Here is a 922,746-nt window from a genome sequence, read left to right as displayed (position 1 = left end):
CGTCACCTGATCAACCGAAGTAGATGTGGTAGTTCCAACTGCCGTTGATGAACTTGCAATTTCGGTAACCACACCTCTGAATTTCTTATCGGAAAATGCATCCACTTCGATAGAAGCCTTATCGCCAACTTTAACACGGGTAATGTCGTTCTCGTTTACATCAACATTAACTTCCATAGATGAAAGATTAGAAATACGCATAATCTCGGTACCTGCCATTTGCGAAGTTCCCAAAATACGGTCGCCAAGCTCAATTGATAATTTAGAAACGACACCATCAACCGGCGCGTAGATAGTGGTTTTAGCTAAGTTAGCACCCGCTTCTTTAACATTTGCACCAGTTTGCTCTAAAGTAAATTTGGCGCCGGTTACATTTTCTTTTGCGCTGGCTAAATTTGCTTTAGCAGTTAAAAATGCCGCTTTTGCTGCATCGAACTCTGAAGCTGAAATTACTTTTTTATTAAAAAGTTCAACATTACGTTTGTAGGTAGCTTCTGCATTCACAAAATTAGCCTGGTTTTGGGCAAGCTGCTGTTGCGCTGCAGCTACGCTGGCTTTTTGTGCATTAAAACTTGCCACGGTTCTTTCGTAACCCGATTGTAACACATCCGGACGTACTTTACAAAGCAACTGGCCTGCTTTAACAATATCACCCTCTTTTACTTTTAACTCTACCACCTCTCCAGATACCTCAGAACTTAACTTAACCTCAGTTTCTGGCTGGATTTTTCCACTTGCCGTAACTGTTTCCACAACAGTTTTATCTGATGCTTTTTCTGTAGTTACTTTTTCGGTTTTATTTCCACCTATCACTCCGGTCAGTTTGAGCACAACCAGAAGAACTACGATAGTAACTAAGGTAATAATAATATGCTTCAGTTTCATAATTTGTATTGTATTTCGTTTATTTTAAGTTGTAATGTTTTAAGGTTAAAAAAACGTTGTAAGGTTGAAAGGTTTTGATGTTAAATTCAATTTGCTTCCAGCTTTAGTCTTTTTCTTAAAAAACAATCTGTTTGCCTAAATAGTAATCAATTACCTTGGCACGGAACAGTAAGTCGTATTTTGCTAAGATAAAATCTATTTCGGCTTTATTTTTATTGGTTTGTGCCGTACTGTAATCTAAAGAGTTTACTAAACCAACAGCATAACGTTGTTCGATAACATAAAAAGCATCCTTTTGAGCCTGAAAAGCATTTTGGGTAGAAGAATACCTGCTTTGTGCGGCGTTTAAATCGGCAACAGCCTGATTGATTACTTTGATCAGGTTGTTTTTAGAGATTTGCTCATCTGTTTTGCGCTGCTCGAATACTATTTTAGCCTTTCTTACGGTCGACCTGGTGGTAAAACCATTAAAAATAGGAATTGAAATACCCATATTAATTGATTTCCCGAAGTTGTCAGACAGTTGACTAAAAAATGGATTGTTTCCAGGGAAAGCAAACTGATATTGATAGAACGATCCTAAACCTCCTCCAAATGTAACTTTAGGATAATAACTGCCTTTGGCAACATCAATTGCTTTTTCTGCTGCCTGTGTATTTAAATTTGCCAATTTGATATCCGGGAAAGTATTTAAAGCCTGGCTGTAAATATCACTTGGAACATAATTGTTCTGAATGTTATTCAATTCGTTAACCAATGGTGGCTGCACCTTAAATGTCATTGGTGGCTGAATTTCCATTAATTGTCCTAAAGTTAAATAGGATATTGTCAACTGATTCTGCGCATTGGTTAGATTAAGCTCAGCGGTTGCAGCCTGCGATTTTGCCTGGGAAATATCGGCTAAAGTTTTATTACCAACATCCAAAAGCGCTTGTTCTCTTTTTAAAGTAGAATTAGCAACGTCTAATTGTTGTTGTGTAGCTTTGACCTGATCCTGGCTATTTAAAACCTGCAGGTAAGCGGTTACGACCTGCAGAATAAGATCATTTTTTACCTTTTCTACATTGGTTTGATCTACAGCTAACAATAACTTATTCTGTCTGATCTGATTCAGTTGAGCACCACCTCCAAATACCTGCACATTCGCAGATACATTAGGGTTTAAGGTATAATTTTGTGTATTTAGAAACAACCCTGATGTTACCTGGCTCCTTCCCCATTGCATAGATTGGTTAACCGAACCATTTACAGTAGGCAATAAAGCATTTTTAGACTGGCGCACATTTTCTTCGCTAAGCGCGGCATTAAATGCAGCCTGTTTGATGTTTAGATTGTTTTTTAATGTGTTTTCGACTGCTTGTTGAATGCTGATCACTTCTTGAGCCTTAATTTGCTGACTAAAACTTAATGTCACTAATAACGCAGATCCGGTAATTAACTTATTCTTGGTAAACATCTTCATAATTTGTTTCAAATCTATATAAACAACTTTAATAATTTCAATCTGTTCAGGCATTTACTAACTTTGGACTTAAATGTACCTGATCAAATCACCGCTTCTGCTAAAATGGTATTATCCATCACTGTTATGGAATAAATCCCGCACCGAAAAAGTTATTTATCTGACCTTTGACGACGGACCCATACCCAATGTTACAGACTTTGTATTAAAAACTTTAAAAGTCTTCAATGCTAAAGCTACATTTTTTTGCATCGGCGATAATATCATTAAACACCCCGAAGTTTTTGAACGCGTAAAAACCGACGGACATGCCATTGGAAACCATACTTTCAACCATTTAAAAGGCTGGAAAACCGATGATAAAACCTATCTCGAAAACACGCTAAAATGCCAGCAACTTACCCAAACCGATCTTTTCCGCCCACCTTATGGGAGGATTAAGAAGAGCCAGATTCTGAGTCTGAAGTCCGAAGTCCGGAGTCCGGAGTCAATATCCCAAAATTCACAAACTGACTTACATCTCAAATCTCAAATCTCAAATCTCAAAATCGTAATGTGGGATGTGCTTAGCGGCGATTTCGACACTAAACTCTCACCCGAAAAATGTTATCAAAATGTGATTAAACATACCGAAAATGGTTCTATAATTGTATTCCACGATAGTTTAAAAGCATTCGACCGTTTATCTTACGCACTTCCCAAAGTATTGGCTTATTTTTCTGAAAAAGGTTTTACTTTTTCAACGCTTTAGCGTTAAGCTAATCTTATGCCAAGGCTCTAAACACATTTCAACAAGCTATATATCAATACATTAATATACTATTAAATAAACAACTGTTCAAAATCGCACAAATATGTCCGTTAATGAACGTTTATGGAATAATCAGTTCTTTTTCATCATCAGATGAAAACTGATATGCTAAACGGCCTCCTGAAGATAAAATATTATCTACTGATTTTTTCCCTGGTTCTGATAGCCTGCAATACTCGTATTGAACAAGGTTTTGAGATAATACCTCCCGGTTTAAATTCAACAGAGAACCTGATCAAGGGGATACGACCGAATAAAGATTATCAATACTGGGCCTGCATCCGGCAGGATTTTAGTGGCAAAATTCATCCAGAAACTGAGATTATAACAGGACATGGAAATCTTTCCTATTTAATGAACAATAGGTTTGATCAGCCAAAATCAGGTTTTTTATTCAAAATGTGGAAAGGTTATTTTTATATTGCTTACATTGAAAACGACCGGGTGAAATTGGTTACAAACAGAGCAGAGTTGATCAGATTTATTGGAAAAATTGATGGCTTGGAAGAAGCTTTATTACTTGCCGAACTCGATAACTTAAAGGCTGAGTACACCTGGGGTATTGGTGGATCTTACAGAAAAACCAAAAAGGATTTGAGTTTTATCTTGCAAAGTTTCACAAATGCCCGGTAAAAACAGAACCATATCGGGTAAGCATTGATACTGCAGGGAATATAAAAACAAAAAGTTTAGGTTTTTATTATAACATTGATAACAATACCTGTTTAGATTAATGATTCAGCGCTCCGTGATAAACCTTTACTTTAATCGGAAATATCAGGCGATTAAAATCATCAATCCACATTCTGTTTTCATATTTTATATGCTTTTAAGGCCTATCATTTACACCTTTAGCGGTTGTTTAGAACAATTCCAAATTACTTAATCGCCTGTGCAAATTACATTTAAAAGTTGTTTTTTGCTATTTTTGGCTTCAGTCAAAAAATTGAGTTTTTTGGTCAAAAAACCACAAATTAATATATAAAAGCAGTATTCTTTTGATGAAAAGCGATTGTGTATTTTGTTGCGCAAGCCTATAGCAAAAAGAATAGATATCTAAGATGAGTATTTATAACGATTATATCCAGGAGATTGAAGACAGAAAAGCTCAAGGTCTTCATCCCAAACCTATTGATGGCGCTGAATTATTAAGTGAAATCATCGATCAAATCAAAAATGTAAATAATTTTAACAGGGCAGATGCTGTTAATTTTTTCATCTACAACACCTTGCCGGGCACTACCGCAGCAGCTGGTGTAAAAGCAGAGTTTTTAAAAGAAATTATTTTAGGCGGAACTATCGTTGCAGAAATCACACCTGATTTTGCCTTCGAATTGTTATCACACATGAAGGGTGGCTCTTCTATCAAAGTGCTGTTAGACATTGCTTTGGCCGACAATGGTGATAAAGCCCATAAAGCTGCAGATGTTCTTAAAACACAGGTTTACTTGTACGATGCCGATACAGATCGTTTAAAAGAAGCTTACAACAATGGCAATGCCATTGCTAAAGAAATATTAGAAAGTTATGCCAAGGCAGAATTTTTCACCAAACTTCCTGAAGTAGCAGAAGAGATTAAAGTGGTAACCTTTATTGCCGGGATTGGCGATATTTCTACAGATTTATTATCTCCGGGTAACCAGGCACACTCCCGTTCTGATCGTGAATTACACGGTAAATGCATGATTACGCCAGAGGCTCAGGAAGAAATTAAAGCATTGCAGGCGCAACACCCAGATAAAAGTGTAATGCTGGTAGCTGAAAAAGGCACCATGGGTGTAGGTTCCTCTCGTATGTCGGGCGTAAATAATGTGGCACTTTGGACAGGCAAAAGATCCAGCCCTTATATCCCATTTGTAAACATAGCGCCAATTGTAGGTGGTACCAATGGTATTTCTCCAATTTTTTTAACCACAGTTGATGTAACTGGTGGTATTGGTATCGACCTTAAAAACTGGGTAAAGAAAACCGATGAGAACAGAAATGTTATCCGTAACGAAAATGACGAGCCAATTTTAGAGCAAGTTTACTCCATAGAAACGGGTACGGTACTTACCATCAATACCAGAACTAAAAAATTATATAATGGAGACCAGGAGCTAATTGATATTTCGAAAGCATTGACTCCTCAAAAAATGGAATTTATCAAAGCAGGCGGTTCTTATGCCATTGTTTTCGGTAAAAAAATCCAAACTTTTGCAGCTAAAACTTTAGGCATCGAAGCTCCGGTAGTATTTGCTCCGGCTAAAGAGGTATCTGTAGAAGGGCAAGGTTTAACTGCTGTAGAGAAAATATTTAACAGAAATGCAGTAGGTTTAACACAAGGTAAAGTGTTACATGCTGGTTCTGATGTTCGTGTAGAAGTAAACATTGTGGGTTCGCAAGATACTACCGGCTTAATGACGGCTCAGGAATTAGAGGCAATGGCTGCTACAGTGATTTCTCCTATTGTAGATGGCGCTTACCAGTCAGGTTGCCATACAGCATCTGTTTGGGATAAAAAAGCACAGGCAAATATCCCTAAACTGATGAAGTTCATGAATGATTTTGGGGTAATTACTGCCCGCGACCCTAAAGGGGAATATCATTCGATGACCGACGTTATTCACAAAGTATTAAATGATATTACCATTGATGAGTGGGCAATCATCATCGGTGGCGATTCGCATACCCGTATGTCTAAAGGTGTGGCTTTCGGTGCCGATTCTGGTACAGTAGCATTGGCATTGGCAACAGGTGAGGCTTCTATGCCAATTCCGGAGTCAGTAAAAGTAACCTTCAAAGGGGCAATGAAACAACACATGGATTTCCGTGATGTGGTTCATGCTACGCAATTGCAAATGTTACAGCAGTTTGATGGCGAAAATGTATTCCAGGGTCGTATCATTGAGGTACATATAGGCACTTTATTAGCCGACCAGGCCTTTACCTTTACTGATTGGACTGCTGAAATGAAAGCAAAAGCTTCTATCTGTATTTCGCAAGACGATACTTTAATCCAATCATTGGAAATTGCTAAAAACCGTATTCAAATTATGATAGATAAAGGTATGGATAACCATAACCAGGTTCTACAAGGTTTGATTAATAAAGCAAACAAACGTATTGAAGAAATTAAAACCGGTATCAAACCAGCTTTAATGCCGGATAATAATGCTAAATATTATGCTGAAGTTGTAATCGATCTGGATCTAATTGAAGAACCAATGATTGCCGATCCGGATGTGAATAACGCTGATGTTTCTAAACGTTATACACACGATACCATCAGAGACTTAACTTATTACGGTGGCGATAAAAAAGTAGATCTGGGTTTCGTTGGCTCATGCATGGTGCATAAAGACGATTTGAAAATCGTTTCCCAAATGTTAAAAAATATAGAGACACAGACTGGTAAAGTAGCGTTCAAAGCGCCACTGGTAGTTGCAGCTCCTACCTACAACATCATCGATGAATTAAAAGCAGAAGGTGATTGGGAATATTTACAAAGATATTCTGGATTTGAGTTCAGCGATGCATTACCTAAAAGCACAGCACGTACAGAATATGAGAACATCATGTACTTAGAGCGCCCGGGCTGTAACTTGTGCATGGGTAACCAGGAAAAAGCGGCTAAAGGCGATACGGTAATGGCTACGTCGACCCGTTTATTTCAGGGCCGTGTGGTAGAAGATAAAGATGGTAAAAAAGGAGAGTCTTTACTTGCTTCAACCCCGGTAGTCGTTCTTTCAGCTATCTTGGGTCGTATTCCGAGCATTGAAGAATATAAAATGGCAGTAGAGGGCATTAACTTAACCAAGTTTACCCCTATTTCTACAAAACAATAAGAAACAAAAAAGTATATTATTTGTTAATTCCTAGAGAAGGCTGCCTGAGGAATCTGGTAGCCTTTTCTTTTACAGAAGAGTTGCATAGAATGGTTTTAAATAAGATATTATGACAAATCTCAAAAATAAATCTGTTTAAAATTGTTTACTTTAGAAAGTATCTTATTGACAATAATTATAAAAAAATTAAAGTATGGCTTTTGATATAGACATGATTAAAAAGGTGTATGCAAACTTTGGCAGCCGCGTAGAGGCTGCACGTAAAGTTGTTGGCAGGCCTTTAACATTATCTGAAAAAATATTGTATGCACACCTTTGGGATGGAGATCCTAAAAAGGCGTTTAAGCGTGGTTCTGATTACGTAGACTTTGCACCAGACCGCGTAGCGATGCAGGATGCTACGGCGCAGATGGCTTTATTGCAGTTTATGCAAGCGGGCCGTCCACAGGTTGCAGTTCCTTCAACAGTTCACTGCGATCACCTGATTACGGCTAAAGAAGGCGCTGCCATAGATTTACCTCATGCCAAAACAGAAAGTGCAGAAGTTTTTGATTTCTTATCTTCTGTATCCAATAAATACGGTATTGGTTTCTGGAAACCAGGGGCTGGTATTATCCACCAGGTAGTTTTAGAGAACTATGCTTTCCCGGGTGGAATGATGATCGGTACCGATTCGCACACAGTAAATGCAGGTGGTTTAGGCATGGTTGCGATTGGTGTTGGTGGTGCTGATGCCTGTGATGTAATGGCAGGTTTGCCCTGGGAGCTTAAATTCCCTAAGTTAATCGGTGTAAAACTAACCGGTAAATTAAATGGCTGGACTGCAGCCAAAGATGTAATCCTTAAAGTGGCAGGTATCCTTACTGTAAAAGGTGGTACCGGTGCTATTGTAGAATATTTTGGCGATGGTGCCACTTCAATGAGTTGTACCGGTAAAGGTACCATCTGTAATATGGGTGCCGAAATTGGTGCAACTACTTCTACTTTCGGTTATGATGAAAGCATGGAGCGTTACCTACGTGCTACCGGCAGAAATGAAGTTGCTGACGAAGCAAACAAAATTGCGGCTTACCTAACCGGTGATGCTGAAGTATATGCTGATCCTGAAAATTACTTCGATCAGGTTATTGAGATCGATTTAGATACTTTAGAACCTTACTTAAATGGTCCTTTTACACCAGATCTGGCCACTCCGGTTTCGCAGATGAAAGTGGAGGCAGAGAAAAATGGCTGGCCGTTAAAAGTAGAATGGGGCTTAATTGGTTCTTGTACCAACTCTTCATACGAAGATTTATCAAGAGCAGCTTCAATCGCCAACCAGGCTATTGCAAAAGGTTTGGTAACCAAATCGGCTTTCGGTATCAACCCGGGATCTGAGCAGGTACGTTACACGGCAGACCGCGATGGTTTCTTAAAAACTTTCGAAGATTTAGACGCAACGATCTTTACCAATGCCTGCGGACCATGTATCGGCATGTGGGACCGTACGGGTGCAGAGAAAGCAGAAAAAAACACCATTGTACACTCGTTTAACAGAAACTTTGCAAAACGCGCTGATGGTAATCCTAATACTTTCGCTTTCGTAGCTTCACCAGAAATGGTTGCTGCTATAGCCATTTCGGGTAATTTAGGATTTAACCCATTAACGGATACCTTAACTAACGATAAAGGCGAACAGGTTAAATTAGATCCACCTACTGGTTTTGAATTGCCAACAAAAGGTTTCGCTGTAGAAGATGCAGGTTTCCAGGCTCCGGCTGCTGATGGTTCATCAGTTCAGGTGCTGGTTTCTCCAACTTCACACCGTTTACAATTATTAGATCCATTTAGCCCTTGGGAAGGCACTGACTTAAAAGGTCTAAAACTTTTAATCAAAGCCAAAGGTAAATGTACAACAGATCATATCTCAATGGCTGGTCCATGGTTAAAATTCCGTGGTCACCTGGATAACATCTCTAACAACATGTTAATTGGTGCGGTTAACTACTTCAACGATAAAACAGATAACGTTAAAAATGAATTAACCGGCGAGTATGGCCCTGTTCCGGCAACCCAGCGCGATTATAAAGCCGCTGGTTTAGGGTCAATTGTAGTAGGCGACGAAAACTACGGCGAAGGTTCATCCCGTGAGCATGCAGCCATGGAGCCACGTCACCTGGGTGTTCGCGCGGTATTGGTAAAATCTTTTGCCCGTATCCACGAAACCAACCTTAAAAAACAAGGTATGCTGGCCCTAACTTTCACGGATAAAGACGATTACGATAAAATTCTGGAAGATGATACGATCGATATTTTAGGCTTAACTGAATTCACACCTGATCAACCATTAACATTGGTATTGCACCATGCTGATGGCGCTACCGAACAGTTTGCCGTTAACCACAGTTATAATGCACAACAAATCGATTGGTTTAAAGCTGGTGGTGCGTTAAATATTATCAGGGCTGAAGCAGCAGCTAAGGCAGCGCTTTAATAGTCCGAAGTCTAGAGTCAGAAGTCCGAGGTCTGGATGAAAAGAATATCAATCCCGTTTTGTTAATTCAAAGCGGGATTTTTTGTTCTTTTACCAGATACCGTTTAAAATGATATCTGTTTCTCCAATTTGTCACATTGAGCTTGTCGAAATGCCTTAAAATCATTACAAAAAGTCCTTCGACAGGCTCAGGATTGACAAATCTATCCTTTAGGATTAACCTTTTTATTTTCTTTGGAAAGCAATTGCAGTAGTTTCTAGGTTAGGGTTAGTCCCACTAATGCTGCTGCTGGTTGAAGAAACCAGCATTCGCGTATATCGGGTTTAGATGGCAGAGACAGAGGTGCTTTTCACACAAATATTCCCTGGATCACCATGAGGAGAAATTTTACCTTGCTTGCAGTAAAAGAACCTTCTAGCCCCGGGAGCAGCGGCATCCCTGAAGCGCAGCGTAAGGATACAGCGGAGCACGGGAACAGGTCTTAATAGTTGCCTCTGACCTTGCGCTTCAAAAAATTGTACGTTTCTTTTGCAATGACGTAATTACATCGAAGAAATCAATCTACTCAAACTCATAACCACAATCGTAACAATGATGGCACTTATTGGCTTTAATTGGAGTTGTAAGCGTTAAAAAAGCAAGGATAGTTGCCCAAATACTATATTTTTTATCAGTAGCCATTCCATAGCCCACATTGGTAGATCCACATTTCTCACAAACTGTTTTACCTTCTTCTGATGCCTCTTCATCAATAATTTCATCTGACAATTCAAAAGCCAAACTATTGTCTTCAGCCAGTAAAGCGTTGATGGCCTCTACATCTCTTTCAAAAACAATGAGTTTAACACCGCCAATGGCCTGGTTATAAAGCGGATTTAGCGTTGCAACATTTTCATCGGCCAGGAAACAGGCAAATCCGCTATCCTCCAATTTAGCTTTAACAATATTGGCCTCCATTGGATTATAATAGGTGCTATATACTACTGTTTTATCATTCATATTCCAAACATAAGAATTTGTTTAATTATGAAAGTGAAAAGAGTAAACGATCAACTAGCTTTTCAGAAATTCTTTCCACCAGTAGCCCGAATCTTTAATAGTACGTTCCTGAGTTTTAAAATCGTTATAGACCAGTCCAAACCTTGCCGTAAAACCCTCGGCCCATTCAAAATTATCTATGAGTGTCCAGGCCATATAACCGGTAACATTTATCCCTTCATTTTTGAGTTTTAGCAGCGCGCCCAGGTAAAGTTTAAAATATTCGATTCGTTCCGGATCTTCTACCCTTTTATCAGTCAATTTATCGTGATAGGCTGCACCGTTTTCGGTGATGATAATATTTTTAATATTTGGATAGGCTGCAAACTGTTTTACAATATTATAAAAGCTATCGGCATTAATCTCCCAGCCCATCGCAGTGTGTGGCTTTTTCCGGCTTTTGGCCTTTACTTCCCAAGCCTGTATCACCGGGATAAAAGCATTGTATTTTACCACCAGGGGAAAGTAATTTTGAAGTCCGATAAAATCAAAATCAAATTTCATCCTTTCCTGCAGTCGCCAGGTACCATATTCGATCTGAAATTTCTCCAGTACATCCCAATCTGCAGTAGGAAAGCCCATGCCTAGTGTAGGTTCTACAAACAAACGGTTCATCAGGCAGTCTACGCGTTTAGCGGTGAGGATATCGCTATCACTTTGTGTATTAGGGATAATTTCTGAACAGGAGAAAGTAGTGCCAATATTGGCTCTGTTAATTTCTGCACGTAAAATTTTACCACCTTCTGCCTGTGCCAAAGCCGTATGTAATACCGCAGGGAAAAAATTGCTTAAACCTGTTTTACCGGGAGCATGAATACCAAGCATATACCCTAGTGATGTATAACCAAAAGGCTCGTTCAACACAATCCAATTTTTTACTTTGTCTCCATATTCTAATGCACAGATGCTCACATAGGCATTAAAGGCAGCATTGATGCTGAAGCTTGTCCAGCCGCCCTCATCTTCCAGCGCCTGCGGTAAATCCCAGTGATAAAGCGTAACGTATGGGGTAATTCCATGAGTTAAACATTCGTCAATAAGATTGTGGTAAAAACGGATACCTTCCTGATTTATTTCTCCCCTTCCGCCGGGCAAAATCCTGGACCAGGCAATAGAAAACCTAAAAACTTTAAAGCCTAGTAATTTTACTAAAGCTATATCTTCGGTATATCGGTGATAAAAATCGCAGGCGGGATCTAATTTGTGGCTTTTCTTTATTTTGCCGTTTTTCGCCGTAAAAGTATCCCAAATGGAAGGGCCTTTACCGTACTGGGTTGCTGTGCCTTCTATCTGCGCTGCAGCAGTAGCTACTCCCCACAAAAATCCGAACCGAAATCGCTTGCCTTAACCATTGTTATCCATTATTTGCCATAAGTTGCGAGTTTAATATTAACAAATCATTAACAATTAAAATGATTCGAAATAAAAACAATTTTTGATATTTTTACCTATGCGCTACTCATTAATTTCTTTCCTATTGGCATTACTAAATCTCTCTGCCTTTGGAAAATTTACCCCACCCATTAATGATGAATTGATAAATGCCATTAATATTACCAATACCAGTGCATATTGTAGTGGCGATGCCGAATTTAATAATTTAGAAGCTACACCAAGCAGTTATAATAAAGCTTTAAACTGGCTGGCTGTTGGAAAAGATGTTTGGTATAAGTTTACTGCATCTAAGTTTGACGTAAACATTTCTGTTAGCGGAAATATTGATGCCAATAGTACAAATACCTTAATCGGTCCTTTACTTGCCCTATATTCGTATGATCCAGCTACTAATTCTATTGCCGAACAGCCTGGCACGCAGGCGACATCAAATAATGTTATTTCTTTGTACAAGGGTGCTTTAACGGTTGGGCAGGTTTACTATATCAGGGTGAGTGCAGCGAATGATGCTACCGGTACCTTTAAGCTTTGTATCGATAATTATTTCCCACCAATCCAACCTGGACAAGATTGTGGGACATTTTCAGTGTTGTGTACCAAAGAAACATTTACACAGTTAAATGTAACTGGTTCGGGGGCAAATAATCACGAATCGGCTGGAACCTGTTTAGGTACAGAATCTAACTCTGCCTGGTATATGTTTAAAGCTTCTGTACCCGGCGATTTTACTTTTGTAATCACCCCAACGGTAACTACAAACGATATTGACTGGGTTTTTTACGATTTAGGCCTGAACGGGGATTGCAGTAAAATAAATGCGGCAAATGCTATCCGGTGTGCATCAGGAAGTGGCGTAACCTGTAGCCCGTCCTATTATAAAACCGGCCTAAGTATGACTGAAACTGATTTGACTGAAGCGCTAGGTTGCCCTGCCGGCCAAAATGGGTTTGTAAAATATGTAGAACTGCAACAGGACCATGTTTATGCTATATTAATCGATAATTTTTCGGGGGGGAATAATGGTTTTACCTTAGAATTCGGCGGCACGGCAGATTTTGCGGGTCCAACTGCCGAAATTGATGTTAAAAAACTAAACCCATGTACCGATAGCCAGGCTTATACTTTCGAAAGTAAAGCATCGAACTTCGCCTCCTTAAAATGGTCTTTTGGTGAAGGAGCAAACCTGGCTTCGGCCACAACAGCCGGGCCATTTACCGTAACATACAATACACCAGGTGAGAAAATTGTAGTTCTGGAAGCCAAAGGCACAAACGGTTGCAATGTAGTTACTACGCAAACTTTTATTGTAGCAAACACACCCGAAAAACCTATCATAAGCGCTTCCAAGGTTAATTTGTGCCAGGGAGATGTATTAAAATTAAGCACTCCTTTTTTAAATTTAGCCAGCTACCACTGGTCAGGGCCAAACGGTTTTGTTTCAACAAACCAAAACCCCGAAATCCAGGTAAGCGGACCAGAAATAGTTGGAACATATAAACTTTATGTTCAGGTTGGAGATTGTGTGAGCGAAGTAAATTCAATCGATATTTTATCGGTCGATTTAAAGCCAGAAGCACTATTTTCGATTGAGGTTAATCATAAATGCGAATCAGACCAATCTTTTTCGTTTATCAATGCTTCTAAAAACTACACGAAACTCAGCTGGGATTTTGGTCCGGGCATAAAAAGCCAGGTAGCCATCAATAACGACAGTCAGATATTAACCTTTACAGATCCTGGACTTAAAACAATCACACTAACAGTTGAAAGCAATAATGGCTGTACTTCTACCTTTACAAAAGATATTTTGGTAGAGTTGAAGCCGGAAAAACCAGAAATAAATATTAATCAACCCTTCTTTTGTTTAAAAGACATCATAAAATTATCTGTACCGGCAAAGGAAGGTATCACTTATGCATGGAGCGGGCCAAACAATTATTCCGCCACCACAAATGCCGTTGAAATACCGGTAACAGATTTTAATGTGGCAGGACAATATCAGGTTATATTAACATCAGGCTCTTGTAACTCCGAACCCGCAACGATCATTGTTCCCGCAATTGCCAGAATTCCAGTGGCTAAATTTTATACCGAACCTACCTTCGACGTTAAGTTTTCTGCTCCAGTACCCATAACATTTACCAATACATCGCTTTACAGCGATTTTTATGAATGGAATTTTGGTGATGGAATTATTTCTTCAGAACAAAACCCTACCCACATTTATCAAACCGATGGATTATTCCAGATTACTTTAACCGCATTTTCTAAAAACGGCTGCTCAAATTCAATCACGCAAGGCGACCTCATTATCAAAAAAATGCATCTACATTTGTTCCAAATGCATTCTCACCAAATGGCGATGGGATTAATGATGAACTGGTTGTTGGTGTAACAAACCTCAAAAAATATAGATTACAGATTTACAACCGTTTAGGCACTCAGGTTTTCTTTACTGAGAACATATTCGAAAACTGGAATGGTACTTTTAAGGGTAACGAACTCCCTGTTGGCGTGTATTATTATGTCATTACTGGCACTAACTTATCGAATAACAATATTAAATATACAGGTTCAATAACCTTAATCAGGTAACTGTTTCAGTGCATTCTGGTGTTACTACCTGACTGGTCCAAATATTTACGTGTTTGATGGAAACATCTGACATCACATATAAATGTTACTATTTAACATTATCCAGCTTTAAACCAATCTCTTTCAGCAAAATAGCTGCATTAAAAGTTTTGCACGGTCCGTATTTTAGCAGATAATCAAATCTCATTTCGCCTTCGGCAATCTGGATATCGAAATGAAAATTACGAACAGTTTCGGGGTAATCAATAATCAGATCTGCTAATTGTAAATCGTGGGTTGCAAAAAGTGCAGGAGTTTTTTCGGCAATCAGCTTTTGTATAAAAACCTTTGATCCTAAATATTTATCCCGGCTGTTTGTACCCCTCAGCATTTCGTCAATTAATACAAAAGTATCTTTATCCTTTATAACATTATCCAAAATCATCTTCAAACGGTTAAGCTCTGCCTTAAAAGTAGAGGTACTTTCGTTCAGCGAATCTTTAATCCGCATATAGGTGTTGATCGAAAAAACAGATAATTGCATTGTTTTGGCACAAACCGGCGCACCTGCGTAAGCCAATACCATATTGATACCCAGCGTACGTAAAAAAGTACTTTTACCTGCCATGTTAGAGCCCGTTACAATATCAACAGTTGGTTTTGCCTCCACACAAAAATCATTGCTCACCCGTAATTGCTTATTAATAAGCGGATGGCCAATATGAGTAGTGGCTAATGCAAAGTGATCGTTAATCACTGGAAATATCCAATCTGGTTGATTATAGGCCGTTGTTGCTAACGAAATCAGTTCTTCAAAATCGCCCAGATGATCAAGCGCAGCAATTACATCTTTTGATGATGATTTGTACCAGATATCTAAATTGATGCAGCATTTTAAATCCCAAAGTAAAAGGGCATTCAGTATTCCACCCACAACGATATTCAGTCTCGCATCAAAATTTTCGATAATCTTTGTAAGACCTTTAATTTCTTTACTAACCGGAATTTTTGAATCGAGTAAACTTAGCGTATAACTGCTTTTCCATTGTTGATTTTCTGTCCATAAAATAGCGCCTGCATATCCGTTCAGCAGGTTCGAACTCCCGCCAAAGCTATAAAACACTTTGTTGATTTTTGAGCCCAGTAATACATTCCACCCGATGTGGACCACAAGCAAAAGCGCCAATACCTTCCAGAAAAGACTACTGATTAAAACTGCTGCCAGAATTAGGCCGATAGTAATGTAGGGTACCAGTTTCACATAAAACCTCATAAAGGCTCCCTGAACAAAGCCCAATTGCGCACCCAATTGACTCTTTAACTGCGTTTTGATCTGTTCTATTTTATCAGGATCGTAACCATGGAGGTTAGCCCTAAAACTATAAGTTTCTGCTATCTTATCTATTATCTCTTTTATGGCTTCCTGACGGCGTAATATCCCAGCCCTGGTCGATTTTTCTGCGAAATTTTTAGCCAGCAGGTTATTTCCACTTTTGGTACTACAACGGTTAATCAGGGCAAATAGCGATGAGGCACCAAAAATATCAAGATCGGAAGTGTAAGGATGTTGTTCAGATTCGAAAGCTTTACCATGGTCATATCCGTTAGCGGCACCATTTAAAATATTCCATTCGTTCTGATAAACCCACAGAAGTTGTTTTTTATAGTCGATTTCACGATCAAGCTGGCTTTGTCTGCGCACAACATAGGCGAAAGCAATTACAGGCAGTAATAAACAAATTTGGATTAATGTACGTAAGCTGTCGTCTGCCGAGCGCAGCAGCAAAACGAAAAATAAAATTTCGGCCAAAAACAATCCTATGCGGAGGAAAGAAAGTTGATCGATCAGTTTTTTTGTTTGATCTATATCTGTCGTAACATCTTTTATTTTATCATGGTAACCGGCTATTATTTCTTGTTGTTGTTTCAGCATAATTTTTATTCAGTATATATTCAGAAGTTATGAGATGGATAGATTGTCTTTTTTGTTACAATTTTCTCTAAGTTTGAATCTCGAAATTCTAAAGATAGGCAAAATATTAAATGAAGATTACCCTGATCGCCATTGGCAAAACAGAAGATAAATACCTAATAGAAGGAATTGATAAATACATCAACCGCCTGAAGCATTATGTTAATTTTACCTTTTTGGCCATACCTGATGTAAAAAATGTTAAAAACCTGAGTGAGGCGCAACAAAAAGCAAAGGAGGCAGAACTCCTCCACAAACAAATCAACAATGGCGATGTTGTTATTTTGCTGGATGAGAAAGGGAAAAAATATTCATCTATAGAATTTTCAAACTACCTGAATAAACAGATGGTGGGCAGTGTACAACATTTAATTTTTATCATTGGGGGGCCATACGGATTTGATGAAACCATTTACAAAAGAGCAAATGGTTTAATTTCCTTATCTGATATGACCTTTTCTCATCAGATGATCAGATTGTTTTTTGTAGAGCAGCTTTACCGGGGTTTTAGCATTTTAAAAGGAGAACCTTATCATCATGCTTAGAGATGAAATTTTTGAGGTAAGAACTATGTGAATGAGATATGGAAAAGACGAATTAAAATCATCATTAAATAAAAGAGATTATGATATTAGATAAATATAAACGGGAATACAGATATAAAAGCGATCAAAACCGCAATAATAAATACTTATGGATCAGCATTATTCTCTCTTTAGTGATTGTAGCTTTGCTTTGGTATTTCTTAGATTAAACCCCATAAAAAAACACCAGACAATAGCCTGGTGTTCTCTATAATAATTAAATAAAGCTTAAACGCCTTTTTTACTGGTCATACTTGCTTTTTTAGCTGGAGCTGAAGTTTTAGTAGTTGCTTTAGCACTTGCCGAAGTTTTAGATCCTGTAGCTTTTTGTTTTTTATCTGAAGCTGCCTTTTCTTCTGATAACTTAACTTCTGCTGGTGTACCAGGAGTTTCCGGAGTTTCTTCAGTAAATAAAGGCAGATCTTTTAATAAGTTATACCAGGTAATGATTTTCTTCATATCAGAAGCATAAACTTTCTCCTGATCGTGACCTGGAGCTACTTCAAGAAAATATGCACGCAAATCGCCTTTCAAGTCAGGAGTAGATCCTTTAGCAGAAATTTTAGCAAAAATATCAGCCAGTTTAATTTCTTCCTCTTCACCATATACGGTAATATCTTCTAATGAAGCTAATTTTGTGTTGGTGATGTTGGCTACAACTTTAGTTTTTTGAGCATCTAAGCCCTCTAAAATGTAACCTACTTTATTTTGTCCAACCAGTTTAAATAAACCTGGTCTGCCGGATACGGCAACAATTCCTCTTAAATTCATATTTTTTTTGAGATATGAGATTCGCGATATGAGATATGAGAAATCACTCAAATCAAATAACTAAAATTCCCTGTTCAATTATTAAATGAGATAGGAGCATCAATCAGAGAAATCAAGTCTCAAATCTAATGTCTCAAATCTAGTATCTATTTTTAATCTTCTAAAACTTCAATATTTACAATCTTATCGCCCTGACGGATATCATCAACAAGATCTACATTTTCGATAACTTTACCAAAACAAGTATGGTTACGGTCTAAATGAGCAGTATTTGCTCTGCTATGGCAGATAAAAAATTGCGAACCACCAGTATTACGGCCAGCGTGGGCCATAGATAAAACACCACGATCGTGGTATTGATTTTCTCCGTCCAATTCGCAATCAATTTTATAACCTGGACCACCAGTACCTGCCAAATGTTCTTTAGCCGGGTCTTTTGAATTTGGACATCCGCCCTGAACCATAAAGTTAGGAATTACACGGTGAAAAGTTACACCATCATAAAAAGCCTTCTTTAGCTAATTTTTTAAAGTTTGCAACGGCTTTTGGCGCATCATTTTCGTAGAATTCTACGGTCATATCGCCTTTTTCTGTTTTTATTATTGCTTTACTCATATCAATATCGGTACTAATTTTAATTTTTCTCCCCCTAAAAAACTTTCATATTTTTTTAGTAGAGGGCAAAAATAACAAAATTGTATAACTTATGACATCATTAAATTTTTCTATACAGTTTAAATGCGGTATTTTAGTGTTTTAACCATACCGATTTGATAAAGAAATATTATATCCTACTCATCTGCCTGCTTTGCTCCCTTGGGCTTAGGGCTTCTTCCTTGTTAATTTATATGGATGAAGACCAAAAAAACCATCTTAAAGCTTATGGTATTGCCTATTGGACCATCAGCAAACAATTGGAGGTTGACTGGCTTTTAAACTATCGTGGCGGTAGTTTTTTAATCAAATATAATAAAGCGGTGGAGGATGAATTAAAAATCCGCGGGGTTTCTTATGAGGTTATGGCTGATGGAAAAGTAGTGAGTTTGCTAAATGAAATCAGCGACCCATCTGTAAACATGGAAATGGTTAAACTGGAGAAAACGCCAAAAATTGCAGTTTACTCTCCAAAAAGCAAATTGCCATGGGATGATGCGGTTACACTCGTGTTAACCTACGCAGAAATTCCATACGATGTAATTTACGATGACGATATTCTTCAGGATAAATTGAGCAAATACGATTGGCTACACTTGCACCACGAAGATTTTACCGGGCAATATGGCCGTTTCTGGGCCAATTTCAGGTATGCAACCTGGTACCAGGAAGATGTCAAAAATCAGGAAACTTTAGCTAAACGTATGGGCTATAAAAAGGTTTCTGAAATGAAATTAGCCGTTGCCAAACATATTAAGGAGTACTGTGCTGGTGGAGGCTTCATGTTTGCCATGTGCTCTGGTACTGATAGTTTCGACATTGCCCTGGCTGCCGAAGGGGTAGACATTTGTGCACAGATGTTTGATGGTGATCCTGCCGACCCTAATGCGCAATCGAAACTTGATTTCAACAAAACGCTGGCCTTCCAGAATTTCAAGTTAGACAACAACCCGATGAACTATGAGTTTTCGGATATAGATGTTACTCAAACCCGTACACTGAACCAAACCAACGATTATTTTACTTTATTCGATTTTTCTGCCAAGTGGGACCTTGTTCCAACCATGCTTACCCAGGATCATGATAAGGTAATTAAAGGTTTTATGGGACAAACCACAGCATTTAAAAAAAGTTTAGTAAAAACAAGTGTAACCGTTTTAGGTGAAAATAAAGGCGCAGCAGAGGTAAGATATCTACATGGCGAAATTGGCAAAGGCCAGTTTACTTTTTATGGCGGGCACGATCCGGAAGATTATCAGCACGCTGTAGGCGATCCACCAACAGATTTAAGTCTGCATCCTAATTCTCCGGGCTACCGTTTAATTTTAAACAATGTACTTTTCCCGGCGGCAAAAAAGAAACCTCAAAAAACATAAAACCAATCAGAATTTAACTCCTGACATTTTTCTTTTGAGTTTAAAAAATTGTTAATTCTCTGCTATATTCCTGTTATGTATACACTAAATGGCTGCTCATACCATTTCCGATCTGGATCATAACCACTCTTAATCTTTACAAGAATCATACTGGTAGCCAATATTTTAGCCACTAAAATGTAACACGTTTGATACTTTGGCACAGCTTTTGGATTAGCATGGACAATTAACAAACAGGATTAAACCTGAAAATTTAAACAAGATTTTTATAAAAGAAAAATATCATGAAAAAGTTACTATTAAGCGCATCAATCATTTTATTGGCAACAGGTGCTTTCGCACAAAATACCATGACGGGTAGTGATGCGAGATTTGGAATAAAAGCCGGAGTAAACTTGGCAAGATTTCACGCAAGCGGTACTGATGGCAGTACATCATTCAACGACAATGCCAAGGACAATGTTGGCTTTAATGTTACTGCATTTGCTGATTTCGGTGTAGGAAACAATTTCTTCATTCAACCTGGTGTATCCTTACAGAATAAAGGCAGCAAATTTGAGGAAACGAGAACAGTTGGTGGCATTACCAATACAACCACTAACAAAGTAAATTTGATGGCTATTGAAGTACCTGTAAATGCAGTTTTCAGAATTCCTACAGGTGATGCCGGTGCTGTACAAATTTCAGCAGGCCCTTATATTGGATTTAACATATCAGGAAAAAACAAATTCGAAACAGTTACAACTGGTGGCGCTGCTGCAGGAACAATATCTGATGAAAATGATTTAAAATTTGGTTCAACCACCGATAAAAACTATTCGTCTACAGAGTTTGGTGCCAACTTCGGTTTAGCATATCGTACCAACTCTGGATTTTTAGTGGGTGCTAATTATGGTTTAGGTTTATCAAACCTGGTACCTAAAGATTCTAGATCTGGAGATGGTAAATTAACTAACCGTGTATTAGGCTTCTCAGTTGGTTATTCATTTTAAGCAAAGCCTTAAACGTAAAAAACCTTCCCGGTATAAAATTCGGGAAGGTTTTTTTATGCTTTTTAAATTATTAATCGTAAAAATTCCAGCTTACCCCAAATTTTAACAAGGCATCTTGCATAGGGTACCTGTTTACCGTGTAATAACCCGGTTGAAATAAACCCTGATTTACAAAATCATATTTAACAAAGATATTAGCTCTTTTTAAATTGGCCTTAAAAAAGACATCAATTACTGGTCTTGAGATCAGATTTGTCGGATTACGCTCATCAATATAAAATTGAGCCGTTGCTGGTGAATATAAGTAATTTGCATATTCTGAATTATACCTCACATCAAATCCCACATTAGCTTTTAATACTTTGAAAAACGTATTATCAAAATAAATACTGTTATAAGTATAAAGTTCGGGTGTTCTTAATACGGCATTTTTATCTGTTTTTTGATAAGCGATATAGTTTTCCATCACAAATCTACCAAACCTGGTTTTCTTTGATACATCCAACCTGATTAAGCTAATATCTGCAGTAGCTTGTTTTGGTAAAATAGCATTTGTATTATTGGTCTGATCAGCTGCAAAATAAACATAATTACTGGTTAAGTAATAGTTGGCTCCCGCAGTAAAACCATATTTATCATTGATATAGTTGAATGATAAATTGGCGATTTTAGTATTCTTAAAATCACTGTTCGTCCATTGGTAATGATTGCCGTGATAGTAATTAAAAATAGCCGCTGGAGTTTGGTTCTGCGCGTATGCACCCAATTCTATTCTCCCAATGGTTTTACCTAAAAGAATTTTACTTTTTGCCTCGTATAAATAATCGCCGGCATTTTCACCTTGCAAAATTTGCTGTACATCTAAATTGAAATCGATATTGTTAGAGAACCGATAACCCGCTGCACCTAAAATGGTAATGTTCTGATAAGCAAATCTACTGTGTTCATAATTGGTTCCATCTTGTTTCATACCAAGATATTCATGTCTGTAATAATCGTGTCTTATGCCTGCATCAACCTTTAATTCATTTTTAATAACCGAACTGTTTTTGGGTCTTAAAAAGAAACTATAAATAAATTCATTTTTGATATGTTTTACGTGGGTCGAATCATTGGTAAATATTGTACTCGCAATGCCTGGAGGCAGCACATTATTAACATCAGTTCCATTTTTGTAAAAATCAAAACTGTCGTTATTATACTCAAATGTATACGAAACCTTATTGGTTGGTAAAACCGCATTGTTAACATTCGCAGAGGTATCTATCCTGCCAACATAATAGGTTTGCTTTAAGAAAACGGTGTTTTTACGGTACAAATTTCTTGAATCTGATAAATTTATGGGTTCCGCCTCTCTGTCAATTTTAGAATAGCCCGGATCGAATAAACCTGTAGCTACCGTAGAGCCATTCTCGTAAGCACGCATGGTATTAAAAATTGCCGATGCCCACATATTATAACGTTTGCTGGGCGATTGGTACCAGGAAAATACAGCGACATTCAGATTATCGCCCCGCTGCCTGGCATAAAAACCCTTAGAATCGCCCCGGTTAAAATTAACTCCAACGTTCCAGTTTTTTTAATATTCTGCGTATGTATAGCCCTGAAAAGCTGTTCTTTTTGACCTGCACTCACAAAATATAAGCTGGTAAAGGGAGTTCTGGCCTGGTAATAAATAATATCTTCTGGTGTTAAAGCATAATAATCAAGTGAATGAAATCCTGCATCAAAACCAATCCTTTTACTTGGCTCGTACAATAAAGGCCTCGCTGCCAGGCCCATATTACCATTGCTAATGGTTGGGTGCAAGGGTTGTAAAAGCGGACTATAATTTTGAATATTGGTTGTGGAAGTATCTAAGGGCAGTAGCACAATACTATCTTTAACTAAGGATAACTTAGTAAACCGGATATATTTTGCGGTAAAAACAACGGAGTCCTTTCCCGAATCTAATTTTTTCCGAACAGAATCGAGTTCCTTATTGGTACCCACACTCGTTTTTAAATCTTGTGCAAATGCTTTGTTAATGCCTAGCAGCAGGAACAGAAAAAAACAGATTTTAACGGCTTTATGCATCTTATAGTTCAGAAATTAAGCGGGTTAAAATCTCAGTCATTTTAGGCTCGGCCTTAGCTGCTGCAGCTAAAATTTCATCTAAATTAAAGGGTTGCAGATCTTCTGGAAAACCTTCATCCGTTAATACGGAGATGGCAAAAACAGGTAAACCAGCGTGGTTGGCCACAATAACTTCGGGCACGGTACTCATGCCAACTGCATCAGCGCCAATTAAACGCAGGTATTTGTATTCGGCTTTGGTTTCTAAATTCGGACCAGAAACCGCAACGTATATCCCTTTATGGCACCTAATATCAACATCTTTAGCTATCTCCAATGCTTTGGCTATGATATCGCGTTTATAGGGCTGGCTCATATCTGGAAAACGTGGACCTAATTCGCTCTCAATTAAACCGCGCAACGGGTTATCTGGCTGCAAATTAATATGATCATCGATAATCATTAAATCACCCTTTTTAAACTCAGGATTTAATGAGCCCGCAGCATTAGATACAATTAAGTTTTCGATACCCAAACCTTTCATCACCCTAACCGGGAAGGTGATCTGTTGCATGCTATAACCTTCGTAATAATGTAAGCGCCCCTGCATGGCAATAATCTTTTTCCCGTTCAATGTTCCAAAAATTAGTTTCCCGCTGTGGAACTCTAAAGTAGAAATTGGAAAATTTGGAATATTAGAATACATCAGTTGATGCTCTATTTCGATCTCTTTTACCAGGCCACCCAAGCCAGTACCTAAAATAATGCCTATTTCTGGCTTAAAGTTTTCTGTTTTACGTTTTATATATTCAACGGTTTCTTCTATTGCTCTTAACATATTTTAAAATGAGTTCGTCAAAGTTAATCTTATCTTCTTCAAATAATTCAACCTCAATGGGTAAATAATATACAGGTAAATCTACCAGTAAATCTTTAAATCCGGTAGCTCTTAAACGCTTGCTATCCTTTTCTGTTGTGATAATGATTTTATCTTTTTTAACACTGGCCATAAAAGCCGATTTAAACTTATCAATATCATCATTTTTAAAAGCATAATGATCAGGAAATTCTTTGTGTTTAATGGTTCCTGCATATTTTTCAAGCTCTTCTTTTAACGGATTGGGATTTGCTATTCCGGTGAGCAGGAAAATTTCGAAACCTTTAACAGACTCCAGCGTTTGGTATTCGTTATGGTATAAATGGATAAGATCGCCATATTTTAGATAAGAATGTAATACAGGTTGATTTGCATTTGGCTGTAACTCATTTATCGAGGCTTGCCGGGCAACATTTAACAACGGAACAGGCGATTTCGTGACCAACAAAACATCTGCCCTTTTACGGGAAGAGAAAACATCTCTTAAATTACCGGCAGGTAATAAAAACTGTAAAGTACCCAGCTTTCTAAACTCGAAAAGCAAAATATTAAATCCTGCATTTACAGCGCGGTGCTGAAAGGCATCATCAAGGATAATTAAATCATGATTGTCTTTTAATTGCTTAATCCCTTTCACGCGGTCTTCGCAAACCGCAACGGTAACAGCCGCAAATTTTTGGTAGTACTGTAAAGGTTCATCTCCTATCGTTTCGGCAGTTGCAGCACTATCTGCAACTATAAAACCTTTCGTTTTACGGCCATAACCCCTGCTTAAAATGGCGATCTTGTAATCGGCCAACAACCTTACCAAATATTCTGTTGTTGGTGTTTTACCCGATCCGCCAACAGCCAAATTGCCTACACAGATTACCGGCAGATCAAACTTTACAGATCGCATAAATCCCCAGTCGTAAAGTTTTTTACGGAGAATAATGACTATTCCGTAAATGATTGAAAAAGGAAGCAATAAAAGGCGTAGATAATTAAGTAGCATGTTCGTGGTTTCAAAAATACTGATTATTTAAAAAAGAAAGGCATAACCTGGTCTAATGCCCAATAAGGCAACCATTGAGCGAGGGAAATGGTTTGGAAAGATGTAAAATGGAAGATGGATGATGGAATGACCAATAATCAATTTCCAATGATCAATAATCGAAACTAGTTTGAGTGTTTGGAGCTGGGCGTTTAGAGTACAATTAACCGATTAACCCCAATGAACGAATGATCCGATGAATTTAAAATTGTTCCAAAATATCCTGATCCGATTTATAGGTTTCGACAATTACCTCCGGAATCGTTAAGTTATGTTTTTGATAAAGTACTGCCCAAAACCCGGCATTGTTCTTTTTAGGATATTGATAAAAATCCTGTCTAAGTTTTAAGGTAGAATAGTTGTTGCTGTTTTTTAGTTCCGGATCGATATTTTCCAGAAAAATCAGTTCCATCTCTGCCGAAGGTTCTCCTTCCGAAAATAACCCGGCCACTACATTACACTTTAAATACGTAGAAGATAACTTCGACAAACCATTATCGATGGTATAGTTTTGCCTGTTTATCCAGATCATGCTTTTGTTTATTGTAGCGATATTGCTTTCCATTCCTTTAATCAGATGTTTATCTACCGTGATAAAAATCCATCCATTCCTGCGTTTATACAATACATTTCTTACCCTTGTGAAAGAGATTTTATAACATTTTGACCCTTCATATTCAACCTGTCCTTCAATTTCGTAATCATTATCCTCGCTGAGCATATTATCGTTGAGATTACTTACAAAATAAGATTTGAGCTCAATTCTTAAATCAACAGCGTAGTTAATCTTCACACCTCCTGTTTTTTTGAGCTCCTTAAGCCTTCTTAATCCTTCAAGCTGTAACCTGATATCATTTTTATATTCATCGGTATGGAGGTTAAATAATCCCTCGGCATAACTATAATACTTACCATCTTTTACCATATACTGCCTGCACAACAATTTTTCGCTCACCACCCCAGTATCGGCAAGGTGCGCGACTGCATTTTTAATTAAAGTAGAAGCAAAATTGGCTGCATAAATATGCACATCGTCCAGTTTAATGTATTTGTCTTTTAGCTTAACCATGAGGTCACTGGTACTGCTGCGCTCATCAACTTTAACGGAATGGCTTTCGTAACCCACCGAACTGAAGGAAAGCGACTGACCTTTATTTAAGGAATCTATTTTAAAGCTGAAGTTTCCTTCAGAATCGCTCAGGGCAATTAATTTCTGCTTATTATAAATGGATACGGATGCGATACCTTTATTAGTTTCATTAACTACTTGTCCCTTAATAAGCTGTTGCGCCCAGGCGCGGGGGAAGGTGAAAAAGCAGCCAATTATAATTGATAATATGATTTTTGAGCGATATGACATAGGTAGATTAAGGCTTTACCAGCTAATATTTGGTTATTTCAGGTGTAAAATAATTATTCTCTTTAAATAACAAAAATATACCGGGTTAAATCGGGCGTTCGCCGCAGGGCGTTTGTTGTCAATTAACCATTAAACAGTGAACCATTGACCAGCTAACAAATTTATTCGTCCATAATTTATCTTTTTTTATTATCATTGTTATCTACCAAAACATATTTTAATGTCACCAAACAAAAGATTAGTAGTGGGCCAGGGCCAGATTAGTGGATATATTTCTATTTTTTTAGCTGCATTAGCGCTTTTAGGCATCCTGTGTTTTCATTATCCGGAAAAGCTAACCACGCCCGAATTCCGTGAAATATATACAAAAAACAGCATGGAAATTCTAATGCTTGCTGGTGTTATAGGCTGTTTCTTTTTTCATTATTAAGCTTAATCCTTAGCAAAAAACTAAAATGGGCCTGGCCGGGCTTTGTGCTTGGCGCCCTGGCAGTAATACTGGGTGCTTTAAGCGTAGAAGGCAGGGATGTTGCCAAATCGAGCTGGCATTTTGGCTTGGATTGGATGATTTTAGATCTGCTTTTAATGGTGGCCATTTTTGTCCCCTTAGAATTATTCTTTCCAAAAAACAATGGGCAAACCAAATTCCACGAAGAATGGCGTACCGATTTGACCTATTTTGTTATCAGCCATTTGTTTATCCAGTTTTTCGGTATCATTACGCAAAAGCCTGCCGTATTATTTTTTGGTTGGATGGGATTAGATAAATTGCATAGTTGGGTGCAGGGCCTCCCCTTCATAGTTGCTTTATTTTTGGCTTTTTTCAGTACCGATTTGTTTCAGTATTGGGCACATCGTTTTTTCCACACCCGTGTAGCCCTTTGGCGCTTCCACTCCATACACCATTCTACACAAAATATGGATTGGCTGGCCGGAAGCCGTACCCATTTTATCGACATCTTTTTTACCAGGGCTATGACTTTCATACCACTTTATGTGCTAGGCTTTTCATCTACCGTTTTCAATGTGTACATTATATTTATTGCTATCCATGCCGTGCTGATCCATGCCAATACCAGGATTAACTTTGGCCCGCTAAAATACATATTTACTACCCCTCAATATCACCATTGGCACCATTGCGAAGATCCTAAATATTATGGGCATAATTTCGCTTCCATATTCCCTTTTATTGATATGATGTTCGGCACCTATTATTTACCAGGCAAAGAATGGCCAGCCGGAACAGGTGTGCATGAAGCCTCTTATCCGAAGGGTTTTGTTAAACAATCTATTTATCCCTTTACTAAAAGTCCGTTTGATACCGATTTGAATATGGAAGAACGGAGTGATAGATAAAAAAGGCACTAATACTCATTGCTATGGAGCTTTGGATAACCCATCGTTTTTAACGATGAAAATCGTTAAGCGATTCTTATATAAGTGATAAATACATCCTAATAATTAGGAAAGCAGGGCCAGCAAACATAATTAATGTTAGCCGGGCTTTCCGCTAAATCTTTTGTTATAGAAAAACAAAAGTATACCGCTGCAATCCCGTTTAATCAGAACTTGCAGTGCTATTATTAAAGGTTTTGAACCCAGTCTCAAACTGACAACATTCCTGTCAGATGATAATACCTGCCAGCACGCTATCTATACGCCCAGCTCCGTGACCTCGGTGTCTTCTCCCGGCGACCGATGTGGTTAAAACTATGATGTAATCGTAAAATTATTTCTTTAATGCTTTAGTCTTAGTGAAAACATGATGTTCTGTATGGTTAAAAAATCTAAGGTGAACAAACGCCTCATTAAAGTGTTATATTAGCGTTCCATCTCATTTTATGCAGGCCGAAACAGAAATTTTAATTATTGGTGGTGGATTGGCAGGTTTAACAGCAGCACTTCACCTGAATAAGGTGGGTTTAAAGGTTACATTGATCGAGAAAGATACTTATCCCCACCATAAAGTTTGCGGCGAATATATTTCAAACGAGGTAAACCCTTATTTTGAATGGCTAGGCCTGGATATCGAAAATCTTGCACCTGCACTCATCAGCGACCTGCTTTTCACCTCAAATCTTGGAAAAAGTATACAGACAAAATTGCCGCTGGGTGGTTTTGGTTTAAGCAGGTATACCATCGATCATTATTTGTATACCGAACTGATCAGGAGAAAGGTAAGCATCGTTCATGACCGTGTTGTAGAAATAAATTTTGCCAATAATCAATTTACAGTAGCAACTGCTAATGACGTTTTTATGGCAGCTTACGTTATTGGCGCGTATGGAAAAAGATCAGCCATTGATATTAAGTTAAACCGGAGTTTCATTAATAAACAATCGCCCTATCTGGCAGTTAAAGCACATTACAAGGCCGATTTTCCGAATAACCTGGTTAGCCTGCATAATTTTCAAGGTGGCTATTGCGGCGTTTCAAGGGTTGAAAATGATCGGTTAAATATCTGTTATCTGACCAACTATGAAAGTTTCAAGAAGCACAAAAATCTACTTACCTTCCAGGAAAACGTACTTTACAAAAACAGGCATTTGAAGGCTATTTTTGAAAATGCAACCAGTTTATTTGATGCTCCGTTAACCATTAGTCAGATCTCTTTTGAGCGTAAAGCGCCCGTACATAACCATGTTTTAATGATTGGTGATACTGCGGGATTAATCCATCCGCTTTGCGGAAACGGTATGGCCATGGCTATTCACGCTGCCAAAATTGTTTCAGAACTTTTGCATCAAAGAATCGAAGGTTACATCAGTTCGCGTGAAGGACTGGAAGAAAGTTACGCCGCACATTGGAACAGGGAATTTAATAGCCGCTTGAAAATGGGGAGAATCTTATCTTCTTTGCTGAGAAATACTAAATTCGAAAGTTTAGCCATCAATGCATTGATTAAAATGCCCTTTCTGCTCCATAAAATAATTAAACAAACACATGGCAAGCCCATCATAATTTAATCATAAATGCCAGTAGATACCACATTTAGAAGCACAGCACCAGAGATTATGGATGATTTCGCCATGGAAGGTGAAATATTACGCGATGCACTTGACAAAATAGCCAGTATTAACCAACTCCTTGGTGGTAATAAAGTTACGCTAAATGGGGTTAAAACCTTAATTAACAACAAACCATTTGATCAGGTTATACGTATTACCGATATAGGCTGTGGAAATGGAGATATGTTACGCACTTTGGCCGATTATGCAAAAAACCAAGGTTTACATTTTATTTTAAAAGGGATAGATGCCAATAAATTCACCATAAATCACGCACAAAGTTTGTCTGCAAACTACCCGAACATCACCTATGCCTGTAGCGACATTTTTGAGGATTTAAATAAAGATGAACCCTGCGACATTATGCTCTGTACGTTAACGCTACATCATTTTAAAGATGAAGAAATTATTAATCTGCTAAACAATTTTAAAAGATCGGCAACAATGGGTATTGTGATAAATGACCTGCAAAGAAGTGCAGTAGCATATTACCTTTTTAAAGCTTTGTGTTATGTTTTCCGTTTAAATAATATGTCGAGAGAGGACGGTTTAGTCTCCATTCTACGTGGATTTAAAAGAGCAGATTTAATTAAATACAGCAAACAATTAAACTTAAAATTGAGTTCCATAAAATGGAAATGGGCTTTCCGCTACCAATGGATAATTAAAACAACATGAGCGTAACCGTAAAAGCAGTAAGTAAAGCATTGCCCGAATTTTGGCGGTCAACCGCGGAGATTTTACCATTTCTGGATATTTGGCTAAAAGGTCAGGATGATCGCTTCATCAGAAAGGTAAAAAAGATTTTTGAAAGCGCAGCAGTAGATAAAAGGTACTCGATCATGTCGCCCGAAGAGGTTTTTAGCGATTTAAGTTTTGAAGAGCGAAACAACATTTACGTAAGAGAAGGGATAAAGCTGGGTGCTGAATGTTTAAAAACTGCACTCGAAAAAGCCAGTTGGCAGGCACAGGATTTAGACTATATCATTACGGTAAGCTGCACCGGAATCATGATTCCTTCTTTAGATGCTTATCTGATCAATCTGCTCAAACTGCGTCAGGACATTGTTCGCTTACCCGTAACTGAAATGGGTTGTGCAGCAGGTGTATCAGGTATGATTTACGCCAAGAATTTTCTGAAAGCTAATCCAGGCAAACGTGCAGCAGTTATTGCAGTAGAATCGCCAACGGCAACCTTTCAATTAAATGATTTTTCGATGGCCAACATTGTAAGTGCCGCAATATTTGGCGATGGTGCCGCCTGTGTACTGTTAAGTTCGAATGAAGATGATAGCGGACCAGAGATTTTGGCTGAAGAAATGTACCATTTTTATGATGCTGAAGAGATGATGGGATTTAAACTCACCAATACCGGACTGCAAATGATACTGGATGTAGCCGTTCCTGAAACCATTGCCAATCATTTCCCCAATATCATCCATCCATTTTTGGTGAAAAACGGATTCGAAATTAATGATATAGACCATTTGATCTTTCATCCGGGCGGCAAAAAAGATTATCCAGATTGTGGAAGAGTTATTCGGACAGCTTGGCAAAAATATAAACGAAACAAAAGAGGTATTAAGGCTTTATGGAAACATGAGTAGTGCAACGGTGTTGTATGTTTTGGAACGGATTATGGATAAAAAGCCAATGCCCGGAGAAAAAGGGCTGATGTTAAGCTTCGGACCGGGATTTTCAGCACAACGCATACTTCTACAATGGTAACCATTCAATAATTCAATTAATTATTCAATAATTCAACTTATGAATCCACAAGAAATATTAGATAAACTGCCTTATGGTAAATCTTTTCTTTTTGTTGATGAGTTATTACATGTTGATGAAAATGGAGCAAAAGGCACTTATACTTATGCTAAAGATCTACCTTTTTATGAAGGTCATTTTAAAAACCGTCCCCTTACCCCCGCAGTAATCCTTACCGAAACCATGGCACAGATTGGTTTGGTTTGTTTGGGCATCTACCTGTTAAAAAGCATTGAAACTGATCAAAATATAGCCATTGCCATGACCTCAAACGCAATCGATTTTTTAAAACTAGTTGCGCCGGGAGAAAAAGTAACGGTAACGAGCGAGAAAGTATATTTCAGATTTAATAAACTGAGTTGCAAGGTAAAAATGGAAAATGCGGCAGGTGAGATGGTTTGCAAAGGAAATATTTCCGGCATGTTAATTTCGAAAGAGAATGAATAACAGAGTTGTAATTACAGGTTTAGGCGTATGTGCACCCAATGGCACTACCCTGGCTGAATTTTCAGATGCCATAAAGAAAGGACTCTCCGGGATCTGTCATCAGCCAGATTTGGAAGCCCTAAATTTCTCTTGCCAGATAGCAGGCAAACCATCACTTAGCGAAGATCGCATCAACCAATATTTTACACCGCTCGAATTACGAAACCTAAACAGCACAGGAATTATATATGGTGTTATTGCAGGTTTAGATGCTTGGAAGGATGCGGGTCTAACCATTGAAAATAATGACGAACCAGACTGGGATAGCGGCACCATTTTCGGAACCGGCACTTCTGGTATAGATAAATTTAGATGGGCAATTAATAAGATAGATGCGCTTGAAATTAAAAAACTGGGCAGTTCAGTCGTAATACAAACCATGGCCAGTGGAGTAAGTGCTTTTATCAGCGGGAAGCTTGGCTTAGGAAACCAGGTAAGCACCAATTCATCTGCCTGCGCAACAGGAGTCGAAAGTATATTGCTGGCCTACGAAAGAATTAAAACCGGGCAGGCTAAAAGAATGTTAGCAGGAAGTACCAGCGATAGCGGGCCTTATATTTGGGGTGGTTTTGACGCCATGAAAGTTTGTACTTTTAAGCACAATGATGATCCTGAAAAAGGTAGCCGCCCAATGAGCACAACGGCAAGTGGCTTTGTACCGGGAAGCGGCGCAGGTGCTTTAGTATTAGAATCGCTTGAAAGCGCACTGGCAAGAAAAGCTAAAATTTATGGCGAAGTGTGCGGCGGTCATATCAATTCTGGTGGTCAGCGGGGCTTAGGTACCATGACTGCCCCAAACCCAATTGCGGTACAGCGATGTATCCAAGCAGCATTAAAAAATGCGAGTATTGAAGCTCATGAAATTGACGTGATTAACGGCCACCTTACCGCAACAACTAAAGATGCGCTCGAAATAGAAAACTGGAAAGCAGCCCTACAATTACCTGCTGATGATTTTCCATACATCAATTCTTTGAAAAGTATGATTGGTCATTGCATTGCAGCTTCAGGGAGTATAGAATGTGTTGCTTCGATACTTGAGCTTACAGAGGGTTTTATATTTCCCAATATTAATTGCGAAGATTTAAACCCTGAGATTAAGGCCTTAATTGATGAGAAATGCATTCCGCAAACCTTAATTCATCAACCATTTAATACCTTAGCCAAAGCAAGTTTTGGTTTTGGCGATATTAATGCCTGCATTATTTTTAAAAAGTATACCCATGAATAAAGAAGAAATCATCGAAGCCTTAAAAACAATTGTCGAACCTTACAGCGAAGAGTCAACAGCCTTGGCTCACATCGACGAAAACACTGATTTTATTAATGATTTGAAAATAAATTCGGCTAACCTGGTTGATATTGTCCTGGATATTGAAGAGAAATTCAACATCGAAATAGACAATGATTCGATGGCTAAAATGCTTACAGTAAAAGCTACAACCGAAATTATAGCTCAAAAACTGGAAGCGCATGCTGGGTAACGACATCGTTGATTTGGATCTGGCTAAAATCCAGAGTAACTGGAGGCGCAAAAATTACCTCGATAAAATTTTCACAGCAGAAGAACAGTTATTGATTACATCAGCCAAAAATCCTGATGAAATGGTATGGCTGTTATGGAGCATGAAAGAATCGGCTTACAAAATTCATAACCGAAAAACAGGCATCCGGAATTTCGCTCCCAAAAGCTTATACTGTACGATTTATCCAACCGCAGATCAGGTAAACGGCACAGTAGGTATTGATAAAGACACTTACTTTACTAAAAGTAACATACAATCAAAATATATACATACCATTGCTACGCCTGCTTACAATAAGTTAGAAGAAATTAAAATAGCCATTTACGAGTTACCAAATCATCCGTATGATTATAAACGCACTGAACCGGGCAGTGCGAGTCATCATGGGCAGTATTTGGCTTTGGTGTATTAATTTCGGAGTTGACAACTTTTCTTATCAACTTGCTGGTAAAGTTGTCAACTCTTCGTGCAAAGCCTAAACTGCCCGGATTTTAACCACAACTTCTTTAAAATTACCTGCTCATTTGATTCGGTCTTAAAACTTCTATCTACGGACTATTGCGGTCAAACCTTTGCCCTATTTTCTTTACAGAATAATAGAATTGCCTACCCCAAAAAGCATTATCTTTGCACAAATCATAAAAAATAAAATATGCTTAAAGGATTTTTTAACGTACCTACCCCGGTTAACGAGCCCATTAATAGCTATGCACCAGGCACAAAAGAACGTTCGCTTTTAAAAGAAGCTATTGCCGAGGCGCGTGCTAAACAATTGGATATTCCGATGTTTATTGGCGGACAAGAGGTACATACTAAAAATAAAAAGAAAGTTGTAGCTCCACATGATCATCAACATGTACTGGCTACCTTTAGTTATGGCGATAAAAACCATGTAAAACAAGCCATAGATGCTGCTTTGACTGCCAAGGCAGATTGGGAAGCTTTAGCCTGGGAACATAGAGCTGCTATTTTTATGAAAGCTGCTGATTTGTTTGCTACAAAATACCGCTACCAAATTAATGCGGCAACCATGCTTGGGCAAAGTAAAAACGCCTATCAGGCTGAAATTGATGCCGCTTGCGAACTGGTAGATTTTTTGCGTTTTAACGTAAGTTATATGCAGGATATTTATGGCCAACAGCCACCGGTATCTCCAAATGGCATGTGGAACAGAACAGAACAACGTCCTTTAGAGGGATTTATATTTGCTTTAACACCTTTCAACTTTACTGCAATTGCTGGTAATTTACCTGCTTGTGTAGCCATGATGGGTAATGTGGTGGTGTGGAAACCTGCAGATACCCAGGTTTATGCGGCTAATGTAATTATGAATGTTTTTCGCGAAGCAGGCTTACCTGACGGCGTAATTAATCTTATTTTTGCAGATGGTCCTGAAGTTGGCGATGTGGTTTTTAATCATGCTGATTTTGCAGGCATTCACTTTACAGGCTCAACAAAAGTTTTTCAGGAAATTTGGAAAACAATTGGAACAAACATCCATAAATATAAATCATACCCTCGCATCGTTGGCGAAACTGGTGGTAAAGATTTTATCTTGGTTCATCCAAGTGCAGATGTTGCTGCTTCAGTTACTGCAATTGTTAGGGGCGCGTTCGAATATCAGGGACAAAAATGTTCTGCAGCCAGCCGTATTTATATTCCAAAAAGCCTGTGGCCTGAGATTAAAAAATTAATGATCAGAGATTTAGCTTCATTTAAAATGGGCGGAACAGAAGATTTCGGTAACTTTATTAATGCCGTTATTGATGAGCGTTCTTTCGATAAACTGGCTAAATATATCGATCAGGCTAAAAAAGATAAAGGTGTAGAAGTTATTGCCGGTGGAAACTATGACAAGAGCAAAGGTTATTTCATCGAACCTACTGTTTTAGTGGTTGATGATCCGAAATATACCACCATGTGTGAGGAACTTTTTGGTCCGGTATTATCTGTTTACGTATACGAAGATGAGGAATTTGACCAGATTTTAGAAATAATCGATACCACTTCACCCTATGCCTTAACAGGAGCTATTTTATCACAAGATAGATATGCTATAGAAAAAGCCAGTTATGCTTTACGCAACTCTGCTGGTAATTTTTACATTAACGATAAATGTACAGGTGCCGTAGTTGGGCAACAACCATTTGGCGGAGCAAGAGGATCAGGTACCAATGATAAAGCCGGGGCAATGATTAATTTATTGCGTTGGGTTTCTCCACGTACCATTAAAGAAACTTTTAATCCTCCAACTGATTACCGTTATCCCTTCTTGGCAGAAGATTAATATTAAATATAAGGCCAGACATTATTGTCTGGTCTTTTTTATTTGTGATCTTCGTTTGCAAACCGGATTGAGGGGAGAAAAGGGATTGTAACACATAAATTTATCAAACACACGATCTGCCTATTTAAAGATGTAAAACCAATCTTCTTTTTTACTGTTTTATATAAGCAGTTTAAATAAGATTATGAAAAACACAAAAGATAATAACGAGAATTTATCTGATAAAAATGCAGATAACTCGGCAGATAAAACCAATATGCCCGATCAGTTGGTACCCCGCCACCGCAGCAACGATAACGAAAAGAAAAATACGGTAGAAAGCGATGCCGGTAATCTGGGTAGAAATTTTGGAAGAGGTGATTTTGGATCCGAAGAAGCCAGAGAAGATGCCGAAAAAGGCAATAAAGGCCATGCAGGCAACATGCCGAACAGTACAGAAAAATGAAAGCTCCCGATGTAAAACCGGAAGCTTTCCCTAACAACTAAAAAATAACACCTATGGGGTGTTTTATCCTACCTTAAATGCAGGGGCAACATCATCAAGACAAGTACAAGTTACTTTCAGGTCTTTGATGATTCCTGTTTTCAGGCTATAAACCCAGGCATGTACAGCTAATTCCTGTCCATTTGCCCAGGCACTTTGTACAATCGAAGTATTGGTCACATTTGCTGCACCCTCGATGGCGTTTAACTCCACTAAACGGTCAAAACGTTGCTCCGGATCTTTAATGGTAGCCATCTCACGTTCGTGTGTACGGTACACATCGCGGATATTTCTCAGCCAGTTGTCAATAATACCCACTTGTTTATTACCCAAAGCAGCTTTAACCCCACCGCAACCATAATGGCCGCAAACAATAACATGTTTAACCTTTAATACGTTAATAGAATAATCCAGTACTGAAAGCAGGTTCATATCGGTATGTACAACCACATTAGCTATATTTCTATGTACAAAAATGTCACCAGGTCTGGTATTCGTAATCTGGTTGGCCGGTACACGGCTATCTGAACAGCCAATCCATAAAACCGGTGGGCTCTGGCCTTCTGATAATTTATCAAAAAAGGCAGGATCGTTGTCTATTGTATCTTTAACCCAGTCTTTATTACCCTGTAATAAGTTCTCGTAAGTTATATCTTCTGTATCTATTGTTTTTGCGCACATAACTATAATTTATTAATATCTTCTTCTACTTTAATATTTAATTTTGGTACTGTATAATGTTTTTGGATGTTCTCCAAGGTAACGACAATGCCTTTTGTATAAGCATTATGTTTATAATTGTAAATGGTTTCCAATACATCAGGATCAATATACCTGGCATTCGAACCATCAATAATTACATTTGTTTCTTTAGGGATATTCGTTAAAACGACCTGTATCGCTGCTTTATTTAAAAAAGAAACCTCTTCTGCTAGTTTAATCCTGATATTCTTTTTGTCGCCTTCGTTCGTAATTCTGTAAAAAAGGGGTTGCGCATATTGGTACGTAATAAATAAAAAACTGAGACCAACATACCCACAGCCACACCTTTTAACAGATCGGTAAATAATACAGCTAATACTGTAATCACAAATGGTACAAACTGATCCCAACCTTTGTGGTACATGTGTTTAAATAAACTGATCCGCGTTAACTTGTATCCCGTTACCAAAAGAATTGCGGCTAAACACGATAATGGAATCATGTTAATCAACCCTGGAATAAACAACAGCGACAATAACAACCAAATACCATGAAAAATAGCAGACATCTTGGTTCTGCCACCTGCCCCTACATTTGCCGAGCTCCGCACAATTACTGATGTCATAGGCAAACCACCCACCATACCGCTGGTAATATTCCCTATGCCCTGTGCAATCAACTCTTTGTTTGTTGGTGTTATACGTTTAATCGGATCGATTTTATCCACAGCCTCGATACTGAGTAAAGTTTCTAAACTCGCCACAACAGCAATGGTTATAGCCACTATATACACATTTTTATTGGCCAGCTGTGAAAAATCAGGGGTCGTAAATAGTCCTAAAAATTCGCCGAAACCATTTACCACCGGGATTTTCACCATTTGATCAGCACGTAAAGGATGATCTGTCCCGGCAAAAAGTATAGTTCCTAGTACTCCTAAAGTTACCACCAATAATGGAGCAGGTACAACCGCCAATTTTGGAAACTTAGGCCACAAAATCAATATAGCTATTGATAATAGACTGATAACTACTGCAGCCAAACTAAAATGGCTCATTGCCGCGCTAATCGCAGAAAAAGTGTTTTCGTGATCTTGTTGAAAGAAACCTTCATCGCCGGTAAAATCGGTATCTACACCCAGTGCATGCGGTAATTGTTTTAAGATTAAAATCAGTCCGATGGCAGCAAGCATTCCCTCAATTACACTCGAAGGAAAGTAATTACCAATGGTTCCGGCTTTAACCAGGCCTAAAATCATCTGAAATACCCCTGCCAATACTACAGCAAGTAAAAACGTAGGATAACTTCCTAATGAAGTTATTGCACCTAAAACAATAACCGTTAAACCTGCTGCAGGGCCACTAACACTTAATTGCGATCCGCTAAACGAGGCAACCACAATCCCCCTATAATTCCGGTAATTAAACCGGCAAATAAAGGTGCGCCAGAAGCTAAGGCAATACCCAAACATAACGGTAAGGCCACTAAAAACACAACTATACTTGAAGGTAAATCTTTCTTTAAATTCTTTTTAAGAAAATATTTTTTCACATCCGAACCTGAAAAGGCCGGGTTAAACTTTTGCATAACGATATAATTATCTAGTAAATTTTAACGAATAAAATCGTAGGGGATAAAAAACAAGCTACAAAAAGAATTTACGTACTACATAAATTTAAACATAGCAATAACGCTCAATACCATTGAGCAGGCAATTTATACCCCAAATAATAAAAACTAGATAAAGTTAGGCGGAGGTGTTGGTACCGTAGGGTGATATGGGTCTACATATCTTTTAAAATGTTCTATAAAACTGCTCTTCAAAAAGAAATGGCTTGAAGAGAACTCGTAAGAAAAGATAGGATGATTAAGTTCGATAAGTTTGAAATCAGTAAACTTTGCAGTGTCTTTGGCGGCATCCTTTCCGCCTTCATGCTCTAACTCAATTTGCATGATTACAGCATTCATAATTTCCTTATCAATACTCGTAAAAAATACCGGTGCACCGGATATACCCATCTTCGCCGTGAAGATGACCATAAAAGTGGCAACGATTAAATACTTGTATTTCCTTAAAAACATTTAAATTCTAATGCTGTTTTAATCCTTATGATTACAAATGTAAACGGATTATTGGTTTTTCAATACTATAAGCTGTAAAAAAAATGTAATTTAAGTAAAATGCAGGCATCATTCAGACGATGCAGGGGTTCGGTATACTTTTTGAAAACAGTAGGTTCCACTATTTCGGTCAGTTCAGTCCTGCCATCCGCTAAATCTTTTTGGGCAACATCTATTACAACATTAAAATTAACCGAAGCCAACAAGGATACCGCTGCTGTCAGGTTTATAAACAAGGAGAGTGGTTCTTTGGGTTAATAAATTCCCACCGACCTTTCATTACAAATAATAAATTCCTACCGCGTGGATAAATCTTTTTCAAGAATAGTTTCGGCATTTTGCCAACCAACTTCAATAAAGCAAGATTTTACCGAAGGACGATGTCAATTCCAAGTGGCAGAAGAATCATAAAAACAGTTGCAGAACAATACAAATGGCACCACCAAACCTGAAACGCAGTGGTTTTGTGAAAATACCCTTCAAACTTTCACTTAGCAGAAACGCGCAAAACAAAGTGTCGCTGTTTTTTTGATGAGCGTGGGGTGGTGGAGAGCCACATTACTGGATTGACAAAGCATTTTTGCATACTTTTGATGCTCAAAAAGTTTGATGCCCCGCGGCATAGAGCGGAAAGAAATCTTTATTGATTTATTTTCACATTATTAAAATCTATACTTTGGCACCCAGATAAATAACAACCTGTCCCATTGCATTACCGCTGGTAATTTTTAATTTTAAAATCTCATAGCTTCAGCAATGGATAAAAAAATAGCATTACTTAAAGATAAAATCAACCAGGCCAATCTTGGCGGCGGACAGACCCGTATCGACAGCCAGCATAAAAAAGGTAAACTCACCGCCCGCGAGCGTATTCATTTTTTAATGGATGAAGGCAGTTTCGAAGAAATTGGCATGATGGTTACGCACCGGAGCACCGACTTTGGTATGGAACGCGAAAAATACCTGGGCGATGGTGTGGTAACAGGTTATGGAACAATTAATGGCAGGTTAACCTATGTATTCTCTCAGGATTTTACCGTGTTTGGCGGTTCACTTTCTGAAACCCATGCCGAAAAAATCTGCAAACTAATGGATATGGCCATGAAAAACGGAGCTCCGTTAATTGGCTTAAATGATAGCGGCGGTGCGCGTATCCAGGAAGGTGTTGTTTCTTTGGGCGGCTATGCCGATATCTTTTATAAAAATGTACAAGCTTCGGGGGTAATTCCACAATTATCAGCCATCATGGGCCCATGCGCAGGCGGAGCTGTTTATTCGCCAGCCATTACCGATTTTATTTTGATGGTAGAAAATACATCCTATATGTTTGTTACCGGCCCCAATGTGGTTAAAACAGTAACACATGAAGAGGTAACTTCAGAAGAATTAGGTGGTGCCGGCACACATGCTACAAAATCAGGCGTTACCCATTTTGCCTGTGCCAATGAAATTGAGGCTATTCAACACGTGAAAAAACTATTGAGCTACATGCCACAAAATTGCGAGGAGATAGCCGATCATTTACCTTATGAAGCAGCTGATGAAAACCGACCTGAACTAAACACTTTTATGCCGGAAAATGCTTCACAGCCTTACGATATACGTGAAGTGATTGCTGCCGTGGCCGATACCGACAGCTTTTTAGAAGTACATGCCGCTTACGCAGAAAATATCGTGGTGGGTTTTGCCCGACTCGCAGGGAGAAGTATTGGTATCGTGGCCAATCAGCCCGCTTATTTGGCGGGTGTTTTAGATAGCAATTCTTCAACCAAAGCCGCACGTTTTGTCCGCTTTTGCGATTGCTTTAATATTCCGTTGTTGGTATTTGAAGATGTTCCGGGTTTTTTACCGGGTACAGACCAGGAGTGGAATGGTATTATCACCAATGGCGCAAAATTATTATACGCTTTTAGTGAAGCTACTGTACCACGCATTACTGTAATTACCAGAAAAGCGTATGGGGGTGCTTATGATGTAATGAACAGCAAACATATTGGTGCAGATATGAACTACGCCTGGCCAAGTGCAGAAATTGCTGTAATGGGTGCAAAAGGCGCAGCAGAAATCATTTTTAAACGAGAAATTACTTCAGCAGAAAACCCGGAAGAAAAATGGCTCGAGAAAGAGAAATTGTATTCAGATATCTTTGCCAACCCTTATCGCGCTGCTGAACGTGGTTTTGTTGATGAAGTGATTGAACCAGCCCAAACCCGTACAAAGTTGATAAAAGCCTTTAAGATGTTAGAAAATAAGGTGGTGAATAATTCAAGGAAGAAACATGGAAATATACCTTTGTAGAAAATAGTCCATAGTCATTAGTCCATAGTCAGGTAGTAATCAACTTGCCTGTTAAGACTCATGACTGTGGACTTCCGACTCAAGACTCACATGCAGATTACTCAAAAACTATCCCGGACAGACATCTTGCTCATGGCTTTCTGCACAGGCCTGATTGTTGCAAATATTTATTACTGCCAACCTCTGGTAATTTTGATTGCTAAAGATTTTAATCTTACCGAACCCGATGCAGGAAAAATTACTTACCTCACACAGATCGGTTACGCTTTAGGCCTTTTCCTTTTAGTACCACTTGGTGATATGTTCGAGCGTAAAAAACAGATCCTCATCATTACCGGCCTGGCTATTTTTGCCTTGCTGGTGGCCGCGCTTTCACATACCTTTTTCATATTGGAAGTGGCTTCTATCCTGATCGGAACCTGTTCTATTGTACCACAATTAATTTTGCCGCTGGCAGCCAATTTAAGTACCGATGAAAACCGCGGAGCTAACATTGGCGTGATTATGAGTGGTTTACTGGTTGGAATTTTAGCCTCACGCGCCGTAAGTGGCAGTATTGGCTTTTGGCTAGGCTGGAGAGCCGTTTATTATATCGCTGCAGGAATTTGCGGCATGCTTATTCTTTTAATGGCCAAACGTTTTCCACAAAGTTATCCTGCTTTTAAAGGCTCCTATAAAGAACTCATGCGTTCGATGTTCAGTTACATTAAAACCCAACCCGCCTTAAGGGAGACTTCGATAATTAACTTCCTGGCATTCGCCATTATTAGTGCATTCTGGACAACCATGGTATTATTTCTAGCTAACCCACCTTTTAATTTCCAGACTTTACAGATTGGGTTATTTGGAATAGCCGGGGCGGCAGGCGCATTGGCTGCGCCATTAGTTGGAAAATTAAGCGATGGTAATAATCCGCGCAAAAATTTAATGATTGGTTTTATATTACAAATCGTTAGCATCGCCTTGTTTTATTTTACCGGCAGCCATTTATATCTGTTTGTAATTGGTATTATATTGATCGATATCGGTCAGCAAGCCATACATGTAACCAATCAGACCCGAATTTATACCTTAATACCAGAAGCAAGAAACCGACTGAATACCATTTTTATGTCGGTTAGTTTTATTGGTGCCAGCTGTGGATCAGCGCTAGGTTTGTGGCTTTGGGACCAGGGCGGATGGAACTTATTCTGCTATGGAATGACGGCTATAATTCTCCTTAATATTTTAACTTATCAGTTTTACGGAAGGAAAAAATCACAACTTAAATAACCCTTATAAATTTTATGAAATCTAAAAACGCAATCACACTTTCAGTATTATTAATCTTTCTGGTCATTTTCGGTAAAGCAAAAGCGCAGGACAGTACAAAAGTAGAACAGCCAACCGAAGTAAAGTCATTAAATAAAATCAGGTTGACCATATTGGGACTTGGTTATGAAAGAGAGCAAAAAGTGGGTAAAACAACTTCAGTTTATTTTGGTGCAGGGGCCCAAGGCGTTTTTATTTATCAAACGGAGATCTCAATTGATAACAATTATAATTTCAGTTTTAAAACAGACACAGATTTTAAAGTTTATCCTGCCCTTAATGCCGGATTTAGGCATTATTACAATTTTAACAGAAGGATTAAAAAAGGTAAAAGAACCTTAAATAACAGTGCTGGTTATTTAGGTCTTGATGTATTAGCCATTATCCCCACACAGAGCGATACCGTATATGGCTACCAGATCAATATTATGCCACAGTGGGGATTTCAAACCACTGTTGGCAGAAAAGTTAACTTCGAGTTGGCTTTAGGTCCTCTTGCTGCAATTAACAAAACCGATACCTATTACGGAATTGGCGGAAAAATCGGCTTTAGCTTTTTATTATAAATATGGTTCAAATTGAGCAAATATTCCCTTCTTTAACCTGGCGGATCAGGCATGAGGCTATGTATCCGGAATTACCTTTCGATCATGTAAAGTTACCCGATGATTTTGATGGCATCCATTTTGGATTATACCTTGATCATAAGTTAACAGGTGTAGTCTCTCTATTTCATGATGAAGATATTTATCAGTTCCGTAAACTGGCCATTCTGCCGGGTACTCAAAATGCAGGTTACGGCTCACAGCTAATGGCTTATATTCTTGATTTTTGTAAAATTCAAAAAGCGACAAAACTATGGTGTAATGCCCGTATAAATGCTAAGGAATTTTATTTTAAATTTGGCTTCCACGAAACAGATAAAACCTTTTTTAAAGATGGTTATGATTTTGTGGTAATGGAAAAAGAATTATCAAGTTAAATTTAAAATGAGTATGATGTCTCAAATCTGAATACTCAAATCTCATATCTATTAAAATGGCTAAAAAAAGACGACGAAAAGAAAAAACATGTTGCTGTGGTTACTAAAAAATCGCTGCAATTTCTTGAAGAATACATCAATAACCCTGCTCCTACCGGTTATGAATGGGAAGGACAAAAACTTTGGTTAAATTATTTAAAACCATATATCGATGAACATTTTATCGATAATTACGGCACCGCTGTAGGTGTTATTAACCCTAAAGCTGATTTTAAAGTAGTTATAGAAGCCCACGCCGATGAAATTTCATGGTATGTAAATTACATCACCAATGATGGTTTAATTTACGTGATCCGTAATGGCGGATCTGACCATCAGATTGCGCCTTCGAAACGCGTAAACATCCATACTGAGAATGGCTTGGTTAAAGCAGTATTCGGCTGGCCAGCTATCCATACACGCCATGGCGAGAAAGAACAGGCTCCGGAGTTAAAAAACATCTTTTTAGATTGCGGTTGCACATCAAAAGAAGAAGTGGAAAAATTAGGCATCCACGTAGGCTGCGTAATTACCTATGAAGATGAGTTTATGGTTTTGAACGACCGCTACTATGTGGGTCGTGCTTTAGATAACCGTGTGGGTGGCTTTATGATTGCCGAAGTTGCGCGTTTACTAAAAGAGAACAAGAAAAAACTTCCTTTCGGATTATACATTGTAAACTCTGTGCAAGAAGAAATTGGCTTACGCGGTGCCGAGATGATTGCCCAGCGCATTAAACCAAATGTGGCCATCATTACAGACGTAACGCACGATACCACTACCCCAATGATCAACAAAAATGTTCAGGGCGATTTATCTGCAGGTAAAGGTCCGGTGGTCTCTTATGCCCCTGCTGTACAAACCAATCTGAACAAATTATTGATTAAAACTGCTGAGAAAAACAATATTCCTTTCCAGCGCCAGGCTTCATCACGTTCTACCGGAACCGATACCGATGCTTTTGCCTACTCTAATGGTGGCGTACCATCTGCATTAATTTCGCTGCCACTACGCTACATGCATACAACTGTAGAAATGGTACACAAAGAAGATGTTGACAATGTGATCAGCCTAATTTATGAAAGCTTATTGAACATCACCAACGGTCAGGATTTCAGGGAATTTAAATAATGGAAAAAGTAAATCATCAAAAAATTATCATCAGTACTTTGCTGAAGTTTTTGCTGATGGTTTTTATCATTTTTACGATAAATTCCTGGCCCAGTATCAATCAAAGTTTTAGTGGCAATACCCCGCCTTTTGATTATTGGCTTGATCATAGTTTTAAGTTTAGCAACATCATCCTCATTTTGGGGTTCACGGCTTATTTTTATTATAAAGATTTAACGGATCAAAAACAACTGATTGAAAGGTCAAAAGACATCAATCAGCATTAAGTTTAATATTTAATAATACGGAAGAGGCTGTATCACAAAAAAATCTCTGAGGTTGTCCACGTTGAGCCCAATTTCATCAAGCTCAAGGATGACATTCTATTTTTTGATGATACAGCCTCTCTTTTTTCCTCTATACCTCCAATCATTTTAGCTTAAGCTAATTTTGTTCAGCATTGAGGTAACCTCCTGATTTTTAAGTTTATTTTTATTAAAATTCGAAATATCTTTACATTGTTTATGTAATTTACCCAAATAGTTTATCCTTTTATTTATGAACAAAAAAAATATTGACCTATCCATTATTTGCGATGGTCATTGGGATGTGGTATTCGACCACCTTGGCCTTGGTTTTTGGGAGCTGAGTATAGCAACAGGCATACTTCGTTCAACCCGGTCGTTTAAACAGAACTTTGGTTATCCGCCAGATGGTGTTTTAAGCTATGAAACCGTTCTGGGCTTAATCTTACCGGAAGATCTTGATCATGTTCAGGATGAAATAGAGCTTACCGTTACCAAAGAAAAAAACAGTTATGATGTTGTGTACCGTATTCGCCGCCCGGATGGGAAAATCCGATGGATTAAAGCCAATGGAATACTATCACAAGAGGACGGCGAAACGTTAAAATTAATTGGAACAACTTTAGATGTTACCGATTTAAAACAATTTTAATCTGAGTTACAAATCATTTAGTTCAATCCAAACAGGTCCGTGGTCGCTTGTTTTTTCCCACCCCTAACATTCCTATCCACACCTGCTGATTTTAAGCGATCGCTCACCTGCGGACTTATTAAAAAATGATCAATTCTTAGTCCGGCATTTCTGCCATAGGCATTACGGAAGTAATCCCAAAAAGTATAGATGATTTCAGTAGGATATAATTTCCTGATAGCATCTGTCCAGCCCTGGGCAATTAAATTTTTAAATGCCAGACGTGTTTCCGGACGAAATAAAGCATCCTCGACCCATCTTTCAGGTTTATAGGCATCCAGTTCAGTTGGAATCACATTATAATCGCCTGCCAAAACCACAGGAATATTTTGCGCCAATAACGTAGCAGTATGTGCGGCAAAACGTTCAAACCATTGCAGTTTATAATCGAACTTAGGGCCAGGTGCCGGATTGCCATTTGGCAGGTATAAACAGCCAATTACTATACCGTTTACCATTGCCTCTATATACCTGCTCTGCAGATCTTCAGGATCTCCATCCAAACCACGCTTCAATTCTGTTATTTCTAAATTTCTGGCAAGTATAGCTACTCCATTCCAACTTTTCTGTCCATGCCAGATCGCATTATAACCTGCATCTTTAATCGCCTGTTCAGGGAATTTTTCATGGGGGCCTTTAATTCCTGAAGGCATACTACATCTGGCTGGGTTTCTTCCAGCCAACGTAACAGCACAGGTAAGCGGCCATTTACACCGTTTACATTATAAGTAGCTATTTTCATTTTATAAATCTCAGCATTAAAAGCCAAAAACAGAAGACTGTTATATTTTTTGATTCTAAGTATTAGGCCACTTTTGGTCAGATAATTCAGATAATTTAAAATTTGGTCTTATCTTGCATCTCATTTAGCATAAAACTTTCAAACAGCCTATGTTCAAAGCAGTTTCAAACAATCCTTCTGCAGAGCCAAAAGACATCCGTTGGTTTTATGATCAGTATGCGCCCATGCTGCTTGGTTATATTAACGGCATCGTCCAAAATCATCAAAAATCAGAAGAGCATCTGGTTGCTATTCTTACTTCATTTGTTAAGGACGTTGTTATTTTGCAAGAAAAAAGCAGGTTAAATATCTGGCTGGAATTGCGTCAATATGCACAAAGTAAATTAACTTTGTTTACGGCAAAAGATCATCAGTTAAAACCGGCGCCACCATTAAACAAGGGAAGGCTGGATTTGTTAGATGATTTACAGAAACAAATATTCTGTGCAATATATTACCATGGAAAATCAATTTCATACCTGGCAGCAGCAATTGGCTGTGATGAAAGCGAAATCCGCAATCAGTTAAAATTATCAATCGATAAAATGAGGAGGAAAAGTGGAAATTAATAAAATTATTGAAAGCGGTTTAATGGAGACCTATGTAATGGGGATTGCCACCAAAGAGGAGGTACAGCAAGTTTTATCGCTGAAAAAAGAATACCCTGCATTCAAGGAAGCTTTGGAACAGCTCGAATATGATATGGAAGTATTAGCACAAAGCATGAGTATCGAGCCGCCTGCAGGCACTTTATCTAAAATTGAGCATGAGATTAATGAAATCCAACGCCGTAACCAAGCTGTACAAACCACTTTTGAGCCCAAATACAGGCATGAAAAATCTGAACAGGAAAGCAGTCAGGAAAAGTATATACAGGTAGAATCAGAATCTAACCAGATGCGCGTAAATAAAGCCTGGAAATGGATATTTATTGCAGTATTTGTATTAGGAAAAATATTTTTAGCGGGTGCCATTTATTTTTACCTGGAGAACAGACAGGCAAAAGAACAGATCAAAGAATTAAAAATAGAACTAAAACAAAAAATCAGGTAAAAATTATGCAAAATGTAACAGATAAACCTGTTTTTTAAAACCAATACTAAACTGAAATGTTTAGTTGTTAAGATTCATTCATGTTTGAGCGCATGTTTGAGTTTAGATATGGGATAGGCTTTTAGTCTATCCCTTTTTTATGTTCAAATAAGCTTTAAGGTCTATCCAGCAATGCCTTCACCTTCTGCTGGAGATTCACAATATCAAAAGGTTTTTCAATGGTATCATTTGGCGAACAATTTAGATCATCCATATTCAAAACTGAAAGCAATATAACCGGCAAGTATGCTGTTTTAGGATTATGCTTTAATTTATTACAAATATCCCGACCATCATACTTACCAATAAGTATGTCCAATAAAATAATATCTGGTAAAAAATCAGCGATTGTTTCTTCTAAATTACCAGGATTCAAAATACCTTTTATATGATAATGTTCTTCCTCGAAAATTAATTTTATAATATCGTGAATGTTCTCGTCATCATCAACTATAAGAATTTTCTTAACTAACACGTTGCTCATGTGCAACAAATCTAGTTTAAGTAGCTTAGTTCATATCACGTATTTATACCCGAATTTATCGAATAAATCAAAGATATCAGGCCGCCAAACCAGATTTATAATTTTTAAGCATTTTCTTCAGCAGACCTCTGGCCACGTGTATTTTGGTTTTTACGGTACCCAGTGGGATGTCAAGCTCTGCAGCAATTTCATGGTATTTATAACCTTCAAAGTAACGGCAAAAGCAAAAACGACAATCTTCAGGCAAGGCATTTAGCGATTTCTGGATATCCTCCATCATAAACTTTGCGGTGCCGGCATTCGAAGATGCACTTGGAACCAGTTGAACAGAAGTTAAATCCTCTTCCTGCTGGATCATTTCATTTTTACGCTTTACCTTATAATAATGATTTAAAAAGGTATTTTTCAGGATGGTAAAAAGCCAGGCCCGCACATTACTTCCCATTTCAAATTTAGCCGAAAACCTAAATGCTTTCATAAAGGTGTCTTGAACTAAATCAGCAGCATCATCTTCATCATGCGTATAGGCTAATGCGCGATCGAAAAGTGGTTGCCGGTATTGGTATATGTCACAATTGAAATTTAATGTCTCCATGATTGATTCGTTTTAGCTCTGATGTAAATATTCAACAAACAGTACCATACAATGTTATTTGTAGAAATACCCGATTTTTTACGGTTTATTTAAAACACTAAAAAAAATGCGCTAAAACGATAAAAACACTAGGCTACATAACCATTTCGCATGGCAAAACGAATTAAAGAAGCGGAGTTTTTCGCCCCCGTTTTACTGATTAAGGCTTCCCTTTGGCTCTCTACCGTCCGCCTGCTTAAGTACAATTTATCAGCTATTTCCTGATTCGTCAGCCCATCGGCGATAAGTTTTAACACGTTAATTTCGCGTTCAGAAAAGTTGATTTCAGTATTCATTTTTTGCGAAAGGATATTTAACTGGGTATTAAAACGCTCTAAAATGGAAATGCATAAATTAGAAGAAAGATAGCGTTTTCCTTTCATTACATGCTTTAGGCAAAACAGCAATTCGTCTTCTTCGATATCTTTTGACAGGTAAGCAAAAGCCCCTGATGTAAAGGCATTTGAGGCATATTTTTCATCATCTAAAATGGATAAAACAACAACCTTTGTGGTGTATCCGCGCTCTTTAATCGTATTGGCTAAAGCTATTCCATCTAGCCTTGGCATTACAATATCTGATAAAATAATATCAGCTTTTATTCCTTTTTCGAGAAGCTCCAAAACTGCTAAACCGTCTGACACTTCTGCAACAACATTGATGCCTTCGTGTTTTTCTATAAGTGCTTTAAGTGAGGTCCGGATGATATGGTGATCGTCCGCAAGAATAATGTTAATCATAATCCAAATATAACTTACGGTATTTTAAAATTAAAAACAGCTACTTTGGCAGCTCGATATAGAAGGTAGTTCCGACACCGGTTTTACTCTTAAACCAGATTTTCCCCTGATGTAAATCAACAATTGCTTTGATAATGCCCATGCCGAAACCGCCAGATTCTTCACCCTTTAAACCGGGTCTTAACGTTTCTGGTAAGTGATCAAAAAGTCCGGGCTGTAATTCCTCTGGGATTCCGATTCCATTGTCTGTTACTGTAATCAGCACCGTGTCTTCCAACTCTTCGGCATGTAAGGCAATGTAGCCATTATCATCAGTAAACTTTAGTGCGTTGGAAATTAAATTATTGATCACCTGAAGAAATTTCATACTATCTAAATAGAGGTAAATCTGCTCTGCAGAACTGGTAAACTTGATATTTTTAACTTTACCCAATTTAGACCGTTTGTAAAAACGAACCACATCTCTAAGCTCCCATACCAGGTCGGCCCTTTCTTTACCGATTTCTATAACCGATGACTTTAGAAACTCCCGGTTAATCATGCTTCGTACCAGCAGCAAATTACGTTCGCACATGTCTTTTATAAAGGAAAGCGAATTCATCATCTGCTCGTCACCCATTTGTGCAATACTATCTTCCATTGATGAAGCGGTTAATTTCATCATGCCCAGCGGTTCTTTTAAATCGTGTGCCAATACTTCCAGTGTGATATTTTTACGGGCATTGATCTGTTCGATATGGATTTTGTTATGCCGAGCTACCGTAGTATCTTCTACTGTACCGATTAAATATTTATCTTTTTTATCCTGAACGGCAAAAACAATAATGCGCACATATTTCTCCCGACCAGCAAATAACAAACGGAATTCGTATTTTTTTCTTTCCCATCCTCCATACACTCTTCATAACAGGATATTGCGTGTGCTAAATCTTCGGGGTGTACATGATTTAAAAGTATTTGCGGATGATCAAAAATCTGATCTGTTTCCAATTCCAAAATTCCGGCAAAGGACTTGTTGAGGTATAAAAATTTCTGCTGTTGGGGTTCAAAAATAAAATATCCGTCAGCAGACAAATCGCCTAGTGCACAAAAAAGCTCATTATTTAATTCCACCATGATTTTATATTTGATAATTTTCGATATGAAGGACTACCCAAACCCTATAGAACAACCAAATCACAAACATCAAATATTCAAAAAAGTTTTTTCTTTAAAAATTTAGTGGAAATACGCTGGGATTTACCCTTTTTAATCTCATTTGCCAAATTTTATGGAGATACTAACATTTTCCACACGATGTGTAAAATTATTTTGCGGAACAAAACCAACTATTGCCTAAATTGTTATGCATATAAGGAAAGACAAAAAAGTCCTGTGAGCGGGAGATCCGCGGAGGGCAGGCACACCATAAAGAAGCTACAATTCTTCTTACCAATAGCCATCGCACAGGTGGCTATTTTGTTTTACGTCAAGCTAATTAAAAGCATTTACCTGTTGAGCTGATTTCTTCACATCCATTAAAATCACGGCAAATAAATTGATTCCATAGTAAATCACTATGTGGCACACGATAAGTAAGGAATGGAAGCATTATTAAATACTATCATCACGAAACTGAAATTATTTGGGTAAACTTCTATAAAATTCATGATATGGCACAGAATAAAACGACAGAAAACGATTTCAGCGTTCCAGATTTTTTAAATACCATTGCAGACGAAAATAAAAGAGCTGATTGTTTTAACCTTTTGGATATTATTGTTGAAACCACAGGCTTTAAAGCGAAAATGTGGGGAACGGCCATTGTTGGTTTTGGCAGTTACCATTACAAATACGAAAGCGGCAGAGCAGGCGACGCACCTCTTTTTGGATTTTCCCCTCGAAAAGATGCCATAGCCTTATATTTATCATCTGAGTTCAAAAACCGCGAAGAATTGCTGGCTAAATTCGGAAAACACAAAACTGCCAAGGCTTGTGTGTACGTTAAAAAAATGAGTGATATCAATGTGGAGGTATTAAAAGAAATGGTTACTAATTCTGTTGCGAGAATCAGGAGTATGTATCCGTAAGTCCGAAAAGTAAGGAGATCGGAGTCAGAGGCTTATAGTTCCAAAATGTAAAAAGGCTGTATCATAAATTGTAATTCATTTCGCATTTGTCACGTTGAACCTAGCTTGTACTGAGCCCGACGAAGTATCTAAACGCCTTGTAAGACATTTAATTGGTCCTTCGACAAGCTCAAGATGACAATCTATATTTATGAAACAGCTTCCAATATCTCTATTCTTTCTGTAGCAAAAAACGTAAAATTTTATACATGGCTTTCTGCCTGGTTTTTTGCAATAAATTACATCAAGCGGTTGGTCAGTCTTAGAGTCCTATCCACATTTCCATCCTAAAACCTTACATTTATACAATAAAAATGAACATTCCCTTTATTAATTTGTTAAGCCATTATGGACTACATAGACTATTATAAAATCCTCGATTTAAAGAAAGATGCAACCACTGAGGATATTAAAAAAGCTTATAGAAAATTAGCCCGAAAACATCATCCGGATCTCAATCCCAACAATGAAGAAGCCAATAAAAAATTTCAGCAAATTAACGAGGCTAACGAAGTTCTAAGCGATCCCGAAAAGAGAAAGAAATACGATAAATACGGCAAAGACTGGCAGCATGCCGATCAGTTAGATGCCCAGCAACAGCAGCAAAGGCAATACCAGTCGCAAGGTCAGGGTTATGGTGGTAATAGCTATTCTGGTGGTTTTGGCGGCGAAGATTTTTCTGATTTCTTTTCTTCCATGTTTGGCGGAGGCGGTGGTAGAAGCAGCAGAAACTCACCTTTTAAAGGCCAGGATTACAATGCCGATTTACAGTTAAACCTACTCGATGCCTATACCACGCACAAACAAACCCTAACGGTTAATGGCAGGCAGGTACGCATTACTATTCCGGCAGGTGTAGAAAACGGACAAAAGATCAAACTTCCAGGCTATGGTGCGCCGGGAGTTAATAATGGCCCTCCAGGCGATCTATTTATAAAATTCAGTATTACCGATGATCCTAAATTCAAACGGAAAGGGAACGATATTTATATCCGGGAGGAAATAGACCTCTATACCGCCATTTTAGGGGGCGAAAAAATTGTGGAAACCTTGAATGGCAAAGTTAAACTTAAAGTGCCGGAGGGAACACAGCCCGATGCCACTTTAAGATTAAAAGGCAAAGGCTTTCCGGTTTACAAAAAAGATAATCAATTTGGCGATCTGTATATTAAATGGCAGGTTAAAATACCCACCCATTTAAATGCTGAACAAAAAGAACTATTCGAAAAACTTTCCAAATTCTAACCATTATGGAAACCTATCTAATTCCTGTAGAAGAAATTTGCGCCTATCACCACGTAGAGATCAATTTTATCCATTCTCTCGAAGATTTTGGCCTCATCCGTACCACCATTAAAAAGCAATCTGTCTTTTTGCCAGTTGATGAATTATCAAAGCTGGAGCAGTACCTGCGTTTGGCAAACGATCTGCAGATTAATTTGGAAGGCATCCATGCTGTTTCTCATCTGCTCAATCAATTGCAAAATATGCAACAGGAAATAACAATACTTCAGAACGAACTAAATTATTATAAGCAACTTAATCAGCAATATTAAACAACCGTTTGTGCAGTATTTCAGATTAAAAGTGCTAACAAAAACATAACCTTTTTAAGATATGTTTCTTAAATTGGCCATCTAATTTTAAAAAATGAGCGATCTTTCTTCAAAATTCATCGAAAAAATAAAGGCATCCTATGCTCCTTCGGGTTCGTATATTTATTTAGGCGCCGGAATTTTAGACGGACAGGTTTACAGTGAAGCTGAAGTTAATTTATCATTAAAAATGATGAATAGACATGGTTTAATTGCCGGGGCAACCGGAACTGGTAAAACGCGCACATTACAATTGTTAGCAGAACAACTGTCGGATGCCGGAGTTCCCGTTTTTATGCTGGATGTTAAAGGCGATTTATCAGGATTGAACCAGCCCGGATCAGTTAACCCTAAAATTGAGGAAAGGGCGAACCAACTCAATAAAGCATTCTCGCCAACCGGTTTCCCTGTTGAGATTTATTCCCTCTCGGGCAAAACAGGTTCGCAGATGCGCGCAACAGTCCTTGAGTTTGGCCCTACACTTTTATCAAAAATCTTAGATTTAAACGATACACAGGCAGGTGTGATGGCGGTTATTTTTAAATATGCCGACGATAATAAAATGCCGGTTATTGATTTAAATGATTTAAAGAAACTGGTTTCTTATCTCTCGGAAGGTGCTGGTGCTGCCGAAATTAAAAGCAGTTATGGCAGTATTTCAACAGCTACATCGGGTACCATGCTTAGGAAAATCGTTGCCATTGAACAGCAGGGATTAGGCGGTATGTTTGGTGAAAAATCATTTGATATTGAAGATCTTTTCGAGCGGGTTGATGGCAAAGGCACCATCAGCCTACTAAACATTGCCGATGTTCAGAACCAGCCTGTATTATATTCAACATTTTTACTCAGCCTGTTGGCTGAGTTATTTAATACTATGCCAGAGGTTGGCGATTTAGATAAGCCAAAACTTGTATTCTTTTTTGATGAAGCACATTTACTGTTCAAAAACTCATCTAAAGCATTTTTAGAACAGATAGAAACCATTATCAGGTTAATCCGCTCGAAAGGAATTGGTGTTTTCTTTTGTACTCAGGCCCCTGGCGATGTTCCTGAAAGTGTTTTGGGCCAGTTGGGTAACCGTGTGCAGCATGCGTTAAGAGCATTTACACCTAACGATGTAGATGCATTAAAAAAGACGGTGAATACTTATCCAAAATCAGACTTTTACGAGATTGATAAAATATTGACCTCATTGGGAACCGGACAGGCTTTGGTTACTGTTTTAAATGAAAAAGGTATTCCAACTGAAGTTTCTGCAACCATGCTTACTCCGCCAAGGGCCGTTATGGGACCGTTAACTGCTGCAGATTTTGATCAGGTGGTTCACGCCAGTCCGATGTATACCAAATATAAAGATGCAATTGATCCGGAAAGTGCCTACGAAATTTTAACCAGACGCATTAACGACCAGACTGCTGCTGTAGAACAACAAAAGCAAGAAGCCGAAGCCCAAAAAAGGCCGAACAGGAAAGCAAACCTAAACCTGGCGAAAAAAGCCTGGTTGAACAGGTAATGGGCGCGACAATAACCCGCCAAATTGGTAAAGAAATTGTTCGCGGTATTTTTGGCATGCTTACCGGCAAGAAAACACGGTCAAAAACCGGTGGCGGACTTTTTGGATTCTAAACAAATTATTTAACCTTTAAAACGCTCAAATTATTAATTTCGCCATACGAACCAGAGAGGATTATTCCATTAATCATCAAAAAGTTCGGCACTAACAAAAATTAACCAGTAATAAATGAAACCCACCCTATTAATATTGGCAGCCGGTATGGCAAGCCGTTATGGAAGTATGAAACAGATTGATGGTTTTGGCCCAAATGGCGAAACGATTATCGATTATTCAATATATGATGCAATAAGAGCCGGTTTCGGTAAAGTTGTATTTATCATTAAAGAAGAGTTTGTAGATAACTTTAAAGTGATTTTTGAACCTAAACTTGCAGGGAGGATCGAAACAGATTATGTTTTCCAAAATTTCGATTTAAAACAGTTTGGAATAGAAGAAGAAATTTATAGAGAAAAACCTTGGGGTACTGCACATGCAATCCTATCGGGTAGAAACGTAGTTAAAGAACCGTTCTGCGTAATTAACGCTGATGATTATTATGGTTTCGATGCCTTTAAAAAAATGGTTGATTTCCTGACTACAGAAGTGACGGATAGCAATTATTCTATTATTGGTTACGAAATTGGTAAAACCTTATCAGAGTTCGGTGCAGTTTCGCGTGGTGTTTGTAAAGTAGATGCATCAGGTAACTTAGAAGAAATTGTAGAACGTACTAAAGTTTATCCTAAAGATGGCAGTATTTTTTACGAAGAAAATGGCGAAGAATTTCCTTTAGCTTATGAAACACCCGTTTCAATGAATTTCTGGGGTTTTACACCGGCTGTTTTTAAAATTACCGAAGAAATGTTCAGGGAATTTGCAGAAGCTAATAAAGATAAACCTAAAGCAGAATTTTTTATCCCGTTAATTGGCGAAAATCTGGTAAAAAACAATATCGCAACCTTTAAAGTGGTGCCAACACCCAATAAATGGTTTGGTGTAACTTACAAGGAAGATAAACCTTATGTTCAGGATAGTATTGACCAATTGGTTAAGAACGGAACATATCCGGAAAAACTATGGAATTAAATTTAGATTCCGAAGTTTTAGAAGCCTACGGATATACTAAAGAAAATACAAAAATAACACAAATAGGTACGGGTTTAATTAACCGTACTTATTTGCTTTCTCCCTCAAACGAAGAGCAGAAATACATTCTTCAAAACATCAATACCTCGGTATTTAAATCACCCCAGGCCATTGCCAATAACCTTAAGGCAATTGGAGATTATCTCAACTTTAATTATCCTGAATATCTTTTTATAAAACCTGTTTCTACTACAAGGGGTGAAGAAATGGCGCACATCCGTCATGAATATTGGCGGATGTTGCCCTTTGTGCCCAATACCATCTCTTTGGATGTTTTGGCCGATCCTAAGCAGGCTTACGAGGCTGCAAGGCAATTTGGTAAACTGAGCAGGTTGTTGGATAAATTTGATGCCAGAATACTCCGGCCAACTATACCGGGTTTCCATGATTTAGGCTTAAGGTATGAGCAGTTTATGTTTGCCTTAAATCAGGCTGATGAAACATTAAAACAGGCTGCCAAAGCACAACTTTCAAATGCTTTAACACATAAGTATATTTTAGATTATTATAACTCATACGTCCATAGAGATGATTTTCCTGACCGTGTGATGCATCACGACACCAAAATCAGCAATGTGTTGCTGGATAGCAAAACAAACGAAGGGGTTTGCGTAATCGATCTGGATACCATTATGCCCGGAAAGTTTATCTCCGATCTGGGTGATATGATGCGTACCTATCTTTGTGCTTTTTCTGAAAATGAAACCGACCTGGATAAAATCAAAATACGTTTGCCTTATTTCGAAGCGATGATAAAAGGCTATTTATCGGAAATGAAAAGCATTTTAACGGAGATGGAAAAAGAGCTTATTTTATTCTCAGGTAAGTACATGACCTACATGCAGGCCCTGCGCTTTTTAACCGACTTTCTAAGTGGGAACAAGTACTATCCGACGACTTATCCTAACCAAAACTTAGACCGTGTCAAAAACCAGTTTAAACTGCTTTATGAATTATCGGTGAATGAAAAAGAATTGCAGGGTGTTATTGAAGAAAATTTAGTTTAAATCTGTTTAATAAACCTCGCAGGTTTTAAAAACCTGCGAGGTTTAAAACACAAGCCCTCCTCTATAAACCCGACAGCAGCGAAAATACTTTTTGTTTGCAGCAACCCTTAAAACCATATCATGCTGAGGAACTATGGAAAAGATGCTTCGTACCTCAGCATAGCAGAAGTTAAAAAAGATTGCAGCGAATGGCGGGTCTGCAGCTCCCGAAAAAGCACAGGAACATTCATTTCCAAAATCTTTTCAACCATATAAGACATATAAGTTAAACGGTCGCTTTTCCAGACCTCGCATGTTTTAAAAACCTGCGAGGTTTAACGTAAAAGATTACTTCGTCGGCTGGAAAAGCCTTCTCGCAATGACGATCTATTTAATAAAAAAAGCGCTCCTGAACTTAATCAGAAACGCTTTCTATATTCAAATCTTCGGACTTTACTGACCTCAGACTTTCCGACTATAAGACTATTTCTTATCGTCTTCTTTTACTTCTTCAAAATCAACATCAGTAACGTTATCTCCACCACCCTGAGGCTGACCATCAGCTTGTGGTTGTTCACCACCTTGAGGCTGACCGCCGTCTTTGTACATTTCCTCAGATGCTGCGTTCCATGCATTTTGCAATTCAGCTTGTGCTGCATCGATATCTGCAAAGTTACGTGATGAGTGAGCTGCTTTTAATTTCTCTAAACCAGCTTCAATTGGTGCTTTTTTATCAGCAGATAATTTATCACCAAACTCTTTTAATTGCTTCTCAGTTGAAAAAATTAAAGCATCAGCTCCGTTGATTTTATCAGCTTCTTCTTTTTGCTTAGCATCATCTGCTGCATTAGCTTCGGCTTCTTCTTTCATTTTTTTGATCTCAGCATCAGTTAAACCTGAAGATGCTTCGATACGGATTTTTTGCTCTTTACCAGTAGCTTTGTCCTTAGCACTTACGTGTAAAATACCGTTAGCATCAATATCGAATGATACTTCAACCTGAGGCACACCACGAGGTGCTGGTGGAATACCATCCAGAATAAAGCGGCCAATTGTACGGTTCTGGCCAGCCATTGGGCGCTCACCTTGTAAAATATGGATTTCTACTGAAGGCTGGTTATCAGCTGCAGTTGAGAAAGTTTCAGATTTTTTAGTTGGGATAGTCGTGTTAGACTCGATTAATTTAGTCATTACACCACCCATAGTTTCGATACCTAATGATAGAGGCGTAACGTCTAATAACAGTACATCTTTCACATCACCAGTTAACACACCACCTTGAATAGCAGCACCAATCGCCACAACCTCATCAGGGTTAACACCTTTACTTGGCTCTTTACCGAAGAAAGCTTTAACCGCTTCCTGAATAGCAGGGATACGGGTTGAACCACCTACCAGGATAATTTCGTCGATATCGCTTGTGCTTAAACCAGCATTTTTCAAAGCAGATTTACAAGGATCAATAGTACGTTTGATTAAGCTATCAGCCAATTGCTCAAATTTAGCACGAGATAATGTACGCACCAGGTGTTTAGGGCCGCTGGCATCAGCAGTAATGTATGGTAAGTTAATTTCAGTAGAAGTTGTGCTTGATAACTCAATTTTAGCTTTCTCAGCAGCTTCTTTTAAACGTTGTAACGCCATTGGATCTTTCGAAAGGTCCATGCTGTTTTCTGATTTAAACTCATCAGTTAACCAATCAATAATGATGTGGTCAAAGTCATCACCACCTAAGTGTGTATCACCATCTGTAGATTTTACTTCGAAAACGCCATCACCCAATTCTAAAACAGAAACGTCGTGCGTACCACCACCACAGTCAAACACAACAATTTTCATGTCTTTGTGTGCTTTATCTAAACCATAAGCTAAAGCAGCTGCAGTTGGCTCGTTAATGATACGTTTTACCGTTAAACCAGCAATTTCACCAGCTTCTTTGGTAGCCTGACGTTGTGCATCGTTAAAGTAAGCCGGTACAGTAATAACCGCTTCAGTAACTTCCTGACCCAGGAAATCTTCAGCAGTTTTTTTCATTTTCTGCAAAATCATTGCAGAAATCTCTTGTGGAGTATATTTTCTGTCGTCGATTTCAACACGTGGTGTGTTGTTATCACCTTTTACTACTTTATAAGGTACACGGCCAGCTTCTTTCGCACTTTCGTCGTAGCTGCTACCCATAAAGCGCTTAATCGAATATATCGTTTTTGTTGGGTTGGTTATAGCCTGACGTTTAGCAGGCTCGCCAACTTTACGCTCACCGTTTTCTGCAAAAGCAACAATAGACGGTGTAGTACGTTTACCCTCACTGTTTGCGATAACTACAGGCTCATTGCCCTCCATTACGCTCACGCAAGAGTTTGTTGTTCCTAAGTCTATTCCAATAATTTTTCCCATTGTATTTTTAATTTCTCTTTTTAAAGTATTATAATTTCTACTGCTATTAAACAATGCTTGTGCCAATTGGTTTTTGGCAGAAAAATATGGGTAAAAGACTGTTAAAATGTAAAAAAGAAGCTATAGTTTACTGACAGCATGACAGAAAATGATGAAAGATACAGGATGGAAGATGGAAGTAAGGGAGGGTAAGACTAAAGACCAAAGGTGAAAGCAGAAAGACTAAAGCTTAAAGAGAAGTTCTTTAAGGTGATTTGAAAATGAGCGTTCTAATCTCGTCGGGAGCACCTGCCCCGCTAACCGCTTTACTTCGTTTCACTCGTGCTCGCTATTATCGGGTTTATTGAACAGCGTTTTTTGCGCTCCGGTTATAAAAACACAAGCAGAAATATTAAGTAGTCATCTAAATGCCTCAAAGTTTTATATCTTTAAATTACAATCAATCGTTTCAATCACTTAAATCTGTATAATCCATTATAAAATGCAAATAGCAGCACAAATCGTAATCGGCTTAGTCGCCTTGATCCACATCTACATCCTTTGGTTGGAAATGTTCGCCTGGACCACCAGAGCGCCAAAAGTTTTTAAAACCATCCCGAAAGATTTATTTGTGCCAACAAAAACCTTGGCTGCCAATCAGGGCTTGTACAATGGCTTTTTAGCCGCAGGTTTAATCTGGTCGTTATGTATCAGCGATCCTCATTGGCGCCTATATGTAGCCATATTCTTTTTAACCTGCGTAATCATTGCAGGTATTTATGGCGCTGCAACAGCCAGTAAAAAAATCCTTTATGTGCAATCTATCCCGGCATTAATCGCATTGATTTTATTACATCTGTAAGTTCCATTCTATTGGTTGGTGTCACACCGACCAAAATAGTGAATTATTCGATATGTCATTAATTGTATATGCAAAAGCTACACGCTCTCCTCATCTTATTTACGCTCTTTGGGTTTAAACCTGCTCCGAATAAAATAAGTTCAGATAGAATTAGCGAAGCCTTAGTCTTCTGCCAGAAAAACAACATGAACACTTCCGTCGCCATCACAGCTTTGCGTTTCTTTGCGAAAAACTTAGCGTTCTTTGCGGTTAAATTATAACTCCAGCAACCGTTCCAAATGATGATAACCAATTCCGAAATACGCCTTGCTGGCTTTAATTTTCATCAAAACTTCTGCTTTCCGCTCTGCGCTTAGCGCTTTGCCCTTCAGCCCCACTACAAGCACATTTTTTGGTGTGTGTGCATCAGAGATGAATTCGAAAACCTTTGTTTTATAACCGAAATACTCTAAAATCAAAGCCCTGATCCCATCTGTAACCATTTCGGCCTGACGTTCTAAAAAGATCCCATATTTGGTTAAAAAAGAAACATCATTTTTCACTTTGCTTTTCTCTATTTCCCTGCGGATCTGTTTATGACAACATGGTGCAACCACAATCAGTTCGGCATCCGCTTTAATCCCTTTATAAATGGCATCATCGGTTGCTGTATCGCAGGCATGTAATGCAATTAAAAGGTTTACATCCTCAGCCTGATAATCTTCAATAGTTCCCTGTACAAAATTCAATCTATCGAAAGCAGATTTAACAGCAACCTGATTACACAAGTCAACCATATCCTGACGGTACTCTACTCCTGTCACCTCGCTTTCCAGCTTTAAAACCGAATGCAGGTAATCGTACATTGCAAAAGTTAGATAACCTTTACCCGAGCCCATATCAGCCACTTTTTTAATCGTCCCTTCTGGCAGTTCTTTTATTAAAGAACTTAAAATTTCAATGTAATGGTTAATCTGCCTGAATTTATCCTGCGCATTTTTAAAAACCCTACCATCTGTGTCGGTAATCTTTAATTCCGTTAAGTATGATTTCGAATCAGGTTTGATCAACCTGGTTTTTTCTTGGTCATGATAGACTGATGGCGCTACTACACTTGAGGCTTTACCTTTCCTCAATACAATTTTTCCATTGTTCAGTTCTTCCAATATCAGGTCATTTTCTGTGGTAAACAGCGTAGCTATTTTAAATCCATTCTCCAGATAACCCCCAATTAAATCGATTGCTTCATTTATAGCATAGTTTTTTACCACGTCGCGTGTTTTATAACGATAGGTAAAAGCCAGTTTATCTTCGCGTTTGATCACCACCTTACGGATCAGCAATTGCTTTAAGGCTTCCTCTGCTCCTTTGTAGTTCCCCAAAGAAATTTTCGCAAAAGTTTCAGCATTTAAACTTTCTCTTAAAGCTGTAATAAATTGGTTGATATATTCTGTCACTGACATTAATTTAAAATACAAAGATAATCAAGTTTATCTGGAGCGGCATATACTTATAATAATGTAACAATAGAGCGACCATAAAAAATGATGGAAGAGGTAAAATGTAATATGTACAGCCATTTTCAACCAGAAAAATCGTTGGTATTGATTTAAATGAATGACATAATACGATTTAGAAATACAAAAGGGCACCATTATCTATATTGATTCCAAAGTAGCGCAACGCTTTTTTTTCAGAAAATTAAATTCTAGATTAGGATATTTAAATAGCTAATCACAATACATGAGTGACTTTCAGATAAAAAAATCGCCTACTGTTTATGATGCCATTGTTGTTGGCTCAGGAGCTGGAGGCGGGATGGCAGCCTATGTCCTGGCGCATGCTGGTCAAAAGGTTTTATTGCTTGAGGCTGGTCAAAATTTCGATCCACGATTAGATTCACATCAATTAAAATGGCCATGGGAGTCGCCACGCCGTGGGGCAGGCACTGTTCGTCCATTTGGTGATTTTGATGCTTCTTACGGAGGATGGGAATTAGAAGGCGAGCCTTATACCCAGAAAAACAAAAGCGAATTCGAATGGTTCCGTTCTCGCATGCTTGGTGGCCGTACCAATCACTGGGGAAGGATTTCTTTGCGGATGGGGCCTGACGATTTTAAACCTAAAGATGGTTTAACCGATGCATGGCCGATAACCTATGCTGACGTAAAACCATTTTACGATAAAGTTGACCGCATGATCGGTATTTACGGAACAGCTGAAGGTTTAGAAAATGAACCTGATGGCATCTTTATGAAACCACCTAAACCAAGGTTAAATGAGCTTTTCATTAAAAAAGGAGCAGAAAAAGCTGGGGTAAAGGTAATTACCGGTCGCGGCTCCGTATTAACCGAAGCTTTACCGAATAACAATGATCGCGCACCTTGTTTTTACTGTGGCCAATGTGGCAGAAGTTGTAAAGTTTATGGCGATTTTTCGTCCTCATCATGTCTGGTAAACCCGGCAGTAAAAACAGGGAACCTGACTGTGATTACCGATGCGATGGTACGCGAAGTGATTACGGATAAGGATGGTACGGCTAAAGGTGTTTCTTATGTGAACCGTAAAGATTTGCAAGAATACCAGGTAAACGGCAAACTGGTTATTTTAGGTGCCAGTGCCTGCGAATCTGCACGTATATTATTAAATTCAAAATCAACTTCACATCCAAATGGCCTGGCTAACAGCAGTGGCGTGGTTGGTAAGTACCTGCACGATTCTACCGGGGCAAGTGTTTCGGGATTCCTGCCACAATTGATGGATAGGAAACGTTATAATGAAGATGGTGTAGGCAGTGTGCACATTTATTCTCCGTGGTGGTTAGACAACAGGAAATTGAATTTCCCACGCGGTTACCATATCGAATATTGGGGCGGAATGGGTATGCCTGCTTACGGTTTTGGTGGTGGTGTGGCTCAAATGAACGGAATGGTGCCTGGCAGAGATGGTAAAATGAAAGAAGCGGGAGGTTATGGAAAATCATTAAAAGATGATTACCGCCGGTTTTATGGAACCGGTGTTGGCATGGCTGGCCGTGGTACTGCAATTGCCAGAGAAACTAACTATTGCGAAATCGACCCGAACACAGTAGATAAATATGGTATCCCTGTTTTAAGATTTAACTATAAATGGGACAAAGATGAAATTCTACAGGCTAAACACATGCAGGAAACCTTTCTTTCGATTATGAAAGAGATGGGGGCAGTAGTGACTTCCGAAATTCAAGGCGCAGATACCAATTATGGCTTACTCAACCCTGGAAAAATCATCCACGAAGTAGGTACCATCCGCATGGGTGATGATCCTAAAAAATCAGCGCTAAATAAATACTGCCAGGCACATGACTGTAAAAATCTATTTGTAGTAGATGCAGGACCGTTTGTGCAACAGGGTGACAAAAATGCCACCTGGACGATTTTAGCCCTTTCGATGCGTACTGCAGAATATATTTTAGCTCAAAAGAAAAAACAGAACATTTAAGAATTACCATAATGAACAGACGTGATTCACTAAAAGCACTAGGCTTAACAGCCATAAGCACAACCGTGTTGCTTGATGCCTGTAAGCAGCCCGAAACAAAAACCGAAGTTGCCGCACCAGAAGAAAGTGCAAAAGAAGCAGGGAGGGAGCAATGGGAACTAGACCGTGATAAAAACCTGAAATCAGAAACTTTTTTCACTAAACATGAAATGGCCACCATTACGGTTTTGGCCGATATCATTATTCCTAAGGACGAGGTTTCGGGCAGTGCATCCGATGCCAAAGTGCCAGAGTTTATCGAATTTATAGTAAAAGATATTCCTGAACATAAAGTACCTATGCGTGGCGGCCTGAAATGGCTGGACGTATACAGCTTTAATAAATTTCAAAAACCTTTTGTTGAAGCTTCGGCAGATCAGCAGATCTCGATCGTTGATGAAATTGCATACCCTAAAAAAGCCAGGCCAGAAATGCAGGCAGGCGTAACCTTTTTCAATAGAATGAGAAATTTAACGGCATCGGGTTTTTACACTACAGAAATGGGCGTAAAAGACATTGGTTATGTGGGTAATGCACCAAACCAATGGGCCGGTGTTCCTGCCGATGTACTGAAACAGTATGGTATGGAAAATGTGAAGATATAACAACGTTATTAAACGTAAAAGGTCAAGTTAAAAAACTTGACCTTTTTTATTGATTCGTGTGGTTCGTGGGGGAAACAAAACCACGGCGCATGGAAAATGTGAAGATATAATTTCTAAAAAAATCTTCATCTCGACTGGAGCACAGCGGAATGGAGAGATCTACCTAGACAGATTTTTTGACTGCATTGCACTCCGCTCGAAATGACGGTAAAAATATTATCTTTAACAGAAATTACGTGGCTCGTGAAGACACAAACCTTGACAAATAAAATTACTCCACTATCAAAATCAAACCTTTTCCTTTTTCAACAGGAACCGATTCACCTTCAGGGTAACTTCCTGCAGTTTGAAATTTATCAATTGCAGGAGCAGTAATTTTTATTTTAGATGCATCTAAACCAAGCTTAGCCCAATCAATAGCTAAATTAACCTTAGTATCTCCTTCTGCCCAGCTAGCCAAAGCAATCATCGTTTTACCTTTTTGTTTGTAAACCGTTGCCAATACTTTTGGGTTATCAGTTTTAACCGGACAGTTTTCGCTCCAGTAACCAATCATTTCAGATCCTTTAATACCGAAGTTATCCCAGGCTTTCCACAGCGGTTTTGGATCGCTTTTCTCCGACCAGCCCAAACGGCTTGTCATGCCATAAATCATGCCGCGCCAAGGGTTTCCATCATCCTGCAACATCTCACCCATTAAACCGAACGGAATGCCGCTTACTTCTGTTAAAAAGAAATCGGGATTGTTTTTCTGGTAATCGAAATATTCGCCAAACCATAAACGGTTCAGGTAAGGGAAATGCTCCAGGTATAAAATGGCGCTATTGTTAAAACCATCACTTTTATTGTATTGATTTGCTGAATGCAGATCGATAATGCCCGGATGGTTATGCTGTGTCAGCACACGTTTAATCCGCTTCATGGTTACGCGATCGAAGGCCACATCGTCTAAATAAACCCCATCAATGCCAACATTATTTACCAGCCAGTTCATGCCCTCTACATAATAATTATGCCAACGGTTCATTCCACTGTTAATTACAGCAGCATCTTTAATTTCAGGCACAAACCAGGCTGCAATATAGTTCGAATCTAAATGTTCCTGTAACCAGCTAAAACCACCGCCATTACCTGGAGAATATACTTCGGCACCTAAACTCCGTAAAGCAGGCCACTCGTATGCATGATTAGATAATTCTCGAACAGTGTTATAAATTTTCACTTTTAATCCTTTTGAATGTGCATTATCAATATAACCTTTCATCTTTTTCCACTCAATAAATGGATAGTTGATCCAGGGATTAATCGGTGTAGCATGGTGAATGTTCACTACGGTTGCACCTGTCGATTTAATAGAATCTAAATCGCCATATTTATGATAAAAACGGTTGTCCCATTGAAAATCGGTGTTAAGTAAATGGAACGGTGTGATCAGTAAATTAAAATTGTAGTACAATACATCACCTTTTTTCATGCTTCTTGGCCCTGTAAAGTTATCGGCCAGCATCGAACTGCCTTTTACATTGATCTGGATCCCTCCTTTATCCCCATTTCCCCACGATTTAGGCAACAATAAAGGCTTCTGAAGGTAGAAATTGGTGTTTAATGGCCTGATATAATTCTCATCTCTCAAGTTGTAATACAGGCCCGCATTCACGTTTCCGACCCATACTGCATCCTGGTTTTTATTGGCTACATCCCATTTCCATTTTACGGTATCTGGTCTAACACCACCTTTCTCTCCTAAACCCATCAAGTATTTAGTAGAACCCTTATCAAAAGGGATATGAAAATCAACATTGCTAAATTCAACATCTTTTAAGGCAGTAACCTTAACAACGTAATGCACATAACCATCAAACTCCAAAGCACCTTCTAAATCCATTTTCAAGTTTTCAGAGATGTTAGTCGCCGACCATTTTACTGTCCCAGCTTCTTTACTGGTAATCTGGAAATTACCTGGTGCAAATTTCTCCTGCGTTTTTGGTGTATTAAAAAAATGAAAGTGAATCGGCTCGGCCAGGATATTATTTGGTTTTTCTTTATAAGCGGTCATTTCAGCATTAAAGAAAGTCTGGATCTGCTTAGGAAAACCATCTGCATTGATTTCGAATTTTCTACCTAAAAGAGAAATTACATTACCTTCAACTGTTAAGGGCGTATAAGGAGCCACTACGGTATTAGCTTGCGCCATAGTAGAATTTAACCAGCTTAAACGGGTCTGTTTGTTTGGCATTCCTACCCCGGCATCAGCCAAAACTTCGTTACCAATAGTAATTCTGGCACCAATTACTTTAGCTTTTCCATTGGCTTTAACCGTGAATTTACCTGCATAAATACCAGGAGCTGTATTTTTAGGAATGTTAATTGTTATCCACATCGGTTGAATTTTACCGGAGGCCATATTTACCGTTTTAACCAATGGCTTGTTATCATAACTTATTCCATTCGTATTTAAACAGTTGATGTATTTCGAAGAGATTACTTTTCCGGTGGCAGTTTTTAGATCACCAAAGCTTACTGTCAGGTTATTTAGATCTTTCAAAGCAAATACGCCTAATTGTAGCGCATAATTTTCGCCTCTGCTTGCTAAACCTGTAAAAGTATTTGCAGCACCCTTTTGTATCCAACGATAAGGTAAATCATTCTGCATTTTAATTGGAAACATTCTGTCTTCGGGAAAAACGACAAAAGCTTCCGAAGCATGTTTGGCCTTTAATGCAGCTGTTTCTTTGCCTGTAGCAATTACTTCCATGGGATAAAAGGAGTTAAAAGCATCGATAGACTGGATCTCCTTCACAGCAGTGTTTACTTTAACTTTTTTCGCCCTATTTAACCAACTCTCATCAATTTGTTTAGGTTTAATATAAACGCCCTTTGGATAATTACTCCTCCCCTCATTTTTATAAGCGAGGTAATACACATAATATTTCCCAGCGCCAGAAGTTTCGAAATAAATATCCGCACTTTCTCTGGTTAGCTTATCCGTAACTACAAGCGAAACAGTTTTTCCATTGGCATCCTGAATGATGATCCCTTTTAATTCAGGATGTTCATCCCTCCTGCGCCAATCAATTTTTGCATGTGCGATTTTACCTGTGCCAGCAAATTGAACAACAGCCCTGTGATTACCCAAAGAATCAGGATTCCAGGCATTGTTACTATTGGTATATTTAAGTATTTGCGCATTAAGGGATAGTTGTCCGAATAAACAGAACAGTAGAACAAGCCTAAATTTCATGATCAATTTGTTTTAGGCTAATTTATGTATAGCAGAATGAAATAAGGCTATGTAATGAAAAATGAGACAAACGTTTGATTGGTTTGGTTCATTGGTTCAATAGTTATTGGTTTTAAGGTATTGTCATTCTGAGCGCAGCGAAGAATCACTTTGCTAATACCACAGAAACCTGGTATGTCTACAGATTTCAACTAATCCAGGTTTTTTTATCACCTTATTCAGGTCATCATTTCATGGCTTAAAGATTCTTCACTGCGTTCAGAATGACAGAAAACAAAAAAAGTCCTGCTCTTTCGAACAGGACTTTCGTATGCTTAAGGCGAATAAAATTATTCTCCTTTTGGTTCTTCAGTAGCAGGAGCTTCTTCAGCAGGAGCAACTTCTTCGGCAACTTCAGCTTTCGCTTCAGCAGCTTTAGGTGCAGCAGTAGCTTTACTTCTACCACGACGAGTTGTTTTCTTCTCTTCTTTAACTTCTACATCTTTACCGTAAACTGTATTGTAGTCTACCAATTCAATTAAAGCCATCTCAGCATTATCACCCTGACGATTGTTTAATTTAATGATACGAGTATAACCACCTGGACGGTTAGCAACTTTTTCAGCCACTTCGCGGAACAAAATAGTGATTACTTCTTTATCCTGTAGGTAAGAGAAAACTGTACGACGTGAGTGAGTAGTGTCATTTTTCGCTTTAGTGATTAATGGCTCAACATAAGTACGTAAAGCTTTAGCTTTAGCTAAAGTTGTAGTAATTCTTTTTGCTTTAATAAGTGATGTAGCCATGTTAGCTAACATCGCTTTTCTGTGGCTGTCGGTTCTACCTAAGTGGTTTACTTTTTTACCGTGTCTCATTGTTTTTTGATTAAGTGTATACCGTCTCTGTCTCAGAGGGAATTATACACTGTGAACTAATAGTTTATTTCGCTTAGCGCGGAGCGCCATGCGCTTATTCTTCGTCTAACTTAAATTTAGACAGGTTCATACCAAATGATAAACCTTTTGATTTTACTAATTCCTGGATCTCTGTTAAAGATTTCTTACCGAAGTTTCTGAATTTTAACATATCAGCAACATCGTAAGAAACTAAATCAGCTAAAGTACGGATGTCAGCAGCTTTTAAGCAGTTTAATGCTCTAACTGAAAGATCCATATCTACCAATTCAGTTTTAAGGATTTTACGCATGTGTAAAATTTCCTCGTCAACTTCTTTAGTTTCTTCTTTAGCCTGAGATTCTAATACCAAATTCTCATCAGAGAATAACATAAAATGTTGGATAAGGATCTTAGCCGCTTCTTTTAATGCTTCTTCCGGATGAATTGAACCGTCAGTAGAGATATCTAAAACCAATTTTTCATAATCCGTTTTTTGCTCAACACGAAAGTTTTCGATCGTGTATTTTACATTTTTCATTGGAGTATAAATCGAATCGATTGCGATTACACCTACAACAGCATCAGCAACTTTATTTTCTTCAGCAGGTACATAACCACGTCCTTTATTGATGGTTAATTCCACTTCCAAAGTAACAGATTTATCCATATTGCAAATTACATGCTCAGGGTTTAAAACTGTAAAGTTGTTAGAGAATTTAGTGATATCACCAGCTTTAAACTGATCTTGACCATTAACGATGATGAAAACTTTTTCAGAATCACCTGAATCACCTGTTTTCTTAAAACGAACTTGTTTTAAGTTTAAGATAATATCAGTTAAATCTTCTACAACACCTTTCATGGTAGAAAATTCGTGAGATACGCCTGAAAAACGAATAGTAGTAATAGCATAACCTTCTAACGAAGAAAGTAAAATTCTTCTTAAGGCATTACCAATTGTTACACCGAAACCGGGCTCTAAAGGACGAAATTCAAATGTGCCATCGAAATCGGTTGATTTCTGCATGATCACTTTGTCTGGTTTCTGAAATGCTAAAATTGCCATTTATATTTTTTTAAATTCGTTATTGAATATATAGTAATATGAAAAAGTTAATTACCCTTTTGAGGTAATTAACCAGATCATTTATTACTTTGAGTACAACTCGATGATTAAGTTTTCCTTGATATTTTCAGGAATCTCATCACGTTGAGGGTAGGTTAAGAATTTACCGGTTAATTCACTGGCATTCCACTCTAACCAAGCAAACTTATTAATAGTTCTACCTGCAACTGAGTTACTAATTGATTCTAAAGATTTAGATTTTTCACGAACAGCAACCACATCACCAGCTTTTAACTGATATGAAGGGATATTTACAACTTCACCATTCACGGTAACGTGTTTATGGCTAACTAACTGGCGTGCACCAGAACGGGTTGTTGAAATACCTAAACGGTAAACTGTGTTATCTAAACGTGCCTCTAATAACTGAAGTAAGTTATCACCGGTAATACCAGCACGTGAAGATGCTTTTTAAATAAGTTACTGAATTGTTTTTCTAATACACCATAAGTGTATTTTACTTTTTGTTTCTCCATTAACTGGATAGCATATTCAGATTGTTTTCCTCTTCTTTTTGATGAGCCATGTTGCCCAGGAGGATAATTTTTTCTGTCTAACACTTTATCAGGACCGAAGATTGGTTCTCTGAATTTACGTGCAATTTTTGATTTTGGGCCTGTATATCTTGCCATTTTTTCTGTTTTAAAGTATCATCCAACCTGAAGCTGGAGATTCTTAGCTTTAAAATTAATTAAACTCTTCTCTTTTTAGGAGGACGACATCCGTTGTGAGGAAGTGGAGTAATATCTTTAATAGATGTTACCTCGATACCTGCTACTTGCAAAGTTCTGATTGCAGATTCACGACCTGAACCCGGACCTTTTACAAATACTTCAACTTTACGTAAACCTAAATCAAACGCAACTTTACCACAATCAGAAGCTGCCTGACCAGCTGCATAAGGGGTGTTCTTTTTAGAACCTTTAAAGCCCATTTTACCAGCAGAAGACCATGAAATAGTTTGTCCGTTGTTGTTTGTTAAGGTAACGATGATGTTGTTGAAGGTAGCATTGATATGCGCCTGACCAACAGGCTCAATTACAACGATACGTTTTTTTGTTACTTTTTTACTCTTAGCCATTTTATCTTTTAGATTTTAGATATGAGACTTGAGATATGAGACTTTCTCTACCCCGATACTCAGTATCCTACTTTTTCTCTTTTATTCCAGATTTGAGCAGATTTTAAAGACATGGTGCTCATATCTAAAATCTCACTTCTCCTATCTATCTATTACTTAGTAGCTTTTTTCTTGTTAGCAACTGTTTTTCTCTTACCCTTACGAGTACGTGAGTTGTTTTTAGTACGCTGACCACGAGAAGGTAAACCTTTTCTGTGACGTAAACCACGGTAACAACCAATATCCATTAAACGTTTGATGTTTAACTGAACCTCTGAGCGTAAAGCACCTTCTACTTTAATCTCATCGTTAATCATTGTACGGATTGCTGATAACTCATCATCAGACCAGTCTTGTACTTTTTTGTTTAAATCGATACCTGCCGTAGTTAAAATACGTTGAGCAGTTGTTCTACCAATTCCGTAGATATAGGTTAAACCGATCTCTCCTCTTTTGTTTCTTGGTAAATCAATACCTGAAATCCTTGCCATATTTATTTATGTTTTAAGTAATTCCGAACGGCGGGCCACCGTTGTGCGGTTGATTACAATATTCTTAATTACCCTTGACGTTGCTTGTATTTAGGATTTTTCTTGTTGATTACGTAAAGTTTTCCTTTACGGCGAATAATCTTGCAATCAGCGCTACGCTTTTTAATTGATGATCTAACTTTCATTTTATTTGTATCTATAAGTAATGCGTCCTTTTGTTAAATCATAAGGAGACATTTCCAATTTAACTTTATCTCCAGGAAGGATTTTGATGTAGTGCATCCTCATCTTTCCTGAAATATGCGCAATAATCTCATGCCCATTCTCGAGTTCTACCCGGAACATTGCATTGGATAATGCTTCTCTTATTACTCCGTCTTGTTCAATTGAGGCTTGTTTAGCCATATTTTATTGATTGTTACTTAATTAGCTGCTTCTAAACAGGGTTGCAAAATTAAATAAAAAATTTTAATTATTTATTTTTTTGTTGTAAAACTTCTTCTATTATAGAAAACGTTGATAAAATATCTGCTTTGCCCTTTTTTATGGCTACTGTGTGTTCAAAATGTGCCGATGGCTTATTGTCTTTACTGGTTACCGTCCACCCATCGTTATGGAATTTAACACCGGCTATGCCTGCATTGATCATGGGTTCTATCGCAATTACCATCCCTTCTTCAAGTTTTGGTCCTGCACCACGTTTCCCATAATTCGGAACTTCTGGCTTCTCATGAAGTTTTACACCAACACCATGTCCTACAAGTTCTCTTACTACGCCAAATCCATTAGCTTCTGCATACTGCTGAACAGCGAAACCGATATCACCGATACGCATACCAACAACAGCTTTTTCTATACCCAATTCCAAGCAACGTTTAGTAACCTCAACCAATTTCTGTTTTTCTGCATCAATTTCCCCTATGGAGAAAGTGTAAGCAGAATCGCCAAAATAATTGTTTTTAATTACCCCACAATCAACCGAAATTAAGTCCCCATCCTTGATTAAGTATTCACTCGGAAAACCATGAACAACTAGCTCATTTGGCGAAATACATAAAGAATTAGGGAAACCATTATAGTTTAAAAATGCCGGAATCGCTCCGTGGTCACTTATAAACTCATAGGCTAATTTATCTAACTGGATAGTAGTCATGCCTGCTTTTATCACCTTGGCCACTTCGGCTAAAGTTTTAGAAACAAGCATGGAACTTTCTCTTATTAACTCGATCTCCTCAAGAGATTTGTAATAAATTTTAGACATCCGTTACACTACAACGCTGCGTTGCTACTTGCAGCAGGAACTCCTGTTCTGCCAGTAACTCTACCCGTTTTCATCAAACCATCATAATGGCGCATCAATAAATAACTTTCGATCTGCTGTAAAGTATCCAATACAACACCCACTAAAATCAATAAAGAAGTACCACCGAAGAAGTGCGCAAACTCTTGTTTAATACCAAACTTAACTGCTAAAGAAGGTAAAATAGCAATGATCGCTAAAAATACTGCACCTGGAAAAGTGATTTTAGAAATTACATCGTCAATAAAAGTTGATGTTGCAAAACCTGGCTTAATACCTGGGATAAAACCACCGTTTTTCTTCATATCATCACTCATCTGAGTTGGATTAACTGTAATGGCAGTATAGAAGAAAGTAAATGCGATAATTAAAAATGCGAACGTTAAGCTATAAGCCAACGAAGTTGTGTTACTGAACTGGATTAACCAAGAACCTTGTAATGAAGGAACAAACTGCATTAAAGCACCTGGAATGAACATTAACGCCTGAGCAAAAATGATCGGCATCACACCAGCAGCATTAACCTTTAAAGGAATGTACTGACGAACACCACCAAACTGGCGGTTACCAACAATTTTCTTAGCGTATTGTACAGGTACTTTACGTACACCTTGAACAATTAAAATGGTAAACATTACCACCGCAAATAAAGCAACGATCTCTAAAACCAATGCAACAGGGCCTCCACCTTCACTAGATGAGCCTACACGCGCACTAAATTCTTGAGAAATTGCAACAGGTAAACGGGCAATAATACCAACCATGATGATTAGTGATGTACCGTTACCAATACCTTTATCTGTAATTTTTTCACCTAACCACATTACAAATAATGTACCTGCTGTTAATACAAATGTAGATAACACTAAAAATAAAGTATTTGGCAACAAAATAGCTTCTGCAGGAACTTGCGTTTTAACGTAACCAACAGATTGAACGATTGTGATCGCTACCGTAAGGTAACGGGTAATCTGGTTCATTTTCTTTCTACCACTTTCGCCCTCTTTCTGCATTTTTTGGAAAGAAGGAACAGCAATACCCAATAGTTGCACCACGATGGATGCAGAGATATAAGGCATTACCCCCAATGCTAAAATAGACACACGAGAGAAAGAACCTCCGGCAAACATATCTAGTAAGCCTAAGATTCCTGATTTTTCGTTATTGCCTAAAGCAGTTGGATCTACACCTGGTAAAACCACGTGAGATACGAAACGGTATACCAAAAGAATTAAGAGCGTAAACAATATACGCTCTTTTAATTCCTGAATTTTCCAGATATTACTTAAAGTAGTAAATAGCTTCTTCATTTAATAATTACAATTTTACAATAGAACCACCTGCAGCTTCAATAGCTTTTTGTGCGGTTGCAGAGAACGCATGTGCCGTAATTTCCAGCTTTGCTTTAACTTCACCACGACCTAAAATTTTAACTAAGTCGTTTTTAGAAGCTAAACCATGTGCTTGTAAAGCAGCAAAGTCGATAGTTGTTAAGCTGTGTTTTTCAGCTAAAGCTTGTAAAACATCTAAGTTTACACCAACATACTCAGTACGGTTGATTGGTTTGAAACCAACTTTAGGCACACGACGTTGTAAAGGCATTTGACCACCTTCAAAACCGATTTTAGTTTTGTGACCTGAACGAGAACCCGCACCTTTGTGACCACGGGTTGAAGTACCGCCACGACCAGAACCTGTACCACGACCAATTCTTTTGCTGTTTTTTGTAGAACCTACTGCAGGTTTTAAATTACTTAAATTCATCTTTTTGAATTTGTGTTGCCCTTCGCTTTCACTAAACAGGTACAACGATTAAACATATATAAAGGTAATACCGGTTTTACCCAATATTACCTTTAAAACTTTATTAAATTGCTTCGATTGCTACCAAGTGGTTCACTTTGCGAACCATACCGATAATCTGTGGTGTAGCTTCAACCTCAACACTTTGGTTCATTTTAGATAAACCCAAAGCCTGAACGGTTCTTTTTTGGCGCTCGCTTCTGTCGATAACGCTTTTTACTTGTGTTATTTTGATCTTAGCCATGATATTATCCGTTAAATACTTTGTTTAAATCAATACCACGGGTTTGAGCTACCGTATAAGCATCGCGCATTTTAGTTAACGCATCAACAGTTGCTTTTACCACGTTGTGTGGGTTGGATGATCCTTTAGATTTTGCCAATACGTTGTGTACACCAGCACTCTCTAATACGGCACGCATCGCACCACCAGCAATTACTCCGGTACCTACTGCAGCTGGTTTGATTAAAACAAAACCACCTGAGAATTTACCGATTTGCTCGTGAGGAACAGTACCGTTTAAAATTGGAACTTTTACCAAATTCTTTTTAGCATCATCCACACCTTTAGCGATTGCTTCAGTTACCTCTTTCGCTTTACCTAAACCGAAACCAACAACACCGTTTTCATCACCTACAACAACAATTGCTGAGAAGCTGAAAGTACGGCCACCTTTGGTTACTTTGGCAACACGTTGTATACTAACCAAACGATCCTTTAATTCGATATCGGTGGTTTTTACTCTTTTTATATTAATAGTTGACATCTTACTTTTTCTTCAGATTAAAATACTAAACCAGCTTCGCGGGCACCCTCTGCCAACGATTTTACACGACCGTGGTATAAATAGCCATTTCTATCGAAAACAACTTCTTTAACACCTGCTGCAATTGCTTTTTCGGCAACTAATTTGCCTACTGCAACTGATTGGTCGCTCTTGTTTCCAGTACCAGTAAAATCTTTCGATAATGATGATGCTGATGCTATTGTTGTACCGGTTACATCGTTAATTACCTGCGCATAAATCCCTTTATTGCTTCTATATACAGATAACCTTGGACGTTCTTCTGAACCGGTAAGTCTTTTTCTGATCCCTTTTTTAATACGATCTCTTCTTGATAATTTTTTACCTGCCATGATTACTATTTTTTAGATGCTGATTTACCTGCTTTTCTTCTTAACACTTCACCTACAAACTTGATACCTTTACCTTTGTATGGCTCTGGTGCACGTAACGAACGGATTTTCGCTGCTACCTGACCGATCAATTGCTTGTCGGTACTCTCTAAAATGATTTTAGGAGTCTGACCTTTTTCTGATTGCGTAGTTACGGTAATTTCCGCTGGCAATTGGAATACATAATGGTGAGAATAACCTAAAACCAGATCTAATGTATTACCTGTGTTTGTAGCACGGTAACCAACACCTACTAATTCTTGAGTTAATTTATAACCTTCTGTAACACCAACAACCATGTTGTTAAGCAATGAGCGATATAAACCGTGTAATGCTTTGTGTTTCTTTTGATCTGATGGACGTTGAACTGTTAAAATTCCATCTTCCTGACTTACAGTGATATCTGAATCTACTGCTTGTGTTAATTCACCTTTTGGTCCTTTTACAGTTACTACGTTATCTTTTGATACGGTAATTGTAACACCTGCAGGGATTGTAATTGGGGCTTTTCCTATTCTTGACATTGTGCTGTTCTCCTAATATTAATAAACGTGACACAATACCTCACCACCAATGTTTAATTTGGCTGCTTCTTTATCGGTCATTACACCTTTAGAAGTAGATAAGATTGCGATACCTAAACCGTTTAATACTCTTGGCATATTTTCAACACCAGCATAGTTTCTCAAACCTGGTTTACTTACTCGCACTAATGTACGAATAGCAGGAACTTTAGTAATTGGATTGTATTTCAAAGCAATTTTAATAGTGCCTTGAACTGTAGTATCTTCAAACTTGTAGTTCGCGATGTAACCTTTGTCAAAAAGAACTTTAGTAATTTCTTTTTTAAGGTTTGATGCAGGAATTTCTACAACACGGTGGTTGGCCTTAATGGCATTCCTTACTCTTGTTAAATAATCTGCTATTGGATCTGTATTCATTTTTTATTGTTTTTGATAGTGGTTTCCTTCTGCTACCCAGCTGTGGGACCTGCTACCGGTTAAAATTCTTTTTTAGTAAGACATAAGTATCAAGTAATAAGATACAAGTATCAAGTCCAATATGGTCCTGATACTTGCTGCTCTATACTTGATACTACAGTACTTGATACTATTCTATATTACCAGGATGCTTTTTTAACACCTGGTATTTTACCGTCTAGTGCCATCTGGCGGAATGTTACCCTTGAAATACCAAAGGTACGCATATATCCACGAGGACGACCAGTTAATTTACAACGGTTGTGTAAACGTACCGGAGATGAGTTTTTAGGTAATTTATCTAAACCCTCGAAATCTCCTGCAGCTTTTAATACTGCACGTTTTTCAGCGTATCTAGCTACCAATTTTTGGCGCTTAACTTCGCGTGCTTTTACACCTTCTTTTGCCATTATTCTGCTGTTTTTTGATTTTTAAATGGTAATCCGAATTGTTTCAATAACTCAAGAGCCTCAACATCAGATTTTGCCGAAGTTACGAAAGTTATATCCATACCTAAAATTTTATTGATTTTATCGATATTAATCTCAGGAAAGATGATTTGCTCAGTAACACCTAATGTATAGTTACCTTTTCCATCAAATCCTTTATCATTAATACCTTTGAAATCACGGATACGAGGCAAAGCTACAGAGATCAAACGATCTAAGAACTCGTACATGTTGTTATCGCGTAAAGTAACACGTACACCTACCGGCATACCTTTACGTAATTTAAAGTTAGAGATATCTTTCTTTGAACTAGCCGGAACCGCTTGCTGACCAGTAATGGTAGTCAACTCAACGATAGTGGTATCCATAATTTTCTTATCTGTAACAGAAAAACGACCAACACCCTGATTGATACAGATTTTTTCCAATTTAGGAACCTGCATTACAGTTTTGTACTGAAATTTTTCTTTTAGTGCATTTACAACTTCTTCTTTGTATTTGCTTTTTAATCTTGGTGTAGCCATTATTTAATCTCCTCTCCTGAAATTTTAGCAACTCTAACTAATTTACCATCTGCGTTAAGTTTACGACCTACGCGGGTAGTTTTACCAGATTTTGGATCAACCAACATCAAGTTAGAAATGTGAAGAGCAGCTTCCTTTTTAATAATACCACCGTTTGGATTAGCAGCATTTGGTTTAGTATGCTTAGATACTAAGTTAATGCCTTCCACAATGGCTCTGTTTTTATCTATAAGTACTGAAAGTACTTTTCCTTGTTGACCTTTTGAATCGCCAGCAATGACTTTAACTAAATCTCCTGTGCGGATTTTAAGTTTTGATGGTGTATTTACTTTGTTTCCCATTTTATAATACCTCCGGTGCTAATGATACAATTTTCATGAATTGTTTTTCACGTAGTTCTCTCGCAACCGGGCCAAAGATACGTGTACCTCTTGGCTCATCCTGTGCGTTCAATAATACAGCAGCATTATCGTCAAAACGGATATAAGAACCATCTTTACGACGGATTTCTTTTTTAGTTCTTACAACAACTGCTTTAGAAACTGTACCTTTTTTAATGTTACCAGAAGGTAACGCGCTTTTTACGGTAACAACTACTTTATCACCAATTGAAGCATAACGTTTGCCGGTTCCACCTAGCACGCGAATTACTAATACTTCTTTTGCGCCGCTGTTATCAGCAACGTTTAATCTTGATTCCTGTTGTACCATCTTATTTAGCTCTTTCTAAAATTTGTACCAATCTCCAGTTCTTGTTTTTACTCAAAGGACGAGTTTCCATAATCAATACAGTATCACCGATACCACATTCATTTTTCTCGTCGTGAGCCATAAATTTGGTAGTTTTCTTTACGAACTTACCATAAATCGGGTGTTTTACTTTACGTTCCACGCTCACTACAACAGATTTATCCATCTTGTTGCTTACCACTAACCCGGTTCTTGTTTTTCTTAATTGTCTTTCCATGTCGACTCTCAAATTATTTAGTTTCAGTAGCTGACTCAGTGTTTTTCACTTTAGTCAACTCAGTGTTTAAACGGGCTATGTCTTTCCTTACTTTTGCAATACGTGAAGGATTTTCGATAGCTGAAATAGTGTGAGCAAACTTCAATTTTGATAAGTTCTCTTTTTCTTCCGCAATCTTAGCTACTAATTCTTCTTTTGAAAGCCCTGTGATTTCTGAATTTTTCATTTTTCTTTTTCTTTTACGTTGAGTGTAGCGGTTATAATAAACAAGTATTTACAACATTCACCTCAACACTTTACTATGCTTCTACGTAATCTCTACGTACTACGAATTTGGTTTGGATCGGTAATTTCTGAGCGGCTAAACGCAATGCTTCTTTAGCAACTTCTAAAGGCACACCTTCAGCTTCGAAAATTACGCGTCCAGGTCTTACAACTGCTACCCAATACTCAGGAGCACCTTTACCTTTACCCATACGTACCTCAGCAGGTTTTTTAGTTACCGGTTTGTCCGGGAAGATCCTGATCCACACTTGGCCTTCACGTTTCATGAAACGAGTTACGGCAATACGGGCAGCCTCTATCTGACGACTTGTGATCCAAGTAGCTTCTAGAGATTTGATACCGAAAGATCCGAATGCTAACTCAGCTCCACGAGAAGCTAAACCTTTCATTCTGCCTTTTTGCATCTTCCTGAACTTCGTTCTTTTTGGCTGTAACATTTTATTTTGTTCTAATCGTTAAACGATGTTAATAAATCAATTATTTACGAGGACCTCTGTTAGCGCCTGCGCCACCACCTCTGTTTGCACCACCCTGGCCTGGACCACGACCACCGCCTTGGTTTCCACCACGTCTGTCGTTACCACCGCCACGGTTATCTCTTCCACCACCACGGTTATCTCTTCCACCGAAAGCTGGCTTATCTGATGCGCCTTTTGGACCGTTGTTTGTTGCACCAATGTTTGGAGACAAATCACGTTTTCCATAAACCTCACCTTTACAGATCCAAACTTTAACACCTATTTTACCATAAGTAGTTAAGGCTTCAGCTAAAGCGTAGTCGATATCAGCACGGAATGTATGTAAAGGCACTCTTCCTTCTTTGTACTGCTCAGTACGTGCCATCTCAGCACCACCTAAACGACCAGAAGTCATGATTTTGATACCTTCAGCACCCATACGCATGGTTGATGCGATAGAAGATTTCATTGCTCTACGGAATGAGATCCTTGCTTCTAATTGTTTTGCAACACCTTCTGCAACTAATTGTGCATCAAGTTCCGGGCGTTTAATTTCAAAGATGTTAATTTGAATTTCCTTTTTAGTCAATTTCTTTAACTCTTCTTTGATTTTATCAACCTCAGCACCTGCTTTACCGATTACAATACCCGGACGAGCTGTGTGGATAGTAACTGTAATACGTTTTAACGTACGTTCGATTACCACTTTAGCAACACCGCCTTTTGCGATACGGGCAGAAAGGTATTTTCTTATTTTCTCATCTTCAACTAATTTATCGGAGTAGTTGTTGCCACCGAACCAGTTAGAATCCCATCCTTTGATAATTCCTAACCTGGCACCTATTGGATTTGCTTTTTGTCCCATTTCCTAATTAGTTTTGAGTTGTTTCTGTACTTTTACTATCTACAATCAGCGTTACGTGGTTAGAACGTTTACGAATTCTATATCCACGGCCCTGAGGAGCCGGACGTAAGCGTTTTAACTGACGGCCACCATCAACCATTACTGTTTTTACAAAAAGTTGGTTTTCTTCAGCAGTGGTACCTTCATTTTTAGCTTCCCAGTTTTTGATAGCAGATAATAATAATTTCTGAACTCTTATTGCTGCTTCTTTATTGGTAAACTTTAAAATGCTTAATGCTTTCTCAACACGTTCACCTCTGATAAGATCTACAACCAAACGCATCTTACGCGGTGAGGTTGGACAATTGTTTAATTTTGCTATTGCTTCCATTGTCTAATTATTTTTTCTTTTCAGCGTGTCCTCTGAATGTTCTGGTTGGAGCAAATTCTCCCAACTTGTGACCAACCATGTTTTCTGTAACGTACACAGGGATAAATTTATTTCCATTGTGTACAGCAAATGTATGATTCACGAAATCTGGTGATATCATTGATCTGCGAGACCAAGTTTTGATTACAGACTTTTTGCCTGAATCATTCATAGAGTTTACTTTTTCTCTACGTTATGGTCAATATAAGGTCCTTTTTTTATCGAACGAGCCATTATTTCTTCCTTCTCTCTATGATGTAACGATTAGAATATTTTTTAAGTTCTCTGGTTTTGAAGCCTTTAGCTAAAACACCATTTCTTGAACGTGGGTGACCACCTGATGATCTACCTTCACCACCACCCATTGGGTGATCGACAGGGTTCATCGCTACCGGTCTGGTTCTCGGACGACGGCCCAACCAACGTTTACGACCTGCTTTACCTAATACTTCGTTTGCATGATCTGAGTTAGATACAGCACCGATAGTAGCAAGACAAGTAGTCAGGATTAAACGGGTTTCGCCTGAAGGCATTTTTAAAGTAGCATATTTACCATCGCGGGCAGCTAATTGTGCATAAGCACCTGCACTACGAGCCAATTGTGCTCCTTTTCCAGGGTGAATCTCCACGTTGTGGATAATAGAACCTAATGGAATGTTCGATAATTTTAAAGTGTTACCTACTTCTGGTGATGCTGTGTCGCCCGACAATAATACCGAACCAACTTGCAATCCTTCAGGAGCGATGATATAACGCTTCTCGCCATCTGCATAGTGTAATAATGCGATGCGGGCAGTACGGTTTGGATCGTATTCAACAGTAGCTACTGTTGCAGGAATATCGAATTTATCGCGTTTGAAGTCGATTAAACGATATGATTTTTTGTGACCACCGCCCATGTAGCGCATAGTCATTTTTCCTGTATTGTTACGTCCACCAGACTTTTTTGATGATACAACCAATGATTTTTCGGGCTTGGTTGCTGTAATCTCCGTAAAACTAGCACCAACTCTGAAGCGGGTACCTGGAGTAACTGGTTTAAATTTTCTTAAGCCCATAGTTATAATGAATTATTAAATTAAAGGGTTGCGTAATAATCTATTGTTTCGCCGTCTTTTAACGTTACGATTGCTTTTTTGTATTTCGGGCTACGGCCTGAAACAAAACCTGCTTTAGTGTAACGAGATTTAGCTTTTCCATCAACAACCATTGTGTTAACTGCAACGATAGTTACACCGTACAACTTTTCAATAGCAGCTTTGATTTGGATTTTGTTAGCCTTGTGGTTAACGCTAAATGTGAAACGGTTAGATTTCTCAGTTAAAGCTGAAGCTTTTTCGGTTAATATTGGTTTTTTTAAAATTTCCATATTATTTGGCAAACGCCTCCTCCAAAGTTTTAACAGAATCAGCAGTTAACACAAGTACACCAGCGTTTAATACATCATAAGTATTTAAATCTGCCGCCGAGATTACTTTAGTTTTCTGAATGTTTCTGCTTGATAAATAGATATTATTATTTTGCGCAGGTAAAACCAATAAAGTTTTCTGTGTACCCACGTTTAACGCAGTCAATAAACTGGTATAGTTTTTAGTTTTAGCTGTATCGAAGTTGAAATCTTCTACAATTACCACGTTGTTATCTTTGGCTTTATAAGCTAAAGCAGATTTACGTGCTAATGATTTTAATTTCTTGTTCAATTTAAAGCTATAATCACGTGGCTGAGGACCGAAAACACGACCACCACCGTTAAATAACGGAGATTTAATGCTACCTGCTCTTGCACCACCTGTACCTTTTTGTTTGTATAGTTTACGAGTTGAACCAGCAATCTCATTACGTTGTTTAGATTTGTGAGTACCTTGACGTTGATTAGCCAAATACTGTTTTACATCTAAATAAATCGCGTGGTCGTTAGGCTCGATACCAAATACCGATTCAGGAAGTTGCACCTTGGCACCTGTTTCTTTACCTGAAATGTTTAATACTTTAACTTCCATCTGATTACTTGTCTAAGATTACGTAAGAACCTTTAGCTCCTGGAATGGAACCACTAACTACTAATAAGTTTTGCTCAGCATAAACTTTCAAAACCTGTAGGTTCTGAATTTTTACCCTGTCTCCACCTGTTCTTCCTGCCATGCGCATTCCTTTGAATACACGTGATGGGAATGATGATGCTCCCAATGAACCTGGGGCACGTAAACGGTTATGCTGACCGTGAGTCTGCATACCAACACCGGCAAATCCGTGGCGTTTTACAACACCTTGAAAACCTTTACCTTTTGAGGTACCTACAACATCAACAAAATCGCCTTCTGCGAATGCGTCAACGGTTACTACATCACCTAAATTAAGTGAAGTTGTAAACGAATCGAATTCTACCAGCTTGCGTTTCGGAGTTGTGTTTGCTTTCGCGAAATGGCCTTTTAACGGTTGAGTTGTGTTTTTCTCTTTTTTCTCATCGTAACCCAGTTGGATTGATGAATACCCGTCTTTTTCTTCGGTCTTTACTTGTGTAACTACACAAGGCCCAGCCTCGATTACCGTACAAGGAATGTTTCTTCCTTCGGCATCAAAGATACTGGTCATTCCTACTTTTTTTCCAATAATTCCTGACATTTTATCTTTTCTTTTTAACACCCATCGAAGCAGTAGGGCTTCGTTCAAGGTGGTTGTACATCCCCCGAAAGGGACGGCAAAGATAGACAAGAATTATTAATTTTCAAATAGTTAGCTAAATATTTTTTCAAATAAATTGCTGATATGATGGGATTTAACCTGAAAAGGAAGGTTAATGGGCTGTTGGAGCATTTAAAGCAATAGCTATAAATTTGATTAAAAGCATTTTAGATCTTATTTAAGGTTTAAAAACACTTTAATTTGATCAATTTTTGCCTTTAGTATGGCTCTCCCAGTTTGGCTTTTATCCGCGGTAAAAGATCAAGTATTGCATTCTCACTACAAGCATATTTATAAATCTCGATAATCAGCGCATCGCTGCAGTTTATGGCATCAATTAAATTATCCTTAGCTAAAAAATATTGACATAATGCAGCATAAAAAAGCATAAACTCGCCTTCTGCAAATGCTGTTCGCTGTGGGAATGCTTCATCAAGGTTATGCTTTTTATTCAATAACTTTAAGCCCTTGTCCAATTCACCATCAACCATCGCGGCATGGGCCACATAAAGTCTTAAGTATAAGAAATCAGGAAAAAGCTGCATCCCCTTTTTAGCTATGGCATCAGCCTTTGTATGAAGTCCAAAAACTTTATATTGCAAAAATAATTCTGCGTAAAATAATGGCATATCGGGGTTTTTGATAAGAAAAGAATGAATCTGATTAAGACTTTCGACACTTTTGACATCAAAAATCGACCCATATTCTTTGGCACATTCAATAATACGATCATCCAGTTCATCATTGAGGCTGTAAAGTCCGGAATCCACCTTTTGGTCCCAAATTTCGGCAATATGATCTTTATTTAAGGTAGCGGCTTCGCTTTCCCCAAATTTATCACGGTAAGCGCCAGTGAAAGTGTAGTATATCAGCTTAAAACTTTGCTCTTTATCGTCTTCAATAATTTCATCATCCTCAAACTCATCTTCATAATAAAACAGATAATTACCCGCTCCAACATTTTTATCTAAGGTAGCCAGTATTTGCTTTATTTTGGCAGGATTATCATTTGGTCCAACAAAATATGCAGGTACGCCATCTTCTCCAAATTCGATATCAATTAACGGGATGTGATCATCGTCTTCTTCTAATATAAATTGTGTTATTGCCCAATCTTTATGTGGTTTAAAACCACAATCATTAGCAAAAGCTTCAGCACCATAGATGATATTATGTAATTTATCATATTCTATTTCATCGCCCTGTATGTAATCCACACAATCTTCCAGTTCTTCTTCTGATACATTAAACTTAAAAGTAGTATCCTTAACCCCTAAGCATTTCATATCTACAAGGTACATACCTAAGGTAAAATTCCCATTAGTATGCCTGCGGCTAACCATTGCATTTGCAAGACCCGCTTCTTCCCAATCGCGACTGATGTAACAGTTACCCAACTCCAGTTCTCTAGCACGGGTTTTGATAAAATTCTCTGGTTTTTGAAACAGTTGAACAACTTTTCCAGATTTTGCCATTAGATTTAATTTTAAGCCACAATTTTACGCGTTTAAATTAAAATCTTAATAGTTTTTTCAATAAAATAATTTTTAAACCAAGTTAATGTGCCAAACCACCATTTAAACTGATGGTTATGATGGTTAAAATGATGATCCCAATCAGTACATAAAGGTAATCGCGTTCTATTAAAAAGCTGAAGATAGCAAAAACAATGCGTGCAATCGGCGTAAAAATAAGCATCAGGATACCAAACTGCACAATGGCATCGCCCTGGAAAGTTAATACACCTTTAAAAATTGCAGCTATGGAAGAAAAATTGTTTAGTTCGGGTTTAAAAACTTTATAGTTGGTAAAAGCCCCTTTATTATGAATGAGGAAAATGGCGCCACCGATTAATACAATGCTCATTGAAATAATTACGCCCGCCCGCAGAAGTGTACCCAGAATTACCTGGATATCTTTATCGTTCAGATTTTCTTTTTTTGCTGTATCCATTATAATCCGCTTATTCCTTTATAAATCATCTGCAGGGCTAAAAAGGCCACTACTATTGCAAATACAATTTTCAGTTTATCGGTTTTGGTCCTTAATAAAACTTTAGATCCTAAAGAAGCACCTGTTAAAACCCCGATACATACCGGCATAGCAATACCTGGATCAATTTGCCCGCGGTGCAGGTACACCACCGCACTAGCTGCAGCGGTAACGCCCATCATAAAATTGCTTGTGGTGGTTGATACCTTAAAGGGTAAACGCATAATGTTATCCATCGCAATTACTTTTAGGGCTCCGCTCCCGATACCCAGCAAACCAGACAATGTTCCTGCAAAAAGCATCATCAGAAAACCGCCTGGTACATGTTTTACAGCATAAGGATGATCAATGCCTTTATCAGGAAACGAGCCGTTCAGTTTAAAAAATTTGGCCCATTTATCGGTATCATCCAAAGTGGTATGGTCTACCTTCTTCTTTAAAGTCATGATGGCAGAAAAGATGAGGATGCAGCCAAAAAGAATGGCAATGTAATTGGCATTTAGGTAAACAGCCACTATTGCTCCGCAAACCGCCCCTATTGTGGTCGCGATTTCCAAAAACATCCCGATCCGGATATTCGTGATACCCTCTTTTACATAAGCTGCAGCCGACCCTGATGAGGTAGCAATTACCGAAACAATAGATGCGCCAATGGCATAATGAATATCAACACCCAGGGCCAAAGTAAGCAATGGAATAATAATTACACCACCGCCTAAACCGGTTAGCGAGCCTAATAATCCGGCTAAAAAGGCACCTAATAAAACGATAAGTGTAAACAGCAATACCGACATGCGGGCAAATATAATGTACTGTTTTTGCCTAAACGAAGGATTAAAGGAATAAAATAAAGTCTATATGTTATATGGATGATGTAAGATGGAGGTGGAAAATGGAAAGGCGTACAGGAGATGCCAATAATGCAAAGGAGATTTAATGGTATGGCGTAACTAGACTATACGGATTTGGTTAGCAGTAATTTTATATGATATACGGTAACAATATTTTTCGAAGGCCCGCCAACTGCCATCATTATTTATTTTATATTTATCCAAAGCATATTTCTCGGGATTTTCACTAAGCGCAATTACATTGCTTTAGACTCTTTAAAATATGCCATACTAGTGCGTGATGAACTTATTGATTTAACAATCAAAAACCTTTTTTAGTTCTAATCTTCCTCTATAATTCCAAACAACTACCATTTAATGGCTTCGGCTTTCAACTGATCAGCAGAAATAAAGTTTCCCTTTTCAATTTCAGAAGTCCCTTCTTCCAGATCGGCATTATACTGCTCCAGGGCTTGAGGCTTATCAACATTATAATTTAAGCCTAAAGCATCTAAAACAGACTTAACAGCTTTTCTGATTTCTTATTATCGATATTTAAAGTTAAAGTGATTATAAAAATAAAAGGCAGAATTGTTTGATTGTTGAGATTGTTTTATTGTCAATTTTTGTTGAGCTTAATTAAGATTTATAATAAAGCTTACTTTCTTTATTTACATCAACATCCCGGAAACTTTCCAACAGCTCAAAAGCAATTTGCCTAACTGTTTCGGCTATTGGAGAAATCGTTGATTTGTTGCCATTGGCATCTTTAACCGTCCAGCCTGAAGTATTTAGAGACAGTGGATTGGAACTGGCCAGCGATTTTATTATTTTAGCTCTGGTAAAAGGTAAACCATCAGAATCAATAATTACTTTTTTATTGTTCCACCAGTTTTCTTGTGTCACGGCTTTTAAAGCAGCATGGTCTAACCTGGCGACATAGCCCCAACCCTTTCCCGCACTGTGCTCCAGTTTTAATAAGCCAATAAAATTGGTGAGGCTTTTGGAGTTGTAAATCTCAGAACTGCAATACAGCTCAAGATGACTTAATTTAAGCTGACTCACCAATGCTTTTGAATGATCAGCGTTATGGAAAATCACGGCAATTTTTTCGGCAATTGATGGAATAACAATATCAGTTCCGTTATCGTACTCAACACAAAGTATTTCTATCGCTCTTAATTGTTGTTGCAACAGCGAAACCAATTCAGGTTTATTCGGAATGGTCTTCATCCTTAATAGCTACTTACCTAATCGCTTAATCATCTCTGCACTTAAATCCCTACCATCATTTAAACGGTTCGCGAAAAATGACTTGGCAGCTTCGAAATGTTCTTTGTAACCTTTTAAATCGCCATAACCAATAATCGATGCCCATTCGTGCACAGCAGTATGGAATTCCAAATCGTCGCCACGGATAGATTTATCATATAAAGCGGTATTAATCGACTCTTCCAGCATTTCTTTGTTCTTAAAAAGATATTCGGCAATACCCAATCTCAGTTTAAAAGGTGGTGTTTGGCAGATCAGGTTATCGTAAGGGTTTACGCCCATTTTATACCAGGCATATACCATACTCAGCAAACTTAAATGCGAATTAGGTTTTTGTTTATGGCTGGCATCAGATAGACTGAATTCTTTCATGATGTTATCGTCCAATAGTAGAAGCGACCTACTTTCATGAAAAACGAAATCGCGGGCCGCGTAAATTTTTTCCTGAATTCGGTTTCATTTTCACAGATCATCAGTTTAAACAGTTCAGATTCTGCCTGGGCATAATATTTCACCTGCTTTTGTGCATAAGGGTTTAAAATGGCCAAACCTGCATAAATGTGAGATTTATAGCTGAAAATTCTGAGCGTGGTCAATATTTTCACGTTATCGATTCCACCTGCATAGGCAGGATTATCCCAGGGGAAGAAACCGGCATTTTTCCAGGCAGAGCCCATGCTCTCGAAGCCCATGTGCGTTACAGCCTGTGTATCGGCCACGATACGGTCGTGTTCTCTATAATCGTCCATTTCAATAATGTTCGATTTTAAAGATTTATAAACCTCAAGGGCCTGCGCATAAACTTCATCTGTAGCACGATGACGTACCACCACAAGCGTTTGCCCCTCAGGACTAAAAGCAGGACCATGTAAAGAATGGCAGGTTACAATCTGGGTATCGTTTGGAAGGTATTTTTCAAAAGCCGCAATTTCCGGATGCTTAACTGATGTCTGGCCAGAAACAATTGCACCATATTTAGTAGAACGTGCAAAAACGGCTACCACTTCATCAATTTTTTCGGCTTCAACGCAATAGATGATAAAGTCAGATTTACGTGCTACCTCATGGCCATCAATTAAAACTTCGATTCCTTTTGGCTCCAGCTCATTTTTTAAATCTGCAAAACGCAAAGGCATATCTGCCCCAAATACTTTATAACCTGCATTTATAAACGATACAGCGTACAATTTGCCCATATCGCCTAAACCAATAATTCCTATTTGCATAAAACAAATGTAACCTATCGCAAATAATTTTATAATAAAACTTAGATAAAATTGTTATTTAACATGTTAAACACAAATATTTTTGTTCTACCGTTCCTAAACTTAACTTAAAAATATTAAACGGGAAATAGATAAAAATGTAGTTTTACATTCAAACACCTATATTTAAACTATGCAGAAAATTAAACACATCCTATTTTTTTAGGCGCTATGCTATTTTTAAACGTTGCGTTTGGGCAGGTTAAGCCAGACACGACGAAGAATACAGACCCTTCGTTAAACGGGCAGTATAACTTTATGTTATCGAAATCTAAAAGTTTGTATGGCGCAAGGCTGATTAATCCGAGCCGGTTATCTTCTTTATGGAAAAGTGTTAACGACACGCTGAAAAAGGAACGCAAGCAATTGCAGGAAGCCAGGCAGGAAATTAAAGCACAGGCCGGCAATATTTCGAGTTTAAAAGGTGAAGTAACCGGAAAAGAAAACTCGCTGGCCAACGCTACCGCTTCGGTTAACGAAATTAAGTTTTTAGGAATTGCCTTTGATAAAGGCACTTATAATACCATTGTGTGGACAATTATTATTGTGTTAGGCATAGGTTTAGCCTTTGTTATTTTCCAATCTGGCAAATTAAGGCACGAAGCAAAGTACAGAACAGCACTTTACCAGGAAGTAGCCGATGAATTTCAGGCGCATAAAGTAAAGGCAAAAGATAAAGAAATGAAACTTGCCCGTGAGCTTCAGGACGAACGGAATAAATGGGACGAAGGCAGGGGAAGATAAAAGATTAACCACAGATGCAAAGATCAACACGAAGAAATTTGCTTGCATCTGTAACAATCATTAGATTATTCGAATTAGTGTCAGATGGCAACATTCTGACACCACTGGTTGTATCAGAAACAAAGTTTGTCATCCTGAGGGTTAATTATTTCATAAAATCAATATAAAACACAGATCTTTTTGGCAAAATAGTAGGCAGCGTGAGATCGTCATTCCCAACTCGATTGGGAATCGTAGTGCAAGCGCTTTAAGATTCCCGCATGCGCCTATCGTGTGGACACATCTTTTAAGTATTTTTAGGCGTTTTGCTAACTAACTTTAATAAAGCACGGATTATAACCAAGGACGCTGTCAATCCCAAGAGCCGGGGAAATCAAAAAAACAGGTGCACAACAGTAAAAATGGCAGTAACAAACCTGAAACGCAGTGGTTTTGTGTTCATAATCGATAATTTAATTTTTAAAAAATATATAACACAAAACGAAGTGTCACTGTTTTTTATGCGCATGAGATTGTGTAAAAGGCTCATTGCTGGATCCGATAGCCATCGGATGACAAAGCGCTTTGGGTACTTTGGCGCTCCAAAGTACCATGCCCCGCGGCATAGAGCGATAGAAGAATGTTATAATTAATTGTGTCAACACGATAGGCATGCGCGGGAATGACGACCATTCTGTTGGAGCCTGTCAATGATAGCTGCAGCGACATTTGGCAACCTGAACTCAATCAAAGCCAAATCCAGTTCCTTCAATTGATGAATTGCGAGCGGTTTATTTTACCTAAAAACTACAGCTTTAGGTTTCTGAAGGAAAGGATATTCCCTTAATATTCCGGTATAAATCTACAGCATATAGGTCTGTCATTCCAGAAACGAAGTCTAGTACACTCTGTATAATAGAATAAATATCGGTCAAATCAGTATGATATTGTTTAGGAATAAGTTTAACCAGTTTTTTGTAATAGTGTGTATTGTTATGAATAAGTGCAGGAACAAACTCTTCTAATAAACCAGCCATAATTTTATAACCTGCCACCTCTTTCTGTATAACCGACGAGAAATTATATATGCGTTCCACTGAGATTTTTTCTACAGCTTTCCAGGCCGAGATATAGGGTTCGGGCAGTAAATCGGTTAAACTATGGTTGAGTTCACCCTTTAGTAGTTTTTCTTGTTCTCTAAAAAATATAGCTGCACATTGGTTTGTTAAGGTATTAATCGCTTTAGCGCGGAGCAGGCCAATTTTGGCATCATCGTCTTCGTAATCGTTTTTTAAACGCTCTTCAATTGTGATTGAATTGGCAAAAGGCAACAGGTAGTTTTTTACCTCTTCGTACGACAGGATTTTTAAACGGTGTGCATCTTCCAGATCAATGATACTGTAACAGATATCATCGGCAGCTTCTACCAGGTAAACTAAAGGATGGCGTTTATAAATGAGGTATTCATTATCTTCCTGCTCCAGGTGAAGTTCATCTGCAATCTTTTTGAAACTCTCTTCTTCTGACTGGAAGAAACCATATTTTTTACGGTGCAAAAGCCCCTTTTGTTTGCCAGCAATTGAGGCACATGGATATTTGGCAATAGAGGCTAAAGTAGAATAAGTAAGCGCATAAGCATCATTTCCTTTTCCCTTCAACGGATGAGTAAGAATGCGGATGGCATTGGCGTTTCCTTCGAAATTAATCAAGTCGTGCCATTGCGTTTCGCTCATTTCTTTCTGGTAAACCTTACCATCACCATCGGTAAAATAGCGCGAGATGGCTGCTTCTCCTGAATGTCCAAAAGCCGGATTACCCAAATCGTGGGCTAAAGCAGCCGCAGCCACAATATTACCTACTTCATTAATTAAAGGAACATCTTTAATGAGTTGCGGCTGATGTTCTTCTATACTTTTTAAAAATATATTTGCCATTGAACGGGCCACACTTGCCACTTCTAAGCTGTGGGTTAAGCGGTTGTGCACAAAAACACTTCCAGGTAATGGGAAAACCTGGGTTTTATTCTGCAATCTTCTAAACGGGGATGAAAAAATTAAACGGTCATAATCGCGCTGAAAATCTGAACGCGCACGATCGGTACTGGCACCATATTGTTCCTGTCCGTACCGTTTATTCGAAAGTAAATATTTCCATTCCATGCGTTCAATTAATTTGGGGCGAAGTTAATGATTCAGGTGCTTTAATAAAAAGATTCGTTTTTAAAACCTCTGATTTTTTATGCCTGCCAAGTGTAATACATCGCATGGATAGTTTTAATTCTATAAAAGGGCAATCAAAGCAGTCCACCCGGTTTGATGGCTAGCGCCCAGCCCTTTTCCATTGTCACCGTTAAAGTACTCGTAAAATAAAATGTAATCTTTAAAATGCTCGTCGTGATTTAATTTGGGATAACCTCCAAATGCCGCACGCTCACCTTTATCATTTTTAAGGAATAAATTTTTCATCCTTTTGCTCAACAAATCTGCAATTTCGTTCAATGAGAAATAGTCGTTGGAGCCGGTGGGGTATTCTACCCTAAAATCGTCTGTATAATATTCGTGAAAGTGTTTTATGGATTCAACTAATAAATAGTTTAAAGGCATCCAAATTGGTCCACGCCAATTGCTATTGCCACCAAACATACCGGTATCACTTTCTGCAGGAATGTATTTTACAGAATAATCGCTTCCATTTAACCAGTAACTATAAGGATGTTCTTCATAAATTTTAGAAACTGATCGAATACCAAAATCAGAAAGAAACTCGGTAGTATCCAGCATTCTGCGCAAAAGCATTTCATCCTATGACCCCGCAAAAGCGAAAACAAGTGTTTATCATTCCCACTATTATCGGCCCAGTGACTCACTAGCTGCACCAAATCAGGTCGTTGAATCATAAAAGCTTCCAGGTGAGACCTAAGTTTTGGCAAATCTTTCCAATCTTTTTCGCTAAAAACGATTACTGCAAACATGGGGATCAAACCAACAAGTGAGCGGAGGCGTAACCGATCCCAATTTCCATTAGGATTACGTAATAAATCGTAGTAAAAACCATCATGTTCATCCCATAGTCCAATGTGATGGTCACCCATATTATCAATTGATCCGGCAATGAATAAAAAATGTTCCGCAAATTTTATAGCCATGTCTTCATACAATCGATTTTGCAAGGCAAGTTCTATACTTATTTGGAGCATATTCAAAGCGTACATCGCCATCCAGCTGGTGCCATCAGCCTGCTCCAAAAACCCACCTCCGGGTACTGGCTCACTGCGGTTAAACACTCCAATATTATCAAGCCCCAGAAAGCCGCCTTCAAAAATATTATTACCCTCGCTATCTTTTTGATTTACCCACCACGTAAAGTTGAGGAGTAAGCGCTGAAATACTTCTTCTAAAAACTTTATATCTCCGGTTCCCTTTATTTTTTTATCTACCAGGTAAACCTTGTAAGAAGCTAATGCATGCACTGGCGGATTGGCATCTGTAAAATCCCATTCGTATGCGGGTAACTGTCCGTTTGGATGAATATAACTATTGTTTAATAATAATCGCAATTGCTGTTTTGCAAAATCCGGATCTACAGGCGCAAGCGCAATGCAATGAAAAGCAAGATCCCAGGCCGCAAACCATGGATACTCCCATTTATCAGGCATTAAAATAATATCATTGGCCATAAAATGGCTCCAGTGGCAATTTCTACCACAGGCTCTTTCATTTGCCGGTTTAGGTAAACCCACATCGCCCTTTAGCCAGGCATTTACATCATAATTATAATACTGTTTATTCCACAAAATACCGGCCCAAGCCTGTCGTTGCACCATTTTTTCTTCATCATTACCATCCACCGCGTATTTATCGGCATAAAACTCATTGGCTTCTTTTTTACGATCTTCAAAAATCTGATCATAATCTTCAAATGGTGCTTTTAACTGACTACGGCTTAATCTTAATTTTATGCTGATGCTTTGTTTTGCCGGAATAATTTTGGTATAATGAACTGCTACTTTGGTTCCTGTTTTGGCAGGATTTATCGCTTTCTTATTTCCGTGTATCAAATAATCGTTTATACCATCCTTTACAAAATCTGATGCATTGGCCGATTGATACAAACGTTCATTGTTGGTTTCATTATCGGTAAATAAAAATTCAGGTTTGCCATCCGTATAACAATACAATTTACCTTGCTTTTCTGAATGTAAAAGCAATTTATCTTGTCCGATGCTGCTAATTGCAGGTTTAGCGATTTCGCCATTCAAATTCCAGTTGTTACGGTACCATAATTGTGGTAAAATATGAAGCCCGGCATCTTCATTGCTTCTATTGAAAATGGTGTAATTAATAAGCAAATCATCTACATCATTTTTTGCATAACTGATAAAAACATCAAAATATTTATCTTCATCAAAGATGCCTGTATCCATCAATTCAAATTCAGGCTCCTGCCTTGATCGTTTGGCATTTTCTTCTACTAGCCTGGCATAAGGGAAAGCAGAATGTGGATATTTATACAACATCTGCATATAGGTATGCATGGGTGTATTATCCAGATAATAATAAAGTTCCTTTACATCTTCCCCATGATTCCCCTCTCCATTATTCAAACCAAAAAGCCGTTCCTTTAAAATAGCATCCTTGCCATTCCACAAAGCTAATCCTACGCAAAGCACTTGCTGATCATCACTTATGCCCGCAATACCTTCCTCTCCCCACCTAAAAACTTTACTCCTCGCCGTATCATGCGTTGTATAATCCCAGGCATTTCCACCGGGGCTATAATCTTCCCTCACGGTTCCCCACTGTCGCTCGGTAAGGTATGGCCCCCACTTAAGCCATGCTTTTTGACCGGCATATTGTTGATTAACCCTATTTTGCTCTGCCTTGCTCATACTCAAATATTAATTCATCAGCTATTTGCTAAAATCACAGCAATTGCCCGGTAACTTTCAGCTTATTAATGTGAAGTTAAATATCCATGATTAAATTAAATATATCCTAAGTTTTATGTCACGAACTCAATAATAAAATACAAACCTTTTTGTTTCAGAAACGTTGTTTAAGTGACATTTAATTTATTTCTATGAAAACGAGCATATATAACAAAAAAGAGCATATTGAAGGTTATGTAGGATCAGGTGATGAGCAATCAGAAAAATCTGATGTCCAAAAAGCATTCGAAGAAAGCAACGATACTCATGTTGTAACCGCTTATGGAAAGGAACCAGATGAACTGATTAAAGGCAATCCTTTAGCAAAGGATGGTTTCGATAATTCTGGCACACAGGGTAAAGATTCGCTTAGCGATGATGCATATAACAGTGCTGATAAAAACCCTGGCATAAAGAGTGCTGAAAGTCATACCGGAAGTTCATCTGATGATTTTAAAACGAATAAAGGCATCAATGAAGATGATGAAAACCATGCATTAAATACGGGAATATAAAAGAGACGATTATGGGATTATTAAAATATGCAATTTTAGGCGCAACAACCTTCTATGGCCTTAAATATGTCACAAAAAAGCGTACAACGGACGGAAAATCTTTAATTGATGATTTTAAGAAAAGAGTTCCTGAATATCTGGATGAGGTTAATAATTATGCAGAAAGAATAAGACGGGATTATCGGCAAACGAATGATTTATAACCCTGAAATAAATTGTCTTCGTTAAGATTACTTAAGGCTCGGTTGAGTAACTATTTTTCCGATGGGCTATAGGTCAGGGTGAAGACAGTAAGTTGAAAATATGTACAGAAAATCTTCAACGGCATTTTATTAACCAATTTCGGGTTAATAATTAATCGAACACAAAAAAACACATCATATTTGACATATATCAATGTATTAAAACCATATTACTTTGTGAATTGGCTATAAGTTACTGAAATTTGCTGCGCTGTAGGATTCGCGACAAAGATTAAAAAAAATCATTGACTAACTATTTGAGGGCATTCGCTACTTGATTAACGCATTACAGTTGTCGAATCCTAAATAATTTCCATCTACCGGAAAAGGCATAAATCTTGTAAAGGGATTATTCTATAAGAATAGTCTCTTTATAATTAAATCATAAATCTTTACCCCTTAACCCCTTCTCGTTATTCTTGTTTCTGTTTCCAATGTCTTCACCGCGACTTAAATTCGAGTTATTTAAATTTTCATTTACGGCATGCTTAGGATCATTTTCTGTTTTCAATAAATGAGAAGCCTCTGGTTCGTCTTTACGTTTAAAATCAGTGCGTTTATGGCCATAAGTAGCCTCTCCGTTATCCCACTCTATATACTCGTCATTGTGGTTAACCTCCCCATTAGGATCAACATTTTTGTTTTCATTACTTTCCATAGCCATTTTCTTTGTAGTCAATCTCCTTTAACAACATTGGTACGATAAAAAAGTTTAATCAGATCCCATTATTATTGCCCAGTCTTTTCCTCTAGCGTTACCAGTCCTGCAATCAATTGCAGTTACTGCACACCTTCACTTTGATCAATCTCAGTACCACTATCCAAATCGTCTTTGGTTGACCCATTTTCATCACGATGTTTAGGTGGATTTTCCATTCTGCTTTCTTCCAGTTCAGAAAAATCACCACCTTTTTGATTGGCCACCTCACCATGTGAGGATGGTTTATCTGTCAGTTCTTCTTTAGGATCAGCAAAATCCTGTCCCTCAACAGGTAACCCTTCTTGTTTCTTATCTTTACTCGTCATATCAGTAGAACCAGCCAGCTCAATTTTTGTTTTGGAGTTTGGGTATATAAAAAAGGCCCCGATTTTCATCGAGACCTTTTCTGTTCTTTTAAAATCAATTAAACTTTGATTTCAACTTCAACACCGCTAGGTAATTCAAGTTTCATTAAAGCATCAACTGTTTTAGAGTTAGAGCTATAAATATCCAATAAACGTTTGTAGGCGCACAATTGGAATTGCTCTCTAGCTTTTTTGTTTACGTGTGGAGAACGTAAAACAGTAAAGATTTTTTTCTCTGTAGGAAGTGGAATCGGACCACTAACCACTGCACCCGTAGGTTTAACAGTTTTTACGATTTTCTCAGCAGATTTATCTACTAAGTTGTAATCGTAAGATTTTAATTTAATTCTGATTCTTTGGCTCATCTTATTTTTATTTATGGTTTCCTGTTAGAGCTATTAACAACAGAAACCGGATTTATTTTGAGAGGTGAGATAGGAGATGTTAGAAGGGAGAAAAGTCTCAGATCTAACATCTCAATACTCAAATCTAATATTAGTCTTCAGATTTAATTCTGCCTTTAGATTTAGCTACTACTTCGTCCTGAACATTTTTAGGCGCTGGCTCATAGTGATCAAATTCCATGGTAGAAGTTGCACGGCCTGAAGTAATGGTACGTAACTGCGTTACATAACCAAACATTTCAGAAAGTGGAACCAATGCTTTAATTACCTGAGATCCATTACGGGTATCCATACCTTGTAACTGACCACGACGACGGTTCATATCACCGATAACATCACCCATGTTTTCTTCAGGGGTTAAGATTTCGATTTTCATGATTGGCTCCATCAAAGCAGGTTTACATTTAGGTAAAGCCTCACGGTATGCCATACGGGCTGCAAGCTCGAATGATAAAGCATCTGAATCGACTGCGTGGAATGAACCATCAATCAAACGTACTTTCATATCAGGAAGCGGATAACCAGCTAACACACCATTTGACATTGCAGATGCAAATCCTTTTTCAACTGAAGGAATAAATTCACGAGGAATTGAACCACCTACAATTTCATTGACGAATTGTAAACCACCTTTTTCAAAGTCAGCATCAATTGGAGAGATAACAACTTTGATATCGGCGAATTTACCACGACCACCTGATTGTTTTTTGTAAACTTCGCGGTGTTCAGTAGTACCGAAGATTGCCTCTTTGTATGCTACCTGCGGCGCACCCTGGTTAACTTCTACTTTAAATTCGCGTTTTAAACGGTCAATTAAGATATCTAAGTGAAGCTCACCCATACCAGAAATTACAGTCTGACCAGTTTCCTGATCTGTTTGAACTCTGAATGTAGGATCTTCTTCAGCTAATTTAGATAAGCCCATACCTAATTTATCAACGTCAGCCTGAGTTTTAGGCTCAATAGCTAAACCGATAACTGGCTCAGGGAAGTTCATCGACTCAAGAATGATTGGGTTTTTCTCTTCACAAAGTGTATCACCAGTTTTGATATCTTTAAATCCTACTACAGCAGCAATATCACCAGCAGCCACATTAGGTACAGGATTTTGCTTGTTAGCATGCATTTGGAAGATACGTGAAATACGCTCTTTGCTTTCTGAACGTGTATTATAAACGTAAGAACCAGCTTCTAAATTACCCGAGTAAACACGGATAAAACATAAACGGCCTACAAATGGGTCAGTTGCAATTTTAAATGCTAAAGCTGCAAATGGCTCATTGATACTTGGTTTTAATAAAACTTCAGCACCTGTATCTGGGTTAGTACCTGTTACACCTTCTGAATCAAGAGGTGAAGGCAATAATTCCATCACGTAATCCAACATGGTTTGAACACCTTTGTTTTTGAAAGATGAACCACAAACCATCGGAACGATTTTAGCATCTAAAACAGCTGCACGTAAAGCGTCTAAAACTTCGCGCTCAGTGATGGTTTCAGGAGCATCGAAGAATTTCTCCATTAGAGACTCATCATAATCAGCAACTGATTCTAACAGTTTCTCTCTCCACTCCGCAACCTCATCAATCATATCATCAGGAATTGGCACTTCAGTAAAGGTCATACCTTTATCGTGTTCATTCCAAACGATACCACGGTTGTTGATCAAATCAACCACACCTTTGAAGTTATCTTCAGAACCGATAGGCAACTGCAAAGGAACTGCGTTACTACCCAGCATGTCTTTAACTTGCTTAACAACTTTTAAGAAGTCAGCACCAGAACGGTCCATTTTATTCACGAAACCGATACGGGCAACATTGTAGTTATTCGCTAAACGCCAGTTGGTTTCTGATTGAGGCTCAACACCATCAACAGCCGAAAACAAGAACACTAAACCATCTAATACACGTAACGAGCGGTTTACCTCTACGGTAAAATCCACGTGTCCGGGTGTATCGATAATATTCATGTGATAGTTCTGGTTTCTGTATTTCCAGTTAACTGTAGTTGCAGCAGAAGTAATGGTAATACCACGCTCTTGCTCTTGTGCCATCCAGTCCATTGTTGCAGCACCTTCGTGCACCTCACCAATTTTATGACTTACACCAGCATAATAAAGGATACGCTCAGTTGTTGTAGTTTTACCCGCATCAATGTGAGCCGCAATTCCAATATTTCTTGTAAATTTTAAATCTCTTGCCATGTTATGTTTTTGATTTATCTGATTTTAAATGATTACACCGATTATGTTAAAACAAATCGGTGTAATTTATCTAATCAGTATAATCTTCTAATTAAATCTGTGTAATCTTACTAATCTGTTAATCCTAAATTAGAATCTGAAGTGAGAGAACGCTTTGTTAGCCTCAGCCATTTTGTGCGTATCTTCTTTCTTCTTAACAGCAGCACCTTCACCTTTAGCAGCAGCTACGATTTCACCAGCTAATTTCTCTTTCATGGTTTTTTCACCACGACGACGAGCGTATAAAATTAACCATTTCATACCTAAAGCTGTTTTACGCTCTGGTCTAACCTCAGTTGGAACCTGGAAGTTAGCACCACCAACACGACGAGATTTAACCTCTACAGCTGGCATAATGTTAGTTAATGCGCGTTTGAATATCTCTAAACCGTTTTCACCTGCTTTTTTCTCAGCAATTTCAACAGCATCATAAAAAATTGAATAAGCGATAGATTTTTTTCCATCGTACATCATGTTGTTTACAAAACGAGTTACCTGAACATCATTAAATTTTGGATCAGGAAGAATAATTCTCTTTTTTGGTTTTGACTTTCTCATTTCTTATTTCCTCCCGATTATTTCTTTTTACCTTTTGTTGGCGCCGCAGCTACTTGTCCTGGTTTAGGACGTTTAGTACCATATTTAGAACGACGTTGGTTACGACCAGCCACACCTGATGTATCTAATGCACCACGGATGATGTGGTAACGTACACCTGGTAAATCTTTAACACGACCACCACGGATCAATACGATTGAGTGCTCCTGTAAGTTGTGACCTTCTCCAGGAATGTAAGCATTCACCTCTTTACCGTTCGTTAAACGAACACGGGCTACTTTACGCATTGCTGAGTTTGGTTTTTTAGGGGTAGTGGTGTACACACGTGTACATACACCTCTTCGCTGTGGACAGCTGTCCAACGCTGGAGACTTACTCTTGAACTCCAGTGCTACTCTACCTTTTCTAACTAATTGTTGAATGGTTGGCATTGTGCTTTTTTATGTTTTTTATTTAAAAAATTTACCGCTCCCCCGGCATCCTTACAGATAGCCCATAAAACGGACTGCAAAAGTAGAACAATTCTTTTTAAAAATCAAGGGGTTAGCGTAAAAAGTTTTCAGTTGGCAATTACCGGTTTTCAGTTCAGGATTAAGGAGTTGTAATTTTTCTTCCGGGTCATTGTCATTGCCGAACCGAAGCGGAGGAATTGTGATGGCATGAAGCAATCTATCTCAGCTTAAACATTGAATCAATTATAACATCATCTCATAGTTAACAACTGATATCTTGGAAAGCAACTGCAGCAATCCTTAGTCTGGGTTCCGTCCCGCTAATGTTTCTGCCGATGAAAAACCGGCATCCACGTATATCGGGTTTATGTGGCACAGCAAATCACTGCTATTTACGTTTTCCCCTCAGGTTTAAAAAATCAAGTTATCGTCATTGAAAAGGACGGATTTAAATTAATGAGAGCCCGCGCGCTACTAATTGCAATCCTTAAAACTATCTTTAAGTACTTTTAACCGCTCCACTGCGGCCTCCAGTTCTTTTGGGGCTTTACCATACTCATAAGTTACTTTGTATTGCTTACCGTCGGCATTGATCGAGATCCACTCGGCTCCGCCATCAGCACAATCTGGGCAACCGATCACTTCGGGCAGGTTCGAAATCTTACTGATGTTCAACTCATTTTTAATGGCGGTAACATCCGCTTCCGAAATGGTCTTGCTACAGGTTTTGGTATCGGCAGACTGACCATTCTTCGATTTGGAAAAGGTAAGCTTTAAATCGCTAATGAGTAAGTTGTTGGAACAATAGCCTGTGCACATGCCGAATGATGAGCCATAGGCAATGCTGTTCAGGTTTTTAATATTGCCTTTTTTGCAGCTAAAACCGGATGTAATTAAGGCTAACGTAAGAATGATTTGTAAAATTTTCTTCATAGATAAGGGACAAAATACACCCTCAAAGATATTGTTTATCCGTTACTAACCTATAATACAAAAGCGCCATAAACAAAGAAAGCGATCAAAATTAAGATCGCTTTCTTCGAATCACCACAATTTTAGAGTTTCACATATCCCTCAAAATTTGCCAGGCAAGGGTAACTGGTACCTTCTAGCAGCGTAATTTTCACATAACGGATCGGAGCTGTTGGCGAAACAGCAAATTTTTGCTCATTAACTGTAGTTGGATTGAAATTCCGGTCATCGCCCAATTGAGTAAAGGTAACGCCATCTACACTTCCCGAAATAGAAAATTTGCTAAAACCTTGTTTTGGATCGGTATGGGCATTAAGACCGATATAAGAAAGTAAACTTGCCTTTTTCATATCAACAATAATCCAATGTGGATATGGATGCAATATATCGTAATCGGCCTGCCAGAATGATGGAACAGTTGGCGCAGTTGGACTTTTGGCCGAAATTACATCTACCACATAAGCTGCTAAATTAGTTTCATCGCCAGGATAATTTACTTCACTCGAAGCTGTTGCCGTCCATCCTGTTTTGCTCAACGCAATATCGGTAAGCGGTTTTCTTTCCTGCAGGCCGGTCACGCTAAACTCTGCTAAAAAAGTAACATTGCTCGTTTGCGTTGCGGCTTTTTCTAAAGCGGTTAATTTAAGGTAACGCACATTCCTGGCGGGCGATAAGGCAAATGCCTGTTCGGTATAAGTGGCAGGATTAAAAGTAAGCTCGCCAATAGCTGTAAAACTGGATCCATCATTACTGCCTTCCAGCCTAAATTTGGTAAAACCTTTCGGATCGCCCTGTTTTGTAGTTAAACCGATTTTTGTTACTACCGTCTGTTTTTTCATATCGATTAATAACCAATGTGGAAATGCAGCAGTAGCATTCGAACTCCAAAAAGTATTCGTATTACCATCCAAAATGGTTACCGGCAGATTAGCTGTTTCTTGGCTTGAAGCTGTGGCACTCCAGCCCGAGCGGTCTAACACAACCTCTTCTAAATTGGACGTAAGTTCAGCACTTTTGTCCTTTTTACAACTTATTGCCAAACCTGCAAAAAGGAGGCAAATGGCATATATTTTTATATTTTTCATCTCTTAAATTTTGATTTCAATGGTGATAAAGCCCTCATTATTATCACGAATGAGCTAAGGATTCTGAGTTAGATTTTTGTTATTGTCTATCTCATACTGCGGAACGTAAAAAATAACACGGGCATCGGTAGGCAAAATGGTTTGCGTGATGTTTGTATTGGGCGTGTTATTTAAGGCGTGCGTACCCGGATAATTTCTTGTCATCGGTCTGTTATTCCTGAACAGATCGTACGCGCGCTGTCCTTCAAAAGCAAATTCAAGCCTGCGTTCTTCTAAAACAACATCCAAAGCCGTTTTATTTGCTGCAGCAATGCCTGCAAGCGTTAAAACCGGAATTCCGGCCCTGGTACGGATCAGGTTTACATCATCAAGTGCCAATTGTGCATTGCCGAGTTTGGCATTTGCTTCAGCTTTATTCAGATACATTTCTGCCAAACGCAGGTAAACCGGTGAGCTTAAATTTGCGATCCCTTCCTGCAAATTGTATTTGGTTACATAATACATCGGTACATTTGGGGATATCTTAGTATTTACCTGCAACACACCGTTAATTTTATAAGGCGCAATAAAACTGTGTCTTAAATCTGCCGGATTTTTATCCAGCTCTGCCACATATTGCTGAGAAGCATAAATTTCGCCATAGCCGGTATTGCCCTGAGCACCCGGGGTAGATAATGCACCTGGTGTACCGCTGTAATACATGGAGCCAATGGCACCAAAATCCTGATCTTCTGTTTTGGTATAACGGATGGCAAAAATGGTTTCCGGATTGGCTTCCGGAGTTTTAGTGAAGTAACTGGCATAATCTGCACCCTGAAGCAATTTATAACGACCAGAAGCAATTACCAGATCGGCATATTTTATGGCATTGACATTATCGCCCATATTTAAGTAAATACGAGATAGCAAAGCATAAGCAACTTCCTTCGATGCAAAAATATCCGCTTTTGCTACAGTCATCAAATCGGCTGCTTTTAATAAATCTGCAATAGCTGCGGCATATACTTCTTTAACGGTATTTCTTGCTGGTGTACCTGCAGGCACACCCTCCTTTAAAACGGGAACTCCCGGATTTTCGCCGTTGCCCTGTGTATATGGCCTTCCAAATACCCGAACCAGGTTAAACTCCATCATTCCCTTTAGGTAAAGATTTTCGCCTTTAAGCTGTTTTAAATCTACACCCGAATTATCTGGAATAGCTGCTATAATCTTATTTGCAGCAACAATAACGTAATAGGCCTGTTTCCAAAAGTTAGCACCATGTGTCCCTGTGGGAATATGGGTATAGCGGTAGCACCTCGAAAGATCATCAGAAGATGGCTGTCCCTGAGCCACATTATCCCCCTGAAATTCTGTTAAAAAATGAGCACTTCTCACATAAGTAGCATTTCTCAGTACAGCATAAGTACCAATCGTTGCAGTCTCAATGTCACCAGGGTTCGTCAATGCAGATTCGTCATCAATGGCTGTTGATGGTTTTACTTCTTTTTTACAACTACTTACACTAAAAATAAGTGCAAGTGCAACTATATATATTTTAATTTGATTCGCTTTCATATTTTTCCTCTCCTATAAACTAATGTTTACACCAAACAATATTTTTTTGCTGATCGGGTATCTAAAACTTGAACTTCCCGGGACAACATTGGGATCATTATCATCTGGCGCCAGTACAACCTCAGGATCTATACCCGAAAATTTAGTTCCTGTCCAGAGGTTATCGCCACTTACAAAAATCCGGACACTACTTATTTTAATTTTACTTAACCAGCTGGTTGGAATTTGATAGCCGAGTGTAATGTTGCGCAAACGGATATAACTTCCATCTTCCAGGTAACGTGATGATTGTTGATTAGAATCATGGTTACCACCTAAAACCGGTTTAGGGTGTGTAGCAACATCACCAACTTTTTCCCATCTGCTCCATCCCGACTTTAATACCATCGCATTATAACTTTCGTACAAACCATCATTATCAAAATAAGCACGGCTATTGTTATACACTTCGTTACCATAAACAAAATTGAAAAATGCGCTTAGTGAAACACCTTTATAGCTAAAGGTATTGGTAAAACCTCCAGTAAATTTCGGTGAAGCCGATGTACCGGTATACTGGCGGGTAGCCAGAGCGTAAGTATTGGTTACCGCAATATGGTTTACCCCATCTGCATCAGTAATTACTTTTTCCCAAAGCGGATCGCCATTGTTCGGATCTACTCCTGCCCAAATCGGCATTTTCCAATCATAAATATCGCGACCTATCGCCTTTGGCTGAGAACCACCTGGGTTAATAGCATCCTTTCCTTCAGTAAGGCCTAAGATGGTATTGCGGTTAAAGGCCATATTGAAATTGGTTTCCCATTGAAACTGGCCTGTAAAGTTTTTAGTATTGATGCTGAACTCAAGCCCTCTATTTTTTAAGGCACCAACGTTTTGGAAAATATATCCGTAACCATCAGTTGAAGGTAAAGGCACTTTAAACAATAGCGCATCAGAGCGTTTATCATATAAATCAACAGTTAAATCTATCCTATTCCAAAATCCGATATCTAAACCAATATTGGCTGTTTTTTGCTTTTCCCAGGTTAAGTCGGGATTGCCTTTTTGATCAGGCCTTGCACCGGGTAAACCGCCATAACTGGCCGACGCATCAATGGCATATAATCCTAATGAAGGATAATCACCAATTTCGGCATTACCCGTTGTACCATAACTTGCTCTTAATTTTAAGAAACTAATCGGTTTTACGCCTTTTAAAAATTGTTCATTGCTCAAAATCCATGACGCACCTAACTGATAAAAATCGCCGCCACTTTTATTTAAACCAAAACGCGAAGAATTTTCGTGCACAAAGGAGGCAATTGCAAAGTATTTACCTGCATAATTGTAATCAACCTGGCTTAAATATTTGCTAAAATTATACTCATTTGTCCCACCGGATGGATTGCTGATAATATCGGTTGCGGTAGACATTACCGGACGGCCGGCAGGTAAATTTTTCCCATTTGAGTAAGCATCATCATAGTACGATTTTTCCGTTTCGCCAACAGCCAGTACGGTTAAATGATTTTCGCCAAAACTATTCTCATATTTCAGTCTGTTTGAGCTTAATAACCTGTTTTTATATGTTGTGGAGTTATAAAGTGAGCCGTTGGTTGCACCCCTTCTTTAGTTCTTTTATCATAATAATCTACTGCAAAGGTGTTATAAAAAGTGGTTCTGTTATAGCTGGAAAAAGTTAAGTTCTTTACAATGTTATAATCTAAATTTACATCGGCACTTAAGTTTAAACTTCTTTGATAGGAAAGATTATATTGCGTAGAATGAAGAAAATTTTCTACATCGCGGCCTTTCCAGGTTGGTGTAATCCGTGGATCAACAGGTGTTCCATCTGCATTGTAAGCAGGGTCGAAAGGGAGGTTCAGGTATCCATCGCCTAAAGAATTACTGTTAGCATAGTTATTTCTGGTAAATACCCCGTTCAACAATAAACTCAATTTAAGTTTTTTGGTTAACTGGCTATTTAAATTCGCCCTTAAGTTATAGGCATTTTTATCGTTATTGATTACGGTACCCTGTTCTCTATAAAAGTTACCGGCAATGTAATACCTTGTTTTTTCTGTACCTCCTGATGCAGACAGGGTATAATTCTGCGTCATTCCGTTTTGGGTAGCCAAATCCCACCAATTGGTATCATTTTTTAAAACAGATGGATCGGGGTTGGAAAATGTTTTTTGATAATCATACAATTGCTGACTGTTCATCAATTTGAAATGACCGGTAGAAGGTGAGTTAAAACCTACTGTTGAACTGAATTCTATTTTTGCTTCTCCCGCTTTACCTGTTTTAGTAGTTACGATGATAACGCCACTACCTGCACGTGAGCCATACAATCCGGTAGCCGCAGCGTCTTTTAAGATAGTAACAGATTCCACATCATTTGGACTATAGGTAGCACCTTCGGTACCATAAGCACCAAGAATATTTCCATCTACCACTAACAACGGTGCTGTTCCGCCATTAATACTTCCAATACCTCTTATTGTCATTTTAGGTGCAGAAGTCGGGTCTCCTGAGCCAGAAGAAACCACTACACCCGGGGCTTTACCCTGAATCATAGAAATTACATCATTAGAGGCTACACCCTTTAATTTTTCTGCAGAAATAACTGAAACAGAGCTCGACAATTCTCCCTGCTTTTTTGACGAATAACCAACCACTACTACATCGCTAAGATTATTATTTTCTTCTTCAAGGCTAATGTTGATTGTAGTTTTGCCCTGCACAGGAATTTCCTGTGTTTTATAACCGACAGATTTAATAATTAAAATGCCATCAGCAGGCACAGTGATTGCAAAATTACCAGACCCATCAGTAGAGGTGCCGATACCCGGATTTGATTTTAAAGTGATGGTTGCTCCAGGAACCGGACCAGATTTATCGGTTATTTTTCCTTTAACGGTAATATCGGCGAAGTGGTTCGGCCCCATTGCCTCGTGATTAAGGTTTGTGTGATGGTTTAGATCGGCAAAAGCTTTACTTTCGTTAAGCCATAATAAGCCAACTGCACCAAAAATCAGTAAAGATTTAATCTTCATATTATTGTTGTTTTTAAGTTAGTTGATAGGTTGTTGCGAGATAATCCAGATTTGCTTTTTAAATCATAGGCTAACTATCTTTTTTAAATACATAAGAATTTCAGAATGTTATTTTTGCTCGCTCGTTGAAAACAAATACTTGCAGAGGCTGGTTAAACTCCATATTTTCTATTTTCAAACCTAATTTAAACGATTTGAAGCATGCAAAATCTTCAAACACCACGCAAACGTTTGATTATAAATAAGGAAATTGGCCAATTTTATACCTCTTACCGGATAGCGATAGAAACTTATTAAGAGAACATCCTCTTAATATTATTGAAATTGTTTTTTAGAACCAATAATTAAAGAAATCTGTCTAAGAAAATAGATGTTCATCCAGGGATAAAACAACTAACAAACGTTTGCGTTAAGATTTTTAACCTAACACAGATAAAAAACCTTAAAAATTCACTTTGGGGAATAAAAGTTATACTTCTTATAACGTTGACAGCCGGTTCGAACTTAACATAACACCGGTAAAGTTTTTAATCAGGTTTAGGCCGGCATTTCCAAATAAACCTTTTACATCTCTTTCCTGGTAAATGGTCAAGGAGCAGTCTAAAAAACTTCAAAATACTGCTCACCGATAATTTCGGTGGCCAATGCCCGGTGTTTTTCTAAAGGCATATAAAAAAAGCAAATGGTAAATTTGCTTTTAAAACTTAATTATATAAAAACATAAAGAGCCCTCAACATTCTATTCTAATAGAAATGTTAAGGGCTTAAAATAATTGGAAAAACTAATTCACCGTATTACGCGGATTACTTCTTTCGTTATTCGCCCCAATCCTGGTTAATTTATAATTTAACGACAGGTAAAAATAACGGGTGATATTGTTGTAACGAACATCTTCTATCCGGCTACTGTTTACAATCCTATCGATACTGGTATTCTGGTTTAAAATATCAAAACCTTTTAAGCTTAAGGTTACCCTTCGTTTCATCAAATATTTATTGATACCGGCATTAAGCAAAAAGTAATTATTGTTAAAGCCATCGGCACGGCCTGCAGAGCCAATGTGGTTTACATCTGCCTCTACCCTTAAATCTTTTATAAACTCGTAACTGAGGTTGAGGGTATTTTCGAGACTGAAATATTTATTGTTAATGGCTGATTCTGCCGTGTTATTTACCCTGGTATAGCCCACATAAGCATAAATACCTGCATTAAATTTATCATCTATATCGTAACTCCAGTTAATATTCGGACCGATTTCAAACCTGTTTGTAATGTTTTTTGTGCCGCTGATATAGTTTATTCTATGCTCGGTAAAGAAATTTGCACCGTAATTCATCCTTAAACCTTTAAGTTTCGATGGCATACCAAAAAATGTTCCGGCGCGCAGATAATAGTTGCCATCCACATTAACAGGCTTAACGGTTTGGATGCCGTTATTATAGGTAATATCATTTCCGGTATCATCAAATGATAGGTTGTAAAGAAAATAACCATTCCAATAGCGGTTATTATCCGGACTAAAAGTATTAAAGTTTACCGACAGGCGATGGTTTTTCCTGGCTTCGAGATCAGGGTTTCCTATTCTTTGATATAACAGATTGGTATTGTTCTGAACAGGTTGCAGATCGGTTACTGAGGGCAAATTAACGCTCGCCCGGTAATTGATGGCGATGGTTTGGTTGGCCTTGTTTTTAAAGTTGACCGTTAACCTTGGTAATAGATTGTAATATGATTTTTCAATATTGCCAATGTTGGCACCTATGTTATTAAATGCATTGGCATTCAATAAACTCTCCTGTGCATTTAACCCGAAATTATATGTCCAGTCTTTTCCGGTATAAATAAAACCCAATCCAGCTGTTTGCAAACTGTTATGGTTATCAAAAGTATTGGTTAAAGATGGAACAATGGTTTCGTAACGATCGGTAGTTGGATTATAATCAAAGGTGATCTGCTGCGCGTCAACAACGCTTCTTGTATAACTATATGCAAGGTTGGTACTCCATTTTTGGCTTAACTGCCTGGCATAATTGCCATTAATGGTATAGGTTTTTGAGGCATTTTCCTGATTGGCCTGCTGGTTGATATTGGTAACCGTAGTATCCCCATTTATATATTGGTTGAGCAAAGATTGATTTAACCAATCAGAATTAAAGGTATTCTGTGTACCGTTTAACCGGAGCGAGACCGAGCCTTTTTTATTCTCCAACCTCCTCAATACCGTAAACTCTCCAAATAAAGATGGAGTGAAATTATGCTGGTTATAATATTGACTTCCATCATTTGCTTTTCCTGCAGCATCAAAGTTAGCGTTGAAGGTGCGGTTATTGATATTGGTGATACTGTTCAAAATTACATTAGGCCGGAATACCATGTCTGTTAACGAATCGGGATGATATTCTGCCTTAAAATTAAAGCGGTGTGCCTGGTTATTGCTATTGCGGTCGGTATTATCCAGCGTACGCAAAATATCGCCAGCACTCAAGTCCTGAATATTGGATAGTCTATTACCTAAACCAGAAGAAAAATAAGTGAAATAACTTCCGCTAATAGCCAGCTTGTTATTTTTGCCCCAGGAGTTGCTATAATTTACGCCTCCACTGTGGGTGGTATACAATCCGATGGCATTGTTATCAAAAACACCGCTGCCACCAATGGTAGTTTTACCGTTATTGTTGTTGATTGAGAAACTTCCCCGGCCGGTGGCGCGAAAATATTGCCGATGTTGCCTCCACTGAAGCTACTGAGGTCGTCATAACCGAAACTGGCATCATTGGTATTGTTGCTCATACCCAAAACAGCAAACTGTAGGTTTTTATTAAAATGATTGGCGCTTAAATAACTTCCGTATTTATCAGTTGTTCCTCCTGCAAGGTTAGCGTTTCCGAACCATCCTTTTTTCTTATCTTCTTTAATGGTTAAGTTCAGCACTTTTTCACGCTGACCATCATCAATTCCGGTTGCCTTCGCTTCTTGTGTTTTACTATCAATCAGCTGAACTTTCGCAATGGCATCGGCAGGAAGGTTTTTGGTTGCCGTTTTAGGGTCAGTGCCGAAAAAATCTTTACCATCAACCGTTAAGCGCGTAACTTTTTGCCCCTGCACCAAAATACTTCCATCTTTATCAACGGTTACACCAGGCAGTTTTTTCAGCAAATCTTCTACAGCCGCATTTGGCCTGGTTTTATAAGCGTCGGCGTTAAATTCTACCGTATCCTTTTTTACCGTAGCCAAAGCATAACGGCCACTTACCGCCACATCTTTTAGGGCAATGGCATCTTCCAGCAATTTTAGAGTGCCAATGTGAACAGCCTTTCCGTTCACATTGATGTTTTTGGTGATGGGGTTGTAGCCCATTGCAGAAATCCTGATTTTATAGTCACCATTGGCAACCGCACTAAAAGAAAATTCTCCGGCTTTGTTGGTTACCATACCTACTTTTTTGGCCGAATCGGCTTTATTTGATAAGATAATCCCCACATATTCAATGGGCTGGTTCGTTTTCCCATCCACAATTTTTCCATTTATATCGCCCGGCTGTTGTGCGAAAGTCTTCGTAGATAATACACACAGCAACATCCATAAATAGGTTTTCATAGCTAAAATTCTGTTTTTTATTAATTTGTTTGATTAACCTTTTTCAGGGTTTCAACTATAAGACACGAAAAAGTGGAAAGTGTGACAGAAAAATATTTTTTTCTTCCGGAGTTTAAAAGAGGCTGTGGGAAAGAGACAACTTCGGAGGTCTGAGGCAACAAACAAAAAAGTCTTCCAGTTTTACCTGAAAGACTTTCCTTTTTTAAGCTTTAGCTACTTTTTTTGTATGTTTTTTATGATGATGTTTTTTATGACCTTTTTTGGTCTGTGTTTTTTCTGTTCCTGCTTTTGCCGGAGTGGTGGTTTGAGCGCTTACGGTATTAATGGTAAAAGCGGCTATTATGGCGATTACTAAAACTTTAATTGCTTTCATTTTTACATTGATTAATGATGAATAAACCTTGTTATTTTGTTTATTAAATCTCGAAAATCAATATGAAGATTTTATGAATAATTAATTATTAAATGACTGAATTAGAGAATGATTGGATGCAAGAATAATTGAGTAAAATTTAGCTTCTTAAGGTAAATCAAATGAGAAAGTATAATTGAGTCTTTTCCCACTCAAAACGTATTCAGAAACTACTTTACCATCCACCAGGATTTTGTATTCGCCCCTTGATTTTGATTTAGCGGTAGCTAAAGTTTTAAGCTGAACGTGTGTGCCCGATTTTAAAGTAACAGCCTTTTCCCAGGCCCCGTTTACTTCTTTTAATTCGGTCTGTTTTCCGCTTTCATTGGTATAGGCAACATCAGCACTTAATCGATCGCCAAAATTAGCCTGATAAACCACATTATAAGTTTCTTTCTGAGGAACATCTAATTTACCTCTCGACATGGAATAAAATGTTGTCGCGACTCCAAGGGCACAGCTGCTTAACATAAGCGTAAGCAAAAAACAGTAGAAAATATTTTTCATTTGATAAGGTTTAGATCAAGATGACGATGGCTTTAGAGAAAAGGTTGCAAGGGAAATAGAAATGATTGAATGAGAGAATGACTCAATGATTGGATGACAGAAGGATCGAATGAGAGAATATTGGATTAGACTCGCCCACTCATTCATTTTATCATTCTAAAAGCAATCATTCCATCATTTATTAAAAGTATCGAGGTATAAATCCTCTACCTTTTTTCTGGCCCAGGGCATTCTTCTTAAAAATTTTAAACTCGATTTGATGGTTTGATTATTATTGAAACAATCGATCCTGATTAATGATCCCAGTTTTTCCCAACCGTAATGCGTTTGCAGATCGGTTACTATTTTTTCTAAGGTGATACCGTGTAAGGGATTGTTTTTTTGCTGTTCGGCCATGGAGCAAAGTTAAAGCAAAATTATCAGGGTTTGTACTGAGCCATCCAAACATTTGCACCGCCGCAATCGGGATCGTTTATTTTGTGCCTGAGCACTTCAAATTGGTTTGCCTGAAGCAAGGTTTGATATTCAACAGTAGCCAAAGAAGCATGAAAAAGATTTTCGCCACCATTCATGCCCCATACTTCTCCCCTTTCCGTTCCAGATGTAAACAGTAAAATACCGCTGGGTTTAAGGTGACGTTTAAAAATAGCAAACATATCCGGCTGGTCATCGGCAGGGAGATGAAAAAAACTATGCCAGGCAATTATCGCATCAAATTTTTCATCAAGATCCAGTTCACGCATATCTTTTAGCAGAAACCTGTTAGAAGGGAAATTGATTTTTGCCAGCCCAATCATTTGCTCGCTGGCATCAACTCCTAAAACATTTATCCCATGGTTGATAAAATATTCCAATATAGGTTTCCCATTACCGCAGCCCAGGTCCAAAACCTTTGCATTTTTTGGAAAGTATTGGAGGATATCATTTAAATAAGCTTTTTCTACCGAATCGGCATAACGGTTTTCGGCAAACCAGTAGCCTATCTTATTGTAAACTTGGTAAACATTTTTGCGTTCTCCTTTTTCCATCCGTATAAATTTTCGGTTATCGATGTTAATTTTTAATTCAAAGTTTTAAAATATCCGGAACATCACCTCATGCTTTAGTAACACCAAATTAATCATATTTTATTTTTTTTGGAAACAAACGTACAATGGTTCCTGGCAAATGCAGCCCTGCCATCCGCTTTATCCCGATTTTATCGGGATGCCCGCTCCTGTCAGGTTTAGGATGAACGGTCTGCTTCCAGCATGGCGCCAAAGGTATCGAACTGATGTTTTTAAACCTGATTGAAGTGGAAGCCCGCAGCGAAGCGAGGACTTTGAACGGAAAGCGGGACTGAAAACTCCAAGAGAAACAGAACCTTTCATTTCCCAAAAAATAATATCAGTTAACAATAATTGGAACCGGGTTTATAAATTAACCAACAGCGGTAGCATCAATTTCGATCATCATACCGTTTAAGGCCAGTCTTTGTACCGGGATAAGGGTATTTACCGGGAATTTCTGATCAGGCCATATTCTGTTCGATTCATCGATCAACACGTGATGCTTAGCCTCATCATAATCTACTACCAAAGTAGTCAGTTTTGCAATGTTGGCCATCGTTAATTTTTTGCTTTTTAAAGCTAAGGCAATATTTCCGAAAACGATGCTTACCTGCGTCCTAAAATCATCACTTAAAATACCATCTGTTCTGCTACCGCCCTGACCGGCAACAAATACCAGCTGACTATTTGCAGGAACGGAGGCAAGATGAGAATAACCATGTGGACGCGGATCGTATATGCCTTCTGGATTGGTGATTTCTAATGTAGGTTTTTCCATATCTGTAAAATTTATGATCGCTAAATTATCTGATAGTTTCTCGTAAACCGTCGGTAGTTTGCAATAAAAAACCTCCTGATCTTTTAAAATCAGGAGGTCTGGAATTATTTAAGGTAAGCTAGTTGCCCCAATATCATTGATTAAAGGATAAATCTCTAAAAGATGTCATCCTGAGCGTATTCTAAGGGCATTTATTTGCGATTTATCAATCTCGAGAAGTCTTCGACTACGCTCAGACTGACAATCGCGGCGCTTAACTTAATGACATTAGCTTAGTTGCCCGTAGCGGTCCACGTATCGTTATCAGGGTTTGAATCTGGCAATACTTTATCCGGATCCAAAGTAACCGATTCAATTTCTTCTGTTGTTGGGAAACGAACCAACCAGCTCGCATTTTTCATCCAAACATCAACAGGAACTTTTACGGTTTCAGTTTTTCCGCTTTTGGTTTTGATCTGAAGAATGATCGGCATCGGCATTTTCTCTAAGTTCACCACTTTAATGTTATAGCCTACCAATTTATCATCTTTTTTAACGGCCTCAACACCAGCAATGCCCTGATCCATTTTCCAGCTATTTAACCACCAACTTCTCCAGAACCAGGCTAAATCTTCGCCCGCTCCATTTTCCATCGAACGGAAGAAATCAAATGGTGTTGGATGTTTAAATGCCCAGTTTTTAATGTACTGGCGGAAAGCATAATCAAAACGGTCTTCGCCTAAGATCTGGTTTCTCAAAATATCCAGGCCCCATCCTGGTTTGCTGTACAGGTTAACACCAATATTTCTTTCGGCCATACCATCAGGCATCTGCATGATGTTTTCGTAAATCGGGTTACCGATTACACTTTTACCAATTCTATGTAGATCAGCCGGAGGACCAGCGTATTCTCCATTATTAAAGTTTTTCTTAGAAATACCGTTGATGAAAGTATTAAATCCTTCGTCCATCCAACCGTATTTACGCTCGTTAGAACCCACGATCATAGGGAACCAGGTGTGCCCAAATTCGTGATCGATTACTCCCCATGCGCTGGCTTTTTTAGCAGTCCATCCACAGAAAACAATGCCAGGATATTCCATACCACCAATATTGGTCGCCACGTTAACAGCCATTGGATAAGGATATTCGAACCATTTTGATGAATAATGTTCGATAGTAGATTTTACATATTCTACCCCACGACCATAAGAATCAACACCGTTGCTCTCTACCGGTTGCGCAGAAACAGCCAAACCTGTTTTACCACTAGGCAGTTTATACCTTGCCGCATCTAAAACGAACGCTTTTGATGAAGCCCAGGCCGCATCGCGCGCATTGGTAATTTTAAATTTCCAGGTTAATTTATCTTTCGCCGGACGTGATTTCGGATCGGTTACCTCAGCTTCGCTACGGATGTGCACGGTAGCATCGCTCAGTTTAGCTGCATTCCACCTTTTTAATTGCTCCGGAGTGAAAACTTCAGCAGGGTTTAATAATTCGCCTGAACCCATCACAATATGACTTGCAGGTGCAGTAATAGCAAAGTTAATATCACCATATTCGCAATAAAACTCACCACCTCCCCAGTAAGGCAAAGTATTCCAACCGATTACGTCGTCATATACACACATACGTGGAAACCATTGTGCAATGGCAAAAATTTCTCCGTTTTTGGTGGTTAAATGCCCGGTCCTGTCCGATCCTTCTTTTGGTACAATGTATGAATAATCCATTTTGATGGTTACCAAATCGCCATTAGCGGCCAAAGGCTGATCTAAACGGATCTGCATACGGGTATCCTCAACAATAGATGTGAATTTTACAGCACCTGCTTTTGTGCTACGCTGATGTTCTGGATTTTATAGCCACCATCAAATTTTTCGCCCTGAGCACCGTAACGGCTGCGTGAAGGGGTAATGGCATAACCACGCGAAGTTTCTTTAAAGGTATTCTGATCTAATTGTAACCATAAATAAGGCAACTTATCAGGACTGTTGTTTTTGTAGGTAATGGTAACTGTTCCGCTTCACCATATTCTTGATTTCATCAAGGTTGGCGGTAATGTTATAATCTACGTGGTTTTGCCAGTATTTTGGCCCTGGTGCACCAATTGCCGAGCGGAATTCATTTCCGTTTTGGGTATAAAATAGTGGTCCAAATGCTTCAGCAGGATTATAGTTGGTTGCTGGTACAGGGGGTGTAGCCTGTTGGGCCGATGCTGAAAAAGCAAAAACACAACAAACCAAACCAAAATTAATCAGTTTAGTCAATTTCATGATCATAATAAGGTTGTAATACTGCTGTAAATATAAAAAATAACCACATATAGATTTATATGTGGTTATAATGTTACCAATAATGGTTATAATGTAATTAACATCTGTAAAAAGACTTAATTAGCCTTTAATTTTGGCAGATCTTGCAATTTTCTTTCCTGCGGAGTTAATTTTTTCCACGCTACAAAGGCACGTGAAATGTAAAACGAATATTTAAACGGTCTTTCGGCCTTTACGGCTTCGATCGAAGGCCTGTAAATGATCATAAAGTTTTTAAGTTCTTCGCCTTCCAGCTTGGTAAGATCAGTGATGGCCTTTGGCGTAAAGTTTTCGTCGATTTCATCCTGGTACATTTCCTTTTCTTCTAAATCGGCTTCTTTACGCTGTTGTCTTTTATATTTACCATAACCTAAATTCAGGTTTAAACCTCCAACCTTATCTTTCATGCGCTTACGGTTTAGGTTGCCCCCGGTATTTAATAAAGTATATTTCTCTGCCAGTGGATCCTTTGCATCGGTTACCTGGCTGTTCATCCGCACTGCGGTAATATCAACATCTTTTAAACTATTTGATTTAACAGGCAGGTAGATGGTCCTGTTTAGGAGATTGGTTAAATAAAGCGTGTCGGTATGGTAACCTACGGCAGAAAATTCAATCAGATCACCAATGTTGGCTGCAATGGTATATTTACCCTCTTTGTTGGTACTGGTAGATTTTTTACTGTTCAGGTTTCTGATGGAAACGCCAGGCAGTGAGAGTGTTTTTTTCGAATAATCGAAAACTGTACCCGTAGTTACCGTTTGTGCAAAAACGCCCATAGGTAAGGCAAGTAATAGAAAAATGATCAGTTTGTACATACTCAAAAGTAACTTAGTTCGACATTTAAAATCTGCTTTTAACAAACTTTAACATTAGAACAAATGAATCAGGCTAGTGTTTTTAAATAATTGTCATCGTCAAATCCAATTAATATGGCTTTGCCATTCTGCTCAATAATCGGGCGTTTTATAGCGCTGGTATTTTCTTTTAAATAAGCGATTGCCAAATTCTGGTTATCAATTTTTGCCTGCTCCTCTTTGGTGAGTTTTTTCCAGGTTAAACCTTTACGGTTCAATACCGTTTCCCAGCCGAAAGTATTACACCATTCGTTTAATTTTTCTTCGGTAATGCCTTTTTTCTTAAAATCGTGAAATTCGAAATCTACCTGATGTGCTTTTAACCAATCGAGCGATTTTTTAACTGTATTGCAATTTGGAATTCCGTAAACGGTCATATATAATAATGTAAGATGGAAAATGTATAGTGGATGATAGGGAAGCCAATCCAGCAATCCGTTTCAAAGATAATAAAATTGTTTATCCGTGGTGTTCGATATTGCTATCCGACACAAAGTTGAACAATTGATTTTCGCGAACAATCAGATGGTAACATCTGACTGCACGATGAACGAAAAAACTCAATCTTAAAATCCCACAATCGTATAAATCCTGATCATTCGTCACATTTTTAGCCCCATCTATCACATTTTAAATATTGTAGCCGATTCTCTTTGTAAAATTGTACCATTAATTAAAACAAAAATGGAAATTCTTTCAGGTAATTCATCTGCTATCAAATCTAAAAACATCAACCAGCTTGAGTTTTGGATTTCTACAACATTATACATTCTTGCATTGATCAGTATTTGTACACAAATTACTTACGGATCTGGCGGATCGTACCGTTTTTCTGAAAATTCAGTTGAATACAGCATCATGGCAAATTTCTTTCTTCCCGAAATATTTAAGATCAGTATCATTTACTTCAGTTTTTTGCTTTTCAATTTTGTTTCAATGCCTCAACTGGCAAAGGGCCGTAACTTAACCATGAACCTGATCATGACCATTGCTGTTACCGCGTTTTCTATTATTGGATGGATGATAGCCAATACCTATTCGGAAGCTTACCGTCTGGTGGAATATGATGATATAGACCGCGGTTATGACATGTTTTTTGGAGAAGCTTTTACCTATATATTTTTTATTTACCTGCTTTTTAACGCTTACGCCTATTTTAACGAGCGTGGCATGGAGCTTTTTAATAGAATCCATTTTTTAAAGACTTATAATAAAAATATTGTTTCAGAGATATTTGTGAGTACAAAAATCTGGCTGGTTACGCTCATGGTATTTGCGGCAGTACTCTCTTTAAAAATCGATTATGAATTGCTGATCGTTTGGTTACTTGTACCACCGGTAAATATTTTCTTTGCCTTTTGCGCTATTTATTACATCATTCCAAATCTTCGAAAAAACTTTAAGGGTTTTGGCCGGTATTTTTGGGGCAATGTAGGTTTAACTATTATCACTTCACTCCTATTGCTCATTATCCTTATTCCTTTTATGCGCAATGGCGTAGTTGTGCCAATTACCTTAAGTTTAAATGCAATATGTTTAATCTGCATTACCACACCATCTGCCTGGTATGTTTACAAGCATAAATTTGAAAAGCTGAGCGAAATACAAATGCTTAAAACAGAGCTGGGAAAATCGGACGCCAACCTGAATTTCTTAAAATCGCAGATCAATCCACACTTTTTGTTTAATGCGTTAAACACCCTTTTTGGCACGGCTTTACAGGAAAATGCGGAAAGAACGGGTGAGGGGATTCAAAAACTGGGTGATATGATGCGTTTTATGCTCCACGAAAATACCCAGGATAAGATTTCGCTAACCCGGGAGGTGGAATACCTGAACAATTATATCGATCTGCAAAAACTGCGTACCTCACGCTCGGCAGATATCAGGATTGACACCCATATTGAGGAACAATTGAACAATTTGCAGATTACGCCAATGTTGTTAATTCCCTTTATCGAAAATGCATTTAAACATGGGATCAGTTTGCAACAGCCATCATATATTAAAATTACGCTCCAAACTAAAGAAAGTACCTTATATTTTGATGTGAGCAACAGCATTTACATCAAGGCAGATAACGATCCTGAAAAATTGAAAAGCGGTATCGGACTTGAAAATGTAAAACAGCGACTGTCGCTGCTTTATTATGGAAAACATGAACTGATTATCCGTGAAAGTGCTAATGAGTTTTTTGTCCATTTGACTTTGCAGTTGGATTAGGCTGATTGTCACACTGAGCGGATTCGAAGCGCCAATAGATTGTTTTTAAGCTGGTTGTTTACGCTTATCATGATTTTGCTATATTTAATTAGGCTTAAATTTCCTTCGACTCCGCTCAGGATGACATTATTAGTTTTGTCACGCCCAGCGAAGTCGAAGCGCCAATAGATCGTTTTTAAACTAGTTGTTTAAACTTATCATGATTTTGCTATATTATTAGGCTTAAATATCCTTCGACTCCGCTCAGGATGACATTATTAGTTTTGTCACGCCCAGCGAAGTCGAAGCGCCAATAGATCGTTTTTAAACTGGTTGTTTAAACTTATCATGATTTTGCTATATTTATTAGGATTAAATTTCCTTCGACTCCGCTCAGGATGACATTATTAGTTTTGTCACGCCCAGCGAAGTCGAAGCGCCAATAGATCGTTTTTAAACTAGTTGTTTAAACTTATCATGATTTTGCTATATTTATTAGGATTAAATTTCCTTCGACTCCGCTCAGGATGACCCAAATTGTTATACCGCTAGAAAAAGACCTTTAATCTTAGTATTTTGCGAGCACTTTGAAGACATTAACGAAGCAATAAGTTTAGAAAAACAAATTAAAGGTTGGACGAGAAAAAAGAAAGAGGCTATTATAAATGATAACTGGGATAGACTTAAAGAATTGGCTATTTGCAAAAACACGACTAGCCATACGAATCTTACCAAGTAATGAGCTTCGACTACCTTCAGCCTGACATCCATAAGAATAAATAAAAAATGATTGCCATTGCTATAGATGATGAACCGATTGCACTTGATATTATAAAATCGCATGCCTCAAAAGTTCCGTTTGTAGAATTGCAGGAAACCTTTACTGATGCCTTTGCAGCCATTACTTATCTTCAGCACAATAAGATTGACCTGATTTTTCTGGATATTAAAATGCCAGATATTAGTGGCATTGACTTTTTAAAGAGTTTAAGTAAGCCGCCCATGGTTATTTTTACCACGGCTTATACCGAACATGCAGTACAAAGTTTTGAACTTGATGCTGTTGATTATTTGTTAAAACCTTTTTCACTTTCCCGTTTTTTAAAGGCCTGCAATAAGGCCCACGAACTCTTTAACCTGCGTAGCCAGAAACGGGAAGCTAAAACGGACTATATTTTTGTAAAAGATGGTTATGAACAAATTAAAGTGAATTTAGATGAAATCTGCTATGTGGAAGCCTCGGGAAATTACACGCAGATCCAGCTTAAAGATAAATTACTGAGCTCGCGTATTACCATTAACGATCTGGCTGATTTACTACCAAAAACAGATTTTATCCGCTGCCACCGGGCCTTTATTGTGGCCAAAAACAAAGTATCCAAATTTGACCGCAGCCAAATTTGGATGGGAGATAAAATTATACCCATTGGGGCCACTTACGGTGGGATACAACTTACTTAATGCAATTTAAGCCTCGCAGGTTTTCGAAATCTGCTGGGTCTGGAACAGCGATATGAAACGCAGAACCATTGTTAATAAACCCGATAGTAGCGTAAAACCCGAAGGTGAGGCACGAACCAAGGCTTTGAAGCGGATAGCGGGACTTTTATAACCCAAGTACGCCTAACCCTGCTTTCCAAAAACATTGATCACTTAAGTCACCTGCATCTAAGTAATATGTAGGTTTAAACCTCTCCGGTTTTAAAAACCTGCGAGGTTTGTACCCCATTTATTTTACACTTACTCTTATTCCTGCAGAATGTGTGGTAAACTCTGGCGCATACATACTTTGCAAACTGGTAATCCCATTCGAAAAATTACCGGCATGTGTAACCCTTAACGGATATTCGAATACATAAGTTCCTTTTGGCATGTAACTGATAAAGAAATTGGTTGAAGCGTCTTTTGTACTTTCATAATAACCCAAACCATCCTGGTACTTATATTGGGAGATCACATTTACGGGCTCGAAACCTGATGAACGCATATCTTTTAAATGGATATATTCCATATCCCTATCACAGTTAATTTCTATACGCACCTTCAATAAATCGCCTGGTGCCAAAACATTGCTGGTAGTAAGCGGCGTTAACATATCGCCCTTATTGCTGGCTTTCTGAATAAATAATTGCTTTTTGATTTTAACCCCGGTATTGGCCGATGCGATTTTATCCAATTGCTCAAAATATTGCCAGTATAATGCACCCCAGGCTATGGTTTGATTATTGTTTTTAACCTCTACCCTGCCCATTTCAGGTTTAACATTTGCACCCGCAATGCTTACTTTCTGATAACCGGTTCCAGCCTCTTTTATAGCATTGGGTTGCTGCAGTTCCGTTAATTTCTGACCACCAATGGTGATTTCTGGTTCATTATTTTCGGCTAGTAAATCAGTACCTTTCATTAATAAGGCATAACAGGCTGCTGCAGTAGCTTTTGTAGTTTGCCAATCGTTGGTTTGTTTATTTTTGAGCAACCAGATTTTCATTTCCTCTACCGCTTTGGTATCATTGGCCACTTCATCAAAAGCCTCAATTAACAAAGCCTGCGTTTCAACCGGACTTTGGTACCACCACCAGCCCGCTCTATTCGTAGCCCAGTACATACCCAGTTCGTCGTTTTGTTGTGCGGTTTGACTTAACAGGGTAATGATTTTTTTCGCTTCTACACTATTGCCGTTTCTGTTTAAAACCAAAGCTGCCTGTGCCAACTGGTAAGTATCAAAGGTTTTCCAGTCGGCCACTAATTTTTTGAGGTAAAAATCTTTAGCTTTTACAAAGGCTGCTGAAGTATTTTTTTGATTGGTGTAACTTCTGGCAAACAGGTAGTGTAAAGGCAAGTAACCAAAGCGTTTTTCCTTGACTTCTTTCTTATAATCCTTAACGAATTCCGCATCTAAATAAATAATAGCCTTATTTAGCATTGCATTAAAATTTGGATAAGATTTTTCGTCGATCAGTTTCAGTTTTTTTAACTGACCCATTCCCAAAACGATGTGCTGGGTAATGTAGCGATCTTCGCGCATGCCACTAAACCATGGGAAAGCACCGTTATTAAACTGCATTTTTTCTAATTTCTCAAAATTTGCTTTTAACTCATAGGTCATTCTGTTTAAGTCGAAAAGTGTAGCCAAACGTTTTTTACGTTCGCTTTCATTAGCTGCATTGCGCATCCAGGGAGTTTCTTCTAATAAAATCGATTTCAATTCCTGGTTTTTCTCCAGGTTAGATAACAATGCTTCGCCGTTATTGGTGTTTTTCCATTGTTCAAAAACCGTTTTAATTTTTGGCGATGAATTAATAATTCCAGTTGCGAAACTATTGGCATAAAAGCGGCTAAATGTTTGCTCGGCACACTCATACGGATATTCCATCAAGTAAGGTAAGGCCTGCACCGCATACCAAACCGGATTGGAGGTAAACTCGAAAGTTAAACTTTGGTTGCGTAAAGTTTTTGAGGCTCCTGATTTCTTCAGTTTCTCAAAATCGAAAGTTTTGGTGGTGTTGCCGCGTACATTTATCTGCATACTTTCGGTAACCAACATGGCATTTGCTAAAACCGGAATGGTATTTTCTTCACCATCGCTAAATTTGCCACTTTGGGCCAAAACTTTATAGGTAATGGCACTAATGCCTGACGGGATAATCAATGTCCATTTTAAAACAGTATTGCCCTCATCATCCACTTCAAAAGTTTTTTCCGATTTTTCATTTGCACCAAAAACCTGGACCGGTTTTCCTGTTAAAGCATCGGTGAGCGCTAAACTGGCATTACCTGTCAGTTTTTTACCGGCCAGGTTATTCAGTTTGGCGCTTAATAAAATGGTATCACCCTCACGAAAAAAACGTGGTGCATTAATGGCAATGGCCAATTGTTTTTGCGTAATCAACTCCTTTGTGATAGATGCCGTTCTTAAATCTTTGGTATGTGCAAAACCCATCATTTTATAACGTGTTAAACTTTGCGGGATGGTAAACTCGATCTTGATTTCGCCTCTAGCATCAGTTAACAACTGCGGATAAAAAAATGCAAGTTCGTTAAAGTTGGTGCGTGGGGTTACGTTGGCTTTTTTAAGAGGTTCAATTTCCTCCCGTAGTGTTGTTGACTTATCTTCAGCTGCCATTGGAAAGATAATCGCATCGGCAGATCTACTGCCATAAATTGCATTGGCCGCAACTGGAGCACTTTGTAAAGTGGCAACACCCCTAATCTGAACAACCGAACCAGTCATATTTTGCTTTTTTTGTGTAGCATATCCAGTAACCACCACTTCATTTAAAGCATTCCCATCTTCTTTCAGCGTTATATCAATCCGTTTTTTACTACCTATTTTTATAGAATAGCGTTTAAAGCCGATAAAAGAAAAATTAAGCGTCTCCCCTGCTTTGGCATTAATGGTGTAAATACCAAAAATATTGGTGGTAGTAACCATTTTACCTACGCTAACCTGTACGCCCGGCAGTATTTCGCCCTGATTATCAAACACCACCCCATAAATTAATTTACCATTTTCCAACTCCGCGAGTTTTTTTAACGCTTCCGGAGATAAACCTTTTCGTTTAGCCCTTTGTAAATTGCTGATGTAGTTCCTGTAACCAGAGTTGTATCCGCCATAATAGTTATACCCAAACAGATTAAGGTTTTCGTAGCCCCGGGTAATTACGCTATAATTTCTATCCTGTCTTAAAAACCATAGATAACCTGGGTTAGCAACATTGCTTACATTGAAATTCCAGTTATAAAAACCATAATTAAAACTGGTTTGCAGATTGGTATTCCAGTTCATCTTCCTCAGGTCGTCCAAACTTGCATCGTAAAGTGTAGCCACCATTTCGGCCATTTGTTTTTCTCCCTTGTTATTACTGATCTGCAGTTTCCAGCTTTCCTTTTCACCAGGTTGCAACTTATCGCGAAAGGTTAAAAAGCGGATGTCCAGTTCTTTTTGTGGGTCTGCAATTTGAATCTGTTGCATGGAGTTGTAAACAGTGCCTTGATGCACCATGGTAAATTGCACAGCAAAACCATCTTCGTAATTGGCTTTTGGTTGTATTTTAACAATGGTCTGTTTTGGCGATAAATTGATCCACACTTTTTCTGCTATGCTATCGCGATAATAAATTTCGTAATAAGCCTTGCTGTTTTCTGCCAAACCTGCCAAACGAAATACAGCGCTTTCGTTTGGTTTGATCACAGTAACTTCTGGTGCAATCCATTCGAGGTTTGATTGTATTACCGCAGGTGCTGCATGATAAATCACCACGTATTTATCTACTGTAACCGTATCATTTGCTCCATTTACTGCCATTAAGCTGATTTTATAATAACCTGGTTTCAGATCTTTCTGACTAAAGCTTAAATTTCCACGACCGTTTTTGGCGCTAAGGTTTTGCTTAAATTCTACTGATTTTACCGGCCATTTGGCTACTTCAAGTTCATTGTTATAGTCATCATCAGGAAAGTTTTTAATAAAATCTTCCTTGCTCATGGCATAATTTTCGGCATAAAAAGGGCTTTTGTTCATCAGCCTTGATGGCGCCTGCAGTAAACTCCATTCAGCTTTAACATCAGCCTTAATGGCTTCATTGTTTAAATTGGTAACCGAAAAGGAGATACTATCTGTTTTATTACTCAAATACTCAACTTGCGCTGCACTGATATTAAGTGTAATATCCTTCTTTCCAACATTTAGGCCGGTCGTTTTAGAACGGGTTTCGCCATTTAAATCAGTGATATCAGCCACAATTTCATAGCTATAATTTGCCCTGGCATCCGTAACGTTTGCAAAAAAGTAATCTCGAATTTACCACCTGCTTTGGTGCTTGTTTTCCCGATGGCTACCTGCTTTCTTTCAGCGTACATCCTTGAGCCATAAATAACACTCCGCTGCTCATAGCTGAGCCTGTAATCATCCATCACGCTCCGGAAAACTTTATAATTTACCTTCGCGTTGCTCACCGAATAGCCAGAAAAAGAACTGGCTTTACCCTCTACTTTAATGCTATCATTCAGTTTATATTGTTTGTTGGGTTTATCAAATACCACTTCGAAAGTAGGCCGCTTATACTCTTCAACTTGTACAGCAATGTGGCCATATTCGGTTTCAATTTCCATCTGACCGTTCAATATGCCCATTGGGATGGTAAACGAACCTTGAAATGTGCCGTAATTGTTACTCATCAATTTCGTTTTGGTAATCTCTTTTCCATTGGCATCATTAAAAGAAATATCAACGGCCTTATTTACGGCAATTTTATTCTTCCCATTCAGAATATTCAAACACAATCCTTTATAATAAATGGTTTGTCCCGGGCGGTAGATAGGTCTGTCGGTAAATAGAATTACACGTTCCTCTTCTTCATCTTCATCATCCCGGTAGCCATTATAATTGTTAATGTTGATCTGCAATTCATCCTTACCAAGCTTTAATAATGCGGCACTCATGCCAGACTGGGTTTCGGCGGTACTGGCATAACCATTCCCATCTGTAGTTAACAATTCACCATCAATATATTTACGCGTATTGTAATCATATCTCCGTTGCCTGATCGTAACATTTTTTAAAGGTTCACCATTATTCGACTGACGAACAAAATATTCATGTTTATCAATATTGCACCTGTTAATAACCGCCATTGCCGTAACCTTAAAGTTGATGTTACTATAAACAGTATCGTTCTGTTTGCGGTTAATGGTCCGGGCAATTAGAGTATAACTACCAAAAGGCAATGCCTCAATTTTATCAACTAAACTGTGGGTTTGATAATCGTTGGTTTTAGGCACAGCCACTGCCCACTGCTTAACTATTTTATTCTTCCTTAAAAAAGCTAAAAAATCGGCCTTATTGTTAAACTGTTCATAGTCATTTTTAAATTCGGGCGAATGGTACAACTTCAGCTGTACAGTATCTGTATTTTTGTAGGATAGATATAATTGACTAGGTTGATCTGGCTGTACAAATTCTTTTACTTTAACCGATAAACTACTGCTTTTAATCTCTTCGATTAAATTCCTGGCATTTTCTGCCCCGATGCTTTTTGGGAAGGCATTTATCGCTTTTTCTGACAAAGCAACCGCTGTAATCAGGTTTTGTTTATTGGTATCAACGGGTAATTGTGCATTTTTATGTAAAGCAGCCTGCTCATATAAAATATCAGCAAAAACTTCGCTTTGCATGCTTTGCTCAGCCAACAGACTTAAAGCGTTATAGTACAATTCCTGTTTGTCCCCGGTAAAATGCTGTTGTACAAATTTTAACCTTTTTAAATCCACATCGGCCAGTGCTGAAGAATTACTGCTGTTTTGATGAAATCTGATCAGGTTTTTAAACAGCTGCAAAGCCTGTGCTTTAAATGAAGAACTATCGGCCGGTATGGTAATGTTTAAAAATGTTTGCCTGTTGCCAAACCAATCAGCATTGCTCATGTCAATCAATTCATCATCATATTGCGTAAGATTGAGTTGTGTATTACTAAAAACATCAATGGCACGGTGGGCCAGCAGGTCGTATAAAGTAGGTCTAAAGCTTCTGTATTTTTTATCACCCGCTAAAACTGCATCTAAAGTATCTACTTTCGTCTGTTGTAAAATCTGGCTTTCTTTTAACGATAACAGGTAATATTTAACCGTTTCATCATTCAGCTTTTTAATGCTCCAGGTTTTAAGGTCATCGCCAATATCACCCTGCACCTGCGTACGCTGGTTAATCTGCCAACGGTTCTGTTGCAGGTAGTTCCAATAGGTTTCAGCTAAAAGTGATTGTAAAATGCTTTTTTCAGGCTGTTTGGTGATATTGATATCTTTGCGCAAATTGATCAAAATCTTATCAAAGGCATTTTCTTCCAGGTAACTTTGAAACATCATCCGGTAAATAACCGATTTAACCAACAAAGGTGTATTATGTGTTTGGCGCGCCTGCTCATTAATTTTTTCAATCAAAGCAAGTGCATTTTTTGGTTTGGCCTGGCTGGCAATAGAATCTACCCTGTAAAAATCGTTGAGTGTATATTTCTGTTGTGCAGAAATACGTAAGGACAGCAAAATGAGGAGAAAAAATAGGGCGGGGAGGCGTAATGATATATTCATAGGTAGCGTGCGTTTTTAGTATAGATGGAATGAACGCCTAAATTCCATAAGCGGTAGATATTTATCTGATTCTTATACGAATCTAAGTATTAATGAACTAAATGTTACAAGCAGCAAACATTAAGGTTTTTAACATTCACGGCATAACATTATCTTTGCCCCATGTCAACACAATTAAAAAATCTTTCTGATTTCTCTCACACCACTGTTCCCAGTGGTGCAAACTATAAATTCGGAATTATTGTAGCCGAGTGGAATGCTGAAATTACCGGTGCTTTATACGATGGTGCATTAAAAACCTTATTAGCAAATGGCGTTGCCGAAGAAAATATTGTTTCTTTACCTGTACCAGGAAGTTTTGAATTAACCGGTGGTGCAGAAATTTTATTGAGCAAAAGAAGCGATATAGATGCCGTAATCTGTTTAGGTTGCGTAATCCAGGGTGATACCAAACATTTCGATTTTATTTGCGATGCAGTGGCGCAGGGCGTAACCAATGTTGGCATTAAATACAGTAAACCGGTTATTTTTGGGGTGTTAACCACTAATAATTTAGAGCAGGCCCAAGACCGTGCAGGTGGCAAGCATGGCAATAAAGGCGATGAAGCTGCAATTACCGCCATTAAAATGGCCGATTTTTCTGCACAGATTTAAACTTGCGTTTTAATAATTATTTGTAACTTAGAGGTTTAAATTTATCAGATCGATGAAAAAAGTAGCCATCTTATTATTGGCGGTGTTCTGCACCATTAGCATTTTAGAATCTTGTTCTTCTAAACTTTGTCCTGCCTATGGATCATATCCAGAAGGTAGACGCAGAAGAAATTAAGCTTCGTATCTACAATCTTCATATTCAGGTCATCTGCAGAACTTTATTCAACTGCAATTGTTGTCCTGTAAATAATTTATCATATCATGACTTGGGTTAACTTAACTTCAATAGAACAGCTTGATGAAATCAAAAACGCAAGCGGTTTTAGCCTTATTTTTAAGCACAGCACACGATGCTCCATTAGTTTAATGGCTAAAAAGAATTTCGAATTTGATTGGGATGTAATTCCGGCAGATACAAAACTTTACTTTTTAGATCTGATCAGTTACCGCGACATTTCGAACAAAATTGCCGAGATATTTCAGGTAGCTCATCAATCGCCGCAGATTTTATTAATTAAAAACGGCGATTGCGTATTGGAAGCCTCACATAGCGATATTTCTGCTGATGAAGTTGCTGAAGTAATCGCAGCTTAACGATAAAAAGATTTAAGACAAAGGGTATTCAAGCATTGGATACCCTTTTTTGTGGTTGGTGTTTTTTAGAAAAGCAATGTCCGGTGTGTTATCGGTTGCGGTAGTCCTGCTGTATACTATACCTTTTTGGCTACCCTTCGACTTCGCTCAGGGTGACAGCCAAAAAGCTGCCGTTCCCATCAGGTTTATTACCGTAAGGCCTGTGTAAGGAAAACATCAAAGGTTCCTATGGAACGAAAAACGCATATTGGTTTATATTACCGATGAGGCTGTATCATAAATTGTATTCAATCGAATTTGTCACGTTGAGCTTAGCCTGTGCTGAGCTTAACGAAGCCCTGTAAAACATTTAAAATAGGTCCTTCGACAAGCTCAGGATGACAATTCTATATTTATTAGACTGTCTCATTAAGTTGAGGTTTTTACCACAAATGTACACGGATAACACAGATTTTATATCTGTGCGCATCCTTTTTATCTGTGGTTAAATTATTTCATTCTGCCAATGGCTTAACTTAGTGACATTGCTCAATTGGGCTATCCAATGCCGATGCATAATAATTCTATGCGCCGTCCCAGAGGGACGTACACTGGGTAGACAATAGGGTAACAAAAAAAGGTCCCGATTTACATCACGACCTTCTAAAATTTATAATTGTTATCGCTTAAGCTACCACAGCATTTTCAATTTTTAACACTTTTGAGGTTTTATCTCTGGTTGCTTTGCACAATTCAGGATCCTGAGCAAGTGATTTTCCATAAGTAGGAATCATCTCTTTGATTTTTGCCTGCCATTCATCAGTAGCCAAATCATCAGCAAAACAACGGTTTAACAAGTCGAGCATAATAGAAACTGCTGTTGAAGCTCCGGGAGATGCACCCAGCAAAGCTGCAATAGAACCATCAGCAGCACTTACCACCTCGGTACCAAACTCCAAAATACCGCCTTGTTTTTCGTCTTTTTTAATTACCTGAACACGCTGTCCGGCATATTCCAGTTCCCAATCTTTAAGTTCGGCAGTTGGTAAATATTCTTTCAATGCTTCCAATCTGTCTTCTGGCGATTGCCTCACCTGCTCGATTAAATATTTCGTTAAATCGAGGTTGTGCAATCCGGCAGAAATCATCGGACGGATATTATTGAATTTAATCGATTTCGGTAAATCCAGAAACGAACCATTTTTAAGGAATTTGGTAGAAAAACCAGCATAAGGACCAAACAACAAAGCCTGTTTCCCATTGATCATCCTGGTATCTAAATGCGGTACCGACATTGGTGGCGCACCAACCGCAGCTTTTCCGTAAACTTTTGCATGGTGTTTTTTAATGATTTCCTCATTGGTACATTTCAGCCATTGCCCACTTACCGGGAAACCACCAAAACCTTTTCCTTCAGGAATATCTGATTTTTCTAACAATGGCAAAGAACCACCACCTGCGCCAATAAATACAAATTTAGCTACACGTTTACGTTTATCTCCGCTTTCCAAATCTTTAACCTTTACAATCCAGTTGCCATCTTTATTCTTTTTCAGGTCGCGGATTTCGTGGTTAAAATACATGCTCACATTGCTTTGCTCCTTTAAGTTGTTGAACATGTCGCGGGTTAAGGTACCGAAGTTAACATCGGTTCCAAGATCCATTTTGGTTGCGGCAACTTTTTCGTTTTTCTTGCGGCCATCCATAATCAATGGTGCCCAGTTTTTTACCTGTTCAGCATCCTCGGTATATTGCATGTCGCTAAACAGATCGCATTGAGTTAATGCGTCATAACGTTTTTTAAGGTATTCTACATTCTTTTTACCCCAAACAAAACTCATGTGAGGAATATTGCGGATAAAATTGCAGGGATCAGAAACCAATCCTTTATTGACCAGGTAAGACCAAAATTGCTTAGACACTTCAAAATGTTCAGCAATCTGAACCGCCTTTTTAATTTCAACCGTACCATCTTTTTTTTCAGGTGTATAGTTTAATTCGCAAAAAGCAGAGTGTCCCGTTCCGGCATTATTCCAGGCGTCAGAACTTTCTGCCGCCGCAATATCTAAACGTTCGTAAATTTCTATGCTTAAATTGGGCTCTAATTGTTTTAACAAAACACCCAGGGTTGCACTCATGATGCCAGCCCCTATTAAAATTACATCAGCGTCAGTTTTACCAACTGTCTTTTTCTTTTTTGTCATCTTAGCTTAAAGGAGTTACAAATTTAGAATGATTTTAAACATACCACGAATTTTAAAACATTAAATCTGAAAAAATTGCCAAAAAATTAGAAATACTTTCTATTTTTTTGACTACTTCTAATCAAATTTTAATCCAAAACTCAGTTAGAATACGAACAAGCAAAAAAAGATATTAGCCCCCTATTAAAAGCGGATTATTAATTTGCTAATTGCACTCCTCATTTCCCTAAAGTATTTGCCATTTTATTCATAAATGACCAAAATAAATTAAATTTCGAAAACAAGCCCAGCCATTTAACTGATGAAATGAAGAAGAAGCAACAATTCTTGTTTTTTTCTCTCCTAAAATATTAGTTTTATAAATCTATTTGCTTAAAACATACTCATGAAGAATTTAGTTTTATTTTGTACGATTTTATTTTTAGCTGCCTGTTCTGGCGAAAAAACTGATCAGCTTTTACTCGAACTTGATAAAAAGAAACTGGCCGAAAACATCAATTACGATAAAATCACATTTTATAAATTTGCTAAAATAGCTGTCCGTTCAACTGCTGTTCAGGATACTACCCAGCCCGAGTATCAAAAATTCAGCAAACAGGCACAAAGTGTTGTCAGAACCTTAAATAAGGTGAACGGACGCGGAAATGAAAATATTTCTGTGATTGACGCCTTAAGGGTGTATAAAGAATATCGATCGGTTAAACAATTTGTAAAAGAAACTGATGAAGATGTTTTTCCACTGCTTACCGCTGGTTTTATCGCGATGAAAACGGGTGCAAAAGCACTACAACCATTTTTCAAGGATGCCAACAAGGCCTATTATCAAAATATAGAACATGCCATTTTAAGCATGGCTGTACTGGCCACCAGAGATCTGGGGCAACCTTTTGCGTTATATGAATGTGCTAAAACTCAACCTGAACTGCTGGATGATTGCGAAATTAAAACACTTTTAGAATTTGTGCGTGGTTTTTTATTTTTTAGCAACAACCTGTTTTATCTATCTGAAGATGGCCTTTCGAGAAACATAAAATGGCTGGATAAAAACGAGAAAATCCCACTCCCCTACACCAAATCATTTTTTGGCTGGGGCCGTTTAAACGATGAGCAAACCCATGTTGCATTTCATAGCATGAATTATCTTTTTAGAGGCTTTGACCGGATGAGAATGGAGCGAAAAATTGACGAGGAAAGATCACTTCAAGATTTTGAGGCTTTTTTAAACGACATGAATAAACTGGGCATTCAAAATGAACTGGTTTGGGGAATAACCGCTTACCTGAACTTAAAAAAAGAAAGACCGGAACAGTCGCTTCCAGCGTTAGAAAACTTAAGTAAAAGCCCATTATTTTCTAATAGTGAACGCGAAACACTACAACAAACTATGGTATATGTAAAAGGCCGCAAATCAGATCAGGCTTTAACAAATGTGTATGATAAAGCATTTATTGGTAAAATTGCTACCAAATACATGGTTGCGATACTCTCGAAAATAGACTGGGAAAAACTGATGAAACAGCAGGGTGTTCCATATACCGAAGAAGTATTTGCCGGCATAGGCAAGTTTAAAGCACTTTCCAATTCGGTGAGTGAATACACCCAACCCTCAACAATTGAAAAGGGCAAGAAAGAAATTGGCAAAAAAGGCAACGAATTGCTCGAAAAAGCTAAAGGTTTATGGAATTAATTTTTTTAACTACAGATAAAAAGGATGCACACAGATAAATAGTAATAGCGTTAATGTGTGTAACCCTAACCGAGCTGATGGTTCTAAAGCCTAAAATTAATCTATATGGCTTAAAATATTGATCAATTTGCCAAAGGGATCCCTGGTATAAAAACGCCTGACACCCCAAGGTTCATTGGCAGGACCGTACTCAATAGGAAATCCAGCAGTTTTTACATTTTCCAATACCTCATCAACATGGTCAACCTCAATGGATAAATCTGGCATCGGCGTGCCCGATCCACCTTCGGAAGCAAAACTGATCTGCACATCCATCTTTTGTCCAGTAGCACCATAAGTGGCAATCCACCCATGATCCATCATTAAATCTAAGCCTAAGATATCTTTATAAAAACGCGCTGCATCGGCAATTTTTGGGGCATCAATATTAAGTACAATCCTTTTTACCATAACCGGATAATTAAAATGTTAAACAAGAAAAGCCCTGCAACGTTTAGTGCAGGGCTTAACAAAATAAATATTTAATTTTTAAGTTTCGCTTTAAATATCTTTTCCAGCTTATCAATTTTTGGCTGGATGACTAACCTGCAATAAGGTTCGCTTCCATTTTTATTGAAATAGTTCTGGTGATAATTTTCAGCCACATAAAAGGGTTTGGCAGCTTCAATAGCGGTGACCACTTTTTTGCCATAAGCGTTAGTCTTGTTTAATTCTGCTTTATATTTTTCAGCCAGCAATTTTTGTTCAGGCGTGTGGTAAAAACCACCGAGCGGTATTGTGTGCCACTATCAGCTCCCTGACGGTTTAATGTAGTCGGATCGTGACTTTTCCAAAACACCTCCAGTAAATCATCATAAGAAATCACCATTGGGTTATAGGTAATTTCTAAAACCTCTGCATGTCCGGTGGCACCGGTACATACTTCTTCGTAAGTTGGATTGGCCAAAGTACCACCTTCGTAACCTGATTTAACCGAAACTACCCCTTTTAAACGTTGAAATATGGCTTCTGTACACCAAAAACAACCCATTCCGAAAGTTGCTTTCTCTGTCTTTTTCCCTTGTGCATTGGCCTGGTTCAGCGCCAATACAGCCAGTAAGATTAAAATTATTTTTCTCATGTATGTGTGTGTTTTTATTTGTTAGTCGAAAATAATCCACAGACCTTACAGTTAAATTGAATTATTCACATCTAATTATACGCAAAAAAAGAGGCTGTAGTTTGCATTAAATCAATAATGGGTTTTGTATGACAATAAGAAAATTTGTTGATTTCGTTGTTTATGTTAATAACTTAAAATACTGACTAACAAATTATTAAACAGCTATCTCAATAGCCAAACGCACTTATTAACAATTCTTTTTTAAATTCGTATAACATTAAAATTTAAAATTATGTCTACACCGTATATTCCTTGCTTAGATTTAGGTTCCTACGTCAACGGTTCTGAAGAAGAGCGCAAAAAGTTTTCTCATGAACTGGGCAGGGCCTTTAACGATTCGGGGTTTGTCACCATCACTAACCATGGTTTAAGCCAGGAATTAATTGATAAGCTTTATGAAAATATTAAAGCTGCTTTTTCTTTACCAGTTGAGACCAAAAGAAAATATGAAAAGCCAGAATTAGCTGGTCAACGCGGTTATACCAGTGCGGGTAAAGAAACAGCAAAAGGTGCTAAAACCCCGGATTTGAAAGAGTTCTGGCAAATTGGTCAGGAAGTTACTGACGGAGATCCGGTTAAAAACGAATATCCTGACAACGAAATTTTAGAGGAACTGCCTGAATTTAACAAAGTAACGGGCGACATTTATAAAAAACTGGAAGAGAACGGAACGCATTTATTACGTGCCATTGCGACTTATTTAGAATTGCCGATCAATTATTTTGATAAACATGTTCACAACGGAAATTCTATTTTAAGGGGTATCCACTATTTCCCGATCGAAAATCCGGAAACCATTCCTGATGACGCAGTACGTGCTGGTGCGCACGAAGATATTAACCTGATTACCTTATTAATTGGTGCCAGTGCCGATGGACTGGAAGTATTAACCCGCAGCAATGAGTGGTTGCCAATTAAAGCACACCACACAGATATCGTAGTAAATGTTGGAGATATGCTACAGCGTTTAACCAACAATAAATTAAAATCGACAACACACAGAGTGGTTAACCCGCCGCGTGAGTTGATGAAAACTTCTCGTTTCTCTGTTCCATTCTTTCTACACCCGCGCAGTGATATGGATTTAACCAGTTTACCATCAACTATCGATGCGGAACACCCTAAAGCTTATAGCGATATGACGGCGGGTGAATATCTGGATGAAAGATTAAGGGAAATTGGATTGAAGAAATAGTTCGGAGTCGTGAGTCTTCAGTCATGAGTCCTAGAGAATCGTAATTAAATAAAAGCATCGGCTAAAACCGGTGCTTTTTTGTTATTTTCAAAACATGCATTCAACAACTTTAGAAGTTTTCGCCGAACTTGATGGGATTGGTTCTGCCTCAGGCTTGTTCCTTCATGAAGATTTACTGTATATCATTGGCGATAATAGTGGCTATTTGAATGAATATAACATCAAAACCAGGAAGCTACGGAAAATTAAGATCTTATTTGACAGATCACTTAATCAGTTAGAAAATATACCTAAATCCTTAAAACCCGATTTCGAAATCCTTTGTCATAAAGACAATAAGCTTTACATTTTAGGTTCAGGCTCAACACCCAAAAGAAATCTGATGATCGAATTCGATCTGAAAACACAAAATTTTGTTCAAAAAGACCTGACCAATACCTACGCCAGAATTAAAGCTGTTACTAAAGTAGATGATCAGAACTTTAACCTCGAAGGAGCAATTTTTACGGGAACTGAGTGGTTGCTTTTTAACCGTGGTAACGGAACCGATACAAAGAATGGCATATTCAAAACCCATGGAGCAGATTTAGCTAAAATTCAACAAGCTCATTTTAACTATTTTAAGCTTCCAAATATTAACCACGTTGAATCGTCCTTTACCGATGCTGCATTGGTAAAAAATGAGATATTTTTTATTGCTACCGCAGAAGATAGCCAATCGACTTATGCCGATGGCGAAATTATGGGAAGTTTTATTGGCAGTATTAACCTGCAGACTTTGAAGCTAACTTTCAGCAATAAAATCTCTGGCAAACATAAATTTGAAGGCATTACTTTATTCAGTCAAACCGAACATAATACAACTTTTTTATTATGTGAAGATCGCGATACCGAAGAACTTAAAACGGTTATTTATAAATTGGCAATCAATTTTTAGATAGAAGAGTTGTGAACTTTCTAGCAAGCAGGTCAGTAAAGTTGACAACTCTAAATTCTTTATTTGCAAACCGATGTTAACCTATTAATCCTATATTCGAATTGATCCCTATTGAATGATGGCGTCCCGCCAATATATTAATTTATGCTAAAAGAGATTTATCCAGAAAGTTACCAAGGTTTATTTGCCGTTTTTAATGCCATTCATCCACTTAGTGAGGAATTAAAATCAGCTATTATGAGCAATAGTCATATTGCTCAAGTCAAAAGAAAAACCACGTTATTAAGCGCTGGTGAAAATAGTAATACCATATATTTCATTGTAGCAGGTGGAGCCAGGGTATATTATCTTGATAAAGATGGCAAACAAACCAATACCTGGTTTTTATTCGAAAATGAACTATTAATTTCTGTTTATGGTTTCTTCACGGGACAGCCCAGCTTCGAATACATTGAAACCTTAGAAGACACAACCTTAATAGTAGTAAAAAGAGAAAAACTCGATGAAATTTATCTCCAGTTTATGGAATTTAACTTTATTGGCCGGAAACTTACGGAGTATTATTATATCCGTAATGAAATACAGGCCAACGAACTGCGGATGTTAAGCGCCAAAGAGCGTTATGAAACGTTGTTGAAACGAAGCCCTCAGCTTTTTCAACGCGTTTCTTTAGGTCATATTGAAGAAGAATTTCAATTGGTTCAAACAAAAGCCTTAGCACAAAAAAATTCTAGCTATGATATAAACAATTATAATTGTACTAATTATGCATTAGATGTATTTAACATTATTAGAGATGCCAACCACCAAATTGAAATTAACGATTGGGTAGGGTCATCTGGTTTCAATTATGGAAAAACACCAAACGGACTATATAACAAGCTATTAACGATGAAAGAAAACGGTTATACAAACATATCTAAAGGAGAAAAAAAGTCTCCCGCAAAGAAAGGAGGATGTAATTAATATGAAAATCATTCAACACCCAAGAGTTCTTACTCTTTTCATTGTTCTATCTTTTCTAACAATTTTTTTTAGTGGGGAAAAAAATTCAATGTTCATGTTCATGTATATAACATTTCTTCCATTGTTGGTCATTGATGGTTCGGGAAATATATTTTCTTTAACCTTAAGCAAAGAAATCATTTACATCATTGATATAATATATGTTGCGGGAATTTTTTTTCAATATTTTTTTTATTATTATCTTATTTCAGAAAAATACAAAACAACAATATACTTCACTTAATATGTATTGCGGTTCTTTCCATACCTGTTTGGCAAGCGCTTTCCAATCCAATTGAAAGCACATTTTCTATCGCTACGATTATAATGTTTTTACTTATATCTATAACGAGTGCAGCTTTAACAATTTGGCAAATTTTATTTAAAGCTAGTGAAGAGAAGGAAAAGGATGGCGCTATATAATTAGCAAATAGTTTTTAACCTAAACCAACTTCAAACTAAATTATTATTTTCAGAAAAATTAAAACACCTATGATCAAACACCTATTAACACTCTTATTTCCACTAACGGTTGCACAAACCTGTTTTTCTCAAAGCAAAAGCATTAAAGATTTATATTGGGATTACGCTCAAATTAGAATGACCGACTCAGAAAGACAAAAAGTTATTCAAATAGCGGAAGAGCTCATTAAAAGATCGCCTGAGCTCACCAAAACCCAACTGGGCAATACTAGCTATCATTTAGGAAGGCTTTATGAAGAAACCGGAGAAATAGAAAAGGCAATCCCAAAGTATCAGGAAGCCATTAAAATTACACCAGCTTATTATGTTCCTTACAGGGCCTTAGGGTTTATTTTCGTTAAAAAATGTAATGCCATTGGCGCAAAGATGAACGAAGCGGGAAAAGCGAAAGATTTAAAAGCGCATGTCGAACTTTATGCCCAATATAAAGTCATCGCACTTAAAGCACTACCTTATTTAGAAAAATCACAGGCTTGTGATCCTGATGATGAAACCAGAACAGTCATTACTAATTTATACCGGAGCTTAAAGGATAATGCAGCTATTGCTTCGCTTGATGAAAGGCTAAAGAAAAACGCTGCTGATTGCGTGAGTATACTTGATGACGAATATTAAATATCCCAATGGAGAGTTGTCAACTTTCCAGCCAGGTGGCTATTAAAGTTGACAACTCTAAATTTTAATTCTTCAACAAACTCCTTACACTAACCTTTGGCGTTTCTCCAGCAGGCACAATAAAAATTGCATCGTTTTCGATTACCTGTCCTTCATCAAAGTAATATCCGGCTGTAACCGGAAGAATCGCCGTGATTGATTTTCCATCTTTGTCTTTTGTAGGATAGGTGACATTAATTAAATGGCTTTTCATGCTCACCTGAACCTTTTTTGAGGTTAACCTCGCGCCTGTGGCATTGATACAATCTAACTCTATAATTTTTGAATTGGAAATCCCAGTAAGATCCAATGAATTGGCCAAACGGATGTTAAAAGATTTGCCAGTATTGTTTTTGATCGAAACTAAAACTTTATAGCGGTCAAAATCCTGGTCTTTTATGGTCAACTTTTCTTTATTGGTAACAGAATAGGTTACGGCAATTCCGTTTACATCTACGGTTTCTCCATCTTTAATCTGCTGTGCATTTGCGATTGAAATCACTGCCAAAAAAGGCAGTAAAAAAGTTAATGTTTTAATTAATTTCATAGTATTAAGCTGTTTTTAGGTTTGTATTCTGAAATTACGAATAAAAATAAACTTGATCAATGATTACAGCTGATTCTATTTCTTTGATTCGTCAATTGCTTTGTTTACCACATCTTGTATCCTACCCCTGATTTTCAGGTTAGAAAGTTTATCGGTAACGGTAGGGTTAACACGGTTCGACAGAAACACATAAACCAAACCACGTGATGGATCTACCCAAACACATGTTCCGGTATAACCGGTATGTCCATAAGTTTGTGGTGAAGCTAAATTAGAGGGATAATGTTTGGTGCTGTCCGGATCCCAGCGATCGAAACCCAAACCCCTGCGACTTACATTCGATTGCTTAGACGTAAACATATCAACCGTCGAATTTTTGAAATACTCCACCCCGCCATAGGTGCCACGGTTCAATAGCATCTGGTAAATAATGGCCAGATCGTTGGCACTGGCAAATAAACCTGCATGGCCAGATACACCACCAGCCAAAGCTGCCCCCTGATCGTGAACATAGCCAACTAAAAGCGTTTTCCTGAAATAGGTATCCATTTCCGTTGGAATAATCTGCTCTGGTTTAAAACGGTTACGCGGTAAGAAACCTGCAGTTTGCATGCCCAATGGTTTATAAAAATTTTCGTAAGTATATTGATTTAGCGGTTCTTCGCTGATGTGCTCTACAATATCTTTCATTACATACATACTGATATCGCTGTACACATATTTGCCACGTGTTTTAATGGGCGAATTAAGCATCTTAGGCCACATAAAATCTTTAAAAAAGCCTTTTTTGATATAATAGTTATCAGCCACCTTTGTTGGGAAAGCTGCAGATGAATCTCTGCTGTAATCACCTGTTTTAACATAATCATGAAAAGGAATGTATGGGATAAAACCAGCCTGGTGCAACATTACTTCCCGAACCTGGATATTGTTCATGGGTGTGGTACGCGCTTTCGGGATATAAGCGCCAATATTAGTGTCTAGCTTTAGTTTTCCTTCTTCAAACAAACGCATTACAGCAGGTGTGGTTGCCGTTACTTTGGTTACTGAAGCAAGATCAAAAATATCGGTTACTTTATCAGGCACAGTGGTATCGTAAGTATGGGTACCATAAGCTTTATTAAAGATTACTTTACCATCTTTCGCTACTAAAACCACTAGTCCTGGTGTAGCTTTCTGCGCTATCGCTTCAGCAGCAATGGCATCGATTTCTTTTAAGTTGTTCGAATTTAAGCCTGCATCTTCGGGTACAGTGTACTTTAAGCGCGTAGCTGTTGTAGTAAAACCAGAACCCGAAGTATAACGAGATGAATAAGCAGTAGTTAACTTATTTGAAGCCGCAATGCCTCCAAAAATATATTGCGGCACAATGGCGGCAGCATCAATATTGTTCTGACCAGTCCATACAATTGGCGATTTTAACAGATCGAATGATTTTAAACCAGGTCCGTTACCAAAAAAAGAAATAATTACCTCTTTATTTTTACTGATACTGTTAATAAAGTTAATGTATCTGGCTTTACTTACATTTTGATCATCAATAGAAATTAAGATGGTGTTGAAATATTTAAGGTCATCTTCTAAATCGTTCAAATTCAAACTATCTTTATAAGAATCGGCAGAAAATGAGGTAATTTTATCATATTTATTGGCCAAACTATCGAAAACGGCACTGTAAGCAAAACTAAGGCTGACCGAAGCAATATTCTTCTTCTCTAATGATTTTAAAGGAATAATTCCATCCTGGTTGTTTAACAACACCGTTGCGTTAGAAATCGCATTGGCAACAGCCAGTTTTTTCTCATTTGCTGTATGATCCTGTGCACAAGCCATTAAGCATAAAACATTGCAGCAAAATGCTACAGCCAGGATACACAATCTATTTCGCTTCATATACTTTCTCTCCGTTCAAATAGGTTTTTAAGACTTTGGTTTTTAATATGTTCTGTGGTGTTGATTTTAAAATATCGTGATCGAGGATAACAAAATCAGCTAATTTACCTTTCTCCAAACTTCCTTTTTCTTCTTCCTCGAAATTGGCTTTGGCGGCCCATATCGTCATCCCGCGTAAGGCTTCTTCGGGTGTTAAGGCATTTTCAATCTGAAAGCCCCCTTTTGGAAAACCTTTTGCATCTGCTCTCACTGTTGCTGCATAAAACGTTAATAATGGATTAATGTTTTCTACCGGGAAATCGGTACCCAAAGGAATCCAACCATTTTGTTTTAACAATTGTTTGTAGGCGTAAGCACTTTTTAACCTTTCGGCACCTAAACGCTGCCCGGCCCAATACATATCGGAAGTAGCATGTGTAGGTTGAACGGAAGGGATAATACTGGCTTTCCCGAACAGGTCAAAATCTTTAGTGTTAACTACCTGTGCATGTTCAATACGCCAGCGCTGATCGTTTTTACCTTTTAAAATTTTATTGTAAATATTCAGGATTACGTGGTTGGCCGAATCGCCAATGGCATGGGTACACATCTGAAAGTGGTTGACAGCAATTTTTCTGGCTACTTCTTCAAAATGTTTCTGATCACTTAATAGAAAACCTGTTTTATTCGGCATGTCGCTGTATGGATGCAGCAGGCAAGCACCACGCGAACCTAAAGCACCATCGGCATAAACCTTAAAAGCCCGAACATTTAACCGATCGGTTTTAATTGGCCCGCGGTTAAAAAGATATTTATAATTATCAGGCTCATCCGAAAGCATTACATAGAGCCTCATTTTAAGTTTGTTTGATTGCTGCAGTTTTTCGATAAATTCTACAGCCAGGTAACTCAAGCCGCAATCATCAATGGTGGTTAAACCAGCAGCGAAACAGTTTTTCTCTGCATCGACAAATATCTTTTCAGCCAGTTTAGCATCTGGTGATGGGATTTTACGTTCTACCAGGCCTACAGCATTATCGATTAACACACCAGTGAGCTTTCCATTTTCGGTAAGCATATCGCCACCTGCCAATTTCTGTTCACTTTTAATTCCGGCATTATCCAACGCTTTTTGATTAGCAATGGCTGCATGCCCATCAATCCGGTTTAAAAATACCGGGCGATCCGGAAAAAGAGCTGTTAACTTTTCATTTGTTGGGAAAGCTTTATTATCCCAATCGTTTTGGTCCCAGCCATTACCGATCAGCCAGCCATCGGGATGTGTTTTAGCAAAAGCAGTTAAACGGCTGAGCACTTCATCCCAGGATTTGGTTTCTCTTAAATCAGCTGTTTGCAAACTTTGTCCATAGCCATAAAAATGTGCATGTGCATCTATAAAACCTGGGTATACAGCTTTTCTATTGGCATTAACCTCTTCATTGGCAGTATATTTACCTTTTATCTCATCACTTTTACCCAGCGCGATGATTTTTCCATTTTTTACTGCGAAAGCTTCGACTGTATCAAACTTACTGTTAACGGTATATACTTTGGCGTTGTAAACAATTACATCAACTGCTTCTTTTTTGGTGCAGGAAGTGAACAATAAAGCCAGAAAAAGGCTGTATAGGATGGATTTCATACCGATAAAGATAGAAAATTGAAAGCATTTGGATTTGTAAATTCGGTTTTACAGTAAGGATTTGTGCTCTTGGTTTTAGCATTGCCGCTAAGACCAGCGACAATTAGTTTTTTTGCCACAGATGCACACAGATAAACACCGATTTTTATCATACGCCATAGTCTGTGTCCCAACAGGCACTTTCCTTTCTCTTAGCTTTGCCGCCAATATGGCTAGCAGCAATTATTTTTTGCCACGGAGGCACAGAAGCATGAAAAATATAGATTGATTGATCAAAACAGCAGTAATCCAACAGAAATTTCTTCACCAGGTTCAGAACGACAGACCTATGTAAAATAAACCTGATGGGAACGGCATCCCGATTTTTTCTATCGGGATACAGTGTACAGCAGGACTACCGGAAACGATTGGTGCAGAACCCTGCTTTTCAAAAAAAACAAAACCGAGGCAGGAATAACAAATTGATCATTACAAAGATTCTTCACTACGTTCAAAATAACAGGTAACAATTAATTCTTGCGCCAGATCCTTCGACTCCGCTCAGGATGACAAGTGTATAATAAACCGATAGGAGCAATCAATCCTATTTAACTACAGTCATTTACATGTTGAGTTTTAAACAAATCGGGTTCTTTAAGCTTATTTTGCATAATTTAGCGAATTCACTTTGCCTTAATACATGACTGATATTATTCACTTATTGCCTGATGCTGTTGCCAATCAGATTGCTGCCGGAGAAGTTGTACAACGACCTGCTTCTGCGGTAAAAGAATTGCTCGAAAATTCGATAGATGCCGGCGCAGATAAAATTCAACTGGTAGTAAAAGATGCCGGTAAGGCACTGATTCAGATTATTGATAATGGCTGTGGAATGAGCGTTACGGATGCAAGAATGTGTTTTGAGCGTCATGCTACATCGAAGGTAAAAAAAGCAGAGGATTTATTCGCCATCCGCACCATGGGTTTCCGTGGCGAGGCGATGGCTTCAATTGCGGCCATTGCGCAGGTAGAAATGAAAACCCGCAGGTATGAAGATGAAATCGGCACCTGCATTTCTATCGAAGGTGCACAGGTAACCAATCAGGAACCTGTAGCTACCTCTCCCGGAACGCAGATTTCGATTAAAAACCTATTTTTCAACACGCCCGCCAGAAGGAACTTCCTTAAAAGTAATCCGGTAGAAATGCGTCATATTCTGGATGAATTTCAGCGTGTAGCATTGGCACATCCAGCTGTTTTTTTACTCTGCACCAAGATGGAGTTGAAATTTTCAACCTTCCAAAAGGCAACTTAAAACAGCGGATTGTCCACCTTTTTGGTAACAACTATAACGAACGTTTGGTTCCAGTTGAAGAAGAAACGACTATTATAAACTTAAAAGGCTATATCGGAAAACCTGCTTTTGCAAAGAAAACCAGGGGTGAGCAGTTCTTTTTTGTGAATAACCGTTTCATTAAAGATCCTTATTTAAACCACGCAGTAAGCTCTGCTTTCGAAGAGTTATTGCCTGATGATAGTTATCCGCTATATGTGTTGTTTATTGAGATCGATCCGTCGAAAATCGACGTAAACGTGCATCCTACTAAAACAGAGATTAAATATCTCGACGAAAAGTCGATCTATGCGATCATGAAATCGGCGGTAAAACGTTCCATTGGCCGTTATAACATTTCGCCTACTTTAGATTTTGATCAGGAAACAGGTTTCAGCAATATGATTACGCATAAGGCAGTCGAAGATATTATACCGCCAAGCATTAACTTCAATCCTGATTTTAATCCATTTGCGAGTGATAGCAGTTCTACATCGGGTTACGCCTCATCACCAAGAAATTATGACGCAAAACCAAGTGCAAAAAACTGGGGCTCGTTATATGATATAACCGAACAGCCTGTTGTAGAACAGACCTCTATTTACGAGGATGAAACAGTTTTGGAAACGAAGCAAAAGCAGTATATGCAATTGCATAATAGATATATTGTTTCACAGATCAAGTCGGGTTTAATGGTAATCGATCAACAAATGGCTCATGAGCGGATCCTTTACGAACGTTTTCTCGTACATCTTGATGATCGCAAAGGCGCATCGCAGCAGAGTTTATTTCCGCAAACCATTACACTGAATGCCCATGATTTTGAACTGGCCAAAAGTTTATTAGACGATATAAAAAGTTTAGGCTTCGATGTACGGGAATTTGGGAAAAATACGTTGGTAGTAGAAGGTGTTCCGGTTGATTTAGGGAGCAGCAATATTAACGAAACCCAGTTATTTGAACAATTGATTGAAGGTTTTAAGAACTCACAGCAAGAACTAAAACTGAGCAAACGCGATAGCCTGGCCAGAAGTTTAGCTAAAAACAGTGCCATAAAAGCTGGAACAAGTCTTGGTCAGGAAGAAATGAATACTTTGATTGATGAGCTTTTTGCCTGCAAAACCCCTAACTTTAGCGTGAGTGGCAAACCGATTATCCAAACCATTACTCTGGCAGAGCTGGATAAAAAGTTTGAGAAATAGGTTTGGGGTTTGGGGAAAACAATTGAAGATTAAACTTTGCCGCTTAAAAACAAGAAAAAAATTAAATGAATAACATACATATTCCTCCGGTAGTAAAAAACCTACTGATTATTAACATCTTATTTTTCGCGGCTAGTTACCTGCTCACAACGCTCCACCTTGATGACCGGTTAGCAGTATATTATTTCGATTCCCCGAAGTTTGAGATCTGGCAGCCTATCACCTATATGTTTATGCATGGTGGCATTGCGCATATTTTCTTTAACATGTTTGCATTGTACTCTTTTGGAAGTATTCTCGAATCAAGATGGGGAGGCAAAAAGTTTATTATCTTTTATTTTATTACCGGATTAGGTGCCCTGGCATTGCAGTGGGCTGTACAGGCTTACGAAGTACACCAGATTATCGGTAGTGCGACCAACAACGGGAAGATAAATCTTCCCGCACTATTTCAGGGCGAATTTAATACAGCACAACTCTCTATGACACAAGCGGTTACACTTAGAAGCATCTATTTTGGTGGTATGGTTGGTGCCTCAGGTGCGATATTTGGCTTACTGGTTGCCTTTGGCATGCTTTATCCAAATGCCGAATTATTAATCATGTTTATTCCTGTTCCGGTAAAAGCCAAATATATTATACCAATTTATATTTTAGTAGAGTTATCTTTGGGTGTTGCCCAGTTTGAAGGCGATTCTATTGCTCATTATGCGCACCTTGGGGGCGCCTTAATTGGTTTTATACTCGTTAAAATATGGAAAGATAAGAACGATACATTTTACACACTCTATGAATAATACTTTCAAAGATTTAAAATACAAGGTTTTTCAATCTGGCAACCCAATATTCTTTTACATTGGCATTAATGTGCTGTTGTTTCTGATTATCGCTGTTATTGGGGTATTTAGCTGGCTAAGTGGCAAAGGAGATTTGATCAGTCCGTTGGTTAGGGAGTATGTAGGTTTACCTGCAAGCATTTCTAAATTACCAGAACGTTTTTACACCGTATTCACCTACATGTTTATTCATGATGGGATTCTGCACATCCTGTTTAATATGCTCGGCTTATTCTGGTTCGGCAATATATTCATGAATTTCTTAAAAAGCAGGCAATTTCATTTTGTTTACCTTGCCGGTGGTTTATTTGGTGGTTTGTTTGCGGTAGCCATGTTAAATATATTCCCGGTATATGCAGCAGGATTAACCAATGTAACCATAGTAGGTGCCTCTGCGGCAGTAATGTCCATTATTTTTGCTGCGGCGACGCTGGTTCCCAACTATACCATTGTGCTTTTCATTTTTGGGGAGGTTAAAATCAAGTGGATTGCGATTGTATATTTTGTTCTCGATTTTATTGCTATCGGCTCAATAAATGCAGGTGGAAGTTTAGCACATATTGGTGGCGCACTTTTGGGTTTCACCTTTATTAAAAGTTTACAAAACGGAAGAGATTGGAGCAAGCTCTTTGAGCGTAAGCCAAAATTAAAAGTTGTTCGGAATGAAAAACCTGTTAAAAAACCCGAATTCAAAGGTGGCGTTTCTCAACAGGAAATAGATGCCATTTTAGACAAAATATCGACTTCAGGGTACGATAAATTAACAGCAGTAGAAAAAGAAAAACTATTTAAGGCAAGTAAAGATTAATGGCCACGAAAAAGAAGAAATATAGTTTCATGGACAAACTCCTCTTGCCTATTGCCTTTATGTTGGCAGTAGCTTTGCTTTTAGGAGTTCTGGCCGGAAATATGGATCCAAGAAAACATGCCATTATTGCTTTTTTCGGTCTCGCCTACCCCTTTATTCTATTCGCGAATATCATCTTTCTGGTTTGGTGGTTTATAGGCAAAAAATGGATTTTTGCAATCGCAACCATTCTGGTGATCGCACTTGGTGCTAAAACTTTAAAAGCAACCTTTGCCATTGGCGGCGATGAAGGTGGAGCTGAAAAAGCAGACAATAGCATCAGAATGATGACTTATAATGTGCACAGTTTTAAACTATATGGTGAAGACAATACCGAATCGGTAAAAGAAAAAATGCTTCAGGTGGTGAAAGACCAAAATCCCGATATTATCTGTTTCCAGGAATTTTTTACCCGTTACAAAGGCGCATTTGATACTGTTGATAGCTTGAAAGCATTATTGAACACAAAATACTATTACTTCGTACCCATCAATAAAAATGATTATGAGGCCGTTGGCTTGGCCATATTTTCCAAATATCCTATTAAAAATTCTGGCAAAATCCCTTTTGTTGAAGGTTTCTCCAATAACATGAGTATTTATGCCGATTTAAATATTAAGGGCAAAATCCTGAGGGTCTATAACGTACATTTTCAATCTATTTCTTTTGAAAAACAGGATTACGAATACCTGGATAAGGTAAAAGAAATGAATACCGAACTGCAACCATCCAAACGGATTTTAAGAATGCTGAAAAATGCCTTTTTGAAACGGAGCGGTCAGGTAGATATTATGAAAAAGGAAATGGCCACCTGTAAAACACCTTACCTTATTGCAGGCGATTTTAACGATACGCCAGCATCTTATGTGGTTACGCAAATTACCGCCGGTTTAAACAATAGTTTTATTAAAAAGGGTAATGGCTTTGGTAAAACCTATAATGGTAAATTTCCCAATTTTCAGATTGATTATATTGCTACTTCTAAAGAACTCGAGGTGTTAAACTACAAAATTACCCAAGCCAAATTATCTGATCACTTTCCGGTGCGCAGCGATTTGAGGTTTGTTCCCTAAAGCTTAATTACGATCTTATGGTGCGTGAGACACGAACCATGGCAATGGAAAAAATCACGCTTTCGATTGTAGTTTAATGATCTTTCTTTGGAGCGTTGCCTCTTCAAGACACCAAGTTTCTTCCCGTTTTCCGCTTTTACGCTTCGCTTCCTCGTACCTCGTTGCTGCAGGGTAACACTTCAACCGGGGCCAGGTGGGCAAAACAGCATTTCCTTTTGCAGTTGCAGTGCGCACAAGCCCCCTGTTCCTAAACCTGATTGGAGCGAACACGAAGTGCAACGGAGTAAAGCGTAAAGCAGGGCTGAAAACCGCCAAGAACCACAAGCCATTCATTTCCTAATTCTATTTCGGTCGGTGAGACACCAACCGATAGGAAAAAATTGCATTTCATATTTGGAGCGCTTTGCCTCTACAAATAATAAGTTTCTTTCCGTTTTTACGCTTCGCTTCCTCGTACCTCGTTGCTGCCATGGTAACACTTCAACCGGGGCTAGGTGGGAAAAACAGTATTTTATTTTTGCGGTTGCAGGATGCAGAACCCTTGTTCATAAACCCGATTGCCATGTAAAGCCCACAGCGCAGCGAGGACTTGAAATAAAAGCGGGACTGAAAACCGCCAAGAACCACAGGCCAATCATTTCCTAATTTTAATAAAACTCTTTCATAATTCGTCATTCTGAATTTATTCCATTTCGGTCGGTGAGACACCAACCGATAGGAAAAATAAAAAAACATTGTCATATGGAGCGCAATAACTGTACAAAACAGTTAGTTTCTTCCCGTTTTCCACTTTTAAGCTTCACTTTCTCGTGCCTCGTTGCTGCAGGGTAACACTTCAACCGGGGCCAGGTAGGCAAAAAAAGTTTTTCATTTTTGCGGTTGCAGTGCGCACAAGCCCCCTGTTCCTAAACCTGATTGGAGCGAACACGAAGTGCAACGGAGTAAAGCGTAAAGCAGGGCTGAAAACCGCCAAGAACCATAATCCATTCATTTCCTAATTCTATTTCGGTCGGTGAGACACCAACCGATAGGAAAAAAGTGCATTTCATATTTGGAGCGCGTTGCCTCTACAAGACACCAAGTTTCTTCCCGTTTTCCGCTTTTACGCTTCGCTTCCTCGTACCTCGTTGCTGCAGGGTAACACTTCAACCGGGGCTAGATGAGCAAAACAGCATTTCCTTTTGCGGTTGCAGTGCGCACAGCCCCTGTTCCTAAACCTGCTTGGAGCGAACACGAAGTGCAACGGAGTAAAGCGTAAAGCAGGGCTGAAAACCGCCAAGAACCACAAGCCATTCATTTCCTAATTCTATTTCGGTCGGTGAGATACCAACGGATAGGAAAAGTCAATGGCCAAGCCCCTCTTTACCATTGACTTCAGCCAGCGGAGCCCAATAAAAAAATTCTTACCATACATCAACACTAGCCTTAAAGCTTATCTGCATATTTGCTCCATAAAAATTTAAAAAAATCTCCAAAAATATGAGCTTAATAGATGCCCTGAACTGGCGTTATGCCGTTAAGAAAATGAACGGTCAGCCTGTTGAACAAGAAAAGGTTGATAAAATTATTGCTGCAGCACATTTGGCACCAACATCATCAGGTTTACAGCCTTTTAAATTAATTGTGGTAACCAACCAGGAATTAAAAGAGAAAATTGCGCCGATTGCTTTTAACCAATCGCAAGTGATCGATTCTTCTCACCTGTTAATTTTCGCGGCAAACGAAAATTACACAGAAGAAGGCATTGATGCCGTTTTTAACAGAATGAATGCAGAGCGTGGCTTACCACTGGATACCACAGATGCCTATAAGGCACAACTTAAAGGCATGATCTTATCCAGAACTGCAGAAGAAAACTTCAACCATGCAGCCCGTCAGGCTTATATTGCTTTCGGTATTGCCATTGCAGAAGCTGCGGTACTAAAAGTAGACGCTACACCAATGGAAGGTTTTAACGGACCTGCATTAGATGAACTTTTAGGCTTAGATAAAAAAGGTTTAAAAAGTGTTACCCTATTGCCATTAGGAAACAGGGACGAGGCCGGCGATTGGTTGGTAAATCTTAAAAAAGTACGTTCACCTAAAGAAGAATTCTTGATCGAGTTTAAATAACAGGCAAACACCATTATATTTTAAAACAAGCCGCTTTTAGCGGCTTGTTTTGTTTTAGCAGAGTTAGTTTGGAGTCGATTAACCGATTTACAAGTTCCCAGTTTTCAGTTTACAGTTAACCGGGTTAAACAATTAAGTGGTTAACCTAAAAAGCACTTCATTCGTAGATCCTGAAACAAGTTCAGGATGACGATGTTCTGAGAAAATTTTGTAAAAAAATGTTAAACCTCATCACATTTTATGCGCTCTCTTTATAATTGGATATATTTACGGGCTTAGCATTTAATATCCAATACATGAAGATTTTTAGATTATCGTTTATCATACTGTCACTTTTATCAACATTAAGTTTTTCTTCTTCGGCCCAAACCGATACCATTAGCATAAATACCATCATTACCAAAACCAACAAGGTATTGAGCGATTACCCTTCCGAAAAAATTTATCTTCATTTCGATAAGCCTTATTATGCTGTTGCCGATACGGTTTGGTTTAAAGCTTATGTTACCGAAAACCAGAATTTCTTATCCGGAATTAGTAAGATCATTTATGTGGATGTTATCAATCAGAAAGATTCCCTTATCCAAACCTTAAAATTACCCATTACCGGTGGTTTTGCTTATGGCAGTTTTCCCCTAGACCAGATCAACTATAAACAAGGTAATTACCACATCAGGGCTTATACGCTATGGATGCTCAACAGTGATGATCCCGCTTATTTTAACAAGACCTTTTATGTAGGCGAAGCGATTGACAAGGAGGTAAAAACCCATATCACTTATAAAAATACTTCTACAGATAAGTTAGAAAAAATTGATGCCCGTGTACAATTTAAAGATGCCAATAACAAACCCTACGCCAATAAAAATGTAAGCTGGCAGGTGGTTACCAGTTTTACGGTAATTGCCAAAGGCAGAGGTACAACAGATGCGAACGGTTATTTAACCATCGCGATGAGCAATGCACAGAAAGCGGAATATCAATTACAAAAAGGTGAATTGATTACCAGCATTAATACCACTGATAAAGATGTGGTGAGCAATAGCTTTCAACTTAAAAACGCTATTTTAAGCAAAGATTTTCAATTTTTCCCTGAAGGTGGGAGTTTAATTGCCGGCTTAACCAACAAGGTAGCCTTCAAAGCCATTAAAAGTGATGGTTTGGGCATTAACTCAAAAGGTACGGTAACCGATAATGATGGCAAAACTGTTGCTACTTTTGCGGCTCAGCATTTGGGGATGGGTAGTTTCAACTTATTGGCCGAGACTGGAAAAACGTACAAAGCAGCTGTTACCTATGCAGATGGAACCACTCAAAATTATAATTTGCCAGCTGTTGCCGCAAATGGCGTTTCTGTAATTATAGATAACAGCAGTGCAGATAATATAGCCATAAAAATTTCGGCTAACGATGCCTTCTTTGAACAGAACCAAGGCAAAAAGCTTTATTTAATCGCGCAAAGTAAAGGTGTTATCTGTTATGGTGCACAAACTGCATTATCAAATAAAGAATATAATACTACTGTGCTTAAATCAAAATTTCCTACCGGAATTGCCCAGTTTACGCTGTTTAACGAGTTTGGTAAACCCTTAAGCGAAAGATTGGTTTTTGTTCAGCACAAAAATACCATGGCGGTAACGCTAACCAGTGCTGCAACTACTTATGGAATCAAGAAAAAGGTTAAGATAAATGTTGCTGCTAAAAAAGATGGCGCCCCTGTAGAAGGTAGCTTCTCGGTAGCTGTTGTAGATGAAACCAAAGTTCCATCCAGCGAAGATGCAACCAGTACGATATTAACCGGCCTGTTATTAAGTAGCGATGTTAAAGGTTACATTGAAAAAGCAAATTATTACTTTAATGCACCTGACGCAAAGAAAAATTCAGATTTAGATGTATTGCTCCTTACCCAGGGATACCGCAGTTTTAAATATACCGATATCATTGCCAATAAATTGCCAAAAATTGATTTCTTACCGGAACAAGGAATCGAAATTTCTGGTATTTTAAGACAGAACAACGGCATACCGGTGAGGAAAGGTGCATTATTATTGAGTATTCCGGATAAACGTTTCAATTTGGAAGGCACTACCGACCCGGTTGGGAATTTTAAATTTTCGAACCTGGTATTTAACGACTCCTCTAAAGTAACCATTACCGCTAAGTATAATGTAAACTATAAAAACATGACCTTAAGCTTAAATGGTGCACCAGTACCGACATTAACCAGAAACTTTAGTGCAGCTGAAGAGGTTTTAAATATAGACAGTGCTTTAACCAGTTATTTAGATAACAGCAAAAGACAATATGCTTATTTGCATACACTAAAAGATGTAAATATTAAAGCCACAGTGGTTCCGAAAGTAAGTCATAAGGATTACCCCGCACTGAGCGGACTAAGCCAAATGGCCGACCATGAAGTTAGTGGCGATCGGTTTAAAGGCTGTGGTTTATTGATTAATTGTTTACAAGGTATGCTTGCGGGGGTTACCTTTGCCGATAATAACTTTTACGTAACCCGCGATTACAACCAGGGCAAAAAAATCCCGATGGGTATTTTCATCAATGGTATGAACGTGGATGTTAACCAAATCAATACATTAGATCCGAACCAGCTTGAATCGGTTGAGGTATTTTTAAGAGACGATTTAGGTTTGGTGAACCGTGCCAACAATGTAAACGGTGTAATTGTATTTAACCAGAAAAAAGCACCTAAAGGCACCAAGATTACGAAAGCTCAGTTAATGGATATGCTTCCTAAATACTATGAGCTTACTTTCTCGCCACAGGGTTATAACAAAGAAAAACAGTTCTACTCACCTAAATATGATGTTCCTGCCAGCATGAACCGGAACGATTTAAGAACCACCATTTATTGGAATCCTAAAGTAGTTACAGACGTAACGGGTAATACTTCTTTTGAATATTATAACGCTGATGGAAGAGGACAGTACAAAGTAATTATCGAAGGAATAGATGCCAATGGAAATTTGGGAAGAGCGATTTTTAAGTACACCGTAAAATAATTGATTGATGGAAAATGTAAGATGGATGATGGAATTGGCTTTTCGCCCCCTCATCCATCTTACATTTTCCATCTCACATCTCCCATCTTACATCACTTCAAACGGCAGCTTCTCCCCTTTTAGCCCTGCAACGATATTCTGAACGATAATTCTGGCCATTGCTGCTCTCGTTTCTTCGGTGGCTGAGCCAATATGTGGTAAAATGGCAACGTTTTCCATAGCCAACAAGGGATTATTTTTATCCATTGGTTCCGGGTTCGTTACATCCAAACCGGCTCCCCATATTATTTTCTCTTGTAAGGCTTTAATTAAATCCTTTTCGTTATGGATACCACCTCTGGCTGTATTAATAAAAATAGAATTGGGCTTCATCTTCTTAAAAACATCAAGTGTAAATTTATCTTTCGTTTCGGGCGTTAGCGCCGTATGGATAGAGAGTACATCACTTTGTGCCAAAAGTTTTTCGAAGGATACATATTTTGCGCCGATTTCTCTTTCAGCTTCTTCGTTACGCGATCGGTTGTGGTAAATCACCTCCATTTGGTAGGCTGCAGCACATTTTTTGGCCATTTCTAACCCAATTTTGCCCAGGCCAAAAACACCGAGGGTTTTCCCATTTACTTCAATTCCGAGTTCTGGCGAGGGCTCGTAGTTTTTCCACTCTCCCTGAATGATTTTTTTATGCGAGAAAAAAGCCTTTCGCGATACAGCCAGCATCAGTAAAAAAGCAGTATCAGCAGTTGCACCGCTCAAAACTCCGGGCGTATTACCAATAGGAATGTTTAATTTTTTAGCGGTAGTTACATCTACCTGGTCGAAACCTACTGAATGTAGCGCGATCACCTTTAAGTGGCTACAGGCATTTAAAAATGCTGCATTAAGCTTATTGGGGCCAACACTAATCAACGCATCCTGATGATGGCAGGCTTCAATCAGTTCTTCGGCAGTAATCTGCCTGTTTTCTTTCCATTGAGTAATGGTAATATTATTTTCTTCCAGTTCCTTTAAACCAACTGGAGCAATATTGCCGCTTATAAATACTTTCATACTCATTTAACAGTAAATCTGAACAGGAGTTTTGCTTAATGTTTACTTTACAGTAGCCGTGAGTACCTGGTAGGTGTTTGCACTGAAATACCCCAATGCATTATTCGAAAGGTTTGATGTGGGGTTGGCCGGCGTGGTACCCTGATTAGGCCCGCGGTCTGCTTGCTCGCTTAGTGCATACCAATAATTAAAAATATTACTGTCAACACATTCCATTTCAACCCTAACCTTATCATTGGCATTCAGCTCATCGCTGTCGTGATCATTATTGGGTTTAAAAAAGAGCTGGATCCGCAAATCGTTACCATTGGTTAGCCTGTCGTTACTGGCATAATAGCGTCGCGACAACACATCATTTACATAGAGGTTAAAATGGTAGAAATTTACTTCATTAACCGGATCTTTAAAGAAGACTGCCGCTGTTTTGCGTTCACGACCAAAAAAGTGTTATTAATGATCCCGATTGAATCCATCTTAACCACATTAGGCATTTTAGAACTGGCGGTATAGTTTTGTCCTTCGACAGTCGCATTTAAATTATAGGTAACACCAGGCTCACCCTTCATGCGATTAACATAAGTACCTGGCTTAGTTCCTTCTTTAAATACAAACGTATTTCCCTTGCTATCGGTTACGGTAACCATGGCACCCGAAATTTTCGGAAAAACATTTTCCTCGGTATACCCTATCGTTTTGCTGATTTTAATTTCCTGGTCCATCAACTGGTTATTAATGATCCCTTCAATCACTAACTGTGGGTCGGCATTCTCCGTATCGATAGAAATGATTTTCTTGCATGAAGCGAGGCACAAGGTAAATAAGGCAAAATATATGGTCAGTTTTTTCATGGCATTAAAATTTAAAATTCCAGGTAACAGATGGAATAAGTCCGAAAAGAGAGGTTTGCTGTGCAGCAGTTTTGTTCGGATTTTGCGGATCGGTAATGAACTCTATGGAATAAGGATTTTTTCTGGCCAGCACATTGTAAATACCAAAATTCCAGCTCGATTGGTATTTGCCTTTTTCTTGCCATCTAATGTGGCACTTATATCTAAACGCATATTGTAAGGCATGCGGCCTGCATTGCGCTGGGTGTAATAGTAGGCCGGTTGCCCGCCAACGGTATATTTCCCTGCCGGATAGGTAACTGCATTACCGGTACTGTAAATAAAGCTTGACGAAAATGTCCACCTTGAGGTCATGTTGTAAATACCAACCAACGAAATATCGTGTGTACGGTCTTGCCTGGCCGGAAAATATTTGCCGTTATTCAGTTCTGTAAATTTGCGCTCAGTGCGGGATAAGGTATATCCTACCCAGCCATTCAGCTTGCCAAATTTCTTTTTAAAAAACAATTCCATCCCGTAAGCTCTACCTACGCCGTATATCAGTTCCGATTCTACATTCGAATTGGCCAGCAACTGGGCGGCATTCTTATAATCGATCTGGTTTTGCAACCATTTATAATAAATTTCGGCTGATAGCTCGTAAGTATTCTCCTTAATATTTTTAAAATAACCCAGCGCTACCTGATCGGCAACTTCTGGTTTGATATTATTGCTGCTCAACACATATTGATCGGTTGGTGAACTGGAAGTGGCATTGGTTAAAATGTGAACATTCTGCGTATTGCGGTTGTACGATGCCTTAATAGAATTTTCTTCGTTAAACAGGTAACTCACTGAAAAGCGGGGCTCGAGGTTGAGATAGTTTTTGTAAAACTTGCCTTTGCCCACATTTTCTGTTGAGGTGATTTCGCCTGCTGCATTGTAATTATTAAAATTTCCTGGCCCCATTAAAGAAAAAGCGGCCAGCCTTACACCATATAAAAAGTTAAGATGCTCGTTTACATTCCATTCATCAGAAATATAGGCAGCAGACTCTATACCATACCTACGCTCTTGCGTAAGCGAATTTACCTGCGAGGATACATCGCTATCAATATCAATCGGCGATATGCGGTGCTGGGTAGCATTTAGCCCGAACCTGAGAATATGTTTGTTACTGAAATACTGAAAATCTTCTTTAAAATTAAAATCGCGTACCAGCGAAGTAGCCTTAAAATTAGTCGCATCATTTAACAAACGAACGGTATAATTGTAGTTGTTGTAAATTAACGAAGTATTAGAAAACAAGCGATCGTTAAAAATATGGTTTAAGCGGATGGTGGTGGTTACGTTTCCCCAGTTATTCTCAAACAAATCCTTCACACCAATATTATCCTTACCAAAATAGCCCGAAATATAAATGGTGTTTTTATCATTGATTTTATAATTCGCCTTTGCATTAATATCGTAAAAATTCAGCGTGCTTCCATTCACCGACGAATCTGGCGAAGCCCTTAAAAACAGATCTATATAGGTTCTGCGAAAACTCACCATGAATGAGCCTCTGTCTTTTACAATTGGTCCTTCAGCTTTTAAACGCGAGGCAATTAAACCAATACCGCCCTGAAACTTAAATTCTTTATTGTTTCCATCATCCATTTTAACATCTAAAACAGATGATAAACGGCCTCCATACTGTGCCGGCATGCCCCCCTTATATAAACTTACATCCTTAATCGCATCGGCATTAAAAGTAGAGAAAAAGCCCAGAAGATGCGAAGAGTTATACACCACAGCCTCATCTAAAATGATTAAATTCTGATCGGCAGCACCACCACGAACATAGAAACCCGTATTTCCTTCGCCACCAGATTTTACACCCGGCAACAATTGGATGGTTTTTAAAATATCTCTTTCTCCAAGCAATACGGGAATGGAATTGAGCGTTTTCATATCAATTCTTTCCAAACCCATTTGCGCACTTTTTACATTTTCGTTTTTACGGTTATTGGCACTGACATTTACTTCATCTAAATCGTTCGCACTTCTTAATTCCTCATTTAACTTGGTATCTTTTGTTAAATTGATGGTTTTAACGATGGATGCATAGCCGGTATAACTTACCGCCACCGTGTAGGTTCCTTGGGTCTGCGTTAAGGCAAAATATCCATAATTATTGGTTAAGGTTGCTGCGGTAGAAGCTCCGGAAATTCTTACCGTTGCGCCAATTAAGGTTTCGCCTGTGCCTGCATCGCGAATAGTGCCGCTAAGGGTAAATTTCTTTTGAGCAAAAATAGAGGTAGATAGAAAAAGGAAGGATAATAAAGCTAAGTAGTATTTTAGGGGCATATTGGCTACTATCTAATTTTTAAGGTGGAAACCAAATGTACGAAATCCAAGTCCTATTAAAAGATATTGGAGCATTTCTTAATAAAAGTTTGGTTTTTACTAATTGATAACGGGATAAATGGCAATATGGTGCGAGCGTAAATGGTACGGGCTGAGATGATCTTTACCTGCCTGTTGAAACGTGATTAATTTCGAAGATTCTTTAGGCATGTGGCAATCGATACAATTGGTACTGAGCGATCCTTTTGCCAAAATTGCCTGACTGTGCTTTGTATTTTGGTGACAGCCGATACAGCGTTGCGAGTAAATCGCTAAATTACCTTTAATATTTTCGTGTGTATTGTGGCACGATTGGCAAGTCATATTTTCGCTTTTCCGATAACAATTGCTTCCCATTAACATGTTGGTTTGGTTACCATGTACATCTGGATTGCCACCACCAAAACCCACAAAATCCTGTGCGTAGTAATCATCTAAATTATCGCCGGGTGTGAAACCAAAAACCGACTTCTGGGCAACCAGGGTATTTCCGGAATGGCAAACTCCGCAGGCATCCATCTTTTGTTTACGGCTTAATGTTTTATAAATGGTGATGAATTGGGCAGTTTTCTCTGCTGGATTTTCAAGATGAAAAACCGCATGTTGCCTGCCAGGCCCGTGGCAACGCTCACAATCAATACCATAAAGCAAGGCACCGCGCTCCATTTCTTCATCTGTAGTGATGCCCGAAGTTTGGATATTTTTTTTATCTACGTACGAAGCATGGCATTCTAAACAACGGCTACCAATGGGCCGGTCGTAATAAAAGGTTTCTTTTGTAAAACCCGGACTAATGGCCCAGTTACGGATCTCCGAAAAATAGGAAAGTGGTAGTTCATACAGTTTTTTGCTCTTCCAGTAAGCATAGGTATAGGCTTTTTCGCCCGAACCAAATACCATATCAAATTTTTCGGCGCGCACTTCTTTTCCGTCTACATAAGCGACCTGAAAAACACCACCACCTCTTTTCTCAATAACCACTTTTTGGTGTGCATCGAAGTTAAAGACATTAGAATCGGGAGTAAAAACCTTTAACAATTCCTGATCGTAAACAGGTTTGGAGGTTAAACCATGTGCGTTATGTGCAAAAGATTGCTTAATCTCCTGATGGCACTTTACGCAGGTGGCAGCGCCGGTGTAAGCTTCTCCTCTAATGTCTTTTGGTAACTCATCGGCCGCATTCATGCATCTTGAAAGAATACTGATGATTACTGCCATCGCTCCTAAAATAACCAGGATCCTTTTTATACCTTTCAAGATGATGTTTTACTTTTTATTTTATAAACTGAATATAACTAAAATTATAACCACCCGTAGCCGCCAATACCCTAATTTTTTGATTCCCGGCCTTTAAAGACACATTTTTGATTTCGAAAGTACTAAACTTTTTCTCATCACCAGTATTGGGAACGGCCACTTCTCTGGCAATGGTTTTACCATCAACTAAAATGGTGATCCGTCCGCCAGCATGATCTGCTGCTGTCTTAATTTTTAAAGTATAAATACCTTTTTGGGCAACATTAACCGAGTATTGCAACCACTCTCCTTTTTCGATATGGTTTACATAATACTTTTCGTACTGTAGTGAATCTTTTGCAATATCGACACCATCATTCCGGTAAATCCTGCCGCGGTTTCCTGCTGATCTTTTATTGGTTGAAGTATGGTAATCGGCTGTATCATTATCGAAATAGGCAAACCCGTTTTTCCCCAGGTCGAAATCAACCGCATAAACAATGCTCTTGTTTTTAATTAAATTGGCTTTAAAAGGTTTGGTTTCGTTGCTAAAGGGCTGACGAATCATTGCATCAATTACATCGCGGTGAATGATATTATTTTCTAACCTCGAATAAATGGCCAGTTCCATCAGGCCGCTGTACACATTGCTATCCTTAGGTTTGTTGCCGCCATTATTCAGGTATTTTACCAGTTCATCATAATTGGGATTCGATTTAATTTCAAGCGGATTATTAACGCCTATTTTCTTTAAAGGCCACCATGACCAGCCGATATTATTTTTTCTAAAAGGTGGATGGCGTCGGTAAACCAAACATTAGAGTTTTCGCCTGTTTCGCCCAGCCAAACGGGTACATTTTGTTCATCGCGGGCTTTGATGATGTGCGCTATCGAAGCCTGATCGTTATAATTCCAGTATTTATGAAAACTTAAGGCCATGTTTTTATCCCACAGCGGGAAAATACCATTGTAGTTATTGCCCCAGCCGTTGCCTTCGATTATAATGAGGTGTTGCTCATCTACCTCGCGGATGGCTTTGGTAATCGCTACCATCAGTTTTCTTAAGGGAGCGTTCACTTTTTCCTGAGTACCATTTTTATCTTCTTCGGGATTGGTGAAACCATAGTTTGGTTCGTTTATAATATCGTAGGCACCAATGTAGGGCTCGTTTTTATACCTTTCGGCCAGCTTTCGCCAAAGGGCAACGGTTTTCTCCTGGTTGGCCTCACTATCCCACAGGTAGGGGTTAGACGGATCGCGGTCGGCAATATTTAAATCATTACCCTGTCCGCCCGGTGCTGCATGTAAATCTAAAATAAGGTACATGTTATTGGCCTTACACCAGTTGAGTAAACTATCGGTTAAGGCAAAACCTTTTTCAAGCCAAGTATTTTTTCCTGCTACAGGTTCCTGATCAACCGGTAAAGTATAGAGATTATAATGCATAGGCAGGCGAATGGAATTAAAACCCCAGCGTTTCATCGAATCGACATCTATTTTGCGCGTATGGTTAGTCAACCAGGCATCGTAAAATTCCTGGGTTTGCTTCGGGCCCATCAGCTCTGCTATCCTTTCGCGGATGCGATACTGCTGTGCCTCTTTATTAATTTTAAGCATGTAGCCCTCCTGCAACATCCAGCCACCCAGGCCAATGCCGCGTAACAACACATTCTGGCCTTGCCCATCAATAATTTTTGTGCCTGATGCTTTTAAAAAACCCTGACCAAAACCGGTGAACGAAATGCTACTGAACAAAAAAACAGATAAGAGTGATTTTTTTAAAAACATAGTTGATTGATTGAAAATTACCAGATATAAGTAGCTACAGCACCCTTATCGAGCGCCGCAGCATAGGTTTTGCCCTTTAGGCTGATGTTAAATGCTGCAGTTGCTTTACCGGTATTGGCCAAAATAAGTACATATTTCCCTGCTGGCGTTTTAAATGCAACATTGGCCAAACCATCTGGCTCGCTCGAAGCAATCCGTACAGCGCCAGGCCTTACAAACTTCGAAGCATGGGCAATGGAGAAATAGGCCAGGTTACGGCTATAATTGTCGCCATTAATGGTAACTGCCCCCTGACACATGGAGCAACCACCCCTATCGGTATAAGGTTTATTTTCCGGATCTGCAGCAAGGTTCCACTCCAATACATTTTTAGCCCAGTTACGTGTGGCACCGATAATTAAGCGTGCTACCGGATTTACGATATCAATGGTCGTGGCATCAGGCGGTTCTACTACCATTTGCTCTGAGAAATAGATGTTTTTATCTGGATGGGCATTGTGCACATCAGTTAAGGCTTCAATCCTGCCGCCGTAAAGGTGGAAGGCAGATCCATCGATATATTTTCTGGCTTCCGCGTCATCTAAAATACTGATCGGATAATCGGGCCGATCGGCATTGTGATCGTAAATAATAATTTTGGTTTTAATATGGGCTTTTGCGAAAGCAGGTCCTAAGAATTTCTTTACAAAAAGTGCCTGATCCGGTGCCACCATAAGCAAGCTGGGATTATTGCCCGGGTGCAGCGGTTCATTTTGAACGGTAATGGCATCAATAGGAATACCTGCTTTTTGCATTTCCTGTACGTAATGCACAAAATATTTGGCATAAGCCGCATAATATTCAGGTTTAAGCATGCCTCCGCGGGCATCGTATGTTGTTTTCATCCATAAGGGAGGAGACCATGGCGAACCCATAATTTTAATTTTAGGGTTAATGGCGAGGATCTCCTTCATTACCGGAATAACATCTGCCTGATCAGGGCCTAAATCAAATTTAGCTTGTTCCAAATCGGTTTGTCCTTCTGGAAGGTCGTTGTAAGAAAATACTTTTTCATTTAAATCCGATGCACCAATACTCAGGCGGATATAACTAACACCGATATTATTGCCATCGGCTGCAAAAAGTTCTTTAAGCAAAGCTGCTCTTGCTGGCGCTGACATTTTGATAATGTGCTGGGCACTTCCACCTGTTAGGGCATAACCGAAGCCATCTATACTTTGGAAAGTTTTTTTATCGTTTATTGCAATTACAGGTTGTTTGTTTTTAGCTGTAGACAACCTTAAACCTGTAGCCTGACGGGTAAATAAGGCTGTACGATCGGCTTTGGTTAACCATACCTGTGGCTGGCTTTGCGCCATAACCGAAAAAGTAAAAGCACAACACATTAAGAGTCCAATGGACCTGGTAAATAGCATAAGAAAGATGATTTGATAAAAAACAGGAAGAAAGAACTCGCTCTCTTCCTGTAACAATTAAACTTTAAGGATATTATACTCGACTTTACTTAGTGCCACCCCATTCTTTACTTTGAAGAATTTTGGTGTTGTTTAACTCAGCCTGTGGGATAGGTAAGGTCTCATTTTTATTTGCCTGAAATCCTTTAAAGGCCAGTTTAGCAGGAGCAAGCCCCCATCTCACCAAATCAAACCATCTTTGTCCTTCAGCTACCAGTTCCAGACGCCTTTCTTTCATGATATTATCCATGGTTACGGCAACAGGATTTAAACCTACACGGGCTCTTACTGCATTGAGGAAAATATAAGCCCTGGTGCCTGCACCAACTGCAGCACCACTTCTCAACAATGCTTCAGCTTCCATTAAATAGGTATCAGCTAAACGTATTTCATACATATTCTGACCAAAGTTTAACTCCAACTGGCCAACAGCAGCTTTGGTAGAAACTCTTCCGGCGTATTTCTCAACAAAATATCCGGTGTTATCATTTGCATGTTTATAGGTTACAATGCCTGCCTTTTCCAAACTATCTAAATTGGCAACCGTAGGTTTGTTACGCGGATCGTAGTGAATCAGATCAAACAATTCTTTGGTTATTGGCATCACACTCCAACCCGAAACATAGTCTGGCGCTTGTGCAGCAATTACAGGAACATAGTTACGTGGCCCTACCAGAATGCCCATCACATTACCTTCACGGCTGCCAACGTTACTCCAACCCATGTTAGAGGTAGTATTGTAGCTGAGTTCTAAAATGGATTCAGAATTAAACTTGTTTTTAACATTCCATAAATCAGCAAAATTTGGAAGCAGCTTATAGCCATAAGTGCTTGCACCAGGAGCTGTACCATTTACAAGCGCAAACTCTGTAGCTGCCAGGGCCCATTTTTCCTGCCATAAATAAACCTTACCTAAAACTGCATGAGCTGCACCTTGATTCAAACGCCCGGCATCAGCAACAGGGATAGTTACAGGAAGAGCAGTTAATGCCTCTCCTAAATCTTTTTCTATCTGTTTATATACATCTGCAGGGGCAGCCTGTGTAACATCGAACATACCAGAAGGCTCTACCGGCGCTAAGATTAAAGGTATATTCTTGAAGATACGTACCAAATCAAAATAGAATATGGCCCGTAATGCTTTAGCTTCGGCAATATACCTTGCCTTGGTTGTAGCATCCATTGAAATGCCTTCTATTTTTTTAATAGCACATTTGCACGGTAAACACCGGTAAAGCCCTTACTCCATAAATAACTTGGGGCTCCTGATAAGGAGTTTACTGTATAATTATTCATCGCCTGCATATCTCCTAAATCTGACGGAGAATCGGCACCAGCATAGTGATCATCCGATGCAGAGCTAAATAAATTAAGTTTGGTGAGGTAGCCACTAGATTGGTTACCCAATTGATCATAAACCGCCACCAAACCCGTAAATGCCTGCTGCTGATTTTGATAATAACTTGTCTCCAGGATACGTTCACGCGGATTTACATCAAGCTGTTTTTGACAAGAAACGATAAGCTGAGAAGCGGTTAAAAGGGCTGCAATAGCTAAAATATTCTTTTTCATTTTTAATTTTTTTTAGAATCCAACATTTAAACCTACCATAAACGAACGTGCTTGCGGATAAACTCCACGATCTACGCCCAATACAGTTCCACCGATTTCAGGGTCGTAACCTGTATATTTTGTAATGGTCCACAGGTTTTCACTCATTAGATATACCCTAACTTTTTGTGCGCCAATTTTTTAATCACATTAGCTGGAAGATTATAACCTACCTGAAGGGTTTTTAAACGGAAGTAATCTCCTTTTTCTAAATAATTTTTAGAGAACTTGGTATAGTTTCCATTCAGATCCTTGTCTGCAACACGAGGAATATCAGTTGAAGTGTTGGTTGGTGTCCACCTGTCCAGAATTGATTGTTGCCAGTTTCCGTAAGTTACATCTAAACGTCTTAATCCCTGGAAAATCATGTTTCCGCCAACACCATTTCCGAAGGCAACAAAATCAAAGTTTTTATAAGCCAGATTAATGGTAATACCGTAGGTATATTTTGGAAGCGGACTGCCTAAATAAGTACGATCGCTACCGTTTATGGTTTCATTGCCATCTAAGTTGGCAAATTTAATATCTCCGGGTTTTGCTGAAGGTTGCAACACGGTACCTCCTGGACCTTTATAAGCATTAACTTCTGCCTGCGACTGGAAAATACCAAGCACTTCGTATCCATAAAACTCATTGAATGCACGCCCAAGTCCGGTACGGGTAAAGTTGCCCATGCCCTGAAAACTCTGTGCATTATCCTCTATAAACTCTCTTCCTGGCAATAACTTGGTTACCTTATTTTTCAAGGTTGAGATATTGGCATTAATCCCCAGATTAAGCTCCCCGATTTTTTTCTGTAGCCTAATTCGAATTCTATACCAGTATTCTGCATATCGCCGACATTTTCTGCAGGCACCACCAGCTGCACCTAAATAAAGTGGAATAGATGGCGTTTGCAATACACCAATGGTTTTCTTTTTGAAATAAGAAGCGCTAAGGCTAAAATCATTAAACAAGGTTGCATCCAAACCAATATCTGTCTGGTGGGTTTCCTCCCATTTCAAATCAGGATTGGATAAGGCAGCCGGACTCCATCCAATGGTACTTACATCAGTAGTTCCAAAAGTATAATTACGCCCGCTATTGACTAACGATACGTAACTGAAATCGCCAATGGCATCATTTCCTGTAATTCCGTAGCTACCACGTAATTTTAAGAAATTAACGACTTTATTTTCTTTCCAGAAAGCCTCTTTTGTAGGCACCCAGCCTATTGAAGCTGAAGGGAAGTAACCAAACCGGTTGTTGGTACCAAAGCGTGAAGAACCATCACGACGGATAATACCTGTAAATAGGTATTTTTCATCATAATCATAAGTTACACGGGTAAATAAAGAGTTAACAACATGCAAGGTAGCATCACTGCCATCACCCTGAATATCGGCAGTTGCCGGCTTATAGTTTAAATTGGCCTGATAAAAATCCTGAGCAATAATATTGTTAAATCTTACATTTAAACCACGGTTATTGTTGTCCATATAATAACCCTGACCAAAGATTGCATAAGCATGGTGTTTACCAAAACTTTTAGAATAGCTAATGGTATTCTCCCAGTTGTAATTTAGGGTCATGTTCATCTCACGATAGAAGTTAGTCTTCGAATTCGTATTTGCTGGACTCAACCAGTATAGTGGGGTATAAGATTCTGAACCATAAAAAGCAAGTTTAGTTCCCAGCGATGACCTGAATTTTAAATTTTCAATAGGCTCAATTTCTAAGAACGCATTACCAACAATGTTGTGATCCCAGCCATAGTTACCTAATCTGGTTTGATTATATGCTAAAGGATTGCTCATTTCCTGACCAACAGGGCCCGAGATACCATAAGGAAATCCTGTTGCCGGATCTCTTATAATATTGGCAATGGTATAAGGAGATTTGCTAATGATGTTTGGATCTGTTTGAATAACCGGAGTTATGGGATCTAAATGAATGGCCGAGCTTAGCGGACCACCAAATTCACTATTGGTGTTACCTAACGACTTATTAACTGAATGGCTGTAACCTAAATTCTCGCCAAAGCTTATCCACTTGGCAGGCTTAAATGTAGAATTAAGACGGATGTTTGCACGGTTAAAACTAGAAATAGGTGTAGATACAATACCATCCTGATCGATATAACCAAAGGAAGTATAAAAGGTAGATTTATTCGTTCCGCCTGAAACGCTAAACTCATGGGTCTGTCTGCGGGCATCGTCATTAAAAACAACCGATTGCCAATCAGTACCTTCTCCATAAGCAGATGGATTTGCATACGGAAGTGTAAAAGTACCGTCGGTGGCCGCATTATAACTGTTTGCATACGCTTCATTCCTGATTGTAGCATATTCTGTGGCATTTAACAGTTTTAACTTTTTAGCCGGTGCCTGTGTACCATAAAATCCATTGTAATTAATAGATAACCTTCCTTCTCTACCTTTTTTGGTAGAAACAATAATTACCCCATTTGCTGCTCTGGCGCCATAAATGGCTTGCGAAGCTGCATCCTTTAAAACCTCAATAGATTCAATGTCTGATTGATTTAGATAACCAATACCACCATTATCTACAATTACCCCATCAACAACCCAAAGCGGATCGTTATTACCTGAAGAGGCAAAAGAGGTAAAGCCCCTTACCCGTACTGTTGATGCGGAGCCCGGCTGTCCGTTACCACTTGCAATCGTTAAACCAGATGTTCTTCCTTGTAAGGCTTGCTCTACCCTGTTAATGGGCATCGATTCCAGATCTTTTGCCTTTACGCTGGAGATGGATCCGGTTACAAGGGCTTTTTCTGAGTACCGTAACCCACAACTACCACCTCGGTTAAATCTTTCGAATTGGCAGATAGCGATACATTAATACGGCCATCAGCAGGAACAGTTATCGTCTGTGTGGTCATACCAATCAAACTGATGTTTAATTTTCCACCTAGGGGCGCCTGGATGTTGAAAACACCATTTGCATCAGTAGATGCAGCCTTGGTTGTGCCTTCCAGCCGAACGGTTACGCCTGGTAATGGACTACCATTTTGTTCTGTTACTTTTCCTGTAACGGGAATGTCTTGTGCCAATAAGGCCAGCGGCAATGCCATGATACAGTAAATGAAGAATACGAATGTAAATCTTCCTCTCATAGAAATTAGTTTTAAGTGATGATATTTGGTTAGTTCATGATACAGTCTTACTGGTTTCTGTTCATCAATCAAATCTATACACCTGTGTACGCAATAGCAGAATTTGCTACTACTACACCAACCATACATCACCCCTTAAAAAGGCAAAAAAACAAAAAAACAGGCCTACATAAGCCCTACAGCATAAATGTAAATACCTGTATCACAGTAATTTAATTTTTTCATCAGAAAATAACATCATTTGTAACAAAAACAGGCGTTAGGCCATTTTTTGTCGCGCTATTTCGATCAAAAACTCGTATAAATTCGTTTCTGGCTTAAGCTGAAGTTTTTTCTTAAGCGATAACGCCCCACTTCAATCGCCTTAATCGTCACATTCATGAGCTGGGCCATTTCTTTTGAAGAAAGATTCATAGACAGGTAGGCACAGAATTTCAGATCATTCTGGCTCAGGTCTGGATATAGATCTTTAAGCCGGGTAAAGAATTCAGTGTTTACATGATTAAAGTGCACACTCATGTGGTCTAGCTCCTGATCCTTCTTTTCTACATCTTTAATCAGCCTGATCAGGTGCCTGAAACTTGGGGAACTTTCATTGAGGTCGTGGTTTTTAATTACCGCCGATATCACCTCTTTAATCTTAGCCAATACCTTACCTCGTTGCACTAAATGCATGGTCATGGTAGAAAGCTCTTTGTTTTTATAATTTACATCCGCTTCGAGCTTTTCGTTCTGCAGCCGCACAATTTCCTTCTCGTTCCTATCCAGTTCCAGCTGATGCAGGTAACTCATGCGCTCCTGCTCCTTGATGTGTTTCTTTTTCTGCCATCTGATAATCAGTCTTAAAGCCATCACAATTAAGATGAGGTAAAAAATCCGCATCCATATAGTATTGTACCAGGCTGGCAGCACTATAAAAGTATAACTTACCACCTCAGATTCGTTACTGATGCCGGTACTCGCCTTTACATTAAACGTATATTTTCCGGCTGGTAAATTGGTATAATCTTTTTCACTTTTCGTACCCCATGCAGACCATTCGCTATCAAAACCCGTAAGCTGATAACTGAATTTAATGTTCTTATCATGCTCAAAAAGCGTTGAAGCGTATTCGAAATGGATCGAATTTAAGCTGTACACGTATTCAGGAATCTCGTATAGGTCTTGCCTGGCTGTAATAGCGCCCTTATTTACAAAATATCCTCCAAAAACCACACTATCTTTATTTCCCATTAGCTTAACGGTGCCCAACACCACCTTTGGCCGGGTAATATTCTGAATGTATTTTTTATAATTGATATGATAGGCGCCTTTATTGGCCCCTATAAATATATTTTTGCTATCCGGCGTGTATATCGATTCGAAACCGCCAACCACTTTGCCGTTTAGCTCGGGCAGGTATAAAATGCTGAAGGCATCTTTTCCATTCGGCCTGTGGAAATCAATTACACCTACTTTTTTATTGGTTACAAACCAGATGTTACCATCGTTATCCTCTTTAAGATATTGAATAGGGATACCATTAAGTGCCGAGCCGAACAATTTAAAACGGGTAAACTTTTTGCTCGCGGCATTATATTCAAAAACCCCGCTTGTAGTGGCAATTACTACCCTGTTTTTAATATGGAATACATAATTATACAGCTTAGTTGGTAAACCATCCCGATCAGAGAACAGCGTAGTGCGTAAGATGCTTTTATGATCGGGCTTGAGTTCTATTTTATACACGCCATGATAGGGGTGTGAGGCCCAGATTAGATCGGGGTTATTGTTATCGGTTACAATAAAGCGAAGGGTTTCATTAATGCCGGCAATTTTACCGCCGTTAACAAAGTGGCCACCGGCGTAGGTTATTTCCTGCAATCCGGTGTAAGTACCTGCAATTACCTCTTTGCTGGGATAAACATTATCCATGGTTTGATATGTCCAGGTGCCAATAAGGTTATATAGTGGCGTAGCCGTATTATCCTTCACCAGGAGGGTCCCATCCTCGTGAGCCATTAACAGCTGGTTGTTAATTTCATCCAGCCCCCATACCTGCCCTTTAGTATTTTTTACCTCTTCAAAATTGGCAGGCGAATAGCTTAAATCGGGCATAGCTGTATTAATTTTTGCCCGGTACAAACCATTAGACGTACCGATATAGATAGATTGATCGTATTTGCGGAAAGTATAACTGGTAATTTGCTTATTGCGGTCGGGCGAAATACTTTTCACCGCACTGTTTATGGCCACATAAGCAATTCCGTCATCAAGCGCCAGCCACATATTCTTATCTTTATCAAGCAATATGCCTCTTACGTTATTGTTCTGCAGGCCTTCTTTATAATTGTATTTTTGTACCAGGTCGCCACGCTTGTTCATAATATACACCCCACCCGAAGTGGTGGCCACGCCATATAAATCGGGACTGATTTGGGTGGCAAAATAAATCCTTTCGTTTAAAAAAACCTGATCTAAACTGGTCCTCAAAGGTTTTAGTTGATGGTTAATAACTAAAAAGAATCCTTTTTTTAACATCGAAACCAATAGCGTATCGCCACCATAAGGAAGCACAGCGGTAATGCCCGAACGGTTTAAAACACTATCCACGCAAAATGGCTTCCACATAGCGTGGTCGTAAATCATCAGGCCCGAATCAGATGACTGCGAAAAAACCTTATTCTTTACGGCCCCCATAAACAGCCAGTTCGTATTGGTTTTATAACTTTTAATTACCCCGTCTTTATAATGCAGAATAGCATGTATCGACCTAAAAAATACTTCATCCTGAACAACTGAAACGCCCCAGATATCGGCTAGTTTCCGCATATTTTCAGGCAATAGATTTAACAGCGAGGTATATTTTAAAATACCTTGCGCATTAGGGTAGAAATAACCAAACTCATCTTGCCCGCCTACGTAAATGCGGTTTTTAGAATCGATCCCTACCGAACGTACCGAGGTAAAGTTGGGCAACCTGAACAGGTTCCAATAGCGGCCGTTAAAAGTAAGCAGCCCCTCATTGTTACCAAAATATAGGATGCCATTTTTATCCTGCTCTACATCCCAATTTTGAATACCCCCACTATATTGCTCATTATTGTAGTTTACCACCTGAGGGATTCCTAAAAGCACCTGGGCTTGGGCACAATAAGCAGTCAAAAAAATAATATAGCAGCTAGAAGTTTCTTCATTTGGTTAGGGAACGGTTAAAACGCAATAATAAATATATAATTTTAATTCCGGTTAGCCGCGCTTACAATTTCAGTGGCTTGCGTGTGTCCAATGTCATTAAGTTAAGCACTGCAGTCGTCAGTCTGAGCCGTTCAATCGGGGTTAGTTAACAAAAGACAGTACAATAAACCAAGGAATGCCTAAATATTTAGGTGCTAAGGTGCCTAAGGTGGTGAGAAAAAAAGGTTATTTTTTCAAAGCCATCTGCAAAAAAAGTTTTTTAACCATATAAGAAATTTAAGGTCATGTAAGCTTATGTGTTCTTATGTGTCTTACATGGTATAATTGATAGAAATCTGTTAGTAGCGGTTCCAAAGGTGAAAATTTGATCTTATTTCTTTGTAGCGCAAAGCCTTTAGTGCTTAGGCTTGTTCCAGTCCCGCTTTCACTGCAAGTCCTCGCTGTGCTCCGGGCTTTCCGTTCATCCGATAGCTCCTAATGTCCGCAGGTTAAAAAAAGATGCTGCAAAACCTTGATAAATAATGTTTTGCAGCAATGTAATATTCACTTAAATTAGTGTTGACCAATATTACTGCTGTGAAAATAAGAAATTCAAATCCAATATCCTCTTTCGGAGGCATAAATTTTGTTTTTGACTACTTAAACAAATTAGAAATCGATAAACTTTGCCATGCCCATCTGCCCTGCGTTGCTGCCCAAAGCAAGTATTCCTGGAAGGATGTTTTCTACTCACTTAAATCTGTTTTTCTCTGTGGCGGCGATAGTGTTGAAGATCTTCATACCCACTTAAAAAGTCATTTTCTCGACAATCCTTATCTTAGACTGGCAAGCCCCGATACTGTTTTGAGAAGACTCTCCGGGCTTACCGAAGAAACAAAAACCTGTGTAACCAAGCGGGGTGTGGTTACACATCAATATTGTACCAACCAGACCCTTGAGAACTTTAATCTGGAAGTCCTCAAAAAATCGGGGTTCTTGATTCCCAGGAACTTACCCTTGATTATGATAACACGATCATTTTCAATGAAAAACAGGACAGTAAAATGACCTACAAAAGGGATTATGGCTATCAGCCAGGTGTTTGTACCGTCAATGAGCAGTTTGTACTTTATATCGAAAATAGAAACGGAAATTCTGACGCAAAGTCATTTCAAAGGGATACGCTGGAAAGAATTTTTAATCTGCTTGAAACAAAGAAGGTAAAAAAGATTAAAAACTTTCGGGCAGATGCGGCATCCTACCAGTATGAGGTAGTTACTTTGCTGCAACAAAAGGTAGAACACTTTTACATAGGATGCAGAAACAGCTATGTCGAGAAATATTTTCCTCAAATTTGCAACTGGAAAGTGATGGAGGACAAAAATGGCCTGCTGGAAGTAGGGTACACGGACATCATTCCCTTTATAAACCAGGCCAGGGAACAAAATCAACAGCCACAGACATATCGACTGATTGCTAAACGAAGATTGAAAAAAGATGGCCAGGTAGATTTGATTACCCAGGATGCCTATGAATACAGGGGAATTCTAACCAACAACTTTGAAATGGATGTTGTTGACCTTGTCCATTTTTATAATCAGAGAGGGAGGATGGAGCGGCAATTTGATATCCTTAAAAATGATTTTGGATGGAATAACATGCCTTTCTCTACATTAAACAAAAACCTGGTTTTCCTTTATCTTACAGCGATCTGCAGAAACATATATAATAAAATCATTGATTATTTTTCACAAAAGGTAAAAACGCTGAAGCCATGTTTCAGACTAAAAAAGTTTCTTTTTAGATTCATTATCCGGCCAGCCAAATGGGTTAGGCAAGGCAGAAAGCTGAAATTAAGAATTTACTCAATAGATCATAGCTACCCATAGGGCCAGGATCACTAAAAGAAATAATAGCGCTAATATTGTTACCTGAAATACAGCCAGGAGGGGACCTCTATTTCATTTTTATGCCTAAAATAAAATTTAGATCCCAAATCTGTTCAGAAATGCCAATCAAAAATGAACTTCCGCCTGTAAATATAATTATCGTGGAATAAAATCAGGTGATATTCATTTTTAGAACTTAGTAATATTCAGATTAAGACAGACATGCGGATTTTAGGAGCTATCGGATCGGGGCTAGTTTATTGGAGACCGTGCAAGAAAAGATACAATCGGGTGTCCTCAAGTGACTAAGGTGGTAAGAAAATAGACCAGGGTTTATTTGTACTGAACAATATCTCAAAAAATTCTTGACCATATAAGGAATTTAAGGTCATGCAAGCTTATGTGTTCTTATATATCTTATATGGTAAGCCTTAGTTATCAAGCTTGCGCGCGTTTCTAACGCGTGCAGAAATAGCTCAACGATTGCATCGTTACGCTATTCCAATACACTTTGATCGCCTATTGCAATGAATTTTAATCTCAATATCCTTACCATAGATTTCTCCACTTCGTTGCACTCCGGTCTAAATGAAATTTCCTGTTGCTATTCAACTTTAGTCTTCGGACCTCTGACATCGGACTTATGACTAAAATCTACTTCAACAAATGCGGTTCTACAGCCTTGCGCCAGATGGCGTACCCCTTAGCATTCATGTGCAGCATATCGCTAACAAACAGCTCTGGGCGCAGCTTCCCGTCTTTAGTAAGCATCAAAGAATAAACATTAACGAATTTGGTGTTGACTTCGCCTGCTAAAAACTTTTGAATTAGCGCATTTGAGGCTACTGCTTTTTCTTTAAATTGATCGCGGCTTGGGCTCGGTTTAATCGAAATATACACAATAGGAACCGTTGGCAGTTTGGCCCTGATGGCCTGGTATAACTTAATGGTGCGGTTTAAAACGGTATCGGGTGTTACCATATCATTAGGCAGGTCGTTCTCACCCACATAAAGTACAATCTGTTTTGGTTGATAGGGAAAAACCACATCATTTAAATAATAGGTAATATCATTAATTACTGCACCACCAATACCGCGGTTCAAGGCATTGTATTTAGCAAAAATCTGTGTACAATCGTCCCATTTCCGGATGGATGAACTGCCTACGAACAGCACCGGATGAACGGGTGGTTTATACATTTGATCGTATTTTTTAATGGTCTGCACATCATCCCAAAAGTTTGGTTTCTTTTGGGCAAAAGCAGTTACAGTTAAAAAAGAAATTAAAAGGAAGCTTAAAAATGATCTTTTCATGCGAATAAGGATTTAAGGCCCACAATATACCAATATCCTGTTTTTTACAATCAATTCAATCAAATTTATTACGCCCGGTTATTAAAAGCCTAACAGATTCCAAAGGAAAAATCGTCATTGCGAGGAGGAACGACGAAGTACTCATGAATGCCCCTGAATAAAAAACACTTATGAATAATCGTAATGCAAGCGCTTTAAGATTCCAGCCCGCGCGGGAATGACGACCGTACTAATGGATTCTGTCTATGGTAGCGTAGTCGAAGGATCTTTTACGATAGGTTATACTTCAAAAATTAACGATTGGTAAGGTCTTCGACTCGGCTCAGACGGACAAATCAGGTTGTTTCCCCCGCATTGTCATCCTGAGCCTAGTCGAAGGATCTTTTACGATAGGTATACTTACAACAATTAACGATTGGCAGGGTCTTCGACTCCGCTCAGACTGACAACAAAAAAATTATCCCTTAAAACCAGCACTAAACCGCTCTGTCCATAGTTTAAACATAGCCTCTCTATGGATACAAGAATAAAATTGAGTTTATAAACTCAATTAAAACGAGTCACAGACACGAACAAATTGCATTGCTGCTGCCTGTGAAAAAAATTACGAAGCTCTTTTTTGCCTGCTTCACCATATTTTTTTATATTAGGTTAATCAAAAGGAATGATAACCCAAATCAACCCATCTGATTAAAAATCCCAAAAAATATTCCAAGTCCACCTTTACGCCACATTTACCCCACGTTTTAGCTACCTTCTGGCCAGGTTTGCCTGACACCTGCCTGCACACTGCTTAACCCTTGCTTTGGTGGAGTGATGCCCCTGGTGGAGATCAGGTAGATCAAAGATTTGACTCGCTTTAGATCGGCAGGCTAACAATAGCTAAATAAAAGATAAAAGGAAAGTTACCTTAAGGTATTGTTGATGTATTACTGTGTCGGAGCAACCGGTTAAAGAAAACAATAAACCGCTGTCCGGATTTTTTATCCCGCGCTGTCCGTAGCGTTAAGCATAGCGGTGTTTCTATCAAGAATAAAATTGAATTTATACACTAAATTAAAACGAGTGACAGACTCTTTTCTATTATTAATCAGTAAAACCCTTTGGAACGATACGGACAGACACGGTCTTCGACTCCGCTCAGACGGACAACAAATTAAATTTATCGTCGAAAACCAGCTCTGAACGTTGTGAATAAACCTGATCCGATAGCCATCGGATGGAATGGAAAGCCCGCAGCGCAGCGAGGACTTGGAATGGAAAGCAGGACCACAGCCCGCCAAGGCTCACCGCCCTTTCATTTCCAAAAAAATTAGCACTATCGGATGACGACCATGCTAATGGATTCTGTCTATGGTATTGACAAGCTCTTCGACTCCTCTGAGACTGACAACAAATAAATTTATCCCTTAAAACCAGTACTAAACCTGATAAAATCGAACGATAAAGCTGCAATATGTGTTAGTTTCTGGTTAGTGGAATGGCCACCCTCATCAACCAGATAAATCTCATCAGCATGCCATTCGGTATTGCTTTGTACCTCCTCTCCGTCCATTAAATTGCTTACGATCTGATCAACCAGCAAAGGATCAGCCTGCCCGGGTTTGTGGTTAACAGAAAGATAAATGGAAGTGATAATCGCATTGATCTGGTAAATGGTCGATTGGATACCATACAAATCATTAAAATCGATATGCTCCCGCATGGGTTCCTGGCTGGCGGAATCAATCGCTTCGCTTAAGCCAGATAAACTTAAATTGGCATTTTTTCGCGCCATACGGGATTGATTCTCATCCCTTTCTGTCTGATTTTGAATGGCCACCTCCAGGTAACGGATACTGGCCTTAGCCGCATCCGTAATTTTTGCCCTTAGTTGCTGGCTATCCCAAATCGGGAACAAATAGGTAGCAAAAATGGCAATAACACAGCCCAGTACGGTGAAGATAATCCGGTCGTGTACAATATGATCGAAATGGCCTTGGTAACTGCCCAGGGTTAAAATTACCGCAGGGGTAATACACAATACACTTATCGTATAGTTTAAACGGTTAAAGGCATAAAAACCAAGCAAGAAAATCACCGAAAATGACAGCAGTATGGCTGGACTCTTCACAAAATAGATGATGACCAGCCCGATGACAACGCCCCCCATACTGCCCTTTAAACGCTGTAAATTCCGTTTCCAGGTGATTGAAAATTTAGGCCGGGCTACAATAACCAGCGTAAGAAAAAGCCAGTAACTGTATTTGCTGGGTTCGAGCTGCCAGATGAGTAAAAAACCAAACAGGAAACAGATGGCCAACCGCAACGAAAACCTGAAAATGGGCGATTTTAGCGTCAGGTGTTCTTTAATAGAAAAACGATCGCCGGTAATAAACAGTGGGTAAGAAATCTTTCCGCTCAGTTCCTGCAAGTGTTTTTCGGATGTACGTTCATTGCCCCTGATCATTTCGATAATGCGCACAATATCGTTCATGTTCGAAAGCACTTTCAGCACAATTTTACGCTGGCTTTCGTTCAAACGCTCCATTTCCTGCAATAACAGGATGCGTTGCTGCTGATATTCGATGTTGGTGGCTACCTCACCTTTATAAGCCTTTGCCGAACGTACGTGCCTGCCCAACTGCTCCAGCTCTTTAGCCAGTAATCTAATCAAGGTCGCAATCAGTTTCAAGCTCGGACCAGTATCCAAAGTTTTTCGAACTAAAACATAATCGTAATGCACCGCATTCAACTGCTCATACAAATCGATCAGTAACCTCGCCCGCTCCAACAACAACCGGCCTTTGGGGTTATCGGGATTCATGGCATATTTATCGGTAAGCAACAGGTTCCGGATCAGCTCGTGTTTCTGGTTTACCTTAATGTGCAGTTTTATCGCTTCCTTCTGTTGCAGATCGAGCGAAACATCCACATCATAATTCTTCGCTTTGGCATTTAAAAATACCGCGCTGCTCATCAGGCATTCGAAAATGGCATGGTGAAGCGAGCGGTAAGGCCTCAACAAGGTCTGGATCAAACTAATCACGTAATACCAAACCCCACCCACAAAAATATAACTACTAAAATAAATTGGCCGCGCCGGGTGAAGGCCCATTACAAAAGTACATACAATCAGCGCCATGGTGCCGATCAGTGAGAGTTTCTGCCCGTATACCGCAAACATCGAAAAGCTGAAAGCGGCAATTACAACAACCACCGCAGTGAGGTAAACATGATCTAAAACTGATGAAACCACCAAGGTAGTGGCAAAAAAGACGATAATGCTTGATAGCGCCGTTTTCAGTTTGTTCAGTCGGTTATCAGGCAGATCGGTTAAACTGATCAGCAATGCCCCAACCCCTATTCCCTTGGCCGCCTCCGGATTGCCTAGGTAAAAGAATAAAATAATGGGTAATACCACGGTAATGGTGGTGCGCAGGGCATCAGAAAAGTACTCGCCTAAAAAGAAATACGAAATGGTAGAGCCGATGCTGTTTTTGCCCATGAAATAAGTTAATGAATGCGGATAAACGGTTAAAAGCTGCAAAGATAACAGATTTATAATGCATGCATAGTAAATGGTTATAGAAAACCAGATACCGATTTGTTCTTTGGGTTTAGAGTAGTAGTTGCGACTTAATCTTCGTGTTTACTCCGTAGTGACGCTGCGCTGAACACTAAGGAGAGGATTTGATTATTTGGAATGTGGAGGAGACAGAAAGTTTTGCAACCTTATATCATTACACAATCCAACTAAAGCTGAACAATTACGGAAACCCGTAATTGCTTTATTCTCTGTTTGATATATTAAAATATTAACTTTACAACAACATTAATTTTAATAATTATTTAATTTATGATTTCAACTAACCGAAACCCAATCTACAATTATTCAATAAATCCAATTTACAATCATTCGATAAACCCGATTTACAATCACTCAATAAACCCAATCTACAATCATTCGATAAACCCAATTTACAATCATTCGATAAACCCAATCTACAATCACTCAATAAATCCAATATATAATCACTCAATAAATCCAATTTACAATCATTCCATAAATCCAATATATAATCACTCAATAAACCCAATTTACAATCATTCTATAAATCCAATATATAATCAATCTATTCCTGGGCTTTATATTTTTGACAAACAAAATAAACCAATTGAATTTAGCACTGCTCCCTCCAATAATTATATTATTATATATGATATAACTTCGCAGCAACAAATTAAATTTGGTATAAAAAATTCGCAGGATGGTTTCACAATATTTGATCTAAAAAATAAAGTTATTGGCTTGTTCGTAAAGGATTCGACAGGAGGATTTGTAATTTTTGAAAACAACACTAATTGGGTAGGTAACGCCAATTGACAAAATAATTTATTTTAAAAACATATTTTATAAAGTAATCCAAAGTTATACTCCCTATCTTGTAGCAAATAGTAAATAGAGCAGAAAATTTTCATATTATAATTATATATCAATCCTTAAATCATATACTTAGTTACTTAAACATACAAGTCACAAGCATAAATTACTACTTAGACTTACTCTAACATTTGTTTAAACAAAACCTTTTTAGATCGGCATAACATCCAAAATTAAATACAAATATTAGCACTAAATTTATTCAAAATCACTTTATTTGATGTTTTTATTGCATTAATTAATGTTGTGAAAGTTTTTATCGACTTATCTATCCTTTCCTCATTTTTTATTCCATCCTCCAAACCTTCATTAAGTGTACTTACAAAAGCACTAGCCATATTAAGAATCTGTTTCCATTCATATTTTGCACTTTCAAGCGTCAAATTTTTACAAAACACAATACTGAAGTTATTAGCGATTTTTTTATTTAAAATTACTTCAAGGCTGTTAGCTATTGCACTTGCAAATAGTATGATTGACCCTCTACTACGTAAAAAAGTCAACAAATCTTGTTCATTATCGAGAAGTTCAGTTTTTTGAATTAGTTCTAATTTAATGTCTTCTATTGCCTTTACTAAAGTATAACATAGAAAAATGTGTTTTCCAGAGGTTCGCTCGTTGAAGAATTGAGTATATAGGCTGTCATTATCCCAAATTTTACTTTTTTCATTATAGGCCACACTAGGCTTCCCATGGAATGCCGCTAAAACCTGTCCGGCCGTCAATGATGGTAATAGGGTAGGATTTCTTTTTATTACATCAACAGAACCACCCCTCCGGGCAGAATACTCCATTCTTCCTAAATCTTTGAACTCTTGTGTAATTCTTTTTGAACATCATCATTGCTTCTGAAGTCTGGCGCATTAACCTTATTCTGACTATTATTATATTTTACTATATCGGAAACAGTTTCAGGGTTACTACATTTAATAAATCTTATTGGTATCATAAGATCTGCCGATGGCTTTGATTTCAGAGAACCTATTGCTCCAGTCGTCTGTGCTCCGTTCACTATTGAAATACCCATTACGGTTAGTTTGTCTTGAGAAAGTTCAAACTTATTTGTTAAAGCAGTGATGCCATTATTATAAACAAAAAACTGTGTTGGTGTATTAGACGCAGTTTCTTTTATGCCATTATTGATATTGGAATCCGCCTTCCGACTTCCTAGATAATCACGAACATTAGCTGAAAATAAAAGAGTATTATGTTTTTGATATAAATCCCAAAGTTTATCTGCGGGAAATGAAGTTGTAAATGAATTCCAATCGGGTCCTGCAGTTTCGAATCCAACACAATGATTAATCTCTATTTTATCCGTAACTAATATTGGAATCGTCAAACTTGAATACCAAGTATTGACGGTATTTAATCCAATCTCTAAATAACTACATTCTATATCATGATCTCTAAAATGGTTTTTTAAAGTTGAGCTTAAAGTAGATTCTGCTGACTTAAGTTCTTGCTGAACATTTTTTGATTCTGGAGAATTGTGTGAATACCAAAGAGAGATTTTCGTAATCTCTCCATCCGATATTTTTTGTCTTAACTCTTTTGCTGCAGATCTTAATCTATCGGGAACGTCTTTGATATCTCGAGCTAATAACCAAACAATGGCAGTGTTCAAATCACTTGCCTTATTTGCAGGAGCCTCTTTTTTAAATTCTTTGCTGACATATCCCTGAGCTATTATAGCTTCTTTTTTCACTATTTATATATACGAGATCAGCTTTTTTATCTCCCCCTCCGTCGGTCAAACTAGTTGTAGCCAAATCATCTATATCTTCTATTCCGAATTTAATCTGGAGACTGTATAATAATAAAGCGTTGTCCTTATACTTGGTGAGATCTGTGCGTGAGCTGAAGTTTTGAAAGAATTCGTAGTCGTTGTAATCCATGTTATGCATTAATTTAAGTATCCCAAATTACAACTAATTTTTTGAGAATCTAAAGCTATTTAAATGATCTTTCAAATGAGCTATAAATAATGGGTATAGAGCAAATAACGATAAAACTAACTTATATGTACTGGGCTGCTTTTCAACAGCCCAGTAGTTTTTAATCCCTATACCCTTCCCTGAAACTATAATGCGTTTGTGCATTACAGATTAAATAATCGATAATTTCGATGTTTAGCTTTGCGCAGGTACTAAAACAGGTGCTTACAAAAAGCTCATCGAGTGGGTTAACCTTAATGCTTTTAACATCGCAATAGTTTAACACCAGTACACCATAAGCATTGCAAGCAACAGCTAAACCAGCGAGTTGCTGTATGCAGTTAATCGGTTTTGCCTGCCGCTTTAGTTTGTACCAGCAAAAAACCTCGTGGTTTTGGTTTACAAACAGCACATACCAATTGCAGGCTTTACCAGATGATGGTTTGCCGCGGAGCTGCTTTAAAAATTGAGTTGAATTTTGGGCCAGGTTTACGTTTACCGGCCTTTTGAGTGCTTGATAACTGAACTCTAGTTCAGCTAAAGCAATTTGATTTTTCTGTGTTCGCATTTTTGAAAAATTAAATTAAAGCCCAGGTCACCGCGAACACAGTCGGCAAGCCGAAGAGTTCCCGGACTTTCACCGGTATGCCTGGGATATTGTTAAGAAAATTATTCGTTGAATTGCTCCAACTGTGTTCGCGATATAAATATAGAAAAATTTTATAATTAAGCTGCTAAAAAATGAATTTTGGATGCAAATATTTTGCTAAAAAGATTGCTTCACGCCACTACAACAACCCTGCCCTTCAGTTCGCAATGACGTACTCTTTCAGACTAACTTATTCGTCCTTATACTTCTTCGTGTTCTCTGCGCTTCTTTTCTCTGTGCCCTTTGCGGTTAAAAAAAATGCGCCTAAACTTCCGTCTTCGGTCTTCCCGACTCCTGACTGGAGTAAAAGATTGCTTCACGCCACCGCAACAGCCCTTCCCTTCAGTTCGCAATGACAAAGTGGGATAGTTAGTTACCAATAATCAAATTTCAATAATCAAACAGCGACCGCATATTGAACGATCACGGTAACGCACCAAACCTCGGTCCCCGGTCTTTCCGACTCCCGACTTATTTAACCATTCCCAAAACAATTGCCTTTTAAAAAGAATTATATAAGTACACCTATAACAATTTGATATGAAAACGAAAATAATAATCTTAGTGGCCGCCTTTGGCCTGGCATTGTCAGCCTGTAGCGGTAAAAAGGCTGATCAGGAAAATGCTGACAGCATGTACAAATACACCGACACCAACAAGGTGATTGATAGTACTAAGACCGATTCTACAGCAGATTCGACCACGAATGCCCCTGCTGATGTAAAACATTAAAGAAAAGAAACCAACAAAAGCGCTCATGCCGAAAAGTATGGGCGTTTTTTGTTTATTAAAGCTAGTGACCCCTCAGGGGTTCGAACCCTGGACCCACAGATTAAGAGTCTGTTGCTCTACCAACTGAGCTAAGAAGTCTGGTGAATTAAATATAAGATAAAAGGGGAATTTGATCGAAAACATCTACAGTCTAAACATAACAATTATGTACTAATCTAGAAAATATTTTTATTGCGGCCATGAGAAACTAAGGTTTCAATAATGATTTTAAAGCCAGCTGATCAGATTCTTTTTTATTATACTTGAATTCGACTATTACTTGCAATCATAAAAGATACCATGTACATTCAAGAAATATCAATTGATATCAAGACAAAATTGGATAAAGATGAACTCATTGATGAGTTTGGTGTACTGATGTCTTTTTATCGCGGAAGTGGGCAGACACAGGGAAGAATAGAATCTCAGTATATTAAAAATGACAAAATAGTTTGTTTACCTTTTACTCTTGAGAAAAATTCTCTTGACAAAAAATTTAATAACTTCTATATAAATAGACAAACAAAAAAAATTGAAGATCTCTGTAATTCCAGACTGAAATATAAAACTGTTGGCAAGTCGTATGACAGTTACAAATCTCCCTGCAAATGTAAAAAGGCTGACTTCTATATTCTGATTACAAATTATATCACAATTGAATCTCCATTGACTTGTGGGGCTTGTAACAAATCAGTACCGCTTTATAGATTGCCAATTTATTACGATCATGGCTATATGCCTATTTTAAACTGGGAAACAAATTATATTTCCTGCGACAGTTTGCAAATGAATTGTGAAGTTGGAGAACGCTGGGCTTTAAATCAGATGCAAGAAATTAAATCTCAACTATCCAAACAAGGACTCGAAATTTGCAGAAAAATCGAAGAACTGACTTCAATCCCAACTTTTTATTATTTGCATAATTACAAGAAATATAAAGGAGATCAGCTGACAAGGCCTTGTCCGGGTTGCAATAAGAAATGGAATTTAAAAACACAACTAAACAATCAGTATGATTTTAAATGTGACGAGTGTAAAATAATATCAACAATATCGCCAAACGTTTAAAATGCTTTTAATAAATGATACGCGAATCTCACTAATGGCTTAACGACTTGTGTAAGGTAAATACACAAGTCATCACCCCAAGCGCCTGCACGCTAAGACCTGCGCCAGTAAGGCTTGTGCTTTTGATCATTAATCTCACTAAAAATCTTAACGGGTTAGATGCGGTATATGCACAAGCCCTTCATCACGCTACCTTGTACACGAACACTTCCGACGCTAAAGAGGTTAACAATTAGGAAGTAATATCTACAGATCTACTTCTGGCTTTGTTCGGGTACAATTGTAACAACGCTGTCAGAAGTCCGAACCAACTCCGAACCAACCCCGTCTCAACCTTCAATCAGAGATAACGATTTTACCTTTATTCGCTTCGCCTTTACACTAAAAGTAATTCGACAATAACGGGCAAATGAATTTATTTGCTAAATTTTGCGATTGAAGAAGAATACAGTTACCAATAGCAATTATGTATATTTAAGCGTTGGCGGCAACTGCAACAATACTTAACATGAACCAAGAGCAAGCAAACTATATTATAACATACTTTGGCAACTTAATGACTGATCATGAAAAGTTAGCATTAAAACATCATATGCACACCTATAAAACTTCTGATGATCCTAAGATGAGAAGAATTTTGACTGATAGGGGTTGGATTAGAACGGAACCCGAAATACTCGACTATCTAAAAGACGGCTATGATAAATTTGAGTTGAACATCGCCAGACGAATAATGATGGAAAATCTGGAAAAGGTATTTCTCAATAATTGTTCAAAGTGTAATAAACTTGCAAGGACACCGTATGCAAGGCAATGCCGGCATTGTGGTCATAACTGGCACGAATAACGGTTGCTCAGTTTAAGCTTAACAATGCTTATCAATTGAAAGGAAAACAATTTTTCTTACTTGGAACAGTAGCGAAAGGAGACATCAAAAAAGGCCAGTTTATAGATCTCACAATGTTAGGTCTGAATAAGAGACCAAAAATTGAGACAATTGAATTTGTACTTAAACGAAAAGACGGAAAAATATGGGAAGACATTGCACTTGGCACAAACGAACTGACGGAAGATGAAAAAGAATTCATTAAAAATAAGGGTTCATTTGGGACACCGTTCGACATTATAAATGAAAGATGAGTAGCTCAAATTTGTATTTACACATTAAAGTGAACCCAGACAGTAATTTTGCACCCTTAGATCTAAGAAGTCATGCATCCATCAATAACAGACATTATAGTCAGAATAAAGGCTGAGAAGGAAGAACTTGGGATTACGCTTTATGCGCCAGCTTCCTCAACAGAAATATCGGATTTTGAGAATAGCATTGGCATTAAATTACCCGATGATTTAGTTAAATTCTATAGCTTTTCAAATGGTTTCGAATCAGGGGAAGATATGTTTAGGGTCATTCCTTTGGACGAAATTATTGACAATATAGAACAGCCAGATACTTATGCAGTGGAACAAAATGATTTCCATTTTGCCGAATATTTAATCTATTCTGATATGTGGACAATCAATATAAATCCTGTCGACAGAAATGATTACCACATTTATAATAAGGTGGAAAATGTAATCACATTAACAAATTCATTCCCTAAATTTTTAGAAACATTTTTAACCAGTGGTGTTTTTGACGGGCTATATACCTGGAGAGAAAATATTGAAAGATTGCAAAAATAAAATTGCTTTTAGCTAGATTTACATCAAACTCATTGAAAAAATTAATCCGATAAAAATAATATTTAAATTAACCTCTATGCTCAATTTATCGGATCTGAATATGCCCTTACTCATTAAAAAGGATCTGCATTATTCAAATCAAAAATCTAACAAAAGAAAAGGTGTATAAATTTAGTTTTGAGCAAAGTATATGAAACACCTTTTCAATGTTTTAACCATACTCATTTTGGCTGCAAATTTAACCGGTGCACAAACCATGGATATTTCCGCAAAACTCATCGAAAACAATCTAATCAATAAAACCCAAACAAAAGAATTTGACGCGTTTTTGAAAAGCAATGAGATGAAGTCTAATTCTGGATATTTATATGCGCTCTTCCAGATCGAATACAAGAAATTAAAAGGGAAAAAGTATTCTGAATTCAGCTCATATCTGAATTTTAGTGATGAGAAACTCAAACCAGAAGATCAAATAAAAACCAACAAAGATTTAACAGTTTACCTTTCAAAGCTGAAATCGTGCAGTATCATTAATGAAATTCAATTTCAACAGTTTAGCGCGAAGATCAGTAATAACGAATTTTCACAGAGCCTCCAATTTTTGTTAAGCATTACCGCGCAAGCTGCTTTTCAAGAACATATGAGCCCTGAAAAATTAAAAGTATTTGCCAACAAACTAAAAAGCAAAGAAATTGTAAGTGTTAAATACGACCAGCTTATTTCAGATATTGACAAGAGGCAATTGCAAAACCCTATCGATTTCTTGAATTATTGCAACAAGGCTGTTATTATTAACGAACACGACTATGCAAACGAACCAGAAAAATATCTTGAACAAATCCATAAAAAAACAGCAAGCATTTTTCCAGAACTGGCTTTTACAGACTTTCAGTTCCGGGTTGTACTAGACAGTACAATATCTGATGATGAAAGTAAATTTTACGACTTTATTGTTTCATTAAAATCAAATGGTAAAAAGTATAAACAGAAAACTTTTTTTCGTTTGTACCGCCAAACTAAAGACCAATATTTTGGAGACAAAATAGATCAGCAAGAATATTATAACATCTTCAATAAAATTTTGGCAGATCTGCAATCACCTTACAGACTACACGAAGTAAAAGCCAATCAAGGAGATGCAATGAAGGAGAAAGTATTTGGAATAATTGCATTATCTAAAGAACAGGCAAACTCATTGCGCAGTGATGATGATTATTTTTCGCCCAGTTACGAAAGTTTTAAAAACACTTTAACCAGTAAGAATATAACAAATGCAATCGGAGAATATAAGAAAATAGGATTATTTTCTCATTTAACTGCTGCCCAAATTGAAAAGGCAAAAGAAACAGTTTCTGAACAGCAGAATATTAATCTGAACGATGTGCTTATGGCCTTTCCTGAAGTTATATATCGGTTCGATACGGAATTGGCAAACCTCGAAGCGCCCTATGATGAATTAATAAAAGAATATCAGAAAATTTCGCATCAGGATTTTAACCCAACTGAAGTTTCAGACAATTTTGACATAGAGAAAAACAAAGAAGTTGTGCTCAGATTTAAATTAGGGGCAAAATTATACAAAGAAACATTTAAAATTGAGAACGATTGGATTGATCCGAAATTCTTTGATTTTATAAAAGCTGTAGTAACAGAAAATAAACTCAAAGGACAGTTTTATGAACTTTATACAGGTGGACAGGAAGCAGGTATTATTTATTTAAAAAAGAACAATACGAATATTTAAGAGCGAATAAACTTTTAATATTTGGCGATGAATGGCAGGAAGAAGAGGAATAGTGCTCTCGCTGAACGTCGGGCTATTATATATAACAATAATTTCAAATGAAGAAAACGTAGTAACAACCCTATTTGCGGATGATAATCGCATTCAAATAGATCGCTTCACGCTATCTCACAAGCCCTGGTCTTTCCGTTCGCAATGACATACCGTTTCGCTTTTATAAGCCCATACTTCAATATTTGTCTCCGTACTTCTCACGACCCTCATCAAAATATACCCACTAAGCGGTATTGACTGCCTCATATACGATTGTGAAATTTGCCAATAACAAACAAACAATAAGGCATGAAAATAAACAAACTACTATTAAAGGCAATGCTTGTGCAACTGGTTACTACATCCAGTTTAATTGCGCAAGTAAAAAAACCGGCGACCAAAACGGCTGCTCCGGTTAAAACCAAATACGGCGCTTTAGCTGTAGACCGATCAAATGGTTTTTATTATGGTTTTTCATTCGATCAGCCAAGCCTGGTGGCAGCAGAGAAGAAAGCGGTTGACGAATGCAACAAACGCGGTGGCGCCTGCAGTATTGTACTTACCTACTCGGGTACAGGCTGTGTCGCCTACCGCACCATAAACGGTAATGTAGGTACCGCATTTGGCTGGGGCATAGCCAAAACCAAAGAAGAAGCTGATGCAATAGCTACCAAAGAATGTTTAAAAAGAAGCGGCGGCATACAACCTGCTAACTTTGTCTGGAGTTGTAATGCAGCACAAGCGGCACAGTTAAAAGAAATATACAATGCCTCGCCGGAAATTACAGGTCCGGTAAAAATTGGCAACCAGGTATGGACAAGCACCAATTTAAACGTGAGTACTTATAGAAACGGCGAGCAGATTTATTACGCAGCCAACCAAAAAGAATGGGAAAAAGTAAGCAGGGAAAAGATTCCGGCTTATTGTTACCTTAATTTTGATAGCAGTAATGAAAAGAAATATGGAAAGCTGTACAATTTTTATGCAGTTACCGATCGCCGTGGTTTAGCGCCTGCCGGTTGGCATGTACCCAGCAGCAGTGAGTTTTTGACCCTTATTGCAGCTTTAGGTGGTGAAAAGGTAGCCGGTAAAAAAATGCGTGGTACTACCGGCTGGGACGTAAAAGATTCTTACAAATTTGCACATGGCAATGGCGATAACTCATCGGGCCTCAATTTATTGACCAATGGCAGTGCAGGTGGTGATGAGTATGGTGGTGGAAAATCTTTCCTTTATGGCGTATGGCTAAGCTACTGGTGGTCGGGCAGTACCAAATCAAGCGGCGACAGCTTTGCCTATTACCTTGACTTTAACAAATACAGCGAACCGCGTGTAACTGATTACAGTAAAACCACAGGCTGTGCGGTAAGATTAGTGAAAGATTAATTGCCCGTATCCTATAACGCTCATATTTCGGAACCTAAAGGTTTGAAATCACTTAATCAACCGGGAATAATCAGATTTCCGGTTGATTTTGTTTAAGGGAATAACAATCAAACCTTATATTTAGGCACCACAAACAATAAATGACAGACGAACAAGTTATCACGTTAATTGAAAAGGAATTTCAGGAAAAAACGTTTGGTGTAACCGAACAATATCTTGAAATCCATGCGCCAATCTACATCAATAATAAATTACAGATCGTGCGGATCGATCGCGACCGTGACAAGTTCATTATAGCTTACTTACCGGTTATTGATGAACGGTTTTACTTTGCGGTATATATTGATGAGGATTCAGGTAAACTGATCAATATCGGTACCGAACCTGATCATCGGGTTTATTTTTTGGCCACTTCCGAAAATTTCTCGGAAACGGAGCTTAAAGCCATGTGTAGCTTATCGGTTGATGAGAGCTGGAACATTGGAGATTTAAAGAAAAACGGCAGATCGGCATATAACTTTAGTGCGCTTAAAATAATGCCCAATATCGAACCGGATGAGTTTGAAGATAAACTTGATAAGTTATTAACCTATCTGGAAACAGACAAGAAAGGAGTTAGCGAACTTGTAGAAAAAGCTGAGGGCTACATTCAGGTGGCCATGGATATTCATAATGGCAATGGAATGATTGGTGGTCCGAGTATCAAAAGGGAAAGCATTGCCAGAATGCACAACCTTGGGCTTTCCATCGATTTCGATCTCTATGTTAGCGGCAATAGTTTCAGGTAGAAAACGATTGGCCTTAATCTGGTTCTGTTTAAGGTGTTGTACAGAATTATCTACCTGGTTACTAAATCAAAACTTCAAACCTCTGACTAATTCACAAAATAGATTTCTTCACGCCACCTCGCAACCCCTAGCCTTCCGTTCGCAATGACGAATCAATGCACATTTAGACCTGAACCTCCGACTTATGATCAGCCGATCAAAAGATTGCCCGTCATTTCCTGCGTTTCGAGGTGCAGCCCTCAGTAAAATAACCCTGATGGAAGTGAAACGGACAGCAGGACAGAAGCCAACCCAAGGATCACAGCCTCTGCGCTCCAAAAAACCTCTCAACTCCAAACAGATCCTCTTCTAGTTCTCTTTTTAGAAATCCAGACTTCGCACCTTCGACCCCGGATTTCGGACTAACCCTTCCTCAGTTCTCCAACATACCGATAAGTGTTCACCTGTACTCCTGTGGGCGTAGTTTTCGTGCTTACAAAAGCCAGTTCGCGTGCATCGGCAGTGTCCGAAAAGAAACGTTTGCCTTTGCCCAGCAATACCGGGTATACCATCAACACAACCTCATCTACTAGTCCCTCCTCTAGCAGCACGGCGATCAACGTTGAACTTCCATACACAATCAGGTCAGGGCCTCCGATTGATTTGAGGTCACGGATACCTGCGACGATGTCTGTACCTAAATCTTCAACCGGCCCCCATTCGAGGCTTTCGGGCCTGTGTGTTGCTACATATTTCCTGCCATTATTTAAACTGTTCGCCATCTGATTATCTCCTGCATTCGGCCAGTACTGAGCCCAGCTATCGTAGGTTTTGCGGCCCAGCAGCAGGTCGATGTGAGTGCCCTGAGCTTCCAGTACTGCTGCTAAACCTTCTGCACTCCGGTAAGGTGTTGTCCATCCGCCATGTGTAAAATCCTCGCTGTTTTCGTGCTGCATCACGCCATCAAGCGAGATATGTTCCATGATCCTGATCTTTCTCATTTTATTTTGGTTAAATGTTTATGTAAAGATAGAACAGGCCAGTTATGCAAATGAGGGGTAATCGTGACAATATAAAGGCGCTTTTATGACCATTTGCATTTGATGTAAGATGATTATTGGAGCGTCTTAAATATTATATTTTCCATTTTACCGCTTACGACATCATTATTCGGATGTTCTAACTTATATGGCCTTATATTTCTTATATGGTTAATTATTAAACTGCTTACCTAAAAAAACCTACTAAATTTCTATCTTGTGGTAACTAAATTAACTATCATGCCTTCTTTTCGCACCAACTCTTATAAACGACACACATCTTATCTCATTTTATTCATGGTGTTTTTTAGCGGTTGCATGCAAGCACAAACAACCATTTCCGATCAAAAACTAACAGGTGATATAAAAAAAGATCTTATCAGGCTATTGCCAATAGGGACGGTTAAAGCAGACATTATAGGTGGAATACAACAAAACCCAAGACAAATGGAGTTGACAAAAAAGTTTCAATCTTCAATAGCACAAAATTATGAATGGTTTGTAGACTATATGAAAGCCGTACCCCAGGGCGAAAAAATACCTTATCATGTTAAGTTAGGTTTAACAAAACAAGAATACATGGAACTTATGGGTTTTATGGACAATATAGAAATGGTTTCGACTGGCACAGAAAACATCTCTATTCAAATCAAAAATGATTTAATTTATTTTAAATCTCAGGACAAGCTTTCAAAGCTAGATTCGCTGACTATTGACCTTAAACGTAATATGGTATCATTTGGGAAGATAAAAATTCCCTTTGCCGATAAGCTAAATATAACATCCGATAAAAATGCGTTAAAAAGCAAGTGGATGGGCTATAGTTGGGTTTTAGAAGAACCAAAGGATATAGATGCCAATGCGATGAAAGATTTAAATAATTTAAAAATGAGGCAATATAAATTCACAATAGGTAAACTCGAAAAGAGTGGAAAAACTTATATGAGTCTGAAGGGCAGGGAAATTGAAAACGGTGCAAAAACAACTGATTTTGAATTACCAATCCAATTCTAGAATCTATGCACCATTTAGTAAAAGTCTTAATAATTAAATTATTTCTAATGCTCCTCATCATTTTTAATCTTACTGCAGTATTATCCTACGATCAATCTAAAGCGGTACAGGTCGATATCACGAACTTAAACAAACATTAACATTTTCACTTAATCAACTAACATGAGTTGGAACATCGTAATATTTAACTCTAGGCAAAAAATATATGCTGTTGAAGAAGTAGACGAGGAATTACTTGTGCCAATAGATTTCAACATTATTCTAGAAAAGCATTTTATCAATATTATCGCTAAAGAAAATCACAGGAAAATAAAAGGAGAAGGATACGATATCGATTATTTTGTTGATACCGAACCTGTAAGCAATAAAGTATTTAGTCTTTATGGGGAGGTTGCACTTTTTGAATTAGTAAGAGTTGCTAAAATTTACGACTGGCAAATATTCGATATGGGAAATGAAGAGATGTTAAACCTTGAACATCCCGAAAAAAATGGGTACAGCAATTTCCAAAGTTATTTGCAATACGTTTTAAAAAATACAGATAGATAAATTGTCAACATTATGGAGATGACTATCGATAGCTTATCAAATCAAGAATTGGAGCTGTACAACTATACAGGTTCTTTAAAAGGAACTATTGATCAAATGGAAGAGCAACTTCAAGAACGTGGTATTTACGATAAATATAAAAACATCCACAAAATTTATCTCGATTTATTTTTCAATACAGAAAACGAGGAAACAAAACTCGAAATCCTGAAACGATTGATATTCTTAAATTGGTATGCACAGGTTGAACCAGGCTGTTATAAAGGCATTCAGGATCTCGATCATACAGTCGTTTTCGAGTCTTATTCAATCCTTAACGAGTACCTCATCGATAATAAAATCGATAAAGAATTTACATGGATGTTATCCTATTATTCCAGCTGGAATTTCGCCATACTTCCCTTTTCAGAAAACAACCTTAATGCATTGACGAGGTTTGTCAAAGAAGTACATACTGCCGTTTTATCCTGTCCAAAAAAACAGTTACCCAAAGGAAGCATGGATAACAGAGGACAGATGGGGATTTACTGGATCAGCTGTTCTGTAGAAATAACCGAATAAATAACAAATAAAAAAAATTAACGATATGCCAATTATCAGAATCTCTGATCAAAAGAAAGAAACACTTGAGGAGTTCTATAAGGAACTAACAAACGAAAAGGCTAGCAGTATTGAAAATGGAATAGGAAAAACGATGCTTTCTTTTCTTTCAATGATTAACAATACATTTTTAGATACAACAATATATGGTTGTACTTCGCATTACTCACTCTGTATACAAGCTGAAGATCATTGGGAAAGTGGTTGGTATATCGTTATCCAAGATTATGGTGACCAAAAATTTCAGTTTGAATATAAAATGCCTGAAACAAAAAGTCCTTGGAAATATGCTATGGTAAAAGGACAAGCCAATACCATTGAAGAGGCTAAAGATTTTTTGATTATTGCGATGGCAGAAAGCGGTGGATGGACTAATAATAAAGAATTAAGAAATTTATATCATAAACTTAAAGGTATATCAACAGAAAGTCCAATTTTTAAACTGTGGTTAGAATTTGAAGAAGTAGCTCCAGATGATTGGAATATAAATGATGACTTTTGTAATATTCACGTTGATCTTGAAGATGGGCGGCATTATGGTTTAAATATCTGGACTTATAAATTCTTAGAGAAAGTTGTTAATCAGGATAGCTCAACTGGTCAAAATTTAAGTGGCATTTACCAGATACCACCTGATCTGTTTGTGAAAGAACTGACAAGAGAATGCATCGAGAAAACCATTGAAGATTTACTAAGGATTGGTGACTTGGAAAAAGTATTGAATCGAAGTATATTGTAGGCGGGTCAAAACTTTTTAAAATGATCTTCAAATAATATCCAACGCTTCATGAATCCAACTATAATTGTATTAAATAGCACTGTGAACTTTCTCCCATAATAAGTAAAACAATGTAACAGACGATAAATCTGATGATCTAAAAAATTAAAATTCCGAAATATATTAAAGCTGTTAAACCTTGACCTCCTATCCAAAAGAAATAAAATTTGTATCCAGCTGGCGAAAATATCAAAAACGGGTACTCGATCATTTAGATAATTATATTGCCAACCGGCATTTACACATCATTGCTCCGCCTGGTTCCGGAAAAACGGTTTTAGGCCTTGAAGTGGCCATCCGTTTAAATAAACCAACCCTGATTCTTGCTCCAACCATTGCCATCCGCAACCAGTGGATACAGCGTTTCTGCGATCTTTTTCTTCAGGTCGATACTGTGCCTGAATGGATTTCGAAAGATATCAGAAACCCAAAATTTATGACGGTGGTTACTTTTCAAGGGCTCCATGCGGCCTGCAATAACCTGCGTATAAAAGAGGAAGATGAAACCGACGAAGAGGAAGATGCGGAAGAAACCTTAAAATCATCAAATCCCAATCTGGATAACATTGTAAATGGGTTAAAATTGCAGCAGGTTAATACCATTGTAGTGGATGAAGCCCATCACTTAAAAAACGAATGGTGGCAAACCCTAACCAGGATAAAAGAAAAACTCGACCCCATTATTGTGGGCTTAACGGCAACCCCGCCTTATGATGTTACCCCAACCGAATGGTTAAGGTACCTCGAGTTTAACGGCCCTGTTGATGCCGAAATATCCGTGCCCGAACTGGTAATTGAGGGTGATTTATGTCCGCATCAGGATTATGTACATTTCACTTTTCCAACAGCAGAAGAAAACCAGAACATCATCAGGTTCAGAGAAAATATAGAACAACTGTTTCACGAAATCAAACAGGATAAAACGATTATCATCGCGATTGAAAACCATCCGATATGGGTAAACCCAACTGAACATCTCGAATGGATTTACACCAACCTATCCTGCTATTCGGCCTGTTTAATTTTCTTAAATGCCAACGGAAGGGAAATCCACGAACTGCATACCGAGGTGATGGGAGATGAAAAACTGAAAATCCCACCGCTAGATTACCATTGGATGGAAAAGCTTTTGGATTTTTACCTGCATCAGGAAAAAGACCGCTTTAAACCCTTTGATGAACACCGTAAGCAACTTGAAAATAAATTGAGACGCTGCGGTGCGATGGAAAAAAGACAAATTGATTTTTCGAACAATAAACGCATTACAAGCTTTTTAACTTCCAGCATTAGCAAGCTCGCCGGCATTTGTAAAATTGTCGATTTTGAATTTAAGCAATTGGGTCATCAGCTCAGGATGGTAATCTTGTCTGATTACATCCGCAAAGAATTTTATGTAAATACGTCAGAGAATCAGCTTGAGCTAACCAAAATAGGTGTAATCCCCATCTTCGAAAAATTACGGAGAGAGAACAACAATAGTAAAAAAATAGGGGTGCTCACTGGTTCGATAGTTATTATACCAAAAGCAGCATGTAAATCATTTGAAGAAAAAGCAGCTGGAAAGGGCATTTCGAAAATAAGCCTATCCCCGCTTCCTTTCGATCATGACTATATCATTATCGACCAAATCGAACAACTTAAAAATGACTTGATTCACATCGTAACGGAAATTTTCCAGGAGGGAGAAATTGAAGTATTGATCGGAACAAAATCCTTACTGGGCGAAGGGTGGGATGCGCCGGCCATTAATTCTTTAATACTGGCCAGTTTTGTGGGCTCTTTTGTTTCTTCCAATCAAATGCGTGGCAGGGCAATCAGAACGCAAAATGGAAATGCCGGTAAAACCGGAAATATCTGGCACCTGGTAACAATAGACCCAACCACAAAAACCGGAGGGGATGATTTCGATTTATTAAAAAGACGTTTTAAAAGTTTTGTGGGTGTTTCATTTAAGGAAGATCCCGGTATCGAAAACGGGCTGAACCGATTAAACTTACCCGAGAACATTGCCCAGGAGATAGAAGCCGGAAAAAAGAATGATGAAATGTTTACGTATGCGGCCGACAGGGAAAATTTAAAACAACGCTGGAAACTGGCACTCGAAGGAGGTGTAAACCTGATCGAAGAAATTAAAATCCCATTTCAGGAGGAGCGGTCATACCAAGAGGTTAAAGACATGTATCTCAATAAAACTATTGCCAATCTTTCTGCAACTTTAGCTTCGGGCCTGGGCGGATTTGGTCTGCAAAGCTTTGAAGTTTTACTTAGGAGCAGTAGAAATATCAGATCGGCAAATGACCTGTACCTACTGCTTGCCATAGTTGGAATTGTTGGAGTAATCATATTTGGGCGGCTAACCTACAAAACCCTTATCCTTTACATCAAGTACCGTGATATTTCAAAAGATATCCAGCAAATTGGCGAAGCACTGCTAAGTGCGCTGATTAAAGCTGGAGCAATTCATACTGACATTTCGAAAATTTACGTAGAAAGCAATGTGGATGAAAATGGTGCTATTTTTTGCCATTTAGAAGGTGGAACCACTTTCGAAAAATCTACTTTTATTAATGCACTGCAAGAAATCATTGCCCCGATCAATAATCCACGGTATGTAATCATCAGGAAAAACAGATTTATGCTTTTTATTAAACAGAAGGATTACCATGCTGTGCCCGAGCTGATCGGGAGAAATAAAAACCTGGCAGAGCATTTCAAAAACCACTGGGAACGCTATGTAGGTACTTGCGATTTAATTTTTACCCGTACAATTGAAGGCCGAAAACTGATTTTACAATCAAGAATAAAGTCGCTTGCAGCACAATTACAAAATAAGGTAGAACATGTAAATAAATGGAGATAGCGTACGAAACTTATGAGCGAAATCGAAGCAGTATTAAACCCTGAGTTTCTGTTAAAACTTGTTGCAATCGAAACCATTCAACATTATGCTACAATCGACACTTCCGTTAAAAATGAAGGCCTGGAAAGTAAGGTTGAATTAAAAGTCATGTTAATAGAGCCAAGCAGCAACAAACATGAATTAAATGAAAATATCTACGAACTAATATTAACACATGTTTCCAATTATCAAATCAATTTCCTAAACGAGAATAACAGAACATTCTAATTTGATACAGATGAAGTAAAACTAGAAAGAGACAGCAAATCTGAAGGAATGTATGTTTTAAGTTTTATAAATGCATCAGTAGATGTACATATAAAGTTTAGTGGGTTAGCAATAAAACTATTGATTGGTAATGCAAAGAAATAATATGATGGCCGACTTTCAAAAAGATTTTATAGCGATACACGATGTACATCAAAAGTTCATCAAATCTTTCAGCTCATTACTGGAGCAAAATACTTGTGCAGATTTAGACATTAGTAACAAGAATATTTCAATAGAAACCGAAAATATTGATTTCGAACTGCTTGATGGAGATGCGATTGCTTTCAAAAGTCAAATTGATCAAGACGGCAAAAAAATAGGCTATTATAGATTGGTTTTTACCGTCAATGGGGAATTAATAGATGATTTTTTTGTGATTTACTGATGTATTAAACACGCAGATTGCTCGGATTTACACTGATTAAATTAATATATAGCTTTCCATGTTATGAAACACCCAAAAATTGTTTTTATCTTTTTTATCCTTTGGCTATTACTTATTTTTATCTGGTATAAAACGGGTAAAAGCCAAAAAACTGAAAATGACAAGCTATTAAAGAACAACATTGAGTTTACAGGCACCCTAAAATCTGTAAAGGTGTCCCAAAATCATTGTTTTGCAATAATCTCAATTGACAATGTAAAAAGTAATGTTGCATCTTTTAATCCTGACTTAAAAGACCGGTATTTCCCATATGCGATAAAGAATGGCCGGGCGGAAATTTATACTTTCCTATGTGAAGGAAAAATTAAAGAAATTGGGAGAGATATAAAATTAAACTCCAATCAAAGAAAATTAATCCTTGAGATAGACCATAAACCTTACGAATTTGAAATTTGGATTACCTCAGAAAGACCAGATATCCAATTCATTAAGAAAAATACAACGCTTTGAATAGATTGTATATAAAGCATTTTTAGTTTTAGCTTCAATAAAAAATAAATATGGATATTCGATTACTGGTGCTACGAACTGGAGGCACAAAACTTCTAGCCGATTTTTACAGTTTACTTGGAATTCAATTTGAATATCACAAACATAACAATTCACCGTATCATTATTCGGCTACAATCGGGATAACTGTTCTTGAAATTTATCCATTGGCGAAAAACCAAATTGAAGCAGACAGGAACTTAAGGTTAGGTTTTGGTATAGAAAATTTTGATCAGGTGATGATAACGTTAAAAACATTACAAGTTGATTTTTCACAAGAACCAACCCAAACAGAATTTGATTTTATGGCAATAATCATTGATCCCGATGGCCGGAAAATTGAATTGTATAAAAACAGTTAATCGCTCCCTTCTCTTCGTGTACTTTGTGGTTAAAAAAGCCACAGAAATACGGAAGCATTAAGATTAGCTTCGCTCAGCAATACGCGGTTCTCGTCCGCCTGGGGATAACCATCGCCTTCGATCTCTGCGCCCGTCATCTTAAATCTGCGGAGAAAAACCATAAGTTCCCCACAGATCACACAGATATCCGCAGATTTTTCTTTGTAAATTGCCAGTCTGAGCCTAGTCGCAGACTGCTAAACTTTGTGCCCTCTGCGCCTTTCTCTTTGCGTACTTTGCGGTTAAAACACGATTACTCTGTTAACTTCTTTTTAATCCCTTCAGTAAGCTTTTTCACTTTCATATAGCCTGCCAAAGAGCTATTCCTTTTATCGAAATCGATCACTAACCAACCCTTTTTGGCTTTAAGGTTAAATTTATCGCTGCCATTTAAGTTCACGAACAGATCAATATGCTGATCTAGTGGTAGTTCATTGTTTAAAGCACTGTCGAGGTATTTCTCCAATTTATCCGTTTTACTTTCGGCGTAATTTGCCTCAAATTTAAAGTCAGATTGGTTTTCTATCGTGCTTACCGATAAATGTCCTTCGCCACTATTGCAGCCAAAAATTAAAGCGACAACTAAAATTGCGATGCTGTAAAAGATATTTTTCATGTTTTTTTGTTAATTTTTAACTGTTTTTCATCCATCTGCTCCAGACCTCGGACCTCTGACTTTCCGACTACAGACTTCAGACTCACGACTCCAAACGCCCAACTCAAAACTCGAAACTACCCTCCCGCTCTGTTCTTAATATCATCGGCAGCTGTTTTCCGGTTTTGGTTCGACTTTAAATTCTGGTTACCAAAGCTATAACTGACATTGAACGAAGCCCTTCTACTAATGTAATTGTTCTGGACCCTTAAATTCACATTTTGATAATCCAATGTACCTTTCCAGTAATTGGTCTGGAAGATATCATCGACATTTAACCTAAGTTTTAAAGCTTTGTTCAAGAAACTTTTTTGTACGCCCATATTTAACGCGTTCTGATAAATAATGGTCCGTTCCAAACCACGTACCCGGGGAGAATTTAACCAGAAATTGGTTTCTAAAGTCCAGTTATCCGGCAAAGTGATGGAGCTGCTGATGTTAAAATTATATGATAATTTACTCAACATAAAAGGTGCACCTTCTAAGTTATCATCATTAAATTTATTGTAAAATAGGCTAAAATTGTTCTGCAGGTTCCACCATTTAGTAATGGCCAAAGGAAAATATAATCCGGCTGTATAATATTGTCCGCTGCCTATATTACCCTGTCCAACCGTAACAATCCTGGTGCTATCGTTTTGTGCAGTTTTACTGTCCAAAATGAGATCTTTTGTTTTTGAATAACCCAAAGAAAATGATAATCCACTTTTATAATTATAACTCACTTCGAAATTATTGGTAAACTGAGGCTTCAAATACGGATTGCCTTGTTGTATCGTGTAAGGATCCATGTAAAAATTAAAAGGATTTAACTGCTGGTAATTGGGGCGATCTATCCGCCTGCCATACGAATAACGCAAATTACTGCTCTCAGAAATTTTCTGACTAACAAAAACCGTTGGGAACAACGATAAATAATGCTGTTTTGCCACAGTATTATTGGTTACCGATATACCCGTAGATTGAGTGTACTCTGCCCGTAAACCTGCCTGAACTTGCCACTTGCCCATATCCTTTGATAAATTCGCATAAGCGGCGTTTACGTTTTCCTTATAAATAAAATTATTGCTCTGCCCTACAATATTCTGCCATTCGTTATTGAGAAATGCCGACGACAGAAAATCGTTATTGGTTTTAACATAAGTACTTTTCAGGCCGGTTTCCAGCTTGGTAGTTTTTGATAATGGCCAGGTAAAATCTGTTTTTGCCGCATAAATATCAATCGCTGTTTTACTATCATTTTTAATGATGGTATTGTTGTAAACCACCCCTTTCTCGTCGAAAAAATTGGTGTTAAAATTTTCCAGTCCCGAATAATCAAAACCAGAGAAATCAGCATCGAAATTTAAACTCGCACCTTCCTTTTTAAAATCGTGTCTGATATTAAAATTTATACTATAATTTTTGTTTGGCGTATTGGCATCAGAATACTGGATCAATGAATTGTTGCTTACTACACCAGCCTGAGTTTCATTTATAAATGTTTGAGAGAAATTATCCAGTTTCCGCGTACTGCTGCTGCCATCAAGCATAATCCCGATCGTAGTTTTTTCACTGGCATAATAATCTGCACCCACTTTTGCAGCCAGGCGCGATCCGGTATATATTTTTTGAAAGTTTTGATTAAATGCACTTTGCAAACCATTGGAATTGGTATTCCTGTATAAAAATAAATTAGAAAAATTGTTGTTTTTAGAGGCATTTGCATTGGTGTAAAAATTCCACTTTTCTACGCGGTGATTTAAATTGAAGTTAAGTTCCGATCCGTAAATATTGGTAGGCAGATTAGCCCTTATTGCATTACGATAGGTTGATGAAATGCTTCCATTTGTACCAAATGCCTTATTCTTTTTCAGTTTAATGTTGATAATTCCCGAATTACCCGCCGCATCATATTTGGCTGATGGATTGGTAATAATTTCAATGGTTGCAATCTGGCTACTGCTTAAGTTATTCAGATAAATAGTTAAATCAGCAGCTGATAAAAAATTGTTCTTCCCATCAATCATTACCGTTACACCTGATTTATTGTTCAATAAAACCCGTTCATTTTGCCTGTCAATCTGTACACCCGGCGCTTTTTCTAAAATTTCGAGTGCAGTACTGCCTGACGAAACAATACTGTTTTCCACATTCAGCACGGTTTTATCAATCTGGTGCTCAACAAAAGGTTTTCTACCTTGTACGCTCACTTCTTTCAATTGTTTGGTTAAGCTTTCGATGCTGATAACAGGTAATTTTAAATCTCCGTTAAGCGAAAAACGGTCGGTCTTTTTGCTTTTAAAACCGACGATCGAAACCGAAAGTATATAATCGCCACTTTTTAACTGGTCGATGTTAAACTCACCGTCTATATTGGTGGATACACTTTTGGCGACAGTGGTATCCGGATAATTCAGCACCCGGACAATGGCAAACGACACCGGGACAGTCTTTTCATCGACGATTTTCCCCGTCAGTTTATTTAATTTTTGGGCAAAAGAAGCCCCACACACCATCAGGCATGCAATTAGTGTAAATAATGTTTTCATGGTTTCTTCTTTTTAGGTAAGATCGTCATCTTGTCCGCGTCCGATCGTCATCTCGACTGGAACGTAGTGGAATGGAGAGATCTATCCCGATAGATTTCTCGACTCCGTTACACGCCGCTTGAAATAACGACCTATTTGACGTTTGAAAAGACAGGCTATTTTGAAATAATGCTGTTATTGTTCAGGTTCAATCCCCAATTCTTCTTTAACTTCCTTAATCCGGTTTGATACAGAATCCTGATAAATGGTATCCGTAAGTTTATTCTTTTGCAACAATTCTAAATCGTATAGTTCTTCTTTTAGCTTTTGTTTTTTTAAAGCTTCTTCTTTTAATTTGGCAACACATTTCAAACCATCATCGGTCATAATCCATGTACTGGAATCGTTATGATCATTTTCGCTGTCGTTACATTCCCACGTCCAGTAATTATTAACGTAACGGTAAGCATCCTGCTTTAAAATTAATCTGGTTCCCACCGGAATTTCAAGATTTAACCTTACTTCCTGGTTTCTCCAGATGGTACCCTTTCTCAATTGAAACCGCGGACTAAAAATCAGTTCAGAATCTTTCACTACATAATTGTAACTAATGTTCTGCGCATTTTGCAATGCACTTTGGAAGGTTTTGCCCTGCGATTCGTACTTCTGTGTTAAACGGCTAGTACCGGTTTCGCTTTTATTAATATCAATACGGATATGGTTCGGAGAAACAAATGGCCCGTCCTCAAAATCATCAACTACAATCTGGTGGCGGTTGTTCGCATCAATGTGGTAAGCCACACTATCTTCTTTACTGAAATATTTACTTTTATCGATATTGATGGTATAAACCGGATACGCTTTCAGGTCAGTGGTTTGTGTTAACTCTGCATGTTGTTTAAATTCTGATGAAATCTTGGCCGCCTGATAACCAGTTACCGCCACACCTGCCAGCCAGATAATCAACAGTGCGAAAGAAAATGTTTTATTGATGGCCTGTTTGTTAAAAGCAACCCTGATCGAGAATAACACCAAAGCTAAAACCGGCACAAAACATACAATAAATGCACCGAATACAATGATGCCCCTATTGCCTTCATTAACAATCGAGAAGGGAAAATATTCGTAAATACTGGCATCCCAAAATCCCTGGAAAGCGGCTATGCCGATAATCAAGGCCAGTAAAAAGAATATCCCGAGCACTACGATAAAACCTGCTATCACTTTAAAAATCACTTTTCCCGTGCCCGATATAAAACGCCCAAGCCACTCGAAAAATTCACCGATAAAAATGCCTATCCGTCCGAATATAGGCTGAGCATGTTTATTTACTTCATTTAAACGTTCCTTAACCGCCTGTAATTCTTCATCCAGATTTTTTGGAAACCCTGAAGGTTTGCGGGTTCGCCTTTCATCTCCATTTTTTCTACCCTTGATTTTGCTTTCGGCATAATGATCCAAAGCAGGGCATATACCAATACGCCAAATCCACCAACAAAACTGATCAGCAATGTAGCCAACCTGATCCATTTTGGATCGGCATTTACATAATGCGCTATACCTGCACAAACACCTGCGACAACACGGTCATCCATATCCCGGTACAGTTTTTTCTCCGTATACTGGTATTGATAGGCATTGCTAATCACCGGTTGCTCTTCACTTTCTTCCGTCGTATCAAAATCCTGTACCCTGCCCATCTGTCCAATTACCGAATTTACATTGGCCGAATCTACCACCTGTTTTTTCTGCTCTTCCAATTGCTCGGTCAACAGTTCCGCAATCCGGTTTTCAATATCCGTTACAATTTCAAGGTCATCTGCATGATTGGCAAAATATTGTTTTACTTCGTTCAGGTAGGCCTTTAAGCGTTCGTAGGCACTTTCCTCAATGTGAATAATTGTGTTTCCTATATTGATAATGATAGTCTTTTCCATTTCCTTTTTTACTAATTATGAATTGGCTCCTTTTTGTGAAATACCTACAGCATAAGCCAGCTCCTGCCAGGTTTGATCTAATTGTGATAAAATGCCCCGACCATCTTCGGTTAAGGTATAATATTTACGCGGTGGGCCCGAGGTAGATTCTACCCAGTTATAGCTTAACAAACCGTTGTTTTTAAGCCTGGTTAATAGTGGATATAATGTACCCTCAACCACCAACAGTTTTGCCGACCTCAATTCGGCAATAATATCCGAAGCATAAATTTCGCCCCGAGAGATGATTGATAAAACACAGTATTCCAGAATTCCTTTCCGCATTTGCGTTTGCGTATTTTCTGCTATCATATAACAAAGATATATGTTTTATATACTACCATGCAATACATAGTACTAAAATAAATCAAAGTAAATTATTAAAACATTGATTATCAATCATATAATTTTAAATTAAATTCTGTTTTTTAGAAATAATTCTTTAAAAGGTAAAAATTTTGATGTTTTTTTTAGAAAAGCAAGGCCTTGTAATGCTTAGCTTCCTGCAGTCCTGCTATCACCTATAGTCCCGATTTAGATACCTTTTTAAATATAAAATATTCGGTAAAACCGGGAGCTATTTGGTTCTATCAGGTTTAGAATGGAGGGGGCTGGTATTACTATTTATGGGTGTTGGAATAATTCCATAACGGTCCTTTGTAAATAAACCCGACAGAGCGGGTAGCCCACAGTGAAACAAGGCATAACGAGGACTACAATCGATGGCGGGACTGCAGGCCCCTATGAAAAGCAGCACGCAAATTTTCAAAAATAATTAACAGATTTCTCCAAAGCCCTTTAAACTTCCGAAGTCTGCTATCACAAAAGCCCATTGCAGACTGCGGAAGTTGGCCATAGGGATTAAACACATAAATACGATAGATTTAATATATTTTAATAATTTTGCAAAGTCTTAACTTATTTTCATGAAGAAATCTATTGCCAGCATTGTTGCCGAGGCAAACGAAAGCGGCGAAGGAACGCTTAAAAGAACCTTAGGCCCCATCAACCTGATTTTAATTGGTGTTGGCCTGACACTTGGCGCCGGTTTATTTTCCATTACGGGTTTGGCAGCAGCCAATCATTCCGGCCCTGCGGTAACCCTATCATTTGTAATTGCCGCTTTAGGGTGCGGTTTTGCGGCACTTTGTTATGCAGAATTTGCCTCCATGATTCCCGTTGCAGGCAGTGCCTATACCTATTCTTATGCCACTATGGGCGAGCTTTTCGCCTGGATTATCGGCTGGGATCTGGTATTGGAATACTCTGTAGGTTGCGCTACAGTAGCCATTAGCTGGTCGCAGTATTTAACCCGGTTTTTGGCCAGCCTACACATTTATCTTCCCCCGCAATTAACCCTATCCCCTTTCGAAACCGCGAAACTGGCAGATGGTTCTGCTGTTCACGGCATCATTAACATCCCCGCAGCATTGGTTGTGGTATTGATGACGGCTATACTCATCCGCGGCACAAAAGGCTCGGCCATTGTAAATGGAATTATTGTATTTCTTAAAGTGGGCGTAGTGTTGGTTTTTATTGCTTTAGGCTGGCAGTATATCGATCCGGCAAATTATCATCCTTATATCCCCGAAAATACAGGAACATTTGGTCAGTTTGGATGGAGTGGTGTATTGCGCGGCGCAGGACTGGTATTTTTTGTGTTTATCGGTTTTGATGCCGTTGCCGCTTCAGCACAGGAAACCAAAAACCCAGCGAGGGATTTACCGATCGGTATTATTGGTTCATTGGTGGTTTGTACGGTTTTATTTGGATTGTTCGGTCACGTAATGACAGGCCTGGCCAATTACAAAGAATTTGCCAATAGCGGTGCACCGGTAGCCATAGCCATAGAAAAAACACCCTACGCCTGGTTAAGTCAGGCCATTATTTTAGCTATCCTGATTGGCTATACTTCAGTGATCCTGATCGATTTAATGGCACAATCGCGGATGTTCTATTCCATCAGTAAAGATGGATTATTACCAAAAATGTTCTCTGATGTACATGCAAAATTTAAAACACCATATAAATCGAACATTATCCTTTGTTTATTTATCGGTTTATTCGCTGCATTTGTGCCCATGAATGTGGTAGGCGAAATGACCAGTATCGGCACCTTACTGGCCTTTTTAATGGTTTGTGTAGGTATCCTCATTTTAAGAAAAACAAACCCTGAAGCTAAACGCCCATTTAGGGTCCCTTTAGTCCCATTAATCCCGATTTTAGGCATTTTAACCTGTATTGCGATGATGGTATTTTTACCCTGGGAAACCTGGTTAAGGCTTGCGGTTTGGCTGGCGATCGGATTAGCCATTTACTTTGGCTATGGTAAAAAGAACAGTAAATTAAACACTGTAGAAAAACAGGCTGAAAAGCGATAATAAAACATTGCTATACACATTGGGCAATCGGGTTGTTGGATTTTCCATACAGCCCGATTGCCCTTTTTCAATCATACGCTGTATTTACAACCGCATAAATATCAATTAATTAAGAAAAAATATAAGTTATCCACAATTTAACATTTTTCTAAATTTTTGGCTTGGGATTTGCCTTAACAAAATCGACCCTATTTAAACATTATCCCATGATTATTAAATTAGACACATCAGTTTTCAGACTTTCGAGGCATAAAGCTGAAACAGTAAAAAAAGTGGCAGCACCACTTACAAGAGACCAGTGGATCACGGCTGACAGAATTGTAATGGCAGCAATGTTTATTCTCACTATTATTGGTGCCATCTTATTTTAATTTCCGATGATTGATCAAAAATCTTCAGAAATTAACTCTTTATTGATCATCACTGCAGCCATGGTTCCAGCGGCTGTAACGATAGGCAATGACCTGAACAAGGTTGCGCAATCTCCTGCGGCATAAACGCCCATTGCAGTAGTTTGTTGCTGCTCATTTACTTTTATTGTTTTCAGATCTGTTAATTCGAATCCGAGCTGTTCACTAAAATTTACATGCTGCTCTATTTCAGGTTTAACGTAAATTGCTTTAAAGGCTATCTTTTCTCCGTTTTTAAAAACAATGTTTTCGAGCTGACCATTTTGTTGTTCCAGTTCAACAATCTCCTCTTCTAAAATGGCAATCGATTTAGATTTCAGCTTTTCGGCCTGTTCTACATTTAATTCTGATTTTCCATTGGTTAAAATGCTTAAATCTTTATTCCAAAGGTAAATGTTTTTAGCCATCTCAAAGGCATGATCACCGTTCATTAACAGGCCTACTTTTTCATTTTTTACTTCGTAGCCATGGCAATACGGGCAATGGATAGCAGAAATGGCCCAACACGCGGCCAATCCTTTAATACCGGGCAGCGTATCTTTTAAACCTGTGGCCAATAATATTTTGCGGGAAGTAAAATGCTGTCCATATTCTATGCCAACACGAAATCCACCTTCTATTGGTTTGGCCGAATCGGCTTTTGCGCTTAAAAATTTAACTGTTGGATATTTTAGCACTTCAGCTTTTGCTACTTTGGATATTTCGGCTGGCCGATCGCCATCATGCGTTAAAAAATTATGTGAATGAGGGGTTTGCCTGTTACAGGGTTCACCAGCATCGATTACCAGAACATTCCGGGTTGAACGGCCTAAAGTTAATGCGGCAGATAAGCCAGCATAACTACCTCCAATTATAATTACATCAAAATCCATATCCTTATCATTTGATACAAAGATCTGAATTCAAATAACAAACGCAACATTGATGCATTAATTGAATGTCATTTTATTTTTTGAAAATTACCGCCTTAATGAAGTTTCCATAATACAAACGGAGTTCTAAAACCTGATAATCTGCATTCAGAAAGTAAGGATTCATGTCGATCAGCTGATTGGCCTCTACAATTCCCAGTAATTTAAAAAAGCTGTACATCGATTTGAGCAACAGCCATTTCCACCAGTTCCCATTATTTTTGTTTAGCGAAAAATCGACTAAAAACCATAGACCATCTTTTTTTAATGATGCATTTAAAAGGTTAAATACTTTTGCGGCACGTTGCTCAGCAAAATTATCGAAAAAGAAATGGTGTTAAAACCACATCAAATACGGTATCTGTGCTAAAATCCTCAATGCCCAGATTCACAAATTTAACCTGGTTGTTTTTAAATTCCCGTTTTTGAGAAAGTGCAATCATTTTAGCTGATATTTCTACATAAACAATTTTTAAGCCACTGGGATATATTTTGGTAATTTCTTCCAAAATCCATCCTGTTCCGCCACCCGCAATTAAAACGGAACTATCTTTTGGAATATACTGAAGTTGATTAACCTGTGCATTAACCTGCGATTTAAAAAATACCAAACGGCTTAAGGTATCGTAATGATTGGCTATTTTATCGTAGTTGTTGTTCATTTTTGGAGTAGTATCAAGTATTGAGATTCAAGTATCAAGATAAATTTCTCAAGCGTAAATATGCTTTGTTCTTTCTGCTTTAGCCTTTCCGCTTAATGAACAAACTGCATTCCTATCATCCCACATATTGCCTTAAACAAAATCAATCCATCAATTACCATCAGATAATAGAGGATATTTTTTCTCCTGTGCATAGAATAGGCCACGTAAATGGTTAATATAAACGGCAGAACATTAAATAAAACCTGCGGTATCCCGAAGCCTTTGTAACTGGCGAATATGCCCAGCGAAATTAAACCGATAATTAACAGCGGAATCAAAATATTAAAAATGGTTCTACGCAAACCATAACGCACCACAAAAGTGCGCAAGTGTTTATTCGCATCTGTAGGGTAATCTTTAATATCGAAAATGATTGCGTTTACAGTACAGAACATCCAGTTTTTAATAAACAGCCAGGTCCACAGCACGGAATCATGATAGCCTACCCCTGTTTCAATTTTAAGCATAATTAATGGCAGCACATTGGCACAACAGGCCCAAACAAAACCAATAACGAAGGCTTTAAACCACCCGGTATTGCGCAGATTGAATTTCAAGAAAGATTTAGGCAATAAACCGTAGTACAAACCTGCTGCAACAATGACAATTACTATAGCCACCCAATAACTGAGCGGAAGTGCCAGAATATGCTGAAAGTTTTGGTACAGCAGATTAATAGCCAACAGCATGCAAGAAATAAAAAGCACCGCCTGACTCCAATTGATAAATTTCCTATGCTTGAAATACCATTGATTACGGAGATTGGTGGTGGATGATGCAGTAGAAACTTTATTATAGGCATAGGTATAATAAATGGTTGGTGCCACAAATAATAACAGGTAATAATTGAGGGAGTTAAAAGGCAGCCTTAATTGCAGGGTGGCTTCGAGGGTAAGGGCTACTGCCAAAATTCCTACAAAGTAGTTTCCAAAGAAAATAAACCTGATTATTTTACCGAGCATTTACCGCTGTTTTTCGTCAGGCAATTTCGGATATATAATTGAATAAGGTAAATAATTATGAAGATTAAAATAATTACGAAGCTTAAAACCAAAAAAGAAAACAATTTTAATAATCTATCACATTAGTTCTTAAATTTATAATTCAAAAAAATAATTTCAATGGAAGATTCAAAAAACTCAACTTCAGGTACCGATACCATACCAAAGGTGACAGGAATTGGTGGTATTTTCTTTTTCTCGGATCATCCGAAGGAAACTAAAGACTGGTATGCTAAAAATTTAGGAGTCGAAATCAATGCATGGGGTGCTGTAAGTTTTGATTCCCGGAATATCAACAATCCTGACGAAGTGGAATCACTTCAATGGAGTCCATTTAAAAAAGGGGATGAATACTTTTCGCCTTCAAAAAAGGAATTTATGATTAATTACCGCGTTCAAAACCTTGAAGCGCTATTAGAAAAACTAAAAGAAAATGGTGTAACGATACTCGATGAAATTGCCACTTATGACTATGGAAAGTTTGTTCATATTATGGATGCAGAAGGTAATAAGATTGAGTTATGGGAACCTAAATAATTACTCTACTATCTTTGTCATCCTGAGCGCAGCGAAGAATCTTTACGAAATAAACTATCATCGTTTAAAATATTTTACGCTAATCTAACCCTTTTAGATATACTCCAAGGCAAGATAACTTTTAATTCAGATGAAAGATTCTTCACTGCGTTCAGAATGACAGCACAAAAAAAGCATTCCAGTTTCATGAAAGGCTTCGGTGGAAAATGATCCCGATTTCAATCGGGACGACCCTACTTAGCAAAAGACTGAGGTGCTATGACTCAGCCGATGAAATTAATTTTTCTATCATTATCCTACTTTTCCAGTTTTTGATCTGTCTTTCTTTAAGCCTGGCATCTCTTAGATTATCAAAAGCCTCAAACCAGACAATGCACCAATCTCCTGTGTGACCAGTAAATCCGGCATGGTTTGTATTATGCTTCTTTAATCTTTCGGTTAAATTAACGGTAGATCCGATGTAATATTTATTTCGGGTTTTCGAGTATAATATATAAGCGTAAAACATCTCTTTCAGGCTTATAGATCAGGGTTAAGTAAAACATCAGCCTTAATATTTTTAAGGTGACTCAGTATGGCTATTTTTGCATGATAATCTTTGGTAAATTCTAAAAAAGTGTTTTTAAAACTAAGAATTATAAAAGAGAATGCAACAAGTACAATTATTACGAACACATGAATAATAATATTCAATTCTAAAGAGTTGGTAGATGGGATTTTCTCAAAATATAAGTTAAAAAGTGGACCGATTAAAAAAGACAAAATAACCCCAAAGGCAAGATAACGTTTAACATGTACTTCAATAGTTTCCGTAAGTTCTATTATTAAGTAATCAATAAGAATGATACTGATTTTACCTTCTGAATTTTTAATTTTTGAAAAAATTTCATTCTTCATCATCAAGTTAAATGCATGCATATCAATTTTATTTTTACTATCGATAAGAAACTTTAAATCATCATCGGACTTCACTATTCTTATCCTTTCATGAGTTTGAATCTTTATTGAAATCCAGCCAAAAACAAAAGTTATTGTTAATAATATAATAACAATGGCAAGCTTATGAAGTATAAAAAATATATAAGAAAAAATTAAACCGAGCAATAATAGCATCAATGTAATTTTAGATAAGAATTTAATCCTCCTCTTATACTTTTTAACAATCCGATAGGTAAAAGTATTCTCCAATAATTCATTTATTAGCTCCATAGTAAATTGTTTTATTCCAGAATCTTATTTTTTGTGAAATTGCAATTAGAGTGAATTTATCAAAAATTCTTTAAAAGGTATTGATAGGCTTCGGTGGAAAATGATCCCGATTTCGATCGGGACGACCCTCGGCATAAAGGAGGTCACTAAACCAGCTGATTTAATTTCCCTAATAGCAAAAAAGCCTCTCTAAATTGAAAGGCTTTAAATGGTGGGAAATGATCCCGATTCCAATCGGGACGACCCTCAGCATAAAGGTGATCCCTAAACAGATGAGTTAATTTCACTAATAGCAAAAAAGCCTCTCAATAAATTGAAAGGCTTTAAATGGTGGGAAATGATCCCGATTCCAATCGGGACGACCCTCAGCATAAAGGTGATCCCTAAACAGATGAGTTAATTTCACTAATAGCAAAAAAGCCTCTCAATAAATTGAAAGGCTTTAAATGGTGGGAAATGATCCCGATTCCAATCGGGACGACCCTCGGCATAAAGGTGATCCCTAAACCAGATGAGTTAATTTCACTAATAGCAAAAAAGCCTCTCAATAAATTGAAAGGCTTTAAATGGTGGGAAATGATCCCGATTCCAATCGGGACGACCCTCGGCATAAAGGTGATCCCTAAACCAGATGAGTTAACTTCACTAATAGCAAAAAAGCCTCTCAATAAATTGAAAGGCTTTAAATGGTGGGAAATGATCCCGATTCCAATCGGGACGACCCTCAGCATAAAGGTGATCCCTAAACAGATGAGTTAATTTCACTAATAGCAAAAAAGCCTCTCAATAAATTGAAAGGCTTTAAATGGTGGGAAATGATCCCGATTCCAATCGGGACGACCCTCAGCATAAAGGTGATCCCTAAACAGATGAGTTAATTTCACTAATAGCAAAAAAGCCTCTCAATAAATTGAAAGGCTTTAAATGGTGGGAAATGATCCCGATTCCAATCGGGACGACCCTCAGCATAAAGGTGATCCCTAAACAGATGAGTTAATTTCACTAATAGCAAAAAAGCCTCTCAATAAATTGAAAGGCTTTAAATGGTGGGAAATGATCCCGATTCCAATCGGGACGACCCTCAGCATAAAGGTGATCCCTAAACAGATGAGTTAATTTCACTAATAGCAAAAAAGCCTCTCAATAAATTGAAAGGCTTTAAATGGTGGGAAATGATCCCGATTCCAATCGGGACGACCCTCAGCATAAAGGTGATCCCTAAACAGATGAGTTAATTTCACTAATAGCAAAAAAGCCTCTCAATAAATTGAAAGGCTTTAAATGGTGGGAAATGATCCCGATTCCAATCGGGACGACCCTCAGCATAAAGGTGATCCCTAAACAGATGAGTTAATTTCACTAATAGCAAAAAAGCCTCTCAATAAATTGAAAGGCTTTAAATGGTGGGAAATGATCCCGATTCCAATCGGGACGACCCTCAGCATAAAGGTGATCCCTAAACAGATGAGTTAATTTCACTAATAGCAAAAAAGCCTCTCAATAAATTGAAAGGCTTTAAATGGTGGGAAATGATCCCGATTCCAATCGGGACGACCCTCAGCATAAAGGTGATCCCTAAACAGATGAGTTAATTTCACTAATAGCAAAAAAGCCTCTCAATAAATTGAAAGGCTTTAAATGGTGGGAAATGATCCCGATTCCAATCGGGACGACCCTCGGCATAAAGGTGATCCCTAAACCAGATGAGTTAATTTCACTAATAGCAAAAAAGCCTCTCAATAAATTGAAAGGCTTTAAATGGTGGGAAATGATCCCGATTCCAATCGGGACGACCCTCGGCATAAAGGTGATCCCTAAACCAGATGAGTTAACTTCACTAATAGCAAAAAAGCCTCTCAATAAATTGAAAGGCTTTAAATGGTGGGAAATGATCCCGATTCCAATCGGGACGACCCTCAGCATAAAGGTGATCCCTAAACAGATGAGTTAATTTCACTAATAGCAAAAAAGCCTCTCAATAAATTGAAAGGCTTTAAATGGTGGGAAATGATCCCGATTCCAATCGGGACGACCCTCAGCATAAAGGTGATCCCTAAACAGATGAGTTAATTTCACTAATAGCAAAAAAGCCTCTCAATAAATTGAAAGGCTTTAAATGGTGGGAAATGATCCCGATTCCAATCGGGACGACCCTCAACATAAAGGTGATCCCTAAACAGATGAGTTAATTTCACTAATAGCAAAAAAGCCTCTCAATAAATTGAAAGGCTTTAAATGGTGGGAAATGATCCCGATTCCAATCGGGACGACCCTCAGCATAAAGGTGATCCCTAAACAGATGAGTTAATTTCACTAATAGCAAAAAAGCCTCTCAATAAATTGAAAGGCTTTAAATGGTGGGAAATGATCCCGATTCCAATCGGGACGACCCTCAGCATAAAGGTGATCCCTAAACAGATGAGTTAATTTCACTAATAGCAAAAAAGCCTCTCAATAAATTGAAAGGCTTTAAATGGTGGGAAATGAGGGGTTCGAACCCCCGACCCCCTCGGTGTAAACGAGGTGCTCTGAACCAGCTGAGCTAATTTCCCTTTTCAGGTGTATGTCAAAGTTTGATAAAAAAGCCTTCCAGAATACTGAAAGGCTTAGTGGGAAATGAGGGGTTCGAACCCCCGACCCCCTCGGTGTAAACGAGGTGCTCTGAACCAGCTGAGCTAATTTCCCTTTGATAATTTTGTCAAACTTTAATGCCCCATCCTCCGTTTGGGAATGCAAATATAGCGCTATAAAACTGTTCTGCAAATCTTTTTTTCTTTTTTTCAACTTAATAAAATTTCGAGGATTTTATGCGATTGCACCACCCCAAAAGAGGCTGTATGTAAGGTATAGAAAACCAATATCTTATCTAACAAAAAGCGCCGCTGGGTATTGCTTAACTTTATTTCAGAAATTTTTTCGAGCGGTGAATCAAATAACGAAATAAAACCTGTCGCATCATCTAATTGAAGATAATTGGAGTGAACCGGCAACCGTGAAGTAAATTCCCCTTCCTGGAGATCAAAGTAAATCTGATCGTTCCTTCTTTTTCCGTTAGGAGAAAAGCCTAAAAACCTCGTAAGTTTTAATAAAAAGGATAAATGAAAATTTGGGTTTATCTCTTCCACTTCGTCAAACCAGGCTATCGAATTGAAAATGTAATCGAATAAACTTTCATCAGCCGATTGCTGTCGGATACTTTTATACAGCACCTCATTTAAAAAAATAACGATGCTGGTTTTAATCATATCATAAGGGATACTTTTAAAAACAGGCGTTTGCCGAACTTCCGATATCCGTTGAATATTGGTATTTGTTTTATGATAAACCACCATATCCAACAAATGTAGCGACTGCAACATGTTCATTTTAATCCTGGCCTTTGGTTTTTTAACCCCATTGATCAGGTAAGATTGCATGCCGAATTTATCGGTAAGCACCTGTACTACCACACTGCTTTCGCTATAATTTGTAGTCTTTAAAACAATGCCTCTAACTTTGTGCAACATCCGGTTAAAACAATTTTTTCAAAAGTATGTTATTTGTGCAAATTTAATTGTGCGAAAAGTAATCAGGTTTTACAAATAAGATTAGTTTTGCCTTTAATATTATTAAAACTAAGCTGCACATGTGGGTTAAGCTATCGAGATTTATTCTTCAGAATCGTATCGCAATCATTGTATTTTTCGTGTTAGGAACAATTTTCATGGCTTATCAGGCCAAAAATGTAAAACTCTCCTATACCGGAAGCAAAATCCTGCCAGTTACCGATAGCGCATTTGTAAAATACAATGCTTTTAAAAAGACTTTTGGTGAAGATGGGAGTGTAATGGTGGTGGGGATACAATCGCCCGATATTTTTAAAAAGAAGTATACAACCAATGGGTTCAGCTTTCTAATGATATTCAGAAATTAAAGGGTATTAAACAGGTCTTATCTTCAGGACGCATTTTTCAACTCGAAAAAGATACTGTAAATCAAAAATTTGTTTTAAAACCGCTTCCTGGCGGTTTGGTTAAAACTGACACCGAAATGGATTCGATCAGGAATACCATTTATAGCAACCCGTTTTTCGAAGGGCTGGTTTACAACCATCAGAATGCTACTTTAATGGCCATTACTTTCGATACCAAAATCTTAAATACTGCCGAACGTAATCCTATTTTAAAAGAAATTGAGGCAAAGGCAAAAGCTTTCCAGGCTTCTACCAAAATTAAGGTGCATATTTCCGGTTTGCCATATATCCGTACGGCAGTAAGTAAATTGGTGAGTAACGAATTCGTATTGTTTCTGGGCTTATCGATCCTGGTTTCGGCCCTGATCTTATTGTTTTTCTTTAAAAAGTTCTATGCCGTATTCTTCCCTATTTTAGTGGTGGTGATGGGCGTAATCTGGAGCATCGGTACTTTGGTATTATTCGGATTCGAACTGACTATTTTAACAGGATTGATTCCACCACTGATTGTAATTATTGGTATTCCAAACAGTATTTTATTGCTGAACAAATACCAGAATGAACTTCGCAAACATGGTGACAAACAGAAAGCGCTAAGCATTACCATTGAAAGGATTGCCATTACCACTCTAATTGCAAACATTACCGCAGCCATTGGTTTTGGTGTGCTTTATTTTACCGGAAGTGAGCTATTGATGCAGTTTGGTAGTGTGGCCTCTATCAATGTGATGGTTACCTGGTTAATGTGTTTATGTTTAATCCCGATTATCTTCAGCTATTTACCCGCACCAAAACTTAAACCACAAACCCATATTGATGAAGGTTTTCTGCATAAATTATTGGTTAAAACCGATACCCTTGTTCAGCATAAAAGTGGCTTGATTTATATCGGAACGATTATTATATCGATTATTGCTTTTATCGGAGTAATGAAAATCAACGTTAACGGATATGTGGTTGATGATCTTCCGAAAAACTCTGAAATTTTAACCGATCTTAAATTTTTTGAGAAAAATTTTGAGGGAATTTTACCTTTAGAGGTAAGTGTGGATACCAAGAAAAAGAACGGCGTTTTCAATTTAACCAACCTGAAAAGAATGGAAAAACTGGAAAAAATGATTTCGGCTTATCCTGAATTTTCTCGCTCCATTTCTGTAAATATGGGATTGAAATATGCTACTCAGGCTTTTTACAATAACGATTCAACTTTTTTCCGTTTACCGGATAACTTAGAAAAGAATTTTATTTTAGCGTACATCGCCAACGGCGGAAAAGGAAATGCAAGTCTGTTGACGAACTTTATCAGCAAAGGGAATCAAAGCACCAGGATCAGCTTCCAGATGGCTGATGTGGGCTCGAAACGGTTGGATGCGATTATGGCTGAGCTAAAACCGCGTATTGACAGCATTTTGCCTCCATCCAAATTTGATGTAGAATTGACCGGATCAAGTATCATATTTTCGAAAGGAACAGATTACATGTTAAGGCATTTGGTGGAGAGTATTGCACTTGCCATTGTATTAATATCGCTTTTAAGGTTGGCGCAGTTTAAGAGCTTGGGGATTATGTTTATTTCCCTGCTTCCGAACATTGTTCCTTTAATTATTACGGCAGGAATTATGGGCTATTTCGGCATTTCGTTAAAACCATCAACCATTTTAATTTTCACCATTGCCTTTGGTCTGGCATCCGATCAGACGATTTATTTCCTTACACGTTATCAGCAGGAATTAAATTTAACCAATTTCAGTGTACCCAAAGTAATTACGGATACCATTACTGAAACCGGTGTAAGTATGACGCACATCGCCCTAATTTTATTCTTTGGTTTTGGGATTTTCACAGCTTCTACCTTCGGAGGTACAGTAGTACTGGGTTTACTTTTATCAATAACTTTATTGGTGGCTTTAATTTTCAATTTAACGTTATTGCCTGCACTGGTTTTATGGTTAGACAAAAAGAAAGTAAGAAAAGTAGTTTCTGATGAGGAATCGGCGAAAAATGCTGGTGAGTTTGACCATTAAGATCAGTTAGGAGTTGGGCGTTTGGAGACTGGATTTTTGGGAGCCTAAATTAACACGATATTATTATGAGGCTGTCTCAAAAAATAAAAACAAGACAGCCTTCTCGGAATTTAATTTGGCAGAATACCAAAAATGGTCAGACTCGAATGTAAAAAGGGCAATTTTCAATTTAGAAAATTGCCCTTTTTGGTCTTATTAAAGATTTGAGACAAATTTTAATTTTGCACAACTTTTGAAAAAGAGACTTTTGAGACAGCCTCATTTTATAAAATAACAATTCCAACATTCCAACCTACCCAACCAGTATATCTCGAATCCTTAAAAGTAAAATCCCGATGTTTTTCCTGTAACAGATCAAACTCTCCAATTCTAGTGTTTTGCCTGGTGTAATACACATTAACCGATGGACCACCCTGAATGGCCAGCCATTTATTTAACCTGATGTTTATCGGCAGTTCAAATTTATTTAATAGGTTCAGGTAATCCCAACTGCCCTGATATACATATTGACTGCTGATTTCAGGGTTTAATGAAACACTACGAAACAGTTTCATTTCCTTTCCAAAACCTAGTCCGCCGGTATATATTTTATCTGCTGATTTTTTGTTTGTGCCGAACATCAATATGTTGTACAAACGTTTGCTCCCTCCTTTATACTGTACATTATAAGTAGTGCTTTCATTCGTGCTGAAACCGAATTTATGATACCCGTTTAAAGCAACGTTAATTAAGCCAATGGAATAACCATCATTCCGGTTAGAAACATTTAAAACCCCAAGCTGGACTCCTTTTAAATTATTCGCATAATTAATTGCCCCAACCTGCAGTCCACTGGCAGTTTTTGAAGTAAAATTGGCGAGTACAGCAAGATTTAATCCACTTGTTTCCTGGTCGACATTAGCAATTCCACCAATCTGTATTCCGCTGGTTCTGCCTTTTACGATGTTCCCACCAACTCCAATCTGAACTCCTTTAGTATCTTGACCAACCACATTAAATACTCCTGTTTGCCAGCCTTTTAAGGTTCTGCCGATTGTATTAAGGCCAACAGAAAATTGTGCTCCCTTAAAATTGTTTTTAACGTTATTATATATACCTCCTATTTGCAAGCCTTCAAAATCCTTACTAACATGGTTGTGAGCTAACGCAATCTGCATGGCATTTACATTACCATTTACGTGATTAAAAAAACCTGCAATTTGAATTCCACGAACATTTCCTCCAACTAGATTAAAACCTCCTGCAAACTGAAAATACTGGACATCACTTTTATCAATGTTGAAGCCAAAACCAATTTCCGCACCATCTACGCCCGCACTATAAGCGCCGATTACATTAAGTGAAAATTTGTTCACCACCTGTCCGCTTAGTGAGCCATGAGAGTTTAATTTTGGAATCAGTGAAAACTGGAAAGGCGCTTTAGAAATAAAACCACCGATATTAATCGACTGGATTTTTTGTTGCGCTGTAACCAAGGCATTGCCCAGCCAGGTATTTTCTACAACATCCAAATTTTCACTGATAAATCGCTCAGTCGGGCTTTCCTTTTTATTGCTTATGTTTACCTCGGCCAAAAAATGGGTAATGGTAGATTTGTAATTTTCTTTGCTCACGGTGAGCGATATGGGGTGTGTAATGTTTTTCAAACGCATTGAGAAGTAACCATTCCCATCGGATATTTCGGAAACCAGCAAGGTTTTTTCATAAATACTGGCATCCTGGATCGGTTTATTGGTCTGTTTATCCACCACTTGCCCGGAAATGGTGTAAAGTTCTGGATTACCAATTGATTCGTTGACCAGTAGAACCAGTTCGAGCGGAGCATACCTGATGATCACAAAATTACCCGATTGGCGGTATTCGAACCGATGGCTTAGTAATTTATCCAGGGCCTCAGCAATGTTCAGGTTATTTTCGTGAATACTCACCAAACTATCAAGCGGCAATATATTGCTGTTATAAGAAAATCTGAAGCCACCTTTCTCTTCAATTGCAGCCAGAACCAAACTTAATTTCTGCCGTTCTATATTGAGAGAAATATTTCTGGATAAAGTAGATTGTGCTTTTACCAGAGAACAGGAAATGAGGAAAAAAATAGCGGTAATTTTGAGCGCACGCATAGGTATTATTTAAGTTTAATCACATTCTGCCCATACTCCACTTTTATTTTAAAAGTTTCGGCTATTACATTCAGGATTTCTTTAAGCGATTCGTTTTTAAAAGTAGTACTGATCGGGAGTGCCTTTAAAGATGGATCCACGATTACGATATTGCTTTTAAATTTTTCATTGAGTACAGCAACCAGGTCAGCCAGCGGTGTTCCATCGCAAACCAACTCATTTGTATAATAGTAATTGTACAATTTGCCCTGATTTTCACCTTTGGTAAAATGCATCTGATTTTGGTTAATTTCTACTTTTTCCCCGGCAGTTAAACGCACACTATCTTTTTGGTTATTCACCTTAACTATACCACTTTCTACAATTACGATGGTTCCTTTTTCATCGCCTTTTACATTAAATGCCGTTCCTACAACAGTTACCTGAACATCGTTAATGCTGATGATAAAAGGTTTCGATTTATCGGCACTCACTTTAAAAAATGCTTCCCCTTTTAATTTTACATCACGGGTTTTATTAAAAAAACCACCGATAAAGGATATAGAAGACTGTTTATTCAGTATCGCGGTAGAACCATCAGGCAAAAGCTGGGTTAGTGTATTTAAGCCACTGCTCACGCTTAATTTATTGCCGACTAAATTGTTGTAAAAGAATAAACCCGCACTAAAAATGATGGCAACAACCGCCACCCAACGTAAAACGAATGGATAATTAATTGATTTTTTCTCGCGCTGCAAACGGATGTTTAACCTCTCCAAAGCCTGGTGCTCGTCTATAGAGTGGTCGATCTGAAGTTTGCTTTTCTCCAGTATCGTCCTGAAATCCTCCAGCTGTTTATGGTGATCCGGATTGGATGATGCCCAGGCTTCAACCTGCTCGCATTCGGGCATATTAGCCTCTCCAAGCAGGTATTTTGCCAGCAAATCATCGTTAATATTTGTATAGTTTTTATCCATAAGCTTATTTCAATAATATAAAAACGAGGATCAGGAAATCGACCACCTTAAGGCGTAAAATTTTTAAAGCTTTCCCCATCTGGTTTTCTACCGTTTTGATCGAAATATTTAGTGCGTCGGCAATTTCCTGATATTTCATCTGGTCGAACCTGCTCAACTGAAATACATTCCGGCACTTCTCAGGTAGTTCGTTTATCGCCGAATGGATATTTTTTTCCAGTTCTGTTGCCATAATCTCTGTATTTAAATTACCTGTATCGTTTTTCACCGTATCGGCATAATGGATGTTAAAATTTGACCTCACTTTTTGATGTTTGAGATAGTTTAAACTTTCGTTATGTACCGATCGGTAAAGAAAAGATTTTAAAAAACCATCTTCTTTAAGCTGATCCCTTTTTGTCCAGATGCGCACAAACACATTTTGAACAATTTCTTCAGCATCATCTTTTTCTCTGATTATGGTAAAAGCATAGGCATGCAGACTTTTGAAATGTTTTAAAAACACTTCGTCGAAAGCCTGTTTATTACCGCTTTTAATTAATCCGATAAGATGGGTATCGTTACTTTCCAAGCTTGTTATAATGTTTTCATTTTTACCACAGATGCGCACAGATAAACAAAGATGCGGGTTGCCCCATTTAATCATTATTCAAACAGTCTTCGACTACGCGCTCAGACTGACCAATAGTTTACTTAAACCAACCAGTTTTAAACAAAAAATTTATCTGTGTTTATCCTTTTTATCCGTGGTTAATATTTCACGCTATGCTGCTAAAATCGATTTCAATTTACGCCTAATTATAATTTCTTTTAAAAAGCCTGGTATAATTTTATCCAGCAACACCAAAATGCGATTCGCAAAACCCGGTATAATTTCTTTTTTCCTTTCAACATACCATCCATTGCTGTTTTGGCTACATAATCAGCTTCTAAAATAGTCGCTTTGGCAAAACCTTTAAGTTCATTGTTCATTACCAATAATTCTGGTTTGGTGTTAATGCCACCAGGACTGAGTAAACTAATATGCACATTTGTACCGCTTAACTCTAGCTGTAAACAACGGGTAAAATAACCTATAAACGACTTAGTTGCCCCATAAACCTGTTTTTTAGGAATGATAAAGTGACCACCTAAACTCCCCACGTTTAAAATATAACTTGCTGCGTTTTTATCGATATGGTTTAAAAACAAACGGGTAAGCAGCACGGTATTCGTAATGTTAAGATCAATCTGTGTCCGGTAAAAATCTACATTTTTATCTTCAAACCAACTCCAGTTTCCCAAACCTGCGTTATTAATCAAAACGTTGACCTCAATTTTCCGTTCCTTTAGTTTTTCAAATATTTCGATTGCTGCATCGTTTTTGGTCAAATCGAGCTCAATGCACAAAACTTTGCTGTTAAAATTTACACGAAGATAATTTGCCAAATGCTCTAAGCCACTGTTAGGTAGCGAAACCAATACCAGCCCGAGGCCGCGTTTGGCTGATTCAATGGCAAAAGATTTGCCCAAACCCTCACTTGCTCCTGTAATTAATACTGTTAACTGTTTCATTTTAAATACTTTAATTTTCAACCACAGATTTACACAGATCTGGGTGCTAAGCATTAAAATCCTATCTGTGTGCATCCTTTTCATCTGTGGTTAATGTTGTTTTTAATTATACTGAAATGATTAATGGTTTTTCCCAAACCCACCGCAAAAGGCGTAATCCTGTAATTCAGTTCGGCAATGGCTTTATTGCTTGAGTATTGCTGATTGCATTTCAATCTATCTGCAAATTCTGGCAGGAAAAACGGCGTAAGGTCAAACAGCCTAGTTTTGATCGACTCCAGCAAACTATAGGCTTTAATAATGCTGACCGGGATTTTATATAAAACCTGCTGTTTACCTGTTAGCTGCTTTAAAGTATTGAAAAAGCCGTTAAATGAGACATCAGTTCCACCTAAAATATACCGTTCACCGTTTCTTCCATTTTGCATAGCGGCGATATGCCCATCTACCACATCATCAACAAAAGCATAATTGGCTATTGATTTTCCATCACCTGGAATAAAATGCCAGGTACCGTTAATGTAGCCTGTAACCATTTTACTCACCGTATTGCTATCGGTAATTGGTCCGTCACCGTATACCCTCGATGGATTTACAATCACCACTTCCAGTCCCTTTTTTACAAATTCTCTTACCTCCAGCTCGGCCAGGTATTTTGTGCGTTCGTAACTGATCGGGAAACCAACCGCCCGGGGGTCGTTCTCCGAAACCGGCAAATTTAAAGTTGGTCCCCATACCCCACAGGTTGAAGTATGCACTACCCGCCCGACCCCCAGTTTTAAAGCACAACTGAGTACATTTCTGGTTCCGATTACATTTACATCGTAAAAATCCTGCTCATTTTTACACCACATTTTGGCCATGGCCGCGGTATGGTAAACCTGGTAACAATCTTCCATTGCATGTTCTAAACTTACAAGGTCCAAAATATCACCTTTTACAAACCGGATGTTTCTATGTTGAATCAAAAATGGATGTTTTATATTTCGGCAAAGTGCAATCACCTCGAAACCCATTTCTGCCAGGGCAAAACTTAATTTTCGACCGATAAAGCCCGACGCTCCGGTAACCAAAACCTTTAGGTATTTATTTGCTACTACTTCCATATTAAACCCTTTCCATCCGGATGGTGTACAATGAATGATTTACGACCACCAGTTTACAGATCCCGTTTTCGAAATGGTAATCGTTATAGTTACCGTCGGGAAGATTGATTCTATACTGATGTGCACCATTTTTTTGAATGGGAATAAAACATTGAAAGTTATCGGAATAAATTTCCGGGATATTTACAGGCTCTTTCGCATATAAAAGCATCATATTATAACTGATTGGCTGGTTGAGCGTACTGGTTTTATTGCCGGTTTTAATTTGATAGGCATTATTGATCAAGTTTGTTTTCTTAACTTCTTTGGCGCTGCCATTTACAACCCTGTTTACGTTTGAAGTAAGCAGTTTGCCATTTTTGAAATGGGCAACATCTTCCGTTTCAACATCTATTTTGAAAACAAAACGGGTTTGTACTTTCGAAGTTATTTTTAGATAAACATTATCGCCATCGTCTTTTTGCTGAAAATATAGCTGACCGATTACTTCGCCATTGCGCTTGATGTTAAATTTACTTTGCTGCGCAAAAGCCGATGAAAATGAACAGATAAGAAAGAGCACCGAAGCAACACTTTTTGGATTGATTGGGCTTTTAGACGAGAATGTTTTGTAGGTTTTTGGAGCAAGATATTTCTTACAGAGCCAAATAATTAATGCAGGAATCATAATATCTCTATTTGTTAATTTAGAGCTATTACAACTCACAAGAGATTTACCCCTATGTAGATTTATTTTTTTTGAAAATATTTAATGCCTTTGGGTAGGAGCCGCTTATTTCTTACACAGACCCAAGTTACCTAAACCTGATGGCAGCGATCCCGATTTTTCATCGGGACAAGCGTACAGCAGGACGAACATTAAAATGATGACAGGCCTTGCTTTCCAAAAACCTTTTTTAAAACCATATAAGACATTTAAGAACACGTAAGCTCAAAGAGGCCTAGCTAGCGATGTAAAGAAAGCCTCCCTACTTCTTACACAGACCCAAGTTACCTAAACCTGATGGTAGCGATCCCGATTTTTCATCGGGACAAGCGTACAGCAGGATGAACATTAAAATGATTACAGGCCTTGCTTTCCAAAACCTCTCCCTATGCAAATTAGTGGTTAAACGCAGAAACTATGCATCCCTCTCCTCGAGGAGAGGGACCGAACAGACAGATGATAAAGCAAAAAGCGTAGATAGGGTGAGGTCTATTCAGTCGCTGGCTTTTTATCCTCTTCATCTACCGGAACTTCCACCGTTGGATCGGTAATGATTTCGGCATTGCCATCATTATCCTTTTTGGCGAATAAAATTGGATATAACAACCACAATGCACCAATGATAATGAGTACGCCGGCCAGCATTTGGAAATAGATACTTCCTTTTACTTCGTAAGCATCTAAAATTTTATAGGCAATAAAAGAAAGTAGGCCAGCTACCAGTACGAAAACGGCTTTCTGCAATTTTAACAGCTTGATCATGGATTCTTTCTTTTTAGTGTTACAATATGGATTAAAACAATGATGAGCCCAATTAGTTCGAGCAGGCCGCAGAAATAAAATGCATAAAGCACAAAATCACGGTTAGATGGATTGATAACCGCAACAATTGGCAAAGCAATTACAGCTACAATCATCAGTGTAAGCCCGATATTAAATAATTTCACGTTAAAAGTATTTACATCAAAACTACCAAAATTCAGTCAATTCTGTTAACTTTGCAACCTTAATTTTTTGAGGTACTTGATTGATGTATAGCGAATTTAAACAACTGGAACTTGCCAAAATAGGGCAGGAAATATTAGATTTTTGGAAAAAAGAAAACATCTTTGAAAAAAGCATTTCTTCGCGCCCTAAATCTAATCCGTTTACTTTTTACGAAGGCCCACCGTCTGCCAATGGCATGCCGGGGATTCACCATGTAATGGCGCGTGCAATTAAAGATATTTTTTGCCGCTATAAAACAATTAAGGGTTATCAGGTTAAAAGAAAAGCTGGTTGGGATACGCATGGCCTGCCGGTTGAGCTTGGAACCGAAAAGGAACTAGGAATTACTAAAGAAGATATTGGTAAAACTATTTCTATTGAAGATTATAATGAAGCTTGTAAAAAAACAGTAATGCGCTACACTGATGTGTGGAACGAGCTGACTGAAAAAATGGGCTATTGGGTAGATATGGATGATCCATACATTACCTATAAGTCGAAATACATGGAGTCGGTGTGGTGGCTTTTAAAGCAGATTTATGATAAAGGATTAATCTACAAAGGTTATACTATCCAACCCTATTCGCCTAAAGCCGGAACAGGATTGAGTTCGCATGAGGTCAATCAGCCTGGCGCTTACCGGGATGTTACAGATACAACGATTGTTGCTCAATTTAAGGCGATAACAAATACGTTACCATCTTTTTTACAAGCATTTGGAGATATTTACCTGATGGCATGGACCACTACACCATGGACTTTACCATCAAACACTGCTTTAACGGTTGGGCCAAAAATCGACTATGTTTTAATCAAAACGTTTAACCAATATACATTCTTGCCGACAAATGTAATTCTGGCAAAAAACCTGGTTGGCAAGCAGTTTAGTAAAATTTTCTTTGAAAGCAATGAAGTTGAAGATTTTACAAATTTTAAAACTGGCGATAAAAAAATCCCCTATCAAATACTTGCGGAATGCAAAGGAAGTGAGTTGGTTGGCATTAGATATGAACAACTTTTAACTTACGCATTGCCATACCAAAATTCTGAAAATGCATTTAGGGTAATTTCAGGAGATTTTGTAACTACAGAAGATGGTACTGGTATTGTGCATACCGCCCCTACTTTTGGTGCAGATGATGCTAAAGTAGCTAAAGAAGCTACTCCTGAAGTACCGCCAATGCTGGTATTAGACGAAAATGATACCCCTGTTCCATTAGTAGATTTACAGGGTAAATTTACCAAACATGTTGGCCCTTTTGCAGGCAAATATGTAAAGAACGAATATTACAACGCTGGCGAAGCACCTGAAAAATCGGTTGATGTAGAAATCGCCATTTTATTAAAGGAAGAAAATAAAGCTTTTAAAGTAGAAAAATACGTTCACAGTTACCCACACAGCTGGAGAACTGATGAACCACTTTTGTATTATCCTTTAGATTCGTGGTTTATTAAAGTTACAGATGTTAAAGACAGAATGTTCGACCTTAATGAAACCATTAACTGGAAACCAAAATCGACTGGCGAAGGTCGTTTTGGAAACTGGCTAAAAAACGCTAACGACTGGAATTTATCACGTTCGAGATATTGGGGAATTCCTTTGCCAATCTGGAGAACTGAAGATAAAAAAGAAGAAGTGTTAATTGGCTCTGTCGAGGAACTTTATAATGCCATTGAAAAATCTATAGCAGCTGGTTTCCAGAAAGAAAATCCTTTTAAGGGATTCGAAATCGGGAACATGTCTGAAGAGAACTATGATTTGATCGATTTACATAAAAATGTGGTCGACAAAATTGTTTTAGTATCTCCATCAGGTAAACCGATGAGTCGCGAAAGTGATTTAATTGATGTTTGGTTTGACTCTGGTGCTATGCCTTATGCCCAGTGGCACTACCCTTTTGAAAACAAAGAAACAATCGATGGAAATGAAGATTTTCCAGCAGATTTTATTGCCGAAGGTGTAGACCAAACCCGTGGCTGGTTTTATACCCTACATGCAATCTCTACATTAGTTTTTGATAAAGTAGCGTACAAGAATGTAGTTTCAAATGGACTTGTACTAGACAAAAACGGACAAAAAATGTCTAAACGTTTAGGCAATGCTGCTGATCCATTCCAAACTATAAACGAATATGGTGCTGATGCAACGCGTTGGTACATGATTTCGAATGCAAATCCCTGGGATAACCTGAAATTTGACATTGATGGAATTGCTGAAGTTCGCCGTAAATTCTTCGGAACGCTTTACAATACCTATGCTTTCTTTGCCCTGTATGCCAATATCGATAAATTCGAGATCGATAAAAACAATTTAAGCAAAGTGGAAGACAGAACGGAATTAGACCGTTGGATTTTATCGTTGTTGCAAACCTTAATTAACGAAGTTGATGAAAGTTATAACACATACGAGCCAACGAAAGCAACCCGTGCTATTCAGGCTTTTGTTGATGAACATTTGAGTAACTGGTACATCAGGTTAAGTCGCCGTCGTTTCTGGAAAGGCGAAATGACCGATGATAAACGTGCAGCTTACGAAACATTATATACCTGTTTAGAAACCTTAGCACAGTTAATGAGTCCTGTTGCGCCTTTCTTCGCTGATTGGTTATATAGAAACTTAACTGTTACCGATGCATACGCAGAGCAGTCTGTTCACTTAACTTTATGGAAAGAGGCTGACCAGAGTTTGATTGATACCGATTTGAATGAGCGTATGGTTTACGCACAGGATATTTCATCAATGATTTTATCATTACGTAAAAAATCGGGCATCAATGTGCGTCAACCACTTGAGAAAATCTTAATCCCATCGTTAAGTGGCGATTTCGAACAAAAAATATCAAAGGTTGCGGATTATATCCTTTCTGAAACGAATGTGAAACATATCGAGTTCATTACCGATACACATGGTATCGTAAAGAAAAAGCTTAAACCGAACTTCAAATCGTTGGGTAAAAAGGTTGGAAAAGACATGAGCCTCGTTAAACAGGCTTTAGAAAATTCAAATCAGGATGATATCCAGCGTTTAGAAAATGACGGTTTCATTATCGTAATTGGAAGCAACGGAGAAGAATTTACCATTAATTTAAATGACGATGTAGAAGTTTTTGCCGAAGATATTCCGGGATGGCAGGTAACCAATCTGGGCAGCCTAACGGTTGCTTTGGATGTGACCATTTCGGAAGAATTAAAGCAAGAAGGTATTTCGCGCGAACTGGTTAACCGCATCCAGAATTTACGAAAAGAATTAAACTTTGAAGTAACCGACAGGATTAAAGTTTCGTTACAAAATGATAATTTGGTAGCTCATGCAGTTGCTAAAAACAAGGACTATATTTGCGCGGAAATATTGGCCGATGAATTTGAATTAACAGATACTGTAAATAATGCAAACAAAATCGTTATCGACGATGTTGAGTTAAGCATTTCAGTAACTAAAATATAAATCCATATATTAGAAAACTAAATTAAAAACATGGAAAACAGCAACAAAACACGCTACTCAGACAGTGAATTACAGGAATTTAAAGAATTAATTCAAGATAAATTACGCATGGCGAAAGAGGAACTTAACTCTTTAACCACCTCTTTGAGTAACCCTAATGCAAATGGAACTGAAGATACTTCAGGTGCTTACAAAACATTGGAAGATGGTTCGGCAACGATGGAAAAAGAGCAGATCAATCAATTGGCTGCCCGTCAGAAAAAATTTATCGATAACCTGGAGAACGCATTGGTGCGTATCGAGAACAAAACTTATGGTATTTGCCGCGAAACCGGAAAATTAATCCAAAAAGAGCGTTTACGTGCTGTTCCTCATGCTACCTTAAGCATGGAAGCTAAATTAAAGCAGAGTTAATGAAAGGCTATACAAAACCTTTAATTGTTATCTTTTTGGTTTTACTGGCCGACCAGCTGGTAAAAACCTGGGTTAAAACACACATGTACCTGGGCCAGGAGTTCCATATCATTGGTAAATGGTTTATTATCCATTTTACCGAAAATAATGGCATGGCTTTCGGTATGGAGTTTGGTGGCGAATTTGGAAAATTAGCCTTATCACTTTTCCGTATTGCTGCTGTAGCTGGTATTGGTTATGGTTTACATTATCTGATTAAACATAAATATCACCGCGGTTTAATCCTAAACGTAGCACTGATTTTTTCTGGCGCATTAGGAAACATCATCGATTCGGTGTTTTATGGAAAGATTTATGGTTACGAAAGCTGGTTCCACGGCCGAGTGGTAGATATGTTCTACTTTCCGATTGCAGAAGGTCACTTCCCTACCTGGCTACCGATTTGGGGAGGTGAAGAGTTTGTTTTCTTCAGACCTGTTTTTAACCTTGCAGACGCAGCCATTTCGGTTGGCGTGATATTGATCCTCATCTTCCAAAAAAACTACTTTAAAGAAGATGTAAAGGATGATGTAAGCATCAACAGCGAAATTGTAGAAGATTAAATTACCAAATCGTCATGCTGGAACTTGTTTCAGCATCTTAACTTAAATAACTACCCATTTCATAACTGAGATGGGCTTTTTTTTATTAAGTCATCATTTTATAAATTCTATTGTTGGTGTCAACACCGACCAAAAGGAGAACATACCTTAAATTCATTTGGAAAGCAGGTACAGCAGCAAATATTTAAGTCTGTTCCCGCTATCCTTACTGCCAATGAAGTCCCGTGTTTAACTGCGTTTCATCAGAAAAATCAGGCAGTACCAAAACGCATTGGCATTCATCCTATCGGGTTTAGTAAATTGGGTAGTGCAGGAAAGAAAATTATCTATTGGTTGGTGTCACACCAACCAACAAGAGTTTATTAAGCAATAGGCTCACAGAAAAAATCCGAATCCAAAGGTCGGTGGCTCACCGGCCTAAAGCTAAATATAAAAGAATGATGATCAACTTCCTCGATATATCTTATCTCCAATTTGGCAACGAAAAACAGGTAAAAGCTTATCAGGTTTTAATGGATAATAAGATTTTAGAAAAACTTGCTTTCTATCATCCGATACTAGTGGGCACCATACCAATCAATATCGATATTGAAAACAGTGATCTGGATATCATCTGCGAAGTATATGATAACGATGAATTTATCGACCAAATAATGGCCATTTTTGGCCCCGAAAAAGATTTCTCGGTTACCGAAAGTATCAAATTCGATGCAATCAAAGCGACATTTAAAATTGAGGATTTTGAGATTGAAATATTCGGACAAAACAGGCCGACGATGCAACAGAATGCTTACCGCCACATGTTAATCGAATATAAATTACTTTTAGAAAAAGGAGAAGCATTCAGACAGGAAATTATCTCCTTAAAAAAGCAAGGTTATAAAACAGAACCGGCCTTTGCTAAACTGTTAGGGCTTGAGGGAAATCCATACGAAGAATTACTGAAATTGGAGTCTTAGCGAGGACGCTAAGACCAGATCTTGAAGTTGGAGCCTCACTGTCATTCTGAACGCAGTGAAGAATCTTAATCAAAGAAATGCAGAAGTGTACCACTCATAAAGATCCTTCATTTCATTCAGGATGACAACCATTTACACTATTTCCCTATACTTTATTCTGACCACTATTATTTCATCATTTTTTAAAATATATTTGGAATACAAAAACCAGATATCATGAAACGCTACTATGCCCTTTTATTGCTCATTACACTGAGCAGCTCAGCATTTGCTCAAAAAGCCTTTTTAACGGAAAAAATTTAAACGGCTGGCATATAGATGTACCTGCAATGGACAAAAAGCCCGATACCATTAATCCGTTTATTGTACGTAATGGTATGCTGGTAAGTTTAGGAACGCCAGGCGGACATTTAATAACCGATAAAATTTATAAAAATTACCAGTTAACAGTAAAATACCGCTTTGCAGGCAAACCTGGCAACTGTGGCGTTTTGGTACATGCCTCAACCCCACGGGCACTGTACGGTATGTTTCCAAAATCGCTGGAAGTTCAGATGCAACATAAAGATGCCGGCGATTTTTGGTGTATTGAAGAAGACATTACCGTACCAGATATGGTAGCCAGACGCGGCCCGAAAGAAAACTGGGGTGTAAACGGCGATAAACTGCGCCGGATTAAAAATTTAACAGACGATAGTGAAAAACCTGTTGGCGAATGGAATACCATGATTATTCAGTGTTTAAACAAAGAAGTGAAGGTTTGGGTAAACGGCACATTAGTAAATTATGGTGCAAACTGTACGGCAAGCAGCGGACAGATTGCTCTACAGGCAGAAGGTAGTGAAGTAGAGTTTAAACAACTGGATCTGAAACCGATTAAAGCACTTTCTAAATAAGAAAAGTATTATCTTAATCCTTAAAACACAAACAGATCAGGTATCCAACAAAATAAGCAAGCAGATCATAAACAGAAAAATAAGTTCCCAACACAACACTCCAGAACTTATTATCCTGCAGGCCCAACCAATTTACATAATGAATGGCCTGTAAAAATTCGATAACAAAAGAGAAAATCAATACACCTAAAGCAAGTCTTTTATTATTGGTAGTTAAGAATATTCTAAAGAAGGCATAAATTAATACAACCACTAAAACATCACCACCAAAAGGCCGGATAAATGCATCGTGAAGATATTTAGCGATTAAAATTTCGATAAGGAATATCGCTAAAAAAATGAAAAGAAATTTTAAGTTGAACGTTAATTTCATTTTTCGGGTATAAAAAGAAGTCAAGTTTTTCCAGCACATTGGCCATTAAAACTTGACTTCTTTATCTTGACTTTCTATAAAAATTTAAGTTCCCTTTAGAGGATTTAGGGGTTAGATACCTAATAATAATCTAGCTGGATCTTCTAACAATTGTTTCACACGAACCAGGAAACCAACTGACTCACGTCCGTCGATAATTCTGTGATCGTAAGATAAAGCAACATACATCATCGGACGGATGACCACCTCACCTTTTTCAGCTACCGGACGCTCAACGATGTTGTGCATACCTAAAATAGCCGATTGTGGTGCGTTGATAATCGGAGTCGACATCATTGAACCAAAAACGCCACCGTTAGTAATGGTGAATGTTCCACCAGTCATTTCTTCAATGGTTAATTTACTATCACGTGCCTTTAAAGCCAATTCTAACACCGATTTTTCAATCTGAGCTAAAGTCATGCTTTCTGCATTACGGATCACCGGAACCACTAAACCTTTCGGCGCAGAAACAGCGATAGAAATATCGGCGAAATCATTGTATACCAATTCTTCACCTTCAATACGACCATTAACCGCCGGGAAATCTTTTAATGCTTCGGTAACTGCTTTTGTGAAAAAGCTCATAAAACCTAAACCAACACCAAATTTCTCTTTAAACTGATCTTTATATTTTCCGCGTAAATCCATAATTGGTTTCATGTTAACCTCGTTGAAAGTGGTTAACATTGCAGTTTCATTTTTAACGGCAACCAAACGTTTTGCAACCGTTCTACGCAGTGGCGACATTTTCTCACGACGCTCGCCACGACTACCTGCAGGAGCAGCAGTTACAACCGGAGCACTAGCTTTGGGTGCTTCTGGTTTTTTACCCACTTCCGCTTTCACCGCATCATCTTTGGTAATACGACCATCAACACCAGTACCTTTTACCGCAGCAGCATCAATTCCTTTTTCTGCAAGAATTTTACCAGCAGCAGGAGAAGGACTTCCTGTAGCATAACTTTCGCCTGCTTTTTCGGTAACTGGAGCCGCAATTTTATCTTCAGCAACAACAGCCTTTTCTTCAGCCTTTGGCGCATCAGCTTTCGCTGGGACTGCACCACCATCTTCAATTTTACAAACTACTGCACCAATGGCTAAAGTATCGCCTTCGGCTGCTATGGTTTTTAAAGTTCCAGCTTGTTCTGCAGTTAATTCGAATGTTGCTTTATCCGATTCTAATTCGGCAATAACTTCATCCATTTCAACAACATCGCCATCGTTTTTTATCCAACGTGATAAAACAACTTCGGTTATCGATTCACCAACAGGTGGAACTTTTATCTCTAAACTCATATTTTTAAAATTGTAATTTTTGTTGTTATTATGTTTTAAGATTTAAAGTTTAAAATTGTGGATTACTTAAATCCCATACCTTAAACCCTGGAACCTTCTACTTCTAATCCGCTTCTGCCATTTTTTTACTGGCCTTTTTGGTCGCTTCCTTTACTTCTTCCTGTTTAATAGGAAGTTCTAAAGCTTTTGCCAAAATATAAGCCTGTTGGTTAGCATGTTGTTTTGCAAAACCTGTAGCCGTACTGCTGCTCTCTCTTCTCGAAATTACATCAATACCTTTTAATGCGGTTTTGTATAACCTGCGGAACAAATATGGCCATGCGCCCATGTTCTCTGGTTCTTCCTGCACCCAGAAAATTTCTTTTGCATTTTTATATTTTGTCTGGACGGCCTCCATCTGATCAACCGGAGTCGGATACAACTGCTCTACACGAACCAGGGCTACATGTTTGATTTTATCAGCCTGTTGTTTCTCCAACAATTCATAGTAAATTTTACCGCTGCAGAAAACAATACGAGTTACATCTGCAACTTTAGCATTTACATCATCAATTACCTCTTTAAAACCACCTTCGGTAAATTCTTCTAATTTAGATACACAAGCCGGGTGGCGCAATAAACTTTTAGGTGTAAATACCACCAATGGTTTACGGAAATCGCGTTTAAACTGACGGCGCAATACGTGGAAGAAGTTTGCCGGAGTAGTACAATTGGTTACCTGCATGTTGTAATCGGCACAAAGCTCCATAAAACGCTCAATACGCGCTGATGAGTGCTCTGGTCCTTGCCCTTCGTAACCGTGAGGCAATAACATCACTAAACCGTTTTCGCGTTGCCATTTAGTTTCAGCACTTGCAATATACTGATCCACAACAATTTGTGCCCCATTAAAGAAATCTCCAAATTGAGCTTCCCAGATGGTTAATGCATTTGGATTTGCCATGGCATAACCATATTCGAAACCTAAAACGCCATATTCTGATAAGTGTGAATTGTAAATATCAAATGGTGCCTGCTGATCAGAAATGTTTGCCAATGGTACATATTCTTCCTCGCTGTCTTCAAGCGTTAAAACGGCATGACGGTGAGAGAAAGTACCACGTTCCACATCCTGGCCACTTAAACGCACACGTTTACCTTCTGATAACAAAGTACCATAAGCCAGCTGCTCGCCCATTGCCCAATCGAAAACATTGGTTTCGTTAACCATTTTACTCCGTTCAACAAATAATTTTTCAATTTTTTTGAAGAACTTTTTATTTGATGGTAAAGCAGTAATGCGTTTACCAATTTCTAACAAAGTAGATTTTTTAACTGCAGTAACCGGAGAAGATTCGAAATCTTTCGGCGTTGCCATACGCAAATCTGCCCATGCACCACCAAATTTAACTTCAGCATTACCCGCAACAAACTCTTTAGCTTCGTTTAAACGTTCCTGCAAAATACCACGGAAATCTTTTTCCATTTCTTTTGCCAAACCAGCTTCCAACTTACCTTCTTTAGTTAACTGCTCGATATAAATTTCCCTTGGATTAGGGTGTTTTTCGATTGTTTTGTATAATAAAGGCTGGGTGAACTTAGGCTCATCAGACTCATTGTGACCGAAACGGCGGTAGCAAAGGATATCAATAAAAACATCGTTTTTATATTTCTGACGGTATTCCATTGCCAGGTTAATTGCATAAACCAAAGCCTCAGGATCATCACCATTGACATGGAAAACCGGAGACAAAGTAACTTTAGCAATGTCGGTACAATAAGTACTTGTACGGGCATCTTTATAATTGGTGGTAAAACCAATCTGGTTATTAATTACCAGGTGAATGGTTCCACCGGTTTTATAACCTTCAAGGCCTGCCATCTGAATTACTTCATACACAATACCCTGTCCGGCAACTGATGCATCACCGTGAATCAAAATTGGCGCTAACCGACTGTTATCGCCACCATATTTGAAATCGATTTTCGAGCGGCTCATGCCTTCTACCACACCATCAACCGTTTCTAAGTGCGATGGATTAGGGCATAAACTTAAGTGAACACTTTTACCCGAAACGGTAGTCACATCTGTAGAATAACCCAGGTGGTATTTTACGTCGCCACCAAAAGGGGTATCCGGGTTGTAGCTTTTACCTTCAAACTCAGCAAAAATATCTTTATATGTTTTTTGCATGATATTGGCCAACACATTTAAACGACCGCGGTGAGCCATACCAATTACAAATTCTTCAATACCCAGTTCAGCACCTTTTTCGATTACTGAATCTAAAGCCGGAATTAAAGCTTCTGCTCCTTCTAAAGAGAAACGTTTTTGCCCCAAGAATTTCGTACCTAAGAAATTTTCGAAACTTACCGCTTCGTTTAATTTCCGAAGAATGCGTTTTTTTCTTCAATTGAGAAATTAGGCGTATTACGTGCACTTTCCATTTTTTGCTGAATCCAGTTCAACACTTCCGGTGTACGTAAAAATTTATATTCTGCACCGATAGAGTGTGCGTAGGTTTGTTTTAAAAAGGCTACAATATCTTTCAATTTTGCGGCACCAATACCAATCTCCACACCAGAGTTGAAAACGGTTTCTAAATCCGCATCCGACAAGCCAAAATTTGCCAGATCTAATGTTGGCAAATGTTTACGTCTTTCGCGAACCGGATTGGTATGCGTAAATAAGTGCCCACGGCTACGATAGCCATCAATCAGGTTTAAAACATTAACTTCTTTTAAAAATTGTTCAGGCGTTTCTGCCGTTACTGCAGGAGCCTCCGATCCTCTTCCAAAATCAAAACCTTCGAAAAATTTCTGCCAGCCAAATTCAACAGACCCGGGATCTTGTTGATATGATTGATATAAAGACTCTATATATTCGGCGTTTGCGCCATTAAGATAAGATAATTTATCCATTATTAACTGTTTACTATAAGCATTACAAAATTAGAATTTTACCTTATATAAATGGCAAAAATCTCGATTAAAATAAATGAGCGGGTTTTAAATTAATGAGCGAGCAAATGAACTAGCTTAACCTACAAAAAACGGGCAAAATTTGTTAAAATTCAATCACCCAAATGCGCTCATTCAACATTCAGTCATTTTATAATCCAATCCTCACAACTATGATGCCCAAGTTAAGGAGTAATTGCCTTTTGGATCGAGGTTTTTGATATTTTTATCAAGATCGAAAACACTTTTTGATTTCTGATCGTTACCTACACCGGCTACATTAGCCCAGTTCCCCCAATTACTTGCAGGATTATAATCAATCAATTTTTCTTCAAAATACGCTGCGCCAAAAACCCAGCTTACTTCTAAATTATTGATCAGATATAAGGCAGCGGTTTGTCTCGCAATATTCGAGATGAAACCGGTCTGATTTAGTTCCGTCATCACCGCATCTACCACAGCAAAACCCGTTTGTGCATTCTTCCACTTATTAAAGTTATCCTGCTCATTCGCAACATCAATTAGCCCCTGGCTGCCAAAACCATCCGGACTAAAAAACGTATTGCCGTATTTCTTAAACATGAAACGGAAATAATCTCTCCAAAGCAGGCCTAGTAAGATATGATTGAACATGGCTTTAGTGTTAGGCACACCTTCCATCTTTTTAATTTCCCAGTAAACTTTTCGCGGCGATAAACTACCCATGGCCAACCAGGCCGATAATTTTGAAGCCAAAATTAAGTTTTTAGAGGTTGCAGCTTGTTGCATGGCCACAATCACTTTTTGAAGATGGGCCAAACCTTCGGCTTCTCCACCTGCAAATTCAAAATCGGAACGTTGATCCTTTTGTTGAGGTAAAAGATTAAGATCTTCTAACGAAGATAATGTTCCCCAATCAATCACTTCGGCTACGTTAATCCGATCAGGTGCTGCAAAACATGGTTTAATAATCGAGTCGCGCTCAATTTTCTTTTTAAACTGGTTAAAGGCATCGGGAATATCCTTGATCGGAAACGGTAGGTCCTCCTTATTATACAAGGTGTGACCGATAAAATGTTTAAGGTTGACACGTAATTTCCAAAGTGCATTTTCTACCAAAGTTGAAACATGTGTTTCTTCCCTTGCCACCTCACGGTGATGATAAACTTCTGTAATCTCATATTCCTGCACAAGCTGAGGAATAATATCTTCAGGATTACCTTCGGCAATCAGCAGGTTCCCTCCAATCTTTTTTAAAGAATTGCGTAAACCTAAAACACTTTCTAAAATAAACTGTGCCCTGATATTACCTGTTTTTAAGGTACCGTATTTTGTTTCGCCAAAAGAACGGCGATCGAGAATGTAAACAGGCAAAATCGAATCAGATTTAGCAATTGCCTCGACCAGCATTTCGTTATCATGCAGGCGAAGATCATTTCTAAACCAGACTAAAATTTTTTTGGACATCTTTTATCGAAAAGGGTGTAAGAACACGTTTACAAATTTATCTTATTTTTCTTCTTCATCAAACCCCTGAATAATTCTTTACAAATAGGTAACAAAAAAATACTCTTTTATGGAAACCTGGGTATTAACACATCTTTCAATCAAATATTGATCTCAACACACCTTAATAAAAAACTATGAAACGATTACTCATCAGCCTGTTATTCCCAATAAGCGTATTTGCGCAGCAACAGATAAAAAGTAAAGCCATACTGGAAAGCGTAACGGTTTATAACAACGGCGCACAACTTTTACATAAAGGAAAAGTAAACCTCCCAGCCGGAACATCAGAAATTGTAGTTAACAATATTTCCGGACGGGTAAATGAAAATTCGATACAGGTTAGTGTTTCGCCGGGAGTTACCATTTTATCCGTTCAATTCAATAAAGATTTCCTGAATACCGATGCGGCCAATCCTGAAATAAAAAAACTGAGTGATAGTGTTAAAATAATAAGCAACGAATTAATCAAAACAAAAAATGCAAAAACCATTGAAGAACAAACTTTGCTTTTACTCGATGAGAACAGAAAATCGGGTGGCACAAGCAATGGAACGAATGTGGCAGAACTGATTAAATTAGCCGAATACTACCGTACAAAAAATGCAGAAGTTAGGAATGCCATATCAGCACTCACACTGACAGAGGATAAACAAAACCAAAAACTAAACGCATTACAGCAGCAAATTTCAGAATTAAGGAACAATCCTAATCAGCAACTTGGACAATTGGTTCTTCAATTAACGGCAAATGAAAATATAGATGCCAGTTATCATGTTTCGTATGTTACACCAAATGCAAATTGGCTGGCCAGTTATGATATAAAAGCGGTGGGTACCTCCAATCCCTTAGGCATAGTGTATAAGGCTGCAATTACACAAAGTACAGGCCTCGATTGGAAAAAAGTTAAGCTTTCTTTATCTACCGGTAACCCAAATTATAACATTACTGCACCAAATTTAAACCCTTGGTTTGTATCCACCTATCCGCAACAACAACTACGGATCAGAGGAATGGCATCACCAATTGACGAAAAAAGTGAACTGAATGAAGTTGTAGTTGTGGGCTATGGTACTGAAAAAAAGAAAAATTTTACCGGTGCAGTTTCTACTGTGAACGATTATACTACTGTTAACGAGACCCAGTTGGGCGTAACATTTGATATTGACATCCCCTATGATGTGAATAGTGACAACAAACCTCATACCGTTGCATTTAAAGAATACGAAGTGCCTGCCAGATACAAATATTATGCTGCTCCAAAACTAAGTACCGATGCTTATTTACTGGCTAATGTAACCGACTGGGAAAAACTAAATCTCCAGGCTGGAAATGCGAATATCATTTTTGAAGGTACTTATACCGGAAAATCATATATCAACCCAGCGAACATTTTGGATACACTTAGTTTAAGCATGGGAAAAGACAAAAAGATTATTATCACAAAAGAAAAACAACAGGATTTTAGCAGCACAAAATTTATTGGTTCGAATAAAAAACAGGTTTTTACTTATCTGATCAAGATTAGAAACACCAAAAAAGAATCCATTGATCTATCACTAAAAGATCAATATCCATTATCAACAGAAAGTGATATTGAAACCGAATTGTTAGAAAACAGTGGTGCAGAGGTAAACAAAGAAAACGGCATGCTCTCCTGGCAGTTAAAAATTGCTCCAAACGAGACCAAAACCATCAAATTAAGCTATTCGGTTAAAGCCCCTAAAAATAAAATCATTGCAGGCCTTTAGTCTTTAGTCTTTAGTCTTTAAAAAAACCCTTTTGTATCTTTAGTGTTTAAAAAAGATGGGAAAGAAAATTCTGATTACCGGGGCTACAGGACTTGTGGGTACTGAACTGAAAAAGCACTTGCTAAGCAAGGGTTATGCGGTGAATACACTTTCACGAAAGAAAGATGAAGATGCGAATAATTTTATGTGGGATGTGTACAAAGGAACTATTGATGCTGACTGTTTGAATGGTGTAGATGCCATTATTCATTTGGCGGGAGAGGCAGTTGCCGATAAAAAATGGACCAGTGAACGCAAAAAACAGATCATCGATAGCCGTGTAAAGTCAACAGAATTACTCTTCAAAACCATTAAATCTAAACCTGATCATCAGCTAAAATCGTTCATTTCTGCTTCGGCAGTTGGTTTTTATGGCGATTGTGGTGATGAAATTTTAACAGAAGAAAGCCCGAACGGTTATGGCTTTTTGGCAGACTGCTGTAAACTTTGGGAAGATGCAGTAGATCAGGGCAAAAAATTAAGTCTCAGGGTTGTAAAACTCCGTACCGGCATTGTATTGAGCAACGATGGCGGTGCATTACCTCAACTGGATAAACCGGTAAAATTGTTCGTTGGGGCTGGCTTAGGCACAGGAAAACAATGGACACCGTGGTTGCACATTGACGACATGGTTGAAATGTATATCGAAGCCATCGAAAACCTCAAAATGGAAGGGTGCTACAATGCCTGTGCTCCCTTCCCGGTAACCAACACTGCTTTAACCAAAGCCATCGCCAACCATCTTCACCGACCTTTCTGGCCAATTAAAGTACCTAAAAAAGCATTGGAATTATTACTGGGAGAACGCGTAGATGCCGTTTTGATGAGCAATAATACTTCAGCACAAAAAATTCTGGATGCGGGATTCAAATTTAAATTCACACATTTGGATGATGCTTTAAAAGATTTGTATAAATAATTTAACTGGTTAATTTTTCAAAGTGGTTAATTGTTCTATTGTTAACTGCCCATTGAGAACTGTATAAATGGCTAATCGGTTAATTGTTCAAATTAGTTAATTTACGCTACATGCTTAACGCGAAACCAGATTAATTGTTAACTGCAAACCGCTAACTGCCAATTATAAACCATCTCAAAAAAATTACAACTTTAAAATTACACATGACTTCAATATCCATTCTCTGGTTCCGTCGCGATTTACGTTTAGCAGATAATGCCGCTTTATATCATGCCCTTAGAGGCGATTATCCAGTTCTACCGCTTTTCATTTTTGACAAGAATATATTGGATAAACTGCCCAAAGATGATGCCCGTGTAACTTTCATTTATCAAACCATTGAAGAGCTAAAGAAAGAACTTCAGCAGCAAGGGTCAGATTTACTGGTAAAATATGGTGAACCTGAAAAAATATGGCCCGAAGTTTTAAAGGAGTACAACATTAAGGAAGTTTATACCAATCACGATTATGAGCCTTATGCCCGCGAACGTGATGATAACATGGCCGAGTTTTTAACCAGCGAAAAAATTGTGTTTAAAACGTATAAAGACCAGGTTATTTTTGAAAAGAACGAAATCTTAAAAGCAGACAAGACGCCTTACACCGTTTTTACCCCCTTCTACAAACAATGGCATGCTAAATTGAATGATTTTTATGTAAAAGCATATCCTACAAAAAAATACTTCAGAAATTTATTACAAACCAAACACCTGCCGCTCCCAACTTTAAAAGAAATCGACTTTGAAAAAAGTAAGCTGGATTTTCCTGAAATCAGTTATAAGAGCAAACTCGGTGATTATGCAAAAGAACGCGATTTCCCCGCGCTTGATGGCACTACGCATATTGGCCTGCATTTGCGTTTTGGCACCTTAAGCATCCGGAAAGCCGTTAAAGATGCTTTAGAAGCAAAATCAAATGTCTGGCTTTCTGAATTGGCCTGGCGGGAATTTTACATGACCATCCTTTGGCATTTCCCCTACTCGGCTTCAGATTCGTTTAAAAAACAATACGATAAAATTAAATGGCGTAACAACGAAGATGAGTTTAAGGCATGGCGTGAGGGCAATACGGGCTATCCTATTGTTGATGCCGGCATGCGCCAGCTTAACCAAACCGGATGGATGCACAACCGCGTACGCATGATTGTGGGCAGTTTTTTAACTAAACATTTACTGATCGATTGGCGCTGGGGAGAAACCTATTTTGCTGAAAAACTATTGGATTATGAAATGGCCAGTAATGTTGGCGGCTGGCAGTGGGCTGCAGGATCAGGAAACGATGCTGCCCCTTATTTTAGGGTTTTTAATCCGGAACTCCAGACTAAAAAATTTGACCCAAAATTTGAATATATTAAAAAATGGGTACCCGAATTCGGCACAAAAAAATATGCCCAACCAATAGTTGAGCATACTTTTGCAAGGGAAAGGGTTTTAAAAGTTTTTAAGGAAGCTTTATCTAATTCGTAACACTTACTATTTCGATATCAAAATCTAGTATGGCATTAGGAGGAATAGCATTACTTCCACTGGTTTTATAAGCCAAATCAGATGGAATAATCATTCTAAATTTTGCACCAGCAGTATATTTCCTAACAATATTTTTCCATCCTTGAACATAAATACTGGCAAAAGTTGCCGAAAAAGTACCATCTGTAGATGAATCAAAAACGGTACCGTCTAAAAATCTTCCAGTATATTTATAAACAACAGTGCTTTCATCGCTAATTGCATCAGTACCTGTACCAACAGTATTAGTAATATAATAAACACGAGAGGGATCTTTAGTTGCTGTTAAATTTTTAGCAGCTAAAAAGCTTTGGATCTTTGCATCATCAAATAACCACTGTTTATGGTATGGGTAAGTTTTAATTATAAAATCAAGATTTTCATTTGAAGGAATTGGTCCTACACCATTTCTACCAAAGGCTAAATATGAAGGCAACAAAATCCTGGCTGTACCTCCTGGTTTTAATTTAAGTACAGCTGTTCTTAATGCGGGTATGTTGTATGTACTTGTTGATAAAGAGCCCTGATAAAAGCTATTCAAATAGCCAACGTAAGTACCTAAATTACCATTTGAGGGTGACTGGAGATAAGTTGTTCCATTCGTCATAGATTTAACAGTCACATCATACAATACCGAATCTGTATTTAAGAATAGCTCACCATCAGTAGGGTTTGTAACCTGATAATAAAATCCTGTTTTAGCAGAATCAGGCACCATTTGTGTTAAATTATTCTTTGATATATATGCCTTTATAGCTGCATCATCTACAGTTTGTGCAGTATCATAGTCCTTTTTGCAAGAGCTGAAAACTACAGTAGCCAGTAAAAGTGTCAACAGGCCAAGTTTAGTAAATTTGTTCATTTATTATTGTACGTCTGTAAGTGTTATAGTAAAATCGAGTACCGAATTAGCAGGTACCAAGGATGATGGTGACTGTGTTCCGTAGGCGTAATAAGATGGGATAATTAACCTGATCTTTCCTCCTTTTTGTATTTTTTGAATCCCAAACTGCCATCCTAAAATTACATTTCCAAGTTTAAAAGAGGTTGGGGTTCCTTTGGTGCTATCGAAAATAGTACCATTTAATAATCTGCCATCATAATCTGCAGTAATCACCGTTGAGGGTAGATAACTTACGTTTCCTGTTCCAGGAGCTATAATCTGATAAAAAATACCACTCGCATCTTTTGTTGCCGGAATATTATTAGCCTTTACAAAAGCACTTATTGCAGCCGTATCAGCCTTAAACTGGGGAGTAGGATCGTAAGAATCATCAATAGATACATCTTTCTTACAAGCTGCAAAACATCCTGTGAGGCATATCAATAGAATAATATGTTTAAACTTAACCATCAATCGCAAAAATAAGCTTTTAATACGGATGCTACAATTTTTAACCTATTTTAACAAATAAGCCTATTGTTAACACTTAAGATAGGCCTACTGTGTGTTCGAAAGCTGGATTGTAAAATCCAATACTGAATTACCTGGAATAGAACCTACGGCTCCGCTTCCATAACCTAAACTTGGTGGAACAATTAATCTGATTTCACCGCCTTTTTGAATTTTAGGAATGCCTATTCTCCAGCCCTGTATTAATTCTGCCAGATTAAAAGTCTGCTCTTTACTGCCACCATTATCAAACACATTGCCATTTAACAACCTGCCCTCATATTTGATGGTGATTTTTGTATTGCTGGGATAAGTAAAAGAACCAGTACCTGGTTTAATGATTTGATAATATAGACCAGAGTTATCTCTAACGGCATTGATATTATTTTGTTTGATAAAATCGGTAATCTGTTTTTCAGGATCCTCATCTTTTTTACAAGATGAAACTGCAGCTACACATAAAAAGAGTATGGTGAGGAATCTAAATTTAATCATGTGCGAAAATAGGATTTAATATCATAAAGGTAAGGACTTATTATTTTTTCAACTTCTGTCATGCTGAGGCACGAAGCATCTGTTTCATCGGCTGCAGATGCTTCGTGCCTCAGCATGACAGCATATTATGAACTCCTGCCAGAAAAGAATAATGTTTTAATTAAGGTTGAAATTATTCCATAAAATTAAAAAAGGTTTAAGGTATAGGTTATGCACCTAATCCTTAAACCCTCCGCCTTTCAGCCTTTTACCTTAAAAAATATATTTATTTGCTTCAATAAGCTGTTGCGCAACTCTTTGACGGGCATCTTTAACATTAAACGGCTCCACTTTTGTAAAACGGCGCAAACCAACCAACATCATGCGTTGCTCATCACCTTCGGCAAAAGCCCAAAGTGCTTCTTTACCTGCTTTGGCAATACCGTCAACCGCTTCTACTAAATAAATTCTTAATAGATCCAATTGGCCTGCAACTGCTTCCTCTCCACGGGTACTTGCTAATTTTTCTGTTCTCAATAGTGCAGATTCTAGCACATAAACATAGCTAGCCATGTCAGCAATGTTCATTAAAATTTCCTGCTCTTTGCTTAAGGTCATCATTAACTTTTGAACCGCAGCACCAGCTACCATTAAAGTTGCTTTTTTCAGATTCGAGAGTACTTTTTCTCTGCAGCAAATAAGGTGGTATCTTCCTCACCAAAATCAGGGATGCTCATCAATTCAGCTGCTACGGCAGTAGCTGGCGTCATTAAATCCAATTCGCCTTTCATCGCACGTTTTAGCATCATATCAACGGTTAACAAACGGTTAATTTCGTTTGTACCTTCAAAAATCCGGTTAATACGTGCATCACGGTAAGCCCTATCCATTGGTGCATCAGCACTAAAGCCCATACCGCCGTAAATCTGAACGCCTTCATCTACAGTATAATCTAAAGCTTCAGAGCCCCATACTTTTAAAATGGCACACTCTACCGCGAATTGTTCAACAGATTTCAGCCTTGCTTTACCAGATTCCATTCCACCAGCAACCAGTTGATCGTAAGTATCATCAATATTCTGTCCGGCACGATAGTTTGCCGAATCAACAGCATAAAGTTTAGCGGCAATTTCTGCAATTTTGAAACGGATAGCACCGTATTTAGAAATTGGACGACCAAACTGGATCCGTTCGTTCGAATAATTAATCGCCGTATTTAAAGTTGCTTTTGAAGCACCGATAGCAGCCGCAGATAATTTGATACGGCCAATGTTTAAAATATTTACCGCGATTTTAAAACCATTTTCCCTATCGCTCAACATATTCTCAACTGGCACCGGACAGTCGTTAAAGAAAACCTGACGGGTTGAAGAACCTTTAATACCCATTTTATGCTCTTCAGGATTCATGGTAATACCACCGAAATCTTTCTCCACAATAAATGCGGTTAAGTTCTTATCATCGTCTATTTTGGCAAACACAATGAAAATATCAGCAAAACCACCGTTTGTGATCCACATTTTCTGACCATTGATGATATAATGTTTACCATCCTCGCTTAGTTTTGCCTTTGTTTTACCAGAGTTTGCATCTGAACCCGAATTTGGCTCAGTTAAACAATAAGCTGCTTTCCATTCGCCCGAACCAAGTTTAGGGATATATTTTGCTTTCTGTTCTTCATTACCATAGTATAGAATCGGTAAAGTACCTATCCCTGTATGTGCGGAAAGTGCGACAGCGAAAGAGTGTCCGGCACCAACCACATCTGCAACCAACATGGAAGTATTGAAGTTTTTACCAAAACCTCCGTATTCTTCCGGTACTGAAACGCCAAGAATGCCCAGTTCGCCAGCTTTGGTTAAAAGTGTCGGCATTAACTCCGGGTCTTCCTGTTTATCAATTTTATCTAAATTGGGATAAACTTCAGCTGCCAGAAAATCGCGACAAGTCTGTGCAATCATCTGCTGCTCTTCATCAAATTCTTCAGGGATAAATACTTCCTGATAAGTGGTATCCTTAATTAAGAATTCACCGCCTTTAATTGTCTTTTTTTCAGTTGTTTCCATTGTTATGGGATTTGAGAAATGAGATTTGAGATTTGAGACCTGCTCAAATTCAAACTCAAATCATTTTTGTATGAGTTTTGGGATATTAGACGTGAGATTTGCGTTCTCTTGATCGGACAACATGTCTCAAATCTCATATCTAGCTTCTCACGTCTATAAAAGTTCAAAAATTCCTGCGGCACCCTGTCCTGTTCCTACGCACATGGTTACCATTCCATATTTCTTATTTTGTCTTTTTAATTCGTTCATGATCTGCACAGTCAATTTTGCTCCGGTACAGCCTAATGGATGGCCCAGCGCAATTGCACCTCCATTAACATTGATCACATCAGGGTTTAAATCCAATGTTCTGATTACGGCTAAAGATTGAGAGGCAAAAGCTTCATTCAGCTCGATTAAATCGATATCTTCTTTTTCAAGCCGGCTTGTTTCAATGCTTTTGGAATCGCCTCAATTGGACCAATCCCCATGATGCGCGGCGGAACACCTGCGATACCGTAACTTACCAATCTGGCAATCGGTTCTGCATTTAATTCTTTCATTTTCTTTTCAGACACCACCAGAACAAAAGCAGCTCCATCTGATGTTTGCGATGAATTACCAGCAGTTACACTCCCAACAGCATCGAATACAGGTTTCAGTTTCGCCAGCTTATCTAATGTCGTATCTGCACGCGGACCTTCATCGGTATCAACCACGTAAGAACGTGTTTTCTTTTTAAGGTTTGCATCGAGGTAATTTTCATTTACGGTGATTGGCAGGATACCATCTTTTAAATGACCGTTTTTTATCGCATGAATGGCTTTCTCGTGAGATTTTAACGAAAAGGCATCCTGATCTTCACGACTCACATTATATTCTTTGGCTACGGCTTCGGCAGTCAGGCCCATGCCCCAGTACCAATCCGGATTGTTTTTTGCGACCTCTGCGTTAGGCACGAGCTTCCATCCGCCAAAAGGCATTCCACTCATTACCTCTACCCCACCGGCAATGATACAATCGGCCATGCCAGCCTTAATTTTGGCAACCGCCGTAGCAATGGTATCTAAACCCGATGCACAGTAACGGTTTACGGTAACACCCGGAACTTTATCGGTATCCAGGCCCATCAGCGAAATCATACGGCCAATATTAAGCCCCTGTTCTGCTTCCGGAGTAGCGTTACCCACAATTACATCATCAATTTGTTCGTTATCTAAATTCGGAACCGACGCCACTAAAGCCCTGATTACTTCTGCGGCTAAATCATCAGCTCTTGTAAAACGGAATACGCCACGGGGTGCTTTACCCACTGCTGTACGATATCCGGCTATAATATATGCTTCCATTTTTTAAGATTTGAGATCTGAGACTGGAGATTTGAGACCTGCTCAAACTCAAAACTCAGATCGATTATTGTTTTTTTCAGATTTGAGACACTAGATTTGAGACCAATTACCGTCTCACTTCTCAAATCTAATGTCTCATATCTTTCTATTGATTTTCTTATCCAGCATCTGCTGAAAACCATAAGTCATTTTTTGTAGTTCATCAATTTGATCCAGTAAAGGGTTCAAAATTTCAGATTCAAGAATTGCGAGTTTATTAGCGATTACCAATTGAGTTTGTAATTCATAAGAAGATCCATTGGCTATTCCTAAAAAGTTATTAAATTCTTTAACTGAATTTCTACCAGCTCCCTCAGCAATGTTTGATGAAATTGAGACAGCTGCCCTTCGGGATTGACTTATCAGCCCATAACGTTCGTCAGTTGGAAAAGTTGAAGTTGCTTTGTAAACATCAACGGCTAAATCAATAGCTTTATTCCAAATTTTCAACTCTTTTAAATTATTCATGTTCTATTATATTAACGCTTATGTTATGAACGACACAGTCCGTCTCAAATCTAATGTCTCTTATCTCACATCTAGTTACGCAACGGCTTCCCTTTTGTAATAATACTTTGGATCCGCTCTAACGATTTCCGCTCTCCTGCGAGTGATAAAAATGCTTCTCTCTCCAGATCCAATAAATATTGCTCGGTTACTTCTGTTGGAGAAGATAAATCGCCACCGCACATGACATAACCTAATTTTTCGGATATTTTTTTATCGTGTTCAGAAATGAAATGCCCGGCATACATACTATTTGCACCTGCATATACAATTCCAAGACCTTGCTTTCCTAATACTTTAATGTCGTTACGCTGAACGGGTTTGGTATATCCGGCATCGGCAAGTTCTATCGCTTTAGCTTTTGCATCGGCTAACAAACGGTTCCGGTTCATCGAGATCGAGAATTTATCTTTTTGCAGATAACCCAGTTCGTAAGCTTCGTAACCTGAAGTAGAAACTTTAGCCATACCAATAGTTAAGAAACGATCTTTCAGGGCATTCTGCACAATCTGATCATCTTTATATTCATCAGATGCACGCAAAGCAAACTCTTTTGTTCCGCCACCACCAGGGATAACGCCTACACCAAACTCTACCAAACCCATATAAGTTTCGGCAGATAGCTGCACGTGATCGGCATGTAAACTGAACTCGCAACCACCACCCAAAGTTAAATTATGAGGGGCTACCACGACCGGAATAGAAGAATAACGGATGCGCATCGAGGTATTCTGGAACATTCTGATCGCCATGTTCAATTCGTCCCACTCCTGTTCTACTGCCATCATAAAAATCATCCCTACGTTTGCACCCGCAGAGAAATTTGCACCATCGTTACCGATTACCAAACCACGGTAATCTTTCTCGGCCATATCGATGGCTTTGTTAATTCCGGAGATTACATCACCTCCAATGGTATTCATTTTAGTGTGGAATTCTACATTCAGAATGCCATCTCCCAAATCAATAATCGAAACACCCGAATTTTTCCAAAGCGTTTTATTTTCACGGAGATTATCTAAAATGATAAACTCATCAGTTCCAGGTAAAGCTTTATAACTTTTAGAGGGGATATCGTAATATTTTTTGACACCGTTTTCTACTTTATAAAACGAAGTATTTCCGGCATTTAGCATTTCGTGTACCCAAGCTGCGGCTTTATTGCCATATTGTTCCATTCCTTCGATGGCTTCTTTTACGCCAACGGCATCCCAAAGCTCAAACGGACCTAATTCCCAGCCAAAACCGGCTCGCATAGCATCGTCAATACGATACAATTCATCAGAAATTTCAGGGATCCGATCAGATACATATTCAAATAAACCAAAGGAAGAATGGCGGAACAATTCGCCTGCCTTATCTTTTCCTTTGGCAAAAAATTTTCATGCGCTCACGAAGGTTCTCCACCGGCTTGGTCATTTCTAAAGTCGCCGATTTTACTTTTTGCTGAGGCTTATATTCCAGGGTTTTTAAATCCAACGCCAGGATTTCGGTTTTACCCTCAGCAGATTTGGTTTTTTTATAGAAACCTTGTTTAGTTTTATCACCAAGCCATTTGTTCTCTTCCAATTTTTGCACATAAGCAGGAAGTTTAAACAAATCATGTGCTTTATCATCCGGGCAGTTATCATAAAGCCCTTTAGCCACTTTAATCATGGTATCTAAGCCTACCACATCCGACGTACGGAAAGTAGCAGATTTTGGTCTGCCCAATGCCGGCCCTGTAAATTTATCAACCTCCTCTACCGTTAAATCTAATTTTTCGACCAAATGCAAAAGTGCCATGATGGAATAAACCCCCACACGGTTGGCAATAAAGGCTGGCGTATCCTTACATAAAACAGTTGTTTTACCTAAAAACTTATCACCATAATGCATCAGGAAATCTACAATTTCCGGCTGCGTATGTGGCGTAGGAATAATTTCCAATAACTTTAAATAACGCGGTGGATTGAAAAAGTGTGTTCCACAGAAATGCAATTTAAAATCTTCACTTCTTTCCTCAGCCATCAAATGAATAGGGATACCAGAAGTATTTGAAGTGATTAAAGTACCTGGTTTACGGAATTGCTCTACCTGTTCGAAAACTTTTTTCTTGATATCAAGATTTTCGACAACGACTTCAATTACCCAATCGTAACCGGCAATTTTCGACATATCATCATCGAAATTCCCCGTTTTGATTTTATTTAACGCTTTTTTGGTATAAACTGGCGATGGATTTGTTTTTACAGCCGTTTGCAAAGCTGTATTTACAATCCGGTTTTTTACAGCTGGGCTATCCAGTGATAATCCTTTTGCCTGCTCTTCAGGACTCAAATCTTTAGGGGCAATATCCAGTAGCAAAACCTCAACACCAATATTGGCGAAGTGGCATGCAATACGGGAACCCATAATACCTGAACCTAGAACAGCAACTTTATTAATGCTTCGTTTCATCAGTATATATTTTTCTTTTTATGGTCTGATGTAACCTGTTATGTAAAAATTTACACAGCAGGCTTCATGATTATATTTATTAATCAACAGTATATGCTACTGTAATATCATTTAGTTTGATAAGCAGGTTAATAAAAGTCTCTTTTTCTTTTTTCGAGAAATGCTCATCAAGATATTCATTAAATTTTCGCACAACCCCTTTGGCTAATTGTTTTTTCTCTTTACCAAAATCGGTCAGAAAAACCTTTACCGAACGTTTATCACCTGCAGATGTTTCACGATAAATGAGGTTAGCCTCTTCCATGTTATTTAACATGCGGGACAAACTGGTTGCTTTAACCCCAAGCAAGCCGGCCAAATTCGATACCGCAGTTCCCTCAACATCATCTATATTAATAAGCATATAACCAATGGCCTGGGTAATTCCGAAACTGGATGCCATCTGATTGTATTTATTAAACATATTTTGCCAGGCAAACTTAACATGGTAATCTATGGTTTGTTGTTGTTTCATTTTCACTAATTTATTATGCTTGCATAACAAAGCTAATGAATGTATTTTGTTAATGCAATAGAAAAATTCAAAATATTTGTCAAATTTTTCTTATCATAGTCATACACAAAATGAAAACACGTTATATGTTAAAAGTGAAACAAATAATCTTGTTTAGTCCATTTATTTTATGGGCTACAATTTGCCAAAGCCAGGTATCTTATTTTGGAAAAGCCCTGTTAAACAGTCAAAAATTAGAGGTTTTTAAAAAAACAACCACCCTATTTACTTTGCAATATGTTGATTATGCTGAACTGGAAAAATTTGATCAGGCCATTAAAAAAAACTGGACAATTACACCATATAAAATTATTAAGCCCGAAGAGCTGGCCCGTTATGATACGCTTGCAAATTATTCTGTTTTTTATTTCGATGCTTATGGCGAGAAGTCAGACAGTACATATAACGTGAATATAATTTATGCACTGAAGTTATTAACGCCATCTAAAAAACCCAAGGTAAAAGAAGAAAGTATATTGGCAACAGTTACACTTTTTGCTGATCCTAACACAAATCTGCTGGTCAGAACGCAAGATCAGCAATATGGCACCAGAAGAAGTATAAAAAATAATATTCTATCCTATTTCTATAACAAAGCTAGTTTCTTCAACTGGTCGCCAGGCTTTTTAACGGGTTATTTAAAACAGATTAATGATGGATTGCTCGCAAATGAAAACTGTAACATAGATTACCAGTTTTATAATAAGGTACGCTTACCTGAACTGGCAAAGGAAACACTTTATATACCCGAATATATTAAGGAAGTATTTTCTTCAAGATTAACGCTTTTACCACCGTCAGGCATTATTGCTGAACCTTATAATTACAAACTTAAATTTATACCGTATAAAGAACTTGATAGTTTAATTCTGAATAAAACTGCCAACGTTAAATATGTGGTTTACACACAACGATCCAGCGATAAAATAATCAGTGTGTACGATAGTAAAGACGATAAAATTATTTATCAGCGCTTTTATCCGGAATCACCAAATTTTGAGATGAATGATTTAAGCGAGATTAAAAAGGTAATTGTTTCGCTTAAATAAGCGGAGTTCAAATATATCTATTGTGCTGTCACGCTGAACACAGTGAAGAATCCCTAACAAAAGAGCCACGGGTTTTATAATTTCAAAAGACTGTTGCGTTAGAATTAGTTTAACAAAAGATCCTTCACTATATTACTTGTTGACAGACTTCAATAGAATGGTCGTCATCACGACCGCATCAACTCGAAATGGAGAGATTTATCAAAACAGATTTAGTTTCGCCGAGCACTCCGTAGTTCTCGATTGCATTACTGATGTAAACTCGGTAAAGGCAGCATTCCGCCTGAAATGACGGTACACGAGAGAATCTTTAGATTAATCACCGTTATTTATATTGATTTTTATAAAAAAATTACCCCTCAAGATTGACAAATTCTCTTTATACTACTAACCAAAGCAGCTAGTTATTACAAACAAAACCTCTTAAATCAAAAAAAGTCCCGATTTTTATCGGGACTTTTTAATTGTTGTTAAAAACAGACTAGTAAAGTGTAAACTCTACGCGACGGTTTTGTTGACGACCAGCTGCAGTTTTATTAGTAGCAATTGGTTGACCCATACCGTAACCTGTAGCCTCAATACGTGATGCATTAGCGCCTTGAGAAACTAAATAAGCTTTTACAGATTCTGCTCTATCTTTCGATAAACGCAAGTTTAATTCTTTTGAACCTGTATTATCTGTATGACCAGCTAATTTTAAGCTAAAGTTTTTCTGAATCAATAATGCTGCAACTCTATTTAAGGATGCATAAGATTTAGAACGGATAGTTGCTTTACCTAAATCGAATTCCAGGTTTTTAATCGCTTCGTTAACTACCTTACGGTCTTCTTCAGTAACAATAACTTTTTCTACAACTTTTTCCGGCGTTTTTAACGGACAACCAGCTCCATCTACAACAGTACCTGCTGGTGTATCAGGGCATTTATCCAATTTGTCTGCAACACCATCACCATCAGTATCTTTCAAAATATCATTTAGTTCCGAACGTAATTTTGCATTATCAGCTTTTTGGGCATTCAACTCTGATTTTAAACCTTCTGCGGTTTGTTTCGCTTTTAAAGCTTCATCATAAGTTAAAGCAACCGGATTGTGGAAAGCCAATTGTTTTCCGCTACCTAAGGCAAACTCTAAACCGGCATAAGCATAGTTGTATTTATCATTTCCATTTTTGTAGTAACCATCTAAGTTATCGCCATCAACAAAGCTGATCGTCCAACCTAAATCGAAGTTAACTGCATCAGAAATTTTAAATTTTGCGCCTAAACCTACCGGGATGATTAATTCATTAATGTTTTTATCACCTGCATATAAAGATGTACCAGCTGCTGTGGTAATACTAGGCTTATAACCTGCAATACCCGCACCTGCAGAAGCATAAAGTTGCAAAGCATTCTCTTTCTTAAACATATCTATATTGAACATGTTTACTACAGCACTTAAAGTTCCTGAATAAGACAACTGTGTGTCGAAAGCTTTTACAGGAGAGTTATTTACCGAACCACCTTCATAAGGCTCGGAATTATCGCCTTTTAATTTACCCCGAACTCCATCTAAACGAAGAGAGAAATAAGGTGTAAACTGTTTTTTGACGTAAAGGCCATAACCAAAGCTTGACTTGTTATTACTGAAATCATTTTTTCCACCCAATGGTGATAATGGCGTAAGTACACCGGCATTTACGCCGACAGACCAGGTCCTGAAGGTGGTTGATGAAGTTGCAGGACTTTCCTGAGCTGAAGCAGCCGACCCAATCAATAAACCAGCGAGTGCAACCGGTAGTGTTTTGAATAATTGTAGTTTCATAATTTTCTGTATAACGTTGAATAGCGTCTGATATCCTTTACAATAGCCATACCAAAAATACAGGCAGGTAAAAATACTTATCAACTTTTCAACACTAATTACCATGAAGCAACTTGTAGGAATAAAAAAATATTTAGTATATTAAGTAAATCGCTATAAGCTACTCACTTAATGGATTTTATAAAAAACTTAAGTTTTAGACGTCAACATCTCTATTTTAGTTACCATTTTATAGATCAAAGGGTATACATCAGGTTTTAAAAGCATTCTGAAGTAGACAAATATTTACAAGTCTCACTTTTTGATCGATTATTACCTCATATTGTAAGCACATTTACCACTTTATTATACTAGCCAGTTTAAATATAAATGCTTTTTGCTGTCACACTGAGGGATAATTTATGGTATAAAAATCAATATGAATGAACAGATAGATAAGGAAGGTGAATTGTCTCGAAGTATCGTTTCAAACGGAGTAGAGAACCCGAAGGCTCTGCAAAGCAAAATCTTTTAAATTTGATTTCAATAAATAGTATAAAGATCTCTCCGCTTCGCGTTGCTCCGGTCGAGATGACGGCCATTCTGTTGGAGTCTGTCAATGGTAGGATAGTCGATTACTTTATTAATGTGTTGAAATAGTCTTCGAATACACTCAGACTGACATACGAAATAAATTTTATTTAATTTTAAACATGCTGTATATTAATTGATATCGCCCGCAAATTTCCATCGCGTACTAAAATTTTCTGGTAATCGCTGGTTGGTTAATAAGGCCCTTACCATTTCTACCGGCATATTATTTTCATACAATATGCGATTATGAAACTCGATATTGGTCATTTTACCGCTTTGTACCAATTCGTTATGCAACGCCCTAAACTGTAATCCACCTAACATGTAGCCAATTTGATACAATGGCCCATACCCCCCGGTAAACGATCTGCGTACTTCTGCCTCTGCATTGGCACGTTCAAAACCTACACGATCTACCAAAAAGTCGATGCACTGCTGAGGTGTCCATTTACCTAAATGATAGTTCATCGAAAAAATAATACGTGCACAGCGGTGCATGCGCCAAAAAGCATTCCAATTTTATCCTCCGGAGATGTTGCAAAATTCTGGTCCCAAAGCAACATCTCCCAGTACAGCGACCAGCCTTCCGTCCAGAAAGGGGTGCCAAATACCTTGCGATAAGGCTTGTAGCGGCTTTGCATAAAATATTGAAGGTTGTGTCCCGGAATAAGTTCATGAAAAACTACAGCTCTGGAAAAATGCCTGTTGTTACCGCGCAGGGTCATCATTTTGGCATCTTCGCTCATATCTTCTGTCGGATAAGCAATTAATACAGATTCGCCACCCAGAAAAAACGGTGCATATAATTGTTCCTGCGGACTTAACATGCGCATGCGCCAGCCTTCTTTGGCCAGGGGAGGAATGGCGATGAGGTTATTTTTCTCTACAAAATTTATGGCTTCATTGGCTAGTTCATAAACCAATTCGGGCTGTTTACCCAATTCAGGGTAATCAGTTTTTACCTTTTCCAATGCTTTTTTCCAATCGTTACCAAAGCCCATTAGTTGCGAGGCTTTAAGCATTTCTGCATCGCACCAGGCAAATTCCCTCATGGCAATAGCCTCAATCTGCTCAGGTGTATAGGCAATCATCTCATCGTTTAAGCTGCTTAATAAAGCTGTTCTTCCTATCGGATTACCAATAATACCACTTCCATCGTCTTTGGCATTTGAGGTTTTAGCTATTTTACCCAGTACAGCAGCATATTCATTTACTGCACCTACTACATCCGGATAAACTGCTTTTGTGGCTTTGGTAAATTGCGGATCGTAACCATTATAAAATTTATAAGCTTCAGTAAATACAGCCAGGTATTGATTCACAGTTTGCTGTGCCCATGAAGCCTGTACTGGCGTCACAATTAAATCTTTGTTTTTTACTGCCTTTGTGGTTTTCTGAATGGCCTCTTTCAGTTGTTCGAACTGTTGTTGGATAATTTTGCCATCTTGTTGCGTACCAATCCTCCGTTTTGCCTCAAAATCTAATACTGTTTTGGCAAATGGCAAAGCAAAAATATTGCTTTTAAATTCGGTGTATTGCTGTTGCAAATTTGCCGAGTCTGATCGGATATCGCGTTTAAGCAAAATATAATCTACCCTTTCGTTTACAGTTAGCTTGTTAAAAGGCAATGCCCTTAACTGTTTTTGCCATTCAGCATAAAAGCCTTGCATCCGCTTAAAATATTCATCCGATCGCTTGAGCGTATATTTACGGTTAAGCATGGTCACATCTGATTGGTATTGATTAATCAGTGGACTTATCAGGCTGGCTTCATTAGTTTGAGCGTGTAATTGTACCGCAACTGTTAGAAATAAAAACAGGGAAAATAGTTTGCGCATAGCGATCCGTACATTTTGAATTAGTTGACGCAATATAACTAAACCGCTAAGCATTTGCTGCAGGGCGCCTATGTAACTTATTTAAAGCTATTTGATTAAAAGTAACTCAGGTCGATCATAATTTCTTGCCCTAAAAACAGTTACCAACCGATGGCTTTATCATCTCCCCTCGGGTCAGCACCACCCTGATAATTTCCCCATTTTGTCTTTAAAATGGCATCAACCCTACCAATCGGGCCTCTTTGTATGATTTTATAGCCTTTTGCTTTTAATTTCTCTACTGATAAACTATCGATGGCGTCTTTTTCTACATACACCTCATCCGGTAACCATTGATGATGAAACTTTTTAGCCGCTACAGCGGATTGCATAGGCATATCGAAATCGATTACATTAATAATGGTTTGAAATACAGAAGTGATAATAGTTGATCCGCCTGGTGTACCTACCACCATAAATAATTTTCCATCTTTCTCTACAATGCTTGGCGTCATAGAACTTAACATTCGTTTATTCGGTGCAATGGCATTGGCTTCTCCACCTACTAAGCCATACATATTGGGTGCGCCGGGTTTAACAGAAAAATCGTCCATTTCGTTATTCAACAAAAAGCCAGCTCCTTTTACTGCAACCAGCGATCCATAAGAGCCATTTAAAGTAGTGGTAATGGAGACGGCATTTCCATCGCGGTCTACAATGGAGAAATGTGTGGTTTCTTCGTGTTCTGCACCTTTTATTTCGCCAGCCAAAACAGCACTGCTTGGCGTTGCTGCTGTCCAGCTAAAGTTTGCCATTCGACTTTTATTATAGGAGGCATTTAATAATTGTTGTTGTGGCACGGCGTAAAAATCAGGATCGCCTAAATATGTTGCGCGATCGGCATACACTCTCCTTTCGGCTTCTACAATCACCTGCACGGTTGAATCGGCATTGTGTCCCCATTTTTTTAAAGGATAAGGCTCTACAGACTGGAGCAATTGGATCAGTGCTATACCTCCACTAGAAGTAGGCGGCATAGTAATAATTTTGTAGCCCCTATAGTTACCGGTTATGGGTTTACGCCAGATAGCGTGGTAATTTTTTAAATCTTCTCTTGTTATAAGTCCTTTGCCGCGTTGCATTTCTGCCACAACCGAATCGGCTACAGCACCTTCATAAAAACCTGCCCTGCCTTTTTCCTGGATCTGTTTTATGGTATTACCAAGTTCTTTTTGGATCAAAAGATCATTTTCCTGCCAGGTTTTTTCCAAATTTACAAGGGCCGTTCCATTTGGATTAAAATCCATAAACTTTCTATGCAAAGCATTCAATTCACCAGCCTGCCTTTTAGTAATTTTAAAACCGTTTTGCGCTAAATTTATTGCCGGCTGCAATACTTGTGCCCAGGAAAGCCTTCCGTATTTTTTGTGTGCCTCTACCATACCATCAACAGATCCTGGTACGCCCGCAGCTAAATGGCCGTAAAGACTTTTATCAACAACCGGATTGCCAGCAGCATCCAGATACATATCTCTGCTGGCTGCCGCAGCGGCTTTTTCTCTAAAATCTAAAGCACTGATTTCGCCGTTTGCACCACGATATACCATAAAGCCACCCCCGCCAATATTCCCTGCGTTAGGATAAACTACTGCAAGCGCGAACTGAACTGCAACGGCTGCATCAACAGCATTCCCTCCTCTTTTTAAAATATCTATACCCACCTGCGACGCTTCCGGATGGGCAGAAACCACCATTCCATTTTTATATTCACCGCTGTTGTTTTTACCCAATTGTCCGGTTACACAGCCAGCGAATAACAACACAGTGCTTAGGTATATTAACGATATTTTTAGGTTATTGAGGGGCTTTATAGTTTTCCGCATCTTTATATATTTTTTCTATTACCTCATTGTTTTTTTCGGTAATTACCTTTCTTTTCAAACTTAATTTTGGGGTAAGCTCACCGCCATCTATGCTCCACTCTTTAGCTAACAATGCAAATCTTTTTACCTGCTCCCATTTACCAAACCCTACATTTGCGGCTTCGATAACCTCATTATATTTAGTAAGCACCTGTTCGTTTTTAATAATCTCTTCATTCGAGGTAAAAGTAATGCCTTTTCTACCTGCCCAGGTTTTTAAGGTTTCGAAATTAGGAACGATCAATGCAGAAGGGAATTTTCTATTTTCACCCAAAACCATAATCTGTTCGATAAAAATCGATTCTTTATATTTATTCTCCAGCATTTGTGGAGCAACATACTTACCGCCTGCTGTTTTAAACATTTCTTTTTTACGGTCGGTGATTCTTAAAAAGCGGCCATCAACCAGTTCTCCAATATCTCCGGTATGGAACCACCCCTCTTTATCTATCGCTTCATCAGTTAAGTCAGGTCGGTTATAGTAACCTTTCATTACCTGATGTCCCCGGGTTAAGACTTCTCCATCTGGTGCTATTTTAACTTCCACACCTTTAATTACTTCCCCTACCGTTCCGAACATGGTTCCTCCCAAATGGTTAACCGTAATTACCGGCGAGGTTTCAGTAAGTCCATATCCTTCAAAAACAGGCATACCAGCTGCCCAGAAAATTCTCGCCAGACGCGGATTTAGCGCTGCTCCGCCAGATACGATCACCACGATTTCGCCGCCTAAAGCTTCCTGCCATTTTTTGAAAACCAACTTACGGGCAATCCCCAATTTAAAGTTATACCAGGCACCTGCATCAATGGTATATTTTTCGGCTAAAGCTACAGACCAGAAGAAAATTCCTTTCTTAATTCCAGTTAATGCTTTACCCTTTTCCATTATCTTATCGTATACTTTTTCGAGAAGCCTTGGAACGGTAGAAAATACATTGGGTTTTACATGCTGAATATCGGCTACAATAGTTTCCATACTTTCTGCATAATAAATTCCGGTATAATTGAACAGATATAAATAAATGATCATCCGCTCGAAAATGTGTGATAAAGGCAGAAAACTTAAACCTTTTTTAACGCCTTCTGGTATAACTACGGCTGAGTTTACAAAATTTGCGACTAAGTTATTGTGTGTTAACATTACTCCCTTAGGTGTTCCTGTTGTACCTGAAGTATAAATTAAGGTTAAAACATCTTCAGGCTCCACTTTTGCGCGATATTCTTCCAAATCGATATCGTTACTCGCTTTGCCCAGTTCAATTAACGTATTCCAGTTTTCGACTTCCGTAATTTCGTTAAAGCTATAAATTTTAATATCCGGGTTTATGGCATCGGCACAAGGTTTAATTTTTTTATACAAATCTTCATCAGCCACAAAAATAATGGCGATTTCTGCATCTTTTAAGATAAACTGAATATCGTGCTCAGCTAAAGTTGGATATAATGGAATCTGATAAGCCCCAATTTGGTTGGCCGCAAAATCGGCAATATTCCACTCTGGCCGGTTGTGCGACATTACAGCAACCCTGCCCCCTTTGCCTATGCCCTGTTTAATTAATCCACGGCTTAGGTTATCTACAGCGCTACAAAAATTGACTGTACTATAATTTATCCATTTTCCGTTAATTTTTCCGCTGATGAATTCCTGCTTAGGATTTTCGAGGCTGTATTTCAAAAGATCAAAAACCCGTTTAATTTCTGCCGCCATATCAATTGTATATTATTTGGTTAAATTATAAAAATCAAACATAAAGATTGCCACCTATTATGCCTTTTTAATTAAAATAATACCTCGCAGTTAGTAAAATGCTGCATTTATTTTACATTAAAAATATTTTAATAAACTTAGTAATTACAAAATTACTATGCAAGCATTGTTTTTTATCCTGATGGAATTTTTACCAAAAAAACAGAAACGGCATTAAAGTTGTTAGGCTGATAATTATTTACAAAACATTTAAATTATGAAAAAGTTATTTACAATTTTAGGATGCATTGCATTGTTTGCCCTTACTACAACAAACGTTAAAGCCCAAAACTACAAAACCGGATTAGGTTTAGGCATTGATTTTGGTGATGGCGCAACATTGGTTGGTCCATCAGTTAGGCATCACTTTAGCCCTAAAGCAGCCATTCAAGGTGATGTATTATTTGGTGGAAATTCTACTATTATCCAGGCATTTCTTCAATACAATTCATCTATCCCTGGTGCAAAAGGTTTAGACTGGTATTTAGGTGGTGGTCCTTCGATTCAATTGTATGATGGTGGTTCTAGTTTTTACCTGGTTCCGATGGTTGGTTTAGATTATAAATTCTCTGGCGCACCTTTGGCATTGGCTTTAGACTGGAGACCTAGATTATATATCGGAAGTAATGATAGCGATTTTAACGCCGGAAGATTCGGTTTAGGCTTCAGATATACTTTTTAAGCGGAGAGCGTTTGGCGCTGAGTGCTGAAAGACTAAAGCAAAAGTATATGGTATAAAAAATCCCGTAGGAAATTAATCTTACGGGATTTTTATGCCTTGAACTATAGACTCAAGACTGAGGACTTAAGACTACGGATTAAACACCTGTCCATTTTTTTAATACTGCTTTTTGTGCAGGAGTTGCATTTTCGTTAACAGTTACATTTAAGCGTACACTTGGATTCTCTTTCAGGGTTAAAGAAATTTCCTTCTCTAATCCATCACGTTTAACCATAACTTTCAATAAATCACCAATATTCTTTTTACCTACCAATGGGATTGCATCTAAAGAAATCATCGGGCTTTTTAACCTTACCGTTGATAGTGCATCACTTAGTGATGAATCATCTAAACTGAGTACCACATCATTTACGTTTAACCCGCTAATCCAGGCTGCAGAATTTCTTGTGGTAGAAGTAATCACCAAACCATCGTTGGTCAACTGGCCAGAAGCACCTGTAACCGGTTTGCCTGGTGTTGCATTTTCGGTCGATATATCTACACCCGCATAACCGAAGTATTTCACATAATCTACATCATCTACCCCGTTAACATATTTTGTCCAGAAATTGGTAAAGCTAATTCCAGCTATTTTCTCTACCATTGCTTTAAACTCTGCATCGGTGTAACCCCGTTTTAATGTTTTGCATTGCAGGTACATGGCTTTCATTACATCATCTAAGCTTTTAGCACCTTTGGTCGCGTTAATAATTTCGAGGTCCATCAAAATTCCAACCACTTCGCCTTTGTTATAATAAGATATTGAATTATTCTTTGAGTTCTCGTTCGGGCGATACCCTATAATCCATGCATCATAACTAGACGAAGCGGCCGACTGGTATTTGGCACCCGGGGTATTTAAAACTGTACCTACGCCACCTGCTAAATCTTTCAAAAATTCGCTCACGTCAGTAAAACCGGCACGGTGCAAATATTTGTTTTCGTAATAAGAGGTAAAACCTTCGGCAACCCAAAGATTGGTGGTGTAATTTTCGTTATCGTAATCGAATGGACCTAAAGCGATAGGGCGCAAACGTTTCACATTCCATAAGTGGTGATACTCGTGTGCAACCAAACCTAAAAAGCCTTTATATCCTTCAACAGTATTGTAAGCATTTCTTGTAGCACCTAAAGTGGTAGAGTTTAAGTGTTCTAAACCACCTCCACCTTTTAAGAAATTATGGACAATGAAAAGGTAATATTTATTAGGGTTTTCGCCATAAACTGCAGTTTCTTTTTCTACAATTTTGGCCATATCTACTTTTAGCTTTTCTTTATCATAATTACCCCCACCGTACATGGCCACTTCATGGCGCACACCTGCGGCTGTAAATTCGAAAATATCCTGGTTACCCACTTCAATAGGGCTATCGTAAAGAATATCAAAATCGGTTGCCTTATAAGTAAACTGCTCGCCAGCAACCGGGGTTAATCCGGTAGAAACTTTGCTCCAGGTATTAAAAGGAATAATTTTCACTGTACTTGGCGATTTAATCATGCCGTCAGGATGCATAAAAATCCCTGTTGGGGATAAGAAAGCGTGAGATTCGTCTATAAATGGTGTACGCACCGAAATTTCAAATGCATAAACACGGTAATTGATCTGGATTTTAGCCGCTTTGGCTGAAAAAATTCTCCAGGTGTTTTTCTTTACTTTTTCAACTTTTACAGCCTTACCTGCTGCAGTTGCCTTAAATTCTTCTACACTTTTTTCAAACTCGCGGATCAAATAAGAACCCGGGGTCCAAACCGGCATTTTTACATCTACATAATCTTTTATCAGTCCGGAAATATTCATCTGCACCTCTGCATAATGCGCTTGCGGCTCTTTAAAAGAAACCTCAAAGCCTATTTTTACCTGCGCCTTCGCTGCCATAATACACGTTAGTAGTAAAACTAAACTTAAAATTGATTTTTTATTAAACATATTCACTGTGTTTTGCTGCAAATTTAGATTTATTGATGGTGTTTTAATATAAAATAGCTAAATGTGTTGTAAAATAGTTGTTTCTGTTTGCCCCGCGTTTGGCGTTGGGGGATATGCGGAATGCGGATGGAACTTTAACAGCCCAAGTGGCACCAGGCATTAGTTTGTTCATTTTCGACGGATAATAATTGATCGCTACTTATTATTTTTCATCCAAACTATAAACTTTCCCGCTTCAGACTTCGAACTAAAATCGGTAACATCCTTAATACAACAAATTTAGGACTAAACTATTTGAATATTTTTACGCTCTAATTCTGGAACATTAATCTTATTTTAATGTTTGGAATACGCACGACACAAATATAAACATGAAGAAAAGGTATATTATCTATGCTGTTTTAGCTATAGGCCTGGCTTATTTAGTCTATTACAGAATTAACGCTAACAAGAAACTCGAAGGAAAAGGCGGGGCATCTGCGGGGGCAGGGAAAGGTAAAGACGGGGGTAAAGGAGGTTCTTCTGCGCCATTGGTAGTTGATGGAATTATAGTTAAGCCAGTATCGTTTGACAATGACCTGGAGATAACCGGTGCTATTGATGCAAACGAATCGGTTGTATTGAAAAGTGAAGTATCAGGATTGGTTACCGGAATTTATTTCCAGGAAGGTACAACGGTATCAAAAGGAAGTGTGCTGGTGAAAGTAAACGACAGAGATATACAGGCGCAATTGCAGGATGCGTTGACCAAACAAAAACTTTCGGGCACAAACGAGAACCGCGCAAAACAATTGCTGGCCAAAGGTGCCATCAGCCAAGAGGAGTACGATACTTCTTTAGCTGATTTAAAATCATTACAGGCACAAGCGCAATTAATCAGGGCGCAGCTGGCCAAAACTACTATCCGGGCACCTTTTACAGGCGGCGTGGGTTTACGCAGTATTTCTGCCGGCACTTATTTAACCCCGGCAACGGTAATTGCAAACCTGGTGAGTACCAATCCGGTTAAAGTTACTTTTTCTGTTCCGGAGAAATATGCAGGACAGATTAAAGTAAATTCTGAAATCATATTTACTACCGATGGTTCTTCCAAAGAAAATAAAGGAAAAGTTTATGCGATAGAGCCAGGGATTAATGCCACTACCAGAACATTACAAATCAGGGCTTTGGCACCAAATGCAGATAATGCGCTATTACCAGGGTCTTTCGCCAAAATTAAACTGGCCCTAAATACCCTTCAAAATGCCATTCTGATTCCAAACGAAGCAGTTGTCCCGGTTTTAAAAGGAAAAATCGTGTACATCCAAAAGAATGGCAAAGCAAAGGAAGTTAAGGTAGAAGCCGGCACCCGTACCGATGAAAACATTGTGATTACATCAGGATTAAAAGCTGGCGACACAGTACTGACTACCGGATCAATGGCCTTGAAGAAAGATGCTCCTGTAAAAGTTCATTTGGTAAAAGAATAATATGAGCATCTCAACCACGAGTATAAAAAGGCCCGTTCTGGCCATTGTGATGAACTTATTGATTGTCCTTTTCGGGATAATCGGCTATACCTTTCTCGGTGTACGGGAATATCCATCTATCGATCCAACGGTGGTTTCGGTAAGAACCTCTTATCCTGGGGCCAACTCTGATATTATCGAATCACAAATTACCGAGCCCTTAGAAAAATCGATCAATTCTATCGATGGGATCAGAAATATTTCTTCATCAAGTAACCAGGGAACGAGCAATATTACCATAGAGTTTAACCTCGATAAAAATATTGAGGAGGCCGCAAATGATGTGCGTGATAAAGTATCGCAAGCGGCCAGAACTTTACCTAAAGATATTGACGGTTTACCAGTTGTAAGTAAGGCCGATGCCAACTCTGATCCCATTTTATCGATGACGATACAGAGCGATAAACGCAATACATTAGAGCTAAGCGATTTCGCTGAAAACGTAATTGCCGACCGTATTCAAACCATTCCGGGGGTAAGTAGTGTACAAATCCAGGGGCAAAGAAAATATGCCATGCGTATCTGGATGGATCCGAATAAACTAAGTGCTTACGGCTTAACCTCGCAGGATATTGTTACCGCATTAGACAATGAAAATGTCGAGCTTCCATCAGGAAAAATTACCGGGGCAACTACTGAACTAACGGTTAAGACTTTAGGAAAACTAACAAACGAAAGTCAGTTTAACAACTTAATCTTAAAAGCCGATAGCAATCAGGTAGTTAAGCTAAAGGATGTGGGTTATGCAGTTTTAGGGCCAGAAAACGAAGAAACCATTCTGCGCGAGTCGGGCAGACCGATGGTGGCTATTGCCATTATCCCGCAGCCGGGAGCCAATTATCTCGATATCAGTAAAGAGTTTTACAAACGTTTTGATAAATTAAAAGCTGACATTCCACAGGACATTAAGCTTAAAGTAGCCTTAGATAATACCTTGTTTATTAAACGTTCTGTAACAGAGGTGGCCGAAACCATTGGTTTATCACTGGTATTGGTAATTTTGATCATTTACCTGTTCTTTAGAGATTGGGCCATTGCTTTCAGGCCATTGATTGATATTCCGGTATCCTTAGTTTTCACTTTCTTTATTATGTATGCTTTTGGCTTCTCGATAAACGTATTGAGTTTACTGGCCATTGTACTCGCTACAGGTTTAGTAGTGGATGATGGCATTGTGGTAACTGAAAATATCTTCAAAAAGGTGGAAGAAGGGATGTCGCCATTTGAGGCGGCCATTAAAGGATCAAACGAAATCTTTTTTGCCGTAATTTCCATTTCCATTACGCTTGCCGCAGTATTCCTGCCCGTAATTTTCTTACAGGGTTTTGTTGGCCGTTTATTCAGGGAATTTGGGGTGGTAATCGGCGCTGCCGTATTGGTATCCGCGTTTGTATCCCTTACTTTAACCCCGATGTTGAATGCCTACCTGATGAAAAAAGGTGGGCATAAACCTTCAAGGTTTTACAATTGGACAGAGCCTTATTTTGTAAAGCTGAACGATGCGTACGAATCGAATTTGAATAAGTTTCTAGATAAAAGGTGGCTTTCCATCCCGATTATTCTGGTATGTATGGGCCTAATTTTCTTATTCTGGAAGGTTTTACCAAAAGAAACCGCTCCTTACGATGATAGAAGTGCAATCAACATCAACGTAACCACTCCAGAAGGTGCATCTTTTACCTATACTGATAAGTTTATCATGAAACTGAACCAATTGGTGATCGATTCTGTTCCGGAAAAAATGTGAACATTACCATCACCTCACCGGGTTTTGGTGGTTCGGGTTCGGTAAATTCTGGTTTTGTTAGGATGGGTTTAATCGATCCGGAAGAACGTGAACGTTCGCAAAAAGATATTGCTGATATGCTTACCAGGGTGACTAAAAAATATACCGAAGGTAAAACCATCGTTAACCAGCAGCCTACCATTTCCGTTGGGCGCCGTGGTGGATTACCCATTAGTTACATCATTCAGGCACAAAATTTTGAAAAGCTACGGGAGAAAATCCCATTGTTCATGGATGCAGTGGCCAAAGACCCTACATTTACCGTTTCGGATGTGAACCTGAAATTTAACAAACCCGAAATTAACCTAACCATAGACAGAGACAAAGCCAAGAATTTAGGAGTTTCGATCTCTGCCATCGCCCAAACCTTAAATCTTGGTTTAAGCGGGCAAAGGTTTTCGTACTTTTTTATGAACGGAAAACAATACCAGGTAATCGGTCAGTTTGACCGTGGCGACAGAAAAGATCCATTAGATCTGAGTTCGGTTTATGTTCGTAATGATAAAGGCGAACTGGTACAGCTCGACAACGTAGTTACTGCCAAAGAAGAAAGTAGTCCACCGCAACTGTACAGAAATAACCGTTTTATTGCGGCCACTGTTTCGGCAGGTTTAGCCCCTGGAAAAAGTATCGGCGAAGGTATAGATGCCATGGATGCCATTTCTAAAAAGTATTGGACGAAACCTTTTCGACCGATTTAAGTGGAGAATCGCGGGATTTTAAGGAGAGTTCATCTAACACTTTCTTTGCCTTTGGTTTAGCCCTCCTATTGGTTTATTTAATCCTTTCGGCACAGTTTGAAAGTTTTAAAGACCCGATTATCATTATTTTAACGGTACCAATGGCCGTTGCGGGCGCATTTTTATCGTTGTGGCTCTGCGGACAGAGCTGGAATATTTTTAGTCAGATCGGAACCATTATGTTAATTGGTCTGGTAACCAAAAATGGTATTTTGATTGTCGAATTTGCCAACCAGTTAAAAGAAAAAGGTACTCCGATACCAGAAGCCATCCGTGAAGCTGCTGTTTCGCGTTTGCGCCCAATTTTAATGACCAGTTTGGCCATTGCCATTGGTGCCTTACCTATTGCCTTAGCTTTAGGTGCCGCTGCAAAAAGCAGGATGAGTATGGGAACCGTAATTGTAGGTGGAACATTGTTCTCGCTGGTATTAACCTTATTTGTGATCCCGGCCATTTACTCTTATTGGGCAAAACCATATAAACCAAACAAAGAATTAAAAGAAGCCCATCGTTTTGAACAAGAAGCTTTACATACAGAAGAATAAGATGAGCAAGAAATTAAAAATATTGATTCTGTTATTAAGCCTATCGCTTTCGGCCTTTGCACAAGAGAAACTGAGCTTACAGGAGGCCATCACCATTGCTTTACAGAATAACTACGATATAAAAATCAGCAAAAACCAGATCGATATTGCAAAAAACAACGCCAATATCGGTAATGCGGGGATGTTGCCTAATTTAACCGGAAATTATACCAATGGTGGAAGTATCCAAAATACACGCCAAACGCCAGCAACAGGCCCAGATAGGGTAATTACGGGTGCAAAAAGTACCAATAACAGCTATGGTGCCGACTTAAACTGGACTATTTTTGACGGTTTTAGCATGTTTGCCAATTATGACCGCTTGAAAGAACTGCAAAAACAAGGCGAACTTAATTCGAGGTTAACCATCTTAACCACCGTTGCCGATGTAATTACAGCTTATTATGATGTGGTGAGGCAACAACAACTGGTTATAGCGGCAGATAGCGCCATGGATGTTTCAGTGTTGCGCACCAATATTGCTAATACCAAATTACAATTAGGCCGGGGTTCAAAGCTCGATGTATTAACCGCACAAGTTGATTACAATACTGACACTTCAAATTACCTGCAAAGCAAAAATGCTTTACAGGTAGCTAAAATTCGTTTAAACCAATTAATGGTTCGCGATATTGGCACAATGTTTTCTGTAGATAGTAATATTGATGTAGATAAAGGTATCTTATATAGTAAAATGGCCGAAATGGCCGAGCAGCAGAATCCCAATGTGCAAAATGCGTTTATTAATCAACGCATTGCTTCCTTAAATTTAAAATCTATCCGTGGGGCCCGCTATCCGTCAGTTAGCCTAAACTCTGGCTATAGCAGGGCAAATAGTACCAGCCCAACAGGTTTTAACCAAAAATTTGCCGCCAATGGATTTACCTATGGCGTTACGGCAAGTATCAACTTATTTAATGGTTTTTTACAAAGACAGAATGAGCGAAATGCCAGGATAGATATTGAAAACTCGACCTTAACCTTAAGCAAAACCAAACTCGATGTAAACTCGCAATTGCTCACGGCTTATCAAAATTACAGTACTTACCTTGATCTGATCAAATTAGAGCAACGCAATGTGGATATTGCAAAAGAAAACCTTGATATCACGCTGGCAAAATACCGGTTGGGAAGCATCGCTCCTTTAGAGCTAAGAGAAGCACAACGTAATGCCATCGACGCGCAAAACCGCTTTATTGAAATGCAGTATCAGGCAAAAATAGCCGAAACAAACTTAAAAGCAATTAGTGGAACTATAGATTTATCGAAATAGTGTGCCGATTTATATGTTCATTTGTTCAATAGTCATTAGCTCATTGGTACTTGTTCATTCCTTAGTCAATGGCTGACATGGTGCACAAATCAAATGGTTCGCGGTATTAAATTATTTTATTGTAAAATGACTCCGTGAATTTAGCATTAAACCCCAATTGGTTCATTGGTAATTGATTGATCATTTTTTACTGGTGAATGGTTATTTTATTTACTTAAATTAAACGGTTTAACAGAAGTAACGAAATTATTTCAAGTATAAAATTCTATAATTAATTTTTATATTTAGTGCCATGATACTTGTTGCAGATAGTGGCTCATCAAAAACTGATTGGATGGGCTATCACAATGGCGAAACCATTAAATTTAGCACTCCTGGAATAAACCCTTATTTCTTAAGTGAGCAAGAAATAACCAATCTGATTTCTAAAAATGAATCTTTATTACAATATGCCGATGAGGTAAAAGAAATCTACTTTTTTGGAGCTGGTTGTTCTTCTCCCGACAAACATGAAGTTGTCTCAAATGGTCTTTCAGCTGTTTTTGGTAATGCTTTTATTTCGGTAGATCACGACCTTCTGGGTTCGGTATATGCTACTTGCGGAAATGCAGAAGGTTTAAACTGTATTTTAGGTACAGGATCGAATATCTGTTATTTTGATGGAAAAAAATCCATGACGGGCACCATGGCCTGGGCTACGTTCTAGGCGATGAAGGTTCTGGTACTTTCTTTGGTAAAAAAGTGCTTCTAAGTTATTTATACAATAAAATGCCACCATCTTTAGCGGCAGAATTTAAAAAGTCTTTCCCTGCAGAAAAAGAGCAGATTATTACTAACGTGTATCAAAAACCTTTCCCTAATATTTACTTAGCCGGTTTTAGCCGTTTTATGGCCAACCATAAAGACCATCCATTTATTCAGGACATTTTAAGAAGCGGTTTTCAGGAATTTGTAGATACGAATGTTAAAGACTACCCTAAACACAAAAATGTACCTTGCCACTTTGTAGGCTCTATTGCCTACTATTATCAGGATGCACTCATTTCGGTATTGGTAGAAAATGGCATCGAGCCAGGTAAAATTTTACAAAAACCGATAGATGAACTGTTTAATTTCATTTTACATAAAGAAGGCATTATACAACAGGCCAGCTAAATCAAAATCTACTTTGCCATAATAAATTGTTAAAATATGCTTAAGATTGTAAACATATCCACAAAAACTTTTGTTATACTTTCAACAGCATATAATTGCACACACATATATGAAAAGAATACTGGTAGTAGACGATGATATTGAGGTTTTAGAAACCATACAATTAATACTGGAAATCGGAGGGTTTAAAGTTTCGGCACTGAATGATGGTGAAGAGATTTTTAACAGAATTGAAAAATTTAATCCTGATTTAATTTTACTCGATATTTCTCTTGGGCATATTGATGGGCGTGTATTATGCGAACAGTTAAAATCAATTGAAAGCACTTCTAAAATTCCAATTTTGCTTATTTCTGGCTTATACGATCCAAAAGATTTTACAACCTTAAACTACGGCCAGGACGATTTCTTATCGAAACCATTCCAAATGGATGTGTTGCTTAAAAAAATCAGTAAAATCCTATCATTGGAAGAAGATAAACCAAGTTTTCATTTAAATTAAATCCCATTTGGATCAAAATATTAGCCAGAAAGACTTTAATCTTCCTGGCTTTTTTATTTTCATATATCTTAAAACGAAAAACTGAATATCATGAAACCAAGTGAAGAATGGTTGAAAACCTGGAATGAAAAGCGTAACCTGCTAGCTTGCCCAAACAACCTTAATGATTATTTCGAAGAAACAACTGTAGGAGGAAAAAATCGATCATCTTGAACTTGGTAGCGTTTCCATTCCAACAGGCGATATTTTGGTACGCGATCCATTGGTTTATATTCAAAAAGATGCAGAGCCCTATCTGATCAAAGTACCAACGGGCGAATTTCCCGTTACTGCCGCTGTAGTGGTACCTGATGATCATGATTGTGCCCGTTATGCCGCGGTTAAGGTACAGTTTACCGCTTATGATGCAATCAGGTTTGAAGAAGCATTAATCGGAACCGAAGACCTTGTTGATTTTAACGAAGGTGAATTTTTCGGGTTTAACGTGGATGCGGGTTTAGGTTGTGTTCTAGATAAAGAAACACTAAAACATTTCTGTGCCTTCCAGGATAAATTTCATAACGAAAATCCAGGTAAAAACTTATACGATGATCATTTCGCGGTACTTTTTGCCGCTAACTATGCAGAAAATCCTATTTATCAACGCGAAGCCGGCGACTGGATCAACTGGAAAATTCCTGGAACAGATTATCATATTCCATTTTTCCAGAGTGGTTTTGGCGATGGCACCTACCCTGTTTATTATGGTTTTGATGTTGAAGGTAATGTATGCTCGTTAATTATCCAGTTTATTGATATTGAATTGGCTTATAGTGATGAAGAGTAAATTACGATTACTAATGATGGCCTGTGCGGCAATATCATTAAGTTAAGCCTCGGGCAGGCAACAAGCAAAAATAATTTAACCACAGATAGGAAGGATGCACACAGATATGAAATCCGTGTGTATCTGTGGTTAAAAATCTTAACTTAAGGACCTTGGTCTGTGGAACATAGATCATGGATTTGGAATCGACTACTGAGAAAAAGGTCTTCGACTCCGCTCAGACTGACAACGACTGTGCTTAACTTAACAACATAGTGGAAATAAAGACTATTGAATAGGCGCTATGAGTGGAAACCCCTCCTACTGGCACAGCACTACCTGATCTAAACCCGATGGGACGAATGCCCGATCCTTCAGTCGGCAGAAGGTACAGCGGGGCTAACAATAATTGTGAATACAGGTTTTGCTTTTCAAATCATTATTTAAACTGTGTAATAATAAAAACAAACTAGTGGTCTGTGAGACACAGACCATGGAATCATAAAGCAAGTAACTTCCAACAACAAGAAAACCATTTACAAGTTAGATCGCCACAGCCAATAAAGAATTGGCTTCGCAATGACGATTCGTGCGGCTGTCATTTTGTCAAATAAATTCTTTTGGAACAACCCTTGTTATGCAGGATGTAGATTAAACAATTTATTTACATATGAGCATACAGGAAAAAGGAAATATTTCTATACATACCGAGAATATTTTCCCGATAATTAAGAAGTTTTTATACTCTGATAACGAAATTTTTCTTCGTGAGTTGGTTTCTAACGCAGTAGATGCTGTTCAGAAAATTAAAAGACTAGGTTCATTAGGCCAGTTTAATGGCGAAGTTGGTGCACCATTGGTACAAGTTGCTGTTGATAAGGATGCTAAAACCATTACCATTAGTGATAATGGTTTGGGTATGACTGCTGAAGAGATTAAAAAGTACATTAACCAGGTTGCATTTTCTGGCGCGAGTGAGTTTGTAGAGAAATTTAAAGATGCTAAAGATGCCAATGAAATTATTGGTAAATTCGGTTTAGGCTTCTATTCGGCCTTTATGGTTGCAGATTTGGTAGAAATTCAAACTTTATCATACCAGGATGGCGCCGAGCCTGCACGTTGGGTTTGTGATGGTAGTACAGAATTTGAAATTACTGAAGGTACTAAAACTACCCGCGGTACTGATATTATCCTCCATGTAAACAAAGATTCGGAAGAGTTTTTAGAAGAAAGCAAACTGCAGGAAATCCTTAATAAATATGCTAAATTTTTACCAGTTCCAATTAAGTTTGGTACTAAAACAGAATCTGTTGAAGATGGCGTAGATGAAGAAGGTAAAGCTAAATATAACGATGTTGAAGTTGATAACATTATCAATACCACTAACCCGATCTGGACAAAAGCTCCTGCAGATTTGTCAGATGAGGATTATTTAAACTTTTACCGCGAATTATATCCATTTAGTGAAGAACCATTATTCTGGATCCACTTAAATGTTGATTATCCTTTTAATTTAACGGGCGTACTGTATTTCCCTAAGTTGAAAAACGATTTTGAAATGCAACGCAACAAAATCAAATTGTACTCTCGCCAGGTATTTATTACTGATGAGGTTAAAGATATTGTTCCTGAATTTTTAATGTTATTGCACGGGGTAATTGACTCTCCGGATATTCCTTTAAATGTATCGCGTAGTTTCCTGCAGGCCGATAGCAATGTTAAAAAGATCAACAACTACATTACAAAAAAGGTTGCTGATAAATTAGGTGAGCTATTTGCTAAAGACCGTAAAGCTTATGAAGATAAATGGAAAGACATTGGTCTTTTTGTTAAATACGGTATGATTAGCGAAGAGAAATTTTACGACAAAGCCAAAGATTTTGCTTTAGTAGGCAACACGAAAAACGAGCTTTTCACACTTCCTGAATATAAAGAAAAAGTATCTCCTTTACAGACTGATAAAAACGGCACGGTAGTGTATTTATACACGAATGATGCTGCGAAACAAGATGCATTTATCCAATCAGCCAATAAAAAAGATTACGATGTTTTAGTGCTGGATTCGCCTATCGATAATCACTTTATTAATCAGTTAGAGCAAAAATTAGAAAAAACATCGATCAAACGTGTTGATTCGAGCGTCGCAGATAAATTAATTGAGAAAGACGAGCAAAATGAGCATGTTTTAACAGAAGATCAAGTAAAAGAAGTGACCACTATTTTTGAAAAAGCAATTACCAAACCAGGTATGCATGTAGAAATTGTGGCTTTACACCCTGAGGAACTGCCTGTAACGATCACCATGGACGAGTTTATGCGCCGTATGAAAGATATGGCTGCTATGGGCGGTGGAATGGGCTTTTATGGCCAGATGCCGGACAATTACAAGGTTGCCATTAATGGGAACCACAAGTTGATCAGCAAGATTTTAAACGCTGATGAAGCAGAACAAAGCACTTTGGCCAAACAAGCGGTAGATTTAGCGCTATTGGCACAGGGGATGTTAACCGGAGCAGAGTTAACCGCATTTGTAAGCAGAAGCGTAGCGTTAATTTAATCAGGAAATCCTGTCATTGTTTAAAGGGAGAAACTGAACCGGTTTCTCCCTTTTCTTTTGCAACAGGGCATAAAAAAGTCCTGATCAGATCAAGACTTTTAGATGAAAATTTTTGGGAACTCTTAGATTAAATTAATATTGTTAGCTTGTAGCTGCTACATTAGTTTTTTGATCTACATTGAAATAATCTTTATGATCTTCGATCATTTTAGCAATAGTAGCTGCTTTGGTATCAGTTATTTTAAACTCGAATAATGGCTCTTGATTTTTCTTTGATCTCACCATTTTCTCTGTGTAAAAGCGGTACACTAAACCGTTGGTTAATAAGCCATATTTCGCTTTTGTTTTACGGAAGTATTTAGACAGGCGTGAATCATGAATATCCAAATTATCGTTATGGTGTTTACATTCAACCAGAATTGTTGGTTCGCCATCTTTCATAATGGTGTAATCAACTTTTTTACTTTTTTAACCCCGAAGTCTAGAACGGCTTCAGATTGAACCTCAGAAGGGTCAAACCCTAAGATCTGGATAAAAGGCATAACTAACGCATTCCTTGTTAAATCCTCAGATTGAACTTGTGGAAGCATTTTCTTAATTCTTACGGCAAACTGCCCGATTTCGTCTTTCAATTCCATTGTTATCTATTTTAGGTAGTTAATTTTTTAAATTATACTGGTTAAATACCGAATTTGCAGTGATAATAATTTGATCTAAACTTTGTTTATCAAAAAAGTTTCTGTTCAACATATCAACCATATAAGTTAATTTATTGATATCATTTGCCTGCATCGTAAACTGAAAGCTTTTCATGCCATCTTTTATAGCCTGTTGAACATAATTGCGTACAACCAAAAAAGATTTCCTGAAGGCATGTTCGCCATCTAACTGGCCCTTAACAGGCTTTCCATCAAGATTACGATATTCATTTTGCATCCTCTGGTACATATCTGAGTTGATTCCTTGATTTTTTAGAATCCCCTTGTAATAGATTTTATTCAGTAAATACTCGTATTCGTTGTTTTTCATGTGGATGCTCGGGTAGATGTAGGGAATATTTCTTTGCTTTTCGGTTTTCTTGTTTTTGGTAATCTAACCCAGTATTGTATGGCCTGTTTTCAATTTTATTATCTACAGGCTACACAAGATTGGGCAGGCAGATGTTTTTCACAATTAGTAGCTCTCACCGCTAATTATTTTGTTTTTGGCAAACAGTTTAAAGATTATAAAAAAGAATGGGTGCGGATAATTTTTTTACATCAACCACCCAGAATATTACACGAAACCCTGGTTTTTTTAGACAAAACAGGAGATGAGTTTTTTTTAGATGCAATTGTTAATTCAATTCATTTTTATTTAACTTGCATTCAAATCAAATAAACCCACATCTTTATACTCATGAATCTAAAATGCGTTGTTATAGACGACGAGCAACATGCAATTGAGGTATTAACTGACCACATTGCAGAAATGCCTGGTTTAACAGTTTTTAAAACTTTTACCAGCCCTGTCCAAGCACTTACCGAGATAAGTATTGAGGACGAAATTGATTTATTATTTATGGATATTGATATGCCAGGAATCAATGGATTAGAACTGGCGAAAAATATCAGAGAAAAAGCAAAATATTTGATTTTCACAACTGCTCATCCCGATTATGCCTTGCAAGCATTTGATGTACAATCAGATCAGTACTTATTAAAACCTATTTCTTTTGCAAAATTTGCATTAGGTATTGATAGGATTTTAAAAAAGGAATCAAATAATAATAGCAAAGGCACTACGAAAGAAGCTGATCAGGTTGCGGCCCTTTACATCAAAGGCGACCATAAATATGCTTTTTCCAACATCGCTATTGATGAAATACTTTATATCAAAGCACTACAGAATTATATACAGATTATTACTAAGTCTGAAATCCACACTACCTATCTTACACTTAAGGAAATTGAAAAGGCCTTAGAGAACCACCCTTTTATCCGTGTTAATAAATCTAACATTGTGGCTAAATCGGCAATCAAAAAAGTAGATGGAAATATAATCCGTTTGGTAAATAACGAGATGATACAAATTGGCGAAGGTTATAAAGAAACTTTCTTCGCCTATGTACAGAGCAGTTTATTAAAGTCCAACCGGAATCAGTAGATATATTACAATATAATATTGCTAACTGTTCCAGTCATAATGATAGTTTGACTTTGATCACCAGTTGGCTGTGTTGTAAAATTGTTTTGATCTTTAATGTTTTTATAAACAAAAACAGTTCTTTTAGCAAGTTTAGTAGTGTGTTGAGCTTTCATGATATAATATTTTATGTGTTTACTTGTTGTTGTTATTAATTTCTATAAAGGTGCAACTCAAAACATAACGCAACCAGTTTTTTACACAAACCCCCATTTTTAACGGGCCAAAACCTTAATTTAATAGATAAAAAGCAATAAAATGATTTTTTTTAACCTCAAAAATTCTTTCAGAATTATAAACTTCATTTCTTAATTTGGGGAATTTATATCATTTATGAGGTATTTATCCTAGGTCTATTTTCAAAATCTTTTAAGCAACCAGGAGTTTATATTATCATTTATGTTACTAATATTTCTGTTTTTTATGGTTATTCTTTTTTTCTAAATAAGATACTAAACAAAAGAAATGACATTTTTAAAGTGATAAGGATTTCGTTACTGATATTGTTAGCGAGTTTATTGTATACTTCAGTTACCTTTTTATTAAGTGCATTATTTAGAGCAGTTGGATTAATTATAGTCCCGACTCCAATTGCAATTGATATGGCATTCATTCTAAGCTGTATTTATCGTTCTTTATATTATATCGGCTTTGCAACGGGTTATGTTTATCTTATTAAATCATTTCAGGATCAGAAGAAAGTAGAAGCACTGGAACGGCAGAACTTGGTTACACAAATAGAAAAACAGGCTTTAGAGAATGATCTGGTTCAATCGCAAAACAATTATCTGCGCAGTCAAATCAATCCACACTTTCTATTTAACACATTAAACTTCATCTATAACGATGCCCGCAAAAAGGCACCTATGGCAGCAGATGCCATTATGAATCTGGCCGAAATGATGCGCTATGCCCTAAAACGTCCTGAAGCATCAGAGATGGTTCCGCTAAGTGAAGAAATTGAACAAATTGAACACCTGATCAATCTTCACAAACTCCGGACAGCTAATGCAATTAATCTGCAACTTGAAATAACGGGCGATATGTTTGGATTAAGATTTCCACCACTTATCTTACTAACTTTGGTTGAAAACATATTTAAGCACGGAAATATTTCGCACTCTACTCAACCAGCGATCATTAAAATCACTTACGAAAAAGATAAGCTGAATATCAGCACCATAAACATGATTAATGATAATAAAGGCAAACAAACGGAAAGCCATCATGTAGGAATTGATAATATTGGCAAGCGCCTGAGTAATTTTTATGGTAACGACTATGTATTCAGATATTACCAGGATCCACTTAACCGCTACATTACAGAAATAGATGTAACTGTAGTTAATCCATTGGCCAGGTTAAACCGCTAAATTTTTGTTGCATTCTGACGTTGAATGTCTTTTAGCAGAAAATAATACATAACCATTTCATGCGTCCGCTGATCCTTGTTGAAGAGTCTGTTTACGTGCATGTGTATTAAATCGGTGAATAGCTTTAATGCATTTTCAGGAGCACATTGTGTAAGAACTCTGATAAAAGAATCTGAAAACAAGCTAAAGCCCTGCTCCTGTTCTGCTGTTAATGCTGCCCATTCTGCTTTTCGAAACTCCTGATAATGAATATTTAATTGTTTAAAATCAGCGGCATCCAATCGATGCTCTTCATTAAAGTTATCAGACATTAATCTCACGACCTTATTGATGGCCGGCTTATCTATAATGCCGGCTCCGATAATCTTTGAAACCAAAAGATTACACAGTTTATATTTGTTAAAATCATCTATCTGTGTTTCTAAAAGTAATATTACAAATGCACTATCTATAGCAAAGTGCCGTTCAACATCTTCAATCATATTACTGCCGTATCGTTCTAACTCACGCTTATAGGTTTTAATCTGTACGTCAGATACCAAACCAGAGTATAAAAACAATTCCAGATCATCCATGAGCTTTGATATTAACAGCTGTCCATCCATTGGATTGTTTAGTTGAATCCTAAACCGGATGTGGTTTCCATTTTCATTGTAGCGGATAAAAAACCAAGATTTTACCTGATCTGTATGAGTGGTTAGGAAAGGCGCAATTACTTCCGTCAAAATCTGATCACTACGTTGCTGATGGCAATAAATTTCGAAATAAAGCCATTCTTTACCTGGCGGAAAAAGTCGGGTTACCCCGGCATTTGCTGATCGCTCAACCAAACCACGATAAATTTGTTCGCCGTGACTTATGCTTAAAACAAACTGTGCTAAATAGGGTTTAGCTGCTTCATCAACCACAATGCTATTTTGAGGCATTAACATTTCTTCAATATAAGTACTGCCTTGTTTTTGCATATATTGTAAGAAAGCATTGATATCGTCGTCATTTTGTAGGGCAAAGCACAAAGTTTGATCGGAAATACCGGCTTTGAAATATTCACTAACGCCTAAACTGTTTAGGAATGATCTACATCCGGCGATAGATAGCAACTTTTGATCAGGCCCTGAAAGGGCTTCTTTTTAACTTTCCATTTGTTACCGCTTAAAACAATATTCTGATATTGTAACCTTGGGTAATAATCCAAATCAGGGAAAATAGTATCGAGCGGTAAGGAGAGATTTGTTTGTAAGCCTTGATGTTGCAAATCACACAATAACCTAAATACAGAAAGATCTGAACGGATGTAGTTGTAGGCAGAAGCCATTCTAGGCACCAGCCGTTTATTTAACTGCTTAGAGCGAAGGATAATCTCAGTGCCCCGAACTGAAATCTGTATATCATTTAAAGCAAGTGGAACTGCTGAAGTATCAAAATTTAATATTGACAATTGATACCCATAGATTAGCTTCCGCCGGTTTACGTTATCTACATTGGCCTCTACCATATAGGCCACATCGAAAAATAACACCTCCGGATTTGCCTGCTGTTCTGCCGATGCTATGTTTTTAGCGTACTTCGCCACCTCATCGGCCGCCATGGTAAACCTTCCACTTAGTGCATTTGAGGTTACTCCACCAATCTGTTCTATAAAAATCAAATCATCATGAACAGACATTACCATACTGAATGAATTGGGTAAAGATGCTAGTTTTTGATTAGGTGTCAAGACAAGTTTGTTCAGATAAACGGCTTTTCCTTTCTCAAATTTTTGCGCCGTCAGGTAGGTTTTTAATGCCGCTCTGATATTTTCTGTTTCTGCTTTTTTTGGCGGTTTAGTATTAAAGCGTGTGATAAATTCACTATTTTGACCGGATTGCTCCAACTCATCGTATCCTATACCCATTTCAGGATCTAGCGCCAGTAAAAGAGGTACTTCCTGATCTTCGAATTTTTTCTTAAACCTAACCTGGAACTGACTAAGGGCATCACGATCTTTAGCAGGCATTATAGTATGAAGCATACTGATCAAACCTGGAATAGCCTGAAGCGACCGTTCATTAATACCACCAGATAAAGCTGTGCGTTGCGCGATAAGATATTTTGGTAACTCATCCGTAGCGGTGAGGCCTAAACCTTCAAAATAATCATCTCCGATAATATTGGGATCATAGTTGGTAAAAACAAGCTGCAAATCGTGCATATCCTGCAGCAAAACAAATAGATCCCCGGTCTCAGCATCACTTAAATTTAATTGTTTTACCAGATCATTAAGCCTGATCGGCTTTAAACATGCAGTTAATATTTGTATTACAAAATCGTTTTGATCTAACTCGGCCAGTTCGAAAACACCGTCGTTACAGGCTATATAACGGATACTATTGGGCGTTAAATAATAACTGCTATTGCTAAATATGAGGCAGTTCTTTTGCAACAGATCTGCCAATGGGAATTGAATACTATTTTTATAAGGCCAATCAATCAGTTCGCGCACCTTTTGAGCTTCTTCAATTACTATTCTGCTTTCGGATGGCTTAATGGCATTATTTAACAAACTAAAACCAGCAAAAGTGCCATAAGGGGTCGCTCTGAATTTCGCACGGTTAAAATATTTCCAGATGGTAAAATAAACCTTAGGTGGAAGATCTTTGAGTTCGTTTGCCTTTACTTCTTTTATGGTTTCATAAAAGGCTGCGGAAGATATTGAAATGGCCAATTTTAATTCCTCCCAACAATCTACCAGTTCGGATTGATATGAAAATTTAGGTGTTCTAAAAATTACGGTTGGTTGGATATTCAGCTTCATTGCATTTAAATGATAGGGGAAAATTACAAAGATTAATTTAAAAACAGACGATCAGTTTTCAGTTGGCAGTTTTAGCTAACTGAAAATTGCCTATTGAAAACTGTTTATGTGGTTAGCCGAAATTTACAATCCCTCGTGAACAAAGGATCTTTTTCATTTAGCGGATTGAAAATCCACAGTAAAATAGGTCGGGATTACAAATCCCAATCAGCGCAACTAAAAAAGCCATCTTCCTAAAAAGAAGATGGCTCACCGGCAATATCATTAAGTTAAGTACTACAGTCGTCAGCGTTAGCATAGCCTTAATGAGACTGATAATTCTCAAATAAATGCTCTTCGATTATGTCAGGATGATATCTTTTTGCGATTTATTCTTAACTCAATTGACATTGCCCGCAGAGATATTATGCATCTTATTTTTTAGTTACTTTAAACTCTGTTCTTCTGTTTTTCGCTCTTCCTTCAGGATTATCTTTTTTCTTGCGTTTTACAATAATTTCGTTTGGCGCAATCGGCATCGATTCTCCATATCCTTTAGAAGTCATTCTGGCAGCGGCAATTCCTTTACTTTCCAAATAATCTGTACAAGATTTTGCTCTTCTGTTCGACAGATCAAGGTTATATTCATCTGTACCAATATTATCGGTATGAGAACTTAGTTCGATTTCCACTTCAGGATTATCTTCCATAATAGGGATCAGGAAGTCTAATACTTTTTTAGAAGGCTCGGTAAGTTCGGCACTGTTAAATTCATAATAAACATTATCCAAAGTCATTGGGATACCCAATTTGAAAGGACTTAAGCAATAATCTTTATAAATCAAGGTATCTGCCTTTGCCAGTTCTTCATAAAGATAGTTTTTAGTAATTGCGAAATAATTATCTTTTGCAAAAAGCAATTTAACCGGTCTTTTCGAGTCTACTTTAAAACTGTAAATCCCATCGGTACCTGTAATTATTTTCTGTGACCCTTCGGCATTGGTTAAAGTTACATTAGCACCTGCTAAAGGCAATTTAGTTTTGCAATCGGTTAAAAGGCCGGTAATAGAAAGGTATTCTTTTTTCACTTCAAACACTTCCAAACAGCACGATGATTCGCGATCAGAACTAATGTATCCTTTTGTTCCAATATCATCAGTTGCGGTAAAGTAAAGATCATCTTTTGATGAGTTGAAAGGATAACCCAGATTTTTGGGGTTAGACCAATTTACCAGATCTCCCTCTGACTCAAAGAAATCAAGGCCGCCGAAACCAATACGCCCGTCGGTACTAAACAATAATTTTTTAGTTAAGGAATTGTAGTATGGCGCACGTTCGTCATCTCCGGTATTAATGGTTGGTCCAAAATTTACCGCCTGACCTAATGAACCATCTTCCCGAACGGCACAATACCAGAGGTCAAATTTACCATAACCACCACTTCTATCAGATGAGAAAAGGAGGAATTTACCATCACTGGTTACAAAAGGTTGTGAAGAATTAAAATCTTTACTATTTACCTGCAAACCAACGGATTGCGGATCTGTCCATTTATCACCTGTTTTTTTAGAAGAATAAATAGCATATTTTTCTTTCTCTTTCCAAGCAGTAAAGTACATCGTATTCCCATCAGGGGTAAAAGTAACTGCGGCAATTTCCATGTTTTTAGGAAAATTGATGTCGATTTTTCTCACTTCGATATCAGCCGAAGTTAATTCGCCTTTAACTGTATAAATGTTATTAATAAACGGGTTGGACTTAGTTGATACCTGAACCTCTCCGGCATCTGTTTTAACCATGTCTTTTTTACTCCCTACAGCAACCGGACGGGAAGAAGTAAAATACAATTCATTTTTGACTTTAACAGGAGCATAGTTAGATCCCAGGCCATTTACATTACCTGGTACTTTTTTAACCTGTATTATACGCGGAAAGCGCATTTCTTCAATGGCAAACTTACACGACTCAATTTCCTTTTGAGCATCTTTAGCTAAAGCATCGCCGGGGTATTTCTGGATAAACTGTTGAAAAGCGTCAATAGCCGGATTAAATTTTTTATTTGCCCTTAAGCTTTCAGCATAATAATATAGTGCCTTTCTAAAACGTGTATTTGTAAAGGTTACCGCTATAGCATAATATTTTTCAGCCTCGTTAAATTCCCTATACAGTCTGCTAGATTCTGCAAGGTTATAAATCGATCCTTCATAATCCTCTATCACTTTATCATCAGTTGCTGATTTCCTTTCTTTACCATACGGTAAAATGGCCTGGGTACTATCGCCAGTAATTTTTAAGGCTTTTTTATAAAAAGTTGATGCTGCATAGTAATCCTTATTTTCGAAATAAGTATCAGCAACCTTTTTATAATTTATCACATACTGTGCGTTTGCAAAACCGCCAAATGCCACTAACAAAAAGAGTAATATTTTTTTCATCTTTTAAACTTGTTTTCAATGGTGATTAAGCCATCATAATTTAATATCATGATGGTTTCATTTGATTAATTATAAACGTGGACAAAAGAAGTTTGGACCAATTATACCATTACGGCCAATAAGTGATATTGAAAGCTCTAAACCACCATTACTGTTTGATGCACGATTAAAGGAAGAGGTATTTATATCATAGCTTAATCCGAACACCATATTCTTTAATTGTAAACCAACAAAGGCAATTGCAGCATCTTTATTACGGTAATTACCACCAAATAAAATGTTAGCTGACGGGTTAACGTTAAGTTGTGCATAAGCGCCTAATGAAACTTCGTTTGTATTCCCCTGATACATGAACAAAGCGTTGGGTACAATATCCAATAGCTCTGAAGCTTTGATCCGCGCACCGCCATGTGCAGTGAAACGAACAGGGATACGTGAATTTGAACCAGAAAAACGATCCATAGGCCGGGTTAAATGCGCTGCACTTGCGCCAAAAAAACGTTTACATTCTTATTCGGATTGCCGTCAAAAAACATGATGCCTGCATTTACATCGGGAACCAAAGATGACTGAGATGAAAGTGTTTCGCCGCTCATCATGCCACCATCATAACCTGAAATTGGATTAAACTGATTACCAAACCTGGCCTGAGAGAAATCGAAACTGCGGTTAATTATACCAGCCTGTAAACCAAAGCTCACCATCTGCAAGCCTTCGGCACCAAACCTTAAACGGTACGAGCCAGATACAGAGGCAGATAGGTAGTTAAAATCCAGCTCTCCAGCCCTTTGATTTAAAATGGTTGCACCAAATGCCAGATTCTTTTTAGGGGCCATATCGAAAGATGCTCCACCCGTTAAAAAAGAACTGTTTAGCGCACTCCATTGTTGTTTAAAGTTTACAGTTGCACGGTAATCGCCATCTATTACCCCTGTTAAAGCCGGGTTAAGATATAACGGATTTGCATAATATTGTGAAAAATGCGGATCAGTTTGTGCAAAGGACTTAGCTGTACACAGCAGCAATCCTAGCACTGCAACATATATTTTTAAAGCCGATAGTATTTTCATGGTCTTTTATTTTATCTGTTTATTGTTAATCCTCTTCTTATCTAATCAGTGTTACTGTACCTTTTCTCAATGATGTTGTTCCATTATTAAAAGTAATATCAACCATGTACACATAAACCCCGATCGGCTGATTTACTCCTTTGAAAGTTCCATCCCATCCGTTTGCTACATTGTCTGATTGGAATATTAATTGACCCCATTGAGTGTAAATACTCATTTTCGCACTTGATATGGTATTACCGTAGACTAAGAATATATCGTTTTTACCGTCGTTATTTGGTGTAAATGCATTTGGTATATAAACCTGATCTCCAAAAGGATTAGCTGCTTTGCCTGTTGCTGAACCGTTTTGACTGGCTTGGCAGTCGATCTGACCTTTAGCCCTTACCAGGATACTTACACTTTGATCTGGTTTCAGGCCTGATACTAAATAAGTTGTTCCGGTTGCCCCATTTGTTGGATTGATCCATGTTAAACCATTATCTAATGAAACCTGGTATGCTGTAGCACCTGCAACCGCAGCCCATGCAAACGTTACACTATTTGATGTAGTAGTTTGTACAACTACAACTGGTTTATCTAATACCGGCAGTACATTTACTGTAACGCCTGTTCTTGTTGGACTTACACAGCCACCTGCTGCAACCGTTTCTACATAGTAAATTGTAGTAGCACTTAAGTTTGGTGAGGTAAAAGTTATACCTTCTGCCAATACCGCTCCGCCTGAGCTTGCAGCGTACCATCTGTAAACTAATCCAGTTACCGGATTATTTACGGTTAATATAGTTGAGCTTCCTGAGCAAAGTGTTCCATTTGTTGCTGTTACTGATGCTGGCGCAACTGGTACCGGTAACGCGGTTACATTAACTGCTGTTCTAGATGATGATATACAAGCTCCATTTGCTCCTTCAACATAGTAAGTGATGTTCGTATTAACTGAAGGTGTTGTAAAGTTTACACCTGTTCCGGCTAACGTTCCGCCTACTGATGCGGTGTACCAATTGTATGTTACACCTGCTTGAGGGTTGGTAACTGTTAATATAGCCGAGCTCCCTGCACAAACACTTACCGATGACGAAGCCACGGTTGGTACTGTTGGTTTAGCGTTAACAGTAACCGTTACTTTAACACGCCCGCTATTGTTGTTACAACCGCCTGTACCGATTGCCAATATATAGTAATCTGTTGTGGCGGCTAACGCAGTAACATTGTAGCTTGTACCGGTAAATAATAAGTTACCACCAACCGCTGCGTTGTACCATTCGTAAGTAACACCTGCCTGTGCATTGGTTACGGTTAAGGTTACACCATCACCTGCGCAGATACCTCCATTCGGAGCGGATACCACAGGATTGTTTGGCAATGCATTTACCATAATGGCTACTGCCCTTGCTGTTGCTGCAGAACTTTCGCACCTGTTATCGCCTTTAATGGTTACATAATAGGTTGTATTTGCAGTTAATACCGGGGTAGTAAATACCGGACCAGTAAACACGACTGTACTTAAAGTAGCATCGCTGTACCAGGTAAATATTGGGTTGGTAACTGTTGTGCTGGTTGCAGCTAATGTTGCTGTTGCATTTGCACAAACCGATGTTGAACCGTTCACTGTAATATCTGTTGCAGTGGCAACCGGATTAACTTTGATGGTTACCGCTACTGCATTAGCAGCAGTATTTTCACATTTATTGGTTCCTTTAACAGTTACATAATAAGTAGTGGTAGTGCTTAATACCGGTGTAGTAAATATAGGTCCGGTAAAAGCCACACTGGTTAGCGAAGCATCGTTGTACCAGGTAAATACCGGATTAGTTACTGTTGTTGAACTGGCATTAATTACTGATGTACCCGATCCACATACGATTGCCGGAGTTGATAAGGTAATATCAGCAGCTGTTGCACCTGCATTTACCGTAACGGTAACCAATTTTGCATTTGCAGCAGAACTTTCACATCTGTTATCACCTTTTACAGTTAGGTAATACTTGGTAGTTGCCGTTAATGCTGGCGTATTGAAAGTAGCACCTGTAAATACCGGCGATGTTAAGGCCGCGTCGCTGTACCAGGTAAATACTGGATTGGTTACGGTTGTTGTGCTGGCTGCCAAACTTGCTGATGAGCCTGCGCAGATATTTGCGTCAGCCGCGGTAACATCCGTTGCCGAAGCTACCGGGTTAACCACAACATTTACAGATTTAGCCGTTGCTACACTGTTTTCGCACTTATTGTCCCCTTTAACCGTTACATAGTAAGTGGTATTGGCGGTTAATGTTGGTGTAGTAAAGACTGCACCAACAAAAGCTACATCAGTTAAGGTAGCGTTAGTGTACCAGGTAAATACCGGATTGGTTACTGTTGTGCTGCTAGCGGTCAATACTGCTGCAGATCCTCCGCAAATATTTGTTGAACCATTTACTATAATATCGGTTGCAACTGCTATCGGGTTAACCTTAATGGTAACTGTGGCTGCATTTGCGGCACTGTTTTCACATTTATTGTTTCCTTTAACCGTTACATAATAAGTAGTGGTAGTGGTTAATACCGGTGTAGTAAATATTGGTCCGGTAAAAGCCACACTGGTTAACGAAGCATCATTGTACCAGGTAAATACCGGGTTAGTTACAGTTGTTGAACTTGCATTGATTACTGCCGTGCCCGATCCACATACGAAGCTTGGTGTTGATAAGGTAATATCCGCAGCTGTTGCAGCCTGGTTCACGTTAACAGTAACTACTTTAGCTGTAATACCTGAGTTTTCACATTTATTATCGCCTTTAACCGTAACATAGTATTTAGTGGTTACAGTTAATGTTGGCGTTACAAAAGAGGCACCCACATAGGCTACCGAAGTTAAGGCAGCATCATTGTACCAGGTAAAGGTTGGGTTGGTTACTGTTGTGGTGCTTGCTACCAAAGTAGTACCCGATCCTGAGCAGATGCTTGCATCAGCAGCGGTGATATCAGAAGCAGTTGCCACCGGACTAACAGTGATGGTAATTACTCTTGCAGTACCAGGTGCATTCTCACATTTATTATCACCTTTTACGGTTACATAAAAAGTAGTGGTAGCATTTAATGGCGGTGTAGTAAATGTTGCACCAATGAAACTTACATTGGTTAAGGCGGCATCACTATACCAGGTAAATACCGGATTGGTTACGGTTGTACTTGTTGCACTTAATACTGCCGATGAACCTGCGCAAGCTGTTGTGCTTCCGTTCAGAATAATATCGGTAGTAGTAGCCAATGGATTAACCGTTACGGTTACTGCTTTAGCATCAGCTGCAGCATTTTCGCATTTATTAGTTCCTTTAACACTTACATAATAAGTTGTAGTAGCGGTTAAGCCAGTTACGGTAAAGGTTGGGCCAGTAAATACCACGCTGGTTAAAGAAGCATCGCTGTACCAAGTAAATACCGGTTGAGTTACCGTAGTACTCGAAGCCATCAACATTACGGTAGAACCCGAACAGATTTGGGCATTGCTTACTGCAATATCAGCAGCGGTAGCAAAATCCTTAACGGTTATGGTAACTACCTTAGCGTTGGCTGGTGAATTTTCACATTTGTTATCCCCCTTAACAGTTACATAATAAGTAGTGTTTGCATTAAGTGCAGGTGTAGTAAAGCTAGCACCCACATAAGCTACTGTAGTTAAAGCAGCATTGCTGTACCAGGTAAATACAGGATTGATTACTGTTGTTGTTGAAGCTGACAGTGCAGCTGTAGTTCCTTTACAGATTGATGTAATTCCGTTAATGGCAAGGTCTGAATCAATGGCCGCAGGATTAACTGTAATGGTAATCGATTTTGCAGTAGCCGCTATATTCTCACATTTATTATCACCTTTAACCGTTACATAATAAGTGGTGTTTGCCGTAAGTACCGGAGTAGTGAAGTTAGCACCTGTAAATGCAACGGTGGTTAAAGCTGCATCACTGTACCAGGTAAATATCGGATTGATTACGGTTGTACTTGTTGCATTTAAAGTAACTGAAGCGCCACCGCAAACAGTATTTGTTCCGGCTAAATTGATATCAGATGGGCCTGCAACCGGATTTACCGTAATGGTAACCTCTTTTGCATTACCTGCTGTATTAGCACATTTATTTGTTCCGCTTACAGTAACATAGTATTTAGTTGTTGTGGTAATAGCCGGTGTAGTAAATACCGCACCAACAAAAGCCACCTGTGTTAAGGCCGCATCACTGTACCAGGTAAATACCGGGTTGATTACAGTTGTGCTGGCTGCGGTAAGTACTGTTGTGCCAGAAGCACATAATGAAGTTGTTCCGGTTACGGTTAAATCGGTAGGTAATGCCGATGGATTAACCGTTATTGAAATCCTGGTACGGGTCGAACTTGAACAAGCTGCTCCACTTACGGCCTCTACATAATAATTGTAGGTTCCTGCAGCAAGTATTGTTGGTGTGTTAAAGCTGCTGTTGTTGGTTACCAACATGTTTCCGCCTGTAGCCGCATCGTACCAGTTGTAAGTAATGCCTGCCACTGCCTGTACACTCAAAGTAGCAGATGTACCGATACAAGTTGTCACCGGATTGGTCGTTGACGGAACAGGTGCTACTGCCGGAGGCAATACAGTTACCGTTACTTTGGTACCTGGAGTCTCACAACCGTTCGCTGTTGCGGTTACCGAATAAGTATAAATACCCGCAGTTAAGGCCGGATCAGTTGTGAAAGTTGTTCCATCTTTTCCTGCCTGATAAGTTGTGCCTAAGTACCATTTGTACACTATACCTGCCTGTGGGTTCTGCACACTTAATGTTGCAGATGAACCTTGACAAGCAGTTGCTGTAACAGAAACAACTGTTGGTGTAGTAATTACCCTTTGTGCGTAATCTAAATTAACAGAAGTTAATGCACCAAGGAGTCCTGAGTTTAACCTCAATTCTACACCATCAAATCTGCTGGTTGGTACGAAAGTTAATATGGCAGATGTTCCGCCTGATAATAATTGTAAGTTGATTAATGGGTTGGATACAGATACCGCATCATTATTGCTGGTTGTACCCTGGAAAGTAGTTACCGTTAAATTCGGTAATACTGCTGCTGAAAGTAATGTACCTGGAGTGGTAATTTTCACCCTTAAGGTATCGCCTATATATGATAAACCTGTAAAACCTACCTGGTGATAAACAGATGCACCTAATAAGCCAACAGGAATAACCAGGCTGGATCCTGTATTGATGTCGTTATCAACCGCAAATGTTGGATTATAAACGCCAGCCAATACTGCTACCCCTGTTACTCCGCTTGCCACTGTTGTAGTCGCTGCGCCGCAAGGTGTAACTACCGGATTACCATTAGGTACTACGGTGACAGTTACAGTAGCCCTGCTGGTTGCAGTACATCCACCAGGAATTGTCGCCTCAACATAATAAGTTGTTGTGGCGCTTAATTGAGGCGTTACATACGTTTCGCCAGTATATACCGGAACTGTTCCGTTTGCAGTAGTATACCAGTTAATAGTTGCTCCTGCTGTACCCGAAGTTGCTTTTAATACGGCAACAGCACCCTCACTAATGGTGATTGATGGCGGTGTGATTACCGGAACATCAATGGTTCCAAGCACAATTTTACCCTCCGTTCTTGCTGATGAAGTACCGCAGCTGTTTACTGCAGCTACAAAGTAACTTCTGTCTGCCGTAATTAATGGTGTGGTAAAGTTATCACCAGTAAATAAAACTGCTGTTGAGGTTGCAGTATCGTACCAGTTATAAGTTGTACCTGCAACAGGGTTTTTAACCTGAAAGGTAACAGATGTATTAGGGCAGGTATTAACCGAGGCCGAAAGTAGATCAGGTGTTACCGGAGCAGGATTCGTAGTAACGTTTACTACTGTTTTGTAACTTACACAGCCTGTTGCAGAAACTGCCGCTACGTAGAATTTAGTATCGCCAGTTAAAACAGGGGTAGTAAAGATAATACCGTCTTTACCGCTTAGGTAAGTACCGGTAGCATCGTACCACCTGTAGGTTAAACCCGCCGACGGATTATTCACCTGCAATTGAGCAGTTGAGCCCACACAAGCGGTTACATTAGCAGCCGTTACTGTTGGCGCAACCAAAATACGTTGTGCGTAATTTAAGTTGATCGAAGTTAATGCACCCAATACACCTGAGTTCAATCTTACTTCTACCCCATCAAAAACATTGGTTGGAACAAAAGTGATTAAGGCCTGTGTATTACCGCTTAACAACTGAACATCTAATAAATTATTGTTTAATAATTGCGAATCACCATTGCTGTTTGTTCCAACATAAGTGGTGATGGCCGCATTACCTAATAATGAAAGCGACAATAGTTTCCCTGGAGATGATACCAATACACGTACGGTATCACCTACAGTAGATAGTGACCCAAAACCAACTCTTTGATAAACTGATGCCCCAAGCGCTCCAACTGGCATGACCAATGAAGATGCAGTCTGGGTATCATTATCAATAGCTAAGGCTGGGTTAAACACACCTGATAACAAGGCTACACCAGTAACGCCGTTAACCTGTGTGATTGCTGCCTCGCAAGGGACAGGATTTGGCGATCCGTTACCATCAACAGTAATGGTCACCTGAACGCGGTTTGCCGAAGTACAACCATTGGTAGAGACTGATTCTACATAATAAGTTGTAGTAGCCAACAGCGGAGGTGTAACATAAGTAGCGCCAACATAAACCGGCGTAGTTGAAGTGTTAGAAGTATACCAGTTGAAAGTATTGGTTGGATCAGCGGAAGTTGCTGTTAAAATTGCTGTCTGACCTGCGCTCACAGTTGATGAGCTTGCAGTTACTACAGGTAAAGCTGGACGAGGATTAACCGATACCGCAGCTGCTGCACGTGCAGCACTTGTACAGTTTCCTTGTGATGCTTCTACATAATAGGTAGTTGCAGCTGCCAGTGCCGGAGTTTGGAATACTGAACCGGTAAACACCAAATTACCTGCTGTTGCAGCATCGTACCATTTGTAAGTTACTGCCGGATCAGGATTAGCAACAGATAAAGTTACTGAAGAGCCTTCACAAACATTAGCAATTGTTGCCAATACCGGAGTTGGTAATGCTGGTGTAACGGTTACAGTTACCGGAACTCTTGTTGTGTTTGGACAACCTGCTTTGCTAACCTGTATATAATAAGTTGTAGTAGCAGTTAATGCTGGTGTAGTAAATGTTTCGCCAGTGGCTAATTGTGTGCCACCGGTTGCTGCATCGTACCAGGCTAATGTTGTACCGCCGTTTGCAGTTGCGGTTAAAGTTGCAGTACTGCCGGCACATATTGTCTGCGCACCTGCTGTAACTGTTGGACCAGGATAAATTACAGTTGCACCATAAACATCTAAGCTGGTTAGAACGGTAGCTAATGCACCGAAACTAACCTGTACCCTATCGTAAGCACCACCAGCTGCTACTGTTGCAGCGAAACGGTTACCTGAAAGCAATTGAAGATTTAATAATGATGAGTTTAACTGAACTGTCCTAACAACCGTAGTACCGTTTAATACATTTACAGTAACATTACCCAATGCGGTTAAATCCAATAAACCACCTGGTAAAGCTAAATCTAAACGGATACTATCGGTAGCTGATCCAACTGAAGGGAAAATCAATTGCTGGTAACCCGAAGCACCCACACCTACTGCAAGAGATATTCTGGTAAAATTAGCAGGATCAGCATCAGTAGAATTTCCTGCACCAGTTATACCGCATAATAAACAGATTCCGTTTATACCAGAATTTTGCGAATTTGCAGCGTTACAGGCAGTACCGCCATTGTTATTTAATACGGTTACAGTTACCGGTACACGGCTTGCACTTTTACAGCCATTTGCATTGGTTGTTTCTACATAATAAGTAGTGGTTGCAGTAAGTATCGGGGTAGTAAATGAAGTACCTGCACCTACCTGTGTACCAGCGGTTGCAGCATCGTACCATTGAATGGTGTTACCTGCATCTGCTGTAGCCAATAAAGTTGTAGACTGACCCGCGTTAATTACCTGGCTGTTTGTTGTAACAGTTGCTGGAGTTGCCGGAGGATTAACTGAAACATTTACAGCAGTTCTAGCACTCACTGCAGTTCCGGATACTGCTTCTACATAATAAACAGTTGGACCAGTTATCGCTGGTGTTACAAACACACCTGTATTATTGGTAACCAATGGTGTATTTCCGGTAGAAGCGTACCAGTTATAAGTTACACCTGCTCTGCAGGTTGCTTACGCTTAAACTGGCAGGGCTACCGGCACATACTGTTGCTGCTGCAACCACCGGAGCATTAACAGTTACTGTTAAACTATAAGCTGTTGTTGCTTTATTTCCGTTTGCATCTGTTGCGGTTAACGAAATAGTGAAAGTTCCACCCAATAATGGCGTTCCTGTAATTTCTCTTGTTGTGGTATTAAAGTTTAATCCAGGAGGAAGACCACTTGCCAAATAAGTATATGGTGCTGTTCCGCCAGTTACCGCTGGCAAAGTTTGCGTTGGGTAAGGTGCACCTACAATACCGTTTGGTAAAGTAGCACCTGGTAATGTTAATACACCTATTATTTTAATTGCATAAGTGTTACTTGCTGTTCTGCCCTCACTATCCGTAGCGGTAACACCAATCGAATAATTTCCGGCCTGTGTAGGCGTTCCAGAAACTTCTCTCGTTGCTGGATTAAACGTTAACCCTGCTGGAACATTGCTTGCTACATAAGTATATGGGCCAACGCCTCCGGTTGCCGATGGCAGGGTTTGCGTGGCATAAACTGTTCCTTCTGTTCCATCAGGCAAAGTAGCTGCTGGTAACAACAAAGGATTAACCACTGTAATAGTATAATTATTGGTTGCTGTTTTTCCATCAGCATCGGTAACCGTTACCGGCACCGTGAAAGTTCCTGACTGTGTAGGGGTTCCTTTAATTTCTCTTGTAGCCGGATCGAAGGTTAATCCCGGAGGAAGACCGGTTGCAGCATAAGTATAAGGAGTTGATCCGCCAGTGGCAGAAGGAATAGTTTGCGTAGGATAAACTGTTCCGGTTGTTCCATTAGCCAAAGTTGCTGCCGGTAAAACCAAAGGATCGGTTACTTTAAGCGTATAGTTAGCGGTAATGGTATTGCCATTGGCATCAGTTACCGTAACCGGTATAGTATAGGTCCCAATCTGCGTTGGTGTACCAGTAATTTCTCTTGTTGCCGGGTTAAAGGTTAATCCCGGAGGAAGACCAGTAGCCGAATAAGTGTAAGGGCCTGTTCCGCCTGTTGCAGCCGGAATTCCATTTGTAGTATAGGTTGTGCCTGTTACGCCGTTTGGTAATGCTCCAGGAGCCAAGGCCAATGCTGGTGTTACAGCTAAAGTAAATGTTGCTGTTGTACTACAACCTTTTGTATCAGTTGCTACTACATCGAATGTTGGATTACCAGTTGCAGTTGGTGTTCCACTAACCAGGCCACTTGATGATAAAGTTAAACCAGCTGGTAAGGTACTACCTGCAGCTAAGGTATAAGTATAACCTGGTGTTCCGCCAGAAGCTACAGGAAGTTGCTTACTGTATGGAGAGGCAATTGTTGCATTGTTTAAAGTTAATCCTGCAAATACAATTGCAGGATTAACGGTAATAACCACCGGAACCCTTGTTGTATTTGAACAAGTTCCTTTAGTTACCTGAACATAATAAGTAGTGTTTGTTGTTAATGCAGGAGTAGTAAAGTTTGCTCCGGTACCCACCTGGTTCCCACCTGTCGGCGCATCAAACCAGGCTAAAGTAGTACCACCATTCGCAGTTGCACTTAATGTTGCAGTGCTGCCTGAACAGATAGATTGCGTGCCGGCTATAAATGTTGGGTTAGGATAAACTACCCTTGCGCCATAAATATCTAAGCTGGTTAAAGCGGAAACCAGTGCACCAAAGCTTACCTGAACCCTGTCATAAACGCCACCAGCTAAAACAGTTGCTGCAAAACGATTGCCGGATAAAAGTTGAAGACTTAATAATGCACCGTTTAATTGTACTGTTCTTACAACCGTATTACCATTTAATACCGTAACGGTTACATTATTTAGAAGACCAACATCGGCTAAACCAGTTGGTAAAGCCAGATCTAAACGGATGCTATCTGTAGCAACACCTGAAGATGGGAAAATTAATTGTTGATAACCTGTTGCTGTAACACCTACAGCAAGAGAAATTCTGGTGAAGTTGTTTGTATTAGCATCAGTGGAGTTACCTGCACCATTTATAGCGCATAATAAACAGATGCCATTAATACCAGTATTCTGACTATTTGCCGCGTTGCAAGCTGTTGCGCCTCCACCATTAATTACAGTTACAGTTACCGGAACGCGGCTTGCACTTTTACAGCCATTACTGCTTGTGGTTTCTATATAATAAGTTTTGGTTGCAGTTAAAGCTGGTGTAGTGAACGAAGTTCCTGTTCCAACCTGTGTTCCTGCTGATGGAGCATCAAACCAGGCAATGGTATTTCCAGCATCAGCAATCGCGGTTAAAGTTGTAGTTTGTCCGGAGTTGATGACCTGGTTATTAGTGGTAACTGTGGCTAAAGTTGCCGGTGGGTTAACTGAAACCGTAACCGATGTCCTCGAACTGACTGCTGTTCCGGAAACGGCTTCTACATAGAATACAGTTGCCGAACTTACTGCAGGCGTTACAAAAGTACCGTTATTGCCAGTTACTAATGGGGTACTTCCAGTAGAGGCATACCAGTTATACGTTACGCCAGTTTGAAGATTGCTTACAGTTAAAGTAGCCGTGCTTCCAGCACAAACTGTTGCAGAAGCTACAACCGGATCATTTACTGTTACGGCTAATGCATAAGTAGTAGTAGCTTTATTATTGTTTGCATCGGTAGCCGTTACAGAAATAGTATAATTACCCCCTTGAGTTGGTGTTCCGGTAATTTCTCTCGTAATTGGGTTAAACGATAATCCCGGAGGAAGACCAGTTGCCGCATAAGTATATGGACCAACACCGCCGGTTACCGCTGGTAAAGTTTGTGGCAGATAAGAATTACCCACAATACCATTGGGTAAAGTTTTTGTTGGTAAAGTTAAGGTACCATTTACTTTAATTGGGTAATTATTGCTGGCTGTTTTACCCTGGCTATCGGTTACAGTTAAACCAATTGTATAATTACCTGCCTGTGTTGGCGTACCAGTAATTTCTCTTGTAGCAGGATTAAATGATAATCCCGCAGGAACACCGGTAGCTACATAAGAATAAGGGCCAACACCACCAGTTGCAGCTGGTAAAGTTTGTGTAGCATAAACTGTTCCTTCAGTTCCATCTGGCAAGGTTGCCGCAGATAAAACCAATGGGTTATTTATCGTAATGCTATAATTAGTGCTTACTGTTTTTCCATCAGCGTCTGTTACTGTAACTGGTATGGTATAAGTACCTATAGTTGTTGGTGTACCTGTAATGGCTCTGGTAGATGGATTAAAAGTTAAACCTGGAGGAAGACCTGTTGCCGAATAAGTATAAGGTGTAGTTCCTCCGGTTGCACCCGGAATAATCTGTGTAGTATAAACCGTTCCTGTAGTGCCATCAGCTAATGTTGCTGTAGGTAACAATAAAGGATCAGTAATTTTTACGGTATAGTTGGAAGTAATGGTATTACCGTTTGCATCAACAACCGTAACTGGTATCGTATATATTCCAGGTTGGGTTGGTGTGCCGGTAATTTCTCTTGTTGTTGGATTAAAAGTTAAGCCCGGAGGAACACCTGTTGCAGTATAGGTATACGGTCCTGTTCCACCAGTAGCAACTGGTATAGTCTGTGTTGGATAAACAGTTCCGGTTAAACCATCAGGCAATGCACCTGGTGTAAGTACCAATGCTGCAGTAACCGTTAAATTATAAGTTGCAGTTGCTTTACAGCCTTTTGCATCAGTTGCAACTACAGAAAAAGTGTAAGTATTAGCAACAGTAGGTGTTCCGGTAATTGCACCGGCTGATGATAAACTTAATCCTGCTGGCAATGTATTTCCTGCAGCCAAAGCATAAGTATATCCAGCTGTTCCGCCTGTAGCTATATCTAATTGTTTGGCGTAGGCAAAACCTGGCGTGGCATTTGGTAATGTCGCCCCATTAAAAACAATCTGTGGATTTACTGTAATTACAACAGGTATTCTTGCCGATTCGGCCGTACAGCCTACTCTTCTGGCAGCAACATAATAAGTTTTAGTAGCTGTTAATACTGGTGTAGTAAAGGTACCATTAAAAGCAACTGTTTGTAATGCTGTTCCTCCTTCTATTGCTTCATACCATCTTAATTCGTTGGTGTTTGGAGTAGTAGCGTTTAAAGCAACTGTAGAATTATAACATGCATCAATTGCTGTACTTGCTGGCGTAGGCCTGCCTGCAGAGCGAATTACGCCATAAACATTGATGGTTTGAGTAAGGTTTAGCGCAAGTACAGATCCCAGTGTAACCTTCACTCTGTCGTACACTACATTTGCACCTGGAGAAAAAGGTATCGATACTGGCTGTCCACTATTCAGTAAACCTAATAAGTCTAGATTTAATAAACTTGACGCTGAACCAGTGTAAACCTGGGTAGCACCATTATATGCAGTTATAGAAATGTTTTGTAAAAGCCCTGCCGTTAATAATGCAGGGGAGACACTAAGTCGCAGGTTAATATCATCACCTGGATTTGATGCTGTTGCAAAATAGAAATTTTGGCTAATGGATGATCCCACACCAAGTACCCCTAAACTAAGTTGAGAAAAATTATTTGGATCTGAATCTATTGCCCTTTCACTATTTGTTACACCAGAACTGCCCAGCTGTAAAGCATCAAGTGTAATACCGGTTCCTTCATAACCTGTAGCAAATGCCTGTGCACAAGGATCAGTACCTGAAGTATAAAAAGAATAATAAACCTTTGTACTATTGGCTACTGAAACCAAAAGTGCATTGGTTACATCTTTTATAAATACCCTATCATAAGCCTGTGTAGGGGTTATTGCGATATAAAAGAAACCATTTGCATCTTTTACTAAACGCAGATTATCTGAAGAAAATCCATTAATACTGTTACCGCCGTTTGGGGGAACTGCAGAAGCACCGTTTCTGGCCCCCACCTGGAATGAATGGTTTCCAAGAACTACTGTTCCGCCTACATTAGCCAGTAAGGTACCCAAACTCCCCCTAATAACCTGTTTAGTACATCGCCATCAAAATCTATTCTGATATAAGATGTTATTCCCGCAGCTACAGCAGCCGGATATTTTAATTCCAGCTCGCCACTATAAGAGCCAATACCAATAGCTATTCCGCCATAAGAATTAACTGAAGCAAACGTGTTGTCGTTTAAAGTTGCATTTAATGCATTATCCACTCTGCTCTGAGCAGATACAGTATTTGCAAAAATTTTAGTTTGTGCATACGATTTGGCAGAGAAGAGCGTTAATAGAACGATGACTGCAACACAAGTATTGCGGATTATCCCTATTCGGGATGAGAAAGTACGGGTTTTCATCATGTCAGGCGTTATTTTGGAAGACTTACTATGTACTAATACTACAGTTTGGTAATGTTTTTCAAGGGGCATTATATTACTATGACAAATCTAAATCTAGAATAGGTACCTATTCTATCCATTACTATTCATTTTTATCTTGTTGCATTTCATTCATTTTATTCATACAGGGCTTTCTTAACGAATAGATTTCTTCAATTGTGAAATTATGATGACATTAGCAATAAGTCATCCCATATAATTAATGAACGCTAACGACCTCCTTATCGAACTCCGGAAGTTTGTCCTTTTAAAATCTGGTTTGAGAAATATCGACCCAGCTCACTGTAAGATTATTTCTGAATACGTATATCAGGAAACCAAAAACTACGTAAGTGAAACGACGATCAAACGATTCTTTGGCTTTGCAAACACATTACATAAATTCTCCCTATTTACTTTAAATAGCCTTTCGCAATATATAGGCTATAACGATTGGGACTCATTTTGTACAGATAAGAAAAATCAAACTACCTCCGTTCAAAGTATCTGGCAGGATTTAAAGTTAAAAGCACATGCCATTACAGAAGTATCGTTAATCGCTAAAAAAATAATTCAGGTGTTCCATTTAATGCTACTGCGAACAGAAGTTTTTTGTATCCTGACTTTGATTATTTCTTCAAAAACAATTACCAGTTTACAACCGTAAGTGCCCAACCAGGTCAGGGGAAATCGATACTGCTTGCACACATGGTAGAGTATTTTTTCTTTTCAGAAAATGCCCTTTATAAAAACGACATTGTTTTATTGGTTAACTCTACCAGTATCAATACTATTATCCAAAGTGGAGATACCTTACAGGAGTGGTTTTTAAAGGAATTTAAATTTGGAAGCCTTAGTGAGTTAATCAGTTTTTTCAAAAAAATCCCGAAAAGAGAAATGGCCGTTTTATTATTATCGTTGATGGTATTGATGGACATTTAGCCAGAAGTCATTATTTTAAAACATTTATCGACTTCTTATACAGCATAGAAGAAAACAATTTTGTTAAACTCATATTTGGATTGCGAACTGACAGCTGGATTAATCTTCAGCCGGCCATTTATGGTTCTGCATCTTTAACTAAAGCCTGGTATATGGGCTTATTTTATGATGAGGAAACCCTAAGTAATGTACCATCGTTAAATGCTGAGGAGGTACTCTATACCTTAAGCCATATAGAAAATAGAATTATCAACAGGGCAGACGTAAGTTTGCCCCTGTTAACACAGTTTAAAACACCATTCTGGTTACAGGTTTATTTCAAGCTCAAAGATGAGCACCAGCACATTGAGCTGAATAACCCCTTGTTATGTTATGAATTAATTAGTTATTTTTTAGAGAGGCGCGTATTTATGGCCAAAAAAAGCACCGAAAAAATATTTCTTCTCAAAAAAATAAGCGATTCCATTTCAGAAGGAAATAAGAAATTAAGGGTTTCTAAAGAAAAAATTCTGAGTTACATCAATTGTTATCCCGATGCATACGAAGAACTTATAAATGCTGGGATTATCATCGAGGAAAAAAGGTTAAGTACCACCATTCCAACAGAAATTGTCCGCTTTTTAAACGATGATATTTATACCTATTTCCTATTTATACAGATTACCGATAAATTTGAATATAAACCAAGTAAACCATTTTTCGAGCACATCCTAAACAGTTTCTCTGGTCAAAACTCCCAGAGAGATCATATCCTTAACTGGTCGATCAGATTTTCTATTAACCGTAACGAAATTGCTGCTTTAAAAAATATTTTCAGGTTGCCATTTTCAAACTATGAAAAAAACAGTGCTTTTGATTTTATTTGTTATGTATCGAAATACGAACTTAGCAAACCCAATTCGAACTTCAACAAGCTGAGCATTGGTATCGATTTTATAGACATTATGGCTACAGGGCGAACCATGAGCAACCTCTACAAAGAAACGATCAAAACCATATCGGAAAATGTACTGAATGAAGACATCCAGATTATGCTGCATGTAATAGAATGCAACGTTAATCTTATTGATGTAGATAAAATAGCTTTAGCCAATACCATGCAGCTGTTAAAGAGAAATTATAAGAGATTAAACGAATTGTTTCCAATTAACCCTTATGATTTAATCCTTTATTTTTATAATAACCTGATTAATAAACCTAACGAGAGCAAAAGCCTTGAAGAAAAAATTATAAAACTTTGCCAGGAGATAGATCAAAGTAAACCAATGAGAAACGAAGAGATTACCTCTGCCGAAATACTCACCTACCGACTGGTATTGATTGCCTTATTTTCTCAGAAAAATTATGCAGAATGCCACCGTTTTATTATGGCCATACTGAGTAAATATCCCAATATTTTTTACGTAAGGCATTCGGTATTTTCTCCTTTTTTATTGCTTCATTTAGGGCAAACCTACATCAAACTCAACTATTTTAAAAAAGCGCAGCGCATTATGCAATTCGTAGATAAAATCATCAGCAGCGATTATACCTATCATACAAATTTTATATTGGCCAGCTTTAATGTTTTTAAAGCCAACTTTTACAATGCCACGCATCATTACGAACAAGCACTTATAGAAACTAATATTGGTTTGGATATTACCAGAAAGAATAATTTTAAGATGTTAGAAATAACCTTACTATTAAGTAAGATCGATACCCTAAAACATACCGAAGAATCAGAAGAGGTATCAAGCGTTATTAAAGAACTGTTAAACTTTTTAACGGCTCATAAACTCTCTATGCCAGATTATTCTAACCTAAGCAGTCATGAGTTCGAACATACCTTTAAGATTTTAAAATCTTATCGCAAGCACCAAAACCTATAAAGAGGCCTTCTTCTCCAAAAAACACAAGCCTCTCATTTCTTAATAAAAAATTTTCGGGTTTGGAGCGCAAGCCTTGTACAAAACACTGAGTTTCTTCCCGTTTTTTGCGTTTACGCTTCGCTTCCCCTAACTCGTTGCTGCAAGATACAACCTGGGCTAAAGGCGCTAAAACAGTTTTTTCATTTTTGAGGCTTTAGGGTGTACAAACCCTTGTGCCTAAATCTGACAGCAGTGAAAATACTTTTTGTTACAGCAACCCTTAATATGCTGTGGCACAAAAAAAATAGAAGTGAATAGCGGGACTGCAAAATGCCAGGAACTACTACACCTTCATTTCCTGATCATAAAAACATGGTTATTTAAAGAGGTTCTCATTTAATCAAATTGTAAAGTTCATCCAGTTTTGGAGAAAGCACGATCTCTATCCTTCTGTTTTTGCTTCTCCCATCTGCATTTGCGTTTGTACCCAAGGGCTGAAATTCACCTTTACCAGTAGCCGTCATCCTTACACTTTCTACCTTTTCGTTCTCTGTTAAATAGCGTACAACAGAAGTGGCCCTCAGCACACTTAAATCCCAGTTATCTTTAATCTGCCCCAGATTATTTATTTTCTGATTATCGGTATGGCCCTCCACTGCAATGTTAATTTCAGGCTGCTGTTTTAATACATTAGCCAATTGCGTTAAAGCCTGTTTACCTTTTTCATCAATGATGATACTTCCTGAGGGGAATAAGAGTTTATCGGTTAAAGAAACATACACCTTACCATTTTTAATTTCGACAGTTAAACCGCTTTTGGTAAAGCCCAATAGGGCCTGCTGTAGTTTTTCTTTGAGTAAGTTGGTGGCTTCATCACGTTTGCGCAACACCTCTTCCACTTCCTTTAAACGTTTCTCGCGGGCAGCTAAATCGCCCGATAGCTTGGTAATCTCACTTGAAGAATTGTTTTTAAGTTTCTTATAGTTTGCATCAATGGTATTGTAATTACTTTGCAAATCGCGAAGCTCTTCAGCCATTAAAGTCGTATCTTTTTTCAACTTTGCTACTTCTTTTTCAAGATTTTCTATTTTAATTAAACCTTCATTAAATGCGGTATAAAGTGAGTCTTTGGTTCCCAATAAAGCTTTATACTTTTTTGGAGATAATACCACACATGAAGTTAAGGAAGAAAAAAGAGGAGAACAGCAAAGGCAAAAAAGATATTTTTCATGTTTAAAGTTTCAAGAGTTTAGTATTAGGGTTGGAGTGTTCAATAGCAAGTATCAAGAGGGTATTCTGTTTGAAAATTGATTATTGTTAATTGGTCATTGATTATTGTTCTATTGCGTTTCGTAAAAATGCAACTAATGGCTGTACTGTTTTAAAAGAACTTATCAACTTATTAACGAGGTTTGGCTGTAAAAATTCTTCATCATCAATTTTTGTGGTGGCCTCGAAGCTTTTAAGCTTTAAAAATTCGATGTTTGGATCTGCCGGATCATAACCTTTAGGTGCATTTTTTAGTGCATTATCAAAACCAAGTTTAAAGTTTTTCTTAAAATCCTTCCCGTTGATAATTTCTTTAAAATCGCCTATATTATAATCTATCTCCTGCCTGATCAGTTTTAAGTGCGGCGCATCAGGCATCCAGTATCCGCCGGCAATAAAGCTTTTCCCAGGCTGGATATGCACATAATAACCCGGTTCGTTCCCTCCTTTGCTTTTGGCCGAAAACCAGATACCAAAGTTGTTTTTATAGGGATCTTTATTTTTACTGAAGCGAACATCACGGTAAATGCGCAAAAGACTCTTTTTAGGATCTGCCTCTGCCGAAAGTAATGGATCTGCCTTGGCCAGTTCGGGGATAAGTGCGGTTACCAACGCCAGTACATCTGCTTTTGCTGTTTCGTAAACACCTTTATTGGCAGCAAACCATTCGCGGTTGTTATTTTCCGCAACGTCTTTTATAAAGTTTAGGGTTTCTTTTTTTAACATTGCTAAAAATTGAAAGATTATATTTAAAATGGTTGATAGTTCATGGTCAACAGGTCAAATGCCCATCAAACTGTTTCAACAGTCAACCTATACCTCTTGACTTCAGACTCCCGACTTACTTATCGTAATATGGCTTATACTTAATGTTCGGCGATAAAACATGGAGCAGTATAATTCTCGAATAGCGATAGTTAAACGGATACAGGATAAAACAACCTGCAAAAATAACAATCAGATAAGGCCAGAATGTTTCATCTGTAAGTGGGCCGAAAATCAAATAGGTAATGAAACTAGCAAAGAGCATTTCGATTACATTCATCGCATAACTTACATACATCGCTGCATAAAAGTAACCCGGTTCAATCTCTATCCGTTGTGCACAATGCCCACAGATTTCTTTGGTATGCTGAATGTTCCAGCCATACATACTGCCTGTAAAAATATCTCCCCTGCGGCAATGCGGACACTTACAATGTACAATAGCGTAAAGTTTTGAAGTAGTTTGATCAGACATACTTTTAATTTAAATTAAAAGGTTCCTTTTTCATATTAAGGTGGATATTCCTTTTACGGTATTTTTTATACCAAACCACACCAACAATAACAGCCATTAAATAGGGAAGAGATAAAAGATACAACACACCTGTATTCAAGCCTGCAGTTTGTGTATTTCCGTTTTTAACACCTTGTTCAGCATTAATGGTACACATTGAACATTGGGCATTAACATTGGGGCTTACCACAAAGGTAAATACCAAAACAAACAGGATAAAAATTGCTTTCTTCTTCATCGTTTACAAATATAGGAATAAACGGATGTGGAGGTTTAAAAATTATGTCATAAAAAAACCTCACTTTTGAGGGTGAGGTTTTTATGAGAGGTTATAGCATTTTTTAACTTATTGGAACAAGTTTTATCGTTCCTGCGGCGTTTTCATAGTAACCATCAGGATAAGCAGCCGTTGCTGGCTTAAAGGTTAACAGTTTAAATTTAATACCATTCACTTCATATTCTTTATAAAAGTCGACACCTGTTTCAGTCACCCTTAACGAATAATTATCAGTAAGCGATTCCAAATTATTACCAGCTCCATAGGATAGCGGCACCTGGCCCGTTGCAGTTTCAAATCTAAATGAGTCAAAGCTATAATAATGATCAAGTGCATCCCTATAATTTGAGATCACTGTAGCCGGATTGGCCGGCATTGGCACCATGATAATATTATTACCTCTTTTTCTGCTTTTTAAAATTACAGAATCGGCTGTAGCTTTCATTACCAAAAACTCAATATCGCCACCATAGCCAACATCATAGTTAATAGCACCAGAAATTGCGCCAGGAGCCGCAAAAAAGGCGAAAATAGAATTGTAAGTATCAAACGTTAGTATTGGCCCGGCACCAGGATAAACTTTATAAGTACTGGTTTCATTTGTAGCTATATAATCTGCCTGAACATTTACATTGGCGTTTGATGTAAAATTCACAAAAAAGTTGAAACCACCATATTGAGCATCGTCACCAGGGTAATATTGCATAATCCAGCCATTAGGTTTACTTTTCAGAATGGTTTGTGCATTGGTAACGGCAGTGTTTAGTCGCTGTGTTGGACTTTCTTCAAATACCCGGTCTTTCTTCTTGTCGCAGGCGGCAAAGAGCAGGCATGATATTACTAATAATAAATAATAATTTCTTTTCATAATATAATAGATTATAATGATGTTTGATCAAAAGTGCCTAAGTTAGCTTTCCTGTTTACAATATTTGCTCTTAGTACATCCATATCAATGTTCCATACGCTTAACATATAATTTTTTACAACTACAAGTTTATTATTGATGATTGTTCTTCCTGCAGCTGTGCTTCCGTTAGAATTTAACAATGCATTAAATTGTGTAGCTGATAAAGTGATATAAAAAGAGTAAAGTTCAGCAAAATCCTCTTTATCAGAACTACTTGCGTAAGGAGAAATGAAACCAGCTGCTACTGCCGCACCTGTTGAAGTGTAGGTTGTATTCCAAACATCATCAACATATCCTGTTCCTGAAATTGTTCTGAAACTTGTAGGGAATTCTGTGGTTTGGTTTAGAATATGCTGAAACTCATGATGTATGGTATGAAAATAACTATCTGTTAAAAAGTCTGCATTAACACCCGTAGTTGCAGTTAACCTGTTTACTTCGTAAAGGGTTATTTTTCTGGCGCCTTCTGCAGTACCCAATACCCTTGTACCGTTGTTCCTATAAGCTGCTTCTCCTATAAAATTAATAAGTTTTGGAAAATACCTCTTAATAAAAGCTTTACTACCGGTTACATCATCGTAAGGTTCGAAGCCCAGATATTTGAACAATTTGGTTAAACGTATTGAACTGGTATAACTCGCAGGAATTAAATTATAGTTTAAATCAGACTCCTTATCCACATATTTATATAAAATGTCAACATTATAATTTAATATAAAATTAGAATAGATATAGTTATCTAATGGATTTTTCTCTATGGTTGAATCAACAAATACACTGTTTGAGTCCAACTTTTCTTTTTTACATGCACTCATCACTAAAGCGCTTGCAAATAGAACTAAATAAAATTTTGAAAATTTCATGTCTATCTTGGATTTGGGGTTAAACCAGAATTTATTACATCTTGTGGCAATTGTATTGCTCTTCTATTATCTCTAACGCTAAGGGTGTTTGTGCTTATAGTTCCAACTGCATTAGAAACTATTGTACGTCTGGTAATTTCAATTCCAAAACGCTTTACATCAAACCAGCGTAAACCGGTGTGTAAAGTTTCGACTCTTCTATAAAATAATACCGCATGAAGCATATTTTCCTGTGTACCGGCTTCAATAGGAAACTCTGCATTGAATTTCTTTTTGGCAGTAGATGCGGCAGGTGTAGAATATTCTCTTCCATTTGCCCAGGCATTAATTGAAGCCTCGGTTAAAACAGGATTCGTGTTGTAAGTATTGTTTACGAAAAGCTGCATATCTGCAATTGCCAATGCGTAGTTTTTTAAATGAATATTTGCTTCAGCCCGAGTAAGTATTGCTTCTTCTGCAGTAAATGATGTAAAAACACCGTGCGAATAACCAATTCCAGCAACAGGATCTGTATACTCAAATTGATAGGATGCATGCGGCAACAATACCTTATCTAAGTTTGCTCCCGAATAGCCATATGTTCTTATTCTATATCCAGCATTTGTAATTCCATGTGGAGTTGCAGACCTAATACTTTCTTTATCAGCTATGTATGCACCATGTGAATATCTACTTCCAGTATAATAGTTTCCAAAATTCAGTCCAATAGAAGAGGCGGGTGTGTTAATTAAAAAATTGGCTTTAATACCACTACCATTATATTCTCTGGTTATATTCGCAAAAGTTGCACTAAAAGTAGAAATATAAGCCCAATCTCTTAAATAAGCTGATGGGGCATTGTTGAAAGATGCAGTAGCATAACTCACTGCTTTTTTCCAATCTTCATCATCTTTTCCTCTGTAAAGGAATAACCTTGCAGCGAAAGCATTTGCAGCCGATTTGTTGAAATGGTATTTTGCAACATTAGCGTTGGCATAAGATGCGTCATTAATCAACGGCACACCTTCTTCTAAATCTTTAATCATAAAGTCATACACTTCAGCAACGGTATTTCTCTGATACTTAGGATTTAGTGTAGTCTCCGGCTTTGTCATATAAGTTACGCCCAAATCAGTAGTCGATTTTGTTGGAGAATAATGTTGAGCAAAAACATTTACTAATATAAAATGGCCATAGGCTCTGGCAACCAGTGCTTCACCTCTTTGCGCAGAAAGAGAAGCTGGATTACCTTGTGCTTCAATTGCAGCAAGTGCAGCATTGGCACTCGCAATGGCGCTGTAACAAGAACTCCATAATACATCTATTCCATCATTAGTAGTTTCGGTAACATCCTGCCAGTTAAATAACTGAGTTGTATATCTATCACTATAAGGATTTGAATCTCCGTAATCGTCAACGTTATCTGAAGAAAGTTCTGTTGCCATTACATAAGTACTCTGAGGGTAGGCGGAAACCAACATTTTAGCGATTTTATCGGTATTGTTTAGTTCTGCTCTATTATCTGGCAATTCATCCAAGAATTTCTTACACGAAGAAATACTTAAGATAGTAATCGCACCAATGGCTATAAATAAAAATTTATTTTTCATCTTAAATTTCATTAATTAAAATCCAACTCTTAAAGTTAAGGTGTATTGTTTTGGTAATGGTAAGGCTACCCCACCAGAATTTACAAATTCAGGATCTTGCCCATTTAGCTTTTTATCAGCATAAATAAACCATAAATTTGTAGCATTTAAACGTAGTCCTGCAGAAGCTAGTCCTATTTTAGCAAGCTTTTCTTTAGCAAAATCATAAGATAAAGAAATATCTTTTAATCTCACGAAATCACCTTTTGCAATATTTGCACTAGAATAATTATAAGAATTGTAGGCAATACGATAGTCAGCATCGTTTCTGATATACCTGGTATCCAATATTACAGGAATATTGGTTTTAAGTTCATCACCGGGAACTGTCCAGGCATCGAAAAACTCTCTTGTGTTTGCATCTAAATCTGTATAACCTGTTTTAAAGGCCGGATCTAAACGTACCACGTTACCAAATGAATAAGTAACAAAAACATTTAGTTTAAATGCTTTGTACGCAAAAATGTTTCCAAAACTTCCTAAATCTGTTGGCTCTAAAGTTCCTTCATATTTAAGGAAGCTAACATCATCTCTATTTTGAAGATATACCCCAGATACTGTTTCTGATCCATCATTATTAATAAATACAGGTAAACCGTCATTCTGTAATTTAACGAAAGGAATTGAAAATAATGATCGTGCAGCATAGTCAGGAAGACCATAACCTTTTCCAGTAATCAGATCTATTACCCTTGCGTTATTTTCCGATTTTGTAATCTTATTAGTAGTATGAGTATAAATTAGACTAGAATTCCATGAGAAATCTCCTTTTTTAAGGACTGTACCAGCAATACTTACTTCAAGCCCACTCGACTTCATCTCGGCAACATTACCATATTTGGTAATTTCGCCACCTAAGCCCTGTGTATTTACAATGCCGATTAAATCAAAATTATTTCTTTTGTACCAATCTACATCTACAGCTAGTCTGTTTTTAAATAACCCAAAACTTGTTCCTAAGTTTACCTCATGTTTTTTCTCATAGGTTAGTCCAGAATTCTCTAAAGTTCTAAGTTCCAATCCGGTCTCTCTGTCCCCGGTTGCTGGTCGCCATGGATTATAGCTACCATAAATAGCCTGTGAGTTAGTTACGTAATTTGGTCCTCTATTGGCTGATAACCCATAAGAGCCTTTGAAAGATAAGCTAGAAAACGGAGTGTTTAGATCTTGAAAAAACTTTTCCTCTGTTACATTCCATAAACCAGACACACTCCATGTTGGCATCCATCTTGCAGAAGTGGCTTTACCTAACCGGTTAGATCCTTCATACCTTCCTGTTGCTTTTATGGTATATCTGTTATCATAAGTATAAGCACCTTCACCAAAAAATGCAACCTCTCTGCTTCGGGTATTTTCTACAGAAAAGTAGTTAGAATTTTCTTCTGCACCTCTTTTAAAAATACGGTAATCAGTAAAAGGAATTTCACCCAAGCCGTACTGTAAACCCCAACCCCTATTCCAGTTATTGTTCCTATTAATAGAGCTCAGTGTTGATCCAGCAACAATATCAATAGTATGTTTTTCTGCAAAAGTCTCGTTATATTGAGTAATAAAGCGGAAATCATTACTCGTCATTTTGTAGTCGGTACGGTTATATATACCACCTGATGGCAGAATTGAAACTGGCACAGCATATAATATGCTTGGATCTGTATATAAATAAGGATTAGCATCCCTGATTATGGTTGTTCCCATAGCCCGGTATGCCATTGCCTGATTAGATTCATCTTTGATGTAATGCTGTTGCGATGTTTGTTGATACCTGGTTGAGGCAAGAAAACCAAAGTTTAATGTTTTTAAGGCTTTCCAGTTGATCTCACCCTGGAATTTAACATCTGCTACATTTACATCCATATAATTATTTTCCATTTCTTTTAGAATATTAAATGGGGCATAATTTCTGGTATAAGTCTCATTTGGATCTAATGTTCTTGATGAATTTAATGCATAAGAAAAAGGATTAATATCAAAATCACGTCCTACTGTACCAAAAACTACATCTGTAGATTGGCCTAAAGTACCTGGTGCTCTTTGGTCACGGTAAGATCCGTTTGAAAGCAGCGTCAATTTCAGGTTATCACGTAAATTATAATTAGCATTAAAATTAGCGGTGTATCTTTTAAACTTACTTTGTTTAGACCATCCAGGATCAGAAATTGCACTTAAAGAAGAATAATATTGCGCTTTTTCACTTCCTGAACTAATACTAATAGAGTGATTTTGTGCGATATTAGTGCTGAACAATTCTTTAAACCAATCTGTATTTCTATATTCTGCCTCTCTCAAATAAGCATTTTTAGCTTCCTGTGTGTTTAAGAGTTGACCAGAATTGATCAGTTGATACATTTTTCCATAAACACCACTATTTGAAGCATTTGATACACTAGAATTATTTAACCAGCCCCTTTGCTCTAACATTTGGTAAACACCCATTTGTTCCTGAGAGTTCATAATGTTAAAATTATTATAGGAAGGCGTTGCTCTGGTTGTAAATTCTGATACATAATTAAAAGAACTTACACCGTTTTTACCTCTTTTGGTGGTAATTACGATAACCCCACCCATTCCTTTAGCTCCATAAATTGAAGTCGCCGCACCATCTTTTAAAATCTGGAAAGACTCAATGTCATTTGAGTTTAAACCACCAACAGCTGAACTGATTAGCGTTAAGGCATCACCAGATGATAAAGCGTCAGAACTTACGTCAGCTACATCTTCTAAAATCACACCATCTACAACCCAAAGTGGTTTAGAACTACCATAAATAGAGGTTGCTCCACGCACCCTAATTTTAGGCGCTGTACCAAATGTACCCGTAGTATTTTGAACGACAACACCTGCTACCCTACCATCTAACATCCTACTGGGATCTGGCAAACCACCTATTTCAGCATCACTTACTTTTAAATTTGAAGTAGCTCCTGTAAAGGTTCTTTTATCTACTGTAGTTCCCATACCGGTTACTACTACTTCATTTAACTGCGCTGCATCTTCCTCTAAAGTAACATTGATATTTGTTCTGCCGTTTATTGCAACTTCAATGGTTTGGTAACCAATGTAGCTAAAAACCAAAGTTGCCCGGTCGTTTACAGTAATTGTATACTCGCCGGCCGAATTTGTTGAGACGCCATTAGTTGCACCTTTCTCTTTTACACTTACACCCGGTAGTTCATTGCCATTTTTATCTCTTACCTTACCGGTTACTTTTACAGCAGCAAAATAATCTACAACTCTATCGAAGAGTGATTTTGGTACAGGTGTAATTAAAACAGTTTTGTCTTCAATTGTATAAGTTAAGTCTTTACCAGAGATAATTTTTTCTACTACCTCTTCAATGGTAGCATTGCTAAAATTGGCATTAATTGTGGTCGTGCTTTTTATCTTATTGGTAGATAATAATACATCATAACCAGATTGCTGCCTGATTTCTCTGAACATTTTTTCTAATGTTACATTCTTTTCTTTCAATGTAACCAGCTGGCCAAATGAAGCTGCACTTACCTGCATTAAAGAGGCAAGCAATATGACCGTAACTAACTTCATAATTAATAGCAATTTAGGTATGTAGCGTCGATGCGTACATAAAATTCCAGTATAAATTTTGTACATTTATTAGTCTGTTTTTTTGCGAAGCGCAATGAAGTTTGGACGCCAAAAAGCGTTTCGCTGTTATCCAAGAAATAATTGATTTTTTAATCGATTCCGTTTTACGGAGTGGCTAAACAGATATAAAAGGGGTGTTTCAGGCACTCCTTTTTTATTAATTCAGCACTGAATAGTTAGGAGTGTTGTCGAAGTTTATTCATGATTTGTTAGGTTAAAGGTTGATTAATTAGTTGTTTATTTTTAGAGATAAAGGTTAGTTATGCCTTCATCTGTTATCATTTATTCTTTATGAACAATTAATTTATTGCCCTTAATATCAAAATATACTTCCCCGGTTTTTTCAAACTTTGTCAGCATTTTTGATATTTTTTCGAAACGGCTTACTGTTCCGTAGTACATTACATCTTTTGCAGCAGGATCAGCATATTCTATTTCTACATTGTACCAACGGGCAACTTTACGTAAAATGCTTTCCTGCCTTTCATTATTAAACATAAAATAGCCCTTTTTCCAGGCTATTGCTTCATCAACATCTACTTCTTTTATGGCAATACCGGAAACAGATACCAGTGATTGTTCTCCGGGTTTAAGTACTTCGCTCTCATTGGTATTTTTATGAGTAACACGCACACTTCCTTCCAACAAAGTGGTTTTAGTTACCTTTTCATCTTTATAGCTGTTAATGTTAAAGTGCGTACCCAATACCTCAACAGCTTGTTTATCTGTTTCTACAATAAAAGGATGTGATGCATTTTTAGCGACTTCAAAATAAGCTTCACCGTCTAACTTAACTACACGCTGTTTTGCAGTTCCAATGTTTAATGAGTATTGAACTGAAGATGCTGCATTTAGCCAAACCGTAGAACCATCAGGTAACTGGATTTGCCACTCGCCGCCATTTGGGGTTGAAATGGTATTTAATCTGGTATCATTTACATTTTCAGATCCGGCAACATTATACACCAACTGGCCATCGGCAGTTTTAGTGATAGAAAAACCAGCTTCTTTGGCTATATCGCCTTTCATAGCATCTGAAAGTGAAATTTTCCTTCCATCAGCCAGAGTAAGAATAGCTTTATTTTTTCCGGGCGCTACATCAGTAGCAAAAACGTGCTCTTTCTTTTTCTGTTGAGAAAGGTAGGCAGTTAAAGAAAATGCAATAAAAACAGCAGCAGCGGCAGCCCACTTTAAACTATTCATTAGAATTCGTTTAGGCGATCGGGTTGGCTTGTCTACCGCCAGAATTTTATGGAGAACAGGATTCCATTTTTCCTCCACAACATTAACAGCATGCGCTTCTTCTTCGGTAATCATTTTCACGATTTCTTCAGAAAGCAGTGATGTGCTGTTTTCGGCCAACACTAAAAGTTCTTCCTTTTCGGACTGACTTAAGGTCTTAGCTGTAAACTGTTGCAATAGATAATGTATACGTTCCATAAAGATTCTGATACTAAGAAGCAGCAAAACAAAATCAGGACTACCGGGATATTAATTTTTTTCTATTTTATTTTCAAAAAGAAAAAAACAATTGGGAAAAAGAACACAATACCGTGTTGATCGAGGTGTATACGTATCGATTTTAAGGCAATTACAAGGGCATTTTTAACCGTATTTGGAGAAATATTAAGTATTTCTGCTATTTCAGGAATAGTTTTACCATCGCGTCTACTTAATTGGTATATATTTTTCCGCTGATCAGGTAATTTATCTACCGCAATAGCAATAATTTTTGTTACCTCATTTAAATTAATAGTTTCTACAGTGTTATTATGGCTATTTTGTTGTTTGGCAGTAAATGCATCAACAACTCTATCTTCTTTTAATTTTTTACGCAGGTAACTTAAACATTCGTTAGAAACATATTTATATAGATAGGCTTTCACATTATCTACTTCAGCCAATTTATCGCGATTTAGCCAGACTCTTAAAAATGCATCTTGAATAATTTCTTCGGCAGCATCATCCGACTTGGTGAACTTAGCAGCAAAAATGTGGAGTACTGGAAGATATTTGAAGAATAAAACAGAAAAGGCCTGCTCATCTCCCTCTACGATTTTTTCTATAAGCCTACGTTCATCTTCTATCCTTCCTAGCGCCATAAATTAGTCAATTGGTATATTTACATACAAATTTTATGAATCCTTTTGTGTGATATAATATACATAAAAGTGAAAAAAAATGGGTTAAAGCAAATATCTTCTGTAGGCAAAATTCCTATAATCAAAAAAACCTTACATTTCTGAGTAAGGTTTTTCAAATTTTTTATCATTAATACATCTTTAGTACTGATAATATGGCGAAATCATCAAATAGACCACCACACCAGTTATAGCAACATATAGCCATAATGGAAATGTTATCCGTGCAATTTTTCTGTGACGATCAAAACGCTCGGCCAAAGCTCTCACATAAGTAACCAAAACCAAGGGAATAATTGCAATTGACAATAAGATATGTGTTAATAAAATAAAGAAATAAGCATGTTTTATTACTCCATCCCCTCCAAACTTAGTAGAGGGCGTAGTCATATGGTATGCGATGTACATCACCAAAAACAATAAAGAGCAGCCTATTGCTGTTTTCATTAAATTTTGGTGCAATTGTATCTTTCCGTTTTTTATTGCCCAAACCGCAATTACCAATAGTGTGGCTGTAATCCCATTTATGGTAGCGTATATTGGTGGTAAAAAGGCAGGGTTGGTGCATCAATGCCTAAATCTTTTAGCTTTACCACAAATAAAAAGGCTACAGCTACAGGTATAAGGATAGAAAGAATTATGATCCACTTATTATACTTTTTCTCAATCGGACTATTTTCCATGAATATTAAATCTTTTTATAATTATTATTTTGCTTCAAACCCGGACAAGAGACTTTGGACTTTTGACTAAAGACTGCAGACTAAACTACCTACCATCTTTAATATTCCTTAAATACTCCGCAATAAGTACTTTTATCTCATCTTCCAACTTAGCGTTCGCTCCTGCATCGTCGGCATCATAAATACCTCTTATGCGGTGTAAATTATCAACAAGCACTATTTTATTGCTAAATATGAAACTGCGCTTTCCATTGGCATCGTTTGCTACTATATCAAGCAGCAAGCCTTTTCTGATAAGCGGATAGGTTTGTGCAGTATCGCCAGCTAAAAAGTCCCATTTACCTTCTTTTGCTTTAAAATGAGCTGCAAAATCTTTGATCTGAACCGTATCACCAGGATCAACAGATAGGCTTAAAAATTTAACCAGGGGCTTTTGTTCATAGCCATCAGATAGTTGTTTGATATATTTATTTGCCTGTTGACTACCTGCACCTGAATAAAACAGGTTAAGCACCACAATTTTGTTCTCTAACGATTTCCAGCTAACGGTATCTTGATGTTGATTGATCAGTTTAAAATCTGGAACCTGGTGGTAAATGGTATCGGGTATCTTCTTGCCCTTTACACTATGGAAAGTTGTGGCAACAACCTTTTCACCAAAGATGGGCAAACTCTTATACCTGTTCTTTGCAAAGTGTGGCAATAAGTAAAAAAACAAAAATCCCGGTATAGCTAAAATGCTTACCAGGATTATTACCTTTTTATAGGGTTTCTTTTCATTAATGGTTCATCATGTGGATGTTTAAAAACCCACCTTCTATCAGCATTAAAACAATAAAGTAAATAATGAAAATGAACGATACTGTTAAGGCTAACTGCAAGCCCAGTTTCTCATACTTTAAGTGCATGAAATAAGCTACAATATAAAATGCTTTTAATAGTGTTAAAACGATATAAACATAGTTACCAATGTGCTGGGTCATATATCCTTTAGGAATTAACACCAGTGCAATGATAAATTCAATTACCGTAATTAATAAAAGGATTCCAAAAACCTTCCAGATTTTACCCTTCGATAAACCTGCGTGGTCATCGTGTACGTGTTCTTCTGTTGTATGTGTGTGCTCTGACATAGAAATATTTTTATAATATGATAAATTAAACCAAATAGAAGAATGTAAATACGAACACCCAAACTAAATCTACGAAGTGCCAGTATAAACCAACTTTTTCAACCATTAAATAGTGGCCTCTTCTTTCGAAAGTTCCGTTTATCGTCATGATTAATATAATGATGTTAATTATAACACCGCTAAATACGTGGAAACCGTGAAAACCGGTGATGGTGAAAAATAAGTTTGCAAATTGTTGCGCGGCTATTAAGGAAACATCTTCAGGTTTAAGGAAAAAGTGCTTTAACTCCTCAGCAGAAGGAATGTGTCCCCACCAGAAACCATCATGGTGTAAGTGAGTCCACTCAATTGCCTGACAGCCTAAAAACATAAAACCACCAATAATGGTTGCAATCATCCAGCCGATAACTTCTTTTTTAGCACGTCTGTGACCTGCCTCTACCGCTAAAACCATGGTTACCGAACTCATAATTAAGATAAAAGTCATGATACCAACGAAAACCAATGGTGCACCGTGTTCGGCGATACCTGGAATTGATTGAAAAACTTTATCTGGAGCTGGCCATGTTAATTTAGAAAAACGCTGAGCGCCGTAGTAGATCAATAAAGATGAAAAGGTAAAAGCATCTGATAATAGGAAAAACCACATCATGATTTTACCATATTCTACCGACCACGGAGAACGACCACCATTCCATGGTCCGGTTTTAACTTGATCTAATTGTGATACTGCATTCATTTGGAAATAGTATAATAGTTTGTTAACAAATTTAACGGTTCAAAAGTAAAAAAACATACAGATATATCCATAATATATCTATAAAATGCCAAAAAATAGAAGCAATTTCCATCCTGTATTGGACTTTCGCAACTGGCAGGCTTTTGTAGCTACCAGCTAAAGCATTAATAATAAGGCCTACACCAGCAATAATGTGTAAAAGGTGCATACCAGATACCACATATATAAATGATATTGCGGCGTTATTTCCTACCAAAGTAGCTCCGGTTCTCACCATACTCCCCCAGGCGTTAAACTGCATTACACCAAAGGCAATAGCCAGTATTACGGTAATCCAGAGCATAATGCGCTGTAAGCTAAAATTAAGTTTTTTTAAAGCCCTCGAAGCCAACACTAAAGTGATGCTGCTCGCAATAATAACCAAACTAGAGTAAATAAAGGCATCGGGCAACACTAAACCGTGTCCCTTTCCTTTTGAGGCGGCGAATACCAGATAATAACTGGTAAAGCCTCCAAACATAATTGTTGACGATACGACAAATAACCAAACAATAAATTTTCTTGGTTTTGGGTCAAACGTATCCTGCATCTTTTCCATTGTTAGCACCATAAATTATTTTGCTATAAAATTTAATAATAAGCCCAGCTGTACAGCCGGGATGTAAAAAAACGAACAAAACATTACTTTCCTGGCATCGGCCAATTCTCTGCTCATTAAAAGTTTAAAAGCCAGCCAGCTAAAAATAATTCCCGCTATTAAAGATAAACCTGCAATGTAATAACCGCCAAATCCGTAAATGGTTGGCAATAAACTAACAGGTATTAAAATCAGCGTACTTAAAAAGGTAAGCAGCGCTGATGTTTTATCTCTTTTTTGGTAGGTAATAACCTAAAACCAGCTTTTTTGTAATCATCATCCAAAACCCATGCAATCGCCCAAAAATGAGGAAACTGCCATACAAACTGGATTAAAAATAAGATTCCTGCAATATAATAATCAATTTCGTGGAACATTTCGGCTTTTAAACTACCAAATGCAGCAAGATAACCAATAAGCGGTGGTAAAGCTCCTGGAATAGCACCTACAAAAACAGCAATCGGTGATTTCCTCTTTAGCGGTGTGTAAGCAAAAGCATATAACAGTATTGAAAACACAGAAAGTAAACCTGTTTCAAGGTTTAACTTACCCAATAACCAGGTACCTAAAAAAGCCATAAAAACACCCAAAATCAATCCCTGCCCGGTTGTCATCCTACCTGCAGGCATCGGACGGTCTTTGGTTCTTGACATTAACTTATCCAAATCTTTCTCTATAATTTCGTTAAAACAGTTTGCAGCCGCAGTTACTAAAAAACCACCTGCAACCAAGATTAACCAATTTCCCCAATCAATGCTGGGAATATGGCCTCTACCTACCTGCATTTTCTGCCCGATCAAAAAGGAGATTGATGCCGAAAATACTACCGTAAACGATAGCCTGAATTTGATAAGCTTAGAAAAATCTGAAAGATATTGCTTCAATTTTCTTAAATATTATTGTTTATATGTACTTGTTCTGTAAACCAATAAGTACAGGTAAAACTGTAAACTAAACAACAGCGTAGAGAACAGAATATGTAATGCCTGCGCTGCAGGTGGAAAAGCAATATATGCTAAAGCTAAACCACTTAATAACTGAACTAAAAGCGTAATTAAAATAAACCTTGCTGTTAACAATGGAGCAGCTTTGCCACTAAAACGATCAATAACCATTTTATAAACCACACCATTGGTGATGATTACCAATATAGCCAAATCGCGGTGATAAGAAAAAACACTTCCTACCTTGGATATCCATAATGCTTTTCCACTATAGGCTAAAGACTTTGCAATTACATCAACAGCTTCCCTCACATCAGTACCCAAAACGATCTGGATAATACTAACTACTAGTGTAAAGAACAAAAACCCTTTCAGCCATAATATCCTGTACATAATTACCGAAGGTGCTTTATTTAGCTGTTTCGCATAATTGTAGGTATAGATCGATATCGCTAAAATAACCAGTGCCAAAAGCATGTGTACCGTTACTACCCATTGTGCCAGATTGGTTGATACCACTATGGAACCTAACCAGGCCTGATACCCTACTACAAAAATGTTGAGGATACTCAGCAAAATAATCCGTTTTGCTGTTTTACGGTAAGTAAAAGAATAAACAGCCGTCAAAAACAGGAATATTCCTGCTGCTACCCCAGCCAAGCGGTTTAAGTACTCCGTCCAGGTTTTAGCCGGATTAAACTCTTCGGGTATAGTAATGCTCTGATCGTGCCTGATACTATCAGCTAAGGCAACTTTACCCATGCTTTCCAGATATTTGGCAAATTTTTCATTCTTTTTCAATCTGCCTGCAACATATTTTTCTTTATAGTTAGCAGGAAGCTGTGATACATCGGTTGGTGGAATATAACGATCGAAGCATTTAGGCCAATCCGGACAACCCATGCCCGATCCGGTACTGCGCACAATACCACCGGCAAGTATAACCAATAGCGTAACTATGATGGTTATAAGATTAATTCTAATGAAACGCTGCTCTGATCTGCTGACCATATATCTATTAAGATGAAAAGGGTATCCGGATAAGCAGAAACTTAATCAGATACCCCTTTTAAAATTTTGTTTTAAGCTTAAACTAGCCCTTGTTTTCTGTAACAGGATTGGCTAGCTCCCAATCTTGCTGGATTTTTTCTGCTTCCTCATTTCCTTCAAAATCGTGAGGCAAGTTAGAGCTCATGGTTTGAGAGAAAGGAACGGTTTGAGGAATAAAATCTGCATCATGTCCTGGTTTGCTGTAATCGTATGGCCATCTGTAAACTGTTGGGATTTCTCCTGGCCAGTTACCGTGTAAATGTTCAACAGGTGCAGTCCATTCTAAAGTATTAGATTCCCATGGATTTTGAGGAGATACTTTTCCTTTAAAGATTGAATAAAAGAAGTTAAACAAGAAAGCTACCTGCGCAAGTGCTGCCATAATAGCTGCCCATGTTACAAATACGTTAACGGTTAACCATTTTTTCATGAATTCGAACTCGGTAAATGCATAGTAACGACGAGGTACACCATCTAAACCTAAGAAGTGAAGTGGGAAGAATACCAGGTAAGCTGCAATGAAAGTTAACCAGAAGTGTAAGTAACCTAATTTAGCATTCATCATTCTACCGAACATTTTAGGGAACCAATGATACACACCTGCAAGCATACCAAAGATTGCTGCAGATCCCATTACCAGGTGGAAGTGGGCAACAACAAAGTAAGTATCGTGTAAGTTAATATCTAAAGATGCATTTCCTAAGAAGATACCGGTTAAACCACCAGAGATAAAAAATGAAACTAAACCAATAGCAAATAACATTGCCGGAGTGAAACGGATATTACCACGCCATAATGTAGCTAAATAGTTGAATGTTTTTACTGCTGATGGTACCGCGATGATTAACGTGGTAATCATAAATACACCACCTAACAATGGATTCATACCGGTTACAAACATGTGGTGACCCCAAACAATGAATGACAATACAGTAATACCAATTAAAGAGTAAACCATTGCATGGTAACCGAAGATCGGTTTACGTGAGTTTACAGAGATAACCTCAGACGAGATACCCAAAGCTGGCATAATTACAATGTATACCTCAGGGTGACCTAAGAACCAGAATAAGTGTTGCCATAAAATTGGAGAACCACCTTCATTTGGTAAAATATCAGTACCCATTACGATATCTGATAAGTAGAAACTTGTACCGAAGCTACGGTCGAATACCATTAACACTACCCCAGCTACAAGAACAGGGAAGGATAAGATACCTAAAATAGCAGTCAAAAAGAAAGCCCAAATGGTTAATGGCATTTTCCAAAGGTCCATACCTTTAGTACGCATGTTTAAAATTGTACTGACGTAGTTGATACCACCCATTAAAGATGATGCTACGAAAAGGACCATACTGATTAACCATAAAGTCATACCCATTCCTGAACCTGGCATTGCCTTGGCAACAACAGATAGTGGCGGATAAACTGTCCAACCACCCGATGCAGGGCCCGTCTGTATAAAGAATGATGACATCATTACCACACAAGCAGTAAAGAAGAACCAGTATGAAAGCATGTTTAAGAATGGCGAAGCCATATCTCTTGCCCCTATCTGAAGTGGAATAAGTAAATTACTAAATGTACCACTTAAACCAGCAGTTAGTACAAAGAATACCATGATGGTACCGTGAATGGTAACCAAAGCGAGGTAAAAATCGGGTTTGATACGGCCACCTTCTGCCCATTTACCTAAAAATGTTTCTAAGAATGGAAAGTTTTGATCTGGCCATGCCAATTGAATACGGAATAAAATTGATAAGCCCATTGCAATTACCGCCATAATAATACCGGTAATCAAAAATTGCTTGGCAATCATTTTATGATCCATACTAAAGATGTACTTTGAAATCAAAGTCTCTTTATGATGCCCATGATCAGCGTGATCGTGATTGTGTTCGTCGTGTAATGCTATTGTTGACATAATTCTTTCGCTCCTGCTTAATATTATTTATTTAAAGCCATTTGGTTAGTTTTCACAGCTGCTGAATCTTTAGCTGCTGAATCTGCTACTGATTTTACAGCTGCAGGTGCCACTGGCAAATTAAATTGTTTTCTTAAATCGTCGTTTAAGTATGTTTTCTGCTCTGCAATCCAAGTTTTATACTCGGCCTCAGAAACTACGCGTACCACTTTTTGCATATTGTAGTGACCGGCACCACAAATTTTAGCACATAAGAAAAGGTAGTTAAAGTTAGGATCGTTAGTCTCTTGCTGCATTTCTGCAGTAGTCTTTGTAGGCGTAAACTCAAATATCGTTCTCATACCTGGTACGGTATTTAACTGTACTCTGAAGTGCGGCATATAAAAACTGTGAATTACGTCTTTACTGGTCAAAATAAGTTTAACTGGTTTGCCCACAGGAAGCACCATCTCATCTGCCATTTCATCATCACGAGAGTTGATATCTTTAAAATCGATACCCAATGTGTTGGTAGCTGTAGTTAACTTGTAATTCTTGTTACCAACAATTCCATCAGCACCAGGATAACGGATAGACCATTTAAACTGCTCAGAAGTAACCTCTATTTGCAATGGCTTATTGTTTGGATCTTCAACTTTAAAGAAAATAGATCTCCAGGTTAAGAAACCCATCAATACCAAAACGGTCAATACTAAAGCAGGAACAATTGTCCAGATTTTCTCGATCGTATTATTGTGTGGATAGTAGTAAGCTTTTCTTTTAGCAGAGTATTTATAGATATAAGAAAATCCGAACAATAAAATGTGTGTAACTACAAATACAATAGTGGTGATGATTAATGTTAAATTAAACATCTTATCAATTTTCTTTCCGTGCTCAGATGCTGCATCAGGAAGTAACATTGATCCATGCACTGTATATTCCCAATATACACCATATAAACCGATCACTAAAAACAGTGCAAATAAACTTGCGTGTACCCTGTTCCAGTTAATACCAACAGGCTTACCTTGTGCTTCGCGGCTTAACTCATACACTTTTATTGCTTTACCAATAATGGCAATGAATAAGCATACAGCAAGGAAAACCAGAATATAAAATATTACCGATTTATAAACCTCGCCCATATCAACCTTCGGTGCCGCGGCAGCATCTGCTGCTGCATCTTGCGCAAATACGCTAGTGTTTGCAAAAGCAGTAATCAATACTGCTAAAGCTGCGGTCGTTTTATTCGTTATAAACTTTCTTAAACTCATTTTCTTAAAAGTAGTACGCTGTACTGCTAATTATAATAATAATTAAATATTTGCTTTATCTTATCACCACTATAGTTGATGATGCAAACTTTCTTGTAATAATGGATGATTTTTTGCAATTAACGGCTTTTTGCTTAATGATGTTAAAACCGTAAAGGTAAACAATCCTACGAAACCTATTGCAGTACCAATTTCTACAATTCCAAAACCATTATGTCCTTCTTCTACGGCTCCTGGCATAATCATTTGGTAGTAATCTACCCAGTGACCTAATAATACGATGATAGAAACAAATAATAATTTTGCATCGGTCCTTTTGTTATCTCTATCCATTAATAATAATACCGGCGCTAAGAAATTCATGGCTAGGTTTAAGAAAAACCAGAATTTATAATATTCAAAACGTTTGTAGAAATATACAGTCTCTTCAGGCATGTTTGCATAGTAGATCAATAAGAATTGAGCAAACCATACATAAGTCCAGAAAATAGAGAAACCAAAAATAAACTGACCTAAGTTGTGCAAGTGGCTATTGTTAACCCACTGCATGTAACCTGCTCTTCTTAATAAAATAATGATAATGGCAATAGTCGCTAAACTGCTTACCCACATTGCTGCAAAGTTATACCAACCAAACATGGTTGAGAACCAGTGTGCTTCTAATGACATGATGGTATCGAAAGCAAAAATTGGTGTTGTAAAACCGTAAATTACCAGGAAGATACAAGCATTTTTAAAGCTCTTTCTGTAAGAATTTAAACCACCAGTTAAATCTTCATTATATGAAAACTTAACAAACATCATTGCAAAAATACTGTAAACACCTAAAAACAATAATTGACGACCTAAAAAGAAAGGCTTATTTAAAAATACAGATTTACCGGCAATAATCGCATCATAATGTTCCGAACCTTTTTCTGCCAGGCCCTGAGTTGCCCAATGTTTATAAAGATAAGGTACACTAACACTTTGTCCATGTTCTACAATTGTATGCTCCATAAATAAACCTGCAGATACGATAGCAATAAGTATAACTGCAGCAATTGGCAATGTTTTGGCCATTGCCTGTGGTACACGTAAAATTGATGCAGACCAACCTGCCTGAGCAACAAATTGAACAGCTAAGAAAAACATTCCCGACATACAAACGCATGCGAAGTAATATCCCATAAGCAACAGGTTGGCAAAAGTACGCTCTTGAAGGCCACTTAAGAAACCAAAAGCAATAGCAGCCACACCTAAAGCGATACCAACTATACTTAATGTTTTTACTTTACCTGTAAACTCAAACTGTTCACTAAAATTAATATTGTGAGTTCCCATTTATATTTGCTTTACTATTGTCCTTTTTGTAATTGTTGAACATACATCACCACTTTCCAACGATCTGTTGGTGAGATTTGCGAAGCATGCGAGCCCATGTTATTTACACCGTACGTAATGGTGTGGTAAATTTTACCTGCGGTAAGATCAACCATGTTACCACCTCTAGATGATGAACCTGTTTGATAAGCAGGTACACCGCTAAATTTCTCAATTTTAACCAGGTGTCCTTGTCCATCCCCTTTTTCGCCATGGCAAGGGCTACAGAAAACGGTAAATAAGTGTTTACCCTGAGCCAAATTAACTGTATCTACCGGTAAAGGGTTAACCATACTCAAACCTGCTGCTTCATATCCTTCTTTTGTATTAGGATACTCATCATATTCTGTAAAACCTACCGGTTTAGTATGTGCAGGTGGCAACTGAGCTGTTTTACCATCTTTAAAATTTTTGTTCGGTTGATCCGGATTGTAAGCAATCGGATCATACATGTTTCTGGCGTATTCTAAACCAGTACTGCGTTTATCTTTACAAGCAGAAAAGGTAGCTGCAAAAGCGATAGCTAAAAACGCTGTGTAAACAAATTTATTCTTATTCATAGCTAATGTACTTCCTTTCATTATACTTTATTTCTAAAGCACCTGCATCTTTTAATAATCCATCAATTACAGTATGTTCTACATTGTCTTTTGCATCAACCGCAATAACAAAACGATCATCAGTAGCACGTAAATCCATCACTCTAGGTGCTCTTCCTGGAAATAAGTGGGTAGATGCATAATAAGTTAACACCATACCGAAAGCACAGAATAATACTGTAAGTTCGAACATTATCGGAATAAAATCCGGTAATGCAAATGATGGTTTACCACCTATATTTACTCTCCAATCGATTACTGCGCAGAAATAAATCAAAGCGAACGCACAGCAAGTACCGGTAATACCAAAGCAAAATGCTGCGATATCGATTCTAGATCTTTTAATTCCTAATTTGGCTTCTATTCCGTGTATAGGCATCGGTGTATATACATCATAAATGCTGATGTTATTTTCCTGAAGCTTTTCGATGCCGTGCATCATTTCGTCAGGATCGCCAAAGCTGCCTAAAATATATTTGATATCACTCATTGTTATATTTTTGCGTAATCTTCTTGTTTAACACTATCAAATTTTTCTAAAGATTCTATGTACTCTGCTACATATTCTTTATTCTCATGCCCTTCTTTAATCTGTTTCATTTTAGCTTGCTCACTTGCAGTTTTTAATAATAATTTAACCTCTGCTATAGCGATTGATGGCAATACTCTTAAGAATAATAAGAATAAAGTAAAGAACAAACCGATTGAACCTACGAATACACTGATATCAACCCAGGTTGGATAGAACATTGCCCAACTTGATGGAATATAATCGCGGTGTAATGAAGTAACGATAATTACGAAACGCTCGAACCACATACCTACGTTTACCACGATTGATAAAATCCAGGTAGCTTTAATGCTTAAACGGATCTTTTTAAACCATAACAATTGAGGAGAGATTACGTTACAAGTCATCATCATCCAGTAAGACCACCAGTAAGGACCTGTAGATCTGTTGATAAATGCATACTGTTCATACTCTGAACCTGAATACCAGGCAATAAAGAACTCAGTTAAATAAGCCACACCTACGATTGATCCGGTTAAGATGATGATTTTATTCATCGACTCAATGTGGAACATGGTGATGTAGTTTTCCAAGCCCAATACTTTACGTGCAACCAATAATAAGGTTAATACCATCGCAAAGCCTGAGAAAATCGCCCCTGCCACAAAGTATGGCGGGAAGATGGTGGTGTGCCATCCCGGAATTACCGATGTTGCAAAGTCCATTGATACAATAGTGTGTACCGAAAGTACAAGTGGTGTAGAAATACCAGCTAAGATTAACGAAACTGCTTCGAAACGTTGCCAGGTTTTAACACTTCCACTCCATCCAAAAGAGAAGATAGAATAGATTTTTCTACGTGTGCCAACTGCACGATCGCGGATGGTAGCGATATCTGGTAATAAACCTGTGTACCAGAATAATAATGATACAGAGAAGTAAGTAGAGATGGCAAACATATCCCACACCAATGGTGAGTTAAAGTTTACCCATAATGATCCGAACTGGTTTGGTAAAGGTAAAACCCAATATGCCAACCAAGGACGGCCCATGTGTGATACAACATACGTTGCGGCACAGATTACGGCGAAAATGGTCATCGCCTCTGCCGAACGGTTGATGGAGTTACGCCAGTTCTGACGGAAGAGTAATAGTACAGCTGAAATTAGTGTTCCAGCGTGACCGATACCTACCCACCATACGAAACCGGTGATATCCCAAGCCCAACCAACTGTTTTATTTAAGCCCCATGCACCGATACCGTTCCAGAAAGTGTAGCTTACTGCCACTACCCAAAGTAAAGCACCTAATGAGGCAACGATGAAACCAATCCACCAGGCCTTGTTCGGCTTGTTTTCTACCGGGCTTAAAATATCATCCGTAATTTTTGCATACGTGATGTTATCTCCGGTAATTAATGGTTCTCTAAGTATTGATTCGTTATGTCCTGACATAATTTGTATTTTCTTTATACTAAAGCTTACGCTTGTACTGTTGTATCTGTATTTCTAATTTTTGTCATGTAGCCGATACCCGGTTTCACATTGATCTCTTCTAATACGTAGTAGATACGCTCAGAACGTAATGCTTTTGAAACCTCTGAATTTGGATCGTTTGCATCACCAAATACAATCGCATTTGCTGAACAAGCTTCCTGACAAGCCATTTTAATATCGCCATCTTTTAATGGACGTTTCTCCAGTTTAGCTTGTAATTTGCCACCTTGTATACGTTGAATACACATAGAGCATTTTTCCATTACCCCTCTTGAACGTGTAGTTACATCAGGGTTTAAAACCAATTGGGTAAACTCGTTATTTAAATAGTTATCGAAACGTGAATCGTTCCAGTAGTTAAACCAGTTGAAACGACGTACTTTATACGGACAGTTATTTGCACAGTAACGTGTACCTACGCAACGGTTGTAAGCCATGTGATTTAAACCATCACTTGAGTGTACAGTTGCCAATACCGGACAAACTGTTTCGCAAGGTGCGTGATCACAGTGTTGGCACAACATAGGTTGGTGAACCACAGAAACGTGATCTAAGTCTTCTAACTTAGCAATTTCTTTCTCTTTGGTTACATCACCAGCTGCAGTTTCGTAGCTGTAATAACGGTCGATACGGATCCAGTGCATTTCACGACGACGGCGAACCTCATCACGCCCTACAACAGGAATGTTATTTTCTACGTTACAGGCAACAATACAAGAACCACAACCTGTACAAGCATTCAAATCAATTGCCATAACCCAGTTATTACCTGGTTTTTCGTATTGATCCCAAAGATCGTAATCTTTATGTTCGCCTTTTTCGTTACCAGCACCAGGATTTTTTAAGTACTCCTTAAAAGTAGCTTCTTTAATCACTGCACGGCCCTCGAAAGAGTGGTGAGTTTGTGTTTGAGCCAATTCATAATAACCGCCTGTTGGCGTAATGGTTACCGAAGTAGCATATTGGAATGTTCCATTTACAAAAGAAACAAAAGGGAAAGCATTTTTACCCACATCGTTACCAGCTTTACCAACTTTGGTACGGCCATAACCTAATGCGATAGATGCAGTTCCCTGTGCTTGTCCTGGCTGGATCAATACCGGAAGATCTATTGAATATCCGTTGCTACCTTTAACCGTTACAACATCAAATTCTTTAACTTTTAATTTCTCAGCAAATTTTGGCGCAAGAGCAACAAAGTTATCCCAGGTTACTTTCGAAACCGGATCAGGTAATTCTTGTAAGAATGCGTTGTTTGCATTTTTACCATCACGCATTGGGATGTTTTCGTAAACCTGTAACTGAACATCTTTATCTAAAGCTTTGCTGTTGTTTGCAATCGATGTAGCAACTTGTGCTAAAGATTGCGTGAATGAATAAGCACCAGCAGCTTTAGCTGTTGAAGTAACTACACCTTTTTCTAAAACCTCTTCCCATTTTAAACCAACAGCTGGTAGCATTTTAGCTTCCCAGTTGCTGCGTACAAACTGATAGTAGTCTTTAACAGGAGCATCAGCCCAGGTTAATAAACTCTCTTCAGCCTGGCGGCTGTTGAAAACAGGGTTGATGGTTGGCTGAACGATTGAATAATATCCTTCGTAAGCATTTGCATCACCCCATGATTCTAAATAGTTATGGTTAATAGCAATAGCATCACAAGCGGTAGCAGTTTCGTCAGCACGATCAGAGAATGAAATTTTAGCAGGAACCTTAGCTAATGCATCAGTAAATGCTTTTGCATTTGCAGCATCGTAAACAGGGTTACTATTTAAGAATAAAACAGCACCAACTTCACCACGGTTCATTTCAGCAACTAAGCCATTAAATTCGGCATCGTTACCTCCATATAAATAACAAGGGTTATCTAAATCGATAGTAGTTCCATAACTTCCAATAGCGGCGTTAATGGCATTTACTAAAATTTGTGTAGAAACATCGTTCGAACCACAAACCACAAGTCCTTTACCTTTAGCTTGTACTAATTCTTTAGCTACCAGTTTAATTACTTTATCGGCAGTAGTGTTGTTACCCAACGTTCCACCAGGTAAAGCACTGCCGGTAATTGCATTATATAAAGCAATTAAAGCAGGTCCTTCTTCCGATAATTTAACCGGAACACGGGTATCTGCATTGGTACCTGTTAAACTCATTCCACTTTCGAACTGAATGTGGCGGCTCATTTTTTTATTTTCTAACGATTTGTAGTTACGGTTAGCTGTATATTGAGCAGTAAACTCTTCTCCGCTAATCCAGGTACCTAAGAAATCTGCACTGAAACTTACAATTAAATCAGCCTTATCAAAATTGTATTTAGGTAAAACTGCTTTACCGAAACTGTTTTGGTTGGCCTGGATAATACCAGTATAAGAAACCGCATCGTACTGAACCAATTTAGCAGCAGGATATTTTGCAATAAACTGTGCAATAACAGCATTAGTTGACGGGCTGTTTACAGTTGATGATACAATGCGGATTTTCTTTCCGCCTGCCTGTGCTTTTGCCAACTCGCCTTTAACAAAGCTGTCGATTTTTGCCCAGGTAGTTTCTTCAACTTTTCCATCTTTTACTAAAGCTGGTGCTTTTAGTTTAGATACATCATATAAATCTAAAACCGAAGCCTGCGCTCTCGCATCTGTACCACAGTTAAATTGACCCGCATTTGGATTTGGTTCAATTTTAATTGGACGCCCCTCTCTGGTTTTAACTAAAATACTCTGGCCATTAAAGCTCGAAGTATAATAGTTAGGAATACCTGGAGTAACCTCTTCAGGTTTTACCAGGTAAGGAATAGATTTATGAACAGGGGCAGTTTGACATGCTGCTAAAGTTACTGCACCTAAACCAAAACCCAACGCCTTTAAAAAGTCGCGGCGTGGGGTAACGGTACTTAACCCTGCTTCATTTAAAACATCTTCTATTGGAAGTGGCTCGGCGAATTCGTTTTTGTTATTCTTAACAAAATCGGGTGTATTGTTATACTCCTCTAAGCCTTTCCAGTATTTTTTGTTGCTTTCCATTTAAGCTATATTACTGTTTATTCGAATGTTCTTACTAAACTCTATCTATTAATAGTGGCATTTACCACACTCTAAACCACCCAATAACGCTGGTGTAATTTTCTCGCCTTTTTTAATCTTTTCGTGCGCTTCGATAACCTTAGCGTAGAAAGCATTATTTTTCTGACCAGAAATATCTGTTTCTTTGTGGCAGTTAATACACCATTTCATGGTTAGTGGAGAATATTGATAAATTTCTTCCATGGTATTAACCGGGCCGTGACAAGCGAAACATACAGGTTCTGTTGGTTGTAATCCTTTTGCTTTACGGATGGCATCTTCTGCAACAACTACGTGCTGAGAGTGATTGAAGTAAGCAAAATCCGGAAGGTTGTGTACACGTACCCACTCCATTGGTTTAGCTTTACCTTCATCATATTTCTGTGTTTCCGGATCGTAACCTAAAGCATTATAGATTTTTTTGATCTCAGGAGAAATCTCTCCATCATATTTATCTCTTGCCTGAACAGCTTTATGGCAGTTCATACAAACGTTTAATGAAGGAATAGTTGCATTTTTTGATTTAAATGCGCCGTTGTGGCAATACTGACAATCGATCTGATTGATACCCGCGTGCAACTCGTGAGAGAATTTAATTGGCTGAACTGGCTGGTAACCGGTATGAACACCAGTATTCCACATGCCCATCCAACCGAATGAACCTAAACAGATGATTAAACACAAGATAAAGAACATCACAAATTTCTTGTTTTTGAACATCTTGCGCACACCAACTTTTAATGGCACATCTTCTTCAATCTCGATACCTTGTTTTTGTAAAATCAGGCGCTCTAACAATTTAGAAGCACGGCCTAAGATTACCAAAATAACAATCGCCAATACAACGATAGCTACAATACCTGCAATTGATAAACCTGAAGTACCACTTTCTGCAGTACCAGCTTTAGGTGCATTTGGATCAACAGGTGCTTTTGGCTCACCCTCTTTAATGTACGCTAAGATATCTTTTACTTTTGCTTCATCTAACTCAGGGAAAGTAGTCATTGGTACTTTGCCATTATCGTTAAATAATTTAACAGCTGCAGGATCTCCGGCAGCAATCATTGCTGCGTTGTTAGGGATCCATTTTAACAGGAACGCTTCAGGGTGACGATCGCTTACTCCTTCTAATGCCGGACCAACAACTTTGTGATCTAACGCATGGCACGAAGAACATTTTGCTTTGAAAAGCGTTCTTCCTTCTTTAGCATCCTGCGCATTTACGGTAGAAACCGCTATTACGGAAATTGCTGAAAATACGAATAACGACTTCCAAACGCTTTTTAAAATCATCGAGATATCTCTCATAATGAACACTTTATACTTATTTAATTTACTTTTTGTTGTGAAATTGATGCTGAACTAGGGGTAGCCCCACCAAAACTTGAACAAAAGTATAACTTATTAATAAATCCCATGACATAATAGTGACTTGAAATACAATTTATAATCATTCTAAACAAATGTCATTTCCAGCCATTCAGCCAATAAAAATGCCCATTTTTGACAGGTTATCTCCAATGGGCATACCATAAACCAATTTGGTTTATTTATTTTTTCTGATTATTGTTTTAATATCCAGGCAAACATTAACGGTGCTACAATTGTCGCATCACTTTCTACGATAAATTTTGGCGTGTGGATATCCAGTTTACCCCACGTGATCTTTTCGTTTGGTACGGCACCAGAATAAGAGCCATAAGAAGTGGTCGAATCCGAGATCTGGCAGAAATAACTCCAGAAAGGAATATTTTCCATTTCCATATCCTGGTAAAGCATTGGCACCACGCAGATCGGGAAATCGCCGGCAATACCACCACCTATCTGGAAGAAGCCGATTCCTTTACCACCGCTGTTTGCAATATACCAATCGGCCAGCCAACCCATATATTCAATACCGCCTTTTACTGTGGTTGCAGTAAGTTCCTTTTTCATTACATAAGAGGCGAAGATGTTACCCATAGTAGAATCTTCCCATCCTGGTACCACAATTGGCAAATTCTTTTCTGCCGCAGCTAACATCCATGAATTTTTAGGATCAATTTCATAGTATTGCTCCAAATCGCCGCTCAAAAGCATTTTGTACATAAACTCATGCGGAAAATAACGCTCGCCTGCAGCTTCAGCATCCATCCAGATTTTATGGATGTGTTTTTGCAAACGACGGAAAGCTTCTTCTTCAGGGATACAGGTATCGGTAACGCGGTTGTAATGGTTCTCTAAAAGGTCCCATTCGTCTTGTGGACTTAAATCTCGATAGTTTGGTACACGTTTATAATGGGAATGTGCTACCAGGTTCATAATATCTTCTTCAAGGTTTGCACCAGTACAAGAAATAATAGCCACTTTATCCTGGCGGATCATCTCTGCAAGTGAAATTCCCAATTCTGCAGTACTCATTGCACCAGCAAGTGTGATCATCATTTTACCACCTTCATCCAAATGCGTTTCGTATCCTTTAGCCGCATCCATCATTGCCGCAGCATTAAAATGGAGGTAATTACGCTCCATAAACTGAGATATTGGTCCTCTTGTATTGCTCATTTCGTTTTGTATTGTTTGCCGCAAAAATAGGTATTTAGGCCGAAAGGTTAAAACGTAAAAGTGTTTAACGTTAAGGGCATGGCGTTGGTTTAGTCTAGAGTCCTTAGTCTGCAGTCTAAAGTCGATAAATTCCATCAGAGGCCGTCCTCCTGAACTTGTTTCAGGATCTTTCATGAAAATTGTATTTTTTATTTGAAAAGCACTTGAATTAGCCCCTATCAAAGCCAGTCCGGCTTTCCGGTACAAGTCCGCGGTTCGTACCTCACCTGTGGGCTTTCCCCTGCAATCCGGTTTAGGTGGCGGCAGGCATTGCATGAAATCCCAGCGATCGTCCTCCTGAACTTGTTTCAGGATCTGTGAAAAGCAAATTTAATAATAGGGAATTTAATTTCAAGTTTAAACCAGTTAACCAACTTCTTACTAAATTTCCTTTTCTTTGCGGTAATGAAACCATCATGAGCAAACCACTCACAATACGAGGATATGCTCATGATAGCTTCATCGCCTATAAAATCAAAAAAACTTGATGAAAAAATATTATCTGATTATTTTACTGGCGCTCGTTTCAGGAAGTTCATTCGCACAAATGAAACTGATCAGGAAGATGCTCTCGAACGAAAAAGATACTACGCGTAAAGCCAGCTTTTTACCTTTGCCAGCCTTTGGCTATAGTCAGGAAACCGGATTTGAATTTGGTGTTGGTGCTATTTATTCTTTTTATGTAGACCGTAAAGATACACTGAACCGCAGTTCGAACTTCGCGTTGAACACCACCTACTCCACCAAAAAGACAGCTAATTTTATGCTTAAAGGCGATATGTGGACCAAAGGAAACAAATATCACTTTATTGGCGATATTCGTTTTAAAAACCAGCCGTTTAATTTTTATGGTATAGGCAACGAGGCTAAGAAAATAGATGAGGACAAACTAGACCAAAGGGTTTTTAAGACACTTTTTGATGCCGAAATGAATACTTTACCCAAAGCTTATACAGGTGTTTCATTAGGTTTTGAGAATTATCATTTTATAGATAAACAAGCTGGAGGCATTTATACCACTAACCCACAAATTTTAGATAAAGATGGTGGTTCGGTAGCCTGGATCGGTGCATCGCAAAGTTACGATACCCGCAACAGCAACAATTACCCCACCAAAGGTTTTTCGGCAGGGCAACCTATCAATATGCACCGGATTTTTTTGGGGGAGAAAGTTTTAACGGCTCGCAGATTAAAGTAGACCTACGTGGTTTCTTTAGTTTGGCACCAAAAGTGGTTTTGGGCGTACAGGGAATTTATTATACCGTACAGAGTAAAAGTACACCATTTTATTTATTACAACAGCTGGGCAACGACCAGATGATGCGCGGTTACTATAAGTGGCCGCTACCGCGATGAAAACCTGATGGCAGCACAAGCCGAAATCCGCTACCGTTTTATGAACCGTTTCGGCATCGTGGCTTTCGCTGGTACGGGTAAAGTATTTGCTAACGGCCAATTTAATGGCGATGGATTAAAACCAAATTTTGGTGTTGGTGGCCGCTACTTTTTCGACCCGGCTAAAGGTCTGAGCGTTCGCTTAGATTATGGTATAGGAGAAAAATTGCCAAATGAAAAACGCCAGGCAGGGTTTTATATCAGTTTAGCGGAAGCGTTTTAGGGGATGGATGACGTAAGAGGGATGATGGGCTTCATGCGATCATCCGCTCGTTTCGTCATCCTGAGGGGCTGCAAGAGATCGTCATTCCCAACTCGATTGGGAATCTTAAAGCGCTTTGTATTACGATTCCCACCTGCGCGGGAATGACGGCCGCTCTAGTGGATTCTATCAATGTTAGCGATGTCGAAGAATTAACCACAGATACACACAGGTCAACACGGAGAATTTCACTAATCATCATCTTGTTAAGATTGTCATCCTGAGCGTAGTCGAAGGATTTTAACCACAGATACATAAGGATCCCTTCCATCCACCCATCATCCATATTATATCTTCCATAATTAATTACTCCTCCTCCGCTCCTCTTCATTACCCAACTTCCTATCCTGCTGTTTAATTTTCTCATTACCGAAATTGTAACGGAAGGTAAGCCGTATCTGGCGGCTATCATAATAGTTATTGTATTCCTGCCTGATGTTGTTGATCAAACTGCTAAACCGGTATCGATTGGTTTTAAAAACATCACTAGCTGTAATAGCCAGTTGCATCTTTTTATCGAGCAATAAAGTTTTCACCCCCAAATCAAGGTTATATTGATTTTTATTTTTATTAAGTCCGTCAACAGTTGGGAATTGGTACCAGAAACTTACTTCGCCCAAAATGGTTTTCGAAGAATTAAAGACAAACTGGTTGAGTGTAGAATAATAAGCACCAAATCCTTTTAGTTTCCCCAGAGTTTGTGCAATACTGGAATTAGCTGCATTGTAAAAAACATCCAGCTGGTTGAAACTTTCCCAACCCTTCAGCGCATTAAAAGTAATGGCATTACTCAGTTGATAATGATAGCCTGTTATAAAATTAACCGGTTTGGAAGCCTGGATATTTGTCTCCGGATCAATAAAATTAACATCATTAAAACCATTAGTAGTTTTGCTGAAAGATAACGAAGTAGTAAATATATTATAGGTATGCGAAAATTCAATGTTATCATTATAAGACGGCTGCAAAAATGGATTTCCTTCGGCATAGGCATATTCATTGCTGTACCAACGGAAAGGGTTCAATTTGCGGTAAGCAGGGCGGTTAATCCGTCGGCCATAGTTGATCGAAAAATTATTTTTATCGTTTGCCCTGTAAATTATGTAAAGTGTTGGAAAAAGGCGGAAATATTCATTTTTATTTTGCTCATTAAGAGAAATCCCATCAATTTGTGTGTATTCCCCCTTAATCCAGCCTGAAAATCCCATTTTTTAATTGTTTTATTAAAATTCGCATATAATGCCTGGGTATTTTCATTGTAATTGAACAAATTACTTTGTTGTAGATCTATTCTGTAACTCCCATTCTGAGATTGGTAAAAAGCAAGATCGCTTTGGTTTTTAATAAAACTCAGCTTTGTGCCGAAAGACAATTTAAAGGTTCTATAAGGAAGATCAACATCAGCTTTCAAGGTATATAAATCAATGTTTTGCTTACAGGTCGAAAGGTATTTGGCAAAGGAATTTGGAATTAACATTCCGTTTTGAAAATAACTGGTATTATTAAAAAACCTGTTTTTATCATCTCGATAGGTAAACCAATCGCCATTAAAGGTGATTTGCTTACCGGCCGAATCTAAAAGCTTGTTTTAAATAAATATTCGCCGAATGGTAATGCGAATTGATTTTGGCATTTGCGTCCGAATTCAGCATAGAATCGATGCCTTTACCTTGGTTATAAACCCTTGTTTTAATATTTTCTTCCGAATGGAAATTGGTCAGTCCGCCATTATAAAATAAACCCAGTACAGTTTTTGGAGAAGCCTGATAATCTATCCCGATCTGTCCGCTGGGCACCGTTCTGAAATTCCAGTCTTTATTTACAATATTCCAGGTTTGCACAGCATAAAACACATCACTTTGCTCATAAGGAACAATCGATCCTTTTCTAAAATTAAAGTTTGAAGAAAGTGTAATTTTGTTTTTCCGGTAATTCAAATTTGCGCCAGTAGATGCAGTAAAATAACTTGCTTTTGTCAAAGCCGCATTTACCGACCCTTTGAAACCCTCAGTGCTAACTTTCTTAAGCACAATATTGATCAGCCCATTATTTCCTTGAGCATCATATTTGGCTGGCGGGTTGGTGATGACTTCAATTTTAGCAATATTAGCTGAGGAGATGGATTTTAAATAACTCGACAGTTCATCTGCCGACAAAGGCACAAGTTTATCATTGATCATCACATTAACCTCACCTTTACCCACCAGCGAAACCTTGTCATTCAAAACGCGTACACCAGGAATTTTTGAAAGCAGTTCCAAGGCATCTGTTCCGATTGCCGAAATACTATTCTCTACATTAAAAACAGTCCTGTCGATCTTTTTTTCGATCAATACTTTTTTAGCATTAACCTGAACATCGGTCAGGGTATTTGGGATTAGCTGGAGTTGAACATTAATGATGGTATCGCCTGTTATTGTAACTAACCGGCTTACGTTTTTAAAATTGATCGCGGAAAAAACAACCGAGTATTTCCCTGTTTGTAATTTGAATTGGTATGTGCCTAAACTATCGGTTTGGGTATAAAATACGCTATTCTGAAGTCCGGAAATTTTAACCGTAACAAATGGCAAAGCCTTAAACTCCTGATTAGTTACCTTACCTGAGAGACTAAACTGTGCCTGTGAAGATAAGCCAGAAAAAATCGCAATAAGAAAGAAAATAAACCTGAACATCTAGCGGTTTAAATCGGCACCGTATAACTTGGCTTTTTTTGTTTTTATATCAAAAAATAAACTATCGGCTTTCACCTTATTATCACCTGAGGTCATGGTAGCATCGCTAACAAGTACTGTATTATCTTTTTTATTGTAAACAATTTTAGCTCCTGATAACCTTATCTCCTTATAGAACAACCTCGCATTTCCAAATAAAGATATGATAAATCTATCTTTACTCATTTTAACCGAATCGTTGGCAACATATTCTACTTTGTCATTCAACTTTGTTAAAAAATCCTTCTCAAGCACAGCATCATGTATATTCACTCCAAGTTTACCCTCCCCATTTTCAGCTCTATAGCTTCCGTCTTTCAAATTAAAAACAATAATTTTAGCAGTTGCAGATCCACCTTCTTTGGCTTTTAATACTGCATTTTTGGCGATCATTTTACCATTAAGTTGATCCAATTCTACGTATCCGGCCTCTAGTCTACAGTTCACAATATCGATAACTGCATTTTCCATGTAAGAAACTTTATGCTGTACATCACCTGTTATTTTAGAAAACGAGATGATTTTAGGCATAACTGGTTTGGCAACTTCAGTTGGTTGATTTTTTATTGCAGCAGCTTTCTGTTTCCCATCATTAAAATAAAACCGGTTGTAAAGCACTTCATTTTTGATCAGGTATTTTTTAGGTTCAGAATACAATACAATCATTTTATCGGTACTATATATATTTTTTGCCACCAACTTTTCGCCGATAAATTTAACCAATACCTGATCGCCTGCTTTAAAGTTATCATCCTTTATATTTTGAGTTTGCAAGTTGAGGTTGATAGTAAAAAAGCCATCATTTAATACGATCTTTTCAATCTTACCATTAGCGTCTTTCTTTATCGTTTTAATTTTAGATGAGGCAGAACGCGCTTTATTCGCTTCGTACAAAAAAGCATGGTTTTCTATTTTTTGCTCATAAATTAAGCTCCCGGTTAAGGTGGTAACTTTTGTTGCGTTATAAATCGGTTCCTTGGTTTCTGCGATAACTTTGCCGTTTTTATCCGTTTTTTTGATATTAAAGCCTTTAGCCGATATGTAAACAATCAGTTCATCGCCAACTTTAATTTTTTCTTTAAAAGTGGTGGCTTCAATCGGGTAAACGTTTCCCTCCGATAATAAATAGAATGTATAAAGCCCTATAGCTTCTTTTTTAATATCAAGGACTTTGCCTTTCAATGCTCCTTTATAAAAATCTTTCGAAGGTTTTTTATGCTCTTTTATGTTCTGTGCATACACTACCTGTACGGCAAACAACCAAAACAAGCCCACAGCAACTGGCAATGCCAATAGGTATATTAATTTCTTCATATTTTTAGTTTTTGAGTGGAACAACATTTTAATGCGGTCTTTAATGGGGCTTTTCACAAAATTGTGGATCAAGGGCATATCACTTTTGGCGATGGCCAGTTTCAATAATAGATTGGCATAAGCCTCACTCCCATAATCTGCTGAAGTAATTTCATCTGCCTCATATTCATGCACCTGCTCTAAAGCTTTATCATATAGGTAAACTATAGGGTTAAACCATAAAACGGATTTAAAAACCATTAAAATAATTTTATCTATTGAATGGTATTGCCTGGCGTGTACCTGCTCGTGTTTAAGCAGAACCGATAAATCCGTTGCACTTAAACCCGCAGCATTTATAAAAACATAGTTAAAAAAGGAGCAGTTGGTAAAACCTTTTGTTTTAGTAATCAGCTTTAAGCCATTGCTATTTTTGGTATAACTCCCTGTATGTTTAAGCAAAACAAATAAGCGCCACAGACAAATGAGCAATAAAAGCAAAGCGACGGCACCGTATGCATAAGGTATTAACCCCACCCAATCAATTTTAGATGTCACCTCTGGCTGGTATTCGACCATAATGGGCTGAATAAGTTGCACAGGCGCAGGTTGAATTGGTTTTAAATCAGGCATGCCCACAAGCTCAGTTTCTAACATGGGCATTTCACGTTTGACCTCAAATCGCAAAGCCGGAATAATAAAACTTAGTAACAAGCTAGCCAACAGGTAAAAGCGGTTGATTTTAAAAAAAGTCAGTTTTCCTAAAACCACCATATAAAACCCAAAGAAAAACACTGTGCAGGCCGTAACTTTAAGCAGATAGATTAAGCATTCCATAGCTATATTTATTAACAACCCCGTTTCGAAAAAGCTACAAATCCATCTAAAATCAAATTACTGATCCTTCGGATATTTTTCTCCTGATTGATGTAATCAAGAGTCTTACTGTCTGATATATTTCCAAGCTCAATTAAAACTGCAGGTATTTTAGATTCGCGGAGCAACAAAAGGTTTGCGTTTTTTAATGAATCTCTTACTTCCATCCCTTTAAGCTGTTTCAGATTGCTTAAAATTCCGGCACCCAGATCTTCCGCAGTTTTAATATTGCTGTTCAGCTTCGAAACATAAACTTCAATACCACCGAAAGGTACAGCCGCACTTGCAAGTGTTGCATTATGATGAATGGAAATAAAAGCCGTAGCCTCCTGTTTTGGTAAACGATCGCGAAGTGAAATAAACTGGTCAGAATTCCTGGTTAATATTACTTTTATCCCTCTTTTTTCGGCTTCTTCCTTCAGTATTTTTACCGCCCTTAAGTTCAGGTCTTTTTCTTTTTGTCCATCCAGGGCAGCTATTGCACCATCTTTTCCTCCGTGACCGGCATCAATAACCAATGTAGGTTCTACTTCATTAAAAGCAGCATTTGGATTAACCTTAATATTGCTGTTTAAGTAGTTCATAGCATAAACATTCGGTTTTACCGGTGCATCTGCAGGCGCCTGATTCCCCGTCAATTTTTTCTCTATAATAATTTCCTTGCGGTTTATAAATGCCATACAGCAAATCACTAAAACCGGAATAATGGCTATATAGGCAAGCTTTTGCAGCTTTGCATTTGGTTCTTTGTACATCATCATGATTCTGTTTTTTAGTGGAAGCTTACTAAAACTATTAATGAGTATTTTTTTTCCGGCATAGCCAGGTTTAAAAGTAAAAAAGCATAAACCTTCTTGTCTGCAACTTTAGAGGTTTCACGATCTGCCAGAAATTCGTGGTTATGACCAATGGCATTTCGCCAGAAATAAATAATGGGGTTAAACCAAAGGATTGCCGCAACCAAATTGACTAGAAGTTTGTCCACAATATGCAACTGCTCCACATGGACAGATTCGTGTTTAATGACTAGATTCTTTTCTTCATGCTGCAAAGAGGAATCGATAATAATCTGGTTAAAAAAGGAACAGTTTTTTATGGTTGATTTCTCATCAACCAGGATAACAGTTCCACTCCTGTCAATCGCGTGTTTACGCAGCTGGATCTGAATACGTACCATCACAAACAGCATTCTGAAAACAAGAACGATTAAAATTGAGCTATAACCATACATCAGCAGTTGATCCCAGTTTAGGCTGTTATTGGCTGCGCGAGCTTCATCTTCAAAATCCTGCTCAATAACACCATCGTTGCTATAGGCTATTTTGGACGGAATCTCCTGACTGGCTACGGTTACTTCCTGATGGTTTTCGATGGTAACTGCCGGAATACCAAAACTCAACACCAACATCAATAATAAATAAATGCGGTTCAGGTTAAAAAACGTGAGCCTGGCCAGCAATAACTGATAAGCGGCAAAGAACATTAGTGTACAGGCCGAAACCTTTAATAAGTAAATTAAAATCATGGCTTTGTATCCTGGTTAATGATTTTCTTAATTTCTTCTATATCTTTTTCACTTAGTTTTTCCTCTTTTACCATAAACGATAACAGGCTGGTTGGAGAATTATCAAAATAACCTGAAAACAATTTGGAGAAGGTAGTTTTGGCATATTCGTCCTTTGTAATGGCTGGAAAATATTCGTAGGTTTTACCGTAAGCCTTATAACCAACATAGCCTTTCTTCTCTAAAAGCCTGACAATTGAGGAAATGGTATTATAGGGCGGCTTAGGTTCCTCTTCAAGTTCATCTATAATATCTTTCACGAATGCCTTCTGCAATTTCCATAAAACCTGCATAATGCGTTCTTCTGCTTTGGTTAATTCTTCCATACCCAAATCTATAACTTACTTTTCAGTTTTACAACTAAAAAACAAGTTACATTACTGAAAAATCAGTTTAAAAAACATAAGTCAATGACTTACAGCTAAATAAAATTTTATATTTAAAAACGAAAGGTTTGTGGCTATTGGCTCTGGCAGCCCTGCCATCCGCTTTATCCCGATGAAAAAATCGGGATGCTCGCTACTGTCAGGTTTATGATCGAATGGCTTGTTCCTCGCATAGCGCCAAAAGCATTTAACCCTTGTAACTAAACCCGATCAAAGTGGTTCCGGTTCTTCCCGGAAGTAACAGAGAGCGGGACTGAAGCCCTCCAAAAGAAATGGACTGCTCATTTCCAAAACTGCTCTAATTGGTTGGAATAAATCTTTTCACGACACCTCCTCCTGTTAAAAATGATGTATTTTAAAGATCTTTCGCTGCGTTTAGGATGACAAAAAAATGTGGGATGATAGATCTCTCCACTTCGCGATACTTCGGTCGAGACGACGATTCGTTATTTGCTTAACCCTGCCAATGCATTGATGGTTAATGCTACAATAACCGTATTGAAGATAAAAGCGATTAAACTATGTAAAAGAGAAAGTCTTCTGAGCTCTCTATTCGAAATTTCGACATCCGAGACCTGGAAAGTCATACCCAGAACGAAAGAAAAGTAGGCAAAGTCAATAAAATCAGGCTCATCATTGCCTGGAAACTCCAATCCCGAACCATCTTTTTCTGATTTTTCTTTCCGCTTGCCGCCATAATATAAATGGGCATAACGCATGGTAAAAGTGGTATGTACTAAAAACCACGATAAAAACATGCCAAGTATAGCAACGATTAAATCAAGTGGTTCAATATCCTTGTTAATCAGCAACAGAACTACCGCCAGTAAACCGGCAAAGGTAGAAACCACTACAATGGCAAAAATTTCGCCACGGGTTTCATCCTGCATTTTGGCTTTTAAGTGAGTTTCGGCAGCAGAGGTGTGAAAAAACATATACCAATGGAGGGTATTGAGTACCAGACAAAAAAATCCCACCCTAACATAATATGCGTAAGGGTATCCATTTTACAAAGAAACGAAAGCAGGTAAGCTCCAATTCCCGAGAAAAAGCTGAGCAGCAAAACAAAGAGTGCTGATCGTTTTTGAATACCTGCTAATTTCGGTTCCTGCATGGGTTAAAACTTAAGTTTAAAATGTTCTTTAGCCTGACCCTTTTTAAAATAAACCAAACCAATCCAAAATAAATCGATGGTTATGGTAACATCAGGGTGGTTTTTAATTTCGGTCCAGGCTTCTTTCATACCTTCACTCCAATAAATATCGTCAAAGATGAGCAAAGAATTTTCGGTAACTTTTGGCAGGCACCATTTAAAATAATTCAAAGTAGCATCTTTCCGGTGGTTTCCGTCAATATATACAAAATCGAGGCTGGGCTGGTGAGCAATAACATCGGGTAAAATTAAATCAAAATTGCCTACATGGAGTTCGATATTCTCTAAATCCAGATCCCGGAAATTTTTCCTGGCCACCTCTGCCGTTTGTGGACAACCTTCTATAGTAATAACCTCGGTTTGGGAATCTGTCTTTGCTAAATAAGCAGTTGTAATACCCAAACAGGTACCCAATTCAATTGCACTTTTGGCCTGGGTATTTTTGGCTAACCGATAAATAAGCTTGGCCAACCTTGGGCTTTTTAATGCATTTTTGGCAATCTGACTGACCTTCTTTGTCCGGTTTTTATTGAGGTGAGAGCCCGCGCCGAGGTCGGTAACGGTGATTACAGAATCGTCATTAAAAAGTTTTTTTCGTTGCTGCTCTATATCTTTGTATTCAGATTTGTCGTTAAAATCGTAAATTACCTCGTCAGCGAGCTTGTACACAAATGGCGAATGCGTTCCATGCCTGCTCTTAGCTGTTAAACGGTGTTTAAGGTAATCTTTAATAAATTGAAATAGCATAATATTGCAAAAGTAATTAAACACCGCAAACGTATGTATGTTTTATGGAAAATATCGCAGAGATAAGTGCTTTAGTAAAATTATTGGATGATCCGGACGAGGAAGTGTACCAACATGTGGAGAAAAAACTGCTTGAATATGGCGGTGAGGTAATTCACTATTTAGAAAATGCCTGGGAACAATCTTTCGATGGCTTGATGCAGGAACGCATTGAAAATATTGTCCATCAAATCCAGTTCAAAAACCGTTAAAGAAGATCTAAACCTTTGGTATTTAAGTGGTGCTTTCGATTTATTGCAGGGTGCCTTGATTATAAACCGTTACCAATACCCTGATTTAGACGAGCAAAAAGTAATTAACCAAATTGAAGAGATAAAAAGGGATATCTGGCTGGGACTGCAGTACGAAATGAGTTCGGTTGAAAAAGTAAAATTAATTAACCATGTTTTATACCAGCAATATGGTTTTGGCGGTAACACTAAAAACCACCACGATCCGCAAAACTCTTACTTAAATCAGGTTTTAGAAAGCAAAAAAGGCAATCAGATTTCTCTGGCTATTATCTATTCTACCCTGGCCCAAAAGTTAGATCTGCCTGTGTACGGGATTAATTTGCCGCAGCATTTTATTTTAGGTTATATTGATGATAGTAAACAAGAGGGCACTGAGTATGGTGTACTATTTTATATCAATGCTTTTAACCGTGGTAATATTTTTGGCAAACATGATGTGGATCAGTTTTTGCGTCAGCTTAACTTAGAAGCTTTACCCGAATATTATAAACCCTGCAGTAATACCGATATTATCCGCCGCGTAATTAGAAACCTGATTTCTGCTTATGAAAATGCCGGAGCAACTGAAAAAGTAGCTGAATTAAACGAACTTCAAAACATTTTAGCAGAAAATAGCATTTAAATTCCCCAACCTGTGTACAAAAATATTGGTAATCTACCCAGAATTTGCCTGATGGCTTTAATGCTTTTCGCTGGCAGCCTAAAAGCGCAAAAAATAGTTAAACCAAATGTTATTGCTTACTACACTGGCCAGGGAGGATCGGTCATCGATAGTTTTCCAATTGAAAAGATCAGTCACCTGATTTACAGTTTCGGGCACTTAAAGGGTGATAGTTTAAACATCACTTCAGCTAAAGATTCGGCTTTGATTTCGAAAATGGTGGAGCTGAAAAAACGTAACCCCAATTTAAAAGTAATCATTGCTATGGGTGGATGGAGTGCCTGCGCTTCTTGTTCAGAAGTATTTAGCAGAAAGGAAGGAAGAAAAACATTTGCTAAAACAACCAAAGCGCTTCTAGATTTCTTTAAGGCCGATGGTATAGATATCGACTGGGAATACCCGGCTATTATGGGTTATCCCGGGCACCGGTATACGCCTGATGATAAGCACAACTTTACTTTATTGATCAAAGAACTGAGAAACACACTCGGCAAAAAATCAGAGATTAGTTTCGCAGCTGGTGGCACCCAAAGTTGCATCGATTCTTGCTTTGAATGGGAAAAGGTGATGCCACTGGTAAACCGGGTAAATGTAATGAGTTACGATCTGGTAAGTGGATACGCAACACAAAGTGGCCATCATTCGCCTTTATATTCTACCCCACAACAAACTTTATCAGCCGATTATGCAGTAAAAGCTTTAATTACTTTAGGTGTACCTGCGCAAAAAATTGCTTTAGGAGCAGCATTCTACGCGCGTATTTTTGAAAACACTACCGATGCGAACCATGGATTATACCAGCCGACAAAATTTTTAAGCAGCGTTGCTTTTAAGGATTTCAACAAACAGTTCTCAACCGAAAATGGCTATACTTATTATTGGGATGAGACAGCTAAAGCTCCTTATTATTATAATCCGAAAACGCGGTATTTGGTTACTTTTGATGATCCAAAATCAATTTCATTAAAAACCAAATATGTAATTGATCAAAAATTAAATGGCATCATGTTCTGGGAATTAGCTAATGATCCGTATAGCAAGGGCTTACTGGACGCAATTGATAAAACGATAAAAGATTTATAAGGAACTACCAAAGGTTACTACCCAATAATTTTGTGCCATACCTGCACCAGCTTCTCTACTTTTAGCATCCATCATAGCTTTACAATGGCTTACACTATTTTTCCATGCGGTAATTACCTGATCTACTTGAGGATATCCCCTGGCTAAATTTTCTGCCCTAAAATCGCCTTTATAGCCTGCGCTTAATGCACGTTCGGCGGGAGTACCACCATCTGGAGATAAATGATCAAAATAGTTTTGTTCAGCCATATCTTTTGCATGCACTATGGCTGCATTTTGCAACTGGCTATTTAAAGATAAATCAGGTACCGGGGCCATGTATTCAGTTCCACAATTACATCCGCTCTGTCTTAGCAGATTAATCCTGTCAATCAATAAAGTAATTTTGTTTTCTGGCCTTGTTATTTTATCCTTTTTGCACTGCATCAGTAAAACACAGAGCAACATACCGCCAAGCGCGATTAAATATTTGTTCATATTTTATGTATGCAGCAAATGGAGGTAGCGTTACAGCTACCCCCAAATTAATATTTATTTAATCAACTAGAAAGCTCTTTCTCTACCCAGATAAATATTTTTACCAGTATAAAAAGTATTACCAGACGGACCGGGAGAGCCACTATCACCTTCCATTTGCATGTTGATGATTAGCCACATCGGTTTATTTACCGAATTACTCATGGTATGCTTGGCTACCCAAACATTATCAATGTAATAATGGCAATCTACATCAGTCGCACTTACTTTGTTGTACCAGCATTTATAATTGTGGTAAGAACCTGCATTAGAAACTGCTGTAAGTTTATTCTCCCAACCACCATCATAAGTGTTTTGCCAATTGGTATTATTGCCTTTAAATTCCATAATATCGCTTTCTGGTGGCCACGAATTAACACCCGTAATCCAGAATGCGGGCCAGGTGCCCTTACTTGTTGGCACAGCGAAATCTCCTGAAATGGTATAACTGGGAAACTGATCGTTGATTAGCACCTGTTGTTTAGCATGGCATGCGCCAGAGTTATACCAAATGGCTACATTGGTAAAGCCGTTAGCTGTACTGTTTCCAGGCGAGGTAGCTAAGCGGGTAGCTTTAATTGTTAATACACCTCCGCTTAACGAGATTTGATTATGGTTAGAAGAACTACCTACCATACGTGCAGAACCATTATGATCAGTACCCCAGGGATAATTATAATTCCATTGCGCCTCAAAATTAGCATAGCTGGCAAAAGAATTGCCATCAATTAATGTCTCCCAGGCTTTAACCTGGCCATTTTGTGATTTAACTTCAGCCTTATCTTTTTTGCAAGATAAAAGTCCGGTAAACAAGCATACCCATAGCAGGCACCATTTCATTGTTTCTTTTCTCATTTTTTTTGAATTAGGTAAATATTTGGTTAATTGGTAAACGCATTATACTTGATGTCTAACTTCATAAAAAACTGAAATACAAGTATATTTAAATTCAAAACTGTAAAGCTGCTTGTATAATTTTTTAGGTATTTGGTTAGATCATCTGCAGCGTACCCAGTCATAAAGACTACGTTTACGTAAACAAATCTATACAAACAAATACTGAAAAATAAGGGGCTAAATCGTAAAAATAGAGTGGTAAAATGGGACTTTAGCCTGTTTCGCAGAAAAATAGAAAAACGATATGAAAGCAAAAGCCTGACCACAAATCATGATCAGGCTTTATTAAATGTTCAAATTGCTATTGAAGATTTTAAAATTTCTCTTTTTTCATCCAGGCAGCCAATAGGCTAAACCAGTCTACATCTGAAGTTTTATTAATCAAACCAAAGCCGTGACCACCGTTTTCGTATAAATAAATATCGGTATCTACCTTATTCTGCTTTAGTGCCTCATTCATTACAACACTATTTTCATAAGGAACGGTTTTATCATCTTTAGCATGCACAAAGAAAACAGGAGGCGTTTTTTTGTTTACATTTTTATTGGCTGAAAAATAATGTTTTAAACTGTCAGCAGGATTTGGTCCCAATAAATTCTTCATCGTACCCGTATGTACTGATTCTTCGAAACTGATAACCGGATAAATTAATGCTCCAAAATTTGGCTTTAAATTTATTTTTTCAGGATCAGCAATTTTTAAGTCGTTGTAATGTGCGATTAGGGTTGAAGCAAAATGTCCACCGGCAGAAAAACCCATAATTCCAATCTTATTAGCCTTAATCCTATATTTTTTTGCATTTTTCTAACCAGATAAATGGCTTGCTGGGCATCTTGCAGCGGTCCATAGGTCTTATCAACCATAATTTCATCGCTAGGCAAACGGTATTTCAATACAAAGGCGGTTACACCAATGGCATTAAAGCGTTTAGCCACATCTGTTCCTTCATGACTAAATGCGAGCGCACCATAGCCCCCACCCGGACAGATAATTACTGCTGTGCCAGTGGAAATGTTTTTAGGCGCTTCAAAAACCGTTATTGTAGGTATAGAGACTTTTGTAACACTTAATGTGCCATTTGAGCGGACTTCGGTATTTTCTACATAGGTTGCTGGCGTAGGTTTTGCGCCCGGAATGTCGCCAGTATACAAGGGAATTACTTCCTGTGCATTGGAATAGTTAATTGCCATAAACAATAACATGATAAAGATGGATGATTTTGCCATTTGTTTTAGATTAAAATTAAAACTCCATTAAATAAGCCTTTAAAAAATCATTAATATCGCCGTTTAAAACTGCATCAGGATTAGAGGTCTGGTAATTGGTACGGTGGTCTTTCACCCTTCTATCATCCAAAACATAACTCCTGATCTGCGAACCCCACTCTATCTTTTTCTTCGATCCTTCTACCGCAGCAATAGCTTCGTTACGCTTACGTTCTTCAATTTCGAATAACTGCGACTTGAGCAAACGGATGGCATTCTCTTTATTCTGCAGTTGCGAACGCGATTCCTGATTTTTAATAATAATGCCAGATGGTTTATGGTATAAACGCACTGCGGTTTCAACCTTATTTACGTTTTGTCCGCCGGCACCACCAGCCCTGAATGTTTCAAATTCAATATCGGCTGGGTTAATATCAATCTGTATAGTATCATCAACTAAAGGATAAACATATACCGAGGCAAAAGAGGTATGTCTACGGGCGTTCGAATCGAAAGGCGATATCCTTACCAAACGGTGAACACCATTTTCGCCTTTCAGGTAGCCGTAAGAAAAATCGCCGTCAAACTGGAGTGTTACCGATTTTATCCCTGCAATCTCCCCTTCCTGACTGTCCTGTTCAGTAATTTTGTAGCCGTTTTTCTCACCCCACATCATATACATCCGCATCAGCATGTAAGCCCAGTCGCAACTCTCTGTACCGCCGGCACCAGCGGTAATCTGCATTACTGCAGAAAGCTGATCTTCTTTACTGCGCAACATGTTTTTAAGTTCAAGGTCTTCAACAGCCTGTTTACCCGTTTCGAACTGGTCTTTCAATTCGGATTCCGAAGCATCTCCGGATTGAAAAAATCAAACATCACCGCTGCATCCTCTACCGCAGTATGGGTTTGGTTAAAGCCATCAGTCCACTTTTTCTTTGAACTGATTTCTGCCAGAATTTTTTCTGCTTTTTTTGGGTCGTCCCAGAAATCGGGCGCCATGGTTACTTTTTCTTCTTCGCGAATGGCGTAAAGTAGCTCATCGACGTCAAAGATACCTCCTTAGAGACGTTACTCTGTCTCTTAAATCCTGAATCTGTTCTTTATTCATGGAGCAAATATATAAAATCGCTTTTAGCATAGCGCATGGCGGAAAGCGATTTTAATTAAAACTGAATCTTTACTGTTTGTTAAACAATTTTATTTTCGCTATTAATTCATACGGCATCATGACTAATGCCCCCCTTATTTCTTAATCGACATATAATCCAGCGCTAGATTAGACAATAATTTAACACCTAAAGCAAAACCACTTTCATCAAGGTAAAAATCTGGTGTATGGTGCGATGCAGCTTTTAATCGATCTTTACCTTTTGGCATGCCTCCTAAAAACACAAACAAACCCGGTACTTTTTCCTGGAAGAAAGAGAAATCTTCTGCACCGGTAACAGGCGGTTTTAATTTCACATGATTTTTACCTGCTGTTGATTCCATGCTTGGCAACATCTTTTCTGTTAATGCAACGTTATTAAAGGTAACGGGATAGTGGTTACTGTAAGGAATTTTCACTTCGGCTGTTGCGCCACCTGCCTCAGCTGTTTTGGTGGCAATAGTTTTTATCCGTTCGATAAACATCGCCTCATCTTCTTTACTAAAATTGCGAACAGTACCGAGCATCTCTACTTTTTCCGGTATAATATTCGATCTTACACCACCGTTAATGGCACCAATGGTAACCACGCCCGGATTCTCAGTAACATTTAAATTGCGGCTAACAATGGTTTGCAGATTATTGATAATCTGAGCCGAAATCACCACGGGATCAATACTGCTCCAAGGGTATGCCCCATGTGCCTGCCTACCAGTAACCGTAATTTTCATATCGTTTACGGCAGCCATAGTTCCACCCGGACGATAGGTTACATCGCCAACCTCCGTTTGAGAGTTGATGTGTAAACCGAAAATTACATCAACTTTAGGGTTTTCGAGTACACCTTCTTTAATCATTAATGCAGCTCCACCTTCATCTCCCGCAGGCACACCTTCTTCAGCAGGCTGAAATATGAATTTCACCGTACCTTGAATATCTTTTTGCATCGAAGCCAGCACTTCTGCTACGCCCATTAAAATAGCCACATGACTATCATGTCCGCAAGCATGCATTACGCCAACCTCCTGACCATTATATTGTGTTTTCACTTTCGAGGCAAACGGAATATCTACCCGCTCGGTAACTGGCAAACCATCCATATCAGCACGTAAAGCCACTACCGGCCCGGGTTTACCTCCTTTTAACACACCAACAACACCTGTTTTGGCAACGCCTGTTTTTACCTGTATCCCTAAGGATTCTAAATGTTTTGCAATAATACCAGCTGTTCTTACTTCAGCATTCCCCAGTTCAGGATGTTCGTGAAAATCACGCCTCCAGGTAATTACTTTTTGTTCAATGGCATCTGCTTTTCTCGAAACCAATGGCCTTAAATCTGATTTTTGGGCGAAAGAATTTAATGCCAGCAATGAAAACCCGATCAGGAATATTTTCTTCATAAATGAACTATTTAGTTTAGGTTGCCCTAAGGTAATCAATTTTAAGAAGAGATGTAGCTGTGTAAAACAACAAAAGCCACTCTGCAATGCAATGCAGAGTGGCTTTAAATAAAAAAATTAAATACTACCCCTTTTTAAATACGATTATCCTTCTGCCATAAACATCGCAGGCAAGGACATCTCCATTTGGCGCAACCGTTACGTCTACTAAGTTCAAAAATGAACCAGCACCTATTTTTTCTTGAATATCTCCATTTTCATCGGTCTTAATAATAACACTTTCACCAGAATTGGCGATATAAATATTATCGCCAAAAGCCCGTAGCCCAAAAAGGTAACCCTTTACAGCAAAAACTTTTAAGAATTTACCATTTTTGTCAAAAACTTCAATACGATTATTCCTAGTATCTGAAACATATATCTTGTTTTTGAAATAGCATATACCAAATGGAGCGTCAAAGTCTCCTTCTGCTTTTCCCTGCTTACCAAATTTTAGCAATAAATTTCCATTTTGATCATATTTTTTAATACGGTGATTTACACCGTCAACAATCCAAATGTTTTGTTCATCATCAATTGTTAAACATTCAATATTACCAAAATTGCTATCTCCTGTTCCATAAGTACCCCATTCCTTTATCAGTTGTTTGTTCGGATTAAATATTTGAACATAACTATTGCTTTGTGTACGGGTTGCGATATAATTTCCATTACTAAAAATGCTACAGCTCTGGCAGCAGATCCACTATAAAATTGTTCAATAAAACTTCCAGTGGAACTGAATTTCAAAACCCTGTTTAACCCTTCATCACTAACATAAATATTTCCTGTTTTGTCAACTTCAATGTGCATATTAAAGTTAAACTGTGAAGCCCCTGATCCTTCAGAGCCAAAAGTAAGTGCCTTATAGTAGCTAGATGCAGAAGTATATCCAAAATCAGCGTCGCTAAACCTACTGAACGACGTTGCACTATTATAAGTTCTAACTTTGTAAAAGTTCTTGGTTAAAGATTTGCTAATTACCGAATCATCAAAAGTTGTATCGGTTAATTCTTTTAGCAAAACGTATTTCTGAGTAACATCATTAAACTTGAATAACTGATATTTCTGAGCCAAGGGCATTGGGGTCCATGACACTGTAATACGAGAACCATACACACCTTTTGTTGCTTTTAAATTTATTGGGCGATCGATATCAAGGGTGTCAATAATTCTTAAGGTATCTATTTTAGTTATTCCTTCCTTTTCGCATGAAGAAAAAAAGAAACAAGAAAAAAACAGGCAGCAGGTAGCCAACAGAGAGAGCGATCTAAACATATTTATATTTTTTTACAAATGTACTTAATTTCGAAGCATATTAGAAGTAGGTATCTGATATTTTTACCCGAACAACCTTCAACTTATCCATAATCACGCCTTCGCCAGCCTGATCCACCTATTGCAATTACCAGCTATTGAACATCCCGATTACATCGCCTACATCAGATTTGCCATCATTGCAATCTAACATTGAATAAGCGATGAACTAACAGCACGTTCTATTAAAGTTAATGTGTATAATCAACATTAAAAATTCTTATTGATTTAGAACATTAAAAAGACGATTTTAAATTTTTGCTTTATTACTTTTACAAAAAAACAAAGATTATGTTACCTAAAGTAAATTTCACAGAAACTGAGGCCTATAAGTATTTAGCCGATCATTTTATAGATATTAATCAAAAAAGCATTAAAGATCTTTTTGCTGAGGATGCAGATCGTTTCAATAAGTTTTCTGTTTTTTTTGAGGATATCCTGCTTGATTACAGCAAGAACCGCATTAGCGATGAAACATTAGCGCTATTGATTCAACTGGCACGCGAGTGTAAATTAGATGAAGCGATAAAATCAATGTATAACGGTGATAAGATTAATGAAACCGAAGACCGTTCGGTACTCCACATCGCCTTACGTAATTTAAGCAATACGCCAATTTTAGTTGATGGTAAAGATGTAATGCCCGAAGTAAATGCAGTGCTTGCTAAAATGGAGAAATTTAGCAACAGCATCATCAGCGGTGAATGGAAAGGTTATACTGGCAAAACCATTACTGATGTGGTAAATATTGGTATCGGCGGATCGGACTTGGGGCCTGTAATGGTTACCGAAGCTTTAAAACACTATAAAAACCATTTAAATATTCACTTTGTTTCGAATATTGATGGTACACACATCGCCGAAACATTAGCAGATCTGAATGCAGAAACAACGTTATTCCTGGTAGCATCGAAAACTTTTACCACACAAGAAACCATGACGAATGCGCATTCTGCCCGTACCTGGTTTTTAGAAAAAGGCGGCAAAGAAAGTGATATTGCTAAACATTTTGCAGCATTATCGACCAATGCCAAAGACGTTTCTGCTTTTGGTATCGATACCGAGAACATGTTTGAGTTTTGGGATTGGGTTGGCGGTCGTTACTCTTTATGGAGTGCTATCGGCTTATCCATCTCTTTAAGTATAGGCTTTGAAAATTTCAAACAATTGCTGGCTGGTGCCCATGCAACTGATAACCACTTTAAAACTGCCGAATTTGAAAGTAACCTACCCGTAATATTAGGTTTGTTAGGCGTTTGGTATATCAATTTCTACAATGCAGAAACGCAGGTTATCTTACCTTACGACCAATATATGCATCGTTTTGCTGCTTATTTCCAGCAGGGAGATATGGAGAGTAACGGTAAACATGTTGATAGAAACGGCAACGAGGTTGATTATGAAACCGGACCGATTATCTGGGGCGAACCAGGTACAAATGGTCAGCATGCCTTTTATCAGTTAATTCATCAGGGTACCCGGATTATTCCTGCTGATTTTATTGCTCCGGCGCAGAGCTTAAATCCACTGGGCGAGCATCATCCTATCTTATTATCGAATTTCTTTGCCCAAACTGAAGCTTTAATGAACGGTAAAACCGAAGAAGAAGTAACAGCCGAATTGAAGAAGGAAGGTAAATCTGATTCAGAAATTGAAAAAATTGCACCATTCAAAGTTTTTGAAGGCAATCGTCCAACAAACTCAATATTATTAAAAAAGTAACTCCATATACTTTAGGTAGTTTAGTAGCCATTTACGAACATAAAATATTTGTTCAGGGAATTATCTGGAACATCTTTAGTTTTGATCAGTGGGGAGTAGAACTTGGCAAACAACTGGCCAAAAAAATTCTTCCGGAGCTCGCGGATAACGATAAAGTTTCGAGCCACGATAGCTCTACCAACGGCTTAATAAATCAATACAAGGCCTGGAGATAAATAAATACAAGGCCTGGAGATAAATAAATACAAGGCCTGGAGATAAATAAATAAAAAAGCGAGTGTAAATACTCGCTTTTTTATTTAAATCCCATAATTTAGGCCCATATTTATATTGTTTCACGCTAGTGAAAAATCCAAATTAACTTATTAATGAAATAATTGCCCGCTTTTGATTATTTCTAATCATTAAAAACAAATTTTCTATGAAAAAAAGAATTCTTTTTGCTTTGGCCATTTCCGGTCTGAGCTTAAGTGCTTCTGCTCAAAAAGTACAGTTTACGGAATTCGACCTGGACAATGGCCTCCATGTCATTCTACATCAAGACAAAACTGCTCCCGTTGTTGCCGTTTCGGTAATGTATCATGTTGGTTCTAAAGATGAAGAAACCCAACGTACAGGCTTCGCCCACTTTTTCGAACATTTATTATTTGAAGGTTCCGATAATATTAAACGCGGTGAGTTTATGAAACTGGTAAGCAGTAATGGCGGACAGAACAATGCCAATACTTCTCAAGACCGTACTTTTTATTATGAACTTTTTCCATCAAACCAATTAGAACTCGGTTTATGGTTAGAAAGTGAAAGAATGCTGCACCCCGTAATTAACGAAGGTGGTGTAAAAACACAAAACGAGGTAGTAAAAGAAGAAAAACGTTTACGCATAGACAATGCTCCTTATGGAAAATTCACCGAGAAAATTTTCGGCCATTTGTTTGACGGACACCCTTACCGTTGGCAGCCAATTGGCTCAATGGAGCACTTAGATGCGGCAAAACTGAGCGAGTTTATTGCTTTCTTTAAAAAATACTACGTACCCAATAATGCCGTTTTAACCATTGCCGGCGATTTAGATGTAGACAAAACAAAAGCATTGGTAAAAGCTTACTTCGCTGAAGTACCTAAAGGTGAACCAGTAGTACGTAAAGATTATAAGCTACCGGATATTACCAAAGAGATTATCGATACCGCTTACGATGCCAATATTCAAATTCCAGCCATCTTTGCCGCTTACCGCGTACCAGGCATGAAGAGCAGGGAGAGCAAGGTGTTGGGCATGATCAGCTCTATTTTATCAGAAGGTGGAAGTTCGAGATTAAGCACTAAAATGGTCGATCAAAAGAAAACAGCTTTACAGGTTGCTGCTTTTAACTATTCGCTTGAGGATTATGGTGCTTATATCACCCTGGCATTACCCAACAATAATACGCCACTTAATGATTTATTAAAAGATATTGATGAAGAAGTTTTACGCCTTCAAACTGATTTAATCAGCGAAAGTGACTATAAAAAGCTGCAGAATAAATTCGAAAACAGCTATGTAAGTGCAAACAGTAAAATGTTAGGTGTTGCCGAAAACCTGGCCAATGGTTATACTTTCCATGATAAGGATACAAATGATATCAATAAGGAATTAGAGGTAATCAGGTCCATCACCCGTGAGGAGATCAGAGATGTTGCTAAAAAGTATCTGAACAAAAACCAAAGAGTTGTATTGTATTACTTACCTAAGAAATAAGCAGATTGCTTTTCATTTTAATTATTTAAAAACATGAAGAAATTATTCATTATAGCTGCAATTTCCTTATTGGCTCAAGGGATTTCAGCACAAACAATAGATCGAAGCCACAAACCAAAACCTGGTCCGGCACCCGTTATTACTGTTGGCGATCCTGTGATTTATAAATTGGCAAATGGAATCACCGTTCTAGTTGTAGAAAACCATAAATTACCAAAAGTATCTGCAAGTTACAGTATAGATGCTGGTCCGATTAACGAAGGTGCAAAAGCTGGGGTAGTTGGTTTAATGGGCAGTATGCTTAATGAAGGTACAACCTCTAAAACAAAGGCTCAATTTGATGAGGCTGTTGATCAACTGGGGGCTGATGTAAGTACAGGTGCAAGTGGTGGCTCGGTATCGGCCTTAACCCGTTACTTTCCAGAGGCATTTAATTTAATGGCCGAGAGTATCCGTAAACCAGCCTTTCCTGCAGAATCTTTCGAAAAATTAAAGTCGCAGACTATTACAGGATTAAAATCCAACGAGAAAAGTGCAAAAGCCATTTCAGCCCGTGTGGTAAATGCTTTGGCTTATGGCAAAAGCCATCCTTATGGTGAGTTCGAAACCGAAGCTTCTCTAAAAGGAATTACTTTAGATGACGTTAAAATAGCCTATAAAAAATACATTACCCCTTCAAGAGGTTACTTAACCTTTGTTGGCGATATTAAACCCGAAGCGGCAAAAGCATTGGCAGAGAAAGCCTTTGGCGATTGGAAAGGCACTAGCTTAACTTTACCTGTTCTTACTAAAGTTGCTAATCCTGCCAAAACGGAAGTGGATATCATCAATGTAAGCAACGCTGTTCAATCTGAAATTACAGTGGTAAACTTAATCGACCTGCCAATGAGCAGTCCTGATTATTTCCCGGTTTTATTGGCGAACCAGATATTAGGTGGTGGCTCTGAATCACGATTATTTGGCAACCTCCGCGAGAAACATGGCTTTACTTATGGCGCATATTCAAGCACTGGCTCAGGCCGTTTCCAATCAAAATTTTCGGCTAATGCAGCGGTTAGAAACGAGAAGGTTGATAGTGCAGTGGTAGAATTTTTAAGAGAGATTAACAGTATCCGCACGACCAAGGTGACTGCTGATGAATTACAGAATGCGAAAAATCTTTTCAATGGATCGTTTGCACTGGGCTTAGAAAATCCGGCACGTACTGCAGGCTTTGCGAGTAATATCTTAATTAATAACTTACCTAAAGATTTTTATCGCACTTATTTACAAAAGATTAATGCAGTAACTACTGATGATATTTTAAGGGTCGCTAAAAAATATTACAGCCATGATAACACCCGTATTGTTATTGTGGGTAAAACTGATGCATTTGCAGCTGGCTTAAATAAAGCAGGCTTTAAAACACAGGTTTATGATAATTATGCAAATCCGGTGAAAGCAACCGAAACTGCTGCCGCACCAACAGTTGCACCTGCAGAAATTATCAAAAACTACATTAAAGCCATTGGTGGTGAAGAAGCTATTAAAAAAATCACTTCATTACAGCAAAACGGTGAAATGGAAATGCAGGGTCAAAAGCTTGCCGTTACCATTAAAAATATGGCACCTAACCTAAGCAGCATGGAAATTTCTATGGGTGGCCAAACTGCGATGAAACAGGTTTACAATGGTAAAACAGGATATGCAATGCAAATGGGCCAGAAAGCTGAATTAACCGGCGATGATCTGACTGAAAAGAAAGAGGATAAAGGTTATGGTAATCAAATTTATTATGCTACTGATGGAACTAAAATTGAATCTGCAGGTACGGCAAAAGTTGGTATTGCTGATGCGTTTAAGTTAAACATCACTTCTCCTTCCGGCAAAAAGAAAACTGAATATTACGACACCAAATCGGGTTTACTTTTAAAAGATGAGCGTACCATTACCAAAGGTGGCGCTGAAATTAGTCAGTCTACGGAATATTCAAACTACCAGAAAGTTGGCGATGTATTATTTCCGTTTACCCTAACTCAATCGGTGGCAAGCCCACAAGGTTCTCAGGAGTTTTCAGTTATAATTAAAGACATTAAAGTTAATCCGCCTTTAAAGGCCGAAGATTTTAACTAGGTTTTAGATAAAATTTATCCCGAAAGCCGTTCCGATGTAAAATCGGAACGGCTTTTTTTGTCCCGCAGGCAACCAATCCTAAGAAAGCTACGTAACGATTAAGATTTAAGCAAAAATTATATGAAAAGCTATGCTTATTCAAAAACAGTTATGCTTTTTAAACAAACAGAACATAAATTTTAAAAAATCGGCTATCGCCCTAAAAACTTCAATTACACCGCAATCGAACATGAGGATATAGAAATGAATCTACCACCAATTTTAACCTTAACTAAATACCTATGAAAAAACAAAATTCAATCTTTTTATTAGCCGCAATTACGGCCTTACTTTTTGCCTGCTCTAAAAGACAGGCTGAAGAATTAAAACCAGCAACCCCTACAGGCCCGACAGCTGTAACCACAGCCAATGTAACCTACACCAATTTTGCAGGTGCACTTTTCCAAACCAAATGTAACAACTGCCATGGTCCAAACGGCGCACTTAAATCCATCTGGTTATTTAATGGCTTACCCTCTGTTAAAGATGACACCCGCGTAGCGAATGCTGTTCTGGTTACCAAAACAATGCCAAAAGGCGGTTCTTTGACCGCCAACGAAAGAGAATTATTACAGGCCTGGGTTGATAAAGGTATGCCAGAATAACCCTTCGAAATTAACGCCGGTTTTATTAATCACTTAAATACATTGCAGATGCAAAAATTATTTTTCACATTAACAGCCCTGTTTTTATGCACAGGCATAAAAGCCCAGATTTGGGTAAGTAAAAGCGTTAATTCTTCATTTTTTTCTTCAACACCTGTAGAAGATATCGATGCACAGAGTAAAACCGGTGCTTCGGCGCTTAATACCAAAACCAACGATATCATTTTCAAAATCAACAATACTTCTTTTCAGTTTAAGAAAAAACTGATGCAGGAACATTTTAACGAAAATTATATGGAGAGCGATAAGTTCCCAACTTCTGATTTTAAAGGAAAAATTGTAGAACAGATCGATTTTTCAAAGCCTGGTACTTATCCCGTTACGGTTAAGGGTAACCTGCAGATTCATGGTGTAACCAAAGCATATACGACAAAAGGATCCTTAGTAATTACCGGCGATGAGGCAAGAGCCACTTCTACATTCAATGTAAAACTGGCCGATCATGATATCAAAATCCCAACGATCGTTTTTAAACAAATTGCAGAAACCATACAGGTAAAAATGACCGCTATTTATCAACCCAAAAAATAAAATTTATGAAATTACATCTAAAATCTCTTTTATACCTATCTGTAACCCTCCTGCCTACTTTGGCTTTTGCACAGGATTCGCTCGAAAAAGCATTGCAGATGCCTACTGAAAAAAAGAATGTACAGGCTACTTTTAAGGCAACCAAACTGATCAACATCCAAACCAATGAAACCATTTATAAAAATGAACTGGATTTCAGGGTAGATCACCGTTTTGGTGATATAGCGGGTAGTGCGGGGGTACTAAAAACTTTTTTGGACTGGATCAATCAACAGATATCCGCATTGGTTTTGAATACGGGATCAGCGATAGGCTTTCCGTTGGTTTATCAAGGGCAAAAGGAGCTGGCGTGGTAACACAGCTTTACGAAGGGAACTTAAAATACCGTTTACTGGAGCAAACTGCTGATGATAAAGTACCTGTTGCAGTAACCTTATTCGGCAGTACTACCCTTTCAGCAGCGAAAGCTTCAACTGACCCCACCGCTGCAAATGCATTTGGCGAATTCCAGGATCGATTAACTTACGTGGTGCAAGCCGTAATTGCCCGTAAGTTTAACTCAAACTTTTCGATGCTGATAATGCCGTCGTATGTGCACCGAAATTTTACTGTTTTTGGCGACCAGAACGATATGCTTGCCCTATCTGTTGGTGGCCGTATCAAAATTACCAAACGCATGGCTTTTGTAGCCGATTATACCATTCCATTCAGGGATAAAAACAAAGAAGCTTATCTCGAAAGCACATTGGGAACACAATATTACAAAACGCTTGGTGCCGGATTGGAGTTTGAAACCGGAGGGCATATTTTTCACCTCAATTTCACCAATGCCACCGCAATACAGGAATCACAGTTTATTACCGACACGAATACTTCTTGGCTTAAAGGGCAATACCGTTGGGGCTTTAGTATAGCACGTAGGTTTTCTTTCGATAAGAAAAAAGCAAAGTAATTCAAAATCAACCAAAATAAACCAACAAAACAATTATGGAACGTAATGAATTTATCAAATCTTTAGGCCTGGGCGTAGCATTGGTATGCACAGGAACCTGCTTTTCAGCCTGTGGCAAAAAAGCGATTCACCAGAGCCCAGTAAACCAAATGGTGGTGGTGTTCCTTCAGGCACTACCGCAAGTGTTGATCTGAGCACGCAATTACTAACAGTTGGCGCATCTGTCACCGTAAACAGCATATTATTTATCCGTACTGCCGGGGGAAATACCAACACCTCATTTGTAGCCACACAAGCCGTTTGCCCGCACCAGGGCGGAGCATTAACTTTTATTCAGACCAGTAATTACATTCAATGTGGCTTACATAGTTCGAGGTATACCACTTCGGGCAGCATTTTGGCCCAACCGAGTGACGGCGGAACCACGAGCGCACTAAAAGTTTATCCACTTACTGTTTCAGGGAACACGCTGACTGCAACAGCTTAACTTTTGCTTTTAAGGAGTAAAGCAGTATCGTATTGGTACTGCTTTTTTTATGGAAGGATTTTAGACCGTTATATTCTGACCCTTAACATCAAAGGCATCACGTAAGCCAATAGCAAGCACATTAAAGGCATAAACGGTAAACATAATGGCTAAACCTGGCAAAATGGCGAGGTAAGCGGCATCCATAATAATATAACCATAATGTTCTTTGATCATACTGCCCCAGCTTGGCATTGGGGGCTGAGCACCAAAACCCAAAAAGCTTAGCCCTGTTTCCAATAATATGGCCGAGGCAAAATTAGAAGAAGCAACCACCAATATCGGCCCTGCAATATTTGGGAGTATATGTTTAATAATGGTTCGGCTAGTGCTAAAACCTAAGGCTCTTGCGGCCTCTACAAATTCTACCTCTTTTAAAGCCATTACCTGCCCGCGGACCAATCTGGCCACATCTACCCAGGTTGATAAACCAACTGCAATAAATATCTGCCAGAAACCTTTCCCCAAAGCGAAAGATATAGCAATAACGAGCAGTAATGACGGTAGCGACCAAACCACATTCATAAACCAGCTGATTGTGGCATCTATCCTGCCACCAAAATAACCCGCAATGGCACCTAAACTCACCCCAATAAAAAGTGAAATGAGAACAGCCATTAAACCAACCGATAATGAAACGCGAATGCCTAAAATCAGGCGACTGCATAAATCCCGGCCATAAATATCAGTTCCAAGAATAAAGGTTTCTTTGTAAATGTTGTTTTTCTCAAAAAGAGTCTGTGGAGTGCCCGCTTTTGAAGGTAAAACACAACCGGTGCATAAATCTTTTAATCCGTATACTGTTTCTTTGGCTTTTTCGTCATCTCCGATATACTCCTGCACAAAAACAGCATTACCCTTTATCTTGTATGAAGTTATCGGGATGCTTTTAAAGGTAGGTGTTTGCCCATTAAGCATTCTCTCGAAAAGGTTAACTTTTTCTACTTTAGGATTTCTGCTGATGATTAAAAAAGTAAAGGTACTGCCGGGTTTCTTTTTGTTTAACTGGAGTGTTTGCACATTTGCATTTGGAGAATGATCGGGCATAATTAAATAGCCCAAAATACCCATCAGCATTAATAGCAGGATAAAGATCAGCCCGCCGAAGGCCAGCTTATTCCGTTTAAACTTTAACCATACTTTTTTTGATGGGCTATTATCCATTACCTAACCATTCTGCCTTTCCAATTGTATTTTCCGCTGTTTCCGGCAATGCCAATGTACACCATGTAAATTACATGAAGCACATTTAAAACAGGTATTAAAATGAGTAAACTGCGCCTTTTGGCAAAGCCGGTTACATCCCATAAAAATAGTGTTTCTAAAACCATTTTAACCAATAATTGATAAAATGTGACGGTTAAAAACCCCGGAATAAAAAGGCCTGTGATAAAATTTGCGAGTATAGATAGGTTAAAGATCCAAATCAATACCCCCAACACAATAATAGCCTTATTTTTATAACGGGTACTCTTTGAAGCCCAGCGTTTGCGTTGCTGAATAAATGCACCCAAAGTTTCTTTGGCATGGGTGTACACAATGGCTTCTCTATTTTTGAGGAAACCAATCTGATCTGGATATTTAGCTGCAATTTTATGCAACAATAGCTCATCGTCGCCCGATGCCAGATCATCTATTCCCTGAAAGCCCCCAACTTCATAAAAAGTTGTTTTTTCGTAGGCCAAATTTGCACCATTACAAGTAGATGGTTGCTTATTTCCAATGGTAGAAGCCCCTAAGCCGATAAGATAAAGGAATTCTAGGGATTGTAATCGCTCAAAAAAACTTTTCTCTTGAAAATAAGCTACGGGTGAAGAAATCATTTTATAGTTTTTCTGTTCGTATAGGTTTACAATGGTAACCAGCCAATCCTGCCCCATCCTGCAATCGGCATCAGTGGTAATGATCAGATCGCCGGAGCAGGTGCCGATAGCTGTTTGTATTGCTTTCTTCTTATACGAGTTTAATGCCCTATCCTCGTTTAACTTAATTAGTTTCACATTACTGCCGGCATAGCTTAACACAATTTCTGCCGTTCTATCAGTAGAATGGTCATCAATAATAATAATTTCTGTTAAAGCTTTAGGATATTGCTGAGCAATCAGATCATTAATCGTTTTGGCAATATTCTCTTCCTCATCCCTTGCAGCAACTATAATAGAAACTTTGGTTCGGGGATCAGAATTTTGTGGCGTAAAATAGATCAGGTTATGCCATCCTCTGATAAAATTAAGCACCAAAAAACCATAAATTAAAGTTAAAGCAGCAGAAAATAGACTAGTTAGATTTAAGATTTCCAAAAAAATTGAGTTTAAAAACGAAATAAGTGCCTAAGATAGCAGGAATTATAATATTTATGAGCCAAATACTGGCAGTACATGCGATAACCGCCACGTGCTGATCGGTTACATGTTTAAATAGCTCAACCGCAGTGACACTTCTAATGCCCACATCGAAAAGATCAAGTGAAGGCAGTGCCGACTGTACCAAAAATAGCAAACAGGTCATCATCACAATATCTGCATAATGTAATCCGGGCACCAGCCAAATAAAAAGAATGAAATATTGCGAACTGAATATCAGGTAACGGGCAAAACAATAAGTAATAATTTTGAATAATTCCCTTTTTTTGTACCGGGCCAAAATGCTATAAAATTTCTTGTATCTTCTGGTGAATTTGAAGGATAATAAAATCCCGTTTAACCAACGGATGTTAAAGTAAAAAATCAGAAAAAACAGGCAAAAAATTACCGCAAAAAAAACCAAAGCAATAAATAGTACCTTATCGATCGGGATAAAGCGGTACACGAAAAAGCAGGCTGCAATGGCCCCAAAAACATTGGTCAGCACCAATTGACCGATGCTGCCCACACTCATGGCCACTATTCCAACAATTCTTCTTCGGGGGAGAGGAAAAATACACGACCTCCATATTCTCCTAGTCTGTTTGGCGTAAAAATAGCAAGCGTTAAACCACAGAAAACAGATTCGATGGCCCTGTAGAAACTGATGGGTTCGATATGGCTCATTAAGTATTTCCATTTACCTGACTCTAAAAACCAGTTTACAAACATCAGGAGTATCACTATCCCGATTACCATGATAATTTCTATCTGAGGGATATCTTTTAATAGTGTGCTGAAGTCGTGGAGATTTTTATTCGCAACCAGTTTATGGTAAATAAACCAAAAGGCAAATATTACAATTGCAACTTTGATAAAAAGCGATAATATTTTTTTTGCCTGCCTGTCAAGATTCTCTTTTTATTTGCAAATATGCTTAATATTGCTGTAATGTTGAACGAAAAAAAGGAGCGGGTAATTATGGGCATCGATCCGGGTACTGCGGTGATGGGTTATGGTGTAATTTTGGAGAAGGGAAATAAAACGGAACTGATCAGTTTGGGAGTGGTTAAAATGACCCATTTAGACGATCCTTTTCTTAAACTTCAGCGGATATTTGAAAAAACGGTAGTGCTGATGGAGCAGTATAAACCCGATGTATTGGCCATAGAAGCCCCATTTTATGGTAAAAACATCCAGGTACTATTGAAACTTGGCCGTGCACAAGGCATTGCCATTGCAGCCGCACTATCCAGAAATGTGCCCGTAACCGAATATTCTCCACGCAAGATCAAACAATCCATTACCGGCAGCGGAAACGCCACTAAAGAACAGGTAGCAGCCATGTTGCAGCGCTTACTCAACTTTAAAGAAACACCCGAATTTTTAGATGCTACCGATGGTTTGGCTGTTGCCGTTTGCCATTCTTTTCAAAAAATTACCACTGGTGGTAAATCTAAAACCTATTCGGGCTGGGAATCTTTTGTAAGCGATAATAAAACCAAGGTTAAAGGTTTAGCAGCTAAGGCGAAAAAATAATTATCGGTTGGTGAATCACCAACCGATGGAGAGCGAATGACGATGATAGGTCACGAGGTATCGTCATTCCCAACTTGATTGAATCCTAATTTATAAGTTTTAAGATTCCCGCCTGCGCGGGAATAACGGCCGATTATTTAAATCTGTCATTTGTAGAAGGAATAGATTCTTATTGCCTGGCCTGATCGATCATGTTTTTAGTCGCTTCATCCATTGCCAGTTTATTCTTCCGGATAAAATGTTTTATCACAAAAAATATCACTACACCCACCAATATCAGCATCCAGAGGTTAGAAATAGCAATAATGATTTCTTTAAAAATCGTCCAGCCGTTTACAATACCCAACCATAACCTGTTTATAAATGCCGGACGGTAATCGTACAGGTTATCGTTAGCAACAATCATAGTTCTAACGGTATTGTCCTGATAAAAATTAAGGGTAATGGTGCTAAATTTTACGCGGTTATCGATCTGCATATTCTCGATTCTTTTATCCACATAATCATCTTTGATATAAAGTGATGATTCTACATTGGCGCTCTTTTTCGTCGCAACTTTATTGATTTTTTCAATAGCATCAATGCGGTTCTGCGCTTTTAATTTATTAGCTAAATAAGCAATGCTTTGATCGTCCATTTTCATTGACTGGTTATCTACAAAGACGGCCATTTTTGCGATGGTATTGGTAAATTCGTCCAATTTATCTGATGGTACTTTCGCTACCAGATAACCCTGAGTGCGGTAAGAAGTAATTTCTTTCAACGAATCTGTTGATTGTTTAACCTTGTCTGTTTCCTGGATGGTGCTTTCGATAGAGAACTCAGCAACAGTACCACCTTCTGCTTTAATGGTTTTACTCAGCTGTTCTTTGGTCTGCTGCACATCTTTAACCCTAAACCGCATATCGGCAGTTTTGATGATTTTCTCAGCGGCAGTACTATCTGCAGATTCTTTGCTCAAAGGCTCCAGCGCTACGGTATCAGCGCTTGCATATTTTTATTTTCGTTTTGGCAGCCAAAAATTGTTAAAACTATGGCTATAGCAATAATATTCCTTTTCATGATTGTGCGGTTCTAAATAAATAATCATTTTAAATATTTGCTTCAAATGGCCATGAGAAGTGTAGCGTATCTGGTTAGTTTTTAACGCTGTATTTACCCTTAATACGAAAATTATATTTAGGTAACCCTATGTTGGGTTTAGTGACGTGAGAAGGGTGTTTTCGCAGTTTTTCAGCTAGTATTAAACCTCGCAGGTTTAAGTAGAAGTTTTTATGGCGTTTTTTTTGAAAAGCAGGTTACTGTGTTTATCGGTTCCGAAAGCCCTGCCATCCGCTTTACCTCACTACGTTCGGTGTCCGCTCCTGTCAGGTTTAGATTACATCGGCAGACCTTTCTATCATAAACCTGACAGGAGCGGCAGCCTCCGATTTTTCTATCGGAGCTAAAGCGGATGGCAGGACTACCTTAACCTAGTACCTACTGAATTTGCTTTTCAAAAAAGAAGTGTATATAAACAAAAAAGCCGGTCGTGAATGAACATGACCGGCTTTATATTTTGATAGTAGAATGCTTATGCGTCTAATATTTTGAATACACCTTTAATGGCAATAATTGCTCCAATGAACAAAACAATCCAGGATGCTAATGATACCTGCCACGAATCGTAAGCGAAACGTGCGTAAGTACCCACCATGCAAACCAGTACACCAAAAATCATTAATTTATAAATTCCTGGCTGGTTAGCCGTTTTCATACTTTCTGTATTGTGCTTTAATTCGTTGTTCTCCATAATGTTTATTTTTATGATGCTACAAAAGTAATACTTATTGCTGAATAATTATAAAACTTAGTAACTTTTTAATCGTTCCAACCTTTGTTTCGCTTTATCTTTATCACTAAGTTTTTCTCCCTGATACAAAGGCTTTTCCCAATCCCCGTACATTGGGTTTGGCAACACAATATACTTTGTTCCAAATAAGTTCTGATTTGTATTTACCTGCCCGAAGGTATTTTTATTTTCGCGATAAAAAATGTTGCTGAAATCGCTTAAATTATCGCCACATAACAACAGAATATTGTACATTTCGCTAATTTTTTGGCGCCGTGGCTCTTTATTTGAGGTTCCTTTTGAAACCACTAAATGCGCATCATCTGCATAAGGGAAACCAAAATGTTGCAGATTTTTTAACGTAGCCGCATAATCTTTTTCATCACGATTACTTACATAAAAAGTTTCGATATTTTTTGAAGCTGCAAATTTTAAAAATGCCAAAGCGCCGGGAACGGTATCTGCCTGAGCTAAACTGGTCCATTCTGTCCAATCGGCAGGCACATAACTTAGTCCTTTTTTAATTTCATGCCCCTGAAAAGCAGAATTATCCAGAACTGTTTCATCAATATCAACAATCACGCAATTTGGTTTTTTACTCGTATCAGCCCACAAAGCTTCTTTTAACGATAAACGTGCAAAATTGTAGGCTTGGAAACATAGCGCACGGTACTCACCCGAAGTTTGCTGCCAAAGTACTGCATTGGTATAATCCCGTGCAGGATTTTGGGCTGTGACAAAAAACGGAATGAGCGATAAGATGATGAGGATGTATTTTTTCATGTATTAATATTATACTGCAAAGATAAGTTTAACCGTTCAAAAAAGTTCCCCTATCAGCTTTTGATATCAATAATGTTTCTGCATCAGGATAAGCATGTGTAAAGGTAAGTGGAATTTTATTTTTCCCTCTTTCGCTCCATTTAAACTCGACAGCCAAAAATTTTTTCTTTTGTTTTTTCTATATAATCAATTTCCTGTTGTTGCGTGGTACGCCAGAAAAAGCATTCTGCTTCTATCTGATTTTGGTGCAAAAACTTCATCCGTTCAGCAATCATATAATTTTCAAATAGTGCACCAACATCATTCCTGTTTGCTATCGGGTTAAAATTCCGCGTAATGGCATTCACAATACCCGTATCATAAAAATAGATTTTCTTATTTTTTTTAATTTCGTTACGCACATTACCTGCAAAGGCAGGTAAGCTAAAAACCACAAAAGATTTTTCGAGTAGACCGATGTACTTATCGACGGTTTTCTGATCGGCCTTTACCAGTTGTGCCAGTTCAGAAAAGTTAACTTCGCTCCCAACCTGCAAAGCCAGGGCCTTTACAATTTTTTCGAAGAGTAGCGGCTTTTTAACATCTTCCAAAGTAAAAAGATCCTTATATAGATAACTATCTGCGAGCAATTTTAAATGCTCTTCTGCATTCTGAGGATCGTTAATAATCTCGGGATAAGATCCATAAATTAACCGTTGTTCCAATGATCTTTCTTCGGTAATAAAATCAGTATCATTTACCAGCTCTGCGTATGAAAATGGCAAGAGCATCATTTCATATTTTCTACCGGTTAAGGGTTCGTTTATTTTACCTGATAACTCAAATGCAGATGACCCCGTTGCAATAACCTGAACAGGCTTAAAGCGATCTACAATAATTTTAATGAGCAAGCCTACATCATTGATTCGTTGGGCCTCATCTATAAAAAGTACTTCGTAGCCGGCGAGCATTTGTGCTATTTGTGCCGCATTGGGTTTAGCCAAAGCTTCGCGTATGTCAGCATCATCCCCGTTGAGGTACAGGGTCTTTTTATTAACCTTTGCCAATAACTGTTCAACAAAAGTAGTTTTACCAGTTTGACGTGGCCCAAAGATGATAAAGGCTTTGCCTTTAAAAAGCCTTGCAAGAGCGTAATCCAGCTGTTTACGAACAATCATAATATAAAATTCCTCAACAAAAGTATAATAATTTTAGATTATAATCCATAAAAAACATAATAATTTTAGGATTATAATCCATAAAAAACATAATAATTTTAGGATTATAATCCATAAAAAACATAATAATTTTAGGATTAAGACTAGCAAAGTCAATAAAAAAGCCCATTTCAATGAAAAAATGGGCTTTATATTTTATGCAATTAGTACTGCAAACTCAAAACTGAGAACTGCAAACTATTATCCGTTCAATGCTGCTGCACCACTTACAATCTCAGTTAACTCAGTTGTAATTGCAGCCTGACGTGCCTGGTTGTATGAAAGTTTTAAGGCTTTCAATAACTCACCTGCATTTTCAGTTGCTTTATCCATCGATGTCATACGTGCGCCGTGCTCAGAAGCATGAGAATCTAACACTGCTTTATATAGCTGGATCTTAATTGATTTAGGAATTAATTGTTCTACAATCTCTTCTTGCGAAGGCTCTAGAATATAATCAACGTTTGTTGTTTTCTTATCCTTTTTAAGATCCGCTGGTGTTTCTTCTGCTTTAGGTAGAGGTAACAACTGCTCAGTAGTAATAAATTGTACTGCAGCGTTTCTAAAACGGTTATAAACTACTTCTACTTTATCAAACTCACCTTTAATAAAACCAGCCATAATCGCATCTGTAATTTTGGTTACATTTTCGAAAGTTAAGGCCGAATATACTTCATTATTGTTTCCAATAACATTGTATTTACGTTTTTCGTAAAAATCCTGAGTTTTCTTACCAATAGAAATAATGCTAACGTTACCGTTTTTCAACTGTTCGCTATATTTCTCAGCAATTAAATTGTTGGCCGCTTTAATTACGTTCATGTTAAAAGCACCAGCCAAACCACGGTTTGAAGATACAGTAACAATTAAAACCTTATTGGGCTCACGCTCCTGGATAAAAGGCGATGACGATCCCTCTAAACTTGCTGATAGATTACCTAAAATCTCTTTCAGTTTAGTTGCATAAGGACGTAAAGCGATAATTGCATTGGTAGCACGTTTCAACTTTGCTGCAGAAACCATTTTCATAGCTTTGGTAATCTGCTGTGTTGATTGTACCGATGCAATCCGGTTTCTTACTTCTTTTAAATTAGCCATTCTTTATTTAGATGTGAGATGTGAGATTTAAGATGTGAGACATTCCCGTCCCAATCTCAAATCTCAAATCTCATGTCTCAAATCTTATTAATATTTACTTGAAATCTCTTTTGCTACGGTATCTAATACACCAGTGATAGTATCATCAAATTTACCAGCTTTTAATGCCGCTAAAGTTTCCGGATGACGTAATTCCAATTGAGTTAAGAATTCAGTTTCAAATTCTTTTACTTTATTAACCGGAACGCTACGCATTAAGTTTTTAGTACCAGCGTAAACAATTGCAACTTGTTTCTCAACAGTAAATGGAGAGAACTGTGCTTGTTTCAACATTTCTACGTTACGTGCACCTTTATCCAATACCGATTTAGTTGCAGCATCTAAATCAGAACCGAATTTAGAGAAAGCCTCTAACTCGCGGTATTGAGCCTGGTCTAACTTTAAAGTACCTGCTACTTTTTTCATTGATTTGATCTGCGCATTACCACCAACACGTGATACCGAGATACCTACGTTAATTGCCGGACGGATACCTGAGTTGAACAAGTTCGACTCTAAGAAGATCTGACCATCGGTAATTGAAATTACGTTAGTTGGGATATATGCAGAAACGTCACCCGCTTGTGTTTCGATAATTGGTAAAGCGGTTAATGAACCACCACCTTTAACGATGTGTTTAATCGACTCAGGTAAATCGTTCATTGCTTTAGCGATATCATCGTTAGCATTGATTTTCGCAGCTCTTTCTAACAAACGACTATGTAAGTAGAAAACGTCACCTGGATAAGCTTCACGGCCCGGTGGACGACGAAGTAATAAAGATACCTCACGGTAAGCTACAGCTTGTTTAGATAAATCATCATAAACAATTAAAGCTGGTTTACCTGTATCGCGAAAAAACTCACCAATTGCAGCACCAGCAAACGGAGCATAGAACTGCATTGGAGCAGGATCTGCGGCCGAAGCAGCAACAACAACTGTATATGGTAAAGCGCCGTTTTCCTCAAGTGTACGTACAATGTTAGCAACGGTAGAGTTTTTCTGACCGATAGCTACATAAATACAGAACACAGGCTGGCCTGCTTCATAAAATTCTTTTTGATTGATAATGGTATCGATACAAACGGCAGTTTTACCAATCTGACGATCGCCAATAACCAACTCACGCTGACCACGACCGATTGGAATCATTGCATCGATTGCTTTAATACCTGTTTGTAAAGGCTCGTTTACCGGCTGACGGTAAATTACACCTGGTGCTTTACGCTCTAAAGGCATTTCGTAAGTTTCACCCAAGATCGGACCTTTACCATCTAAAGGCTCGCCTAAAGTGTTTACTACGCGGCCAAGCATACCTTCACCAACTTTAATAGAGGCAATTTTTTTGGTACGTTTAATCGTATCACCTTCTTTGATCTCGTCTGAAGCACCCAAAAGTACCACACCAACGTTATCTTCTTCAAGGTTTAATACGATACCTTGCAGGCCGTTTGCAAATTCAACTAACTCTCCCGATTGAACTTTAGTTAAACCGTAAACACGGGCAATACCGTCGCCCACTTGCAACACGGTACCAACTTCTTCCAGTTCGGTTTCTGATTTGAAGCCCGCCAATTGCTGTCTGATAATTGCCGATACTTCGTCTGGTCTTACCTCTACCATAATTTTACTTTATATCTTTTTGTAAATGTTTAGTGCTTAGCGCTTGGCGTTTTCCGTGCCATACGCTTATCGCAATATTTTTTTGTTTGGCGTTTGGCGCATGGCGTTTTACGCTATACGCTTATCGCCTCGCGCTTACTGCGCAAATTCTTTTTAAGTTTACTTAAACTGCTGGCGATACTGGCATCAAATTGCTTATCGCCAACTTTTAATATAAAACCACCAATTAGCTTCTCGTTAATTTTTTCGTTAACAATAACCTGGTTGGCGCCTAATTCTTTTTTACAATCGCTATAATCTGCTCTTTAGCCTCAGGGCTTAAAGTAGCTGCAGTAGTTACATCAGCAGTAACAATCCCCTTAATTAAATTATATTGTTGTATAAACTGTTTTGCTGTTGCAAATAAAATCGCAGAGCGACCTTTGCTTACCACAATCTTGAAAAACGAGATGGTTAATTTGCTTACCTTATCTGCAAAAATTCCGTTTAAAATACCAGTTTTCTTATCTAAAGGTACAATCGGGTTTTTTAATATTGCTTCTAGTTCAGGAGTTTCATCAACCACTTTTTCAAACAAAACCATATCACTATAAGCTGATTCTAACGCATTGTTTTCAACGGCTAGGTCTATTAATGATTTGGCATATCTGCCTGCAACTTTAATTTCTGACATATTTTTAGGTGTGAGATGTGAGATGTGAGATGGAAGATGTGAGAACGAATCTCCAATCTAATATCTAATGTCTCAAATCTATTTTCTCAAAACTAGTTTAATTCAACGTCTTTTAACAAGTTAGCTACTAAAGCTTCCTGTTTGGTTTTATCATCTAACTGAGTACGCAATACACGTTCAGCAATTTCTAATGATAAAGAAGAAACCTGATCTTTAACTTCAGCTAAAGCTGCTTTCTTTTGGTTTTCGATCTCGATTTTAGCTTTCTCAATCAATTTAGCACCTTCAACCTGAGCTTGTTTTTTAGCTTCGTTCAGGATACCATCTTTCAAGGTTTTAGCTTCCTTTAAAATCTCATCACGTTCAGCACGCGCCTGCTGCATCAAATCCTGATTCTGGCTGGTTAAACGTGCCATTTCCTGCTTAGCTAATTCCGCTTTGTTAAGGGCCTCATCAATACTTTGCTCACGTTCGTGAATTGCACCTAAAATAGGTTTCCATGCAAATTTTCTAAGTAAGATCAATAAGCAGATGAATGCTAACGATGTCCAAAAACCAATCCTATGCTTGGGGTTACTAATTCCATTTTTATCTAATTTTTAAAAAACAATCTTTTTAATAGGGCCGGGTAAATAACCAATCGTTAAATACCCAGCCTAATTTCTTCAGTGATTATTAACCGTTTAAGCCTAATAATGCAACTACCACACCGAATAAAGCAGCACCCTCAATAAGGGCAGCAGCGATAATCATTGCAGTCTGAATTTTTGATGCAGCTTCTGGTTGACGAGCAATACCTTCCATTGCTTTACCACCTACTTGACCGATACCGATACCTGCACCGATTACTGCTAAACCGGCACCAATTGCCGCGATTGAACCTACCATAACTAATTTAATTTATATTAATTTGTAAAAAATAGTTTTCTATTAATGATGTTCTTCTACTGCCATACCAATAAACAAGGCAGTTAATAGTGTAAAAATAAAGGCCTGTAAAAATGCTACCAATAATTCTAACACATCCATAAACAATACAAATGCAACTGAAACCGGAGCAATAGCCAATGTTTCGAAAATAAAGATTAAGGAAATTAAACTTAATACGATAATGTGACCTGCTGTAATGTTTGCAAACAAACGCACCATTAAAGCGAACGGTTTTGATATGATACCGATTAATTCCACAGGAATCATAATCGGATATAACCAAAAAGGAACATCTGGTCTAAAAATGTGTTTCCAATAGTATTTGTTACCATTAATGTTAACAATAATCAAAGTACCTAAAGCCATTACAAAAGTTAAGGCAATATTACCGGTAACGTTAGCACCACCTGGAAAAATTGGAATTAAACCAAATAAGTTATTAAATAAGATAAAGAAAAACGTAGTCAACAAATAAGGCATAAATTTAGCATACTTATGCCCGATATTTGGTTTAGCAATATCATCTCTCACAAAAACGATAACAGGTTCGATAAAAGATTGCAAACCTTTTGGTGCTTTACCAACGCGTTTTTTATAAGCCCCGGCTACCGAAATGAATACGATTAAGATTACCAAAATCGCTACGAACATCGCAGCAACGTTTTTAGTGATCGAGAAATCTAAAATTGACTTACTTGCTTCTTCATCGATTTTTCCATCAGCACCAACCACTTTAACATGATCTTCTTCTAAACGGTAGTTGTTGTATTTACCATTATAATCATGCTCTCCATGATGAAAGTTACCAGAAGAAAAAACTTCCAAACCATTAGCCGTATATAAAATTACAGGAAGAGGCAATGAAGTATGACCCCAAAGATGCCACATGTGCGAATCAGCAATGTGTTCCATAATTACTTTGGTTGGCTCGAATTTTTCTTTGCCATGCTCGGCCGCTTCTCCTTGTTCTCCGGAAGCTGCGTGAGCAGATTCGGCAACAACACTATCAACAGGTACAACAGCGCTATCAACTTGAGCGAAAGTATCAATTTTGACAGATAAAAACGCGATTAAAAGCGTAAAAACAATAGTTAGCCTTTTAACTTTAGACACAAAAACTCGGTTACAATCCATTTATTGGCAGTTTTTTACTTTAAATTTTGGTGGCGCAAGTTACGTAACAAACAGTAAATTTCAAAGGCCGTAAACAATAAATATAAAGAAAAAAATTAAGCAGAAATACAAGCCCGATTCCCTTTGCTTTTATACTGTAAATCAGCACAAAAGCCATACAAAAAATCATCTTCACCGCGATTGATCCCATAATAGCCATAATACCCACTTCAGGATCGCGTTTTACACCAATATCAACAAGCATGTAAGCGATGTAAGTGATACCGGCCAAAAAGCCAAACATCACCCAAAAGTTGTTTACAAAAAGTGGTGCATCGGGAAATAATAAAGGTAAAACAGCAACAACGCCTATTAATAAGCCTACGAAGATGAAATAGATACTGGTAAATTTGGCTAGAGTCAATGTATAATTTCTTAGCAGATAAAAACTTTTGCAAAGATAAGGTTTTTAGTATCAAGTAAGTATAAGCAAGAAAAATATTGTGAAGATGGTTAACCTGTTAACTTTAAAAGATTGTTTGATTGCTGGATTGTTAAATTGCCTGGTTGATTAACCAGAAACTGATAATTGAAAACTGCCCCCCGAAAACTAATTTCTCGTAACCTGCCTGATAGCCTGATATAATGCAATCCCCACCCCTGCCAAAGCAAAAGCCGCTGTAATGAGATTGGTTTTGCTGTTTCTGTGTTCATCAATTTTATAACCAATAAAAGTAAGCAGGCCTATGGTGGCGATCATCTGGAAGCCGATAGCAGAATATTTAGCAGCTACGTTTACCTTTTTCTTTGTATTTTCTTCTTTCGGATTTTCCATTTTTTAATGCAATAATTAAATTAACTTTGAATAATTAAACATTTGTTGCCAAATAAAATATTTTTCTACATATATTGTTTATTGTATATCCACCTAAGAGATTTATCATACTTGAAAAATTACGCTAACAAAAACTTAAATCCTTTTTTCATCCTCATCAGTGTCTTTATTTATGGCTGTGTCGCAAATAAAGATACAGCGGTAGATCGTAGGTTTCAGAACTTAACAGCAAAATACAACTATATCTATAACTCCAATGTTTTACTAAGCGAGTACAATGAGAGTCTGTTACAAAGTTATGCAGATAATTACGAAAAAATCCTTCCTGTTTACCTAGATCCTGAGCCACAAATAAATCTGGTTTTAACGCCTGGTGTTGCCAATAAACAATTGGACGATGTGATCGCAAAAGGACAAACCATTATCAATGATAAAAGTTTTAGCAACTATATTGATGATGCCTATATGCTTTTGGGTAAGGCAAATTACCTGAAAGGCAATTATTTTATCGCTTCTGAATACTTCGATTATACGGCCAAAACCTATAACAGCGATTTAAAAACATTCATTATGGCAATGAACTGGAAAGCGCGTAGCCAAATGCAATTGAACAATATGGTGCTCGCCGATAAAATTATCGATACCATGTTGCGTGCTTCTGATGAATTAAAAAAGGACCTGGCAGAACCTTTGGCTACTGCCGCGCAGATGCGCATTTATCAGAAACGCAATAAAGAAGCCATCTTATTTTTAGAATCCGCCATTGCACTTCCGGCCGAAAAACAGCTTCGTATCCGTTGGCGTTTTATATTGGCGCAATTGCAGGAAAAAGAGAAAAACATCCAGGATGCCTATGCTAATTTCACTAAAGTTGAAAAAAGCAATGCACCCTTCGAGATGTATTTTCATGCAAATTTAAACCGCATTAAACTACGTGCCCTGTTAAGCGGCGTAAAATTGAACAAGGAAGAGCAGCTGCTGGCTTTGTTAAAAGATGATAAGAATTTTGATTATACCGATCAGATTTATTATCAGGTTGGAGAGCTTTTTCTGCAGAAGGCAACTTTGTAAAAGCTGAAGAGAATTACCACAAATCAGTTGCAAAAAGTACCAGGAACCAAACTCAAAAGGCACTATCTTACTTAAGAATTGCCGACTTAAACTTTAAAGAGTTTAACAACTATATTAAAGCAAAACTGTACTACGATAGTACCGTGATGATTTTACCCAAAAACTTTCCTGATTACGACAACATTGTTAAAAAGGCAGATAACCTGCAATATCTAACCGACAGGTACACCATAATTGCAAAAGAAGATACTGCCCAGGCCATTGCCAAACTTCCGGCTGCTGAACATGAGGCTAAAGTTAAAGCATATTTAACGCCAAAGGTTGTAGTGAGCAATACAGGAGGCGTAATCAACAATCAATTTTTAAATGATCCGGATTTTCCGAACATCAGTTTAAATACACCCAACAATAATGCAGGAAACACCTTTTATTTTAATAATAATGCAGCGATAAGCAATGGCTTTGGTGACTTTAAAAAACGCTGGGGCACCAGACCGCTGGAAGATAACTGGCGCCAGAGTGTACGCTCATCCGCACAGGAAACCAACCAGGTTTTAGCAGGAGGAAAAGTAGCTACAGAAATTATACCTGCAAACGGGCAAACCAATGCGACTGCCTCCGACCAAACTTCATTAGAAAAGCAGTTTTTGGATGCTTTACCTACTACACAGCCGCTATTGGCAATATCCGACCAAAAAATTATTGATGCTTATTTTGAAATCGCCAGTTTTTACCAACAGGAATTGAATGATATATCAGAGGCCAATAAAATATACCTGGAACTGATCAAAAGATATCCTGAAAACAATCACCTCGTAGCCATTTATTACAGTCTTTACCTCAATTATAAAGGTTTAGATGAAGCAAAATCTGATCTGTACAAACAATTGGTGCTCACCAAATTCCCTGAATCTAATTTTGCGAAAAATATTTTAGACCCAACCTATTCTGCAAAGCAAACACAGATGGAAAACATTGCCATCAACAATTACAATGCAGCTTTTGATGCTTATGCAAGAAAAGATTATGCCAATGTAGTAAAGCAGGCTGATGATAATATTTCAGCTTTCCCAAATAACGATCTGGCACCGCAGTATGCTTATTTAAAGGCAATAGCAGTTGGCCGTACAGCAAAGATTGATCCGCTGCTTAGCGAATTTAACCTGATTACCAATCGCTATCCTAATGATAAAATTATTACACCTTTGGTACGCAATCATTTAAAATATATTGAGGCCAACCTTGATGAATTTAAACAACGACCAGTTGCGCTGATTGATTTTGATGCAAGTGAACCTCGTTTTGTGGCCCAGGCTACTCCGGCTGCCGTTGCGACAAAACCGCTGGTGGTTGAAAATCCTGTAGCAAAGGCTGCAGAACCTACCCCAATAGCCAAACCTGCTGAAGTTAAACCGACAGATCCAAGCAAACCTACCAGTATTTTCAGTGCTGCAAAATCAGAAGAATATTATTATGTAATCGACGTGGCCGACGCCACTTTAACCTTAAGTTCATCGCGTTTCGGAATCGGTCAGTTTAACCGCGGAAATTATCCTGACAACGATTTGGAACATAAATTGGTAGAACTGGATAACGATCAGTTGATTTACATCACGAGTTTTATCGACCTTGAAGATGCCAAACTTTACGAATCGAGCATTACAGGCCAGTTAAAGAACATTATGAAAGTTCCGGCTAACCTGTATAAAGGCTTTATCATCAGTAAAGAAAACTTTGGAAAACTGACAGACAGGACACGGATCAACGAATATCTGGAGTTTTTAAAAGACAATTATAAATAGTAGAGCAAAGCGGAGAGACTAAAAGGCTAAAAACCGAAGCAGAAAGACTGAAGTTAAAAGCTTTGATGCCCTTATATCTTAAATGGTAGAATGGCCAAAGTTCAAAGCTTAAAAGTTGATTCTATAAAAAATTAATAAATTTGCATCCGAAATCACCTATCCCGGTGTTTTTGGAAAATAACAACACAAAATGAACAAATCCCTTTCTGCACAAGAAACAAAAAGATACAGTTTAATCATCTGGAAAATACTGATTGGGGGAATTGCCCTATTCGCCATTTTCATTTCAATGATCGGATTAGGTCTGTTTGGTGCCTTGCCCTCTTTTAGAGACATAGAACACCCAAAAAGTAACCAGGCATCCGAAATTATTGCCGAAGATGGCCGTCCACTAGGTACTTATTTTGTTCAAAACAGATCGAATGTTACTTATAAAGATATTTCCGAAAATGTAATCAACGGATTAATTGCGACAGAAGATACCCGTTTTAAAGAACACTCCGGCATCGATTTTAAACGCACCTTCTCTATTATCGGTTATAATTTAATTGGCAAAAAGCAGGGCGCCAGTACCATTACACAGCAATTGGCTAAAAATCTTTTTCCACGCGAATCGAACCTTAATTTTTTCTCGCTGGTACTAACAAAATTTAAAGAGTGGATTGTTGCCGTTAAATTAGAACGCAACTATACCAAGGAAGAAATTATTACCATGTACTTAAATACGGTCGATTTTGGTAATCAGGCTTATGGTATTAAATCGGCAGCCAGGGTTTATTTCAATACCACTCCCGATAAGTTAACTTTAACACAGGCGGCAACCTTAGTGGGCATGCAAAAAGGGATTACCATGTATTCGCCTACCCGCCATCCTGAGCGTTCCAGAGACCGTAGAAATACCGTAATGGCTTTGATGGTTAAAGCTGAGCTCTTAACCCAGGCGGAATTTGATGAACAAAAAGAAAAACCGTTAAACCTGCATTTCAATGCCGCAACCGTTAATGATGGTATTGCGCCATATTTTCGTTCGGTATTGAAAAACGATATCAGAACCATTTTCCAGGAACAATCGATTACCAAGCCCGATGGAACGCCTTACGACTTAGACCGTGATGGATTGAAGATATATACCACATTAAATTATGATATGCAGGTATACGCCGAGGAAGCACAAAAGGAATACATGAAAGTGCTGCAGGCACAATTTATTGCCAGTTGGAAAGGCAGAAACCCTTTTAAAGATAAAACTTTACAGATTGAACAGGGAATTAAGCGATCTGACCGTTATAAATCGTTAAAACTGGAAGGTAAATCGGATGATGAAATTAAAGATGATTTCAATACCAAAACTGAAATGACCATTTTCACCTGGAAAGGTAATATTGATACCGTAATGAAACCGATCGATTCGGTACGTTATTACAAAATGCTTTTGCGGAATGCCATGATGACGATGGACCCTACCAATGGACACGTTAAAGCATGGGTTGGCGGAATCAATTACGAACATTTTAAATACGATCAGGTTAAAATGGGAACCCGTCAGGTAGGCTCAACAGCAAAACCATTTACCTATGCCGTAGCCATTGAAAATGGTTATTCTCCTTGTTATACCGTACCTAATGTTCCGGTAACGATTGATGGTTATGGAGAGCCATGGACACCAAGAAACTCAGGCAAACCATTACCAGGAAGTATTACTTTACAAAAAGCACTGGCCTACTCGCAGAACTTTGTTACGGCTTATTTAATGAAACAGGTTGGTCCTGTTGCCGTATCTACATTGGCCACAAAAATGGGTATTCCTAATGTTCCGGCATTCCCATCTATTTGTTTAGGTACTTTCGATTCTTCTGTTTATAATATGGTGGGTGCTTACGGAGCTTTTGCCAACAAAGGAACTTACACCAAGCCGATTTATTTATTGAGAATTGAAGATAAAAACGGGGTGGTACTATTTTCTCAAAAGGAAATACCAAAACCTGTAATGAGTGAAGAAGTTGCTTATGTAATGACCAGGATGTTGAAAGGTGTGGTTACCAACGGAACAGGATCGAGATTGAATTATAAATACAAAGTAAATGCACCGATCGGAGCAAAAACAGGTACTACCCAAAATAACTCCGATGGCTGGTTTATGGCAATTACTCCACAATTGGTAACCGGTATCTGGACAGGTTGCGAGGACAGGGCTTTCCACTTCATCAGCACCAGCCAGGGTGAGGGTGCCAATACGGCTTTACCAATTTTTGCAGGATTTATCAAAAGAGTTTACGCTAATCCAGCATTGAAGATCAGTCATGCTGATTTTGAAGCGCCAAAATCGGGTGTTTCGATTACTTTTGATTGCAATCAGTACCAGCAACAGGAAGAAGGCGCAACAGAATTGGATGAGAAGTTAGGTTTTTAATGTGTTGGCGGTTGCGTGAAGGATAGCAGTGGAAATCCTTTTGTTGTCGCCTTGAGCGCAGCCAAAAGGCAACAAAAGATTGTAACGGATAGCCTGACCCTTTGCGCAGCTTAGGGGCACGCCCAAATTATAAATATAGCAATCAGTTCATTTTAATCAAAACTATTACTCTCGAATCCTATTTTTGTAAATAATGAGCAGTTTCGACCATAAAACAGCATTAACCACAATTCCGCATAAACCTGGTGTTTACCAATATTGGGATGCTGATGGAAAGCTTATGTATATTGGAAAGGCGAAAGACCTGCGTAACCGTGTGGGTTCTTATTTTAATAGCGATAAAAGCCAGTTTAATGGCAAAACAAGGGTACTGGTATCTAAGATCCGTAAAATCACCTTTACCATTGTAGATACGGAAATTGATGCCTGGCTATTGGAAAACAGCCTGATTAAAAAACACCAGCCGAAATTTAACATCAATTTAAAGGACGATAAAACTTATCCATGGATTATCGTTAAAAATGAGAATTTCCCCGCATTTACTGGACAAGGAAAGTGATTAAAGATGGCTCTACCTATTTCGGCCCTTATGGCTCGATAGGCATGATGCATACCATTTTGGATCTGATTAAAGAAACCTATCCATTACGTACCTGCAGCCTGCCCCTAACGGAGAAAAATATAGACGAAGGCAAATTTAAAGTATGCCTCGAATACCAGATCGGTAACTGTAAAGGGCCTTGCCAAAATTATCAGACCGAGGCCGATTATGATAAAAATATTGGCGAAATCAAAGAAATCCTGAACGGTAAAATCGGAAATGTTATCCGTGATGTCAAAGGGATCATTAAATCAGCATCAGAAAACCTCAATTTCGAACTTGCGCATCAATATGCAAGGAGATTAGAAGTACTGGAAAAATACCAGAGCAAATCTACAGTGGTAAACAGTGCCATTACGAATGTGGATGTGGTGAGTATTGCTTCAGATGAACGTTATGCCTTTGTGAACTACCTAAAGGTGATGAACGGAACCATTATCCAGACACAGACCATTGAGGTTAAGAAGCAACTAGATGAGAGTGATGATGAGATTTTAACTTTAGCCATGCTGGAGTTCAGAACAAAATTCAACAGTACCTCAAAAGAAATCATCGTCCCTTTTGAACCTTCATTGGAAGATGAAAGTTTAAAATTCACCGTTCCAAAACTGGGCGAAAAGAAAAAACTTTTAGAGCTTTCACAAAAGAATGTACTGTTCTTTAAAAAGAAAAGCTTAACCAATACGAAAAGTTAAATCCAGATTTACGTACCGACCGGATTTTAACTACCATGCAAAAAGACCTGCGTTTAACGCAGCTTCCAAAACATATTGAATGTTTTGATAACTCCAACTTTCAGGGGAAGTATCCGGTTTCGGCAATTGTAGTATTTAAGGATGCCAAACCATCTAAAAAAGACTATCGCCATTTTAATGTGAAAACGGTTGAAGGTCCAAACGATTTTGCGACCATGGAAGAGGCTGTTTTCCGTCGTTACAGGCGAATGTTGGATGAAAACCAGACTTTGCCACAGCTCATCATTATTGATGGCGGTAAAGGCCAGCTTTCATCTGCTATGAAGAGTTTAAAATTACTGGGTATAGAAAACAGGGTAACTGTGATCGGTATTGCCAAACGTTTGGAAGAACTGTTCTATCCAGGTGATTCTTATCCTTTGTATTTAGATAAAAAATCGGAAACCTTAAAAGTGATCCAGCAGCTGCGTGATGAAGCCCACCGCTTCGGAATTACCTTTCACCGCAAGAAACGCGATCAGGGTACACTTAAAACCGAACTCGAACAAATTGAAGGTATTGGTAAAACAACAGCTGATAAACTGTTAACACATTTTAAATCGGTTAAAAAGATTAAAGAAGCTACAGAAAAAGAGCTGGCAGAGGTACTGAATAAAAAGCAGATGGTTACGCTGCAAGCATATTTTAATCAGGAATAACACTTTTAATTCTGATTCTCTTTTAAGAGGAATTAAGATTTTTCCAGCTAAGGTCGAAATAACGATTTATATCTGCAATTCTATGATCGATTTCCACCACACAAATCCGTCATCTCAACTAAAGCGCAGCGAAACGGAGAGATCTGTATGAGTAGGTTTTCTTAAAATTTAAAATCCTCCACTATATCGAAACCATTATAAAACAAAAAGGCTACGATTTTCATCGAAGCCTTTTCTTATAAGATTAATATTCCCAAAGTCCTTGTTCGTAATCCAGAACAGATTTTTTAATCCTTTCTGATTCGTACAATCTTTCTCTAGGATTGGCAATAATATCTCTGATCTTGTTATCACCAGGATTTGATTCTTTAACAATATAACTGCTGAATAAGCGGCGAATAAAGAAATCATCGAAACTAAGTGACGATGCGTCGTTATTGGTATTAATCAAACGTTTCTTGGTTAAAATCTCTCTTGCCTCCGGATAGTACACCCAAAATACAGGCTGCCATTGTTTGGAAACTTCATTGTATTTTAATGGCGCAATACCTACAATACGCGGTTCAAAAATAGAACGTTTAGTATCAAAAATCCAATCTTCTTTAATTCTGAATTTTAAGAATAACTCCGGGTTAAAATCATTCACCACTGTGGTAACTGTTCCGGTTTTATTGTTCGAAACCTCTGCTGTTCCTAAAGCTGACTTGGCAGCAGAATCTGCAGACATTGGATTAAGGAATGCATCATCTTCGTTTAGGGCGCTATCAATTGGCGAGTATGCTGTTAGTTCATCTTTTTTAATTGACGCAATCAAAACATCAATTAATCTTGATTTAGGCGATTTTAAGACAGAGTTAACCGTATCACGTAAATCAATTTCTCTCCATATCCGTTTTGCATAAAAAACATCTTCCTCTCTCACATCAGCCAAAGGAACCATTTCAGTACTATCAATGTCCTTACGGGCATAGAAACCATCTTTAGGTGGTACCTTTAGTTTCTTTTTAGCTGTTTTAACAGGAGCTTTCACCGTATCTACTGCAGGAGCAGTAACTACCGGAGCAGCTTTCTTTGGTGCTAACTTGGTTGGCTTTTTTTGTGCAAAAGCAAACGCAGTTAGCAAAACCAGAATAGCAATACTTAAAATCCTTTTCATCTTCTTTTTTATTTTACACTAAACGCTAATGAAGGTAAAATTCTTTGACGCCCATCTGGTCCTACAGAAACAATATCTTCAAAAAACACCCTTGTTCCAGGTGTAACTGAGTTCATGGCACCTTTAACCGCACCGGCGAAATTTCCACCACTACCAGCAATGGTAACGGCATCAGAACGTGGTTTAATAATCGTCAGTTTATAACGTTGTATTTTAAACTTAACATCGAAAGGAAAATCATCCAGATCTGCTTCAATCTCGGTTTCGCTTTTTAACTGTACAGAAGCGATATCGCCACCTGCGCGTCCACCAACTTTGGCAACCGGTGCCGGAATAGCTTTAACCCTGAATTTTTGTGAGCCTAAACTAACGGTTTTACCAGCGTTAGTTGCCGATACATTAATGGATACTTCCTGACCAACCATGCTTCCCGGAACATTAACATTGTAGTTTCCGTTACCGCCAGACATTGAACCTCCTGAAATGGAAGCACGGACACTTTCTAGTGGGAAACCTGCCGCCGATACTGTAAATGGATTGGCAATACCTGCATAAATTACATTTAGTTTCGTTGAAGAAACAGATGCAGATGGTTTCGCTACCTGATAAGTTTGTGGTTGGGTTTTATATTCCTTTACCTGACCATCGGTTTGGCGAACACGTATAGTACCAACCCAGGTAAACTGTCCAACGCTACCGGTACCACCGCTGTAAGTTCCTTTACCATCTTTAACGGATAATTTACTTCCATTAACGGTAATATCAGGAGTTGATCTAGAATCGCTAGCGGTTAGAAATACTTCAGCGGTATATGGTTGTCCCTGGATTACGTAAGAAGTAGGTGCTACTGCAACTGCTGCAAACTGATCCAAATTAACCTGCGCTTTATCCATATTTCCAAACAATTTTTTCACAACTTCTGCTTCAGCATTTTTAGTGTCTGTTTGCAGTTTGGTTAAAATAGTCATCGCAGCGGTTAACGGGGTTCCCTCACCAAAATAAGTTTCCTGCCAATTGCCCTTTCTTTTTCTTACCGGATCTTTAGCTTCAAGAGAGAAAGAAACATTTGCTCTATCTGCAGGATCTAATAAAGAGATTAATTTCTCTCTAGTCGCATTAATTCTTTTCTTTAGTTCATCAGCTTTCTTTTGGTTAATCATGATATTCTGAGCAATATCCTGATTAGATCTATTTACCAGATCTTCAGTTTCAGGATCGATCCCGTCACCAGCCTGAGTAAATTCTTTCTTAATACTTTCAATATAATTATTTAGTTCATCAGCTGCTTTCTGAGCTTGTTTAGCCTTGTCATAAATAGGCTGAGCACGTGCTGGCTCTTCTTTCAACTTCGAATTTTCGAAGGCAGAAAACAACTGATTAATACTTGTATTTACATTGTTTTTAGAAGTATCCAAACTATCGTTGATATTTTTGAATGCATCTAAAATGGTATCTGATACGTTTAAGGCGAGCATAGCCAACAATACCAAATACATGATATTGATCATCCGCTGCCTTGTTGTTTCTTTTCCGCCTGCCATATTTGATGTAGCTTTTCTTTAAAAATTAAAAACTAAACAAATTATATACGTGGGCCGTTCATAGCCGATAACATATTGCCATAAATTGCATTAAGCGATGATAGGTTTTTAGCCAGCTTATTCACCTCTTCTTTAAACTGTTTCGAATCTTCCATCGATTCGTTAAAGTTCTGCATGGTTAATGATAAGTTTGAATAGAATTTATTCATCGATTTTAGATGTGCGCTTGAATCTTGCAATTCCAGTTCATAAACAGCATTTAAAGCAGATAAGTTCTTAGCCAAATTGTTAACCTGCTCGTGGTATGCCTGAGAATCTACATTGCTTTCGCCCATTGCTTTTAAATTAGCCGTAGCTTTCTCAAAAGATGCGCTCAAATTATCAAAACCAGCTGATGCCGTTTTAATCTTACCTGTAAATTCATTTGTTGCAGTAGATGCATCTGCAACATTAGAAATTGTTGCTACCTTATCACCAAACGTACGCAAACCAGCACCCAGGCTCTCAATTAATTCCGGGCCAATTTTAGCATCAGATAACATTTTATCTAAAGCTACTGTATTGGACGAGGCAACTGCTGCAACAGGCCTGGATGAAGCTGTTGGTAATTCGCCTTTAAAATCTGCTTTTAGTTCAGGATAAACTCTTTCCCATGCTGGTTCTGGTTCTGGTGGGAAAAATCCGGTTAAGAAGAATAGAAATGCTTCCACTCCTAGACCAAGCCCAATCATGTAGTTACCCATAATTCCACCAATATGTAGAATTTTAAATAACGCTCCGATAATTACAATACTTGCTCCCCATGAAATCGCTACGTGTAACCAGCCTGGTTGTTTCTTTGCTGCCATAAATTTTGATGTTTTTCTTAGTTTTTAGTTTGTTCGGTTTAACGTCTTAAATCGGTGCCAGGATAAGATGAAACGCATCTGAAACCAATATATGACCTTTGTGTATCCTGATATTCGTATGTCGCTACAGCATTTTGAAGAAAATAACCTGTATCTTTCCAAGAACCGCCTTTTACCACTTTACGTTTTTTGTATTTACTATCGTTTGCACCAGCATCATAAGTAAAGTTAGGGTTTAAGTCATGCAATAACGGGCTAGCGCCTTTATTATATGCTGTTAAAGTCCATTCTGAAACATTACCTGCCATGTTGTACAAGCCATAATCGTTAGGAAAATATGATCTGACACCTACTGTATAAATACCACCATCGCTCGAATAATCACCACGGCCTGGTTTAAAGTTAGCCTGTAAACATCCTTTTGTATTTCTAATGTAAGGACCTCCCCAAGGATATTTAGTCTTGGTATTACCGCCTCTTGCAGCATATTCAAATTCTGTTTCAGCCGGCAACCTATAATCCGATCTTGACCCTGCAGGAAGTTTCCTTGCCGTTGCAACACCATCGTATAATTTGGTTCTCCAGTGAGAGAAAGCTTTTGCCTGCTCCCAGCTTACGCCAACTACAGGATAATCATCATAGGAAGGGTGGTTGTAATAACCGCGCACCATTGGATCATTTTGTGAGTAAGAATAATCTGTTTTCCAAACCATTGTATCAGGATATATAGCAACCGTATAGCGATCGATATAATCCTGACGTTTGCTGTTTGGATCTTTATGCCCGATAGCAGCTTTCTCCATATTCAACTCTGCATAAGAATATTCGAATTTACGAACATCTAATTCTTTCTTGCCTGGAAGAGCATCCAAACCTGAGTAATACATGCCATCTAGCTGACTCACTTGGGCTGCTGCTGCACCCCTACCTCTATTACGCCAAATGTTGGCACCATTTGGACCAACTTTTTTCCAGTCAATATATTTCTCTCCGCCAAGAGCAGCTGCGGCATTTCCTCTTGGAGTAACCATAAATTGTTGTGGGTTGCCCATCATTACAATCGCAATAGAATCTCGTACCCAGTTGGTAAACTGCCGATATTCCGCATTGGAAATTTCGGTCTGATCCATGAAGAATGCGCTAATGGTAACCATTTTACTTGGCCCATTCTGAGAGAAAGTGATATCTTCATCCGAACCTCCCAGTGGGGTATGCCCTGGTGGTACATAAACCATTCCTAGTGGGATTCTATCGTTTTTAAATTTTCGGTTATAAGCGCCAACCAGCTCGCCTTGGCCGCCATGACCACAGCTTGCCAGCATTACAGTTACACCTACAATAGCTAGAAGGTAGATTTTCTTCATATTTTATATTGTGCACAGCACGATTAGGAGCAATTTTATCAAAAATCACTGAAATTATCTATAAAAGCAAATATTTTATATTAAATCATTACCCAAAGGCAATTAAAGTTAGATTAATAATTATCCAACAACCTTGTGTATCGTTCAACAATATGCGTAACTCTCTTATTAACAGTAAAGTTACGCATTTATTGTATCGACTGATAATAAATTATTTATCGTATTATTTATTAGATATTTTAATGTAATTTTCAATGGCCATCGTCATTGATGGAACGCCTGGGGTTGGCGCAGCAATATCCACTATCAAATCCATATCAGTACAAGCTTTACTGGTATTGGTTCCAAAAGCAGCAATCCGGGTGTTATTCTGTTTAAAATCGGGGAAATTTTTAAACAAAGACTGAATACTTGATGGGCTAAAAAACGCGATAACATCGTAGAATACTTCAGCTAAATCAGATAGATCACTTACTACGGTCCTAAATAAAACCGCAGGTGTAAAATTATACCCGCTTTTTTCCAAAAACTTCATTGTGTCTTCGGTAGCCATATCAGAGCAAGGGTATAAAAACTTTTCGTTTGCATGTTTCTTTAACACCTCTGCTAAGTCAGCTGCAGTTTGTTTACCGAAAAAGATCTTACGCTTTCTGTATTGGATATACTTCTGCAAATACAATGCAATGGTTTCAGAAAGACAGAAATATTTTAATTCTGCTGGCACCTCATAACGCATTTCTTCACAGATTCTAAAAAATGATCTGCGGCATTACGGCTGGTAAAAATTACTGCCGTAAAATCGGCAAGGTTAATCTTATCCTTTCTAAAGTCTCTTGCGGGTACACCCTCAACATGAATAAAAGACCTGAAATCAACTTTTTAAGTTGTGTTTTTTGGCCAAATCGTAGTAAGGAGATTTTTCTGTTTCAGGTTTTGGTAAAGTAACCAAAATACTTTTTACTTTGCGGATTCTAGAGTCGTTCTTTTTCTTGCATTTTCCTTTTCCTGCTACAGTCCTATCGTTTTAATTAGTATTACGACGGGACATATTTCGAGGGCGCAAAAGTACAAAAATAAATGCATTTTAGAAAACTTATTATTAGAAAGTATCGTTATGCCTGCCCGCAAAAGCTGAAAAGTAAAAATGACACCTAACAACAAGAATGCCAACACGATATAAACTTCGCCATATTTAAGTGGTGATAGCGCAAAAGCAACCACTAAAGGAATAAATAGTAATGATGCATTGAAGTAGCTGAGGTATAAAATTGAGATGTATTCGCCCACCGGTTTCTGCACATTGAAGAGGTAGCCCAAAAAGCGTAAAAGAACCAGTTTTAACGCATAAAAAACAATTATAGTAATTGATATACTAAAGAAAAATTTAAACCCATCTTTCGCCTGATACATATCATTCCATTGGGCCACCAGAAAAAAGAACATCCCAAAAACAAAACCGAACTGCACAAAAAGTAACAAAAATGGCCATGAGCTAAAGAGGTTATCTTCTTTGTTAATATTATTCAAAATCCTGTTACTGAAAAATGATTGCACGATTGCAGATAGTTGTTTCGAAAAAGCATTTTTTAGAATCGCAAAAATGATGAGCATACCAAAAATAAATCCTAGCAAGCCTACGTTTCCCTTAGGGATTTTTGTACCCAACTGGTATGGATTAGCTTTTTTCTTTAAATGCTGGTATTTCTTGTGCCATGCCCATAAATCCAGCTTTGCAGAAAGATATTCCTTTTCAATAGTATCTAAAAGTGCACTTTTATTAATTAAACTATCAGGAAGTACCCAGGTATGGTGAATTAAAGAATCGGTATAAAATTTCTGCCTGGCCAACGTTGCCGAATCGGGGCGGTATCTCCGGTACCGGTATTGATTTACCACCGCGCTATCTGCCTGAAAGGGCAATTGATTTGCTGCCACAAAATCTGCAGACCATAAAAAGGCAAACAAAAAGAAAATAAATTTCGGCATGCTGTAAATCAAAACTTAAGGATGCAAAAGTAGTCGAATAATCATGGTTTACCTAAAGAAAATAAATGGATTGATGAAGAACTTATTTAGGAACAATGACTACACACCTAATAAGCATCTAAAAAGTAAAGCTATTACTTTACAAAAACAACAATAAAGTAAAGCTATTACTTTACTAAGAATTATTAATTTCATAGCTCCAATCGCCAACCATATATTTATGACAATAAAGAAAATTTAACTTCACTATCTTTGCATCAATGTCCGGTATCTATATCCATATTCCTTTCTGTAAAAAGGCTTGTCACTATTGCGATTTCCATTTCAGCACCTCATTAAAATATGCAGAAGAAATGGTGGAGGCCATCTGCAAGGAAATCAAAATAAAAAAAGACCGGATTAGCGGACAAGTCGGAAGTATTTATCTGGGTGGCGGCACCCCTCTATTTTATCTCAGGCAGCTTTGCAAAAGATTTTCGATACCATTAGCCATACTTTTTCGGTTGATGCAGATGCCGAAATCACCATTGAAACCAATCCCGATGATTTAACCGCGCAGAAGTTAAAAGAACTGAAACAATTGCCTGTTAACCGCTTTAGCGTGGGTATACAATCTTTTTATGATGAAGACCTGATCTGGATGAACAGGGCACACCAGGCCAGAGAAGCTGAAGATTGCATCAGGAGAAGTCAGGATGCCGGTTTTGAAAACTTAACACTTGATCTGATTTACGGATATCCTTTATTAACGGATCAAAAATGGCTGAACAATATCCAAAAGGCAATTGAGCTTGAGGTTCCTCATATTTCGGCTTACGCACTCACGGTAGAACCTCGGACAGCTTTAGCTCATGCCATAAAAAGCAAAAAACAAACACCCGTAAACGATAACCAAAGTGCTGCCCAATTTCTCATTTTAATGGAGCAACTGGTTGATGCCGGATTTGAACACTATGAAATTTCAAATTTTGCTAAACCAGGCCATTATGCCGTGCACAATACCAATTATTGGAAGGGTATAGATTACATTGGCATCGGTCCGTCGGCACATGGTTTTAATCGCCAAAACAGGTTCATGAACCCAGCGAATAATGCCTTGTACATGGAAACTTTAGGGCATAATAAGCTCCCGGAAATGGTTGAAGAACTGAGTTTGAACGATAGATTTAACGAATATGTAATGACCTCGTTAAGAACGATGTGGGGAACTGATTTACAGAAAATAAATACTGATTTTGGGAAAGATTTTTTAGAGGAAACAAAATACAACCTTAAAAATTTTGAGGATAAAGATTGGCTGATCATTGATGGCGACAAACTCAGGTTAAGCCAGAATGGAAAATTATTTGCCGATCATATTGCTTCGGAATTATTTATTGTAGGGAATGAATGAGTGAATTGAGAAGGATTGAATTAGAGAATGACGGATTTAGCGACCAAAACAACATTCATTCATTCAAAACTCAATCATTCAATAATTAATTAAAATATATGTCAAAAATTGTATGGATTACGGGCGCATCGTCAGGTATTGGCGAGGCCCTGGTATATCAATATTTTAAAGGAGGTGACAAGCTGATTATTTCGGGAAGAAACCGCGATGAATTGTTCCGCGTTAAAGGGAACTGCCAAAATTCTTTTAATGTACATGTTTTACCATTCGATTTAAGCGAAACCGAAACACTGGAAAATAAAGCCACTGATGCCATCCGTATTTTTGGAAAAATAGACTTACTGATCAATAGTGGAGGTGTGAGCCAGCGGAGTTTAGCCTTAGAAACCAATCTGCAAACGGAACAACAGATTATGGACACCAATTTTTGGGGAACAGTGGTGTTGAGTAAAGCAGTTTTACCCTTGATGATCGCCAATGGTGGTGGGCAAATTGCCCTAATCAGCAGTTTGGTTGGAAAATTCGGCACGAAGTTCCGTTCTACTTATGCCGCTTCTAAACATGCACTACATGGTTATTTCGACTCCCTCCGATCAGAAGTTTATGACAGAAACATCGATATTACCATTATCTGTCCTGGATTTATTAAAACCAATGTAACTTATAATGCACTCACTGCAGACGGAAAGCCATTAAACATCATGGGCGAAGCACATGAAAATGCGATGACACCTGCCAATTGCGCCAAACAGATTGTACAAGCCATCCGTAATAAAAAAGAAGAAGTTTATATCGGTGGAAAGGAAACAAAAGCAGTACTATTGAAGCGTTTTTTCCCCAAGATTTTTTCTAAAAAGGTGAAGACAGCGAAGGTGAATTAGACTGGCGTTTTGCGGTTTGCGTTAAGCGTGACCAGCGATTTCACAGTGGCTTGTGGATCTGTCAAATCGTGAGTCCTGGCAAGAGCAGCCCCCTGTTAAACAAACCCGATTGAAGCGGTTTCGAATCTTCATCGAAAGTAGTAAAAAGCGGGACTGTAATTTCCGAAGAACCACTACAGCACCTTTTCAAAATCAAAAAAAACAAAAATTAATCAACTAATAATCAATTCATTAAATAATAAATTTTATTTCTAAAAACCAAGTATCTGTAGGCCGTCGTAAATGGAATCAAATAACAGAAACTTAATAATTAGAAATAATGAAAAATTTAATCTTATCAGTATTTGCCGTAATTACAATGGCATTCACAACTCAAGTTTATGCTCAAAAAACCCAATGGTTGGTGGAGCAGCAATGTATGCAACTAAAGATATTGTAGACAATGCAGTAAATTCAAAAGACCACACCACCTTGGTGGCAGCAGTTAAAGCAGCAGGTTTGGTAGAAACTTTAAAAGGCGCCGGACCTTTCACCGTTTTCGCTCCAACCAATGCAGCTTTTGACAAACTTCCTGCCGGAACTGTAGATAATTTGGTTAAACCAGAAAACAAAGCAACCCTTACCAAAATTTTAACTTACCATGTTGTTGCCGGTAAAATGGATAGCAAGGCAATCGCAAAAGCAATTAAAGCTGGTGGTGGCAAAGCAGAATTAACTACAGTAGAGGGTGGTAAACTTTGGGCCTGGATGGAAGGTAAAAAATTGGTTTTAAAAGATGAAAAAGGCGGAATGAGCACTGTAACTATAGCAGATGTTAATCAAAAAAATGGTGTAATCCATGTGGTTGATACCGTTTTAATGCCTAAATAAGCTAGCATTATCCTTATGTCTAACCAAAACGTTCCGGCAAAAGCCAGAACGTTTTGGTTTTAACTAGTTTTTTTAACACTTCCCTTGATTCATACCATCTGACTTTTTTTGATGAATTGTCAGTTTTTTTAAAGTTTTTCCATTTCTGATACTTCCTGTTTTTAACTATTTAATTTTGCTGCATTAATAGTTATTTAACATGAAATTCAATTTATCTCCGATAGATGTAGTTGAAAACATATCTAAATCAGATTTCGAGCTGAACTACCTCAAGCCACGCAGACCCCTGGTAATTAAAAATATGGCAAAGAAATGGCCGGCTTACCAAAAGTGGACAATGGATTACATGAAAGATACTGTTGGAGATAAAACTGTTCCTCTTTACGACAGTTCGAAGGCTGATCCTTCTAAACCGATCAATGCATCGGCAGCAGAAATGAAATTTGGTGATTATATTGATCTGATTAAGAAAACACCAACAGACCTGCGCATATTTTTGTTCGACCCGATAAAGTTTGCACCGAAATTACTGGAAGATTATATTGCCCCAAAAGAGTTGATGGGCGGCTTTTTAGATAGTTATCCGAATATGTTTTTTGGTGGAAAGGGCTCTGTTACCTTCTTGCATTACGATATCGACCTGGCACACATTTTCCATACTCACTTTAACGGGAGGAAACATGTCATCCTGTTTGATTATAAATGGAAAGAGCGGTTATACCAGATTCCTTATGCCACTTATGCGCTTGAAGATTATGATGTAGAAAACCCTGATTTCGAAAAATTTCCGGCATTAAAAGGCGTTAAGGGAGTAGAAGCTTTTCTAGAACATGGCGATACCTTATTTATGCCTACCGGTTACTGGCACTGGATGAAATACCTTGATGGCTCTTTCTCCATCAGCCTGAGGGCGTGGGATAAAAGCTGGGCAGTAAAAGCAAAAAGCTTGTATAACTTAACTTTACAGCGTAAATTTGACGACTTTATGAAGGCAAACTACCGTGAAAAATACATGCACTGGAAAGAAGAACTCGCCATTAAAAGGGCAAGTAAAGCGTTGGAAAAAATTTACCGAGATAACAATGAGAGCATGAATAAGTGATTGAATGATAAAATGAGTAGTGCTAGCCTTATGCCAATTCACTAAATCAAAAGTCGCCAATTTACTATTCAATCATTCTCTCATTCAACATTCAATCATTAAAATACATGCATCCTAACATTATAAAAATACAAGAAAGTATTACTTCCCTTAAACAGGAAATTATTAACCACAAGGTTTATTCGGCCATTAGCGAACTGGAAGATCTGCGCGTTTTTATGGAACACCATATTTTCGCGGTTTGGGATTTTATGTCGCTGCTTAAGGCTTTACAGATTAACCTGACTTGCACCAGTTTGCCCTGGTTCCCGGTTGGTGATCCGGTTACCAGGCAGCTGATCAACGAAATTGTTGCCGGAGAAGAATCGGATGTGGATGCTGATGGCGCGATTAAAAGCCATTTCGAACTGTATTTAGACGCGATGGATCAATGCGGAGCAAATACAAAACCCATTAATGATTTTTTAAACGCCTTAAAAAACGGTAAAAGTTTTAATGAAGCATTTGACATGGCAAATGTTCCTGCTGCTGCCAAAGATTTCGTGAATGCAACATTCGAAACCATCAACAGCGGTAAAACACACTTACAGGCAGCCAGTTTTACCTTCGGTCGGGAGGATCTGATCCCGAATATGTTTTACAGCATGGTAAATGATTTGAACAGTACCCAGGCCGATAAAGTATCGGTTTTTAAATATTACCTGGAGCGACACATCGAGGTAGATGGCGATCACCACAGCCATTTGGCACTTTCTATGACGGAAAAACTCTGTGAAAAAGAGGAAGCATTTTGGGCTGAGGCTGAAGAAACTACAAAACAGGCCTTACAAAAAAGGATCGACCTTTGGGATGCCGCTTATGCAGAAATTGTTAAAAATAAAGTTGAAGCGCAATTATTAAATTGTTAAGTATTTGCTAATTTAGATTACGTGATTTTAGTCACATTTACCTGTTAACATCAATTTTGTAAAATAAAATTTACACATTTGTTGTTCGGCACAAATAACCGATTTAAGCGCATGAGTTTCATTTTAAAACCTGTTGATATTGTTGAGAATATCACTCCTGAAGATTTTAAGAAAAATTATTTGAAAACTAAACGTCCGTTAGTAATCAGGGGCCTGACCAAAGATTGGCCTGCAAGAGAAAAATGGACCACTCAATATTTAAAAGAAATTGGTGGCGAATTGGAGGTTCCACTTTACGATAACTCGAAAGCTGATCCGTCAAAACCCATTAATGCGGCCACTGCACACATGAAATTTGGCGATTACCTTGACCTGATCAAACGTGAGCCGACTGAATTGAGGATTTTCTTTTTCAACCTGTTTAAAAAAGTGCCTAGTTTAATCAATGATGTAAAAATCCCGAAAGATTTAATGGGCGGTTTTATTGAAAGTATGCCTGCCATGTTTTTTGGTGGTTCTAATTCAGTAACCTTTTTGCACTACGATATCGATTTGCCACACATTTTCCATACCCACTTTGGTGGCAGAAAACACATTGTTTTATTTGATAATAAATGGAAAGATAGGTTGTACTGCCTGCCAAATGCAACTTATGCTTTGGAAGATTATGATGTTGCCAACCCTGATTTCGAAAAATTCCCTGCGTTAAACGGTGTTGAGGGTTATGAAGTTTTCTTAGAGCATGGCGATACCCTATTTATGCCTACAGGTATGTGGCACTGGATGAAATACCTGGATGGTTCATTCTCTTTAAGCCTAAGGGCATGGGACCAATCAATTACCCGAAAGGTAGCCAGTGTTTGGAGTTTATTTACCCATGGTGCCATTGATAGTTTGATTAAAATGACTTTCAAAGAAAAATATGCTAACTGGAGAGAGAAAAAAGCAGTAAAAATTGCTGAAAGAGCTTTAGCCAAAGGCAGACCATAAAAATTACTAAAAAATTAAACTACAACGGGGCATCGGTAACGATAGTCCCGTTTTTTGTTATTATTGTGAATACATCTAGTGCAAATTAAAAAATCAGATCATCAATGGATATCAATACACTTACCGAAAAACAAAAAATGCTTGCAGGCAAAGCTTATCAGGCTGGAGGCGAAGAACTATCAAAGGAAAGATTAAAAGCCCGTGAAATCGTTTATGAGTTTAATAACCTGGCACCCAAATTTATCAAGCAGCGAAAAGAATTATTAAAAAGATTGTTCGGAAAAACAGAAAGAATGTTCTACGTTGAGCCTCCCTTTAGATGTGATTATGGCTATAACATCGAAATTGGAGATAATTTTTATGCGAACTTTAACCTCGTTATTTTAGACTGCGCAAAAGTAAGCATAGGAAATAGTGTTTTTATCGCACCGAATGTAGCCATTTATACTGCCGGACATCCAATGCATGCGCATTTAAGAGATCAGGAATACGAATGGGCGCAGGAAGTGACCATAGGCAATAGTGTTTGGATCGGTGGAAACGTAGTCGTTAACCCGGGTGTAAAAATTGGTTCTAATGTAGTAATCGGATCAGGTAGTGTGGTGACGAGGGATATTCCGGATAATGTTTTTGCTGCAGGAAACCCATGCAGGGTAATCCGCGAGTTAACAGATGCGGATAAGGATTATTATTATAAGGATTTTAAGCTGGGAGAGTAAATTAATCATCGTCCCCTATATTTAAGCATATCTTAATAAAAAATGGCGTCATTTCGACTGAAATGCAGTGGAATGGAGAAATCCATCTAAACAGATTTAGCTTCGCTGAGCCTTCCGGTTCTCGACTTCGTTACCGATGATTTAACCTGTTAAACAGGTAAGCATACTATAAGTAAAAAAGTAGATACTTAAATCGGTACATAATGCAGTCCACTAAAAATGAATTCATTTAAATAGCTGAAATTTTAGGTGTTTTTTACCATATAAGACATTTAGGTCATATGAGATTACATGTTCTTATATGATCTTAAATGGTAAATTTTGCGCACAGCCCTGCAAAAGGAATTTAACAACTTAGATGTTCCCAGATGCCAGAGGTGATTAATTAAATAAAGGAGCCTTTATTTTTATGACCACCTAAGCAACCTTAGTTCACCTGAGTCTTGCCATGTGCACAGTATAAATCTAATAGTATGCAGCAGGCACTAAACGTCACCCTCATTTTTCAGGTAAAGGCTCTGATTATTACTCCAATGATGACACGAGGGGAACTTCGTTACCGAGACAACTTTATCTCCCTCATCCATTTCCCATCCCACATCTTCCATTCCTAGCTGCTATGATCAACGATCACCTTCCATTCCCCCTTAATTTTTTTGATTAAAAGCGTAAAATACCCTTTTAACTCATCTTTTTCGCGTTTTACATTCCAGCTGCCTAATACAAATGCCAGATCGGGTTTCAAAAATTCGACCTTTTTTATTCCAAACACCAAAAAGCCCATAGCAGATTTATCCGGGTAGCCTTTTTTATAATTATCCAACGTTTTTTGCCATCCGTAGGTTGGTCCGGTTTTACCCACAAAAAGTAAACTATCCGATTTTTCATATCCCTGCATAAAAGCTTCAACATCACCTTTGTTCCAGTCGGTACGTTGCTTCTCCAGCAAATTAAGTATGACCTGTTTATCTTTCTCATTTTGAGCAAAAGCGCTGAAGGAAGCTAAAAACAATGCAATTACAAGTATTTTTTTCATGGTTAATTGAGTTGAGGTAAAAATTAAAGATATGAAACAAATTATTTTGTTCAATGCGTAAAAATTCTTTATTTACGTATCTATAAATCTTCTATGCAAAATAAAGTAATCACGATTGGCGAAATACTCTGGGATGTTTTTCCAGAAGGCAAAAAAGCTGGCGGCTCGAGCATGAACGTTGCGCTTAATTTACACAAACAAGGGATAGAGAGCCGCTTTATTAGTGCCATAGGCAATGATGAAAACGGCAAAGAGCTATTCAATTTTCTAGCCAGCAATCATTTTGCAACAGATTTGATCCAAGTTAACGATGAATTACCAACCAGTACAGTTGTAGTACAACTGGATGAAAATCATCAGGCTACTTATACCATTAAACAACCCGTAGCATGGGATGAGATCAAAATCACCGAGGAAAACACATCAGCTGTAAAACAAGCAGATGCATTAGTATATTGTAGTTTAACCTGCAGGGATGAAAAATCTAAAAAAACCATTCTGGCACTTTTAGAAAATGCCAAAACTAAAATATTCGACATCAATCTCCGCGCTCCTTTTTATTCAAAGGAATTAATTAGAGAGCTTTTGACAAAAGCAGATATCCTTAAAATAAACGAAGATGAAATTCTTTGGGTAAAAGAATCATTTGGTTTAACGGGCAATACTGATGAACAGTTACTAAAACAGCTTTCGAGTCAGTTCAATATAGAAATCATTTGCCTGACATTAGGTGATAAGGGTGCCTGTGTTTTAAAAGAAGGCAAATTATTTAAACATACCGGTTACAAAGTTCAGGTTGCGGATACCGTTGGTGCGGGTGATGCTTTTTTAGCCACATTTATTGCCTGCTACCTGCAAGGTTACCCCATGGAAACCACTTTGGATAATGCCTGTAAGGTAGGTGCTTTTGTAGCCTCACAACCGGGTGCAAATCCTGATTATAATAAAAAGATTTACCATATAGCGCTGGGTTAAGCTTTTATAAGACCTTATAGGTTTTTGAAACCTATAAGGTCTGTTAGATTTATTTTTTAAACGGTGGGTTTTACGTTAGGGATTGTAAGGGTTCAGTGCCGGTTCTTCAGCGGTACCGAAGCGAAGCGTAGCCCTGAAAAGCCAGACCCTTGCGCAGCTTGGGGAACGCCCTAATCAGTTGGCTGTTTTCAGTTTTCAGTTTCCAATTTAACCATGCTTTGGTCTTTCCGTTTTTACGTTTCTTCTTCCCTCCAAATATGACACCGCGCTTAAATTTATGCAAAACGAAACTTTTATCTTCGATAAATCGTTAATACAAGCACATGAGAGGTTTTCGTTTTTCTGATTATAAGCCGGGCGATGCGCCAAAGGGTGGGTTTGATGAGTTGCTGAAATTATTTAGCGAACTGCTGAATTATACAGCCGGAGACGCGGCAGAAGCTTTAAGCTGGCTGAACGAGCTCGATAAACAATATAAATTAACCAATAATGATTATGGTATCGGTAATTTTATCGACGACCTGAAGGATAAGGGTTACCTTACTGAAGACAATCAATCGGGAGAGTTTAAGATTACGGCCAAAACGGAACAGACCATCCGCAAATCTGCACTGGATGAAATTTTCGGGAAACTGAAAAAATCTGGACGTGGTAACCACAACAGTAACCAATCGGGTATTGGCGAAGAGAAAAATGCCGACAGACGGGAATATAACTTCGGCGACAGTTTAGATCAGATCGACATGACTGCTTCTATCCAAAATGCACAGATTAATCACGGAATTGGCGATTTCACTTTAACAGACCGCGATCTGGAAGTAGAGGAAAAGGATTTTAAAACCTTAACATCTACGGTATTGATGATCGACATTTCGCATTCGATGATATTATATGGCGAAGACCGCATTACCCCGGCCAAAAAAGTTGCCATGGCACTTGCTGAACTTATTAAAACGAAGTATCCTAAAGATACTTTAGATATTGTTGTTTTTGGAAATGATGCCTGGCCCATCAGCGTGAAAGATTTGCCTTATTTACAGGTTGGCCCTTACCACACCAATACCTATGCAGGTTTGGAACTTGCTGCCGATTTGCTCCGCCGCAGGAAAACCCATAATAAACAGATTTTCATGATTACAGATGGGAAACCAACCTGCTTAAAGGAAAATGGCAAATACTATAAAAACAGTATGGGTTTGGATAGAAAGGTGATTAACAAAACCTTAAATATGGCGGCCCAATGTAAACGTTTAAAAATCCCAATTACCACCTTTATGATTGCGAAGGATCCCTATTTACAGCAATTTGTCCGTCAATTTACAGAAATTAATGGCGGCAGGGCTTTTTACAGCTCTTTAAACGGCTTAGGTGAATACATTTTTGAAGATTACATTAAGAATAGACGTAAGACAGTTAAATAAGGTAGAGGGTAAAAAGGTGGAAGGTTTAGGACCAAAGCCAAAAAGATCTACTAAACAAATCTTAGAAATATTTAAAACAGGCAAGGATTTAGCGATTGATGTTGCATACTGAAACCCCAAGACTTAAACCTCAAACCCATTTAAAAAAGATGCAAAATACTACATTAGGAGAGTTAAAAACCACAGGATATAAATCAAGATCGGTAAAAGAAGAACTCAGAGAAAATCTGATTAAAGTGCTGCGCGATAAAAAAACCGAATTTGAGGGCATTATCGGCTACGATGAAACGGTTATTCCAGAATTACAGACCGCAATTTTATCACGTCACAATATTTTACTTTTAGGTTTACGCGGACAGGCAAAAACACGTATTGCCCGTTTAATGGTCAATTTATTGGATGAATATGTGCCTTATGTTGCCGGAAGCGAGATTTTTGATGATCCGTTAAATCCAATTTCGTGGTACGCCAAAAATGAAATTGCCACCAAAGGTGATGATACCGAAATTGCCTGGCTGCACCGCAGTGAAAGGTATACCGAAAAACTGGCCACACCAGATGTTACCGTTGCTGATTTAATTGGCGATGTTGACCCGATTAAGGCCGCTACTTTAAAGTTAACCTATAATGATGAACGTGTAATCCATTTTGGTTTAATTCCACGCGCGCACCGCAGCATTTTCGTCATTAACGAATTACCCGATTTACAGGCCCGTATCCAGGTCGCGCTGTTTAACATGTTGCAGGAAAAAGATATACAGATCCGTGGTTTCAAATTGCGTTTACCTTTAGATATCCAGTTTGTATTTACCGCAAACCCGGAAGATTACACCAACCGTGGAAGCATTGTTACGCCATTGAAAGATAGGATCGAAAGTCAGATCTTGACTCACTACCCAAAAAGCATTGAGATTTCGCGTAAAATTACTTTTCAGGAAGCTAAGCTTACAGCAGAACAAAAAGCCAATATTGAAGCTGATGGTTTGGTGAAAGACCTGGTTGAACAAATTGCTTTCGAGGCTCGCAAAAGTGAATATATTGACCAGAAATCGGGTGTATCAGCAAGATTAACCATTTCGGCATACGAGAATTTAATCAGCACTGCTGAACGCAGAATGTTAATTTCAGGTGAGAAAAATACTTTTGTACGTTTATCTGATCTTGCAGGAATTATCCCAGCGATAACGGGTAAAATAGAATTGGTTTACGAAGGCGAATTGGAAGGACCTGCGCATGTGAGCTACCACCTTAATTGGCAAGGCAGTTAAAACTTTGTTTGCACGCTATTTCCCTGACCCTGAAAAAGCAAAAAAACCAAAACAGCCAATCCTTACACCGAAGTAACCGAATGGTTTACCGAAGGCCATAATGTTGATGTTACGGATACCTTGAGCAATACACAATACAAAAAAGCATTGATGTTGGTACCAGGCTTGTATGATCTGGTAAAGAAATTCCATCCTAAACTGAGCGAAAACCAAACCTTGCTCTTAATGGAATTTGTATTACATGGTTTAGCCGAATATTCACAACTGAGCAAAAACTTTTTAAATGGTGGCTTCGGCTTTTCTGATATGTTTGGCAGCTTATTTAATGCCGAATTTGACGAGGAAGAGGATGAAGACGATTTCAGGTAAAAGCAAATGAATAAGGGATTAAATTAAAATGGAGTTTAACGGATATCTTTTATCGTTAAGATTGAATCAGGAGAATCTTCCTGATAGATATCCGTTTAACATTCCTTGCTTAAAATCATTTCAGGAACTGGCCTTTCATCCAAACGTTACTTTTTTCACTGGCGAAAATGGCGTCGGAAAATCAACATTGATTGAAGCAATTGCGGTAAGCTTAGGTTTCAATGCCGAGGGTGGAGGTAAAAATTTCAATTTTGCAAGTAAAGCAACACACTCAGAATTGCATCATTATTTAACCATTAGCAAAAGTTTCAGGAAACCAAAAGATGGTTTTTTCTTACGAGGTGAAAGTTTTTATAATGTAGCAAGTGAGATTGATAAACTTGATGAAGAACCATCTTTTGGGCCAAAACTTATAAAATCCTACGGAGGTGTCTCTTTGCACGAACAATCTCACGGTCAATCATTCTGGTCGCTGTTTATGAACCGCTTTGGCGGCAGTGGTGTTTATATTCTGGATGAGCCTGAATCTGCTTTATCAGCTACAAAACAAATCGCAATGCTATCAAAACTTGACAATTTGATTGATAAAAATGCACAGTTCATTATTACAACCCATTCCCCTATTTTGCTTGCTTATCCAAATGCAACGATTTACGAAATGGCCAATGGTAAAATAACGAAAGTAAAATATGAGGAATCAGAGATATACAGGGTTTATAAATCCTTTTTAGACCATCCTAAGCGAATTTTAGATAATTTATTTAGTTCAAATACTTAATTTTAGGCGGGTCAGAGAAACCTGCCTTATTTTTTAATTTAAATCGAATAACCCGAGTATATGGGAAGATTACCTTTCATCATTGCAGCCTGCATATTGATTACAGTCTTTGATATTTATTTTTTTAAAGCCATTGTTTCAGTTTTTAAGTGGAAACCCAGAACAAAAAAATCTTCGGTATTTTGTACTGGAGTTATAGCATTCTGTTAATTATTGGCATTTTCGCAGGAATTTACCTTAACCTTTTCCTTACGCTTAGAGCCATCATTCTAGTCGCTTTCTTTTTAACAGTAGCCTGTAAAATGGCGATGCTGCCATTTCTAATTCTGGATGATTTGCGAAGATTATTCATCAAACTTTTCAGAAAAAAACAAATCATAAAAGACCAGCCAATTAGCAAGGCAGAACCCATATCACGTTCAGAATTTTTAGTAAAAGCAGGCTTAGTTGCCGCTGCCGTTCCTTTAACCTCTTTAAGCTGGGGCATTATTTCTGGTGCTTATGATTACCAGGTTAGAAGAGTTAACTTAATTCTTCCTAATCTGCCAAAGGCATTTGACGGCATTACTATGGGGCAAATTTCTGACATTCATTCGGGCAGTTTCTATAACAAAACCGCAGTAAAAGGCGGTGTGGAAATGTTATTGGGAGAAAAGCCTGATTTTATCTTTTTTACCGGCGATTTAGTAAACAACCTCACCAACGAAGTAAGGGATTACCAGGATATATTTTCGAAAGTTAAAGCACCACTTGGTGTATATTCATCTTTAGGAAACCACGACTATGGTGACTATTATTTCGGCAAGGAGTCATCGCCCGCCAAAGTAAAAAATCTGAAAAATATGGTTGAGGTTCACAAAATAATGGGTTACGATTTATTGATGAATGAAAACCGCAGACTGAAGGTTGACGGAGAAGAAATCGGCATTTTAGGTATTGAAAACTGGGGAATGGGCCGCTTTCCAAAATATGGAAAAATGGAACTTGCAGTTCAAAATACAGACGATTTACCTGTCAAACTTTTATTAAGTCACGACCCATCGCATTGGCGTGGAGAAGTTTTACAGAAGTACCCGCAAATCGACGCCATGTTCAGCGGACACACACACGGCATGCAATTTGGTGTTCGTTTAAAAGAATATCAATGGAGCCCCGTGCAATACATTTACAAAGAATGGGCAGGTTTATATCAGGAACAAAAACAACAACTTTACGTTAACGTTGGCTACGGTTTCCTGGGTTATCCAGGTAGAGTTGGAGTTTTACCAGAGATAACGATATTTACCTTGAAAAGAGCATAGATAATTTTGAATGAGAGAATGATGGAATGAGAGAATAGGGCGATCCGCCTAAAACATTCTCTCATTCAAAACTCAATCATTTTCTTATCCCGCGTTAAAGCGATAACCAACCCCTCTGACCGTTTGTAGCAACTGTGGATTGTCAGGATTTAATTCTATCTTTTTACGCAAGCGCACAATATGCATATCTAGTGTTCTGGTGTTCACATCAGAGTTGTAGCCCCATACCACCAACATCAGTTCATCACGGTTGATTACTTTGCCCGGATTGCGCAGAAAATAAAGCAGGATACGGTTTTCCAATATCGTTAGTTCGATCTTCTTTCCGTCTCTGAACAGCGTGTGGATATTTGGGTGATGTTCCATATTGCCAAAACGGTGAATCTCTGCAGAATCCTTATTGACGATAAATTTCACCTTGCTTTCTAACATGGCTACCAAAACGTCCATATTAAATGGCTTGGTAATGTAATCAGATGCACCAAAGTTATAAGCATCAATTTTATCTACATCCTGGGCTTTTGCGGTCATCATAATCACCAGGTTTTCGAAACCTTGCTTGCGCACATTCTCACAAACCTCGGCACCTTGTTTACCAGGCATCATCCAGTCCAACAAAACAATGTCCGGCTGATCGGCCAAAATCATTCTTTCTCCAGCTTCGCCATCATTTGCTTCAAGCACCGTATAACCCTCAGCTTTTAAACGGTGGGCTACCAGAAAGCGAAGATTTTCATCATCTTCTACGATTAATATTTTTACTTCTTTAGACATTTATGTGTGTTTTAATGCGGTTGTAAGGTTGAAAAGTTTTAATGTTTTAAGGTCAAGTTTACATTCCAACCTTTCAAGGTTTAATATTTCAACTATTAAAATTTAACTATTGTATGGCAGCACGATTTTAAATTCCGTACCGCTCCCTACTTTACTTTTTACAGAGATTTCCCCCTCCATAAAGTTAACCAGTTCTTTGCAGAATGCCAAACCCAGGCCTACGCTACCCATTTGGTTATATTCATTCTGAATCCTGAAAAACTTCTTAAATATATTGTTTAATTCTGACGATGCGATGCCTATCCCTTTATCGGCAAACCTGAAAACCAGTACCCCTTTAATCAGCTTTGCACTGATGTGTAATTTTTTCTGTTCTGGTTTTGAATATTTATAGGCATTCTCTGCCAGGTTATCGAACAAACTCCCTAGTAACACCGGGTCGGTGATAAAGGTTTTAAAGCCTACTACTTCATAAGTAATCTTAAAATCGGGATGTTTTAAAGTATGCGACTCGATCGTACTTTCAATAAAATCCACAACATTAACTTCTTCCTGATTTAATTTAATTGCCTTATTTTCAATTTGCGTAAAGGCCAGTAATTTATTCATTAAACCATTCAGTTTGTCGGCTTCTTCATCCAGTATCTTACCATAGAGCTGCTGCTCTTTTTGACTTAATGCAGTAGCACTTTTAATATTGTTTCCTGCAATCTTGATTACGCTAACGGGCGTTTTAAACTCATGTGTAAGGTTATTCACGAAATCGTACTGCAGCTTAAACATTTTACTATTGATGTTCAGATTACGGTAAATCAAAAAAGCAACCAATAAAAGTACCCCATACACCAGCAATAACACCAAGGCAATTGGCATGAAGTAAATAAAAATTTCTTTCTTGATATAAGATTTTGATGAAATGAGGTATAGCTTGAAATCAGAAAATGCACCCGGCAGCGCTATTTCGGTATTAATATTTTCTTCTGAGGTATCAATCGGATCATAAGTTAGCGGTTCAATCCTGATCGTTTGGTATAACAATGGCCTGGTATTGATGATTTTGATTTTATGTGCGTCAAGATTAAAAACAAGTACATCCTGTTGATAAACAGGTGCCGGATTTAACTTCCGCCTGATCATATCTTTATAAACTCTTAAATCTTCCCTTCGGGGAATATTTAAATAAGTGATTTTATTTTCGTTAGAATTAACAATAGAAAAGTTGGTAAACAATTCTTCTTGTGAGGGTACTGATGCGGTATCAAGATCTTCAACAAAAGTGGCAAGTTTAATTGCGATTGCATTAAAATCACTTCCTACATTAAAAGATCTCGTATCATCTTCTGAATACAACTTCACCGAATCGGGCTTTACCCCTTTCCCAAACTGGAAAATAGATTTTGGACCAATACCAAGGTGGTTTGCATTGATCCCATCTTTAACAGGAACATTCTTCACCTCTGTATCGTAAAAAGTAACCTTAGAGATAAAGGGATATTTTAACATCACGGTATCTACAAACTTTGCTGCAGTAGAAGAATCCAAATAGCCATTGTAATAAGAAATCTCAGGCATTTTGTTCTGAAAAAAATCATTGTAAGGCTTAATACTCTGTTCCAGCACATTTACCTTTTCGGAAACAAAATCATTCTCTATCGATTTTTTGCTATAGTTGAACGCTAGGAAAAGCGATAGGATAAAAAGAATGGAAATGAGTACAATGAAGGTTACACCTAAAGAGAAATTTTTACGGTAACTGCTTTTTTTATCTAAGGCCATACCTATTTCTTACCTAGATTTTCTTTTAAAAACTCTTCCAGGGCTTTATACAGAGCCGTTCTGCTCTGTTGGCGTACTACCGGATCCGGACCTTCTTCTTTTTCGATATAAGTAACCTGGACATTCCTTTTTTAAGTTCTTTGATAAACTGTACACCTTCTGCTACGTTAACACTTGGGTCTTTTGGGTTTTGGGCAATAAAAACAGGAGACTTAAACCGGTCTGCATGAAACACAGGCGAAGCAAAACGCATATAATCGGTCTCGGTTACCGGATTACCTACAATTTCATAATACATCTTTAATTTGGCCTTTAAAAATGGAGGAAAAGTTTTCAGGTAACTAAACAGGTTAATCACACCCGAATTTGATCCGCCGCATTTATAAAGATCGGGATTTTTATACAAACAATTTAAAGCAATATAGCCCCCAAAACCATTACCGTAAATGGCAATTTTTTTAGGATTGGCAATCTTTTCTGCAATAAGCCATTTTACACCATCATTTACATCTTCCTGTATTTTATCGCTCCACTGTTTAAAACCCGCAGCATAAAATGATTTTCCATAACCGGTAGAGCCACGATAATTTACCTGCAATATGGCATAACCACGGTTGGCTAAAAATTGCACTTCAGCATTGTATCCCCAACTATTTCTCGATTTAGGACCATTATGTGGTAGCACAACAACAGGTAAGTTAACCGCCTTTTTATTTTTAGGCAGCGTTAAATAACCATTAATGGTTAAACCATCGCGACTTTTGAAACTGATCGGCTTCATGGCATTCATATCTTCCGGTTTAATGGAAGGACTCACATCGGTAAGTTTTTTAAGCCTTTTGTCAACAGCCGTATACAGATAATAAGATCCTGGATTTTTATCAGTAAAAGTACGTATCACAAACACTTTGTCCGTTTTATCCCTATCCATAATTACCCATTCGGTACCGGGCAAAAGTTTATCAATCCTCGAGTACGCAATCTTTGTACTGTCATCAAGGTAAAACTTCTCCCTTTTCCAGGTTTCGCAGGTTGCAAAAAGCATTTTTTTCCGGAAACGGGAGTAGGTTGCATCTACTACGTTTAAGGTATCGTTTGCAAAAAGAACCTGTTTTTCTTTACCGTTTTTTAAATCAAGCGCTACAAGTGCATTTTTATCACGGTTAACACTTGAGATCGCATAAAGTACATTGGGTTGGTCTTCCGAAAATGCAATTGGCTGAAAAGTAGTTTCAAAATTATTGGTAATTACCGGCGTAAAAGCCTGATTTTCCTTTTCGCGGTACATCAAGGTTTCGTTCACTCCATCGCTGGCAACTGCAATTTTAAGAACACCTTTACTATCTGTCATCCATTTAGTAATATTACCAGGATTTTTTGCAGCAATATCCATTTTCCCGTTGCGCACGTTTAAGCGATACACATCAAAAACGGTCGAATCGCGTTTATTGGAAGCTACAATGATATATTTATCATCAATCAGCTGATCTTCTATCACCCTCAACCTGTTTTTTTCATTGGCACTTAGCTGCACCTGTTTGCTTCCGTCTTTATTGATCACAAAAATATCAGACCGGCGTTCTTTAGATCCATCCTCGGTATAATAAATCAGTTCATTGTTGCTGGTCCAGAAATGGAAACTGATATTCTTCCCATTCAGATGGGTTAACTGAATGCTATTTCCGGTGGCGAGATCTTCAGCAAAAAGATCAAGTTTTTTATCATGAAGTTTTAAATAAGATAAACTTTTCCCATCCGGAGAAATGCGATAGTAAGCTTTATCCTGCGTTTTAAAAAATCGTCTACAGGAATAGTATCATGGTTTGTGCCTTTACAAGCCCAAATCAATGTAACCATTAACAATAGAAAAATCCTTTTTAGCATAAATAAATTCTTTATGGGATGACAAAAATAAGCATCGCAACTACTTAACCCCAATTTACACCAACAATGTTACCTTATGCAGTCAATAATAAGTCGTGGTTCAATTTAGTATTTATAAAATATCTACAAAATAAAATGCAGGTAACATTTAAAATACGTTTAATATCAATTGGCGGTTTAGCCAAAGAAGTATTAAAATGTTACATTTAAAACTTATAATTTAGGGTTTATGAACCGCTTGTTTTTCATCATCTTCTTATTTCTATCGCTTGGGGTCAATGCGCAGATCTTTCGTCCCAATCAGCAGATTGCGCCTGATGAAAGTAGTCTGGCTATTCAATATTATCAGGATGGAGAGTATGAAAAAGCAGTAGTGCTGCTCGAAAAACTTTATGCTATCCCTAATAATGATGCTTATTTCGACATTTACTTTAATGCATTGTTAAAATTGAAACGTTATGATGTTGCAGAGAAAGTGGTTAAAAGGGAAATCAAAAAAAATTCACAGAATGATACTTATCCCATTGCATTGGGCAAACTTTACCAGGAAAAAGGCGATGTACAGGCGGCCAACAAAATTTTTAATGAGGTAATTGCAAAACTGCCAAAAGAAGAATTTAGGATCAGAAACCTGGCCAACAGCTTTTATCGTTTCGAAAATTATGATTTTGCGGTTCAAACTTTTAAACAAGGTCGAAAATTGCTGGGTAACGATCAGGCTTTCACTTTCGAACTGTTGAACATCTATCGTTTTAAAAAGGATAAACCCATGCTGATGCAGGAATACCTGGATGCGATGGCCACCATACCACAGCTTTTGCCACAGGCCGAAGCAGTATTATCATCTGTTTTTGAAGATAAAAATGACTACCAGACATTTCAGGCGGCTATTTTAAAGAAAATACAGAAAGAACCCGATGCCAGGATTTATATTCAGTTGCTTACCTGGAATTACATTCAGCAACAGGAATTTGACATGGCCCTGCGCCAGCTTATCGCTTACGATAAACGCACCAAAGCTGATGGGGCTACCCTGTTTAATGCCATTTATACCTTTGTTGATAATGGCGCTTACGAAACAGCGATTAAAGCATACGATTATCTACTAACCAAAGGAAAGGATAACCAGTATTATCTTCCTTCAAAAATAGAAATGCTGAACACCAGGTACAACCTACGTACCAGCGGAAAATATACAGTTGCAGACCTTGATCTGCTGGCGAAAGATTATCAGGCATTGTTAAGCGAAAACGGCAAGAACAGGAACACACTTTTTGCCATAAAAAAACTGGCAAACTTGCAGGCCTATTATTTAAATCAACCCGGTAGTGCAGAAAAAGAACTGGAAGAAGCGATAAAGATGCCCGGCATTAACGATCAGGACTTGGGTCAGCTAAAACTCGATTTAGGCGACATTTACATTTTAACCAACCAACCCTGGGAAGCTTTTTTAGTGTACGAGCAGGTGAGCAAACAGTTTGAAGGACAGCCCGTTGGAAATGAGGCACGCTTCAGGAGTGCTAAACTTTCCTTTTACCAAGGCAATTTCGAATACAGCAATGGTCAATGTTTGGTTTTAAAGGCCGCTACCTCACAACTGATCGCCAATGATGCATTAAATCTTAGTTTATTGATTAGCGATAATATCCAAACACCAGCTGATAGCAACGCCTTAAAAATGTATGCTGATGCAGAGATGCTTTTATTTAGAAACCTACCCGAAAAAGCGGTAAAAAAATGGATAGCATTGCAATTACTTATCCTCAGAACAGTTTGGCAGATGCCATCATGATGAGTAAAGCGCGTATTTTTATTAAAGCGAACGATTTTCAAAAAGCAGCAGATATCCTTAAAAAAGTAACAGAAGAATTTAAAGACGGGATCTGGACAGATGATGCCCTTTTTACATTAGGAGACCTTTATGAAAAGAAACTGAATGATATTGCACTGGCTAAAATTTATTTCCAGAAACTGATTACAGATTATCCAGGCAGCATGTTCAGCGCTGAAGCAAGAAAAAGATTCAGGAATTTAAGGGGAGACGGGGTTTAGTTGTTTTTTTTGGTCAATGGTTCATTAGCCATTGGTTCATTGGGAACTGCATCGTTGGTTAATTGGTTGACTGTATTGCCCTGGCAAAGTTCCAACAGCCAAACTACTTAAAATTTTTCAATCGTTCATTGATCAATAATTTGATTCGTAGCCAGATTGTAAAAATCTTAATTTTCTTAACTTCTTAATGGCCAATAAAAGATTGATTAACGCCAAACGCCTAGCCCCAAATGCCAAACTAGATTAAGTATACTTCATAAATTGGTACACTGCAGAGAGTATCAATCCTAAGGTACCTAAGATCAAAATCCTTTCGCCATGCGCCCTGTCTGAAGCGGCGTAACCAAAAACCCGTTCTCCGTTAGGCAATAGTTTTTTATGGGTGCGTAGATAAGCCCCAATAACAATGGCTATTAATCCGCCCACAACGGCTAGCATATAACCCGCTACAATCAGCACTTTCGGACTTTCTTCAGGTTTAGCCAACGCTGCTAACCTTTTTTCTTTAAATGTTTGGATCTGACTAAGGTTTACCTCTACACCGCGTTCTTTTAATATTTTTTTGGCTAGTAAAAAGTCTAAACTGCTCCACTCATCCTGTTTTTCAATAATTTCCTTTAGTTCATCATTATTGAAATCAAAAATATAGTAACCCGGATCGATATCTGCTAAATCTTTCTCTGCCAGTTGCAGCAGCAAAGTGTCGGCCCGTTCAAAATCGGCAGGCTTTAACTTTATTCTAAAGTCTTTATTGATTTCATTATTGGCAAACGAAACATCAAAGTTTTCAGAAACATCTTCCACCCCACACTCAATCCCATTTTCTCTAAATGTTTCTGCTATTCCTAAAGCTGCTGCTTTATCATTAAATCTTTGGAAGGTTACAAAATCAGTGGTCATCATTGTTTGAATAAAGCTTTAGGATGAAGATACTAATTAAAATCATCCCAATCCCAAACTACCACATTCCATTCTACACCGCTACTGTCGGTATAATTATGTATTACTTCGAAGCCGATACGATTATGTGCATTCATAGATCGCAGGTTAATACTCGCAATCTCAGTGATGGCGAAGGCATACCTACTTTTAAAATAATCTTTATAGGCATTGTAGCATTCATCAAATAAACCTTTGCCCCTATAATCGTTTCCTACACAAACCTGCCCAACTACAATATAATGATAATCAGACACAGGTTTTCCCCGGTATAAAATGTCATCGAAGCTTTCGTACATTTCAACCAGCCTTGGAATATCGTTTTTTGATTGCTTGGTCATTCCCAGCACGTAAGCTGCTACGGTATCTCCGTCCTTCGCAATAATATTAGGCTCGTATCGATGCATCTTTTCCAGGTCATCTAGCGAATGCGAAACCGTAACAAAGCCTTGTGCTTTAATTTGTTCGGGTGTTAAATCCTGTTTTAGGTTTTGCTTTTGAAGTTCAAGAATTCCTTCAAGTTCTTTTATAGTGGAAGATGTGGTAATGGTAATCATTTTGATATTGCAGCTAACTTATGCATCTAATGTAATAATAGTTAAGGTTAACAACAAAATGAAGCAAATCCAGGCTAAAATTAAAATTCTTGCCCCCCGTGCTGTCGATTAATTAAGTTATAAGAAAATACCTTTTCCAGGTACGCAATGTCTTTTTTCTCCATGATCCCCCCTACCGATTACAAAGCACAAAACACAATCAAAAATTGCGGTTAGGTCACCCATATAGATGTAATTGCTCATTGAGTTATCGATTTTTTGAGTGGTATTATTTCATATCATGCTATATGAATTATACCAAAAATTTAATTGAACAATAGCTTTAAAAGAATAAAAACAGTTATCCATGCATTTTTTCCCATTTATATATTATTTACCTTTGCAATATGCTTTTATATAATGTTACGCTCATCCTCGAAGATGCAGCAGCCGAAGAATGGTTACAATGGATGCAGGATGTTCACATCCCTGAAGTGATGGCAACAGGTCTGTTTGTTTCTAACCGCTTATTAAAGGTTGTAGATTCGCCAAATGAGGGCATAACTTATTGCACGCAGTATGTAGCAGAAACACTCGACCAATACAATAAATACCAGGAAGAATTTGCACCAGCTTTACAGGCTGAATTAAACGAAAGGTTTAAGAACCGTTTTGTTGCCTATAGAAGTTTGATGGAATTTATTCCCCCAACCCCCTAAAGGGGGCTTGACCCAAGCAAAATATAATTCCCCTTTAGGGGATTAGGGGTTAAGCTTCTCGTTATTCTTATGCCTGTCTGCATCACGGATACTCTTTTTCTCCAGGTTCTTTTCCAAGGCTTCTGTCAGATTGATACCGGTTTGATTGGCCAAGCAGATCAGCACAAACATTACATCGGCCATTTCATCGGCAAGGTTTACCTCTTCGTCGCTTTTTTTGAAAGACTGCTCGCCATATTTACGGGCCATAATCCGTGCAACCTCCCCAACTTCTTCCATTAAAATGGCCGTGTTGGTTAATTCATTAAAATAACGGATTCCTGTAGTTTTAATCCAACGGTCTACCGTTTCCTGTGCTTCGTTAATGGTCATTTTTTCTTCTTCTATTTCTGATTTTATGATACCGGTAACTTCTTTTTTTGCGCCTTCCAGTAAAAAAACTGCCGCACCTTTTTCTCTGGCATAAGGATTTTTCAATTCGCCAATTTTAGTAATTTTATCAAATAATGGTTGCTCTCTCTTCCTTTGAGGATCTTCATCACCAGACCATTCAATTAAAATTAAATCTTTTATTGGTTTATCCATTTTAAACCAATACAGGTAATCGGCATTGTACGATACTGCATTGATGTTTTTATATTTCGAATAATAGTTAATTGCGCCCGCCTGTCCGTAATTATCGGCACGTATCAATACGGTAGATTTATCTTTAACCTTATCGTAAGCAATATCAACAAGTGCTGCCAGTTCTTTCCAGCCTTGCATATCCGCATAATCCTGAGGCAACTCATGGTTCTTGCCATCTTCCCAGCGTAATGCGCCTACCCGCTCGAACCTTTTATGGTGGGCAATAATTTGTGCAGGACTATAAACCGGCATCAAAAGTGGCAAAAGGTAAATAAATGTGCCTATATTAAAAGCGAACAGCAAGCCCGATAGTATATATTTCTTCGCTAAAACCCGACTTAAATAAACCGCACCAAAAGCCAGTAAAACCGGATATAAACCTAAGGCATAATAATCTTTTGCTTTAAAATAGCTAAATACGATTAGGGTAATAATGTAGGTCAAAATAATCCAGCTGTATTTCCTGAAATCTTTATAAAAAATCAAACTGCCGATCCCCGCTAAAAGGATAAAAATTGAACTGATAAAAAAGAGAACCTGCCCGATGAAAAAATCGATCCGGTTTACATGCACCAATTGTGTTGCCCGCAAAAGTTTCATGTGTTTAAGCACTGGGAAATGATTGTCAATTTGCCAGATTACATTAGGCGAAATGATTAAAACGACCAGTAATATAGATAGATAAAGGTGTTTATCGGTGAATATTTTTCTATTTGGGGTAAGAATTATGGCTGGCAACAAACCAATGATCAGAAACAGAACATTGTATTTGTTTAAAAAGCCTAAAGCCACAAAAATGGCAAAAGCATATAGATATTTAGCCTCTTTTTGATCAAAATATCTCAGTAAATAATAAAATATGGCTGTCCAGGCTAAAACATCGAAGGAGTTGGGCTGATAAAGGGTATTTAGCCTCAGCAAAGAAGAACATATACAGGCTACGGCAACCAAACATTTGGCCAATAAGTTCCCTTTCAAAAAATCGACGATTTTCCAGCAATACAGTATGGTTATGGCTCCCAATAATGCAGGTATAATCCTTACCATAAAAATACCATTTCCAAAAGCTTTAATCAGCCACGAAAATAGCGAGGTTAAAGGTGGAACTGAAGTAAAACCTGCAGCCAGGTGATTGGCCTGGTCTAAATGGAGAAACTCGTCGCGTTGTAATTCATAAACCGAATTAACCAATACAAAAGATAAAATTAGTTTTAGCCCTAAAAAAAATACCAAAAAACCATATTCAGTTAAACGGTTCGGATTTTTATCTTTCATATAAGCTTAGGTTAAAAGTTTGGGATAAATTAATATTGTTTTCTGACCATTCAAGACTTAATAAGTTACGCCACTACTGTTCAAATTTTAATTATTCCTTATCTTTTGTATCAATTAGAATCGTAACAGGTCCATCGTTTAAAAGTGCTATTTTCATATCAGCCCCAAAAATTCCCGTTTTTACTTGTCTGCCCAATAAAGCAGACAGCTTTTCTATCATTTTCTCGTAAAGTGGAATCGCCACATCTGGTCGTGCCGCCCTCTTAAAACCCGGACGGTTTCCTTTTTTAGTAGATGCAAATAAAGTAAACTGGCTAATCAGCAAAATATCTCCACCTACATCAGCAAGTGCCTTATTCATCATTCCATTTTCATCGCCAAAAACACGCATCCCGATAATTTTCTGTGCCAACCAGTCCAGGTCCTCTACCTGATCAGCGTCTTCAATACCTAGTAACACCAGAAATCCGCCTTCAATAGTTCCTGTTACTTCACCATCAACAGTGCAACTCGCCTGTGTAACTCTTTGTAAAACTGCCCGCATTTTATACTACTTTTGCCCAATAAAATTATTATGCGCAAGATAAGTATTTTAGTGATTTTTGTATTTCTCTTCCTTGGTTGTAAGCAAAAATCAATCGTGCATCCTACTTTTTATTATTGGAAGACGGATTACCAGAATAAAAAAGAAGAAACCGCTTATCTGGATCAGTTTAAATCCAACTCTTTGTATGTGCGGATCATGGATGTAGATTTTAATCCCGATCTGCAACTGCCCGTACCTGTTTCGCCAATTAAATTCTCGGATTCAATCCCCAAACACACCAATATTATACCTGTAGTGTTTATTGTTAACCAGGTTTTTAACAAAATTGACACCATGCAGACTGTGGTGATGGCCGATCGCATTGCCAAATTTGTAGAGGCTAAAGTAAAACAGGCCGGAAAACAAAATTACCACGAACTTCAGATCGATTGCGATTGGACTAAAGGCACCAGGAACAGGTATTTTAAATTCCTCGAACAGTTAAAGGCAAGACCGCTTTTAAAGGGAAAAACCATTTCGGTAACCTTGCGCCTTCATCAGGTTAAAAACATTGTATCAAGTGGTGTACCGCCAGTAGAAAAGGCTATTTTAATGTGCTACAACATGGGCAACCTGCGTAAATATGGCGAGCAAAACTCCATATTGGACCAACACGAAATGGATCTTTACCTAAAAGATTATTTATCACAATATCCATTGCCGCTTGATGTAGCTCTGCCTATTTTCGAATGGGCGGTGGTATTCAGGAACGGGCAATATGCGGGTATTTCTAAACGGATCAGTAAAATTCAGATCGACGACAAAAAACTTTTTAAGCGAAAGGAAAATTCCATCCTTTACGATCTTTTGGTTGATTACCCTGCCGCTGGATTAAAAAAAGACGATATAGTAAGATGGGAGCAAATTTCTCCTGAAGATTTACTTGTTACCTCTAAATTTTTATCCCGATCTTTAGCCCCAAGAGAGCGGAATCTCGTTTTCTACCATTTAGACACCGACCTATTAAAACATTTTACCAATGAAAACCTTCAAAAAGTTATCGCTAATTTTTAGTGTATTTCTGATTACTTTTTTCGGCGAAATTGCCGTGAATCTTGCCTGTGGAGGTGAGATAGATCCCTACGATTATTACATTTCCTATTTCCATAACAATATAGAAGGAGATGAATATTCGCCATTTGCTTATAATCAAATGGTTTACCTCAACAGTGAAACCGATATTGAAAGTGAGCCTGACATTAACAGCCGCGAATGGGCGAAATACCTCAATGTTAAAAAGGAGGATGTGCTAAAAGTAATGTACAAAACCGATAGCGCTACCGGTGTAAAACTGGTTAATTTTGATGGCAACCTTTCGCAATTGCCAGACAGTTTACAGCAGAACAGCTTTATGCAGGCTTTAAGCAAACGTAAAGAATCTTTAAAATATTACCTGTTTGCTAAGAGCTGCGAACCCCTGGCCAATGTAGATTTTAGTCTTTGGGATCCAAAACCACGCGATACTACAGCAATGGGCTCAAAAGCTAAAGAAGCATTACAATTAACAGAAGCTGAAAAGAATGATTTTCTGAAATTACGTTATGCTTATCAGGCTGAGCGGATGTTCCACTTTGCCGGTTACCATGCCGAAAGTAAATCAACTTACGATAAATACATTAGAAACAGCAAGGTAAATAGTGCGGCCAAAGGCTGGGCATTGGCATTATATGCCGGATCTACCCGCAGGTTGGGAAATCCCGAAGAATCTGCCTTTTTATTTTCAAAAGTTTTTGCAAGCAATCCGGAACGGAGGGTGCAAGCTTATAAAAACTATTACTACAACAGCACTCCTGTTAACGGGGCCTTAAAATATGCTAAAACCAATAATGAAAAAGCGAATATCTGGGCAATAAATGGTTTCGGAAATTCCGATTCGGGTATGGAAAGTTTAAATAAAGTTTATCAGTATGAACCTAAAAGTCAGCTGAACGGAACATTACTGGTGCGCGAAGTAAATAAATTGGAACAAGACCTTATCGAAGCGAACGACATCGCCAAAATTGGTTACAATTATTACTTTTCTGATAACGGCAATCCTAAGTATAAGGACAGTTTAAAAACAGTTAATCTAAAACACCTGAATGAAATCAGGAATTTTGCCGTAAAACTGGCCACGGAGAAGAAATATCCACAGCCAGAATTGGGTACATTAACAGCTGCCTACTTATCGTGGATGGAGAATAAAGATTTCATGGCTTCAAATTACCTTGCGCTATTAAAACCTGATAAATTACCAGAAAGATTGCGCGACCAATATCGCATTACCGATTTATTAATTAAGGCTAAAAACATCAAAAAAGGCAATCCTTTTAACGAAAATGACCTATTGCCTACTTTAAAATGGCTGGACGAAAAACGTTTCGCAGAAAATAAAAATCAGTCAAACGGACAGTATTACGATAGCGATCAGGCTGAAAAGCGCTTTAGCAGAACCACCAGGAATTTCTACCAACAAATATTGGCACCAGCTTATTTGAACATGGGCGATACGGCAAAAGCAGCACTAGCAATGGTTAAAGGTGATCTAACATTTAAAACCATGAAAGAGAACTCTCTTTTCCAGAATATGAGCTACCAGAGTATCGCTTTTTGGCAGAAAAATTTAAGTCCGAAAAGTATGCAGGGTTTAGCCGTTTATAAGACAAAGGCATCAGGCAATGATGTTACCGGTTTATTGGCTTCGGCTTTAAATCAACTTAAAAACGATGATTTTTATGAGCTTTATGGCACTACTTATCTGCGTACGCATCAATATGATAAAGCTGTACAAATGTTTGCAAAAGTTTCAGCAGGCTACAAATATTTTAATCCAGATAATTGGTATGCAGATGAAGCCAATGCTAAATTATATGCCAATCCTTTTATTGAGACCATTAACGATTTCCCTAAAAATATGTAACAGCCAAAGCGTCTATTACCAAAAAGGCTTTTGCTGCAGAAATGCTCCGCTTGCAGAAGTTAACGGTGAGCGATAAAAAGAATGCTGCGCTTTATTATTACAAAATGGCCAATGCCGTTTATCAGACAGGTTATTTTGGCAACAGCTGGTTCCTGATCAGTTACGATTGGTCATCTTACGATAACAGCAACCCAGCGAAATATGTGTACGATGGGGATTACAAAAAAGCACAAACCGCAAAAGCATGGTATTTAAAAGCCAGGGCCTTAAGCACTGATGCCGATTTTAAGGCAAAATGTACTTTTATGCTGGCTAAATGTTTGCAAAAGCAGATTATTATGAATGCGAATCCATTATCGTTTTATTATTACGATAAAACCGATGTAAAATGGAAAAACTTTATCAAGGCCAATTATAATAACCCTTATCTCAAAGAATTAAGACTTAACTACAACAAAACGCCTTTTTACGCTATTGCAGCAGGAGAATGCAGTTATTTAGGAGATTTTATTAAGCCTAAAGCACAATAGATTGTTTTTATTATTAAGAAGTTAAGAAAATGTGATAAAACCTTAATGTTCTTAACTTCTTAGTGGTAAATAAAGTGTTTAGGTCATATCAAAGGCCATATTTCTCGACTTCGTTGCTCTTTGCTTGAAATGACGAACCTATGAGTTACCACCTAATCAGCGCACTAGCCCAGGTAAAGCCCGATCCGAATGCAGCGAGGCATACCAAATCTCCATCTTTAATTTTACCAGCTTCCCAGGCTTCGCATAAAGCAATAGGCACGGAAGCTGCCGTAGTATTGCCATATTTTTGGATATTATTAAAAACCTGATCATCGTTTAAACCCAATAACTGTTGCACGTATTGACTGATACGTAAGTTTGCCTGGTGTGGCACCAGCATATCAATATCTTTTTCAGTTAAATGATTAGCAGCCAAAGCCTCTTTAATTACCTCGGGAAATTTCACTACCGCTTTTTTGAAAACTGCCGGACCATCCATATAAGGTAACGCGGCACCACTTTCTAAAATTTCCTGCGTCATAAATAACCCACCCAATTCCTGCTCTGGGTAAGCAGGTTTATCTTTTAACCATTTATTGGCATGAGAACCTGGATAATACATGGCCAAAATTTCGGCATCGGCACCATCGCTATGTAAATGTGTACTTAAAATCCCTTTTCCCGGCTCATCTGTAGGCTGTAACACTACTGCACCAGCACCATCGCCAAAAATTACTGATACATTACGGCTCCGGGTTTCGAAATCCATCGCAAATGAGTGTTTCTCGCTTCCCACTACCAAAACATTTTTATACATGCCAGTTTTTACAAACTGATCGGCCACCGAAAGGGCATATACAAAGCCAGAACATTGATTTCGGATATCTAAAGCACCGATCTCACCCATGCCCATTTCGCGTTGCAACAATACGCCACAACCTGGGAAATAGTAATCTGGACTAAGGGTAGCAAAAACGATAAAATCGACATCTTTAGCGGTAATCCCAGCCCTTTCGATTGCAATTTTGGCGGCTTCAATGCCCATTGTAGTGGTGGTTTCCTCATTGCGATCGGCAAAACGGCGCTCTTTAATTCCCGTACGCTCCTGGATCCACGCATCATTGGTATCCATAAAACGGCTTAAATCATCGTTGGTATATACATTTTTAGGAACGTAGTAACCTATTCCCGCAATTTTAGACTGGTGCATGCTCGTGTTTTTTATAAATTTGGTTAACAAATGTATTAAAAGAGATGGAAGATATGTAAAATGTACGATGTAAGATGTTGTATAGACTTATGTTACTGCACCTCATCTATTTTACCTATTCCATCTTACATTAAAACTATTATATCTTACATAAAAATAGTTATTTTTGCACCATGTCTACAGAAACCAAAGAAGAGACCTTTACGCTCGAAGAAATTTTAACTTCCCTAAAAACCGTACACCGCCTTATTTTGTGGAATGATGATATCAATACCTTTGATCATGTGATTTACTGCATGATGAAATACCTGGATTATAACGAATCGCAGGCCGAAAAAATTGCATGGAAAGTGCATAATGAAGGTAAATGCCCTGTTTTAGAAGGATCATTTACAGAGATGGAAGTATACCGTAAAATTTTACAACAAGAAGGATTAACTGTTTCTGTTGATTAAAAGATTACTCCCGAGAATTATTCTCGCAATATTGTCATTTCGAGCGGAGTGCTACCTGTACCGATTTTACATCGGTAACGCAGTCGAGAACCACGGAGTGCTCAGCGAAGCTAAATCTATCTAGGCAGATCTCTCCATTTCACTGCGTTTCAGTCGAGATGAAGACTATTCCACAAAATTAACTCTCCAATCCTTTTAAAAGCTCATTTAACCCAGCCTGTGTGGTTTGCGTTTTATCTTTAGCGTACCAGCCATGAAGTTTTTCTGCTAAAACTGGCATTTCAGTACTTTCTTTTCTCCATTCTTTTAAAAGTTCCTGTAAAATTTGTGGTCTTGGCCCCCAGGTTGCTAAAACTTGATCTGCTGATTCATTCAATACAATTAAAACCGGGATAGCCCTTCCACCATTGGTTAAATGTGCATCGATTAAAGGCAGATTTTTATCTCTAAGCACAAATTTCAAATCTATTTTACCCAACGATGCAGTTGCGATTTTATTAAACACCGGAACAATTTGTGCAGCATCGCCACACCAGCCTTCGGTAATCACCAGAAATTTATAATTTTCTTGAAGATGTTCAATAGTTGATACCAACTCATCATTTAAGCTGATCGTTTTATCCACGCGACTCATCCTTTGCACATTCATTTTAGTATAGTGCAAATCGTAAGTGACGTCGCCAGTTGCCTTTCCCTCTAACAGAAGTTGATCAATCAGTGCACGGTAGGTTAAATAATCAAGACCTTGTTGTTCAAAAATTTCGCGATAATTTATCATGGTTTCCTTAAAATTACAGCGCAAAGGAAAGGAGAAATTAGCTGAAAATGATCATGATTTTGCAAGAAAACGCAAGCGTATGATTGCACAGATTTTGGGATTACAAAGATTTTAAATTGTCTTTCCGGCAATGTTCGTAATAGTGCTATTAACACTTTAGTTTAAGGCAGTATCAAGAATGACATAAACATAAGGGATTGAAATGGAAAGCCCGTAAGCGAAGTACGAGTGCGGACTTGGAATGAAAAGCGGGGCTACAGCAACCGAAGACAACAGAAACTTGCTTTCCATATCTCTAAAATTGCGTTTCAAAAAAGATCCTGAAATAAATTACCTTCGGTGAGTTCGCTTAAGGCTCGGTTTACTTCGTAGCTTTTCGCTGCGCTACAGGTCAGGATGATGATTGTATCACTAAACTGCCATCAATCCACTCACATGCTGCGTTAATGCCACAAAATCGGCAACGGTTAGCTGCTCGGCACGCTTTTCGAAATAAATATGATTGTCCATTTTATCCTTTGGCATCACTGCTGAAACCGCATTACGCAAGGTTTTTCTTCGCTGGTTAAAACCTGCCTTAACTACGCGCCAGAATAACTTTTCATCACAATCTAAATTCTCCACTTCGTTGCGGGTTAGACGGATTACGGCAGAGTGTACCTTTGGCGGCGGATTAAAAGTACCGGGTTTTACGGTAATCAGGTATTCGATTTTATAATAAGCCTGCAGGAACACACTCAAAATACCATACTCTTTACTACCCGCGAGTGCTGCACAACGTTGGGCCACTTCTTTCTGGAACATACCCACCATTTCTACCACTTTGTTGCGGTTATCTAAAATCTTAAATAAAATCTGTGATGAAATATTGTATGGAAAGTTACCAATAATGGCAAACTGACCAGGAAAAATAGCATCGAAATCAAGTTTTAAAAAATCGCCATTAATCAGGCGCTCGCCAAGTTGAGGATACTTTTCATTTAAAAAATGGAAAGACTCGGTATCGATATCGATCAGGTAAGTTTCTAAATCTTTTCGCTGCAGTAAAAAATCAGATAAGATGCCCATCCCCGGCCCAACCTCTAAAACCTGGTGGTATTTGTCGGTATTTATCAAGGCCTCAACAATGCGGTTAGCAATGCCTTTATCGGTTAAAAAATGTTGACCTAAATGTTTTTTTGCTTTTACTAAACTCATACCCCAAAATTAATCAAATATCTTAACCGCAAAGGGCGCTAAGATTCGGCGCTATGAACGCAAAGATAGGCTTATTATTTCTTTGCGAATCAATCTCTGTTCTTTAGGGTTTCATTTTTTTTAAAGTCTTTAATCGAAAATCAGTAATTTGCGCTAAAATTTTCCAGTAATTATGAGCAATAAACTTAAAATTGGCATCAGTATAGGCGACATAAACGGCATAGGTTTAGAAGTAATCATTAAAACATTATCCAATCCTGCAATTTTAAATTATTGTACACCAATTGTTTATGGTCATACCAAAGTTTCATCTTTTCATAGAAAAGCGAATAACCTGGGCGATTTCAGTTTTAATGTAGTTAGTCATGCCGATCAGGCATTGCCAAAAAAGGCGAACATGATCAATTGCTGGGAAGAAGATGTAAAAATTGAATTGGGTCAGATTACGGCAACGGGTGGAAAATATGCCTTGTTATCACTAGAGCGTGCAACAGCCGATCTGGTAAACGGTGATATTGATGCTTTAGTTACTGCTCCAATTAACAAACATAATATTCAATCAGATACTTTTGCTTTTCCCGGCCATACCGAATATCTACAGGAAAAAAGCCGAAGTAAAGATGTGCTGATGTTTTTGATCAGCGAAAATCTACGGGTAGGTGTTGTAACAGGTCATATTCCGGTGAAAGATGTTCCGGCGGCAATTACGAAAGATAAAATCGTAAATAAGTTAAAACTGATTAACGAAAGTTTAAAAAAGACTTCTGGATCGAAAAACCGAAAATTGCTGTTTTGGGCTTAAATCCACACGCCAGCGATAATGGTTTATTGGGTACCGAAGAGGCTGAAATTATTACGCCAGCCATCCAGGAAGCTTACGACAAAGGCATTGTATGTTTTGGTCCATACCCTGCTGATGGCTTTTTCGGTAATGGTAGCTACAAACAGTTTGATGCTGTTTTGGCTATGTACCACGATCAGGGTTTAATTCCTTTTAAAACATTAGCTTTCCATAATGGCGTAAATTATACCGCTGGTTTAAACTTCGTCCGCACCTCTCCCGATCATGGAACAGGTTATGATATTGCAGGAAAAAATTTAGCTGATTCGACTTCCTTTACCGAAGCTTTATTTTCAGCCATTCACATTGTAAAAAACCGCCGCGAGCAAGAGGAAATGCTGGGCAACCAACTACGCACAGGTGGAAAAGTGGTTGAAACTCAATTTGACATTAAGGATGATGCTTCTTAAGGTAGAAGGCAGAAAGACTAAAGCTGAAAGGCCAAAGCAGATAAATGACAGGCTAAACAAACTTGGCCTCTGACTTCGGACTCCTGAAGCCGGACTTAAAAGGAGCAGAAAAAGTAAAGCTGAAAGACCAAAGATGTATTAAACCCAGATGTACTAAGGTGGCTTAGATGGTCAACTTTTTTTTTTGCAAAGCAAGGCCTTGTGTTCCATCGGTTCTGAAAGCCCTGCTATCCGTTCCAATCTTTTTCTGATTGTCATGCTGAGCTTGTCGAAGCACAGCAACAAAAAAGATTTCCACTTCTATCAGGTTTATTTTAGTCAAAATTGTGCTGTAAACTAAAAAATGAAAAGCGTAAAAGCAAGCAATCATATTCTCCCAACAATCGTTATTGCGCAGTTTCTCTGCACTTCTTTATGGTTTGCAGGCAATGCTGTAGTACTCGATATCGTTAAAAACTTCCCTACCGAAGCGAACCTTTTGGCTAACCTCACCAGCATGGTGCAGTTCGATTTTATCAGCGGCACTTTAGTCTTCGCATTTTTTGCCATTTCCGATATCTTCTCACCCTCAAAAGTGTTTTTTACCTGTGGAATTACTGCTGCATTATTTAATCTGGGCATCTGTCTTGAATTATATAATATCCATTTATTGTTGTTTTTTCGTTTTTTAACTGGATTTATGCTGGCAGGCATTTATCCCGTTGGGATGAAAATAGCATCCGATTACTTTAAAGAAGGCCTCGGCAAATCGCTGGGCTTTTTAGTAGGTGCGTTGGTTTTAGGCACAGCCTTCCCACATCTCCTAAAGACATTCACAGGAAATTTTAAATGGCAATATGTAATCTTCGCTACTTCGGGTTTATCTCTAATTGGTGCGCTTTGTATTTTATGGCTGGTACCAAATGGTCCATTTAGAACTGCCGGACAAAAATTCAATTTCCGCTCTTGTTTCGATGGCTTTAAAAATCCAGGTTTTCGGTCCGCCGCTTTCGGCTATTTCGGGCACATGTGGGAACTTTATACCTTTTGGGCTTTTTTACCCGGCATGCTACTGCTTTACAACACTAACATGTACATACAACTTTAAATATACCGCTGTTTTCGTTCCTAATTATCGCATCAGGAGGTTTATCTTGCATGATTGGCGGTTTGCTTTCACAAAAATTCGGCGCAAAACGGATTGCCACTATCGCCTTAACAATATCGGGCTTATGTTGCTTGCTCTCCCCTGTTTTTCTATTTAGCTGCTCAGTCTATTCTTTTTTGATATTCTTATTCTGCTGGGGTTTATCCGGCACGGCCGATTCGCCACTATTTTCTTCCTTAATTGCCAAACACGCACCCGAAAGTTTGAGAGGGACTTCATTAACTTTGGTTAATTGCATCGGCTTTGCCATCACGATCATTAGTATCCAGTCACTTAATCTACTATCAAAACAGATTAATATTCAATATCTTTATATGGTGCTTGCAATTGGACCAGTTTTCGGGCTATGGGCTTTGCTAAAAAAACAATCTAAATGCGACTAACAGGAATTATATTAATTATTGTAAGTGTGTTAATGGGGATTTTCTGTGCAGTACTTTTTTCGTACCGAGGCGACATAGCCTTTATAACAGCAAAGATTGGATATTATTCTTTCATACTATGGCTTCCAACATTAATTGCTGGAATTATAATAACATCAGTTAACCCAAAAAACAAATATGAGTACAAAATTATCCCCAATTATAAAACCCGAAGAATTAACCTGGTTAAACCAGGATGATGAAATCGTAATCATTGATGCCAGCGCCGGATCAAAAGCAAGGTATGATGAGCAACATTTGGCTGGAGCGCTTTTTGCCGATGTAAATGAAGATTTAGCCAGCATTGGCGATTTTGCAATTGGCGGACGTCATCCATTACCAACTTCTGAACAGTTTTCCAATGTGCTACAAAAACTCGGGATCACTGAACATAGCCATGTTATTATATACGATGACAAAAATGCTGGTAATGCAGCTGCGCGGCTCTGGTGGATGTTGAAAGCAATCGGTCATGAAAAAGTACAGGTTATTGATGGCGGCTTTCAGGCGGCTGTTAAAGCAGGTTTTCCGACTACCGATAAAGTGGAGATCCCAAAATCGGTTGAACCATACCAAGTAAAAGAATGGGCATTGCCTTTATCCAACATCAATGAAGTAGAAAGAGTAGCTAAAACTGATAACTACATTGTGATCGACGTACGCGATGCCAATCGTTTTGCAGGCTTAACTGAAGCTATTGATTTAATTGCAGGCCATATCCCTGGAGCGGCCAATATTCCTTATACCGAAAACTTAGATGCAAACGGTGCTTTCCTTGCTCCTGAAATATTAAAAGAAAAATACGAAGAAGCCCTGGCACATGTAAAGCCCGAAAATGTAATTGTACACTGTGGTTCGGGTATTACTGCATGTCATACCCTTTTGGCTATGGATTATGCAGGCCTGCCCATTCCTAAACTCTATGTAGGCTCGTGGAGCGAATGGAGCAGGAATAATAAAGAAATGGTACTGGCCAGCTAATCATTCTGCAGACCTTATAGCCTTGAGAAACCTATAAGCTCTAAAAATCAAGAGTTAACGCCAACAATTTTTAAAAAACATTTTTTAATCTAATTATTTTATCCCTACATTTGCAGGCTAAAATTTTATAGTACTTTGAACCCACTAAAACAATTTTCATTACCGTTTACCGGATTAAAATTGGGATCTCATCAGTTTGATTATGAGCTTGATGACACCTTTTTTAATGCATTTGAGTACTCGCTAATCAAAAGTGGAAATTTAAAGGTAGACCTGGAACTTGAGAAACAAGAGACCATGTTGATCCTAAAATTCAAAGTTATTGGTACCGTAAATTTAGATTGCGATAAATGTTTATCAGAATTTGCTTACCCGGTAAACCTTTACGAAAGGCAGATTGTAAAGTTTGCTGAAGATGAACTGGAAAGTGATGATGAAGAAATTATCTCATTAAGCCGAAAAGACACCGAGATTGATATATCGGGGCCTTTATACGAGATGATTAACGTAGCGGTACCTTATATCAAAAACTGCGAGCAGGCAGGTAAAGATTGCGATCAGGAAATGATTGACCGCTTAAATCAGTTATCTATCCAAAAGCAGGCTGAAGAAAATGAACAAACAAGCGACCCACGTTGGGAAGCCCTTAATAAGTTAAAAAAATAATTAGATTATACAGCAATGGCACATCCAAAACGGAAGATCTCGAAACAGAGAAAAAATAAAAGAAGAACGCACTATAAAGCTGTTACTCCTTCTTTAGCAACATGCTCGGCAACAGGTGCTATCCACGTACCTCACCGTGCTTACAACGTTGATGGTAACTTATACTACAACGGCAAACTGGTTATCGAAAATACTCAGATAGGGTAATTTTCTTAAAAAATTGTTTGTGTTTTCAGCGGCTTTAGTCATACCTTAGTCAACTGAAAAATTCAGGATTACACCTGACTTAACACAAACAGATTTTTTCTATGAAAATAGGCCTCGACATAATGGGCGGAGACTATGCTCCCAAAGCAATTGTTTTGGGAGCAATAGCTGCTCATCAATCGCTTAACGCTGGAGAGCATTTAGTTCTTATTGGCGATACCGAACAGATTAAACCCATCCTTGCAGAAGAAGGTTTTAATCCAGATCATTTTGAATACGTTCATACTGATGAAGTAATTGGTATGGGCGAACATCCCACCAAAGCAATCGTTCAGAAACCGAATTCGAGCATAGCAGTTGGTTTTAACCTTTTAAAAGAAGGTAAAATCGATTCTTTTGCAAGTGCAGGTAACTCTGGAGCCATGTTGGTTGGCGCTGTATTTAGCGTTAAAACCATCCCGGGCATCATCCGCCCTTGTTTATGTACAATTCTTCCAAAATTAAAGGCGGCACAGGCTTACTCTTAGATGTAGGTGCAAATGCCGACTGTAAACCCGATATTTTATTACAATTTGGCGTTCTGGGCAGTTTATATGCAGAAAATCTTTTGCAGATTAACGATCCTAAGGTTGCCTTAATGAACATTGGTGAAGAAGATGAAAAAGGAAACATGCTTAGCATGGCTACTTTTCCGTTAATGAAAGAAAGCAACCTGTTCAACTTTGTGGGTAATGTGGAAGGAAGGGATTTATTTAATGAAAAAGCGGATGTAATTGTTTGCGATGGCTTTACCGGAAATGTAATGCTTAAATTAGCAGAATCGTTTTACGTACTTACCATCAAAAAAGGACTTAAAGATGAATTCTTCGATCGTTTTAATTATGAACAGTACGGTGGAAGTCCGGTTTTAGGTGTTAACGCTCCAGTTGTTATCGGACACGGAATTTCCAGTCCGCTAGCTGTTAAAAATATGGTTCTCCAATCCAGGGAAATGATTACTACCGGGTTGGTAGAAAAAATTAGAATGGCATTTAAATAATTTATTAAAATTCTTAAAATGAGTAAAATTCACGCTGCTATTACAGCAGTAAATGGTTACGTCCCCGACTATGTGCTTACAAACGCAGAGTTAGAAACCATTGTTGACACTTCGGATGAATGGATTACCAGCAGAACGGGAATTAAAGAACGTAGAATTTTAAAGGGAGAAGGTTTAGGTACTTCCGATATGGCGGTTCATGCTGTAAACGGTTTACTTAAAAAGAGAGGAATTGATGCAAGTGAAATTGAACTGATTATCTTTTGCACTACTACTCCAGATTTTACTTTCCCTGCTACAGCAAACGTTTTAGCAGATAAAATCGGAGCTAAAAATGCATGGGGTTACGATTTACAAGCCGCTTGTTCTGGCTTTATTTTCGGACTTTCTACAGGTGCATCATTTATCGAATCAGGAAGACACAAAAAAGTTTTAGTAGTTGGCGGTGATAAAATGTCGTCAATCATTAACTATGAAGACCGTACAACCTGCATCATTTTTGGCGATGGTTGTGGCTGTGCCTTACTAGAACCAAATGAAGAAGGATTTGGCATCCAGGATTCTATTTTAAGAACAGATGGTTCCGGAAGAGATTTCTTAGGCATGAAGGCTGGTGGTTCAGTTAAACCTGCAACCCACGAAACTATTGATGCCAGGGAGCATTTCGCACACCAGGAAGGCCCAACAGTATTTAAATTTGCCGTAACCAATATGGCTGATGTTGCTGCCGAAATTATGGAACGCAACAGCTTAACTGCTGATGATGTTGCCTGGTTAGTGCCTCACCAAGCCAATAAACGCATTATCGATGCTACTGCAAACCGTATGGGGGTTACTACCGATAAGGTAATGATCAACATCGAACGTTATGGCAATACAACCAACGGAACCATTCCGTTATGCTTATGGGAATGGGAAAGCAGATTGAAAAAAGGTGACAACATCGTTTTAGCTGCATTCGGTGGTGGCTTTACCTGGGGTTCGGTATACCTTAAATGGGCGTACGACACAAAATAGTCAGAAGTCTTTAGTCGGGAGTCAGAAGTAAGGTACTGCCCGGATAAAAATATAAAACAAAAAAAGTATAACTTAGTTAATTCAATAAACACTATTTTTTACATAACTAGCCTAAAAAATGGATATCAAACAAATACAGGAACTGATTAAATTTGTTTCTCGTTCTGGAGTAAATGAAGTTGCTATTGAGCAAGAAAACTTCAAAATCACGATCAAAACAAACCAAGCACCAACAGTTGTGCATGCTACCGTACCACAGGCTCCGCTTGTACAGGCTGCTGCCCCTGTTGCCACAGCTCCTACTGCACCAAATGCAGCAACACCTGCTGTACCAGTTGCAGATGACACTTCAAAATACATTACTATTAAATCGCCAATGATCGGTACCTTCTATCGTTCAGCTAGTCCGGAAAAACCGATGTTTGTTAACGTTGGCGATGAGGTTAGCACAGGTAAAGTAGTTTGTATTATAGAGGCAATGAAACTATTTAACGAGATTGAAAGTGAAGTTTCAGGCCGTATAGTTAAAATATTAGTTGATAATGCATCACCTGTAGAATATGATCAACCGTTATTTTTAGTAGAACCTATTTAGAAGCTGATTTCACAGATTAATTTGATTTCGCAGATTTTTGATCATACCGTTAAACCGGTGTAATCGTTTAAATCTGTGTAATCCTAAATTAAAAATTATGTTTAAAAAAATACTAATTGCCAACAGGGGTGAAATCGCTTTGCGTATTATCCGTACCTGTAAGGAAATGGGCATCAAAACGGTTGCTGTTTACTCTACTGCAGATCGCGAGAGTTTACACGTACGTTTTGCTGATGAGGCTGTTTGTATTGGGCCCCCACCCAGTAAAGATTCTTATTTAAATATCCCAAATATTATCTCGGCTGCAGAATTAACTAATGCCGATGCCATACACCCAGGTTACGGTTTCTTATCTGAAAACGCTAAGTTTTCTAATATATGCCGCGAATACAACATCAAATTTATTGGTGCTACCCCAGAGCAGATCAATGGCATGGGCGATAAAGCCTCAGCAAAAGAAACCATGAAAATCGCGGGTGTTCCAACTATTCCAGGATCGGAAGGTTTGCTTACCAGCGTTAAAGAAGGTATTGCAATTGCCAATGAAATGGGCTACCCTGTAATTCTAAAAGCAACTGCCGGTGGTGGTGGACGCGGTATGCGTGTAGTCTGGAAAAGATGAAGATTTCGAAAATGCCTGGGACAGTGCGCGTCAGGAATCTGGTGCGGCATTTGGTAACGATGGCTTATATTTAGAAAAATACATTGAAGATCCACGTCACATTGAAATCCAGATCATCGGAGATCAGTTTGGTAAAGCATGTCACTTATCAGAACGCGATTGTTCCATTCAACGCCGTCACCAGAAATTGGTAGAAGAATCTCCATCTCCGTTTATGACCGAAGAACTTCGTGAAAGAATGGGTGAAGCTGCGATTAAAGGTGCAATGGCCGTAAACTACGAAGGTGCAGGTACAATCGAATTCCTGGTTGATAAACACCGCAACTTCTATTTTATGGAAATGAACACCCGTATCCAGGTAGAGCACCCGGTTACCGAAGAGGTGATCAACTTCGATCTAATTAAAGAACAGATTAAAGTAGCTGCCGGAATTCCGATTTCGGGCAAAAACTATACGCCGGAGATGCATGCCATTGAATGTCGTATCAATGCAGAAGATCCTGCGAATAACTTCCGTCCTTCACCTGGTAGAATCACTAATTTCCATTCTCCGGGCGGGCATGGTGTTCGTGTAGATACCCACGTGTATGCAGGTTATTCAATTCCTTCCAACTACGATTCGATGATTGCAAAATTAATCTGCGTAGCGCAAACACGTGAAGAAGCCATCTGTACCATGGAGCGTGCTTTGAGCGAATTCGTAATTGAAGGTATTAAAACTACCATTCCTTTCCACTTACAATTGATGAAAGATCCTAACTTCAGGGCAGGAAACTTCACCACTAAGTTTATGGAAACGTTTGAATTTACGGAATAATATAAACGATTATAAAAATTTAAATCCCATTTTGGTAAAACAGAATGGGATTTTTCTTTATTAAAAATTTAAGAATTATTTCAGTAAATTTGAATTATGGAAACATTAATTGTACATCCGGAAAACAAGGCTCAATTAAATGCCGTAAAGCAGGTTTTAAAAGCCATGAAGATTTCTTTTGAAAAAAGAGGATAAGCCTTACAATCCCGAATTTGTTGCTAAAATAAAAAAATCAGAGCAAAACTTTAAAGAGGGAAAATTTACTAAGATAGCTATAGATGATTTATGGAAATAGCTTTTGATGAGATAGCCAAAGAAGACCTAAGTTACTGGAAAAAAAGTGGCAATATCGCTATTCAAAAGAAAATAGAATCTCTTCTTATTGCCATACTAGAATCCCCGTTTAAGGGTATCGGAAAACCTGAACAACTTAAATATGATTTTTCAGGGATGTGGTCGAGGAGGATAAATTCAGAGCACAGAATTATCTATCAGGTTATGGAAGTTGAGCAAGTTATTAAAATTCACTCCCTAAGAGGACATTATAAATAATTAACATATTGATCTACATAATATATTAAAGCATTTCTCATAATAATATAAACTATTTCTATATTTAACACGTAAATACCATTCTATTCAAATAGAATGGTATTTTTGTTTTCAACATGAGCGACACTAAAAAAATCTACTTACAAAAGCTATCGGACAAAAGAGCACCACATTAGAGGCAGAGATGTCTTTTTTTGATCACCTGGATGTTCTCCGTAAACATTTAATCAGAGCCGTAATTGCCATTGCCGTTTTTACCGGTATCGCTTTTTATTTCAACGAGGAAATCCTTGATAAAATTATTTTCGGGCCTAAAAAACCAGATTTTTGGACCTATCGCATGATGTGTAAACTGGTAGAGCACTTTCCTTCCTTAGGCAAGGATATGTGTATCACCAAAATTAATGGTGAAATCATCAATACAGAAATGGCAGGTCAGTTTAACCTGCAGTTAAATGTTTGTGTAATGTGTGGTATTGTTGTTGGTTTCCCGTATTTATTATGGGAAATATGGCGTTTTATCAAACCAGCACTGCATGAGAACGAACGTAAATCTGCAAGTGGCTTTGTATTCTTTGCATCGGTACTTTTCATTATCGGTATCTTTTTCGGGTACTTTGTAGTATGCCCATTATCGGTTAACTTTTTAACAGGATATACTGTGAGTGCCGAAATTAAAAACACATTTACCGTCGATTCGTATCTATCATCTGTGGCAACTTTAACTTTAGGCACCGGAATTATCTTCGAACTTCCGGTTATTATTTTCATCCTGTCGAAACTTGGGTTGATGACACCGAAACTAATGAGATCGAGCAGAAGGTATGCCGCAGTTATTATCTTAATCATTGCCGCTATTGTTACGCCAACACCTGATATTATGACGATGCTGATTGTAGCTACGCCATTGTTCTTACTTTATGAGCTGAGTATTTTTGTATCGGCCTACATCGAAAAAAGAAGAAAAAGGCTGATGCTGCTTTCTACGCTAACTAACAAAAACATTACGAACAGAATTCATAATTCTCTATAAATTTGACAATGTCTGGTACAAAAATAAAAATTGCCATTGGCGCGGATCATGCCGGATTCGAATACAAAGAAATATTAAAAGATTTTTTACAGGATTACGAGGTAAAAGATTTTGGCACCTATTCTGAAAGTTCAGTTGATTATCCAGATTTTGCTCATCCTGTTGCCGAAGCGGTAGAAAATGGTGATTTTACATACGGTATCTTGCTTTGTGGATCGGCAAATGGAGTAGCCATCACGGCCAATAAACACCAGCACGTCAGGGCTGGTTTATGCTGGGAAAATGAGGTAGCTTCTTTGGTCCGCAAGCACAATAACGCAAACGTTTTATGTATCCCTGCCAGATTTGTTTCGGAAGAACTGGCAAAAGAAATAACGACAACTTTTTTAGCTACTGAATTTGAAGGTGGTCGCCACCAGAACAGGGTTGAAAAAATTTCGTGTTAACAACAAACTCAACTAACTATTATCATAATGAACAAAAAGTTTTTAACCCTTAGTTTGGTATCACTTGTTTCCGCAAGTTGCTTTAGCCAGATAAAGCCCCTTATACCGAATAAGGATGCGATAAAATTCAGCAAGGCGATTAGTCCGGAAAATGCTTACAAGCACCTTTCAGTTTTGGCTTCTGATGAATATGAAGGCCGCGAAACAGGTACTAAAGGTGCCTGGATGGCAGCAGATTATATCCGCGACTATTTCAAATCTTTAGGTCTAAAAGCACCTGTAAATGGCAGCTATTTCCAAAAGATCGATCTGGTTAATGTTACACTAAAAGAGAGCCATGTAACTGTTAACGGTCAGCCGAAAGAATACCAGAAAGATTATATCGTTTCACCGAGCTTAATCAGCGATAACGGTTTCACTTTTTCTACCGATCAGATTGTATTTATTGGTTATGGAATCAAAAAAGACAATTACAACGATTTTGCCGGAACTGATATTAAAGGCAAAGTGGTGATGATGTTTAACGGCGGCGATCCGACCATTAAACCAGGTACCAGAATTGACAGGGCATCTTACCGTGCTATGTTGGAAGGAAGAGCAAAATATTTTGCAGAGAATAATGTTAAAGCCATCATTCTGATCGATCCAAGTGTAGACAGAATTACCGAAAATAGCAAACAAGCTCAAAATAATGGTCGTGTAATGGTAAAAACCAACGCAGCTATTGAGGCTCAGAAGCAAAACGAAATTCCACGCATTTCAATCTCAGTAGCATTAGCAAACGATCTGTTAAAATCAGCCAATACTACGGTAGCAGATTTACAAAAGAAAATTACCGAAAGCCTTACTCCTGCTTCACAAATCGTAGGTGTTCCTTTTTCAGCAAGTGCTGCTAAAAATGAGGCATCAGTTAGGTGCGAAAATGTTTTAGGTTATTTAGAGGGGTCTGATCCGGTTCTAAAAAAGGAAGTATTAATTTTAACCGGTCACTACGATCATATTGGTTTAGAAACTGATCCAAACGCAAAAGACAAAGTAAACAATGGAGCAGATGATGATGGATCGGGTACTACTGGTGTATTATTGATGGCAAAAGCCTTTACCGATGCCAAAAAAGCAGGTAAGGGTGCTAAAAGCAGTATCTTATTTATGACTGTAGTTGGAGAAGAAAAAGGCCTTTGGGGTTCTGAATGGTACTCTGAGCATCCTGTTTTTCCAGTAGCCAATACCATTGCTGATTTAAATACTGATATGATTGGCCGTACTGGCGAAGAGTATTTGGGCAAACCAGATTCAGCAAACTACATTTACTCAGTAGGCTCTAGAATGTTAAGTAGCGATTTGGCTAACTTAAGCGAGCAGGTTAATGCAACCTATACCAAAATGAAACTGGATTATAAGTATGATGATCCAAAAGATCCTGAGCAAATTTATTACCGTTCAGATCATTATAACTTCGCAAAATTGGGTATTCCGATTATCTTCTATTATGACGGCATGTTACAACAAGACTACCACAAACCTGGCGATGAAGTAAGCAAAATTAACTTCCCCCTATTGGCAAAAAGAGCAAAATTAACCTACTTTACCGCATGGGAACTGGCAAACAGACCTAAACGCCCGGCAGTAGATATGGACGGAAAAGGAAATCCAAAGAAATAATATTCAAAATACTAAGCCTCAACGAAATGTTGGGGCTTTTTTATGCTTAACTGTCGCTATATATTTCAAAATTAAAAACCTGATTAGATTATTAATATACCTTTAAAATCTGCATTAGAAATTTTTGGCGCACTCGTCACCCTGAATTTATTTCAGGGTCTATCTAATAGGAAAGATGCTGAAATAAATTCAGCATGACGATCTCGCTAGTTTCACAGACTCAAAATTAGTCAGTATGAATAGTATTAATCGAATTGAGATCTATTTAAGATGAAATGAGTGATGATTTTAATCCTCCACTAGATGATTTCAAGGATTATATACAATAAAAATAATTGCTTGATAGTCAAGTTTCAATTTTCTAAAAATAAACTCAACAGGGTTTCCTATCTTTGGTTTTTAACAGAGTAGCCTGAAACTAAAAACAGCTATTCTTCGTTACCCCTATAATGAAATTGCCATTGATGAAAACTGCCGAGGAATTTTTAGAGAAGTCTGATGAGAAAGCTTTCGATTTACCGCACCGTAAAACCATAAATTATAATATTGGCAAATACAATGCGGCAGTTGAACGCGGTTTATCAAAATTCGAAAACCTCGAAGCCTCGAAAAAAAGGCGCATGTAATTAAATGGCGTGTGATGGAAAACCTCGACAAGTTTTTACCCGAGTTCGAATCGAACTTTCAGCGTCGTGGCGGTAAGGTAATTTGGGCTAACGATGCTGAAGAAGCCCAGCAAGAAATCCTCAATATCATTAAAAGAAACAATGGTAAAACAGTCATCAAATCTAAATCGATGACAACAGAGGAAATACACCTGAACGACTTTCTGGAACAAAACAATATCGAATCGCTGGAGAGTGATTTAGGCGAATACATCGTTCAGTTATTGGGCCAGGCTCCCTACCATATTGTTACCCCAGCCATGCACTTAAGTGCTACAGATATTTCGCAGTTATTTCATGATAAATTTGGCACGCCTATAGATGCCACTCCTCCGCAGCTGGTACAAAAAGCGAGAGAATTACTTCGCGATAAATACCTGAATGCTGATATTGGTATTAGCGGCGGGAATTTTTTAATTGCCGATACGGGAAGTATTGCCCTCACTGAAAATGAAGGTAATGCACGTTTAAGCACCACTTTTCCTAAAATCCACATCGCTATTGTAGGTATCGAAAAGATAATTCCTTCTATGGCCGACCTGGATCTGTTCTGGCCTTTATTGGCTTCACATGGAACCGGGCAGAATTTAACGGTTTACAATACCATTTTAAGTGGCCCGCGCCAGCCAAATGAAACCGATGGCCCCGAAGAAATGTATGTTATCCTGCTGGATAATGGCCGTACCAACTTACTGGCTCAAAAAGATCAGCGACAAGGCTTGTATTGCATCCGTTGTGGCGCCTGCTTAAATGCCTGCCCCGTATATAAAAATATTGGTGGACATACCTATAACACCACATATAGCGGTCCAATCGGCTCTGTGATTACGCCGCATTTAAAGGGTATGGAAGAGTTTAAACACTTAAGCTATGCTTCCAGTCTCTGCGGAAAATGTTCAGAGGTTTGTCCGGTTAAAATCGATATCCACAAAATGTTGCTGTTAAACCGGCGAGACGCTGCAGCTGCTCATGATAATGGCAAAAAAGAAGAAATGGGCTGGAGCATGTTCAATAAAATGATGCAAAAGCGCAAGTGGATGGATTTCTTTGGTGGGAAATTTAAAAATTTTATGCTTAAAACTTTCTTTAAAAAGAGTTGGGGCAAATATCGCGAAATGCCAAAAGTTGCGGATAAATCTTTCGCAAAACAGTGGGAAGAGTTGAAGAAGAATCGGGAGTCTTAAGCCCCCAAGTCTTTGGTCTTTAAATTAACTAATACCTGAAATGTAATTTTAATCGTCCTTGATATTTTGTATATTTGAGTATGGTACGAACAATAATAACACCGGATAAAGAAAACATCTCAATAGATGTTCCTAAGGCTTATATTGGGAAACAAATTGAGGTTTTGGTTTATGCTGTCGACGAACTTAACGAGATGGAGAAACCTAAAAGAAAGCATTCTGATTTTCGTGGTTCACTAAACCTTACTGACAAGCAATACGAAGAATTCCAGCAATATATTATCGATAGCAGGAACGAATGGGAAAGGGATATTTAGCAGATACCAATTCGGTAATTGAGTATCTTGAAAATAAATTACCTGAAAAAATACTCGTATTTATGGATAATCTCGAAATGCATTTATCTGTTATTTCAAGAATAGAACTTTTAGGCTGGTCTAAGATGACAGAACATCAATTTCAACAATTAAGCGGATTCATTTCAGCATCGCTTGTTTATGATCTATCAGAAGAAATTATCCAAAACACTATCAAAATAAGAAAATCGCATAGAATTAAACTTCCAGATGCAATAATAGCAGCCACAGCAATAACCAATAACCTTACCTTAATCACAAGAAATACTTCCGATTTTAAAAAAATTGTAAATCTCCAAGTCCTCAATCCATGGGATATTTCTTAAAGCAATAATCAAAAGCCTATTATGCATTTCAATCGAGGAGATAAAGACGACAAATTCTTATTGAATTTATACAAAAGATTGCTTTACCCCCGGATGGTTGAAGACAAGATGCTTAAACTTTTGCGTCAGGGCCGAATTGGCAAATGGTTTTCGGGTATTGGACAGGAAGCCATTGCAGTTGGCAGCACCTTAGCCATGCAAAACGATGAATATATTTTGCCCATGCACCGTAATTTGGGTGTTTTTACCTCACGCGATATTCCCTTAAAAAAATTAATGGCCCAATGGCAGGGCAAGATTACCGGCTTTACTAAAGGTCGCGACCGCTCCTTCCATTTCGGCACACAAGATTATAAAATCATCGGGATGATCTCCCACCTCGGACCGCAAATGGCTTTAGCAGATGGCATTGCATTGGCCAATGTTTTGGCCAAAAAGCAACATGCTACCTTAGTTTACACCGGTGAAGGCGCAACCAGCGAGGGCGATTTCCATGAAGCGGTAAATGTTGCAGCCGTTTGGGGCCTTCCGGTTATTTTTCTCATTGAGAATAACGGATATGGCCTTTCCACTCCAAAATCAGAACAGTTTAGATGTAAAAACCTGGTGGATAAAGCCATCGGTTATGGCGTAGAAGGTATTCAGATAGACGGAAACAATATTCTGGAGGTTTATAATACCATCAACCAGCTGGCTATGGAAATCCGGAAGGATCCAAGACCAGTTTTAGTGGAATGCCTTACTTTCCGGATGCGTGGACATGAAGAAGCATCAGGCACTAAATATGTTCCGCAAGAACTTTTTGATGAGTGGGAAAAGAAAGATCCGCTAAGTAATTACGAAACCTATTTAATTGAGCAGGGTATTTTAACCTCTGATACGGTTATCGATGTCAAAATCCAGATCAAAAGAGATATTGAACTGGAAATTGAAGAAGCTTTTAACGAAGATGAGCCCATTGCTAATGCCGATCAGGAAGAAGCAGACATGTATTTCCCTTATACGCAACAGGTTACTCAGGCCAATGAATCTTCAACCGAAAAACGATATTTAGATGCCATTAGCGATGCACTCGATTTAGCCATGCAAAAGTATCCTAACCTGGTTTTAATGGGGCAGGATATTGCCGATTATGGCGGGGCTTTTAAAATTACAGATGGCTTTACCGCTAAATATGGCAAAGGCAGAGTGCGTAATACGCCTATTTGCGAATCGGCCATTGTGGGTGCAGGCCTGGGCCTATCTATAAATGGTTATAAAGCTGTGGTAGAGATGCAATTTGCAGATTTTGTGACGGTAGGCTTTAATCAGATTGTAAACAACCTGGCCAAAACGCATTACCGTTGGGGCGAAAAGGCTGATGTAGTGGTGCGTATGCCTACAGGTGCAGGTACGGGTGCCGGGCCATTCCATTCGCAAAGTAATGAAGCCTGGTTTACCAAAACTCCCGGACTTAAAATTGTTTATCCGGCTTTCCCTGAAGATGCTAAAGGATTATTGTTAGCTGCGATCGAAGATCCAAATCCTGTATTATATTTTGAGCATAAATACCTCTACCGAAGTTTAACAGCTCCTGTTCCGGATGGCTATTACACCACAGAAATCGGCAAAGCAGTCAGGCTTGCCGAAGGAGGCAAGTTTGCAATCATTACTTACGGACTGGGTGTACATTGGGCATTAGAGTACCTGAATCAATATCCTGAAAGCGGCGCTACATTAATTGATCTGCGCACACTTCAGCCATGGGATAAAGAAGCCGTACAACAGGCTGTTAAAGAAACCGGAAAGATTTTAATTTTGCACGAAGATACCTTGACAAATGGCTTTGGAGCAGAAATATCAGCCTGGATTGGGGAACATTGTTTCGCTTATCTGGATGCACCGGTAATGCGTTGTGCAAGTTTAGATACCGCCATTCCAATGAATAAAATATTAGAAGAAGATTTTCTGGCTAAAGCAAGATTAGCGGAAATGATTGATAAGTTATTAAAATATTAAGAGTGGTTTAGTACACTATCGTCATACTGATCCGATAGCTATCGGATTTATTTCAGCAGCATTAAAGATCCTGAAATAAATTCAGGGTGACGACATCAAAAAACAGAAAAATGAGCAATTTCAAAGTCGAAGGAAATATCATTAACATCACAAAGCGAAATATTTTCTTTGGCGAAGTAGCCGTTGAGGATGGAAAAATAAAATCAATTTCCAAAATTTCCGATCAGCGGGAAGGCACTCATTTTATTTCTCCAGGCTTTATCGATAGCCATGTGCACATCGAAAGTAGTATGTTAATTCCAAGTGAATTTGCACGATTGGCAGTTGTTCATGGAACGGTTTCTACGATTAGCGATCCACACGAAATTGCCAACGTTTGTGGGATGGAAGGTGTAGAATTTATGATTGAAAATGGCAATACTGTGCCTTTTAAATTCAACTTCGGTGCACCAAGCTGTGTTCCTGCTACCATTTTTGAAACCGCAGGCGCAGAACTGAATCATGATGATGTAAAAGCATTATTAGAGCGTCCGGAAATAAAATATCTGAGCGAAATGATGAATTTCCCTGGTGTACTTTATAAAGATGAAGAAGTTTTAAAAAAGATTGCTGCGGCACACCACTTGGGTAAACCTGTTGATGGGCATGCTCCTGGTTTACGAGGCGATGACGTCCAGCAATATATAGATGCCGGAATTTCTACTGATCACGAATGTTTTACTGCCGAAGAAGCTTTAGACAAATTACAGCGCGGCATGAAAATCCTGATCCGTGAAGGAAGTGCAGCCAAAAATTTTGAGGCGCTGATCCATTTGCTGAACGATTGGCCGGAAATGATGATGTTTTGCAGTGATGATAAACATCCCGATAGTTTAGTCGAAAACCACATCAATCAGCTTTGTGCAAGAGCAGTAGAAAAGGGAATTGATATTTTCAATATTCTTCAGGCAGCCTGCATCAATCCTATTCTTCACTACAAATTAGATGTTGGAACATTACAACATAACGATCCGGCAGATTTTATTGTAATCGAGGATCTAAAAAACTTCAAAATTAAACAAACCTATATTGATGGATTGTTGCTTGCCGAAAATGGCAAAACAGTTGGAGATTGGGTAAAACATGTAGAAGATCAGGAATCGGTAAATCATTTCGATTGCAGTTTGAAAAAGGAAGAAGATTTTGTTTATCCCTTCACAGGACAAGAAGAAATCCCTGTAATAGAAGCTTTAGATGGACAATTGATTACCAATAGGTTAACCGCTAAACCAAAAGTTTTAAATAATAGCATTATCAGCGATCTGGAAAACGATGTATTGAAGATGGTGGTGGTAAACCGTTACCATGATGCTCCTGTGGCTGTATCTTTTGTAAAGAATTTTGGTTTAAAAAAGGAGCCATTGCTTCAAGCGTTGCTCACGATAGTCATAATATTATTGCTGTTGGTGTAGACGACAAGAGTATCTGTGAAGCGGTAAATTGGGTAATTGCAGCAACTGGTGGTGTAGTGGCGCTGGGAAAAGGAAAAAAGAAGTTATAGCTTTACCGGTAGCAGGCTTAATGAGTAACCAGAATGGTTATAAAGTTGCGGAAAGTTATACTTCTATAGATCAATTTGCGAAAGGTTTAGGTTCTACTTTACTTGCTCCATTTATGACACTTTCTTTTATGGCTTTATTGGTGATTCCACATTTAAAGCTCAGTGACAAAGGTTTATTTGATGGCGATGAGTTTAAGTTTATATAGCTTATTTTACGCCTTCAATCCGATCAGCGAAGACACTAATCAATTTAAAATCTTTATTAAGTTCAATCACTTGAGGCCATAGATTTTTAAGAACATCATAGAATTGATTCATTTTCATGTTTCCGAGCTTAATATGTATAACTTTTGGTGGAGGGTTATGAAGCAAAATACGGGAGGAGAAATCACTATCTTTAGTAATGATTGTCAAATTTTCCGACTCAGCATATTTCCAGATTTCGCTATCAGACCATTCATCACCTAATTCATATTGATGAATATACTCGTCAGAATTCCACAACGAAAAGAATCTTGGTAAATTTACATCAATGAGAAAAACCTTTTGCATTAAGCCACAGCTTGCTTAATTACAAAACTATGGTTCATTAATTCAGTTGCATAAAGCATGCAGGCAGTAATATCTGCCACTTCTAAAGATGGATACTGCTTTAAAATTTCTTCTGAAGTCTCCCCTGCTGCTAAAAATTCCATTATGGTTTGCACAGTAATTCTTTTACCTCTTATGATGGGCTTACCACCACAAATATTTGCATCAATATAAATACGGTCAAAAATCTTTTCCATAACTTAAAGTTAATCAATTAGTTTAATTTTTGATAATCTTATTCTACCACAAAAACCTCTGCCAAAGGATTAAATAAATACAACCGTTTATCATCTAAACAAATACAACGGTACCGCTTTCTGATCCTTTCTCCTTTTGTGAAACGCCGGCCATCTTTAATTTTAAAAGTGGTATTGATGGGTAATTGCTCTAAATGTAAAGTTTCTGTTTTATTACTATCGTACTTTTTTAATGCACGCGATAAATGCAGATCAGAGCAGCTTGATGCCGCCGGATTAGACATATAATTATCAATTGCTTTATGAATATCATATGGAAAGATATTCAGCTCAAAAAAAGGAACCATCATCCTTTGGAAATTCTTTTTCCACTCTGAGCCATGTGGTTTTACTTTATTTTTAAAATCGTTCCACGTGAGTAAATGCGCAAATTCGTGTACCGTAGTAACCAAAAAAGCATAATGGTTGAGGTTGAAATTTACTGAAATCCTGTGGCCTTTGCCCTGATAAGGGTGACGGTAATCGCCCAGTTTTGTAGAACGGGTTTTAGAGATTTTAAATTCGCACTGAAAATAATCAATCCACTTGGCAATTAGCGGTGCCGCTGGTTCTGGCATATACTGCGCTAAAACTTTAACCTTTTCCATTTAACCGCAAAGTTCGCAAAGTTTTCCGCAAAGAAACAAAGAAAAGTTATAAGCCATTCACTACACGTTTTAATCCATCCTTTAACCTAATTACGTTAAAATTCATCAAAAGACCTAATTTGTAATTACCTAACTTCATATAAGTTAATGTTTGTGCCAAATGAATCTCATTAAAAGCTTCTATACTTTTCAATTCTAAAACCAATTTGCGCTCAACCAAAATATCAATTCGATATCCACAGTCTAGTTTTACCTCTTCGAAAATTAAAGGCATTATCTTTTCTTTTTCAACAAATAACCCTGCCTTGAGAATTTTATAATACAGACATTCTTTATAGGCGCTTTCCAACAGACCAGGACCTAAAGCACTATGAACTTCTATTGACAATCCGATTACAATTCTTGATAATTCATTCTCATCCATATCTTTGAATTTGCTTTTGCGCCCTTTGCGTTTTTGTCCTTAGCAATCTTTGCGGTTAGATTTCGATCTATTCCTCTGATGGAAACAATGATGCCAGCACGAGTTTAATCTCCCCAAATGAATAATCCTTTCCTAAAAACTCTCTTATCGTTGCCATTGATTTTGTTTTCTGGCTTTCTACTGCATCAGCAATATTTTTGATCTTGTTGGCCTTTACCAGTTTGGTTACATCCAATTGTTGTGTAGAAACATAATAGGCCAAATGTCCCTCAATGGTACCGGCAGAAAAACCACGATCTTTTGCAATTTCGTCGATGGTTTTCCCTTGCTCATACAGCTCGAAGCTTACCAGTTTGGTGTCGATTTTTGGTTCTTTTTTCTTTTTCTCGGCTGCAGATTTTACTTTCAGTGTTTCTCCTTTTAACTGGATCGCTTTTTGGAGTTGATGGTTTCTTTCGACCGTATTCAACAGCGCATCGGTATCTGCTTTGCTAAACTCCTTCCCAGCGATAAGTGCTTGCAACAATGCTTTACCTTTATGCATTTTTTTCAATTGCTCATACACTAAAATTTCGAGTTCGAGTAGCTCTGTAACATAAGTTTTAATCTGCTTTTCTTCTTTTATCACTTCTATTTGAGCTAGAAAACGGTCTGAGATCTCCTTAACCAGCGGATTAAAATATTTTAAGGCCGCCTCTACCCTTTTCGATACATTAAATAATGTATGCTCAGTTTGCTGTGCGAACAGGTTTTTGAGCTGATTAACAAACGTATCGGCTGTGGCTGTAATTTTTTGAAAGTCGGTATAAATAGTATCTGTCCAGTCTTCGTGCCTTTGCTTGGCCGATTTTTCACTTTTATCAAATGTTTGGCGGTGTTCTTTTAAGTAATAGCGGATTAGGTTCAAATCAAATGCGGCAAGCAAATAACTGCGGATAAAAGCATAACTCTCTATACTGATCTGCTCGTTCAGCACTTCCGAAGGTTGTTTTGTTTTAGAGAAATAATGCACATTCTGATCCTGCTGCAAACCACTATCGCGAAGATGAGAAGTTAAAACTAAACCCTTTAATGAGCGTAAACGCGATAAGGCCACATAAGCCTGACCAGGTGCAAAAGCATCACCTACATCAATAATAGCCTTATCAAAAGTTAAACCCTGACTTTTATGGACGGTGATGGCCCATGCCAGTTTAATGGGATATTGTATAAATGAACCGGCAACATTTTCTTTGATCTCGTTGGTTACTTCGTCCAGTTTATATTTTACGTTCTCCCAGGTGTAGGGCGAAATCTGGATTACCACTTTATCTTCCGGTAGTTCAATTTCAATTACATCTTTTTCGATATGGTGTACCACGCCAATTTTACCATTGTAATAGCGCTTTTCGGCGGTCATATCATTTTTAATAAACATTACCTGCGCACCAACCTTTAGCTCTAAGCTTTTATCATTTGGATAAGCATATTCATTAAACTCTCCCTGAACTTTTGCTTCGAAGAAATATGATTTTGTTTTCAGTTGGGTCAACCTTTCGCGGTTAATGCTATCAGCTTTATGATTATGGGTGGTTAAAGTGATATAATTTTCATCGGCAGCAGGTTTAAAATCCTGTTTGAAATGTTGCTTTAGCAAGGCAGTATCTTCAACGGTAATTTTATTGTTCCGCAGGTTGTTCAGCAGATCGATAAAAACAGCATCATCCTGACGATAAATTTTATCCAGTTCGATATAAACCGGTGGATTATCCTGCAGGGCCAGCGCATCGAAGAAATAAATGCTCTTATAAAATTTAGCCATAATGCGCCACTCGTCATTTTTTACCACTGGAGGTAACTGGTGCAGGTCGCCGATAAATAATAACTGTACTCCACCGAATGGAAGGTTTCTGTTACGGCGTACATACCGCAAAGCGAAATCTATAGCATCGAGCATATCTGCCCTCAACATACTCACCTCGTCAATTACCAACAGTTCCAGTTCCTGCAACATGCGGCGTTTATTGCCCTGCATGTTTAAGTGTTTTACTAAAGTTTTGGGTGTATTAAAGTTGAAATTAATATTTTCGTTGACCAGCGCTCCTGCAGCATCAGGAAAAAAGCGCCAAAGGGCATTTGAAATAAGGAGTGAATGGTTACTCCTGCGGCATTAATGGCTGCAATACCCGTAGGCGCCACAATTAAAGCCTTTTTATGCGTAAGCTGGATCAGTTTCCGCAAAAAAGTTGTTTTACCTGTTCCGGCTTTTCCGGTCAAAAAAACATGTTTTGAGGTATAATTAACAAATTTAGCCGCAATTTCTGCGGGCATAGAAGTTTCTTCCAAAGTAGGCATCGGCAGTAAAATTTTAGTTAGCAATAAACGGAGGGACGAATAAAGCTAAACATTTTAGCACAAAACTAAAGAATGATTGATGAGAAATTTTAATTTTAAGTGGATATTTTTGGTCACCACTTTTATTTAATCAATAATTTCTTGATTAGCGGAATAAAAAACCTCAATAGAATTACTGCAGAAGCAACCTAAACCTGACAGAAACGACAGCCTCCGATTTTTTCTATCGGAGCTATAGTGTATGGCAGGACTGCAATAACAAAAGAACCACTGTCCTTAGTTTTCCAAATCATTTTCTAAATCTATTCACCCCAACAATAAAACAATACAACAACCTAACAATTAATGATAAAGCTTTTTATTATCTTTGCAGCCTGATGAAACAACAATATTCAAATCTTATCGCTGTTAAATTCCTTTAACCAGGTTTCATCATCTTTTACACCCAAAATTTTATTATGCTTAACCCCGAAATAGAAAAACGTAAAACCTTTGCCATTATTAGTCACCCCGATGCAGGTAAAACCACGCTGACAGAAAAGTTTCTGCTTTTTGGTGGCGCCATCAATACCGCAGGTGCAGTAAAGCGGAACAAAGCGAACCAAAGTAATACCTCCGATTTTATGGAGATCGAAAAACAACGTGGTATCTCGGTGGCTACTTCGGTAATGGGTTTCGAATACAGTGGTAAACGTATCAATATTCTGGATACTCCTGGTCACAAGGATTTCGCAGAAGATACTTACAGGACTTTATCGGCTGTGGATAGTGTGATTTTGGTGGTAGACTGCGTGAAGGGTGTGGAGGAACAAACGGAAAAACTGATGTCGGTTTGCCGTATGCGTAACACGCCGGTAATTATTTTCATCAACAAAATGGACCGTGAAGGTAAAGAGGCTTACGATTTACTGGATGAAATTGAAGAAAAGTTAAACATCAGTCTGTGTCCACTTTCATGGCCTATAGGCCAGGGGCATACCTTTAAAGGTGTTTACAGCATTTATAACAAACATTTAAATTTGTTTAACTCTGATAAAACCAAAGTGACCGATTCGGTTGTGGCAGCAAGTGATTTAAATGATCCATCTTTATTGAATTACCTGAAAGAAAACGAGATCAATACATTGAAAGATGATGTGGAACTGGTTGACGGCATCTACGGCAAAATTGATAAAGATTTATACACCGATGGTTTGGTTGCACCTGTGTTTTTTGGCAGTGCGATTAATAACTTCGGGATCAAAGAACTTCTGGATACATTTATTGATATCGCGCCAAGCCCACGTCATAGGGAAGCTGAGGAACGTGATGTATTGGTTGAAGAGAAAAATTTCAGTGGCTTTGTGTTTAAGATCCACGCCAACTTAGACCCAAAACACCGCGACAGGATTGCTTTCTTAAGAATCTGTTCCGGCAAGTTTGAGCGGAATAAATTCTACTACCATACCCGTCAGGATAAGAAACTAAAATTCTCTAACCCGATGGACTTTATGGCTAACGAAAAAAGTATTGTTGAAGAAGCCTGGCCAGGCGACGTGGTAGGTTTATACGATAGTGGCAACTTTAAAATCGGCGATACTTTAACTGAAGGGGAAAAACTGCAGTTTAAAGGAATCCCCAGTTTCTCTCCATCTATCTTTAAAGAGGTAGAAAACATGGATCCTATGCGTACCAAACAGTTGGAAAAAGGTATTGAGCAGTTAACGGATGAAGGTGTGGCACAATTGTTCGTGATGCAGCCTGGGAACAGGAAAGTAATCGGCGCAGTAGGAGAGCTTCAGTTTGAGGTAATCAATTTCAGGTTAGAGCACGAATATGGTGCTAAATGCCGATTCCGTACCTTAAGCTATACGCGTTCGAGCTGGGTAACTTCTACGGACAGGAAAAAGCTCGACGAATTTGTGAAACGTAAGCAACAGCACATCGGTTTTGATAAAGAAGCCAATCCGGTTTATTTGTCCGATAGCGAATATATGATCAATTTAACCAAACAGGATTATCCTGATATCGATTTCCATAAAACGAGCGAGTTTAAGAGTTAGTCAGATAGTCTTTAGCCCAGAGCACATAAAAAACCTCACTGGATTTTAAAATCCAGTGAGGTTTTAACATCTGATTGTGCCTGGCAATCACGGTTTAACTATTTTTTTCTCAAATCCCAAATCTTTAAACTGGTTAAAGTGCTTTTACCATCTTTCGAAAATGCCGTAATTCCAGTTGCCTTTTCATCTGGAAAAATCATGGTCGAAATTACTTTCTCCCCGCCATTGCCGAAAACTTCAAGCGATGATTTATCGATCAGGATCTGAATTTTCACTTTACCTCCAACAGGATTTATTTTGGCCGTTTGAATAATGTTCTTATCGTTTTTAATACCTTTCTCTGAACGTGAGCAATCCACATAAAGCTCACTTTTACCGGCCTCGTAACCCACTTCAATTTCTTTAATCACTTTGCCTTGCTCATCTTTTAATTGCGCCAATTTAAAACCTGCATTTTTAGCGTTACTCAAATCAAATTCTGCTTCAATCCAATTGGCATTAGCAATCTGGTCCAGTTTTAATTCACCGTTAACAAAAAGATTTTGTTTGGAAATTACCCGGTTTTGTGCCAGTTTTTTAAGATTGCCCGCAATAACCGAACTCGGCTGCTGAAACAACCTTATCCCATCAGGCGTGGTTTTTAAAGCTAAATCCCTTGGAATAGACATCTGCCCTTTCCACGGAAAGGTTTCTTTACCGCCCGGTTGCAACCAGCCTAAAAGAATACATTTGTCATTTGGCGCATTGTTCCAGGGAATGGCCGCATAGAACGAATCGCCGTCATCCACCAGCAAGGTTAACTGGCCATCGTTATCATTTTTAAAGGTTTTGCCGTCAAAATCACCTACAAAATATTGCATGGTTGGTCCTTTTGGACCGAACAGCGAGATCATGAGCACCCACTTTGTATTGTTCTTATTTCCATCAACCGCCAATGGAATCATAAAAGGGCATTCCCAGCCACTGCCTTGATTACCTTGCTTGCCAAAATCGCTCAGCATGGTCCAGTCTTTCAGATTTTTTGAACCGTAAAACCGGGCCTGGTGCTCATCAACCATCGCAACAGTCATAATCCATTGTTTAGAAGCTTCATGCCACCACACATTCGGGTCGCGAAAATCTTTTTTATTTAAATCAATAATAGGATTTTTTGCATAATTGGTAAAGGTTAAACCTCCATCATTACTGTAGGCCATGTATTGCGATTCGCTATGCTGCTTAGGTAAATCGGCAGTATAAAAAGCAAGAATGGGCGCTTTGCCTTTGCCCAAACCACTTACATTTTGTTTATCTAAAACCGCCGAGCCAGAGAAAATCATGGTGATGGTATCTTTAGTAATCTTTTCGGGGATGGCCACAGGAAGGTGCTCCCAATTCACCAGGTCTTTACTTTTTGCGTGCCCCCAGCTCATGTGCCCCCATTTATTTTCGAACGGATTGTACTGGTAATACAAATGGTACTCGCCGTTTAGGTAAATTAATCCGTTTGGATCGTTAAGCCAGTTGGTTGGCGCTGTAAAATGGTAATTGGGCCGCCATTGAGAGGTAGCCTGCTGTGCAAAAGTGTTTAATGAACAAGCAATAAGGATAGATAAAATATATTTGGTTCTGCTCATAAATGGTTTTTGAGCCTTCAAAATACGGATAATAATCCAATTACTAAAACGTTTAACTAAGTCACCACATTTTCAATAGTTTCTTTTTCTGTTTTTTGAATAAGTTCATATTGTTCATAAGTTCGCTGCAAACGCTTTTTAATTTTCCAGATTAATAATTTTGGCGAATGCACTTTAACACATTCTCCGAAACCTAAAATCTCCCGCTCCAATTCATAGTTCAGTATAACATCTATTCTAAAAACTGTGGTTTTATCATTTTTACTTAATACTACTTGTGAGGCATGTAAAGGTTTGGTTATTACATAAGGGGCGTGTTCGTTGGTAAACTCTAAGATTACCTTGTGCGCCCGGTCTTTCTCATTTTTAGTCACCCCAATCAAATCATCGTAATAGCGGTCGAAATCTACCCCCTGGTAAGCAACGAATTCTTCGTTGGGCAGTTCTTGAAATTCTATTATCCTATCCAAGGCTAGGTTCAGTATTCCAGGCCGCTTTTTTGCTTTACAGATCAAAAACCATCTGTTTCTATATTCCTTTAAGAGATACGGATAATAAATTCCCTGCTGCGATTGTTGCGCTTTGAAAGATTTATATTCGATCAATAGCGAACGCTTATTTAAAACTGCCTGATAAAGTGGTGGAATACATTCCAATCCTTTTACCAACTTATTACTTTCCAACTGAATGTTATTACCGCTCTGCTTGGTCGATTTGTAGAGGTTATTCTCCAAACGGGCAATCATATCGCTCATTTCGTCGAAATAATTAAAAGCATTAAACTGTTTCAGCACGCCAACAATTTCCTTCATTTTATCTACATCAGCATTATTGATCGGCGCTTTGGTAATACTGAAGTTAGGATCCTCGTAAGCATAAAAGCGTTTATCCTTCACTACAATTGGTGCATTATATCCAAGCTTATCACTCCGCATCAGTTGGATATCCGCCTGGATGGTCCGCTTACTCACCCCGCTGGTTATGCCCTCTAATTCGTAAAGGGTTTCGGAAACCTTTTCAATGAGATCATCAAGTGTCCATTTTCTGAAACGATTTTTCAAACAATCGTCGATGGTTTTATACCGGATAAGTGCTAATTTATTTACTGCCATTTTGGAGTGTATTTAGATTTCTGCTAAAATCCGTTGATTTTGGTTAGCTAAATATAAGAAAGGGTTTACATCTACGCAATACAATTGCGCAGATTATCATAAAAAGAAACATTTCACCGAAAAAATAAAATTTATTTAATTAATTATCAGACACTTAAATAAGTATTTGAAAAATATTTTTATCTGCGCAAATCTAGCGCGTAGTAGTGGTGGCATCTTTGTAATGTCGCCAGTCGATAATGAAGTTCTTTGAAAAAGATCAATAATAAATAACTGATTTACAATACAATTAAACTATTTCAATAATACGCGCTCTCCATCATGCTGCTCAATTAGAACAGCAAAATATGAAGCCCCTGTTCCGAATATGCGGAACAGGGTTAACGGCAATTAAACAGTTTAGGTAAATCAGTATATATAAAGAAATTCCGATGAATAATCGGAATGGCAATACTAAATAAAAACTTATCCATGGTTGTGGGTTTCAGAATAGCCCCAAAGTATTCGGGCAATTGCGTAGAATATACTGATAAGGATTGTGATAGATTGCCTGAACACGTTGTGTGTCGTGGGTTCGAATCCCACTTCCGATATATCGGAATAGCTCAGGGGTTAGAGTAACAACACCAAAATGCAGGTTCGAATCCTGCTTCCAAATATCACTTGGAATCGCATAAGGGTAATGCAATGGATTTAGGTTCCGTGTTAAAAGAAGGGCAACTTTTCAAATGCTCCCAAAACCAGCGTTGCGCAACCACATTTCGCTTTAGGATTTTTCGAAATCCAAGAAGCAAATCTGTATTTGCTCAGTGAGAATCAGTGCAGCAGGAAAAGGTTTAAAAATCAAATCGGCTAAATCGAGAAGGTAAAATGCTCCAAGGGAGTATAAAACCGATAAGACAAGCCTCCTTTCATTTTTAAACAAAGCTTGATAAACTTTTACTTCCGCAAAAAACAGGTAAATGTTCTTGTGCAACGCTTTTTAAAAGAATAAATAATTAACCATACTCATTTAAGTTCTCCTTTTAGGGGAGGATTTAGATGGGCTAACATCAAAAAACATGAAAAGAGTAACGATTAACACCAATTATGTTGGATTGGTGTTTAAAAAAGGAAAATTAAAAAACGTTTTAACCGCAGGAACTTACTGGTTAGGTTTTGGCGAAAGCATGACATTATACGATATGGCCAAAGAGTACTATTACTCGGTTGCCGAATTGGATATTTTGCTGGAAAATGCAGATTTTGTGAATTTGATTCACTTAGTAAGCGTTGCCGATAACGAATTGGCTTTGGTTTACCAAAACAAAAACTTCAAATCTGTTTTAACCGCCGGCAGACATGCCATCTGGAAAGGTTTGTCTGCATATAACTTTGTTAAGGTAGATATCAGTAACATCAAAATTGATGAAACGATTGATAAAAATTTGTTGGAGAAAGCGCCATTGTTGAATTACATCAGGGCTTATAAAGTAGAATCATTTGAGAAAGCTTTATTGTTTGTTGATGGTAAATTTGAAAACGTATTGGAATCAGGAAACTATGTTTACTGGAAAAACAGTACTACTGTTCAAGTTTTGAAAACCGATATGAGGCAATTGAATATGGAAATTATCGGTCAAGAAATCTTAACCAAAGATAAAGCACAATTGAGGGTAAATTTCAGCATTCAATATAAAGTTGATGACATCATCAAAGCCTTATTGGAGAATAAAGAATTTGAAAAACAATTGTACATCACCATGCAATTGGCATTAAGAGAGTGTATTGGCTTAATGACTTTTGACGAATTGATGGAAAGCAAGGAAAAAATTGCTGAAATGGTAATGGCCATCACTTTGGATAAGGTTGAAAACCTGGGTGTAAAATTGACCAACTGTGGTGTTAAAGACATTGTTTTACCAGGTGACGTTAAGGAGATTATGAACCAGGTTTTAGTTGCTGAAAAACGGGCACAAGCCAATATCATTACCCGCAGAGAAGAAACGGCCTCGACCAGAAGTTTGTTGAATACTGCCAAATTAATGGAAGACAACAGCATGTTGTATAAGTTGAAAGAGATGGAATACGTAGAGAAAATCGCGGAGAAAATCAATAACATCAGCTTATCTGGCAGTGGACAAATTGTAGATCAATTGAAACAGATCTTCGTAAAATAAACTAAATTTAGAAACCCCTCGGTCAGGTGAATGTTACCTGCCGGGGATTAATGAAGAATGAAATGAAAACCACCATCATAAACAGGCTTGCAGAAATCGAACGATCAAATGATATCAAAATATTATTTGCCTGCGAATCGGGAAGTCGCGGATGGGAATTTCCATCACCGGACAGCGATTTTGATGTTCGCTTTATTTATGTTCGCCCGCTTAACTACTATCTTTCTGTTTCAGAAAAGGATGATCAACTGGGTTTTCCGATCAACGATGAACTTGATATTTACGGTTGGGATATAAAAAAGGTGCTTAAATTGATCCGAAAATCAAACACTACTCCTTTCGAATGGCTGCAATCGCCTATTGTATACGGAGAGCAAGGTGATTTTAGAAACGAACTATGGACATTATGCCAGTCTTATTTTTATAGAAAAACAAATATCAACCATTATTTAGGAATAGCACATGGTGCATTGGATACAGTGATAAATGGCGACGAAATTAAGATCAAAAAACTTTTTTATATACTGCGACCTTTACTTTCAGCAAAATGGTGTTTAGAGAAAAATACAATTGCACCAATGACCATTAGTCCACTTTTAACCTTAATGCCAGAGTATCTTCAATCATCGGTTAAAGATCTGATTGTATTAAAATCTACTTCTGCAGAGGGGTTTATTATTCAAATAGACCCAAAATTGCGCAGGTTTATTGATGATGAATTTAAAAGTTGCACTGAAGGAGCTAAAAATCTCCTAAAAGAAAGTTTTGATGCCGAAATGCTCGATAACTTTTTAGAAATACAATAAGCCATTATGACGATTAATGATTTAAAAGATCAGAACCTACTTTTATTTGAATGTTTAAGCGGTAGCAAAGCTTACGGATTGGATACGCCACAGTCAGACACTGATATTAAAGGAATATATTATATGCCAAAAGACATGTTTTTTGGATTGAGATATATCCCGCAGATCAGCAATGAAAGCAACGACGAAGTATATTATGAAATTGGCCGCTTTGTTGAGTTATTGATCAAGAACAACCCGAATATTGTGGAAATTTTAGCTACTCCAGAAGAATGTATTTTATATAAGCATCCCATAATGAATAGGTTAAATATCGATATAATTTTGTCGAAACTATGCAAAGATACTTTTGGTGGATATGCCTTGACACAGATCAGAAAAGCAAAAGGATTGAACAAGAAAATTTTAAATCCGATGCCAAAAACGAGAAAAATCGTCCTGGATTTTTGTTTCATTACAGAGAATTATTCATCGGTTAAAGCAAATATATGGCTTAAAAAACGCAATATTTCTAAGGCGGATTGCGGCTTATCGAAAATTCCAAATGCGAAAAACCTTTATGCACTATTTTATGATGCAGAAAATAAATTTGGCTACAAAGGGATTGCAAATAAGGAAAACGCTAATGATGTCTCAGTATCCTCTATACCTAACGGAGAAAAAGAAATTGGGTATTTGTTTTTCAATCAGGATAGTTATTCCTCCTATTGCAAGGAACATAACGAATATTGGGAATGGGTAGAAAAACGGAATGAAGAACGATATAGGTTAAATAAGACACATGGTAAAGATTACGACGCGAAAAACATGATGCATACCATAAGGCTTTTGCAAGTGGCGCTTGAAATTGTGCGTGATGGAAAACTTATCGTGAAACGGCAAAACAGAGATGAACTTCTCTCGATAAAAAGAGGCGACTTTGATTATGATGAAGTATTAAAAATGGCAGAAAAACTGATGCTACAAATTGAGCAAGAAACGCTTACAAGTAAACTTCAGGATAAACCCGATGAGCGACAAATTGAATGTTTACTTGTAGAAATGCGAGCAACACTTTATGCCAATTAAAAAAACAAAACAATGAACAACAACATAACAGGTAATAACCTGATCGAAATAGGTTATACCGAAGGAAAAATAGTAGGCCTGGCTTTAGCTATCGTGAAAGAAAATTTTGCGGATATTGAAGAAAAAGAATTACTGGCCTTATTTAAAAAATTAAAAGATTATCCGGAAAGTTTCTTAGATGATGAAGTATTGAACACTTTGGCTACAGCACTAATTGAGGAAGCCAATCCAAAATCAGACGGAACCATTGAACTGAGTAATAACACGAAAGATTATTCAATTTTCGGTGCCGATTATATTGAAGAAGGTGCCCGAAATCAAATGAATATCGCCATGAAATTACCGGTTTCGGTTGCTGGCGCACTAATGCCCGATGCCCACCAGGGTTATGGTTTGCCGATTGGCGGTGTTTTGGCGACCAGAAATGCAATTATCCCGTATGGCGTAGGTGTAGATATCGGTTGCAGAATGGCTTTGAGTATTTTCGATATCCCCGAAAAACATTATTTCGGGAAAGATGCGATGTACAAACGCGAATTGATTGCTTTTACGAAATTTGGTGCAGGTCAAAATTTTAAAGGCAATGAAAAAGCAGATCATGAGGTTTTAGAGAATGAGGCTTTCAACAGCACTCCTTTCCTGAAAAATCTGCATGGAAAAGCCTGGGCTCAATTGGGAACCTCTGGTGGGGGTAACCACTTTGTGGAATGGGGGATTATTGATTTTGCCAAACGTGATGAAATTTTAAATATTGATAAAGGACGTTATGTGGCTTTATTAACCCACTCTGGTTCAAGAGGTTTTGGCGCTACCATTGCAGGTCATTATACCAAACTTGCTAAAGACATCTGTAAATTGCCTAAAGAGGCTGTAAATCTTGCTTACCTTGATTTAAACTCTTCTGAAGGGCAAGAATACTGGATTGCCATGAACTTAGCTGGTGATTATGCTTCTGCTTGTCATGAGGTGATCCATAAAAGGTTGACTAAAGCCATTGGTGCCAAAGTTTTGGCCAAAGTAGAAAACCATCATAATTTTGCCTGGAAAGAAATGTTTAATGGCCAAGAAGTGATTGTTCACCGAAAAGGAGCAACACCGGCTGGCAAAGGCGTAATGGGGATTATCCCCGGTAGTATGACGGCCCCGGGATTTCTGGTTAGGGGAAAAGGCGAAATGAATGCAATTAATTCAGCATCACATGGCGCAGGTAGACAAATGAGCCGAACAAAAGCGATTCAATCGATTACGAAATCGGATATGAAAGCTATTTTAAAGGATCACAATGTTACTTTAATTGGAGCCGGCTTAGATGAGGCGCCAATGGCTTATAAAGACATTAACAAGGTAATGGCAGCACAAACTGAACTGGTTGATATAGTGGCTAAATTTGAGCCTAAAATGGTGAGAATGGCTGATGATGGAAGCAGGGAGGATTAGTCCTTAGTCCTTAGTCCTTAGTCCTTAGTCCTTAGTCCTTAGTCCTTAGTCCTTAGTCAAAATTCTAAATTAACCTCGTTGGTTTTAAAACCTGCGAGGTTTTTTATGTTTATTTCGAATAAAAAAATTAGAAAATATTGGTTCTTGCCTATTGTGCCAAAAGAAAAGAACTTCAATCCTATCGGTTTTAACCTCATAAAATACAGAAGAAAGCTTTTTAATTAATCCTAGTCGGATATTAGGATCAAATTCAGTCTTTTATAGATGAATTGCCAATTAACTCCAATGTTTTAATAGTATTCTTTTTAAAATCACTTAAGTCATTTTTTATAAAAAAGCCTGAAAATTTAATTCTGTTTGAGAATTATGGTTTTGACGAGATAGCCTCGTTTAAATATTCGCATTCTGAAGCGGATAATATTTAATTACACTTTTCACTTTTTTATCTTTTGGTTTACCGGTTAGGTTGGTCACATTAATTATGTTGATATACTTTGTCGGATCTCCTGTTGATTCGAAAATAATTACTTCGGCATAATTCGTTTCGCTATGCAAAGAAGGATGATCATTCAAGACCGTAAAATCTCTTTTACCAAGCTCATTTAAAATCTCTTCTTTATTTACAACTACAGGAATACGGTTATGGATTTTACGCCTTTTCATCCACTGGTCATTTATTTCTGAGTATGGCATGCTTGCCTGGCCATTCAGAACTGCAAAAATGGCGCCCCCAAGAATAACGATAAACTCTCCAGCCCAAATAACCCATAACAATACGCCACTAATGGTACCTGTACTTTCGATGCGAAATGTACCTATTTTATTCAGATTAATAATTTCCTGAATCAAAATATTAGGATGGGTAAAAAGGAAAAAGAAATCAGAAGCCAGAACCTTTAAATCTGCACTATCCAGATTAAAAGTAAAACCCTTATTACTGTAGGCTAAAGTATCGAAGAATACCCATTGAATATAAAAGGCGAATAGTCCACAGAAGATTGCGATGATGGTAACGATCTTTTTATTCCTGAGTTTTCCGATTCTGACACCAATATCAATACTAAAACCTAATCCAATTCCCAAAAGCAAAGCGATAATAGCGATGAACCAAATATTGGGAATCAGCCTGCCAAGAATAATATAAAAAAGAGGCAGAATAAAAGATGCCAAAATACCAATGGCAAGTGAAGTAAGAATAGCTGATGGCGAAGCGTATCCTTGAGGCGTGTATTTGGGTTCCATAAAGCGTAAAATGAGATTTTTATTTGAACACCCATCTCCCGTAATTGTTTGAGTGGGTGTCCAATTTTATCTATTTTAACTTGCTTAATGCTTTTTTAATCCTTGGCAACATGTCTTTAATATCTTGTAAAGTACAAGCCCCTACTGATGCCCTGAACCAAGGCATACTGTCTTCATTTCCAAATGCAGAGAATGGAACTAAGGCTGCCCCAGCTTCTTTAATCAGATAGAAATTCACATCTGCACTGTCTTTTAAAACTTGACCATCTTCAGTAGTCTTTCCGATATAATCGATTTTGATGGTCAAATAAATGGCACCCATCGGCTCCACCGCATCGACATTAAAACCCTCTGCTTTTAGTTCGTTAAAACCATTATAAAGTGCATTTAAGCTATCCTGGATCTTTGCTTTAAAGCTGGTTAAAAAAGTATCAACCTGTGACTTGTCGTTAAAATAGTTAGACATGGCAACCTGCTCAGCTTTTGGTGCCCAGGCACCCATGTGGCTCAACCAATGCTTTCATCCTGTTGATAATATCTTCAGGACCAAAACCCCATCCTACACGCACGCCTGTTGCAGCCAGACATTTCGAACTGCCATCCACAAAAATGGTAAATGGTCTCATTTCCGGCCTTAAAGAAACTGGATTTACATGCTCCTTACCAAAAGTTAAAAGCGAATAAATCTGATCATACATCATGTACAATGGTTTTTCATCTGCGCCACGCGAAGCATTTTCTTCTAAAACCGCATCACAGATTTCAGCCAGCGAATCTGCATCAAACATGGTTCCGGTTGGATTTAATGGCGAACATAAAGCCAATAAAGTTGCTCCTTTTAAATGCGGTTTCAATTGCGCAGCTGTTGGCATAAAATTATGCGCAGCATCTGTTTCTACAGCAATGGTTTTAGCCGAAGTTAAGTGAGAATAGTGATTATTGTTCCAGGATGGTGCAGGGAAAACCACGGTATCGCCCGGATCGATCAAAGCCAGGTAAGTAGCATAAATCAATGGACGAGAACCTCCAGAAACCAAAATACTGTTGGTATTATATTCTAACCCGAACCTATCCTTCAATAATTCTGAAACCGTTTCGCGTAATGGCAAAACTCCGTCAGCTGGTGGATAATTGGTTTGGTTGGCATGGTAAGCATCAACGATTCCAGCCTTTAATTCGGTTGGAATCGGATAAATATTTGCATCAAAATCACCTATGGTTAAATTAGCGATTGAAGCGCCTTTGCGTTTCATTTCATTAACCTCGTTTCCAATTTTTATAATTTCTGAACCAATTAATGAACTGGCCAATATTGAAACTTTCATCTGTTTATATTTTATTTGTAGGGTGATGAAGCTATCATGACTTATTAATTATTCCTGATGGAAAATCATGATGGTTTCATAAATATATATTAAAACTGCTATTAGGAGATTTATAATGCTTTAATTATTTTCTGAAGTTCTTTTTTATCAATAGTACTTTCTTCTGATTTATCATATAGGGTAAGCATATTGATAATGACGCCATCTGGCATATTTGAAACTAGATAAGTTATTATTCTAAATCCACCACTTTTACCTTTTCCTTTGCTTTTTACGGCTAGCCTGATTTTGTACAGCCCTGCGCCCAGATCATTTCCCTGTTCAGGATTTTCCAAAAGTTTTTCTTCTAGTTCGTAGAGATCGTCTACTAAAGAAAGATGTTTCTTTTTGTAAATTTTGGCTTTTTTGATAAAAACGGCGGAATAGACAACCTCGTTAGCCATCAAATATCCTTTAAACCTAAAGGCTTCCGTTTTCCTTGCTGCATATCCTTAATTTCTTTTAAAGCCTGAGCAATTTCAGAAGTAATCTGACTTGTTGGTTCCGATTTAACTTTAGCACCAATTTTGCTGAGGAACTCTTTTACGAAACCTTCGTCTTTATCCTTAATTTCTATTGTTAAAGTTGTCATAATTACAAAATTAGCAAAATTTATTTAACCAAATCTTCAATTGCTTTATTCACTTTTCCGAAACCAAATTGCGATAAAATGTCGTGCATTCCAGCAGCAATTTGCTCATTACAAAGGTTGCCAATGCTTCCTTCGTGTGTATGATGTATCTGGCCAGATGGAGCAAAAGTACCATTTTCTATCTGTTCACCAACAATTTTATAGGCTTCTCTAAATGGAACCCCCTGCAGCGCCAGGTCGTTCACTACTTCAACGCTAAACAGGTAATCATATTTTTTATCTTTCAAAATATCATCCTTAATGGTAATGTTCTGGAACATAAAAGTGGCAATTTCCAAACATTCATTTAAAGAAGTAATCGCCGGAAACAAATTTTCTTTTAACAGTTGTAAATCGCGGTGATAACCTGACGGTAAATTAGTAATCATCATCGCTATTTCATTTGGCAAAGCCTGAATTTTATTACAACGCGAACGAATCAGTTCAAAAACATCCGGATTTTTTTATGAGGCATAATGCTTGAACCTGTAGTCAGTTCTGCCGGGAAACTGATGAATCCGAAATTCTGATTGATGAATAAACAAACATCCATCGCCATTTTAGCTAGCGTTGCTGCTACAGCACTCATGGCTTGCGCTAAAATCCTTTCGGTTTTTCCGCGGCCCATCTGTGCATAAACCACATTGTAGTTTAAACTTTCAAAGCCCAATAATTCGGTTGTTAAAGTTCTGTTTAAAGGAAATGATGAGCCATAACCTGCTGCTGAACCCAAGGGATTTTTATTGGTGATTTTCCAGGCGGCAAGCATCAGCTCCATATCATCGGCAAGGCTTTCGGCATAAGCACCAAACCACAAACCGAAAGATGATGGCATGGCAATCTGCAAATGTGTATAACCCGGTACCAATTTGCCTTTATGTGTATTGCTCAGTTCGATCAATTGGTTAAACAAAGTTGAAGTTTGATTAACCATATCTTCAATACAAGCCCTGAAGAACAATTTTAAATCAACCAAAACCTGATCATTACGCGAACGGCCACTGTGAATTTTTTTGCCCGCTTCGCCAATGCGTTGGGTAAGCAGCCATTCTACCTGAGAGTGTACATCTTCTACACTGTCTTCGATGGTAAAATTTCCGGCTTCAATTTCAGCGTAAATGTTTTTAAGTTCCTGCTGAACGGTTTTCAGTTCTTCAGCAGTTAGCAAATTAATGGTTTCGAGCATTTGAGTATGCGCCAAAGAGCCCAAAACATCAAATTTTGCCATTTGTAGATCAAGCTCACGGTCTTTCCCAACGGTAAAGCTTTCTACAAACTGATTAACATCTATATTTTTTTGCCAAATTTTCATTATAATCTATTTAACCGCGAAGGGCGCTAAGTTTTTCGCAAAGTGCGCCAAGCATTTATTGTAATTCCAAACAAGAAAATTCATCCTGTTTTATAAAATCACTTATTAATTCTCTTTTTTCTATTAAAGTCTCTGCAATCCCGCTCGTTGTATTGTTTCCGGAACGAAGCCAAATAATTTTAGGTGGATGACCATACAGATTTGAAAACTCATAGAAATCTGCGTCGAAAGTTACAATTACATAACCACTTTGACCAGCAAAAGTCCAGATCTCCTTGTCTGATCTGTTCTCTAATTTCAAACGTCTTGTTTGATCACAAGCTGGAAAATCGGCTTCTAAAAGTTTTGTGATCCTGTGATAGATGTTTTGATCGAACAATAATTTCACTAGGCAACTCTTATACTATGTTCCCTATCTGCAGAGTAGGCAAGACAGGCCAATACTTCCTCTTCTTTAATTTCTGGAAAATCATCTAAAATATTCTGAATGGTCATTCCGTTTGATAACCAACTTAAAACATCATAAACAGCAATCCTGGTTCCTTTAATACATGGCCTGCCAAAGCGTTTATTCGAATCAATATCTATGAAATTAGAATAAGTTTTCATCATGTAAAGATAAACAATATTATAAGAATTTTCATTCAACCGCGAAGGGTGCTAAGTTTTTGGCAAAGCACACAAAGCTATTTTATAATTTTACCACAGCATTCACGGAGTTTTTCACAGAGAACACAAGGCTATTTTTACCACACAGACACTAAGCACAAAGGTTTTTGAATCTTTAAAAGATAAAGGGGCATTTAAGTTTCACATCTGAACCTTACGCCTCAACCTTAAAACCTTCAACCTTCAATAACCGGTTTTAGCATATTTACATATCCTTCAACGCCTTCTGCAACCTCGCGAACATATAAAAATTCATCAGCCATGTGCGAGCGGCCAGAAAAACCTGGTCCACATTTTACTGAAGGGATATCCAGTAAAGCCTGATCGGATGTAGTTGGCGAACCGTAAGTAGTTTTTCCAAGTGCTACTCCGGCTTGAACAACCGGATGGTTTTTATCAATCGATGATGGTTTTAAACGGATGGAACGCGGGGTAACATCACAATCTACATTTGCCCTGATGATTTCTAACACTTCTTCATTGGTATAAGCATCGGTTACACGTACATCAACTGTGAAAGTACAGTTTGCAGGAACAACATTATGCTGCGAACCTGCATTAATAATCGTTACCGTCATTTTCAAAGGACCAAAAACCTCAGACACTTTAGGAAAGTGATAATTTCTGAACCATTCAATATCTTTCAATGCTTTGTAAATGGCATTTTCTCCTTCTTCACGGGCAGCATGCCCGGCTTTACCATGCGAAACGCAATCCAATACCAGCAAACCCCGTTCGGCAATAGCCAAATTCATTTCTGTTGGTTCACCAACGATACCAAACTCAAGCTCACCTAAATCAGGCAACACCAGTTCCAAACCATTGTTACCCGAAATTTCTTCTTCAGCAGTGGCTGCCAAACAGATATTATATTTTAAATTTTCCTGTTCGTAATAATATAAAAACGTACCGATTAACGAAACCAGACAACCGCCGGCATCATTACTGCCCAAGCCAAACAATTTGTCCCCTTCAATTGCAGCATCATAAGGATCGCGGGTATAACCTGAATTAGGCTTAACCGTATCATGGTGCGAGTTTAACAACAAAGTTGGCTTATTGGCATCAAAATGTTTGTTGTAGGCCCAAACGTTATTCATTTTGCGTTGAGTCTTAACCCCTCTCTCCTCCAAAAACTGGGCGATTAAATTCGCTGTTCTATCTTCTTCTTTGCTAAAAGACTGGATACGGATCAACTGCCGCAATAAGTCGAGACTTTCTTTTTGTATATTTTCTAGTAACATAGTATCAAGTAATTGTTAGAAAGCATCAGGAATAAACCCGAATTTAAACTTTTTACCTTTTATTTGGCTTTTAGCTTTCTTTGGTGTACAAGTTTCCTGCTTTTAAAGCCGAAAGTTTAATCCCTTTTATCAATGAAGAACTAAAACCGTTATGCTCCATTTCGTTCAAACCGGCAATAGTACAACCTTTCGGCGAAGTTACTTTATCTATTTCTGATTCCGGGTGTGTTCCATGTAATAAAAGCAAATCTGCCGCACCTTTTGCCGTTTGAACAGCCATTTTTAGCGCTTCATCAGCATGGAAACCAATTTCTACCCCACCCTGCGATGCAGCCCGGATGGCCCTTAAAAAGAACGCAATACCACAGGCACAAAGCGCTGTTGCCGAAGTCATTAAATCTTCGTTAATTTTCACCACTGAACCAACTGTTTCGAACATTTTGGTCACACTTGCGATATTTTCTGCTGAGGCATTATCGCTGGCCATACAAGTCATGGATTGCCCGATGGCAATTGCCGTATTTGGCATCACACGGATCACTTCAACATCTTCTCCCAGTTTTTCTCTAACTGCAGCGCAACTCACCCCCGAAATAACCGAAATAACCAGGTGTTTAACCGGAACAATCGAAGTCTGAATTTCATCCAAAACCGTATTTAATTGTTGTGGCAGAACGGCTAAAATCACAACATCAGCCTCTACAACGGCTTGTTTATTGTTATTACTTACGCTAAAACCTGATTCGGCATACGATTTTAAATGATCAATATTTCTGCGGGTTAACGTAATGTCGGCAGCTTTAGCAAAATCAGCTTTCACTAAACCTTTTGCTAAAGATAAACCGATATTTCCGCTTCCAATAATGGCTATTTTTTTTGACATGATTACTAATTTTCCTGCGGGTTGATCACAGATTATTTTGATTACAGATTTATATTTTTTTCCTACAGTTTTTGAAAAGCAATTTCAGTGATTCTATTGATGCCTCAGTCCTGTTATCCACTTCAATCTTTTTAACTTCTGCCATTTCATCTATTCATCGTCATTGCAAGGAGGAACGATGTGGCAATCTTTTCGTGTTGAACACAAAAAGTATTTCCGTTTCTATCAGGTTTAGTTTGCAAAAGCAGTAGTTAGTCGGTTTCTTTTCCCCTCGAAATGCCTATATAGCTACTACCACCAGAAAGCGAAACCTCAAAGAATTATAAATCAACTTAGTGCTTTTGTGTCCTGGTGGTTAAAATCTTTTAGCGATGAGTTTATGCCCCTCGCCAAAAACCTTACACCCTCAACCTCCCTGCCGTCTACCTCATTTCAGCATCTTGGTTCCAAAAGTTCCTTCCGCGAGTTCGGAAAGTTCGTCTGCTTTACCGATATATACAGCCGAAACTCCTTTTTTAATCGCTTCAAAAGCATTGTGCAGTTTAGGGATCATTCCTCCCTGTACCGTTCCGTCAGCTTTCAAACCTTCAAACTCATCAGCCTTGATTTCTCTTACCACAGTAGCATCATCATTAACATCCTTTAACACACCCTTTTTCTCAAAGCAATATACCAAACGGGTTTCATATAAGTTTGACATTGCTATCGCAACAGATGAAGCAATAGTGTCAGCGTTGGTATTTAAGAGTTGCGTATCACCATCATGTGTTATAGCACATAAAACAGGAACCAATCCGGCCTTCAGCAAGTTATCTAAAGTTGTTGAAGAAACAGAATTTTCATCCAAATCGCCCACAAAACCATAATCAATTACTGCACCGGCCATAGGTCCTGCATCTGCACCATAAGTTTTGGTAATAACCGGCCGTTTTTTTGCTTTGATCACATTACCGTCGGCTCCACTTAAGCCAATGGCATTGCTACCTTTAGCCTGTAGTTGCGCAACCATATTTTTATTGATCAAACCTGCGTAAACCATGGTTACAATCCGCAGGGTTTCAATATCGGTGATTCTTCTTCCCTCAACCATTTTGGCTTCAATTCCCAATGATTCACCCAGTTCAGTTGCAATTTTACCACCACCATGAACCAAAATTTTATCTCCTGGCAATGCCGTAAAATCCAGCAAAAACTGATGCAGGTTTTCTGAATTATCGATTACGTTTCCACCGATTTTTATGATTGTGAGTTGTTTATTCTTCATTTTTATAGAAAATTTCTGAAAGCTGATGTAGTTTTTCTACGAGTAACTTTTTATCAATGAGTTTAGTTTCATAATCTGCAATTAAAGCAGGTGACAAATTTCTAGCTAGCGCGTATTCCACAACTTCAACATCTTTACCTTTGCACAATAAGACACCAATACTTGGATTTTCATGCGGCCGTTTAACATCCCTATCCAAGGCTTCGAGATAGAAATTCAATTTTCCCAAAAATTCCGGTTGAAATTCTTCTATCTTCAATTCAAATAAAACCATACACTGCAAATCGCGGTGATAAAATAATAAATCTGTATAGTAATCTTTATTTCCTACCTGCAGTCTGTATTTACTCCCCATATACGTAAAACCCTTTCCCATCTCTAATATAAAATTTTGTAGGTTTTTAATTAATGCGTTCTGCAGGTCATCTTCAGAATGGATCTCGGGTAAAGCCAAAAACTCAAAAATGTAAGGGTCTTTAAAAATTCCACGAGGCAATTGTTTAGCTATTGCGTGTCCAAATTTATCACTAAGCATAGTCCGTTCAAAAGTGGCTGAATTTAACTGGCGCTCGAGTTCTCTTACCGATAGTTTCTCTTTAATAGAAGTATGGATATAAAATAGCTTTTCCTCTATAGTTTTGGTTTTGTTTAAAATGTGTAAATGAGAAGACCACGGTATTTGTGTCAACACTGTTGTCACAAATTTATCAAACTCATTATCAGCATCTTGAAATTGTGTCAGCAGTGTTGTCACGATTTCCTTCTCACTATAAACTTCATAAAATTGTTTCATTCTATAAAGTCCACGACGGTTAAATCCCTTTAACAGAGGTTGTTTCTCTGCAATATAGTCTGCTAAATCATTAACAGTTCCATCGCCCCATTTGCCATTGGCAACTTTTTCGGAAACAATTTGTCCAACACTAAAATATAACATTACGAGTTCTGCATTTGCTTTACTGTAGACCCTATTCCGGGCTTCAGTAATAAGCAAAATGACCTGCTCAAAATCTGATGTTATACTTTTTATTGGCTTATTCATTTAGCTAGTAATAGTTACAACTCTTCCAACATCGCTTTAATCACTGCTTGTGCAGCCCACAAACGATTGCCAGCCTCGTGGATAACCAATGAGTTTGGTCCATCTAAAATTTCAGATGATAATTCAAGATCACGACGAACCGGCAAACAGTGCATTACTTTGGCATCGTTGGTAAATTTCAACTTTTGGTTATTCATCATCCAACCATCCGGGTAAGTTAATACTTTACCGTACTCTGTATAACTGCTCCAGTTTTTCACATACACGTAATCCGCTCCGGCCAAAGCCTCCTCTAAATTATATTGAATATCTGCATTTGGTGTAAAATCCTCCGAAAGTTCGTAACCCTCAGGTTGGGCAATGGTAAAATCGATCATTCCTTCTGCCTGCGCTTTACACATCCACTCCGCAAACGAATTGGGTACCGCCTGAGGCAGCGCTTTAACGTGTGGCGCCCAGGCCAAAACTACCTTTGGTTTGCGTCCATCAGGTTTCTTTGCCCAGGTTTCGTGGATGGTAATAATATCGGCAAAACTCTGTAAAGGGTGGCGTGTTGCACTCTCTAAACTCACTACAGGTACAGCACAGTATTTCACAAATTTATTGAAGAAATCTTCGCTGTAATCCTCTTCACGGTTGTTCAATTTTGGAAAGGAACGTAAACCCAGGATATCGCAATATTGGCCCATCACTGCCGCAGCCTCACGGATATGCTCGACGGTTGAACCATTCATCACCACACCATCCTGTGTTTCTAAAGCCCAGCCTTCTTTATCCATGTTCATCACCATTACATTCATACCTAAATTTAAAGCCGCTTTCTGCGTACTTAACCGGGTACGTAAACTTGGATTCATAAAAACCAGACCCAGGGTTTTGTTTTTACCTAAATCCTGGTGTGCATAAGGATCTGCCTTTAACGCAAGTGCATCATTTACAAATTGTTTGATGCTTGGAACATCGTGTACGGAAGTGAAAAGTTTCATTTTTTAAAGCTTAAAGGGTGCTTCGACAGGCTCAGCATGACAATATCTATTTTACTAATTTTCTAAAAGCAGCTAAAAACTCATCAGCATGTGCCTTAGTCAAATTTAAAGCCGGCAATAAACGGATTACATTAGGTTTTGCCTCGCCGGTAAAAATATGGTGTGTAAACAATAATTCTTTTTTAACATGTGCCAGTTCGGCTGGCAGTTCGATACCGATCATTAGCCCACGGCCACGAACTTCTACTACCTGCTCAAATTTCTTTAATTCAGTAATGAGATAGTTCCCAACTTCTTCAGCATTTTTGATCAGGTTATCTTTTTCCATCACTTCCAAAACCGCTAGAGCCGCAGCGCAAGCTAAATGGTTACCACCGAAAGTTGTACCCAACTCCCCATGCCAAGGTTTAAATTTAGGCGCAATAGAAATCCCGGCTACCGGAAATCCATTTCCCATTCCTTTTGCCATCGTATACACATCTGCTTCAACACCCGAATAATCGTGCGAGTAAAACGAGCCGGTACGTCCATAACCACATTGTACGCTATCGGCAATGTAAACGGCATTATATTCATCACAAAGTGAACGGATTTTTTGCAGAAAACTTTTTGAAGCTTCTTTAATCCCTCCAACACCTTGGATACCTTCGATAATTACCGCTGAAATATCATTGCCTTGTGCTTTGAAAGTTTCTTCTAAAGCAATTTCATTATTAAAAGGCAAAAAGATTACATTTTCAGTTTGATTAACAGGTGCTACAATTTTAGGATTATCGGTTACGGCAACTGCTAAAGAGGTACGTCCGTGGAAAGCGCCTGTAAAAGCAATTACCTTTTTCTTCCGTTGTAAAATGAAGCCAGTTTTAAAGCATTTTCATTTGCTTCGGCTCCAGAATTGCATAAAAAGAGCTGAAAATCTTTTTTACCAGAAACTTCGCCCAACTTTTCAGCAAGCTGAACCTGTAAAGGAATTTTAACGGAATTCGAATAAAAGCCAACTTTGTTCAACTGGTCAGTTAAACGGCTTACGTAATGTGGATGCGTGTGGCCTATCGAAATCACGGCATGACCGCCATATAAATCTAAATATTGTTGTTCGTTAGCGTCCCAAACATTGCTGCCTGCTGCTTTGGTTATTTCTATATCGTTAAGTGGATAAACGTCGAATAGTTGCATATCTTAATAAGGTTTGAAGGTTGAGGGCTGGAAGGCAGAAGGTTTGTATGCCTAAGCTTTTCCACCGCCTCTCAAAAATTTAATAAATGCGATTAACATCGCCTTAATTTCATTAACACTTTTATTCACAGCCTCGTAAACTGCTAAACTGATGTAAGCTAAATCACGGATGAGAATAAAAGCATATTCTATTTCTTTTGTAGAGCCAAGTGCATTATCAAGATAATGAACAAAATCCTTATCTGTGTTTTTACCGCTTCCTTCTACAATATTTAAAGGGATAGAATAGGTGGCCCGCCGAATTTGTTGGGTTAAAGCAAATTTTTCTTCAATAGGCATTATAGGTAGGATTTCCTTATAAACCTGTAAAGTAAATAAGTGAGCCTTTTTCCAAACATCAAGTTTTTGATAATCTCTCATACATTTAAATTTTAGATCTGAATCCAGACCTTTTTGCCTTCTGCCTTCCCGCCCTCTGCCTAGAAATTGGCTGCCTTTAACTTAAGTCCTGCTGCTTCATCCAAGCCAAACATTAAATTCATATTCTGAACCGCTTGTCCGCTGGCACCTTTTAACAGGTTATCGATAATGCTGATGATAAATAATTTACCGCCATGTTTTTCTACATGCACCAGCGCTTTATTGGTATTTACGACCTGTTTTAAATCGATATTTTTCCGGCTTACATGCGTAAAAGGATGTGTACTATAATATTCTTCGTAAAGGTTCTGTGCCTCTTCCAAACTAAGATCGCTTTCGAGGTACATGGCAGCCAAAATGCCCCTGGTAAATGCTCCACGCTGTGGAATAAAGTTTAAAACCTCCGAAAGTGATGGCTGCAACTGCAACAAACTTTCGCTGATCTCGTTCAGATGCTGATGCTCAAATGCCTTATAAATAGAAAGGTTATTGTTTCTCCAGCTAAAATGCGAAGTGGCAGCTAAACTCTGCCCGGCACCGGTTGAACCGGTAGTTGCATTGATGTGAACTTCTTTTTGATCAAACCTTTAGCAGCCAAGGGCAATAAACCTAACTGTATACAGGTTGCAAAACAACCCGGATTGGCAATATTTTTAGCTGCTTTAATTTTATCGCGGTTAAGTTCTGGCAATCCGTAAATAAATTCGCGGTTTTCGAATGTCGATTTTTCATGTAACCTGAAATCCTGCGATAAATCGATTATTTTAATGTTTTCATTGATGGGGTTAGCGGCTAAAAACTTTTTCGCATCGCCATGACCAACACAAAGAAAAAGTACATCAATATCCTGTGGAATATCACTTACAAATTTTAAATCCGTGTCTCCGATCAGATCAGTATGTACATCAGAAATCAGGTTTCCGGCGTTACTGGTACTATTTACGAAAGAAATTTCAACATTTGGATGATTAACCAAAATGCGCAGCATTTCGCCTCCTGTGTAACCTGCACCACCGATTATTCCTGCTTTAATTTTATTCATCTCTATGAGTTTAATGCCATTTTATAAAGAAAAAATTCTTCGTCATTGCCTTGTTTTTCAAAGCCTATGTTTTCGTATAACTGCTGTGCAGTGTAATTATCTACAGCAGTTTCCAGTTGTATAAATGTAGCACCAGTGGTTTTGGAAAACTCCATGGCGGTTTTAATCAATTTTTCGCCGATTCCCTGCTTACGGTAAACCTCATCAACATACAGATCGTTCAGAATCCAGTTTTTACTTAATTTAGCCGACGAGAATTTCGGGTATAACTGCGTGAAACCCGCCGGTTTTTCAGTATCCTCGTCTATCGCTAAAAAAATGATCGATTCGTTATGTTGCAAACGCTCATCAATAAAAGCTTTGGCCATGCCAATATCCGAAAACTGGTTATAAAATATGCGATATTGGTTAAACAGGCCAACTACGAGGTGGGATTCTGTTAATCCTATTTGCTTTATCTTTATATTATTCACAATCAGTTCTGTCGTTTTGGGTTGATGGATAGGAGAAAAGAATAAATTCTAAATCATCAACACCATTGTTCATAATTTTATGTTTATCGCCAGCTTTAATCTGTAAACCTTTGTTGGCATCAACTGCAAATGATTCAGCTTCAATTAAAAATGTTGCCTGCCCTTTCAATATGAAGAAAAACTGTTCTGCATAAGTATGAAAATGTAATTTCTCAGCAGTTTGAGGCGGCATTAATTCTTGTTTAATTACTGCCTCAGGTTTGCTTACAAAATTCCATCCATCACAATTATTGCCCCATTTATAGTGATTTAAACAATTCTCTTTTGAAAGGATTTCGCTCATTTTAAGTATCAAGTATTTGGGATCAAGTATCAAGAGAGGATATAAACTTACATTTCACCTCTTCCATTTTACAGCTTTCATAAACTAGGCTTCTTCACTATTCACCTTATGCCAGATCATTACCTGGTTACCGAATATTTTAGAGAAACCTTTAACATCTTCTCCGCTCCAGGCGTTGTTCATTTCGCCGTAGCTACCAAATTTATTACTCATTAAATCATGGTTTGATTCAATTCCGATAATCTGGAAACGGTACGGCAACAATTCAACAAACACTTTACCGCTCACAAATTTCTGGGTGTCAGCTAAAAAAGCCTCAATATTCCGCATAATCGGATCGTGGAACTGACCTTCGTGTAACCAGTTACCATAGAAAGATGATAGTTGCTCTTTCCAGCTTAACTGCCATTTGGTTAACGTATGTTTTTCCAAAGTATGGTGTGCTTTGATAATGATGATGGGGCCAGCAGCCTCAAAACCTACGCGACCTTTAATACCAATGATGGTATCACCCACGTGGATATCGCGACCAATACCAAAAGGTTGAGCAATGGCCTGTAATTTTTGAATTGCCCTCACAGGCGCCAATTTTGCGCCATCAATAGCAACCAATTCTCCTTTTTCGAAAGTTAATTCTACTTTACGCGATTCGGTTTCGGTAACCTGGGTTGGCCAGGCGCTTTCAGGCAAGGTTTCGTGAGAAGTTAAAGTTTCTTTTCCTCCTACCGAAGTTCCCCATAAACCTTTATTGATTGAATACCTGGCTTTTTCAGCACTATATTCAACTCCATGTTGCGCCAAATATTCTATTTCTGCTTCGCGTGATAACTTTAAATCCCTGATCGGGGTAATGATTTCTACTCCTGGAATCAGGATATTGAAAATCATATCAAAACGTACCTGATCGTTACCTGCTCCGGTGCTACCATGCGCTACATAATCAGCTCCGATTTTTTACATAGTTGGCAATAGCAGTCGCCTGACTTACACGTTCTGCACTAACCGATAATGGGTAAGTAGCATTTTTTAATACGTTGCCAAAAATCAGGTATTTGATACAATCATCATAGTAACCCTCTGTTTCATCTACCACAGCATGCGATTTTACGCCCAAAGCATAAGCTCTTTTCTCAATCTCCTGTAACTCTTCGTTAGAGAAACCACCAGTATTTACTATTACCGAGTGAACTTCCAATCCGCGATCCTGTGCCAGGTAAATACAACAAAATGAGGTATCTAATCCTCCGCTAAATGCTAAAACAACTTTTTTCATGCTATTTATTAAATAAAAACGTAAATAAAAATAAAAGGGCTTTTAAGCCTGTTTTGGGCTTAGGTTTAACAACTAAACGTTGTTTAATGCGCATAAAACGCTCGTATAATTTGGGTTTTTTCTGCAGTTCTTCGGCAAATTGCTTGGCTACTTCGTGTTTTTTTCAGCCGGATCGTAAAGCATGGCAGTGCACATGCAGTTTTTGCGCTCCTTCATTTTTAAAATCTCAAAGTTTACGCAACTCTGGCAGCCTTTCCAAAATTCTTCATCCTGGGTAAGCTCGCTGTAAGTTACTGGTTCGTAACCCAGGTCTGAGTTTATTTTCATTACCGCTAAACCAGTTGTTAAACCAAAGATTTTTGCCTTAGGATACAACTTTCTAGATAAACCGAAAATTTCATTTTTAATGGCTTTTGCTAATCCGGCTTTACGGTATTTAGGACTTACTACCAAACCACTATTGGCGACAAACTGGCCATGGCTCCAGGTTTCGATATAGCAAAATCCTGCCCAGGAACCATCTTTGTGGAAAGCAATAACCGATTTACCCTCGTGCATTTTATTGGAAATGTATTCCGGCGAACGCCTGGCAATGCCTGTTCCACGAGCTTTTGCCGACTCAGCCATCTCGGTTACTATTTCTTCTGCAAATACACGATGTTCAGGAAGTGCAACCTGCACTATAAATTCGTTAATATCCATTCGTTTTCTAACGAAAAATTATAAGTATTCTTGTTAATTGGGTTTTTAGAGAGGATCAATTCCTCGTTACGTTTAGTGTAGGTACTAAATACGTGGAGTGAAATTTTGCCGGCTTGTGGGACAATAAAATACAGGTTGAAAATGATTAATAAACAAACCCTTCCCAGACACCATTTGTGTTGAGGAAACTGAAAGTTTATGTAAAATTTGCTTAATCATTTCTTGCGTATTAAAACGGCTTTAACTCTATTGAGGTGCAAAGGTTTAAATAAAAATCGAGTTACACAATAATATCGTGATTTTTTTATGTTAAGCTTTTGGTTTTATTGAACTAATCTGACTTAAACGGCCCGTAATTGTACTTCAAGGCATCCAGAACTTTTATCTTAAATTTATCTTTCAAACCTATCCAAGTGCCAATTTCAACATTGTTAAAAACTGGAGATAAAATTTAACATCTGCTTAACAACATTTAACATCCTACTATGCTGCTTAAATCCAATATTTACATGCCTGTAGCGAATGCGATCTGGCTATCGTTTTATAGGTACTCCTTAAATATTAAATAAAATTTTAACCGTATGAAGAATTTTACGCCATTTCATTTTAAATCAATCATTTTATTTGTTTTAATTTCTTTTACAGCAATAACTTCATGTAAAAAAACTGAAACTACCGATCCTACCATATCTTATTTAAGGGTAATCAATGCATCACCATCTTTGGCTACCTACAATGCTTACTTTAACGGTAATATGGTTAACTCAGCAGCTTTGCCATTTGGAGGCGCTGTTAATTATCTTTCATACGCCGCTGGTGCTTACAGTTTAAAATTTACAACGGCCAGCAGTGCGGAGAGTTTATTAACCAAAACCATTACTTTGAATGCAAGCACCTATTACTCGTCTTATTTGATTAATAAACCTGCTGCATTAGATGTTTATACCATTGGTGATGATCTTTCCACCCCATCAACTGATAAAGCCTACATCCGTTTTATTAACTTATCGCCTGATGCCCCTGCACTAGACCTGACAAAAACCAGCGCAACCACCTCGTTGGTTACCAATAAAGCCTTTAAAAGTGCAAGCGCCTTCATCGCTGTAGATGCCGGAACTTATACATTAGATGCGAAAGAAACTTCATCAGGCACAGTTAAAGCTACATCTGCGAGTACCAGTTTTACAGCAGGTTATCATTATGATATTATTTGTGGTGGTTTGGTAACACCTGCAAATGATACGGAACGACCATTGAGTTTACAGGTTATCACGATCAAGTAAGAAGGATTTTATTTTTCGACTTTCATAAAAAAGGGCAATTTTCGAATCGAAAATTGCCCTTTTGCATTAAGCATTGACCAAACTTCAATAATTATTTTTTTATTACATCAGGAAATTTTACCTGGATGACATAAGTACCTTCTAATTTGAGTCTCCAGGACCACCTTGGGTTTACAGAGAAACCTGGTGATGATGGAAAGCCATCTATTGATTTTATAAAGGTACTCGGTATTCTGTAATACATTAAGAAACCCCAGTCGGTAGTCGGTGTAACATATTTTGTTAAAGGGAACGGTGCTAGCTCAAAATCGCAGATCATAGCAGTATCAGTTTGAATAACCGGGTTGAATTTAGCATAGTTTTCAAAAATTGGCCTATCTCCCCTTGCTATAATTTCTTTTGCTTTAGGATTAAAGACATTTCCATTTTTATCCACCATTTTCAGTATAGCTCTTGCACCTAAAGATGAAATTTTTGTACAGGTAATAATTGGGTTTTTCATTGGCGTTGCTACACCTGTAACATCATTAAAGCCGTTAGCTACATTATCAGTAATCTCAAACAGGTCATCTATAGTGGGATCTACCACATTAATTGTTGCTAGTTTAGGGAATAGTTTAGTACCAGTACCATTAGTCATTTCTACATCATACACATATCTTCCTAAGGGTAAGAAACCAGATGCTTTGTTAAAGGTAAGCTGCCCGCTCAATTCATTAAACTCCATTGGTTTCTTTTTAACCACCTCCCTTTTCTTATTTAGCAAGTCCAGCGTTACGTCTGTTTCAGGATCAAAATTGGCACCGGTTTTAAAAACAGTGATTTCATACTCTTTAGAGAACTCTGCAGGCGCAGGAGAACCATCTTCTTTCCTCAAATTGAGTAATTTATAGGTAAAAGGTGGTGTAGAACCATCTGCATTGATTCTATCTGATTGAAAAAGAGGCAAGCCCCTTTTTGCATAAATATTATTGTCTTTATATCGAATAGAATCACTTAGATAGCCATTCTGTATTTTTTTACAGGCCACTACACCTAACAAGAGTAATAAACCTAAAATGTATTTCATTTTCATAATTGCGATTAAATTAATTGCCCAAAGACTGTGCATTAAAAAATAACCTGTGGTATCCACTTAACACATGAACTATACCATTGGTTGTGACGATTCCTGATGTTTGACAATCCACAGCCTTATCTTTTTGTGAATCGGGAATAGTACTTTGATCCGCCTCCTGATCATCACGGGTTCCGATTACTTTAGTATAAGTTACATAATCTACATAATTAACATACTGTGTATATTCATAAGAACGTCTCAATTTGATCAGATATTGAACATTTGGAATAGCTCCAAGTAAACTATTATAAAGCTTACCGCTAACGGTCATCTGGTCTCTGTTGATCTTGCCCGCAAATAAATAGGTCTTTAATGAATCATTTAATTCCTGTGCCGGAATATCTTTGATACCGAAGTCAAAGTTTTCTGTTCCAAGCTGGAGAGATTTCTGATATTTTTTGGCCTTTACATACTCCGCTATTCCATAATTTGTAGTTGCAAAAAAGGTTACATTGCCATTTACAGCATCCTTTAAACCTGCTTTGTCTATCACTTTAACCAAGGAATCGAAGTTGCGGTTAGACTTTAAGTAATCGTAAGTACTTAAATTTACATTGGGATCACTTGGGCCGCCATCCCTTTTATAATCATTTTTTTTACAAGCCGTTAGCGCCAGTAATATTAATGAAAGATATACTAATATATTATTTTTCATATTTTTTAATCTCTTAATAAAAACAACTTATACTTTACCCAACCAATATGGTGTTTGTTTCAATAACGGATTGTTTCTAAACAACGCAGGGTCTACAGGCCAATAAAATCCTTCTCTTCTAAACCTGCTTTCTGTAAGCCAATCTACGATAAGACCGTATCTTCTGGTCCTAAGCAAATCATAGAATAGATGTCCTTCCAGGTACATTTCTTTACCACGCTCATAAGCATATTCATCCATTACCTCGTCTACGGAGCTTCCAGCAGGAATTAATACCGGATCTGGATCATTTCTTTTTCTGAAATCATTGATAATACCGATTGCTGTTGCTGCATCCTTTTTGTAAAGTGCAATTTCTGCCTTAAGTAGTTTCATATCACCCAGTCTGAAAATGATAATGTTATTGCTTAGATAAGGGTCTAATTTTTGCCCAGGATTTCTGTACGTTACATTACTGTACTTTACACTCATTGGTTTATCTGGGTTAGCAAGGTCAAAGCCCTTTTTATAACGGATATCAGTGGTGGTTTCGAAATGATTATTAAGATACAGAGGCGTGGTATAAAAACGTGGGTTGTTTCCATAACCTTTAATATAATTCTCATTTAAAAAATACGAACCTATGGAACTATTAGAACCTTCCAATGTATTCTCACTAATGTTAATTTCAAATATGCCTTCGGAAGAACGACCAATAAAAGTATTCTTATAATTAGCGGTATCTGTTAAAGCATAACCTCCTTTGCTAATTAATGTATTTATGGTCGTATCAGCATTGTTTACATCAGTCAAATTAGGTGCATCAACGGAAACATCTGACATGGTAGCTCTCCAAAGATACAGATGAGCTAAAAGGGCATACGCTGAGCCCTTATTTGCAGTAACCTTTGCGTCTCCGGTATTCTCATAATTCCAGCTTAATAGATTAATGGCTTTGTGACAATCATTTTCAATCAATTTCATAACCTCCGATTTCGGACTTCTTGGCAATTGAGGCGCATTGATCGGGTCTTCATAAGACTCTGTAACTAATGGTACATCACCCCAGACCCTTACCGTCATAAAGTAACTTAATGCACGAAGGAAATACGCCTGACCAATCACTGAATTCCGGAATTGAGCAGGATCGTCTTCGGTTGACAATTGCGCATCGCTCATGGCATTAACTTTCTTCAAAATCAGATTAGACATGGCAATACTTTTATAGTACAAGCTATAATTTGCCAGCGTATTGATATTGTATTGAAAGGTAAAATCTCCACCCTGAATCCCTTCTAAACCATCGCCTCCATACTGTATCGTAAAATAATTTTTGGCGACAGCATCACCATACATAAAATAACGATTGTTTTTACTGGTAATCGCACTACGCATCATGGCATAATTGCCGGCGATGGCACTTCTTACATCCCTTGATGATTGCCAGAATGTTTGCTCATAAGGTGCGTCTTTAGGTTCCTCATATAATAATTTTTTACAGGAACTTACGGTAACCGCTGTAGCCATTGCGATAAGTACACCGATTTTTGTGATTATATTTTTCATTTATTGACGATATTAAAATTGAACTTGTACACCTAAAGTATATTTTCTTGGAATAGGATATCCGGTTCCATTATACTCCCCATATCCGCTAACAGCTTCTGCATCTGGTAATTTTTTTGATTGCTGGAACATATATACGTTATCAGCAATAGCGTATAATTTCAGCTGAGTTAAGCCTAATTTTCTTACGATTTTAGGGCTGAAATCATAACCAAGATTGATACTTCTGATCCTTGCATAGCCACCTTTTTCGAGGAAAAAGGATTGTGCAGCCGTATAATAATATCGATAGGATCCCAAATCGAGTTTTGCATATTCAGCCTGATCTCCAGGGTTTCTCCAGATGTTCAGGCGACTTAGATCCGGTGAAGAGACACTGGCAAAATTATATACCGCATTAGCATCTGTTGCGTTCGTAAAACGATCTGAATCAAATAGATTTAATACGTCACGTTTGAGAGTGAATGTTACGAAAATCCCCAAAGAGAAATTTTTGTAAGAAAAGTTATTGGTCCAACCACCGGTAAAACGTGGGTTAGGATCGCCAATTGGTGCTTTATCCGGATTGATACCATCATTAAAAACATCTATAAAATAATCTCCATCCAAATCTGCCAGATAAAAATCACCAGCATTATACGTTCCGTTACTATTTCTATACTTTTCTCCGGTATAAGGATTCTGGGGAATATCTGCTGAAGTAGAAAATACGCCTTTTGTACGATATAAATAGAAAGCATTTAGTGGACTACCTACAGAAAGCACGTGGTTTTTATCAAAACGATCTCCACTTAAAATAATATCACGGCCACCATTCGGCAAACTCATGATCTGATTTTTGTTATAAGATATATTAAAAGAGCTATTCCATTTAAATTCCTTTTGGATAGGATTAGCCGTTAAAGTCAACTCCATACCCGCATTACGTACTGAAAAAGCATTGGTGAAAGCATTGTCATAACCAGATGTAACCGGTAAATCAACATTAAAAAGCTTTTGTTTTACTTCTTTGTTATACACATCGAATGAAAGGGCATACCTACCATTATCAATTTCCAAATCTGTACCAATATTCCATTGTGTCGATTTCTCCCAACTAATATCCTTTTGTGCAACACCATTTATAAAATTAGGGGTAATAGCGGTAACACCATTATAAGAAGTAGCGCCTTGAATACCAAATGCCACCCCGTTAGCTGTACCATTTCCCGCAAATCCACCATTATTAACCAGGTATTTATTGTATTGCACATAAGCATTTCTTTTATCTTCATTACCTGTAGCACCATAACTTCCTCTTATTTTAATTAGTGTGAAAGGGTTATTGGTTAAGTTTTTCATAAAGCTTTCTTCGGAAAGAAGCCATCCTGCTGAAATGGAAGGAAATACCCCATATTTATTATTTTCTCCAAAACCAGAAGAACCGTCAGTTCTGATTGTTCCTGATAAAAGGTACTTGCTATCATAATCATAATTAAAACGACCATAATAAGCTACCAATCCATGCGCGATGTAACTTGATGAGGCATAAATATTCTGTTGTTTAAAACCAGTAACTGTCTGAATATTATCCGATGCACCTCCATAGCCGGATGCCTGGGTAGATTGAAACAAACTATATTCTATATCCTGACCCGCTACTGCACTAAAAGAATGTTTTTTAATGGAACCGTTATAAGCCAAATAATTCGATGTTCTTAAGCCCATATCAGTTGAGGAAAAACTGGAAGAGCTGTTGCCAAAACCATTGTTTAACAAATTGCTCATACTTACATCCCTACGGGTATTGTTACTAGTATAGGAAGATTGTGAATTTAAGGTAAAGTGTTTATTAAATTCATAGGCCAGATTGAGGTTGGCGGCAAACTGGTTCGACACATTTCTGTTTAAGTTTTCACCATCCTTACTCACAAAATAATCCAATTTTTCTGGAGATATATTAAATAACGAGGAAGGTAAATTCCCTGAACCAACTTTTGTAGGCTTAGATGGATCGTTTGGATCTTCGTTTCCTCTGCCTCTGCTAGCACTTGAATAAGAAAATATCGGGTTGATCATCAATTTTTTATTCATTGCTCTAGAGGTAAGATTTAAGCGCGTAGTATAACGTTTAAAGCCTGTTCCTTTTACAATACCATCCTCATCATAATACCCTCCACTGAAACGATAAGTTGTTCCATTATCGGTACCACCGCTTATACTTAGATTATTATCATTGATTTTACCTGTCTGATAAAATAAATCCTGCCAATCGGTATGGCCATTAAAAGCTGGATTTAAACTATCGGTAAGTATATAAGGCAATTGTACACGCTGGTCGTAACTAAGCTGCCTTTGAAGTACCTCCATTTTTTGTCTGCGCTCTGTAGTACCCATGGTAGCCTGTCTTAAGTTAGGGCGCTGCACCATACCGTAATAAGAGTTAAAGCTTACTCGAGTATCGCCACCTACACCTTTTTTGGTCGTGATCAAGATGACACCATTAGCAGCTCTTGAACCATAAATGGCCGCTGCCGAAGCATCTTTCAATACGTCAATAGATTCGATATCGTTCGGATTAAGGCCGGCCATATAGTTAGTTCCCGTGCCTGTACCTGGTGGCACGTAATCATCAGATGATTGAGGAACACCATCTACCACATAAAGTGGCGATCTGATTACATTAAACTGATCATAACCTGTGCTACCTGTGGAGTTACCCCTTACCGACACTGTTGGTGCCACACCTGGCTGACCAGTAAAGTTTTGAACGTTTACTCCTGATAAACGTCCTTGCAACAACTGATCAAAACTTGCAGCAGGTAAGTTGGCCAGTTCTTTACCAGAAATACTGGAAATTGCCGCCGTAGTTTTCTTTCTGGTAATTTTCTGATAACCGATAGTAACCACTTCACTGAGTGTATTATTATCCTCTTCCAAAGAAAAGTTTAATGTACCGCTTGCTGATACTGGTTTTTCCAGTGAACGATAACCTACAATCCTGGCCGTAATAATCGCATTATCTTTTTGCACCGTTAGGCTGAACTTTCCATCAGCATTAGTAGCAGTACCGTTCTTGGTACCTTTTTCAATAATCGAAACTCCTGGTATGGGTTTGTTGGTTTGATCTATAACCGTTCCCTTAATGGTTTTCTGGGCGAAGGCCAGCCAGGGGATGAGTAGATAAAATAATGTTGCCGTTAAAAATTTCACATAGCAATGTTTTGTAGAATTTTTTTCCATTGATGGTTAGTTAGTTAATTAGTTAAGTTTGACTATGACCTAAAGTATCAACATTTTTACTAGGCATTTAACTACTTTTTAGCTAAATAAAACCATATTTTAACTTAAAAATTTAACATTAATTAACATTTAACTCTTCAACACCTGACTTTTGCAATTTAAAACATGCCTCTATTGCACCAAATAGCACTTTTAAACCAAATAAGTCATATTTTCAATCATTTCTGGAATACATCACGCTAATTAATTAGCAGATAAATTTTGATAAGAAATTTCAAGAAAAATCTGCAGAAAGCAGCAGCTAAAACGTTAAACTAATCTTTTAGTACAGGATTAATTCCAAAATTAAAGTTACCTATAATCACCTGCCACATTACTCTATTTAGAATAGTTCAAAATAATTTGGATTATAGGATTTTCCAACGTTATTTTACGGCTATTTAGAATAAATCCAAATAAATATTGATATGTTTAAAATTAAACTATCCAGTTTAACATTTATATTAATCTTTACCAGCATAATTTCCTTGGCCCAGCAGTTTTCGACAATTAGTGGTACCATTACCACTTCTGATGGAAAACCTGCGGCTTATGTATCAGTAGGTTTAAAGGGAAAAGGTATTGGAAATGTTACCAACGATAAAGGTATCTTCGAAATACAAAGAGTTAAACCAGGTTCTTATATCATCTAGGCATTTTTATTCTTAGCTAATCAATTTTAGTCAACGCGGGCTGAAACAAAATAATCTATTTTGTAATCAGCCAGAAATTCTAACCCGCTTAGTGGGGTGAGTGTCTTAAGAACAGAGTGAACAGTTATAAAGGCTAAAAGAATTATTATACACCTAAATCATTTTATGAGTAGGGCAAAAAGCACTTTTTGACCAATACTAATAAAAACTGGAAATGAATATGAAGTACTCAATTAGTCAGAATTATTGTAGATTATCGCAAATGTAAGAATAACAGAAAGCAACAATATTCTCAATGAAGCATCCCTTAAGTTTAAGGTGCTATTAATACTACATAGAGAGTTATTATTTCAAAACAAAACCATATTTTTTTGATATTGTATCAACATTATCAAGATATAGCCAATCCTTGTAAAAAAGTTCCGACTTCTTAAATTCAAAGAAAGCATTTCTCTGAAAATTAACTCCGTATTTTTCTAACTCAAAACCTTCATCCACAATAAACTGGATATTTGTATTTTTCATTGAATCCAAAACTTCAGCGTTATTCCTGGGAATGATAACTATCTTTTTGTAATCACTAAATTTATTATTGTTTTTGTCGCCTAATTGCTTTAGAAATTTGATGGTTTTTTCAGTACAAGAGCCACAATTGCCTGATATCACAATAATAAAATAATTATCCAATTTTGACAAATCAGTGTGCTGCTTCTCATTGAAATACATGTTGAGGTGCTCTTCATCTTCGGATAATTTATGCTTATTACATGCTATGATAATTAATAAGAGGATAAAAATAACGCTATATTTTTTCATTGGAATTTACTTTGTCAATTTTGATAATGTCGAATCTCAAATGTAGTGGATCTACGAATTTATTTTTTCTGTGGTTAGGAGAAATAAATAAACCCTCTTTAGTAATAAACCACGTATTTGGAGAATATTTATACTTAGGTAGCTCTATTTCGTTTATCACCTCAAATTTTTCATTAAAAATCATTAAAATCAAGGGTTTATCTAAAATAGAATTAAAATATTTACCATCTTTTTGAGTTATATTTCGCAAACTAAATCTATAATAGATATGTCTATACTTATCATACATCACATTAAAGAACTGAGTATTCTCGATATGATGGGTTACCCATTTTTTTGGGTCTTCTCCTTTAGTATAGGAAACAGAATCAGCCAAATTTTTTCCTTTTAAAGGAGTAGCTCCATAACAAGTGATAGTTGCCCGTTTTGGGTCGTATTGATAAATGTTCGATTCGTACAAGTAGCTATAAGTTAAAATCCCCGATTTCTGGTGTTCACTCGTTACAATAGAAGTGAGAAAGCCTGCATTACCTTTAATCTTATAAAGATAATCAGAATACGATATTGGAAGGAATGCAAGTCGTCCGGCATTTATATCAAAAGAAGCAAAAGCCGGCATTTTTCTGTCCCAATTAAAATTGGAATATATTGGATTAAAAATAAGCTTCCCATTAAAAAAGAACATTTTAAATTCGTGGCTATATGACAGTATTTTTCCAAAAAAATTGTTTTTGTTTGATATACTATCCATAGAAATGTCTTTTTTCTTATTCAAGTTTGTATCAATCACAATCAACCGATCATTACTGTAGTTTAATAAAATGGAATCAAAATTTATTATACTAATATCTACAATACTTCTACTTTTGTCTAAATCCTTCTTGTCCAGATTTTTTAAAGACAACTTTTTTCCAACTAAGCTTAATTGCCTATATAATAATCGGTTTGTTAAATCAAAGATATCAATACTCAATGTGTTGGGGTTATACCCTAAAAGATAATCTACATTGTGTTCACTATATTGTGTGTAAGTAAAATATGTATTTGCATATCCTTGCTTTACAGGTATTTTGATAGAGTCTATCTTTATTTCATATTCGGAGGCATCTTTAGCTAATTTTGATTTTATGATGTAGTAATCTTGATTTTTATTTTTACAAGAAATAAAACAAAAGAAGCTCAAATACAAAAAAAGAAAGTGATAAAAAATTTAAACATAAGATTACATTGCCTAGTTGCATTTCAAAATTTATTAATATACCGCTAGATCTTCGACTAATAGAGACCATCTCAAAGATCCAATAATCTCGTTACGTATTGTAAAGCATAGTTTTGTACAAAACATGGCTAAAGCTTGTTCTTGAACCTCAGATATTTAAGAACAAGCTCTACACTTAAGATTATCCTGAGAAAATGTGCACCCTATCTAAGAGAAGCTTAGGATCACCCTTGCAAACAGATATGAAAGTACCGGTAATACCAAAGCAACAGTGTATCCATTTAAAAAAACTTCAAATACAAAGTTAAAGTTACTGCTAACTTAATTTCATTTAGATTAAATAATATCTAGAGGTTAGTTCGGGGGTGTTTGGCAATTAATTAGAGCACCACAACTTGGCCCGCCACCAATCGGCGCTCCAGAAAAACATCCAAAACTGACACTCCCATAGTTACATGGAACAGGATGATTCTCTCCAGGGCATATCTTTACATTTAGACACACAAGTGTAGATTGGATACCAGTCTTACAACCATATTCTTGAGATCCAGGACAGGCATATGGACGATAAACAGGACTTGGATTACAATTACTTTGACCATTACACACCAGACCGGACGTACCACCACAGCCTGAAAAACCATCAGGGCATGTTTTCACATAATTTCCTTTAAAAACAGAAACTAGCTTTGTAGCTGATTCTGAACTCAGAAATAGCGACTCTGCCTTCATAACCTTGTAATTCGCAACATTTTCTTTTTTAAAAGAAAACAATAGAATACCTACTAAGAGGAGCGGGAGAATAGATGCAATTTTCATAATTAATATGTTTATAAGTTAACTTGTTAATATTTTAGGAATTATTACGTGTTAAATCATTATTACTTGAATCAAATTAACATTTATTTTGACATATAATTTACTTTATTCTTAACTAAAACTACTTACATATTAACATCTAAGTAAATCAATTACCTTTTAAATCATACATACGAATATTCGTCTCACCCAAAAGACATTTCATACGCATAAATCACTATTGATTAGCTGATAAATCATGTTTCATGGTACATCTTATAATTTAGAATAATTCAAAATAATTTGGATTATAAGATTTTCTAACGTTATTTTGCGCTGTTTAGAATTAATCCAAATAAATATTGATATGTTTAAAATCAAACTTTCCAGTTTAACGTTTCTATTATCCTTTGCCAGTATAATTTCCTTCGCCCAGCAGTTTTCGACCATTAGCGGTACGATAACCACTTCTAATGGAAAACCAGCACCCTTTATTTCCATTGGATTAAAGGGCAAGGGTCAGGGTACTACATCAGATGCTAATGGTTTATATACCATAAACCGTATTAGAGCCGGTACTTATACGATTAAAGCTTCTGCAGTTGGTATTGAAGCCTCAGAAAAAAACGTCACAATTGCTGCAGGGGAGAATAAAATTATCGATTTCGTGTTGAAAGAAAATGATCAGGCGCTGGAGGAAATTACGATAGCAGGTATTAATCAAAAATACAAAGTAAGCTTACCTTCTGCTACACTTAGGTTAAACGAACCATTACTAGAAGCGCCACAAAACATTCAAATCGTAAGTAACCAAATCCTTAAAGACCAGCAGATCATTAGCATGAGTGATGGGTTGATTAGAAATGTAAGTGGTGCAGTTCGTCTTGAACATTGGGGAGATATGTACACCAATATTTTAATGCGTGGATCGCAAATTCAGGCCATGCGTAATGGTTTTAATGTCGTTTCTTCTTACTGGGGACCATTAACCGAAGACATGAGTTTTGTCGACCATATTGAATTTGTTAAAGGTCCCGCCGGATTTATGCTGGGCAATGGTGATCCAAGCGGAATGTATAATGTGGTAACCAAAAAGCCTACTGGTTTAAACCAGGGAGAGGTTTCGTTTACTGCCGGTAGCTTTGATTTATACCGGACAACAATCGATCTTGACCATAAGCTAACAGCAGATGGTAAATTCTTATTCCGGTTAAATGCTGCGGCACAAAACAAAGCTTCATTCAGACCATACGAAAAAAATGACCGTTACAGTTTTGCACCTGTACTGAGCTATCAGATTACGCCAGGCACTAAGCTGACAGCAGAGTATACTTTGCAAAATGCAAAAATGACCGAAGTGGGTTCTTATTACATTTTTAATACCGCTGGGTATGCCAGCTTACCTAGAGAATTTACCTTAACACAACCTGGGGTACAACCTACGCGAATCAACGATCATAGTTTAACATTGAACCTAACGCAACAATTAGGTCAAAACTGGAAATTAACTGCTCAGGCAGCTTATTACAAATATTTACAAAATGGTTCAAGCTCATGGCCGTCGGCGATATATCCAAATGGCACCATCATTCGAAATGTTGGTATATGGGATGCCGAAAGCAGTATGAAATTAGCTCAGTTATTTGTGAATGGAACGGTTAAAACCGGCGGTATTGTACACCGGATTTTAGCTGGTTTTGATGGGGGTAAGAAAAATTATATAGCCGATTGGGGTCAATCTCACGATTTAGACCTGGCCAGTTCTCCGTTTAATTTATACAACCCTAATTATGGCTTCCCGTCAAACGGTTATCCAAACTTTGACCGTTCTACTCCATTAGAACAAAGGGCTATTGCAGCAGGAGGTTTAATGGATCAAAAATACCTAAGTGGTTATGTGCAGGATGAATTAGGCTTTTTTAACAACATTGTCCGCCTAACCCTTGCTGGCCGTTATACTTATGTTAACCAGTCGGCGTATGGCAGCCCGGCAGACAAAGCAAAACACGTTACCCCCAGGGTTGGTTTAAGTGTATCAGCGGATAAAAACACCTCTGTTTACGCGGTTTACGATGAAGCTTTTACTCCACAAACCGGCTTTTTTCGGGATGGTGGTACCGCAAAACCCATTACCGGTAACAATAAAGAATTTGGCATCAAAAAAGACTGGTTTGATGGCCGCTGGAATACCACCCTATCCCTTTACAGGATTACCAAACAAAACGAGATTACAGGGGATCCTAACAATAAGGCAGGAGAAACTTTTAGCATCGTAATTGGTGAAAAAAGAGCCCAGGGCGTTGAGTTTGATATTCGTGGCGAACTGGCCAAAGGATTAAACTTAATTGCAAACTATGCCTATACCGATGCAAAGGTAACAAAGGTAGCAGATGGCGTTGAAGGCGTTTATGTTGGTCAGGTAGTACCGGGTTTTTCAAAACATACCACTAACGCATGGTTAACCTACTCATTACAAAATGGTCCGTTTAAAGGTGCAGGAATTTCCGGAGGGTTTACCTATTTAGCCGACAGGGCCGTAGGTACCTACAGTGGTGAAAATGCAAACGAGAATCTCCCCGATTATTTCAAACTGGATGGAGGCTTATTCTGGGGAAATAAAAAAATAAAAATCACGGCCAATGTATTTAACATTTTGGACAAGTATTTATACAGCGGAGCGTATTATACCAACTATTGGAATGCCCCAACTTACAACCAACCGGCTTACTCATGGCAAGCCGAAGCACCAAGAAATTACAGAGTAAGTGTAGCCTATAAATTTTAATAACCCCCATCAGGAGCAACTGGATCAGATCAGCTGCTCCTGATTAAAAACCGAAAACATGAAAACTAAAATCTCATTATTAACATTATTCCTTGCCTTTAGCATTTCGAACGTATTTGCACATGCGTTATGGATAGAAACAGCCTCAACAGGCAAAAAAGGACAGCCGCAGGATGTAAAAGTTTTTTTGGAGAATATGAAAGCAACGAGCCTGATACCGCAGCAAAATGGTTCAGCAACCTGAAAGATTTCAAATTGGTTTTAACGGCACCTAATGGTACCACAAAGGTGTTAACAACTTCGCCGGATGTACTTTTTTACAAAGCTAGTTTTATACCAGATCAGGACGGAACTTATAAAGTTTCTGTGATACACGAGGTGGCTACAGTTTACGAGAAAGCAAAAATTGAATATTATGCTTTTGCCGATGTTGCTGTTGGTAACTTAAAAATAAACAAGGCATTTCCTGCCGATGCGGCTTTAACCATCAGACCCGATAAACACACTTTAAAAGTTGGTGAAACGGCAGTTCATGAGGTTATTTATAACAAAATACCTTTCGCAAACCAAAAATTAACCGTTGTTGGTCCTGATAAAAAAGGCCAGACTACCGAAACTGATGCACAGGGTAAATTTACCTTCAAACCAGTTGCAAAAGGGAATTACTTTCTTGAAGCTTTTACCGAAGATAAAACACCGGGCAAACTGAACGGACAGGATTACGAAAAAACCTGGCATTTGGTAACCTACACTACCGAAGTTAAATAACCGGTTAACTCCAAACTTTTCAACCCATTGGCAGACAGAAAACTGTCAATGGGTTCTTTTATTAAATAAAGCTTAATGTCGCCAACAAAACCTGTACAGAAAAAAACGAATAAATCGCAGATAAGAAGAATCAGCGATTGGCTGCACTTGTGGTTGGGTATCGCATCTGGCCTGATCGTATTGATGTTAGGCGTTACCGGATGTATGTATGTTTTTCAAAAGGAAATTACTGAGCTGATCCATCGCAAGGCATATTTTGTTGATGTTCCATCAAATCCTAAAACCTTGCCACTAAGTTTACTGCAAACTAATGCCGAAAAAGCTTTGGGAAATAAAAAGAAAATTGGCTTTATTTCTACTTATAGGATGCCTGAAAGGGCATGGGAATTTAGTACCTATAAAGCAGGTAATCCTAAAGCTTTCTGGTACTTCGATTCAGTTGATTATTATGACCTGGTACTGGTAAACCCATATACCGGAAAAGTAACCCTGGTAGCAGATTATAAATATGAGTTTTTTTCGGTGGTTAAAATGATCCATTGGAGTTTACTGATCAATCATCCCATTGCTCAACAGCTTATTGGTTGGTCTACTTTTATTTTTGTATTCCTGCTCATTTCAGGCATGGTGATGTGGTGGCCGAAAAATCTCAAAAAATCGAACTTCGATAAGAGTTTTAAAGTTAAGTGGAAGGCAAAATTTAAACGCATCAACTATGATATGCACAATGTATTAGGTTTTTATGTGATGATCATTTGCCTGATGCTGGCCCTAACTGGCCTAGTCTGGGCCTTTCAATGGTTCCAGCAAATAGTGTATGTAGTGGCAGCAGGAACCACTGCCCCACCAAAAGTGGTAGAAATAAAATCCGACTCAACAAAAACCATTAAAGCTGTTCCATTCGATATTGCTTTTGATCAGGCTAAAAATATTTTTAAAAACGAAGACCGTATTGGTGTGTCGCCAGCGGGAGGCGGTACAGCAACCATTAATGCCACAGGTTACCGTGGTGAAGAAACTTACTGGGATTATGATATTTTACAGTTCGATCAGTACTCGGGCAAGTTATTACATAGAACAAACCAATCAGAAAAAAACGGAGGTGAAACTTTAATTGGCATGAACTACGATATACACGTAGGCGCTATTTTAGGTCTTCCCGGAAAAATCATGGCATTTTTTGCAAGCCTTATTGCAGCAAGTTTGCCCATCACCGGCTTTATTATCTGGTTGGGAAAAGGAAAAAAGAAAAAAATCCCGCAAAGGCGGAAAAATAAGCACACCCTAATTCATAATAAACATGAAATTTTTAAACCTAATTTTAGTATTAACCGGTTTAATTACCCTTAATACAAGCGCACAAACAAAAGTAGATTCGCCGGAAGAAAAATTGGAAAAAGACAGAAAGGCCATTAAATCTTTAGCCGGTTTTTATGAAGTGAATTTTAACTATGGTGAGGTTACCGCACCAGACCCTAATTACAAATTCAGCAAACCTTACGAAAGCCATGGCAATGAATGGGCCGAAATTATTGTAGATGAGCCTAAAAGAATTGTGATACAACACATGTTGGCCATTAACGATACTACGGTTATTAAACACTGGCGCCAGGACTGGACTTATGAAGATACCGACATTATGCTTTATACCGAAGGTAATGCATGGAAAAAGGTAATTTAACCCCGGCTGATGTAAAAGGTAAATGGACCCAAAAAGTGTATCAGGTTGATGATAGTCCACGTTATCAGGGTTACGGAACCTGGAGCCATGTTGGCGGTCACGATTCATGGCAAAGCGAAACCGATTCTCCACTTCCAAGAAGAGAATCGACCGTTCGTAAAGATTACAATGTATTAAACCGCGGCAGCAGAATAACCATTACCAAAGATGGCTGGATGTTTGAGCAGGACAATAAAAAGATTGTACGCTCTGCCAGTGGCGATAAACTTTTAGCTATTGAGAAAGGTTATGAGGAATTTACCAAAATAGATCCTAAAACTTTTGCCAATGCTCAAAAATGGTGGGCAAGCCAAAAATCTTACTGGGCTGATGTTCGTGGCGTTTGGGCCGATATTATCGGATCGCAAAACACCTTCAAAGTACAAACCATGGCAAATGGCAAATTGCTTTACGAAACACTTTTTAGCTTGGGCGATCAATCTATTAAAGAAAAATGGTCAGCAAGCCAGAACAAAGAAAAAATTAAAACCGCTTTACAGCCTTATCTGGTAAAATAAAAAAGATTAATTTTATAAGTAATGGTTGGTGATTAATGGCAGGAGCTGTTAAACATCGACCATTTTTTTATGCCTAAACATCTCAGGTTTTAAAAAACATGAAAGGTTTGAAAGACTTGAGAGGTTAGTCTAGATTTTGCCAACAGGTTTTACCTATAAAGACTGGAGGCTTGTGAAAATCTCAATTATGCGCTATATTAGCAAATATCTAATGTTAATCTCATGAACTTTTTTAAAAACTATTTTCTGGCCGCTGGCATTGTCTGGACATTATGTGCATTGTCAATTCTATTTTTAAATTTTAACTTTCAGGCAAAGGAAATTACCATAACACTTATTATTCCGCTTTCGTATGCTATTTTCAGGTTATTTGATCAACCAAAACAATTACCCAAAACAGAGTAATACCTCAATACGATTCAATATTTTGATATGAGATTTTTTTCTTAATTGCATTTTTTCTCTTTTCAAAGTACGTTTTTGCACAGGATTCTACCTACACCAGAAATATAATCAACACCCTTACTTCAAAAGAATTTTGGGGCAGGGGTTATACCAGGAACGGGATGAAAAAATCTGCAGATTATCTCGTAGCGGCTTATCAAAAAATTGGGCTGTTACCAATGGGTACAGCATATAAACAGCCTTTTAATTTTCCTGTAAATACATTCCCGGGAAAAATGATGGTGGCCATCAACGGACAGAAACTTATTCCTGGCAAAGATTTCATTGTAAACAATGAGAGTCCGGGCATTAAACAAAAAGCCAATTTAACACAAATTGATAGCCTTAACTATAAAGCTACACCTTCATTAATTATTTCACTAAAAGATAAACTTACCTGGTCCGTAGCTACAGAAGTTGGAGAAGTAACTACCATTCAGCTCAATAAAAACAACTTTACTACAATACCAAAAGAAATCAATGTTGACATTGAAAACAAATTCATTCCAAAATTTGAGGCCGCTAACGTTTGCGGTTTAGTTAAGGGCACTAAGTATCCAGACTCACTTTTAATCATTACCGCACATTACGATCATTTGGGTGGTATGGGGGCTGATACCTTTTTCCCTGGAGCAAATGATAACGCGGCTGGTGTGGCTACCCTATTAAGTTTAGCCAAATATTATGCCGCCAATCCCCAACCCTTTTCCATTGGTTTTATCTGTTTTGCCGGCGAAGAAGCTGGATTGTTGGGGTCAGGATATTTTGTAGAAAATCCTTTGGTTCCCTTAAGTAATATAAAATTCCTCCTCAACCTCGATCTGGTTGGAACAGGTGAAGTCGGAATGACCGTGGTTAATGCATCTGTCTACCCCAAAGCATTTGCTATGCTCAACGCCATTAACAATAAAAATCAATATATCTCTAAAATAAACTCAAGAGGTAAAGCAGCCAATAGCGATCATTATTTCTTTACCGAAAAGGGTGTACCTGCATTTTTTATCTACACCCAGGGTGGCCCATCAGCCTATCATGACATATTCGACAAACCCGAAACCTTGCCCCTTACGGAGTACAAAGATCTATTTAAATTGATCGTTGGCTTTAATCAAAAACTGATGGAATAGCTTCTTTTTTAGGACGAAAGCTGTAAATCTCTATTCAAACACTTAATTCTGAATGCTCAATACTCAAATTCCCTTTTTCTGCAATTGGGATAATATTATAAACCCTTGGGATAATTAAATTTAGCAGTAATGCTTGTATACTCATCTTTGAATCAACAAAAACGAAACAAAAATTATGAGAACTATACAAAAACTTAGTCTTGCATTATTACTGCTAATGGCATTTACAATTAAATTGAATGCTCAAAATCAAATCGAAATTGTTATAGTTGGCTCTGCCCATGACAATTCAAAATCGACAATAAATTTTCAGGCAATAATTGATAAACTTAAAAACTTTAAGCCCGATATGGTTTTTGGTGAGTACCTGCCCCAAGGTGATTATGCCAAACTGGAAGAAAGTAACTGGGCAAAAGAATTGTTTAAAAAAGAATATGATTATCTGGAAAAATTAAACCCGGAATCTCCGAAAAATATTGAAGTACAAATTAAAAAAGACCAAAAAGCACTCGCCAAATTCGCCTACTACCATAAAACAAGAATGAATTTAGCCGTTAATTATGCTAAAAACTGGGACCGGGGCAATACCGATTATCAAATTTTTGTACTCGAAAATTACATGAAACAAAGCTTCGGCAAAGAAGAACAATTAACCTACACAAAGATGTTTGGTGGTATAGATTCGTTAAAAAAGATAGGTTTATACAGACCAGGAAGCGAATACAGCAAAATCTATTTCCCCCTCATTTATCAATTAAAACAAGATCGGATTTACAATATGGATTGCCAAACCTATGATAAACCATGGAGTGAAGCCTGGGGCAAAACGGATTCTTTATATAAAATTTTAACAAGCAAAGCGAAAGCCGATAACACTTCACAGGAAGCCGCTACCATTAAAGCCATAGAAAAATATTGGTCTTACAATGAAGATGAAGCGAAAATTTTCAACGCTGATCCGTATGCCGGTATGAACACCGCAAAATATGGTGTTTTAGATGAAGCCTGGAATTTTTATGGTGGCCGTCATTTTTATGGCTATGCTGGTTTTCCTACTGAAACAGTAAAAGAAATGATCGCACAATGGACTTTAAGAAATGAAGGCATGTGTAAAAACATCGTCGAACAGGCAAAGGCGAAAAAAGCAAATAGGGTTGTAGTAGGTGTTGGTGCTTCGCACCGGAAATGGATGGAAGAAATTTTAGCCAAAAATCCATCTGTTAAAATAGTCAGCTATAACGATCTTCATTAATACATTACGTGCTCTAAATTAAGCCTCATTGCATTGCAGTGGGGCTTATTAAGCTAACTCACCTAGTCTCATTTTGCATTGCTCATATTTGTATCTAACGAACTTATGGGCCTGCTCATTTAAAACACGAGTTCGAAAAGCTTTACGACTTTTAAATTATTGCGCTAAAGTCAATTTGACCAAATACTGATCTTCTCCATCATCAAAAATTAGTTCAGCATCCCATCCTGTTTCCTTTGCAGTATGTTTGATAGTTTCTTCATCTATATAAATCCAGTTGAACCAGTTGCCTTTTTCACCTTTATATTCATACTGGTAAGATACCTCGCCATAATATTGGTTTTGCGGTTTCGGCATATCTTCATATAAATAAGTGATATCCGACGAATCGAAAATTACCTGTCCCTTTGGATTGATGAGGTCCTTTAATTTGATCAGGAAATTTTTAAACCCAGCTAAAGTTCCGGTAAGGCCGATACCGTTCATGAGCATGATGATGGTATCGAATTTCTCCTGATAGGTAAAAATATCCTGCACAAATGCTTTTTTACACCGCGATCTTTCATAATATTTACCGCTGCTTCAGAAATATCAATCGCGGTAACATCCATATTAAATGCCTGTAGAAGTAAAGCATGACTGCCTACACCGGCACCAATATCTAACACCTTACCACTACATAAATGCAAAGCTTGAAGTTCCAAAACAGGCATTTCTTCATCATCTCGAAAGAAGAATTCTAAAGGCATTTCTTCTGGCTCACCATACGAATTGTGTAGCCAAAGCGTATCAGCTTCGCCTGTTCTGTAAATATCTGTTAACGCTTTACCAAAAACATCCATGAGGCAAAGATAGGGAAAATGGAAAGATGTATGAGGGAAGATGGGAAATGGAATGATATGATAATCATCCTGAGGCAAAAATTAAGTTGTCATGCTGAGGTACGAAGCATCTGCAACCGATGAAACAGATGCTTCGTACTTCTGCATGAGAAATGATTACTCCAACTCAAACACCTGATGGTATTCTGGTATGGCTACATGTTTAAAACCGTTATCTTTTAATCTAGTGGCAAAATGCTGTTGTACCTCGTACTCTCCATGAACCAGAAACAATTGTTTTACTTTCGCCGGATCCTGGCAAGATAAAAAGTGCAGTAAATCTTCATAATCGCCATGTGCACTCATCGATTTAATCGATTGTACTTCGGCTTTCACTTCATATTCATCACGAAAAATTTCAACTACTTTTTGTCCGGCAATTAACCTGCCACCAAGTGAATTTGGCTCACAATACCCCACCATTAAAATGGTATTTTTCTGGTTACTGATATTATTACGGATATGGTGTTTTACGCGACCAGCCTCAGCCATACCGGATGCCGAAATAATCACACACGGCCTTGGATCTTCATTTAAGGCTTTCGATTCTTCTACACTCTCAATAAAACGCAGGCCCTTAAATCCAAACACATCATGATCAATCTTTAAGGTTTCTTTAACTCCATTATTATAAACTTCAGGGTGGCTTTTAAGGATTTCTGTTGCTTTTGATGATAACGGACTATCCACATAGTAAGGAACATCAGGTAATTTGCCTTTTAACTCCAATCCGTTTAAAGCATAAAGCAGTTCCTGTGTACGGCCTACGGCAAATGCTGGAATAATTACTTTACCTTTTTTTACTTTGCAGGTATTGTTAATGATCTCCAATAGCATGTTTTCGATCGGATCAAGGTCTTTATGCAGTGAATCGCCATAAGTAGATTCCATTAGAATATAATCGGCCTGATCAAACTGCTGGGGATTTTTTAAAAGCAGATCACCATAGCGGCCAACATCGCCAGAAAAGGTAATCCGTGTTGGTTTTCCATCTTCCGTAATCGTAAGGTGGGTGGCAGCACTGCCCAAAATATGACCGGCATCGGTAAATTTCAAGCGTATTCCCGGTTCAATTTCAAAATCTTCTTCATACTCCACGATCTTCATCAGACTAAGTGTTTTGATAACATCTTCTTCTGTATAAAGCGCTTCTTCCATTTCTTCGCCGTGACTAATGTGCCGGTTTGCATATTCAGCGTCCTGCATCTGGATTTTGGCAGAATCCATCATCAGTATGCGGGCAAGGTCCATAGTGGCCGAGGTACAGAAAATTTTGCCTTCAAAACCTTCTGCAACCAGTTTGGGCAATAAACCGCAATGATCAATATGGGCGTGTGATAGAACGAGGTAGGAAACTTTTTTAGCGTCGAAACCAAAGTAATCGTTTAATTTATCAGTAACATGTCCCATTCCCTGGAATAAGCCACAATCTAATAATATCTGGGTACCGTTTTTTAATGTAATAAGGTGCTTACTCCCCGTAACCGTACGGGCAGCACCATGAAAAGCAATATTCATCAAGATGTTGGTTAGAAAATATATAGAATAAAAATGCCGGATTTATCCGGCACTTCCAATTCTTTAAGCATTTATTTCTGCTACTTTATCTTTAACCTTGTCTGCAACACTTGTGGCTTTATCTGCCAGGTTTGCTAATTTATCTTTCGAAGCATCTAAAAGATCAGCAAAGAAATCTGATACTTTATTTTTCAGATCGCTGGTAGAATCTGATGATAATGCCAATGCGATGGTTGCACCAAGTGCTGCTCCGGCTAATACGCCTACTATAATTTTTGTCTCTTTTTTCATGATCTTAGTGATTTACTTATTAAACATATTTAACCCACAGGTGTTTTTATTTTTTTCATCTTGCAAAAACCAATCCACAATGAAGCGCATATTTTTTATAGACCTGGACAATACCATTTATTTTACCAAACCGAACGAGGAACAGTTGATGGGCGAATTATACCGTTTTTTAGAAAGCATGGATTTAGGGATCAGCAAAGAAAATTTTCAACTTGCCAAGCAGGAAATGTTAAAAACGCCTTTTATAAAAGTGGCTAAAAAATATGGTTTTAAGGAAGAAGTAATGCCCGAAGTGATTTCATATCTCCACAACAGGGAAGTAACCAGGCCTTTAAAACCAAGTGATGATTATCACTATATCAAAAGCCTGACCGGCCGGAAATTTATTGTAACTGCAGGTTTTCCAAAACAACAGCAATCAAAAGTAAAAATGTTGGGCATTGCCGACGATTTTGAAGAAGTACATGTCGTGGATGTTTCAGTTAACAACAAGAAGGACGTTTTTGAACAGCTGATCAATCAGCATGATTTAAACAGGGATGATATTTTAATTATAGGCGATGATGCCGAATCGGAAATTAAATTCGGATTGGAACTGGGGATCAGCACTTTTTTACTTGATCCTGAAAACCTGCATCCAAATGCCGAAAGCACTTTTAGAGGGAATAATTTGAGTAATTTGCATGCAGCAGCGGGACAAGCTTAGTTACGTCATTTCGTGCGAAGTGCAGCGTAGCCCCGAGAAATCTAAATATCGAAACTAACTTACATAGATCTCTCTATTCCGCCGTACTCTAAGGATGACGATCACACTTTAAACTTAAATGTTATAAGGTGATTGAGGTGGTCAACATAAATGAGATGGTTAAAAACCAGATGTTACTAAAAACAGTTTCTAATTGTCATACCACCTAAGTCACCTAAGCTCACCTTAGAAAAGCTCATCAGTAAAAAAGTCCCGACTTTCGTCGGAACTTTTCATTTTATCCTCTGCCACCTCTTGATGGTCTTCCACTTTCACCGCCACCTCTTTGTTGTTGAGGCAGAGCTTCTCTTCTTTGTTCTTGTCTTTGTTGCTGCTGTTGAGCTCTTTGTTGTTGAGCCTGAGCATCACGTTGTGCACGCTCTTGTTGCTGTTGTTGCGCTTGCTGGGCACGTTGCTGTTGTGCCTGTTCATTACGTTGTTGTTGAGCCTGGGCATCGCGTTGTGCTCTTTCCTGCTGTTGCTGCTGGGCTTGTTGCGCACGCTGCTGTTGCATTTGCTCATTACGTTGTTGTTGAGCTTGAGCATCGCGTTGGGTCCTTTCCTGCTGTTGCTGCTGGGCTTGTTGCGCACGCTGCTGTTGCATTTGTTCATTACGTTGTGCCCTTTGCTGCTCCATTTGAGCACGTTGCTGATCATCCTGACTACGTTGCTGTGGTTGTTGACCTGCACTCATACGGTCCTGATTACGTTGCTGTCTCATCTGCTCCAAACGTTGCTGATCCTGACCACGGCTTGCATTATCCAGTCTGTTTCCATTATCGATACCGTTGGTACCTCCACGGCTAACACGTCCGTTTGCATCCCTGTTATAAGCCTCGCCCCTGTTACTAGGCTGATTATTATCTCTGCCTACAGTACCATTATTTCTATCTGGTTGTGTAGAAGTGCGGTTATCTCTTGATCCAAAACGGTTATCGTTATTACCTGGATTTCCACCTCTTTGATCGCGGTTGGTATACCCTTCGTTTCTTCCGCCTCTGCTAATACCAGCATTACCTTGTTCAAATCTTCTTGGTGCAGCATTACGATTATCTACTGCATTACGTTCAGGTCTTGGTCTGTAAATAGAAACCTCTCTACCACCAACCCTGCTTGCACCAGGTCTTGAACTTTGTGCATAACGATAAACTGTTACGTCTCTATTGGTTGCACGCCTGATATCTTCAATCCTTGGTCCGCCATAATAACTTCTTCTGTTATATACATAAGTATTATTAATGATGGTGGTGTTGCGGATGTAAACATTATTGCGACCGTAGTCATATCTTGGGAAAGTATTGATATAAATATTGCGCTGTGGAATAAAGTTCCAACAGAATTCTGGTACAGCATAACGGCGGCCAAAGCTTAAATTAATACTGATGCTTGGTGCCATAGGTGCCCATCCGTAATAACCGTCGCCACTTCTCCAATCTACCCAGGCTGGCCCCCAATTGGTATCAGGTAACCAGATCCACTGCCTGTAACTGTTAATTACCCAACGGCCATAGTGGAAAGGTGCCCAGCCCCAATCGTAATTAGAAACCCAGGTATTACCGTATTCGGTCATCGCCCAACGCCCGTTTGTATAATACGGACGGAAATCACTTTGATCTACATCCGGACGCCAGACATATCCATACTGGGGATCCTGTATCCAGGTACCATAAGGCGAAAGTTCATCGTAAAAAGTCTGTAAAGAGATATTGCCAGTACTGTAACCATCATTCTGGTAATCGTTTTGATAGTCTTGTGCCCTGACAAGGGTGGTGGTTCCGGCAAGGAGCGCAAAGAGCCCCAGCACAAGTGCCGTAGATTTCAGTGTTTTCATTTGTGTGTTTATTTTAATAACCTAATGTGTGTGTATCAATTAGAGAACCAAAATTACAGAAGGTTTAATATGCATGCATAGTTTTAGCGTTTTCCTTCAAATATTGTATTTCAGGGCATATTTAACTAATATTTAACGTTTTAAGTGAAGTTTAATTGTGCAGAAAATTAGTCAGTTAGAAATAAAATTTGCTACACCTTTCCTTATAAAAGAGATTATATTGTGAGTACTGCAAACTTTAGAACTTAAATTCTATTTATTGTAAGTATTTTTGTACCATGCAAAAAGGCACTTTATACCTTATTCCCGTACCATTGGCAGAAGAGGTAGCACACAAAACGTTTACTCCTTATTTGGTTGATACCATTAACCAGATTGATACTTACATTGTAGAAAACAGTAAAACAGCCCGTCGCTTTTTAAAAGAGGCAGGTTTAAAAACCCCTCAGAAAGATTTGATCGTACACGATTATGGCAAACATAACCGCACCGATTTAGGTCAGTTTTTTGTGGAGCTTAATGCGGGTAAAGATGTAGGCTTGATGAGCGAAGCAGGTTGCCCTGGTATCGCCGATCCTGGAGCAGATATTGTGGCCGAAGCGCATAAACGTGGTATTAAAGTGGTTCCATTGGTAGGGCCAAGCTCAATTTTACTGGCCTTAATGGCATCGGGTTTTAACGGCCAAAGTTTCGCCTTTTGGGGATATTTACCTATCGACAAGGAGCAGCGAACCAAAAGAATTAAAGATTTAGATTTATCGGCCAGCCGCTACAAACAAACACAGATATTCATCGAAACACCTTTTCGCAATAACCAGCTTTTTGAAGAAGTGCTGAAAAGCTGTAAGCCTAATACACAGGTTTGTGTAGCCAGCAACCTTACCGCAGCAGATGAATTTATTAAAACCCAAAGTGTTTACAATTGGCGAAAAGAGGAAATAGACCTGCATAAACAGCCAACTATATTTTTGTTGTACTAAATTGTTCATTGGTTCAGTAGCCATTCGTTCATTGATTGATTGACATTGGCCAAATATGCCTTTCAAATTGTCGTCATCTCGACTGAAGCGTAGCGAAATGGAGAGATCTATTCTTCTTAGATTTCTTGGCTGCAATGTATTCTGTTCGAAATGACGACTAATCGAAGTCCAATAACTCAAAAAAATCAAAACATATCCAGTCCCACATTGGTTGTTAATATAGCGCTCTGCAATATTATTCACTAAATTTTACAGTTATGAAAAATACGGGCACACCAAAAAACAACCCCACAGTTCAGGGCAGTTCAATCGCCGATCGGGCAAATCATGATGTTAAAACGGATAAAAAAATCCAGGGCATTACCAATGGCGGCGGACAACGATCTGATCAGACTTCGAATAAGGACAATCAGCGTAAATACGATAATAAGAAATAACAAAAAAGGTGATGATCTTGCAAGATCATCACCTTTTTTGTAAATTATAAATTCCTAGTCCATGGGATGTCCGGGATAATAGCCCTCCTTAGCAATAATATGTATTGTACCCTCTATTGACGGAATTTTAGGCAGGGCAAAATTCGATATACCATCGCCGCCATACCTTGTTTTGAGGTTAGAAAACAACTTTATATTTTTACTGATCGATAGCAGCGAGCCATCACATTTTGCAAATCCTATCGGCGCATAATCGCCGGCAAAAAGGGTTATTGCCCCCAGCATTAAATCCATAGCGTTTTTATCTAGTGTTTAATATTACTAAATAAAACAAAATGATTCTTATTTGGCCATTACATTATAGAAATTATAATCCGTCATTGGTGCGCCGGTAATTCCTAAATTATGGCATATCGTAATGATCTGACCACGGTGGTAGGTACTGTGGTTGAAAACATGCAGTACATATTCAAAATTCTGAAAATCGGAGGTAAACCATGGACTTTGAATTTCTGTTTTTTCATTAAATTTATGTTCGCTTATCGCAGTAACATAAACAGCAAGGTTTTCTGACTGTTTTAATATTGAACTAAAAATCTCTGCCAAACTTTTGTATTCCCTAAATTCAAATTCAGTTTTGGCGAGGATGGAATACCAGTATTCTTGTGTTTGTAAAATATGAGCAAGGGTTAATTTTACACTTTTAAAACTTGATAGCACTTCTTGCTCCAATAAATTTTCCGGATGTTTTTTCAACCAGTTTATCAGGGTTAAGTTTGCCCAGAAATTATAGTTTGCATAATTTTTCATTAAATACACAAGGGAAGTTTCTTCCATTGTTTCTGCGAATAATTGTTCCTGTACCATGTTCTTCTTTGTTTTATTTATACAAAGAAAATACAGCCCACTGACAACACTATGGCAGTGTAAAAATTCATCCGAAAATATTTTTTACCGGCTAAATTTCCTGCAATAAAGGATATATGCTTTAAAAGAATACGCTAACCGACTACACGCAATACCAATCTTATCTAATCACCCTGTCAGGAGAAAAGGCAATAAAATATTCAGATCCGGTTTCGATACTAACATTAAGATTGGGTACATTAACTTTGGGCTGCTCTTTAAGCTGCGATAATACACTAGCAGTAAAATCGTGTATCTTTTTGGGATCAACATGAAAAGAAACTGTAGGAAAGAAATCGTGCTCTATCGCGGCCTTTCCCTGCTCACTTACCTGGCTAAACTTCCACGATTCTGTGGCCCGAAAACCATTTTCGTTGTTAGCATTATTTAAATGGTATAAAAATACTTTCGCCTGTAAGGCTATACTCTCATTTTGCATACTATAAAATTTAGGCCTTTTTGGCGATAATTTGGTAAGGTAAGAAGAATTAACTGGTAGTACCCTTTTTTTAATTGGTAAACAATATGGATTAACCCTGTTTTTATTTAAAAGCAATTATTTAGCATAAATATTATCGGAAAAACAGATTTTGTGTAAATTTTAAAATACAAATTAAGCTTTAAAACACTACAAAGCATATTAATTAAGTTTTCGTGTAAAATTACCCTACAGGCAAAAAATAATGTAACACGTTCTGTTACATTTGCTTAATCAGCTCTTACCGGACTAACTAAACTTAAACCTTATGAAAAAAATCTAAAACAAATCGCCATCGTTGCATTGGTTGTATTAGTAATTGCAGCCTGTAAAAAAATCAAGAATCATCAACCACCGAACCACAGGAAACAGTAAAAAATGCCGACAAAGTTTTGCAGTACATTAAAGATCTGGGCTTCCCTTCAACAAGTATTGTTGATAATGGAAATGAATTTATAGTTGAAGAAGATATTACCTTCCCTAAAAACATGGAAATCCCGGCGAATGGTGTTGGAACTAAAACTGAGCAGTATTATACCGGAAGTATTGTAAACAGCACTAAAAAGCTAAACATTAGAATTTTTGTAGATCCATCTATGACTTCTATGAGCAGCGAGATCAATAGTGCAATTGCACAATGGAATGGTGTTCCAAATTCAACTTTACGTTTCAGTATTGTAACTACCGCTCCTTACGACATCCTGATCAAAGATGAAAATTTAGGAAATGGTGTTTGCGGTCAGGGGCAGTTCCTTCGGGAGGAAGTGCAGGTGCTTTGGTCAAAATCAATAAAAGTTACATCGCAGGTAATTCTTTTGCACAACGTGCCAGAACAATTTGTCACGAGTTTGGTCACTGTATCTCATTCAGACATACCAACTGGGCTGCTATCGGTGAGTCAAGTGCTACAAATGTACCTGGAGTAACTGGAACCGATTCATCATCAATCATGAATGGCGGCCAATGCGGATCAGGTGCCACAGTATTATCACAAAAAGATAAAGATGCTACTGCTGTATTATATTAAAAATTATTAAAAAATAACTTAACAAACCTAAACTAGTCTTTAAAGAGCTGATCATTAAAAAGCCCGGGAGCTCATTTTAGCACCCGGGTTTTATTCTTTTGATAAGGCAATAATGTCTCTTCCCTCTAAAATCCGCCTTTCGTCATTATGGCTCAAGGTATTGATCATTGCCTGACCTAGCTCGGCCATGGTACAGAAGCCATTAGGGTAAACCGCCCTACCAATCGGAAATAACCAGTTGATGTATTTATAGAATTGATGTGCATATTTTTGCCCTGGCAAAGGCTTGATAAAACCCGGACGGAAATTAAAAACCTGTTCGAAAGGTAATTTTGTTAAATCGCTTTCCGTTTTGCCTTTTACCTGTGCCCATTTCAAACGGCTATGCTCATTAGTTCCCCCACCAGAAACATAACAAAAAGTCATATCATTATTGAGTTTGCTCAATGTCTGTGCAACATGCATAGTGAGTGTGTAGGTCATTTTATAATAGGTTTCCTGATCAGCACCTACTGAAGTAATGCCTAAACAAAAGAAACAGGCATTATAGCCCGATAACTCACTTTCAATCGCTGAGAAATCAAAAAAATCAGCATGAATAATCTCTTTCAGCTTTGGATGGCTATAACCACAAGGTTTGCGGTTAATCACTAAAACGCTATTAATTTCGGGACTGTTTAAACATTGCATCAATACGCCTTCGCCAACCATTCCCGTAGCACCTGTTATAATAACGTTATTTTGATCTCTGGTTTTTCCCATGATTAATGATTTACAAATTAAACCGCTAAAAAGTGGCATTGTTTAGCATAATATACAAAAAGAGCAAACTGTTAATTTGCTCTTATCATACTATCTTGCTGTTGGGGCTTTCATCTGGTAATCTTTAGGCGGTTCTGCCCCCAAAAGATTTTGTACAAAGTAATCCCAACGGCGGCGCATCATATAAGGTGAATAAGCACCATAACCATGCGCACTGTTTGGAAAAATTACAAGGTCGAAAGATTTATTTGCTTTTTCCAGTGCCTCTACTACCAGTAGCGTATTGTATGGCGGTACGTTATCATCCATCATACCATGTACCAACATCAATTTTCCCTTCAGGTTTTTAGCATAGTTCTGGTTGGCTTGCGCTTCATAATCCGAATTTTCGACCAAACCATTGTAACGCTCGCCCCAATCATCTTCGTAGTTTCTATTGTCATGGTTACCTGATTCGGAAATTCCTACTTTAAAGAAATCCGGGTAACGAAACATCGCAGTAGCAGTGGCAAAACCTCCGCCCGAATGGCCCCAGATACCTACTTTTGTTGTATCGATGGGATATTTTGCAGAAAGCTGTCTGATGGCTGCAATCTGATCAGGTAAGGTGTTCTCTGCCATGTTACCGTAGCTCATGTCGTGGAAACTTTTAGAACGATCTGGGTTACTGGTACCTTCTATTACCACAACGATAAAACCCAGCTCGGCCAGGGCCTGGTTATCGCCACGCGAAGCTGCAAATGCCCAGCTGCCTACACTACCACCCTGTGGGCCTGGATAAATATAATCGATAACGGGATATTTTTGGTTAGCATCCATTTTTGTTGGTGTAAAAACCAGACCATAGATATCAGTTTTACCATCTTTAGCTTTCACTGAAACAGAAGTAGGTGCTTTCCAACCTGTAGCGGTTAATCTCGAAACATCAGTTTTTTCTAAAGTGTTGATCAGTTTTCCGTCAATGCTTCTTAGCACTGTTATTGCGGGTATATCAGGTTGCGAATAACTATCTACAAAATAGTTGAAAGATGGAGAAAATACTATCTGGTGATTACCAGCTTCTGGCGTTAAAAGGGTTAAATTTTTTCCGTCGAAACCAATTTTATACAGGTAACTGAAATAAGGATTACCTTTTTCGCGTCCATTGGCAAAGAAATATAATGTTCTTGTTTTTTCATCAACTTTAACCAAACGCGAAACCACAAAATCACCTTTGGTGATCTGTTTTTTCAATTTCCCATTACCGGAATCGTATAAATACAAATGTCCCCAGTTATCTCTTTCCGAATACCAGATAATTTCTTTTGAGGCAGGAAGATAGCGCCAGTTAATGGCACCCTGGCCAGATTCGTACTGTGTTTTTACCGTTTCTTCGAAAACTTCCCTCACCGCACCGGTTGTTGCATTGGCAATACGGAATTTTTCGTTTTTATGATCGCGTGAGGTAGATACAAAGGCTACTTCCGAGCCATCAGCTTTCCAATCGATATCATCAAAAGTACCGCTGCTTGATATATCATCACTCAAAGTTGCACGATGCGGATCGGCAGGAATGTTAAGCGAAATTACTTTTGGATTTTCTACATCAATGATCACCCTTCTGATGGTCGCGATCTCTTTATCACCAGGCAAAGGATATTTCCATGCTTTTAATACCGGCGCACCCACATTAGTGGTTACGAGGTACATATCTTTTGAATTTCTTTGGTCTTGTTGAAAAGTGGCTATCTTTTTAGAATCAGGCGACCATCTCAAAATTGGCGCATCGCTATGTTTCCATCCCGCATTATCAGTGGCATAACCATAATCTTTAATGCCATCAGTGGTGAGCTGTGTTAATTTGCCAGAGGCCACATCTTTCACAAAAAGATTATAATCTTTAATTAAAATGGCTTTTTTTCCATCAGGTGATACTACCTCGTTGCGGCCACCAATGCCTCGCGATGACATTTCGCCACCTTTATAATCAGTAGTAGGTATTTTTGTTCTCTTTGCAGGATCTACCAGAAAAGTCTGTTCAGAACCATTGGTTTTTATGCTGTACCAAAATTTATCTTCTTTTAGCCAGTTCGGCTGCACGTTGGCATGGTCGATATACTTTGCGGTGTTGTAACTCATAAAACTTTCCGCTCTTTCGTAGTCGCTAACGGTTAAAGCTTTTTGCTGAGCATTTGCTGTTATGGCTAAAGTACAAGCCGTTACAGTAAGCCAATATTTATTCATCATGTTAGTTAATCTTGCGATAAAAATAATACTGTTTTGGCAAATGATTGGTATTAATCGTGATACAAAATGATTGGCTTATTTTTAACCATAAGAGCGCAGAGAGAAGGCGAAAGGCACGCAAAGCCAGTCATCTATCTTCACGCATTAACTTTCGACATCGAACTTCGGACTAAATCTTATCGTTTACCAACTTTCCAGTATCTCTACATAACCATCTGTTCCATTCACTCTGATACGTTGTCCGTCTTTGATCAGTTTAGTCGCGTTTTCCACCCCCACTACTGCTGGCAAGCCATATTCTCTTGCAATTACAGCCCCATGCGTCATTAATCCACCAACCTCGGTAATCAGGCCCTTTATAGAAACGAACAATGGCGTCCAACTAGGATCGGTAAATGGGGTAACGAGTATATCTCCGTCCTCCAGATTCGCATCTTTCATGTTTAAGATGACCCGAGCCCGCCCTTCAATCACGCCGGAGGAAACAGCTAAACCTATAATGGCTTCGTCAGGAAGGTTTTCGCGTTTGTATTTACCCCTTATAATTTCTCCATTGGATGTAATTACCCTGGGTGGAATTAATTTTTCGTCCCGTTTAAATACTTCTTTTCTTTTATTTACAAGTTGAATATCTAATTTATTGGCGCTTACCGCTTCATGTAATTCATGAAAGGTGAGATAATAAATATCTTCTCTCTCATTAATTACTTCGGCTTTTAAGAGCTGTTCGCCTTCTTTCATTAAGGCCTGTTTATAAATGAAGAAACGGTTAACGATTCCGTATTTTGGATACTCGCGATAACCAGCAAAATTCCGGAGCAGGCTAATCATTTGTTTTGTTTCCCTTACTTTTTGTTCGCCCTCCCGCAATAACGCCAATTTATCCAATAATTCATTCTCCTTTTTTAAAGCTTCCTGTTGCCCCTGCTCAAATTTCCGTTTGCTGGCATTGGGCTCAAAATTTTTGATATTACTAAGGATCAAGGGAATGAGTATTAATGGTTTTTCGCTCCAACGTGTATTTGTAATATCAATCTCTCCGGCGCACCGCATTCCATATTTTCCGAGATAAGCATAAATAGCTTCCTGAGCTTCCTCTCCGCCATCGAACTGAATCAGTTTATCTAAAAAATCATCCTCCTTTGCCTCTTGTAAGTAATCAATTACCTCGGGATAAGGGCGAATTATATCTGCAACATCCAATAGTGCCAGGCCCATTTCTGAAGTGATATTGTTGGGTGCCGACTGAGACAGTATGTCTGCGGGATTTTTTCACCCAGCCATTCTTCCATCTTTTCATTGAGCCATGATGAAGCATTCATCGCGGCTATAATCACCCCATATTTTGCGAATCAAATATCATCTTCTTTGACTGCTCAATATCTTCCAGAATAAAATCAAATAACGCTGGTCCTGATTTCGTTTGGATATTTCGCTTTAGTGTCTCTACTGATGTCTGATTATGTTTAATCAGGTCAGCAACAATAGTGGGGTCGTTTCCTATTTGTGCCAAAATAGCTGCAGCCGACAAGCCCTTAGTGCTTTTAACCAGCACCGGGCCGTTTCCATCATCTGGTAACGGTTTTATGAAATCACCCCGTTCTGTAATGTTGATCAATGCATCTTTTATGAGCGGATCATGTTGGCTCATCGCATCTAATAAACTTTCTCTACCAACTGGTGTAGCCAAATTATCCGTTACATCAACAAACAACCTTCCGCCAGCACCAAACATAGGTCTGGCCGCTCTTAATTGCCATAATGATAGTCCTAATTGTTTCATGGCATCTGTCATCATTTGCTGATGCCCCACAGATATAAACACACGATTTTCAGCATCATTTGTTTCAGGGATGGGATATAATGTGGTAATTGGCCTGCTCTGTACCATATAAAATGTATCGTTGAACAAACACCATTCGATATCCTGTGGCTGGCCGAAATGTTCTTCGATTTTTCGGCCCAATTGCTCCAGCTGTAAAATCTGTTCGTCTGTTAGCACTTGCTTATTTTGCACTTCTGCCGAAAGCGCCTGAGATTCAGTACCTCCATCTTTTAAAGCATAAATGGCCAGTTTCTTGGCTGATATTTTTTTATGGATAATCCTGCCATTGCAAACCTGATAATGATCAGCATTAACCAGGCCTGAAACCAGTGTCTCACCCAGCCCAAAACTGGCATCAATAGATAATATTTTCCGATTTCCAGAAACAGGATCTGCTGTAAATAAAATTCCTGCTGCCTGCGGAAAAACCATTTTCTGCACAACGACAGACAATTGAACTTTTCGGTGATCAAACCCATTCTGAATGCGGTAAATTACAGCTCTATCCGTAAATAACGATGCCCAGCATTTGCTGATATGCTTAAGGACGTTTGTTTTACCGATGATATTCAAATAAGTATCCAGTTGCCCTGCAGAAGATGCCATTGGTAAGTCTTCTGCGGTCGAACTCGATCTGATAGCAAAAGCCTCCTGTTCGTTAAAATTAATAAGATAACTTTCAATCTCTTCCGTTACATCATCAGGAATGCATACATTTTCGATAAGTTTACGTATTTCTGCACTCGTTATACCAACCGACTCCAGATCTACTGTTTTAAACTGACTCAATTCATCCAATAAATCAGTAAGCTGCTCATTGTTTGCTGTTATTTTTTTATAAGCTTTGGTTGTTATACAAAAGCCATCGGGTACTTGTATCCCTTCAATTCTTGATAGTTCGCCAAGATTTGCACCCTTACTCCCTACGCCTGAAATATCAGACCTGTCGATTTCCTGAAAACCAATCGCGTATGTACTCATTTATTTTATTGTTCTTATCTGGTAGAGTTTTGTTCTTCCTTCGTATTTAAAAAACAATTAAACCTTGTTTATCAATACTTTAAACTCAATTTAAAAGGAAGTAAAAAGCCAAAAATATAAGCTATAAAATGCGGAAACAACCTTTTTAACCTATATTTTTCAAAACGCAATAATGCTTGCGGGATCTGCGTTATCCTTACAACGAATGGGTTACAAAAAGTCGTTTTAGAGTAGTGTTTTGACCAAAAAAGACTCAACTTATTTGTAGTGCCTCTTTCATTTAAGACAGTGCCTTAGTGAAAAATCCGGAAAACAAAAAACCCGACTATCATCGGGCTTTGTTTTTGCTGTCGGGCTGAACGGGCTACAATCGAACCCCTAGTGCCTCTTTTATTATTATTAAACGATCAAAATATAAAAAAAGTAATTGAAAATGAGGTAATTAAAAAAGAGACTCAATTTGCTATGCAAAAAAACCTAAAGAATCCACCTTTAAAAAAAGGAAAAATAGAGGTCCGAAAATTTAATTTTTTCTACGAAAAAATAGTGAGCGGGATTCTATCGAACTCTTAGCTTACTATAAATCTATTTAATCTGTGATAACATGATAAATTATGACGTCGAATTGGTTTGGCAACTGTAAGTATCCCACCACTGCTTCCATTGTTCATTTGGCAGGACATTTCCATTTAGTCTGTAAACTCGATTCAGCTCCCGGCAAATACACCGCATTAATGCGTTCGTAGCGCGATCAATTTCCTGCTGCGAAAAGGCTTCTTCAGATGCGAGAGCCTCATTATAGTCGCTCCAGCAAGTCCTCAGACGATTACTAAAAAGAGTTATTGTGTCAGCAGGAATTATATCTAAAAGGTCAGTAACCTCTTCTTGCAGTTCTTTATTGTTAAATATAACGAGAATAAAGGTTGGCAGAAGATGCCATTTGGCACTTATTATAAAATCGAACCGGCAACCAATCTTCATATAGAAGTAATGACATTTAGAAAATTGCTTGATTTTTCTATAAATCGTCATAATCCATTTTTTGATAAGTTGTTTACTAAAATCGGTTGACAAAAAAAGCATAATGCTTTTGATGGATGCATAAGTATCCTGAAAGCTTCCATAATTTTACTTTCTGATTTAGACTAATTTATCAGAATAGTTTTTAAATGAACTTATCAAGATTGAATTGCTGAGAAGTAATTTTAAAAATCGGTTTGGCGACTTAATTTACTTTTGAATATTTGGTCGCTCTTCTTTTATCAAAAGAGAACTGCAGTCCAAACCGAAGCGTATTTGCAAGGGGATTGCTATTTATAGAACCGGCAAGATAGGAGAAATCAATAGATAGGACATTATACTTCAAGCCTGCCCCAAGGGTAAGGTAATTGTTGTTCCCTTTATTTGGATTCTGATAATTATAGCCTGCTCGTACAGCAAACCTTTCCTTGAACGAGAACTCTAGTCCTGTGGAAATCCCCACCTCTTGCAACTCTTCTCTCAGTCCTCCTGGAGCGTCAGCAAAGAGCCGAAGATACCAGACGGTACCGATCGGTCAGGATAGCTCCCATTTACAATGTTACCATCCGCATCATAAACAGGTTGGGTGGGAACAAGCAATTTATTCAGGTCCAGCGCTATGATCAATTTGCTTTCCTCTCCCACCAACGTAGCGGCTGTCCCAATTTTTAAATTAGCTGGGAGAAAATATGGATTGTCCCCAATGTTATACGAAATTTTGGTGCCGATATTCGATATATTCAAGCCGGCAGACCAGATTACAGGACCACCCAAAAAATAACCATCTTTTTTGTAAAGCCCGGAAACGTCTACCGCGACGGCTTTCCCAGTTCCGCTCTGACCTTCGGAATTAAATTGCGCACTATAGAGATTGCTATAGATAAACCGCAAACTTCCTCCAAGCGAAAAATCTGGTCCGAAACTCCGTGCGTAGCTTAAATCAGCAGCAAATTCATTTGGATTAAATATCCCCAGATCCTGTTGGTTATTTTCAATAAATTTTACGTCGCCGATAGAAAAGTATCTCAGTGAAGCCGCTATCGTATTTCTTTCATCGATTCTGTAATAACCACTCAAATAGGAAAGGCTCATCCCTTGTGTCAGGTTTTTAGCCATGGGCTATAGGTAACAGAAAATCCGTAGCTGCCGTCTTTTAGGTACGCCATTGATGCCATATTTAAGGAAGGAGCATTTGCGTCTGCTTCGACGGCGACTCCCGCATTGCCCATGCCGCCGCTTCTTGCCTGCGGAGTGATCAATAGGAATGGCACAGAGGTTAGAATATTGCTGGCGCGGCTACCGTCTATCGTAATCTTCTCCACAGACTGGGCACAAACAGTATTCCAGTCCATAAGGACAAGCAAAAAAACATAAAAAAATATTTCTCCCATTTTTCATAAAGATCAGAAAAGTAAAAACAAGTCTATTCATGGCAACTTAAAACATAAATACCGTATCCATTCCTATAATTTTACAGCTGGGATAAATTCCGGGTTAATCCACTACACTATTCTTATTTAGAAAATCAATGCACCTGAGCCTTTCTGAAATTTAGAAAAAGCTTCCTTCGCTGCTTTAAAATTATTGTTCCGATTCAAAACTCAAACAACAGTCGCTTTAAAGCTTATGATTGTTTTGTGCATCAGCCGTACTCATTGGATCACAATTAGTGACTACAATATCTGATTCACCTTTTTTATTTTTTATTACCTTAAGCTGGAAATTGTCCGGCGGCATTACTGACTGCCTGCTGTCAACAAATACGTTTCCTTTCATATCGCCGATCCCAATCTCATTGAATGAATGGTCATCGGAGGAAGTCGTCATGGACTCATTCTCAGTGAACATTTAATTACCAATCAGGCTTATATATTAAAAACTTACGGGGTAGATTACGGATTTTATAACGTATTAAGAGGCTCCCAGAAGTCATATAGAAATCATCGTTAACGGTTTTTTTGTACACACCCTTAACCCAGCCACCTCCTTGAGGATGTTTAAAAAAGAATCTTACTTTTAAATTTTGATCTTTATACTCGTAAAATCCCATATCTGCTTTCCTTGGATTAAGAGAAGAGACATCATTAGGGTCGTAATTGGAGAATGTGGCTATTTTCCCATTACTATAAAATTTGACAAATTCTTGCTTAACGTTCTGTAATGTTTCGTTATGGGCAGTATCAATCGCGCCAACCTGCTCATATATCTTTGCGGTATCTATAATGCTAAAGACCTTTGTATCCACTTCCCCTCCCTTCGGTGCATTTGTATTTCTTATCTTGCCATATTCTGTTCGAACCTGGCATCCTGATAAAAGGACTGCCACGGCCATAGCCACAATTTTTCTTACCATGATGTAAAGCTATTACGTGTCTTATATTGAGAAAAGCCATTCCAGTTCCATGACTGGTTAGTAAATTCAGTATCGTGAATAAATCGGTGGATGACACTATTTTGGATTGCATGACGTACGTGTTCGCTATCTACACCGGCCCTATAATTTCCGTATGAAACAGTTAAAGCGCCGAGCCTGTAACGGGTGCCCGTCTCGTTTACGTATGTATTTCTGTGGTATACACCAAATTGATCTTCTGATGCTCTTTCAGCAAATTTCTCAGTTCTTTGGTTTGCCAAACTTCTATTACCTGTAAAAAGACTAAAAGCTACACCGATTTTTTTGTAAGACAAGCTTAATGCCGCTGTTCTATAACTATCATTTCTGTCACCTAAACGCATCTGAGCAATCGGTTTTCCGCCGTCATTTTCATAGGACACCTTGAAATCTCCAAAATGAAAATCGATCAAGCCGGTCCTTTGTTTAAATTCGCTCATTTCGCCCGTTCCCCACCATTGATTAGTGCCTAAGTTAAATCCATTTGTTCCGTTATCATAACCACCCATAAGAGAAGCGCGGATTTCAGCACCTCCTTTCCCAAAGCCTTGATAGTTACTATAAGCCATGAACCCGAATCCGGCGGCAAAATTCCATTTCCCTGTTGAGTATCCGACGCTTAAATTTGCACCCATACCGAACGACTTGCCAAAAACTATTGATGGAGAAATACTGAAATTAAAATCTCCGAGCGAAAAGTTTGCAGATGGCATAAAACCGCCAACGAAGGCTGTCGCAAAAGTTGTCGTTAATGAATTACTTATTAATGCGGAGGGATTGACCCCCCCGTAATTCCCCCGATAACGGCCCCCGACAACATAGACATTCCTAGCGAGCCCCAGTTCCAGCTGTCTGTCCTTATTGCCGACGCCACATAACTTATTCCACCGGTTAATGCTCCTATGAGAGCCCCAACCGCAACAAATGCCCAGATAAACTCCCCACTTGGGTCGGTAAACATTAGTGGGTTGTTCATTGCGTAACCATACCTGTTATAATTTTGAGTATTGTAAAGATCTTGTACAAAATTATCAGGAGATAAGAAACGGTGTAGTCTAGGGTCATACAAACGTCCATTCATATGGATCAACCCTACCCCTAATAAGTGTTCGTGGCCGGTATAGCCCCTGTCCAATACTAGAAATGCAGCAAGATCATTCCCAAGCCCGTCCTGTATTTTCACAATATTGCCCCACGCATCAAATTGACGCTTCTCGACCACTGCTCCCTGGTCGTTAGTGATCATTACAATGCTTCCCAAATGGTCACGGTGCAGGTAATATAAGTTAGCAGTCTGCACGCTTCCCGACGAGTATTCTTCTTTCCAAATAGCCGGGGCATTGTATGCATCGCCACCCAGATAAAAAACAAAACTGGTTTTTCCCGACTGTATATCGTTAGTAATTTCCATGACACCATCTTCGCTATAATGCCGCCTGTACCTACGCAACATTTTATCGACCTGTTCATCGCCATAATACATGTGCGCCCGGCCAAGTAACGCATTATACTGAAAGCTGACACGCTCCTTACCTTGCTCTATAATCTCCACGGGACTTTTAAAAGCATTATAGCTGATCTGTTGAAGCGGATGGTCAGTTTGATAATAAGGATTGGCACCAGTATTTAGCATAAGCTCACTTTGGCGGTAAGTATTGCCATCATAAGTGTAAGTTCCTAACTGGCTATTGTCGGTTATCCTTCCGCGATTGTCGTATACTTGGCTGTTATTGCCCACGTTATCATTAAATGCAGTGAGCCGATCCTGGTTATCATAGCTGAAGCTTTCGCTCCAGTTAAAGGCGCTGTTGCTCCTACTGTTTAATAAACCCCGCTGCGCATCATAACTATAACCGAGGCTCATCAGGGTTACGGGTGTACCAGACACGTTTTCTAACAGGTTCTGCTGTGGCAATCCATAGGCATCGTACTGAATGGTTTTTTTAATGCCGTCCCTTGCATAGCTTGTGTTAAATTCCCCCTGCCATCTAGCAGATCCACCTTCCAAAGTATCTGCCCGGTGCCCTGTAAAGTTGTTTGCACAAGCCAGCCGTTCTGGTATTGCAATTCTATACTTTTGGCGGCTACGATATTATTGGCTTTGTTTTTTGCCTCGTAACTTTCCGTGCTAATCCGGCCAAAGCTGTCATAAGTATATCCTTTGACGAAGCGGGCGTGCAGATTATCTTCAACTGTGCTACTTATCCTTTTGTCTCCGTCATAATTGTAGGTATAAGTCGCATTATTGCCATCGGCATTGGTCAGCGCCATAGCTCTCAGCAACTTGGTTGTACCATCATATGTATAGTCTTGTTGGATATTGGTTTCATCACCAGTGATTTTTTTCTGCGTCAGATTACCCGCACCATCATAGGTCATTTCTGTGGTCCCTTTGGGTGTTATTTCTTTGATCACCTGCCCCCACTCATCATACTGGTATTCGTATACCCCGGCAGATGGATCAGTGAGCCTGGTTTTTCGTCCCCAGCCATCCTGTTCCATGGTCTGTACAATCCCGCTATAATCGGCGGTTTTCAAATTGCCATTGGCAAAATAAGTATAGTTGATTGTCCCTCCAGGATCTTGTAAGCTCACCACCTGGCCCATTGCGTTTTTGGTAGAGGTTATGCTTTTGATTCCATCGTTCATTGTAGTGCTTAATCCACCATAACTGATATTGGTCACTTTGCCAGTAAAACTGGTAGTTTGTTTTACCCTTCCATATTCATCATATGCGGTGTCGTTCCACTGGCTAGCCGAACCTTGTGCAGCTTGTTCGCTCTGACGGGCAAGACGACCATAAACATCATATTCCGTTTCGGATGCCAGGTTGTCTCCCAGTACGGTTTTAGTATAGCTGCTTATTTTTTGCTCGAACGCGTTTAAGGCAGTGCCAGCAACGCCGCCCTCATCATTGATCTGCGTAATTGTAATACCCCCGTTCGGCGCGGTTGCATACGTTGTGGCTGTCACCTTGCCGAGATAGTCGGTGATTGAAATTACCCTGCCCCAGGTATCATAATCATTGGTTGTCGTCTGCCCAAAAGGATTGGTTGCAGTAAGCAGATTTCCAGTACTACTATTATAAGTACAAGTAGTGGTCATCCCATTAATATCTGTTGAACTGACCATAAACCTTCCTGATCCGTCATACTGCATTGAAATAGTCCGCTGGGCACCACCGGGTGCCGTCGTCGTTTTTGGGTCACATTACCAAAACTGTCATAGGTCATATCCTCTATAACCCAGCCTGTGTTGTTTCCTTTCTTTTTTACCCGGCTTGGCAAAAAACCACTATAAGTATATTCGTCTTCCGTTGTAAAAATCTCTGCCCCATTAGTTAGGGTAGCCTTGCTGGACAATATCCTTCCGATGTAATTACCGGCCGGATTGTTATCATAAGTAATGTCTGTTGTTTTTGATCCCTCACCGTTAAAATTGCCTATGCTTTTAGTAACATTATAGAAATTATCATATTCCATAGTTTGAGTACTGAAAGTTCCACCAAGCATATCTTTACTAATTGTTCCCACAGCTAGGTTTACGAGGACTTTATTCGGCAAAAGCTGTGTGCTGTAAACCTGGTCTGTCCTGCTGATATAGTCGTTCAGCGATGCCCCGTCTGCAGTGTTTGTTGGTGTCAGGGCCATATCTTTTATCGACGAATTGATGTAGGTTGATTTTGCACTGAAACTTCTGACTGCTGCACCCCGTAGAAGCGGATCAGAAATACTGATATTAAACATCCTGTTATTGTCACTACTGTTTACATGCCAATTACTACGTGTGAGTTCGCCAAAGCCCATAAACCCCAGTCCGCCAATGTGGCTTACGGCTTTGCCATAACCAAATACTTGCTGAATTTGCTCCCCGTTATAATTCCTTGCCAGCTTACTGACCACGCTCACTCCAGGTAGCGTATACGAGTCAGCATAGGGATAAGTTTGGCTGTTTCCCGCTTGGTAGAGTTCAATATCAGTTGTACTCTGTTCACCGCTAAGTTCGTTATAGGTGATCGAGTGCGTTACTCCATCCTGATAAATACCTGTGATCTGCACCTCATCCCTAAAATCTTTCTGAAATTTAAATAGCGAAATAGTGGCATCACTTATAAATCCAAATTCGGGCCTGAAGTTCTTTCGGTTTGGATTTAGGAATATCGGGATTGGGTTATGCTTGAGATTTGTAAACTGGCTCATAGAATAGGATGAGCCAAAGGTTGGTGTATGATCTGAGGAAGATGGGCCTAGGTTATAATAAATATTGAGGTTTATTGTCCCGCCGTTCACTCCATTTTGCGAAACGGTCTCTCCTCTGATAATATCTGTTTTTCCATCGCCGTCCACGTCATTGGAAACAAGATAGTATTGACGTAATACTTCATAGCCAGACCCTGGTCCTGGTGACCAATAAGCCGCAGTGTTCGAAAAAGGTTGGTTTTGGGTATATTTTAAAAACGAATAACCTGTGGATATAAACGTTGAAAACTGTGAATTATATCCTGTCGAAAACATGATGTCCATTTTCCCGTCCCCATTGTAGTCTCCAATTAAGGGAATATCAGTACTGCTCGTAGGCGCACCAGGAGTTTGCCACAAAAGTTCTAGTGTTCCTGCGTCATTCATTGAGTAGACCACTAAATAACCATCCGAGAGCTGAAGGATATCTGTTTTTCCATCGCCATTAAAGTCTGCGGTTAAGAGAGGTTGGCCTGTACGATAGGAGACAGCGAGTGCTCCTATATTTGTCACATAACCGGAAGTTAGTCTCCGGTCCATATTAATCAGGTAAGCAGAGGAGCCAACATCTCCGAATAAATAGTCACAGAAATTATCCCCCGTTACGGGGTCTGCACCGTAAAATTTATTTAGAAGCGCATAGGAATTGTTTATCCCGATAACATCAGTGAGCCCATCTCCATTGAAATCCCCCGAAACAAACTTAATATCAAGCGGAGTGCCCTGATAGGTGATCCCATCACATTCTGCATAGAATGTCGGACTGTATGGGGCCGTATCCCATACCCTGTCATATTGATAATAAACAGTAGATGTAATGCCTGCGGAAAGCATCTCAAATTTGTAAGCGCCCGGTCCGTTGTCCTTAACTACGATCAAGCCCTGTTGTGGCAATAATTTATTATTATGACTTAGCCAGGTAGCCGGAATCAGTTCTTTGAAAGCACCGGTATTGACAGGCATGCCCCACTGAAGATTTGAACCACTTGGAACCATATCATAAAAAGCATAGAATTTGGTTTTATCGGCTTTATTGTACCACAGAAAATCCATTGTACCGTTACCGGTAAAATCGGCTGTTACAATTTCCGAGTTGTTGAAATCAATTCCAGATATGCCAAAATTTGAAATGGTACTGGAAGGGATAATATTTCCGGTAGCCCCATAGGTAAAAGAAACCGGTGCAAGGGGTGTTGTCCCGTCCCCATTCTTTTCCTGTACCGCCGTTATCCGCTGATAGTTGAGGTCAGATACCGTACCGTAGTCTAACTGGTAATTTCGGAAGCCACTGCCATTGGCAATAACAGAAATATTACTAAGCAAGTTGGAACTGTAGGATTCAGCACCCCCGGCATATGCTTGTTCACCCCTAGTTGCCGACATGTAATTGAAAACAATTTGGTTTAGACTAGCAGAGTTACCCAAACTGCCATATTCTATCCGCGCAATAGATAGATTATTGTTACTATTGTTATAATGGTAGCTAATCCGCGCACCAAGTGGGTTTTCAGAATAAGTAATGGCATAGGTCAAGGATGTTTCAGAAGCAACACCAACTCCATAGTAAACTTTTGAGCCATCAGGGTGGATTACTTCAAAATAATCTGGCCCAATTCCTGATTCCCCTCTGGAGAATATCCTGATATTAGAATAGTTTTCGGTCTGGTATTCCGAACCATCCGCGCCATAAACCCCGCTCTTAAGCATTAACCTTTGCCCATCCAGGGCAAAGCGGTCTTTTGAATCCCAGTATGTATTTCCTATAAATCCGTCGTGGAACATTGTAGCAGGTATACGTGTAATAGTAGATAAACCTGATAGGCTCCAACCCAAGCCAAGGCTCCCATTGCCTCCCTGACTATTATAGACCAATGCAAGCTTAGGCACAGCATTGCCTAGTCCTGGCGGCAGGGTCAGGGGAATAGAATAAGTTGCGCCACCTGTAGCGGATACATCTACGCTTCCTGCAATCCTACCTGCTGTAGAAAATATAACAGGACCAACAGGGTCTCCCGGATCTCTTGGGTCTATTGGATCATTAGGGTCTCCCGGATCGCCGGGGTGACCGGGGTCGCCCGGAGGATAATAGACATTTTTTGTAGCATTGGCACCTTTCCCAGCTGATGCGTCGGTCTTGAATACAGGGATACTGCCTTTAATAAACTTTAATTCCTGTCCGGGAATGATAATACGTTTAGTTGTGTCGTTAGTTTTTTTCGGTAAGTTGGTCTTAACCTGTGCTCGGCTGATCTGAAAGCTGAGGGCAAAAACTATTAGCAAGAGTATAGAAATATTTTTCATTGGAGCGATGTTTTTGAAAAATGAGAGGTTAGTGTTTAATCAACTTTATCGTTTCTGTTTTCAAATCGGAATACTGCCCGACCAATAGATAAGTACCGGGTGGTAATTGTTGAAAAGGAATAACAGTTTGGCGTTCATCAGGCTTATATGACATTCTAAAAACCTTGTTGCCGCCGACACTATATACATCCAGGCTTTTGAGAAAGATTTTATCTGGGGCACTCCAGGAAACGTTGAGCGTTTCCTTAAGTGGGTTTGGGTAGGCCTTTATACCCCGTTCAGTAATAAGCCCCTCGCTTCCCAGTTCGCTTCCGGGAGTAATAAGGTTTTTATTCGCTGTTGCCATCTGTCTCGCGGATGGACAGTTTATACATACCCAGCGCCGCTCGGTCTGATTCCCAGATGCGTCATAGCTGAAGGCCAGTTTCTGCGCGATCAAATTTTTTAAAAAGGCTAATGTAAATACGAAAAAGAATAGAGCGCACTTTTCCATTGTAGAGAGGTTTCGTTAAAATCTGATGATCGATTTTACCTAAAATTTTAGTCGAAATAATTTTTTTTACATCAACCGCCTGTTTTTCAGGATGTCAACCAATCAGTTTTTTACACGAACCAATTTTCCAACCGAAACCATTGCGTAGCGCAATCAATAATGGAATAGCTTTTCGGAATTCTTTTGCGATCCTCTTAATGGAGAGCTGGTTCAATTTCTATCAGGTTAAATTTATTACCTACTACCAAAGTATCATAATTGTAAATCATCCATATCCAATTTTGCCACCGTACCCGATGGTCCGATAACCGCCCCTTAAACGAGGAGGCCAGAATGAAAGGAAAGAGAAAATTCAGGCATAGAAGTTTATTCAGTGGAATAGGCGGCTTTGACCTGGCAGCAGGATGGATGGGATGGGACAATGTGTTTCACTGTGAACTCAGTGCATTCTGTAAACAAGTGTTGAGTTATTATTACCCAAAAGCAAAGAGCTATGGCAACATTAAAGAAACAGACTTCAGACCGCACAGGAGTAGCATTGACATCCTCACCGGGGATTTCCTGCCAGCCGTTCAGCGTCGCCGGGAAACGGCAAGGAACCGCCGATGAGCGCCACTTGTGGCCCGACATGCTTAGAGCAATACGGGAGATCAGACCACAATGGATCGTGGGCGAAAATGTTCGCGGAATTATTAGTTGGAATGGCGGAGTGGTCTTCGAGCAGGTACAGGCTGAGCTGGAGACTGAAGGATACCAGGTTCAACCGTATGTACTTCCTGCTGCAGGTCTCGGCGCTCCGCAACGTAGGGAGCGGGTTTGGTTTATTGCCTACTCCGGTCGCAATGGATACGGGGGCAATGGATATCCAGAAGATAGACGAGAGAAGGGAAAGGCTAAAAGCAATGAAGATGAACGGCAACGGTTTCGGCATGAGCCTGGCAGAGATGGTGCAACGCATGCTTCTTCCACACCAATAGTGTCCGACGCGACAGTGGGAGCTATAATTGGCAAGAACGACCGATTCAAACCAACCAAAGGTCTTCCAAGAAAGATCAATCAGAATGGCAAGTCGGGAAGTGTGGGGCTGGCGCGGTTGATGCAACTTCTTCCAACGCCACTAGCTTCGGAACTGGAAAGGGATGCATCCGAGGGATTACCGAAAGGACACAGAGGGCAACCTGGTCCTGAAACCGTCGAGCCTGCCGGGAACTATAGAATTCCGGGATGGGAAAACTTCCCACAAACTGAACCCACTATTTGTAGAGGAAATGATGGGATTCCCGGAAAATTGGATTACAAATCAGATTTCACAAGAGACATACGATAGATGGCACTCCTCAATAAATAATAATAAGCGGATAATTGAAGGAATGATAGGTAGGTTGAGTGGAGACTATAATGCTACTCATAAGATTCTGATGGCTAATGTGGAAAAACTTACAGACTTGGAATTTATTTATAAAAATGCGTCGCCATTGGATAAACAGGAGCTCTTAAGGGTGGTGTTCGAGCGAAATCTCTACTATCAAAACGGTATGTATCGAACACCTACAATGATAGATTTATTATCACATAACTCACAGATAATGAGCGAGAAAGGGCTGCTTATATATGAAAAAAGCGGGAGAATTTTTCAATTCCCCTGCTCAGCGGAGAGGGCGGGATTCGAACCCGCGGTACCTTGCAGTACACACGCTTTCCAAGCGTGCTCGATCGACCACTCTGACACCTCTCCGTATCGGATTGCAAAAGTAATTTTTTTATTTATATCTCCACAAAAAATTAATGACAATAAATTCAGTCTGATGAATTTATTCTTTTGTTAAGTTATATCCCTTTTAATCGCTTGTTTTTTGTAGAGCTGAAATCGTATAAAACACATTCCAAAGATTTCTCCACTGCGGTCGAAAGGATGGTTCGCAAAGCAGACAGCTTTACTCTTTTGACGGACTTTCGGCGGACTTAAGTCGGGGTTTCGTCGGACTTATGACAATCAAATCCGACTAAAGTACGACTTAATTCCCTCTTATATCTGAAGATAAGGATAAGCACTTAGCCGGGTATGTAAAGGAGCGGGCATAAAAAAAGGCGCTTCATTTAAAATGAAGCGCCTTGCAATAAATTTTATATAATTAATCTATAACTGTAATTTTTAACATATTGGTTTTTCCTTTTTGCTTCCATCGGGATAGCGGCGGTATTAATTACGATATCGCCTTGTTTAACCAATTTTTTACTTTTTAAGAATTCATTTACCTCAATGATGGTATTATCGGTGCTTTCCCACTTATCGTAGTAGAAACCTCTAACGCCCCAAAGCAAACTTACTGCATTTAATAATGCCCTGTTGCTGGTAAAAATAAAGGTTAAAGCCTCCGGACGGTGACTCGAAATTTCGAAAGCAGTATAACCGCTTAAAGTCATCGATACAATACCCACTGCATTGGTCTGTTTCGCTAAGAAACAAGCCGAATCGCAAATCGCATCGCTTAAGAAAGATGGAGATTTTGGTTTTAAAAATTTATCAGGATTGAAAGGATAGTTGTTTTGCTCAATGTTCTGAATAATTTTTTGCATGGTTTCGATCACGATCAGCGGGAATTCTCCAACTGAAGTTTCGCCGCTTAGCATCACTGCGTCAGCACCATCCAGAACAGAATTTGCCACATCATTCACCTCTGCGCGTGTTGGGCGAGGTGTAGTGATCATACTCTCTAACATCTGGGTAGCCACAATTACTGGTTTAGAAGCTGCCCTACATTTAGCAACAATCATTTTTTGTAACAATGGAACTTCTTCCATCGGACATTCAACACCCAAATCTCCACGGGCCACCATAATACCATCTGTAACGGCAATAATCTCGTCTATGTTGGCAATTGCCTCTGGTTTTTCTATTTTGGCGATTACACGGGCAGTTTTGCCACGTTCAGCAATAATCTTTTTAAGTTCGATAATATCTTCTGCCTTACGCACAAATGATAAACCGATCCATTCTACATCGTTCTCTAAAACAAATTCTAAGTTTTCGCGATCTTCTGGTGTTAATGAAGGAATAGAAACTTTAGTATTTGGCAGGTTAACACCTTTTCTTGAGGTCAAAATTCCACCGTGAACGATTTCACAAACTACTTCATCTTTTAAATTGGTAGAAATCACTTTCATCTGCAGCTTTCCATCATCTAAAAGGATAATTTCTCCAGCCTGAACATCCTGAGGAAAGTTTTGGTAAGTGATGTAAATACGTTCTTCATTACCAATACATTCGTTAGTTGTAATTACAGTAGTTTTTCCGTTAATCAGGTTAATACCACCTTCTTTTACTAAACCAATACGGATTTTAGGGCCTTGTAAATCGGCAAGGATACCTACATTATATTCGTATTTTTTGTTTAAATCGCGGATGGTATCCAAAACAGCCTGATGATCGGCTTGTGATCCGTGTGAAAAATTTAGACGGCAAACATCTAAACCTGCGTTAAACATACTATATAATACATCTGGTTTTGCTGATGCAGGCCCAAGCGTGGCGACAATTTTAGTTCTCGAATGAAAAGGTTTCATTTATTAATTGATTTTAGCAATGCAGTTTAAGAAAGCACTAATTATTATCTAAAATAATCAAACTGCATTAAATTTTATATATTTTGTTTTTTTGTTCTTTGTTTGTAACCGTCAAATATAGTGTATTTAATACACCATGTATATAATTTTTATATTACCAAATTCTCACGACTCTTTAATTTTGTTGGATCTATCTTTGCAGCCACCTGTATATCAGGCAGTTTATTCAATCCGTTAATTAAATAATCCAAATCTTCCTTATCAATAAATTCTTTAATAATAATAAAAAAATCGACTTTGCTCATCTCCGGAATTAGAAAACCATCACTACTTTTATTGCAAATTAAGTAGTATTCTACCTCACCTTGCTCTACAAAAAAGTAATATTTAGAGAAAGACCAGGCTGGTTCGTCGATATTAAAAAATATTTCGTGGTCTTCTATTTTTTCAAATTGTGTATTTAACCGGGTATTAATTTTGTGGCAAAGCACATAGTCTTTTAGGGGTGCTGTGATCGCAATTAGTATAAAATCAAGGTCTAAGGTAAGTTTTAGGTAAGTCTTATTCAAAGCGAAATAAATTATTTACAGAACGAAATTAAAAAACTAATTCTATATTCGCTGTGTTATTGAGGTACCAAAATTACGTATCGAAATAAAAACATTTGAAAATTGTAAGAATTTATTTTTCTTTGCACAGAATTATTTAACCATTAAATTATAAAATTATGTCTGATATTGCTTCAAGAGTTAAGGCTATTATCGTAGAAAAACTAGGTGTTGACGAAAGCGAAGTTACGCCAGAGGCTTCATTCACCAACGATTTAGGTGCAGATTCTTTAGATACCGTAGAATTGATTATGGAATTTGAAAAAGAATTCAATGTAGCTATTCCTGATGATCAGGCTGAAACCATCGGTACAGTTGGCCAGGCGATTGCTTATTTGGAAAAAAACGTTAAATAGAATTACGCTTTTTCAGTATAAATGGAATTAAAAAGAGTAGTAGTAACAGGGTTGGGTGCGCTCACTCCTATAGGCAATAATGTTCCTGATTTTTGGGAAGGATTGACTAACGGGGTGAGTGGCGCTGCTCCTATTAAGGGTTTTAACACTGAAAAGTTTAAAACTAAATTCGCTTGCGAGGTAAAAAACTTTAATCCAGAAGACTTTTTGGATAAAAAAGAAGCCCGTAAATTAGATCCGTTTGTACAATATGCTCTTGTATCAACAGAGGAAGCGGTTAAAGATGGTGGTTTTGATTTTGAAAAATTAGATACTAACCGGATCGGCGTAATCTGGGGTGCGGGCATAGGTGGATTAAAAACTTTCCTTGATGAAATTTCAAATTTCGCCAAAGGAGACGGTACGCCAAGGTACAATCCATTTTTTATTCCTAAAATGATTGTAGATATTGCTCCAGGGCATATCTCGATCAAATACGGCTTACGTGGGCCGAATTTTGCAACTGTTTCGGCATGTGCTTCTTCTACCAACGCCATGATTGATGCATTTAACTATATCCGTTTGGGTATGGCCGATGTCATCATCAGCGGAGGTTCTGAAGCCATCATTAACGAAGCGGGTATGGGTGGCTTTAACGCCATGCATGCATTATCAACACGTAATGATGATCCGGCAACGGCCTCGCGTCCTTTTGATAAAGACCGTGATGGATTTGTGGCCGGTGAAGGTGCAGGAACCATTATTTTAGAAGAACTTGAACATGCTAAGGCAAGGGGTGCAAAAATTTATGCAGAACTTGTGGGCGGTGGAATGAGTGCTGATGCAAATCACATCACGGCACCACATCCTGAAGGTTTGGGCGCTAGAATGGTAATGACTAATGCACTAAAAGATGCTGGTTTAACAACTGCTGATATAGATTATATCAATGTTCATGGTACTTCTACCCCACTGGGTGATATTAGTGAAACCAAGGCCATTGGTACATTGTTCGGTGAGGATGCTTATCGTTTAAACATCAGTTCAACCAAATCAATGACTGGTCACCTGTTGGGTGCAGCCGGAGCTATTGAGGCTATTGCAGCAATTCTTTCTGTTAAAAATGATATTGTTCCTCCAACAATCAATCATTTTACTGATGATCCTGCATTTGACCCTAAATTGAATTTTACTTTTAACAAAGCGCAAAAACGTACTGTTAGAGCTGCTTTAAGTAATACATTCGGTTTTGGTGGCCATAACGCTTCTGTTATTTTCAAGAAATACGAAGATTAATTTAGAACAGTACCGCTATATAATTTTGTATGCTAATTAAAAATAGATAACTTAGTTAAATATGCTGATTAGCCGTTAATTGTGTTATTTATTTAATGCCGATATTAAAATTATATAAACTCTATCTCTCTCCTGAAAAGGAGTTTGTTAAAAAGCTGAAAAACATTTTAGGCTTTGTTCCAGGCAATGTTACGCTCTATAAAATGGCGTTCAGACATCGTTCTGCTGCAAAAATTCTAAAAAATGGAAGCAGGAGTAGCAACGAGCGCCTGGAATTTTTAGGCGACGCTGTTCTGGGTTCGGTAATAGCAGAGCTCCTTTTTAAACACTATCCCTATAAAGAAGAAGGGTTTTTAACCGAAATGCGTTCTAAGATTGTAAACCGGGCTAATTTAAACCAGTTGGCAAAAAAATTGGTTTTGATAAGCTTATTCAGTTTGATCAACGTTCAGTAAGCATACAAACCAAACACAATTCGATGCTGGGTGATGCTTTTGAAGCCATTATTGGTGCCATCTACATGGATAAAGGATACAATTTTACCAAAGAATTTTTATTGCGCAGAATTGTAAAACCTCATATCGATATCCACACCTTAGAGCTCACAGAAACGAATTTCAAAAGCAAACTTATTGAATGGTGCCAACGCCATGGTAAGGATGTAATGTTCGAACTGGCGGAAAATGGTGAAGGGGAAAGTGCCAAACTATTTACCATTAGCGCGATTGTTGAAGGTGAAAAATATGGTACAGGAAGAGATTACAATAAGAAAAACGCAGAGAAATTAGCAGCTGAAAAAGCTTGTGAAGCGTTGAGTATATAGGTTCATTGGTTCATTGGGTTAGCTGTTTACAGTATTAAACTTAATTGCTTTATTGATGGGATTGCAGATTGTTGGGAATAGTCGGTTAATTGTCGATATAAGTTAAAACTTCAGACCTCCAACACCTGACTTCGGAATTTATTTTATACACCCAAAACTCAGCACCCCAAACTTCTAACGCCAAACTGACTCAGGATGGCTTAAAGACTCCCTACTACTTGCCTTTCCCCAAAGTATCGGTAAACTTCTTAGAAGATTCTTTAATGTATTTAATGTAATCATAACTATTCCAGTACCGCGCTTTATCAAATTCAGGACGGCAGTTTAACATGTATTTCTCTAAGGTATCACCTCTTAGTTCGGTGTTGTTTTTAATCATACTCTGATTGAAGTATACGTCAATTTGCGATTGTTTGATTTCATTATCGGCATACCTGCCAAACCTCCTTGCATTTTTAGGATCAGTACCAAATAGGTTATATAGCGCATTCAATGGACTAAATATAGCTGACAAAACCGTTGTTTTACCGCCGTTGTACACCCCCTTGTTTTTAAACTCACGCTTAATATCGTCTAAATCCTGTTTTTTGGTATTTCCCCTAATGGTTACATCATCAAGCGTGGTACTTCCTCTAATCAGGTAAATAACCAGATCTTTTTCGCTGTTCACCACAACACGCTGATCGATCAGATCGCGCTTAATAACCAACAGTGTATCACCAATTTTAGCTTTAAGCTGGAACATCCCGATATCATTACTGCCCACCCCTATTCCGGTACGCAGGTTGGTAATTTCTGATAAGGCAATCCTGATATTTGAACCTTTTTCGATAACCACACCTCTGATAATAAATTCTTGTGCCTTTGCGACAAAGCCAATTGAAGTAAGAATGAAAAGTATGATGACAAATTTTAAATTTTTCATTGTGTAGCGAATTTGTGCTTCAGGGTATCGGTATATTGTTTGGCCGATTCCCTGATGTATTTAACAGCATCGTAATTGTTCCAGTTACTCACCATGCCGCGAGTTGGGTAATAATCAAGCAGAAATTTGTCGAGATCTTTCCCTGTTAATGTGGTATTATTTGAAACCAGGCTTTTATTGAAGAATTTATCCACTTCCATTAAGCCTAATTCCTTTTTGTAATAACGGTTAAAGTTACGTGCCCTGGTCGGTGTTTTCCCAAATAATTCGTATAAAAACGTTAACGGACTACCACCGAAGGGATTTAGTAAACTTAATGGAGGTTTACCTTCAAAAAATGACCCGTTTCTTTTAAAGTCGCGCTTAACACTTTCCATCTCCTGCTTTTTAGCCTGGCCTTTAACCGTCACCTCTTCAAGCACAGTACTCCCCCTCAGTAAATATACCACCAGATCCTCATCGGTATTTAGCACTAATTTTTGATCGGTTAAATTTTTCTTCGTAATCAACAAAGTATCACCAATCTTAGCCTTTAGCTGAAACATTCCGATATCGTTACTGCTAGCGCCCATTTTACTACGCAAATTGGTTATTCCGGCTAAAGCAACACGCACATTGGAACCCTTTTCAATCACCACCCCTTTCAATACAAAATCCTGGGCTTTAATTTTTAAGCCTTGCATTAAGATGATGATTAAAAGAGTAGCTTTTAAAGGTTTCATTTTATTATAATGAGGTATTTAAAGTATCCAAATACTGTTTTGCAGATTTTTTAATGTAATCAGCGGCATCATAAGTATTCCAGTTTTTAATCTGTTTATGTTTCGGCCTATAATCCAACATAAACTTATTCAGTTGCTTTCCTGTTAAACTGGTGTTATTTTTAACCAGGCTAACATTAAAAAGCCGGTCTATTTCCAACTCTTTTGCCTCGTTATCATAATAGCGGTCAAAGCGTTTTGCATTTTTTCGTTCTGCGCTAAAAAGCTCCATTATTGCGGCCAACGGGTAACGCACATAATAAAGCGGGTTTCTTTTTTTACCATAAAAATAAGTTTTCTTACGGTGTTCTAACCTAACAGCTGATAGGTTTTGTTGTTTGTTTTCTGCCTTAATTGTTACATCATCAAGCAGCATATCTGTCCTAACCAGGTTAATAATCAAGTCCTGATTGTTCGGTACAACCACATAAACATTATCGAAATGCCTTTTGGTAATCAATAGAGTATCGCCGGATTTGGCTTTCACCTCAAAGAAACCCATATCATTACTTCCTACCGCTTGTTTATTATTAATATTGGTTACCACAGCTAATACAATACGGATCTGAGTTCCTTTTTCTAAAATAACTCCTTTTGCTGATGTAATTTGGGCGAGCGTTTTTTTAGGCAAAATGAACAATAGCAATGAAAGTGATAACATGATCAAAAATGCTTTCATATCTATAAGATATTTTTGTAAAATTAACATTTGTTAACCTTGTAAACTGTTAAAGAAACGTTAATAATCATGAGAAAGTAACGGGTAGATTTGTTTATTTTGTGTATTATATTCTTTGTATTCATGCTTACAGTTGCCACATTTATGTTTATGGATAGAGGAGCTGCATCATGTAGGCAACAGGCCTGCTAAAAGCCTCCCACTTTGTAAATAAACCTGATTGAAATGAAAAGCCCACAGCGCAGCGAGGACTTGCAATAAAAAGCGGGGCTGCAATCCCCAAAGAAATACCGAACGCCGATTTTCTAATGATAAAGCTATTTTATCCGGCAAGCTATATTTCCTGGCTCCTTGACCATTATTATTTCTCCTTTCAGCTTAAAACCCTATCTTTGCGCATGATAAAATCCATGACAGGATACGGCTTAGCAACAGCCGATTATGCAAACGCAAAGTATAGTGTCGAAATCAAATCGCTCAACAGTAAATTTCTGGAGCTGAATTTAAAATATCCTAAAGCTTTTTCTGATAAAGAGTTGATTCTGCGCAACATCTGCAGTAAAGACATCGAAAGAGGAAAGGTAAGTTTAAGCATCAATGTAGAACGCACCAATGGCGAAGTTACAGGTGCAACCATTAATACCGCATTATTAAGTCACTATTACAAGCAGCTTGTTGACGTTAACAATGAACTGGGTGCTGACAGCAGTAACTTATTACAAACAGCATTAACCTTTCCTGACGTAATTAGTTATAAGGAAGAAAGTGTGAGTGAGGATGAGTGGAACCATTTATTCCAGATTTTCAACTCGGCTTTAACCAATTTCAATAAATTCAGAGAAGATGAAGGCGCTGTTTTAAAGGCTGATTTAGAGCTGAGAATTAAAAACATTCTTTCTTATTTCAAATCTGTTGAGGAACTCGAGCCTAAGAGAATTTCGGCCATCCGCGATAAATTTACCCAGTTTTTGGATGATGCAGTAGGCAAAGTAAATATCGATCAGAACCGTTTCGAACAGGAATTGATTTATTACATCGATAAAATTGATATTACTGAAGAAAAAACCCGTTTAAAAAGCCATTGCGATTATTTCTTGCAAACTTTAGCAAGCAAAGAAGCAAACGGAAAAAAATGGGATTCATTTCTCAGGAAATTGGACGTGAAATTAATACTATGGGTGCAAAAGCAAATGATGCCCGGATGCAACAGTTTGTTGTAGGTATGAAAGAAGAATTAGAAAAGATAAAAGAACAGTTACTGAATGTGTTGTAGCGTTAGGCGGAAAGCAACAAGCGCTTAACGCCTAACGCCAATCGCAAAACTTTTAAAAATGCAAGGCAAATTAATCATATTTTCGGCACCATCAGGAGCAGGTAAAACCACTATAGTTCATCATTTATTAAAAAAGTTTCCTGAACTGAGCTTTTCTATTTCTGCCACAACACGCGAGTCGAGAGGTAATGAACAACATGAAAACGATTACTATTTTATCAGTAAAGAAGAGTTTTTACACAAAGTTGCCCATCAGGAATTTGTAGAGTTTGAAGAGGTTTACAATGGAACCTTTTATGGCACTTTACGTTCAGAAATTGAGCGTATCTGGAACGATGGCAAACATGTAATTTTCGATATTGATGTAGAAGGCGGTATCCGTTTGAAAAGGAAATATGAAGAAGATGCGCTGGCTATTTTTGTTCAGCCGCCATCTTTAGATGTTTTAAAGGAACGATTAAGCGGTCGCGGAACAGATAGTCCGGAAAAATTACAGGAACGTTTTATTAAAGCGGAGAAAGAATTGCTTTATGCAGATAAGTTTGATGTAATTTTAAAAAATTACGATCTGGCTACGGCTTGTGCTGAAGCAGAGCAGTTGGTAGGTGATTTCCTGAAGAAATAGTTTTCTTAAGAGCACAGAAATCTTTATATTTGATTGATGACTGATATTCAATTATATAGCCAAATATCTTCATTGCCTTCAGACCTGAAGAAGCAAGTGTCTGATTTTGTCTCATCCCTAAAGAAAAAATCGAAAGCCAGTAAAAAACTGAAAGAAAGACAATTTGGCTATGCCAAAGATTTCTTTAAAATGTTTGCCGATTTTGATGAACCATTAGAAGACTTTAAAGATTATATGTAATGCAATTTCTGTTAGATACGCATACATTTATTTGGTTTATAAATGGAGATTCATCTTTGCCAAATAAAATAATTGATGAAATCAAAAATCTAAAAAATCAATGTTTTATTAGCATTGCCAGTATTTGGGAGATTGCGATAAAATGCAAACTAAATAAGCTGTCTTTAAATGCAGACTTCGATAGGATTTTAGACTTTCTGGATCAGAATCAAATAGAAATATTGCCAATTTCATTCGATCATATTGTTAAGCTGAACGAATTAGATTTTCATCATCGTGATCCATTTGATCGGATTTTGAGTGCTCAAGGCATCTCAGAAAATTTAACCATTTTAACAAAAGACCAAAACTTTAGCTTTTATAAGACTAAAACACTTTGGTAAACTAATAATATAAATAAATCCGTCATTGCGAAATGAAGTGACGGGAAAAGCGCACAATAATGAAGCAATCTTTTTCGCAAAATAGATTGCTTTGGCTCCCTCAATCCAGCCTCTCAATGACGATCACAGATACTGAAAACCGCAAATATGAAAACTGGTCTTTTCTTCGGTTCATATAACCCAATCCACACCGGCCATTTAATTATTGCCAATTATATGGCCAACCACACAGCGCTTGATGAAGTTTGGCTGGTAGTTTCTCCACATAATCCACTAAAAGATAAAAGTGGTTTAACCAATATGTACGACCGCCTGGAAATGGCGAAACTGGCTACCGAAAATGCAGATCATATCCGCGTAAGTGATATTGAATTTGCATTGCCGCAGCCTTCATATACCATAGATACTTTAACTTATCTCCACGAAAAATATCCGGAAAAGGAATTTGTATTGATCATGGGTGCTGACAACCTCGTTTCATTTAAAAAATGGAAAAACTATGAGGTATTGCTAAAAAATTACCAGATTTATGTATACCCCCGCCCTGGGGCAGATGTTAGCGATTGGGAAAACCATCCGGCTATTACTTTTACTAATACCCCTTTAATGGAAATATCCTCCACTTTTATTCGCAAGGCGATAAAGGAGAAAAAAACGTTCAGTTTTTCCTTCCGGATAAAGTAATCGATTTTATAGATGGCAAAGGGATGTACAGATAGCATCAATCTTTTCTTCCATAAATCAACAGGCTTACAACAAATTGTATTAAATCAATTACTTGGATTGGTTTTTGTTTAATTAGCCCTTAGATGATTAATTTAGCAGCTGATACAACAAAACACGTGAGAAGAAATTTATTTATACTTATTGCCCTCTGCGGTACTGCATTTTCTGTAAGTGCACAACAAAAAACCTATTTAGAATTACTGGCCAACCAACCGAAATGGGTGGATTCGGTTTTTAGCAAACTTAACCGCCGAGAGCGTATTGCACAGCTATTTTTTGTGCGGGCGCATACCAATCTGGGAAAAAAATATACCGATTCTGTTGGTCAGGTGATTAAAAAAGAGCAATTGGGGGAGTGATCTTTTTTCAGGGGGGCCCTGGTCGACAGGTTTTAGCCACCAATGCTTATCAAAAACTAAGCAGGGTGCCACTTATTATAGCAAACGATGGCGAATGGGGTTTGGGTATGCGGTTGGATAGTACCATTTCTTATCCTTATCAAATGACTTTAGGGGCCATTCAAAACAAAGAATTATTGTATAAAATGGGTCTTGAAGTGGCCAAAGATTACAAGCGCATGGGGATGCAGATGAATTTAGCTCCTGATGCGGATATCAATAACAACCCCAAAAACCCCGTAATCAATTACCGTTCTTTCGGCGAAAATAAATATAACGTAGCCACTAAAGTTGCCGCTTATATGAAAGGCATGCAGGATGGTGGTTTATTAACCACGTTGAAACATTTTCCTGGTCATGGCGATACTGATGTAGATTCGCACTACGATTTGCCGCAACTTACTTTTTCAGCTACTCGCCTGGATACTTTAGAAATGTATCCTTTTAAAGAGCTGATTAAACAAGGTGCCTCAGGCGTGATGATTGCCCACATGAACATTCCATCTTTAGATGCTACACCAAACCTTCCTTCTACCTTATCAAAACCGATTGTTACGGGTATTTTAAAGCAGAAATTAGGCTTTAAAGGTTTGATTATCTCTGATGCGATGGATATGAAAGGCGTTGTAAAATATTTCAAAGATGGTGAAGCCGATTTAATGGGCATCATCGCAGGTAATGACATTATTGAGCTGTCTGAAAATAGCGATAGAGCCATTAAACTGGTGCGTAAAGCGGTAAGACAAGATCGTGTGAGTATGGCCGAAATTGACCAAAGCGTGCGTAAGATCTTGACTGCAAAATATTGGGCAGGCTTAGCTAAACGCGATACGGTTGTAACCCAAGGTATTGTTGCAGGTGTAAACCGCAACTCGAGCAATGCATTGGTGCAGGAACTGGCCAATGCATCGGTAACGTTATTAAAAGGTAAAGATTATATCAAGCGACTCATCCCGATCAGAAGAACGGCCATTATCAGCATAGGCGTGCCATCGGTTACCACTTTTCAAAAAGAGGTTTCGAAAGGATATTATAACTCTGTTTATTATGTATTAGATAAGGACGCGACTGCCACACAGATTTCGAACATCGCCCGCGAAATCGGTGCATTTGATCAGGTGATTGTAGGTATTCATGATAGCAGATCACGTCCTGCAAATGGTATTCTCTTAAATTCAGGTGTAAAAAACTTTATTAAAGAGTTATCAGCCAAGAATGCAGTTTTTGCTTTATTTGCCAATCCTTATAACCTGGCTGGCTTATCGGGTTTAGAAAACAGCAAAGGCTTGATAGTAGCTTATCAAAAAGAAGATTTCATGCAGATTTCTGCGGCAGCTGTGATCAATAACAGGTTGGTACCAACAGGTAAATTACCGGTGAGCGTAGCACCATTTTATAAATTTGGTGAGGGGTTATAAAAGACCACAAAGGTACTAAGGCACAAGAATTAGTATTTTGTCATTCTGAGGGGTAATTATGTTATAAAAATCAATATTAGTGACGTATAATTGATTTCTTTTGCCATACAACACGGTCTGGCCTCGGCTCGCCGCCGTCGAAGGGCTCTTTCTTTTTGGCATCAAAAAGACCAGCGGAGCTAGCTTGAATGCCATTAAAAATATAAAACACATGAAAAAACAAAAAATGCCGGCTGAAAATTTTTCTTTTGAAGCCAGTTGTGCGGCCAGAACAGTGCAGCCCGAAAAATTTGTTAGGCCGGATTTAAGTAGAACGGGGATACTGTGCTACGGCCTAGCTGGATGAAAACACGAAAGCATCTAAAGTTTTAACTAATAGTGTTTTATAAAATAACGTCAATGGTAGTACAGCGAAAAATCTTTTGCCACGGAGAACTGTGTATCTGGACATAAGTCTTTTAGCTTTAGTATTTGGACTTTTACCTTTCAGCTTTTCCCAAAACAATTTCGTCTTCAAAACGATTATCTAATGATAAAATCTCAATATTATGATAGATCCAGAAAACGACAATTATTCAAACGATCCGAACGATGCTTTGCGCAGAGAAGACGATGTAGAAAATATCAACGAAATTAGTGGCGATGACACCAGCATTGAGCATAATAAAGATCTGCTGGAACAAGCCGATGAAGCTTCAAGGGCCTCTTATGAGCTAAACCTCGATGATGAGGTAAGCGAAGATGAACTAGATGATTAGTAAGAAAGCCGTCCTGATTTAAAAATCGGGACCGCTTTCTTAATTTTAGGTTTCGGTTTTACCGTTCAGCCTTAAACCTTATACCCTCTACCTTAAACCTCTACTTAGCTTTCGCTTTATAGGTTTCAGGATTTACCGCTGTGGTGGTCCAGCCTTTTAAAAACGAGGTGATCTTTTTAACGTCATGTCCAACTTTCTTTTTACCATTGGCAGCAACTTCATCCGTTTCCAAATAAGATGAATTTTCAATGTGCAATACTTTTCCTTTGCCGTCTAAAATCAAAAATACCGGGAAACCAAAACGTTGAGGATATCCTAAGCTAGCTAAAACGGTTTCGTTTTTATTCTCAGGACTGTAATTCACTAAAACGGTTTCAAAATTATCGTTGATGTATTTTTTCAGTGTAGCGGTACTATCAACTAAGTTATGGAACGCGATACACCAGGTGCACCAATTTCCTCCAACCTGTAATAAAACATGTTTATTTTCTTTAGCCGCTTTTGCGACAGCAGCAGCAATTTCTGCTTTGGCATCGGCCTGCGGGTTATAAATATGAACGCCCTCCTTTTTCGCCTGACTAAAAGCTGCAGTCGAAATCAATACAGCAGTTAATAAAATGATTAATTTTTTCATGATTTTAGATGAATAATAACAGCAAATGTAATAAAGTCTACTAATGTTATAGATGATTAGTAAATTCTTTACAGAGCGGAAACATTGGTCATTTTCTGTGCTGTCAGATGTTACCATCTGACAGACTACTAAATTAACAGTAAAAGGTAGCAACTCCATTGATTCAAAATTATTTTTTAAAGTGTCAGATAGAAATATCTGACACCACGACTAAACCTCCGTCCCCACCAAAACATTATCTTTGCTAACCAATGGATTTCCTAGACATACATACCCATAAAGTTGCCACCCAGCCTGGAGTAATCAGCATTCAAAGTTTGTCGTTAACCAACGATATCTTTTTAGCAATGCCCAAAACCAAGCCAATCTCTGTTGGGCTACATCCCTGGTTTGCTAAAATTGATCAGCTCGAAATGCAGATGAAATACCTAAGTGTTGTAGCCAATCAAACCAATGTAAAACAGATTGGTGAATGTGGTTTAGATCGGCTAAGGGGTGAAAATCTGGAAAGCCAACTTTTTATTCTGGCAAAACAGATCGAACTGGCAGAAAAAATTAATAAACCGTTGATTTTACATTGTGTTAAATGCTTTTCAGAGTTAATTGCCATTAAAGAACGATTAAAAGTTAAAGTACCGATGATTATCCATGGTTTTAACAAAAATGAGCAACTTGGCCAACAACTACTGGATAAGGGTTTCTTTCTTTCCTTTGGAATAACTGTTTTAAAAGAAAATTCAGGCGTAGCTAAACTGATTCAAAGTACCGATCATTTTTTCCTGGAAACTGATGATTCAGATATTTCGATTGAAGAAATTTACCAGGCCGCAGCCATTTTAAAAAAATGTACAGTTGATGAACTTAAAGCTCGTATTTTTGCTGACTGGAATAAATTGAATTTAAAAAACTAGCCACGGAAAAAGTTTACTTCGTAGCTAAAATATAGTTAAAAAAACCATCGAGTTGCAAGATAAACTAAATCTGTGTTCATCCTTTTTCATCTGTGGTTAAATATAAAATGATATGTCTGATGTTAGCTGGCTTTCGCGCTCTGCCCTCCTTGTTGGGAATGATGGAATAGATAAACTTCAATCGAAACACATTTTGGTGATCGGTTTGGGTGGCGTAGGCTCATTTGCTGCCGAATTTATCTGCCGTTCGGGTATTGGCGAAATGACTATTGTTGATGGTGACGTGGTAGATCCAACCAACCGGAACAGGCAACTGCCCGCTTTAGCCACCAACCATGGTGTAAGTAAAGCTGCAATCATGCAGGAACGTTTGTTGGCTATTAATCCCGATTTAAAGCTCCATGTGGTAAATACCTTTCTTACTCCTGAAAAATGCAGGGAAATTTTAGAATCGAAATTCGACTACATTATGGATTGCATTGATAGTGTGATGCCTAAAATTACTTTGTTGGGAACTGCTTTAGAAAAAAACATCCCAATCGTGAGTTCGATGGGGGCCGGTGGTAAAATGGATCCAACACGTTTAAGGATTACGCTTCTTCCTGATACTTATCAATGTGTATTTGCCAGTTATGTGCGCAAAAGGTTGAATAAACTCCCTAATGCAGCAAAAATAAAAGCAGTTTTTTCTACAGAAGAAATGGATAAAAACTCCATGATCATGACCGATGGAAGTAATTTCAAACGTTCTGCTTATGGTACAGTTTCTTACCTGCCCGCAGCTTTTGGCGGTGCATGTGCATCGGTGGTCATCCGCGATTTGCTTGGCCTACCCATCGAAATGGCCGAACGTCCTGCAAGGATCAGTCATAAAACACTTAATAAGAGGAAAAGTAAAAAATAGAAGTTGAATTGTTGATATCCTGATTTCGTGAAGATTTTAAATTGTTGTAAGTTAGGGTAGGTGAATACCAGGTGTAACTATAACTGCCCTGCGGGCACCTCCCAATTTTATATCGGGGGAATAAAACCAAAAAATGCAAAAGAAAACTAACACCCATGCCAATTTAGGCATCCGGCATTTCCCTCTCCCAGAGGGGTATCCGCAGGACGGGGTGTTAAAAAAGAATTTGCAAAATGAGATTATAGTAGATGGCACGATTATAACCACAGTGCCCATTACTGATTTACCTTATCAACCTCGATTAAAAGAAAGAGCAAAGGCACTTCGGCAAGCCGGAAATTTACCAGAAGTCTTATTTTTGATGCAGGTAACCAAAAAGCGATTTCATAAAATAGATTTTGACAGGCAGCGTATAATCGGAAATTACATTGTTGATTTTTATATCAAGCGGCTTGGCTTAATAATAGAAATTGAAGGCAGTAGTCATGATGATAAACAAATTTACGATGAACTAAGAGAAGAGAATTTAATTTCATTAGGATTAAAAATATATCGGATTACGGTTGATGATGTCATGAAACAAATGGATTTTGTAATCATAGGCTTGGAAGAGTATATTATTAAAGAATATGGGATTATTCCTCCTTAATAAATCATCTAAAAGTTTCGATAAAACAATTCAATATTATAAACTAAAGCCACCCCGCCCTACTGGCACCCCTCCAAAGGAGGGGGAATTAATAAAACGATATGTCCCAACCCCTCAAAATTCTTCAAGCCTCCGCAGGTTCAGGTAAAACGTTCAGTTTAACTGCACATTACCTCACTTTGCTATTTAGTGGCGACAATAAATACCGCGAAATTTTAGCTGTAACCTTTACCAATAAGGCCACTGAAGAAATGAAAAACCGGATTCTGGAGGTATTGTTAGGGTTGGCAAAAGGCAATCCATCAAAAAAATCGATGATTATCGGAAACTCATTTTAATCGCCTATCCGATATTAAGCCCGCAGGAACTGCAGTTCAAAGCAGATAAAATTTACCGCAAAATTTTGCACGACTACAGCCGTTTTTCGGTGAGCACCATTGATGGTTTCGTGCAAAAAGTAATCCGTGGCTTTGCATTCGAACTGGGCCTTAATGCCGATTATAATTTAGAAATGAATTATGATAAGGTGAAAGATGATCTCGTAAATAAACTGGATGAAGCTTTAGATCATAACAAACAGCTTTTGCAATGGATTATCGATTTGGCCATCGAACGCATCAGCGACAATAAAAGCTGGAATTATAAGTTCGAACTCTATAACCTGATCGGGGAAATATTTTCTGAACGTTTCCAGATTTTTGAAGATGCGGTTAATGCTGTAGGTTTAGAAAACATCGACGAATTATTTAAAAAATATATTAGTGTTACCAAGGCAGAAATTAAAAAATTTGAGGAGGAACTGGTTTCGCTGGCAACCGAAGCCAACGAAGCTTTAAATGTGATTGGCGTAGAAACGGAACACCTGAAAGGGAAATCAAGAAGTCCGCTGGCTAAAATTATCTTGGTCGCCAGGGGCGATTTTTCGAAGATTGAACCGCTTTTCAATTTAATCGATGAGCCAGATGAGTGGTTTCAGAAGAATGCAAACTTCCCTGAAGCCTATGATACGGTAAATCCAATTCTTCAAAAGTTAAAAACGTATTATTTAACGCATTTACCGAATTATAGTCTGGCCATTGCCTTTAATAAAAATCTCTATTATTTAAGGTTGATGCAGGAAATTGCAGTGTTGTTGAAAGAATACAGGGCAGAAAATGATAACCTGCTAATCAGCGATGCCCAAAAACTGATTTCGGGAATTACTGAAGATGCAGGTGATAATCCTTCTTTCATCTGGGAAAAAGTCGGCAACCGTTACCGCAATTTTTTGTTTGATGAATTTCAGGATACTTCTACCAGTCAGTGGGGAAGTTTCAAATCATTGTTGACAAATGCCATGGCCACGCCAAGTCAGGATCTGATCGATCACCTGATTGTTGGCGATACTAAACAATCCATTTACCGCTGGCGTAATGGCGACTGGAACATCCTGCATAAACATGCCAAGTTAGATGTTGGTACTGAAAATGTATTGGAAGAAAGTTTAGAAGAGAACTACCGGAGCGCGGAAAACATCATCACTTTTAATAATTTCCTCTACAAAGCCATTCCGCTTACCTTACAGAATGAGTTGAATGAAAATCTGGCTACCAAACCCGAAAGTATTTCCGAATGGTGGCAAGAGCAGCATTATCAGCAGATTATTACCGATATCTATAGCGGATCAACCCAAAATTTCGCTACTAATACGCTAAAAGGTGGAACTATAAAAATCAAAAAGTTTGGTAAAGATCATGCCCCAAATGAAGCACGCTTTACTGAAACTGTTTTTAGGGATATTGCTCTGGATGATATTGTTGAAGAAATAAACCACCTCAAAAATGAGCAGCTATATGCATTAAAAGACATTGCCATTTTGGTACGTTCAAACAGCGAAGCTTTATTAACTGTTAAAAAATTAATGGAGCACAAATTGCCTGTTTTATCGGGCGATGCCTTACTGATTTCGAATAACTCGGCCATACAACTCATCATTAACACCTTAAAAGTACTGATTGGTTTAGAAACTCAAACGGCTCTTTACAAAGCCAATTGTATAGCACTTTATCATTCTTTGCACGAAAAAGATATTGATGCCAATTATTACCTTAACCTCACCAATAGACCACTCCATACACTTACAGCAGTTTTGCCCGTTGCTTTATGCGAAAACTGGCAAAGTTGGTTACAGCTTCCCTTACCTGAACTGGTTGAAATTTTGATTGAAAGTTATGGCTTAAAAAACCTAACGGCCAACCTACCCTATCTGTTAGCATTTAGAGACCTCACAGCTTCTGCCGGAAAATTGGGCGAAAAAGGTATAATTTCGTTTCTAACCTGGTGGGAAGAAGACGGCGTTAAAAAATCATTGCCATCGCCTGAAGGTGCTGATGCGATACAGATTATTACTATTCACAAATCGAAAGGTTTAGCTTTTAGGGGCTGTTTTTGTTCCCTTTTGTAATTGGGAGATCAAAGGCAAACCCAATGCCACTTTCTGGGTTTCATCGGAAGAAACGGTGTATAAAGAATTGAAAGGCATTCCTTTAAAATATAATGAAGCATTGGCCGATTCGGCAATTGCTAAGGCCTATTACGAAGAGCTTCTTTATAACAATATGGATGCGCTCAACATGCTTTATGTGGCAACCACACGATCCAAAGATTACCTCTACATTGCTACAATGACTAAAAAGGAATTGAAACTATCTAACATGGGTGATGTAATTAATTTCACTTTTGATGAGCAGTTTGATGAAAACGGTGTGTACGAAATTATAGAACCTGTAATTGTCGAAAGTAAATCTGAAGAATCGAATTTTATTAATTTAAATAGTTATCCAACCACAACCCGTTTGTCGGAACTCTATGTTCCTTCAGCGGAAAAACATCTAAAACACCTGGTCAATATTGAAAAATCAGGGAGAAAAGGTTCCTTACTACACGATATCCTGGCCAGTGCAAGTAATACAAAAGAAGTAGAAGATTATGCGATAAACCTGGTTTTGCAGGGCATTATCAAAGAAGAAGAAAAACAGCAATTAATTAATTCAGCACTTGAAGTGTTGAACAACCCAGAGCTCAAAGAAATTTTAGACAAAGCAAGTGAAAGTATTGTAGAAAAAACATCATTGATGCCAATGGGAAACTGCACCGTCCTGATCGGGTATTGATCAACACCGATGAAGTAATTATCCTCGATTATAAATTTACGTTGGAAGAAAGCGATAAACACATCGAACAGGTAAATAATTACAAAATCTTACTTACTGAAATGGGTTATCAAAATATCAAAACCTATCTTTTTTACGCAGTTAAAGGGAAATTGAAATTAGTATAATATGCAGATAAAACCATTTTTACAGGAAGTTGCTGAAGATTTAGTTGCCCGGTTTGGAAATCAGCTAGAAAACTGTGCCATCGTTTTTAATAACAAACGTCCATCTGCGTATTTGCAGAAACACTTTGCCGATATTATTGGGAAACCATTTTTCAGTCCTTCATTTTTTACCATACAGGAATTCTTTGCAAGTTCTACCAGTTATAAAATAGCCGATTTTTACCTGCAGTTTTTCACCCTTCATAGAATTTATAACCAACTGCTCGCAGAAGAGAAGCTGGAAAATATATCAAGTCACAAGTTTTTTCCTTTAGCAAAGATCATCTTAAGTGATTTCAACCAGATTGATGCCGATCTGGTACATGCTGAAAAACTATACCGCGACTTGGAAGATATATCGGTCATTAATAAAGATTTTGATTATTTAAGCCCGGAGCAATATGAGTTTCTTGCACAGTTCTGGACTTCCTATTCAGAAGGAAAACATAAAAAACAGCAGGAACTGTTCATCAAGATGTGGCGCAGGATGCCCAAGCTTTACCATAAATATCACGTTACGCTTAAAGAGCAAGGTTATTTAACTAATGGTTCGGTTTACCGTTACCTGGCGGATGATATTACTAATCACCAGGAGTTTATTTCCAATTTTGATAAAGGGAAGATTATTTTCGTAGGTTTTAATGCTTTGAGTAGTGCCGAGGCTAAAATATTCACCCAACTACAGGAGGCAGGAAAAGCATTGTTCTATTTTGATGCCGACACCTATTATTTAGATGACGTTTCGCAGGAAGCAGGTTTGTTTTTGCGTAAAAACATCAACCAGCTTGGATTGAAAAATGAATTTGCAGGGCAGGAAAGTTTAATGAAATCAGCCTCGCACAATGTAAATGTTTTTAAGGTCCAGGGGCAATCGGCACAGGCCAAAATCCTGAACAACATTTTAGCAGATGATTATACAGCAGCCGAAACTGTTGGAAAAACAGTAGTGGTTTTGGCTGATGAAAGCCTGTTGATCCCTACGCTGCAAACGATTCCAACTCACCTGAATGGAAAAGAAATCGACCTCAACGTAACTATGGGTTTCGCTTTATCAACCTCGAGTATTTTTGGTCTGGTTGATTTATGGCTGGGGAGCCAGTTGGAGATTTTACAGCGGGATAAAGTAAGCTACAAAAATGTAGAGGCTTTTTTAACCCATCCCTTAACAGGCCTTACCCAAAAAATGCGGGATAAAATTTTAACCGCTTTGTTGGAAGAAAACCAGGTAGAGATCGACCATAAACGTCTGTTACGCCAAAGTGGATTGTTTGAAACTTTTTATAAAAAAATCGATGATCCGCAGCATGTGGTCACCAATTTACTGGATGTGCTGGATTATGTGTTAACCCGTTTATCCAACGCAAAAACGCTTAAAAAAATCGATGCAGAACTTTTTGTAAAAACAATACAGGAGTTAAACCGTTTGCATGATACCTTTAGCAACCATATTGGTAAAGAAGAAATCCCTTTTGTAATTTACCTCGTTCAAAAATCGCTACAGGCCATTGCAGTACCGCTTTCAGGAGATCCGCTGAATGGGATACAAGTAATGGGATTGCTTGAAACTCGGAACTTGAACTTCGATAAAGTGGTCATTTTAGGTTTTAATGAAGGCATTATTCCAAAATCATCCATTGGCAATAGTTTCATTCCAGACTCTATACGTCGCGTTTATGGCCTCCCAGTTCTCGAAAATCTGGATGCCATTTCCTCTTACATGGCATACCGTCTATTACAGAGAGCAAAGAATATCAATTTTGTCTATAACAGCTTAACTGACGAATCTACTTCGGGCGAAGCCAGCAGGATCTTAAAACAACTTGAGTACGAAAGCGGTTTCGATTTTGAATATAACGAACTTAATCTGGAGGTAAAAACTGAACCTTTTAAAGAAGTAAAGATCGAAAAGACCAATAATGCCTTTATCCAGGAAACACTTCAAAAATACCTCGATAAAAAGAAAGTGCTTTCGCCATCGGCACTTACCCAATACATTTCCAACCCGATAGATTTCTTTTTCAATTACATTGCAGGTATTAAAGAGCCTAAAGAGATCAGTGCAGTGGTAGAAGCCAACGAAATTGGTTCAATTCTACACAAAGTGATGGAGTATTTTTATGAGGATTTAAGGTCTGCTGAAATTACAGCAGAGCGGATTAAAGAGAAAAGGAAACAAATTCCTGCTTTGATACAAAAAGCCTTTAATGCCGTGATGTTTAAAAATCCAGATACGGTGATGGAATATAAGGGCATGCAAAAGGTAATTTTATCAATTGTAGATGCTTATGTAAACATCATTTTAAACCAGGATGAAGCTCAAACGCCATTCAACATCATTAGTCTGGAGCAAAAAGTAGAGGCCGAAATAAGTTTCCCGCTTAAAGGAAAAGAAGCCAGCGTAAAGATATTTGGTTTTATTGATCGTGTTGATGTAAAGGATGGGGTAACTAAAATTATTGATTACAAAACCGGAAGTGATAAGTTAACCTTTAAGGATGTACCTGAACTTTTCAACTCAAACGGAAAGCATATTAACAAAGCCTTGGTTCAAACCCTATTGTACACATACGCTTATGAACAGTTCTCTGGCAAAAGCTTCGTCGAACCTAATTTATATGTAGTAAAAACAATGAGCGCAGATGGCGTTTGGTTTAAATCGGGCAGGCAAAATCTGTCCGGCGCCTATCTGGAAGAAATTAAACCCGAATTTCTTGCCGAACTAAGAAAAAAACTGACCGAACTTTTCGAAGCACCTTATTTCGTAGCCAGTGCTGTTGAGGATAATTACAAATATTCTATTTATAAAACTTTATTTGGGAAATAATTTCAACTGCAGAGAATTAAACAAATCACAAAGAGCGCCAAGTGCCTAGTAAAATAACCACAGCGCACACAATGTAAGCCACGAAGTACATAGAGCTGGATTGAAAAATATCAACTTCGTGTCCTCCGTGAAAATCTCCATGTTCTCCGTGGTAAAACAAAACTTTCTGTTCTTTGCGAAAAACTTTGCATGCTTTGCGGTTAATCTCTTAAATTTAAAAATGCTAACCTTAAATTTCACAAATTTTCCCATACTCGAAACCGAGCGCTTAATCCTCCGCGAACACGATCTGGCCGATGCTGAAGCACTTTTTGCCATGCGCACTAACGAAACGGTAATGAAATATATTGACAGGGAAAGGCCAAAAGATATTTTTGAAGTCAAAGATTTTATTTCCCGTTTCAGAAATGGTTATGAAAATGGCGACAACCTGGCCTGGGTAATTGCTTTAAAAGAAAACCCCAAACAGATGATTGGCTCTGTGGGTTATTGGCGAACCGATTTTGCCAATCACCGTGCAGAAATAGGTTATATGCTCCACCCTGATTATTGGAGAAAGGGAATTATCTCTGAAGCACTAAAAAAATCAATTGATTTTGGCTTTAATGAGGTTAATTTGCATACCATTAGTGCAAACATCAATGTAGGAAACGATGCCTCAAGACAGATGCTGCTTAAACATGGCTTTGTAAAAGAAGCACATTTTAAACAGGATTATTACTTCAGGGGCAGTTTTTGGATAGTGAGATTTACGGGTTGTTAAATCCAAATCATTAAATCAACGAAGTTAAAAATATTAAACTGAAGCGAGTCAGCTATCCTTTTCAATCAACTACAACCATATTATTCCTTTTGGAGAAGATATTTCGAAAAAGAATAGGCTTTGATATAAAAAGCTTAACAAAAACGCAATTGCCCAATATTATTTCTTCTTTAAAGGAATTAGCAACAAATGAAACTTAAAAAACTTCAAATAATTGATTAAAACACTTATAATTATTACAAAACATAGGCATTTTAGCCTTTGGTTTCAAACCGATTAATAATTATATTTGCCCCCGTTATAAAAATTTACAATGAGAGAAATCCAATTTAGAGAAGCACTACGCGAAGCCATGAGCGAAGAAATGCGCAAAGATGACCGCGTTTTTTTATTAGGTGAAGAAGTAGCAGAATATAACGGTGCGTACAAAGTAAGTCAGGGTATGCTTGATGAATTTGGTGCAAAACGAATTATCGATACCCCGATTGCAGAATTAGGTTTTGCAGGTATTGCAACTGGTGCCGCAACAGCTGGCCTTGTTCCAATTGTGGAGTTCATGACATTTAACTTCTCTTTAGTTGCGATCGATCAGATTATCAACGGAGCAGCTAAAATCTTATCAATGAGTGGCGGTCAGTTCTCATGTCCAATGGTTTTCCGTGGTCCAACAGGTAACGCAGGTCAATTAGGTGCGCAACACTCTCAAAACTTCGAAAACTGGTTTGCAAATACACCAGGGTTAAAAGTTGTTGTTCCGGCTACTCCTTATGATGCAAAAGGTTTATTAAAACAATCAATTATAGATCCGGATCCGGTTATTTTCATGGAATCGGAAGTAATGTACGGCGATAAGGGCGATGTTCCTGCAGAAGAATACTATATCGAACTTGGTAAAGCTAAAGTAACTAAAGAAGGTACAGATGTAACCATCGTAACTTTTGGTAAAATGTTAACACGCGTTGTAAACCCTGCGGTAGAAGAATTAGCAAAAGAGGGGATCAACGTAGAAGTTATTGATTTACGTACTGTACGTCCTATCGATTACGATACCATTATTACATCCGTTAAGAAAACAAACCGTTTGGTTGTGGTAGAAGAGGCTTGGCCATTGGCATCTCTTTCTGGCGAGATCGCTTTCATGGTACAGAAACATGCATTCGATTATTTAGATGCACCAGTTTTACGTATCACCTGTGCAGATGTTCCACTTCCATATTCACCAACTTTAATTGCAGCAAGCTTACCAAATGCTGAACGTGTAGTTAAAGCGGTAAAAGAAGTGATGTACGTTAAAAAATAATTATCAGTCTAAGCATAGTCAAAGACCAAAACATATAAAATCCTCCAAAGCAATTTGGGGGATTTTTTTATTCCCCTCTATCAGAGGGCTGCCCAACGGGCGGGGGAGTCCCTTTTATATCCTAAATAAAATTTAGATCTTTATGAAAAGCAAAGCCTGTAATTCTTCGGCAATATCAGCCCCGCTATTCGCTTCAAAGCCTTGGTTCGTTCCTCACCTTCGGGTTTTACGCTACTATCGGGTTTATTGACAAGGGCATTTAATCTTGAGATAAAAACCTGTGAGGTTTCCAAACTAATATTTTTATCTTAGCTATACCCATTAAATTTTTCTCATGCCCGAATACATAGCCGATCAAACATTCGAAAAAGCCAATTTTACTATACGTCCACTTCCAAAAGCAGAATACGAAAACTGTAAATTCATCAACTGCGATTTTTCCAGTTCAGATTTAAGCGGTGTAAAATTTTTAGATTGCCAATTCATTTCCTGCAATTTAAGTTTGGCGGATTTAACCAAAACATCGCTGATCGATGCTGATTTCCAGAATTGCAAAATGCTTGGTTTAAGGTTAGACAACTGTAACGATTTCGGCCTCGCATTTAGTTTTACCAACTGCAAATTAGATCATTCCTCGTTCTATAAATTAAAATTAAAAAAAACCAATTTCAAAAACTCACAATTACATGAAGTTGATTTCTCTGAATGCGACTTAACCAGCGCAGTACTCAACAATTGCGATTTATTAAAAGCTACTTTTGATAGAACAATACTCGAAAAGGCAGATTTTAGAACGGCTTACAATTATTCCATAGACCCGGATAACAACAGGATCAAAAAAGCAAGATTTTCAAAATCCGGTCTTGCAGGCTTATTGTACAGATACGATATCCAGATCAGCGAATAACTTTTAATAATTTTCTGTAAATTCAGTTTATGAAACCGACTGATATAGGGCGACCAAAACCCGAGAACATCGATCAATATATCGCTACTTTCCCTGTTGAAACACAAAAACTATTGCAAAAAGTCCGCGAAACTATCCATAAAGCGGTACCTGCCGCAAAAGAAGTGATCAGATACGGTATGCCTGCCTTTAAACAGCATGCAGTTTTGGTGTATTTTGCAGGTTATGACAAACATATTGGCTTTTATCCAACCGGATCGGGCATCGAAACCTTTAATAATGAATTTGTCGATTATAAATGGAGCAAAGGCGCTGTTCAGTTTCCTTTGGATAAACCCCTGCCCCTGGATTTGATTATAAGAATTACTAAGTTTAAAGCGGAGCGGGATTTTGAAAAAGCTAAGAAATAAGAAAGCGTAACATCTTACTGTTAATATTTTCCTATGAAAAAATTTATTTTTTTCTACTCTTTTTCCCGGCAGTCTTTTCGGTATGCTCAGTCTTTAAATAATTTTTTCCATTTTCCGACTTTATCCAGGCATATCTAGCGGTCACACAATGAGGACAAAAATATTTTCTAATGGGAAGAAAAAAAAGCACATTTTTGATCAGCCAAGGTCTGGGGATTTGATAGTGGTACTGCGTGTTGCATTTCCAACATCGGGGATATGAATTAGACATTAGTTTATTATTAATTTATTTGGTTAGCCCAATCAATAAAATACAAATATTGTGCCAATAGTAAATCATTTAAGTTGTGTTTACGTCTAAGAAATAAGTCAAAAACTTCTGATTAGGTAAATTTTGAAATCTTTCAACGGTTTGCAGTGGAAAAATTGATCTTAAAAATCCCGCAAATCCTGATTAGCTTTGCTTCTTTAATTTTTACCCTTAGGATATGTTAACCCACCATAAAATAATTGCAGCCGAATTAAAAGTTGCAGAAAAACAAGTAACCGCAACCGTAAACCTGTTAGATGAAGGTGCAACTGTACCGTTTATCTCGCGTTACCGTAAAGAGGCTACAGGTAGTTTAGATGAAGTTGAAGTAGCCGCTATTCGTGACCGGGTTTTGCAACTACGCGATTTAGACAAGCGCCGGGAAGCGATTTTAAAATCAATGACCGAGCTTGGTAAGTTAACGCCAGAACTGGAAAAAAGATCAACGAAGCAGAAACTATTTCACTTTTAGAGGACATTTATCTGCCGTTTAAACCTAAGCGTAAAACACGTGCATCTGTTGCAAAAGAAAAAGGATTAGAGCCTTTGGCCTTGCAGATATTTGAGCAGAATGCTTTTGACTTAAACGCTGAAGCAGGTAAATTTATCGATGCCGAAAAGGGAGTAAACTCACTTGATGACGCTTTAGCTGGCGCAAGGGATATTATTGCCGAAATGATTTCTGAAAATGCCGAGGCCCGCACCAAAATGCGCACTTATTTTCAGGAAAAAGCTGTTTTTAAATCAGAAGTGATCAAAGGGAAAGAAGAAGAGGGTATTAAATATAAAGATTACTTCGAATGGAGCGAGCCGGTTAAAACAGCTGCATCACACCGTGTTCTGGCTATGCGCCGTGGCGAAAAGGAACTGATTTTAAGATTAGATGCACTTCCACCAGCAGAAGATGCCATTGCTATTTTAGAGAACCAATTTGTTTTAGGCAATAATGCGGCTTCAAAGCAGGTTCAGCAAGCTTTAGAAGATGGTTATAAACGCTTGTTGGAACCAGCAATGGAAACCGAGCTTCGGGTTTTCACCAAACAAAAAGCAGATGAGGAAGCCATCCGGGTTTTTGCCGAAAATGCACGTCAATTATTATTGGCAGCTCCAATGGGACAAAAAAATGTACTGGCTATCGATCCGGGGTTCCGTACTGGCTGTAAAGTCGTTTGTTTAGATAAACAAGGTCAATTGTTAGAGAATACAGCAATTTATCCGCATACCGGACAGGGAAATGTGAAAAACGCTGCATTCACGATCCAACAACTTTGCGAAAAACATAATGTTGAAGCTATAGCCATTGGCAACGGTACTGCAGGAAGAGAAACTGAAGTTTTTGTCCGAGCATTGAATTTACCGCACATCACTATAGTAATGGTTAACGAAAGTGGCGCTTCGATTTATTCAGCATCGGAAGTAGCCAGAGAAGAATTTCCTACACAAGATATTACTGTGCGTGGAGCAGTTTCAATCGGGCGACGTCTAATGGATCCATTGGCCGAATTGGTAAAAATTGACCCAAAATCTATCGGCGTTGGTCAATACCAGCACGATGTTGATCAAAATAAATTACAGGCAAGTTTAGATGATACTGTAATCAGTGCTGTAAATGCTGTTGGAGTGGAATTAAATACGGCATCGAAACAAATTTTAGCTTATGTCTCTGGCCTCGGACCAACACTGGCGCAGAATATTGTAGAGTATAGAAACACCAACGGCGCTTTTAAAAATCGGGCAAGTTTGAAAAAAGTTCCCCGCCTGGGTGATAAAGCTTATGAGCAGGCAGCGGGTTTCTTACGTATTCGCAATGCCGAAAATGTTTTAGATACCAGTGGTGTTCACCCTGAGCGTTATGCCGTTGTAGATCAAATGGCGAAAGATTTAGGCACAACAGTTTCGGCATTAATGAAAGATACGCAATTGCAAAAGCAAATTAAGCCACAACAATACGTTACGGATGAAATCGGTTTACCAACTCTGAATGATATCTTAAAGGAATTGGCTAAACCAGGCCGCGATCCACGTGAGCAATTTGAGGCTTTTAGTTTTACTGATGGTGTAAATGAAATTGCCGATTTAAGAGTAGGCATGAAGTTACCGGGAATTGTAACCAACATCACCAATTTTGGCGCCTTTGTAGATATTGGTGTCCATCAAGATGGTTTGGTGCATACCAGTCAACTGGCAAATCGTTTTGTAGCGAATCCAAACGACATAGTTAAAGTACATCAAAAAGTCGAAGTTACGGTTATGGAAGTTGATGCAGCCCGTAAAAGGATTTCGTTATCTATGAAGACTGAAGTTAGTCCGAAGCCGGAAGTCTGGAGCCGGGAGCCCAAGGAGCAGAAATCTAAACAGGACTTCAAACCGAACAGCAATAAACAAAACTTCAAGCCGCGTAACGAGCCAAAGGATGCTGATGGGGATTTACAGGAAAAATTGGCAAAGCTAAAAGGGATGTTTAAATAATAATATGCCTTTTATCGTTTCGACTGTAGAACGAGATATTAACTTAACCGAATGACAGTTCAAAAGGATTAACTATCATCGGTACTGAGCGGCACAAAACTTGGCCTGTGCCGCTTCAGCGAGGAAATTTAACAATGAGCGATTAATAGTCGAATTGGTGAGTATAATCTTTATTAACATCGACTGTAACACCATCATCATTAGTGATCACTTTGCCATTTATCTCCGCTTTATAGCTGATCTGATAACTGGCATTAAAGTTAATGCACTGCACGCCGGCAGTAATTACATCAACTGGCAATACAGTCTCAATTACATAGGTTTTGGTGCTTCCCGTGAAATCGTCTTTCCCTAAAGAAATAGCAGCTTCATTATTTCTGGTCACTCCATTTACCTTCCAGATGGTTTTAGTGCCTTTAGTATCACCGCCTACAATCACGAAAGAAACGTAGTCATCAGACGAGTTCACTCCGTTTGCAGTGATGGTAAACTTTGCGGTTTTACCATTTGCTGCAGGAGTGGTTTCCGAATCTTTTTTACAAGAAAATAATAACGCCAGAACAAGCACAATAGATAATAATTTTGAATTTTTTTCATAGATTTTTAGTTGTTTTCTTATTACAGGTGCCAAAAAAATGCCAAAACCTATTGCTATAATCAAAACACTATATTTCAGGTAAATAAAACTACCTACTTTTAGGTAGTTTTAAAATGTTTTGATAACTGCCTGTGCTAAAAATTATCCTGATTATTCTTTCAAATCACGGATTTTAAAAATCAGATAACGTAAACTTAGCGGGTTTTAAGATGCCTATCTTTACGGCACAAATTCCTTAATCGCAACATCCGGGTGATCAGTTTTCAGAAGTTCTTAAACCAGCTGCTTTTACACAGAAAAAATGACTTACTTGTTTTACATTGTAAAAACTACAAACCAGCAAATTTATCCCGATGTTCTAATCTTGTTTTAGGTAAACTATCAGGGTAGTTATTCTGGATGAAAGTGATCATGGCTTCTCTTACATGGCAACGTAAATCAAAAGCCCTGGAGGAATTTGAAGCACTCATCAAAAACCTGATTTCAATCGAACCATCTTTATTGGTGTCAGTCACTTGTACAACATCTACTCTTTTATCCCACAGGGGATTATTATTTAAGAGCCTGGTAAGTTCTTTCCGAAGTGGTTCAATTGGGATGGTATAATCCATATATAAAAAAACCGTTCCAAGCAAATCGGCCGAAACACGCGTCCAATTTTGAAATGGTTTTTCGATAAAATAGGTTATCGGCAAAATTAACCTGCGTTGATCCCATATATTGATAACCACATAAGTTAGGGTTATTTCCTCTACCTTACCCCATTCACCTTCTACAATTAAAACATCATCAATCCTGATCGGCTGCGTAAAGGCAATCTGAAAGCCTGCCAATAAATTGCCAAGCGATTTTTGCGCGGCAAAACCAATGATAATTCCCCCTATCCCAACCCCAGTAAGCAAACCCGCTCCAATTTTGCGCATACTATCAAAACTCAATAAAATAATGGCTGCTGTAATTAAAATGATGAGCGAAACGATAAATTTCCTTACAAACTGCAACTGTGTCCTTATTTTCCGCTCTTTAAGGTTGTTTTCTTTATTCAGATCGTATTTAAGGTAAAAATAATCCTCCAGTACATTTATTAAACGCACCAATATTAATGCGAAAGTAATGGTTAAAGCAATTTCCAATGCTTTAGTAATCGGCAACCTAAATGTGGGCGACATCTCCATCAATGTAAGTGAGAAATTAAGCAATAACAATGGGATAAAAACCGCAACCGGCCTTCTTAAATGTTTAATTGTAGATTTTATAATGATGAAATCCCACCAACGCGAAAGCAGGATAAAAGTTTTGTGGATGATAAATTTGATGATTATACCGAGCAAAACTGCTGCTAAACCAATAATCAGGTTCTTGAAAAATAAAGGAATGGGATAACCGAAAATCTGGTCGATATACTGCATACACGAAATTTGCTGGTTAATAAATACGGCGATAAGCCAATAGATACTCTTATAACAGCTATATTTTGGGATTGTTTGCCAATAGAAAAGCAAGAGCCGCAAATAAATTATTTACATTAGTATCTTGTAGATTTTTTAAAAGAGAAAGATGGATTTTTTCGATGCCCACAGTATTTTTTTCAAAGTTCTTGGCTATAAAATGAGCTATTTAGAATTCTTTGCTGTAATTACCGGGATTATTTCCGTTATACTTTCAGCAAAAGCCAGCGTTTGGAGCTGGCCCATGGGTATCGTCAATGTATTCTTATCAGCCTTTCTATATTACCAAAGCCAGCTTTACCCCGATATGTTTTTAATGGTTTTCTTTTTGTAACCAACATTATGGGTTGGTGGCGATGGACAAATCCAAAACCCGGAGAAGAAGATAAAAATAATGAACTCAAAATCAGTTTTATGCCCCTAAGTCAATTTTTGATCTTATTGGCAATTGGCATTATTGGTACTTTACTGATGGGTATCCTGGCCAGCCAGCTACACAACTGGCTGCCTCTATTATTTAACTTACCCAGCGCATACCCTTTTATTGATTCATTTATTTTTGTAATGAGTGTGATCACCACTTTTCTGATGATTCAGAAAAGAGTGGAATGCTGGATTATCTGGCTGATTATCGATATTGTAGCCACTTATCTTTATTTTCTAAAAGGAATTAAATTCATGGGGGTCGAATATTTCATTTTTACCATTATTGCTGCTTTTGCCTTGCGGCATTGGGTTAAAGAATATAGAAGTTATGCTAAAACTCCACAAAAGGAATTTTAGCATATTGATATAAATAATCTATTTTTTTGTATCTTCAATTTAAATCCAAAAATGATATGACAGCTAAACAAGTGCTTCCTATCATCCCTGACAATATTGTAGTTAATAAAATTTACGAGCTAAGAGGTCTAAAAGTGATGCTAGACAGCGATCTGGCAGAGCTTTACGGTGTAGAGACTAAACGCCTTAATGAGCAAGTTGGTAGAAATTCAGATCGATTCCCTGAAGACTTCATGTTTCAACTCACTGATGAAGAGTGGTTAAACTTGAAGTCGCAAATTGCGACTTCAAGTTGGGGAGGAAGAAGAAAACTTCCCTTTGTTTTTACCGAACATGGCATCCTCATGCTTTCAAGTGTATTAAACAGCAAACAAGCCATTCAGGTAAATATTCAGATTGTTAGAATTTTCTCCCGAATACGCCAATTCATTATTGACAGCGGTGAGCTTAAACTTGAAATCGAAGAAATCAAACAAAAAGTGAGTAATCAGGATAAAAACATCGAATTGGTTTTTACCTATCTGGATAAACTCATTGATAAGAAAATTGGACCAAGAAAAAGGATTGGCTATATGCCTGATGATTTGTAAGAGATAGCATTAATATCTATGCACTTACCCCCTAACCTTTAATAATTGTACTAGCCAGTTTTCTTTTAAACGAGATTGCAGCGATATCCTTTGAAATTTGCATTGGCTTCGTTCACAATGTCATTATGAGGGATAATTTATTTTATAAAATCAAACTCGGTCCAAAGATCTCTCCATTTCGCTGCGCTACAGTCGAGATGACGACCATTCTATTGGAGTCTATCAATGGTAGGCACGAAGAATCTGCAGTCGATGAAACAGATGCTTCGTACCTCAGCATAACAGCAGCATTTAAAAAATTTAGCGAAAAGCCCGGCTGGAACAACCTGAAGAGCCACAGGTTTTGCTTTACAAAAAGCAACAATTAGATTGCCACATTGTTGCGCGCTGCGCAATGACGATAATTTAATATCAAAATTTTTCTCTTCAACTATTTGATAATAAAAGTATTCTATCTATCTTTGCAGTCCCAAATTTAATGGGAATAATAAATTGTTTAATAAATTAAATACAAGCAAGTGAATACGTTAAGTTACAAAACTGTCTCGGCCAATGCGAAAACTGTTAACAAACAGTGGATTGTTGTTGATGCGCAAGGCGAGATTTTGGGGCGCTTGTCATCGAAGATCGCTATGATCATCCGTGGTAAAAACAAGCCTGAGTACACCCCACACGTAGATTGCGGCGATAACGTAATTGTTATCAATGCAGACAAGGTTAAATTGACAGGAAACAAATTCAGCGAAAAGCAATATGTTTCTTATACTGGTTATCCAGGTGGTCAACGTTTTATTTCTCCTAAGGAGTTAATGGCGAAACACCCTCAACGTGTAATTGAGAAAGCGGTACGTGGTATGTTACCGAAAACTAAATTGGGTAAAAAATTATACACCAATCTTTTTTGTGTATGCTGGTGAAACTCATCCTCATGCAGCTCAATCTCCAAAAACCATTAAACTTTAAGAAATGTCAGTTACTAACACTTCAGGAAGAAGAAAAACAGCTGTTGCACGTATCTACTTAAAAGATGGTGCTGGCGCAATTACCGTTAACGGTAAAGATCACAAAGTATATTTCCCAACTTTACCTTTGCAATATATCGTAAACCAAAGTTTAGAAGTTTCTGAGCTTACTGGTCGTTATGATATCACTGTAAATGTACAAGGTGGTGGAGTAAAAGGACAAGCAGAAGCTGTTCGTTTAGCTATTGCTAAAGCGATTGTTGAACTAGATGCGGAGAAAAAACCTGCATTACGTGCTAAAGGCCTGATGACGCGTGATATGCGTATGGTTGAGCGTAAAAAACCAGGACGTGCTAAAGCCCGTAAGAAATTCCAATTCAGTAAACGTTAATCACAGGAGGCAAGAACAATGGCAAGAACAACTTATCAAGACTTATTGGATGCAGGTGTACACTTTGGTCACCTTACCCGTAAATGGAATCCAAAAATGGCTCCTTACATTTTCATGGAGCGTAATGGAATTCACATTATAGATTTAAATAAAACTTTAACTAAAACTGAAGAAGCTGCGGCTGCGATTAAACAAATCGTAAAATCAGGTCGTAAAGTATTATTTGTTTCAACAAAAAAACAAGCAAAAGGAATCGTAGCTGAACAAGCGAAAAAAGTAAACATGCCTTTCGTAACCGAGCGTTGGTTAGGTGGTATGTTAACTAACTTTGCTACTGTTCGCAAGTCAATCAAAAAGATGTCTAACATCGATAAAATGACTAAAGATGGTACTTATTCAATCTTATCTAAAAAAGAGCGTTTAATGATTCAACGTGAGCGTATTAAATTAGAATCACTTTTAGGTGGTATTGCTGATTTAAACCGTTTACCTGCAGCATTATTCTTAATTGATGTTAAGAAAGAACACATTGCAGTTACTGAAGCGTTAAAATTAAACATCCCTACTTTTGCGATGGTTGATACTAACTCTGATCCTTCTAACATCGACTTCCCTATCCCAGCGAATGATGATGCTACAAAATCAATCTCTTTAATTACTGATGTAATTATCAAAGCTATTGAAGAAGGTTTAGACGAGCGTAAACGCGAAAAAGATGATGAGGCTGAAAAAGAAGCGGTAGCTGCTAAAGCTGCGGCTGATGCTCCGGAAGCAAAAGAGCCAAGACGTAAAAAAGCTGCTGAAGCAGAAGTTGAAGCGTCAGCATCAGAAGAAACTAAAACAGAAGAATAGTAATATTTTTTAATTGCAGGTTACTGGTTTCAGGTTTTAAGTTAGCTTAACATGAGTTTAACTTGGCGCTTGTAACTTGTAACCTGTAATTGTTATAACAAGATTGTAAATTTAAAAAGGAAATAAAATGTCTACAGTACAAATTACTGCCGCTGATGTAAATAAACTACGCCAACAAACTGGTGCTGGTATGATGGATTGCAAAAAAGCATTATTAGAAGCTAATGGCGATTTCGAAGCTGCTGTTGATTTATTGCGCAAAAAAGGTCAAAAAGTATCTGCCGCTCGTTCTGGTAATGCTACTTCAGAAGGCTTAGTATCAATCGCTGTTTCAGCGGATGGTACAAATGGTAAATTAGTTGCTTTAGCTTGTGAAACTGAACCAGTTTCTAAAGTTGAAGATTTCCGTAACCTGGCTCAGGCTGTTTTAGCTGCAGCAGTTGCCAACAATCCTGCTACCACTGAAGAGTTATCAGCGATCACTTTGGAAGATGGACGTACAGTTGCCGAAACCATAACTGAACTAACCGGAAAAATCGGAGAGAAAATCGTTATTCAGGAATACGCAAATATATCTGGTGAAAAAATCGTTTCTTACATCCACTCTAATGGTAAAATGGGTGTTTTAGTGGTATTTGAAGGCGCTAATGGCGTAGATATTACTGAAGCTGGTAAAGATGTTGCTATGCAGATTGCTGCAATGAACCCAGTTGCTGTTGATAAAGACGGAGTTGATCCGGCTACTATTCAACGTGAAATTGAAATTGCGAAAGACGTTATTCGTCAAGAAGGCAAACCAGAAGAAATGGTTGAGAAAATTGCTGCTGGTAAATTGAACAAATTCTACAAAGACAGTACTTTATTAAATCAGGAGTTTGTAAAAGATAGTTCTGTAGATGTTCGTAAATTCTTAGATAATACTGCTAAAGGATTAACTGTATCTGCTTTCAAACGCGTACAATTAGGTGCATAAGCAAAAGAAAACATATTAAAAAGGCTCCAAGAAATTGGAGCTTTTTTTTGCCCAATAATTCTAAAGCATGGCCCTCATCTCTGCTACTACCATTCTGCACTTCAATAAAAGATGTTTTCATCTCGACTGAAACACAGTAAAAAGGAGAGATCTATGAAGACAGATTTAACCTGGCTGAGCCTGCAACTTCTTCTATTGGGCTGATTTCATTTATTTGGTTATTTCATCTTATTATCCAAATATATAGTCACAATATTTAACTTTAGCCGTATAAGATTAAATTCACTCAAAAGTTTGATATGCCTAAAGTAATTTCCAACACCTCCTATTTTAAGGGCAACGATTTAAAAAAGAATCAAGACATCATCATCGATGGTGATATCATTTCAGCTGTTAAAGGAAGTAGCAATACTGAAAATGGGCGCTTACTTGTTGTACCAGGCTTTATAGATTTACAGATTTATGGAGCAGGCGACAGATTATTTTCTGCCGATCCAACTGTAGAATCATTAATCATAATGGAAGATGACCTGCTTAAAAAAGGAACAACAGGCTTTTTAGCTTGTATGGCAACAAATTCTCCGGAAGTTTTTAATGAGTGTATCAAAGCAGCCAAAGCACATCGATCATCTGCAAAAAATTGCCTTGGGCTACACTTAGAAGGTCCATTTTTGAATCCAAAACGTTTGGGTGCCCATGTGCCTGAATTTGTAAGGAAAGCTTCACTCGATGAAATTAAGAGTCTAATTGATTTTGGTGATGGTGTTATTAAAATGATGACGATAGCCCCAGAAATTCAAGATGATGAAGTTATCCAATATCTATTGGATAACGGCGTGATTGTTTCGCTTGGGCATAGCAACGCAACTTTCGAAGAAGCTACAGCAGCTTATAACAAAGGGATTCAGACTACCACACATCTTTTTAATGCCATGAGTCCGATACACCACCGCGAACCCGGCATACCAACTGCTCTTTTCAGTCATGATAAGGCTATGACCAGTATTATCGTTGACGGGCAACATGTAGATTTTGAAGTGGTTAAATTTGCGCAGAAAATATTGAAAGAGCGTTTATTCCTGATCACTGATGCCGTTACAGCCTGTTCAACCGGTCCTTATCAGCATATTGAAAAAGGAAACAAATTTGCGATGCCCGATGGTACACTTTCAGGCTCATCGCTAACGATGTTAGAAGCCGTTAAAAACTGTGTAATACACTGTGGCATCAGTTTAAATGATGCAGTTAAAATGGGAACAAGTTATCCTGCAAAATTAATCGGAATCGAAAGCTTAACGGCAAATATCGCAGCTGGCGAGCAGGCAAATTTAGTGGTGCTTGATGATACACTAAACTTAAAAGAGGTTATTTTTAAAGGTAAAACGGTATAATCAAACCAACATGTTCAAAAGAATTCTTCCAGCAATTATCTTTGTATCCATTTATGCAAGTAATTTGTGGGCGCAGGGAACCGGTTCTGCGTTTACCATCATTCCGCTTGGTGTAAAAGGTGGGGATGATGAGAGCAATTTATCATCGTATATGATAACTCCAAAAGGAAGTGACCAATATGTTTGCCTTGATGCGGGAACCATAAACGCAGGCATCCAAAAAGCAATTGATTTTAAATCTTTAAAAGGCAATAGCGAAGAAATCCAGCGCAAGCAGATTAAAGGTTATCTCATCTCCCATGGTCACCTGGACCATTTAGCTGGCCTGATTATCAATTCGCCGGCAGATACGGCCAAAAACATTTATGGCTTACCCTCTGTCCTCAATATTTTAAGGGATAAATATTTTACATGGGATGCATGGGCCAATTTTGCTAACGAAGGCGAAAAACCACAGCTAAAAAAGTATACCTATTTCCCACTGATTGAAGGCAATACTTATCCGTTAGCGGGCACAGAAATGAAAGTAAAAGCTTTTGAACTGAGCCATGGTAATCCTTATAAAAGTACTGCTTTTCTAATCAGCCATGATGATAGTTATGTACTTTATCTGGGAGATACCGGCGCCGATGAAATTGAAAAATCAGATAAACTGGCCAGCTTATGGCAAAATATAGCACCGCTGATTAATGCGGGCCAGCTAAAAGCTATCTTTATAGAGGTTTCTTTCCCTAACGAACAGCCCGATAAACAATTGTTCGGGCACCTCACACCAAAACTTTTCTTTAGCGAGCTGTCGAAACTTGAAGCTTTAATTAATGAGAAAGCATTTAGGAAAGTTTCTTTTATTGTAACCCATACCAAACCCCCATTTCAGTCTGCAGAAAAAGTAAAACAACAATTGATTTCGGGAAATATAAAAGGTTTAAAATTAATCTTCCCGGAACAAGGTAGGCGCTTAACAATTAATTAATATAAACAGAACATAAGCAGCAGTAAGTCAGTGTATTTTTGTCAAAAAAAAGACTGATGAAAAGACTTATATTATTAATAACTTTTGTGTTTGCCTTAACCATCTACGGTTTTGCACAAGGGGTAACTACGGCATCATTTATTGGTACGGTTAAAGATCAAAAAGGGGTAATACCCGGTGCAACAGTTACCGCCATACATATTCCTTCGGGCACAAAATACTCAACGCTAACCAGGGCGGACGGGAGGTATAACCTGCCCAATGTACGTGTTGGCGGGCCATATACGATTAAAATTAGTTACGTCGGCTACAACGAACTGGTTAAAGAAAACCTGAACACAACCATTGGGGAAGATTTAAGAGTTGACGCATCGCTTACCGAAACCTCGCAAAACCTGGCCGATGTTGTAGTAAAAGGAACTCAGGACAAGGTCATTAACTCCTCACGTACCGGCGCAAGGGAAACCATTACAAGACAGCAGATTGATAATTTACCAACCATCAGCCGTTCATTATCTGATTTCACCAAATTAACGCCGTCTGCAAACTCTACAACAGTTGGGGGCTTAAGTTTCGGTGGCAGAAGTGGTTCTTACAATAACTTAACGGTTGATGGAGCCTTATTCAACAACTCGTTCGGATTGTCGGGCAGTTTGGGTGGACAGGCGAATTCGCAACCGATTTCGTTAGATGCGATTGAGCAGATCCAGGTAGATATTGCGCCTTATGATGTCCGCCAGGGATCTTTTACTGGCGCGGGTATTAATACCATTGTAAAATCAGGAACAAATAATTTTAAGGGTTCGGCGTATTACTATACCAGGGGAACTGATTTAACCGGATACTCTGCCGGGGTAACCAAAATACCTGTTGTTGATTTTAGCTACAATCAACGTGGTTTAAATATCGGTGGACCGATTATTAAAGACAAATTATTCTTCTTTGTTTCCGGTGAACAGGAAAGGATCAGTACACCTGCAACTTCGTTCGTCGCATCAAGATCAGGTTTATCGGGTGCAAATGTTTCAACAGCAGATGCCGCTACATTAGATCGTTTATCGAACTATTTAATGAGTAAATACAACTATGCAACCGGTCCTTACGAAAATTATCCTTACAAAACACAGAGTGATAAAATCACGGCAAAAATAGATTGGAACATCAATGCAAACAATACCTTAAGTGCAAAATATTTCTACCTGAAATCGAACAGACAGGTTGTTGCCAGTGGCTCGGGTATTCCCGCAGGCTTAAACGGTAGCCGCTCACCTTCTTCAACTTCTATGCCTTATTTTGGTTCTAGTTATACGATCAACAATAACTTTAATATTGGCATTGTGGAGTTAAACACCAGGATTGGCAATAATATGTCAAACAAATTAACATTGGGTTATTCAGCCTTGAGAGATTTCCGCGCTTCAAACGGTGCTGAACTGCCAATGGTTGATATCGGTAATGGAAACGGTGGTATTTTAACCAGTTTTGGTTATGAAGTTTTTACCGCTAACAACCTGTTAAACTCCGACATTTATCAGTTCTCTGATGATTTCTCGATCTATGCCGGTAAACACGAAATCACCATCGGTACCAGCAACCAGTTAAACAAATTCTTGAATGGTTTTGCCCCAAATTATAACGGCTTGTATTATTTTAGAACAGCTGATGATTTTATCAATAACCAGCCCGCGGTAAGTTATTCATACCGCAACTCGGCATTGGCCGATGGATCATTTCCATTCGCAAAAATGTCTTCTTACAACTTAAGCCTATATGCACAGGATAAATATCAGGTGAGTGATAATTTTAAATTAACCTATGGTATCCGTGCCGATTATACTTATTTCCCTACCAAACTGGATCCAAACCCAAATTTGGCTGCTTTAACCTTCCAGAATGGATTGCAGGTAGACATTTCTAAATTCCCGAACAAGAAATTATTGTTCTCGCCACGTGTAGGCTTTAATTATGATGTTTTTGGCGATAAAACTACACAGCTACGTGGTGGAACCGGAATTTTTACTGGTCAGGTGCCTTATGTTTGGATCTCTAACCAGGCCTCTAATACCGGAACATTATTTAGCTCAAGTACCGTTTCTACCGCTGGCGATCCACGTTTGATTTTTAATCCGAATGTGAATGCCAACCGTCCTTTACCTGGTACCGCATCAGCCAATACTTCTTATGAGGTAGATGCAGCTTCGAAAGATTTTAAATACCCACAGATCTGGAGAACAAACGTAGCAGTTGACCAAAAATTACCAATGGGCATTATTGCCACTTTAGAAGCATCCTATACTAAAGATATCAATGCCGTAAACTTTTCTAACGCGGCATTACCAAACAATTCAACCGGCTTAAATACTCTTCCTGGTATTGAAGGTCAGCAGCGTTATACCGTAAAATCTACACATACAGGTACTACAGCAGCAAATCCATCGATTTCACCATTTATTTATATGCAGAATACCAAAAAAGGCTATTCTTACTTCATTACAGGTCAGTTGCAAAAATCTTTTTAAGTGGATTTAATGCAAGTGTAGCTTATACTTACAGTCAATCGAAATCTGTAAACGACGGTGGTTCTACTGCAAGTTCAATCTGGTCGCAAAGGGCAATTTCCGGCGATGCAAATTCGGATGTTTTAGCCAATACCAATTTTATCCAGCCGAACAGGGTTATTGCTTCCTTAAGCTATAAAAAAGAGTATTTTAAACATGCGGCTACCACTATAGGTTTAATCTTCGAATCGGCCAATAACGGCGCATTCAGTTATGTTTCATCTGGCGATATCAATAACGATGGTGGCGCGAACGATTTAGTTTACATTCCACAAAACAAAGGTGATATTACTTTGGTTCCTGATTTTGCTGGCGATACGCGTACCCAGGATCAGATCTGGAACCAGTTGAACGCCTATATTACTCAAGATAGCTATCTTAGTAAACACAGGGGTGAATTTGCAAAGAGAAATGGCGCCATCATGTCGTACTTTAAAAGGGCAGATTTACACATTGCACAAGATTTTTTTGTTGGTCAGAAAGGCAAGAGAAACACGCTTCAGTTTACATTGGATATCATTAACCTTGGGAACCTGTTAAATAGTGATTGGGGCTTATATCAAACGCCAAATATCCCATTATCAACTTACAATACCGCTGTATTGTTGGCTTATAAAGGTTTAGATGCTACATCAGGGAAGCCTACATATTCATTCCCTTATCAGGATAAGGCCAATTTAACGCCATATACCACAACATACAAAAATATTACTGATCAGATTTCGCGTTGGCAGGCACAATTTGGTGTGCGTTACATTTTTAATTAATTCGCGATCCGTATCTTTTTCACAATAAAAGCTCTGTAACAGGAGCTTTTATTGTTTGCCAGGTAAAATCCAATAAACAATTTACATCAATTATTAAAAACGATAGCCCGTAAGTAAAAAATTGTTAATATTTTTGGGGCCATGAAATATAAACGCATCCTACTTAAGCTTAGTGGAGAATCGCTAATGGGCGAAAAACAATACGGTATTGATAATGAACGCGTTAAGCAATACGCTGAAGATATCAAAGCCGTACACGATAAAGGTTTAGAAATCGCAATCGTAATTGGAGGAGGGAATATTTTTAGGGGCTTAAGCGCCGAAAAAAGTGGGATGGACAGAGCACAGGCCGATTATATGGGCATGTTGGCTACAGTAATTAACTCTATGGCCTTACAAGATGCTTTAGAAAAAGTTGGGATTAAAACACGTTTACTTACCGCAATTAAAATGGAGCAGATCTGCGAACCATTTATCCGCAGAAGGGCTGTTCGACATTTAGAAAAAGGCCGTGTGGTTATTTTTGGTGCAGGTACCGGAAACCCATACTTCACAACTGATTCTGCTGCTGCTTTACGAGCTATCGAAATCAAAGCTGATGTTGTTTTAAAAGGAACGCGTGTTGATGGAATTTATACCGCAGATCCTGAAAAAGACCCGTTAGCCACTAAATACGAAGAAATTTCTTTCAGAGAAGTGTACGATAAAGGCCTTAATGTAATGGATATGACAGCCTTTACTCTTTGTGAAGAAAACCAAGTGCCGATTATTGTGTTTGATATGAACAAACATGGCAATTTCATGAAAATCGCTAGTGGCGAACCTATTGGAACCCTGGTTAAATAAGGAATAAAATTATTATTTTCGTAGAAATACACACAATTATGAACGACCTCATACAATTACAATTAATGGATGCCCAATCTGCAATGGATAGAGCAATCGATCATTGTGAATCTGAATTAACTAAAATCAGAGCTGGTAAAGCATCAGCTGGAATGTTGGATGGTATTTTCGTAGATTATTATGGCGCAGCTACAGCACTATCACAAGTAGCCAGCATTAATACGCCTGATGCCAGAACAATCGTAATCCAACCCTGGGAAAAATCACTTTTAACTGCAATTGAAAAAGCTATTCAGGTAGCTAACATTGGTATCAATCCACAAAATGATGGCATTGTTATCCGCCTGGTTGTACCGCCTTTAACAGAAGAGCGTAGAAAAGACTTAGTGAAAAAAGTGAAGGAGGAAGCCGAAAGAGGCCGAATTACCGTTCGTAACATCCGTAAGGATGCCAATACCAAAATTCAAAAACTGAAAGGTGAAGGTGTTTCTGATGACGAGATTAAAACAGGTGAAGGCGAAGTACAAAAATTAACCGATGCCTATATCATCAAGGTTGACAAACATGCCGAAGCCAAAGAAAAAGATGTAATGACAGTTTAATCTGTTCAATATAAAATCGGAGGGGAATGGACTTAAATCTATTCCCTTTTTTATTGCTTTATTTCTTTGCGCTTGAGCCTCTAACGTTTAAGACGGTAGGTAACGAGACCTGCATGTTTTCGATAGATTTGCCAGCTTTTTTAAGCTTATTCAATAAAATCTTCATCACGTTTTCTGCAATGGCCTCAAGAGGCTGTGCTATAGCCGTAACCGCAGGTTCACAAAATTCCAGGATTTCGAAATCATCAAAAGAAACAACCGCTATATCTTTGTGGATCTGAATACCTAATTTTCTAAAAGTTCTTAAGCCATCCAAGCAGATGTAGTTAGCTGCAAAAACTACCGCATCTAGCTGCTCCTCTTTAAAAAATTTTATCATCTCCTCAATGGAATCGGCAGAGTTTACATATTTGATCTTCTTTACAATTGACGGCAATTTATATTTTCCGACAGCGCTTTCATAACCGGCCAAACGGTCTACCATCTGTTGTTGTAAGGTATCGATGGTTACAAACCCTATTTTTTTGTAATTATTTTTAATGAGGTGCTCAGTAGCTTCGTAGGTGCTGTTTAGATTATCGATTATTACATAATCTGTTTTAACATCTTGTACATACCGATCGAAAAGCACTACGGGAGCATCTGTTTGAATCAATTTTTTAACTTCTTCTTCCAATCCCTCAGGTAAGGCCATAATATAGCCATCAACATGCCTGTCTTTAAAAATCTGCAACAGTTCTATTGCCTTCCCGGTATCGTTTCTGGTACTGCTAAAAAGAATTTTATAACCAAGGCTTGAAGCAATTTCATCAATTCGGCGTGCTATACCAGAGAAAAAAGGCTCAGAAATGTCATCAACCAGGAAACCTATAATTTTTGTTTTGCCTGTTCTTAAACTTGTGGCAAGAGCATTAGGCTGGTAATTTAATTCAGCCACAAGGTCTAAAACCTTTTTAGTAAGCGATTCGCTAATGTTTTTCTCTCTGGCTTTTCCATTAATTACAAACGACACGGTTGTAATGGAAATATTTAATTGTTTAGCGATATCTTTAATTGAAATGCGTTTCTTCATCACAGGCATTGAACGAATAAATTTGATTGGTAATATAACAATATTACTATAAATATATGATGGATATGAAAAAACTTAGCCTAAAAAGAAAAAGAGCAACCTATCCAGGATTGCTCGATTAACTAACTTATTATTCATAAAAAATGCTGTTGGGGAAGGAGTCGAACCTTCAAGGGGTAGTTAGCTACAGTTCAAAAAATTAATTTGTGGTCAACCCAATAAACTGCGTTTGTCCCATTATTCCCCACCACCGAGACAAGGAGGCGTGTCTGCCAATTTCACCACCCAACATTTTAAAAGTTGACAGTTTTCAATTTCCAATTTTCAGTTTAAACTGCTAACTGTAAATTGTTAACTGAACTGGCTGTAGGGGAAGGAATCGAACCTTCAAGGAGTGGTTAGTACCGAAACCGGTATATTCCCATTATTCTCCGCCACCGAGACAAGGAGGTGTGTCTGCCTGTTTCACCACCCTACATTATGTTATGCAATTTTGAAAGAACGTTTCCTTTTTGTTAATTGCTTGATACAAATGTAAAGGAACAACCAATACCTTGCAAATATTTTAAACATTTAATTTTATTTTTATAATATTGATAAATATTGTTAAATTTGCTTATCATAATTCAAAAATATGCTTAAAAAAGACAATTCCAATTTAGAAATTGACAACCTCGACATCGATATACTGAAACAATTGATGCAGGATGCCACTAAACCCTATACAGAAATCGCTAAAGATCTGATTGTTTCTGGCGGAACGATACACGTTAGAATGAAGAAACTGCAGGAAATGGGGATTATAAAAGGTTCTCATCTTATCATCGATCCGCAAAAGGCTGGATACGATATTTGTGCCTTTTTGGGTATTTACCTGGAGAAAGGAATCCAGTACAAGGATGCGGTTTCACAGTTGAGCAAAATTAAAGAAGTAGTGGAATTACACTACACCACGGAGTGCCTACAGCATGTTTGCCAAAATTATTTGCAGGGATACCAATCACTTACGTCACGTTTTAAACGAAGAAATACAGGCGGTGAACGGTATCCAGCGTACGGAGACTTTAATATCACTGGAAGAAAGCATTAAGCGGCAGATTGAACTGGGATAAGCGGAAAGACTAAAGCATAAAGATTAAAGGTGAAGGACCCCAATCTGTGTAATCATACCTGAGCTTGGATGACCTTATATGTCTTATATGGTAAAAACCTTTAGTGATTTTATTTGAAAATGAACGTTCGGTGGGATTTCGGGAAGAGCAGCCCCGTTATCCGCTATAGCCCCGAATTACAATCGGGGGCTGCCGCTTCTACCGGGTTTAGAAACAAAGATTGGCGCAGCTAAGCAACCAGCCAAAAAGAGCACCACTTAATGGGCCACCTAGACCCGATTGGAGTGAACACGCAATCCCGATATTTCATCGGGATAAGTAAAACGGAAAGCGGGAGCAAACTCAAATAATTATACAGGCCTTGCTCTCCTACCCTTAATAATCATGTTTATAAGGAGGCCCTTCGACTACGCTCAGGGTGACAAATGCGATAAAACGAAGTTTAGAGAAAGTACAAATAAGCACCCCGCTATTAAATAGTATCACCTATCGCCCACCTAGACCCGATTGGATTGGGCATCCCGACATTTTCAGTCGGGATAAAACGGAAAGCGGGAAGAAACCTGGATAATTGTACAGGAATTGCTCTTCTAACCTTTAATAATATATATTTGATAACGAATGTACTTCAACTACGCTCAAGGTGACATAACGCTATAATGCGTTGTAAAAACTATTATTAGCTTAGCCGAGATATTAAGTCTGGAGCCAGGTTTATCGAGACAGATTTCTCGGCTGCGTTGCACTCTGCTCGAAATGACGGATCTATTTATTTCAGGAGCTGATAAGCAACCAGCGCAGCAACATAAGCCATAGCTGTCATGTAAGCCAATTGGATTACCGGCCATTTCCAGCCTTTGGTTTCGCGGTAAACTATAGCAACTGTACTCATGCATTGCATGGCAAAAGCATAAAAAAGCATCAATGAAATACCTGTAGCAAAAAGTGTAAACAGGCAAACCTGTACGGCTGTTCTTAGAGGCAGACATACGCTCTCTAATCGTACCTGTATCCTCATCACCTCCATCAACACTGTAAATGGTAGCCATGGTACCTACAAAGGCTTCACGGGCAGCAAAAGAAGTAATTAAACCAATACCAATCTTCCAATCGTAACCCAAAGGGCGGATGACAGGTTCAATCGCATGACCAAGAATACCCACATAAGAGTTTTCCAACTTCTCAGTTGCTACCAAAGTTTTAATATGATCGGTATTTTTTGAGGTATCGGCCAATGCCGTTTCATATTTTTTATCAATACTTTCAAAGCGGCCTCCAGGTCCAAAAGAAGCCATTACCCAAAGGATGATGGAAATGGCAATAATTACTTTACCAGCCTCAAACACAAATGTTTTCGATTTCTCGTACATGGTGTAGAACACATTTTTCCATCTTGGCATGCGGTAAACCGGCAATTCCATGATAAAATACGATCTTTCTTTGGTTTTGATGATGAATTTCATAACCCAGGCCACTAATACCGCAGCAAAAATCCCTACCAGGTACATTACCATTAGGGCCAATCCCTGCAGATTAAAAATACCCAGGACGGTTTGAGAAGGAATAATTAAGGAAATGATCAAAATATACACCGGAAGCCTTGCCGAACAGCTTACCAATGGGGTAACCATAATGGTAATCATTCTGTCTTTCCAGTTTTCGATATTCCGGGCCGCCATAATAGATGGAACTGCGCAGGCTAAACCACCAATCATCGGCACTACCGATTTACCATTAAGTCCAACTTTACTCATAATTTTATCCATCATGAAGGTAACACGGGCCATATATCCCGTATCTTCTAAAATGGATATGAATGCGAAGAGAATAGCAATCTGTGGAATAAAAACAAAAATACCGCCTAAACCTGCAATTACGCCATCCAATAATAGGTCGGTAAGCATGCCGGCAGGTAAATATTCGTGACCAACATTGGTAATATAACCGAATCCACCTTCAATCCAATCCATTGGATAAGACGACCAGGCAAAAATGGCATTAAAAATGACGAACAAGATCAACAGGAAAATGGCGAAACCCCATATTTTATGGGTAAGGATCGCGTCTATTTTATCGCTAAAAGAAAATTTCTTTTCTGTACCATTATCCACCACAACACCAGATAATATGCTGCTGAGGTGTTTGTAACGCGCAATCGTTTCTGCTGCCTGAACTTTGGAAGATTCGAAATGATGCGATTGCTCTATTTTTTCAATTTCTTCCTGCTCTTTTTCGGTAAAAAAGTAAGGTATTCGTGCTGGTGAAGCACCTGAAGGGCATAATAATCGTTATCCGAATTCAGTTTCGATTTGATGGCATTAATGGCTTCGGGTGCCAGAAAATTCACATCAACATCCTGAAACTGGGTGGCAATTTTATTGGTATTGGCAATGGCTTGTTTTAACTTATCAATTCCGATGTTATTTCTTGCTGAAATGGAAACCACCTGAACGCCCAATTTTTGTGCAAGTTTATCAAGGTCGATCTCAATGCCTTGTTTAGTGGAAAGATCGATCATGTTCAATGCTAAAATCATCGGGATGCCCAAATCGGCCACCTGCGAATACAAAAGCATGTTTCGCTTCAGGTTGGAGGCATCGGCAATCAATACGATTACATCGGGATGACTATTGTTATTTTTATCGGCAAGTACCTGAAAAACGATACTTTCATCAGAACTTTTGGGATATAAGCTATAGGTTCCGGGTAAATCGATAATCTCGGCATCCTTGTCGCCAGTAAGTTTCGTAAAACCAGTTTTCTTATCGACAGTGATACCTGGAAAGTTTCCTATTTTCTGATTTAACCCTGTTAAACGGTTAAATAAAGTAGATTTACCTGTATTGGGATTACCAACTAACGCAACTTTAATATCCAAACCCAGCTTATTTATTGTATAATGATTACATCGGCTTCGCTTTTACGCAAGCAAAGCTGATAACCAGCAACACGGATCGCCATTGGATCGCCCAGCGGAGCAAAACGCTCTACCTCTACCACCTCGCCCGGCAAACAACCCATCTCCATTAACTTTACAGACATATCTAAATCTGTAAATGCTACAATTGTTCCTTTTTCTCCAATCTTTAGGTGCGACAGTTTCATGTGCTAAATTTGGCGCAAGTTAACCTTTCTTTAGATTTATTCCAAATAAGAAAACCAATATGGTTGTATAAATTACACAGCTTTACGCTTAAATGATTTAGTTTCTCTGTCTGCCTCCGCCAAAGCCACCACCATTGCCACCGCGGCCTTTACCGCCTTCTTCTCCACCCCTGATTCTGTTTTTCCCACCCATACGGTTTAAGGAATAGGTAAATGAAAACATGAAATAACGCTGCAATACGTTGTAGCTTTCATCACGGATAGTGTTGTTGTTAGCCGTACGACTTACACCCTGATTTTCGTTCAGCAAATCGTTTACGGCAGCTTTAAAAGTGCCACGGTTTTTAAAAAATTGTTTGCTTAGGTACGAATTCACCAAAGTAAAGTGGGTATCGAAATCTTCTCCCCTACCTGTATTCTGGTTGTAGTCTGCATCTACTGACCAGCGGATATCGCCAGGAAACATATAGCTGATACTGATATTTGGACTAAAAGTATAATAACGCGTGTTGGAACTGGGCTGAACGGAATAGGTAGCACGGTTAATTGAGCCACTAACACCTGCGGTTAAATCGAGTTTATCCAAATTGGAAACCAAACGGTAACCATTGTTAATTGACCAGCTATTGGTAATATTTTTTAAGGCATTGGTAAAGTTTACATCCCGATCATAGTTACTACTGATGTTGATGTGAAAATTAAGCTTATTTTCTGCCATAATGGGCAAACTTAATGAGGAGGATAGTGAGCCAGAGTAAACACCACTTACGTTTACGGGCAATACTGCAAATTTACCCTGGTTAACCCCGCTTTCGATTAAACTGCTGCTATTGGCAATTTTATTGGAAGTCTGGGTTAGGTTTACATTAACAAATAGCGACCTGTTTTTTCCTACCGTAAAAGTGTTGTATGCAATACGTAGGGTATTGTTAAATTCGGGTTTTAAATTGGGGTTTCCCAACGGGATACTTTGTGTATTGGTATTATTGGGGATAGGCTGCAACTGTTGTATGGTAGGCTGATTCGTACTACCACGATAATTGAAGACCAAACGCTTACTATTGCTAAAATTATACCTGAACATGGCAGAAGGTGTATAGTTAAATACGTTCTGTTTTAATATAAATCCACGGGTAATGTTATTGTTATTACGATCGGTATTCTGAACGGCCATCCCCACATTCCAGTTGTATTTTTTGTCCATTTTATTGAAACTGAAACCAGCCGTATTGGTTAAGATGGTGTTTTCGTAAACGTTACTTAATGAATCATTCAGCAAATCATAGTTCAGCGTAGCCGGGTTAAAGTCGTAAGTAAAACGATCAGAAGTATTATGGCTATAGCCGTTCTGATAGTTAAATTCAAGGCTAAGGGTTTTACTTAAAGGCTCTGTATAAACCAGTCGGGTATTCTGACTAATAGATTCGCTTTCCTGATCATTAAGCTGATTAATAATCTTTACCGTTTTAACATTATCTTTTTCACGTGTTTCGGGATTGTAATTATAATTATCAGCGTCGTTATTGTTAATGTTCGTGTTAAAATTCAGCGACAATGTTCTTCCGCGGCGCATAAACTTTTTGCGCAACAAAATATTATTACTGATAGCGGGCGCCGTATTATGATTGGTTAAGCGCTGAGATCCGCTTGTGTTATAGGTACCAAAATCGCGGGTATAAATACTGCTGTTTAGGCTTTCGTTATCGGTATAACTTAAATTGGGCTGTACTTTAAGTGAGGTTAGCGAATCGATTTTGGTATCAACCATAAAGTTTAAGCGGTGATTTAAACGATCGGAAGCATTGGTCTGGTTATTATTGAAAACCGTAGTTACATTGCCCAAAAGATTTTGGGTAACGCTATTTCTTAAAATCAGATTATCGGATTTATTCACAAAATAACTTAAACTTACTTCTGTCTGATCAGCATACACATCCGAGAAGTTAAATCCACCGGCTTTAGTATCGGTAATACCGCCACGTCCGCCATTGCTCCCCCCATTTCCGCCGCCCAGGCCGCCACCAAAATTTTGTTTGTTCACATTATTAAACTGGGCAACTACGCTCAATCGCTTATCCTGATCAAAATGGTTGATATTCGCATTTACGTCGTAACGATCGTTGGAACCATAACCAGCTGTACTGTTCCCGAAATAGCCGTTTTTTTATCCTTTCTGGTGGTGATATTGATGATTTTGGTTCTTGATCCATCATCAATTCCGGTAAACTGTGCCTGATCGGAAAGTTCATCAATAATCTGAATTTTATCGATCATATCGGCCGGAAGGTTTTTAGTAGCCAATAAGGGATCATTCCCAAAAAACTCTTTTCCATCTACCTTAACTTTGGTAATGGTTTCGCCCTGGGCTTTTACTGTCCCGGCTTTATCTACCTCCACTCCTGGTAATTTCTTTAGCAGATCCTCAACTACAGCATTCTCTACCACTTTAAACGAACTTGCATTAAACTCAAGGGTATCTTTTTTTACCACAATTGGTGGAATTTCTGCTTTAATATCTACCGTTTGAAGATCTATTGCACCGCCTTCTAAAATAATATCGCCCAGGATGATATCAAGTTTATCTGTTGAGATGGTAAAATCTTTAGTGGTATTCTTTAAGCCTAAAAATGCCGCATATAACCTGTACGTACCTGGCTTCAGGTTTTTGAAAACGAACTTTCCATCTTCTGTAGTACTTACAGCGCCTACCATGCTTGAGTCTGCCAGATTTCTAACAGCCAAAGAAGCATAATCAATTGGCTTTTTATCCTTTGATTGAATAACCCTTCCGCTAACTGAACCCGTTTTCTGGGCGTAAGCATAAAAAGACGATAAAATAAGCAGGAACGTAAAAATTTGTTTCATTCGGTTAGTTTGATTGTTAAGATAAAGACTACCGGCTGTTATAAAGGTTTATTTTTATTTTAGTAACATTTGAAATACATAAATGTCAATTGTACATTTAATCCAAAGGTTTGGGTATCAGTGGTTGAGACTAACCGATAGAAAAAGTGTAAAACAAAAAGTCCTGGTTAAAACCGGGACTTTTATTATCATATTGATGGTCGGTGAGCCACCGACTATTGGAAAAGCTTACATCCTTGGACGGCCACCGCCGCCACCGCCACCGCGTTGGCCTGGCATCTGTATATCGCCACTCATGTTTCTGCCACCTATACGCGTTAACGAGTAGGTGAATGAGAACATATAATAACGTCTTAACACATTTGTAGTTAAATCAACAATTGAAGTCCCGGTAGCAGTTCTGCTTACACCGGTATTCTGGTTAAGCGCATCATTTATAGAAAATTTAAATGTTCCTCTGTTTTTAAAAAACTGACGGCTGATGTAAGGATTAAGAATAGTGTATTCCTGATTAAACAGATCACCACCACCAAAGTTCCTGAAATAATCGATATCGATTGCTAACCTGATATTGGCTGGCAATACATAACTGACATCAAAACTTGGATTAATGGTATAATACTGCGTATTGGATGATGGCCTTGCAGAAAATGTAGAGTTGGTATAGCTTCCGGTTATACCCCCAGTTAAATCGAATTTATCAACGTTGGTTACCAATTTATACCCGTTTGAAATGGTATAACTATTGGTTATATTTTTTACCAGATCGGTAATCCCCTGTCCTGTAATAAAATTCACGTTTCTACTGTACGCTCCGTTTCCAGAAATATTCAACGTTAGCTTACGTTCTGCCATCAATGGTAAAGACCAAGTGGCATTGGCATTACCAGCATAAACGCCATCCACATTAATATAACTTACCTGTTGAACACCTCCTGACAAAGGCACAACCGTATTTCCAATGGCATTAAAGGTTTGGGTAAGATTTAAGCCCGCAAAGAAAAACCGGCCATTTTCGATATTAAAGTTGTTAAAGTTGATCCTCAACTGGTTGTTGAACGATGGTTTTAATGCCGGATTACCTATATAAATGGTCTGAGAGTTTGTATTATCCAGAATCGGCTGGATCTGATCGATAGTTGGTTGTGAGGTAGAGCCCCTATAATTAATGAACAAACGTTTACGGTTACTAAAATTATACCTGAACTGCGCCGATGGCGTAATATTGATAAAATTCTGCGTACGTTTTAAACCTGTGGTTAAATTATTATTTACCCTGTTGGTTTGTTGTGCGGCTAAGCCGATATTCCAGTTGTATTTTTTTCAGTTGTAGTAAGGCTTAACCCAGCCGCATTTGTTAAGGTACGATTGTTATAGATATTCGAAAATGCATTATCTACAAGGTCGAATTGAAGGGTTAACGGATTGTAATTAAACACATCTCTTTGCGAATCGCTATTTGAGTAACCATTCTGATAGTTAACCTCTACGCTTAGGGTTTTATTTATCGGTTCAGTATAAACAAGCCTTGTGGTATTATTTATGGAATGGCTATTGGTATTATTGAATTGATTGGTAATGGTATCTCTCGTTGCTGTCCCTTCCGTAATTTTATCATTTCTATAGTTAAGGTTTGTACCGTCATTATCATTTATACTAGTATTTACATTTAAGGAAAGTGTGCGACCTCTCCGTTTAAAACTTTTACGGATTAATAAATTATTACTCATGGTAGGCGTAGCAGAAGTTGTGGTATTGCGCTGTGTACCATCGGTCGAGCCATCATCAAGCGTTCTCGTATATTTATTCAAATTGTTTCCGTCTGTTTCGGTATAAGCCACGTTGGGCTGAATTTTAATAGATAAAGATGGATTTATCTTGGTATCAACCATGAAATTGAAGCGATGGTTAATCCTATCGGAAGTATTATTTATATCTTCAGCAATGTTGTTCGTACCTCCTGCAAGGTTTTGGGTGTTGGAGTTCTGGATATTTTCAGAAATTGCTTTATTAAAGAAATAACTGGCCTGAAACTGAGTACCATCTTTATAGGTGTCGGCAAAGTTTAAGCCTGCTGCATTGGTAGTGGTGATCCCACCATTTCCGCCGCCGGAACCTGCTCCACCCCCACCACCAAATCCACCACGGCCGCCTCCACCTCCAAATCCATTACCTACACCTCCGCCCTGGCCAAAGTTCTGCTTGTTCACATTGTTAAACTGACCAATAAAGCTGATCTGCCTGTCATCATCAAATTTGTTTACGTTCAAGCTGGCATCATAACGATCGTTAGAACCATAACCTACAGTGCTGTTACCAAAATAACCATGTTTCATGCCATTTTTGGTGGTAATGTTTAAGATTTTGTTCCTTGTTCCATCATCAATGCCGGTAAACTGTGCCTGTTCAGAAAGTTCGTCAATTACCTGGATCTTATCAACCATATCGGCCGGAAGATTTTTAGTCGCCAATAATGGATCATTGCCAAAAAATTCTTTACCATCAACCTTTACTTTGGTAATGGTTTCGCCCTGCGCTTTAACACTGCCATCTTTTGCTACCTCAACCCCAGGTACCTTTTTCAGGAGATCTTCTACCACGGCATTTTCGCGCACTTTAATCGATTTGGCATCAAATTCTAAAGTATCTTTCTTCACCACAATTGGGATGGTAGCGGTTACGTTAACTGTTTTTAAATCAACGCCATCATCACTCATGGCAATTTCACCGGCATTTACGGCTGCTTTAGCCACTTCTATATCTTTCGTTGTTGTTTTTAAACCTAAAAAGGCGGAATAAATCCTGTACTTACCCGGAGCTATGGCTTTAAAGTTAAAGCTTCCATCAGGATCGGTTTGACCGGATGCCACAACACTCGAATCTTTTAAACTCTTAATTGCGATTGTAGCAAAATCAACTGGCTTTTTATCTTTCGCGTTAATTACTTTTCCGCTTATCGAACCAGTATTTTGAGCCTGGGCGATGTAACCACAAAATAGAAGAACAATGAATATTGCCCGCTGAACGTTTCTTTTCATTAAAAAAATTAGATATTATAATATAAAACTAAGCTATCAGACTGTAGAAAAGCAGAAAGGTTTGTTAAGGTGTGTTAAAAGCTTGGTAACATTTTAAATACAGCCTGAGGAAGGTAGTCAGATCAAACAGGAAGATGATCAGTAAGAGGATTATTTTTGCTGAGAAGGATAGCTTTTGTAATATACTTTTGGGCAATTACAGTTCTTTTTAAAAATACTGCAGCCGCTTAAATATAGGGCTGCGATTAAACAGATGATGCTAACCTTTCTTCTCATTGAAATTCAATTTATGGAGCAATACATAACTAAAAACTGCCATTGATGCGCCTAACATATCACAGCCAAAATCCCACCATTCTGCAGAACGATAGGTAAAAACTTTCCATTGTAATAGTTCAATTCCGCCACCGATAATAGCACAGACAAGTAAAACCTTAAAAATGGTTAAGGTTCTGAAAGCATAGGTATGCTGGTATTTTATTTTACCATAGAAAAGTAATACAGATAAAACAAAGAAAAATCCCAGATGGGTCATTTTATCAAAGCCTTCGAAGAAAAAGCCGCTTTTTCCAACAGAATCGGAAATGTGCATATTACAAAACACCAAAACAACAACTGTCCAAAGAATGGCCCATTTTTGCTGTTTTAGTGTTTTGTACAAAATATTAGAATTAGGCACCTACAAGTTCCTGATAAGCTTCTGCTGTTAATAAACCCTCTACTTCAGCTAAATCAGCTAAAGATACTTTTACCATCCATCCCTGTCCGTATGGATCAGAGTTAACCAATTCCGGGTTGTCGTTTAATTCAGCATTAAGTTCCAATACTGTCCCTGTAACTGGCATATATAAATCAGATACCGTTTTAACAGCTTCTACCGTACCAAAAACTTCTTCTTTAGCTACCTCGCTACCTACAGTGTTAATATCAACATAAACGATATCGCCCAATTCGCGTTGTGCAAAATCAGTTACGCCGATATAAGCTTCATTACCTTCAACTCTAACCCACTCGTGGTCTTTAGTGTACTTTAATTCTGATGGAAAATTCATTATTTATATATTTTTGAAAATAAGTTATTTAAGTTCGTTGCTCTATCAGGCTTGCACGCATAGTTGCAAACATTTAATTATTCATTTCGTTTGCCCTTCAAAAATACAATTAAGTTTTACATATCGCAATGCCAGGCGAATTAACTTAAAAATATTAATGGTGTCAGTACTGTGCGCATGTATAGTGACGTATGTTAATTGCACTAGCAGCGATTGCGTTAAGGTGAGATATAAAGCTATTAAAGAATTCCTGATAAGCAAAAGGCATGAATTTTATGCCTATGTTAGCTGAAGCAGTGAATTACATGAAGGAATTCGACAAAGGCTAATATGCCGGATTGTCTATGCTTCGGTCAACTTTAAGATACCTATTCTACTCAATACACCAATGATTGATTTTTCCTGGCAAAGAACCCATGATATTCGCTAGAAAAGTTATGGTGAGATCAGACAGTACTTGAATCTTCGTGTAACTGCCTCAAAAAACTCAATTCTATTCCACTAATAATATGATGTTCTAAAAACCTTCAGTGCTTTAAAGACAGTGCCTATATCAAAATCTTTATGCCGTAACATAAGGTTTTCATTCCATCGTAATTATCCACACCAGTAATGAGATAATAAGTAATAGTGTAAATATTGATCCGATTATATTAAAGTTGCTCATAATATTTGGTTAGTTAGTAGATAACAAATTGATACATACGAAATGTTTTATAAAATGGTTGTTCGCTTTGTTCATTTTTATATTCAGTCAATCCGACTATTAGAATTTAATATTGTAGAATCCGAAGCAAAATCAGAACTTGATAAAAGAAATTCTATCATCCAGAAGAAGTAACAAGAAGATCAGGAGAAAAATGATAAAACAATTGCAGATCGACATCAATCTACCAGCATTTAACTTAATTATGGCATCGTATTTCCCGGTGGCGTACTCAGGAAGATAGACCTGGTGACTTTTAAATGTTATCGCTTTTTACTATGAACCTGTTTAAATTTTTACAGCAAATATTACATAACATTTTGCTTTCACGCTGAGCACAATGGATTGCTTTTATTAATGCATTAAAATGGTCTTCGACTACGTTCAGACTGACATACGAATTAATTTTTAAACAGCCTTATCGTATTTTCCACTTACTATGCGATTACCACACTGATTTTCGGTCAGGAGTTTTGGATTCGCTCTGGTGTCTGACTTTTCGGAGCAATATACAACACGGATAAGCATCATAACTATAGTAAATCACTAGTTCTGATGTGCTATTGTTATCGACTTCTTTCTATCTTGAGTGCGTTTTTTCTGGTAATGAAAATCAAATATCATTAGCATTAGTGCTATAATTAACAAAGCAATCAATACCCAGTCCACTGTTGGACGGTCTCTCATAAGAAATAATTGGTTAGACTGCAAACATAGTAAAAAACTTAAAGCAACACAATACTGCAGAAAGTACGGTTTATTATTAACCGACAGGCATATATGCAAACGCATTTGCCGGGGGGATAGAATTGGCCGGCAACATTTTAAATTAAATCCAGTCCTATTTGTGAAATCTCTTCTAAAATTACCTGCTGTACGAAACTCCAAAGGAGTTATTAATTTTTGGACTCGTCTGTTCTGACTGGCCATATCTATTAAAATCATAATTATAGCACAAATTAATAACGAAATTAACATCCAGTCTGTTGTGAATTGCTTTTTCATAATCTGAGTATTAAATACATGCAAATTTAGAGAAAAATGAACTGCAGTTAAACCAAAGAACCGCACAATGGAAAAAATTAATAAATATCAAATCGAACAAATAAGTCAAAACTTCTCTTTCAAAGAAAATCTCCGATTGCTTAACAAAAAAATAACCGGAACTTAAACCAGGAAAAAACTGATTTCCAATTAACGGTTAGATTCCTGCATTCTTGCCTGTTTATGCATACACACATAATTACGCTACAATAATCATAAAAATATCTGTTAACCAATAAAACAGCACATTTCAAAATGTATACGACTCTATAAAAAAAATATTTTTTTTATAAAAATAAAATCCAATATGTCAAAAATTACGTATATATGTAAATCTAACCATACAGATATCTAACCGAAAACCAAATATGAGTAAGCTAATTATTATTGCAATTATTTTTTTCACCTTATTTTGGACAGTCCTTCTGTTCGTACAACCTATTATTATTATTGCTTTTATCCTATTGACGAGCACTATATTCTGGTTGAATACAAGGCATGCAAAAAACATAGAATAAAACCGGTTATGAGGCTGTTTCATAAATATAGATTATCATCCTGAGGGGTAATTTATTGTATAAAAATCAACATGAATGACAGCAATTTATCTATGTGTAAAAATTCCCCGAGTTACCGTCCTTTCGAGCGGCGGAATACCTGTATCGATTTTACATCGGTAATGTAGTTGAGAACCAGAAGGCTCTGTAAAGCAAAATTTGTTTGATAGATCTCTCCACTTCGCGTTGCTCCGGTCGAGATGACGACCTTTTTTTATAGTCTGTTAATGGTAGCGTAAAGCACGAACAATCATTTCAGGACTATCCATAAAACAGGTATTTTTAAAAGAAAATTCACGTGCAACACCAGATCATTTATACAGGTTGTACCACTTCTTAATACCAGGACTATATCTTCTAATTTAATGTAAACCTTAAACTAAATCCGAAATTACTGAATGAGGTATTAAAAGTTTGTGAGGTATAAGGTTTGGTAATGTTCGAATCGTAAAACAATTTGATGTTAAATTTCTGATTCAAAACATAATCTACACTTGGCCGAAGCGTAATGTTTTTTGCACCTGAAGAAACTTCTGCTTCGGTAACATCGGCACGGTAAATCACCGTTTTATTATCACGGATAGCCACATCCAATTTAAAGTCCATATTGTTATCCATTTTCAGGCTTTTAAACCATCCAAAAGGGAAACGGAATTTATTGGTACGGTAGCCCAATCCCAAAACCATATTGTTTTCTGATAACTGTGCCAGCTGACTATTTGATAAACTTAAGCCCAATAACCTCGAACGGTTTAATTCAAAAGAAGCGGTCAGGTTATTTTTAAACCTCGTATCAACGCCAACCAAAGGAGAAAAATATTCTGAAATGGTTACCTGAGCAAACTGGTATTCCGGTAAAAAGTTATTATTTACATCTCTGCTGCTAACGGCACCGTTTGTTTCCTGGTAACGCAACAATGAGTTAAAACCATTAATATTATAGGCCGAACGATAGCCATGACGGATATCGACAGACGAAAATTTATCGGCAATAAAAGGAATACGTGTTAAGCCGCTATAAGTTAGGCTCCAGTTTGGAAGCGGTATTTTAGGGAAAGCATTCATTTTTGTTTTACCTGCATCTTTACCCGTATAAGCCGCCATAAAAGCAGAGATAATTACATCCTGGCTCTCCTTACCGTAACCATCTGCATAGCCCGCATTAATGCCTCCGGAATTTGGGTTTTCAGCGCCCAGCCTTCTGGAAATAATAATCCTATTAGCCATAAACTGATTAAATAACCCTGAAATAATGGTGGAGTTGCTTTCTTTAAATGCAGTACCCAAAGCGATGTACGATACGCTGTAATCGCCCGTAGTAATTGCACTCAGATTCTCAAAAGATGATACGCTGGCCACATACCTGAAATTAGTAGAAAAGTTTCTTGTTTGCGCTTTATTTGCCTTTAAGGTAATCCGTAGATCTTTAAAAGGCTCCAGTAAACCGGTGAATTGAAAATCCTCTCTTAAGGTATTTACATACAATTGGTTCTGTAAAGTATCAGTTGTTAACCAACCATTATTCAAAGCCATTTCCCTAATATCCCGCTGACTACCAAAAGCAAAACCTAAGCCTGGTGCCCCTGTTGCATTGTCGATACCGAAATACTTCGTGGTTGGCAAATAACCAGGGAGAAAAATACCTTTAGTTTGTACGAAACTGGCATTAACATTTTTTAAACTGGTTAAGATGTTGATGAAAAAATTCTTCGCTTTGCCACCGTCCTGATCATTACCAGCATTCCTGATAAAGCCAAACTTGTTGTACAATGTAATAAGGTTTAACGTTGGGTTCACCTGTACAGTTCTGCTGTTTTGTACGGTATTACCCAAATTAATATTTGGATCCAGTAAGGTAGAAAGCGGTTCGGTTTGCCAGTTAAAGTTGGTACCATAACGGGTTTTTACGGTAACCCAGTTTAGCCCTGGTATTTTATCAATTGGTAAATTATAGGTAACGTTTAAATTGTGGTTATAATCGGTTGTACGTCCCAAGCGTTTTAAGTTTTGCCAGACAGTATCGCGTTTCATGCCGTCAATTCGTCCATCCGGCTCATCGATGATCGAATAATTTGTGGCATTAAAATCTAATTGTAAGGAACGGGTAAGGTTCCATGCGATACCATAAATCCGGCTCATGGTAAAGTTTTTGTTAAAGGTGGTGCCATAGCCACTCTGATAAAGCCCGATGGTATTATTCGGATCGTTATTCCGTAAGGTATTTTCTGAATACAAGCGGTCTACATCAATCCTGAAATTAATGGCACTTGGAAAAATACTGAAATTGAAATCCTTCAATAAAGCCAGCATGTTCGATTTTATAATCTTTTCAAACGGCGCTATTGTTTTCGCTTCTTTAGCATAACTGTATTGTAGCGATGCCCTATAGGTATTCTGAATACTGCTCTGGTTAATAAAGTCGCGATGGTTATATTGGGTATAAGCATAACTTGCTGCAAAGTTTTCAATATCCCAAAGGCGGGCAGGTTTACTGTTATTGGTCCTTTCTTTTCTTACGTTGGTAAAGTTTATCCCCCTTCTAACAGTATAATCCTGTGCAAAATTTAAAATCGAATCTTTTTGTTCTTTTGTGGATTGCTCCAAAGCATTTTTGAGTTCGATATCTGGTGTCCTTGGATTGTACTGCGGAGTAGAAACCTGTTTAGAGTAACTCACAAACATCGGGATTTTCACCCCCGATTTTTGTGGCAGAAACTTACCTAACTCCATGGCAGAAGAAACATCAAGCAATACATTATCTGCACGGTTCCGCTCGCTCACTTTCGAATCGATAGATCCAAAACCGATGGTTGATTTACTTCCGGAAATATTGACATCGGCAAAATCGGCTAATTTTAAATTCAATCTTCCCGTAGCTGCCCAACCACCTCTTTCATCGAATTCAGTTAATCTTAATTCGTTAAACCAAACCAGCGCATTTTTATCAAGACCATCATCATTACGTTCATCATTGGTGGCACGGAGCGGATTTTTAACACCCACCATATATACCCTAACCTTACTCATATCAGGTTGCCCTTTAACGATGATTGTTTTTGTTCCGTCGGTATAGGTAAATGGAACATTTGTAGGCCATGGCTGTCCGTTAGCTTGTTTGGCTACGTTACGGGCCAGCTTGGCATTCTGGAAAAGCATCAGATCAATATCCATTCTGTTGGCTTCCGGCCAAATAGCATCAGGATCGCTGGTACCCGGATTAGTCACCTTTAACGGGATTACATATTCATAATAATTATCCTGGTTATCGGTTCCGATTCTTAAGAATGCGGCAACATCGTTATCATTTAAAATTTGGTTATTAACAGCCTCGGCATGAATAAACATTTCCAAATGTTTATAAGATCTGAAATCGCTGTAGGCTGTTTTAAAAGCTGCTCTGCCATAGCCATCTCTTAACGATTTTACGGTAACGGATAGTGATTGCTCATTTAAACGCGTATCGCCACGATAGTTGCTATAGTCGCGCTCACGAAGAATACCAGGAGGTGTAACATACGGAACTGGTGAACGTTTTCCATTTTCTTCGATGTTTACTGTTGATACTTCAATAGTAGAATTATCAGGCGTAAGAGCGGGCAAAGATGGATCGACGATTACTTGTGCAGCCAGATTCGAAGCATTATATGGTCTCCATTCCCCGCGGATCAATTGTAACTTCGCGAAACGCATTACGGCAGTATCGGCAAAATTAGTCATAAACATCCTAAAGAAACGGATAGATTTAAAATCCTGGATACCGCCTACCCGATCCTGGTACTGGCTAATCGGAATCCTGAATTGATACCAAGAAACAGCCTGTGTGTTTCCATTGGCCAGTTTTACCTGCGACGTTACTTTATCGGTAATAAAATTCTGTCCAACATTTAAATCTCCCGGGCGCATCGAAACTTTATACTGAAAATACTCATCACTTTGCGTCATGTTATTATCGCGGTTGATGTCTTCCCCATCAGGTAAAGAAGTGGAAGCGGAGTTTTCCAGTCCTAATTCTTCTTGCGACTGCTGCGAAGTTTTAGAGTTTCCTTCAGTTCCGTTATATTTTTCATAGCGTTTAAGAATACCTGCATTAATCTGATCTAATGCCGGCCCCCTGAAATAAGTATAATTATCTGATGATGGATCGGCATCAAGAGCAGTTGAAGCTGTTGCGTTTAGTTGCGATTTGATCTGAGTGATTGCTGCAGCAAATTTTACTTTTTCATCAGCATCTGATAATCCGTCCAAACCTACATCCTGTGCCCTGCGCGAATCGGCATTGTTATCGAAAGCCTGTACGACGGGTTGTAATTTCGGCACGCGCCCCCAAACAGTTTCATCGTATTTGCTTGGATCGTTTGTTGCCGGCAAACCATTTTCTAACGATTTTCTTCCATCTTTAAGAATATCTTCCGAAATATTCCCCAGGTTAAAATATATATCACCACCTGCCGAATTTGGTTTATAAATAAATGGATCCATTACCCAAAATTCGATAAAGCCAACATTTAAAGCTTCAAAATCGTTTGTTTCGATCTTTCGCTGAAAACCTCCCCAATTATTTCTGGGTTGCAATAAACTTCCATCTGGTCTGAAATCAGTAGTACGGAAATTATAAGGTCCCCTAACGGTTGGGTAAAAGGCCACATCCAAAGTGGTAATATTTAAGGCCTGCCCGGTTGCCGTTTCCTTAAAAGGAAAAACTTCCTGCTCAATTACCTCTCTTACATAGTGATTGGAAAGTTCTCCCCGGTTGCCCCTGATATTGGCAGGAGTGGTAGAAGCCGCCGAATTATAAAAAGTTGGATCGATGTTATAAAATGCAATTCGTGCCCGGTGGTAACCATAGGATAAATCGTTGGATTTATCAAATTCCGGGAAAAGCTGAGGAGTACCAGACAGCTGCCAGGCAATGGCACTCTTTAAATCGATTACCGATCTTGATGCTTCGAAATCATCTAAATAACTTACCCCGTTTTTACTGCCTGCAAAATTCAACGCCCTTGGGTGACCTGGAATCAGTTGAGCAAATTCACCGTAAAACGTTACACTTGATGGTGCTTTGGTTGAAATAAAAGGAAGTTTATCAACCAGTTTTGTTAAAAACCGTGAGGGTGAACTATAGTTAATATCTGCTCCCCAAATGGTATTCGAGATGGGTTCCTCGCCGATGTTTACCTTCTGGGTTAAGGGTTTTTCGGTCAGGTTCATGATCGTACCCCCCAGGTTTAGTTTATTGTTTACACGGTAGTCTAAACGGGTTCCAAAAAGCGACCGCTGTTGCAGACCAAAAGTTTCACTATTTTCTGTGGTGATCCTAATCGGCTGACCGGATACCAAAAGAGCCTGATTGATGATGCTTACACGCCCACCCTGATAATCGACCGTGAAATCTACGCCTTCTGTCAGCGGCATTGTTCCTGCAAAAACCTTTACCGATCCTTCCGGCACATTAATGGCATTTAAGCTGAATTCAGAAGAAATATCAGATTGATAGTTTACTTTGATGGTATACCTGTTCTGGTTTTGAAACAGCTGCCTGGCGATGGTTTGTGTTGAATCGTAAAGCGCGGTAAAAGTATATTTATTGATCAATGCCTGTTCGCTCGGCAAAAACTTTGCAGCCAAATCTTTACCAAATGGCTCAATCACAGGAAAAATAATCCTCCCATTTGCAGGATCAATGGTGATATATCCCGAATTGGCATTGGTAACCAATGAGGTCTGCCCATTGCTGCCTACACCGAACATACTGGCTTGGTTGGCATTGCTTGCCGTAGAATAAGATCCAAAAGCATTGTTTGCAGATACAAAATCGAAAACCCCATCGGGCTTCCGCTCATTTTGCTGATTCAAACGATCGAATTCAGTTAGGGCAATCCACTGTTTATTAGCGGTATTCTGACCTTCGGTCATGACCGGATTGTCTACACCTGTTTCGTTATCGATACGGTAAATATCCAGTTTAAAATTCTGACTACTAATCTGATATCCGCCGATAGCGTAAATATTTTTCATCATCAGGTCCCATGTTGGCAGCTGAATCTTCGTGGTTTCGTTCTTTAATAATTTGGCATAAAGCACTTTTGGATTAGCCGCATCAAAAGAAACATCGGTAGAAAACTCGCCCACCTGATATTCCACATCGTTATAGGTATAGCGGTAAGCAACTGCTAAAACCTCATCGGCATTTAGCGGATTGTTTAATGATAAATAACCGAGTTGTGGCTGAAAAGTAAATTCGCGATCTGTTAACTTCCTCGCATAAACCAATTTAGCAAAATTATCGGTATTGCTACTGTTAGCTGGCGTTGTTTGGAAAAAAGAAAGGACGGCATTAGAATTTGTCTGCCTGATAGCACCACCCTGATAAGCATTTAATTGCGAGATCAAGTTGTTGGATTGCTGTGGGAAACCGGTGGCGGTAGTTCCTGCAGGCAGACCAGAAGTACCTCCGGTAATTAAATTATTGTTAAAAGGAACGTTTTCACCCAAATCCATCAAACCCAATACATCCCTGGAGTCGGTGGTATTTCCTGCTTTATTAGTAATCCAAACTTCAATTTTGGTAATCTGGATCGGAGAGGTAATGATAGGTGCGTTAGCCAGGTTTTTGTTATAGTTATTTCTAAAATATTGCGACAGAAAATAGTGTTTATTGGCTTCGTAGTTATCGATATTTACCGTGGTGGTATTTTGCTGTGCCCCATTGGTAATTTTAATCTCTCTGGATTGTGATTTTTGTTGGGTATAAACACTTGTTACGTTTAAACGCCCGAATTTTAGTTGCGTTTTAATACCAAAAAGGGCCTGTGTTCCGGTAATTAAAGAAGTATTTAATGGCAGACTTACGTTACCGGCTTCTATTTTTTGAATAATATCATCTACGCCGCCTGTATAATCCAGTTTGATTTGATTTTCAAAATCAAACTGTGCTTCTGTGTTGTAATTACTTTTAATTTTTAATTTGGTACCAATATTTCCAACCAGGTCCATCTGAATCCTCTGGTTAAAATCGAAATTGGTTTGTACCCTTTGTCTTTCATTAAAAAGAGGGTTTTCATTTTTATTCACCCTTCCCAAAAAAGTAAGCTCGGCCTCACCGCGTGGCTGAATATCAATCGTCGTGCCTCCAAACAGTTTTTCAAAAGCTCTGCTGTTTACCTGGATCTGCGGAATAATGCCGGTGCTTCTATAGTCGCTCACCTCAGCATTAGAAATGCTTCGCCAGTTACTCCTTTTTATTTCACTGTTTACCAGCCGTTGGTACTCATCAATGGTAAGGTATTGGGTATTAAGAACGAAGTTTTCGCCGATGAGTTCTTTAACAATATAACGCCTGTTTTTTGCATCGTATTCTACAACACGCTTTAAATTACTGGGAGATGGATAAAATGGATGAATTGCCGGACTAAGACCTAACCGTTCTTTTTCCCGTAAGCTAAAATTGTTTTTCGGGATAATAGTATCCGTTTTGCTTGGAACAACTTGAGCATAAGCAGTTTGAGAAGCAATTAAAAAAAGAGGAATGAGAAACAGAAATGTAGATATTCTCTTCAAAGGCGTTAAATCTATAAAGTTTTCAAAGCTTGTTTAATTAACTGCTCTACCGATAGGCTTCCCTCTGTCACTTTTAATATCTGGTCTATAGTTTTTTCGGCGGTTTGTTTGGCGAATCCGAGCATTACCAATGCTGATAACGCTTCATCTTTAACAGTATTGTGCTGAGGCATAGAAATTAATGAGTCAGCACCTTCTTTTTTAACTTATCCTGCAGTTCTAAAACCAGGCGTTGTGCGGTTTTTGCACCCAAGCCCTTAATCCGCTGTATGAGTGGCAAATCTGCCTTCACAATTGCAGTCTGAATCTCAACGGGGGTGATGGAGGATAAAATCATCCTGCCCGTATTCGGTCCGATACCCGATACCGAAATTAAATGTAAAAATAAACGGCGTTCGCCTTCATCAGCGAAGCCGTATAACGTATGTGCATCTTCTTTTACATGCAACCAGGTATACAATTTACACCTTTCTGCATCGCCCAAAGCGCTGTATGTATTTAATGAAATGTTTATATGATAGCCTATACCTCCGGCTTCAACCACAACATAGGCTGGGTTTTTAAATGTCAATCTACCATCAATATAGGCGTACATGTAATATTACTTTTTAGTTGTTTTCCCAAATATACCTTTTCGTTTCGATGTTGCAATTTCTTCTTTTGCCTGCACATCTACAACAGCTATGGTAACCATATTAACGATTTCACGTACAGAACTACCTAATTGAACAATATGAACAGGTTTATTCAGTCCTAATAAGATTGGACCAACTGCTTCGGCACCGCCAAGCTCTTGTAACAATTTGTATGCAATGTTTCCCGACTCCAGATTTGGGAACACCAAAGTGTTGGCCGGGGCATCTGCCAAAGTGCTAAATGGAAAATTATCCTGCAACAGTTCGTTGTTGATGGCAAAGTTTCCCTGCATTTCTCCATCCACCACAATTTCAGGATGATTTTGATGAAGAAGCCTTACTGTTTCCCTTACTTTGTTTGGGGTTATCCCATCGTTAGATCCAAAATTTGAATAAGATAACAAGGCAATGCGCGGTTTGATGTTAAACTGTTTAACAGATTTATCAATCAACAGCGTGATATCTACCAACTCTTCAGCAGTTGGGTCTACGTTTACAGTGGTATCGCCAAAGAAAACAGGACCTTTTTTGGTCATCATCATGTACATACCTGCAACACGCTTAACGCCTGGTTCTACACCGATTACCTGCAGGGCAGGTTTAATAGTAGCTCCATAATTTTTGGTCAAACCTGAAATCATGGCATCGGCCTCGCCAAATTCAACCATAGAAGCACCGTAATAGTTACGGTCTCTCAATAATTTTGTCGCATCGCGCATCGAAGAAACGCCCTTGCGTTGGCGTTTTTTAAAAAGTGCTTCTGCATATTGTTGGGTTTTTTCAGGATTTTGCATCTGATCGATGATCTCTACTCCCACAAGCTCCAGCGCATGCTCGTCAATAATGGCTTGTATCTTTTCTTTATTCCCTAAAAGAATGGGAATGGCGATATTCTCATCTTTTACAATCTGAGCAGCTTTTAAAATTTTATAATTATCAGCCTCTGCGAATACCACGCGTTTAGGGTCCATCTTCGCTTTGGTAGTTACCGCCCTCATGATGGCATCATCCAAACCTAAACGTTTCCTTAATTCTTCATTGTAGGCATCCCAATCGGTAATAATTTTTCTGGCCACGCCACTTTCAATTGCAGCTTTAGCAACGGCAGTTGATACTTCGGTAATTAACCTGAAATCAACAGGTTTTGGGATGATATAGTCACGTCCGAATTTTAAATTACGCGCATTGTAGGCCAGGTTAACGGCTTCGGGAACTGACTTTTTGGCAAGTTCGGCAATTGCCCTAACCGCAGCGATTTTCATGGCTTCATTGATACTGGTTGCCCGAACATCAAGCGCTCCACGGAAAATATAAGGAAAACCCAGTACATTATTCACCTGGTTCGGATAATCAGAACGGCCTGTAGCCATGATCAGATCTTTACGGGTTTTGATTGCCAGTTCATAGGCAATTTCAGGATTTGGATTCGCCATCGCGAAAACAATTGGGTTTTTAGCCATCCCCACCAACATATCCGGAGAAATGACGTTTGCTGCTGAAAGTCCGATAAAAACATCGGCCCCTTTCATTGCCTCTCCAATATTAGAAATACCTTTTCTGGTGGTTGCAAAGCTCATGCGGATATCATCCAGATCAGTCCGGTGGATATCAATTAATCCATTGATATCGAACATCACCAAATTTTCTTTTTTAACCCCTAAACTCAGGTACATTTTAGAGCAGGAAACCGCAGCAGCGCCTGCGCCACTCACCACAACCTGGATTTTATCTATTTTCTTTTTTTGAATTTCGCAGGCATTTAATAATGCTGCACCAGAAATGATGGCTGTTCCATGCTGATCATCGTGCATTACAGGAATATTCATTTCCTGTTTTAAACGGCGCTCAATCTCGAAACACTCCGGTGCCTTAATATCTTCCAGATTGATTCCTCCGAAAGTTGGCTCCAAAGCTTTAACGATTTTTACAAAATCATCTACATTTTCAGTATCCAGCTCCAAATCAAATACATCGATGTCGGAGAATATTTTAAACAGAAGGCCTTTGCCTTCCATTACCGGTTTACCTGCTTCAGGACCGATGTTGCCCAGCCCCAAAACGGCTGTTCCATTACTGATTACAGCAACTAAATTACCTTTTGCGGTATATTTATAAACATCATCTTTGTTGTTTGCTATTTTTAAACAAGGCTCAGCAACTCCCGGAGAGTATGCCAGGGTTAAATCCCTCTGCGATGTTGTGGGTTTTGTGGGTACTACTTGTATCTTTCCCGGACGGCCTTGCGAGTGGTAATCCAACGCATCTTGCTTTCTATTCGTATTACTCATTAAGTAACTTATTAGTGACGTCGCAAAGGTACAATTCTTTTTATGAGGCTTAAAATAAAAAGCCGTTCAAAAAAGTTAAATAAGACGCAACGTTAAGCTACTGGTAATGTCAAATAGAGTAAACAGTTGTTATGATAAGATTTCAGAAAAGCCTGATCGATAAGTAAATATTATAATCAAGTTTAAAGTACTATCCCTTGCTAATTTTCAAGATCATCCCAACCTGCAAACCTGCTTTTGATAAACGGTTATCTCTTCTGATGCTTTGAACAGTTGCACCGTCAAATTTCTCCGCAATTTCCGATAAGGTATCGCCCGTTTTTACTTTGTAACTTAAAAATGATGATGGTGCTTTTAATGGTGTACGGTTTTTGGCATAGATCTTTAGTCTTTGTCCTGGCACTAAGGTTTTGCTTTTTAAACCATTCCAAACTCTTAAATCCTGTACCTCTACACCATATTTGTCGGCAACAGTTGTTAAACTCTGTCCTGAAGTAACTTTATAATACACCACAGCCGATGTAGCTATACTTTTAGTTTTTTTCTTTCTTAAATCTCTTACATCATCAGTACTCGCGGCCACCACTTTCATGCTTACATCCACTTCTTGGTTGTTTAGTACGTCGTAAATACCGGCATAATCAACATCCCTCAATTTGGGCATTACAATCCGCTTCGGCTCATCATCTGTCCCATTTACAATCTTTTTCTTATACGATGGGTTTAAGGCCATAATCGCTGCTTCATCAACATTTAACACTTTTGCAAGCGTGGACAACGAAACAAAACGAGTGGTTTGAACGGTATCGGTTTTCAGGAACATGCTCGATGCCTGCGCCATAATCTGATGCTTGTGTGAATAGTTCATCACATATACCGCGGCAATAAATGCGGGCACGTAATTTCTGGTTTCCTTAGGCAAAAACTGTCTGATTACCCAAAAATCCCTCGATCCCGCTTTATCGATAGCCCGGTTCACATTTCCCTTTCCGCAATTATAAGCGGCAATGGCCAACAGCCAATCACCAAGCTCTTCAAAAGCATCTCTAAAATATGCTGCCGCAGCATAACTGGCCTGGATCGGATCTTTGCGTTCATCTACAAAATTGTCCATCTTTAGCCCATAGGCTTTACCAGTGCCAAACATAAACTGCCAGATACCCGTTGCCCCTACTCTCGAAATAGCATGCGGATTCATCTGCGATTCGACGATAGTTAAATATTTTATTTCCTGCGGAATGTTATAATCCTTTAAGGCCTTATCAAAAATCGGGAAGTAATAGCTTGATAAGCCGATCATTTTACCGAACATATCTTTACGTTTGGCATAAATATCGATGTACTGCTGAACGTATTCGTTGTATGGAAGGGGTACTGTTTTAGCGATAGAATCTAGCCTGAGCTTATAGATAAAGTTCTGCCCCATAGTTAATGGGTTTTCAGAAACAACCGGTACCGCTACAGTATCGGTATTGATAAAGATGTTGTTATGAATCTTCGGAAGGCTATCCAGTTTGAGTGTTTGTTGCGCGGAAGAGGAAGAAACGTATCCTAAACAAGTACAAATTGAAGCAAAAAGTAATTTTTTAATCATGGGCTATTGGTTCAAATTTTCATTAACCGTAGTTTGTGTTTTCACAAACCTTTAACCAGATTCCTTTTTCTCCCACAATAAGGAAAAGTTAAGAATCTGCGAACCTTCCAGACGACGCCTGGAAAACAGTTAATAAAATGCCATTGCCATACTTAACTATAATGCTTTTTGCATTAAAATTGCTTCGTAATTGCAATGACGATAAAACTATGATAAAAATGCCTGAGAAAAAGCCAGAAGCTTGTCTTCCTCAAAATGTTTGGCTGTAAATTGTATACTTAACGGTAAACCTGCCGCATTATTGCCTATTGGTAAAGCAATTGCCGGATTTCCGCTTAAAGAAGGTAATACGGTAAAAATATCGGCCATATACATTACAATTGCATCCTGAACATGATCGCCAATTTTAAAAGCTGCTGTTGGTGCCACAGGAGACAGAATCAAATCATAATCCTGAAACAAAACGTCCATTTTTTCTCTGATCAATCGACGAACCTGCTGTGCTTTTTGATAATATGCATCGTAATATCCTGCACTTAAAACAAAAGTACCTAAAAGGATGCGGCGTTTTACTTCTTCGCCAAAACCTTCGGCGCGGGATAATTTATAAAGTTCATTCAGGGATTTCGCATCCATATTACGATGTCCGTAATGAACGCCATCATAACGCGAAAGATTAGAAGAAGCTTCGGCCGTTGTTAAAATGTAATAAGCCGGAACCAGATAATCCAACAGATCAAAAGAAACATACTCAACAGAATGCCCATCAGCCTTAAGCTGTTCGATTGATTTTAAAATAGCAGATTTGATTTCGGGATCAAGGGCTTCGCTCTCAATAGTTTCCCTTAATACCGCTATTTTTTGTTTTTTACGTTCATCCAAATGAGCAGGATAATCGGGTACTGCAGCTGGAGAAACTGTAGAATCATAATCGTCAGCACCAGCTAAAACCTGTAAGAGCAGAGCAGCATCTTCTACTGAAGATGTAATGGGCCCAACCTGATCGAAAGAGGAAGCATAAGCAATAACACCGTACCTTGAAATGCGGCCATAAGTCGGTTTAAGTCCAATCTGTCCGCAAAAAGCAGCTGGTTGTCTTACCGAACCACCGGTATCGGTACCCAGGGCCGACAAACACATATCTGCCTGAACTGCAACAGCAGAGCCGCCTGAAGATCCACCCGGAACAAGTTCGGGATTTGCCGCATTTTTAGCAACCCCATAGTATGAAGTTTCATTAGAGCCGCCCATAGCAAATTCATCACAGTTTAAACGGCCGATAATAACGGCATCTTCCTGTAACAAACGTTGTACAACTGTAGAAGAATATGGGGATACGAAGCCTTCTAGCATTTTTGATGATGCGGTAACAATATGGCCTTCATAACAGATATTATCTTTAATACCAATTACCATCCCTGCAAGTTTACCTGCAGTGCCTTCTTCTATTTTTTGCTGCACTGCTTTCGCCTGAACTTCTGCCGATAAAAAAAACACCTCATTAAATGCATTGAGGTGTTCATTATATTCAATTTGCTTAAAGTAATAAGCTAATAAATCGGGTAAAGTTAATTGCTTTTGCGAAATGAGTGTTTGAATCTCCTTCAGAGAGCTGTATTTCTTCAAAACTAAAAATTATTGCAATTAAACAGTTTTATCGCGGTTAGACGGATCTACTTGTTCTCCGTCAACGCCATCTTTACCATCTTTAAATTCTTTAACACCTTTACCTAAACCTCTCATCAGTTCAGGAATTTTTTTACCACCAAATAATAACAATACCACTACCGCAATAATGATAATTTCTGGTGTTCCAAGCATTGCTGCTATTGTTGTATTTAACATGATTTTTTTGTTTAAACTTTTTCTTTGTCAGTTACAATTTTCTCATCCGTAGGCTTTGCCAAATCGATATGTGGCACACTTGACTCAACTTTTTCATCAACAGGCGATTCTTCTGTTGGATGATGACGTTGACTATGGGTATTTACAGCTGTCTCTTCCGCTTCTTCTTTATCTAAGTCCATAGCATTAATATTTCTGTGAATTTCACGCTTCACACCATCAGAGGCATCTTTAAATTCTCTGATCCCTTTCCCCAGTCCTCTTGCCAGTTCAGGTAATTTTTTACCTCCGAACAACAATAGAACTACCACTAAAATGAGCACGATCTCCGATCCACCCATATTTAAAAACTCTAATAACGTGCCTTGATACATCACTAATATAATTTATACAAATATAGACATTTTAAAAACTATTCTTTTATTTACTGATCCAGGCTTCCGGATTTAAAGCTGCCTGCCCTCTTCTGATCTGAAACTTCAGCACAGCATCATCACCAGTATTGGCTACAACCCCAATGGTTTGTTTGGTATCAACAGAATTACCTACGCTCACACTAACCGATTTTAAATTCTGATAAACCGTAAAGTATTCACCGTGGTTGATCAAAACTACCGTTCTTCCCATCATTACCTGAACAGCAGCAACTTTACCTGCAAATACCGCTCTAACCGCCGCCCCATCTGTTGTAGTAATATCTACACCATCGTTGGTATAACTTGCCTGATCTATCTTATGCATACCAAACCTTTCGGTTATGGTACCTGTTGCTACCGGCCAGGGTAACCTACCCCTGTTATTTTCAAAGCCCGCAGATAACCTTGCCGCTTCCGGAGTTGCGGTAAGCAATTCCCCAGTCGATTTTGCTTTAGCTGTAGGGGTAGCAGGAGCTGTTGGTGCAGGTTTATTTTCTGCCTTGGCTTTTGCTGCCGCAATTCTTGCTTCTTCAGCTGCTTTCCTTCTTGCCTCTTCTGCGGCCTTCCTTCTCGCTTCTTCAATTGCCCGCTGAATTGCAGCACTAATGGCCTTGTCTATCTGAGCCTGTTGTTTTTTACGACTGGTAATATCCTGTTTAAACTGTTTTTCGTCCTTGCTCAGTTTGTTTAATTCTACTGATTGTTTACTTTTATCTTTGCTTAAACGCTCACGCTCTCTTTCCTGTTCCTTCAACAGATCACTTTTTTCTCTAAGTGTTTTATCCAGCACCTTAATTTTACCGTTCAGATCTTGCTGGGTATTTTCAATATATCCGGCCTGTTTTTTACGGTATTGACTAAACTGCTGTAAATATTTGATCCTTTTATATGCCTGGTTAAAATCCTTCGCTGCAAAAATGAACATCATTTTATCGTACGAATTTCTGTTGCGCTGGGCAAATCGGATCATGCCTGCATACTCTTTTTTAAGATCTCCTAACTGACCTTGTAATGTATGTACGGTATTTGTGTTCTGAGAGATTTGGTTATCCAGATTTTTTATTTCAGAGTTAATGGTCCCAATTTTATCCTGGCGCAACCTAATCTGAGCATTTATAGTATTAATCTGCTGTATAGTAAGCTTTTTACCACTGGCAGTTTTATTCAAATTCTTCTGAAGCTGTTCGATTTCGCGTTGTATAGCTTCTTTTTTCCTTCTGAGCTGACTTTCAGTTTGTGCAACAGCCGAAAGGGTTAACACGCTTAAAAAAAGGATAAATAGGAGTTTTTGTAGCTTCATTAAGCCAAAAGTATAAAAATTTTATAGTAAAAAGTATTAAAATCGAGATACTAAAGTCATAATTGCTTATTACAAAATCGTCTTCACCTAATCTTCATATAATGCAAAGATTGCCAAAGTGACCATACTGAAGCAGCAGATACCTTTGGCAAGCCAGTTATAAATATTAAATTATTAAGTCCTAAGCTTATTTCACAACCGCAAACCTCTTTGGTACATTAAACGGAAAATCGACAGGAACATTGCCATCAATTTTCACAAACTGTAGATCGATGTTTATTTTCTTCGCTTTAGACAGTGTTTTGATCTGTAAAGCACTTGGGAATAAAGATTCATTTAACTTCTGATAATCTGAATAGGTAACTTTTAATGCCTGTCCGTTTCTAACGTCATTTAAATTGGTTTCAGATACCTTGAACAGCGTATTAAAAAGCAGTTTGTAATCTAACTCCGCTTTGCTTCCCGAAACTACCCAAACACCATTTTCCTGTTTAACATCTGATTCTGCAGTTAAAAACTCACCCATGGCATTTCCCGTTAAAATAGCCTGGAGCGTATTAAAATTAACCTGTTTGTTGGTGAAATTGTAAATATAACTAAACGGCTTTTTGAGGTATTCACTTTTCATACGGTTCATGATCTTGATGCTATCAGGCGTAATCAAAGCCCTTGCCACCTCCGCCATTCCACCTAAGGCCGTAATACTTACCCAAATGGTTTCCTTGTCTTTCATTTTGAAATTCATGGTAACGTCATTTGCATCGGTGCCAATAGCTAAAGTTGCTTTTGCTTTTAAAGAAAGTGTATTAAATTTAAGTTGTTTGCTATTTAATAAGGTTAAGGCTTCGGCTTTTGAATTATCTGTTTTGGTTTCCGTTTTGGTAGGGGGAGCCACAACAATTTCTTTTTTAGGTTTGCATGCCGAAACAAAAATTACAGCTCCTAACAGGAATGCACTATTTAAAATATTTCTTTTCATTTATCTTTTTAATTAATACTTCTGATCCGTTTCCGGACTCTTTTGCTTTTTGCCATTGAATTAATGCGGCGTCCTTTTCACCTTTCATAAAAAGTATATCGCCATATCGCTCCAGGTAAACACCATTTTTATTGTTATTGTTTTGCAAAGCCTTTTCTATCCATGTTTTCGCCAGATCGTATTTCTGCTGTTTAAACAAAATAAAAGCATAAGTATCTGCAATTGAGGGATTATTTGGCATTGCATTGGCTGCTGTTTCCGCATATTTCTCCGCCTTTGTTAAGTCATCATTTCTTAACGCCAGATAATACGCATAATTATTCATGATGAGATAATTATCGGGCTCCGTTGAAATGGCTTTTTCAAAAGCTGTTTTAGCCAGGGGAAAATTATTCTGGTTGATGTAGATATCGCCCTGAAGGGCATAAATTTGTGCCTGCAGGCTTTTATTCTCCACATCTAACTGTAAGGATGTTTTTAAATTGTTTTGAGCAGACTCATATTTACCGGTCCTAAACATTGCATAAGCCATGTAGTAGTATAAACTGGCCTGATTTGGGTAAATGGTTAGCGCTTCATCGCCTACTTTTATAGCATCATCATAATTCCCCAGTAAAGTTTGGATATTAATTACCTGTTCCCAAACTACATAAATCTGTTCGTTAAGTTTCAAAGCAGCCTGATATTGGCCCAATGCCTCTTTCAGGTTATTCTGCTGATAAAGTACATCGCCATAAAGTACTAATGCTTTTGCTTCAGTCGGATTTTTCTCTGCAACTAACTTACTAAGTTCGCTTACATTTTTAGCAATAACAGGCTGGTTAAGTTTCGGAAAAAGTGCTGCAATAATCTTTACCTTTTCAGCAAGCGGCATTTCATCACTTTGGAAAGCCAATTTTAAGGATGAAAATGCAGCGTCATCATTTTTCTGCTTGCGGTAAATATCGGCCAGAGCCAGGTTTACCTCAAAATTATTCGGTTCCAGCTGCCGGGCTTTGGTTAATACCTTTAATGCTTCCGGATCATTTCCTTTTTGTAAAAGCAAACCTGCTGCGTATAAATAGTTCTTTACATCCGCCTGGTTACCTTCCAATAATTTTACAATATCACTTTCTGTGGCACTTCCATTTGCCTGAAAGCGCTTTCTGGCATTCGTCAGGTCTCTTGAATCGCCAAATTTAACCTGGATTTCATCATAAGTTTTTTTTGCAGCATCTAACTGATTAGCTAAAAACTGGGCATTGGCCTTATGAAAATAATAGGCATCATTTTCGGGATCAATGCGGATCAACTGATTAAAAACCTCAATCAGTTCGGGCATTTGATTGCTGCGCTTGTATATCTCACCGAGTAAGCGCCAGTACCATAAATTACCAGTATTTAATTTGATTGCCTGTTTGATGTTCTGTTCGGCCTCGCTAAGTTTATCTAAACGGAGATTGGCATTGGCCAGCTCGAAATAAGCGGCGTGGTTATTTGGATCTAATCCAACAATTTTATTAAAATTGGTAGAGGCGACAGCATAATTTTCAGACATTTTCTCCCGCAGACCGGCAAAAAACAATTGCTTTACCATATTGCTATCACGGTTGGTACCTGGTACAACCGTTCCCTGCCCAAAAGCCTGGAAGCTAACCAAAGTGGCTCCAACAAGAAAATGTACTTTGTATTTCATATCATTTATCAATCCAAAATTAACTCCAGACTAAGGACTTAGGACTGTTGACTATTTCCCCGTATGTCCGTAACCGCCTTCGCCGCGTGCAGTATCTCCTAATTGTTCAACGGTTTGCCAGCTCACAGTTTCGTGTTTGGCCACTATCATTTGTGCAATCCTATCGCCATTAACGATTTTAAAATCTGTATCCGATAAATTTACCAATAATACTTTTATTTCGCCACGGTAATCAGCATCAATTGTACCTGGTGAATTTACAATGCTGATGCCGTGCTTATAGGCCAGGCCGCTTCTTGGTCTGATCTGTGCTTCGTAACCAATAGGCAGTTCGATAAACAAACCCGTTGGTACTAACAGACGTTGTAAAGGTTTAAGTATTATTTCTTCTGTGATGGCTGCCCTTAAATCCATTCCTGCCGCATTTGCAGTTTCGTACTGAGGAAGCGGGTGCCCGGATGTATTGATGATTTTTATTTCCATTCTTTTTTATAATTGGATGCCCAGGTTGATAGTTCATAATTTAATGGCCATTGACCATGAACCAATAATTATAAATATTTTTTAACCCTTCTTTAGCATTTTCATTACATTATTCTTCTCAAAATAGAAAATACCCAGGAGAAATAACACTAAAATGCCATTCCCGATGTAAATGTTGCGTTTAAAAACCCAAAAAGATAAGTATACCATCACAATAGAAACCAATACATAGACACTCATTGCTTTAAGTTTATAAGGTATGGGGTAATGTTTTTGTCCGAGTAAATAAGAAATAACCATAATGATAAAATAGGCAAACATTGATACCCATGCAGAACCCATATAACTAAATTTAGGAATCAGGATAATGTTCATGATGATGGTGAAAACAGCGCCGACCAAAGAGATATATAGGCCGTACCTGGTTTGATCGGATAAACGGTACCATACCGATAAATTCATATAAATACCTAAACAAACATAGCCGAACAACAAAAACGGAACTGCGTTGAGCCCCACCCAATACCTTGAATTGATGAAATATTTGATGATTTCGATATTGGCTGTTAAGCCTACAAAAAGGATGGATAAAGCAAGTACAAAGTAATATAAAATGTTAGCATAGGTTTGTTTTGCATTTGCATTTTTAGCGTGACTAAAGAAAAATGGTTCGGCACCTAACCTAAAGGCCGTATTAAAAATACTGATGAAGATGGCCAGCTTACATACGGCCCCGTAGATACCAACATCATGATTGGCAATACTTGCTGGCAGGTACTTACCCAATAAAATTTTGTCTAAATTTTCATTGATAATAAATGATAAATTGGCCACCAAAACAGGCCAGCTATATCCCAGCATATTGTTAAATAAGCTTTTATTAAACTTAAACTGGATTTCCAAAAACTGTGGAATAAGCATAAGCAGCGTGACAATGCTCGCGATTAAATTGGCTACGAATACATACCCCACCCAACGGCCTTTATACCACGAAGTGAACCATCCGCTCAAGATATCATGTTTGATGAGGAACGGGATAACGTAAATAAACACCAGGTTTAAGCCCACAAATGTGCCTATATTGAGAAACTTGATTAAGCTATATTTAAATGGCTTTCCATCGGCCCTTAATTTGGCGAATGGAATTACACTGATGGCATCCACAAATAAAATCCATGCGAAATAATGTACATAAGATTTTTGGTCAGCCAATTCTGCGATGTTTCCGTCTAATGTATACCTGGCCAGGTAATCGGAAAAAATTAATGCGGTGATTAAAAACAGGGTTGATATAAAAGCAATTACTAAAAAGCTATTGTTATATACTTCCTGCTTCCGATCTTCATGTTTATTTAAATACCTGAAAAAAGTGGTTTCCATCCCAAAAGCCAGTATTGGATTGATGATGGACACGTAACTGAACATTTTGGTAAAAACACCATAAACTCCAGGAGCGAAAACACCCGTGTAAACAGGCGTTAAAATAAAATTGAACAACCGGGAAAAAATGGTACTAATACCATAAATCATGGTTTGCCCGAGAAACTTTTTATATACAGACATTTATGATTGAGATTTGAGCATTGCGTATTGAGATAAGTTCCATACCGGAACAAATAGCAATCCAACAATTCAGCAATTTATTTTCTTAAGACTTCAAAATTACGATAGTTTTTCACTTCGCCATCGCTCACCGCCACATTTTCTACACGTGAGCGGTCAGGGCCTTCATTGCACCAGTTTAGAAATTCTTCCAAAAAATTTCTTCGCCTTCCGCTTCTATATAAACCGATCCGTCTTTTTCGTTCCTTACAAAACCATTTACCATCATTTGGTTGGCAATAATTTTAGTAGTTTCTCTAAAGCCAACTCCCTGTACTTTGCCTGTTACTTTTATATTGAGATGTTTCATTTATTGTTGTAAAGTTGAAATGTTTACTGTTGCAAAGGTAAATGAATTATAACAATTCTTTAACACCTGTTCATGATGGCACCAAGCTGATGTAATGGAGCTATACCCATTTGTTTGGTTATACAAAATCAATTACGTTTTATCTTAGAGCTACAAGAGCCTATTTAAATTAAATAAAATTTATTTTGTATGTCAGTCTGAGCGTAGTCGAATATGAATTGTAAAATAAAGTTGAAACTTAAAGGAGTATCAATAGCCGAAGTGAGTTTATAAAAGAACGGGGTAATTATCTGCCAAATCAAAAATTATAATTAGACTGGTTATCATTAACACTAATTTTTCCGGATTAGGCTAACATTTAGGTAATTTGAATTTTAAAACGGAGACGATAATGAGTGTACATATAGGATTGATGATCTGGAAGGAAATGAAAACCAAAGAGATTTCTGTTTCCCTATTCGCAGAAAAAATGGCCATTAGCAAAACCAAAGCACAGGAAATCATCAATAGTCCAAGCCTGGATGTTTCACTGCTTGCCAATGTGAGTGAAATACTGGACTACAATTTTTTCAGCTATTACGAAAAGGGTAAACTATTTTCGGAGTTTAGTAAAAAGGAAACGCAGGCATCAGCAGAAGAGATCAAAAGGCTAAAAAGCCTGCTAAGCGAGAAAAATAAAGCCATCGAACTTAAGGATAAAATAATCCAAAACCTCTCACATACCGTTTCTTTACTCGAAAAAGTCCAATACCGTTAATTGGAAGCATGATTGTTGTCGAATAAGTCTTTCAAAGAACAACAACACTACCAATCATCCATTTAGCCCCAAAACCAATAGATGTGGTGAGATAAGCCTTATAATTGCATAATACGATGTTGATTTAGATATAAAAATTGTTTTGCAGTTGCGCAAGCTGGGCTATTTTTACATTAAATTCCTGCCATATTTCGTCAAGGATAACTCTTGCAGGCTTAATTTCTTTCAGCATTGCCGAAACCTGACCGATTTCAAGTTCGCCATTTTCCATATCGCCTTCAAACATTCCCAGTTTCGCCCTGGCATGGCCCAAAAGTTCAGCCAGCTCATCCCGGCTTGCTCCGTCGGCTTCAGCTTTGGTAATAGCATCAGCAAATTCATTTTTCAGTAACCTTACCGGAACCAGTTTTTTCATCGCTAGTTTAGTATCGCCCTCACTGGCAGCAATAATTTTATGTTTAAACGCCTGATGAGCAGACGATTCTTCGGCCACTGCAAAAGCCGAACCTATTTGAACGGCATCAGCACCTAAGGCAAATGCAGCCAGCATGGCTTTACCACTCCCGATGCCACCTGCAGCGATGACCGGAATGTTAACAAGCTCTTTTATTATAGGGATTAAACACATCGTTGTAGTTTCTTCTCTCCCGTTATGCCCACCCGCCTCAAAACCTTCGGCAACAATCGCATCAACACCGGCTTCCTGAGCTTTTATAGCAAATTTTGTATTCGCAATTACATGAACCACAGTAATACCCTTTTCTTTTAAAAAACTGGTCCATGTTGCCGGGTTACCGGCAGAAGAAAATACAATTTTTACCTTTTCTTCAATTACTACATCTATAATTTCCTGAATATTAGGGTAAAGTAATGGAATATTAACGCCAAATGGCTGATGAGTTGCTAATCTACACTTTTGAATATGTGTTCTTAAAACGTCAGGATACATTGAACCTGCTCCAATAATGCCCAGGCCTCCTGCATTAGAAACTGCTGAAGCCAGTCTCCAGCCACTGCACCAAACCATTCCAGCCTGAATAATAGGATATTTAATATTGAATAGTTTACAGATTGGGTTCATGAGGAAAATTTACTTTACAAATAGTTGGCAAATTATTGAAATATCACTTATTCCGAAAGAATTCCATATAATTCCAAAATCGCGTTAAATAAATTGAAATAATACCCTTATACATAAAAAAGCTGATTTTTAATGTATAAGGTCGAAATGGCATTAAACTCATGACCAAATAAAATGACTCTTCAAAACAAGCGATTTTTAAGGTTATTAAAGAACGGATACTTTCTTTAAATCAGTCGCTGTACTTTGTCGCTTTCAATTGTAAAATTGGCAGACAGCCGGATTAAATTCAATCCTGGTTTTTTACCAACTTCTATTGTACCAATTTGTTGATCAAGCTCCAAAAATTCTGCTCCGTTTATTGTTGCCCAGCTCAACAGTTTTTCAAAAGGAACCTGTTTGTATTTCTGTAAAGTGAACATTTCCGACAGAATATTAAGTTGATGGTTACTGGCCAAACTATCCGTACCTAAAGTAATTTTCACTTTTTCATCTATCAGGAGATTAACATCTGGCAAAGTGTTTTCAATATAAAGATTAGCCTGCGGACAAAGGCACCAGTATAAATTCGGGTTATTCGCTTTCGCAAAAGTAATGTCAGCTTTGTTTGAAACGGTATTGTGTACCAATAAAGTTTTCTGTTCCTTAATATAAGGTAGCCAGCTTTGTAATGATGTTTTATGGGTTGGCTCGAAGAAAGTGATGTCCAGTCCTAAAAATTGATAGAGATCTAAAAATCCACCTGTTTTATTTTCAAAAAAAGCATTTTCATTGTCCGTTTCCTGATTGTGAACACTAATAAGGCTATTATCTTTTTCTGCCTCTTCCCTTATTAATTCGAATAATGCCGGAGATACTGAATAAGGTGCATGCGGAACAATAGATACAGGCAGTGGTTTAAAATCCTCCTTAATTCCCTTCACATTATCCATTATGGCTCCGGCCCTTTCGGGATTAAAACCCATGGCCTCTACAAAGGTATGGTAATGGATTTTACTCTTCTCTTTCACTTCTTTAGAGGAAATTTGATTGGAAATATCGCCAACGGCTACAATCCCATTTTCAAACATTTCCTGGTCGGCTGCATACATAGCCGCTTTAATCTCTGCTATATCGCCCTGTCTGCTTTTAATAATATGCTGTACAAATTCTACCAAACCCGTTTGCTCAGGGATTTGATCTAATATATGCGATAATTCTAAATGGCAATGAGTATTAATAAAGCCTGGAACGATTGCCCCTTTATATTTTATGATATCCAAATTAAGGTTTTCGGCTTCTTTTCTGGTTAACACTTCTTCAATTTCGCCCTCTGGATTTACAGCTACTACTCCGTTTTTCATTGGTGGGGAGGAAACAGGAAAGATCCAATCTGCTGAAAAGTATTTTAACATATCGCAAATTAGCGGAATAACCGGAGCAAATAAAAAATATTTTATCTGCCTGACCTATTTTGATGATAAAATGATTTTTGATTTAACTTCTTAAGAAATTAGAAAAAGAAAAAGAGCCTCCTATCGGAATCGAACCAATGACCTACTGATTACAAGTCAGTTGCTCTACCAGCTGAGCTAAGGAGGCTTTCAATCGGGCTGCAATGATAGAAAAAAATCTTCTTTTTTCAAAAATTGAGTTTTTTTCCGACTTGCTTTCAGGTAATATCTAATGGCAAAATAACAACGGCACACTACCGGGCTAATAACAAATAGCTGCTAAACTTGTAGTCATTTACCACAAAGTGTTGACAAACTCCACAACATTAAAACTTTGGCACAGAAATAAATTACTGTAAATCAATTACTTAAATAAAAAATGCTGTTTGGCACCATTATGAAACATTAGCAAGTATTGTTACACAAATTAAATTTTAAAATATATACCATGAAAAAATTCGTTTTAGCAGCTACAGTATTAGCATTCGCAGGATTCTCAGCAGTACAGGCAAGTGAAGTAAAAGATTTTAAAACTACTGCAATTGTTGCAGTTCAAGATAGCGCAGTGAAAACTCCAGTTAAATTGGAAGAACTTCCTGAGCCAGTAACAACCGCATTAAAATCTGATGCATATAAAGGTTGGACCGCTACTGAGGCCTGGTCAGTTAAAGAAGGTACAAAAGAGTATTATTTAATCAATGTGAAAAAAGAAGCTGAAACCGGTTCGGTAAAAATCGATAAAGACGGTAAACCAGTTCAATAATCAATACAAAATTAACGCTCCAAAATTAACAAGTATTTAAACATTAACGAAGTTAACAATCATATTTAAAACACAATATCATGAAAAAGATCATTTTAGCCGCTACTTTAGCATTCGTAGGATTCACAGCAGTACAAGCAAGTGAAGTAAATACAATCAAAAATGCTGCAATTGTTGCAGTTCAAGATAGTGCAGTAAAAACTCCAATTAAATTGGAAGAACTTCCTGAGCCGATTACAACAGCATTAAAATCTGACACCTACAAAGGTTGGACAGCAACTGAAGCTTTCACAGTTAAAGAAGGTACTAAAGAGTATTATTTAGTAAATGTTAAAAAGGAAGCAGAAACAGGTTCACTTAAATTTGATAAAGACGGTAAACCAGTTCAATAATTTAAAATAAATACGCCATAAAGGCATAATCAATATAAGCGTAGCCTTAATGCTCGCACTAACTTAAAAAATAATCAAGATGAAAAAATTAATTTTATCAGCTGCGTTCTTAGCTTTTGCAGGATTCTCAGCAGTACAGGCAAGTGAAGTAAATACAATTAAAAATGCTGCAATTGTTGCAGTTCAAGATAGCGCAGTGAAAACTCCGGTTAAATTGGAAGAACTTCCTGAGCCGGTTACAACAGCATTAAAATCTGATGCTTATAAAGGATGGACCGCTACTGAAGCCTGGTCTGTTAAAGAAGGAACAAAGGAATACTACTTGATCAATGTTAAAAAAGAAGCCGAAACTGGTTCGGTTAAAATTGATAAAGACGGTAAGCCCGTACAATAAAACCCAAATAATTACATCTACCTATGATAAGAAAGCCGGATTATGTCCGGCTTTTCTTATTTTTGTTACATGGCGAGAATCCTGATTTTAGAAGACGATACCACATTTGCTCAATTACTTGATGGCTTTTTAACAAAAAAAGGTCACGAAATTACCCTCGTAACCCAGGTAAAGCAATCATTTAAACAGGTTGAAACCTATACATTCGATTTACTTTTAATCGATTACCGCCTGCCAGACGGAACCGGATTTGAAGTGCTTACTCATCTTCGTGATCTGGGTCTTTCCATTCCTGTAATCATCATGACCAGCTTTAATGATGTTCGCACAGCAGTAAAATCTATTCAATTGGGTGCGTTTGATTACATTACAAAGCCAGTTAATCCAGACGAATTATTAATGGTGATCAAAAATTCTTTAGCTAAAAAGGATTTAAAAAGTATTGAACCAAAAGAAACAAACAGCGACTTTATAAAAGGGAAAAGTGCAATTGCAGATAAACTATATGAACATATTAATTTGGTAGCCCCTACAGACATGTCGGTAATTATACAGGGCGAAAGTGGCACAGGGAAAGAATTTGCTGCCAGAACCCTGCATCAACAGAGTAAACGTGCTGATAAACCTTTTGTGGCAATAGATTGTGGTGCTTTATCAAAAGATTTAGCCGCCAGCGAATTATTCGGACATGTTAAAGGTGCTTTTACGGGTGCTTTAAATGATAAAAAAGGTCAGTTTGAAGCGGCTAATGGAGGAACCTTGTTTCTGGATGAAGTGGGTAACCTGAGCTATGAAGTGCAGATTAAATTGCTTAGGGCCTTACAGGAAAGGGTAATCCAGCCTTTGGGCAGTACCAAACAGATTCCAGTTAATGTTCGTATCATCACGGCTACCAATGATGACCTGGCCAATAGCATGCAACAGGGAGAATTTAGAGAAGATCTATACCACCGTTTAAATGAATTCAAAATCCAGCTTCCGCCATTGAGAGAAAGAGGTGGAGATTTGGAACTGTTTATCAATCACTTTATACAGTTATCAAACCGCGATTTAGACCGGAATGTTAAAAGTGTATCTGCTGAAGCGAAAGCATTATTGTTAAGTTACGATTGGCCGGGAAATCTGCGCGAGCTTAGCAATGTGATCAAACGTATGGTTTTATTGAGCCCTGGCGATATTGCCCAGATTAGTGCACTACCTGATGAAATGATGATTTCTATCCATCAGCAATCAGCTCCTGGCAATTCATCTGATCTAAAAGCAGTTAACGAACAGAATGAAAAAGCGTTAATTACGGAAACGTTAATCAAAGTAAGACATAACAAATCAAAAGCTGCTAAAATTTTAAACATCGATCGTAAAACACTATATGCCAAAATGGAACGCTACGGGATAGAGTAGTTAGCCCGCATTAGCGTAGTCTATATTTTCCATAAAGGCAATCAAACTATCCAGCTTTCCGATCTGTAACAGAACTTCAGTTTTAATGTTCCCCGTTAAGCCTTTTTCAGCTATTTCTATTTCTAAGGTTCTAAAGGCATTGGCCAATGTCTTCGACCCCATTTGTGCAGTGCGTCCTGCAAGGCGATGAACCAATAACCTGCTTTTATCCTGCTCGTTTTCGTCCAGGTGTTTTTTGAGTTCAGCAGCATCATCGATCGAATCCTGCTTAAAACGGTTTAGGATTTTTTCAAGCATCTCCTGATCGCCAAAAGTCATTTTTTCTATCGAAGAAAAATCAAATTCGGGCTGCGCTGTTAATACTTCTGTTTTATCAAATATAGATAGGATATCGACCGCCCTAAACGGTTTCATAATCAGGCCGTCAAAACCCTCACTCAAAACCATCTCACGCTCTTCAGGTAAAACCTGTGCAGTAATGGCATAGAATTTAATATTTTGCGGCAGTTTCTTTTTTAATAAATGGCACAGTTCGAAACCTGTCATTTCGGGCATGCGCATATCAACTAAAACATACTTTAAATCCTGGTCGGGTTCAGCATTTAAAATATCTGCTACCTGGGTAAAACTTCTGTAAGGGATTTTGTTTTTTGAAAAATCATTCCGCATAAATCGAGAATAAGTTTATCATCATCAATTACCCAAACCGTTCCAGGGTTTACAATAGCATAATGCGCTAAGTCTAAAGCATCATTTACGCGCTCAGTGGTATTTTCATACCTCATGTAGATATTAAATGTGGTACCAATGCCCGGCTTACTTTTCACATAAATTCTTCCTCCCTGAGTTTCAATCAAAGATTTAACAATAGGTAGGCCCAAACCTGTACCGGCAGGGTTAATAATATATTTCTCAGGAGATTCTATCTGCTCAAATTCATTAAATATTTTAGGGATATCTTTTTCTTCAAATCCTATTCCGGTATCCTTTATGGTAAAATGAAAGTGAAGATCCTCACCTTGCTTTTTGTAAGATACAGAAAGTTTAATTTCACCTTTTAAGGTAAATTTTACGGCGTTACCCAATAAATTAAATAAAATCTGCTTTAGTCTAAAAGCATCGCCCTTTACAAATTCCAAACCGGCAAGATCAAGTGCTGTATTTAACTGAAGTGATTTCTGTTCTGCCAATGGCCGCATTACCGAAACTACTTCATCAAAGGCTTTTTTGATATTAAATACCTGATTATTAAAGCTAAACTCACCTGAAATAATCCGGTTATAATCTAATACCTCGTTAACAATCTGAAGTAAATGAATGGAAGACTGATAAATCGCATCTACATCTTTTTTGTTGGGCACATCCTGCTGGGTAATCAGCTCGGCGTAGCCCAAAATAGACTGCAGCGGGGTTCTGATCTCATGGCTCATATTTGACAGGAACCGCTGCTTCGCTTTACCATGGTATTCCGCCTCATCTTTAGCCAGCTCCAACGCCTTTCTATACCTGTTGCTTTTTGTAATATCTGCTAAAATTAAATACAGCAGAATAACCGTTAACAGAAAAAAGATAATGATAATGGTTGTGATCTGTGTAATTCCGTCGTTAACTACTTCCTTGGCCTGAATACCATTTAAGTCAACCTGAGCTACTGCCTCGCCCTCTACCTCACGAAGAATCTGCAGCATTTTCGCAGTTAAGGTATTACTGGCACTTGATAAATCAGCCTCCCTTTTTAAAAATTTCTGGCTTTTCTGACGCTGTTCCAGCTCGATATTCCTTAACGAACCCGTCATGCTTTTCATGATGCTGTCTTCAGCCTTTGCATTTAAGGTATCACGCTTAACCTTAAATTCTTCGTTAATGATTTTATAAACATCTGATTTCTTCTTCCCAAAAAGTTTGCTCAGGAAACCTCTTGATTTTTGTTCTTCCTCTGGCGCAACCGTGGTGGTTGATGTGGTCGTTTCGGTAGTTAATACTGCACTATCCGTTTGCCTGCTGCGTATAGCCACCAGCTCATTCAATTTCTTAACTTCGTCAGAAAAAGATTTGGTATTAACCAGTGTTTCCCTTACTTTAAGGTAGTTTACAAACTGTTTATCGCGATCTGAAAGTAAATTTTTGATCGATTTTATCCTAGACAATTGCGCAGAGTCTCCACGATATAATTTGCGAAGCGTATCTAAACTTGATCTTAACTTACGCGATTCCTTAAGGAAACTATAATTGCCCTGTTTATTAAAAGCTTCATCACGTTGCAACTGATCCAACCTGGCTATCTTGTGCGAAAGATCATTAACAATCCTTAAACGGTCGTTCGGCGCTGAAATTTCTTCCACGGTATTCAGCATCCTGGTAAAAGCGAACTTGCTGATACCCCATGCCAATAGCAGCGCAAAACAGGCGAACAGAAAACCTATAATTACTTTACTTTTTATTGCCCGGAAGAAACGTTTTTGAATAACAGCCGCCATTTAATTCAGATTATTACCTTAAACCATTATAATAACGGTTTATCGTTTAGAATTGGTATCTGTTTATCTTTTACAAATAACGTACCATAAGAAAATTGGTTAAAAAGCTTTAATTTTATCATCGCCTAAAAAAACCAAACATGAACCGTATCGACCGACTTTTTGGAATCCTGACTTTACTCCAATCCAAAAAATATATTACTGCAGAAAAAATTGCAGAAAGATTTAACATGAGCATACGTACGGTTTACCGCGATATTAAAGCGCTTTGCGAGCAGGGAATACCCGTAAGTTTTGAGCAACATAAAGGTTATTATCTCGTGCAAGGCTATTTTTTGCCACCGGTTTCCTTTAATATGGATGAAGCCAATGCTTTATTATTGGTAGAAAGTTTGGTAAATGGTTTTGCGGATAACTCCATCCGTACGCATTACTCTTCTGCACTAACCAAGGTAAAAGCAGTATTAAAAACAAGTCAAAAAGAAAAACTCGAAACTTTAAACCAGCATATCAAACTGCAGATTCCTGAAAGATTGAGTTTCAACTTTGAATACCTGTCCCTTATTCAGCACGCCATCGCCGAAAAATACCTTATTGCACTTGATTATAAAAATAATAAGGAGGAGGTAAGCAAAAGAGAGGTAGAACCGATCGGATTAATTTTTTACGCATTTAGCTGGCACCTCATTGCCTGGTGCCATTACCGAAACCAATACCGCGATTTTAACCTCACGCGGATTATCTGCCTCAAAAATTTGGGTATTCCTTTCAAAAAAACGCAACATATTCCATTAAGCGATTATATGCATCTACTGCCGGTAAATTATTAAGAATCAAAAATTCCTGCATCTTTCAAACGTTGTATCACATCTTCAATATTTACGGTTGAATGGTCGCTTTTGAGGTATATTTCGGCAAGATAAACTATTTTATCAAGGACAACGACATAAATTATAACCCTTGCACCGCCAGATTTACCCTTATTCGTACCAGAAATGGATAATCGGATTTTATAAATGTTCTGGCTTAGATGAGCTCCCAATTCAGGATTTACTTCTAAATCATTAATGAGTTTTAATAAATCAGATTTTATGCCGCGATGTTTCTTAAAGATTCGCTTAACTTCCCTTTCAAAATTAGGAACCGTTTTAACCTTAAAGCTCATCTAAAAAATCTTTGGCATCTCGTAATTCTATTTTTCCTTCGTGATGAAGATTGATTTGTTCAAGAGATTCTTTTAGGCGCTTATAGATTGCCTGTTCAGGTCTATTTGGTGTTCTTTCTTTTGCTTTAATATTAGATACAACCTCGTAGTTCAAGCCCAAGGCATCAAGCACAGCCTTTACAGCTTTTTCAGATTTCTTGTTTTCGATATTTACGGTTAACGTCGTCATTACTACAAAAATACACTTTTTTGAATAAAACATTTCTCAATTAAATTATTTTTTCACACTGCCATAGGGTTGTCAGTAGTCTGTATTTTCTTTGTGTAAACAAACATCAAAAATCATGAGCATCGCCGATTTATTACTTATGGAGTTACACACAGTAGAAAAAACAAAACAGAAAAATATGGACATTATTAAATTATTATTGAAAGAGTTGGCAGACGAATTCAATACCACGAAAAAATTCCTGGCCATTGTACCGGCAGATAAATTTGACTGGGCACCGCACGAAAAAAGTATGAAAATGAAATCGCTTGCGGTTCATATTGCCGACCTTCCACGCTGGGTTTCATTGGCTCTAAATACCGATGGACTGGATTTTGAAACCGAACCTTACACAGAACCTCATGTAGAAAATGCTGGTGACCTGGTTAAAATTTTGGAGAAAAATTATGCAGCCGGAAAGGCCGATTTAGAAAAAGCTACCGAAGATAATTTAAACGGGCGTTGGGTACTCAGTATGGGTAAACAGGTTTTGGCCGATTATTCTAAATACGAAACCATCCGCCACTCTTTAAACCAAACTTCTCATCACCGGGCACAATTGGGTGTTTATTTAAGGTTATTGAATATTCCAATTCCGGGAAGTTATGGCCCAAGTGCTGATGATCATAGTTTTTAGTTTATAAAGATAATCGTCATTTCCGTACAGGCATAAATCGATGTCGTTATTTAAGCGCCCAACACATTAACCACAGGTAAAAAGGATAAACACAGATATAAAAATCCGTGTTTATCTGTGCAGATCTGTAGTTAAAAGCCTTTAAATTAAGGCCATTGGGCTTGAATATTAAAGCTATTGAATCAGCATTATCATCGATCAGCTGTTGAAACTTGTTGCGTTTCAATGGGTTCATTTGAAATGACCATCGAATTACCAGGTCCACTTCATACTTTAGCTGCACTTTGCTATTTTTAGCAATGAAAAAAATATTTGCGATTTCAGGCAGCACCAAAACTTCATCAACCAACGGACTTTATATTTCGGCTATTAGCCAGCTTCTAGGGAAAGATTTTGAGGTCTCCATCTTCCCAACTATTGCAGATGTTCCACATTTCAACCCTGATCTGGATTTAGCAGATCCACCAAAGGTTGTTTATGATCTTCGTAAAACCATCCAGGAAGCAGATGGCATCATCATTTCTACACCTGAATATGCTATGGGGCTACCCGGTTCATTAAAAAACCTGCTCGATTGGACGGTAAGTGCCGCATCGTTTTCTGATAAATCCGTTTTAGTGCTTGTTGCTTCTACACAGGGTGAAAAAGCCTATGAATCCATAATAGATATTTTAACCGTACTTGAGGCTAAAATATCTTCACAGCTCATTCCCTTTGCAAAAGCTAAAATTAATCATAATGCAGAAATTACAGATCACGAAACTTTAACAAAGCTTAAAAGTACTGTTCATGCATTTGTTGCTACTGTTGAGAATGGATAACACAATTTATTTCCGTAAAATTGCAGCATGAATAATAATTCTGCCACCCGTTTAAATAAATTCATCAGCGAAAGCGGATTATGTTCACGCCGTGAAGCTGACCGCTATATTGAAAAGGGCACTGTTTTTATCAATGGAAAAAGGGCTAAGGTTGGCGATCAGGTTTTTGCAGGCGATAAAGTGATGGTAAACGGCCATAACATCGAACCTAAAGAAGAAAGTAATTTCATCCTGCTGGCTTTTAACAAGCCTGTTGGCATTACCAGTACTACTGAAGGCAGCGTACGCGATAATATTGTCGATTACATTAACCACAGTGAAAGAATATTTCCCATTGGCCGGTTGGACAAAGATTCGTCAGGTCTGATCTTCCTCACCAATAATGGCGATATCGTTAACAAAATTTTAAGGGCAGGGAATAAACACGAAAAGGAATATGTAGTTACGGTTAATAAGCCCATCACTGAAGATTTTATTTTCGAGATGAGTAATGGAGTTCCAATCTTAGGTGTGAATACACGTAAATGCAAGGTAAGGCAGATCAGCACTTTTGTTTTCAATATTATCTTAATTCAAGGATTAAACAGGCAAATAAGAAGAATGTGCGAGCATTTTGGTTACGAAGTGACAAAACTCGAGCGTACACGCATCATGAATATCAGCCTTAAAGGTATCCCCACGGGAGAATTTAGGGAACTTACCGAAGAAGAGATGAAAGCCATTACCAAAAGTGTCGAAAACTCATCTTCTGAAGCTAAACCCAAAACAAAAAGCGCTACCAGGAAAAAAACAAATACCTGGGGGGAAATCCCTCAACTTAGAGAAGAGCAAACAAAAAAACGTTTAAACCTAAGCCGTCTGACCCAAAATCAACAGGAAAAAAGAGCGCAGGTCATTCCGGAGCAAAACCAACAGGAAAAAGCAATGCGGGGAACAGAAATTCCAGGCCTGCTAAAGGTAAGGCAATCAGCAAGTCAAACTCAAGAGGCAGAGGAAGATAAGCTAATTAATTGTAAAATTTGGCCTCTTGCAGGCACCCTCAACCTTCTACCTTTCTGCCTTACGCCTTTTTTAAGTACCTTTGCAACAAATGGTAACAGCAAAAAAACCGATATCCGTGCATTAGATCTTCCTCAATTGCAACAACATCTTGTAGCAATGCAACAGCCTGCATTTAGGGCCAAGCAGATTTACCAGTGGCTTTGGGAAAAATCGGCTACGAGTTTCGAGCAAATGAGTAATTTATCTAAAGACCTTCGTAAGGTATTGGACGAAACTTTTGCTATCAATGCCGTTCAGGTTAACAACTCCCAATTCAGTAACGACCATACCATTAAAAATACTTTCAGGTTAGCAGATGGTAATATTGTAGAGGGGGTGCTCATCCCTTTAGAAGACCGCATGACTGCTTGTGTGAGCTCGCAGGTGGGCTGTAGTTTAACCTGTAAATTCTGTGCCACCGGCTACATGGACCGTAAGCGTAATTTAAATGCGGATGAGATTTATGACCAGGTTGTACTGATTGATAAACAAGCGAAGCAGAATTATAACAATCCACTTACCAATATAGTGTATATGGGAATGGGAGAGCCTTTGTTAAATTATGCAAATGTATTGAAGTCTATCGAGCGTATTACAGCTCCGGATGGCCTAAATATGAGTTATAAACGCATTACGGTTTCCACCGCGGGCATTGCAAAGATGATCAAAAAACTGGGCGATGATGGCGCAAAATTTAATCTTGCATTATCTCTACATGCTGCTGATGATAAAAAGCGTAATGAAATCATGCCCATTAATGAAGCCAACTCATTAAAAGCATTGGCAGATGCACTTAAATACTATTTTGCAAAAACGAAAAATCCGGTAACCTACGAATACATTGTTTTTAATCATTTTAATGATGAAATCTCTGATGCAATGGATTTGGCCAAATTCTGCAAACATATTCCTTGTAAAGTAAACCTGATCGAATATAACCCTATTTCTTTCGCCGATTTCACCAATGCGGAAGGGGATAAAATTGATGCATTTTCAAATTATTTGAAAAGCCAGGGTATTAATACCAATATTCGCCGTAGTCGTGGCAAAGACATCGATGCCGCTTGCGGGCAATTGGCCGTTAAGGAAGAAGCGAACGCTTAAGCCATCTACTACAACATTCTTAATACAATCTCTTTCATTTTTTGAAGCGCGGTTTCCTGTGCATTTAGGTTGGGTTCGGTCCTGCTGTCCGTTTTACTCCGCCCATGAAGAATTGGCTCCGTGCTCACTCCCATCAGGGCTATTTAACCCTGGCCAGAAGAAAAAACAGGTAAGATGGAAACGGACGATGGAATGGGCTCTGCGGAGATCAGCGTGATCTGCGGGAACAAACCCTTAACTTTGCTTAACTCTTTAATGTTGAGAAAAAGTTTATGGCTCCCTTTACCATTAAGGGATTAAGGACATTAAGAATAGCGCCCATATCTTAACCCTTCTTCACTCCTTAATGGTGAGAATAATCTGGAACTGTTAATAAATGGTAACAAATAAACGTACTGCAAAAATGCCATAAACGAAGAAAACCCTTCAACATTTCTGTTAAAGGGTTTCTTTTAAGATCTGGCACCGACCTACTCTCCCACGTGTTACCGCAGTACCATCGGCTCTGGTGGGCTTAACTTCTCTGTTCGGAATGGGAAGAGGTGGACACCACCGATATAGGCACCTGAATATTTTTAATTAAGGTTGAAGGAAGGAGGGTTTTAGGGAGGGAGGGTTATACCTTCCGCCTTTCTACCGTCGGCCTTCCAGCCTTAATGTATATCGATTTCAGTATTTCAATTTCGCTGACCTTAAACACAAGGCCTTGTATATAACAAGAAAACCCTTCAACATTTCTGCTGAAGGGTTTCTTTTAAGATCTGGCACCGACCTACTCTCCCACGTGTTACCGCAGTACCATCGGCTCTGGTGGGCTTAACTTCTCTGTTCGGAATGGGAAGAGGTGGACACCACCGATATAGGCACCTGAATATTTTTAATTAAGGTTAAAGGGAGGAGGGTTTTAGGGTGGGAGGGTTATACCTTCCGCCTTTCTACCTTCGGCCTTCCAGCCTTAAATGACATATTATTGAAAGAAGTTAGTTTGAAGAACAAACAACAGTCTGTTTGCTTTGAAAGCTTCGGATGATTAGTACTACTCGACTGTGCTGTCGCCAGCTTTACATCTGTAGCCTATCAACGTAGTAGTCTGCTACGGTCCTATATGGAATTCTCATCTCGTGGCTAGTTTCGCACTTAGATGCTTTCAGCGCTTATCTATTCCCAGCGTAGCTACTCTGCAATGCCCCTGGCGGAACAACAGATTCACTAGAGGCTGGTCCAACCCGGTCCTCTCGTACTAAGGTCAGCCCCACTCAAAATTCCTACGCCCACAACAGATAGGGACCGAACTGTCTCGCGACGTTCTGAACCCAGCTCGCGTGCCACTTTAATCGGCGAACAGCCGAACCCTTGGGACCTTCTCCAGCCCCAGGATGTGACGAGCCGACATCGAGGTGCCAAACCTCCCCGTCGATATGAGCTCTTGGGGGAGATCAGCCTGTTATCCCCAGCGTACCTTTTATCCTTTGAGCGATGGCCCTTCCATGCAGAACCACCGGATCACTATATCCGTCTTTCGACCCTGATCGACTTGTCTGTCTCACAGTCAAGCAAGCTTATGCTATTGCACTCCGCGTACGGTTACCAAGCGTACTGAGCTTACCTTTGAAAGCCTCCGTTACCTTTTTGGAGGCGACCACCCCAGTCAAACTACCCATCAAACAATGTCTCCCCCTTAGAGGGATTAGACACCGAATACAGAAAGGGTGGTATTTCAACGTTGGCTCCACGACGCCTAGCGACGCCGCTTCAAAGCCTCCCACCTATCCTACACATCCTGTATCCAATGTCAATGTTAAATTGTAGTGAAGGTGCATGGGGTCTTTCCGTCCCGTTGCGGGTACCCGGCGTCTTCACCGGGACCACAATTTCACCGAGCTCATGGCTGAGACAGCGCCCAGATCGTTACACCATTCGTGCAGGTCGGAACTTACCCGACAAGGAATTTCGCTACCTTAGGACCGTTATAGTTACGGCCGCCGTTTACTGGGGCTTCGATTCAATGCTTCTCTTACGATGACATCCCCTCTTAACCTTCCAGCACCGGGCAGGTGTCAGGCCTTATACCTCATCTTTCGATTTTGCAAAGCCATGTGTTTTTGTTAAACAGTCGCCTGGGCCTTTTCACTGCGGCTGACATTACTGCCAGCGCCCCTTCTCCCGAAGTTACAGGGCCATTTTGCCGAGTTCCTTAGCCATGATTCACTCGAGCACCTTAGAATCCTCTTCCCGGATACCTGTGTCGGTTTGCGGTACGGGTTTTTATAACCTGAAGCTTAGCGGTTTTTCTTGGAAGTCTGATTACCTGCACTATCCACTCACCCGAAGGCTTGCGGTACTATCAGCGTTCAGCTAGATCGGCGGATTTGCCTACCGTTCTAATACCTACAGCCTTTAACGATCTATTCCGTCAGATCGCGGCAGTGTCACTACTCCGTCCCCACATCGCAGTTATAAAAAGTACGGGAATATTAACCCGTTGTCCATCGAATTTCCCCTTCGGGTTCTCCTTAGGTCCCGACTAACCCTGATCCGATTAGCGTTGATCAGGAAACCTTATCCTTTCGGTGGGCGGGTTTCTCGCCCGCCTTATCGTTACTTATGCCTACATTTGCTTTTCTATAAGCTCCAGCACCCATTACCAGGTACCTTCGCTGCCGATAGAATGCTCCCCTACCGATATATTTCAATCCCATAGCTTCGGTGTACAGTTTAATGCCCGTTTATTATCCATGCCCGATCGCTCGACTAGTGAGCTGTTACGCACTCTTTAAATGAATGGCTGCTTCCAAGCCAACATCCTAGCTGTCTGTGCAATCGGACCTCGTTAGTTCAACTTAACTGTAACTTGGGGACCTTAGCTGATGGTCTGGGTTCTTTCCCTCTCGGCGCGTGACCTTAGCACCCCGCGCCTCACTGCCGACTATATTATATAGCATTCGGAGTTTGTCTGGATTTGGTAGGATTTGACTCCCCCGCACCCAATCAGTAGCTCTACCTCTATATAACTCAACGTCGACGCTGTTCCTAAAAACATTTCGGGGAGTACGAGCTATTTCCCAGTTTGATTAGCCTTTCACCCCTACCCACAGATCATCCGGAAACTTTTCAACGTTTATCGGTTCGGTCCTCCAGTACGTGTTACCGCACCTTCAACCTGTCCATGGGTAGATCACAAGGTTTCGCGTCTACCTCCTCTGACTATACGCCCTATTCAGACTCGCTTTCGCTTCGGATCCGTGCCTGAAGCACTTAACCTTGCCAGAGAAGAGTAACTCGTAGGCTCATTATGCAAAAGGCACGCCGTCACGCCACCTGGACGCTCCGACCGCTTGTAAGTACACGGTTTCAGGTTCTATTTCACTCCCCTGTTCGGGGTTCTTTTCACCTTTCCCTCACGGTACTGGTTCACTATCGGTCTCTCAGGAGTATTTAGCCTTACCGGATGGTGCCGGCAGATTCCCACAAGGCGTCTCCGACCTCGCGGTACTCAGGATACTGCTAGGCTAGCATTCTATACGTGTACCGGGCTATCACCGTGTATCGCTGGGCTTCCCATCCCATTCCACTTCTGTTTGCTAATGCCATGTTGCAGTCCTACAACCCCCACTTTGCCGTAACAAAGTAGGTTTGGGCTCTTTCCCTTTCGCTCGCCACTACTTAGGAAATCATTGTTATTTTCTCTTCCTCTGCTTACTTAGATGTTTCAGTTCGGCAGGTTTGCTCATTATATGTGACATGTCTTCAACATGCCGGGTTGCCCCATTCGGAAATCTTCGGATCAATTCCTATTTGCAAATACCCGAAGCTTATCGCAGCTTATCACGTCCTTCATCGCCTCTGAGAGCCAAGGCATCCCCCGTGTACTCTTTATTACTTTCTTCTACTCTTGCGCCTTTTGCGCCGCAAGGTATGCTTTTTTGCTCTTGTTATGATGTCTCATTCCCAACGTAAAGTCGGGAGAGCACAAACACAACAGTCGCCTATTGTTGTTTGCTCTTCTTTTTTAACTTCTTCCAATATGTCAAAGAACTTTACTGAGGCTGAAGGCCGAAGGTATAAAGGCGGAGGGTTTCATTGTCCCCAACCTAAGCTTCGTTTCAGCTTCGTTAGTAAAAAACTGCGGTCTCGAACCGTTTCATATTTCGATATTATTATATCTATATATGTGCCCCCTGGCGTTTCTTCTTTTCTTAATCTTTATGTCAATGTATATTATCTATCCCGATAATAAGGTATTTATTCTGTTGTGGTCTATGTACCGGCTTAAAGTTTACCTCTTTGCCTTCTACCTTCTGACCCTCAACCTTTATGGTGGAGAATAACGGTCCCGATAGCTATCGGGACGAACCGTTAAACGGTTGCCATTCTTCAGTGGAGAATAACGGAGTCGAACCGTTGACCTCCTGCGTGCAAGGCAGGCGCTCTAGCCAGCTGAGCTAATCCCCCAGAGTATTAGTTTTGAGTTTGGAGTCATTAGTCTGGAGTATTCATAACTCCCAGGCTCTTTTCTCTTTACTCCCAACTTCAATGGTAGTCCCGTCCAGATTTGAACTGGAGACCCCTACATTATCAGTGTAGTGCTCTAACCAGGCTGAGCTACGGGACTTCTTGATTTCAGGTAAGCAATAGTTTGCAGTATATAGTATCTTACCGCTACTGCTTCCTTTGGCTTCCCCTTCTTGTCTCCGTTAAGCTTACCTTTATAGTATGCCCACCGTTTTCTTCTGGGTGTTTCTTTTTTCTCTTGTGTTTTTAAAGTATTTAGTATCCAGTATCAAGACCTTAAGCCTTATACCTTATTACCATATACCTTAATTAGAAATATCATGTTGCGTGGCGAGTAGGTGAGTCTACTCCAGAAAGGAGGTATTCCAGCCGCACCTTCCGGTACGGCTACCTTGTTACGACTTAGCCCCAGTTATCGGTTTTACCCTAGGACGCTCCTTACGGTTACATACTTTAGGTACCCCCAACTTCCATGGCTTGACGGGCGGTGTGTACAAGGCCCGGGAACGTATTCACCGCGTCATTGCTGATACGCGATTACTAGCGAATCCAACTTCATGGGGTCGAGTTGCAGACCCCAATCCGAACTGTGAATGGCTTTGTGAGATTCGCATCATATTGCTATGTAGCTGCCCTCTGTACCATCCATTGTAGCACGTGTGTAGCCCCGGACGTAAGGGCCATGATGACTTGACGTCGTCCCCTCCTTCCTCTCTGTTTGCACAGGCAGTCTGTTTAGAGTCCCCACCATTACATGCTGGCAACTAAACATAGGGGTTGCGCTCGTTGCGGGACTTAACCCAACACCTCACGGCACGAGCTGACGACAGCCATGCAGCACCTAGTTTCGTGTCCTTGCGGACTGATCTATCTCTAAATCATTCACTAACTTTCAAGCCCGGGTAAGGTTCCTCGCGTATCATCGAATTAAACCACATGCTCCTCCGCTTGTGCGGGCCCCCGTCAATTCCTTTGAGTTTCACTCTTGCGAGCGTACTCCCCAGGTGGAACACTTAACGCTTTCGCTTAGCCGCTGACTGTGTATCGCCAACAGCGAGTGTTCATCGTTTAGGGCGTGGACTACCAGGGTATCTAATCCTGTTTGATCCCCACGCTTTCGTGCCTCAGCGTCAATAAGACCATAGTAAGCTGCCTTCGCAATCGGTGTTCTGAGACATATCTATGCATTTCACCGCTACTTGTCTCATTCCGCCTACCTCTAGTCCATTCAAGCCCATCAGTATCAAGGGCACTGCGATAGTTGAGCTACCGTCTTTCACCCCTGACTTAACAGGCCGCCTACGCACCCTTTAAACCCAATAAATCCGGATAACGCTTGGATCCTCCGTATTACCGCGGCTGCTGGCACGGAGTTAGCCGATCCTTATTCTTCCGGTACATTCAGCTCTCTACTCGTAAAGAGGTTTATTCCCGGATAAAAGCAGTTTACAACCCATAGGGCAGTCTTCCTGCACGCGGCATGGCTGGTTCAGAGTTGCCTCCATTGACCAATATTCCTTACTGCTGCCTCCCGTAGGAGTCTGGTCCGTGTCTCAGTACCAGTGTGGGGGGTCATCCTCTCAGATCCCCTAGTCATCGTCGCCTTGGTGGGCCGTTACCCCGCCAACTAGCTAATGACACGCATGCCCATCTTTATCCTATAAATATTTGAACATTGGATAATGCTATCCTGTGTTTTTATGCGGTGTTAATCCGGATTTCTCCGGGCTATCCCCCTGATAAAGGTAGGTTGCATACGCGTTACGCACCCGTGCGCCACTTTCTCTTCCAGCAAGCTGGAAAATATCGTTCGACTTGCATGTATTAGGCCTGCCGCTAGCGTTCATCCTGAGCCAGGATCAAACTCTCCATTGTAAAATGTGTTGTAAGATGCTGACCAGTTTTAACTATTGTTAAAAATAGTCTTCTTTTTTTATGTTGTCTGTTAGACACCACCTTTAAAATAAAGCTACGTAATCATGTACTTTGATCGGTACTTCATTACCTCGCTACGCTACATTGACATCTCTTTTAAGAACTTATTGACCTGGTAAACCTCACGGCCGGTCATTTATATATCTTCAAACTTCTGTTCGTTCAAGTCGTGTTCGTCTTAAACGTGTTTCCATTTGTTTCAATCTTTTTTCTATCTTTCCGGCATCCGCCGTTCCGATTTTTTCACCCTTCCTTTCGGTTGGGAGTGCAAAGGTAAGGATCTTTTCCGAACTTGCAAATAAAATAAATTTTATTTTTTTAAGCCTTCTTCTTTCCTTGTTTGCTTTTCAATACGCCAGGTTTAACTGGCTTTCCGTTCTTCCGAACCGGGCTGCAAAGGTAGCAATCTTTTTCTCTCCCGCAATATTTATTTTAAAATAAATCCTGCTCTCCTATCTCTCTATAACACCTTTTCAACTAAACCCTTCCTCCGAAGCGGGATGCAAAAGTAGGAAAAATATTGTTCCCTCCAAAGGTTTTTTACAGAATAGCACAGGCTTTAACGTAAGTTGATGGTTTTCAGCAGGAAAAAAAATTACTATAGTTAAAACTTTTTGAAGCAAAAGGTGTTTAAGCCTACTTATAAACCTCGCAGGTTTTTTGAAATCTGCGATCTGAAGACTTACGAAGTTCCCGGCGCACACGCTTCCTGGAAACTTCGTAAGTTACTCCCCTGCCCGCCTATCTAAACCCGATTGCAGTGGTAGCTGCAGGCTTCACGCCGGCACTACAAATGGAAAGCGGGAACATGCTTATATAGTAGCAAAACAACTGCTTTGCTAAAAAACTAGTTAACTATATTTTATCCTAGCCTTAAAAACATAGTATTCCTCGTAAATATTTTATAAATTAGTTAGATGCTTCGGGTTAGACAATGGACTTCTGATTTGTTTGGACTGCTGTTTCCAAATTTATGCAATGCATGCGGCCGTTCTTTATTTCGCCACGAACAGCTGATCTGTTTAAAATGCTTATACGATCTGCCTTTTACCGACTATCATCAATATGCAGATAATAGGGTTGCTAAGCAACTATGGGGCCGCTTACCACTTCATGCTGCAATGGCCATGTTATATTTTAAAAAAGGAGCGAAGGTTCAGAACTTGATACACAACTTAAAATATAACGGCAGAACAGATGTTGGCGTATTGTTAGGCAATATGCTGGGAGAAAAGCTAAAAACCGCAGCACTTTACCAGGATATTGATCTGGTTATTCCGGTTCCTTTACATCGTAAAAAACATAAGTCAAGAGGATATAACCAAAGTACCTTTATTGCAGAAGGAATTGCGACGCAGATGGGGATTGGCATTAGCGAGGACCACCTTATCCGGAATACTTCTACCGAGAGCCAAACTAAAAAAGCAGGTATAACCGTTACGAAAATATGATAGGTGTGTTTAAGGTAAATTCTCCTGAGGATATAACCGGCAAACATATTTTACTGGTTGATGATGTAATTACCACTGGGGCAACGCTTGAGGCCTGCGCAAATGTACTCTTAACTACAGGAGCAACAAAAGTGAGCATAGCAGCACTTGCCTTCGCAGAATAATTACCACTATATGGTTTAAGTACTATTGTAAGTAGCGAAACAATTTTCTAAGTTTGATTTATGCGTTTAAATATTGGTTTGGTGATTTTAATTTCATTCTTTGGTTTAGCTTGCCGGAAAGCAGAGCGTATCACCACAGATCCGAATGCTAAACTAAATATCTCCAGTAAAGAGGTATTATTTGATACCATTTTTACTTCTGTAGGCTCAACAACCAGAAGAATAAAGATTGTAAACAAAAATAATGATGCGGTTAAAGTATCCGAAATCAGATTATCCGGAGGGAATACTTCTGCTTTTAGTATCAACATTAACGGAGAGCAAACGCAGCATAAAAATGATCTCATCATAAACGGTCAGGATTCTATAAATCTTTTTGTCAAGGTTTCGATCAATCCAAATTCAACCAATCTACCCTTTCTTGTTCAAGATTCTATCCTGTTAAATACAAATGGGAATAAACAGGTTATTCAGCTCTTAGCTTACGGACAAAATGCCGTATTTATAAATGAATCTACGGTTAATACGAATATCATCTGGACAAAAGCTTTACCCTATATTATTAATGGATCATTAACCATTAAGAGTGGGGCTTCATTAACAATCCAGCCCGGAACTAAAATTTATTTCCATAAGGATGCCAATTTAAACATAGAAGGAAATCTGATCGTTAATGGCGACTTTACTGAGCCTGTATTATTTTGCAGCGACAGGCTTGAAAGAATTTATAGCGATGAGCCCGGGCAATGGAAAGGAATTTTCTTAAAACGCACCGGACATGGACTGATTAAAAATGCGATCATTAAAAATGCATCTGTTGGCATTACCTCCGATTCTTTATCTGTTAACAATAACCCCAAATTAATTTTAAGCAACAGTATCATCAAAAACATGCAGGTGGCAGCTTATATCGGCTATCACTCAGAACTGCTCGCATTTAATAATGTGATGTATAACTGCGGAAATTATTTGATATATGGAGTTGGGGGAGGGAATTATAATTTGAAACAGAATACCTTGGTTAGTTACAACTTAAACTTTCCGCGTAAAACTGCCTCATTGAGCTTTTCAGATTACTTAGCAGCAAATGCGTACAATAAACTTCAAATCAATTTAACCAATAACATCATTTGGGGAAGTTTAACTAATGAACTTGATATCCAAAAGAAAACTTCTGCCATGGTGCAACTCAATGTGTGGAGTAATTTAATCCGGTGCACCAACAGTACTTATAACAGTAACGGCAATATTTTGAATATTGATCCCTTATTCATCAACCAGGAAATGGAAAATTTTGAACTCTCGGCGAACAGTTTAGCCAGAAAGAAAGGCGCTGATTTGAGTACCGATCCTTATTTTACCGTTTATCTTAATAAAGACATCAAAGGCAACACCAGATTTTACCCCTCAACCTTAGGTAGTTATGAGAAATAACAACTTTTTTTATTTTTTAAAACCAATCGTAGGGAAATCTCGTTTATGTATATGAGAGCGTTAATTTAGATGGTAAGGGTCGATATTTCTTCTAAAGAATATCGGCCCTTTACTTTTCACCAGGATTTTAAGATTATAGGATTACCACACGCTATCGTCATGCTGAATTTATTTCAGCATCTTTCATGCAAAACAGAACATGAAATAAATTCAGGGTGACGACTGTTCGAACAAAATGTCATACAATAGCTCAAAATCAATATTAAATTACCAAATCCAGATTTAAGCCTCTTTTTTGGCAACGATCTCCATCAATCATATTTATTTCTTTAGAATTTAGCATCGGTCCAAATGGCGGCATTCAGCCCCGCTTTTCCTCTGCCGTTTTAATTTACTGATATCAAATATATAGCTCAAAACGGAATCCATTCATCTGATAGCTATCGGATCGGGCTTAGTTAACAATTCAGCATTAAATACTTCTACAATCAAAAAAGCAGCTACAAATTAATGCAGCTGCTTGATCTATTCGTTGTGTTGTAAATTATTCTACAGTTACTGATTTTGCCAGGTTTCTTGGCTGGTCTACATTACAACCACGCATTACCGCAATATGATACGACAATAACTGAAGTGGAATTGTGGCCAAGAGAGGTAAAAAGGCTTCATTGGCATCAGGAATTTCAATACAGTAATCAGCCATTTTTTTCACCTCGGTATCGCCTTGGGTTACAATAGCAATCACTTTACCTTTCCTTGCTTTTACTTCCTGTATATTGCTGATCACTTTTTCGTATGATGAATTCTGCGTAGCGATAAAAACTACAGGCATCTCTTCATCAATTAAAGCAATAGGACCGTGTTTCATCTCTGCAGCAGGATATCCTTCTGCATGGATATAGGAAATTTCTTTAAGTTTTAACGCTCCTTCTAAAGCTACAGGGAAGCCACTTCCTCTACCTAAAAACAAACAGTTGGTAGAATCTTTAATCTTTTCTGCTACTTCCTTAATCAGTTCATTCGATTCTAAAGCAATCTGAATCTTTTCAGGAATATTATCGAGCTCGGTTAAAAGTTCGATTAGCTTTGAAGTAGTAATGGTTCCTTTTTGTTGCGCCATATAAAAGGCCATCAAAGTTAAAACCGTTACCTGTGCAGTAAATGCCTTTGTAGAAGCTACACCGATTTCTGGTCCGGCGTGAGTATAAACGCCCGCATGCGTTAAACGTGGAATTGAAGCACCAGCAACATTACAAATTCCGAAAATAGTTGCCCCACGTTCTTTAGCCATCTCTATAGCCGCCATGGTATCGGCCGTTTCTCCAGACTGTGAAATGGCAATTACCACATCTTTTTCAGTAATAATCGGATTTCTATACCTGAATTCTGAAGCGTATTCAACTTCAACAGGAATACGGGCGTATTCTTCAATCAGGTATTCGCCAACCAAACCTGCATGCCACGATGTTCCACAGGCCACAATGATGATGCGATCTATATTTTTTAATTTCTCTGCAAATTCTTTAATCCCGCCAAGCTGAACTTTCCCTTCTTCAGGATAAATACGACCACGCATACAATCTTTAATCGAACGCGGCTGCTCATAAATTTCCTTGAGCATAAAATGATCGAAGCCACCTTTCTCCAGCATTTCTAACTTTAACTGCAGCTCCTGGATTAATGGCGTTTGTACCACATTATCCAATCTTTTAACCAAAAGATCATCTTTGGTGATCAGCGCAATTTCATTATCATTCAGATAGATAACATTCCTGGTGTATTCGATAATCGGCGTAGCATCAGAAGCGATAAAGTATTCTCCCTGCCCCACACCAATTACCATCGGACTGCCTTTTCTGGCCGCAATTAAACGATCAGGATGATCCTGATCCATAATCACGATGGCGTAGGCGCCAATCACTTCCTTCAAAGCCAAACGAACGGCTTCCAAAAGATCTATATTTTCAATTTCCTGAATTTCTTCTACGAGATGAATGAGTACCTCCGTATCGGTATCGCTTTTAAATTCGTGCCCGCGGTTAATCAGTTCTTCTTTTAAAGTAGCATAGTTTTCTATAATGCCATTGTGTATAATTGATAATTTACCGTTGTTCGAAGTATGCGGATGGGAGTTACGGTCAGAAGGAACACCATGGGTTGCCCAACGGGTATGGCCCATACCAATAGTACCAGACTTATCCTGGTCTTTAGCAAACTCTTCTAAAACTGCTACTTTACCGGCTTTTTTATAAATATGCTCTCCGCTTTCATTCATTAATGCAATACCCGCACTATCATAACCGCGGTATTCTAATCTTTTAAGGCCTTTAAGTACAATTGGCCAGGCTTCTCTATAGCCAATATAGCCCACTATTCCACACATAATTTATGTCTAATTAATTTGGGATAAATATATAAACAAACGTTTGTTTTAAAGCATTAAGCGCTAAAGATCTTTTTATTTAATCAAAAAAGCAGCTACAAATTAATGTAACTGCTTTTTGTATACCAGTACTAAATCGAATTACCTTTCCTATTTATAAAGTGGAAATGCACTCACCAATTTAATCACTTCAGCTTTCACTGTATTTAGGTTAACTTCATCTTCCGGATTAGTTAAAACCCTGTCGATTAATTCAACAATCTGTTCCATTTCGGCTTCTTTTAAACCCCGGGTAGTGATGGCAGCAGTACCCACACGGATACCGGAAGTTACGAACGGAGATTTATCATCAAAAGGCACCATGTTTTTATTCACGGTGATTTCCGCTTTCTCTAAAGCATTTTCGGCTACCTTACCGGTGATGTTTTTATTGCGCAAATCAATTAACATTAAATGGTTATCTGTACCACCTGAAATAATGCCATAACCTTTTGCTACAAATGCTTTAGCCATTGCCTGTGCATTAGCAGCTACCTGTTTAATGTATGTTCCGTACTCTTCACTTAAAGCTTCGCCAAAGGCAATTGCTTTAGCGGCAATAATATGCTCCAACGGACCACCTTGTGTTCCTGGAAAAACAGCCATATCGAGCAAGTTGCTCATTAAACGGATTTCGCCTTTAGGCGTTTTTAATCCCCATGGATTTTCGAAATCCTGGCCCATCATAATCATACCGCCACGTGGTCCACGTAAAGTTTTGTGGGTTGTAGTGGTTACAATATGGCAGTGTGGAAGTGGGTTCGCTAACAATCCTTTTGCGATTAAACCTGCCGGGTGAGAAATATCAGCTAAAACCAAAGCACCAATTTTATCAGCTACTGCACGGATAAAAGCATAGTCCCACTCACGTGAGTAGGCAGAGGCTCCGCAGATAATCAGTTTTGGTTTTTCGGCTAAAGCAACTTCCTCTAATTTGTTATAATCAATGAGTCCGGTTTCTTTTTCAACACCATAAAATAATGGCTGATATAATTTACCCGAAAAGTTAACTGGCGAACCATGTGTTAAGTGCCCGCCATGAGAAAGATCAAATCCTAATATTTTATCGCCTGGTTGCAGAACAGCAAGCATTACTGCCGCATTAGCCTGTGCTCCAGAATGTGGCTGAACGTTTACCCAAGCCGCACCGAACAATTCTTTTGCCCTATCGATAGCAATCTGCTCTACCACATCTACCACCTGGCAACCGCCATAGTAACGTTTTCCTGGTAAGCCTTCGGCATATTTATTGGTCAGTACCGATCCGGCAGCTTCCATTACCTGCTTGCTTACAAAATTTTCTGATGCAATAAGCTCTAAACCATGCTCCTGGCGGTTTAATTCTTTATCGATAAGTTCAAAAATTTGGTTGTCGCGTGTCATTGTATATTTAGGTTTGTATTTTTTTGCAAAAGTAAGGATTTCAAATTTAATTTTGGCCGTATTTAGGATAATGCTTTCACATTAAAGTTGTTAAAGCCGCTGCCAATGGTTATCTCTACGATTTGCTGTTGCAACATCTCTAAAATGGCCAGGAAATTATAAACGAAATGTACTTTATTTTCTGAGTTTTTAAGCACGAGGGCAAAATCGATCTGTTTATTGATATCAAGCAAGTTGGCAATAAAGTGTTTTTGCTGTTCGATGGTATAGGGATATTGCACCACAGTATGTTTAACTTCTTCACTGCGCAGCTCATACTTCTGCATGGTCCGGTGATAAACGGTTAAAAGCTTATACAAATCTAATGATAAAAGCTCGTCCTGATGCGTAGATGAAGCGGCAGCCAATGTGAGATCATACGTAATGTTACCCCTCTGGTTTTGCTTTAACCGATCCTCTTCATAAACCTTCATTTCTTCTGCTGCTGATTTAAACTGCTTATAGGCAATCAGCCTGGCAATAAGGTCCTGCTCCGGGTTGATTTCGTTGCCAACCTCATCTAACTCGATCCTCGGTAATAACATTTTAGATTTAATCCGCATCAGGGTGGCAGCAACCAGAATAAATTCGCTCGCTACTTCTACATTTAAGGCAAGGAGTTGGTGAATATAAGCCAAAAAGTCGTTGGTAATCTTCGCAATCTCCACATCCTGTATATTAAGTTCATCGCGTTCAATAAAGAACAGCAACAAATCGAAGGGACCTTCAAATACCGGAAGCTTTATTTCAAAATTTTCTGCCTGCATGTAGCAACAAACATAATGAAAATTTCCAGGTCCTCTAACTTAAAACGTTATACGCAACCCTCAGCTAAACTTCGCCAAATGCTCACCGCTCCACCCTAATTCAATGCCATACGCCAATCCTCAACGCGCTGCGCCAGCCGCTAAACGCCAGCCTGCTTAACCCGCTATAACAAACTGCTATTTTTCTCTTCTATATTAAAACAAATTTAACTTACTTTGTATCTTGTTTTTTCCCCTAAATTCCGAATGCAAGTAAAAGCTGGCCCCCTATTATCTAAAATTAACTATCCTGCTGATTTAAAGCAATATAGCGAATCTGACTTAGTACAAATAAGCCAGGAATTACGACAATATATTATTGATGTAGTTAGTGTTAATGGCGGCCATTTTGGCGCCAGCTTAGGTGTGGTAGAATTAACCGTAGCCTTACACTATGCCTTAAATACCCCTTACGATAAATTAGTCTGGGATGTGGGCCATCAGGCATACGGGCATAAGATCTTAACTGGCCGCAGAGATTTATTCCATACCAACCGAGTATATGGTGGCATTAGCGGTTTTCCGAAAATTTCAGAAAGTGAGTACGATACCTTTGGTGTAGGCCACTCTTCTACTTCCATTTCCGCAGCTTTAGGGATGGCGGTGGCTTCACAACTAAAAGGTGAAACCGACAGGCAGCACGTGGCCGTTATTGGCGATGGTGCCATGACAGCTGGTTTAGCTTTTGAAGGATTAAACCATGCAGGGATCGAAAACAGTAATGTGCTTGTGATCCTGAATGATAACTGTATGTCTATCGATCCGAATGTAGGTGCACTTAAAGAATATCTAACCAGTATCACCATTTCAAAATCTTATAATCGTTTTCGTGATGACATTTCTCATGTACTCACAGGGCTATCTAAGCTTGGCCCAAATGCACATAAATACGTTAAGAAAATAGAGAAGAGTATTAAAGGCACGTTACTCAAACAAAGTAATTTATTTGAGGCATTAAACTTCAGGTACTTTGGTCCTGTTGACGGGCACGATGTAACACGCCTGGCGCAAACCATAAAAGATTTATCTGCTATTCCGGGGCCTAAACTTCTACATTGTATTACAGTAAAAGGAAAAGGTTTTGCCCTGGCAGAAAAAGACCAAACCAAATGGCATGCCCCGGGTTTATTCGATAAGATTACAGGCGAAATCAAAAAAGCATTCCAGATAAGCCGCAACCACCAAAATATCAGGATGTTTTCGGGCATACCATGGTAGAACTGGCTGAGGCTAACGATAAAATTGTAGGCATTACACCAGCAATGCCATCCGGCTCATCATTAAACATTATGATGAAAGCAATGCCGAAACGCGCATTCGATGTAGGTATTGCAGAACAACATGCGGTAACTTTCTCCGCCGGCCTGGCTACGCAAGGATTGGTTCCTTTCTGCAATATCTATTCAAGTTTCATGCAAAGGGCATACGATCAGGTAATCCATGATGTAGCCATCCAGAAACTAAACGTAGTTTTCTGCCTGGATAGAGCTGGTCTGGCAGGTGCCGATGGTGCAACACACCATGGTGCTTACGATATCGCCTATATGCGCTGTATACCCAATCTAATCGTTTCTTCCCCTATGAATGAAGAAGAGCTTCGTAACCTGATGTTTACAGCTCAACAAGAAAATATAGGGCCTTTTGTAATCCGTTACCCCCGCGGAAATGGGGTAATGCCCGATTGGAAGAGACCTTTCAAAGCATTGGAAATTGGTGAAGGCCGTAAAATTTGTGACGGGGAAGACGTAGCACTATTAACTATTGGCCACGTGGGTAATTTTGCTGTTGAAGCATGTACAGAATTAAATAGCGAGGGTTTTTATCCGGCGCATTACGATTTACGTTTTGTCAAACCACTGGATGAAGCTTTATTGAACGAGGTATTTTCCAAATACAAAAACGTGATCACTGTTGAAGATGGTTCATTACCAGGAGGGGTAGGTGCTGCAGTATTGGAATTTATGGCCGATAATAACTATAACGCACAGGTAGTCAGACTTGGAATCCCTGATAAGTTTGTTGACCATGGAGAACAGCCCGAGCTCTGGGCAGAGTGTGGCTATGATAAAGATGCCATCGTTAAGGCAGTTAAAAACGTTGCCGTTAAGCGTGTTACCGATAAAATGGCGGGATAAAGCCCATATTATCGGTATAATTACCTGTTTCGGTTTAACGCTTTGAGCTTAGATCTTAAGTCTATTGAACGCTGATGGTACAGAACTGACCAGCATATATTGTTCTAGCCGCCAAAATTCAAAATCAATAACCATAATCAGAGAAAAAGGGGCTTCCTACCTATTTCCCAAAGTCAAAAATTGGCTATAAGTCCCACACGGTTAATCAGCCAGATCATGATTCCTTCCTTTTAGTTCAGTTTGGAGATCCAAAACTACCCTATCAATGACACGATTCACCTGGTCAATCATTGGGATAAGTTCTGAAACCGGAGCGTTTTCATCGCTTAAGGATTCAATATCCCTTATTACACGCTGAATCGAAATAATACCAAGGTGATCAATGGTTGACTTAAGCTTATGTGCCAGTTTTGATATATTTGGAAGGTCAGTATTTTCTAAAGCGTAGTTTAGATCACGGAGGGTAACGGGCATCTGATCGCAGAATAGCTGAATCATTTTGGTAACAAAATCCTCCTTCCCCTTACTTATAACATACAGGCCATCCAGACTGTAAAGCGGAAGCACAGCTTCCGGCTGATCAGGCGCTACTGCTTTTTTTATCATCCATTTATCGATCACTGTAATAAAAAGTTCTTCGTTTATCGGTTTTGTAATATAATCGTCCATGCCCGCAGCAATACACTTTTCCCTTTCCCCGCTTATTGCAGAGGCTGTGAGCGCAATGATAGGCCCGTTATAGCCACCATCCCTTAATAATCGTGTTGTATCGTAACCATTCATAACTGGCATCTGAATATCCATAAGAATCAGGTCAAAATCTTCCCTATCAACCATCTCAAGAGCGATCTCCCCACTCTCAGCGACCATGATCTGAGGACCAAAGTTTAATAGTATAGTTGAAGCAACAAGCCTGTTCATTTCGTTGTCGTCAACAATGAGAATCCTCCTGCCTGAAAACAGGTCATCACTAAGCGCTAATTTTGGTTCCACGGGGAGATCGGTCCCAACACCTTTCTTCAGCCTGATGACAAACGAAATGTCAGAACCCTTCCCCTTTTCACTCTTAACATTAAAATATCCACCCATTTGAGCAACCAGCTTCTTAGATATACTCATTCCCAGGCCAGTTCCACCATACCTGCGTGATACAGACTCATACTCCTGGCTGAAGTTGTCAAAAAGACGTTTAATAAATTCAGGCTCCATTCCTATTCCAGTGTCCCTCACCAGGATCTCAATTTCCTGAGCATCATCAAAATCTGCCAGAAGGCTTACCGTAAGGGATACAAATCCCGTGTCTGTAAATTTTATGGCGTTGCTTAACAAATTTAATACTACCTGACTGATCCTAAAGGGATCTCCTATCAAAACTGGTGCGATATCATCATAGTGGGGTTGAAGATAATGGATTACCAACCCTTTTTTTCAGCCCTGTGTATAATCACCTGAATTACCTCCCTGAGTACATTGGAAATATTCAGCCCGATATATTCGAGATTCACTTTACCGGCTTCAATCTTTGAAAGATCTAAAATATCATCAATAATTACCAGTAAGTTCTTTGATGCTGTTTGTATGGTCTGGATGCAGTAATCCTGCTCAACAGTAAGGTTGGTCCTGGAAAGTTGGTTAGCCATATTGATGATTGCGTTCATAGGCGTTCTAATCTCATGGCTCATATTCGCCAGAAACATGTCCTTGCTATTGGCAGCTTTTTCAGCCTCTAATTTTGAAGCGATCAGTTCGAGTTCCTGTTGCTTGTTACGGGTAATTTCAAAGTTGACCAGGAGAGAACCGATTACTTCACTTTTATTGTTAAAATTTATGGTCCTGCATATCAGCCACCATTTCCGCTCGCCTTTCGCATCCAAAAACTGGATTTCACTTACCTCTGCATTGATGCTTTCATAACTTATCGCATCACCCTCTTTCGAGAATAGCTTGCCGTTAAACAATTCTGAGACTGATCTGCCTTTAATGTCTGTAAAATCGTATCCTGATATTTCACAAAAGCTGTTATTTGCATAAACAATCTGCTCTTCTATATCCAGTTCCAGCAAACCAAGCTTCATGTTTGCGATAACATTATAATAACTGTGTTCGTTAACAGAAAACGGCAGGTTTTCCATTTGGCTATCTTGATCTCTATCAACTACTAAACCTCCTATAGCAGGCCTAGGCGTGTTAAGGAGTGATTGCCCGTATCCGGCGAAAAAAAATAAATTTTGAGCAAAGATTTTTTCCCATCTTCCATTTATCCGCACAGGCTGTTTTTTCATCGTCATCCCAGTGCTTCCCAAATCAGGATATTGATCATCTTTACCGGTATGGAGATCTTCGAAATGATCGAAAATCGGTTCACCAACACAGTTACCGCTGATTTCTTCCAGGCGCTCAGCCAGTTCAACTATATTCATATCTGCATCAACGATGACAAAGAACGGAAATAGCCGGTTAAGCTGGGCGCTGTCCAGCGACAAAAGGTTTCTGTTTATCATTTTTATACTATTATAGCGGTAAATTAGGAACTATATCGTACAGGCAGGGCCATAATGCCTTACCTCATCCCCTGCCAACTAGAACAATAACAAGGAGCCAAAGTTCTATAGAAAGAGAAATTATGTTTAAGGCTAATCGGCTTATCCCAATGATTTTTAATACTCCTAAAAAGAATAAAAAAAGTTATTTATTTATTTTTTCTTATAATTGCATTGAAATGTCGCCGTGCCTAAATTAAATTTATTATTTATCAAAACTGAAATTATTTCGAATTTATTAACGCATCAACGAAGATAATAATTATTGAAAATCAATTTTACATTCAAATGGTTGGCCTTTACTTTCAGACAGTGACTGTGCAAAAAAATTACATAAGAGTCCTATTCCAATAACGCTTCTTGACTAATGAACCAACAGACTAATCCTAAAGTACATATTCTCCTTGTTGAGGATGATGAATTTATGCAGGCAATACTTGAAGAGATATTGCAGACTAAATACCGCATAGATATTAGGCCTGACGGAATGACTGCACTCACTTTCCTACAGAACGGAAACATTCCGGATCTGATTATATCTGATTTGAACACGCCCAATATGAGTGGCCTTGAGCTGATCGAACAGCTAAAGACCAGCGACTTTTTCAGTTCCCTGCCAATTATGATATTATCAGGAGAGGAAAGCTCGAATAAACGCATCAAATGCCTGGAAGCTGGTGCTGATGACTTCATGGTTAAACCCTTCAATCCTGCTGAACTGGAAGCCAGAATAAAGATGGTACTCCGACGAGCCGGAAAAAGCAATTTTTAATGGCGGAGGAAGAGATCAGCGGGCCGATTGAGCTACCCATCATAGCCATGATAGGCTTTGATGACTATACACAACGTACCTTTTTTGAAAACTGCAGATTTGACGGCATGCGACTCGTCTATTTCGACAATGGACTAAAGCTCGCACAGACATGGACCGAACAGCATCTTGAAATCGTGGCCATCATATCTAACAGCGAAATTCTGTCGAACGGTGGCCTTGCGCTTATCGAAACCCTCAAAAATATACAGATGCCAAGCGTACCTTTTTTCTGGTTGTAAAGTACTTCAATCCGAATTTAAGGATCCTGGCCCTTACAGCAGGCATTTCAGATGTATTCCGGCTGCCTATGCATCAAGCCCGGGTAGAAAAACGTATTAATTTTTTTGTCCGGAACTGGACAGCACTGACCAAAAGTCTTGCTATCAGACCAAATGTGATACGCCCGATCGGATTAGCAAAAAGAACGTTTGACATTTTCTTTGCCGGTTTTGCACTAATCGTATTATTTCCTTTATTAGTGCTGGTTGCGCTTTCAATATGGCTGGAATCAAAAGGCCCTGTTTTTTATTACTCACTGCGTGCCGGAACCGGATTTAAGGTATTTAGATTTTATAAATTCCGCTCCATGTATGTTGATGCAGATAAAAAGATCAAAGATCTGATGCATCTCAATCAATATGATCTGGACCGGGTTGAGCAAAAAACAACAGCCGGGGATACCGTCCTTTGCCAGGACTGCTTACAAGCTGGGAAATGCCAGTATCCATTGTATGGCGATGGTGTACAGTGGTGTGAAAAGGACGGGGGTTATTTTAGTGCAGCCAACAGCGGATCTGCATTTTTCAAAATCGCGAATGACCCAAGGATAACAAAAATCGGCAATTTCATCAGAAACACGAGTATCGATGAACTGCCACAGCTCTGGAATGTAATCAAAGGAGACATGAGCATTGTTGGAAACAGGCCCCTGCCAATTTATGAAGCTGAAAAACTTACGACAGATAGATATGTACTGCGGTTTGCCGCACCTGCAGGAATAACGGGACTATGGCAAGTGGAGAAACGGGGAAAAGGAGAAATGAGTGAGGAAGAGCGCCTCCTTCTTGATAACAAATATGCAAAGAACCAAAGTTTTTCGAACGATATCAAACTCATCCTGAAGACGATCCCTGCGCTTTTCCAGAAAGAAAGCGTTTAGCCCTAACGGCTGAAGGAGAAATTAAAAAAACTTATTATGGTTTAAACAGACTATATTCTTTGGAAAGCCTACCATTCCCAATTCTTTAGCTGAAGGAACAGATAAACTTCTAAAGAAAATCAATTTTTCCCATTTTTGTTTTTGATATTCAACAACTAATCGTAATATTAAAGAATACTAATATAACTGTAAATTCAGTTAATTTAAATGCCGGATACATGGCATAAAAATCAGGCTATTAAATAATTTGCTTTTATTTCTACTTATTAGTTTAAAGTAAAATTAACAATGCTTTACCTGACAAAAAGATGGAAATGCAAGAAAATGAAAATGCTCGTCTGGAAGCACTTTATAATTATGAAATCATAAACTCTGGACAAGAGAGGGGATTTGACAGGCTTACCGAGATCGCATCGTTAATCTGTGAGTGTGAAATATCATTAATTTCATTCGCGGAAAAGGATAGACTCTGGTATAAATCAGCAACTGGTCTCATTATAGAAGAGGTTCCCCGGGACTTTGCAATATGTGAGTATACCTTACTTGGTGAGGAGGTGTTCATAGTAGAAGATACACTCGAAGATGAACGTTTCCGGCACCATGCGCTTTCTGAGGACGGCGTGAAAGTGAGGTTTTATGCAGGATATCCTTTAATAGACCCCGATGGCTTTACCCTGGGTTCAATATGCGTAGCAGACCTGGCACCAAAAAAATTAACGGCTGCGCAGCAGCGAATATTGTCTTTACTTGCCGAAGAGGCCATATCGCTAATCATAGAACGCCGCAAAAAAGAAGAATATAAGAATTTCAGTACGCTGTTTAATGACTCTGAAGATCTGATCTGTATTTTGGCACCGGATGGAAAATTCAAAAAGGTAAATCCAGGCTTTAATAAACGGCTCGGATTCGATGAAACCGAACTGAAGCAAAAAACTATCTTTGACTTTATTCCACCTCAGGACTTGAAAGAGGGAATGGAAGTTTGGGATAGCTTAAAAAGCGGTCAACCGTCTGATAAGACAACACATAACATGCTCACCAAAGATGGACAACATAAAACCATTGAATGGACAGCAACGATTGAAAAGATCAACGGAAATCTTTTTGCCATTGGGCGTGATGTTACCGCCGAGGTAGAAAAAAACAGGGCACTAAAAGTCAGTGAACAGAAATTCAAAGCTTTCTTTGAAAGCTCGCAGGGATTGATGTGCACCCATGACATGGAAGGAAACTTCATCTCAATCAACTCTGCCGGCGCAAAAATACTCGGTTTTAAAAGAAAAGAACTAAAGGATAAGAGCCTTTTTGACATTATTCCGGTTGAAAGGCATAAAAATCTGCGTCAATACCTATCTGAAATTGCAGAAAACGGGCATTCAAAAGGATTAATGATCGTGAAACGGAAGTCGGGAGAAGAGCGGATTTGGCTATATTCTAACGTATTACAGAAAGATCTTGACAATACGCCTTACATTGTTGGTAACGCAGTTGATATCACCGATCAGAAAAAACTTGAGCATGAGCTGATCCATACCCGGAACCTTTTAGAGGAAACAAGCAAACTTGCAAAAATAGGAGGATGGGAACTTAACCTGAATGAGGAAAAAGTTGTCTGGACAGCTACCACCAGGGAAATACATGGTGTGCCGGTAGATTTCATACCCACTTTTGATAACGCACTTAAATTTTACAAGGAGGGAGTAAGCAGGGAGAAAATTCAGCAGGCCATTGAAGAATGCATTCAAACAGGCAAAGACTGGGACCTAGAGCTTGAAATTACAGACTTTAATGGAAAGGAAATTTGGGTAAGGGCAAAAGGACACGCAGAATCTGTGGAGTCCGCGACGAACCGTATCTTTGGAACCTTTCAGAACATAGACGATCAGAAACGGGCAGAACTGGCACTGTTGGAATCTAAAAAACTGTTGGACGACGTACTTTCCGCATCTACAGAGGTCAGCATTATCGCAACAGATACTGAAGGGATCATTACTGTATTTAACCGGGCATCAGAGCGTTTACTGGAATATAGTGCTGCGGAAATGATCGGTAAGCAAACACCTGAAATGCTGCATGACAAGGCAGAAGTTGAAGAACTTTGTACAAGTTTCTCGTCAACACTCGGCTATGAAATTAAAGGGTTTGATGTTTTTAAAAGATGCGCCGAGAGTCCACATAAAGAAAGGCCCTTCACCTTTATCACCAAGTCGGGTAAACGCTTAAGGGTTTCATTATCCATCACCTCAATCAAGGACACCGAAGGGGAAACAATCGGATACCTTGGTATATCTACAGACATCACTCAAAAAGAAGAAACCGAAAGAGCACTCGCCCGGGAGAAAGCCATATTGCTTGCTTTCATCGAAAATGCTCCAGCTTCGGTAGCAATGCTTGACAACAATATGCATTTTCTTGCAGCCAGCCGCAAATGGATTAAAGACTATACACAGATCTCCAGCAACATCGAAGGGCTATGGTACTATGACGTATTCCCTAATCTTTCAGAAGACCGGATCGCCAATCACAAAGCGGTGCTAGGTGGTAAGATAGTTAAAAAGGAAGAAGATATATATGTTGACGTCAGGAACAATACTCCCCATCAGATCACCTGGGAGATGCGGCCCTGGCACCAGCTAGATGGATCTATAGGCGGAATGATGATTTTCACACAGGATATATCCGCTGCAGTCAAACACCGGGAAGAGATGACCGTCGCCAGACTGCGTGCCGATCATGCCAATGCTGCAAAGTCGGAATTTCTTGCCAATATGAGCCATGAAATCAGAACCCCGCTCAATGGCGTGATAGGTTTTACCGATCTGGTACTGAAAACCCAGCTGAGTGAAACGCAAAAACAATACCTGACAATTGTAAACCAGTCGGCAAATTCTTTATTAAGTATTATCAATGACATTTTGGATTTTTCAAAAATTGAGGCGGGTAAGTTTGAACTGGATATTGAAAAATGTGATCTGTACGATATTGCCTGGCAGGCCAGCGACATCACTACTTACCAGATCCAGGCCAGAAACCTGGAGATGCTTTTAAACCTGCCACCGGATTTGCCAAGATTTGTATGGACGGATGCGCTTCGGTTAAAACAGGTTTTGATCAATCTATTGGGAAATGCAGCAAAGTTTACAACCAAAGGGGAAATAGAACTCAAAATAGAAAGCCTGGGCATAGCAGAGAATCAGCATTCATACCGCTTCAGCGTACGGGATACGGGGATAGGCATTGCAAAAAGTAAGCAGGCAAAGATTTTTGGCGCCTTTTCTCAGGAGGACTCCTCAACCACAAAAAAATATGGTGGAACTGGATTAGGGCTTACAATCTCCAATAAATTACTCAAGATGATGGGTAGCCATCTTGAGCTCAAAAGTACACCTGGAGAAGGAAGTACTTTCTTCTTTGATCTTAAACTAAAATCTGAACAGGGAGAGCCGATTGAATGGAGAGGCATAGAAAGTATAACTCATGTTCTTGTAGTCGATGATAATGATAATAACAGAGCAATATTGGTGAATATGCTCTCCCTGAAAAATATTCAGGCCGACCAGGCCAGAAATGGTTTTGAAGCACTTCAGTTCCTGGCCGAAGGAAGAGTTTATGATGCGATTTTGATGGACTATCACATGCAGTATATGGATGGACTGGAGACCTCGCGAAAAATCAGGGAGAACTTCACTCTCGATCAGGAAAATCTTCCTCTGATACTCCTTCACAGTTCCTCTGATGATGAAAAGATTATTAAAGCATGCCGGGAACTTCAGATTCACCACCGCCTGTTGAAGCCGATCAAAATGCATGAACTTTACCGTGTACTTTCCAGGCTCAAAACCAGCGAAATTGCTAATGAGTCCATGGAACTAACAGCCTTCCATGGGGAGAACAACGGATATCAGTATAAATTTATGATTGTGGAAGACAATGAGGTCAACCGTTTTCTGGCCCGTGCACTGATTGAAAAACTTCATCCCCAGAGTATCATACTCGAAGCTGAAAACGGCCTGGTAGCCCTTGAGACTTTCCAGAAGGAATCTCCTGATCTTGTCTTTATGGACATTCAGATGCCGGAAATGAACGGGTATGAATGTACGGGCAATATAAGACTAATTGAAAATGGAAAAAGAACCCCTATAATTGCCCTTACTGCGGCAAATGTAATGGGGGAACGCGAAAAAAGCTTAGCAGCAGGAATGGACGATTTCATCACCAAACCCGTTTTAGAAGAAAATATCGAAACCATATTAAAAAAATGGCTGCCTGATGTTAAAAAACCTGATGAACATATCATTGAAATAATCAAGCCTGTGCATTTCGACAGTAGAAAACTTGAATCCTATCTGGATAGTGACATGGAAAGAATAAAAAAAATAATCGGCATTACGATCATTCAGCTTGATCAGACATTTTCGCAGCTGGACAGAATGATCTCTCCCATAGATCCCGAAATGATCATCTCCCTTTCACATAAGCTTTATGGCATGTCCTCTTCAGCAGGACTGAACAATCTCGCAGAAATTAGTTCCAGGATACAAGAACTGAATATTTCCGACCCCATTTCTTTAAAAGCCGAAACAGAACTGTTAAAAAAGGAAATTGAAATACTTATTCCATTATTGAAAAAAAGATATGCTGTTGAATAATGTTTTAGCGCGCTTCAGAACCCAAGTGCGCTAAAGCATCTTCTTCTCCCGGTAAAGAGTTTTACCCGCTAAAAATCGTGGTATATATTTCTGAAACTACTTCTGATACCGAAGGTAAGCAAATTACTATTTTCTACAGTAGTACTACTCTCCCGGCGGAATGTCCCGGCCAGTTCCAGGCGGAGGTTGTATTTTGGATTAAGCAAGTAGGACACCTGAGCACGGGCAAAATAGAGATTGGTCTTTATCCCCTGACCAACTTTACTGCCGTATTGCACAGACCGCGTATCATAACTTTTAAAGATATCCCCACCATAGTTTTGGCCATCAGGATCTTTCCCGTACCTCGAATAGAGTGCCTCTCCCTGTAAATCGAAACGTTTATAACTGTAGTTTAATATCCCTAAAAATTCCCTGAAATTAGCACCAAAAGGATGTGCAAGAGGCTGGTTATAATTAGAATAATTAGACAGCCTGTCAAAGTGGGCATAAGTATAGGGACGGGCAGTATTGAATTCAGCCAGATAATTAAGACGCTTTACCTTAAAAAGATCAGATCCGCGTAATCCAAGCTGAACGGCATATTTGTTCGCCCAGTATCCATTGCCAGCGAAAAATTCCTTTGCGGTGAATTCATCAAACATAAACTGCCCGTAAAGCGCGGTATTCTTTAACACTTCGTATTTCAGATTAAAACCAAGTCTCATCTTATCAGGCGAGGTTGTATTTGTACTTTCTACTGGCCGTAAAAAGATAAAAGGATGTACATAGTTAAAATCAAATCCCCGTTTGCCTTCTACTTCAGCATCTGCCCAGGTCACGGCCTGGAAAAATCCCAGAGAGAATTTTTTGGTAACGTTCCAGTCCACGTAATGGGCTGCCATCCATTTTCCCCTATCGCCCAACCTGCGGTCGTCGGTAAGTTTGGGTGCGCCGGGATCGAGCATATAGGCAAAGATCGTTTGGTATTGAACAGCACCGAGCGTAGCCCTTACCCTAAAAAACGAATAATTGGATGACACGTCAGAAAGCAGCATCGAGCGGTATCCGTCTCCAATAAAATTCTTATCATAACCCAATGAAAAGTTAAGATGTGTATTCGGCGTATAAGATAATAATGCCGTAACGTATGACCAGTCCTGTGTGTCAGTCCCGAGCTTACCAGAGCCCTGTCCCGGAACAACCTGATTGGCGACAATGTAACGGTTTACATAATCAACAAATTTGCCCTGGTTCTCAAATCCGTTTAGATAAAAAGAAAACTGTTTTCCCACCGATCCACCAACCTGAAATCCTCTGGTGTTCAACCAGGTATTCCTTTTACCACTAAAATCCCTGCCCACCTGAAAATCGGGTAGAAAGTCAGCATAAACCTTGTAATCCTCACCATTAAATTCTAATAAATGCTCATTGAATAACTTCCTGTGCACCCAGGAACCTTTGTTCAGCGTATCCATTCCAATTTTCATTAGCGAATCGTAAGATCCCGCAATTTCAACCCCATCGGAATAGATGCCCTTTATTGAGGAGTGGAACTTGTTATCCTGGCTATAGATCTGCTGATTGAATTTCTGATAAAACTGATAATCATACGGGATATTAACATTTGGAGTAGATTGACCCCAGGAGCAGATCGCTGAAAAGGCCAGAACAGCCAGAACAAAAATTTTCTTCATTTTATTAATTAACCAAATGGTCTAGCTCTTCAAATATTGAGTTCATGCTCTTAAATTCCGGAACCATTTTTTTCATATTGATCACCACCTGCATGTCATCGTCCTGCTTAGCAGATCTGATCAGCTCGGCGATGTTGCTTGCCACCTCATCAAATACATATTCCCTCACTTTACCTATCATAATTTTCTCATGATGGGTAGGCATGGTATTCTCATTATCATTTAACAGCTCTTCATACAATTTTTCTCCAGGACGAAGACCTGAAAACTCTATTTTAACATCTACATTGGGTTCAAGACCGGCCAGCTTGATCATCTTTTTGGCAAGGTCAAGAATCCTGACAGATTTGCCCATATCGAAAACAAATATTTCTCCACCGTTGCCCATACATCCTGCCTCCAGCACCAACCTGCAGGCTTCAGGAATGGTCATAAAGTATCTGGTGATATCAGGATGCGTAACGGTGACAGGACCACCTTTTTCGATCTGCTGTTTGAAGCGCGGAATAACCGAACCATTAGATCCCAGCACATTGCCGAATCTACTGGTAATGAATTTGGTCACAGGTCTTTTTTCCAACCGGTTAATATAACTCAATCCATTACTGAATAAAAAATCCCGCTGGCCAAGTGAATTGTTGAGTGACTGAACGTAGATCTCCGCAATTCTTTTAGATGCGCCCATGATGTTGGTTGGATTTACCGCTTTATCGGTCGAGATCATTACAAATTTCTGAACACCATATTTAACTGATTTATCCGCAACCGTTTTTGTACCCAGCACATTCGCCTTTATCGCTTCAGCAGGATTATCCTCCATTAAAGGCACGTGTTTGTATGCAGCGGCATGATAAACGTAATCTGGCCTGTACATGTTAAAGAGCTTGTCCATGCGCTGTTCATCCCGGACATCGCCAACAAACGACTGATAATTTTTAGTACGGTCGCTTTCATCAAGCTCCAGATAAAGATCATGTAATGCCGTTTCTGATTGATCACACAAGATGATCAGACCAACATCAAACTTTGATAACTGCCTGACAATTTCACTTCCAATAGAACCCGCAGCTCCGGTAATGAGTATTCTTTTTTTGTGCAGCATCTTTCCGATACCTTCAATATCTATGCTGATCGGTTTTCTGTTCAACAAATCTTCAATATTCAGTTTTTGAATCTGCGCATGCTGTAATTTTCCATTGGTCCATGCATCTGCCGGAGGAATGTTCAACACCTTGATATCATGTTCTAAGCACAGGTCTACTATAGCATCTCTTTTTTCAGAAGGAATACTGTAGGACGCAAAAATAATTTCATCTATCTCGTGTTTGACAATTAAATGTGCAAGATTGCGGGCATCCAGAATACTGACACCATCAATCGCCTTACCTATCTTACGCTGGTCGTCATCTACAAAGGCAACGATGTATTTATTAACTTTCTCGTCATGATCAAACGTTCTTTTCGTAGCCATACCCGCTTCGCCCGCACCATAAATGATGACCTTTTTTTGTCCAGTTTCAGATTTTTAATGTACATAAAAATATACTTAATAAAAATCCGGTAGGTAATCAGAAAAAGAAAACTGAATAATCCGCCAATGATCAATATCGTGTTTGGTATAAGTGGCTTGGTTAGAAAACTTATAGCGAACAGGTTAAAGATGAAATAAACCCCGGTGGAGATCATGACGGAGCATAATATTCTAATCGAATCCTGGGCACTGGTATATCTGATGATACCAGAATAGCTTTTGGTCGATAAGAATACGATCGAATTGATCAACATCAACAGAAGCAGGTTGGTTGACAACTGAGGCACGTCCACTGATGTTAGGTTTAAATTAAACTTTAACATATAGGCGAAAACCATCGCCAGTGAACAACAAATCAGATCAAGGGTAAAAATAACCCATCGTGGGACAATATTAATTTGTGTAAACAATTTTTTATAGGCTAAGTGTGTATTTCAAAGATACACAGTGTCCGCAATAATCCTGCCATTCTATCAACAAAGTGCTTGTCTACGCTCAAAGCAGTAAAAATATTTTAAAGAACGGAAAAATTCAATCTACTTAGGACCAAAGGCTTTTTGGATAATCACCGTCAGACGTTAGCTGTTCAAGTTCAGACCGCACAATCTCAGCATCCTCTTTAAAAGTTACCCCAAACCACCTCGCATCGGTCTTAACAAGACTAACTACCCCTTTACCATTATTGATTAGCTTATCTACCACCTCCGGAATCAAAAATTCCGATTTTAGCTCACCATCATGCTGATCGAGGAACTTATAGTATTCACCTTCGCTCCATGCCACAAATGATGGTGTAAAACAGAAAAAATTCATACTTACCGGCGTCAGTAAATCCATTTCTACCTCCTGCCCATCGTTCACCCTGAATGCCTTACCATCACGCTTAAAAATTTCTTTTCTTTCGGTAATGCCTACAACAAAGTCTTCTTTATCTACTTTTATCTCTCCACGTGTAACCGCACCATGCTCACTCAGCGTATTTTTCAACTGGTAACCAAGGCAGGCATACTTTCCATCTTCAATGGTCTCCGTTAGAAACTCATAAGCTTTTTTGAAAGCATCCATTCCATAAAAATCATCCGCGTTGATGACCGCAAAGGGTGCATCGAGAACATCCTTGCAGCACAATAAGGCATGCTGTGTTCCATAAGGTTTAACACGACCTGCAGGCAAAGCCCGCCCGTTCCTGAATTTATCCAAGCTTTGATAAACATATTCGAGTTTAACTTTACCCAGAAGTTTTGGTTCCATCGCAGCTTTAAAAGATCCGGCAAATTCCTCCCTGATGATAAAGATCACTTTATCAAATCCGGCTTTAATGGCATCAAAAATTGAATACTCCATAATGGTTTCACCAGTGGGACCAAAAGATTCTGTTTGTTTAGCGCTACCATAACGACTTGCCATTCCGGCTGCAAGAATTACCAATGAAGGTTTGAGATTGTTCATTTAAACTTTTTTTTAAAAAAATAATGCTAAAATACATTATTTAACCTAAAAAAAGATTAGACATCACTAAAAATTGACATAAATTATATTTATTATGATCAAATAAAACAAATTATTAACATTAACTTAATATTAACAAATAATGAAACTGAAAAACCATAAAATACTTGATTAAAGTCATCTATAATAGTTAAATTATCAAAAATAAGGACAATTACACCCTTCTAAACCCAAAAACAAACGCATAATTTCCTTATCTTTGTGCCATATCTGAATATTTACAGATTTTCATGAAATAACAAACTATTCTATCATCATGGCATCATCAGAAGTAGTTAAAGCAGAGCATAAATGTCCTAAATGCAAAAATGAATTAAGTCGAATTCCAAGAAACTTCATTTTAAAAAAAATACTCCCTTTCATTCCGCTAAGACATTTTATTTGCTACAGGTGCAAGCGAAAATTTTATAGAATCAGTTCTTAAAATTGAAAATTTTATATTTATGAGGTGATCTAAGTTGATACCTACCCAGTAAAAAGTATACCAAACAGTTTACAACACCCGGGTAAAGTTTATCTAAAACCTATTAATTATAATACCAAGCGCCTGTTTAATTTTTTAAATATTATAGCCTTTGCTGTTACGCTGAGTGTAATAGATCGCTTTTATTAATGTGTGAAATGGTTTTCGGACTGCACTACCAGTGACAGACTCTAATAGAATGGTCGTCATCCCGACCGGAGCAACGCGAAGTGGAGAGATCTTTGTACTATTTATTGGAATCTAATTTTAAAGATTTTGCTTCGCAGAGCCTTCGGGCTCTCCAATGCGGTAGAAATGACGATACTTCGAGACCATTTACCTTCTTTATCCATCTGTCCATTCATATTGATTTTTATTATACAATAAATTATGCCTCGAAATGACATACGAAATAAATTTTATTTAATTTTAAACTGGCTCTAAGAAATCCTGTATTAGATTTTCCCAAGGCCAGTCTGTAAAAACAATAACTGATATAGAAAATTAAATCTGTTACAAGCGGAACTGTCCTCTTAAACTTATCATTGAAAGACTAACGATATGTTGCTCTCTCTATTTTCAGATTAAATTTTATCTAAGGCACACAGATTTGTATAATCATAATCGGCTAATCAGAAAAATTGTCATAATGAGATACCTTCACTTTGCCCAAAATTCATTGATTTCATTATCATAAAAAGCTATTACCAAACTTTTCACTTATAAGCCCTGAAACCTTCTTGATTTCTTGTTCTTCGTTTTTCGGATAAATTAACAAAACATCGCCATCATCAACGATGATATAATCGTTGAGGCCCTTTATCACCGCAACCTTATCTTTTGGAAGTTGCACGATACAATTGGAACTCTGAGCAAGATGAACCGAGCGACTATTTACCGCATTGTTGTCTGTATCTTTCTCTGAGACTTCATGAAGCGATGCCCAGGTTCCTAAATCTGACCAGCCAAACTCTCCTGTAATGGTAAATACGTTATCCGCTTTCTCCATAACAGCATAATCTATGGAGATATTTGTCGAAAGCGGATAGTTTTCACTAATAAATGTATTTTCTTTATCTGTGTTATAAACCTCTTTTCCGTTTAGAAAGAGGTTATAGATTTCGGGTGCGTAGGAACTCAATGCTTTTAGTATGCTCGATACGTTCCATATAAATATTCCCGCATTCCAAACATAACCACCAGTCTTTATAAACTCGGTTGCCCTTTGCAAATCAGGTTTTTCCATAAACCCAATTACCTGATGAATATCACCACTTTCGGCATTAACGTAATTAATATAACCATAGCCGGTATCCGGACGGGTAGGACTAATACCTAAGGTCACTAATGCTTCATTCTGCTCAGCATAATCCAATCCGAGTTTTACCTGTGCTAAAAAAACGGGCTCATTAAGAATTAAATGGTCTGAAGGTGCAACAACAATATTTGCATCAGGATTTATCTTAGCAATTTTAAAAGATGCATAGGTAATACACGGGGCAGTATTGTTTCTGCTTGGCTCTAAAATGATATTATCCTTAGAAATCCCAGCCAATTGTTCAGAGATCAAATCATCATATTGAGAATTGCTAAGTATATAAATATTCTCCTTTGGACAAATTGTTAAAAATCGCTCATAAGTTAGCTGGAGAAGTGATTTACCCACTCCTAAGATGTCAATAAACTGTTTTGGAAAACTATTACGGCTCTTAGGCCAGAATCGACTTCCGACTCCGCCTGCCATAATGAGAACGTAGGTATTGTTTTTCATGAAATACTATTTTTTGTATTAATCAGTGTTTTTTTAAATTATCCAATATTTGTTTTCCAATAGAGGGATCTTTAAGTAACCATCTTGGAGATAGAAAATGACCTACATGATATTAAACCTTTTTATTTTGTCGAATCATTAAGTATTGCCCAAAACTAATAGGCATTCTCTTCTCCTCTTAAGGCATTAATTACCGTCATAAAAATAATTTTCACATCAAGCATAGCCGTCCAGTTTTCCAGATAAAAGATATCAAATTTAACCCTGTTCTCCATAGCATCATCCTCCTTTGTTTCGCCCCTAAACCCATTAACCTGTGCCCAGCCAGTTATCCCTGGTTTTAAAAAGTGGCGAACCATAAACTGACTGATGATCTTCTTATATTCTTCAGTATGTTTCAGCATGTGCGGCCGTGGGCCAACAACACTCATTGACCCGAAAAAGACATTAAAAAACTGGGGCATTTCATCCAGACTTGTTTTACGCAGGAAGCGTCCAATTTTAGTAATTCGATCATCATCCTTAGTAGCCTGTTTATGATCACTATCCTTATTGATTTTCATGCTCCTAAATTTCCAGCACCAAAATGGCTCATCATTCCTTCCACTCCGGAGCTGCTTGAAGAGTACAGGTCCGGGGCTTTGGAGTTTAATCAGGATGGCAATTATCGGATAGAGCCAGCTCATTACAAATACAATAACAAAGGCACTAAAAATCACATCAAATGCACGTTTCTTGAATCGATTCCCCATGATCTCTAAAGGTTCATTCCGCAAGGTGATCATCGGAAATTCACCACCCATATAGGATATCGTATAAGGGGCTGCCAACGCTCCGCCAATATCAGGCACAAACTTTAGCCTCACACACTGCTGATCCGCAACGGATACCAATCTGCTCACATCATTCATCCTATGCGGTGCTATCGCTACATAAATTTCTTTCACGCCAGACTCGACAGCTTTTCCCATTTTCTCTGAGATCCTGTCATTACCGTCCATCGAATCATAGATATCATCATCATCACCAACAAATCCAAAAAGTCTAAACTTCTTTGCTTATGAATATAGTCTGACAACCTCGTAGCCGTTTCATTTGATCCCATTACAGCCACTTTTTTTGCTGCATTAAATTTGTTGATCACAACGTATTGAATAAACGTTCCAACAAATCTATTCAGGATAAATGCACCAACCAGTAAAATATAAAAAATGATTAAAAAAGTTCTCGAAAATTCATATTCTGCAGAAAACAATAAGTATGACAAGTATAAAACAAAGTGCAGGGCCAGCGTACGATAGGTACCCCTGTAGATCCGCTCAAGTTTTCTGGCCCCATAGGAGGTGTAAAGCCCAAAGATTGCAGATCCGAAGAGCCAAATCAAATTGCAGACAACCACATGGTGCCTATCGATTTCATTGTGCACGTTTTTACCTAAAAGAGGTGTTAAATAATAGGTAGAAAAATACACCACATTAAGCATAATTAAGTCCGTAACCGGCAAAATATACTTCAGCAGATATAAGTATCTCGTTGGGGAGTTCATACTTAAATAATGAGATTAGACGAAATCAAATTTAAACAAATGTTTTGGAACTAAGCGCTATCAGGAGTAAAAAGTACTTGATATTTGTAATGAATGTTTATAAAAACTAAAAATTAAGGCAAAAGATTTAGCTAATAGCCCATTAATCGTTATTAACAGGTGTTATACACCAATTCCGTTTACCTGAAAACCTATCTCTTTAAGCAGTTTATGATCCAAAACATTTCTACCGTCGAAAATTTTTGCCGGTTTGAGCATTTTTGAATAAATTTTGTGCCAATCATAGTCCTTAAATTCATCCCACTCCGTCAAAACAGCTATGGCGTGAGCACCATCACAGGCCTCATAAGGATCTTCAAACACACTTACCCCGCTAGTATTTGATTCAACAGACCTGGTTTCTAAATATTGCAGATCATGGTATATCTGATCTTTTTGTACTTTAGGATCGTAAACCTGAATATATGCCTGTTCGTTCAACAACTCATCAGCTACATATATAGCGGCAGATTCCCGTGTATCATTAGTATCTTTTTTAAATGCCCAACCCAGGAAAGCAATTTTTTTACCAGAAACCGTATTGTACAGGCTCTTCACTATATTTAAGGCAAAACGCTTTCTTTGGTGGTTGTTCATAATGATCACCTGTTCCCAATAATCCGCTACTTCCTGCAAACCAAAAGACCTGGAGATATAAACCAGATTTAAGATGTCTTTTTGAAAACATGACCCTCCAAAACCTACCGATGCCTTTAAAAACTTTGGTCCTATACGGCTGTCTGTACCAATGGCGCGTGAAACTTCATTGATATTAGCCTCCGTTTTTTCACACAGCTCGGAAATGGCATTGATAGAAGAAATCCGTTGTGCCAAAAATGCATTGGCTACCAATTTGGAAAGTTCCGATGACCAAACGTTTGTGGTGAGGATCCGTTCCCTGGGAATCCAGTTCGCATAAACATCCACAAGGGCAGCAATGGCATCCTGGCCTTCCTCGGAGTCGTCTCCACCGATCAGTACACGGTCAGGAGACAATAAGTCTTCTACGGCAGTACCTTCAGCCAGAAATTCCGGATTAGATAACACCTGAAATTTAACGCCGCTGCCTGTATTATGCAGAATATCACGTACCGCTTCTGCTGTACGAACCGGCAAAGTTGATTTTTCTACAATGATTTTATCAGAAGTGGATACTCTCGCGATTTGTCTTGCACAAAGTTCTATCCATTTTAAATCAGCACCCATTCCTTTTCCAGAACCATAAGTTTTGGTTGGCGTATTTACGGATATAAAAATCATCTCCGCCTCAGCAATGGCCTGATCTACATCTGTAGAAAAAAACAGGTTTCTACCTCTGGCTTCGGCAACCACATCACTTAACCCGGGCTCGTAAACCGGAATATTATTAACATCAGGATCATTCCAGGCAGCAATTCGCGCTTCATTTAAGTCTACAATTGTAACTTTAATATCCGGACACTGTTTTGCTACCACTGCCATAGTTGGGCCGCCAACATATCCTGCACCAATGCAACAAATGTTTGTAATTTTTGTCATTTAATAAGTATTAGATTTCGAGTAGGGATTTATTAATTACTATCGTAAAGGTAAATCTTTTTCAATCTTAAATAATTTTTTTTAAAAAAACTTAGTGTACGATATACACCATGCAAAATTTCAAACAGAAATCGATATATTTACCGCAAATTATTAGTCGTTATGAGCAAATTTTAAGAAAACATTAACTAATCATGAATTAATCATAAAAAAATGCTGTGTTCGCAGTATTTCAACGTTAATAATAAAAAAAATCTCCCGAAAAATATTAAATATCCCAAACAAACACAAAATCGTTAAACCCTTAAAATAAATGAAAAAAGCCCTAATCACTGGTATTACAGGTCAAGACGGCTCTTATTTAGCCGATCTACTATTAAAAAAAGGTTATGAAGTGCATGGTGTCAAACGACGCAGTTCATTATTCAATACAGACCGTATTGATCATCTGTATCAGGATCCACATGAAAGCAATGTACGTTTTGTTTTACATTATGGTGATTTAAGTGACTCCACAAATTTAATTCGCATTATTCAACAGGTTCAGCCAGACGAAATCTACAATCTGGGTGCAATGAGTCACGTACAGGTAAGTTTCGAAACCCCGGAGTATACTGCGAATGCAGATGGAATTGGTACCTTAAGAATTCTTGAAGCGATCCGCATCTTAGGATTAGTGGAGAAGACTAAAGTTTACCAGGCCTCTACCTCCGAACTGTACGGATTAGTTCAGGCTGTGCCACAATCTGAAACGACCCCATTTTATCCCCGCTCTCCTTATGCAGTTGCAAAAATGTATGCCTACTGGATTACCGTAAATTATAGAGAGGCTTATGGAATGTTTGCATGTAATGGTATTTTATTCAATCATGAAAGTCCTTTACGCGGCGAAACCTTTGTAACCAGAAAAATTACGCGCGGTACAGCAAAAATCGCTTTGGGTATGCAAGAGAAGTTATATCTTGGAAATTTAGATGCGCGTAGGGATTGGGGACATGCTAAAGATTACGTGGAAGCGATGTGGTTAATCCTGCAACAAGAAAAACCCGAAGACTTTGTTATTGCAACAGGGGTTACAACTACTGTTCGCGATTTTATAAAAATGGCATTTAAGGAGGTTGGTGTTACTTTAGAATTTAAAGGAGAAGGTGCAGACGAGAAAGGTTATGTAGTTTCCTGTGATAAGCCTGAGTTTCAGGTGGCAATTGGAAAAGAAGTTGTAGCTGTGGATGCGCGTTATTTCCGTCCAACTGAAGTTGAACTTTTGATTGGAGATCCGACTAAGTGCAAAGAAAAACTAAACTGGGCACCTAAGTATGATCTTGCCGGGCTTGTTAATGATATGATGACATCAGATGTCCAACATTTTCAAAAAGAAAGAATGTTGAAAGAAGCTGGCTATGCCGTTAAGAATCAGTTTGAGTAATATGGAACAATCAGCTAAGATATATGTAGCGGGACATAATGGAATGGTGGGCTCAGCTATAGTCCGGAAACTAGAACAAGAAGGATTCGAGAATATCATTACGCGTTCCTCAAAAGAACTTGATTTAAGAGATCAAGTGGCGGTAAAAGAGTTTTTCAGTAAGGAAAAACCAGATTACGTTTTCATGGCAGCAGCAAAAGTGGGGGGTATATTAGCAAATAATATCTATCGTGCGGACTTTCTTTATGAGAATCTTATGATTCAAAATAACGTAATTCACTCTGCGTATCTAAATAACGTAACAAAACTATTATTTCTAGGCTCATCGTGCATCTATCCAAAATTAGCACCTCAACCGCTTAAAGAAGATTATCTGCTTACCGGAATACTTGAACCCACAAATGAACCTTATGCGATTGCAAAAATTGCAGGCATAAAGATGTGTGATGCATATCGTGCTCAATATGGATGCAACTACATTTCAGTAATGCCTACTAATTTGTACGGTCCAAATGACAATTACGATTTAAACAATTCTCATGTTCTACCAGCGCTAATTAGGAAAGTAATTACTGCCAAAAACAATGAAGAAGATTCCGTTACCATTTGGGGAACAGGCACACCGAAAAGAGAGTTTTTATATGTGGATGATCTGGCAGATGCGTGTTTTTATCTTATGCAAACTTATAATGAGTCGGGCCTTGTTAATATTGGTGTCGGTGAAGATGTTTCTATCTTAGAACTAGCCGAGTTAGTTGCCAAGGTAGCTGGCTATACCGGTACAATTATTACCGACACTACTAAACCGGATGGGACACCAAGAAAACTTATGGATGTAACTAAACTCAACGCTCAAGGCTGGAAGGCTAAAATGTCTTTGGAAAACGGAATTAGACTGGTTTATGAAGATGTTAAAGATCGTAATTGGAATTAATCGAGACAACAAATATAACTTTTGTCAGACGCTTTAATCGACTTCATTCAAAAGCTAAATCGTCCAAATAATTTGATTCGGAGCATTAACTGTTAAAGCTAATGCTCCGAATTAGAAACTCTTATCCATTTTGATTTGTGTATGAAAATATCTATAATTTTATACACGAATCATTTAAACTAAAAGCCAGCTTATGAAGAATACCGATACTCCCAAATTTGATTTTTGGATGGACTTAGAGGAATAAGTGCTATTTATGTAATGTTCTATCATGCTCAATTATTTACTGGGCACACAAATGACTACCTAAAATCTACACTAAAACCTCTGAATATTTTTCTGAGTTTTGGACATTTTTCTGTAGCTATATTTATTGTTTTATCAGGTTTTTGCTTAACGATACCAATTGCAACTTCAGAGCGAAAGGAATTAAGGGGAGGTTTTAAGAGATATATAAGTAGAAGATTTACGCGGATTATCCCTCCATATTATGCAGCCCTCCTGATATTTCTAGTTTTCATTTTCTCAGTTCCGATAATGCAAACCATTCAAAATACCGCCTGGGATTCAAAAATCCCAGTTACTTTAGGCTCAATAATATCACATATTTTTCTTGTTCATAATTTTTCTCGGGAATGGATTCTAAAGATAGACGGCCCCATGTGGAGCGTAGCTACAGAATGGCAAATATATTTTATCTTTCCATTACTGTTATGGGTATGGAGAAAATATGGATTACTAACTTCGTTTATTCTCGCAAATATTATTGGCGTTGCAGTAGCACTTAAACTTAGTTTGATACATCCCTGGTATTTAGGTTTATTTGCTATGGGAATGGTGGGAGCAATCATCTGTTTTTCAAAAGAATTGGTCTATGTAAATTTACGTTCAAAATTAAACTGGTCAAAAGCATCCAAAATCTCCACTCTTTTAATCTTTGCTCTAATGATATTTATTTCATTTAGAACTACTCGAGACATAATTAGCGAAACTTTAACCGGTTTTTTCATAACTGTCATAATAATTAATTTCACTTTAATCGAAATAAACAATTATAAACGTCCCTTGTTTTTAAAATTATGCAATAGTAAAACTGCTATTTTTCTTGGGGCATTTTCTTATAGTATTTATTTGATTCACTCGCCAATTCTAGGATATTTAAACTTGATGTCACTGAAATACAATATGGATATCGATTTACGTCTAGGAATAATGTTCATACTTTTTATCCCAATTGCATTATTGATTTCTTATCTATTTCATATTGTAATCGAAAAAAGATTTATGCCTGGAAAGAGGAAGGGTTGATAAATAAAATAACTTATACAACGAAAAGCAATTTAATGAGCCAGAAATAAACTATGGTTCTCTTCTAGCTAACAACTTGACAAAATTTTGAGTTGTCAAAGAATCTAAGTTAGCCAGTTTTTTCCATTCAGCAGAACCATACACTCCTGCTTTTGAGTATTCAAAGGGAATAAATCCTATTTTATTAAGTGCTCTTGAATTTAGCATTTTAAAATTAAGCTTTAATGGATCTTCAAATTGTGGATCATCAATAATACTACCCGAATCTTTGCCTTTTTTCTGCCAAGCTGAAAACGAAGAGTTACCTAAGGTCACTTTTTTACTTGACGAATTCCAATAAAGATTAGAATCCACAACGCTATTTACTGAATCCCAGTGAGTGCCGAAAAGAGATCCTCTATTATAAACCACAACATTGTGACTAAAATAGAAACCAACATGTTTTTCTACTACAGCTGCTTCTAATTGAGCATGAATTTGGTTGTAAAAGATATTATTCTTGATAATATTATTTTTACCATAATCTTGATGGAAGGCGCCGTCTTTACAATTGTAAATCAAGTTGTTGGACACCAGAATATCAGTAGTTCCAGCATCTGTATAAACTCCCCAACCACCATAGGTATTAGCATAAATGTCATGTATTACATTATTATTTATGGTGGTCCCTTTTGAATTACCAAGGGTATATACGCCGCCCATATCACTTAATTGCCCCCAACCCAAATGATGAATATGGTTAAATTCTATTTTATTTCTTTGGGAAGGACTAGCCCCGTAACCCCAAGCCCATCCTACTGATATTCCCGAATATTTAAAATCGGCTATTTCGTTATGTGTAAAACTATTGTCGCTAGCGTGAAACGAAATTAATGCAACAGCGCAAGGAAAAACAAATCCACCAGATCTAATAATATTGTTGTCAATTTCTATATTACTCGTTGTAGGAGCTCCTTGTTGGCTCAATTTAATATCGCCAACTTTTATTCCACCTGCCCCTAAGTCATGCAGATAATTGTGCTGAACCTTACTGTTGAAGCATTCCTTTCTAAACCAGATTGCATTAGCTCCGGTTTGGGCAACCTCGCAATTATTAAATTCAATATTCTTAGCGTAATCAATCATAAATGCTGCTTCAATATTTGCGCCAGCCTGCATAGGCTCGTTTCCATCTTTTGGTGTAATATAGGAAACTACTTTAAAGGTTAAATTTTTGAAATTTAGGTATTGTACTTTATTAGCACTAGTTCCTTTTATTTCAACAAACTTATCTATCAACGGTGCAATGCAGTTTAATTTACCAATTGATTCGCCAGCCTTTGGAATATAATATAAACTTCCCTGAGATAAAAACCATTCACCAGCTGAGTCCAGTCCACGCTTAAAATTCTCAAAATAAAAAAGGGTATTTTTATCGAGTTTATTCCACGACTTCATACCTCTTCCTGATATTGTTATAGAATTATTATTCACATCAAACTTTTCAATCCTTTTGCGAGTAATGTCCCACTTATGATAAAAGGTAACAACGATATTCTGGAGATCGTCTAAAGAAACGCCTTTTAAAAATTCTGCTGCCTCGCTTGTTAAGACAATTTGCTGTTCTGCTTTTTCAGCAATATCTCCACTACCTTTTTTGATAATGGTCTCCTTAACAGATACCGGCTGAAAAAAGCCATTATTTGGAGCGCGAGAACAAATAGCTCTCCTGTCGTTCACATATAGCTGCTCGAATACGTTATTTATATTTGATTTTATAAGATCTGCTTTCCATAATTTGTTATTTACAGCCTTAAAGCCTGTCACCGGAATGCCGCCGTAAAAAACAGGTTTAGCACCAGTTTGTGCTTTAAATGTTACGGGAGCATCAGGGCTCCCGGAATCCTCAAAACCTAACTCTAGAGGCTCAGACATATAATAACTGCCCCCCGCTATTATTACTTCAAATGGCTCACGTTGCATGCCAGCTTTACGAAGATATCTTATACGATCTCTGGCACCTTCCAAAGAACGTAAGGGCGAGCCAACTGTTCCATTGTTTTTATCTGATCCTTTTGTAGATACATATATTGTTTCTGCTTTTACACGAATGGAACAAACCGTCAACAATAAAAGAAATGGAAATAAAATAGCTTTGAATGTCATATCTCTATTGAGTTATGTGAATAAAATATATACAAATAGGCGCTTATCGCTAATGTATAAATTTAAACGGATTCCATTCAATTTTGTTATTATAAAAGATAAAATCTTAAATTTTTCTGCAAGAATATCACTATAACTTACTAGGATAAGTAAGTTAATAACCTGAAATGATTAGGAATCTAAAATTGGCCTAAATATTATTGACCATTTTCGTTAGTATATTATCTTTATTAAGATTTGTTTCTGCATACTTTCGAGCATTAGCTCTCTCCAATGAGAAGTCGCCGTTGCAACATTTTAATATAGCTTCCTTCAATACGTTCTCATCCTCAGGAATAACGACAACACCCATTTGATGGGTTAAAACTACGTCGCAAAGCGTTGTACCTAAGTTAGCAGTAATCAGCGCCAGTCCACCAATTGAAAGTATGGTTGTTAATTTAGAAGGCATAACTAAATCACTGGCGTCTGCTTTTTGTAACACAATATGAATATCGCCGATATTGAGGAAATCGTTAAAAACATCCTTTCCTTGTAAAGGAAGAAAGTGAACATTTTGAAGCATAAGATCAGCAGTCAATTGCACCAGATTATTTTTAAATGGTCCTGTCCCACAAATAATAAATTTAATATCGCTATATGATTTGAGTTCATGAGCAATTCTAATCAAAGCATCTAGCCCTTGCTTTTCTCCGATACTTCCCGAATACAAAACAATCTTATCATTAGGAAGAAAACCCCACCTTAATTTCAACTCATTACGGCCAACAACCGGATGAAATTCAAAAGTATCAACCCAATTAGGAAAAAGCGTTACATTTCTTTTTGTTTTCTTAACGATCTTTCGTTTCATACCTTCGGATATTGTCGTCACAATATTTACACTATTTAATATAAATCGTTCCATACTAAATAGCATGGAGAAAAGTGGGGAAGGCAACATATTCAATTCTTTAGCTGCCTCAATCTGTAGATCTTGGATATGATAAACAATTGGTGTTCTCTTAAAAAACCGATAAAAAAGTGCTAAAAATCCCAAATGAAATGGCGGCGCAATAGAAAAAAACATCATGTCTCGGCTTAAATAATAACCTGAACAACACAAAAAACGAAGACATAAAGAATGAAATTTCATGAATCAATCTCTTTAATCCAGTTGGGCTGGAAGGCACATATAATGGACACCTGTATATTTTCAATTTCCCATTCTGAAGGATTTCTTTTTTATAAAATCTATTAGAACTCGATTCCTCAACTTTCCATTGAGGATAATAAGGAAAAGCAGTTACCATGGTAACTTCATGCCCCTGATCAGCTAACCAAGTGATCATTTCTCCAGTATATTTTCCTATACCAGTAAGTTCGGGCAAACAATTAATTCCTAGTACTAATATTTTCTTTTTTACTTCCATCTAGGTTTGATATAAACTAAGGGATTCCCCTTATAAATTGAATTAGATTCTAAAGTATTGGTTACAACTGAGCCTGCAGTTACTACCGTATCGATTCCTATAGTAACTCCTGGCGAAATGAAAACTGAGGCACCAATCCAACATCCAGGCATTAAGGTGATTGGGCCATTTCGGTATGGCATCTCTGAAACCGTAAAATCATGATTGCCTCCACACAAAAACGCCCTTTGTGAAATACAAACGTTATCTCCAATGGTTAAAGTCTCGAAGTTTAATAAAAACGATTCTTCACCAATCCAAGCGTCATCACCGATGATCAATTTCCATGGAAAATGAATATTTACCCTGGGTTTAATTACAACGCCCTTTCCAATTTTCGCCCCAAAAGATCTTAAAATTTTTATTTTTAACGAATTAGGATACGGTAATGCCGATAAGAAAAAAAGTCTTTATAAGGTACCAAATTGCTTCTTTAAACTTACTTGCTCCACGATCCAGACCAACACTAGAATCAAAATCCCCAAGTTTTACTCGCGTTTTTTGCGCATTAATATTTGACATAAAATCATTACATAATTGCTGACACCAATTTGCCTGCTGCACTTTCTATCGTATAATAATTAGTAAAAGCTAATCTTGCTCCCGTTCCATAAGCCTCTATTTCTTCAATAGACTTACTTCGCCATTCTTTTAATATATTATAAACACCATCTTCTGTATCCGTTGTTACTAAACCACCTCTACTATTTTCTATTTCTCTCCATATATTTACACGATCTGTAATTAACACTGGCTTACCACAGGCTAAGCCCTCAACTACAGCAATTCCAAAATTTTCTTGGTGGCTAGGCAATACAAATGCAGAGCTACCATAGAAAGCCCCCATTTTGCATCACCACTTAACATTCCAGGAAAAAAATTTCTGGATCATTTAATGCTAATCCTCGCAAGTAATTTCCAAACGGGGAATCCAAACCAGGGCCTGCGATAACTAAATTTGGCAAATCATATCCTTCAGTCTTTAACTTGAGGTAAGCTTTTATTAATAAATCCACACCCTTTTTTCATGAAGCCGGCTCAAAAAAAGAAAATACTGTTCTTTGATTCCGGAGCACCTTTCCATAAATGCTTTTTTAAACCTCATATCATTAGCAGGTGGATTTTGTATTCCATAACCAATATTAATTTCTTTATTAGGATGGTAACCGCTAAACGATAATTTTGCGAGGTTCATTTCTTCCTCACAAGTAAACAATATTGCATTGGCAGAATTTATCAGCCGTTTTTCGATAATCTGCCAGTATATAATATTTCGTAATGCTTTGATTTTTCTGCCTTCAGCTTTCTGGAAGTATGGATCCAGCATTCCATGAGGCATAACAAATATTTTTGGAGAAACTCTACTGGCAAATTTCTTCTTATATTTTCTAAGCGCCTTGTAAACCGCAAATCCATGATACTGCCAAAGCCCATGAACAATTACTGCATCAAATCTCTCAAAATTATTCAATAGCCACTGTATTAATCCAGGATTATAGGACCATGGGCCTTTTCCTTTTCCTAATGCATTAATTATAAAGTTGTCTTTTTCAATAAAATCATCATTTGGATCATCCAAGGACACCACCTCATTAATAACTCCATTTTTAGTTAATTCAGGAATAGAGTTCCTGATACCTTGACATGGCCCCCCATAACTGGGGTGCATTGTATTTATAACACGCAAAATTCTCATATAAACTAATATAGACTCTTAATGAAATTAATTAAGTTATTTCCCTGTGCGTCCCACGTCTTTTTCAATAAAAATGCTGAAACATTCTTTTCATATTCTGTTAAATCGTCAACAGCAAAATTTAAGATCTTTTCAATTGAGCGCGCCCAGGAAACTGGCTCATCTGTATCTGGTTGGATTAACAATTTTTTGTAATCTGGAGATAGACCAGGCAACAATTGACTTATTATAGGCTTTCGATATTGTAAATAAAACAGAATTTTTGACGGAAAAATCATTTTTGTTCCATGGTAATTAACATCTCTTGGGGATAAAAAGCCTGTGGCTTCACAACATGCTTTGTGAAGTTCATCATCAGAAACAAATCCTTTTACAACAACTCTACTGTCTACTGCCGCTAACTTATTTAGGCCTTCATGACTGCCTTTTCCATAAAAAATAAATTCAACATCTCTATCTGCAACCAAACTTATCGCGTCAACAACATCCTGCACACCGCCATAATCAAAAAGCTTTCCAGCGTATATGATTTTTTTTCGTTTAGATAATACATTTACTGGAAGTGAACCGCTCCATCCCGAATCCAGATGCAATTTATTAGAAACTGGTGCATTTTGATAACCCCACCACGATAAAAAAACGCAACCATCAGATTCCTTAGTATCATTTAAGAATCCTCCCCAATTATCTGTTAAAGGGTCATCAAGGTCAAGCACAATATTTATCCATGGTATATCAGGATATTCCTTCTTAATTGATTTCAACGCTTTGACATAGTGAGGATAGGTATTATAGTTTAAGATCGCCAGTGGTTTATTTCCACTTCCCAAAGCTTTCTTTATCTGAAATTTTAACGATAATGCAACAGAACTTGTCCTTAAAACTGGCGCGTTAATGTATTTTACCAATGTCTGATTATAACTTTCATCTAAGTATTTCGCATCCCCGGGAAAAAGTTTGCCCTTAGGAAAAAGTGCATCCCAAACTGGAGCAAATAATTTAACATTCACTTCGTTATTTTGAATACCTGTTATTAATCCTCTAGACCACTGAGTTGCTGCTGGTGTTTCCCCTTTATAACGCTCTAAACCAGCATGATTTAAAACAGATCCACACCAGAATACTTGTTCTTTATTAAAATCTGACATATTAATTCAATTTTTTGTTAAACTTTGGGTCTCTTACATCACCAATTATTTTAGCGGGGTTTCCTGCAACGATCATCATTTCTGGAACATCTCGGGCAACAACAGAGCCAGCGCCAATTACTGCACCTTTCCCTATATTAACACCTTTAAGGATAATTGCTCGAGCCCCAATGAATACATCATTACCAATAACAACGGGAGCCATGAGAATTTGACTTGAATCGTTTCTTAGCATAGGATTAATAGGATGCGCATCACTGTCAGTAATAGCAGCTCCACTGCCAATTAATACATTATCTCCAATTTCAATATACAATGAACAGGAAATAGTTCCTCCTGACATGCCTACGTTTCTACCAATTATTAGCTGCGATCCAGGATTAAGAACTTTTAATATCATTCTTTGGAATACACCAAGTGAATTGTACCTAGCAGAACTACAGGCAATCCATTGATCCCCAATTATCAACTTACTTTTCCGATGCTTCTGGATAAGGGGAAATCCCCATAACCGCCAGGTATGATGCCAATGTCCAATAAAAACAGAACAATATAATATGTCAACTGGATATCTCCACCAATACATTATATCTCTAATTTTTTTTTCAGATTATTGCTTACTTTCATTGACCTGCTATTTTATTTTGTATTAATCTATCATTTGCCTTAATGATTTTGCTTGATAAAATGTGCATCTACTCAATCCAACAACCATACTTATTACCAAAATCTTATCAAAACCAAAAAGAGAACCATTGAAATTCATTGCTATAAAAAAATAAATTATTAAAAACTTATTACCTAGAAATTTTATTACCAATATGGCAATTGCAACAGACAAAATTCCATATTGTATGACCAATCCCCAAGCGGCATTATCAATATCAAGGTCCCCAAAATTACTAACACCAAATAATAAATTGTTTTCTATCATTCCATTGAAATAGACTAACGGGTTATTAAATCTCACCGTAGATGATTCGTCTGAGTTTGACAATATCGCCGATAATCTGTTGGCAAAATCTTCGGAAAAATATAAGACAAGTGAAATCCCTATTATAATTCCAATAACGGAAAGAAAAATAAACTTTATATTCAGCTTTTTGCCAGTTCCGGTAGTTATCCATGTTGCTGTTAAAATACACACAGCAAGAATTCCAGAAAGCGATTGGGATATGGTAACTATTGTCAAACAAAATGATATTAATAACCACTTGACCTTATTTGTGAATTCAATGCGACTCAAAATAATTACCAAAAAAGATACTACAATCCAAGCAGTATATGATGGTTCACCATAAAATGACGTTGGTCTAAATCTGGTACCATACATTAGCGCTTTATCTGCATTCGCTAAGGTACCTTGATTAATTGCAAAATACTGTATTGGAAACCCAAGGTACTGTCCTTGTAAAATAAAAAGAGACTGAATTAATATTAATGTAAGTACAACAATAAAGAACCATAAAAAATAACGCCGGATAGTATTTATCTCTAAGTTTGCTTTTGATAATTCCGATGCCATAAAGAATAAACCGACGTAGCAGAACATTTCTCGTACCGGAATAAATACATCCCGAGTCTCGACTGAGACAAACGACAGCAAAAATCCCTTTAATAAAAAAATTGAAGCACCAGCAAAAGTTATGATGGCAGTGGCTTTATCCAGTTTTAGTCCTTTTATAGAAAATAAAAATACAATTAGGAAACTTAAAAAAAAAAGAAACGTAAAACGACAATCCAAGTTGAATAACAGGGATAATACTTAAAATAAAATATACAAGATAATTAGCCTGACTAGTTAAATTTTGCTTATACATTTTCCTGATTTATTGCATTTGCAAACAATAATTTATAAACTGACATGTTTTGCTGTACGATATCAGTAATATTATGTCGTTTCATTGCTATAGTCCTCGCATTTATTCCTATTTCGCTACACAAATTGTTGTCATTATTTAATTCAATGATTTTAGCAGCTAAAGTAAACGGATCATTGGATGGTACCAAGATTCCTGATATACCATCCTTAATGATGCTACTCATCCCACCAACGTTACCGGCAATCACGGGAATGCCAATGATTTGAGCTTCGCAGACACTATTAGGGCTGTTATCGATATAGGATGGATGGACATAGATAGAAGATTGCAAAATATTTTCTACTAATTGATCTGCAGAGACTACCCCTAATAAATTTACATTTACTTCCACAGATTTAAATCCAAGTTTCCGTTCCCAAAACCTATATTCTTTTATTCCATATACATTCCACTCAAATTCAACTCCCATAATTTCTTTTAGAAGCCTAGCAGTTTTTAGCACTACATCATAACCTTTATAGTCAGACTTTGATATTGTTGATATCAATTTTATTGTTTTTCTTTTTTGGACTTTCCATTGCTCTGAAGCATAAAAAACAGAACGTAATATTTCGCTACAGTAAAAATATTTCGACAATGGTGAGTAAATATTGACAATAGCCTTATCCCAATCAGTTCTCCCCAAGAAATAATTACAATTACTTAAAATCTCGACCTCCCTCTTGGAATTGTGTTTGAATACTCTATAAAATTTGAGAATTTTTAACATCTGTACCAGGTTATTATATCGGAAATAATCAAGAACATTTGTCCCTGGTGGAAACCATGCATTTAAATATGGATTCAAAATTCCCTGAATATGTATTACAACTGGAATGTCAGTATATTTCGAGATAAGGCCAAAGCTTCTCTCACTACCAAATACGTGAATGATATCAGGTTTGAAGTCATTGATAATCTCTAAAAAAGAAGCAACTTCTTTTTTATCCTGGCTATCTTGAAAAATTTCTCCCTTAATTTTTTTAAAAAAAGAATGAGATATAGAAATAGGGTAATAAGTTACGCTACCTTCTTTTGCTTTAAAGATTTTATCTGGATGCATAAAAGAAACAGCAAGTTCTATCTCCTTATTATTGGACATCTCCTGTTCCAAGGAAGAAATCCATCCGCCTCCGTTATATCCAGCTTTAATAACTTTATATCTCGAAGGTGTATTGGTAAACCATAATATTTTCATTCAATCTTTAAAATTAGTTGACTATCTACCAAACCTCCACCATTTTTTGTTATTGGCAGTAGAATCCAAACCATAAGTGCCATAACCGTAACCATAGCCATAGCCATAACCATAGCCGTAACCATAACCTTCGGAAACGCTTATATCATTCACAACGATACCAAGCTTGTTGAATTTCTTTGATTGAGAAAGTTCCTGAACTATTGCGAGTTGTTCTTTAAAGGTATATTTTTGACGTACAACATACGCACACATATCGGCGTATGGAGACAGTAGTTGTGCATCAATTACTATTCCTACTGGCGGAGCATCAATAATAATATAATCAAATTCTTTTCGTAATTCTTCCAAAAGCTCCTTTGCGCGTGAATTCATTAAAGTTTCTGCAGGATTTGGGGGAATCGGGCCAGAACTTACCAGAAAAAGATTTGGGTTAAGCTTCACTGGCTTTACTATATCTTTCGCGGTCATAGATTCTGAAATGATATAATTTGTAAATCCCACACCATTCTGCATTTCCATTTTATTAGTTAATCCCGGCTTACGTAAATCTAACTCCATTAGTAAAACTTTCTTACCAGAAAGCGCTAGTATATGCCCCAAATTAATGGCAATAAAAGATTTTCCCTCACCGGACATACTAGATGTCAGTAGTATAACTTTATCCGATCCCTTCTGCAAGTAAAACGAAAGATTAGTGCGTAACGCTCGGAATTGTTCAGAAATTGCTGACCTAGGGCTATTAGCAATTGCCAAATCTTCATCTGAACTATGGCTAATCTCTCCAATAACAGCTACATCCGTTGCATTAACAATATCTTGTTTTGTTTCAACTCTAACATTTAATAAATCTTTCAAATAAATGAAAGCAATGGGGCAAATCAAACCAAAAATAAATGAAAACAAATAAACTAAAGATTTTTTTGGGGCATATGGATATGCATCAGATTTAGGGGGGTCAATTACTTTAGAATTAGCAATGGTTCCAGTTTTAGAGATTGCAGTCTCTTCACTCTTTTGCATTAAGAAGATATAAAGTTCCTGCTTTATCTGCTGCTGCCTGGCCAATTTCAAATAATTACGTTCAGTTTCAGGAACCTGTCGAATCTGTCCTTCGGCACTTGACATCTGCTTTTTTAAGTTGTTTTTTGTTATTAGAAATCCATCTAAAGTACTCCTTAAATTTGCCTCTATATCAGATCTGGCATTCAATATTTCCTTATCAATGTTAAGAATAATTGGGTTATTTTCTGTTAACCCAATTAACTTTCTGCCTCTCTCCAGTAATAATGAATTATACTTTTCTATCGCCCCTGTAAAAACCATATCAGCAGGGATTAAAGAACTCGGCAGTATTCTTTTACTTTTATTATTTTCATCTAAATATTCAATCAAGCTCTTCAGAATGGAAATTTTTGTTTCTACTGTAGAAAGCTGATCAAGATATTGCCCAGACGTTTGTATAAGTAACTTACCTTGCTCACTCATATCAGCCAAATTATTCTTTTGTTTGAACTGTTGAATATCGCCCTCTGCTCCCCCCAGCTCGCTTCCAATTATTAACAACCTTCTCTTTATAAAAGCGATAGTGCTATCAGCAACCTCATTTTTGTCTTTAAGATTCTCTTGAACATAATTGAAAATTAGTCTGTTTAAAATATCCTCTCCCCGGCGTGGAATAGAGTTATTTAAAGATAAATCTATGATCGTTACTAGTTTGTTTGTAACTGTTACATTCAAATTCTTCATAAGTTCAGAAACCTTACTATCTATCGAAGAAATCGTTACAGTATAGTCACCTGGAATAGCTGCTACATTAAAATTCCGGTTTATTTGAAAATAGCCAACCCTACGGATATTAATTGTCTTATCATATGTGATAGTAGTATCTAAATCATCAGTTTTTAACGAGATCTTATTATTGGCTAATACTTTAAGTGTTATTTCTGTGGTTGAAATAGTGTCTTTTAAATGGACAGGTTTGATAATGAAAGGTGAGTTATACACTTCTATACCATTTATTCGACCTTCCTTTTTATAAGAAATGTTCAACTGAAGGTCCGCAACGACACGTTCCATTAAATAACGGGTCCGAAGTATCTCAACTTCATTATCAACAGTACTTTTTGTGCCTAAAAGACCACTCAAATCTCCCAACACATCATTTCCTGCAGAAAATCCACCTCCCTTTTTTTCATCATTAACAAGTATCCGAGCAGTAATGCGGTACATTGGCGTTGTATATCTGCTGTACAGATATCCAATGCCGATAAATATTAAAAGTGAAAGAAGAAACCAATGCCATTTAGATGAATATTTTAATAGTATCTGTCTAAAACTGGTATTTGAATTTTCCTTTGAATCCATTTTGGAAGAAGTAATCATAGATTTTTTATAAAATAATTTGAGAATAAAATCTCATAATTCGCTACAATCTGGATATTAATGCGATTATAACTGTTAAAGCCGTACCTACTAATGTAATTGTTTGTGCTCTGGCCGTATTGAGGGAAGCTGCTTTACCTTTGTTTGGCTCAATATAAAGAACATCATTTTGTTTTAAATAGTAAAAACTGCTCTTAAAAAGGTCTGCGGAATTTAGATTTAATCTGGCAAATTGTTTCTCTCCGTTATTATCTCTTACCAATAAGACATTTTCTCTTTTACCATATATTGTCAAATCTCCGGCCATACCTAAAGCATCGAGAACAGTAACCTTTTCATTTGGAACAGTATATGTAGCCGGACTTTTTACTTCGCCTAAAACTGTTATCTTGAAATTAGCATATCTAACTTGTACATTTGGATCCTTATAACTTAAAGCGGCCTTGGCATAAATCAAATCTCTAGCCTGAAAAGTCGTTAAACCAAGCAATTTAACCTTTCCAATTACAGAAAGTTCAATTTCGCCATTCTTATCCACTAAAAAGCCACTATTGGATGCGTTTGTAGCCTGGTTTAAGGCTAGTGATTGTGTACCAATTTGATTGATGACCATCGATGTAGTCGGATCAATCGTGAAAATAGAAATCGACAAAATGTCATCTGGTTGAATAGTAGGCTCCTTGAAAGTACTGACATTGGGAATTACCGAGGTTTCCGCAGAACTTATATCCTGAAAATAAGGAACATTCTTTGTACTCACACAGCCAGTTAACAATGGTACAATTATCCATGCTATACAAGCTAGCTTAATAACAGACAATATTTTTTTCATAGACACATTATATTAAAAACAAAATAATCAAATTTCATACTAATTTACAAGGTTACGTAAATTACCTCAGTTTAGATCGCTACCCTATTAAATTTCAAACATAATGATACTTAGGATTTAAATTGCTTTTTCCATTCCATAATATTTTCATTTGGTAATTTTATGTCCGTCGAATAAGAATTATTTATGAACTCGTACGCTAAATCCAAATTACTTCTTTCGATAACATTTAGATTCGTGTCTTTCCCTATTTCAATAGCGCGGTTATCTACTGCAACAATAAGAGTTCTCACCCCTCTCTGAATAGCTCTTACACCAGCGTGGAGCCTAGTCCCTAAGTATTCAATATTGTCTTTGCTTAAAATCTCATTATAAGCTTCGATACTTGGTGATACCAGTGTAATTCTACTAGAATCGGGAAGTAATTCCTTTAAATATCCTACATCATCAATGCCTTGAACCCAAAGATAAACATTCTCATAATTATCCATAAGAAGATTTAGTAACTTTAAATCGGCAGCATCGTCTCTCTTATAGAATGTTAAGGTAGTAACAACATCCTTCGCCTTCAAACGATTCACAACATTACATTTCTCAGGAGACAACTCCCACAGCGTCGGACATGTTGTGTTTATTACGTTGTTTATTCCAATACTATTAAGCATTTCTTTCGTATAGCTATCCCTGACAGAATGTTGGTACTTATCAGACAGAATACTTTTTAGAAGAGCCTTAGTATAATTATCCGGTTTTGATTGATATTGCCACCAACCCACACCCATTAATACAACCTTATTTTTAAGGAAAAATTTGTCTAAGGGATCTATTTTCCATTGGTACCTTGATTGCATATTTGAAGAGAGCAGGTTTGTTCCTCCAACAAATATTACGTCTTCACCTGCCATAGACAATCTTGCATCATAATCTCTGTGGATTTGCGAAGGATAATGAGTTAAAAATGCATCTGGATAGACTTCCCTTAAGTGTTTATACACAGCATCAAATATAATAATGTCCCCCAAATTGGTAGTTCCTATTGACGTATTAACCAGTCCGACACTCGCATAATCGCTAGCATTTTTTCGTGGTCGATTGGCTACAAGTAGGGATCTAGCAAACTTTTTGTAGTAGTTATAATAATAGTTAATCATATTGAAATAATTAAGAAATCCAAATTTTGGATGTTGGTTTAAATGAGACAATTTTTTTATATTGTAGGTATCTTAAAGGAAGTGTAATTAACAACCAGAAAGAACTAACACCTACTACTCCTAAAATTCCAAAATTAAAAAATTTGATAACACAGACTGTTAAAGGAATATGAAGAATCGATGGTATTAGCGATGTGTACATCTGCAGCTTGATTCTACCTGTTCCATTTAGAAAAGTTGAAAAAATAGCTGCATATAGAGTCAAACAAGTAAAAATGCCTACAACAATAGTTAATGAGATCGGTATATTAACAAGATCACCAAGCCACAATTTATAAATCAAACCAGATATTAAGGTCATTATTATACAACCAAAAACAAAAACAAGTCCCATTTTCAATAATTTGCTCATAATTTCCTGTAACCATTTCTGGTCATTTTTAACAAAAGCTTCAGTAAAATATGTCCAAAAAGGAACTAAAATCATACTTTGTAAGATAATTAGTACATTGAAATATTTTGAAACAATGTTATATTTAGTCACATCATCATTACCAAAATAGTGGGAAATTATGAAATTATTAGTTGTAAAGACGACTGTCGCCGAGATCTGAATAATAAAAAATCTGATACTTAGTCCAGTTAACGCTTTAGCATACTCAAATCTGATAAACTTTAATGAGGGCTTATAATCCCTGAACGCCCTGTTATAAAGAATCACACTTAAAAGCAGTGTGATTAAAATAGGCGTGAAACAGAATAATAATGCAATTGTCAATAACCCTCCCCGGGATAAACAAAACTTACTCCCCAAATTAGAAGTATATTAATAAGATTGGAAATAAATAAAATAAAATATTCCGTTTCGGGTTTATGTGTCGCATAAGCCACACCTGAGATAGGTTTTAAAAGAAAAGAAATAAAGAATGAGATAGCAACTATGCATAATAACCCCTCGAAGCTCCCGTAACTCAAATCTTTAGGAATCGTGAGAATAGTTCTCCAATCCAAAAAGAAAATTAATAATGTACACACTAATAATCCTCCGAGTGCCATAAATGAAAGCAAAGCATAAGTTGTGCTCACATAAGATTTAGCCAAGTCTTTATCTTTAAGGGTTATCGCCTCTGTTAACTTGTTCCTCAATCCCGCTGAAAGTCCTATATCCATTATATTCAACCAGGCAATCATTGAACTGACGGTCAACCATAATCCAAAGGAAGATGATGAAACATACTTAATAGATAAAGGTATAATCAATAGCTGGATGAGTATATTCCCTCCACGGAGTACAAATATAGAGAATATGCTTCGGGCAGTATTGCTCCTTGACGCAATTGCATCTTTTATTTTTAATTTTAATTTCGAAACCAAAATATTTACAATTATTTATTTAACAGCCGTTTTCATAGAAGATTAATAAAATAGATTCTTTTGTAATCTAAAAAATCAATGTATAGTAAATTATACTCTAAACAATTCTTTTCCGAGGCTACCATTATATTCTTGTTGACTGGATAAAGTTATCACACCGAAAAAAAATCACGTGCTCAAAACCTTTCAATAAACGACTCTTTTTTTAAAAACTTTTTGTGGCAAATGGAACATTATCCAAACAATTCTTTATTTTTAAAAGGATAATTTCCAATGGTTTTATATATATATCCTGACCTAACAGACTCAGTTAAAAAATTTAGATGTTTTTGATGATGAAGATCTGAACCAACTAAGCTATAAAATCTTTTTTTATTAAATACTCTGCGGCATGTTTCACCTCTTTTCCATAATATCCAATTATCGACAATAAATTCAGTTGAAAGAGACAACCAATATCTATAAGTCTTTGATACCTTTGTGGAACCCCATGGTAAAAATTATAACGCTCAGGATGTGCTAAAATAACAATGTATCCTTTGATTTGTAAATCAAAAATAACTTGCTCAATATTAGGCGTTTCATTTAAATAAGACATCTCAATTAAAATATGTTTACCAGGAAGGCAAATCAATTCATCTGTGATCCTAAAATTTTCATCTATCATATACTCAGCAGCAGCTCCGACTGCTAAGGAAATTTTTTCGGTTCTTATAGCAGCTTCAACTTGGCCTAAAGCTAGAAGAATTGTGTCAGCATTGTTAGGATATAATTCTGTAAATACGTGCGGCGTACAAAGCAACTTTTCATAACCAAGACTTTGCAAGGATTTGATATAACTTATGGATTCATTAAGGTCACGTGCACCATCGTCTATTCCTGGCAACAAATGCGAATGAATATCCACACTAAGCCAATTGACATCAGTCACTAAAGGAAGCTCTTTTTTAAATATCGAAAACATTAAGCAACGTTAACTTTCACAAATTAATCCATTTATTGGTCACTAAAGTAGATATATTTTTTCTCATAGAGAACATTTAATACAAAAATGAGCTTAAAATTTATTCTTTTTCTGCAAAGCCAAAATGTTATGCGCAAAAAAATCGATCGCAAGGTATAAATCAACGAATTAATAATTTCATAATAAAAACATAATCAATATTTCTTAATTTATCTTTATTAAAACACAAAAATACTGTAAAATCTACACAACACCATTTTTTTTTACCAGGGAATTTAATATTACCACCTATACATTAAGCCTATCTTAAGATGGAGATTGTTTATATCTTGTTTATCCCAATTCCAAAAATTCTTATCTGTATAAACAATATTTTTAGCCGTATATTGATAATTGTGGGAACGGATGTAAGTCAATTGAGAATTTAAGATGAAATTCTTATAGCTCCAATCAAATTTGCCAGAAAGCGAAAGATCTATCCATTTCCGTCTTGGATCGGTAGTAATCGCCATATAGTATAAGTCATTATTATTTACGAGTCTTTCGATTTGAATCCCAATCCTTTTCAGACCTCTTACCCAACTCACATCCAATGATTGCAAATTGCTACCAGGACCAATACCTGCACCCAAAATTTGTCCATTATTAGTATATCCGTCTCTAACCTGGTGGTGAATGTACCAAGTTGGCTGTTCTCTACCTTCTCCTGTCCTGGAACCTTCCAACTGGGTCAGTTCTACGCCAACCTGGATAAATTCATCAGGTTTTTTCAAGGGAACAAGTTTTCTAAAACCTGCAATATATGCCCTTGAATGTTCAGGTTCTTGCAGCGCATCCCGTATATCGTAAGGGTGATCATTTCTACCATATTGAAAATAAACTTCTGCGCGGCTTTCAGGCATTACCCATCTGGCAAAGAAGGAGGCGTATTGATCTCTTTTCTTGGAGTCCTCATTATTTGGCCCATCAATAATGCTAATTTTTTCAACAGAAGAAAATAGCGGAAAGTAATCACCAAAAGAATTCCCCATATCATTCCGGTATACAATAAAGCTACGATCAAAACCTAAAAACAAATTCGGAATCCATTTTGGCTGATATGTAAAGGCAATTCCTGAGAGATAACGCCAATCGTTAGGCTTGGCAGTAAATAATGGATTTTCCACGATGATTTTCGAACTTTCAAGTCTGCCAGCTACAATCTGAGTTTCAAAAGAACCGATCGGTGTATTTATCGGTCTTGAAGTATTCAAACTGATGTGCTTGAATCCAGAAGCGGTATTGCTCATCAATAAGGAGTTTCTAACACCGGGCCCCCACCATAAATTCTCATTAGAAAGCCCAATCGATACTGGATCGAAAGTCAATCTGATACTGCTCTGCCCCCAATCAAGTTTAGAATAGGAACCATTACCAAATCGTTCTGGATTGTCTATCCGGTTTGCTACTTGAGCATACTTCCTCAAAAACGCATCACTATTCCCAGCGTCCTGTAATTCCCTAAAATCTTTATTTTCAGCGTAGACATATTCTGGCCTTAATTGAATACTCAAAGGACCGACTTTAGCATAAATACCAGCGGAGATCTGAGTTTGATAGCCCCTTGCCTGGATCATCGAACCATCATTCCATCCATAGGGATGATGAGTGTTGATCTGCTGCTGCCATGTTACTGGTAGTAAATAAACAGCAGATTTATCATTATGGGAAGAATAAATCTTTTTCCTGAAAGCATCGAGATAAATATCATGGTCACTATCCAACAGAAAATTATTTCGGTCAGAAATATTTAAGGGCCGGATCATAAATGAACTTCTGGATGTATCGTTGCCCAACAATTGCTGCCTCCGAAGATTGTCTTCTATCTGGTCTAGTAAACCAACAGGTAATGTTTGGGCAAAAGTTTTTGCACTAACAGCGATTAGCGCAAGCACTAAAAAGAGAAAAAATTTATTCATATAGAGCTGACTTATCAGCAAATATACGTAGCCAATAGACAGTTATCATATTTTTTTAATCAATTTAATAACAATTGGGGGAATATAATCTAATAGAATGGCTTTAAATGGTCTTTTTATTCTTCTAACGTCATTTGCGATATCCTTTCTGCCTACAAAAATGGTGCTATGCTCCCCAAGATCCGGGTTTACCTCTTCCGCTGGCCTTCCATTTGTATAATAATACAATGCAAGTGATTTGCGACTACGTCCGGGTGGGCATGTTAATGGATTGGGATGGCCATGGTAGGCGAAGGAAGTAGTAGAAAAAATTGCTACGGTATTAAAGATGGGCAAAACACGCTTTTCTGCCCGTGTCATTTCCTTGTTCCATAACTCGAAATGCCCCCCAAAAGATTCTTCCCAGTCTTTATTTAAATAAACCAATAAATTGATCCTCCGGTCTAACCCGGTAAGCTCATGTTTATTAAAATCTGCATGTACTTTTAACAGGCCGCCAGGTTTGATTTCATGACACCCCCACCAACAAAATAAGGGTCCGGGAGTAAAACCTCTTTGATTCCAGTGATTTCCTGTAAAAATTCCAGCACAGGTTGCGAATTCAAATAGTGCATCAATTGCCGCATCGTATCGCCAAATACGGCCTCTCCTTTTGCCTGGTACTTTTTCTCGTTGTGATTATTGTACTGTTGAACTGCTTTTACTTTCGCCAGATCTGGAAATTCCTGTAATACATGACTAAGCATTTCTTCATTAAAGAAATCAGTTAAAACGATGTTCGGGAAAGGAAACGCATCCTGATAAGCAGGCTTAAGTTCTTTTGCCAGGGGCAAAAGAACTGTTTTAGCATTTAAAAAATTCATATTCTTTTTAACCATTTTTTTGTTGTCGGTAGACAATAAACCATACACATTAACTATTTTTTTGCCCGATAGATCATTAGTGACAACAGACTATTGATGACCAGCATTGCAAGAGTGATCACAATTACTAAAAGGTTATTGCCCAATTTCTGTAATGAAATGGCCAGGATAATGAATAGCACGTTGATCAGCAACAAAACTGCAGTAGCCTGTATATGGCTAAGTCCCAGGGAGAGCAAACGGTGATGTAAATGATTACGATCTGCTGTAAATGGCGATAATCCATGACGGATACGTATTGTGAATACCCTCAATGTATCAAAAACCGGAATAACCAATATTGCAGCGACTAAGCCCGGGATAGACTCTATGTGCGGTTGTGCTGAAACAAACCGAAGTGAAAAATCTGCATTCAATACTTTTATACTAAGAATTGCGGCTATAAAGCCTAATAGTAAAGAACCGGAATCTCCAAGAAATAACTTTGCTGGTGAAAAGTTAAAGAAAAGGAAACCAATTAATGCACCCGCAAAAGAGGCTGCAAGATAAGCATAGCCTAGTTGTTCGACCTGAAAAAAAGATAGGCATAAAATGTACAGAGCAATATACCAAGCGAACCGGCAAGGCCATCAATGCCATCAATGAGGTTATAGGCATTAACGACCCCAACAAATGAAAAAACAGTTAATGCCGCACTAACCTCGTACGACAGCTCGTTAATTCCAAAAGTCCCGTATAAATTGGTAATCCGGATATCAGCCAAAAACACAATCATCAGCGCTGCGGCAAACTGGGCTACAAATTTTTTATAGGGTTCAAGGCCATCAACATCATCTTTTAAACCCATTATAAAGATGAGCATAGCTGAGGCCATTAAAACATTGGCCTGAGGCAATAGATTTAACGGTATAAATACCAGACAGGAAAATAAAAAACCAATAAAGATTGCGATTCCACCTGCATTTGGAATTACCTTGGTATGGATCTTTCTAAGCTCGGAAGGCGCATCAAACAATTTACTTTTTCCAGTCACCTGGATAAGTGGGGGAATAATCGTAAATACAACCAAAAAACTACTTAGAAATATAAGAAAACAACGCATTAGAGACTATTTATCTGCAAATTAAGGTATATTAACCAGAGAGTTGTATAAATCGGAATAATTTGCACCCATTTTTTCTATTGTAAAATTGGTTTTATAAGATTTAAAAGCCATCTGGCTTCTAAATCCTGCATCTCCTTCCGCTGATTCGCATGCAGATTTTAGCTCAACGATATCATCAAGTTTAAAATAATAAAAAAGATTCCCATAAAATGGTTCGGCAAGTGAAGGAATGCCTGAGCAAACCACAGGAACATTTAAAGCCATTGCTTCCAGCAAAGCCAACGGCATGCCTTCTGATCGGGAAGGTAAAACATACATATCAAAATGCGGAATGTATCGATAGCCCTCTGCTCTAAAACCCAGAACTTTAAATCGATCGGAAACCTGATATTCTATTGCTAATGCTGTTAAAGCCGACCTTTCCATGCCATTACCGATCACAAGAAAAGCATAATTCGGCTTAATGGCTAACAATTTGATGACCTGCTCCAACCCCTTTCTCCTATCCATACTACATACTGTGCCTAAAAGGATGTGATTTTTTTAAACGCAAGAAGCTCCGCAAGATCCGCTTCAGGAACCTTTTGCATGGGTGAGGGAATATTTATTCCATTGCTGATCACACTGACCGCCTTGAATTTAGTTTTGTGATAGTAATTTTTCGCGGCCTGCGTTAAAACAACCACATGATCCATTTTTTTCCATGCTAACTTCCAGGGCGGAATCAGAAGATTCGCGATAAATCTGCTATAGGTAAATGCCAGATCATCATAAATGGCAGTATGAATCGTAGAAACCAGTTTTACCTTAGATTTTCTGATTTTTCGAGAATGAAACAAACAATATAGATCAGGCCTGAACAGGTGGGAATGAATCAGATCGTAAGCATGAAATTCGATGGGATCAAAAAAACTGATTTGTTTTACTTCACAATCAAATTCCAGGTCTGTCAAAGCATCAAAATAATAGACCTTGCAGTGATAACCTTCTTTTTGTATTAGCTGTTGAACCAATGCGCGCAACATAATGATTGGGCCCTTATTGGCAAGGGAGGTAATTAAAAACGCAATTCTCATAATGTATTATTTTGATAAACCAATGCCAATTCCTCCTGCAACTTTAATACATCATACATCTGAGGCCCGTCTTTTAAATTTTTGGAGATCTTTTCTCGTAGCTGCGCATCGTAACACAACCTCAAAATAGAAGCTAACAGCTGATCAGGTTCTTTACCCGAATATAAAAGCCCTGTATGTTCATGATCGACGCTCTCGGCAAGTCCCTCAACTAAGGAGGCAATAACCGGCTTTCTAAAATGGTAGCTAATGGAACTGATTGCAGACTGCGTAGCACTCAGGTAGGGGAGAACCAGGAATTTTGCTTTCTTAAATAAAGCGGCTACCTCCTCTTCTGCGATGAATCGGTTGAGGAATACAATATTATCTTCTTTTGCCGGGTTGCGATCAAAATAAACATTTCCTTTACCGGCAATAACGAGTGTTGTTCCACTTAACTCAGATCGATTTAAAAATAAGTTATATAAAGATGCTAATCCTTTGTAAATCTCAATCCTTCCGAAAAACAGCACATAGTCTTCCACCTCTTTAAGTTCGGGGATCTCCTTATTTCCATTTAGGATTTTCCTGGTAACCATACCCGGCATTCGGTGCCATGAGACTTTTTTCCCGGGATAATGCTTAAGTAGGGCCCGATGCTGGGAGCTGCTATTAGTAACCAGGTTATTGATCTTTTCAATCAACAGTCTATCCTTCCTAATCCTGAAATAATAGTGTTTGGCCCGCTGCAGCGGATTGAGCTTTGCCGGATGCGCTACAAAATCATGGACTGTATAGTATAATTCGAAATTTTTGAATTTGACAAGATGAGGGGAGAGCATCACGTCCTGCGAGATAAAGTGAATTTTAGCAATCAGCTCCTTGCTGGCAAACTGCACAACAAGATCCAGGTACTTACTGCCAGAAAGAATCCTGATCACCTTATTTTCTGAAAGGTGGTAAAACTGAATCCTGTTTCGTTTACCCATTGCAACCCCGTAGTCTGCCATCAATTCTGCATCGCTCCGTTTATCCTGACCATTCAAGAAAACAACCGCATAAAAAGCCATATTTCTATCTGAAAGGGCCGCATTGATGATCCCAATATTATAGGATTCAAGCGCAGGAACCGTACATGCCAGTAATATTTTTTCCATGATAACGCTGTTAAGATCTAAACAGAATGCCCGCCATTTTCAGGTATGACAGATTTTTCTTTACTATTAAAAATACAAGTGCCTGCAATGCATATACTTTGTTAATCAACATAGCGGAAAGCACACCCTGGCTTTTTCTAAAATAAATATGCCTGCTTTTGGCTAAAAATTTCGCTTTTTCATTATTCAACAGGCTACCTCCTAAGGAAGCGCTTTCGTAATGTATGATTTTCACTTTTGGCAGGATTACAGAAAGATAGCCTGCCTTTTTTATTCTGCGCGAAAGTTCAACTTCTTCGAAATAAAGAAAAAAATCCGTGTCAAAACAACCTGTCTCTTCCAAAACAGTCTTTCGCAGGAACATATCCGCGCCACAGATGTAATCCACAGCCCTGGTCTTATCCGAGTCGTTCTTTACCCCACTGCTTAGTTTTGTTCTATAATAATTGGGATACAACTTCAAAAAGCCCAAAGCTGAAAAAGCTTCCCTGAAAGACGGAAAGTTTCCGTACGAAATCTGGTCATGACCATCGCTATCAATCAAAGCAGCGCCACAACAGCCCACCTGCCTGTGCCTGTCTTCTTCCATAAATTTAAAAAAACACTTGCTGCATCACTGATGAGCAGGGCATCCGAATTGAGCAGAAAAACATATTTGCCACCCGCATGTGTAATACCCAAATTATTCGCACGTCCAAAGCCAACATTCTCCGGACATTCAAGAAAGATCACATCCGGATATAAAGTCTTCACCTCAAGGATCGACCGGTCAGCAGAAGCATTATCAATGAGTATAACCTCAAATTTATTATCTTGTGTAAACTGATACACCGAACCTATACAAGCTAAGGTAAGGACAGTTGTGTTATAATTGACGATAATAAATGAAAGATCCATAGTTTGAGGTATTCAACAGGCTAGGGAATGATTTTTTTCAAATATTTGAGAATAATAGTACGCTCCTCTAACCGGGCAATAAATATCATAGCCACTAAGATAAGGTTTAAGGCAATAACATTAAAAATGATTACCAGAATTGGTGTTCCGAAATCATTTACATAAATATGAAGGAGATACATCAAAAAACCAGTTACTAAAACCACTACACAATATTTAATGGTAATGTTCAATAATCCGCTGTTTCTGACCGGGAAGTAGCAAGCCATAACCATAGCCGCAATCAGGTGCGAGCTCCCCAGCGAAAAAGGAAAAATATAGAGGCTGTAATCTTTAAAAAATAAAAATTCATGCCAATCATCACTAGTTGAGCCATGGTACCATAAATAGCAAATAGTTTTCCTCTGCCAGAGGAAAGGAGAGACAAGCCATAAATATGGTATAAAAAAATCCCAAAAGCAGCCCAGCTATAGCCCATAGTTAATTCACTGATCTTAGATAGCGACTGTGCGCTGATATTTCCTTTCTTATATAAAAAATCAACAATGGCACCAGAAGAGCTTGTAAACAACCCGATAATCAACGCCAGGATGAGAAAGCCAAACTGATAGATCTTCTTAAAGGCTTCAAAAAATCTTTCATCAGTCCGGTTGAAAATTTAAGGGTAAGCACTGGCACTAAAAGTGAAACCAGAACCCCGATGAGTACATCTAAAGGAATATCAGAAAACTTCCGTGCATAATCTAAAATGGAAACTGAACCGGCAGCGGTAGACGTAGCTAAGGATTTCTCTACAATAACGTTGATCTGGGAACTAAAGTGTGGTAAAAAAAGGGAAGCGAAAAGGTAAAAAATGGCAAAGCTTGTCTGAGTGTTATCTTTGAAACCCCTTTAAAGAGCTTGATCTCCCTTTTATTCAATTGCATAAGTAGCATAACAAGTAAGAGTATCAGGCCCACATAATAAGAAATTGCCAAAGAGATGATTCCCATTGACGGTGCCAAAGTAAGAATTACGACAAGCGTAAATACCTGTGTAATAAATCCGGTAATTTCCGGTATGATGAAGGCGTTGTAGGTATTGAGAATACTGGTAAGAATTTTCGTAATCTGATTGAGGAGGAAAGAAGGAGCAACCACACGGATCATAAACCTTAATTCAGCCTGCTCAATATCCCCGTAGGCCGGAGCGAGAAGTCTTCCAATCGATCCGGGAAAGAGCATGATAAATGCCACAAGCAAAAAAGTGATCAGATTAATAAACAACAGTAATGACCTTGTTTGCTGTAAGGCTTCCTCTTCGCCCTTCTCTGCTTTGATGAACAAAAACTTTGCCCTGAATGTATCATTCAATGGAGCCCAAATAGCAATATCCAATATAACGATAGCATTTAAGGCCAGGAGCCAGACATCGCGCTGGAAGCTAACCCCAAAATACTTTGCAGAAAAAGAAAGGTTCAGAATGGCAAAAGCCAGTCTGATTACACGGATGCCAAATATAAAGCTCGCCTGCTTTCTCAATATGTTTCCGAAATTTGTTTTAAAACATCATCATTTAACCGCTTTCTTTCCTTGTCAAAAAACCAACCCCATTTATTAAAGTACCGGATGGCAGACTGTATATGAAACCTTAATAATTTGGGGTCCTGATAAGAACCCTTCTTAAAACCATGCACAATGCTGACATCAGGAAAAAAACAGTACGGTAAAATCGATTGATCCTTCTTGCCAGGTCATAGTCTTCAAGGTACATAAAAAAACGCTCATCAAACAAACCTGTTTTCTCCAGTGCAGCAGTCCTTAAAAACATGAAGCAGCCGGATAAACAGGGTATATTTAGTATCTTATCATAATCAAATTTATTGAGTTCATATTTTGCGTTCTGGCGTGCAGCCCATTGAGTATTACTCAAAAACCTTCGTCCGATCAAATCAAAAGGAGTTGGTAATAATTTACAAAGCCGCTGCAGTCTGCCAGACTCATAATAGACCCTTGGAATAAGCGCACCTACCTCAAGGTTGGCATCCATATATTTGATAATTGCTTCGACTGTTCCGCCACTAAAGCAAATATCTGGGTTCATAACCAGATGGTATTTTATTTTCTGATTAAGAGCGTGATGCAGTGCGATGTTGTGAGCCCGTCCATAGCCGTGGTTTTTCCCGTTGTATACATAGGTTATACGCTTATCATTGGCATATCTCTTCAGCAGATCCGTTGGGGAGTTATCAATTAGATACAGTTGTAAATTGGCATTTATCGCAAGTACCGATTCAATGGCACCATCAAGTTCGTCACCGTTCTCAAACAATACAATTGAAATGGCTAAGCTCATTTACAAATCTACATAAACATATAACTATTACCCCAACATATCACATTTTCAGAACATCAAAATGCCTTAAAAACTGCAACCGTGAAGAGCATTTTTTTAATACATCTCAGGAGGGATACATTGCCTGGGAATTATCACAGGCATACTATTTATTAGACCGAAATCTTTTTCATAGTTGAAAAGTTTCCCGGATGGAAGTAATCACCCTATCCAGATCTACTTTAGAAAGATTCGATCCAGACGGAAGGCACAATCCGTGTTCAAATAGACCTTGCGCTGTCCCGTTGCCATAAAAAGAATATTTGCTAAAAACAGGCTGCATATGCATTGGTTTCCAAAGGGGACGACATTCAATATTTTCACTGATTAACGCTCCTCTAATCTTCTCCGGACTAACGCCCTGAGACGGATCAATCAAAATACAGGTTAACCATCTGTTAGAATAAAAATCGGAAGGTTCTTCCAGAAAGCTTATTGCTGGAATATCTTTGAGATTATCAACATAATATTTAAAGTTAGCGCGGCGCTGACCAACCCTATCGTCAAGTACCTCCATTTGTCCTCTTCCGATACCTGCAGCGATATTACTCATTCTATAGTTGTAACCAATCTGACTGTGCTCGTAATGAGGTGCATCATCTCTAGCTTGGGTAGCCAGGAACCGTGCCTTTTTAATGGCGTTTTCGTTATTACCTAATAATGCCCCACCTCCACTGGTAGTGATGATTTTGTTTCCATTAAAAGAAAGAACACCAAAATCGCCGTAAGAGCCAAGAGATTTGCCCTTATATTTAGACCCCAGGCCTTCTGCTGCATCTTCGATAACAGCAATGCCGTAGTTGTTAGCAATTTTAATCAGTTCAGAAATCTTTGCAGGCATGCCATAGAGATGAACAATGATAATAGCTTTTACAGTTTTTCCTTTAGAGATTCTATCTTTTATTGCTTCTTCCAGGTGGTCGGGGCTCATGTTCCAGGTCTCTGGCTCGCTATCAACAAATACAGGATCTGCTCCACAATAAACAATTGGATTGGCCGAGGCCGAAAAGGTTAGACTTTGACAAATAACTTCATCGCCAGATCCCACTCCTAGCAGGATTAGAGCAAGATGTATTGCGGCTGTACCTGAGCTTAATGCTGCAGCATACTTTACGCCTACGTAAGCTTGCAGGTCTGCTTCAAGTCCATCTACATTCGGGCCTAAAGGCGCGATCCAGTTTTCCGAGAATGCCTCATTTATATAACTTTGTTCACGTCCCCCCATGTGCGGAGAGGATAACCATATCTTATTTTTCAATTTATCTAAATTATTTAGTAACAGTCAAAACAGTAGCGCCCCAAGAGTAACCTACTCCAAAACCAGCCAATAAAACATTTCCTAAAAACCTATTTTCCTTAATTGCATGGTAAAGCGCAATCGGAATGGTGGAGGAAACAGTATTTCCACAATCCTGCAAAAAGTAAAAGAACTTCTCCTCTGGAATAGAAATTTTCTTTCTGAGATGATTCAGCATAAATTTATTCGCCTGATGAAAAACAAACAGATCAACCTCATCTTTTGTAAGTTGGTTTTTCGAAATGGTATTGTCTACAAGACCAGGCACCATCTCAGAGGTGAAATTGAAGATTTCAGATCCATTCATCAGCAAGTAATTTTCGTTACGGGAATTGCCGTATTCATCCACAGATACTTTTTCGTCTGTATCCTTTGGAAACCGGAGTCCTCCTCTTTTAACAATGAGATTTTCTGCTCCACTGCCATCGGTGCCGACAACAGTTTTTCCAATTTCAGCTAAGCCTTCATTAGCGGAGATTAACGTAGCAGATGCGGCATCACCAAAAATAGTCCTGTTACTTTTATCCCTTGGATGAATAAACTTGCTATATGTTTCTGCGGTGATAAGCAACACATTTGATGCATCTCCTGCTGCGATCAAACCTTTCGCTAAACTCAAACCATATACGTATCCGGAGCATCCCAAATTAAAATCAAGTGCGCCAGCGTTGGTCGGAATGCCTAGTCTTTCCTGCACAAGACACGCCGTTGTAGGCAGAAAATAGTCGGGGCTTTGGGTACAGAATAGTATATAATCGATCTCACCCGGTGAGATCTGGTGTTCTGCAAATAATTTCTCGGCTGCATAAACACCTAAATCAGACGAAAAGGTGTTTTCATCTGCTATATATCTATTATATATTCCAGTCTTAGATGATATCTTGTCTGCCGACCATTCAGGAAACATTTCATTGATTTTTTCATTACCTAAGCCTTGAGGTGGCAAATAGTAGGAAATGGCCTTTAAGTATGCTTTCATTGTATTAAATTATGGCTGTCCTGCCACCGTCAAGAACAATGGTTTGACCTGTAATCCATTTACTTCCCCGGGATAACAGAAATGCGATTGGGCTTGCTACATCCTCTGGCTCGCCATAACCAAGCGGATATTTAGCTTCGTCCATAGCAACAACTTCTGCAGATAAGGTATTGATCGTCTCTTCTATGATCGCTGTTCTCACCATTCCCGGGGCAACACAATTAACTCTGATCTTTTGAGCTGCAAGCTCATTTGCAAAAACCTTTGTAGCAGAAATCAGTGCTCCTTTCGTTCCGGCATACATTCCGTTTCCCTTCATTCCAAATAATCCCGCAACCGAAGAAACCAATACTAAAGAGGCACCTTTGTTAATCTTTTTAGCTTTCACCATACCTTGGAGTAACAATACTACCGACTTATAATTTACATCGTAGATTGCATCCATGGTTTCCTCCTTGATAAACTTCAATGGTGCAAGCATCACCACTCCGGCAGAATGTACAAACCCATCAATTGAAGGAATGAAGTCCAAAATCTTGCCTCTGTCTGAAGCCTGTGTGATATCAGCTTGGATATAACTATGGTCACCCGTTTTAAGCTCACCAATAAGTTTCCTTAAATTATCCTCATTTCTGCCTGAGGCAATTACTGTCGCACCCATTTGGGCAATTGTTTTACATGTTTGATAACCTATCCCAGAAGACCCTCCGGTCACTAGAATCCTCAACCCCTGTAAAGAGAAAATATCTTCCATTACTCTGCTATCGCTTTGTTGTATGCATCAAAAAAATATTGTATTCTAACTTCCTCATCACTTATTATCCCCGGACTACTTGAATGACTAATACCTTTTTGGATATTTTCAAGTATCTGTTTATCCTCCTGTAAAATTTCGACACCCAACCTAACAGATTCGTCAGCTAACGCAGCCCTCAGACTCGGGTTCACACTGTCATAACTGATATTCGGCTCCAAAAATCTGATTTTTAGATTGGTTTCCGTAGCGGTTAAAGGAAATAACTGGCCAACATAAAAGCTTGCTCCCTCGGTGGAAGAAATAACCAGGTTGGGAAAGACAAATAAGTGATAGAAAGACTGGTGTTTATATGCTCTGTCTTCTAAAAAGCAAGAATTTTATTTTTTTTAGCATCTATTTTTTTACCGTTTTGGGAAAGTGACAACTTGAATGAGCCTGATGATGCTCAATATCGGAAATTGCAAGCCCTCCTATACCCAATTTGCCATATATAGTATCTTTATGAACAACCGAGCAATGGTAACATTCAAGTACGTTTTCAATTAGCATTTTCCAGTTCGCTCTGTGCGGTAGATCAGCTATGTGGGTACGACTGCCAATATAAGCCGAAAGTTCTTCCAGCTTATTATAAAATTCACCCAGGTGCGACTTAAGATCAATAGTCTGGTTTTCATTGAGAAGGACAAACACAAAATGTCCACACACTTCAACCTGGTATTTCTTTAAACAAAATTCACTGGGAATTGCTTGTATTCCCTTAAAGGCACTAAAAGTTTCCTTTTTAGGCATAAACGATGGAGCGCCTTCCCTATCAAAAGACCAGCAGTGATACCCACATGTCAAAGCCCTACGGCCAAACTCCTGTGTCTGAATCTTATTGAAACGATGCGTACAAATGTTCTGGAATGCCCTGAGTTCACCCTTGAAATTTTGAATTACGATCGGATTGCCACCAATCTCCAAGGTTACAAAATCGCTATTTACTTTGAGTTCCTCCGTCAAACATGCAAATATCCATGTATTGGAGAATATCTTTTCATTTTCGATCTGCAGATGATCCTCAGAATAATAATATGACTTTTTCAGCATATCCACTTAAATTTGGGTAATATCTGTTACAATAAGATTTTCTGTATTTAATACCATTGTACCCCAAGATAGCCCGACTCCGAAACCACAGCAAAGCAGCTGATTCCTGCCAGAAGAAAGTTTATCCTTCAATTCAGAGGCTATCGTAAGGGGAATGGTTGCCGAGCTCGTATTCCCATACTTGCCTAAAGTATATGGAACCTTTTCTTCTGGTATCTTCAGTTTTTTTACGATCTTTTTATTCATAAAAAGATTGGCCTGGTGAAACACAAAATAATCAATTTCTTCGATATCCTGATTCGTATATTCCATTAACTCCCTCACTGCTGATGGCGCTCTTGAAATTCCGAAAGAAAACACGTCCATTCCATCCATTACAAGAGAACATTGGTTCCTCTTTATCCCATCTTCTACTTGCTCAAATTCCAGTGATGTTTCATCCGTTTTATTCCTTGCTCCTCCAGCGGGGATGATGATTGCTTTGTAACCGCTACCGTCCGTACCTAAAGAAAAAGGTATTGGGACAGCATTGACATCATATTCAAATGCTGATGCTGTTCCTGCATCACCAAAAAGTGGTTCAGTACTTTTATCAAACGGAGAAACCACTTTTGAGTTCGTTTCTCCAACAAGAAGTAACCCTTTGCGGGCCGCACCAGAGTTAATTAAAGATGCAATGGTCGATACACCATAGACATATCCCGAACAACCAAGGGGAATGTCCATAGCGAGGCAACTCGTTGGCAAATGTAACCGATCCTGAAGTATCGCGGAGGTCACTGGTAGTTTATAGTCGGCAGTTTGGGTGACCAATATCAGTAAATCAATCTCTGACTTCTCCCACCCTAACTTTGTTATCAGGTCTTCTGCAGCTTTGTAGCATAGATCGGCAGTTGTCTGTTCTTCTGATGCGATATGCCTCTGGTTCACTCCTGTGCTATTGACGAAGGGGGTCATCTGTTCAGCGGAAAAATACGGGTGATCCAAGTTGGAAATCACCTTTTTAGGAACGCAGGCTGAGATTCCGACTAATTTAACATTGGGTATTGTAAAACAGGCCATAATAATTATACCCTAGAACTCACCAAATTGAATATGTCTTCAATTGTGTTTGAATTTCTGAAGTCCTCACCTGTCAGTTTAACACCATATTCCTCATCTACCATCGCAATAATAGACAAAGAAGTCAATGAATCCCATTCGTCGATATCTCTAAAGTTGGTAGATGATGAAAACTGTTCTAAAGGCGTTTCATCAAATTGGTCTGCAAAGTTTTTTATAAAATCGTTAATATCCATAATGCTTTTTTTAAAATGATTGTTTTGTTGCAGGAACACCAAAGTACACTCCATGGTTTCCAGTATTTCTTATTATGACAGAATTTAAATTTATTTTATTAAAATCTCCGATCTTCTTCTGTTGTATAACTGAAGAGTTCATTGCAAAGATATTAAAATCTCCTACAGTAACAGTACCTGCAATGAATGAATTAGGGCCGAATAGATTATAGTTTCCAAGGGAGACATCGTGGCCGAGGCCAACCCTTCCATTGAACACATTAAAATTTCCAATCTTTATATTGCAGGTTAGATTCATACCATGGCATAATACATTACCCTCTCCGATTTGATTGGTATCATCCCAGTAAATACCCGGATGAATAACATTTGGGAAAATGAGATTTGGGTTTGACTTTAGCTTGTCAACAAGTTCGTTCTTTGTCGGGTGAACCAATGCGACGACAACTTCCACCCGCCTTTCAAAGCCTGTTAGAAACTCAATATTTCCCAAAACAGGCAAACCATTGACCTCACCTTTTTCCAAAGCTGGATTATCGTCAACAAATCCCATTATATTGAAAGTCGGCCCATGTAAATTAATTTGCTTCAAAAGTACGTGTACCTCTCTTCCAAATCCCCCGGCACCATAAATTATAATATCTCTCATTGATCAGTTATTCCCGTTAAAAGCTTCCATTGTCGTATTAGCAGATGCGTTTACGCCCTCTCTTTTGAAAACTTTGACAAAGGTAAGGTAAAGAATATGTAAATCTAAACCAAAAGAGATGTGATCTATATAATAGCAATCGAGAATGAATTTTTCTTTCCAAGAGATCGCATTCCTGCCATTGACCTGGGCCCATCCTGTTATTCCGGGACGGACATTATGCCTACGCTTTTGCTCTCGGTCATAAAGAGGCAGGTATTGGGGCAATAATGGTCTGGGACCGACCAGGCTCATGTCTCCTTTTATCACGTTTATCAATTGGGGAAGTTCATCCAGTGAGGTTTTACGGATAAACGTTCCAATTGGTGTTATTCGCTCCGTATCATTTAAAAGGAGTCCGTTCTCATCTCTATTGTCATTCATTGTTTTAAACTTAATGATGTTGAATATATTTCCATGCCTACCAGGTCTCGGCTGAAAAAAGAATGGCTTTCCGTTATTTAGAATCATTAACAACAGAGCAATAATCAGAAAGACAGGTAATAAAAAAGCAAATATTGTAATAGCTATTAAACAGTCAATTAATCTTTTAAATAACGAAGTATACATCTAGATATTTTTTTGAGGAAGTAAACTAACAAACCCAAACTGAATTAATTTAGTTGGATTCCTTATTAGGCCAAAATTATAACGTACTAATACAAATAATCTAAATAAAATTCCTTTTTTATATAAATTATATATTTTGCGCTCGGTACCATCCCTATCAATCAGAGGCAAAAAACCCTCAATTTGACCTAGATACCATCCATTCTGTACTAATTTCAATTTTGCCCGAAAAGATGAGATAGAGGATTTATTTAGATGACCGTGAACGTTGTTGGCATGTATCCGATAGAGGATATTGGGTACTGGGTCAATCACTACTTTGCAAGCGTTTATTCTCGCCAAAAAGTAGATCAGCCAGTCATGTGAAAACCCCTTCCAATTATGGTAGGATATTTTGAATGCCTGCTCTCTTAAAAGCGAAAAAAAATCTTTGCCTAAAACGTATGTACATCCTGCGCTACCGCTTTCAAATAAATAATCAAATTTCTTGAGTCTAGCGTCCCTTCTTAAAATTGTCTTATCACCGCTTACCTCGTCCCACATAATTAGATTGGACATATAAAGTGCTGCATTGTGCCGTGATAACATATCAGTAGCAGACTTTAATTTGGCAGGTAGCCATATATCATCCTGATCTGAAAAAGAAAAAGCATCATATTTACTATAGTCTTTTGCCAGTTTGATAAGGCTCATAAAATTCTTAGCTGCACTGCCCGTTCCTTCTTCTCTTGTAACCAGCTCAATAGGTGCGCCATTTAGAATAAATCCTTTGATTATTTCGACAGAGTCATCGGTACTGGAATCATCTGCAATGATCAGATGAACATCAACTCCCTCTTGCGCAAAGATTGATTGAATTTGCTCTTTAATATATTTTGCGCCATTATAAACGGCCATTAATACTAATACTTTCATTTTTTACGGTTTAAAAATCTTTTAAATAAAGAATTTATCAAAACCCATCGCCATTTAATCATCGTAGCAAAAGGCGCACTTTTACCTGTGGTCACATTTCCGCCATGTCGGCGATAGCTAATAAGTGGACGGTTTACAAAATGAATTTTCCCATATAAAATATGATTTAATCCTAGCCACACATCATGCATCGGCAGGTTTTCAGGAAAAGGAAAAATAGTATTAAATCCTTTCTTTTTGAATGCAATACAGCAACCCAAAAAATTATTCCGCTTAAGATTACCAAAAAAGGAGCCAGAAAAACCTTTGGGGTAAAAAAGTTCTCCGGAGAGTTTACCAGTCTCATCAATAAACTCTGCATTACTCAGGATCATACTAATATCGTCATCCAATAAAAACTTTTGCATGATTACCTGAACCTTGTCAATTTTCCAAATGTCATCCTGGTCTGAAAGAAAAATATAGTTATTCTTTGAAAGCATTATCGTTCTTTCAAAAGATTTAACTACACCCAAATTTCTCGGATTTGTAAATAGCCTTACCCGTCTATCTGAATATGACTGTATAATGCTGACGGTATTATCATTTGACTGATCATCAACGATAACCAGTTCGTCATCTTCTCCCAACTGAATCATAATTGAATCGATCTGTTTACGGATAAATCTTTCTCCGTTATAGGATGCCATGCAAACCGAAATATTCATAGATTTTTGTATATTATTAAGTTAGTCTTTTATGTGAGATTCAGGTGCTAAATCTTTTATCTGAAATACAACTAGACTGATCAATACAATAGACATTCCAATTGGATTATTTAGGAAAGGATTTGTCATTGACTGCAAATATACGAATGTCACGCTTAGATAAAATGGAGCCAGGTAGTTGACATTCTTCTTGCTTTTGTAAATTATGAGGAATTTATAGCTAATTACAACAAAAAGGATAAGCCAGAACAAAATTCCCAAAACCCCCTGTTTACTAAAAATTTCAAGAAAAGAAATCTCCATATGGATGGGCCTAATTGGGATTCCTTTGCCAAAACCATCACCTATAAAAAAATTTATGGGGTTTGTCTTATCAATGACTTCCTGGAATTGTGTAACACGGATTGCATCTGACTCAGCCCTGTCACCGAGCCCCTCCAGATAAAAGGGAATTGCGATTAAAATAGCCGCGACCAATCCCATGAGCACCAAAAAACTCACAATCTTATTCCTGTAAAGGAATACAAGATGAAATATAGTCACCAGGATAGTCATTAAAATAAATCCCCGTGTTAAAGTGAGCACTATCGCAACAAAAAGTACCAGTGAAAAGAATTTATTTATCTTCCCAGGATGAAAGGTAAAAAAAGCCGACACATAAGAACAAAAAACCTTTGTAAAAGAACAACTGCCCTCCTCTAAAAAGCACCTCCCCATAAGGCTCCATTAAAGTGTAAAAAGCATTAAAATTTATAATCCCTGTAAGAATGAAGAGGATTAACATAATATACGAAAATCCTAGAAAAAGGCTCGACCGCTGAATTACTGCAATTACTGAATCTAGTTGCTTTCTATTGTTAATGGTTATCGAAAAAAAGGGAAGAACATAAAAAAAATTAAAGGTTTAAGATCCTCTATAATTAAATCCAGGGGATTGCCATTTACTATTCCAACTATAGTTCCGACTAATAGAACCACAGAATAGGCAAGAATCCAATAAAAAACCTGTCGATCAACTCTTTGTTTTAGCCATATTAGAACGACAGATAACGGAATAGCAAGAAAATAAAACAACATCCGGAGCGTCACTGGGCCAATTTCGAAAAACCTCCCTCCTCCCCCCACGACTAATTCAACTATCATCAATAATAAAAAAATATTGACTAGTTTCTTTACCCATTTATCTAGCGGAGGACTTTGTCTAATGGAATTCATCAAATAGTATTTTAAAAAACCTGATATTTTTGTAGACAACTGTCAACTTTACTGCTCTTTTTAGACCAACTACAAGGCTAAAAAAGACATCGCTACGACTCTTACTTGATTGCTTTAAACCTATGCAAAGAAATCTGAATCTAGTTAAAGACGAAACAAGTGAGGGGGTTTCAGATGCTGATAACTCATGCTGAAGTCTAAGCTCAATAATAAAAAAAATTGTAGTTTTCAGCTTTATCCTGTCAATAAAGTCATAATCACTATAATCCAATGGGATTGCTTCATTATATCCCCCTACACAACTAAATAGGGATAAGGAGACACATAGCCCACTGTTTACGGGAGAGAGTTTAGCTAAACTGTTTTCACCGTAGGTAATCTGCTTTGGAGAATAGCCCATTCTTTTTCTAAACAAAACAGGAGAGATAATGTTTCCTTCTGAACTTACCAAAACAGGGGCAAACACCATGATTTTTTTGTTGGCAAATATTGCTCCTGCATAGCTTGCAATCGACTTGTTCGAAAGAGTTGTATCCTGATCAAGAAATAAGATCCACTTCTTCCCACGATCCAGTCCAATTTTAGCAGCCTCATTATATGCTTTACTAATGCCTGGATTTTCACCATTATGTATATACAGAATATTGAGCCGATCCTCCAGGGGGTATCCGAAGGTTCTGGACTATTATCATATATGATTACATCAAGTTTACTTTCTACATAAGTAGCCGCCTCAGACAGGGTTCTAAAGGTTGAAGAGTCAGTTAAGGTTGTTTTATAAGCTACAATTACAATAACTAAGTCATCTATTACAGAAGCTATTTCACCTAAGTTCCCCATTTAACGATTGATATACTTTGTAAAACCTATATAGAATTTCCTATACCAGCTTTTTCTTGGGCTAAGAGAAATTATTTTCGCTGTGGCAGCCAGACGATCGCTGTCTAAACGACCTCGGTAAAGTTCCTGGAATTTTTTTGCCTGCTCAATATTTTCCTTTAGATATGTTCCTTTGAAATCCGTTATATTCTTAAAAAATAACTTTAATCGTCCCCTCAGACTAATTCTAGATTTATTTGTTACGCTTGAATGGTGAACTCTATATTTAATTGGTGTATCAGAAATTGCTTCGACCCTGCCTATGCCATAAGCGACAAGTGCAATCCAATGATCATGCATTATTACCTGATCAGGCATGAGTTCAATTTCGTGTTTCATTTCAACATTCAGCATAATTGTACATCCTGTAACAATATTGCCAATCAATAAGTCACTAAATCCCGTTTGTTTGGGTCTGTACCCCTGAAGATCCCAAAATGAGGGAGCAAGTAATGTACCATTGCTATCAATCACCTTCAGATCTGAGTAAACCATCACCGGAATACCATCTTCATGGATGCGTTCAAGATGTGAACTACATAATTCGAGTTTATTGAGCTCCCAAATATCGTCCTGATCAGCCAGTGCAATATAATCAAAATTACAAAGGCTAATTGCTTTCTTAAAGGACTTAACTGGTCCTAAATTTGTATCATTCTTATAGAGTTTTATTAAAAAAGGATGTTTATTTTGCAACTCCAATAACAACTGTATTGTATCATCAGTAGAACAGTCATCAACGATTATAATCTCCTGCGGTTTTAAAGTTTGTAAAAAAATGGATTGCAACTGCTGTGCGATATAACCAGCGCCATTATAACACGCCATAGCTATTGAGATTCCCTTCCTCATTTTAAACCTATTTTAGCAGAAAAAATCTTGATAATTTCTAGAGACATCTTATCGCGAAATACAAAAAGCTGGATCATAAAATAACTACAGAACGATAGCATCGCGGAAATAACTAATACAATAAAATCATTTCCAAAACACATACGGTTCACAACCGCAATAGGTATAAAGATGATACAGGAGGCAATACTCTTTAATACGAGTGACCATTCAAACTTATAGCTCAATTTTGTTGTAATATAATGATAAGAAACAGCAGAGACTACAAATTCGCCAAGTACTGTTGCAACTGCGGCTCCTTTATCTTGGATAATGTGGATAAGAATAACATTGACTACCAGACTTACAATCATTCCACAGATTGTTGCAAACAAATAATACTTCTCATGATTGGAGGGAACTAAAATCTGTAGACCGAAAACATGACCCAGCCCTATAAAAAAAACCAAGGGAGATGCAATCTGCATTGTGAATGTCGCAGGTATAAATTCTTTGCCCGAAAAAATCCTCATGATTTCAGGCGCTGTAACACAGAGGCCAATAGATATGGGAATTCCTATTATGCAGATAAATGCAAAAGATTTATCTATTAAATTTTGTGTCAGGGTTTTGGTACCAGCAGCGATACTTTTTGAAATCTGCGGCATCAGCACTACCCCTAGAGATACAATCAATGGAATTGCTATTTTATTTAGTTTGATAGAGGCTGTGTAATATCCAACTGTTTTATCATCGGTAAAAAAACCTAGCAATAGTGTGTCCATTACAGTATAGATACTAGTTGATATACTGGTACTGAAAAGAGTAATGAGTATAGACAAGTGCCGCTTAAGCCTCAACTCTCTCATATGGAAATCCACCGTATTATGTAGATGAAAGAGGTTCCAGATGTTGTTTCCAATTATAGAGAAAATGGTAATATATAGATATGTCCGAACATTGCTCTCGGTCTTTACAAAAAGAAATAAGCCTACAAGTGCAATGATTTTGATGATAACAGACCTGATAGTAATAAATCTGAATTCCTGTAATCCACTGTAAAACCAATCTATGGATGTAAAGCCAAAAAGCACCAAAAGTCCCGCAATTAAGTAAAAATCAAGTTCATTTGAAAATCGGCTAAAGGTCAAAACTATTGCCAAATAGCACGCGAGCATAACTAGCGATGATATGACATTGATTATAAAAAGTTCAGAAAACAACTTACTGAAAGCATTACGGTCCCCGCTGAGTTTGGCAACTTCACGAACGCCATAAATAGGTATGCCCAGCGCGGCTATTAACACAAAATATTGAGCGAAAGTAGTCAAGAACTGAACTTTACCAATCCCTTGTGGTCCGATTATTCGGGAGATATATGGAAAACTTATTAAGGGAAAAAGAAAATTACTAATGGTTAATAAGATATTATAGGCGAAATTTGATTTTGTGGATTGAATTTTAATCATAAATATCAAATATGAGTTCTTCCATAATTGTTGGAATTTATGTTTGAACTAGAGGCCATCCTGATCAAAAGAACAATACATGCTAACAAACAAAAAACCATACATCCCAAAACTGCTCCTTTTATCTTTCCCAAAAATTCTTTCTCAAGCGGGTAAACAGGTTGGTCTACCACCTGGATAAGAGGTGTTTCTTTTCTGAGCGATAATTTTGCTAGTTCAAGCTGTTGTATCAATTGGGCGAGAATCGTTTTGTTGGCTTCGGCATTGAATTGAGATCTTAAGGCAGGAGCCCTAAGTATCTGCCGGGTAGGGTTAAGATTAGGGGTGGCATCATTTACTTGAGCTGCGCTGTAAATAGCTCCATTGAGTATATTTCTAACAGAGTCTGTTTGATGCTGTAATATGGACAAATTTTCCATAGATTTTTTCGTTTTTGTCAGGACATAGAAGTCATTAACATTTTTAACCATCTGGTCGTTAAATTCCTTAGAAAATATTTCATCTTTTCCTTTTACTTCCACTTTGATGATGCTTAAAGCCTTATCTGGTTTTGCAACAGTTAAATACTTCTTCCTGATGTCTAAAACAACTTTACCTATAATACTATCCTTGAGTCTTGATGGTTCGGTTTTCCCAAAATTCAAACTTACTAATTCAGGGTTTTTAGCCCATTGTTTCTTTAATTTATTGATCTCAATATATCGATCAATCAGCAGTTGTGATTTATTGTTATAAAAAATAGGAGTCAGAAGCGTTTTCTCAATCATTGTTCTTGATTTATAAAGCTCAATAATATTATCTCCTTGAAATAAACCACCCCCACCACCTAAATCAACACCAACCATTGAGGCAAGACCTGAATACTGTCCTAAAGAGCCGGCTTTGTCACCTTCTTCTAAAACAAAGGTACTGGTAGCCACATAAATTGGTTTTGTAAAATATGCGTAGGCGTATCCAAGCATTCCTCCTATCAGTCCTAGAACAAAAATGATAAGCCATTTTGAACGCAGGTATCTATACCATCCTTTAATTGTTATTAAAAGGTCGTTAAAACTTACTTCATTATTATTAGTATCGGGCTTTTGATACAAAGTCTCTGATTTCATAAGTTACCTCAATAAACTAACTATAATAGCACCTAGAGAAGCAACAGCCGTGCCAATCCCAATCCAACTCTGCGCCGTTAGCCGTTCTCTTTCCGCGCGCTTAGGAACCAAGATTTCTGCACCAGGCTTCACAACAGGATAATTGCTGAAGAACAAAAACTTGCTCACCGCCGCCGCAGATCCGTTGGCATATTTAATATAGGTTCCACCTTTTCTCGCATTCGAGGTAAAGCCACCTGCTCCATTAATATACTGCCTTAAACTTTTTCCCGGCAGATAGACTATACTATTTGGATTGAGTACTTCTCCTGTAATACGCACAGTTTGTAAGGTACGTGGAACACGAATAATATCCCCGTCTTCAACAATCAAATCATATTTGCCTAGTGGTTTTTCGATGATGCGCTCAAGATTAATACCAACTAAGTCACTTTGAATCAATTTCTGTTCAATCTCTGCAGATAGCGTATCTTTTGTACCAGCTTCCTGCGCCCGTTTTAAGTTAAGGTATTTCTTTTCTTCCTCTTCTTTATTGTTAATCGCATTCTTATCTGCTGGATTTACTTTTTCAGCTCCCGGGCGTTTCAAACTTGCTCCTTCAGCGTAAGCATAAGAAGTGAGTCCGCCGGCTCTTTTGATCACATCAGAAATACGCTCATTTTTATTGGTAATGGTATATACACCAGGGTAGAGAACTTCACCCTCCAACTTGATCTGTTTCTGAATAGAATAACCTTCAGCATTTCTTACGGATACAATATCAAAAGGTTGCAAAACAAAGGTAGGCCCCTCAATTTTAAGGTTTCGGTCAACAGAAAGGGTAAATAGTTCTGCCGTGCGTGAAGTTTTACCTGCAGTATCTGCACTTTTAACCCTCCTGGAAATTTCAATCCGGCTGGGGGTAGCACCTTCCTTAAACCCGCCTGCCATTTGAATCAAAGCTTCGACACTAATGTTGTCTGCATACTCAAATGTACCAGGCTGCCTCACCTCTCCCTGGATACTCAGCTTATATTCATCCCTCAGGTCAAACAAAGACGATATGGTTACTTTATCTTCTCTTTGAAGCGGAATATCGGCTTGCGCACCAGACATGATCTTAGCAACGTCAAAAGAAATCAAACTGGCGGTATTGTCGAAATTCAACCGGTTAATATACCCCCTGTTTAAAAAGGCATCTTCTTTCAAGCCGTCGGCTTTCGTAATCAGGCTTTTCAAAGTAGCACCATCTTCTAACGAATACATACCAGGACGAAAAACGGCTCCTTCGATTTGGACCTTATTGGCAAAACGGTCCAAAATCGCATCTACAATAACCTTATCTCCATTCTGAGGACTATAATTATTGAATTGCGTGCTGGAAACATCGATAATCTTCCGCTCTTTACTGGTATTTTGTAACACTTTAACATTTGAACTATAAGCCTCCGTAGAAAAGCCCCCGGCAAAACGCAGGAGGTCTGCAAGGCTTTCACCCGATACGACCTCAAACAAGGCAGGTCTTTTAACTTCCCCAGACATTTCAACACGTTTTTCATAAACAGGGATATTAATCACATCCTGATCCTGTAGGCGGATATTTCCTTTCTGGACACCATTGAGCAGGAAGTCGTACACATCAATAGTGGCCACCACCTTGTTTCCTCTGATGACCTGGATCTTACGGAATGATCCGTTTTCATTAGGTCCTCCTGAAGCATTTAAGGCATTAAATACAGTTGAAAGGGAAGAGAGAGAGTAAGAGCCCGGTTTCACAACTTCTCCAACAAGCGTAATTTTAATCGTGCGGATATTCCCTAAGTTTACAGCTACGGTAGTTCTGCCCGTTCTTAGTGAAGGGTAAGTGGGGCAAGACCCGACCGGATTTTACTGATCGCCTGTTCAATGGTTAGACCACCTACAGCTATATTTCCGACATATTGCAGACGTATAATGCCATCAGGACTAACTTTCAATTTATAACTGGCCTCATTGTCCCCACTCAAGTCGACCAAAAGTTCATCATCAGGACCAATTACGTAACCCCTGGGAGTGGCCATTCTGAGATTAGGCTCAAATGTAAGGCCGCTGCTGGAGAACAGTTCTTTTCCGAAAATTTTTGGCTTTAAGCCTTCGAAGATATCGGTTTCAGTTGTGTTTCTATTATTAGTATTGTTCGACTTTGTAATTCTTGTTGAATCACTATTGATCCTGACCGCTGTTCTTGACCGGTCATCGCTTTCTTCTGCATCTCTATTCAGCGTGTTATTGCGCTGTGCATTACCACCTGTCGTCCCGTCCTGCTTTCTGATTTTCTCTACCCTTAGCCGTAGTTTTTGAATTTCATCGGCTTTCATCCCTTGTGCAGCAGCCATCTGCTCCAACTGTGCATCGTTATAACCGATAGATTCCGCACGTTGCATTAATTGCCTGACCTGCGTATCAGTCAGATCGTCAACCTTCACATTTGCATAATTTGTCTGAGCCATTGACACCTGGAATACAGTAAGTATGATCAGAAACAGTAAGCTTGTAAATATGTTTTTCAACTTCATTAGGTATAGGAAGTATTATTTAATGATATTATGATTATTCGAAATAGTTCAGTGTATTGAACCCGCCTTCTTTTAAATACTGATCTTTTTTCATGACTTGCAAATCTGAATGCACCATTTCTTTTACTAAAGCTGCGAGATCATATTTAGGCTGCCAGCCTAACTGGGTTTTTGATTTTGTCGGATCACCAAGAAGCAGATCAACCTCCGTTGGCCTGAAGTATTTGGCATCCACCTGGATCACCGTCTGACCTGGCTTTAAAGCATTTGCATCTAAGCCCAGAATGATCATCTGTTCTTCGTCAATACCAATTATTACTCCTTTTTCATATTCGTCTTTCCCGCTGAATTCCACCTCTATTCCCAGCTCGGCAAAACTCATTCTTACAAAATCCCTAACCGTTGTGGTAACCCCTGTTGCAATTACATAATCCTCTGGTTTTTCCTGTTGCAAAATCAGCCACATCGCTTCAATATAGTCTTTCGCATGCCCCCAATCCCGCTGTGCAGACAGATTGCCCAGAAAAAGACATTGCTGTAAACCAAGGGCAATTTTAGCTGTTGCCCTGGTAATTTTACGGGTTACGAAAGTTTCTCCCCTTAAGGGGCTTTCGTGGTTAAAGAGAATACCATTACAGGCAAACATACCATAAGCTTCGCGGTAATTTACCGTAATCCAGTACGCATACATTTTTGCCACAGCGTAGGGCGATCGCGGATAAAAAGGCGTTGTTTCACTCTGGGGCACCGCCTGTACGAGTCCGTAAAGTTCAGAAGTAGAAGCCTGATATATTTTAGTTTTGGTGAGTCCAAGAATCCTGATGGCCTCCAAAAGCCTCAGCGTACCTATTCCGTCTGCATTCGCGGTATATTCAGGCATTTCAAAACTCACGTGCACATGACTCATCGCCGCGAGGTTATAAATTTCATCCGGCTGGGTCTCCTGGATAATCCGGATCAGGTTTGTCGAATCTGTCAGGTCACCAAAATGAAGTTTGAAATTGACATTGTTCTCATGCTGATCCTGATACAGGTGATCGATCCGATCGGTATTAAATAATGACGACCGCCTCTTCAAACCATGAACCTTATATCCTTTTTTTAGCAGAAATTCTGCGAGATAAGCCCCATCCTGGCCTGTAACACCTGTTATTAGCGCAACTTTCATAAACTTTATTTGATAACTTTTTAAGCGAGCAAACATACATATTTTTTTCTAGCTTAAGGATAGCGTAAGTATGCTCATTTAGAAATAACGTTAAATAACGGTGTTTTCCCTACGCTCTTTCCGAATATTAATTCCAAAATATAAATACCTCTCCATGATCTACTTCTGATAAATATCTTTACTTTTGATGTTGATATCCTAATTAAATGAAAAAAATTGTACTCCTTTTAATTCTTCTGGCGCATTCGTCACTCATCTTTTCTCAGACCAGTGCAGATTACAATTACTCCATCGGTTTAAGGGCCTACAGTATCATGCAACTGCCCAAAGTACTTAACCAGACTAACTACCAGGATTTCAACCATACGTATGCGAACGCGCTGCTGATGAAATTCAATGATAACCAGATCAGCTACCGGGTTGGGGGAAATTTTTACAGAAAAGACATCACCTTTCCCAATACCTGCGCGAACTGTGAGATTGCGGAGGGGACGCTGACCGATTTTGCCTTTAAAGTAGGCTTTGAAAAGAATTTTACCTATTCGCGCATTCAGCCCTATTTTGGCGTCGACCTGGGGTACCGTTCTAACCGGTTTAGTGGAAATACCTATCCGGGCAGCACCGTGTTTGCGGGTACGGCGAGGTATGCGGAATCATCAAAAAACGGGTTGGTCATCTCTCCTGTAATCGGTATCAAGATAAACTTAGTACCTTGTATGAATCTTTTTGCCGAGAGTAGTCTTGACTATTTTTATTCTTACGAGCGCCAGGATTTAACAGATGCAAACGGAACTTCCAGGACAGTGAATACCTATCAAAAATCAGAGTTTTTGCTCAACCTTTTCTCAGCCGGGATCCAGTTTAACATAAGCAGACGAAACTAGATTTAATTGAAGAAAGATTAGACAATGTTTGGGTAATTAATGTTTTTTTTCGAAATAAATGCCTTTTAGTAGCTGGAAAGATGAGGCTGTATCAAAAAGATTTACGCTGTCTCATCAAGCAAATTATATTTTGATACGTCGTCATTCCCAATTTAATTGGGAATCCTAATGCTATTGCAGGGCGCTTTAAGATTAGCTTCGCTGAGCACGTTGTGATTCCCGCCTGCGCGAGAATGACGGGCAATGAAATAAAATTCTATCCTTAAATGTTAGATTTTACTTTTGAGACAGCCTCATGATAACCACCTTAATAAATATGTAAAAAAACAAATATAGAATTGATAAAAGACGTGTCTATACTATAATTTTTCGTACCAGAACCTAAATAAGGCTTAAATTTTAAATATGTGTCTTATAGCCCCCGGGTTTATTTCCTGATCGCCTTTTCCCAAATAACAGATTGTTTGCCCGAAAAGTAGCGGTATGCACCGGCAACTACCGCATAATTCATCATGCAGAAATAATAAGGAACAAATAAGATTTTCAATCTGATTTTCTTTTCTCCAGCCAAAGCCCGGAAAGTGCCATCAGGTAAAACAAGGTCTGCAGCAAAAACAGCATATCATATATTTCGCTCCCGCGCTGTGCTATCAATATGATATTACTGAGATAAGCAGCGATGAGTGCCAGCGGCGCGAGCGTCCACCTGAGCACACGGTGACTGATGTACTGGAAAGCAAGCACAGGGTCTCTGAAAGGGTTCAAAACCGATTTTAACCAGATAACCGACTGGATCCCTCCCGCACCAATCCTAACCTTACGCTTGAGTTCTTCACCAATATTTGCAGAGGACGTTTCCTGTGCGAAAGCTTTTGGTTCGTATCTGATGCGGTAACCTTTTTCTGCGATCCGCATCGAGATCATAAAGTCATCAAGTACACTTTCTTGTGGTACAGGTTGATAAAGTGATCTTCTGATGCTATATAATTCACCTGCTGCACCCACTACGGTATGAAGCTCTGAATCCCATTCTTTCAGTTTCGATTCATATTTCCAATAAATCCCCTCTCCGGCAGTAGCATCCGCGTGTTCATCAGCGTATACTTTTTTCTCCTGCAACCCCGCCGATACGTTCATCCGCATAATGTTTACAAAGATGGAACAGGGCATCAGTATTCAGGAAGGTATTGGCATCAGTGAAAACGACAAGATCAGTATCAACACGATCCATTACGCGATGTACAGCTGCTATTTTCCCCTTGCGATCGGAAGAATGCATCAGGTGAATCTGCTGATAACGCGCAACAATTTCTGGCGTACGGTCTGTTGATCCATCTGTAACAAAAATCATCTGGAGCTTTCCCGCAGGATAATGAAGAGCCAGGGTATTATTAATCTTTTCCTCGATAAAATCCTGCTCGTTGAAAGCAGCTACAATAAGCGTACAGGTTGGCAGCTCCTCATAACTGAAAACTTTAGGTATGCCGGGAGCAAATACACGTTTAACCAAAATCATAGAATATAGTAAAATCCCATAGCCGATATAGGTATAGAAGACCAGCAGAATAGAGATAATAAAGAGGATATGCATAAGATAATTATGTTTGGTATATGTTAAGTCTATTGAAATGAATTGGTACTGTTGCTAAGGTTCCAATAGACAGCCCTGCAGATGGCAGCGATATGCTTAAACTTGCCCCTGATCAGAAACCGTAAAAAATTTCTTGGAAACACAATCAGGCCAAAATAAATGCAGAACAGCACCTGTTTATAAAAAACGAAATGTTTTCTTACCAACAATATACGGTTTCTGTTCATATAATAAATTTTTAGTGGGCTATCTGCCCCAACAGAAACAGATTCCTTGTGGTAAATCAGGGCAGAGGTATTCACCCTGATCTTAAACCCTGCTTTCCGGATGTTCAGGCTCCAATCCATTTCTTCATAATAGAGAAAAAAGTTTTCCGCCATTAGCCCTGCGCGCTGACAGGCTTCACGGGATACCATCATTGCGGCACCATGTGCAAAAGCGGTGATAAAGACCCTCTGGTCATACTGCCCTTTGTCATCCTCGAACTGACCCACACACTGGTTTCTTGCGGTAATGGAGGTGAGTTCTGTGAAACCAACATACTGGATTTTCCCGGGATGCTCAAAATACCTGATTTTTGGGCAAACTATCCCTGTATCAGGAAAATCCTGAAAAGTCCCAACTAGTGTTTCCAACAGGCCAGCAGTAAATTCAGTATCATTATTAACCAGGAAAAGGTAATCTCCATCTGCTGCTCCTATGCCCAGGTTGTTTCCTCCTGCAAACCCAAGGTTCACCTCCGAGTGAATAAACTTAACCTGAGGATACCTGTCCTGCCAAATGGGAATAAAATTTTCACTGCTGCCATTATCAACAATGATGATCTCTATACTAGGGTAAGTGTTTGTTGTGAAAATGGAGTCCAGTAATTGCCCGGTTACCGCTGGCTGGTTATAATTTACACTGATAATGGAAATTTTTTTACCTGGCAGATTTTCAATCAGATTCATCATCGGTCGGTTACGCGTTTGGAAAGTTGTGGCCCATTTTTAAATAGCTCTTCTATCTGCCGGTTTTGAGTATTATCTGACGGTTACGGATTACCCTGCCCGTCTACTTGTTAACAATGATCAAATTTATAATAATAATAGCACTAAAAAGACTTAAAAGTTCAGTAAAGCGAAGCTATCTGGTAAATTTACGAACCAATCCAAATTATTTATCGCCATAATATTATCTTTACCACCGATTTACAACTGGGCGCTCTGCTGAAATGACCCGATTATTTAATAAAAAATTGCATTTATAAGTGTTCTGTTTATATCTTAGATTTTTTGAAATTTAGACCTGCATGCTCTTTAATTCCCTCAGTTTTTTTCTGTTTTTTACTACGGTCCTTCTACTTTACTATTTTTTGCCAAAAAAATATGTGTGGATGATGTTGCTGGCTGCCAGCCTGTTTTTTTACATGTGCTGGAAATGGGAATACATCTTTCTGCTCTTCTTCCCGGCAACCATAGATTTTTTCGTGGCTCAGACAGATAGAGAAAACCACACCGCAGCGGCGAAAAAGCTGCTCCTTTGCATCAGTATCGTCACCAACCTCGGGCTTCTTTTCTACTTTAAGTATTTTAATTTTTTCTGGACAGCATTAATACAACAGCTGTATTATTTGGAGGCCAGGCCTTATTGCATAGTGCGAAGATTCTTCTTCCCGTTGGGATCTCCTTCTACACCTTTCAGAGTATAAGCTACACTGTAGAGGTTTACCGGGGAAATATGCCTGCAGAAAAGAATTTTGGCAGGTTCGCTCTTTTGTATCCTTTTTCCCCCAGCTGGTAGCAGGTCCGATCAACCGTCCGCAGGTACTTCTTCCCCAGGTTAATAACCTAAAGCCGCTCGAGGCTGACAACCTGATTATTGGGGCCAGGAGAATATTGTGGGGGCTGTTTAAAAAAGTAGTGGTAGCAGACAGGCTGGCTTTTTTTGTCAACCTGGTATATAACAATCCCGAATCATACCATGGCTTATCCATCCTTTGTGCAACAATATTTTTTGCTTTTCAGATCTACTGCGATTTTTCGGGTTATTCCGATATTGCCATAGGGGTAGCCAAAATGATGGGAATTGATCTGATGAGAAATTTTAACAAGCCCTATTTCTCTTCATCTATACGCGAATTCTGGAGCAAATGGCATATTTCCCTGTCTACCTGGTTCAGGGATTATCTTTATATCCCATTGGGAGGAAATAAGGTTGGGATGAGCCGCTGGATATTTAACCTGTTCATTACCTTTCTGGTGTCAGGGGTCTGGCACGGGGCGAGCATAAACTTCATTATCTGGGGAGCACTGCATGGCCTGCTGATCTCGCTTGAATCCTTAAATCAGCGAAAGAAGTTCTTCAATTTTAAACTCCCGCTATGGATGGGTACACTCTGGACATTCTCAGCGGTATGTTTTGCATGGATCTTTTTCAGGGCAAACAACCTCCATGATTCCTTCACCATCATCAAAAATCTTTTTGACTATGGTCATTCCTTTATCGCAGAGGTAAAGCAATCAACGGGGACTGATCTTTACAACTTTGCTGTAGGCTTCCCGCTGATATTCCTACTGCTCATTTTTGAAGGCTTTTGGGGAAACCGGAAGGTACAGTATTATTTCTATGCCTACCGGTCGGTACGCTTTTTAAGCTATCTTACTCTGATCCTCCTCATCGCGATGTTCGGGGTACTGGTATCACAGAGCAGTTTCATTTATTTTCAATTCTAGCCATGAAGAATTTTTTATTCAGCTATTTAAACTAATCCTGATCTGCTATCTCATCTTCTGGTTGCTGGATGAAGGTTTTACTTATGTATTTCAGAAAGGCAATTACACCAAGATCCAATGGCTGGACAAGATCAGCAACCGAGACTTCGATTTTGCCGTTCATGGAAATTCAAGAGCGTATACCTCACTTGATCTAAAAATGATAGAAGAACAGACGCATAAGAAAGGGATCAATATTTCAGTAGACGGAAGTTCGATCACCGACCAGTACCTGATGCTAAAGCTATTTATATTAAAAAATAACAAAATCAAAAAATTATATCTGCAGATAGACCCCTTCTCATCAAATACAGAAGAGATTTTTGATTTTGCTGTTCCTAAATTTTTTCCATATCTCAAAGAACCCGTGGTATTTGACCATTTCAAACAGTTTGGCTATGAATGGTATGCTTACAGGTATATACCCTTTTACAGGTATGCCAAATACAATACGCTATGGGGAATTCACGAGGTAATTAATGACGGATTTAACATCCTGCCCCAGGATTTCGACAGCTATGGAGATTTCTTCTATCCTAACGCCGGCTATAAAGGGCCCACGAAGCTGAGAGACCTGACTTTCGAATTGAAAGGGAAATACAAATTCCTGAATGACATCATTGCGCTCTGTAAGGCTAATAAAATTGAGCTTATCCTATTTACCGCACCTGTAGCCGACATTAAAATTGATGAGAAGTATAAACAGAATATAGCTGAATTTACCCTGCAGATGAGAAGGGATAAAGGGGTTGAATATTTAAATTTTGGAGACATTTATAAGCATGATCCAACATTCTTTTATAACGAAATCCACATTAACCAAAAAGGTGCAGAAGATTTCACAAAACGTATGATGCCTGTTTTTGCAAGGTAATGAATATTGCCAGCTGCTGGCCTTAATTCATTTACCCTTTCAGAAAATTAACCGCCAAATACTCTTGATATTCTTTTTAAAGAGCCCTTTATCAGTCCCCCGTCAATCTGTATTCTTCTGTCGGTGGTCCATGTCAGCGCCCTGATATCGGTAACCAGGTGGAGTTTCCCGAAGCCCTTATCGCGCAACTTTAGTGCGAGCCAGCCATCCTCATTCGTTCCCTCTGGATGGTCAAAACCGTCTACGGCAATTCCCTGCTCCCGTCTAAAGCCCGAATTAAATCCATAAACATTTACGGCCTCGTCTTTAAAAACCTTGTTGATCCATCGTGAAAATCTTGCCACGTGCTCATAAATGAAATAGGTTCCGCGACCTGTTTCTGCAATAGGCAAAAAGCGAATCTTCCGTAGGTAAGTGAAACCCCTGCATTCTCCAGGGGCCTGGTCATCTGTTCGATCCAGTCTGCAGGATAAATGGTATCAGCATCAGCGTTCAGTATGTATTTACCCCTGGCGACGGCAAGACCTGAATTACGTGCAAAAGTTATTCCCTGTCTGCCCTCCAGGATACATTGTACACCGGTGCTCCTCACCAGAGCTTCCGTGTCATCAGTAGAATTATTGTTCACTACAATAATTTCCACCACTCTTTTTGTTTTATTGGCAGCCAGAGAGGCAAGAGTAGGTAGAATATTATCCTCCTCATTAAATGCCGGCATCACCACCGAAACTTCCGGGATACCATTAGAAATCGTTTGGTAAGCAGCATTAGCCTTAGCGCCCAACTCCTCCAGGGTAAACCGTTTATCAATAAACTGGGTAATATGTTCGGGAACTTTTATTGGCCACATGGTTTGAATTTTAAAACACAATATTAAATAAATACTTCAATAGTTTTAATGCATCGGTTATATTTGATCACGCAACCAGGATAAAAACTGCAAATTTTAGAGCATTGAGGTGTAAAAGATGAATAACAATTTTAATTCCTTAAATTTGCACGTTCTACCGAAACAAAAAGCCTCTAATTCAAACGAATGTCCAAACAAAGAGAAACTATCCACATTGTTATAGCAACGGATAACCACTACGCAATTTTATTGGCACCCTTGATCAGATCGGTACAGGTCAATCACAAAACCGGTGAGCAGATTGCTTTTGCGATTATTGATAACGGAATTTCCAGGATAAACCTTCAAAAGCTGAGATCAATGGTTGACGGGAATGATTATATCCTCACCTTTCATGATATGCAATCGGTACTTCCGGAAGGCATCCACCTTCCCCTGGACGGTACCGGGATGCCGCAGATTACCTATATGCGTATGTTTGCTCCTTATATTGTAGGCAGTAGCGCAAAACGTGTAATCTATCTGGATGTTGACATGATTGTGAACAGGGATATCGCTGAGCTATGGGCGGTGGAACTGGATGGCAGGACCGTTGGCTGTGTACAGGACCATTCGGCAACGGTAAGTTGCGAATGGGCAGGAATACCCAACTACCGGGAACTTGGGCTCGATCCGGAGACAAAATATTTCAATGCAGGCCTGCTGGTAATTGATATCGATAAATGGAAAAAAGAAAATATCCCGCAAAAAATACTGACCTGCGTGGAGGAAAATAAAGATTCGCTACTTTTAGCAGATCAATACGCCCTTAATGTGGTTTTCGCCAATAGCTGGAAAGAGCTCGATCACCGTTGGAACTGCAAAGCCGGTGTGGATGTAAAGGATCCCTTTATCATGCATTTTATTGATATTAAGCCGATATATTCATCTTACAATGGAAGTCAGTTTTACAAAAATGAATTTTTCCGCTATCTTAAAATGACACCCTGGGCAGACTTTAAAATTGTTCCCAATTATGTAAGGATTTTTAGAAAAGGGTTTTACAAAGTAAAAAAAACAGTCAAAAAAATCTTTGCTTTGAAATAAAATAATAATTTTATCAATGTTCACCATCCGTTTTCGTCAACTGCACCTTTAAAAGGTCAAAAACCGGAAGCGGAAATCTTTTCCAGTTAACACGATCAATACATGCAGTCAGAAGAGTTCAATTTTTCACAGGTCACCTTGCTGGTCACCCATTACAATAGGCCTGCATCTCTGGCCAGATTACTTTCCAGTTTCGCTTCACTGGGCTGCAGGTTTGGGGAAATTATCGTATCCGATGACTGCAGTACAGCCGAAAATCTCCTGTTGGTAAAAAAGCTCGGGGCAGAATTTGGATTCAGGCTCATTACCACGCCAGCTAATGCCGGACTCGGAAATAATATCAATAAAGGACAACGAAATGCGACCCTTCCACTGACACTTTATGTACAGGAAGATTTCGTTCCGCTCGCCCTGTTTCCGGAGAAACTCTCTGCATCAATCCGTTTTATGCAGGATGACCCTGCTCTGGATATCGTTCGGTTTTATGCCTATCAGCGTTTTCCATTTTTGAAAACATTTGCCCAGGGGTTTTCTGAAATGTATTTTAACCCTGCAGACATCTGGAGTACCTATAATAAATTCTACCTATACAGTGACCATCCACACCTTAGAAGAAGTGACTTTTTAGAAAAATTTGGAAACTATAAGGAAGGGGTTAATGTGGAAAAGGCGGAATACAGTATGATGATGTCATTTCTCAAACGCAAGGGCAAAGGATTATTCTATGAGGATTTTAAAGGTCTTTTTGAGCAAAAAAACTCAAGTGAAGAGCCCAGCACCTTTAAGCGGAACTGGAAGAGACATCCCTCCAATATTCTGATAGGAGTGGCCAGGCACCTTTACAGGCACATTAAATTCAACCTCAACTATTATTTTTAAGATTGGCCGGCACAGTCTTGTCTTTTTGATTAATGTTAACTTTATCCAGTAGGTGCCAGCTAAAATTAAGTAGTACCCTGGCTGGCATTAAAACAGAACAATGAGAGTGGCTACAAAACACCGTTTGACATGCTAAGGAAAATGATTATCAAAATTTTAGGTTTATATACAAAAATCCGGCACTATAACGTTCCCGCGAGTTACCGTTATTTTTTCAGGGATACCTATCTTTGCCAGGTGATCCAGTGGAAATACCTGATCAGGGATTATGTGATTAAAAAACCCTATAAGAAAATAAGCTTTAGCGGGGAGTTTACCCCTGACATCGCCTTTGCACTTCCATTTGCATACTGGCATTTCAAAAACGGGACTTTATTACAGACCGAGGGCGCAAAATATACCTCCGAACTGTATTTCTTTTCAGCAGACCATCTTGAAACTTTTGCCACCCGGACAACAACCGGAAACTATAATTTTGAGACACCGAGGATTCTTTATAGCCAGAATTACAACATGCGCAAATGGGCGCGGGTTCCTTTAAAAGAGATATATCACAATAATATCTACAGTTATCACAAGCCAATACTGATCATTGCCAACCGATACAATATGGAGTGGGATGGTCCGCCAGTCAGTTTTCTCAGCATAGCACTTTTAGATGAACTGTTTAACAGCTATAAATCCGAATACCAGATTATTTACAACAGGCCCAGACCGGAAAATATTACAAATGACAACAGCGATATTTACGATTTAGATGAATACGACTGGATAGAACGGGAGCACCCGGAAGTGCTGTTGATGGAAAACCTGTTTAAACAAAACCTGGGCAAGGCAAAGAATTTTAACCACTTCCAGTTGATGGTTTACGCAAATGCGGAACATTTTATATCCACACACGGCGGAACAGGTGCATTGGCAAGCTATTTTGGAGGCATTAATATCCTTCTGTCTAAAAAAGGGCCTGAACATTACTTTGGTTGTTTCACAAAACTCTATCCTAAATTTTCAGGCGCAGAGATACACCATGCAAAGAGTGACCAGGATGTGCTGGATCTTGCAGAAAGACATTTAAGAGGCAAATCATTATATCCAAATCAGGCTAAATGAGCGGGACAAAAAATAACTATTGGATTAAATCCGGGATTATCAACATCCTGCAGAACTTTTCAGGCACGCTGATCAACCTGGCGATATTTTTCGTACTGGTAAGGCTTCTTACAAAAAACGATTATGGGGTATGGGGAATTTTTCTTCAGACGGTTACTATCCTGGAAATCATTCGCAATGGCCTTATCCAGAGTGCACTAATCAAATTTATGTCCGGGTCTGAAAAGAAAGAACATTCAGACATTTTTTCTGCTACACTAACCATAAGCGGGAGCCTTACAGTCCTTTGCATTTTATTGAATCTGATCTTCGCCGGGTATCTCTCCAGGCTGCTCAAAGCACCGGAACTTGAACCCATGTTCCATCTGTATAATATTGTATTTATTTTTTCAGGGATCCTGACCCAGTTCAACTGCATCGAGCAGGCCAACTTTAAATATACAGGTGTTCTTTTCAGCGGCCTGGCCAGACAGTCTGTGTTGTGCCTGTTTCTTTTCATCTGTCTTTTTTTCACTTTAAGACCGACCTGATCACCCTGGTTTATGTACAAATTTTAGCTGTACTGGTTAGTATCGCCATCTCCTGGGCCTATGTAAAAAATTTCATCAGCTTCACTTATAGGTTTAGTAAGAATTGGATCAGCCGGATATTCCATTATGGCAAGTATGCATTCGCCACTTCGGTCAGTTCCATTCTCTCTGGCACGATAGATCAGTGGATGCTTGCAGGTATCATTTCCCCGGCTGCCTCCGGCTCATTCAATATTGCAGTGAGAATCGGTAATCTCATCGATATCCCAACCAATGCTGTGGCCACTATTGTGTTTCCACAAAGTTCAAAACGCATAGAAACTGAGGGTAAGGAGGCCATTAAATATCTTTATGAAAAATCAGTAGGCACAATCTTAGCCATGGTAATCCCCGCGATCATCTTTATCTATCTTTTTGACGGACTGATCATCAGGCTTTTGGCCGGGGACAAGTATGCCGATACCGTTCCTATACTTAACATCACGTTACTTTATTGCATATTCGGCCCCTTTGGCCGGCAATTTGGGGTAATTATTGATTCTATCGGTAAAACCAGGGTCACTTTCATCATTGTAATTGTCAATACCTGCGTAATTTTGATGCTGAACTATTTCCTCATTCATCGATATGGGGTAATCGGAGCTGCGTACGCCACGCTTATTGCCAACATCTTCGGTTTTACCATATCTCAGATTATTCTGTGGAGAGAGCTCAAGGTAAATGCACTCAATGCATTTATTTACGCTTATCGTTTTTATCCGGAATTCATCAATAAATATATATTAAAAAAAGCGAAGTTATGATCGGAGTAAAATTTATTGGAAGGCTTGGAAACCAGATTTTCCAATACGCTTTTTTCAGTACTTAAAAACAAACAACAAAGAAAAATCATTTTTTTTTGTAAATCCCCATCATGCCTATCTGAGCAGATATTTTGATCTCGGGACTTTCCAGAACCTGACCTTATCTTCAAAGCTTTATTCGGTATATACCCGGATTTTACCAAAAATATTAAAATTCAACGAGATTTACATTGAAAGTATCCAGGTTCCACGCCCGGTAGAAGTGAAGGAACAGACCATCTACAAGGGCTTCTTCCAAACCGATTTTTATGTCAGGAATATCCCACAGGGATTCAACATACCAATCAAAAAAGAATTCACCGAGCGTTTTGAGGCGGAGTTCGGAGCTGTTTTCCGTACGAAAAAAACTGTTGTTGTCCACATCAGGAGAACAGATTACCTGAACTATGGCAAAAGAGACATATCCCTGCCAATGTCCTATTTCAGAACCAGGCTGGATGCCCTGGGCGATACAACAGACTGTGTGATCTATTTTGTTAGTGATGATATCGAGTTCGTAAAAACCTACTTTGGCGAACAGCCCAACTATATCTTCTCATCAAATAATGAGATAACGGATTTCCAGATTATAAAAAATGCCGACATCGCCATTATTTCCAACAGTAGTTTTGCCTGAGTGGGCTGCATATCTGTCAGAAAAAAACAATACCGTATATGCACCCAAAAACTGGTTAGGCTTCCGCATTGGCAAGGAGCATCCAAAAAGGGTGATGACAGATAAATTTATCTGGTGCGACGTATTGACCGGGGATTAATTTAACAGAAACGGATGAAGATACTTCATATAACGGCTTATATTACCGGCGGGGCAGGAATCGCAGTCATGCGTCTCCATCAGGCGCTTTTGGAACAAGGCATCGGGTCAGAGGTCCTTTGTATGTATGCCCTGGACGAGAATCTCTCACCAGGTGTCTACAGAACTGATCAAAAAAGACCATTTATTGACCGTGTGTTCCATAAAGTTGGCATAGACAGAAATACAAGAATTAAGGGGGACGGAAAGGTAAATATGAACTCTTTAGCTTCCCTTTTCCCATTACCGGTTGGAGCATGATGCCAGGGTAAAACGTGCAGACCTTATCCACCTCCACTGGATATCCGATTTCGTGGATATCCCTACCTTTTTAAAGCGATAAAAAAACCAATGGTATGGACCGCTCATGATCTAAACCCCATACTCGGCGGATTCCACTACGAACAGGACGTACTTCGCAATCCCGACTTCAGGGATCCGGAAGACCTGCTCCGCAGAAAAACAGGAGAGCATTCGCTCGTCCGGCATCCGATTTATTGCGAGCAGTAAGCTCACCATGCAAAAATCGAACAATATCTTCCTGGTGTACCATGCAACCTGATCCCCTGTGTTCTCGACATTGCCGGCTTCAGGCGAATTGACAAGGCTATTTCAAAGGAAGCGCTTAATATCCCCGGAGGTTCACTGCTATTGGGAACGGGCGCTGACGATCTCGGAAACTACAGAAAAGGTTATTGGCTTTTGCTTGAGGCGATAGAAGGATTAACACCTGATGAGAAAAAACTGATCACCATTTTAACTTTCGGGGCCATCAAAGCAAAAGTTAAGGATGATGCCGGGCCTGCCATTGATATAATCCGTTTCGAACCTGTGCATGATAAAAGATTCCACTCCTTGCTCTACAGTGCAATGGACTTTTTCATCAACCCCTCACTGGAGGAAACATTTGGACTTACCGGCACCGAGGCTATACTTTGCGGCACACCCCTTATTGCATCTGCAACAGGAGGAATGATCGATTATCTTGAGCCTGGAGTAAGCGGATATTTATTTAGTCCTGGTGATGCTGTTGAACTGCGTAAATTGATCAGGGCAGCAATAATGTCAAAAAAAGAAAAAGCGGTAACTTTCGGCAGCTGCAGGAAAGCCTCCTTGAATGGTACAAACTCAACGATCCCATAAGTAAACATATCAATCTGTACAGGGAAATGCTGACCTGAAGACAAACAGGTTAATTGTGCCCTGTTTTTTCGCGATAAAACCCGGCAATCAGACTACTCAGTTCGGACATACGCCTTGACCAGGTATTATCAGCAGCAATTGATAACCTGTATGCTTTAGCCTCCTGGCTGTCATTTGTCAGATAAAAAGAAATCGCTGCCGAAAATTCATCTGCATTGCGGCAATAGCGGACGGAATCAAAGGTAAACTCCAACAGATCCATATTAAAATCTGTCGAAATCACAGGCTTGCCGGTTCCCAGGTACTCAAACAGTTTAAGTGGAAAGATTGTTGCGCTCACTTCATCCTTTTTAAAGGGAACCATTGCAATATCGAACCCTTTCACAACTGCCGGCATCTCGTCATAGCGCACACTTTCGCGAAAATAAACATTCTTAAGTTCTTCGAATCTCGAGGGAACGAATTCCCTGGCAGTTGGTCCGACCAACACGAAGCTTTTATCGGGATTCATCGTCGCCACCTGCATTAGCATTTCAAAATCAATACGGCGTTCTATTGCCCCTAAATAGCCGATAACCGGGCCCGGGATATCAGATACGGACGGGTGGATCAGCAGATCCTGATCCTGGGCACGTGAAGAAACCGTCAGGTCAGCTGCATTGGGAATAAAGAAGGTCTGCTTTTTCTTTTTGATTTTGTCCCGGTAAAGTGCTTTACTTGTGCAAATCACAAGATCGCTGTTGTTAATGAGCAGATCTTCGGAAAGAAATCCATGTCTCTCGTCGTAGTCCGTAATGATAGGGTCGACACAGTGGTAAATCTTCAGTACCGCCCCGGATAGCATTGTGGAAACACCAGGATAGTGGAAATTAAATGAATTGATAAAGATAAATTCATCAATACCTCTTTCTGCCATGATACGGTTGATCCTGGCAGAAATCCTGCGTTCGTTCCACAGCAATAACCAGCGGTAAATGCGCCCTTCGGGCAAAAAATTAATAGAGAGCAGCAAAGGCAGAATCAAAATCTTTAAACGGGGAGATTCCGTATCAAGAATTCCACTGGCCCCCTTTTTGAAATGGGGAATCCTTAAGGAAATCTCTGACTGCTGATTTTTTTGAAGTAATCCTTGAGGGTATAGGGAAAATCCACATAGTACACCTCGTTATCTTGCGCCAGAAACTTTGCTGTATGATAACTGGTGGATTCAAATTTCCAGTCAAACCTGGTCGCACCCAATATCACAATTACCTTATCCTTTAGTTCCATATTAAAGTTATTACTTCACAAAAATTATCGCCTTTTCCACATAGCAGATATCTTCTGAGCGACCTTCGAAGGCCAGTTTTTATCCATAAAAGGCTTTTCAAAACACAGAAAAAATACAGCGCTTAATGCCAATACAACAGGAATAAACAGGGCCAGCTGCAAGAGAAGATTGATGGTATAATAACGTGTGAAGGTCAGGTATTTGCTAAACCTGATAAAGAATTCTGCAAAAGGGAGATGAATGAGGTATATGGTATAACACATTCCTCCAATGGCCATAATCCATCTATTGGTAATCAAACGGTTAATCAGGTTTCCTTTAAATGCGGCAATAAAAAAAACGAAAAGACAGATAACTACAGCCAATCTGTTGATGAACTCGAAACCCCAGCTCCACAGACCGATAAGCCCAACAAGAGCCAGTATAGCCACTATATCATAAATCTTGCTTTTCCTGATTGAAGCCCAGTCACACACATAAAGATCTGCCACCATAAAACCAATCAGAAAGTAATGAAGATGGCCCAGGATCGAAAGACTGAATGGTGGCAGATACCACTTAAAATATTGTTGCAGTAACATCAGAACCAGGATAAAGGCAATATTCAGACCACGTCTGAGCCCCTTTTTGCGTATTGCGAAGAAAAAATAGGAAAGAAAGGGAGCAAGGATATAGAACTGGATTTCAATTTCAAGGGTCCAGGTCGGGGGATTGAACGGAGACCAAACACCATAAAAGATAGCATGTGTATAAGTAATGTTGGCAAAATAATGCGGAAGATATTCAAAAAAAGATACATGGCGCTGAAAGACATAAACCAGGAAGAAAATACTGATCCAGAAAATATAGGGAGGTTCAAGCCGGGTTACCCTTCTCCAGAAATACTCTCCGATTCTGATCTTTTTTCCACCGGACAGGTGGTAGGAGGCAAATGGGAGTGCCAGAATAAACCCACTGATCACAAAGAAAATGTAAACGCCAAGGAAACCTCTGTAAGCCAAAAAATTGGCAAATGTATCCCCCCTGGGATTGATAAAATCGACAGCGGTATTTCGCTCAAACCGCTCATTTAAATGCTGTATGAGCACCGGAAGGATCGCAAAAAATCGCAATCCGTCAATTTCGCTGATGAGTTTCCTTCCAGAGGTGACCCTGGCCAGTTTATCGGGTATCGATTGTAGAAATTTATACATTATTCTTACTTTTCTTATATCCTTTGATAAAACCAAACACAAAAAAAACAACGGCGGGGATGACCAGGATTTCAAGTGGCATATCGAAAATTAATGATGTTTTTGAGGTTCAATTTTTTCCCATCCAGACTATTGGCCATCAGTACAAATGACCATGACATATAAAGGATGACAACTGACGGGAAGCCGTTCATTACCTCATTGGCATAACTGCAAAAAAACAGGCCCGCTGTGCCCGATGTCAGTGCAATGCACTTCACCTTGAGTCCTTTATCCTGGATATTCCATACGGTCCCACAACACTTTCCAATCATAAACATGATCAGGGAAAACCATATCACCAGTCCTACGGGGCCATACATTACCCAGATCTTGACCCAATAACTGTCGGGTGGAATGTTGGACAAATATTTCTCTGAATTAAACTTGATCCCGTTCAATCCTATACTTCCCACCCCCGCACCGAAGGGTTTATTCTTCATCAGCTCCTTCAATTTGGCCTGATTGATCAGCCTGGCATTGAAAGAGTCGTTTTGGGGGTCTACCGCCGTGCGTAACCTTACAATCTGGTAATTCCCACTTCCAATAGTCGTATATTTAAGGAATCCAAACATAGCCAGGACCAGCAGGAGTCCTGCAAACAGCACCTTAAAGTTTTTGCTCAAAGAAACAGCAAAGATACTCGCCACCACCAGTGCAAAAAATGCTCCCCTGGTACCGGAGATCAGCATCCCATAAAAGAGTATCATCCCGGAAATTCCCAATGAAACCTTTTTCCATCTTTTAAAAGGCCCCAAGGCCATAACGAAGGCTATCGCAGCCATTGCCGCCTGCGAGGCCCCAAACTGGCCTGCATCGGTATAAAACGAAAATACCCGGAGCCTGCCATCAATAATATGTGTGGTTGCCCCCCTTCATCAAGCCAGCGCTGCTCACCGGCAGAAACGCCCAAAAAGTATTGTTTTACCCCATAAAGGGTACCCAGAACAGAAAGGGAAATGATGACTATAAAAAAAACATCAAGGTCGCGCTTGCTCTTAAAGAGCAGAAACCCGAGGGGAGCAATCAGCAACCAGTTAAACGCTGTAAAACGCACCTCATTTAACCAGCCTAATAAACTGGCACCCTCGGGATTGACCAGTTCTATGATGTTAAGTGAAAACCAGATCAGCGCGATGATAACATGATCATTGCTGATTTCCTTCCATTTGATCTGTTTATAGTTATAAAGCAGCGAAAGCCAGGTAACTCCAAGTAAAACTTCCATTAAGGGACCAAAGGGTAACCCCGTGTTTTTCAATAAGCCCGCAATAAAGAAACAATACACCAGATAAGTGAGGAAACCTACTTTCGGATTGGAAAATAATGCAATCGTGAATACAATGCCCCCTGCAAATAGCAACGCAAAGAAAATGGCAAAATATTCAAGCTTAACGGTGAGCAAAGCAGAACCGACGGCAAATGAAAGCACAGCAGTAAGGATCACCAGCTTTCTTTTCATCTCATACGATAGGTTGGGCCAAATCATCTGCTGTTCTTTTTGAGGCTATGCCTGGTTGCCACGTTTGACTTATCAGAGACGATGGACCTGGCTAAGGATACAAACTGGTAAAATATAAATTTAGGAATATAAATCAGTGCCTTACGAATTTTTTTATCCGTTGTTTTGCTTAAAACCGGAATGAGAAAGCTGATTACATAGATGATCAGGGAAAAGAAAATCACCACGGCCAATAGCTGACTGGTAAATAGGCTGATGACCATTAATAAAACTGCCAGCGATAGGAATATAAACAGTGGAGGCCTCAACAGAACAGTGCCAAAGATAAGCTGATTGAGATTAGTACGTGCCAGACCTTTATAGAGAATTGCAAACCCAAACTTAAAGTACTTAAACCAGGTCGTGATCCAACGCGATCGCTGGCTGATCAATTGTTTTGGGGCAGAAGTTTTTCTGATCGTAAACAATTGCAAACTGGGCAAAAGGCAATCCTTTCACCACCCGCAATCAACCGTGCCTGGAGTACTTTATCAAATCCGGCGCCCCTGATATCAATATCTTTTAACATGCTTACGTAGAGCGCTGAATCAAATGCCATACCTGAGCCGGCAAGTGTTGCAGATGAACCGAGGTCAAAGATTACCCTCCCGTCATAAAAATGGTAATAAATATCCCGTGCCGCATCCAGGCATGCAATTGTGGTCTCCAGGTTTTTTGCCGACCTCAGGCCCTGTACTGCACGGAACCCCAGATCAAAATACCTGTTTAATTCATTGATCAGTTGCGGATGAGCGAGGTTATCGCTATCCATAATTAATATGGTCTGATGTTGACGCGTAAAATGCTCAATGGCATAAAAGTGTGATGCGGTATTGCTGGCTAAAATACGTTCGGGAAACAAAACTTTAACACGGTCATCAGTGAACATAAGTGCCTCCGATGGCTTACAGTTATCTGCAACCACATAGATATGAAAGTTGTCATAATCCATATCCAGGAGGGATTTAACAGCATCGGCTACAAAATCTACCTGCTCATAGGCCGTTAAGATAATTCCGTAATCCCTGTGATTGGATCCCGGATGGATAGGTTTTGCCGGGTTAACTGAAAACTTCCAGCATAAAAACAGAACCATTGGGAAAACAAGATAGAAGCAGATGACGACTCCCAGAATGTATAATACCCCATGTCCTATTGCAAACCACTCCATTATCCTTTAGTCTTAAAAAACTCCAGCTCACCCGAACCCATTTCGGCCATGTTAAGTATCCACCCCCTAAAAACGCCGCTTTCTTTAAGCATGGCAAGGTAGGCCTTTTCGTCTTCACTGATCGATTCTCCCGATTTAAACACCGCAATGGCATCATTTGTAAAAGAAAGCCATTCCCTCACCAGGCTACTGCCATTAATGGCGGCAACATCAATAATGATCAGGTCATAAATTGTTTTTGCCCGTTCCAGCTGGTCGCTGATCTGCTGTGCGCTTGCAAGTTCAGGAAGAGACCGCTCATTCCCCCGGTTGGTTAGCACGGAGATCGTTTCTTTCTGCATCTGTTGTGCAAATTGTTCTTTTTCCTGCAGAAAGTCTTCTACATAGTGTCTGCTACCCTGATCCGGACTCAGGGATGGGTGCGTAAAATTTCCGTCTATTAACAATACCTTTCTGTTTGTTTTTTCCCATGACCTGGCAAGGCACCGGGCAAAAAAGCTTTTCCCCTCTGACGGACCAAGGCTGGAAATTACAATGACCTTGTCCTGCATAGCCGACTCCAGCTCATACCTGATCGAACGTATACTGGCCCAAAAATCACGATGGGCCGGATCCTCCCAGGAGCTGTTCAGCGATTCAACCGGGGCCGGGAGCTTTGGAATTGTTCCAAGTACAGGCACCGAGGTTTGGGCGCCTAATGTTTTTGCATCAAAAATCCGGCTGTCGGCGATGAAAACTACAAATAGGGCCACAATACAGAAAACAAGACTCACAACGCCACTGAGCACAACCAGCGAAAATTTCTTCGATGGCTGCACAAGCCCGCCAACACCCATCTGGACAATATTCATTTTAGATTCAACCCCGGATTCCAGGTTACTCTGATTATATTTGTTCAGGATATCCAGATACTCTTTACTGGCAATATCAACACTCATCTCCAGGGTCTGTACCTCTGCTTCCTGTGGAACCAAATTACTAAAATCCCTGGTCAGTGCATTAATTTTATTTTCAAGAGAGTTGATTCCATAACGGGATAAATCCATCTGTATTTCCAGATTGATCTTTTGATTGACCAGCTCTTGTTTAGCATTCAGGGGATTGTTAATGTATTGATCAGAAGATTTGTTGATCTGTTCACTCAACTGATTTCTCAGTGAGTCATAACTGTTTTTATACCTTTCGTCCAGGTCATTTTTAAGGTAGAGGTCGTAAAGGCTGCTTAGTTCTGCCTTTGTTTCAACCAGGCCCTGGTTTACCTTAGAGAGCCTGGACTCAATATAACTCCGCTCTTTAGGATTAAACTTTGCATCGATTTCATTAAGCGCACCCGCATAAGAAGCAGTCTTCTCAACAGCTTCCTGTTTTTTGGTATCGTAGTCTAAGATCAGGGCATATAACTGCTTGGATTGTTCGGTAAGATTTAAGACCTTGTTTCTGATCTTATAATTCTTCAGTCTGGCCATCCTGGTAGCGAGGGTATCCGTTTTTTCGGTGAGCATATCCCTCAAAAAATTATTCGCCTTATTCTGCGAGGCTTTGATAAGCGAAATGTAACCTTTAATAAATTCTGCGGACAGGGTGTTCACAATGTAGGCGGCCAGCTCCGGGCTTTCCGCTTCAGACTGTACAGTAATGAAATCGCTTTCTCCGGAACGGAAGACCGATATTTTGTTTTTAAGCCCGTCAGCATCGTAATTCATGGATTTGAGCACTCTGGAGAGCCCCTCCTGGTCAGGAATGGTAAGATCAAGTTCCTCGCTGTTTTCGTATTTTTGACGATACACCTCAATGGCATGGGCAACGGCGTCTTTATTCAGCGTTTCAACCAGGTCACTTTTGGGCTTAAAAGGCTTTTTAGCGGTTAGATCGTGTATAATCAATAAATATGAAACCTGATTGAGTACCCTTTTCATACGGATCATTTCGATAAGATTGCTGAACTGCTGACGCACCTGCTCTCCCTGAACCGCCTCAATGATTACAGACTGCTGCTGTGTTTCATCAACAATCCCTGTTGAAATCTGCGCCTGGGATATGTATGAACTCTTTAGGTTCCGTACCAAAAATGCAGTGATGATAATGGTAATCAAGGGAACCAATATCAGTGCCAGACGGTAGCGTTTGACAAATTTCAAAAATTTATATCCTTCAGCCATTATTTTATTTCTTCCAACTTTTTGACCGTTAATTCCTCCAGTGATATTTTTGCATTGAGGTAGCTGGCTTCCATCTGGAGCTTAGCCTGCAGGGCATTACTTAATGAATTTGATGCGCTGTTGTACTCTGCAAAGGTTATCTCGGCCTTTTGATATTTGATTTTCATGTTCTCAAAATTACTCTGCGCGGTAATATACATATCGTTAATAGGTGCCAGCGATTTCTGAAACTGGAGAAGCGTAACATATCTGGATTTTACCTGGGCCTCTAACTGAAGATAATATTCTGCCTGATTAGACTGGGCAATTTTTAGCTGTTCTTTTGCTTTTTTGATCTGACTTGGCTTGGTGAGCAGAGAACCGGGGTTTATGGCAATACCAAACTGATACCCGGTAAGCAGATCAGCGGTCTGCAGATCTACCACGGTATTGCTTGTGGCCTGGTTTGAACGTGCCACATACTGAAACGACAGCGGCTCCAACCATGAAAGTCGCGCTCCGGAAAGGTCACTTTTGGCCACATTGATCTGGTTACCAAGAGAACCCACCCTCGGATAGTTGGCTTTTGCCGTAGCCACAAGTTTCTCCATATACAGGTAAGAAACTTCGCTTAAAATACTTTCCTGAGCGAGAACGCTGTTTAACTTAAGCAGGGTGAAGATAAAAAACACCATTAACGGCTTGAGTTGGTTTCTAATCATAAAACGAGTGCAGTAAAGGTCAAATATATGGTTATGATTTAAATTATGCTAATATTGTAAAGATAACCATAATTAAGATTTGTAATGAAATCACTCTTAAAAGTAGTAAAGGGGAATGATAGACTAAAAAAACTAGTGCACTGGATGATGATCCCGACCGGAGAGGCCCGCCCAAGAACCTGGGTAAGTCTTTTTTAAACCCTTTCTTTCATAAAAAAGGTAAAAACAGCCGCATCAGGTCAAGAACACGGTTGGATGTTTTGCCATTTAACCATTTCGAAATGGGCGATAACTCCATAATAGAGGATTTTTGTACCATTAATAATGGGGTTGGGGCCGTTTATATCGGAAACAGAACGCTCGTTGGCATGAGTAATGTACTTATAGGACCGGTAACTATTGGGGATGATGTGATTATGGCCCAAAATGTTGTCATCAGCGGCCTTAATCACTCCTACCAGGACATTAATCTTCCCATCTCCAAACAACCGGTTATTACATCTCCCGTCAAAATAGGCGAAGGCAGCTGGATCGCGGCAAATGTTGTGATAACAGCTGGAGTTACTATAGGGGTGCATACCGTGATTGCGGCGGGTGCCGTGGTTACCAAAGATGTTCCTGATTTTTGCGTTGCGGCTGGTAATCCTGCAAAGGTGATCAAACGCTATGATCCAAAAACGGAATTATGGTCTGGAACAAGTTAACGTATCAGTCTGCTTTATGGCAGACCTGGATTCTACCTTGCCGGAAATCAAAGGATTGCACTCTTTATTGGTTTGAGAAATATCAATAATTTCAGCGAAATATGCAATAGTGTGAAAATTTGCTTTTAACTTTGCAAGTTAAAGACCAACAAACTATTAATCCAAGTTTATGATAAAAATGTTACGCTTTCCGATAATATTCGTATTGTCTCTGTGTATCTTTAAAAACGCTTTTGCCCAGTTCCCTTATGTGGAAAGTTTCCGTAACGCTACCTCGCAGGGTATAATCTTTGGAGGTTCACCATCAGCTTTTCTAACCGCCGGTGGCAGCGGTTACAATGTAGCGACCTCCAGTCACACAGGGACTCCTCTGGATGCTAATGGAAACGGATACCTGAGGTTAACCAGCAATGTTCAAAACCAGAAAGGTTATGTCATCAATACGACCAATTTCCCTTCGGCCAACGGGCTTACGGTTACCTTTGAATATTATATCTACGGTGGTACAGGTGCCGACGGTATCAGTCTCTTTCTTTTCGATGCAAATGCAAATCCATTCGTCATTGGTGGCTTTGGCGGTTCGCTTGGATATGCGCAGATCACCACAACTACCCCTGTTTCTCCCGGGGTGAGCAATGGTTACCTGGCCATCGGCCTGGACGAATACGGTAATTTTTCCAATCCAACTGAAGGAAGGCAGGGTGGGGTAGGATTCAAACCTGGCTCCGTAACGCTTAGGGGCAAGGGAAATGGTGCGGCACTTACCTCTGGTAACTATAGCTACCTTACTACTGCTGAAGTAGAAAAATTCGGTTTCACGCTGGTAGGTGATGGAGGGCAACGTCAGCCCGATTCAACTAATGCCGGATATCGGAGAGTTTACATGGATCTGGCCCCACAACCGGCCGGAGGCTATAATATCACGGTGAAAGTTACACGTGGGGGAGCCAAGCCGATTACCACAACGGTGATTGAGAACTATTATTATGCTGAGGCAGCACCGGATAATCTCCGTTACGGGTTTGCATCCTCAACAGGTGACCAGACAAATTTCCACGAAATCAGACAGGTGCACATTGACGCGCATGATCAGTTCGGCTTAACAAATCCCCTGGCCAAAAATGATGCCTTAACGCTCTGTCAGGGAAACCAGGCTTTGGTAGACGTGACCGTTAATGATACGACAACAAACACAGGTGCAGTATTGAATAAATCGACCATTGATCTCGATCCTAACCAGAATGGGATACAGACGACCTATACCGTTTCAGGCAAAGGAACTTTCTCGGTAAATTCTCAGGGGAGTGTTCAATTCATACCTGAACAGAATCTCTCTGGTACGGTATCCGCAGCCTATACGGTAAAAGATTCATACGGAAGAACATCCAATCCGGCCACCATTTCATTAACTTACGTTACTGCACCAAATCAACCAGATGCGGGCACTGACCAGCTGATCAATATTTCTACTCCTACCACAACTTATGTACTGCAGGGCAATAGTGCCGGGACCAACAGTGGACTATGGACACAGTCATCAGGACCAACCGGAACATCGCTACTAAATGCGCAGCAGCCGAACACCACTATAAATAACTTAACCGGCGGCATTTACATATTCAAATGGACGTTAACTTCTCCGGGAGGATGTCAGCGCTCAGACGAAGTTCAGCTTATTGTTAACCATATCCCCGTAGCCATTAATGACACCATCACCACAAGCAGGGATACCAATATCCCAATCAGCGTACTTGGCAATGATACCGACGCCGATGGCAACTACACAATAAATCCCTCAACCATCATCATCAAAAGCCAACCCATGCACGGAACTCTTGTTGTTGATCCGGTTAGTGGCATCGTGAATTATAGACCTGCGGCTAATTATAGTGGCTATGATTCATTTGTATATACGGTAAAAGATAATTATGGTGCCGAATCCAATACAGCAATCGTAAACATCGCTGTAAATATCAAGCCTGTTGGCGTGGCCGATATGGCCAATACGACGACTGATCTGCCTGTAACCATACACGTAATGGATAATGATCCTGGCAAAGCGGGATCAATTGTTATCAAAAAACAGATCCGCTAAAGGGTACAGTAGTGCTCAATACTGATGGAACTTTTACTTACTCGCCTAATGCCGGCTTTAGTGGAAAAGACAGTTTTACCTACAGCATACAGAATAAAGAGGGGTTACAATCTGATCCAATTACCGTAACCATTAATGTGAAGCCTTCCGGCAATCCTGATGTGGCCGCTACGGTAGCGGGAAATCTGGTTACGATCCCAGTAAAGGAAAATGATCCTGCTAAAACCGGTACCACAATTTCCCTACAGCTTCCCCCATCGAATGGCAATGTAGGTTTTGACGCATCAGGAACCCCGGTTTATACTCCAAATCCAGGTTTTTCGGGAAAAGATACTTTTACCTACACCCTGAAGACCGCGGACGGACTTTCCTCGGACCCCATCAGCGTAACCGTCTCTGTAAAACCATTAGGCTCTCCCGATGCCTATACCACTCCTTTTAACCAGTCCGTTGAAATCCCGGTGAAAGATAATGACATTAGCAAAAACGGTACTACTGTGGTATGGGTAACGCCCCCTGCGCACGGCAATATAAGCTTAAACCCTACTACCGGACTACCGCTTTATGTACCTGGTACAGGCTTTAGCGGTCAGGATGTTTTTAGTTATGTCTTAAGGACTGCTGACGGCATTGATTCAGACCCGATAACCGTAACAGTAACAGTACGCCCGGCGATCGTAATAAATGCACCTGATATCAGCGTGGAAACACCGGTAAACGGCCCGAAAGTAATTGATGTTCCCATCCCATCAGGTGGAAAGATTACCATAACTGACCCTCCGAAGCATGGCAGCATAACTTTTGATCCCATCACTGGTCAACCGATTTACACGCCTAATCCGGGCTATTCGGGCCCTGATGAGTTCACTTATATCATTGTGGATAAAGACGGGAAACCATCTACTCCGGGTAAGGTTACTATTGTGGTGCTTATCCCAGGCAAAATCGGACTGGCTAAACGGTTAAAATCAGCACCTGTCCGAAATCAGGATGGAAGCTATACCCTAAGCTATTCATTTGTGCTGACCAATTTTGGCCAGATAGCCATAAGGGATCTTACTGTGACTGATGATCTGTTTGCAACTTTCAGGGGAAACACCTTTGAAGTGCAAAAGATCAGCGCAACCGGCGGACTCACCGCAAATAGTAGTTTTAACGGCTCCTCTAATAAAAATATGCTAACAGGGAGCAATACCCTTGCTAAATCTGCTTCGGGCACGATTGATATCGAAATCAGGGTATCTCTGGACAAGTATGACGGCAGTTTCAGTAACCTGGCTACTGCTGAAGGATTTTCAGTAAGTGATAACAGCAAGACTACAGATGTTTCAACGGATGGGACTAAACCAGATCCCATTACCGCAGGAGATGTCAGTCCATCGCAGCCAACCGTAATTAACCTGATCAGGGAAGATCTTTTCATCCCGGGAGGGTTTTCGCCAAACAATGACGGCATCAATGATTATTTTGTTGTAGGCAATACCAACGGGAAAAACATTAACCTGGACATTTTTAACCGCTGGGGAAATCTGATCTACCGGTCGAAAAGTTATCAGAACGACTGGAACGGAAAATCAACCGAAGGTATCCATGTCGGAGAAGAAGTTCCTGCAGGAACCTATTACTATGTTTTGACCATTGATGGAACGGATAGACGTGTGGGCTACATTACAATTAACAGATAAGATGAAAAGATATATTATAATTTTAATATTGTGCCTGCTTTTTATTAAAAGTTGGGGGCAGCAGGATGCTATGTATACACAGTATATGTTCAATACCCTCGCCATAAACCCTGCATACGCCGGAAGCAGGAACCTGGTGTCGGCAACTGCACTTTACCGTAATCAGTGGACAGGAATAGAGGGAGCACCCAGAACCGGTACCTTTAGTATTGATGCTCCTGTATTAAATAAAAGATTTGGCGTGGGCCTGCAGGTTTTTAGCGATAAACTGGGTATTACTCAAACCACGGGCGGTTCTGCAAGCGCTGCCTACCGGATAAGAATGGAAAAAGGAAGTCTGAGCTTTGGCCTGCAAGGCTCTGTTAGCCATTATAGTGCGAGGCTCAGCAGCGTTTTATTAAATTCAAATCCGGGCAATGATCCTGCATTTATGAATGATGCAAGTAAAACGCTTTTTAACTTTGGAACCGGAATATATTACAATTCGGACAAATTCTACCTGGGTCTTGCTGCGCAGGATCTGCTCAACAATAGCCTCAACAACGCTTCAGGTGGAGACAACCTTCAGGCCAGACAGGTTCCGCATCTTTTCCTGACCGCGGGTTATGTATTTCCACTTGCTGCAGACTTCAGGCTGAAACCTTCATTTTTGATCAAGGGCGTAAAAGGTGCCCCTTTAGAAGCTGACCTTAATGCAACACTATGGATCAAAGATGTACTGGCCATCGGAGCCGGTTACAGGACAAGCGCCGACATCAGCGCGCTGCTGGAAGTGCAGGTTAGCCCACAGATACGTATTGGCTATAGTTATGACAGAAGCACCACTGAGCTGCAAAACTTTAACTCTGGCAGTCATGAAATTATGCTCAGGTATGAATTCGGGTTTGAAAAAAACAAAATATTATCACCAAGATTTTTCTAAGTTATGAAACTTGACATTAAAGTAGCCTTACCAATATACCTCTGCCTTACTTTCATCCTGTGCTCCGCAACGCATGCCCAAAACAGTTCAGCTAACCAGAACGATCTGAATATGGCGCGTAAAAGTTTTAACTCGCTCGAATACGTCTCTGCAATAAGTAAACTAAAGAAAGTGCTGGCAAAAGATTCATCCAATCTGGAGGCAATAGAAATGCTGGCCTATAGTTTCAGGATGACCAAAAATTATCCCGGAGCACTGAAAACATATCGAAAGCTGACCGGACAATCAGCCATGAAGAACGAATGGGCATTATATTACGCCGAAAGCCTCGCTAACAACCAGCAGTATGAAGAATCGGAGAGGTGGTATAGAAAATATCTCTCCCTGGTACCTGTTGATAAAAGAGCAGCGGCTTTCGCATCCACAAACCTGTCTAAGATCAATAAAAACCCAAATCACTGGCAGGTAGGTTTTTTGAACATTAACACTCAGGCCTCTGAATATTCGCCCGCATTCTACAAAGAAGGTCTTCTGTTTTCAAGTAACAGGCAATCAGAAAATTTTTCAAAACACATTTTTAAATGGGACAATACGCCATTCAGCAAGTTCTATTACGTCAACAAACTCGCAGATTTAAAGGTAATTAACCCAGATAGCCTGATCAATTCAAAAAGTCGTGATAAACAGAAAATCAGATATAATGATGATGATACGCCAGAAACCAGTAATGATAACAACATCTTGTCTGCCTATACCGGCACCATAGAGAGAGATACCCTAAACCTCATTTATGGCCACAACAAACTAGTAAAAAAACTGGGTGGACTATTTAATAACAGATATCACACTGCGGCAGCGGCAGCATTTCCCGATGGATCAATCATTTTTACGGGAAACAATTATTTAAAAGGAAAAACCTCCAGGAGTGCCGATGGAACCATTAAACTGAAACTTTACACGGCGTATGGGCCTGATCTCAATTCAATCAAAGCGTTTCCATATAATAGCGATGAATATTCTACTGGTCATCCGGCGCTGACTCCTGATGGCAATATCCTCGTTTTTGCTTCCGACCGTCCTGGCGGCTTTGGTGGGACAGATTTATATTACTGCGTAAAAGCCGGGCATGGGGAATGGACGAGTCCGGTAAACCTGGGCAAGCTAATCAACACGGAGGGCAATGAAATGTTCCCAAGTTTTGACCACGATGGAAATCTGTTCTTTTCTTCAACCGGACTTGCCGGTCTTGGAGGATTAGACCTATTTCAGGTGCCACTCAAAGAAATGAAACCAACCACTTCGCCTGTCAACATGGGATCTCCAATAAACTCATCTAAAGATGACTTCGCACTCATTATAACCCCGGATGGTAAAAAAGGATATTTCAGTTCAAACAGGGAGGGAAATGACAATATTTATGAATTCAGGCGATCTTCCTATAAAATTATTCTACAGGGAACCCTTACAGATGCAAGGACCCGGATCCCCCTACCCGGAGGCCGTATCCTCATGCACCACCTTGATGGTAATGATACCATTAAAACGGATAACAAAGGGCGGTTTAGAAGAGAGCTCCCTGCGGAGACAGATTATGAAGTCACGGCTCAAAAACTAGGTTATATCAACAATATCCAGTTTACCACCTCAGTAGGGATCCAAAAGGATTCAGTGATTAATCTGGACATCAGGCTCAATAGAACGGAAAGTGCCCAGCAGTATGTCTTAAACCATTGCGACTCGCTAAAGAAAGTCTTTTCGGTAAAAAACATATACTATGATCTTGATAGATCAGAAATCAGACCTGATGCCAGGGGCGCACTTAACGAGCTCGCAGAACTGATGAGAAAATACCCGGAAATTACGATTATAACATCAAGCCACTGTGACAGCAGGGCATCTGAAGAATACAATAGAAACCTGTCTTTAAGGCGTGGTGAATCTGCTAAACAATATCTGGTTGCACGCGGAATACGCTCGGACCGGATCAAAGTGGAGTATTATGGGAAAACCCGGTTGGTGAATCGCTGCTATGATGGCGTCAACTGTTCAGAGGAAGACCAACAGCTTAACAGACGGACCGAATTTGATGTAATTCTACAGGGCGTTAATATCACCAGAGAGAACTGTGCAGACAGATAGAGAACAAAGGCGATAGCGTTGGGATCTGTAAATATTTATAAATCATTAAAAAGTTTTTCAGAAATGATTAGCTTTTTAATGATTGATAACAGCTAACACGATTGAAAGGGTTACACTTTTTCTCTTTGCTTCATCGCGGGGAATGTGGCGAGAAGGATGACCAGGTCCAGCCTTAAAGAATATTTTTTGGCGTAAAAATTATCAAGTTTCTTACGCTCCCGTTCAGACATTTCCCCTTTCCCACGCCTGCTTACCTGCCACAGACCAGTAAGCCCGGCAGGCGCCAGAAAGCGTAAAGCCCATTCATCAGAAGTTAGCGACTTTGCCTCGTAAAGCGGCAAGGGACGGTTTCCAACGAGAGACATATCTCCCCTGATCACATTGAAAAGCTGTGGTAGCTCATCTAAACTATATTTGCGTAAAAAAGCACCCACCCTGGTAACCCTGGGATCATCCTTTATCTTGATAAAGGTGGCTGGTGTACCATCACTGGGCGTATACTGGTTGAGTTCAGAAAGTTTGACCAAATCATCACTGCTTTGGTGGCGCATAGAGCGGAATTTAAAAAAATCAAATATTTTGTAGCCTGCCCCGACACGTTTGCTCCTGTATATTATCGGCCCTTTGGATTCTATGCGGATTAGAAGCGCTATAAGTGTAAATAAGGGAAGCAACAGGAGAAAAAAAGCATGAAATGCACAGGTCAAAAATCCGCTTTTTTACTGGAAAATCGGTCTTTAAACTGATTGCAGCAGCACCACTCACCCGGGGCTGAAAAGAGCGTAGCCGGATCAGGAATTTAATCCTGTTACAAAGATCATTTGCAGGAATTGGGGAAATATACAGATCTCCAACATTAAGCATCAGGGCAACCCGGGATAGATCCGGACTCGGTGAGGCAGATAAAAATATAATGACTATCTCCCTAAGCAAGCTGTTCAGCTTTAGTTTCTCTACAAACCTAAAACATTCACCACCTTCATCCACTTCTATCAAGATCGCATCCGGAAGACTCAGCAGGGTCTGCTTCGAAACATACTCTCCCAAAGTTGCAATTTCCTTTTGGGTTTCGACCCTAAAATGACGTTGAAGTTGCGGAAGGAGATCAGGAAGAAAGGCTTCTCCGGCATAGATAACGTGGGTATAATCACTATTAACTATTCCATTGGCCCGATCATCAGTTGACTGCATGGTTAGCTAATATGTTACTCATTGCTGTTTCGAGATCGAGTGGATTGAATGGCTTGGAAAAGTATGCATCAACTTTAAAAGGGATCGCGCTTATCTGAGTAGAAAGATCTTTGATCCCAGAAAGAATGATGATCGGAATATGCCTGTAAAGCCCGCTGATTTTTAGATTGCTGATGAGGTCAGATCCGCTCATGTACGGCATATTGATTTCCGAAATGATGATGTCAGGCATATTTCCCTTATGTAACCATTGCATCGCTTCCACGGATCCCGACTGCATTGAAAGGTCATATCGGTTTCCCAAAATCACTCCCAAAAAGTTTAGCATGTGTATTTCTGAATCAATTACCAGAATTTTTTTGAGTTCCATATTGTCGGTCTAGTTTAAACAAATTTAACCAGAACTTGTATAATAAAAAATACAATTAGTTTAATTATTACATTTATTGACATAGATCAAATAGAATATATCATTTCTGATACAAAATTCAGATTGGTTTTAATATTATTAGCTGGCTAATATGTCCGGCCGGGTTGGCGAACTGGAAGTGATGTATTTAATCTTCCTCAAAAAGAAGAATAAACTGAGTTAATAAACTCAATTAAAACAAGTCGCAGATCATTTCTTATTAATCATCTAAGCCTTTCAGAACGTTACGGACAGATATGAACAAATTGCATTTCTGCTGCCCGTGCCAAAAATTACGAAGTTCTTTTTTGCACGCTTTACCATAATTTTTTATATTAGGTTAATCAAAAGCGATGATAACCCAAATCAATCCCGCTGATTAAAAATCCCAAAAAATATTCCAAGTCCACCTTTACGCCACATTTACCCCACGTTTTAGCCACCTTCCGGCCAGGTTTGCCAGACACCTGCCTGCACACTGCTTAACACTTGCTTTGGTGGAGTAATGCCCCTGGTGGAGATCAGGTAAATCAAAGATTTGACTCGCTTTAGATCGGCAGGCTAACAATAGCTAAATAAAAGGGAAAGGGAAAGTTACCTTAAGGTATTGCTGGTATATAGCTGTGTCGGAACAGCCGGTTAAAGAAAACAATAAACGGCTGTCCGGATTTTTTTATCCCGCCCTGCCCCTGGAGTTAAGCATAGCATCTCTGGATACAAGAATAAACCGGGTTTATAAACTCAGTTAAAACGGGTCACTGATTTTTTTTCTATTATTAATCCATTAAGCCCTTCAGAACGCTACTGACAAACATGGTTGCTAGTGTGGTGTCATTTCGACCGAAGTGAGCCTATATCAAAAAGATTTACGCTGGTTCAAAAGGCAATTATATTTTGATACGTCGTTCCCAACCCGATAGCTATCGGGTTAATTGGGAATCCTAATGCTATTGCAGAGCGCTTTGAGGTTCACGCCTGCGCCTATCGTGTGGACACATCTTTTAAGTATTTTTAGGCGTTTTGCTAACTAACTTTAATGAAGCACGGATTATAACCAAGGACGTTGTCAATCCCAAGAGCCGGGGAAATCAAAAAAACAGGTGCACAACAGTAAAAATGGCAGTAATAAACCTGAAACGCAGTGGTTTTGTGTTCATAACCGATAATTTAATTTTTTAAAAAATATAGAACACAAACCCCGCAGGGCTCAATCAGACCAAAGAAAATACACACAATACCTGATTAAATGAAGTGTCACTGTTTTTTTGATGCGCATGAGATTGTGTAAAAGGCTCATTGCTGGATCCGATAGCCATCGGATGACAAAGCGCTTTGGGTACTTTGGCGCTCCAAAATGCGCAGCATTCTTGAACACAGCTAAAAACAACATTAACTGTGAAAAACTACCATGCCCCGCGGCATAGAGCGATAGAAGAATGTTATCATGAATTGTGTCCACACGATAGGCATGCGCGGGAATGACGCAGAACGAAATAAAATTATGGCCTTAAGTGCTGGATTTTACTTTTGATAAAGCCTCATTTTGCTAGGCTTCAGTCGAAATCAGGGTGATTCTTTTAAATCTTTAATTGATAGCATGGCCTATTGCTTTATTAATGCGTTGAAATGATCTTCGACTAGGCTCAGACCGGCATACAAAATAAATTTTACTTAAATTTAAACAACCGTCTATCATCAAGATAAAGTATCTTCAACCAAAATGTACGGCGAAAGCTAATGGCCATTTATTTACTAAGCTTTTTATTTCAACAAGCTCAAAAATTTTTAATGGTACCGAAGTATGCCGCTTTTATTTCAACAGCCTGCAGGCCATCTTCTACAAATCTTATCCTGAACTGCACCTCATCCGAGACATTAATTCCATGATCAGCGTTTACAGTAAAAAAAATTATATCCTGATCATGATCATCGATGATCTCACCAACTCCACTAGAGAGATCCATTTTTGATATCTTCCCAAACCTTAACATATTTCTCAACTTTACGTATGAAGTGGACAGCTAATAAAAACTGCTTAAAAAGACCGCATCATTTATCTGATGAAGCCTCAAACACGGGACAATAAAAATAAGAAAGCCATCAGATATTCATTATTAAGCATATTGTAAAGAGACACAATATATAATTTAACCTAAAAAGCGTTCAAAATTTAAAAAATAAATAAAATATTAACATCAAATCAACGACACACAGAAAAATCAGGCATCAAAATAAATCAAAAATTCAGAAATCCTCTTGATTTTAAATATCTTACCCGAAGATAATAAATAAAACTGACGCATAAACAAAAAAAGAGTAAATTAACGGTATAAAAAATCACCATATACTGAATTTCAAGCTAGAATTTAATTGATTTCTATAAAAAACCCGATTCAAAAAGATACAAGCGTTGTACTATCCGTCAATGAAATCATGTCACATCAGATACCTTTATAGTCTACCATCAACTAAATCGCGCGGAATAAACGATTTGGTATCGAAAATAACTGCTCCTTCCTTTCTAAATTCCTCATATCCGACACCAAAGAACTGATGGTGAGAAACTGCCAGAATTAAAGCGTCATATTGATATCCAAACTGCTTTACCAGCTGAAAACCATACTCCTTTTCAACTTCCTGCGGATTAGCCCAGGGATCAAAAACATCAACTTCCAGGCCAAAGGAAAGCAGTTCCCGATAAATATCGATTGCCCTGGTATTGCGGATATCGGGACAATTTTCTTTAAAAGCAAAGCCCAGGATCAGAACTTTCGCACCACTGATCCTTTTATCCCTGGCAATCATCATTTTAATAACCTTGTTTGCAACAAACATCCCCATGTTGTCGTTAACGCGCCTTCCTGAAAGTATTACCTCTGGCTTATAGCCCAGGGATTCGGATTTGTAGGCAAGATAATAAGGATCAACACCAATACAATGGCCCCCAACCAGTCCGGGTTTATAATTTAGAAAATTCCATTTTGTAGAGGCAGCGGCCAGTACATCAGCAGTATCTATCGCCATTTTGTCGAAGATTAATGCCAGTTCATTGACAAATGAAATATTGACGTCCCGTTGCGCATTTTCTATCGCTTTTGAAGCTTCTGCAACTTTAATACTAGGTGCCAGATGCGTGCCGGCGGTAATAATGGAAGCGTAAAGTTGATCGATCTGAGTAGCAATTGCAGGGGTAGAACCCGAGGTGACCTTTTTTATTTTGGTCAGGGTGTTAATTTTATCGCCAGGATTAATACGCTCCGGCGAATAGCCACAGAAAAAATCAACATTATATTTTAAGCCTGAAATCTTCTCTAAAACAGGCACACAATCTTCTTCAGTACATCCAGGGTAAACGGTAGACTCATAAATTACAATGTCACCTGCTTTGAGCACAATGCCCAGCATTTTACTGGCTCCAAGCAGAGGCCCCAGATCTGGCCGTTTAAGATGATCAATAGGTGTAGGCACAGTAACGATGTAGATTGTGCAACCTGCCAGATCAGGGAGGCTCGCACTGAGCGTTAATCCTGTTTCAGAGGAAGAAAGTACAGACTGCAAATCATCCAAATTCGCTTCATTTGTCCGGTCATTCAGCTGATTTAACTCAGCTACGCGAGTCTCATTGGTGTCGAAGCCAACAACTTTATACTTTTTAGCAAATTCTATCGCCAGCGGTAGTCCAACGTAACCCAAACCAATAATGGCAATCTGCTTTTTTGTATTCATTTTTTTTCGGTGATTGAGCAAAGATAAGATAAATGGAGGATGCTTTAACCGGACTTGAATTAAATGCTGGCAATCTTTTAAACACAAAGGGCAGAGAAATATACATAAAACATGCTTAAATGCTCTTATGTGTAGAAATTTTGGGTATAGGCCTAGATCCTTTACTACACCCAGGATGTCAAAAATCTAAAAAAATCACCAATCATGCCATTGGCCCTGATTGGTGATTATTAAGGATATATAAACTATAATAAATATTATTTAATCTGTTTCAACAGATAACTTCCGTAACCACTTTTAACAAGCGGAGCAGCAATAGCTTTAAGCTGATCGGCATTGATAAAACCCATGCGATATGCAATTTCTTCAATACAACCTATTTTTAAGCCCTGGCGTTCTTCTATGATCTGCACAAATTGTCCGGCTTGCATTAATGAAGTGAAAGTTCCGGTATCTAACCAGGCTGTTCCACGGCTCAATACGCCAACTTTTAATTTACCACGCTCCAGATAAACTCTGTTCACATCAGTAATTTCATATTCTCCACGTGGGGAGGGCTTAATATTCTTTGCGATTTGGACTACCTCATTATCATAAAAATATAATCCAGGCACCGCATAATCGGATTTGGGTTGGATAGGTTTTTCTTCAATAGAAATAGCCTTTTTATCTGCATCAAACTCCACTACGCCATAGCGTTCAGGATCCGATACCTGGTAGGCAAATACCACCCCTCCATCCGGATCAGAACTGGCCTGTAATAATTTCGCCATCCCGTCACCGTAAAAAATATTATCCCCTAAAACTAAAGCCACTTTATCTTTACCAATAAATTCTTCGCCGATTACAAAAGCCTGAGCTAAACCATTCGGTTCGGCCTGTACGGCATAACTAAATTTGCAACCTAATGAAGCACCATCACCCAATAACTTCTCGAAATTTGGAAGATCGTGCGGGGTAGAGATAATTAAAATTTCTTGTATCCCGGCTAGCATCAAGGTAGATAAAGGATAATAAATCATCGGTTTATCATAAACCGGCATCATTTGTTTGCTACAGGCAAGCGTTAAGGGATGCAAACGGGTTCCGCTGCCACCAGCTAAGATTATACCTTTCATTAGTATTAGATTTCAGATTTGAGACATTAGATTTGAGATGAAAGCGCTATCTCAACACCTGTATTAATTCTATTTATTAATTTGTTTTATACACTCTACCAAACTATCTCTCCAATAAGGAATTTCGATATTAAAAGTTTCTTTAATTTTGGTTTTATCCATCACCGAAAATGCCGGGCGTGAAGCTTTGGTTGGGTAAGCAGAACCTGGAATAGGATTTACTTTAACCCTGGTTTCGCTAATGTCAAAAATAGCCTTTGCAAAATCGAACCATGAGGTTACCCCTTCATTGCTGAAATGATATACCCCATAAGCAGTTGATGAAGAAAGAATAATGTCAAAAATTGCATTTGCAAGATCAATAGCATAGGTTGGTGTTCCAACCTGGTCTGCAATAATATTTAGTTCATCACGCTCTGCACCAAGTTTAAGCATGGTTTTTACAAAGTTATTGGCGTATTCAGAATACAACCAGCTGGTGCGGATAATAAAATGAGCTGACAGTTTAGCTTGTACCGCCAGTTCACCGTCGAGTTTGGTTACGCCATAAACACTAATAGGTTTTGCTTCATCATCTTCCTTTAATAATTTCACTTCATTACCCTCGAAAACGAAATCTGTAGAAACATGAACTAATTTAGCACCGTTTGCCAGGCAGGCAGAAGCCAGATAGGCGGCACCAGTTTCATTAATGGATTTAGCAAGATCAACTTCGTCTTCTGCTTTATCAACAGCAGTATATGCTGCGCAATTGATTACAAAGCCTGGTTGCTCTTTCGCCAAAAGGTCATTCAAACCACTTTCATTTAGAATGTTGGCATCCTGTTCTGCAGGAAAAACAATTTCCGTGATTCCTCTTCGCTCAGCTACAACCTTTAAACACTGGCCTAACTGCCCACCAGCGCCAATTACTAATATCTTACTCATATATGCTGTAGTTCGGCAAATGGTTTTAAAAGTAAATCTTTATCAGAAACGGCCTGATCTTCTTCAGGGATTAACCAATCGATATTCAGATCCGAATCGTTATAGATCACTCCTGTTTCTGATGCCTTATTGAAAAAGTTATCACATTTATATAAAAATTCTGCGGTTTCACTTAAAACAGAAAAACCATGTACAAACCCTCTTGGAATATACAATTGCAATTTATTTTCAGCACTCAGGCGTACGGCAATGTGTTTTCCGTATGTTGGCGAACCTGGGCGTACATCTACCGCAACATCCAGCACTTCTCCTTTGGTTACCCTTACGAGTTTGGCCTGGGCAAATTCACCGGTTTGTGCATGTAAACCACGGATGACCCCATAAGAAGAATAGGATTGGTTATCCTGAACAAATCTTCCTGATAAACCAGTTTTATCTTCAAAGGTATTTTGATTGAAACTTTCGAAAAAATATCCTCTCGGATCTTCAAATACCCTTGGTTTGATAATCAGACAGTCTTTTAATCCTGTTTGTTCAATTTCCATTATTTACTGCTGTACTGTTGTTCGTAATAAGATTGATAATTACCAGAAGTAACATTGTTTAACCAGTCTTCGTTTTGAAGGTACCAGTCTACTGTTTTGGCCAATCCCTCTTCAAACTGTAAACTCGGCACCCAATCTAATTGATTTTGCAGTTTAGTCGAATCAATAGCATAACGCAAATCATGACCGGCACGATCGGTAACATAAGTAATTAATTTAGCTGATTCTCCGGTTTCGCGACCAAGTTTCTGATCCATAATCGTACAAAGCAAATTAATCAGATCAATATTTTTCCACTCGTTATGCCCGCCAATATTGTAGGTATCCCCGGTTTTCGAATTGTGGAAAATTACATCAATTGCGCGGGCATGATCTTCAACCCATAACCAGTCGCGCACGTTTTCGCCTTTACCATAAACAGGTACAGGTTTGTTATTTTTAATATTGTTGATGGCTAATGGAATCAGCTTCTCCGGAAAATGATGAGACCCATAGTTGTTAGAACAATTAGAAATCACGCAGTCTATGCCATAAGTATCATGATATGCCCTTACAAAATGATCTGAGCTCGCTTTTGATGCTGAATATGGGCTATGCGGATCGTAGGCGGTAGTTTCCGTAAACATACCTTCCTCACCCAAAGCACCATAAACCTCATCCGTACTTACATGGTAAAAACGTTTTTTATCATAATCACCTTTCCAGTATTCACGGGCAGCATTTAATAAATTTACAGTCCCAATCACATTAGTAATTACAAAAGCTGTTGGATCTGAAATAGAACGGTCTACATGGCTTTCGGCTGCAAGGTGAATTACGGCATCAAAGTTTTCGGCTTTAAACAAATCGAATATTGCAGTAGCATCCGCAATATCTTCCTTTACAAATCTATAATTCGGCTTATTTTCAATGTCGGTTAAGTTAGCCAGATTACCTGCGTAAGTAAGTTTGTCTAAATTGACAATTTCGTATTGAGGATAGTTATTAACAAAACGGCGAACTACATGAGAGCCAATAAAGCCCGCACCACCAGTAATTAAGATTTTTTCACAGTTATGATATTATTCAATCGGCTAAAATAGGTTAGATTTATGCAAAAAACAACTTAAATATTACATTCTTAAATTATAAAGTATTTTCGGAAGCGCAACAAGAGCAATGATGTAGGCCTGAGCAACTTGTTTTCATGTTTAGTACAAATCTTGGCCGAATAGCAAATATTGAATATTAATGCCTCCATTTCATACATTGAACTTTCTAAGAGGCAATGATTCATATGGCCAATTTAGCATCATTATTTTTTGAAGCATACCCTTATTTGTCGGCTTCTAATTAAATTAAGCAGGGTGCAGTTCATGTTTAATTAGGACAATACAGTTAAGAGAAGATATAGTAAAATCTGATGAAGTATATGTTAAAATAGATACTTAGCCTAAGTATGATAAAGCATAGTTAGCATATAATAAATATTTACAATCTCTCCATATACAAGGGAAACCTACATCGCCGCCACCGAACTTTCTAATTCCTTATACCAATCTTCCCCATATTTACGGATCAGTGGTCCCTTTAAAAAACTATATACCGGAACCTTAAGTTCGCGACCAAAGGTACAGGCATCATGGCAAATATGCCAGCGATCGTAATTGAGTACCTCAAATTCCGGATATCTGGTTATCCGAATAGGATACAGGTGGCACGAAATCGGTTTTTGCCAGTCTACTATACCCTGCTCGTATGCTTTTTCGATGGCGCATTTGGTAATGCCGCCTTCAAAAAGCACATAAGCACATTCTTTATTTTTATCTACACATGGGGTAGTTAAATCGCCATCTTCATCAACGACATAAACACCTTGTTCTTCAATCGCTTTAATACCCTTTTCGTTGAGCAGGTGTTTTATTTTCGGATAAATCTCTTCCAAAACGGCCTTTTCATCATGATCCAAAGGTGCACCGGAATCACCTTCCACACAGCAGATACCTTTACATTTGCTCAAATTACAAACAAAGTTTTCCTTCAATATATCTTCGTGCACCAGCACCTGTTCAACTTCTATCATCATTATTCTTTTGCTAAAGCATATTTCAGCCCATTGGCCGATTTTAATTCCATCGTAACTGCACCCACCAATATTTCAACCTGCGCCTTTACAGGTACCCGGTTTCCATCATCGGTTACCCAAAGGTATAAACGGCTATCCTTTTTAAAAATACGGCCAGGCTTAATTGACGGGCTAAATTTCAAACAACGGATATTACCCAGTTTACTCTTAACCGTTTCTTTGCCTACGTACTCTACCTCAAGCGCCGAAATTTCATCACCCAAAAAATAGTTCAGTTTAAACTTATCTCCAACTTTGATTCTGCCCATATCGAGGCTCCGGGCAAAGTAATAAGCCGAAACCAGATCGAAAGTCTGATTTGTTGGCGTGGTAAACGTTCCCCTGTTCGAAACTACTTTCTTTCCATCCTGATTAAAACGTGCCTTATCCTGGCGTCTGTAACTGGCCTCACGGATATTCTCCTGGTAGAAATAAGGTAAAAGATCTGTTTTATCTATGTATGAATCATAATGATCTCTTATCTTATAAAAAACATCAAAAGTTCCGGAGGTCTGCGCATCAACGGTAAGCTTGTAGGTAGGTTTGTTATCAAACTTTAAATCAGAATTAGTTACCTTAATAGTAGCTTCTGCCGCTGTGATAAACCCGTACCTTAGTTTATATTGCAAAACTTCGCCTTCCTGAAATACAGCTTCTTTCTTCAGGGGAAGTTCCTGAGCCATTGTGAAGAGACTGCATAAGCCTACCGTAACCGTTATAAATAATTTTTTCATTGCTCTTGTACTCATTTGTGTGTGTGTCTATAACCAGCATGAGAGATCCTGAACTAAATCCGATAATACCGGTTCAGGATGACGGACTGGATAAGGAAAGGTTTCCTTTAAAAGAAATTAACTCTTCCTCCATGAAGATATACAAAAAGCAATCCAAAATTTAATCTTTTCTTTTATATACAGGAACAGTAGAGCAGGGCTCGCCAAACATGATGCTTTTAACTACCGGGGTAAGCAGATTGGTAACCTCTACATAAGCAGCCACCGGTACATCAATTTCGCCGCACCCCTTTACCACCACGCGTTCATTCGCATAATCCTGCGGATTGATTTTAGCTAATGCCCTGGTAAATAAAATAGCTTCTAATGTATTTAAGTCTCCAAATACGACTTCATTAGCATAGGGTTTTAGCTTATTGGCCAGCAACATATATGCCCAGGTAGGTACAATGGCATCTGCAGAACAGGTGATGGCCACATTCTTATCCTGATACTGTGCCCAATCGTGATCCTTTATAAATGCCCGGAAATCTTTTTCCCTCAGCATTAAGCCGTGAAACAAATTATCTACGATATCGTAAACTACTCTTTCGCCTTTATGATAAAAATCTTCGAGGTTTAAAGTAATTAAACCGCTATTGGCAACCTTATTTATGATGTTTTCCTGAATTTCCATGGCCTTAAATAAAAAAACCGTCCCGACTAATCATCGGAACGGTTACAAAATTACGTATTTTCTAATTAATAGAATTTCACACGATTGTCTTTTATCTTGGCATTTTCCTGTAAAGCCTGGAAAGCCGCTCCCAATGAACGCTGACCTAAACTTAACAACATGCTTTCTTTTTGTTTAAACATATTTGCAATTGGCGCAGGGTTTGTAAATCCATCAACGGTAAATACATATACACCACGCTCGCCCTGAACAGGAGCAGATACTTTACCTGGCTGTGAACCGAATACGCTACCCACCAATGTATTTTCCTGGGCAACACCTGGAATTACAGGGTTAGCAAATACTACGTTCTGTACCGGATTAACCGGGCGGGCAACTTTAGCAGCAATCTGATCGATACTTCCCTTACCTGCATTGGCTAATTTTTCTTTCAATTGTTTTGCTTTAACCGCGTTGATTACCATCGGTTCGATTTCTTTCTTCACATCAGCTAATGATAGAATACCTTTCGGGCTGATGTTGGTTAAGCGTGCTACTACGTAAGCGTTGCTCATGGTATAAATTTCAGGTAAAACATCACCTTTATCGGCTGCATAAGCATCCTGGATTAGTTTACGTGGGTTATCTAACCCTGCAGCAAATCCTTGTGTTGCCGCTACCTTATCAGCTACAGCTACTTTTAATCCTTTTTGGGCTGCAAATTTACTGAAATCGTTACCTTTTACATCCGTTAAGAAACTGCTCGCAGCTTTATAAGCAGCTGCCTGGGTTTTGCTACTCGCTGCCAATGCTTTTTCTACATAAGCCAGTTTAACTACTTTAGAAGAACCGATTTGTTTTTCGATTTTAAGAATATGGTAACCGAATTGAGATTTTACGACTTTAATATCTCCTGCTTTACCATCAAAAGCAGCATTTTCAAATTCAGGAACCATTGCACCACGTGCGAAAGTACCCAACTCACCACCTTTATCTTTAGAACCATCTACACTGTAGTTTTTAGCCAGTTCAGCAAAATTGCCTCCTTTTAAAATCAATCCTTTTAATGAGTCAGCAAGTTTGATCGCTTTATCTTCGCCGCCAACTTTAGCCGGATCGATTAAGATGTGGCTTGCTTTTACCGAATCAGGAGAGATACGGCTAGCAACTACTTTCACAATTTTGTATGAGTTACCGCTTAATTTCGGCCCATAGAAACTGCCTGCAGGTAAAGCAAATACTGCCGAATCAACAGCCGGATCTAATTTACCTTTTGTTATATAAGTGAAGGGAACTTTTACATCTGAATTAATCGCTGCGAAAAGTGAATCGTTTTTAGCCACCTGGAAATCAGTGGCAATTTTATCTACCTGAGCTTTGATTGTCAACGAATCTGCTTTATTTGGGCTGATGCTGAAAGTAACATACTCAAAAGCACGTGTTTCCTGCGGATTGTTGAAACGCGCTTTGTTCTGCTCATAATATTCAGAATAATCAGCATCAGTTAATTTAACTGATTGATCAGGAATTGAAGCATAATCCAAGCTTATATATTTAAAGTTAGCCAGTTTGTTACGGTTGTTATACTCATCTGTAGCTTCTAATGAAGTTACATAAACCGAGTTACGGATTAAGTTAGAATATTTGGTTTGTAATGCCTGGTTTTTAATCTCCTCCTGTAACATGGTAGATTGTTGCAAAGCCTGAGGTTCTTTCGATTTCAAAAAATTCATCAGGGTAGCACGGTCTAACTGTCCGGTTTGAGGATTGGAAAAATACTGGTTAATCAGCGGACTGGGATTCTGGCCTTGTAATAAATCCAACAACTCATCTTCTGATACGGTTAAACCTAAACGATCATATTCTTTAGTTAACAAAACTTTTGCCAACTCTGCATTCCATGCCTGATCAACAGCCATAGCGGTCATCTGTGCATTGGCACTACCACCATATTGTTGTTTCATCTGGTTTACACCCTGATCAACCTTTGGTCCGAACTCATCAATATTGATGTCGTTACCATCTATAGACCCTACAACTTTTTGATTTGCCGACCAAAAAGGTTTACCCACGTTAATTGCATCACCTACTAAAAACGCAACAATTGCAAAACCGATTGCAAAGACCAGAATATAGCCTGCACGGTTGCGCAAAAATGTCATTAATCCCATATTGTAATTATAAATTTATTTAGTTCTTTTTTAAGAGGGCGCAAGATACAAATTTGCCTTAAAAAAGAAAACACAAAATTTTATTTATCAAGCGCTTAATTATTAAGGGGATGGAAGAGGTAAAATGGCAATGGAAGGCGGAAGATTTACTGCTAAAATTGACTTCAAAGCTACGGGAATTTCAATAGATGTTTAATCCTTCACCTATCTTACCTCCCACAGCGCATATCACATCAGGGCGTTACGCCTTCTTTCATATTCAATTCACCGTTTCCGCTATCCATTTCGTAGGTACTAAAATCCTGTGGTGCCTTAAAATTTATCCCTTCTCCTACGCTCCCGTCTACTCCCTTAACATATACACGCTGATTGGAATAGAAAATTTTCTTCGATTCATCCCAGATCAGTTCCTGAGAGGAGAAGGTATCACCCTTACTGCTTTTCACCACTACATTCTTCCTGAATTCAGTTTTGAGTTCATTATCTCTCCTGATGGCATAATCGCATACCAGATTTCCATCAATGGTTCCATTAGGATTATAAAAATCGATGTTTACCCCTTTGATCATCTCCTGATAAGCACTGCCGTTAGCGGGCGTAACCTTATCAAGTATCGGGGCAGTACCTTTTGCTTTGATCCTCGCAGAATCGCTGTAGATAATATCCACACCTATAGTGCGGTCGCGGGATAGGATGGTTTTATTTATTGAAACTGAATTTGCTTTTTTAGATCGTCGTCTCCACAGGAAGCCAGAAAAAAAGGCAACACCAGAAACAGACCATATAAAAATGCTTTCAGTTTCATTAATCTACACGGTACTTACGGAACCAGGTATCGTTCAGGGTAAAACCTAAATGGAAGTTAATATATTGCTCTTTAACCAGGTTATTATTTAATGTTCCTCTTTGTCCAAGTTCTGTTGTAAAATTGATTTTATAAAATGCAGTACCGCCATTAGCAGTAGGTAGCGGGAAACCAAAACCTAATGATGCTCCCATTTGTTTGATATCCTGATTACCGATCTTGATATAAGTTTTATCATAATTAACACCAATGCGGTAATCTATACGTTTCAGGTAACTGTTGTAAGAAAATGCATCTGGTGTCCATTGACCTCCCAACGAAGCACCCCAGCTATCTTGCAAACCCTGGTTTACATTATTGATACTTGTTGCAGACCATTTACCCATTCTAAAATCGGCACCAATTAACCACTTATCGTTCTGTTGGATAGCGATCCCGAAATTGTGTGTTAAGGGTAAAGTAAGATTGGATTTTCCGTTATTCACCGTATTTAACGTATCTGCCGCAGTACTTTCATTCCCATCCTGATCTCTTGTATACAGCGTAGCGTAAGAAGTTAGTGTTGAGTTTACTTTTCCGGAAGTGCTTCCGGAGTAACCCAAGGTAACAATCGTTTTCTTACCCAATGTAAAATCGTATTGAATACCGTACGAATAGCTTAAGCCGGCAACACTATTTTTGGTCTGAAGTTTTGCATTGTAAGAACTTGCACTGTTAAATTCAGTAGCGCGGCTGGTTTGAAGATTTCCGAAAATATATTCCAGGTTACCACCAATCCTTAAATGGTCGCCAAAACGGTAACCATAGCCCAAATAAGCTTTTGATAAACCACCTTCTCCTTCATAAAGCTGATTTAAGGTTGTGGTATCAACTTTCACGGTGTTCCTGTAATTATAACCCAGATCGGAATATGGTAAAATACCAAAACTCAATGCCGATCTTCTGGTAACCGGAGCTGCAAATGCCAGGTGACTAAAAGTAGAATTGAAACTTGACTCGCTTAAGTTGTTGCGTGTTAAATTGGTTACACTTGCACTCATACCAATATCAATTGTGGTTAACGAAATACCAGCATAAGATGCCGGATTCTGCATATTGATATTATTAAAACCGGTAACTTTACTTACAGCAGTAGAAATTCCGCCCATTGCCCTAAACTGGGGCAACAAAGATCCTTTTATATTTCCAAGTCCATATCTTGAATATGGTGATGAAGTGGTAACCTGCGCCTGAGCACTTAAACCACAAACTAGAACGAGTATGGCTGCAATATAATTTATTCTTTTGTACATTTTAATCTGCAATAGCTTCATTTAATCCTTTTAATACTAAGTAAGGATCTTTTATAATTTGAGGCGCAAAGATGCTGTTTTGTAATTGTTTATACAAAAAATTAGCATCTCCCCTGTTATAATTACCTTCAGAGCACTTTCTTTTTTATTATTTAGGGCGATAAAGCCTTCAATTTCGTTTATTATTCCCTGTAAAACGCCATTCCTGATTGCTGATTGTGTATCAGTACCTTCCACAATATCTTCATTTGCATCCCACTCTACCAAAGGCAAACGGCCCGTAAATTCATGTACAGCCCTGAACCGCATTTTAATGCCCGGACTTATGCTACCGCCAAAATATTCCTTGGAACTGGTTAAAACATCATAAGTAATACAGGTACCGGCATCAACCACCAAACTTGCATTTGCCGGATGCAAACCATTTGCGCCCAAAATAGCCGCCCACCTATCTAATCCCAAAGTAACCGGCGTTTTATATCTATTTTGTACTCCGGTCGTCAATAGCGTTGAAAAACGGATATATTCAGTATGCTTTTTTAAAAATACTTCTAACGGTCCGATTTCCTGGTTAACACTACTGATGATAGATTTCGCCGGCGAAAACTTCTCAATCAATTGAGCCAGATCAAGTATTCCAATTTTATTGAAACGCTGATGGTGAACAATTTCTTTATTTGCAAAAACACCAACCTTAACAGCAGAATTTCCAATATCAATGCTTAGCCTACGCATTTAAATTCTCCCGTTGCAAATAATATGTTCTTAGAAATTCCAATGACTCCATTTTTTATCCATCTTAATTAAAACTAAAAAGCTTTAATTTTAAAATCATCCACAAAGCTATTAATCTTTGTTAAGTTTCGTTCCGGTTATTTGTTAAAAAAGGTTAAACAAACAGAAAATACTGTATTGAAAGCACAAATAAAACGAACAATGTTTCATAAAACCAACGCTTTTTAGCATTACTAAAATAGTAAGCCAACAGTACCGATCCCGGTGGTACACAAAGCAAAAAATGCCAGGTCCTGAAATCCGGTTTCAGGTAAAAACTAGCTGCTGAAACAATAAACATGAAAAATAACAACTGAAAACTTTTCCGGGTGCTGATAAAACTCCTGAAGAAATTTTCACGTAGCTGTAGTGATGCCAGTATGATAATTACTGTAACCGGGATAAGCACCAAATAATCGTTATAATTGATTTTAAACACCGAAGGAAACTTATTACCCAATGGCTTCCATATCTGATAAAAGGAGCTTAGATTATCATTCCAGTAATAAAATACGGCCAAAAAAAAGAAAACGGTGATAAAACCAATTAAGCCTGCCACCCATTCGCGCCAGTTAAATGACCTAAAAAGCAACAGTGCTAAAAAGATCATCATTAACATGGTCATAAACGGAAAGTAAATGAGTGTCCCAACTGCAATAATCATCCCGATATCGAAAACAGTGGTAATGGAATTCGCACTCTTACCCAGTTTTAAAAACTTATCTATAATCCAGATCAGCAGAAAGTTGCATAACAATGCCGGACTTAGGATCATAAAAGGCATAAATAAGCTTGTTCCTGTGATAAACATCAGCCCTGGCAGGAAACTGGGTTTGGCCAATAAATTATGATTATTTACAATCCGGTTGAAAATTAATGCCTGCACATAAACCAAAAGTGCCGCAATAAAAATATTGGAATATGGCGTAAAGACATTATCTAAATCAATATTGATCAGCAACCGGGCAAAAGGTTCTAAAAAATCAAAGTTCAGCTTATCATGCGTTTCCTGAAAAATGGCAATACGCAAAAAGAACGTGTATGCCAGCAAGAATACGAGGTTAATTGGATTTAGCTTTCTAAACTGATTAATCATGCCTTTAAAAGAGTAGGCAAAGTAAAGAAAATAATTTAAGACTAGGGGAAGAAAGATTAAAGCGGAAAGGCAAAAGCGGAAAGCTAAAAGACCAAAGCTTAATCGGAAAGAACTAAAGGGAAAATTTATAGTCAGATCATTATAGAATTGTCAGTCTGAGCGGAGTCGAAGACCATGTGGCAAGTGAAGAAGTATATACTGAAGAGCGAATGTGTTATTTTTTTGAAAAGCAGGTTCCTGTTCGTTTCGCTTCAGGTAGTCCTGCCATCCGCTTTATCCCGATGAAAAATCGGGATGCCCGCTTCTGTCAGGTTTAGATAACAATGTTACGGTGCGGTAACTAAATAAGCGAAAATAAAACATCATCTCATTAAAGATACCCAAGCTTTGTCAGTCTGAGCGGAGTCGAAGACTGGTTGACAGGTAAAAAGCAAAAATGCTAAAAAAAGATGCTCTTGTTTTTTGAAAAGCAGGTTCCTGTTCTTTTCGGTTCCGCCAGTCCTGCCATCCGCTTTATCCCGATGAAAAATCGGGATGCCCGCTTCTGTCAGGTTTAGATAACAATGTTACGGTGCGGTAACTAAATAAGCGAAAATAAAACATCATCTCATTAAAGATACCCAAGCTTTGTCAGTCTGAGCGGAGTCGAAGACTGGTTGACAGGTAAAAAGCAAAAATGCTAAAAAAAGATGCTCTTGTTTTTTGAAAAGCAGGTTCCTGTTCTTTTCGGTTCCGCCAGCCCTGCCATCCGCTTTATCCCGATGAAAAATCGGGATGCCCGCTTCTGTCGGGTTTAGATAACAATGTTACGGTGCAAGAAAACGTTCGAGCTTATAGTCACTTATGTCTTACATGGTTCAAAACTGTATCGCTTAAGATTCTTCACTGCGTTCAGAATGACAACTAATTGTAGCCTCAATGCCAGGGGCCCTCGACTAAGCTACCATCCACAAACTCCAATAGCATGGCCGTCATCTCGACCGGAGCAACGCGAAGTGGAGAGATCTATTTAGTTAGATTTTGCTTCGCAGAGCCTTCGGGTTCTCCACTGCGTTGCACCCGATGGCTATCGGGTCCGCTCGAAATGACGGTAACACGAGGGAATTTTTACATGAAGATTAATTACTGTCACTCATGTTGATTTTAAGCGATTAATTAACCCTCAGGGTGACAATAGAGGGTAAATTGACTTTAGACTCGGAACTTAAGACCCAAGACTAAAAAAATTAAACCCTCGCGTATTTCTTCACCATATCATCAATGATCTGCGCGGTTTCATCAGGAAAATTAAATTCGTGCTTTTGAGGATTTTCTACCCAGTTTTTAACAATCGGCAACCAGTTTCTGGTACTTCCCCAAATTACTGGTAAACCGAACTGCTTTAAAGCATAAGCATTACATTGCTGTTCAAACTGGAAACGCATAGGGGCCACCAATAATTTTTTCTTCAAATAAAGTGCTTCTGCCGGGCCCTCAAAGCCCCCACCGGTAAATAGCCCCTCGCAGGTGGCCAAACTTTTATTAAATTTCTCGTTATTAACCGGCTCTACAAAAACATTCCCTTCCTGATAGGCAACTTTGCTGTGTTTAGAAAAAACCTGCCAGGTAACTTCAGGGAGTTGTGTAAAAAGCTTCACCAGGCGTTTATCATCAATGGCTGGAAGATAGACCGTATAATGCCCTAAATTTTCACTTTTCAGATTTCGGATCTCTGCCCTGATGACCGGAGTATGAATAAAACTATCGTAGCGATCGAAATGAAAGCCAATGTGGTATTTGGTAGGTGCATAGCGGCTCAAAATAAGCTTGCCCCAGTCTAAAGTTCTCGGGCGTGGTACCTTTTTAGATTTAAATGCAGCCTGATGGCTTAAAGAGACACATTCGATACCCTGCAGTTTACAGGCCCAGGCACTCACGGGCTCAAAATCGTTAACGATCAGATTATAATCTTTAAGTGGCAGTTGCTTCATATCTTTCCTGAAACGGAAAAGATTCATGTTCAGCCAGGTTTTAAAATGGTCTACACCACCTTTTTTTCCAAAGATAAAACTGAAACCATGTAATTGGTATTTTACGGGCTGACTGAGTTTCACATCAGCCTGGGTACCACTCACTAAAATATCCAGTTCGCCATATTTTTGAAGCAAGGGAATAATTTCCCTGGCTCTGCTGATATGACCATTACCTGTCCCCTGTATTGCGTAAAGTATCTTCATTTATGCCCGAATATCTAAAATTATTGGGCAATTTCATATTTTATATTCTGTAAAAGAATATTTATGTCGAGTTTACTTTTTAAATCTTCAGCATCAGAAAGAATTCCCTCATCTAACTGGTCTTTTGTAAAGTGTTGATGCTCATACTTAAATACGGTCCAGTTTTTATCCTGATATTCTAACGCGGTTAAACTTTCTACCCAATCGCCGCTGTTGAGGTAAGTTACTTTTCCATCTTCAGTGGCAATTTCGCGTTGCTCGGCCTGATGAATATGACCGCAAACGACATACTGATAACCTTTTTCGATGGCCAGTTCTGCTGCAGTTTGTTCAAAACTATTAATAAACTTAACGGCATCTTTAAACTTAGCTTTGATTTTTTTCGAAAAACTCATCTTCTCCCTTCTAAATGCGGTAAGTACCCAGTTTACAAAACTGTTAATAAGGATCAGCGTATCGTAACCCACGGCTCCTAATTTAGCCAGCCATTTAGAATGCTGCATGGTGACGTCAAAAACATCACCATGAAAAAACCATGCTTTTTTACCATCAAGCTCTAAGATCAGCTTATTTTGAAGGTGAAAAGTACCCATCTCCATGCCGTCGAATTTGCGGAGCATCTCATCGTGGTTCCCGGTCAGGTAATGCACCTGAACACCCTCTGAAACAAATTTCATCAGTTTACGGATTACTTTCATGTGCGACTCGGGCCAGTAACTTTTACTAAACTGCCAGATATCGATGATATCACCGTTTAGAATCAATGTTTTGGGTTTAATGCTTTTCAGATACTTTAAAAGTTCTTTTGCATGACAGCCATAAGTACCTAAATGTACATCGGAGATTACGACTACATCGACATTTCTTTTATCCATAAAAGGGAAATTTTAGGGGGAAGGATATTGTTACCGCCCGGTTAAAGCAGTTTAGAGATAAATTAGTTGTGTTACCACTCTTCTTCCTCATCGAGTTTTACCTCAAAAGGGCTAAAGAAATAAAGTACGACAATTAATAAGCATACGGCAAAGAATGACTCTAACATATCACCTGATTTTTCATTACAAAGATAAGACGCTGTATATCAAACAAATGTTACGACATTGTTAAATTTTATTACAAGTTGGTTCAATGGTTCATTAGTTCGTTGGCCATTGGTTCATTTGTCATTGGTTCACTAGCTATTTGTTAACTGGTTATTGGTTTATTGGTGTTAATTGGTATGGTCTCCGTTTAACCGCAGAGTACGCAAAGGGAAGGCGCAGAGGGCACAGAGTTGGGAGCATAGTTGATATGAATAATAGACTGCGGACTGATAATCTATTTTTGCGTCGTCATCCTCGCGCAGGCGGGGGATCTTAAAGCACACGCTAGTAGTGATCCTTGTGAGATTGCAAACCTGTTACCCAAAAAACCATCACTCAAATTAATTTTTACGCAATACCCTCAAAATGACAATTGCGCTTTATAGATCCTGAAACAAGTTCAGGAAGACGATCGCGGGTGTGAATGCAGAGCATCATAAGGTGCTTAGTAAACTCATCTCAATAGATCCTTTGACTACGCTCAGGATGACAAATTGTGGGGATTGAGCTTGGGTTAATGACTTCCGACCCAGAACAGCAGCCCCCGTACTAAAAAACAAAACCCCGCAAGATTGAATCCTGCGGGGCGTAAATCTATTTAAAGAGATATTAAGCTTTAACTGCTTTCTTTTTCTTCTTTTCTTCTGAATAAAATCCAAAGCCCAATCCGGCCAATAACAAGATCGATCCTGCCAAAGAGATTTTCTCACCAGTGTAATACGATGTTGGATGGAAAATAAACTCAAGTTTATGGTTACCAGCTTCTAACTGCGCTGCACGTAAAACATAATCGGCCCTGAAGTATGGCTTCTCAACCCCGTCGATATACATTTTCCAGCCTTTATCATAATAGATCTCAGAAAACACTGCTATCACGTCTTTAGCGGTCGAATATTCGTAAGTTAAATGATCAGGGTTGTAGTTCGTTAATTTAATAAAACCTTCCTGACCGGTTCCTAAGCGCTTGGTATCGATCGATTTTTTGAAACTTTCGTCAACAATAGCCTCCTTCTTCGCATCAAAACTGCTGATTGCCTTCATCTCTTCGTCAGCATTTTTAGCAAACTGAACACTTTGTACAAACCAGGCATTACCTGCAGCAGTTGCATTGCGCTGCATTTTATACGATCCGTTTTGCGGATCCTGTGTAATGATATACTTGGTATTTAACATATCCAGAACATCCTGGTTAACACTTTTAGTAAATTGATGCTGAATGAGTTCATCAAAACGTTTCAGTTTAGCGGCATGATAACCACCGATTGTTTTATGAAAATTAGAGGTACTGGCATCGCTAAAAGTATTTATAGAAGCATCAAATACCCTAAAATCCGGATCTTTATCAGCCATGATAAAATTATCAACGTCTCTTGGCTTAAAGAAGTCTGAAGCTGTTTTTTTGTATTCAAAGTTTTGGTTATTCAAATACCTACGATCCACCTGCCACATATCTACCAAAATAGCCAGGCCTAACAAGCCTAAAGCCAGTTGTGCATTTAATTTCCTGGTAATAAATGCCCAAACTATTCCGAAACCAATAACCACAAAAAAGAATGAACGTAAAGCATCTGCGCGTCCTATTGCAATTCTGTCCTCAACTAATCCATTCGCTATCTTTTGCGCTACGGCAGCATTATTTTTGCAAAGACTGCGTTAAAGCCTGCACAATCTGCATATGGTTTGATGCTTTAAAACTGAAGAACATTGTAGGCACGATGGCTACAATTAAAGCAAAACCACCGGTAATAGCAGCAGACCAGGTTAATTTCCTGATCAATACCTTTTGGTCTGTATTCCCATCCTGGATTTCCTTTATTGCCAAAATTGCCAAAATTGGAACCATTAAACCAACTACTGCCAAAATTGATTCAACCGCTCTGAATTTATTATAAAGCGGGAAATAATCGAAGAACAGATCACTTACCATAGGGAAGTGACGTCCAAAAGAAAGCAGAATGAATAAAACTGTTGTTGCCAATATCCACCACTTTAACTGGCTGCGAACAATGAATAAGCCAAAAACAAATAAGAAACAGATAATTGCACCGAAATAATAGCCGCCTTGTGTAAATGGTTTCTCTCCCCAGTACTGTTGCATATTTAATTGCCCTCCCAATTGCTGGATAGCCTGCGCAGTTTGAGTGGGGTCACCTCCTGTAATTTCGGCAACAGCTTTATACATATTCCCTTCAGGTTTTACTAACTTATCTACTCCTGAAGCGCCTCCATATAAATCTGGAATTAAAAAGGTAAAACTCTCCCCAACCCCCTGGCTCCATTGGTAAGCATACTCTTTCGACATGCCTGCCCCTTTTTCCCCCGGTGCCGCTTCTGTAGCTGTTAGATTAGATTTTCCACGGTTTGTTTCTTTTGCATATTCTGCGGTAGACCATAATAAACTTGCGTTAATCATTAAAGCAATAGCCACCGAAAAAGCAAGAAAACCAAACGATTTTAATAAATTTGAAACGGTTTTATTCTTAAATGCCTGGTAAAATTCTACAATAACGAATATAAAAATAGCCAGCATCAAATAGTACGTCATTTGAACGTGGTTCGTTCTTATTTCAAGGGCTAAAAATAGTGCCGTTAAACTAGCTCCATACCAATATCTGCCCCTTAACGTTAACAATATACTCGCTATTATTGGCGCGAAAAAACCAATTGCTAATGCCTTACTACTGTGCCCACTTGCAATTAACACAAAATTGTACATTGTAAATGTAAAGGCAATTGCACCTGCCGCAGCGAGCCACGGATTAACCTTTAACACAATAAACAGGAAATAAGCGCCTAAAAGCAGCAAAAGAACCGTACCTGTTGGATTTGGCAAGGCTTTAGTAATTAAAGCAATTCCATAAGTAGCCCCATTATAGGCATAAGGTACCCAAATTTGATAGGCAGGCATGCCACCAAACATCTGGTTGGTCCAAAGTGGTGCCTTTCCATCCTTTTCTTTAAAGTCCATAATTTCCTTCTGCATCGCTTGTGATTGGATCACATCACTTTGCGCTGGGGCTTTACCTACCAAGACAGGACTGAAGTAGGCAAAAGTAATGACTACAAAAAATGCAATAATGGCTAAGTGAATGCCATTTTTATTAAACCAGTTATTCATTAAGGTTTGTTTAAGTTTAAACGAACGTCAAAAATAAAAAATTGGGCGGTATAAAAAAGTAATAAATTAAATGCATGCTGAATAAAAAATTAGATTTGTAATAAAGAATAAAAATTCAACCTATTTATTATGAGAAAGTTTGTCGTTACAATTGCTCTTGCTTTATCATCTTTTTCTTCGTTTTCTCAGCTGGTCAGTTTAAATAATGATGAAATCAAAAAGCTAAAAACACAGATCAAAAACGACATTGAAACCAAAAAACTATACCTGGGCACTGAAAAATCGGCATTAAATTATTTATCCGGGCAACCCAACCCAATTGATACCATCCGGACTGAAGGGTTATTGCAGGGAAATCCGAAAAAAGAGACAACCAGGTTAGCCCTGGCAGACATGAACAAAATGTTTGCACTGGCCTTACAATACCGGATTACCGGTGATCAAAAATATTTAAACAAATGTGTAGAATTTCTTGGTGCATGGGCCAAAATCAATAAACCAAATGGTGATCCTATTGACGACACCAATCTGGATAAGGCCATTGAAGCTTACGACCTGATTAAAAAAGACATCCCAGCAGCTGATAAAAAACAGATTGAACTATGGCTAACTGAAACGGCTTTAGCAGAAATTAATAGCAAGCGGATGAAAACAGGGAGAGCCACCGCCATTAACAACTGGAACGCGCACCGCCTGAAAGAAGTTGGTGAAATCGGTTACACGTTAAACAATCAGGATTTTATCAGGTGGGCCATAGACAATTTAAAAAGCCACATCAATATCAATTTATATCCCGACGGAACAAGTTTGGATTTTAAAGAGCGTGATGCCATGCATTACCACATTTACGACCTGGAACCTCTGCTAAAGTTGTGCATTATGATTGATAGGGCGAACGGCCCAAACTTTTATACTTACGAGTCGCCTAAAGGATCTTCGATCAAAAAATCTGTAGAATGGCTGATCCCGTACATTAATGGTGAAAAACAACACGAAGAATACGTCAATACAACCGTTAAATTCGACCGGGACCGGGCCAGGAACAATGAGCCTGGATTTGCTCCCGGGACAATGTTTAAACCCAGTCTGGCTTTGCCGGTATTAAGGTTATCGCTTTATTTCGATCCCGCGCAAAACGACCTGTTAAAAAATGTAAGTGGCAACTCCGGTAACTGGCAAAAGGTACTCGACGAATTAAAGCATAAACGATAAATATTTTCAAATTAAATAAAGTTTCAATAATTTTTGAAAGTTTAAAAATAACTTTATACATTTGTATATGGAATTAGCAGCAGCAAAATTAAAGTTTATAGAAGCCTGGGGCAAATTGGGCTCAGAATGGGGAATTAACCGCACCATGGCCCAGGTACATGCGCTATTGTTAATTTCGCCCGAAGCGTTAACCACCGAAGAAATTATGGAGCAGCTCAGTATTTCGAGGGGCAATGCGAACATGACCCTCCGCGACCTGATTGGTTGGGGACTGATTGAAAAGCAACATAAGGCCGGTGAGCGGAAAGAATACTTTTTTGCGGATAAGGATGTTTGGAATATTGCCAGGCAGGTGGCTAAAGAACGCAAAAAAAGAGAACTGGAACCTGTTTTAAAAATTTTAAACGAACTATCTGCCGTTAATGGCGATGAAAAAGATCCGGAGTTCCTTACCTTCAAAAAAATCTATAAAAGACATTAATAAATTAGCCGGAAACGTAGATAAAACTTTAGAAACGATGCTTAAGGCAGAAGAAAGCTGGTTCTGGGGTTCGGTGTTGAAGGTGTTTAAGTAGATTTGAGAGGGGAGATGTGAGATAGGAGTAGCAAGTATTAAGACTGATCAGGAGTATCAAGCCCGATAGAAAAGTCCGTCATTGCGAGGTACGAAACAATCTTACAACGGTAGCAGGAAAGTGATGGCAAGATAAATGGATTAAATAGTAAGATAGAAATAGCAAGTACCAAGACAGATTTACTTTATACCCTAAACCTTCGGCCTCACACCCTAAACCCTAAAAAAGCCTTACCTATTGTTCGGCTTTATTTTTTAATCAAAACTTTCATATTTTACTGAAAGTATTAAAATTTAAATAAAATGAAAACGCTTAAAAACCACGTAATTTTATTTGACAATGAATGCCCGATGTGTTATGCCTATACCAAGGCCTTTGTAAAAACAGGCATGCTGGCTCAGGATGGTCGTGAGGTTTACCAGGAAATGCCACAAAATATTTGCCCGCTCGTAGACCAGCAAAGAGCTGCCAATGAAATTGCGCTCATTAATACCGAAACCGGTGAAGTTACTTACGGCATCCAGAGTTTGTTCAAAATTATTGCATACGCTATGCCCTTTTTTAAGCCTTTATTTTTGTTTAGTCCATTTGTTTATCTGATGCGTAAATTTTATACATTTATTTCTTACAACCGTAAAGTAATTATACCTGTTGCAGTAAAAGTAAACAGCTTACAGCCAACTTTTAAACTCCACTACCGCATCACCTTCCTGCTTTTAACCTGGCTTATTACGGCGTATATATTAACAGATTATGCACATCTGCTTACGGGTTTTGTGCCACTGGGCAGTAGATACCGCGAATACTTGATCTGCGGTGGACAGCTGTTTTTCCAGGGCGCCATCATTAGCTTTTACCGGAAAGAAAAACTTTGGGACTATCTGGGTAATATGATGACGATTTCATTCGCCGGTTCATTGTTGCTCCTGCCTGTTTTGGCGTTGTCAAAATATCTTGATATCCAGCCTGTATTTTTTGTTCTATACTTTTTAATGGTTGCAGGATTGATGTTTTTAGAGCATATCCGCAGGAGTAAATTATTAAAAACAGGCTGGTTAATGAGCATTACCTGGGCACTTTACCGCTTAATTGTTTTGGGCTTAATCTTAATTTTATAATCATATCATGAAATACAGAAAAAATTGTACTGGCCGGCGGAAATGGTTATTTGGGCAATGTATTGGCGAACTATTTTAGCAGCCTGGCTGATGAAGTGATCATTCTGGCCAGAAAGGCACAAGCCGAAACGGGCAATATTAAAACATGGGTATGGGATGGCAAAAACATGGGTAAGTGGGCGTACGCCTTACAAGAGGCTGACCTCCTGGTCAACCTTTGCGGAAAAAATGTAAACTGCAGGTATACTGAAAAAAACAAAAAAGAGATCTTTGATTCAAGATTGATCCCCACCCGTTTACTGGGCAAAGCGATCGAAGAAATGGAAAATCCGCCAAAACTTTGGATCAACATTACTTCAGCCACCATTTACCGCCATGCCGAAGACCATCCGCAAGATGAGTTAACAGGCGAAATCGGCGAAGGTTTCTCTATTGAAGTTTGCAAAGCCTGGGAAAATAGCTTTTTTGAAACAGACACGCCCAATACCCGAAAAATTGCCCTTAGAATGGGCATTGTTTTAGGTCTGGAAGACGGAGCATTTCCACGCTTACTTAACCTGGTGAAATTGGGTATGGGTGGCAAACAGGGCGATGGCGAACAGTATATGAGCTGGGTCCACGAAGAGGATGCTGCAGGTAGTATAGCATGGCTACTTAACCACCCAGAAATTGAAGGAATTGTAAACTGCACGGCACCGGAAGTGATTAAAAACCATGTTTTTATGCGCAGCATCAGAAAGGCCTTTGGTCGCAATTTCGGTTTGCCTGCCCCAGCCTGGTTATTGGCTATTGGTGCAAAAATCATCGGAACGGAAACAGAACTGATTTTAAAAAGCAGGTGGGTTAAGCCAGCAGTGCTATTAAATAGTGGATTTGAGTTTAGATACGGAAAGATTGATGAGGCAATGGCAGCGCTGAGCAGGAAATGATAAGGTAATTATAGCTAAACGGAAGCGTATGCCAACAATTACCTTAAAAACATTGATTGATGCACCAATTGAGCACTGTTTTGATCTGGCTAGAAGTATTGATCTTCATTTACAGTCGATGAAATCGTCTGGAGAAGAAGTAATAGCTGGAAAAAATAGTGGTATGATCGACCTGGATGAGTCAGTTACCTGGAGCGCCAGGCATTTTGGCATTTTGTTCGAAATGACCAATAAGATTAGCGCAATGGAATATCCAACGTTCTTCATTGACGAGATGATTAAGGGACCTTTTAAAAACTCCACCACCAACACCAGTTTAAAATAATAGATGCTCAGACAGAAATGACTGATGTTTTTGAGTTTCGGGCGCCGTTTGGTTTATTAGGCCAGCTGGTAGAAAAAATATTTCTTCAAAAATATATGTTGAAACTCATTGAGAAAAGAAATGAGGTAATCAAATTTCAGGCTGAAACAATGTGTGCTATAGAATAAATGCATGTTGAATTTTAACAAAAAACCCCGAAACAAGTTCAGGGTTTAGTTTTATTTCACTTCTTCGTAGTCTACGAAGTCTCCGAGTTTATCTGTTTTACTTTGATCGGGTTTTGGCGGCATATAATCTATTGAAATAGAGCCTTCTGGTTTTGACCGTCTTTGTTGTTGTTGTTGTCCTGTAGCCTGATTTTGCATTTTGCTGGCCAGGTTATTAAACAACATTGGCAGAACTAACCTGATCAGCATTCTGATCAGCCAAAGTACCAATATTGTGATAAAAATGAATTTTACTAAACCTAATCCCATTCTTTAAATTACTGTTGTTACAAATATAGACGTCGTAACATTTATTTTGTTACTTTTTTGGCCTTTAATTGCAATCCGATTACAAATATCATACACAAATAAGGCTAGAAAGGTTTTAATATCGTCATTATTCTTCAACAATTTCAGCTACACGTCCTATCTGACCATCTTCAAGCCTCACTTTTATTCCTCTGGAATGAAACGCGGAAGAAGTAAGTAAATCTTTCACCACGCCATAAGTGATGTTCCCTGACCGCTGATCTTTCTTCAATATGATTCCGACTTCCAAGCCTGGATAAATGTCTTTTCTGTTTTGCCCGTTCATTGTGCTTAATAACTTGATAAAAACTTCAAAAATCTATAATTATTTTGAATGTTAAGGTAATTTACTAAAATCTATTTCCGGTTTTTTGCCCTTTGATGTTCTGTTGAAGATTTTTCCTGCAGTGGTATAATCGTTAAAAAAGCCACCGGTCTTTAAATAAAAGGCACCGTTGTCAACTCCTCCCTGATAATCCATCCGATAGCTTTTTGCACCAGTATTATCGGTAGTAAAGCGGGCTGATTTTAATTCAGTCCATGTTCCCTTATCATCGCAGATCCATTGGTTATCAAACAAAACTTTTCGCGATAAGTCTCCGTGTACGGGTGAGAAGTTTTCTAAAAAGAATGGAAGCGCTTTAAATAGGTTTTTGTTTGCGGCCTGGTAAAACTGGCGATCAATTGCCATTTATCGGTTTCAGGAGTAAAGAAATAAGCAGTATATGTGGTTAGGCTATCTTTTCCGGGTACGCCATGCAGTAAGAATTTATAGGTGTTTCCTGCTTTCCACATGTAGTTCAGGTAACTCTGACCTCCGGCGCCTTCATTACCAAACTCCCCGGTATGTACACCATCACCTTTCTTAAGCATTTTAATTTTGTGCGATACGGGAATACTTTTCGGATCGTCTGTATTAAAAGGACTCCATACTGAAAATAGAATATGTCTTTCAGTCGGACTGTTAGCCTGCATGCCAAAATAACCTTCGCCAAAACCACAAGCCATAAAATAGGAGCCTAAAATATCTTGTCCCTTAGGCACGGTTACTTCGTTATAATACCATTCTGCATTTACATTTTCTGGTTGCTGATAATTTAAGTGCACCGATGGTCCTCGTCTGCCCCAGTGGAAAAAGTTGCCTTCATTGTTTTGAACATAAGCCATTTTGCCTTCGGCAGCTGTGCCGCTGATGGATAAGGTTTTTATCGAGGGAAACCTGCCGGCACTTTTGCTTATTCCTTTGATGGTTATGGACACGTATCCGGTATCGTTAATAATCCACTCGCCAATTTTACCATCAAAGTTTTTTTTCATCAAAAACGACCTTTTTGGGTTGATTGTTTATGGAAAATTCTAAAGTAGATTGTCCTTCAATAACAGGTTTATCGCTAATAGAAACGACCAGAACACCTGGTTTTGAAACCCGGAGGTATGCCGTAAAATACTCTTTTGGGTTGGTCCAGTTTACGATTCCATTGCTGGATAATGTTTTTTCTGAATCCTGATGTAAAGAACTGTAAGCATTGCCTGCGAGTGGCAGGGAAATTGCCGCAGCATGTTGGGCCTGACTTTTCAGACCGATAGCGCCGAGTACGATCAGCGTTACGAGTTTAAAAGATTTCATTGAATGATTTTTAGATAACTTATTGAACAGCAATTCTAATTTAAATTATCTAAAAATCAATCTTTAAAACCAAATCGTTACTTGCCGAATTTTTCGTTAAACATTTTCTCTAACGCAAACATTTCGTCGCGCAGCTTTGCAGCTTGTAAAAAGTCCATATCTTTTGCTGCTTTCTGCATATCCTTACGTGTAGTATCAATTGCCCTTTGCAGTTCGGCCTTACCCATATATTGTACAATCGGATCTGCCGCAATACTGATCTCCGCATTTTCGACATAAGCCCTGGCTTTATTATCACTTGCTTTTTGAGAGAAATCGAGTACTGATGTTTGCTCTAAAATCGCTTCTCTTGATTTTCCGACAGTTTTTGGTGTAATGCCATTTTCAAGGTTGTATGCTATCTGTATATCTCTACGCCTGTTTGTTTCAGAGATGGTTTTTTCCATACTATCTGTGATGCCATCGGCATACATAATTACACGTCCTCTATCATTACGGGCGGCACGGCCAATGGTCTGGATCAATGATTTCTCAGAACGGAGGAAACCTTCTTTATCTGCATCTAAAATAGCAACCAAAGTAACCTCAGGCAAGTCTAAACCTTCACGTAGAAGGTTGATACCCACCAAAACATCAAATTCACCTAAACGTAAACCGCGCAGAATTTCTACCCGTTCTAAAGTTTTAATTTCGGAGTGGATGTACCTGGTTTTGATGTTTAAACGATCAAGATATTTTGTCAATTCTTCAGCCATGCGCTTGGTTAGCGTAGTAACCAGAATACGTCCGCCATCTTTTATGGTAATGTCTATTTCATCCAAAAGATCATCAACCTGATTAATGGCAGGTCTGATCTCTATAACAGGATCCAATAATCCGGTTGGCCTGATCACCTGCTCTACTACCACACCTTCTGATTTTTCCAATTCATATTCAGCAGGTGTTGCACTCACATAAATGGTTTGCGGGGCAAGGGCTTCGAATTCGTTAAAATTTAAAGGGCGGTTATCCAATGCGGCCGGTAAACGAAAGCCATATTCTACCAAAGATAATTTCCTCGATCTGTCACCACCATACATGGCCCTGATCTGCGGAACAGTAACGTGGCTTTCGTCAATTACCATTAAATAATCATCAGGAAAATAATCCAGCAAACAGAAAGGACGCATACCGGGCTGCCTTCCATCAAAGAAACGCGAATAGTTTTCAATCCCTGAACAATAGCCCAGTTCTTTCATCATTTCAATATCGAAATTGGTCCGTTCTTCCAGCCTTTTGGCTTCCAATAAGTGCCTATCGGCAATCAATTGGTTTTTACGGATCTCCAATTCTTCCTGTATACCCCAGATAGACTGATTAAAGCGGTCTTTTGGCGTAACGAATAGGTTGGCCGGATAAATAGCCATATCTTCAAGCTTCTCCAGAGTTTTGCCTGAAACAGGGTCGATTGCTGAAAGTTCTTCAATATCATCGCCGAAAAAAGAAATACGGTAGGCATGATCCAGATAGGCCGGATAAATATCCACGGTATCGCCCTTTACCCTAAAAGTTCCCCTCTTAAATTCGGTTGTGGTACGCGAGTATAAAATCTCTACCAAACTATGCAAAAATGCATTTCTCGAAATCCGAAGCCCTACACCAAAGCGGAAAACCATCCGGGAGAAATCTTCTGGATTACCCATACCATAAATGCACGATATGGATGATACCACGATAATGTCGCGCCTGCCACTCATTAGTGATGAGGTGGTACGTAAACGCAGTTTCTCAATTTCCTCATTTATACTCAGGTCTTTTTCGATATAAGTATTGCTCGAAGCTATAAAAGCTTCTGGCTGATAATAATCGTAATAAGAAACAAAGTAATTTACCGAGTTTTCGGGAAAGAAATTTTTGAACTCTCCGTAAAGCTGTGCTGCCAGGGTTTTATTGTGACTCAAAATCAGGGTAGGCTTTTGGGTTTGCTCAATTACATTGGCCACGGTGAAGGTTTTTCCTGATCCTGTAACGCCCAGTAAAGTTTGATAATGTTCGTTAGCATTTACACCATCCACCAGCTGTTTAATGGCATTAGGCTGATCTCCGGTAGGTTGATATTCTGAGGTGATTTTAAATTTCATGAGTAAATCAAATATACGATTTAGGTACTAAACAGTAAAACAGGCAAAAGTCAGGAAAGTTGGAAATTGACTGGTTAATAAAATTTTTAAGATGATATAAATGATTTGTGATAAAAATTAAATATTGCGACTATAGCGTTTAAATAAACATCAACCTAGTAAATCAAAAGTTTAACTTTTGATTTACTAGGTTCTTTTGTATATTTGTTTATGCTAATTATCAGAAATCTTGCAGCACAGTTAAAGCATAAGCTTAAAAAGTCTCCTGCAATCGCAATTCTCGGGCCACGGCAGGTTGGAAAAACTACTTTAGCAAAGAGTTTAAGCAGCGATTACATCTACCTTGATATGGAAAATCCCAGGGATGTGGCTAAGCTACAGGATGCCTATACTTTTTTAGAAAGCTTGCAAGATTATACCGTAATTATTGATGAGGTTCAATTATTACCGGATTTGTTTTCTCTATTACGCCCTTTTAATTGATGCAAAAAGAACTCCTGGAAGATTTATATTGCTTGGATCTGCTTCTCCTGAATTGGTTAAGGGAGTTTCTGAAACATTAGCCGGAAGAATTTCTTACAATGAACTATATCCCATAGGGTTAACGGAACTGCCTGAGGAATTAAACTTCGAGCAGCATTGGTTCCGTGGTGGGTTTCCAGAATCTATATTGGCAGAAACCGATTTGTTGAGCAAAGAATGGATTGATGATTTTATTGTAAGTTATGTAGAAAGAGATTTGGCAAAAATGTTTAACGTAGACTTAGCGACAACTTTGCTAAGAAACTTTTGGAGTATGCTTGCTCATTTGAATGGAAATTTATTTAATGGAGAGTCTTTCGCGAGATCGTTAGGCGTAAGCGCACCTACTGTTAATAAGTATTTAGATTTTTTAGAGGGAGGATTTTTGATCAGACGTTTGCAGCCATGGTTTGTTAATGCAAAAAAGCGTTTGATTAAGTCGTCTAAGACCTATATAAGGGATACGGGGATTCTTCATCGTTTATTAAATATTCCAGGTTATAACGATCTTTTTGGTCACCCGGCTATAGGTGCATCCTGGGAGGGCTATGTAATTGAGCAGATTTATCAGATGAAGGCTAAGCAGACTGACCTTTTTTTTACAGGACGCAAACCGGAGCAGAATGTGATTTAATCCTGGTTCAAGGCATTACACCAATAGCATGTATTGAAATTAAACTGTCAAATGCTCCAACAGTATCAAAAGGGTTTGTTAGCTGCATAAAGGATCTGGAACCAAAGTATAAATATATCATTACGCCAAAAAGTGAAACTTACCGGATATCAAATGATATAACAGTAATCAACCTGAAAAATTTCTTAGTGAATGTTTTACCTCAAATACAATAAAGATCCCCGTTGAATTTAAACGGGGATCTTTATGAAATCCCGTCATGCAGAAGCTTTAAGATTCCCAATCCAGTTGGGAATGAAGATCCGCGATAATGATGATACTATTATTTCCCTGCAGCTGCCTGCATTGGATTTTTACCAACCGACTGGCCCCTTACAGTAGTACTTGCCTTCATTTTGTAAGCCTTAAACTTGCTTTCTTTTCCTTTGCCTCCCCATACGTTATTTGAGGTATCAATATCAGCAGTTTCGAGCAAAGGATCTATTAAAATAGAAGCCACTTCTTTATCTTTTACATAAAATTTAGCGGTTTTCAATTCATTATGTCTCCATATTTGTGCCGGAATACGGTCAAGTTCTTTTGTACCATCCTTATAGGTAAATTCTACAATGATTGGCATCACCAAACCTCCCTTATTGCTAAAACTTAATTCGTATAAGAACTTATTATCGTACTTGCCTTTTTCTGCTTCCAGAACAACATCTGCAGAAAACGGAAGATTTGTTTTGGTAGATATTGTAGTATCTACAGTCACCATTCCCCTATCGTATTTATAATAAAAATCCTGTGCTGCAGTATTTTTATCTACATAAAAGCTAATTTTCTTGTCTTCACGGTTTCTGATTTTTGAAATATCCTCAAAAGCATTTACCATCGGTTTATCAATTTTCATCATCCTCGATCTTGCCGCCGGAAGCTCTTTAGGGAAGTCTGCTTTAGCAAATTTCACACTATCTAAGGAAATGTCGCAAGGCTCGGTTCCATAAAACCAACCTCGCCAAAACCAATCTAAATCTTCGCCACTGGCATCTTCCATAGTACGGAAAAGATCTGCCGGCTGAGGATGTTTGAAAGCCCATCTTCTAGCATATTCTTTAAATGCGTAATCGAATAGTTCTCTGCCCATAATGGTTTCACGAAGTATATTCAGACCTGTAGCTGGTTTTGAATAAGCATTTGGGCCAAAACGAGCAATGTTCTCCGAGTTGGTCATAATGGGTTCTAACTCATCTTTAGGCAGTTTCATATAATCAACAATGGTGTAGGCAGGTCCTTTTTTACTTGGGAATTTGTTATCCCAAAGCTCTTCGGTTAAATATTCAACAAAGGAGTTCAAACCTTCGTCCATCCAGGTCCATTGACGTTCGTCGCTGTTTACAATCATCGGAAAAAAGTTGTGCCCAACCTCATGGATAATTACACCAAGCATTCCGTTTTTGGTGCTTTCGCTATAAGTTCCATCTGTATCCGTACGGCCATAGTTAAAACAAATCATCGGATATTCCATCCCATTGGCTGCTTCAATACTTTGTGCAACCGGGTAAGGGTAAGGAATGGTAAAATCTGAATAGGTTTTTATCGTATGCGCTACTGCACGTGTAGAAAATTTACTGTACAGGTTGTAAGCTTCTTTTCCATAAAAACTCATACACATTACGGTATTGTTGTTGGCCTGAATTTTTTGTGGCATAGCATCCCAGATAAATTTACGGGAAGAAGTCCATGCAAAATCGCGAACATTACTGGCGTTGAAAACCCAGGTTTTTTTAGCGGTTGATTTTTTGGTTTCTGCTGTTTTAGCTTCAGCCAAAGTTTGAATCTCGACAGGTGCAGTTGCGGTTTTTGCAGCATTGTACCTGCTCAACTGCGTAGGACTTAAAACTGCGCTGTAGTTGATACATTCGCCAGTTGAGCCAACAAGGTGATCAGCAGGAACGGTCATCTGGACTTTAAAATCGCCAAAAGTTAAAGCAAACTCACCTCTTCCTGTAAACTGATGGTTCTGCCAGCCTTGAAAATCGCTGTACACACACAAACGTGGGTACCATTGTGTCATGGTAAACAGGTAATTCCCATCTGCCGGGAAGAACTCATAACCACCACGGCCACCAACGCTCATCCTGTCGGTAATTTTGTAGTTCCAGTCTATATTAAAGATAAATTTCTGTCCGGTTTTTAAAGCTACCGGTAAATCAACCCTCATCATGGTTTTATTAACCGTATATTTCAGGTTTTTACCAGTAGCATCTGTTAGTTTGGTGATATTGATCCCATTGCCATTGTTTGCTTTCGAGCTCAGCTCATCTAAAGACTGGATACTTCCTGCGGTTGGCATTCTGGTTGCATCCTGATAGTTTGCGTTCTTATCGGTGCTATGCTCATTTTCATCAAGCTGTAACCAGATATACGTTAAAGGGTCAGGAGAATTATTGGTATAGCTTACGGTTTCAGATCCCGTAAGTAACAGATTTTTTCATCCAGCTCACATTTGATATTGTAATCGGCACGTTGCTGCCAATATTTAACCCCAGGCGCCCCGCTGGCTGTACGTTGTTCGTTTGGTGTTGGTAAAATGGTACCCAACTGCTCAAATTTATTCCCATGGTTGCTCCCGGGGTTATTCTGAATATTTTGAGCCATAGCAAAACTTCCAGAAAGGAATAGCAGGCCGGTTAAAGTAAATAGTTTATTCATTATACGGTTTATTAAAAAGGAATTCGTTCTAAAGCCATTTTTAAAGCCAGGCTAAATACGGCTGCTGATATAAATAAAAACCCAACTTATACGTTTTATGCGGGTGTAATTGAAAATAAAAAAGTAATCAATAAAATGATAATCACCATAAAAATCTGCCCTGCCTCAAGTCCTACATTAAAGCCGAATAATCCCCAGCCAATGTTCTGGTCTTTTGCCAGCATGATCCTGATGGAATTGGCGAAACCCATGCCATGGATCAATCCAAAACCCAATGCCAAAAAGTAATTGATCTTGATAGATTTTAAGGAGAAATTCTTTCTGAACAAATTACTTATTGCTGTAATGACAATGGTACATGGGATTAAAAATTCTACCCACTTACTATCAAACCTGATCATATCCAATACGCTTAAAAGTAAGGTAAATGAATGGCCGATGGTAAAGGCTGTAACCAATATAAGCACCTGCTTTAAATTAACATAACTGTAAATAGCTACCAAGGCCAAAATAAACAGCTGGTGATCTAAAGCGTCGGCACTGATAATATGCTCCCAACCCAGTTTAAAATAAAATATAAAATCTTGCAACGGCATCAAACAATAAGCTAACTATTGGATTTAAAATAGTTTATAAAGCTTAAAATTATGTTTTTAATTACAAAAGCCCAAATATCCTTAAAACAAAAGCATAAATACCAAATTTGTTACTAATTTTTACGTTATTTAAGGCAATTGCCAGGTTTAGCCTTTAAATCTTAACTTTGCTGGTTATAACACCTTAATTGATGCATAGATTAAAATATATCCTTTTGTTATTATGCTGTGCCTGCTGTTCGGTTAAAGCAGGAATAAAACATCCTTTACATGTAAGCACAACTGAAGTAAACTTTAATGCAAAGGATAAAACTTTAGAAATAAGCTGCAAAATCTTTTCAGACGATTTCGAGGCAATTTTAGCCAAATTATACAAACAGAAAACCGATCTCAGCAATCCGAATATGAAAGGTACGATGGATGAGTTGGTGAAAAAATACCTGCTTTCTCATTTACAGCTAAAAGCCAACGGCAAAGCTGTTGCCATTAACTACATCGGATTTGAGATCGACCATGAAGCCACTAATATTTACCTGGAAGTTGAAAAAGTTGCAGCCATAAAATCTGTTGAAGTTAACGACACGATTTTATACGATATGTTTGATGATCAGATGAGTATCGTACATGTAGTGAAAGGTGCCAATCGTAAAAGCACTAAAATCCTTTATCCTGAAAAGAAATTCACGGCAAACTTTTAATTGTAATTTTTGTATTAGATAACGATTCAATGTTAAATTACCGTTAATTTTAATGGTCAATATTAGTTAGGTTAATATAGGCTGAGAAATATTTCTTGTAATCTTTTTTTAAATACAGCGTTGTTAAAAATAGTTATGCATCTAATCATCTTCTCCAACATATTAACGCCTCGGATTAAATATATCTTCAATTTCATTTTTAAAGATATCCTTAAAGCAGAAGTAGAATTTACAGGCAATAGCGCGTATTTTTTGCAGAGCGAACACATCAAAATCAGCTATGGAGATGAATCCTTAGGCGAAGAACTTTTCTTTAAAAGCACACCTTTGCTTTTCTCTAATAAATTAGAAGAAATTAAACCTAAAACCATTTCATTTGGAGAATATCAGGTGCCTTTTCCGGTAGAGCAATCGACCTTACCATTCGATGTTTTTGCTGCATCCTTTTTTATGGTCAGCAGGTATGAAGAATACCTTCATCAGCTAAATACGGAAGAAGAGTTTAAGCCCTCAAAAAGTTATCAGCATAAGTGGAGGATTCTGGACAGGCCTATTATTGATGAGTGGGCATTAATCATTAAAAGTATCATCAGGAAAAAGCATCCAACCTTTAAGTTTCAGGAAAAGAAATTTCAGCACCAGTCCACCATCCATTTTAGTATGTTAACCCATTTGCCTGAGGGTTTTTTAAACAGGACTAAATTTATTTTCAGCGCTGTATTTAAGAAAGAAAATAATTACCTGAGTTCAAAATTCGATCGGCTCACAGGAGTTGGAATCAATAATGAGCAGGTGCTGGAAGAAGTAAATAAAATCGTGGCTTCTAAAAAAATAAAGCTCTTTATTTCATCGATTTTCCTGAAGTACCGATTGATTATATTAAAATTAATGGCATTTCTAAGCATTTCGAGGAACAATCTGTCGGCTTATTGAGGCCCTGCGCCAGCAATAAGCAAAAGATGACTGAAATTAAAGAGGGACTGGTCAAACTCAAAAAATCCAACCCGTTGCCATTCCTTTAACCAGTCAGCAATTGGAAGTATTAAGGTTTCCAATCTGTTATTTAAATATTCTTAATTCTGGCATTACCTCAGATTATTCTATGGGTTATGGCAATGTACCAGGATTTAGGGCAGGAACCTGTACTCCGTTCAACTGGTATGATCTCCAGCTCGAAAAAGTAACACCTTTGGTCGTTCATTCCTATTGCTTGACGGATCATGACCTTCAATTTTTATCCCGCGAAGCAGCGACAGAAAAAATACATCAATATATTGATGCGATTAAGGTTGTAAATGGAACATTTTATAGCAGTTGGAGTTTAAAAAGTTTGTCAGATCATCCTAAATATAAAAAATTGAAGTTACTGTTTATCGAAACGCTTAATTACGCAGGGAATTGATTCTCCAATCAACTCTTTAAACTACCATATAAAAGTCACATAAGAAAATATAAGTCTACATGCCCTTATATTTTTTAGATGGTTAATCATTGAGGATGCTATTGATCTTACAATTGGTAATCTACCTTGAAACCGGACTATTTTTTAAATTATCTGTTTTAGAATTACTAATTTTAACCATTAAACGCAATTGGCAAAGTAAAATAATATAATACAACTCTTAACGTCCTAATTAGTGCTTGATTTTATAAACCCGAAAACACAACATGATGATTTTTGATGTTAGCAAGACAAAATCGATTGCCAATACTTTTATTGCCGAACTCCGGGACGAGCATATCCAGAAAGACTCAATGCGTTTCCGCAAAAACATGGAGAGACTTGGTGAGTTTTTTGCCTACGAGATCAGCAGATCATTGAAATACACTAACCAGGAAATCGTAACCCCTTTAGGCGTATCATCTTGTGAAGTTTTAACCCAACAGCCTGTTTTAGCTACCATACTCAGGGCAGGACTGCCACTTCAACAGGGTTTGCTCAACGTTTTCGACAAAGCCGAATGCTGCTTTATTTCTGCTTATCGCAAAGTAGATAAGGGCGGCGATTTTGTAATTCAAATGGATTACATTTCTACTCCGGATTTAGAAGGAAAAGTTTTGATTATGGCCGATCCGATGCTGGCCACCGGACAAAGCATGGTGATGTGCTGTAAAGAGCTGATTAACCGCTACAAAATTGCCGAGCTTCATATCGTTGCTGCAATAGCGAGTGCTGAAGGCGTTGCCCACGTACGCGCCAATCTGCCTAAAGCAAAACTCTGGCTCGGGGCAATAGATCAGGAAATGACCAGTAAATCTTACATCGTACCGGGTCTTGGCGATGCCGGGGATTTAGCTTATGGAGAGAAGATTTAGGTTGAGATTTATATATTTGAAGAAGACTAAATTTATATATGTTCTAAAATCAATATGAATATTTTGCTGAAAAAAATTTCCTAACTTATCAATTTACGAGTGAGGGTGTAAATGGTTCGATTCAAAAAATTGTCCAATACTCAGAGTTAAATATTCAAGGAATAAGTACTGTTTACAATCTGGGGTTTGGCGATCTTATGGAGGATGGTAATATAAGCGATATTACAAACAGCAATAATGGAGACATGGAGAAAGTGCTGTATACCGTTGCAAATACTGTTTATGATTTTTTGGACCATTACCCTGATGAGTTGATTTTTGCACACGGGAGTACACCCATAAGAACAAGATTATATCAGCGAAAACTAATGCAAATGCTACAAAAATTAGCACAGAATTTGATGTATATGGTTTAGGAGACGAAGGATGGGAAGAGTTTACAGGAGAGGAAGCATATACAGCTTTCTTGAAAGAAAAAATAAACTGTTATATTTGATAACAACAAGGGAAGGAGAGACAATATGCCTACTACAATCAAAAAGGAACATCAAAACATAGATCATGGCAATGCTATTATCAGTACGCATGTGAAAGGATATGAGAATGATCAATACTTTATTAAAAAGACTGAAGAAGCGCTGGAAATACTAAAGAAATTTGGGCTACCCAAACCAAAGAAAAAATAATTACAATGCCTGGCTTTCAGGCATTTTTTTTGACCGATTAAATTTGGTTCTATTAGGAACCTAAATACTGAGATTTAATTATCAATTTATAGGAGAAGAAACTAAAAGCAAAGGTGGCTGATTATTTATAAATCAAAGATCATTAAGTTACCTTTGTGAAAAACATCACGAATGAAAAAACATATCTTCTTCGACCTTGACCATACCATCTGGGATTTTGACCGCAATGCCGAAGAAACATTAAACGAGCTTTATCATACTTATAAACTGGATGAACTCGGCCTTAAATCCTGCGCCGATTTTATCAGCACTTACACCGAAAATAACCATCAGTTATGGGCCGATTATCACCTGGGCAAAATCACAAAAGATTTTTTAAGATCGGAGCGTTTTAGCAAAACGTTTATTCAGTTGGGAATTCATCCTGATGCCGTTCCACCTCAGTTTGAAGAAGACTACGTAAATATTTCGCCTACCAAAACAAATTTGTTCGAAGGGGCTGAAAATGTTTTGAGTTATCTACAGCAAAAGTATACCCTGCATATTATTTCCAACGGGTTTAAGGAGACAACCTTAACAAAAATGAATCTTTCTAACCTGAATCCATATTTCGAAAATGTGATTATTTCGGAAGATGTAGGGGTAAATAAACCAAATCCGGTCATTTTTGAATATGCACTCGATAAAGCAAAGGCTTTAAAGGCAGAAAGCATTATGATTGGCGACAGTTTGGAAGCCGATATTTATGGCGCATTAAATTTTGGTATGGAGGCCATCTTTTTTAATCCTTTGCAAAAAGAAAAACCTGAAGATGTAAATCAGGAAATTGTTCACTTGGAAGAATTGTTAAAACTTTTTTAATCCTATTTCTTTTTTGTTTGGTTTTGGCATTTGTTTGGCATTAATTCAAAACACACAAATGAAACCTTAATTAAAATGAAAAAAACCATCTTTTTAGGACTGGCAATGTTATTTGCTACCCTAAGTTTCGCTCAAAACAACCGCAGATCTGCCGAAGTTTTCTTAGAAATCCTTAATCCGGGCAAATACAACGTGTATTTAGACGAAGAACTTGTTTCGTCGGCCAAGGGTAGATTTCGCTTTTACGATGTCTACAATTCTACACCAGTACTATCTATTATTCAGGGCAATACGGAAATCTTAAAACAACGGGTAAGGGTGATTCCAGAACAAAGGCTCGTTTTAAGCCTGGAAGGTAAGGAATTAATCACGCTGAAACAGCTAAATATCTTTCGGAACAGACAATATGCGCTTGACGATTTTGACGGGTACACCGGAGATTATAATACGGGTATTGTTCCGCCAGTGCTGCCGCAGCCAGATCCGTATTACAGATTACTTTCTGAAGATGCTTTTCAGACTTTTTTAGTGCAATATAGAAAAGAGAATTTTGATGATGGCAGATTGAGGATGATCAATGTGGTAACAAAAAATGCATCGTTATTAAGTGCTCAGATAAGGATTCTTTTAAAATCTTTCACTTTCGATGATCAACGTTTAAGGGTAGCTACAAACCTGTATAAAAACGTAGCCGATCCGCAGAACTATTTTGCAATATCAGATGTTTTTGTTTTTCCATCCAATAAAGATGATTTCTTAAAATATTTGGAGAAACAGTAATTCGGCTTATCTTTATTAAATGACGGCTGCAAAAGTTAAGGCATCGATACATCAGGTAGTCGATGCCTACAAATCGAAATTATCGCGTTACCCTGAAGATATTTTCCAAACTACCCCTCCAATTTCTGGCTGGAGTTATAGCGAGGTATATTCACATATTTTTGATTCGAGCCTGCTTTCCATCATTGCCTTTGCACATGCTGCAAATGGCAAAGGCGAAAACAAACCCACTCATTTTATGGTAAAACTGATTTTATTACTGGGCGCGTTACCTCCGGCAAAAAAGTATAAGGTACCTAAACGGCTGGCAGAGCGTGTAAAAAAGATCAGTAAGACAGAGGCCCTCGATTTTATTTTGGAATTTGAAAAAGCTTTGGACGATAACTATCCATTACTTGTACATGCAAAAGCCAATAGCAAAACGAAACATCCAAGATTAGGTTATTTAAATGCTAAACAATGGCTTAGGTTTATAGAAATACATTTAAAGCATCACCTAAAACAGTTAGAAAGAATAGAAAAGAGCTTTAATCAGTAAATTAATTTCGCCATATTTGGTTAATCCTAAAATATGTGCTCATGAAATATGTTTTTTATCTCTCCATGCTCGCTATACTTTGTGCCTGTAATGGTAGCGAAAAGAAAGAAAGTGCTCAGGCGGTTATTCCAACTCCAACCGGGCTCCAGGGACTAAAAAAGCAATGTTGCTGAACCTGCAACGCAGAATACCAAAGGCAATCTGATCTTTAACCCGCCACATGGTGAAGCCGGACATAGCTGTGCGCTGGCCGTTGGTGCACCATTAAACTCTACGGCAAGGGTGCAGCCTCAACAAAATACAAATCCACAGCCTACACCTGCCCCAGCGGTGGCTGTTGTAAATCCCTCAGGAAAAAAACTAAACCCTAAGCACGGAGAGCCTGGTCATAGATGTGATATCGCAGTTGGCGCGCCTTTAGATAGTAAGCCAGCACAGGTGGTTACCACTCCCCAACCCGCCGTTACGCAGGTATCGGGTATGAAAGCAGGAAAAGGTTTAAACCCGCCTCATGGTCAGCCGAACCATAGGTGCGATCTTGCTGTTGGCGCACCGTTAAATAGCAAACCTGCTCCGGTTGTAAGCCCGGTGCCGATTCCAACGTCTGAGACTAAAAATACCGGGACAAAAGTGCTGGAAACAAAAAGTGAAGGTTAACAATCACATAGGCAATAAAAATATTTGAATTTAGGGTACCACACTTAACGCACATTTTTTTACATCTTTGCGTTAATGAAATTACCCGCCATAAAAGGTTTTGACGAAGAAGCATTTAACAAGTATTTAAAGAATACGGGGTGGTTAATGTTGGCTAGAGTAGGAAGTTTAGTAATTAAAATTTTAGTAGGATTTGCAATTACCAATTATTTAGGAAAGACTCAAAATGGTATTTTAAATTATCCAACTGCATTTACAACGTTTTTTGTTGCAGCGGCCGCCCTTGGTTTAGATGGTTTTACTACACGTGAACTTCTTCGTACACCAGAAAATAGAGATCGTTTACTTGGAACGGCCTTCTGGCTTAAGCTTACTGGGGGAATTTGTATTATCCCACTTATATATTTTGCATATATTCTTTGGAATACGCATAAGCCCATTGAAACCCCACTCATCTACATTGTGATTGTAGGGCTTACCGGAATAACTCAGGCTTTCTATATTACTGATAGTTATTTCCAATCTAAAGTACAAGCCAAATACGTAATGCGTGTTCAGGTATTCGGAAATATTATTTCTGCATTAATAAAATTGGTATTTATCCTTTTAAAATTAAATGTAGAATGGTTTGTTTTTGCCCTGCTACTTGACACTATAATTCTGGCAATTGGGTACGTTTATTTTTATAGCGTAAAAGTTGGAAGTATTTTCAAATGGGTATTTGATTCAGCATTAGCAAAATACCTCGTCAAACATTCATGGCCGCTAGCACTATCTGCAGTTCTGGTTTCAATATACATGAAAATTGATCAGTTGATGGTGGAAAATTATCTTGGCACTGGGGCTTTAGGAATTTATTCAACCGTCGTAGCGCTAAGTGAAAGCTGGTATTTTATACCGGTTGCAATAGTAACTTCTGTATTTCCTGCAATTATGAATGCCAAAAGAGATAATCAGGAAAGATATATAAAACGTCTACAGAATATGTACGACATTATGGTTTGGATAAGTTTGAGCGTAGCACTTTTCATGACTTTTGCCTCACCAATCATATACCATATCGTTTACACTCCAGAATTTTGGGATGGTGCACATGTGCTAACTGTTCATGTTTGGGCAGGTATATTTGTTTTTTTAGGTAGTGCCAGCGGGCAGTATCTTATTGCAGAAGGATATACCAAGTTATCAATGCTCCGAACCGGAATGGGCGCAATGGTGAATATTGTTTTAAACGTATTATGGATACCAAAATATGGTATCATGGGGGCTGCACTTGCTACTCTTATTGCTTACTTCACAGCCACCTTTTTTATTTTATTAATTCCTAAAACACGTCAACAAGGTATAATGATGTTAAAATCATTATTTTTGGTCACCGCATTTCAAAAAATATTTAAACGTTGAGTACTCTTAAAGCATTAAGCACACTAATTGCAAAGCCAGGCAGGCTTAAGGCATTATTATCATACGGACATAAGGGCTACCTGAACAGCATTGGCTGGTTTACGGCCTTTGACAAAAAACAGGCCGTAGACGGACAGGGGAAGGCTTTACCTTGGGTAACCTATTCGTTTATCGATTTTATTAAGGAGCGAATAAACAAAACACAGCACATTTTCGAATATGGCTCTGGCAGTTCTACTATTTTTTATGCAGAAAGAGCTGGCTCAGTAACCTCTGTTGAACACGATAAAGGCTGGTTTGATAAAGTAAAAAATACAAGTCCGGCCAATGCAGAAATGATCTTCTGCCAATTAGAAAAAGATGGTGAATACGCTAAAAAAGCAACTTTGCTCAATAAAAAGTTCGATATTATTATTGTTGACGGACGGGACCGGGTAAACTGTTGTAAGTACAGCGTTGATGCTTTATCAACAAATGGGGTATTGGTTTTGGATGACAGTGAGCGTGAGGTGTATGAGCCTGCACGTGTGCTATTGAAAGAACAGGGATTTAAGGAGATAAGTTTCAGCGGCATTTCGCCGGGTCTTTTTTACGAAAAAGCAACTTCAGTTTTCTACAAGCAGCATAATTGTTTAGGCATTTAATCAGTCAGGATCATGTTAAGCGAAGAAGTAAAAACAGCCTACGATAATTTTTATACCAACAGCGATGTGGCTTGGAGAATGCTTGGTGCAAAATATAAAGCCCAGAACATTGTTGATGTATGCAAAGGACTAAAACCTAAAAAAGTACTTGAGGTTGGTGCCGGAGATGGCAGTATCTTACATTTTTTAAATGAATGGCATTTCGCACCAGAACTTTATGCTTTAGAAATTGCACAAAGTGGTGTAGATATTATAAGGGATCGTAGCCTCGCCAGTTTAAAAGAAGCACAAACTTTCGATGGATATAAAATCCCTTATGAAGATGATACTTTCGATTTGATTATTCTTGCTCACGTTTTAGAACATGTGGAACATGAGCGGATCCTGATCCGTGAATTGAAAAGAGTTGCAAAATATATTGTAGTAGAGGTACCTAAAGACTATCGCTTTGGTGTAGACGAAAGAATGAAACACTTTTTGGATTATGGTCACATCAACATGTATACGCCAACATCTTTAAGGTTTTTGCTGCAAAGCGAAGGGTTGGAAATTTTAGAAGATAAGGTTTCGATGACTGCTCCTGAAACAGTAAAATTTAATGAGTTTATCAATAGAAAAGCACCTAAAACATTTTCTAAAAACTTAAAAATTGAATTGGAATACCGGATTAAGAAAACCCTGGGTAACTTATTCGGCAGGAAAAAACAGGAACAGTTTGCCAATGCCTATACCGTGTTAACCAAAAAGTCTGACCATAACCTGCAGATATTTTAATGATTATGTGAATACAGAGCGCAAGATATATCCAAACTTGTATGAAACTTAAACTTCTTATGTGGTGAAACCGTAACTGGATATACTATATCTTATAATACTTGGAATTTTATTCTGGCCATTTAACCATATAAGGAATAGAAGAAAATATAAGCGTATTGCTCTTACTCCCAAAATTAATTTAATATATTGCAATAGAAATTAAATTCTGTTAAAAATACATCCCCAGTTAATTATTAATAAAAAATAAAGGATGTTGTTAACTAGAAATTACTTAAAGGACTTAGTTTACAAGGTAAACGGAGCAGCCATCGAGGTACACAGGACATTAGGCCCAGGGCTTTTAGAATGCACTTATCATAAATGCATGATTCACGAGCTGGAAATCAGAAATATTAATTTCAAATCTGAGTTAACTATCCCAATAGATTATAAAGGATTAATAATTGATTCAGAACCAAGGTGTGATTTATTAATTGAAGACTCTCTAGTTGTTGAATTTAAAGCTGTTGAAAACGTTGTACCAATCCATGTAGCCCAACTGTTGACTTATATGAAACTACTAAAATTGCCTCTTGGACTAATGATAAATTTTAATTGTTTGCATATCTTTTCAGAAGGCCAAAAAACATATGTAAACGAGATATATGAATCAATTTATTGATATACTTTTGTCATAGCTTATACGAAACTTAAATTTCTTATATAGTAAAAATGCCTAGCCCGCTTATTGATAAGCTTAATTGATAAATATAAATGCAAAGCCTTGCCCCAATAGCACTTTTCGTATACAATCGTCCGCAGCATACCGAGCGTACGTTACAATTTCTGCAACAAAATGAACTTGCTGCACAAAGCCATTTGTATATTTTTTCTGATGGTGCCAAAACCGACCTGGATAAAGAAAAAGTTACTGCAGTAAGAAAAATCATCAAAAAAGCAGATGGTTTTAAGTCGGTTAAAGTAATTGAAAGTAAGGTTAATGCAGGCTTAGCCAATGCGGTAATTGCAGGGGTAACCCAATTAATAGCAGAATACGATCAGGTAATTGTGTTTGAAGATGACCTCATTACCTCTCCGCATACCTTATCGTATTTCAATAACGCTTTGAACCATTACCGCGAAGAAGAAAAAGTAATGCATATTGGAGCCTATATGTATCCTTTAAAATCAGATAACCTTTCACCATCTTTTTTCTACAGGGCAGCAACAAGCTGGGGCTGGGCAACATGGGGAAGAGCATGGAAAAACTTTGAACCGGATATAAACATTCTTATCAAACAGTTTGATAAAAAGAAAAGGACTGCATTTTCCATCGACAATAAAATGAATTTCTGGAAACAAATGCAGGAATTTAAAAGAGGTAAAAACAATAGCTGGGCCATAAGATGGTATGCTTCTATCTTTTTAAAAGGAGGTATCACACTTAATCCATCACAATCACTCGTTAACAATATTGGTCACGATGGCACGGGCGTACACTCTGGAATAAACGACATCTATAACGTAATTATCAACCCCAAACCAATTGTAGAATTCCCTACTGTTATCGCCGAAGACCCCATCGCATACAAAGCCATCAAGAGCTTTTTGATTAAGCGAAAAGGCAACATGGTAACGCGGATCAGGCGTTTTGTAAAAGAAAAGCTGGCACAATATTTTTCCAAACAATAATAATTGGCAGTCTGTCCGCTAATCAAAAATAGCTGATATAGCTCAACGTTGTGGTCAATTAAAAAAATGACAAACCTTTTTTAATTGCTCATGTTGCTTTTATACATCGAAACTATAAAAATAAAAAACATGAAAACGACAACAGAAACAGCAGAAGTATTAAACGATTTGATTCAAATTAATAATGATCGTATTGAAGGTTACGAAAAAGCCCGCCAGGAATTAAAAGATGAAGATGCCGACTTAAAAACCTTATTTTTAAATATGATAGGTGAAAGTCAAAAATATAAAATGGCATTGGCAACAGAAGTATCAGCTTTAGGTGAAGATATTGAAACAGGAACAACCAATTCGGGCAAAATCTACAGGGCCTGGATGGATGTTAAAGCACTTTTTACTGGTCATGACCGTAAAACTGTTTTAAACAATTGTGAGTTTGGAGAGGACGCGGCACAGAATGCATACAAAATGGCTTTAGAGGAAGAAAATATCCCTTCAAATATCAGAGAACTGATTTCTGATCAAAAAGCATCATTAAGAACATCTCACGATGAAATTAAAAGATTACGTGATGCTCAGGCATAAATAAATTAAAACATAATAATGAAAACCTCCTTCGATTTGCTCGAAGGAGGTTTTTCTTTATAATTGCTTCGTCATCTCAACTGGAGCAACGCGTAATGGAGAGATCTATCCAGAAGGATTTCTCCACTTCATTGCATTCCGCCCGAATTACCTCGATGGCAGAATAAATTAGTTACTTACGATTCTAATTCCCGATCTAAATGTTCAGTAACGCGCTGAATCGTATTATCAATAGTATTACTTAAAATAGTGAGGTAAGAGCCCTTCTTAGCATTTTCAATAGCGATCTGTAAACAAGCTGTACTCTTATTGTTTACGATAATCTCTTTATTTGGATCTACTTCTTTAATTCCTTTCACTAATAAATCAACCAGTTCTTGCTGCTGTCTTCCACGAAGATATTTCTCCTGACAAACATAAATTTTATCAAACATCTGTGCTGAAATCCGGGCCGTTTCGATAATGTCTTCATCCCTTCTGTCACCAGTTGCCGAAATAATACCTACATGTTCAGTCGCTTCTACCCCTTGCAAGAAACCTTTTACACCATTAAATCCGTCAGGATTATGCGCAAAATCGACCAGTACTTTAAAATCTTTGAACCTGAAAATATTCATCCTGCCTGGCGTATGTGCTGCTGAAGGGATAAAGGTTTCTAATGATAAACGGATATCTTCAGGTTTATAGCCCCATAAATAGGCTGCCAATGTTGCTGCAAGTACATTCTGGATCATAAAGTTTACAGAACCACCAAACGTTAAAGGAATATGGGTGGCTTTATCTACCCTTAATTTCCAGTCGCCGGTTTTGATGGTGATGTACCCATTTTCATAAATGGCAGCAATACCGCCTTTTCTACAATGTTCTTTAACTACAGGATTATTTTCATCCATGCTGAAATAAGCAACATTACAACGGGCCTCTTTAGCAATGCGAACGCAATAACCGTTATCCGCATTCAATACTGCCCAACCTTTACGGCGCACCGCCCCAATTACAACGGCTTTAACCCGGGTTAAATCGTCAAGATTGTGGATATCAGAAAGGCCAAGGTGATCTTCCTGGATGTTGGTAACCACGCCAATATCGCAGGCATTAAAGCCCAATCCGGCCCTTAAAATTCCGCCACGGGCAGTTTCCAATACCGCAAACTCTACTGTGGGGTCTTTCAAAATAAATTCTGCACTTACCGGGCCAGTGGTATCACCTTTCATCAACATGGTATTGTGCACATAAACACCATCACTGGTGGTAAAACCGACACGTTTACCGTTGCTGCGGATAATGTGCGCAATCAAGCGGGTAGTAGTAGTTTTTCCGTTGGTTCCGGTTACGGCAATAATTGGGATCTGTGATAATTTACCCTGTGGATAAAGCATATCAATAACCGGTGCCGCAACGTTACGCGGTAAACCTTCACTTGGTGCCAGGTGCATCCTGAAACCAGGTGCAGCATTAACTTCTAACACCACACCACCATTTTCGGTTAAGGGTTGGGTGAGGTTCTGTGCCATGATGTCAATACCGCAAATATCCAATCCGATCACCCTCGAAATCCTTTCACAGATAAAAATATTCTGTGGATGAACAATGTCTGTTACATCAATTGATGTTCCTCCTGTACTTAAATTGGCGGTCGATTTTAAATAAACCACCTCTCCTTTTTCTGGAATGGTTTCTAAGGTATATTCTTTTTTAGCTAATAAATCCAGGGTATCACGGTCGACAGCTATTTCTGTTAACACATTTTCATGGCCATAACCACGACGTGGATCTTCATTCTCCTTATCAATTAATTCCTGGATGGTATGGATTCCGTTCCCTTTTACATGAGCCGGATCACGTTGTGCCGCAGCAACTACCTTATGGTCGATTACCAGAACCCGGAAGTCAAATCCGGTAATGAATTTTTCTATAATTACCCTTCTCGAATACGTTTTGGCATATTCAAAGGCAGCCACAGCATCTTCCATTGTTTTCACGTTAATGGTTGCACCTTTTCCGTGGTTGCCATCAAGTGGTTTAAAAACTAAAGGAAATCCAACCTTTTTAACAGACGCCTCGAGATCGTCAGGATTTGAAATGGTTACCCCTGAGGCCACCGGAATGGCAGCTTCGGTGAGCAAACGTTTCGTTTCTTCCTTGTTGCTGGCAAGATCTACAGCAATGCTACTGGTTTTTTCGGTCATAGTGGCCCTAAAACGCACCTGATTTTTACCATAACCCAATTGCACCAATGAACTTTTGTTCAATCTTATCCATGGAATACTTCTTTTTACCGCTTCTTCTACAATCGAACCTGTACTTGGGCCTAAGGCTTCCAGTTCACGTATTTCCTTCATCCTGCGGATATCGTGTTCTAAATCGTACTCTTCATTATTGATCAAAGCCTCGGCAATCCTCACCGCAGCTTCGGCCGAGTAAACACCTACCTTCTCCTCCAAATAACTGAAAACAACATTATAAATGCCTTCAGTTTTGGTCATGCGCGTTCTGCCAAAACCAGTTTCCATACCGGCGAGTGTCTGAATTTCCAGCGCAATGTGTTCAATCACGTGCCCCATCCAGGTTCCTTCTTTCACTCGTGTAAAAAAGCCACCTTCAACACCTTTTGAGCAACGGTGAGTAAACATGCTTGGCAACAGTTTCTCAATCCTTTCGCTAAATCCTTCTATTACGTTTGTTGGTTTTTGCTCTAAATCTTCTAAATCCAAGCGCATCTGGATCAGTTTCTTCCGGCTAATAGACCATATATTTGGTCCTCTTAATACTTGTATATTTAATATCTTCATGTAATGTTTTGTTCGTTTTTTATGTTAAAGAAGGATTTAGGAATCGATCTTTATATTCAATTTTAAGAATGAAATTGATGACTGTAAATTATACATTTATTTTGAAAATAGACGCTCCAATTAGCTAAATCAATTTTAACGTGTATTTGTTTTATTTTCAAGCACAATCCTGTTAATTTTAGGTTATAAAATTTTAACTTTTGTTAATAAACTGAATATTCTTTACAAAAAAAGTCGTGTTTTTTATCTTAAGCCTATATATTTGGGTTTTTTGATACAATTATAATACACAAAGAATGGTTCCGAAAGGTAAACTCATCATCATTGGTGGCGCAATAAACACAGGTAGCTTCGCAGAAACGCAATTTGGACTACCTGAAAATATGAATTTTTTTGAGCGTGGAATTTTAAAAACGGATTACTACAGAATCATTAAGAGATACGCAATCTCGTTTTGAAATCATCACCACAGCGTCATTGATGCCTGAAAAAGTGGGTGAAGAATATATCAAGGCTTATGCACAATTAGACGTACATAATGTTGGTGTTCTTAATATTTCCAACCGCGAAGAAGCCAATTCTGATGAAAATTGTGAGCGTATCAAAGCTGCAGAGGTAATTATCTTTACCGGTGGAGATCAGCTCCGTCTTTCTTCAATCTTCGGCGGAACAAAAATACATCAGATTCTATTAGATAAGTATAGAAACGAACCGGTGGTTATTGCAGGTACTTCGGCCGGGGCCGCTGCAAGTTCTAAAAACATGATTTATCAGGGTAGTAGCAAAGATGCTTTACTTAAAGGTGAGGTTAAAATTACAGGTGGATTAGGCTTTATTGATGATGTTATTGTAGATACGCACTTTGTTCAGCGCGGAAGAATTGGTCGCTTATTATATGCAGCGGCCAGTAATCCCGGTATTTTAGGGATCGGTCTTGGTGAAGACACCGGCCTTTTTATTTCAGATGGTCATACAATGGAGGCCATTGGCTCTGGCATGGTAATTTTAGTAGATGGCCGCACAATGGCCGATACCAATTTAACCGATGTAGAAATGGGTCAACCTGTCTCCATTAAAAATATGGTAGTACACGTGATGTGCGATGGCGACGTTTATGACTTAACAGACCATAGCTTAGTGATCCACCATCCAAAGGTTATTCCTATAGCGTAATTCAGTTAGCATTTAACAGTGGGCGATTTTCAGCCAGGATTTACCCAATCTTGATACTTGCTACTTCCGTTTTGATACCTGATACTAACATCTCAATACTACAAAAATGAAACTAATCATACATGGCGGCTTCTTCAGCGAATCGTCCACCAACCAGGAAACGAAAAAGGCGAAACAAGATGCTTTGACTTCGATTGTTACGCTCGGTCACGAATATCTAAAAACGCATACTGCTTTAGAAACCGTTGTTTATACTGTTGCGCTGTTAGAAGATAACGAGCTGTTTAATGCAGGTATCGGTTCGCAGATCCAAAGCGATGGAAAGGTGAGATTGAGTGCAGCGTTAATGGATGGTAAAACTGAAAAATTTAGTGGCGTAATTAATGTGGAAGATGTCAAAAATCCGATACAGATTGCGCGAAACCTATTAACATACGATGACCGGGTGCTTAGTGGTGATGGTGCCCGGCAATTTGCAAGAACAAACGGATTTGAATATTTCAATCCGGTTACCCCACAGCGCCTGTCAGAATACGAAGCCAAATTAAACCAAAATAATAAAAAAGGAACGGTAGGCTGTGTAGCACTCGATAATGATGGAAATTTAGCAGCGGCAACCTCTACAGGTGGAAAAGGATTCGAAATCCCTTGCCGGGTAAGCGATTCTGCAACCGTGGCAGGCAACTATGCCAATCAATATGCGGGTATTTCTTGTACCGGAGTAGGTGAAGATATAGTAAGCGGTGCCCTGGCCGCAAAAATTGTAACCCGCGTTACAGATGGTTTTTCTTTAAAGGAAGCATCAGATAAATCTTTTGCTGAACTTAAAATTTTTGATGGCTTTGCAGGCATTGTAGGTATTTCTGCAGCAGGGGAAGTGTACCATTGCGACTCTCATCCATACATGGTATGGGCATCTTTTGATGTTAATTTACAGGTATTTAGCTGAAATTAGATTTAAAGTATTATTTTTGTTGCATGACCAAAATTGTATTGGCTTTAATTGGCCTTTTTGCATCATTACAACTACAAGCTCAAAATATAGATAAATCTGAGATCCAGGAACCTAATGGTAGTGCGATAAACATAGCAGTATCTAAATTTGACCTGGAAGATGGGAATTCTTTTTTTGAGGAAGCAGAAGATTTTGAGCGAAAAGGCGATTACAATGAAGCCCTCACCTTATTTGGCAAAGCTGCTTTCGAATACAATGCCGTAAAAAACTTTAACAGGTATGGGCAGGCCATTATCAAAATGAGCAGTATGCATTACCAACTCGGGCGTTTTACTGATGCGGAGCAGATTCTCTTAAACGTTGCCTTAAAAAATTATTCTAAAACTGGAAACAGAGCAGGGGTAATGAATACCTATAACCTGCTAGGCAAAGTTTATCTGGCCAATACCAAGTACACCCAATCAATGTGGTTCTATACCCAGCAGGGTATTCTTGCAAAACAATTAAAAAGCAACAACGCTTATATCGAATCTATTTTAGGCATTGCCCAGGTTAAAATTAAAAAGAAAGATTTTACACTTGCGCTGAGAGATCTGAAATCAGCAGAATGGCTGGCCAACTCCATTAAAACCACCCAGTATAAAACGCAGATTAAAGATGCCAGGGAAATAATTGCCAGCAAAACCACCAGTAAAAAGGTAAACCCCAGCTAATTAAATACATATTTTCCATAAATTTCCCTCAATTACCTAAATATAGCCTTCCGGGGCCTGTAACTGACTAAATTTTGGCTATTGGCTAAAACAAAAAATAACCCTCAACGTTCTACATAAGAAATTGTTAAATAAAAAGCTTTTAGTTAGATTTGATAAAGTTTTAACAAGAGACAGTAATAATGCTGTCTCTTTTTTGTTTTTTTGCTAAAATGGTATCATATTGGCTATATAGAATTGGAAATGGATTTTAAATCATTTAAAGAGATGTTAAAGAGAATATTTTTTGTAATTTTTACTGCGGCAGTACTTGCTTGTCATGCTGCACCTAAAACTCAGCCAATGGTTGAGGGGGTTACCAATGTGAAACCTGATGAGCAGCAACAACTTGTTATAAAAGAGGTTGTAAATTTGATCGAGAGTTACAATTATAAAAAAATTCAGATCAACGATTCTATTTCTTCGATCATTTTAGATAAGTATATCAAGTCTCTGGATCAGGGCAAAAATTACTTCCTGGCATCGGATATCAAGGAATTTGAGAAATACAGATATACCCTGGATGATGATTTTAAAAATGGCGATCTGAGCGGACCATTTTTCATTTATAACGTTTACGCCAAAAGACTAAACGAATATTTCACTTATTCTCTGGCTCAGATTAAAACAAAATTCGATTTTAATCAAAATGACAGTTATGTATATGACAGAGAAAAGCAGCCCTGGGCAACTTCTTCAACAGCATTAAATGATACCTGGAAAAAACGTGTTAAATACGAATTAATCAACTTAAATTTAGCTGGCACAGCTGAAGCAAAGAATGTAGAAACATTAACAAAACGTTATCAAAACCTACAATCGCAAACTTCAAAAACCAATAATCAAGATGTTTTCCAGATTTTGATGGATGCTTTTACAGAATCGATTGATCCGCATACCAATTATTTTAATCCAACTAATGCCGCAGCATTTAACGAAGATATGTCTCGTTCTTTTGAAGGCATCGGTGCCCGCTTACAATTAGAAAATGAGGTGGTTAAAATTTCAGAAATTATTGCTGGTGGGCCTGCTTTTAAAGGCAAGCAGTTGAGTGCAGGCGATCGTATCATTGCCGTAGCCCAGGGTGATGGAGAATTTGTTGATGTAATAGGTTGGAGATTAGATAACACCGTATCAAAAATTAAAGGCCCAAAAGGAACTAAGGTGCGGTTAAAAGTAATCCCATCTGGAAAAGAAATGTCATCTAAACCAGTAATTATCGAATTAGTTCGTGATAAAATTGTTTTAGAAGAAACATCTGCCAAGAAAAAGTTAAAACCATTAATAGTAATGGTAAAGAATATAAAATCGGGATTATTACTTTACCAGCGTTCTATGCAGATTTTAAAGCGGCTAACGCAGGTGATAAAAATTACAAAAGTACCACACGCGACGTTAGAAAATTAATCGACTCGCTAAAAACTTACGATAAGGTAAATGCAATTGTAATGGATTTACGTGGAAACGGTGGTGGTTCATTGGTTGAGGCCATTTCATTAACTGGTTTATTTATCGATAGAGGTCCTGTAGTTCAGGTGAAAGATTTACGCGGTAAAATTGAAGTGGACGAGGATGAAAATAGCGGCGTAACCTGGGATGGGCCTTTTGGTGTAATTGTAGACCGTTTAAGTGCATCAGCATCTGAAATTTTCGCCGGTGCAATACAAGATTATGGCCGCGGGATTATTATGGGTAGCCAAACTTATGGTAAAGGTACCGTTCAATCTTCTATCGATTTAAATAAACTGGTAAACCCAAGTATGCTGCAAAGGGTAGCAGGGTTAATTTCTAAAGATAAAACCGTTGGCACATCTCCAAGCGGAGCAAGTCCTGCTGACATCAACTTAGGTCAGATTAACCTAACCATGGCTAAATTTTACCGTGTAGCAGGGAGCAGCACTCAGCATAAAGGTGTAACACCTGATATTGTTTTCCTTCTGTTTATCCGATGGATAAAATTGGAGAAGATACTGAATCATCTGCCTTACCATGGGATGTTATTCCAAGTTCTAACTTTAAAGCAGTTGCAAATCTTACCCCTATTAAAGCACAATTGATTAAAAACAGTGAGCAGCGTATTGCAAACTCCTTGGATTTTAAATACCTGAAACAAGATATTGCAGACCTTAAAAAACGTGACAACGAAGTTTCTGTAACTTTAAATGAGGCAAAACTTAAAGCTGAACGCGATGCTCAGGAAGCTAAAACACTTGCCAGACAAAATGAATTAAGGGCACTAAGAGGATTGCCAGCCATTAAAAAAGGTGATAAAATTACCAAGCAGGATGCTTTCGATTTCATTGAAGATGAATCGTTAAAAGTAATGGGCGATTTTATGCAACAATCTGGTAACTATGTGATGAATTTAGGCGTGATGCCAAAGAACAACTAAGGAATCTATTCCAACGAAAAAGGCCGTTTTAGTTTATACTAAAGCGGCCTTTTTTTATAATTAGATTTTAGAGTTGTCATCCTTAATAACAAATTCGCTGTAAAGTTGAAAACGCCAAAGGCGTGTTAAATCTCAATTGAAATTTCGTGCTGTCGGATATTTCTATCCGACACTGAACAATTTTAATCTATTTAACTATCAGATGGTAACATCTGACTGCCCTGCAAAAGCACTACCCTTTCTTCGCTGTTGGCTCAGTTTGTTTGTTTAACTGCATGGCCATCATTTCTTTCATGGTTTTATTCATGCCATCGGCACTACCATCAAGAAAAATAACGTTACCATCTCCATTTTCGGCAAAGTGTTTAATCGATTCTGTCCACATGGTAAATAAGATTACCGAAATATCCAGATTGGCCTGTTCCATTTCCTGTGCGGCTTTGCTCATACCATGAGCAACCTCTGCACGGAACAACGCAATACCCTGTCCCCGTAATTGGGCGGCTTCACGCTCGGCTGTAGCAGCAATTTTAATCGCATTACCATCGGCTTCTGCAGCTTTGGTTTTAGTAATCAATAATGCCTGTCCCTCATTCTCAGCAGCTGCCTTTAAGTTGTTCGAAGCTACTACACGACTCATTGAACGCATAATTTCTTCATCGAAAGTAATATCATTTAACTGAAGATCCTGAAGGTGGTAACCCCAGCCGTCTAAAACCTGATCAATCTGTTCCTTAACATGAAGCACAATTTCGTTTCGCTGAGCCAATACATTTGCCTGCTTTTGCGTAGCCACATAAGCCCTGATCGAACCTTCAATAGTTCTAATTAATGCCTGCATTAAGTTAGTAGCATCAACAAATTTAAATGCTACATTTTTGATCGTTTCCTCATCCTGGTTAATTACAGAATATAAAAGCATGGCCTTGAAGTAAACATTGGCCTGATCTTGAGTTACTGCTTGAAAAGAAAGCTCTACAGAGCGGTTTTGGATCGATATCCGCGAATAAATCTGCTCTATTAAAGGGATTTTAAAATTTAAACCTGGTCTTAAGAGCCTTTGGTACTTACCAAAAACGGTAACTACCGCAATGGTGCCCTGTTTAACGGTAACGAACGAGCTTAGCAGTATAATAACTCCTATTACTACTAAAATGTAAACGGTGTATTGCATAATTAGATTTTTTTGAAGTTATAAAAAAATTCATATAAACTACATCAGGCATTTTGTAGCTTTAAGTTTTCTAACTAACTTATACGTAATGAAAATTAAACTATTTCTTCCGGCGGCAGGTGTTTTGCTCTTTGCGGCATGCCAGAATAAGAGCCATCAGGAAACGGATACCGTAAATACACGTACCGAATTTTTCGATAAGGCAGGCATGGATACCACCATAAAACCTGGTGATAACTTTTTCCTTTATGCCAATGGTAAATGGATGAAAAATACGGAAATTCCTAAAACCGAAACAGGCTGGGGTTCTTTTTATACCTTATATAATGACAACCTAAAAAATCTGAACAGCATTCTTGAAAACGCTTCAAAAGCTAATGCGGCTAAGGGAAGTACTGAACAGAAAGTGGGCGATTTTTATACCAGTGGAATGGATACCCTTACCATCGAAAAGCTGGGTATAGAACCTGTAAAACCACTCTTAAGTAAAATAGACGAGATTAAAAACGACAAGGACTTAATTAATTTTGTTGCCGATGGCTATAAAGAAGGTGAAGGCGACTTATTTGGCTTTGGCGTAGAACCGGATGATAAATTAAGCAGCAAAAATGCTTTATCATTTTCTCAGGCCGGCATTACCTTGCCAGATCGTAGTTATTATTTAGAGCAGGATGATAAGGCAAAAAAATCAGAACCGAGTATATCAAATACATCACAAAGATTTTTAACCTTTCAGGCGATTCTGCGAACGCAGCCAAATATGCTGCTGATATTTTAAAACTGGAAACAGCAATTGCACAGTCTCATTCAACACCTGTTCAACTTCGCGATCCGCAAAAAAATTATAACAAAATGACGGTGGCTGATTTTCAAAAACAGACCCCAAACATTGAGTGGAAATCTGTTTTGACCAAACTAGGTGCAAACACAGATACCGTTATTGTTAGGCAGCCAAAATATTATCAAACCTTATCAGCACTGGTAAAAAGTCAGCCTATCGAAATCTGGAAAGAAAAGTTAAAGTTTGATGCATTGAACAGCTCGGCTAATGCTTTCACCAAAAAATTCAGAGATGCTAAATTCGACTTTTTCTCCAAAACACTTTATGGTCAACAGGCACCAACAGAAAGATGGAAAGCTATAGTAAATGCTACCGATGGTCGTTTAGGAGAACTTTTAGGTCAATTATATGCTGAAAAGTATTTCAAACCAGAAGCGAAAGAGCGCATGTTAACCCTGGTAAATAATTTACAGAAGGTATATGCTGAAAGAATCCAGAAAGTAGATTGGATGACGCCTGATACCAAAAAGAAAGCTCTAGAAAAACTTAACGCATTTATCAAAAAAATCGGTTATCCCGATAAATGGAAAAAATATGATGATGTAGAGGTATCTAAAAATACCTACTACGCCAATCTTAAGTCTGCTAACAAACATGCCTACAAAGAAATGATGGATAAATTGGGCAAAAATGTCGATAAATCAGAGTGGGGAATGACTCCGCCGACCGTAAATGCCTATTACAATCCATCTTTCAACGAAATTGTTTTCCCAGCCGGAATCTTACAGTTCCCTTTCTTTGATTTTAGCGCAGATGATGCCATTAACTATGGTGCAATAGGTGCAGTAATTGGTCATGAAATGACACACGGTTTTGACGATCAGGGCCGCCAGTATGATGCGGTAGGCAATTTGAAAGAATGGTGGACAAAAGCCGATGCTGATAAATTTAAAGCCAAGGCTGGTAAAGTAGAAACATTTTACAACAACTTTTCACTGTTAGACAAACAACATGTAAACGGTTCATTAACCTTGGGTGAAAACCTGGCCGATATAGGAGGATTAAACATTGCATACGATGCGTTTAAATTGACCGAACAAGGAAAAGGGGATAAAAAGATTGATGGTTTTACACCCGATCAACGTTTCTTCTTAAGCTTTGCCCAGGTGTGGAGAATCAAAACCCGTGACGAAAGCATGCGTGTACGATTAAAAACAGATCCACACAGCCCGGAAATGTTCCGTGTGAATGGCCCTGTGTATAATATGGAAGCATTTTATAAGGCGTTCAACATTCCTGCAACTGCGAAAATGTATGTAGCACCTGCAAACAGGCTAGGTGTTTGGTAGATTAAGCGCTTAATTTTTTTGTGAAAAGTCCATTTCGATAGCCGAAATGGACTTTTTTTGCTTTAAAACAAATAGAGGAAAAATTTGTCTTTATCTTATTAAATAATCACCACATGAACGTAAAACGCACTTTTGGCACCATATTAACTGTACTTGGTATAATTGGATTGATATATGCCGGGTATGGCTTTGTAAACCACAATCAAAATACAAGAGGATTGATGGTATATGGAATCATCGGACTGATATTCTTTGTATCGGGTATTGGCTTGGTAAAGAATACGAAGGATGAGAGTTAATTAACTCTTCCTTTTAAACTTCCCCGATAAAATAAAAAGTAAACCTGCTGCGCCAATGGCTAAGCCAAGATAAATTCCATCTTTAAAGTTTGTGGCGTTTGTACTTCTAAAAGAACAATTATTTTTGTTTCTTTTTGTGTTTAATGATCTGGTATTGGCTAAAAGCCACCAGGCAGCCGGCTAAAATGATAATCCCGGCAGACAATAGGTTCTTTGGGTTTTGCTGAATATAGTAAGCTGCTGCCAAAACTAAAATAGCTGCTGCAATACCGATAATATAGTGAAGTATTAATCCCGTTTTCATAGGGCAAATATTCTGAATTAAATTGAGATTGATGTCGCAGAAGATTAATCTTTTAAACTGATTCTGTTATCAGCGAATTTAAGCTGGTGACCATTGAAGTCAATATCCGTCAACTCTTTAATCCGTTTAAAGGCACCACGGTTATCATCCAGGGTTAAACGATTAATCTTATCCTGTTTAACTGATACAATATCGGCATAGAGAAAATCGCCCTTTGCATTTATTTTTAGCTGAAGTAAGGGGGCAATACCGTTATTACCTTTTAAGCTGAACATGCCGTATGTGCAAAAGTTACCCAAACTGTAAGCAATGAATTTATTTTTATAAACTTCAACTGCTCTGGTTACATGCGGACCATGTCCCAGTACCACATCAGCACCAGCATCAATAACCGCATGTGCAAAGGCATAAACATTGCCCCTGTTCTCTTTATAAAAAATCTCGTTCTTACGTGGAACATGTTCAAATCTTGCCCCCTCACCACCGCCGTGAAAAGAAACAATCACAATATCAGCCATTAATCTTAAACGGGCCACTAAAGCTTTCGCACTATCAATCTTATTAATCGATACCGTATTCTCATTCGGGGCAAAAGCACAGAACGCATACTTTACACTGTCTTTCTCAAAAACTTCAAAAGGTTTATTTACCTGTCCGGCATAATGGATTTTCAGCGAATCTAAAATTCTTGCCGTATTTTTCCTTCCCTTTGCGTCAAAATCACCAACATGGTTATTGGCGATACTCAAAACATTAAATCCTGCCTCCTTGTATATCCCAGCGTAGCGCTCCGGCATTCTAAAAGCGTAACAATTGTTAGGATTAATGCCATTACATTTGTTCGAATTGCCTGAGTTCAGAAAGCAGCCCTCTAAGTTTCCAAATACGATATCACCTTTTAATAAGCTATCAACCACCTGGAAGCTGTTTATAGCGTCATCCGGTGGAAGATTGGTTTTGGACGGAAAAGCAGAGCCAAGCATAATATCACCAACAGCTGTTATCGATATCGTATCTTTTATTTTCCGGGAGACCGTATCTTGTTTTACTATAGGCGGGCTAACCTTTGCATTATTACTGGTGCAACTGATCAGGATAATAACAACAAAGGGTAAGATTAGAATGGTATTGATGAACTTCATTAGGTGCGTATTGTATTTATGATGGTCATCCTCGACTGAAGCACAGCGAAATGGAGAGATCTGCATTAGATTTCCCGACTACGTTTCACTCCGCTCGAAATGACGGCTTAGAGTTTTGTTAAAAAAAATCCTCCGAAATTTCTTTAGGAGGATTTATGTCTTATCATTAACTGTTAACTGAAAATCGTTAACAACTAACAGAACTATTCTACTGTAAATTCTTTCTTAAAAGATTCTAAAACGCGGCCACCCTTGTAAAAATAACGGCTGTAATAAGGTTCGTTAAGGTTGCTGATGACCACACCACGGGAACTTGATGCGTGTGCAAATCTGTTATCGCCGAGGTAAATACCAACATGTGAAATACTTCTGCTTTTAATTTTGAAGAAAACCAGGTCGCCTTCTTTTAAATCTTCTTTTGATAACGGATCTACCATGCTGAAAATATCGCGTGAATTTCTTCTGATGGTTGTGTTGAAAACTTTGTCGTAAATTGCTTTAGTAAAAGCCGAGCAATCAATGCCTCTTTTGCTGTTTCCACCATAACTATATGGTGTTCCGATCCATTCGTATATAAACTTGTACAGTTTTAAATTCGAGGTCGCATCTACCGCAACACCCATTACCTGCGAAAAATATTGTGATGCAAGGTTATCGGGATCATTTAATTCTTTACCAGATTCTTTTGTTTTTGTTTGCGCAAATGCGTTTGAGAGCGTGCAGATAGCGATTAGGGTAGAAAACAAAATTTTTTTAATCATGTTATACAGTTATGTTTGGGTATTCACTTACACATTAACGTACACCACATGGGCTTATTGTTGGTTGTCAAAAGTATTGATTATACAAATGTTATCCAAATGTAATGTTATAAAAAACTAAAGTTATTAACATTTTTATTTTTCATCCACCAATATTCATTAAAATTTCTGCAGATAAAACATGTTTTTACGAGTGTGGTTTCTTTTTAATTTTCCATTAATCATTAAAATGCTTTATTTTTAAATTATGGAAATAAGCGCTAATACAGAATTAAATTTTAGAATAAATTGATTCCATATTATGATAAAGGGCGTTGATTTAATTATAAGAAATCGCTGTTAAATCGATAATGATAATCCAGATTTATATTTAATTGTAAAACAACTGTTAAATCTGATTACAACCCTAATACTATGATGTTTTTACACTAAAAAGTGCCAAAAATTACAATAAAAAAATTAGATTTGCTGTCGCAAAAAACAAATATCCTAAAATGAGTGCAGTAGAAATAAATAAAGATACCTGGTTAAAGTGGTTTGAGTCGATGTTGCTGATGCGCAAATTCGAAGAAAAAACCGGCCAGTTATACGGACAACAAAAAATACGTGGCTTTTGTCATTTATACATTGGACAAGAAGCTGTAGTTGCAGGTGCTATATCTGCGATGCAAAAAGGCGATTCAATGATTACCACTTACCGTGATCACGCCCATGCCTTAGCTTTAGGAGTTAGTGCTGATAGTATTATGGCAGAAATGTACGGTAAGGCTACAGGTTGCTCTAAAGGTAAAGGTGGTTCAATGCACATGTTCAGTAAAGAGCATAACTTCTATGGTGGTCATGCAATCGTTGGCGGTCAGATTCCTTTAGGTGCTGGCGTTGCTTTTGCAGAAAAATACAAAGGAACAGATAATGTTAATATATGTTATATGGGCGATGGTGCTGTGCGCCAGGGTGCATTAAACGAAACCTTTAACATGGCCATGCTTTGGAAATTGCCTGTTATTTTTGTTTGCGAAAACAATGGTTATGCAATGGGTACTTCAGTACAACGTACTACTAACATGACCGATATTTATAAAATAGGTTTAGGTTTCGATATGCCATGCGCACCAGTTGACGGTATGGATCCGGTTGCTGTACACAATGCAATGGACGAAGCAATTCAACGTGCGCGTAAAGGTGAAGGACCTACTTTCCTGGAAATGAGAACTTACCGTTACCGTGGGCACTCGATGTCAGATCCGGCAAAATACCGTACCAAAGAAGAATTAGAAGATTATAAAGCAAAAGATCCGGTTGAGCATGCAAGAGAAACGATCCTTAAAGAAAAGTATGCAGATCAAGCCTGGATTGAAGAAGTAGAAGCTAAAGTAAAAGGAATTGTAGATCAGGCAGTAAAATTTGCTGAAGAATCTCCATGGCCTGATGCATCTGAATTGTACAAAGATGTATATATGCAAGAGAACTATCCTTACGTAATGGACTAATATTATAATAAGATTCAATTAATTAGATATAATGGCTGATGTAATTAAAATGCCCAAAATGAGCGACACCATGACCGAAGGGGTTTTGGCAAAGTGGCACAAAAAAGTGGGCGATAAAGTGAAAAGCGGCGATGTTTTGGCAGAAGTAGAAACTGACAAAGCAACAATGGATATGGAATCTTATTGGGATGGTGTCCTTTTATACGTTGGTGTAGAAGAAGGAACAGCTGTTCCCGTTGATGCCATCATGGCCGTTATTGGTAAAGAAGGCGAAGATTATAAAGCAGCATTAGAGGCAGAACAGTCTGGAAGTCAGGAGTCGGCAAGTCCGAAGACTGAGAGTAAAGATGAAGCTCCTAAAGCGGAAGATAAAAAGAAGAAGCTGCCCCTGCTCAAGGCGGTGGTTTAAGCGAAGAAGAATTAGCTGCTAAAGGTGTTACGGTTATCCGCATGCCTTTATTGAGCGATACCATGACAGAAGGCGTAATTGCCGAATGGCATAAAAAAGTTGGCGATAAAGTTAAGGATGACGATGTTCTTGCTGATGTAGAAACCGATAAGGCTACTATGGAAGTAATGGGTTATGCAACCGGAACTTTATTACACATTGGTGTAGAAAAAGGCCAGGCTGCTAAAGTGAACGGAATTATCGCAATTGTTGGTCCCGAAGGAACCGATGTAAGTGGAATTTTAGCGGGAGGCTCAGCTCCGGCTCCTAAAGCTGAAAGCACAGAAGCACCTAAAGAAGAAAAACAAGCTACAACTGCTGATGCAAGCGAATCTGCTCCAGTTGCTGAAAATTCTTCAGATAGCCGTGTTAAAGCATCTCCTTTAGCTAAGAAAATTGCTAAAGACAAAGGGATCGATTTAGCACAGGTTGCAGGTAGTGCAGAAGGTGGCCGTATCATTAAAAAAGATATCGAAAACTTTAAACCATCTGCTGCACCTGCAAAAGCAGAGCCTGCTTCAGCTCCGGCTGCAGAGAAAGCTGCTGCACCAGCACCTGTTATTCCTACTTTTGTGGGTGAAGTTAAATATACAGAAGCTCCGGTTTCGCAAATGCGTAAAGTAATTGCAAAACGTTTAGCAGAAAGTTTATTTACTGCTCCACACTTTTATTTAACCATCAGCATTGATATGGACAACGCAATGGCTGCACGCACAGCTATTAATGCAGTTGCTCCTGTTAAGGTTTCTTTCAACGATATCGTAATTAAAGCGGTTGCCGTTGCATTGAAAAAACACCCGGCTGTTAATTCATCATGGGGTGGTGATAAAATCAGATTTAATGAACATACCAACATTGGTGTAGCCATGGCTGTTGAAGATGGCTTATTGGTACCAGTAGTGCGTTTTGCTGATGGCAAATCTTTATCACACATTTCTGCAGAAGTAAAAGATTTTGGTGGTAAAGCAAAAGCTAAAAAATTACAACCGGCAGATTGGGAAGGTTCTACTTTCACCGTATCTAACTTAGGTATGTTTGGTATTGATGAGTTTACTTCAATTATCAACTCTCCTGATGGTGCAATTTTATCAGTAGGTGCCATACAACAAGTTCCTGTTGTTAAAAACGGCGCTGTTGTTCCCGGTAACGTAATGAAATTGACTTTAGGTTGCGATCACCGTGTGGTTGATGGTGCAACCGGAGCACAGTTCTTACAAACCTTAAAAGGTTTATTAGAAGAACCAATCAGGTTATTAGCGTAATCAGTTAGCAATTCACCGTTTTCAGTTTATACGGACTACATATCAAAGCCATCCTTTTCGGATGGCTTTTTTGCGTTTAAGGCTTTTCGTAAATGGCGACTTAATTTGTTATTTTTGACTAGAACCTTAACTCAAAATAAAATGAAAAAGATATTTCTTTTTGCTGCCTGCATTACTGCGATGCTTGCCTGTAAGCAAAAAAACAGTTCTGATAATGCCGCAGAAAACAAAGCCTTTGCGGCACTTTGCGAGCAATATTATCAGGATGGATTAAAAATAAACCCTTTAAGCGCTACCTACATCGGAGATGAACGCTATAACGATCTTTTGGCAAATGATGGATCGCAAGCCTATTTAAAAGAGTTTAAAAGCTACAATCAGCGTTATCTGGATAGCCTGGGTAAATATGACCGCGAAAGTCTTGACGCAAATGATAAATTATCTTATGACTACCTGAAAGATCAATTGGAAATTAATCTGGAAGGATTAAAATACCATTCTGAATACCTCCCATTTAACCAAATGTTTGCGCTACCCTTAACCATAGGGCAATTGGGCTCGGGCACAGGGGCACAACCTTTTAAAACGGTAAAAAATTACGAAGATTGGTTAAAACGTGTTGATGCGTTTTCGGTGTGGGCCGATACGGCCATCGGAAATTTTAAAAAAGGTGCTGCTGCAGGCATTGTATTGCCAAAAGCATTAGTGATAAAAATGATTCCTCAGATGCAAAGCATGGTGGTAGCCAAGCCGGAAGAAAGTTTGTTCTACGGGCCAGTCAAATTAATGCCAGCCAGCTTTTCTGCTGCCGACAAACAAAAATTAACAGAAGCATACCGCCATTCAATTACCAACGTAATTATTCCCACCTATAAAAAATTGGGCGACTATCTACAGAACGAATATCTGCCAAAAACACGAACTACCTCCGGCTATTCGGCTATGCCCGGCGGATTGGCTTGGTATACTTATCTGGTAAAACAACAAACCACCACCAATAAAACGCCGGAAGAAATTTATCAAACGGGCTTAAAAGAAGTCGCCAGGATTAAAGGCCAAATGGATAGCATCAAAAATTTAGTTGGCTTTAAGGGCGATTTGAAAGCTTTTTTCGAATACATGAAAACGGATAAAAAATTCATGCCATATAAAACACCGCAAGAAGTGCTGGCTGCTTTTGAAAATATCCATCAACGCATGAAACCCAATTTGAAAAAGATGTTTGAGGTAGAGCCTAAAACACCTTTCGAAATCCGTCAAACAGAAGCTTTCAGAGCAGCATCGGCCAGTGCAGAGTATAATCAAGGTTCGGCAGATGGATCACGTCCAGGAATCTTTTATGTGCCCATTTTAGATGCGAAAACATTTAACACCACTTCGGGTATGGAATCGCTGTTTCTTCATGAGGCAATTCCAGGCCACCATTACCAGATTTCTTTAACGCAAGAAAATAAATCACTTCCTAATTTTCGCCGTTTTGGCGGACATAATGCTTATGTAGAAGGTTGGGCTTTATATTGCGAATCGTTAGGGAAAGAACTGGGCCTATATCAGGATCCTTACCAACACATGGGTGCTTTGGGCGATGAGATGCACCGAGCCATCCGTTTAGTGGTTGATGTAGCCATCCACACCAAAAACATGAGCAGGGAGGAAGCTATAAAATACATGACAGACAATGAAGCGATTAGTACTGAAGGTGCGACCGCAGAAATTGAACGTTATATGGGCATACCTGCACAGGCTTTAGGTTATAAAACAGGTGCGATGAAAATACGTGAATTAAGAACTAAGTACGAAAAAGAGCTGGGGCCGAAATTTAAACTTGCTGCTTTTCATACTGCGGTTTTAAAAGACGGATCATTCCCATTATCAGTTTTTGAAACTAAAATGGATGCCTGGGCTGCAAGCCAGAAGTAGTTATATCTTTTTATTGATACTAGAAAGTGTTTCCCGCAGATTTCGCAAAAAACGCAGATAAACCATTCATCTCAGCGTTTTTCGTAGCGATCGGCAGGAAACACTTATCAAAGACCATTCACTTTTCTCCATATCGACTGAGATATGTCTGATGAGTTAAAATTAACAAGCAGTCCTAGTTTTAGTCCAGAAAGTTTGAGGTAAGTAAGTACTTGTTTATGGTGAACTTGAGCAAGTGTTTCTACTGATTTTACTTCGATAATGACAAGATCGTTTATTAATAAATCTATCCGATAGCCGGCATCAAGGGTTACACCTTCAAAAACAACCGGTAATTTCACCTGTTGCTTAACATCTAAGCCATTTCGGTTAAAACATAAGTCAGTACCGTTTCGTAAACAGATTCTAATAAACCGGGGCCTAATGCATTGTAAACTTTAAATATTGCACCTCTTATTTGATAGGAGATATCATTCTCATCCATAGTATAAAAATTTAATGGGTATTCTTAAATGAGGATGATTAACTAAAAATATTATAATCCCTGTAATTATCAAAATCTAAATTCTGTTTAAGAAAAAAGAGAGCCGCTCTGCGCCGATTTTCTTAAATCTGCGGGAGAAAAACCTGATAACTCTAAACCCTTTTCCAATTCCGTTGTTAATTATTAAAACACCCAAATCATGGACAAAGAAAAATTGATACAAGAAGCTTACCTGGTTGCGCATAAGATAGAAGAGAATGGCAATTTCCCCAATAACCCTACTTTGCCATTAATGATATATAAAGGTACCTTCAGGCTGCATCCGGATGATACCGAAGAGGTAATCAGAAAGGTTTTTGCGCAGAATGGTTATACCAATTCTTGGGTTGATGGCATTTTTGATTATCACCACTACCATAGCAATACACATGAAGTAATGGGCGTGTTTTGTGGTAAGGCCGATGTACAGTTTGGGGGTGAACATGGTGTTTGCATTGAACTGGATAAAGGGGATGTGATCATCATTCCGGCAGGTGTAGCACATAAAAAACTGAACTCAACTGACGATTTCACTGTTGTTGGGGCATATCCAAATGGCTCAGATTATGACATTAAATATGGCAAAGCGGAAGAACGTCCTGAAGCAGATGAAACCATTGCTAAAGTGAAAAATCCGGACAGTGACCCCGTTTATGGAAGTAAAGGCCATTTATTTGAATGCTGGTACGGACAAAATTGCGAAAATGTGTAAAACTCTTTCGTTGTAACCGTCTAAAATTCTTTAATTTTCGGGTTTTAAATACTACCCTAATTATAAATGAATTTTAGATATATATGTTCAGCATTAGCCCTCTCCGCAACTTTACTAACCGCATGTTCAGGCAAAAAAGCTGAAGAAAAAAGGCATCTGAAAAAAAGATCCGCACCAAAGAAGACGATAAAGCGGATAGCCTTTTATTAGTCTATAATCCACAAAAAGGCGACAAATGGATTGCCGATTTTGTAGATAATCTACATAAAAAATATGGTTTTAACGGAAATATGCTGGTGGCTAAGGATGGTAAAATCCTTTACGAAAAAGCCATTGGATGGGCCGATTACCTTCACCGCGATAGCTTAAAAATCAACTCTGAGTTTGAACTGGCTTCAATTACCAAAACATTTACTGGTACGGCCATTATGCAATTGGTAGAAGCTGGAAAACTCTCTTTAAACGATAACGTAAAAAAGTTTTTCCCTAATTTTCCTTATGAAGGCATTACCGTAAAGCTATTGCTTTCTCACCGAAGCGGTATGATGAACTACGTTTACTTTATCGATGATATCTGGCGTAAAGAAAAGCGTAACATGAAAAAGGGAGTAACCAACCAGGAAGTAATGAATGTTATTGCTGAGCGGAAACCAAACCCATACACCAAACCAGATAACCGATTCCATTATAACAACTCAAACTTTATGGTATTGGGTGCCATTATAGAAAAGGTAACCGGACAGCGTTATTCGCAGTATATGATGGAGCATGTATTTAAACCGGCAGGATTGAAGCATACTCACGTATATAGCACAACTGAATATGAAAAAATCCCGGTTGATGTAGTTGGTCACGACCGTACCTGGCGCTATTCGGTAGCACAAAACTTTTTAGATGGCCCTGTGGGAGATAAAGGTATTTACAGTACAGTACACGATTTGGTTTTGTTTGACAAATATTTAAAAAACGGAAGACTACTAACTAAAAAGAGTCTTGATTCGGCTTATGTAGGCCGGAATAAGCCCGTAAATGGCCATTTCAACTATGGTTATGGCTGGAGAATGTTCGATGGCGAAAAAATGGACAAAGTAGTGTACCATACGGGATGGTGGCATGGTTTCCGCCATATTTATGTAAGAGATCTAAACAAAAACATTGTTATTGTGTTTTTAGGCAACCTGACCAACGGAAGTTTAATGCATCTCGATGATCTGTATAAACACTTCGACATGCCAATTATCCGTAAGGGGGCATACCATGGCAACGGCAGTTTGCCAGGTTCAGACGAAGATTAAATTTATGGCAAAAACAAAATGGATTATCGGACCGGGTACATTAACCATCTATCCTAAAAGAAATTTAAGGATAGTAGGGCTTATATTTTTTGTATTGATTGCGGCATTTATTTTCTATTTATCAAGATCAGTACAAGGTTATTCTGCTGGCCTCACTTTTGGGTATTATGGCTGCCTGTTATTAATTCCGTTATTGCTGATTTTTATTGCTGAAACAAAAGTAATTTTTGATGGGAACAGCAGGATTTTATACAAAAAAATTGCGTTTTTACCAATTGGATCAATCCCTTTTGATGATATCGCTTCAGTAGAACCTTACGAAGTACTGGGAAGCGGCTTTAATTATAAACTGTTCAAAAAAAGCAACAGGCATGGCAGAGGCTTACTTGTTTCTTCTGGTTATAGTAAAACCACCAATGCTAACCTGATCGCTTTTCAGCAGGAGGTATTACCAAAGATTGATGAGCTTGTGTTCGCTAATGCCCCGTTAGTTCCTAAACAGACCATTTACGATTTTAAATTCTTCAGAGAAGAAGGTGGTATTTACCTGTTGCGGGATAATAAGATAGGAAGCTTTATTTTTGGGTTGATTTTTATCGGTGCTACCGTTGCCATATTATTTAGCCCCGATTTTTTGGCAAACGAAGGATCAATTCAGAAAATACTCCTCACCTATTTCCCGGCGGCGATAGGCTTGGCGCTTCTTTTTGCAGCAACCTCCAATATCCGTTTTGATAAAAGCCAAAGAAAGATTATCCGTTCTACTTTTGCCGGCCGGTTTAAAAAAGAATATCCTTTTGATGATCTAATCCGTTTTCAGGTGATCCGTAAAACAACCAATCTTATTTATTCGGGTACCGAAGTCAGGGCAGAAATTTTATTGCCTGCCAAAAACAAAACAATCACCTTAAACCTTAAAAGCTTTATAGGCACTAAAAAGATTGAGCGCTTTCTTGATGAAGCCAATACGATTTTAGGCCGGATTTAGTTCATTATAAAACAACACGATTATGTTCGATAAATTATTTGCGGCTCAACAAAAAGCCGAAGAAATTAAAAAACGTCTGGATACGATCTCGGTATTTGGCGAAGTTGAAAATGGTGCAATAAAAATCACCGCTACTGCCAACAAATCCATCACCGGAATCTCCATTAATGAGGAGTTTTTGAAAAATGCCGATAAAGAAGAATTGGAAGAACTTTTGTTAACTGCGATTAACAAAGCAATGGCAAGCGCCGAGCAAGTAAGTGCCGCAGAAATGCAGGCATCAGCACAAGATATGCTAGGTGGATTAGGTGGCATGTTTGGCCAATAATATCGTTAGATCAATCTTGATACTTAAATCTCCATACTTGATACTAGAACTATGAAATACACCTATTATGGCCAATCTTGTTTCCTACTTGAAGCTGCTGGCAAAAAATTATTATTCGATCCATTTATATCACACAATCCATTAGCTAAAAATGTAGATATCAAGGCGATTGAAGCTGATTATATTTTAGTGAGCCATGGTCATGGCGATCATGTTGCCGACCTGGTTGAATTGGCTAAACAAACCCAGGCTACAGTTATTGCCATGCCGGAGATTACCGATTGGGCTTCGAAGCAGGGCGTAGAAAAAGTACACGGAATGAATTTCGGCAAATTTACTTTCGATTGGGGGAGCGGTGCGTATGGTACCTGCAACACATTCTTCTGGCTTGCCTGATGGAAGTTATGGTGGTAATCCTGCAGGTTTTGTGTTAGAAGTTGATGGCAAACAGATTTACTTTGCTGGTGATACCGGCTTAACCATTGAAATGAAGCTGTTGGCTGATATTTACAACCTGGATTACGCCATTTTACCGATTGGTGGAAATTATACCATGGATGTGGATGATGCTTTAATTGCGACAAAATACTTTGATTGCGATAAAGTGATCGGCGTTCATTACAACACCTTCCCGGTAATTGAAATTGATACCAAAACCGCTGTTGATAAATTTGAACGTGAGAAGAAAACCTTGTTGTTGCCGGCAATCGGTGAAACGATAAGTTTATAGCTTCGGCAAACCGTCATTTCGACTGAAGTGCAACGGAATGGAGCGATCTATCTCGAGGTAGATCGCTCCGCTACACTGCGTTCCGGTCGAGATGACGATTTTTTTAAAGAGTGCGTACTTAAGGAGTAATCTATCTGGCCTAAAAACAAAAAAGGGCCTCCGATTTTCATTGGAGACCCTTCAAATTATAAACCTGAACCTAATTCTTTTTAGCAGCAGTTTTATTTGCTTTGTAACGCATATCTGCTGTACCATCTTTTTTAGTCGGACCAGCAACTTTGGTTACTGCTTTTGCTTTATTTTCTTTAAAACGCATATCCGGCGTACCATCTGCTTTTACTTTAGCAGCTGTAGTAGTTGTTTTAGTTTCTACTTTTTTAGCCTCTTGTTTTACGCCTGCTTTAACAGGTGCTGTTGTTGTTTTTACTTCTTTTTTGGCAACAGTTTTAGCTTTAGTAGCTGGTGCTTGAGCAAATGCGGTTGTTAAACCAAATGCTGCGATTGCGATTAAACTCAATAACTTTTTCATAATTCTTGATTTTTTAGTTGTCATGAAGCTTCTTCGTTTCACTCCGAGGTTTCATGTTTTTTCGATTTTTGTTTTACTCGTTATTTGTTGATATAAAATTGATCAATCGGAATGAAGTTTTAATGAAGATAACGAATATTTTTATTTTTAATGCGCAGCCAGCCAGTTATCGCCCTCACCAATTTCTACAACAATTGGTACCGTTAATTTAATGGCATTGGCCATTTTATCCTCAATAATGGCTTTCATCGCTTCTTTTTCAGACCTCAGTACATCAAATACCAACTCATCATGCACCTGCATCGTCATGGTTGATTGCAAATTTTGTGCTTTCATCTCTTTGTGGATGTTGATCATGGCAATCTTGATCATATCCGCTGCAGAGCCCTGTATAGGCGCGTTAATCGCATTTCGTTCTGCAAAACCTCTTACTGTTTGGTTAGCAGAGTTAATGTCTCTCAAATAGCGTCTTCTACCCATTATGGTTTCTACAAATCCATTTTCCCTGGCAAAATTCATGGTATCGCTCATGTAACGTTTAATACCAGGGTATTGCGCAAAGTATTGTTCTATAATTTCGGCTGCTTCCTTACGCGGAATACCTAAATTCTGCGATAAACCAAAAGCCGATTGACCGTAAATGATGCCAAAGTTAACTGCTTTTGCATTTCTACGCTGCGTTCCATCTACCTCTTCAATACTTACACCATATACTTTTGCTGCTGTTGCCGTGTGAATATCGATCCCTTTGTTAAAAGCATCAAGCATATTCTCTTCCTTACTGATTTCGGCAATAATGCGCAATTCTATCTGCGAATAATCAGCAGATAACAAGATGTGATTTTCATCCCTAGCAATAAAGGCTTTACGAACCTCTCTGCCACGTTCGGTACGGATCGGAATGTTTTGTAAATTTGGATTGTTAGAGCTCAACCTGCCGGTAGCGGCTACAGCCTGATTGTAAGAAGTGTGTACCCTGCCCGTTTTAGGGTTAACCATTAGTGGCAATGCATCAACATAAGTTGATTTAAGCTTCTGTAACTGGCGGAAATCTAAAATATCCTGTACAATATCACTTTTGCTTGCTAAAGCCGTTAAAACGTCTTCTCCGGTCTGGTATTGACCTGTTTTGGTTTTTTGGCTTTTGGATCAAGCTGAAGTTTATCAAATAAAACTTCTCCTAATTGTTTCGGTGAAGCGAGGTTAAATTTAATTCCGGCTTTATCATATACATTCTGTTCAAACTTGATAATTTCTGTTTCAAGCTCTTTAGAATAGGCCTGTAAAGTTTCGATATCAATCCGAACGCCTTCCTTTTCTATATCAGCCAAAACATAAACCAAAGGATTTTCAATTTCTTCGGCCAGCTTGGCAGCGTTTAATTCTTTTAATTTTGGTTCGAAAATATGCGCCAACTGTAAAGTAACATCAGCATCTTCAGCTGCATAATCAACCACATCAATTACCGGAACATCACGCATGGTACCCTGGTTTTTGCCTTTTGCACCGATCAGTTTAGTAATCGAGATTGGTGAATAACCCAGGTAGTTTTCTGATAACACATCCATCCCATGGCGGGTATCAGGATCGATTAAGTAGTGGGCCAGCATGGTATCGAAAAGTTTTCCTTTTACTTCAAGGCCATACCACTTCAGCACTAAAATATCGTATTTGGTATTCTGACCGATTTTCTCAATCGCTTCATTTTCCAATACCGGTCTAAATTCATCAACAATTAACTGCGCTTCTTCCCTTTCTGCAGGAACAGGGATATAATAACCTGTACCTGGTTTAATGGAGAATGACAAACCTACTAAATCGGCCATGTTTGCATCAGTACCAGTAGTTTCGGTATCAAATGAAATCCGCTTTTCAGCAAGCAAGAGTTTGATTAAATCTGCACGTTTTTCTGCGGTATCAAGCAACTGATAATCGTGTTCGGTATTTTCGATGGTTTTAGCAGGAAGTTTTTCTACCGGTTCTTCTTCAAGTGTGTTGGTATATTGTATGGTTTCACCCGATTGATTGCCGAACAGATCGGTTTGGGTACCTTCCTGAAAACGTGCCGTGGTAACCGAAAATTCATCGCCAAATACCCTGCGGCCTAAAGTTCTGAATTCTAATTCTGTAAATAAAGGTTCCAACAAGTCGCGGCTTGGATCACAAAGTTCCAGGCTGGCTTCATCCAGTTCAACCGGAACATCCAATAGAATTGTCGCTAGTTTTTTAGAGATTAATCCCTGTTCTGCAAAGTTTTCTACGTTTTCGCGTTGTTTTCCTTTTAGCTCATGGGAGTTGGCAATAATATTCTCCATAGAGCCATACTGCTTGATCAGGGCTTTAGCGGTTTTCTCCCCAATCCCCGGGATACCCGGAATATTATCCACGGCATCGCCCCATAAACCTAAAATATCGATTACCTGTAGTACATTTTCGATCTCCCATTTAGCCAATACTTCTTTTACACCCAATATTTCCATATCATTACCCATGCGGGCAGGTTTGTAAATGAAGATATTTTCAGAAACCAGTTGGGCAAAATCCTTATCCGGTGTCATACAGTATACCTGATAGCCTTTCGCTTCGGCCTTTTTGGCCAGTGTACCAATAATATCATCGGCCTCATAACCATCAGAAGTAATTACCGGGATATTGAAACCGGTAATCAGTTTAATCACATAAGGCATTGCAGCGGCCAGATCCTCAGGCATGGCCTGTCGGTGTGCTTTGTAGGCCTCAAAAGAGGTATGCCTTTCTGTTGGGGCTTCAGTATCAAAAACAACCGCAATATGTGTTGGTTTTTCTTTCTTCAAAACATCTAATAAGGTATTGGTAAAGCCCATTACTGCCGATGTATTGATGCCTGTTGAGGTAAAACGGGGGTTTTTGCTTAATGCAAAATGCGCCCTGTACATCAGCGCCATACCGTCGAGGAGAAAGAGTTTTTTATTCATGTGATTACACCGATTTAATGATTGCCGGCAAATAGATTTACCGGATGATAAAAGTAACCAAAGTTAATCATATCGGTAAAATGCTTTATCAACAAAAAAATTAAAATTAAATTATTGAATTGCAATACGAAAGCTTATTCCTCAGGTAAATGAAAGAGTCGTTCAATAATTTTCAAAAAGAACATCAAGATATTAGAAACAGGAAATATCAAAATTAACCTGAATTAGTACGAATTGAAATTTAGTTCCGTTATTTGTGAAAAGCCAATTGATTATATGAAATTTCTGTTTTCTATCTTTCTTTTCTTCTTTACTTTAAACCAGCTTTCTGCACAGGATTTTATCCTTAAAAATAACGACGATGTAATCCGCGGAACGATTAAGGGTACCGACTATTTTTCGGTGTTTATCAGTGCCAATGATGAAACGGATGTAATTTTACCTGCAAAGGATGTGAAAAATTTCTTCTGGAATGGTGATAGTTTTGTGAGCAAAGGATTTGCATACGGGCGTAATTTCGAATATCGTTTTGTTAAAGTAATTGAAATGGGAACCGTTAACCTTTATTCCTTTGGCGGAGGCACTCTGGTTCCTCAGGTGAAAGAGAAAAAGATGAAATTCAGGCCATCAATTGGTATTGGAACAGGAACCGGTGGCTATGGAGGCATGGGTATGGGCGGAGGCATCAGCATCGGCGGCGGACGAAATTCTGCGCCTGAAAGACCAGCTGGTGCGCCCGCTATACGCTATTTCATCGAAAAACCCGGTGCCGGTCCGCTACAGGAAGTGCCGATGAAGGCAATAACCGAGGACTCAAAAAAGATTGAGATTAAAAATATCCTGTTGCAGAAAATAGGCGATCAGCCAACTTTAAAAGCCAAAATTGAAGTAGGAACAGATTTTAACAGCCGGGATGTTATTGAATGGGTAAAGGAGTATAACGCGACAAAGAAATAAAGCCAGGACTAACTGATTTCAGGATTGCAAGATCGTTTAACTATTATCCTCGCGCTTTAACTTTATATAAATGGCTAAACTGATAAGCTTATCGTTTTTAATTTCGCAGTTCTCCATTGTTTCCTGATAATCAAAACCAATTTTTTTCAGCACCTTTTTACTGTTATCATTTTCTGTTTCAACCATAGCCTCAATTTTCCTTAACTGTAATTCTTTAAATGCATAATCGCAGACCGGATTGGCTGCTTCGGTAATGATACCCTTTCCCCAATGTTCGGGCAACAACCAAAAACCGATTTCAGCCTTTTGATCTTTTTTGCTTAAATCATTGAATCCTATGGCCCCTAAGAGATCAAGGTTTTCTTTATCACAGATTACCCACCAAATACCTTTTTCATTTTTTTGAAGGTCATTGGACCAGATCAACTGCTCATTGGTTTCCTCCAGGCTTGCATAGCGCACACCATAATAGTGGATCACATCCGGATGGGATAATCCTTCAAAAACAAATGCTAAATCGTCAGAACAAAATTGTCTCAATAAAAATCTATCGGTGTGTATTGTAGCTGAAGCAAACATTATCTGGCGCAGCAGTTTAATAAGTGGTCGTTCACCATGCCAGTTGCCTGCATATGCGCATAACAGATGGTGGTGCCAAAAAATTTGAAACCACGTTTTTTCATGTCTTTGCTGATCTGATCAGAAAGTTCTGTTCGTGGCGGAACATCACTCATTTTTTCGATGTGATTTTGGATTGGTTTGCCACCAGGAACAAAACTCCACATGTATTTAGAGAAACTGCCAAATTCTTTCTGAATCCCGATAAATAATTTAGCGTTGCTAATGGCACCGTTAACTTTTAAACGGTTACGAATAATGCCTTCGTCATTCATTAACCTTTCTACATCTTTTTCAGTAAAGGCAGCTACTTTGTTAACCTCAAAATTGGCAAAGGCTTTACGGTAGTTTTCCCGTCTTCGAAGGATAGTAATCCAGCTTAAACCTGCCTGCGCACCTTCCAGTATTAAAAATTCGAATAAAATCTTATCATCATAAACAGGTTTCCCCCATTCTTCATCGTGGTATTTGATGTAGAGCGGATCAGTGCCAGCCCAGCTACAGCGTATGGTTAAGTTTGGAGTTTGGGGTTCGGAGTATTGAGTCGGCATAGGGGTGAGTTTGGAGTTTAGGGTTGGGAGCCTGGAGTTGCCATAGCAAGGCATTAAGATTGTTTGATCAGGAACTTTTCCGGATTATTCATCATATATACCAATAGCTTTGCGACTTCCTCTGCCTGATTATTTAACATATTAAATTCAGCCTCAGAAATGTAGCTACAGGCCAGAGCGAATTCTAGCCAAGTTTGAGTTTCACCGTTTTCGGTGTCTGCGTCGGAGAGCTTACTCACGAAATGGTTTGGATATTTTCTTTTTCTATAGGCTTCTGCCAAGTTCGCACAAACACTTCTCGAGCATCTTCTAATCTGATCCGTTAAACTATATTTTTCTCCTGATGGAAATCTTTTAGAGATATGAAATATCGCCATTGAAAGTTTAAATCCTTTCTGATAAGCCAATAAATCCTTAATTGTTCCCATAACTAAATATAAGAACATTCAATTGCATTATCTAGTCGATTTAAGAATTCCCACTCTAAAAACTCGCAACTCCAATCTGGGACATGCAAGGAAACTCCCAACTCTAAACTCCCGACTCCAAACTTAGTTCATCCCAATACTCAACAGCTCTTCTGTAATGCGGAATTACAATACTGCCGCCCACAAGATTGGCAATCATAAAAATCTCGTTCATTTCGTCGCTGTTTACACCCGCGTCGAAACATTTGCCTAAATGGTATTTTATGCAGTCATCACAGCGCAAAACCACCGAGGCTACCAGGCCTAACATTTCTTTCGTTTTAATATCTAAAGCTCCATCGGCATAAGAGGTTGTATCAAGAGCAAAAAAACGTTTAATATTCGTATTTGCCGTTTCCATGATCCTATCGTTCATTTTTTCACGATAGCCATTAAATTCTTCTACGAGCTTTCCCATGTATATTAATTATTGAAAGAATGATTTTTTGAATGAGCGCATGACGTTCATATTAATTTACTTAGTCGAGGTTGATTTCTTCCAGCGGATTCCAGAATACCTTCTTAAAGTTAATTACCTTATCGTTCTTCACTTCAACCCCTTCCTGTCTCAACAGCTCTTCCATTAATTCAGGGGGCTTAAAATGAAATTTTCCGGTAAGCAGTCCGCTGCTGTTTACTACACGGTGAGCAGGCACCCTGGGTTGAGCTGTACCGGCATACAGCATGGCATGCCCAACCATTCTTGAAGATTTTGCTGCACCCAAACTTTTCGCGATAGCTCCATAGGAAGTAACCCTTCCCTTCGGAATTAAGCGGGCAATCTCATAAACCTGTTCGTAAAAGTTGGTATCCATTATTCAAAAGAAAATTGAATATAATTAATATTCTTATCGTGTAACAAGTATTTTTTCTCGTAATAGGTTTTGATCGACAATACTTCATCAACCAGATCTGAAGTATATAAATGATTGGTATTTTTGTGCACAGGTAAACTTAATTCTGCAACCTTTTCGCAGGTGTAAGCATACAGTTGGTCGTTATCTGTTTTCAAATTAACATGACCACCCGGTTTTAAAACAACTTTATAACGGTTTAAGAATGCGGGAAAAGTTAAACGTTTTTTCTCACGGCTATCCTGTGGTTGCGGATCAGGAAAGGTAATCCAGATCTCATCAATTTCTCCTTCGTTAAAGTAATCCAACAAATTTTCAATCTGTATCCTTAAAAAAGCCACATTATCGATCCCGTCTTCAATAGCTGTTTTGGCCCCGCGCCAAATGCGGTTACCTTTATAATCAATGCCGATGAAATTCTTATCCGGAAATAACCTGGCCAGATTTACCGAATATTCACCTTTGCCACATGCCAGTTCGAGCACAATCGGATTAGCATTTTTAAAATGTGCTGAAGCCCAATTCCCTTTTAAGGCCTTTCCTTGTTCTAATTGATATACGTTCGCAAATGTTTCGATTTCTGCAAAACGCCTAAGTTTATCTTTACCCAAAAGTTTTTTTCTGCAAAAATACAATTAAATCAATAACCGAAGTTTCTTTTGCCAGAAAGATTAATGGCAATCTTGTTTATGAATTGTATTTTTGCAGCTTATAAAAATTACCGTGGAAAAAAACGCAAAAATATATGTTGCAGGTCATCGTGGTATGGTGGGTTCGGCCATTTACCGTAAACTGCAAAAAGAAGGTTACGAAAATATTATTACCAAAACTTCAGATGAACTGGATTTGCGCAACCAGCAGGCGGTTACTGATTTCTTTGCTGAGGAAAAACCGGATTATGTTTTTCTTGCAGCAGCAAAAGTTGGTGGCATTGTAGCGAACAACACTTACAGGGCCGATTTTCTTTACGAGAATTTAGCCATTCAGAATAATGTGATCCATAATGCCTATTTAAATAATGTTAAGAAGCTGATGTTTTTAGGTTCAAGCTGTATTTACCCTAAAATGGCTCCGCAGCCATTAAAAGAAGATTACCTCTTGACCGGAACTTTAGAACCTACCAACGAACCTTATGCGATTGCAAAAATTGCAGGGATTAAGATGTGCGATGCTTATCGCGATCAATATGGCTGTAATTTTATCTCGGTAATGCCAACAAATTTATATGGTTTTAATGATAACTATCATCCTCAAAATTCGCATGTTTTACCAGCTTTGATCCGTAAGGTACATGAAGCAAAAGCAAACAACGAAAAAGAGGTAGTAGTTTGGGGTTCTGGTTCACCTATGCGCGAATTTTTATTCGCCGACGACTTAGCAGATGCCTGTTATTTCTTAATGCAAAACTATAACGAACCACATCTGATTAATATTGGTACCGGACATGATGTAACCATCAAAGACCTGGCTTTATTGATCAAAGATGTTTTAGGTTTTGATGGCGAATTGGTGTTCGATGCCAGCAAACCAGACGGCACGCCGCGTAAATTAATGGATGTGAGTAAACTCCATAACCTGGGATGGAAGCATAAAATTGAGCTTAAAGAAGGTATTGCCCTGGCTTATCAGGATTTTGAAAGCCGGTACTAAATAAATTTTACAATGGTGCGCAGTATAACATCCTGCGCATTTTTTATTTACGCCTTATTTTTTAGCAGCAGGATCATAAATGGCTACTGCCACCCGGCTATCGGCACAGCCGTAGTATAAAAACCATTTCTTTTTGAAATAAACCAGCCCTTCAATAAAAACCGTGCCTGACGGGTATTGGCCGCTTTTTCAAAAGGTGCAGTAGGTACGAAAAAGGGTTGATCGAGCCGCGCTATTACTTTTGAGGGATTTTTTAAATCGAACAACACCTGCCCGGCCGAATAGGTATTGGCTACATAATTGGTATCCCTTTCGGCATCGCCCCTGTTTTTACCGTTGTATAAAACTAAAATACCTTTATCGGTAACAATTGCTGGTGGACCACATTCGGTCAGGTCGCTATCGAAATAATTTTTTCGGGGTTTCACAATTAAATCCAAATCACCTTTTGCATTTAAAGCAGGCTCCCAGTTGATAAGATCGGCTGAAGTAGCAATATTCATGAAACGTTCGCCCCAATACATCATATATTTGCTGTTTATTTTGGCAATTACCTGTTTGCCATTTTCTACCCTGGTTACAATAGAACCAGATTTGCATTTTAGATCCTTAAATTTACCATTATAGGCCTTACTAAACGCAGCACCGTGTTTAGTCCAGTGTTTCAAATCTTTGGAAGTGGCTACAGCCAACCGGAATATATTCCGGTTCCATTGGGTATACAGCATGATATACAATCCTTCTGCGGTTACCGCAATTCGCGGGTCTTCGCAACCACCCGGCCATTCGGATGCTTTCTGATTGTCTTCATCAGGATAGAGCACAGGCTTCGGATTCCTTTTCATTTTAATGCCATCACTACTTTCCGCTATACCTATTCTCGAGGTACGCTTGCCAATACCAATACCTGAGCGGTCTTCTCCGCGATAAAGTACATATATTTTATTTTTGTATTCGACAGCTGCCGGATTAAATACGTCGCCTGCTTCCCAGGCAATTTTTTGTTTGCTCATGGGTTCGAAGAAAAGACTTTCAGTTTTTGGCGAAATAATAGGATTTACATTTTCCGGTCGTATAAATGGTCCTAGCGCCCATTTGGGAAATAGACCCTGGGCATTTGTTGCAAAGGCCAGCGGAAGAAAAACTACAAGAAGAAATAAGCGTAAAGCGATTTTGTTCATAAAGCTAATATACCCAATTAATCTGTTAAGCAAGTGATGGTTAGATTATCGCTAATTAAATCAATGGCGCCTAAATATTCTATTCAACGTTTTGTTTAAACGTCTCATATAAACGAAGAATTTTATCATCTAATTATCCAAAAATCAGCCTTTCATTTCTTTCCCGCTCAGATCATTTTTTATTATAGTTAAAATTGATATATTTGATATTATAAATCAATTTTAACTATATGACTTTAGTACAGCTAGAATATATTGTTGCCGTAGATACCTATAGAAGTTTTGTAACTGCTGCTGATAAATGTTTTGTAACCCAGCCTACTTTAAGTATGCAGGTACAAAAATTGGAAGAATTAATTAGTGTTAAAATTTTCGACAGGAGCAAACAGCCTGTAAGTCCGACAGAAATTGGTGCGCAGATTATTGCCCAGGCCAGAATTATTTTACAAGAAAGTGGAAAAATTAAAGAGCTGATCAATAGTCAGCAGCAAGATGTTCTGGGTGAATTAAGAATTGGCGTGATCCCTACCATTGCACCATACCTTCTCCCTGAAGTGATTTCGGCCATGTTGGATAAATACCCGGAGTTAAAACTATTAATCTGGGAATACACCACCGAAGATATCATTCATCACCTAAAAACCGGTGTGCTGGATTGCGGTATTTTAGCCACACCACTTACAGACCCGAACATTATAGAAACTCCGTTATACTATGAAAACTTTGTAAGCTACATTAGCAAAAACAGTAAACTGTACAAAAAGAAAGCGGTTGATGCTGAAGACCTAAACGATGAAAATATCTGGTTGTTAAACGAAGGCCATTGTATGCGTAACCAGGTTTTGAATATCTGCCGTTCTACAAAAAATAACCGTTTACAGGGTTTAGAATATAATACCGGTAGTGTAGAAACTTTGGTGAGAATGGTCGATTTGAACGGTGGTGCAACCTTGCTCCCTGAGTTGGCAATTGCAGAATTAAATGCCAAGCAGACCAGTAAAATACGTCATTTTAAATCGCCTGAACCTGTGCGCGAGATCAGTCTGGTCACACATAAAAACTTCATTAAAAAACGGATGCTTAATGCTTTAAAAGATGAGATTCTAGAAATCATCCCAAAAGCGATGAAGCAAAAAAGAAAAAAGATGTTGTTGGGATTTAGACTTTCTTGCGAAGTTTCAGAAACCTAAGCGAGGGAAAACTTCGCAAGTTTTTAATACGATCGTCATTGCGAGAAGGCTTTTTCAGCCGACGAAGCAATCTTACAACGATCGCCAGTAGCGTGAGCATTAAGATTGCTTCATGCCTCGCAATGACGACTCTTTACAGGATTGATTCTGTGATTGATTTCGCAACCTCTTAACCTAATTCCCTGTCCTTATCAACATGCTCCGCCAGTTTATAGCTTTGAGCAGCAGGTTTTTTATCTTCTAAAAAGATTAAAATAATTAATGAAATAATGGGGATTAAAAAGGAAATAAAAAACCAGAACCAAAAATTACGCCCTGTTCGCTTTGCCAAAAAACCTGCGAGCAACTGTGGCGACAACAGTAGTCCGAGTACAATAGTGCCTAAGATAATCTCCGGCATTTATTATTGATTTAATCGATTATAAAAGCTAGTCTGATAAAAAAATACTATTGATTTTGTTTTTCTACAGGAGGTGCAGACAGCAATCCTTTAATATCGCTCTCCACTTCTTCTTCCTCGCCTTTTTTCTTTTTCTTGTTTTTAGCTTTTAAGCCTTTACCACTTAAACGCTCCTCGATGATTTTATCATATTCGGTTTGTTGCTCTGGCCTTAAAACATTGCGGATATTTTTTGAGGTTTCGTTCTGTAGTTTATAGAATTTATCTACATCCTCTTCGCGTGAGTTGCCTGCCTGTTGTCTTTTAATTAAATCTGCCTGTTCTTTTGCCTGATTAAAAGTAAAACTGTAGATAACGCTTTTTTGCGTGCCATTTAGTTTTAACCTTTTGTCAAGGTCCTCTACATTCTTTTGTGCAATTTCTGAAGGAGTAGGCACTTTATTTTGCTGCGCACTTACCAATCCATTTACACCAATCACAATTAAGAATAAAATTACAAGCCTTTTCATTTCGAATATTTTATATCTGCGAAGTTACTTAATTATCTTAAAACAAGAAAGTCCCGATTTGCACCGGGACTTCTCTTAAATTTTATGGAAGGCTTATCTTACAAAGCTTTTTTGTAAAGCTCAGCAACTGCATCCCAGTTCACTACATTCCAGATTGCCGCTAAATAATCTGGGCGTTTGTTCTGGTATTTTAAGTAGTATGCGTGTTCCCAAACATCGATACCTAAAATTGGCGTACCTTTTACTTCAGCAATATCCATTAATGGATTATCCTGGTTTGGTGTAGAAGAAACCTGAAGTTTTTTATCAGCACCTACCGATAACCAGGCCCAACCAGAACCAAAACGGGTAGCACCAGCTTCTTGTAATTTAGTTTTAAGGTCAGCAAACGAACCAAAAGTTTCGTTAATTGCTTTAGCTAAATCGCCAGTTGGCTCACCACCTTTATTTGGACCTAAAATGTTCCAGAATAAAGAGTGATTATAATGACCACCGCCATTGTTTCTAACAGCAGCAGGGAATTTTGAAATGTGTTTTACAATTTCCTCGATGCTTGAAGTCGCCTCTGGTTTACCCTCTAACGCTTTGTTTAAGTTGGTAACGTAAGCCTGGTGATGTTTATCATGGTGGATTTCCATGGTAGTTTTATCAATATGCGGTTCTAATGCATCGGTTGCGTAATGTAACGCAGGTAATTCAAAAGCCATAATGTTTATGTTTTAAGATTTAAAAATGTTTCTTGTAGCAAATATAACATTAGAACGTTAAGATTTGTTCATGTTATTATCATCAAATCGTTTTCTGGGTTAATGTTGTAATGTTGAAGGATTTAATATTGAAAGGATTTGAGAAAAATTACCATCGTCCCGATTTGCAATCGGGATGCACGAGAAAGGCGATTATATCGACATTTATATCTTAAACGCATTACAAAATGCGGATCTCGCTAATCCTCGTTACAAACGAAGACTATTAGAGATAGTAGGATAGTAAAAAAGGTTCGTGGTCAATGGATGGATGGCTCATCATCGAATCACGCAATATCTATAAATCAATAGGCCGTGAACTACAGTACTATGGACCATCAATTCAATCTACCTCTTCTTCGCAAAGAATTCCTTCATCAGTACTCCACACTCCTCAGCCATTACACCGCCTTTTAATACTGTTTTTGGATGGAGCAGGCTTGCATTTTTGGAGATAAATCCTCTTTTTTCTTCTCTGGCACCATACACAATGCGGCCAATCTGCGTCCAATAACTCGCACCAGCGCACATTACGCAAGGCTCGATGGTTACATATAAGGTACAATCCCTTAAATATTTCCCTCCAATAGTTTGTGCAGCAGAAGTGAAAGCCTGCATTTCGGCATGTGCAGTTACATCGTTAAAACGTTCGGTTAAATTATAGCCCCGGCCAATAATCCTGTTTTTACTTACCACTATAGCACCTATCGGAATTTCATCATCAGCTAAAGCTTTTTGGCTTCTTCCAAAGCCAGTTTCATGTAATGGATGTCTTCTTCTTCAGAATCGGTATTTTCGAAATTGTAAAAACTCATGTTGCAAATATAGGATAAGACTTCTGAAGTCTCTGAATTCGAATGTCCTTGTTTTTGTTTTGGAGCACAGGGTCAGTACGTATAGGCTACTTCAATCAGGGCTATTTGGTAAGGCCTGTGCTTAATAAGAGAACTTCGCGGTATAAATAGATACTCTATTCTCCCACAGATCACCGCAGATAAACATCGCAGATTTAACAGATTTATATTATTAAAAGGATCTGTGTTTCTTATCCTTTTAAATCTGCGGAAATGTCCCCGCGAAACTTCCGAAGTTTCCAAGGGCAAAGGTCTGGCAAAACTTCGGAAGTCTCAAAGCATTAGATAAGTTTGCTGCCGTTAGGCACTTTGCTTTGCACCGTAGTTAACACGATGTCGCCGTTTTCATCGGCAAAACCGGTAACTAAAAATTCTGACATAAATTTTCCTATCTGTTTTTTGGAAAGTTAACCACCGCAACAATCTGTTTTCCGGGTAATTCTTCCGATGTATAATGTTTGGTAATCTGTGCACTACTCATTTTAATACCAAATTCGCCAAAATCTACTTTTACTTTATACGCCGGTCTTCGGGCTTCAGGAAATTCGAAGGCCTCTAAAATGGTTCCCACCCTTAATTCTACTTTTTCGAAATCGCCCCATGTAATCTGTTCCATAAATAATCAATGTATTAATGGTAAAAATATAAATTATTAAATAATTCGCCATTAGCACCAAAAATAAAACATTAACTCAGTTCAAACGATTGCATTTAATTCAATAGATTTTATAAAAAATTTGCGTTTTATATTTTTCCAACTATCTTTATGCAACCGTTTGCATAACCAAATAATAAAATTAGATGAAAGCATGTATTTATTAGGGATTGATTTAGGTACCTCATCCATAAAAGTTGCCATTGTTGATGCAACTACACAAAGAAATATAGCCACCGCTCAATATCCGGAGGAGGAAACAGCCATCAAGTCTTTACAGTCTGGCTGGGCAGAACAATCACCTGAGGATTGGTGGCAAAATGTTCAACAGGCCATCCTGAAATTAAATTCGACAGGTCTTTTTGATCCAAAAGAAATTAAATCCATTGGTATTGCGTACCAAATGCACGGATTGGTTGTTGTAGATAAAAATCAGCAGGTGCTCCGAGATAGTATTATTTGGTGCGACAGCAGAGCAGTTGAACTGGGCAATAATGCTTTTGAGGCTATTGGGCATGACAAATCTTTGAAACATTTATTAAACTCTCCGGGAAACTTTACGGCATCAAAACTGGCCTGGGTAAAAGCAAATGAGCCAGACATCTATAACCGCATCGATAAGATAATGCTCCCTGGCGATTTTATCGCGATGAAATTAACGGGAGAAATTACAACAAGTATTTCGGCACTATCTGAAGGCATTTTCTGGGATTTTGAAAACCACGAAATTTCTAAAGATGTAATGGAGTATTATGGCATTTCGGGTAACCTCATCCCAACCGTAAAACCCTTATTCTCGGAACATGGTTATTTAAAAGCCGATATTGCCCATTCTTTGAACTTACCAACAGGTATTCCAGTCGCCTATAAATCTGGCGATCAGCCGAACAATGCGCTTTCTCTAAATGTACTAAAACCTGGGGAAGTTGCGGCCACAGCCGGAACATCTGGGGTAATTTACGGCGTAAGCGACGGGCTTACTTACGATAAACAATCGAGAGTGAATACTTTTGCGCACGTAACCTATTCAGAAGAAAAAAAGCACACAGGGGTTTTACTTTGTATTAATGGTACCGGCAGCATGTACCGCTGGGCAAAACATAATTTCGCGCCACAGTCTCGTTATGCCGACCTGAATATCCTGGCGTCGAAAGCGCCAATAGGTAGTAATGGTTTAAAAGTACTTCCTTTCGGTAACGGCGCAGAACGAATGTTAAACAACCAATATACAGGCGCAGAGTTATTGGGCATAGATTTAAACCTGCACAATCAATCAGATATCTTCAGGGCTATACAAGAAGGGATTGCCTTCTCTTTCCGTTATGGATTGGATATCATGCGGGAAAATGGCATGCAGCCTAAAGTCATCCGGGCCGGAAGGGCAAACCTATTTTTAAGTGATGTATTTGCACAAACTTTTGTAGATGTTACGGGCATTCCGGTAGAACTTTACGAAAACGATGGTAGTGTAGGCGCAGCCTTAGGTGCAGGTATAGGCGCCGGAATTTTTAAAAGTGCTGAGGAAGCTTTTAGCAACCACGAAGTAATTAAGACTTTAATACCACAACATTCAGCTGAATATGAAGCAATCTATCAGGATTGGAAAAAAATATTAGAAAAACAATTAGCAATGGGTTAATGGTTCACAGCCATCGGCTATCAACTATGAACCAACAACCACGAATCAAAAACAAAAAACATGACAAAAGTAGTAACAGGAGCAACTGAATTTTTCAAAGGCATTGACCAGATCAAGTTTGAAGGTCTGGAAAGTGATAATCCACTAGCATTTAGATGGTACGACGCCAACAAAGTAGTAGCAGGCAAAACCATGAGCGAGCATTTTAAGTTTGCTTGTGCTTACTGGCATTCATTCAACGGTAATGGTGCTGATCCATTTGGAGGAGCAACGCACATTTTCCCATGGGATGAAAAGAAAGATGCTGTAGAAAGGGCAAAAGATAAAATGGATGCAGCCTTTGAATTTATCACGAAAATGCAGATCCCATATTATTGTTTCCATGATGTAGATGTGGTAGATTATAGCGACGATATTGCTGAAAACGAACGCAGATTACAAGCCCTTGTTGAATATGCAAAGCAAAAACAAGCAGATAGCGGTGTAAAACTATTATGGGGAACAGCCAATTTATTTAGCCATAAGCGTTACATGAATGGTGCATCTACCAATCCTGATTTTCATGTGCTGGCACACGGAGCTGCCCAGGTTAAAGCAGCTTTAGATGCAACTATTGCTCTTGGTGGCGAAAATTATGTTTTCTGGGGAGGAAGAGAAGGCTATATGAGCTTATTAAATACCAACATGAAACGTGAGCAGGAGCACCTGGCTAAATTCTTACACGCCGCTAAAGATTATGCACGCAAACAGGGCTTTAAAGGAACATTCTTTATTGAACCGAAACCATGTGAGCCTTCTAAACACCAATATGATTACGACGCGGCAACAGTAAAAGGCTTTTTACAACAATATGATCTGTTGGCTGACTTTAAACTAAATTTAGAAGTAAACCATGCAACACTGGCAGGTCATACTTTCCAACATGAATTACAGGTTGCGGTAGATAATGGCCTGTTAGGTTCTATCGATGCAAACCGTGGCGATTATCAAAATGGCTGGGACACCGATCAGTTCCCGAACGATATTAACGAACTAACCGAAACCATGTTAATCATTTTAGAAGGTGGTGGCTTACAGGGTGGAGGTGTAAACTTCGACGCGAAAATCCGCCGTAACTCTACTGATCAGAAAGACCTATTCTATGCGCATGTAGGTGGAATGGATATCTTCGCAAGAGCATTAGTGACTGCAGATGCCATTCTTCAAAAATCTGATTACAAAAAAGTAAGGGCCGACCGTTATGCTTCATTTGATAGCGGAAAAGGTGCCGAATTTGAACAGGGAAAACTAAGTTTAGAAGATTTAAGGAATTATGCTGCAGAAAATGGCGAACCAGAGGTTCGCAGCGGAAAGCAGGAATATCTTGAAAACCTAATTAACAGGTATATTTAAATTTATCTTATAAATGTATTCTCCGTGGTCTGTAATCTTCACAGATCACGGATGATATTATATTAATTTTTGCAAAATTAAAAATTTCTCAACGCCTTTATCGGACAGGCATGCCACTGCCCTGCGAATCGAAATGACGATATATTTAGTTCATCTGAGCTCAACAATCTTGAATTTTAGGAAGGTCAAATTAATAAACGTTATTTTAACATTTTTTAATTCAAAAAAAGCGGAGATTAATTTATGATTTTACTACATTTAGATTTCTAAACCAAATAACTTAAATGAAAGTCACAGATTACATTATTTTTCTAGCCTACTTTGCCATTGTAGCAATTTACGGTTTCTGGATTTACCATCGTAAAAAACAAAAGCAAATGAGCAGCAAGGATTATTTTCTTGCAGAAGGTTCACTTACCTGGTGGGCAATTGGCACATCTTTAATTGCCTCGAACATTAGTGCCGAGCAATTTGTAGCCATGAGTGGCGATGGATTTAAAATGGGATTAGCCATTTCTACTTACGAGTGGATGGCTGCTGCAACATTGGTAATTGTTGCTACATTTTTTATTCCCGTATATCTTAAAAATAAGATCTACACCATGCCCCAATTTCTAAGTCAACGTTACAATGGTACCGTAGCCATGATTATGGCTGTGTTTTGGTTATTGTTGTATGTTGTGGTAAACTTAACCTCAATCTTATATCTGGGTGCTTTAGCTGTAAGCAGTATTTCGGGTATTGGCTTTTGGTATTGTATGATGGGATTAGCCATTTTTGCCGTAATTATAGCATTAGGCGGTATGAAAGTAATTGGTTACACGGATGTAATCCAGGTAGCATTTTTAATTTTCGGCGGTTTAGCAACTACTTATTTAGCGCTTAATTTAGTAAGTGATCATTTTGGTGGCTACGGCGTATTAGATGGTTTATCGTTCTTAAGAGAAAAAGCACCAGACCATTTCCACATGATATTTAAGAAAGACAGTGCGAATTATGCTTCATTACCTGGCATGACGGTATTGCTTGGCGGGATGTGGATTGTAAACTTAAACTATTGGGGTTGTAACCAGTACATCACCCAGCGTGCTTTAGGTGCTGATCTCAAAACAGCTAGGGCAGGTATTTTATTTGCTGCGTTTTTAAAGCTGCTAATGCCACTAATTGTGGTTTTGCCGGGTATTGCAGTATATATGTTGTACCAGGAAAAAACAGGTATCGATGTAAATTCAATGATGCCTGGAGGAGAACTTCGTCCAGATCGGGCTTACCCTACTTTATTGAGTATTTTACCAACAGGATTAAAAGGTTTATCTTTTGCGGCTTTAACCGCAGCAATTGTTGCCTCACTGGCCGGTAAAATTAACAGTATCTCTACCATTTTTACTTTAGATATTTTTAAGAAACACATTAATCTAGAAGCCAGTGAGAAAAAACTGGTAAGTACCGGACGCGTGGTTGTAATTGTTGCAATGGCTATCGCAATCGCTATTTCGCCATTCTTAGGTATCGATAAAAAAGGTGGTTTTGAATTTATTCAGGAGTATACAGGTTTTGTAAGTCCTGGTATTTTTGCCATGTTTATTTTGGGCTTCTTCTGGAAAAAAACCACTTCAAATGCAGCCTTATTTGCTACTATAGGTGGTTTTGGTTTATCGGTATTGTTAAAATTCTTACCAGGAATGATGGATCTGTCTTTCCTTCACGATTTTGGATTCTCGGTAGCCAATGCAGATGGAATCTACGAAATACCTTTCTTAGATAGAATGGGCATTGTATTTGTAGTTTGTATTGTAGTGATGTTTGCCATTAGTATGTTCGAAAACAGCAAAGGCGATAAATCTAATGGTTTAGAAGTAGATTCTAGCATGTTCAAAGTTCATCCTTCGTTTGCCGTTGGATCAATAATTGTGTTCGGAATTTTAGTTGCGCTTTATTCGACTTTCTGGTAAAATTAAAAATAAAGAATATGCAAAAGGCTCGCAACTTTCATTGCGAGCCTTTTTTATTCGTCTACTTGCTGGTGTCCTCAGCAACTATCTTAAGTAACTTCAGTTCGATTATTAATATTCCTTTAATTCGATTTATCAATCTCAAGAAGTCTTCGACTACGCTCAGACTGACGACCGTGGTGCTTAACTTAATGTGCTGGGTTACACATCAACCGACCGACAAAATTCCACTTCAGGACACGATTAGAATTAGACCAGTAAACGCTCTTGGGCACCAACGAAATAATTGAATTACTGTGCGCAAGGCCCATCAGGAATTTCTTTACTGATTTTAAGTACTTTCATCACCACTAAAGTAGAATCAAAATCACTGGAAACTACGCCAGTATCAGATTTCGCAAAATAACCTTCCAGCTCTACATACACCGGCTCGTATGGTTTTTCGAAACCTAAGTTGCTATAAGAAAGCTCTAAGTTTTTTACACTGTCTTTAACCCAATATTCACGCCCATCTTCGCATAAGGTAAAAGATTTAACTTCAGGGCCAAAACTATACAAACCTTTAACAGTTTTCAGATTACTTTTTTCTCCTTCGGCTTTATCGTTCCTATTACAAGCTGTAACGGCTACGCCAAGGAGCACAACGAGTACAATTGCTTGCTTAAATAACTTCATTTTATATAGTTTGATTAATTTGATCTATCTTTTTAACACTTAAATTGGATGACAAAGCAGATGCCAAAAATGAAAAGATGCCTACCGTAACAAAAACTAAAACAAAATCTTTCCATTTTAGTGCAATCGGATAAGAACTTACCAGTGTTTTGTTTACTTCATCGCCCATTTTGATGAAACCGTAGGTGTGTTGAAAATAATAAAATATGAGGCCAATAATCAGGCCAAGCACACAGCCAGACATGGTGATCATCATGCCCTCAAATAAAAATATACGTTTGATTAATTTCTTGCCCGCGCCTAAACTGCTCAGAATGGCAACATCCTTCACCTTATCAATTACTAACATGGTTAACGACCCTATGATATTAAATATAGCAATAATCAGGATAAAAGTAAGAATAATATATACTGCCCATTTTTCGGTATTTAAAATATGGTAGAGTGATTTATTTTGTTCGGCCTGATTTCTGACTTCGTAATCTTTACCAACCTTTTCGATTATTTCCCTTTTAAAATCATCTACGTCGACACCGGGCTGGAGATTGATCTCTATTGCAGACACTTTTTTATCTTCGCCTAAAAGTTCACGGGCAAAATCGAGTGGAACTATGATACCATTATCGAAATCTTGTTGTACTTCAAAAACGCCGCTTACCCGGATGTTCTTCACCACAAAATCGTCGGCAGGATTTAAGGTATTGGCCGCGATATCCTTCTTTGGTGAATAAATTTCCAGCTCTGTAAAGGGATCAACTGTATTGACGGCCAAATAACTTTGTAAAGCAGATCCAATTACTGCGTTATCGCCACTCTTATTGTGCAATATAAAATGGCCTTCCTTAATAGTACTATCTAATTTGCTGTTCTTCAAATAGTCTGAACTTACCCCTTTAACCATTCCAACAGCCTGCTTGTTGTTGTATTTTAGTAAAGCATTTTCTTGCAGCACCTCGGTAAAAGCAGCAATATCTTTATTTTTTCTGAGCTGATTAAAATAGCTTGTATCCGGATTAAATGTTTTGCCCTTAGCCGGTGTAATGGCAATTTGTGGGGTAATGGTATCAAACATATTTAATACCACTGTTTCTAAACCGTTAAATACCGATAGAATAATAATTAAAGCAGCACTGCCAACCATTACACCTACCATAGATATGCCTGATATCAGGTTAATGGCATTGGTTGATTTCTTGGCAAAAAGATACCTTCTGGCAATATAAAACGATGTATTCACGGTGGCAAAGATAGGTAAAAGGTTGAGGGTTTAAAGGTAGAAGGTATAGGGTTCTAAGCCTCTACGCTTAAAAAACTTAAAACAATAATTAATATTAAAAAAACGGATTATGTTGTTTTTCAAAACCAATACTTGTGGCTGGTCCATGGCCAGGATAAACTTTGGTTTCATCAGGTAAGACAAAAAGTTTATCAGAAATGTTTTGAATTAATTGCTGATGGTTGCCACCTGGCAAATCTGTACGACCGATACTGCCGTAAAAAAGCACATCTCCACCAATTAATATATGATCGGCTGCACTGTAAAAACACAGGTGTGCAGGCGAATGTCCGGGGGCAAAAATTAAGGTCAATTTGCTATTGCCAAAAGAAATAGTTCCTGTTTCGAGCAAAAAGGTATCTGGCAAAGGAGATACATCATAACGGGTAAAGCCCATTGATGGTGCATAACCGGGAACGGCATTTAAAACCGGTAACTCACCCTGATGAAACTGTGGTTTTAAGCCATAGGTTTCGAATACAAATTTATTGCCGAAAACATGATCAAGATGACAATGTGTATTGAGTAACAAAACAGGTTTTAAGCCTTCGTGTTTGATAAAAGCGGCCAATTCATTTTGCTCAAAACCCTCGTACATACCCGGATCAATAATGGTACATTCTTTGGTCTCATCGTAAAGCACATAGGTGTTTTCGCTGTAAGCGTTAAAGGTGAAGGTCTTTATTGTAATCATAAGATTTCAGAAAAAATCCTGTTTCCAGAAGCAGGATGACAATAATAAGTTAATTTTTCCACCTAAAGGTAGAAATCAAGGTATCGATATCCTTTTTAATAAATTTAATAACAGGCTCAATAGAATCGTATTGCGGACGTTCATTAAAATATAAAGCCCCCTAAAATAATGTTTAGCGCTATCAGTTAAAAAAAACTGGACAGAGGAAGCCGTATTCCCTTCAATGGCATAGTAAATACCATAAACATGGTGATCAGGATAATTGATAATTTTTTGATCAATCGCCCTAGCTTTTATCGTGTGTTTAAAGGCAAGTTTTCGGGCATCTTCTACCATTTCATCATATTCGCTTTTACCCGAAACATCATAATAAGTTAAATGCAAAAAGCCGTTAAACTGTTTAAAGTGCAGGTTATACCAGTTTTTTTGAGCATCACGACTTTCGTCTTGCTCCATTACAGCATAGGTAGGATATTTGAACGAAAAGGGAACTGGTTTGGTAAATGTGATGTAGTCTTTTTTAGGAAATACAATCCTGAAATAAGCTTTTGGCTTCGGACTATAATCATGGTTCTGACAAGCTGTTACGAACAAAAGCAGCACAAATGGAACACAGATCAGTTGTTTTAGTTTCATAGCATTTTATCGAAGATTGTTTCCCCGAAAAGTCGGGCAGGCTGTCGTTCCTGCTGCAAAAACGGCAAGTTAAATTATTTATTCCAGATTGCCCAGGCTTTTTCTGCTTGTTTGTACAGCATTTCCAAACCGTTTTTAATTGCCGCACCACGTTCGGCAGCTTTAGCCAAAAATACGGTCTCCAGCGGATTGTACACTAAATCGTAAGCTAAATACCCGGGGCCAACTAAACTGTAATCAATTTCAGGAAAGGTATCTACATTTGGCGACATCCCTAAGGGCGTAGTATTGATCAATAAATGGTGTGAGGCCAAAATCTCTGGTGTAATCTCCGAATACAGAATAGCACCAGGAGCAACTGTTCGCACCACCACCTGATATTGAATATTTAACTTTTCTAAAACATATTTTACTGCCTTAGCCGCACCCCCATCGCCAAAAACAAGTGCTTTTGTGTGTTGCGGTTTTAACAATGGCTTTAGCGATTCTTCAAAGCCATACGCATCGGTATTATAACCTTTTAAATAGGTTGCGCCTTCAAAGGTTTTGATTGAAATACAATTTACGGCACCAATTTTTTCTGCAGCTTCATCTACTTCATTTAAATAGCAAAGCACACTAACTTTATGTGGAATAGTTACATTAAGGCCACATAGTGATGGGTTTTCACTCAGCAGATCTGGCAGCGATTTAATATCGGCAATAGGAAAAAGCTCATATTGATGATCGGTTATGCCCTCATTTTGAAATTTTTCTGTGAAATATTTTTTTGAGAAAGAGTGAGAAAGTGGGTACCCGATTAAGCCGTATGTTTTCATATTGATATAACAAGCAAACCTTACAGGCTTTTGAAAACTGTAAGGTTTATTTAACGATGTGCCTCGTAATGACGAATTTTGTCTTTATTTTACCTGGTTCAGGAAATAGTCGAAAGTATCTCCGCGTAGTCCTAAACGAATGGTTTCTAAAGGAATTACCTCTGCCGGGGCAATATTACCAAGATTTACATTGCTACCGATTAATTTAATAAACCAAACCTGCTGTTCTTTTTGAGGGGCTTCCCAAATAATGGTTTCTTCAGGAATCTGCGTTAAAATTTCATCAACCAATCCTTCCCTCACTTCGCCACTACCACGGTAAATACCAACATTACCGCCTTCGCGCGCTTCGGCAATTACTTTCCACGAACCTGCCTCAATTTCAGCCTGCATTAATTTAATCCACTTATATGGCGCAAATATTTTAGCGGCATCTTTACTGCCAACTTCAGAAATCACAGTGACCTGTTTAGACAATTCGCGGATAAACTCACATTTTTTATCGTGCTCAATTTCGATAGAACCATCAGAAACCTCTGCGTATTCCATTCCATACTGGTCTAAAACACGTTGATAATCTGAAAACTGGTTACGGATAATAAAGGCTTCAAATAAGGTTCCTCCGAAATAGGTTGGAATGCCCGCACTTTTATATAAAGCTAATTTTTCTTTAAGGTTTGGGGTTACGTGTGAGGTAGCCCAGCCTAATTTTACGATATCTGTATGTACACCGGCAACTTCAATAAAATCTTCTACCTGGCGCAGGCTCAATCCCTTATCCATAACCATTGTTAAGCCTTTTTGGCGTGGTTTAGCTGGACGTTCGGGAACGTTTAATAATGGATAATTCATATAGCTACAAAAGTGAAAAAAATTTTGAGATTTATTTGTTAAATTTTTCTCACAAGGTCGTTACCTTATATACCGGTTTATAACGTTCAAAATGGCACTATTATCCTGCAATTGCGGTAAATATTCAAACAAAATATAGTGTTTGTCGGGGTCAGTTGTTAAAGCCGTTTCCAGGTATCCCAATGCATCGCTATAATTAGCCATGGCAAAAAGATAGGCCACCATTCGGTAATAAAGTTCAGCAGCTTCAGGATTGTTCTTAATTGCTTCTGCCATTGTTTCTGATGCTTCAAGCAATTTTCCCTGCTCATAAAGCACTGTACTAAAATCTAACCAGGCTTCAATATCCAAGGGATTAAACTCCAATACTTTTTCGTAAGCTTCAATCGATTCATCAATCTGGCCTAATTTATAATAAGCATCGGCCATGGCAAACCAAAAATCAGGATTCTCGGCCTCTAAATCTATTGCTTTTTTATAAAAATGCAGCGATTCGAAATAACGTTCTTCAAAATTCAGTGTAACACCGATCCCAAACCAGGCATCTGCCATTTTAGGATCCATTTTTACTGATTTTTTATAATAGGAACGGGCTTCGTCCATTTTTTCCAGCTTTTCGTAACATTCACCAATGGCACAATAAGTATCGGCATTAGGCTGTTCGTATTCGAAAGTCTGTTTATAAACATCTATTGCCTCATCGTATTTATCCAGTTGTACAAGTGCATTTCCTTTGTTAAAATAAGCCGAACTGAAGTCTTCTTTGATCAGTATTGCGTAATCATAAGCGTCAATAGCTTTTTCGAAAAGGTTCAATTTGTGGAAACTATTCCCCAAATTGTACCATGCTGCATAAGAATATGGATCAGTATCGATATATTGCTGATAAAACTTAATACTTTCTTCTTGCTTATCTAATACATCATAACAGAAAGCTAACTCGTATAGACCATCCTGATTCTCCATATTCTGCTCTAAACTCAGCTTAATATAGGTAATGGCATTTTCATAATCGCTCATGCTCTGGTACACATAAGCCATCTGCAATAAAATCTCATCCGTACTTTCGGCCAGTCCCAAAGCTTTTTCATAATTTTCCAAAGCCTCGTCAAAACGTTCAGTATTTTGAAAAATATTACCGCGAAGTAAATAAATATCCGGTTCAGACGGCTCTAAAAGCTCAGCCTTTTGCAAAGAAATAAAAGCCTTTTCGTTGTTGTTGGTTAAGATATAAAGGTGTGCCTGTTTGATTAAAAAGACTGTTGCATAGGGGTGTTGACTGATTGCAAAATCAACTACCTGCAAAGCTTTGACCGGATCATTTTTCTCAATGTAAAAATCTACAATGTATTCAAAAGCGCCTGCATCGAAAAAATACTGATCCTGATTGCGGAGCATCTCTTCGTAACGTTCTACCGAGCGTTGTGCATCTTCGTTGGATTCAAAAAAGAATTCTTCTTCCATATATTATACTATTAAAGAACCGTGCCAATTAGCAGAAAAACACATTATAAGTTTACCAATTTTAATTATTCGTTTTTAAAATAATTATTAACATCAACAGCTAAAAACAGCGTAAACAGCTGACTATAAAGCTTATTAACTGTGACTAAGATGTGTGGATAATCGATAGATTTTTTGCAACATCGCGGTTCCTTTTCCCTTCTTTTACAAAAATACTATAAATTTATGGTATATACGTAATTAAGAAGTCATGAAAGGATTAGTCATTTTTGCCCTGTTTTTACTATGTTTTATTACAAATGGCTTCGCACAAAGCGATGAAGAAAGTGCGGTTAAAAAAACCATAAATAACCTTTTTAAGGGTATGAAAGATGGAGACAGCACTTTAACCAGAAGTGCCTTTGCACCAGAAGCAATAATGCAAACCATCACTAACAAAGAAGCAAAAGTAAGTATACGTTCGGAATCCGTTAACAACTTTATCAAATTTACCGGCACTCCACACCAGGAAAAATACGATGAGCGTATTGTGTTTACCAAAATATTAATCGACGGTCCTTTGGCTTCTGTTTGGACAGACTATAAATTTTATCTGGGCGAAAAATTTAGCCAGTGTGGGGTTAATTCCTTTCAGCTGGTAAAAGGAGATAAGGGCTGGCAGATTGTTTATATTATTGATACGAGGAGAAAGGATAACTGCAACTAGTGATTTTTATGGGTAAGTTATTATTATTGTTTTTGGAAAGCAAGGCCCGTAGCTTGATTATTGTTAGTCGGGTTTACATTATAGTCCCGATTTTCAATCGTGAGCTGCCATTCCAATCCCGTTTATAAACAACTGTTCATGCTACTATTTGAGGTTGCACAGGCTAAAATGTACCACTCGCCGTTTATAAACCTGATAGAACGGAAAGCCCGCAGTGAGGAACGAGTGAGGACTTGGAGGGATAGCAGGGCTATCAACTGCTATAGGCAGAACTGTTCATTTCCAAAATCTCTAAAACAAATTATTAGAGTGCCGTCGCCCTGATCTGTATCATAAATATATAATTGTCATCCTGAGGGTTAATTAATTGTTTAAAATCAATATGAGTCATAGCTTTTTTACTCAGAATTTTAGACTACAAGAGATCGTCATTCCCAACTCGATTGGGAATCGTAATGCAAGCGCTTTAAGATTCCCGCATGCGCGAGAATGACGACCACACTAGTGGATTCTATCAATGGTAGCCTGTCGAAGGACCTGTTTAAATACTCTCTAAAGCGTTTCGACAGGCTCAAAGTGACAAGTTCGAAATGGAATCACAAATATGAATACCGCCTCATGACTATAGTGTTATTTAAAAGGCTAAAAATAATCGTTTTGGAATAGCATTAATCAAACTTCATTATTGCATAGAGAAAGAGCCGGCGATGTTTCCATGCCAGCTCTTTTCTTCAAATGAGATTTTGCTATTATTCTTTTCCCTAAATCAGCTGCGCCTTTTTTAAATAATTCGGCCTGCTTGCCCAGCTTTGTTTTAGCCTCTCCGCTTACTGCGGCTGCTTGTTGTGTTTTGGCTTGAGCAGCTGCAGTATAAGCACCAGCCAATTGCTTGTTTAAATAGGGTTGTAACTTTAATCTTTCAATGGCGTTACTAATGTTCGTTATACCTTGCTCAGTAACTGCAGGGTTAGTGTTGGCTCTCAGATACTGAAAATACTGACCAACTACGCCAAAAACTTTATTCCTATCACCGGTAAGCATAATGTTATCGTAAAATGCCTGATAATCATCCTTTGGTTCGTTGATGTACAAGGATGCGATTGAAGGCGCAATATGCGCTCTTGTATCTTCATCTAACGATGCGATGGCTGAAATAGTTTCCTGCGGTGCCAGTTTGGCCAGGCCATCAACACCAGCAGCAATTACCTTGTACGATCTATCTTTTAAACTTTCTAACACTAAAGTTTTATAAGCCTGATCGCCGGTTGCGGCTAGTTTCACAATTGCAGCTGATCTTGCTTCGGTATTTTTATCTGTTTTGGCAATCTGAAGTAAAACCGGCAAAGCTGCTGCTTTAATCTGAGCATCTTCTAAATTAATGCCATCTATACTTAATGCACGTAAATCTGCCGATTTATCCTTTAAACCTTCTAACAACACCAGTTGACCGCTGTTGGCCTTGCTCTGCATAATAAATTGTAAGGCTTCAATTCTATTGGCATAACTTGGGGCATTTTTGTATTGGAAATAATAGTTTTCTGCGGTTTTATTGTCATTGGTTTCGCCAACTAAAATTTTATCTACATCAAAATCGATTAAATCTGGTTTTGCACTCACGTCAAAACTAAAATTCTGCTCACGACTATTAATCAGAATTTCTTTCCTGATTTTTTTACCACCTGCATAAATATCAATTTTTATAGGCAACGTAAAGGTCTGCACACTCGAATCCTGTGTTTGTTTAACTTTAATTGTTGCCTTGCCGTTTTCATAACCATAATCTATACTTAAAACCGGGTGACCACCATTGTAATACCATTGATTAAAATAAGGACTCCAATCTTTTCCGGTAACATCTTCCATTGCCAAACGTAATTGGTGTGTTTCGCCGTTTTTAAAGGCATTGGTAGTAAGGTAAAGGTTAAGCGATTTGTAGAAAGCAGCATCACCCATCTGGTTTTTTAAGGCATACAAAATAATAGATCCTTTGGCATAGCTGATATTATCAAACATATCTTCCTTATCATTATAATAGAAGCGGGCCAAAACCGGACTTTCACCTTTTTTAGTCGAACCAAGGTAAGATTGCAGTTTTTCGTAACGCGATTTATCTTCAGCATCCTGACCTGCATCATGCCCATGCCAGATTACCTCGCCAAAGGTGGCAAAAGATTCGTTCATGGTTAAGTTAGACCACGATTCGGCCGTTACGTAATCGCCAAACCACTGGTGAAAAAGCTCGTGTGCAATGGTTCCTTCTTCATTTTCATCCAATAACTCTCTATCGGTTTTTTGTACCTGTTCGCCGTGCAACGTAGCGGTCGTATTTTCCATTGCACCCGAAACATAATCTCTGGCCACCACCTGTGCGTATTTGTTCCATGGATAATCCACACCTAACAAATTGCTGTAAAACCGGATCATATCAGGTGTTTTACCAAAAATCTGTTTGGCATAAGGCGCGTATTTAGGCTCCAGGTAATAACTCACTTCCTTGCCTTTATAAATATCTTTTGTGATTTTGAATTCACCCACAGCCATCATAAACAAATACGGAGAGTGGGGCAAATCCATTTTCCATGTATCAGTTCGGGTTCCATCTGCATTGGCTTTCTGGCTCAACAATTTTCCGTTAGAAAGCGTTGTATATTTCGATTTTACGGTTATTGAAATCTCTTCGGTAGTTTTCTGATCAGGCTTATCGATAGTGGGAAACCATGCGGAAGATGATTCTGTTTCACCCTGTGTCCAGATCTGTGTTGGCTTATTTTTATCGGTGCCATCCGGGTTGATAAAATATAAACCTTTAGCGTCGGTTATGGCCGCACTCCCCTTTACCTTCAGTTCATCAGGTTTAGCAGTATAAGCAATATAGACCGTATACTTCTCAGCATTAGTGTACTTTTTATTTAGGGTGATGTATAGCTTATTGTCTTTATAAACATATTTAAGCGGGGTATTTCCTTTTGCACCAACCAATGCAATGGTTTTAATATCCATTCCCTGCGCATCAAGGGTTAAAGAGTCTGTAGCATAAAAATGAGGCTTTAAAGTAACCCATTCTTTACCATATAGGTATCGCTTTGCATAATCAAAAGATACATCGAGTTTGGTATGTACCAGATCGTTAACTTTGGTTGCAGTTACACGGTAAATATTTAAGTTACTCGATTTTTCTGCAGGCTGTTCCTGTGCAAAAAGTGGATTAGCTGTAAAAGCTGAAACCAACATTATGCCACAGGCAATAATTTTTTTATTCATTTTTTAAGATTTTATAAGTCAGTTAACTTTAAAGCAAGATATTAAAGATTGTGATAAAGTAAAGACCCAAATGTAGCCTCCTTTCTGTTAATTTTTTGTTTTTTTGTGTAAATCGTTAGATATATGACTACAGATATTCAATCCATTTTAAATAAATTGGGCGTTAAAGCGAGCAACGCAGCCTACAGTACAGGCAGCCACTGGGGAGGCGAATCGAATACCGATACACTAGAAAGTTTTTCTCCTGTTGATGGTAAACTGATTGCTTCGGCAAAAGTTGCAGGCAAAGCAGACTATGATGCGGTTGTTGTAAAGGCACAAGCAGCTTTTGCAGATTGGCGTACGGTTCCTGCTCCAAAAAGAGGCGAAATTATTCGCCAATTTGGCGATGCTCTACGTGAGCATAAAGACGCCTTGGGTACTTTGGTTTCTTACGAAATGGGAAAAAGTTTACAGGAAGGATTTGGTGAGGTGCAGGAAATGATTGATATCTGCGATTTTGCAGTAGGTTTATCGAGGCAGCTTTATGGTTTAACCATGCACAGTGAACGCCCGAACCACCGGATGTACGAACAATGGCATCCATTGGGAATTGTTGGAATTATTTCTGCCTTTAATTTTCCGGTAGCGGTTTGGAGCTGGAATGCGGCTTTGGCTTTGGTTTGTGGGAATGTTTGCATCTGGAAACCATCAGAAAAAACACCTTTAACTGCCATTGCCTGTCAGCATATTATTGCAAAGGTTTTTAAAGATAATAATATCGCCGAAGGCGTTTGTAATCTCGTTTTAGGCGACAGGGAAGTTGGCAAACTCATGACAAATGACGGCCGCATCCCTTTAATTTCTGCCACCGGATCGACACGCATGGGCAAGGCAGTTGGAGCTGCCGTTGGGGCACGGTTAGGAAAAAGCTTGTTAGAGCTTGGCGGTAATAATGCCATTATTATTTCAGAACATGCTGATTTAGACATGAGTTTAATTGGTGCTGTATTTGGTGCGGTTGGTACCGCAGGCCAGCGTTGCACTTCTACAAGAAGATTAATTATACACGAAAGTGTATATGATGCTTTTACTGCGAAACTGGTTAAAGCTTACGGACAATTGCGTATTGGCGATCCTTTAGATCAAAATAACCATGTAGGTCCACTAATTGATACCGATGCAGTTGCAGCCTACTTAGATTCTATAGCTAAATGTAAGGCCGAAGGCGGTACGTTTTTAGTAGAGGGTGGCGTTTTATCTGGCGATGACTACACGAGTGGATGTTACGTAAAGCCCTGCATTGCAGAGGTTCAGAATGATTTCAAGATTGTTCAACACGAAACATTTGCGCCAATTTTATACCTGATTAAGTACAAAACATTAGAGGAGGCCATTGCTTTGCAAAACGCTGTTCCTCAAGGATTATCATCAGCCATTATGACCTTGAATTTAAGAGAGGCAGAGCAGTTCTTATCGGCCAAAGGATCTGACTGTGGTATCGCAAATGTAAATATTGGTACTTCAGGCGCAGAAATTGGCGGTGCTTTTGGTGGCGAGAAAGAAACAGGTGGTGGAAGGGAAAGCGGTTCTGATGCCTGGAGAGCTTATATGCGCCGGCAAACCAATACCATTAATTATTCGAATACACTGCCTTTAGCACAGGGGATAAAATTTGATTTGTAAAAAAAATTCGTCATTGCGAGGAGGAACGACGGAGCAATCTATATTTGTTATAACCAGGAGTGTCCGAAACCTTCGCTGACAAAAAAGGCGCTGAACTTAAATTCAGCGCCTTTGTGGTAAAATATATGATGGAGTTAGAATAGTTTTTCTAATAAAGAAACCTGTATGTCATCATAACGGGATTTGCTGTTTGCCAAAAGCGATTTTCCTGTTAATCTGATACTACTTTCCAGCGCATTAAAACCAGCCATGTTTATTTTGGATGCTACCCCCATTACAGCCTGGTGTAAATCGGTAGTTCCTTCTAATTTTAAGGATGCACCATCTTTAATATTGGTTGATAAATTAACGGTGTTGGCTTTAATATCTGCCGATGCCTCATCATTTAAAACAATGTTTAGGTTTAACAGGTTGAAATTTCCGGCAGTACTTACACTTGCAGTATTTGAAGCTTCTATAGCAGTTAAGTTATTTACACGCACAATTACGGTTAAGGCATTTTTATCAAAAGAGCTAATTCTAAGTTCTGCTCCCTGCTGTTGTACCAGGGCATTTTTGGTATAATATTGATCATAAACCTCAACACTTTCTTTTGCATCCTGAACAAGGATCAGTTTCACGTTTCCCGAAACTAAAATTTTGCTGATGTTTCTAACATTTGTTAATGCAGTGTAGCTGGAATTATTTTCTGTTGCGTTTGCTACAATTGTTGCGCTGCTTAAAGTAACCATTACTAATGCTGCTGCGAATAAATTTTTAATAGAAGTTTTCATGACCTTAATATTTTATGTTTATAAATCTTTATTTTAAATCCCTAATTATTAGGTGGTTTTGTAATTAAGACTGCGTTCTGGCGAAAACGTTTCAGCCAGTTATGAGCTATTATACCATGCACTTGTATTTATAGACGAACGCCGAATTAACCTATACGAAATCCAGCATATTTTTTGAAACATCGACAAACAAAAAAGACCGGATTAATTAAAAACCGGCCATTTGTTAGAAAGTGATTAGCTTAAGGCTTTTTAATGAGCAGATTACTCTTTGTCTCACTCCAAAAATAATCCTTACTATTATCTTCGTAACAAGTGCTTTGTAAAGAGGTAACTATCATGGTGTATTGGTATCCGTTAATATTCTTGGAAACAGTCAACAGCTTTGACGGATAGAGATACACATGCTTTTAGCCCATTGTCCTTAACTCTCCTTTTTGGCAGGCTTTTACCGCCTGATTATATAAGTCATTTTCACGCTAAGCCTTTAATTCCATTTTTATAATTATAACTATTTTAGCTGATCAATAGTATGGAAATGGGTAGTACACTTTATAAACACATTAATAAATTTATAGATCTGAGCAACGATGAACAGGAAATTCTTGCACCGTTTCTCAAATCTTTTTCCGTTAAAAAGAAAGCTTTTTTATTAGCGGAAGGGCAAACCTGCAGGGCAAATTATTTTGTGGTAAAAGGCTGCTTAAGGCTTTATTTCATTGATATAAAGGGCGCTGAACAGACCACTCAATTTGCCATAGAAAACTGGTGGATTACCGATTTGACGAGCTTTCTTTTTCAGGAGCAATCTGAATTTTATATCCAGGCGGCAGAAACAACTGAAGTGATTGCTATCGAAAATCATCATTATGATGAAATGTTTCATAAACTGCCTAAACTGGAACGGTATTTTAGATTGATCCTTCAAAAAAACCACCAGGCATCGCAAAGAAGGATAAAATTTCTCTATAGCCAGACAGCTGAAGAAAGATATCGCCATTTTAATCGTTTATTTCCCGAATTTGTACAACGTGTGCCACAATACATGCTGGCTTCTTACCTTGGCTTTACTCCAGAATTTTTAAGTAAAATCAGGGCGAAGAAATAATCGTTTGTTAACCGCAAAGGAATTAGCAGAGAAGAAACGCGGGGCACACAGCGTTGGGCTTATTGATTTTCGTCCTTTCGACTGGAGCGAAGCGGAATGGAGAAATCTGTAAGCTCTGTTGTTAAATGAATTATCCATCGATTTCTCCACTGCGGTCAAAATGACGAATCGCATACATTTTATCGAGTAACATTAAATGTCAAAATAACAGGACTTTTAACCCTACTTAGCACACTTTGCGAAAGTCTTTGTGCCTTGCATTAGAAAATTCATTTCTTAAACTACATTAAGTTTTTTCAAGACCGGGATTCGGAACTTTACATCGTAATCAAAAAACAAATAAAATGGAAAGTAGAATTGATATTCCAAAAGTAGAACCTGCAGCTTATCAGGCCATGTATGGTTTAGAAAAATATTTATCAACCAGCAAATTAGATCCAATTCTTTTAGAATTGATCAAAATGCGCGCATCGCAAATTAACGGCTGTGCATTTTGCTTAAACATGCACGCAACTGATGCCCGTAAAATAGGCGAAACCCAGCAACGTTTGTATTTATTAAATGCCTGGAGAGAAACAACCTTGTTTACGGCAAAAGAAGAAGCTGTTTTGGCTTTAACAGAAGAAGTAACCTTAATTAGCCACCATGTTTCTGATGCAACTTATCAAAAAGCAGCAAGTTTTTTTAACGAGCAGGAATTAGCACAGCTAATTATGGCTATAGTTACCATTAATGCCTGGAACAGACTGGCCATTACCGCCAAAGTGATGGTTGGATAATCAGATTCCTCTTTCAGTTTATCACAAAGACACGATAGCACCTGGTTAATGTTTAAAATCACCTGGTAATTTGTGTCTTTGTGGTTTAATGTTGTCCGGTAAAAGAATAAATTATAGCACCCTTAACAACAATCCCTTTAAGTATTCCCCTTCCGGGAAAGAAATCCGAACCGGATGGTCTTCTGGTTGGCAGAATTGTTTAATAATCTGTACTTCCTTGCCTGCATCAAGCGCTGCCCAGGCAATAATTTGTTTAAATGTTTCAATATCAACTGCCCCTGAACAAGAGAAAGTAGCCAAAAGACCACCTTTTTCCAGTAACAGCATACCTAAACGGTTTAAATCTTTATAAGCCCTGGCTGCACGATCTAACGCTGAACGCGAAGGTGCGTATTTAGGTGGATCAAGCACAATCACATCAAACAGTTCGCCCGATTCTTTAAAAGCCCTGAGTTGTTTATTTACATCCGACTGGATAGCTGTAACTTTATCAGCATCGAATTTATTTAAGGCTATGTTTTGCTTTAAGGTTTCTACAGCCAGTCCTGAACTATCAACACTGGTAACACTTGCTGCACCATTAGCCAAACTGTTGAGGCTAAAACCACCGCTATAGCTAAAGCAATCCAAAACTTTTTTATCTTTTGTATAACCGGCTAAAATACTTCTGTTATCCCGCTGATCGCAATAAAAGCCTGATTTCTGTCCTTCAGCAATATTGATATTATAAATAATTCCATTTTCTTTTACCTCTAAAAATTCTGGTGGATTTTCGCCCCAAAGCAATCCGTTTTCAATAGGTAAACCTTCGTGAGTACGTGCGGTGGCATCACTTTTATCGAATATGCCTTTCGATTTTAATTCTGCCTTTAGTAATTCTACAATCTCTGTTTTAACCTTTTCAATTCCGGAACTTAAAATCTGCAACGACAGGAAATCGGCATATTTGTCGACAATTAAGCCAGGCAGAAAATCGGCTTCACTAAAAACTAAACGACAGGTATTGGTCTGTTCGCTTAAAATAAAATGACGCGAAGCAATGGCTTGTTTTAACCGGTTCTGGTACCAATTGTGATCAATGGTTTGTGTTTCGTCCCATTCTAACAAGCGAACAGCAACACGCGAATTGCTATTGAAATATCCATAGGCGAGAAATTCATGATCGAAAGCAAAAACTTTTACGACATCACCATCTTCAGGTTTTCCCTTAACTTTTTCTAATGCTCCGGAAAATACCCATGGATGTCTTTGTAATGCCGCTTTTTCTTTACCCTTTTTTAATATGATTTCTACCATGCTGCAAAGGTAATAATTAGTTTGGAGAATAGCGTTTGGCGCTTAGCGATAAGCGTTTCATACGATGCGCATAATCAGAACATCTGTTAAATCGGAGTGCTTATTCGAACGTAGCATTAAACGCTAACCACCACACGCTTAGCGCCAGGCACTCAACGCCTTGCGCCATACGCTAACCGATTGGCATTCAGCGCTTCTTCACCAGTTCCGTATCCAAAACCTTGGTTTCGAACTCGGTAACAGGCCTTTTAGCTTCGATCATCGAAATCAATAATTCGGTGGCCACCTGTCCCATTTCGAATGCAGGCTGTTTAACTGAGGTTAAGGATGGCGAAAACAATTCGACAAGATTGGAATTGGTAAAACCTGCAATCGCAATTTTATGTGCCACTTCAGGATTGGTTTTCTTCAGGGCCATAATGCAACCTGTGGTTAAGCGGTCGCTCGAGATAAAAATCCCATCGGGTTTAAGCGGCAAAAGTTCTTTCACCGCTTCTTCCAGTTCCGCGCTGTGCATACCACCATGCTGGCAATATTTTACCAGTTCGGGCTTAAATTCGATATGATATTTAACCAAAGCCGCTTTATAACCTGCTAACCTTTCTTTCGTTATTGAAAGGTTTTCTGAATTCGTCAAATGGGCAATGGTTCTTTTTCCTGATAAAATAAGATGTTCTGTGGCATCAAAAGAGCCCTTAAAGTTATTGGCAATTACTTTATGGGTTTCAAAATCTTCCGGTACGCGATCAAAAAATACAATGGGTAAACCCTTAGCGTATAAATGCCTTAAGTAACCGATATCCTGTGTTTCTGAAGAAAGTGCAATTAATAAACCATCAATGGAACGCGATGCCAGGTGTTCAACGTTTAGTTTTTCCTGTTTGTACGATTCGTGGCTTTGAGAAATAATTACATGATAATCTTTATCATAAGCAATTGATTCAATGCCATTTATCACCTGAGAAAAAAGTTGTTGGCAATTTCACTAACAATAATTCCGATAGAATAACTACGGCGCTCTTTTAAACTTCTGGCAATCGGATTGGCACGATAATTTACCTTTTCGGCATAGGCTAAAACCAGCTTTTTAGTTTCCTCACTAATTTCGTAACGGTCTCTTAAAGCCCGGGAAACCGTAGATGTAGAGAGTCCTAATGCTTTAGCAATATCTTTTATGGTAGATGTTTCAAATCTCATGTTCGTATTGCGTACAAGTTACAAAAAATATCTCTTAAGGTGGATTTAGTCACCAACATTAATAAACGTTAGGTTGACGTTTTTGGGAACGTTTGCACACTTTTTTAGTTAAATCTGGTTTCAATTGCTTTTTAGTTTGTAAAATTGTTAAGTAAAAGTAACCAAATATAAACAAACTATAACGCTCCGAAATAGAATTATATTCTACATGCAAGCGATTGCATCATCTTAAATAACCAAATCTTATCTACTAAATTAATAATTATGAGCAGAGTCTTACTCTTATTTACATTTCTCTCTTTTATCGGATTATCATTGGCTCAGGCACAAAACAGGCAGCTTACCGGAACGGTGAAAGATAAAAAAGACGGACAGGTCCTGGTTGGTGTAAGTGTTGCACTAGCAGGCACAAAAAATGGAACCAGTACTGATGCTAACGGCACTTTCAAGATCAGCATCCCTGCAAATGGTGCGGTTTTAACTTTTACCTATATTGGTTATAAAACCAAAAATGTTACGGTAACAAACGAAACAAAACTATCAGTTGCTTTGGATGAGGATGCCAACAATCTTGAAGAAGTAACCGTTAATGTTGGATACGGCACCGTACGTAAAAAAGACTTAACCGGCGCTGTTGGTTCTGTAGGCGCTGATGTGATTGCTGCGGCTCCGGTATCTTCTGCACTAGAGGCCATTCAGGGACGGGTAGCCGGGATTAATATTTCATCGTCAGAAGGTTCGCCGGATGCACAGATTAACGTAAGGGTTAGGGGAGGCGGTTCCATCACCGGCGATAACTCGCCACTTTATATTGTTGATGGGTTCCCGGTAACTTCAATAGCTGATATTGCTCCGCAGGATATCGAATCAATCGATGTACTAAAAGACGCCTCATCAACGGCCATTTATGGAGCGAGGGGTGCTAACGGGGTAATACTTGTTACAACCAAAAACAGTAAAGATGGAAAAACGAATATCGCTTATAATGTTTTTGGTGGCACCAGAAAACTAGCGAAGAAACTGGGTGTGTTATCGGCATCTGATTATGTGCACTGGCAATACGAGAGATCACTTCTAGATGGTACACCAACTGATTACACTCAATATTTTGGGAATTATCAAGATATAGACCTGTTCGATAATATCGCGGAAAATGACTGGCAAGATCTGGTTTTTGGTCGTACAGGAACAACCTTTAATCAAAATCTAAGCATTACCGGCGGAAGCGATAAAACAAAATACAGCTTAAGTCACAGTTTTGTAACTGATAAGGCCATTATGCAAATGTCTGATTTTAAAAGACAGAACATTAATTTCAAATTAAACCACAAATTATACGACGCCTTAACTTTAGATTTTGGGTTCCGCTATTCCGATACCAAAACCAATGGCGGCGGGGCTAACGAGCAAAATGAAAAATCATCAGCCGATTCGCGTTTGAAATATGCGATTCTATATCCATCATTCCCTGTACCGGGCTTAACAGCATCAACAGATACCAATGATGAATTTAACCTCTATAATCCACTGGTGGCCATTTCGGATAATGATCAGTATGTTCACCGAAAAACCTACAATATAAATGGCGCAGCAACTTACGAAATCATTGATAATCTAAGATTGCGTTCAGAGGTTGGTTATGATGGCCTCCGCAGTGATCAGGATCGCTTTTACGGCCTTACTACTTATTACGTAAAAAACCTGGCCGATGCGCCTAATTTCCCAGTACTTACTTCTACCAATGCCAATAGGAACAGCTTTAGAAACACCAATACACTTAATTACAGCTTTAATAAAATCCTTGGCAAAAACCACAATCTTAATGTTTTATTGGGTCAGGAATTTATCAAAACAGAACAGAATATTTTAACCAATGAAGTTCGTGGTTTCCCGAAAACCTTCACTTTCGACCAAACACGGGTATTGACTACACAAGGTAAAGCTGCTATTATAGATAATAACTTTTCTCCGGATGATAAATTATTCTCGTTTTTTGGCAGGGCCAATTACGATTATCAAGGCAAATATTTGTTAAGCGCAACCTTCAGGGCCGATGGTTCTTCTAAATTTTCGCCGGAAAATCATTGGGGTTATTTTCCCTCAGTTTCTGGTGCGTGGAGAATTTCACAGGAAAAATTTATGCAGGGAACAAAATCATGGTTATCCGATTTGAAATTAAGAGCCAGTTATGGTGCGGCAGGTAATAACAACATCCCTCCCGGGCAAATCACCCAGTCTTTCCAGAATTCTAATACCAACTTTACAAATGGTTTCAGTAATTACTGGGCAGCTTCCAAAACAATGGCTAATCCCGATTTGAAATGGGAAACAAACGTAACCAGAAACATTGGGTTGGATTTTGCTTTATTCGATTCGAAAGTAACCGGTACCATTGATGCCTACTTGAATAAAACTAAAAATTTACTGATTTTATTCCCACTGGGAGGTACCGGATACGATAACCAATACCGCAATTTGGGCCAGACCCAAAATAAGGGTTTAGAATTTTCGGTAAACTGGAGTGCAATCAAAGAGAAAAACTTCGATTTAACCGTAAACGCCAATATCAGTTTCAACAGAAACAAAGTGCTTTCGTTAGGTTCGGTTAAAAATATAAATGGTACTTCAGGCTGGGCATCAACAGAAATTGGTGTAGATTACTTGGTAGAAGAAGGTGCCTCAATTGGTCGTATTTATGGCTACAAAAGTGCCGGCAGATACGAAGTATCTGATTTTACTGGCTACAACGCCACAAGCGGCAAATGGATATTAAAGCCAGGAGTAGTTGACGCTACTTCATTTGTAGGCACAGTACGCCCGGGCACAATGAAAATTCAAGATCTTTCAGGAGACGGAAAGATCGATTTATCCGACCGGTCTATTATCGGCAATACCAACCCATTAAACACTGGTGGTTTCTCACTTAATTCGAGAATTTACAATTTTGATCTTGGTGCATATTTTAACTGGAGCTATGGAAACGATGTGTACAATGCCAATAAAATTGAATATACCTCAACCAGTAAATACGCTTCAAGAAATCTGATTTCAGTTATGGAAAGCGGACAACGCTGGACAAATTTAAGGGCAGACGGAACAATTAGTAACGACCCAGCTGAATTAACAGCCATGAATGCAAACACCACTTTATGGTCGCCATATACCAAAACTTTTGTGCTAAGCGACTGGGCGGTAGAAGATGGTTCGTTTTTAAGGTTATCGACCCTGACCCTTGGATATACCCTTCCTGAAAAAATATCACGCAAATTAAAAATGAAAAAATTAAGGTTTTATGCTTCTGCTTATAACGTGTGGCTATGGACTAATTATACGGGCTTTGACCCAGAGGTTTCGACCAGACGGAATACGCCGCTTACACCAGGAGTTGATTACTCTGCATATCCAAGAAGCAAATCTTACCTATTCGGGCTAAATGTTAATTTTTAGAAGATCTTTTAATTTTACGAAAATGAAAAAAATTATATATACGCTGTTCATCATTACCGGAATAACACTTGTTAGCAGCTGTAAAAAAACATTGGATGCACCGGCTAAATCTACGCTTGATGAGTCTGTTATTTTTTCGACACCAAGTTTGGCGGAAGGTGCCATAGCAGGTGTGCTGCAATCTTTTGGCGAAACCAACTCCTACAGGGGACGTTTTTTAGTGTATTATGGGCTTAACAACGATACAGAAGTATACAATACCTTAAAATCGGTTGATGATGACAAAGCAAAATTATCTAATTACAACTGTAGTGTGAACAATGGCCAAATGAACACCACAGATAATGCATGGGCTAAGTTTTACGAAGGCATTGAAAGGGCTAACCTGGCCATAAGAGGAATAAGAACGTACGGCAATATACAAAGTAACCCCGTAATGGCACAGATCCTTGGCGAAATTTTAACCTTAAGGGCTGTTCTATACAACGATCTTATCAAAGGCTGGGGAGATGTGCCGGCACGTTTTGAACCCATTACCTCTGCAACATCTTATTTGCCAAGAAATGACAGAGATGTAATTTATAAACAATTGTTAGCCGACTTAAATGAGGCTGCAGGTTACCTGCCGTGGCCTGGTGAGAATAACATAACAGCTAAAGTAGAACGCGTAAGCAAAGCTTTTGCAAAAGGCTTAAGGGCACGCTTGGCACTTGCAGCCGGTGGTTATGCACAGCGCCTTGACGGAACAGTAAGGTTAAGTTCTGATCCGGAATTATCGCACGATAAAATGTATGCCATTGCCAAAAAAGAATGCCTGGAAATTATTGCAAGTGGTAAATTAAGATTGCTTGGATTTGAAGAGGTGTTCAGAAAACTGAACGAGGAAACCGGTGCCGCCGGCTTAGAATCCATGTGGGAAATTCCATTTAGCGATGGCAGAGGCCGTGTGATTTTTGATTTAGGGGTAAAACATCTAAAAACAGACCAGTATACCGGCCAGAATAAAGGCGGAACAGATGGACCTAATCCGATTATGCTGTACGAATATGAAAATGAAGATGTACGAAGGGATGTAACCGTAGTTCCATACGAATGGGATGGCGGCGACGGCACAAAAGGCGCAGCTCAGGTACCATCGGCACTTGGCCGTTTATACTTTGGGAAATACCGTTACGAATGGATGAAAAGAAGGGTAACTTCTACCAATGATGATGGATTAAACTGGATGTATATGCGTTATGCAGATGTCGTGTTAATGGCTGCTGAAGCAGTTAACGATATTGATGGCCCGGCAGCAGCTGCACCATATTTAAAAATGATCCGTGACCGCGCTTTCCCAACTGCACCAACAAAAGTTACCGCTTTTATGGCCACAGCAACTGCCTCTAAAAATACATTTTTTGATGCAGTAGTAAATGAAAGAGCTTTAGAATTTACAGGAGAAATGCTAAGGAAAAGTGACCTGATCCGCTGGAATTTACTGGGCACGAAACTGGCTGAAGCCAAAACTAAATTACAGCAGCTAGAAAGCAGACAAGGAAAATATGCGGCTTTGCCTGCTAAAATTTATTACAGAACAGCTGCAAATGGCGAAACGGTAGAGATTTATGGATTGAAATTTGGGGATACCGATGCCCAGGGTGTTGCTTTAGGCTATACTTCAAACAAAGCATGGACCATGGTTACAACAGGCGAAACGGTTTCTTACTGGAATGCCCTTTATACAAAAGAACCAAATCAACAGCAATATTGGCCGATATGGCAGGTATTTTTGGATTTATCTAACGGATTGTTAAACAATAAGCCATTAAACTTATAAACTCAAGGTTATGAAAAAGATTAATAGATATACATACACCTTCTTACTCATGGCGACAGTTTGTTTATCGGCATGCAAAAAAGACAATCTGGAAGAAATTACCACACTTAACGTAGACAGGGTATTTTCCAGCCCTGGCTTAACCGCAACAATAGTTAATAAAACCGGTGTTAAATTAACATGGAACGCCGTACCCAATGCCACTTCTTATACCATCGAGGTATACGATAATGCCGACTTTACCGGCACCCCGGTAAAATCAATTGCCAGCATTACTGCAGCTCAATTACCCTATACCGTAACCGGATTAATAGGCGATACGCAATATTCAATTAGGGTAAAAGGTGTTGCACAGGGAGTTGCAGATTCCAAATGGGTTAGCACTTCTGCAAAAACAGAATCCGAACAGATTTTCCAAACGGTAAACCAGGCCAAAATAACGGCTACTTCTGTTGTATTAAACTGGACACCTGGCGAAACAGCAACTTCAGTTACCGTAACACCTGGAAATATTACGCATACCATTACCGCTGCAGAAATTGCAGCCGGAGAAGCAACCATAACAGGCTTAACCGGAGAAACGGATTACACGGCAAAATTGCTGGCCGGAACAAAGGTTAGAGGAACAGCAGCTTTTACCACACTTTATAATTTTACAGGCGCAACATTAGTAAGTCCATCAGATAACCTGGCAACTCTGATTACAAATGCTGCTGCAGGCACCGTTTTCGGTCTTGCTCCCGGCACTTATACCGTTAATGCAGATGTTATTGCCTCAAAATCAATTACCATAAGGGGAACAAGACCAACTGACAGGCCAATTATTAACGGGATGGTTCTTAGATTAAAGGCTAATGCAGGTTTAACCATTAAAGATGTGGTATTGGATGGTACCGGATCCTTAAACGGAAATCAAACCTTTATCTACGATGAAGCATCTGATAATGTTTATGGCCATTTTCTGCTTGAAAATTCAGTTGTAAAAAACTATACTAAAGGTCTTTTTTATGTAAATTTAAAAACACTTATCGAATCGGTAACTTTTAAAGGAAATGTAATCAGTAACATAGAATGTAGTGGTGGAGATTTTATCGATTTTAGATCAGGCTTAGCCAAAACATTAAATTTCACTAACAATACGGTATATGCATCTGTTTTGGCCAGAGACTTTTTTAGAATGGACCCAGCAGGTTCCACAAATTTTCAGGCCATTACTTCAGTAATTACCGTTGCCACCAATACACTTAACGGGATTTGTAATGGCGCGGGAAACAGGTTATTTTACGTTCGGTTGGCTAAACACGAAATTTACTTTTCAAAAAATATTGTGGCAAACTCTGGCGGCATTTTAACAAATCAGGTATTAACCACAATTGTTGGCGCTAATTTTACCGCAAATAATTATTTCAATGCTCCAACTTTTATTTCAGGCAGTGTAACCGTTGGTGCCAAATACGATACCGGAACATTTACCACATTAAATCCGGGCTTTACTGCTGCCGCAACTGGCAATTTTACCGTTAGCCAGTCAGATTTAAAAACGAATGGAGTCGGCGATCCCAGGTGGAGAAACTAATTTTATAATTGATAAGGGCAGGTTTTAATCTGCCCTTTTTTAATGAACTTTATGCTGTAGATTTAATCGAAAAGAATGACAAGAATATCTAAGCTGAAATTTATTGCAATACTTATTTTGGTTATCGCTCCCTTTCTTTATCTCCACGCTCAAGATCCTAAATATCCTTCAGAAATAACCGTTGCACAGGATGGCAGCGGAAATTACAAAACCATTCAGGAGGCTGTAAATTCGGTAAGGGATTTAGGCGAGAAAGAAGTTAAGATTTATATTAAAAAGGGTACTTATAAAGAAAAATTGACTATTCCATCCTGGAAAATCAGGATTTGGATTATAGGAGAAGATGTAGAAAATACCATCATTACCTTCAATGATTATTCGGGCAAACTTAATCCAGCAGGTGATGACCAGTTTGGCAATAGGAAATTCAGCACTTATACCTCTTTTACCGTATTGGTTCAAGGCAATGATATCCACCTGGAAAATTTAACCATTATCAATTCTGCCGGCCGCGTTGGCCGGGCTGTTGCGCTGCATGTAGAAGGTGATCGATTCATAGCAAAAAACTGCAGGTTTTTGGGCAATCAGGATACGCTTTATGCCGCTATTGAAAATAGTCGTCAATATTATCAAAACTGTTATATCGAGGGCACAACCGATTTTATTTTCGGCAAGGCAACGGTAGTCTTTCAAAATTGTACCATCAAAAGTTTAAGCGATTCTTATGTTACCGCAGCTTCAACCTCCGCGCAACAGAAATTCGGATTTGTTTTTCTAAATTGTAAGCTCATTGCAGATACTGCTGTAACGAAAGCTTATTTAGGCAGGCCATGGCGGCCGTATGCAAAAACGGTATTCTTAAACTGTGAAATTGGAAAACACATTTTACCTGAAGGCTGGAATGCCTGGAAAGGCGATAAGATGTTCCCAGATAAGGAATTAACCGCGTTTTATGCTGAATATAAAAGTAAAGGTGCTGGGGCATTGACCAGAACAAGATTAGCCTGGACGAAACAGCTCACTAATAAAGAGGCTAAAAATTATACTTTAAAAAATATACTGAGCGGAATGGATCAATGGAACCCACTCACAAATTAATTAAAATGAAAACCAATTTCCTTAAGATTTTTGCGGCAGGAGCCTTAGCTGTTTTATTCTCTTTTACTTTTATTCAAATGAAAACAAAGCTGTACATCATCGGCGATTCTACCGCAGCCAATAAAGAAGAAAAAGCTTATCCGGAAACCGGTTGGGGCATGGCTTTACAATCATACTTTAAAACCGATGTAACGGTTGATAACCGGGCTTTAAATGGAAGAAGTACCAAATCATTCAGGGCCGAAAAACGTTGGGACCCAATTTTTAGCACAGTTAAATCCAGGTGATTATGTTTTTATAGAGTTTGGACATAATGATGAAAAAGTTGATAAGCCAACAGTTGGTGTTTCATTGGCCGATTTTAAGATCAATCTGGTGAATTATGTAAAAGAAACCCGGAGCAAAAAAGCATTTCCGGTTTTACTCACGCCAATCTCCCGCAGAAGTTTCAAAAATGGTGTTTTAATCGATTCGCATGGCGACTATCCAAGGGTTACCCGTCAGGTGGCCGATTCGCTAAATGTACCCTTAATTGATATGCTGGCTAAAACAGAAAGTTTATTGACCCGTTTGGGGGATGAGCCTTCAATTAAATTATTCAACCATGTTGATTCGGGAAATGTAAATTATCCAAAAGGCAAAAAAGACGATACACATTTAAGTCCCGAGGGCGCTAAACAGGTTGCAGGATTGGTTGTAAAAGGGATTAAGGAGTTGAAGTTGAGTTTAGCGAAGAGTTTGAAGTAAAAAATATAGTTGTCATCCTGAACGCCAGTGAAGGATCTTTTAGTTAAGCGTATTGCCCCTTAGTTAATATCTTCTTAAAAATAAGTTGATCTGTGTTCTGCCTTTCGTTTGGAGATTCTTCACTGCGCTACCATTGATGTTATTCTATAAACTAATATTAATCAGCGCTTTAACCGATTTCGTATTTCCATCCAGCTAGGCCATAGCACGGTACCCCGTTCTACTTAAATCCGGCCTAACAAATTTTTCGGGCTGCACTGTTCTAGCCACACAACTGGCTTCAAAAGAAAAATTTTCAGCCGGCATTTTTTGTTTCTTTTTGATGCCAAAAAGAAAGAGCCATTCGGCGGCGGCGAGCCGAGGCAAGACCGTGCTGTATGGCAGAACAAATCAATTAAACGTCACTCATATTGATTTTACACAATAAATTACCCCCTCAGAATGACAGCTAAGAATACAAAACAAAAAAAGCCGCAAATCCACAGATTAACATCCATGTTTTTGCGGCTTAGTTTTATAAAGTGACCTTTTAAAAAATATACTTCGTGCTCAAGAAGTTCGAATCATCTCCTCTCACAATTTCGTTCAGTAACTTTTTATTATCTTCAGTAAACTTAGTGGCTACCAAAGAGCGGATCGAGAATGAACGCAAGGCATCTACTACAGAAAGGGTTCCTTCGGCACTGTCTTTACGACCAGTGAAAGGGAACACATCTGGTCCACGCTGACATTGGCAGTTGATATTTACACGGCTCACCTGGTTAACCAAAGGATCGATTAACGAAGAAATTACCGCAGCATTGTTGCTAAAAATACTCACCTGCTGGCCGTGTGGCGAACCGATTAAATACTCGATAGGTTCTTCCAGATCATCAAAAGGCACAACAGGAACAATCGGACCAAACTGCTCTTCGCGATACAATTTCATGTTGCTGTTTACCGGATAAACAATGGCAGGATAAACAAAAGTTTCTAACGTTTGTCCACCATTTTTGTTTACTACTTTTGCCCCATGCGAAACGGCATCATCAATACATTCTTTTAAATATTCAGGTTTATTCAACTCAGGTAATGGAGTAAGGTTTACCCCTTTTTCCCAAGGCATACCGAATTTCAGTTTTTCTACTTCTGCCGATAAACGCTTTAAAAATTCCTGTGCCAAACTGCGGTGTACATAAACGATTTTAATCGCGGTACAACGTTGTCCGTTAAAAGAAAGTGAGCCTAAAACGGTTTCAGAAACCGCTAAATCCAGGTCGGCATCTTTGGTGATGATGGCCGCATTTTTGGCATCCAGACCTAAAATAGCCCTTAAGCGGTTTACTTTAGGGTGCAGTTTTTTAAGTTCATTGGCTACTTTACTGGAACCGATCAAAGTAAGCACATTGATTTTTCCCGATTTCATCAATCCCGGAACAATGGTATTGCCACGGCCATAAATGGTATTCACCACTCCTTTTGGAAAACTGGAGCGGAAAGCTTCCAGCAAAGGGTAATGTAATAAAGTACCATGTTTAGGTGGTTTGAATAAAAGCGTATTGCCCATAATCAAAGCCGGGATCAGGGTTGTAAAAGTCTCGTTTAAAGGATAATTGAACGGCCCCATACACAGCACCACTCCAAGCGGAGAACGGCGCACCTGGGCCACGATTCCCTGCTCTATTTCAAAACGTGATGACTGCCTGTCGATATCTTTCAAGGCATCGATGGTCGCGTAGATATATTCTACAGTACGGTCGAACTCTTTAACCGAATCGGCATAAGATTTACCGATTTCCCACATAATGAGCTTGGCAACAATTTCCTTTTGCTCAATCATTTTATGGGTAAAGTTTTCTACACAGGAAATGCGGTCGGCAACGCTCATGGTTGGCCATTGCCCACGACCATTATCATAAGCAGCTACGGCAGCATCCAAAGCTTCTGTCGATTCTTTTTCTGTACATACCGGGAAACTACCGATACGCTTTCGTTTTAAGCCCTCAGGGGTTTTTACGCATACCGGAGAAAAAACTTCATTAAACGGTCCGTTCCATGGTTTCATTTCCCCATTTGATAGAAACTCCTTTTGATTGATTTCTTCCGTGAGCCTAAATTCATCTGGAATCTGGCTCTCTTCAACGAAAATACTTTCGAGGTTTAGCGTTGTACTCAATTTTAATTGTTGTTAGGGTTAAATTAATGTTAAATCTATAGTTTAAGTATAGATTCGTTTGTATAAAAAGGCTGATGGTTCAGAAAGCTTCCCTAACATCAACCCTTGGTTTATTTTAGTTCGATTACTTTATATTTTGGCACTAAGGTTTTCATTACCGTCCATCCGATTAAATAACATACCGCACAGATGGAAAATATAATGAAATAGCCGGCCTCTTCACCTTTAAACCCCATAAAAACAATCTCGTTTTTGCCCGTATAGTCGAACAGCAAACCAGAGCCTTTATTAATAATGAAAGAGCCTAAGCCACCGGCCATACCACCTATGCCGGTAATGGTTGCAATGGCTTTTTTAGGGAACATATCGCCCACAGTAGAAAATATATTTGCCGACCATGCCTGGTGGGCTGCACCCGCAATACCGATAATGATTACCGGAATCCAATAGGTAATGTGGCCTAAAGGTTGTGCGGCCAAAGCCAATAGCGGGAAAAATGCAAAAATCAACATGGCCCTCATTCTGCCTTCGTAAGGATTCATGCCTTTTTTATCTACAAAATAAGTAGGCAACCATCCTCCGATAATAGAAAGCAAGGTAATCATGTAAAGCACAAATAATGGTAATGCACTTTGAGTAGAATCCATCCCGTAAACCGATTTCAGGTAAGCAGGGGTCCAGAATAAAAAGAACCACCAAACACCATCGGTCATAAATTTACCAAAGGCGAAAGCCCAGGTCTGTTTGTATTTAAAACAATCGATAAACGAAACTTTTTCTTTGGTTTCTTCAACGTAATCGGCCAATTTCCGGTCGTTGATTACATCTTGTTGAATATAGGCCAATTCTTCAGCGCTAACCCTTTTATGTAATTCTGGCTTGTTATATACGAAAACCCATAAGCCCATCCATATAAAACCTAATGCACCGATAATAATGAACGACATTTCCCAACCATAAGCTTTGGCGATAAAAGGAATGGTAATAGGGGCAGCCAATGCACCAACAGTAGCACCAGCATTGAAAATACTGGTTGCAAATGCCCGGTCTTTTTAGGAAAGTATTCGGCAGTGGCTTTAATTGCAGCCGGGAAGTTTCCAGCCTCTCCAACCGCCAGTACAAAACGGGCAAAAATAAAGAGGGTAACACTTACCGAAACCACCAAACCTGTATCGTTAACACGGGCAATAATTTCTTTAGCACCTTCAAAACCTACAAACCAGTTTCCATTGATGATACCTGCAGTTGCAATACCGCAGAAAGCATGCAAACAGGCGCCTACCGACCAAACACCAATGGCCCATAAAAAGCCCTTTTTTGTATCCAGTTTATCAACTAAACGACCTGCAAAAAGCATGGATATCGCATAAAAAATAGAGAACAGGGCCGTTATATTTCCATAGTCGTTATTGTCCCAATGAAATTCCGGTTTAATAAAATCTGTCCAGGTTAAAGAAAGTACCTGTCTATCTAAATAATTTATGGTCGTAGCTAAGAATAACAGCAAACAGATGGTCCATCTATATTTGCTTGTTTTGGGTTGGTTCATTTGGTTAGGTTTGTTAAATTTTTATTTGCTCTGCTGTATTAGATCAAGTGCTAATTTGGTATTGTCGAATAACTCCTCGTAAAGCTCTTTGCTCATTACATCTTTACTGATTAATTTGCTGCCCATACCTACGGCACAAACACCAGCTTTAAACCAGGTTTTTAAATTATCGGCATTAATTTCCACTCCACCGGTAGGCATAAACAGCTGTCCGGCGAAAAGATCTTTAATTGACGAAATAAATTCAGGGCCTAAAATATTGGCAGGAAAAATTTTGATCAGCATGGCCTTATGCTCCTGGGCAATGCTGATTTCAGTCGGTGTCATACAGCCCGGGATCCATAACATACCAATTTTGTTGGCAATTTCGGCAACTGCCGGATTTATGATCGGTGCCACAATAAAATCTGTTCCTGCCTCGATAAAAGCATTTGCATCAGCAGGGGTTTTAATGGTTCCGATACCCAGATAAAGATCAGGCATTTCGGCATCGCGTACTTCCTTTAGCTTTTTAAAGTTCGGCAAAGCCGATTTACCTCGGTTGGTATATTCGAAAACACGTACACCTGCTTTATACAGCGTGCGTAATATTTCAACGCTACCTGCTTCGCTATCCTGATAAAAAAGCGGTAACATGCCCTGCTCTAAAATGGCATCTAAAATTTTGTGCTTGTTGCTAATCATTGCGTATTATTCTTTTTTCTATATCAGCTACGGTACTGGTTGTAGCATCACTTGGAATGTATAATTTATCGTAAGCTGCCGCTGTGGCAAAATTTAAGGTTTCTTTGGCCGATAACTGGTTGTAAAAACCATAAATTAAACCTGCCATAAAACAGTCACCACTGCCCACTTTATCTAAAATTTCGTCCGAAACATATTCTTCAGAAACCGTTAGTTCACCAACGGTATAAATGGCAGTGTAATACCTGATGCCTTTCCCATGATCGAACCTGAAGGTATTGGCCACTGCTTTACATGCCGGAAACAAACTTAATATTTCTTTAGAAGTATCTGTTGCCTGTTGTAGTAACGTTTCTTTTGCATAACCCTCAGTTGATGTTAAATCTTCGTGTAGCGCAGTACCCAACATTTTATTGGCCGCCCAAACATTACCCATAATCAGCGTGCAATACTGAGCCAGTTCAGGCAAAACATCAATAGGATCCTTACCATATTTCCAAAGTTTGGCGCGGTAGTTCAGATCCAGTGAAATGGTGATATTCCGCTCAGTTGCCGCTTTTAAAGCTTCCAAACAAACATCAGCAATAGATTGATTGATTGCAGGGCATATCGCACTGAAATGGAACCAGTTTACGTCTTCAAAAACTTCATCCCAGTTGATCTGGCCAACCTTTAATTCTGCATAAGCCGAATTTGCGCGGTCGTAAATTACACCGGCATTTTTAAGGTCTTTTCCTTTCGGGAGATAATATAAACCCAAACGTTCGCCACGATAAACCATCGGCGTGGTATCAATATTACGGGCATCAAGATAATCTACAATTTCCCGGGTGACCGAATTATCAGGCACAGCCGATAAGTAGGCCGAAGGAACATTCCAAAGGGCCAGTGCAGTGGCTACATTCAGCTCTGCACCGCCAACATAAAACGGAAGTTTGTTTTCTTTTAACCAGGCACCATCCATATCAGGACAGATGCGCAAAAGTATTTCACCAAAGCTTAAAACTTTTTTTCCTTTTTGTGATGAAGCGAATATTTGGGTGCTCATTTTTATATCTGATCGGCGTATTTCATGCTATTTTCTGCAAGGGTATGAAAACGGAAGGAAAACGATTGAAATGATCTGATTCCAATGAAATACCTTCCTAAAGCCCGATTTTGGTTAAAACTTAAAGTAATTTTTTGCGTTAAAGTACGAAATATCCTGAACAATTTTGCCAACCCATTCCAAATCGTTAGGCAATTCACCGTTCTCAATATCTTCCCCAAACAGGTTACAAACAATCCTTCTGAAATATTCGTGACGTGGGAAAGAAAGGAAACTGCGCGAATCGGTAAGCATACCTACCAGGCGGCTTAAAAGCCCCATATTCGATAATGCGTTTAACTGTTTGATCATGCCGTCTTTCTGATCCAGAAACCACCAGGCAGAACCAAACTGAACTTTACCGGCAACCGAACCATCGTTAAAATTACCAATCATAGTAGCAATCAATTCGTTATCGGCAGGGTTAAGGTTGTAAATAATCGTTTTGGCCAGTTTATCCTGATTATCCAAACGGTTTAGGAATTTAGAGAGCATACGGGCCTGGCTAAAATCACCGATTGAATCCCAACCGGTATCCGGACCTAATTGCCTTAACATCCTGGTGTTGTTGTTACGCAACGCACCAAGGTGGTATTGTTGCACCCAGCCATTTTCGTGATCCCATTCTGCAAAATAAACCAGCATAGCCGATTTAAATTTCAGGTTCTCTTCGTAAGAGATACCTTGTTTAGCGCGAATTTTATCAAAAATGGAGGAAATTTCAGCTTCAGTATAATCTTCGGCATAAATCTGCTCTAAACCATGATCTGAAACCGAACAGCCATGATCAGCAAAATAATCGTGACGGCTTTTTAAGGCATCGATATAGTCTTGAAAACTGCTGATGGTTTTATCAGCAACACTTTCTAACTTATTGATATATTCGTTCAATCCTTCAATATCATCACTGTTCATTGCTTTATCCGGACGGAAAGCAGGTAACATTTTCAAATTTGCACCTTCTCTTGCCAATTGCTGGTGGAAGTTTAAGCTATCCAACGGATCATCTGTGGTACAAACAGCTTCTACATTCATTTTGGCCAGCAAACCACGTACAGAGTACTCAGGCGTTTGCAGTTTTGCAGAACATTCGTCATAAATTTTCTGTGCGGTTTTGCCCGAAAGTAAATCGGTTACGCCGAAATAACGTTGAAGTTCTAAATGTGTCCAGTGGTATAATGGATTACGCAAAGTATAAGGAACCGTTTCAGCCCATTTCTCAAATTTCTCATAATCTGATCCAATACCGGTGATATATTTTTCATCCACACCATTGGCACGCATGGCCCTCCATTTGTAATGGTCGCCGGCAAGCCAAACCTGACTGATATTGGCAAACTGGGTATTATTGGCAATCTGCTCTGGAATAAGGTGATTATGGTAATCGATAATCGGCAATGATTTTGCAAAATTGTGATAAAGCTTTTTCTGCTGTTTTGCTTTGCAAAAGAAAATTTTCGTCTAAAAAAGGTTTCATGCTATGTGATTTGAGACATTAAGTAATCGGTTTGAGATAATTAAAACGATTATCTAATAATTTTTTATTTAGCCCGGTCTGTGTCCTCACAGACTGGAATTGAATTTATATTTTATTCGCTCGGTGGTCTGTGGGGACACAGACCACGGAATTTAGGGCTAAGACTATGGGTTTTTCTCTGCACCCCAGACTCAACACTCCCAGCTCCAAGCTACAAACTAACTCCCCTTTTCCATGGAATAAAATCATCCTGGTTAAGCAACACTGCTTTAGGGATTACTTCACCACTGGCCGCTTTAATGCAATATTCCAGGATATCTTCTCCCATTTGCTCGATGGTTTTTTCTCCTTCGATTACTGGTCCACAGTTGATATCAATGATATCGCCCATGCGTTTGGTTAAGGCATTATTGGTTGATACCTTGATGGTTGGACAAACCGGGTTTCCGGTAGGCGTGCCCAAACCGGTAGTGAACAAAATTAAGGTTGCCCCCGATGCTGCTTTTCCGGTGGTGGCCTCTACATCATTTCCAGGCGTACAAACCAAATTTAAGCCTGGTTTTGTGGCTGGTTCGGTGTAATCCAACACATCTTCCACTGGTGAGGTTCCACCTTTTTTAGCTGCTCCGGTACTTTTAATGGCATCGGTAATCAACCCATCTTTAATGTTGCCTGGTGATGGATTCATAAAAAATCCAGAACCTACATTTTCTGCAGCCTGGTTATAAGCCGTCATTAGCTGGATAAATTTACGTGCGGCGGTTTCGTCTTTAGTACGATCGATTAGTTGTTGTTCGGCACCACAAAGCTCAGGGAATTCGGCCAAAAGCACGGTTCCGCCTAAAGCCACCAATAAATCGGAGGTATAGCCTACAGCAGGATTGGCGCTTATGCCACTAAAACCATCGCTACCGCCACATTTTACACCCAAAACCAGTTTGCTTAACGGCGCAGGCTGACGTTCCATTTTATTGATTTCGGTTAAACCGATAAAGGTTTTACGGATGGCTTCTTTAACCAATTGTTCTTCGTTCTGCGATTGCTGCTGCTCAAAAATGAATAAAGGTTTATCGAAATTCGGACTACGCTGTTTTAAATCGTCCATAAAATCTTTAACCTGCAAATTCTGACATCCCAGGCTCAACACGGTTACACCAGCCACATTGGGATGATCAGCATAAGCAGCCAATAACTTGCTCAATACAGCGGCATCCTGACGGGTACCACCGCAACCACCCTGATGGTTCAGGAATTTAATGCCATCTACATTTTTAAAAACACGGTTGGCTGATGGATTTGCCAATCCAATAGAGCCTGGATCGGCCTCTTCTAAAATCTCACCATTTTTGTAAGCCTCTACCAACTGGTGGGCGTAAGATTTATATTTATCAGTTACGGCATAACCCAATTCGTTGTGCAAAGCCTCACGGATGACATCTAAATTGCGGTTTTCGCAGAAAACAGTCGGGATAAACAACCAGTAATTGGCAGTTCCTACACGACCATCGCTACGGATATAACCATTAAAGGTTCTGCCTTCAAATTTGGAAACATCGGGCGCGTGCCATTCGTAATGGTATGGACGAAATTCGTAAGGATCGGAAGCATGTTTCGTATTTTCGGTATCCATCAAACCACCTTTAAGAATGAAATGCTGTGCCTTCCCTACCAGTACACCATACATAATAATGTGATCGCCAGCATTCATATCCTGCATAAAAAACTTATGCTTCGCCTGGATATCATCCTGTAAAATATATTCCTGCCCATCGTGGATAACAGTTTCGCCTTTTGCAAGATTTTGCAGGGCAACAAGAACGTTGTCGTTAGGATGGATTTTTAAAATTCTAGTAACCATTTTAATTTGTTCTTTCTGAATGCAAGTTACTTAAAGTTTCTTTTGCACCCTTATTTTGTAATAATTCAACGTATGATTTTACGGCTGCGTTAAAGCCGGGGTAATTGTTCAGGTTTTTATCCCAAAGGCGTCTGTCGCCAAGGGTATTATCTACCACGGTTTCAGGATTTTTCCAGTATTCGTATAACACTTCCGCAAATTCATCCTGTACAGGAAAGGTTTTTCCGTTGGCACTGGCCGTATAAGTATCGCCATCTTTGTTCACATTCATAAAAAGAATATAAGCGGCAACACCCAAAGCGGTAAGTTGAGGTACTTCATTTTTTAAGGCATAATACCTTCTGATGAGCGGCATGTTGCGCATCTGCATCTTTGAGGTGAAGTTTAAGGTAATGGCCTGCCATTGGTGCTCTAAAAAAGGATTGCTGAAACGGTCGACCACACTATTGGCAAAAGCCAGGGCTTCATCATAAGTAATATCCTCATTTACCACAACGGGAGCAATTTCCTCCTTCATCAGTTTTAATACGTTGCTGGCGAAATCTTTATCGGCCATTGCTTCTTTTACCGTATTAAAGCCTGCTAAAATGGCCAAACCGCAGCTAATGGTATGTGTGCCATTAAGTAAACGGAGTTTTAGTTCTTTAAATTTATCGATAGAAGGGACAATAAAAATGCCTTTATCCGCTTTGGCGAAAGATAAAACCTCTTTTACTTTTTCGCTGGATGATTCGATTGCCCAAAGCCTGAAAGGTTCGGCCATGATCATAAGCTCGTCTTCGTAACCCAATTCATTTTCGATGACTTTTTGCTCTGCCGCCGGAAGTTTTCCCGGCACAATACGATCGACCAAAGTTTTACAGAAGTGATTGGCGGTTTTTAACCAGTTTTCGAAATCCCAGCCCAATTTGTTATGAATAGCAAGATCCAGTACAATTTCTTTCAATTTATCAGCGTTATCACTGATTAATTCCGTTGGAACAATCACCATTCCGCTTTCGGCCGAACCATTAAACACAGTATATCTTTCGTGCAGGAATGCCAGTAATTTCCCCGGATAAGATTGTGGTGGATTATCGGTTATTTTATCTTCACTTTTAACAATCCCAACTTCAGTGGTATTCGAAATTACGACCTGTATTTCGGGCTGGTGGGCAGCTTTTAAAATTTCGGCCCAATCCTGCGAAGCTGATAAAACCCTGCTGATTGAAGCATTGATTGAATTTTCTTCAACAGTAACGCCGTTTTCAATACCTTTTACGCATAGGGTATATAAATTATCTTGCTTCGAAAATTCGTCAGCACCACCTCTTGAAGTAGATTTAACGACTAAAACCCTACCGTTAAAAATGCCTTGTTGATTGGCTTTATCGATAAAGTAATCTGGCAGACCACGCAGTAAAACACCCGTTCCAAACTGGATTACTTTTTCGGGCAAGGCTAAAATTTCGGCAGTAGGTTTTGTAACCTTGTCGCCCTTAATGTTTTTTAAATTTTCTTTGTTTAAAATCATATTCTTGCGGTTTCCGTCATTGCAAGTAATGAAGGAGTCCCCACCTATAGTAGTAGGATTGCTTCGTGCCTCGCAATGACGATTTTTATTTTTTTATTTATTTCCCATTTGTGGTTAACCACTTTGGGTATTCTTTTTCAATTAATTTTTGCCCCCAGTTGCCGTACCAGGCATAACCGTTGCGTCTTTCGGGACTTAGTTCTTCTAATTTTGTTTTAATGGTGTTGTCACGGTCGCCAAAAATTGGGGTATTTTTATCAAGGTCGTAGAAACGTGCCCAGGTGTTGGCAGTATGATCCGCAACCAAAGCTGAAATATTTTTGTTCCGGTCGAAGCGGTAGCCAACTATTTTATAAGTATCAAACCATTTCACTGCTGCAGCAATTGCATTTTTCACTTCTGTTGATGGATTTTTAAGCCTCATCAGGAAACGCACAATACCCGCCGATTCACTTGTGCTTAACGAGGCCGGCTCAAATGCTCTGGCTTTTGCAGGCAACATCGAATCTTTATCATATTGCGCAGCCCAAATGGTTAACGTTCCGTTCTGTTTTACCTGTGTTTTGATAATACAATCGATGCCTTTTGTAACTGCTTTCTCCGCTTTTTTGATATAAGCCGGATTTACCACTTCGAAATCGTTCGTTTGCATGGCAATATCCTGTAAGATATTAAGCACATTAATCATTGCGTCATCATTGTAAGTAATTTCTGAACGGTATGAAGCTTTGTCAGGATAATATTGGGGCCAGCCACCATTGGCATATTGAGCGGATAAAATATAATCCAATCCTTTTTCGGCTGCCGTTAAATAAGCCTTATTCTGTGTTTTTTTATAAGCTTTTACCAAGTAAACCACTTCTCTGCTTGTGGCTTTATTATCGAAGGTGGCATGTAAATCTTTAGTGGCTTTTATTTTGGCCAATAACTCAGGGGTTAAAGCTGCACCGTAGTTAACCACACTTTTATCGTCCAATTGCTTTGGCCAGCCACCATTGCCCAATTGATAAACAAGCATTTTATCTGCCGTAGAATCGGTAGGCTGCTGGGCATAACACGATAGTAATAAAGTGCTGCAGATTAGGGTGAACAATAATTTTATTTTCATCATTTTGTTTGTTCCGTGGTCCAGACCACTAATTTCTTTTTGTTTACATCTGCCATAGTTTTTATTTGCCACGGAGACACGGAGTATTTTTTCATCCAATATGTCACGTTGAGCTTGTCGAAACGCTGTTTGCAGTAATTTTAACAAGTCCTTCGACAGGCTCAGGATGACAATCCTATTTAGCTATCTGTGTTCATCCTTTTCATCTGTGGTTATTTTTTACCTGGCACCTGCTTAATCAACCAGTTCACTAAATCATTCGTGGCTTTAAAATTTTCAAATTCAGCAGGTAATTTTCTACCGTCGATATATTCATTATAAAACCAGGGATCGCCCACCGCGAAAACAGTTCCTTTACCATATTTTGCTGTAGCAACAATCACATCTCCTTTATCGGTTAAAGCAGAAACAGCTGGACTTTTCGCCACAATGGTAGAAATTTCTTTGATGTACACTTTTTTGGCTGTCTTGAAAATAGAATTCCCTTCCGGGATTTTTATTGCACCCTGTTCAAAGTTTGCGCCCTGAACTTTATTACGGCTATCTTCATTAAAATGGATCCCGAAGGTTTCTGGCAATATATTGAATTTTGAAATTTCGCAATTACCGGCATCATTTAACAAGAGTACCAAAACGCCCCCGGCTTTAACCCATTCGCTAATTTGCTTGGCATGGGCAGCATTCATGAAATTTGGGTTTGCCGTTTCCTTTTCGGTATCGGGATCTACAATAACATAAATGTTGGTTCCTTTTAAATTTGAAGCGGTAGGTGCAGCTTTGAGTGTATTGGTTTTTACGCCAGCATCGTTAAATACTTTTCCAAATAAAGAGAAACCATTGTTATCATCTTCTTCCCACAGGTAATGGAAAGGGATTTTATCACCGGTTGGACCAGTCATGTATTCGTTGTTGAAGAAATTATCAACGGTAACCGTTAAATTTTTTCCAGGTTTTGGCAAAGCATCAACTTCCATCTCGGCAGCAGCACACACAAATGCTCCCATTCCTTTCGGGTCGTTGGTGATTACTTTTTCGCTAATGTAATAATCGAAACTTCCATCACGGTATTTTGGTTTTCCGCCCAAGCCTGATACAGAAACGGTTTTAGTAAGGTTTACCCTTTCATCCCCCGCTTTTTCTATAAATTCTTTCTTTAAACCCGCATAGCCTTTATTTGCAGCCAACATAAGAGATGGTGCTAACCAGCCCTTACGAACACCTTTAGCTAAACCATATACAAACATGCTCGATGCCGAACTTTCCAGGTAATTCCCTTTACGGGCTGGCATATCCAAAATATCAAACCAAACACCCGATTTCGGATCCTGGTATTTTACCGCCGCTGTTGCCGTACGGTTTAAAATGGCCAGTAATTCTTTTTTGCGGATGACCGGCCGGAAAATTATCCAATACATCTACCAGGGCCATAATGTACCAACCCATTGCCCTGGCCCAAAAATTTGGTGATCGACCGGTTGTTTTATCCGCCCACTGTTCGGTTCTGCTTTCATCATAGCCATGGTAGAGCAAACCTGTTTTTGCATCACGGGCGTTTTTTTCCATCAGGATAAACTGCTTGGCAATGTCATCAAACGCTACATCTTTTTTCATCAGCTTTGCATATTCAGCGTAGAATGGCTCACCCATGTATAAACCATCCAGCCACATCTGATTGGGATAAATTTTCTTATGCCAAAAACCACCTTCTTTAGTACGTGGCTGTTTTTGCAGCTGATCGTATAATTTGGTTGCTGCTAACAGGTATTTCTGCTGTCCGGTAACTTTATAGAGTAACAATAATGAACGACCGTTTTTGATGTTATCGATGTTAAAGTCATCGGGCTTGTAAGTGGTGATATTTCCTTCTTTATCCAGATAAGCATCCATCGAACTTTGGATGTACTTAAAATATTTTCCATCGCCGGTATTTCGCCAAACTGCTGCTGCGCCTTCCAAAACCACCCCCATATCATAGGACCATCTCGGGCCCTTTAGTCCTTTTAAAACGGTAGTATCCTGCCAAAGTGTTTCCATCGCAGTTAAGGTTAACTGTTCTGATAATTTCTTTTGAGCAAATCCACTTTGTGATAAAATGGAAAAACCGATGAGGGCAGCCGCTGTATATAAAATTGATCTCTTCATTTTTATTATTTTGAAATTTCTAGTGCTTTTTTATCTACATCTGCACCTAAAAGAGAAGCCGTTTTTGCTTTAGAAACATCTGTTCCACTAATTTTTACGCCTTTTGATTTTTCGCCTGAAACATCAAACAATACTTTACTGTTAACTGGATAGGTGAGGTTGCTAATATTGATATTCGAGCCGTTCTGGATCATCACCACCGGACTGGTATTATCAGTAATTACGTTTACGTTTTTCAGAAAAATTCCCGATGCCTCAATAATCTCGATGCCCTTTTTGGCTTTTATGGTTACGTTTTCGAGATACACATCTTTGATGTTCATTTCTGGTAATCCCCTAAAAAATATCGCTTTTTCGGCACCATTGGCCACTACATCTTTAATGTAAAAGTTTTTAAACTGGGGAGTAGCCTCAGTAACAGGAACGGTAACCGTTTTAATGGCTTCACGTTTTTCGCCAGCCAAAGGAACCGGATCCACCGCAGCATAATACATATCGAACAAAATAGCTTCGCCAGGAATATCGATCATGTTGATGTTATTGATATAGATATTTTCTACCACACCACCACGCCCGCGGGTGGTTTTAAAACGCAGACCGATATCAGTACCGATAAATGAACAATCGTACACCCAGATATTTTTAGCACCCCCACTCATTTCACTACCGATGACAAAACCACCATGCGCATGGTAAACGATATTATTTCTTACAATTACATTTTCTGTAGGTACACCACGTTTACGGCCAGCTTCATCGCGACCAGATTTGATACAGATGCCATCGTCGCCAACATCAAAAGTGCTGCCTTCGATTAATACATTTTTGCACGATTCTACATCAACACCATCGCCGTTTTGTGCAAACCAGGGATTTTTCACCTGTAAATTTCTTAAGGTTAAATCCTCGCAAAGCAAAGGGTGTAAATTCCACGCGGGTGAATTTTGAAAGGTAACACCTTCTAAAAGGATTTTTTTACAGCCGGTTAAGACCAGTAAATTGGGACGGAGAAAATCTTTGATATCATCATAATCTGCAGCAGTTTTACCCGCTTCAATTACCCCCGCATTTTTAGTGTTCGAGCCTTTAACGGTTTTCTCTGATGGATACCACATCTTGCCATCGGCTTTAACAATACCTCCGGATGCAACAAGGTTTTTCCACTGTGTTTCGGTGAGTTTATCTTTTTTAACCATACGCCAGGCACCGCCGTTGCCATCAATGATCCCGCTTCCGGTAATGGCAATATTTTCGAGGTTTACACCCGAAATCGGGCTCTGGTTCCGCCATGCAGGCTGACCTTCCCAATTTCCCTGAACGAGTTTATATTGGTTAAAGTCGGCGGTAAACTGAAGAATGGCATCACGTTTTAAGTGAAGGTTTACATTGCTTTTTAACTCGATCGGCCCGGTTAACCACAAACCTGAAGGAATTAATACCACACCGCCGCCTTTTTGGCTAACGCTTGCAATAGTTTTATTAATATTTTCGGTATTTAAGGTAATGCCATCACCTTTTGCCCCAAAGCTGACAATACTTGTAGTATCTTTTTTAAATTTAACCTGCTGGATAATGGGTAAACTTTGCTTTTGTTGAGCCACAGCGGTTGCAGAAGATAAAATTAAGCATGCGAGAGCTACTTTTATATGGCATAAACTACCAGAAATATGTTTCATTATTTGCGCTGTTAAATTATACTTGGTTATTGTAATAACAAGTGTACGTTGTTTGCAGTTAAAACAGAAGAGAAATCTATGCAATCGTTACCGGAGAACAAGGCAAAAAAGCGCCAATAAATAGGCGCTTAACAGCTGTATATCAATTCCTTAATACACTTATTTTACTTCCGGATCCCACCCGCGGAAAACGTTTTCCAAAATGTAGTCCTTATACTCATGATCAGTTAATTGGTGCGACCAATTAGTCCTGTTTTTAGGATCTGCGCCTTTTCCAGTGCTTTTATATTCAGCATAATAAGCCGTTTTTTCATTGCTTTCTTTCCCCCAGTTATTCCAGCCCTCAGGGCGGATAAAATCCGGCAACTCGCAGTTGAGGTAGGCAACTTTGGCATAAGATCTCCAGGGACGGCCCAGGTAAAAACTATTGGCAGGAGCATCTCCCTTAATTTTACATTTGTTGAGGACGTAGCCAAATTTTGTGGTATCGGCAGTTGAAGCAGCTGTAATGTAACCCGCTTTTTTGCAAAAAATGGTACAGCTTTCGAACCATGCTGTCGAAGCCCCGAAAATAAAATCTACTGTTCCCTCTATGTAGCAATTTTTATAGTATTGGCGATTGTTGCCCCCATAAGTATAAAGTGTATCCTGGAAACCTAAAAACCTGCAGTTGGTGAAAATCAGTTTATCGCCTCCGGCCCAAACGGCTACTGCCTGCCCCACCGGGCCTGAAGAATTTTCGAAAGTGATGTTCTCGGCAGAAAAGCCTTCACCATAAATGTAAAAGCTTGATGAACCCGAAGTACCTTTTTCTTCGCCAAAAATATTTTTTTCTGTGCATAATCATCATAAGTTAAAATGGTTTCGTTTAAGCTCTCGCCAATAAACTTTACATTCTTTTTAGACGCCGCCAGAATCAGTTTTTCTTTATAAATACCCTTTTTAATGAAAATTACGGTTGTTTTGTTCCTGAAATCGGGCACAGCATGTATCGCTTCCTGTACAGTTTTAAAATTTCCACTTCCATCGGCTGCTACCACAAAATCGGGTTTAACATCCAGGGCATAAACTGCTGATGAAATGCTTATCAGTAAAAACAGGATGATTGCTCTCATATCAATTTGGTTAGGCTAAAATTAAAATCGGCCACGTAAAAGTATAAACTTTGTAACGCAGCCGTGTTTTAAAATATATGATGAACAATTTTAAACATTAATATTGAAGCGGAAGAAGTTTTTAGCAGATTAAACGTTGCAAACGATGTCGGGAACGATTGCACAGTATCAGCTTGCCTGAAAATAAAAAAACGCTTAATCTTGTTGACAGGCAATAGATGCATCTTGATGCCCAAATAATTGAGAATCTTGATGCCAACCACAAGCCGCATTAAGATTCCCGCCTGCGCGGGCAATACATAAAACCAAATATTAAAAAAATCATTGTAAGATGAAATATCTATACAGTTCAATCCTATTTTTAAGTGTTAGCATCAATGCCTTTGCCCAACAAACGCCAGATAACCGTTATGTTTCTAAAGTTTGGGTGTCTGATTTAGGTAATGGAACTTATAGAAATCCGGTAATCAATGCAGATTATTCCGATCCCGACGCCATCCGTGTGGGTGCCGATTTTTATATGATCGCCTCCAGTTTTGATGCCATACCCGGATTACCGATTTTGCATTCGAAAGATCTGATTAACTGGAAAATCATCGGTCACGCTTTAAAACGTCAGCCTCCATTCGAGCATTTCGAAAAGACACAACATGGCAATGGTGTTTGGGCGCCGGCTATCCGTTATCATAATGGCGAATTTTACATTTATTACCCGGATCCCGACTTTGGTATATATTTAACCAAGGCTAAAACCATAACCGGCGAATGGTCTGCACCTAAATTGGTTGCTGAAGGGAAAGGATTGATTGATCCATGCCCATTTTGGGATGAGGATGGCAAAGCTTATCTGGCTTATGCTTTTGCAGGTAGTCGTGCAGGCATTAAAAGTTTATTGGCGATTATGCCATTAACCATCGATGGCTCTAAAGCGACAGAAACGGGTAGAATTGTTTATGATGGGCACGAGCTCGACCCCACCATAGAAGGCCCAAAATTTTATAAACGCAATGGCTATTACTATCTGTTTGCACCTGCTGGTGGCGTTTCCACTGGCTGGCAATTGATTCTAAGAAGTAAAAATATTTATGGCCCTTATGAAAGAAAAGTAGCCATGGATCAGGGAAAATCTGCGGTAAACGGTCCACATCAAGGTGCCTGGGTAAACACACAAACCGGTGAAGATTGGTTCCTGCATTTTCAGGATAAAGACGCTTATGGCCGGGTAATACATCTTCAACCCATGAAATGGATCAATAACTGGCCGGTTATCGGCCTCGATGCAGATGGAGACGGAAAAGGTGAACCAGTAGCTAACTACAAAAAACCAAATGTAGGGAAGGTTTACCTAATTGAAACACCTGTAGAAAGTGATGAATTTGGTACAGTAAAATTAGGTTTGCAGTGGCAATGGCAGGCCAATCCGCAGCCGACCTGGTTATTTACTGATGCAGATAAGGGATTGTTAAAATTATACACGGCAAAAATTCCCGATGAGGCTAAAAATCTTTGGGACGTTCCGAACCTGTTGATGCAGAAATTCCCTGCCGATGAATTTATGGCAACAACGAAACTCAATTTTAAACCTAATCCAAAATTGAATGGTGAAAAAACGGGTTTAGTAATCATGGGACGCAATTATGCACAAATGAGTATCAAAAGCAAAAAAGACGGATTATACCTCATATATGGTGTTTGCCAGAATGCGGATAAGGGAAAAGCAGAGAATGAAAAAGAAATTGCCAGGCTGAAATCGGGCTTGGTTTATTTTCGCGTAAAAGTTGCTGCAGGTGCAAAATGCCAGTTCAGTTATAGTGAAGATGGCATAAATTTCACTAATGTTGGTGATGAATTTCAAGCCACTGCCGGGCAATGGATCGGTGCAAAAATGGGATTATTTGCTATTAGAGATACCCAAACAAATGACTCAGGCATCGCAGAATATGATTGGTTCCGCGTACAACCTTTAAAATAAAATATGATGAAAAAATATAAATTTCTTATCGCAGCATTTGGTGCTATTTTACTAATGTCTTTCATCATGAAACCTAAGCCTGTTAAAGTTTATTTGATCGGCGATTCTACGGTTGCAGATTATACTTTGGATGAGGGATACATGCAGAAGAAATATCCCATTACTGGTTGGGGACAGGTTTTTCAACAGTTTTTAACAAAAGACAGTTTAAAAAAATTAAACAAACTAATTAAAAGTGATAGCGCTTTAGTTGTTGATAAAGCAAAAGGCGGCAGAAGCACCCGGACTTTTTTCGAAGAGGGCAGGTGGAAAGATGTTTTATCAACCCTGGAAAAGAATGACCTTGTATTGATCCAATTTGGACATAACGATGCAGCGAAAGACAAACCTGAACGTTATGTAGATATTCCGGGATATAAAGATTTTTTAAGGATGTATGTAAAAGAAACAAGGGCAAAAGGTGCTTTACCGATCCTCATTACACCAGTTACCCGTAATTACCCATGGAAAGACGGTAAACTAGGCAGCGCACATGGCGAATATCCTCAGGCAGTAAAGGATGTGGCGAAAGAATTAAATGTGCCCATAATTGATCTTACTTTACTTTCAGCTGAATTTTTCACCACCAAAGGCAACGAATTTGTGAGCAAAAATTATTTTATGAATTTAGATTCGGAGAAATATGAAGCTTATCCAAAAGGGCAAAAAGACAATACCCACTTCCAACCCGAAGGCGCCAAAGCAATCGCACAGTTGGTTTACCAATCATTAAAAAACATTAACCGCAATTCGAATTAATTAAGCCATTCTTTGCAACAGAAGTATAAACTATAATTCTTCAGAACTTTCTGGCAGGTGATCGTATTCACCTTTCCATGCATAAAAGCCAAATATCATCAACCCCAAACTAATCGGGAGAAAAATAAACAGGATAATTGCCCACTGCAGAATGGTATTTGTCCGTTCAATATCTGTATGGGCCAAGCCCACTTTATCAATCGCATGGATAAACAAAAAAGTCATTGTTAATGGTCCTAAAACCATCCAAATCAGTCCTAAAAATTTCTTTAACGTATTCATCTTCTTCTAATCGTTAATATTCTCGTCTCTTTTATTCGATAAATAAATGGTGCCAATAACCAAACTCAACGCAGCTATGCCTATCGGATACCAAAGGCCTGATAATGGTGTAGAGCCAGAAAAGCTTGCAATTAGCGTTGCAATAAAAGGTACAAGCCCTCCGAAAACACCATTACCGATATGATAAGGAAGCGACATAGAGGTATATCTAATTTTAGTTGGGAATAACTCTACCAGGAAAGCAGCAATTGGCCCATAAACCATGGTTACCAGCAGAATCTGGAAGAAAATTAAGCCAACAAATTTCCAGAATACCGGCGTAGGTAAAACTTTGTCTTTTATTACTTCTTTGCCTGAAAGAATCCCTTTGGTTTGAGAAACGGTATCGATTTGCACCCTGTTAAAGGAAGCACCATTTTTAAGCATTACTTTAGTAGAAACCGTCCGTAGACTATCGGTTGAATTCGCAATTAAAAGAGAAGTTACCTGAGCCGGATTAGCAGATAAAATATCAGTCTGTTCAACTTTTGTATAATCGGTATCATCCAAAAACATTTGATAAATGGGGCGATAAAAAGAATGCCCAAAAGCATACCGCTTAACATGATCCATTTCCGGCCAACCTTATCACTCCAGGCACCAAATACCACAAAAAAAGGAGTAGCAAAAGCAATTCCCCAGAGTAAAATATATCTTGAATCGTTAAAATCCAGCTTACAGGTATTCTCTAGAAATGATTGTGCATAAAACTGTCCCGTATACCAGATTACTCCTTGCCCCATAGTAGCGCCAAACAGCGCCAGGAGCACCATTTTAAAATTCGCCTTGTTATTAAAGCTCTCTTTCAGTGGATTTTTTGAGACATTTCCTTCAGCCTTTAATTTAGAAAACATCGGCGATTCGTGCATTTTCATGCGGATATAAATTGAAACCACAACCAATACGATCGATAATACGAAAGGGATTCTCCACCCCCAATCGCCAAAAGTTTCGGCACCTAAAATATTTTTCGTAATGACAATAATCCCTAACGAAAGGAACAAACCCAATGTTGCGGTAGTTTGGATCCAGCTGGTAAAAACCGCGTTTGTTTTTGGGTGCGTGCTCTGCTACATAGGTTGCGGCACCACCATATTCGCCACCTAAAGCCAAACCCTGGATTAACCTTAATATTAAAACCAAAATTGGTGCAGCATAACCAATGCTTTTATAAGAGGGAATTAAACCGATAAAAAATGTCGATCCACCCATTAGTACCAAAGTAAGTAAAAAAGTATATTTCCGGCCGATTAAATCGCCGAGTCTGCCAAAAACCAGTGCCCCAAATGGACGAACAATAAAACCTGCTGCGAAAATAGCCAAGGTGTTGATTAAGGCTGATGCACCAGCATCTTCCGGAAATAACTGATGACCAATGATAACCGCAAGGCTACCAAAAATATAAAAATCGTACCATTCAATCAGTGTCCCTAAAGATGATGCACCGATTACTTTAAAGATATTGTTCCTGGGTAAATTGTCGCTCATATATGTAATTTAGAATATTTGGTTTCCCAAGATAAACATTTGAATGACAATTGGCAACCTGTACCTTTTGTCATTTAATTTGTTACATTATCAAACTTTTCGGCTTTAGTTTTGTATTTTCATCCGTAACGAATTTATCTCCCTTCAGATTATATGCTTTTAATACAAAACATTAGGTTAAGTAGAATTTTAAGGAATACGTGGCACGTTGATCTGATCATGATTGCCTCTTGTACTGTAGCTTACTTTGTACGTGAATATTTAATTGCGCATCATTTTTCCATTCCATCCATCATCCCAACAGTTTTAGGTACAGCTATTGCTTTTTTTATTGGTTTTAACAATAACCAGGCTTACGATAGGTGGTGGGAAGCACGAAAAATATGGGGAGCCCTGGTAAATGATTCACGCTCCTATGCACGGGCTTTGCTCAATTATGTTGATGAAGATGAAGAAAGTGTAAAACGTATGATTTACAGGCATATTGCATTCTTGTACGCTTTAAAAGCTAATTTGAGGGGAGCGGTAGACGAAATTTACACCAAATATTTAACTGAGGCAGATTTACAGGAAATAAAAAAACATAACAATAAGCATAACGCCATTTTAAATATCCAATCCAGAGATTTACAAAAATTATCAAAATCAAATGCTATTGATGGCTTCCGTTTTATCGAGATTAATGAGATGCTTACCAGATTTTCTGATTCTATGGGCATGAGCGAGCGCATTAAAAATACCATATTCCCCACAACCTATACCTATCTTACTAAAGTATTTATCTGGTTATTTGTAGTAACATTTACCCTCGTAATCAGTCAGGATGCAGGGCCGGCAGCCATATTTTTAGGCTGGTTAATCGGTTTCGTCTTTGTATCTACGCAGGTTAACGGAATGAGTTTGATTAACCCTTTCGAAAACAATTCTGCAGGCATTCCGCTTAACCAGATTACCAGAACGATAGAGATCAATCTTTTGCAGATGCTCGAAGAAGAAGAGATTCCGGAGCCCGTTAAGCCGATTAATGATGAATATGTGCTTTAGGTTTTCTTCCCCATATTTAATACCGAAGCGGACGAAGATCTCTCTATTTCTTTGCACTTCATCCAATAGCTATCTAATCGAGATAACGACCGCTCCAGAATTTTGTACTCCGTTCAATTCACGATTTGGGACCTTCCATAATTCCGACTAATTGTTTAACTCAGTTTTTAATTTCTCCTCAAAAAGCACTGACTTAGCTTTAAACTGTGGGTCAGAAAAAGAAATATTGGCTGTGGCATAAATAATCTTTCCATCCTTGCCAACCAAAATATTCGATGGAAAACCATGGTTGATATTTAACCTGCGGATTTCATCCTTACTCAAAGATACAATCTCGTATCTGTAGCCATTCTTTTTCTGAAAACGTTTAGCGCTTGCAGGGGCATCGTGTGTAATGCCTATAAACCTTACCGCCTTTTTGCCATATTTCGCCGCCAAATTATTTAATTCGGGCATTTCAGCAATGCATGGAGGGCATTTTTCGAACCAAAAGTTGATGACCACTACCTGGTTTTTTAAATCGGTAGTGGAGAACGGCTTTTTATTAATGGTTAAACCATTAAAAGAGGGTAAGTCTTTACCCGTTAAATCTTCGAAGAAAGTTTCCTGCGTGGCCCATTTAACTGGAGCATCTTGCGCCAATGCTGTAAAAGAAAAAACAGAGAGCAGCAGAATCAAATAAGTTTTCATTAGCATTAAATATAAAAAAAGTCCCGCCAATAGGGCAGGACTTTAACATTTGTTTGGTTTAGAAAATCTTATTTAAAGGTAACAGAACCATATTCAGTTTTGATGGATATGGTTGCAGCACCACCGCCACCAATCTTGCCGCTATATTTTTTGGTTTCATCATCTTTGCTTACCAAACTTGACGTTACGTTTGAACCATATTTAAATCCGGCATACGAAGTAGAAACATTGAAATTCCCATTATAACGATCTGCAAAGCCCAATCCAATACTCACATATTCGCCTCCGAAAGTGAAGTTTTTACAGGCAGGGGTAATTTCGCTCACATTTAACCGGTTATAATCCATGTCGATGTTCGCATCGCCATTAAGTGTGCCTAAAGTAACATTCGAATATTCTGCTTTAACCGCAATTTTACCCGCTGATGCAATATTCAGATCGCCATAGGCCTGTTTAGCAACCGTATTGCCTTTAACCGTGTTGATATTTACTTTGGCATATTCTGCATTTAAAAGAAGGTTCCCACCAATAGTGCCAATGGTTAAACCTTTGCCATATTGCACTTTAATATCAGCCGATTTCCTGATCGTATTGATATTTACAGCAACATATTCTGCGTCAAGTTGTAAAGTACCCACAGCGCCAATGGTTACCGGGCCATTATATTCGTGTTTTACCACTGCAGCATTCAGGTCCTGGATATCGCATTTACCATATTGAACATTGATATAGTTATTTACGTTGCTTAAACTCCCAGCCACCAGATTGCCATATTCTACCTTTAAAGAAGTTGGACCTGAAAAATTACCCAATTCTACATTGCCATATTCTTGTGAAACTGTTAAGGGATTTACTGCTGGCATATACACCACGTAGTTTACTTTTACTTCCCTCCGCCAGGTGGTTACTCCATTTTTCACCCCACGGCCATAACGTCCGTTTCTATCACCCATATTCGTTCTGAAAGTAACGACATCACCGTTTTTGGTCGCATCAATACTTATCCCGTCAATCAGTTTTTGCGCATCGTTATCCGAACTGCTGTAAGCTTTAATATCTACATCCACACGTACTTCTTTTTTGTCCCAGGTTTTAATTACGATAGATCCATACTGGTTATTTAAACTAACTTTATCGTTATTATCTATATTAAAACTTTTGCTAAAAGATTTTGAGCGTTCGGCATCGCCACCCGCTTGTTTATACCTTGAAGTATTAACCATCGCTACCATAGATGATTTTTCTAAATTTTCTACAACTACTTTCTCTGATGGACTATTTACCGCCCCTTCTTGTGCATTGGTTTTTACGGCAATTAAAGCCATAATGGCTAAAAATATTCTTATTGTTCTCATGTTGTTAATTGTTTAAACACCTATTCGCTTAAAACCTGCCGGCTGGTACATAAACTTTCGATGTAGTGAGCGTTCCCCTCTTAGTATCAAGTTGCGTGAATCGGGTATCAAGCCTGATTCTGCTATTAAATAATTTCACTTTTGCTGCTTTCAGCTTAAATCTGGTTAACCCTTTTGTAATCGTCAACCTGGTTAATAATCAATAATTGTTGTTTTAATAACTGTAACTGTATTTCGCGGTTTTTTACCATAGCTTTTACCACAAAAGTTTGGTTGGGCGAGGTTGGCAGTTCTGCTTTTAACCTTTCGTAATCTTCATCAAGCTTTCTCAGGTCGGCAGTAAATTTTTTATATAATTCAGGGTTTGCTGAAGCGAAAATAGCCAAACTATCCCTTTTTTCGGTAATCAACCCAGCAAAGTGGACTTCTTTTTTTGCATACGAAGCGCTAACGTCGGCTATTTCTAAATCTTTGTTTTGCAACCTTCCGGCGTACAGCCAAACTAAACCGAAAACCACTACGATGGCTGCTGCAGCACTCATCCATAAATAAAGCTTTACTGGTTTTTTTATTTTTTGTATCTAATTCCTGTTCAATCTTTGCCCAAAGCCCTGCCGGCGGCTCCATGATATCGAAAGCTTTACGGTTTTCTTTTACAAAAGTTTCTAATCTATTATTCATCTCTCATCCCTTTCGTTTCTAAAATACTTTTTAACTTCTTTTTAGCGCGCATGTACTGTGTACGGCTAGTGTTTTCACTTATTTTTAAAATATGTGCAATCTCTTCATGGTCATAACCTTCTAAAAGGTATAAACTCAATACTACCCGGTAACCGTCTGGCAATTGGGTAATGGCCTGTCTTATTTCTTCGGCCTGCAACTGCACTTCACTGTCATCAAAACTATCTTCATCCGGTATTTCAGATATTTCTTCAGTATTTACAAATTCCATCTTGCGTTTACGCAGGTAATTGATGGATTTGTTAATCACAATCTGCTTTAACCAAAGCCCGAAGGTAGTTTCCTGCCTGAAATCAACAATTCTGGTAAAGGCATCTAAAAATGCTTCCTGTAAAACATCTTCCGCCTCTTCCTCATAATTTAAAATGCGCAGCGCCACATTATACATGGCCTTTGCATACAGCTTGTACAATTCAAACTGTGCTCGCGCGGCTGCCCTGCATGCATTTTTTTACAAGTTCCAGGTTTTTATCGATGTATACGGCTTCCAAAATTTCGAATATTCTGATTATAAGACATAAGGGATTTTAAAACGTTGCATCAAGGTATAAAAAAAGTTTAAAATATGTTAATTCAGTATTAAGATTAGAATCAAATGCGCTGCGAGGCACAAGAACGGAGTGTAAAATAAGCTTCCTCATTTCGTAAAGAAATGTTTTATCTTAATTGGAAATGAGCGGTTCTGTGCTTTTGGCTTTTTCAGTCCCGCTTTTTGGTACGAGTTCCGGTGAAGGACCGGAAGCTCTCCCCGGCAATCGGGTTTAGATAAAAAGTTTGGTGCCCTGAAGCAAACCGCTGTTAGCTAAACCTGACAGGAGCGAACACGTAGTGCAACGAAGTAAAGCGGATGGCAGGGCTACAGTATCTATGAAATACTGCCGTTTCATTTCCAAAACATAAAAGTCTTGTATAATGTTAGAAAATGATTGGTCCTGTGCTTTTGGCTTTTTCAGTCCCGCTTTTTGGTACGAGTTCCGATGAAGGACCGGAAGCTCTCCCCGGCAATCGGGTTTAGATGCAAAGTTTGGTGCCCTGAAGCAAACCGCTGTTAGCTAAACCTGACAGGAGCGAACACGTAGTGCAACGAAGTAAAGCGGATGGCAGGGCTACAGTATCTATGAAATACTGCCGTTTCATTTCCAAAACATAAAAGTCTTGTATAATGTTAGAAAATGATTGGTCCTGTGCTTTTGGCTTTTTCAGTCCCGCTTTTTGATACGAGTTCCGGTGAAGGACCGGAAGCTCTCCCCGGCAATCGGGTTTAGATGCAAAGTTTGGTGCCCTGAAGCAAACCGTTGTTAGCTAAACCTGGCAGGAGCGAACACTTAGTGCAACGAAGTAAAGCGGATGGCAGGGCTACAGTATCTATGAAATACTGCCGTTTCATTTCCAAAACATAAAAGTCTTGTATAATGTTAGAAAATGATTGGTCCTGTGCTTTTGGCTTTTTCAGTCCCGCTTTTTGGTACGAGTTCCGATGAAGGACCGGAAGCTCTCCCCGGCAATCGGGTTTAGATGCAAAGTTTGGTGCCCTGAAGCAAACCAATGTTAGCTAAACCTGACAGGAGCAAACACGTAGTGCTGCAACTAAGTAAAGCGGATGGCAGGGCTACAGTATCTATGAAATGCTTTCATTTCCAAAAACTAAAACATCTATTCGTTATTATTAAGAGAAAATGAGCAGTGCACAGCACTTTACAGTATAAGAGGTCAGCTTTCAATCAGTTACAGGCAACTAACCGATTAAACAAATTTTAAAACTTATTCTTCCACATCATACTCTCAACGGGCTTTGTGGTTTTATTATTGTATTTGGCGTTTCCTTTTGAGTTGTACATGGTTTCGATATTGCCTTCAACTGCAAAATAAATCAGCTGACCAATAGGCATTCCGGCGTAAATTTTAACCGGCTGTGCTACTGAAATCTCTAGTGTCCAGGTGTTGCAGAAACCCACATCGCCTTTACCTGCCGTAGCATGGATATCGATGCCTAAACGGCCGGTACTGCTTTTTCCTTCTAAAAACGGAACATGTTGATGTGTTTCGGTATATTCTAACGTTACGCCCAGATATAAAACACCTGGGTGAAGAACGAAGCCATCTTTTGGAATTTCGAAATGCTCAATTTCGTTATGCGCTTTAGCATCCAGCACACGGCTTTTATAGGTGGCCAGGTATTTCCCTAAATGAACATCATAAGAGTTTGTGCCTAAACATTCGCGTTTAAAAGGTTCGATGATGATTGTACCCTTCTCAATTTCTTCTAATATCCTGCTATCAGATAATATCATTTTTATGCGTATTTTTGGCCTAAATTATCATTTATTTAAGATAATTTTGCATGTAATCTCCAATTTAATCAATGCCAATAATTTACCACAAAAATATTGATCAGCATTCTGTTTTAGCAATTTGGAAAATTGAGGAAACAGAAGAAGAATTGTTGGCCGGACTGCAACTTAAGCAGCATGAACATGATATTATTTCATCATTAAACAGTGGCAAAAGGTTACTGCACTGGTTAAGTACGAGGCTGCTGTTGAGAACAATGCTAAATACTAACGAGTATATTGACTGCCAGTTTGATGAACATGGTAAACCCTATCTGGTTAATTTCGATTACCATATTTCTTTAAGCCATTCTTACGATTATGCAGCGGTAATGATCAGCAAAGATCATCCTGTTGGCGTGGATATTGAACTGATTAAACATAAAATAAAAAGCATTAAACACAAGTTTTTGAGTGATGTAGAACTTGCCCAAAGGCAAATTGGAGATAATACCGATGGCTTATACGTAGCCTGGTGTGCTAAAGAGGCCATTTATAAGTGGCATGGCAAAAAAGGACTGGAGTTTAAACAGCATATCCACATTAAACCTTTTAAGCTAAGAAACGAAGGTTCATTAAATGCACTGGTAGAATTGCCAGCCGGTACGCGAGAGTTGACCATTAATTACTTTAAAACAAAAGACGGTTACATGTTAGGCTATGTAGCCAGCAATTCTTAATATAAATGGAGATGAACGAGACAATGGAAAAAGCAATTGCAACAGGTTTAAAACCAACTATTTTTGCAGACTGGGGCTTAACAGACTACCAGGAAGCCTGGGATAAACAGGAAGATTTGTTAAATAAAACGGTAGCCATTAAAACCGAAAACCGTGTAAATAACACCAATAAGCCTACTCCAAACCACCTTGTATTTTGCGAGCACCCACACGTTTATACTCTGGGTAAAAGCGGACATCCTGAAAATTTATTATTGGATGAACAGGGATTAAAAGAAAAAAAGCAACCTATTATAAAATTAACCGCGGTGGCGATATTACTTATCATGGCCCAGGGCAGATTGTAGGATATCCTATTCTTGATCTGGATAATTTCTTTACTGATATCCATTTATACCTGCGTACTCTGGAAGAAGCTGTTATCCTTACTTTAAATGATTACGGGATAGAGGCGGGACGTTATCCTGGCTTTACCGGGGTTTGGTTAGATGCCGATAACGAAAAAGCCCGTAAAATATGCGCTATGGGCGTTCGTTGCAGCCGTTGGGTTACCATGCATGGTTTTGCCTTTAATGTAAATGTGGATTTAGATTATTTCAAAAATATTGTTCCCTGCGGTATTGATGATAAAGCAGTAACCTCTTTAGCAAAAGAATTGGGTTATCAATTAGATATGGAGGAAGTAAAAGGTAAACTGAAGAACCACATTGCCGGACTCTTTAAAATGCAACTGATTTAATCGGCTGGATAAAACTAAGCCAAACGCAACTTCGTAGATTACCCTATGAAGATTTTATTAAGCGCCATTTTATTTTCTTTCTTAACTTCGGGCTGTACAAAACGAGCACCCATGATTAACGAGCCAGCAATCAATCAAGCTACAAATCCATCAAACGGAACAGGAAATTTCACTTATTTAGCCCTTGGCGATTCCTATACGATTGGTGAAGCCGTTAAACAAACAGAATCTTTTCCCTATCAACTTCAAAGTCTATTAAAGAATCAAAACATCAACGTCGCCAATCCTAAAATTATTGCCACTACGGGCTGGACTACAGACGAGCTCCAGGCAGCCATTAAAAAGGAAAACTTAACCGGCACTTATAGCTTTGTTACGCTTTTGATTGGTGTAAACAATCAATACCGTGGTTATCCGATCAGCACATACAAAAAAGAGTTCGCAGAATTGTTACAAACGGCAATTGCTTTTGCGGGTGGCAATAAGAGCAAAGTTTTTGTGGTATCTATCCCCGATTGGGGCGTTACCCCTTTTGGTAAAAACTCAGGAAAAAGTCCGCAAACTATAGCAAGTGAAATTGATAGTTTTAATGGGGCAAATCAGGAAATTACACTTGCAGCAGGTGTAACCTATACGAATATCACGCCTGCATCCAGAAATGCAGCAACAGATTCTTCTTTAGTGGCAAGCGATGGACTTCATCCAAGCGGCAAAATGTATACCGAATGGGCAACTGCTTTACTAACAAAAGTTACTACTGTGTTGAAATAATTTAACTTCTTATTTATTCTGTTTTTGAATTAAAAAAATTACTTTAGTTCAACAATTTAAATTAATCACCTTTAAAAACAGTAAAATTATGAATGAGTACGAAGGAGGCGGATTAGCCGCAGGTATTGGTGTAGTGGGCGGAATTATTTATTTGGCAATAATTGTATTACTGATTGCCGGCATGTGGAAAACGTTTGAAAAAGCCGGCAAGCCAGGCTGGGCAGCCCTTATTCCTATTTACAATACCATTGTTTTAATTGAAATTATTGGCAAACCAATGATCTGGGTTTTATGGTTACTCATCCCTTGCGTAAACTTTGTATTCGGAATCTGGGCATTAAACTTACTAAGCAAAAGCTTTGGCAAAACAGAAGGTTTTACCGTTGGTATGATCATATTTCCGTATGTTTTCTTGCCAATCCTTGGCTTTGGTCCGGCAAAATACCTGGGTCCATCGGCTGCAGAAGCACAAAATGGCGGTTTTGGAAACAACCCTTTCAACAACCCAAATAATCCTTTTAACAGCCCTAACAACCCTTTTAACAAACCGTCTGGTCCAAATGATACTCCTCCACCAGTAGTATAATTCAGAATGTTTATCTTATTTATATTTTGCAGCTCAATCAACCTGGTTGATTGGCTGCAAAATCATTTAATCTCCTGTCCCTTTAAAGCATTAACAGGTATCGATTGCCCTGGTTGTGGCTTTCAAAGATCTTTTATTGCACTAGTGCAGGGCGATTTATCAAAAAGCTGGTCGCTTTATCCACCTACCATTCCATTATTGTTACTTTTTATTGCTGTAGGTCTCTTTTATAAATTCCAGATAAATCAGCGCCACCTCCTGTCTAAAATATTGATTATTGCAGTTGGTAATTTTGTGATGGTTTCTTATCTGTACAAAGTCTTTATCCGCTAAACACTCGTATTAGCTGTTAGGTGATTATAATCCTTTAATACAGTTTCTAAAAACTGCAACTCGTTCATCCCGCTCGGGATAGTGACAACAATATGTTCTTTGGTTTTAGCGGCCATGGAATAAATCAGTTCAGCATTTCCGGTCTGGTAATACCCTGTTAAAACTTCATGGATCAGTTCTACATCCCGATCGTTTAAATGTAATACTTCTTTAAATTTTGGCTCGTATTCTTCAGGCAGTTTAAAGCTAAAAGCTACATTGGTAAACTCGGTACGTGGTTTGGTTTTAATCAATGTCGTTTTAGCCAGTATATCGCCCAAACGCTGGTGGTTTTTAGTTACCGCTACAGATACCAATGCCACTACGCCCCATCCAAATGGGAAGCCAAAATCGATCATCCTGAACAGCCATCTAAAAATATATTGACTGAAAGTTGGCTGGGTGCCATCTATACTGATTACTTTTATTTTTAAAGCCTTTTTTACCCAGCGTTTGCCCATCCATAGTGATCTCGCAAACCAGGTCGTAAAAAGCAAATATTGCGATGAAGACAAAAAGGACAATCATGCCGGCACTTCCTGATATGCCTACTGAAACTGCCCCCATCACCACGAGGGTAATTACAGCAATCACCACAAATCCGGCCAGGTCAATGCACCTTGCAGCAATACGCTCTCCAAGTCCGGCAATTTCATAATCAATATCAATATTTTGAGCAGTGCTAATTCTGATGCTATCCATATTCCAAACATAATTTTTTTTAAAGATAGTTGGGGTATATCAACCTGTAATTTTTACAACTAAAGTTTTCTTATATATTAAGTTCAGATCAAACATCTGTGTATATTTGTTTAGCAAGAAGATCAATAGTGGTTTTATTTACATAAAAAATTAACTATTTTAACGCCAGATTTGGTAACGCCTTTAAATGAGAGAAGCATTATTTGTTAAACAGAATTCGGAGAAATGGCAGCATTATGATTCCATGCAACAAGCCAATCCCGATGAAGTGGCCAATCAGTTTATCGAGATCACCAATGATCTAGCTTACTCAAAAACTTTTTATCCCAACTCGAAAACTACCGCTTATTTAAATGGCTTAGCGGCTAAACTGCACCAATCGGTTTATAAAAACAAAAAAGAGAAATCGAACCGTTTTATCCATTTCTGGAAAACCGAACTGCCTTCAATATTTTTTCAGCACCGGAAACAGATATTGTATGCATTGTTTTTCTTTCTGGTTTCCTGCTCCATCGGTGCCTTATCAGCCAAGTATGACGATACTTTTGTTCGTTTGATTATGGGCGATGGTTATGTAAACATGACCAATGAAAACATTGCCAAAGGCGATCCGTTTGGGGTATATAAACAGGATAATGAATTTATGATGTTTTTGCAGATAGGCTCCAACAACATTTTCGTTGCCTTATATACTTTTGTTTTGGGTATCTTATTTTCATTTGGTTCCATTGTTTCATTATTCAGAAATGGAATTATGCTCGGTTCCTTCCAATATTTCTTTTTTAGCAAAGGCCTGGGCTTTCAATCTGTTCTGGTGATCTGGATCCATGGCACGCTCGAAATTTCTGCCATTGTACTCGCTGGCGCCGCAGGCTTAATTTTAGGCAATAGCTTTTTATTCCCCAAAACATACACCCGTATGGCATCCATACAAAAAGGGGCAAAAGACGGGTTAAAAATTGTAATCGGCCTGATCCCGATTTTTATTGTTGCTGCTTTTTTCGAAAGTTTTGTTACCCGTCATACCGAAATGCCGTTAGCACTAAGCCTATTGATATTATTATCGTCAGCAGCCTTTATGATATGGTATGTATTTATTTATCCCATTAAAATTCAACGTAAACAAGTCACACTAAACTAACATGATCGGGAAATTAGAATTTAGAAAAAAAGAGATTTCGGACAGGTGATAAACGATACGTTTACCTTTATGCGGCAAAACTTTAAACCGCTGATTAAGGTATATTTTACGTTTTGCGGTTTGTTTGTATTGGCCAGTATGTTAACCATGCTGTTACAACAATATAAAATGGTTAATATTTTCAATACCATTGGTATTGAAGGGAACACAAACAAGTTTGGCTTTTCATCGATTTATACTGTCGAGTATTTTTTATCTATTTTATTTTCGCTGGCCACTTATGCTAGTATGAGCGTAGCCATACTTTCTTATATCGCCGTTTACGTTAAAAAGGGCAATGAAACGCCCAATATTGACGAGGTTTGGGGTTATTTTAAATACTATTTTTTCAGGATTTTTGGCAGTTCGCTTTTATTGATCCTGATGCTTATTATATCTTTCTTCTTCTGTGTGGTACCGTTCTTTTGGCTATTCCCGTATGTAGCCATGATCTTTCCAATCATGGTCATCGAAAATGGTTCGCTGGGTTATTCCTTCACCAGAAGTTTCGCTGTAATTAAAGATAATTTCTGGGTTACTTTTGGAACGCTCATTGTGGTATGGATTATTGTATATGCCTGCATGAGTATGGTGGTTTTACCTACCACTTTATTTAACATGATCGGTATGTTTACGCATAAAACACCTCAAATGTCGTTAACGTTAACCATGATCACCACCGTTTTACAATCCATCTGCCAGGTTTTTACCATTATACCAATCATCACTATTTCGCTTACCTATTTCAGTTTGGTTGAACAGAAAGAAAACCCCGGACTAATGGAACGCATTTCTAATTTTGGCAATACCGAAAAACCTATTGATACCAGACCTGAAGAATATTAAAATGCAGCGTGTTTTTATCCGATATCTTCTCGTTTGCCTCTTGTTTTTTATTCCGGTAATCAGCTATGCACAGGCTGTTAAACTAAAACCTATTGTTAAGGAAATCAGGATTGATAGCGCTAAAATTACCCCATCAAAATTTGATAAAGATTCTATCAGCAGCTACAAAGAGCAGAAAGAATTTCAATATGATGAAATCGGCCAGCGGCAGTTGTCGTGGTGGGATAAATTCTGGATGTGGTTTTGGGGGTTAATCGGCTCATTGATTCAAGGGGCAACCTCTAATTTAATTTCGAGGTATATTTTTATCGGACTGGGGGTAGCGCTTATCCTGTATATCGTGATCAAAACCATCGGGGCTGAAAACATATTCAGGAAAAAATCAAAAGAAACCATTCTTCCTTATGATGTGATAACCGAAAACATCCATGAGATTGACTACGAACAGGAGTTGCAAAGATTGGTTGCCGAAAGAAAATTCCGCCTGGCGGTTAGGCTTTTATATTTGAGGGCGCTAAAAAAATTAAGCGATGCCGAAATCATCAATTGGCAGCCCGATAAAACCAATTACAATTATTTAATGGAAATCGATAAACCTGAACTCAGAAATGATTTCAGTAAACTTACCCTACAGTTCGATTACATCTGGTACGGCGATTTCCCTATCGATGAGGTGAAATTTGAACCTATTAACCAATCGTTTAACCAGTTTAACAGCCAGATTAAATGAAAGGTTATAAAATATATCTGATTATTGGTTCTATCCTGATCCTCCTTTATTTAGTTGCCCAATACAACAAACCTACACCAACAAACTGGGCACCAACTTATGCCATTAAGGATAAAATTCCGTATGGAACTTACATTTTGTACCACCGGATAAAGGATATTTTACCAAACGCAACTATTCAGCAGTCTAAAAGCGCCATTTATAATACTTTAAAAGCCAAAAAATTTAACAAAACAGCGTATTTGATTGTCGCCCAAAAGGCAGAGATCAGCAAAACGGATCTCGATCAGCTGATTAAATACATGCAGAATGATAATGATGTTTTTATTGCCACTTACGATCTGGGAAAAGTAGAAAAAAACCTTAAATTACAAGCGGTAAGTACCATGTCTGCTGAAGGCAGCACGCTGAATTTTACCAACCCAAACTTAAAAACTGATGCGAACTATGGTTTCGACAGGGGTATAGGCAGTCAGTATTATAATAAACTTGACACCAATAAGGCGACTATACTCGGTGTAAATGGAAACGGAAAACCTAACTTCATCCGTTACAGTTACGGGCAAGGAAATCTATACCTGATTGCAGAGCCCGGGTTTTATACAAATTTTAACCTATTGGATAAATATGGGGCCGAATACGCAGCTAAAACCCTGAGTTACCTTCAGGGAAATACCCAGGTAATTTTTGATGAATATTTTTCCAGACAGGAAAACACCGCAACTGATATGCTCAGGGTATTTTTTAAACACCCCGAACTTAAATATGCTTATTACCTGAGCATTTTCAGTTTGATTATTTTTGTATTCTACGATATCAAACGCAGGCAACGAATTATTCCCATTGCCGATCCGCTTACCAATTCTTCACTGGCTTTTGTTAATGTGGTTGGCAGTGTTTACTACAATGAGCGGAACAATCTCGACTTAGCCTTAAAAAAATCAACTACTTTATGGAACACCTGCGGAGCAGGTATTACCTTAAAACCAATGATATTGACAGCAAATTTGCCCAGTTATTAATGGAAAAAACAGGCATTAACGAAGCCCTGGCCAAAACATTAACCCGATATTTTATCGAAATGCCTGAAATGGGCGACCTGAGCGATACCCAATTGATCAATTTAAACGAAAGCATAGAACAGTTTTATAAAATTACGCAAAGCAATGGAACAAGAACAGTTTAACCCACGTACCGATTTAAGTGCATTAAATGCAGCTGTGAATCAGATTAGAACCGTACTTGGAAATATCATAGTAGGCCAAAAACAGGTGATCGATTTTTTAATTGTTGGTTTACTTGCCGATGGACATATCTTAATTGAAGGCGTTCCGGGTGTAGCAAAAACGTTAAGCGCCAAACTTCTTGCCAAATCAATCGATGCTCAATTTTCGAGGGTACAGTTTACGCCTGATCTAATGCCTTCGGATGTATTGGGAACACCGATTTTCAATACCAAAACAGGTGATTTTGAATTCAGGAAAGGCCCGATTTTCGGTAATATTATTCTGGTTGACGAAATTAACCGCGCACCAGCTAAAACCCAATCTGCACTTTTCGAAGTGATGGAAGAACGCCAGGTAACCATCGATGGGCAAACTTATATCATGGATGAGCCTTTTATGGTATTGGCTACGCAGAACCCGATTGAGCAGGAAGGAACTTACCGTTTACCAGAAGCACAACTAGATCGTTTTCTTTTCAAAATTGAGGTCAAATACCCTTCATTGGAGGAAGAAACAGCAATTTTAACCGCACAACACACTTTGGTTAATAAAACACTATTAAACGAGGTAAAACCGGTATTATCCGTGCAACAGATACAAGAGGCCAGGGCCATTATCCGCAATTTATTTGTAGAACCGAAGTTATTGGAGTTTATTGCTAAAATCGTAACCGAAACACGCAACAATTCCTCCCTTTATCTGGGTGCTTCGCCAAGGGCATCGTTGGCTATTGTACACAGTGCAAAAGCTTTTGCCGCAATACAAAGCCGCGATTTTGTTACGCCAGATGATATCATTGCCGTTGCAAGCCCTGTATTGGCTCACAGGATATTATTATCTCCTGAAAAAGAAATGGAAGGCTTAACCACAACCGATATCGTAAACCAGATTATTAAAAAAATTGAAGTACCAAGGTAGGTCAGTTTGCAGTTGCCAGTTTACAATTACCAATGAGCAAATTACAATTTTCAAATCTAGCACTCGGCTTAGCAATGTGGCAATCCAACAATTTAGCAATTACCATAATACAGTTAACCAGTTTAAACAATTAACCAATTAAACAAACTCTACAATTAAACAGTTTTGAAAAAATTCTTTCAGCAATATTATACCAATCTATTCCTAACCGATCGTTTATTTACGGCCTTGGGGTTTTGTATTGTACTTTTTTTGCTGAAGTTCTTTTTGCCTGGTTGGGCGATATCCCTGAAATTGCAACCGGAGCTGTATTTGTTCTGTTTTTTATTGATCTTTTTATCCTCTACCGGAATAGCAAAGGAGTTGAAGTCAAAAGATTTACTTCAAAGCGTTTGAGCAACGGCGATGAAAATCCGATCCAGATTGAGATTAAAAACCATTACGGTTTTGGGGTAAATGCAAGGGTAATCGACGAAATCCCTTTTCAGTTTCAGATCCGTGATAAAGATTTTAGACTCCATTTAAAACCGGCAGAGATAAAGTCAATCCACTATAACCTGAGGCCAACCAAACGTGGTGAATATGATTTCGGATTTATCAGGACGTATATCAGTTCTCCATTGGGCTTGATCAGCCGGCGTTATAATTTCGATGGAGCGAAAGTTCTACCCGTTTATCCTTCATTTATCAATCTTGGTCAGTACGAATTAATGGCCGTTTCGCGCTATTTAACTGAGTTTGGGATCAAAAAAATCAGAAAGGTTGGGCAGAGCAGCGAATTCGACCAGATTAAAAACTATGTTGGGGGCGATGATATCCGTACCATTAACTGGAAAGCCACCGCCAGAAAAGGTGGTTTGATGGTGAATACCTATACGGATGAGAAATCGCAGAATATTTATTGCATCATCGATAAATCGCGGGTAATGCGCATGCCTTTTGAAGGCTTAAGCCTGCTTGACTATGCCATCAATGCGAGTGTTGCGCTGGCTAAAGTAGCGATGCTTAAAGAAGATAAAGCAGGTTTAATTACCATATCCGAAACTATCGGTTCAATAGTGCCTGCTGACCGTAAAGCTTCGCAGTTGGGTAGCATTATGAACGTGCTTTACAAAGAAAAAACCCGATACCTGGAAAGTAACTTAGAGGTGCTTTATTCTACTGTCCGTTCGGTAGTAAAACAACGCGGACTTTTGGTTTTCTTTACCAATTTCGAAAGTTTATCGGCGCTCCAACGTCAGTTACCCTATTTAAAAAGAATCGCGAAGTACCACTTATTGGTAGTGGTGTTTTTCGAAAATACTGAACTCAAAGGCTTAAGCACCGATCCGGCCAAAGATGTTGAAGGAATTTACCACAAAACCATTGCAGAGAAGTTTATCTATGAGAAAAAACTGATGGTTAAAGAATTGAACAAACATGGTATTCTGGCTATTCTTACCCCACCACAAAAGCTTACGGTTAATGTGATCAATCAGTACCTGGCACTGAAGGCACAGCAGAGGATCTAGTTTGGATCCTTGAGCCCTTAATCTGTAGTCCAAATCGACAACCGCAAAGAGTCCTGGGTCCAAAAACTGCAAATATTGCTTAAAAAATCAGACTAATCAATATCTTCAGTCTGCGTCCCACCAATGCAATTACTTATAGATATAAATATTTGAAAATCAAATCATTAAACCTATACCAAATTTAAAACTTATACTCCATTATATAATCGTCCATAAAGTAGCCCTCACCTATATCAAGCTTTACCGATTCTTTAATGGTAAAACCCCCTTTCAGGTAAAAGTCTTTGGCTTTATTATGCTTGTTCACATTCAATTGCAAAGCGCTTCCTCCTGCATCTTTTACCTGGTTAAAAACCTCATTAATTAAGATTTTTCCAACACCTTTACCATGTGCAGATGGCAGCACATAAAGCTTGTGCAATTTGTAAATACGTGCATCATGTCCAATAATAGAATATCCTGCAAACCCGAACTGATTTTCTCCTTCCTCTGCAATGAGGAAGATATGCCCTTCCATAAATTGTTTCAGTAGCTCACCTTTGTTATACATTTTATCCAACATATAATCGATCTGCGGCTGCCCGATAATATCCAGGTAGGCCGATGGCCAGGTTGCCGCAGCAATATCCCTGATGATTTCTATATCATCTTCTTTTGCTTTTCTGAGCGTAATCATATCGGTTCACTAATAAAAATTGGTTGTCCTAAAAAGGTAAATTCTACAAAGCCGTCTTTAACTACGGTAAAAATTTCTTCTTCATTCTGCGCGAGGTTGGTTACTTCGAGATATCGGTTACCATGGATCAGAAATTCACTTCCCGCAGGTTTCCAAACAGAGAATCCCGATTTTATGGGATAGTGCTTTGCTCTTTCGGTAAATACTACCAGATTAATTTTGTCTTCAAATCCTGCAAATTTCTCAAGATCGAATTTATTCGTAATTACATTTACCGCAGGATATTTCTCTTCGTACAGATAATTAACGGCCACCATTAAAGCATCAACAGGCCCCTGAACAACTTTTGTATCTTCCTGCGTTTCCTGCCCGTTCCCGTTTATCAGCACATCTACCTTTAAACCTAAAGAAAAAATCTTATCGTAATTTTCTCCGTTAACCAAAAGGGTAGGACTCCATTCGAGCAGTTGCCCTAAAAACTCTTCGTTAAAATTCCCAAGCTCATCAATGTACAAAGCCGGCTCTTGTTTTTCTTTTACAATATGGTGTGAAGACATACTGCGAATATAGAAATTTCGCTTTAAGTACGGTATAGGAAGAATCAGTTCGAGGTAAAATGATTAACGATTGTATGGATATTCACTCACCCAATGGAAACCCCTGTTGATGAGCTTAAAATCTTTAAGGTCTTTTCGCTTAAAACTTACCGATATAGAATCTTTCTCTGTCAGGCCCGAAAGCATCAGCCTGTCTTTTCCAATAATATTATAGTTTAAAACATATTTAGTCGAGTCTTTATCCGTTGATTTTAGTACCAGTTCTTTTTTCTTCTGATCAAAAACAGTAGTGAAATTAGCGGAACTGTCGTTCATCTTCTTTATCCTTGCATATCCTGAATAATTAATAATCATCTGTCTCCATCGCGTACTATCAGTAGTTAAAGGCGCCAAGGTTTCACCTTTAACCTTCATGCTTTCAACATCATAAATACCATACATAAATGGTTTGGGTGCCGCACTACCATAAGTTTTTCTCTGTTCAATTAATGACGATACCAGGAATGCCAGAGAAGCCGTAATGTATAGATATTTTGCACCATAAGCCGCAAAGTAGAGCCATTTCTTTCTAAAAGCCGGACGGTACATTTTTTCGAGCTGCTGGCTTTCATATCTGATAAAGAAGCGATATAGTTTTAAGAAATGTGGGGCCAAAATAAAAACACACATCACCACCAGTGCGGTTGAGAGTAGTTTTACAGGAACGTCAAAAAAATAATTCATCGACATTACGTGCGCTGTTGCGGCCAATGATAGAAAAGCACCCACAACAACCGTTCTACGGAACAAAAGCATGATGGCAGAAACTTCTATAATACCCATAAAAATATTGTAGCCTTTAGAAAAGCCGAGGAAGGTCCATGCAAGCCCCATTGGCGATGCATTTCCGAAAGGTTGAAGCAACCTCATTAATGAAGGATCAGGAAACTGGAGTTTGATTACTTTTATAGCGCCATATAATATCAAGGTAAAGGCTAAATAAAATCTTACCAGTACCACAAGCCAGTAATAAGCTGTATTATAGCTTTTGCGTTTGCGGTCTAAAACTGACCAGATGATACTACCAATTACCGATACCAAAAATATAAAGAGTAGCAATACCCAATCATAAGAGGTATCGCCGCTGCCATTGGTGTAGATTGTAAAATCGTAATTATAGTGGATAATGTGTTTAGAGAACCAGGGAATAAGATCGTGCAATACCAGGTTAGGCAACTGCAGCACACTTGACAGGAACGTAAAGGCTCCATTGTTATTCAAGATGATGAAAAGAGACAAGAGGAGGAAAAAGAACCTGAAGGAAATTTTTTTATAAATATTCCAGGGCGTATTGTTTTGAAGAGCGTTTTCAGACATATTTTGTTCGGTTTATCCAAAGCTAAATATTATCCCATGGGCTTCAAATTATAAAATGTTAATTAACAGCGCTTTCTTTAACTAATGTGTAAAAATCCTGATAGGCTTCAATAAAATCGTCAGCAAAATTAATGGCTCCGGAAACGGCTATGCCATAAATACCGGTTTGCATTAAAGCTTCCACATCGTATGTTTTTATCCCACCCACAGCCAATACCGGAATGCTGATGGCCTGAGTTTTCAATTCTTTTACCATATACTGATAGCCCTCAATACCTAAATGCGCGTAATTGTTGGGTTTGGTTTCAGTTTCTGCAAATGGACCATAACCGGCATAATCTGCACCTTCTTTTGCAAGCCTGACTAAATTGTCTACAGTATTCGCCGATCCTCCCAGTGTAATATCATGGCCAACCAGTTTGCGCAGTTTTATAAAATCGGCGTCCATATCTTCGATATGAAATCCCTGGATATCAGCCTTTCCATTTAAATGAACATGATCAGTAACAATTAAGGTGGTGCCCCAGTCATCACAAATTTCGGCTATCGCATTAATATCCTGTAAAAGTGCTTCATCACTCTTACTCAGACAACGGTACTGGATCCATTTTGCACCGGCCTCACAGGCTTGTTGCACCTGTTCAATATGGCTTAAATGTGGGGTATCGTGTGTGATGTAATGAAGCTTTTCGATATATTTCATGCTAATTTGTTACTATGGGCAATAAGAGTTGACAACCTAAACAGGCTAATTGCCTAAAAGTTGTCAACTCTGAATGACAGATTAAAATTTAACATTCAAACTTAGTAAAAAGTTACGGGTAGCCTGAGGATAATAATAATTGGAACGGCTCAAATCGCCACCAAAAAGGTATGGATAGGTACCTCCATTGCTTTCATATAAAGTACTGAATACGTTATTGATGAGCAAGCTCAAGCCAATATTTTTCACAGCCGCAAACGATGTGTTATAGCTTAAACGAATATCATTAACAAAAAAACTCGATAGTGTGCGGCTATCAGCAGAAGTATTATCCAGGTATTGCTTGCCCACATATTTAGTTAACAAAGCTAAACTTGCATTTTTTAATACATTGTAATTGATTTCACTGGAAGCAATAATTGATGGCGAAAAAGCAATGGTGGTATTTTTATAATTGTTAACCACTACCGGATTAACTGCTTTGGGGTCTTCATCATAAATATATTCTTCAAAATTTTTGATCTTGTTTCTACTTAAAGTTGCAGTTGCAGCCCACGAAAGGTTTTTAAGAATTTGCCATTTTCCATCAAACTCTATACCTGCCCGGTAACTATCGGGAACATTTTGGCGTGTCTGTCCCCCAACATCATTTAATTTTCCGGTATTGATCAGCTGATCTTTATAAAACATTGCAAAACCGTTTATGCCAAAAGAAATGGCAGAAAACTGAGTGCGATAACCGGCCTCTACATCTGTTAAATGTTCCGGTTTAGGTCTGCTGTTAATATCTGAATCTGTAAAATCTCTTCTATTGGGCTCCTTATTCCCAACAGCAACTGATGCATAAACATTGCTTTTATCGTTAAAATTATAGGTTAAACCTGCTTTTGGATTGAAAAAATCTAAGGTTGCATTTTGTTGTGCAGGCGTTCCGTTCGGATCTATTCCAAAATAAGAATAGTAAACCCGTCTGTATTGAAGATCGGCAAATAAATTAAATTGATCAATCTGATAATTTGCCCTGCCAAAAATATTGAAATCAGATTTGAAAGCATCATTATCATTATATCGGTGGCGGATAGATTCGCTGCCATCATAATTGGCAAATTGTGCCCAGATTACCTCATCAAAATGCCTTCCTTTATATTCATTGTAAGCACCACCCAGAACAAAGTTTAAGTTGTTTTTTGGAGTATAGCTTAAGGAGTAAGTAACCCCATAAAAATCATTATCCAACCATAAGCGGCGAACAAGGTCAGATGTTTCTTTCTGTTCGGTACCAACTACAACAGGATTTATTTTATAAAATTTTAAACTATCATTTTTAACAAACTCTTCATAGTAGCCTCTTCCATAGGTATAATGCAGGGCTGCGTTGGCAACTAATTGGCTATTAATGTTTCTGGTATAAAATAACTGATAATGGTCTTGTTGATAATTGTCTGTCTGGTTATCATAAGTGAAATCATTATGTGTGCGATCAGTTTCCAATGCCTCCTGGCTTATACCATTCCAAGCCTGGTAGGTTTTTTCAGTCCCACTAAAAACATTGGCACGAAGAATGTCTTTTTTACCATAATAAGCACCAGAAACAAAGAAAGATTTTAGATTTGATGATGCCCGGTCTACATAACCATCAGATTTTATTCGTGATAAGCGGCCATCAAATGTAAATTTATTATTAATTAAGCCTGTTCCTACACTTACCGTATTTTTCCAGGTATTATAAGAACCATAGGTATTGTTCAGTTCTGCATAAGCAGAATCTCTACGGGTGGTGGTCTGGATGTTTAAACTGCCTCCAAATGCACCTGCGCCATTTGTTGACGTACCCACCCCACGCTGGATCTGGATATTATCAACCGACGATGCTAAATCTGGTAAATTGATAAAAAAACTTCCCTGACTTTCTGCATCATTAAGCGGAATTCCGTTTAAGGTTACGTTAATTCGAGTAGCATCACTACCCCGAATCCGCATTCCGGTATAACCAATTCCCGTTCCACCATCAGAACTTACGACCACAGATGGTGTTTGATTTAATAAATATGGAAGATCCTGGCCTAAATTATTTTTAGCCAACTCTGCTTTATCTAAATTACGAAAAGTCGTTGCTGAATTTTTAGAAGCCCTTGTTGCGCTTACCACAACTTCATCTGCCAAAAAGTTTTGCTGAATCAATGTGAAATTCAATGTTGTAGCCTCTTTAAGGTCTACGGTCTTTTCTTCTGATTTATAGCCTACATAGCTTACTACAAGAGTATACTTTCCGTTAGTCAGATTTGCGATGCTGTAATTTCCTGAAGCATCACCCACCACAGCTGTTTTTTGATTTCTTAATTTAACCGTAGCACCCGGAAGCGGCTGCTGGTTTTGATCTGTTACTTTACCGGTAACAGTAATTTGCGCCGATGCAAAGCAAGGCAACATTGCAACAAGCGCTGCAAAAAGTAAATTTTTCAATGTTTTTGTTTTTAGTTAAACCCATCGGAAAAAGGGGCTTCCCCGATTTCAGTTAAACTTCCATAACTCCAATCCCTACGCCGGCATTACCCGGATCAGGTGCATTCGAGGCTGATGGCTGGAAGGTTTTAAGGCTGATGGGATTTACCCTCTTCCTTTTTACCCTCTACCTTTTACCTCAAAATGGGTATGATCTCAGCCTGTTTTTGTGTCATTTAAACAAGGCACCCCTAATGATGGCACAAATGTAGAAAATATTTAATAATATGCACGTTTTTTGATGCCTTCTGAGTTAGATAAATCTAAAAACTGCTTAATAAGGATGAATTTTATCCCTTTTAGGTTTAGAAAACGACAGGTTCTGCACGTTTGGCACTTTTAGTCCCGCTTTACGTTCCAAGTCCTCGCTGTGCTGTGGGCTTTCCACTTCAATCAGGTTTAGGTGGCCAGTCCGGTAGAAATATTAATGGATGATCATCAAACGTTCCTCGGGACTTCTCTTGTGTGGAGTGTTCTGGCGCAAGGGTAACAAACCTTTGTTCAATAAACCTGACAGGAGCGAACACGAATCCCGATTTTTCATCGGGTGAAGTAAAGCGAATGGCGGGACTGCCGGCAGCCAAAAGCTACTGACAATCATTTCCAAAAAAATATAAGCCTCCTACCTGCTTAAAAAATCATCAATGGCTCTAACAGCATTTGCTACCCTTTCATCACCCAAGCCGCCAACTACTTTGTAATTTGCATTTAAGGAATGGAGTTCGTTATGCCAAACCTGCATAAAATATTCGCGTTTCTCCGGAAAATCGCGCAGCGGATCATCCTGCCATGGCAAATCAATATCCATTAACAGATACAGGTCGTATGGTTTTTGGGGTAGTGCATCCAATACAACCTGAGGTGTTTCACCAAGTACTTCATCACTCCATATCTTTACCGTAATAAAAGTAGTATCACAAATAATGAAATCACTTTCAGCAATCGCTAAAACTGCATCCTCTAAAGCTACCTGTCCGTAGTACATATTCACCTCATCTTGTAGTGTATAGTCGGCAACCAGGTTTTCGCAATAGTAACGGGCATATTCAGGCACCCATGAAACTTTGTAGTGTTTAGCCAGCTCCTGGGATATAGTAGATTTTCCCGTACTTTCCGGGCCAACAATAGCAATCTTTTTTATGTTCTTATTCACGATACATTTTCTGAATACGTTCAAATGTAACAGAAAAAGCCTTAAAAGAAAAAATCCGGCTGAGGAGGGCTCCTCTAACCGGATAATAAACCAAACAAACTATTTATGAAGAAATCCTCATGGCGGGTAACTAATCCGCGGAGGAAGCTTTAGATCATTGTCTAAAGTATATACAAAACGCGTATATGCTCTGCTTATTACAACATTATTGCCAATATTTTGATCATCGCAACTTCGTGACGTAATTCTGACCAATAGGGCCACTTTTTCAAAATAGTTTTAACACTAATTAACAGTTTTAACAAAAATACACATTTTCATTTTACATTCGTGTATAATTTATAGTACAATCAGAAAAATAGTGTTCATTATTTAAAACTATATGTACTAAACGCTGTTATGTATTTAAGACATTAAGCAACTAAATCGTTATACCATGAAAAAATTGTGTATTGTATTATCGCTACTGATTGTACTTGCTTTAGGTTCAATTGCCTTTACTCCTATTAAATCAGGTGGAATAATCGGGAAAATTACGCCAGGTGATGCGGCTTCTACAGTTTCGCTTGTAGCAGCGAAAGACACGCTAAATGCACAGATTAATCAAGGTATTTTTACTTTTACAAACCTTAAAGAAGGTGTTTATACAGTAGTGGTAAAAGGCAATGCACCATATAAAGATGCAGTAATAGAAAAGGTTGCCGTAAAAGATAGCGCGACAACAGATTTAGGCGAAATTAAATTACAACAGTAGCTCATTTTTCAAAAGAAAAATCTAAAAAGAGCGCTTAAATAGGGCTCTTTTTTATTTTAAAAAAACGCCTTAAAATCATATCTAATGATGTATCTTTGCATCCCGACAGAACAGTTGGGATTTTTCTTCTTATAAGCATAATACCTTCTTGCTTCTTCACCTTCGGGTTCAACACTTTAGAATTTTAATTATTGTTTAAGCTTTATCATGCCTAAAGACACTTCCATACGCTCAGTACTGATTATCGGATCTGGACCAATTATTATTGGCCAAGCCTGTGAATTTGATTATTCAGGTTCGCAAGCGGCGCTTTCTTTAAAAGAAGAAGGGATTACCGTTTCTATTATCAACTCCAATCCGGCAACTATTATGACGGATAAGGTTATCGGCGACCATGTTTACCTGCGTCCGTTAACCGTTGATTCGATAGAGGTTATTTTACAAGAGCATATCGACTCTGCAGATTTACCTAGAATTGATGCCGTACTTCCTACAATGGGAGGCCAAACTGCACTAAACCTCTGTAAAGAAGCCGAAGAACGTGGTGTTTGGGAAAAATACGGTGTAAAAGTGGTTGGTGTAGACGTTGCCGCGATTGAAAAAACCGAAAACCGTGAAGCTTTCCGCCAGTTAATGGTTGATATCGGTGTAGGTGTTGCACAATCGAAAATTGCCAACTCATTTTTAGAAGGTAAAGAAGCTGCACAAGAAATCGGCTACCCATTGGTAATCCGCCCTTCGTATACTTTAGGTGGTTCTGGCGGTGGTTTCGTACATAAAAAAGAGGAATTCGATGCTGCGCTAAAACGTGGTTTAGAAGCTTCGCCAACACACGAAGTATTGGTAGAGAAAGCTGTTTTAGGCTGGAAAGAATACGAGTTAGAGTTGCTAAGAGATAGCAACGATAACGTAATCATTATTTGTTCGATCGAAAACTTCGATCCGATGGGGATCCACACGGGAGATTCAATCACGGTTGCTCCGGCGATGACTTTATCTGATCGTTGTTACCAGGATATGCGTAACCAGGCGATCAAAATGATGCGTGCAATCGGTAACTTCGCCGGCGGCTGTAATGTTCAGTTCTCAGTTAATCCGGCAAATGACGAGATTATCGCCATCGAAATTAACCCACGTGTATCACGTTCATCAGCTTTGGCAAGTAAGGCAACCGGTTATCCGATTGCGAAAATTGCAGCTAAACTGGCTATCGGATACAACTTGGATGAAATTGAAAATCAAATTACCAAAACAACTTCAGCATACTTCGAACCTACTTTAGATTACGTAATTGTTAAGGTACCGCGCTGGAACTTCGATAAATTTAAAGGCGCTAACAAAGAGCTTGGCTTGCAGATGAAATCAGTAGGTGAGGTAATGGCAATTGGCCGTACCTTTATCGAAGCATTACAAAAAGCTTGTCAGAGTTTAGAGATCAACCGCGCTGGTTTAGGTGCAGATGGCAGACAGGTTCGCAATATTGAAGAGATTATGGACGGTTTAGAGCATGCCTCTTGGAACCGTTTATTCTTAATAAAAGATGCCATGGTAATGGGTGTGCCTTTGGAGTCTATCCGTAAGGTTACTAAAATTGATAAATGGTTCTTAAACCAGATTCAGGAGCTTGTATTGCTTGAAACTGAACTGAAAAGATACTCATTAAATAATATCCCTCAGGATTTCTTCGTAACCCTTAAGCAAAAAGGCTTCTCTGATATTCAGATCGCGTGGTTGTTAGGCAATGTTACTGAAGATGAAGTTTACGATCGCCGTAAAGCTTTAGGCATAAACAGGGTGTATAAAATGGTTGATACCTGCGCTGCAGAGTTTCCGGCCAAAACACCATATTACTATTCTACTTTCGAAGAAGAGAATGAATCAAAACCTTCTGACAGGAAAAAAGTAATTGTTTTGGGTTCAGGACCTAACCGTATTGGTCAGGGTATCGAATTCGATTATTCATGTGTACATGGTTTATTGGCTGCAAAAGAATCGGGTTTCGAAGCTATCATGGTTAACTGTAACCCTGAAACGGTTTCTACCGACTTTAACATGGCCGATAAATTATACTTCGAGCCTGTTTTCTGGGAACATGTTCGCGAAATTATCGACTTAGAAAAACCTGAAGGTGTAATTGTCCAGCTGGGTGGTCAAACCGCGCTGAAAATGGCAGAAAAATTAACTGAAAAAGGCATCAAAATTATTGGAACATCTTTCGAGAACATGGACATTGCCGAAGACCGCGGCCGTTTCTCTGATCTATTGAAAGAATTAGACATCCCTTATCCAAAATATGGTGTTGCAGAAAATGCCGAGGAGGCCATTGTTGTTGCAAATGAGGTAGGTTACCCGGTATTGGTTCGTCCGAGTTATGTACTGGGTGGACAGGGTATGAGTATCGTAATTAACGATGAAGACCTTGAAAAAGCAGTGGTGAAATTATTAGGTGATTTACCGGGCAACCGCGTATTGATCGATCACTTTTTGGATAGGGCAGAAGAAGCAGAATCTGATTCAATATCTGACGGTGAGGATGTACACATTGTAGGTATGATGGAACACATTGAGCCAGCAGGTATCCACTCAGGAGATTCATTTGCAGTATTACCTACATTCAGCTTATCCGAAACGGTAACAAAAGCAATGGAAGAATACTCCATTAAAATTGCAAAAGCGTTAGATGTACGTGGTTTACTGAACATCCAGTTTGCTATTAAAGATGAGAAAGTATATGTAATCGAAGCGAATCCCAGGGCATCGCGTACGGTTCCGTTCATCGCAAAAGCTTACGATGTTCCATACATCAACATTGCGGCTAAAATTATGTTAGGCGTAGCTAAACTGAAAGATTTTACCATCGAGCGCAAGCTTAAAGGTTACGCGATTAAAGAACCGGTTTTCTCTTACGAAAAATTCCCGGAGGTAACAAAGGAATTAGGTCCGGAAATGAAATCTACAGGTGAAGCCATCCGTTTCATCAAAGATTTAGAAGACCCTTACTTCCGCAAGCTTTACAAAGACAAATCAATGTATTTGAGTAAGTAATCTGCTTACAAAGGTTTATAAAATAGCAATGGCCAGTGAAAATCACTGGCCATTTTTATAATATTGTATTTGGCGGCTCGTCATTCCCAATCGAGTTGGGAATCTTAAAGCTTATTGCATTAAGATTCCCGCCTGCGCCTATCGTGTGGACACATCTTTCGGTTTGGGTTTTTTATACGTTTTGCTAGCTTGCTTTAATAAATTTACAGGTTTTACCGAAGAACGCCGTCAATCCCAAGGGCCAGGAGAATCAAAAAAACAGGAGTAGTTCATTACAATTGGCACAAACAAACCTGAAACGCAGTGGTTTTGTGTTCGTAATCATGAATTAAAGCTCAAAATAGTATTGAACACAAAACAACGTGCCGCTGTTTTTTTGATGTGCGTGAGATGGTGTAAAGGGCCCATTGCTGGATTGACCAAGCGCTTTGGGTACTTTGGTGCTCCAAAGTACCATGCCACCGCGGCATAGAGCGGAAAAAACAACAACATTTATTTCCAAATTATAGTTTTTAAGATATCAAAGCTTGTTATTAGCAGGAAAGATGCTGAAATAAATTCAGCATGACGATTGACCTAGACAACAACGCTAAAAACAAATGTAAACTAAAAGAGATGTGTCCACACGATAGGCCTGCGCGGGAATGACGACCGTTTTATAACAGCCGCTATTATTGTTTCAACTTCGGAATCCTCGTTGGTGTATCTGTTCCGTTTACAATGCTGGTTGCACTCTTGGCAATGGCTTTAATGGTAGAAAGGATATTTTCTACATCTAAAGAGCTATATTCGTCTTTTACGCTGTGGTACAATTTATCAATATCAATTTTATCGGTACTAATGGTATGTGCCGGAACGCCTAAAGCAGCTAAAGTAGCATTGTCACTTCTATAAAATAAGTTTTGATCGGGGTATGGGTCCGGATGGAAAGTAAATTCGGTTCCAGCTAAGTTTTTCTGTAAAATCTTCCCAAAATCCGATCTTTCGTAACCTGTAATAAAAGCGGTGTTTTTTCCAAATTTAGATTCTTTGCCGATCATTTCGATGTTGAACATGGCTACAACATCATCAGGATTTAGTTTTTCTGAGAAATACCTTGCGCCAAAACCGCCAATTTCTTCTGCAGTAAAAGCAACAAAGATTAAAGTGCGTTCGTTATTTTTTTGTGCTTTGTAATATTTTGCCAGGGCAATCATCGCCGTTGTGCCCGAGGCGTCATCATCAGCGCCGTTAGCAATACTATCACCATCTACCGGTTTTAAAAATCCCAGGTGATCATAATGACCTGAGAAAATTACAATTTCTTTCGCTTTTGATTTACCTGGAATTACACCTGCAACATTGAACAAGGGCATTTGGGTTACCTTGCTTTTAAAAGTTGCTGAAAAATCTGTTGCGGCATCTTTACCTAAAACGAAAACCTGTACAGCGCCGTTGGTTGCTTTTACATCTTTTTCATCAACCGTTGTAGGTTTGCTGAAATGATCTTTATAACGATTAAAAAGATCAGCAAACTTATTGTCGACTAAAACGATCTGGTTTTTATTAGTGTTCAGCATGGTTCTGAACTGCGCTACAAAAGGCTTTTCAGGATCTAATTTAACAACAGTGGTGTTGGATTTATCAAGCGTAACACTTTCTGTGGTAACGCCGGTAACCATTATATTTTCTGGTGCAATTTCCTTTCCGTCTATTTTAACGCTGGTGCTTTGGTTGGCAACCTGGTATTTGTTAAAAGTTTGGCGGAATGTTTTTTCACCTGCTAAGGGCTGCAGGCCGATTTTCTTAAATTCTGATTCGATAAATGTTGCTGCTTTATCAATACCTGGGGTAAATGTTGCACGCCCCTGCATATCATCTGCACTTAAAGTTTTAATCAGGTGATCGGTGTACTCACGTGTGATGATTTTATCAATGTTTTGCGCTTTAAGCTGCAAACTTGCCATCCCGACAAGGGTAAAGAGGAATATTTTCTTCATATAATAAGTTATAGAGGTGTGAATTTAGGATTTTTGTTGATAATTCTGAGGTTTTGTAGTCGATAGTTTATTGGTTTATGGTCTGGTTGCTCATGATTAATAGCCTAGTGGTTTATAGTGTATCGCTTTTGGCCATGATCTATGGTCCATCTAACTATGAACCATTCGCTACGACTTCCACTAGCCATCATCCATACTATTCTCCGTCCCAATCGTATTTTTCTAGAGCACGGTATGCTTTCCCTTTTATTATTTCTTTTTTCTTTGACGACTCGGAATCGACCCTCGTTTCGTGAATATTATCGGCCACCTCAAAATGAAAATCCTTATCCTTTTTCGAATGATAAATGGATACCTCATCTCCATCCGCTATCGCGTAGTCATAAGGTCCGCGGGCACTCATCAGTTTTACAAACACAGGTAAACATTCAAAAAAGATAAACAGCAGCCCGATAAAAGTAACCGCAATTGCGGTATTGTTATCCCGGGTGCCATCTACATTGAATTTAAGTTGCCCCAGCGCCCAGTTGCGATCAGCAAAGCCAGCAATATCCGATAAACTGTCTAACTGTTTTTTGGTGTATAGCTTCTCAGTAAAAAGTCCATCAAATTCTTTACGTTTATCTACAAAACCTTCTGATTTATTGATGTTGGCTTTCAGCGAATCTAATTCTGCTGTGCGTTGTGCAATCTCTGCTTCCTTGCGTTTTGCGTATGGTCCATAGCCCATTACACCTGATGTTTCGGTGGTTTTATTTCCGAAGATCTCAAAATTAAGCTTTTGCCTATCCGCTTTAATTCCTTTCTCAAGTGAATCCCGGGTGGCTTTCTGCTGATTTAACCTACCGAATTCAACCTGATATTTTTTCTCGAAGGCTTTGTTCAGGGTATCGATTTTAGCACGTTGACCATTTAAGTAACTCACTTTTAGGCGTTCTTTAATTTCTTTATCGAAAATTTTAAGCTCTATTGGTCTCGAAATTACCATACCGATCATAATGGCCAACAGAATACGCGGTGTAGCCTGTAATAATTGTTTATTGGTGCTGGCACTTTTATTAATACTGGAGACGATGTACCGATCCATATTAAAGATGGCTGCTCCCCATAAAAAGCCGAAAACAATGGCAAAAACTACGGCCAGGTCATCGCCTTTAAATACAAAATATATGGCATAACCGCCAGAAAGTGCGGCAAATAAGCCGGTAAAAAAGATGGTGGCACCAATGCCGGTATATTTATTTTGTTCTGAAGGGTATTTTTCCAGTGTCGGGATGTGAGCGCCGGAACAAAACCAGAAGAAACGGTTCAGATTGTCCATTTGTAACTATTTATAGTTAAACGCCTGAGAGTTCCAGTTGTTACAGTTTTAAGCAAAATTTTATGGCATTTTTTTGATGGCGACTGTCAAGCTGATTTTCCTATATTTGCATAAATACATTTTATAAAATGAAAGAAATATCGGTACAAGAACTAAAAGAGAAAATCGATAACAAAGAAGATTTTCAACTAATTGATGTTCGTGAAACATTCGAATATGAAGTTTCCAATCTTGATGGTGAGAATATCCCTTTAGGTGGAATTTTAATTGAAGCTGATAAGGTGGCTAAAGATAAACCGGTAATTATTCAGTGCCGCAGTGGAAAAAGAAGCGCTGCAGCAGTAATGCAGTTGGAGCAGCAATACGGATTTGAAAATCTTTATAATTTAAAAGGCGGTATTTTGGCTTGGCAAGAAGCTTTTGACCCGAATATGCCAGTATATTAATGATAGCATGAATGAGTTTTGAATGAGTGATTGTTAATAGCATAACGCTTATTCAAAACTCATTTTATAATTCTGTCATTCAATCACTCTCTAATTCAATCTTTCCACCGTGGGTAAAAAATTTGCTTTAAACATCTTCTATAACTTAGCCATTATACTTTCTATTTTTGGACTGGTTTGGTGTTACAATAATCACAAATATCTTCCAGCTGGCTTTTTGGTAGGCACAACGGCTTGTTTGTTTTACTTTAAGTATCAACTTACTAAAGACATCAGAAAAAGTTTTAAAGAAAAAGATCAGAAGTAATATCCGCTAAGCCTAAACCTGGCAGATTTTTTAAGATATACTTCCCGTTTTCAAAAGCCGGATCAGTAAATGGGTTATTCCTGGTCAGCCATGGGCCATCTAAATCGGCCCAATTACATAAGGGAGCCAGAGCAGCGGCAGCCAAAGTAGCACAACTGGTTTCGCTCATACAACCGATCAGCACTTTCATTCCAAAAGAACGGGCTTTTAAAATCATCTGATGCCCTTCGTACATTCCGCAGCTTTTCATCAGTTTTACATTAATACCATGATAAGCGCCTTTCAGTTTATCCATGTCGGCTAAACGCTGTACGGCTTCATCGGCAAGTAATGGAATAGGGCTACGCTCGGTTAACCAGGCATTTCCATCAAGATTATTTTTATCCATAGGTTGTTCAATCAGAACCACACCTTGGTGATGCAGCCAATAAATCAGGTCAATCGCTTTTATCTTATCTGCCCAGCCCTGGTTTGCATCTACATAGAGTGGTACGCTGGTCATGCTGCGGATAGTTTCGATAATTTCCTGGTCGTTATCCCTTCCCAATTTAACCTTAATCACTTTAAAAGCTTCGGCATCTTTCAGTTTTTCGCGGATTACTTCTGGGGTATCAATCCCGATGGTATAAGAAGTTATCGGCATTTTTGCAGGGTCGGCCTCATAAATTTCGTAACAGGGTTTATTTAGAAGTTTCCCTTGAATGTCGTTAAGCGCAATATCAATAGCTGCTTTAATGGCCGGTTGACCTGGTGCAAGGCTATCTAGATAGGCAATAATTTCTCCAAAGTTGAATGGAAACTGGATTTTATCCCAGTCTACCATTTGAAGAAAACTGTCCGCACTTTCGTAGCTTTCGCCCATATATGGCACCATAGAGGCTTCGCCATAACCCACAACGCCTTCATGTTCGATCTTTAATAACATTAAAGGTGTACTGGTTCGGGTAAATTTCGAGATCGAAAAAGGATATTTTAATTCTAATTCAAATTGCCTGCAACTAATCTTCATTATCAATCGTCTTCTAAATAAATAAGGTAATTATCGCTTTACAAATTTATCTTTGTTTTATTAACGCAACTACTACTGTCATGAAAAACAGCTCAAGATTACGGTATTTTATTTATTTATCCTTAATAATTATTGGAGGATGTACCACAGGGAAAAATGCCTTACAAAAAGGTGATTACGATGCTTCTGTTGAAAAATCGGTGAGCAGGCTGCAAAACTCACCTAAAAACAGCGAAGCCATGCAAGTGCTAAAAACGGCTTACGATTTAGCTTTAAAGGATCATTTACGGAAAATTGAGGAGGCGAAAATGTCAAACGATCTATTCAGGTGGGAATCGGTGATGTACGATTATCAAAAAATAAATCAATTGGCAGATGACATCAATAGCTGTCCAGCTTGTTTAACCGTTGTACCAGGTCCATCAAAATACATCAGTGAATTAGCAGAAAGCAAGTATAATGCAGCCGCCGCCAGGTACAACTCTGGCCTTGGATATTTAAGAGAAAACAACCGTCAGGCAGCAAAGAAGGCCTATTATGAATTTGAGAAAGTCGTAAATCTTCAGCCCGATTATAAGGATACCAAAGCCAAAATGGAGGATGCTTATTGGGCAGCAGTAACCAGGGTTGTGGTACAGCCAATTGTTGTAAACAGCGGCATGTACAAATTAAGCGCCGATTATTTCCAGCAGCAGATTGATCAGTTTATCGGAAATTACTCGAGAAATAAGTTTGTGATATTTTATGGCGAAACACAGGCAACAGATCAAAAAATTATTCCCGACCAGGTATTAAGCTTAAACTTTGATGATTTTATGGTAGGCCAAACCTATGTAAAAGAAAGGGTTGAAAAGTTAAAACGCGACAGCGTGGTAATCGGCGAAACACGCGATAAAAAACCAGTTTATGGTACAGTAAAAGCCACCTTAAGTATTTTCGAAAAGAATATCTCGTCATCAGGATTATTGGATATGAGCATTACTGATTGGAAAACAAAAAAATTGGTACGCCAACAGAAATTCCCTGGTACTTATATTTGGAAAGATAGCTGGGCCAGTTATAAGGGCGATGACAGGGCCCTGAGTAAACAACAATTGGCTATTACCAGAAGAAAAGAACAACTACCGCCACCACCAAGTGCATTGTTTTTAGAATTTACCAAACCGATTTATACCCAGCTGGTTGACGATATCAGTTATTATTATAATAATTACTAAAACTTAACCACCCCCGGCCCCTCCTTGAAAAGGAGGGGAGTTAGCACCCCCCTTTGTTTAAGGAACTGCTTTACGCACTACCTGTGCATCCCTCTCCTGCAGGAGAGGGATAAATTGAACATTGCAATACCATTCACGTAAATAGGGTGAGGTGGTTGTAATCCCTGCGTTAAAATAAAACATCATTGTTTAGCCCTAAAAATATAATGGCTAATATTGCAGCGATGAATACTGGCTTATACAATCCTTTCCAAAACTTCGATTTTTTATATAAAACCTGCTTTTTAAGCGGAAAAACTTTTAATTCTCCTGTAATCCAGGTGCCTTTGCTTCCAAAATGGTTATTGGAGCAGGCGGCTTTAAGTGGCGAAGAGCAGATCCAGTTTTTGGATGAGAGTATCCGTTCGTACAATACGCTGGTTATCCCGGTAAATACTGAGATAAACGAGCAGTTTTTAGATCCTTTGGAAGATAAAATAGAAGGGGCATTTGCAAAAGGTTATGATGCCATTTCTGCGCTGCCTGAACTGGATCTTTTCAACTGGATCGGCAAATTTTTATATGGCTTTGTGTATATCGAAATGCATTCGGCTTTACGGAAAGAAATGACTGCTGATGGATTAAACATGTCGCAATCTTTGATGATGAAATTTGCCAATCTGAATTTCATGATGCAGAACCTGTATACCAGCCTGGAGTTTGAAGATTTTTCACCATGGTCTATCACGGTAGTAAAACTCGAAAACGGAGAAACGCCATTCAGTTTCCGTGATGAGATTAACACCTTAACCTTCTCGTTAAAAATGAAAGATTTTGGCATTATTGCCTGTTTACAGGATAATGGAACCAATAAACGTTATCACCAGGATCTCATCAATGAGATTAAAGGCAAAGCCTTAACTGCCGAGCAGTTTGAAGAGCTGAGTGCGCGTTTTTATTATTCTGCCTATCTGTTTAACCGTTTACCCGAATATACTTTTATGCCTGTTGAAGGCACCACCTATATCGAAGCTATGCCTTTACGTGGAAACATGACTAAACCGCTTTTTGATGTTTGGCAAAACAAAGTATATGCACAGGTACTGGAAAATTTCTGGAAACCCTGGGGATACGTGGTGTTTGAGATTATTAAAAATCCTGATGAGCCAATGAGTTTCTTCGAGAAACCTTATTTACCTACTGCTGGCTAAGTTTTTACCACAGAGGTACACGGATAAACACAGATTTAAATTTTTCGATAATCAAAATGCGATTTTCACTTCGAGTGGAGTGCAACGAAGTAGAAAAATCTGTTATAGATTTATCTCCCGCTCTACGCCGCGGGGGCACGGTACTTTGGAGCGCCAAAGTACCCAAAGCGCTTTTGTCAATCCGGCAAGGGGCCTTTTACACATACCCATATACATCAAAAAACAGCGGCACTTTGTTTTGTTTGTTAAAGGTAAGTGAAAGGTTTTGCAAACATGAAACACAAAACCACTGCGTTTGAGGTTTGATCGTGCCAATTGTACTATTGTGCTACTGTTTTTTGATTTTCCTGGCCCTTGGGATTGACGGCGTTCTTCGGTAAAACCTCCTGGTTTTTTTAAAGGAAGCCAGCATTACGCATAAAAATTTCGAAAAAGACGTGTCTACGCGATATGCCTTAACCTCCGGACTACACTTCAGTCAAGTTGACGAAGTTAAACTATCTCCCGCCAGTTAACATTGTAATAAAGTTCTGCAAGATCCCCGGAACAAAAATAATCGTAAAAATCAATCCGGTTAAGGCACCAAAAAAGTGTGCATCGTGATTGATATGGTCTCGTGAGTTCCGCGAAGCATAAGCACAATAAATTAAATACAAAATCCCAAAAACTACAGCCGGAATCCCGATCGGGATAAACATAATGTAAATTTTAGACATTGGGTTAAACAAAATATAGCTAAAAAGTACCGCGCTAATGGCTCCCGAAGCACCGAGGCTATTGTAGTTAAAATGATCTTTATGTTTAATAACAGTAGGTAAATCGCTCAGTACCAAACCCAAAAAATATAGTAATCCAAACTGCCAGCTCCCCATCAAACTTTCCAATGTAAAGGCGAAAGCATAAAAGGTAAACATATTAAAAAACAAGTGCATCCAATCTGCATGCACAAGCCCGCTGGTAATCAAGGTATATACATTCTGTCCTTTTGATACACTAAAAGGATGCAGCATAAATTTTCCGTAAAGGGAATGATCGTAGAAAGCGTATAAACTGGTAATAATGGTAAAAACGAAAATTACGGAGGCAACTGGTGCCATATTGAAGTATTCCATGGGCATTATTTTAAATCAAGTTTTACGTCTGTAACCAAACGGGCTACCGGATATCTGTTGTGAGTTTTTTCGTAATAATCAGAATTTTTATACACAAAATCAAGTTGTGCAGCCGCACTCTTTGCAAATTCGGCATCTGAAGATTTTTTGGCTTCCAGTTTACTTTTCAGTTCCGGATTGTTTTTAAGCAGTTCTGTTGCAGTATCTTCAAACACATAGGCCGAATAATGCTCTTTCATATCCAGAATAGAATCGAAAAAATTCCAGTTGAAATAAGAATCGGTGGCCTGCGGTTCCAGTGTTTCTATAATATAACGGTTAACAGACTGGTTGGCGTACACCACAAAGTCGCCGGCATAATACTGGAGGTTCTGTTGTGCGGTATTCAATTTTACGGCCGAGTGCAGGTAATGTCCTTCGTAAGGTCTTGTGCCTGTTTTAAAATCGCTGATATAATAACTTTCCACCGCAATTTTCTGATCAGCTCTTAGTTCGCTGATTTTAACATTGTTCAGTTTAAGCAGTGCAATTACGCGATCCCAGGCTTTCGGAATAATGTAGGCAATAGGTTTTTGAACAGATAATGCAGGTTCAAACTTGTTCCATTCTTTTATAGTTTTAGTGTAAGGCTTGTTACGGTCGTAATATAAACGGTCGGCACCGGTTACCGTGCTCGGCTTTTGCCCGGCTTCAAAACCTTTAAAGGTTAAATCGTTTACTTCAGTTTTGTTTAATTTCCAATCTAACGGGAATTCCTTTTGCGCTGCAACAGCTTCGTCCGCTCTGCGCTTGTTCTCTCCGATAATTTTAGCATCGCGCTCAACAATCCTAATGTAGCTTTCCAGGAGTTTATAAGTGGCATCCACACGCAGATCGTACGATTTTAACATATGTGTTTCGGGCATAAAACCAATAGTATTGTGCAGCGTGGTATAACCTGTTGAATAACGAGGAGGATCAATAAAACCTGTTATTCCGGTTTCAGGGGTTTCGCCTATTGAGTTTACATAAGGAATCATCGGGTAACCCAGCTTTTCCATACCAGTATAAAGATCAGGTACCAGAGTTTTGGTTAAATAATCAGCAAGTATAGGGTTTAGCTTATCTTTTTGTGTCGGGATAAGCGTCATCACATATTGATAATCGGCACCATTGCTGGTGTGGGTATCTACAAATATTTCGGGTTGCCAGGTGTTAAAAATGAGTTGAAAGGTTGCCGAATTTTTCGAATCGGTTTTAATAAAATCGCGGTTAAGGTCGAGGTTTTTGCTGTTGCCCCTAAATCCATAGGTCAGTGGTCCGTTCTGGTTGGCCCTCGATGTGCCTGTTCGGTTAAAACTTCCATCAATATTATAAAGCGGAATAATACAGATAACCACATCTTTTGGCAGTTTACCGGCTTTAAGCAGATCGCGGGCCAGCATCATCGATGCATCTATGCCCTCTGGTTCGCCAGGGTGAATGCCATTGTTGATCAATAATACCCTTTTATTGCTTTTCCTGTTCAGTACCGGATCAAAAACCTTATCCCTTGATAAAACAAACAGATGTAACGGCTTACCAAAATCTGTACTTCCATAAGTTAAGAACCTGGCTTCCGGGTAGGTGTTAGCCAGATCTTTGTAATAAGCTATTGCAGCTGTATAAGTAGTTGTTTCAGTTTTTCCACTTAATTCGAAGGGCGATTTCTGTGCCATAGCAGTTAATGAAAAAGAAAATATAAAAACTGATAATAATATCCTCATGCTACTTATAAATAAAATTTACAGCGTTTTACGGTAAGAGCGAACGCTTCCGAACATATATCTAAAGCCTAAGGTAACCGAATTGTACATATCTGGATAGGCATTGTTGGATCTTAGTCTCGACTCGCTATAACCGTCCAATCCTTCGCCAAAAGTGATGTTAGACTGAGCATTAACATTGATTACATACCTCATGTAACCATAGCTGTCTTTTATGTAGTAGTTAAATCCAAAATTTATCGGCAGTAAAAAGTTAACGCTTTTATCTTCTCCGCCAAAGCGGTTGTCGGGAGTATGAGTCTTTCCTGGCCGATATCTTGCTATGTTGGAAATGTCATTATTTATCGCTCCCAATCCGAAGCCAAGATACATCCCTCTCATATTATACAGTAATCCTCCCTGGTTATAATTAACGAGTTCCCCCAACATTAATTTTAGATTAACCGTAAGTGCTGTGTATTTGTTGACAAACCAACGGCCGGCGGGATCCTTAACGGCAATCCCTCCTTTGATCCTTCCGTATTGCCCTTCCAGGCCCATTGTTAGGAATGGAGTCAGGTGATAATCAAAAACACCGTAAACAATTTTTCCGTAGTCTCCCTGATATACGTCGGTATATGATCTATTCATCCCACCGCCAAAACCATACGACATTTTAAAGTAGTTGGATTGAGCAAAAGAAAAACTTTCAATAAAAACGAGCAGAAGGGTTAAATAGATAGCTCTCGGCAAATTAAAAATCATATCTTTTTTTACAAAAATAATATGATTATCGGATATCTATAACTTTTACCTTTGAATTATGAGCACATATACCAACTTTAACAAATCGCTCGAGCAGCGGTTTATAAAATATACGAGGATTGATACCCAATCGGATCCAAATTCTCCTACCTGTCCATCAACTCTGAAACAGAAGAATTTAGGTAAAGTGCTGGTTCAGGAATTGTTAGAAATTGGCATTACTGATGCCGAAATGGATGATAATGGATATGTATATGGTACAATCCCATCAAACACCAACAAGCAGTTACCAGTAATTTTTTTCTGTTCGCACATGGATACCTCGCCTGATTGTAGCGGAGAAAATGTTAAGCCGATTATTCATCACAATTATCAGGGACAAGACTTAATTCTGCCAGATGATCACCATATTGTAATCAAACTTTCTGAACACAAAGACCTTAAACATCAGATTGGAAATGATATTATTACCGCCAGCGGAACAACTTTATTGGGTGCAGATAATAAAGCAGGATTAGCAGAAATTATGGAAGCAGCCACCTTTTTAATGAAAAACAAAGAGGTAAAACACGGAACCATCAAACTTCTTTTACCCCGGATGAAGAAATTGGCAGGGGTGTAGACAAAGCTGATTTAAAAAAATTAGGTGCCGATTTTGGTTATACGATAGATGGAGAAACACTAGGCTCCATTGAAGATGAAACTTTTTCTGCGGATGGCGCTACCCTTAAAATTTATGGTGTAAGTACACACCCGGGCTTTGCAAAAGGAAAAATGGAAAGTGCCATTAAAATACTTGCTGAAATTTTAGATTCGCTGCCAAAAGATACACTCACCCCGGAAGCTACCCATCAAAAAGAAGGATTTATCCATCCGGTAAGCATGAACGGGCAGGTTGAAGAGGCAGAAGCACAGTTTATCATCAGGGATTTTACCGATGAGAAACTAGCCGCACATGGACAGTTTTTAGAAGAAGTCGTAAAAAAAGTGATGACTCATTATCCAAAGTCTACCTACGAGCTTAATATTAAAGCACAATACCGCAATATGAAACAGGTGCTGGATCAGTATCCTGAAATTGTACAATATGGCATTGAAGCCATTGAAAGAGCTGGCGTAGTGCCCAAGCAACAAAGTATCCGTGGTGGAACTGATGGCTCACGCCTTTCGTTTATGGGTTTACCTTGCCCCAATATTTTTGCCGGAGAACATGCTTTTCATAGCAAACAAGAATGGGTAAGTGTGCAGGACATGGAAAAAGCGGTGCAAACGATCATTAATATTGCTTGTATCTGGGAAGAGTGCGGTTCGTTGTAGCAGTTCGGAGTTGGTAGTTTGGGTTAGGAGTCATATCTAACTCAAAACGCCCAACTCCAGATTCCAAACTCAATAAGAGGCTTGTCCAATATCTAACCTCGCAATTTTTCCTTCTTTGTTAAACTGAAATTTGAAATAGGTTTTAAAATCGCCCCATTGGTCGGAGTGGAAATGACCATATACTTCCAAACCATTGTTTTCAACTTTATCTATACTGGTAAAGCGCTCATGCCCCAGTGCTTTTTTAAAGAAATTATTAAATTTCATCTGGTTTCCGTCATCATAAAAGGCAACTTCGGCAGCAAATAAAGGAAACCATGTTTTTTCGTCGCCTTTTTGCAACGCGACAATCGCAGCCCTTACTTTTACATTTGACAATTTGGTTAAATCTATCGCCATAGGTTTATGATTTTGTTTTTGATGAAAAGTAAAGTGGCGGGTAATAAAATAAACAGTGTATTAAACAGTAATCAAAATTAATAAAAAAGATGTTTTTAAAGCCTATCTTTTTGCTAATTTAGCTTGTAATGATAACTCTCGAAAACGACTATATAAAAGTTAGCCTGGCGGCTAAAGGCGCAGAACTTCAAGGTTTATTTAGTAAAGAAACCAAGCTGGAATATTTATGGAATGCCAATCCTAAATATTGGGCAAAACATAGTCCGGTTTTATTTCCCATTGTCGGCTCATTAAAAAACAACAGTTTTATTTATCAGGGTAAAAACTACGAGCTACCCCGTCATGGATTCGCCCGCGATCATGTTTTTAATTTCGAAAAAATAAGTGAAAGCGAAGCTGTTTTTACGTTAACCCAAAATGAAGATACCTTAAAAGTATACCCTTTTTATTTCGAGCTCAAACTGAGGTACCGGCTAATCGACAGGAAACTGAATTTAACTTATGAGGTAATAAATACCGGTACTGCCGAACTTTTATTTTCAATTGGTGCACACCCGGCATTTGCAGTACCCAATACCCCAAATACTGTTTACGAAGATTATTATCTGGCTTTTAATGCTGATGAGAAATTAAGCTATTGGAAACTTGAAGATGGCCTGGTGGCCAACGAAACCAAAAATATTGAGCTTAATGCACATAAGCTAAAGCTTACACATGATCTGTTTTATAACGATGCGCTGGTTTTTAAAACCCTGCAAAGCAACTGCATTAGTTTGCTTAACACTAAAAATGATTATGGCCTGCATTTCCATTTTGAAGATTTTCCATTTTTTGGAATATGGGCGGCAACCGATGCGCCATTTGTGTGTTTAGAGCCTTGGTGCGGAGTTGCAGATGGCGTTAACCACAACCAGGAGTTATCACACAAAGAGGGCATCGTAAAACTTGATGCAGGCAAAAACTGGTCGCGATTTTGGGAAGTAGAGTGTTTTTAGATGAATACCTTGCGTAAATAAAAAGAGCACAATACTTCATTTGTTAACCCTTATCGAGAAAGTTGATACTCGCAATAGTACGAGTAACATATCAATTTGTAAACTTGGCTAAAGTTGAAAAAACATAAAAATTTAGTAAATGGCTTATCAAAAATACCATTCTAGCTTCAGCTAAGTGTCCGAAATTTACTTCTTATATCTTTTTAATAAAATTAGATAAAAACCGACAATAAAATACTAATATTACAGCATCAATTTGTCTTCTTTGTACGGCAGTAGTGATCCACATAAACTGTGCGATATTTTATGCTCAGAACCTTATCTGTTTTAACCCTCTTCTTTTGCTGTCTTCGCGTTATTGCGCAACCGTATTCGGTAAATGGCAGGGTTATAGATCGTACAACTGGCAAACCAATCGTAGGAGCAGTGCTTTCTATCACGCAAAAGGACAGCCTTCTATCCAAATTCGTTACTGACACAAATGGTAGATTCAGTTTCCCGATACATTTATATGAAAAAGCAAATTACATTCAGTTCACTTCTACTTCTTACCACAGCTTTAGATTTATTAAAGAGAAAGGAATGCTGCCCATCGGGAAAAATGTTGTTCTCACAGATTTCATGCTTGATGCTAAAGGAATAGACCTCGGCACAGTAATTATCCGGAATAAGCGGAGATATAGAGATACTACCTCAATTGATATGAAAGGAAAAATATTCGAGCGCAATATAATGGTTGATGATCTTTTCTCTACCAATGGATTTTCAAAGGACGTTTCTGGAACGCTCTACTATAAAGGTCGGCAAGTTGGCGAGGTGCTTGTAAATGGGCAGACTTTTTTGGCAGAAACAACATGGAAGTATATAAAAACCTGCCCGCACTTATTATTGACCATATTACTATCACCGAAACAGATATCGATAGCATGACAAATATCTCGTTGTTAAGGCCGACAATCAAAATCAACCTTAATTTAAAGGAAAAATACAAAAAAGGATTTTTTGGAAGTATTGCCGTAGGGGCGGGCTCTGCCAGCAAATATCTCGCAACTGGTGAAATCAACACCTATCAAAAAAGCAGGCAGCTTAGTTTAGAGATGGGTTCGAACAATATAAACGCGGCAAGTGGATCTTTTTTTGAACCACTTATCAGCTTTTTACCAGATGGGAGCCGCACAGGAGTCACCAGAATGAGGACCACTTACAGAGATCTATACCTTAAGAACAGGCTCGAGATAAATATGCTGATTAGTGCCAAAGATGTTCGACGTAAAATGGAATCTATATCCGAACAGCTTGAGGGGGCATTGGATCAAAACTCCAGGACAGTTAATAATAACAAATCCCATAGCCGCATAATTGATGCGGCAAACCTTATCCTTGCTTTTAAGATAGATAGTCTAAATTCCTTAAAAATATCTGTAATGACAGAATTTAACAAGACCGACAATACTGACTCCCTCAATTACAGTATCTACAATGGAAATTCACTGATTTTCAGTTCAGTTAACAAGGTAAGAAATACCTTTTATCGCAATATGGTCTCTGACATCATCTACCATCATCGCTCGACTGTGAAGAAAGGGCGATCTACAAATTTTAGCATCCATCAGGAAAACCGTTCCACAGATGTAAACGAGGAAGGATTGGTGACAGAGGTGCTCAAACAGGATGAGCAAAAATATGCGATTTCGGGCATGAGGAATGGCACAGAGAAAAGCTCTTCTCTGAACTGGTCCTTTATAGAACCTTTGAACCAGGACATGTACATTAAAATTCTGTCTTCCTATCGAAGAGAAAGTCTCTACTATATGGAAACTCAGCTACAAAATATTGCTTTGCAACAGAACAATGGCTATGCAGTAATTGTAAATGACTACGCAAAAATTGGCTTCAATATCCGCAGAACTGGAAAAAAATAACCCTTGATGGGAATGTTTTTACTTTGTTATCCCTGAGGCTGAATAAGATAACTAACAGCAAACAGAATTTTAACACAATAGATGCAGATCTTAATGCTGAATATAAACTCAATAACAAACGTTTCATCAACGCGCGAATACAACGCAATACCAATTACCCTATAATGGCACAGCTCACCGGCATTAATTCGAGCTACGACCGAATATCATTGACACTTGGCAATACCTTACTTGCTCCTGAAATCAGAAACCATTTTGACATTAATTATGACCTTTATAAAAGCGATTCGCTAAGTCTTGGCCTGTATAGCTCAGCTGACCTTTACCAAGCTAAGTTTGGCATGAATATCAGTGCAGGTCCAGGCCGTCAACAGCTCAGTTATATTGACAACCTGGGAAAGGTCGCAAATGCCCAGCTTGGTTTTACTGCATCAGGTAACTTTGGCAGCCTTTCACTCAGCTCAAGAACCGCGCTGAACTATCAAGGGTTCTTGAGCATCTTCTAACAACAGCATTCTACAAGGAAAAAGCACTGGGATTAACCAGTCATTCACGATAAATGGCTCCGTTCTGCAAAAGAGGCTTTCCTTTCAGCCAACCCTAACGGTGTCCTACATCAGGAACGGCTATGGAGATCAGGCCAGTAACCAGTATTCACTAATTTATCTGGATAAATTAGGCCTTAGCTTGGGAAGTTATGAAGTAGTACTTTATCCAATGATCAACTATAACTATAACCTTAACCGAAGTCTGAGTTTTGCCACAAACGCAGCTATTAAAAAAGTATTTTTCAGAACATGGGACAGGTCTGGGTTCAAGCCTATGACGTTTTTAATTCTTCCCAATTCGTGAACAATATTAATTCCGGAACTTACATTCGTACAATCGCCTATTCTAACCAGCAACGGTACTTTTTGGTTGGTTGTAGCATAAAATTTAACAGCATGAAGCCATAAATACAATAGCGAAACTATTATCAGACTAAAAAACGATATAAAACATACTATTATAAGTAATAATAAAGATACTAAAAATGCAGTTATATATTAATACTTATATCTTAAAAACTTAAATTAACATTCTATTTTACATACCTTTATAACAAAAACTACATGAAAAAACTATCTTTATTAATTGCCCTCATGGCAGTGTATCTAACCGGCTTTGCTCAAAGCATTACAGTTCCCAATACGGTTGAATCTGGCAAACCACTGATTATTACAGCCAGCAATGAAAGCGACGCAGGATTTATTGCTAACGTCTTTTATTATGCAACACCGGCCTACTCAACCTCCCCAGCAAATCAAAGTGTCATCTTTTCTCAATCACAAATGGTCGGCTATCCATGGAGTACATCTGGACAGCCTACTAAATATTCGTTGAGTTTAACCTTATCTTCGACTTCTGCGGTGACCACCTCAGTAACCTTCACCTTAAGGGTTGTTGTGGGTAACAACAATGGCGCCAATCAAACAACGACCGACATAACCGTAACAACTAGCGTAACTCCTGCTCAAAACCAGGTATGGCATAATACAGCCAAAACAGCAACATTCACAAAAAATAATTGTGGAACAGGTTTTCAGGGATCAAGTGTGAGCTATACCGTGGCCGCTAATACCTACTCTTCCACAGTTTCACAGGCTGACGCCGATCAGAAAGCATCAAATGCCTTAAACAGTGAAGGACAGGCTAACGCAAATGCTAATGGCACCTGCCTGCCATTATTTTATAACGTTGCGCAAACCGCCTCATTTACAAAAAACGATTGCGTAGGTGCCTCAGTCCCTGGCGCACCGATCTCCTTCACCATCCCTGCCGCGCAATACAGTGCGCTATCTCAAACAGAGGCTAATAACAAGGCGGTCACGGCACTAAATACACAGGGTCAGGCAAATGCAAATGCTCAAGGATTATGTAATCCTGTAACCATTTATAAAAAAGTTGTAGCCTCCAACTACCAGAATGGTGATGATCCAAATGTTGCTTATACCACGGCTGACTATACCGTGTATTTTTATGCCGATGCTGCAAAGACCATTCCATTTACACTACAGTCTACAGGTTATAGTTTCACTTATTCAGAGGTAACTAAGACTACAAGACCAGGTAAGCCACAGGTCGTAACAACCAGAAACTATACAGTAACAGCTGGAAACGGCTCTTCGAACCTGCTTCTAGGTAACTTTGTGATTACGGACTGTCCTTCTTCTCCTTCACCATGCATAACCAAAACCATAACACTGGTTAACTAGATAAAATCAATTGTGGGTAGAAAACAAAAAACGGTTTTCTGCTCACATAGATCAGTTATTGGTGACCATTTTGAAACTAACATCTTCTGCGCTATGGCTATTTGCTCAAATAACGGCACTTCACTTTAAAACAATGATCGGCAGATTAAGAGCATTACATTATTAAATGTTCAAAATAATGCAATTTATTCGCAATAAGCTACTGTACTGTGGGGTACTAATTATGAATGAAGCATCCTTATTCCACTCAATCTCGAATTGCTATACCAGTGTAAAAAACTATGCCATCCTCTTAACCATTATGTTTGCGTGGTATATGCCTCCAGCTTGTTTTTAGGAACTTCAACATCTTACGAATAGAGCACTGGAGCTAATTAAAAGAGGCTGTATCTGAATTATATTCGCTTAGAATTTGTCGCGATGAGCCTGTCGAAATGCCTTGTAAGACATCTAAAACAGGTCCTTCGACAGCTCACGATGACAAACTCCATATTTAGGATACAGCCTCTTCTAAAATGTAATGCTTTTACCAACCATTATTTAATACTTCAATAGCCTTATCCAGCAGCTCATCTTTTCCTGCTGAAATACCTGCAATGGTTGGATAGATTTTATAATCAATTTTTACCCCTACTCTTTGTGTTGGCATACCATTGGGATAAAAAACGCCTAAACCTGAAATCATTGTGTTTAACCCACCAGGCAACACAATTGATGATACATTCCCGTCGGCACCAGCCGTGGTACTTCCAATTACCTTTACATTTAGCGAACTTTGAAATGCCATGGTGGTATATTCGGCCTGGCTTTGGCTTGTTGCATTTACAATTACCACTATTTTGCCTTTGTATGCTTCACTTGATGATTGTCCGTTCTTTATTGGAGATCCGAAACTAAAAGCCCCGGGATAGCCTGTGCTGCCGGCAGTAAACTTAACAAATACACTTTTTTCATTTTTGATATAATTACCAAATGTAAATGGCATAAATTCGGAAGGATAACAGCGCATATCAACAATAATTCCTTTGGTATTGGCAAAAAGCTTCTTAATTGCGGGCAACTGATCATTTTTATATTTACCTGGGTAAACGTAACCGATATCCTGATTAATCAATTTAAATGCCTCTGCTTTTTCAGCCGCCGGGTTTTTATAGGCTAAGGCTAATTTTCCCATTGGCACGGTATAATCGAAAAGTTGGTTACCTCTTTTTACGCTGATTTTAATGCTGTTATCATTGCTCCTTAGTAAGTAGCTACCCGGCAGATCACGGAGCTGAGTATCATAATTTGATGCAGCCGTTATCGGCAGGTATTCCCTAATCAGGCCTGGAATGTCTTTACCGTTAATAGCCGTAATCACATCACCTACTGCAAGTTTACTTTTTACATCCAAAGTATCGGTATGTAAGGCCGTAATAATTAGCTTGTCTTCTATAAATTTAGCTTGAAAAGGCGCTGCCAGTTTGCCTTTAAAACCACTCAATGCTTTACTGCCCGACCATAAATTTGCATGTGTATCATGTACACGTGCAATTAAACTTAAAGCAGCTAAACTATAATCCTGCTCATTTTTTGCACCTAAAAAAACCGGCAGGTTTGTGGTAAGTATTTTATTCCAATCTTCACCAATAACATTTTTATAAGGGAAAAAATAATTGATCATGCCCCAATAACGATAAAGCGACAATAAACGGTAACCCGCATCAGGAAAGGTCATCGAAGCATATCCCTTCTCGTTCTTAAACATCGGATTTCCAATATTTGGATCCATTTCAATATAATAATTCGGACCTGTATTGCGGTTATCTTTGATGTAGGTTAACTTGTCGCCAAGCGATCTGCTTAGTACCGTACCATTAAGTAAGGAACCATAATCTGGTGTAATTTCATATTTTTCAGCAGCTATTTTAGCACAGGTTTTACAGGGGTTTGGCTTTGGTAATTTATCCAGGTATTGCTCTAAAGTTATGCTTAACTCCTGATTACTCTTAGCAGCGAGTACTGATGGTAAAAACCTAAAAAGTTCAGCATCCCAATTATAATCACCTTTAGCTATGGCCGGGTGATGGTATTTTAAAAATGCCCAAAACTGTCCGGCAATCATAAGATTCGTTGTTTTTTGTTCATTAAGTTCAATTTGTTTAATCCCTGAACTGTTTTGGAAAGCAGTATCCAATTCTGCCTTCGCCAATTCTATTTTCATAAACTTAGCCTGTTCTATGGGCTTTCCATCTATAAAAAGTTCCAAATGATCAAACCAGGCTTTTCCGTCTCCGATTAATAAAGCACCAACATGTATCTCTCTCACCTCATCATTTTTGTAATCGAGTTTAATGCTAAATAATTGCCAATCGGTATTTCCTTTAACGCCTCTGTTATTCATATTATCGAAGCCCATTGCTTTATGTTCTTTTCCGTCAAGGCGCATCCAAAGGCCGGCATAACCAGTTTTTACATTTTCTGTTTTGATGTAGCCCTTCAATTCGATCACTTTGCCTTCAAAAGCCTGGCTAATCGGAAAGTCGATTGCACCAAAATTGGCTTCCTGGCCAATCTGACTAATAGATAAGCTATATTTTCCCGACTGTTTTGTGATACTATCTAAAACTACCTGATATGCTTTTTCCTGATTTTGATTAAAGGAAAACAGCCACGATAAGGGCTTTTTGGTACTTGGGTTTATATCTTCGAAATCGCCATTGAACCTGAATTGTGCCTTCACACAACAGGCAGAAAAAATGCATATAAATAATAGAGCTTGCTTCATAAGAACTGATTAAATTAGAGGTTTGTGCAAATTAGGTATTTAAATTATTTTTAAAAATCTTTCTCTCTTATTCAGTTTTATATCTCTGTAAAAAATATAATATCTATTTATTTACTGAATAAAATGGAACCTTCTAATACACACACCAATTTTATGTACTCCATGCCTTTCTCTGTGTACATTGTTGTAAAAAACGGAGGCTCAGAACTTTAAAGCGATAACCGGCTTAAAGTTTCTCTGGTTACCCCAAGATAAGATGCAATAAGGGTTTTCGAAATCCTTTTGTGTAAAGATGGGTATTGGTTAAGCCATTGTTTGTAACGCTCGCTGGCATTATTGCTCAGCAAGGCCAATACCCGTTTTTGCAAGGCCATATTGCCTGTAGTGTACTTTTTTCTAAAGAAATATTCCATTTTTCGGGAGGAGGCGCAAAGCTTTTCCTTGTTGTCAAAAGAGATGGAAAGTGTTTCAGTGTCTTCAATACAATCTACATTTAAGGTTGCCGGCATACCCGTGTTAAAAGCGTTCGGATCGGAAAACCACCACTCTTCCATGGCTAACTGTAAAATATATTCTTTTCCTTCATGGTCGGTATATGAAGATTTTACAATGCCTTTCACTACAAAATGCTCCTGACTGGCTACATCACCTGCCTGAATAATATACTGGTGCTTTTTGTATTTCCGCCTGGTAAAAAAAGATGCAGCATGTTCAAATTCTTCATCTGTTAAACAAATAATCTGATGGATGTGCGTTCTTAAAAAATCTAATTCCATGTTCCTGATGTAAACAAATGTACTCTTTATTCAAGATTTTTAAATCCAATACACCTGTTTTGACAAAATATTTGCGTGATAATCATCACATAAAAATAGTGATGTATGTCCTTTCCAAAAGTTTAACCCTGCATTATGTTTGCAATACACAAACACACAATAACCAATTACAACACACAAATGAAACTTAAATTACTAGCCTTAATTGCTGTATTATCTTATTTATTTAGTCCAAAGGCCCATTCCCAAAGTTTGGCCAAAATGAATTGGTTTAACGAGCCTGAAAAATGGGAAATTAAAGATAAAAATACCTTTAGCATGTTCGTGCCCGCAAAAACCGATTATTGGCGCATTTCGCATTATGGTTTTACGGTTGATGATGCACCCTTCTACTATGCTACTTATGGTGGCGAGTTTGAGGTGAAGGTAAAAATTACCGGAAATTATGTAACTACTTTCGATCAGATGGGATTGATGCTTCGCATTAATGAAGAAGAGTGGATTAAAGCAGGAGTAGAATTTGTTAATGGGAAACAAAATGTAAGTGCCGTTGTCACGCATAAAACGAGCGATTGGAGCGTGGTAGAACTGGAAAAAGCACCTGCATCAATCTGGATGAAAGCCGTTCGGAAACTGGACGCAGTAGAAATTTTTTACTCCTTAGATGATAAAAAATATACCATGCTCCGTACCTGTTATTTTAAAGATAATGCGCCAGTGATGGTGGGTTTGGTAGCCGCCTGCCCTGATGGTAAAGGTTTTAACGCTGTTTTCGAAAATTTTAAGGTTACAACCACACCTGATCAGAGAAGATTGGATTGGGCAAAAAAGCAGCAGAATTAATAGTTTTTTTCAATAAAGTGGTCGGCATTTCGAAGTTGAATTTATTACATACAAATCAACATAGATGGCTTGTTATTTTAGCAAGTTGATAGGACGCGAAGATTCGTCATTCCCAAGCCGATAGCTATCGGCTTGATTGGGAACCACGGAGTGCTCATGAATGCCTTTGAAACAAGGAAAACTTATGAATAATCTTAATGTAAAATGCTTTAAGATATTCCCGCCTGCGCGAGAATGACGATTTTTCTAGCAATTGTGATTAAATCTGAGCCAACTGAGCAACTAATTCCTTAAAACCTGGTCGCTCTAAAGGTACTGAAGCCAAACAGGCATCTCTAAGTTCACTGATCATTTTATAAATTTCCTCACTTACCTCTTCGTTTTTTAAAGAAAGTAAATCATCCAGCAGATAACCATAGGCGCTTACTTCTATCCGCTCCAGTACATTAGCCGTTTCTGTAGAAGTTTTATCGTAAAAACTGGCCGCGCCGAAATCGCCGAACAGAGTGCTGCCCTCATCATCAATCAAGGTATTGTGTGCATACAAATCGCCATGCATAATGCCTGCTTCATGTAATTGAGCCGCTAATGAGGCTATGGTTTTAGCGATACTCATAATCTGTTTTTCAGAAAGTTTTCGATCAACAGGAAAAACATCCCTGGTACAGCTTTCTAAACTTGGTGGATTGCCAAGATTATAAAAATGATGCGGGATCAAGTCCATTACCAGTCCTTTTTTATCTTCCGGATGTAAAGCAATCTGTCCGATTAGATTGACCAAACCCGGGTGATAACCCGCAGCAATATAAGCTGTCATTTCATCTTCCGGCAAACCATCGCTGGTTACATTGCCCTTAAATATTTTAACCGCTACTTCGCTGGTTTCGTCTCCAATGCTTCTGTTTGCTTTTGAAATAATACCCGATGCGCCTTCGCCTAACAAATGGCTGATTTCTAAATCATGCCAGTTGATCAATGAAAGTGTTTCAACAGCTGGTGTTTTACTAAAATTATTCCCCGAAAATGCAATCCATGATAGTTTTGGCAGTTGCATAATCCATTGCGGTAATTCGTGGAGTTTATTCGCCGCAATCCGCAATAATGCTAAATTCTGGCAATTGCTCAATTCTTCAGGCAGTGTAGATAAACGGTTGCCAGATAACATCAGCTTTTGCATCCTTTTGCAAAGGCCAATTTCTTTTGGTAGTTCAGCAATGTTGTTATTTGTTAAGATTAACCAGCGTAAATTCGGGTTGATCGACTTCGGCGGTACGATTTCAATCCGGTTGGATTTAAAACCAACAATATCCAGAGCAGGGCAATCGGCCAGTACTTCTGGTAAAACCGAAAAAAGATTTTCAGAACAGAAAAAAATTCTCAGCTTTTTTAACCGGCCGAAATCTGCCGGTAACGCACTTAATTTGTTAAAAGATAAATCCAGTACTTCCAGGGTATCGGCCAGCTCAAATATTTCCTTTGGAAACTCGGTCAGGTTTTCAGAAAGTTTTAACGATACTGCGTCCTTTATTTCGCCACTTTGGAGTGCTAACAGGTTTTGCATAGTGTGCTGGTTTTAATAGTTTGGAACGAAGATAAGGCTATATATTTATTTTAAAGATGAATGGTATGTTCAACCTTTACCTGGTCAAGAAAATATTCATCGTGTGATATCACCAGAAGCGTTCCCTGGTAGTCATTAATGGCTGCCGTTAAAATTTCTATATTCTGGATATCAAGGTTATTGGTGGGCTCATCCAATATCATCAGATCGGGCGATTGGTTACTGATGGTTAACGAACAAAGGATCAACCGCATTTTCTCGCCACCACTCAAGGCTGTGCAGGTTTTATCCCAATCGGTTTTACCAAATAAAAACCGGTTTAAACGGGTTTTTATTTCATGTTCCTGCAATACGCCCGAGTTGTATTGCTGGGCCTGTTCGTAAACGGTGAGTTGATTATCGATCAGGGAATAATCCTGATCAATATACATGGAGTTAATGTCTGCTCGATTTAGACTCCCCATCGAGGGTTGCAGCTGACCTAAAATAAGCTTGATCAAGGTGGTTTTGCCTGATCCGTTCCGGCCTTTTATCACATAACGCTCGCCACTAAAAACCTGAAAGCTAATTGGCTCCTTCCAAATGAAATGATTGCGAAAAGCGTAATTGAGCTCCTTAGCCTCCACAATGCTTTTTCCTTTGTGCAGTGTAGCCTGGTCGAAACCGATTTTCATTTTATCTGCATCAGGCAGTGCAGACCTGAGCTGGCTTAATTCAGCAGAAATATGGTCAAGCTTTTCGGCATGTACACCTTTCAACTTTGCCGTGCTTTTTTCTGCGTTGTTTTTTAACGTATTCATCGAAATAGTCGGTAATCCCGCTTTTTCTTGTTTTTTCTTCCCTCTGGCATCTAGCTTCTGTTGCCGCTCCAGCGATTCCTTTTCTACTTCTTTAGCCTTACGCAGTGCTTTTTCCTTCGCTTTTAAATCATGGTTCAACGCCTCATTTTCAATTTTCTTTTGAGCAGCATAGAAATCGTAATTTCCACCGTATAGGGTTATTCCACGCGAACTTAATTCGCAAACTTTCTCAATTTGGCTCAATAAAGTACGGTCATGACTCACTACCAATAAAGTAGCCCGGGTCGATCGGATATAATCGTATAACCTGTTTCTGCCTTCCAGGTCTAAATGATTGGTCGGTTCATCCAGCAAAACAATATCAGGGCGGTGGATGGTGGTGCCGGCTAAAAATACACTGGTTTTTTGTCCACCGCTTAAACTTTCCATCTTTTGGTCTAAGTCTAAATCTTCCAATCGCCAATAGCTTAAAGCTTCCGCGCAGCGTTCCTCAATGGTCCAGTCATCATTAAGGATGATCATATTTTCGTCGGTCACTTCTCCGTTGAGGATTTCGTTCAGCGCTTTTAGTTTATTTTCAATCCGGAGTGCCTGCGCGACGGTGAAATCATTAAACTGACCAAAAAGCTGTGGTACATAATAAGGCGTCGATTCTGTTTTAACATGTCCGCCAGTTGGCATGAGTTTGCCTGCTAAAATTTTTAAAAGTGTTGATTTTCCTGCGCCATTATGGCCAATGAGTGCAATTTTTTCGTGTTTGTTAATGCTGAGATTTAAATCTGAAAACAATAAATCTCCATTAGCATGGATATAGCTAGCCCCTTGTAGATTAAGCATAAATTTCTTTTTTAATTGGTAAAATAATTGCAGGAACGGAACCGCTCTGCCAGTTATCTATTTTCAGAAAAGAAATGAATCTTACATGTATCGGGGATTTGGTGATGTTGCAAAAGTAAGAAAAGTTTTGCGTTTTGCTAAAAGCGGCTGGTCAGTCCATAGTCTTTAGTCCTAAGTCGGCAGTCTGATAAGCCAAAAATTGGACGTTCACTCCCTCCAATTTGTCATCCTGAGTGCAACGAAGGGTCTTTATTTAATGATTTTGCATTAATCACTTAAAGATTCTTCACTGCGCTCAGAATGACAACAATATTACTAATAGCAAACTATAGATTTTATCTATATCAATTTTTATTTGCATTAGAAATTTAATCGCATATATTTACAAAAAACTTTAGGGGTGCCTACGTGCTGAGAAATACCCTTTGAACCTGATGCAGTTAGTACTGCCGAAGGGAAAAGTGAAAGCAATAAATTGCTGTCTTTTCGACCCTGTTACGGGCAATCTCTATAGTTTTTCCAATTTTTTACAATATGGAAGTAACTATAAACAATCAAAACTATCTGCTAAACGAGGCCTGTTCCATCGAACAAATGCTTACTGCTGTCATTTCAACGGAGACAAATGGCATTGCTATAGCCGTTAACCAAACCATCATTTCCAAATCTGTTTGGGACACCTATCTATTAAACCCAGGCGATCAGGTTATACTCATTAAAGCCACTCAGGGAGGGTGAAAGAAGGATTGAATGAGAGAATTTTGAATGATGGAATGGGCAATCCTGCATTCAAAATTCACCTAAATCACTCATTCTCTCATTCAGTCACCCAATCATTCCCTCATTCTCTCCTTCATTAAATCAATCATTCATCGTAATATGAAACAAGAAAAAACACCAAATCAGGAAGTCATCAGTCGCAGCCCATTTCCGGCTTCGCGCAAAATATTTGTACCCGGAAAAATCCACGATATCCAGGTGGCCATGCGCGAAATCAGTTTAACCGAAACGAAAATCCACAATGGATTTGGTTTAACCGAACCCAATCCACCCGTAACCGTGTATGATACCAGTGGCCCTTACACCGATCCAAATACGGTTATTGATGTACGGAAAGGGCTTCCACGCTTAAGGGAACAATGGATTAAAGACAGGCAGGATGTTACGCAGCTTGATCAACTGTCTTCTGCTTATGGGCAACAACGCCTTGCAGATGATAAACTTGATGCTTTGCGTTTTAATTATACCACTAAACCTTATAAAGCCCAGCCTGGTGCCAATGTATCGCAAATGCATTATGCAAAAAAAGGCATCATTACGGCCGAAATGGAATACATTGCCATTAGGGAAAATCAGCAGATCGAATTGTTGAATGCACAATTGGGCGATCAGCACGAGGTCATGAACCATCAGCATCAGGGTAATAGTTTTGGTGCCAATACCCCAAAAGGATACATCACGCCGGAATTTGTGCGGGATGAAGTGGCCGCCGGACGAGCGGTAATCCCTTGCAACATTAACCACCCTGAGTTGGAACCGATGATTATCGGCCGTAATTTCCTGGTGAAAATTAATGCCAACATTGGCAATTCCGCGGTTACCTCTACCATTGAAGAAGAAGTAGAAAAAGCTGTTTGGGCCTGCCGTTGGGGTGCAGATACCATTATGGACCTTTCTACAGGGAAAAATATCCACGAAACCCGCGAATGGATTATCCGCAATTCGCCAGTACCCATCGGTACCGTTCCGATTTATCAGGCCCTGGAAAAAGTAAACGGCAAAGCCGAAGACCTGACCTGGGAAATCTTCCGCGATACATTAATAGAGCAGGCCGAACAGGGCGTTGATTATTTTACCATCCACGCCGGGGTACTGCTCCGTTATGTGCCCTTAACGGCTAAAAGGATTACCGGAATTGTTTCGCGTGGCGGATCGATCATGGCCAAATGGTGTTTGGCGCATCACAAGGAAAACTTCTTGTACACGCATTTCGAAGAAATCTGTGAGATCATGAAAGCTTACGATGTAGCTTTCTCTTTAGGTGATGGTTTAAGGCCGGGCTGTATTGCCGATGCCAACGATGCGGCACAGTTTTCGGAGCTCGAAACCCTGGGGGAACTCACTAAAATAGCCTGGAAACACGATGTACAGACCATTATCGAGGGACCTGGCCACGTGCCGATGCACCTGATCAAAGCCAATATGGAAAAGCAACTCGAGCATTGTGGTGAAGCGCCTTTTTATACATTAGGTCCTTTAACCATAGATATTGCGCCAGGCTACGATCACATTACCTCGGCCATTGGCGCTGCCATGATTGGCTGGTTTGGAACAGCGATGTTGTGTTATGTTACACCAAAAGAACATTTAGGCTTGCCGAATAAAAAAGATGTGAAAGATGGTGTAATTACCTATAAAATTGCAGCGCATGCCGCCGATCTGGCCAAAGGTCACCCCGGTGCGCAATACCGCGATAACGCTTTGAGTAAAGCGAGGTTCGAGTTTAGGTGGGAGGATCAGTTTAATTTATCGCTCGATCCAGATACGGCAAAAGAATTTCATGATGAAACCTTGCCGGCAGAAGGTGCCAAGATTGCGCATTTCTGCTCAATGTGCGGACCAAATTTCTGTTCGATGAAAATTACACAGGATGTGCGCGAGTATGCTGCAAAACAAGGCGTAGCCGCAGATGAGGCTTTGGCCAAAGGCATGGAGGAAAAATCTAAAGAGTTTACCGAAAAAGGAAGCGAAATTTATTCTTAGCCTATTATGGAACTGATTGTAATCTCTAAACCGACCATTTTTAAAGAAGAAAGTAGCCTGATCAACCTCCTTTTCGAAGCTGGTTTACAGGTTTTTCATCTACGTAAAGAAAATGTTGATGAGGCAGCTTACCGGAAGATCATTGAAGGGATTTCACCCGAATATCATTTACGGATTGCTTTGCATCATTTCCATTCGCTTGCCAAAGATTACAATATCAATCGGATCCACCATACCGAAAGTTTCAGGAAGGAAAGGAATAATGGGGAATTGCCAGAAAACAAAATCTTCAGCACTTCTATCCACCACCTGGCTGATAGGGAACAGATCGGGCAATATGATTATAGTTTCTTTGGTCCGGTGTTTAACAGCCTTTCCAAGCCTGGTTATCAGGGCGTAATTCCGCCAGATTTCCGTTTGGAAAAACAACAATCCACCCTTAAAATCATCGCACTTGGCGGCATCGGTTTAACCGAAATCGATCTGGTAAAAGAAATGAATTTCGATGGAGTTGCGCTATTGGGCAGCATCTGGAACGATCTTTCTCAGGCCCTGACTACGTTTAAAAAAGCCAGGGCTAAATGCCTTGCTTATACTCAAAATTTAACCATACAACAATGATTCAGCACTTACAATATATCTCGCAAACCCCTGAAACAGGCACCCATATCGATGCCATTGAGCAGGTGCTCCAGGCCGGTGGAAAGTGGATCCAGCTCCGCATTAAAAACAAAGCCGAAGCCGAAATCCTTCCTTTTGCAAAAGCTGCGCAAGCCTTATGCGAAAATTATGGTGCCAAACTGATTATAAACGATTATCCGCATCTGGCAAAAGCCGTAAATAGTTATGGCGTGCATTTAGGCCTGCAGGATATGCCTGTACCCGAAGCCAGAAAAATTATCGGTAAACACCAGATTATCGGAGGTACCGCGAATACTTTCGAACATATCTGGCAAAGGGTAGCTGAAGGAGCCGATTATATCGGTTTGGGCCCATTTAGGTTTACCCGCACAAAAGAAAACCTGAGTCCGATTGTAGGGCTGGAAGGTTACCAAAAATTGATGGAGCGGGTAAAAAAGCTGGAATCAGCACCCCCATTATAGCCATTGGCGGTATCGAATCAGCAGATATTCCGGCTATACTCGAAACCGGAATTTACGGAATCGCCATCTCGGCGGCACTCACCAACCAAACACAAACGGCCGCGGTTCTTGAAGAAATCAGCAGTAAATTCAGTATTCATTCGATTTAAAAATTACAGATATGTTAACCATAGCAGATCAAACTTTTAGCTCCCGCCTTTTTACCGGAACCGGAAAATTCAGTTCTGCCAAAGAGATGGAAAACGCCTTAATTGCCTCGGCTTCCGAACTGGTTACCGTAGCGCTTAAACGTGTCGATTTAAAAGGTAAGGAGGACGATATTCTCCATCACCTTAAATATCCGCACATCAATTTATTGCCCAATACTTCTGGCGTACGTAATGCAAAAGAAGCTGTTTTTGCAGCTCAACTGGCTCGCGAAGCCCTGGAAACCAATTGGATCAAACTCGAAATCCACCCCGATCCGAAATACCTCATGCCCGACCCGATTGAGACCTTAAAAGCCACTGAAGAACTGGTTAAACTCGGTTTTGTGGTGCTGCCTTATATCCATGCCGATCCTGTTTTATGTAAACGTTTGGAGGATGTGGGTACCGCTGCGGTGATGCCTTTGGGCTCGCCGATTGGTAGCAATAAAGGGTTACGCACCATCGATTTTTTAGAGATTATTATTAGCCAGAGCAGGGTTCCGGTAATTGTAGATGCAGGCATTGGCGCACCTTCTGATGCGGCCAAGGCGATGGAAATTGGCGCCGATGCAGTTTTGGTAAACACGGCTATTGCCATTGCAAAAGACCCGACCAATATGGCCATTGCCTTTAAAATGGCCGTTGAAGCTGGCAGAATGGCTTTTGAATCTAAACTGGGCGGTCAGCAGCATTATGCCGCAGCCAGCAGCCCCCTAACCGCATTTTTGGATGAAGAGTTTTAACGAGGTATTCGAATCCTACAATTGGGACGATACCAAAGCCAGTATTTACGATAAAACAGCCGCCGATGTAGAACGGGCTTTAAGTAATCAGCAACGGACGCTGGAAGATTTTAAAGCACTGATCTCCCCGGCTGCATTGCCCTATCTCGAAGATATGGCGCAGATCAGTCAGCGTTTAACTTTAGACCGCTTTGGTCGGGTAATCCAGATGTATATCCCACTTTACCTTTCCAACGAGTGTAATAATATCTGTACCTATTGTGGTTTCAGTTATGACAATAAGGTAAGGCGGAGAACGCTCAACCCGATGGAAATTATGCAGGAAGTGGCCGTAATTAAGGGTATGGGTTACGATCATGTACTGCTGGTAACAGGTGAAGCTAACCAAAGTGTTCATACCGATTATTTTAAAAAAGTATTGGACTTGATTAGTCCGCATTTTGCCCATATTTCGATGGAAGTACAGCCTTTGGATGTAGCTGATTATGAAACCCTGATTCCGCATGGCTTAAATACCGTACTGGTTTACCAAGAAACCTACCACCAGGACGATTATCGTAAACACCACCCTAAAGGCAAAAAATCGAACTTTTTATACCGTTTAGAAACCCCTGACCGCTTGGGCCAGGCAGGTATCCATAAAATGGGATTGGGTGTGCTCATCGGCCTGGAAGACTGGCGAACAGATTCATTTTTTACGGCCCTGCATTTATCTTATCTTGAAAAACAATATTGGCAGAGTAAATTCAGTATTTCTTTCCCCAGGTTACGTCCTTTTAGTGGTGGTTTGGAACCAAAAGTGGTGATGAACGATAAAGAACTGGTACAACTGATTTGTGCTTACCGCTTATTTAACAGCGAAGTAGAATTGTCTATTTCTACCCGCGAAACGCAGGCATTCAGAAATCAGGTAATTAAATTGGGGATTACTGCCATTAGTGCAGGTTCTAAAACCAATCCCGGGGGTTATAAAGTAGAGCCTCAATCGTTAGAGCAGTTCGAAATATCCGATGAACGTTCGGCACAGGAAATTGCAGCGATGATTAGAAAACAAGGTTATGAGCCGATATGGAAAGATTGGGATATGAGTTTGATCAGTAAATCATGTTAATAAAGGAAGAACTAAACCGTTACAACAGGCAGATGATTTTGCTTGAATTAGGCTTAAAAGGGCAAGAAAAGTTAAAAGCTGCCAAAGTATTGGTTATTGGTGCCGGTGGTTTAGGCTGTCCGGTATTGCAATATTTAACTGCAGCCGGGGCAGGAAAAATCGGAATAGTAGATGATGATATGGTAGAATTGAGTAACCTGCACCGGCAGATTTTATATAACCATACCGATATTGGCCTTTCGAAAGCAAAAACTGCTGCAACAAAGCTTAAGTTACTTAATCCGCACGCTGATTTCACTGCTTATCACGAACGTTTTACTGCTGATAACGCCATAGCTATTTGCCAGGATTATGAGCTGGTGATCGATTGTTCGGATAATTTTACCACCCGTTACCTGATAAACGATACCTGTGTAGAATTAGGTAAAACACTCATTTTTGGCTCTATTTTACAGTTCGAAGGTCAGGTGGCGGTATTTAACCATAACAGTGGGCCAAATTACAGGGATCTTTATCCTGCACCACCAAGCGAAAACATCAACTGTGTAGAAGGTGGAATAATCGGCATTTTACCCGGAATAATAGGTTTGTATATGGCCAATGAAGCAGTTAAACTGATCTGCAGCATTGGCGCAACTTTAGCCGGTAAATTAATGACCGTCAATGCATTGAACAATACGGTGCTAGTATTTAAAATCGCACAAGGAAAACAAGCCGAAATAGTTAAAGCTGAAACTACAGTGAGCACCTCAAAAGAAATCGATAAAACAACTTTAGATCAATGGCTTTCAGAATCTCCTGATGAAATCTATTTAATTGATGTTCGGGAAGATTATGAACATGAGGAATTTAATATTGGCGGAGTAAATATTTCCTTATATGAATTAACATCATCCCTGAAAAGTATCCCAAAGAACAAAAAAGTAGTGTGTTATTGCCAAACCGGACAACGGAGCAAAATGGCCTTGCAATTATTGGAAGGGATTTATGAAGGGGAAGTTTATAGTTTAACCGGTAAACTGTTGTAATGCACTAACAACTACAGAATCCCATATAAAACCGTATGATCCTCCTTTATGAAGAGGATTAGCGAGATCCGCATTTGCAATGCGAAATAAAAACATATTGGCGATAAAATCGTCATTCTCATTCACCTCCTTTATAAAGGGGATGATATCACATTTGCTAGTATTACTTAAAACATTCCTGCCCTCAGCTGCCTGGAATCATTTTAGCAAGCTGTCCTCATATAAGGAAAATCAATCATTAGCTAACAGACTCAGACTGCCAATCAAGGATTTCAGATTAATGAAAGCCAGCCCAGATTCTCATCTCTTCACTTCAACCCAAACCCAAGATACGTGCCGTATAATAAGAAAGTCAAATCAGGCTAATTATTAATGTGTGGTATATCTCTGATTTGGTCATGAAAACATATCATTTGGTCGAATATATTCTATGGAATAAAATCAAAAGTGAATGTTTGTATCATAAACAACAAACAAAAACTATTATGAAACACAACTTAAACAACGCTGAAGAATTAGAACTGAAAAGAGAAATCATCACCTGTGAAAATGTTAAATGTGGTATCGCTAATAAAGACAATACAATTTTAGGTGATACACTGACAATGACCAGTACCATGACAGGTTTCGGTATTTAACCAATTAAAAAAATTATCCATTATGAAAAAGTATGAATTTAACCCAGAAAGTAATGAAGAAGATTTTCGCCCCTTTATGGATGATGAGTTAGGAATGATCTTGGGTGGAGGGGGCGAAGAACAATTTCTTCACTATTTAAAAGAAGAACACCGTAACCAGTTTGATCAGAACGACGGCAGTTTTCAAAAGTTTAATCACTGATTACGTTGGCCACGTAGTTAGCATTAATAAACCCACCAAAATACGCATACCGGTTAGCGCAATTAAATGGGAAAACAAATTAATCAAATCAATTAAATCATTTTAAAAATTAAACATCATGAAAAAAGTTAATTTATCAGAAAAAGTACAATTAGACAAAGAAATCATTTCAAAATTGAGCGAAGATCAATTAAAAGAAATTGAAGGTGGAAACGCAGCTGAATTATCATGCTGGTCAGATTCTTGCAAAAACAACACTAAAGCTTCTTTAGAAGAAGAATTCGGTGGATAGAAACCTTTAAAGAGTGTGCCGTCTAGACCTCGGCGCACTCTTTATTAATCAAAATCAATTTTCAAGCTGCTTACTGTTACCCCAATGCTCTGGGGTATTGGCCTAAGCGATAAGTTTCAAATCATATTAACTATTAACATGAAAAAGGTAAAGTTATCAAATAAAGTGCAATTAGAGAAAGAAATTATTTCAGAACTAAGTGAAGATCAGCTAAAAGAGGTTGAGGGCGGTAATGCCATCGAATTTTCTTGTTGGGCAGATTCCTGCAATAGGCCCATTAAAGGAGAACAGGACGCTATTAGCGATTAACTGGCCCTACCTATCTATTAAAAACTACCTATATAACATCAGCACTATGAAAATGAGAAAAAAACCTATGTCCCGCATTTAACTTTCCTATCCCTTTTTATATTATCAAGCATTAATTTCGCAAATGCGCAGGGAAAAATAAAAGGAAGGGTTATCGACGACAAAAAAAGGTATTCCCTATTCTAGTGTTGCATTGTGGAATGCCGGGGGAGTGCACTGGTAAAAGGTGCAATTACCGACCTGGAAGGACTATTTACAGTTGAAACAAAACCCGGCGAATACACGCTTATATTAAGCAATATGGGCTTTGTTAAGTCGACAAAAAAATTGTAGTTACCGCCGATAAAGATTTAGAATTAGGCGAAATTACCCTGAACACTGATGTTCAGAACCTGCAGGAAGTCAAAATTGTAGGGAACAAATCTTTTATACAGCAAAAAACAGATCGCATTATATTAAATGTTGGCGAAAGTGTGCTTGCTGCGGGCAACGATGCCTATAGCATTATTGGTATGGCACCTTCTGTACAGATGACCAACGGCAACATCTCTATGGAAGGGAAATCGAATGTTTTGATTATTCTCGATGGAAAAAAATACCTAATGCAACCTTATCTAATATTTTAAGTTCTATACCCGGTGATCAGATTGACCGTATAGAGCTGATTACAAATCCATCATCAAGATATGATGCAAGTGCCAGTGGGGGTGTTATTGAGATTTATACCAAACGAAGCAAAAAAATAGGCTGGACAGCAAATACCGGCGGTAACCTCAGCCAAGGTTACAGGTTTGGAGGTGGTGCAAATGCCGGCATAAGAATTGGTGCGCCCAAATACGATTTTACCTTGAACGGCAATTATGGAAAACGTGGCCATATCGAAAAAGGTTATGACAACAGGGTGTTGTTTCAGGGCATAAACCGTGTAGGTGATTTTAACCAAACAGTAGATATTTCCGACGGCGCCTCTGCTGATGGGAGTATTAACGCCAGTTTAAATTATTATATCAATAAAAAGAACACCATTGGTGCCGATTATACCTTTGTAAAAGCACACATGTACGGAAAAGGGAATGTAAATGCGCTGATCAGTCAGCCTAACATTTCCAGTAGGATTAACACTTTTAATGATTTGGATCTTACCGTTGATTTTGCTAATTACGCTATTTTTTATAAATTCGATCTCGACACTCTAGGCGCTAACCTGTTGTTAACAGGCAACTATACCAATTACATCAGCAACCAGAACCAACAGTTTAATCAGGATAAATTTGACAATGGAGCTGCAACGCCAGAGCTTTCACTATTCAGGAACAGGGCATCATCCAATTACGATATCTACACAACCTCATTAGATTATACACAAAACATTAATCCGGCACTAAAACTGGAAAGTGGTTTAAAATATACTTACACCAGTAATAACAGTCACCAAAACCCAGCTAATTTTATGAATAACCAGTGGCAGGAAGCCGGTGGTATTTTTAACAACCTTGGTTATCAGGAACAGATACCTGCAGCTTACCTCAACCTGAATTACGAAGCAGGCAAGTTTAATTTTCAGGCAGGTTTAAGGGCTGAGTACACACAGTACAAGGTGGTAATGGGCTTAGATTCTAATTATTTTAACCTCTTTCCCAACATCAGGGCAGATTATAAGGTCACTAAAAATTATACCACATCACTGGCCTATGCAAAAACCATTAACCGTCCATCTTACGATGACCTGATTCCATACGAGCTTTACATCGATAACTACACCCTTACCAGGGGAAATGCCTTGCTCAGGCCAGAGTATCAACATGCCTTTACCTGGTCTAACTTATACAAAAATACAGCCTTCGTTTCGGATACACCCAAACCGAAGATGCTATTATGAGCACCATTTTATATGATCAGAACACTTTGAAATTTATAAAAACAAAAGCAAATTTCCTGAAAAACCACCTGGTAAGCGCCAGTTTTGGTTTCCCCATTAAGTTTGCTTCCTGGTGGAACGCTAATAACCGCCTTTCAGGCTATTATCAGAACATCCGTTTTCCTGATCCGGTAACAAATGCCAAAATTATGATCAGAGAGAAGTATTATTTTACCATTAGCTCGAATCATACCTTTAAAATTTCACCAACCGTTTCCGCTGAGCTGTCTGCATCGTACGAATCGCCAACCATTTCGGGGCTTTACGATTACGAAGGCTATTCGAATGTAACCGCAGGGATCAGAAAGAAAATATTTAAAAATCAGGGCTTTATCAAGTTTGATGTAAGTGATGTTTTTTACAAGAACAATCAACTCCTATCTACCAATATTGTTCCCTTAATAACAGAAAGTATACACCGTGTAGATACCAGAAGAGCCAGAATTGCCTTTGGCTACAATTTTGGAAAGATTGGTAAAGACAGACGCGTACAAACAAACGGTAACAGCGATGAGCTGGGTAGGTTAAAATTATAATTATGGAAGCAGTATCTAAGCACTTGGGAAAAATTAATACAAATATGCTCTTACCAGAAATTATTGATCTGGTAAACAGCCATGCACTCAATGCCCTGCCTAATTTTGGAGTGGGCCATGGCAAAGGCGGAGCCATTCTGTTAAACTGTTTATACGCAAGGTATACAAAAAACGAAATTTATTATGTCGCAGCCGAACGGTTTCTGGAAGCGGCCTTCGATGACCTTAACCCTTCCAGATATAAATCGACACTTACCTCAAACTATTATCTGGATATTGCCGAATTCGGCAGCCTTCTGATTTATTTAGAAAAAGAAGGGCACATAGAAGAAGATTATACTTCCTTTAAGCGGCAGATTGATGATTTATTGGCCCAAAGGGTGAAAGAAAATATAGTTGAACGCAACTTTGGGATGTCGAAAGGTGCCATCGGGATTGGTTTTTACCTCATAAACAGGGCTTCGTTATCAACTGTTGCCAAAAATGCGGTATTGCAGATCGTTAATGCACTTGATGAACTAAAAGAAGGTGATGAAGCAAGAGGATATTTCTGGACGACACACTATTTTAGCGAGCCTAGAGTTTACACGGGTTTGGCCCATGGAAGTGCCATGGTGATCAACTTTTTATCGTCAGTTTATGAAGCGGGTATTGAACCCGAAAAATGTGCAGAATTAATGCGTTATGGTTTGAAATTTCTATTTCAGAACCGTATGAATAGCCAATTGTTTACCTCTGCTTTTCCACTATGGGTTAAACAGCATGAAAAAATAGTTAATCATTGCCTGGTTTACGGCGATATCGGTACTAGCTATGCCATCATCAGGGCAGCCCAGATTTTAGATGAGGAAGATTACCTGACAGAAGGTACCCAGATTGCCCTCGAAACAATTAAAAGAAAAACCAAAGAAGAAACCTTTTTAAACGATGCTTCTGTTAAGTATGGTGTGTGTTCGCCCTGCTTAATTTATAACAGGATTTACGAAATTACCGGAATCGAAGCTTTTAGGGAAGCTTCAGCTTATTGGCAGGAGCAGATCCCGTTATATGCCACCGGTCAGAATAAATATTTAGGTTTTAAATCCTTTTTCTTCGGCGAATACGATAATGCACAGCTCGATTTAAACTTCGGTCTAATTGGTATCGCCTTAACCATTATGCAATCTACTTCTGATCAGTATACGATCAATCAATTTACCTGGCTCCATTAATCATGAAATTCAGCTGCATAATACTAGATGACGAACCACTTGCCCAGGAGCAGGTAGAAGCATATATTTCGCAATGCGATGAGCTTGTTTTATTGGGAAAAGTAACCAGCATGCAGGGCTTAGAATGCCTTTTGAACATACATAAGGCCGATATTTTATTTGTGGACATCAAATTTAGAGGGGGCGACATTAATCAGATTGCAAAACTCAAGATTAAAGACTATATTATAATCGTTATTACGGCACTCTCTCACAAACATTTAGACGAGTATAATTTAAAGTTTGCCCGGGATATATTGTTTAAACCATTTTCTCTTGAGAGTTTTAAAGAAAGCCTTAATAAAGTTATTCCACTTAAAGCTTTAAAATAAAAACTCGACCTATGGGAAACAACATCAAGCCTTTTGATTTTTACTTAATGCGCCTTCCTGCCAAAAGTATGCAGTCTGTTTTAGCGTTAAACGAAATAGAAAACCGTAACGCTTTTATACAGGAAATATACCATCGGTACCAATCGCGCGAACTGCAGGATGCCATTTATCTGGCCAGTCCCGAGTTATATACTGAAGTAATAAAATGGCTTGATGGTCCTGCCGGTGCCATAGACGATAAATTGCTGGTTACCCTTTATAAATATCTGCTAAGAATGGGTACCAGGGCAACTCCTTATGGATTGTTTTCCGGATATAATACCGGTAAAGTTACTAAAAAGGCCAGTGAACTTAAATTAACAGAATCCCAAACCCGCCTAACCCAATATACCCGTTTGGATATGAACTACATTTCAGAATTGGTTGGGTCGCTGCTTAAAAATGAACATATCAAAGCCAAACTGATCTTTAAAGTCAATAACAGTTTGTATAAAATAGGTGGCGTTTACCGTTATTTTGAATATAAATTCATTAACAAAAAACGTCATTACTATGTGGTAGCCATTAAACACTCCAGGTACATCCAGTGTTTGATAGAAAAGGCCGATGCCGGTGCAAGTTATCAGTTTCTGCTTGATGAGTTAACCCTGCTCAACCTTAATATTGATGATGCCAAAAACTATCTTGATAGTGTAATAGATGCACAGATACTGGTATCGGAACTTGAACCAACAGTTACCGGGGATGAATTTTATAAAAAACTGATCCACATCCTTAAAAGCAATAACCCTGGTCATTCCTGCATCCCGGCACTAACGGCTATTGAAGATCACCTGCTCGTACCGAAAGATTTTGTTAAAACCTGTACCCAGATCCATCACATTATCAAAGAAAATTTCCCATTATCGCATGCCAAAGATCTGGTTCAAACCGATCTTCATATCGGAATGGATCATAACAATATCAATATTGGGGTAATGAATATTCTTGCTGCCGAAATGCAGTCGCTTTCTGTTTTAAACGAAAACAAAACACCTGTAAGGATCAAGAATTTTATTAAAAAATTTACCGAACGGTACGAAGATCAGGAAGTGGAACTTTTGGAAGCACTTGATAATGATGCCGGAGTTGGTTACGATAAAGCTGGAACAGGCAACAATAACCATGCGCCTCTGGTTGATGATTTAGTGTTGAACAGTACAGCTTCTGCCAAAAACATCAGTTGGACCAGTTACAGGGAATTGGTTTTTAATAAGTTTTTAGAAAGCAGCAAAAACCATGGCCGCCCTGTGGTTTTAACCGATAACGATTTAAATGGCATCGGTAAAAAAGATCAGAAACAAGTTCCGCCAACTTTTTATGCTATCGGCAATTTCGTAAGTAAAAATACGGAGCGCCTGGATAACGGCGATTTTAAGTTTAATCTCACCGCATGTTGTGGTCCTTCTGCCCTGCCATTGTTGGCGAGGTTTGCTCAAAACGACGATTTTTTAACCCAAAAACTAAAAGAATGTGCGCAGCTCGAAGAAAAGTATATAGCGGGAGCCGTAATTGCCGAAATTGTGCACCTTCCCGATTCGAGGGTGGGCAATATTTTACAGCGCCCACAGTTAAGGGGCTACGAAATACCTTTTTGGGTACTTCATCCCTGCCAAATGATAAGCAGATCCCCGTTTCGGATTTGATGATCTCGGTAAGCAATAACGAAATTAAACTGCGTTCGAAACGCCTCAACAAAATTGTGATCCCGAGGCTCTCTTCAGCGCATAATTATAACAATGGAATAGCTGTATATAAATTTTTATGCGACCTGCAGCACCAGCATGGCGCCTACAATATCAGCTGGGACTGGGGAATTTTAAATGACCAGCCTTATTTGCCAAGGGTAGAATATAAACATTTGGTTTTGAGCCGTGCACGGTGGAAAATGACACCCGATATGTACGCCGAAACCAAAGCTATTGTAACTCAGCAACAGCTTGATCTTTTCCTTGCCAAGTATAAACTGCCCGATAAAGTAGTTTCGATAGAGGGCGACCGCGAGCTACTGATCGATTTTAAAAGTGTTTTAGGTTTAGAGCTGCTTACTCAAAACCTTAAAAAGAGTACCGTAATATTATACGAGTTCCTGCACGAAGATGGTGATGCTTTAATGCTCGATCATGCCGGCGAAACCTTTATCAACGAGGTGGTAATCCCTTTCCGTAATGAAGAACCTGTAGAAAAACAGATAACAAGTTTAGCCTTTAATGCACACAATTTGCCCCGTAAGTTTAATCTGGGCTCGGAGTGGACTTATGTTAAGATATACTGCGGTTCCAAGTGGGCAGAGAAAATTTTAACAGATTATATGCTGCCTTTGGTAAATACTTTAACCAGCGAAGGTTTGGTAGATAAATGGTTTTTCTTAAGGTATCATGATCCCGAAGGACATTTAAGGATTCGCTTTTTGCACCCTGATAAGCCCGAAACCATGGCGAATATTGTTGGCCGGATAAATGAGGTTTTGAAACAACTGGCCGAAGACCGGATTGTTCATAAAATCCAGTACGATACCTATAAACAGGAAGTTGAACGTTACGGAAAGCATACCATGACCTTTAGCGAATCGATATTTTATTACGATAGCAGGGCCATTATCAATTTTCTGAACATGATAGAGGGTGATGAAGGCGAATATTACCGTTGGTTGTTTGCGGCCCGCAGCATAGATGTTTTATTGGGTGATTTTGGCCTGGATCATGAACAAAAGCTAAAACTCGCCACCCGGATGCAGCAGGCTTTCCTCAGCGAGTTTGGAGGAAACGCTGGCCTTACTTTGCAGCTTAACAATAAATACAGGGCTATTAGCAAGGCACTAAATGGCTTCTTAAACGGAGATGATGATACAGAAGAGGTTGCTAATGCGGTTAATCTTTTTAAAGCCCGCTCAGCAGAAAATATAATGGCTTATAACGCCATAAGAACAGTGTATACCTTGCATCACCCTGATCTGAATCTTGATGCTGAACTGGCAGAAATTCTTCCAAGTTATGTCCACATGTCGCTCAATAGAATTTTTGTAACCAAACAGCGCATGCACGAACTCGTTATTTATCATTACTTAACCAAATATTACCAGGGCGTAATAGCCAGGAACAAACAAAAAATATTAACCTCTAACATGTATTGATATGGATAAGATAGAACACGTTTACAGTGCGGAAATTAAAGAAATTGTGGGCGAACCTCCAAAATGGCTGCTTAAATCGGGGGTGGGAGCCTGCTTTTACTCTTGTTATTGTTAGGTGCATTATCGGCTTTTACCCGTTATCCTGACAAAAAGACCATCACTGTTAAAATTTACCGTGAACAAAACGCCTTTATCCTTTTAAAAAGTTTAAATGTCCGCCAGTTTTTGAAAACATCCGGAGGCCAGGTAAAAAAGGGTGAGGCGATTGCGCTGGCCGATCATGGCGGGGTAAAGCAAATCATTACCGCCCCTTTTACAGGAAAACTGTTTTATGATGATGATGTTTTAACCAATGCCGTTAAAAAAGACACTTTGGCCATGTTGGTACCATCTAAAGGAGGTTTTAAATTTAAAGGAGAAATCAGTACAGAATATGCCCGCTTGTTAAATGATGCAAAAAGTTCAGCATTTAAAATAACACCTAATAATCAGGTGGATAAAGACCTCGAATTATATGGTAAACTCACGGCTCTTGGCCCGCTAAAAACCAATAACATGCTTGATTTTACCGGAACAATAGCGCCTGGATCCGGAATCATCCTTGATCAAAACTATGTAGCCATTTTAAACTTAGATGCCCGGCTTACATTGGTGCTCGATAATAAAACCATTCTCTCGCGTATACTCCATTAATCGTTCTTTAAGCCAAAACGTTCAAAAATCAAGTCTTTATATTGTTTACCAATGGGCAGTTTATCACTTACATCATGCAGCTCTGCCATGTTGCCGCTAATAAATTTTAAGCTGTTGATGTTGATAATATACGATTTTTGTATCCGGATAAACTGCTCTTCCGGAAGCTGGTCTTCCACCCGTTTCATCGTAAGGTGCGTAATAATGCTACGGTCTTTTAGTACTACTTTAATATAATCTTTCATCGCTTCGATGTAACAGATTTCATCAAAAAGTACGCGGTGCAGTTTGTGCCCATCTTTTACGAAAAGGTATTTAGACTGATCGGTTGCTGGTTTATTGTTTTTCTGCTGGCTCATGGTTAAACACTTGTTTACCGCCTTAAAAAAACGTTCAAAAGAAAAAGGTTTAACAATATAATCAACCGCATCAAGCTCAAAACCTTCTACAGCATAGTTTGCATAAGCTGTAATAAAGATTACATAAGGGCGGTATTGCAGCATTTTAATCAATTCAATACCATTTACTTCGGGCATGTGGATATCAGAGAAAAGCACATCAATCTGCTCTCTTTGTAATATTTCTATTGCTTCGAAAACGTGTTTGCAGCTGCCTGCAAGTTCGAGAAATGGGATTTTTGATATATATTCTTCCAGGGTTTCACGGGCTAGCGGCTCGTCATCAATAATTAAACATTTAAGTGTCATAGCGTTGTTTGAATAGAGGGGGATGAAGTTTGGTTATTTAAGATTCAGTTTTAAAGTGACGGTATATTCATCTGGTTCATTATTGATAATCAGTTCGTGTTGGTTAGGATAATGGATCAATAGCCTTTTTTTAATATTGGCAATACCCAGCCCCCGAATTTTGTTTTTGCAAGCCTATGGGTACAGCTGTTGGCTACTTCAAAGTAAAACTGCTCTTCAAAAACCTTGATCCTGATCCGGATCCAGGCCGATTCTATGCTGGCATCGGGACCGTGTTTAAAAGCATTTTCTATAAAGGGGAATATAATAAGCGGAACAATGCGCAAAGGTTTTTCAGGTTTGTCAATATCCAGGTCAATCTTTACCTCATCACCATACCTAATGCTTTCCAGCTCCAGGTAATCCCTGATAAATTCAATTTCGCGTGATAGCAACACCTCCGGATCATTCGATTCGTAAAGGGTGTAACGCATTAAACCTGCCAGATGAAGCACCATTGGCCCTGTTTGCTCATCTTTCTTATTTACCATGCGGTAAATATTATTTAAAGTATTGAATAAAAAATGAGGATTGATCTGCGCTTTTAAAAAATTAATCTCCAGGTTCAGGTTATCCCGCTCCAGCGCGATGCGTTTATTACTCTGTGCCACTATTGATTTCATCAGTTTAATACTGAGCGGTGGGAACAGGAGGTATAAAAAATCCAGAAAATAAAAAAGAAACATTTTAAACGAGAAGATCCCTAAAAAGCTGCTTTTAACTACAAAATCAGCATACAGCATCAATTTCGAATCGGCCGAAAGGTTGGCCTTTAAATACAAACACACCAAAAAGGTAAGTGTTGCCCACCATAAATAGCTTAGCACTACAAATAAAACGGTAACAAAAAACTTTCCTTTAAATAAATACCGGTCGAGTATAAAATACGAACCCACATAAAAAATACTGATTACGGCAACAAGGTCTTTACCCACTAAAAACCAACCCATGGTTTTATCGAATTTGCTATAGCCCCGGTAATACATATAACCGAGCAGAATCCATAAAAGAAGATGTAAAGTAATCCTGATCGGGCTTGTATATTTAATATCCCACTCCAGCTCTTGCACCCGCTTAAAATTTCCTTTGGCAGAATGTATAATATTCAATTTTGTAGTATTTAAAAGTGATTTCGTCGAAAAAAAGTTGAGAGATAAATATATATTTTTTCTTTTGATAAATAAGAAGGTTTCAGACTTTCCTATAATTAAATATTTACAAGAATGAAGATACAGCTCGCAAATTTTCCGCATTATAAACAACACGATGTGATGGACTGTGGCCCAACCTGCCTGCAGATCATCACCAAGTTTTATGGCAAGTTTTTCTCTATCCAAAAAATCCGCACGCTGAGCCAGATCGGTAAAACGGGTGTATCGCTTTTAGGGATCAGCAAAGCGGCAGAGAAAATAGGCATCCAATCTGTAGGTGGCAATATCACTTTCGAGAAACTCGAAAACCGTGGCCAGCTCCCCTGTATTATCCACTGGCGTAAAAACCATTTTGTGGTGGTGTATAAAATTACCAAAAAGAAAGTATACATTTCCGATCCTGCCAGCGGTTTGCATGCCTATACACACGATGAATTTCTTAATAACTGGGCTTATACCTCCATTAACCAAAAAGCCGCAGGCATAGCTTTATTATTAAGCCCAACGCCCGATTTTTACCTTACCGAAGAAGATGTTACCGAAAAACGCGGTAGTATGAGCGTATTGCTTAAACATGTTTTTCATTATAAAAAACTTTTGAAACAACTGGCTGCAGGTTTGCTGGCCGGTGCTGTAATACAACTGATCTTCCCCTTCTTCACAAAAGCGCTGGTAGATGTTGGGGTAAAAGGAGACGATGTCCACTTTATTTATATCCTCCTTTTCGGTCAGTTGTTAATGACGCTTGGGCAAACCTCAGTAGAACTGTTGCGCGGCTGGATATTGCTCCACATTACCGCGAGGGTTAACCTGGCCATTTTATCCACCTTTTTAAATAAACTGTTAAGCCTTCCCTTGTCTTTTTTCGATACCAAGCTAAACAGCGATATTTTACAACGCATTGAAGATCATAAACGGATCGAAAACCTGCTAACCGGCAGTACACTCAACACCCTGTTTATGATGATTGCCTTTCTGGTTTTTAGCGTGGTGCTGTTTATCTACAGCCCTACTATATGCATGGTATTTATTATTGGCAGTGCCATTTATTTCGCCTGGATCTACATTTTTATGGAGAAAAGGAAAAAACTCGATTTTAAGCGTTTCGAGTTGCTGGCCCAAAACCGCGCAAAAACCCTGCAGGTGGTTAACGGTATTCACGAAATTAAAATAAACGATTGTGGCACCAAAAAATATGGGAATGGGAGGGTATACAGGCCAAGCTCTTCCGGCTAAATGTAAGTACACTCTCTTTAAGTCAATACCAACAGGTAGGCGCTACCTTTATCAATCAGGCTAAAAACATCCTCATCCTCTTTTTGGCCACCCGTTTGGTAATTGATAAACAGGTGAGCCTGGGCGATATGATGGCCATCCAGTTTATTATCGGGCAAATGAATGCCCCGATTGTACAGCTGGCCTCTTTTTTACAGTCTTACCAGGATGCACAAATCAGTATGGACCGTTTGGAACAGATACAGCATTTGGAAGATGAAGAATCGCCCACTAAAAATTACACCAATAAGATGCCTCCGGGAAGGAGCATACAAATTAAAAATATGAGTTTTATTTATCCCGGGGCAGGTAACAAACCCGTTTTAAACAACCTCGATTTTACCATCCCAGGCGGTAAAACCACCGCTATTGTAGGCAGTAGCGGAAGCGGAAAAACTACGATTTTAAAGTTACTGCAAAGAATATCCGAACCCACATCGGGCGAAATTTATGTAGATAACCTGCCCTTTAGTATGATTAGTCCAAGGTTTTGGCGGCAGCACTGTGGCGTAGTAATGCAGGAAGGTTTTATCTTCTCTGATACCATTGCCAATAACATTGCCCTCAATGAAGAATTTACCGATCCGGCCGAGATGGACCGTGCCATTCATATCGCTAATATTGAGCAGTACATCAAAAGTCAGCCGCTGGGCATTTATACCAAAATTGGCGAAGATGGTAAAGGTTTAAGTGGCGGACAAAGGCAAAGGGTGCTGATTGCCCGTATGGTATACAGAAATCCGGAATATATTTTTCTCGATGAGGCTACCAGCTCGCTCGATTCATCAAACGAAAAAGTAATTATGGAGCGCCTCTATAACTTTTTTGAGGGCAAAACCGTGCTTATTGTCGCACATCGCTTAAGTACCGTTAAAAATGCCGATAACATTTTAGTGCTTGATAATGGTAACGTGGTAGAACAGGGCGACCATAGTGCCCTGGTGGCCAAACGAGGCTATTATTATGAATTAATCAAAAATCAACTTGAATTAGGAAATTAATCAATAAGCCATGAAAACAGCTACAACATCATTTATCGAAACTTTAAGGCTAAACGAACAGTACAAAACAGCAGATAAGTTTGCCAGGCCGCAGCGGGGTGTATTCAGTATCCTGTTAAACGCAGAAGCGGCAAAAAAAATGGGGCATGAAATGAATGATCGCATTTCGGAAGTAACAGATACCTATTTTAATGCCGTGGTACTGTGCCGGAAAAATAAAATTACCGATGCCCTTACGGTGTTACATCAGGGCGATGCGGCTTTCGAAAACTTTGAAAATGAGCCTCAACGTTTAATCAGGCTTTTTAAACTATCAGCCTGGGCCAATTACCACTATAAGGCTGGGCAGTTTAACCAGGGCATTGATTTATTGGTTTCCGGTTTATCTTTAAGTGCCGGGCTGGAGACCGAAGGTTATGAAGTATTGCAGTTTAGGCGTATAGAACAATTGCAGAATATTTCGCGCATTTTGTTCAGCAGTAAAAAATACTCCGAAGGTTTTACTTTAATACGTTCAATACTCAGGTTCATCATTAGTGGTAATACCGATGGATTATACATAAAAGACTGGAACCATCAAAAATTTACGCAGATCAGGCAGATGATGGAAAATACCCTCGATTCGGTATTTCTGCAATTGGCTGCTTTAAACTGCTCCGTTCAGGAAACACCATTTGACGATCTGTTTTACTACGATTTCTTTTTTAAGGAACTATTAGAAAGCATGGAAGCCGATACCTACAACCGCAGCATTTTATACAACTGGATGTACATAAAAGCCTCTTGTTTTAAAGAAGGACAAGAAGCTTTCTTTAATAACATCAGTATTTTTTTAAAGGACGAAGAAATTTCACCCGATTATAACAAACTAAAAGAAAACCTACTGTTACAAAGCATCCGGGTTTTAGCACAACACGAATGCGAAGATTTAAAAAAGGTACAGGAAAGTGTTTCCCTATACCTTAACAATTTACAGTCTGTGGCTGTATAAAGTTTAATGGCCCTTCTTCTTCTGCCTGTGGTTTTTCCACGGGCTGTTTTACTTCTTTCTTTAACCTGCTTGCGCCAAAGCCACATAATACTACAAAAATGATTGCATACGATAACCAAATTAAACGGGTTTGCAGGTATCTATTATTGGAGATGTATTTTGCTAAAATTATGGGTGAAAGCTTTTTTAAAACCCTTGTAGTGTCGGTAGGATATGGGCCTGCAGCTGTAAAAAATTCATGATCCTTTACAAAGCCTTTATACCATACTTTACCCAACGAATAGCTGGTTAGGGTATCTGATAGATTAATCTTTCTTTGACGCTGTAACTTTTTAAGATCTAATGGGATTATTGTAGCATTAGCAATTTGTGCATTACATTTTACAGGTTCGTAATGATCTTCATCCCAATACATACATTTCTCATCCGCATTAGGCATTCTAACTGAAGAGGTGCTATTTTCCCAAGCTACAAAAGAAGTGGTTCCAACAAATAGTAAAATAATACAGGCAATGGTGATGTAGCGGGGTGAGAAGCGAGGTATGTAGACTGATTCACGGTTATCTTCATCTTCTAGTGCATCATCGCTTTGATCTTCTTCCTTGACTTCTTCGTCTTTGGGCTGATCGTCATTTGACCCTTCCTCCAGATCTTCTTCATTCTTAAGCTCTCCCTCATCACTTGTAACTTCATTCGTATTTTCTTTCTCCTGAATTTCATCTTCTTTATACTTTTTAGCTGCCTCCTCAAAAGTAAGTTTTAGTTCTTGTTCGCTAAGGTCTCTCCATTCGCTGTAAGCAGGAAAATCTATTAACCAGGCTAGAAGTTTAACCAGTCCTTCATCCCTTGTACTTCTTCCTTCTACCATAAAACTTACCAGCGGTCTAAATTTGTCCAGCTTGAATCTTTCGATACTTCTCACCTGATCATCAAATTGGTTTCGGGGATCGAAAATAGACCTAATAAAATCTTTGTCTTTTTGAGTGTTTTTTCTCAAAAAAACCTCAACACATTCTTTCCTTAACTTTTCTCTGCCGGGTTGATCAAGATTAAGCGTGAGCCGCTGGCTTTTTCTTTTTACATGATAAAAATCTAGTAGGGATGATTTATACTCTTCAAACATTTCATTAAAAATTTAGCGTAAAAATAGGGTGGAATTTCCGGAAACTTTACGGTTTTCCGGAATTATAATGGAAAGAAAGGAAACAGCGGAATGTACTGATAATTAATCTTTTGACTCACCTCATATTTGTATCGTTGATCAGCACAGGCGGCGATTCATTATCAAAGCTAAAATAAAAAACTGATTAATAAAAGAGTAGAAATCGCGGTTGTGAATAGCCGGTTTGGGAAGCAGTTACTAGCTCCGGCGACAGATACTCAACACTTCCCAAAAATTTTCAGAAGGCCTTCTGAAATCCATGTAGCAGCCCCCACTCGAGGTGAGTGGGGAACTACGAGTATTTCATTCTAAAATTTTTAAATCATGTTTTTACATTTTTTTATTGCGATCCTATTGGGATTGGCAACGCCTACAAATACAAATCACAATTGCCACCACAACGGCG

The 922,746-nt window shown here is 38.5% G+C and carries 802 protein-coding genes, 9 tRNA genes, 4 rRNA genes, 71 pseudogenes and 1 riboswitch (2 of these 887 cut by a window edge); of the genes and pseudogenes, 369 read left to right on the top strand and 517 right to left on the bottom strand.

Annotation, left to right across the window (positions count from 1 at the left end; translation table 11 throughout):
- Positions 1 to 885, bottom strand: the 5' portion of a protein-coding gene (locus ACQ86H_RS05260; protein WP_431294063.1) for an efflux RND transporter periplasmic adaptor subunit. Its footprint begins 456 nt before the window's first position; only the first 885 of its 1,341 coding nucleotides appear in the window; it begins with the start codon at positions 883 to 885; its stop codon lies off the left edge, out of view.
- Positions 886 to 1,000: 115 nt separating this feature from the next.
- Positions 1,001 to 2,401 (bottom strand): TolC family protein, encoded by a 1,401-nt coding sequence (locus ACQ86H_RS05255; protein ID WP_431294062.1) that lies wholly within the window; start codon positions 2,399 to 2,401, stop codon positions 1,001 to 1,003.
- A gap of 19 nt (positions 2,402 to 2,420) precedes the next feature.
- Here ACQ86H_RS05255 and ACQ86H_RS05250 point away from each other — a divergent pair, with 19 nt between their 5' ends.
- The 4 genes from ACQ86H_RS05250 (at position 2,421) to ACQ86H_RS05235 (ending at position 9,458) form a co-directional block, all read left to right on the top strand.
- Positions 2,421 to 3,098, top strand: a complete 678-nt coding sequence (locus ACQ86H_RS05250) for a polysaccharide deacetylase family protein (protein ID WP_138818361.1) — start codon at positions 2,421 to 2,423, stop codon at positions 3,096 to 3,098.
- 153 nt (positions 3,099 to 3,251) lie between these two features.
- The gene (locus ACQ86H_RS05245; RefSeq protein ID WP_431294061.1) at positions 3,252 to 3,791 is read left to right on the top strand and encodes a hypothetical protein; all 540 of its coding nucleotides are present in this window, start codon (positions 3,252 to 3,254) and stop codon (positions 3,789 to 3,791) included.
- Positions 3,792 to 4,219: 428 nt separating this feature from the next.
- The gene (locus ACQ86H_RS05240) at positions 4,220 to 6,985 is read left to right on the top strand and encodes a bifunctional aconitate hydratase 2/2-methylisocitrate dehydratase (RefSeq protein ID WP_431294060.1); all 2,766 of its coding nucleotides are present in this window, start codon (positions 4,220 to 4,222) and stop codon (positions 6,983 to 6,985) included.
- A gap of 193 nt (positions 6,986 to 7,178) precedes the next feature.
- Positions 7,179 to 9,458: an aconitate hydratase gene (locus ACQ86H_RS05235; protein WP_138818364.1), complete on the top strand. Its 2,280-nt coding sequence runs from the start codon at positions 7,179 to 7,181 to the stop codon at positions 9,456 to 9,458.
- 562 nt (positions 9,459 to 10,020) lie between these two features.
- On the opposite strand, the gene ACQ86H_RS05230 is transcribed toward ACQ86H_RS05235, so the two are convergent.
- Positions 10,021 to 10,458: a DUF2007 domain-containing protein gene (locus ACQ86H_RS05230; protein ID WP_431294059.1), complete on the bottom strand. Its 438-nt coding sequence runs from the start codon at positions 10,456 to 10,458 to the stop codon at positions 10,021 to 10,023.
- Between the two features lie 54 nt (positions 10,459 to 10,512).
- On the bottom strand, positions 10,513 to 11,817 hold the full coding sequence (locus ACQ86H_RS05225; protein WP_431294058.1) for a GH1 family beta-glucosidase: 1,305 nt from the start codon (positions 11,815 to 11,817) through the stop codon (positions 10,513 to 10,515).
- A gap of 130 nt (positions 11,818 to 11,947) precedes the next feature.
- Between ACQ86H_RS05225 and ACQ86H_RS05220 the strand changes: the two genes are divergently transcribed.
- Both ACQ86H_RS05220 and ACQ86H_RS05215 read left to right on the top strand, forming a co-directional pair.
- Positions 11,948 to 14,287 carry a PKD domain-containing protein gene (locus ACQ86H_RS05220; protein WP_431294057.1) on the top strand — a complete coding sequence of 780 codons (2,340 nt, stop codon included), beginning with the start codon at positions 11,948 to 11,950 and terminating at the stop codon, positions 14,285 to 14,287.
- The gene (locus ACQ86H_RS05215; protein WP_431295338.1) at positions 14,170 to 14,487 is read left to right on the top strand and encodes a gliding motility-associated C-terminal domain-containing protein; all 318 of its coding nucleotides are present in this window, start codon (positions 14,170 to 14,172) and stop codon (positions 14,485 to 14,487) included. Before ACQ86H_RS05220 ends, ACQ86H_RS05215 begins: the two co-directional genes overlap by 118 nt.
- A gap of 88 nt (positions 14,488 to 14,575) precedes the next feature.
- On the opposite strand, the gene ACQ86H_RS05210 is transcribed toward ACQ86H_RS05215, so the two are convergent.
- The gene (locus ACQ86H_RS05210; RefSeq protein ID WP_431294056.1) at positions 14,576 to 16,399 is read right to left on the bottom strand and encodes a MutS-related protein; all 1,824 of its coding nucleotides are present in this window, start codon (positions 16,397 to 16,399) and stop codon (positions 14,576 to 14,578) included.
- 110 nt (positions 16,400 to 16,509) lie between these two features.
- Here ACQ86H_RS05210 and rlmH point away from each other — a divergent pair, with 110 nt between their 5' ends.
- Complete coding sequence (rlmH, locus tag ACQ86H_RS05205) at positions 16,510 to 16,983, top strand: 23S rRNA (pseudouridine(1915)-N(3))-methyltransferase RlmH (RefSeq protein ID WP_431294055.1); 474 nt, start codon at positions 16,510 to 16,512, stop codon at positions 16,981 to 16,983.
- A 267-nt stretch (positions 16,984 to 17,250) separates the two neighbouring features.
- On the opposite strand, the gene ACQ86H_RS05200 is transcribed toward rlmH, so the two are convergent.
- Complete coding sequence (locus tag ACQ86H_RS05200; protein ID WP_138818370.1) at positions 17,251 to 17,793, bottom strand: DUF5606 family protein; 543 nt, start codon at positions 17,791 to 17,793, stop codon at positions 17,251 to 17,253.
- A gap of 152 nt (positions 17,794 to 17,945) precedes the next feature.
- Positions 17,946 to 18,408 (bottom strand): annotated as a pseudogene (locus ACQ86H_RS05195) (peptidylprolyl isomerase).
- 233 nt (positions 18,409 to 18,641) lie between these two features.
- Between ACQ86H_RS05195 and ACQ86H_RS05190 the strand changes: the two are divergent.
- Positions 18,642 to 19,823 (top strand): asparagine synthetase B, encoded by a 1,182-nt coding sequence (locus ACQ86H_RS05190; protein ID WP_431295337.1) that lies wholly within the window; start codon positions 18,642 to 18,644, stop codon positions 19,821 to 19,823.
- Positions 19,824 to 20,107: 284 nt separating this feature from the next.
- Complete coding sequence (locus ACQ86H_RS05185) at positions 20,108 to 20,815, top strand: porin family protein (RefSeq protein WP_138818373.1); 708 nt, start codon at positions 20,108 to 20,110, stop codon at positions 20,813 to 20,815.
- Positions 20,816 to 20,885: 70 nt separating this feature from the next.
- Here the strand turns inward: ACQ86H_RS05185 and ACQ86H_RS05180 are convergent.
- From ACQ86H_RS05180 to ACQ86H_RS05165, 4 genes and pseudogenes are all read right to left on the bottom strand, one after another.
- A pseudogene (locus ACQ86H_RS05180) lies at positions 20,886 to 22,891 on the bottom strand (putative porin).
- A 1-nt stretch (position 22,892) separates the two neighbouring features.
- A complete protein-coding gene (locus ACQ86H_RS05175; protein WP_138818374.1) occupies positions 22,893 to 23,708 on the bottom strand; it encodes a purine-nucleoside phosphorylase in 816 nt (271 codons plus the stop codon).
- The gene (gene lpxK, locus ACQ86H_RS05170) at positions 23,680 to 24,741 is read right to left on the bottom strand and encodes a tetraacyldisaccharide 4'-kinase (protein ID WP_431294054.1); all 1,062 of its coding nucleotides are present in this window, start codon (positions 24,739 to 24,741) and stop codon (positions 23,680 to 23,682) included. The genes ACQ86H_RS05175 and lpxK overlap by 29 nt, the downstream gene beginning before the upstream one ends.
- A gap of 241 nt (positions 24,742 to 24,982) precedes the next feature.
- Positions 24,983 to 26,140: a carboxypeptidase-like regulatory domain-containing protein gene (locus tag ACQ86H_RS05165; protein ID WP_431294053.1), complete on the bottom strand. Its 1,158-nt coding sequence runs from the start codon at positions 26,138 to 26,140 to the stop codon at positions 24,983 to 24,985.
- 220 nt (positions 26,141 to 26,360) lie between these two features.
- On the opposite strand from ACQ86H_RS05165, the gene ACQ86H_RS05160 reads away from it, so the two are divergent.
- From ACQ86H_RS05160 to ACQ86H_RS05105, 12 genes are all read left to right on the top strand, one after another.
- On the top strand, positions 26,361 to 26,570 hold the full coding sequence (locus ACQ86H_RS05160; protein ID WP_431294052.1) for a hypothetical protein: 210 nt from the start codon (positions 26,361 to 26,363) through the stop codon (positions 26,568 to 26,570).
- Between the two features lie 44 nt (positions 26,571 to 26,614).
- The gene (locus ACQ86H_RS05155; RefSeq protein WP_431294051.1) at positions 26,615 to 27,499 is read left to right on the top strand and encodes a sterol desaturase family protein; all 885 of its coding nucleotides are present in this window, start codon (positions 26,615 to 26,617) and stop codon (positions 27,497 to 27,499) included.
- Between the two features lie 485 nt (positions 27,500 to 27,984).
- Positions 27,985 to 29,109, top strand: a complete 1,125-nt coding sequence (locus ACQ86H_RS05150) for an NAD(P)/FAD-dependent oxidoreductase (protein WP_431294050.1) — start codon at positions 27,985 to 27,987, stop codon at positions 29,107 to 29,109.
- Positions 29,110 to 29,115: 6 nt separating this feature from the next.
- Entirely contained in the window at positions 29,116 to 29,829 is a 714-nt protein-coding gene (locus ACQ86H_RS05145) for a methyltransferase domain-containing protein (RefSeq protein ID WP_138818379.1), read from the top strand.
- Positions 29,826 to 30,758 (top strand): type III polyketide synthase, encoded by a 933-nt coding sequence (locus ACQ86H_RS05140; RefSeq protein ID WP_431294049.1) that lies wholly within the window; start codon positions 29,826 to 29,828, stop codon positions 30,756 to 30,758. Before ACQ86H_RS05145 ends, ACQ86H_RS05140 begins: the two co-directional genes overlap by 4 nt.
- Positions 30,679 to 30,879 (top strand): 3-oxoacyl-[acyl-carrier-protein] synthase III C-terminal domain-containing protein, encoded by a 201-nt coding sequence (locus ACQ86H_RS05135; protein WP_431294048.1) that lies wholly within the window; start codon positions 30,679 to 30,681, stop codon positions 30,877 to 30,879. Before ACQ86H_RS05140 ends, ACQ86H_RS05135 begins: the two co-directional genes overlap by 80 nt.
- 39 nt (positions 30,880 to 30,918) lie before the next feature.
- Complete coding sequence (locus tag ACQ86H_RS05130; RefSeq protein WP_431294047.1) at positions 30,919 to 31,365, top strand: 3-hydroxyacyl-ACP dehydratase FabZ family protein; 447 nt, start codon at positions 30,919 to 30,921, stop codon at positions 31,363 to 31,365.
- Positions 31,358 to 32,635 (top strand): beta-ketoacyl-[acyl-carrier-protein] synthase family protein, encoded by a 1,278-nt coding sequence (locus tag ACQ86H_RS05125; RefSeq protein ID WP_431294046.1) that lies wholly within the window; start codon positions 31,358 to 31,360, stop codon positions 32,633 to 32,635. The genes ACQ86H_RS05130 and ACQ86H_RS05125 overlap by 8 nt, the downstream gene beginning before the upstream one ends.
- Positions 32,628 to 32,888, top strand: coding sequence for an acyl carrier protein (locus tag ACQ86H_RS05120; protein ID WP_431294045.1), 261 nt, complete (start codon positions 32,628 to 32,630; stop codon positions 32,886 to 32,888). The genes ACQ86H_RS05125 and ACQ86H_RS05120 overlap by 8 nt, the downstream gene beginning before the upstream one ends.
- Positions 32,878 to 33,342, top strand: a complete 465-nt coding sequence (locus ACQ86H_RS05115) for a 4'-phosphopantetheinyl transferase family protein (protein ID WP_138818384.1) — start codon at positions 32,878 to 32,880, stop codon at positions 33,340 to 33,342. The genes ACQ86H_RS05120 and ACQ86H_RS05115 overlap by 11 nt, the downstream gene beginning before the upstream one ends.
- Before the next feature lie 240 nt (positions 33,343 to 33,582).
- A complete protein-coding gene (gene pruA / locus ACQ86H_RS05110) occupies positions 33,583 to 35,217 on the top strand; it encodes an L-glutamate gamma-semialdehyde dehydrogenase (protein WP_431294044.1) in 1,635 nt (544 codons plus the stop codon).
- A 184-nt stretch (positions 35,218 to 35,401) separates the two neighbouring features.
- Positions 35,402 to 35,662: a hypothetical protein gene (locus ACQ86H_RS05105; protein WP_138818386.1), complete on the top strand. Its 261-nt coding sequence runs from the start codon at positions 35,402 to 35,404 to the stop codon at positions 35,660 to 35,662.
- 63 nt (positions 35,663 to 35,725) lie between these two features.
- Here ACQ86H_RS05105 and can read toward each other — a convergent pair whose 3' ends face one another.
- From can to ACQ86H_RS05090, 3 genes and pseudogenes are all read right to left on the bottom strand, one after another.
- On the bottom strand, positions 35,726 to 36,382 hold the full coding sequence (can, locus tag ACQ86H_RS05100) for a carbonate dehydratase (protein ID WP_138818387.1): 657 nt from the start codon (positions 36,380 to 36,382) through the stop codon (positions 35,726 to 35,728).
- 2 nt (positions 36,383 to 36,384) lie between these two features.
- Positions 36,385 to 37,990 (bottom strand): annotated as a pseudogene (locus ACQ86H_RS05095) (SulP family inorganic anion transporter).
- Between the two features lie 150 nt (positions 37,991 to 38,140).
- Positions 38,141 to 38,485: a hypothetical protein gene (locus ACQ86H_RS05090; protein ID WP_138818389.1), complete on the bottom strand. Its 345-nt coding sequence runs from the start codon at positions 38,483 to 38,485 to the stop codon at positions 38,141 to 38,143.
- 795 nt (positions 38,486 to 39,280) lie between these two features.
- Between ACQ86H_RS05090 and ACQ86H_RS05085 the strand changes: the two genes are divergently transcribed.
- The 7 genes from ACQ86H_RS05085 (at position 39,281) to ACQ86H_RS05055 (ending at position 45,221) form a co-directional block, all read left to right on the top strand.
- Positions 39,281 to 40,822, top strand: coding sequence for an acyl-CoA carboxylase subunit beta (locus ACQ86H_RS05085; protein ID WP_431294043.1), 1,542 nt, complete (start codon positions 39,281 to 39,283; stop codon positions 40,820 to 40,822).
- Positions 40,823 to 40,954: 132 nt separating this feature from the next.
- A complete protein-coding gene (locus tag ACQ86H_RS05080; RefSeq protein WP_138818391.1) occupies positions 40,955 to 42,094 on the top strand; it encodes an MFS transporter in 1,140 nt (379 codons plus the stop codon).
- Between the two features lie 14 nt (positions 42,095 to 42,108).
- Positions 42,109 to 42,699, top strand: coding sequence for a hypothetical protein (locus ACQ86H_RS05075; protein WP_138818392.1), 591 nt, complete (start codon positions 42,109 to 42,111; stop codon positions 42,697 to 42,699).
- A 2-nt stretch (positions 42,700 to 42,701) separates the two neighbouring features.
- Positions 42,702 to 43,115 carry a GNAT family N-acetyltransferase gene (locus ACQ86H_RS05070; protein ID WP_246862642.1) on the top strand — a complete coding sequence of 138 codons (414 nt, stop codon included), beginning with the start codon at positions 42,702 to 42,704 and terminating at the stop codon, positions 43,113 to 43,115.
- Between the two features lie 96 nt (positions 43,116 to 43,211).
- Positions 43,212 to 44,285, top strand: coding sequence for a M42 family metallopeptidase (locus ACQ86H_RS05065; protein ID WP_431294042.1), 1,074 nt, complete (start codon positions 43,212 to 43,214; stop codon positions 44,283 to 44,285).
- Positions 44,285 to 44,551, top strand: coding sequence for a hypothetical protein (locus ACQ86H_RS05060; RefSeq protein ID WP_138818394.1), 267 nt, complete (start codon positions 44,285 to 44,287; stop codon positions 44,549 to 44,551). Before ACQ86H_RS05065 ends, ACQ86H_RS05060 begins: the two co-directional genes overlap by 1 nt.
- 271 nt (positions 44,552 to 44,822) lie before the next feature.
- A complete protein-coding gene (locus ACQ86H_RS05055) occupies positions 44,823 to 45,221 on the top strand; it encodes a PAS domain-containing protein (protein ID WP_138818395.1) in 399 nt (132 codons plus the stop codon).
- A 17-nt stretch (positions 45,222 to 45,238) separates the two neighbouring features.
- Here the strand turns inward: ACQ86H_RS05055 and xth are convergent.
- Positions 45,239 to 46,002 (bottom strand): annotated as a pseudogene (xth, locus tag ACQ86H_RS05050) (exodeoxyribonuclease III).
- A gap of 149 nt (positions 46,003 to 46,151) precedes the next feature.
- Here xth and ACQ86H_RS05045 point away from each other — a divergent pair.
- Both ACQ86H_RS05045 and ACQ86H_RS05040 read left to right on the top strand, forming a co-directional pair.
- Entirely contained in the window at positions 46,152 to 46,610 is a 459-nt protein-coding gene (locus ACQ86H_RS05045) for a hypothetical protein (protein WP_431294041.1), read from the top strand.
- Positions 46,600 to 47,094: a hypothetical protein gene (locus ACQ86H_RS05040; RefSeq protein ID WP_431294040.1), complete on the top strand. Its 495-nt coding sequence runs from the start codon at positions 46,600 to 46,602 to the stop codon at positions 47,092 to 47,094. The genes ACQ86H_RS05045 and ACQ86H_RS05040 overlap by 11 nt, the downstream gene beginning before the upstream one ends.
- Before the next feature lie 154 nt (positions 47,095 to 47,248).
- Here the strand turns inward: ACQ86H_RS05040 and ACQ86H_RS05035 are convergent, their stop codons facing one another.
- From ACQ86H_RS05035 to ACQ86H_RS05020, 4 genes are all read right to left on the bottom strand, one after another.
- A complete protein-coding gene (locus tag ACQ86H_RS05035; RefSeq protein ID WP_138818399.1) occupies positions 47,249 to 47,617 on the bottom strand; it encodes a response regulator in 369 nt (122 codons plus the stop codon).
- Between the two features lie 76 nt (positions 47,618 to 47,693).
- Positions 47,694 to 48,212, bottom strand: a complete 519-nt coding sequence (locus ACQ86H_RS05030) for an RNA polymerase sigma factor (RefSeq protein ID WP_138818400.1) — start codon at positions 48,210 to 48,212, stop codon at positions 47,694 to 47,696.
- A 128-nt stretch (positions 48,213 to 48,340) separates the two neighbouring features.
- Positions 48,341 to 48,991: a response regulator gene (locus ACQ86H_RS05025; RefSeq protein ID WP_431294039.1), complete on the bottom strand. Its 651-nt coding sequence runs from the start codon at positions 48,989 to 48,991 to the stop codon at positions 48,341 to 48,343.
- 40 nt (positions 48,992 to 49,031) lie between these two features.
- A complete protein-coding gene (locus ACQ86H_RS05020; protein ID WP_431294038.1) occupies positions 49,032 to 49,850 on the bottom strand; it encodes a sensor histidine kinase in 819 nt (272 codons plus the stop codon).
- Positions 49,851 to 50,643: 793 nt separating this feature from the next.
- Here ACQ86H_RS05020 and ACQ86H_RS05015 point away from each other — a divergent pair.
- From ACQ86H_RS05015 to ACQ86H_RS04990, 6 genes are all read left to right on the top strand, one after another.
- Positions 50,644 to 51,060 carry a DUF1801 domain-containing protein gene (locus ACQ86H_RS05015; RefSeq protein ID WP_138818403.1) on the top strand — a complete coding sequence of 139 codons (417 nt, stop codon included), beginning with the start codon at positions 50,644 to 50,646 and terminating at the stop codon, positions 51,058 to 51,060.
- Between the two features lie 387 nt (positions 51,061 to 51,447).
- On the top strand, positions 51,448 to 52,344 hold the full coding sequence (locus ACQ86H_RS05010) for a DnaJ C-terminal domain-containing protein (protein ID WP_138818404.1): 897 nt from the start codon (positions 51,448 to 51,450) through the stop codon (positions 52,342 to 52,344).
- A 5-nt stretch (positions 52,345 to 52,349) separates the two neighbouring features.
- The gene (locus ACQ86H_RS05005; RefSeq protein WP_138818405.1) at positions 52,350 to 52,655 is read left to right on the top strand and encodes a chaperone modulator CbpM; all 306 of its coding nucleotides are present in this window, start codon (positions 52,350 to 52,352) and stop codon (positions 52,653 to 52,655) included.
- Positions 52,656 to 52,749: 94 nt separating this feature from the next.
- The gene (locus ACQ86H_RS05000; RefSeq protein ID WP_431294037.1) at positions 52,750 to 54,210 is read left to right on the top strand and encodes a helicase HerA-like domain-containing protein; all 1,461 of its coding nucleotides are present in this window, start codon (positions 52,750 to 52,752) and stop codon (positions 54,208 to 54,210) included.
- Positions 54,211 to 54,438: 228 nt separating this feature from the next.
- Positions 54,439 to 55,338 carry a nucleotidyltransferase family protein gene (locus ACQ86H_RS04995; protein ID WP_138818407.1) on the top strand — a complete coding sequence of 300 codons (900 nt, stop codon included), beginning with the start codon at positions 54,439 to 54,441 and terminating at the stop codon, positions 55,336 to 55,338.
- Positions 55,329 to 56,405 carry a phosphotransferase enzyme family protein gene (locus ACQ86H_RS04990; RefSeq protein ID WP_431294036.1) on the top strand — a complete coding sequence of 359 codons (1,077 nt, stop codon included), beginning with the start codon at positions 55,329 to 55,331 and terminating at the stop codon, positions 56,403 to 56,405. Before ACQ86H_RS04995 ends, ACQ86H_RS04990 begins: the two co-directional genes overlap by 10 nt.
- A gap of 462 nt (positions 56,406 to 56,867) precedes the next feature.
- Here ACQ86H_RS04990 and dnaK read toward each other — a convergent pair whose 3' ends face one another.
- Positions 56,868 to 58,778: a molecular chaperone DnaK gene (dnaK, locus tag ACQ86H_RS04985; RefSeq protein ID WP_138818409.1), complete on the bottom strand. Its 1,911-nt coding sequence runs from the start codon at positions 58,776 to 58,778 to the stop codon at positions 56,868 to 56,870.
- Positions 58,779 to 59,259: 481 nt separating this feature from the next.
- On the opposite strand from dnaK, the gene ACQ86H_RS04980 reads away from it, so the two are divergent.
- Positions 59,260 to 59,619, top strand: coding sequence for a DUF1304 domain-containing protein (locus ACQ86H_RS04980; protein ID WP_431294035.1), 360 nt, complete (start codon positions 59,260 to 59,262; stop codon positions 59,617 to 59,619).
- A gap of 254 nt (positions 59,620 to 59,873) precedes the next feature.
- On the opposite strand, the gene ACQ86H_RS04975 is transcribed toward ACQ86H_RS04980, so the two are convergent.
- Complete coding sequence (locus ACQ86H_RS04975) at positions 59,874 to 61,061, bottom strand: class I SAM-dependent methyltransferase (protein ID WP_431294034.1); 1,188 nt, start codon at positions 61,059 to 61,061, stop codon at positions 59,874 to 59,876.
- A 280-nt stretch (positions 61,062 to 61,341) separates the two neighbouring features.
- On the opposite strand from ACQ86H_RS04975, the gene ACQ86H_RS04970 reads away from it, so the two are divergent.
- A complete protein-coding gene (locus tag ACQ86H_RS04970; RefSeq protein ID WP_138818412.1) occupies positions 61,342 to 63,078 on the top strand; it encodes a GMC family oxidoreductase in 1,737 nt (578 codons plus the stop codon).
- Between the two features lie 11 nt (positions 63,079 to 63,089).
- The gene (locus ACQ86H_RS04965) at positions 63,090 to 63,722 is read left to right on the top strand and encodes a gluconate 2-dehydrogenase subunit 3 family protein (protein WP_138818413.1); all 633 of its coding nucleotides are present in this window, start codon (positions 63,090 to 63,092) and stop codon (positions 63,720 to 63,722) included.
- A gap of 271 nt (positions 63,723 to 63,993) precedes the next feature.
- Here the strand turns inward: ACQ86H_RS04965 and ACQ86H_RS04960 are convergent, their stop codons facing one another.
- From ACQ86H_RS04960 to ACQ86H_RS04785, 36 genes and pseudogenes are all read right to left on the bottom strand, one after another.
- Entirely contained in the window at positions 63,994 to 66,963 is a 2,970-nt protein-coding gene (locus tag ACQ86H_RS04960) for a glycoside hydrolase domain-containing protein (RefSeq protein ID WP_431294033.1), read from the bottom strand.
- Between the two features lie 329 nt (positions 66,964 to 67,292).
- Positions 67,293 to 67,817: a 50S ribosomal protein L17 gene (gene rplQ, locus ACQ86H_RS04955; RefSeq protein ID WP_138818415.1), complete on the bottom strand. Its 525-nt coding sequence runs from the start codon at positions 67,815 to 67,817 to the stop codon at positions 67,293 to 67,295.
- Positions 67,818 to 67,911: 94 nt separating this feature from the next.
- On the bottom strand, positions 67,912 to 68,904 hold the full coding sequence (locus ACQ86H_RS04950; protein ID WP_025145205.1) for a DNA-directed RNA polymerase subunit alpha: 993 nt from the start codon (positions 68,902 to 68,904) through the stop codon (positions 67,912 to 67,914).
- 84 nt (positions 68,905 to 68,988) lie between these two features.
- A pseudogene (rpsD, locus tag ACQ86H_RS04945) lies at positions 68,989 to 69,596 on the bottom strand (30S ribosomal protein S4).
- A 59-nt stretch (positions 69,597 to 69,655) separates the two neighbouring features.
- Entirely contained in the window at positions 69,656 to 70,045 is a 390-nt protein-coding gene (gene rpsK / locus ACQ86H_RS04940) for a 30S ribosomal protein S11 (RefSeq protein ID WP_010599885.1), read from the bottom strand.
- Between the two features lie 152 nt (positions 70,046 to 70,197).
- A complete protein-coding gene (gene rpsM, locus ACQ86H_RS04935; protein ID WP_010599886.1) occupies positions 70,198 to 70,575 on the bottom strand; it encodes a 30S ribosomal protein S13 in 378 nt (125 codons plus the stop codon).
- A gap of 68 nt (positions 70,576 to 70,643) precedes the next feature.
- Positions 70,644 to 70,760: a 50S ribosomal protein L36 gene (rpmJ, locus tag ACQ86H_RS04930; RefSeq protein WP_010599887.1), complete on the bottom strand. Its 117-nt coding sequence runs from the start codon at positions 70,758 to 70,760 to the stop codon at positions 70,644 to 70,646.
- 1 nt (position 70,761) lies between these two features.
- Positions 70,762 to 70,980, bottom strand: a complete 219-nt coding sequence (gene infA / locus ACQ86H_RS04925) for a translation initiation factor IF-1 (RefSeq protein WP_010599888.1) — start codon at positions 70,978 to 70,980, stop codon at positions 70,762 to 70,764.
- A gap of 67 nt (positions 70,981 to 71,047) precedes the next feature.
- Positions 71,048 to 71,836, bottom strand: coding sequence for a type I methionyl aminopeptidase (map, locus tag ACQ86H_RS04920; RefSeq protein ID WP_431294032.1), 789 nt, complete (start codon positions 71,834 to 71,836; stop codon positions 71,048 to 71,050).
- Between the two features lie 8 nt (positions 71,837 to 71,844).
- Positions 71,845 to 73,185 (bottom strand): preprotein translocase subunit SecY, encoded by a 1,341-nt coding sequence (secY, locus tag ACQ86H_RS04915; protein WP_121283861.1) that lies wholly within the window; start codon positions 73,183 to 73,185, stop codon positions 71,845 to 71,847.
- A 7-nt stretch (positions 73,186 to 73,192) separates the two neighbouring features.
- Positions 73,193 to 73,639: a 50S ribosomal protein L15 gene (rplO, locus tag ACQ86H_RS04910; RefSeq protein ID WP_025145210.1), complete on the bottom strand. Its 447-nt coding sequence runs from the start codon at positions 73,637 to 73,639 to the stop codon at positions 73,193 to 73,195.
- Positions 73,640 to 73,742: 103 nt separating this feature from the next.
- Positions 73,743 to 73,922, bottom strand: coding sequence for a 50S ribosomal protein L30 (gene rpmD, locus ACQ86H_RS04905; protein ID WP_010599892.1), 180 nt, complete (start codon positions 73,920 to 73,922; stop codon positions 73,743 to 73,745).
- A gap of 4 nt (positions 73,923 to 73,926) precedes the next feature.
- A complete protein-coding gene (gene rpsE / locus ACQ86H_RS04900; RefSeq protein ID WP_010599893.1) occupies positions 73,927 to 74,445 on the bottom strand; it encodes a 30S ribosomal protein S5 in 519 nt (172 codons plus the stop codon).
- A gap of 17 nt (positions 74,446 to 74,462) precedes the next feature.
- Positions 74,463 to 74,816: a 50S ribosomal protein L18 gene (gene rplR, locus ACQ86H_RS04895; protein WP_090501109.1), complete on the bottom strand. Its 354-nt coding sequence runs from the start codon at positions 74,814 to 74,816 to the stop codon at positions 74,463 to 74,465.
- A 5-nt stretch (positions 74,817 to 74,821) separates the two neighbouring features.
- Positions 74,822 to 75,379: a 50S ribosomal protein L6 gene (gene rplF, locus ACQ86H_RS04890; protein ID WP_090501107.1), complete on the bottom strand. Its 558-nt coding sequence runs from the start codon at positions 75,377 to 75,379 to the stop codon at positions 74,822 to 74,824.
- An 18-nt stretch (positions 75,380 to 75,397) separates the two neighbouring features.
- Positions 75,398 to 75,796 (bottom strand): 30S ribosomal protein S8, encoded by a 399-nt coding sequence (gene rpsH, locus ACQ86H_RS04885; RefSeq protein ID WP_010599896.1) that lies wholly within the window; start codon positions 75,794 to 75,796, stop codon positions 75,398 to 75,400.
- A gap of 179 nt (positions 75,797 to 75,975) precedes the next feature.
- Positions 75,976 to 76,245, bottom strand: a complete 270-nt coding sequence (rpsN, locus tag ACQ86H_RS04880; RefSeq protein ID WP_025145214.1) for a 30S ribosomal protein S14 — start codon at positions 76,243 to 76,245, stop codon at positions 75,976 to 75,978.
- Positions 76,245 to 76,811, bottom strand: coding sequence for a 50S ribosomal protein L5 (rplE, locus tag ACQ86H_RS04875; protein WP_138818417.1), 567 nt, complete (start codon positions 76,809 to 76,811; stop codon positions 76,245 to 76,247). Before rplE ends, rpsN begins: the two co-directional genes overlap by 1 nt.
- Complete coding sequence (gene rplX, locus ACQ86H_RS04870) at positions 76,808 to 77,149, bottom strand: 50S ribosomal protein L24 (protein ID WP_138818418.1); 342 nt, start codon at positions 77,147 to 77,149, stop codon at positions 76,808 to 76,810. The genes rplE and rplX overlap by 4 nt, the downstream gene beginning before the upstream one ends.
- Before the next feature lies 1 nt (position 77,150).
- Positions 77,151 to 77,519 (bottom strand): 50S ribosomal protein L14, encoded by a 369-nt coding sequence (rplN, locus tag ACQ86H_RS04865; RefSeq protein WP_010599900.1) that lies wholly within the window; start codon positions 77,517 to 77,519, stop codon positions 77,151 to 77,153.
- Between the two features lies 1 nt (position 77,520).
- Positions 77,521 to 77,775, bottom strand: a complete 255-nt coding sequence (rpsQ, locus tag ACQ86H_RS04860) for a 30S ribosomal protein S17 (RefSeq protein ID WP_010599901.1) — start codon at positions 77,773 to 77,775, stop codon at positions 77,521 to 77,523.
- Between the two features lie 13 nt (positions 77,776 to 77,788).
- On the bottom strand, positions 77,789 to 78,001 hold the full coding sequence (rpmC, locus tag ACQ86H_RS04855; RefSeq protein ID WP_025145217.1) for a 50S ribosomal protein L29: 213 nt from the start codon (positions 77,999 to 78,001) through the stop codon (positions 77,789 to 77,791).
- Positions 78,002 to 78,074: 73 nt separating this feature from the next.
- Positions 78,075 to 78,497 (bottom strand): 50S ribosomal protein L16, encoded by a 423-nt coding sequence (gene rplP / locus ACQ86H_RS04850; RefSeq protein WP_010599903.1) that lies wholly within the window; start codon positions 78,495 to 78,497, stop codon positions 78,075 to 78,077.
- A gap of 40 nt (positions 78,498 to 78,537) precedes the next feature.
- Positions 78,538 to 79,383 (bottom strand): 30S ribosomal protein S3, encoded by an 846-nt coding sequence (gene rpsC, locus ACQ86H_RS04845; protein ID WP_090501104.1) that lies wholly within the window; start codon positions 79,381 to 79,383, stop codon positions 78,538 to 78,540.
- Between the two features lie 7 nt (positions 79,384 to 79,390).
- Positions 79,391 to 79,753, bottom strand: a complete 363-nt coding sequence (gene rplV / locus ACQ86H_RS04840) for a 50S ribosomal protein L22 (RefSeq protein WP_138818419.1) — start codon at positions 79,751 to 79,753, stop codon at positions 79,391 to 79,393.
- 7 nt (positions 79,754 to 79,760) lie between these two features.
- The gene (gene rpsS / locus ACQ86H_RS04835; RefSeq protein WP_431294031.1) at positions 79,761 to 79,964 is read right to left on the bottom strand and encodes a 30S ribosomal protein S19; all 204 of its coding nucleotides are present in this window, start codon (positions 79,962 to 79,964) and stop codon (positions 79,761 to 79,763) included.
- Positions 79,965 to 80,025: 61 nt separating this feature from the next.
- Positions 80,026 to 80,850, bottom strand: coding sequence for a 50S ribosomal protein L2 (rplB, locus tag ACQ86H_RS04830; protein WP_431294030.1), 825 nt, complete (start codon positions 80,848 to 80,850; stop codon positions 80,026 to 80,028).
- A gap of 20 nt (positions 80,851 to 80,870) precedes the next feature.
- A complete protein-coding gene (rplW, locus tag ACQ86H_RS04825) occupies positions 80,871 to 81,161 on the bottom strand; it encodes a 50S ribosomal protein L23 (RefSeq protein ID WP_025145221.1) in 291 nt (96 codons plus the stop codon).
- A 1-nt stretch (position 81,162) separates the two neighbouring features.
- On the bottom strand, positions 81,163 to 81,792 hold the full coding sequence (gene rplD, locus ACQ86H_RS04820) for a 50S ribosomal protein L4 (RefSeq protein WP_138818421.1): 630 nt from the start codon (positions 81,790 to 81,792) through the stop codon (positions 81,163 to 81,165).
- Between the two features lie 4 nt (positions 81,793 to 81,796).
- The gene (gene rplC / locus ACQ86H_RS04815; protein ID WP_057932251.1) at positions 81,797 to 82,414 is read right to left on the bottom strand and encodes a 50S ribosomal protein L3; all 618 of its coding nucleotides are present in this window, start codon (positions 82,412 to 82,414) and stop codon (positions 81,797 to 81,799) included.
- 278 nt (positions 82,415 to 82,692) lie between these two features.
- Positions 82,693 to 83,949 carry a hypothetical protein gene (locus ACQ86H_RS04810; protein WP_138818422.1) on the bottom strand — a complete coding sequence of 419 codons (1,257 nt, stop codon included), beginning with the start codon at positions 83,947 to 83,949 and terminating at the stop codon, positions 82,693 to 82,695.
- Between the two features lie 82 nt (positions 83,950 to 84,031).
- Positions 84,032 to 84,427: a DUF1634 domain-containing protein gene (locus ACQ86H_RS04805; protein ID WP_138818423.1), complete on the bottom strand. Its 396-nt coding sequence runs from the start codon at positions 84,425 to 84,427 to the stop codon at positions 84,032 to 84,034.
- On the bottom strand, positions 84,427 to 85,260 hold the full coding sequence (locus ACQ86H_RS04800) for a sulfite exporter TauE/SafE family protein (RefSeq protein WP_138818424.1): 834 nt from the start codon (positions 85,258 to 85,260) through the stop codon (positions 84,427 to 84,429). Before ACQ86H_RS04800 ends, ACQ86H_RS04805 begins: the two co-directional genes overlap by 1 nt.
- 675 nt (positions 85,261 to 85,935) lie before the next feature.
- The gene (locus ACQ86H_RS04795) at positions 85,936 to 86,529 is read right to left on the bottom strand and encodes a hypothetical protein (RefSeq protein ID WP_138818425.1); all 594 of its coding nucleotides are present in this window, start codon (positions 86,527 to 86,529) and stop codon (positions 85,936 to 85,938) included.
- A 9-nt stretch (positions 86,530 to 86,538) separates the two neighbouring features.
- Positions 86,539 to 86,940 (bottom strand): hypothetical protein, encoded by a 402-nt coding sequence (locus ACQ86H_RS04790; RefSeq protein ID WP_431294029.1) that lies wholly within the window; start codon positions 86,938 to 86,940, stop codon positions 86,539 to 86,541.
- Complete coding sequence (locus ACQ86H_RS04785; protein WP_431294028.1) at positions 86,937 to 87,794, bottom strand: NAD(P)-binding domain-containing protein; 858 nt, start codon at positions 87,792 to 87,794, stop codon at positions 86,937 to 86,939. Before ACQ86H_RS04785 ends, ACQ86H_RS04790 begins: the two co-directional genes overlap by 4 nt.
- 210 nt (positions 87,795 to 88,004) lie before the next feature.
- Here ACQ86H_RS04785 and ACQ86H_RS04780 point away from each other — a divergent pair, with 210 nt between their 5' ends.
- Positions 88,005 to 88,577: a hypothetical protein gene (locus ACQ86H_RS04780; RefSeq protein ID WP_431294027.1), complete on the top strand. Its 573-nt coding sequence runs from the start codon at positions 88,005 to 88,007 to the stop codon at positions 88,575 to 88,577.
- A gap of 794 nt (positions 88,578 to 89,371) precedes the next feature.
- Here the strand turns inward: ACQ86H_RS04780 and ACQ86H_RS04775 are convergent.
- The 3 genes from ACQ86H_RS04775 to ACQ86H_RS04765 all read right to left on the bottom strand — a co-directional run bounded on the left by ACQ86H_RS04775 (position 89,372) and on the right by ACQ86H_RS04765 (position 93,444).
- Positions 89,372 to 90,715: a deoxyguanosinetriphosphate triphosphohydrolase gene (locus ACQ86H_RS04775; RefSeq protein WP_431294026.1), complete on the bottom strand. Its 1,344-nt coding sequence runs from the start codon at positions 90,713 to 90,715 to the stop codon at positions 89,372 to 89,374.
- Positions 90,716 to 90,835: 120 nt separating this feature from the next.
- Positions 90,836 to 91,336: a hypothetical protein gene (locus tag ACQ86H_RS04770; RefSeq protein ID WP_431294025.1), complete on the bottom strand. Its 501-nt coding sequence runs from the start codon at positions 91,334 to 91,336 to the stop codon at positions 90,836 to 90,838.
- Positions 91,249 to 93,444, bottom strand: coding sequence for an MGH1-like glycoside hydrolase domain-containing protein (locus ACQ86H_RS04765; RefSeq protein WP_431294024.1), 2,196 nt, complete (start codon positions 93,442 to 93,444; stop codon positions 91,249 to 91,251). Before ACQ86H_RS04765 ends, ACQ86H_RS04770 begins: the two co-directional genes overlap by 88 nt.
- Before the next feature lie 191 nt (positions 93,445 to 93,635).
- Here ACQ86H_RS04765 and ACQ86H_RS04760 point away from each other — a divergent pair, with 191 nt between their 5' ends.
- A complete protein-coding gene (locus ACQ86H_RS04760; protein WP_431294023.1) occupies positions 93,636 to 93,998 on the top strand; it encodes a hypothetical protein in 363 nt (120 codons plus the stop codon).
- An 11-nt stretch (positions 93,999 to 94,009) separates the two neighbouring features.
- Positions 94,010 to 94,201, top strand: coding sequence for a YtxH domain-containing protein (locus tag ACQ86H_RS04755; RefSeq protein WP_431294022.1), 192 nt, complete (start codon positions 94,010 to 94,012; stop codon positions 94,199 to 94,201).
- Positions 94,202 to 94,622: 421 nt separating this feature from the next.
- Here the strand turns inward: ACQ86H_RS04755 and ACQ86H_RS04750 are convergent, their stop codons facing one another.
- From ACQ86H_RS04750 to ACQ86H_RS04635, 24 genes and pseudogenes are all read right to left on the bottom strand, one after another.
- The gene (locus ACQ86H_RS04750) at positions 94,623 to 94,898 is read right to left on the bottom strand and encodes a hypothetical protein (RefSeq protein WP_431294021.1); all 276 of its coding nucleotides are present in this window, start codon (positions 94,896 to 94,898) and stop codon (positions 94,623 to 94,625) included.
- A gap of 122 nt (positions 94,899 to 95,020) precedes the next feature.
- Entirely contained in the window at positions 95,021 to 95,335 is a 315-nt protein-coding gene (locus ACQ86H_RS04745; RefSeq protein WP_431294020.1) for a hypothetical protein, read from the bottom strand.
- Between the two features lie 29 nt (positions 95,336 to 95,364).
- On the bottom strand, positions 95,365 to 95,670 hold the full coding sequence (gene rpsJ / locus ACQ86H_RS04740; protein WP_008244591.1) for a 30S ribosomal protein S10: 306 nt from the start codon (positions 95,668 to 95,670) through the stop codon (positions 95,365 to 95,367).
- Between the two features lie 130 nt (positions 95,671 to 95,800).
- Entirely contained in the window at positions 95,801 to 97,915 is a 2,115-nt protein-coding gene (fusA, locus tag ACQ86H_RS04735; RefSeq protein ID WP_431294019.1) for an elongation factor G, read from the bottom strand.
- 129 nt (positions 97,916 to 98,044) lie between these two features.
- Positions 98,045 to 98,512 (bottom strand): 30S ribosomal protein S7, encoded by a 468-nt coding sequence (gene rpsG, locus ACQ86H_RS04730; RefSeq protein ID WP_056097505.1) that lies wholly within the window; start codon positions 98,510 to 98,512, stop codon positions 98,045 to 98,047.
- 17 nt (positions 98,513 to 98,529) lie between these two features.
- A complete protein-coding gene (rpsL, locus tag ACQ86H_RS04725) occupies positions 98,530 to 98,943 on the bottom strand; it encodes a 30S ribosomal protein S12 (RefSeq protein ID WP_008244597.1) in 414 nt (137 codons plus the stop codon).
- A gap of 495 nt (positions 98,944 to 99,438) precedes the next feature.
- Positions 99,439 to 99,897 carry a hypothetical protein gene (locus tag ACQ86H_RS04720; RefSeq protein WP_431294018.1) on the bottom strand — a complete coding sequence of 153 codons (459 nt, stop codon included), beginning with the start codon at positions 99,895 to 99,897 and terminating at the stop codon, positions 99,439 to 99,441.
- 122 nt (positions 99,898 to 100,019) lie between these two features.
- A complete protein-coding gene (locus ACQ86H_RS04715; RefSeq protein ID WP_138818435.1) occupies positions 100,020 to 101,021 on the bottom strand; it encodes a discoidin domain-containing protein in 1,002 nt (333 codons plus the stop codon).
- A 54-nt stretch (positions 101,022 to 101,075) separates the two neighbouring features.
- Positions 101,076 to 102,578 (bottom strand): RagB/SusD family nutrient uptake outer membrane protein, encoded by a 1,503-nt coding sequence (locus ACQ86H_RS04710; protein WP_431294017.1) that lies wholly within the window; start codon positions 102,576 to 102,578, stop codon positions 101,076 to 101,078.
- A gap of 12 nt (positions 102,579 to 102,590) precedes the next feature.
- A pseudogene (locus ACQ86H_RS04705) lies at positions 102,591 to 104,123 on the bottom strand (SusC/RagA family TonB-linked outer membrane protein); the annotation flags it as partial.
- A gap of 5 nt (positions 104,124 to 104,128) precedes the next feature.
- Positions 104,129 to 105,619, bottom strand: a complete 1,491-nt coding sequence (locus tag ACQ86H_RS04700; RefSeq protein WP_431294016.1) for a TonB-dependent receptor plug domain-containing protein — start codon at positions 105,617 to 105,619, stop codon at positions 104,129 to 104,131.
- 478 nt (positions 105,620 to 106,097) lie between these two features.
- Positions 106,098 to 106,211 carry a hypothetical protein gene (locus ACQ86H_RS04695; protein ID WP_431294015.1) on the bottom strand — a complete coding sequence of 38 codons (114 nt, stop codon included), beginning with the start codon at positions 106,209 to 106,211 and terminating at the stop codon, positions 106,098 to 106,100.
- A gap of 190 nt (positions 106,212 to 106,401) precedes the next feature.
- On the bottom strand, positions 106,402 to 108,237 hold the full coding sequence (locus ACQ86H_RS04690; protein WP_431294014.1) for an outer membrane beta-barrel protein: 1,836 nt from the start codon (positions 108,235 to 108,237) through the stop codon (positions 106,402 to 106,404).
- Complete coding sequence (locus ACQ86H_RS04685; protein ID WP_431294013.1) at positions 108,210 to 109,217, bottom strand: carboxypeptidase-like regulatory domain-containing protein; 1,008 nt, start codon at positions 109,215 to 109,217, stop codon at positions 108,210 to 108,212. The genes ACQ86H_RS04690 and ACQ86H_RS04685 overlap by 28 nt, the downstream gene beginning before the upstream one ends.
- A 202-nt stretch (positions 109,218 to 109,419) precedes the next feature.
- Positions 109,420 to 109,590: a hypothetical protein gene (locus tag ACQ86H_RS04680; protein WP_168202500.1), complete on the bottom strand. Its 171-nt coding sequence runs from the start codon at positions 109,588 to 109,590 to the stop codon at positions 109,420 to 109,422.
- Between the two features lie 147 nt (positions 109,591 to 109,737).
- A complete protein-coding gene (locus ACQ86H_RS04675; protein WP_138818440.1) occupies positions 109,738 to 110,136 on the bottom strand; it encodes a hypothetical protein in 399 nt (132 codons plus the stop codon).
- Between the two features lie 174 nt (positions 110,137 to 110,310).
- Positions 110,311 to 110,532: a VF530 family DNA-binding protein gene (locus ACQ86H_RS04670; RefSeq protein WP_121283883.1), complete on the bottom strand. Its 222-nt coding sequence runs from the start codon at positions 110,530 to 110,532 to the stop codon at positions 110,311 to 110,313.
- Between the two features lie 23 nt (positions 110,533 to 110,555).
- Positions 110,556 to 111,164 (bottom strand): class I SAM-dependent methyltransferase, encoded by a 609-nt coding sequence (locus ACQ86H_RS04665; RefSeq protein ID WP_431294012.1) that lies wholly within the window; start codon positions 111,162 to 111,164, stop codon positions 110,556 to 110,558.
- A gap of 391 nt (positions 111,165 to 111,555) precedes the next feature.
- The gene (locus tag ACQ86H_RS04660; protein ID WP_431294011.1) at positions 111,556 to 111,963 is read right to left on the bottom strand and encodes a RidA family protein; all 408 of its coding nucleotides are present in this window, start codon (positions 111,961 to 111,963) and stop codon (positions 111,556 to 111,558) included.
- A 272-nt stretch (positions 111,964 to 112,235) separates the two neighbouring features.
- Positions 112,236 to 113,735, bottom strand: a complete 1,500-nt coding sequence (locus tag ACQ86H_RS04655) for a M1 family metallopeptidase (protein WP_431294010.1) — start codon at positions 113,733 to 113,735, stop codon at positions 112,236 to 112,238.
- Between the two features lie 29 nt (positions 113,736 to 113,764).
- Positions 113,765 to 113,926 carry a hypothetical protein gene (locus ACQ86H_RS04650; protein ID WP_431294009.1) on the bottom strand — a complete coding sequence of 54 codons (162 nt, stop codon included), beginning with the start codon at positions 113,924 to 113,926 and terminating at the stop codon, positions 113,765 to 113,767.
- 4 nt (positions 113,927 to 113,930) lie between these two features.
- Positions 113,931 to 114,221: a hypothetical protein gene (locus ACQ86H_RS04645; protein WP_431294008.1), complete on the bottom strand. Its 291-nt coding sequence runs from the start codon at positions 114,219 to 114,221 to the stop codon at positions 113,931 to 113,933.
- 116 nt (positions 114,222 to 114,337) lie between these two features.
- Positions 114,338 to 115,078, bottom strand: coding sequence for a carboxypeptidase-like regulatory domain-containing protein (locus ACQ86H_RS04640; protein ID WP_138818444.1), 741 nt, complete (start codon positions 115,076 to 115,078; stop codon positions 114,338 to 114,340).
- Positions 115,079 to 115,146: 68 nt separating this feature from the next.
- Positions 115,147 to 115,494 carry a Spx/MgsR family RNA polymerase-binding regulatory protein gene (locus ACQ86H_RS04635; protein ID WP_138818445.1) on the bottom strand — a complete coding sequence of 116 codons (348 nt, stop codon included), beginning with the start codon at positions 115,492 to 115,494 and terminating at the stop codon, positions 115,147 to 115,149.
- A 307-nt stretch (positions 115,495 to 115,801) separates the two neighbouring features.
- Between ACQ86H_RS04635 and ACQ86H_RS04630 the strand changes: the two genes are divergently transcribed.
- The 3 genes from ACQ86H_RS04630 to ACQ86H_RS04620 all read left to right on the top strand — a co-directional run bounded on the left by ACQ86H_RS04630 (position 115,802) and on the right by ACQ86H_RS04620 (position 118,780).
- Complete coding sequence (locus ACQ86H_RS04630) at positions 115,802 to 117,340, top strand: sensor histidine kinase (RefSeq protein ID WP_431294007.1); 1,539 nt, start codon at positions 115,802 to 115,804, stop codon at positions 117,338 to 117,340.
- Positions 117,341 to 117,824: 484 nt separating this feature from the next.
- Positions 117,825 to 118,058 (top strand): GIY-YIG nuclease family protein, encoded by a 234-nt coding sequence (locus ACQ86H_RS04625; RefSeq protein WP_371717076.1) that lies wholly within the window; start codon positions 117,825 to 117,827, stop codon positions 118,056 to 118,058.
- A gap of 47 nt (positions 118,059 to 118,105) precedes the next feature.
- On the top strand, positions 118,106 to 118,780 hold the full coding sequence (locus ACQ86H_RS04620; RefSeq protein WP_138818446.1) for a LytR/AlgR family response regulator transcription factor: 675 nt from the start codon (positions 118,106 to 118,108) through the stop codon (positions 118,778 to 118,780).
- A gap of 268 nt (positions 118,781 to 119,048) precedes the next feature.
- Here the strand turns inward: ACQ86H_RS04620 and ACQ86H_RS04615 are convergent, their stop codons facing one another.
- Together ACQ86H_RS04615 and ACQ86H_RS04610 are read right to left on the bottom strand one after the other, a co-directional pair.
- Positions 119,049 to 123,059 (bottom strand): alpha-2-macroglobulin family protein, encoded by a 4,011-nt coding sequence (locus ACQ86H_RS04615; RefSeq protein ID WP_431294006.1) that lies wholly within the window; start codon positions 123,057 to 123,059, stop codon positions 119,049 to 119,051.
- The gene (locus ACQ86H_RS04610; protein WP_431294005.1) at positions 123,038 to 125,401 is read right to left on the bottom strand and encodes an MG2 domain-containing protein; all 2,364 of its coding nucleotides are present in this window, start codon (positions 125,399 to 125,401) and stop codon (positions 123,038 to 123,040) included. The genes ACQ86H_RS04615 and ACQ86H_RS04610 overlap by 22 nt, the downstream gene beginning before the upstream one ends.
- Before the next feature lie 162 nt (positions 125,402 to 125,563).
- Between ACQ86H_RS04610 and ribH the strand changes: the two genes are divergently transcribed.
- Together ribH and ytxJ are read left to right on the top strand one after the other, a co-directional pair.
- Positions 125,564 to 126,055, top strand: a complete 492-nt coding sequence (gene ribH, locus ACQ86H_RS04605; protein ID WP_431294004.1) for a 6,7-dimethyl-8-ribityllumazine synthase — start codon at positions 125,564 to 125,566, stop codon at positions 126,053 to 126,055.
- Between the two features lie 261 nt (positions 126,056 to 126,316).
- The gene (ytxJ, locus tag ACQ86H_RS04600; protein ID WP_138818449.1) at positions 126,317 to 126,649 is read left to right on the top strand and encodes a bacillithiol system redox-active protein YtxJ; all 333 of its coding nucleotides are present in this window, start codon (positions 126,317 to 126,319) and stop codon (positions 126,647 to 126,649) included.
- A 665-nt stretch (positions 126,650 to 127,314) separates the two neighbouring features.
- On the opposite strand, the gene ACQ86H_RS04595 is transcribed toward ytxJ, so the two are convergent.
- A complete protein-coding gene (locus tag ACQ86H_RS04595; protein WP_431294003.1) occupies positions 127,315 to 128,832 on the bottom strand; it encodes a malate:quinone oxidoreductase in 1,518 nt (505 codons plus the stop codon).
- Positions 128,833 to 129,217: 385 nt separating this feature from the next.
- Here ACQ86H_RS04595 and ACQ86H_RS04590 point away from each other — a divergent pair, with 385 nt between their 5' ends.
- Positions 129,218 to 130,519, top strand: a complete 1,302-nt coding sequence (locus ACQ86H_RS04590; RefSeq protein WP_431294002.1) for a hypothetical protein — start codon at positions 129,218 to 129,220, stop codon at positions 130,517 to 130,519.
- Between the two features lie 96 nt (positions 130,520 to 130,615).
- Here ACQ86H_RS04590 and ACQ86H_RS04585 read toward each other — a convergent pair whose 3' ends face one another.
- Entirely contained in the window at positions 130,616 to 130,969 is a 354-nt protein-coding gene (locus tag ACQ86H_RS04585; protein ID WP_431294001.1) for a VOC family protein, read from the bottom strand.
- 71 nt (positions 130,970 to 131,040) lie between these two features.
- Positions 131,041 to 131,549 (bottom strand): annotated as a pseudogene (msrA, locus tag ACQ86H_RS04580) (peptide-methionine (S)-S-oxide reductase MsrA).
- A 364-nt stretch (positions 131,550 to 131,913) separates the two neighbouring features.
- On the opposite strand from msrA, the gene ACQ86H_RS04575 reads away from it, so the two are divergent.
- From ACQ86H_RS04575 to ACQ86H_RS04560, 4 genes are all read left to right on the top strand, one after another.
- Complete coding sequence (locus ACQ86H_RS04575) at positions 131,914 to 132,876, top strand: isopenicillin N synthase family dioxygenase (protein ID WP_431294000.1); 963 nt, start codon at positions 131,914 to 131,916, stop codon at positions 132,874 to 132,876.
- 94 nt (positions 132,877 to 132,970) lie between these two features.
- Positions 132,971 to 133,813 carry a DUF6929 family protein gene (locus tag ACQ86H_RS04570; RefSeq protein ID WP_431293999.1) on the top strand — a complete coding sequence of 281 codons (843 nt, stop codon included), beginning with the start codon at positions 132,971 to 132,973 and terminating at the stop codon, positions 133,811 to 133,813.
- Positions 133,814 to 133,957: 144 nt separating this feature from the next.
- On the top strand, positions 133,958 to 134,779 hold the full coding sequence (locus ACQ86H_RS04565) for a Crp/Fnr family transcriptional regulator (protein ID WP_431293998.1): 822 nt from the start codon (positions 133,958 to 133,960) through the stop codon (positions 134,777 to 134,779).
- Positions 134,780 to 135,310: 531 nt separating this feature from the next.
- Positions 135,311 to 135,916: a tetratricopeptide repeat protein gene (locus ACQ86H_RS04560; protein ID WP_431293997.1), complete on the top strand. Its 606-nt coding sequence runs from the start codon at positions 135,311 to 135,313 to the stop codon at positions 135,914 to 135,916.
- Between the two features lie 64 nt (positions 135,917 to 135,980).
- On the opposite strand, the gene ACQ86H_RS04555 is transcribed toward ACQ86H_RS04560, so the two are convergent.
- The 3 genes from ACQ86H_RS04555 to ACQ86H_RS04545 all read right to left on the bottom strand — a co-directional run bounded on the left by ACQ86H_RS04555 (position 135,981) and on the right by ACQ86H_RS04545 (position 140,016).
- Complete coding sequence (locus ACQ86H_RS04555; protein WP_138818459.1) at positions 135,981 to 136,502, bottom strand: hypothetical protein; 522 nt, start codon at positions 136,500 to 136,502, stop codon at positions 135,981 to 135,983.
- 75 nt (positions 136,503 to 136,577) lie between these two features.
- The gene (locus ACQ86H_RS04550; RefSeq protein ID WP_431293996.1) at positions 136,578 to 138,395 is read right to left on the bottom strand and encodes a serine hydrolase domain-containing protein; all 1,818 of its coding nucleotides are present in this window, start codon (positions 138,393 to 138,395) and stop codon (positions 136,578 to 136,580) included.
- Positions 138,382 to 140,016, bottom strand: coding sequence for an amidohydrolase (locus tag ACQ86H_RS04545; RefSeq protein WP_431293995.1), 1,635 nt, complete (start codon positions 140,014 to 140,016; stop codon positions 138,382 to 138,384). The genes ACQ86H_RS04550 and ACQ86H_RS04545 overlap by 14 nt, the downstream gene beginning before the upstream one ends.
- A gap of 679 nt (positions 140,017 to 140,695) precedes the next feature.
- On the opposite strand from ACQ86H_RS04545, the pseudogene mutL reads away from it, so the two are divergent.
- The 6 genes and pseudogenes from mutL (at position 140,696) to ACQ86H_RS04515 (ending at position 150,421) form a co-directional block, all read left to right on the top strand.
- Positions 140,696 to 142,530: pseudogene (gene mutL / locus ACQ86H_RS04540) on the top strand (DNA mismatch repair endonuclease MutL).
- 65 nt (positions 142,531 to 142,595) lie between these two features.
- Entirely contained in the window at positions 142,596 to 143,327 is a 732-nt protein-coding gene (locus ACQ86H_RS04535; protein WP_431293994.1) for a rhomboid family intramembrane serine protease, read from the top strand.
- Entirely contained in the window at positions 143,320 to 144,174 is an 855-nt protein-coding gene (locus ACQ86H_RS04530) for a rhomboid family intramembrane serine protease (RefSeq protein ID WP_431293993.1), read from the top strand. Before ACQ86H_RS04535 ends, ACQ86H_RS04530 begins: the two co-directional genes overlap by 8 nt.
- A 29-nt stretch (positions 144,175 to 144,203) precedes the next feature.
- Positions 144,204 to 145,286 carry an endonuclease/exonuclease/phosphatase family protein gene (locus ACQ86H_RS04525; RefSeq protein ID WP_246862645.1) on the top strand — a complete coding sequence of 361 codons (1,083 nt, stop codon included), beginning with the start codon at positions 144,204 to 144,206 and terminating at the stop codon, positions 145,284 to 145,286.
- Positions 145,287 to 146,765: 1,479 nt separating this feature from the next.
- Positions 146,766 to 147,398: a nitroreductase family protein gene (locus ACQ86H_RS04520; RefSeq protein ID WP_121283905.1), complete on the top strand. Its 633-nt coding sequence runs from the start codon at positions 146,766 to 146,768 to the stop codon at positions 147,396 to 147,398.
- A gap of 296 nt (positions 147,399 to 147,694) precedes the next feature.
- Complete coding sequence (locus ACQ86H_RS04515) at positions 147,695 to 150,421, top strand: carboxypeptidase regulatory-like domain-containing protein (protein ID WP_246862646.1); 2,727 nt, start codon at positions 147,695 to 147,697, stop codon at positions 150,419 to 150,421.
- Positions 150,422 to 150,508: 87 nt separating this feature from the next.
- On the opposite strand, the gene ACQ86H_RS04510 is transcribed toward ACQ86H_RS04515, so the two are convergent.
- The 14 genes from ACQ86H_RS04510 to ACQ86H_RS04445 all read right to left on the bottom strand — a co-directional run bounded on the left by ACQ86H_RS04510 (position 150,509) and on the right by ACQ86H_RS04445 (position 167,004).
- Positions 150,509 to 151,468 (bottom strand): 2-hydroxyacid dehydrogenase, encoded by a 960-nt coding sequence (locus tag ACQ86H_RS04510; RefSeq protein ID WP_431293992.1) that lies wholly within the window; start codon positions 151,466 to 151,468, stop codon positions 150,509 to 150,511.
- A 42-nt stretch (positions 151,469 to 151,510) separates the two neighbouring features.
- On the bottom strand, positions 151,511 to 151,816 hold the full coding sequence (locus ACQ86H_RS04505; protein WP_431293991.1) for a hypothetical protein: 306 nt from the start codon (positions 151,814 to 151,816) through the stop codon (positions 151,511 to 151,513).
- 35 nt (positions 151,817 to 151,851) lie between these two features.
- Positions 151,852 to 152,316 carry a DUF4249 family protein gene (locus ACQ86H_RS04500; RefSeq protein WP_431293990.1) on the bottom strand — a complete coding sequence of 155 codons (465 nt, stop codon included), beginning with the start codon at positions 152,314 to 152,316 and terminating at the stop codon, positions 151,852 to 151,854.
- 102 nt (positions 152,317 to 152,418) lie between these two features.
- Positions 152,419 to 154,644, bottom strand: coding sequence for a TonB-dependent receptor (locus tag ACQ86H_RS04495; RefSeq protein ID WP_431293989.1), 2,226 nt, complete (start codon positions 154,642 to 154,644; stop codon positions 152,419 to 152,421).
- A 99-nt stretch (positions 154,645 to 154,743) separates the two neighbouring features.
- Positions 154,744 to 155,940, bottom strand: coding sequence for a multiheme c-type cytochrome (locus ACQ86H_RS04490; RefSeq protein ID WP_431293988.1), 1,197 nt, complete (start codon positions 155,938 to 155,940; stop codon positions 154,744 to 154,746).
- Between the two features lie 16 nt (positions 155,941 to 155,956).
- On the bottom strand, positions 155,957 to 156,733 hold the full coding sequence (locus tag ACQ86H_RS04485; protein WP_431293987.1) for a carbohydrate-binding protein: 777 nt from the start codon (positions 156,731 to 156,733) through the stop codon (positions 155,957 to 155,959).
- Complete coding sequence (locus ACQ86H_RS04480) at positions 156,670 to 157,707, bottom strand: glycoside hydrolase family 5 protein (RefSeq protein ID WP_431293986.1); 1,038 nt, start codon at positions 157,705 to 157,707, stop codon at positions 156,670 to 156,672. The genes ACQ86H_RS04485 and ACQ86H_RS04480 overlap by 64 nt, the downstream gene beginning before the upstream one ends.
- A 17-nt stretch (positions 157,708 to 157,724) precedes the next feature.
- Entirely contained in the window at positions 157,725 to 159,122 is a 1,398-nt protein-coding gene (locus ACQ86H_RS04475; RefSeq protein ID WP_431293985.1) for a glycoside hydrolase family 30 protein, read from the bottom strand.
- Between the two features lie 85 nt (positions 159,123 to 159,207).
- On the bottom strand, positions 159,208 to 160,344 hold the full coding sequence (locus ACQ86H_RS04470) for a RagB/SusD family nutrient uptake outer membrane protein (protein WP_431293984.1): 1,137 nt from the start codon (positions 160,342 to 160,344) through the stop codon (positions 159,208 to 159,210).
- Positions 160,345 to 160,355: 11 nt separating this feature from the next.
- Positions 160,356 to 160,733: a hypothetical protein gene (locus ACQ86H_RS04465; RefSeq protein ID WP_431293983.1), complete on the bottom strand. Its 378-nt coding sequence runs from the start codon at positions 160,731 to 160,733 to the stop codon at positions 160,356 to 160,358.
- 12 nt (positions 160,734 to 160,745) lie between these two features.
- On the bottom strand, positions 160,746 to 160,880 hold the full coding sequence (locus ACQ86H_RS04460; RefSeq protein ID WP_431293982.1) for a hypothetical protein: 135 nt from the start codon (positions 160,878 to 160,880) through the stop codon (positions 160,746 to 160,748).
- Complete coding sequence (locus ACQ86H_RS04455; RefSeq protein WP_431295336.1) at positions 160,880 to 163,498, bottom strand: SusC/RagA family TonB-linked outer membrane protein; 2,619 nt, start codon at positions 163,496 to 163,498, stop codon at positions 160,880 to 160,882. The genes ACQ86H_RS04460 and ACQ86H_RS04455 overlap by 1 nt, the downstream gene beginning before the upstream one ends.
- A 32-nt stretch (positions 163,499 to 163,530) precedes the next feature.
- Positions 163,531 to 163,887, bottom strand: a complete 357-nt coding sequence (locus tag ACQ86H_RS04450; RefSeq protein ID WP_431293981.1) for a carboxypeptidase-like regulatory domain-containing protein — start codon at positions 163,885 to 163,887, stop codon at positions 163,531 to 163,533.
- Positions 163,888 to 164,175: 288 nt separating this feature from the next.
- The gene (locus ACQ86H_RS04445) at positions 164,176 to 167,004 is read right to left on the bottom strand and encodes a triple tyrosine motif-containing protein (protein WP_431293980.1); all 2,829 of its coding nucleotides are present in this window, start codon (positions 167,002 to 167,004) and stop codon (positions 164,176 to 164,178) included.
- 636 nt (positions 167,005 to 167,640) lie between these two features.
- Between ACQ86H_RS04445 and ACQ86H_RS04440 the strand changes: the two genes are divergently transcribed.
- Entirely contained in the window at positions 167,641 to 168,111 is a 471-nt protein-coding gene (locus ACQ86H_RS04440; RefSeq protein ID WP_431292575.1) for a hypothetical protein, read from the top strand.
- A complete protein-coding gene (locus ACQ86H_RS04435; RefSeq protein ID WP_431295335.1) occupies positions 168,030 to 168,932 on the top strand; it encodes a transposase in 903 nt (300 codons plus the stop codon). The genes ACQ86H_RS04440 and ACQ86H_RS04435 overlap by 82 nt, the downstream gene beginning before the upstream one ends.
- Before the next feature lie 654 nt (positions 168,933 to 169,586).
- Here the strand turns inward: ACQ86H_RS04435 and ACQ86H_RS04430 are convergent.
- The 5 genes from ACQ86H_RS04430 to ACQ86H_RS04410 form a co-directional block, all read right to left on the bottom strand.
- A complete protein-coding gene (locus ACQ86H_RS04430) occupies positions 169,587 to 170,246 on the bottom strand; it encodes a GDSL-type esterase/lipase family protein (RefSeq protein WP_138818475.1) in 660 nt (219 codons plus the stop codon).
- Positions 170,247 to 171,648: 1,402 nt separating this feature from the next.
- A complete protein-coding gene (locus tag ACQ86H_RS04425) occupies positions 171,649 to 173,775 on the bottom strand; it encodes an FUSC family membrane protein (protein WP_431293979.1) in 2,127 nt (708 codons plus the stop codon).
- Between the two features lie 1,067 nt (positions 173,776 to 174,842).
- On the bottom strand, positions 174,843 to 175,463 hold the full coding sequence (locus tag ACQ86H_RS04420) for a hypothetical protein (protein WP_431293978.1): 621 nt from the start codon (positions 175,461 to 175,463) through the stop codon (positions 174,843 to 174,845).
- Positions 175,464 to 175,468: 5 nt separating this feature from the next.
- On the bottom strand, positions 175,469 to 176,377 hold the full coding sequence (locus ACQ86H_RS04415) for an AIPR family protein (RefSeq protein WP_431293977.1): 909 nt from the start codon (positions 176,375 to 176,377) through the stop codon (positions 175,469 to 175,471).
- Positions 176,378 to 176,727: 350 nt separating this feature from the next.
- Positions 176,728 to 177,174 carry a hypothetical protein gene (locus tag ACQ86H_RS04410; RefSeq protein ID WP_431293976.1) on the bottom strand — a complete coding sequence of 149 codons (447 nt, stop codon included), beginning with the start codon at positions 177,172 to 177,174 and terminating at the stop codon, positions 176,728 to 176,730.
- 621 nt (positions 177,175 to 177,795) lie between these two features.
- On the opposite strand from ACQ86H_RS04410, the gene ACQ86H_RS04405 reads away from it, so the two are divergent.
- Positions 177,796 to 177,987: a hypothetical protein gene (locus ACQ86H_RS04405; RefSeq protein ID WP_431293975.1), complete on the top strand. Its 192-nt coding sequence runs from the start codon at positions 177,796 to 177,798 to the stop codon at positions 177,985 to 177,987.
- 65 nt (positions 177,988 to 178,052) lie between these two features.
- On the opposite strand, the gene ACQ86H_RS04400 is transcribed toward ACQ86H_RS04405, so the two are convergent.
- A tRNA-Lys gene (locus tag ACQ86H_RS04400) sits at positions 178,053 to 178,125 on the bottom strand.
- 201 nt (positions 178,126 to 178,326) lie between these two features.
- Here ACQ86H_RS04400 and ACQ86H_RS04395 point away from each other — a divergent pair.
- The 6 genes from ACQ86H_RS04395 to ACQ86H_RS04370 all read left to right on the top strand — a co-directional run bounded on the left by ACQ86H_RS04395 (position 178,327) and on the right by ACQ86H_RS04370 (position 184,731).
- Entirely contained in the window at positions 178,327 to 179,094 is a 768-nt protein-coding gene (locus ACQ86H_RS04395) for a DUF2310 family Zn-ribbon-containing protein (RefSeq protein ID WP_431293974.1), read from the top strand.
- Positions 179,095 to 179,976: 882 nt separating this feature from the next.
- Positions 179,977 to 180,234 (top strand): hypothetical protein, encoded by a 258-nt coding sequence (locus ACQ86H_RS04390; protein ID WP_431293973.1) that lies wholly within the window; start codon positions 179,977 to 179,979, stop codon positions 180,232 to 180,234.
- A gap of 72 nt (positions 180,235 to 180,306) precedes the next feature.
- Positions 180,307 to 180,780, top strand: coding sequence for an SMI1/KNR4 family protein (locus ACQ86H_RS04385; RefSeq protein WP_431293972.1), 474 nt, complete (start codon positions 180,307 to 180,309; stop codon positions 180,778 to 180,780).
- Between the two features lie 190 nt (positions 180,781 to 180,970).
- Positions 180,971 to 182,524 (top strand): hypothetical protein, encoded by a 1,554-nt coding sequence (locus ACQ86H_RS04380; protein ID WP_431293971.1) that lies wholly within the window; start codon positions 180,971 to 180,973, stop codon positions 182,522 to 182,524.
- Between the two features lie 342 nt (positions 182,525 to 182,866).
- On the top strand, positions 182,867 to 183,943 hold the full coding sequence (locus ACQ86H_RS04375) for an FISUMP domain-containing protein (protein ID WP_431293970.1): 1,077 nt from the start codon (positions 182,867 to 182,869) through the stop codon (positions 183,941 to 183,943).
- A gap of 140 nt (positions 183,944 to 184,083) precedes the next feature.
- The gene (locus tag ACQ86H_RS04370) at positions 184,084 to 184,731 is read left to right on the top strand and encodes a DUF4279 domain-containing protein (RefSeq protein WP_431293969.1); all 648 of its coding nucleotides are present in this window, start codon (positions 184,084 to 184,086) and stop codon (positions 184,729 to 184,731) included.
- A 401-nt stretch (positions 184,732 to 185,132) separates the two neighbouring features.
- Here ACQ86H_RS04370 and ACQ86H_RS04365 read toward each other — a convergent pair whose 3' ends face one another.
- Positions 185,133 to 185,711 carry a dihydrofolate reductase family protein gene (locus ACQ86H_RS04365; protein WP_431293968.1) on the bottom strand — a complete coding sequence of 193 codons (579 nt, stop codon included), beginning with the start codon at positions 185,709 to 185,711 and terminating at the stop codon, positions 185,133 to 185,135.
- Positions 185,712 to 185,969: 258 nt separating this feature from the next.
- On the opposite strand from ACQ86H_RS04365, the gene ACQ86H_RS04360 reads away from it, so the two are divergent.
- The 9 genes from ACQ86H_RS04360 (at position 185,970) to ACQ86H_RS04320 (ending at position 193,156) form a co-directional block, all read left to right on the top strand.
- The gene (locus ACQ86H_RS04360; RefSeq protein WP_431293967.1) at positions 185,970 to 186,764 is read left to right on the top strand and encodes a hypothetical protein; all 795 of its coding nucleotides are present in this window, start codon (positions 185,970 to 185,972) and stop codon (positions 186,762 to 186,764) included.
- A 162-nt stretch (positions 186,765 to 186,926) separates the two neighbouring features.
- The gene (locus tag ACQ86H_RS04355) at positions 186,927 to 187,313 is read left to right on the top strand and encodes a hypothetical protein (protein WP_431293966.1); all 387 of its coding nucleotides are present in this window, start codon (positions 186,927 to 186,929) and stop codon (positions 187,311 to 187,313) included.
- 12 nt (positions 187,314 to 187,325) lie between these two features.
- Positions 187,326 to 187,874: a hypothetical protein gene (locus ACQ86H_RS04350; RefSeq protein ID WP_431293965.1), complete on the top strand. Its 549-nt coding sequence runs from the start codon at positions 187,326 to 187,328 to the stop codon at positions 187,872 to 187,874.
- A gap of 25 nt (positions 187,875 to 187,899) precedes the next feature.
- Positions 187,900 to 188,652 carry a hypothetical protein gene (locus tag ACQ86H_RS04345; RefSeq protein WP_431293964.1) on the top strand — a complete coding sequence of 251 codons (753 nt, stop codon included), beginning with the start codon at positions 187,900 to 187,902 and terminating at the stop codon, positions 188,650 to 188,652.
- Positions 188,653 to 188,830: 178 nt separating this feature from the next.
- The gene (locus ACQ86H_RS04340) at positions 188,831 to 191,551 is read left to right on the top strand and encodes a DEAD/DEAH box helicase family protein (protein ID WP_431293963.1); all 2,721 of its coding nucleotides are present in this window, start codon (positions 188,831 to 188,833) and stop codon (positions 191,549 to 191,551) included.
- A 12-nt stretch (positions 191,552 to 191,563) separates the two neighbouring features.
- The gene (locus tag ACQ86H_RS04335) at positions 191,564 to 191,818 is read left to right on the top strand and encodes a hypothetical protein (RefSeq protein ID WP_431293962.1); all 255 of its coding nucleotides are present in this window, start codon (positions 191,564 to 191,566) and stop codon (positions 191,816 to 191,818) included.
- Between the two features lie 130 nt (positions 191,819 to 191,948).
- Entirely contained in the window at positions 191,949 to 192,245 is a 297-nt protein-coding gene (locus ACQ86H_RS04330) for a hypothetical protein (RefSeq protein ID WP_431293961.1), read from the top strand.
- A gap of 63 nt (positions 192,246 to 192,308) precedes the next feature.
- Complete coding sequence (locus ACQ86H_RS04325) at positions 192,309 to 192,755, top strand: hypothetical protein (protein WP_431293960.1); 447 nt, start codon at positions 192,309 to 192,311, stop codon at positions 192,753 to 192,755.
- Between the two features lie 50 nt (positions 192,756 to 192,805).
- Positions 192,806 to 193,156, top strand: a complete 351-nt coding sequence (locus tag ACQ86H_RS04320; protein ID WP_431293959.1) for a hypothetical protein — start codon at positions 192,806 to 192,808, stop codon at positions 193,154 to 193,156.
- 292 nt (positions 193,157 to 193,448) lie between these two features.
- Here ACQ86H_RS04320 and ACQ86H_RS04315 read toward each other — a convergent pair whose 3' ends face one another.
- The 5 genes from ACQ86H_RS04315 to ACQ86H_RS04295 all read right to left on the bottom strand — a co-directional run bounded on the left by ACQ86H_RS04315 (position 193,449) and on the right by ACQ86H_RS04295 (position 198,648).
- Positions 193,449 to 193,811 carry a hypothetical protein gene (locus ACQ86H_RS04315; RefSeq protein ID WP_431293958.1) on the bottom strand — a complete coding sequence of 121 codons (363 nt, stop codon included), beginning with the start codon at positions 193,809 to 193,811 and terminating at the stop codon, positions 193,449 to 193,451.
- 116 nt (positions 193,812 to 193,927) lie between these two features.
- Positions 193,928 to 196,381, bottom strand: a complete 2,454-nt coding sequence (locus tag ACQ86H_RS04310) for a TonB-dependent receptor domain-containing protein (protein ID WP_431293957.1) — start codon at positions 196,379 to 196,381, stop codon at positions 193,928 to 193,930.
- A 174-nt stretch (positions 196,382 to 196,555) separates the two neighbouring features.
- Complete coding sequence (locus tag ACQ86H_RS04305) at positions 196,556 to 197,596, bottom strand: hypothetical protein (RefSeq protein WP_431295334.1); 1,041 nt, start codon at positions 197,594 to 197,596, stop codon at positions 196,556 to 196,558.
- A 101-nt stretch (positions 197,597 to 197,697) separates the two neighbouring features.
- Complete coding sequence (locus tag ACQ86H_RS04300) at positions 197,698 to 198,297, bottom strand: PspC domain-containing protein (RefSeq protein ID WP_431293956.1); 600 nt, start codon at positions 198,295 to 198,297, stop codon at positions 197,698 to 197,700.
- A gap of 15 nt (positions 198,298 to 198,312) precedes the next feature.
- On the bottom strand, positions 198,313 to 198,648 hold the full coding sequence (locus tag ACQ86H_RS04295; RefSeq protein WP_025145298.1) for a PadR family transcriptional regulator: 336 nt from the start codon (positions 198,646 to 198,648) through the stop codon (positions 198,313 to 198,315).
- Positions 198,649 to 199,262: 614 nt separating this feature from the next.
- Here ACQ86H_RS04295 and ACQ86H_RS04290 point away from each other — a divergent pair.
- Together ACQ86H_RS04290 and ACQ86H_RS04285 are read left to right on the top strand one after the other, a co-directional pair.
- Positions 199,263 to 200,717, top strand: a complete 1,455-nt coding sequence (locus tag ACQ86H_RS04290) for an amino acid permease (protein ID WP_431293955.1) — start codon at positions 199,263 to 199,265, stop codon at positions 200,715 to 200,717.
- 206 nt (positions 200,718 to 200,923) lie between these two features.
- Positions 200,924 to 201,088 (top strand): hypothetical protein, encoded by a 165-nt coding sequence (locus tag ACQ86H_RS04285; protein ID WP_431293954.1) that lies wholly within the window; start codon positions 200,924 to 200,926, stop codon positions 201,086 to 201,088.
- A 14-nt stretch (positions 201,089 to 201,102) separates the two neighbouring features.
- Here the strand turns inward: ACQ86H_RS04285 and ACQ86H_RS04280 are convergent, their stop codons facing one another.
- The 4 genes from ACQ86H_RS04280 to ACQ86H_RS04265 form a co-directional block, all read right to left on the bottom strand.
- Positions 201,103 to 201,999, bottom strand: a complete 897-nt coding sequence (locus ACQ86H_RS04280; RefSeq protein ID WP_431293953.1) for an NAD(P)/FAD-dependent oxidoreductase — start codon at positions 201,997 to 201,999, stop codon at positions 201,103 to 201,105.
- Positions 202,000 to 202,072: 73 nt separating this feature from the next.
- On the bottom strand, positions 202,073 to 202,219 hold the full coding sequence (locus tag ACQ86H_RS04275) for a hypothetical protein (protein ID WP_431293952.1): 147 nt from the start codon (positions 202,217 to 202,219) through the stop codon (positions 202,073 to 202,075).
- A gap of 136 nt (positions 202,220 to 202,355) precedes the next feature.
- A complete protein-coding gene (locus ACQ86H_RS04270; RefSeq protein ID WP_431293951.1) occupies positions 202,356 to 202,700 on the bottom strand; it encodes a class I SAM-dependent methyltransferase in 345 nt (114 codons plus the stop codon).
- A 92-nt stretch (positions 202,701 to 202,792) separates the two neighbouring features.
- On the bottom strand, positions 202,793 to 203,704 hold the full coding sequence (locus ACQ86H_RS04265; protein WP_431293950.1) for a hypothetical protein: 912 nt from the start codon (positions 203,702 to 203,704) through the stop codon (positions 202,793 to 202,795).
- A 159-nt stretch (positions 203,705 to 203,863) separates the two neighbouring features.
- Between ACQ86H_RS04265 and ACQ86H_RS04260 the strand changes: the two genes are divergently transcribed.
- Positions 203,864 to 204,280, top strand: coding sequence for a VOC family protein (locus ACQ86H_RS04260; protein WP_138818499.1), 417 nt, complete (start codon positions 203,864 to 203,866; stop codon positions 204,278 to 204,280).
- A gap of 256 nt (positions 204,281 to 204,536) precedes the next feature.
- Here the strand turns inward: ACQ86H_RS04260 and ACQ86H_RS04255 are convergent, their stop codons facing one another.
- Together ACQ86H_RS04255 and ACQ86H_RS04250 are read right to left on the bottom strand one after the other, a co-directional pair.
- The gene (locus ACQ86H_RS04255) at positions 204,537 to 204,788 is read right to left on the bottom strand and encodes a GIY-YIG nuclease family protein (protein ID WP_431293949.1); all 252 of its coding nucleotides are present in this window, start codon (positions 204,786 to 204,788) and stop codon (positions 204,537 to 204,539) included.
- Between the two features lie 11 nt (positions 204,789 to 204,799).
- Positions 204,800 to 205,489, bottom strand: coding sequence for a hypothetical protein (locus tag ACQ86H_RS04250; protein WP_090984189.1), 690 nt, complete (start codon positions 205,487 to 205,489; stop codon positions 204,800 to 204,802).
- Between the two features lie 432 nt (positions 205,490 to 205,921).
- Here ACQ86H_RS04250 and ACQ86H_RS04245 point away from each other — a divergent pair, with 432 nt between their 5' ends.
- Positions 205,922 to 206,248 (top strand): hypothetical protein, encoded by a 327-nt coding sequence (locus tag ACQ86H_RS04245; RefSeq protein ID WP_431293948.1) that lies wholly within the window; start codon positions 205,922 to 205,924, stop codon positions 206,246 to 206,248.
- A gap of 865 nt (positions 206,249 to 207,113) precedes the next feature.
- On the top strand, positions 207,114 to 207,440 hold the full coding sequence (locus ACQ86H_RS04240; protein ID WP_431293948.1) for a hypothetical protein: 327 nt from the start codon (positions 207,114 to 207,116) through the stop codon (positions 207,438 to 207,440).
- A gap of 523 nt (positions 207,441 to 207,963) precedes the next feature.
- On the opposite strand, the gene ACQ86H_RS04235 is transcribed toward ACQ86H_RS04240, so the two are convergent.
- From ACQ86H_RS04235 to recO, 3 genes are all read right to left on the bottom strand, one after another.
- Positions 207,964 to 208,041, bottom strand: a tRNA-Val gene (locus ACQ86H_RS04235).
- A gap of 58 nt (positions 208,042 to 208,099) precedes the next feature.
- Positions 208,100 to 208,174, bottom strand: a tRNA-Val gene (locus ACQ86H_RS04230).
- A gap of 95 nt (positions 208,175 to 208,269) precedes the next feature.
- On the bottom strand, positions 208,270 to 208,995 hold the full coding sequence (recO, locus tag ACQ86H_RS04225) for a DNA repair protein RecO (RefSeq protein WP_138818502.1): 726 nt from the start codon (positions 208,993 to 208,995) through the stop codon (positions 208,270 to 208,272).
- Between the two features lie 119 nt (positions 208,996 to 209,114).
- Here recO and ACQ86H_RS04220 point away from each other — a divergent pair, with 119 nt between their 5' ends.
- Complete coding sequence (locus tag ACQ86H_RS04220) at positions 209,115 to 209,402, top strand: hypothetical protein (protein ID WP_431293947.1); 288 nt, start codon at positions 209,115 to 209,117, stop codon at positions 209,400 to 209,402.
- 95 nt (positions 209,403 to 209,497) lie between these two features.
- Positions 209,498 to 211,465, top strand: a complete 1,968-nt coding sequence (locus ACQ86H_RS04215; protein WP_431293946.1) for an efflux RND transporter permease subunit — start codon at positions 209,498 to 209,500, stop codon at positions 211,463 to 211,465.
- A gap of 263 nt (positions 211,466 to 211,728) precedes the next feature.
- Here ACQ86H_RS04215 and ACQ86H_RS04210 read toward each other — a convergent pair whose 3' ends face one another.
- The 8 genes from ACQ86H_RS04210 to ACQ86H_RS04175 all read right to left on the bottom strand — a co-directional run bounded on the left by ACQ86H_RS04210 (position 211,729) and on the right by ACQ86H_RS04175 (position 218,854).
- Positions 211,729 to 213,585, bottom strand: a complete 1,857-nt coding sequence (locus tag ACQ86H_RS04210; protein ID WP_431293945.1) for an STN and carboxypeptidase regulatory-like domain-containing protein — start codon at positions 213,583 to 213,585, stop codon at positions 211,729 to 211,731.
- A gap of 5 nt (positions 213,586 to 213,590) precedes the next feature.
- Positions 213,591 to 214,541, bottom strand: a complete 951-nt coding sequence (locus ACQ86H_RS04205) for a FecR domain-containing protein (RefSeq protein WP_431293944.1) — start codon at positions 214,539 to 214,541, stop codon at positions 213,591 to 213,593.
- Positions 214,542 to 214,545: 4 nt separating this feature from the next.
- Positions 214,546 to 215,112: an RNA polymerase sigma-70 factor gene (locus ACQ86H_RS04200; RefSeq protein WP_246862649.1), complete on the bottom strand. Its 567-nt coding sequence runs from the start codon at positions 215,110 to 215,112 to the stop codon at positions 214,546 to 214,548.
- A 239-nt stretch (positions 215,113 to 215,351) separates the two neighbouring features.
- Positions 215,352 to 216,095: an SDR family NAD(P)-dependent oxidoreductase gene (locus ACQ86H_RS04195; RefSeq protein ID WP_431293943.1), complete on the bottom strand. Its 744-nt coding sequence runs from the start codon at positions 216,093 to 216,095 to the stop codon at positions 215,352 to 215,354.
- A gap of 80 nt (positions 216,096 to 216,175) precedes the next feature.
- A complete protein-coding gene (locus ACQ86H_RS04190; RefSeq protein WP_431293942.1) occupies positions 216,176 to 217,201 on the bottom strand; it encodes an NAD-dependent epimerase/dehydratase family protein in 1,026 nt (341 codons plus the stop codon).
- A gap of 1 nt (position 217,202) precedes the next feature.
- Positions 217,203 to 217,868 carry a DUF6134 family protein gene (locus ACQ86H_RS04185; RefSeq protein ID WP_431293941.1) on the bottom strand — a complete coding sequence of 222 codons (666 nt, stop codon included), beginning with the start codon at positions 217,866 to 217,868 and terminating at the stop codon, positions 217,203 to 217,205.
- Between the two features lie 528 nt (positions 217,869 to 218,396).
- Positions 218,397 to 218,669 (bottom strand): isoleucyl-tRNA synthetase, encoded by a 273-nt coding sequence (locus ACQ86H_RS04180; protein WP_138818513.1) that lies wholly within the window; start codon positions 218,667 to 218,669, stop codon positions 218,397 to 218,399.
- The gene (locus ACQ86H_RS04175) at positions 218,666 to 218,854 is read right to left on the bottom strand and encodes a hypothetical protein (RefSeq protein WP_138818515.1); all 189 of its coding nucleotides are present in this window, start codon (positions 218,852 to 218,854) and stop codon (positions 218,666 to 218,668) included. The genes ACQ86H_RS04180 and ACQ86H_RS04175 overlap by 4 nt, the downstream gene beginning before the upstream one ends.
- Positions 218,855 to 218,937: 83 nt before the next feature.
- Here ACQ86H_RS04175 and ileS point away from each other — a divergent pair, with 83 nt between their 5' ends.
- From ileS to ACQ86H_RS04150, 5 genes are all read left to right on the top strand, one after another.
- Positions 218,938 to 222,339 (top strand): isoleucine--tRNA ligase, encoded by a 3,402-nt coding sequence (gene ileS / locus ACQ86H_RS04170; RefSeq protein WP_431293940.1) that lies wholly within the window; start codon positions 218,938 to 218,940, stop codon positions 222,337 to 222,339.
- A gap of 30 nt (positions 222,340 to 222,369) precedes the next feature.
- Positions 222,370 to 222,753 (top strand): TraR/DksA family transcriptional regulator, encoded by a 384-nt coding sequence (locus ACQ86H_RS04165; RefSeq protein WP_025144123.1) that lies wholly within the window; start codon positions 222,370 to 222,372, stop codon positions 222,751 to 222,753.
- A complete protein-coding gene (locus ACQ86H_RS04160; RefSeq protein WP_431293939.1) occupies positions 222,753 to 223,355 on the top strand; it encodes a lipoprotein signal peptidase in 603 nt (200 codons plus the stop codon). The genes ACQ86H_RS04165 and ACQ86H_RS04160 overlap by 1 nt, the downstream gene beginning before the upstream one ends.
- A gap of 437 nt (positions 223,356 to 223,792) precedes the next feature.
- The gene (locus tag ACQ86H_RS04155; protein ID WP_431293938.1) at positions 223,793 to 224,314 is read left to right on the top strand and encodes a DUF4269 domain-containing protein; all 522 of its coding nucleotides are present in this window, start codon (positions 223,793 to 223,795) and stop codon (positions 224,312 to 224,314) included.
- Positions 224,315 to 224,505: 191 nt separating this feature from the next.
- A complete protein-coding gene (locus ACQ86H_RS04150) occupies positions 224,506 to 225,210 on the top strand; it encodes a 3-keto-disaccharide hydrolase (protein ID WP_431295333.1) in 705 nt (234 codons plus the stop codon).
- Between the two features lie 13 nt (positions 225,211 to 225,223).
- Here the strand turns inward: ACQ86H_RS04150 and ACQ86H_RS04145 are convergent, their stop codons facing one another.
- From ACQ86H_RS04145 to ACQ86H_RS04130, 4 genes and pseudogenes are all read right to left on the bottom strand, one after another.
- Entirely contained in the window at positions 225,224 to 225,583 is a 360-nt protein-coding gene (locus tag ACQ86H_RS04145; protein ID WP_138818522.1) for a DUF2809 domain-containing protein, read from the bottom strand.
- A 111-nt stretch (positions 225,584 to 225,694) separates the two neighbouring features.
- Complete coding sequence (odhB, locus tag ACQ86H_RS04140; RefSeq protein WP_138818524.1) at positions 225,695 to 226,921, bottom strand: 2-oxoglutarate dehydrogenase complex dihydrolipoyllysine-residue succinyltransferase; 1,227 nt, start codon at positions 226,919 to 226,921, stop codon at positions 225,695 to 225,697.
- Positions 226,922 to 227,024: 103 nt separating this feature from the next.
- A pseudogene (locus ACQ86H_RS04135) lies at positions 227,025 to 229,822 on the bottom strand (2-oxoglutarate dehydrogenase E1 component).
- A gap of 210 nt (positions 229,823 to 230,032) precedes the next feature.
- Positions 230,033 to 231,307 carry a DASH family cryptochrome gene (locus ACQ86H_RS04130; protein WP_138818528.1) on the bottom strand — a complete coding sequence of 425 codons (1,275 nt, stop codon included), beginning with the start codon at positions 231,305 to 231,307 and terminating at the stop codon, positions 230,033 to 230,035.
- Positions 231,308 to 231,483: 176 nt separating this feature from the next.
- Here ACQ86H_RS04130 and ACQ86H_RS04125 point away from each other — a divergent pair, with 176 nt between their 5' ends.
- The 3 genes from ACQ86H_RS04125 (at position 231,484) to ACQ86H_RS04115 (ending at position 235,560) form a co-directional block, all read left to right on the top strand.
- Positions 231,484 to 233,097, top strand: coding sequence for a DUF4139 domain-containing protein (locus tag ACQ86H_RS04125; protein WP_431293937.1), 1,614 nt, complete (start codon positions 231,484 to 231,486; stop codon positions 233,095 to 233,097).
- Between the two features lie 55 nt (positions 233,098 to 233,152).
- Entirely contained in the window at positions 233,153 to 234,055 is a 903-nt protein-coding gene (locus ACQ86H_RS04120; protein WP_431293936.1) for a TIGR01777 family oxidoreductase, read from the top strand.
- A gap of 203 nt (positions 234,056 to 234,258) precedes the next feature.
- A complete protein-coding gene (locus tag ACQ86H_RS04115) occupies positions 234,259 to 235,560 on the top strand; it encodes a cryptochrome/photolyase family protein (RefSeq protein WP_138818533.1) in 1,302 nt (433 codons plus the stop codon).
- Here the strand turns inward: ACQ86H_RS04115 and ACQ86H_RS04110 are convergent.
- The 8 genes and pseudogenes from ACQ86H_RS04110 to ACQ86H_RS04075 all read right to left on the bottom strand — a co-directional run bounded on the left by ACQ86H_RS04110 (position 235,550) and on the right by ACQ86H_RS04075 (position 244,359).
- Positions 235,550 to 236,461 carry an FKBP-type peptidyl-prolyl cis-trans isomerase gene (locus ACQ86H_RS04110; RefSeq protein WP_431293935.1) on the bottom strand — a complete coding sequence of 304 codons (912 nt, stop codon included), beginning with the start codon at positions 236,459 to 236,461 and terminating at the stop codon, positions 235,550 to 235,552. The two genes, ACQ86H_RS04115 and ACQ86H_RS04110, sit on opposite strands and share 11 nt — an antisense overlap.
- A gap of 3 nt (positions 236,462 to 236,464) precedes the next feature.
- Positions 236,465 to 236,953: an FKBP-type peptidyl-prolyl cis-trans isomerase gene (locus ACQ86H_RS04105; protein WP_138818537.1), complete on the bottom strand. Its 489-nt coding sequence runs from the start codon at positions 236,951 to 236,953 to the stop codon at positions 236,465 to 236,467.
- 87 nt (positions 236,954 to 237,040) lie between these two features.
- A complete protein-coding gene (locus tag ACQ86H_RS04100; RefSeq protein ID WP_431293934.1) occupies positions 237,041 to 237,487 on the bottom strand; it encodes an FKBP-type peptidyl-prolyl cis-trans isomerase in 447 nt (148 codons plus the stop codon).
- Positions 237,488 to 237,739: 252 nt separating this feature from the next.
- Positions 237,740 to 239,532, bottom strand: a pseudogene (locus ACQ86H_RS04095) (acyl-CoA dehydrogenase family protein).
- 153 nt (positions 239,533 to 239,685) lie between these two features.
- Positions 239,686 to 240,860, bottom strand: a pseudogene (locus ACQ86H_RS04090) (acetyl-CoA C-acyltransferase).
- A gap of 135 nt (positions 240,861 to 240,995) precedes the next feature.
- The gene (locus tag ACQ86H_RS04085) at positions 240,996 to 241,367 is read right to left on the bottom strand and encodes a four helix bundle protein (protein ID WP_431293933.1); all 372 of its coding nucleotides are present in this window, start codon (positions 241,365 to 241,367) and stop codon (positions 240,996 to 240,998) included.
- 71 nt (positions 241,368 to 241,438) lie between these two features.
- A pseudogene (locus ACQ86H_RS04080) lies at positions 241,439 to 243,845 on the bottom strand (3-hydroxyacyl-CoA dehydrogenase NAD-binding domain-containing protein).
- A 79-nt stretch (positions 243,846 to 243,924) separates the two neighbouring features.
- Positions 243,925 to 244,359: a MarR family winged helix-turn-helix transcriptional regulator gene (locus ACQ86H_RS04075; RefSeq protein ID WP_086547854.1), complete on the bottom strand. Its 435-nt coding sequence runs from the start codon at positions 244,357 to 244,359 to the stop codon at positions 243,925 to 243,927.
- Positions 244,360 to 244,493: 134 nt separating this feature from the next.
- On the opposite strand from ACQ86H_RS04075, the gene ACQ86H_RS04070 reads away from it, so the two are divergent.
- Complete coding sequence (locus ACQ86H_RS04070) at positions 244,494 to 245,447, top strand: hypothetical protein (protein WP_431293932.1); 954 nt, start codon at positions 244,494 to 244,496, stop codon at positions 245,445 to 245,447.
- Positions 245,448 to 245,928: 481 nt separating this feature from the next.
- Here ACQ86H_RS04070 and ACQ86H_RS04065 read toward each other — a convergent pair whose 3' ends face one another.
- The 5 genes from ACQ86H_RS04065 to ACQ86H_RS04045 form a co-directional block, all read right to left on the bottom strand.
- Positions 245,929 to 247,251, bottom strand: a complete 1,323-nt coding sequence (locus tag ACQ86H_RS04065) for a DUF6089 family protein (protein ID WP_431293931.1) — start codon at positions 247,249 to 247,251, stop codon at positions 245,929 to 245,931.
- A gap of 702 nt (positions 247,252 to 247,953) precedes the next feature.
- Entirely contained in the window at positions 247,954 to 248,292 is a 339-nt protein-coding gene (locus tag ACQ86H_RS04060; protein WP_431293930.1) for a DUF885 family protein, read from the bottom strand.
- Complete coding sequence (locus tag ACQ86H_RS04055; RefSeq protein WP_431293929.1) at positions 248,289 to 249,662, bottom strand: DUF885 family protein; 1,374 nt, start codon at positions 249,660 to 249,662, stop codon at positions 248,289 to 248,291. The genes ACQ86H_RS04060 and ACQ86H_RS04055 overlap by 4 nt, the downstream gene beginning before the upstream one ends.
- Before the next feature lie 140 nt (positions 249,663 to 249,802).
- Positions 249,803 to 251,524: a gamma-glutamyltransferase gene (ggt, locus tag ACQ86H_RS04050; RefSeq protein ID WP_138818551.1), complete on the bottom strand. Its 1,722-nt coding sequence runs from the start codon at positions 251,522 to 251,524 to the stop codon at positions 249,803 to 249,805.
- The gene (locus ACQ86H_RS04045; RefSeq protein WP_431293928.1) at positions 251,496 to 253,271 is read right to left on the bottom strand and encodes an AMP-dependent synthetase/ligase; all 1,776 of its coding nucleotides are present in this window, start codon (positions 253,269 to 253,271) and stop codon (positions 251,496 to 251,498) included. The genes ggt and ACQ86H_RS04045 overlap by 29 nt, the downstream gene beginning before the upstream one ends.
- Before the next feature lie 256 nt (positions 253,272 to 253,527).
- On the opposite strand from ACQ86H_RS04045, the gene ACQ86H_RS04040 reads away from it, so the two are divergent.
- Positions 253,528 to 253,992: a hypothetical protein gene (locus ACQ86H_RS04040; protein WP_138818555.1), complete on the top strand. Its 465-nt coding sequence runs from the start codon at positions 253,528 to 253,530 to the stop codon at positions 253,990 to 253,992.
- Between the two features lie 136 nt (positions 253,993 to 254,128).
- Here the strand turns inward: ACQ86H_RS04040 and ACQ86H_RS04035 are convergent, their stop codons facing one another.
- Positions 254,129 to 255,907, bottom strand: coding sequence for a M61 family metallopeptidase (locus tag ACQ86H_RS04035; RefSeq protein ID WP_431293927.1), 1,779 nt, complete (start codon positions 255,905 to 255,907; stop codon positions 254,129 to 254,131).
- A 422-nt stretch (positions 255,908 to 256,329) separates the two neighbouring features.
- On the opposite strand from ACQ86H_RS04035, the gene ACQ86H_RS04030 reads away from it, so the two are divergent.
- The 8 genes and pseudogenes from ACQ86H_RS04030 (at position 256,330) to htpG (ending at position 266,868) form a co-directional block, all read left to right on the top strand.
- Positions 256,330 to 257,427 (top strand): efflux RND transporter periplasmic adaptor subunit, encoded by a 1,098-nt coding sequence (locus ACQ86H_RS04030; protein ID WP_431293926.1) that lies wholly within the window; start codon positions 256,330 to 256,332, stop codon positions 257,425 to 257,427.
- Between the two features lies 1 nt (position 257,428).
- Positions 257,429 to 260,537, top strand: a pseudogene (locus tag ACQ86H_RS04025) (efflux RND transporter permease subunit).
- Between the two features lies 1 nt (position 260,538).
- Positions 260,539 to 261,849, top strand: a complete 1,311-nt coding sequence (locus ACQ86H_RS04020) for a TolC family protein (protein ID WP_138818563.1) — start codon at positions 260,539 to 260,541, stop codon at positions 261,847 to 261,849.
- A 292-nt stretch (positions 261,850 to 262,141) separates the two neighbouring features.
- On the top strand, positions 262,142 to 262,555 hold the full coding sequence (locus ACQ86H_RS04015; RefSeq protein ID WP_431293925.1) for a hypothetical protein: 414 nt from the start codon (positions 262,142 to 262,144) through the stop codon (positions 262,553 to 262,555).
- Between the two features lie 62 nt (positions 262,556 to 262,617).
- Entirely contained in the window at positions 262,618 to 263,004 is a 387-nt protein-coding gene (locus ACQ86H_RS04010; protein WP_431293924.1) for a hypothetical protein, read from the top strand.
- A gap of 109 nt (positions 263,005 to 263,113) precedes the next feature.
- Entirely contained in the window at positions 263,114 to 263,506 is a 393-nt protein-coding gene (locus tag ACQ86H_RS04005) for a response regulator (protein ID WP_121283970.1), read from the top strand.
- A 247-nt stretch (positions 263,507 to 263,753) separates the two neighbouring features.
- Entirely contained in the window at positions 263,754 to 264,332 is a 579-nt protein-coding gene (locus ACQ86H_RS04000; RefSeq protein ID WP_431293923.1) for a DUF4241 domain-containing protein, read from the top strand.
- 649 nt (positions 264,333 to 264,981) lie between these two features.
- Positions 264,982 to 266,868 (top strand): molecular chaperone HtpG, encoded by a 1,887-nt coding sequence (htpG, locus tag ACQ86H_RS03995; RefSeq protein WP_210419392.1) that lies wholly within the window; start codon positions 264,982 to 264,984, stop codon positions 266,866 to 266,868.
- 141 nt (positions 266,869 to 267,009) lie between these two features.
- Here htpG and ACQ86H_RS03990 read toward each other — a convergent pair whose 3' ends face one another.
- The 3 genes from ACQ86H_RS03990 to ACQ86H_RS03980 are packed head-to-tail and all read right to left on the bottom strand — an operon-like array spanning position 267,010 to position 267,897.
- Complete coding sequence (locus ACQ86H_RS03990) at positions 267,010 to 267,309, bottom strand: type I restriction enzyme HsdR N-terminal domain-containing protein (protein WP_431293922.1); 300 nt, start codon at positions 267,307 to 267,309, stop codon at positions 267,010 to 267,012.
- Positions 267,306 to 267,506, bottom strand: coding sequence for a hypothetical protein (locus ACQ86H_RS03985; protein WP_431293921.1), 201 nt, complete (start codon positions 267,504 to 267,506; stop codon positions 267,306 to 267,308). Before ACQ86H_RS03985 ends, ACQ86H_RS03990 begins: the two co-directional genes overlap by 4 nt.
- 19 nt (positions 267,507 to 267,525) lie before the next feature.
- A complete protein-coding gene (locus ACQ86H_RS03980; RefSeq protein WP_138818568.1) occupies positions 267,526 to 267,897 on the bottom strand; it encodes a hypothetical protein in 372 nt (123 codons plus the stop codon).
- A gap of 78 nt (positions 267,898 to 267,975) precedes the next feature.
- Here ACQ86H_RS03980 and ACQ86H_RS03975 point away from each other — a divergent pair, with 78 nt between their 5' ends.
- A complete protein-coding gene (locus ACQ86H_RS03975) occupies positions 267,976 to 268,248 on the top strand; it encodes a hypothetical protein (protein WP_431293920.1) in 273 nt (90 codons plus the stop codon).
- 18 nt (positions 268,249 to 268,266) lie between these two features.
- Positions 268,267 to 269,013, top strand: a complete 747-nt coding sequence (locus ACQ86H_RS03970; protein ID WP_138818570.1) for a LytR/AlgR family response regulator transcription factor — start codon at positions 268,267 to 268,269, stop codon at positions 269,011 to 269,013.
- Positions 269,014 to 269,018: 5 nt separating this feature from the next.
- Here the strand turns inward: ACQ86H_RS03970 and ACQ86H_RS03965 are convergent, their stop codons facing one another.
- Positions 269,019 to 269,168 (bottom strand): hypothetical protein, encoded by a 150-nt coding sequence (locus tag ACQ86H_RS03965; protein ID WP_431293919.1) that lies wholly within the window; start codon positions 269,166 to 269,168, stop codon positions 269,019 to 269,021.
- Positions 269,169 to 269,654: 486 nt separating this feature from the next.
- On the opposite strand from ACQ86H_RS03965, the gene ACQ86H_RS03960 reads away from it, so the two are divergent.
- Positions 269,655 to 270,425 carry a sensor histidine kinase gene (locus ACQ86H_RS03960; protein ID WP_168202503.1) on the top strand — a complete coding sequence of 257 codons (771 nt, stop codon included), beginning with the start codon at positions 269,655 to 269,657 and terminating at the stop codon, positions 270,423 to 270,425.
- On the opposite strand, the gene ACQ86H_RS03955 is transcribed toward ACQ86H_RS03960, so the two are convergent.
- The 8 genes from ACQ86H_RS03955 to ACQ86H_RS03920 form a co-directional block, all read right to left on the bottom strand.
- On the bottom strand, positions 270,422 to 271,390 hold the full coding sequence (locus ACQ86H_RS03955) for a thiopeptide-type bacteriocin biosynthesis protein (protein ID WP_431293918.1): 969 nt from the start codon (positions 271,388 to 271,390) through the stop codon (positions 270,422 to 270,424). The two genes, ACQ86H_RS03960 and ACQ86H_RS03955, sit on opposite strands and share 4 nt — an antisense overlap.
- 101 nt (positions 271,391 to 271,491) lie before the next feature.
- Positions 271,492 to 273,219 carry a lantibiotic dehydratase gene (locus ACQ86H_RS03950; RefSeq protein WP_431293917.1) on the bottom strand — a complete coding sequence of 576 codons (1,728 nt, stop codon included), beginning with the start codon at positions 273,217 to 273,219 and terminating at the stop codon, positions 271,492 to 271,494.
- Between the two features lie 413 nt (positions 273,220 to 273,632).
- Positions 273,633 to 275,633: an OmpA family protein gene (locus ACQ86H_RS03945; RefSeq protein WP_431293916.1), complete on the bottom strand. Its 2,001-nt coding sequence runs from the start codon at positions 275,631 to 275,633 to the stop codon at positions 273,633 to 273,635.
- A gap of 69 nt (positions 275,634 to 275,702) precedes the next feature.
- Entirely contained in the window at positions 275,703 to 276,095 is a 393-nt protein-coding gene (locus ACQ86H_RS03940; protein WP_431293915.1) for a type IX secretion system membrane protein PorP/SprF, read from the bottom strand.
- Between the two features lie 8 nt (positions 276,096 to 276,103).
- Positions 276,104 to 276,703 (bottom strand): PorP/SprF family type IX secretion system membrane protein, encoded by a 600-nt coding sequence (locus ACQ86H_RS03935; protein ID WP_431293914.1) that lies wholly within the window; start codon positions 276,701 to 276,703, stop codon positions 276,104 to 276,106.
- A gap of 37 nt (positions 276,704 to 276,740) precedes the next feature.
- On the bottom strand, positions 276,741 to 284,873 hold the full coding sequence (locus tag ACQ86H_RS03930; protein WP_431293913.1) for a gliding motility-associated C-terminal domain-containing protein: 8,133 nt from the start codon (positions 284,871 to 284,873) through the stop codon (positions 276,741 to 276,743).
- Between the two features lie 28 nt (positions 284,874 to 284,901).
- Positions 284,902 to 289,860, bottom strand: coding sequence for a beta strand repeat-containing protein (locus ACQ86H_RS03925; RefSeq protein WP_431293912.1), 4,959 nt, complete (start codon positions 289,858 to 289,860; stop codon positions 284,902 to 284,904).
- Positions 289,836 to 290,201: a hypothetical protein gene (locus ACQ86H_RS03920; RefSeq protein ID WP_431293911.1), complete on the bottom strand. Its 366-nt coding sequence runs from the start codon at positions 290,199 to 290,201 to the stop codon at positions 289,836 to 289,838. The genes ACQ86H_RS03925 and ACQ86H_RS03920 overlap by 25 nt, the downstream gene beginning before the upstream one ends.
- 630 nt (positions 290,202 to 290,831) lie before the next feature.
- Here ACQ86H_RS03920 and ACQ86H_RS03915 point away from each other — a divergent pair.
- Both ACQ86H_RS03915 and ACQ86H_RS03910 read left to right on the top strand, forming a co-directional pair.
- Positions 290,832 to 291,161, top strand: coding sequence for a hypothetical protein (locus ACQ86H_RS03915; protein ID WP_431293910.1), 330 nt, complete (start codon positions 290,832 to 290,834; stop codon positions 291,159 to 291,161).
- Between the two features lie 80 nt (positions 291,162 to 291,241).
- Positions 291,242 to 293,032 (top strand): tetratricopeptide repeat protein, encoded by a 1,791-nt coding sequence (locus ACQ86H_RS03910; RefSeq protein ID WP_431293909.1) that lies wholly within the window; start codon positions 291,242 to 291,244, stop codon positions 293,030 to 293,032.
- Between the two features lie 371 nt (positions 293,033 to 293,403).
- Here ACQ86H_RS03910 and ACQ86H_RS03905 read toward each other — a convergent pair whose 3' ends face one another.
- The 28 genes from ACQ86H_RS03905 to ACQ86H_RS03770 all read right to left on the bottom strand — a co-directional run bounded on the left by ACQ86H_RS03905 (position 293,404) and on the right by ACQ86H_RS03770 (position 322,915).
- Positions 293,404 to 294,183, bottom strand: a complete 780-nt coding sequence (locus ACQ86H_RS03905) for an OmpA family protein (RefSeq protein ID WP_431293908.1) — start codon at positions 294,181 to 294,183, stop codon at positions 293,404 to 293,406.
- A 160-nt stretch (positions 294,184 to 294,343) separates the two neighbouring features.
- Positions 294,344 to 295,006: a DUF2461 domain-containing protein gene (locus tag ACQ86H_RS03900; protein ID WP_431293907.1), complete on the bottom strand. Its 663-nt coding sequence runs from the start codon at positions 295,004 to 295,006 to the stop codon at positions 294,344 to 294,346.
- A gap of 115 nt (positions 295,007 to 295,121) precedes the next feature.
- Positions 295,122 to 295,520 carry a DUF983 domain-containing protein gene (locus tag ACQ86H_RS03895; protein WP_168202505.1) on the bottom strand — a complete coding sequence of 133 codons (399 nt, stop codon included), beginning with the start codon at positions 295,518 to 295,520 and terminating at the stop codon, positions 295,122 to 295,124.
- A 4-nt stretch (positions 295,521 to 295,524) separates the two neighbouring features.
- The gene (locus ACQ86H_RS03890) at positions 295,525 to 295,797 is read right to left on the bottom strand and encodes a hypothetical protein (RefSeq protein ID WP_138818588.1); all 273 of its coding nucleotides are present in this window, start codon (positions 295,795 to 295,797) and stop codon (positions 295,525 to 295,527) included.
- A gap of 103 nt (positions 295,798 to 295,900) precedes the next feature.
- Positions 295,901 to 296,704, bottom strand: a complete 804-nt coding sequence (locus ACQ86H_RS03885; protein ID WP_138818590.1) for a DUF4302 domain-containing protein — start codon at positions 296,702 to 296,704, stop codon at positions 295,901 to 295,903.
- A gap of 11 nt (positions 296,705 to 296,715) precedes the next feature.
- On the bottom strand, positions 296,716 to 297,609 hold the full coding sequence (locus ACQ86H_RS03880) for a zinc-binding metallopeptidase (protein ID WP_138818592.1): 894 nt from the start codon (positions 297,607 to 297,609) through the stop codon (positions 296,716 to 296,718).
- Between the two features lie 2 nt (positions 297,610 to 297,611).
- Positions 297,612 to 299,198 (bottom strand): RagB/SusD family nutrient uptake outer membrane protein, encoded by a 1,587-nt coding sequence (locus tag ACQ86H_RS03875; protein WP_138818594.1) that lies wholly within the window; start codon positions 299,196 to 299,198, stop codon positions 297,612 to 297,614.
- Between the two features lie 15 nt (positions 299,199 to 299,213).
- A complete protein-coding gene (locus tag ACQ86H_RS03870; RefSeq protein WP_246862652.1) occupies positions 299,214 to 302,780 on the bottom strand; it encodes a SusC/RagA family TonB-linked outer membrane protein in 3,567 nt (1,188 codons plus the stop codon).
- Positions 302,781 to 303,122: 342 nt separating this feature from the next.
- On the bottom strand, positions 303,123 to 304,280 hold the full coding sequence (locus ACQ86H_RS03865) for a FecR family protein (protein WP_431293906.1): 1,158 nt from the start codon (positions 304,278 to 304,280) through the stop codon (positions 303,123 to 303,125).
- Positions 304,281 to 304,342: 62 nt separating this feature from the next.
- Positions 304,343 to 304,942, bottom strand: coding sequence for an RNA polymerase sigma-70 factor (locus tag ACQ86H_RS03860; RefSeq protein WP_431293905.1), 600 nt, complete (start codon positions 304,940 to 304,942; stop codon positions 304,343 to 304,345).
- A 180-nt stretch (positions 304,943 to 305,122) separates the two neighbouring features.
- Positions 305,123 to 305,485 (bottom strand): DUF420 domain-containing protein, encoded by a 363-nt coding sequence (locus ACQ86H_RS03855; protein ID WP_431293904.1) that lies wholly within the window; start codon positions 305,483 to 305,485, stop codon positions 305,123 to 305,125.
- 20 nt (positions 305,486 to 305,505) lie between these two features.
- Positions 305,506 to 305,664 carry a hypothetical protein gene (locus ACQ86H_RS03850; RefSeq protein ID WP_431293903.1) on the bottom strand — a complete coding sequence of 53 codons (159 nt, stop codon included), beginning with the start codon at positions 305,662 to 305,664 and terminating at the stop codon, positions 305,506 to 305,508.
- Between the two features lie 85 nt (positions 305,665 to 305,749).
- Positions 305,750 to 306,382, bottom strand: a complete 633-nt coding sequence (locus ACQ86H_RS03845; RefSeq protein WP_431293902.1) for an SCO family protein — start codon at positions 306,380 to 306,382, stop codon at positions 305,750 to 305,752.
- 61 nt (positions 306,383 to 306,443) lie between these two features.
- Entirely contained in the window at positions 306,444 to 306,797 is a 354-nt protein-coding gene (locus ACQ86H_RS03840; protein WP_138818606.1) for a cytochrome C oxidase subunit IV family protein, read from the bottom strand.
- A gap of 25 nt (positions 306,798 to 306,822) precedes the next feature.
- Positions 306,823 to 307,536 (bottom strand): cytochrome c oxidase subunit 3, encoded by a 714-nt coding sequence (locus ACQ86H_RS03835; RefSeq protein WP_138818608.1) that lies wholly within the window; start codon positions 307,534 to 307,536, stop codon positions 306,823 to 306,825.
- A 31-nt stretch (positions 307,537 to 307,567) separates the two neighbouring features.
- Entirely contained in the window at positions 307,568 to 308,134 is a 567-nt protein-coding gene (locus tag ACQ86H_RS03830; protein ID WP_138818610.1) for a cytochrome c oxidase subunit 3, read from the bottom strand.
- A 15-nt stretch (positions 308,135 to 308,149) separates the two neighbouring features.
- The gene (locus ACQ86H_RS03825; RefSeq protein ID WP_431293901.1) at positions 308,150 to 308,344 is read right to left on the bottom strand and encodes a hypothetical protein; all 195 of its coding nucleotides are present in this window, start codon (positions 308,342 to 308,344) and stop codon (positions 308,150 to 308,152) included.
- A gap of 29 nt (positions 308,345 to 308,373) precedes the next feature.
- On the bottom strand, positions 308,374 to 309,057 hold the full coding sequence (locus ACQ86H_RS03820) for a protoheme IX farnesyltransferase (RefSeq protein ID WP_431293900.1): 684 nt from the start codon (positions 309,055 to 309,057) through the stop codon (positions 308,374 to 308,376).
- Between the two features lie 12 nt (positions 309,058 to 309,069).
- A complete protein-coding gene (locus ACQ86H_RS03815; RefSeq protein WP_138818614.1) occupies positions 309,070 to 310,128 on the bottom strand; it encodes a COX15/CtaA family protein in 1,059 nt (352 codons plus the stop codon).
- Between the two features lie 82 nt (positions 310,129 to 310,210).
- Positions 310,211 to 312,091: a cytochrome c oxidase subunit I gene (locus ACQ86H_RS03810; protein WP_210419393.1), complete on the bottom strand. Its 1,881-nt coding sequence runs from the start codon at positions 312,089 to 312,091 to the stop codon at positions 310,211 to 310,213.
- Positions 312,092 to 312,114: 23 nt separating this feature from the next.
- A complete protein-coding gene (locus ACQ86H_RS03805; RefSeq protein WP_431293899.1) occupies positions 312,115 to 313,347 on the bottom strand; it encodes a cytochrome c oxidase subunit II in 1,233 nt (410 codons plus the stop codon).
- A 69-nt stretch (positions 313,348 to 313,416) separates the two neighbouring features.
- Positions 313,417 to 314,670: a quinol:cytochrome C oxidoreductase gene (locus ACQ86H_RS03800; RefSeq protein ID WP_138818618.1), complete on the bottom strand. Its 1,254-nt coding sequence runs from the start codon at positions 314,668 to 314,670 to the stop codon at positions 313,417 to 313,419.
- 14 nt (positions 314,671 to 314,684) lie between these two features.
- Positions 314,685 to 315,290, bottom strand: a complete 606-nt coding sequence (locus ACQ86H_RS03795; protein ID WP_138818620.1) for a c-type cytochrome — start codon at positions 315,288 to 315,290, stop codon at positions 314,685 to 314,687.
- Positions 315,262 to 315,798 carry a DUF3341 domain-containing protein gene (locus ACQ86H_RS03790; RefSeq protein ID WP_090498415.1) on the bottom strand — a complete coding sequence of 179 codons (537 nt, stop codon included), beginning with the start codon at positions 315,796 to 315,798 and terminating at the stop codon, positions 315,262 to 315,264. The genes ACQ86H_RS03795 and ACQ86H_RS03790 overlap by 29 nt, the downstream gene beginning before the upstream one ends.
- 2 nt (positions 315,799 to 315,800) lie before the next feature.
- Positions 315,801 to 317,273: an NrfD/PsrC family molybdoenzyme membrane anchor subunit gene (nrfD, locus tag ACQ86H_RS03785; protein ID WP_138818622.1), complete on the bottom strand. Its 1,473-nt coding sequence runs from the start codon at positions 317,271 to 317,273 to the stop codon at positions 315,801 to 315,803.
- A 26-nt stretch (positions 317,274 to 317,299) separates the two neighbouring features.
- Entirely contained in the window at positions 317,300 to 320,332 is a 3,033-nt protein-coding gene (locus tag ACQ86H_RS03780) for a TAT-variant-translocated molybdopterin oxidoreductase (RefSeq protein ID WP_431293898.1), read from the bottom strand.
- Positions 320,333 to 320,380: 48 nt separating this feature from the next.
- Positions 320,381 to 321,679 carry a c-type cytochrome gene (locus tag ACQ86H_RS03775; RefSeq protein ID WP_138818626.1) on the bottom strand — a complete coding sequence of 433 codons (1,299 nt, stop codon included), beginning with the start codon at positions 321,677 to 321,679 and terminating at the stop codon, positions 320,381 to 320,383.
- A gap of 255 nt (positions 321,680 to 321,934) precedes the next feature.
- Complete coding sequence (locus ACQ86H_RS03770; protein ID WP_121284005.1) at positions 321,935 to 322,915, bottom strand: deoxyhypusine synthase family protein; 981 nt, start codon at positions 322,913 to 322,915, stop codon at positions 321,935 to 321,937.
- A 526-nt stretch (positions 322,916 to 323,441) separates the two neighbouring features.
- Between ACQ86H_RS03770 and ACQ86H_RS03765 the strand changes: the two genes are divergently transcribed.
- Positions 323,442 to 324,152: a hypothetical protein gene (locus tag ACQ86H_RS03765; RefSeq protein ID WP_431293897.1), complete on the top strand. Its 711-nt coding sequence runs from the start codon at positions 323,442 to 323,444 to the stop codon at positions 324,150 to 324,152.
- A gap of 165 nt (positions 324,153 to 324,317) precedes the next feature.
- Positions 324,318 to 324,572, top strand: a complete 255-nt coding sequence (locus ACQ86H_RS03760) for a hypothetical protein (RefSeq protein WP_431293896.1) — start codon at positions 324,318 to 324,320, stop codon at positions 324,570 to 324,572.
- A 341-nt stretch (positions 324,573 to 324,913) separates the two neighbouring features.
- On the opposite strand, the pseudogene ACQ86H_RS03755 reads toward ACQ86H_RS03760, so the two are convergent.
- The 8 genes and pseudogenes from ACQ86H_RS03755 to ACQ86H_RS03720 all read right to left on the bottom strand — a co-directional run bounded on the left by ACQ86H_RS03755 (position 324,914) and on the right by ACQ86H_RS03720 (position 333,344).
- Positions 324,914 to 326,169, bottom strand: a pseudogene (locus ACQ86H_RS03755) (outer membrane beta-barrel family protein).
- A gap of 4 nt (positions 326,170 to 326,173) precedes the next feature.
- Positions 326,174 to 327,286 carry a carboxypeptidase-like regulatory domain-containing protein gene (locus tag ACQ86H_RS03750; RefSeq protein ID WP_431293895.1) on the bottom strand — a complete coding sequence of 371 codons (1,113 nt, stop codon included), beginning with the start codon at positions 327,284 to 327,286 and terminating at the stop codon, positions 326,174 to 326,176.
- On the bottom strand, positions 327,287 to 329,455 hold the full coding sequence (locus ACQ86H_RS03745) for a M56 family metallopeptidase (protein ID WP_431293894.1): 2,169 nt from the start codon (positions 329,453 to 329,455) through the stop codon (positions 327,287 to 327,289).
- An 11-nt stretch (positions 329,456 to 329,466) separates the two neighbouring features.
- Complete coding sequence (locus ACQ86H_RS03740) at positions 329,467 to 330,255, bottom strand: N-acetylmuramoyl-L-alanine amidase family protein (RefSeq protein WP_431293893.1); 789 nt, start codon at positions 330,253 to 330,255, stop codon at positions 329,467 to 329,469.
- 11 nt (positions 330,256 to 330,266) lie between these two features.
- Positions 330,267 to 331,019, bottom strand: a complete 753-nt coding sequence (locus ACQ86H_RS03735; protein ID WP_431293892.1) for a M56 family metallopeptidase — start codon at positions 331,017 to 331,019, stop codon at positions 330,267 to 330,269.
- Positions 331,016 to 331,384, bottom strand: coding sequence for a BlaI/MecI/CopY family transcriptional regulator (locus tag ACQ86H_RS03730; RefSeq protein WP_431293891.1), 369 nt, complete (start codon positions 331,382 to 331,384; stop codon positions 331,016 to 331,018). Before ACQ86H_RS03730 ends, ACQ86H_RS03735 begins: the two co-directional genes overlap by 4 nt.
- A 506-nt stretch (positions 331,385 to 331,890) precedes the next feature.
- On the bottom strand, positions 331,891 to 332,379 hold the full coding sequence (locus ACQ86H_RS03725) for a DUF1345 domain-containing protein (protein WP_431293890.1): 489 nt from the start codon (positions 332,377 to 332,379) through the stop codon (positions 331,891 to 331,893).
- Positions 332,380 to 332,561: 182 nt separating this feature from the next.
- A complete protein-coding gene (locus ACQ86H_RS03720) occupies positions 332,562 to 333,344 on the bottom strand; it encodes an O-methyltransferase (protein WP_431293889.1) in 783 nt (260 codons plus the stop codon).
- A 44-nt stretch (positions 333,345 to 333,388) separates the two neighbouring features.
- Between ACQ86H_RS03720 and ACQ86H_RS03715 the strand changes: the two are divergent.
- Positions 333,389 to 334,259, top strand: a pseudogene (locus tag ACQ86H_RS03715) (transglutaminase-like domain-containing protein).
- Positions 334,260 to 334,271: 12 nt separating this feature from the next.
- Positions 334,272 to 335,381: a glycoside hydrolase family 18 protein gene (locus tag ACQ86H_RS03710; RefSeq protein WP_431293888.1), complete on the top strand. Its 1,110-nt coding sequence runs from the start codon at positions 334,272 to 334,274 to the stop codon at positions 335,379 to 335,381.
- Here ACQ86H_RS03710 and ACQ86H_RS03705 read toward each other — a convergent pair.
- The 8 genes and pseudogenes from ACQ86H_RS03705 to ACQ86H_RS03670 form a co-directional block, all read right to left on the bottom strand.
- Complete coding sequence (locus ACQ86H_RS03705; RefSeq protein ID WP_431293887.1) at positions 335,376 to 335,858, bottom strand: CAP domain-containing protein; 483 nt, start codon at positions 335,856 to 335,858, stop codon at positions 335,376 to 335,378. The genes ACQ86H_RS03710 and ACQ86H_RS03705 overlap by 6 nt on opposite strands.
- Before the next feature lie 66 nt (positions 335,859 to 335,924).
- On the bottom strand, positions 335,925 to 336,752 hold the full coding sequence (locus ACQ86H_RS03700) for a glycoside hydrolase family 16 protein (RefSeq protein WP_431293886.1): 828 nt from the start codon (positions 336,750 to 336,752) through the stop codon (positions 335,925 to 335,927).
- Between the two features lie 355 nt (positions 336,753 to 337,107).
- The gene (locus tag ACQ86H_RS03695; RefSeq protein WP_431293885.1) at positions 337,108 to 337,554 is read right to left on the bottom strand and encodes an alpha/beta hydrolase; all 447 of its coding nucleotides are present in this window, start codon (positions 337,552 to 337,554) and stop codon (positions 337,108 to 337,110) included.
- Positions 337,515 to 338,021: a hypothetical protein gene (locus ACQ86H_RS03690; RefSeq protein ID WP_431293884.1), complete on the bottom strand. Its 507-nt coding sequence runs from the start codon at positions 338,019 to 338,021 to the stop codon at positions 337,515 to 337,517. Before ACQ86H_RS03690 ends, ACQ86H_RS03695 begins: the two co-directional genes overlap by 40 nt.
- Positions 338,022 to 338,037: 16 nt before the next feature.
- A pseudogene (gene prfB / locus ACQ86H_RS03685) lies at positions 338,038 to 339,111 on the bottom strand (peptide chain release factor 2).
- A gap of 134 nt (positions 339,112 to 339,245) precedes the next feature.
- Positions 339,246 to 340,550, bottom strand: a complete 1,305-nt coding sequence (locus ACQ86H_RS03680) for an amidohydrolase (protein ID WP_431293883.1) — start codon at positions 340,548 to 340,550, stop codon at positions 339,246 to 339,248.
- 124 nt (positions 340,551 to 340,674) lie between these two features.
- Positions 340,675 to 341,049 (bottom strand): hypothetical protein, encoded by a 375-nt coding sequence (locus tag ACQ86H_RS03675; protein ID WP_431293882.1) that lies wholly within the window; start codon positions 341,047 to 341,049, stop codon positions 340,675 to 340,677.
- A gap of 140 nt (positions 341,050 to 341,189) precedes the next feature.
- Positions 341,190 to 341,867, bottom strand: a complete 678-nt coding sequence (locus tag ACQ86H_RS03670; RefSeq protein ID WP_431293881.1) for a hypothetical protein — start codon at positions 341,865 to 341,867, stop codon at positions 341,190 to 341,192.
- Between the two features lie 330 nt (positions 341,868 to 342,197).
- Here ACQ86H_RS03670 and pgi point away from each other — a divergent pair.
- The 8 genes and pseudogenes from pgi to ACQ86H_RS03630 all read left to right on the top strand — a co-directional run bounded on the left by pgi (position 342,198) and on the right by ACQ86H_RS03630 (position 350,149).
- Positions 342,198 to 343,843: pseudogene (gene pgi, locus ACQ86H_RS03665) on the top strand (glucose-6-phosphate isomerase).
- A 206-nt stretch (positions 343,844 to 344,049) separates the two neighbouring features.
- Complete coding sequence (locus ACQ86H_RS03660; RefSeq protein ID WP_431293880.1) at positions 344,050 to 345,363, top strand: M16 family metallopeptidase; 1,314 nt, start codon at positions 344,050 to 344,052, stop codon at positions 345,361 to 345,363.
- A gap of 33 nt (positions 345,364 to 345,396) precedes the next feature.
- Positions 345,397 to 347,475, top strand: coding sequence for an insulinase family protein (locus tag ACQ86H_RS03655; RefSeq protein ID WP_431293879.1), 2,079 nt, complete (start codon positions 345,397 to 345,399; stop codon positions 347,473 to 347,475).
- Positions 347,476 to 347,756: 281 nt separating this feature from the next.
- Positions 347,757 to 348,119 (top strand): c-type cytochrome, encoded by a 363-nt coding sequence (locus tag ACQ86H_RS03650; protein ID WP_138818661.1) that lies wholly within the window; start codon positions 347,757 to 347,759, stop codon positions 348,117 to 348,119.
- Between the two features lie 48 nt (positions 348,120 to 348,167).
- Positions 348,168 to 348,710 carry a YceI family protein gene (locus tag ACQ86H_RS03645; protein WP_138818662.1) on the top strand — a complete coding sequence of 181 codons (543 nt, stop codon included), beginning with the start codon at positions 348,168 to 348,170 and terminating at the stop codon, positions 348,708 to 348,710.
- Between the two features lie 5 nt (positions 348,711 to 348,715).
- Positions 348,716 to 349,066 carry a DUF5777 family beta-barrel protein gene (locus ACQ86H_RS03640; RefSeq protein WP_431293878.1) on the top strand — a complete coding sequence of 117 codons (351 nt, stop codon included), beginning with the start codon at positions 348,716 to 348,718 and terminating at the stop codon, positions 349,064 to 349,066.
- Complete coding sequence (locus tag ACQ86H_RS03635) at positions 348,970 to 349,662, top strand: DUF5777 family beta-barrel protein (protein ID WP_431295332.1); 693 nt, start codon at positions 348,970 to 348,972, stop codon at positions 349,660 to 349,662. Before ACQ86H_RS03640 ends, ACQ86H_RS03635 begins: the two co-directional genes overlap by 97 nt.
- A gap of 85 nt (positions 349,663 to 349,747) precedes the next feature.
- On the top strand, positions 349,748 to 350,149 hold the full coding sequence (locus ACQ86H_RS03630; RefSeq protein ID WP_431293877.1) for a ubiquinol-cytochrome c reductase iron-sulfur subunit: 402 nt from the start codon (positions 349,748 to 349,750) through the stop codon (positions 350,147 to 350,149).
- 60 nt (positions 350,150 to 350,209) lie between these two features.
- Here ACQ86H_RS03630 and ACQ86H_RS03625 read toward each other — a convergent pair whose 3' ends face one another.
- The 3 genes and pseudogenes from ACQ86H_RS03625 to ACQ86H_RS03615 all read right to left on the bottom strand — a co-directional run bounded on the left by ACQ86H_RS03625 (position 350,210) and on the right by ACQ86H_RS03615 (position 353,421).
- Complete coding sequence (locus tag ACQ86H_RS03625; protein WP_138818665.1) at positions 350,210 to 351,352, bottom strand: ABC transporter permease; 1,143 nt, start codon at positions 351,350 to 351,352, stop codon at positions 350,210 to 350,212.
- Positions 351,352 to 352,488, bottom strand: a complete 1,137-nt coding sequence (locus ACQ86H_RS03620; RefSeq protein WP_138818666.1) for a glycosyltransferase family 2 protein — start codon at positions 352,486 to 352,488, stop codon at positions 351,352 to 351,354. The genes ACQ86H_RS03625 and ACQ86H_RS03620 overlap by 1 nt, the downstream gene beginning before the upstream one ends.
- Positions 352,466 to 353,421 (bottom strand): annotated as a pseudogene (locus tag ACQ86H_RS03615) (lysylphosphatidylglycerol synthase domain-containing protein). The gene ACQ86H_RS03620 and the pseudogene ACQ86H_RS03615 overlap by 23 nt, the downstream one beginning before the upstream one ends.
- A gap of 60 nt (positions 353,422 to 353,481) precedes the next feature.
- Here ACQ86H_RS03615 and ruvC point away from each other — a divergent pair.
- Positions 353,482 to 354,069, top strand: coding sequence for a crossover junction endodeoxyribonuclease RuvC (ruvC, locus tag ACQ86H_RS03610; RefSeq protein ID WP_138818668.1), 588 nt, complete (start codon positions 353,482 to 353,484; stop codon positions 354,067 to 354,069).
- 169 nt (positions 354,070 to 354,238) lie between these two features.
- Here the strand turns inward: ruvC and ACQ86H_RS03605 are convergent, their stop codons facing one another.
- The 12 genes and pseudogenes from ACQ86H_RS03605 to ACQ86H_RS03550 all read right to left on the bottom strand — a co-directional run bounded on the left by ACQ86H_RS03605 (position 354,239) and on the right by ACQ86H_RS03550 (position 364,190).
- Positions 354,239 to 355,030: a DUF4349 domain-containing protein gene (locus ACQ86H_RS03605; RefSeq protein WP_431293876.1), complete on the bottom strand. Its 792-nt coding sequence runs from the start codon at positions 355,028 to 355,030 to the stop codon at positions 354,239 to 354,241.
- Between the two features lie 612 nt (positions 355,031 to 355,642).
- On the bottom strand, positions 355,643 to 355,861 hold the full coding sequence (locus tag ACQ86H_RS03600; protein ID WP_029278686.1) for a hypothetical protein: 219 nt from the start codon (positions 355,859 to 355,861) through the stop codon (positions 355,643 to 355,645).
- Positions 355,862 to 355,918: 57 nt separating this feature from the next.
- On the bottom strand, positions 355,919 to 356,683 hold the full coding sequence (locus tag ACQ86H_RS03595) for a 5'-nucleotidase, lipoprotein e(P4) family (protein WP_138818671.1): 765 nt from the start codon (positions 356,681 to 356,683) through the stop codon (positions 355,919 to 355,921).
- A gap of 140 nt (positions 356,684 to 356,823) precedes the next feature.
- The gene (locus ACQ86H_RS03590) at positions 356,824 to 357,840 is read right to left on the bottom strand and encodes an ATP-binding protein (protein WP_431293875.1); all 1,017 of its coding nucleotides are present in this window, start codon (positions 357,838 to 357,840) and stop codon (positions 356,824 to 356,826) included.
- 240 nt (positions 357,841 to 358,080) lie between these two features.
- Positions 358,081 to 358,977 carry an ATP synthase F1 subunit gamma gene (atpG, locus tag ACQ86H_RS03585; RefSeq protein ID WP_138818675.1) on the bottom strand — a complete coding sequence of 299 codons (897 nt, stop codon included), beginning with the start codon at positions 358,975 to 358,977 and terminating at the stop codon, positions 358,081 to 358,083.
- A gap of 87 nt (positions 358,978 to 359,064) precedes the next feature.
- Positions 359,065 to 360,639: a F0F1 ATP synthase subunit alpha gene (gene atpA, locus ACQ86H_RS03580; protein ID WP_138818677.1), complete on the bottom strand. Its 1,575-nt coding sequence runs from the start codon at positions 360,637 to 360,639 to the stop codon at positions 359,065 to 359,067.
- 113 nt (positions 360,640 to 360,752) lie between these two features.
- Positions 360,753 to 361,312, bottom strand: a pseudogene (gene atpH / locus ACQ86H_RS03575) (ATP synthase F1 subunit delta).
- A gap of 92 nt (positions 361,313 to 361,404) precedes the next feature.
- Positions 361,405 to 361,898, bottom strand: a pseudogene (gene atpF / locus ACQ86H_RS03570) (F0F1 ATP synthase subunit B).
- An 89-nt stretch (positions 361,899 to 361,987) separates the two neighbouring features.
- The gene (gene atpE / locus ACQ86H_RS03565; RefSeq protein ID WP_025144011.1) at positions 361,988 to 362,200 is read right to left on the bottom strand and encodes an ATP synthase F0 subunit C; all 213 of its coding nucleotides are present in this window, start codon (positions 362,198 to 362,200) and stop codon (positions 361,988 to 361,990) included.
- Between the two features lie 42 nt (positions 362,201 to 362,242).
- Positions 362,243 to 363,376 carry a F0F1 ATP synthase subunit A gene (gene atpB, locus ACQ86H_RS03560; protein ID WP_138818681.1) on the bottom strand — a complete coding sequence of 378 codons (1,134 nt, stop codon included), beginning with the start codon at positions 363,374 to 363,376 and terminating at the stop codon, positions 362,243 to 362,245.
- A 19-nt stretch (positions 363,377 to 363,395) separates the two neighbouring features.
- Complete coding sequence (locus ACQ86H_RS03555; RefSeq protein ID WP_431293874.1) at positions 363,396 to 363,779, bottom strand: hypothetical protein; 384 nt, start codon at positions 363,777 to 363,779, stop codon at positions 363,396 to 363,398.
- Between the two features lie 186 nt (positions 363,780 to 363,965).
- Positions 363,966 to 364,190: an AtpZ/AtpI family protein gene (locus ACQ86H_RS03550; RefSeq protein ID WP_138818682.1), complete on the bottom strand. Its 225-nt coding sequence runs from the start codon at positions 364,188 to 364,190 to the stop codon at positions 363,966 to 363,968.
- 111 nt (positions 364,191 to 364,301) lie between these two features.
- Here ACQ86H_RS03550 and ACQ86H_RS03545 point away from each other — a divergent pair, with 111 nt between their 5' ends.
- The 4 genes and pseudogenes from ACQ86H_RS03545 to uvrC all read left to right on the top strand — a co-directional run bounded on the left by ACQ86H_RS03545 (position 364,302) and on the right by uvrC (position 371,467).
- A complete protein-coding gene (locus tag ACQ86H_RS03545; protein ID WP_431293873.1) occupies positions 364,302 to 365,261 on the top strand; it encodes a hypothetical protein in 960 nt (319 codons plus the stop codon).
- 146 nt (positions 365,262 to 365,407) lie between these two features.
- Positions 365,408 to 367,063, top strand: coding sequence for a hypothetical protein (locus ACQ86H_RS03540; protein ID WP_431293872.1), 1,656 nt, complete (start codon positions 365,408 to 365,410; stop codon positions 367,061 to 367,063).
- Between the two features lie 190 nt (positions 367,064 to 367,253).
- Positions 367,254 to 369,473 (top strand): transglycosylase domain-containing protein, encoded by a 2,220-nt coding sequence (locus tag ACQ86H_RS03535; RefSeq protein WP_138818684.1) that lies wholly within the window; start codon positions 367,254 to 367,256, stop codon positions 369,471 to 369,473.
- Between the two features lie 193 nt (positions 369,474 to 369,666).
- Positions 369,667 to 371,467 (top strand): annotated as a pseudogene (uvrC, locus tag ACQ86H_RS03530) (excinuclease ABC subunit UvrC).
- A gap of 244 nt (positions 371,468 to 371,711) precedes the next feature.
- Here uvrC and gldN read toward each other — a convergent pair.
- The 6 genes and pseudogenes from gldN to ACQ86H_RS03500 all read right to left on the bottom strand — a co-directional run bounded on the left by gldN (position 371,712) and on the right by ACQ86H_RS03500 (position 378,362).
- A complete protein-coding gene (gene gldN, locus ACQ86H_RS03525; protein WP_138818686.1) occupies positions 371,712 to 372,623 on the bottom strand; it encodes a gliding motility protein GldN in 912 nt (303 codons plus the stop codon).
- Between the two features lie 8 nt (positions 372,624 to 372,631).
- Positions 372,632 to 374,164 (bottom strand): gliding motility protein GldM, encoded by a 1,533-nt coding sequence (gene gldM / locus ACQ86H_RS03520; RefSeq protein ID WP_431293871.1) that lies wholly within the window; start codon positions 374,162 to 374,164, stop codon positions 372,632 to 372,634.
- Between the two features lie 41 nt (positions 374,165 to 374,205).
- The gene (gene gldL, locus ACQ86H_RS03515) at positions 374,206 to 375,012 is read right to left on the bottom strand and encodes a gliding motility protein GldL (RefSeq protein ID WP_138818688.1); all 807 of its coding nucleotides are present in this window, start codon (positions 375,010 to 375,012) and stop codon (positions 374,206 to 374,208) included.
- 38 nt (positions 375,013 to 375,050) lie between these two features.
- Positions 375,051 to 376,376, bottom strand: a complete 1,326-nt coding sequence (locus ACQ86H_RS03510) for an SUMF1/EgtB/PvdO family nonheme iron enzyme (protein WP_138818689.1) — start codon at positions 376,374 to 376,376, stop codon at positions 375,051 to 375,053.
- 223 nt (positions 376,377 to 376,599) lie between these two features.
- Positions 376,600 to 377,346 (bottom strand): annotated as a pseudogene (locus tag ACQ86H_RS03505) (uroporphyrinogen-III synthase).
- A gap of 38 nt (positions 377,347 to 377,384) precedes the next feature.
- Positions 377,385 to 378,362 (bottom strand): DUF4271 domain-containing protein, encoded by a 978-nt coding sequence (locus ACQ86H_RS03500; RefSeq protein ID WP_138818690.1) that lies wholly within the window; start codon positions 378,360 to 378,362, stop codon positions 377,385 to 377,387.
- 260 nt (positions 378,363 to 378,622) lie between these two features.
- Here ACQ86H_RS03500 and ACQ86H_RS03495 point away from each other — a divergent pair, with 260 nt between their 5' ends.
- From ACQ86H_RS03495 to ACQ86H_RS03460, 8 genes and pseudogenes are all read left to right on the top strand, one after another.
- Positions 378,623 to 378,913, top strand: a complete 291-nt coding sequence (locus ACQ86H_RS03495; protein WP_431293870.1) for a radical SAM protein — start codon at positions 378,623 to 378,625, stop codon at positions 378,911 to 378,913.
- Complete coding sequence (gene hemW, locus ACQ86H_RS03490; RefSeq protein ID WP_431293869.1) at positions 378,826 to 379,755, top strand: radical SAM family heme chaperone HemW; 930 nt, start codon at positions 378,826 to 378,828, stop codon at positions 379,753 to 379,755. The genes ACQ86H_RS03495 and hemW overlap by 88 nt, the downstream gene beginning before the upstream one ends.
- 98 nt (positions 379,756 to 379,853) lie before the next feature.
- Complete coding sequence (locus ACQ86H_RS03485; protein ID WP_431293868.1) at positions 379,854 to 380,636, top strand: SDR family oxidoreductase; 783 nt, start codon at positions 379,854 to 379,856, stop codon at positions 380,634 to 380,636.
- A gap of 319 nt (positions 380,637 to 380,955) precedes the next feature.
- Positions 380,956 to 381,506, top strand: a pseudogene (locus ACQ86H_RS03480) (fasciclin domain-containing protein).
- Between the two features lie 199 nt (positions 381,507 to 381,705).
- Entirely contained in the window at positions 381,706 to 382,608 is a 903-nt protein-coding gene (locus tag ACQ86H_RS03475) for a cupin-like domain-containing protein (RefSeq protein WP_431293867.1), read from the top strand.
- Positions 382,609 to 382,715: 107 nt separating this feature from the next.
- Positions 382,716 to 383,516 (top strand): DUF3050 domain-containing protein, encoded by an 801-nt coding sequence (locus tag ACQ86H_RS03470; protein ID WP_431293866.1) that lies wholly within the window; start codon positions 382,716 to 382,718, stop codon positions 383,514 to 383,516.
- Between the two features lie 111 nt (positions 383,517 to 383,627).
- On the top strand, positions 383,628 to 384,506 hold the full coding sequence (locus tag ACQ86H_RS03465) for a cupin-like domain-containing protein (protein ID WP_431293865.1): 879 nt from the start codon (positions 383,628 to 383,630) through the stop codon (positions 384,504 to 384,506).
- Between the two features lie 104 nt (positions 384,507 to 384,610).
- Complete coding sequence (locus tag ACQ86H_RS03460) at positions 384,611 to 385,225, top strand: sugar O-acetyltransferase (protein ID WP_431293864.1); 615 nt, start codon at positions 384,611 to 384,613, stop codon at positions 385,223 to 385,225.
- Positions 385,226 to 385,835: 610 nt separating this feature from the next.
- On the opposite strand, the gene ACQ86H_RS03455 is transcribed toward ACQ86H_RS03460, so the two are convergent.
- Positions 385,836 to 386,261 (bottom strand): YybH family protein, encoded by a 426-nt coding sequence (locus ACQ86H_RS03455; protein ID WP_138818697.1) that lies wholly within the window; start codon positions 386,259 to 386,261, stop codon positions 385,836 to 385,838.
- Positions 386,262 to 386,354: 93 nt separating this feature from the next.
- Here ACQ86H_RS03455 and ACQ86H_RS03450 point away from each other — a divergent pair, with 93 nt between their 5' ends.
- The 5 genes and pseudogenes from ACQ86H_RS03450 (at position 386,355) to ACQ86H_RS03430 (ending at position 392,373) form a co-directional block, all read left to right on the top strand.
- On the top strand, positions 386,355 to 387,236 hold the full coding sequence (locus ACQ86H_RS03450) for a carbohydrate kinase family protein (protein ID WP_138818698.1): 882 nt from the start codon (positions 386,355 to 386,357) through the stop codon (positions 387,234 to 387,236).
- Positions 387,237 to 387,559: 323 nt separating this feature from the next.
- Positions 387,560 to 388,657 carry a vWA domain-containing protein gene (locus ACQ86H_RS03445; protein WP_138818699.1) on the top strand — a complete coding sequence of 366 codons (1,098 nt, stop codon included), beginning with the start codon at positions 387,560 to 387,562 and terminating at the stop codon, positions 388,655 to 388,657.
- 149 nt (positions 388,658 to 388,806) lie between these two features.
- Positions 388,807 to 390,294, top strand: a pseudogene (locus tag ACQ86H_RS03440) (magnesium chelatase).
- 28 nt (positions 390,295 to 390,322) lie between these two features.
- Positions 390,323 to 391,072 (top strand): AAA family ATPase, encoded by a 750-nt coding sequence (locus ACQ86H_RS03435; RefSeq protein WP_138818701.1) that lies wholly within the window; start codon positions 390,323 to 390,325, stop codon positions 391,070 to 391,072.
- Positions 391,073 to 391,132: 60 nt separating this feature from the next.
- Positions 391,133 to 392,373 (top strand): annotated as a pseudogene (locus ACQ86H_RS03430) (metallophosphoesterase).
- 84 nt (positions 392,374 to 392,457) lie between these two features.
- Here the strand turns inward: ACQ86H_RS03430 and ACQ86H_RS03425 are convergent.
- The 3 genes from ACQ86H_RS03425 to ACQ86H_RS03415 all read right to left on the bottom strand — a co-directional run bounded on the left by ACQ86H_RS03425 (position 392,458) and on the right by ACQ86H_RS03415 (position 396,484).
- The gene (locus ACQ86H_RS03425; RefSeq protein ID WP_025143982.1) at positions 392,458 to 393,147 is read right to left on the bottom strand and encodes a response regulator transcription factor; all 690 of its coding nucleotides are present in this window, start codon (positions 393,145 to 393,147) and stop codon (positions 392,458 to 392,460) included.
- Positions 393,148 to 393,249: 102 nt separating this feature from the next.
- Complete coding sequence (locus tag ACQ86H_RS03420) at positions 393,250 to 394,923, bottom strand: sensor histidine kinase (protein WP_138818703.1); 1,674 nt, start codon at positions 394,921 to 394,923, stop codon at positions 393,250 to 393,252.
- A 76-nt stretch (positions 394,924 to 394,999) separates the two neighbouring features.
- Positions 395,000 to 396,484, bottom strand: coding sequence for an alpha/beta hydrolase family protein (locus ACQ86H_RS03415; protein ID WP_431293863.1), 1,485 nt, complete (start codon positions 396,482 to 396,484; stop codon positions 395,000 to 395,002).
- Positions 396,485 to 397,036: 552 nt separating this feature from the next.
- Between ACQ86H_RS03415 and ACQ86H_RS03410 the strand changes: the two genes are divergently transcribed.
- Both ACQ86H_RS03410 and ACQ86H_RS03405 read left to right on the top strand, forming a co-directional pair.
- Positions 397,037 to 398,599, top strand: coding sequence for a tetratricopeptide repeat protein (locus tag ACQ86H_RS03410; protein ID WP_431293862.1), 1,563 nt, complete (start codon positions 397,037 to 397,039; stop codon positions 398,597 to 398,599).
- On the top strand, positions 398,545 to 398,859 hold the full coding sequence (locus ACQ86H_RS03405; RefSeq protein ID WP_431293861.1) for a tetratricopeptide repeat protein: 315 nt from the start codon (positions 398,545 to 398,547) through the stop codon (positions 398,857 to 398,859). Before ACQ86H_RS03410 ends, ACQ86H_RS03405 begins: the two co-directional genes overlap by 55 nt.
- A 243-nt stretch (positions 398,860 to 399,102) precedes the next feature.
- Here ACQ86H_RS03405 and ACQ86H_RS03400 read toward each other — a convergent pair whose 3' ends face one another.
- Positions 399,103 to 399,762 carry a hypothetical protein gene (locus tag ACQ86H_RS03400; RefSeq protein ID WP_138818706.1) on the bottom strand — a complete coding sequence of 220 codons (660 nt, stop codon included), beginning with the start codon at positions 399,760 to 399,762 and terminating at the stop codon, positions 399,103 to 399,105.
- A 29-nt stretch (positions 399,763 to 399,791) separates the two neighbouring features.
- Positions 399,792 to 400,355, bottom strand: coding sequence for a GNAT family N-acetyltransferase (locus ACQ86H_RS03395; protein WP_138818707.1), 564 nt, complete (start codon positions 400,353 to 400,355; stop codon positions 399,792 to 399,794).
- Positions 400,356 to 400,741: 386 nt separating this feature from the next.
- Here ACQ86H_RS03395 and ACQ86H_RS03390 point away from each other — a divergent pair, with 386 nt between their 5' ends.
- A complete protein-coding gene (locus ACQ86H_RS03390) occupies positions 400,742 to 401,053 on the top strand; it encodes a DUF4286 family protein (protein WP_138818708.1) in 312 nt (103 codons plus the stop codon).
- Positions 401,054 to 401,095: 42 nt separating this feature from the next.
- Here the strand turns inward: ACQ86H_RS03390 and ACQ86H_RS03385 are convergent, their stop codons facing one another.
- The 3 genes and pseudogenes from ACQ86H_RS03385 to dtd form a co-directional block, all read right to left on the bottom strand.
- On the bottom strand, positions 401,096 to 401,425 hold the full coding sequence (locus ACQ86H_RS03385; RefSeq protein WP_138818709.1) for a nucleotide pyrophosphohydrolase: 330 nt from the start codon (positions 401,423 to 401,425) through the stop codon (positions 401,096 to 401,098).
- A 948-nt stretch (positions 401,426 to 402,373) separates the two neighbouring features.
- A pseudogene (locus ACQ86H_RS03380) lies at positions 402,374 to 402,727 on the bottom strand (glycosyltransferase family 39 protein); the annotation flags it as partial.
- Positions 402,728 to 403,046: 319 nt separating this feature from the next.
- Positions 403,047 to 403,499, bottom strand: a complete 453-nt coding sequence (dtd, locus tag ACQ86H_RS03375) for a D-aminoacyl-tRNA deacylase (RefSeq protein ID WP_431293860.1) — start codon at positions 403,497 to 403,499, stop codon at positions 403,047 to 403,049.
- A gap of 30 nt (positions 403,500 to 403,529) precedes the next feature.
- Between dtd and ACQ86H_RS03370 the strand changes: the two genes are divergently transcribed.
- Genes ACQ86H_RS03370 through ACQ86H_RS03360 form a run of 3 tightly spaced genes read left to right on the top strand, consistent with a single transcriptional unit; the run spans position 403,530 to position 406,970 of the window.
- Positions 403,530 to 404,555, top strand: coding sequence for a hypothetical protein (locus ACQ86H_RS03370; RefSeq protein WP_246862655.1), 1,026 nt, complete (start codon positions 403,530 to 403,532; stop codon positions 404,553 to 404,555).
- Complete coding sequence (locus ACQ86H_RS03365) at positions 404,521 to 406,440, top strand: hypothetical protein (RefSeq protein WP_431293859.1); 1,920 nt, start codon at positions 404,521 to 404,523, stop codon at positions 406,438 to 406,440. The genes ACQ86H_RS03370 and ACQ86H_RS03365 overlap by 35 nt, the downstream gene beginning before the upstream one ends.
- A gap of 50 nt (positions 406,441 to 406,490) precedes the next feature.
- Positions 406,491 to 406,970, top strand: a complete 480-nt coding sequence (locus ACQ86H_RS03360) for a hypothetical protein (RefSeq protein WP_431293858.1) — start codon at positions 406,491 to 406,493, stop codon at positions 406,968 to 406,970.
- Positions 406,971 to 407,115: 145 nt separating this feature from the next.
- Here ACQ86H_RS03360 and ACQ86H_RS03355 read toward each other — a convergent pair whose 3' ends face one another.
- Positions 407,116 to 408,162, bottom strand: a complete 1,047-nt coding sequence (locus ACQ86H_RS03355) for a 3-oxoacyl-ACP synthase III family protein (protein WP_138818714.1) — start codon at positions 408,160 to 408,162, stop codon at positions 407,116 to 407,118.
- Positions 408,163 to 408,335: 173 nt separating this feature from the next.
- On the opposite strand from ACQ86H_RS03355, the gene ACQ86H_RS03350 reads away from it, so the two are divergent.
- A complete protein-coding gene (locus ACQ86H_RS03350) occupies positions 408,336 to 408,617 on the top strand; it encodes an ATP-dependent Clp protease adaptor ClpS (protein WP_025143968.1) in 282 nt (93 codons plus the stop codon).
- A 178-nt stretch (positions 408,618 to 408,795) separates the two neighbouring features.
- On the opposite strand, the gene ACQ86H_RS03345 is transcribed toward ACQ86H_RS03350, so the two are convergent.
- The gene (locus tag ACQ86H_RS03345) at positions 408,796 to 409,395 is read right to left on the bottom strand and encodes a thioredoxin family protein (RefSeq protein ID WP_431293857.1); all 600 of its coding nucleotides are present in this window, start codon (positions 409,393 to 409,395) and stop codon (positions 408,796 to 408,798) included.
- 411 nt (positions 409,396 to 409,806) lie between these two features.
- Entirely contained in the window at positions 409,807 to 410,592 is a 786-nt protein-coding gene (rsmA, locus tag ACQ86H_RS03340) for a 16S rRNA (adenine(1518)-N(6)/adenine(1519)-N(6))-dimethyltransferase RsmA (RefSeq protein ID WP_431293856.1), read from the bottom strand.
- A 172-nt stretch (positions 410,593 to 410,764) separates the two neighbouring features.
- On the opposite strand from rsmA, the pseudogene pdxA reads away from it, so the two are divergent.
- The 20 genes and pseudogenes from pdxA to ade all read left to right on the top strand — a co-directional run bounded on the left by pdxA (position 410,765) and on the right by ade (position 429,324).
- A pseudogene (gene pdxA / locus ACQ86H_RS03335) lies at positions 410,765 to 411,843 on the top strand (4-hydroxythreonine-4-phosphate dehydrogenase PdxA).
- Positions 411,844 to 412,186: 343 nt separating this feature from the next.
- Positions 412,187 to 412,930: an MFS transporter gene (locus tag ACQ86H_RS03330; RefSeq protein WP_431293855.1), complete on the top strand. Its 744-nt coding sequence runs from the start codon at positions 412,187 to 412,189 to the stop codon at positions 412,928 to 412,930.
- Positions 412,931 to 412,932: 2 nt separating this feature from the next.
- The gene (locus ACQ86H_RS03325) at positions 412,933 to 413,373 is read left to right on the top strand and encodes an MFS transporter (RefSeq protein WP_431295331.1); all 441 of its coding nucleotides are present in this window, start codon (positions 412,933 to 412,935) and stop codon (positions 413,371 to 413,373) included.
- Positions 413,374 to 413,550: 177 nt separating this feature from the next.
- Complete coding sequence (locus tag ACQ86H_RS03320; RefSeq protein WP_431293854.1) at positions 413,551 to 414,393, top strand: sulfurtransferase; 843 nt, start codon at positions 413,551 to 413,553, stop codon at positions 414,391 to 414,393.
- A gap of 135 nt (positions 414,394 to 414,528) precedes the next feature.
- Positions 414,529 to 415,059, top strand: coding sequence for a YceD family protein (locus tag ACQ86H_RS03315; RefSeq protein ID WP_138818720.1), 531 nt, complete (start codon positions 414,529 to 414,531; stop codon positions 415,057 to 415,059).
- Between the two features lie 15 nt (positions 415,060 to 415,074).
- Positions 415,075 to 415,266, top strand: a complete 192-nt coding sequence (gene rpmF, locus ACQ86H_RS03310; protein ID WP_025143959.1) for a 50S ribosomal protein L32 — start codon at positions 415,075 to 415,077, stop codon at positions 415,264 to 415,266.
- Positions 415,267 to 415,367: 101 nt separating this feature from the next.
- Positions 415,368 to 416,305, top strand: a pseudogene (gene plsX, locus ACQ86H_RS03305) (phosphate acyltransferase PlsX).
- A gap of 18 nt (positions 416,306 to 416,323) precedes the next feature.
- Positions 416,324 to 417,322: a beta-ketoacyl-ACP synthase III gene (locus ACQ86H_RS03300; RefSeq protein WP_138818722.1), complete on the top strand. Its 999-nt coding sequence runs from the start codon at positions 416,324 to 416,326 to the stop codon at positions 417,320 to 417,322.
- 118 nt (positions 417,323 to 417,440) lie between these two features.
- The gene (accB, locus tag ACQ86H_RS03295; protein WP_138818723.1) at positions 417,441 to 417,917 is read left to right on the top strand and encodes an acetyl-CoA carboxylase biotin carboxyl carrier protein; all 477 of its coding nucleotides are present in this window, start codon (positions 417,441 to 417,443) and stop codon (positions 417,915 to 417,917) included.
- Positions 417,918 to 418,014: 97 nt separating this feature from the next.
- Positions 418,015 to 419,356 (top strand): annotated as a pseudogene (gene accC / locus ACQ86H_RS03290) (acetyl-CoA carboxylase biotin carboxylase subunit).
- 96 nt (positions 419,357 to 419,452) lie between these two features.
- Positions 419,453 to 419,651: pseudogene (locus tag ACQ86H_RS03285) on the top strand (DUF2683 family protein).
- Positions 419,642 to 419,908 carry a Txe/YoeB family addiction module toxin gene (locus tag ACQ86H_RS03280; protein ID WP_138818726.1) on the top strand — a complete coding sequence of 89 codons (267 nt, stop codon included), beginning with the start codon at positions 419,642 to 419,644 and terminating at the stop codon, positions 419,906 to 419,908. The pseudogene ACQ86H_RS03285 and the gene ACQ86H_RS03280 overlap by 10 nt, the downstream one beginning before the upstream one ends.
- Positions 419,909 to 420,092: 184 nt before the next feature.
- Positions 420,093 to 420,941, top strand: coding sequence for a twin-arginine translocase subunit TatC (gene tatC, locus ACQ86H_RS03275; protein ID WP_431293853.1), 849 nt, complete (start codon positions 420,093 to 420,095; stop codon positions 420,939 to 420,941).
- A gap of 8 nt (positions 420,942 to 420,949) precedes the next feature.
- Positions 420,950 to 421,387, top strand: a complete 438-nt coding sequence (gene rpiB, locus ACQ86H_RS03270; RefSeq protein WP_138818727.1) for a ribose 5-phosphate isomerase B — start codon at positions 420,950 to 420,952, stop codon at positions 421,385 to 421,387.
- Positions 421,388 to 421,414: 27 nt separating this feature from the next.
- Positions 421,415 to 423,049: a M28 family peptidase gene (locus ACQ86H_RS03265; RefSeq protein ID WP_431293852.1), complete on the top strand. Its 1,635-nt coding sequence runs from the start codon at positions 421,415 to 421,417 to the stop codon at positions 423,047 to 423,049.
- 461 nt (positions 423,050 to 423,510) lie between these two features.
- Positions 423,511 to 424,898 (top strand): annotated as a pseudogene (locus ACQ86H_RS03260) (LutB/LldF family L-lactate oxidation iron-sulfur protein).
- A gap of 80 nt (positions 424,899 to 424,978) precedes the next feature.
- Positions 424,979 to 425,215 (top strand): hypothetical protein, encoded by a 237-nt coding sequence (locus tag ACQ86H_RS03255; RefSeq protein ID WP_138818729.1) that lies wholly within the window; start codon positions 424,979 to 424,981, stop codon positions 425,213 to 425,215.
- The gene (locus ACQ86H_RS03250; RefSeq protein ID WP_138818730.1) at positions 425,197 to 425,580 is read left to right on the top strand and encodes a type II toxin-antitoxin system VapC family toxin; all 384 of its coding nucleotides are present in this window, start codon (positions 425,197 to 425,199) and stop codon (positions 425,578 to 425,580) included. Before ACQ86H_RS03255 ends, ACQ86H_RS03250 begins: the two co-directional genes overlap by 19 nt.
- Positions 425,581 to 425,601: 21 nt before the next feature.
- The gene (locus ACQ86H_RS03245; protein ID WP_431293851.1) at positions 425,602 to 427,578 is read left to right on the top strand and encodes an alpha-ketoacid dehydrogenase subunit alpha/beta; all 1,977 of its coding nucleotides are present in this window, start codon (positions 425,602 to 425,604) and stop codon (positions 427,576 to 427,578) included.
- Positions 427,579 to 427,688: 110 nt separating this feature from the next.
- Positions 427,689 to 429,324 (top strand): annotated as a pseudogene (gene ade, locus ACQ86H_RS03240) (adenine deaminase).
- Between the two features lies 1 nt (position 429,325).
- Here ade and ACQ86H_RS03235 read toward each other — a convergent pair.
- The 6 genes from ACQ86H_RS03235 to ACQ86H_RS03210 all read right to left on the bottom strand — a co-directional run bounded on the left by ACQ86H_RS03235 (position 429,326) and on the right by ACQ86H_RS03210 (position 433,311).
- Positions 429,326 to 429,670 (bottom strand): DUF5615 family PIN-like protein, encoded by a 345-nt coding sequence (locus ACQ86H_RS03235; protein ID WP_138818733.1) that lies wholly within the window; start codon positions 429,668 to 429,670, stop codon positions 429,326 to 429,328.
- The gene (locus ACQ86H_RS03230; RefSeq protein ID WP_431293850.1) at positions 429,670 to 429,906 is read right to left on the bottom strand and encodes a DUF433 domain-containing protein; all 237 of its coding nucleotides are present in this window, start codon (positions 429,904 to 429,906) and stop codon (positions 429,670 to 429,672) included. The genes ACQ86H_RS03235 and ACQ86H_RS03230 overlap by 1 nt, the downstream gene beginning before the upstream one ends.
- A gap of 38 nt (positions 429,907 to 429,944) precedes the next feature.
- Positions 429,945 to 430,553, bottom strand: a complete 609-nt coding sequence (locus ACQ86H_RS03225; protein WP_138818735.1) for a SprT-like domain-containing protein — start codon at positions 430,551 to 430,553, stop codon at positions 429,945 to 429,947.
- A gap of 46 nt (positions 430,554 to 430,599) precedes the next feature.
- Entirely contained in the window at positions 430,600 to 430,977 is a 378-nt protein-coding gene (locus tag ACQ86H_RS03220; protein WP_431293849.1) for a GxxExxY protein, read from the bottom strand.
- Positions 430,978 to 431,044: 67 nt separating this feature from the next.
- Positions 431,045 to 432,991 carry a helix-turn-helix domain-containing protein gene (locus ACQ86H_RS03215; protein WP_431293848.1) on the bottom strand — a complete coding sequence of 649 codons (1,947 nt, stop codon included), beginning with the start codon at positions 432,989 to 432,991 and terminating at the stop codon, positions 431,045 to 431,047.
- Between the two features lie 14 nt (positions 432,992 to 433,005).
- Positions 433,006 to 433,311 carry an AAA family ATPase gene (locus tag ACQ86H_RS03210; protein ID WP_431293847.1) on the bottom strand — a complete coding sequence of 102 codons (306 nt, stop codon included), beginning with the start codon at positions 433,309 to 433,311 and terminating at the stop codon, positions 433,006 to 433,008.
- 458 nt (positions 433,312 to 433,769) lie between these two features.
- On the opposite strand from ACQ86H_RS03210, the gene ACQ86H_RS03205 reads away from it, so the two are divergent.
- On the top strand, positions 433,770 to 435,353 hold the full coding sequence (locus tag ACQ86H_RS03205) for a peptide chain release factor 3 (protein ID WP_431293846.1): 1,584 nt from the start codon (positions 433,770 to 433,772) through the stop codon (positions 435,351 to 435,353).
- A 98-nt stretch (positions 435,354 to 435,451) separates the two neighbouring features.
- Here the strand turns inward: ACQ86H_RS03205 and ACQ86H_RS03200 are convergent, their stop codons facing one another.
- Positions 435,452 to 436,969, bottom strand: a complete 1,518-nt coding sequence (locus tag ACQ86H_RS03200; RefSeq protein WP_431293845.1) for a glycoside hydrolase family 32 protein — start codon at positions 436,967 to 436,969, stop codon at positions 435,452 to 435,454.
- 56 nt (positions 436,970 to 437,025) lie between these two features.
- Positions 437,026 to 438,081: a helix-turn-helix transcriptional regulator gene (locus tag ACQ86H_RS03195; protein ID WP_431293844.1), complete on the bottom strand. Its 1,056-nt coding sequence runs from the start codon at positions 438,079 to 438,081 to the stop codon at positions 437,026 to 437,028.
- Positions 438,082 to 439,142: 1,061 nt separating this feature from the next.
- Here ACQ86H_RS03195 and ACQ86H_RS03190 point away from each other — a divergent pair.
- The 4 genes from ACQ86H_RS03190 to ACQ86H_RS03175 all read left to right on the top strand — a co-directional run bounded on the left by ACQ86H_RS03190 (position 439,143) and on the right by ACQ86H_RS03175 (position 443,551).
- Entirely contained in the window at positions 439,143 to 440,240 is a 1,098-nt protein-coding gene (locus ACQ86H_RS03190) for a slipin family protein (RefSeq protein ID WP_431293843.1), read from the top strand.
- A 62-nt stretch (positions 440,241 to 440,302) separates the two neighbouring features.
- On the top strand, positions 440,303 to 441,046 hold the full coding sequence (locus ACQ86H_RS03185; protein WP_431293842.1) for a nucleotidyltransferase domain-containing protein: 744 nt from the start codon (positions 440,303 to 440,305) through the stop codon (positions 441,044 to 441,046).
- Positions 441,047 to 441,052: 6 nt separating this feature from the next.
- Entirely contained in the window at positions 441,053 to 442,114 is a 1,062-nt protein-coding gene (locus tag ACQ86H_RS03180; protein WP_431293841.1) for a DNA polymerase beta superfamily protein, read from the top strand.
- 12 nt (positions 442,115 to 442,126) lie between these two features.
- Positions 442,127 to 443,551: an RtcB family protein gene (locus ACQ86H_RS03175; RefSeq protein ID WP_431293840.1), complete on the top strand. Its 1,425-nt coding sequence runs from the start codon at positions 442,127 to 442,129 to the stop codon at positions 443,549 to 443,551.
- A 390-nt stretch (positions 443,552 to 443,941) separates the two neighbouring features.
- On the opposite strand, the gene ACQ86H_RS03170 is transcribed toward ACQ86H_RS03175, so the two are convergent.
- The 20 genes and pseudogenes from ACQ86H_RS03170 to ACQ86H_RS03075 form a co-directional block, all read right to left on the bottom strand.
- A complete protein-coding gene (locus ACQ86H_RS03170; RefSeq protein WP_431293839.1) occupies positions 443,942 to 444,793 on the bottom strand; it encodes a hypothetical protein in 852 nt (283 codons plus the stop codon).
- Positions 444,794 to 444,863: 70 nt separating this feature from the next.
- Positions 444,864 to 445,295 (bottom strand): aminotransferase class I/II-fold pyridoxal phosphate-dependent enzyme, encoded by a 432-nt coding sequence (locus ACQ86H_RS03165; RefSeq protein WP_431293838.1) that lies wholly within the window; start codon positions 445,293 to 445,295, stop codon positions 444,864 to 444,866.
- Positions 445,270 to 446,118 (bottom strand): pyridoxal phosphate-dependent aminotransferase, encoded by an 849-nt coding sequence (locus ACQ86H_RS03160; protein ID WP_431293837.1) that lies wholly within the window; start codon positions 446,116 to 446,118, stop codon positions 445,270 to 445,272. The genes ACQ86H_RS03165 and ACQ86H_RS03160 overlap by 26 nt, the downstream gene beginning before the upstream one ends.
- A gap of 110 nt (positions 446,119 to 446,228) precedes the next feature.
- On the bottom strand, positions 446,229 to 446,561 hold the full coding sequence (locus ACQ86H_RS03155; protein WP_431293836.1) for a type II toxin-antitoxin system RelE/ParE family toxin: 333 nt from the start codon (positions 446,559 to 446,561) through the stop codon (positions 446,229 to 446,231).
- Positions 446,561 to 446,749, bottom strand: coding sequence for a hypothetical protein (locus ACQ86H_RS03150; RefSeq protein ID WP_431293835.1), 189 nt, complete (start codon positions 446,747 to 446,749; stop codon positions 446,561 to 446,563). Before ACQ86H_RS03150 ends, ACQ86H_RS03155 begins: the two co-directional genes overlap by 1 nt.
- Before the next feature lie 20 nt (positions 446,750 to 446,769).
- A pseudogene (gene argH, locus ACQ86H_RS03145) lies at positions 446,770 to 448,100 on the bottom strand (argininosuccinate lyase).
- A gap of 55 nt (positions 448,101 to 448,155) precedes the next feature.
- Positions 448,156 to 448,488: a DUF5615 family PIN-like protein gene (locus ACQ86H_RS03140; RefSeq protein WP_431293834.1), complete on the bottom strand. Its 333-nt coding sequence runs from the start codon at positions 448,486 to 448,488 to the stop codon at positions 448,156 to 448,158.
- Positions 448,488 to 448,748 (bottom strand): DUF433 domain-containing protein, encoded by a 261-nt coding sequence (locus tag ACQ86H_RS03135; protein ID WP_431293833.1) that lies wholly within the window; start codon positions 448,746 to 448,748, stop codon positions 448,488 to 448,490. Before ACQ86H_RS03135 ends, ACQ86H_RS03140 begins: the two co-directional genes overlap by 1 nt.
- Before the next feature lie 197 nt (positions 448,749 to 448,945).
- Entirely contained in the window at positions 448,946 to 450,013 is a 1,068-nt protein-coding gene (locus tag ACQ86H_RS03130; RefSeq protein WP_138818749.1) for a M20 family metallo-hydrolase, read from the bottom strand.
- 70 nt (positions 450,014 to 450,083) lie between these two features.
- Positions 450,084 to 450,896 (bottom strand): pyrroline-5-carboxylate reductase, encoded by an 813-nt coding sequence (gene proC, locus ACQ86H_RS03125; RefSeq protein ID WP_431293832.1) that lies wholly within the window; start codon positions 450,894 to 450,896, stop codon positions 450,084 to 450,086.
- A 427-nt stretch (positions 450,897 to 451,323) separates the two neighbouring features.
- A complete protein-coding gene (gene argB / locus ACQ86H_RS03120) occupies positions 451,324 to 452,160 on the bottom strand; it encodes an acetylglutamate kinase (protein ID WP_431293831.1) in 837 nt (278 codons plus the stop codon).
- The gene (locus ACQ86H_RS03115) at positions 452,150 to 453,202 is read right to left on the bottom strand and encodes a PDDEXK nuclease domain-containing protein (RefSeq protein WP_168202506.1); all 1,053 of its coding nucleotides are present in this window, start codon (positions 453,200 to 453,202) and stop codon (positions 452,150 to 452,152) included. Before ACQ86H_RS03115 ends, argB begins: the two co-directional genes overlap by 11 nt.
- A gap of 14 nt (positions 453,203 to 453,216) precedes the next feature.
- Positions 453,217 to 454,188, bottom strand: a complete 972-nt coding sequence (locus ACQ86H_RS03110; protein ID WP_431293830.1) for an acetylornithine carbamoyltransferase — start codon at positions 454,186 to 454,188, stop codon at positions 453,217 to 453,219.
- A gap of 46 nt (positions 454,189 to 454,234) precedes the next feature.
- Positions 454,235 to 455,364, bottom strand: a pseudogene (locus ACQ86H_RS03105) (aspartate aminotransferase family protein).
- A gap of 51 nt (positions 455,365 to 455,415) precedes the next feature.
- On the bottom strand, positions 455,416 to 455,784 hold the full coding sequence (locus tag ACQ86H_RS03100) for a four helix bundle protein (protein WP_138818754.1): 369 nt from the start codon (positions 455,782 to 455,784) through the stop codon (positions 455,416 to 455,418).
- Positions 455,785 to 455,843: 59 nt separating this feature from the next.
- Positions 455,844 to 456,826 (bottom strand): annotated as a pseudogene (gene argC / locus ACQ86H_RS03095) (N-acetyl-gamma-glutamyl-phosphate reductase).
- A gap of 2 nt (positions 456,827 to 456,828) precedes the next feature.
- Positions 456,829 to 457,299 (bottom strand): GNAT family N-acetyltransferase, encoded by a 471-nt coding sequence (locus ACQ86H_RS03090; RefSeq protein WP_431293829.1) that lies wholly within the window; start codon positions 457,297 to 457,299, stop codon positions 456,829 to 456,831.
- The gene (locus ACQ86H_RS03085) at positions 457,292 to 457,642 is read right to left on the bottom strand and encodes a cupin domain-containing protein (protein ID WP_431293828.1); all 351 of its coding nucleotides are present in this window, start codon (positions 457,640 to 457,642) and stop codon (positions 457,292 to 457,294) included. The genes ACQ86H_RS03090 and ACQ86H_RS03085 overlap by 8 nt, the downstream gene beginning before the upstream one ends.
- An 84-nt stretch (positions 457,643 to 457,726) precedes the next feature.
- Positions 457,727 to 458,915: pseudogene (gene argG / locus ACQ86H_RS03080) on the bottom strand (argininosuccinate synthase).
- 1 nt (position 458,916) lies between these two features.
- Positions 458,917 to 459,617 (bottom strand): annotated as a pseudogene (locus ACQ86H_RS03075) (GNAT family N-acetyltransferase).
- Between the two features lie 581 nt (positions 459,618 to 460,198).
- On the opposite strand from ACQ86H_RS03075, the gene ACQ86H_RS03070 reads away from it, so the two are divergent.
- Entirely contained in the window at positions 460,199 to 460,900 is a 702-nt protein-coding gene (locus ACQ86H_RS03070) for a DUF4397 domain-containing protein (protein WP_431293827.1), read from the top strand.
- Positions 460,901 to 460,991: 91 nt separating this feature from the next.
- Here the strand turns inward: ACQ86H_RS03070 and ACQ86H_RS03065 are convergent, their stop codons facing one another.
- Genes ACQ86H_RS03065 through ACQ86H_RS03050 form a run of 4 tightly spaced genes read right to left on the bottom strand, consistent with a single transcriptional unit; the run spans position 460,992 to position 467,442 of the window.
- Entirely contained in the window at positions 460,992 to 461,969 is a 978-nt protein-coding gene (locus ACQ86H_RS03065) for a DUF5007 domain-containing protein (protein WP_431293826.1), read from the bottom strand.
- Between the two features lie 19 nt (positions 461,970 to 461,988).
- Positions 461,989 to 462,675 carry a hypothetical protein gene (locus ACQ86H_RS03060; protein ID WP_431293825.1) on the bottom strand — a complete coding sequence of 229 codons (687 nt, stop codon included), beginning with the start codon at positions 462,673 to 462,675 and terminating at the stop codon, positions 461,989 to 461,991.
- 27 nt (positions 462,676 to 462,702) lie between these two features.
- Complete coding sequence (locus tag ACQ86H_RS03055) at positions 462,703 to 464,220, bottom strand: RagB/SusD family nutrient uptake outer membrane protein (RefSeq protein WP_431293824.1); 1,518 nt, start codon at positions 464,218 to 464,220, stop codon at positions 462,703 to 462,705.
- Between the two features lie 12 nt (positions 464,221 to 464,232).
- Positions 464,233 to 467,442: a SusC/RagA family TonB-linked outer membrane protein gene (locus ACQ86H_RS03050; RefSeq protein ID WP_431293823.1), complete on the bottom strand. Its 3,210-nt coding sequence runs from the start codon at positions 467,440 to 467,442 to the stop codon at positions 464,233 to 464,235.
- 467 nt (positions 467,443 to 467,909) lie between these two features.
- On the opposite strand from ACQ86H_RS03050, the gene ACQ86H_RS03045 reads away from it, so the two are divergent.
- Positions 467,910 to 468,134, top strand: coding sequence for a carboxypeptidase-like regulatory domain-containing protein (locus ACQ86H_RS03045; protein WP_431293822.1), 225 nt, complete (start codon positions 467,910 to 467,912; stop codon positions 468,132 to 468,134).
- Positions 468,135 to 468,479: 345 nt separating this feature from the next.
- On the opposite strand, the gene ACQ86H_RS03040 is transcribed toward ACQ86H_RS03045, so the two are convergent.
- The 3 genes from ACQ86H_RS03040 to ACQ86H_RS03030 form a co-directional block, all read right to left on the bottom strand.
- Positions 468,480 to 468,950, bottom strand: a complete 471-nt coding sequence (locus tag ACQ86H_RS03040; RefSeq protein ID WP_431293821.1) for a hypothetical protein — start codon at positions 468,948 to 468,950, stop codon at positions 468,480 to 468,482.
- Entirely contained in the window at positions 468,937 to 470,139 is a 1,203-nt protein-coding gene (locus ACQ86H_RS03035; protein ID WP_431293820.1) for a DUF4221 family protein, read from the bottom strand. Before ACQ86H_RS03035 ends, ACQ86H_RS03040 begins: the two co-directional genes overlap by 14 nt.
- 384 nt (positions 470,140 to 470,523) lie before the next feature.
- Positions 470,524 to 470,988 (bottom strand): hypothetical protein, encoded by a 465-nt coding sequence (locus ACQ86H_RS03030; protein WP_431293819.1) that lies wholly within the window; start codon positions 470,986 to 470,988, stop codon positions 470,524 to 470,526.
- Between the two features lie 346 nt (positions 470,989 to 471,334).
- Here ACQ86H_RS03030 and ACQ86H_RS03025 point away from each other — a divergent pair, with 346 nt between their 5' ends.
- The 7 genes and pseudogenes from ACQ86H_RS03025 to ACQ86H_RS02995 all read left to right on the top strand — a co-directional run bounded on the left by ACQ86H_RS03025 (position 471,335) and on the right by ACQ86H_RS02995 (position 479,581).
- Entirely contained in the window at positions 471,335 to 473,752 is a 2,418-nt protein-coding gene (locus ACQ86H_RS03025; protein WP_431293818.1) for a TonB-dependent siderophore receptor, read from the top strand.
- A gap of 129 nt (positions 473,753 to 473,881) precedes the next feature.
- Positions 473,882 to 474,520, top strand: a complete 639-nt coding sequence (locus ACQ86H_RS03020) for a DUF4198 domain-containing protein (protein WP_431293817.1) — start codon at positions 473,882 to 473,884, stop codon at positions 474,518 to 474,520.
- Between the two features lie 75 nt (positions 474,521 to 474,595).
- The gene (locus ACQ86H_RS03015) at positions 474,596 to 475,870 is read left to right on the top strand and encodes a PepSY-associated TM helix domain-containing protein (RefSeq protein WP_431293816.1); all 1,275 of its coding nucleotides are present in this window, start codon (positions 474,596 to 474,598) and stop codon (positions 475,868 to 475,870) included.
- Positions 475,821 to 476,758: pseudogene (locus ACQ86H_RS03010) on the top strand (DUF6607 family protein). Before ACQ86H_RS03015 ends, ACQ86H_RS03010 begins: the two are co-directional and overlap by 50 nt.
- Positions 476,759 to 476,980: 222 nt before the next feature.
- Positions 476,981 to 477,163 (top strand): hypothetical protein, encoded by a 183-nt coding sequence (locus ACQ86H_RS03005; protein ID WP_121287516.1) that lies wholly within the window; start codon positions 476,981 to 476,983, stop codon positions 477,161 to 477,163.
- A 161-nt stretch (positions 477,164 to 477,324) separates the two neighbouring features.
- Positions 477,325 to 478,329, top strand: coding sequence for a M28 family metallopeptidase (locus ACQ86H_RS03000; RefSeq protein WP_431293815.1), 1,005 nt, complete (start codon positions 477,325 to 477,327; stop codon positions 478,327 to 478,329).
- A 175-nt stretch (positions 478,330 to 478,504) separates the two neighbouring features.
- Positions 478,505 to 479,581: a DUF5694 domain-containing protein gene (locus tag ACQ86H_RS02995; protein ID WP_431293814.1), complete on the top strand. Its 1,077-nt coding sequence runs from the start codon at positions 478,505 to 478,507 to the stop codon at positions 479,579 to 479,581.
- Between the two features lie 156 nt (positions 479,582 to 479,737).
- On the opposite strand, the gene ACQ86H_RS02990 is transcribed toward ACQ86H_RS02995, so the two are convergent.
- The 4 genes from ACQ86H_RS02990 to ACQ86H_RS02975 form a co-directional block, all read right to left on the bottom strand.
- Positions 479,738 to 480,118 carry a hypothetical protein gene (locus ACQ86H_RS02990; protein WP_431293813.1) on the bottom strand — a complete coding sequence of 127 codons (381 nt, stop codon included), beginning with the start codon at positions 480,116 to 480,118 and terminating at the stop codon, positions 479,738 to 479,740.
- A complete protein-coding gene (locus ACQ86H_RS02985; RefSeq protein WP_431293812.1) occupies positions 480,064 to 480,423 on the bottom strand; it encodes a class I SAM-dependent methyltransferase in 360 nt (119 codons plus the stop codon). Before ACQ86H_RS02985 ends, ACQ86H_RS02990 begins: the two co-directional genes overlap by 55 nt.
- A 156-nt stretch (positions 480,424 to 480,579) precedes the next feature.
- On the bottom strand, positions 480,580 to 481,980 hold the full coding sequence (locus ACQ86H_RS02980; protein ID WP_431293811.1) for an MBL fold metallo-hydrolase RNA specificity domain-containing protein: 1,401 nt from the start codon (positions 481,978 to 481,980) through the stop codon (positions 480,580 to 480,582).
- Positions 481,981 to 482,043: 63 nt separating this feature from the next.
- The gene (locus tag ACQ86H_RS02975; RefSeq protein WP_138818773.1) at positions 482,044 to 482,271 is read right to left on the bottom strand and encodes a YtxH domain-containing protein; all 228 of its coding nucleotides are present in this window, start codon (positions 482,269 to 482,271) and stop codon (positions 482,044 to 482,046) included.
- Positions 482,272 to 482,350: 79 nt separating this feature from the next.
- On the opposite strand from ACQ86H_RS02975, the gene ACQ86H_RS02970 reads away from it, so the two are divergent.
- Positions 482,351 to 482,977, top strand: a complete 627-nt coding sequence (locus ACQ86H_RS02970; protein ID WP_431293810.1) for an HAD family hydrolase — start codon at positions 482,351 to 482,353, stop codon at positions 482,975 to 482,977.
- A gap of 277 nt (positions 482,978 to 483,254) precedes the next feature.
- Here ACQ86H_RS02970 and ACQ86H_RS02965 read toward each other — a convergent pair whose 3' ends face one another.
- Positions 483,255 to 484,847 carry a DUF6600 domain-containing protein gene (locus ACQ86H_RS02965; protein WP_431293809.1) on the bottom strand — a complete coding sequence of 531 codons (1,593 nt, stop codon included), beginning with the start codon at positions 484,845 to 484,847 and terminating at the stop codon, positions 483,255 to 483,257.
- A 278-nt stretch (positions 484,848 to 485,125) separates the two neighbouring features.
- Here ACQ86H_RS02965 and ACQ86H_RS02960 point away from each other — a divergent pair, with 278 nt between their 5' ends.
- Both ACQ86H_RS02960 and ACQ86H_RS02955 read left to right on the top strand, forming a co-directional pair.
- The gene (locus tag ACQ86H_RS02960; protein WP_138818775.1) at positions 485,126 to 485,827 is read left to right on the top strand and encodes an SAM-dependent methyltransferase; all 702 of its coding nucleotides are present in this window, start codon (positions 485,126 to 485,128) and stop codon (positions 485,825 to 485,827) included.
- A gap of 257 nt (positions 485,828 to 486,084) precedes the next feature.
- On the top strand, positions 486,085 to 486,264 hold the full coding sequence (locus ACQ86H_RS02955) for a hypothetical protein (RefSeq protein ID WP_090765130.1): 180 nt from the start codon (positions 486,085 to 486,087) through the stop codon (positions 486,262 to 486,264).
- Positions 486,265 to 486,318: 54 nt separating this feature from the next.
- On the opposite strand, the gene ACQ86H_RS02950 is transcribed toward ACQ86H_RS02955, so the two are convergent.
- The 3 genes from ACQ86H_RS02950 to ACQ86H_RS02940 form a co-directional block, all read right to left on the bottom strand.
- The gene (locus ACQ86H_RS02950) at positions 486,319 to 486,558 is read right to left on the bottom strand and encodes a phage tail protein (protein WP_431293808.1); all 240 of its coding nucleotides are present in this window, start codon (positions 486,556 to 486,558) and stop codon (positions 486,319 to 486,321) included.
- A 48-nt stretch (positions 486,559 to 486,606) separates the two neighbouring features.
- Complete coding sequence (locus ACQ86H_RS02945; protein ID WP_431293807.1) at positions 486,607 to 487,131, bottom strand: DinB family protein; 525 nt, start codon at positions 487,129 to 487,131, stop codon at positions 486,607 to 486,609.
- Positions 487,132 to 487,291: 160 nt separating this feature from the next.
- A complete protein-coding gene (locus ACQ86H_RS02940) occupies positions 487,292 to 487,609 on the bottom strand; it encodes a hypothetical protein (RefSeq protein ID WP_431293806.1) in 318 nt (105 codons plus the stop codon).
- Positions 487,610 to 488,040: 431 nt separating this feature from the next.
- On the opposite strand from ACQ86H_RS02940, the gene ACQ86H_RS02935 reads away from it, so the two are divergent.
- The gene (locus tag ACQ86H_RS02935) at positions 488,041 to 488,574 is read left to right on the top strand and encodes a hypothetical protein (RefSeq protein ID WP_431293805.1); all 534 of its coding nucleotides are present in this window, start codon (positions 488,041 to 488,043) and stop codon (positions 488,572 to 488,574) included.
- 191 nt (positions 488,575 to 488,765) lie between these two features.
- Here the strand turns inward: ACQ86H_RS02935 and ACQ86H_RS02930 are convergent, their stop codons facing one another.
- The 11 genes and pseudogenes from ACQ86H_RS02930 to ACQ86H_RS02880 all read right to left on the bottom strand — a co-directional run bounded on the left by ACQ86H_RS02930 (position 488,766) and on the right by ACQ86H_RS02880 (position 504,766).
- On the bottom strand, positions 488,766 to 489,437 hold the full coding sequence (locus ACQ86H_RS02930; RefSeq protein WP_431293804.1) for an NAD-dependent epimerase/dehydratase family protein: 672 nt from the start codon (positions 489,435 to 489,437) through the stop codon (positions 488,766 to 488,768).
- 90 nt (positions 489,438 to 489,527) lie between these two features.
- On the bottom strand, positions 489,528 to 491,663 hold the full coding sequence (locus ACQ86H_RS02925; protein ID WP_246862656.1) for a S9 family peptidase: 2,136 nt from the start codon (positions 491,661 to 491,663) through the stop codon (positions 489,528 to 489,530).
- Positions 491,664 to 491,846: 183 nt separating this feature from the next.
- Positions 491,847 to 492,881, bottom strand: a complete 1,035-nt coding sequence (locus ACQ86H_RS02920) for a PEP-utilizing enzyme (protein ID WP_431293803.1) — start codon at positions 492,879 to 492,881, stop codon at positions 491,847 to 491,849.
- 115 nt (positions 492,882 to 492,996) lie between these two features.
- Positions 492,997 to 494,469 carry a PEP/pyruvate-binding domain-containing protein gene (locus ACQ86H_RS02915; RefSeq protein WP_431293802.1) on the bottom strand — a complete coding sequence of 491 codons (1,473 nt, stop codon included), beginning with the start codon at positions 494,467 to 494,469 and terminating at the stop codon, positions 492,997 to 492,999.
- Positions 494,470 to 495,694: 1,225 nt separating this feature from the next.
- A pseudogene (gene porV, locus ACQ86H_RS02910) lies at positions 495,695 to 496,718 on the bottom strand (type IX secretion system outer membrane channel protein PorV).
- Between the two features lie 623 nt (positions 496,719 to 497,341).
- Positions 497,342 to 497,842, bottom strand: a complete 501-nt coding sequence (locus ACQ86H_RS02905) for a hypothetical protein (RefSeq protein ID WP_138818782.1) — start codon at positions 497,840 to 497,842, stop codon at positions 497,342 to 497,344.
- Positions 497,836 to 498,594: a polymorphic toxin type 23 domain-containing protein gene (locus ACQ86H_RS02900; RefSeq protein WP_431293801.1), complete on the bottom strand. Its 759-nt coding sequence runs from the start codon at positions 498,592 to 498,594 to the stop codon at positions 497,836 to 497,838. The genes ACQ86H_RS02905 and ACQ86H_RS02900 overlap by 7 nt, the downstream gene beginning before the upstream one ends.
- Positions 498,595 to 498,644: 50 nt before the next feature.
- Complete coding sequence (locus ACQ86H_RS02895; RefSeq protein WP_431293800.1) at positions 498,645 to 499,769, bottom strand: RHS repeat domain-containing protein; 1,125 nt, start codon at positions 499,767 to 499,769, stop codon at positions 498,645 to 498,647.
- 5 nt (positions 499,770 to 499,774) lie between these two features.
- A complete protein-coding gene (locus tag ACQ86H_RS02890) occupies positions 499,775 to 501,040 on the bottom strand; it encodes a hypothetical protein (RefSeq protein ID WP_431293799.1) in 1,266 nt (421 codons plus the stop codon).
- Positions 500,983 to 504,420 (bottom strand): FG-GAP-like repeat-containing protein, encoded by a 3,438-nt coding sequence (locus ACQ86H_RS02885; protein WP_431293798.1) that lies wholly within the window; start codon positions 504,418 to 504,420, stop codon positions 500,983 to 500,985. Before ACQ86H_RS02885 ends, ACQ86H_RS02890 begins: the two co-directional genes overlap by 58 nt.
- 28 nt (positions 504,421 to 504,448) lie before the next feature.
- Positions 504,449 to 504,766 carry a T9SS type A sorting domain-containing protein gene (locus ACQ86H_RS02880; protein ID WP_431293797.1) on the bottom strand — a complete coding sequence of 106 codons (318 nt, stop codon included), beginning with the start codon at positions 504,764 to 504,766 and terminating at the stop codon, positions 504,449 to 504,451.
- Positions 504,767 to 505,246: 480 nt separating this feature from the next.
- Between ACQ86H_RS02880 and ACQ86H_RS02875 the strand changes: the two genes are divergently transcribed.
- On the top strand, positions 505,247 to 505,522 hold the full coding sequence (locus tag ACQ86H_RS02875) for a DNA cytosine methyltransferase (RefSeq protein WP_431293796.1): 276 nt from the start codon (positions 505,247 to 505,249) through the stop codon (positions 505,520 to 505,522).
- Positions 505,407 to 506,240 carry a DNA cytosine methyltransferase gene (locus tag ACQ86H_RS02870; protein WP_431293795.1) on the top strand — a complete coding sequence of 278 codons (834 nt, stop codon included), beginning with the start codon at positions 505,407 to 505,409 and terminating at the stop codon, positions 506,238 to 506,240. Before ACQ86H_RS02875 ends, ACQ86H_RS02870 begins: the two co-directional genes overlap by 116 nt.
- A gap of 323 nt (positions 506,241 to 506,563) precedes the next feature.
- Here ACQ86H_RS02870 and ACQ86H_RS02865 read toward each other — a convergent pair.
- The 3 genes and pseudogenes from ACQ86H_RS02865 to ACQ86H_RS02855 form a co-directional block, all read right to left on the bottom strand.
- A tRNA-Ser gene (locus tag ACQ86H_RS02865) sits at positions 506,564 to 506,648 on the bottom strand.
- Between the two features lie 397 nt (positions 506,649 to 507,045).
- A pseudogene (pyk, locus tag ACQ86H_RS02860) lies at positions 507,046 to 508,477 on the bottom strand (pyruvate kinase).
- Between the two features lie 149 nt (positions 508,478 to 508,626).
- Positions 508,627 to 509,046 (bottom strand): IPExxxVDY family protein, encoded by a 420-nt coding sequence (locus ACQ86H_RS02855; RefSeq protein WP_138818787.1) that lies wholly within the window; start codon positions 509,044 to 509,046, stop codon positions 508,627 to 508,629.
- A gap of 158 nt (positions 509,047 to 509,204) precedes the next feature.
- On the opposite strand from ACQ86H_RS02855, the gene ACQ86H_RS02850 reads away from it, so the two are divergent.
- The 4 genes and pseudogenes from ACQ86H_RS02850 (at position 509,205) to ACQ86H_RS02835 (ending at position 511,539) form a co-directional block, all read left to right on the top strand.
- Positions 509,205 to 509,441 carry an acyl carrier protein gene (locus ACQ86H_RS02850; protein ID WP_008508386.1) on the top strand — a complete coding sequence of 79 codons (237 nt, stop codon included), beginning with the start codon at positions 509,205 to 509,207 and terminating at the stop codon, positions 509,439 to 509,441.
- Between the two features lie 21 nt (positions 509,442 to 509,462).
- On the top strand, positions 509,463 to 510,716 hold the full coding sequence (gene fabF / locus ACQ86H_RS02845; RefSeq protein ID WP_025145352.1) for a beta-ketoacyl-ACP synthase II: 1,254 nt from the start codon (positions 509,463 to 509,465) through the stop codon (positions 510,714 to 510,716).
- A gap of 95 nt (positions 510,717 to 510,811) precedes the next feature.
- Positions 510,812 to 511,230: pseudogene (locus tag ACQ86H_RS02840) on the top strand (ribonuclease III family protein); the annotation flags it as partial.
- 6 nt (positions 511,231 to 511,236) lie between these two features.
- Positions 511,237 to 511,539, top strand: a complete 303-nt coding sequence (locus tag ACQ86H_RS02835) for a putative dsRNA-binding protein (RefSeq protein WP_431295330.1) — start codon at positions 511,237 to 511,239, stop codon at positions 511,537 to 511,539.
- A gap of 214 nt (positions 511,540 to 511,753) precedes the next feature.
- On the opposite strand, the gene ACQ86H_RS02830 is transcribed toward ACQ86H_RS02835, so the two are convergent.
- The 3 genes from ACQ86H_RS02830 to ACQ86H_RS02820 are packed head-to-tail and all read right to left on the bottom strand — an operon-like array spanning position 511,754 to position 513,904.
- Positions 511,754 to 512,464: a hypothetical protein gene (locus ACQ86H_RS02830; RefSeq protein WP_431293794.1), complete on the bottom strand. Its 711-nt coding sequence runs from the start codon at positions 512,462 to 512,464 to the stop codon at positions 511,754 to 511,756.
- On the bottom strand, positions 512,461 to 513,186 hold the full coding sequence (locus tag ACQ86H_RS02825) for a hypothetical protein (RefSeq protein WP_138818790.1): 726 nt from the start codon (positions 513,184 to 513,186) through the stop codon (positions 512,461 to 512,463). Before ACQ86H_RS02825 ends, ACQ86H_RS02830 begins: the two co-directional genes overlap by 4 nt.
- Before the next feature lie 4 nt (positions 513,187 to 513,190).
- Entirely contained in the window at positions 513,191 to 513,904 is a 714-nt protein-coding gene (locus ACQ86H_RS02820; RefSeq protein ID WP_431293793.1) for a hypothetical protein, read from the bottom strand.
- A gap of 410 nt (positions 513,905 to 514,314) precedes the next feature.
- Here ACQ86H_RS02820 and ACQ86H_RS02815 point away from each other — a divergent pair.
- The 8 genes and pseudogenes from ACQ86H_RS02815 to ACQ86H_RS02780 all read left to right on the top strand — a co-directional run bounded on the left by ACQ86H_RS02815 (position 514,315) and on the right by ACQ86H_RS02780 (position 519,725).
- Positions 514,315 to 515,177 (top strand): annotated as a pseudogene (locus tag ACQ86H_RS02815) (YicC/YloC family endoribonuclease).
- Positions 515,178 to 515,235: 58 nt separating this feature from the next.
- Positions 515,236 to 515,802 carry a guanylate kinase gene (gmk, locus tag ACQ86H_RS02810; protein ID WP_138818793.1) on the top strand — a complete coding sequence of 189 codons (567 nt, stop codon included), beginning with the start codon at positions 515,236 to 515,238 and terminating at the stop codon, positions 515,800 to 515,802.
- A 36-nt stretch (positions 515,803 to 515,838) separates the two neighbouring features.
- Positions 515,839 to 516,042 carry a type II toxin-antitoxin system VapB family antitoxin gene (gene vapB / locus ACQ86H_RS02805; protein WP_138818794.1) on the top strand — a complete coding sequence of 68 codons (204 nt, stop codon included), beginning with the start codon at positions 515,839 to 515,841 and terminating at the stop codon, positions 516,040 to 516,042.
- A complete protein-coding gene (locus ACQ86H_RS02800; RefSeq protein ID WP_138818795.1) occupies positions 516,042 to 516,425 on the top strand; it encodes a type II toxin-antitoxin system VapC family toxin in 384 nt (127 codons plus the stop codon). Before vapB ends, ACQ86H_RS02800 begins: the two co-directional genes overlap by 1 nt.
- A 147-nt stretch (positions 516,426 to 516,572) precedes the next feature.
- Positions 516,573 to 517,144 (top strand): annotated as a pseudogene (gene nadD, locus ACQ86H_RS02795) (nicotinate (nicotinamide) nucleotide adenylyltransferase).
- A 90-nt stretch (positions 517,145 to 517,234) separates the two neighbouring features.
- On the top strand, positions 517,235 to 517,510 hold the full coding sequence (locus ACQ86H_RS02790) for a hypothetical protein (RefSeq protein ID WP_431293792.1): 276 nt from the start codon (positions 517,235 to 517,237) through the stop codon (positions 517,508 to 517,510).
- Between the two features lie 65 nt (positions 517,511 to 517,575).
- Positions 517,576 to 518,967 carry a glycoside hydrolase family 3 protein gene (locus ACQ86H_RS02785; protein WP_431293791.1) on the top strand — a complete coding sequence of 464 codons (1,392 nt, stop codon included), beginning with the start codon at positions 517,576 to 517,578 and terminating at the stop codon, positions 518,965 to 518,967.
- Positions 518,968 to 519,515: 548 nt separating this feature from the next.
- Positions 519,516 to 519,725: a hypothetical protein gene (locus ACQ86H_RS02780; RefSeq protein WP_138818797.1), complete on the top strand. Its 210-nt coding sequence runs from the start codon at positions 519,516 to 519,518 to the stop codon at positions 519,723 to 519,725.
- A gap of 100 nt (positions 519,726 to 519,825) precedes the next feature.
- Here ACQ86H_RS02780 and ACQ86H_RS02775 read toward each other — a convergent pair whose 3' ends face one another.
- Positions 519,826 to 520,359, bottom strand: coding sequence for a thioredoxin family protein (locus ACQ86H_RS02775; RefSeq protein WP_138818798.1), 534 nt, complete (start codon positions 520,357 to 520,359; stop codon positions 519,826 to 519,828).
- 251 nt (positions 520,360 to 520,610) lie between these two features.
- On the opposite strand from ACQ86H_RS02775, the gene ACQ86H_RS02770 reads away from it, so the two are divergent.
- The 13 genes and pseudogenes from ACQ86H_RS02770 (at position 520,611) to ACQ86H_RS02710 (ending at position 535,164) form a co-directional block, all read left to right on the top strand.
- Positions 520,611 to 521,270: a TatD family hydrolase gene (locus ACQ86H_RS02770; RefSeq protein WP_431293790.1), complete on the top strand. Its 660-nt coding sequence runs from the start codon at positions 520,611 to 520,613 to the stop codon at positions 521,268 to 521,270.
- A gap of 112 nt (positions 521,271 to 521,382) precedes the next feature.
- Complete coding sequence (locus ACQ86H_RS02765) at positions 521,383 to 522,174, top strand: tRNA threonylcarbamoyladenosine dehydratase (protein ID WP_138818800.1); 792 nt, start codon at positions 521,383 to 521,385, stop codon at positions 522,172 to 522,174.
- Between the two features lie 133 nt (positions 522,175 to 522,307).
- Entirely contained in the window at positions 522,308 to 522,823 is a 516-nt protein-coding gene (locus ACQ86H_RS02760) for an endonuclease domain-containing protein (RefSeq protein ID WP_431293789.1), read from the top strand.
- A gap of 101 nt (positions 522,824 to 522,924) precedes the next feature.
- Positions 522,925 to 523,161, top strand: coding sequence for a UvrD-helicase domain-containing protein (locus tag ACQ86H_RS02755; protein ID WP_431293788.1), 237 nt, complete (start codon positions 522,925 to 522,927; stop codon positions 523,159 to 523,161).
- Between the two features lie 65 nt (positions 523,162 to 523,226).
- Entirely contained in the window at positions 523,227 to 525,266 is a 2,040-nt protein-coding gene (locus ACQ86H_RS02750; protein WP_431293787.1) for a UvrD-helicase domain-containing protein, read from the top strand.
- A 55-nt stretch (positions 525,267 to 525,321) separates the two neighbouring features.
- The gene (locus ACQ86H_RS02745) at positions 525,322 to 525,975 is read left to right on the top strand and encodes a hypothetical protein (RefSeq protein ID WP_431293786.1); all 654 of its coding nucleotides are present in this window, start codon (positions 525,322 to 525,324) and stop codon (positions 525,973 to 525,975) included.
- Positions 525,972 to 526,142, top strand: coding sequence for a hypothetical protein (locus ACQ86H_RS02740; protein ID WP_431293785.1), 171 nt, complete (start codon positions 525,972 to 525,974; stop codon positions 526,140 to 526,142). Before ACQ86H_RS02745 ends, ACQ86H_RS02740 begins: the two co-directional genes overlap by 4 nt.
- Before the next feature lies 1 nt (position 526,143).
- Complete coding sequence (locus ACQ86H_RS02735) at positions 526,144 to 529,005, top strand: PD-(D/E)XK nuclease family protein (protein WP_431293784.1); 2,862 nt, start codon at positions 526,144 to 526,146, stop codon at positions 529,003 to 529,005.
- Positions 529,006 to 529,225: 220 nt separating this feature from the next.
- Positions 529,226 to 529,768 (top strand): GNAT family N-acetyltransferase, encoded by a 543-nt coding sequence (locus ACQ86H_RS02730; RefSeq protein WP_431293783.1) that lies wholly within the window; start codon positions 529,226 to 529,228, stop codon positions 529,766 to 529,768.
- 313 nt (positions 529,769 to 530,081) lie between these two features.
- A complete protein-coding gene (locus ACQ86H_RS02725; RefSeq protein ID WP_138818805.1) occupies positions 530,082 to 531,068 on the top strand; it encodes a pyruvate dehydrogenase complex E1 component subunit beta in 987 nt (328 codons plus the stop codon).
- A 334-nt stretch (positions 531,069 to 531,402) separates the two neighbouring features.
- Entirely contained in the window at positions 531,403 to 531,975 is a 573-nt protein-coding gene (locus tag ACQ86H_RS02720) for a pentapeptide repeat-containing protein (protein ID WP_138818806.1), read from the top strand.
- A gap of 29 nt (positions 531,976 to 532,004) precedes the next feature.
- Complete coding sequence (locus ACQ86H_RS02715) at positions 532,005 to 532,385, top strand: iron chaperone (protein ID WP_431293782.1); 381 nt, start codon at positions 532,005 to 532,007, stop codon at positions 532,383 to 532,385.
- 488 nt (positions 532,386 to 532,873) lie between these two features.
- Positions 532,874 to 535,164, top strand: a pseudogene (locus ACQ86H_RS02710) (Tex family protein).
- 142 nt (positions 535,165 to 535,306) lie between these two features.
- Here ACQ86H_RS02710 and ACQ86H_RS02705 read toward each other — a convergent pair.
- Positions 535,307 to 535,732 carry a hypothetical protein gene (locus ACQ86H_RS02705; RefSeq protein ID WP_431293781.1) on the bottom strand — a complete coding sequence of 142 codons (426 nt, stop codon included), beginning with the start codon at positions 535,730 to 535,732 and terminating at the stop codon, positions 535,307 to 535,309.
- A gap of 359 nt (positions 535,733 to 536,091) precedes the next feature.
- Complete coding sequence (locus ACQ86H_RS02700; protein ID WP_431293780.1) at positions 536,092 to 537,171, bottom strand: mechanosensitive ion channel family protein; 1,080 nt, start codon at positions 537,169 to 537,171, stop codon at positions 536,092 to 536,094.
- A gap of 148 nt (positions 537,172 to 537,319) precedes the next feature.
- Here ACQ86H_RS02700 and pnuC point away from each other — a divergent pair.
- The 12 genes and pseudogenes from pnuC (at position 537,320) to frr (ending at position 548,898) form a co-directional block, all read left to right on the top strand.
- Positions 537,320 to 537,993, top strand: a pseudogene (gene pnuC, locus ACQ86H_RS02695) (nicotinamide riboside transporter PnuC).
- Between the two features lie 56 nt (positions 537,994 to 538,049).
- A complete protein-coding gene (locus ACQ86H_RS02690; RefSeq protein ID WP_431293779.1) occupies positions 538,050 to 538,583 on the top strand; it encodes an ORF6N domain-containing protein in 534 nt (177 codons plus the stop codon).
- Positions 538,584 to 539,101: 518 nt separating this feature from the next.
- Positions 539,102 to 539,546, top strand: a pseudogene (gene rplM, locus ACQ86H_RS02685) (50S ribosomal protein L13).
- 3 nt (positions 539,547 to 539,549) lie between these two features.
- Positions 539,550 to 539,936: a 30S ribosomal protein S9 gene (rpsI, locus tag ACQ86H_RS02680; RefSeq protein WP_055913282.1), complete on the top strand. Its 387-nt coding sequence runs from the start codon at positions 539,550 to 539,552 to the stop codon at positions 539,934 to 539,936.
- A gap of 18 nt (positions 539,937 to 539,954) precedes the next feature.
- The gene (rpsB, locus tag ACQ86H_RS02675; protein ID WP_057931874.1) at positions 539,955 to 540,788 is read left to right on the top strand and encodes a 30S ribosomal protein S2; all 834 of its coding nucleotides are present in this window, start codon (positions 539,955 to 539,957) and stop codon (positions 540,786 to 540,788) included.
- A gap of 127 nt (positions 540,789 to 540,915) precedes the next feature.
- Complete coding sequence (gene tsf / locus ACQ86H_RS02670) at positions 540,916 to 541,761, top strand: translation elongation factor Ts (protein WP_138818812.1); 846 nt, start codon at positions 540,916 to 540,918, stop codon at positions 541,759 to 541,761.
- Between the two features lie 299 nt (positions 541,762 to 542,060).
- A complete protein-coding gene (nagA, locus tag ACQ86H_RS02665; protein WP_431293778.1) occupies positions 542,061 to 543,152 on the top strand; it encodes an N-acetylglucosamine-6-phosphate deacetylase in 1,092 nt (363 codons plus the stop codon).
- A gap of 10 nt (positions 543,153 to 543,162) precedes the next feature.
- A complete protein-coding gene (locus ACQ86H_RS02660) occupies positions 543,163 to 544,125 on the top strand; it encodes an MBL fold metallo-hydrolase (RefSeq protein WP_431293777.1) in 963 nt (320 codons plus the stop codon).
- A 56-nt stretch (positions 544,126 to 544,181) separates the two neighbouring features.
- Positions 544,182 to 546,644 (top strand): TonB-dependent receptor, encoded by a 2,463-nt coding sequence (locus ACQ86H_RS02655; protein ID WP_431293776.1) that lies wholly within the window; start codon positions 544,182 to 544,184, stop codon positions 546,642 to 546,644.
- A 332-nt stretch (positions 546,645 to 546,976) separates the two neighbouring features.
- The gene (locus tag ACQ86H_RS02650) at positions 546,977 to 547,450 is read left to right on the top strand and encodes a hypothetical protein (RefSeq protein ID WP_431293775.1); all 474 of its coding nucleotides are present in this window, start codon (positions 546,977 to 546,979) and stop codon (positions 547,448 to 547,450) included.
- Positions 547,451 to 547,591: 141 nt separating this feature from the next.
- Complete coding sequence (gene pyrH / locus ACQ86H_RS02645; protein ID WP_138818816.1) at positions 547,592 to 548,296, top strand: UMP kinase; 705 nt, start codon at positions 547,592 to 547,594, stop codon at positions 548,294 to 548,296.
- Between the two features lie 38 nt (positions 548,297 to 548,334).
- The gene (frr, locus tag ACQ86H_RS02640) at positions 548,335 to 548,898 is read left to right on the top strand and encodes a ribosome recycling factor (RefSeq protein WP_029279059.1); all 564 of its coding nucleotides are present in this window, start codon (positions 548,335 to 548,337) and stop codon (positions 548,896 to 548,898) included.
- Between the two features lie 58 nt (positions 548,899 to 548,956).
- Here the strand turns inward: frr and ACQ86H_RS02635 are convergent, their stop codons facing one another.
- The 3 genes from ACQ86H_RS02635 to ACQ86H_RS02625 all read right to left on the bottom strand — a co-directional run bounded on the left by ACQ86H_RS02635 (position 548,957) and on the right by ACQ86H_RS02625 (position 550,448).
- Positions 548,957 to 549,970 (bottom strand): LacI family DNA-binding transcriptional regulator, encoded by a 1,014-nt coding sequence (locus ACQ86H_RS02635; RefSeq protein ID WP_431293774.1) that lies wholly within the window; start codon positions 549,968 to 549,970, stop codon positions 548,957 to 548,959.
- A 146-nt stretch (positions 549,971 to 550,116) separates the two neighbouring features.
- A tRNA-Asp gene (locus ACQ86H_RS02630) sits at positions 550,117 to 550,261 on the bottom strand.
- A gap of 70 nt (positions 550,262 to 550,331) precedes the next feature.
- Positions 550,332 to 550,448: transfer RNA gene (locus ACQ86H_RS02625), tRNA-Asp, on the bottom strand.
- Between the two features lie 156 nt (positions 550,449 to 550,604).
- Here ACQ86H_RS02625 and ACQ86H_RS02620 point away from each other — a divergent pair.
- Positions 550,605 to 551,082 (top strand): annotated as a pseudogene (locus ACQ86H_RS02620) (Lrp/AsnC ligand binding domain-containing protein).
- Positions 551,083 to 551,720: 638 nt separating this feature from the next.
- On the opposite strand, the gene feoB reads toward ACQ86H_RS02620, so the two are convergent.
- From feoB to ACQ86H_RS02515, 21 genes and pseudogenes are all read right to left on the bottom strand, one after another.
- Positions 551,721 to 553,238: a ferrous iron transporter B gene (gene feoB, locus ACQ86H_RS02615; protein WP_431295329.1), complete on the bottom strand. Its 1,518-nt coding sequence runs from the start codon at positions 553,236 to 553,238 to the stop codon at positions 551,721 to 551,723.
- A 47-nt stretch (positions 553,239 to 553,285) separates the two neighbouring features.
- Complete coding sequence (locus ACQ86H_RS02610) at positions 553,286 to 553,960, bottom strand: FeoB small GTPase domain-containing protein (protein ID WP_431293773.1); 675 nt, start codon at positions 553,958 to 553,960, stop codon at positions 553,286 to 553,288.
- 11 nt (positions 553,961 to 553,971) lie between these two features.
- Positions 553,972 to 554,187, bottom strand: coding sequence for a FeoA family protein (locus ACQ86H_RS02605; RefSeq protein WP_025145397.1), 216 nt, complete (start codon positions 554,185 to 554,187; stop codon positions 553,972 to 553,974).
- A gap of 97 nt (positions 554,188 to 554,284) precedes the next feature.
- On the bottom strand, positions 554,285 to 556,228 hold the full coding sequence (locus tag ACQ86H_RS02600) for a TonB-dependent receptor domain-containing protein (protein ID WP_431293772.1): 1,944 nt from the start codon (positions 556,226 to 556,228) through the stop codon (positions 554,285 to 554,287).
- 62 nt (positions 556,229 to 556,290) lie between these two features.
- Positions 556,291 to 557,052: a carboxypeptidase regulatory-like domain-containing protein gene (locus ACQ86H_RS02595; protein ID WP_431293771.1), complete on the bottom strand. Its 762-nt coding sequence runs from the start codon at positions 557,050 to 557,052 to the stop codon at positions 556,291 to 556,293.
- 228 nt (positions 557,053 to 557,280) lie between these two features.
- A pseudogene (locus ACQ86H_RS02590) lies at positions 557,281 to 559,955 on the bottom strand (outer membrane beta-barrel protein); the annotation flags it as partial.
- 394 nt (positions 559,956 to 560,349) lie between these two features.
- On the bottom strand, positions 560,350 to 560,751 hold the full coding sequence (locus ACQ86H_RS02585; protein ID WP_138818822.1) for a VanZ family protein: 402 nt from the start codon (positions 560,749 to 560,751) through the stop codon (positions 560,350 to 560,352).
- Between the two features lie 10 nt (positions 560,752 to 560,761).
- Positions 560,762 to 561,142: a glycine cleavage system protein GcvH gene (gene gcvH / locus ACQ86H_RS02580; RefSeq protein ID WP_138818823.1), complete on the bottom strand. Its 381-nt coding sequence runs from the start codon at positions 561,140 to 561,142 to the stop codon at positions 560,762 to 560,764.
- Between the two features lie 2,664 nt (positions 561,143 to 563,806).
- Positions 563,807 to 571,006 carry a cell surface protein SprA gene (sprA, locus tag ACQ86H_RS02575; RefSeq protein ID WP_431293770.1) on the bottom strand — a complete coding sequence of 2,400 codons (7,200 nt, stop codon included), beginning with the start codon at positions 571,004 to 571,006 and terminating at the stop codon, positions 563,807 to 563,809.
- A gap of 11 nt (positions 571,007 to 571,017) precedes the next feature.
- A pseudogene (gene ruvA / locus ACQ86H_RS02570) lies at positions 571,018 to 571,601 on the bottom strand (Holliday junction branch migration protein RuvA).
- A gap of 6 nt (positions 571,602 to 571,607) precedes the next feature.
- Positions 571,608 to 573,929: an NADP-dependent malic enzyme gene (locus ACQ86H_RS02565; RefSeq protein ID WP_138818826.1), complete on the bottom strand. Its 2,322-nt coding sequence runs from the start codon at positions 573,927 to 573,929 to the stop codon at positions 571,608 to 571,610.
- Positions 573,930 to 574,119: 190 nt separating this feature from the next.
- Positions 574,120 to 575,523 (bottom strand): lytic transglycosylase domain-containing protein, encoded by a 1,404-nt coding sequence (locus ACQ86H_RS02560; protein ID WP_138818827.1) that lies wholly within the window; start codon positions 575,521 to 575,523, stop codon positions 574,120 to 574,122.
- Positions 575,524 to 575,730: 207 nt separating this feature from the next.
- Positions 575,731 to 577,149, bottom strand: coding sequence for an Asp-tRNA(Asn)/Glu-tRNA(Gln) amidotransferase subunit GatA (gene gatA / locus ACQ86H_RS02555; RefSeq protein WP_431293769.1), 1,419 nt, complete (start codon positions 577,147 to 577,149; stop codon positions 575,731 to 575,733).
- An 18-nt stretch (positions 577,150 to 577,167) separates the two neighbouring features.
- A complete protein-coding gene (locus ACQ86H_RS02550; RefSeq protein ID WP_029287719.1) occupies positions 577,168 to 577,368 on the bottom strand; it encodes a Sec-independent protein translocase subunit TatA/TatB in 201 nt (66 codons plus the stop codon).
- Between the two features lie 11 nt (positions 577,369 to 577,379).
- Positions 577,380 to 577,742 carry a Sec-independent protein translocase subunit TatA/TatB gene (locus ACQ86H_RS02545; protein ID WP_138818829.1) on the bottom strand — a complete coding sequence of 121 codons (363 nt, stop codon included), beginning with the start codon at positions 577,740 to 577,742 and terminating at the stop codon, positions 577,380 to 577,382.
- 46 nt (positions 577,743 to 577,788) lie between these two features.
- A complete protein-coding gene (locus ACQ86H_RS02540; RefSeq protein ID WP_431293768.1) occupies positions 577,789 to 579,084 on the bottom strand; it encodes a murein hydrolase activator EnvC family protein in 1,296 nt (431 codons plus the stop codon).
- Between the two features lie 187 nt (positions 579,085 to 579,271).
- On the bottom strand, positions 579,272 to 580,063 hold the full coding sequence (locus ACQ86H_RS02535; protein ID WP_431293767.1) for a DUF4292 domain-containing protein: 792 nt from the start codon (positions 580,061 to 580,063) through the stop codon (positions 579,272 to 579,274).
- A complete protein-coding gene (locus ACQ86H_RS02530; RefSeq protein WP_431293766.1) occupies positions 580,041 to 581,738 on the bottom strand; it encodes a tetratricopeptide repeat protein in 1,698 nt (565 codons plus the stop codon). Before ACQ86H_RS02530 ends, ACQ86H_RS02535 begins: the two co-directional genes overlap by 23 nt.
- Positions 581,739 to 581,789: 51 nt before the next feature.
- Positions 581,790 to 582,221 carry a dUTP diphosphatase gene (gene dut, locus ACQ86H_RS02525; RefSeq protein WP_431293765.1) on the bottom strand — a complete coding sequence of 144 codons (432 nt, stop codon included), beginning with the start codon at positions 582,219 to 582,221 and terminating at the stop codon, positions 581,790 to 581,792.
- A gap of 81 nt (positions 582,222 to 582,302) precedes the next feature.
- The gene (locus ACQ86H_RS02520; RefSeq protein WP_138818834.1) at positions 582,303 to 583,784 is read right to left on the bottom strand and encodes a lipopolysaccharide biosynthesis protein; all 1,482 of its coding nucleotides are present in this window, start codon (positions 583,782 to 583,784) and stop codon (positions 582,303 to 582,305) included.
- Positions 583,785 to 583,962: 178 nt separating this feature from the next.
- Positions 583,963 to 584,133 carry an acylphosphatase gene (locus ACQ86H_RS02515; RefSeq protein ID WP_431293764.1) on the bottom strand — a complete coding sequence of 57 codons (171 nt, stop codon included), beginning with the start codon at positions 584,131 to 584,133 and terminating at the stop codon, positions 583,963 to 583,965.
- A gap of 391 nt (positions 584,134 to 584,524) precedes the next feature.
- Between ACQ86H_RS02515 and ACQ86H_RS02510 the strand changes: the two genes are divergently transcribed.
- A complete protein-coding gene (locus ACQ86H_RS02510; RefSeq protein ID WP_431293763.1) occupies positions 584,525 to 584,890 on the top strand; it encodes a hypothetical protein in 366 nt (121 codons plus the stop codon).
- 124 nt (positions 584,891 to 585,014) lie between these two features.
- On the opposite strand, the gene ACQ86H_RS02505 is transcribed toward ACQ86H_RS02510, so the two are convergent.
- The 3 genes from ACQ86H_RS02505 to ACQ86H_RS02495 all read right to left on the bottom strand — a co-directional run bounded on the left by ACQ86H_RS02505 (position 585,015) and on the right by ACQ86H_RS02495 (position 587,552).
- A complete protein-coding gene (locus ACQ86H_RS02505) occupies positions 585,015 to 585,971 on the bottom strand; it encodes an NAD(P)H-dependent flavin oxidoreductase (RefSeq protein WP_138818837.1) in 957 nt (318 codons plus the stop codon).
- A 227-nt stretch (positions 585,972 to 586,198) separates the two neighbouring features.
- A complete protein-coding gene (locus ACQ86H_RS02500) occupies positions 586,199 to 587,365 on the bottom strand; it encodes an amidohydrolase family protein (RefSeq protein ID WP_431293762.1) in 1,167 nt (388 codons plus the stop codon).
- Positions 587,366 to 587,479: 114 nt separating this feature from the next.
- A tRNA-Thr gene (locus tag ACQ86H_RS02495) sits at positions 587,480 to 587,552 on the bottom strand.
- Positions 587,553 to 587,852: 300 nt separating this feature from the next.
- On the opposite strand from ACQ86H_RS02495, the gene ACQ86H_RS02490 reads away from it, so the two are divergent.
- From ACQ86H_RS02490 to ACQ86H_RS02475, 4 genes are all read left to right on the top strand, one after another.
- On the top strand, positions 587,853 to 588,167 hold the full coding sequence (locus tag ACQ86H_RS02490; RefSeq protein ID WP_147224473.1) for a GDYXXLXY domain-containing protein: 315 nt from the start codon (positions 587,853 to 587,855) through the stop codon (positions 588,165 to 588,167).
- An 80-nt stretch (positions 588,168 to 588,247) separates the two neighbouring features.
- Entirely contained in the window at positions 588,248 to 588,559 is a 312-nt protein-coding gene (locus ACQ86H_RS02485) for a hypothetical protein (RefSeq protein ID WP_138818840.1), read from the top strand.
- A 79-nt stretch (positions 588,560 to 588,638) separates the two neighbouring features.
- Positions 588,639 to 588,953 (top strand): hypothetical protein, encoded by a 315-nt coding sequence (locus ACQ86H_RS02480; protein ID WP_116169014.1) that lies wholly within the window; start codon positions 588,639 to 588,641, stop codon positions 588,951 to 588,953.
- 69 nt (positions 588,954 to 589,022) lie between these two features.
- The gene (locus tag ACQ86H_RS02475; RefSeq protein WP_431293761.1) at positions 589,023 to 590,354 is read left to right on the top strand and encodes a sigma-54-dependent transcriptional regulator; all 1,332 of its coding nucleotides are present in this window, start codon (positions 589,023 to 589,025) and stop codon (positions 590,352 to 590,354) included.
- Here the strand turns inward: ACQ86H_RS02475 and ACQ86H_RS02470 are convergent, their stop codons facing one another.
- Together ACQ86H_RS02470 and ACQ86H_RS02465 are read right to left on the bottom strand one after the other, a co-directional pair.
- Entirely contained in the window at positions 590,355 to 591,023 is a 669-nt protein-coding gene (locus tag ACQ86H_RS02470) for a response regulator (RefSeq protein ID WP_431293760.1), read from the bottom strand.
- Entirely contained in the window at positions 590,969 to 592,831 is a 1,863-nt protein-coding gene (locus tag ACQ86H_RS02465; RefSeq protein WP_431293759.1) for a sensor histidine kinase, read from the bottom strand. The genes ACQ86H_RS02470 and ACQ86H_RS02465 overlap by 55 nt, the downstream gene beginning before the upstream one ends.
- Positions 592,832 to 592,971: 140 nt before the next feature.
- Here ACQ86H_RS02465 and ACQ86H_RS02460 point away from each other — a divergent pair, with 140 nt between their 5' ends.
- Positions 592,972 to 593,661 carry a helix-turn-helix transcriptional regulator gene (locus ACQ86H_RS02460; RefSeq protein ID WP_138818843.1) on the top strand — a complete coding sequence of 230 codons (690 nt, stop codon included), beginning with the start codon at positions 592,972 to 592,974 and terminating at the stop codon, positions 593,659 to 593,661.
- On the opposite strand, the gene ACQ86H_RS02455 is transcribed toward ACQ86H_RS02460, so the two are convergent.
- Together ACQ86H_RS02455 and ACQ86H_RS02450 are read right to left on the bottom strand one after the other, a co-directional pair.
- Positions 593,658 to 593,996, bottom strand: coding sequence for a type II toxin-antitoxin system RelE/ParE family toxin (locus ACQ86H_RS02455; protein ID WP_138818844.1), 339 nt, complete (start codon positions 593,994 to 593,996; stop codon positions 593,658 to 593,660). The genes ACQ86H_RS02460 and ACQ86H_RS02455 overlap by 4 nt on opposite strands.
- Positions 593,986 to 594,258, bottom strand: a complete 273-nt coding sequence (locus ACQ86H_RS02450; protein WP_138818845.1) for a hypothetical protein — start codon at positions 594,256 to 594,258, stop codon at positions 593,986 to 593,988. The genes ACQ86H_RS02455 and ACQ86H_RS02450 overlap by 11 nt, the downstream gene beginning before the upstream one ends.
- Before the next feature lie 145 nt (positions 594,259 to 594,403).
- Between ACQ86H_RS02450 and ACQ86H_RS02445 the strand changes: the two genes are divergently transcribed.
- From ACQ86H_RS02445 to rlmN, 4 genes and pseudogenes are all read left to right on the top strand, one after another.
- Positions 594,404 to 594,901: a DinB family protein gene (locus ACQ86H_RS02445; RefSeq protein ID WP_138818846.1), complete on the top strand. Its 498-nt coding sequence runs from the start codon at positions 594,404 to 594,406 to the stop codon at positions 594,899 to 594,901.
- 299 nt (positions 594,902 to 595,200) lie between these two features.
- On the top strand, positions 595,201 to 595,722 hold the full coding sequence (locus tag ACQ86H_RS02440) for an NADPH-dependent FMN reductase (protein ID WP_431293758.1): 522 nt from the start codon (positions 595,201 to 595,203) through the stop codon (positions 595,720 to 595,722).
- A 27-nt stretch (positions 595,723 to 595,749) separates the two neighbouring features.
- Positions 595,750 to 596,547, top strand: a pseudogene (gene rluF / locus ACQ86H_RS02435) (23S rRNA pseudouridine(2604) synthase RluF); the annotation flags it as partial.
- A 273-nt stretch (positions 596,548 to 596,820) separates the two neighbouring features.
- Positions 596,821 to 597,867, top strand: a pseudogene (gene rlmN / locus ACQ86H_RS02430) (23S rRNA (adenine(2503)-C(2))-methyltransferase RlmN); the annotation flags it as partial.
- A gap of 457 nt (positions 597,868 to 598,324) precedes the next feature.
- On the opposite strand, the gene rrf (ACQ86H_RS02425) reads toward rlmN, so the two are convergent.
- From rrf (ACQ86H_RS02425) to ACQ86H_RS02400, 6 genes are all read right to left on the bottom strand, one after another.
- A 5S ribosomal RNA gene (rrf, locus tag ACQ86H_RS02425) occupies positions 598,325 to 598,436 on the bottom strand.
- 190 nt (positions 598,437 to 598,626) lie between these two features.
- Positions 598,627 to 598,738, bottom strand: a 5S ribosomal RNA gene (gene rrf, locus ACQ86H_RS02420).
- Between the two features lie 140 nt (positions 598,739 to 598,878).
- Positions 598,879 to 601,753 (bottom strand): 23S ribosomal RNA (locus tag ACQ86H_RS02415).
- 492 nt (positions 601,754 to 602,245) lie between these two features.
- Positions 602,246 to 602,319 (bottom strand) — tRNA-Ala (locus ACQ86H_RS02410).
- A gap of 82 nt (positions 602,320 to 602,401) precedes the next feature.
- Positions 602,402 to 602,479, bottom strand: a tRNA-Ile gene (locus ACQ86H_RS02405).
- 253 nt (positions 602,480 to 602,732) lie between these two features.
- Positions 602,733 to 604,254, bottom strand: a 16S ribosomal RNA gene (locus ACQ86H_RS02400).
- Together the 16S, 23S and 5S rRNA genes with 2 tRNA genes alongside form the textbook arrangement of a ribosomal RNA operon.
- Positions 604,255 to 605,231: 977 nt before the next feature.
- Here ACQ86H_RS02400 and ACQ86H_RS02395 point away from each other — a divergent pair.
- From ACQ86H_RS02395 to ACQ86H_RS02385, 3 genes are read left to right on the top strand one after another with little or no spacing between them, the layout of a single operon-like run.
- Positions 605,232 to 605,765 (top strand): ComF family protein, encoded by a 534-nt coding sequence (locus ACQ86H_RS02395; protein WP_431293757.1) that lies wholly within the window; start codon positions 605,232 to 605,234, stop codon positions 605,763 to 605,765.
- On the top strand, positions 605,762 to 605,929 hold the full coding sequence (locus ACQ86H_RS02390; protein ID WP_431293756.1) for a ComF family protein: 168 nt from the start codon (positions 605,762 to 605,764) through the stop codon (positions 605,927 to 605,929). Before ACQ86H_RS02395 ends, ACQ86H_RS02390 begins: the two co-directional genes overlap by 4 nt.
- 60 nt (positions 605,930 to 605,989) lie before the next feature.
- Positions 605,990 to 607,363, top strand: a complete 1,374-nt coding sequence (locus tag ACQ86H_RS02385) for a hypothetical protein (RefSeq protein WP_431293755.1) — start codon at positions 605,990 to 605,992, stop codon at positions 607,361 to 607,363.
- Between the two features lie 544 nt (positions 607,364 to 607,907).
- Here ACQ86H_RS02385 and glmS read toward each other — a convergent pair.
- The 3 genes from glmS to ACQ86H_RS02370 all read right to left on the bottom strand — a co-directional run bounded on the left by glmS (position 607,908) and on the right by ACQ86H_RS02370 (position 611,974).
- Positions 607,908 to 609,746 (bottom strand): glutamine--fructose-6-phosphate transaminase (isomerizing), encoded by a 1,839-nt coding sequence (glmS, locus tag ACQ86H_RS02380; protein ID WP_138818852.1) that lies wholly within the window; start codon positions 609,744 to 609,746, stop codon positions 607,908 to 607,910.
- Between the two features lie 150 nt (positions 609,747 to 609,896).
- Complete coding sequence (gene glyA / locus ACQ86H_RS02375; protein WP_431293754.1) at positions 609,897 to 611,168, bottom strand: serine hydroxymethyltransferase; 1,272 nt, start codon at positions 611,166 to 611,168, stop codon at positions 609,897 to 609,899.
- Positions 611,169 to 611,230: 62 nt separating this feature from the next.
- Positions 611,231 to 611,974: a segregation and condensation protein A gene (locus ACQ86H_RS02370; protein ID WP_431293753.1), complete on the bottom strand. Its 744-nt coding sequence runs from the start codon at positions 611,972 to 611,974 to the stop codon at positions 611,231 to 611,233.
- Positions 611,975 to 612,220: 246 nt separating this feature from the next.
- On the opposite strand from ACQ86H_RS02370, the pseudogene dxs reads away from it, so the two are divergent.
- A pseudogene (gene dxs, locus ACQ86H_RS02365) lies at positions 612,221 to 614,148 on the top strand (1-deoxy-D-xylulose-5-phosphate synthase).
- A 201-nt stretch (positions 614,149 to 614,349) separates the two neighbouring features.
- On the opposite strand, the gene ACQ86H_RS02360 reads toward dxs, so the two are convergent.
- The gene (locus ACQ86H_RS02360; RefSeq protein ID WP_431293752.1) at positions 614,350 to 615,567 is read right to left on the bottom strand and encodes an ATP-binding protein; all 1,218 of its coding nucleotides are present in this window, start codon (positions 615,565 to 615,567) and stop codon (positions 614,350 to 614,352) included.
- Entirely contained in the window at positions 615,561 to 616,649 is a 1,089-nt protein-coding gene (locus tag ACQ86H_RS02355; protein WP_431293751.1) for a histidine kinase dimerization/phospho-acceptor domain-containing protein, read from the bottom strand. Before ACQ86H_RS02355 ends, ACQ86H_RS02360 begins: the two co-directional genes overlap by 7 nt.
- A 406-nt stretch (positions 616,650 to 617,055) precedes the next feature.
- Between ACQ86H_RS02355 and ACQ86H_RS02350 the strand changes: the two genes are divergently transcribed.
- The 4 genes from ACQ86H_RS02350 to ACQ86H_RS02335 all read left to right on the top strand — a co-directional run bounded on the left by ACQ86H_RS02350 (position 617,056) and on the right by ACQ86H_RS02335 (position 623,310).
- Positions 617,056 to 617,460, top strand: coding sequence for a response regulator transcription factor (locus ACQ86H_RS02350; protein ID WP_138818857.1), 405 nt, complete (start codon positions 617,056 to 617,058; stop codon positions 617,458 to 617,460).
- Positions 617,460 to 617,741, top strand: a complete 282-nt coding sequence (locus tag ACQ86H_RS02345; protein ID WP_431293750.1) for a hypothetical protein — start codon at positions 617,460 to 617,462, stop codon at positions 617,739 to 617,741. Before ACQ86H_RS02350 ends, ACQ86H_RS02345 begins: the two co-directional genes overlap by 1 nt.
- A 68-nt stretch (positions 617,742 to 617,809) precedes the next feature.
- Positions 617,810 to 618,661 (top strand): sugar transferase, encoded by an 852-nt coding sequence (locus tag ACQ86H_RS02340; protein ID WP_431293749.1) that lies wholly within the window; start codon positions 617,810 to 617,812, stop codon positions 618,659 to 618,661.
- 308 nt (positions 618,662 to 618,969) lie between these two features.
- Positions 618,970 to 623,310 (top strand): PAS domain S-box protein, encoded by a 4,341-nt coding sequence (locus ACQ86H_RS02335; protein WP_431293748.1) that lies wholly within the window; start codon positions 618,970 to 618,972, stop codon positions 623,308 to 623,310.
- 68 nt (positions 623,311 to 623,378) lie between these two features.
- On the opposite strand, the gene ACQ86H_RS02330 is transcribed toward ACQ86H_RS02335, so the two are convergent.
- From ACQ86H_RS02330 to ACQ86H_RS02300, 7 genes are all read right to left on the bottom strand, one after another.
- Positions 623,379 to 624,986, bottom strand: coding sequence for a gliding motility protein RemB (locus ACQ86H_RS02330; protein WP_431293747.1), 1,608 nt, complete (start codon positions 624,984 to 624,986; stop codon positions 623,379 to 623,381).
- Between the two features lie 4 nt (positions 624,987 to 624,990).
- Positions 624,991 to 626,457 (bottom strand): polysaccharide biosynthesis protein, encoded by a 1,467-nt coding sequence (locus tag ACQ86H_RS02325; RefSeq protein ID WP_431293746.1) that lies wholly within the window; start codon positions 626,455 to 626,457, stop codon positions 624,991 to 624,993.
- A 600-nt stretch (positions 626,458 to 627,057) separates the two neighbouring features.
- The gene (locus ACQ86H_RS02320) at positions 627,058 to 627,966 is read right to left on the bottom strand and encodes a nucleotidyltransferase family protein (RefSeq protein WP_431293745.1); all 909 of its coding nucleotides are present in this window, start codon (positions 627,964 to 627,966) and stop codon (positions 627,058 to 627,060) included.
- A gap of 1,214 nt (positions 627,967 to 629,180) precedes the next feature.
- Positions 629,181 to 630,260 carry a mannose-1-phosphate guanylyltransferase gene (locus ACQ86H_RS02315; protein ID WP_431293744.1) on the bottom strand — a complete coding sequence of 360 codons (1,080 nt, stop codon included), beginning with the start codon at positions 630,258 to 630,260 and terminating at the stop codon, positions 629,181 to 629,183.
- Positions 630,261 to 630,415: 155 nt separating this feature from the next.
- Complete coding sequence (locus ACQ86H_RS02310; RefSeq protein ID WP_431293743.1) at positions 630,416 to 631,261, bottom strand: exopolysaccharide biosynthesis polyprenyl glycosylphosphotransferase; 846 nt, start codon at positions 631,259 to 631,261, stop codon at positions 630,416 to 630,418.
- On the bottom strand, positions 631,204 to 631,806 hold the full coding sequence (locus ACQ86H_RS02305) for a hypothetical protein (RefSeq protein WP_431293742.1): 603 nt from the start codon (positions 631,804 to 631,806) through the stop codon (positions 631,204 to 631,206). Before ACQ86H_RS02305 ends, ACQ86H_RS02310 begins: the two co-directional genes overlap by 58 nt.
- Positions 631,807 to 631,968: 162 nt before the next feature.
- A complete protein-coding gene (locus ACQ86H_RS02300) occupies positions 631,969 to 633,363 on the bottom strand; it encodes a UDP-glucose 6-dehydrogenase (protein ID WP_431293741.1) in 1,395 nt (464 codons plus the stop codon).
- A gap of 313 nt (positions 633,364 to 633,676) precedes the next feature.
- Here ACQ86H_RS02300 and gmd (ACQ86H_RS02295) point away from each other — a divergent pair, with 313 nt between their 5' ends.
- The 3 genes from gmd (ACQ86H_RS02295) (at position 633,677) to ACQ86H_RS02285 (ending at position 637,031) form a co-directional block, all read left to right on the top strand.
- Positions 633,677 to 634,789, top strand: coding sequence for a GDP-mannose 4,6-dehydratase (gene gmd / locus ACQ86H_RS02295; protein WP_431293740.1), 1,113 nt, complete (start codon positions 633,677 to 633,679; stop codon positions 634,787 to 634,789).
- 1 nt (position 634,790) lies between these two features.
- Positions 634,791 to 635,723 carry a GDP-L-fucose synthase gene (gene fcl, locus ACQ86H_RS02290; protein ID WP_431293739.1) on the top strand — a complete coding sequence of 311 codons (933 nt, stop codon included), beginning with the start codon at positions 634,791 to 634,793 and terminating at the stop codon, positions 635,721 to 635,723.
- Between the two features lie 225 nt (positions 635,724 to 635,948).
- A complete protein-coding gene (locus ACQ86H_RS02285; RefSeq protein ID WP_431293738.1) occupies positions 635,949 to 637,031 on the top strand; it encodes an acyltransferase family protein in 1,083 nt (360 codons plus the stop codon).
- A 51-nt stretch (positions 637,032 to 637,082) separates the two neighbouring features.
- Here the strand turns inward: ACQ86H_RS02285 and ACQ86H_RS02280 are convergent, their stop codons facing one another.
- The 48 genes and pseudogenes from ACQ86H_RS02280 to gmd (ACQ86H_RS02045) all read right to left on the bottom strand — a co-directional run bounded on the left by ACQ86H_RS02280 (position 637,083) and on the right by gmd (ACQ86H_RS02045) (position 680,147).
- Positions 637,083 to 639,176 carry a right-handed parallel beta-helix repeat-containing protein gene (locus ACQ86H_RS02280; RefSeq protein WP_431293737.1) on the bottom strand — a complete coding sequence of 698 codons (2,094 nt, stop codon included), beginning with the start codon at positions 639,174 to 639,176 and terminating at the stop codon, positions 637,083 to 637,085.
- Between the two features lie 190 nt (positions 639,177 to 639,366).
- A complete protein-coding gene (locus ACQ86H_RS02275) occupies positions 639,367 to 640,248 on the bottom strand; it encodes a glycosyltransferase (protein ID WP_431293736.1) in 882 nt (293 codons plus the stop codon).
- On the bottom strand, positions 640,181 to 640,588 hold the full coding sequence (locus ACQ86H_RS02270) for a hypothetical protein (protein ID WP_431293735.1): 408 nt from the start codon (positions 640,586 to 640,588) through the stop codon (positions 640,181 to 640,183). Before ACQ86H_RS02270 ends, ACQ86H_RS02275 begins: the two co-directional genes overlap by 68 nt.
- 568 nt (positions 640,589 to 641,156) lie before the next feature.
- A complete protein-coding gene (locus ACQ86H_RS02265) occupies positions 641,157 to 641,474 on the bottom strand; it encodes a glycosyltransferase (RefSeq protein WP_431293734.1) in 318 nt (105 codons plus the stop codon).
- Positions 641,475 to 641,630: 156 nt separating this feature from the next.
- Positions 641,631 to 642,323 (bottom strand): hypothetical protein, encoded by a 693-nt coding sequence (locus ACQ86H_RS02260; protein WP_431293733.1) that lies wholly within the window; start codon positions 642,321 to 642,323, stop codon positions 641,631 to 641,633.
- 5 nt (positions 642,324 to 642,328) lie between these two features.
- Positions 642,329 to 643,471: a glycosyltransferase family 4 protein gene (locus ACQ86H_RS02255; RefSeq protein ID WP_431293732.1), complete on the bottom strand. Its 1,143-nt coding sequence runs from the start codon at positions 643,469 to 643,471 to the stop codon at positions 642,329 to 642,331.
- A 1-nt stretch (position 643,472) separates the two neighbouring features.
- Positions 643,473 to 643,871, bottom strand: a complete 399-nt coding sequence (locus ACQ86H_RS02250; protein ID WP_431293731.1) for an acyltransferase — start codon at positions 643,869 to 643,871, stop codon at positions 643,473 to 643,475.
- A gap of 249 nt (positions 643,872 to 644,120) precedes the next feature.
- Positions 644,121 to 644,996, bottom strand: coding sequence for a hypothetical protein (locus ACQ86H_RS02245; protein ID WP_431293730.1), 876 nt, complete (start codon positions 644,994 to 644,996; stop codon positions 644,121 to 644,123).
- 287 nt (positions 644,997 to 645,283) lie between these two features.
- The gene (locus tag ACQ86H_RS02240; RefSeq protein WP_431293729.1) at positions 645,284 to 646,531 is read right to left on the bottom strand and encodes a glycosyltransferase family 4 protein; all 1,248 of its coding nucleotides are present in this window, start codon (positions 646,529 to 646,531) and stop codon (positions 645,284 to 645,286) included.
- A 21-nt stretch (positions 646,532 to 646,552) separates the two neighbouring features.
- Positions 646,553 to 648,916 (bottom strand): GumC family protein, encoded by a 2,364-nt coding sequence (locus ACQ86H_RS02235; RefSeq protein ID WP_431293728.1) that lies wholly within the window; start codon positions 648,914 to 648,916, stop codon positions 646,553 to 646,555.
- Positions 648,917 to 648,959: 43 nt separating this feature from the next.
- Positions 648,960 to 649,748, bottom strand: a complete 789-nt coding sequence (locus tag ACQ86H_RS02230; protein ID WP_431293727.1) for a polysaccharide biosynthesis/export family protein — start codon at positions 649,746 to 649,748, stop codon at positions 648,960 to 648,962.
- 110 nt (positions 649,749 to 649,858) lie between these two features.
- On the bottom strand, positions 649,859 to 650,899 hold the full coding sequence (locus ACQ86H_RS02225; protein ID WP_431293726.1) for a polysaccharide pyruvyl transferase family protein: 1,041 nt from the start codon (positions 650,897 to 650,899) through the stop codon (positions 649,859 to 649,861).
- A 10-nt stretch (positions 650,900 to 650,909) separates the two neighbouring features.
- On the bottom strand, positions 650,910 to 651,620 hold the full coding sequence (locus ACQ86H_RS02220; RefSeq protein ID WP_431295516.1) for a lipopolysaccharide biosynthesis protein: 711 nt from the start codon (positions 651,618 to 651,620) through the stop codon (positions 650,910 to 650,912).
- A 53-nt stretch (positions 651,621 to 651,673) separates the two neighbouring features.
- Positions 651,674 to 652,273, bottom strand: a complete 600-nt coding sequence (locus tag ACQ86H_RS02215) for a hypothetical protein (protein WP_431293725.1) — start codon at positions 652,271 to 652,273, stop codon at positions 651,674 to 651,676.
- A 352-nt stretch (positions 652,274 to 652,625) separates the two neighbouring features.
- Positions 652,626 to 653,237, bottom strand: coding sequence for a tyrosine-protein phosphatase (locus ACQ86H_RS02210; protein ID WP_431293724.1), 612 nt, complete (start codon positions 653,235 to 653,237; stop codon positions 652,626 to 652,628).
- 281 nt (positions 653,238 to 653,518) lie between these two features.
- Positions 653,519 to 655,195, bottom strand: a complete 1,677-nt coding sequence (locus ACQ86H_RS02205; protein WP_431293723.1) for a capsule assembly Wzi family protein — start codon at positions 655,193 to 655,195, stop codon at positions 653,519 to 653,521.
- A 45-nt stretch (positions 655,196 to 655,240) separates the two neighbouring features.
- Positions 655,241 to 655,687 carry a 2OG-Fe(II) oxygenase gene (locus tag ACQ86H_RS02200; RefSeq protein ID WP_431295515.1) on the bottom strand — a complete coding sequence of 149 codons (447 nt, stop codon included), beginning with the start codon at positions 655,685 to 655,687 and terminating at the stop codon, positions 655,241 to 655,243.
- The gene (locus ACQ86H_RS02195; RefSeq protein WP_431293722.1) at positions 655,681 to 656,058 is read right to left on the bottom strand and encodes a hypothetical protein; all 378 of its coding nucleotides are present in this window, start codon (positions 656,056 to 656,058) and stop codon (positions 655,681 to 655,683) included. The genes ACQ86H_RS02200 and ACQ86H_RS02195 overlap by 7 nt, the downstream gene beginning before the upstream one ends.
- A 53-nt stretch (positions 656,059 to 656,111) precedes the next feature.
- Positions 656,112 to 656,474, bottom strand: coding sequence for a hypothetical protein (locus ACQ86H_RS02190; RefSeq protein ID WP_431295520.1), 363 nt, complete (start codon positions 656,472 to 656,474; stop codon positions 656,112 to 656,114).
- A gap of 63 nt (positions 656,475 to 656,537) precedes the next feature.
- Positions 656,538 to 656,905 (bottom strand): annotated as a pseudogene (locus tag ACQ86H_RS02185) (MraY family glycosyltransferase); the annotation flags it as partial.
- 276 nt (positions 656,906 to 657,181) lie between these two features.
- A complete protein-coding gene (locus tag ACQ86H_RS02180) occupies positions 657,182 to 657,673 on the bottom strand; it encodes a glycosyltransferase family 4 protein (RefSeq protein WP_431293721.1) in 492 nt (163 codons plus the stop codon).
- Between the two features lie 14 nt (positions 657,674 to 657,687).
- The gene (locus ACQ86H_RS02175) at positions 657,688 to 658,239 is read right to left on the bottom strand and encodes a glycosyltransferase family 4 protein (protein ID WP_431293720.1); all 552 of its coding nucleotides are present in this window, start codon (positions 658,237 to 658,239) and stop codon (positions 657,688 to 657,690) included.
- Positions 658,236 to 659,375 (bottom strand): glycosyltransferase family 4 protein, encoded by a 1,140-nt coding sequence (locus ACQ86H_RS02170; protein WP_431293719.1) that lies wholly within the window; start codon positions 659,373 to 659,375, stop codon positions 658,236 to 658,238. Before ACQ86H_RS02170 ends, ACQ86H_RS02175 begins: the two co-directional genes overlap by 4 nt.
- Before the next feature lie 10 nt (positions 659,376 to 659,385).
- The gene (locus ACQ86H_RS02165; protein WP_431293718.1) at positions 659,386 to 659,964 is read right to left on the bottom strand and encodes a glycosyltransferase family 2 protein; all 579 of its coding nucleotides are present in this window, start codon (positions 659,962 to 659,964) and stop codon (positions 659,386 to 659,388) included.
- The gene (locus tag ACQ86H_RS02160) at positions 659,916 to 660,272 is read right to left on the bottom strand and encodes a glycosyltransferase (protein WP_431293717.1); all 357 of its coding nucleotides are present in this window, start codon (positions 660,270 to 660,272) and stop codon (positions 659,916 to 659,918) included. Before ACQ86H_RS02160 ends, ACQ86H_RS02165 begins: the two co-directional genes overlap by 49 nt.
- Before the next feature lie 20 nt (positions 660,273 to 660,292).
- A complete protein-coding gene (locus tag ACQ86H_RS02155) occupies positions 660,293 to 660,541 on the bottom strand; it encodes a hypothetical protein (RefSeq protein WP_431293716.1) in 249 nt (82 codons plus the stop codon).
- 14 nt (positions 660,542 to 660,555) lie between these two features.
- Positions 660,556 to 660,843 (bottom strand): hypothetical protein, encoded by a 288-nt coding sequence (locus ACQ86H_RS02150; protein ID WP_431293715.1) that lies wholly within the window; start codon positions 660,841 to 660,843, stop codon positions 660,556 to 660,558.
- 220 nt (positions 660,844 to 661,063) lie between these two features.
- A complete protein-coding gene (locus ACQ86H_RS02145) occupies positions 661,064 to 661,792 on the bottom strand; it encodes a lipid II flippase MurJ (RefSeq protein WP_431293714.1) in 729 nt (242 codons plus the stop codon).
- A gap of 109 nt (positions 661,793 to 661,901) precedes the next feature.
- A complete protein-coding gene (locus ACQ86H_RS02140; protein ID WP_431293713.1) occupies positions 661,902 to 662,606 on the bottom strand; it encodes a glycosyltransferase in 705 nt (234 codons plus the stop codon).
- Positions 662,607 to 662,775: 169 nt separating this feature from the next.
- A complete protein-coding gene (locus ACQ86H_RS02135) occupies positions 662,776 to 663,903 on the bottom strand; it encodes a DegT/DnrJ/EryC1/StrS family aminotransferase (RefSeq protein ID WP_431293712.1) in 1,128 nt (375 codons plus the stop codon).
- Positions 663,904 to 663,913: 10 nt separating this feature from the next.
- Complete coding sequence (locus ACQ86H_RS02130) at positions 663,914 to 664,921, bottom strand: ketoacyl-ACP synthase III (protein ID WP_431293711.1); 1,008 nt, start codon at positions 664,919 to 664,921, stop codon at positions 663,914 to 663,916.
- Positions 664,922 to 664,925: 4 nt separating this feature from the next.
- Positions 664,926 to 665,582 (bottom strand): SDR family NAD(P)-dependent oxidoreductase, encoded by a 657-nt coding sequence (locus ACQ86H_RS02125; RefSeq protein WP_431293710.1) that lies wholly within the window; start codon positions 665,580 to 665,582, stop codon positions 664,926 to 664,928.
- 92 nt (positions 665,583 to 665,674) lie between these two features.
- Complete coding sequence (locus ACQ86H_RS02120; RefSeq protein WP_431295514.1) at positions 665,675 to 665,980, bottom strand: RHO alpha subunit C-terminal catalytic domain-containing protein; 306 nt, start codon at positions 665,978 to 665,980, stop codon at positions 665,675 to 665,677.
- A gap of 91 nt (positions 665,981 to 666,071) precedes the next feature.
- Positions 666,072 to 666,767, bottom strand: coding sequence for an aromatic ring-hydroxylating oxygenase subunit alpha (locus ACQ86H_RS02115; protein ID WP_431293709.1), 696 nt, complete (start codon positions 666,765 to 666,767; stop codon positions 666,072 to 666,074).
- A 6-nt stretch (positions 666,768 to 666,773) separates the two neighbouring features.
- Complete coding sequence (locus tag ACQ86H_RS02110) at positions 666,774 to 667,829, bottom strand: ketoacyl-ACP synthase III (protein ID WP_431293708.1); 1,056 nt, start codon at positions 667,827 to 667,829, stop codon at positions 666,774 to 666,776.
- A 5-nt stretch (positions 667,830 to 667,834) separates the two neighbouring features.
- Positions 667,835 to 668,065 carry an acyl carrier protein gene (locus ACQ86H_RS02105; protein ID WP_431293707.1) on the bottom strand — a complete coding sequence of 77 codons (231 nt, stop codon included), beginning with the start codon at positions 668,063 to 668,065 and terminating at the stop codon, positions 667,835 to 667,837.
- 10 nt (positions 668,066 to 668,075) lie between these two features.
- Positions 668,076 to 668,714, bottom strand: a complete 639-nt coding sequence (locus ACQ86H_RS02100; protein ID WP_431293706.1) for a hypothetical protein — start codon at positions 668,712 to 668,714, stop codon at positions 668,076 to 668,078.
- A 3-nt stretch (positions 668,715 to 668,717) separates the two neighbouring features.
- Entirely contained in the window at positions 668,718 to 669,323 is a 606-nt protein-coding gene (locus ACQ86H_RS02095) for a sugar transferase (protein WP_431293705.1), read from the bottom strand.
- Complete coding sequence (locus tag ACQ86H_RS02090) at positions 669,324 to 670,238, bottom strand: glycosyltransferase (RefSeq protein WP_431293704.1); 915 nt, start codon at positions 670,236 to 670,238, stop codon at positions 669,324 to 669,326.
- On the bottom strand, positions 670,235 to 670,945 hold the full coding sequence (locus tag ACQ86H_RS02085) for a glycosyltransferase family 2 protein (protein ID WP_431293703.1): 711 nt from the start codon (positions 670,943 to 670,945) through the stop codon (positions 670,235 to 670,237). The genes ACQ86H_RS02090 and ACQ86H_RS02085 overlap by 4 nt, the downstream gene beginning before the upstream one ends.
- A gap of 21 nt (positions 670,946 to 670,966) precedes the next feature.
- A complete protein-coding gene (locus ACQ86H_RS02080) occupies positions 670,967 to 671,446 on the bottom strand; it encodes a hypothetical protein (protein WP_431293702.1) in 480 nt (159 codons plus the stop codon).
- A 700-nt stretch (positions 671,447 to 672,146) separates the two neighbouring features.
- Complete coding sequence (locus ACQ86H_RS02075; protein WP_431293701.1) at positions 672,147 to 672,629, bottom strand: hypothetical protein; 483 nt, start codon at positions 672,627 to 672,629, stop codon at positions 672,147 to 672,149.
- Positions 672,630 to 672,770 (bottom strand): annotated as a pseudogene (locus ACQ86H_RS02070) (hypothetical protein); the annotation flags it as partial.
- Positions 672,771 to 673,000: 230 nt separating this feature from the next.
- A complete protein-coding gene (locus ACQ86H_RS02065) occupies positions 673,001 to 673,891 on the bottom strand; it encodes a glycosyltransferase family 2 protein (protein ID WP_431293700.1) in 891 nt (296 codons plus the stop codon).
- On the bottom strand, positions 673,888 to 675,339 hold the full coding sequence (locus ACQ86H_RS02060; RefSeq protein WP_431293699.1) for a flippase: 1,452 nt from the start codon (positions 675,337 to 675,339) through the stop codon (positions 673,888 to 673,890). The genes ACQ86H_RS02065 and ACQ86H_RS02060 overlap by 4 nt, the downstream gene beginning before the upstream one ends.
- 5 nt (positions 675,340 to 675,344) lie before the next feature.
- Positions 675,345 to 676,445 (bottom strand): Wzz/FepE/Etk N-terminal domain-containing protein, encoded by a 1,101-nt coding sequence (locus ACQ86H_RS02055; protein WP_431293698.1) that lies wholly within the window; start codon positions 676,443 to 676,445, stop codon positions 675,345 to 675,347.
- 3 nt (positions 676,446 to 676,448) lie between these two features.
- Positions 676,449 to 678,979, bottom strand: a pseudogene (locus tag ACQ86H_RS02050) (SLBB domain-containing protein).
- Positions 678,980 to 679,013: 34 nt separating this feature from the next.
- Positions 679,014 to 680,147 carry a GDP-mannose 4,6-dehydratase gene (gene gmd, locus ACQ86H_RS02045; protein ID WP_431293697.1) on the bottom strand — a complete coding sequence of 378 codons (1,134 nt, stop codon included), beginning with the start codon at positions 680,145 to 680,147 and terminating at the stop codon, positions 679,014 to 679,016.
- Between the two features lie 206 nt (positions 680,148 to 680,353).
- Here gmd (ACQ86H_RS02045) and ACQ86H_RS02040 point away from each other — a divergent pair, with 206 nt between their 5' ends.
- Positions 680,354 to 681,031, top strand: coding sequence for a hypothetical protein (locus ACQ86H_RS02040; RefSeq protein WP_138818899.1), 678 nt, complete (start codon positions 680,354 to 680,356; stop codon positions 681,029 to 681,031).
- Positions 681,032 to 681,574: 543 nt separating this feature from the next.
- Here ACQ86H_RS02040 and ACQ86H_RS02035 read toward each other — a convergent pair.
- The 3 genes from ACQ86H_RS02035 to ACQ86H_RS02025 are packed head-to-tail and all read right to left on the bottom strand — an operon-like array spanning position 681,575 to position 683,575.
- A complete protein-coding gene (locus ACQ86H_RS02035) occupies positions 681,575 to 682,168 on the bottom strand; it encodes a glycosyltransferase family 2 protein (protein ID WP_431293696.1) in 594 nt (197 codons plus the stop codon).
- Positions 682,125 to 682,622, bottom strand: a complete 498-nt coding sequence (locus tag ACQ86H_RS02030) for a glycosyltransferase (protein WP_431293695.1) — start codon at positions 682,620 to 682,622, stop codon at positions 682,125 to 682,127. Before ACQ86H_RS02030 ends, ACQ86H_RS02035 begins: the two co-directional genes overlap by 44 nt.
- 29 nt (positions 682,623 to 682,651) lie before the next feature.
- Positions 682,652 to 683,575, bottom strand: coding sequence for a glycosyltransferase family 2 protein (locus ACQ86H_RS02025; protein WP_431293694.1), 924 nt, complete (start codon positions 683,573 to 683,575; stop codon positions 682,652 to 682,654).
- A 422-nt stretch (positions 683,576 to 683,997) separates the two neighbouring features.
- Here ACQ86H_RS02025 and ACQ86H_RS02020 point away from each other — a divergent pair, with 422 nt between their 5' ends.
- The 3 genes from ACQ86H_RS02020 to ACQ86H_RS02010 all read left to right on the top strand — a co-directional run bounded on the left by ACQ86H_RS02020 (position 683,998) and on the right by ACQ86H_RS02010 (position 686,249).
- A complete protein-coding gene (locus ACQ86H_RS02020) occupies positions 683,998 to 684,312 on the top strand; it encodes a hypothetical protein (protein ID WP_431293693.1) in 315 nt (104 codons plus the stop codon).
- 85 nt (positions 684,313 to 684,397) lie between these two features.
- A complete protein-coding gene (locus ACQ86H_RS02015; protein WP_431295513.1) occupies positions 684,398 to 685,336 on the top strand; it encodes an MBOAT family O-acyltransferase in 939 nt (312 codons plus the stop codon).
- A gap of 61 nt (positions 685,337 to 685,397) precedes the next feature.
- Positions 685,398 to 686,249, top strand: coding sequence for a hypothetical protein (locus ACQ86H_RS02010; RefSeq protein WP_431293692.1), 852 nt, complete (start codon positions 685,398 to 685,400; stop codon positions 686,247 to 686,249).
- 47 nt (positions 686,250 to 686,296) lie between these two features.
- Here ACQ86H_RS02010 and ACQ86H_RS02005 read toward each other — a convergent pair whose 3' ends face one another.
- Together ACQ86H_RS02005 and ACQ86H_RS02000 are read right to left on the bottom strand one after the other, a co-directional pair.
- On the bottom strand, positions 686,297 to 686,593 hold the full coding sequence (locus tag ACQ86H_RS02005) for a hypothetical protein (protein WP_431293691.1): 297 nt from the start codon (positions 686,591 to 686,593) through the stop codon (positions 686,297 to 686,299).
- Entirely contained in the window at positions 686,542 to 687,099 is a 558-nt protein-coding gene (locus ACQ86H_RS02000; RefSeq protein ID WP_431293690.1) for a glycosyltransferase family 2 protein, read from the bottom strand. Before ACQ86H_RS02000 ends, ACQ86H_RS02005 begins: the two co-directional genes overlap by 52 nt.
- 186 nt (positions 687,100 to 687,285) lie before the next feature.
- Here ACQ86H_RS02000 and ACQ86H_RS01995 point away from each other — a divergent pair, with 186 nt between their 5' ends.
- The 8 genes from ACQ86H_RS01995 (at position 687,286) to ACQ86H_RS01960 (ending at position 693,503) form a co-directional block, all read left to right on the top strand.
- Positions 687,286 to 688,185, top strand: a complete 900-nt coding sequence (locus ACQ86H_RS01995) for a glycosyltransferase family 8 protein (protein ID WP_138818904.1) — start codon at positions 687,286 to 687,288, stop codon at positions 688,183 to 688,185.
- Positions 688,186 to 688,287: 102 nt separating this feature from the next.
- A complete protein-coding gene (locus ACQ86H_RS01990) occupies positions 688,288 to 689,064 on the top strand; it encodes a glycosyltransferase family 2 protein (RefSeq protein WP_138818905.1) in 777 nt (258 codons plus the stop codon).
- A 141-nt stretch (positions 689,065 to 689,205) separates the two neighbouring features.
- On the top strand, positions 689,206 to 690,174 hold the full coding sequence (locus ACQ86H_RS01985; protein ID WP_138820766.1) for a hypothetical protein: 969 nt from the start codon (positions 689,206 to 689,208) through the stop codon (positions 690,172 to 690,174).
- On the top strand, positions 690,171 to 690,704 hold the full coding sequence (locus tag ACQ86H_RS01980) for a lipopolysaccharide biosynthesis protein (protein WP_431293689.1): 534 nt from the start codon (positions 690,171 to 690,173) through the stop codon (positions 690,702 to 690,704). Before ACQ86H_RS01985 ends, ACQ86H_RS01980 begins: the two co-directional genes overlap by 4 nt.
- A complete protein-coding gene (locus ACQ86H_RS01975; protein WP_431293688.1) occupies positions 690,656 to 691,507 on the top strand; it encodes an oligosaccharide flippase family protein in 852 nt (283 codons plus the stop codon). Before ACQ86H_RS01980 ends, ACQ86H_RS01975 begins: the two co-directional genes overlap by 49 nt.
- Positions 691,508 to 691,769: 262 nt before the next feature.
- Positions 691,770 to 692,183: an alpha-1,2-fucosyltransferase gene (locus ACQ86H_RS01970; protein ID WP_431293687.1), complete on the top strand. Its 414-nt coding sequence runs from the start codon at positions 691,770 to 691,772 to the stop codon at positions 692,181 to 692,183.
- 153 nt (positions 692,184 to 692,336) lie between these two features.
- The gene (locus ACQ86H_RS01965; protein WP_431293686.1) at positions 692,337 to 692,621 is read left to right on the top strand and encodes a hypothetical protein; all 285 of its coding nucleotides are present in this window, start codon (positions 692,337 to 692,339) and stop codon (positions 692,619 to 692,621) included.
- A gap of 390 nt (positions 692,622 to 693,011) precedes the next feature.
- Positions 693,012 to 693,503: a glycosyltransferase gene (locus tag ACQ86H_RS01960; RefSeq protein WP_431293685.1), complete on the top strand. Its 492-nt coding sequence runs from the start codon at positions 693,012 to 693,014 to the stop codon at positions 693,501 to 693,503.
- Between the two features lie 49 nt (positions 693,504 to 693,552).
- Here the strand turns inward: ACQ86H_RS01960 and ACQ86H_RS01955 are convergent, their stop codons facing one another.
- The 7 genes from ACQ86H_RS01955 to ACQ86H_RS01925 all read right to left on the bottom strand — a co-directional run bounded on the left by ACQ86H_RS01955 (position 693,553) and on the right by ACQ86H_RS01925 (position 701,537).
- Positions 693,553 to 694,515 (bottom strand): glycosyltransferase family protein, encoded by a 963-nt coding sequence (locus ACQ86H_RS01955; RefSeq protein ID WP_431293684.1) that lies wholly within the window; start codon positions 694,513 to 694,515, stop codon positions 693,553 to 693,555.
- 281 nt (positions 694,516 to 694,796) lie between these two features.
- The gene (locus ACQ86H_RS01950) at positions 694,797 to 695,966 is read right to left on the bottom strand and encodes an acyltransferase family protein (RefSeq protein ID WP_431293683.1); all 1,170 of its coding nucleotides are present in this window, start codon (positions 695,964 to 695,966) and stop codon (positions 694,797 to 694,799) included.
- Positions 695,967 to 696,037: 71 nt separating this feature from the next.
- Entirely contained in the window at positions 696,038 to 696,790 is a 753-nt protein-coding gene (locus tag ACQ86H_RS01945; RefSeq protein ID WP_431293682.1) for an O-antigen ligase family protein, read from the bottom strand.
- Positions 696,778 to 697,467 (bottom strand): hypothetical protein, encoded by a 690-nt coding sequence (locus tag ACQ86H_RS01940; RefSeq protein ID WP_431293681.1) that lies wholly within the window; start codon positions 697,465 to 697,467, stop codon positions 696,778 to 696,780. Before ACQ86H_RS01940 ends, ACQ86H_RS01945 begins: the two co-directional genes overlap by 13 nt.
- 427 nt (positions 697,468 to 697,894) lie before the next feature.
- Entirely contained in the window at positions 697,895 to 698,677 is a 783-nt protein-coding gene (locus ACQ86H_RS01935) for a glycosyltransferase (RefSeq protein ID WP_431293680.1), read from the bottom strand.
- Entirely contained in the window at positions 698,677 to 700,836 is a 2,160-nt protein-coding gene (locus ACQ86H_RS01930; protein WP_138818913.1) for a GumC family protein, read from the bottom strand. The genes ACQ86H_RS01935 and ACQ86H_RS01930 overlap by 1 nt, the downstream gene beginning before the upstream one ends.
- The gene (locus tag ACQ86H_RS01925; RefSeq protein WP_138818914.1) at positions 700,836 to 701,537 is read right to left on the bottom strand and encodes a TolC family protein; all 702 of its coding nucleotides are present in this window, start codon (positions 701,535 to 701,537) and stop codon (positions 700,836 to 700,838) included. Before ACQ86H_RS01925 ends, ACQ86H_RS01930 begins: the two co-directional genes overlap by 1 nt.
- Before the next feature lie 281 nt (positions 701,538 to 701,818).
- Here ACQ86H_RS01925 and ACQ86H_RS01920 point away from each other — a divergent pair, with 281 nt between their 5' ends.
- The 5 genes from ACQ86H_RS01920 (at position 701,819) to ACQ86H_RS01900 (ending at position 709,082) form a co-directional block, all read left to right on the top strand.
- Positions 701,819 to 702,241 carry an acyltransferase gene (locus ACQ86H_RS01920; RefSeq protein ID WP_431293679.1) on the top strand — a complete coding sequence of 141 codons (423 nt, stop codon included), beginning with the start codon at positions 701,819 to 701,821 and terminating at the stop codon, positions 702,239 to 702,241.
- Positions 702,242 to 702,410: 169 nt separating this feature from the next.
- Positions 702,411 to 704,336: an Ig-like domain-containing protein gene (locus tag ACQ86H_RS01915; protein WP_431293678.1), complete on the top strand. Its 1,926-nt coding sequence runs from the start codon at positions 702,411 to 702,413 to the stop codon at positions 704,334 to 704,336.
- Between the two features lie 11 nt (positions 704,337 to 704,347).
- Positions 704,348 to 706,021, top strand: a complete 1,674-nt coding sequence (locus ACQ86H_RS01910) for an Ig-like domain-containing protein (RefSeq protein WP_431293677.1) — start codon at positions 704,348 to 704,350, stop codon at positions 706,019 to 706,021.
- A gap of 1 nt (position 706,022) precedes the next feature.
- Complete coding sequence (locus tag ACQ86H_RS01905; RefSeq protein WP_138818917.1) at positions 706,023 to 706,943, top strand: PorP/SprF family type IX secretion system membrane protein; 921 nt, start codon at positions 706,023 to 706,025, stop codon at positions 706,941 to 706,943.
- A 3-nt stretch (positions 706,944 to 706,946) separates the two neighbouring features.
- A complete protein-coding gene (locus ACQ86H_RS01900) occupies positions 706,947 to 709,082 on the top strand; it encodes an OmpA family protein (RefSeq protein WP_431293676.1) in 2,136 nt (711 codons plus the stop codon).
- A gap of 110 nt (positions 709,083 to 709,192) precedes the next feature.
- Here the strand turns inward: ACQ86H_RS01900 and ACQ86H_RS01895 are convergent, their stop codons facing one another.
- The 21 genes from ACQ86H_RS01895 to ACQ86H_RS01795 form a co-directional block, all read right to left on the bottom strand.
- On the bottom strand, positions 709,193 to 709,756 hold the full coding sequence (locus ACQ86H_RS01895; protein WP_431295512.1) for a sugar transferase: 564 nt from the start codon (positions 709,754 to 709,756) through the stop codon (positions 709,193 to 709,195).
- A complete protein-coding gene (locus ACQ86H_RS01890) occupies positions 709,653 to 710,273 on the bottom strand; it encodes a hypothetical protein (protein WP_431295519.1) in 621 nt (206 codons plus the stop codon). The genes ACQ86H_RS01895 and ACQ86H_RS01890 overlap by 104 nt, the downstream gene beginning before the upstream one ends.
- Positions 710,260 to 710,643 carry a response regulator gene (locus ACQ86H_RS01885; protein WP_138818920.1) on the bottom strand — a complete coding sequence of 128 codons (384 nt, stop codon included), beginning with the start codon at positions 710,641 to 710,643 and terminating at the stop codon, positions 710,260 to 710,262. The genes ACQ86H_RS01890 and ACQ86H_RS01885 overlap by 14 nt, the downstream gene beginning before the upstream one ends.
- Before the next feature lie 1,814 nt (positions 710,644 to 712,457).
- Entirely contained in the window at positions 712,458 to 712,646 is a 189-nt protein-coding gene (locus ACQ86H_RS01880; protein WP_138818921.1) for a hypothetical protein, read from the bottom strand.
- A gap of 487 nt (positions 712,647 to 713,133) precedes the next feature.
- Complete coding sequence (locus tag ACQ86H_RS01875) at positions 713,134 to 714,408, bottom strand: nucleotide sugar dehydrogenase (RefSeq protein ID WP_431293675.1); 1,275 nt, start codon at positions 714,406 to 714,408, stop codon at positions 713,134 to 713,136.
- A 257-nt stretch (positions 714,409 to 714,665) separates the two neighbouring features.
- Positions 714,666 to 715,526: a glucose-1-phosphate thymidylyltransferase RfbA gene (gene rfbA / locus ACQ86H_RS01870; protein WP_431293674.1), complete on the bottom strand. Its 861-nt coding sequence runs from the start codon at positions 715,524 to 715,526 to the stop codon at positions 714,666 to 714,668.
- A gap of 69 nt (positions 715,527 to 715,595) precedes the next feature.
- Positions 715,596 to 716,453 (bottom strand): dTDP-4-dehydrorhamnose reductase, encoded by an 858-nt coding sequence (gene rfbD, locus ACQ86H_RS01865; RefSeq protein ID WP_431293673.1) that lies wholly within the window; start codon positions 716,451 to 716,453, stop codon positions 715,596 to 715,598.
- A complete protein-coding gene (rfbC, locus tag ACQ86H_RS01860) occupies positions 716,450 to 716,998 on the bottom strand; it encodes a dTDP-4-dehydrorhamnose 3,5-epimerase (protein ID WP_138818925.1) in 549 nt (182 codons plus the stop codon). Before rfbC ends, rfbD begins: the two co-directional genes overlap by 4 nt.
- On the bottom strand, positions 716,998 to 718,041 hold the full coding sequence (gene rfbB / locus ACQ86H_RS01855) for a dTDP-glucose 4,6-dehydratase (RefSeq protein WP_431295511.1): 1,044 nt from the start codon (positions 718,039 to 718,041) through the stop codon (positions 716,998 to 717,000). Before rfbB ends, rfbC begins: the two co-directional genes overlap by 1 nt.
- A 455-nt stretch (positions 718,042 to 718,496) precedes the next feature.
- Positions 718,497 to 719,060 (bottom strand): DUF3109 family protein, encoded by a 564-nt coding sequence (locus tag ACQ86H_RS01850; RefSeq protein WP_431295510.1) that lies wholly within the window; start codon positions 719,058 to 719,060, stop codon positions 718,497 to 718,499.
- A 2-nt stretch (positions 719,061 to 719,062) separates the two neighbouring features.
- Positions 719,063 to 719,836 carry a DUF3108 domain-containing protein gene (locus ACQ86H_RS01845; protein WP_138818927.1) on the bottom strand — a complete coding sequence of 258 codons (774 nt, stop codon included), beginning with the start codon at positions 719,834 to 719,836 and terminating at the stop codon, positions 719,063 to 719,065.
- Between the two features lie 160 nt (positions 719,837 to 719,996).
- Entirely contained in the window at positions 719,997 to 720,512 is a 516-nt protein-coding gene (locus tag ACQ86H_RS01840) for a DUF2480 family protein (protein ID WP_431293672.1), read from the bottom strand.
- A gap of 65 nt (positions 720,513 to 720,577) precedes the next feature.
- Positions 720,578 to 722,662 (bottom strand): SurA N-terminal domain-containing protein, encoded by a 2,085-nt coding sequence (locus ACQ86H_RS01835; RefSeq protein ID WP_431293671.1) that lies wholly within the window; start codon positions 722,660 to 722,662, stop codon positions 720,578 to 720,580.
- Between the two features lie 233 nt (positions 722,663 to 722,895).
- A complete protein-coding gene (locus ACQ86H_RS01830) occupies positions 722,896 to 723,330 on the bottom strand; it encodes a hypothetical protein (RefSeq protein WP_431293670.1) in 435 nt (144 codons plus the stop codon).
- A 136-nt stretch (positions 723,331 to 723,466) separates the two neighbouring features.
- Entirely contained in the window at positions 723,467 to 724,759 is a 1,293-nt protein-coding gene (locus ACQ86H_RS01825; protein WP_431293669.1) for an OmpP1/FadL family transporter, read from the bottom strand.
- Between the two features lie 51 nt (positions 724,760 to 724,810).
- Positions 724,811 to 725,494 carry a type III pantothenate kinase gene (locus tag ACQ86H_RS01820; protein ID WP_431293668.1) on the bottom strand — a complete coding sequence of 228 codons (684 nt, stop codon included), beginning with the start codon at positions 725,492 to 725,494 and terminating at the stop codon, positions 724,811 to 724,813.
- Between the two features lie 154 nt (positions 725,495 to 725,648).
- On the bottom strand, positions 725,649 to 726,629 hold the full coding sequence (locus tag ACQ86H_RS01815; RefSeq protein ID WP_138818933.1) for a DUF6427 family protein: 981 nt from the start codon (positions 726,627 to 726,629) through the stop codon (positions 725,649 to 725,651).
- 1,226 nt (positions 726,630 to 727,855) lie between these two features.
- Positions 727,856 to 728,845, bottom strand: coding sequence for a glycosyltransferase family protein (locus ACQ86H_RS01810; RefSeq protein ID WP_138818934.1), 990 nt, complete (start codon positions 728,843 to 728,845; stop codon positions 727,856 to 727,858).
- 20 nt (positions 728,846 to 728,865) lie between these two features.
- Positions 728,866 to 729,720 carry a UDP-2,3-diacylglucosamine diphosphatase gene (locus tag ACQ86H_RS01805; RefSeq protein ID WP_138818935.1) on the bottom strand — a complete coding sequence of 285 codons (855 nt, stop codon included), beginning with the start codon at positions 729,718 to 729,720 and terminating at the stop codon, positions 728,866 to 728,868.
- A gap of 816 nt (positions 729,721 to 730,536) precedes the next feature.
- Positions 730,537 to 731,472 carry a YfhO family protein gene (locus ACQ86H_RS01800; RefSeq protein ID WP_431293667.1) on the bottom strand — a complete coding sequence of 312 codons (936 nt, stop codon included), beginning with the start codon at positions 731,470 to 731,472 and terminating at the stop codon, positions 730,537 to 730,539.
- An 88-nt stretch (positions 731,473 to 731,560) separates the two neighbouring features.
- Entirely contained in the window at positions 731,561 to 733,045 is a 1,485-nt protein-coding gene (locus ACQ86H_RS01795; RefSeq protein ID WP_431293666.1) for a hypothetical protein, read from the bottom strand.
- Between the two features lie 129 nt (positions 733,046 to 733,174).
- On the opposite strand from ACQ86H_RS01795, the gene ACQ86H_RS01790 reads away from it, so the two are divergent.
- The 5 genes from ACQ86H_RS01790 to ACQ86H_RS01770 all read left to right on the top strand — a co-directional run bounded on the left by ACQ86H_RS01790 (position 733,175) and on the right by ACQ86H_RS01770 (position 737,204).
- Positions 733,175 to 734,257, top strand: a complete 1,083-nt coding sequence (locus tag ACQ86H_RS01790) for an alginate lyase family protein (RefSeq protein ID WP_431293665.1) — start codon at positions 733,175 to 733,177, stop codon at positions 734,255 to 734,257.
- 67 nt (positions 734,258 to 734,324) lie between these two features.
- Positions 734,325 to 734,738: a GbsR/MarR family transcriptional regulator gene (locus tag ACQ86H_RS01785; protein WP_431293664.1), complete on the top strand. Its 414-nt coding sequence runs from the start codon at positions 734,325 to 734,327 to the stop codon at positions 734,736 to 734,738.
- Positions 734,739 to 735,134: 396 nt separating this feature from the next.
- Positions 735,135 to 735,950: a DUF393 domain-containing protein gene (locus ACQ86H_RS01780; RefSeq protein ID WP_431293663.1), complete on the top strand. Its 816-nt coding sequence runs from the start codon at positions 735,135 to 735,137 to the stop codon at positions 735,948 to 735,950.
- 62 nt (positions 735,951 to 736,012) lie between these two features.
- Positions 736,013 to 736,879 (top strand): TIGR01777 family oxidoreductase, encoded by an 867-nt coding sequence (locus tag ACQ86H_RS01775; protein WP_431293662.1) that lies wholly within the window; start codon positions 736,013 to 736,015, stop codon positions 736,877 to 736,879.
- Positions 736,880 to 736,907: 28 nt separating this feature from the next.
- The gene (locus tag ACQ86H_RS01770) at positions 736,908 to 737,204 is read left to right on the top strand and encodes an SRPBCC family protein (RefSeq protein WP_431293661.1); all 297 of its coding nucleotides are present in this window, start codon (positions 736,908 to 736,910) and stop codon (positions 737,202 to 737,204) included.
- Positions 737,205 to 737,422: 218 nt separating this feature from the next.
- On the opposite strand, the gene ACQ86H_RS01765 is transcribed toward ACQ86H_RS01770, so the two are convergent.
- From ACQ86H_RS01765 to uvrB, 5 genes and pseudogenes are all read right to left on the bottom strand, one after another.
- Positions 737,423 to 737,680, bottom strand: a complete 258-nt coding sequence (locus tag ACQ86H_RS01765; protein ID WP_138818942.1) for a DUF4834 family protein — start codon at positions 737,678 to 737,680, stop codon at positions 737,423 to 737,425.
- A 127-nt stretch (positions 737,681 to 737,807) separates the two neighbouring features.
- Complete coding sequence (locus ACQ86H_RS01760; protein ID WP_138818943.1) at positions 737,808 to 738,005, bottom strand: YwbE family protein; 198 nt, start codon at positions 738,003 to 738,005, stop codon at positions 737,808 to 737,810.
- Positions 738,006 to 738,056: 51 nt separating this feature from the next.
- Positions 738,057 to 739,036, bottom strand: a pseudogene (locus ACQ86H_RS01755) (DUF3472 domain-containing protein).
- On the bottom strand, positions 739,020 to 739,346 hold the full coding sequence (locus ACQ86H_RS01750) for a DUF5077 domain-containing protein (RefSeq protein ID WP_431293660.1): 327 nt from the start codon (positions 739,344 to 739,346) through the stop codon (positions 739,020 to 739,022). The pseudogene ACQ86H_RS01755 and the gene ACQ86H_RS01750 overlap by 17 nt, the downstream one beginning before the upstream one ends.
- A 77-nt stretch (positions 739,347 to 739,423) precedes the next feature.
- Entirely contained in the window at positions 739,424 to 741,466 is a 2,043-nt protein-coding gene (gene uvrB / locus ACQ86H_RS01745; protein ID WP_138818945.1) for an excinuclease ABC subunit UvrB, read from the bottom strand.
- Between the two features lie 210 nt (positions 741,467 to 741,676).
- Here uvrB and ACQ86H_RS01740 point away from each other — a divergent pair, with 210 nt between their 5' ends.
- Together ACQ86H_RS01740 and ACQ86H_RS01735 are read left to right on the top strand one after the other, a co-directional pair.
- A complete protein-coding gene (locus tag ACQ86H_RS01740; protein ID WP_431293659.1) occupies positions 741,677 to 741,949 on the top strand; it encodes an AAA family ATPase in 273 nt (90 codons plus the stop codon).
- A complete protein-coding gene (locus ACQ86H_RS01735) occupies positions 741,897 to 742,622 on the top strand; it encodes an ATP-binding protein (protein ID WP_431293658.1) in 726 nt (241 codons plus the stop codon). The genes ACQ86H_RS01740 and ACQ86H_RS01735 overlap by 53 nt, the downstream gene beginning before the upstream one ends.
- Positions 742,623 to 742,944: 322 nt before the next feature.
- On the opposite strand, the gene ACQ86H_RS01730 is transcribed toward ACQ86H_RS01735, so the two are convergent.
- The 3 genes from ACQ86H_RS01730 to ACQ86H_RS01720 form a co-directional block, all read right to left on the bottom strand.
- A complete protein-coding gene (locus tag ACQ86H_RS01730; RefSeq protein ID WP_431293657.1) occupies positions 742,945 to 744,957 on the bottom strand; it encodes a M1 family metallopeptidase in 2,013 nt (670 codons plus the stop codon).
- A gap of 104 nt (positions 744,958 to 745,061) precedes the next feature.
- A complete protein-coding gene (locus ACQ86H_RS01725) occupies positions 745,062 to 745,316 on the bottom strand; it encodes a hypothetical protein (RefSeq protein ID WP_431293656.1) in 255 nt (84 codons plus the stop codon).
- Positions 745,317 to 745,411: 95 nt separating this feature from the next.
- Entirely contained in the window at positions 745,412 to 745,906 is a 495-nt protein-coding gene (locus ACQ86H_RS01720) for a HupE/UreJ family protein (protein WP_431293655.1), read from the bottom strand.
- A gap of 197 nt (positions 745,907 to 746,103) precedes the next feature.
- On the opposite strand from ACQ86H_RS01720, the gene ACQ86H_RS01715 reads away from it, so the two are divergent.
- The 17 genes and pseudogenes from ACQ86H_RS01715 (at position 746,104) to ACQ86H_RS01635 (ending at position 757,529) form a co-directional block, all read left to right on the top strand.
- The gene (locus ACQ86H_RS01715; RefSeq protein WP_431293654.1) at positions 746,104 to 746,610 is read left to right on the top strand and encodes a DUF6702 family protein; all 507 of its coding nucleotides are present in this window, start codon (positions 746,104 to 746,106) and stop codon (positions 746,608 to 746,610) included.
- A gap of 135 nt (positions 746,611 to 746,745) precedes the next feature.
- Positions 746,746 to 747,543 (top strand): DUF7033 domain-containing protein, encoded by a 798-nt coding sequence (locus ACQ86H_RS01710; protein ID WP_431293653.1) that lies wholly within the window; start codon positions 746,746 to 746,748, stop codon positions 747,541 to 747,543.
- Positions 747,544 to 747,643: 100 nt separating this feature from the next.
- Positions 747,644 to 748,012 carry a hypothetical protein gene (locus tag ACQ86H_RS01705; RefSeq protein WP_431293652.1) on the top strand — a complete coding sequence of 123 codons (369 nt, stop codon included), beginning with the start codon at positions 747,644 to 747,646 and terminating at the stop codon, positions 748,010 to 748,012.
- Positions 748,013 to 748,281: 269 nt separating this feature from the next.
- Positions 748,282 to 748,926 (top strand): uracil phosphoribosyltransferase, encoded by a 645-nt coding sequence (upp, locus tag ACQ86H_RS01700; RefSeq protein WP_431295509.1) that lies wholly within the window; start codon positions 748,282 to 748,284, stop codon positions 748,924 to 748,926.
- Positions 748,927 to 749,036: 110 nt separating this feature from the next.
- Positions 749,037 to 749,342, top strand: a pseudogene (locus ACQ86H_RS01695) (DUF6934 family protein); the annotation flags it as partial.
- A gap of 105 nt (positions 749,343 to 749,447) precedes the next feature.
- Complete coding sequence (locus ACQ86H_RS01690) at positions 749,448 to 749,612, top strand: hypothetical protein (protein ID WP_168202513.1); 165 nt, start codon at positions 749,448 to 749,450, stop codon at positions 749,610 to 749,612.
- A gap of 171 nt (positions 749,613 to 749,783) precedes the next feature.
- Positions 749,784 to 750,473 (top strand): YjjG family noncanonical pyrimidine nucleotidase, encoded by a 690-nt coding sequence (locus tag ACQ86H_RS01685; RefSeq protein ID WP_431293651.1) that lies wholly within the window; start codon positions 749,784 to 749,786, stop codon positions 750,471 to 750,473.
- A 75-nt stretch (positions 750,474 to 750,548) separates the two neighbouring features.
- Positions 750,549 to 751,253, top strand: coding sequence for a DUF4476 domain-containing protein (locus ACQ86H_RS01680; RefSeq protein WP_431293650.1), 705 nt, complete (start codon positions 750,549 to 750,551; stop codon positions 751,251 to 751,253).
- 19 nt (positions 751,254 to 751,272) lie between these two features.
- Positions 751,273 to 751,791 carry a DUF1569 domain-containing protein gene (locus tag ACQ86H_RS01675; protein WP_431293649.1) on the top strand — a complete coding sequence of 173 codons (519 nt, stop codon included), beginning with the start codon at positions 751,273 to 751,275 and terminating at the stop codon, positions 751,789 to 751,791.
- 41 nt (positions 751,792 to 751,832) lie between these two features.
- The gene (locus tag ACQ86H_RS01670; RefSeq protein ID WP_431293648.1) at positions 751,833 to 751,964 is read left to right on the top strand and encodes a hypothetical protein; all 132 of its coding nucleotides are present in this window, start codon (positions 751,833 to 751,835) and stop codon (positions 751,962 to 751,964) included.
- A 109-nt stretch (positions 751,965 to 752,073) separates the two neighbouring features.
- Positions 752,074 to 752,448 (top strand): hypothetical protein, encoded by a 375-nt coding sequence (locus ACQ86H_RS01665; RefSeq protein WP_431293647.1) that lies wholly within the window; start codon positions 752,074 to 752,076, stop codon positions 752,446 to 752,448.
- A 75-nt stretch (positions 752,449 to 752,523) separates the two neighbouring features.
- A complete protein-coding gene (locus ACQ86H_RS01660; protein ID WP_431293646.1) occupies positions 752,524 to 753,852 on the top strand; it encodes a flippase in 1,329 nt (442 codons plus the stop codon).
- Positions 753,849 to 754,496 carry an FkbM family methyltransferase gene (locus tag ACQ86H_RS01655; protein ID WP_431293645.1) on the top strand — a complete coding sequence of 216 codons (648 nt, stop codon included), beginning with the start codon at positions 753,849 to 753,851 and terminating at the stop codon, positions 754,494 to 754,496. The genes ACQ86H_RS01660 and ACQ86H_RS01655 overlap by 4 nt, the downstream gene beginning before the upstream one ends.
- A 12-nt stretch (positions 754,497 to 754,508) precedes the next feature.
- The gene (locus tag ACQ86H_RS01650; protein ID WP_431293644.1) at positions 754,509 to 755,270 is read left to right on the top strand and encodes a class I SAM-dependent methyltransferase; all 762 of its coding nucleotides are present in this window, start codon (positions 754,509 to 754,511) and stop codon (positions 755,268 to 755,270) included.
- 253 nt (positions 755,271 to 755,523) lie between these two features.
- Entirely contained in the window at positions 755,524 to 755,934 is a 411-nt protein-coding gene (locus tag ACQ86H_RS01645; protein WP_431293643.1) for a GxxExxY protein, read from the top strand.
- Positions 755,935 to 756,026: 92 nt separating this feature from the next.
- Positions 756,027 to 756,944 (top strand): glycosyltransferase, encoded by a 918-nt coding sequence (locus tag ACQ86H_RS01640; RefSeq protein WP_431293642.1) that lies wholly within the window; start codon positions 756,027 to 756,029, stop codon positions 756,942 to 756,944.
- 129 nt (positions 756,945 to 757,073) lie between these two features.
- Positions 757,074 to 757,529: a PA2169 family four-helix-bundle protein gene (locus tag ACQ86H_RS01635; protein WP_138818960.1), complete on the top strand. Its 456-nt coding sequence runs from the start codon at positions 757,074 to 757,076 to the stop codon at positions 757,527 to 757,529.
- A 176-nt stretch (positions 757,530 to 757,705) separates the two neighbouring features.
- On the opposite strand, the gene cphA is transcribed toward ACQ86H_RS01635, so the two are convergent.
- Positions 757,706 to 760,321 (bottom strand): cyanophycin synthetase, encoded by a 2,616-nt coding sequence (gene cphA, locus ACQ86H_RS01630; RefSeq protein WP_138818961.1) that lies wholly within the window; start codon positions 760,319 to 760,321, stop codon positions 757,706 to 757,708.
- 480 nt (positions 760,322 to 760,801) lie between these two features.
- Here cphA and ACQ86H_RS01625 point away from each other — a divergent pair, with 480 nt between their 5' ends.
- The 6 genes from ACQ86H_RS01625 to ACQ86H_RS01600 all read left to right on the top strand — a co-directional run bounded on the left by ACQ86H_RS01625 (position 760,802) and on the right by ACQ86H_RS01600 (position 765,593).
- Positions 760,802 to 761,494, top strand: coding sequence for a cyanophycinase (locus ACQ86H_RS01625; RefSeq protein WP_431293641.1), 693 nt, complete (start codon positions 760,802 to 760,804; stop codon positions 761,492 to 761,494).
- Between the two features lie 106 nt (positions 761,495 to 761,600).
- On the top strand, positions 761,601 to 762,443 hold the full coding sequence (locus ACQ86H_RS01620) for an isoaspartyl peptidase/L-asparaginase (RefSeq protein WP_431293640.1): 843 nt from the start codon (positions 761,601 to 761,603) through the stop codon (positions 762,441 to 762,443).
- Between the two features lie 29 nt (positions 762,444 to 762,472).
- A complete protein-coding gene (locus ACQ86H_RS01615) occupies positions 762,473 to 763,162 on the top strand; it encodes a hypothetical protein (protein ID WP_431293639.1) in 690 nt (229 codons plus the stop codon).
- A 267-nt stretch (positions 763,163 to 763,429) separates the two neighbouring features.
- Positions 763,430 to 764,608, top strand: coding sequence for a PDZ domain-containing protein (locus tag ACQ86H_RS01610; RefSeq protein WP_431293638.1), 1,179 nt, complete (start codon positions 763,430 to 763,432; stop codon positions 764,606 to 764,608).
- Positions 764,509 to 765,258, top strand: a complete 750-nt coding sequence (locus tag ACQ86H_RS01605) for a S41 family peptidase (RefSeq protein ID WP_431295508.1) — start codon at positions 764,509 to 764,511, stop codon at positions 765,256 to 765,258. The genes ACQ86H_RS01610 and ACQ86H_RS01605 overlap by 100 nt, the downstream gene beginning before the upstream one ends.
- Positions 765,150 to 765,593, top strand: a complete 444-nt coding sequence (locus ACQ86H_RS01600; RefSeq protein ID WP_431293637.1) for a carboxy terminal-processing peptidase — start codon at positions 765,150 to 765,152, stop codon at positions 765,591 to 765,593. The genes ACQ86H_RS01605 and ACQ86H_RS01600 overlap by 109 nt, the downstream gene beginning before the upstream one ends.
- 232 nt (positions 765,594 to 765,825) lie before the next feature.
- Here the strand turns inward: ACQ86H_RS01600 and ACQ86H_RS01595 are convergent, their stop codons facing one another.
- Positions 765,826 to 766,767, bottom strand: coding sequence for an SPFH domain-containing protein (locus tag ACQ86H_RS01595; protein WP_431293636.1), 942 nt, complete (start codon positions 766,765 to 766,767; stop codon positions 765,826 to 765,828).
- A gap of 88 nt (positions 766,768 to 766,855) precedes the next feature.
- On the opposite strand from ACQ86H_RS01595, the pseudogene ACQ86H_RS01590 reads away from it, so the two are divergent.
- The 3 genes and pseudogenes from ACQ86H_RS01590 to ACQ86H_RS01580 form a co-directional block, all read left to right on the top strand.
- A pseudogene (locus ACQ86H_RS01590) lies at positions 766,856 to 768,066 on the top strand (M13 family peptidase); the annotation flags it as partial.
- The gene (locus ACQ86H_RS01585) at positions 768,058 to 768,897 is read left to right on the top strand and encodes a M13-type metalloendopeptidase (protein ID WP_431295507.1); all 840 of its coding nucleotides are present in this window, start codon (positions 768,058 to 768,060) and stop codon (positions 768,895 to 768,897) included. The pseudogene ACQ86H_RS01590 and the gene ACQ86H_RS01585, both read left to right, overlap by 9 nt.
- A 113-nt stretch (positions 768,898 to 769,010) precedes the next feature.
- Entirely contained in the window at positions 769,011 to 769,196 is a 186-nt protein-coding gene (locus tag ACQ86H_RS01580; protein ID WP_138818968.1) for a hypothetical protein, read from the top strand.
- Between the two features lie 118 nt (positions 769,197 to 769,314).
- Here the strand turns inward: ACQ86H_RS01580 and ACQ86H_RS01575 are convergent, their stop codons facing one another.
- The 3 genes from ACQ86H_RS01575 to ACQ86H_RS01565 form a co-directional block, all read right to left on the bottom strand.
- Complete coding sequence (locus tag ACQ86H_RS01575) at positions 769,315 to 769,500, bottom strand: hypothetical protein (protein WP_025141506.1); 186 nt, start codon at positions 769,498 to 769,500, stop codon at positions 769,315 to 769,317.
- Between the two features lie 44 nt (positions 769,501 to 769,544).
- Complete coding sequence (locus tag ACQ86H_RS01570; protein WP_431293635.1) at positions 769,545 to 770,642, bottom strand: CapA family protein; 1,098 nt, start codon at positions 770,640 to 770,642, stop codon at positions 769,545 to 769,547.
- A gap of 203 nt (positions 770,643 to 770,845) precedes the next feature.
- Positions 770,846 to 771,403, bottom strand: coding sequence for a C40 family peptidase (locus ACQ86H_RS01565; RefSeq protein ID WP_121285873.1), 558 nt, complete (start codon positions 771,401 to 771,403; stop codon positions 770,846 to 770,848).
- A 494-nt stretch (positions 771,404 to 771,897) separates the two neighbouring features.
- Between ACQ86H_RS01565 and pdhA the strand changes: the two genes are divergently transcribed.
- From pdhA to ACQ86H_RS01550, 3 genes and pseudogenes are all read left to right on the top strand, one after another.
- Positions 771,898 to 772,893, top strand: coding sequence for a pyruvate dehydrogenase (acetyl-transferring) E1 component subunit alpha (gene pdhA, locus ACQ86H_RS01560; protein ID WP_431293634.1), 996 nt, complete (start codon positions 771,898 to 771,900; stop codon positions 772,891 to 772,893).
- A 31-nt stretch (positions 772,894 to 772,924) separates the two neighbouring features.
- Positions 772,925 to 774,603 (top strand): annotated as a pseudogene (locus ACQ86H_RS01555) (2-oxo acid dehydrogenase subunit E2).
- 141 nt (positions 774,604 to 774,744) lie between these two features.
- Positions 774,745 to 776,523, top strand: a complete 1,779-nt coding sequence (locus ACQ86H_RS01550; RefSeq protein ID WP_431293633.1) for a DUF885 domain-containing protein — start codon at positions 774,745 to 774,747, stop codon at positions 776,521 to 776,523.
- A gap of 107 nt (positions 776,524 to 776,630) precedes the next feature.
- Here the strand turns inward: ACQ86H_RS01550 and ACQ86H_RS01545 are convergent.
- Positions 776,631 to 777,007: pseudogene (locus ACQ86H_RS01545) on the bottom strand (GxxExxY protein).
- 199 nt (positions 777,008 to 777,206) lie between these two features.
- Here ACQ86H_RS01545 and ACQ86H_RS01540 point away from each other — a divergent pair.
- From ACQ86H_RS01540 to ACQ86H_RS01515, 6 genes and pseudogenes are all read left to right on the top strand, one after another.
- The gene (locus tag ACQ86H_RS01540) at positions 777,207 to 777,758 is read left to right on the top strand and encodes a cupin domain-containing protein (protein ID WP_431293632.1); all 552 of its coding nucleotides are present in this window, start codon (positions 777,207 to 777,209) and stop codon (positions 777,756 to 777,758) included.
- 66 nt (positions 777,759 to 777,824) lie between these two features.
- Positions 777,825 to 779,053 (top strand): annotated as a pseudogene (locus ACQ86H_RS01535) (serine hydrolase domain-containing protein).
- A gap of 4 nt (positions 779,054 to 779,057) precedes the next feature.
- The gene (locus ACQ86H_RS01530; RefSeq protein WP_138818974.1) at positions 779,058 to 780,041 is read left to right on the top strand and encodes a hypothetical protein; all 984 of its coding nucleotides are present in this window, start codon (positions 779,058 to 779,060) and stop codon (positions 780,039 to 780,041) included.
- A gap of 22 nt (positions 780,042 to 780,063) precedes the next feature.
- Complete coding sequence (locus tag ACQ86H_RS01525) at positions 780,064 to 780,369, top strand: YbaB/EbfC family nucleoid-associated protein (protein ID WP_138818975.1); 306 nt, start codon at positions 780,064 to 780,066, stop codon at positions 780,367 to 780,369.
- 51 nt (positions 780,370 to 780,420) lie between these two features.
- The gene (locus ACQ86H_RS01520) at positions 780,421 to 780,765 is read left to right on the top strand and encodes an MBL fold metallo-hydrolase (RefSeq protein WP_431293631.1); all 345 of its coding nucleotides are present in this window, start codon (positions 780,421 to 780,423) and stop codon (positions 780,763 to 780,765) included.
- Positions 780,731 to 781,099, top strand: a complete 369-nt coding sequence (locus ACQ86H_RS01515) for an MBL fold metallo-hydrolase (protein ID WP_431293630.1) — start codon at positions 780,731 to 780,733, stop codon at positions 781,097 to 781,099. Before ACQ86H_RS01520 ends, ACQ86H_RS01515 begins: the two co-directional genes overlap by 35 nt.
- A gap of 199 nt (positions 781,100 to 781,298) precedes the next feature.
- On the opposite strand, the gene ACQ86H_RS01510 is transcribed toward ACQ86H_RS01515, so the two are convergent.
- Both ACQ86H_RS01510 and polA read right to left on the bottom strand, forming a co-directional pair.
- The gene (locus ACQ86H_RS01510; protein ID WP_138818977.1) at positions 781,299 to 781,628 is read right to left on the bottom strand and encodes a hypothetical protein; all 330 of its coding nucleotides are present in this window, start codon (positions 781,626 to 781,628) and stop codon (positions 781,299 to 781,301) included.
- 147 nt (positions 781,629 to 781,775) lie between these two features.
- Positions 781,776 to 784,582, bottom strand: a pseudogene (polA, locus tag ACQ86H_RS01505) (DNA polymerase I).
- Positions 784,583 to 784,858: 276 nt separating this feature from the next.
- Here polA and ACQ86H_RS01500 point away from each other — a divergent pair.
- Positions 784,859 to 785,539, top strand: coding sequence for a hypothetical protein (locus tag ACQ86H_RS01500; protein ID WP_431293629.1), 681 nt, complete (start codon positions 784,859 to 784,861; stop codon positions 785,537 to 785,539).
- A 36-nt stretch (positions 785,540 to 785,575) separates the two neighbouring features.
- Here the strand turns inward: ACQ86H_RS01500 and ACQ86H_RS01495 are convergent, their stop codons facing one another.
- The 6 genes from ACQ86H_RS01495 to trmB form a co-directional block, all read right to left on the bottom strand.
- Positions 785,576 to 786,079, bottom strand: a complete 504-nt coding sequence (locus tag ACQ86H_RS01495) for a GNAT family N-acetyltransferase (protein WP_431293628.1) — start codon at positions 786,077 to 786,079, stop codon at positions 785,576 to 785,578.
- A 38-nt stretch (positions 786,080 to 786,117) separates the two neighbouring features.
- On the bottom strand, positions 786,118 to 786,708 hold the full coding sequence (locus ACQ86H_RS01490) for a DNA-3-methyladenine glycosylase I (RefSeq protein ID WP_431293627.1): 591 nt from the start codon (positions 786,706 to 786,708) through the stop codon (positions 786,118 to 786,120).
- 53 nt (positions 786,709 to 786,761) lie between these two features.
- Positions 786,762 to 787,136 carry a four helix bundle protein gene (locus ACQ86H_RS01485; RefSeq protein ID WP_138818983.1) on the bottom strand — a complete coding sequence of 125 codons (375 nt, stop codon included), beginning with the start codon at positions 787,134 to 787,136 and terminating at the stop codon, positions 786,762 to 786,764.
- A gap of 103 nt (positions 787,137 to 787,239) precedes the next feature.
- On the bottom strand, positions 787,240 to 787,593 hold the full coding sequence (locus tag ACQ86H_RS01480) for a carboxymuconolactone decarboxylase family protein (protein WP_431293626.1): 354 nt from the start codon (positions 787,591 to 787,593) through the stop codon (positions 787,240 to 787,242).
- Positions 787,594 to 787,654: 61 nt separating this feature from the next.
- The gene (locus ACQ86H_RS01475; RefSeq protein WP_431293625.1) at positions 787,655 to 787,990 is read right to left on the bottom strand and encodes an MGMT family protein; all 336 of its coding nucleotides are present in this window, start codon (positions 787,988 to 787,990) and stop codon (positions 787,655 to 787,657) included.
- Positions 787,990 to 788,640 carry a tRNA (guanosine(46)-N7)-methyltransferase TrmB gene (gene trmB, locus ACQ86H_RS01470; protein ID WP_138818986.1) on the bottom strand — a complete coding sequence of 217 codons (651 nt, stop codon included), beginning with the start codon at positions 788,638 to 788,640 and terminating at the stop codon, positions 787,990 to 787,992. Before trmB ends, ACQ86H_RS01475 begins: the two co-directional genes overlap by 1 nt.
- Positions 788,641 to 788,752: 112 nt before the next feature.
- On the opposite strand from trmB, the gene fcl (ACQ86H_RS01465) reads away from it, so the two are divergent.
- Entirely contained in the window at positions 788,753 to 789,679 is a 927-nt protein-coding gene (gene fcl / locus ACQ86H_RS01465) for a GDP-L-fucose synthase (RefSeq protein ID WP_138818987.1), read from the top strand.
- Positions 789,680 to 789,762: 83 nt separating this feature from the next.
- Here fcl (ACQ86H_RS01465) and ACQ86H_RS01460 read toward each other — a convergent pair whose 3' ends face one another.
- Entirely contained in the window at positions 789,763 to 790,860 is a 1,098-nt protein-coding gene (locus ACQ86H_RS01460; protein ID WP_431293624.1) for a glycoside hydrolase family 130 protein, read from the bottom strand.
- Positions 790,861 to 791,090: 230 nt separating this feature from the next.
- Between ACQ86H_RS01460 and ACQ86H_RS01455 the strand changes: the two genes are divergently transcribed.
- On the top strand, positions 791,091 to 792,050 hold the full coding sequence (locus ACQ86H_RS01455; protein WP_431293623.1) for a LysR substrate-binding domain-containing protein: 960 nt from the start codon (positions 791,091 to 791,093) through the stop codon (positions 792,048 to 792,050).
- Positions 792,051 to 792,219: 169 nt separating this feature from the next.
- Here the strand turns inward: ACQ86H_RS01455 and ACQ86H_RS01450 are convergent, their stop codons facing one another.
- The 5 genes and pseudogenes from ACQ86H_RS01450 to ACQ86H_RS01430 all read right to left on the bottom strand — a co-directional run bounded on the left by ACQ86H_RS01450 (position 792,220) and on the right by ACQ86H_RS01430 (position 795,175).
- A complete protein-coding gene (locus tag ACQ86H_RS01450) occupies positions 792,220 to 792,450 on the bottom strand; it encodes a hypothetical protein (RefSeq protein ID WP_431293622.1) in 231 nt (76 codons plus the stop codon).
- Between the two features lie 47 nt (positions 792,451 to 792,497).
- A complete protein-coding gene (locus ACQ86H_RS01445) occupies positions 792,498 to 792,959 on the bottom strand; it encodes a hypothetical protein (protein ID WP_431293621.1) in 462 nt (153 codons plus the stop codon).
- A 98-nt stretch (positions 792,960 to 793,057) separates the two neighbouring features.
- A complete protein-coding gene (locus ACQ86H_RS01440) occupies positions 793,058 to 793,666 on the bottom strand; it encodes a superoxide dismutase (RefSeq protein ID WP_116252167.1) in 609 nt (202 codons plus the stop codon).
- Positions 793,667 to 794,053: 387 nt separating this feature from the next.
- Positions 794,054 to 794,520, bottom strand: a pseudogene (locus tag ACQ86H_RS01435) (nucleoside deaminase).
- A gap of 320 nt (positions 794,521 to 794,840) precedes the next feature.
- Positions 794,841 to 795,175: pseudogene (locus ACQ86H_RS01430) on the bottom strand (tRNA-binding protein).
- 193 nt (positions 795,176 to 795,368) lie between these two features.
- Here ACQ86H_RS01430 and ACQ86H_RS01425 point away from each other — a divergent pair.
- The 3 genes from ACQ86H_RS01425 (at position 795,369) to ACQ86H_RS01415 (ending at position 800,197) form a co-directional block, all read left to right on the top strand.
- Positions 795,369 to 796,853 (top strand): xylulokinase, encoded by a 1,485-nt coding sequence (locus ACQ86H_RS01425; protein WP_431293620.1) that lies wholly within the window; start codon positions 795,369 to 795,371, stop codon positions 796,851 to 796,853.
- A gap of 60 nt (positions 796,854 to 796,913) precedes the next feature.
- Positions 796,914 to 798,245: a xylose isomerase gene (gene xylA, locus ACQ86H_RS01420; protein ID WP_431293619.1), complete on the top strand. Its 1,332-nt coding sequence runs from the start codon at positions 796,914 to 796,916 to the stop codon at positions 798,243 to 798,245.
- A gap of 284 nt (positions 798,246 to 798,529) precedes the next feature.
- On the top strand, positions 798,530 to 800,197 hold the full coding sequence (locus ACQ86H_RS01415) for a sodium/sugar symporter (RefSeq protein WP_431293618.1): 1,668 nt from the start codon (positions 798,530 to 798,532) through the stop codon (positions 800,195 to 800,197).
- 291 nt (positions 800,198 to 800,488) lie between these two features.
- On the opposite strand, the gene ACQ86H_RS01410 is transcribed toward ACQ86H_RS01415, so the two are convergent.
- The 7 genes from ACQ86H_RS01410 to ACQ86H_RS01380 form a co-directional block, all read right to left on the bottom strand.
- Positions 800,489 to 800,872: a hypothetical protein gene (locus ACQ86H_RS01410; protein ID WP_138818997.1), complete on the bottom strand. Its 384-nt coding sequence runs from the start codon at positions 800,870 to 800,872 to the stop codon at positions 800,489 to 800,491.
- A gap of 1 nt (position 800,873) precedes the next feature.
- On the bottom strand, positions 800,874 to 802,109 hold the full coding sequence (locus tag ACQ86H_RS01405; RefSeq protein WP_431293617.1) for an ABC transporter permease: 1,236 nt from the start codon (positions 802,107 to 802,109) through the stop codon (positions 800,874 to 800,876).
- Positions 802,110 to 802,203: 94 nt separating this feature from the next.
- Complete coding sequence (locus tag ACQ86H_RS01400; protein WP_431293616.1) at positions 802,204 to 802,842, bottom strand: MBL fold metallo-hydrolase; 639 nt, start codon at positions 802,840 to 802,842, stop codon at positions 802,204 to 802,206.
- Between the two features lie 75 nt (positions 802,843 to 802,917).
- The gene (locus tag ACQ86H_RS01395; RefSeq protein WP_431293615.1) at positions 802,918 to 803,478 is read right to left on the bottom strand and encodes a gliding motility lipoprotein GldD; all 561 of its coding nucleotides are present in this window, start codon (positions 803,476 to 803,478) and stop codon (positions 802,918 to 802,920) included.
- A gap of 74 nt (positions 803,479 to 803,552) precedes the next feature.
- Entirely contained in the window at positions 803,553 to 804,296 is a 744-nt protein-coding gene (locus tag ACQ86H_RS01390) for a shikimate dehydrogenase family protein (protein ID WP_431293614.1), read from the bottom strand.
- A gap of 84 nt (positions 804,297 to 804,380) precedes the next feature.
- Positions 804,381 to 805,148, bottom strand: coding sequence for a phosphosulfolactate synthase (locus ACQ86H_RS01385; RefSeq protein WP_029276919.1), 768 nt, complete (start codon positions 805,146 to 805,148; stop codon positions 804,381 to 804,383).
- A 60-nt stretch (positions 805,149 to 805,208) separates the two neighbouring features.
- A complete protein-coding gene (locus ACQ86H_RS01380) occupies positions 805,209 to 806,612 on the bottom strand; it encodes a tetratricopeptide repeat protein (RefSeq protein ID WP_431293613.1) in 1,404 nt (467 codons plus the stop codon).
- 250 nt (positions 806,613 to 806,862) lie between these two features.
- Here ACQ86H_RS01380 and ACQ86H_RS01375 point away from each other — a divergent pair, with 250 nt between their 5' ends.
- Positions 806,863 to 807,318 (top strand): nuclear transport factor 2 family protein, encoded by a 456-nt coding sequence (locus tag ACQ86H_RS01375; protein WP_138819003.1) that lies wholly within the window; start codon positions 806,863 to 806,865, stop codon positions 807,316 to 807,318.
- A 672-nt stretch (positions 807,319 to 807,990) separates the two neighbouring features.
- On the opposite strand, the gene ACQ86H_RS01370 is transcribed toward ACQ86H_RS01375, so the two are convergent.
- Positions 807,991 to 810,579, bottom strand: coding sequence for a M1 family aminopeptidase (locus tag ACQ86H_RS01370; RefSeq protein ID WP_431293612.1), 2,589 nt, complete (start codon positions 810,577 to 810,579; stop codon positions 807,991 to 807,993).
- A 123-nt stretch (positions 810,580 to 810,702) separates the two neighbouring features.
- Between ACQ86H_RS01370 and amaB the strand changes: the two genes are divergently transcribed.
- On the top strand, positions 810,703 to 812,244 hold the full coding sequence (gene amaB / locus ACQ86H_RS01365) for an L-piperidine-6-carboxylate dehydrogenase (RefSeq protein ID WP_431293611.1): 1,542 nt from the start codon (positions 810,703 to 810,705) through the stop codon (positions 812,242 to 812,244).
- 134 nt (positions 812,245 to 812,378) lie between these two features.
- Here amaB and ACQ86H_RS01360 read toward each other — a convergent pair whose 3' ends face one another.
- Positions 812,379 to 813,017, bottom strand: coding sequence for a GIN domain-containing protein (locus tag ACQ86H_RS01360; protein ID WP_431293610.1), 639 nt, complete (start codon positions 813,015 to 813,017; stop codon positions 812,379 to 812,381).
- Between the two features lie 538 nt (positions 813,018 to 813,555).
- Here ACQ86H_RS01360 and ACQ86H_RS01355 point away from each other — a divergent pair.
- Entirely contained in the window at positions 813,556 to 814,125 is a 570-nt protein-coding gene (locus ACQ86H_RS01355; RefSeq protein ID WP_138819007.1) for a Crp/Fnr family transcriptional regulator, read from the top strand.
- Positions 814,126 to 814,469: 344 nt separating this feature from the next.
- Complete coding sequence (locus ACQ86H_RS01350) at positions 814,470 to 814,904, top strand: carboxymuconolactone decarboxylase family protein (protein WP_138819008.1); 435 nt, start codon at positions 814,470 to 814,472, stop codon at positions 814,902 to 814,904.
- Between the two features lie 111 nt (positions 814,905 to 815,015).
- Here the strand turns inward: ACQ86H_RS01350 and ACQ86H_RS01345 are convergent, their stop codons facing one another.
- The 3 genes from ACQ86H_RS01345 to ACQ86H_RS01335 all read right to left on the bottom strand — a co-directional run bounded on the left by ACQ86H_RS01345 (position 815,016) and on the right by ACQ86H_RS01335 (position 817,397).
- The gene (locus tag ACQ86H_RS01345) at positions 815,016 to 816,200 is read right to left on the bottom strand and encodes a class I SAM-dependent rRNA methyltransferase (protein ID WP_431293609.1); all 1,185 of its coding nucleotides are present in this window, start codon (positions 816,198 to 816,200) and stop codon (positions 815,016 to 815,018) included.
- A gap of 187 nt (positions 816,201 to 816,387) precedes the next feature.
- Positions 816,388 to 817,158 (bottom strand): substrate-binding domain-containing protein, encoded by a 771-nt coding sequence (locus tag ACQ86H_RS01340; RefSeq protein ID WP_431293608.1) that lies wholly within the window; start codon positions 817,156 to 817,158, stop codon positions 816,388 to 816,390.
- Complete coding sequence (locus tag ACQ86H_RS01335; RefSeq protein ID WP_431293607.1) at positions 817,155 to 817,397, bottom strand: LacI family DNA-binding transcriptional regulator; 243 nt, start codon at positions 817,395 to 817,397, stop codon at positions 817,155 to 817,157. The genes ACQ86H_RS01340 and ACQ86H_RS01335 overlap by 4 nt, the downstream gene beginning before the upstream one ends.
- 264 nt (positions 817,398 to 817,661) lie before the next feature.
- On the opposite strand from ACQ86H_RS01335, the gene ACQ86H_RS01330 reads away from it, so the two are divergent.
- The 6 genes from ACQ86H_RS01330 (at position 817,662) to ACQ86H_RS01305 (ending at position 826,084) form a co-directional block, all read left to right on the top strand.
- On the top strand, positions 817,662 to 820,844 hold the full coding sequence (locus ACQ86H_RS01330; RefSeq protein WP_138819011.1) for a SusC/RagA family TonB-linked outer membrane protein: 3,183 nt from the start codon (positions 817,662 to 817,664) through the stop codon (positions 820,842 to 820,844).
- A gap of 22 nt (positions 820,845 to 820,866) precedes the next feature.
- Positions 820,867 to 822,663, top strand: coding sequence for a RagB/SusD family nutrient uptake outer membrane protein (locus ACQ86H_RS01325; protein ID WP_431293606.1), 1,797 nt, complete (start codon positions 820,867 to 820,869; stop codon positions 822,661 to 822,663).
- 10 nt (positions 822,664 to 822,673) lie between these two features.
- A complete protein-coding gene (locus tag ACQ86H_RS01320) occupies positions 822,674 to 824,239 on the top strand; it encodes a DUF4957 domain-containing protein (protein ID WP_431293605.1) in 1,566 nt (521 codons plus the stop codon).
- A gap of 75 nt (positions 824,240 to 824,314) precedes the next feature.
- Entirely contained in the window at positions 824,315 to 825,337 is a 1,023-nt protein-coding gene (locus ACQ86H_RS01315; RefSeq protein ID WP_431293604.1) for a pectinesterase family protein, read from the top strand.
- A 5-nt stretch (positions 825,338 to 825,342) separates the two neighbouring features.
- Entirely contained in the window at positions 825,343 to 825,624 is a 282-nt protein-coding gene (locus tag ACQ86H_RS01310; protein WP_431293603.1) for a hypothetical protein, read from the top strand.
- Positions 825,551 to 826,084, top strand: coding sequence for a GDSL-type esterase/lipase family protein (locus tag ACQ86H_RS01305; protein WP_431293602.1), 534 nt, complete (start codon positions 825,551 to 825,553; stop codon positions 826,082 to 826,084). The genes ACQ86H_RS01310 and ACQ86H_RS01305 overlap by 74 nt, the downstream gene beginning before the upstream one ends.
- A gap of 529 nt (positions 826,085 to 826,613) precedes the next feature.
- Here the strand turns inward: ACQ86H_RS01305 and ACQ86H_RS01300 are convergent.
- From ACQ86H_RS01300 to ACQ86H_RS01245, 12 genes and pseudogenes are all read right to left on the bottom strand, one after another.
- Entirely contained in the window at positions 826,614 to 828,239 is a 1,626-nt protein-coding gene (locus ACQ86H_RS01300; protein WP_315417654.1) for an NADP-dependent glyceraldehyde-3-phosphate dehydrogenase, read from the bottom strand.
- Positions 828,240 to 828,349: 110 nt separating this feature from the next.
- Positions 828,350 to 829,788, bottom strand: a pseudogene (locus ACQ86H_RS01295) (MFS transporter).
- 21 nt (positions 829,789 to 829,809) lie between these two features.
- A complete protein-coding gene (locus tag ACQ86H_RS01290) occupies positions 829,810 to 830,472 on the bottom strand; it encodes a bifunctional 4-hydroxy-2-oxoglutarate aldolase/2-dehydro-3-deoxy-phosphogluconate aldolase (RefSeq protein ID WP_210419405.1) in 663 nt (220 codons plus the stop codon).
- Entirely contained in the window at positions 830,465 to 831,520 is a 1,056-nt protein-coding gene (locus ACQ86H_RS01285) for a sugar kinase (RefSeq protein WP_138819018.1), read from the bottom strand. Before ACQ86H_RS01285 ends, ACQ86H_RS01290 begins: the two co-directional genes overlap by 8 nt.
- 114 nt (positions 831,521 to 831,634) lie before the next feature.
- A pseudogene (gene uxaC, locus ACQ86H_RS01280) lies at positions 831,635 to 833,036 on the bottom strand (glucuronate isomerase).
- Between the two features lie 211 nt (positions 833,037 to 833,247).
- The gene (locus tag ACQ86H_RS01275) at positions 833,248 to 834,894 is read right to left on the bottom strand and encodes a UxaA family hydrolase (RefSeq protein ID WP_431293601.1); all 1,647 of its coding nucleotides are present in this window, start codon (positions 834,892 to 834,894) and stop codon (positions 833,248 to 833,250) included.
- Between the two features lies 1 nt (position 834,895).
- Entirely contained in the window at positions 834,896 to 836,407 is a 1,512-nt protein-coding gene (locus ACQ86H_RS01270) for a tagaturonate reductase (RefSeq protein ID WP_431293600.1), read from the bottom strand.
- Between the two features lie 97 nt (positions 836,408 to 836,504).
- Entirely contained in the window at positions 836,505 to 837,518 is a 1,014-nt protein-coding gene (gene pelA, locus ACQ86H_RS01265; protein WP_431293599.1) for a pectate lyase, read from the bottom strand.
- A gap of 209 nt (positions 837,519 to 837,727) precedes the next feature.
- A pseudogene (locus ACQ86H_RS01260) lies at positions 837,728 to 839,483 on the bottom strand (glycoside hydrolase family 88 protein).
- 179 nt (positions 839,484 to 839,662) lie between these two features.
- Positions 839,663 to 841,333: a glycoside hydrolase family 28 protein gene (locus ACQ86H_RS01255; RefSeq protein WP_431293598.1), complete on the bottom strand. Its 1,671-nt coding sequence runs from the start codon at positions 841,331 to 841,333 to the stop codon at positions 839,663 to 839,665.
- Positions 841,334 to 841,492: 159 nt separating this feature from the next.
- On the bottom strand, positions 841,493 to 842,113 hold the full coding sequence (locus ACQ86H_RS01250; protein WP_431295506.1) for a pectinesterase family protein: 621 nt from the start codon (positions 842,111 to 842,113) through the stop codon (positions 841,493 to 841,495).
- Positions 842,041 to 842,448 (bottom strand): pectinesterase family protein, encoded by a 408-nt coding sequence (locus ACQ86H_RS01245; RefSeq protein WP_431293597.1) that lies wholly within the window; start codon positions 842,446 to 842,448, stop codon positions 842,041 to 842,043. Before ACQ86H_RS01245 ends, ACQ86H_RS01250 begins: the two co-directional genes overlap by 73 nt.
- Before the next feature lie 331 nt (positions 842,449 to 842,779).
- Here ACQ86H_RS01245 and ACQ86H_RS01240 point away from each other — a divergent pair, with 331 nt between their 5' ends.
- On the top strand, positions 842,780 to 844,420 hold the full coding sequence (locus ACQ86H_RS01240) for a glycoside hydrolase family 43 protein (RefSeq protein WP_138819026.1): 1,641 nt from the start codon (positions 842,780 to 842,782) through the stop codon (positions 844,418 to 844,420).
- 3 nt (positions 844,421 to 844,423) lie between these two features.
- Complete coding sequence (locus ACQ86H_RS01235; RefSeq protein WP_138819027.1) at positions 844,424 to 845,218, top strand: rhamnogalacturonan acetylesterase; 795 nt, start codon at positions 844,424 to 844,426, stop codon at positions 845,216 to 845,218.
- Between the two features lie 30 nt (positions 845,219 to 845,248).
- On the opposite strand, the gene ACQ86H_RS01230 is transcribed toward ACQ86H_RS01235, so the two are convergent.
- From ACQ86H_RS01230 to ACQ86H_RS01220, 3 genes and pseudogenes are all read right to left on the bottom strand, one after another.
- The gene (locus tag ACQ86H_RS01230) at positions 845,249 to 845,500 is read right to left on the bottom strand and encodes a DUF6814 family protein (protein WP_138819028.1); all 252 of its coding nucleotides are present in this window, start codon (positions 845,498 to 845,500) and stop codon (positions 845,249 to 845,251) included.
- Between the two features lie 6 nt (positions 845,501 to 845,506).
- Positions 845,507 to 846,049 carry a hypothetical protein gene (locus ACQ86H_RS01225; protein WP_431293596.1) on the bottom strand — a complete coding sequence of 181 codons (543 nt, stop codon included), beginning with the start codon at positions 846,047 to 846,049 and terminating at the stop codon, positions 845,507 to 845,509.
- Positions 845,983 to 847,027: pseudogene (locus ACQ86H_RS01220) on the bottom strand (MFS transporter). The gene ACQ86H_RS01225 and the pseudogene ACQ86H_RS01220 overlap by 67 nt, the downstream one beginning before the upstream one ends.
- Before the next feature lie 153 nt (positions 847,028 to 847,180).
- Here ACQ86H_RS01220 and ACQ86H_RS01215 point away from each other — a divergent pair.
- On the top strand, positions 847,181 to 848,071 hold the full coding sequence (locus ACQ86H_RS01215) for a bestrophin family protein (RefSeq protein WP_138819030.1): 891 nt from the start codon (positions 847,181 to 847,183) through the stop codon (positions 848,069 to 848,071).
- A gap of 147 nt (positions 848,072 to 848,218) precedes the next feature.
- On the opposite strand, the gene ACQ86H_RS01210 is transcribed toward ACQ86H_RS01215, so the two are convergent.
- From ACQ86H_RS01210 to dcd, 5 genes are all read right to left on the bottom strand, one after another.
- Positions 848,219 to 848,761, bottom strand: a complete 543-nt coding sequence (locus ACQ86H_RS01210) for a TlpA family protein disulfide reductase (RefSeq protein WP_431293595.1) — start codon at positions 848,759 to 848,761, stop codon at positions 848,219 to 848,221.
- Between the two features lie 68 nt (positions 848,762 to 848,829).
- On the bottom strand, positions 848,830 to 850,116 hold the full coding sequence (locus tag ACQ86H_RS01205; RefSeq protein WP_246862669.1) for a hypothetical protein: 1,287 nt from the start codon (positions 850,114 to 850,116) through the stop codon (positions 848,830 to 848,832).
- A gap of 155 nt (positions 850,117 to 850,271) precedes the next feature.
- On the bottom strand, positions 850,272 to 850,658 hold the full coding sequence (locus ACQ86H_RS01200) for a hypothetical protein (RefSeq protein ID WP_431293594.1): 387 nt from the start codon (positions 850,656 to 850,658) through the stop codon (positions 850,272 to 850,274).
- Between the two features lie 131 nt (positions 850,659 to 850,789).
- Positions 850,790 to 851,269, bottom strand: a complete 480-nt coding sequence (locus ACQ86H_RS01195; RefSeq protein WP_431293593.1) for an RNA polymerase sigma factor — start codon at positions 851,267 to 851,269, stop codon at positions 850,790 to 850,792.
- A gap of 1,342 nt (positions 851,270 to 852,611) precedes the next feature.
- Positions 852,612 to 853,148: a dCTP deaminase gene (gene dcd, locus ACQ86H_RS01190; RefSeq protein WP_138819033.1), complete on the bottom strand. Its 537-nt coding sequence runs from the start codon at positions 853,146 to 853,148 to the stop codon at positions 852,612 to 852,614.
- Positions 853,149 to 853,219: 71 nt separating this feature from the next.
- Between dcd and ACQ86H_RS01185 the strand changes: the two genes are divergently transcribed.
- The 5 genes and pseudogenes from ACQ86H_RS01185 to ACQ86H_RS01165 all read left to right on the top strand — a co-directional run bounded on the left by ACQ86H_RS01185 (position 853,220) and on the right by ACQ86H_RS01165 (position 856,296).
- Positions 853,220 to 853,867, top strand: a complete 648-nt coding sequence (locus ACQ86H_RS01185) for a 4'-phosphopantetheinyl transferase family protein (protein ID WP_138819034.1) — start codon at positions 853,220 to 853,222, stop codon at positions 853,865 to 853,867.
- Positions 853,868 to 853,890: 23 nt separating this feature from the next.
- Positions 853,891 to 854,606 (top strand): annotated as a pseudogene (gene lipB / locus ACQ86H_RS01180) (lipoyl(octanoyl) transferase LipB).
- 111 nt (positions 854,607 to 854,717) lie between these two features.
- Positions 854,718 to 855,377, top strand: coding sequence for an SGNH/GDSL hydrolase family protein (locus tag ACQ86H_RS01175; protein WP_431293592.1), 660 nt, complete (start codon positions 854,718 to 854,720; stop codon positions 855,375 to 855,377).
- A gap of 88 nt (positions 855,378 to 855,465) precedes the next feature.
- The gene (locus ACQ86H_RS01170) at positions 855,466 to 855,963 is read left to right on the top strand and encodes a DUF5684 domain-containing protein (protein ID WP_138819036.1); all 498 of its coding nucleotides are present in this window, start codon (positions 855,466 to 855,468) and stop codon (positions 855,961 to 855,963) included.
- Positions 855,964 to 855,969: 6 nt separating this feature from the next.
- A complete protein-coding gene (locus ACQ86H_RS01165) occupies positions 855,970 to 856,296 on the top strand; it encodes a DUF2752 domain-containing protein (protein ID WP_431293591.1) in 327 nt (108 codons plus the stop codon).
- On the opposite strand, the gene ACQ86H_RS01160 is transcribed toward ACQ86H_RS01165, so the two are convergent.
- Entirely contained in the window at positions 856,293 to 856,796 is a 504-nt protein-coding gene (locus ACQ86H_RS01160; protein ID WP_431293590.1) for an RDD family protein, read from the bottom strand. The two genes, ACQ86H_RS01165 and ACQ86H_RS01160, sit on opposite strands and share 4 nt — an antisense overlap.
- Positions 856,708 to 857,037 (bottom strand): RDD family protein, encoded by a 330-nt coding sequence (locus ACQ86H_RS01155; protein WP_431293589.1) that lies wholly within the window; start codon positions 857,035 to 857,037, stop codon positions 856,708 to 856,710. The genes ACQ86H_RS01160 and ACQ86H_RS01155 overlap by 89 nt, the downstream gene beginning before the upstream one ends.
- Before the next feature lie 187 nt (positions 857,038 to 857,224).
- On the opposite strand from ACQ86H_RS01155, the gene ACQ86H_RS01150 reads away from it, so the two are divergent.
- The 7 genes from ACQ86H_RS01150 (at position 857,225) to ACQ86H_RS01120 (ending at position 863,448) form a co-directional block, all read left to right on the top strand.
- On the top strand, positions 857,225 to 858,178 hold the full coding sequence (locus tag ACQ86H_RS01150; RefSeq protein ID WP_431293588.1) for a stage II sporulation protein M: 954 nt from the start codon (positions 857,225 to 857,227) through the stop codon (positions 858,176 to 858,178).
- Between the two features lie 45 nt (positions 858,179 to 858,223).
- Positions 858,224 to 859,063, top strand: a complete 840-nt coding sequence (locus ACQ86H_RS01145) for a hypothetical protein (protein ID WP_431293587.1) — start codon at positions 858,224 to 858,226, stop codon at positions 859,061 to 859,063.
- A gap of 1 nt (position 859,064) precedes the next feature.
- Positions 859,065 to 859,793 carry a DUF4129 domain-containing protein gene (locus ACQ86H_RS01140; RefSeq protein WP_431293586.1) on the top strand — a complete coding sequence of 243 codons (729 nt, stop codon included), beginning with the start codon at positions 859,065 to 859,067 and terminating at the stop codon, positions 859,791 to 859,793.
- Positions 859,790 to 860,815 (top strand): DUF4350 domain-containing protein, encoded by a 1,026-nt coding sequence (locus ACQ86H_RS01135; RefSeq protein WP_431293585.1) that lies wholly within the window; start codon positions 859,790 to 859,792, stop codon positions 860,813 to 860,815. Before ACQ86H_RS01140 ends, ACQ86H_RS01135 begins: the two co-directional genes overlap by 4 nt.
- Entirely contained in the window at positions 860,815 to 860,979 is a 165-nt protein-coding gene (locus ACQ86H_RS01130; protein ID WP_431293584.1) for a hypothetical protein, read from the top strand. The genes ACQ86H_RS01135 and ACQ86H_RS01130 overlap by 1 nt, the downstream gene beginning before the upstream one ends.
- A complete protein-coding gene (locus ACQ86H_RS01125; protein ID WP_431293583.1) occupies positions 860,960 to 861,937 on the top strand; it encodes an AAA family ATPase in 978 nt (325 codons plus the stop codon). Before ACQ86H_RS01130 ends, ACQ86H_RS01125 begins: the two co-directional genes overlap by 20 nt.
- A 236-nt stretch (positions 861,938 to 862,173) precedes the next feature.
- A complete protein-coding gene (locus ACQ86H_RS01120) occupies positions 862,174 to 863,448 on the top strand; it encodes a DUF58 domain-containing protein (RefSeq protein WP_431293582.1) in 1,275 nt (424 codons plus the stop codon).
- A gap of 181 nt (positions 863,449 to 863,629) precedes the next feature.
- On the opposite strand, the gene ACQ86H_RS01115 is transcribed toward ACQ86H_RS01120, so the two are convergent.
- From ACQ86H_RS01115 to ACQ86H_RS01090, 6 genes are all read right to left on the bottom strand, one after another.
- Positions 863,630 to 864,124, bottom strand: a complete 495-nt coding sequence (locus ACQ86H_RS01115; protein ID WP_138819045.1) for a GNAT family N-acetyltransferase — start codon at positions 864,122 to 864,124, stop codon at positions 863,630 to 863,632.
- Positions 864,121 to 864,681 (bottom strand): thiamine pyrophosphokinase, encoded by a 561-nt coding sequence (locus ACQ86H_RS01110; protein WP_431293581.1) that lies wholly within the window; start codon positions 864,679 to 864,681, stop codon positions 864,121 to 864,123. Before ACQ86H_RS01110 ends, ACQ86H_RS01115 begins: the two co-directional genes overlap by 4 nt.
- 63 nt (positions 864,682 to 864,744) lie before the next feature.
- Entirely contained in the window at positions 864,745 to 866,037 is a 1,293-nt protein-coding gene (locus tag ACQ86H_RS01105) for a hypothetical protein (RefSeq protein WP_431293580.1), read from the bottom strand.
- Between the two features lie 58 nt (positions 866,038 to 866,095).
- Entirely contained in the window at positions 866,096 to 866,740 is a 645-nt protein-coding gene (locus ACQ86H_RS01100; RefSeq protein WP_431293579.1) for a thiamine phosphate synthase, read from the bottom strand.
- A gap of 81 nt (positions 866,741 to 866,821) precedes the next feature.
- Positions 866,822 to 869,203, bottom strand: coding sequence for a TonB-dependent receptor (locus ACQ86H_RS01095; RefSeq protein ID WP_431293578.1), 2,382 nt, complete (start codon positions 869,201 to 869,203; stop codon positions 866,822 to 866,824).
- 661 nt (positions 869,204 to 869,864) lie between these two features.
- The gene (locus ACQ86H_RS01090; RefSeq protein WP_138819050.1) at positions 869,865 to 870,395 is read right to left on the bottom strand and encodes an AAA family ATPase; all 531 of its coding nucleotides are present in this window, start codon (positions 870,393 to 870,395) and stop codon (positions 869,865 to 869,867) included.
- 436 nt (positions 870,396 to 870,831) lie between these two features.
- Between ACQ86H_RS01090 and ACQ86H_RS01085 the strand changes: the two genes are divergently transcribed.
- Together ACQ86H_RS01085 and carB are read left to right on the top strand one after the other, a co-directional pair.
- Positions 870,832 to 871,149, top strand: coding sequence for a carboxypeptidase regulatory-like domain-containing protein (locus tag ACQ86H_RS01085; protein WP_431293577.1), 318 nt, complete (start codon positions 870,832 to 870,834; stop codon positions 871,147 to 871,149).
- A gap of 207 nt (positions 871,150 to 871,356) precedes the next feature.
- A complete protein-coding gene (carB, locus tag ACQ86H_RS01080) occupies positions 871,357 to 874,194 on the top strand; it encodes a carbamoyl-phosphate synthase large subunit (protein ID WP_138819052.1) in 2,838 nt (945 codons plus the stop codon).
- A 671-nt stretch (positions 874,195 to 874,865) separates the two neighbouring features.
- Here the strand turns inward: carB and ACQ86H_RS01075 are convergent.
- Together ACQ86H_RS01075 and ACQ86H_RS01070 are read right to left on the bottom strand one after the other, a co-directional pair.
- Positions 874,866 to 876,173: a M20/M25/M40 family metallo-hydrolase gene (locus ACQ86H_RS01075; protein ID WP_431293576.1), complete on the bottom strand. Its 1,308-nt coding sequence runs from the start codon at positions 876,171 to 876,173 to the stop codon at positions 874,866 to 874,868.
- A gap of 196 nt (positions 876,174 to 876,369) precedes the next feature.
- Complete coding sequence (locus tag ACQ86H_RS01070) at positions 876,370 to 877,494, bottom strand: DUF4407 domain-containing protein (RefSeq protein ID WP_138819054.1); 1,125 nt, start codon at positions 877,492 to 877,494, stop codon at positions 876,370 to 876,372.
- Between the two features lie 128 nt (positions 877,495 to 877,622).
- Between ACQ86H_RS01070 and ACQ86H_RS01065 the strand changes: the two genes are divergently transcribed.
- Together ACQ86H_RS01065 and ACQ86H_RS01060 are read left to right on the top strand one after the other, a co-directional pair.
- Positions 877,623 to 877,940: a rhodanese-like domain-containing protein gene (locus tag ACQ86H_RS01065; RefSeq protein WP_138819055.1), complete on the top strand. Its 318-nt coding sequence runs from the start codon at positions 877,623 to 877,625 to the stop codon at positions 877,938 to 877,940.
- Between the two features lie 109 nt (positions 877,941 to 878,049).
- Entirely contained in the window at positions 878,050 to 878,247 is a 198-nt protein-coding gene (locus tag ACQ86H_RS01060; protein ID WP_090981088.1) for a DUF6358 family protein, read from the top strand.
- On the opposite strand, the gene ACQ86H_RS01055 is transcribed toward ACQ86H_RS01060, so the two are convergent.
- Positions 878,225 to 879,256: a dipeptide epimerase gene (locus ACQ86H_RS01055; protein WP_431293575.1), complete on the bottom strand. Its 1,032-nt coding sequence runs from the start codon at positions 879,254 to 879,256 to the stop codon at positions 878,225 to 878,227. The two genes, ACQ86H_RS01060 and ACQ86H_RS01055, sit on opposite strands and share 23 nt — an antisense overlap.
- Positions 879,257 to 879,336: 80 nt before the next feature.
- On the opposite strand from ACQ86H_RS01055, the gene ACQ86H_RS01050 reads away from it, so the two are divergent.
- On the top strand, positions 879,337 to 880,473 hold the full coding sequence (locus tag ACQ86H_RS01050) for a hypothetical protein (RefSeq protein ID WP_431293574.1): 1,137 nt from the start codon (positions 879,337 to 879,339) through the stop codon (positions 880,471 to 880,473).
- Positions 880,474 to 880,697: 224 nt separating this feature from the next.
- Positions 880,698 to 881,663, top strand: coding sequence for a hypothetical protein (locus tag ACQ86H_RS01045; RefSeq protein ID WP_431293573.1), 966 nt, complete (start codon positions 880,698 to 880,700; stop codon positions 881,661 to 881,663).
- Positions 881,664 to 882,160: 497 nt separating this feature from the next.
- Here ACQ86H_RS01045 and ACQ86H_RS01040 read toward each other — a convergent pair whose 3' ends face one another.
- The 3 genes from ACQ86H_RS01040 to ACQ86H_RS01030 all read right to left on the bottom strand — a co-directional run bounded on the left by ACQ86H_RS01040 (position 882,161) and on the right by ACQ86H_RS01030 (position 885,264).
- Entirely contained in the window at positions 882,161 to 882,775 is a 615-nt protein-coding gene (locus ACQ86H_RS01040) for a rhomboid family intramembrane serine protease (RefSeq protein WP_138819059.1), read from the bottom strand.
- Positions 882,776 to 882,780: 5 nt separating this feature from the next.
- Positions 882,781 to 884,472, bottom strand: a complete 1,692-nt coding sequence (locus ACQ86H_RS01035; protein WP_431293572.1) for a M14 family zinc carboxypeptidase — start codon at positions 884,470 to 884,472, stop codon at positions 882,781 to 882,783.
- 66 nt (positions 884,473 to 884,538) lie between these two features.
- Entirely contained in the window at positions 884,539 to 885,264 is a 726-nt protein-coding gene (locus ACQ86H_RS01030) for a hypothetical protein (protein ID WP_431293571.1), read from the bottom strand.
- A 58-nt stretch (positions 885,265 to 885,322) separates the two neighbouring features.
- Between ACQ86H_RS01030 and pepT the strand changes: the two are divergent.
- Positions 885,323 to 886,581 (top strand): annotated as a pseudogene (gene pepT / locus ACQ86H_RS01025) (peptidase T).
- A gap of 69 nt (positions 886,582 to 886,650) precedes the next feature.
- Here pepT and ACQ86H_RS01020 read toward each other — a convergent pair.
- On the bottom strand, positions 886,651 to 886,980 hold the full coding sequence (locus ACQ86H_RS01020; RefSeq protein ID WP_138819063.1) for a hypothetical protein: 330 nt from the start codon (positions 886,978 to 886,980) through the stop codon (positions 886,651 to 886,653).
- Between the two features lie 128 nt (positions 886,981 to 887,108).
- Here ACQ86H_RS01020 and ACQ86H_RS01015 point away from each other — a divergent pair, with 128 nt between their 5' ends.
- From ACQ86H_RS01015 to ACQ86H_RS00990, 6 genes are all read left to right on the top strand, one after another.
- Positions 887,109 to 887,975, top strand: coding sequence for an aldose 1-epimerase family protein (locus tag ACQ86H_RS01015; RefSeq protein WP_431293570.1), 867 nt, complete (start codon positions 887,109 to 887,111; stop codon positions 887,973 to 887,975).
- Between the two features lie 306 nt (positions 887,976 to 888,281).
- Positions 888,282 to 888,905 (top strand): carboxypeptidase-like regulatory domain-containing protein, encoded by a 624-nt coding sequence (locus ACQ86H_RS01010; protein ID WP_431293569.1) that lies wholly within the window; start codon positions 888,282 to 888,284, stop codon positions 888,903 to 888,905.
- The gene (locus ACQ86H_RS01005; protein ID WP_431293568.1) at positions 888,830 to 889,897 is read left to right on the top strand and encodes a hypothetical protein; all 1,068 of its coding nucleotides are present in this window, start codon (positions 888,830 to 888,832) and stop codon (positions 889,895 to 889,897) included. Before ACQ86H_RS01010 ends, ACQ86H_RS01005 begins: the two co-directional genes overlap by 76 nt.
- Before the next feature lie 164 nt (positions 889,898 to 890,061).
- On the top strand, positions 890,062 to 890,403 hold the full coding sequence (locus ACQ86H_RS01000) for a hypothetical protein (protein WP_431293567.1): 342 nt from the start codon (positions 890,062 to 890,064) through the stop codon (positions 890,401 to 890,403).
- Between the two features lie 100 nt (positions 890,404 to 890,503).
- Positions 890,504 to 890,749 (top strand): hypothetical protein, encoded by a 246-nt coding sequence (locus ACQ86H_RS00995; protein WP_431293566.1) that lies wholly within the window; start codon positions 890,504 to 890,506, stop codon positions 890,747 to 890,749.
- 260 nt (positions 890,750 to 891,009) lie between these two features.
- Complete coding sequence (locus ACQ86H_RS00990) at positions 891,010 to 892,152, top strand: DUF5977 domain-containing protein (protein ID WP_431293565.1); 1,143 nt, start codon at positions 891,010 to 891,012, stop codon at positions 892,150 to 892,152.
- Positions 892,153 to 892,678: 526 nt separating this feature from the next.
- Here ACQ86H_RS00990 and ACQ86H_RS00985 read toward each other — a convergent pair.
- Positions 892,679 to 894,919, bottom strand: a complete 2,241-nt coding sequence (locus tag ACQ86H_RS00985; protein WP_431293564.1) for a S41 family peptidase — start codon at positions 894,917 to 894,919, stop codon at positions 892,679 to 892,681.
- 209 nt (positions 894,920 to 895,128) lie between these two features.
- A complete protein-coding gene (locus ACQ86H_RS00980) occupies positions 895,129 to 895,695 on the bottom strand; it encodes a Crp/Fnr family transcriptional regulator (RefSeq protein WP_138819066.1) in 567 nt (188 codons plus the stop codon).
- Between the two features lie 135 nt (positions 895,696 to 895,830).
- Between ACQ86H_RS00980 and ACQ86H_RS00975 the strand changes: the two genes are divergently transcribed.
- Positions 895,831 to 896,538, top strand: a complete 708-nt coding sequence (locus ACQ86H_RS00975; protein WP_431293563.1) for a DUF1349 domain-containing protein — start codon at positions 895,831 to 895,833, stop codon at positions 896,536 to 896,538.
- 259 nt (positions 896,539 to 896,797) lie between these two features.
- Here ACQ86H_RS00975 and ACQ86H_RS00970 read toward each other — a convergent pair whose 3' ends face one another.
- Together ACQ86H_RS00970 and abc-f are read right to left on the bottom strand one after the other, a co-directional pair.
- Complete coding sequence (locus ACQ86H_RS00970; RefSeq protein ID WP_431293562.1) at positions 896,798 to 898,099, bottom strand: leucine-rich repeat-containing protein kinase family protein; 1,302 nt, start codon at positions 898,097 to 898,099, stop codon at positions 896,798 to 896,800.
- 50 nt (positions 898,100 to 898,149) lie between these two features.
- Positions 898,150 to 899,736, bottom strand: a complete 1,587-nt coding sequence (gene abc-f / locus ACQ86H_RS00965) for a ribosomal protection-like ABC-F family protein (protein WP_431293561.1) — start codon at positions 899,734 to 899,736, stop codon at positions 898,150 to 898,152.
- Between the two features lie 386 nt (positions 899,737 to 900,122).
- Positions 900,123 to 900,211: riboswitch (TPP riboswitch) on the top strand.
- Between the two features lie 59 nt (positions 900,212 to 900,270).
- Between abc-f and thiS the strand changes: the two genes are divergently transcribed.
- The 19 genes and pseudogenes from thiS to ACQ86H_RS00870 all read left to right on the top strand — a co-directional run bounded on the left by thiS (position 900,271) and on the right by ACQ86H_RS00870 (position 916,014).
- The gene (thiS, locus tag ACQ86H_RS00960; RefSeq protein WP_138819070.1) at positions 900,271 to 900,474 is read left to right on the top strand and encodes a sulfur carrier protein ThiS; all 204 of its coding nucleotides are present in this window, start codon (positions 900,271 to 900,273) and stop codon (positions 900,472 to 900,474) included.
- 141 nt (positions 900,475 to 900,615) lie between these two features.
- A complete protein-coding gene (thiC, locus tag ACQ86H_RS00955) occupies positions 900,616 to 902,499 on the top strand; it encodes a phosphomethylpyrimidine synthase ThiC (RefSeq protein WP_431293560.1) in 1,884 nt (627 codons plus the stop codon).
- Positions 902,500 to 902,505: 6 nt separating this feature from the next.
- Positions 902,506 to 903,120 carry a thiamine phosphate synthase gene (locus tag ACQ86H_RS00950; RefSeq protein ID WP_431293559.1) on the top strand — a complete coding sequence of 205 codons (615 nt, stop codon included), beginning with the start codon at positions 902,506 to 902,508 and terminating at the stop codon, positions 903,118 to 903,120.
- Positions 903,117 to 903,602: a thiamine phosphate synthase gene (locus tag ACQ86H_RS00945; protein WP_431293558.1), complete on the top strand. Its 486-nt coding sequence runs from the start codon at positions 903,117 to 903,119 to the stop codon at positions 903,600 to 903,602. The genes ACQ86H_RS00950 and ACQ86H_RS00945 overlap by 4 nt, the downstream gene beginning before the upstream one ends.
- Positions 903,557 to 903,751, top strand: a complete 195-nt coding sequence (locus tag ACQ86H_RS00940) for a hypothetical protein (RefSeq protein WP_431295505.1) — start codon at positions 903,557 to 903,559, stop codon at positions 903,749 to 903,751. The genes ACQ86H_RS00945 and ACQ86H_RS00940 overlap by 46 nt, the downstream gene beginning before the upstream one ends.
- A gap of 11 nt (positions 903,752 to 903,762) precedes the next feature.
- On the top strand, positions 903,763 to 904,533 hold the full coding sequence (locus ACQ86H_RS00935) for a thiazole synthase (RefSeq protein WP_138819074.1): 771 nt from the start codon (positions 903,763 to 903,765) through the stop codon (positions 904,531 to 904,533).
- Positions 904,520 to 905,644, top strand: a complete 1,125-nt coding sequence (gene thiH, locus ACQ86H_RS00930) for a 2-iminoacetate synthase ThiH (protein WP_431293557.1) — start codon at positions 904,520 to 904,522, stop codon at positions 905,642 to 905,644. Before ACQ86H_RS00935 ends, thiH begins: the two co-directional genes overlap by 14 nt.
- Positions 905,638 to 906,672, top strand: coding sequence for a molybdopterin-synthase adenylyltransferase MoeB (gene moeB, locus ACQ86H_RS00925; protein ID WP_431293556.1), 1,035 nt, complete (start codon positions 905,638 to 905,640; stop codon positions 906,670 to 906,672). Before thiH ends, moeB begins: the two co-directional genes overlap by 7 nt.
- Before the next feature lie 485 nt (positions 906,673 to 907,157).
- A complete protein-coding gene (locus ACQ86H_RS00920) occupies positions 907,158 to 907,310 on the top strand; it encodes a hypothetical protein (protein WP_168202516.1) in 153 nt (50 codons plus the stop codon).
- Between the two features lie 22 nt (positions 907,311 to 907,332).
- On the top strand, positions 907,333 to 907,512 hold the full coding sequence (locus tag ACQ86H_RS00915; protein WP_138819077.1) for a hypothetical protein: 180 nt from the start codon (positions 907,333 to 907,335) through the stop codon (positions 907,510 to 907,512).
- A gap of 118 nt (positions 907,513 to 907,630) precedes the next feature.
- A complete protein-coding gene (locus ACQ86H_RS00910; RefSeq protein ID WP_168202517.1) occupies positions 907,631 to 907,804 on the top strand; it encodes a class I lanthipeptide in 174 nt (57 codons plus the stop codon).
- 138 nt (positions 907,805 to 907,942) lie between these two features.
- A complete protein-coding gene (locus ACQ86H_RS00905; RefSeq protein ID WP_168202518.1) occupies positions 907,943 to 908,113 on the top strand; it encodes a class I lanthipeptide in 171 nt (56 codons plus the stop codon).
- Positions 908,114 to 908,586: 473 nt separating this feature from the next.
- Entirely contained in the window at positions 908,587 to 908,739 is a 153-nt protein-coding gene (locus tag ACQ86H_RS00900; RefSeq protein WP_431293555.1) for a hypothetical protein, read from the top strand.
- A 431-nt stretch (positions 908,740 to 909,170) separates the two neighbouring features.
- Positions 909,171 to 910,567 (top strand): annotated as a pseudogene (locus tag ACQ86H_RS00895) (outer membrane beta-barrel family protein).
- 2 nt (positions 910,568 to 910,569) lie between these two features.
- Complete coding sequence (locus ACQ86H_RS00890) at positions 910,570 to 911,778, top strand: lanthionine synthetase LanC family protein (protein ID WP_431293554.1); 1,209 nt, start codon at positions 910,570 to 910,572, stop codon at positions 911,776 to 911,778.
- A 2-nt stretch (positions 911,779 to 911,780) separates the two neighbouring features.
- Positions 911,781 to 912,149, top strand: a complete 369-nt coding sequence (locus ACQ86H_RS00885) for a response regulator (protein ID WP_138819080.1) — start codon at positions 911,781 to 911,783, stop codon at positions 912,147 to 912,149.
- A gap of 11 nt (positions 912,150 to 912,160) precedes the next feature.
- Positions 912,161 to 913,834, top strand: coding sequence for a lantibiotic dehydratase family protein (locus tag ACQ86H_RS00880; protein WP_431293553.1), 1,674 nt, complete (start codon positions 912,161 to 912,163; stop codon positions 913,832 to 913,834).
- Positions 913,783 to 915,321, top strand: a complete 1,539-nt coding sequence (locus tag ACQ86H_RS00875) for a thiopeptide-type bacteriocin biosynthesis protein (protein ID WP_431293552.1) — start codon at positions 913,783 to 913,785, stop codon at positions 915,319 to 915,321. The genes ACQ86H_RS00880 and ACQ86H_RS00875 overlap by 52 nt, the downstream gene beginning before the upstream one ends.
- 108 nt (positions 915,322 to 915,429) lie before the next feature.
- Positions 915,430 to 916,014: a hypothetical protein gene (locus tag ACQ86H_RS00870; protein ID WP_431293551.1), complete on the top strand. Its 585-nt coding sequence runs from the start codon at positions 915,430 to 915,432 to the stop codon at positions 916,012 to 916,014.
- On the opposite strand, the gene ACQ86H_RS00865 is transcribed toward ACQ86H_RS00870, so the two are convergent.
- Together ACQ86H_RS00865 and ACQ86H_RS00860 are read right to left on the bottom strand one after the other, a co-directional pair.
- Positions 916,011 to 916,721 (bottom strand): LytR/AlgR family response regulator transcription factor, encoded by a 711-nt coding sequence (locus tag ACQ86H_RS00865; protein WP_138819083.1) that lies wholly within the window; start codon positions 916,719 to 916,721, stop codon positions 916,011 to 916,013. The two genes, ACQ86H_RS00870 and ACQ86H_RS00865, sit on opposite strands and share 4 nt — an antisense overlap.
- A 116-nt stretch (positions 916,722 to 916,837) precedes the next feature.
- Positions 916,838 to 917,869 carry a sensor histidine kinase gene (locus tag ACQ86H_RS00860; protein WP_431293550.1) on the bottom strand — a complete coding sequence of 344 codons (1,032 nt, stop codon included), beginning with the start codon at positions 917,867 to 917,869 and terminating at the stop codon, positions 916,838 to 916,840.
- 114 nt (positions 917,870 to 917,983) lie between these two features.
- Here ACQ86H_RS00860 and ACQ86H_RS00855 point away from each other — a divergent pair, with 114 nt between their 5' ends.
- From ACQ86H_RS00855 to ACQ86H_RS00845, 3 genes are read left to right on the top strand one after another with little or no spacing between them, the layout of a single operon-like run.
- A complete protein-coding gene (locus ACQ86H_RS00855; protein WP_431293549.1) occupies positions 917,984 to 919,147 on the top strand; it encodes a cysteine peptidase family C39 domain-containing protein in 1,164 nt (387 codons plus the stop codon).
- Positions 919,090 to 920,187, top strand: a complete 1,098-nt coding sequence (locus ACQ86H_RS00850) for a peptidase domain-containing ABC transporter (RefSeq protein ID WP_431293548.1) — start codon at positions 919,090 to 919,092, stop codon at positions 920,185 to 920,187. The genes ACQ86H_RS00855 and ACQ86H_RS00850 overlap by 58 nt, the downstream gene beginning before the upstream one ends.
- A gap of 10 nt (positions 920,188 to 920,197) precedes the next feature.
- Entirely contained in the window at positions 920,198 to 921,178 is a 981-nt protein-coding gene (locus tag ACQ86H_RS00845) for a hypothetical protein (protein WP_431293547.1), read from the top strand.
- On the opposite strand, the gene ACQ86H_RS00840 is transcribed toward ACQ86H_RS00845, so the two are convergent.
- A complete protein-coding gene (locus tag ACQ86H_RS00840; RefSeq protein WP_431293546.1) occupies positions 921,150 to 922,301 on the bottom strand; it encodes a hypothetical protein in 1,152 nt (383 codons plus the stop codon). The two genes, ACQ86H_RS00845 and ACQ86H_RS00840, sit on opposite strands and share 29 nt — an antisense overlap.
- A 363-nt stretch (positions 922,302 to 922,664) precedes the next feature.
- Between ACQ86H_RS00840 and ACQ86H_RS00835 the strand changes: the two genes are divergently transcribed.
- Positions 922,665 to 922,746, top strand: the 5' portion of a protein-coding gene (locus tag ACQ86H_RS00835) for a hypothetical protein (RefSeq protein ID WP_431293545.1). 71 nt of this gene lie beyond the right edge of the window; 82 of the gene's 153 nt are visible here — the first part of the coding sequence; the start codon lies at positions 922,665 to 922,667; its stop codon lies off the right edge, out of view.

Origin of the sequence: Pedobacter sp. P26 (assembly GCF_050632135.1) — a bacterium.
Lineage (GTDB): Bacteria > Bacteroidota > Bacteroidia > Sphingobacteriales > Sphingobacteriaceae > Pedobacter.
Note: the sequence above shows the minus strand (reverse complement) of the source record. Positions and strands in the feature narration are given on the sequence as shown.

Bases quoted from the DNA above. Each gene is read 5' to 3' on its own strand.
- ACQ86H_RS05255 (WP_431294062.1), bottom strand. From the start codon at position 2,401: ATGCCTGAACAGATTGAAATTATTAAAGTTGTTTATATAGATTTGAAA.
- ACQ86H_RS05250 (WP_138818361.1), top strand. From the start codon at position 2,421: ATGTACCTGATCAAATCACCGCTTCTGCTAAAATGGTATTATCCATCA.
- ACQ86H_RS05245 (WP_431294061.1), top strand. From the start codon at position 3,252: ATGAAAACTGATATGCTAAACGGCCTCCTGAAGATAAAATATTATCTA.
- ACQ86H_RS05240 (WP_431294060.1), top strand. From the start codon at position 4,220: ATGAGTATTTATAACGATTATATCCAGGAGATTGAAGACAGAAAAGCT.
- ACQ86H_RS05235 (WP_138818364.1), top strand. From the start codon at position 7,179: ATGGCTTTTGATATAGACATGATTAAAAAGGTGTATGCAAACTTTGGC.
- ACQ86H_RS05230 (WP_431294059.1), bottom strand. From the start codon at position 10,458: ATGAATGATAAAACAGTAGTATATAGCACCTATTATAATCCAATGGAG.
- ACQ86H_RS05220 (WP_431294057.1), top strand. From the start codon at position 11,948: ATGCGCTACTCATTAATTTCTTTCCTATTGGCATTACTAAATCTCTCT.
- ACQ86H_RS05210 (WP_431294056.1), bottom strand. From the start codon at position 16,399: ATGCTGAAACAACAACAAGAAATAATAGCCGGTTACCATGATAAAATA.
- rlmH (WP_431294055.1), top strand. From the start codon at position 16,510: ATGAAGATTACCCTGATCGCCATTGGCAAAACAGAAGATAAATACCTA.
- ACQ86H_RS05200 (WP_138818370.1), bottom strand. From the start codon at position 17,793: ATGAATTTAAGAGGAATTGTTGCCGTATCCGGCAGACCAGGTTTATTT.
- ACQ86H_RS05190 (WP_431295337.1), top strand. From the start codon at position 18,642: ATGGATGAAGACCAAAAAAACCATCTTAAAGCTTATGGTATTGCCTAT.
- ACQ86H_RS05185 (WP_138818373.1), top strand. From the start codon at position 20,108: ATGAAAAAGTTACTATTAAGCGCATCAATCATTTTATTGGCAACAGGT.
- ACQ86H_RS05175 (WP_138818374.1), bottom strand. From the start codon at position 23,708: ATGTTAAGAGCAATAGAAGAAACCGTTGAATATATAAAACGTAAAACA.
- lpxK (WP_431294054.1), bottom strand. From the start codon at position 24,741: ATGCTACTTAATTATCTACGCCTTTTATTGCTTCCTTTTTCAATCATT.
- ACQ86H_RS05165 (WP_431294053.1), bottom strand. From the start codon at position 26,140: ATGTCATATCGCTCAAAAATCATATTATCAATTATAATTGGCTGCTTT.
- ACQ86H_RS05160 (WP_431294052.1), top strand. From the start codon at position 26,361: ATGTCACCAAACAAAAGATTAGTAGTGGGCCAGGGCCAGATTAGTGGA.
- ACQ86H_RS05150 (WP_431294050.1), top strand. From the start codon at position 27,985: ATGCAGGCCGAAACAGAAATTTTAATTATTGGTGGTGGATTGGCAGGT.
- ACQ86H_RS05145 (WP_138818379.1), top strand. From the start codon at position 29,116: ATGCCAGTAGATACCACATTTAGAAGCACAGCACCAGAGATTATGGAT.
- ACQ86H_RS05140 (WP_431294049.1), top strand. From the start codon at position 29,826: ATGAGCGTAACCGTAAAAGCAGTAAGTAAAGCATTGCCCGAATTTTGG.
- ACQ86H_RS05130 (WP_431294047.1), top strand. From the start codon at position 30,919: ATGAATCCACAAGAAATATTAGATAAACTGCCTTATGGTAAATCTTTT.
- ACQ86H_RS05125 (WP_431294046.1), top strand. From the start codon at position 31,358: ATGAATAACAGAGTTGTAATTACAGGTTTAGGCGTATGTGCACCCAAT.
- ACQ86H_RS05120 (WP_431294045.1), top strand. From the start codon at position 32,628: ATGAATAAAGAAGAAATCATCGAAGCCTTAAAAACAATTGTCGAACCT.
- ACQ86H_RS05115 (WP_138818384.1), top strand. From the start codon at position 32,878: ATGCTGGGTAACGACATCGTTGATTTGGATCTGGCTAAAATCCAGAGT.
- pruA (WP_431294044.1), top strand. From the start codon at position 33,583: ATGCTTAAAGGATTTTTTAACGTACCTACCCCGGTTAACGAGCCCATT.
- ACQ86H_RS05105 (WP_138818386.1), top strand. From the start codon at position 35,402: ATGAAAAACACAAAAGATAATAACGAGAATTTATCTGATAAAAATGCA.
- can (WP_138818387.1), bottom strand. From the start codon at position 36,382: ATGTGCGCAAAAACAATAGATACAGAAGATATAACTTACGAGAACTTA.
- ACQ86H_RS05090 (WP_138818389.1), bottom strand. From the start codon at position 38,485: ATGTTTTTAAGGAAATACAAGTATTTAATCGTTGCCACTTTTATGGTC.
- ACQ86H_RS05085 (WP_431294043.1), top strand. From the start codon at position 39,281: ATGGATAAAAAAATAGCATTACTTAAAGATAAAATCAACCAGGCCAAT.
- ACQ86H_RS05080 (WP_138818391.1), top strand. From the start codon at position 40,955: ATGGCTTTCTGCACAGGCCTGATTGTTGCAAATATTTATTACTGCCAA.
- ACQ86H_RS05075 (WP_138818392.1), top strand. From the start codon at position 42,109: ATGAAATCTAAAAACGCAATCACACTTTCAGTATTATTAATCTTTCTG.
- ACQ86H_RS05070 (WP_246862642.1), top strand. From the start codon at position 42,702: ATGGTTCAAATTGAGCAAATATTCCCTTCTTTAACCTGGCGGATCAGG.
- ACQ86H_RS05060 (WP_138818394.1), top strand. From the start codon at position 44,285: ATGGAAAAAGTAAATCATCAAAAAATTATCATCAGTACTTTGCTGAAG.
- ACQ86H_RS05055 (WP_138818395.1), top strand. From the start codon at position 44,823: ATGAACAAAAAAAATATTGACCTATCCATTATTTGCGATGGTCATTGG.
- ACQ86H_RS05045 (WP_431294041.1), top strand. From the start codon at position 46,152: ATGTTCAAAGCAGTTTCAAACAATCCTTCTGCAGAGCCAAAAGACATC.
- ACQ86H_RS05035 (WP_138818399.1), bottom strand. From the start codon at position 47,617: ATGAGCAACGTGTTAGTTAAGAAAATTCTTATAGTTGATGATGACGAG.
- ACQ86H_RS05030 (WP_138818400.1), bottom strand. From the start codon at position 48,212: ATGGAGACATTAAATTTCAATTGTGACATATACCAATACCGGCAACCA.
- ACQ86H_RS05025 (WP_431294039.1), bottom strand. From the start codon at position 48,991: ATGATTAACATTATTCTTGCGGACGATCACCATATCATCCGGACCTCA.
- ACQ86H_RS05015 (WP_138818403.1), top strand. From the start codon at position 50,644: ATGGCACAGAATAAAACGACAGAAAACGATTTCAGCGTTCCAGATTTT.
- ACQ86H_RS05010 (WP_138818404.1), top strand. From the start codon at position 51,448: ATGGACTACATAGACTATTATAAAATCCTCGATTTAAAGAAAGATGCA.
- ACQ86H_RS05005 (WP_138818405.1), top strand. From the start codon at position 52,350: ATGGAAACCTATCTAATTCCTGTAGAAGAAATTTGCGCCTATCACCAC.
- ACQ86H_RS05000 (WP_431294037.1), top strand. From the start codon at position 52,750: ATGAGCGATCTTTCTTCAAAATTCATCGAAAAAATAAAGGCATCCTAT.
- ACQ86H_RS04995 (WP_138818407.1), top strand. From the start codon at position 54,439: ATGAAACCCACCCTATTAATATTGGCAGCCGGTATGGCAAGCCGTTAT.
- ACQ86H_RS04990 (WP_431294036.1), top strand. From the start codon at position 55,329: ATGGAATTAAATTTAGATTCCGAAGTTTTAGAAGCCTACGGATATACT.
- dnaK (WP_138818409.1), bottom strand. From the start codon at position 58,778: ATGGGAAAAATTATTGGAATAGACTTAGGAACAACAAACTCTTGCGTG.
- ACQ86H_RS04980 (WP_431294035.1), top strand. From the start codon at position 59,260: ATGCAAATAGCAGCACAAATCGTAATCGGCTTAGTCGCCTTGATCCAC.
- ACQ86H_RS04975 (WP_431294034.1), bottom strand. From the start codon at position 61,061: ATGTCAGTGACAGAATATATCAACCAATTTATTACAGCTTTAAGAGAA.
- ACQ86H_RS04970 (WP_138818412.1), top strand. From the start codon at position 61,342: ATGAGTGACTTTCAGATAAAAAAATCGCCTACTGTTTATGATGCCATT.
- ACQ86H_RS04965 (WP_138818413.1), top strand. From the start codon at position 63,090: ATGAACAGACGTGATTCACTAAAAGCACTAGGCTTAACAGCCATAAGC.
- ACQ86H_RS04960 (WP_431294033.1), bottom strand. From the start codon at position 66,963: ATGAAATTTAGGCTTGTTCTACTGTTCTGTTTATTCGGACAACTATCC.
- rplQ (WP_138818415.1), bottom strand. From the start codon at position 67,817: ATGAGACACGGTAAAAAAGTAAACCACTTAGGTAGAACCGACAGCCAC.
- ACQ86H_RS04950 (WP_025145205.1), bottom strand. From the start codon at position 68,904: ATGGCAATTTTAGCATTTCAGAAACCAGACAAAGTGATCATGCAGAAA.
- rpsK (WP_010599885.1), bottom strand. From the start codon at position 70,045: ATGGCTAAGAGTAAAAAAGTAACAAAAAAACGTATCGTTGTAATTGAG.
- rpsM (WP_010599886.1), bottom strand. From the start codon at position 70,575: ATGGCAAGGATTTCAGGTATTGATTTACCAAGAAACAAAAGAGGAGAG.
- rpmJ (WP_010599887.1), bottom strand. From the start codon at position 70,760: ATGAAAGTTAGATCATCAATTAAAAAGCGTAGCGCTGATTGCAAGATT.
- infA (WP_010599888.1), bottom strand. From the start codon at position 70,980: ATGGCTAAACAAGCCTCAATTGAACAAGACGGAGTAATAAGAGAAGCA.
- map (WP_431294032.1), bottom strand. From the start codon at position 71,836: ATGTCTAAAATTTATTACAAATCTCTTGAGGAGATCGAGTTAATAAGA.
- secY (WP_121283861.1), bottom strand. From the start codon at position 73,185: ATGAAGAAGCTATTTACTACTTTAAGTAATATCTGGAAAATTCAGGAA.
- rplO (WP_025145210.1), bottom strand. From the start codon at position 73,639: ATGAATTTAAGTAATTTAAAACCTGCAGTAGGTTCTACAAAAAACAGC.
- rpmD (WP_010599892.1), bottom strand. From the start codon at position 73,922: ATGGCTAAGATCAAAATAACACAAGTAAAAAGCGTTATCGACAGAAGC.
- rpsE (WP_010599893.1), bottom strand. From the start codon at position 74,445: ATGTCAACTATTAATATAAAAAGAGTAAAAACCACCGATATCGAATTA.
- rplR (WP_090501109.1), bottom strand. From the start codon at position 74,816: ATGGCAGGTAAAAAATTATCAAGAAGAGATCGTATTAAAAAAGGGATC.
- rplF (WP_090501107.1), bottom strand. From the start codon at position 75,379: ATGTCAAGAATAGGAAAAGCCCCAATTACAATCCCTGCAGGTGTTACA.
- rpsH (WP_010599896.1), bottom strand. From the start codon at position 75,796: ATGAATACAGATCCAATAGCAGATTATTTAACAAGAGTAAGGAATGCC.
- rpsN (WP_025145214.1), bottom strand. From the start codon at position 76,245: ATGGCAAAAGAAGGTGTAAAAGCACGCGAAGTTAAGCGCCAAAAATTG.
- rplX (WP_138818418.1), bottom strand. From the start codon at position 77,149: ATGGGAAACAAAGTAAATACACCATCAAAACTTAAAATCCGCACAGGA.
- rplN (WP_010599900.1), bottom strand. From the start codon at position 77,519: ATGGTACAACAGGAATCAAGATTAAACGTTGCTGATAACAGCGGCGCA.
- rpsQ (WP_010599901.1), bottom strand. From the start codon at position 77,775: ATGGAAAGACAATTAAGAAAAACAAGAACCGGGTTAGTGGTAAGCAAC.
- rpmC (WP_025145217.1), bottom strand. From the start codon at position 78,001: ATGAAAAATTCAGAAATCACAGGGCTTTCAAAAGAAGAATTAGTAGCT.
- rplP (WP_010599903.1), bottom strand. From the start codon at position 78,497: ATGTTACAGCCAAAAAGAACGAAGTTCAGGAAGATGCAAAAAGGCAGA.
- rpsC (WP_090501104.1), bottom strand. From the start codon at position 79,383: ATGGGACAAAAAGCAAATCCAATAGGTGCCAGGTTAGGAATTATCAAA.
- rplV (WP_138818419.1), bottom strand. From the start codon at position 79,753: ATGGAAGCAATAGCAAAATTAAACAATTGTCCAACCTCACCGCGTAAG.
- rpsS (WP_431294031.1), bottom strand. From the start codon at position 79,964: ATGAATGATTCAGGCAAAAAGTCTGTAATCAAAACTTGGTCTCGCAGA.
- rplB (WP_431294030.1), bottom strand. From the start codon at position 80,850: ATGGGCTTAAGAAAATTTAAACCAGTTACTCCAGGTACCCGCTTCAGA.
- rplW (WP_025145221.1), bottom strand. From the start codon at position 81,161: ATGGAAATTTTAAAAAAACCAATATTAACCGAAAAAGCTTCAGCTTTA.
- rplD (WP_138818421.1), bottom strand. From the start codon at position 81,792: ATGGAAGTTAAAGTATTAAACATTTCAGGTAAAGAAACAGGTGCCAAG.
- rplC (WP_057932251.1), bottom strand. From the start codon at position 82,414: ATGTCAGGAATTATTGGAAAAAAAGTAGGAATGACCAGTATCTTTGAT.
- ACQ86H_RS04810 (WP_138818422.1), bottom strand. From the start codon at position 83,949: ATGGCAAAATCTGGAAAAGTTGTTCAACTGTTTCAAAAACCAGAGAAT.
- ACQ86H_RS04805 (WP_138818423.1), bottom strand. From the start codon at position 84,427: ATGGATACAGCAAAAAAAGAAAATCTGAACGATAAAGATATCCAGGTA.
- ACQ86H_RS04800 (WP_138818424.1), bottom strand. From the start codon at position 85,260: ATGTCGGTATTGCTGTTTACACTTATCGTTTTATTAGGTGCCTTTTTA.
- ACQ86H_RS04795 (WP_138818425.1), bottom strand. From the start codon at position 86,529: ATGAAGACCATTCCGAATAAACCTGAATTGGTTTCGCTGTTGCAACAA.
- ACQ86H_RS04790 (WP_431294029.1), bottom strand. From the start codon at position 86,940: ATGAAAGAATTCAGTCTATCTGATGCCAGCCATAAACAAAAACCTAAT.
- ACQ86H_RS04785 (WP_431294028.1), bottom strand. From the start codon at position 87,794: ATGCAAATAGGAATTATTGGTTTAGGCGATATGGGCAAATTGTACGCT.
- ACQ86H_RS04780 (WP_431294027.1), top strand. From the start codon at position 88,005: ATGCTATTTTTAAACGTTGCGTTTGGGCAGGTTAAGCCAGACACGACG.
- ACQ86H_RS04775 (WP_431294026.1), bottom strand. From the start codon at position 90,715: ATGGAATGGAAATATTTACTTTCGAATAAACGGTACGGACAGGAACAA.
- ACQ86H_RS04770 (WP_431294025.1), bottom strand. From the start codon at position 91,336: ATGCTGGATACTACCGAGTTTCTTTCTGATTTTGGTATTCGATCAGTT.
- ACQ86H_RS04765 (WP_431294024.1), bottom strand. From the start codon at position 93,444: ATGAGCAAGGCAGAGCAAAATAGGGTTAATCAACAATATGCCGGTCAA.
- ACQ86H_RS04760 (WP_431294023.1), top strand. From the start codon at position 93,636: ATGAAAACGAGCATATATAACAAAAAAGAGCATATTGAAGGTTATGTA.
- ACQ86H_RS04755 (WP_431294022.1), top strand. From the start codon at position 94,010: ATGGGATTATTAAAATATGCAATTTTAGGCGCAACAACCTTCTATGGC.
- ACQ86H_RS04750 (WP_431294021.1), bottom strand. From the start codon at position 94,898: ATGGAAAGTAATGAAAACAAAAATGTTGATCCTAATGGGGAGGTTAAC.
- ACQ86H_RS04745 (WP_431294020.1), bottom strand. From the start codon at position 95,335: ATGAAAATCGGGGCCTTTTTTATATACCCAAACTCCAAAACAAAAATT.
- rpsJ (WP_008244591.1), bottom strand. From the start codon at position 95,670: ATGAGCCAAAGAATCAGAATTAAATTAAAATCTTACGATTACAACTTA.
- fusA (WP_431294019.1), bottom strand. From the start codon at position 97,915: ATGGCAAGAGATTTAAAATTTACAAGAAATATTGGAATTGCGGCTCAC.
- rpsG (WP_056097505.1), bottom strand. From the start codon at position 98,512: ATGAGAAAGTCAAAACCAAAAAAGAGAATTATTCTTCCTGATCCAAAA.
- rpsL (WP_008244597.1), bottom strand. From the start codon at position 98,943: ATGCCAACCATTCAACAATTAGTTAGAAAAGGTAGAGTAGCACTGGAG.
- ACQ86H_RS04720 (WP_431294018.1), bottom strand. From the start codon at position 99,897: ATGAAGAAAATTTTACAAATCATTCTTACGTTAGCCTTAATTACATCC.
- ACQ86H_RS04715 (WP_138818435.1), bottom strand. From the start codon at position 101,021: ATGAAAAATATAAAAATATATGCCATTTGCCTCCTTTTTGCAGGTTTG.
- ACQ86H_RS04710 (WP_431294017.1), bottom strand. From the start codon at position 102,578: ATGAAAGCGAATCAAATTAAAATATATATAGTTGCACTTGCACTTATT.
- ACQ86H_RS04700 (WP_431294016.1), bottom strand. From the start codon at position 105,619: ATGAAGATTAAATCTTTACTGATTTTTGGTGCAGTTGGCTTATTATGG.
- ACQ86H_RS04685 (WP_431294013.1), bottom strand. From the start codon at position 109,217: ATGAAAACCTATTTATGGATGTTGCTGTGTGTATTATCTACGAAGACT.
- ACQ86H_RS04680 (WP_168202500.1), bottom strand. From the start codon at position 109,590: ATGAAAGCAATTAAAGTTTTAGTAATCGCCATAATAGCCGCTTTTACC.
- ACQ86H_RS04675 (WP_138818440.1), bottom strand. From the start codon at position 110,136: ATGAAAAATATTTTCTACTGTTTTTTGCTTACGCTTATGTTAAGCAGC.
- ACQ86H_RS04670 (WP_121283883.1), bottom strand. From the start codon at position 110,532: ATGGCCGAACAGCAAAAAAACAATCCCTTACACGGTATCACCTTAGAA.
- ACQ86H_RS04665 (WP_431294012.1), bottom strand. From the start codon at position 111,164: ATGGAAAAAGGAGAACGCAAAAATGTTTACCAAGTTTACAATAAGATA.
- ACQ86H_RS04660 (WP_431294011.1), bottom strand. From the start codon at position 111,963: ATGGAAAAACCTACATTAGAAATCACCAATCCAGAAGGCATATACGAT.
- ACQ86H_RS04655 (WP_431294010.1), bottom strand. From the start codon at position 113,735: ATGCAGATCCGTTTAGATCAGCCTTTGGCCGCTAATGGCGATTTGGTA.
- ACQ86H_RS04645 (WP_431294008.1), bottom strand. From the start codon at position 114,221: ATGAAATTGACTAAACTGATTAATTTTGGTTTGGTTTGTTGTGTTTTT.
- ACQ86H_RS04640 (WP_138818444.1), bottom strand. From the start codon at position 115,078: ATGTACAAACTGATCATTTTTCTATTACTTGCCTTACCTATGGGCGTT.
- ACQ86H_RS04635 (WP_138818445.1), bottom strand. From the start codon at position 115,494: ATGACCGTTTACGGAATTCCAAATTGCAATACAGTTAAAAAATCGCTC.
- ACQ86H_RS04630 (WP_431294007.1), top strand. From the start codon at position 115,802: ATGGAAATTCTTTCAGGTAATTCATCTGCTATCAAATCTAAAAACATC.
- ACQ86H_RS04620 (WP_138818446.1), top strand. From the start codon at position 118,106: ATGATTGCCATTGCTATAGATGATGAACCGATTGCACTTGATATTATA.
- ACQ86H_RS04610 (WP_431294005.1), bottom strand. From the start codon at position 125,401: ATGAATATATCATTACGCCTCCCCGCCCTATTTTTTCTCCTCATTTTG.
- ribH (WP_431294004.1), top strand. From the start codon at position 125,564: ATGTCAACACAATTAAAAAATCTTTCTGATTTCTCTCACACCACTGTT.
- ytxJ (WP_138818449.1), top strand. From the start codon at position 126,317: ATGACTTGGGTTAACTTAACTTCAATAGAACAGCTTGATGAAATCAAA.
- ACQ86H_RS04595 (WP_431294003.1), bottom strand. From the start codon at position 128,832: ATGACAAAAAAGAAAAAGACAGTTGGTAAAACTGACGCTGATGTAATT.
- ACQ86H_RS04590 (WP_431294002.1), top strand. From the start codon at position 129,218: ATGAAGAATTTAGTTTTATTTTGTACGATTTTATTTTTAGCTGCCTGT.
- ACQ86H_RS04585 (WP_431294001.1), bottom strand. From the start codon at position 130,969: ATGGTAAAAAGGATTGTACTTAATATTGATGCCCCAAAAATTGCCGAT.
- ACQ86H_RS04575 (WP_431294000.1), top strand. From the start codon at position 131,914: ATGTCTACACCGTATATTCCTTGCTTAGATTTAGGTTCCTACGTCAAC.
- ACQ86H_RS04570 (WP_431293999.1), top strand. From the start codon at position 132,971: ATGCATTCAACAACTTTAGAAGTTTTCGCCGAACTTGATGGGATTGGT.
- ACQ86H_RS04565 (WP_431293998.1), top strand. From the start codon at position 133,958: ATGCTAAAAGAGATTTATCCAGAAAGTTACCAAGGTTTATTTGCCGTT.
- ACQ86H_RS04560 (WP_431293997.1), top strand. From the start codon at position 135,311: ATGATCAAACACCTATTAACACTCTTATTTCCACTAACGGTTGCACAA.
- ACQ86H_RS04555 (WP_138818459.1), bottom strand. From the start codon at position 136,502: ATGAAATTAATTAAAACATTAACTTTTTTACTGCCTTTTTTGGCAGTG.
- ACQ86H_RS04550 (WP_431293996.1), bottom strand. From the start codon at position 138,395: ATGAAGCGAAATAGATTGTGTATCCTGGCTGTAGCATTTTGCTGCAAT.
- ACQ86H_RS04545 (WP_431293995.1), bottom strand. From the start codon at position 140,016: ATGAAATCCATCCTATACAGCCTTTTTCTGGCTTTATTGTTCACTTCC.
- ACQ86H_RS04535 (WP_431293994.1), top strand. From the start codon at position 142,596: ATGAATAACATACATATTCCTCCGGTAGTAAAAAACCTACTGATTATT.
- ACQ86H_RS04530 (WP_431293993.1), top strand. From the start codon at position 143,320: ATGAATAATACTTTCAAAGATTTAAAATACAAGGTTTTTCAATCTGGC.
- ACQ86H_RS04525 (WP_246862645.1), top strand. From the start codon at position 144,204: ATGGACAAACTCCTCTTGCCTATTGCCTTTATGTTGGCAGTAGCTTTG.
- ACQ86H_RS04520 (WP_121283905.1), top strand. From the start codon at position 146,766: ATGAGCTTAATAGATGCCCTGAACTGGCGTTATGCCGTTAAGAAAATG.
- ACQ86H_RS04515 (WP_246862646.1), top strand. From the start codon at position 147,695: ATGAAGATTTTTAGATTATCGTTTATCATACTGTCACTTTTATCAACA.
- ACQ86H_RS04510 (WP_431293992.1), bottom strand. From the start codon at position 151,468: ATGAAAGTATTTATAAGCGGCAATATTGCTCCAGTTGGTTTAAAGGAA.
- ACQ86H_RS04500 (WP_431293990.1), bottom strand. From the start codon at position 152,316: ATGAAAAAACTGACCATATATTTTGCCTTATTTACCTTGTGCCTCGCT.
- ACQ86H_RS04495 (WP_431293989.1), bottom strand. From the start codon at position 154,644: ATGCCCCTAAAATACTACTTAGCTTTATTATCCTTCCTTTTTCTATCT.
- ACQ86H_RS04480 (WP_431293986.1), bottom strand. From the start codon at position 157,707: ATGTTTTTAAAAAAATCACTCTTATCTGTTTTTTTGTTCAGTAGCATT.
- ACQ86H_RS04475 (WP_431293985.1), bottom strand. From the start codon at position 159,122: ATGCTATTTACCAGGTCCATTGGACTCTTAATGTGTTGTGCTTTTACT.
- ACQ86H_RS04470 (WP_431293984.1), bottom strand. From the start codon at position 160,344: ATGGATGCTACAACCAAGGCAAGGTATATTGCCGAAGCTAAAGCATTA.
- ACQ86H_RS04465 (WP_431293983.1), bottom strand. From the start codon at position 160,733: ATGAAAAAGAATATTTTAGCTATTGCAGCCCTTTTAACCGCTTCTCAG.
- ACQ86H_RS04460 (WP_431293982.1), bottom strand. From the start codon at position 160,880: ATGAGTGAAAACCTGTGGACCATTACAAAATATACAGGTTACGACCCT.
- ACQ86H_RS04450 (WP_431293981.1), bottom strand. From the start codon at position 163,887: ATGAGAGGAAGATTTACATTCGTATTCTTCATTTACTGTATCATGGCA.
- ACQ86H_RS04430 (WP_138818475.1), bottom strand. From the start codon at position 170,246: ATGAAAAGATCATTTTTAAGCTTCCTTTTAATTTCTTTTTTAACTGTA.
- ACQ86H_RS04420 (WP_431293978.1), bottom strand. From the start codon at position 175,463: ATGGAGTATTCTGCCCGGAGGGGTGGTTCTGTTGATGTAATAAAAAGA.
- ACQ86H_RS04410 (WP_431293976.1), bottom strand. From the start codon at position 177,174: ATGCGAACACAGAAAAATCAAATTGCTTTAGCTGAACTAGAGTTCAGT.
- ACQ86H_RS04405 (WP_431293975.1), top strand. From the start codon at position 177,796: ATGAAAACGAAAATAATAATCTTAGTGGCCGCCTTTGGCCTGGCATTG.
- ACQ86H_RS04395 (WP_431293974.1), top strand. From the start codon at position 178,327: ATGTACATTCAAGAAATATCAATTGATATCAAGACAAAATTGGATAAA.
- ACQ86H_RS04385 (WP_431293972.1), top strand. From the start codon at position 180,307: ATGCATCCATCAATAACAGACATTATAGTCAGAATAAAGGCTGAGAAG.
- ACQ86H_RS04380 (WP_431293971.1), top strand. From the start codon at position 180,971: ATGAAACACCTTTTCAATGTTTTAACCATACTCATTTTGGCTGCAAAT.
- ACQ86H_RS04375 (WP_431293970.1), top strand. From the start codon at position 182,867: ATGAAAATAAACAAACTACTATTAAAGGCAATGCTTGTGCAACTGGTT.
- ACQ86H_RS04370 (WP_431293969.1), top strand. From the start codon at position 184,084: ATGACAGACGAACAAGTTATCACGTTAATTGAAAAGGAATTTCAGGAA.
- ACQ86H_RS04365 (WP_431293968.1), bottom strand. From the start codon at position 185,711: ATGAGAAAGATCAGGATCATGGAACATATCTCGCTTGATGGCGTGATG.
- ACQ86H_RS04355 (WP_431293966.1), top strand. From the start codon at position 186,927: ATGAGTTGGAACATCGTAATATTTAACTCTAGGCAAAAAATATATGCT.
- ACQ86H_RS04350 (WP_431293965.1), top strand. From the start codon at position 187,326: ATGGAGATGACTATCGATAGCTTATCAAATCAAGAATTGGAGCTGTAC.
- ACQ86H_RS04345 (WP_431293964.1), top strand. From the start codon at position 187,900: ATGCCAATTATCAGAATCTCTGATCAAAAGAAAGAAACACTTGAGGAG.
- ACQ86H_RS04335 (WP_431293962.1), top strand. From the start codon at position 191,564: ATGAGCGAAATCGAAGCAGTATTAAACCCTGAGTTTCTGTTAAAACTT.
- ACQ86H_RS04330 (WP_431293961.1), top strand. From the start codon at position 191,949: ATGCAAAGAAATAATATGATGGCCGACTTTCAAAAAGATTTTATAGCG.
- ACQ86H_RS04325 (WP_431293960.1), top strand. From the start codon at position 192,309: ATGAAACACCCAAAAATTGTTTTTATCTTTTTTATCCTTTGGCTATTA.
- ACQ86H_RS04320 (WP_431293959.1), top strand. From the start codon at position 192,806: ATGGATATTCGATTACTGGTGCTACGAACTGGAGGCACAAAACTTCTA.
- ACQ86H_RS04315 (WP_431293958.1), bottom strand. From the start codon at position 193,811: ATGAAAAATATCTTTTACAGCATCGCAATTTTAGTTGTCGCTTTAATT.
- ACQ86H_RS04310 (WP_431293957.1), bottom strand. From the start codon at position 196,381: ATGAAAACATTATTTACACTAATTGCATGCCTGATGGTGTGTGGGGCT.
- ACQ86H_RS04300 (WP_431293956.1), bottom strand. From the start codon at position 198,297: ATGGAAAAGACTATCATTATCAATATAGGAAACACAATTATTCACATT.
- ACQ86H_RS04295 (WP_025145298.1), bottom strand. From the start codon at position 198,648: ATGATAGCAGAAAATACGCAAACGCAAATGCGGAAAGGAATTCTGGAA.
- ACQ86H_RS04290 (WP_431293955.1), top strand. From the start codon at position 199,263: ATGAAGAAATCTATTGCCAGCATTGTTGCCGAGGCAAACGAAAGCGGC.
- ACQ86H_RS04285 (WP_431293954.1), top strand. From the start codon at position 200,924: ATGATTATTAAATTAGACACATCAGTTTTCAGACTTTCGAGGCATAAA.
- ACQ86H_RS04280 (WP_431293953.1), bottom strand. From the start codon at position 201,999: ATGGATTTTGATGTAATTATAATTGGAGGTAGTTATGCTGGCTTATCT.
- ACQ86H_RS04275 (WP_431293952.1), bottom strand. From the start codon at position 202,219: ATGTACAGCTTTTTTAAATTACTGGGAATTGTAGAGGCCAATCAGCTG.
- ACQ86H_RS04270 (WP_431293951.1), bottom strand. From the start codon at position 202,700: ATGAACAACAACTACGATAAAATAGCCAATCATTACGATACCTTAAGC.
- ACQ86H_RS04265 (WP_431293950.1), bottom strand. From the start codon at position 203,704: ATGCTCGGTAAAATAATCAGGTTTATTTTCTTTGGAAACTACTTTGTA.
- ACQ86H_RS04260 (WP_138818499.1), top strand. From the start codon at position 203,864: ATGGAAGATTCAAAAAACTCAACTTCAGGTACCGATACCATACCAAAG.
- ACQ86H_RS04255 (WP_431293949.1), bottom strand. From the start codon at position 204,788: ATGTTTTACGCTTATATATTATACTCGAAAACCCGAAATAAATATTAC.
- ACQ86H_RS04250 (WP_090984189.1), bottom strand. From the start codon at position 205,489: ATGGAGCTAATAAATGAATTATTGGAGAATACTTTTACCTATCGGATT.
- recO (WP_138818502.1), bottom strand. From the start codon at position 208,995: ATGTTGCACAAAGTTAGAGGCATTGTTTTAAAGACTACAAATTATAGC.
- ACQ86H_RS04220 (WP_431293947.1), top strand. From the start codon at position 209,115: ATGTGGGTTAAGCTATCGAGATTTATTCTTCAGAATCGTATCGCAATC.
- ACQ86H_RS04210 (WP_431293945.1), bottom strand. From the start codon at position 213,585: ATGCGTGCGCTCAAAATTACCGCTATTTTTTTCCTCATTTCCTGTTCT.
- ACQ86H_RS04205 (WP_431293944.1), bottom strand. From the start codon at position 214,541: ATGGATAAAAACTATACAAATATTAACGATGATTTGCTGGCAAAATAC.
- ACQ86H_RS04195 (WP_431293943.1), bottom strand. From the start codon at position 216,095: ATGAAACAGTTAACAGTATTAATTACAGGAGCAAGTGAGGGTTTGGGC.
- ACQ86H_RS04190 (WP_431293942.1), bottom strand. From the start codon at position 217,201: ATGGAAGTAGTAGCAAATAAATACCTAAAGGTTTTGGTTACCGGAGCG.
- ACQ86H_RS04185 (WP_431293941.1), bottom strand. From the start codon at position 217,868: ATGATTCCTGCATTAATTATTTGGCTCTGTAAGAAATATCTTGCTCCA.
- ACQ86H_RS04180 (WP_138818513.1), bottom strand. From the start codon at position 218,669: ATGATCAAGCTGTTAAAATTGCAGAAAGCCGTTTTCGTACTGGTAGCT.
- ileS (WP_431293940.1), top strand. From the start codon at position 218,938: ATGTATAGCGAATTTAAACAACTGGAACTTGCCAAAATAGGGCAGGAA.
- ACQ86H_RS04165 (WP_025144123.1), top strand. From the start codon at position 222,370: ATGGAAAACAGCAACAAAACACGCTACTCAGACAGTGAATTACAGGAA.
- ACQ86H_RS04160 (WP_431293939.1), top strand. From the start codon at position 222,753: ATGAAAGGCTATACAAAACCTTTAATTGTTATCTTTTTGGTTTTACTG.
- ACQ86H_RS04155 (WP_431293938.1), top strand. From the start codon at position 223,793: ATGATGATCAACTTCCTCGATATATCTTATCTCCAATTTGGCAACGAA.
- ACQ86H_RS04145 (WP_138818522.1), bottom strand. From the start codon at position 225,583: ATGAAATTAACGTTCAACTTAAAATTTCTTTTCATTTTTTTAGCGATA.
- odhB (WP_138818524.1), bottom strand. From the start codon at position 226,921: ATGAGTTTAGAGATAAAAGTTCCACCTGTTGGTGAATCGATAACCGAA.
- ACQ86H_RS04130 (WP_138818528.1), bottom strand. From the start codon at position 231,307: ATGTCCAAAAAAATTTTAGTCTGGTTTAGAAATGATCTTCGCCTGCAT.
- ACQ86H_RS04125 (WP_431293937.1), top strand. From the start codon at position 231,484: ATGAAACGATTACTCATCAGCCTGTTATTCCCAATAAGCGTATTTGCG.
- ACQ86H_RS04120 (WP_431293936.1), top strand. From the start codon at position 233,153: ATGGGAAAGAAAATTCTGATTACCGGGGCTACAGGACTTGTGGGTACT.
- ACQ86H_RS04115 (WP_138818533.1), top strand. From the start codon at position 234,259: ATGACTTCAATATCCATTCTCTGGTTCCGTCGCGATTTACGTTTAGCA.
- ACQ86H_RS04110 (WP_431293935.1), bottom strand. From the start codon at position 236,461: ATGAACAAATTTACTAAACTTGGCCTGTTGACACTTTTACTGGCTACT.
- ACQ86H_RS04105 (WP_138818537.1), bottom strand. From the start codon at position 236,953: ATGGTTAAGTTTAAACATATTATTCTATTGATATGCCTCACAGGATGT.
- ACQ86H_RS04100 (WP_431293934.1), bottom strand. From the start codon at position 237,487: ATGATTAAATTTAGATTCCTCACCATACTCTTTTTATGTGTAGCTGCA.
- ACQ86H_RS04085 (WP_431293933.1), bottom strand. From the start codon at position 241,367: ATGAATAATTTAAAAGAGTTGAAAATTTGGAATAAAGCTATTGATTTA.
- ACQ86H_RS04075 (WP_086547854.1), bottom strand. From the start codon at position 244,359: ATGAAACAACAACAAACCATAGATTACCATGTTAAGTTTGCCTGGCAA.
- ACQ86H_RS04065 (WP_431293931.1), bottom strand. From the start codon at position 247,251: ATGAAACTACAATTATTCAAAACACTACCGGTTGCACTCGCTGGTTTA.
- ACQ86H_RS04060 (WP_431293930.1), bottom strand. From the start codon at position 248,292: ATGAACTATCATTTAGGTAAATGGACACCTCAGCAGTGCATCGACTTT.
- ACQ86H_RS04055 (WP_431293929.1), bottom strand. From the start codon at position 249,662: ATGCGCAAACTATTTTCCCTGTTTTTATTTCTAACAGTTGCGGTACAA.
- ggt (WP_138818551.1), bottom strand. From the start codon at position 251,524: ATGCGGAAAACTATAAAGCCCCTCAATAACCTAAAAATATCGTTAATA.
- ACQ86H_RS04045 (WP_431293928.1), bottom strand. From the start codon at position 253,271: ATGGCGGCAGAAATTAAACGGGTTTTTGATCTTTTGAAATACAGCCTC.
- ACQ86H_RS04040 (WP_138818555.1), top strand. From the start codon at position 253,528: ATGAAAAAGTTATTTACAATTTTAGGATGCATTGCATTGTTTGCCCTT.
- ACQ86H_RS04035 (WP_431293927.1), bottom strand. From the start codon at position 255,907: ATGGCAGCGAAGGCGCAGGTAAAAATAGGCTTTGAGGTTTCTTTTAAA.
- ACQ86H_RS04030 (WP_431293926.1), top strand. From the start codon at position 256,330: ATGAAGAAAAGGTATATTATCTATGCTGTTTTAGCTATAGGCCTGGCT.
- ACQ86H_RS04020 (WP_138818563.1), top strand. From the start codon at position 260,539: ATGAGCAAGAAATTAAAAATATTGATTCTGTTATTAAGCCTATCGCTT.
- ACQ86H_RS04015 (WP_431293925.1), top strand. From the start codon at position 262,142: ATGATACTTGTTGCAGATAGTGGCTCATCAAAAACTGATTGGATGGGC.
- ACQ86H_RS04010 (WP_431293924.1), top strand. From the start codon at position 262,618: ATGCCACCATCTTTAGCGGCAGAATTTAAAAAGTCTTTCCCTGCAGAA.
- ACQ86H_RS04005 (WP_121283970.1), top strand. From the start codon at position 263,114: ATGAAAAGAATACTGGTAGTAGACGATGATATTGAGGTTTTAGAAACC.
- htpG (WP_210419392.1), top strand. From the start codon at position 264,982: ATGAGCATACAGGAAAAAGGAAATATTTCTATACATACCGAGAATATT.
- ACQ86H_RS03990 (WP_431293922.1), bottom strand. From the start codon at position 267,309: ATGAAAGATGGCGAACCAACAATTCTGGTTGAATGTAAACACCATAAC.
- ACQ86H_RS03985 (WP_431293921.1), bottom strand. From the start codon at position 267,506: ATGGAATTGAAAGACGAAATCGGGCAGTTTGCCGTAAGAATTAAGAAA.
- ACQ86H_RS03980 (WP_138818568.1), bottom strand. From the start codon at position 267,897: ATGAAAAACAACGAATACGAGTATTTACTGAATAAAATCTATTACAAG.
- ACQ86H_RS03975 (WP_431293920.1), top strand. From the start codon at position 267,976: ATGGCCTGTTTTCAATTTTATTATCTACAGGCTACACAAGATTGGGCA.
- ACQ86H_RS03970 (WP_138818570.1), top strand. From the start codon at position 268,267: ATGAATCTAAAATGCGTTGTTATAGACGACGAGCAACATGCAATTGAG.
- ACQ86H_RS03965 (WP_431293919.1), bottom strand. From the start codon at position 269,168: ATGAAAGCTCAACACACTACTAAACTTGCTAAAAGAACTGTTTTTGTT.
- ACQ86H_RS03960 (WP_168202503.1), top strand. From the start codon at position 269,655: ATGGCATTCATTCTAAGCTGTATTTATCGTTCTTTATATTATATCGGC.
- ACQ86H_RS03955 (WP_431293918.1), bottom strand. From the start codon at position 271,390: ATGCAAAAACAAGGCAGTACTTATATTGAAGAAATGTTAATGCCTCAA.
- ACQ86H_RS03950 (WP_431293917.1), bottom strand. From the start codon at position 273,219: ATGAAGCTGAATATCCAACCAACCGTAATTTTTAGAACACCTAAATTT.
- ACQ86H_RS03945 (WP_431293916.1), bottom strand. From the start codon at position 275,633: ATGAAAAAAATATTACTCTTTTTGTTAGTGGCATTTGGCGGTTTTGCA.
- ACQ86H_RS03940 (WP_431293915.1), bottom strand. From the start codon at position 276,095: ATGGATCGTTTTTCTGGTTCAAATTCACGTATCCCTGTTCGTTTCACT.
- ACQ86H_RS03935 (WP_431293914.1), bottom strand. From the start codon at position 276,703: ATGAAAATACTATCGGCTTTAAAAATATATGTTGCAGTGCTAGGATTG.
- ACQ86H_RS03920 (WP_431293911.1), bottom strand. From the start codon at position 290,201: ATGATGAAAACCCGTACTTTCTCATCCCGAATAGGGATAATCCGCAAT.
- ACQ86H_RS03900 (WP_431293907.1), bottom strand. From the start codon at position 295,006: ATGTTAAAAAAAGAAACCCTAAACTTTATAAAAGACGTTGCGGAAAAT.
- ACQ86H_RS03895 (WP_168202505.1), bottom strand. From the start codon at position 295,520: ATGTCTGATCAAACTACTTCAAAACTTTACGCTATTGTACATTGTAAG.
- ACQ86H_RS03890 (WP_138818588.1), bottom strand. From the start codon at position 295,797: ATGAAGAAGAAAGCAATTTTTATCCTGTTTGTTTTGGTATTTACCTTT.
- ACQ86H_RS03885 (WP_138818590.1), bottom strand. From the start codon at position 296,704: ATGAAAAGAAATTATTATTTATTATTAGTAATATCATGCCTGCTCTTT.
- ACQ86H_RS03880 (WP_138818592.1), bottom strand. From the start codon at position 297,609: ATGAAATTTTCAAAATTTTATTTAGTTCTATTTGCAAGCGCTTTAGTG.
- ACQ86H_RS03875 (WP_138818594.1), bottom strand. From the start codon at position 299,198: ATGAAAAATAAATTTTTATTTATAGCCATTGGTGCGATTACTATCTTA.
- ACQ86H_RS03870 (WP_246862652.1), bottom strand. From the start codon at position 302,780: ATGAAGTTAGTTACGGTCATATTGCTTGCCTCTTTAATGCAGGTAAGT.
- ACQ86H_RS03865 (WP_431293906.1), bottom strand. From the start codon at position 304,280: ATGGAACGTATACATTATCTATTGCAACAGTTTACAGCTAAGACCTTA.
- ACQ86H_RS03860 (WP_431293905.1), bottom strand. From the start codon at position 304,942: ATGGCGCTAGGAAGGATAGAAGATGAACGTAGGCTTATAGAAAAAATC.
- ACQ86H_RS03850 (WP_431293903.1), bottom strand. From the start codon at position 305,664: ATGGAAAATAGTCCGATTGAGAAAAAGTATAATAAGTGGATCATAATT.
- ACQ86H_RS03840 (WP_138818606.1), bottom strand. From the start codon at position 306,797: ATGTCAGAGCACACACATACAACAGAAGAACACGTACACGATGACCAC.
- ACQ86H_RS03835 (WP_138818608.1), bottom strand. From the start codon at position 307,536: ATGAATGCAGTATCACAATTAGATCAAGTTAAAACCGGACCATGGAAT.
- ACQ86H_RS03830 (WP_138818610.1), bottom strand. From the start codon at position 308,134: ATGGAAAAGATGCAGGATACGTTTGACCCAAAACCAAGAAAATTTATT.
- ACQ86H_RS03815 (WP_138818614.1), bottom strand. From the start codon at position 310,128: ATGGTCAGCAGATCAGAGCAGCGTTTCATTAGAATTAATCTTATAACC.
- ACQ86H_RS03810 (WP_210419393.1), bottom strand. From the start codon at position 312,091: ATGTCAACAATAGCATTACACGACGAACACAATCACGATCACGCTGAT.
- ACQ86H_RS03805 (WP_431293899.1), bottom strand. From the start codon at position 313,347: ATGAGTTTAAGAAAGTTTATAACGAATAAAACGACCGCAGCTTTAGCA.
- ACQ86H_RS03800 (WP_138818618.1), bottom strand. From the start codon at position 314,670: ATGGGAACTCACAATATTAATTTTAGTGAACAGTTTGAGTTTACAGGT.
- ACQ86H_RS03795 (WP_138818620.1), bottom strand. From the start codon at position 315,290: ATGAAAGGAAGTACATTAGCTATGAATAAGAATAAATTTGTTTACACA.
- ACQ86H_RS03790 (WP_090498415.1), bottom strand. From the start codon at position 315,798: ATGAGTGATATCAAATATATTTTAGGCAGCTTTGGCGATCCTGACGAA.
- nrfD (WP_138818622.1), bottom strand. From the start codon at position 317,273: ATGTCAGGACATAACGAATCAATACTTAGAGAACCATTAATTACCGGA.
- ACQ86H_RS03780 (WP_431293898.1), bottom strand. From the start codon at position 320,332: ATGGAAAGCAACAAAAAATACTGGAAAGGCTTAGAGGAGTATAACAAT.
- ACQ86H_RS03775 (WP_138818626.1), bottom strand. From the start codon at position 321,679: ATGAGAGATATCTCGATGATTTTAAAAAGCGTTTGGAAGTCGTTATTC.
- ACQ86H_RS03770 (WP_121284005.1), bottom strand. From the start codon at position 322,915: ATGAGCAATACAAGAGGACCAATATCTCAGTTTATGGAGCGTAATTAC.
- ACQ86H_RS03765 (WP_431293897.1), top strand. From the start codon at position 323,442: ATGAAAAAATATTATCTGATTATTTTACTGGCGCTCGTTTCAGGAAGT.
- ACQ86H_RS03760 (WP_431293896.1), top strand. From the start codon at position 324,318: ATGGCAGCACAAGCCGAAATCCGCTACCGTTTTATGAACCGTTTCGGC.
- ACQ86H_RS03750 (WP_431293895.1), bottom strand. From the start codon at position 327,286: ATGTTCAGGTTTATTTTCTTTCTTATTGCGATTTTTTCTGGCTTATCT.
- ACQ86H_RS03745 (WP_431293894.1), bottom strand. From the start codon at position 329,455: ATGGAATGCTTAATCTATCTGCTTAAAGTTACGGCCTGCACAGTGTTT.
- ACQ86H_RS03740 (WP_431293893.1), bottom strand. From the start codon at position 330,255: ATGATGATGTACAAAGAACCAAATGCAAAGCTGCAAAAGCTTGCCTAT.
- ACQ86H_RS03735 (WP_431293892.1), bottom strand. From the start codon at position 331,019: ATGATTTTAATTTACTTATTAAAGGTTTCGGCCTGTACACTAATGTTC.
- ACQ86H_RS03730 (WP_431293891.1), bottom strand. From the start codon at position 331,384: ATGGAAGAATTAACCAAAGCAGAAGAACGCATTATGCAGGTTTTATGG.
- ACQ86H_RS03725 (WP_431293890.1), bottom strand. From the start codon at position 332,379: ATGTTTTTTCACACCTCTGCTGCCGAAACTCACTTAAAAGCCAAAATG.
- ACQ86H_RS03720 (WP_431293889.1), bottom strand. From the start codon at position 333,344: ATGCTATTTCAATTTATTAAAGATTACCTTAAACACCGTTTAACAGCT.
- ACQ86H_RS03705 (WP_431293887.1), bottom strand. From the start codon at position 335,858: ATGAACAAATATTTAATCGCGCTTGGCGGTATGTTGCTCTGTGTTTTA.
- ACQ86H_RS03700 (WP_431293886.1), bottom strand. From the start codon at position 336,752: ATGAGAAAAGAAACAATGAAATGGTGCCTGCTATGGGTATGCTTGTTT.
- ACQ86H_RS03695 (WP_431293885.1), bottom strand. From the start codon at position 337,554: ATGGGTTTTTCTGCCGGTGGACATTTTGCTTCAACCCTAATCGCACAT.
- ACQ86H_RS03690 (WP_431293884.1), bottom strand. From the start codon at position 338,021: ATGGCAAAATCATCCATCTTTATCATGTTATTGTTTATGGCAATTAAC.
- ACQ86H_RS03680 (WP_431293883.1), bottom strand. From the start codon at position 340,550: ATGAAGAAAATATTCCTGATCGGGTTTTCATTGCTGGCATTAAATTCT.
- ACQ86H_RS03670 (WP_431293881.1), bottom strand. From the start codon at position 341,867: ATGTTTAGATCGCTCTCTCTGTTGGCTACCTGCTGCCTGTTTTTTTCT.
- ACQ86H_RS03660 (WP_431293880.1), top strand. From the start codon at position 344,050: ATGAAAAAAAGAATTCTTTTTGCTTTGGCCATTTCCGGTCTGAGCTTA.
- ACQ86H_RS03655 (WP_431293879.1), top strand. From the start codon at position 345,397: ATGAAGAAATTATTCATTATAGCTGCAATTTCCTTATTGGCTCAAGGG.
- ACQ86H_RS03650 (WP_138818661.1), top strand. From the start codon at position 347,757: ATGAAAAAACAAAATTCAATCTTTTTATTAGCCGCAATTACGGCCTTA.
- ACQ86H_RS03645 (WP_138818662.1), top strand. From the start codon at position 348,168: ATGCAAAAATTATTTTTCACATTAACAGCCCTGTTTTTATGCACAGGC.
- ACQ86H_RS03640 (WP_431293878.1), top strand. From the start codon at position 348,716: ATGAAATTACATCTAAAATCTCTTTTATACCTATCTGTAACCCTCCTG.
- ACQ86H_RS03630 (WP_431293877.1), top strand. From the start codon at position 349,748: ATGCACAGGAACCTGCTTTTCAGCCTGTGGCAAAAAAGCGATTCACCA.
- ACQ86H_RS03625 (WP_138818665.1), bottom strand. From the start codon at position 351,352: ATGGATAATAGCCCATCAAAAAAAGTATGGTTAAAGTTTAAACGGAAT.
- ruvC (WP_138818668.1), top strand. From the start codon at position 353,482: ATGTTGAACGAAAAAAAGGAGCGGGTAATTATGGGCATCGATCCGGGT.
- ACQ86H_RS03600 (WP_029278686.1), bottom strand. From the start codon at position 355,861: ATGGAGAACAACGAATTAAAGCACAATACAGAAAGTATGAAAACGGCT.
- ACQ86H_RS03595 (WP_138818671.1), bottom strand. From the start codon at position 356,683: ATGAAAAAATACATCCTCATCATCTTATCGCTCATTCCGTTTTTTGTC.
- ACQ86H_RS03590 (WP_431293875.1), bottom strand. From the start codon at position 357,840: ATGATTGTTCGTAAACAGCTGGATTACGCTCTTGCAAGGCTTTTTAAA.
- atpG (WP_138818675.1), bottom strand. From the start codon at position 358,977: ATGGCTAATTTAAAAGAAGTAAGAAACCGGATTGCATCGGTACAATCA.
- atpA (WP_138818677.1), bottom strand. From the start codon at position 360,639: ATGGTAGAGGTAAGACCAGACGAAGTATCGGCAATTATCAGACAGCAA.
- atpE (WP_025144011.1), bottom strand. From the start codon at position 362,200: ATGGTAGGTTCAATCGCGGCAATTGGTGCCGGTTTAGCAGTAATCGGT.
- atpB (WP_138818681.1), bottom strand. From the start codon at position 363,376: ATGGATTGTAACCGAGTTTTTGTGTCTAAAGTTAAAAGGCTAACTATT.
- ACQ86H_RS03550 (WP_138818682.1), bottom strand. From the start codon at position 364,190: ATGGAAAATCCGAAAGAAGAAAATACAAAGAAAAAGGTAAACGTAGCT.
- ACQ86H_RS03540 (WP_431293872.1), top strand. From the start codon at position 365,408: ATGATTTTACCCAAAAACTTTCCTGATTACGACAACATTGTTAAAAAG.
- ACQ86H_RS03535 (WP_138818684.1), top strand. From the start codon at position 367,254: ATGAACAAATCCCTTTCTGCACAAGAAACAAAAAGATACAGTTTAATC.
- gldN (WP_138818686.1), bottom strand. From the start codon at position 372,623: ATGAAAAGGATTTTAAGTATTGCTATTCTGGTTTTGCTAACTGCGTTT.
- gldM (WP_431293871.1), bottom strand. From the start codon at position 374,164: ATGGCAGGCGGAAAAGAAACAACAAGGCAGCGGATGATCAATATCATG.
- gldL (WP_138818688.1), bottom strand. From the start codon at position 375,012: ATGGCAGCAAAGAAACAACCAGGCTGGTTACACGTAGCGATTTCATGG.
- ACQ86H_RS03510 (WP_138818689.1), bottom strand. From the start codon at position 376,376: ATGAAGAAAATCTACCTTCTAGCTATTGTAGGTGTAACTGTAATGCTG.
- ACQ86H_RS03500 (WP_138818690.1), bottom strand. From the start codon at position 378,362: ATGCCGAAATTTATTTTCTTTTTGTTTGCCTTTTTATGGTCTGCAGAT.
- ACQ86H_RS03495 (WP_431293870.1), top strand. From the start codon at position 378,623: ATGTCCGGTATCTATATCCATATTCCTTTCTGTAAAAAGGCTTGTCAC.
- ACQ86H_RS03485 (WP_431293868.1), top strand. From the start codon at position 379,854: ATGTCAAAAATTGTATGGATTACGGGCGCATCGTCAGGTATTGGCGAG.
- ACQ86H_RS03475 (WP_431293867.1), top strand. From the start codon at position 381,706: ATGAAATTCAATTTATCTCCGATAGATGTAGTTGAAAACATATCTAAA.
- ACQ86H_RS03470 (WP_431293866.1), top strand. From the start codon at position 382,716: ATGCATCCTAACATTATAAAAATACAAGAAAGTATTACTTCCCTTAAA.
- ACQ86H_RS03465 (WP_431293865.1), top strand. From the start codon at position 383,628: ATGAGTTTCATTTTAAAACCTGTTGATATTGTTGAGAATATCACTCCT.
- ACQ86H_RS03460 (WP_431293864.1), top strand. From the start codon at position 384,611: ATGGATATCAATACACTTACCGAAAAACAAAAAATGCTTGCAGGCAAA.
- ACQ86H_RS03455 (WP_138818697.1), bottom strand. From the start codon at position 386,261: ATGAAAAAAATACTTGTAATTGCATTGTTTTTAGCTTCCTTCAGCGCT.
- ACQ86H_RS03450 (WP_138818698.1), top strand. From the start codon at position 386,355: ATGCAAAATAAAGTAATCACGATTGGCGAAATACTCTGGGATGTTTTT.
- ACQ86H_RS03445 (WP_138818699.1), top strand. From the start codon at position 387,560: ATGAGAGGTTTTCGTTTTTCTGATTATAAGCCGGGCGATGCGCCAAAG.
- ACQ86H_RS03435 (WP_138818701.1), top strand. From the start codon at position 390,323: ATGGAGTTTAACGGATATCTTTTATCGTTAAGATTGAATCAGGAGAAT.
- ACQ86H_RS03425 (WP_025143982.1), bottom strand. From the start codon at position 393,147: ATGTCTAAAGAAGTAAAAATATTAATCGTAGAAGATGATGAAAATCTT.
- ACQ86H_RS03420 (WP_138818703.1), bottom strand. From the start codon at position 394,923: ATGGCCTTAGATAAAAAAAGCAGTTACCGTAAAAATTTCTCTTTAGGT.
- ACQ86H_RS03410 (WP_431293862.1), top strand. From the start codon at position 397,037: ATGAACCGCTTGTTTTTCATCATCTTCTTATTTCTATCGCTTGGGGTC.
- ACQ86H_RS03405 (WP_431293861.1), top strand. From the start codon at position 398,545: ATGGATAGCATTGCAATTACTTATCCTCAGAACAGTTTGGCAGATGCC.
- ACQ86H_RS03400 (WP_138818706.1), bottom strand. From the start codon at position 399,762: ATGATGACCACTGATTTTGTAACCTTCCAAAGATTTAATGATAAAGCA.
- ACQ86H_RS03395 (WP_138818707.1), bottom strand. From the start codon at position 400,355: ATGATTACCATTACCACATCTTCCACTATAAAAGAACTTGAAGGAATT.
- ACQ86H_RS03390 (WP_138818708.1), top strand. From the start codon at position 400,742: ATGCTTTTATATAATGTTACGCTCATCCTCGAAGATGCAGCAGCCGAA.
- ACQ86H_RS03385 (WP_138818709.1), bottom strand. From the start codon at position 401,425: ATGACCATTAACGAAGCACAGGAAACGGTAGACCGTTGGATTAAAACT.
- dtd (WP_431293860.1), bottom strand. From the start codon at position 403,499: ATGCGGGCAGTTTTACAAAGAGTTACACAGGCGAGTTGCACTGTTGAT.
- ACQ86H_RS03370 (WP_246862655.1), top strand. From the start codon at position 403,530: ATGCGCAAGATAAGTATTTTAGTGATTTTTGTATTTCTCTTCCTTGGT.
- ACQ86H_RS03365 (WP_431293859.1), top strand. From the start codon at position 404,521: ATGAAAACCTTCAAAAAGTTATCGCTAATTTTTAGTGTATTTCTGATT.
- ACQ86H_RS03355 (WP_138818714.1), bottom strand. From the start codon at position 408,162: ATGCACCAGTCTAAAATTGCGGGAATAGGTTACTACGTTCCTAAAAAT.
- ACQ86H_RS03350 (WP_025143968.1), top strand. From the start codon at position 408,336: ATGTCTACAGAAACCAAAGAAGAGACCTTTACGCTCGAAGAAATTTTA.
- ACQ86H_RS03345 (WP_431293857.1), bottom strand. From the start codon at position 409,395: ATGATAAATTATCGCGAAATTTTTGAACAACAAGGTCTTGATTATTTA.
- rsmA (WP_431293856.1), bottom strand. From the start codon at position 410,592: ATGAGTTTAGTAAAAGCAAAAAAACATTTAGGTCAACATTTTTTAACC.
- ACQ86H_RS03330 (WP_431293855.1), top strand. From the start codon at position 412,187: ATGAAAAGCGTAAAAGCAAGCAATCATATTCTCCCAACAATCGTTATT.
- ACQ86H_RS03320 (WP_431293854.1), top strand. From the start codon at position 413,551: ATGAGTACAAAATTATCCCCAATTATAAAACCCGAAGAATTAACCTGG.
- rpmF (WP_025143959.1), top strand. From the start codon at position 415,075: ATGGCACATCCAAAACGGAAGATCTCGAAACAGAGAAAAAATAAAAGA.
- ACQ86H_RS03300 (WP_138818722.1), top strand. From the start codon at position 416,324: ATGAGTAAAATTCACGCTGCTATTACAGCAGTAAATGGTTACGTCCCC.
- accB (WP_138818723.1), top strand. From the start codon at position 417,441: ATGGATATCAAACAAATACAGGAACTGATTAAATTTGTTTCTCGTTCT.
- ACQ86H_RS03280 (WP_138818726.1), top strand. From the start codon at position 419,642: ATGGAAATAGCTTTTGATGAGATAGCCAAAGAAGACCTAAGTTACTGG.
- tatC (WP_431293853.1), top strand. From the start codon at position 420,093: ATGTCTTTTTTTGATCACCTGGATGTTCTCCGTAAACATTTAATCAGA.
- rpiB (WP_138818727.1), top strand. From the start codon at position 420,950: ATGTCTGGTACAAAAATAAAAATTGCCATTGGCGCGGATCATGCCGGA.
- ACQ86H_RS03265 (WP_431293852.1), top strand. From the start codon at position 421,415: ATGAACAAAAAGTTTTTAACCCTTAGTTTGGTATCACTTGTTTCCGCA.
- ACQ86H_RS03255 (WP_138818729.1), top strand. From the start codon at position 424,979: ATGGTACGAACAATAATAACACCGGATAAAGAAAACATCTCAATAGAT.
- ACQ86H_RS03250 (WP_138818730.1), top strand. From the start codon at position 425,197: ATGGGAAAGGGATATTTAGCAGATACCAATTCGGTAATTGAGTATCTT.
- ACQ86H_RS03245 (WP_431293851.1), top strand. From the start codon at position 425,602: ATGCATTTCAATCGAGGAGATAAAGACGACAAATTCTTATTGAATTTA.
- ACQ86H_RS03235 (WP_138818733.1), bottom strand. From the start codon at position 429,670: ATGCAAAAGGTTTTTCTCATTGATGTAAATTTACCAAGATTCTTTTCG.
- ACQ86H_RS03230 (WP_431293850.1), bottom strand. From the start codon at position 429,906: ATGGAAAAGATTTTTGACCGTATTTATATTGATGCAAATATTTGTGGT.
- ACQ86H_RS03225 (WP_138818735.1), bottom strand. From the start codon at position 430,553: ATGGAAAAGGTTAAAGTTTTAGCGCAGTATATGCCAGAACCAGCGGCA.
- ACQ86H_RS03220 (WP_431293849.1), bottom strand. From the start codon at position 430,977: ATGGATGAGAATGAATTATCAAGAATTGTAATCGGATTGTCAATAGAA.
- ACQ86H_RS03215 (WP_431293848.1), bottom strand. From the start codon at position 432,991: ATGCAGGGCAATAAACGCCGCATGTTGCAGGAACTGGAACTGTTGGTA.
- ACQ86H_RS03210 (WP_431293847.1), bottom strand. From the start codon at position 433,311: ATGCCTACTTTGGAAGAAACTTCTATGCCCGCAGAAATTGCGGCTAAA.
- ACQ86H_RS03205 (WP_431293846.1), top strand. From the start codon at position 433,770: ATGCTTAACCCCGAAATAGAAAAACGTAAAACCTTTGCCATTATTAGT.
- ACQ86H_RS03200 (WP_431293845.1), bottom strand. From the start codon at position 436,969: ATGAGCAGAACCAAATATATTTTATCTATCCTTATTGCTTGTTCATTA.
- ACQ86H_RS03195 (WP_431293844.1), bottom strand. From the start codon at position 438,081: ATGGCAGTAAATAAATTAGCACTTATCCGGTATAAAACCATCGACGAT.
- ACQ86H_RS03190 (WP_431293843.1), top strand. From the start codon at position 439,143: ATGAAAAGAGTAACGATTAACACCAATTATGTTGGATTGGTGTTTAAA.
- ACQ86H_RS03185 (WP_431293842.1), top strand. From the start codon at position 440,303: ATGAAAACCACCATCATAAACAGGCTTGCAGAAATCGAACGATCAAAT.
- ACQ86H_RS03180 (WP_431293841.1), top strand. From the start codon at position 441,053: ATGACGATTAATGATTTAAAAGATCAGAACCTACTTTTATTTGAATGT.
- ACQ86H_RS03175 (WP_431293840.1), top strand. From the start codon at position 442,127: ATGAACAACAACATAACAGGTAATAACCTGATCGAAATAGGTTATACC.
- ACQ86H_RS03170 (WP_431293839.1), bottom strand. From the start codon at position 444,793: ATGGAACCCAAATACACGCCTCAAGGATACGCTTCGCCATCAGCTATT.
- ACQ86H_RS03165 (WP_431293838.1), bottom strand. From the start codon at position 445,295: ATGGGTGCCTGGGCACCAAAAGCTGAGCAGGTTGCCATGTCTAACTAT.
- ACQ86H_RS03160 (WP_431293837.1), bottom strand. From the start codon at position 446,118: ATGAAAGTTTCAATATTGGCCAGTTCATTAATTGGTTCAGAAATTATA.
- ACQ86H_RS03155 (WP_431293836.1), bottom strand. From the start codon at position 446,561: ATGGCTAACGAGGTTGTCTATTCCGCCGTTTTTATCAAAAAAGCCAAA.
- ACQ86H_RS03150 (WP_431293835.1), bottom strand. From the start codon at position 446,749: ATGACAACTTTAACAATAGAAATTAAGGATAAAGACGAAGGTTTCGTA.
- ACQ86H_RS03130 (WP_138818749.1), bottom strand. From the start codon at position 450,013: ATGTTACTAGAAAATATACAAAAAGAAAGTCTCGACTTATTGCGGCAG.
- proC (WP_431293832.1), bottom strand. From the start codon at position 450,896: ATGTCAAAAAAAATAGCCATTATTGGAAGCGGAAATATCGGTTTATCT.
- argB (WP_431293831.1), bottom strand. From the start codon at position 452,160: ATGAAGAATAAACAACTCACAATCATAAAAATCGGTGGAAACGTAATC.
- ACQ86H_RS03115 (WP_168202506.1), bottom strand. From the start codon at position 453,202: ATGAATAAGCCAATAAAAAGTATAACATCAGATTTTGAGCAGGTCATT.
- ACQ86H_RS03110 (WP_431293830.1), bottom strand. From the start codon at position 454,188: ATGAAACTTTTCACTTCCGTACACGATGTTCCAAGCATCAAACAATTT.
- ACQ86H_RS03100 (WP_138818754.1), bottom strand. From the start codon at position 455,784: ATGAGAGATTATCAAAAACTTGATGTTTGGAAAAAGGCTCACTTATTT.
- ACQ86H_RS03085 (WP_431293828.1), bottom strand. From the start codon at position 457,642: ATGAGCGAAATCCTTTCAAAAGAGAATTGTTTAAATCACTATAAATGG.
- ACQ86H_RS03070 (WP_431293827.1), top strand. From the start codon at position 460,199: ATGAAGAATTTTACGCCATTTCATTTTAAATCAATCATTTTATTTGTT.
- ACQ86H_RS03065 (WP_431293826.1), bottom strand. From the start codon at position 461,969: ATGAAATACATTTTAGGTTTATTACTCTTGTTAGGTGTAGTGGCCTGT.
- ACQ86H_RS03060 (WP_431293825.1), bottom strand. From the start codon at position 462,675: ATGAAAAATAATATATTAGTATATCTTTCATTAATATTACTGGCGCTA.
- ACQ86H_RS03055 (WP_431293824.1), bottom strand. From the start codon at position 464,220: ATGAAAAATATAATCACAAAAATCGGTGTACTTATCGCAATGGCTACA.
- ACQ86H_RS03050 (WP_431293823.1), bottom strand. From the start codon at position 467,442: ATGGAAAAAAATTCTACAAAACATTGCTATGTGAAATTTTTAACGGCA.
- ACQ86H_RS03045 (WP_431293822.1), top strand. From the start codon at position 467,910: ATGTTTAAAATTAAACTATCCAGTTTAACATTTATATTAATCTTTACC.
- ACQ86H_RS03040 (WP_431293821.1), bottom strand. From the start codon at position 468,950: ATGAAAAAATATAGCGTTATTTTTATCCTCTTATTAATTATCATAGCA.
- ACQ86H_RS03030 (WP_431293819.1), bottom strand. From the start codon at position 470,988: ATGAAAATTGCATCTATTCTCCCGCTCCTCTTAGTAGGTATTCTATTG.
- ACQ86H_RS03025 (WP_431293818.1), top strand. From the start codon at position 471,335: ATGTTTAAAATCAAACTTTCCAGTTTAACGTTTCTATTATCCTTTGCC.
- ACQ86H_RS03020 (WP_431293817.1), top strand. From the start codon at position 473,882: ATGGATAGAAACAGCCTCAACAGGCAAAAAAGGACAGCCGCAGGATGT.
- ACQ86H_RS03015 (WP_431293816.1), top strand. From the start codon at position 474,596: ATGTCGCCAACAAAACCTGTACAGAAAAAAACGAATAAATCGCAGATA.
- ACQ86H_RS03005 (WP_121287516.1), top strand. From the start codon at position 476,981: ATGAACTTTTTTAAAAACTATTTTCTGGCCGCTGGCATTGTCTGGACA.
- ACQ86H_RS03000 (WP_431293815.1), top strand. From the start codon at position 477,325: ATGAAAAAATCTGCAGATTATCTCGTAGCGGCTTATCAAAAAATTGGG.
- ACQ86H_RS02995 (WP_431293814.1), top strand. From the start codon at position 478,505: ATGAGAACTATACAAAAACTTAGTCTTGCATTATTACTGCTAATGGCA.
- ACQ86H_RS02985 (WP_431293812.1), bottom strand. From the start codon at position 480,423: ATGGATGTTTTTGGTAAAGCGTTAACAGATATTTACAGAACAGGCGAA.
- ACQ86H_RS02980 (WP_431293811.1), bottom strand. From the start codon at position 481,980: ATGAATATTGCTTTTCATGGTGCTGCCCGTACGGTTACGGGGAGTAAG.
- ACQ86H_RS02975 (WP_138818773.1), bottom strand. From the start codon at position 482,271: ATGAAAAAAGAGACAAAAATTATAGTAGGCGTATTAGCCGGAGCAGCA.
- ACQ86H_RS02970 (WP_431293810.1), top strand. From the start codon at position 482,351: ATGAAGCGCATATTTTTTATAGACCTGGACAATACCATTTATTTTACC.
- ACQ86H_RS02965 (WP_431293809.1), bottom strand. From the start codon at position 484,847: ATGAAAACACTGAAATCTACGGCACTTGTGCTGGGGCTCTTTGCGCTC.
- ACQ86H_RS02960 (WP_138818775.1), top strand. From the start codon at position 485,126: ATGCAAAAAGGCACTTTATACCTTATTCCCGTACCATTGGCAGAAGAG.
- ACQ86H_RS02955 (WP_090765130.1), top strand. From the start codon at position 486,085: ATGAAAAATACGGGCACACCAAAAAACAACCCCACAGTTCAGGGCAGT.
- ACQ86H_RS02950 (WP_431293808.1), bottom strand. From the start codon at position 486,558: ATGGATTTAATGCTGGGGGCAATAACCCTTTTTGCCGGCGATTATGCG.
- ACQ86H_RS02945 (WP_431293807.1), bottom strand. From the start codon at position 487,131: ATGGTACAGGAACAATTATTCGCAGAAACAATGGAAGAAACTTCCCTT.
- ACQ86H_RS02940 (WP_431293806.1), bottom strand. From the start codon at position 487,609: ATGCAAAATGAGAGTATAGCCTTACAGGCGAAAGTATTTTTATACCAT.
- ACQ86H_RS02930 (WP_431293804.1), bottom strand. From the start codon at position 489,437: ATGGGAAAAACCAGAGATCAAAATAACGTTATTATAACAGGTGCTACG.
- ACQ86H_RS02925 (WP_246862656.1), bottom strand. From the start codon at position 491,663: ATGATGAATAAATATTGGCTTACTGTAACGGCTTGTACTTTAGCCATA.
- ACQ86H_RS02920 (WP_431293803.1), bottom strand. From the start codon at position 492,881: ATGGGCCTGGCACTATTGGATGTTGCAGATATAATTCGCCCTTATCCC.
- ACQ86H_RS02915 (WP_431293802.1), bottom strand. From the start codon at position 494,469: ATGAGTACATACGCGATTGGTTTTCAGGAAATCGACAGGTCTGATATT.
- ACQ86H_RS02905 (WP_138818782.1), bottom strand. From the start codon at position 497,842: ATGGTAAGAAAAATTGTGGCTATGGCCGTGGCAGTCCTTTTATCAGGA.
- ACQ86H_RS02900 (WP_431293801.1), bottom strand. From the start codon at position 498,594: ATGCCATCTGCAAACTTTTCGCTCGGAGATTTTAATTTCAGTATTTCT.
- ACQ86H_RS02890 (WP_431293799.1), bottom strand. From the start codon at position 501,040: ATGCAGTATGACGGATCAGGAAGGTTTATGGTCAGTTCAACAGATATT.
- ACQ86H_RS02885 (WP_431293798.1), bottom strand. From the start codon at position 504,420: ATGAAAAATATTTCTATACTCTTGCTAATAGTTTTTGCCCTCAGCTTT.
- ACQ86H_RS02880 (WP_431293797.1), bottom strand. From the start codon at position 504,766: ATGGCAACAGCGAATAAAAACCTTATTACTCCCGGAAGCGAACTGGGA.
- ACQ86H_RS02875 (WP_431293796.1), top strand. From the start codon at position 505,247: ATGAAAGGAAAGAGAAAATTCAGGCATAGAAGTTTATTCAGTGGAATA.
- ACQ86H_RS02870 (WP_431293795.1), top strand. From the start codon at position 505,407: ATGGCAACATTAAAGAAACAGACTTCAGACCGCACAGGAGTAGCATTG.
- ACQ86H_RS02850 (WP_008508386.1), top strand. From the start codon at position 509,205: ATGTCTGATATTGCTTCAAGAGTTAAGGCTATTATCGTAGAAAAACTA.
- fabF (WP_025145352.1), top strand. From the start codon at position 509,463: ATGGAATTAAAAAGAGTAGTAGTAACAGGGTTGGGTGCGCTCACTCCT.
- ACQ86H_RS02835 (WP_431295330.1), top strand. From the start codon at position 511,237: ATGGATAAAGGATACAATTTTACCAAAGAATTTTTATTGCGCAGAATT.
- ACQ86H_RS02830 (WP_431293794.1), bottom strand. From the start codon at position 512,464: ATGAAAAATTTAAAATTTGTCATCATACTTTTCATTCTTACTTCAATT.
- ACQ86H_RS02825 (WP_138818790.1), bottom strand. From the start codon at position 513,186: ATGAAACCTTTAAAAGCTACTCTTTTAATCATCATCTTAATGCAAGGC.
- ACQ86H_RS02820 (WP_431293793.1), bottom strand. From the start codon at position 513,904: ATGAAAGCATTTTTGATCATGTTATCACTTTCATTGCTATTGTTCATT.
- gmk (WP_138818793.1), top strand. From the start codon at position 515,236: ATGCAAGGCAAATTAATCATATTTTCGGCACCATCAGGAGCAGGTAAA.
- vapB (WP_138818794.1), top strand. From the start codon at position 515,839: ATGACTGATATTCAATTATATAGCCAAATATCTTCATTGCCTTCAGAC.
- ACQ86H_RS02800 (WP_138818795.1), top strand. From the start codon at position 516,042: ATGCAATTTCTGTTAGATACGCATACATTTATTTGGTTTATAAATGGA.
- ACQ86H_RS02790 (WP_431293792.1), top strand. From the start codon at position 517,235: ATGATTAATTTAGCAGCTGATACAACAAAACACGTGAGAAGAAATTTA.
- ACQ86H_RS02780 (WP_138818797.1), top strand. From the start codon at position 519,516: ATGATAGATCCAGAAAACGACAATTATTCAAACGATCCGAACGATGCT.
- ACQ86H_RS02775 (WP_138818798.1), bottom strand. From the start codon at position 520,359: ATGAAAAAATTAATCATTTTATTAACTGCTGTATTGATTTCGACTGCA.
- ACQ86H_RS02770 (WP_431293790.1), top strand. From the start codon at position 520,611: ATGGATTTCCTAGACATACATACCCATAAAGTTGCCACCCAGCCTGGA.
- ACQ86H_RS02765 (WP_138818800.1), top strand. From the start codon at position 521,383: ATGTCTGATGTTAGCTGGCTTTCGCGCTCTGCCCTCCTTGTTGGGAAT.
- ACQ86H_RS02760 (WP_431293789.1), top strand. From the start codon at position 522,308: ATGCAAAAGAAAACTAACACCCATGCCAATTTAGGCATCCGGCATTTC.
- ACQ86H_RS02755 (WP_431293788.1), top strand. From the start codon at position 522,925: ATGTCCCAACCCCTCAAAATTCTTCAAGCCTCCGCAGGTTCAGGTAAA.
- ACQ86H_RS02735 (WP_431293784.1), top strand. From the start codon at position 526,144: ATGCAGATAAAACCATTTTTACAGGAAGTTGCTGAAGATTTAGTTGCC.
- ACQ86H_RS02730 (WP_431293783.1), top strand. From the start codon at position 529,226: ATGCTAACCTTAAATTTCACAAATTTTCCCATACTCGAAACCGAGCGC.
- ACQ86H_RS02725 (WP_138818805.1), top strand. From the start codon at position 530,082: ATGAGAGAAATCCAATTTAGAGAAGCACTACGCGAAGCCATGAGCGAA.
- ACQ86H_RS02720 (WP_138818806.1), top strand. From the start codon at position 531,403: ATGCCCGAATACATAGCCGATCAAACATTCGAAAAAGCCAATTTTACT.
- ACQ86H_RS02715 (WP_431293782.1), top strand. From the start codon at position 532,005: ATGAAACCGACTGATATAGGGCGACCAAAACCCGAGAACATCGATCAA.
- ACQ86H_RS02700 (WP_431293780.1), bottom strand. From the start codon at position 537,171: ATGCAGTATATCGACCAGATTTTCGGTTATCCCATTCCTTTATTTTTC.
- ACQ86H_RS02690 (WP_431293779.1), top strand. From the start codon at position 538,050: ATGACAGCTAAACAAGTGCTTCCTATCATCCCTGACAATATTGTAGTT.
- rpsI (WP_055913282.1), top strand. From the start codon at position 539,550: ATGTCAGTTACTAACACTTCAGGAAGAAGAAAAACAGCTGTTGCACGT.
- rpsB (WP_057931874.1), top strand. From the start codon at position 539,955: ATGGCAAGAACAACTTATCAAGACTTATTGGATGCAGGTGTACACTTT.
- tsf (WP_138818812.1), top strand. From the start codon at position 540,916: ATGTCTACAGTACAAATTACTGCCGCTGATGTAAATAAACTACGCCAA.
- nagA (WP_431293778.1), top strand. From the start codon at position 542,061: ATGCCTAAAGTAATTTCCAACACCTCCTATTTTAAGGGCAACGATTTA.
- ACQ86H_RS02660 (WP_431293777.1), top strand. From the start codon at position 543,163: ATGTTCAAAAGAATTCTTCCAGCAATTATCTTTGTATCCATTTATGCA.
- ACQ86H_RS02655 (WP_431293776.1), top strand. From the start codon at position 544,182: ATGAAAAGACTTATATTATTAATAACTTTTGTGTTTGCCTTAACCATC.
- pyrH (WP_138818816.1), top strand. From the start codon at position 547,592: ATGAAATATAAACGCATCCTACTTAAGCTTAGTGGAGAATCGCTAATG.
- frr (WP_029279059.1), top strand. From the start codon at position 548,335: ATGAACGACCTCATACAATTACAATTAATGGATGCCCAATCTGCAATG.
- ACQ86H_RS02635 (WP_431293774.1), bottom strand. From the start codon at position 549,970: ATGAAGAAACGCATTTCAATTAAAGATATCGCTAAACAATTAAATATT.
- ACQ86H_RS02605 (WP_025145397.1), bottom strand. From the start codon at position 554,187: ATGAAACTGTCGCACCTAAAGATTGGAGAAAAAGGAACAATTGTAGCA.
- ACQ86H_RS02595 (WP_431293771.1), bottom strand. From the start codon at position 557,052: ATGAAACAAATTTTTACGTTCCTGCTTATTTTATCGTCTTTTTATGCT.
- gcvH (WP_138818823.1), bottom strand. From the start codon at position 561,142: ATGAATTTTCCATCAGAATTAAAGTACACTAAAGACCACGAGTGGGTT.
- ACQ86H_RS02565 (WP_138818826.1), bottom strand. From the start codon at position 573,929: ATGAGTAATACGAATAGAAAGCAAGATGCGTTGGATTACCACTCGCAA.
- ACQ86H_RS02560 (WP_138818827.1), bottom strand. From the start codon at position 575,523: ATGATTAAAAAATTACTTTTTGCTTCAATTTGTACTTGTTTAGGATAC.
- ACQ86H_RS02550 (WP_029287719.1), bottom strand. From the start codon at position 577,368: ATGTTAAATACAACAATAGCAGCAATGCTTGGAACACCAGAAATTATC.
- ACQ86H_RS02545 (WP_138818829.1), bottom strand. From the start codon at position 577,742: ATGTATCAAGGCACGTTATTAGAGTTTTTAAATATGGGTGGATCGGAG.
- ACQ86H_RS02540 (WP_431293768.1), bottom strand. From the start codon at position 579,084: ATGAAGCTACAAAAACTCCTATTTATCCTTTTTTTAAGCGTGTTAACC.
- ACQ86H_RS02535 (WP_431293767.1), bottom strand. From the start codon at position 580,063: ATGAAAAGAAATATTTTAAATAGTGCATTCCTGTTAGGAGCTGTAATT.
- ACQ86H_RS02530 (WP_431293766.1), bottom strand. From the start codon at position 581,738: ATGAAATACAAAGTACATTTTCTTGTTGGAGCCACTTTGGTTAGCTTC.
- dut (WP_431293765.1), bottom strand. From the start codon at position 582,221: ATGGAAATAAAAATCATCAATACATCCGGGCACCCGCTTCCTCAGTAC.
- ACQ86H_RS02520 (WP_138818834.1), bottom strand. From the start codon at position 583,784: ATGTCTGTATATAAAAAGTTTCTCGGGCAAACCATGATTTATGGTATT.
- ACQ86H_RS02515 (WP_431293764.1), bottom strand. From the start codon at position 584,133: ATGAAACATCTCAATATAAAAGTAACAGGCAAAGTACAGGGAGTTGGC.
- ACQ86H_RS02510 (WP_431293763.1), top strand. From the start codon at position 584,525: ATGAGTGTACATATAGGATTGATGATCTGGAAGGAAATGAAAACCAAA.
- ACQ86H_RS02505 (WP_138818837.1), bottom strand. From the start codon at position 585,971: ATGAACCCAATCTGTAAACTATTCAATATTAAATATCCTATTATTCAG.
- ACQ86H_RS02500 (WP_431293762.1), bottom strand. From the start codon at position 587,365: ATGTTAAAATACTTTTCAGCAGATTGGATCTTTCCTGTTTCCTCCCCA.
- ACQ86H_RS02490 (WP_147224473.1), top strand. From the start codon at position 587,853: ATGAAAAAATTCGTTTTAGCAGCTACAGTATTAGCATTCGCAGGATTC.
- ACQ86H_RS02485 (WP_138818840.1), top strand. From the start codon at position 588,248: ATGAAAAAGATCATTTTAGCCGCTACTTTAGCATTCGTAGGATTCACA.
- ACQ86H_RS02480 (WP_116169014.1), top strand. From the start codon at position 588,639: ATGAAAAAATTAATTTTATCAGCTGCGTTCTTAGCTTTTGCAGGATTC.
- ACQ86H_RS02475 (WP_431293761.1), top strand. From the start codon at position 589,023: ATGGCGAGAATCCTGATTTTAGAAGACGATACCACATTTGCTCAATTA.
- ACQ86H_RS02470 (WP_431293760.1), bottom strand. From the start codon at position 591,023: ATGCGGAATGATTTTTCAAAAAACAAAATCCCTTACAGAAGTTTTACC.
- ACQ86H_RS02465 (WP_431293759.1), bottom strand. From the start codon at position 592,831: ATGGCGGCTGTTATTCAAAAACGTTTCTTCCGGGCAATAAAAAGTAAA.
- ACQ86H_RS02460 (WP_138818843.1), top strand. From the start codon at position 592,972: ATGAACCGTATCGACCGACTTTTTGGAATCCTGACTTTACTCCAATCC.
- ACQ86H_RS02455 (WP_138818844.1), bottom strand. From the start codon at position 593,996: ATGAGCTTTAAGGTTAAAACGGTTCCTAATTTTGAAAGGGAAGTTAAG.
- ACQ86H_RS02450 (WP_138818845.1), bottom strand. From the start codon at position 594,258: ATGTTTTATTCAAAAAAGTGTATTTTTGTAGTAATGACGACGTTAACC.
- ACQ86H_RS02445 (WP_138818846.1), top strand. From the start codon at position 594,404: ATGGACATTATTAAATTATTATTGAAAGAGTTGGCAGACGAATTCAAT.
- ACQ86H_RS02440 (WP_431293758.1), top strand. From the start codon at position 595,201: ATGAAAAAAATATTTGCGATTTCAGGCAGCACCAAAACTTCATCAACC.
- ACQ86H_RS02395 (WP_431293757.1), top strand. From the start codon at position 605,232: ATGCTTCGGGTTAGACAATGGACTTCTGATTTGTTTGGACTGCTGTTT.
- ACQ86H_RS02390 (WP_431293756.1), top strand. From the start codon at position 605,762: ATGATAGGTGTGTTTAAGGTAAATTCTCCTGAGGATATAACCGGCAAA.
- ACQ86H_RS02385 (WP_431293755.1), top strand. From the start codon at position 605,990: ATGCGTTTAAATATTGGTTTGGTGATTTTAATTTCATTCTTTGGTTTA.
- glmS (WP_138818852.1), bottom strand. From the start codon at position 609,746: ATGTGTGGAATAGTGGGCTATATTGGCTATAGAGAAGCCTGGCCAATT.
- glyA (WP_431293754.1), bottom strand. From the start codon at position 611,168: ATGACACGCGACAACCAAATTTTTGAACTTATCGATAAAGAATTAAAC.
- ACQ86H_RS02370 (WP_431293753.1), bottom strand. From the start codon at position 611,974: ATGCAGGCAGAAAATTTTGAAATAAAGCTTCCGGTATTTGAAGGTCCC.
- ACQ86H_RS02355 (WP_431293751.1), bottom strand. From the start codon at position 616,649: ATGATAAACAGAAACCTTTTGTCGCTGGACAGCGCCCAGCTTAACCGG.
- ACQ86H_RS02350 (WP_138818857.1), top strand. From the start codon at position 617,056: ATGAACCAACAGACTAATCCTAAAGTACATATTCTCCTTGTTGAGGAT.
- ACQ86H_RS02345 (WP_431293750.1), top strand. From the start codon at position 617,460: ATGGCGGAGGAAGAGATCAGCGGGCCGATTGAGCTACCCATCATAGCC.
- ACQ86H_RS02340 (WP_431293749.1), top strand. From the start codon at position 617,810: ATGCATCAAGCCCGGGTAGAAAAACGTATTAATTTTTTTGTCCGGAAC.
- ACQ86H_RS02335 (WP_431293748.1), top strand. From the start codon at position 618,970: ATGGAAATGCAAGAAAATGAAAATGCTCGTCTGGAAGCACTTTATAAT.
- ACQ86H_RS02330 (WP_431293747.1), bottom strand. From the start codon at position 624,986: ATGAAGAAAATTTTTGTTCTGGCTGTTCTGGCCTTTTCAGCGATCTGC.
- ACQ86H_RS02325 (WP_431293746.1), bottom strand. From the start codon at position 626,457: ATGGCTACGAAAAGAACGTTTGATCATGACGAGAAAGTTAATAAATAC.
- ACQ86H_RS02320 (WP_431293745.1), bottom strand. From the start codon at position 627,966: ATGAACAATCTCAAACCTTCATTGGTAATTCTTGCAGCCGGAATGGCA.
- ACQ86H_RS02315 (WP_431293744.1), bottom strand. From the start codon at position 630,260: ATGAAAAACAATACCTACGTTCTCATTATGGCAGGCGGAGTCGGAAGT.
- ACQ86H_RS02310 (WP_431293743.1), bottom strand. From the start codon at position 631,261: ATGGACGGTAATGACAGGATCTCAGAGAAAATGGGAAAAGCTGTCGAG.
- ACQ86H_RS02305 (WP_431293742.1), bottom strand. From the start codon at position 631,806: ATGAACTCCCCAACGAGATACTTATATCTGCTGAAGTATATTTTGCCG.
- ACQ86H_RS02300 (WP_431293741.1), bottom strand. From the start codon at position 633,363: ATGACAAAAATTACAAACATTTGTTGCATTGGTGCAGGATATGTTGGC.
- gmd (WP_431293740.1), top strand. From the start codon at position 633,677: ATGAAAAAAGCCCTAATCACTGGTATTACAGGTCAAGACGGCTCTTAT.
- fcl (WP_431293739.1), top strand. From the start codon at position 634,791: ATGGAACAATCAGCTAAGATATATGTAGCGGGACATAATGGAATGGTG.
- ACQ86H_RS02280 (WP_431293737.1), bottom strand. From the start codon at position 639,176: ATGACATTCAAAGCTATTTTATTTCCATTTCTTTTATTGTTGACGGTT.
- ACQ86H_RS02275 (WP_431293736.1), bottom strand. From the start codon at position 640,248: ATGATGTTTTTTTCTATTGCGCCGCCATTTCATTTGGGATTTTTAGCA.
- ACQ86H_RS02270 (WP_431293735.1), bottom strand. From the start codon at position 640,588: ATGGAAGTAAAAAAGAAAATATTAGTACTAGGAATTAATTGTTTGCCC.
- ACQ86H_RS02265 (WP_431293734.1), bottom strand. From the start codon at position 641,474: ATGGGGGCTTTCTATGGTAGCTCTGCATTTGTATTGCCTAGCCACCAA.
- ACQ86H_RS02260 (WP_431293733.1), bottom strand. From the start codon at position 642,323: ATGAGAATTTTGCGTGTTATAAATACAATGCACCCCAGTTATGGGGGG.
- ACQ86H_RS02255 (WP_431293732.1), bottom strand. From the start codon at position 643,471: ATGTCAGATTTTAATAAAGAACAAGTATTCTGGTGTGGATCTGTTTTA.
- ACQ86H_RS02250 (WP_431293731.1), bottom strand. From the start codon at position 643,871: ATGATATTAAAAGTTCTTAATCCTGGATCGCAGCTAATAATTGGTAGA.
- ACQ86H_RS02245 (WP_431293730.1), bottom strand. From the start codon at position 644,996: ATGGCATCGGAATTATCAAAAGCAAACTTAGAGATAAATACTATCCGG.
- ACQ86H_RS02240 (WP_431293729.1), bottom strand. From the start codon at position 646,531: ATGAAAATATTATGGTTTACCAATACACCTTCGAGATATAAAGTTATT.
- ACQ86H_RS02235 (WP_431293728.1), bottom strand. From the start codon at position 648,916: ATGATTACTTCTTCCAAAATGGATTCAAAGGAAAATTCAAATACCAGT.
- ACQ86H_RS02230 (WP_431293727.1), bottom strand. From the start codon at position 649,748: ATGAAAAAAATATTGTCTGTTATTAAGCTAGCTTGTATAGCATGGATA.
- ACQ86H_RS02225 (WP_431293726.1), bottom strand. From the start codon at position 650,899: ATGATTAACTATTATTATAACTACTACAAAAAGTTTGCTAGATCCCTA.
- ACQ86H_RS02210 (WP_431293724.1), bottom strand. From the start codon at position 653,237: ATGTTTTCGATATTTAAAAAAGAGCTTCCTTTAGTGACTGATGTCAAT.
- ACQ86H_RS02205 (WP_431293723.1), bottom strand. From the start codon at position 655,195: ATGAATAAATTTTTTCTCTTTTTAGTGCTTGCGCTAATCGCTGTTAGT.
- ACQ86H_RS02195 (WP_431293722.1), bottom strand. From the start codon at position 656,058: ATGAATTTTTTAAATGCTAAAACAGTTCTTTTGCCCCTGGCAAAAGAA.
- ACQ86H_RS02180 (WP_431293721.1), bottom strand. From the start codon at position 657,673: ATGGATAGGAGAAAGGGGTTGGAGCAGGTCATCAAATTGTTAGCCATT.
- ACQ86H_RS02175 (WP_431293720.1), bottom strand. From the start codon at position 658,239: ATGAGAATTGCGTTTTTAATTACCTCCCTTGCCAATAAGGGCCCAATC.
- ACQ86H_RS02170 (WP_431293719.1), bottom strand. From the start codon at position 659,375: ATGGAAAAAATATTACTGGCATGTACGGTTCCTGCGCTTGAATCCTAT.
- ACQ86H_RS02165 (WP_431293718.1), bottom strand. From the start codon at position 659,964: ATGGAAGAAGACAGGCACAGGCAGGTGGGCTGTTGTGGCGCTGCTTTG.
- ACQ86H_RS02160 (WP_431293717.1), bottom strand. From the start codon at position 660,272: ATGGATCTTTCATTTATTATCGTCAATTATAACACAACTGTCCTTACC.
- ACQ86H_RS02155 (WP_431293716.1), bottom strand. From the start codon at position 660,541: ATGGCTTGCTACTTCCCGGTCAGAAACAGCGGATTATTGAACATTACC.
- ACQ86H_RS02140 (WP_431293713.1), bottom strand. From the start codon at position 662,606: ATGAGCTTAGCCATTTCAATTGTATTGTTTGAGAACGGTGACGAACTT.
- ACQ86H_RS02130 (WP_431293711.1), bottom strand. From the start codon at position 664,921: ATGAAAGCATACTTAAAGGCCATTTCCTACTATTTGCCACCTCAAGGC.
- ACQ86H_RS02125 (WP_431293710.1), bottom strand. From the start codon at position 665,582: ATGGGTGCGACAGTAATTGCCTCAGGCAGAAATGAGGATAATTTAAGG.
- ACQ86H_RS02115 (WP_431293709.1), bottom strand. From the start codon at position 666,767: ATGCTGAAAAAGTCATATTATTATTCTGAGGATCATCTGCAGATCGAA.
- ACQ86H_RS02110 (WP_431293708.1), bottom strand. From the start codon at position 667,829: ATGGCCTGTTTTACAATACCCAATGTTAAATTAGTCGGAATCTCAGCC.
- ACQ86H_RS02105 (WP_431293707.1), bottom strand. From the start codon at position 668,065: ATGGATATTAACGATTTTATAAAAAACTTTGCAGACCAATTTGATGAA.
- ACQ86H_RS02100 (WP_431293706.1), bottom strand. From the start codon at position 668,714: ATGAGAGATATTATAATTTATGGTGCCGGGGGATTTGGAAGAGAGGTA.
- ACQ86H_RS02095 (WP_431293705.1), bottom strand. From the start codon at position 669,323: ATGTATACTTCGTTATTTAAAAGATTAATTGACTGTTTAATAGCTATT.
- ACQ86H_RS02090 (WP_431293704.1), bottom strand. From the start codon at position 670,238: ATGAAAGTATTAGTATTAATGGCCGTTTATAATGGCGCAAAATATATT.
- ACQ86H_RS02085 (WP_431293703.1), bottom strand. From the start codon at position 670,945: ATGAATATTTCGGTTTGCATGGCATCCTATAACGGAGAAAGATTTATC.
- ACQ86H_RS02075 (WP_431293701.1), bottom strand. From the start codon at position 672,629: ATGGTGTTTGCCCCTGTTTTGGTAAGTTCAGAAGGAAACATTATCTCT.
- ACQ86H_RS02065 (WP_431293700.1), bottom strand. From the start codon at position 673,891: ATGAGGAAGGGAATCTCAATAGCTATGGCGTGTTATAATGGCGCTGGT.
- ACQ86H_RS02060 (WP_431293699.1), bottom strand. From the start codon at position 675,339: ATGATTAAAATTCAATCCACAAAATCAAATTTCGCCTATAATATCTTA.
- ACQ86H_RS02055 (WP_431293698.1), bottom strand. From the start codon at position 676,445: ATGAAATCAGAGACTTTGTATCAAAAGCCCGATACTAATAATAATGAA.
- gmd (WP_431293697.1), bottom strand. From the start codon at position 680,147: ATGAAAGTTGCGCTAATAACAGGTGTTACAGGCCAGGATGGGGCTTAT.
- ACQ86H_RS02040 (WP_138818899.1), top strand. From the start codon at position 680,354: ATGAAAAAAATTGTACTCCTTTTAATTCTTCTGGCGCATTCGTCACTC.
- ACQ86H_RS02035 (WP_431293696.1), bottom strand. From the start codon at position 682,168: ATGAACGTATCGGCGGGGTTGCAGGAGAAAAAAGTATACGCTGATGAA.
- ACQ86H_RS02030 (WP_431293695.1), bottom strand. From the start codon at position 682,622: ATGCATATCCTCTTTATTATCTCTATTCTGCTGGTCTTCTATACCTAT.
- ACQ86H_RS02025 (WP_431293694.1), bottom strand. From the start codon at position 683,575: ATGATGAATCTGATTGAAAATCTGCCAGGTAAAAAAATTTCCATTATC.
- ACQ86H_RS02020 (WP_431293693.1), top strand. From the start codon at position 683,998: ATGATGTTGCTGGCTGCCAGCCTGTTTTTTTACATGTGCTGGAAATGG.
- ACQ86H_RS02000 (WP_431293690.1), bottom strand. From the start codon at position 687,099: ATGTGGCCAATAAAAGTTCCCGAACATATTACCCAGTTTATTGATAAA.
- ACQ86H_RS01995 (WP_138818904.1), top strand. From the start codon at position 687,286: ATGTCCAAACAAAGAGAAACTATCCACATTGTTATAGCAACGGATAAC.
- ACQ86H_RS01990 (WP_138818905.1), top strand. From the start codon at position 688,288: ATGCAGTCAGAAGAGTTCAATTTTTCACAGGTCACCTTGCTGGTCACC.
- ACQ86H_RS01985 (WP_138820766.1), top strand. From the start codon at position 689,206: ATGATTATCAAAATTTTAGGTTTATATACAAAAATCCGGCACTATAAC.
- ACQ86H_RS01980 (WP_431293689.1), top strand. From the start codon at position 690,171: ATGAGCGGGACAAAAAATAACTATTGGATTAAATCCGGGATTATCAAC.
- ACQ86H_RS01965 (WP_431293686.1), top strand. From the start codon at position 692,337: ATGAAGATACTTCATATAACGGCTTATATTACCGGCGGGGCAGGAATC.
- ACQ86H_RS01950 (WP_431293683.1), bottom strand. From the start codon at position 695,966: ATGTATAAATTTCTACAATCGATACCCGATAAACTGGCCAGGGTCACC.
- ACQ86H_RS01945 (WP_431293682.1), bottom strand. From the start codon at position 696,790: ATGGCTGCGATAGCCTTCGTTATGGCCTTGGGGCCTTTTAAAAGATGG.
- ACQ86H_RS01940 (WP_431293681.1), bottom strand. From the start codon at position 697,467: ATGAAAAGAAAGCTGGTGATCCTTACTGCTGTGCTTTCATTTGCCGTC.
- ACQ86H_RS01935 (WP_431293680.1), bottom strand. From the start codon at position 698,677: ATGGAGTGGTTTGCAATAGGACATGGGGTATTATACATTCTGGGAGTC.
- ACQ86H_RS01930 (WP_138818913.1), bottom strand. From the start codon at position 700,836: ATGGCTGAAGGATATAAATTTTTGAAATTTGTCAAACGCTACCGTCTG.
- ACQ86H_RS01925 (WP_138818914.1), bottom strand. From the start codon at position 701,537: ATGATTAGAAACCAACTCAAGCCGTTAATGGTGTTTTTTATCTTCACC.
- ACQ86H_RS01920 (WP_431293679.1), top strand. From the start codon at position 701,819: ATGGGCGATAACTCCATAATAGAGGATTTTTGTACCATTAATAATGGG.
- ACQ86H_RS01915 (WP_431293678.1), top strand. From the start codon at position 702,411: ATGATAAAAATGTTACGCTTTCCGATAATATTCGTATTGTCTCTGTGT.
- ACQ86H_RS01905 (WP_138818917.1), top strand. From the start codon at position 706,023: ATGAAAAGATATATTATAATTTTAATATTGTGCCTGCTTTTTATTAAA.
- ACQ86H_RS01900 (WP_431293676.1), top strand. From the start codon at position 706,947: ATGAAACTTGACATTAAAGTAGCCTTACCAATATACCTCTGCCTTACT.
- ACQ86H_RS01890 (WP_431295519.1), bottom strand. From the start codon at position 710,273: ATGCAGTCAACTGATGATCGGGCCAATGGAATAGTTAATAGTGATTAT.
- ACQ86H_RS01885 (WP_138818920.1), bottom strand. From the start codon at position 710,643: ATGGAACTCAAAAAAATTCTGGTAATTGATTCAGAAATACACATGCTA.
- ACQ86H_RS01880 (WP_138818921.1), bottom strand. From the start codon at position 712,646: ATGGATCTCTCTAGTGGAGTTGGTGAGATCATCGATGATCATGATCAG.
- ACQ86H_RS01875 (WP_431293675.1), bottom strand. From the start codon at position 714,408: ATGAATACAAAAAAGCAGATTGCCATTATTGGTTTGGGTTACGTTGGA.
- rfbA (WP_431293674.1), bottom strand. From the start codon at position 715,526: ATGAAAGGTATAATCTTAGCTGGTGGCAGCGGAACCCGTTTGCATCCC.
- rfbD (WP_431293673.1), bottom strand. From the start codon at position 716,453: ATGAGTAAGATATTAGTAATTGGCGCTGGTGGGCAGTTAGGCCAGTGT.
- rfbC (WP_138818925.1), bottom strand. From the start codon at position 716,998: ATGGAAATTGAACAAACAGGATTAAAAGACTGTCTGATTATCAAACCA.
- ACQ86H_RS01850 (WP_431295510.1), bottom strand. From the start codon at position 719,060: ATGATAGAAGTTGAACAGGTGCTGGTGCACGAAGATATATTGAAGGAA.
- ACQ86H_RS01845 (WP_138818927.1), bottom strand. From the start codon at position 719,836: ATGAAAAAATTATTTATAACGGTTACGGTAGGCTTATGCAGTCTCTTC.
- ACQ86H_RS01840 (WP_431293672.1), bottom strand. From the start codon at position 720,512: ATGGAAATTCAGGAAAACATCATAAATAAGGTTGCCAATAGCGGTTTA.
- ACQ86H_RS01835 (WP_431293671.1), bottom strand. From the start codon at position 722,662: ATGGGATTAATGACATTTTTGCGCAACCGTGCAGGCTATATTCTGGTC.
- ACQ86H_RS01825 (WP_431293669.1), bottom strand. From the start codon at position 724,759: ATGTACAAAAGAATAAATTATATTGCAGCCATACTCGTTCTAGTTTGT.
- ACQ86H_RS01820 (WP_431293668.1), bottom strand. From the start codon at position 725,494: ATGCGTAGGCTAAGCATTGATATTGGAAATTCTGCTGTTAAGGTTGGT.
- ACQ86H_RS01815 (WP_138818933.1), bottom strand. From the start codon at position 726,629: ATGATTAATCAGTTTAGAAAGCTAAATCCAATTAACCTCGTATTCTTG.
- ACQ86H_RS01810 (WP_138818934.1), bottom strand. From the start codon at position 728,845: ATGAAGATACTTTACGCAATACAGGGGACAGGTAATGGTCATATCAGC.
- ACQ86H_RS01805 (WP_138818935.1), bottom strand. From the start codon at position 729,720: ATGGATAAAAGAAATGTCGATGTAGTCGTAATCTCCGATGTACATTTA.
- ACQ86H_RS01795 (WP_431293666.1), bottom strand. From the start codon at position 733,045: ATGAATAACTGGTTTAATAAAAATGGCATTCACTTAGCCATTATTGCA.
- ACQ86H_RS01790 (WP_431293665.1), top strand. From the start codon at position 733,175: ATGAGAAAGTTTGTCGTTACAATTGCTCTTGCTTTATCATCTTTTTCT.
- ACQ86H_RS01785 (WP_431293664.1), top strand. From the start codon at position 734,325: ATGGAATTAGCAGCAGCAAAATTAAAGTTTATAGAAGCCTGGGGCAAA.
- ACQ86H_RS01780 (WP_431293663.1), top strand. From the start codon at position 735,135: ATGAAAACGCTTAAAAACCACGTAATTTTATTTGACAATGAATGCCCG.
- ACQ86H_RS01770 (WP_431293661.1), top strand. From the start codon at position 736,908: ATGCCAACAATTACCTTAAAAACATTGATTGATGCACCAATTGAGCAC.
- ACQ86H_RS01765 (WP_138818942.1), bottom strand. From the start codon at position 737,680: ATGGGATTAGGTTTAGTAAAATTCATTTTTATCACAATATTGGTACTT.
- ACQ86H_RS01760 (WP_138818943.1), bottom strand. From the start codon at position 738,005: ATGAACGGGCAAAACAGAAAAGACATTTATCCAGGCTTGGAAGTCGGA.
- ACQ86H_RS01750 (WP_431293660.1), bottom strand. From the start codon at position 739,346: ATGAAATCTTTTAAACTCGTAACGCTGATCGTACTCGGCGCTATCGGT.
- uvrB (WP_138818945.1), bottom strand. From the start codon at position 741,466: ATGAAATTTAAAATCACCTCAGAATATCAACCTACCGGAGATCAGCCT.
- ACQ86H_RS01740 (WP_431293659.1), top strand. From the start codon at position 741,677: ATGCTAATTATCAGAAATCTTGCAGCACAGTTAAAGCATAAGCTTAAA.
- ACQ86H_RS01735 (WP_431293658.1), top strand. From the start codon at position 741,897: ATGAGGTTCAATTATTACCGGATTTGTTTTCTCTATTACGCCCTTTTA.
- ACQ86H_RS01730 (WP_431293657.1), bottom strand. From the start codon at position 744,957: ATGCCAACCGCAGGAAGTATCCAGTCTTTAGATGAGCTGAGCTCGAAA.
- ACQ86H_RS01725 (WP_431293656.1), bottom strand. From the start codon at position 745,316: ATGAATAAACTATTTACTTTAACCGGCCTGCTATTCCTTTCTGGAAGT.
- ACQ86H_RS01715 (WP_431293654.1), top strand. From the start codon at position 746,104: ATGCATAGATTAAAATATATCCTTTTGTTATTATGCTGTGCCTGCTGT.
- ACQ86H_RS01710 (WP_431293653.1), top strand. From the start codon at position 746,746: ATGCATCTAATCATCTTCTCCAACATATTAACGCCTCGGATTAAATAT.
- upp (WP_431295509.1), top strand. From the start codon at position 748,282: ATGATTTTTGATGTTAGCAAGACAAAATCGATTGCCAATACTTTTATT.
- ACQ86H_RS01690 (WP_168202513.1), top strand. From the start codon at position 749,448: ATGCCTACTACAATCAAAAAGGAACATCAAAACATAGATCATGGCAAT.
- ACQ86H_RS01685 (WP_431293651.1), top strand. From the start codon at position 749,784: ATGAAAAAACATATCTTCTTCGACCTTGACCATACCATCTGGGATTTT.
- ACQ86H_RS01680 (WP_431293650.1), top strand. From the start codon at position 750,549: ATGAAAAAAACCATCTTTTTAGGACTGGCAATGTTATTTGCTACCCTA.
- ACQ86H_RS01675 (WP_431293649.1), top strand. From the start codon at position 751,273: ATGACGGCTGCAAAAGTTAAGGCATCGATACATCAGGTAGTCGATGCC.
- ACQ86H_RS01670 (WP_431293648.1), top strand. From the start codon at position 751,833: ATGAAATATGTTTTTTATCTCTCCATGCTCGCTATACTTTGTGCCTGT.
- ACQ86H_RS01660 (WP_431293646.1), top strand. From the start codon at position 752,524: ATGAAATTACCCGCCATAAAAGGTTTTGACGAAGAAGCATTTAACAAG.
- ACQ86H_RS01650 (WP_431293644.1), top strand. From the start codon at position 754,509: ATGTTAAGCGAAGAAGTAAAAACAGCCTACGATAATTTTTATACCAAC.
- ACQ86H_RS01645 (WP_431293643.1), top strand. From the start codon at position 755,524: ATGTTGTTAACTAGAAATTACTTAAAGGACTTAGTTTACAAGGTAAAC.
- ACQ86H_RS01640 (WP_431293642.1), top strand. From the start codon at position 756,027: ATGCAAAGCCTTGCCCCAATAGCACTTTTCGTATACAATCGTCCGCAG.
- ACQ86H_RS01635 (WP_138818960.1), top strand. From the start codon at position 757,074: ATGAAAACGACAACAGAAACAGCAGAAGTATTAAACGATTTGATTCAA.
- cphA (WP_138818961.1), bottom strand. From the start codon at position 760,321: ATGAAGATATTAAATATACAAGTATTAAGAGGACCAAATATATGGTCT.
- ACQ86H_RS01625 (WP_431293641.1), top strand. From the start codon at position 760,802: ATGCCTGAAAAAGTGGGTGAAGAATATATCAAGGCTTATGCACAATTA.
- ACQ86H_RS01620 (WP_431293640.1), top strand. From the start codon at position 761,601: ATGAAACTAATCATACATGGCGGCTTCTTCAGCGAATCGTCCACCAAC.
- ACQ86H_RS01615 (WP_431293639.1), top strand. From the start codon at position 762,473: ATGACCAAAATTGTATTGGCTTTAATTGGCCTTTTTGCATCATTACAA.
- ACQ86H_RS01610 (WP_431293638.1), top strand. From the start codon at position 763,430: ATGTTAAAGAGAATATTTTTTGTAATTTTTACTGCGGCAGTACTTGCT.
- ACQ86H_RS01600 (WP_431293637.1), top strand. From the start codon at position 765,150: ATGGATAAAATTGGAGAAGATACTGAATCATCTGCCTTACCATGGGAT.
- ACQ86H_RS01595 (WP_431293636.1), bottom strand. From the start codon at position 766,767: ATGCAATACACCGTTTACATTTTAGTAGTAATAGGAGTTATTATACTG.
- ACQ86H_RS01585 (WP_431295507.1), top strand. From the start codon at position 768,058: ATGACGCCTGATACCAAAAAGAAAGCTCTAGAAAAACTTAACGCATTT.
- ACQ86H_RS01580 (WP_138818968.1), top strand. From the start codon at position 769,011: ATGAACGTAAAACGCACTTTTGGCACCATATTAACTGTACTTGGTATA.
- ACQ86H_RS01575 (WP_025141506.1), bottom strand. From the start codon at position 769,500: ATGAAAACGGGATTAATACTTCACTATATTATCGGTATTGCAGCAGCT.
- ACQ86H_RS01570 (WP_431293635.1), bottom strand. From the start codon at position 770,642: ATGAAGTTCATCAATACCATTCTAATCTTACCCTTTGTTGTTATTATC.
- ACQ86H_RS01565 (WP_121285873.1), bottom strand. From the start codon at position 771,403: ATGATTAAAAAAATTTTGTTTTCTACCCTAATCGCTATCTGCACGCTC.
- pdhA (WP_431293634.1), top strand. From the start codon at position 771,898: ATGAGTGCAGTAGAAATAAATAAAGATACCTGGTTAAAGTGGTTTGAG.
- ACQ86H_RS01550 (WP_431293633.1), top strand. From the start codon at position 774,745: ATGAAAAAGATATTTCTTTTTGCTGCCTGCATTACTGCGATGCTTGCC.
- ACQ86H_RS01540 (WP_431293632.1), top strand. From the start codon at position 777,207: ATGGACAAAGAAAAATTGATACAAGAAGCTTACCTGGTTGCGCATAAG.
- ACQ86H_RS01530 (WP_138818974.1), top strand. From the start codon at position 779,058: ATGGCAAAAACAAAATGGATTATCGGACCGGGTACATTAACCATCTAT.
- ACQ86H_RS01525 (WP_138818975.1), top strand. From the start codon at position 780,064: ATGTTCGATAAATTATTTGCGGCTCAACAAAAAGCCGAAGAAATTAAA.
- ACQ86H_RS01520 (WP_431293631.1), top strand. From the start codon at position 780,421: ATGAAATACACCTATTATGGCCAATCTTGTTTCCTACTTGAAGCTGCT.
- ACQ86H_RS01515 (WP_431293630.1), top strand. From the start codon at position 780,731: ATGGTACCTGCAACACATTCTTCTGGCTTGCCTGATGGAAGTTATGGT.
- ACQ86H_RS01510 (WP_138818977.1), bottom strand. From the start codon at position 781,628: ATGAAAAAGTTATTGAGTTTAATCGCAATCGCAGCATTTGGTTTAACA.
- ACQ86H_RS01500 (WP_431293629.1), top strand. From the start codon at position 784,859: ATGAAATTTCTGTTTTCTATCTTTCTTTTCTTCTTTACTTTAAACCAG.
- ACQ86H_RS01490 (WP_431293627.1), bottom strand. From the start codon at position 786,708: ATGCCGACTCAATACTCCGAACCCCAAACTCCAAACTTAACCATACGC.
- ACQ86H_RS01485 (WP_138818983.1), bottom strand. From the start codon at position 787,136: ATGGGAACAATTAAGGATTTATTGGCTTATCAGAAAGGATTTAAACTT.
- ACQ86H_RS01480 (WP_431293626.1), bottom strand. From the start codon at position 787,593: ATGGGAAAGCTCGTAGAAGAATTTAATGGCTATCGTGAAAAAATGAAC.
- ACQ86H_RS01475 (WP_431293625.1), bottom strand. From the start codon at position 787,990: ATGGATACCAACTTTTACGAACAGGTTTATGAGATTGCCCGCTTAATT.
- ACQ86H_RS01460 (WP_431293624.1), bottom strand. From the start codon at position 790,860: ATGAACAAAATCGCTTTACGCTTATTTCTTCTTGTAGTTTTTCTTCCG.
- ACQ86H_RS01455 (WP_431293623.1), top strand. From the start codon at position 791,091: ATGACTTTAGTACAGCTAGAATATATTGTTGCCGTAGATACCTATAGA.
- ACQ86H_RS01450 (WP_431293622.1), bottom strand. From the start codon at position 792,450: ATGCCGGAGATTATCTTAGGCACTATTGTACTCGGACTACTGTTGTCG.
- ACQ86H_RS01445 (WP_431293621.1), bottom strand. From the start codon at position 792,959: ATGAAAAGGCTTGTAATTTTATTCTTAATTGTGATTGGTGTAAATGGA.
- ACQ86H_RS01440 (WP_116252167.1), bottom strand. From the start codon at position 793,666: ATGGCTTTTGAATTACCTGCGTTACATTACGCAACCGATGCATTAGAA.
- ACQ86H_RS01425 (WP_431293620.1), top strand. From the start codon at position 795,369: ATGTATTTATTAGGGATTGATTTAGGTACCTCATCCATAAAAGTTGCC.
- xylA (WP_431293619.1), top strand. From the start codon at position 796,914: ATGACAAAAGTAGTAACAGGAGCAACTGAATTTTTCAAAGGCATTGAC.
- ACQ86H_RS01415 (WP_431293618.1), top strand. From the start codon at position 798,530: ATGAAAGTCACAGATTACATTATTTTTCTAGCCTACTTTGCCATTGTA.
- ACQ86H_RS01410 (WP_138818997.1), bottom strand. From the start codon at position 800,872: ATGAAGTTATTTAAGCAAGCAATTGTACTCGTTGTGCTCCTTGGCGTA.
- ACQ86H_RS01400 (WP_431293616.1), bottom strand. From the start codon at position 802,842: ATGATTACAATAAAGACCTTCACCTTTAACGCTTACAGCGAAAACACC.
- ACQ86H_RS01395 (WP_431293615.1), bottom strand. From the start codon at position 803,478: ATGAAACTAAAACAACTGATCTGTGTTCCATTTGTGCTGCTTTTGTTC.
- ACQ86H_RS01390 (WP_431293614.1), bottom strand. From the start codon at position 804,296: ATGAAAACATACGGCTTAATCGGGTACCCACTTTCTCACTCTTTCTCA.
- ACQ86H_RS01385 (WP_029276919.1), bottom strand. From the start codon at position 805,148: ATGAATTATCCATTATTAAACGTTCCCGAACGTCCAGCTAAACCACGC.
- ACQ86H_RS01380 (WP_431293613.1), bottom strand. From the start codon at position 806,612: ATGGAAGAAGAATTCTTTTTTGAATCCAACGAAGATGCACAACGCTCG.
- ACQ86H_RS01375 (WP_138819003.1), top strand. From the start codon at position 806,863: ATGAAAGGATTAGTCATTTTTGCCCTGTTTTTACTATGTTTTATTACA.
- ACQ86H_RS01370 (WP_431293612.1), bottom strand. From the start codon at position 810,579: ATGAATAAAAAAATTATTGCCTGTGGCATAATGTTGGTTTCAGCTTTT.
- amaB (WP_431293611.1), top strand. From the start codon at position 810,703: ATGACTACAGATATTCAATCCATTTTAAATAAATTGGGCGTTAAAGCG.
- ACQ86H_RS01360 (WP_431293610.1), bottom strand. From the start codon at position 813,017: ATGAAAACTTCTATTAAAAATTTATTCGCAGCAGCATTAGTAATGGTT.
- ACQ86H_RS01355 (WP_138819007.1), top strand. From the start codon at position 813,556: ATGGGTAGTACACTTTATAAACACATTAATAAATTTATAGATCTGAGC.
- ACQ86H_RS01350 (WP_138819008.1), top strand. From the start codon at position 814,470: ATGGAAAGTAGAATTGATATTCCAAAAGTAGAACCTGCAGCTTATCAG.
- ACQ86H_RS01345 (WP_431293609.1), bottom strand. From the start codon at position 816,200: ATGGTAGAAATCATATTAAAAAAGGGTAAAGAAAAAGCGGCATTACAA.
- ACQ86H_RS01335 (WP_431293607.1), bottom strand. From the start codon at position 817,397: ATGAGATTTGAAACATCTACCATAAAAGATATTGCTAAAGCATTAGGA.
- ACQ86H_RS01330 (WP_138819011.1), top strand. From the start codon at position 817,662: ATGAGCAGAGTCTTACTCTTATTTACATTTCTCTCTTTTATCGGATTA.
- ACQ86H_RS01325 (WP_431293606.1), top strand. From the start codon at position 820,867: ATGAAAAAAATTATATATACGCTGTTCATCATTACCGGAATAACACTT.
- ACQ86H_RS01320 (WP_431293605.1), top strand. From the start codon at position 822,674: ATGAAAAAGATTAATAGATATACATACACCTTCTTACTCATGGCGACA.
- ACQ86H_RS01315 (WP_431293604.1), top strand. From the start codon at position 824,315: ATGACAAGAATATCTAAGCTGAAATTTATTGCAATACTTATTTTGGTT.
- ACQ86H_RS01310 (WP_431293603.1), top strand. From the start codon at position 825,343: ATGAAAACCAATTTCCTTAAGATTTTTGCGGCAGGAGCCTTAGCTGTT.
- ACQ86H_RS01305 (WP_431293602.1), top strand. From the start codon at position 825,551: ATGGAAGAAGTACCAAATCATTCAGGGCCGAAAAACGTTGGGACCCAA.
- ACQ86H_RS01290 (WP_210419405.1), bottom strand. From the start codon at position 830,472: ATGATTAGCAACAAGCACAAAATTTTAGATGCCATTTTAGAGCAGGGC.
- ACQ86H_RS01285 (WP_138819018.1), bottom strand. From the start codon at position 831,520: ATGAGCACCCAAATATTCGCTTCATCACAAAAAGGAAAAAAAGTTTTA.
- ACQ86H_RS01275 (WP_431293601.1), bottom strand. From the start codon at position 834,894: ATGGTTACTAGAATTTTAAAAATCCATCCTAACGACAACGTTCTTGTT.
- ACQ86H_RS01270 (WP_431293600.1), bottom strand. From the start codon at position 836,407: ATGATTTTAAACAAAGAAAATTTAAAAAACATTAAGGGCGACAAGGTT.
- pelA (WP_431293599.1), bottom strand. From the start codon at position 837,518: ATGATGAAAATAAAATTATTGTTCACCCTAATCTGCAGCACTTTATTA.
- ACQ86H_RS01255 (WP_431293598.1), bottom strand. From the start codon at position 841,333: ATGAAACATATTTCTGGTAGTTTATGCCATATAAAAGTAGCTCTCGCA.
- ACQ86H_RS01245 (WP_431293597.1), bottom strand. From the start codon at position 842,448: ATGAGAGCAATCATCCTGTTTTTACTGATAAGCATTTCATCAGCAGTT.
- ACQ86H_RS01240 (WP_138819026.1), top strand. From the start codon at position 842,780: ATGAAATATCTATACAGTTCAATCCTATTTTTAAGTGTTAGCATCAAT.
- ACQ86H_RS01235 (WP_138819027.1), top strand. From the start codon at position 844,424: ATGATGAAAAAATATAAATTTCTTATCGCAGCATTTGGTGCTATTTTA.
- ACQ86H_RS01230 (WP_138819028.1), bottom strand. From the start codon at position 845,500: ATGAATACGTTAAAGAAATTTTTAGGACTGATTTGGATGGTTTTAGGA.
- ACQ86H_RS01215 (WP_138819030.1), top strand. From the start codon at position 847,181: ATGCTTTTAATACAAAACATTAGGTTAAGTAGAATTTTAAGGAATACG.
- ACQ86H_RS01210 (WP_431293595.1), bottom strand. From the start codon at position 848,761: ATGAAAACTTATTTGATTCTGCTGCTCTCTGTTTTTTCTTTTACAGCA.
- ACQ86H_RS01205 (WP_246862669.1), bottom strand. From the start codon at position 850,116: ATGAGAACAATAAGAATATTTTTAGCCATTATGGCTTTAATTGCCGTA.
- ACQ86H_RS01200 (WP_431293594.1), bottom strand. From the start codon at position 850,658: ATGAGTGCTGCAGCAGCCATCGTAGTGGTTTTCGGTTTAGTTTGGCTG.
- dcd (WP_138819033.1), bottom strand. From the start codon at position 853,148: ATGATATTATCTGATAGCAGGATATTAGAAGAAATTGAGAAGGGTACA.
- ACQ86H_RS01185 (WP_138819034.1), top strand. From the start codon at position 853,220: ATGCCAATAATTTACCACAAAAATATTGATCAGCATTCTGTTTTAGCA.
- ACQ86H_RS01175 (WP_431293592.1), top strand. From the start codon at position 854,718: ATGATTAACGAGCCAGCAATCAATCAAGCTACAAATCCATCAAACGGA.
- ACQ86H_RS01170 (WP_138819036.1), top strand. From the start codon at position 855,466: ATGAATGAGTACGAAGGAGGCGGATTAGCCGCAGGTATTGGTGTAGTG.
- ACQ86H_RS01165 (WP_431293591.1), top strand. From the start codon at position 855,970: ATGTTTATCTTATTTATATTTTGCAGCTCAATCAACCTGGTTGATTGG.
- ACQ86H_RS01160 (WP_431293590.1), bottom strand. From the start codon at position 856,796: ATGGGCAAACGCTGGGTAAAAAAGGCTTTAAAAATAAAAGTAATCAGT.
- ACQ86H_RS01155 (WP_431293589.1), bottom strand. From the start codon at position 857,037: ATGGATAGCATCAGAATTAGCACTGCTCAAAATATTGATATTGATTAT.
- ACQ86H_RS01150 (WP_431293588.1), top strand. From the start codon at position 857,225: ATGAGAGAAGCATTATTTGTTAAACAGAATTCGGAGAAATGGCAGCAT.
- ACQ86H_RS01140 (WP_431293586.1), top strand. From the start codon at position 859,065: ATGCAGCGTGTTTTTATCCGATATCTTCTCGTTTGCCTCTTGTTTTTT.
- ACQ86H_RS01135 (WP_431293585.1), top strand. From the start codon at position 859,790: ATGAAAGGTTATAAAATATATCTGATTATTGGTTCTATCCTGATCCTC.
- ACQ86H_RS01130 (WP_431293584.1), top strand. From the start codon at position 860,815: ATGGAAAAAACAGGCATTAACGAAGCCCTGGCCAAAACATTAACCCGA.
- ACQ86H_RS01125 (WP_431293583.1), top strand. From the start codon at position 860,960: ATGGAACAAGAACAGTTTAACCCACGTACCGATTTAAGTGCATTAAAT.
- ACQ86H_RS01115 (WP_138819045.1), bottom strand. From the start codon at position 864,124: ATGATTACGCTCAGAAAAGCAAAAGAAGATGATATAGAAATCATCAGG.
- ACQ86H_RS01110 (WP_431293581.1), bottom strand. From the start codon at position 864,681: ATGTCTTCACACCATATTGTAAAAGAAAAACAAGAGCCGGCTTTGTAC.
- ACQ86H_RS01105 (WP_431293580.1), bottom strand. From the start codon at position 866,037: ATGTCTGAAAACGCTCTTCAAAACAATACGCCCTGGAATATTTATAAA.
- ACQ86H_RS01100 (WP_431293579.1), bottom strand. From the start codon at position 866,740: ATGAAATATATCGAAAAGCTTCATTACATCACACACGATACCCCACAT.
- ACQ86H_RS01085 (WP_431293577.1), top strand. From the start codon at position 870,832: ATGAAAAAATTGTGTATTGTATTATCGCTACTGATTGTACTTGCTTTA.
- carB (WP_138819052.1), top strand. From the start codon at position 871,357: ATGCCTAAAGACACTTCCATACGCTCAGTACTGATTATCGGATCTGGA.
- ACQ86H_RS01075 (WP_431293576.1), bottom strand. From the start codon at position 876,173: ATGAAGAAAATATTCCTCTTTACCCTTGTCGGGATGGCAAGTTTGCAG.
- ACQ86H_RS01070 (WP_138819054.1), bottom strand. From the start codon at position 877,494: ATGGACAATCTGAACCGTTTCTTCTGGTTTTGTTCCGGCGCTCACATC.
- ACQ86H_RS01065 (WP_138819055.1), top strand. From the start codon at position 877,623: ATGAAAGAAATATCGGTACAAGAACTAAAAGAGAAAATCGATAACAAA.
- ACQ86H_RS01055 (WP_431293575.1), bottom strand. From the start codon at position 879,256: ATGAAGATTAGTTGCAGGCAATTTGAATTAGAATTAAAATATCCTTTT.
- ACQ86H_RS01050 (WP_431293574.1), top strand. From the start codon at position 879,337: ATGAAAAACAGCTCAAGATTACGGTATTTTATTTATTTATCCTTAATA.
- ACQ86H_RS01045 (WP_431293573.1), top strand. From the start codon at position 880,698: ATGAATACTGGCTTATACAATCCTTTCCAAAACTTCGATTTTTTATAT.
- ACQ86H_RS01040 (WP_138819059.1), bottom strand. From the start codon at position 882,775: ATGGAATACTTCAATATGGCACCAGTTGCCTCCGTAATTTTCGTTTTT.
- ACQ86H_RS01035 (WP_431293572.1), bottom strand. From the start codon at position 884,472: ATGGCACAGAAATCGCCCTTCGAATTAAGTGGAAAAACTGAAACAACT.
- ACQ86H_RS01030 (WP_431293571.1), bottom strand. From the start codon at position 885,264: ATGATTTTTAATTTGCCGAGAGCTATCTATTTAACCCTTCTGCTCGTT.
- ACQ86H_RS01020 (WP_138819063.1), bottom strand. From the start codon at position 886,980: ATGGCGATAGATTTAACCAAATTGTCAAATGTAAAAGTAAGGGCTGCG.
- ACQ86H_RS01015 (WP_431293570.1), top strand. From the start codon at position 887,109: ATGATAACTCTCGAAAACGACTATATAAAAGTTAGCCTGGCGGCTAAA.
- ACQ86H_RS01010 (WP_431293569.1), top strand. From the start codon at position 888,282: ATGCTCAGAACCTTATCTGTTTTAACCCTCTTCTTTTGCTGTCTTCGC.
- ACQ86H_RS01005 (WP_431293568.1), top strand. From the start codon at position 888,830: ATGGAAGTATATAAAAACCTGCCCGCACTTATTATTGACCATATTACT.
- ACQ86H_RS01000 (WP_431293567.1), top strand. From the start codon at position 890,062: ATGGCACAGCTCACCGGCATTAATTCGAGCTACGACCGAATATCATTG.
- ACQ86H_RS00990 (WP_431293565.1), top strand. From the start codon at position 891,010: ATGAAAAAACTATCTTTATTAATTGCCCTCATGGCAGTGTATCTAACC.
- ACQ86H_RS00985 (WP_431293564.1), bottom strand. From the start codon at position 894,919: ATGAAGCAAGCTCTATTATTTATATGCATTTTTTCTGCCTGTTGTGTG.
- ACQ86H_RS00980 (WP_138819066.1), bottom strand. From the start codon at position 895,695: ATGGAATTAGATTTTTTAAGAACGCACATCCATCAGATTATTTGTTTA.
- ACQ86H_RS00975 (WP_431293563.1), top strand. From the start codon at position 895,831: ATGTTTGCAATACACAAACACACAATAACCAATTACAACACACAAATG.
- ACQ86H_RS00970 (WP_431293562.1), bottom strand. From the start codon at position 898,099: ATGCAAAACCTGTTAGCACTCCAAAGTGGCGAAATAAAGGACGCAGTA.
- abc-f (WP_431293561.1), bottom strand. From the start codon at position 899,736: ATGCTTAATCTACAAGGGGCTAGCTATATCCATGCTAATGGAGATTTA.
- thiS (WP_138819070.1), top strand. From the start codon at position 900,271: ATGGAAGTAACTATAAACAATCAAAACTATCTGCTAAACGAGGCCTGT.
- thiC (WP_431293560.1), top strand. From the start codon at position 900,616: ATGAAACAAGAAAAAACACCAAATCAGGAAGTCATCAGTCGCAGCCCA.
- ACQ86H_RS00950 (WP_431293559.1), top strand. From the start codon at position 902,506: ATGGAACTGATTGTAATCTCTAAACCGACCATTTTTAAAGAAGAAAGT.
- ACQ86H_RS00945 (WP_431293558.1), top strand. From the start codon at position 903,117: ATGATTCAGCACTTACAATATATCTCGCAAACCCCTGAAACAGGCACC.
- ACQ86H_RS00935 (WP_138819074.1), top strand. From the start codon at position 903,763: ATGTTAACCATAGCAGATCAAACTTTTAGCTCCCGCCTTTTTACCGGA.
- thiH (WP_431293557.1), top strand. From the start codon at position 904,520: ATGAAGAGTTTTAACGAGGTATTCGAATCCTACAATTGGGACGATACC.
- moeB (WP_431293556.1), top strand. From the start codon at position 905,638: ATGTTAATAAAGGAAGAACTAAACCGTTACAACAGGCAGATGATTTTG.
- ACQ86H_RS00920 (WP_168202516.1), top strand. From the start codon at position 907,158: ATGAAACACAACTTAAACAACGCTGAAGAATTAGAACTGAAAAGAGAA.
- ACQ86H_RS00915 (WP_138819077.1), top strand. From the start codon at position 907,333: ATGAAAAAGTATGAATTTAACCCAGAAAGTAATGAAGAAGATTTTCGC.
- ACQ86H_RS00910 (WP_168202517.1), top strand. From the start codon at position 907,631: ATGAAAAAAGTTAATTTATCAGAAAAAGTACAATTAGACAAAGAAATC.
- ACQ86H_RS00905 (WP_168202518.1), top strand. From the start codon at position 907,943: ATGAAAAAGGTAAAGTTATCAAATAAAGTGCAATTAGAGAAAGAAATT.
- ACQ86H_RS00890 (WP_431293554.1), top strand. From the start codon at position 910,570: ATGGAAGCAGTATCTAAGCACTTGGGAAAAATTAATACAAATATGCTC.
- ACQ86H_RS00885 (WP_138819080.1), top strand. From the start codon at position 911,781: ATGAAATTCAGCTGCATAATACTAGATGACGAACCACTTGCCCAGGAG.
- ACQ86H_RS00880 (WP_431293553.1), top strand. From the start codon at position 912,161: ATGGGAAACAACATCAAGCCTTTTGATTTTTACTTAATGCGCCTTCCT.
- ACQ86H_RS00865 (WP_138819083.1), bottom strand. From the start codon at position 916,721: ATGACACTTAAATGTTTAATTATTGATGACGAGCCGCTAGCCCGTGAA.
- ACQ86H_RS00855 (WP_431293549.1), top strand. From the start codon at position 917,984: ATGAAGATACAGCTCGCAAATTTTCCGCATTATAAACAACACGATGTG.
- ACQ86H_RS00845 (WP_431293547.1), top strand. From the start codon at position 920,198: ATGAAAACAGCTACAACATCATTTATCGAAACTTTAAGGCTAAACGAA.
- ACQ86H_RS00840 (WP_431293546.1), bottom strand. From the start codon at position 922,301: ATGTTTGAAGAGTATAAATCATCCCTACTAGATTTTTATCATGTAAAA.